At 70.0% G+C, this 922746-nt stretch carries 814 protein-coding genes, 7 tRNA genes, 14 pseudogenes and 1 riboswitch (2 of these 836 only partly in view); of the genes and pseudogenes, 350 read left to right on the top strand and 485 right to left on the bottom strand.

Annotated features, from left to right (window positions below; all coding sequences use genetic code 11):
• The 7 genes from rho to OG709_RS25220 form a co-directional block, all read right to left on the bottom strand.
• Positions 1–1921, bottom strand: the 5' portion of a protein-coding gene (gene rho, locus OG709_RS25250; RefSeq protein WP_250297816.1) for a transcription termination factor Rho. 146 nt of this gene lie to the left of the window's left edge; only the first 1921 of its 2067 coding nucleotides appear in the window; the start codon lies at positions 1919–1921; its stop codon lies beyond the left edge, outside the window.
• A 350-nt stretch (positions 1922–2271) separates the two neighbouring features.
• A complete protein-coding gene (gene thrB, locus OG709_RS25245; protein WP_250297817.1) occupies positions 2272–3189 on the bottom strand; it encodes a homoserine kinase in 918 nt (305 codons plus the stop codon).
• Positions 3190–3566: 377 nt separating this feature from the next.
• Positions 3567–4640, bottom strand: coding sequence for a threonine synthase (thrC, locus tag OG709_RS25240; RefSeq protein ID WP_266640726.1), 1074 nt, complete (start codon positions 4638–4640; stop codon positions 3567–3569).
• 6 nt (positions 4641–4646) lie between these two features.
• Positions 4647–6002 (bottom strand): homoserine dehydrogenase, encoded by a 1356-nt coding sequence (locus OG709_RS25235; protein ID WP_250297819.1) that lies wholly within the window; start codon positions 6000–6002, stop codon positions 4647–4649.
• Between the two features lie 95 nt (positions 6003–6097).
• Positions 6098–7489 (bottom strand): diaminopimelate decarboxylase, encoded by a 1392-nt coding sequence (gene lysA, locus OG709_RS25230; RefSeq protein ID WP_250297820.1) that lies wholly within the window; start codon positions 7487–7489, stop codon positions 6098–6100.
• 12 nt (positions 7490–7501) lie between these two features.
• On the bottom strand, positions 7502–8422 hold the full coding sequence (gene nrtL, locus OG709_RS25225; RefSeq protein WP_329167731.1) for an ArgS-related anticodon-binding protein NrtL: 921 nt from the start codon (positions 8420–8422) through the stop codon (positions 7502–7504).
• Positions 8423–8477: 55 nt separating this feature from the next.
• Positions 8478–8942 carry a response regulator gene (locus tag OG709_RS25220; protein WP_250297822.1) on the bottom strand — a complete coding sequence of 155 codons (465 nt, stop codon included), beginning with the start codon at positions 8940–8942 and terminating at the stop codon, positions 8478–8480.
• 192 nt (positions 8943–9134) lie between these two features.
• On the opposite strand from OG709_RS25220, the gene OG709_RS25215 reads away from it, so the two are divergent.
• Together OG709_RS25215 and OG709_RS25210 are read left to right on the top strand one after the other, a co-directional pair.
• Positions 9135–9206, top strand: a tRNA-Arg gene (locus OG709_RS25215).
• Positions 9207–9725: 519 nt separating this feature from the next.
• Positions 9726–18239: a type I polyketide synthase gene (locus OG709_RS25210; RefSeq protein ID WP_329167730.1), complete on the top strand. Its 8514-nt coding sequence runs from the start codon at positions 9726–9728 to the stop codon at positions 18237–18239.
• A gap of 72 nt (positions 18240–18311) precedes the next feature.
• Here the strand turns inward: OG709_RS25210 and OG709_RS25205 are convergent, their stop codons facing one another.
• Positions 18312–21326: an AAA family ATPase gene (locus OG709_RS25205; protein WP_329167729.1), complete on the bottom strand. Its 3015-nt coding sequence runs from the start codon at positions 21324–21326 to the stop codon at positions 18312–18314.
• Between the two features lie 254 nt (positions 21327–21580).
• Complete coding sequence (locus OG709_RS25200; RefSeq protein ID WP_329167728.1) at positions 21581–23779, bottom strand: M4 family metallopeptidase; 2199 nt, start codon at positions 23777–23779, stop codon at positions 21581–21583.
• 428 nt (positions 23780–24207) lie between these two features.
• Here OG709_RS25200 and OG709_RS25195 point away from each other — a divergent pair, with 428 nt between their 5' ends.
• Positions 24208–25311 carry a serine hydrolase domain-containing protein gene (locus tag OG709_RS25195; protein WP_329169197.1) on the top strand — a complete coding sequence of 368 codons (1104 nt, stop codon included), beginning with the start codon at positions 24208–24210 and terminating at the stop codon, positions 25309–25311.
• Between the two features lie 253 nt (positions 25312–25564).
• Here OG709_RS25195 and OG709_RS25185 read toward each other — a convergent pair.
• The 4 genes and pseudogenes from OG709_RS25185 to OG709_RS25170 all read right to left on the bottom strand — a co-directional run.
• Positions 25565–26357, bottom strand: a pseudogene (locus OG709_RS25185) (IS630 family transposase); the annotation flags it as partial.
• A gap of 199 nt (positions 26358–26556) precedes the next feature.
• Positions 26557–27297 carry an ATP-binding cassette domain-containing protein gene (locus tag OG709_RS25180; protein WP_326693997.1) on the bottom strand — a complete coding sequence of 247 codons (741 nt, stop codon included), beginning with the start codon at positions 27295–27297 and terminating at the stop codon, positions 26557–26559.
• Positions 27298–27871: 574 nt separating this feature from the next.
• The gene (locus tag OG709_RS25175; RefSeq protein WP_326693998.1) at positions 27872–28378 is read right to left on the bottom strand and encodes a hypothetical protein; all 507 of its coding nucleotides are present in this window, start codon (positions 28376–28378) and stop codon (positions 27872–27874) included.
• An 840-nt stretch (positions 28379–29218) separates the two neighbouring features.
• On the bottom strand, positions 29219–29662 hold the full coding sequence (locus tag OG709_RS25170; RefSeq protein ID WP_326693999.1) for a hypothetical protein: 444 nt from the start codon (positions 29660–29662) through the stop codon (positions 29219–29221).
• Between the two features lie 742 nt (positions 29663–30404).
• Here OG709_RS25170 and OG709_RS25165 point away from each other — a divergent pair.
• The 4 genes from OG709_RS25165 (at position 30405) to OG709_RS25150 (ending at position 34500) form a co-directional block, all read left to right on the top strand.
• Entirely contained in the window at positions 30405–30737 is a 333-nt protein-coding gene (locus tag OG709_RS25165) for a hypothetical protein (RefSeq protein ID WP_326694000.1), read from the top strand.
• A 652-nt stretch (positions 30738–31389) separates the two neighbouring features.
• Positions 31390–33021 (top strand): ISL3 family transposase, encoded by a 1632-nt coding sequence (locus OG709_RS25160; protein ID WP_401273646.1) that lies wholly within the window; start codon positions 31390–31392, stop codon positions 33019–33021.
• 18 nt (positions 33022–33039) lie between these two features.
• Positions 33040–33483: a group II intron maturase-specific domain-containing protein gene (locus OG709_RS25155; RefSeq protein ID WP_326694001.1), complete on the top strand. Its 444-nt coding sequence runs from the start codon at positions 33040–33042 to the stop codon at positions 33481–33483.
• 738 nt (positions 33484–34221) lie between these two features.
• The gene (locus tag OG709_RS25150; RefSeq protein WP_326694002.1) at positions 34222–34500 is read left to right on the top strand and encodes a glutaredoxin domain-containing protein; all 279 of its coding nucleotides are present in this window, start codon (positions 34222–34224) and stop codon (positions 34498–34500) included.
• A 90-nt stretch (positions 34501–34590) separates the two neighbouring features.
• Here the strand turns inward: OG709_RS25150 and OG709_RS25145 are convergent, their stop codons facing one another.
• The 3 genes from OG709_RS25145 to OG709_RS25135 are packed head-to-tail and all read right to left on the bottom strand — an operon-like array spanning position 34591 to position 35671.
• Positions 34591–34965 (bottom strand): type II toxin-antitoxin system VapC family toxin, encoded by a 375-nt coding sequence (locus tag OG709_RS25145; protein ID WP_326694003.1) that lies wholly within the window; start codon positions 34963–34965, stop codon positions 34591–34593.
• Positions 34965–35219 carry a type II toxin-antitoxin system Phd/YefM family antitoxin gene (locus tag OG709_RS25140; protein ID WP_326694004.1) on the bottom strand — a complete coding sequence of 85 codons (255 nt, stop codon included), beginning with the start codon at positions 35217–35219 and terminating at the stop codon, positions 34965–34967. Before OG709_RS25140 ends, OG709_RS25145 begins: the two co-directional genes overlap by 1 nt.
• Positions 35216–35671 carry an ATP-binding protein gene (locus tag OG709_RS25135; RefSeq protein WP_329167727.1) on the bottom strand — a complete coding sequence of 152 codons (456 nt, stop codon included), beginning with the start codon at positions 35669–35671 and terminating at the stop codon, positions 35216–35218. The genes OG709_RS25140 and OG709_RS25135 overlap by 4 nt, the downstream gene beginning before the upstream one ends.
• Positions 35672–35871: 200 nt before the next feature.
• On the opposite strand from OG709_RS25135, the gene OG709_RS25130 reads away from it, so the two are divergent.
• Entirely contained in the window at positions 35872–36756 is an 885-nt protein-coding gene (locus tag OG709_RS25130; RefSeq protein WP_329167726.1) for a helix-turn-helix domain-containing protein, read from the top strand.
• Entirely contained in the window at positions 36753–36959 is a 207-nt protein-coding gene (locus OG709_RS25125; RefSeq protein WP_329167725.1) for a DUF397 domain-containing protein, read from the top strand. The genes OG709_RS25130 and OG709_RS25125 overlap by 4 nt, the downstream gene beginning before the upstream one ends.
• Positions 36960–37333: 374 nt before the next feature.
• Here the strand turns inward: OG709_RS25125 and OG709_RS25120 are convergent, their stop codons facing one another.
• Positions 37334–37873, bottom strand: coding sequence for a hypothetical protein (locus OG709_RS25120; protein WP_326694008.1), 540 nt, complete (start codon positions 37871–37873; stop codon positions 37334–37336).
• Between the two features lie 241 nt (positions 37874–38114).
• On the opposite strand from OG709_RS25120, the gene OG709_RS25115 reads away from it, so the two are divergent.
• Positions 38115–38732 (top strand): hypothetical protein, encoded by a 618-nt coding sequence (locus OG709_RS25115; RefSeq protein ID WP_266640741.1) that lies wholly within the window; start codon positions 38115–38117, stop codon positions 38730–38732.
• Positions 38733–38828: 96 nt separating this feature from the next.
• On the opposite strand, the gene OG709_RS25110 is transcribed toward OG709_RS25115, so the two are convergent.
• From OG709_RS25110 to OG709_RS25095, 4 genes are all read right to left on the bottom strand, one after another.
• Positions 38829–39737 (bottom strand): DUF6801 domain-containing protein, encoded by a 909-nt coding sequence (locus OG709_RS25110; protein WP_329167724.1) that lies wholly within the window; start codon positions 39735–39737, stop codon positions 38829–38831.
• Positions 39738–39842: 105 nt separating this feature from the next.
• Positions 39843–42737: an NACHT domain-containing protein gene (locus tag OG709_RS25105; protein ID WP_329167723.1), complete on the bottom strand. Its 2895-nt coding sequence runs from the start codon at positions 42735–42737 to the stop codon at positions 39843–39845.
• Complete coding sequence (locus OG709_RS25100) at positions 42734–43033, bottom strand: trypco2 family protein (RefSeq protein WP_329167722.1); 300 nt, start codon at positions 43031–43033, stop codon at positions 42734–42736. Before OG709_RS25100 ends, OG709_RS25105 begins: the two co-directional genes overlap by 4 nt.
• 359 nt (positions 43034–43392) lie before the next feature.
• Positions 43393–44094, bottom strand: coding sequence for a glycoside hydrolase family 75 protein (locus OG709_RS25095; RefSeq protein WP_329167721.1), 702 nt, complete (start codon positions 44092–44094; stop codon positions 43393–43395).
• A 132-nt stretch (positions 44095–44226) separates the two neighbouring features.
• Between OG709_RS25095 and OG709_RS25090 the strand changes: the two genes are divergently transcribed.
• A complete protein-coding gene (locus OG709_RS25090) occupies positions 44227–44802 on the top strand; it encodes a GNAT family N-acetyltransferase (RefSeq protein ID WP_250297853.1) in 576 nt (191 codons plus the stop codon).
• Positions 44803–44916: 114 nt separating this feature from the next.
• Here OG709_RS25090 and OG709_RS25085 read toward each other — a convergent pair whose 3' ends face one another.
• Both OG709_RS25085 and ku read right to left on the bottom strand, forming a co-directional pair.
• The gene (locus OG709_RS25085) at positions 44917–46785 is read right to left on the bottom strand and encodes an MFS transporter (protein ID WP_329167720.1); all 1869 of its coding nucleotides are present in this window, start codon (positions 46783–46785) and stop codon (positions 44917–44919) included.
• Between the two features lie 351 nt (positions 46786–47136).
• Positions 47137–48204, bottom strand: coding sequence for a non-homologous end joining protein Ku (ku, locus tag OG709_RS25080; RefSeq protein WP_250297854.1), 1068 nt, complete (start codon positions 48202–48204; stop codon positions 47137–47139).
• A gap of 101 nt (positions 48205–48305) precedes the next feature.
• Between ku and ligD the strand changes: the two genes are divergently transcribed.
• The 4 genes from ligD to OG709_RS25060 all read left to right on the top strand — a co-directional run bounded on the left by ligD (position 48306) and on the right by OG709_RS25060 (position 52669).
• A complete protein-coding gene (gene ligD / locus OG709_RS25075; RefSeq protein ID WP_250297855.1) occupies positions 48306–49196 on the top strand; it encodes a non-homologous end-joining DNA ligase in 891 nt (296 codons plus the stop codon).
• A 123-nt stretch (positions 49197–49319) separates the two neighbouring features.
• A complete protein-coding gene (locus tag OG709_RS25070; protein WP_250297856.1) occupies positions 49320–49631 on the top strand; it encodes a zinc-ribbon domain-containing protein in 312 nt (103 codons plus the stop codon).
• Between the two features lie 204 nt (positions 49632–49835).
• Entirely contained in the window at positions 49836–51215 is a 1380-nt protein-coding gene (locus tag OG709_RS25065; RefSeq protein ID WP_250297857.1) for an FtsW/RodA/SpoVE family cell cycle protein, read from the top strand.
• Entirely contained in the window at positions 51212–52669 is a 1458-nt protein-coding gene (locus tag OG709_RS25060) for a penicillin-binding transpeptidase domain-containing protein (RefSeq protein ID WP_250297858.1), read from the top strand. Before OG709_RS25065 ends, OG709_RS25060 begins: the two co-directional genes overlap by 4 nt.
• Positions 52670–52689: 20 nt before the next feature.
• Here OG709_RS25060 and OG709_RS25055 read toward each other — a convergent pair whose 3' ends face one another.
• Positions 52690–52857, bottom strand: a complete 168-nt coding sequence (locus tag OG709_RS25055) for a hypothetical protein (RefSeq protein WP_250297859.1) — start codon at positions 52855–52857, stop codon at positions 52690–52692.
• Positions 52858–53022: 165 nt separating this feature from the next.
• On the opposite strand from OG709_RS25055, the gene OG709_RS25050 reads away from it, so the two are divergent.
• Genes OG709_RS25050 through OG709_RS25030 form a run of 5 tightly spaced genes read left to right on the top strand, consistent with a single transcriptional unit; the run spans position 53023 to position 58185 of the window.
• Entirely contained in the window at positions 53023–54741 is a 1719-nt protein-coding gene (locus tag OG709_RS25050) for an IlvD/Edd family dehydratase (RefSeq protein WP_266640757.1), read from the top strand.
• A gap of 10 nt (positions 54742–54751) precedes the next feature.
• The gene (locus tag OG709_RS25045) at positions 54752–55759 is read left to right on the top strand and encodes a dihydrodipicolinate synthase family protein (protein ID WP_329167719.1); all 1008 of its coding nucleotides are present in this window, start codon (positions 54752–54754) and stop codon (positions 55757–55759) included.
• The gene (locus OG709_RS25040; protein ID WP_329167718.1) at positions 55756–56742 is read left to right on the top strand and encodes a sugar kinase; all 987 of its coding nucleotides are present in this window, start codon (positions 55756–55758) and stop codon (positions 56740–56742) included. Before OG709_RS25045 ends, OG709_RS25040 begins: the two co-directional genes overlap by 4 nt.
• Before the next feature lie 49 nt (positions 56743–56791).
• Positions 56792–57412 carry a bifunctional 4-hydroxy-2-oxoglutarate aldolase/2-dehydro-3-deoxy-phosphogluconate aldolase gene (locus OG709_RS25035; RefSeq protein ID WP_250298020.1) on the top strand — a complete coding sequence of 207 codons (621 nt, stop codon included), beginning with the start codon at positions 56792–56794 and terminating at the stop codon, positions 57410–57412.
• Positions 57413–57462: 50 nt separating this feature from the next.
• A complete protein-coding gene (locus OG709_RS25030; protein ID WP_250297862.1) occupies positions 57463–58185 on the top strand; it encodes a FadR/GntR family transcriptional regulator in 723 nt (240 codons plus the stop codon).
• Between the two features lie 109 nt (positions 58186–58294).
• On the opposite strand, the gene OG709_RS25025 is transcribed toward OG709_RS25030, so the two are convergent.
• Positions 58295–59401, bottom strand: coding sequence for a ferritin-like domain-containing protein (locus OG709_RS25025; protein ID WP_250297863.1), 1107 nt, complete (start codon positions 59399–59401; stop codon positions 58295–58297).
• A 129-nt stretch (positions 59402–59530) separates the two neighbouring features.
• Here OG709_RS25025 and OG709_RS25020 point away from each other — a divergent pair, with 129 nt between their 5' ends.
• From OG709_RS25020 to OG709_RS25000, 4 genes and pseudogenes are all read left to right on the top strand, one after another.
• Positions 59531–60463 carry an AurF N-oxygenase family protein gene (locus tag OG709_RS25020; protein WP_250297864.1) on the top strand — a complete coding sequence of 311 codons (933 nt, stop codon included), beginning with the start codon at positions 59531–59533 and terminating at the stop codon, positions 60461–60463.
• Between the two features lie 366 nt (positions 60464–60829).
• Positions 60830–65728: pseudogene (locus OG709_RS25010) on the top strand (ricin-type beta-trefoil lectin domain protein).
• 75 nt (positions 65729–65803) lie between these two features.
• Positions 65804–66070: a hypothetical protein gene (locus tag OG709_RS25005; protein WP_250297865.1), complete on the top strand. Its 267-nt coding sequence runs from the start codon at positions 65804–65806 to the stop codon at positions 66068–66070.
• A gap of 228 nt (positions 66071–66298) precedes the next feature.
• On the top strand, positions 66299–66700 hold the full coding sequence (locus OG709_RS25000) for a hypothetical protein (RefSeq protein ID WP_250297866.1): 402 nt from the start codon (positions 66299–66301) through the stop codon (positions 66698–66700).
• Positions 66701–66773: 73 nt separating this feature from the next.
• On the opposite strand, the gene OG709_RS24995 is transcribed toward OG709_RS25000, so the two are convergent.
• Positions 66774–68039 (bottom strand): 4-hydroxybenzoate 3-monooxygenase, encoded by a 1266-nt coding sequence (locus OG709_RS24995; protein WP_329167715.1) that lies wholly within the window; start codon positions 68037–68039, stop codon positions 66774–66776.
• 888 nt (positions 68040–68927) lie between these two features.
• Here OG709_RS24995 and OG709_RS24990 point away from each other — a divergent pair.
• The 7 genes from OG709_RS24990 to OG709_RS24960 all read left to right on the top strand — a co-directional run bounded on the left by OG709_RS24990 (position 68928) and on the right by OG709_RS24960 (position 74735).
• Entirely contained in the window at positions 68928–69233 is a 306-nt protein-coding gene (locus tag OG709_RS24990) for an urease subunit gamma (RefSeq protein ID WP_250297868.1), read from the top strand.
• Between the two features lie 4 nt (positions 69234–69237).
• The gene (locus OG709_RS24985) at positions 69238–70158 is read left to right on the top strand and encodes a sirohydrochlorin chelatase (RefSeq protein ID WP_329167714.1); all 921 of its coding nucleotides are present in this window, start codon (positions 69238–69240) and stop codon (positions 70156–70158) included.
• A 97-nt stretch (positions 70159–70255) separates the two neighbouring features.
• Positions 70256–70666, top strand: coding sequence for an urease subunit beta (locus OG709_RS24980; protein WP_250297870.1), 411 nt, complete (start codon positions 70256–70258; stop codon positions 70664–70666).
• A 1-nt stretch (position 70667) separates the two neighbouring features.
• A complete protein-coding gene (gene ureC, locus OG709_RS24975; RefSeq protein WP_250297871.1) occupies positions 70668–72392 on the top strand; it encodes an urease subunit alpha in 1725 nt (574 codons plus the stop codon).
• 4 nt (positions 72393–72396) lie between these two features.
• Positions 72397–73143 (top strand): urease accessory protein UreF, encoded by a 747-nt coding sequence (locus OG709_RS24970; protein ID WP_329167713.1) that lies wholly within the window; start codon positions 72397–72399, stop codon positions 73141–73143.
• Between the two features lie 34 nt (positions 73144–73177).
• Positions 73178–73798 (top strand): urease accessory protein UreG, encoded by a 621-nt coding sequence (gene ureG / locus OG709_RS24965; protein WP_250297873.1) that lies wholly within the window; start codon positions 73178–73180, stop codon positions 73796–73798.
• A 1-nt stretch (position 73799) separates the two neighbouring features.
• Positions 73800–74735, top strand: coding sequence for an urease accessory protein UreD (locus tag OG709_RS24960; RefSeq protein WP_374211187.1), 936 nt, complete (start codon positions 73800–73802; stop codon positions 74733–74735).
• 139 nt (positions 74736–74874) lie between these two features.
• Here the strand turns inward: OG709_RS24960 and OG709_RS24955 are convergent, their stop codons facing one another.
• Positions 74875–75987, bottom strand: coding sequence for an FAD-dependent oxidoreductase (locus tag OG709_RS24955; protein WP_266640779.1), 1113 nt, complete (start codon positions 75985–75987; stop codon positions 74875–74877).
• 142 nt (positions 75988–76129) lie between these two features.
• Between OG709_RS24955 and OG709_RS24950 the strand changes: the two genes are divergently transcribed.
• Positions 76130–76825 (top strand): TetR/AcrR family transcriptional regulator, encoded by a 696-nt coding sequence (locus OG709_RS24950; RefSeq protein ID WP_250297875.1) that lies wholly within the window; start codon positions 76130–76132, stop codon positions 76823–76825.
• Between the two features lie 310 nt (positions 76826–77135).
• A complete protein-coding gene (locus OG709_RS24945; protein WP_329167712.1) occupies positions 77136–77498 on the top strand; it encodes a peptidase inhibitor family I36 protein in 363 nt (120 codons plus the stop codon).
• Between the two features lie 104 nt (positions 77499–77602).
• Here the strand turns inward: OG709_RS24945 and OG709_RS24940 are convergent, their stop codons facing one another.
• Positions 77603–77812 (bottom strand): DUF397 domain-containing protein, encoded by a 210-nt coding sequence (locus OG709_RS24940; protein WP_329167711.1) that lies wholly within the window; start codon positions 77810–77812, stop codon positions 77603–77605.
• A complete protein-coding gene (locus tag OG709_RS24935) occupies positions 77809–78687 on the bottom strand; it encodes a helix-turn-helix domain-containing protein (RefSeq protein ID WP_329167710.1) in 879 nt (292 codons plus the stop codon). Before OG709_RS24935 ends, OG709_RS24940 begins: the two co-directional genes overlap by 4 nt.
• Before the next feature lie 163 nt (positions 78688–78850).
• Here OG709_RS24935 and OG709_RS24930 point away from each other — a divergent pair, with 163 nt between their 5' ends.
• The 3 genes from OG709_RS24930 (at position 78851) to OG709_RS24920 (ending at position 81410) form a co-directional block, all read left to right on the top strand.
• The gene (locus OG709_RS24930; RefSeq protein WP_326694025.1) at positions 78851–79291 is read left to right on the top strand and encodes an ATP-binding protein; all 441 of its coding nucleotides are present in this window, start codon (positions 78851–78853) and stop codon (positions 79289–79291) included.
• Between the two features lie 281 nt (positions 79292–79572).
• Positions 79573–80502, top strand: coding sequence for a helix-turn-helix domain-containing protein (locus OG709_RS24925; RefSeq protein WP_329167709.1), 930 nt, complete (start codon positions 79573–79575; stop codon positions 80500–80502).
• A gap of 35 nt (positions 80503–80537) precedes the next feature.
• A complete protein-coding gene (locus tag OG709_RS24920; RefSeq protein ID WP_250298023.1) occupies positions 80538–81410 on the top strand; it encodes a hypothetical protein in 873 nt (290 codons plus the stop codon).
• Here OG709_RS24920 and OG709_RS24915 read toward each other — a convergent pair.
• Positions 81407–82270 carry a class I SAM-dependent methyltransferase gene (locus tag OG709_RS24915; protein WP_250297887.1) on the bottom strand — a complete coding sequence of 288 codons (864 nt, stop codon included), beginning with the start codon at positions 82268–82270 and terminating at the stop codon, positions 81407–81409. The two genes, OG709_RS24920 and OG709_RS24915, sit on opposite strands and share 4 nt — an antisense overlap.
• Before the next feature lie 158 nt (positions 82271–82428).
• Here OG709_RS24915 and OG709_RS24910 point away from each other — a divergent pair, with 158 nt between their 5' ends.
• From OG709_RS24910 to OG709_RS24895, 4 genes are all read left to right on the top strand, one after another.
• Positions 82429–83028 carry a TetR/AcrR family transcriptional regulator gene (locus OG709_RS24910; RefSeq protein WP_329167708.1) on the top strand — a complete coding sequence of 200 codons (600 nt, stop codon included), beginning with the start codon at positions 82429–82431 and terminating at the stop codon, positions 83026–83028.
• Between the two features lie 118 nt (positions 83029–83146).
• Positions 83147–83902: a TetR/AcrR family transcriptional regulator gene (locus OG709_RS24905; RefSeq protein WP_329167707.1), complete on the top strand. Its 756-nt coding sequence runs from the start codon at positions 83147–83149 to the stop codon at positions 83900–83902.
• A gap of 34 nt (positions 83903–83936) precedes the next feature.
• Complete coding sequence (locus tag OG709_RS24900) at positions 83937–84263, top strand: hypothetical protein (RefSeq protein WP_329167706.1); 327 nt, start codon at positions 83937–83939, stop codon at positions 84261–84263.
• 135 nt (positions 84264–84398) lie between these two features.
• Positions 84399–85784 (top strand): C40 family peptidase, encoded by a 1386-nt coding sequence (locus OG709_RS24895; protein ID WP_329167705.1) that lies wholly within the window; start codon positions 84399–84401, stop codon positions 85782–85784.
• Here the strand turns inward: OG709_RS24895 and OG709_RS24890 are convergent.
• The 5 genes from OG709_RS24890 to OG709_RS24870 are packed head-to-tail and all read right to left on the bottom strand — an operon-like array spanning position 85757 to position 91070.
• Complete coding sequence (locus OG709_RS24890; protein ID WP_250297892.1) at positions 85757–86992, bottom strand: styrene monooxygenase/indole monooxygenase family protein; 1236 nt, start codon at positions 86990–86992, stop codon at positions 85757–85759. The genes OG709_RS24895 and OG709_RS24890 overlap by 28 nt on opposite strands.
• A 14-nt stretch (positions 86993–87006) precedes the next feature.
• Positions 87007–87633: a GTP-binding protein gene (locus OG709_RS24885; protein ID WP_250297893.1), complete on the bottom strand. Its 627-nt coding sequence runs from the start codon at positions 87631–87633 to the stop codon at positions 87007–87009.
• Positions 87614–88003 (bottom strand): DUF742 domain-containing protein, encoded by a 390-nt coding sequence (locus OG709_RS24880; RefSeq protein WP_308409458.1) that lies wholly within the window; start codon positions 88001–88003, stop codon positions 87614–87616. The genes OG709_RS24885 and OG709_RS24880 overlap by 20 nt, the downstream gene beginning before the upstream one ends.
• Positions 88000–88479, bottom strand: coding sequence for a roadblock/LC7 domain-containing protein (locus OG709_RS24875; protein WP_250297894.1), 480 nt, complete (start codon positions 88477–88479; stop codon positions 88000–88002). The genes OG709_RS24880 and OG709_RS24875 overlap by 4 nt, the downstream gene beginning before the upstream one ends.
• Complete coding sequence (locus OG709_RS24870; RefSeq protein WP_329169192.1) at positions 88476–91070, bottom strand: sensor histidine kinase; 2595 nt, start codon at positions 91068–91070, stop codon at positions 88476–88478. The genes OG709_RS24875 and OG709_RS24870 overlap by 4 nt, the downstream gene beginning before the upstream one ends.
• Positions 91071–91445: 375 nt before the next feature.
• On the opposite strand from OG709_RS24870, the gene OG709_RS24865 reads away from it, so the two are divergent.
• The gene (locus OG709_RS24865; protein ID WP_329167704.1) at positions 91446–92231 is read left to right on the top strand and encodes a hypothetical protein; all 786 of its coding nucleotides are present in this window, start codon (positions 91446–91448) and stop codon (positions 92229–92231) included.
• A gap of 72 nt (positions 92232–92303) precedes the next feature.
• Here the strand turns inward: OG709_RS24865 and OG709_RS24860 are convergent, their stop codons facing one another.
• Positions 92304–92786 (bottom strand): MarR family winged helix-turn-helix transcriptional regulator, encoded by a 483-nt coding sequence (locus tag OG709_RS24860; RefSeq protein WP_250297896.1) that lies wholly within the window; start codon positions 92784–92786, stop codon positions 92304–92306.
• A gap of 220 nt (positions 92787–93006) precedes the next feature.
• Here OG709_RS24860 and OG709_RS24855 point away from each other — a divergent pair, with 220 nt between their 5' ends.
• Positions 93007–93834 carry a lysozyme gene (locus OG709_RS24855; RefSeq protein WP_266640794.1) on the top strand — a complete coding sequence of 276 codons (828 nt, stop codon included), beginning with the start codon at positions 93007–93009 and terminating at the stop codon, positions 93832–93834.
• 174 nt (positions 93835–94008) lie between these two features.
• Here OG709_RS24855 and OG709_RS24850 read toward each other — a convergent pair whose 3' ends face one another.
• The 3 genes from OG709_RS24850 to OG709_RS24840 all read right to left on the bottom strand — a co-directional run bounded on the left by OG709_RS24850 (position 94009) and on the right by OG709_RS24840 (position 98200).
• Positions 94009–94803, bottom strand: a complete 795-nt coding sequence (locus tag OG709_RS24850) for an SDR family NAD(P)-dependent oxidoreductase (protein ID WP_250297898.1) — start codon at positions 94801–94803, stop codon at positions 94009–94011.
• Between the two features lie 88 nt (positions 94804–94891).
• The gene (lon, locus tag OG709_RS24845) at positions 94892–97300 is read right to left on the bottom strand and encodes an endopeptidase La (RefSeq protein WP_266640798.1); all 2409 of its coding nucleotides are present in this window, start codon (positions 97298–97300) and stop codon (positions 94892–94894) included.
• Positions 97301–97327: 27 nt separating this feature from the next.
• Entirely contained in the window at positions 97328–98200 is an 873-nt protein-coding gene (locus OG709_RS24840; protein WP_308409460.1) for a rhomboid-like protein, read from the bottom strand.
• An 87-nt stretch (positions 98201–98287) separates the two neighbouring features.
• Here OG709_RS24840 and OG709_RS24835 point away from each other — a divergent pair, with 87 nt between their 5' ends.
• From OG709_RS24835 to OG709_RS24820, 4 genes are all read left to right on the top strand, one after another.
• Positions 98288–99037 (top strand): spermidine synthase, encoded by a 750-nt coding sequence (locus OG709_RS24835; protein WP_250297900.1) that lies wholly within the window; start codon positions 98288–98290, stop codon positions 99035–99037.
• 124 nt (positions 99038–99161) lie between these two features.
• Positions 99162–99899, top strand: a complete 738-nt coding sequence (locus OG709_RS24830) for a response regulator transcription factor (RefSeq protein ID WP_164266008.1) — start codon at positions 99162–99164, stop codon at positions 99897–99899.
• Positions 99896–100996, top strand: a complete 1101-nt coding sequence (locus OG709_RS24825) for a HAMP domain-containing sensor histidine kinase (protein WP_250297901.1) — start codon at positions 99896–99898, stop codon at positions 100994–100996. The genes OG709_RS24830 and OG709_RS24825 overlap by 4 nt, the downstream gene beginning before the upstream one ends.
• A 269-nt stretch (positions 100997–101265) precedes the next feature.
• Entirely contained in the window at positions 101266–105126 is a 3861-nt protein-coding gene (locus OG709_RS24820) for a multifunctional oxoglutarate decarboxylase/oxoglutarate dehydrogenase thiamine pyrophosphate-binding subunit/dihydrolipoyllysine-residue succinyltransferase subunit (RefSeq protein ID WP_329167703.1), read from the top strand.
• A gap of 91 nt (positions 105127–105217) precedes the next feature.
• Here the strand turns inward: OG709_RS24820 and fxsT are convergent, their stop codons facing one another.
• The 7 genes from fxsT to OG709_RS24785 form a co-directional block, all read right to left on the bottom strand.
• The gene (gene fxsT, locus OG709_RS24815; protein ID WP_329167702.1) at positions 105218–108181 is read right to left on the bottom strand and encodes an FxSxx-COOH system tetratricopeptide repeat protein; all 2964 of its coding nucleotides are present in this window, start codon (positions 108179–108181) and stop codon (positions 105218–105220) included.
• Between the two features lie 97 nt (positions 108182–108278).
• The gene (locus OG709_RS24810; protein WP_326694031.1) at positions 108279–109550 is read right to left on the bottom strand and encodes a radical SAM protein; all 1272 of its coding nucleotides are present in this window, start codon (positions 109548–109550) and stop codon (positions 108279–108281) included.
• Positions 109547–109696: a hypothetical protein gene (locus OG709_RS24805; protein ID WP_250297905.1), complete on the bottom strand. Its 150-nt coding sequence runs from the start codon at positions 109694–109696 to the stop codon at positions 109547–109549. Before OG709_RS24805 ends, OG709_RS24810 begins: the two co-directional genes overlap by 4 nt.
• A complete protein-coding gene (locus OG709_RS24800) occupies positions 109693–112917 on the bottom strand; it encodes an SAV_2336 N-terminal domain-related protein (RefSeq protein WP_329167701.1) in 3225 nt (1074 codons plus the stop codon). Before OG709_RS24800 ends, OG709_RS24805 begins: the two co-directional genes overlap by 4 nt.
• A 6-nt stretch (positions 112918–112923) precedes the next feature.
• The gene (locus OG709_RS24795; RefSeq protein WP_250297907.1) at positions 112924–113970 is read right to left on the bottom strand and encodes an AAA family ATPase; all 1047 of its coding nucleotides are present in this window, start codon (positions 113968–113970) and stop codon (positions 112924–112926) included.
• 106 nt (positions 113971–114076) lie between these two features.
• The gene (locus tag OG709_RS24790; RefSeq protein WP_266640808.1) at positions 114077–116080 is read right to left on the bottom strand and encodes a VMAP-C domain-containing protein; all 2004 of its coding nucleotides are present in this window, start codon (positions 116078–116080) and stop codon (positions 114077–114079) included.
• Complete coding sequence (locus OG709_RS24785) at positions 116073–116492, bottom strand: CU044_2847 family protein (protein WP_250297909.1); 420 nt, start codon at positions 116490–116492, stop codon at positions 116073–116075. Before OG709_RS24785 ends, OG709_RS24790 begins: the two co-directional genes overlap by 8 nt.
• A gap of 200 nt (positions 116493–116692) precedes the next feature.
• Here OG709_RS24785 and OG709_RS24780 point away from each other — a divergent pair, with 200 nt between their 5' ends.
• Positions 116693–116878: a DUF6104 family protein gene (locus OG709_RS24780; RefSeq protein ID WP_003966321.1), complete on the top strand. Its 186-nt coding sequence runs from the start codon at positions 116693–116695 to the stop codon at positions 116876–116878.
• Positions 116879–117001: 123 nt separating this feature from the next.
• Here the strand turns inward: OG709_RS24780 and OG709_RS24775 are convergent, their stop codons facing one another.
• Positions 117002–117808: a hypothetical protein gene (locus OG709_RS24775; protein WP_250297910.1), complete on the bottom strand. Its 807-nt coding sequence runs from the start codon at positions 117806–117808 to the stop codon at positions 117002–117004.
• 123 nt (positions 117809–117931) lie between these two features.
• Between OG709_RS24775 and OG709_RS24770 the strand changes: the two genes are divergently transcribed.
• Together OG709_RS24770 and OG709_RS24765 are read left to right on the top strand one after the other, a co-directional pair.
• Positions 117932–118783 (top strand): DUF4097 family beta strand repeat-containing protein, encoded by an 852-nt coding sequence (locus OG709_RS24770; RefSeq protein ID WP_329167700.1) that lies wholly within the window; start codon positions 117932–117934, stop codon positions 118781–118783.
• Position 118784: 1 nt separating this feature from the next.
• The gene (locus OG709_RS24765) at positions 118785–119852 is read left to right on the top strand and encodes a PadR family transcriptional regulator (RefSeq protein WP_266640810.1); all 1068 of its coding nucleotides are present in this window, start codon (positions 118785–118787) and stop codon (positions 119850–119852) included.
• Positions 119853–120037: 185 nt separating this feature from the next.
• Here OG709_RS24765 and OG709_RS24760 read toward each other — a convergent pair whose 3' ends face one another.
• Together OG709_RS24760 and OG709_RS24755 are read right to left on the bottom strand one after the other, a co-directional pair.
• On the bottom strand, positions 120038–120586 hold the full coding sequence (locus tag OG709_RS24760) for a Clp protease N-terminal domain-containing protein (protein ID WP_329167699.1): 549 nt from the start codon (positions 120584–120586) through the stop codon (positions 120038–120040).
• The gene (locus OG709_RS24755) at positions 120586–120795 is read right to left on the bottom strand and encodes a helix-turn-helix domain-containing protein (protein ID WP_250297914.1); all 210 of its coding nucleotides are present in this window, start codon (positions 120793–120795) and stop codon (positions 120586–120588) included. Before OG709_RS24755 ends, OG709_RS24760 begins: the two co-directional genes overlap by 1 nt.
• 309 nt (positions 120796–121104) lie before the next feature.
• Between OG709_RS24755 and OG709_RS24750 the strand changes: the two genes are divergently transcribed.
• Both OG709_RS24750 and OG709_RS24745 read left to right on the top strand, forming a co-directional pair.
• Entirely contained in the window at positions 121105–121845 is a 741-nt protein-coding gene (locus OG709_RS24750; protein WP_329167698.1) for an aminoglycoside phosphotransferase family protein, read from the top strand.
• Between the two features lie 212 nt (positions 121846–122057).
• Positions 122058–122840: a S1 RNA-binding domain-containing protein gene (locus OG709_RS24745; protein WP_329167697.1), complete on the top strand. Its 783-nt coding sequence runs from the start codon at positions 122058–122060 to the stop codon at positions 122838–122840.
• A gap of 134 nt (positions 122841–122974) precedes the next feature.
• Here OG709_RS24745 and OG709_RS24740 read toward each other — a convergent pair whose 3' ends face one another.
• Complete coding sequence (locus tag OG709_RS24740) at positions 122975–123190, bottom strand: hypothetical protein (RefSeq protein WP_250297917.1); 216 nt, start codon at positions 123188–123190, stop codon at positions 122975–122977.
• Between the two features lie 392 nt (positions 123191–123582).
• Here OG709_RS24740 and cutA point away from each other — a divergent pair, with 392 nt between their 5' ends.
• Positions 123583–123714, top strand: a complete 132-nt coding sequence (gene cutA / locus OG709_RS24735; protein WP_401273547.1) for a divalent cation tolerance protein CutA — start codon at positions 123583–123585, stop codon at positions 123712–123714.
• Positions 123715–123789: 75 nt separating this feature from the next.
• Here cutA and OG709_RS24730 read toward each other — a convergent pair whose 3' ends face one another.
• Together OG709_RS24730 and OG709_RS24725 are read right to left on the bottom strand one after the other, a co-directional pair.
• Positions 123790–124755: a zinc-binding dehydrogenase gene (locus OG709_RS24730; protein ID WP_250297919.1), complete on the bottom strand. Its 966-nt coding sequence runs from the start codon at positions 124753–124755 to the stop codon at positions 123790–123792.
• Between the two features lie 166 nt (positions 124756–124921).
• Positions 124922–126136 carry an NAD(P)-dependent malic enzyme gene (locus OG709_RS24725; RefSeq protein WP_266640818.1) on the bottom strand — a complete coding sequence of 405 codons (1215 nt, stop codon included), beginning with the start codon at positions 126134–126136 and terminating at the stop codon, positions 124922–124924.
• Between the two features lie 523 nt (positions 126137–126659).
• Between OG709_RS24725 and OG709_RS24720 the strand changes: the two genes are divergently transcribed.
• The 3 genes from OG709_RS24720 to OG709_RS24710 are packed head-to-tail and all read left to right on the top strand — an operon-like array spanning position 126660 to position 129342.
• Positions 126660–127616, top strand: a complete 957-nt coding sequence (locus OG709_RS24720) for an ABC transporter substrate-binding protein (protein ID WP_266640820.1) — start codon at positions 126660–126662, stop codon at positions 127614–127616.
• Positions 127617–127645: 29 nt separating this feature from the next.
• A complete protein-coding gene (locus OG709_RS24715; RefSeq protein WP_266640822.1) occupies positions 127646–128584 on the top strand; it encodes an amino acid ABC transporter permease in 939 nt (312 codons plus the stop codon).
• A 5-nt stretch (positions 128585–128589) separates the two neighbouring features.
• Complete coding sequence (locus OG709_RS24710) at positions 128590–129342, top strand: amino acid ABC transporter ATP-binding protein (RefSeq protein ID WP_250298026.1); 753 nt, start codon at positions 128590–128592, stop codon at positions 129340–129342.
• A 116-nt stretch (positions 129343–129458) separates the two neighbouring features.
• Here OG709_RS24710 and OG709_RS24705 read toward each other — a convergent pair whose 3' ends face one another.
• Positions 129459–130220, bottom strand: a complete 762-nt coding sequence (locus OG709_RS24705) for a class I SAM-dependent methyltransferase (protein WP_266640824.1) — start codon at positions 130218–130220, stop codon at positions 129459–129461.
• Positions 130221–130404: 184 nt separating this feature from the next.
• Here OG709_RS24705 and OG709_RS24700 point away from each other — a divergent pair, with 184 nt between their 5' ends.
• Positions 130405–131034 carry a CGNR zinc finger domain-containing protein gene (locus tag OG709_RS24700; RefSeq protein ID WP_250297924.1) on the top strand — a complete coding sequence of 210 codons (630 nt, stop codon included), beginning with the start codon at positions 130405–130407 and terminating at the stop codon, positions 131032–131034.
• Here the strand turns inward: OG709_RS24700 and sodX are convergent.
• A complete protein-coding gene (gene sodX, locus OG709_RS24695) occupies positions 130938–131363 on the bottom strand; it encodes a nickel-type superoxide dismutase maturation protease (RefSeq protein ID WP_329167696.1) in 426 nt (141 codons plus the stop codon). The genes OG709_RS24700 and sodX overlap by 97 nt on opposite strands.
• Before the next feature lie 142 nt (positions 131364–131505).
• Here sodX and sodN point away from each other — a divergent pair, with 142 nt between their 5' ends.
• Positions 131506–131901, top strand: a complete 396-nt coding sequence (gene sodN, locus OG709_RS24690; protein ID WP_164266635.1) for a superoxide dismutase, Ni — start codon at positions 131506–131508, stop codon at positions 131899–131901.
• Positions 131902–132104: 203 nt separating this feature from the next.
• Here the strand turns inward: sodN and OG709_RS24685 are convergent, their stop codons facing one another.
• Together OG709_RS24685 and OG709_RS24680 are read right to left on the bottom strand one after the other, a co-directional pair.
• Complete coding sequence (locus tag OG709_RS24685; RefSeq protein ID WP_250297926.1) at positions 132105–132569, bottom strand: hypothetical protein; 465 nt, start codon at positions 132567–132569, stop codon at positions 132105–132107.
• Between the two features lie 117 nt (positions 132570–132686).
• Entirely contained in the window at positions 132687–133802 is a 1116-nt protein-coding gene (locus tag OG709_RS24680) for a helix-turn-helix transcriptional regulator (protein WP_250297927.1), read from the bottom strand.
• A gap of 110 nt (positions 133803–133912) precedes the next feature.
• On the opposite strand from OG709_RS24680, the gene OG709_RS24675 reads away from it, so the two are divergent.
• The 5 genes from OG709_RS24675 (at position 133913) to OG709_RS24655 (ending at position 137866) form a co-directional block, all read left to right on the top strand.
• Positions 133913–134320, top strand: coding sequence for a VOC family protein (locus OG709_RS24675; protein ID WP_266640852.1), 408 nt, complete (start codon positions 133913–133915; stop codon positions 134318–134320).
• A gap of 199 nt (positions 134321–134519) precedes the next feature.
• The gene (locus OG709_RS24670; RefSeq protein WP_250297929.1) at positions 134520–135077 is read left to right on the top strand and encodes a SigE family RNA polymerase sigma factor; all 558 of its coding nucleotides are present in this window, start codon (positions 134520–134522) and stop codon (positions 135075–135077) included.
• Positions 135074–136312 (top strand): hypothetical protein, encoded by a 1239-nt coding sequence (locus OG709_RS24665; RefSeq protein ID WP_329167695.1) that lies wholly within the window; start codon positions 135074–135076, stop codon positions 136310–136312. Before OG709_RS24670 ends, OG709_RS24665 begins: the two co-directional genes overlap by 4 nt.
• 85 nt (positions 136313–136397) lie before the next feature.
• The gene (locus OG709_RS24660) at positions 136398–137030 is read left to right on the top strand and encodes an MFS transporter (protein ID WP_329167694.1); all 633 of its coding nucleotides are present in this window, start codon (positions 136398–136400) and stop codon (positions 137028–137030) included.
• 92 nt (positions 137031–137122) lie between these two features.
• Positions 137123–137866: a phosphotransferase gene (locus OG709_RS24655; RefSeq protein ID WP_329167693.1), complete on the top strand. Its 744-nt coding sequence runs from the start codon at positions 137123–137125 to the stop codon at positions 137864–137866.
• Between the two features lie 74 nt (positions 137867–137940).
• Here the strand turns inward: OG709_RS24655 and OG709_RS24650 are convergent, their stop codons facing one another.
• Positions 137941–138318 carry a carboxymuconolactone decarboxylase family protein gene (locus OG709_RS24650; RefSeq protein ID WP_250298027.1) on the bottom strand — a complete coding sequence of 126 codons (378 nt, stop codon included), beginning with the start codon at positions 138316–138318 and terminating at the stop codon, positions 137941–137943.
• A gap of 376 nt (positions 138319–138694) precedes the next feature.
• On the opposite strand from OG709_RS24650, the gene OG709_RS24645 reads away from it, so the two are divergent.
• The gene (locus OG709_RS24645) at positions 138695–139135 is read left to right on the top strand and encodes a ribosomal maturation YjgA family protein (RefSeq protein ID WP_250297933.1); all 441 of its coding nucleotides are present in this window, start codon (positions 138695–138697) and stop codon (positions 139133–139135) included.
• 33 nt (positions 139136–139168) lie between these two features.
• Entirely contained in the window at positions 139169–139582 is a 414-nt protein-coding gene (locus tag OG709_RS24640) for a VOC family protein (RefSeq protein WP_266640861.1), read from the top strand.
• A 73-nt stretch (positions 139583–139655) separates the two neighbouring features.
• Here OG709_RS24640 and OG709_RS24635 read toward each other — a convergent pair whose 3' ends face one another.
• From OG709_RS24635 to OG709_RS24610, 6 genes are all read right to left on the bottom strand, one after another.
• Entirely contained in the window at positions 139656–140006 is a 351-nt protein-coding gene (locus tag OG709_RS24635; protein ID WP_250297935.1) for a GntR family transcriptional regulator, read from the bottom strand.
• Positions 140006–140932 carry a DUF1648 domain-containing protein gene (locus tag OG709_RS24630; RefSeq protein WP_329167692.1) on the bottom strand — a complete coding sequence of 309 codons (927 nt, stop codon included), beginning with the start codon at positions 140930–140932 and terminating at the stop codon, positions 140006–140008. Before OG709_RS24630 ends, OG709_RS24635 begins: the two co-directional genes overlap by 1 nt.
• Positions 140933–141090: 158 nt before the next feature.
• Positions 141091–141519, bottom strand: a complete 429-nt coding sequence (locus tag OG709_RS24625) for a DUF6304 family protein (protein ID WP_250297937.1) — start codon at positions 141517–141519, stop codon at positions 141091–141093.
• 120 nt (positions 141520–141639) lie between these two features.
• On the bottom strand, positions 141640–142230 hold the full coding sequence (locus tag OG709_RS24620; protein WP_266640866.1) for a GNAT family N-acetyltransferase: 591 nt from the start codon (positions 142228–142230) through the stop codon (positions 141640–141642).
• A 140-nt stretch (positions 142231–142370) separates the two neighbouring features.
• Positions 142371–143411, bottom strand: coding sequence for a family 2 encapsulin nanocompartment cargo protein polyprenyl transferase (locus tag OG709_RS24615; protein WP_250297939.1), 1041 nt, complete (start codon positions 143409–143411; stop codon positions 142371–142373).
• A 103-nt stretch (positions 143412–143514) separates the two neighbouring features.
• Entirely contained in the window at positions 143515–144921 is a 1407-nt protein-coding gene (locus tag OG709_RS24610; protein WP_329167691.1) for a family 2B encapsulin nanocompartment shell protein, read from the bottom strand.
• A gap of 226 nt (positions 144922–145147) precedes the next feature.
• Here OG709_RS24610 and OG709_RS24605 point away from each other — a divergent pair, with 226 nt between their 5' ends.
• Entirely contained in the window at positions 145148–146044 is an 897-nt protein-coding gene (locus OG709_RS24605) for a 1-aminocyclopropane-1-carboxylate deaminase/D-cysteine desulfhydrase (RefSeq protein WP_266640869.1), read from the top strand.
• Here OG709_RS24605 and OG709_RS24600 read toward each other — a convergent pair.
• The gene (locus OG709_RS24600) at positions 146023–147618 is read right to left on the bottom strand and encodes a Na+/H+ antiporter (RefSeq protein WP_250297942.1); all 1596 of its coding nucleotides are present in this window, start codon (positions 147616–147618) and stop codon (positions 146023–146025) included. The genes OG709_RS24605 and OG709_RS24600 overlap by 22 nt on opposite strands.
• 52 nt (positions 147619–147670) lie before the next feature.
• Here OG709_RS24600 and OG709_RS24595 point away from each other — a divergent pair, with 52 nt between their 5' ends.
• The 3 genes from OG709_RS24595 (at position 147671) to OG709_RS24585 (ending at position 149552) form a co-directional block, all read left to right on the top strand.
• Positions 147671–147931: a UBP-type zinc finger domain-containing protein gene (locus OG709_RS24595; protein WP_250297943.1), complete on the top strand. Its 261-nt coding sequence runs from the start codon at positions 147671–147673 to the stop codon at positions 147929–147931.
• 287 nt (positions 147932–148218) lie between these two features.
• Positions 148219–148632 carry an anti-sigma regulatory factor gene (locus tag OG709_RS24590; protein WP_164265750.1) on the top strand — a complete coding sequence of 138 codons (414 nt, stop codon included), beginning with the start codon at positions 148219–148221 and terminating at the stop codon, positions 148630–148632.
• Entirely contained in the window at positions 148629–149552 is a 924-nt protein-coding gene (locus OG709_RS24585; protein WP_374211191.1) for an RNA polymerase sigma factor SigF, read from the top strand. The genes OG709_RS24590 and OG709_RS24585 overlap by 4 nt, the downstream gene beginning before the upstream one ends.
• 55 nt (positions 149553–149607) lie before the next feature.
• Here the strand turns inward: OG709_RS24585 and OG709_RS24580 are convergent, their stop codons facing one another.
• A complete protein-coding gene (locus OG709_RS24580) occupies positions 149608–150033 on the bottom strand; it encodes a hypothetical protein (RefSeq protein WP_374211192.1) in 426 nt (141 codons plus the stop codon).
• A gap of 82 nt (positions 150034–150115) precedes the next feature.
• Between OG709_RS24580 and OG709_RS24575 the strand changes: the two genes are divergently transcribed.
• Together OG709_RS24575 and OG709_RS24570 are read left to right on the top strand one after the other, a co-directional pair.
• Positions 150116–151084 (top strand): diacylglycerol/lipid kinase family protein, encoded by a 969-nt coding sequence (locus OG709_RS24575; RefSeq protein WP_250297945.1) that lies wholly within the window; start codon positions 150116–150118, stop codon positions 151082–151084.
• 317 nt (positions 151085–151401) lie between these two features.
• The gene (locus tag OG709_RS24570; protein WP_004937597.1) at positions 151402–151659 is read left to right on the top strand and encodes a WhiB family transcriptional regulator; all 258 of its coding nucleotides are present in this window, start codon (positions 151402–151404) and stop codon (positions 151657–151659) included.
• A 226-nt stretch (positions 151660–151885) separates the two neighbouring features.
• On the opposite strand, the gene OG709_RS24565 is transcribed toward OG709_RS24570, so the two are convergent.
• Positions 151886–153352, bottom strand: coding sequence for a sensor histidine kinase (locus tag OG709_RS24565; protein ID WP_250298029.1), 1467 nt, complete (start codon positions 153350–153352; stop codon positions 151886–151888).
• A gap of 550 nt (positions 153353–153902) precedes the next feature.
• Here OG709_RS24565 and nagB point away from each other — a divergent pair.
• Entirely contained in the window at positions 153903–154688 is a 786-nt protein-coding gene (nagB, locus tag OG709_RS24560; RefSeq protein WP_250297946.1) for a glucosamine-6-phosphate deaminase, read from the top strand.
• 82 nt (positions 154689–154770) lie between these two features.
• Here nagB and OG709_RS24555 read toward each other — a convergent pair whose 3' ends face one another.
• The 4 genes from OG709_RS24555 to OG709_RS24540 form a co-directional block, all read right to left on the bottom strand.
• Positions 154771–156288, bottom strand: coding sequence for a glycoside hydrolase family 3 protein (locus tag OG709_RS24555; protein ID WP_266640875.1), 1518 nt, complete (start codon positions 156286–156288; stop codon positions 154771–154773).
• Between the two features lie 9 nt (positions 156289–156297).
• Positions 156298–157128 (bottom strand): carbohydrate ABC transporter permease, encoded by an 831-nt coding sequence (locus tag OG709_RS24550; protein WP_250297948.1) that lies wholly within the window; start codon positions 157126–157128, stop codon positions 156298–156300.
• Entirely contained in the window at positions 157125–158102 is a 978-nt protein-coding gene (locus OG709_RS24545; protein WP_250298030.1) for a carbohydrate ABC transporter permease, read from the bottom strand. The genes OG709_RS24550 and OG709_RS24545 overlap by 4 nt, the downstream gene beginning before the upstream one ends.
• 107 nt (positions 158103–158209) lie before the next feature.
• The gene (locus OG709_RS24540; RefSeq protein WP_250297949.1) at positions 158210–159493 is read right to left on the bottom strand and encodes an extracellular solute-binding protein; all 1284 of its coding nucleotides are present in this window, start codon (positions 159491–159493) and stop codon (positions 158210–158212) included.
• 300 nt (positions 159494–159793) lie between these two features.
• Here OG709_RS24540 and OG709_RS24535 point away from each other — a divergent pair, with 300 nt between their 5' ends.
• From OG709_RS24535 to OG709_RS24515, 5 genes are all read left to right on the top strand, one after another.
• The gene (locus OG709_RS24535; RefSeq protein WP_266644893.1) at positions 159794–160558 is read left to right on the top strand and encodes a GntR family transcriptional regulator; all 765 of its coding nucleotides are present in this window, start codon (positions 159794–159796) and stop codon (positions 160556–160558) included.
• 239 nt (positions 160559–160797) lie between these two features.
• Positions 160798–161049, top strand: a complete 252-nt coding sequence (locus OG709_RS24530; protein ID WP_250297950.1) for a DUF3311 domain-containing protein — start codon at positions 160798–160800, stop codon at positions 161047–161049.
• Positions 161046–162677 carry a monocarboxylate uptake permease MctP gene (gene mctP, locus OG709_RS24525; protein WP_250297951.1) on the top strand — a complete coding sequence of 544 codons (1632 nt, stop codon included), beginning with the start codon at positions 161046–161048 and terminating at the stop codon, positions 162675–162677. The genes OG709_RS24530 and mctP overlap by 4 nt, the downstream gene beginning before the upstream one ends.
• Positions 162678–162949: 272 nt before the next feature.
• A riboswitch (cobalamin riboswitch) is annotated at positions 162950–163104 on the top strand.
• Positions 163105–163236: 132 nt separating this feature from the next.
• Entirely contained in the window at positions 163237–165597 is a 2361-nt protein-coding gene (locus tag OG709_RS24520; protein WP_250297952.1) for a ribonucleoside-diphosphate reductase subunit alpha, read from the top strand.
• Positions 165597–166622 (top strand): ribonucleotide-diphosphate reductase subunit beta, encoded by a 1026-nt coding sequence (locus OG709_RS24515; RefSeq protein ID WP_250297953.1) that lies wholly within the window; start codon positions 165597–165599, stop codon positions 166620–166622. Before OG709_RS24520 ends, OG709_RS24515 begins: the two co-directional genes overlap by 1 nt.
• Positions 166623–166685: 63 nt before the next feature.
• Here the strand turns inward: OG709_RS24515 and OG709_RS24510 are convergent, their stop codons facing one another.
• A complete protein-coding gene (locus OG709_RS24510; RefSeq protein ID WP_250297954.1) occupies positions 166686–167462 on the bottom strand; it encodes a hypothetical protein in 777 nt (258 codons plus the stop codon).
• Positions 167463–167686: 224 nt separating this feature from the next.
• On the opposite strand from OG709_RS24510, the gene OG709_RS24505 reads away from it, so the two are divergent.
• Positions 167687–169588 (top strand): family 20 glycosylhydrolase, encoded by a 1902-nt coding sequence (locus tag OG709_RS24505; RefSeq protein WP_329167690.1) that lies wholly within the window; start codon positions 167687–167689, stop codon positions 169586–169588.
• Here OG709_RS24505 and def read toward each other — a convergent pair.
• The 8 genes from def to OG709_RS24465 all read right to left on the bottom strand — a co-directional run bounded on the left by def (position 169564) and on the right by OG709_RS24465 (position 176999).
• Complete coding sequence (gene def, locus OG709_RS24500) at positions 169564–170193, bottom strand: peptide deformylase (RefSeq protein ID WP_250297956.1); 630 nt, start codon at positions 170191–170193, stop codon at positions 169564–169566. The two genes, OG709_RS24505 and def, sit on opposite strands and share 25 nt — an antisense overlap.
• 101 nt (positions 170194–170294) lie before the next feature.
• Entirely contained in the window at positions 170295–171278 is a 984-nt protein-coding gene (locus OG709_RS24495) for a tetratricopeptide repeat protein (protein WP_250297957.1), read from the bottom strand.
• Positions 171279–171431: 153 nt separating this feature from the next.
• On the bottom strand, positions 171432–172682 hold the full coding sequence (locus tag OG709_RS24490) for an HD-GYP domain-containing protein (RefSeq protein ID WP_266640886.1): 1251 nt from the start codon (positions 172680–172682) through the stop codon (positions 171432–171434).
• Positions 172679–174028 carry an HD-GYP domain-containing protein gene (locus tag OG709_RS24485; protein ID WP_329167689.1) on the bottom strand — a complete coding sequence of 450 codons (1350 nt, stop codon included), beginning with the start codon at positions 174026–174028 and terminating at the stop codon, positions 172679–172681. Before OG709_RS24485 ends, OG709_RS24490 begins: the two co-directional genes overlap by 4 nt.
• Positions 174029–174298: 270 nt before the next feature.
• Positions 174299–174613, bottom strand: coding sequence for a mycothiol system anti-sigma-R factor (gene rsrA / locus OG709_RS24480; RefSeq protein ID WP_250297960.1), 315 nt, complete (start codon positions 174611–174613; stop codon positions 174299–174301).
• Positions 174610–175266, bottom strand: a complete 657-nt coding sequence (locus tag OG709_RS24475; RefSeq protein WP_250297961.1) for a sigma-70 family RNA polymerase sigma factor — start codon at positions 175264–175266, stop codon at positions 174610–174612. The genes rsrA and OG709_RS24475 overlap by 4 nt, the downstream gene beginning before the upstream one ends.
• Before the next feature lie 232 nt (positions 175267–175498).
• Positions 175499–176152, bottom strand: a complete 654-nt coding sequence (locus OG709_RS24470) for an alpha/beta hydrolase family protein (protein WP_250298032.1) — start codon at positions 176150–176152, stop codon at positions 175499–175501.
• Between the two features lie 13 nt (positions 176153–176165).
• Positions 176166–176999 carry an SOS response-associated peptidase gene (locus tag OG709_RS24465; protein WP_326694042.1) on the bottom strand — a complete coding sequence of 278 codons (834 nt, stop codon included), beginning with the start codon at positions 176997–176999 and terminating at the stop codon, positions 176166–176168.
• 49 nt (positions 177000–177048) lie between these two features.
• On the opposite strand from OG709_RS24465, the gene OG709_RS24460 reads away from it, so the two are divergent.
• From OG709_RS24460 to OG709_RS24445, 4 genes are all read left to right on the top strand, one after another.
• Positions 177049–177735, top strand: a complete 687-nt coding sequence (locus OG709_RS24460; RefSeq protein ID WP_250297963.1) for a M50 family metallopeptidase — start codon at positions 177049–177051, stop codon at positions 177733–177735.
• Positions 177736–177791: 56 nt separating this feature from the next.
• The gene (aroA, locus tag OG709_RS24455) at positions 177792–179132 is read left to right on the top strand and encodes a 3-phosphoshikimate 1-carboxyvinyltransferase (RefSeq protein WP_250297964.1); all 1341 of its coding nucleotides are present in this window, start codon (positions 177792–177794) and stop codon (positions 179130–179132) included.
• Positions 179133–179136: 4 nt separating this feature from the next.
• Positions 179137–180147, top strand: a complete 1011-nt coding sequence (rsgA, locus tag OG709_RS24450) for a ribosome small subunit-dependent GTPase A (protein WP_250297965.1) — start codon at positions 179137–179139, stop codon at positions 180145–180147.
• Between the two features lie 86 nt (positions 180148–180233).
• Positions 180234–180557 (top strand): DMT family transporter, encoded by a 324-nt coding sequence (locus OG709_RS24445; protein ID WP_250297966.1) that lies wholly within the window; start codon positions 180234–180236, stop codon positions 180555–180557.
• Positions 180558–180596: 39 nt separating this feature from the next.
• On the opposite strand, the gene OG709_RS24440 is transcribed toward OG709_RS24445, so the two are convergent.
• The 3 genes from OG709_RS24440 to OG709_RS24430 are packed head-to-tail and all read right to left on the bottom strand — an operon-like array spanning position 180597 to position 184746.
• A complete protein-coding gene (locus OG709_RS24440; protein ID WP_329167688.1) occupies positions 180597–182810 on the bottom strand; it encodes a dipeptide ABC transporter ATP-binding protein in 2214 nt (737 codons plus the stop codon).
• Complete coding sequence (locus tag OG709_RS24435; RefSeq protein ID WP_374211193.1) at positions 182807–183748, bottom strand: ABC transporter permease; 942 nt, start codon at positions 183746–183748, stop codon at positions 182807–182809. The genes OG709_RS24440 and OG709_RS24435 overlap by 4 nt, the downstream gene beginning before the upstream one ends.
• A 14-nt stretch (positions 183749–183762) precedes the next feature.
• Positions 183763–184746, bottom strand: a complete 984-nt coding sequence (locus OG709_RS24430; protein ID WP_250297968.1) for an ABC transporter permease — start codon at positions 184744–184746, stop codon at positions 183763–183765.
• Between the two features lie 243 nt (positions 184747–184989).
• On the opposite strand from OG709_RS24430, the gene OG709_RS24425 reads away from it, so the two are divergent.
• Positions 184990–186678, top strand: coding sequence for an ABC transporter family substrate-binding protein (locus OG709_RS24425; protein WP_329167687.1), 1689 nt, complete (start codon positions 184990–184992; stop codon positions 186676–186678).
• A gap of 16 nt (positions 186679–186694) precedes the next feature.
• Here the strand turns inward: OG709_RS24425 and OG709_RS24420 are convergent, their stop codons facing one another.
• Positions 186695–187306, bottom strand: coding sequence for a TetR/AcrR family transcriptional regulator (locus tag OG709_RS24420; protein ID WP_250297970.1), 612 nt, complete (start codon positions 187304–187306; stop codon positions 186695–186697).
• A gap of 120 nt (positions 187307–187426) precedes the next feature.
• Between OG709_RS24420 and hisN the strand changes: the two genes are divergently transcribed.
• The gene (hisN, locus tag OG709_RS24415) at positions 187427–188227 is read left to right on the top strand and encodes a histidinol-phosphatase (protein WP_250297971.1); all 801 of its coding nucleotides are present in this window, start codon (positions 187427–187429) and stop codon (positions 188225–188227) included.
• 170 nt (positions 188228–188397) lie between these two features.
• Positions 188398–188796, top strand: coding sequence for a CBS domain-containing protein (locus OG709_RS24410; protein WP_250297972.1), 399 nt, complete (start codon positions 188398–188400; stop codon positions 188794–188796).
• 107 nt (positions 188797–188903) lie between these two features.
• Here OG709_RS24410 and OG709_RS24405 read toward each other — a convergent pair whose 3' ends face one another.
• A complete protein-coding gene (locus OG709_RS24405) occupies positions 188904–190373 on the bottom strand; it encodes a catalase (RefSeq protein WP_250297973.1) in 1470 nt (489 codons plus the stop codon).
• A gap of 124 nt (positions 190374–190497) precedes the next feature.
• On the opposite strand from OG709_RS24405, the gene OG709_RS24400 reads away from it, so the two are divergent.
• From OG709_RS24400 to OG709_RS24385, 4 genes are all read left to right on the top strand, one after another.
• Positions 190498–190914: a Fur family transcriptional regulator gene (locus OG709_RS24400; protein ID WP_250297974.1), complete on the top strand. Its 417-nt coding sequence runs from the start codon at positions 190498–190500 to the stop codon at positions 190912–190914.
• Positions 190915–191147: 233 nt separating this feature from the next.
• Complete coding sequence (locus tag OG709_RS24395; RefSeq protein WP_329167686.1) at positions 191148–191954, top strand: ABC transporter ATP-binding protein; 807 nt, start codon at positions 191148–191150, stop codon at positions 191952–191954.
• Positions 191951–192814, top strand: coding sequence for an ABC transporter permease (locus tag OG709_RS24390; RefSeq protein ID WP_266640897.1), 864 nt, complete (start codon positions 191951–191953; stop codon positions 192812–192814). The genes OG709_RS24395 and OG709_RS24390 overlap by 4 nt, the downstream gene beginning before the upstream one ends.
• Positions 192815–192869: 55 nt before the next feature.
• The gene (locus OG709_RS24385) at positions 192870–194003 is read left to right on the top strand and encodes an ABC transporter substrate-binding protein (protein WP_329167685.1); all 1134 of its coding nucleotides are present in this window, start codon (positions 192870–192872) and stop codon (positions 194001–194003) included.
• A gap of 74 nt (positions 194004–194077) precedes the next feature.
• On the opposite strand, the gene OG709_RS24380 is transcribed toward OG709_RS24385, so the two are convergent.
• From OG709_RS24380 to OG709_RS24365, 4 genes are all read right to left on the bottom strand, one after another.
• Positions 194078–194151, bottom strand: a tRNA-Met gene (locus OG709_RS24380).
• Positions 194152–194327: 176 nt separating this feature from the next.
• The gene (locus OG709_RS24375; protein WP_250297978.1) at positions 194328–196124 is read right to left on the bottom strand and encodes an SEL1-like repeat protein; all 1797 of its coding nucleotides are present in this window, start codon (positions 196122–196124) and stop codon (positions 194328–194330) included.
• A 219-nt stretch (positions 196125–196343) separates the two neighbouring features.
• Positions 196344–196417, bottom strand: a tRNA-Met gene (locus OG709_RS24370).
• A gap of 96 nt (positions 196418–196513) precedes the next feature.
• Entirely contained in the window at positions 196514–199396 is a 2883-nt protein-coding gene (locus OG709_RS24365) for a UPF0182 family membrane protein (protein WP_250298034.1), read from the bottom strand.
• Positions 199397–199532: 136 nt separating this feature from the next.
• On the opposite strand from OG709_RS24365, the gene OG709_RS24360 reads away from it, so the two are divergent.
• Positions 199533–200093: a PPA1309 family protein gene (locus tag OG709_RS24360; protein ID WP_250297979.1), complete on the top strand. Its 561-nt coding sequence runs from the start codon at positions 199533–199535 to the stop codon at positions 200091–200093.
• A gap of 55 nt (positions 200094–200148) precedes the next feature.
• Here the strand turns inward: OG709_RS24360 and OG709_RS24355 are convergent, their stop codons facing one another.
• The 4 genes from OG709_RS24355 to OG709_RS24340 form a co-directional block, all read right to left on the bottom strand.
• Complete coding sequence (locus tag OG709_RS24355) at positions 200149–201243, bottom strand: YlbL family protein (protein ID WP_250297980.1); 1095 nt, start codon at positions 201241–201243, stop codon at positions 200149–200151.
• Positions 201244–201380: 137 nt separating this feature from the next.
• Positions 201381–201566 (bottom strand): hypothetical protein, encoded by a 186-nt coding sequence (locus OG709_RS24350; RefSeq protein WP_308409461.1) that lies wholly within the window; start codon positions 201564–201566, stop codon positions 201381–201383.
• Positions 201567–201723: 157 nt separating this feature from the next.
• Entirely contained in the window at positions 201724–202182 is a 459-nt protein-coding gene (locus OG709_RS24345; protein WP_250297982.1) for a molybdenum cofactor biosynthesis protein MoaE, read from the bottom strand.
• Between the two features lie 155 nt (positions 202183–202337).
• Positions 202338–203450, bottom strand: coding sequence for an SDR family oxidoreductase (locus OG709_RS24340; protein WP_266640906.1), 1113 nt, complete (start codon positions 203448–203450; stop codon positions 202338–202340).
• A 241-nt stretch (positions 203451–203691) separates the two neighbouring features.
• Between OG709_RS24340 and OG709_RS24335 the strand changes: the two genes are divergently transcribed.
• Both OG709_RS24335 and OG709_RS24330 read left to right on the top strand, forming a co-directional pair.
• Positions 203692–205194: a zinc-dependent metalloprotease gene (locus tag OG709_RS24335; protein ID WP_266640908.1), complete on the top strand. Its 1503-nt coding sequence runs from the start codon at positions 203692–203694 to the stop codon at positions 205192–205194.
• Complete coding sequence (locus OG709_RS24330) at positions 205191–205712, top strand: NUDIX hydrolase (RefSeq protein WP_329167684.1); 522 nt, start codon at positions 205191–205193, stop codon at positions 205710–205712. The genes OG709_RS24335 and OG709_RS24330 overlap by 4 nt, the downstream gene beginning before the upstream one ends.
• 119 nt (positions 205713–205831) lie before the next feature.
• On the opposite strand, the gene OG709_RS24325 is transcribed toward OG709_RS24330, so the two are convergent.
• The 4 genes from OG709_RS24325 to OG709_RS24310 all read right to left on the bottom strand — a co-directional run bounded on the left by OG709_RS24325 (position 205832) and on the right by OG709_RS24310 (position 209675).
• Entirely contained in the window at positions 205832–206587 is a 756-nt protein-coding gene (locus tag OG709_RS24325; protein ID WP_250297986.1) for an AIM24 family protein, read from the bottom strand.
• 16 nt (positions 206588–206603) lie between these two features.
• The gene (locus OG709_RS24320; protein ID WP_250297987.1) at positions 206604–207284 is read right to left on the bottom strand and encodes an AIM24 family protein; all 681 of its coding nucleotides are present in this window, start codon (positions 207282–207284) and stop codon (positions 206604–206606) included.
• Between the two features lie 11 nt (positions 207285–207295).
• Positions 207296–208960, bottom strand: a complete 1665-nt coding sequence (locus tag OG709_RS24315; RefSeq protein WP_250297988.1) for a TerD family protein — start codon at positions 208958–208960, stop codon at positions 207296–207298.
• 118 nt (positions 208961–209078) lie between these two features.
• Positions 209079–209675: a M48 metallopeptidase family protein gene (locus tag OG709_RS24310; RefSeq protein ID WP_250297989.1), complete on the bottom strand. Its 597-nt coding sequence runs from the start codon at positions 209673–209675 to the stop codon at positions 209079–209081.
• Positions 209676–209894: 219 nt separating this feature from the next.
• Here OG709_RS24310 and OG709_RS24305 point away from each other — a divergent pair, with 219 nt between their 5' ends.
• Together OG709_RS24305 and OG709_RS24300 are read left to right on the top strand one after the other, a co-directional pair.
• A complete protein-coding gene (locus tag OG709_RS24305) occupies positions 209895–211040 on the top strand; it encodes a TOMM precursor leader peptide-binding protein (RefSeq protein ID WP_250297990.1) in 1146 nt (381 codons plus the stop codon).
• 38 nt (positions 211041–211078) lie between these two features.
• Complete coding sequence (locus OG709_RS24300) at positions 211079–212542, top strand: ABC1 kinase family protein (protein WP_329167683.1); 1464 nt, start codon at positions 211079–211081, stop codon at positions 212540–212542.
• Between the two features lie 123 nt (positions 212543–212665).
• Here OG709_RS24300 and OG709_RS24295 read toward each other — a convergent pair whose 3' ends face one another.
• The 4 genes from OG709_RS24295 to OG709_RS24280 all read right to left on the bottom strand — a co-directional run bounded on the left by OG709_RS24295 (position 212666) and on the right by OG709_RS24280 (position 216150).
• Positions 212666–212995: a hypothetical protein gene (locus OG709_RS24295; protein ID WP_250297992.1), complete on the bottom strand. Its 330-nt coding sequence runs from the start codon at positions 212993–212995 to the stop codon at positions 212666–212668.
• A complete protein-coding gene (locus OG709_RS24290) occupies positions 212992–213360 on the bottom strand; it encodes a WhiB family transcriptional regulator (protein ID WP_266640915.1) in 369 nt (122 codons plus the stop codon). Before OG709_RS24290 ends, OG709_RS24295 begins: the two co-directional genes overlap by 4 nt.
• A gap of 131 nt (positions 213361–213491) precedes the next feature.
• Positions 213492–213788: a hypothetical protein gene (locus OG709_RS24285; protein ID WP_250297994.1), complete on the bottom strand. Its 297-nt coding sequence runs from the start codon at positions 213786–213788 to the stop codon at positions 213492–213494.
• Positions 213789–213972: 184 nt separating this feature from the next.
• Positions 213973–216150, bottom strand: coding sequence for an ATP-dependent DNA helicase UvrD2 (locus OG709_RS24280; protein WP_266640917.1), 2178 nt, complete (start codon positions 216148–216150; stop codon positions 213973–213975).
• Positions 216151–216379: 229 nt separating this feature from the next.
• Here OG709_RS24280 and OG709_RS24275 point away from each other — a divergent pair, with 229 nt between their 5' ends.
• The gene (locus OG709_RS24275; protein ID WP_250297996.1) at positions 216380–216637 is read left to right on the top strand and encodes a glutaredoxin domain-containing protein; all 258 of its coding nucleotides are present in this window, start codon (positions 216380–216382) and stop codon (positions 216635–216637) included.
• Between the two features lie 111 nt (positions 216638–216748).
• Here the strand turns inward: OG709_RS24275 and OG709_RS24270 are convergent.
• Positions 216749–216985, bottom strand: a pseudogene (locus tag OG709_RS24270) (hypothetical protein); the annotation flags it as partial.
• 192 nt (positions 216986–217177) lie between these two features.
• On the opposite strand from OG709_RS24270, the gene OG709_RS24265 reads away from it, so the two are divergent.
• A complete protein-coding gene (locus OG709_RS24265) occupies positions 217178–217915 on the top strand; it encodes a hypothetical protein (RefSeq protein WP_329167682.1) in 738 nt (245 codons plus the stop codon).
• 376 nt (positions 217916–218291) lie between these two features.
• Positions 218292–218381 (top strand): annotated as a pseudogene (locus OG709_RS24260) (NrdH-redoxin); the annotation flags it as partial.
• A 90-nt stretch (positions 218382–218471) separates the two neighbouring features.
• Here OG709_RS24260 and OG709_RS24255 read toward each other — a convergent pair.
• Genes OG709_RS24255 through OG709_RS24235 form a run of 5 tightly spaced genes read right to left on the bottom strand, consistent with a single transcriptional unit; the run spans position 218472 to position 226249 of the window.
• The gene (locus OG709_RS24255; RefSeq protein WP_326694055.1) at positions 218472–219734 is read right to left on the bottom strand and encodes an extracellular solute-binding protein; all 1263 of its coding nucleotides are present in this window, start codon (positions 219732–219734) and stop codon (positions 218472–218474) included.
• Positions 219731–220858 carry a hypothetical protein gene (locus OG709_RS24250; protein WP_329167681.1) on the bottom strand — a complete coding sequence of 376 codons (1128 nt, stop codon included), beginning with the start codon at positions 220856–220858 and terminating at the stop codon, positions 219731–219733. Before OG709_RS24250 ends, OG709_RS24255 begins: the two co-directional genes overlap by 4 nt.
• Positions 220855–222258, bottom strand: a complete 1404-nt coding sequence (locus tag OG709_RS24245; RefSeq protein ID WP_250298000.1) for a VWA domain-containing protein — start codon at positions 222256–222258, stop codon at positions 220855–220857. The genes OG709_RS24250 and OG709_RS24245 overlap by 4 nt, the downstream gene beginning before the upstream one ends.
• Complete coding sequence (locus OG709_RS24240) at positions 222192–224525, bottom strand: serine/threonine protein kinase (protein WP_329167680.1); 2334 nt, start codon at positions 224523–224525, stop codon at positions 222192–222194. The genes OG709_RS24245 and OG709_RS24240 overlap by 67 nt, the downstream gene beginning before the upstream one ends.
• Positions 224522–226249, bottom strand: coding sequence for a serine protease (locus OG709_RS24235; RefSeq protein WP_329167679.1), 1728 nt, complete (start codon positions 226247–226249; stop codon positions 224522–224524). The genes OG709_RS24240 and OG709_RS24235 overlap by 4 nt, the downstream gene beginning before the upstream one ends.
• Positions 226250–226368: 119 nt before the next feature.
• Between OG709_RS24235 and OG709_RS24230 the strand changes: the two genes are divergently transcribed.
• Positions 226369–226653, top strand: coding sequence for a trypco2 family protein (locus tag OG709_RS24230; protein ID WP_250298037.1), 285 nt, complete (start codon positions 226369–226371; stop codon positions 226651–226653).
• 58 nt (positions 226654–226711) lie between these two features.
• Here the strand turns inward: OG709_RS24230 and nudC are convergent, their stop codons facing one another.
• The 5 genes from nudC to OG709_RS24205 all read right to left on the bottom strand — a co-directional run bounded on the left by nudC (position 226712) and on the right by OG709_RS24205 (position 236695).
• Positions 226712–227617 (bottom strand): NAD(+) diphosphatase, encoded by a 906-nt coding sequence (gene nudC / locus OG709_RS24225; protein ID WP_266644895.1) that lies wholly within the window; start codon positions 227615–227617, stop codon positions 226712–226714.
• Positions 227618–227768: 151 nt separating this feature from the next.
• Positions 227769–229163 (bottom strand): dipeptidase, encoded by a 1395-nt coding sequence (locus OG709_RS24220; protein ID WP_250298038.1) that lies wholly within the window; start codon positions 229161–229163, stop codon positions 227769–227771.
• 10 nt (positions 229164–229173) lie between these two features.
• Positions 229174–232653 (bottom strand): ATP-dependent DNA helicase, encoded by a 3480-nt coding sequence (locus OG709_RS24215; RefSeq protein ID WP_329167678.1) that lies wholly within the window; start codon positions 232651–232653, stop codon positions 229174–229176.
• 103 nt (positions 232654–232756) lie between these two features.
• Positions 232757–236110 carry an ATP-dependent helicase gene (locus tag OG709_RS24210; protein ID WP_329169186.1) on the bottom strand — a complete coding sequence of 1118 codons (3354 nt, stop codon included), beginning with the start codon at positions 236108–236110 and terminating at the stop codon, positions 232757–232759.
• Between the two features lie 228 nt (positions 236111–236338).
• Complete coding sequence (locus tag OG709_RS24205; RefSeq protein WP_250298040.1) at positions 236339–236695, bottom strand: MGMT family protein; 357 nt, start codon at positions 236693–236695, stop codon at positions 236339–236341.
• Positions 236696–236814: 119 nt separating this feature from the next.
• Between OG709_RS24205 and OG709_RS24200 the strand changes: the two genes are divergently transcribed.
• Positions 236815–239694, top strand: a complete 2880-nt coding sequence (locus OG709_RS24200) for a lysylphosphatidylglycerol synthase transmembrane domain-containing protein (RefSeq protein ID WP_401273439.1) — start codon at positions 236815–236817, stop codon at positions 239692–239694.
• 129 nt (positions 239695–239823) lie between these two features.
• On the opposite strand, the gene moeZ is transcribed toward OG709_RS24200, so the two are convergent.
• From moeZ to OG709_RS24140, 12 genes are all read right to left on the bottom strand, one after another.
• Complete coding sequence (moeZ, locus tag OG709_RS24195) at positions 239824–241002, bottom strand: adenylyltransferase/sulfurtransferase MoeZ (RefSeq protein ID WP_250298042.1); 1179 nt, start codon at positions 241000–241002, stop codon at positions 239824–239826.
• Between the two features lie 63 nt (positions 241003–241065).
• Positions 241066–241824: a spherulation-specific family 4 protein gene (locus OG709_RS24190; protein WP_326694062.1), complete on the bottom strand. Its 759-nt coding sequence runs from the start codon at positions 241822–241824 to the stop codon at positions 241066–241068.
• Positions 241812–242774, bottom strand: a complete 963-nt coding sequence (locus OG709_RS24185) for an NAD-dependent epimerase/dehydratase family protein (RefSeq protein WP_250298178.1) — start codon at positions 242772–242774, stop codon at positions 241812–241814. The genes OG709_RS24190 and OG709_RS24185 overlap by 13 nt, the downstream gene beginning before the upstream one ends.
• Positions 242775–242903: 129 nt before the next feature.
• A complete protein-coding gene (locus tag OG709_RS24180; protein ID WP_329167676.1) occupies positions 242904–244082 on the bottom strand; it encodes a hypothetical protein in 1179 nt (392 codons plus the stop codon).
• A 301-nt stretch (positions 244083–244383) separates the two neighbouring features.
• Entirely contained in the window at positions 244384–246057 is a 1674-nt protein-coding gene (locus OG709_RS24175; protein WP_266644898.1) for a DUF3492 domain-containing protein, read from the bottom strand.
• A gap of 190 nt (positions 246058–246247) precedes the next feature.
• On the bottom strand, positions 246248–247843 hold the full coding sequence (locus OG709_RS24170) for an ABC transporter ATP-binding protein (RefSeq protein WP_308409462.1): 1596 nt from the start codon (positions 247841–247843) through the stop codon (positions 246248–246250).
• On the bottom strand, positions 247840–248841 hold the full coding sequence (locus OG709_RS24165; RefSeq protein ID WP_250298045.1) for an ABC transporter permease: 1002 nt from the start codon (positions 248839–248841) through the stop codon (positions 247840–247842). Before OG709_RS24165 ends, OG709_RS24170 begins: the two co-directional genes overlap by 4 nt.
• Positions 248838–249842 (bottom strand): ABC transporter permease, encoded by a 1005-nt coding sequence (locus OG709_RS24160; RefSeq protein ID WP_250298046.1) that lies wholly within the window; start codon positions 249840–249842, stop codon positions 248838–248840. Before OG709_RS24160 ends, OG709_RS24165 begins: the two co-directional genes overlap by 4 nt.
• A 2-nt stretch (positions 249843–249844) precedes the next feature.
• Entirely contained in the window at positions 249845–251581 is a 1737-nt protein-coding gene (locus OG709_RS24155) for an ABC transporter substrate-binding protein (RefSeq protein WP_326694065.1), read from the bottom strand.
• Between the two features lie 162 nt (positions 251582–251743).
• Positions 251744–251839 carry an Ms4533A family Cys-rich leader peptide gene (locus tag OG709_RS24150; RefSeq protein ID WP_323136609.1) on the bottom strand — a complete coding sequence of 32 codons (96 nt, stop codon included), beginning with the start codon at positions 251837–251839 and terminating at the stop codon, positions 251744–251746.
• A gap of 66 nt (positions 251840–251905) precedes the next feature.
• Complete coding sequence (locus OG709_RS24145; protein WP_329167675.1) at positions 251906–253246, bottom strand: DUF3152 domain-containing protein; 1341 nt, start codon at positions 253244–253246, stop codon at positions 251906–251908.
• 8 nt (positions 253247–253254) lie between these two features.
• On the bottom strand, positions 253255–254220 hold the full coding sequence (locus tag OG709_RS24140; RefSeq protein ID WP_250298049.1) for an alpha/beta fold hydrolase: 966 nt from the start codon (positions 254218–254220) through the stop codon (positions 253255–253257).
• 112 nt (positions 254221–254332) lie between these two features.
• Between OG709_RS24140 and OG709_RS24135 the strand changes: the two genes are divergently transcribed.
• The 4 genes from OG709_RS24135 (at position 254333) to OG709_RS24120 (ending at position 256146) form a co-directional block, all read left to right on the top strand.
• On the top strand, positions 254333–254575 hold the full coding sequence (locus OG709_RS24135) for a hypothetical protein (RefSeq protein ID WP_250298050.1): 243 nt from the start codon (positions 254333–254335) through the stop codon (positions 254573–254575).
• A 143-nt stretch (positions 254576–254718) separates the two neighbouring features.
• Positions 254719–255360: a TetR/AcrR family transcriptional regulator gene (locus tag OG709_RS24130; protein ID WP_250298051.1), complete on the top strand. Its 642-nt coding sequence runs from the start codon at positions 254719–254721 to the stop codon at positions 255358–255360.
• Between the two features lie 120 nt (positions 255361–255480).
• Positions 255481–255708: a DUF3107 domain-containing protein gene (locus OG709_RS24125; protein ID WP_250298052.1), complete on the top strand. Its 228-nt coding sequence runs from the start codon at positions 255481–255483 to the stop codon at positions 255706–255708.
• Between the two features lie 171 nt (positions 255709–255879).
• Complete coding sequence (locus OG709_RS24120) at positions 255880–256146, top strand: hypothetical protein (protein ID WP_250298053.1); 267 nt, start codon at positions 255880–255882, stop codon at positions 256144–256146.
• Between the two features lie 57 nt (positions 256147–256203).
• On the opposite strand, the gene OG709_RS24115 is transcribed toward OG709_RS24120, so the two are convergent.
• Entirely contained in the window at positions 256204–256929 is a 726-nt protein-coding gene (locus OG709_RS24115) for a ferritin-like fold-containing protein (protein ID WP_266640940.1), read from the bottom strand.
• A gap of 469 nt (positions 256930–257398) precedes the next feature.
• Between OG709_RS24115 and OG709_RS24110 the strand changes: the two genes are divergently transcribed.
• Both OG709_RS24110 and OG709_RS24105 read left to right on the top strand, forming a co-directional pair.
• Positions 257399–259048 (top strand): DEAD/DEAH box helicase, encoded by a 1650-nt coding sequence (locus OG709_RS24110; protein WP_266640942.1) that lies wholly within the window; start codon positions 257399–257401, stop codon positions 259046–259048.
• Positions 259049–259228: 180 nt separating this feature from the next.
• Complete coding sequence (locus OG709_RS24105; RefSeq protein ID WP_329167674.1) at positions 259229–260134, top strand: alpha/beta fold hydrolase; 906 nt, start codon at positions 259229–259231, stop codon at positions 260132–260134.
• Positions 260135–260178: 44 nt separating this feature from the next.
• Here OG709_RS24105 and OG709_RS24100 read toward each other — a convergent pair whose 3' ends face one another.
• Positions 260179–261066, bottom strand: coding sequence for an NYN domain-containing protein (locus tag OG709_RS24100; protein WP_250298056.1), 888 nt, complete (start codon positions 261064–261066; stop codon positions 260179–260181).
• Between the two features lie 262 nt (positions 261067–261328).
• On the opposite strand from OG709_RS24100, the gene OG709_RS24095 reads away from it, so the two are divergent.
• Positions 261329–261481 (top strand): hypothetical protein, encoded by a 153-nt coding sequence (locus tag OG709_RS24095; RefSeq protein WP_167359504.1) that lies wholly within the window; start codon positions 261329–261331, stop codon positions 261479–261481.
• Positions 261482–261585: 104 nt separating this feature from the next.
• Here OG709_RS24095 and OG709_RS24090 read toward each other — a convergent pair whose 3' ends face one another.
• From OG709_RS24090 to OG709_RS24080, 3 genes are all read right to left on the bottom strand, one after another.
• Entirely contained in the window at positions 261586–262191 is a 606-nt protein-coding gene (locus tag OG709_RS24090; protein ID WP_250298057.1) for a MarC family protein, read from the bottom strand.
• Between the two features lie 114 nt (positions 262192–262305).
• Positions 262306–263169: a PHP domain-containing protein gene (locus OG709_RS24085; protein WP_250298058.1), complete on the bottom strand. Its 864-nt coding sequence runs from the start codon at positions 263167–263169 to the stop codon at positions 262306–262308.
• A gap of 150 nt (positions 263170–263319) precedes the next feature.
• Complete coding sequence (locus OG709_RS24080) at positions 263320–263955, bottom strand: DUF6758 family protein (RefSeq protein WP_250298059.1); 636 nt, start codon at positions 263953–263955, stop codon at positions 263320–263322.
• Between the two features lie 191 nt (positions 263956–264146).
• On the opposite strand from OG709_RS24080, the gene OG709_RS24075 reads away from it, so the two are divergent.
• Entirely contained in the window at positions 264147–265385 is a 1239-nt protein-coding gene (locus tag OG709_RS24075) for an MFS transporter (RefSeq protein ID WP_250298060.1), read from the top strand.
• A 112-nt stretch (positions 265386–265497) separates the two neighbouring features.
• Here the strand turns inward: OG709_RS24075 and OG709_RS24070 are convergent, their stop codons facing one another.
• Entirely contained in the window at positions 265498–266091 is a 594-nt protein-coding gene (locus tag OG709_RS24070) for a suppressor of fused domain protein (RefSeq protein WP_329167673.1), read from the bottom strand.
• A 450-nt stretch (positions 266092–266541) separates the two neighbouring features.
• Here OG709_RS24070 and OG709_RS24065 point away from each other — a divergent pair, with 450 nt between their 5' ends.
• Positions 266542–267657, top strand: a complete 1116-nt coding sequence (locus OG709_RS24065) for a magnesium and cobalt transport protein CorA (protein WP_266640954.1) — start codon at positions 266542–266544, stop codon at positions 267655–267657.
• A gap of 53 nt (positions 267658–267710) precedes the next feature.
• Complete coding sequence (locus tag OG709_RS24060; RefSeq protein ID WP_326694069.1) at positions 267711–268220, top strand: hypothetical protein; 510 nt, start codon at positions 267711–267713, stop codon at positions 268218–268220.
• A gap of 84 nt (positions 268221–268304) precedes the next feature.
• On the opposite strand, the gene OG709_RS24055 is transcribed toward OG709_RS24060, so the two are convergent.
• Positions 268305–269042 carry a hypothetical protein gene (locus OG709_RS24055; protein ID WP_250298064.1) on the bottom strand — a complete coding sequence of 246 codons (738 nt, stop codon included), beginning with the start codon at positions 269040–269042 and terminating at the stop codon, positions 268305–268307.
• A 220-nt stretch (positions 269043–269262) separates the two neighbouring features.
• Between OG709_RS24055 and OG709_RS24050 the strand changes: the two genes are divergently transcribed.
• The 3 genes from OG709_RS24050 to OG709_RS24040 are packed head-to-tail and all read left to right on the top strand — an operon-like array spanning position 269263 to position 272261.
• The gene (locus tag OG709_RS24050) at positions 269263–270576 is read left to right on the top strand and encodes a magnesium transporter MgtE N-terminal domain-containing protein (protein ID WP_266640958.1); all 1314 of its coding nucleotides are present in this window, start codon (positions 269263–269265) and stop codon (positions 270574–270576) included.
• Positions 270566–271084, top strand: a complete 519-nt coding sequence (locus OG709_RS24045; RefSeq protein ID WP_250298066.1) for a DUF1003 domain-containing protein — start codon at positions 270566–270568, stop codon at positions 271082–271084. The genes OG709_RS24050 and OG709_RS24045 overlap by 11 nt, the downstream gene beginning before the upstream one ends.
• Before the next feature lie 43 nt (positions 271085–271127).
• Positions 271128–272261 (top strand): Mrp/NBP35 family ATP-binding protein, encoded by a 1134-nt coding sequence (locus tag OG709_RS24040; RefSeq protein WP_250298067.1) that lies wholly within the window; start codon positions 271128–271130, stop codon positions 272259–272261.
• 117 nt (positions 272262–272378) lie between these two features.
• On the opposite strand, the gene OG709_RS24035 is transcribed toward OG709_RS24040, so the two are convergent.
• The 5 genes from OG709_RS24035 to sigE form a co-directional block, all read right to left on the bottom strand.
• Positions 272379–272990, bottom strand: a complete 612-nt coding sequence (locus tag OG709_RS24035) for a hypothetical protein (protein ID WP_250298068.1) — start codon at positions 272988–272990, stop codon at positions 272379–272381.
• An 82-nt stretch (positions 272991–273072) separates the two neighbouring features.
• Complete coding sequence (locus OG709_RS24030) at positions 273073–273558, bottom strand: sec-independent translocase (RefSeq protein WP_250298069.1); 486 nt, start codon at positions 273556–273558, stop codon at positions 273073–273075.
• Between the two features lie 103 nt (positions 273559–273661).
• On the bottom strand, positions 273662–275434 hold the full coding sequence (locus OG709_RS24025) for a S1C family serine protease (RefSeq protein ID WP_329167672.1): 1773 nt from the start codon (positions 275432–275434) through the stop codon (positions 273662–273664).
• Positions 275435–275570: 136 nt separating this feature from the next.
• Positions 275571–276524: an anti-sigma factor family protein gene (locus OG709_RS24020; RefSeq protein ID WP_266640961.1), complete on the bottom strand. Its 954-nt coding sequence runs from the start codon at positions 276522–276524 to the stop codon at positions 275571–275573.
• Positions 276521–277294: an RNA polymerase sigma factor SigE gene (sigE, locus tag OG709_RS24015; protein ID WP_250298072.1), complete on the bottom strand. Its 774-nt coding sequence runs from the start codon at positions 277292–277294 to the stop codon at positions 276521–276523. Before sigE ends, OG709_RS24020 begins: the two co-directional genes overlap by 4 nt.
• Positions 277295–277421: 127 nt before the next feature.
• Between sigE and OG709_RS24010 the strand changes: the two genes are divergently transcribed.
• Positions 277422–278087, top strand: coding sequence for an O-methyltransferase (locus tag OG709_RS24010; RefSeq protein WP_250298073.1), 666 nt, complete (start codon positions 277422–277424; stop codon positions 278085–278087).
• A gap of 125 nt (positions 278088–278212) precedes the next feature.
• Here the strand turns inward: OG709_RS24010 and OG709_RS24005 are convergent, their stop codons facing one another.
• Entirely contained in the window at positions 278213–278380 is a 168-nt protein-coding gene (locus OG709_RS24005; RefSeq protein WP_003966491.1) for a DUF3117 domain-containing protein, read from the bottom strand.
• 325 nt (positions 278381–278705) lie between these two features.
• Here OG709_RS24005 and OG709_RS24000 point away from each other — a divergent pair, with 325 nt between their 5' ends.
• The gene (locus OG709_RS24000; protein WP_329167671.1) at positions 278706–279506 is read left to right on the top strand and encodes an enoyl-CoA hydratase/isomerase family protein; all 801 of its coding nucleotides are present in this window, start codon (positions 278706–278708) and stop codon (positions 279504–279506) included.
• A 19-nt stretch (positions 279507–279525) separates the two neighbouring features.
• On the opposite strand, the gene OG709_RS23995 is transcribed toward OG709_RS24000, so the two are convergent.
• Both OG709_RS23995 and OG709_RS23990 read right to left on the bottom strand, forming a co-directional pair.
• Positions 279526–280119: a DNA-3-methyladenine glycosylase I gene (locus OG709_RS23995; protein WP_250298075.1), complete on the bottom strand. Its 594-nt coding sequence runs from the start codon at positions 280117–280119 to the stop codon at positions 279526–279528.
• A complete protein-coding gene (locus OG709_RS23990; RefSeq protein WP_250298076.1) occupies positions 280116–280445 on the bottom strand; it encodes a DivIVA domain-containing protein in 330 nt (109 codons plus the stop codon). Before OG709_RS23990 ends, OG709_RS23995 begins: the two co-directional genes overlap by 4 nt.
• 140 nt (positions 280446–280585) lie before the next feature.
• On the opposite strand from OG709_RS23990, the gene folP reads away from it, so the two are divergent.
• Positions 280586–281446: a dihydropteroate synthase gene (gene folP, locus OG709_RS23985; protein ID WP_326694072.1), complete on the top strand. Its 861-nt coding sequence runs from the start codon at positions 280586–280588 to the stop codon at positions 281444–281446.
• A 181-nt stretch (positions 281447–281627) separates the two neighbouring features.
• Here the strand turns inward: folP and OG709_RS23980 are convergent, their stop codons facing one another.
• The gene (locus OG709_RS23980; protein ID WP_250298078.1) at positions 281628–282380 is read right to left on the bottom strand and encodes a TIGR00730 family Rossman fold protein; all 753 of its coding nucleotides are present in this window, start codon (positions 282378–282380) and stop codon (positions 281628–281630) included.
• A 66-nt stretch (positions 282381–282446) separates the two neighbouring features.
• Positions 282447–283526, bottom strand: coding sequence for a succinyl-diaminopimelate desuccinylase (gene dapE / locus OG709_RS23975; protein ID WP_250298079.1), 1080 nt, complete (start codon positions 283524–283526; stop codon positions 282447–282449).
• 38 nt (positions 283527–283564) lie between these two features.
• Here dapE and OG709_RS23970 point away from each other — a divergent pair, with 38 nt between their 5' ends.
• Both OG709_RS23970 and OG709_RS23965 read left to right on the top strand, forming a co-directional pair.
• Positions 283565–284530, top strand: a complete 966-nt coding sequence (locus OG709_RS23970) for a heavy metal transporter (protein WP_406113738.1) — start codon at positions 283565–283567, stop codon at positions 284528–284530.
• 334 nt (positions 284531–284864) lie between these two features.
• Positions 284865–285278 carry an ATP-binding protein gene (locus OG709_RS23965; protein ID WP_250298081.1) on the top strand — a complete coding sequence of 138 codons (414 nt, stop codon included), beginning with the start codon at positions 284865–284867 and terminating at the stop codon, positions 285276–285278.
• A gap of 178 nt (positions 285279–285456) precedes the next feature.
• On the opposite strand, the gene dapC is transcribed toward OG709_RS23965, so the two are convergent.
• Together dapC and fdxA are read right to left on the bottom strand one after the other, a co-directional pair.
• A complete protein-coding gene (gene dapC / locus OG709_RS23960; RefSeq protein ID WP_250298082.1) occupies positions 285457–286560 on the bottom strand; it encodes a succinyldiaminopimelate transaminase in 1104 nt (367 codons plus the stop codon).
• 147 nt (positions 286561–286707) lie between these two features.
• Positions 286708–287028 (bottom strand): ferredoxin, encoded by a 321-nt coding sequence (gene fdxA / locus OG709_RS23955; protein ID WP_250298083.1) that lies wholly within the window; start codon positions 287026–287028, stop codon positions 286708–286710.
• 113 nt (positions 287029–287141) lie between these two features.
• On the opposite strand from fdxA, the gene OG709_RS23950 reads away from it, so the two are divergent.
• A complete protein-coding gene (locus tag OG709_RS23950) occupies positions 287142–288158 on the top strand; it encodes a GNAT family N-acetyltransferase (RefSeq protein ID WP_250298084.1) in 1017 nt (338 codons plus the stop codon).
• A gap of 75 nt (positions 288159–288233) precedes the next feature.
• The gene (locus tag OG709_RS23945; RefSeq protein WP_250298085.1) at positions 288234–289076 is read left to right on the top strand and encodes a transglutaminase-like domain-containing protein; all 843 of its coding nucleotides are present in this window, start codon (positions 288234–288236) and stop codon (positions 289074–289076) included.
• Here the strand turns inward: OG709_RS23945 and OG709_RS23940 are convergent.
• Positions 289069–289884 (bottom strand): helix-turn-helix transcriptional regulator, encoded by an 816-nt coding sequence (locus OG709_RS23940; protein WP_329167669.1) that lies wholly within the window; start codon positions 289882–289884, stop codon positions 289069–289071. The genes OG709_RS23945 and OG709_RS23940 overlap by 8 nt on opposite strands.
• A gap of 49 nt (positions 289885–289933) precedes the next feature.
• Between OG709_RS23940 and OG709_RS23935 the strand changes: the two genes are divergently transcribed.
• Entirely contained in the window at positions 289934–290389 is a 456-nt protein-coding gene (locus OG709_RS23935; RefSeq protein ID WP_329167668.1) for a DUF2000 domain-containing protein, read from the top strand.
• 47 nt (positions 290390–290436) lie between these two features.
• Here OG709_RS23935 and OG709_RS23930 read toward each other — a convergent pair whose 3' ends face one another.
• From OG709_RS23930 to OG709_RS23895, 8 genes are all read right to left on the bottom strand, one after another.
• Positions 290437–291042 carry a response regulator transcription factor gene (locus tag OG709_RS23930; RefSeq protein ID WP_374211198.1) on the bottom strand — a complete coding sequence of 202 codons (606 nt, stop codon included), beginning with the start codon at positions 291040–291042 and terminating at the stop codon, positions 290437–290439.
• Entirely contained in the window at positions 291039–292130 is a 1092-nt protein-coding gene (locus tag OG709_RS23925) for a sensor histidine kinase (protein ID WP_374211201.1), read from the bottom strand. The genes OG709_RS23930 and OG709_RS23925 overlap by 4 nt, the downstream gene beginning before the upstream one ends.
• A gap of 62 nt (positions 292131–292192) precedes the next feature.
• Positions 292193–292933, bottom strand: a complete 741-nt coding sequence (locus OG709_RS23920) for an ABC transporter permease (RefSeq protein ID WP_250298089.1) — start codon at positions 292931–292933, stop codon at positions 292193–292195.
• Positions 292930–293850: an ABC transporter ATP-binding protein gene (locus OG709_RS23915; protein ID WP_329167667.1), complete on the bottom strand. Its 921-nt coding sequence runs from the start codon at positions 293848–293850 to the stop codon at positions 292930–292932. The genes OG709_RS23920 and OG709_RS23915 overlap by 4 nt, the downstream gene beginning before the upstream one ends.
• 174 nt (positions 293851–294024) lie before the next feature.
• Positions 294025–295950 carry a hypothetical protein gene (locus OG709_RS23910; protein WP_250298091.1) on the bottom strand — a complete coding sequence of 642 codons (1926 nt, stop codon included), beginning with the start codon at positions 295948–295950 and terminating at the stop codon, positions 294025–294027.
• A gap of 164 nt (positions 295951–296114) precedes the next feature.
• Positions 296115–296522, bottom strand: coding sequence for a DUF6113 family protein (locus tag OG709_RS23905; protein WP_250298092.1), 408 nt, complete (start codon positions 296520–296522; stop codon positions 296115–296117).
• A gap of 60 nt (positions 296523–296582) precedes the next feature.
• Positions 296583–297494 carry an N-acetyl-1-D-myo-inositol-2-amino-2-deoxy-alpha-D-glucopyranoside deacetylase gene (gene mshB, locus OG709_RS23900; RefSeq protein ID WP_329167666.1) on the bottom strand — a complete coding sequence of 304 codons (912 nt, stop codon included), beginning with the start codon at positions 297492–297494 and terminating at the stop codon, positions 296583–296585.
• Between the two features lie 39 nt (positions 297495–297533).
• Positions 297534–297728, bottom strand: a complete 195-nt coding sequence (locus OG709_RS23895) for a hypothetical protein (protein WP_250298094.1) — start codon at positions 297726–297728, stop codon at positions 297534–297536.
• 232 nt (positions 297729–297960) lie between these two features.
• Here OG709_RS23895 and OG709_RS23890 point away from each other — a divergent pair, with 232 nt between their 5' ends.
• Positions 297961–300105: a S9 family peptidase gene (locus tag OG709_RS23890; protein WP_250298095.1), complete on the top strand. Its 2145-nt coding sequence runs from the start codon at positions 297961–297963 to the stop codon at positions 300103–300105.
• 81 nt (positions 300106–300186) lie between these two features.
• Here the strand turns inward: OG709_RS23890 and OG709_RS23885 are convergent, their stop codons facing one another.
• The 5 genes from OG709_RS23885 to OG709_RS23865 form a co-directional block, all read right to left on the bottom strand.
• Entirely contained in the window at positions 300187–301464 is a 1278-nt protein-coding gene (locus OG709_RS23885; protein ID WP_250298096.1) for an ABC transporter ATP-binding protein, read from the bottom strand.
• Positions 301454–302431 (bottom strand): ABC transporter ATP-binding protein, encoded by a 978-nt coding sequence (locus OG709_RS23880; protein WP_250298097.1) that lies wholly within the window; start codon positions 302429–302431, stop codon positions 301454–301456. The genes OG709_RS23885 and OG709_RS23880 overlap by 11 nt, the downstream gene beginning before the upstream one ends.
• An 11-nt stretch (positions 302432–302442) precedes the next feature.
• Positions 302443–303417 (bottom strand): ABC transporter permease, encoded by a 975-nt coding sequence (locus OG709_RS23875; RefSeq protein ID WP_250298098.1) that lies wholly within the window; start codon positions 303415–303417, stop codon positions 302443–302445.
• Positions 303410–304333: an ABC transporter permease gene (locus OG709_RS23870; RefSeq protein ID WP_250298099.1), complete on the bottom strand. Its 924-nt coding sequence runs from the start codon at positions 304331–304333 to the stop codon at positions 303410–303412. The genes OG709_RS23875 and OG709_RS23870 overlap by 8 nt, the downstream gene beginning before the upstream one ends.
• Positions 304334–304409: 76 nt before the next feature.
• Positions 304410–306041, bottom strand: a complete 1632-nt coding sequence (locus OG709_RS23865; RefSeq protein WP_250298100.1) for a peptide ABC transporter substrate-binding protein — start codon at positions 306039–306041, stop codon at positions 304410–304412.
• A gap of 367 nt (positions 306042–306408) precedes the next feature.
• On the opposite strand from OG709_RS23865, the gene OG709_RS23860 reads away from it, so the two are divergent.
• The 5 genes from OG709_RS23860 to OG709_RS23840 all read left to right on the top strand — a co-directional run bounded on the left by OG709_RS23860 (position 306409) and on the right by OG709_RS23840 (position 312478).
• A complete protein-coding gene (locus OG709_RS23860; protein ID WP_250298101.1) occupies positions 306409–307443 on the top strand; it encodes an ABC transporter permease in 1035 nt (344 codons plus the stop codon).
• Between the two features lie 88 nt (positions 307444–307531).
• The gene (locus tag OG709_RS23855) at positions 307532–309316 is read left to right on the top strand and encodes an ABC transporter substrate-binding protein (protein WP_250298102.1); all 1785 of its coding nucleotides are present in this window, start codon (positions 307532–307534) and stop codon (positions 309314–309316) included.
• Positions 309317–309406: 90 nt separating this feature from the next.
• Positions 309407–310387: an ABC transporter permease gene (locus OG709_RS23850; protein WP_250298103.1), complete on the top strand. Its 981-nt coding sequence runs from the start codon at positions 309407–309409 to the stop codon at positions 310385–310387.
• A gap of 22 nt (positions 310388–310409) precedes the next feature.
• The gene (locus tag OG709_RS23845; RefSeq protein WP_250298104.1) at positions 310410–311441 is read left to right on the top strand and encodes an ABC transporter ATP-binding protein; all 1032 of its coding nucleotides are present in this window, start codon (positions 310410–310412) and stop codon (positions 311439–311441) included.
• A 23-nt stretch (positions 311442–311464) separates the two neighbouring features.
• The gene (locus OG709_RS23840; protein ID WP_250298105.1) at positions 311465–312478 is read left to right on the top strand and encodes an ABC transporter ATP-binding protein; all 1014 of its coding nucleotides are present in this window, start codon (positions 311465–311467) and stop codon (positions 312476–312478) included.
• 54 nt (positions 312479–312532) lie between these two features.
• Here the strand turns inward: OG709_RS23840 and OG709_RS23835 are convergent, their stop codons facing one another.
• The 8 genes from OG709_RS23835 to OG709_RS23800 all read right to left on the bottom strand — a co-directional run bounded on the left by OG709_RS23835 (position 312533) and on the right by OG709_RS23800 (position 324136).
• Positions 312533–313294 carry a hypothetical protein gene (locus OG709_RS23835; protein WP_329167665.1) on the bottom strand — a complete coding sequence of 254 codons (762 nt, stop codon included), beginning with the start codon at positions 313292–313294 and terminating at the stop codon, positions 312533–312535.
• 177 nt (positions 313295–313471) lie between these two features.
• Positions 313472–314638, bottom strand: coding sequence for an ABC transporter ATP-binding protein (locus tag OG709_RS23830; protein ID WP_250298107.1), 1167 nt, complete (start codon positions 314636–314638; stop codon positions 313472–313474).
• Positions 314631–315689, bottom strand: coding sequence for an ABC transporter ATP-binding protein (locus OG709_RS23825; RefSeq protein ID WP_250298108.1), 1059 nt, complete (start codon positions 315687–315689; stop codon positions 314631–314633). Before OG709_RS23825 ends, OG709_RS23830 begins: the two co-directional genes overlap by 8 nt.
• A gap of 14 nt (positions 315690–315703) precedes the next feature.
• Complete coding sequence (locus OG709_RS23820) at positions 315704–316645, bottom strand: ABC transporter permease (protein ID WP_250298109.1); 942 nt, start codon at positions 316643–316645, stop codon at positions 315704–315706.
• Complete coding sequence (locus OG709_RS23815) at positions 316638–317567, bottom strand: ABC transporter permease (RefSeq protein ID WP_250298110.1); 930 nt, start codon at positions 317565–317567, stop codon at positions 316638–316640. The genes OG709_RS23820 and OG709_RS23815 overlap by 8 nt, the downstream gene beginning before the upstream one ends.
• A gap of 138 nt (positions 317568–317705) precedes the next feature.
• Positions 317706–319340, bottom strand: coding sequence for a peptide ABC transporter substrate-binding protein (locus OG709_RS23810; RefSeq protein WP_250298111.1), 1635 nt, complete (start codon positions 319338–319340; stop codon positions 317706–317708).
• A gap of 436 nt (positions 319341–319776) precedes the next feature.
• Entirely contained in the window at positions 319777–321648 is a 1872-nt protein-coding gene (gene typA / locus OG709_RS23805) for a translational GTPase TypA (protein ID WP_250298112.1), read from the bottom strand.
• Positions 321649–321931: 283 nt separating this feature from the next.
• The gene (locus OG709_RS23800) at positions 321932–324136 is read right to left on the bottom strand and encodes an ABC transporter family substrate-binding protein (protein ID WP_329167664.1); all 2205 of its coding nucleotides are present in this window, start codon (positions 324134–324136) and stop codon (positions 321932–321934) included.
• Between the two features lie 350 nt (positions 324137–324486).
• On the opposite strand from OG709_RS23800, the gene OG709_RS23795 reads away from it, so the two are divergent.
• Complete coding sequence (locus OG709_RS23795; protein WP_250298182.1) at positions 324487–325533, top strand: LacI family DNA-binding transcriptional regulator; 1047 nt, start codon at positions 324487–324489, stop codon at positions 325531–325533.
• 254 nt (positions 325534–325787) lie between these two features.
• Positions 325788–327131, top strand: a complete 1344-nt coding sequence (locus OG709_RS23790) for an MFS transporter (RefSeq protein ID WP_329167663.1) — start codon at positions 325788–325790, stop codon at positions 327129–327131.
• Between the two features lie 72 nt (positions 327132–327203).
• On the opposite strand, the gene OG709_RS23785 is transcribed toward OG709_RS23790, so the two are convergent.
• A complete protein-coding gene (locus OG709_RS23785; protein WP_329167662.1) occupies positions 327204–328196 on the bottom strand; it encodes an acetylxylan esterase in 993 nt (330 codons plus the stop codon).
• A gap of 310 nt (positions 328197–328506) precedes the next feature.
• On the opposite strand from OG709_RS23785, the gene OG709_RS23780 reads away from it, so the two are divergent.
• The 4 genes from OG709_RS23780 to OG709_RS23765 all read left to right on the top strand — a co-directional run bounded on the left by OG709_RS23780 (position 328507) and on the right by OG709_RS23765 (position 332987).
• Entirely contained in the window at positions 328507–329748 is a 1242-nt protein-coding gene (locus OG709_RS23780; RefSeq protein ID WP_250298116.1) for a sugar ABC transporter substrate-binding protein, read from the top strand.
• 5 nt (positions 329749–329753) lie between these two features.
• Complete coding sequence (locus tag OG709_RS23775; protein ID WP_266640984.1) at positions 329754–330749, top strand: carbohydrate ABC transporter permease; 996 nt, start codon at positions 329754–329756, stop codon at positions 330747–330749.
• A 155-nt stretch (positions 330750–330904) separates the two neighbouring features.
• The gene (locus OG709_RS23770) at positions 330905–331696 is read left to right on the top strand and encodes a carbohydrate ABC transporter permease (protein WP_250298184.1); all 792 of its coding nucleotides are present in this window, start codon (positions 330905–330907) and stop codon (positions 331694–331696) included.
• 91 nt (positions 331697–331787) lie between these two features.
• A complete protein-coding gene (locus tag OG709_RS23765) occupies positions 331788–332987 on the top strand; it encodes a glycoside hydrolase family 1 protein (RefSeq protein ID WP_250298118.1) in 1200 nt (399 codons plus the stop codon).
• A gap of 194 nt (positions 332988–333181) precedes the next feature.
• On the opposite strand, the gene OG709_RS23760 is transcribed toward OG709_RS23765, so the two are convergent.
• The gene (locus tag OG709_RS23760; protein WP_405686914.1) at positions 333182–334294 is read right to left on the bottom strand and encodes a hypothetical protein; all 1113 of its coding nucleotides are present in this window, start codon (positions 334292–334294) and stop codon (positions 333182–333184) included.
• Between the two features lie 12 nt (positions 334295–334306).
• On the opposite strand from OG709_RS23760, the gene OG709_RS23755 reads away from it, so the two are divergent.
• Positions 334307–336001 carry a TPM domain-containing protein gene (locus tag OG709_RS23755; RefSeq protein WP_329167661.1) on the top strand — a complete coding sequence of 565 codons (1695 nt, stop codon included), beginning with the start codon at positions 334307–334309 and terminating at the stop codon, positions 335999–336001.
• 35 nt (positions 336002–336036) lie between these two features.
• Here OG709_RS23755 and OG709_RS23750 read toward each other — a convergent pair whose 3' ends face one another.
• The 5 genes from OG709_RS23750 to OG709_RS23730 all read right to left on the bottom strand — a co-directional run bounded on the left by OG709_RS23750 (position 336037) and on the right by OG709_RS23730 (position 341064).
• A complete protein-coding gene (locus OG709_RS23750; protein ID WP_250298120.1) occupies positions 336037–338550 on the bottom strand; it encodes a SpoIIE family protein phosphatase in 2514 nt (837 codons plus the stop codon).
• 155 nt (positions 338551–338705) lie between these two features.
• Positions 338706–339110 (bottom strand): ATP-binding protein, encoded by a 405-nt coding sequence (locus OG709_RS23745; RefSeq protein WP_250298121.1) that lies wholly within the window; start codon positions 339108–339110, stop codon positions 338706–338708.
• Positions 339111–339311: 201 nt separating this feature from the next.
• Positions 339312–339716, bottom strand: coding sequence for a (deoxy)nucleoside triphosphate pyrophosphohydrolase (locus OG709_RS23740; RefSeq protein ID WP_326694083.1), 405 nt, complete (start codon positions 339714–339716; stop codon positions 339312–339314).
• Between the two features lie 93 nt (positions 339717–339809).
• On the bottom strand, positions 339810–339989 hold the full coding sequence (locus OG709_RS23735) for an SPOR domain-containing protein (RefSeq protein WP_250298123.1): 180 nt from the start codon (positions 339987–339989) through the stop codon (positions 339810–339812).
• A 322-nt stretch (positions 339990–340311) separates the two neighbouring features.
• Complete coding sequence (locus OG709_RS23730) at positions 340312–341064, bottom strand: GntR family transcriptional regulator (RefSeq protein WP_250298125.1); 753 nt, start codon at positions 341062–341064, stop codon at positions 340312–340314.
• Positions 341065–341258: 194 nt separating this feature from the next.
• Between OG709_RS23730 and OG709_RS23725 the strand changes: the two genes are divergently transcribed.
• The gene (locus OG709_RS23725) at positions 341259–342449 is read left to right on the top strand and encodes a threonine synthase (RefSeq protein ID WP_329167660.1); all 1191 of its coding nucleotides are present in this window, start codon (positions 341259–341261) and stop codon (positions 342447–342449) included.
• 37 nt (positions 342450–342486) lie between these two features.
• Here the strand turns inward: OG709_RS23725 and OG709_RS23720 are convergent, their stop codons facing one another.
• From OG709_RS23720 to OG709_RS23710, 3 genes are all read right to left on the bottom strand, one after another.
• Positions 342487–343038, bottom strand: coding sequence for an isochorismatase family protein (locus tag OG709_RS23720; protein ID WP_250298127.1), 552 nt, complete (start codon positions 343036–343038; stop codon positions 342487–342489).
• Positions 343035–344330, bottom strand: a complete 1296-nt coding sequence (locus OG709_RS23715; RefSeq protein ID WP_443068587.1) for an MFS transporter — start codon at positions 344328–344330, stop codon at positions 343035–343037. Before OG709_RS23715 ends, OG709_RS23720 begins: the two co-directional genes overlap by 4 nt.
• A gap of 146 nt (positions 344331–344476) precedes the next feature.
• Positions 344477–344920, bottom strand: coding sequence for a MarR family winged helix-turn-helix transcriptional regulator (locus OG709_RS23710; RefSeq protein WP_266640997.1), 444 nt, complete (start codon positions 344918–344920; stop codon positions 344477–344479).
• Positions 344921–345112: 192 nt separating this feature from the next.
• On the opposite strand from OG709_RS23710, the gene OG709_RS23705 reads away from it, so the two are divergent.
• A complete protein-coding gene (locus tag OG709_RS23705; protein ID WP_329167658.1) occupies positions 345113–346045 on the top strand; it encodes a transglutaminase domain-containing protein in 933 nt (310 codons plus the stop codon).
• A gap of 199 nt (positions 346046–346244) precedes the next feature.
• On the opposite strand, the gene OG709_RS23700 is transcribed toward OG709_RS23705, so the two are convergent.
• From OG709_RS23700 to OG709_RS23690, 3 genes are all read right to left on the bottom strand, one after another.
• Positions 346245–347024, bottom strand: a complete 780-nt coding sequence (locus OG709_RS23700) for a hypothetical protein (protein WP_329167657.1) — start codon at positions 347022–347024, stop codon at positions 346245–346247.
• 352 nt (positions 347025–347376) lie between these two features.
• Complete coding sequence (locus OG709_RS23695; protein ID WP_442815263.1) at positions 347377–348621, bottom strand: hypothetical protein; 1245 nt, start codon at positions 348619–348621, stop codon at positions 347377–347379.
• The gene (locus tag OG709_RS23690) at positions 348614–349927 is read right to left on the bottom strand and encodes a HesA/MoeB/ThiF family protein (RefSeq protein ID WP_329167656.1); all 1314 of its coding nucleotides are present in this window, start codon (positions 349925–349927) and stop codon (positions 348614–348616) included. The genes OG709_RS23695 and OG709_RS23690 overlap by 8 nt, the downstream gene beginning before the upstream one ends.
• Positions 349928–350150: 223 nt before the next feature.
• Between OG709_RS23690 and OG709_RS23685 the strand changes: the two genes are divergently transcribed.
• Both OG709_RS23685 and OG709_RS23680 read left to right on the top strand, forming a co-directional pair.
• Positions 350151–351464 (top strand): M14 family zinc carboxypeptidase, encoded by a 1314-nt coding sequence (locus OG709_RS23685; RefSeq protein WP_329167655.1) that lies wholly within the window; start codon positions 350151–350153, stop codon positions 351462–351464.
• Between the two features lie 427 nt (positions 351465–351891).
• Positions 351892–352674 (top strand): hypothetical protein, encoded by a 783-nt coding sequence (locus OG709_RS23680; protein ID WP_329167654.1) that lies wholly within the window; start codon positions 351892–351894, stop codon positions 352672–352674.
• An 85-nt stretch (positions 352675–352759) separates the two neighbouring features.
• Here the strand turns inward: OG709_RS23680 and OG709_RS23675 are convergent.
• Positions 352760–353227, bottom strand: a pseudogene (locus tag OG709_RS23675) (DUF234 domain-containing protein); the annotation flags it as partial.
• Between the two features lie 383 nt (positions 353228–353610).
• On the opposite strand from OG709_RS23675, the pseudogene OG709_RS23670 reads away from it, so the two are divergent.
• From OG709_RS23670 to OG709_RS23650, 4 genes and pseudogenes are all read left to right on the top strand, one after another.
• Positions 353611–354857, top strand: a pseudogene (locus tag OG709_RS23670) (helix-turn-helix domain-containing protein).
• Between the two features lie 301 nt (positions 354858–355158).
• The gene (locus OG709_RS23660) at positions 355159–355950 is read left to right on the top strand and encodes a toll/interleukin-1 receptor domain-containing protein (protein ID WP_266641007.1); all 792 of its coding nucleotides are present in this window, start codon (positions 355159–355161) and stop codon (positions 355948–355950) included.
• Positions 355947–357932, top strand: a complete 1986-nt coding sequence (locus OG709_RS23655) for a hypothetical protein (protein ID WP_329167651.1) — start codon at positions 355947–355949, stop codon at positions 357930–357932. Before OG709_RS23660 ends, OG709_RS23655 begins: the two co-directional genes overlap by 4 nt.
• Positions 357929–359284 (top strand): hypothetical protein, encoded by a 1356-nt coding sequence (locus OG709_RS23650; protein ID WP_329167650.1) that lies wholly within the window; start codon positions 357929–357931, stop codon positions 359282–359284. Before OG709_RS23655 ends, OG709_RS23650 begins: the two co-directional genes overlap by 4 nt.
• A 503-nt stretch (positions 359285–359787) precedes the next feature.
• On the opposite strand, the gene OG709_RS23645 is transcribed toward OG709_RS23650, so the two are convergent.
• Complete coding sequence (locus tag OG709_RS23645) at positions 359788–360888, bottom strand: tyrosine-type recombinase/integrase (RefSeq protein WP_266641013.1); 1101 nt, start codon at positions 360886–360888, stop codon at positions 359788–359790.
• Between the two features lie 166 nt (positions 360889–361054).
• Here OG709_RS23645 and OG709_RS23640 point away from each other — a divergent pair.
• Positions 361055–361851, top strand: a protein-coding gene (locus tag OG709_RS23640) for an IS5 family transposase (protein WP_443068586.1) whose coding sequence is annotated in 2 segments (ribosomal slippage) — positions 361055–361385 and positions 361385–361851 — 798 coding nt in all. Because the reading frame shifts where the segments join, the coding sequence is not laid out codon by codon here.
• A 308-nt stretch (positions 361852–362159) separates the two neighbouring features.
• Here OG709_RS23640 and OG709_RS23635 read toward each other — a convergent pair.
• The 7 genes from OG709_RS23635 to ychF form a co-directional block, all read right to left on the bottom strand.
• Positions 362160–363779: an endonuclease NucS domain-containing protein gene (locus OG709_RS23635; RefSeq protein WP_266641014.1), complete on the bottom strand. Its 1620-nt coding sequence runs from the start codon at positions 363777–363779 to the stop codon at positions 362160–362162.
• 68 nt (positions 363780–363847) lie between these two features.
• Positions 363848–364579: a hypothetical protein gene (locus OG709_RS23630; protein ID WP_266641015.1), complete on the bottom strand. Its 732-nt coding sequence runs from the start codon at positions 364577–364579 to the stop codon at positions 363848–363850.
• A 215-nt stretch (positions 364580–364794) separates the two neighbouring features.
• Complete coding sequence (locus OG709_RS23625) at positions 364795–366492, bottom strand: ISAzo13 family transposase (RefSeq protein ID WP_266641017.1); 1698 nt, start codon at positions 366490–366492, stop codon at positions 364795–364797.
• Between the two features lie 416 nt (positions 366493–366908).
• Positions 366909–368528: a type I restriction-modification system subunit M gene (locus OG709_RS23620; protein WP_266641018.1), complete on the bottom strand. Its 1620-nt coding sequence runs from the start codon at positions 368526–368528 to the stop codon at positions 366909–366911.
• The gene (locus OG709_RS23615; protein WP_266641020.1) at positions 368525–369943 is read right to left on the bottom strand and encodes a restriction endonuclease subunit S; all 1419 of its coding nucleotides are present in this window, start codon (positions 369941–369943) and stop codon (positions 368525–368527) included. Before OG709_RS23615 ends, OG709_RS23620 begins: the two co-directional genes overlap by 4 nt.
• The gene (locus tag OG709_RS23610; RefSeq protein ID WP_266641022.1) at positions 369940–373542 is read right to left on the bottom strand and encodes a type I restriction endonuclease subunit R; all 3603 of its coding nucleotides are present in this window, start codon (positions 373540–373542) and stop codon (positions 369940–369942) included. Before OG709_RS23610 ends, OG709_RS23615 begins: the two co-directional genes overlap by 4 nt.
• Positions 373543–374165: 623 nt before the next feature.
• Positions 374166–375254, bottom strand: a complete 1089-nt coding sequence (gene ychF / locus OG709_RS23605; protein WP_250298143.1) for a redox-regulated ATPase YchF — start codon at positions 375252–375254, stop codon at positions 374166–374168.
• 234 nt (positions 375255–375488) lie between these two features.
• Here ychF and OG709_RS23600 point away from each other — a divergent pair, with 234 nt between their 5' ends.
• On the top strand, positions 375489–375965 hold the full coding sequence (locus tag OG709_RS23600; RefSeq protein ID WP_443068585.1) for a DUF6542 domain-containing protein: 477 nt from the start codon (positions 375489–375491) through the stop codon (positions 375963–375965).
• A 71-nt stretch (positions 375966–376036) separates the two neighbouring features.
• Here the strand turns inward: OG709_RS23600 and ppgK are convergent, their stop codons facing one another.
• The gene (ppgK, locus tag OG709_RS23595; RefSeq protein ID WP_250298145.1) at positions 376037–376774 is read right to left on the bottom strand and encodes a polyphosphate--glucose phosphotransferase; all 738 of its coding nucleotides are present in this window, start codon (positions 376772–376774) and stop codon (positions 376037–376039) included.
• Between the two features lie 30 nt (positions 376775–376804).
• Positions 376805–377830, bottom strand: a complete 1026-nt coding sequence (locus OG709_RS23590) for a 4-hydroxy-3-methylbut-2-enyl diphosphate reductase (protein WP_250298146.1) — start codon at positions 377828–377830, stop codon at positions 376805–376807.
• A gap of 53 nt (positions 377831–377883) precedes the next feature.
• Between OG709_RS23590 and OG709_RS23585 the strand changes: the two genes are divergently transcribed.
• The 4 genes from OG709_RS23585 to OG709_RS23570 all read left to right on the top strand — a co-directional run bounded on the left by OG709_RS23585 (position 377884) and on the right by OG709_RS23570 (position 381712).
• Positions 377884–379254, top strand: a complete 1371-nt coding sequence (locus OG709_RS23585; protein ID WP_250298147.1) for an APC family permease — start codon at positions 377884–377886, stop codon at positions 379252–379254.
• A gap of 157 nt (positions 379255–379411) precedes the next feature.
• Positions 379412–380677 carry an exodeoxyribonuclease VII large subunit gene (xseA, locus tag OG709_RS23580; protein WP_250298148.1) on the top strand — a complete coding sequence of 422 codons (1266 nt, stop codon included), beginning with the start codon at positions 379412–379414 and terminating at the stop codon, positions 380675–380677.
• 18 nt (positions 380678–380695) lie between these two features.
• Complete coding sequence (locus tag OG709_RS23575; protein WP_250298149.1) at positions 380696–380917, top strand: exodeoxyribonuclease VII small subunit; 222 nt, start codon at positions 380696–380698, stop codon at positions 380915–380917.
• A gap of 204 nt (positions 380918–381121) precedes the next feature.
• Positions 381122–381712, top strand: a complete 591-nt coding sequence (locus tag OG709_RS23570; RefSeq protein WP_250298151.1) for a malonic semialdehyde reductase — start codon at positions 381122–381124, stop codon at positions 381710–381712.
• A gap of 97 nt (positions 381713–381809) precedes the next feature.
• Here the strand turns inward: OG709_RS23570 and OG709_RS23565 are convergent, their stop codons facing one another.
• Complete coding sequence (locus OG709_RS23565; RefSeq protein ID WP_266641029.1) at positions 381810–382334, bottom strand: DUF4245 domain-containing protein; 525 nt, start codon at positions 382332–382334, stop codon at positions 381810–381812.
• A gap of 126 nt (positions 382335–382460) precedes the next feature.
• On the opposite strand from OG709_RS23565, the gene glpX reads away from it, so the two are divergent.
• Positions 382461–383492: a class II fructose-bisphosphatase gene (gene glpX / locus OG709_RS23560; protein ID WP_250298152.1), complete on the top strand. Its 1032-nt coding sequence runs from the start codon at positions 382461–382463 to the stop codon at positions 383490–383492.
• A 122-nt stretch (positions 383493–383614) separates the two neighbouring features.
• Here the strand turns inward: glpX and OG709_RS23555 are convergent, their stop codons facing one another.
• A complete protein-coding gene (locus OG709_RS23555) occupies positions 383615–383983 on the bottom strand; it encodes a WhiB family transcriptional regulator (protein ID WP_250298154.1) in 369 nt (122 codons plus the stop codon).
• Positions 383984–384126: 143 nt separating this feature from the next.
• Positions 384127–384795 (bottom strand): DUF1707 SHOCT-like domain-containing protein, encoded by a 669-nt coding sequence (locus OG709_RS23550; protein ID WP_329167649.1) that lies wholly within the window; start codon positions 384793–384795, stop codon positions 384127–384129.
• 183 nt (positions 384796–384978) lie between these two features.
• On the opposite strand from OG709_RS23550, the gene OG709_RS23545 reads away from it, so the two are divergent.
• From OG709_RS23545 to OG709_RS23525, 5 genes are all read left to right on the top strand, one after another.
• Positions 384979–386655 carry a fumarate hydratase gene (locus OG709_RS23545; protein ID WP_250298156.1) on the top strand — a complete coding sequence of 559 codons (1677 nt, stop codon included), beginning with the start codon at positions 384979–384981 and terminating at the stop codon, positions 386653–386655.
• Positions 386656–386771: 116 nt separating this feature from the next.
• Complete coding sequence (locus OG709_RS23540; protein ID WP_329167648.1) at positions 386772–388160, top strand: class II fumarate hydratase; 1389 nt, start codon at positions 386772–386774, stop codon at positions 388158–388160.
• A 35-nt stretch (positions 388161–388195) separates the two neighbouring features.
• A complete protein-coding gene (fomD, locus tag OG709_RS23535; RefSeq protein WP_250298161.1) occupies positions 388196–388861 on the top strand; it encodes a cytidylyl-2-hydroxypropylphosphonate hydrolase in 666 nt (221 codons plus the stop codon).
• Between the two features lie 187 nt (positions 388862–389048).
• A complete protein-coding gene (locus OG709_RS23530) occupies positions 389049–390872 on the top strand; it encodes an ATP-binding SpoIIE family protein phosphatase (protein ID WP_266641042.1) in 1824 nt (607 codons plus the stop codon).
• A 195-nt stretch (positions 390873–391067) separates the two neighbouring features.
• Positions 391068–392534, top strand: coding sequence for a catalase (locus tag OG709_RS23525; protein WP_266641043.1), 1467 nt, complete (start codon positions 391068–391070; stop codon positions 392532–392534).
• Positions 392535–392597: 63 nt separating this feature from the next.
• On the opposite strand, the gene OG709_RS23520 is transcribed toward OG709_RS23525, so the two are convergent.
• Positions 392598–394874: a transglycosylase domain-containing protein gene (locus tag OG709_RS23520; protein WP_266641044.1), complete on the bottom strand. Its 2277-nt coding sequence runs from the start codon at positions 394872–394874 to the stop codon at positions 392598–392600.
• A 270-nt stretch (positions 394875–395144) separates the two neighbouring features.
• Here OG709_RS23520 and OG709_RS23515 point away from each other — a divergent pair, with 270 nt between their 5' ends.
• The 5 genes from OG709_RS23515 to OG709_RS23495 are packed head-to-tail and all read left to right on the top strand — an operon-like array spanning position 395145 to position 401680.
• The gene (locus OG709_RS23515) at positions 395145–395837 is read left to right on the top strand and encodes an ABC transporter ATP-binding protein (protein ID WP_266641045.1); all 693 of its coding nucleotides are present in this window, start codon (positions 395145–395147) and stop codon (positions 395835–395837) included.
• A complete protein-coding gene (locus tag OG709_RS23510; RefSeq protein ID WP_329167647.1) occupies positions 395834–398158 on the top strand; it encodes an ABC transporter permease in 2325 nt (774 codons plus the stop codon). Before OG709_RS23515 ends, OG709_RS23510 begins: the two co-directional genes overlap by 4 nt.
• Positions 398159–398172: 14 nt before the next feature.
• Entirely contained in the window at positions 398173–398697 is a 525-nt protein-coding gene (locus tag OG709_RS23505) for a PadR family transcriptional regulator (RefSeq protein ID WP_250298170.1), read from the top strand.
• A complete protein-coding gene (locus OG709_RS23500) occupies positions 398694–399380 on the top strand; it encodes an ABC transporter ATP-binding protein (protein WP_250298172.1) in 687 nt (228 codons plus the stop codon). Before OG709_RS23505 ends, OG709_RS23500 begins: the two co-directional genes overlap by 4 nt.
• On the top strand, positions 399377–401680 hold the full coding sequence (locus OG709_RS23495) for an FtsX-like permease family protein (protein WP_266641047.1): 2304 nt from the start codon (positions 399377–399379) through the stop codon (positions 401678–401680). The genes OG709_RS23500 and OG709_RS23495 overlap by 4 nt, the downstream gene beginning before the upstream one ends.
• Positions 401681–401745: 65 nt before the next feature.
• Here the strand turns inward: OG709_RS23495 and OG709_RS23490 are convergent, their stop codons facing one another.
• Positions 401746–402708, bottom strand: coding sequence for a hydrogen peroxide-inducible genes activator (locus OG709_RS23490; protein WP_250298174.1), 963 nt, complete (start codon positions 402706–402708; stop codon positions 401746–401748).
• A 130-nt stretch (positions 402709–402838) separates the two neighbouring features.
• Between OG709_RS23490 and OG709_RS23485 the strand changes: the two genes are divergently transcribed.
• Both OG709_RS23485 and OG709_RS23480 read left to right on the top strand, forming a co-directional pair.
• Positions 402839–403393, top strand: coding sequence for a peroxiredoxin (locus OG709_RS23485; RefSeq protein ID WP_250299878.1), 555 nt, complete (start codon positions 402839–402841; stop codon positions 403391–403393).
• Between the two features lie 12 nt (positions 403394–403405).
• Entirely contained in the window at positions 403406–403939 is a 534-nt protein-coding gene (locus OG709_RS23480; protein WP_250299876.1) for an alkyl hydroperoxide reductase, read from the top strand.
• A 56-nt stretch (positions 403940–403995) separates the two neighbouring features.
• On the opposite strand, the gene OG709_RS23475 is transcribed toward OG709_RS23480, so the two are convergent.
• The 5 genes from OG709_RS23475 to OG709_RS23455 form a co-directional block, all read right to left on the bottom strand.
• Positions 403996–404760, bottom strand: a complete 765-nt coding sequence (locus OG709_RS23475) for a hypothetical protein (protein WP_250299875.1) — start codon at positions 404758–404760, stop codon at positions 403996–403998.
• Positions 404757–406121, bottom strand: a complete 1365-nt coding sequence (locus OG709_RS23470; protein WP_250299872.1) for an AI-2E family transporter — start codon at positions 406119–406121, stop codon at positions 404757–404759. The genes OG709_RS23475 and OG709_RS23470 overlap by 4 nt, the downstream gene beginning before the upstream one ends.
• 109 nt (positions 406122–406230) lie before the next feature.
• Positions 406231–406932 carry a transglycosylase SLT domain-containing protein gene (locus OG709_RS23465; RefSeq protein ID WP_250299870.1) on the bottom strand — a complete coding sequence of 234 codons (702 nt, stop codon included), beginning with the start codon at positions 406930–406932 and terminating at the stop codon, positions 406231–406233.
• 383 nt (positions 406933–407315) lie between these two features.
• The gene (locus tag OG709_RS23460) at positions 407316–408638 is read right to left on the bottom strand and encodes a PhoH family protein (RefSeq protein ID WP_284347915.1); all 1323 of its coding nucleotides are present in this window, start codon (positions 408636–408638) and stop codon (positions 407316–407318) included.
• A gap of 486 nt (positions 408639–409124) precedes the next feature.
• Positions 409125–409886, bottom strand: a complete 762-nt coding sequence (locus tag OG709_RS23455; protein ID WP_250299868.1) for an isoprenyl transferase — start codon at positions 409884–409886, stop codon at positions 409125–409127.
• Between the two features lie 108 nt (positions 409887–409994).
• Between OG709_RS23455 and mgrA the strand changes: the two genes are divergently transcribed.
• Entirely contained in the window at positions 409995–411032 is a 1038-nt protein-coding gene (gene mgrA, locus OG709_RS23450; RefSeq protein ID WP_266641050.1) for an L-glyceraldehyde 3-phosphate reductase, read from the top strand.
• Between the two features lie 124 nt (positions 411033–411156).
• Here the strand turns inward: mgrA and OG709_RS23445 are convergent, their stop codons facing one another.
• The 3 genes from OG709_RS23445 to leuA form a co-directional block, all read right to left on the bottom strand.
• Positions 411157–411879, bottom strand: a complete 723-nt coding sequence (locus tag OG709_RS23445) for a prepilin peptidase (protein ID WP_250299867.1) — start codon at positions 411877–411879, stop codon at positions 411157–411159.
• Between the two features lie 108 nt (positions 411880–411987).
• Positions 411988–412749, bottom strand: coding sequence for a class I SAM-dependent methyltransferase (locus OG709_RS23440; protein ID WP_266641051.1), 762 nt, complete (start codon positions 412747–412749; stop codon positions 411988–411990).
• A 65-nt stretch (positions 412750–412814) separates the two neighbouring features.
• Entirely contained in the window at positions 412815–414557 is a 1743-nt protein-coding gene (gene leuA, locus OG709_RS23435) for a 2-isopropylmalate synthase (protein WP_329167646.1), read from the bottom strand.
• A gap of 169 nt (positions 414558–414726) precedes the next feature.
• Between leuA and OG709_RS23430 the strand changes: the two genes are divergently transcribed.
• Positions 414727–415425, top strand: coding sequence for a FadR/GntR family transcriptional regulator (locus OG709_RS23430; RefSeq protein WP_266641053.1), 699 nt, complete (start codon positions 414727–414729; stop codon positions 415423–415425).
• Here the strand turns inward: OG709_RS23430 and OG709_RS23425 are convergent.
• On the bottom strand, positions 415383–415751 hold the full coding sequence (locus OG709_RS23425) for an STAS domain-containing protein (RefSeq protein ID WP_266641055.1): 369 nt from the start codon (positions 415749–415751) through the stop codon (positions 415383–415385). The two genes, OG709_RS23430 and OG709_RS23425, sit on opposite strands and share 43 nt — an antisense overlap.
• Before the next feature lie 279 nt (positions 415752–416030).
• On the opposite strand from OG709_RS23425, the gene OG709_RS23420 reads away from it, so the two are divergent.
• Positions 416031–419336, top strand: coding sequence for a right-handed parallel beta-helix repeat-containing protein (locus OG709_RS23420; RefSeq protein WP_250299857.1), 3306 nt, complete (start codon positions 416031–416033; stop codon positions 419334–419336).
• Between the two features lie 46 nt (positions 419337–419382).
• Positions 419383–420570 (top strand): S8 family serine peptidase, encoded by a 1188-nt coding sequence (locus tag OG709_RS23415; protein WP_329167645.1) that lies wholly within the window; start codon positions 419383–419385, stop codon positions 420568–420570.
• A gap of 79 nt (positions 420571–420649) precedes the next feature.
• Here the strand turns inward: OG709_RS23415 and OG709_RS23410 are convergent, their stop codons facing one another.
• Together OG709_RS23410 and eccCa are read right to left on the bottom strand one after the other, a co-directional pair.
• Positions 420650–421381, bottom strand: coding sequence for a TetR-like C-terminal domain-containing protein (locus OG709_RS23410; protein WP_326694100.1), 732 nt, complete (start codon positions 421379–421381; stop codon positions 420650–420652).
• Between the two features lie 259 nt (positions 421382–421640).
• Entirely contained in the window at positions 421641–425672 is a 4032-nt protein-coding gene (gene eccCa, locus OG709_RS23405) for a type VII secretion protein EccCa (RefSeq protein WP_329167644.1), read from the bottom strand.
• Positions 425673–425890: 218 nt separating this feature from the next.
• Here eccCa and eccD point away from each other — a divergent pair, with 218 nt between their 5' ends.
• The 10 genes from eccD to OG709_RS23355 all read left to right on the top strand — a co-directional run bounded on the left by eccD (position 425891) and on the right by OG709_RS23355 (position 466344).
• Positions 425891–427279 carry a type VII secretion integral membrane protein EccD gene (eccD, locus tag OG709_RS23400; protein WP_250299849.1) on the top strand — a complete coding sequence of 463 codons (1389 nt, stop codon included), beginning with the start codon at positions 425891–425893 and terminating at the stop codon, positions 427277–427279.
• 56 nt (positions 427280–427335) lie between these two features.
• Entirely contained in the window at positions 427336–428841 is a 1506-nt protein-coding gene (eccB, locus tag OG709_RS23395) for a type VII secretion protein EccB (RefSeq protein ID WP_250299846.1), read from the top strand.
• A gap of 111 nt (positions 428842–428952) precedes the next feature.
• Positions 428953–429300, top strand: coding sequence for a hypothetical protein (locus tag OG709_RS23390; protein ID WP_250299844.1), 348 nt, complete (start codon positions 428953–428955; stop codon positions 429298–429300).
• Positions 429301–429370: 70 nt separating this feature from the next.
• Positions 429371–429655, top strand: coding sequence for a WXG100 family type VII secretion target (locus tag OG709_RS23385; protein WP_250299842.1), 285 nt, complete (start codon positions 429371–429373; stop codon positions 429653–429655).
• Positions 429656–429657: 2 nt separating this feature from the next.
• Positions 429658–430086: a hypothetical protein gene (locus tag OG709_RS23380; protein WP_250299840.1), complete on the top strand. Its 429-nt coding sequence runs from the start codon at positions 429658–429660 to the stop codon at positions 430084–430086.
• A 123-nt stretch (positions 430087–430209) separates the two neighbouring features.
• Entirely contained in the window at positions 430210–432294 is a 2085-nt protein-coding gene (locus tag OG709_RS23375; RefSeq protein ID WP_250299838.1) for a hypothetical protein, read from the top strand.
• On the top strand, positions 432294–432800 hold the full coding sequence (locus OG709_RS23370; RefSeq protein ID WP_250299836.1) for a YbaB/EbfC family nucleoid-associated protein: 507 nt from the start codon (positions 432294–432296) through the stop codon (positions 432798–432800). The genes OG709_RS23375 and OG709_RS23370 overlap by 1 nt, the downstream gene beginning before the upstream one ends.
• Positions 432793–433119 carry a hypothetical protein gene (locus tag OG709_RS23365; RefSeq protein ID WP_250299835.1) on the top strand — a complete coding sequence of 109 codons (327 nt, stop codon included), beginning with the start codon at positions 432793–432795 and terminating at the stop codon, positions 433117–433119. Before OG709_RS23370 ends, OG709_RS23365 begins: the two co-directional genes overlap by 8 nt.
• A 13-nt stretch (positions 433120–433132) precedes the next feature.
• Positions 433133–464596 (top strand): EndoU domain-containing protein, encoded by a 31464-nt coding sequence (locus OG709_RS23360; RefSeq protein ID WP_329167643.1) that lies wholly within the window; start codon positions 433133–433135, stop codon positions 464594–464596.
• A gap of 80 nt (positions 464597–464676) precedes the next feature.
• A complete protein-coding gene (locus OG709_RS23355; RefSeq protein ID WP_329167642.1) occupies positions 464677–466344 on the top strand; it encodes a hypothetical protein in 1668 nt (555 codons plus the stop codon).
• Between the two features lie 4 nt (positions 466345–466348).
• On the opposite strand, the gene OG709_RS23350 is transcribed toward OG709_RS23355, so the two are convergent.
• Positions 466349–466759 (bottom strand): ATP-binding protein, encoded by a 411-nt coding sequence (locus OG709_RS23350; RefSeq protein ID WP_329167641.1) that lies wholly within the window; start codon positions 466757–466759, stop codon positions 466349–466351.
• Between the two features lie 312 nt (positions 466760–467071).
• On the opposite strand from OG709_RS23350, the gene OG709_RS23345 reads away from it, so the two are divergent.
• Positions 467072–467923 (top strand): helix-turn-helix domain-containing protein, encoded by an 852-nt coding sequence (locus tag OG709_RS23345; RefSeq protein ID WP_329167640.1) that lies wholly within the window; start codon positions 467072–467074, stop codon positions 467921–467923.
• Positions 467924–467937: 14 nt separating this feature from the next.
• Positions 467938–468129 carry a hypothetical protein gene (locus tag OG709_RS23340; RefSeq protein ID WP_250299817.1) on the top strand — a complete coding sequence of 64 codons (192 nt, stop codon included), beginning with the start codon at positions 467938–467940 and terminating at the stop codon, positions 468127–468129.
• 215 nt (positions 468130–468344) lie between these two features.
• Here the strand turns inward: OG709_RS23340 and OG709_RS23335 are convergent, their stop codons facing one another.
• A complete protein-coding gene (locus OG709_RS23335; RefSeq protein ID WP_329167639.1) occupies positions 468345–468653 on the bottom strand; it encodes a hypothetical protein in 309 nt (102 codons plus the stop codon).
• A gap of 185 nt (positions 468654–468838) precedes the next feature.
• Here OG709_RS23335 and OG709_RS23330 point away from each other — a divergent pair, with 185 nt between their 5' ends.
• Together OG709_RS23330 and OG709_RS23325 are read left to right on the top strand one after the other, a co-directional pair.
• Positions 468839–470338 carry an alpha/beta hydrolase gene (locus tag OG709_RS23330; protein WP_329167638.1) on the top strand — a complete coding sequence of 500 codons (1500 nt, stop codon included), beginning with the start codon at positions 468839–468841 and terminating at the stop codon, positions 470336–470338.
• 37 nt (positions 470339–470375) lie between these two features.
• Positions 470376–470915, top strand: coding sequence for a hypothetical protein (locus tag OG709_RS23325; protein ID WP_329167637.1), 540 nt, complete (start codon positions 470376–470378; stop codon positions 470913–470915).
• A gap of 310 nt (positions 470916–471225) precedes the next feature.
• On the opposite strand, the gene OG709_RS23320 is transcribed toward OG709_RS23325, so the two are convergent.
• From OG709_RS23320 to OG709_RS23300, 5 genes are all read right to left on the bottom strand, one after another.
• Positions 471226–472272, bottom strand: a complete 1047-nt coding sequence (locus OG709_RS23320; RefSeq protein ID WP_329167636.1) for a hypothetical protein — start codon at positions 472270–472272, stop codon at positions 471226–471228.
• Complete coding sequence (locus OG709_RS23315; RefSeq protein WP_329167635.1) at positions 472263–472919, bottom strand: hypothetical protein; 657 nt, start codon at positions 472917–472919, stop codon at positions 472263–472265. The genes OG709_RS23320 and OG709_RS23315 overlap by 10 nt, the downstream gene beginning before the upstream one ends.
• A gap of 442 nt (positions 472920–473361) precedes the next feature.
• The gene (locus tag OG709_RS23310) at positions 473362–474090 is read right to left on the bottom strand and encodes a tyrosine-protein phosphatase (protein ID WP_266641083.1); all 729 of its coding nucleotides are present in this window, start codon (positions 474088–474090) and stop codon (positions 473362–473364) included.
• A gap of 117 nt (positions 474091–474207) precedes the next feature.
• Complete coding sequence (locus OG709_RS23305; protein ID WP_329167634.1) at positions 474208–475758, bottom strand: sodium:solute symporter family protein; 1551 nt, start codon at positions 475756–475758, stop codon at positions 474208–474210.
• Positions 475755–475985: a DUF3311 domain-containing protein gene (locus tag OG709_RS23300; RefSeq protein WP_266641087.1), complete on the bottom strand. Its 231-nt coding sequence runs from the start codon at positions 475983–475985 to the stop codon at positions 475755–475757. The genes OG709_RS23305 and OG709_RS23300 overlap by 4 nt, the downstream gene beginning before the upstream one ends.
• 475 nt (positions 475986–476460) lie before the next feature.
• Here OG709_RS23300 and OG709_RS23295 point away from each other — a divergent pair, with 475 nt between their 5' ends.
• The 7 genes from OG709_RS23295 (at position 476461) to OG709_RS23265 (ending at position 485255) form a co-directional block, all read left to right on the top strand.
• Complete coding sequence (locus OG709_RS23295) at positions 476461–477303, top strand: heparin lyase I family protein (RefSeq protein WP_250299811.1); 843 nt, start codon at positions 476461–476463, stop codon at positions 477301–477303.
• Positions 477304–477417: 114 nt separating this feature from the next.
• Positions 477418–479439 carry a hypothetical protein gene (locus tag OG709_RS23290; protein ID WP_329167633.1) on the top strand — a complete coding sequence of 674 codons (2022 nt, stop codon included), beginning with the start codon at positions 477418–477420 and terminating at the stop codon, positions 479437–479439.
• A 159-nt stretch (positions 479440–479598) separates the two neighbouring features.
• On the top strand, positions 479599–480723 hold the full coding sequence (locus OG709_RS23285) for a substrate-binding domain-containing protein (protein WP_329167632.1): 1125 nt from the start codon (positions 479599–479601) through the stop codon (positions 480721–480723).
• Between the two features lie 161 nt (positions 480724–480884).
• A complete protein-coding gene (locus OG709_RS23280) occupies positions 480885–482189 on the top strand; it encodes an ABC transporter substrate-binding protein (RefSeq protein ID WP_250299807.1) in 1305 nt (434 codons plus the stop codon).
• 129 nt (positions 482190–482318) lie between these two features.
• On the top strand, positions 482319–483215 hold the full coding sequence (locus OG709_RS23275) for a carbohydrate ABC transporter permease (protein ID WP_250299831.1): 897 nt from the start codon (positions 482319–482321) through the stop codon (positions 483213–483215).
• Between the two features lie 2 nt (positions 483216–483217).
• The gene (locus tag OG709_RS23270) at positions 483218–484162 is read left to right on the top strand and encodes a carbohydrate ABC transporter permease (protein ID WP_266641092.1); all 945 of its coding nucleotides are present in this window, start codon (positions 483218–483220) and stop codon (positions 484160–484162) included.
• A gap of 22 nt (positions 484163–484184) precedes the next feature.
• A complete protein-coding gene (locus tag OG709_RS23265) occupies positions 484185–485255 on the top strand; it encodes a hydroxyacid dehydrogenase (RefSeq protein ID WP_250299804.1) in 1071 nt (356 codons plus the stop codon).
• A gap of 107 nt (positions 485256–485362) precedes the next feature.
• Here the strand turns inward: OG709_RS23265 and OG709_RS23260 are convergent, their stop codons facing one another.
• The 12 genes from OG709_RS23260 to OG709_RS23205 form a co-directional block, all read right to left on the bottom strand.
• Positions 485363–485995, bottom strand: coding sequence for a DUF2461 family protein (locus tag OG709_RS23260; protein ID WP_329167631.1), 633 nt, complete (start codon positions 485993–485995; stop codon positions 485363–485365).
• A gap of 207 nt (positions 485996–486202) precedes the next feature.
• Positions 486203–486841 (bottom strand): OmpA family protein, encoded by a 639-nt coding sequence (locus OG709_RS23255; RefSeq protein ID WP_250299800.1) that lies wholly within the window; start codon positions 486839–486841, stop codon positions 486203–486205.
• 3 nt (positions 486842–486844) lie between these two features.
• The gene (locus OG709_RS23250) at positions 486845–487432 is read right to left on the bottom strand and encodes a hypothetical protein (RefSeq protein ID WP_329167630.1); all 588 of its coding nucleotides are present in this window, start codon (positions 487430–487432) and stop codon (positions 486845–486847) included.
• A 13-nt stretch (positions 487433–487445) separates the two neighbouring features.
• Positions 487446–488012, bottom strand: a complete 567-nt coding sequence (locus tag OG709_RS23245; protein ID WP_329167629.1) for a pilus assembly protein TadG-related protein — start codon at positions 488010–488012, stop codon at positions 487446–487448.
• 35 nt (positions 488013–488047) lie between these two features.
• Positions 488048–488278 carry a hypothetical protein gene (locus OG709_RS23240; protein ID WP_266641101.1) on the bottom strand — a complete coding sequence of 77 codons (231 nt, stop codon included), beginning with the start codon at positions 488276–488278 and terminating at the stop codon, positions 488048–488050.
• 321 nt (positions 488279–488599) lie between these two features.
• A complete protein-coding gene (locus OG709_RS23235) occupies positions 488600–489490 on the bottom strand; it encodes a DUF5936 domain-containing protein (RefSeq protein WP_329167628.1) in 891 nt (296 codons plus the stop codon).
• Positions 489491–489504: 14 nt separating this feature from the next.
• Positions 489505–490443, bottom strand: a complete 939-nt coding sequence (locus OG709_RS23230; RefSeq protein WP_250299792.1) for a type II secretion system F family protein — start codon at positions 490441–490443, stop codon at positions 489505–489507.
• Between the two features lie 9 nt (positions 490444–490452).
• Positions 490453–491790: a CpaF family protein gene (locus tag OG709_RS23225; RefSeq protein WP_266641105.1), complete on the bottom strand. Its 1338-nt coding sequence runs from the start codon at positions 491788–491790 to the stop codon at positions 490453–490455.
• Positions 491791–491854: 64 nt separating this feature from the next.
• Positions 491855–492358, bottom strand: coding sequence for a TadE/TadG family type IV pilus assembly protein (locus tag OG709_RS23220; RefSeq protein ID WP_329167627.1), 504 nt, complete (start codon positions 492356–492358; stop codon positions 491855–491857).
• Positions 492355–493962 carry an AAA family ATPase gene (locus OG709_RS23215; RefSeq protein ID WP_329167626.1) on the bottom strand — a complete coding sequence of 536 codons (1608 nt, stop codon included), beginning with the start codon at positions 493960–493962 and terminating at the stop codon, positions 492355–492357. The genes OG709_RS23220 and OG709_RS23215 overlap by 4 nt, the downstream gene beginning before the upstream one ends.
• A gap of 7 nt (positions 493963–493969) precedes the next feature.
• Positions 493970–494683 carry a Flp pilus assembly protein CpaB gene (gene cpaB / locus OG709_RS23210; RefSeq protein ID WP_326694115.1) on the bottom strand — a complete coding sequence of 238 codons (714 nt, stop codon included), beginning with the start codon at positions 494681–494683 and terminating at the stop codon, positions 493970–493972.
• Positions 494680–495549: a hypothetical protein gene (locus OG709_RS23205; protein WP_326694116.1), complete on the bottom strand. Its 870-nt coding sequence runs from the start codon at positions 495547–495549 to the stop codon at positions 494680–494682. The genes cpaB and OG709_RS23205 overlap by 4 nt, the downstream gene beginning before the upstream one ends.
• A gap of 455 nt (positions 495550–496004) precedes the next feature.
• On the opposite strand from OG709_RS23205, the pseudogene OG709_RS23200 reads away from it, so the two are divergent.
• Positions 496005–496886, top strand: a pseudogene (locus OG709_RS23200) (chitinase); the annotation flags it as partial.
• A 113-nt stretch (positions 496887–496999) separates the two neighbouring features.
• Here OG709_RS23200 and OG709_RS23195 read toward each other — a convergent pair.
• From OG709_RS23195 to OG709_RS23185, 3 genes are all read right to left on the bottom strand, one after another.
• A complete protein-coding gene (locus OG709_RS23195; RefSeq protein ID WP_329167625.1) occupies positions 497000–497503 on the bottom strand; it encodes a hypothetical protein in 504 nt (167 codons plus the stop codon).
• A 117-nt stretch (positions 497504–497620) separates the two neighbouring features.
• Complete coding sequence (locus OG709_RS23190) at positions 497621–498448, bottom strand: S1 family peptidase (RefSeq protein ID WP_250299776.1); 828 nt, start codon at positions 498446–498448, stop codon at positions 497621–497623.
• Between the two features lie 319 nt (positions 498449–498767).
• Positions 498768–500180, bottom strand: coding sequence for an aminopeptidase P family protein (locus OG709_RS23185; RefSeq protein WP_250299775.1), 1413 nt, complete (start codon positions 500178–500180; stop codon positions 498768–498770).
• Positions 500181–500328: 148 nt separating this feature from the next.
• On the opposite strand from OG709_RS23185, the gene OG709_RS23180 reads away from it, so the two are divergent.
• Positions 500329–501312, top strand: coding sequence for a LuxR family transcriptional regulator (locus tag OG709_RS23180; protein WP_250299773.1), 984 nt, complete (start codon positions 500329–500331; stop codon positions 501310–501312).
• A gap of 1 nt (position 501313) precedes the next feature.
• Here OG709_RS23180 and OG709_RS23175 read toward each other — a convergent pair whose 3' ends face one another.
• Both OG709_RS23175 and OG709_RS23170 read right to left on the bottom strand, forming a co-directional pair.
• Entirely contained in the window at positions 501314–501499 is a 186-nt protein-coding gene (locus OG709_RS23175) for a DUF397 domain-containing protein (protein ID WP_326694119.1), read from the bottom strand.
• Positions 501486–502364 (bottom strand): helix-turn-helix domain-containing protein, encoded by an 879-nt coding sequence (locus OG709_RS23170; RefSeq protein WP_326694120.1) that lies wholly within the window; start codon positions 502362–502364, stop codon positions 501486–501488. The genes OG709_RS23175 and OG709_RS23170 overlap by 14 nt, the downstream gene beginning before the upstream one ends.
• Positions 502365–502599: 235 nt before the next feature.
• On the opposite strand from OG709_RS23170, the gene OG709_RS23165 reads away from it, so the two are divergent.
• Positions 502600–503040: an ATP-binding protein gene (locus tag OG709_RS23165; protein WP_329167624.1), complete on the top strand. Its 441-nt coding sequence runs from the start codon at positions 502600–502602 to the stop codon at positions 503038–503040.
• A gap of 101 nt (positions 503041–503141) precedes the next feature.
• On the opposite strand, the gene OG709_RS23160 is transcribed toward OG709_RS23165, so the two are convergent.
• Positions 503142–504137: a hypothetical protein gene (locus OG709_RS23160; protein WP_250299766.1), complete on the bottom strand. Its 996-nt coding sequence runs from the start codon at positions 504135–504137 to the stop codon at positions 503142–503144.
• A complete protein-coding gene (locus OG709_RS23155) occupies positions 504134–504766 on the bottom strand; it encodes an RNA polymerase sigma factor (protein ID WP_329167623.1) in 633 nt (210 codons plus the stop codon). The genes OG709_RS23160 and OG709_RS23155 overlap by 4 nt, the downstream gene beginning before the upstream one ends.
• A 144-nt stretch (positions 504767–504910) precedes the next feature.
• On the opposite strand from OG709_RS23155, the gene OG709_RS23150 reads away from it, so the two are divergent.
• Positions 504911–506077: a glycosyltransferase gene (locus OG709_RS23150; protein ID WP_329167622.1), complete on the top strand. Its 1167-nt coding sequence runs from the start codon at positions 504911–504913 to the stop codon at positions 506075–506077.
• Here the strand turns inward: OG709_RS23150 and OG709_RS23145 are convergent.
• The 4 genes from OG709_RS23145 to OG709_RS23130 all read right to left on the bottom strand — a co-directional run bounded on the left by OG709_RS23145 (position 506070) and on the right by OG709_RS23130 (position 510199).
• Positions 506070–507539 (bottom strand): GntP family permease, encoded by a 1470-nt coding sequence (locus OG709_RS23145; RefSeq protein ID WP_329167621.1) that lies wholly within the window; start codon positions 507537–507539, stop codon positions 506070–506072. The two genes, OG709_RS23150 and OG709_RS23145, sit on opposite strands and share 8 nt — an antisense overlap.
• A 143-nt stretch (positions 507540–507682) precedes the next feature.
• A complete protein-coding gene (locus OG709_RS23140; RefSeq protein ID WP_326694126.1) occupies positions 507683–508093 on the bottom strand; it encodes a RidA family protein in 411 nt (136 codons plus the stop codon).
• A 73-nt stretch (positions 508094–508166) separates the two neighbouring features.
• On the bottom strand, positions 508167–508952 hold the full coding sequence (locus OG709_RS23135) for an IclR family transcriptional regulator (protein ID WP_329167620.1): 786 nt from the start codon (positions 508950–508952) through the stop codon (positions 508167–508169).
• Positions 508949–510199 (bottom strand): sugar kinase, encoded by a 1251-nt coding sequence (locus OG709_RS23130; protein ID WP_443068584.1) that lies wholly within the window; start codon positions 510197–510199, stop codon positions 508949–508951. Before OG709_RS23130 ends, OG709_RS23135 begins: the two co-directional genes overlap by 4 nt.
• A gap of 181 nt (positions 510200–510380) precedes the next feature.
• On the opposite strand from OG709_RS23130, the gene OG709_RS23125 reads away from it, so the two are divergent.
• From OG709_RS23125 to OG709_RS23110, 4 genes are all read left to right on the top strand, one after another.
• Positions 510381–511694 (top strand): amino acid deaminase, encoded by a 1314-nt coding sequence (locus OG709_RS23125; protein WP_266641122.1) that lies wholly within the window; start codon positions 510381–510383, stop codon positions 511692–511694.
• Between the two features lie 16 nt (positions 511695–511710).
• A complete protein-coding gene (locus OG709_RS23120) occupies positions 511711–513315 on the top strand; it encodes an N-acyl-D-amino-acid deacylase family protein (protein ID WP_329167618.1) in 1605 nt (534 codons plus the stop codon).
• Positions 513316–513411: 96 nt separating this feature from the next.
• On the top strand, positions 513412–514626 hold the full coding sequence (locus tag OG709_RS23115) for a pyridoxal phosphate-dependent aminotransferase (protein WP_326694130.1): 1215 nt from the start codon (positions 513412–513414) through the stop codon (positions 514624–514626).
• Positions 514627–514778: 152 nt separating this feature from the next.
• Complete coding sequence (locus tag OG709_RS23110) at positions 514779–515159, top strand: SCO4983 family protein (RefSeq protein WP_250299750.1); 381 nt, start codon at positions 514779–514781, stop codon at positions 515157–515159.
• A gap of 206 nt (positions 515160–515365) precedes the next feature.
• On the opposite strand, the gene OG709_RS23105 is transcribed toward OG709_RS23110, so the two are convergent.
• A complete protein-coding gene (locus OG709_RS23105; protein WP_250299749.1) occupies positions 515366–517198 on the bottom strand; it encodes a phosphoenolpyruvate carboxykinase (GTP) in 1833 nt (610 codons plus the stop codon).
• A 279-nt stretch (positions 517199–517477) separates the two neighbouring features.
• Between OG709_RS23105 and trhA the strand changes: the two genes are divergently transcribed.
• Positions 517478–518146, top strand: a complete 669-nt coding sequence (trhA, locus tag OG709_RS23100; protein WP_250299748.1) for a PAQR family membrane homeostasis protein TrhA — start codon at positions 517478–517480, stop codon at positions 518144–518146.
• A gap of 74 nt (positions 518147–518220) precedes the next feature.
• Here the strand turns inward: trhA and OG709_RS23095 are convergent, their stop codons facing one another.
• Positions 518221–520230 (bottom strand): thioredoxin domain-containing protein, encoded by a 2010-nt coding sequence (locus tag OG709_RS23095; protein WP_329167617.1) that lies wholly within the window; start codon positions 520228–520230, stop codon positions 518221–518223.
• A 230-nt stretch (positions 520231–520460) separates the two neighbouring features.
• Between OG709_RS23095 and OG709_RS23090 the strand changes: the two genes are divergently transcribed.
• Together OG709_RS23090 and OG709_RS23085 are read left to right on the top strand one after the other, a co-directional pair.
• A complete protein-coding gene (locus OG709_RS23090; protein ID WP_326694133.1) occupies positions 520461–521027 on the top strand; it encodes a Uma2 family endonuclease in 567 nt (188 codons plus the stop codon).
• 392 nt (positions 521028–521419) lie between these two features.
• Entirely contained in the window at positions 521420–524629 is a 3210-nt protein-coding gene (locus OG709_RS23085) for a tetratricopeptide repeat protein (RefSeq protein WP_266641133.1), read from the top strand.
• Between the two features lie 171 nt (positions 524630–524800).
• Here OG709_RS23085 and OG709_RS23080 read toward each other — a convergent pair whose 3' ends face one another.
• Positions 524801–525034: a hypothetical protein gene (locus OG709_RS23080; RefSeq protein WP_250299727.1), complete on the bottom strand. Its 234-nt coding sequence runs from the start codon at positions 525032–525034 to the stop codon at positions 524801–524803.
• Positions 525035–525036: 2 nt separating this feature from the next.
• Positions 525037–525918: a mycothiol conjugate amidase Mca gene (gene mca, locus OG709_RS23075; RefSeq protein WP_250299725.1), complete on the bottom strand. Its 882-nt coding sequence runs from the start codon at positions 525916–525918 to the stop codon at positions 525037–525039.
• Between the two features lie 98 nt (positions 525919–526016).
• Between mca and OG709_RS23070 the strand changes: the two genes are divergently transcribed.
• Together OG709_RS23070 and greA are read left to right on the top strand one after the other, a co-directional pair.
• Entirely contained in the window at positions 526017–526421 is a 405-nt protein-coding gene (locus tag OG709_RS23070) for a DUF4307 domain-containing protein (protein ID WP_266641136.1), read from the top strand.
• A 152-nt stretch (positions 526422–526573) separates the two neighbouring features.
• Positions 526574–527071, top strand: a complete 498-nt coding sequence (greA, locus tag OG709_RS23065; RefSeq protein ID WP_250299721.1) for a transcription elongation factor GreA — start codon at positions 526574–526576, stop codon at positions 527069–527071.
• A gap of 95 nt (positions 527072–527166) precedes the next feature.
• Here the strand turns inward: greA and OG709_RS23060 are convergent, their stop codons facing one another.
• The 3 genes from OG709_RS23060 to ilvA all read right to left on the bottom strand — a co-directional run bounded on the left by OG709_RS23060 (position 527167) and on the right by ilvA (position 530484).
• A complete protein-coding gene (locus OG709_RS23060) occupies positions 527167–528021 on the bottom strand; it encodes an ABC transporter permease (protein ID WP_250299720.1) in 855 nt (284 codons plus the stop codon).
• Positions 528018–529025 carry an ATP-binding cassette domain-containing protein gene (locus OG709_RS23055; protein ID WP_250299718.1) on the bottom strand — a complete coding sequence of 336 codons (1008 nt, stop codon included), beginning with the start codon at positions 529023–529025 and terminating at the stop codon, positions 528018–528020. The genes OG709_RS23060 and OG709_RS23055 overlap by 4 nt, the downstream gene beginning before the upstream one ends.
• Before the next feature lie 229 nt (positions 529026–529254).
• Positions 529255–530484 carry a threonine ammonia-lyase gene (gene ilvA / locus OG709_RS23050; protein WP_250299717.1) on the bottom strand — a complete coding sequence of 410 codons (1230 nt, stop codon included), beginning with the start codon at positions 530482–530484 and terminating at the stop codon, positions 529255–529257.
• Between the two features lie 157 nt (positions 530485–530641).
• Here ilvA and OG709_RS23045 point away from each other — a divergent pair, with 157 nt between their 5' ends.
• The 3 genes from OG709_RS23045 to OG709_RS23035 are packed head-to-tail and all read left to right on the top strand — an operon-like array spanning position 530642 to position 532023.
• Positions 530642–531145, top strand: coding sequence for a MarR family winged helix-turn-helix transcriptional regulator (locus OG709_RS23045; protein ID WP_250299714.1), 504 nt, complete (start codon positions 530642–530644; stop codon positions 531143–531145).
• A gap of 51 nt (positions 531146–531196) precedes the next feature.
• Positions 531197–531775 carry a sigma factor-like helix-turn-helix DNA-binding protein gene (locus OG709_RS23040; protein ID WP_250299713.1) on the top strand — a complete coding sequence of 193 codons (579 nt, stop codon included), beginning with the start codon at positions 531197–531199 and terminating at the stop codon, positions 531773–531775.
• Positions 531772–532023: a hypothetical protein gene (locus OG709_RS23035; protein ID WP_250299710.1), complete on the top strand. Its 252-nt coding sequence runs from the start codon at positions 531772–531774 to the stop codon at positions 532021–532023. Before OG709_RS23040 ends, OG709_RS23035 begins: the two co-directional genes overlap by 4 nt.
• A gap of 144 nt (positions 532024–532167) precedes the next feature.
• Here OG709_RS23035 and OG709_RS23030 read toward each other — a convergent pair whose 3' ends face one another.
• The gene (locus OG709_RS23030; protein WP_250299745.1) at positions 532168–533325 is read right to left on the bottom strand and encodes a cystathionine gamma-synthase; all 1158 of its coding nucleotides are present in this window, start codon (positions 533323–533325) and stop codon (positions 532168–532170) included.
• 51 nt (positions 533326–533376) lie between these two features.
• Here OG709_RS23030 and OG709_RS23025 point away from each other — a divergent pair, with 51 nt between their 5' ends.
• The 4 genes from OG709_RS23025 to OG709_RS23010 all read left to right on the top strand — a co-directional run bounded on the left by OG709_RS23025 (position 533377) and on the right by OG709_RS23010 (position 536240).
• A complete protein-coding gene (locus tag OG709_RS23025; RefSeq protein WP_250299708.1) occupies positions 533377–534480 on the top strand; it encodes a hypothetical protein in 1104 nt (367 codons plus the stop codon).
• 235 nt (positions 534481–534715) lie between these two features.
• The gene (locus OG709_RS23020) at positions 534716–534898 is read left to right on the top strand and encodes a hypothetical protein (protein WP_329167616.1); all 183 of its coding nucleotides are present in this window, start codon (positions 534716–534718) and stop codon (positions 534896–534898) included.
• 55 nt (positions 534899–534953) lie between these two features.
• Complete coding sequence (gene msrA, locus OG709_RS23015) at positions 534954–535616, top strand: peptide-methionine (S)-S-oxide reductase MsrA (RefSeq protein ID WP_250299704.1); 663 nt, start codon at positions 534954–534956, stop codon at positions 535614–535616.
• Between the two features lie 90 nt (positions 535617–535706).
• A complete protein-coding gene (locus tag OG709_RS23010) occupies positions 535707–536240 on the top strand; it encodes a putative immunity protein (RefSeq protein WP_329167615.1) in 534 nt (177 codons plus the stop codon).
• Between the two features lie 43 nt (positions 536241–536283).
• On the opposite strand, the gene OG709_RS23005 is transcribed toward OG709_RS23010, so the two are convergent.
• Positions 536284–537183, bottom strand: coding sequence for an aminoglycoside phosphotransferase family protein (locus OG709_RS23005; protein WP_329167614.1), 900 nt, complete (start codon positions 537181–537183; stop codon positions 536284–536286).
• A gap of 53 nt (positions 537184–537236) precedes the next feature.
• Positions 537237–537554: a hypothetical protein gene (locus OG709_RS23000; RefSeq protein ID WP_329167613.1), complete on the bottom strand. Its 318-nt coding sequence runs from the start codon at positions 537552–537554 to the stop codon at positions 537237–537239.
• Between the two features lie 93 nt (positions 537555–537647).
• Between OG709_RS23000 and OG709_RS22995 the strand changes: the two genes are divergently transcribed.
• The 5 genes from OG709_RS22995 (at position 537648) to OG709_RS22975 (ending at position 543524) form a co-directional block, all read left to right on the top strand.
• On the top strand, positions 537648–539279 hold the full coding sequence (locus OG709_RS22995; RefSeq protein ID WP_266641150.1) for an FAD-dependent oxidoreductase: 1632 nt from the start codon (positions 537648–537650) through the stop codon (positions 539277–539279).
• A gap of 77 nt (positions 539280–539356) precedes the next feature.
• The gene (locus tag OG709_RS22990; protein ID WP_266641152.1) at positions 539357–539935 is read left to right on the top strand and encodes a rhodanese-like domain-containing protein; all 579 of its coding nucleotides are present in this window, start codon (positions 539357–539359) and stop codon (positions 539933–539935) included.
• 166 nt (positions 539936–540101) lie between these two features.
• Positions 540102–540347 (top strand): metal-sensitive transcriptional regulator, encoded by a 246-nt coding sequence (locus OG709_RS22985; protein ID WP_250299744.1) that lies wholly within the window; start codon positions 540102–540104, stop codon positions 540345–540347.
• A 161-nt stretch (positions 540348–540508) separates the two neighbouring features.
• The gene (locus OG709_RS22980) at positions 540509–541813 is read left to right on the top strand and encodes a L,D-transpeptidase (RefSeq protein WP_250299689.1); all 1305 of its coding nucleotides are present in this window, start codon (positions 540509–540511) and stop codon (positions 541811–541813) included.
• A 133-nt stretch (positions 541814–541946) separates the two neighbouring features.
• Positions 541947–543524, top strand: coding sequence for a hypothetical protein (locus tag OG709_RS22975; RefSeq protein ID WP_401276021.1), 1578 nt, complete (start codon positions 541947–541949; stop codon positions 543522–543524).
• Positions 543525–543551: 27 nt separating this feature from the next.
• Here the strand turns inward: OG709_RS22975 and OG709_RS22970 are convergent, their stop codons facing one another.
• On the bottom strand, positions 543552–543911 hold the full coding sequence (locus tag OG709_RS22970; protein ID WP_250299688.1) for a DUF1330 domain-containing protein: 360 nt from the start codon (positions 543909–543911) through the stop codon (positions 543552–543554).
• A gap of 113 nt (positions 543912–544024) precedes the next feature.
• Entirely contained in the window at positions 544025–545071 is a 1047-nt protein-coding gene (locus OG709_RS22965; protein ID WP_250299686.1) for an NAD(P)-dependent alcohol dehydrogenase, read from the bottom strand.
• A 26-nt stretch (positions 545072–545097) separates the two neighbouring features.
• Here OG709_RS22965 and OG709_RS22960 point away from each other — a divergent pair, with 26 nt between their 5' ends.
• Complete coding sequence (locus OG709_RS22960) at positions 545098–545253, top strand: hypothetical protein (RefSeq protein WP_250299683.1); 156 nt, start codon at positions 545098–545100, stop codon at positions 545251–545253.
• 3 nt (positions 545254–545256) lie between these two features.
• Here OG709_RS22960 and OG709_RS22955 read toward each other — a convergent pair whose 3' ends face one another.
• The 9 genes from OG709_RS22955 to OG709_RS22910 all read right to left on the bottom strand — a co-directional run bounded on the left by OG709_RS22955 (position 545257) and on the right by OG709_RS22910 (position 555978).
• Positions 545257–545949 (bottom strand): ABC transporter ATP-binding protein, encoded by a 693-nt coding sequence (locus OG709_RS22955; protein ID WP_250299681.1) that lies wholly within the window; start codon positions 545947–545949, stop codon positions 545257–545259.
• Between the two features lie 56 nt (positions 545950–546005).
• Positions 546006–547493: an ABC transporter permease gene (locus OG709_RS22950; RefSeq protein WP_250299680.1), complete on the bottom strand. Its 1488-nt coding sequence runs from the start codon at positions 547491–547493 to the stop codon at positions 546006–546008.
• 174 nt (positions 547494–547667) lie between these two features.
• The gene (locus OG709_RS22945; RefSeq protein WP_266641157.1) at positions 547668–548936 is read right to left on the bottom strand and encodes a L,D-transpeptidase; all 1269 of its coding nucleotides are present in this window, start codon (positions 548934–548936) and stop codon (positions 547668–547670) included.
• 274 nt (positions 548937–549210) lie between these two features.
• Positions 549211–549567 carry a hypothetical protein gene (locus OG709_RS22940; protein WP_250299677.1) on the bottom strand — a complete coding sequence of 119 codons (357 nt, stop codon included), beginning with the start codon at positions 549565–549567 and terminating at the stop codon, positions 549211–549213.
• Positions 549568–549942: 375 nt separating this feature from the next.
• Complete coding sequence (gene hutH / locus OG709_RS22930) at positions 549943–551481, bottom strand: histidine ammonia-lyase (RefSeq protein WP_250299740.1); 1539 nt, start codon at positions 551479–551481, stop codon at positions 549943–549945.
• A gap of 203 nt (positions 551482–551684) precedes the next feature.
• Positions 551685–552815 (bottom strand): GGDEF domain-containing protein, encoded by a 1131-nt coding sequence (locus OG709_RS22925; protein ID WP_250299674.1) that lies wholly within the window; start codon positions 552813–552815, stop codon positions 551685–551687.
• Positions 552816–552953: 138 nt separating this feature from the next.
• Positions 552954–553787, bottom strand: a complete 834-nt coding sequence (locus OG709_RS22920) for an enoyl-CoA hydratase/isomerase family protein (protein ID WP_250299672.1) — start codon at positions 553785–553787, stop codon at positions 552954–552956.
• 73 nt (positions 553788–553860) lie between these two features.
• Complete coding sequence (locus tag OG709_RS22915; protein ID WP_250299669.1) at positions 553861–555006, bottom strand: adenylate/guanylate cyclase domain-containing protein; 1146 nt, start codon at positions 555004–555006, stop codon at positions 553861–553863.
• Positions 555007–555126: 120 nt separating this feature from the next.
• A complete protein-coding gene (locus tag OG709_RS22910) occupies positions 555127–555978 on the bottom strand; it encodes a biotin--[acetyl-CoA-carboxylase] ligase (protein WP_250299667.1) in 852 nt (283 codons plus the stop codon).
• 117 nt (positions 555979–556095) lie between these two features.
• On the opposite strand from OG709_RS22910, the gene OG709_RS22905 reads away from it, so the two are divergent.
• From OG709_RS22905 to OG709_RS22885, 5 genes are all read left to right on the top strand, one after another.
• Positions 556096–557679, top strand: a complete 1584-nt coding sequence (locus OG709_RS22905) for an acyl-CoA carboxylase subunit beta (protein ID WP_250299665.1) — start codon at positions 556096–556098, stop codon at positions 557677–557679.
• A 48-nt stretch (positions 557680–557727) separates the two neighbouring features.
• Complete coding sequence (locus OG709_RS22900; protein ID WP_250299739.1) at positions 557728–557934, top strand: acyl-CoA carboxylase subunit epsilon; 207 nt, start codon at positions 557728–557730, stop codon at positions 557932–557934.
• Between the two features lie 177 nt (positions 557935–558111).
• Complete coding sequence (locus OG709_RS22895; protein ID WP_250299664.1) at positions 558112–558507, top strand: hypothetical protein; 396 nt, start codon at positions 558112–558114, stop codon at positions 558505–558507.
• 91 nt (positions 558508–558598) lie between these two features.
• Positions 558599–558727, top strand: a complete 129-nt coding sequence (mmpB, locus tag OG709_RS22890) for a morphogenic membrane protein MmpB (protein ID WP_368078204.1) — start codon at positions 558599–558601, stop codon at positions 558725–558727.
• Positions 558728–558789: 62 nt separating this feature from the next.
• On the top strand, positions 558790–559392 hold the full coding sequence (locus OG709_RS22885) for a Maf family protein (RefSeq protein WP_250299652.1): 603 nt from the start codon (positions 558790–558792) through the stop codon (positions 559390–559392).
• A gap of 10 nt (positions 559393–559402) precedes the next feature.
• On the opposite strand, the gene OG709_RS22880 is transcribed toward OG709_RS22885, so the two are convergent.
• A complete protein-coding gene (locus OG709_RS22880; RefSeq protein WP_250299649.1) occupies positions 559403–559831 on the bottom strand; it encodes a hypothetical protein in 429 nt (142 codons plus the stop codon).
• A 423-nt stretch (positions 559832–560254) separates the two neighbouring features.
• Here OG709_RS22880 and OG709_RS22875 point away from each other — a divergent pair, with 423 nt between their 5' ends.
• Positions 560255–562009, top strand: a complete 1755-nt coding sequence (locus OG709_RS22875) for an acetyl/propionyl/methylcrotonyl-CoA carboxylase subunit alpha (RefSeq protein WP_250299647.1) — start codon at positions 560255–560257, stop codon at positions 562007–562009.
• A gap of 126 nt (positions 562010–562135) precedes the next feature.
• Here the strand turns inward: OG709_RS22875 and OG709_RS22870 are convergent, their stop codons facing one another.
• Positions 562136–563068 carry a DeoR/GlpR family DNA-binding transcription regulator gene (locus OG709_RS22870; RefSeq protein WP_443068583.1) on the bottom strand — a complete coding sequence of 311 codons (933 nt, stop codon included), beginning with the start codon at positions 563066–563068 and terminating at the stop codon, positions 562136–562138.
• Between the two features lie 168 nt (positions 563069–563236).
• Positions 563237–564676 carry an NAD(P)H-quinone dehydrogenase gene (locus OG709_RS22865; RefSeq protein WP_250299643.1) on the bottom strand — a complete coding sequence of 480 codons (1440 nt, stop codon included), beginning with the start codon at positions 564674–564676 and terminating at the stop codon, positions 563237–563239.
• 305 nt (positions 564677–564981) lie between these two features.
• Between OG709_RS22865 and OG709_RS22860 the strand changes: the two genes are divergently transcribed.
• The 3 genes from OG709_RS22860 (at position 564982) to OG709_RS22850 (ending at position 568140) form a co-directional block, all read left to right on the top strand.
• The gene (locus OG709_RS22860; RefSeq protein WP_250299641.1) at positions 564982–565419 is read left to right on the top strand and encodes a gamma-glutamylcyclotransferase; all 438 of its coding nucleotides are present in this window, start codon (positions 564982–564984) and stop codon (positions 565417–565419) included.
• Positions 565420–565543: 124 nt separating this feature from the next.
• Positions 565544–566365 carry a purine-nucleoside phosphorylase gene (locus tag OG709_RS22855; protein ID WP_250299639.1) on the top strand — a complete coding sequence of 274 codons (822 nt, stop codon included), beginning with the start codon at positions 565544–565546 and terminating at the stop codon, positions 566363–566365.
• A 131-nt stretch (positions 566366–566496) separates the two neighbouring features.
• Entirely contained in the window at positions 566497–568140 is a 1644-nt protein-coding gene (locus OG709_RS22850) for a phospho-sugar mutase (protein ID WP_329169179.1), read from the top strand.
• Between the two features lie 122 nt (positions 568141–568262).
• Here the strand turns inward: OG709_RS22850 and OG709_RS22845 are convergent, their stop codons facing one another.
• Together OG709_RS22845 and OG709_RS22840 are read right to left on the bottom strand one after the other, a co-directional pair.
• Positions 568263–569273, bottom strand: a complete 1011-nt coding sequence (locus OG709_RS22845) for a hypothetical protein (protein ID WP_329167611.1) — start codon at positions 569271–569273, stop codon at positions 568263–568265.
• Between the two features lie 231 nt (positions 569274–569504).
• Positions 569505–569684: a DUF397 domain-containing protein gene (locus tag OG709_RS22840; RefSeq protein ID WP_329169178.1), complete on the bottom strand. Its 180-nt coding sequence runs from the start codon at positions 569682–569684 to the stop codon at positions 569505–569507.
• Here OG709_RS22840 and OG709_RS22835 point away from each other — a divergent pair.
• Positions 569629–569837, top strand: a pseudogene (locus OG709_RS22835) (transposase family protein); the annotation flags it as partial. The gene OG709_RS22840 and the pseudogene OG709_RS22835 overlap by 56 nt on opposite strands.
• A 68-nt stretch (positions 569838–569905) precedes the next feature.
• Here the strand turns inward: OG709_RS22835 and OG709_RS22830 are convergent.
• Positions 569906–570340, bottom strand: a complete 435-nt coding sequence (locus tag OG709_RS22830; protein ID WP_329167610.1) for a VOC family protein — start codon at positions 570338–570340, stop codon at positions 569906–569908.
• A 222-nt stretch (positions 570341–570562) separates the two neighbouring features.
• On the bottom strand, positions 570563–571903 hold the full coding sequence (locus OG709_RS22825; RefSeq protein WP_250299631.1) for an FG-GAP and VCBS repeat-containing protein: 1341 nt from the start codon (positions 571901–571903) through the stop codon (positions 570563–570565).
• Positions 571904–572029: 126 nt separating this feature from the next.
• Between OG709_RS22825 and OG709_RS22820 the strand changes: the two are divergent.
• Positions 572030–572508 (top strand): annotated as a pseudogene (locus OG709_RS22820) (transposase); the annotation flags it as partial.
• A 328-nt stretch (positions 572509–572836) separates the two neighbouring features.
• Here the strand turns inward: OG709_RS22820 and OG709_RS22815 are convergent.
• Positions 572837–573049 (bottom strand): DUF397 domain-containing protein, encoded by a 213-nt coding sequence (locus OG709_RS22815; RefSeq protein WP_329167609.1) that lies wholly within the window; start codon positions 573047–573049, stop codon positions 572837–572839.
• Positions 573046–573884 (bottom strand): annotated as a pseudogene (locus OG709_RS22810) (helix-turn-helix domain-containing protein). Before OG709_RS22810 ends, OG709_RS22815 begins: the two are co-directional and overlap by 4 nt.
• A 168-nt stretch (positions 573885–574052) precedes the next feature.
• Here OG709_RS22810 and OG709_RS36105 point away from each other — a divergent pair.
• The 3 genes from OG709_RS36105 (at position 574053) to OG709_RS22795 (ending at position 576110) form a co-directional block, all read left to right on the top strand.
• Complete coding sequence (locus tag OG709_RS36105) at positions 574053–574529, top strand: WHG domain-containing protein (protein ID WP_443068550.1); 477 nt, start codon at positions 574053–574055, stop codon at positions 574527–574529.
• 172 nt (positions 574530–574701) lie between these two features.
• Entirely contained in the window at positions 574702–575259 is a 558-nt protein-coding gene (locus OG709_RS22800) for an EF-hand domain-containing protein (RefSeq protein ID WP_250299621.1), read from the top strand.
• 140 nt (positions 575260–575399) lie between these two features.
• Positions 575400–576110: a TenA family transcriptional regulator gene (locus OG709_RS22795; RefSeq protein ID WP_266641178.1), complete on the top strand. Its 711-nt coding sequence runs from the start codon at positions 575400–575402 to the stop codon at positions 576108–576110.
• A gap of 15 nt (positions 576111–576125) precedes the next feature.
• Here the strand turns inward: OG709_RS22795 and OG709_RS22790 are convergent, their stop codons facing one another.
• A complete protein-coding gene (locus OG709_RS22790) occupies positions 576126–576779 on the bottom strand; it encodes a response regulator (RefSeq protein WP_250299617.1) in 654 nt (217 codons plus the stop codon).
• Positions 576767–578014 carry a sensor histidine kinase gene (locus OG709_RS22785; RefSeq protein WP_266641184.1) on the bottom strand — a complete coding sequence of 416 codons (1248 nt, stop codon included), beginning with the start codon at positions 578012–578014 and terminating at the stop codon, positions 576767–576769. The genes OG709_RS22790 and OG709_RS22785 overlap by 13 nt, the downstream gene beginning before the upstream one ends.
• 358 nt (positions 578015–578372) lie before the next feature.
• Here OG709_RS22785 and OG709_RS22780 point away from each other — a divergent pair.
• A pseudogene (locus tag OG709_RS22780) lies at positions 578373–579149 on the top strand (IS5 family transposase); the annotation flags it as partial.
• A gap of 18 nt (positions 579150–579167) precedes the next feature.
• Here OG709_RS22780 and OG709_RS22775 read toward each other — a convergent pair.
• The 3 genes and pseudogenes from OG709_RS22775 to OG709_RS22765 all read right to left on the bottom strand — a co-directional run bounded on the left by OG709_RS22775 (position 579168) and on the right by OG709_RS22765 (position 580767).
• Positions 579168–579596, bottom strand: coding sequence for a VOC family protein (locus tag OG709_RS22775; protein WP_250299612.1), 429 nt, complete (start codon positions 579594–579596; stop codon positions 579168–579170).
• Positions 579597–580029: 433 nt separating this feature from the next.
• A pseudogene (locus tag OG709_RS22770) lies at positions 580030–580215 on the bottom strand (VOC family protein); the annotation flags it as partial.
• A 24-nt stretch (positions 580216–580239) separates the two neighbouring features.
• On the bottom strand, positions 580240–580767 hold the full coding sequence (locus OG709_RS22765; protein ID WP_250299610.1) for a hypothetical protein: 528 nt from the start codon (positions 580765–580767) through the stop codon (positions 580240–580242).
• Positions 580768–581162: 395 nt separating this feature from the next.
• Between OG709_RS22765 and OG709_RS22760 the strand changes: the two genes are divergently transcribed.
• Positions 581163–581924 carry a class I SAM-dependent methyltransferase gene (locus OG709_RS22760; RefSeq protein ID WP_250299609.1) on the top strand — a complete coding sequence of 254 codons (762 nt, stop codon included), beginning with the start codon at positions 581163–581165 and terminating at the stop codon, positions 581922–581924.
• Positions 581925–581972: 48 nt separating this feature from the next.
• On the opposite strand, the gene OG709_RS22755 is transcribed toward OG709_RS22760, so the two are convergent.
• The 4 genes from OG709_RS22755 to OG709_RS22740 form a co-directional block, all read right to left on the bottom strand.
• A complete protein-coding gene (locus OG709_RS22755; protein WP_250299607.1) occupies positions 581973–582482 on the bottom strand; it encodes a DinB family protein in 510 nt (169 codons plus the stop codon).
• The gene (locus OG709_RS22750) at positions 582479–582976 is read right to left on the bottom strand and encodes an SRPBCC family protein (protein ID WP_250299605.1); all 498 of its coding nucleotides are present in this window, start codon (positions 582974–582976) and stop codon (positions 582479–582481) included. The genes OG709_RS22755 and OG709_RS22750 overlap by 4 nt, the downstream gene beginning before the upstream one ends.
• 136 nt (positions 582977–583112) lie before the next feature.
• Positions 583113–583553 (bottom strand): VOC family protein, encoded by a 441-nt coding sequence (locus tag OG709_RS22745; RefSeq protein ID WP_250299603.1) that lies wholly within the window; start codon positions 583551–583553, stop codon positions 583113–583115.
• A gap of 131 nt (positions 583554–583684) precedes the next feature.
• A complete protein-coding gene (locus OG709_RS22740) occupies positions 583685–584458 on the bottom strand; it encodes a polysaccharide deacetylase family protein (RefSeq protein ID WP_329167608.1) in 774 nt (257 codons plus the stop codon).
• Positions 584459–584867: 409 nt separating this feature from the next.
• On the opposite strand from OG709_RS22740, the gene uppS reads away from it, so the two are divergent.
• Positions 584868–586487: a polyprenyl diphosphate synthase gene (uppS, locus tag OG709_RS22735; RefSeq protein WP_329167607.1), complete on the top strand. Its 1620-nt coding sequence runs from the start codon at positions 584868–584870 to the stop codon at positions 586485–586487.
• Positions 586488–586511: 24 nt separating this feature from the next.
• Here uppS and OG709_RS22730 read toward each other — a convergent pair whose 3' ends face one another.
• Complete coding sequence (locus OG709_RS22730) at positions 586512–587153, bottom strand: hypothetical protein (RefSeq protein ID WP_329167606.1); 642 nt, start codon at positions 587151–587153, stop codon at positions 586512–586514.
• Positions 587154–587399: 246 nt separating this feature from the next.
• Here OG709_RS22730 and OG709_RS22725 point away from each other — a divergent pair, with 246 nt between their 5' ends.
• On the top strand, positions 587400–587522 hold the full coding sequence (locus OG709_RS22725; protein ID WP_374211239.1) for a hypothetical protein: 123 nt from the start codon (positions 587400–587402) through the stop codon (positions 587520–587522).
• 34 nt (positions 587523–587556) lie between these two features.
• Here OG709_RS22725 and OG709_RS22720 read toward each other — a convergent pair whose 3' ends face one another.
• Positions 587557–587955, bottom strand: coding sequence for a VOC family protein (locus OG709_RS22720; RefSeq protein ID WP_250299596.1), 399 nt, complete (start codon positions 587953–587955; stop codon positions 587557–587559).
• A 280-nt stretch (positions 587956–588235) separates the two neighbouring features.
• Between OG709_RS22720 and OG709_RS22715 the strand changes: the two genes are divergently transcribed.
• From OG709_RS22715 to OG709_RS22685, 7 genes are all read left to right on the top strand, one after another.
• Entirely contained in the window at positions 588236–588718 is a 483-nt protein-coding gene (locus tag OG709_RS22715) for a hypothetical protein (protein WP_329167605.1), read from the top strand.
• 83 nt (positions 588719–588801) lie between these two features.
• On the top strand, positions 588802–589419 hold the full coding sequence (locus tag OG709_RS22710) for an RNA polymerase sigma factor (protein ID WP_250299594.1): 618 nt from the start codon (positions 588802–588804) through the stop codon (positions 589417–589419).
• Positions 589416–589760, top strand: a complete 345-nt coding sequence (locus OG709_RS22705) for a hypothetical protein (RefSeq protein WP_326694158.1) — start codon at positions 589416–589418, stop codon at positions 589758–589760. The genes OG709_RS22710 and OG709_RS22705 overlap by 4 nt, the downstream gene beginning before the upstream one ends.
• A 128-nt stretch (positions 589761–589888) precedes the next feature.
• Entirely contained in the window at positions 589889–590554 is a 666-nt protein-coding gene (locus OG709_RS22700; RefSeq protein WP_250299592.1) for a PH domain-containing protein, read from the top strand.
• A 128-nt stretch (positions 590555–590682) separates the two neighbouring features.
• Positions 590683–591660, top strand: coding sequence for a deoxyribose-phosphate aldolase (gene deoC / locus OG709_RS22695; protein WP_250299733.1), 978 nt, complete (start codon positions 590683–590685; stop codon positions 591658–591660).
• 5 nt (positions 591661–591665) lie between these two features.
• Positions 591666–593129, top strand: a complete 1464-nt coding sequence (locus OG709_RS22690) for an aldehyde dehydrogenase family protein (protein ID WP_250299591.1) — start codon at positions 591666–591668, stop codon at positions 593127–593129.
• The gene (locus tag OG709_RS22685) at positions 593129–594040 is read left to right on the top strand and encodes an aldehyde dehydrogenase family protein (protein WP_250299590.1); all 912 of its coding nucleotides are present in this window, start codon (positions 593129–593131) and stop codon (positions 594038–594040) included. Before OG709_RS22690 ends, OG709_RS22685 begins: the two co-directional genes overlap by 1 nt.
• 153 nt (positions 594041–594193) lie before the next feature.
• On the opposite strand, the gene OG709_RS22680 is transcribed toward OG709_RS22685, so the two are convergent.
• Positions 594194–594583: a hypothetical protein gene (locus OG709_RS22680; RefSeq protein WP_250299589.1), complete on the bottom strand. Its 390-nt coding sequence runs from the start codon at positions 594581–594583 to the stop codon at positions 594194–594196.
• A 61-nt stretch (positions 594584–594644) separates the two neighbouring features.
• On the opposite strand from OG709_RS22680, the gene OG709_RS22675 reads away from it, so the two are divergent.
• Positions 594645–595370: a uridine kinase family protein gene (locus OG709_RS22675; protein WP_329169173.1), complete on the top strand. Its 726-nt coding sequence runs from the start codon at positions 594645–594647 to the stop codon at positions 595368–595370.
• A 160-nt stretch (positions 595371–595530) separates the two neighbouring features.
• Here OG709_RS22675 and OG709_RS22670 read toward each other — a convergent pair whose 3' ends face one another.
• Complete coding sequence (locus tag OG709_RS22670; protein WP_250299553.1) at positions 595531–596286, bottom strand: SigE family RNA polymerase sigma factor; 756 nt, start codon at positions 596284–596286, stop codon at positions 595531–595533.
• A 256-nt stretch (positions 596287–596542) separates the two neighbouring features.
• On the opposite strand from OG709_RS22670, the gene afsQ1 reads away from it, so the two are divergent.
• The 5 genes from afsQ1 to OG709_RS22645 all read left to right on the top strand — a co-directional run bounded on the left by afsQ1 (position 596543) and on the right by OG709_RS22645 (position 600407).
• Positions 596543–597220: a two-component system response regulator AfsQ1 gene (gene afsQ1 / locus OG709_RS22665; RefSeq protein WP_250299552.1), complete on the top strand. Its 678-nt coding sequence runs from the start codon at positions 596543–596545 to the stop codon at positions 597218–597220.
• Positions 597217–598743: a HAMP domain-containing sensor histidine kinase gene (locus OG709_RS22660; protein WP_326694160.1), complete on the top strand. Its 1527-nt coding sequence runs from the start codon at positions 597217–597219 to the stop codon at positions 598741–598743. The genes afsQ1 and OG709_RS22660 overlap by 4 nt, the downstream gene beginning before the upstream one ends.
• Positions 598740–599345, top strand: a complete 606-nt coding sequence (locus OG709_RS22655; protein ID WP_250299550.1) for a hypothetical protein — start codon at positions 598740–598742, stop codon at positions 599343–599345. Before OG709_RS22660 ends, OG709_RS22655 begins: the two co-directional genes overlap by 4 nt.
• A 230-nt stretch (positions 599346–599575) precedes the next feature.
• A complete protein-coding gene (locus tag OG709_RS22650) occupies positions 599576–600109 on the top strand; it encodes a VanZ family protein (protein WP_250299549.1) in 534 nt (177 codons plus the stop codon).
• A 94-nt stretch (positions 600110–600203) separates the two neighbouring features.
• Positions 600204–600407, top strand: coding sequence for a PspC domain-containing protein (locus OG709_RS22645; protein WP_250299548.1), 204 nt, complete (start codon positions 600204–600206; stop codon positions 600405–600407).
• 79 nt (positions 600408–600486) lie between these two features.
• On the opposite strand, the gene OG709_RS22640 is transcribed toward OG709_RS22645, so the two are convergent.
• Both OG709_RS22640 and OG709_RS22635 read right to left on the bottom strand, forming a co-directional pair.
• On the bottom strand, positions 600487–600840 hold the full coding sequence (locus OG709_RS22640; protein ID WP_250299547.1) for an ATP-binding protein: 354 nt from the start codon (positions 600838–600840) through the stop codon (positions 600487–600489).
• Positions 600841–600967: 127 nt separating this feature from the next.
• On the bottom strand, positions 600968–602122 hold the full coding sequence (locus OG709_RS22635; RefSeq protein ID WP_250299546.1) for an adenosine deaminase: 1155 nt from the start codon (positions 602120–602122) through the stop codon (positions 600968–600970).
• A 103-nt stretch (positions 602123–602225) separates the two neighbouring features.
• On the opposite strand from OG709_RS22635, the gene OG709_RS22630 reads away from it, so the two are divergent.
• Positions 602226–602990 carry an alpha/beta hydrolase gene (locus OG709_RS22630; RefSeq protein ID WP_266641205.1) on the top strand — a complete coding sequence of 255 codons (765 nt, stop codon included), beginning with the start codon at positions 602226–602228 and terminating at the stop codon, positions 602988–602990.
• 124 nt (positions 602991–603114) lie between these two features.
• Here the strand turns inward: OG709_RS22630 and OG709_RS22625 are convergent, their stop codons facing one another.
• Positions 603115–604086, bottom strand: a complete 972-nt coding sequence (locus tag OG709_RS22625; protein ID WP_250299544.1) for a LysR family transcriptional regulator — start codon at positions 604084–604086, stop codon at positions 603115–603117.
• Between the two features lie 62 nt (positions 604087–604148).
• Here OG709_RS22625 and OG709_RS22620 point away from each other — a divergent pair, with 62 nt between their 5' ends.
• The 3 genes from OG709_RS22620 to OG709_RS22610 all read left to right on the top strand — a co-directional run bounded on the left by OG709_RS22620 (position 604149) and on the right by OG709_RS22610 (position 607420).
• On the top strand, positions 604149–605429 hold the full coding sequence (locus tag OG709_RS22620) for an MFS transporter (protein WP_266641207.1): 1281 nt from the start codon (positions 604149–604151) through the stop codon (positions 605427–605429).
• A 202-nt stretch (positions 605430–605631) separates the two neighbouring features.
• Positions 605632–606330: a L,D-transpeptidase family protein gene (locus tag OG709_RS22615; protein ID WP_250299542.1), complete on the top strand. Its 699-nt coding sequence runs from the start codon at positions 605632–605634 to the stop codon at positions 606328–606330.
• 100 nt (positions 606331–606430) lie between these two features.
• A complete protein-coding gene (locus OG709_RS22610; RefSeq protein WP_266641210.1) occupies positions 606431–607420 on the top strand; it encodes a sigma-70 family RNA polymerase sigma factor in 990 nt (329 codons plus the stop codon).
• 28 nt (positions 607421–607448) lie between these two features.
• Here the strand turns inward: OG709_RS22610 and OG709_RS22605 are convergent, their stop codons facing one another.
• The 13 genes and pseudogenes from OG709_RS22605 to OG709_RS22545 all read right to left on the bottom strand — a co-directional run bounded on the left by OG709_RS22605 (position 607449) and on the right by OG709_RS22545 (position 623748).
• On the bottom strand, positions 607449–608732 hold the full coding sequence (locus OG709_RS22605) for a thymidine phosphorylase (protein ID WP_250299540.1): 1284 nt from the start codon (positions 608730–608732) through the stop codon (positions 607449–607451).
• A 194-nt stretch (positions 608733–608926) separates the two neighbouring features.
• Complete coding sequence (locus tag OG709_RS22600; protein ID WP_266641213.1) at positions 608927–609316, bottom strand: cytidine deaminase; 390 nt, start codon at positions 609314–609316, stop codon at positions 608927–608929.
• Complete coding sequence (locus tag OG709_RS22595) at positions 609313–610602, bottom strand: ABC transporter permease (protein ID WP_329167604.1); 1290 nt, start codon at positions 610600–610602, stop codon at positions 609313–609315. The genes OG709_RS22600 and OG709_RS22595 overlap by 4 nt, the downstream gene beginning before the upstream one ends.
• A complete protein-coding gene (locus OG709_RS22590) occupies positions 610599–611729 on the bottom strand; it encodes an ABC transporter permease (protein ID WP_250299538.1) in 1131 nt (376 codons plus the stop codon). The genes OG709_RS22595 and OG709_RS22590 overlap by 4 nt, the downstream gene beginning before the upstream one ends.
• Positions 611726–613321 (bottom strand): ABC transporter ATP-binding protein, encoded by a 1596-nt coding sequence (locus tag OG709_RS22585; protein ID WP_250299586.1) that lies wholly within the window; start codon positions 613319–613321, stop codon positions 611726–611728. The genes OG709_RS22590 and OG709_RS22585 overlap by 4 nt, the downstream gene beginning before the upstream one ends.
• Positions 613322–613493: 172 nt before the next feature.
• A complete protein-coding gene (locus OG709_RS22580) occupies positions 613494–614549 on the bottom strand; it encodes a BMP family lipoprotein (protein ID WP_250299537.1) in 1056 nt (351 codons plus the stop codon).
• A 140-nt stretch (positions 614550–614689) separates the two neighbouring features.
• Entirely contained in the window at positions 614690–615964 is a 1275-nt protein-coding gene (locus tag OG709_RS22575; RefSeq protein ID WP_250299585.1) for an amidohydrolase, read from the bottom strand.
• A gap of 171 nt (positions 615965–616135) precedes the next feature.
• A pseudogene (locus tag OG709_RS22570) lies at positions 616136–616684 on the bottom strand (ATP-binding protein); the annotation flags it as partial.
• Between the two features lie 336 nt (positions 616685–617020).
• A complete protein-coding gene (locus tag OG709_RS22565; protein ID WP_329167603.1) occupies positions 617021–618709 on the bottom strand; it encodes a LamG domain-containing protein in 1689 nt (562 codons plus the stop codon).
• 360 nt (positions 618710–619069) lie between these two features.
• On the bottom strand, positions 619070–620122 hold the full coding sequence (locus OG709_RS22560) for a hypothetical protein (protein ID WP_329167602.1): 1053 nt from the start codon (positions 620120–620122) through the stop codon (positions 619070–619072).
• 20 nt (positions 620123–620142) lie between these two features.
• On the bottom strand, positions 620143–621066 hold the full coding sequence (locus OG709_RS22555) for an N-acetylneuraminate synthase family protein (RefSeq protein ID WP_250299534.1): 924 nt from the start codon (positions 621064–621066) through the stop codon (positions 620143–620145).
• Positions 621067–621142: 76 nt separating this feature from the next.
• On the bottom strand, positions 621143–622441 hold the full coding sequence (locus OG709_RS22550; RefSeq protein WP_329167601.1) for an acylneuraminate cytidylyltransferase: 1299 nt from the start codon (positions 622439–622441) through the stop codon (positions 621143–621145).
• A complete protein-coding gene (locus tag OG709_RS22545; protein WP_250299532.1) occupies positions 622441–623748 on the bottom strand; it encodes a DUF6716 putative glycosyltransferase in 1308 nt (435 codons plus the stop codon). Before OG709_RS22545 ends, OG709_RS22550 begins: the two co-directional genes overlap by 1 nt.
• A gap of 187 nt (positions 623749–623935) precedes the next feature.
• On the opposite strand from OG709_RS22545, the gene OG709_RS22540 reads away from it, so the two are divergent.
• The 3 genes from OG709_RS22540 (at position 623936) to OG709_RS22530 (ending at position 627578) form a co-directional block, all read left to right on the top strand.
• Positions 623936–624919 carry a glycosyltransferase family 2 protein gene (locus OG709_RS22540; protein ID WP_250299531.1) on the top strand — a complete coding sequence of 328 codons (984 nt, stop codon included), beginning with the start codon at positions 623936–623938 and terminating at the stop codon, positions 624917–624919.
• A complete protein-coding gene (locus tag OG709_RS22535; RefSeq protein WP_329167600.1) occupies positions 624916–626280 on the top strand; it encodes an alpha-2,8-polysialyltransferase family protein in 1365 nt (454 codons plus the stop codon). Before OG709_RS22540 ends, OG709_RS22535 begins: the two co-directional genes overlap by 4 nt.
• A 161-nt stretch (positions 626281–626441) precedes the next feature.
• Positions 626442–627578 (top strand): acyltransferase family protein, encoded by a 1137-nt coding sequence (locus tag OG709_RS22530; RefSeq protein WP_329167599.1) that lies wholly within the window; start codon positions 626442–626444, stop codon positions 627576–627578.
• Here OG709_RS22530 and OG709_RS22525 read toward each other — a convergent pair.
• Positions 627553–628296, bottom strand: a complete 744-nt coding sequence (locus OG709_RS22525) for a TetR/AcrR family transcriptional regulator (protein ID WP_329167598.1) — start codon at positions 628294–628296, stop codon at positions 627553–627555. The two genes, OG709_RS22530 and OG709_RS22525, sit on opposite strands and share 26 nt — an antisense overlap.
• Before the next feature lie 38 nt (positions 628297–628334).
• Between OG709_RS22525 and OG709_RS22520 the strand changes: the two genes are divergently transcribed.
• Positions 628335–629768 carry an FAD-dependent oxidoreductase gene (locus tag OG709_RS22520; RefSeq protein ID WP_329167597.1) on the top strand — a complete coding sequence of 478 codons (1434 nt, stop codon included), beginning with the start codon at positions 628335–628337 and terminating at the stop codon, positions 629766–629768.
• Here the strand turns inward: OG709_RS22520 and leuE are convergent.
• Positions 629755–630480 carry a leucine efflux protein LeuE gene (gene leuE / locus OG709_RS22515; protein ID WP_329167596.1) on the bottom strand — a complete coding sequence of 242 codons (726 nt, stop codon included), beginning with the start codon at positions 630478–630480 and terminating at the stop codon, positions 629755–629757. The two genes, OG709_RS22520 and leuE, sit on opposite strands and share 14 nt — an antisense overlap.
• 134 nt (positions 630481–630614) lie before the next feature.
• Complete coding sequence (locus tag OG709_RS22510) at positions 630615–632213, bottom strand: acyl-CoA mutase large subunit family protein (RefSeq protein ID WP_250299517.1); 1599 nt, start codon at positions 632211–632213, stop codon at positions 630615–630617.
• Between the two features lie 241 nt (positions 632214–632454).
• Here OG709_RS22510 and OG709_RS22505 point away from each other — a divergent pair, with 241 nt between their 5' ends.
• Positions 632455–633345, top strand: a complete 891-nt coding sequence (locus OG709_RS22505; RefSeq protein ID WP_374211234.1) for a L,D-transpeptidase family protein — start codon at positions 632455–632457, stop codon at positions 633343–633345.
• Positions 633346–633560: 215 nt separating this feature from the next.
• Here the strand turns inward: OG709_RS22505 and OG709_RS22500 are convergent, their stop codons facing one another.
• The 3 genes from OG709_RS22500 to OG709_RS22490 all read right to left on the bottom strand — a co-directional run bounded on the left by OG709_RS22500 (position 633561) and on the right by OG709_RS22490 (position 636085).
• Positions 633561–634577, bottom strand: a complete 1017-nt coding sequence (locus OG709_RS22500; RefSeq protein ID WP_329167595.1) for a hypothetical protein — start codon at positions 634575–634577, stop codon at positions 633561–633563.
• Positions 634577–635245, bottom strand: a complete 669-nt coding sequence (locus OG709_RS22495) for an RNA polymerase sigma factor (RefSeq protein WP_250299515.1) — start codon at positions 635243–635245, stop codon at positions 634577–634579. Before OG709_RS22495 ends, OG709_RS22500 begins: the two co-directional genes overlap by 1 nt.
• A gap of 360 nt (positions 635246–635605) precedes the next feature.
• The gene (locus OG709_RS22490) at positions 635606–636085 is read right to left on the bottom strand and encodes a lamin tail domain-containing protein (protein WP_250299514.1); all 480 of its coding nucleotides are present in this window, start codon (positions 636083–636085) and stop codon (positions 635606–635608) included.
• Between the two features lie 389 nt (positions 636086–636474).
• On the opposite strand from OG709_RS22490, the gene OG709_RS22485 reads away from it, so the two are divergent.
• Complete coding sequence (locus OG709_RS22485) at positions 636475–637173, top strand: TNT domain-containing protein (protein WP_266641241.1); 699 nt, start codon at positions 636475–636477, stop codon at positions 637171–637173.
• Between the two features lie 7 nt (positions 637174–637180).
• Complete coding sequence (locus OG709_RS22480) at positions 637181–637417, top strand: hypothetical protein (protein WP_250299512.1); 237 nt, start codon at positions 637181–637183, stop codon at positions 637415–637417.
• 39 nt (positions 637418–637456) lie between these two features.
• On the opposite strand, the gene OG709_RS22475 is transcribed toward OG709_RS22480, so the two are convergent.
• The 3 genes from OG709_RS22475 to OG709_RS22465 all read right to left on the bottom strand — a co-directional run bounded on the left by OG709_RS22475 (position 637457) and on the right by OG709_RS22465 (position 640154).
• On the bottom strand, positions 637457–637711 hold the full coding sequence (locus tag OG709_RS22475; protein ID WP_329167594.1) for a hypothetical protein: 255 nt from the start codon (positions 637709–637711) through the stop codon (positions 637457–637459).
• A gap of 165 nt (positions 637712–637876) precedes the next feature.
• The gene (locus OG709_RS22470) at positions 637877–638305 is read right to left on the bottom strand and encodes a hypothetical protein (protein ID WP_329167593.1); all 429 of its coding nucleotides are present in this window, start codon (positions 638303–638305) and stop codon (positions 637877–637879) included.
• A 244-nt stretch (positions 638306–638549) separates the two neighbouring features.
• Positions 638550–640154: a beta-N-acetylhexosaminidase gene (locus OG709_RS22465; protein WP_250299509.1), complete on the bottom strand. Its 1605-nt coding sequence runs from the start codon at positions 640152–640154 to the stop codon at positions 638550–638552.
• 173 nt (positions 640155–640327) lie between these two features.
• Here OG709_RS22465 and OG709_RS22460 point away from each other — a divergent pair, with 173 nt between their 5' ends.
• From OG709_RS22460 to OG709_RS22420, 9 genes are all read left to right on the top strand, one after another.
• Positions 640328–640981, top strand: coding sequence for a 2-oxo-4-hydroxy-4-carboxy-5-ureidoimidazoline decarboxylase (locus OG709_RS22460; RefSeq protein ID WP_250299508.1), 654 nt, complete (start codon positions 640328–640330; stop codon positions 640979–640981).
• A 168-nt stretch (positions 640982–641149) separates the two neighbouring features.
• The gene (sdhC, locus tag OG709_RS22455; protein WP_266641247.1) at positions 641150–641530 is read left to right on the top strand and encodes a succinate dehydrogenase, cytochrome b556 subunit; all 381 of its coding nucleotides are present in this window, start codon (positions 641150–641152) and stop codon (positions 641528–641530) included.
• Between the two features lie 7 nt (positions 641531–641537).
• Complete coding sequence (locus OG709_RS22450; protein WP_250299507.1) at positions 641538–642014, top strand: succinate dehydrogenase hydrophobic membrane anchor subunit; 477 nt, start codon at positions 641538–641540, stop codon at positions 642012–642014.
• A gap of 26 nt (positions 642015–642040) precedes the next feature.
• Positions 642041–643795 carry a succinate dehydrogenase flavoprotein subunit gene (gene sdhA / locus OG709_RS22445; RefSeq protein WP_250299506.1) on the top strand — a complete coding sequence of 585 codons (1755 nt, stop codon included), beginning with the start codon at positions 642041–642043 and terminating at the stop codon, positions 643793–643795.
• Complete coding sequence (locus OG709_RS22440) at positions 643795–644562, top strand: succinate dehydrogenase iron-sulfur subunit (protein ID WP_250299505.1); 768 nt, start codon at positions 643795–643797, stop codon at positions 644560–644562. The genes sdhA and OG709_RS22440 overlap by 1 nt, the downstream gene beginning before the upstream one ends.
• A 148-nt stretch (positions 644563–644710) precedes the next feature.
• Positions 644711–645220, top strand: coding sequence for a hypothetical protein (locus tag OG709_RS22435; protein WP_329167592.1), 510 nt, complete (start codon positions 644711–644713; stop codon positions 645218–645220).
• 169 nt (positions 645221–645389) lie between these two features.
• Positions 645390–645815, top strand: coding sequence for a hypothetical protein (locus OG709_RS22430; RefSeq protein WP_250299503.1), 426 nt, complete (start codon positions 645390–645392; stop codon positions 645813–645815).
• A gap of 6 nt (positions 645816–645821) precedes the next feature.
• Positions 645822–646214 carry a thiol-disulfide oxidoreductase DCC family protein gene (locus tag OG709_RS22425; RefSeq protein ID WP_250299502.1) on the top strand — a complete coding sequence of 131 codons (393 nt, stop codon included), beginning with the start codon at positions 645822–645824 and terminating at the stop codon, positions 646212–646214.
• 11 nt (positions 646215–646225) lie between these two features.
• Positions 646226–646930 carry a TetR/AcrR family transcriptional regulator gene (locus tag OG709_RS22420; protein WP_250299501.1) on the top strand — a complete coding sequence of 235 codons (705 nt, stop codon included), beginning with the start codon at positions 646226–646228 and terminating at the stop codon, positions 646928–646930.
• A gap of 96 nt (positions 646931–647026) precedes the next feature.
• Here OG709_RS22420 and OG709_RS22415 read toward each other — a convergent pair whose 3' ends face one another.
• Together OG709_RS22415 and OG709_RS22410 are read right to left on the bottom strand one after the other, a co-directional pair.
• Entirely contained in the window at positions 647027–648583 is a 1557-nt protein-coding gene (locus OG709_RS22415; protein WP_250299500.1) for an ABC transporter substrate-binding protein, read from the bottom strand.
• Positions 648584–648744: 161 nt separating this feature from the next.
• A complete protein-coding gene (locus tag OG709_RS22410) occupies positions 648745–648999 on the bottom strand; it encodes an SCO4848 family membrane protein (protein WP_250299499.1) in 255 nt (84 codons plus the stop codon).
• 121 nt (positions 649000–649120) lie between these two features.
• Here OG709_RS22410 and OG709_RS22405 point away from each other — a divergent pair, with 121 nt between their 5' ends.
• Positions 649121–650356 (top strand): D-alanyl-D-alanine carboxypeptidase family protein, encoded by a 1236-nt coding sequence (locus tag OG709_RS22405; protein ID WP_326694172.1) that lies wholly within the window; start codon positions 649121–649123, stop codon positions 650354–650356.
• On the opposite strand, the gene OG709_RS22400 is transcribed toward OG709_RS22405, so the two are convergent.
• The 4 genes from OG709_RS22400 to OG709_RS22385 are packed head-to-tail and all read right to left on the bottom strand — an operon-like array spanning position 650259 to position 653108.
• A complete protein-coding gene (locus OG709_RS22400) occupies positions 650259–651218 on the bottom strand; it encodes a YihY/virulence factor BrkB family protein (protein WP_329167591.1) in 960 nt (319 codons plus the stop codon). The genes OG709_RS22405 and OG709_RS22400 overlap by 98 nt on opposite strands.
• On the bottom strand, positions 651206–651628 hold the full coding sequence (locus OG709_RS22395; protein WP_250299497.1) for a GtrA family protein: 423 nt from the start codon (positions 651626–651628) through the stop codon (positions 651206–651208). Before OG709_RS22395 ends, OG709_RS22400 begins: the two co-directional genes overlap by 13 nt.
• Before the next feature lie 15 nt (positions 651629–651643).
• Positions 651644–652636, bottom strand: a complete 993-nt coding sequence (locus OG709_RS22390) for a decaprenyl-phosphate phosphoribosyltransferase (RefSeq protein WP_329167590.1) — start codon at positions 652634–652636, stop codon at positions 651644–651646.
• On the bottom strand, positions 652629–653108 hold the full coding sequence (locus OG709_RS22385) for a phosphatase PAP2 family protein (protein WP_250299580.1): 480 nt from the start codon (positions 653106–653108) through the stop codon (positions 652629–652631). The genes OG709_RS22390 and OG709_RS22385 overlap by 8 nt, the downstream gene beginning before the upstream one ends.
• 189 nt (positions 653109–653297) lie before the next feature.
• Here OG709_RS22385 and OG709_RS22380 point away from each other — a divergent pair, with 189 nt between their 5' ends.
• The gene (locus tag OG709_RS22380) at positions 653298–654650 is read left to right on the top strand and encodes an FAD-binding oxidoreductase (RefSeq protein ID WP_326694173.1); all 1353 of its coding nucleotides are present in this window, start codon (positions 653298–653300) and stop codon (positions 654648–654650) included.
• A gap of 148 nt (positions 654651–654798) precedes the next feature.
• Entirely contained in the window at positions 654799–655554 is a 756-nt protein-coding gene (locus OG709_RS22375) for a decaprenylphospho-beta-D-erythro-pentofuranosid-2-ulose 2-reductase (RefSeq protein WP_250299494.1), read from the top strand.
• A 30-nt stretch (positions 655555–655584) separates the two neighbouring features.
• Here the strand turns inward: OG709_RS22375 and OG709_RS22370 are convergent, their stop codons facing one another.
• Positions 655585–656166, bottom strand: a complete 582-nt coding sequence (locus tag OG709_RS22370) for a 2'-5' RNA ligase family protein (RefSeq protein WP_250299493.1) — start codon at positions 656164–656166, stop codon at positions 655585–655587.
• Positions 656167–656290: 124 nt separating this feature from the next.
• Complete coding sequence (gene trpS / locus OG709_RS22365; RefSeq protein ID WP_250299492.1) at positions 656291–657304, bottom strand: tryptophan--tRNA ligase; 1014 nt, start codon at positions 657302–657304, stop codon at positions 656291–656293.
• A 46-nt stretch (positions 657305–657350) separates the two neighbouring features.
• Between trpS and OG709_RS22360 the strand changes: the two genes are divergently transcribed.
• The 3 genes from OG709_RS22360 (at position 657351) to rocD (ending at position 659725) form a co-directional block, all read left to right on the top strand.
• Positions 657351–658046: an RNA polymerase sigma factor gene (locus tag OG709_RS22360; protein WP_250299491.1), complete on the top strand. Its 696-nt coding sequence runs from the start codon at positions 657351–657353 to the stop codon at positions 658044–658046.
• Entirely contained in the window at positions 658039–658410 is a 372-nt protein-coding gene (locus OG709_RS22355; protein WP_329167589.1) for a hypothetical protein, read from the top strand. Before OG709_RS22360 ends, OG709_RS22355 begins: the two co-directional genes overlap by 8 nt.
• A 109-nt stretch (positions 658411–658519) precedes the next feature.
• The gene (rocD, locus tag OG709_RS22350; protein WP_250299489.1) at positions 658520–659725 is read left to right on the top strand and encodes an ornithine--oxo-acid transaminase; all 1206 of its coding nucleotides are present in this window, start codon (positions 658520–658522) and stop codon (positions 659723–659725) included.
• 115 nt (positions 659726–659840) lie between these two features.
• On the opposite strand, the gene OG709_RS22345 is transcribed toward rocD, so the two are convergent.
• Together OG709_RS22345 and OG709_RS22340 are read right to left on the bottom strand one after the other, a co-directional pair.
• Positions 659841–661037: a glutathionylspermidine synthase family protein gene (locus OG709_RS22345; protein WP_250299488.1), complete on the bottom strand. Its 1197-nt coding sequence runs from the start codon at positions 661035–661037 to the stop codon at positions 659841–659843.
• 21 nt (positions 661038–661058) lie between these two features.
• Complete coding sequence (locus tag OG709_RS22340) at positions 661059–661331, bottom strand: hypothetical protein (RefSeq protein ID WP_250299487.1); 273 nt, start codon at positions 661329–661331, stop codon at positions 661059–661061.
• A 277-nt stretch (positions 661332–661608) separates the two neighbouring features.
• Between OG709_RS22340 and OG709_RS22335 the strand changes: the two genes are divergently transcribed.
• Entirely contained in the window at positions 661609–662451 is an 843-nt protein-coding gene (locus OG709_RS22335) for a hypothetical protein (RefSeq protein ID WP_250299579.1), read from the top strand.
• A gap of 79 nt (positions 662452–662530) precedes the next feature.
• On the opposite strand, the gene pdxR is transcribed toward OG709_RS22335, so the two are convergent.
• Entirely contained in the window at positions 662531–663922 is a 1392-nt protein-coding gene (gene pdxR / locus OG709_RS22330; protein WP_266641259.1) for a MocR-like pyridoxine biosynthesis transcription factor PdxR, read from the bottom strand.
• A gap of 47 nt (positions 663923–663969) precedes the next feature.
• Here pdxR and OG709_RS22325 point away from each other — a divergent pair, with 47 nt between their 5' ends.
• Together OG709_RS22325 and OG709_RS22320 are read left to right on the top strand one after the other, a co-directional pair.
• Positions 663970–664497 carry a carboxymuconolactone decarboxylase family protein gene (locus tag OG709_RS22325; RefSeq protein ID WP_266641261.1) on the top strand — a complete coding sequence of 176 codons (528 nt, stop codon included), beginning with the start codon at positions 663970–663972 and terminating at the stop codon, positions 664495–664497.
• 11 nt (positions 664498–664508) lie between these two features.
• Positions 664509–665234, top strand: a complete 726-nt coding sequence (locus OG709_RS22320; RefSeq protein WP_329167588.1) for an isocitrate lyase/PEP mutase family protein — start codon at positions 664509–664511, stop codon at positions 665232–665234.
• A gap of 56 nt (positions 665235–665290) precedes the next feature.
• Here the strand turns inward: OG709_RS22320 and OG709_RS22315 are convergent, their stop codons facing one another.
• From OG709_RS22315 to OG709_RS22300, 4 genes are all read right to left on the bottom strand, one after another.
• The gene (locus OG709_RS22315) at positions 665291–665734 is read right to left on the bottom strand and encodes a DUF3592 domain-containing protein (RefSeq protein WP_329167587.1); all 444 of its coding nucleotides are present in this window, start codon (positions 665732–665734) and stop codon (positions 665291–665293) included.
• Positions 665735–665876: 142 nt separating this feature from the next.
• On the bottom strand, positions 665877–666866 hold the full coding sequence (locus tag OG709_RS22310; RefSeq protein ID WP_266641266.1) for a malate dehydrogenase: 990 nt from the start codon (positions 666864–666866) through the stop codon (positions 665877–665879).
• A gap of 482 nt (positions 666867–667348) precedes the next feature.
• Positions 667349–668203 (bottom strand): DUF3017 domain-containing protein, encoded by an 855-nt coding sequence (locus OG709_RS22305; RefSeq protein ID WP_329167586.1) that lies wholly within the window; start codon positions 668201–668203, stop codon positions 667349–667351.
• Complete coding sequence (locus OG709_RS22300) at positions 668193–669047, bottom strand: bifunctional methylenetetrahydrofolate dehydrogenase/methenyltetrahydrofolate cyclohydrolase (RefSeq protein ID WP_250299480.1); 855 nt, start codon at positions 669045–669047, stop codon at positions 668193–668195. Before OG709_RS22300 ends, OG709_RS22305 begins: the two co-directional genes overlap by 11 nt.
• 212 nt (positions 669048–669259) lie before the next feature.
• Here OG709_RS22300 and OG709_RS22295 point away from each other — a divergent pair, with 212 nt between their 5' ends.
• On the top strand, positions 669260–669838 hold the full coding sequence (locus OG709_RS22295; RefSeq protein ID WP_250299479.1) for an RDD family protein: 579 nt from the start codon (positions 669260–669262) through the stop codon (positions 669836–669838).
• Positions 669839–669955: 117 nt separating this feature from the next.
• Here OG709_RS22295 and purH read toward each other — a convergent pair whose 3' ends face one another.
• Entirely contained in the window at positions 669956–671584 is a 1629-nt protein-coding gene (gene purH, locus OG709_RS22290; protein WP_266641271.1) for a bifunctional phosphoribosylaminoimidazolecarboxamide formyltransferase/IMP cyclohydrolase, read from the bottom strand.
• Entirely contained in the window at positions 671496–672197 is a 702-nt protein-coding gene (purN, locus tag OG709_RS22285) for a phosphoribosylglycinamide formyltransferase (RefSeq protein ID WP_374211232.1), read from the bottom strand. The genes purH and purN overlap by 89 nt, the downstream gene beginning before the upstream one ends.
• A 157-nt stretch (positions 672198–672354) precedes the next feature.
• On the opposite strand from purN, the gene OG709_RS22280 reads away from it, so the two are divergent.
• Positions 672355–673269, top strand: a complete 915-nt coding sequence (locus OG709_RS22280; protein WP_266641273.1) for a hypothetical protein — start codon at positions 672355–672357, stop codon at positions 673267–673269.
• Positions 673270–673375: 106 nt separating this feature from the next.
• Here the strand turns inward: OG709_RS22280 and OG709_RS22275 are convergent, their stop codons facing one another.
• A complete protein-coding gene (locus tag OG709_RS22275; protein WP_329169170.1) occupies positions 673376–675232 on the bottom strand; it encodes a cell division protein PerM in 1857 nt (618 codons plus the stop codon).
• A gap of 135 nt (positions 675233–675367) precedes the next feature.
• On the opposite strand from OG709_RS22275, the gene OG709_RS22270 reads away from it, so the two are divergent.
• Positions 675368–676561, top strand: a complete 1194-nt coding sequence (locus tag OG709_RS22270) for a helix-turn-helix domain-containing protein (protein WP_329167585.1) — start codon at positions 675368–675370, stop codon at positions 676559–676561.
• Between the two features lie 105 nt (positions 676562–676666).
• Here OG709_RS22270 and sucD read toward each other — a convergent pair whose 3' ends face one another.
• From sucD to OG709_RS22245, 5 genes are all read right to left on the bottom strand, one after another.
• Entirely contained in the window at positions 676667–677554 is an 888-nt protein-coding gene (gene sucD, locus OG709_RS22265) for a succinate--CoA ligase subunit alpha (RefSeq protein WP_250299474.1), read from the bottom strand.
• A gap of 20 nt (positions 677555–677574) precedes the next feature.
• Positions 677575–678750 carry an ADP-forming succinate--CoA ligase subunit beta gene (gene sucC, locus OG709_RS22260; protein ID WP_250299473.1) on the bottom strand — a complete coding sequence of 392 codons (1176 nt, stop codon included), beginning with the start codon at positions 678748–678750 and terminating at the stop codon, positions 677575–677577.
• 417 nt (positions 678751–679167) lie between these two features.
• On the bottom strand, positions 679168–680340 hold the full coding sequence (locus OG709_RS22255; protein ID WP_250299472.1) for a VWA domain-containing protein: 1173 nt from the start codon (positions 680338–680340) through the stop codon (positions 679168–679170).
• On the bottom strand, positions 680337–682850 hold the full coding sequence (locus OG709_RS22250; RefSeq protein ID WP_329167584.1) for a DUF5682 family protein: 2514 nt from the start codon (positions 682848–682850) through the stop codon (positions 680337–680339). Before OG709_RS22250 ends, OG709_RS22255 begins: the two co-directional genes overlap by 4 nt.
• The gene (locus OG709_RS22245; RefSeq protein WP_250299470.1) at positions 682847–683950 is read right to left on the bottom strand and encodes an ATP-binding protein; all 1104 of its coding nucleotides are present in this window, start codon (positions 683948–683950) and stop codon (positions 682847–682849) included. Before OG709_RS22245 ends, OG709_RS22250 begins: the two co-directional genes overlap by 4 nt.
• A 127-nt stretch (positions 683951–684077) precedes the next feature.
• On the opposite strand from OG709_RS22245, the gene OG709_RS22240 reads away from it, so the two are divergent.
• Positions 684078–685499, top strand: a complete 1422-nt coding sequence (locus OG709_RS22240; protein ID WP_250299469.1) for an SWIM zinc finger family protein — start codon at positions 684078–684080, stop codon at positions 685497–685499.
• A gap of 92 nt (positions 685500–685591) precedes the next feature.
• Positions 685592–687166: a DUF5691 domain-containing protein gene (locus tag OG709_RS22235; RefSeq protein ID WP_250299468.1), complete on the top strand. Its 1575-nt coding sequence runs from the start codon at positions 685592–685594 to the stop codon at positions 687164–687166.
• A gap of 277 nt (positions 687167–687443) precedes the next feature.
• Here OG709_RS22235 and OG709_RS22230 read toward each other — a convergent pair whose 3' ends face one another.
• The gene (locus OG709_RS22230) at positions 687444–687857 is read right to left on the bottom strand and encodes a cobalamin B12-binding domain-containing protein (protein WP_250299577.1); all 414 of its coding nucleotides are present in this window, start codon (positions 687855–687857) and stop codon (positions 687444–687446) included.
• Between the two features lie 329 nt (positions 687858–688186).
• On the opposite strand from OG709_RS22230, the gene OG709_RS22225 reads away from it, so the two are divergent.
• Both OG709_RS22225 and OG709_RS22220 read left to right on the top strand, forming a co-directional pair.
• Entirely contained in the window at positions 688187–689062 is an 876-nt protein-coding gene (locus tag OG709_RS22225; RefSeq protein ID WP_250299576.1) for an esterase/lipase family protein, read from the top strand.
• A 216-nt stretch (positions 689063–689278) separates the two neighbouring features.
• Positions 689279–690850, top strand: coding sequence for a M23 family metallopeptidase (locus OG709_RS22220; RefSeq protein WP_329167583.1), 1572 nt, complete (start codon positions 689279–689281; stop codon positions 690848–690850).
• 54 nt (positions 690851–690904) lie between these two features.
• Here the strand turns inward: OG709_RS22220 and pcrA are convergent, their stop codons facing one another.
• Positions 690905–693412, bottom strand: coding sequence for a DNA helicase PcrA (gene pcrA / locus OG709_RS22215; protein ID WP_266641282.1), 2508 nt, complete (start codon positions 693410–693412; stop codon positions 690905–690907).
• Between the two features lie 345 nt (positions 693413–693757).
• Between pcrA and OG709_RS22210 the strand changes: the two genes are divergently transcribed.
• The gene (locus OG709_RS22210) at positions 693758–694906 is read left to right on the top strand and encodes a C40 family peptidase (protein ID WP_250299464.1); all 1149 of its coding nucleotides are present in this window, start codon (positions 693758–693760) and stop codon (positions 694904–694906) included.
• Positions 694907–694994: 88 nt separating this feature from the next.
• Here the strand turns inward: OG709_RS22210 and OG709_RS22205 are convergent, their stop codons facing one another.
• Positions 694995–695348, bottom strand: coding sequence for a hypothetical protein (locus OG709_RS22205; RefSeq protein ID WP_250299463.1), 354 nt, complete (start codon positions 695346–695348; stop codon positions 694995–694997).
• A 313-nt stretch (positions 695349–695661) separates the two neighbouring features.
• Here OG709_RS22205 and OG709_RS22200 point away from each other — a divergent pair, with 313 nt between their 5' ends.
• Positions 695662–696729 (top strand): C40 family peptidase, encoded by a 1068-nt coding sequence (locus OG709_RS22200; protein WP_250299575.1) that lies wholly within the window; start codon positions 695662–695664, stop codon positions 696727–696729.
• On the opposite strand, the gene OG709_RS22195 is transcribed toward OG709_RS22200, so the two are convergent.
• On the bottom strand, positions 696693–697877 hold the full coding sequence (locus tag OG709_RS22195) for an alpha/beta hydrolase (RefSeq protein WP_250299462.1): 1185 nt from the start codon (positions 697875–697877) through the stop codon (positions 696693–696695). The genes OG709_RS22200 and OG709_RS22195 overlap by 37 nt on opposite strands.
• A 449-nt stretch (positions 697878–698326) precedes the next feature.
• Here OG709_RS22195 and OG709_RS22190 point away from each other — a divergent pair, with 449 nt between their 5' ends.
• Together OG709_RS22190 and OG709_RS22185 are read left to right on the top strand one after the other, a co-directional pair.
• A complete protein-coding gene (locus tag OG709_RS22190; RefSeq protein ID WP_266644910.1) occupies positions 698327–699217 on the top strand; it encodes an SPFH domain-containing protein in 891 nt (296 codons plus the stop codon).
• 50 nt (positions 699218–699267) lie between these two features.
• On the top strand, positions 699268–699549 hold the full coding sequence (locus OG709_RS22185; RefSeq protein WP_250299461.1) for a hypothetical protein: 282 nt from the start codon (positions 699268–699270) through the stop codon (positions 699547–699549).
• Between the two features lie 124 nt (positions 699550–699673).
• On the opposite strand, the gene OG709_RS22180 is transcribed toward OG709_RS22185, so the two are convergent.
• The gene (locus OG709_RS22180) at positions 699674–700264 is read right to left on the bottom strand and encodes an HAAS signaling domain-containing protein (protein WP_250299460.1); all 591 of its coding nucleotides are present in this window, start codon (positions 700262–700264) and stop codon (positions 699674–699676) included.
• On the bottom strand, positions 700261–700653 hold the full coding sequence (locus OG709_RS22175; protein WP_250299458.1) for a PadR family transcriptional regulator: 393 nt from the start codon (positions 700651–700653) through the stop codon (positions 700261–700263). The genes OG709_RS22180 and OG709_RS22175 overlap by 4 nt, the downstream gene beginning before the upstream one ends.
• A 211-nt stretch (positions 700654–700864) precedes the next feature.
• Between OG709_RS22175 and OG709_RS22170 the strand changes: the two genes are divergently transcribed.
• Entirely contained in the window at positions 700865–701329 is a 465-nt protein-coding gene (locus tag OG709_RS22170; RefSeq protein ID WP_250299456.1) for a LysR substrate-binding domain-containing protein, read from the top strand.
• 125 nt (positions 701330–701454) lie between these two features.
• Here the strand turns inward: OG709_RS22170 and OG709_RS22165 are convergent, their stop codons facing one another.
• Entirely contained in the window at positions 701455–702150 is a 696-nt protein-coding gene (locus OG709_RS22165; protein WP_250299454.1) for a hypothetical protein, read from the bottom strand.
• A gap of 124 nt (positions 702151–702274) precedes the next feature.
• On the opposite strand from OG709_RS22165, the gene OG709_RS22160 reads away from it, so the two are divergent.
• Complete coding sequence (locus tag OG709_RS22160) at positions 702275–702922, top strand: TetR/AcrR family transcriptional regulator (RefSeq protein WP_250299452.1); 648 nt, start codon at positions 702275–702277, stop codon at positions 702920–702922.
• Here the strand turns inward: OG709_RS22160 and OG709_RS22155 are convergent.
• From OG709_RS22155 to OG709_RS22145, 3 genes are all read right to left on the bottom strand, one after another.
• Entirely contained in the window at positions 702880–703779 is a 900-nt protein-coding gene (locus tag OG709_RS22155; protein WP_266641292.1) for a hypothetical protein, read from the bottom strand. The two genes, OG709_RS22160 and OG709_RS22155, sit on opposite strands and share 43 nt — an antisense overlap.
• A 232-nt stretch (positions 703780–704011) precedes the next feature.
• Positions 704012–704254 carry a DUF397 domain-containing protein gene (locus OG709_RS22150; RefSeq protein WP_266641293.1) on the bottom strand — a complete coding sequence of 81 codons (243 nt, stop codon included), beginning with the start codon at positions 704252–704254 and terminating at the stop codon, positions 704012–704014.
• Positions 704251–704382, bottom strand: coding sequence for a hypothetical protein (locus OG709_RS22145; protein WP_266641294.1), 132 nt, complete (start codon positions 704380–704382; stop codon positions 704251–704253). The genes OG709_RS22150 and OG709_RS22145 overlap by 4 nt, the downstream gene beginning before the upstream one ends.
• Before the next feature lie 94 nt (positions 704383–704476).
• On the opposite strand from OG709_RS22145, the gene OG709_RS22140 reads away from it, so the two are divergent.
• Positions 704477–704671, top strand: a complete 195-nt coding sequence (locus OG709_RS22140) for an ATP-binding protein (protein ID WP_329167577.1) — start codon at positions 704477–704479, stop codon at positions 704669–704671.
• Between the two features lie 152 nt (positions 704672–704823).
• Here the strand turns inward: OG709_RS22140 and OG709_RS22135 are convergent, their stop codons facing one another.
• The 4 genes from OG709_RS22135 to OG709_RS22120 form a co-directional block, all read right to left on the bottom strand.
• Positions 704824–705471: an FMN-binding negative transcriptional regulator gene (locus OG709_RS22135; protein ID WP_250299443.1), complete on the bottom strand. Its 648-nt coding sequence runs from the start codon at positions 705469–705471 to the stop codon at positions 704824–704826.
• A gap of 47 nt (positions 705472–705518) precedes the next feature.
• On the bottom strand, positions 705519–706100 hold the full coding sequence (locus OG709_RS22130) for an HD domain-containing protein (RefSeq protein WP_329167572.1): 582 nt from the start codon (positions 706098–706100) through the stop codon (positions 705519–705521).
• Between the two features lie 424 nt (positions 706101–706524).
• The gene (locus OG709_RS22125) at positions 706525–707223 is read right to left on the bottom strand and encodes a LuxR C-terminal-related transcriptional regulator (protein ID WP_250299440.1); all 699 of its coding nucleotides are present in this window, start codon (positions 707221–707223) and stop codon (positions 706525–706527) included.
• Positions 707220–708506 (bottom strand): PspC domain-containing protein, encoded by a 1287-nt coding sequence (locus tag OG709_RS22120; protein WP_250299438.1) that lies wholly within the window; start codon positions 708504–708506, stop codon positions 707220–707222. Before OG709_RS22120 ends, OG709_RS22125 begins: the two co-directional genes overlap by 4 nt.
• A gap of 130 nt (positions 708507–708636) precedes the next feature.
• On the opposite strand from OG709_RS22120, the gene OG709_RS22115 reads away from it, so the two are divergent.
• Both OG709_RS22115 and OG709_RS22110 read left to right on the top strand, forming a co-directional pair.
• Entirely contained in the window at positions 708637–709965 is a 1329-nt protein-coding gene (locus OG709_RS22115) for a PspC domain-containing protein (protein ID WP_266641297.1), read from the top strand.
• Complete coding sequence (locus OG709_RS22110) at positions 709955–710299, top strand: hypothetical protein (RefSeq protein WP_250299433.1); 345 nt, start codon at positions 709955–709957, stop codon at positions 710297–710299. The genes OG709_RS22115 and OG709_RS22110 overlap by 11 nt, the downstream gene beginning before the upstream one ends.
• Here the strand turns inward: OG709_RS22110 and OG709_RS22105 are convergent.
• The 5 genes from OG709_RS22105 to guaA all read right to left on the bottom strand — a co-directional run bounded on the left by OG709_RS22105 (position 710209) and on the right by guaA (position 716417).
• A complete protein-coding gene (locus OG709_RS22105; protein WP_329167569.1) occupies positions 710209–710712 on the bottom strand; it encodes a DoxX family membrane protein in 504 nt (167 codons plus the stop codon). The genes OG709_RS22110 and OG709_RS22105 overlap by 91 nt on opposite strands.
• Before the next feature lie 160 nt (positions 710713–710872).
• The gene (locus tag OG709_RS22100; protein ID WP_329167567.1) at positions 710873–711796 is read right to left on the bottom strand and encodes a hypothetical protein; all 924 of its coding nucleotides are present in this window, start codon (positions 711794–711796) and stop codon (positions 710873–710875) included.
• Positions 711797–712366: 570 nt separating this feature from the next.
• The gene (locus OG709_RS22095) at positions 712367–713617 is read right to left on the bottom strand and encodes a hypothetical protein (protein WP_250299428.1); all 1251 of its coding nucleotides are present in this window, start codon (positions 713615–713617) and stop codon (positions 712367–712369) included.
• 288 nt (positions 713618–713905) lie between these two features.
• Complete coding sequence (locus OG709_RS22090) at positions 713906–714691, bottom strand: class II aldolase/adducin family protein (protein WP_443068549.1); 786 nt, start codon at positions 714689–714691, stop codon at positions 713906–713908.
• Positions 714692–714842: 151 nt separating this feature from the next.
• Positions 714843–716417, bottom strand: coding sequence for a glutamine-hydrolyzing GMP synthase (guaA, locus tag OG709_RS22085; RefSeq protein ID WP_250299423.1), 1575 nt, complete (start codon positions 716415–716417; stop codon positions 714843–714845).
• 295 nt (positions 716418–716712) lie between these two features.
• Between guaA and OG709_RS22080 the strand changes: the two genes are divergently transcribed.
• Together OG709_RS22080 and OG709_RS22075 are read left to right on the top strand one after the other, a co-directional pair.
• A complete protein-coding gene (locus tag OG709_RS22080) occupies positions 716713–717024 on the top strand; it encodes a chorismate mutase (protein ID WP_266641303.1) in 312 nt (103 codons plus the stop codon).
• A gap of 526 nt (positions 717025–717550) precedes the next feature.
• Complete coding sequence (locus OG709_RS22075) at positions 717551–718654, top strand: hypothetical protein (protein ID WP_329167559.1); 1104 nt, start codon at positions 717551–717553, stop codon at positions 718652–718654.
• A gap of 198 nt (positions 718655–718852) precedes the next feature.
• Here OG709_RS22075 and OG709_RS22070 read toward each other — a convergent pair whose 3' ends face one another.
• From OG709_RS22070 to OG709_RS22045, 6 genes are all read right to left on the bottom strand, one after another.
• The gene (locus tag OG709_RS22070; protein WP_329167558.1) at positions 718853–720697 is read right to left on the bottom strand and encodes a GMC family oxidoreductase; all 1845 of its coding nucleotides are present in this window, start codon (positions 720695–720697) and stop codon (positions 718853–718855) included.
• Between the two features lie 61 nt (positions 720698–720758).
• Entirely contained in the window at positions 720759–722381 is a 1623-nt protein-coding gene (locus tag OG709_RS22065) for a succinic semialdehyde dehydrogenase (RefSeq protein ID WP_250299414.1), read from the bottom strand.
• Between the two features lie 328 nt (positions 722382–722709).
• A complete protein-coding gene (locus tag OG709_RS22060; RefSeq protein WP_443068582.1) occupies positions 722710–724263 on the bottom strand; it encodes a serine/threonine-protein kinase in 1554 nt (517 codons plus the stop codon).
• 297 nt (positions 724264–724560) lie between these two features.
• On the bottom strand, positions 724561–727353 hold the full coding sequence (locus OG709_RS22055; protein WP_329167555.1) for a protein kinase: 2793 nt from the start codon (positions 727351–727353) through the stop codon (positions 724561–724563).
• 133 nt (positions 727354–727486) lie between these two features.
• Positions 727487–729400, bottom strand: coding sequence for a serine/threonine-protein kinase (locus OG709_RS22050; RefSeq protein ID WP_250299410.1), 1914 nt, complete (start codon positions 729398–729400; stop codon positions 727487–727489).
• A 469-nt stretch (positions 729401–729869) separates the two neighbouring features.
• Complete coding sequence (locus OG709_RS22045) at positions 729870–731579, bottom strand: glycerol-3-phosphate dehydrogenase/oxidase (RefSeq protein WP_250299409.1); 1710 nt, start codon at positions 731577–731579, stop codon at positions 729870–729872.
• Between the two features lie 216 nt (positions 731580–731795).
• Here OG709_RS22045 and OG709_RS22040 point away from each other — a divergent pair, with 216 nt between their 5' ends.
• Both OG709_RS22040 and OG709_RS22035 read left to right on the top strand, forming a co-directional pair.
• Positions 731796–733046: a nucleotide sugar dehydrogenase gene (locus OG709_RS22040; protein ID WP_250299407.1), complete on the top strand. Its 1251-nt coding sequence runs from the start codon at positions 731796–731798 to the stop codon at positions 733044–733046.
• Between the two features lie 115 nt (positions 733047–733161).
• Positions 733162–733689 carry a hypothetical protein gene (locus tag OG709_RS22035; protein ID WP_250299404.1) on the top strand — a complete coding sequence of 176 codons (528 nt, stop codon included), beginning with the start codon at positions 733162–733164 and terminating at the stop codon, positions 733687–733689.
• Positions 733690–733772: 83 nt separating this feature from the next.
• Here the strand turns inward: OG709_RS22035 and OG709_RS22030 are convergent, their stop codons facing one another.
• The 4 genes from OG709_RS22030 to OG709_RS22015 form a co-directional block, all read right to left on the bottom strand.
• Positions 733773–734897: a GuaB3 family IMP dehydrogenase-related protein gene (locus OG709_RS22030; protein ID WP_250299402.1), complete on the bottom strand. Its 1125-nt coding sequence runs from the start codon at positions 734895–734897 to the stop codon at positions 733773–733775.
• 105 nt (positions 734898–735002) lie between these two features.
• Complete coding sequence (guaB, locus tag OG709_RS22025) at positions 735003–736505, bottom strand: IMP dehydrogenase (protein WP_250299400.1); 1503 nt, start codon at positions 736503–736505, stop codon at positions 735003–735005.
• Between the two features lie 222 nt (positions 736506–736727).
• Complete coding sequence (locus OG709_RS22020) at positions 736728–737315, bottom strand: sigma-70 family RNA polymerase sigma factor (RefSeq protein ID WP_250299398.1); 588 nt, start codon at positions 737313–737315, stop codon at positions 736728–736730.
• Between the two features lie 234 nt (positions 737316–737549).
• A complete protein-coding gene (locus tag OG709_RS22015; protein WP_003948568.1) occupies positions 737550–738161 on the bottom strand; it encodes a response regulator transcription factor in 612 nt (203 codons plus the stop codon).
• Positions 738162–738518: 357 nt separating this feature from the next.
• Here OG709_RS22015 and OG709_RS22010 point away from each other — a divergent pair, with 357 nt between their 5' ends.
• The gene (locus OG709_RS22010) at positions 738519–738842 is read left to right on the top strand and encodes a WhiB family transcriptional regulator (protein WP_250299396.1); all 324 of its coding nucleotides are present in this window, start codon (positions 738519–738521) and stop codon (positions 738840–738842) included.
• Between the two features lie 70 nt (positions 738843–738912).
• Here OG709_RS22010 and OG709_RS22005 read toward each other — a convergent pair whose 3' ends face one another.
• A complete protein-coding gene (locus tag OG709_RS22005; protein ID WP_250299395.1) occupies positions 738913–739803 on the bottom strand; it encodes a LysR family transcriptional regulator in 891 nt (296 codons plus the stop codon).
• A 79-nt stretch (positions 739804–739882) separates the two neighbouring features.
• Between OG709_RS22005 and OG709_RS22000 the strand changes: the two genes are divergently transcribed.
• Together OG709_RS22000 and OG709_RS21995 are read left to right on the top strand one after the other, a co-directional pair.
• Positions 739883–740560 (top strand): MOSC domain-containing protein, encoded by a 678-nt coding sequence (locus OG709_RS22000; RefSeq protein WP_250299393.1) that lies wholly within the window; start codon positions 739883–739885, stop codon positions 740558–740560.
• Positions 740561–740600: 40 nt separating this feature from the next.
• Positions 740601–741374: an SDR family NAD(P)-dependent oxidoreductase gene (locus tag OG709_RS21995; protein ID WP_329167550.1), complete on the top strand. Its 774-nt coding sequence runs from the start codon at positions 740601–740603 to the stop codon at positions 741372–741374.
• 44 nt (positions 741375–741418) lie between these two features.
• Here the strand turns inward: OG709_RS21995 and OG709_RS21990 are convergent, their stop codons facing one another.
• Both OG709_RS21990 and OG709_RS21985 read right to left on the bottom strand, forming a co-directional pair.
• Positions 741419–742957 (bottom strand): right-handed parallel beta-helix repeat-containing protein, encoded by a 1539-nt coding sequence (locus tag OG709_RS21990; protein WP_329167548.1) that lies wholly within the window; start codon positions 742955–742957, stop codon positions 741419–741421.
• Complete coding sequence (locus OG709_RS21985; RefSeq protein ID WP_329167546.1) at positions 742954–745002, bottom strand: DUF2264 domain-containing protein; 2049 nt, start codon at positions 745000–745002, stop codon at positions 742954–742956. Before OG709_RS21985 ends, OG709_RS21990 begins: the two co-directional genes overlap by 4 nt.
• A gap of 168 nt (positions 745003–745170) precedes the next feature.
• Here OG709_RS21985 and OG709_RS21980 point away from each other — a divergent pair, with 168 nt between their 5' ends.
• From OG709_RS21980 to OG709_RS21960, 5 genes are all read left to right on the top strand, one after another.
• Entirely contained in the window at positions 745171–746271 is a 1101-nt protein-coding gene (locus OG709_RS21980) for a substrate-binding domain-containing protein (RefSeq protein ID WP_250299383.1), read from the top strand.
• A gap of 194 nt (positions 746272–746465) precedes the next feature.
• On the top strand, positions 746466–747785 hold the full coding sequence (locus tag OG709_RS21975; RefSeq protein WP_250299382.1) for an ABC transporter substrate-binding protein: 1320 nt from the start codon (positions 746466–746468) through the stop codon (positions 747783–747785).
• Positions 747786–747790: 5 nt separating this feature from the next.
• On the top strand, positions 747791–748678 hold the full coding sequence (locus OG709_RS21970) for a carbohydrate ABC transporter permease (protein WP_250299380.1): 888 nt from the start codon (positions 747791–747793) through the stop codon (positions 748676–748678).
• A complete protein-coding gene (locus OG709_RS21965) occupies positions 748675–749532 on the top strand; it encodes a carbohydrate ABC transporter permease (RefSeq protein WP_250299379.1) in 858 nt (285 codons plus the stop codon). Before OG709_RS21970 ends, OG709_RS21965 begins: the two co-directional genes overlap by 4 nt.
• Before the next feature lie 53 nt (positions 749533–749585).
• A complete protein-coding gene (locus OG709_RS21960; RefSeq protein WP_329167543.1) occupies positions 749586–750614 on the top strand; it encodes a hydroxyacid dehydrogenase in 1029 nt (342 codons plus the stop codon).
• Positions 750615–750775: 161 nt separating this feature from the next.
• Here OG709_RS21960 and groL read toward each other — a convergent pair whose 3' ends face one another.
• A complete protein-coding gene (groL, locus tag OG709_RS21955; RefSeq protein ID WP_329167541.1) occupies positions 750776–752398 on the bottom strand; it encodes a chaperonin GroEL in 1623 nt (540 codons plus the stop codon).
• 114 nt (positions 752399–752512) lie between these two features.
• Complete coding sequence (groES, locus tag OG709_RS21950; RefSeq protein WP_030084405.1) at positions 752513–752821, bottom strand: co-chaperone GroES; 309 nt, start codon at positions 752819–752821, stop codon at positions 752513–752515.
• Between the two features lie 213 nt (positions 752822–753034).
• On the opposite strand from groES, the gene OG709_RS21945 reads away from it, so the two are divergent.
• Complete coding sequence (locus OG709_RS21945) at positions 753035–753271, top strand: hypothetical protein (RefSeq protein ID WP_406113987.1); 237 nt, start codon at positions 753035–753037, stop codon at positions 753269–753271.
• Positions 753268–754512: a class I SAM-dependent methyltransferase gene (locus OG709_RS21940; protein WP_329167538.1), complete on the top strand. Its 1245-nt coding sequence runs from the start codon at positions 753268–753270 to the stop codon at positions 754510–754512. Before OG709_RS21945 ends, OG709_RS21940 begins: the two co-directional genes overlap by 4 nt.
• Here OG709_RS21940 and OG709_RS21935 read toward each other — a convergent pair.
• On the bottom strand, positions 754496–754861 hold the full coding sequence (locus OG709_RS21935) for a hypothetical protein (protein WP_250299375.1): 366 nt from the start codon (positions 754859–754861) through the stop codon (positions 754496–754498). The two genes, OG709_RS21940 and OG709_RS21935, sit on opposite strands and share 17 nt — an antisense overlap.
• A 157-nt stretch (positions 754862–755018) precedes the next feature.
• On the opposite strand from OG709_RS21935, the gene OG709_RS21930 reads away from it, so the two are divergent.
• Positions 755019–756650, top strand: a complete 1632-nt coding sequence (locus OG709_RS21930; RefSeq protein WP_329167536.1) for an alpha/beta hydrolase — start codon at positions 755019–755021, stop codon at positions 756648–756650.
• 51 nt (positions 756651–756701) lie between these two features.
• Here OG709_RS21930 and OG709_RS21925 read toward each other — a convergent pair whose 3' ends face one another.
• The gene (locus OG709_RS21925; RefSeq protein ID WP_326694202.1) at positions 756702–757379 is read right to left on the bottom strand and encodes a hypothetical protein; all 678 of its coding nucleotides are present in this window, start codon (positions 757377–757379) and stop codon (positions 756702–756704) included.
• A 129-nt stretch (positions 757380–757508) separates the two neighbouring features.
• On the opposite strand from OG709_RS21925, the gene OG709_RS21920 reads away from it, so the two are divergent.
• Positions 757509–758228 carry a TetR/AcrR family transcriptional regulator gene (locus OG709_RS21920; protein WP_326694203.1) on the top strand — a complete coding sequence of 240 codons (720 nt, stop codon included), beginning with the start codon at positions 757509–757511 and terminating at the stop codon, positions 758226–758228.
• A 46-nt stretch (positions 758229–758274) separates the two neighbouring features.
• Here OG709_RS21920 and OG709_RS21915 read toward each other — a convergent pair whose 3' ends face one another.
• From OG709_RS21915 to tsaB, 4 genes are read right to left on the bottom strand one after another with little or no spacing between them, the layout of a single operon-like run.
• Positions 758275–758532: a hypothetical protein gene (locus OG709_RS21915; RefSeq protein ID WP_326694204.1), complete on the bottom strand. Its 258-nt coding sequence runs from the start codon at positions 758530–758532 to the stop codon at positions 758275–758277.
• Positions 758529–759650, bottom strand: a complete 1122-nt coding sequence (gene tsaD / locus OG709_RS21910) for a tRNA (adenosine(37)-N6)-threonylcarbamoyltransferase complex transferase subunit TsaD (protein ID WP_250299368.1) — start codon at positions 759648–759650, stop codon at positions 758529–758531. The genes OG709_RS21915 and tsaD overlap by 4 nt, the downstream gene beginning before the upstream one ends.
• On the bottom strand, positions 759643–760146 hold the full coding sequence (gene rimI, locus OG709_RS21905) for a ribosomal protein S18-alanine N-acetyltransferase (protein WP_250299572.1): 504 nt from the start codon (positions 760144–760146) through the stop codon (positions 759643–759645). The genes tsaD and rimI overlap by 8 nt, the downstream gene beginning before the upstream one ends.
• Before the next feature lie 20 nt (positions 760147–760166).
• Entirely contained in the window at positions 760167–760850 is a 684-nt protein-coding gene (tsaB, locus tag OG709_RS21900) for a tRNA (adenosine(37)-N6)-threonylcarbamoyltransferase complex dimerization subunit type 1 TsaB (RefSeq protein ID WP_250299360.1), read from the bottom strand.
• A gap of 108 nt (positions 760851–760958) precedes the next feature.
• Here tsaB and OG709_RS21895 point away from each other — a divergent pair, with 108 nt between their 5' ends.
• Positions 760959–761513, top strand: coding sequence for a hypothetical protein (locus OG709_RS21895; protein ID WP_250299353.1), 555 nt, complete (start codon positions 760959–760961; stop codon positions 761511–761513).
• A 99-nt stretch (positions 761514–761612) separates the two neighbouring features.
• Here OG709_RS21895 and OG709_RS21890 read toward each other — a convergent pair whose 3' ends face one another.
• The 7 genes from OG709_RS21890 to glmS all read right to left on the bottom strand — a co-directional run bounded on the left by OG709_RS21890 (position 761613) and on the right by glmS (position 768672).
• Entirely contained in the window at positions 761613–761777 is a 165-nt protein-coding gene (locus OG709_RS21890; RefSeq protein ID WP_250299352.1) for a hypothetical protein, read from the bottom strand.
• 157 nt (positions 761778–761934) lie between these two features.
• Positions 761935–762495 (bottom strand): tRNA (adenosine(37)-N6)-threonylcarbamoyltransferase complex ATPase subunit type 1 TsaE, encoded by a 561-nt coding sequence (tsaE, locus tag OG709_RS21885; protein ID WP_250299350.1) that lies wholly within the window; start codon positions 762493–762495, stop codon positions 761935–761937.
• A complete protein-coding gene (locus OG709_RS21880; RefSeq protein ID WP_266641333.1) occupies positions 762467–763681 on the bottom strand; it encodes an alpha/beta fold hydrolase in 1215 nt (404 codons plus the stop codon). The genes tsaE and OG709_RS21880 overlap by 29 nt, the downstream gene beginning before the upstream one ends.
• Before the next feature lie 45 nt (positions 763682–763726).
• Positions 763727–764950: an alanine racemase gene (gene alr / locus OG709_RS21875; RefSeq protein ID WP_250299571.1), complete on the bottom strand. Its 1224-nt coding sequence runs from the start codon at positions 764948–764950 to the stop codon at positions 763727–763729.
• 87 nt (positions 764951–765037) lie between these two features.
• Entirely contained in the window at positions 765038–766456 is a 1419-nt protein-coding gene (locus OG709_RS21870; RefSeq protein ID WP_250299346.1) for an NAD(P)H-hydrate dehydratase, read from the bottom strand.
• A 3-nt stretch (positions 766457–766459) separates the two neighbouring features.
• Positions 766460–766828 (bottom strand): holo-ACP synthase, encoded by a 369-nt coding sequence (locus OG709_RS21865; protein WP_250299344.1) that lies wholly within the window; start codon positions 766826–766828, stop codon positions 766460–766462.
• Positions 766825–768672, bottom strand: a complete 1848-nt coding sequence (glmS, locus tag OG709_RS21860; protein ID WP_329167529.1) for a glutamine--fructose-6-phosphate transaminase (isomerizing) — start codon at positions 768670–768672, stop codon at positions 766825–766827. Before glmS ends, OG709_RS21865 begins: the two co-directional genes overlap by 4 nt.
• A gap of 138 nt (positions 768673–768810) precedes the next feature.
• Here glmS and coaA point away from each other — a divergent pair, with 138 nt between their 5' ends.
• Both coaA and OG709_RS21850 read left to right on the top strand, forming a co-directional pair.
• A complete protein-coding gene (gene coaA / locus OG709_RS21855; RefSeq protein ID WP_401276271.1) occupies positions 768811–769809 on the top strand; it encodes a type I pantothenate kinase in 999 nt (332 codons plus the stop codon).
• Between the two features lie 18 nt (positions 769810–769827).
• Positions 769828–770772, top strand: a complete 945-nt coding sequence (locus OG709_RS21850) for a DUF389 domain-containing protein (RefSeq protein ID WP_250299335.1) — start codon at positions 769828–769830, stop codon at positions 770770–770772.
• An 88-nt stretch (positions 770773–770860) separates the two neighbouring features.
• Here OG709_RS21850 and glmM read toward each other — a convergent pair whose 3' ends face one another.
• The 4 genes from glmM to OG709_RS21830 all read right to left on the bottom strand — a co-directional run bounded on the left by glmM (position 770861) and on the right by OG709_RS21830 (position 775375).
• On the bottom strand, positions 770861–772219 hold the full coding sequence (glmM, locus tag OG709_RS21845; RefSeq protein WP_250299334.1) for a phosphoglucosamine mutase: 1359 nt from the start codon (positions 772217–772219) through the stop codon (positions 770861–770863).
• Positions 772220–772435: 216 nt separating this feature from the next.
• A complete protein-coding gene (rpsI, locus tag OG709_RS21840; protein ID WP_374211229.1) occupies positions 772436–772972 on the bottom strand; it encodes a 30S ribosomal protein S9 in 537 nt (178 codons plus the stop codon).
• Between the two features lie 44 nt (positions 772973–773016).
• Positions 773017–773460: a 50S ribosomal protein L13 gene (gene rplM, locus OG709_RS21835; RefSeq protein ID WP_250299329.1), complete on the bottom strand. Its 444-nt coding sequence runs from the start codon at positions 773458–773460 to the stop codon at positions 773017–773019.
• 295 nt (positions 773461–773755) lie between these two features.
• The gene (locus tag OG709_RS21830) at positions 773756–775375 is read right to left on the bottom strand and encodes an ABC-F family ATP-binding cassette domain-containing protein (RefSeq protein WP_250299324.1); all 1620 of its coding nucleotides are present in this window, start codon (positions 775373–775375) and stop codon (positions 773756–773758) included.
• 263 nt (positions 775376–775638) lie between these two features.
• On the opposite strand from OG709_RS21830, the gene OG709_RS21825 reads away from it, so the two are divergent.
• On the top strand, positions 775639–776505 hold the full coding sequence (locus OG709_RS21825) for a hypothetical protein (RefSeq protein ID WP_326694205.1): 867 nt from the start codon (positions 775639–775641) through the stop codon (positions 776503–776505).
• Positions 776506–776533: 28 nt separating this feature from the next.
• Here OG709_RS21825 and OG709_RS21820 read toward each other — a convergent pair whose 3' ends face one another.
• The 34 genes from OG709_RS21820 to gdhA all read right to left on the bottom strand — a co-directional run bounded on the left by OG709_RS21820 (position 776534) and on the right by gdhA (position 796936).
• On the bottom strand, positions 776534–777322 hold the full coding sequence (locus OG709_RS21820) for a polyprenol monophosphomannose synthase (RefSeq protein ID WP_250299316.1): 789 nt from the start codon (positions 777320–777322) through the stop codon (positions 776534–776536).
• 55 nt (positions 777323–777377) lie between these two features.
• The gene (gene truA / locus OG709_RS21815; protein ID WP_250299313.1) at positions 777378–778229 is read right to left on the bottom strand and encodes a tRNA pseudouridine(38-40) synthase TruA; all 852 of its coding nucleotides are present in this window, start codon (positions 778227–778229) and stop codon (positions 777378–777380) included.
• A 163-nt stretch (positions 778230–778392) separates the two neighbouring features.
• A complete protein-coding gene (gene rplQ / locus OG709_RS21810; protein WP_250299308.1) occupies positions 778393–778893 on the bottom strand; it encodes a 50S ribosomal protein L17 in 501 nt (166 codons plus the stop codon).
• Between the two features lie 111 nt (positions 778894–779004).
• The gene (locus OG709_RS21805; RefSeq protein ID WP_250299306.1) at positions 779005–780027 is read right to left on the bottom strand and encodes a DNA-directed RNA polymerase subunit alpha; all 1023 of its coding nucleotides are present in this window, start codon (positions 780025–780027) and stop codon (positions 779005–779007) included.
• 122 nt (positions 780028–780149) lie between these two features.
• Positions 780150–780554, bottom strand: coding sequence for a 30S ribosomal protein S11 (gene rpsK, locus OG709_RS21800; protein ID WP_125496499.1), 405 nt, complete (start codon positions 780552–780554; stop codon positions 780150–780152).
• A 72-nt stretch (positions 780555–780626) separates the two neighbouring features.
• On the bottom strand, positions 780627–781007 hold the full coding sequence (rpsM, locus tag OG709_RS21795; RefSeq protein WP_164264459.1) for a 30S ribosomal protein S13: 381 nt from the start codon (positions 781005–781007) through the stop codon (positions 780627–780629).
• Positions 781008–781199: 192 nt separating this feature from the next.
• Positions 781200–781313 carry a 50S ribosomal protein L36 gene (gene rpmJ / locus OG709_RS21790; protein WP_003956441.1) on the bottom strand — a complete coding sequence of 38 codons (114 nt, stop codon included), beginning with the start codon at positions 781311–781313 and terminating at the stop codon, positions 781200–781202.
• A 62-nt stretch (positions 781314–781375) separates the two neighbouring features.
• On the bottom strand, positions 781376–781597 hold the full coding sequence (gene infA, locus OG709_RS21785) for a translation initiation factor IF-1 (RefSeq protein WP_003956442.1): 222 nt from the start codon (positions 781595–781597) through the stop codon (positions 781376–781378).
• 163 nt (positions 781598–781760) lie between these two features.
• Complete coding sequence (gene map / locus OG709_RS21780; RefSeq protein ID WP_250299568.1) at positions 781761–782606, bottom strand: type I methionyl aminopeptidase; 846 nt, start codon at positions 782604–782606, stop codon at positions 781761–781763.
• Positions 782607–782732: 126 nt separating this feature from the next.
• The gene (locus OG709_RS21775; protein WP_250299305.1) at positions 782733–783389 is read right to left on the bottom strand and encodes an adenylate kinase; all 657 of its coding nucleotides are present in this window, start codon (positions 783387–783389) and stop codon (positions 782733–782735) included.
• Positions 783389–784702: a preprotein translocase subunit SecY gene (gene secY / locus OG709_RS21770; RefSeq protein ID WP_250299303.1), complete on the bottom strand. Its 1314-nt coding sequence runs from the start codon at positions 784700–784702 to the stop codon at positions 783389–783391. The genes OG709_RS21775 and secY overlap by 1 nt, the downstream gene beginning before the upstream one ends.
• Positions 784703–784915: 213 nt before the next feature.
• Positions 784916–785371 (bottom strand): 50S ribosomal protein L15, encoded by a 456-nt coding sequence (rplO, locus tag OG709_RS21765; protein WP_250299301.1) that lies wholly within the window; start codon positions 785369–785371, stop codon positions 784916–784918.
• 1 nt (position 785372) lies between these two features.
• Entirely contained in the window at positions 785373–785555 is a 183-nt protein-coding gene (gene rpmD / locus OG709_RS21760) for a 50S ribosomal protein L30 (protein WP_024491595.1), read from the bottom strand.
• Positions 785555–786157, bottom strand: coding sequence for a 30S ribosomal protein S5 (gene rpsE, locus OG709_RS21755; protein WP_250299297.1), 603 nt, complete (start codon positions 786155–786157; stop codon positions 785555–785557). Before rpsE ends, rpmD begins: the two co-directional genes overlap by 1 nt.
• Before the next feature lie 46 nt (positions 786158–786203).
• Positions 786204–786587, bottom strand: coding sequence for a 50S ribosomal protein L18 (gene rplR / locus OG709_RS21750; protein ID WP_250299294.1), 384 nt, complete (start codon positions 786585–786587; stop codon positions 786204–786206).
• Between the two features lie 3 nt (positions 786588–786590).
• Positions 786591–787130 carry a 50S ribosomal protein L6 gene (gene rplF, locus OG709_RS21745; protein WP_250299292.1) on the bottom strand — a complete coding sequence of 180 codons (540 nt, stop codon included), beginning with the start codon at positions 787128–787130 and terminating at the stop codon, positions 786591–786593.
• A gap of 21 nt (positions 787131–787151) precedes the next feature.
• Positions 787152–787550 (bottom strand): 30S ribosomal protein S8, encoded by a 399-nt coding sequence (gene rpsH / locus OG709_RS21740; RefSeq protein WP_164264452.1) that lies wholly within the window; start codon positions 787548–787550, stop codon positions 787152–787154.
• Between the two features lie 209 nt (positions 787551–787759).
• Positions 787760–787945, bottom strand: a complete 186-nt coding sequence (locus OG709_RS21735) for a type Z 30S ribosomal protein S14 (RefSeq protein ID WP_024491590.1) — start codon at positions 787943–787945, stop codon at positions 787760–787762.
• A 2-nt stretch (positions 787946–787947) separates the two neighbouring features.
• Entirely contained in the window at positions 787948–788505 is a 558-nt protein-coding gene (gene rplE, locus OG709_RS21730) for a 50S ribosomal protein L5 (protein WP_164264451.1), read from the bottom strand.
• Complete coding sequence (gene rplX / locus OG709_RS21725; RefSeq protein WP_164264450.1) at positions 788505–788828, bottom strand: 50S ribosomal protein L24; 324 nt, start codon at positions 788826–788828, stop codon at positions 788505–788507. The genes rplE and rplX overlap by 1 nt, the downstream gene beginning before the upstream one ends.
• Before the next feature lie 2 nt (positions 788829–788830).
• Positions 788831–789199: a 50S ribosomal protein L14 gene (gene rplN, locus OG709_RS21720; RefSeq protein ID WP_003966950.1), complete on the bottom strand. Its 369-nt coding sequence runs from the start codon at positions 789197–789199 to the stop codon at positions 788831–788833.
• Positions 789200–789311: 112 nt separating this feature from the next.
• Complete coding sequence (gene rpsQ / locus OG709_RS21715) at positions 789312–789596, bottom strand: 30S ribosomal protein S17 (protein WP_250299290.1); 285 nt, start codon at positions 789594–789596, stop codon at positions 789312–789314.
• Positions 789596–789820 carry a 50S ribosomal protein L29 gene (gene rpmC / locus OG709_RS21710; protein WP_028812369.1) on the bottom strand — a complete coding sequence of 75 codons (225 nt, stop codon included), beginning with the start codon at positions 789818–789820 and terminating at the stop codon, positions 789596–789598. Before rpmC ends, rpsQ begins: the two co-directional genes overlap by 1 nt.
• Entirely contained in the window at positions 789820–790239 is a 420-nt protein-coding gene (gene rplP, locus OG709_RS21705; protein ID WP_164264448.1) for a 50S ribosomal protein L16, read from the bottom strand. The genes rpmC and rplP overlap by 1 nt, the downstream gene beginning before the upstream one ends.
• A gap of 5 nt (positions 790240–790244) precedes the next feature.
• Positions 790245–791090: a 30S ribosomal protein S3 gene (gene rpsC, locus OG709_RS21700; RefSeq protein WP_250299284.1), complete on the bottom strand. Its 846-nt coding sequence runs from the start codon at positions 791088–791090 to the stop codon at positions 790245–790247.
• Entirely contained in the window at positions 791090–791437 is a 348-nt protein-coding gene (gene rplV, locus OG709_RS21695) for a 50S ribosomal protein L22 (RefSeq protein WP_006604878.1), read from the bottom strand. The genes rpsC and rplV overlap by 1 nt, the downstream gene beginning before the upstream one ends.
• A 41-nt stretch (positions 791438–791478) precedes the next feature.
• Positions 791479–791760 (bottom strand): 30S ribosomal protein S19, encoded by a 282-nt coding sequence (gene rpsS / locus OG709_RS21690; protein ID WP_164264446.1) that lies wholly within the window; start codon positions 791758–791760, stop codon positions 791479–791481.
• 12 nt (positions 791761–791772) lie between these two features.
• Positions 791773–792609: a 50S ribosomal protein L2 gene (gene rplB, locus OG709_RS21685; RefSeq protein ID WP_164264445.1), complete on the bottom strand. Its 837-nt coding sequence runs from the start codon at positions 792607–792609 to the stop codon at positions 791773–791775.
• 39 nt (positions 792610–792648) lie between these two features.
• A complete protein-coding gene (gene rplW / locus OG709_RS21680; RefSeq protein ID WP_164264444.1) occupies positions 792649–792972 on the bottom strand; it encodes a 50S ribosomal protein L23 in 324 nt (107 codons plus the stop codon).
• Positions 792972–793625, bottom strand: coding sequence for a 50S ribosomal protein L4 (rplD, locus tag OG709_RS21675; RefSeq protein ID WP_250299282.1), 654 nt, complete (start codon positions 793623–793625; stop codon positions 792972–792974). Before rplD ends, rplW begins: the two co-directional genes overlap by 1 nt.
• 7 nt (positions 793626–793632) lie before the next feature.
• The gene (gene rplC, locus OG709_RS21670) at positions 793633–794277 is read right to left on the bottom strand and encodes a 50S ribosomal protein L3 (protein ID WP_250299280.1); all 645 of its coding nucleotides are present in this window, start codon (positions 794275–794277) and stop codon (positions 793633–793635) included.
• A gap of 13 nt (positions 794278–794290) precedes the next feature.
• Complete coding sequence (gene rpsJ, locus OG709_RS21665; protein ID WP_003948644.1) at positions 794291–794599, bottom strand: 30S ribosomal protein S10; 309 nt, start codon at positions 794597–794599, stop codon at positions 794291–794293.
• Between the two features lie 520 nt (positions 794600–795119).
• Positions 795120–795404, bottom strand: a complete 285-nt coding sequence (locus OG709_RS21660; protein ID WP_329167513.1) for a hypothetical protein — start codon at positions 795402–795404, stop codon at positions 795120–795122.
• A 152-nt stretch (positions 795405–795556) separates the two neighbouring features.
• Complete coding sequence (gdhA, locus tag OG709_RS21655) at positions 795557–796936, bottom strand: NADP-specific glutamate dehydrogenase (protein ID WP_250299268.1); 1380 nt, start codon at positions 796934–796936, stop codon at positions 795557–795559.
• A gap of 564 nt (positions 796937–797500) precedes the next feature.
• Here gdhA and OG709_RS21650 point away from each other — a divergent pair.
• Together OG709_RS21650 and OG709_RS21645 are read left to right on the top strand one after the other, a co-directional pair.
• Positions 797501–799534, top strand: coding sequence for a PIG-L family deacetylase (locus OG709_RS21650; RefSeq protein ID WP_401276303.1), 2034 nt, complete (start codon positions 797501–797503; stop codon positions 799532–799534).
• Positions 799535–799696: 162 nt separating this feature from the next.
• On the top strand, positions 799697–800605 hold the full coding sequence (locus OG709_RS21645) for a polysaccharide deacetylase family protein (RefSeq protein ID WP_266641359.1): 909 nt from the start codon (positions 799697–799699) through the stop codon (positions 800603–800605).
• A 122-nt stretch (positions 800606–800727) separates the two neighbouring features.
• Here the strand turns inward: OG709_RS21645 and tuf are convergent, their stop codons facing one another.
• The 4 genes from tuf to rpsL form a co-directional block, all read right to left on the bottom strand.
• Complete coding sequence (tuf, locus tag OG709_RS21640) at positions 800728–801921, bottom strand: elongation factor Tu (protein WP_250299265.1); 1194 nt, start codon at positions 801919–801921, stop codon at positions 800728–800730.
• 150 nt (positions 801922–802071) lie between these two features.
• Positions 802072–804201, bottom strand: a complete 2130-nt coding sequence (fusA, locus tag OG709_RS21635) for an elongation factor G (RefSeq protein WP_250299263.1) — start codon at positions 804199–804201, stop codon at positions 802072–802074.
• Positions 804202–804239: 38 nt separating this feature from the next.
• Entirely contained in the window at positions 804240–804710 is a 471-nt protein-coding gene (gene rpsG, locus OG709_RS21630; protein WP_164264073.1) for a 30S ribosomal protein S7, read from the bottom strand.
• A gap of 2 nt (positions 804711–804712) precedes the next feature.
• The gene (gene rpsL / locus OG709_RS21625; RefSeq protein ID WP_003948652.1) at positions 804713–805084 is read right to left on the bottom strand and encodes a 30S ribosomal protein S12; all 372 of its coding nucleotides are present in this window, start codon (positions 805082–805084) and stop codon (positions 804713–804715) included.
• Positions 805085–805452: 368 nt separating this feature from the next.
• On the opposite strand from rpsL, the gene OG709_RS21620 reads away from it, so the two are divergent.
• From OG709_RS21620 to OG709_RS21595, 6 genes are all read left to right on the top strand, one after another.
• Entirely contained in the window at positions 805453–806157 is a 705-nt protein-coding gene (locus OG709_RS21620) for a Crp/Fnr family transcriptional regulator (protein WP_329167509.1), read from the top strand.
• A gap of 116 nt (positions 806158–806273) precedes the next feature.
• Positions 806274–807029: a hypothetical protein gene (locus tag OG709_RS21615; protein ID WP_329167507.1), complete on the top strand. Its 756-nt coding sequence runs from the start codon at positions 806274–806276 to the stop codon at positions 807027–807029.
• Entirely contained in the window at positions 807026–809140 is a 2115-nt protein-coding gene (locus tag OG709_RS21610; RefSeq protein ID WP_329167504.1) for a hypothetical protein, read from the top strand. The genes OG709_RS21615 and OG709_RS21610 overlap by 4 nt, the downstream gene beginning before the upstream one ends.
• Before the next feature lie 23 nt (positions 809141–809163).
• Complete coding sequence (locus tag OG709_RS21605) at positions 809164–810267, top strand: hypothetical protein (RefSeq protein WP_329167502.1); 1104 nt, start codon at positions 809164–809166, stop codon at positions 810265–810267.
• Positions 810264–810776 (top strand): Pycsar system effector family protein, encoded by a 513-nt coding sequence (locus OG709_RS21600; protein WP_329167500.1) that lies wholly within the window; start codon positions 810264–810266, stop codon positions 810774–810776. The genes OG709_RS21605 and OG709_RS21600 overlap by 4 nt, the downstream gene beginning before the upstream one ends.
• A gap of 36 nt (positions 810777–810812) precedes the next feature.
• On the top strand, positions 810813–811766 hold the full coding sequence (locus tag OG709_RS21595) for a M48 family metalloprotease (RefSeq protein ID WP_329167498.1): 954 nt from the start codon (positions 810813–810815) through the stop codon (positions 811764–811766).
• Between the two features lie 55 nt (positions 811767–811821).
• On the opposite strand, the gene OG709_RS21590 is transcribed toward OG709_RS21595, so the two are convergent.
• The 10 genes from OG709_RS21590 to OG709_RS21545 form a co-directional block, all read right to left on the bottom strand.
• Positions 811822–815721, bottom strand: a complete 3900-nt coding sequence (locus OG709_RS21590) for a DNA-directed RNA polymerase subunit beta' (protein WP_250299245.1) — start codon at positions 815719–815721, stop codon at positions 811822–811824.
• A 127-nt stretch (positions 815722–815848) separates the two neighbouring features.
• On the bottom strand, positions 815849–819331 hold the full coding sequence (gene rpoB / locus OG709_RS21585; RefSeq protein WP_250299243.1) for a DNA-directed RNA polymerase subunit beta: 3483 nt from the start codon (positions 819329–819331) through the stop codon (positions 815849–815851).
• 554 nt (positions 819332–819885) lie between these two features.
• Positions 819886–820269, bottom strand: a complete 384-nt coding sequence (rplL, locus tag OG709_RS21580; RefSeq protein ID WP_250299241.1) for a 50S ribosomal protein L7/L12 — start codon at positions 820267–820269, stop codon at positions 819886–819888.
• Positions 820270–820353: 84 nt separating this feature from the next.
• Complete coding sequence (rplJ, locus tag OG709_RS21575; RefSeq protein ID WP_250299239.1) at positions 820354–820914, bottom strand: 50S ribosomal protein L10; 561 nt, start codon at positions 820912–820914, stop codon at positions 820354–820356.
• A gap of 268 nt (positions 820915–821182) precedes the next feature.
• Positions 821183–822109: a hypothetical protein gene (locus tag OG709_RS21570; RefSeq protein ID WP_329167494.1), complete on the bottom strand. Its 927-nt coding sequence runs from the start codon at positions 822107–822109 to the stop codon at positions 821183–821185.
• Positions 822110–822273: 164 nt separating this feature from the next.
• Positions 822274–822996 (bottom strand): 50S ribosomal protein L1, encoded by a 723-nt coding sequence (gene rplA, locus OG709_RS21565; protein ID WP_250299235.1) that lies wholly within the window; start codon positions 822994–822996, stop codon positions 822274–822276.
• 78 nt (positions 822997–823074) lie between these two features.
• Positions 823075–823509, bottom strand: a complete 435-nt coding sequence (gene rplK, locus OG709_RS21560) for a 50S ribosomal protein L11 (protein ID WP_250299233.1) — start codon at positions 823507–823509, stop codon at positions 823075–823077.
• A 178-nt stretch (positions 823510–823687) separates the two neighbouring features.
• Positions 823688–824548, bottom strand: coding sequence for a transcription termination/antitermination protein NusG (nusG, locus tag OG709_RS21555; protein WP_266641368.1), 861 nt, complete (start codon positions 824546–824548; stop codon positions 823688–823690).
• Positions 824549–824622: 74 nt separating this feature from the next.
• Positions 824623–824910, bottom strand: coding sequence for a preprotein translocase subunit SecE (gene secE, locus OG709_RS21550; protein ID WP_250299224.1), 288 nt, complete (start codon positions 824908–824910; stop codon positions 824623–824625).
• Between the two features lie 108 nt (positions 824911–825018).
• Positions 825019–825091: transfer RNA gene (locus OG709_RS21545), tRNA-Trp, on the bottom strand.
• Positions 825092–825339: 248 nt separating this feature from the next.
• Here OG709_RS21545 and OG709_RS21540 point away from each other — a divergent pair.
• From OG709_RS21540 to OG709_RS21530, 3 genes are all read left to right on the top strand, one after another.
• Complete coding sequence (locus OG709_RS21540; protein ID WP_250299223.1) at positions 825340–826566, top strand: pyridoxal phosphate-dependent aminotransferase; 1227 nt, start codon at positions 825340–825342, stop codon at positions 826564–826566.
• 123 nt (positions 826567–826689) lie between these two features.
• Positions 826690–827712, top strand: a complete 1023-nt coding sequence (locus OG709_RS21535; RefSeq protein WP_250299222.1) for an adenosine deaminase — start codon at positions 826690–826692, stop codon at positions 827710–827712.
• 70 nt (positions 827713–827782) lie between these two features.
• On the top strand, positions 827783–828415 hold the full coding sequence (locus OG709_RS21530; RefSeq protein WP_250299221.1) for an NAD(P)-dependent oxidoreductase: 633 nt from the start codon (positions 827783–827785) through the stop codon (positions 828413–828415).
• A 52-nt stretch (positions 828416–828467) separates the two neighbouring features.
• On the opposite strand, the gene OG709_RS21525 is transcribed toward OG709_RS21530, so the two are convergent.
• The 8 genes from OG709_RS21525 to OG709_RS21490 form a co-directional block, all read right to left on the bottom strand.
• Complete coding sequence (locus OG709_RS21525) at positions 828468–829523, bottom strand: UDP-N-acetylmuramate dehydrogenase (protein ID WP_250299220.1); 1056 nt, start codon at positions 829521–829523, stop codon at positions 828468–828470.
• A 79-nt stretch (positions 829524–829602) separates the two neighbouring features.
• Positions 829603–831036: an MFS transporter gene (locus OG709_RS21520; RefSeq protein ID WP_250299217.1), complete on the bottom strand. Its 1434-nt coding sequence runs from the start codon at positions 831034–831036 to the stop codon at positions 829603–829605.
• Positions 831037–831188: 152 nt separating this feature from the next.
• Positions 831189–831746 carry a TetR/AcrR family transcriptional regulator gene (locus OG709_RS21515; RefSeq protein ID WP_250299215.1) on the bottom strand — a complete coding sequence of 186 codons (558 nt, stop codon included), beginning with the start codon at positions 831744–831746 and terminating at the stop codon, positions 831189–831191.
• Positions 831747–831904: 158 nt separating this feature from the next.
• On the bottom strand, positions 831905–832342 hold the full coding sequence (locus OG709_RS21510) for a MaoC family dehydratase (RefSeq protein WP_250299213.1): 438 nt from the start codon (positions 832340–832342) through the stop codon (positions 831905–831907).
• Between the two features lie 2 nt (positions 832343–832344).
• A complete protein-coding gene (locus OG709_RS21505) occupies positions 832345–832797 on the bottom strand; it encodes a MaoC family dehydratase N-terminal domain-containing protein (protein ID WP_250299212.1) in 453 nt (150 codons plus the stop codon).
• Positions 832798–832941: 144 nt separating this feature from the next.
• Positions 832942–833106, bottom strand: coding sequence for a 50S ribosomal protein L33 (rpmG, locus tag OG709_RS21500; RefSeq protein ID WP_006604855.1), 165 nt, complete (start codon positions 833104–833106; stop codon positions 832942–832944).
• A gap of 85 nt (positions 833107–833191) precedes the next feature.
• Positions 833192–833264 (bottom strand) — tRNA-Met (locus tag OG709_RS21495).
• A gap of 44 nt (positions 833265–833308) precedes the next feature.
• Positions 833309–833381: transfer RNA gene (locus OG709_RS21490), tRNA-Thr, on the bottom strand.
• A 223-nt stretch (positions 833382–833604) separates the two neighbouring features.
• On the opposite strand from OG709_RS21490, the gene OG709_RS21485 reads away from it, so the two are divergent.
• The 5 genes from OG709_RS21485 to OG709_RS21465 all read left to right on the top strand — a co-directional run bounded on the left by OG709_RS21485 (position 833605) and on the right by OG709_RS21465 (position 838307).
• Complete coding sequence (locus OG709_RS21485; protein ID WP_250299211.1) at positions 833605–834927, top strand: amidohydrolase family protein; 1323 nt, start codon at positions 833605–833607, stop codon at positions 834925–834927.
• Between the two features lie 110 nt (positions 834928–835037).
• Positions 835038–835694: an SDR family oxidoreductase gene (locus OG709_RS21480; RefSeq protein WP_250299209.1), complete on the top strand. Its 657-nt coding sequence runs from the start codon at positions 835038–835040 to the stop codon at positions 835692–835694.
• Complete coding sequence (locus OG709_RS21475; RefSeq protein ID WP_266641375.1) at positions 835694–836215, top strand: GyrI-like domain-containing protein; 522 nt, start codon at positions 835694–835696, stop codon at positions 836213–836215. Before OG709_RS21480 ends, OG709_RS21475 begins: the two co-directional genes overlap by 1 nt.
• A gap of 155 nt (positions 836216–836370) precedes the next feature.
• On the top strand, positions 836371–837015 hold the full coding sequence (locus OG709_RS21470) for a winged helix-turn-helix domain-containing protein (RefSeq protein ID WP_250299206.1): 645 nt from the start codon (positions 836371–836373) through the stop codon (positions 837013–837015).
• Complete coding sequence (locus OG709_RS21465; protein WP_266641378.1) at positions 837012–838307, top strand: MFS transporter; 1296 nt, start codon at positions 837012–837014, stop codon at positions 838305–838307. Before OG709_RS21470 ends, OG709_RS21465 begins: the two co-directional genes overlap by 4 nt.
• Before the next feature lie 90 nt (positions 838308–838397).
• On the opposite strand, the gene OG709_RS21460 is transcribed toward OG709_RS21465, so the two are convergent.
• Positions 838398–838479, bottom strand: a tRNA-Tyr gene (locus OG709_RS21460).
• Positions 838480–838670: 191 nt separating this feature from the next.
• On the opposite strand from OG709_RS21460, the gene OG709_RS21455 reads away from it, so the two are divergent.
• Positions 838671–839159 carry a YajQ family cyclic di-GMP-binding protein gene (locus tag OG709_RS21455; protein WP_250299204.1) on the top strand — a complete coding sequence of 163 codons (489 nt, stop codon included), beginning with the start codon at positions 838671–838673 and terminating at the stop codon, positions 839157–839159.
• Positions 839160–839322: 163 nt separating this feature from the next.
• Positions 839323–839862, top strand: coding sequence for a methylated-DNA--[protein]-cysteine S-methyltransferase (locus OG709_RS21450; protein ID WP_266641384.1), 540 nt, complete (start codon positions 839323–839325; stop codon positions 839860–839862).
• Positions 839863–839958: 96 nt separating this feature from the next.
• On the opposite strand, the gene OG709_RS21445 is transcribed toward OG709_RS21450, so the two are convergent.
• The 14 genes from OG709_RS21445 to OG709_RS21380 form a co-directional block, all read right to left on the bottom strand.
• Positions 839959–840231, bottom strand: a complete 273-nt coding sequence (locus OG709_RS21445; RefSeq protein ID WP_250299202.1) for a GlsB/YeaQ/YmgE family stress response membrane protein — start codon at positions 840229–840231, stop codon at positions 839959–839961.
• Between the two features lie 146 nt (positions 840232–840377).
• Positions 840378–840770 carry a YccF domain-containing protein gene (locus OG709_RS21440; RefSeq protein ID WP_250299200.1) on the bottom strand — a complete coding sequence of 131 codons (393 nt, stop codon included), beginning with the start codon at positions 840768–840770 and terminating at the stop codon, positions 840378–840380.
• Positions 840767–841630 carry a zinc metalloprotease HtpX gene (htpX, locus tag OG709_RS21435; protein WP_250299199.1) on the bottom strand — a complete coding sequence of 288 codons (864 nt, stop codon included), beginning with the start codon at positions 841628–841630 and terminating at the stop codon, positions 840767–840769. Before htpX ends, OG709_RS21440 begins: the two co-directional genes overlap by 4 nt.
• A 149-nt stretch (positions 841631–841779) precedes the next feature.
• Complete coding sequence (locus OG709_RS21430) at positions 841780–842238, bottom strand: MscL family protein (RefSeq protein ID WP_250299197.1); 459 nt, start codon at positions 842236–842238, stop codon at positions 841780–841782.
• A gap of 68 nt (positions 842239–842306) precedes the next feature.
• Positions 842307–843842, bottom strand: coding sequence for an NADH-quinone oxidoreductase subunit N (locus tag OG709_RS21425; RefSeq protein WP_266641385.1), 1536 nt, complete (start codon positions 843840–843842; stop codon positions 842307–842309).
• A complete protein-coding gene (locus OG709_RS21420; protein WP_250299566.1) occupies positions 843839–845407 on the bottom strand; it encodes a complex I subunit 4 family protein in 1569 nt (522 codons plus the stop codon). Before OG709_RS21420 ends, OG709_RS21425 begins: the two co-directional genes overlap by 4 nt.
• 27 nt (positions 845408–845434) lie before the next feature.
• Positions 845435–847435: an NADH-quinone oxidoreductase subunit 5 family protein gene (locus OG709_RS21415; protein ID WP_250299193.1), complete on the bottom strand. Its 2001-nt coding sequence runs from the start codon at positions 847433–847435 to the stop codon at positions 845435–845437.
• Positions 847432–847860: an NADH-quinone oxidoreductase subunit NuoK gene (gene nuoK, locus OG709_RS21410; protein WP_266641387.1), complete on the bottom strand. Its 429-nt coding sequence runs from the start codon at positions 847858–847860 to the stop codon at positions 847432–847434. Before nuoK (OG709_RS21410) ends, OG709_RS21415 begins: the two co-directional genes overlap by 4 nt.
• Positions 847860–848474: an NADH-quinone oxidoreductase subunit J family protein gene (locus OG709_RS21405; RefSeq protein ID WP_326694214.1), complete on the bottom strand. Its 615-nt coding sequence runs from the start codon at positions 848472–848474 to the stop codon at positions 847860–847862. The genes nuoK (OG709_RS21410) and OG709_RS21405 overlap by 1 nt, the downstream gene beginning before the upstream one ends.
• Positions 848471–849091: a 4Fe-4S binding protein gene (locus tag OG709_RS21400; protein WP_329169161.1), complete on the bottom strand. Its 621-nt coding sequence runs from the start codon at positions 849089–849091 to the stop codon at positions 848471–848473. Before OG709_RS21400 ends, OG709_RS21405 begins: the two co-directional genes overlap by 4 nt.
• An 80-nt stretch (positions 849092–849171) precedes the next feature.
• Positions 849172–850140: a complex I subunit 1/NuoH family protein gene (locus OG709_RS21395; protein ID WP_250299188.1), complete on the bottom strand. Its 969-nt coding sequence runs from the start codon at positions 850138–850140 to the stop codon at positions 849172–849174.
• Positions 850137–851387, bottom strand: a complete 1251-nt coding sequence (locus tag OG709_RS21390; protein WP_329167485.1) for an NADH-quinone oxidoreductase subunit C — start codon at positions 851385–851387, stop codon at positions 850137–850139. Before OG709_RS21390 ends, OG709_RS21395 begins: the two co-directional genes overlap by 4 nt.
• Positions 851384–852010, bottom strand: coding sequence for an NADH-quinone oxidoreductase subunit B (locus tag OG709_RS21385; RefSeq protein ID WP_250299186.1), 627 nt, complete (start codon positions 852008–852010; stop codon positions 851384–851386). The genes OG709_RS21390 and OG709_RS21385 overlap by 4 nt, the downstream gene beginning before the upstream one ends.
• Entirely contained in the window at positions 852001–852423 is a 423-nt protein-coding gene (locus tag OG709_RS21380; protein ID WP_250299185.1) for an NADH-quinone oxidoreductase subunit A, read from the bottom strand. The genes OG709_RS21385 and OG709_RS21380 overlap by 10 nt, the downstream gene beginning before the upstream one ends.
• A 201-nt stretch (positions 852424–852624) precedes the next feature.
• Between OG709_RS21380 and OG709_RS21375 the strand changes: the two genes are divergently transcribed.
• The 5 genes from OG709_RS21375 (at position 852625) to OG709_RS21355 (ending at position 859599) form a co-directional block, all read left to right on the top strand.
• Positions 852625–853791: a sensor histidine kinase gene (locus OG709_RS21375; RefSeq protein ID WP_250299184.1), complete on the top strand. Its 1167-nt coding sequence runs from the start codon at positions 852625–852627 to the stop codon at positions 853789–853791.
• A gap of 194 nt (positions 853792–853985) precedes the next feature.
• A complete protein-coding gene (locus OG709_RS21370) occupies positions 853986–855320 on the top strand; it encodes a sensor histidine kinase (protein ID WP_250299183.1) in 1335 nt (444 codons plus the stop codon).
• Positions 855321–855607: 287 nt separating this feature from the next.
• Positions 855608–856267 carry a response regulator transcription factor gene (locus OG709_RS21365; protein ID WP_250299181.1) on the top strand — a complete coding sequence of 220 codons (660 nt, stop codon included), beginning with the start codon at positions 855608–855610 and terminating at the stop codon, positions 856265–856267.
• A 286-nt stretch (positions 856268–856553) separates the two neighbouring features.
• The gene (locus OG709_RS21360; protein WP_250299179.1) at positions 856554–858509 is read left to right on the top strand and encodes a 2-oxoacid:acceptor oxidoreductase subunit alpha; all 1956 of its coding nucleotides are present in this window, start codon (positions 856554–856556) and stop codon (positions 858507–858509) included.
• Positions 858502–859599, top strand: a complete 1098-nt coding sequence (locus OG709_RS21355; protein WP_250299177.1) for a 2-oxoacid:ferredoxin oxidoreductase subunit beta — start codon at positions 858502–858504, stop codon at positions 859597–859599. Before OG709_RS21360 ends, OG709_RS21355 begins: the two co-directional genes overlap by 8 nt.
• Positions 859600–859731: 132 nt before the next feature.
• On the opposite strand, the gene OG709_RS21350 is transcribed toward OG709_RS21355, so the two are convergent.
• Positions 859732–860106 (bottom strand): winged helix-turn-helix transcriptional regulator, encoded by a 375-nt coding sequence (locus tag OG709_RS21350; RefSeq protein ID WP_329167480.1) that lies wholly within the window; start codon positions 860104–860106, stop codon positions 859732–859734.
• 120 nt (positions 860107–860226) lie between these two features.
• On the opposite strand from OG709_RS21350, the gene OG709_RS21345 reads away from it, so the two are divergent.
• Positions 860227–861081 carry an SDR family oxidoreductase gene (locus OG709_RS21345; RefSeq protein ID WP_250299174.1) on the top strand — a complete coding sequence of 285 codons (855 nt, stop codon included), beginning with the start codon at positions 860227–860229 and terminating at the stop codon, positions 861079–861081.
• 179 nt (positions 861082–861260) lie between these two features.
• The gene (gene rarD, locus OG709_RS21340; protein WP_266641396.1) at positions 861261–862280 is read left to right on the top strand and encodes an EamA family transporter RarD; all 1020 of its coding nucleotides are present in this window, start codon (positions 861261–861263) and stop codon (positions 862278–862280) included.
• Between the two features lie 18 nt (positions 862281–862298).
• Here the strand turns inward: rarD and OG709_RS21335 are convergent, their stop codons facing one another.
• From OG709_RS21335 to OG709_RS21315, 5 genes are all read right to left on the bottom strand, one after another.
• Positions 862299–862880: a TetR/AcrR family transcriptional regulator gene (locus OG709_RS21335; protein WP_266641397.1), complete on the bottom strand. Its 582-nt coding sequence runs from the start codon at positions 862878–862880 to the stop codon at positions 862299–862301.
• Between the two features lie 223 nt (positions 862881–863103).
• Complete coding sequence (locus OG709_RS21330) at positions 863104–864096, bottom strand: ABC transporter permease (RefSeq protein WP_326694218.1); 993 nt, start codon at positions 864094–864096, stop codon at positions 863104–863106.
• Positions 864083–865048, bottom strand: coding sequence for an ABC transporter ATP-binding protein (locus OG709_RS21325; protein WP_326694219.1), 966 nt, complete (start codon positions 865046–865048; stop codon positions 864083–864085). The genes OG709_RS21330 and OG709_RS21325 overlap by 14 nt, the downstream gene beginning before the upstream one ends.
• Before the next feature lie 226 nt (positions 865049–865274).
• On the bottom strand, positions 865275–866543 hold the full coding sequence (locus OG709_RS21320; RefSeq protein WP_250299163.1) for a LolA family protein: 1269 nt from the start codon (positions 866541–866543) through the stop codon (positions 865275–865277).
• A 264-nt stretch (positions 866544–866807) separates the two neighbouring features.
• The gene (locus OG709_RS21315; protein ID WP_329167472.1) at positions 866808–867818 is read right to left on the bottom strand and encodes a polyprenyl synthetase family protein; all 1011 of its coding nucleotides are present in this window, start codon (positions 867816–867818) and stop codon (positions 866808–866810) included.
• A gap of 177 nt (positions 867819–867995) precedes the next feature.
• On the opposite strand from OG709_RS21315, the gene OG709_RS21310 reads away from it, so the two are divergent.
• Together OG709_RS21310 and OG709_RS21305 are read left to right on the top strand one after the other, a co-directional pair.
• Positions 867996–869510 carry a peptide MFS transporter gene (locus OG709_RS21310; protein WP_250299160.1) on the top strand — a complete coding sequence of 505 codons (1515 nt, stop codon included), beginning with the start codon at positions 867996–867998 and terminating at the stop codon, positions 869508–869510.
• 12 nt (positions 869511–869522) lie between these two features.
• Positions 869523–871517: a CocE/NonD family hydrolase gene (locus OG709_RS21305; protein WP_329167469.1), complete on the top strand. Its 1995-nt coding sequence runs from the start codon at positions 869523–869525 to the stop codon at positions 871515–871517.
• A gap of 139 nt (positions 871518–871656) precedes the next feature.
• On the opposite strand, the gene OG709_RS21300 is transcribed toward OG709_RS21305, so the two are convergent.
• Complete coding sequence (locus tag OG709_RS21300) at positions 871657–872097, bottom strand: GNAT family N-acetyltransferase (RefSeq protein WP_250299151.1); 441 nt, start codon at positions 872095–872097, stop codon at positions 871657–871659.
• A gap of 216 nt (positions 872098–872313) precedes the next feature.
• Between OG709_RS21300 and fahA the strand changes: the two genes are divergently transcribed.
• Together fahA and OG709_RS21290 are read left to right on the top strand one after the other, a co-directional pair.
• Positions 872314–873540 carry a fumarylacetoacetase gene (gene fahA, locus OG709_RS21295; RefSeq protein WP_326694222.1) on the top strand — a complete coding sequence of 409 codons (1227 nt, stop codon included), beginning with the start codon at positions 872314–872316 and terminating at the stop codon, positions 873538–873540.
• The gene (locus OG709_RS21290; protein WP_250299145.1) at positions 873537–874178 is read left to right on the top strand and encodes a GOLPH3/VPS74 family protein; all 642 of its coding nucleotides are present in this window, start codon (positions 873537–873539) and stop codon (positions 874176–874178) included. Before fahA ends, OG709_RS21290 begins: the two co-directional genes overlap by 4 nt.
• A gap of 168 nt (positions 874179–874346) precedes the next feature.
• Here the strand turns inward: OG709_RS21290 and recQ are convergent, their stop codons facing one another.
• From recQ to OG709_RS21215, 15 genes are all read right to left on the bottom strand, one after another.
• Positions 874347–876335: a DNA helicase RecQ gene (gene recQ, locus OG709_RS21285; RefSeq protein ID WP_250299143.1), complete on the bottom strand. Its 1989-nt coding sequence runs from the start codon at positions 876333–876335 to the stop codon at positions 874347–874349.
• A 298-nt stretch (positions 876336–876633) separates the two neighbouring features.
• Complete coding sequence (gene nuoN, locus OG709_RS21280; RefSeq protein WP_250299140.1) at positions 876634–878286, bottom strand: NADH-quinone oxidoreductase subunit NuoN; 1653 nt, start codon at positions 878284–878286, stop codon at positions 876634–876636.
• Positions 878283–879863: an NADH-quinone oxidoreductase subunit M gene (locus OG709_RS21275; RefSeq protein WP_250299139.1), complete on the bottom strand. Its 1581-nt coding sequence runs from the start codon at positions 879861–879863 to the stop codon at positions 878283–878285. The genes nuoN and OG709_RS21275 overlap by 4 nt, the downstream gene beginning before the upstream one ends.
• Positions 879864–879868: 5 nt before the next feature.
• Entirely contained in the window at positions 879869–881764 is a 1896-nt protein-coding gene (nuoL, locus tag OG709_RS21270) for an NADH-quinone oxidoreductase subunit L (protein ID WP_326694223.1), read from the bottom strand.
• A gap of 14 nt (positions 881765–881778) precedes the next feature.
• Positions 881779–882078 (bottom strand): NADH-quinone oxidoreductase subunit NuoK, encoded by a 300-nt coding sequence (gene nuoK / locus OG709_RS21265; protein WP_250299134.1) that lies wholly within the window; start codon positions 882076–882078, stop codon positions 881779–881781.
• Complete coding sequence (locus OG709_RS21260; RefSeq protein ID WP_250299133.1) at positions 882075–882917, bottom strand: NADH-quinone oxidoreductase subunit J; 843 nt, start codon at positions 882915–882917, stop codon at positions 882075–882077. Before OG709_RS21260 ends, nuoK (OG709_RS21265) begins: the two co-directional genes overlap by 4 nt.
• Positions 882914–883546, bottom strand: a complete 633-nt coding sequence (gene nuoI / locus OG709_RS21255) for an NADH-quinone oxidoreductase subunit NuoI (protein WP_250299131.1) — start codon at positions 883544–883546, stop codon at positions 882914–882916. The genes OG709_RS21260 and nuoI overlap by 4 nt, the downstream gene beginning before the upstream one ends.
• Positions 883539–884870 carry an NADH-quinone oxidoreductase subunit NuoH gene (gene nuoH / locus OG709_RS21250; protein ID WP_266644920.1) on the bottom strand — a complete coding sequence of 444 codons (1332 nt, stop codon included), beginning with the start codon at positions 884868–884870 and terminating at the stop codon, positions 883539–883541. Before nuoH ends, nuoI begins: the two co-directional genes overlap by 8 nt.
• A 35-nt stretch (positions 884871–884905) precedes the next feature.
• The gene (locus OG709_RS21245; protein ID WP_329167459.1) at positions 884906–887470 is read right to left on the bottom strand and encodes an NADH-quinone oxidoreductase subunit G; all 2565 of its coding nucleotides are present in this window, start codon (positions 887468–887470) and stop codon (positions 884906–884908) included.
• On the bottom strand, positions 887467–888852 hold the full coding sequence (gene nuoF / locus OG709_RS21240; protein WP_250299126.1) for an NADH-quinone oxidoreductase subunit NuoF: 1386 nt from the start codon (positions 888850–888852) through the stop codon (positions 887467–887469). Before nuoF ends, OG709_RS21245 begins: the two co-directional genes overlap by 4 nt.
• A complete protein-coding gene (gene nuoE / locus OG709_RS21235) occupies positions 888852–889625 on the bottom strand; it encodes an NADH-quinone oxidoreductase subunit NuoE (RefSeq protein WP_250299124.1) in 774 nt (257 codons plus the stop codon). The genes nuoF and nuoE overlap by 1 nt, the downstream gene beginning before the upstream one ends.
• 44 nt (positions 889626–889669) lie before the next feature.
• Entirely contained in the window at positions 889670–891007 is a 1338-nt protein-coding gene (locus tag OG709_RS21230; RefSeq protein ID WP_250299122.1) for an NADH-quinone oxidoreductase subunit D, read from the bottom strand.
• The gene (locus OG709_RS21225) at positions 891007–891720 is read right to left on the bottom strand and encodes an NADH-quinone oxidoreductase subunit C (protein ID WP_329167455.1); all 714 of its coding nucleotides are present in this window, start codon (positions 891718–891720) and stop codon (positions 891007–891009) included. Before OG709_RS21225 ends, OG709_RS21230 begins: the two co-directional genes overlap by 1 nt.
• Positions 891717–892271 (bottom strand): NuoB/complex I 20 kDa subunit family protein, encoded by a 555-nt coding sequence (locus OG709_RS21220; protein ID WP_250299119.1) that lies wholly within the window; start codon positions 892269–892271, stop codon positions 891717–891719. The genes OG709_RS21225 and OG709_RS21220 overlap by 4 nt, the downstream gene beginning before the upstream one ends.
• A gap of 17 nt (positions 892272–892288) precedes the next feature.
• Positions 892289–892648, bottom strand: coding sequence for an NADH-quinone oxidoreductase subunit A (locus tag OG709_RS21215; protein WP_250299117.1), 360 nt, complete (start codon positions 892646–892648; stop codon positions 892289–892291).
• A gap of 741 nt (positions 892649–893389) precedes the next feature.
• On the opposite strand from OG709_RS21215, the gene OG709_RS21210 reads away from it, so the two are divergent.
• Entirely contained in the window at positions 893390–894232 is an 843-nt protein-coding gene (locus OG709_RS21210) for a C40 family peptidase (protein ID WP_326694225.1), read from the top strand.
• A gap of 233 nt (positions 894233–894465) precedes the next feature.
• Here OG709_RS21210 and OG709_RS21205 read toward each other — a convergent pair whose 3' ends face one another.
• Positions 894466–895392 carry a quinone oxidoreductase family protein gene (locus OG709_RS21205; RefSeq protein ID WP_326694226.1) on the bottom strand — a complete coding sequence of 309 codons (927 nt, stop codon included), beginning with the start codon at positions 895390–895392 and terminating at the stop codon, positions 894466–894468.
• A gap of 106 nt (positions 895393–895498) precedes the next feature.
• On the opposite strand from OG709_RS21205, the gene OG709_RS21200 reads away from it, so the two are divergent.
• Positions 895499–895945, top strand: a complete 447-nt coding sequence (locus OG709_RS21200; RefSeq protein ID WP_250299112.1) for a MarR family winged helix-turn-helix transcriptional regulator — start codon at positions 895499–895501, stop codon at positions 895943–895945.
• A gap of 137 nt (positions 895946–896082) precedes the next feature.
• On the top strand, positions 896083–896706 hold the full coding sequence (locus tag OG709_RS21195) for an RraA family protein (RefSeq protein WP_250299108.1): 624 nt from the start codon (positions 896083–896085) through the stop codon (positions 896704–896706).
• A 101-nt stretch (positions 896707–896807) separates the two neighbouring features.
• On the opposite strand, the gene OG709_RS21190 is transcribed toward OG709_RS21195, so the two are convergent.
• Positions 896808–897746 carry a MerR family transcriptional regulator gene (locus OG709_RS21190; RefSeq protein ID WP_326694227.1) on the bottom strand — a complete coding sequence of 313 codons (939 nt, stop codon included), beginning with the start codon at positions 897744–897746 and terminating at the stop codon, positions 896808–896810.
• A 124-nt stretch (positions 897747–897870) separates the two neighbouring features.
• Positions 897871–898311, bottom strand: a complete 441-nt coding sequence (locus OG709_RS21185; RefSeq protein ID WP_266641425.1) for an ATP-binding protein — start codon at positions 898309–898311, stop codon at positions 897871–897873.
• Positions 898312–898512: 201 nt separating this feature from the next.
• Between OG709_RS21185 and OG709_RS21180 the strand changes: the two genes are divergently transcribed.
• From OG709_RS21180 to tgmC, 4 genes are all read left to right on the top strand, one after another.
• Positions 898513–899421: a helix-turn-helix domain-containing protein gene (locus OG709_RS21180; RefSeq protein ID WP_308409474.1), complete on the top strand. Its 909-nt coding sequence runs from the start codon at positions 898513–898515 to the stop codon at positions 899419–899421.
• A gap of 11 nt (positions 899422–899432) precedes the next feature.
• Positions 899433–899630 carry a DUF397 domain-containing protein gene (locus OG709_RS21175; protein WP_250299102.1) on the top strand — a complete coding sequence of 66 codons (198 nt, stop codon included), beginning with the start codon at positions 899433–899435 and terminating at the stop codon, positions 899628–899630.
• A 297-nt stretch (positions 899631–899927) separates the two neighbouring features.
• Positions 899928–900323 (top strand): hypothetical protein, encoded by a 396-nt coding sequence (locus OG709_RS21170; RefSeq protein ID WP_250299100.1) that lies wholly within the window; start codon positions 899928–899930, stop codon positions 900321–900323.
• A gap of 118 nt (positions 900324–900441) precedes the next feature.
• Positions 900442–901611, top strand: a complete 1170-nt coding sequence (gene tgmC, locus OG709_RS21165; RefSeq protein WP_250299098.1) for an ATP-grasp peptide maturase system methyltransferase — start codon at positions 900442–900444, stop codon at positions 901609–901611.
• Positions 901612–901794: 183 nt separating this feature from the next.
• Here the strand turns inward: tgmC and OG709_RS21160 are convergent, their stop codons facing one another.
• Both OG709_RS21160 and OG709_RS21155 read right to left on the bottom strand, forming a co-directional pair.
• Entirely contained in the window at positions 901795–902724 is a 930-nt protein-coding gene (locus OG709_RS21160) for a LysR family transcriptional regulator (RefSeq protein ID WP_329167445.1), read from the bottom strand.
• 98 nt (positions 902725–902822) lie between these two features.
• Positions 902823–903716 carry an aminoglycoside phosphotransferase family protein gene (locus OG709_RS21155; protein ID WP_329167443.1) on the bottom strand — a complete coding sequence of 298 codons (894 nt, stop codon included), beginning with the start codon at positions 903714–903716 and terminating at the stop codon, positions 902823–902825.
• A 277-nt stretch (positions 903717–903993) separates the two neighbouring features.
• Between OG709_RS21155 and OG709_RS21150 the strand changes: the two genes are divergently transcribed.
• A complete protein-coding gene (locus OG709_RS21150; protein WP_266641431.1) occupies positions 903994–905259 on the top strand; it encodes an MFS transporter in 1266 nt (421 codons plus the stop codon).
• Positions 905260–905272: 13 nt separating this feature from the next.
• Here OG709_RS21150 and OG709_RS21145 read toward each other — a convergent pair whose 3' ends face one another.
• Together OG709_RS21145 and OG709_RS21140 are read right to left on the bottom strand one after the other, a co-directional pair.
• The gene (locus tag OG709_RS21145; RefSeq protein WP_329167441.1) at positions 905273–905806 is read right to left on the bottom strand and encodes an N-acetyltransferase; all 534 of its coding nucleotides are present in this window, start codon (positions 905804–905806) and stop codon (positions 905273–905275) included.
• 90 nt (positions 905807–905896) lie between these two features.
• Positions 905897–907180 carry a geranylgeranyl reductase family protein gene (locus OG709_RS21140; protein ID WP_250299085.1) on the bottom strand — a complete coding sequence of 428 codons (1284 nt, stop codon included), beginning with the start codon at positions 907178–907180 and terminating at the stop codon, positions 905897–905899.
• Between the two features lie 100 nt (positions 907181–907280).
• Here OG709_RS21140 and OG709_RS21135 point away from each other — a divergent pair, with 100 nt between their 5' ends.
• Complete coding sequence (locus OG709_RS21135) at positions 907281–907790, top strand: GNAT family N-acetyltransferase (protein WP_250299084.1); 510 nt, start codon at positions 907281–907283, stop codon at positions 907788–907790.
• Between the two features lie 102 nt (positions 907791–907892).
• On the opposite strand, the gene OG709_RS21130 is transcribed toward OG709_RS21135, so the two are convergent.
• Positions 907893–908588, bottom strand: a complete 696-nt coding sequence (locus OG709_RS21130) for a demethylmenaquinone methyltransferase (protein WP_250299083.1) — start codon at positions 908586–908588, stop codon at positions 907893–907895.
• Positions 908589–908724: 136 nt separating this feature from the next.
• Here OG709_RS21130 and OG709_RS21125 point away from each other — a divergent pair, with 136 nt between their 5' ends.
• Positions 908725–909435, top strand: a complete 711-nt coding sequence (locus OG709_RS21125) for a DUF3152 domain-containing protein (protein WP_329167439.1) — start codon at positions 908725–908727, stop codon at positions 909433–909435.
• Between the two features lie 54 nt (positions 909436–909489).
• Here the strand turns inward: OG709_RS21125 and OG709_RS21120 are convergent, their stop codons facing one another.
• From OG709_RS21120 to OG709_RS21110, 3 genes are all read right to left on the bottom strand, one after another.
• Entirely contained in the window at positions 909490–910170 is a 681-nt protein-coding gene (locus OG709_RS21120; RefSeq protein ID WP_405686573.1) for an imidazolonepropionase-like domain-containing protein, read from the bottom strand.
• Between the two features lie 14 nt (positions 910171–910184).
• The gene (gene mqnC, locus OG709_RS21115; RefSeq protein WP_250299078.1) at positions 910185–911399 is read right to left on the bottom strand and encodes a cyclic dehypoxanthinyl futalosine synthase; all 1215 of its coding nucleotides are present in this window, start codon (positions 911397–911399) and stop codon (positions 910185–910187) included.
• Between the two features lie 276 nt (positions 911400–911675).
• Positions 911676–914600: a LysM peptidoglycan-binding domain-containing protein gene (locus OG709_RS21110; protein WP_250299072.1), complete on the bottom strand. Its 2925-nt coding sequence runs from the start codon at positions 914598–914600 to the stop codon at positions 911676–911678.
• Between the two features lie 423 nt (positions 914601–915023).
• Here OG709_RS21110 and OG709_RS21105 point away from each other — a divergent pair, with 423 nt between their 5' ends.
• From OG709_RS21105 to OG709_RS21095, 3 genes are all read left to right on the top strand, one after another.
• Positions 915024–915677 carry a hypothetical protein gene (locus tag OG709_RS21105; protein WP_326694235.1) on the top strand — a complete coding sequence of 218 codons (654 nt, stop codon included), beginning with the start codon at positions 915024–915026 and terminating at the stop codon, positions 915675–915677.
• 71 nt (positions 915678–915748) lie between these two features.
• Positions 915749–916750, top strand: coding sequence for a hypothetical protein (locus OG709_RS21100; protein WP_329167431.1), 1002 nt, complete (start codon positions 915749–915751; stop codon positions 916748–916750).
• Positions 916751–916867: 117 nt separating this feature from the next.
• The gene (locus OG709_RS21095; RefSeq protein ID WP_250299068.1) at positions 916868–917740 is read left to right on the top strand and encodes a DMT family transporter; all 873 of its coding nucleotides are present in this window, start codon (positions 916868–916870) and stop codon (positions 917738–917740) included.
• Positions 917741–917820: 80 nt separating this feature from the next.
• Here the strand turns inward: OG709_RS21095 and OG709_RS21090 are convergent, their stop codons facing one another.
• Positions 917821–918735, bottom strand: coding sequence for a hypothetical protein (locus OG709_RS21090; protein WP_329167429.1), 915 nt, complete (start codon positions 918733–918735; stop codon positions 917821–917823).
• Between the two features lie 259 nt (positions 918736–918994).
• Positions 918995–920164, bottom strand: coding sequence for an MFS transporter (locus OG709_RS21085; protein ID WP_329167427.1), 1170 nt, complete (start codon positions 920162–920164; stop codon positions 918995–918997).
• A 129-nt stretch (positions 920165–920293) separates the two neighbouring features.
• On the opposite strand from OG709_RS21085, the gene OG709_RS21080 reads away from it, so the two are divergent.
• A complete protein-coding gene (locus tag OG709_RS21080) occupies positions 920294–920611 on the top strand; it encodes an ArsR/SmtB family transcription factor (RefSeq protein ID WP_250299063.1) in 318 nt (105 codons plus the stop codon).
• Positions 920612–920775: 164 nt separating this feature from the next.
• Positions 920776–921181 (top strand): annotated as a pseudogene (locus tag OG709_RS21075) (transposase family protein); the annotation flags it as partial.
• 2 nt (positions 921182–921183) lie between these two features.
• Here the strand turns inward: OG709_RS21075 and OG709_RS21070 are convergent.
• The 3 genes from OG709_RS21070 to OG709_RS21060 all read right to left on the bottom strand — a co-directional run.
• Positions 921184–921897 carry a hypothetical protein gene (locus OG709_RS21070; protein ID WP_250299061.1) on the bottom strand — a complete coding sequence of 238 codons (714 nt, stop codon included), beginning with the start codon at positions 921895–921897 and terminating at the stop codon, positions 921184–921186.
• 126 nt (positions 921898–922023) lie between these two features.
• A complete protein-coding gene (locus tag OG709_RS21065) occupies positions 922024–922536 on the bottom strand; it encodes a pilus assembly protein TadG-related protein (RefSeq protein WP_250299059.1) in 513 nt (170 codons plus the stop codon).
• On the bottom strand, positions 922533–922746 hold the final stretch of the coding sequence (locus OG709_RS21060) for a TadE/TadG family type IV pilus assembly protein (protein ID WP_250299057.1). It continues 251 nt past the right edge of the window; only the last 214 of its 465 coding nucleotides appear in the window; its start codon lies beyond the right edge, outside the window; its stop codon occupies positions 922533–922535. Before OG709_RS21060 ends, OG709_RS21065 begins: the two co-directional genes overlap by 4 nt.

Here is a 922746-nt window from a genome sequence, read left to right as displayed (position 1 = left end):
TGGCGAGCTCCTCCGCGTTCAGGAGGATCTCTTCCTTACGCGTACCGGACGGGTCGACGTCCACCGCGGGGAAGATGCGCTTGTCGGCGAGCTTCCGGTCGAGCTTGAGCTCCATGTTGCCGGTGCCCTTGAACTCCTCGAAGATCACCTCGTCCATGCGCGAGCCGGTCTCGACCAGCGCGGTGGCGAGGATGGTCAGCGAGCCGCCGTCCTCGATGTTCCGCGCGGCACCGAAGAAGCGCTTCGGCGGGTAGAGGGCGGTCGAGTCGACACCACCGGAGAGGATGCGCCCGGAGGCCGGGGCCGCCAGGTTGTACGCACGGCCCAGGCGGGTGATCGAGTCGAGCAGCACGACCACGTCGTGACCCAGCTCCACGAGGCGCTTGGCGCGCTCGATGGCCAGCTCGGCGACGGTGGTGTGGTCCTCGGCCGGACGGTCGAAGGTCGAGGAGATGACCTCGCCCTTCACCGACCGCTGCATGTCGGTGACCTCTTCCGGACGCTCGTCGACGAGGACGACCATCAGGTGGCACTCGGGGTTGTTGACCGTGATCGCGTTGGCGATGGCCTGCATGATCATGGTCTTACCGGTCTTCGGCGGGGCCACGATCAGACCGCGCTGGCCCTTGCCGATCGGCGCGACGAGGTCGATGATCCGGGTCGTCAGCACACCCGGGTCGGTCTCCAGGCGGAGCCGGTCCTGCGGGTACAGCGGAGTCAGCTTCTGGAACTCCGGGCGCCCGCGGCCGGATTCGGCCGCCATGCCGTTCGCCGAGTCGAGGCGGACGAGCGCGTTGAACTTCTCGCGGCGCTCGCCGTCCTTGGGCTGGCGGACGGCGCCGGTGACGTGGTCACCCTTGCGCAGGCCGTTCTTACGGACCTGGGCGAGCGAGACGTACACGTCGTTCGGGCCCGGCAGGTAGCCGGAGGTCCGGATGAACGCGTAGTTGTCCAGGATGTCCAGGATGCCCGCGACGGGGATCAGGACGTCGTCGTCGGCGACCTGGGGCGCGTCACCGAACTCCTGGCGCTCGCCACGACGGCCGCGGCGGTCACGGTAACGGCCACGGCGACCACGGCGGCCTCCGTCGAAGTCGTCGTCGTTCTCGTCGGCGCGCGGGCCGCTGCTCTGGTTGCCCTGGCGCTGCTGGCGCTGGCTGCCCTGCTGGTCGTCGCCCTTGCCACCGCGGTCGCGGCGGTCGCGCTGGCTGCCGCGCTCACCGCGCTCCTGACGGTCGCCGCGGTCGCCGCGCTCCTGTCGGTCCCCGCGGTCCTGGCGGTCGCCGCGCTCCCGGCGGTCACCGCGCTGGCCACGGTCACGACGGCCTTCGGCGCTGTCGGTGGCGGCCTCGGCCGGAGCCTCGGTCTTCACGTCGGTGCCGGCGGAGTGCGTCTCCGCGGTGGCGTCCGTCTTCGGGGCCTTGGCCTCGGCGGCGGATGTCGTGGTCTCGGGGCTGCCCGCCTGGGCGGTGGCCCGACGGCGACGGCGCTCGCCGGCCGGCTGGTCGTCGCTGGCAGGCTGACCGGGGATGTCGATCTGCTGCTGGGCCGCGGACTTCTCGGCCGCCGCGGACTCGTCACCCGTACGGGACTTGGAGGTGGCACGGCGCTTCGGCTTGGTCTCGGCCGTCGACGCGCTGTCCGCGCTCTTGGCGGGCTTGGCGGCCTGGGCGCTCTTGGGCGCGGACGAACCGGCCTGCGCCTCCTTGATGACCTCGATCAGCTGGCTCTTGCGCATCCGTGCGGTGCCTTTGATACCGAGGCCGGACGCGACCTGCTGCAGCTCGGCCAGGACCATGCCGTCGAGGCCGGTGCCGGAGCGGCGGCGCCGTGCGGTGCTGCCGGTAGCAGCACCGGCGGCGGACGCGGCGTCGACATTGTTGTCGGCAGTCACGCCCATCAGATCGGTGGTGTCGCTCACGAAGGGTCCTTCCCTGGAGCGGGCGTCGGCCTGTCTGGCTCGGCGACCGGTTGTGCTGTCCGACTGCGGTTCTGGATCTTGACTGATCGCGAACCGACGCCGGGGCGGTGGTCCGCCGGGGTACGGCGGAGGGCAAGACGTGCTTGGGGTCCGGCAGAGGCCGGTTCCGGAGCGTGCTCGAAACTGCTCAGGCAGGCTGCTCAGGCAGTTGGGGAGGCTCCCGGAGGAAAAGGCGGTCCCTGATGGGGACACTGAGCACCGCGCCACAAAGGCGTCGAGTGCAGACTTGAGGTTAACACTACCGGATCCAACAAATATTCCCCCTCTCGTTCACCGGCAACCGGGCGCTCCTACGTACCCAGCGGTAGAACGCTCGCACCCGAGGCGTCGAGCGGCAGCCGGTTGGCCGCCCACCCTTCGCCCGCCAGCCGTGCGACCTTTTCGGCCGCACCGTTCTCGACCAGCGCGAGCACCGTGGGGCCCGCGCCGGAGATGACTGCGGGAACGCCGTCCGCCCGCAGTCGGTTGACCAGGGCCACGCTCTCGGGCATCGCCGGAGCACGGTACTCCTGGTGCAGTCGGTCCTCGGTCGCCGCGAACAGCAGCTCGGGGCGCCTGGTCAGCGCCTCCACGAGCAGAGCCGCGCGACCCGCGTTGGCAGCCGCGTCCACATGGGGGACGGCCCGCGGGAGGAGGCCCCGCGCGGTCTCGGTGAGCACCGGCCTGCTGGGGACGAAAACCACCGGAACGATGGAATCCGCAGGATCCATCCTGATGGCCCGCGCCGCTCCCCCGTCGGTCCAGGCGAGGGTGAAGCCGCCGAGCAGGCAGGCGGCCACGTTGTCGGGGTGGCCCTCGATCTCGGTGGCCAGTTCGAGCAGGGCCTCGTCGTCGAGCTTCTCGGCCCCGCCTATGGTCACGGCGCGGGCGGCGACGATGCCCGCGCAGATGGCGGCGGACGAGGAGCCGAGGCCGCGGCCGTGCGGGATGCGGTTGGCGCAGACGACCTCCAGGCCGCGCGGCTGCCCGCCGAGCAGGTCGAAGGCCGTACGCAGGGAGCGTACGAGCAGGTGGTTCTCGTCGCGCGGGAGCGTCTCGGCGCCCTCACCCGCGATGTCGACGTGCAGCCCGGTGTCGGCGACCCGGACGACCACGTCGTCGTACAGCCCCAGCGACAGGCCGAAGGCGTCGAAGCCCGGCCCGAGGTTGGCGCTGGTGGCGGGGGTGCGCACCCGGACGGCGGCGGCACGGAACGCGGGACCGGCCATCGCTCTGACGACTCTCCTTGTGAGACCGCGGCTCTGCTGTCGACCGCGAGGTTTTTTCGGTGAATTCGGCTGTGTTTCCCGGGAGAACGCTCCCCCGGCGGCCCCTGGCCGGACGACCCTACGAGCACTGCGGGCATCACGACAACAACACCGCGGCACATTGCGGCGGGGTGGGTTGAGTACAGCTTATCGAAGGAAGGTTCTGTCGCGACATAGGGCGCACAGGAGGCGCACGATGCGTGTCGTATGCCTCCTATGCGCTCTCGGTTCCGAAAGGGCCGGAGAGAGACCGGAGATGAGCCTGTGGGAGCCCGGGGCACGAGCCCCGGAGCGCTACGGCACGAGGTCCGGGCACTCCGGGCGCAAGCACCGGAGCGCTACTGGACGAGGCCCAGGCGCTCGGCGGCCACCACGGCGTCCACCGGGACGGTGACCGGCTGCGGGGCTCCCGCGACCGCCCAGTCCGGGTCCTTCAGGCCGTTGCCGGTGACCGTGCAGACGATTTTCTGGCCGGGGTCGACCTTGCCCTCTTCGGCGGCCTTCAGCAGGCCCGCGACCGAGGCGGCCGACGCGGGTTCCACGAAGACGCCTTCCTGGGAGGCCAACAGCCGGTAGGCCGACAGGATCTGACGGTCGGTGACCTCGTCGATGAAACCGCCCGACTCGTCGCGGGCGTCGAGGGCGAACTGCCAGGAGGCCGGGTTGCCGATCCGGATCGCCGTGGCGATGGTGGACGGGTCCTTGACGATCTCGCCGCGCACGATGGGCGCGGAGCCGGAGGCCTGGAAACCCCACATCCGGGGGGTGCGGGTGGCCGGCCCGTCCGCCGCGTACTCCCGGTAGCCCTTCCAGTACGCCGTGATGTTGCCGGCGTTGCCGACGGGCAGCACATGGATGTCCGGGGCGTCACCGAGGGCGTCGACGATCTCGAACGCGCCGGTCTTCTGCCCCTCGATACGGGACGGATTGACCGAATTGACCAGCGCCACCGGGTAGTTGTCGGAGAGCGAGCGGGCCAGCGTGAGGCAGTCGTCGAAGTTGCCGTCGACCTGGAGGATCCTGGCGCCGTGGACCAGCGCCTGACCCATCTTGCCGAGGGCGATCTTGCCCTGCGGCACCAGGACCGCACAGACCATTCCGGCCCGTACGGCGTAGGCGGCGGCCGAGGCCGAGGTGTTGCCGGTGGAGGCGCAGATGACGGCCTGCGCGCCCTGCTCCTTGGCGTGGGTGATCGCCATGGTCATACCGCGGTCCTTGAAGGACCCCGTGGGGTTGGCGCCCTCGACCTTGAGGTGCACCTCGCAGCCCGTGCGCTCGGAAAGAACCTGCGCGGGGACGAGCGGCGTACCGCCCTCACGGAGCGTGACGACGGGCGTCGTGCTCGTGACCGGGAGCCGGTCCCGGTACTCCTCGATGATGCCGCGCCACTGGTGGGTGCCCTTGGTGGTCATGGGTCCTTACTCCCCTTCAACACGCATGATGCTGGCGACACCGAGCACGGTGTCGAGCTTGCGCAGCGCCTCGACGGTCCCGGAGAGGGCGGCGTCGGGCGCGCGGTGGGTGACGACGACGAGGGACGCCTCGCCGCCTCCGCCCGCCCGTCGCCCGTCGGTACCCTGCTCGATGGCGACCTCGTCACCGCTGCCTGAATTCCGGCTCTGTTGGCGGACCGTGTCGATCGATACGCCCTGTTCGGCGAAGACCGTGGCGACCTGGGCGAGAACACCCGGTTTGTCGGCCACGTCGAGGCTCATGTGGTACCGGGTGACGACGTCGCCCATGGGGCTGACGGGCAGCCGGGTGTACGCGGATTCGCCAGGCCCGGTGGCCCCGTTGAGCTTGTTCCGGCAGACCGCCACGAGGTCGCCGAGGACCGCGGACGCGGTGGGCGAGCCGCCGGCGCCGGGACCGTAGAACATGAGCTGTCCGGCCGCCTCCGCCTCGACGAAGACCGCGTTGTACGCCTCACGGACGGAGGCCAGCGGGTGGCTGAGCGGGATCATCGCCGGGTGGACTCGGGCCGTGACGGACTTGCCGTCGGCGGCCCGCTCGCAGATGGCGAGGAGCTTGACGGTGCAGCCCATGCGCTTGGCGGACGCGATGTCGGCGGCGGTGACCTCGGTGAGGCCCTCGCGGTGCACGTCGTCCAGGCGCACCCGGGTGTGGAAGGCGATACCGGCGAGGATGGCGGCCTTGGCGGCGGCGTCGAAGCCCTCGACGTCGGCGGTGGGGTCGGCCTCGGCGTACCCGAGGGCCGTGGCCTCGTCGAGCGCCTCGGAGTACCCGGCGCCGGTGCTGTCCATCTTGTCGAGGATGAAGTTCGTGGTGCCGTTGACGATGCCGAGGACCCGGTTCACCTTGTCGCCCGCGAGCGATTCGCGCAGCGGGCGCACCAGCGGGATCGCACCGGCGACGGCGGCCTCGTAGTAGAGGTCCCGGCCGTGCTCCTGGGCCACCGCGTGCAGAGCGGCGCCGTCCTTGGCGAGCAGCGCCTTGTTGGCGGAGACGACGCTCGCGCCGTGCTCGAAGGCGGTGGTGATCAGCGCGCGGGCGGGCTCGATACCGCCGATGACCTCGATGACGACGTCGATGTCGCCCCGTTTGACCAGGGCCATCGCATCGGTGGTGATGAGGGAGGGGTCGACCCCCTCACGGACCTTGGAGGGGCGGCGGACCGCCACACCGGCGAGCTCGACGGGGGCACCGATGCGTGCCGCGAGGTCGTCGGCGTGCGTCGTCATGATGCGCGCCACCTCTGAGCCGACGACTCCACAGCCCAGCAGCGCCACCTTCAGCGGACGCGTACGCATCATCCGACCTCACTTCTCATACTTCTACGGTGTGGACCAGTCTCACTCACCGGACGGGAGTTTCTATCCCCCGTCCGGATCGTGAGACGACTATTTCACTACCCGACATCGAGGCGCAGGAGATCTTCCTCCGTCTCACGCCGGACGATCACCCGGGCCTCGCCGTCCCTGACGGCGACGACGGGCGGGCGCAGCGCGTGGTTGTAGTTGCTCGCCATGGAACGGCAGTACGCCCCGGTGGCGGGAACGGCGAGGAGATCACCCGGCGCGAGGTCCGCGGGCAGGAACGCGTCCTTGACCAGGATGTCGCCGCTCTCGCAGTGCTTGCCGACCACGCGGACGAGCATCGGCTCGGCGGTCGACGTACGGGAGACGAGGGCGACGCTGTACTCGGCGTCGTAGAGGGCCGTACGGATGTTGTCGGACATGCCGCCGTCGACACTGACGTAGGTACGCAGCCCCTCCAGCGGCTTGATGGTGCCGACCTCGTACAGCGTGAAGGCGGTGGGTCCGACGATGGCGCGTCCCGGCTCGACCGAGATGCGCGGCGTGGTCAGTCCCGCCGACTCGCACTCCCGGGTGACGATCTCGCCGAGCGCCTTGGCGATCTCGTGCGGCTCGCGCGGGTCGTCCTCCGAGGTGTACGCGATGCCGAGACCGCCGCCGAGGTCGATCTCGGGGAGCTCGACGCCGTGTTCGTCGCGCACCTCGGCGAGGAGCTGCACCACCCGGCGCGCGGAGACCTCGAAGCCCGCCATGTCGAAGATCTGCGACCCGATGTGCGAGTGGATACCGATGAGTTCGAGCCCGTCGAGCTTGAGCGCCCTGCGGACGGCCTCGGCGGCCTGCCCGTCGGCGAGCGCGATCCCGAACTTCTGGTCCTCGTGGGCGGTGGCGATGAACTCGTGGGTGTGCGCCTCGACGCCGACCGTCACCCGGATCTGTACCCGCTGGCGCTTGCCGCGGCTCTGCGCGATGTGCGCGACGCGGACGATCTCCTGGAAGGAGTCGAGCACGATGCGTCCGACGCCGGCGTCGACGGCCCGCTCGATCTCCTCGGTGGTCTTGTTGTTGCCGTGGAAGGCGATCCGCGCGGCGGGCATCCCGGCGGCCAGCGCGGTGGTCAGCTCGCCACCGGAGCAGACGTCGAGGTTCAGCCCCTCTTCCTGGAGCCACTTCACGACGGCGCGCGAGAGGAACGCCTTGCCCGCGTAGAAGACGTCCGCGTCCCGCCCGAAGGCGTCCGCCCAGGCCCGGCACCTGGCGCGGAAGTCGGCCTCGTCGAGGAAGTAGGCGGGGGTGCCGAACTCCTCGGCCAGCCGGGTCACTTCGATCCCGCCGACGGTGACGACGCCGTCCGCGTCGCGGCCGACCGTACGCGACCACACCTTCTCGTCCAGGGAGTTGAGGTCCTCGGCGGGGGCCGAGTAGTGCCCCTCGGTGTAGACGTCGGCGTGCCGGGGCCCGGCGGGGTGTGCGGAACGGCTCATCTCTTCGCTCTTTCAGATGTGTTCGGGTGCGCTGATGCCGAGCAGGGACAGGCCGCCTGCCAGCACCGTCCCGGCGGCTTCGGCGAGAGCGAGCCGGGATCGGTGGGCGGCCGAGGGTTTCTCGTCACCGACGGGCAGCACGCTGATGTGGAACTCCAGGAACGCGTCGGCGACCGTCACCAGATGCCGGGCGAGCCGGTGCGGCGCCCCGGCCTCGACCACGGCGGGGTAATCGGCCAGGGCCCCGAGGAGAGCGGACCGGCCGGGGGGCGGCGCGGTCGCGCACGCGGTTCCGGTCCCCGTCCCGCTGCCCTGTTCGCACGTGGGCGCGGGGCCGCCGTCCTGCGCGTACGCGGGCGCGAAACCGTCCTCCTCGTACGCGGGCTCCTCGTACGCGGGCGCGAAGCCGAGGTCGCGGGCGTTGCGCAGCAGCGCGCGGCTGCGGGCGTGCGCGTACTGCACCCGGAAGAGGGGGTTGCTCCCGCGCCGGACCAGCAGTCCGTCGCCACCGCCGACCAGGGCGTCCCAGCGGCCGGCGTCGGCCCCGAGGCGGGGGTCTGCGGGCGCGGCGCTCCGGAAGGCGGTGGGCGAGCCGCCGCCGTACCGCAGGCCCTGCTCCCGCACGGTCCGTACGACGGTGTCCGAGGTGTCGGGCGCCAGCGTGAAGTTCAGGAATCCCGGGCCGGTGATCTCGACGCACGCGATCCCGCGCGTACCGGCGATCCGCCCGCGCAGGGCCTCGGCGACCGCCCGGGGCGGCATCCCGGCCGGACCGGCCAGCTGGAGGGCCGCGCTGGTGGCGTAGTCCCCGCGCCCGCCGGGCCGGGGCCGTTCGATCTTGACCCGCTCGGGAACAGCCACGCTCAGGGCACCCTCGTCCACCGCGCGGCGCACGGCGTGCGCGACGGTACGGGAGAGCTCTGCGGGAGTCACAGGACAAGCGTATGGGAGAAGGGGGGGCTCTCCGCGAACCGGTTTCGCCATCCGGTCAGCCGAGCGCGCTCCCGGCCCTTCCGGCAGGCCGGGATGCGCCCTGGGGACCGGCGCCGACCGGCCCGCGCGCCGGGGACCCGTCCCGCCGGATCCGCATCAGCTGCCCCACGAGCTGGATCAGCTCGGCGGGCTCGAACGGCTTGGACAGAAAGGCGTCGACCCCGGACGCGAGCCCGTTCTCCACCTCGTGGTTCGTGCACGCGCTGATGATCGCGAGCGGCAGCAGGCTCGTCCGCGGGTCGGAGCGCAGCCGGGCGGCGGTACTCAGCCCGTCCAGGCGCGGCATGACGACGTCCAGGGTGATCACGTCGGGGGCGACCCGGTGCACGATGTCCAGACATTCGACACCATCGGCCGCGGTCACGACCTCGAAGCCCTCCAGCTCGAGGTTGACCCTGATCAACTGGCGGATGACCTTGTTGTCATCGACAACAAGCACCCGGCCGTACGTGCCAGACACACCCCTGAGCGTAGAACCGCCGGCACCACCACGTCCGGGTTTTGCCCACTTCCGCCCGGCACGGGCAACCGGTGGCAGACCGGCGCGAGACCGGCGGGAGATCAACGGTCGTCCCGCCCGCGGAAATGCTGTTCATGGACACCCCCGCTGAGCTGGTAGGGTTCTACCCGTCGCCGCTCACAGCGGCGGTTCGCCCCCGTAGCTCAGGGGATAGAGCATCGGCCTCCGGAGCCGGGTGCGCAGGTTCGAATCCTGCCGGGGGCACCTTGTAAAAGGTGCCGAACAGGCCCTCTGATCAGGCATTGCGCCAGATCGGGGGGTCTGTTGTCATTTATGCGGCCGGATATCTCCGGAGCACCCCCGGGGACACCCGACAGGCCTCACGGGACAGATCCGGTATCACCTTCACCGAACCGGACCGATCGTCATGTACCGGCAGATATCGCCCCCTTGGGCGACGACACGGCGCCGCACGCACAGGCGTGGAGCTCCACCCGCACGGTATCGACTATCATTTTCAATAAGCGTTGAGGGGTCGGCCCCGACCCCGGTACCGCCCATCCCTCCCGTCCCGCCCACCCGTCCGGCCTTCTCCGCACCCCCCGGTACAGGAAGGAACACACCATGCCGCGCGTCCTGTTGAAGATGCGCAAGGGCGCCCACGCGGTGATCCTCGCCCTCTCGAAACCCGCCCCCTGACCACACGGCACTTCTCACGTACGCACCGCAGCCCCATACGGTGGGCACCATCAACTCCCGCGTGCAGAGGAAGTGTTCGTCCCGGTGACACCACGCACAGATCCCGTCCGGCCCCTGCCCGAGCTGCTCCGGGAGCATGCCCGGCTCCGCGGCTCCACGATCGCCTTCCAGGATTCCTGTTCCCGGGTGACCTACGCGGAGTTGGAGCTGCGGACCGGGCGGCTGGCCGGGCATCTGGCCGGGCTCGGTCTGCGGCACGGTGAGCGGGCGGCGGTCCTTCTCGGTAACCGGGTCGAAGCCGTCGAGAGCCTGCTCGCAGTCACCAGGGCCGGCGCGGTGGGTGTACCGATGGACGCGCGGAGCACCGGGGCGGAACTGGCTCATCTGCTGGACGACAGCGGCGCCCGGGTGGTCTTCACCGACCGGGCCGGACTGGGCCTGCTGCGGCTGCTGTTACCTGAGCGCCCGCAGTTGACCGTGGTGCTCGTCCAGGACACCGGGACGCCCGGCGGCGTACGGGACGAGGCCGGGGCGGCGGGTGAGGGCGGCAGCGCGGCGGACACCGACGGCACGCTCCCGTACGAGTCCATGGCCACCACCGAACCGTCCGTTCCGGCTCCGGACGACCTCGGGCTCGACGAGGTGGCGTGGCTGCTCTACACCTCCGGTTCGACGGGCGCCCCCAAGGGCGTGCTGTCCACCCAGCGCAGCCGCCTGTCGTCGGTGGTGTCCGGCTTCGTCGGCGTCCTCGGCCTGTCCGCCGACGACCGCCTGCTGTGGCCGCTGCCCCTCCACCACGCCATGGGCCAGATCCTGTGCGTCATCGGGGTGACCGCGACCGGGGCCGGCGCTGTGCTCCTGCCGCGGTTCTCCGTGACGGACGTCCTGGGTGAACTGCGCCGGACGGACGCCCCGGTCACGTTGCTGGCCGGTGTGCCGACGACGTACGGAAAGCTCCTGGAAGCCGTACGCGGCGAAGGGCTGAAGGTGCCCGCACTGCGTGGCTGCGTCAGTGGCGGCGTGGCCGCACCGCCCGGTTTCCAGCGGGAATTCGAGGAGATCTGCCGGGTGCCGTTCCTCGAGCACTACGGGAGCACCGAGGCGGGGCCCGTCACCATGACCGCAGCGGGTGTCGACCGGGCGGCCGGTTCGTGCGGGCAGGTACTGCCGGGCATGCGGGCGCGGATCGGCGACGGCAGCAACGACGGCGGAAGCGGGTTCGGCGGAGACAACGGCGGCGAGGCCCTGGGCGAAGGGGAGTTGTGGGTCAGCGGGCCCGGTGTCATGGCCGGGTACCACGGTCGGCCCGAGGACACCGACGAGGTCCTGCGCGACGGCTGGTACCGCACGGGTGACCTGGCCCGGATCGATGCCCGGGGCGATGTCACCATCACCGGCCGGGTCGACGAGCTGATCATCCGGGCCGGGGAGAACATCCACCCCTCCGAGGTGGAGGCGGTGCTGCTGGCGCTGCCGGGGGTCAAGGACGCCGCCGTGTCCGGCCGCCCGGACGGCGTGCTCGGTGAGGTGCCGGTCGCCCATCTCGTCCCGGAGAGACCCGGCGCGCTCGACAGGAGGGCGGTCCTCGCCGCCTGCCGGGAACACCTGTCGCCGTTCAAGGTCCCGGCCGCCCTGTACGAGGTGGACGTGATCCCGCGCACCGCCTCGGGGAAGGCCAAGCGGTACGCGCTCGCGGACCGGCCCGCGCGGCTCCTGGAGGCCGGGGTCTCCCCGGCGGCGGGGGCCGGTTCGGTGGATCTGGCCGCGCTGGTACGGACCGAGGTCGCCGCTGTACTGGGCTGCGCCGTCGACGAGGTGGAGCCGGGGACCGCGTTCCGCGACCTGGGGCTGGACTCGTTGACGTCGACGCTGCTGCGTGACCGCCTGGCGTCGGCGACCGGGCTCCCCCTGTCCGAGGCCGCCGCCTTCGACTTCCCCACCACGACGGAACTGGCCGCTCACCTCCGGGCACGGCTCTCCGGCGTGCCCGCGGACGCCGCGGCCACCCGCCCGGAGGGCGCGGACCCGGCCGACGACCCGGTGGTGATCGTCGGGATGGCCTGCCGCTTCCCGGGCGGTGTGGAGTCCCCGGAGGACCTGTGGCGGCTGGTCGACGAGGGCGTCGACGCCATCACCCCGTTCCCCGCCGACCGGGGGTGGGACCTGGACGGGCTGTACGACCCGGATCCCGGGCGGACGGGGCGGACGTACGTACGCGAGGGTGGCTTCCTGTCCGGCGTGGACCGGTTCGATCCGGCCTTCTTCGGTATCTCGCCCCGCGAGGCCCTGGCGATGGATCCGCAGCACCGGCTGCTGCTCGAAGTCGCCTGGGAGGCCTTCGAGCACGCCGGGATCGATCCCGGCACGGTGCGCGGGACGCCCACCGGTGTGTACGCGGGGCTCATGTACAGCGACTACGCCAGCCGTTTCGTCCGCACACCGGAGCGGGTGGAGGGCTATCTCGCCATCGGCAGCGCGGGCAGCGTCGCGTCCGGCCGTATCGCCTACGCCCTGGGGCTGGAAGGGCCCGCGATGACCGTGGACACGGCGTGCTCGTCGTCGTTGGTGGCCCTGCACCTGGCGGTCCAGGCGCTGCGCAGGGGCGAGTGCTCGCTCGCGCTGGCCGGTGGTGTCACGGTGATGTCGGCGCCGCACTCCTTCGTCGAGTTCAGCAGGCAGCGCGCGCTGGCCCCCGACGGCCGCTGCAAGGCGTTCGGTGCGTCGGCGGACGGCACCGCGTGGGCCGAAGGCGCGGGAATGCTCCTGGTCACCCGGCTGTCGGAGGCGCGGCGGGCGGGCTACCGGGTGCTGGCCGTGGTCCGCGGCTCCGCGGTGAATCAGGACGGAGCGAGCAACGGCCTGACGGCGCCGCACGGACCGGCTCAGCAACGGGTGATCCGCCAGGCCCTGGCCGACGCGCGGCTGGCCCCCGCGGAGATCGACGCGGTGGAGGCGCACGGCACGGGTACCCGGCTCGGTGACGTCATCGAGGCGGAGGCGTTCCTCGCGGCCTACGGGCAGGACACGCGGGAGAACCCCCTGTGGCTGGGGTCGGTCAAGTCCAACTTCGGGCACACGCAGGCCGCGGCGGGGATGGCCGGGGTGATGAAGATGGTCCAGGCGATGGCGCACGGGGTGCTGCCCCGGACGCTGCACGCCGACGAGCCGACACCGCGGGTGGACTGGTCGTCGGGCACGCTGTCGCTGCTGACCCGGCCGATGCCGTGGCCCCGGACGGGCAGGCCACGGCGGGCAGGGGTGTCGTCCTTCGGGATCAGTGGGACCAACGCACACCTGGTACTTGAGCAGGCGCCTGCGGTACCCGACCAGTTCTCTCCGGTACTCGACCAGGCGTCTGCGGTACCTGAGCAGGCCGCGACGGTACGTGAGCGGGCCGCTGCGGCAGATCCGGGTGCCTCCGTTGCCTCGGGTGATCCGGACGCCCCGGACACCCTGGGCACCCCGGGCACCCCGGACGTCCCGGACATCGGCTCCCCGGCCGCGCGGGAGGGAGCGGGAACAGCCGTACCGTTCCCGGTGTCGGCGAGGAGCGCCCCGGGGCTCCTCGCTCAGGCCCGGCGGCTGCGCGCCGATGTGGCCGCACGCCCCGGGACGAGCCTGCTGGACTTCGGGTTCTCCCTGGCCACGGCCCGCGCCGCCTTCGAGCACCGTGCGGTGGTGGTGGCCGCCGACCGCGACGAACTGCTCGCCTCCCTCGACGCGGTGGCCGGAGGACGGCACCGGCCGGGCGTGAGCACGAGCGGCCCGCGCCCGGCGGGCCAGGTGGTCTTCCTCTTCACCGGCCAGGGCAGTCAGCGCCTCGGCATGGGCCGGGAGCTGTACGGGGCCCATCCCGTCTTCGCCCGCTCCTTCGACGAGACCTGTGCACTGCTGGATCCGCTCCTGCCGAAGCCGCTGCGGGACGTGGTGTTCGCCGAGGGAACAAGCAGTTCGGACGGGTCGGACGGACCGGAGAGGGGCGGGCTGCTCGATACGACGCTGTTCGCGCAGCCCGCGCTGTTCGCCCTGGAGGTGGCCCTGTTCCGGCTGCTGGAGTCCTGGGGTGTACGCCCCGACCTGGTGGCGGGGCACTCCGTCGGCGAGGTGGCGGCGGCCCACGCCGCCGGGATGCTGTCCCTGGCGGACGCCTGCACCCTGGTGGCGGCCCGCGGCCGTCTGATGGACGCGCTGCCCGCGGGCGGGGCGATGGCCGCGGTACGGGCCGACGAGGGCGAGATCGCCGCGTTCCTGGCGGGCCGGGAGCGGGAGGTGGAGATCGCGGCCGTGAACGGCCGCTCGGTGGTCGTCTCCGGTGACGAGCCGGCGGTACTGGACGTCCTCGCGCACTGGCGCGAACAGGGCCGCGAGACCAGGCGACTTCAGGTGAGCCATGCCTTCCACTCGGCGCGCATGGAGCCCATGCTCGACGCGTTCGCCGCGGTGGCGCGGGACATCACCTACTCGCGGCCGGGGATTCCGCTGGTGACCGCCGTGGCGGACCGGCTCGCCACGGACGGGGAACTGTGCGCGCCCGGCTACTGGGTGGACCACGTACGCCGCCCGGTCCGCTTCGCCGACACGGTGCGGTATCTGCGGGAGAAGGGCGCGACGCACTTCGTCGAACTCGGCCCGGACGGCGTGCTCACGGGCCTGGCACGCGACTGCCTCTCCGATACGCGCACCCCCGCGCACGGCCCCGCGCCCCTGGTCGTCCCGACGCTGCGCGGGTCCCGGCCGGAGGCCGAGGCGCTGCTCGCCACGGTGGCCGCGCTGCACGCGCACGGCGTGGGTGTGGACTGGCGCGCGGTCTTCGCCGGACGCGGGGCGCAGCGTACGGCGTTGCCGCTGTACGCGTTCCAGCGCGGGCGCTACTGGCTCGACGCCGACCGGCCGGACGCCGCCACGGCGGAGCCGGAAGCCGCACCTCACCCGTTCCTGCGGTCCGCCACGGCGACGGCGGACGACGACGGGCTGCTGCTGAACGGCCTGCTGTCCCTGCGGGACCAGCCCTGGCTGGCCGACCACACGGTGCTGGACAGCGTGCTCCTGCCGGCAACAGCGTTCGTCGACATGGCGGTTCACGCAGGTGACCGGGTGGGAACCCCGGTGCTGGAGGAACTCACCCTGACGGCACCGCTGTCGCTGCCCGCCGACGAGACGGTCGAACTGCAGGTGAAGGTGGCGCGACCGGACGCGGGCGGGCGACGGGCGGTGGTGTTCCACGCACGGCCGCGCACGACCTCGTACGACGGGACATGGAGCCGCCACGCCTCCGGGATCCTCGCTTCCGAGGGCCCGCAGGAGCTGCCGGAGCCAGTAGCCACGCCGTCCGTGTGGCCGCCTGCGGGCGCCGTCCCGCTGCCGCTCGACGACGGATCCGGGACCGAGTCCAGGACCGGGTCCGGGTCCGGGTCCGAGTCCCGATCCGGGTCCGGGGCGCGGTCCGGCGTCGGACTCTACGACCGGTTCGCGCGCGGCGGGCTCCACTACGGACCGGCTTTCCAGGGCCTGCGGGCCGCCTGGCGGCTGGGCGCCGACATCCTCGCCGAGGTCTCGCTCCCGGAGGAGGAGCACGTCAACGCCGGTCTGTTCACCCTGCATCCGGCCCTGCTGGACGCGGCACTGCACGCCATGACACTCGACGGATCCGCACCGGGCGACGGCGACAGCGGCACCGGCACCGGCACCGGCACCGGCACCGGCAGCAGCAGCAGCAGCGACAGCACGGCGGTGTCGCTGCCGTTCGCCTGGAGCGGTGTCCGGCTCCACGCGTCCGGTGCCCGCCGACTGCGGGTACGGGTGTCGCCGGGCGCGGAGAACGGAGCACGGCTGGAGCTGACCGACGGGACCGGTGCGCCCGTGGCCACCGTGCGGTCACTGGTCCTGCGACCGCTCCCCCGCGAACAGATGAGCGGCGTAGGCACGCCTCGTGACTGCCTGTTCCGCCTGGACTGGACGCGCCTGCCGGATTCCCCCGCCCCCGCGCCGGACGGACCGCCCGGGTGGGGTGTTCTGGGCGAGCCCGGCCCGTGGCTGCGCGACGCGTTCCTGCCGGCGGGCGTCCGGCCGACGGCGTACGCGGATCCCGCCTCGGCGGGCGCCGACGCACCGGCTGTCGTCGTCGCCTGTCCGCCGCTCACCGAGGCGGACGGGCAGGACCGGGCGTCGGCCGCGCACAGTACGGCCGGATGGGCGCTGCGGCTCGTGCAGGACTGGCTCGCCGAGGAGCGACTGGCGAACTCCCGTCTGGTGGTGCTCACTTCGGGCGCTCTCCACACAGGAGCGGAGGCAGACAGCGTCAACGGCTGCGCCAGCAGCGGCAGAGGCAGCGGTGCGGAGGATGCTGCTCTCACCTGTGCGCCGGTATGGGGACTGCTCCGCTCGGCGCAGACGGAGAACCCCGGCCGCTTCGCCCTGGTCGACATCGACGACCACCCGGCCTCCTCGGGGGTGTTGGCCCGGGTCCTGGCGAGCCCGGAGCCACAGTTGGCCGTGCGAGCCGGGGTCGCGTACGTACCGAGGCTGGTCCGTGCGTCCGGCATGGCGGAGGCCGACGAAGGTTCACGGCCCAGGCCCCGGCTGAACCCTGCGGGCACCGTCCTGATCACCGGGGGCTCCGGCTCCCTCGGCATGTCGTTCGCCCGCCATCTCGCGGTCGCACACGGCGTGCGTCACCTGCTGCTCGTCGGACGGCGCGGAGCGGATACGCCCGGCACCGGTGAACTTCGCGCGGAGCTGGCCGAGTTGGGTGTCGAGGTGACGGTAGCGGCGTGCGATGTCGCCGACCGCACGGCGCTCGCCGCGCTCCTCGCGGACGTACCGGAGGCGCACCCGCTGACCGGTGTGGTGCACACCGCGGGCGTGCTGGACGACGGGGTGATCCCGGCGCTCACCCCGGAGCGTCTGGACCGGGTGCTGCGGCCGAAGGTGGACGCGGCGCTGGCCCTGCACGAGTTGACCCGGGACAGCGACCTGGCCGTCTTCGCGCTGTTCTCCTCGGTGGCCGGGGTGTTCGGCTCCGGCGGCCAGGGCAACTACGCGGCGGCGAACGCGTACCTGGACGCGCTGGCACAGCACCGCAGGGATCTCGGCCTGCCCGCTGTCTCTCTCGCCTGGGGGCCGTGGCAGCAGAGCGGCGGTATGACCGCTGCCCTGCGCGACGCGGATCTGCGCCGGATGACCCGTTCCGGTTTCGTCCCGCTGCGGACCGAGGAGGGCCTCGCGCTCTTCGACGCCGCCGTCGACGGCCGGGACGCGGTCCTGGTGGCAGCCCGCATGAACCCGGAGGCCTCCGGGTCGGCCGGGGCGCCGCTGCGCGTGCCGGGTCGTGGGCCCGCCCGGCGGATCGCCGCGGCCGGCACGGAGTCCGCGCCCGCCGGAGGTGAATCCCTGCGGCGACGGCTCGCCGCCACGCCTGCGGGCGAACACGGCGCACTGCTCCTGGCGGAGGTACGCACGGAAGCCGCCACGGCGCTCGGCCACGGCGCGGACCCGTCGGCAGTCGAACCGGACCGCCCGCTGGCCGAGTTGGGGCTCGACTCGCTGGCCGCCGTCGAGCTGCGCAACCGGCTCGCGACGGTGACGGGGCTCGCCCTGCCGGCCACGCTCCTCTTCGACTACCCCACGCCCCGTGAGGTCGCCGCCCACCTGGAGGAGCGCTGGTCCCGGACCACCCCGGAAACACCGGACGCCCCGGACCGGCCGTCCTCCGCCGCCTCCGCCGCCTCCGCCGCCTCCTCTGCCTCCTCTGCCTCCGCCACCGACTCGCTGTCCGCTCTCTTCCGTACGGCGTGCGCCCGTGGCAAGGCGTGGGAAGGCATCGCGCTGCTGACGATCGCCTCCCGGTTCCGTGCGGTGTTCGACAGCGCCGAAGCCCTCGGCGCGCCGCCCGCCCCCCTCACCGTCGCGACCGGCGGCGTCGGGCCACGTCTGATCTGCTTCCCGGCGCTCAGCGCGCTCTCCGGCCCGCACGAGTACATCCGCTTCGGGCGGGACCTCCAGGGCCTGCGGCCCGTTTCGGTGCTGCCGAATCCGGGGTTCCTGCCGGGTGAGGCGCTGCCCGGCACGCTGGACGCCTTCGTGGCGGTGCAGGCCGCCGCCGTACTCGCCTCCGCGGGCGACGAGCCGTTCGCCCTGCTGGGGCGCTCGGCCGGTGGATGGGTGGCACACGCGGTCGCCGAACGCCTGGAACACGCGGGCGTCCACCCGTCCGCCGTCGTCCTGGTCGACACCTTCCCGGGCGACAACCCCCGTGGCGGCCGGAGCGGCAGCGGCAGCCGTCACGGTGACGGTCCCGCACTCTCCCCGATGACCGTGCACATGCTCGACAAGGCCGCACGGTTCGCCCCGGCGGAGACCGACCGGCTCACCGCGATGGCCGGGTACCTGGACCTCTTCTCCGACTGGGAACCGAAGGCGCTCTCGGCCGCCACCCTCTTCGTCCGGGCCGGGGACGGTCTGCCCGGCATCGAAGCGGCCGGGGCGTGGCGTCTGCCGCACGCCGAAGTCACGGTGCCCGGCGACCACTTCACCGTACTGGAGGACCACGCCCGTACAACTGCTCTCGCCGTCCACGACTGGCTCTCCGCCCGCCGCTGACCGCGCCGGGGAGGTACGTCACGTCATGGTCCGGGCGGAGCGAGAGGGCGGAGCGAGAGGGGAGTCCAGCCGTCACGCCGTCGGCCGCGCCATGACGATGCGGGTGATCTCCACCCGCGACTTGGCCCCGAGTTTGCGGTACGCGCGGGTGAGCGCCGCCTCCACGGTCTTCACGCTGAGGACGAGTCCGGCAGCGACCTCCCGGTTGGTGGCGCCCTGGGCGACGCGGGCGACCACGCTGCGCTCGGTCGACGTGAGCCGTTCCGTCCAGGCGCCCTCGGGGAGGAGGACCGCGCCGTTCTCCGCCCGGTCGCGCTCGGCGCGGGCCAGTGAGACCCACGCCCTGGCGTCCGCCCTGGTGAAGATCCGCAGGGCTTCCGCGAAGGCGGCGTGCGCTGCCGCGTCGTCTCCGGTACGGCGCAGGACCCGGCCCAGCGCCAGCCGGGTGCGGGCCTCCTCCAGGGGGTAGCGGGCGGCTCGGAGGCGTGCCGCCGCGTCCTCGAATCCGGCGGCGGCCAGGGCGAGTTCGCCGCGCGCCTCGTTGACGGCCGCGGCCGACCTGTCGAGCGTGGCGACGACCCCGGGCCGCCCGAGCCGCACGGCCTGGGCGCGGGCCCGGGTGATGACCGCCGTCGCCTCGTCCGTCGCACCACTGCGCGCCAGGGCTTCCGCGAGGTCGGCGTGCCAGCGCCGGGTCGCCGGGTCCTGCTGCCCCTGCGCCGTCTCCATCTCCCCCGTACGCCGGAGCAGTTCGGCCGCTCGGGCACTCTCGCCGCCGAACAGCAGGATCCGGCCCTCGGCGTGCAGGGCCCGGGGGAGGAAGAGCCGGTCGTCGTCGTCCTCGCTGTGCTGCCGGGCGGTCTCGGCCGCGGCGAGCGCCCGGCCGAGGGTTCCGCCCGCCGTCTCCGCGAGCGACACCGCATACCAGGCGGGCCCCTGGCTCAGCCCGGCCTGTTCGGCGATGCGCAGGCTCTGGCGGGCTACGGTCAGCGCCTGGCGGCAGCGACCGCGTTCGATCTCGACCTGGGCGAGGCCGATCAGGCACTGGCTCAGGCTCTCCGCCGAACCGCGCTGCCGCAGCGTGTACACCAGGGTGCGGAGTTCGGTTCTGGCCTCGTCCAACCGGTCGTGCACCAGGTGGAACCGGTGCTTGAGGTAGATCGGCCCGTTGTGGTGGGCCATGGCGTGCACGTCGTGGGGTGCGGTGAGCGCGGTGGCGAGGGTGGTCTCCGCCTCGGGCAGCCCCAGGAAGAGTTCGAGGGCCGCCTGTTGGGTCAGCGCGAGGAGTTCCGTCCGCCGGTCCCCCGCCTGTCCGGCGAGCCCGGCGGCGCGGACCGCATAACCGTGCGCGCGGGCCGCCGAACCTCCGACCATCCACTCGCGCCAGCTCATCCGGTAGTGCAGCTGGGCCAGCAGCGCGGGGTCCCGGCCCGCGTCGTGCACCGCCGCGGGGAAGACGTCCGCGATCTCGGCCATCGCCTGACCGCAGGAGTCGACGACCACGTTCCAGGCGCGTACCCGGTCGGCGGGCCGGTCGGCGTCGCCCAGCACCTCGTAGGCGAGCTGCCGGGCGAAGTCGAAGTCCCCTGCCTCCAGCCCGTCCTCCGCGGCGGTGAGCCGCCGGTCGGTGTCGACGTGCGTCTCGTCGGTCGGGGTGCACCGCGCGGCCAGGCGGCCGAGCCGCGCCGCGGTTCCCGGCGCGCCCCGACGGCGCGCGGCGGTGGCGGCGTCGACGAGCCGGGCCGCCACCGCGGAGTCCGGGCCCGCCGTGAGCCGGCCGAGGTGGTGGGCGCGTTCGACCGGGTCGTCGGTCGCTTCGGCGAGGGCGCGGTGGGCGTCCGCCCGGAGTCCGTACGGGGTCTCCGCCTGCAGCACCATCGGTGTCAGCGGGTCCGGGAAGCTGATGAGGCCGTGGTCCGACGCCTGGAGGAGGCCGTGCCGTACGCAGGTGTCGATGTCGGCCGGGGCCTGCCGGCCGCCCGCGCGCATCAGCAGCTCCACGGTGGGGCGGGCGGCGGCGCTCGCGGTGACCAGCGTCTGCCGGGCGCTCGGCAGCAGGGCGGCGATCCGGTCGAGGACCGGTCGGCGCAGGGAGTCGGGGACGGGGAGCGGTTCGGTGGAGTCGGGCAGCGCTCCCCCGGCGAGCCTGACCCGCTCGGTGAGGGCGGAGCTGAGTTCCAGTACCGTACGGGGATTTCCGCCGCCGGCCTGGTGCAGGCGGGTGAGGAGCGGCTTCGGCCAGGGCGGTTCGTCGTGCCCGTCGAGCAGTTCGGCGACCTCGCGGGCGGTCATGGGCGGCATCGGCACCCTGCGCACCGGCTGCGGGCACCACTCCTGCGGGGCGTCGGCCTCGTACCGCTCCGCTGCGTCGTGTGCCGCGTACGCCTGGTACCCCTCGTACGACGGGGGTCCCGTCCGGGGTCCCGTACGCAGCGCGACCAGTACGGCCGGTCCGGGTCCGCCGCGTCCGGCGCCTGCTGCACATCCCGTACGTCCTGCATGTCCTGCATGCCCTGCACGTCCGGCGAGGAAGCCCAGGGTCTGCGCGGTGGGGGTGTCGAGCCACTGTGCGTCGTCGACGGCCAGCAGGAGCGGGCGCTCGCCGCCCAGCAGCGTGAGGAGCTTGCGGACTGCGATGCGCAGGACGAGCGCGTCACGTCCGCCGGTCGGATCGGCCCCTTCGGGCGGTGTGCGCCGTAACAGGGCCCCTTCGAGCACGGCCCTTTCGTGACTGCCGAGTTCGGCGAGTGTGCTGTCCGGGACACCGGCCAGCAGATCGATGAGGCCGAGGTAGGGGCTGTCCCGTTCGGACGGGGACGGCGAGCAGCTCAGTACCTGGTACCCGCAGGCGCTCAGCTCCGCCGAGAGCCGGGACACCACCGTCGTCCTGCCGATGCCCGCGGGCCCGGTGAGGAGAACGCCACCGCCACCGGCGAGGTGGGACCGGACGGCGTCGCAGAGGGCGTCCCGCCCGACGGCGGGACGGCGGCGGGTGGCGGTGCGGGGGGCGGTGCGGGGGCCCGCCGGGGCGCTGGGCCATGTGGTGGGTGATGCGGTGGGCGATGCGGTGGTCGGCTCGGTCGTCACAAGCCCCTCCGGACACAGCCTCGTTCACACGTCGACGCGGATCCTGAAGGCGTTCCCGATGGCCGACCGCCTGTCGACCGCCGCCTGCCATCCGTAACGCCGCGCTGAATCTAGGACCGCTCCGGACACAGGTCAATACCTTTGAAAATATTGGGAGTTGGGACCAGATATGCGTACCGGGCCGGTGGCGGGGAGGCCACCGGCCCGGCATCCGGTCATCCGGCGTCCGGTCACCCGGCATCCGGATATCTGCGTCAGCAGGCTCCCTGATCGCTCCAGACGGCCCAGGACCCCGGAGCGCCCGGTTCGGCGCCCGTCGAGTACCACTGCGAGGACCAGGTGTGGCCGTTGTACGAGACCTGGTCGCCCGGCGTGTAGCCGGTGGTCGCGTTCCAGGCGGGCAGGTTGCCGCAGCCGCCCGGCGGGGTGCCGCCGCCGCTGACGGTCCAGGTGAAGGCGGCCGAGCCGGTGGCGTTGTCGGTGTTCTTCGCCGTGACGGTCACGGACGCGGTGCCCGCGGTGGTCGGCGTACCGGTGATGCGGCCGGTGGTGGCGTCGATCGACAGCCCCGCGGGCAGGCCGGTCGCGCTGTAGGTGAGGGTCTCACCTCCGGGGTCACTCGCCTGGATCTGCAGGGAGGCGGCGGTGCCCACGGTCCCGGTCTGGTTGCCCGGGTTGGTCACCGAGGGCGCGCCCGGCTGGCTGTTGCAGGTGCCGGGGACCGGGTCGGCGCCGGTGACGCTGACCGCGGCCCAGGCAGCGGCGATGGTGTTGTACTCGGTGCAGTGGGCGCCGTAGAGGTCGGCCGCCGCCTTCAGCGAGTCGATGCGGGCCTGGTGGTAGTTCTCGGCGCTGTTGGCGTAGGAGGCCAGCGCCTTGTACCAGATCTTGCCCGCCTTGTCGTTGCCGATGCCGGTGACCGTGGAGTTGTTGCAGGTCGGGCTGTTGCCGTAACCGTGATTGCCACTGCCGACGGCGGCGAGGAAGAACCAGTGGTTGAGCGGACCCATCGAATAGTGCGGGTCGAGGCTGCCGTTGCTGCTGTTCCAGCAGTCGGGCGACGAGCCGTCGAGCGAGGGCTGGTTCATCCAGCGCAGGGGCTGGTTGTCGCCGTTGATGTTGATGAGTTCACCCATGGTGTAATCGGGCGTGTCCACCGGGTTGTTGGCGTAGAACTCGACCAGGGTGCCGAAGATGTCGCTGGTTCCCTCGTTCATCCCGCCGGTCTCGCCGGTCTCGTCCCAGCCGGTGAGCGCGCCGCTCACGCCGTGGCTCATCTCGTGCCCTGCGACGTCGAGTTCGACCAGCGGGCGGGCGTTGCCCTGGCCGTCGCCGTACGTCATCTGGGTGCCGTCCCAGAAGGCGTTCACGTACGCGTTGCCGTAGTGGGTCTGCGAGGGGACGCCCCGGCCGTCGCCGAAGATCCCGTTGCGGCCCTGGACGTTCTTGTAGTAGTCGAACGTCTTCGCCGCCCCGTAGTGGGCGTCGGCACCGGCGGAGGCGGGGTCGCTGTTGGACCCGTTGCCGAAACTGCCGCTCGCACTGGTGAAGATGGAGCCGGTGCCGCCGGTCGCGTGGTTGAGGTTGGTCGTGTAGCCGTTGCCGTGCGACGGGTCCTGCATCGCGTAGCCGCTGCCGGACTGCGTGAGGTCGAGGGAGACCCGGCCGCTGTAGATCGACTGTCCGGTGCCCGCGACGGCGGGCCCGGCGGTGGCCTTCGGAGCGGCGGTGGCCTTGGGGACGGCGGTGGCCGAGCGAACGGAGGCCGCCTCCCCCGGCGCCGCGAAGGTGTCCACCTCGTCACTGCTCCGTACGACCTTGCCGGACCGGGCGTCCACCAGGACGTGCAGCCGGCTCGGTGTCTGGTCCGGGCGGACGCCGCTGACCACGGTCTCCCAGACCAGGGTGGCGGCGCTGCCCTTCATCTGTACGGCGAGGTGCGGTGCGGAGACCGACGCGATACGGCCGTCGAAGGCGGCCTTCGACAGCTCGGCGGCGCGGGGTGCGGCCAGCCGGGGCGTGGTGGACACCGCGCCGGACGTCTGCGATCCGGCTGCCAGCGACTCGTACGTCCCGTCCTTCTTGAGGTGCACGATGACGTCGCCGCCGTAGGCCGGGAGCCCCTTGTACGTCCGGTCGAAACGGACGGCGGCGGAACCGTCGTGGTCGACCATCAGGTTCCGGACGGTGAAGACGTCCCCACCGGCCTTGTGCGCGGCCCCCGCGTGGGCCGTCAGCGCCTTCTTCGCGTCGTCCACGACACGGCTGCGGACGGCGGGCGACGGGTCGGCGGTGTACGGCGCCGCGGCGAAGGCCTTGGGCCCGGCCGACGACGGATGCGGGTGGGGCACCGGGGCGGCCGTCGCGGCCGTCGCCGCGGGGAGGGCGATGGCGGAGGCGGACAGACAGGCCAGTGCGGCCGTCAGGAGTCTCGTGGTTCTTCGTATGTACATGGACCTGGGGTTCCTTTCACCTGGTGCAGGGGGCGCCGCTGAATCGCGGGGCGGTGAGGGAGGAGCGGGCACGTGCGGTCGTGCGGTCGACGCCGCTCGTGGGTGGAGCGGCGTCGACGCAGAGCATGGGGAACGGACGGGCACGGCCGGCAGGCACTGGGCGAATGGAGAGGGGTTTCCCTATCCCGGCATCCCCGTACCCCGGCAACCCCGTATCCCGGCAACCCTCGCTCCGACCGGCCGCACCGGGGGCTAGCCCTACCTGGAGCTGGGCGGTAGCAGGATCGTCCCGGGTAGCCGTATCCGGACATGCTTGGGCCCGGCGCATACCGCTGATGTCCCAACGATTCCACCGGAGTTCATTCGTGCATGAGCAGACATGGCAGAAGTCCCGTTCTCCCAAGGGGCGGGGCGGTCGGCTCGGAGCTGTGTCAGCCGCGGTGGCGGTGGCCGTCGGCGCCATGACGATGGCCGCCCTGGCGCCACCCGCGGCGGTTGCCGCGGCCCGGCCGGACAGCGTCCAGGTGGGCCTGAACGCGCTGGTGCACTCCGATGACCTGCCGGCCGCGCTGGCCAGTGTCAAGGACCGCGACGGCCGAACCCGTACCTACACCGCAGGGGCCGGCGACCTGGCCACCGGCGCGAAGGTGCCCAGGGACGGTCAGGTGCGGATCGGCAGCAACACCAAGACGTTCACCTCGGTGGTCGTGCTCCAACTGGTCGGTGAAGGGAAGATCCGCCTCGACGCCCCGGTCGACACCTATCTGCCCGGCGTCGTACGCGGGGAGGAGATCGACGGACGCCACATCACCGTCCGCCAGCTCCTGCAGCAGACCAGCGGACTTCCCAACTACTCCAACTACCTCGGGGAGGAGGTCCGTTACTTCGAACCCCGCGAGCTCCTCGACATCGCCCTCCAGCACAAGGCCGACTTCGCCCCCGGGGCGAAATGGGAGTACAGCAACACGAACTACGTGCTGGCCGGCCTGATCATCCAGAAGGTCACCGGCCACCCCCTCGCCGATGAGATGGACCAGCGCGTCATCAAGCGCATCGGGCTGCGCCACACCTACTTCCCGGCCCCCGGTGACGCGACCATCCGAGAGCCCCATCCCAAGGGCTACTACCAGGATTCAGCAGGCGCGCCACTGCTCGACGGCACCGAAATGGACCCCTCCTGGGCCTGGGCGGCCGGCCAGCTGATCTCCACCAACTCCGACCTCAACCGGTTCTTCACCGCACTCCTGGCCGGCCGTCTCCTCCCGGCGGCCCAGCTCGCCCAGATGCGTACCACCGTCCCCGCCGGATACCCCTTTGCCTCCGGCGCCCGCTACGGGCTGGGGCTCGTGAGCACGCCACTGTCATGCGGCGGTGTCTACTGGGGCCACGGCGGTAGCACCACTGGATACGAGACCCGGGGCGGCGTCACCGGCGACGGCCGCGCCGCCAACGTCGCGGTGACCATCCAACCGACCGACGAGGCAGTCATGAAGCGGGTCGAGAGCGTCGTGGACACGGCCCTGTGCCGCTGAACCGCACAACGGGGCGCGGCCTCCCGGCACCGGTCTTGTGCACGGCGCCCGCGTGGGCCGTCAGCGCCTTCTGTACATGGTCGGCGTCACGTGCGAGGCGCGGGGACGGGCCCTGGACACCGGCCCGGAGTTCAGCCTGGGCACCGGTCAGGCATCTCTCTACCGCTACGTCTCCGGCCGTGACGACCCGCTCGACCTGATGGCGGATGCGGTGACGGGAGCGGTCGACCTCGACGTTCCGCTCCACGGCACGGTCCCAGACCAGGGAGATGAGGCCTCCCAGCTGGTTGTGTACCCGAACGATCAAATCGCGGTAGTCCTGCCAGGCGAACCCCTTGGGTTCGCCCTTGCGGCCCGGGTGGACGCGGAAGCTGTAGATCAGCCTCGACCGGCTTCCGGGAGGGAAACAGACCATTCCCGCCATCGAACCCGCCCCAAGCCCCGGCCCCGGACGCGCACGATCGGCGTATGGTCCACTTGGCCCCAGGCCTTCGCGCGTGGCGGCCTCAGCGACTGGCTGGCCTCGTCCTCGCAGACGATCCAGGCACCGTGGGACGCCGCCGTGCTTTTACCTGCGGCCACACCTCCTTCTTCCACAACTCCACAGCTCCGTCGTCACGTTCGATCGCCCGGCGAGCCAGCTGCTGCCACGACCAGCCATGACGCTTCAGCAGTCGCCATGTCCCCTCCACGGTGTAGCTGACGTGGAACAACCGTCCGATCAGAATCTTCACCCGGGCCAGCGTCCACCGGTGGTCCGCCCAGCTATGTGCGAGCGGGCCGCGCTCCAACTCCCTCTCCAGTTTGGCAGTTTGATCTGCCGAAAGCCTCGGGCGCCCTGGCGATCCCTTCGACCGAACGCCCTCTTCGCCCTGCTCGCGCCACTGACGGCGCCATCACTCCACCGACCGCTCACTCACCCGCAGCGCGGCCGCGATCTCCCGGTTCTTCGCGCCGCTCTCGAAGTGACCGACCGCTTCCAGCCCGATCCGCTCTCTTACAGCCCTCTTGGCATCGGTCAAACCACCGCCCTGCGCGTATCTCACACCCCACAGCTACCGACCCGAATCAGCCCCTGTCAGGCGAACGACCCGACATCACCCAATCAAGTTCAGTAAGGTCAGCGCACGGCGGCTACGGCCACCTGCCGTGCGCGCCTACATCCTGTGATTCCCGATAAGTGACTGCCGATGCGGCGCCGACGTCAGTTTCCCAGGCGGCTCAGCTGACATCCATCGTGTGCGATCAGGTCAAACTGTGTTGCGTTAGCAACGACGTGTAGGCGCCTTCAGCCATGCGACCTGGTGCAGTACCGGGTGGTGTGTGGGAGAAGAATGCTTCCGCCGTGCCGTGCTGCAGTACGCGTCCACTGTGAAGGACAGTGACGTGAGCAGCCTCCTCAGCGAGGTCCGCAACGTCATGGGTGGAGAGCAAAACCTGCACGTTGTCTGTAAGGCTGTTCAAGATGTCGCGAAAGATGCGACGCTGATGAGGGTCCATGCCGGCGGTGGGTTCGTCGAGAAGTAGGACACGGGCATCGTGCACGAGAGCGCTTGCCACGCCAATTCTGCGCAGCTGCCCCCCGGATAGTCTGCTGGTCCTCGCGTCCGCTTCTCCGGAAAGATCTACCCGCTTCAAAGCTATTTCCGCGCGCTCCCAAGCGTCGCTCTTATTCATGCCTTTGAGCCAGCCGACGTAAGCGACATATTCGCGTGACGTCAGGGTCGCCATTGGGCTGATATCTTGCGGCATCCACGCGACATCCCTGCGGTACGATTTGGCATTCGAGGCAATTCCGTCCATGAGTACGGTACCGGAATGGGGAGTGGCGACAGAGGCCGCAAGTTTGAGCATGGTCGATTTACCAGCACCGTTAGGCCCCAGCAGGACTGTCAGCCCTGAGGGAAGAGAATAGCTCAGGTCTTTCAGTACGGGAGCTCTCCGCCAACGGTAGCCGTAGGTGCATGAGACCAGTTCCAGAGTCATAGCATTTTCCTTGCACTACGAAGCTGGACGAATATCCCAGCGGCAAATGTGAGCATTGCGGCGATAATTGCATGAAGGGAATCCGCGGGCTCGAGGACAATCGCCCATGAATAGGGATCTCTCGAATCACGAAAACCAAAGAAGACTACGATTATGAGCCACCCCACAGGGATCATCACTGCAGCATCTCGCATGAGCGGCCGTCCGCAAAGCATAAGGCCAGCAAGTAATGCCGTATTGCGACCAGCAGTTCCGGCCTGGGGAAGTTCCATGAGCCAGTCAGCTGTCACACTTAATGCGACAGCTGAAGTCACTGTCGCCACAGAGAGCGCAAGGTCCAATAGTGACACCAATCGAACTCCGGATATTTCTGGAGCGTAAAGCCGAGATTCGAGACACGCCATCAGCCCGACAACCAGTGGAACCGGGACGAAAAGAGATAGAGCCACTCGACTGCCACCAGTGATAGACGGCAGAGTGACGGTACTATTTTGCACGAGGATTACCAGAATGACAAAAGAAGCTAGGGTCAATAGCAAGATGCTATGTACCCGACGAGTCTTAATCCACCACATCAGACACTTCCCCGCCGACATCCACTAATTAGGCTGTCCTGAAACCATTCACCTTGCCGTTTTGTAGGCTTTGACAAAATGTCACGCACTATCTCTTTTGCTCGATTGGCAGCTTGATCGTCTCGTGGTACTCGCTTGTCGAAATCCTGTCTCTGGTTTGTGACTGAAGCAGCCCACCCCAGCACGGCATACTGGGTGACTTGATCGACTTTTGCGCACGGGAAATCAACACTGGCAAGCATCACTTGCCAACGCACGTTTCCCTGCTCCACGGCATGTGTCAAATCTATGCGCCAGATCTGCGAAGTTGACGGCTTGGGCGATCGGCCATTTACGAATTGGTCAGTGATTATAGAAGGTTTAACGGATACACCTTTAGCCTGGAGGCCGGAAAGGACAGATACGGAATCCTTTTGCACGGCGGCCAGATTTCCCGAAATGGCTTGCGGAATACAGACTTTTGGATCACTTCCTTGGCATTTCATCGGGGCCTTGCCGACGACCAACGGGGGTGTATGTGGCCAGCCCCGGGCGATCTCGTAGCCACTGAAAGGCCCAGCGCAGGCGATAACACAGGCCAATGTGACACGAGTCGCCCGCGATCTAAGTGGCAGCCACAGCACGGCTACTCCCGTCGCGAGCCCCCCAGCAAGCAAGATCGGTGGAATGAGCGAGAGGATACTCGGCACTTCACCGAACCCCAACAGTGCGTACTGCCCAGAAACATGGCGTATCCAGTACGGCTGGACTGCTCGAGAGAAGGCGACGGGCACCCATACGGCGACCACCAATAGTGGCGTTGCAAAAACACGAGGAACCCAAGTACCGATACCGAACCCTATGACGGTGTAAGCCGTACAGATTATCAACGCCATTATGGGAAGGCGGAGACTATCAAGAGTGGGAAAAGTCGTGGTTCGAACGAGAGAGATGCATGCCGGCAGGAGTACGGTAAGCCACGAGAGAATAAGCACGGGAAGGGTCGCGTTGACGGCTATTTGGAATCGCGAACGCCCTGGCGCGAGATCCCATACACCGTTACGTCTAAGCCGTCCGCTTTCCCAGGCCGACAAAGCGGCAGCGATTGCATAGGATAGTGCGTAGAGTGTCATCAGTGGTGTTGCGATGATTACCGGAGCGTACCCATAGTAACTATCCAGTGGTATGGCCTCACCCACAATGTAGTAGAAAAGCGTCAGCAAGAGAACAAAAGGTGCAGCCCATGGAATACTACTTGCGCGAAGATTTGTTCTGAATCTCATTAAAGTTCCCCCTGTCAGGAGCGAGCGTACAGAAAACCCTGGGAGGGACCTAAATTGGTCCTTCCCAGGGTGGATTTTAGATGCCTACCCGTCGATCTTGGTGGTATCGACGACGTATTTGTCTACCCACAGCTGAAAGGTGAATGGATCAATCGATCCGCCGATTTTGTGGATTTTGAAGTAAGTTGTTCGCTTTCCGGACGGCAAATCAGTCCACTCTCCGTTGCTAACCCCGCCCGGGTTGAAGCATGCAGTGAATTTCTTGTCGTCATACGAGTCATCGGGCTGAAGGGTTACAACTTGCCACATTTGTATGTTAGTGCTATTCTTCCCGCCCCCCGGGCCCGTGCAACCATGAAATGTCACCTGCGAGTAGAGCTCATCACTCCAGGTATAGGACTCCTGGCCTGCCCTGCCGGCTTCGATATTCCCGGAAAAATTTGCGTAGGCACTCGGCGCCATGATGAGCATTGCCGATGACGCCACTCCTGCAATTGCAGCAGCTCTGATGGTTGTCTTAGATTTCATGTGCACTTCCCTATTCGGTGATACGATTTTTTCCGAAACGGGAAAGGAGAATGCCCTGGTGAACACATCCCCCCCCGGGGCTGTTTCGAACACTGCGCGAATTCATCAGTCATTCACTTCTAGCTAGAGGAAAATAGCACCGCACGTGAAGACTTGGCAAACCTAATGTAAACAGCGATGAATCTTATGCCAGTTTTGCATATTTTGACATGCCTAGTGCCATCTATGTGCAAGTGATAACTTTGGGAACGGCGTTTCAACCGATATTCGAGGTGTCTAGTCGCCATAAATCGGACTTTCTGATGTCGGTGGTGCTGTCTACAAGAACCCCGCTGAAACGGGGCCGCGGCGAAGGCCTTGGTCCCGGATGCGGGTGGGACACCGGGGCGGCCGTCGCCGCCGTCGCCGCGGGGAGGGCGATGGCGGAGGCGGACAGACAGGCCAGTGCGGCCGTCAGAAGTCTCATGGTTCTTCGTATGTACATGGACCTGGTGTTCCTTTCACCTGGTGCAGGGGGCGCCGCTGAATCGCGGGGCATTGCGTAGGCGGTATGCCTCCCCGTATTCCCCGGACCACAAAAGCACAGGGGGAGCAAGAGGCACGGCACCCATTTCCCGGGCCTGTCAGGCCTGTTCGTAGCGCCGCGCGACGAGGCCAGACCGGAACAGGAACCGGAAGTCACCAGCCGATCAGGCAGCGATACAATTCACACCTGCCATCCAGAGATAGGGGGAAAAGGGAAATGCCTCAATCAAATGATCATGAGGAAGCAGCCACTTCCTACGCGTCCGATCTCGCGGCAGACCGCACTCGTGTCCGAGCTGCTCTCCGTTCCGACCGGCCAGCCGCTGACGTCGGCATCTTCCTGGTGCTGGCCACTGTCGGCGTGCTGGTTTTCTGCCGACAGCTGCTGGTGGCCGCGGCAGTGCTCGGATTCTTCGTGGTGTGGCTTTTGCTGGCGCGATGGGTGATCCACTTGGGGGATGGGGGGCCGATCGGAATGGAAGCGGGCCTATATCGCCACGTTCAGTTGGGGGAACTGGTTTTGAGCAGCCATCGATGCCCGAAGAGCTGATCCGGGGGCGCCACCGTGGCGCGCTCACTGCCAGCTGGGCACAGCCCCGGAACCGAACGTCACGCCCGGTGGAGACGTCGTGGATCCGGTTGGAGAGCAGGACGCAAGCCCAGATCAGGACGCTGTCGCCGAGCCGGCCCACATAAGACCATGCTCGCGGTCAGGCCAGAAAGCCGATCACGAAGGCCGCCGGAGAGACGCAAGACGGAACTCGGAGAAGTTGATGGATTTCCAAATACGCCACCAACCCCCGTTATGTTCTTTGCGGTCCTGCAAGAGGGCCGCTGGCCTCCGGGCTCGGCATGACTGTGTCCCCCTGTCGAAGGAATGACCTGGGGGGTGGTGTCACCGGGCCCGGGGGTGTTCGTCGGAGACGCTGATCAGAGGTCCGGCCACCGTCCGGTCCGGCGCAATGCCGAACAGTTCGCGGGCGGCAGGTCTGCATAACGTGGATGCGCGAGCACGACACCCGAGCCGAGGCCAGCACCGTCAACACCTGGGAAAGGGCACGATGTTCGAGATCGAAGACGTGGGCGTGTTCCTCGGTTTGGACGTCGGTGTCGGCGTACACAGTTACGTGGCTCTGGCAAGATTTTCGTAGCCGGAGATCGTTCCGATGCGGGTAGTCGTCTGGTTTGTGGGCAGCCTTTGAGTGTGTTCTGTTGAACTGTCAGAGCTGTTACCGCACTTGGCCGGGCTGCTGGTGTTCTCGGCTGATACTTCCGGTCCTGTCGTGGTGATCGAGGCTCGTACCCGATCCCGTGTTTCGACGGGATGCAGCGGGTGCGGGGTCCTGAGCGACTGGATCCACAGTCGCTATGTCCGGCACCTCGCCGATGCGGCGCTCGGCGGCCGGCCGGTCCGGATCGACTTGTCCGTGCGCCGTCTGTACTGCGAGAACCCGTCCTGTCCGAAGGTGCCCTTCGCCGAGCAGGTGCCGGGGTTGACCGTCCGCTACCAGCGGCGAACACCGCTGCTGCAGCACATGGTCGAGTCGGTCGGTGTTGTGCTGGCAGGCCGGGGCGGGGCCCGGATGCTGCGGGTCCTGAACGTCAGACTCTCTCGGTGCACCGTGCTCGCCCAGCTGATGCGGGTGCCGTTGCCGCCACTGGTCACACCCCGGGTGCTGGGGGTGGACGACTTCGCGCTCTACGGCGGCACCTACGGCACCCTCGTCGTCGACGCCACCACCCGGCTCCCGCTCACCCTCTGGGAAGGACGCGACGCGGAACAGCTCAGCCATTGGCTTCGCGAACACCCAGGTGTCAAGGTCGTCTGTCGCGACGGATCCCTCACCTACCGGAGGGGCATCACGGCCGGCGCACCCGACGCTGTGCAGGTCAGCGACCGCTTTCACCTCTGGCAGGGCCTCTCCCGCCGCGTTCAGGACATCGCCTCCGTCCACCGCGGCTGCCTGGCCGCAGCACTGCCCCCGGACAGGAAGACCGGTCCCGCACCGGTCGAGGAACCCGCTGGGAACACCGCGGCGGACACCCGGGCCGGGCGCCATGCACGCAAGCTGTTCGAGGCCGTGCATGCTCTGACCCGTACCGGCCGGAGCCACAGCTCCGTGGCCCGGGAGCTCGGCCTGGACCGCCGCACAGTACGCAAGTACGCCCGGGCCCGCACTTGGCAGGAAGTGATGCGCCGCCCGCCCCGCAAGCCCTCCACCCTGGACCCCTACCTCAACTACCTGCAACAACGCTGGGACGAGGGACAGCACAGCGCGAAGATCCTGCACGAGGAACTCCGGACCAAGGGCTACCTCGGCCACTACCAGCGTGTGAAAATGGCCGTCGCACCCCTACGACGGGGTCTGCCGCTGGACGAGCCACGCGAGCGACCGCCCTCCCCGCGCGAAGCCGCCCGCTGGATCACCATCCATCCGGGCCGCCGCAGCCCACACATCAACGACCGCCTGCCCCAGCTCCTCCACCACTGTCCCGAACTCAGGCACACCCACGACCTGGTCCGCCGATTCGCCAGCATGCTCGACAACCATGACGCGACACCCCTCCCAGGCTGGCTGAACGACCTCGCAAACAGCGGACTGGCCCCTCTCGTTGGCCTCGCCGGAGCCCTGCGAGAAGACCGGCATGCCGTCGCCCAGGGGATCACCACCCCTTACAACTCCGGAGTCAATGAAGGGCGCATCACCGACGTCAAGCTGCAGAAACGCCTGATGGCCGGACGCGCCGGCGTCTCGCTACTCCGCCACCGCGTCGTCCTGATTGCCCACCTCCGCCGCCACTACGCGGACCGGCCGACCGCCGCACCAAGATGATCTCCGGCTACGAAAATCTTGCCAGAGCCACATACGCGAGTACGCCGACAAACGGACAAGTGGCACGTCTACACCTTCATCGCTGACCGGCCCATCCGGCAGCTGAAGGACAAGATCCGTGCCCTGACGAACAGAACGTCGCAGCAGAACCCCAGGGACGTGCTGATCAGGCTCAACCAGATCATGCGCGGCTGGGCCAACTACTTCAAGCACGCGGTCTGCAAAGCCACCCTGAGCTCCCTGGCCAACTTCACTTGGCGCCGGGTGATCAGCTGGTGGATGGCACTCCATCGCTGGAAGTGGAAGGACGTCCGCCGACGCCTCACCGACCACAACGGACGGTGGCAAAGGCCCTCGGCAGACGGGATCGAACTGTTCGACCTCCAGGCGGTGGCGGTCACCCGCTACCGCTACAGAGGCAACACGATCCCCACCCCCTGGACACGCCTCAACCACGCCTGAGCGGCAGAGTCCGTGGAGAGCCCGGTACTCGGAGACGGGTACGCCGGGTTCGGCGAGCGGCACGGAGAAACGGACCGGTGGCAACACCGGCACCGCGCTCCGTGCCGACTCAACAGGCCCCCCCGGTCAAACAAGTTGCGGCATGACCAGGAGAGCCTCGGCACAGCGCAGAATGCCAGTACCGACGTGATCACCTGGAGGGTGATCCTCCCCCTCCGCGTCATAGGCGTAGTGGCCTCTCTCGCATTCCTCGCCTTCTCTGCTGGTTCGGCTTTCCAGTTCTTCTCGGACGGGCCGCGGCTGGAATACGTGTGGTCAGTCATCCTCTGCGCCGCAGGCGGAGTCGCCGGACTGCTGTACTGCTTCGCGACCTCTCTCCAACTGGCCAACGACTGCGTGGTGGTGAAAAATTTCGGCGTGACCCAAGAGATCCCCCTGTCGGAGATAGTCCGCATGGAGAGCGGCTACAGCGGAATGGCCGCTCGGTCAAGGCCCTCGCCGTCGAGAAGCCCAACTACGCGAGGTGGCTGGCTCACCAGCCGGGCCGACCGGGTCGTGGCGACCATCCGCGCCACCGCCCTGCAAGAAGGCGCTGAACCGCTCCGGGCCGTCCGCGGACACGACATACGCCCCCACACCCGAGGCGGCGCCCACCGACGGCCCCGGCCTCACGCGGAACACGCCCTATGGTCTCCTCCTCAACGACCGCACCACATGGACAAGTACGAGGGAGCTCCTGTGACCGGAGAACACGGTGGTGTGGTCGTCTACTGGCGGCCCATGTGCACGTTCTGCATGAAATTGCTTCTGCGCCTGCGTTTCACCCGCCTCGAATACACCACTGTGAACATCTGGAAGGCCCCTGAAGCTGCTGCCTTCGTCCGCTCGGTCGCCGACGGGAACGAGACGGTGCCAACCGTCACCGTCGCCGGACACGCGATGGTGAACCCGTCGAAGAAGGAGTTGATGGAGGCGGTCAGAACCCACGCGCCGCACCTGTTGACCAAGCCCAACTGACCGGGCTCCATGGCGATTCCACTCCGGCAGGGAGGCAACCCGGCGCGCTCCTGCCCCTGTCGCGCGCTGTCTCGGTGCGCGGCGGGCGGGTCAGACCCGCATGACCTGCACGTCGTACTGCGGAATCCGGCGGCTGCGGGTGACCAGCACCATCTCTTCGGCCTGCGCCTGAGCGATCAGTATCCGGTCGAAGGGATCGGTGTGCACCAAGGGCAGCCGCCCCGCCCGTACCCCGTGCTCAGCGGTGAGGGGCAGGCTCCCGAACGCGAGGGCGCACACCTGCTCGACCAGGTCCACGGGGCCCACCAGACTGCCGAGCAACTGCTTGACGGTGATCTCCCACAGCGACGCGGCACTCACATACACACCGGGCTCGTAGTCCAGCAACTCCTTCACGCCGCCGGACAGTTCGGGCGAGTCGCCCAGCCACCACAGCACCACCCGCGTGTCGAGCAACAGGCGCATCAGCGCATCCCGAGCGCGGCGATCACCGAGGCCGCCGGCTCGTCGAAATCCGCGGACATACGAATACGCCCCCGCAGCGAGCCACGCCCCGCCCGCCGCACCTTCGGCCCCGGCGGCAGCGTCCGCACCACCGGCTTGCCTCCCTCGCTGATCAGCACCAGTTCGCCGCCGACGATCCGATAGAGGACGCCCGCGAAGTACGGCCGGGTACGGCGCGAGTGGCGTCGGCGGAACCTCTTCCACAGCGCCTTCACGACGGGGTCACCGCCGCGATCTCCACGCCTACGGAAGCGGGGTCGGCACCGACCGCCAGCAGCTCCGCCCATACGGTCTTCCCGATCCCGGCCGGGCGCTCGTCCACGCCCCACCGATGCGCCAGGCTCTCGACGAGCAGCAGCCCCCGCCCGCCCTTGTCCAGCTCACCGGCCTGCCGCACCTCCGGCCGCCCGGCTCCCGCGTCGCTGACCTCCAGCCGCAGAAGCTCGCCACTCCCCCGGCATGCGATGCGTACGCCGACCATCCGGTCACCGGGCGCGGGGACGCGCAGGGCGTTGGTCACCAGCTCGGACAGCACCAACTCGCCGTCCGACACAGGGGCTCGGGCGGCTCGCCACTCGCCGAGTGCCGCACGGAGCAGGGCTCTCGCCCGAGGCACGCTCTCGCGGCAACGCACCAGCCTGAACTTCACTTCGCACAGTTCACTCACCACTGCTCCCATGGATTTGGCATTCGTCCGGACTCCCTTTGCGGTGCGGAGAGTTCGCACCGCCGGAGGCCTTCGCCATCACCAGCAGGATGGGTGAGCACAAATCGAAAATGCAACGTTGCTGATGGGCGCAGCGCCCTTTTTCACTCTTTCGAGAAATCCTGCCGCAGTGGAGCAGCCTCTTTGATAGAGGTGTTCACATGTATGCGAAGACCACCACGACGAATCCCTCTACCGTCCTCGGCCGTCAACTCGGCGACGAGTTGCGGAGGTTGCGCGAGGCAGCAGGGCTCACCACTACGCAGGCCGCCGACGCCCTCGACTGCACCAAGGGCAAGATCAGCCGTATCGAGAACGGCCGTGTCGCACTGCGGCTGCCCGACCTGACGGCGATGCTGCACGCGTACGAGGTTTCCGACCAGGAGATTCGCATTCGCCTGAGTGCACTGGCTCGCAAGGCCAACCGCAGGCGCCGGGAGGGTTGGTGGAACCAGTACGGTTCGGTTCTCGCCGACACCTACCGGGACTACATCGCACTGGAGGCAATGGCGGGTTCGATCCGCACCTTTCAGGCTCAACTCATCCCCGGGCTGCTACAGACGCCCGAGTACATTCGCGCCGTCACCGTGGCCTCTCGGCAGTGGGAAACGGCCGACGAGATCGACAAGTTCGTCCATGTGCGGCTCGCGCGTCAGGAACGCCTCGCTGACGAAACGCCGTTGCATCTGTGGGCTGTGCTTTCCGAGGCAGTCCTCCTCCAGCAAGTTGGCGGCGCAGCAGTCATGAACGCGCAGTTGCAGCACGTGTTGGCCAGCTCCGAGCAGCCCAACGTGACCGTTCAGGTGCTGCCGTTCTCCCGTGGAGCCCATGCGAGTATGTTCGGCCCATACGTAGTACTGGGATTTCCCGAGGAAGGGGCCCTTGACGTGGTACTGGCGGACAACCCGTCCGGCTCCATGTGGCTGGAGCGGGCGGCGGACGTCTCGCGGTATCAGGAGCTGTTCGATGCCGCTCGCACGTCTGCGCTCTCACCGACCGAGTCCCGCGCCGTCATTCATCGTCGGACCAAGGAGCACAGGGCATGAAAAGCGCACACCGCCGTACGTCAGACCTCTCGGGCACGAGGTGGCGCACCAGCACGTACAGCGGCGGCAACAACGAGTGCGTCGAGGTGGGCCACAACCTCCCCCACCTCGTCCCGGTCCGCGACAGCAAGCGCCCCACCGGTCCCGTACTCACCTTCAGCCACGACGCCTGGCGCAGCTTCATCCACAGTCAGTCTTCCTGAGCCGACTGCCGCCGGATGCGGCCCCAGCCCTGGTCCCCCCGTCACCGTGGAGACGACGGCCGGGCCGCAGGGCGCCACGCGACCGGCCAGACAACATCTCGCGCAACGGCCCCTGGCACGCCGAGACTGGTCCGAGCGCGTTCGACGAAGCGGCTCCGCGCATCCCGGAGCTCCAGGCACTCCCCACTCCAACTCGCCGAGTTCCAGGAGCATTTCCCGCTTCGACTCCAGCGGCGTGGGCCCGAACACCTAGGCCACGGACGGAAGTGATCACCTGGTAGCGAGTCACCAGATATGCAGTCCCGACCATTGGCCGGTGGAGGAAGGGTGCGCTGAGGTAATGCCGCCCCATCAGCCTCCGGTCGGCCGTCGGCCTACCAGTGGCGCCAGATCCCTGCCGGAGCGCCGTCCCGGGCGTTGCTGTGGTCATCCCCTGCGCTGAAAAACAGGGCCCACGTCACGACGGTGTCACCAGCACGCTGTGTGCCTGGTTCCATCTCGAAGCCGTCGCAGCAGACGTCTCCGCCGTAGCTGAATCTGATGCCTATGCCGTACTTGGCGGCGTGTGCCTCCATCTCCTGGCCAAGTTCGGACGGCACACGGCCGATCAAACGGATCCCTTCGCAGGTGACCTGTGGGCCTGTGCGCCCATCGACGAGTACGTACCCCAGGACCCCGCCCCGGTCGAAGTAGCATTTGACTGCCGCCTGCAACGGCTCCGGCCCACAGAACACGGCGACGCACCAGCCCGCTTCAGACACCTCCGATACGTCGGCGAAGCCGTGCCCGGCCATGGCCTCGGCGCAATCCTTCCAGCTCATCCCAAAGCGCAGCGGCCCAAGCGCCTGCCCCGGTACGTATTCCCACTGATTGCGCTCCACATCCGGAAGCACCGCCCACAAGTCTTGGTCCATCACACAATGATCACTCCCAAGGGACTCCTGTCCCGCCGCCTGGTCGTGTCGAGACCGCACCTGGTGTCGACGCGGCGATCAAGTGACGGCAGCAGCTGAGGAAGCGCGTGGTCAAACTCATCACGGACCTCGATCACAGAGCGCGGAAACCACCCAGTGCCTTCCACGGCAACCGGGCAGCGCACACATGCCAGGGCGCGACCCCTGATGCGGAGTCCGCCGACAAGGAAAAATGAGCGCCGTGAATGACACAGTCGCGGTTGCCCTGATCACGTCCCTGTCCACGCTGAGCGCTGCGGGGCTGGCAGGTGTCGCCTCGGCATGGGTGGCCGGCAGACAGTTACGACACCAGAGTGCCCTGGCCCGTGAGGAACGGGCCGAGCGGCGAGCGGTCGACCATCGGGAGATGCGCCGTGACGTGTACGAGAAATTCTTGTCCCAGGCTGATGCGGCCTACCGTGTCCTGGACAACGGATGGTTCGCACTGCCGTTCACGGAGCTGCGCCGCTGGGAAGCGGGATTCGCTGCGCGCAGGGCGCTGGACGAGGCGTACATCCGGGTTCAGCTGGTGGGGCCGGACGATGTCGCGGAGCGGGGAGCTGAAGTCCTCCGCAGCATAGGTGACGAGTTCCGGCTGCACGCGCGCATCGTGAACGGCAGCCCGGACGCGGCCGACAACGCCGCCGAACTCGAACCTTCAGCTCGCTCAGGGGCGCTCCGTGCCCGGGTCGCCAGCAGCACGGAGTTCGTTACCGCGGCCCGGCGGGCGCTGGGAAGCGAGTTGTCGGCCACAAGGACTGAGCCGTCTACCGCCCCGGCTCACACCTCCTCGACCGAGGCCCCGGGGGTGTGGCCGTGAGCAGTTCGATGTCCTTCAGCCCCGCGCTCCGCAGCAGCGCAGCGGCAGATCGCGTGAGAGACCGAGTGACCCGGCTCCACCCGCGACCCGCACACCTCAGCCGTCATCACCAGTGCGGCGGCGCTTCAGCCGCGAGCCGAGGAGAAAGAGGCCTCCACCTGCGGCAAGGACGCCCGCGGCCAGCAGCATCACGTTCTTGGTGTCCTGGCCGGTGTTCGCGGTGGTGCCCCCTACCGTGCCGTTGTCGGACGTCGGTAGAGCTGATGTCCCGGTGGAGGACGAGCCGGTGGAGGACGAGCCGGTTGCGGCACCCGCGCCCGAAGTGCCGGGGGTGGGCGAACCGGGCGCCTTCCCGGTTCCCGTTCCCGACCCGGTTCCCGTACCCGACCCGGACCCCGTCCCCGACCCGGACCCCGTCCCCATACCCGTAATCAGGAACGACGCCACGACGGACTGCTGGTGGGCATCGAGTTTGCACGTCGCTTCGACCGGGCCCAGGGGTTCGCCGTTCGCCTTCCGCCCGACGAGTTTCATGGTGAGGTCACCGACGGAGATCTTCACCTTGCCCGGCTTGTGGAACGTGCGGGAGGGGCTGGTGCCCTTCGCCGTGATGGCAAAGGCCCGGTTGGATTCGGGAAGGGAGACCTTGTTGATGCCGAAGTGCACGGGGACCTTGAAGTCGCCGTCCGGCGAGTGCAGTTCCGTCTTCGCGTCCACCGTGCCCTCAATGGACTTCAGGTCCCCGATGGCGAAGTGGATCAGGCGTGTCTCCTCCTTGGTCACCGTCGTCGTCGCGTCGAGGGTGAATACCGGGCTGGGCTTGCCGACCGCGACCGAATCCGGGATATCCGAGTGGATCTTCATCGGAACGGGCTGGTGGAGCCGACCAACCGAACATGTGTAGTCCAGTGTGAGTGAGACCGGGTGCGCGAAAGCGGTTCCGGCTCCGGATACTCCCACGATCCCGGCAACGAATCCCGCCGCCGTCGCTACCCCGAGCACCATCCTCGCTTTTGACCTTGCCGTGTGACGCCTGTGATTCATGAACTGTCCCCCAATCAATTGATCAGCGATGATTCTCATCGGTCAGCGCCTGCCGCATCTCCGTATTCAAGGCGACGCGCTTTCGGTTACCAACGGTTCCCGCTCGGCCATGATCGGTGAATCCGACCGGCGGGAGGTACGACGCTCCTGGAAAGTGCGAGCCAGGTGGACTTCGAGTTGGGCGTGGCGGAATTGATAGACCGCACCGGCCTTGCGCAACACCCCTCGCTCGTGGGCGTCGTCCAGAAAGGCGACCACCGCCCAGGGCAGCCGCCCGGTCAGTGGCAACCACATGCGCGACAGAGCCACCCACTGCCCCCAAGCCGTGAAACTCAGCCCGTATCCGAGGCCGCCCCCGAACGCACCCTCGATTCCGAAGGTGAGCCCGGCCAGGAGCCCCACCACGGGTCCGGGCGCGAACTCGCCCACGGGCCCGGGCGAGCACCCGATAGCGATCCCGGCCGGAATCCCGAGCACCAGCAACCACACGAGCATGTAGACGAACGCGTTCTTGCGGTTCGTCCTCAACAGGTCCGAAGCGCTGATCGCGGATGACGTGTCTATAGGGGTTTCCAGCCAGGCCATGATCGCAAGCGCGAATCCGGCGCCGAATCCGAGTTCCGCCGGGAAAAGCAACGCACCCCGGAGCCCGCCGCTGAATCCGTCGTCGAACCCCAACGGCCCGATGACGAACCTGTCCAAGAGTTCCAGCACAACCGCAGACGGCACCCCGAACCCGAACCCCAGCACGAACCTGCGGACGATCTCGGAAGTATCCTGCCGGACCCCGCCGAAGAGCTGGATCCGCAGCGTCGACGGCTTGGACGCCGGACCCCTGGGCAGGAACCCGTAAACGAATCCGAAGACCAACCCGGCCACCAGTCCGTGCAGGAGCCAGACCAGGAGCCCCCGCTCGATCGCGAATCCGGGCCGGTGCTTCGTCCCGATCAGGTCCACGGGCAGGTTCCCGATTCCGGTCGATGCTCCCAGAGCCGTTCCGGCCAGGAACCCGACCACGAGCATGCGCGTCGAACGGCGTACAGCGGTGCCCAGTTGCCACCACGCGAGGTCATGGGTCTTGAGTTCAGCCAGGTGCGTGGCGAGGTAGCCGAGCCAGTACTGGGCACGTTCGGGGGTCCAGTGACGACGGCGGTGACGGGTACGCGTACGGCGGGAACCGTCCGCGTCGCTGTCGTCCGTCGGCTCGAGTTGGTAAGCGGCGGGGACGAACGCGGCCAGGAGATGATCCTGCAGGTCTTCGGGCGTTCGGAATTCCAGCAGTTTCCCGGGATCCTGTCCGGGAACGTCGCTGTAGATGGTGCGGGCCAGGGAGACCATCAACGGGGTACGGAGAACCTCGGCCAGGTTCGCCGTGCACGGGGAGGACGGCCGTTCGCGTAATCGCGCCAGGACGGCGTCCCATACGGTGCTGTCCGCGCCGCCTCCCCTGACCGGCCGACTGGCTCGGGTCAGGTAGTCGGCGTAGTCCTCGACGGTGAGACCCTCCAGTTCGACGACTGCGGCGGCGGTCAGCACATCAGACCGTTCGGGGCCGCTGACAGCCCTGTTGTATTCGTCGGGGCGGCTGGTGAGCAGCAGCGGCATGGTGGTGGCCTTGTTGAGCGCTTCGAGCGCCTTGCCGTGCAGGCCGTTGGGGATTTCGTCGAAACCGTCGAGAACGGGAAGGATCCTGTCCGTGTCGACCAGGACGCGGGCCAGGCTGCCTCCGTGCTCAGCCCGAGCCGCGAGGAAGGGGTGGTCGCGGATCAGCTGGGCGCACATCCAACCGCGCAGTGAAGTGACGGCCGGATCCCAGGAACCCAGGCTGAAGATCACCGGCACCCGGTCGCCGGGGGCGCGGGCGTCGAGCCAGTCGACGAGGAAGCGCAGGGTGAGGATCGACTTGCCCGCCCCGGCCTCACCCAGCACCACCAGTCGACAGGACGGAACGGAGAGGTACGCCTCGACGATCTGGTCGAGTTCGCCGTCCAGTGGGAGGGGCTGTGCAACCGCCCCGCGCGGGAGCTTGCGGATGCTGGCCCAGTGATCGAAGACATCCCGGTCTGTGCACCGGAAACGCAGGGGGAGCGGGAACGGGTCGTGCACCCGCCGTTGCTCCTCCTCCCTGCGCCATTGCCTGGACACCTCTCGGGCGAGGGCCTCGGCCGGGTCGTCATCAGCCGGCGGTGCCTGTACGGGTGGCGGTGGGAGCCGCGTGAGGTGGGCGGCACGGGTCGGCAGGCCGATCAGCTCGCTCAGTTCATCGATCTGAGCTCGGCTGAGGCGTCTGTACCAGCGTTGCACCCGGCTTGCCGTGAGCCTGCCCGGACCGTCGGTGGCGTGATGCAGGCTGACCACTCCGATCAGGTACCCGCTGCTCCACACCGCGGCTCCCGACATCCCTTCCCAGGGGGAGCGGCCCTCCGGATCGGACCCCGGAGCGCTTACGGAGATCTCCAGGGTGCCCTTGCGCAGGTCCGCCCACGGGGTGGTACTGCCCAGTGCATGGTGGGAATCCCGGTACTGCGTGATTCTGTTGAGCTCCGACGATCCGATTTCGAGACGGAGTTTGAATTTGGGAAATCCCAGCGATTCGCAATCCACGGGCTGGGTGATTCGGCCGAATCGCACCGGCGGGACCTCGGCGGCGTACAGCTCTCCGCTGCCCACGTCCCTTGCCATCCTGAGCACCGCGATATCGACTTCGGAGTCCTCCCACACCGGATCCGCTTCGGCGGACAACTCCGTCACGTCACCGTCCTCGGTGAGGAATCGCAGCGTGACCGAGACCGCGTCCCGCACGACATGGGCGGCCGTGAGCACCGTATCCCCGCTCACGCGGTAGCCCGATCCGCGCCACCCCTCGCCTCCGCGCCCGACGATGATGACCTGTACCACTCGCCGTACATCGAACCCGTCCGGCTCGTACGCCCCGGTTGCGCCGCCGTCCGCGGCGCTCATTGCTCGTTCTCGCCGGCGCGGCCGGAGACGAGCACCGGGTGGCGCGACCCGGCGAGGATGGGCTGCAAAGCCATTTTGATCAGCTGCGTCGAGGTGCGGCTCGCCGTCGTGTTCGCACCGGATTCCACCACCCAGAACCGCACCTTCGCCTCCGCGTGACCGGCTCGCTCCACAGCGACCGACAATTCCAGCTCGATCGTCCCCAATTCGAAGCGCAGCGCCTCGCCTTCCCCCGAGACGATCGCCTGTTCCAACTCCTCCCGCAGATCTCTGATCACACGCGCCAACTCGATCATCCATGCCCCCTACGCCGGTGCGCCGGTCGGTCACTGAAGAAAACTCTAGCCGCGCGGAGAGCCTGAACACATCCCTTCAGAAGGGTGGTTGACGGAAAAGGGATTACCGACCGGCGCGTTTTCCTGCTGTTGTTTCTGCTGTTGCCAGTGAGGCCTACTCGATGATCCGAATGCAGGGGCACATGCATTCGGCAGATGACTGGACTCCACGAGCGTTGCTGGACACCCCCGTCGACGCAGCCATGGATCGACTCAGCGCCGGGACGTGAGAGAGCCGGACCCGTATCGTCGGGTCCGGCTCTCTCACGCCAACTACCGCCGCTCGGACACCCGGTTGCCGGCCATCAGTTTTCCGGCCATCAGTTGGCGGCGATGAACTGCTTGGCAAGCGCCTCGCCGCTGGTCACCGCCGCGCTGTGGCTCTCGATCGGGCTGGCCTTGGAGTTCTTGAACAAGATGTACGTGACGCCCGAGTCGGCGCCGCCCGTCTCCGGGTCGGGGTCGATGCCGAGACCCTTGGCGGCGCTGTACGAGGCCTCGCCGATGATCTTGTTGGGGCCGGTGTCGCCCACGACCGCGTACTCGACCTGGTTGTTGTAGACGACGGCCACGACGCCGCCCCCCTTGATGCCGTTCGCCGAGTAGTCCCAGATGCTGCTGGAGCTGGGCACGACGACGTACGGAAGCGCCGCCGCGTTCAGCGCCTTGCCGTCGGACTGGTGGAACGCCGTGTCGTCCTGGAACCACGGGTCGGTGTCGGCGCTGCACTGCGAGGTGATCTGGCCGTCGCAGTCGACATCCATGTCGGCCTTCCAGAAGACCGCGCCGTTCTTGCCGCAGACCGGCACGGTCGCGGAAGTCTCCTCATCGGTGCGGTACTTGCCGTTGGATATCTGCGAACAGCTGGTCACCTTGGCCAGCAGGTCCGCGGCACTCACCGAACCCTCCTGGAGCTTCGCGGAGGAGGCAGCGGCCGTGTGGGGACTCGCGGCTGCGGGGAGGGCGGCGGCGAGCGGGGCCGCTGCGGTGACGAGGAGCGCGGCGAGAAGACGACGACGCATGGGGGGGCTCCCTCTGTCAGGAAAGTTTCCTTACTGGGACATGACAAAGGTGCCGACCGCTCAGCGCCCCGTCAACCCCTCGTGCACCAGCAGGGCGCGAGCTCACTCGGGACAGCCCCTAGGCTGCAGGTCATGAACCCGGCCAGGACAAACGGTGTGACCGCCGAGCCGACCATCCTTGATGCCGTCGAGCTGGCTTCCGACCCGGAGCTGGCAGCCCGGTTCGCGGAGTCGGCCCACCGGATCCTGGCTGACCTGGTGCGCGGAGGGGCCGCGCTGGGCTGGGTGGACCCTCCGTCGCCCGCTGAGGTGGCAGAACTTCTCGCCGGTGTCGCCTCCACGGCACAGGTCGGGGACGCGGCTCTGCGCGCTGCTTACCTCGACCGCCGGCTTGTCGGGTTGGGGTACTGGCTCCGCTACGCCCGACCGACCCATCGGCCGCACGCAGATGTGGAGAAGATCGCGGTGGATGCCGCCGCTCATGGTCATGGCATCGGCCGGGCGCTGACCGCCGCCTTGATCTCCGACGCCCGGGAGGCGGGCATCGAGGTCCTCACCCTGGACGCCCGGGGTGACAACGTCCCGGCCCAACGCCTTTACCAGTCACTCGGCTTCACCGAATACGGCCGCCTTCCCGACTTCGTCGCCGTCGGCGAATCCCGCTTCGACAAGGTCTTCTACATGCTGGACTTCCGCCTGCAAGGCTGACGACTCCCAGGGCCCGGCGGCCACTCTTCGAGCCTGCCGTGAAGGTCTCTTCACGGCAGGCCTGCGACAGCGATCAGCCTGCTGACCGGTGACCGTCGAATCGCCGGACAGGTCCTACTGGGCCCCGGGCCGCTCCCCGCCCCGTCCCGCCGAAGTCGCTCCGTGTCCCCGACCAGGCGGGTGAGGCGCTTCGCCGTCCGGGGTGACCGGTTCGCTCAGGCCCAGGCCCGCGCCGCCGGAGACTCCGGCCAGTTCCGAGCCCAGTGACTCGGCCGGGGGCACCCGGTGCTTGCGGCCGACGTGGCCGGTCAGGAGGGAGGAGAGCGCCGCCACCAGGCAGGCCGCCACCGCGAACCAGAACGCGATGACCAGGCCCTGGTGGAACGGCCCGGAGATCAGGTGCGGGAAGAACTCCTTGCTGGTGAGGTGTTTCCCGCCGTCGGGTAGCTTCGTCAGATGGTCGCCGAGCAGCTGCTGGAGCGGGTTGTACCCCAGGAACGCGGCGAACAGCACGGCGATCGGCGGCAGTTGGGAGACCTGCGTGGCCTCGGAGTTGGGCACACCCTGGGACACCAGGCCGTCGTGCATCACGCTCGGCAGGGTGTCCGAGAGGCCCGCGATCATCAGGCTGAAGAAGATGCCGATGGAGAGCACCATGGCGGAGTTCTGGAAGGTCGCCGTCATTCCGGAGCCGACGCCCCGTGACTGCGCCGGGACCGCGTTCATGATCTCGGCCCGGTTGGGCGAGGCGAACAGGCCGGAACCCAGGCCGTTGACCAGGATGAGCAGCGCGAAGATCCAGTAGTGGAAGTCGGTCGGCAGGGTCATCAGGGCCAGGAAGCTCGCAGCGGTCAGCAGTGCGCCGCCGACGGTGAAGGGGCGGGCGCCCAGCCGGTCCGAGAGCCAGCCGGAGAGCGGCGCCGAGAGAAGGAAGCCGACAGTCAGCGGGATCATGTAGATCCCCGCCCACAGGGGGGTCTTCTCGAAGCTGTAGCCGTGCAGGGGCAGCCAGATGCCCTGGAGCCAGATGATCAGCATGAACTGGAGGCCGCCCCGGCCCAGCGCGGTCAGCAGGCTGGCGATGTTGCCGGCGGTGAAGGCCCGTACCCGGAAGAGGGAGAGCCGGAACAGCGGCTCGGCCACCTTCATCTCGATCCAGACGAACGCCCCGAGCACCACCGCGCCGCCGATCAGCGCGGTCAGCACCCAGGGGTTGGACCAGCCCATGGTGCTGGTGCCGTAGGGCTGGATGCCGTACGTGATGCCGACCAGCACCGAGATCAGGCCGAGGGCGAAGGTGATGTTGCCCCACCAGTCCATCCGCGCCCTGGCCCGCACGCCGGTGTCGTGCAGCTTGACGTAGGCCCAGATGGTACCGAAGACGCCGAAGGGCACCGATACGAGGAAGATCATCTTCCAGTTGACCGGGGCCAGCACCCCGCCGAGGATCAGCCCGAGGAACGAACCGGCAATGGCGGCAATGGAGTTGATGCCGAGCGCCGTGCCGCGCTGGTTGGCGGGGAACGCGTCGGTCAGGATCGCCGTCGAGTTGGCGAAGAGCAGTGCGCCGCCGACCCCCTGGGCGATACGCCAGCCGATCAGCCACAGCGCGCCCGCACTGCCCTGCAGCCAGGTCACCGAGAGCATGATCGAGCAGACGGTGAAGACCGCGAAGCCGAGGTTGTACATCCTGACCCGGCCGAACATGTCGCCGAGCCTGCCGAACGCCACCACGAGTACCGCGGTGACCACCATGAAGCCCATGAGCATCCACAGCAGATAGCTGGTGTTCGCGGAGTCGAGCGGGTCCAGATGGATTCCGCGGAAGATGTCCGGCAGCGCGATCAGCACGATCGACTGATTGATCATCACCATCAGTACACCGAGTGTGGTGTTGGACAGTGCGATCCATTTGTAGTGGTCCCCCGGCCCGTCGGAGGGGGGCGTCGTCTTCTCGGTTATTCGGCCGCTCCTGCCCACCATGCACGTTCCCCTCTGCATGCAGCCCGGCCCACTGACGCCGTCGGGCACGGGTCGTTAGTTGACGCAAGCAATCTAACTCTTGTAGGTGGCATCCACATTTCCCGCAGGCAGGATCACCGGCCAAGAGCGGGAGTGACCCGCACCAACGGCCCCTCCCGTCACCGGAGTCTCACGCCGCGGTGCGCCGGGGTCGTCGTGAACGCTCTACCGAAGCCGCACGTCAGGCGGCGCGGCATGTGGCGCGGCCCGAAAGCGGCCGGGGCGCGCGAACGGGGCGTACGAACACTCTGGCCCTAATACACACGTACGGATTGTGACTCACCTCACACGTGAGCGTTACTCCATACCGCGTCACGCGGAGGCCCGCTTCTTCGCGGGCGTCCGCTTCGCGGCCGATTTCTTCGCGGTCGTCTTCTTCGCGGCCGTCTTCTTGGCCGCGCCACCGCCGCCGGTCGCCCGGCCCGAGGACGCCTTCTTCGCGGCAGGCTTCTTCGCCGCGGCCTTCCTCCCGGCAGCCTTCTTCCCGCCGGCTTTCTTCCTCCCTGCCGACCCCGTCGACCCGGACGACCCCGCCGACCCGGACGACCCCGCCGACCGCAGCTCCGTCACCTGCGCGTCCGCCCCGGAGTCCCCCTCCTCGCCGCGCGAGGACTTCGCCGCCCGCACGCTCTTCTCCAGCGCCGACATCAGATCGAGCACCTTGCCGACACCAGCCTCCGCGGTGGGCTGCGCGGACGCCTCCCCGCCGGACGTCTTCGAGGCGATCAGCTCCTCCACCGCCTCCCGGTAGTCGTCGTGCAGGGACTCCATCTCCACGTCGCCGAGGGTGTCCATCAGGGTGTCCGCCAGGTCGAGTTCGGCGTCCCGCACCGTGACCGACGCCTCCGGGGCGGCCCCTTCGTGCGAACGGATCTCGTCCGGCCAGAGCAGACCGTGCATCGCGATGGCGTCACCGACGACCCGCAGCATCCCCAGCCGCTCCCGCCCGCGCAGCGCGAACTTCGCGAGGGCGACCCGGCGGCTGCGCTTGAGCGCCTCGCGCAGCAGGATGTACGGCTTCGCCGCGGGTACGCCGTTCGCGACCAGGTAGTACGCCGCGTCCATCTGTAGCGGGTCGATCGAGTCCAGCGGCACGAACGCCACGATCTCGATCGTCTTCGCGGTCGGCAGCGGCAGCGCCGCGAGGTCCTCGTCGGTGATCGGGATGATCGAGCCGTCGGCGTCCTCGTACCCCTTGCCGATGTCGGCGGAGGTCAGCTCCTCCTCGTCCAGTTCACAGACCTTGCGGTAGCGGATCCGGCCCCCGTCAGCCGTGTGGATCTGCCGGAACGAGACCGCGTGGTTCTCGGTGGCGTTCACCAGCTTGATCGGAATGCTGACCAGGCCGAAGGAGATGGCCCCGTTCCATATGGATCGCACGATGTCTCCCATTCGAGCGGTGGAGCAGCGGACCGGCGAGGGATTCGAACGTTTGCACGTTCATGAATCCGTTTTGTCATGCTTTGTGGGACTCTCATCGTATGTCCCCGATCACCGAGGTGGAGGGGCGACGGCTTCCGCTGACCCGCCTCGACAAGGTCCTGTACCCGTCCACGGGCACCACGAAGGGCGAGGTCCTGCACTACTGCGCGAGTACCGCGGGCGCCCTGCTCGCGCATCTGCACAACCGGCCGGTGTCGTTCCTGCGCTACCCGGACGGCCCCGACGGCCAGCTGTTCTTCACCAAGAACGTGCCGCCCGGAACACCCGGCTGGGTGCGGACCGCGGAGGTGCCGCGCTCCCGGTCCAGGGATGCGGAGCAGGTCCTCGTACAGGATCTGTCGAGCCTGATGTGGGCGGCGAATCTGGTGGTGGAATTCCATACCCCGCAGTGGCAGGCCGATTCCCCGGCCCGCGCCGACCGGCTGGTCCTCGATCTGGACCCCGGGCCCCCGGCCACCGCGATCGAGTGCTGCGCGGTGGCGCTGTGGCTGCGCGAGCGGGTGGCGGCCGACGGGCTGTCCCTGTACGCGAAGACCTCGGGCTCCAAGGGCCTGCATCTGCTCGCGCCGCTGGAGCCGACCCCGTCCGACGAGGTCTCGGCGTACGCCAAGGGGCTGGCCGTCGAGGCCGAGGCCGCGCTGCCCGGTCTGGCGCTCCACCGGATGACGCGGGCGCTGCGGCCCGGCAAGGTCTTCGTGGACCACAGTCAGAACGCGGCGGCGAAGACCACGGCGGCCCCCTACACCCTGCGGGCCCGGTCGCGGCCGACCGTCTCCGCCCCGGTGACCTGGGAGGAGGTCGAGGGGGCCGCGGACCCCGCCGACCTGGTCTTCCTGATCGGCGACATCGGCCCCCGGCTCCAGCGGTACGGAGATCTGCTCGGCCCGCTGATCAATCTCAACCGGGCCCGGCCCCTGCCCCGCCCGTAGGGCGTTTCGCCCGGATCGGACCGGGATGCGGCAGGCGCGTCCGGCCACCGGACATCGGGGGCGCCGGAGGGGCGGGAACCCGGCTACGGTGTACCGCAATTACCGACCAGGAGGGGACCAAACATGATCATTTTCGGTACCAGAGGCTATCTCTACCAGTTGGCGATAATGACGCTGGTGTGCGGACAGTGCGGCAATCCGTCGGCCCACACGCTCCGCAGGCGCGTCACCAAGTTCACGCTGTTCTTCGTGCCGCTGTTCCCCATCTCCAGCAAGTTCGCCACCCAGTGCACCTTCTGCGGTGTGGAGAACCGGGTGACCAAGGAGCAGGCCGACCAGTTGCTGGCCCAGACCCAGGGTCAGCCGCAGGGCCCGCAGCAGGGTTACAGCCAGCCCGCGCCGCAGCAGCAGGGGCAGAACCCTTACCAGCAGTGAGCCGAACTCCCCGTCACCGCGGGCGGCCCTGGCGCACCGTCATGCCGGGGCCGTCGGCGCCGCGCCCGCGCGCACGGGGAACCGAGACACGGGATGCGCACCGAGGCGCATGAGGTGCGCACCACGGGCAGCGGATGCACCGCACCATAAGGCGCACTGTGACATTAGCGGACATAGCGTCAACGGCTTGCTACGTTTCCTGGCATGACCGCATCGACGGTGGACGCTCCCCCGCCGGAACTACGCCTGCCGAAGCGGCGGGGCGTCGAGCTCGTGCTGCTGATCGGCGCCGTCCTGATCTCCGTGTACGGATACATCGCCGTCGGGCTCGCCAAGCACGACGCGGTACCGGCCGATGCCGCGAACTACGGCGCGGGTCTCGGCCTGCTGGCCCTCGTCGCCCACCTCACCGTGCGTTTCCGGGCGCCGTACGCCGACCCGTTGCTGCTGCCGATCGCCGTTCTGCTCAACGGCATCGGCCTGGTCCTGATCTACCGCCTCGACCTGGAGACCCCCGGCGACGCCGCCGCACCCACCCAGCTGATCTGGTCCACGCTCGGGGTGGCGCTCTTCATCGCCTTCGTGTTCTTCCTGCGGGACCACCGGATCCTCCAGCGGTACGCGTACCTGTCGGTGGCCGTCGCGCTGGTGCTGATGATCATCCCGATCCTGTTCCCCGCGGTGAACGGCGCGAAGATCTGGATCCGGGTCGGCGGATTCTCCATCCAGCCGGGCGAGTTCGCGAAGATCCTGCTCGCGGTGTTCTTCGCCGCGTACCTCGCCGCGAACCGCAACGCCCTCTCGTACACCGGACGTAAGATCTGGAAGCTCCAGCTGCCCACCATGCGGGTGTTCGCGCCGATCCTCGCCATCTGGCTGATCAGCGTCGGGGTCCTCGTCCTGGAGCGCGACCTCGGTACCTCGCTGCTCTTCTTCGGGCTGTTCGTGATCATGCTGTACGTGGCGACCGGCCGGGGCAGCTGGATCGCCATCGGCATGGTGCTGGCCGCCTTCGGCGCGTTCGTCGTCGGCAATCTCGAACCCCACATCCGCAGCCGGGTCACCGACTGGCTGCACCCCTTCGCCTCGATCGACGCGGGCCACGGCGCCAATCAGCTCGCCCAGTCGCTGTTCTCCTTCGCGGCCGGCGGCATCCTCGGGACCGGGCTGGGCCTCGGCCACTCCATCCTCATCGGCTTCGCGGTCAAGTCGGACTTCATCCTGGCGACCGCGGGCGAGGAACTCGGCCTGGCCGGGCTCTCCGCGATCTTCCTGCTGTACGCACTGGTGGTGGCCCGCGGCTACCGGGCGGGCCTCGCCCTGCGCGACACCTTCGGGCGGCTGCTCGCGATCGGTCTCTCCTCGATCCTGGCGATCCAGGTCTTCGTGATCGCGGGCGGGGTGATGGGGCTGATCCCGCTGACCGGTATGGCGATGCCCTTCCTCGCACAGGGCGGTTCGTCGCTGGTCACCAACTGGATCATCGTGGCGCTGCTCATCCGGATCAGCGACTCCGCACGCAGACCGCACCTCGACTACGTGGAGACCGGGCTCATCGCGCCGATCGTGGAGGACGAGTCATGATCCGCTACATCCGGCGGGCAGCCGCCTGCTGTCTGCTGCTCCTGGTGGCCCTGCTGGTCAACGCGGCCCGGGTGCAGGTCTTCCAGGCCGACTCGCTGGACAACAACCCGGCCAACCGCCGCCTGACCATTGCCCGTTACCAACAGCCACGCGGCAACATCCTGGTCGGCGGCTCGTCCGTCACCGGGTCGAAGGACACCGGCCAGCAGCTGCGGTACGAGCGGACGTACCGGCAGGGCCCGCTGTACGCGCCGGTCACCGGCTACGCCTCGCAGACGTACGGCACGACCCTGATCGAGAACGCCGAGGACGGCATCCTCTCCGGCACCGACTCGATGCTCGCCCCCTTCCCGCTCTGGAACGAACTGACGCGCGCCCAGCAGCCGGGCGGCAACGTGGCCACCACCATCAAGGCCTCGATGCAGGAGGCCGCGTACAACGGGCTCGGCGGCAGGCGGGGTGCGGTCGCCGCCATCGAGCCCTCGACCGGCAAGATCCTGGCACTGGTCAGCAGCCCCTCGTACGATCCGGGGCTGCTGTCCGGCACCGGCCCGGCGGTCGCCGGCACCTGGTCCCGGCTGAACGGCCTCACCTCGCAGCCGATGCTCAACCGGGCCATCCGGCAGACGTATCCGCCCGGTTCGACCTTCAAGATCGTGACGGCCGCCGCGGCGCTCGACTCGGGCGTGGTCAGCGACATGAACGCGGACACCGACACCCCCGACCCGTACACCCTGCCCAACACCACGACGGTCCTCCCCAACGAGGCGAGCGGCTGCGGGAACGCGTCACTCGCGTACGCCATCGAGGTCTCCTGCAACACGGTGATGGCCAACCTCGGGGTGGAGGTCGGGCTGCACGGCATGGACGACGCGGTGGGCAACTTCGGCTTCAACGACAGCGGTGTGAAGATCCCCTCCGGGGTCGCCAGGAGCAACTTCGACACGGACATGAGCCGTGACCAGCTGGCGCTGTCCTCGATCGGGCAGTTCAACACCACGGCGACACCGTTGCAGATGGCGATGGTCTCCGCCGCGGTGGCGAACGGGGGGACCCTGATGTACCCGCACCTGGTGGACGAGACCCGGACCAAGGGCGGCCGGGTGGTCAGCCGTACCGGCCAGAAGTCCTACCGCCAGGCGATGAAGGCGTCCACGGCCGTCCAGTTGCAGCAGATGATGGTCGACGTGGTGACGCAGGGCACCGGATCCAACGCGGCGATCCAGGGCGCGACGGTCGGCGGCAAGACCGGCACCGCGCAGAACGGTGTCAACAACGCCGGTACGCCGTACGCCTGGTTCATCTCCTGGGCGAAGGCGGACGGCGCGAGCCGCCCCGCGGTGGCGGTGGCCGTGGTGGTCGAGGACGCCTCGGCCAATCGCGCGGACATCTCGGGCGGCGGGTTCGCCGCACCGATCGCACGGGCGGTCATGCAGGCGGCGCTGGGGCGTTGAGCGTACGGCGCCCCTTTTCGTCACGCGGGAAGCAGGACACAGGAAGCGGGACACGCCCTACGCCCCGGCCTTTTGGCGAAGCCGACATCGGACCGGTCCGCGCAGGCGACGAGGTAGAGCAGGACCAGGAACGGCATGAGCCGCCAGGTCACCGCCTTCATCGTGGTGCGTTCCACGGCGGTCTCCATGGGGCGTTCCTCCTGGTTGTGACGATCCTCATTGATCCTGGTCCGCGCCTTGCAGGCACAGGCTGGACCGTATCGTGCTTTGATAGCACCATTAAAGAGCTGGCGGGAATTTCAGAAACGGTCACAGCCCGCCGACCACGGCTACCGCATCGAAGGGTTCACCTCATGGCACCGCAGCTGCGCAGTCGCGCCTGGTTCGGGGACGGCGGGAAGAACGGGTTCATCGCCCGCCACCATCTGCGGGCCATGGGACGCGGCGGCCACAACTTCGACGGCCGGCCGGTCGTCGGCATCTGCAACACCTTCTCCGAGCTGACGCCCTGCAACGGCCACCTCCAGATCATCGCCGACGCGGTGAAGCGCGGGGTGCTCCAGGCCGGCGGCTTCCCGCTGGAGTTCCCGGCGATGTCACTGGGCGAGCCGTTCCTGCGGCCGACGTCGATGCTCTACCGCAATCTCGCCGCGATGGAGATCGAGGAGCAGATCCGGGCCAACCCGCTCGACGCCGTCGTCCTGCTGACCGGCTGCGACAAGACGACCCCGGCCGCCCTCATGGGCGCGGCCAGCGCCGGAGTGCCCGCGATGGTCTTCACCGGCGGCCCGATGCTCAACGGCCGCTTCCAGGGTCGCGATGTCGGCTCGGGCACGGACATCTGGCGGATGACCGAGGAACTGCGGGCGGGGACGATCAGCCAGGAGGAGTTCACCGAGTTCGAGTCCTCGCTGAACCGGTCGGCCGGTCACTGCATGACCATGGGCACCGCCTCCACCATGGCCTGCCTCACCGAGGCCCTCGGCATGATGGTGCCCGGCGGCTCCGGACTGCCCGCGGTCGACGCCCGGCGCGGCACGCTCGCCGAGGAGACCGGCGCCCGCGCCGTGGAGCTGGCCACCAGCGATCTCACACCGCGACGGATCATGACCCGGGAGGCGTTCGAGAACGCCATCCGCATCAACGCGGCCATCGGCGGCTCGACCAACGCCGTGGTCCATCTGCTCGCCGTCGCGGGACGGCTGGGCGTGCCGCTCGCCCTCGACGACTTCGACCGGCTCGGCGCCGAACTGCCCCTGCTGGTCGACCTGATGCCCTCGGGCCGCTTCCTGATGGAGGAGTTCGCGTACGCGGGCGGGCTGCCCGCACTCGTCAACGATCTGCGCGAGTACCTCCACCGCGACACCGTCACCGTCACCGGCCGCTCGCTCCTGGAGAACTGCGCGGGTGTGGCGGTGTACGACCGCGAGGTCATCCGCCCCTTCGACAACCCGGTGCTGCCCGCGGGCAGCGGTACCGCCGTGCTCCGCGGCAACCTGGCTCCCGACGGAGCCGTCATCAAACAGTCCGCGGCAGCACCGCAGTTGCTCAGCCACACCGGGCCCGCGCTGGTCTTCGACTCCCTGGAGGAGTACCTCGCCGTCGCCGAGGACCCGGACCTCGACGTCACCGCCGAGACCGTCCTGGTGGTACGGAACACCGGCCCCCGCGGCTATCCCGGCATGCCCGAGGTGGGCAACCTCGCGCTTCCGAAGAAGCTGCTCGACGCGGGGGTGCGGGACATGGTCCGCATCTCCGACGCGCGGATGTCCGGGACCGCATTCGGTACCTGTGTGCTGCATGTGGCGCCCGAGGCGGCTGTCGGCGGGCCGCTCGCCCTCGTACGGACCGGGGACCAGGTCTGTCTCGACGTCCCCGGCCGTCGCCTGGACGTCCTGGTGGACGATGCCGAGCTGGAGCTGCGCCGGAGCGGCTGGAAGGCGCCCGAGCCGCCTGTGGAGCGTGGCTGGACCTACCTGTACACCCAGCACGTGACGCAGGCCGACACCGGCGTCGACCTGGACTTCCTGGTCGGCTCGACCGATTCCACCCCGCCGCGCCAGGCCTTCTGAGGAGTCCGCCATGACCGACGTACCCACGACCGACCGGACCGGGCTGACCGGGCTGACCGGGCTGACCGGGCTGACCGGTAGGACTTACGCCGACCGCACCGAGGCGCTGGTGCGCGGCGTCTCGCCCGTTCTCGAAGTGCCCTTCCACGACAACGGCGATCTCGACCCCGCGGGCTTCACCACCGTCGTCGACCGGGTGCTCGCCACCGGCGTCAGCTCGGTGATGTTCCCCGGCTTCGCCGGTGAGTTCCACAAACTCGACGGTGCGGAGCGGGAGTTGCTCACCGGTCTGCTGCTCGACCGCACCCGGGAGCGGTCCGACGTCGCCGCCATCGTGTCGGTGCCCGACCACGCGACCCGGCACGCCGTGGCCCAGGCCCGGTCGGCGGCCGAGCGGGGCGCCGACGTGATCAACGTGCTGCCGCCGCACTTCCTCGGCCCGTCGCGCGACGCCGTACTGGCCCACGTACGGGCGGTGCTCGCCGCTGTCCATCCGCTGCCGGTCGTCGTGCAGTACGCCCCCGCGCAGACCGGTACCGCACTGGACGCCCCGACCCTGCGTCTGCTCGCCGCCGAACACCCCAATCTGCGCTGGGTCAAGGTCGAGTCGTCGCCGCCCGGCCGGCTGATCGCCGCCCTCGCGGAGGGCGACCGGCCGCTGCCCGCGCTCGTCGGCCTCGCCGGGCTCCAGCTGCCCGACGCCCTGCGGCGCGGCGCGGTCGGGGTCCAGCCGGGGTGTTCCTTCACCGAGCTGTACGTCGAGCTGTGGCGCCGCTGGGAATCGGGGGACGAGGACGGGGCTCTCGCGCTGCACACCCGGATGCTTCCCTACCTGTCGTACTGGATGCAGGGCGTGGAGCTGATCGTCGCCGCGGAGAAGGAGATCTCGGTACGCCGTGGCTGGTTCGGTTCGGCGCACTGCCGTGCGCCCGGTCACCGTCTCGACCACGAGGAGCTGCGTCTGATCGACCGGTTCTGCGCCGAATTCAGCGATCTGATACCGGAGTTGACGCGATGAACGGCCCGGACGGCGCGGGCGGCCCCGGCGGCGCGGGCGGCCCCGCTCTCGTCACCTGTGGCGAGGCCATGTTGCTGATGTTGGCGGAGCCCGGCATTCCGCTGGAGCGGGCCACCGCCTTCCGCCGTTCGATCGCGGGCGCGGAGTCCAATGTCGCGGCGGGTCTCGCCAGGCTGGGACACCCGGTCCGCTGGCTCGGCCGGGTCGGCGACGATCCGGCCGGGCGGGCCGTGCTGGCCCAGCTGCGCGCCGACGGCGTGGACACCTCGTACGCGACGACCGATCCGGCCGCGCCCACCGGACTGCTGCTGCGCGACAGCCATCCGGCCCGAGCGATCGATGTGCAGTACCACCGGACGGGCTCCGCCGCCTCGCTGCTCACGCCGGACGAGCTGACACCGGAGGTGCTCGGCGGCGCCGGGACCGTCCACCTCACCGGCATCACCCCGATGCTGTCGGACTCCGCCCACCACGCCACCCTGCGGCTGTTCGAGCTGGCGCACGAGGCGGGGGCTGCGGTCTCCTTCGACCCGAACGTGCGCCTGAAGCTCGGCACTCCCGCCCGGTGGCGCGAGGTCGTCGGCCCGCTCCTGGAACGGGCCGATCTGGTGCTGGCCGGCGAGGACGAGCTGGAGCTGCTCGGTGTGCCGGGTCCACAGCGGCTGCTCGCGGCCGGGGCGCGCACCGTGGTGGTCAAGCACCGGGACAAATCGGCCTCCTGCCATACGCGGGAGGCGAGTTGGCGGCAACCGCCCTTCCGGGTGCCGGTGACCGACCCGGTGGGCGCGGGGGACGCGTTCGCCGCGGGGTTCCTCTCCGGGGTGCTGCGCGCGGAGCCGTACGAGGTCTGTCTGCGCGAGGCGGCGGCCGTCGCCGCACTGGTCGTGCAGTGCGCCACGGACACCGACGGGCTCCCCGACCGGGCGGGGCTGGACCGGGCGCTCGCCGCGTTCACCGGCGGCGCCGAGACCGTCCACCGCTGACCACCCCACCCCGCCCCCTTCCTCCGAGGAGAGCAACGTCATGGACCACATGTACCGCTGGGAGACCGTCCGGGCCGTCACGGCTCAGCGCGTCTTCGGCATCGTCCGCACCCCCGGCCCCGAGAAGGCCGTCGTCGCGGCCGGCGCCGTACTGGACGCCGGGCTGCGGGCCGTGGAGATCGCCCTCACCACCCCGCGCGCACTGCGGGCGGTGGCGCAGCTGACCGAGCAGCGCCCCGGCGCACTGGTCGGAGCGGGCACCGTGCTCGACGGGGCCGCCGCGCGGGCGGCCGTGGAGGCGGGCGCCCGCTTCCTGGTCTCGCCGAGCCTCCACCCGGAGGTGATCCGTACCGGACACCGCTACGGCGTCCCCGTCTTCCCCGGTGTGAGCACCCCGACCGAAATGGTGCGGGCCCTGGAGGAGGGGGCCGACGCGCTGAAGCTCTTCCCCGCGTCGGCCGTGCCGCCGTCCTGGCTGCGCGATGTGCGGGCCGCCCTGCCCCAGGCTCCCGTGATACCCACGGGAGGTGTGACAATCGAGAACGCACCGGAGTGGATCGCGGCCGGCGCCGTCGCCTGCGGCATGGGCTCGGCGCTGACCTCGGGGGGCGCAGAGGCGGCGGGTGAGCGGGTGACCGCCCTGCTGGGCCGCCTCGCCGCAGCCCGCTGACCACGCCGGACCGGACGCATCGGCAGTCGCATCGGCAGACGGGGAACGACGTGGAGCTTCAGGGCCTGCACGGGCAGGTGGTCGACCGGATCGGCCAGTCGCTCGCGGCGGACGAGATCCGTGCGGGTGAGGTGCTGCGCCTGGAGGACGTACAGGAGCGGTACGGCGTCTCCCGCACCGTGGCCCGCGAGGCCGTACGGGTCCTGGAGTCGAAGCGGGTCGTCACCAGCCGCCCCCGCGTCGGCATCACCGTCCGGCCGCTGGCCGACTGGAACCTGTACGACCCCCAGGTCATCCGCTGGCGTCTGGCGTCCCCGCGCCGCGCGACACAACTGCGCGAACTGGCCGAACTGCGGGCCGCGGTGGAGCCCTCGGCTGCCGCGCTGGCCGCGACGGGCGCCGACGACGCGGCCAGGCGGGCCCTGAACGCGCACGCCCAGGCCATGGCGGGCGCGGCCCGCGCCGGGGACAGCCGGGCATTCATCGCCGCCGACGCGGCGTTCCACCGGGAACTGCTCACCGCGTCGGGCAACGGCATGTTCGCCCAGCTCTCCGAGGTCACCGAGGAGTTGCTGGTGGCCCGGCGCGATCTGCTGCTGATGCCCGACCAGGTGGACCTGGCGGCCGTGCGCAGGCACCAGGAAGTGGCCGACGCGATCGCCGAGGGACGCGCCGCCGACGCGGCCCTCGCCGTGGGCACGGTCGTGGACGCCGCCCGCAGCGAGGTCGAGAAGCTCCTGCACGGCAGCTCGGCCTGCGCCTTGGGCGGCTGACGGACGGGACGGGCGGGACCGGCGGCCCGGACGGGCCCTACGACCGCACCCGTTTCCTGCGGCTGCGCCCCTTTCTCGTGGCTGCACCTTTCCCGTGGCTGCACCTTTCCTACGACTGCGCGCCCTCCGCGATGGCCGACGTCACCTCCGCCACCCGTTCCGTCTCCTCCTGGGCGAACCGCTCCTGGTCGAGCCGCTCCGCTATCTCCTCGTCCTGGGTCATCAGCAGGTCCAGGTTGGAGTCGCCCATCTCGAAGACGCCCATGTCGAGATACGCCTTCTGCAGCCGCTCGCCCCACAGGCCGATGTCCTTGACGCACGGCACTATCCGGCTGAACAGCAGCTGACGGAAGAGGTGCAGGAACTCGGACTGCTCGGAGAGCTCCTCGGCCTCCTTCTTCGGTATGCCGAAGTTCTCCAGGACCTCCACGCCGCGCAGCCGGTCGCGCATCAAGTAGCAGCCCTCGATGACGAATTCCTCGCGTTCGCGCAGCTCGGCGTCGGTCAGCTGCTTGTAGTAGTCGCGCAGGGCCATCCGCCCGAAGGCCACGTGCCGGGCCTCGTCCTGCATGACGTACGCCAGGATCTGCTTGGGCAGCGGCTTGTCCGTGGTGTCGCGGATCATGCCGAACGCGGCGAGCGCGAGGCCCTCGATGAGGACCTGCATGCCCAGGTACGGCATGTCCCAGCGGGAGTCGCGCAGGGTGTCGCCGAGCAGGGCCTGGAGGTTGTCGTTGACCGGGTAGAGCATCCCGAGCTTCTCGTGCAGGAAGCGGCCGTATATCTCGGCGTGCCGGGCCTCGTCCATGGTCTGGGTGGCCGAGTAGAACTTCGCGTCCAGGTCGGGCGCGGACTCCACGATCCGGGCGGCGCACACCATCGCGCCCTGTTCACCGTGCAGGAACTGGCTGAACTGCCAGGACGTGTAGTGCTTGCGCAGCTCGCCCCGGTCGCGGTCGGTCATCTTCGCCCAGTGCGGCGTGCCGTACAGCGTCAGCGCCTCGTCGGGGGTGCCGAGCGGATCGTAGGGGTCCACTTCCAGGGACCAGTCGATCCGCTTCGCGCCGTCCCACTGTTTGTCCTTGCCCTTCTGGTAGAGGGCGAGCAGGCGGTCGCGGCCGTCGTCGTACTCCCAGCTGAAGCGGGCCGAACCGGACGCGGGTATCTGCCAGTTGGGTTCGACGGGGCCGTTGGTGTAGAGCTCATGCGTCGACATACTTGGCAGGCTCACACGTTGGTAGACGCCGGGTCAACAAGTCGCGCACAAGGGATTGACTCACCTTACTGACAAGCCGTCTCATAAGAGATGACCACCGGTAACCCCAAGCGCGAGGTGCCCTCAGAGATGACCACAGCGACCGAACGCGAAGTGCTCCGCGACGCCCTCGGCCTGCTCAGGGACCGTGAACAGGTCGCCGAGCGGCTCCTCGAATCGTCCGCGAAGCACTCCTTCGACCCCGACAAGGAACTGGACTGGGAGGCACCGGTCGAGGACGGCAAGTGGTTCTGGCCGCCGGAGCTGGTCTCGCTCTACGACACCCCGCTCTGGCGCCGGATGTCCGAGGACCAGCGGATGGACCTCGCCCGGCACGAGGCGGCCTCGCTGGCCTCACTAGGCATCTGGTTCGAGATCATCCTGATGCAGCTGCTGGTCCGGCACATCTACGACAAGTCGGTGACCAGCAACCACGTCCGCTACGCGCTCACCGAGATAGCCGACGAGTGCCGGCACTCCATGATGTTCGCCCGGATGATCCAGAAGGGCGGCGCACCCTCGTACCCGGTCCCGCGGATGTACCACAACCTGGCGCGGGTCCTGAAGACCGTGTCCACCACGCCGGGTTCCTTCGCCGCGACCCTGCTGGGCGAGGAGATCCTCGACTACATGCAGCGACTCACCTTCCCCGACGAGCGGGTACAGACCCTGGTGCGCGGCGTGACCCGCATCCACGTGGTCGAGGAGGCGCGCCATGTCCGGTACGCCCGCGAGGAGTTGCGCCGCCAGATGGTCACGGCCCCGCGCTGGGAACAGCACTTCACCCGGGTCAGCTGCGGCGAGGCGGCCCGGGTCTTCTCCACCTGCTTCATCAACCCGCAGGTGTACACGAACGTCGGCCTGGACCGCCGCGAGGCCGTCACCCAGGTCAAGGCCAGCGGCCACCGCGCCGAGGTGATGCAGAGCGGCGCGAAGCGGCTGACCGACTTCCTGGACGACATCGGCGTACTCCAGGGGGTGGGCCGCAGGCTGTGGGTGAGTTCGGGGCTGCTGGCGGGGTAGGGGGCGCTGGGTACCGCTGACGTGAGGTCAATTTTCGGCCAATCTCATCCAGGATCCCACATCTTTTTCACAGGTCCCACACAGGTAATCCCCAGTGTCTGCCCCGGAGTTACGCGTCCTCGGAGATCTATCGGTTCGCTGACGCGTTCGAGTCAGCACCATGGTTGCCTCTTGTAGCACCCCGTTGGCCTGTGTCTATGGTGCGTGCCGCCCCTCGGCGGGGATCGCGACCACACCCCGCCGGTGGCGTTGACCGGACTGGCATGCCCGGGGGAGTGCCGCACAGCACCTACCGGCCCGCTGATTGCTCAGCGGGCCGTTCTGCTTCCCTTCGGCGTGCCCTTCGCCTTCAGAAGGGATCCTCCGATGCACCCAAGGCCACGGTTCCGCATGCCCGGATTTCGAAGATCCGGCATCCTGACCCCCGTCATCACGTCCGTGGCCGCCCTGGCCGTTCTCGGCGGGCCGGCCGTCCGGCCCGAGTTGACGGATCTCGGACGGGATGCCGCGTCGGCGAGTGACTCGTACGACTGGTACGAGGACACGGCTGCCGAGCAGTTGCGCCAGGACGAGTGCCTGATGGGCGATGTGCTGCGGCTGGGCGGGCCCTCCATGGCCCAGACCGCGCAGGGTGGCCTCAACCAGCCTGCGGACGCGCTCCATGCTCTGGCCAACCGGGAGTACTGGGAGAAGACCCCGCTTGCGGACGCGTACGCGGCGGACCGGGACGCGGCGAGCAAGGAGATGGACGCTCTCAGCGCTCTCCAGGATGGCTGGCAGAAGCCACTTTCAGGGCTGGAGAATCCGGCCGGCTTCACCAACGCCGACTTCCACTGGCCCCCGGGGTCGCCGGGTGACGGGAAGCAGGACTTCTACGATCAGACCGGTCTGGGCCAGTGGGTCGCCGACCGCTTCTGGAAGGACGAGGACGGCTTCTACGAGGACTCCACCCCTGCGGCTGACGGAAAGACCCTCAAGGCCGTTGACGCCGTGGGCACTCCGCTCTACGGGAAGAACCCCGACCCCACCGGTCTGTCACCGGACGAGTGGAACCGTGCCGTTGCCGAACATGACGCTTTCAAGTGGTTGCACGGATTCACGTCCGAGAACGCGGGTGCGGACAACGCTCGTATCTTTCTTGCGTCCGGCGGCTTCCCGCGCACGGCTCCGTAGCCGGGCACCGCGGAGTACCGGATCGCGGTCGAGGACCTGAAGACCCGGTTCGCCGGGTGCGCGTGGCGTGACCCGATCGATCCGGACAAGGTCCTCGGCGGCATCACGGCCACCGCAGCCACGGAGTGGCAGCAGGAGATCGCCTCCCAGCAGGTGCAGCGCAACCAGATCCTGGACGCGAACACCGGCGCCACAAAGGCTCTTGCTTCCGGGGCGAAGGCGCTGGGCGAGCTGCTGGGACACTCGTGGGTCGCCGACCATCTTGCCCGCTGGCAGGACTACTGGTCGCCGGGAGGTGCCGGGTGGATCGGTGACGCGCCGGCAGTGATCGAGGTACACGCGGCCAAGGGCATGTGCCTGGACGTGCAGAGTGCCGCGAAGGCCGATGGCACCCCGGTCCAGGTGTACACGTGCAACGGGTCGGCAGCGCAGGAGTGGCAGGTCTACGGGGACGACCTGGGATTTCACCTGCGGAACGTGAACTCCATGAAGTGCCTCGACGTGAACGGAAACGCCGCGGTCAATGGCACGAAGATCCAGATCTGGGGCTGCCACAGCAATCCGGCGCAGACGTGGGAGTACAACCTTCGGGCCACCACGAGTCTGAAGAACGTGGGCACCGGCAAGTGCCTCGATCTGCACACGTTCGACAAGGGCCTCGACGCGCAGCTGTACACGTGCAACAACACCGCTGCGCAGCAGTTCGACATCAAGCCGTCCGGACACACCGGTGAGGTTCTGCCGAAGGCTCAGTTCGACAAGGCGGCGAAGGGCGTCGCGGACACCCAGGCAGGGGCGAAGAAGCAGCTCGCTCTCCTCAAGGAGCAGGCAGCGGCAGCGAAGAAGGCCGCCACCGACTCGGACGCCGCCGAGCAGGCGGCCTACGCCGTCGCCGACGCCAACGGCGCTCCTCGGGGCCGTGGTCTGCTGGTGGGCCAGCAGAAAGCGCAGGTCACCCAAGGGGCGTCTGCCGCCCTGGACGCGATGGTGAAGGCGGGCGAGACGGCCGAGGCCGCCACCCGCGCATCCGGTGGGGACAGTGAGACCGTCGCGCAGCGCGCGCTGGCTCAGGCCGCGCAGGTGAAGACGGAGTTCCGCAAGGAAGCGGCGCACAGCGCCGAGTTGCAGGCGAAGGCCGCAGCAGATGCGGCGAAGGTCCACCGCGACAACGCGAAGAAGGACAAGGAGGAGGCCGAGGCCAAGCTCGCCGAGTCCCTGAAGGCGGAGAGCGACGCCAAGACGGCTGCCGCTGACGCGCACGCGAAGCGGCTGGCCGCCGAGGCCGAGGAGCAGACGGCCAAGGCGGAGAAGGAGACGGCCGCCGCCAAGCAGGCCGAGGCCGCACAGCACAAGAAGAACGCCGAGGGCGAGGCGACCAAGGCGAAGGACGCCAAGGACAAGGCCGAAGCCTCCGAAGCCACTGCCGTCGCGAAGAAGAACGACGCGGTCGAAGCCCGCGACAATGCCAAGGCCAAGCGTGATGACGCGTGGGAGGCCGAGCAGAAGGCCGACGCGGTCCGCGCGAAGGCGGACGCGAAGGACGCCTACGCCGATTCTCTGGACTCGGGCGAGGCAGCAGATGCTGCCCGCAGTGCTGCCGATGACGCGGACAAGCACGCGGACGACGCCGAAGCAGCCGCAGGAAGGGCTCGTTCCGAGGCCGACGCCGCAACCACGGCAGCTGCGGACGCGGACGCCGCGGCCACCCGCGCCGAGGCGGCAGCCAAGCGTTCCCGCGCCGACGCGGACGGAGCGCAAGCGGCGAAGGTGAAGGCCGACGCCGCGGTCAAGACCGCGACCAGCGCCGCGGCCGACGCGATCGAGGCCGCCAAGCACGCCGCCTCCGAGGCGAAGACGGCAGTCGAACTCGCAGACGCCGCCGAAGCACAGGCCAAGACCGCCAAGTCCCATGCGGACACAGCGAACAAGGAGGCAGGCAAGGCGCTGGCGGCAGCGGCGAAAGCCGCCGGTTTCGCGCATGTCACCGCCCAGGCAGCCGAAGACGCCGGGAACGCAGCCGCGCAGGTCGCCGAACCCGCGAACGATGCCATCCAGCTCGGCTCCCCCTACATCACCACCGACTCGGCGGCAGGCCTGGTCGTACTGACCGGGCAGGCTTCCAAGACGATCGCCGAGCAGCAGAAGGCCGTCGCCGACGCCCACGCCAAGAACGCACAGGAGGCAGCGGCCACCGCCAAGGCCCTCGCCGACCAGGCGCAGGGTGACACCAAGGCCGCCTACCAGTCCGCCGCCAACGCCGCCGGGTATGCCGCTGACGCCCGCACGTATGCGAAGGATGCCCTCGGCTACGCCGCCGACGCCGCCAACGCCGCCGCCAAGGCCAGCGCGTCACTGGCCCGCACGGTCACCTACGACAACCAGGCCACCGCCGACGCAGCAGCGGCCGACAAGGCAGCAGGAGGCGCCGAAGGCTACGCCAAGGACGCCCGCGATTCCGCCGACGCCGCCGAACTCGACGCGTCCGCCGCGCGCTCCGCCGCCGCCCAGGCCGAACAGGATGCCAAGGACGCGCGTGCAGCGGCCGACCGAGCCGACACCGCAGCGACCGAAGCCGAACAGGCCGCGAAGGACGCCGACAAGTACGCCAAGGATGCGCAGGAATCAGCCGACCGGGCCGAAAAGGCCGAGAAGGCCAAGCAGATCGACACGGGCACCATCCCCGATACAGACGGCGGCTCCATCGGTAACACGTTCTACGTCATCGACCACATCGAGAAGGTCGGAGATCCGGAGGTCGTCAAGAAGACAGCCAGCTGCGACAACATTATCGACAAGCTCTTCTACAAGGGCGACTGCACGATCACCGCGAATATCCGGTACAAGGCGATACTCGATCTTTACCTGTGCACCGCACAGGACTTGGACGCGCAGAAGTTCACGTGCCCTTCCGGAGAGACGATCTATCTGGATCAGTTCCCGACCAAGGAACAGTCCCAGACGGTCACGCACACCATCACGATCGCGGAATACCAGGAGAACATCGACCCGGTCGACATCCTCTTCGGCAGCTGGATCAAGTGCGCCCAGCTCTTGCCCTGCGGTGCGAGCGGCAGTTGGAGCGGCTGCGCCTGGGCTTCTCTCGACGTCGCTTCGCTGTTCGCGGGCAAGATCCTCCGGCCCATCGCGGACGCAATCAGGGCGGCCGATGCCGCCGCCAGGACCGGCATCGGCTTCGCCGACGCCTACAACGGGCTACGCGCCCTCGGCCTGCCGAAAGACGCCATCGCAGGCGTCAGCAGGTCGGTGTTCCAGAGGCTGCGTTCCGCCTGTATGAAGGACAGCTTCCCCGCTGGAACGCGTGTGATGCTGGCCGGTGGAGCATCCAAGCCGATCGACATGATCAACCCCGGCGACCGTGTGCTCGCCACGGATCCGAACACCGGCATCACAGGCTCGGCGTCGGTCACGGCGACATTTTCTCATCCGGCAGACCGGCTCCTTCAGATCACGCTTGCCGATGGCGAACAGATCCTGACCACTCCGGGGCACCGGATGTATGTGCCGGGACACAATTGGGTCAAGGCATCCGGCCTGCACGCGGGCGACTTTCTGCGTACTACCTCCGGCGCCGGGGACGAGGTCACCGGAATTCGCCCGATAACCACACCGCAGACTGTGTGGGACTTGAGCGTCGCCGACCTGCATACCTTCTACGTACTCGCGGGCAAGACCCCCGTACTCGTTCACAATATCAACTGCACAGATTACGCAAATATAGCGCCGAGCGGATTCGGAATCCTCGCCAGCATCGACGAAGAAGGATACGTATCAATGGCCGTCAACAAGGGGCCAGGCACACCGAGCGGAGGTGAAATGTTCAACGCCGCCCTCGCACATTTCGGCGACAAGGTGAAGGGTTTCAAGGCATACTGGCAGGACGGCGGAGCCCTCAGCGACAACCTGAACTCCTTCAATAAGGCAATTCAGGAGGGTGCATCGCTCGAAGAGGCGGCACTTCGAAATACTTTCTCAGGGAAGATGTGCCAGAAAGCAGGCTTCACCAATGTGGAAATCACTGAACTACGGGGAATGCCGGGTCATTACACCAGCGTAGGCGTGAAATTCCACTAGCGAACCAGCTCGCGCGTACGAGATGGTGTACGCACAGCGGGACAAGACAGACCAGAACGAAAATACAGGTGCGAAATGGACCAGCTAGAGAAAATTTCAGACGAACTGAAGGCAGCTCATGCCGAAGGGAAGAACCCTATAGAACTAGCACTACTTTCCAGAGGCAGGCTGGGTTCAGCGTTCGGCACCATCTCCTTCATTGCCTGCTTCCGGAGGGCTTTCGGCATTCCGCTGCCAGTCCTTCAGCGGGCGCAGGCATGGGAGCGGTTCGGGTGGGGTGAAGTGCACATTACTGACGAAGAATTCTCCGCGCTCCTCTCACCTTGGCTCACCGAACAGTGAGCTTTTTCAACCTTGCCGTACAACGCCCCCAGCGGAAGCGGGAGTCTAAATTCCCAGAATTAGGCTCCCCCTTTTTCGTGACGAGCACGCAAGTCACCTGGTCGGCCCCTTATTATCCCGGCATCGAGATTACGTCGAGGGGATTTTTGGAAAGTGCGCCAAGAAGGCCAGCCGGAGCATTTCCCCGCCCCCTGACATGCCAACAACAGGAAGAGAAGTAAAGGACGCATGACCGAGCACGGATTCGATCTGCCGCCGAAAGCTCCGCCGGATGTCATCGCCCAGCGCAACGCACTGGGCGAAGAAGCGTGCCGCACACTAGCCCAAGCCGGAATTCCTGTTTACCGGGGTGGCCACGAAGACGGGTCCGAAGAAAACGCTGGGGCGACGGTTCATGTGGATCCTTTCGTCACCGGCGGCGTGCTGGTGGAATGGCACACGGATACAGAACTGACAACTGCCGCTGTGAACTTTTTGGCGTGCGGAGTCGATCCTTCAGATCTGCCTTACGCGATTCGCCATTACGAAACCATGCGTGCATGCAGGACGCTCTTCTGGGAATCCTTACTTCGGCTGAATTCCAGGCTGAGAAGGCAGACAGGCACACCTACGGGACTGCGGTTTTCATAAAGAACTCCCGGCCCTGACCCAATTTGTCATGCCTCGCCGCGCGCCGTACTGGTAGCGGCGAGGCATGACGCGGTCACCGCCCGTCCTCCTCGCCCATGTACAGCCCGGCGAACGCCCTGGCGGCGGGCCCGGACTCCAGGAGCCGCCTGAGCCTGGCCCGTGCGGTGCCCGCCCGGAACCTGTCCCCGGACGACGCCCCGTGCAGTGCCTCCGAGAGCCACTGCGAGAACTCCTGGTACTGCCAGACGCGCCGCAGGCACGCCTGCGAGTACCCCGCGAGCCCGCTGTCACCGCCGCCCTCGCCGCCGCCGCTCCGGTCGCCGTCCCCCTGGTCTCCGCCCTCGCGCCCGCCGCCCCGGCCGTCCGTGATCAGCGCGTCCGCGAGCAGCAGTGCGTCGTGGATCGCGAGGTTCATGCCCTTCGCCGCAATCGGTGCGATCAGGTGCGCCGCATCGCCCGCGAGGTGGAGGCGGCCGTAGGACATCGGCTCCACCACGTAGTTGTGCATGTCCAGGACCACCTTCTCGACGAGCGGTCCCTCGGTGAGCGGCGGAGCCCCGGCCGCGCCGAGCCGGATGCGCAGCTCGTGCCAGACGCGCTCGTGCGGCCAGTCCTCCGGGGTGTCACCGGACGGCACCTGGAGGTAGTAGCGGGTGACTTCGGGGCCGCGGGCCATGTGGGCGCCGAACCCGCGCTCGTGGATGCCGAAGACCACACCGTCCGCCGAGGGCGGCGCCTGGGCCAGCAGTGCCAGCCAGGCGACCCCGTCGTCACGGCGGCTGACCGTGACTCCGCCCTCGGGTATCGCCGCCCGCGCGACCCCCCGCGCACCGTCGCACCCCGCGACGTGGTCGCATGCGATTCGGTGCCGGGAGCCGGTCAGCGGATCGGTGTACGAGACCACCGGCCGGTCACCGCCGATGCCGTCCAGCCGCACATCACGGACGTCGAAGCGAGCGTCCCCCGCCCCCTTGTCCACGTACGAGGCGAGCAGATCAGTCACCAACTGCGGTTGCGGATAGACGAAATGGCGCCGCCCGGACAGCTCGGCCGTCCGCACGGCGTGCCGCTCCCCGTCGAACCGGAACTCGAACTCGCCCTGGGTAGTGGCATGTTCGAGTATTCGGTCGGCGAGGCCGTGCTCGGCGAGTGCCCGTACCGCCCACTCCTCCATGAACCCGGCGCGCGGACGGCGTTCGATGAACTCCCTGCTCTCCGCTTCCAGGAGCACACAGGCGACGCCGCTGTCGCGCAGCCGGTTCGCCACCACGAGCCCGGCGGGTCCGGCTCCGATGACGACGACGGAGGTGTGGGTGAGAGCGGGGGGAGCCGTGGACACGTAGAGGGTTCCGTTCGGGTTCGGGGCGGAAGAGCGCCCGGGGGACACGGGAGGGCACGGGGGCGGAACTGCTGGTGATCATCCGCAGTATGGCGGCGGCCCGGCGGGCGCCGGCGCAGGGGCCCACGTTCGTTCCGCCAGGGAATGAGCCCCGATCGTTCGCGGGGGTCGGCAAGTTGCTCACTTCCCCAGCTGCCGGTCAGTCCCCTGGTGGCCGTGCCGGTGTCCCTGGATGCCACGACCGGAGCGGCGCCTCGGATACCTGAAAACCCCGGATGCTTGAAATGCCTCCTTCGAACTGCGAAGTCGACGGCATGTAAGCCTTTCGAAGCCACGGCATTCCGTTATCACTGGATGTGGGACAGATTCGCTCGTTCGGCAGACCCGTCGCGTCTTCCATCCGGTTGATGTGTGACTTTTTCTGTCTGCCGACCACTTGCTCACCAAGTCGGCGACTGCCTGGGCGCGTGTCCCCAGAAGAGAATGTTGCTGCTCGTGGCGTTGTGCGCTGTCCGGGTGAGCCCACCGTGCTTGTTCCCTGATTTACGTACCCGTGACGCCTAGGTTGTGACGCGGCGGAGTGCCTCAGGCACTCTCCGCCGCTATCCGTTCTCCGTCGCTATCCATTCTCCGTCGCTATTCACTCTCCGTGAAGGAGCGTCTCCGTGTCCAAGCACCCCTGCTGCGGCGTCCTGCGAGGTATCGCGATGCTCTTCACGGCATTCGGCAGCCACACCTTCACCTGACGTTCAAATAACCACCTGGGCGCTTCTCGCGGCCGTCCCCACTCCGTTCTGCGGTCACCCTTCAGGACACGGATTTCTGAACCGGACCCTCACTCGCCGCACCCGGCGCATTCCGACCCGCTTCGCAGAAAGGCATCAACGCGTGAACCTCGCTCCGAGAGAGATCGACAAGCTGCTCGTATACGTCGTCGCCAACCTGGCACACAAGCGCCAGGACCGCGGGCTGAAGCTCAACTACAGCGAAACCGTCGCCATCATCAGTGAAGCGGTGCTGGAGGCGGCGCGTGACGGGAAGACCGTTGCCGACTGCATGGAGCTGAGCAGGCACGTGCTCGGCGAGGACCAGGTCATGGACGGCGTGCGGGAGATGCTGCCGCTGCTGCAGATCGAGGCGACCTTCGATGACGGCAACAAGCTCGTCTCGTGCCACGATCCCGTCGGCGGCTGAGACGATGACGAAGCAGCACACGATCGCTGTCGTCGGTCACGAGAGCGACGACGGGCGCGGTCTGCGCGCGCTCCTCGTGCCGTCCGTGAGCACGGCAACCCCCGGCAGGGAGTTGTACCAGCGCGTCGCCGAGGCGCGCGGGCGCGGCGAGCGAGTGTGCGTGGTCCCCATGACGCTGGGGCGTGACCCCGAACTGGTCGCCGACGCGGCACGTACCTTGCGGTCCCTCTGCCCGGAAGACCGGAAAGTGACCGTTCTCGCCTCGTCCTTCGGTACGACCGGACATCTCATCGGCTGGCTCCGCGCCTCCGCCACGAAGGTGGCAACGGACACGGCACTGCTGGTCGTCGCGCCCACGGGCGACCCCTTCTCGGACGCTGAACTCTTCCGCGTGGCACGCCTCGTACGGCAGTACGCCAGGCACCGCACGGTGGAGGTCGCGCTGATCGGCGGCGATCCCGACCCGCGCGAGGGGCGGGCGCGCTGCGTGGCACTGGGCGCCGACGAGGTCGCGGTTCTCCTCGCCGGCTGGCCGGCCGTGCCCCCGGTCGACGACGCGCTGCCGCTGCTGACCCCCACCGCGCTCGCGGGAGTGCTCGCCAGTCGTGTCCACGAGGCCTGGCACCGTTTGGATCACGGCGACGACGGCGTCGAGCGCGGGCTGGCGAAGGCGCACGGCCACGGCTACGCCCACAGCCACGGACCGGGTGACGACCACGACCATGGCCCGGGTGACGCCCACAGCCACGGTCCGGGAGAGCCCCATTCCCACGGTGCCGGGGTGTTTCGCTCCCCCAGTGCAGGAGAACCCCACTCCCACGGCGTGAGGCAGGCCCTTACCCACGGGCAGTCCCCCGGCACCGCGTTTCATGCCCATTCCCCGAGCGAGCGAACGAGCGAGTCCGCTCAGGCCCTGGCGCGCTGACTCGCTCGCCGCCTCTCCCTCTCCGGTCCCTCTTCGGGTCGGCGACTCGCGCCGCTTGCCCCCCCATCCCAGTTCCCCACACTCCTAGGAGTCCGCGATGCCTCTTCCCGAGCGCTATATGTACGGCGAGGGAAAAATCGAGATCAACGCCGGCCGCCGCACCCTCAAGATGAGGGTGAGCAACACCGGTGACCGTGCCGTCCAGGTCGGTTCCCACTACCACTTCTTCGAGGTGAACTCGGCTCTCGACTTCGACCGGGACGCCACTCTCGGCATGCACCTCAACATCGCGGCCGGCACCTCCGTGCGCTTCGAGCCGGGCGGTACGCACGAGGTGGAGCTGTGCACCTTCGCGGGCACCGGACGCCTCACCGGTTTCAGCGGTCTGCTCAACGGCAGCGTCACCTCACATCCCGCCCGCGTTGCCGCCGTCGCCCGTGCCATGCAGCGCGGCTTCCGCGGAGCCGGCGAGGAATCGGCGAAGTCCAGCAAGAAGGGAAAAAACTGATATGCCCACGCTTTCCCGTAAGCAGTATGCGGAGCTCTTCGGTCCCACGGTCGGAGACCGGTTCCGCCTCGCGGACACCAATCTCGTGGTGGAGGTGGAGAAGGACTTCCGCGAGGGCATGTACGGCGACGAGATCGTCTACGGGGGCGGCAAGACGGCGCGCGACGGCATGGGAGCCAGTGCGCAGGCGACCGCGGCCCAGGGCGCGCTCGACCTCGTCATCACCAACGCCGTCGTGATGGACCCGATCCTCGGTGTGGTCAAGTGCGACATCGGTATCAAGGACGGCTTCATCGCCGGTATCGGCAGGGCGGGCAACCCGCAGACGCAGAAGAACGTGGACCCGCGGCTCGTCGTCGGTGCCGGCACCGAGGTCATCGCCGGCGAGCACCTGATCGCCACGGCCGGGGCGATGGATGCGCACGTCCACCTCATCTCCCCGCAGCAGTGCGAGCAGGCGCTCAGCAACGGCATCACGACCCTCTTCGGTGGCGGGACCGGGCCGACGGACGGCACCAACGGGACCACCTGCACACCGGGGCCCTTCCAGATCGCCCGGTTCCTGGAGGCCGCCGAGGGCCTGCCCGTCAACCTCGGCATCATGGGCAAGGGCAACGGCAGTCTCCCCGACGCTCTCGATGAGCAGATCGTGGCGGGTGCCGCTGCCCTCAAGGTCCACGAGGACTGGGGCGCCACCCCGGCTGTCATCGACAACGCCCTGACCGTCGCCGACCGGCACGACATCCAGGTCGCCATTCACACCGACACGCTCAACGAAGGTGGCTTCTTCGAGGACACCCGCTCCGCGTTCGACGGCCGCACCATCCATACCTTCCACAGTGAGGGCGCGGGTGGCGGCCACGCCCCCGACATCCTCCGGGTCACGGGCGAACCGAACATCCTGCCGTCCTCCACCAACCCGACGCTGCCGTACTGCAAGAACTCGGTGGACGAGTTGCTGGACATGGTCATGGTCTGTCACCACCTCAGCCACGGGATCCCGGAGGACGTCGCGTTCGCCGACAGCCGGGTCAGGGCGGAGACCATCGCGGCGGAGACCTTCCTGCACGACCAGGGCGTCATCAGCATGGTCTCCTCCGACTCCCAGGCGATGGGCCGTGTCGGCGAATCGGTCACCCGGACCTTCCAGATCGCGCACCTGTGCAAGGAGAAGCTGGGCGTTCTGGCCGAGGACACCGAGCGGAACGACAACCAGCGTGTGTTGCGCTATCTGGCCAAGGTCACCATCAACCCGGCCATCGCGTGCGGCATCTCCGACTACGTGGGCTCGCTCGAGACGGGCAAGCTCGCGGACATCGTGCTCTGGCCGATGCACTCCTTCGGAGCCAAGCCGAAGATGGTCATCAAGGGCGGCATCATCTCCTGGAGCCTGATGGGCGATCCCAACGCCTCGCTCCCGACCCCCCAACCGGTGTACTACCGGCCGATGTTCGGCCAGTCCGGGCGTGCCATGCAGTCCACGCACGTCACCTTCATGTCGCAGGCGGGTATCGCCGCCGGCGTCCCGGAGAAGCTCGGTCTGCAGCGACGCGTCCTGCCTGTGAGCAAGACACGCACCATCGGCAAGCACAACATGGTGCGCAACGATGTCGTGCCCGAGATCAAGGTGGATCCGGAAACGTACAAGGTGACCATGAACGGCCGGGTCGCCACCATCGATCCCGCCGAGAAGCTGCCGCTCAACAAGCTGTTCTTCCTGGCCTGATCCCATGTACAGCGAAGAGCAGAGCGCCGAGCAGCACCCCCTCCCGACGGTCGGCGAACACACCCCGGACCTCGACCGATTGCTCGTCAGCCTCCAACTGACGGACTCGGCCTTCCCCAGCGGCTTCTACACGCTGTCGCACAGCCTGGAAGGTTTCGCACAGGCCGGACTCGTGACACCGGAGACCGTGGGGGCACTGCTGCACGACCTTCTGCGCAACGGCGTCGGTCCCTCCGACGCCACCGCGCTGGCCCTCGCCCACCGCGCGGCGCGGGCCGGCGCGTGGGAGGAGGTGAGCGCCGTGGACACGCGCCTCCATGCGACGAAACTCAACCGCGAGATGCGGCAGGCAGCGCAGCGCACGGGCCGTCAGCTCCTGGATCTCGCGGCCGAGATCTTCGGGGAGCCCGGGATCGCTCAGTACCAGAAGACGGTGAGCGCGCGGCATGCGCCGGGGAACCAGGCCGTGGCGGCGGGAGTGGTGTACGCCTGCATCGGGGTGCCGGTGGGCCAGGCCGTCGCCTCCGACCTCTTCGCCTTCTGCGCCAGTTTCGCGGGCGCTGCCCTGCGTCTGCGGCTCACCGACCACCGGCGTGCCCAGGTCCTGCTCCGCGACACGGCCCACGTCATCCAGGAAGTGACCGAAGAGGCGCTGCGCCGTGAGCTGGCCGACCTCGGGGCGACCACCTTCCTCGCGGACGTCATGTCGGCCCGGCACGAACGCGCCGAGGCCCGTCTGTTCGCCACCTGATCCCTGTATCCGAACACCACCGAAGAGAGACAGCATGAGAGACAACGTTCTGCGCGTCGGTGTCGGAGGCCCGGTCGGCTCGGGCAAGACGGCCCTCATCGAAGCGCTCGTGCCGGTCCTGATTGCGCAGGGCCGGCAGCCGGCCGTGATCACGAACGACATCTACACCCAGGAGGACGCCGAACACGTCCGCCGTACTCTCGCGGGAGTACTGGACGCGGACCGGATCATCGGCGTGGAAACCGGTGCCTGCCCGCACACCGCGGTGCGCGACGACCCGACGATGAACCTTGCCGCCGGTGCGGAACTCCTGGAGCGGTTCCCCGACGTCGACGTCCTGTTCTACGAGAGCGGCGGCGACAACCTGACCCTCACGTTCAGCCCCGTGCTCGTCGACCTCTTCATCTTCGTCCTCGACACCGCCGAGGGCGAGAAGATGCCGCGCAAGCGAGGGCCGGGCATTACGGAGTCCGACCTGCTGGTCATCAACAAGATGGACATCGCCCAGTACGTACGTACCGATCTCACCGTCATGGAGTCGGACGCCCACCGGGTGCGGGGTGAGGGTCCCGTCGTCCTCACCGACTGCCTCACCGGCAAGGGCGTCGACGAGGTCGCGGCCTTCATCGACTCGCGCCGCGTCGCGCTGGTCTGAGATGAGGGCCACCGTGGACAGACTCAGTCCCGCGCACTACGAGCTGCCCAGGCTGCCGATGCCGTACCGAACGCTCTTCTCCGCGCCGGTGACCCTCGGGGCGGGGGCACCGGCGAAGGTCGGCATCCTCGACCTCGCCTTCGCGAGGCGGGGCGAGCGCACGGAGCTGGTACAGCGCTACCAGAAAGCGCCGCTGGAGATCATGCGACCGCTGTACGTGGACCCCGCCCTGCCGGGCATGGCCTTCACGTACGTGATGGCGACAGGCGGCGGGATCGCCCAGGCCGACCGCTACCGCCAGGACTTCCACTGCGGACCGGACACGCAGGCGCACTTCACCACGCAGGCGGCCACGAAGGTCTACCGCATGGAGGACAACTACGCGACGCAGGTCACCCATCTCAGCGCGGCCGACGGGGCGTACGTGGAGTACCTGCCCGACCCGATCATTCCCTTCCGCGGCGCACGCTTCCACCAGACGACGAGGCTGGAGGTGGCCGAACGGGCCACTGTCCTTTTCTCGGAGTCGATGGCGGCCGGCAGGCTCGCCCGGGGCGAGCGGCACGCCTATACCGTCCTCTCCAGCGATCTGGAGATCCGGCGGCCGGACGGTACCCTGCTCGCCGTCGACACCCTGCGGCTCACACCGGGGGAAGGGGGCGGCGTCACCGGCCCTGCTGTCTTCAGCGGCCTCGATCACCTCTCGTCCCTCTTCGTGATCAGTGATCGCTGTCCGGCCCAGGAAATCGCCGACGTCCTCGACGCCGCCGTCGCCGGACTGCCCCACGGGGCGAGTGTGCTGCCGGGTGACTGCGGTGCCTGGCTCCGTATGCTCGGCAGCGATCAGCCGGAGATCACCCAGGCGCTCCGCGCCGCCTGGGACGCCGTCCGCCGGCTGCTCACCGGGCACCCGGCACCTGACCTCCGCAAACCCTGAATTCCTCGCTGTGCGGAGGAGTCCCGCTCCTCGCTGTGTGGAGGAGTCCCGCCACCACGAGCCCGGCGGGTCCGGCTCCGGGGCACTTCGAAGGGTCGTGTGCGCAGCGGGGGCTACCCGCGTTCGGCGAACACGCTGATCAGCCGTTGAACATGGTGACCACACCGTGGGGTGCGTCGTCGCCGAAGAGCAGCTCGTGGAGGTCGTCGCCGTCGGCGGCGGCCTCGGCGCTGCGAGGGAAGAGGGCCTGCTCGTACGCGGTGAGCGCGGCCTCGACGTCATCGGGGTGCGCGGCGAGGGCCTTGCCGAGTTCGGCGCCGTCGTACATGGCCAGGTTGGCGCCCTCGCCGTTCGGGGCCGCGAGGTGGGCGGCGTCGCCGAGCAGGGTCACCCCCGGCACCCGGTCCCACCGGTGGTCGTTGGGCAGGGCGTTGAGGATGCGCAGGACCGGTGCGGTCTCGCCGTCGGTGATCAGCGCGGTGAGCTCCGGCGCCCAGCCGTCGAACTCCTCCGCGATCCGCGCGGCAGCCGCCGCGGAATCAGTGAAATCGATACCGGCGAACCAGTCCTGCGGCCTGGAGAGCGCCACGTAGGTATGGAGGGTCCCACCGCTCTCCCGGTGGGCCTGGATCCCCTTGCCCGGCGCGAGCGCGAGCATCGCCCCGCCGCCGACCGCTTTCGCGGCGGCCGGGTGCCGGGTGTCGCTGTCGAACAGGTAGGTCTCGATGAACGACCTGCCGATGTACTCGGGGGTCGCGCCGGAGAGCAGCGGCCGGACCCGCGACCACGCGCCGTCCGCGCCGACCAGCAGGCTCGTGACGACAGTGGCGCCGTCGGCGAAAGTCACCTCGTGGCGGCTGCCGCCGAGAGCACGGACGCCGCTGACCTTGTGACCCCACCGGACAGTGCCGGCCGGGAGCGATTCGAGCAGGATCCGTCGCAGCTCGCCACGCAGCACCTCGGGGCGCCCACGCTCGCTGTCGTCGTCGAACAGAACCGTCCCGTCCGAGGCGAGGACCCGAGTCGCCTCGCGGCCCTCCAGCACGAGGCCGCGGAACTCGTCCGTCAAGCCTGCCGCCTGCAGAGCCGGCTGGCCGTTGTCCTCGTGGATGTCGAGCATCCCGCCCTGGGAGCGGGCGGTCGGAGAGACCTCCGCCTCGTAGACCGTCGCCGGGATGCCGTGGACGTGCAGGACGCGGGCCAGTACGAGTCCGCCGAGTCCGGCGCCGATGATCGTGACGTCAGTGGTCATGGTGGGTTCCTTGCCTGTCGTACGCCTGCCGGGCGGGCACCCGGCAGGCCCTCTCTGGAATGCCGTTCCAATACCAGCCTGGAACGGCATTCCAGAGATGTCAAGCTGGAACGGGGTTCCAGACATGTGTCAGGATGCGTACATGGCAACGAGGACGCGTCGCACGGAGCGACGGGAGGAACCGCTCTCCCGGGAGCGCATCGTCGAGGCCGCGATCGAGCTGCTCGACACGGCAGGCGAGGGCGGACTCACGTTCCGCGCACTGGCCGAGCGTCTCGCCACCGGCCCCGGCGCGATCTACTGGCACGTCACGGGCAAGACGGAACTCCTCAACGCCGCCACCGACGCCGCCATCGCAGGCACCGCGACCGCCGACACCGCCGACGCGACGCCGCAGGAAGCGATCCGCGCCCTCGCGCTCGGCGTGTTCGACGCGATCGACGCCCACCCGTGGATCGGCACGCAACTCGCCGGCGCCCCGTCGCAGGCACCGATGCTGCGGGTCTTCGAACACCTCGGACGCCAGGTCCAGGCGCTCGGAGTACCTCACACCGCCCAGTTCACCGCCGCGTCCGCGCTGCTGAGCTACATCCTCGGAGTGGGCGGACAGAACGCGGCCAACGCCCGCGGCTGCCCGCCGGACACGAACCGGACCGAGTTCCTCAACACCGTCTCGGCCGCCTGGGCAGACCTCGACCCCGACGAGTACGCGTTCACCCGGAACGTCGCGGACCAACTACGCGATCACGACGACCGGGCGGAGTTCCTCGCCGGTATCGACCTCATCCTCACCGGAATCATCTCCCACCAGAGGCCGACCGGTCCGGCGCCGTCGTAGCCGGCTCGCGCAGCCTCGCCGGCCTGCGTGAGGTCGTGATCAGTGTTCGCGTTCTGCCTGCCGGTCTCCCACGCTTGGAACGGCGGCTCGACCTGGCAAGTCGGGTCACAACAGCTTTGCCAAGATCTTTTGATGTCAGCGTCCGGGCCATGGAACTCGTCCACGTCTTCGGTGTCATGCCGAGCTCAAGTGGGATGGCCTGTTCCCCGTGCCGCAAAGGGCCGATTCCGTGCGCGTGACACAAGGTGATGGAGGAGATCCCTAGAGTGATCGGCTTCGCACAGGGCGGAGTCATGACGAGGGAGTTCTCATGCGTATCGCTTCCACCGCACGACGGTCCTTGCTGGCAGGTGCGGGCGCGGCAGCAGCCCTCGCTCTGACCGCGGCGGCCCCGGCGTCCAGCGCCCCCAAGGAAAGTGGTCCTGACGACTGTTACCCGGGATGGGTGTGCTTCTGGCCGGAGGCCAACTTCGGCGGGCAGATGGAGGCGTACCAGAATCCGCAGATCCACTCCTGCGACAGCGTCCCCTCGGGCACGGTGCGCTCGATCGTGAACAGGGACAACCAGGACTGGACAGTCAGTCAGAGCTGGATCTGCAACGGCTACAGCAAGAAGGTCGCCTCCGGCGAGGTCAACCCCGATCTGGGTGACAGCTACGGCTACTGGAAGTAAGTAGTTCCGTGCCCAGCTCCGGCTGGGCACGGACGCCTGCCGTCCGTAGCTGATGATCTGCCGACTTTGTCGGTGGCGGGTTCGGCATGGTTACGGCAGCGGGATCAGCTCGCGGACACGTACGCGACGAAATCCGCCCACGCGTCAGAGGCGAAGCCGAGCTGCGGCCCCGGCACGTTCTTGGAGTCGCGGACGTGGACCGCGCCGGGTGCGGAGGCGACCTCGACGCAGTCGTTGCCGTCGCCACTGCTGCTGTAGCTGCTCTTGAACCAGTCCAGCTCGGCAGCGTCCCTGGCAGAGGGCCTGCGGATCATGTCTCCCCCAGAAGTTGCTCGATGAAGGCCAGCGACTCCCGTGGCGTGAGAGCCTGGGCCCGGATCATCCCATAGCGCAACTCAAGGATCCTGAGCTGCTTCGGGTCTGAGACCGGACGGCCGCTGAACGCGCCCTCGGAACGCCCCACCGCGCTACCGTCGGGGAACTTCAGAACCTCGATCAGGCCACCTGTCCCGGGGTGTTCCTCGCAATGGGTCGGCATCACCTGGATCGCCACATTACGCAACTGCCCTACTTCCAGGAGGCGTTCGAGTTGTCGGCGCCGCACCATTGTGCCTCCGACCGGACGGCGAAGCGTCACCTCCTCCTGAACAAAACTCAGCGACGGGAGAGGGTCCCGGTCGAAGATGGCGCGTCGGGCCATACGCGCAGCCACCACGCGGTCCATCTCGTCCAGCGTGTAGGCAGGCAGCCATGATGCGAACAGGGCCCGCATATGCCCCTCGGTCTGCAACAAGCCATTGATGTTGTGGTGGTGGTACGCCTCAAGCTCGACGGCCTTCGCCTCAAGCTTGGCCAGATCCCGAATCTTCTTCGGGTAGCGGACCTCGACCACGTCCTTCTTCATCGCGGCGATCTTCCCGCCCGCGCCCAGCACTCCGTCCGCCCGGTCCAGGAACTCCGGGCGGGGGATGCGCCTGCCACCCTCCACCTTGTAGACCAGATCCTCCCCGTACCCGATCGCGCCCCCCAGCTCGCTCGCCCGCAGGCCTACCGACTCCCGCCACGCCTTGATCTGGCGACCCACCGCTGCGACCACTGCCACACCGGACTCGTCGTCAGGATCGACGTCCCAGCCGGGCTCGTCCGCGCCGCCGTCCCCGCGCTCCGTACCGGCCTCATCCACGCTCATCCGTGCCCCGCCTCCGACGTGTATGACGTTCTTGCTCAACCCTGGTCGTCCCCCGCACGTCACCCCGGACAGCCGGGACAGCACCGGACAAGCTCGGGACAATCACCGTACGTAGGCGTCGTGTCACTGTTCACGGTAGGCGGGAATGGCCACGCTGAGTGACATGACGCAAGAACTCACCCGAACCGAACCCTCCGCTTCCACCCGGCAGTTCACCGTGCTGCTCTCCCCCACCCGCCGGGGCGCGCGGCTCGCGCGGCTGCTCGCCGCCGCGCATCTGGGGGCCTGGGGGCTGCCTTCGGAGTCGGCCGCGCACATCGTTGCCGAGCTGGCCACCAACGCCGCCGTCCATGGCCGAGTGCGGGGCAGGGGCTTCCAGTTGAGCCTCGCCGTGCACGGCGACTCGCTACTGCGGATCGAGCTGACCGACACCCGGGGCGACCGCCTCCCACCCACCGTGCCCGGCAGTACGGCCCGCCCCGCCGACGACGCCGAGTCCGGGCGGGGGCTGCTGATCGTCGAAGCGCTCGCCGACCGCTGGGGTGTGACCCCGGGCCCCGTGCCCCGCAAGGTGATCTGGGCGGAGATCGACCTCGCACGGTGACCGCCGCCACCGCGTCGCGGTCGTCCACGACCCGGTCAACCGCGACGCGGCGACGCGCGACATCAAAGACTCAAAGAAACGGGGAAATTACCTTCCCCACCCTGCCCGTCACCACTCTCACCCGCCGTCACTCACACGGGTGAATTTCGCCAATTCCGCTGGGTTTGGGACTGGTTGGCGGGCATATGCTCGCGGCGACCACCACCCAGACATGCGACGGCCCCCGGCCGGGACTGGCATCCCGAACGAGGGCCTGACCACCGAGGAAGCGGACCTTCCCGATGGATACCCAGCAGATTAGCGCTCCCCCGCGCACCCCGTCCCCCGTTCGCGGGCGTGCCACACCGGCATCCGGTGTCGTGCACATCAACTCCCACCACACCAGCCGCTACACGGTCGTCGGCAACCACCTCGCCCAGCACCGCGAGCTCTCGCTGCTGGCGATCGGGCTGGCCGTACACATCCAGTCGCTGCCCGCCGGAGCCAAGATCGGCATCAAGGCCCTGGCCGGCCGTTACCCGGAGAGCGAGACCCGGATCGCCGCCGCGTTACGCGAACTTGAGGCACACGGTTACCTGGAACGCACCCGGGAACGCCTGCCGAGCGGGCGGGTCATCACCCGTACGGTTTCGTACAATCAGCCGGGCGCCGTCGCGCTCCCTCCGGTGGCGCCCAGCACGCGGCCCGCGCCCGGCCGCGCGGCCCGCCCGCAGGCGCCCATGCCCTCCGCCGCGCCGGAACCCGTACCGCCGCCGGAACCCCTGTCGCAGCCGGACCGAACCCCCGTGCCACGCAACCCCGTTCCCGCTCGCCCGTCGCTCCCCCAGCCACAGGCCCACGACCTGGAGCGCCATCGTGCGGCCATCGACCTGCTGGCCGGTCTGCGCCGCCACGACCCACGGCTGTTGCTCTCCGCGCACGACGTGCGCCGCCTCGCCCCGGCCGTCGCGGCCTGGCTGGAACGCGGCGTCGGGTCCGAGACCGTCAGCCATGCCCTCAGCACCGGCCTGCCCGACCCGCTGACCCGCCCAGCCGGACTTCTGGCCCACCGCCTCACCGAGCTTCTCCCACCACCGCTCCCTGCGGCCCCGGACTCCGTACAGCGCCCGGACCCGCTCCAGAACTGCGACCGCTGCGACCGCGCCTTCCGGGCCCCGGAGCCAGGCACGTGCCGCAGCTGTCGAACCGACGTGCGGCAATCCGCCGCATGAACCACGACCACCCGCACACACATGAACGGAACTACATGGTCAGCTCGCCCCATGAGGCAATGCACCGGGTCTTCCAGGAGTACCCGGGCCTCTTCTCCCGTGTCTCGGAGGTGTTAGGAGCCACCTTCCCGCCGCCCGTCTCCGCCACGGTCCTGCCCAACGACCTCACCGAAACCAACCCGCTCGAACGCCGGGTCGACACCCTTCTGCGTATCGAGACGGAGGAGGACGGGCCGTTCCTCCTCGCCGTCGAGGCCCAGGGCAAGAAGGACGTCGACAAGCCCGCCAGCTGGGCGTACTACTTCTCCTACCTGCTCAACAAGTACCGGCTGCCGACCACGCTGCTGGTCGTCTGCCAGGACCGTGCCACCGCCGAATGGGCCGCACGCCCGGTGCCCCTCGGCGCGCCCCAATGGCCCGTGCTCACGCTGCATCCACTCGTCGCGGGACCGCACAACATCCCGGTCATCACCGATGTCGCCGAGGCCCGCAAGGACCTGGCACTCGCTGTCCTCTCCGTCATCACACACGCCGGTGATCCGGACGTCGGTGCCATACTGAAATCGCTCTCCGGCGCGCTGCGGGACACCCCGGAGGCAATCGCCGCCCCCATCGTCGAACTCACCACACAAGGCCTGGGCAACCGTCCGGTCGCACAACAATGGAGGAACCTGGTGGCCGTGGACCTCTCTTTCTACACGTCATCCATCTCGGAAGAAATCCGGGACGAAGGCCGAGTCGAAGGCCGAGTCGAAGGCCTCCTGCTCATCCTGGAGGTGCGCGGCATCGCCGTCACCGACGAGATCCGCGAGAAGATCACCGGCTGCGGCGACCCCGAGCTCCTGCACCAGTGGCTCAACCGGGCCGCTACCGCAGCCACCGCAGAGGAGATCTTCACCGAGGACTAAGGGCTGGCCGGTCCGGTCGGCCGGTCCGCTGAGACCAGCCACGATGTGCTGATCAGCCGGACCGTGCCGTCCGCCGCCTCCTGGGCGCGAAGATGGTCCGTCAGGGCGCGGCGGGCGCGTGATCGCGTGGCCGCGTCGGCCTGCTCCATCAGGTGGCGGCCGGGGCCGGTGCCCAGGAGGAACTCCGCCGCATCCCCGGCGCCGTGTCCCCAAACTCCGTACGCCTGCGCCTGGTTGATGCGCACGTCGGTGAATCCGGCTGCGGCGAGCACCGCCCGGATACGGTCCGGGGCTGCCAGGGAGAACATGCCTGGCAGCCCCGGCCGTCCGAAGTCCCCGGTGGGCAGGATGTCGCGCAGCGACGCCATCGCCGTGACCCAGCCGTTGAGCGCGGCATCGGCCGGGCAGACGAACGTCAGGCGCCCGCCGGGCCGTAGTGCCCGGCCGACATTTCCGAAGGCCGCCTCGGGGTCGGCGAAGAACATCACCCCGTAGCGGCTGACCGCCGCGTCGAACGAGCCCTCCTCGAAGGGGTGCACCTGGGTGTCCCCCTGCACGAAGGATGCGTTCGTGATGCCCTCCAACTCCGCGCGGGCCCGCGCCTCGGCCAGCATCGGACCGGACAGGTCGAGGCCGAGCGCGTGGCCCCGGGGCACTCTGAGCGCCGCCAGGCGCGTGGTCTGCCCGGAGCCGCAGCCGAGGTCGAGGACCCGGTGGTCCCCGGTGATCCCGGCAGCATCGAGCAGCGGCTCGTCGAAGCCCTCGTTCACCGCGTTCCAGCGGTCCTGGTTACGGGCCCAGTGGGAGCCTTCCTGACCGTTCCATGCCTGCGCCTGCTCGGTGTTGACAACGTCCGACACGGGGTTCCCCTGGGGTGAATGACAGATAATGGGCGTGCGCCCAAACAGTATGGGCACATGCCCAAACGAGCAACCTCCTTGACCAGTCGCGGGGTTGACCCATTCGACGGCGTCGGCCCCTTCGACGGCAGCGGCATCGGAACGGAAGAGAGACCCCTATGTCCCCACGCGGAGTGACGACCCCGGACGTACGCGAGCGGCTGTTCGCTGCGGCCGAGCGTGTCGTGGAGCGGGACGGGCCAGGCGCACTCACCAGCCGGGCCGTCACCACCGAGGCCGACTGCGCCAAGGGGCTGTTGCATACGCACTTCGCGGGGCTCGACGCGTTCGTGGCCGAGCTCTGCCTCGACCGGTTCGCACGGACAGCCGCGAAGGCGCAAGCACTGTCGCAGCTCGCCGGGCAGGGCACGGTGGCGCGGAACCTCGACACCGTCGTCCTCGCGCTGTTCGACTCCGCCGGCCCGGCTCTCTCCGGCCTGGCCATGAGCCGAACCGTCACCGCGCGGCTGATCCGAGAGGCCCTGAAAGGCGGGGCGCCCGGCCTCACCGCGATCGAGGAGGCCATCACCTCGTATCTCGCGACCGAACAGAAGCTCGGCCGAGTCGCCGGGACCGTCGACCCGAACACCGTGGCCCTCGCCGTCGTCGGCACCGCCCACCATCTCCTGATGACCAGCTGGCCGGGCAGGCCCGACCCGCAGCCCCTCATGACGCGCCTGGTGGCCACCCTGGTGGACGGCCAAGGACTGCCGGGATGATCCTCGACGGAGCCGCCACCGGACAGCGGCGGGGACAGCTGCGGGGACGGCGGCGCCAGTATGAACAGCGCCCGCTCGTGGTGCCCGTGCCGGTCCGGGCGGCGATTACGCTGCGGGCATGACCCCCGCAGCGATCCCCGCGTACCGACGTCTCAGCGTCGAGGAGCGCCGAATACAGCTCCTCGACGCGGCCCTGTCGCTGTTCGCGCAGCGCGCGCCGGACGAGGTGTCGCTCGATGACGTGGCCGAGGCGGCCGGGGTCTCCCGGCCGCTGGTCTACCGGTACTTCCCCGGCGGCAAACAGCAGTTGTACGAGAAGGCGTTGCGCTCCGCGGCGGACGAGCTGGAACAGTGTTTCGCCGAACCGCAGACCGGGCCGCTGACCGTACGGCTGGCCCGGGTGCTCGACCGCTATCTCACCTTCGTCGATCAGCACGATGCCGGGTTCTCCGCGCTGTTGCAGGGCGGGACCGTCGCCGAGACCTCCCGGACCGGGGCGATCGTGGACGAGGTGCGGCGGGCCGCGGCCGAACAGATCCTGGTCCACCTCGGGGTCACGGCGCCCGGTCCGCGGCTGCGCATGATGGTGCGGACCTGGATCGCCGCCGTCGAGGCCGCTTCGCTGATCTGGCTCGACGAGGAGAAACGGCCGCCGCTCGCCGAACTCCGCGGCTGGCTGATCGACCATCTCATCGCGCTGCTCGCCGCGACCGCGGCGACGGACCGCCAGACCGCGGAGGCCGTGCGGACGGCGCTGGCGGCGGAGAGACCCGACGGCGCGGCCGGGGTGCTGGCCCGTCGGCTGCTGCCCGTCGTGGGCGAGACCGCCCATCTGCTGACCGGGCCGACCGGCGCGGAGTCTGCCGCGTCCTGACGGCCCGGTATGCGTCGTCAGTCAGACTGGCCCGGTGAAGAGCGAAGAAACCCTGTTCGTGGGCGGCCCGCTGGACGGGCGCGTACTGCCGATCCTGCTGGGGCCGACTGGTCAGCCGCCGAAGGTGTACGAGGTCCCCGTCCCTGACGCGGCGGGCGGCCCGCCGACCGTGCTGGTCTACGTACGCACTCCGGCCGGGCACACCAAGCGGCTGGGGATCCAGCGCGGCTGGCGGTACGAGTACGCGCCCGAGGGGCGGCCCCGCACGCTGAAGTGGCCTTGGTCGAAGCCGCAGCCGAATCCGCAGTCGCAGTCGCAGTCGCAGCAAGAACCGGAGCCCGGCACGAAACCTGACGCATAGCCAGGAACCGCGCCGGGGCTCCCCTGTCCGGGTGACCGTATTGCGCCGGGTCGACCACCTGTGAGGCGACAGCAGCCGCTTCGCCACATGCTCGTTCCGGGGCGGACGGACCGCCCCGGAAGCAGAGGTGATGTGGTGTCAGGCAGGCTGCTCCGATTCATCTGCACGACGGCGCTGGCCACGGTGATCGTCTCCGGGTCGTCGCCCGCGCTCGCCGACCCCGACGTGACCCGCGGCCCGCTGCCCGCGCCCCCGCCCCGGCCCGTAGCGGCCGACCCGGTCGGCACGGCCCGTCCCGCCGTCTCGGCCAGCCCCGACGCCTCCACCGCAGATCCGGCCACGGACCCGGTCGCAGATCCCGCCGCAGACCCCGCCGCAGATCCGGGCGCGCACCCCGCCGCGAACCCCGGTTCCCCCGACGGAGCCCCGCTCGCCCCCGGCGCCCCCGCCGATGCCGTACTGGGGCGGCTTCGCCGTCTCTACCAGCAGTCCGAGGCGGCCGGGCAGAAGTACCGGGCCACCGTGGACGCGCTCAAGCGCCAGCGGTCCGCCACCGTGAACGTCACCGCCGGTCTGGCGAAGGCACGGATGGAGCTCGCGCAGAGCCGCAACGCCGCGGGCCAACTGGCGCGAGAGCAGTACCAGGGCAGGTCCGGGCTCTCCCCGTACCTGAGTCTGCTGCTCGGCAACGACCCCCAGCAGGCACTCGACGAGAGTCACCAGCTGCAGCAGGCGTCCGCCGATCTGCTGGCGAAGGCGAAACGGCTCACGAGCGCCGAACACCACGCGGACACCCTCACCACCGCCTCACGCGCCGCACTGAACCGCCAACAGGCTCTCGCCGCCCGGCAGAAGAAGGAGTACGCCACGGCCGAGGCCCGGCTCCGGCAGGCGGAGGCGCTGCTCGCCACGCTCACCCCGGGCGAGGCCTCCGACGTGAAGGCACTGGACCAGGCGGACACCAGCGCGGCCCAGGACCAGTTGCTCACGTCGGGCGCGCTGAGCGGACCGCAGGCGGCGGCGTCGCAGCGGGGGCTGAAGGCGGTGCGGTACGCGCTCACCCAGGTCGGCAAGCCGTACCTCTGGGGTTCCACGGGCCCGGACTCCTTCGACTGTTCCGGGCTCACCTCGCAGGCCTGGGCCCACGCGGGCCACACCATCCCCCGCACCAGCCAGGAGCAGTGGCGGCAGCTGCGCAAGGTATCGCTGCGGGCCCTGCGCCCCGGCGACCTGATCGTCTACTTCCCGGGGGCCACCCATGTCGCGCTGTACATCGGCCACGGGCAGGTGGTCCAGGCGCCGCGCCCCGGCGCCGAGGTGAAGGTCTCGCCCCTCGCGTCGAATCCGGTACTGGGCGCGGTCCGCCCGGACGCCGGAGGTGATCCGGAGTCCGGGCGGCATGCCGGAACCGACGGTGGAGCCGGTACGGGAAGTGGGGCCGGTGCCGGTGCCGAAGGCCAGGCCGGGACCAGCGATCAGGCCGGGACCGGGAATCAGGCTCCGGAGACCTCGGCCAGGTAGGCGTTCGTCTTCTCCGGCTCGAAGAAGAAGTTCTCGAAGTCCGCGGGGTTGTTGAAGCCGTTCGCGAAGCGGTCGGCCACCGGCTGGAGCTGGCCCGCCGCGCCGATCAGGTTCAGTACGTGCTCCGGGGGGACGCCCAGCATGGCGTTCGTCCACTTGGTGACGTGCTTCGCCGTCTCCCAGTACTGGTCGAAGGTCTGCTGCATCCACGCCTCGTCGAAGGGCTGGTCGCCCCGGTCGACGATGGAGCCCAGGTAGGAAGCGGCGCACTTCGAGGCCGAGTTGGAGCCCTGGCCGGTGATCGGGTCGTTGGCGACGACCACGTCGGCGACGCCCAGGACCAGACCGCCGCCGGGCAGCCGGCCGATCGGGTTGCGGACGGTGGGGGCGTAACGGCCGGAGAGGGTGGCGCCCGCGTCGGTCAGTTCCACGCCGGTGGCGCGCGCGTACTCCCACGGCGTGAACTTCTGCATGAGCTCCAGCGTCAGCGCCAGGTGCTCGGAAGGGTCCTTGATGCCCTGGAAGGCGTCCAGCGGGCCGCCGGGTATGCCCTCCCAGAACAGGATGTCCGCGCGGCCGGAGTTGGTGAGGGTCGGCATCACGAACAGCTCGCCGACGCCCGGGACCAGGTTGCAGCGGACCGCGTCGAAGTCGGGGTGCTCGGGGCGGACGCCCATGCCGTGCACGTACGCCACCGCCAGCGCGCGCTGCGGCGCGGTGAACGGCGAACGCGAGGCGTCCCGGCCGAACATCGAGACCAGCTCGCCCTTGCCCGCCGAGACCATCACCAGGTCGTACGTCCGGGCGAAGAAGTCCAGGTCGGAGACTGCCGCACCGTGGATCACCAACTGTCCACCGCGCTGCGCGAACGTCTCCATCCAGCCGGCCATCTTCACCCGCTGGTCGACCGACTGGGCGTAGCCGTCGAGCTTGCCCACCCAGTCGATGGCGCGGGAGGAGTCCGGGGCGGCCACGGAGACGCCGAGCCCTTCGATCTTCGGGGCCTGGGACTCCCAGAAGTTGAGCTGAAGGTCCCGCTCGTGCTGGAGCGCGGTATGGAACATGCACTGCGTGGACATGACCCGGCCGGAGCGGATCTCATCGGCGGTGCGGTTCGACATGAGAGTGACCTCGTAGCCCTGTGACTGAAGTCCGAGGGCCAGCTGGAGTCCGGACTGGCCGGCTCCCACGATGAGTATCTTCCGCATGGCGGGTTGTTCTCCTATTCGGGGGTGGTGTCGAGTGCGTGGCCCACCAGGGCCAGCAGAGACTCGACCACCGTATTCCTCTTCCGTGCGTCCATGATCAGCACGGGCACGTGCCGGGGAATCGTCAGCGCCTCGCGGACGTCCTGGGCCTCGAAGTCCGGTGTGCCCTCGAAGTGGTTGACCGACACGATGTACGGCAGCCCGCAGCTCTCGAAGTAGTCGAGAGCGGGGAAGCAGTCGGCGAGGCGGCGGGTGTCCGCCAGGACTATCGCGCCGATCGCGCCGCGCACCAGGTCGTCCCACATGAACCAGAAGCGCTGCTGGCCCGGGGTGCCGAAGACGTACAGCACGAGGTCGTCGTCGAGGGTCAGCCTGCCGAAGTCCATGGCGACCGTGGTGGTCGTCTTGTCCGGCGTGGCGCTGAGGTCGTCGGTCTCCTCGCTCGCCTGCGTCATCAGGGCTTCGGTCTGGAGCGGAGTGATCTCCGAGACCGCGGTCACGAAGGTCGTCTTGCCGACACCGAAGCCGCCCGCCACCACGATCTTGGTGGAGATGGGCGCCCGGGTGCGGTTGTTCTGCCAGGCCTGGACAGCCTCGTCGGCCTCGGCGGGGATCAGCGTCTCAGAGACGGCGGAGTCCACTCAGCACCCTTTCGAGCAAAGCGCGGTCGGGCTGGCCTTCGCCGTGCCCGGTTCCGTACACACGGATCTTTCCCTGGTCTGCGAGGTCGCTGAGCAGCACGCGCACGACCCCCAGCGGCATCTTCAGCAGTGCGGAGATCTCGGCGACGGTACGCATCCGCCGGCAGATCTCGACAATGGCCCGCATCTCCGGCATCAGACGCAGCGGGCCGTTGGCCAGCTCCGGACGCTCCGGGGGTGCTTCGATCGCGGCGACGAAGGTCTCCACGAAGAGGATGTGGCCGAATTTGGTACGGCCGCCGGTGAGCGAGTACGGGCGTACCCGCGCTGGGCGGCGGTCCGGGTTGCGGACCGGCAGTGCCGGGGTCACTGGGCGCTCTCCATCGATTTGCGCAGCTCGCTGCGGAGTTCGGGGGTGAGGACATGACCGGCGCGGCCGACGAAGAGTGCCATGTGGTAGGCCACGACGCTCATGTCGCAGTCCGGCGTGGCGTGCACTCCGAGGAGTGAGCCGTCGCTGACCGACATCACGAAGACGCTGCCCTCCTCCATGGCGACCATCGTCTGCTTGACGTTCCCGCCGTCCATCAGCTTCGCCGCACCGATGGTGAGGCTGCCGATGCCGGAGACGATGGTGGCGAGGTCGGCGGCGGATCCCTTGGGCCCGCTCTGCGTGACCTGTTCGGCCTTGACCGGGGTCTCCGGGTCCGAGGAGAGCAGGAGCAGTCCGTCGGACGAGACGACGGCGACGGAACGGAGCCCTGGCACCTCCTCGACGAGATTCTTCAACAGCCAGTGCAGGTTCCGGGCTTCGCTGCTCAGTCCGAATGTGCTGGGCGCAGTCAACTACGTGCCTCCTCGACACTGTCCCCCGCGGCATCGGTACGTACAACGTCCGATCTCTGTTCCGAGATCTCGGTCTCGACGTCTTTGCGGCCGTTCTTCGCTCCTTGGTGGAAGCCGCCGAGCCTACTGCGCAGGGCCTCCGCGTCCACACCGCCGACACGTGGCCGGGGCGCGGTCGCCGCGGGCTTGGTGATCTTGGGGGTGCGCTTGGGCAGCCCCTTGTCGGTGATGCGTTCGGCGCCCTGCTCCGGGATACGGCCGGTCACGGCGGGGTCCGGGGCGGGAGCCGGGTCCGGCTGCCGTACGGGCTCGGACTGTTGTACGGGCGCGGGCTGCTGTACGGGCTCCGGCTCCGGTACGGGGTCGGGGCGCCGCATCGTGAAGGTCGGCTCGTCCACCGCGTCGGCCGTGCGCTCGTGCGCGTCGGCTCCTATGGCGTAACGCGACTTGGCCGGGATCGTGTTGGAGTTGGCCTCGGCGACCGAGCCCGGCTGGTGCAGCGCGGGCGTCGTCCCGGCGTTCGGCACGAACTGCGCCGGTGCGGTGGGAGGTTCGTCGGGCAGCAGCGCGCACGGCAGCACGACGACCGCGGCGACCCCGCCCTGCTTCTGCTCGCGCAGCTCGACCCGGACGCCGTGGCGCGCGGCGAGCAGGGAGGCCACCTGGAGGCCGAGTCCGGACTGCTCGTCGGCGGGCCTGCCGGGGCGCGGCGCGTCGGGGTCGGCGAGGAGCACGTTGAGTTCGTCGCGGCGGCCGGGCGACATGCCGATGCCCTCGTCCTGCACGGTGAGCATCACCTCGCCGTTCTCCAGGAGATAGCCGGAGAGCTGGACATGGGCCTCCGGCGGCGAGAACGCCGTGGCGTTCTCCAGGAGTTCGGCGACGAGGTGGCTGATGTCGTCGGCGGCGAAGCCCGCGACCTGGGAGTGCGGCGGCAGGGACCTGAACTCGACCCGTTCGTACCGCTCGATCTCACTGACCGCGGCGCGCAGCACGTCCACCAGCGGTACGGGACCGCCGCCGTGGCCGTGGCTGTGCTCGGTGCCCGCGAGCACCAGCAGGTTCTCGGTGTGCCGGCGCAGCACGGTCGCCATGTGGTCGAGTTTGAAGAGGGTGGCGAGGGCCTCGGGGTCCTGCTCGCGTTCCTCCAGGCTCTCGATGACGGTGAGCTGACGCTCGACGAGTCCGAGGCTGCGCAGCGAGAGGTTGACGAAGGTCGACTGGACGGTGTGCCGCAGCCGGTCGAGCCGGGCGCTCACTTCGGCCGTCCGCGCCTCCAGCACGGCGCGCTCGGACTCGAACCGTTCCTGTCCGTCCAGCAGGTCGCGCTGGTCCCCGACGAGCCGTTCGGCGCGGGCGCCCGCGGTCAGCACCCTGCCGTGCAGGGCGTTGATGGACCGGACGACCTGGGCGAACTCGTCGTTGCGGCCGGTGAACCGGATCGGTTCCTCCGACTCGGGCGCTCCGGCGAGCCGCGCGGCGCCGATCCGCAGCACGGCGAGCGGCCGGGTGAGCGTACGGGCCACGGCGGCGCCGACCCCGATGGCGATCAGCAGGAGCACCCCGGCGAGGGCGATCCGGATCTCCAGTGCGGTCACCGCGTCGTCCCGCAGTGCGGCGAGGCGCTTGGCCTGCCGGTTGCCGAGCGAGGACTCGACGCCGCGCATCTGGTCGATGCGCGCGGTGAGCGCGGCACCGGCCTTGGCCGGATTGGTCTTGAGGTCGGACTCGGAGAGCTGCGGCTGGGCGGTGAGGCGCGTCAGATAGCCCTCGGCGGTGGTGACCTCGGAGCCGGAGACCGTACTGGCGAGCGTGTCGCGGGCGGCCGGGTCGGCGGCCTGGTCGAAGTCGGAGAGCGCGGCGAGTTCCCGGACCCTGGACTGCTGGGCGGCGGCGCTCAGGCCGTTGCGGGTACGGGCCTCTTCGCTGTCGGGAGCCGCGGGCTGCGGTACGTACTGGCCGCTCACCGGGTCGTACCTGGTGGTCCGTTCGCCCTGCGGGACGGCCAGCGCGGCGAGCAGCAGCCCGCGGGTCTGGCTCGCCTGCTCGACGGCGTGGCCGAGTTCGACCGGTGCCCGGGTGGCCGCTGCGGCCTCCGGCGGGGTCTGGTCGGCCAGTTGGTCGGAGATGTCCTGGAGTTTGTCGATCAGGTCGGTGTACGCCTTGTCGGCGTCCAGCGCACTGCCCTTGCCGTTCAGCACGGTCCGGCGGAGGGAGGGGAGAGTGGCGAGGTCACGCCGGAGCGTGGCGGGGGCCGCCGCGCCGATCTCCTCGATCTCGTTGTCGACGCGGGTGGCCCGGTCGGCAGCGAGCTTGTCCTTCTTGGCCCGGCCGCCCGCGATGTAGACCGTGACGTCGTCCCGCTCGTCCGCCAGGGCGTGCCCCAGGGAGACCGTCTGTTGTTCCAGGTCGGCGAGGGTGACCAGGTGCTGGGCGTCCGTCAGTTCGGTCGACGCGGTGTACACAGCGGGGGCGCCGGCCGCCAGGACGGTGAGGCCGACCACGGCCACGCCCCCGAAAAGACGCCTGCGTACCCGGACCGTGCGCTCGACAGGCACGCCTTTGTTGCCCCGAAGCCGCTTGTTCTGCACCGGTGCTCGCAATCTTGACTCGTCCACGCATGAAGCCGAGGTGACGGCTGATCACCAGCATGCGCTTCCACCACTGGTACGGCTTCTGACCATTCCAGTGGATTTGGGAGGGGAGTGCGCATCGCCGGGTCGGCCACCCGAACGAGTGAACATCACCAGCGAGTTGGCGAACAACTCTGCGAGCGGTACGTACCAGTGGCATACGGAGTGCCGGTTGGAACTTCCGCACGGGCTTTGGCAGGATGCCCGCCCGCAGAGTCACGGAGCCACACATTCCACCCCAAGCCCCCCGGAGACCCCCGTCCGGCGTGGCAGTCCGGGCCGGGAGGGCCGTCATTGTGCGGCTGTCGTGAAGGGCTCGGGCAGACTGCCGGTATGCGCATCGAACTCACTTCCACCGGGGGAAGCCCCGAACGCCCCAACGAGGACTGGACCGGTGTGGCCCTGCCTGCTTCGGGACAGGGCGGTGCGATCGTCCTGCTGGACGGAGTGACACCACCGGAGGGCGACGACGGATGTGTGCACGGCGTGCCCTGGTTCACGGCCCGGCTCGGCGGCGCACTGGTCGAACTGTCCGGTTCGCGGGGGGATATGAACCTGCGTGAGGTACTGGCGGAGGCGATCGTCCGTACCTCCGACGCCCATCGTCAAACCTGTGATCTTTCTCACGTTCGCACACCTCAGGCGACGGTCGTCCTGGCCCGCTGGTCCGCGGACACCGTGGAGCATCTGGTGCTCTCGGACTCGATCCTGCTGGTGGAGGACGTGAACGGCGCGGTGCGGGCGGTGCTGGACGACCGTCTCGACCGGCTGCCGCGCGAGGTCCTGGCGACCCACGCGACGGCCGACGCGGTACGGAACCAGGAGGGCGGCTTCTTCACCGCGGCGGCCGACCCCGCGGTGGTGGCGCGCGCGGTGACCGGCCGTACACCGCTGGCGGAGGTACGGGCGCTGGCCGCGCTCAGTGACGGCGCGAGCCGCTGGGTGGAGGTCTTCGGGGAGGGCGACTGGAGCGACTGCTTCGGCGTCCTGCGCAAGGAGGGGCCGCAGGGACTCATCGACCGGGTGCGGGCACTGGAGTCCGCGGACGCCACGGACCGCGCCTTCCTGCGGAACGGCAAGACCCATGACGACGCGTCCGCGCTGCTGTTGGAGCTCTGAGCGGCGAACTCCCGGGGAACGGGGGGCGTTCGGGAGATCCCGGCCGCCCTCCCGCACCTCGCGGCGGGTGCTTCACTCCTCCGAGCGGGCGTTGAAGTGACGGAGCAGCCGGGCCAGTTCGGCGACCTCCGCGCGGTCCCAGCCGTCCAGCTTGCGGACGTATTCGGCCCGGCGGGCGTCCCGGACCTGCCGGAGCCGGTCGCCCCCCTCGTCGGTGAGGCGGACCAGGAACGCCCGCCCGTCGTGGGGATCCTGCTCACGGGTGACCAGGCCCAGGTCTTCCAGGGCCCGGAGTTGACGGCTCATGGTCGCCCGGCCGACGCCGATGTAGGCGGCAAGATCGGTGGCGCGCTGCCCGCCCCATTCGTCCAGGCAGACCAGCAGCCCGTACGCGGCGGCCTCCAGATCGGGGTGGACTTCGCGCGACATCTCGCCGGACGCGGCCCTCGCGCGGCGCAGGAAGACGGTCAACTCCCGTTCCAGGGACAGGAATTCATGGTCCACACCATTCCCGGTGGAGACAGGGCGTTCACTTTCAGTACCGCTGTCGTGCACGTCAGCACCCCTCGCGAGCTTTCCCGTTCCTGAAACTTTCTTTCAGCGCCTGCCATTGCCGCAGCTCGGCCAGTATTTCGCAGGAGTAGACCAACGGCAGCACCCAGGCCCCCTTTCGCCGTGCGGGTCTACGTGCGTAGCGTCGTTGCTGACATGTTCACACCACGGCATGTCGGAAGAGTTCCCAGTTCCCCCCACCGAGCCTTTCGGAGGCACGAACATGCCCGTGCTCAGATCCGGGACGGCCCGACGCGGACGCATCGCCGCAGTCGGGATTCTTCTCACCTTCCTCACCTCGCTCGTCGCGCTGCCCGGTACGGCGTCCGCCGCGGCCATCCCCGCCCGCGGCACCGCCACCATGGGAATGGGTGTCGTCGCCCACGACGGCCGGGGCGGCACTCCGCGCGCATCCCTCACCGCCACCCAGACCGAAGGCGTCGACGTCTCCGGGTACCAGGGCAACGTCGACTGGGCGACCCTGTGGAACAGCGGTGTGAGGTGGGCCTACACCAAGGCCACCGAGGGCAACTACTACACGAACCCCTCCTTCACCCAGCAGTACAACGGCTCGTACAACGTGGGGATGATCCGCGGCTCGTACCACTTCGCGACCCCCAACGACTCCAGCGGCGCCAACCAGGCGAACTACTTCGTCAGCCACGGCGGCGGCTGGTCCCGCGACGGCAAGACCCTGCCCGGCGTGCTGGACATCGAGTGGAATCCGTACGGCGACGCCTGCTACGGCCTGAGCGCGGCATCGATGGTCGCCTGGATCCACGACTTCGCCAACACCTACAAGTCGCTCACCGGGCGCGACGCGGTGATCTACACCGCCACCAGCTGGTGGACCCAGTGCACGGGCAACTCCGCGGCCTTCGGGTCCACGAACCCGCTGTGGATCGCCCGCTACGACTCCGCGCCGGGCACCCTGCCGGCGGGCTGGGGCTTCCAGACCATGTGGCAGTACACCTCCACCGGCCCGACGGTCGGTGACCACGACAAGTTCAACGGCGCGCTGGACCGGGTGCAGGCACTCGCCAACGGCTGACGTACGGAACGACGGACCCCCGGCGCGACACGGCGCCGGGGGTTGCGCGGGTCCGCCGCACGGGATTCCCTGCGGTCCCGCCCGTACGGGAGTCCAGACGGTCCCGCCGTACGGGAGTCCCTACGTCCCGCCGTACAGGAGTTCCTACGTCCCGCCGTACGGGAGTCCCGGGCCCTACGGAAGCACCGAGTCCACATAACCGCCGTCGACCCTGATCGCGCCGCCGGTGGTGGCCGAGGCGAGGGGCGAGCTGAGGTACACGGCCATGTGCGCGACCTCCTCCGGCTCGATCAGCCGCTGGATGAGCGACTGCGGACGGTAGGTGCGCATGAACTCGCGCTGCGCCTCGTCCCACGGCAGTTCGGTACCGACCAGGTCGTGGATCAGGTCCTCGACACCACCGGTGTGGGTGGGGCCCACGATCACGGAGTTCACCGTCACGCCGGTGCCCGCCGCCTCCTTGGCGAAACCGCGGGAGACCGCCAGGAGCGCCGTCTTCGACATGCCGTAATGGATCATCTCGGCGGGAATGACGAGGGCGGAGTCGCTCGCGACGTTCAGGATCCGCCCCCAGGAGCGTTCCTTCATACCGGGCAGGTACGCGCGGATCATCCGCACCGCCGAGAGCACGTTCACCTCGAAGTACTCCCGCCATTCGGCGTCGCTGATGTCGAGAGCGGGGCGCGCGCCGAAGACGCCCAGGTTGTTGATGAGGATGTCCGTACGTGGCAGGGCCTCCAGGATCTGCCGGGTGCCCTCGTCCGTGGAGACGTCCCCCGGCGCCGCCATGAAGGCGGCGCCGGGGGCCCGGACGCTCAGCTGGGCCACGGCCTCACCGACCGACTCCCTGGTGCGGCCGTTGACGGCGACCCGCGCCCCGGCCCGTGCGAGCCCGGTCGCGACGGCCGCTCCGATGCCCCGGGTCGAGCCCGTGACCAGGGCGCTCTTCCCCTTGAGGTCAATCAGCACGGTGATCGTCCTTCCTGCGGCGGATCGTCCCGGTGGGGCCCCGGTGGAGGCCCCGGTGGAAGCTCATCCCAGTAGAGCACCGGGGCCGTCAGGCAGCAGCCGGAAGCCTCACCTCGGCCGGGGAGAGGGCGATCTCCAGGACCTGGCGGACATCCGTCACCGGGTGCACGTCCAGCCGGTCGAGCACCTCGGCCGGGACGTCGTCCAGATCCGCCTCGTTCCGCTTGGGGATCACCACGGTCGTGACGCCCGCCCGGTGCGCGGCCAGCAGCTTCTGCTTCAGACCGCCGATGGGCAGCACCCGGCCGGTCAGGGACACCTCGCCGGTCATTGCCACGTCCGTACGGACCTGCCTGCCGGAGAGCAGCGACGCGAGCGCCGTGGTCATCGTGATGCCCGCGCTCGGCCCGTCCTTGGGGACCGCGCCGGCCGGGAAGTGGATGTGCACCCCGCGGTCCTTCAGGTCCGCGACGGGCAGTTCCAGTTCCGCGCCGTGCGAGCGCAGGAAGGAGAGCGCGATCTGCGCCGACTCCTTCATGACGTCGCCGAGCTGACCGGTCAGGGTCAGCCCCGCCGCGCCCGTCTCCGGGTCGGCCAGCGACGCCTCGACGAAGAGCACGTCGCCGCCCGCGCCGGTGACGGCGAGACCGGTGGCCACGCCGGGCACCGCGGTACGCCGCTCGGCCGGGTCCTGGGCGGACTCGGGCACATGGTGCGGGCGTCCGATCAGCCGCCGCAGCTGCGCGTCGGTGACGGTGAGGGGCAGTTCCTGCTCGCCCGTCTCGTGCCGGGCCGCCACCTTCCGCAGCAGCCTCGCCACGGCCCGCTCCAGGTTCCGTACGCCCGCCTCCCGCGTGTACTCCCCCGCCAGCTTGCGCAGCGCCGCGTCGTCGAGGGTGACCTCGCCGGGCTCCAGGCCCGCGCGTTCCAGCTGCCGGGGCAGCAGGTGGTCACGGGCGATGACGACCTTCTCGTCCTCGGTGTACCCGTCCAGCGTGACCAGTTCCATCCGGTCGAGCAGCGCCTCGGGGATGGCCTCCAGGACATTCGCGGTGGCGAGGAAGACCACGTCGGAGAGGTCCAGCTCGACCTCCAGGTAGTGGTCGCGGAAGGTGTGGTTCTGCGCCGGGTCGAGGACTTCGAGCAGCGCCGCCGCCGGATCGCCGCGGAAGTCCGAGCCGACCTTGTCGATCTCGTCGAGCAGGACGACCGGGTTCATCGAACCGGCTTCCTTGATGGCGCGGACGACGCGTCCGGGCAGGGCGCCGACGTACGTACGCCGGTGTCCGCGGATCTCCGCCTCGTCCCGGACGCCGCCGAGCGCGACCCGGACGAACTTCCGGCCCATCGCGTGCGCGACGCTCTCGCCGAGCGAGGTCTTCCCGACCCCCGGCGGGCCGACCAGGGCCAGTACCGCGCCACCGCGACGGCCGCCCACGACGCCCAGTCCCCGGTCGGCGCGGCGCTTGCGCACCGCCAGGTACTCGGTGATCCGTTCCTTCACGTCGTCCAGGCCGGAGTGTTCGGCGTCCAGGATCTGCCGGGCGCCACTGATGTCGTAGGCGTCCTCGGTGCGCTCGTTCCAGGGCAGTTCGAGGACGGTGTCCAGCCAGGTCCGGATCCAGGAACCCTCGGGGCTCTGGTCGGAGGAGCGCTCCAGCTTCTCGACCTCCTTGAGCGCGGCCTCCCTGACGTGGCCGGGGAGGTCGGCGGCCTCGACACGGGTCCGGTAGTCGTCGGACTCGTCCTCGGCGTCGCCGTTGAGCTCGGAGAGCTCCTTGCGTACGGCTTCCAGCTGGCGCCGCAGCAGGAACTCGCGCTGCTGCTTGTCCACGCCCTCCTGGACGTCCTTGGCGATGGACTCGGCGACATCCTGCTCGGCGAGGTGCTCGCCGAGCCAGGTGACAGCGAGCTTCAGGCGGGCCACCGGGTCGGCGGTCTCCAGGAGCTCGATCTTCTGTTCCAGACTGAGGAAGGGTGAGTAGCCGGAGTTGTCGGCGAGGGCCGAGACGCCCTCGATCTGCTGGACCCGGTCCACCACCTGCCAGGCGCCGCGCTTCTTCAGCCAGCTGGTGGCGAGGGCCTTGTACTCCTTGATCAGCTCGGTGGCGGAGCCGGGCAGCGGATCGGGGTCGCTCTCGTCGGTCCGGATCCCCTCGACCCAGAGCGCGGCCCCGGGGCCGGTCGTCCCCGCACCGATCTGCACCCGGTCCCGGCCGCGGACCAGGGCGCCGGGGTCTCCGTCGGAGAGCCTGCCCACCTGTTCGACGGTGCCGAGGACGCCGGTGCTCGCGTACGTACCTTCGATCCGCGGAACGAGAAGGACCAGCGGCTTGTTGCCACCGGAGCGGGCGGGCGAAGCCTGTGCGGCTTCCACCGCGGCGCGTACGTCGGGGTCGGAAAGATCCAGCGGCACCACCATTCCGGGCAGCACGACCTCGTCGTCGAGCGGCAGCACGGGCAGGGTGAGCGGTGCGTACGTGGACTCAGTAGCCATGATCTCCCCTTAGGCAGTGAAGTTGAGCTATGCAGACTCAATGCCGTGGAGGGCGCTGGTGTTCCCCAGCGGCTGTTCGCTCTCAGCGATCGGGCCGGCGGGGCCGGGTGAACCAGCAGATGCGGCAGGGGTGCCGGGAGTGCCGGCAGACGCGACAGGGGTGCTGGGAGTGCCGGGTGGCGCCGTCCCGGCAGCCTCCGCGCCGGACACCTCTGTTCCGGCCGACCCGGCCCCGGCCGCCCTGATCCTGGCCGCCCGCCAGCGGCGCACCAGGGGCCAGGAGGCCACCCCGAAACAGAGCGCGAGCGGGTGGCCCCACGCGGTCAGCGGGTCGACGAAGGCCAGCAGCGCCTGGCCGAGCGTGAAGGCGACCACCGTCAGCAGGGACCAGCGCACCGCGGGGGCGAGCAGCCCGGCCAGCGCCCCCACGCTGGCCATCAGGCCGAAGCTGATGCCGTAGTCGAACCGGTGCAGCGAGGTGGCGGGCAGATGCCCGGCGGCCACCGATATGCCCACCGGGAGTTCCGTGGCCAGCGTGGTCAGGACGTGACCCGCCAGGAAGACGGCACCGGTACGCAGCGGGCCGATGCGGCGCTCCAGGGCCGTGAGCACGAAGAGGAAGCCGATCGCGGAGGTCGACAGCACCCCGCCGGCCACCCACAGCGCGCTGGTCACCAGGGAGAGCAGCGGGGTCCTGGCCAGATGTGCCATGTCGGTGCTGGAGCCGCGCAGCAGGGCGTCGACCGTGGCCGGGGGCGCGTACGCGGCGAAGAGCGAGGTGGCGAGCAGGACCAGGACGTAGCCGAAGGTGAACGGCGTCCCGGTGGGGGTGGGCAGCAGGCGCAGCAGACCGCGGGCCGTGACACCGGCCGTCGGTTCTGCCTGCCGTGTGTGGTGCACTGCTGTCTGTCCTGTCGGCCGTCGGTCCGTCCGTTCGCGCCCACTTGTCCCAACGCTGGGTCCCGGGAACAGTCTCCGGTCCCGGCTATGACCTGCGCCACACGAAGCAACCCCGGCACCACCCGCGGCGTCGGGGGCCCGACCCAGGAGGGGATCACCATCGAAGACGTACGCACTCTTGACCGGCGCGAGGGCCCGTACGGCGAAGTCGTCCTGCGGGAACGCGGTGAGCACTTCGAGATCATCGCCAACGGCTGTTTCCTGATGGACACCTCGGACGGCCGCTCGGAGCGGCTGCTGATCGATGCGGCACTGGATGCCCTGCCCGCCGGCCGCGCCAACCCCGCGCTGCTCATCGGCGGTCTCGGCGTGGGTTTCTCGCTCGCCCATGCCGCGGCCGACCCCCGGTGGGGACCGATCACCGTCGTCGAGCGCGAACAGGCCATCATCGACTGGCACGACCGTCATCTCGAAGGCCCCCTCACCCGGATCTCCGGCGCCGCACTGGCCGATCCGCGCACTGTGATCCTGCCCACCGATCTGGTCGCCCACATGCGCGAATCCGCGGCGGCATATGACGCCTTGTGTCTGGACATCGACAATGGCCCGGACTGGACGGTCACCGAGGACAACGAGGGGCTGTACACACCGAGCGGACTCGCGGCCTGCATGAACCGGCTCAAACCAGAAGGAATCCTTGCGGTCTGGTCCGCCCAGCCCTCGGCGAAATTCGAGGATGCCTTGTGGAATGCCGGATTCAGTGGGGTAAGAACCGAAGAGATCGCAGTTGCCCGGGGCGTGCCTGACGTGGTCCATCTCGCTGTTCGCCCTGCGTAGCCGGGATGGCGTCCGTGCATCTAGTCTGCTCACCGACACAGAGATGTGGACGCCGTATCTAAGAACGCCGTATCAGAACGCCGTATCAGAACGCAGACCAAGAGCGCACTTCCAGGGGCGGGCGATGGAGCAGACACACACCACCCACAACGGCGTCGCGGCTACCCCCGGCGCCCAGCGCCGGGTGCTGGTCGTCGAGGACGACCCGACAATCGTCGACGCCATTGCCGCCCGGCTGCGAGCCGAGGGTTTCCAGGTGCAGACGGCCACGGACGGCCCGGCCGCCGTGGACGCGGCACAGGGCTGGCAGCCGGATCTGATGGTCCTCGACGTGATGCTGCCGGGCTTCGACGGCCTTGAGGTCTGCCGTCGCGTCCAGGCGCAGCGGCCGGTGCCCGTACTGATGCTGACCGCGCGGGACGACGAGACCGACATGCTGGTCGGCCTCGGTGTCGGCGCCGACGACTACATGACCAAGCCGTTCTCGATGCGTGAGCTGGCGGCGCGGGTGCACGTCCTGCTGCGCCGGGTCGAGCGGGCGACGATCGCCGCCTCGACGCCGCGCAGCGGGATCCTCCGCCTCGGCGAGCTGGAGATCGACCACGCCCAGCGCCGGGTGCGGGTGCGCAACGACGACGTGCACCTGACGCCCACCGAGTTCGACCTGCTGGTCTGCCTGGCGAACACGCCGCGCGCGGTCCTCTCCCGGGAGCAGCTGCTCGCCGAGGTGTGGGACTGGGCCGACGCGTCGGGCACCCGTACCGTCGACAGCCACATCAAGGCGCTGCGCCGGAAGATCGGCGCGGAGCGCATCCGTACGGTCCACGGCGTCGGCTACGCGCTGGAGACCCCGGCGCCATGAGCCGGACGCGGTTCCGCTGGGCCTGGAACCGGCAGCGGCCCCTCCCTGTATCGATCAAGGCCAAGCTCGGCACGCTCGTGGTGGTCTCGGTCTTCATCACCACCGGGCTGCTGCTGGTGGCCCTGCGCACCAAGACCGAGCTGCGTTTCATCACCGTCTTCTCGGTGATCGCCTCGATGCTGATCACCCAGTTCGTGGCGCACAGCCTGACCTCGCCGCTGGACGAGATGAACACGGTCGCGCGGTCGATCTCGCACGGCGACTACACGCGGCGGGTCAGCGGCGCGGACCGCAGGGACGAGCTGGGTGACCTGGCGTCGACCATCAACCGCATGGCCGAGGACCTGGAGGCCGTGGACCGGCACCGCAAGGAGCTGGTGGCGAATGTCTCCCATGAGCTGCGGACGCCGATCGCGGCGCTGCGGGCCGTGCTGGAGAACGTCGTGGACGGGGTCTCGGCCGCGGATCCCGAGACGATGCGTACCGCACTGAAACAGACCGAGCGGCTGGGCCGCCTCGTGGAGACGCTGCTCGACCTGTCCCGCCTGGACAACGGTGTCGTACCGCTGAAGGCGAGCCGCTTCGAGGTGTGGCCGTACCTCTCGGGCGTACTGAAGGAGGCGAACCTCGCCTCCGCGCACCGCAGGGGCACCTCGGGCTCCGGGGGCCAGCACAGCCGTACGGACGTCCATCTCCACCTGGACGTCTCGCCGCCCGAGCTGACCGCGCACGCGGACGCGGAGCGGCTGCACCAGGTGGTCGCCAACCTGATCGACAACGCGGTGAAGCACTCCCCGCCGCACGGCCGGGTCACGGTCCGCGCACGGCGCGGCCGGCAGCCGGAGTCGCTGGACCTGGAGGTCGTGGACGAGGGTCCCGGCATCCCCGAGCAGGAGCGGCACCGGGTGTTCGAGCGCTTCAACCGGGGTCGGGCGCCGTCCCCGCACGGTCCCGGCAGCGACGGCGGCACCGGACTGGGCCTGGCCATCGCGCGGTGGGCGGTGGATCTTCACGGCGGGCGGATCGGGGTGGCCGAATCATCCCGTGGTTGCCGGATTCGCGTCACTCTTCCGGGCGTATCCCGGACATCAGCTTGACGTAAGGTTCGAAGCGGAAGCGCGCGTTCTGTGAAGAAGCCGCGCGTGAGCAGGTCAGGGACTGCTGCCCAAGGGGCAGTGGCCGTGGAGCGTCGTACCCGAATGGCGCGGAACCACGCATGTTTCCCGCCAATTCCCTCCCCGAAACCAGCTTTCGAGTGTGACTTACGCGACGATGGCCCGCCCGGCCTGCACCTCCAGGCCAGGGAGGCGTAGCCTTTATTTCCGCTGTCCATCACCTTGTGAAGCGGAAGAGGGCGGTTGCCGCCGTGTCGTCTCAGTCCCCCAGTAACTCGAGCATCTCGACCGACCAAGAGGGGCAGGGTAAGAGCCCTGCTGACGCTTTTGGTCCCAATGAGTGGCTTGTCGACGAGATCTACCAGCAGTACCTCCAGGATCCGAATTCGGTTGACCGAGCCTGGTGGGACTTCTTCGCCGACTACAAGCCCGGCTCTGCCGGTGCTCCCACCGCGGGTGCGGAGCCGGTGAGCGCGAGCGCTCCCCATCAGTCCAGTGCGAACGGCCAGAGCGTCGCGCAGGGTGGCGCAGCCGCGGGGGCTGCGGCCACCAACGCCGCACCGGCCCCTGCCGCCGTCCAGGCACCCGCCGCGCAGCCCGTGGCTCCGGCTGCTCCGGCCGCTCAGCCCGCGCCTGTCGTCGCGAAGCCCGCAGCCACCGCTGCCGCGCCCGCCGTCCCGGCGGCGAAGCCCGCAGCCGCGAAGGCGCCCGCCGAGGCCGAGCCGGCCGCCGAGGCCCCCGCGGGCCCCGAGCTGGTGACGCTGCGTGGCCCGTCGGCCGCCGTGGCGAAGAACATGAACGCCTCGCTGGAGCTGCCGACGGCCACGTCCGTCCGCGCCGTCCCGGTGAAGCTGCTGTTCGACAACCGCATCGTCATCAACAACCACCTGAAGCGCGCGCGGGGCGGGAAGATCTCCTTCACCCACCTCATCGGCTTCGCGATGGTGCAGGCCCTCAAGGCCATGCCGTCGATGAACCACTCCTTCGCGGTGAAGGACGGCAAGCCGACGCTGGTCAAGCCGGCGCACGTGAACCTCGGCCTCGCCATCGACCTGGTGAAGCCGAACGGTGACCGCCAGCTCGTCGTCGCGGCGATCAAGAAGGCCGAGACCCTCGACTTCTTCGAGTTCTGGCAGGCGTACGAGGACATCGTCCGCCGCGCCCGCGCGAACAAGCTGACGATGGACGACTTCACCGGCGTCACCGCGTCGCTGACGAACCCCGGCGGCATCGGCACCGTCCACTCGGTGCCCCGCCTGATGCCCGGACAGGGCCTCATCATGGGCGTCGGCGCGATGGACTACCCGGCCGAGTTCCAGGGCACCTCGCAGGACACCCTGAACAAGCTGGGCATCTCGAAGGTCATGACGCTGACCTCGACGTACGACCACCGGGTCATCCAGGGCGCCGCCTCCGGCGAGTTCCTGCGGATCCTCGCCAACCTGCTGCTCGGCGAGAACGGCTTCTACGACGACCTCTTCGAGGCGCTGCGCATCCCGTACGAGCCGGTCCGCTGGCTCAAGGACATCGACGTCTCGCACGACAACGACGTCACGAAGGCCGCCCGCGTCTTCGAGCTGATCCACGCCTACCGGGTCCGCGGCCACGTCATGGCCGACACCGACCCGCTGGAGTACAAGCAGCGCAAGCACCCCGACCTCGACATCATCGAGCACGGCCTGACGCTCTGGGACCTGGAGCGGGAGTTCGCCGTCGGCGGGTTCGCGGGCAAGTCGATGATGAAGCTGCGCGACATCCTCGGTGTGCTGCGCGACTCGTACTGCCGCACCACGGGCGTCGAGTTCATGCACATCCAGGACCCGAAGCAGCGCAAGTGGATCCAGGACCGCATCGAGCGCGGCGCGCACGCCAAGCCCGAGCGCGAGGAGCAGCTGCGCATCCTGCGCCGGCTGAACTCCGCCGAGGCGTTCGAGACCTTCCTGCAGACCAAGTACGTCGGCCAGAAGCGCTTCTCGCTCGAAGGCGGCGAGTCCGTCATCCCGCTGCTCGACGCGGTCATCGACTCGGCTGCCGAGTCGCGCCTGGACGAGGTCGTCATCGGGATGGCCCACCGCGGCCGTCTCAACGTGCTGGCCAACATCGTCGGCAAGTCGTACGCGCAGATCTTCCGCGAGTTCGAGGGCAACCTCGACCCGAAGTCGATGCACGGCTCCGGCGACGTGAAGTACCACCTCGGTTCCGAGGGCACCTTCACCGGGCTCGACGGCGAGCAGATCAAGGTCTCGCTGGCCGCCAACCCCTCGCACCTGGAGACCGTCGACCCGGTCGTCGAGGGCATCGCGCGCGCCAAGCAGGACATCATCAACAAGGGCGGCACGGACTTCACCGTGCTGCCGGTGGCGCTGCACGGCGACGCGGCCTTCGCGGGCCAGGGCGTCGTCGCCGAGACGCTCAACATGTCGCAGCTGCGCGGCTACCGCACCGGCGGCACCGTGCACATCGTGATCAACAACCAGGTCGGCTTCACCGCCGCCCCGGAGTCGTCCCGCTCGTCGATGTACGCCACCGACGTGGCCCGCATGATCGAGGCGCCGATCTTCCACGTGAACGGCGACGACCCGGAGGCCGTGGTGCGCGTCGCGCGCCTCGCCTTCGAGTTCCGTCAGGCGTTCAACAAGGACGTCGTCATCGACCTCATCTGCTACCGCCGCCGCGGTCACAACGAGGCCGACAACCCCTCGTTCACGCAGCCGCTGATGTACGACCTGATCGACAAGAAGCGCTCGGTGCGCAAGCTCTACACCGAGTCCCTCATCGGTCGCGGCGACATCACGCTGGAAGAGGCCGAGCAGGCGCTGCAGGACTTCCAGGGCCAGCTGGAGAAGGTCTTCGCGGAGGTCCGCGAGGCCACCTCGGAGCCCGCCGAGGTCTCGGTTCCCGTCCCGCAGGCCGAGTTCCCGGTCGCCGTGGACACCGCGATCTCCCAGGAGGTCGTGAAGCGGATCGCCGAGTCCCAGGTCAACATCCCGGACCGGATCACCGTGCACCCGCGGCTGCTGCCGCAGGTGCAGCGCCGGGCCGCGATGATCGACGACGGAACGATCGACTGGGCGATGGGCGAGACCCTCGCCATCGGCTCGCTGCTCCTGGAGGGCACGCCGGTCCGGCTCTCCGGCCAGGACTCGCGCCGTGGCACCTTCGGCCAGCGGCACGCGGTCCTCATCGACCGCAAGACCGGCGAGGACTTCACCCCGCTGCTCTACCTCTCCGACGACCAGGCGCGTTACAACGTCTACGACTCGCTGCTCAGCGAGTACGCGGTGATGGGCTTCGAGTACGGCTACTCGCTGGCCCGCCCGGAGTCACTGGTCATGTGGGAAGCGCAGTTCGGTGACTTCGTCAACGGCGCGCAGACGGTGGTGGACGAGTACATCTCGGCCGCCGAGCAGAAGTGGGGCCAGACGTCCGGCGTCACCCTGCTCCTCCCGCACGGTTACGAGGGCCAGGGCCCGGACCACTCGTCCGCCCGCCCGGAGCGCTTCCTCCAGCTGTGCGCGCAGAACAACATGACGGTCGCCATGCCGACGCTCCCGTCGAACTACTTCCACCTCCTGCGGTGGCAGGTGCACAACCCGCACCACAAGCCGCTGGTCGTCTTCACCCCGAAGTCGATGCTCCGCCTCAAGGCGGCGGCGTCGAAGGCGGAGGAGTTCACCACGGGCGGCTTCCGTCCGGTCATCGGGGACGACAGCGTCGACCCGAGCGCCGTGCGCAAGGTCGTCTTCACGGCCGGCAAGGTCTACTACGACCTGGACGCCGAGCGCACCAAGCGTGGCGTCACGGACACCGCGATCATCCGGCTGGAGCGCCTGTACCCGCTGCCGGGTGCCGAACTCCAGGCGGAGATCGCCAAGTTCCCGAACGCCGAGAAGTACCTCTGGGCGCAGGAGGAGCCGGCGAACCAGGGTGCGTGGCCGTTCATCGCGCTCAACCTGATCGACCACCTGGACCTGGCGGTCGGCGCCGACGTCCCGCACGGCGAGCGCCTGCGTCGCATCTCGCGACCGCACGGCTCGTCCCCCGCGGTCGGCTCCGCCAAGCGCCACCAGGCGGAGCAGGCCCAGCTGGTCGCCGAGGTCTTCGAGGCGTAGTCAGCAGGGACAGAGCAGTACAGGGCCCGGCCGCAGATGATGCGGCCGGGTCCTCCGGCGTTCCCTGCTCCGAGGCAGCCGCCCCGCGTGGTCAGAACAGCTGGGGCTCGAAGTCCCAGTAGCGCTGCATCCCGTGCCGGATGCTCCGTACGTGCTGGTGGTCGCGGCCCAGCAGCGCGGTGATCCGCACCAGCGCGTCCGCCTGGAGCGCGTCGGCGCGCGCCTCGTCGCCGGTGGCCCGCAGATCCTGGGCCAGCGCCGCCGCGATCGTGCTGGTCAGCGGGTGCTGGGCGCCGAGCGTGCGGGTGGCCCGCCGGAGCAGGTCCTCACCGAGCCGTACGGCGCCCTCGTCGTCCCCGATCCGGTGCCTGGCCGTCGCGGTGTTGAAGGCGACGCCCAGGGTCCACGGGTGGTCGGCGCCCACGGCCTCGGCCATGCGCCGGAGGGTCTGCTCGGCGAGCGCGCCGGCCCCCTCGTGCTCGCCCGCGTCGCTGAGCAGCAGCACCAGATTGGCCCGGGTGCCCACCGCGTAGGGGTGGTCCTCCCCCAGCTGCACCGCGTACAGCGCGGCGGTGTCGTCGGCGAGGTCGTAGGCCGCGCGGATGTCACCGGTCTCGCGCAGCAGCATCGCGTAGTCCGCGCTCGCCCGCAGGGTGCCCGGGTGGCGGCGGCCCCGGCGGGCCGTCCGGCGTTTGCGGACGCTGAGCATCAGCTGCCTGGCCTGGAGGAGCTTGCCCTCGCGGCGCAGGCACAGGGCGAGGTTGTGGTCCGCGTTCAGCGTCTGGCCGTGGTTGCGGTCCAACTCCTGCCCGTGCAGCAGCGAGTTGTGCTCCTGGATCTCCAGGGCCTCCCGGTAGCGGCCGAGCAGCCGCAGCGTCCAGGCGGTGCGCAGCGCGGAGTGCAGGGTGAGCGGATTGCGTCCGCCGAGGAGTTCGACCCGGGCTGCCAGGATCTCCCGGTGCAGGTGCAGGGACTCCTCGTAGTGCCCCTGGAGCCCCATCACCTCGGCGAGGTTGTTCCGTACGGAGAGGGTGCGCGGCACCCAGGCGCTGCCCAGTGCCGTGGTGGCCTCGGCCGCGGCCTGTTCGAGGAGGGCGCGGGCCTCGTCGTAGCGGCCGAGTGCCATCAGCGTGCCGCCGAGGCCGTCCCTGGCCCGGATCACCTCGATCGGCTCGGCGTCCCCGTTGTCGGCGAGGCGGTCGAGCACCGCGCGTCCCACCGACTCGGCTTCGGTGTAACGGCCCAGCCTGCGCAGCATGTTGGCCTTCTGGTGGACGGCGACCAGGACGGACCTGCTGGTGGGTCCGGAGACCGGCTGCCAGTGCGCTATCGCCTCGTGGCTGAGGGAACGCCCGTCCTCGTACTCGCCGCGCATCCGCAGGTACTCGATGCAGTTGAGGACGAGGGTGCGGACGTCCTCGTCGGCGGATTCCAGGGCGCCGGAGATCCGCAGGTGCGGGATCAGTTCGGCGTACCGGGCCCAGTTGCGGGACGACGTGGGGTCGCGCGGGTCGGCGGACACCAGGACCCGCAGGGCCGCTGCCGACAGCTCCGCGCGCTCGTCGGGGCCCTGGGTGTGCCGTACGAAGGAGTGGAAGAGCCGGTGCATCCGCAGGGTACCGACGGTGACGGCGTCCATCCGGGGCGACGAGTCGTACTCCAGCCGCATGGAGGTGACTTCGGAGAGCCGGCGCAGTGCCGAGTTCCAGCTGCTGGGTTCCGGGACGACGCGGTCCAGCGGCTTGGGCAGGTCGGCCGCGCGGGCCGCCTGCAGCAGCCGTACGGGCACGACGCCCGGGGAGAAGCAGGCGAGCAGGTTGAGCAGCTTCCACGCGCCGACGTCCTGGTCGTGCAGGCTGTTCAGGGTCTTGGCCCAGGCGACCTGGAAGGACTCGGGGTATTCCTTGGACGCCAGCAGGCCGAAGCGGTCGGGGTCGCCCTTCTTCAACTCCCGGATGTACTCCAGGACATCGACGGTCGGGTTGATGCCGAGCCAGGCCGCGGTCTGGTCGAGCAGCAGCGGCAGATCCTCCACGGCTTCGGCGAGCAGCCCGGCCTCGGACTCGGACAGCCGCCCGGAGCGGCGGCCCGCGAAGGTGATCGACTCCTCGCGCTCAAAGCGGTTCACCTGGACCAGTTCGGCCTCGGCGGACCATTCCTGTTGGCTGGTGGTGACCAGGACATGGCCGGGACCGTCCGGCAGCAGTGCCTGCACTTTGGCCGGATCTCCCGCACCGTCGAGCACGATCAGCCAGCTGTCGGCGGTGGCGCGGAGCCGTTCGACGGCTGCCGCGATGGACCGGTCGAGGTTGGCGCCGGTGGGGACCCCGAGGGCGTCGGCGAGTGCGCCGAACTGTTCGCGGGCGGTGCCCCGGCCGGTCGCGTCCACCCACCAGACGATGTCGTACTCGCCCTTGAACCGGTGGACGTACTCCAGCGCGATCTGGGTCTTGCCGATGCCGCCGGGTCCGCACAGGGCGAGGACGCCGCCCTCGGTCCGGCTCGCGGCGAGGTGGTCGTGCACCCGGTCGAGGATTTCGCCCCGGCCGGTGAAGCGGCGGTTGCGGCGCGGCACGTTCTGCACGCGCGGCGGGTTGTCGGGGAAGCGCGGCGGGCGGTCCAGGCTGACGGCCTGCGGGGCGACCGCGGTGATGCCCGCCGCCTCCAGAACCCGCCGCCGGGCGGCCTCGGCGCGGAGTCCGCGCAGCGCCACCGGGCCCAGGGCGATCAGGGCGTCGGGCAGCGGCCGGGTCGTGACACTGACCGCGGCGATGCGGTCGGGGTGGCGGCCGTGCACCTGACGGAGCGCGTCGCCCCAGGCCTCGTACCGCACCTCGGCGAACTTCTCGAACCAGTCGTCGATGACGAGCAGTATCCGGCCGGGGGCTTCCAGCAGCCCGGTGAGCGCGTCCTGCGACGGGCCCTGCCGGGCGGGGCTCCAGCGCACCGGCGCGGCGGCGCAGCCCGCTGCGTTGATCTCTCCCACGATCCAGTTGGCCCAGGGCTCGCTCTGCCCTGCGAAGACCACCGTGACGTGGGGAATGTGCTCCGCCATCGCCGTCCTCTCAGCCGATTGCGTCACTGCCGCGACACGTCCCACTCAAGTGTGGTCCGAAGTCGCCGTGTTGACGGCCAGTTGGCGCCACGATACGTCACGTGACGACATGTCTCAGCCGGTGGCCGATATGCCGGATGAGTCGTTCCAGATCGGGACAGTAGACACTGGGATGACGGAACCCGCTCCCGTCGGCGTACCGGTGGATGTAATTCCCGCCACCGCAGACCCGGAGCACCGGACAGCTCAGACAGTCCGCGGCCAGCGCGCCCGCGCCGAGTTGCCGGGCCACGATGCCCGGGTGGTCGAGGGCCGCGTCGAGGGGGTGGCTGAAGACGTCGAGACCGGTCGCGGGGGCGCCCTCGTAGGCGGACTTGAGCGCGTCGACCTGTTCGATCGCCCCGTCGGTGTCGATGACGACGACCGCCAGCGGGGCGAGCCCGACGGCCTCGGCGGCGGCGGGTTCGCCGAGCAGCAGGGCGATGATCGTGTGGAAGAGCCGGATGCGCGGCTGGCCGGGGCCGCCGTCCCACCAGCGGTCGAAGGCGGTGGCGAGCCAGTCGCCGTACGGGGTCGGCCCCGGCCGGTGCCGACCTGGGGCGGCGGCCTGCTTCCCCGGCGCCTGCCTTCCCGGCGTCTGCGCGCCCGGCGTCTGCCTTCCCTGCGCCTGCGTACCCGGCGTCTGCTTGCCCGGTGGCGGCGCCGACCAATTGCCGTGCGGCAGCAGCAGATCGAGCCCCGGGGGCCGCAGCGCGCGCAGACTGTCGTAGACGGCCACCGGGTCGGCCGTGACATCGATGGTGCAGAGGATCCCGGCGTACGTGCCGGGGTGCGGGCACGCGGCGAGCAGCCGGGCCGCCCGGTGCGCGGCGGGCCAGGAGGGGCGGCCCGCGTGGTCGGCGCGGCGGGCGTTCTGTGCGGCGGTGCCGCCGTCCAGGGAGAGACCGACGCGGATCCGGGCGGCGGCCAGCGTGTTCAGGACGTCCGCGGTGAGCAGGGTGCCGTTCGTCTGGACGGTGGCGGTGACCTCGCAGTCGGCGGGCACCGCGTTCCGTACCGCGTCGGCGTACGCGACGACCGGTCCGGGGCCCGCGAGCAGGGGCTCACCGCCGTGCAGTTCGATCCGGATGTGCTTCAGGCCGTGCGTGCGGACGTGTTCGCCGATGCGGTCGGCGGTCCGCCGCACGGTGGCGTCGGCGGCGCGCTGCGGGCGCTCGCGCCAACTGCTGTCCTGGCCGCGGTAGATGTAGCAGTACGTGCAGGCCAGGTTGCACCGGCTGTGCACCTTGAGGACGAACTGCCGGAAGGGCACGGCCCGGTGGCCGGCGCCGCGGTCCCGGACGGCGCCGGTCGTGGCACATCCGGTCATGGCGCGTCCTCGTAGTAGGCGATCAGCGGCTCGTGCGGGTCGCGGCCCGCGATCTCGGCGAGTACGGCGGCCAGCACCGGATGGGCGCAGTCCGGTGGAACGGTCAGCGAGGGCAGTGGCGCCTCGGTGTCGGTGTCCCCGGTCACTGATCGCCCACCTCGGCCCACAGCCGGGCGACGGCGTCCCGGGCCCTGACCCAGAGCTCCCGGGCGGCAGTGTCGCCCGCGATCTCCGACGGCTCGGCCGCGGCCATCACCCGGAGGGCGGTCTCGTACTCGCGGAGTGCCTCCACGGGACCGGCGAGTTCCTCCAGTACCGAGGCCCGCGCCAGCCGCGCCGCACCGGCCAGCGGCACGTCGTCCACCTCGGCGGCGTGCGCGTAGTGGTTGGCGGCCTGCTGGAGGTGGTCGGCGGTCCCGGTGTGCCGGGCGAGCGCGGCGGCGATGTCCCCCCGGTGCCGCCAGGCGCGGGAGGCGACGAGCGGATCGGTGGCGCCGCGGGCCGCCGCTCCGTAGGCCCATTCCGCTTCGTAGAGGTCGGCGAGCCGCCCCGACCTGGCATAGCGCGCCCCGTACGCCGAGCCGAGCAGCATCCGTCGGGCCGGCAGTTCCGCGTCGCCGTCGGGCGTCTCGTCGGCGGCCTCGCGGAGCCGGCGTACCGCGTCGTCGAAGTCGGCCGCCGCGCCGTCCCGTTCGGCCCGCTGCAACAGGGCTCTGCCGAGGCGGGTGAGCAGGGTGGCCGGTTCCGCCGGGCGCCCGACGGTCAGGGCGTCCCGCCAGTTCTCGATGGCGCCGTCCAGATGCCCCGGCTGCCCGGTGTCCGTGAAGCTCCGCCAGTACCGGTCGCCGAGGCGGCGGTGGCAGTCGTACCGGGTGGGGTCGTCGTCGGCCGCCCACAGGGCCGCGGTCAGCGCGTCGAGCACGGTCCGCCGCGGCACACCGTCTCCTTCCCGCTGCGCCTGCGGTCCTGTCCCCGCGGTCAGCTCGGCGAGTTCCAGTGCTCCGGCGGTCTTCAGCAGGATGTCGACGAGTTGGGCCCGGTCGTGGGCCGCCAGCTCCGCTCGCTGTAGGACCTGGCGGGCCCGTTCGGCGTGGTCGCGCACCGCGTCGTCGCCCTCGACGTGCCGGGCGAGGTCCAGCTCCAGGGTGCCGTGCAGCAGCCAGGTCTCGACGCCGGGCTCCGCCGCGGCCAGCCGTTCGGCGACCACCGCGGCCTCCCGCAGCAGGCCGGTCTCCACGGCCGTCGGGGTACGGGAGAGGCGGCGCAGCACCTCGATGTAGAGCCGGGCGACTGACGACCGGTCCCGCTGCGGGCCCTGTTCGGTGAGCCGCTGGAGGTGACGGCCCGCCAGGGACAGCAGCGCTCTCTCCGCCGTCCGGGCGTCGAAGTCCCGGGGGCCCTGCTCCGGGACCCGCTCCGGGTCCTCGCCCAGTACCTCCCGTGCCAGTGCGGGGTCCAGGGTGCCTTCGGCGGCGGCGAGTGCCATCGCGTACAGCACCGTGGGGAGCGCCAGCGCGTCGGAGAACTCCACGGCCTGCCACGCGCTGCTGAGGTCCTCGTCCATCCGGCGCAGCTGCCAGCGGGCCAGGTACGCCGTCGCCTGTTCCTCCCGCAGCCCCCGCAGCCGGTCCGGGCGTCCCTCGCCGTGCACGGCCTCGGCCAGCAGCTCGATCGCGGCGTCCAGCTTGCGCCCGTCGCCGCCCGATGTGTACTGACTCAGCAGCTCCGTTGCCTGTCCTGCCAGTTGGTCAACGCCGGTGTGGGCGTCGAGCAACTGCGGACGGATCCCGGCGCTGCGGCGCCGCACGGTGTCGGCGGCGACCTCCGCGAAGACCCGCAGTCCCACCGGGATCTGCCCGCCGCCGACCGGCAGGGCCGCGCCCTCGCCGAGGGCGGCGGCGGCCACCGCGGGGAAGTTGCGGGCGCTGCGGCCGAAGCGCCGCTCGACGTAGCGCGAACTGTGCCGCAGCACCAGGCGCTCCTCGCCCCGGTCCAGGCGGGCCGCGAGCTCCACCCGTACCCCGTCGAAGAATTCGTAGTACGGCTCGTCCGACAGCTCGATGTCGGCCCGTTCGGCCCGGCGGACGATCCCGCCGAGCAGGACCTCGGCCAGCGCTTCGGGGCCGGTGCCCGCCAGCATGGTGTGCTGCACGAGCCGCATAACCGGCAGGACCAGGGGTACCGCCGTCAGATATTCGGCCAGCCGCTGGGCGTGCGGCGAGGCGGTGCGCCGGAAGGCCCTGACCCGTTCCTCGCCGCTGAGCCGGGCCGCCGCGCGTACCGGCGCCGCGGAGGGGCTGTGGTCACGGCGCACCCAGCCGGCCGCCGTCAGCAGGGAATGGCCCGTCGCGCCCGACGCCAGCCGGGCCCAGCCCTCCACCGAGTTTCGCCGCAGCGCGAGCACCGGTACCGGGCGCCCCGCACGGGCCGTGGCGGCAGCCGGTCCGCTGCTGAACTCCAGCCGCCCGAGCGGCCCTTCGTGCCGCTTCAGCACCCCGCCGTACGCGGGCAGATGGGTCCGGCGCCACAACCGCTGCGGCAGCGGCTGGACGACCGCCACCGGGGTGGACGCCGACCAGCGGTAGAGCAGGCGCTGGATGGCGCCGGAGCGCCACATGGGGCCCGCGCAGTCCGAGAGCAGCAGGATGATCCGGCGCCCGGTGGGGTCGCCGAGCTGGGCGGCGGCGCGCAGCGGGCCGCCGGGGTCGGGTCCTGCCGCGTAGCCGGTGCTGCCGTCGGGGCCCTGGTGCAGGTAGCGGACCTGGACGTCCTGGAACACCCCCGCGCCGGCGCAGGTCACGTTCAGCTCCTCCAGAGCGGTCTGCCAGGCGACGGTGGAGGTGGACACGTCCATCAGGAGCAGCAGCCGGGCCTTCTGCCGCCGGGCCGCGCGCAGCACCGGGATGATCAGGCCGGTGTCGGCGGCCCGGCCCGCGGTGGCCTCCTCGTCCAGCTGCCGCCGGGGCGGGCGGCCCGGCGACCGGTAGCGGCGCAGCGGGCGCAACGCCCGCTGGAGGGACTGCGGGTCGGGCAGCGCGGGCGCGGCGGGCGCCAGGACCGGCGTGGTCTCCAGGGTGGCGGGCGCGCCCTCCGGGTCCGGCATGGTCAGCAGCGTGGGCGGCGGCGCATCGGCGTACCGCGCCTCCAGGGGACCGGGGACGACAGGGTCCGGTCCGCGGACCGGGGTCTTCCGCGCGGGCTCCGGTGGCCGGGGCTGCTCCACGGGGGCGGGTCGGCCGGTGCGGGCCGCGAGCCAGAGGGCGTCGGCGAGTTCACGGGCGTCGCAGTCGAGACCGGTCGCCCGCAGCCCGGCGATCAGTGCGCCGAGCCGTGCGGTCCGGCCGTTCTCGTCTCCCCCCGCGGACACCACTGCTCACCTGGGCCCGTTGTCGAGAGGGCGCATCAGGAGGTCGGCGACGGACTCCTGGCCGGTGGTCTGCCGGACGAGATAGATCGCGTTGAGCAACTGGTCGGTGGGGCGCACCCCGCCGTCCGCCTCGGTCCTGACGAACTGGTCGACCAGGGCGATGTGTTCGTCGTACGCCCCGGCGCCGAAGTGTGCCTGCACCATGGCGGCGAGCCGCTCGTCCCGGGGTGCCTCCAGGTCGAGGTGGATACAGCGGCGCAGCAGCGGTGCGGGGAAGTCCCGTTCGCGGTTGCTGGTCATGACGACGACGGGAAAGGCCCGGCAGCGCACCCGGCCGCCGGTGACCGGCACGCGCAGCCCGTCGTCGGTCAGCACCTGGACGGTCTCCTGCCCGGGGCGGTCGGCGACCCGCTCCAGCTCGGGCAGGGTGAACTCGCCCTCCTCCAGCACGTTGAGCAGGTCGTTGGGGAGGTCGATGTCGCTCTTGTCCAGCTCGTCGATGAGCAGCACGCGGGGCCGGTCGGCGGCGAGCAGCGCGGTGCCGAGCGGGCCGAGCCGGAGGTAGCGGCCGATGTCTCCGGTCCCGGCAGCGCTTCCGTCCCCGCTTTCCCGGCCTTCGTGGCCTCCGAGGCTTTCCGGCCGGGCGATGCGGGACAGCTGGGCGTCCTGGAGGCGGCCGATCGCGTCGTAGGAGTAGAGGCCGTCGCGGAGTTCGGTACGGCTGACGACCGGCCACTGGAGGACCCGGCCGAGCCCGAGTTCGAACGCGAGGTCGTGGGCGAGCGTGCTCTTGCCCGAGCCGGGCTCGCCCGTGATCAGCAGCGGACGGCGCAGGTAGAGCGCGGCGTTGATGAGCCGCAGCGCCTCACTGCCCGGTACGGCGAGCGGCACGACCCGGTGGCCCAGCCGCCGCTGCGTCGCGGAGTCGGCCGGCGGTACGGCGTACGGGACGGGCGGGGCGTCGAAGGCCCGCCACGGCGGCGGCTCCGGCCGCCGGTCGATACGGGTCGGATCGGGGGCCCCTGTGCCGCGGTAGATGAACCAATCGCTCATCGGTGGTTCGCTCCTCATCGGCGACAGGCGTTCCGGAATATGTACCCGCCCGGCGGGCAATCAACTTCATTTTCCGGCCATTGGCAGGTCTTGATTCGGCAGGTCTTCATGGCGAGTCCAGGGTTTCCTCGTCGTCGGCGGGCAGCGAACGCCCGGGATCGTCGTACAGCAGCACCAGCGATTCGGGCCAGTGGGTCTCCGGCCTCCGGGGGTCGATGTCCTCCCTCAGATGACGTATCCGGTCCGGGAGTTCGCAGGCCCGGTCCGTACGGTCGAGGAGCCCCTGCACCCGGCCGCGCAGTTCGGTGCAGCGTTCTTCGCAGCCGCGTCCGGTGTGCCCGTCGATGTCCCAGAGGGCGATGCCGTGACCGGCCCGCAGTGTCAGTTCCATCGCGGTGGCCCCCACCCCCCGGCTCGCGGGGCGGCAGAGCACCGGCACCGCGCCGGGGGTCAACCCCTCGTAGTATGCGGCTCGTTGGGTGGTGCCGGGTTCCGGGATCCGGGCCACCGTCAGGCGCTCCGCCCCGGCCACGGCCTGCCAGCGGATGTCCCGTTCGGCCTCCTCGCTCCACCGGCCGCGGCGCCCGAGGTCGCGCAGCACGAGGCGGCGCTGGGCGCCGAGGTGCGCGAGCTTGTTCAGACGGGCGGCGTCTTCGAGCTGCCAGCGGTGCACCGGGGTGTCGAAGCCGCCGAGCGGCAGGGCGATCTCCACGGGCAGCGGGTGGTCCGGATCGGGGTCGTGGGCGTGCAGCACCTCGTGGAGCGTGCGCCGGAGTGACTGGTGGTTGTGCCAGGCGGCGTCGACTCCCGGCGCCGCCTCCTCGTAGGCGCCGATCTGTTCGCTGCCGCCGTCCCCGGTGAAGAGGTGGATCGTCCAGTCGACGAGGGAGGCGTCGTCGTGCAGCGGGTCCATGACGACGGTGATGACCGGCCCTTCGCCGGGGCCCGGGTACGGCAGGACGGTGCGGCCCGGCTGTCCGGCGTCGGGCCACAGCTGCTCGGGCAGCCGCACCTCGGTGACCAGTTCGTGCTGGAACGGGTGGGCCACCTCCTCCAGCCTGTCGGTGATCCACTCGGACAGCTGTCCCGACTTGCCGCCGTACGCGTGCACGTACCGGGCCACGAGCTGGAGGTAGCGCAGGAAGACCAGGGCGCCGAGCGGCTCGTCGCCGTCGTAGAGCAGGCCGTAGCCGTCGCGCCAGCTCAGCAGCGCGTTCTTGGCCGGGGCCAGTTCGTTGCGGGCGGCCTTGTGGGCGACGGCGGCGATGGGGGCGCCGGTGGCGGGGGCGGGCAGCTCGGCGAGCAGGCCCAGCGCCTTGCGCCGGTCCCGCGGGGTCCAGCTCCCGGGCCCGAAGCCGGTCCCGGTGTCCTGCCGCCCGGTGCTCTCGCCGGACGACCACTGCCGGGAGATCCAGGTCTGGTGCCCCTTCCGGGCCGCGTGCCAGCTGTCGTGTCCGGCCATCACCTGCTGGTAGAGGCCGCCGAAGCCGCGCAGCGCGGCGGCGGCGATGGCGAGCCCGCCCTCCCGGTCCTTCCGGCGGGACTTGATCACCCCGACGACCTCGTTGGTGAGCGGATCGACCAGTGGCCCTCCGGAGACGCCCTTGGGGTACTCGGCTCCGGGGGCGATCACCAGTCCGTAGCCGCCGTCGTGCACGTTGATCTCGCCCTTGGCCTGGAAGGAGACGGCCCTGGTCCCGGTCCCGTCCGGGTCGCCCGGCCGGTAGCCGTGGACCAGGACGGTGCGCATCACCCGGGTGGCACGGTCGGTGAACCAGACGCATTCGTGCTCGATGTCCGGGTCGAGCAGCCGGACCAGCGCGAGGTCCCGCTCGACGGGGATCACCCGCCCCTCCCGCTCCATGAGCCGCCAGTCCGCGAGCTCCGCGTGGACGGAGATCCCGTCGTTGAAGCCGTCACCGCGGACATCCAGCTGCCCGCCGGGGCCTGCGGGCAGGTGACTGCGGACCACATGGGCGCAGGTCACCACCCAGCCGGGCGCGACGAAGAAGCCGCTGCCCCAGAAGTCCTTGCTCTCGCCGCCCACGGGCAGCAGCTGGACGGTCGCCGCCGCGGCGAGAGAGCTCACCACATGATCGGGGTCACTCATCGGCGGGATCCGCCGGGGGCTGGCCGTTCCGGGTCGTACCACCCGGGGTCACGCCGCTCGGGGCCGTACCAGTCGGGTTCGCAGTGCTCTGCTCGGCCAGCTTCCAGGTGAGGGAGACCTGGAGCGACGCCTTCGCCTCCGCCCCCGCGAGGACCGAGATGACCTTGCCCTCCTTGACGCTGAACTCCAGGCCGAAGGTGACGGTGGCCTCGTCGGGCCGGGCGGCCCGCGCCGCGGCCAGCACCGAGTCACCGACTCCGCCGATCACCCGCTGGAGGTCGTCCACCCGGTTCTGCAGGATCTCCGCGACCCCGACGTCCTCGTACCCGTCGTCATGCGCGCCGGACGGCGTCAGACGGGCGTGCACGACCGCACCTCCCGGAAGCACGATCTCCTGCACCTCGGCTGCCACAGCTCCCCCGTATCCCGGTGTACCCGCATCCCCGTGTACCCGTATCACCGTTCAAGTCGCCCTTGGACCGGGCCACTTGGATCACGACGAGGTTAATGGTCCGTACGGTTGCAGGCGACCCCGCGACCCGCCGCGAACCGGCCCGCGCGACTGCACATAATCTGGACACAGGACACCCGGCACCCCATCAGGAGCACCCCATGTACTTCACCGACCGCGGCATCGAGGAACTGGAGAAGCGGCGCGGCGAGGAGGAAGTCACCTTCGAGTGGCTGGCCGAGCAGCTGCGTACGTTCGTCGACCTCAACCCCGACTTCGAGGTGCCGGTCGAGCGGCTGGCGACCTGGCTGGCCCGGCTGGACGACGAGGACGACGAGGACGCGTAGCGACGCGTAGCGACGCGTAGCCTGGACCGGCCGGTTCTTCCCCGGCCGGTGCCGACCGCAGGCCCACATCCAAGGCTTCGGCCGGTGTCAGCCGCAGGCCCGTATCCGGGGCTTCGCCCCGTGTCAGCCGCGGGCCCGCATCCGGTCGTACGCGAGGCCCAGCGCGCCGTGCGCGAGCAGCAGCGCAGCCGCCGCCGTCCAGCCGCCGCTGCGGCGGCCGAGGCCCCACAGCGCCAGCGGGACACCCGCCGCGAGCTGGGCGGCGCCGAGCGCGCGGGCCCTCGGGCCGCGGAGCCAGGGGCCGAGGGAACTCTCCTCGAAGACATCCAGTTCGGCCCGTACGGCGTCGCGCCAGCCCGACGACTCGATCGGCTCGGTGGCCGGGTGGATCCGGGCCACCGAACGCAGCCGGTCCACCGGGTCGCCGGGGGTGAGCCCGGTGGGCAGCACCAGCCCGGCCCGGCCCAGGACCGCCGTCAGACCGAGCAGTCGGGAGCGGGAGTCCGCCACCGCGTCCGGGAGAGTCAGTTCGGTCAGCGCCTGGAGGTCCAGTACGGGGTCGAGCCCGAGCCGTGCGCCGAACGTGCGCATCGCGTCGCTCTCACCCCCCGGCGTGCCGTCCGTGAGCCATACGTATCCGACGGGCCGCCGGAACCCGGACGCCAGGGTGAAGCCCGCCCGGTCGCCGTCCCACCACAGGGCGAGCACCGGCCAGCTGGAGGCGACCGCCAGTGCGGTGGCCCAGCCACCGGCCACCCGGTCGACGGGTTCCTGCCCGTGCAGCCAGGGCTTCCCCTCGGGGACGAGCACGCTCCACACCTCGCCCGCGGGGGCGAGGAGCAGGCGCTCGCGCAGCAGATGAGCCGCGGGACGTACGGCGGCGGGGTCGGCGCGGCAGAGCAGCAGGGCACCTGTGGCGTTCTCTGACATGGCCCCACGCTAGGACAGATCCACACGTTCCACCCGCGCGCTTGACTTCGAGAATCCGCGATATATCGTGTCTAGCAGAAGACGCGATATGTTGCGTCGTAGCCGACCCGGGAGGTCAGTTCCATGTCCGAGAGGTCAGTGGCAGAGCCGCAGAAGCTCACCTTCGACAGTCCCGTGACGGCACTGAACGTGCGCATCGTCAGTGGAACGGTCAACGTGGTGGGCACCGACGAGGCCGTACTGAACGAGCAGGGCGGTGCCCGCCTCGAAGTGTCCGAGATCGACGGCCCGCCGCTGATCGTGACGCAGGAGAACGGCACGCTGACCGTGGCCTACGAGGACCTGCCCTGGAAGAACTTCCTCAAGTGGCTCGACCGCAGAGGCTGGCACCGCAGCGCCATCGTCTCGCTCACCGTCCCGTCGACGGCGAAGGTGGAGGTGGGCGTGGTCGGCGCGGGCGCCGTGGTCTCCGGGATCCAGGGGCGTACGGAAATCCGGGGCGTCACCGGCGACACCACCCTCGTCGGCCTCTCCGGCGCTGTCCGGGCCGAGACCGTCTCGGGGAACCTCGAAGCCCAGTCCGTCAGCGGCGAGCTGCGTTTCCACTCGGTCTCGGGGGACCTCACGGTGGTCGAGGGGACGGGTTCCTCCGTACGGGCGGACTCGGTCAGCGGGGACATGGTCATCGACCTCGACACGACCGGCAGGCCGACGGACATCAGCCTCAACACGGTCTCGGGCGAGGTCGCCGTCCGGCTGACCCACCCGACGGACGCGCAGGTCGACGCGAACACCACCAGTGGCGCCGTGTCGAGCGCCTTCGAAGACCTGCGGGTGAGCGGCCAGTGGGGCGCCAAGAAGATCACCGGCACTCTGGGCCGGGGAACCGGCAGACTCAGGGCGACCACGGTTTCCGGTGCCATCGCACTGCTGCGCAAGCCCGCCCCGGACGACGTCAACGAGAAGGTGCTCTGACATGGCCCCCGTCTTCGCCCACGGCCGACTCCGCCTCTACCTGCTGAAACTGCTGGACGAGGCGCCGCGCCACGGCTACGAGGTGATCCGGCTGCTGGAGGAACGGTTCCAGGGGCTGTACGCACCGAGCGCGGGCACCGTGTACCCGCGGCTCGCCAAGCTGGAGGCCGAGGGCCTGGTGACCCATGCCTCGGAGGGCGGCCGGAAGGTGTACTCGATCACCGACGCCGGCCGCGCCGAACTGGCGGGCCGCAGCGGTGAACTGGCCGACCTGGAGCTGGAGATCCGCGAGTCGGTCGCCGAACTCGCCGCGGAGATCCGCGCCGACGTCAGCGGCTCGGCGAGCGACCTGCGGCGGGAGATCCGGCAGGCCGCACAGGAGGCGCGCGGGACGTCCGGCAAGGGCGGCGCGAAGGCCGGAGCCGGTGGCGGAGCCGGAGCCCGGCCCGGTAAGGCGTTCCCCGGCTTCCCCGAAGCGTCCGACTTCTTCGACGGCGCCTGGGGCGACAAGGACGGCTGGCGCCAGGCCAAGGAGGAGTTCAAGCGCGCCAAGCAGGAGTGGAAGGACCAGGCACGCCGGGCGAAGGACGAGTCCCGGCGCGCCCGCGAGGACGCCCAGCAGGCACGGCGCCAGGCCACGGAGGCCCAGGAGAAGGCGCGCGACCAGATGCAGCGGGTCGCCCAGCAGGTGCAGGAGCACTTCGCGCGGGGCGACTGGCCCGCCGGGGTCCGCGAGGGGCTCGCCGAGTTCACCAGGGAGATGAGCCGTTTCGGGCGGGGCGCCGAAGCGGGTACGGGCCCGGCCGACGAGCCGTCGGACGTCACCGTCGAGCGCGTGGACCTCGGCAAGGAGGACGCCGCGACGCCGCCCGAGCCCGAGTGGGCCCACGAGGAGCCTTCCGGAAATCCGGCCCGCGACCTGGACAGGCTGCTGGACCGCTTCCGCGACGACATCCGGGACGCGGCGCGCGATCACGGAGTGACGGACGATCAACTACGGGACGCACGACGGCACTTGTCGTCGGCGGCGGCCCGCATCGGGGCGACCCTGCGAGCCCCGGAGAAGTAGGGCGACCCGCCGAATTCGAGCCCGGCCGGCGCTTGAGGCCACCGCGACACCAAGCACCGCACCACCCTGACGGGGCACTCACGCGGAGGCCGGTTCGAGCCCGGCCGGCGCTTGAGGTCACCCCGTGGCGCCGGGAGGGACCGCTCACCCCGTGACGGCCACCCCTCGGCGCCGGGAAGGACCGCTCACCCCGCGGGCACCTCCCGCAGCACCCGCTCCACCGCCCCGTACGACACCCCGCACCCGGCCAGCGCCTCCGCGACCGCCCCGCGCCGCCCCGTCAGCGCCAGTAGCAGGTGCTCGTCACCGAGCCGCCGGTCCCCGCGCCCCGCTGCGATCCGCAGGGCCGACCGCAGCACCTCGCGCGCCCCGGGTGCGAGCGGGCGGCGCAACGGCCTGGTCCGAGTGGCCCCGGCCGCCAACGCGCCCTCGCCGTGCGCCTCTTCGACACGTGCGACGATCGCGTCCACATCGACACCGAGCCCGGCCAGCGCCTCCAGATCGGCCTGCGACACCCCACCCCGCCGCCGGGTCTCCGCCAGTGCGCCCGACAGCTCGTCACGCCACCCCGCGGCGCCGAGGGACGTCAGCACGAAGGACCCCTTCGTGCCGCGCGCGTCGAGCAGCGCCATCAGCAGGTGCTCCTCGGTGATGGCGGACTCGCCCGCGCCGTCCGCGTACCCCACCGCACCGGTGACCACGTCCCGGGCGCCCTGCGTGAAGCGTTCGAACATCACTGCCTCCCGTGCTTCTTGTGGACCGCCTGCCTGCTGACACCCAGCTCGGTGGCGATCTCCTGCCACGACCAGCCCTGATTGCGGGCGCTGCGCACCTGAACGGATTCGAGCCGCTCCAGCAGCCGCCGCAGCGCGGCCACCGCCCGCAGCCCGACCCTCGGATCACTGTCGCTCGCCCGCTCGGCGAGATCCGTTGCATCGGTCATGGTGTCAACATAGGTTGACAACGGGAAGCCGTCAACCTTCATTGACACGGTGCGTAGGAACACAGGGCTGCCCCGTCGCCACGCACAGGTCGGCACGGTCTTCCGAAGTGCTTCCGAGGCGTGCTCCGAGCCGCCTCTAGGATTGCGCGGTGGACGTCAACAGCATGCCGACCGCCGAGGTGCAGATCTCCCCGCGACTCGTGCGTCAGCTGCTGGCCGACCAGCAGCCCGATCTCGCCGGGCACGACATCGAGGTGCTGGCCAACGGCTGGGACAACACGGTCTGCCGGCTCGGCAAACGCCTACCTGGTGCGCCTCCCCCGGCGCTCCGTGTCCGCCGGACTCGCCCTGAACGAACAGCGCTGGCTGCCGGACCTGGCCGGACACCTGCCGCTTCCCGTTCCCGCACCGGTACACATCGGGGTGCCGGGCCGCGGATATCCGTGGGCCTGGAGCGTGGTGCCGTTCCTGCCCGGGGAGATCGCGGCCCGTACGCAGCCGGCCGATCCGGGGGCAGCGGCAGTCGCTCTGGGTGAATTCCTGGCGGCCCTGCACCTGCCGGCACCGGCGGATGCCCCCACCAACCCTTCGCGCGGGATCCCGCTCGCCGACCGTACAGCCGGAGTGATGTCCCAACTGCCGCACCTGGACGACCCGTCGGAACGAGCCACCGCGATGCGCGTATGGGAGAGCGCCACCGCCACGCCCGCGTGGGGCGGCCCCCCGGTGTGGCTGCACGGCGACCTGCACCCCGCGAACATCCTGGTCGACCGCGGCCGGGTCGGGGCCGTGATCGACTTCGGCGACGTCACTGCGGGGGACCCCGCCACCGACCTGGCCGTGGCGTGGATGCTGCTGCCCACGCCGCAGCGCGCGGAGTTCCGGCGGGTGTACGGACGTGCCGACGACGGCACTTGGGCGCGGGCACGGGGGTGGGCGCTGGCCCTGGCCCTGGTCTTCCTGACCCACTCCGCCGACAACCCGCTGATGGCCGGAATCGGCCGCCGAGCCTTGGACGCGGTACTGGAAGAGGGCCGGGTATCACGGTGAGGCGTTGAGAGTTCCCAGTCCTCCCGGACGGCCCCAGGGCCTGCGCATCGTGAACGACCCGGTCCAGTACGAGGGAAGGGGACCAGCTCATCGTGGGCCGGGACGCGATGGCCGGACGCGGGTCGCCAGAGCGAGAACCGGACCTCCAAGTCGACCTGGGAACTAGGCTCTGGGCCATGTCCGAGCCATCCCCTGACCCTCGCCTTCGTGCCTTGGCCGACCAGCTTCAGCCAGGCCCCGTGAGGACGGTGGAAGTCGTCGGGTTCGACGGAGCGGATGTCCTGGTGAGCCTCACGGCCCCCGAAGGGGCGAACTCCGAGATCGGACGGATCCCCTCGCACGAGGTGTCACTGCGCCGAACGGAACACCCGTCAGCGATCTTCCAGGTGGGCCAGGAGGTCGAAGCCGAAGAGATCGGGCGTTGGCGCGAGGGCCAGCTCCTTCTCTCCGCCAGGGCATGCGAGATCCCGGCCTTGCGTTCCTTTCTGCTCTCGATCGAAGAGGGCCAGGTAGTCACCGGGACTGTTGCGGGGGTTCACAACTTCGGGGTCTTCGTACACGTCGATGGTGAGCCTGACGGCCTGTGCACCGGCTTCATCCGTGGGCCGGAGCTGGCCTGGTCCCGGATCGACCACCCCTCGGAGGCCGTCGAGGCAGGCCAGCGGATCACCGCCGAGGTGATCATGCCTGAGACACGCTCAGGACAGGTCACGCTGTCACTGAAGGCCCTGCAGGAGGACCCGCTCGTTCGGCTTGCCGATCACGTCGGCCGACTCGTCACGGGGCCGATCACCAAGATCGTTTCCTTCGGTGTGTTCGTGGAACTTGCTCCAGACGTCGAAGGTTTCCTTCACCTCTCAGAACTCACCAATGAGCCGGTGGAGACGCCTGCCCACGTTGTCGGCGAAGGCGAACTGATCACGGTCGAGATCGCCGAGGTCGACCTTCGGCGTCACCGCGTGCGGCTGTGCGCCGCTGAAGGCCGGGGAACGTAGCCGCCTCCGGCGCCAGGACGAGGGGGCAGGCCGTCATCCCGCTGACGGCGCGCGGTGCGGCCCGCGGGATCGCGTTCGACCGCGACAGCAAGGGCCTGCCCAGCTGCTCCTCCCTACCAGCGCTCCATGGACTTTCACTGGTCCCGGTCGAACGGCGGCATCTCGATCCGCGCGATCGGCAACCCCAACTCCTCGAGCCGCTCAACGGCCCATGCCACGGCCTCCTCCAGATGAGACGCGGGCACCACGCACGGGAACCGAACGCCGCGCCGGTCCTCCTCCCAGCCGACCTGGCCACCGGCAAGGGCCTCCGCATGGTCGAAACGGTCGGACTGCTCTTGCGTCGGCACCTCCTGGGGATACAGAACGAACGGCCACTCACGCACAGTTGCTGTGCCGACTGGTGAATTCATTGATCTTCTTGCCCTCCGTGCCTGCATTCGCAGGTGTGCTCCACACCTTGGTACTGGCAGAGCACGGACAGCAGAGTACGTATCCCCACCGGTGCCCATTCTGGTCGCGCCTGACCTTCAGGCCAGCCTTCTCCGCCCGCCGCAACGCCGCTTCAACATCCGGCTTCGGATGCCGATCGCCCTTCATACAGTCATCACCACCATGGCTTCGCAACGAACGACAGGGCGATCGGACACGAACGCGAGGAGCAGTTATCGCAGAGCAGGCGATCTTCGAGGACTTATGCGCCTCTGGGCAGGGTCGGTGCATCGGCCAGGAGAGGCGTTGGATGACAAGCGAGATTGTGATCGCGCAGACCACCATCGACAACGAGAACCAGGCAAAGGCACTGGCCCGCAGCGCGGTTGAGCGCCGACTGGCGGCCTGCGCCCTTTCTCGCAGCGAGGTAGCCAGGCGATGATCGGCGCCATGGGGCACAGCCCCGCAAGGGCCACTCGCTCCCCACTCACCGAGAACAAGCCGGTCCGCCCCCGCGTCACGGGCAGGTCAGCACGATCTTGCCGAACTGCTCGCCGGACGCCAGCTTCTCGAAGCCCTCGCGGGCCCGGTCCAGCGGCAGCACCTCGTCGATGACGGGCCGTACGCCGGTGGCCGCGCAGAAGGCGAGCAGGTCCTCCAACTCGTCCTTGGAGCCCATCGTCGAACCGACGACCCTGAGCTCCAGGAAGAAGATCCGGGTCAGTTCGGCGGAGGCCGGGTCCGAGCCGCTGGTGGCGCCCGAGATCACCAGGGTTCCGCCCGGTTTGAGCGACTTGACGGAGTGGGACCAGGTCGCGGCGCCGACCGTCTCGATGACGGCGTCCACCCGCTCCGGCAGCCGGGCACCGGGCTCGAAAGCGTCCACCGCGCCCAGTTCCACGGCCCGTTCGCGCCTGGCCGCGTCCCGGCTGGTGGCGTACACCCGCAGGCCCGCGGCCTTCCCGAGGACGACGGCCGCGGTCGCCACGCCACCGCCCGCTCCCTGCACGAGTACGGAGTCGCCGGGCCGCACCCCGGCGTTGGTGAAGAGCATGCGGTACGCCGTGAGCCAGGCGGTGGGCAGGCAGGCGGCCTGTTCGAAGGTCAGCTCCTTCGGCTTGCGGAGCACGTTCCACTCAGGGACGGTGACCTGTTCGGCGAAGGTCCCCTGGTACTTCTCGGTCAGGATGGACCGCTTCTCACCGGCTCCCACCCCGTACCCCGTCTGCCCCACTACGGAGTGCAGCACGACCTCGTTGCCGTCCTGGTCGATCCCGGCGGCGTCGCAGCCGAGGATCATCGGCAGCTTGTCCTCGGCGAGTCCCACCCCGCGCAGCGACCAGAGGTCGTGGTGGTTCAGGGAGGCGGCCCGGACGTCGACCGTCGTCCAGCCGGGGCGGGCCACGGGGGCCGGACGCTCCCCCAGCTCCAGGCCGTTGAGCGGGTGGGCACGGTCGATGCGGGCTGCGTAGGCGGCGAACATGGACCCGACCTTAGGGTCCGCCCGACCCCGGCGGAACCGGCCACGCGTGTGACCCGCGCCGCGTCCGACGGAGAAACGGCCCCCGCCCTGGGGCGGGAGGGCGGCCGGTGCGACGTGCGCCGCACCCGCCGGAGAGACCGGGGCCCGCGAACGGGCCCCGGATCCGTCAGCGCCTCGCCACACCCTCCGCGCGCGCCGCCGCGGCCACCGCGGCGGTGACCGCCGGGGCGACCCGCTCGTCGAACGGCGACGGAATCACGCACTCCGGGGTCAGCTCGTCGGCCACCACGGCGGCCAGCGCCTCGGCTGCGGCGAGCTTCATGCCCTCCGTGATCCGGGAGGCCCGCACCTGCAGCGCCCCGGCGAAGATGCCGGGGAACGCCAGCACGTTGTTGATCTGGTTCGGGAAGTCACTGCGCCCGGTGGCGACGACCGCCGCGTACTTGCTCGCGACCGTGGGATGGATCTCCGGGTTCGGGTTGGCCATCGCGAAGATGAACGCACCCTCGGCCATCGAGGCGACGGCCGGCTCGGGGACCGTACCGCCCGAGACCCCGATGAACACGTCCGCACCGGACATCGCCGTCTCCAGCGGGCCCACCAGACCGGCCTTGTTCGTGAAGCCCGCGACCTCACGCTTGATGTCGGTCAGGTCCTCGCGGTCCGCCGAGACGATGCCCCTGCGGTCGCACACCGCGACATCGCCGATGCCCGCCTCGACGAGGATCCTCGCGATCGCGACACCCGCCGCGCCCGCGCCCGAGATGACCGCGCGCAGCTGGCCCAGCGAACGCCCGGTGAGCGTCGCCGCGTTGCGCAGGGCGGCCAGGGTGACGACGGCGGTGCCGTGCTGGTCGTCGTGGAAGACCGGAATGTCCAGCTGTTCCTGGAGCCTGCGTTCGATCTCGAAGCAGCGCGGCGCGGAGATGTCCTCCAGGTTGACGCCCCCGAAGGAGGGCGCGAGGCGCACCACGGTCTCGATGATCTCGTCGGTGTCGGTGGTCGCCAGCGCGATCGGAACGGCGTCGACACCGCCGAACTGCTTGAACAGGATGGCCTTCCCCTCCATCACGGGAAGGGACGCCTCCGGGCCGATGTCGCCGAGCCCCAGCACCGCGGTGCCGTCCGTCACGACCGCCACGACCTGCGACTTCCAGGTGTACTCGTGGACGAGTTCCGGGTTCTCGGCGATGGCGCTGCACACCTTCGCCACGCCGGGCGTGTACGCGAGGGACAGGTCGTCCCGGTCGCGCACCGGCACCGTGGCCTGAATGGCCATCTTGCCGCCGCGATGCAGCGCGAAGGCCGGATCGAAGGGCTCCTCGTCGTGCGAGGAAGAGGTGTAGCTGTCGCTGCGAGGATTGATGATCTCCGCTGCCATTGGTTGTGACCCCTTAAGTCTTCATCAGTTGAGGGTGGCCACTCCTGGTTGAGGAGGGGTGGGCGGGCACCGCGTACGTGCCCCGCGCCGGCCGGTTGGCCCGCCGGGCGGGGGGAGGTACATACGCGCGGGCGCGCCGCACACGCGCCCTGAGCCCCGGATGAGGGGTGTAACCGTCTGTTCTACCGGATGGACCGCACCACGGACGAGTCCAAATCGACTCGATGACGTGACTCATAGCGGGATATTCGGGCCCGTCGTCCGGGTGCCACGAACTGGGTCCACGCGTCGGCACGGCCGGAGATTCTCCGGCGGAAGGTGCGCGTTCCAGCAGATGGTCCGGTGCTGTCGTACCGGCCAATGAGGGAACGGGGGTGACCCGTTACCCGATTTTGACATGCCCAGCCACCTGAACGGACCAGTCGGGCTGGCAAGATGCCGTAACCACATGGTCGCGACTCCCCGTCAACGTGGGGTCGCGGCTCCTGCATCGGTATCCACGATCCGCCGGAGGACCCTCGCCATGACCGCACGCTCCACGCGCCGCACGACCGCAATGAAGTCCCGGACGGCCGCGGTCGGCGCCATCGCGGTCGCCGGCGCCCTGCTGCTGACCGGCTGCGGCGACCAGACCAAGAACGACGCGCCCAAGGGCTCGGAGACGGTCAAGGGCGGCGGCGCGCCGCTCGGCCATCTGCTGCCGCAGGACATCAAGGCGAAGGGCGTCGTCAAGGTCGGCTCCGACATCGCTTACGCACCCGTCGAGTTCAAGGACAGTTCCGGCAAGGTCGCGGGCATCGACCCGGACCTGGGCGCGGCGCTCGGCAAGCAGCTCGGGGTGAAGTTCGAGTTCGAGAACGGCACGTTCGACACGCTGGTGACCGGTCTGCGCGCCAAGCGCTACGACGTCGCGATGTCCGCGATGACCGACACCAAGGACCGGCAGAACGGCATCTCGGACGGCAAGAAGGTCGGTGAGGGCGTCGACTTCGTCGACTACTACTCCGCCGGTGTCTCGATCTACACGCAGAAGGGCAAGGACGAGGGCATCAAGTCCTGGGCGGACCTCTGCGGCAAGACGATCGTCATGGAGCGCGGCACGGTCTCCCACGATCTCGCCAAGGCCCAGGCGAAGAAGTGTCCGGCCGGCAAGAAGCTGACCATCCAGCCGTTCGACGACGACCAGCAGGCCCAGACCCGGCTGCGCTCGGGCGGCGCCGACGCCGGTTCCGCCGACTCCCCCATCGCCGCGTACGCGGTGAAGACCTCGGGCGGCGGCAAGGACTTCCAGATCGTCGGCCCCACGGTCCAGGCCGCGCCGTACGGCATCGCCGTCGCCAAGGGCAACGACCAGCTCACCAAGGCGATCCAGCAGGCGATGGACGCCATCATCAAGAACGGTGAGTACGACAAGATCCTGGCCAAGTGGGGTGCCGAGCAGGGCGCGGTCACCTCTGCCAAGATCAACGGCGGATCCTGACCGGACACCGGCGCTGAGAGGTATCACCCATGACTGCTGACATGGAAAAGGTGGGCCCCGTCGACGCGCGGCCCGCCGGACCCTCGGAGGCCATCAGGGCCATCCCGGTCCGGCACTACGGGAGGTACGTCGCCGCGGTCGTCGCCATCGCCGTGCTCGTGGCGATCGTCTACGCATTCTCCCAGGGAAAGATCAACTGGTCGGCGATCCCCGACTTCTTCTTCGACCACCGGATCATCCACGGTGTCGGCCAGACCCTGCTGCTCACCGTGCTCTCCATGGCGATCGGCATCGTCGGCGGCATCGTGCTGGCCGTGATGCGGCTGTCCAAGAACCCGGTGACCTCGTCGATCTCGTGGTTCTACATCTGGTTCTTCCGGGGCACCCCGGTCCTCGTCCAGCTGATGGTCTGGTTCAACCTGGGCCTGGTCTTCGAGTACATCAACCTCGGCCCGATCTACAAGGACTACTGGTCGAGCTTCATGACGCCGCTGCTGACGGCGCTGCTCGGGCTCGGGCTGAACGAGGCCGCGTACATGGCGGAGATCTGCCGGGCGGGCCTGCTCGCGGTCGACGAGGGCCAGACCGAGGCGGCGCACGCACTCGGCATGAGCCACGCCAAGACGCTGCGCCGGATCGTCGTCCCGCAGGCGATGCGCGTCATCGTGCCGCCGACGGGCAACGAGGTCATCAACATGCTGAAGACCACCTCGCTGGTCGCGGCGGTGCAGTTCTACGAACTGCTGCGCACCGCCCAGGACATCGGGCAGACGTCCGGGGCCGCGGTCGAGATGCTGTTCCTGGCCGCCGCCTGGTACCTGGTGCTGACGACGGTGTTCTCCATCGGTCAGTTCTATCTGGAGCGGTACTACGCACGCGGCTCCAGCCGCAGCCTGCCACTGACCCCGTTGCAGCGGATCAAGGCGAATCTGGGGTCGTTCAGCAACCGCTCGGGGGTGTCCGCATGACGGCGATGGTGAAGGCCGAAGGCGTCCACAAGTCCTTCGGTGCCGCGCACATCCTCAAGGGGATCGACCTGGAGGTCGCCCCGCGGGAGGTCTTCTGTCTGATCGGCCCGTCCGGTTCGGGGAAGTCGACGTTCCTGCGGTGCATCAACCACCTGGAGAAGGTCAACGCCGGGCGGCTGTACGTCGACGGGGACCTGGTGGGCTACCGCCAGAAGGGCGGGAAACTCTACGAGTTGAAGGACAGCGAGGTCGCCCTGAAGCGCCGGGACATCGGCATGGTCTTCCAGCGGTTCAACCTCTTCCCGCACATGACGGCCATCGAGAACGTCATGGAGGCACCGGTCCAGGTGCGCGGTGAGGCGAAGGCGGTGGCGCGGGCCCGTGCGGAGCGGCTGCTCGACCGGGTCGGGCTGTCCGACAAGGCGGCGAGCTATCCGACCCAGCTCTCCGGCGGCCAGCAGCAGCGGGTGGCGATCGCCCGCGCGCTGGCGATGGAGCCGAAGCTGATGCTCTTCGACGAGCCGACGTCGGCGCTCGACCCGGAGCTGGTGGGTGACGTCCTGGACGTCATGCGCGGACTGGCCGAGGACGGCATGACGATGATCGTCGTGACGCACGAGATGGGCTTCGCCCGCGAGGTGGGTGACGCGCTGGTCTTCATGGACGACGGCGTGGTCGTCGAGTCGGGCCACCCGCGGGACGTCCTGACCAACCCCCAGCACGACCGGACGAAGTCGTTCCTGTCGAAGGTGCTGTAGCCGCGGTCACGGGGAGGGGCGGTACGGCCCGTACCGCCCCTCCCCGTGCCGCCCGGCTACTCCGGCGCGAGCTCCTTCCGCAGGAGCTACTTCCGCGCGAGCTATTTCAGCGCGAGCTATTTCAGCGCGAGCAGCAGCGTGTCCGAGGGCGAGGCCCAGACGGGCCGCGCCTCGCCGAACCCGGCCTCGCGCAGGGTCCGCGCGTGCCACCGCGCCGACGGCTGGTCGCCGTCCGCGTGCTCGCCGTAGATCTCGAACCGTTCCGCGGTCGGCCCGGCGAGGGCCGGGTCCTCGGCCGCGAGCGCCCACCAGGCGGCCCAGTCGACCGCGCCGGACGCCTTGGCACGTTCCATGGCCGCATGGCGCCGGGACCGTTCGGCCGCGTTGATCCGCGGGGTCTCGTCGTCGATCATGTGGTCGGCGTTCATGAAGACCCCGCCGTCCCTGACCAGGCCGCCGAGCTGCCCGTACAGCGCGGCGAGCGGCTCGCTGTGCAGCCAGTGCAGCGCGGTGGCCGTCAGCACCGCGTCGTAACTCCGGTGCGGCAGCCGGTCCACCCAGCCGGGGTCCTTCAGATCGGCGGTGACGAACGTGACGCGCGCGTCACCGGCGAAGTACCCCTCGGCGATCGTGAGCAGGGCCGGGTCGAGATCGACGCCGGTACTGGTCGCTCCCGGGAACCGCTTGAGCAGCCGGTCCGTGATACTTCCCGTACCGCATGCCAGATCGAGTACGCGCGGTTCGGGGCCCACCAGGGCCTCGACCATGTCCAGCATGACCCTGAACCGTTCCTCGCGGTCCGGCATGTACCACTCCTGCTGACGGTCCCAGCTCGCCTGCCAGGACCGCCAGTCCGTACCCGTCACGTCCGTCGTCATGTCCGTCACCGTCTCCGTCACTCTCCCCGGCATCGTCATCGCCGTCGTTTCCGCCGTCGTTTCCGCCAGCGCCTTCCACCTGGTCCGCGCCAGAGGGAAAGCACCCGTACGTAATACCCTCGAAGTCGTAGCAGTCATTACGTCAGCTGCGCTCGACCTTAGACCGCCCCCGTAAGGACTACAAGTGGAACTGGCCTATTACTCGGACTACGCCGTGCGCCTGGTCAACAGCGAGGAGCCGGCCCGGAACAAGGACTCCCTCACCACGGTCGACGCGGTGCGCGAGCTGTTCGGCGCGAACGGGTCGGCGGCCCGCCGCGCCACGGACGCCGACGTCACACGCTTCCGCTCGGTACGCGGCCGACTGCGCGCCGTGTTCGAGGCGGCGGACGCCGGGGACGAGACCCTGGCCGTGGACCTCCTCAACTCACTGCTGATGGAGTTCCCGGTCTCCCCGCAGGTCTCCGGCCACGACCACCGCGACGAGGACGGCAGGCCGCTCTGGCACATGCACCTCGCCGACCACCCCTCCAACGCGACGTCCGGCTACGCGGCCATCGCCTCGATGGGGCTCGCCTTCCACCTCACCGAGTACGGCGTGGACCGGCTCGGCCTGTGCGAGGCAGCGCCGTGCCGCAACGCCTACCTCGACACCTCGACCAACCGCTCACGCCGCTACTGCTCGGACCGCTGCGCGACCCGCGCCAATGTGGCCGCCTACCGTGCGCGCAAACGCCTGGAGACGTCCCGGTCGGCCGCTACCGGCCGCACCGCCGACAGCAGCCAGGAGAGCAGCACCCCGGCCGAGCGCTGACGGCCCGGCATGAGCGGCCGGTACCTGGCCCGCACCCGCCCCAGCAGCAGCTCGTCGGGGACCGTGCCGAACGCCCGGCTGTCCATCGCCTCGGCCGCCGAACTGTCCCCGAGCACCCACCACCCGCCCTCACGGCGCTCGATCAGCCGCTTCACGATCAGCAGATCCTGCTGCAACGGGTGGCAGAGCACGGCCACATCACCCGCCCGCAGCGCCGCGCCGTAATGCACCAACAGCTGGTCCCCCTGCAGCAGAGTGGGCACCATGGACGGGCCCGTCACCTCGGCCACACCCAATGGGCGCCGCTTGTCCCGCCCCTGATCCGTCATCCGACATCTCCCGGTCCGATCGTCCACCAGTCCCATACTGGCCCTGGACTTTTGTCCTAAGCCCCTGGGGGCACTCGCGAATTCGGGCCTCTCACGGAGTAATGTCCCACCAGAGAAGACGATCACGAGGAAGGACAGCTCCATGCTTTCCCGCCTGTTTGCCCCCAAGGTGAAGGTCAGCGCCCACTGCGACCTCCCCTGCGGTGTGTACGACCCGGCCCAGGCCCGCATCGAGGCCGAGTCGGTCAAGGCCGTTCAGGAGAAGTACCAGGCCAACGAGGACCCGCACTTCCGGGCCCGCGCCACGGTCATCAAGGAAGAGCGGGCCGAGCTCGCCAAGCACCACGTCTCGGTGCTCTGGAGCGACTACTTCAAGCCCCCGCACTTCGAGAAGTACCCCGAGCTGCACCAGCTCGTCAACGACGCCCTGAAGGCGCTGTCGGCGGCGAAGGGCTCGACGGACCCGGCCACGGGCCAGAAGGCGCTGGACTACATCGCCCAGATCGACAAGATCTTCTGGGAGACCAAGAAGGCTTGATGTCATGCCGTTCGGTTTCCGACCGGACAGCAGGTCAGAGCGCCAACGAGAAGGACCCGACTGCTCGAAGCGGTCGGGTCCTTCTCCGCTCTCCCGCCGGTCCGCAGCCCCCGGCGCAGCCCTTCAGGGTGCTCACAGGACCGCACAAGACCCCGCAGCACGAGCACATCGCTTGCGTGCTCGACGCGCAGCAAGGCGCGCGATCAGGCGTCGTCACCTTCGTAGGCCGTCAGCGCGGCCTGGCGCATCTCGAACAGGCGGCGGAGGCATTCTTGATCCGGCTGCTCCTGCGTCAACGCCACCGTGGCCTCGCCCTCCAGGGCGGCCCACGCCTTTCGAGCGCGTTTGTGGCCTATTCGTCTCGTGTCGCTGCGCAGGAACCCCGCCCCTGCCGACAGCCCCGCAGATGCCAGTGCCAGCAGCGCCGCAGGGGTGCGTGCATCCGGCGTGGTCAGCCCCGTCGCGCCGGACACCGCGGCGAGAAGTGCGGCAGGGAAGCCCAGGGAGATATCGGCGACCGCCCAGAACGAGGCTCGCCGGTCGGCGAGCTTCGTCTTCTGCCGTGCTTCTTTGCGCAACCGCTCGACCTCGGCGAGCAGACGAACCGTCGGGTCACGAGAAAGATCGCTCGCCGAAGCTACCCCGGTCCCCTCATAAGCATCGTTCATGGTCCAGAGTCCACCACAAGTCGGCCTCATTCCACCTGACTTGGGCCTGCACCAGCTTCAACGACTTCGAAAGGGGCGCATGGTCGGGGACTCCCGAAGAGCCCGCTGCTCGTGAGATCAGGCCGTCGTCCGGCCGGGCGGGGATTCGCCGTCGGCAGCCGCATACCCGTCCAGGCGGTGGGCCAGCGCGCGTACGAGATCGCGCAGGGCCACCGGGTGCTCGATGACGAACGGGCGGTCCAGGGCGGCGAGTACGGGCGGAATCCAGTCCAGCCGCTCGGCCCGGATCCGGACGCGGACCCATCCGGTACTTTCGTCGGCCGTCCCGGAGGCACCCGAACTGCCGGGACGTACCCTGCCGGTGTCGGTCCCGTCCGCTTCGGCCGGTGCGGCCCGTACAGCCGGTGCGGCCTCATCGGTCGGTGCGGCCGAGATCGGGGACAGAGTGGCGATCCCGGCCGGGAGGTGGCCGCGGATGTGCGGGGCGTCGGCGCGGATCCGCAGCGACACCTCGTGGGTCCAGGGCGCGTCCGCGAGGCCGCTCAGCACGGTGGCTGCCGGGTCGAATCCGGCCGGGACGTCGAACGAGCCGGGCTGCACGGCCAGGGCGCCGATCCGCTCCAGCCGGAGGGTGCGTATCCCCCCGTCGGCCGGATCGACACCCGTCAGGTACCACCGCCCGGAATGTGCCACGAGTCCGTAGGGCAGGACGGTGCGGTCGGTGCTGCGGCCCTTCCGGTCGGTGTACGTGATCGCCACCGGCCGCCGATCGCGTGCGGCCTCGGCGAGTTCGAGCAGCACCTCTGTTTCCGGTGGGGTGGCGGGACCCGGCCGGGTGGTGAAGTCGGCCGTCTCCAGCAGCGCGTCCAGCCGTCGGCTCAGGGCCCTGGGCAGGACCCGCAGCAGCTTCGCCGTGGCACTGCCGCTCGCCGTGGCGGACGCCGTGACCGGACCGGACCTCCGGCCCGCCAGGAGACCGAGCAGAACGGCCAGCGCCTCGTCGTCGGTGAGCATCAGCGGGGGCATCCGGTAGCCGGGGGCGAGCCGGTAGCCGCCGTACCGACCGCGCACCGAGTCGACGGGCACGCCGAGTTCCAGCAGGTGGCCGACGTAGCGGCGGACGGTGCGTTCGTCGACGCCGAGGCGCACGGCCAGGTCCGGGACCGTGCGGATGCCGCCGCCCTGGAGGATCTCCAGCAGAGCGAGCACCCGGGCGGTCGACGATGTGGTCACCCCGGAAAGTCTGCCGCACATACCGGGCGGATTCTGTCCGGTATCGGTTCTAGCGTTCGGGACGCCACTTCATCCCTTCGTCCGAGACCACTCCTGGCAGGAAGCCGCTCATGAACTTCGTCAACTTCGTCTCGATCCGCGTGATCACCCACGATGTCGCTCGTCTCGTCGGGTTCTACGAACAGGTCACCGGCATCCCGGCCACGTGGTCGACCCCCGAGTTCGCCGAACTCGTCACGCCGTCCTGCACGCTGGCCGTCGCGGGCAGCCGCACCGTGGCACTGTTCGGCGCCGACTCCGCCCGACCGGCCGCCAACCACACGGTGATCACCGAATTCCGCGTCGCCGACGTCGACGCGGAGTACCGGCGCCTGGCGCCCCTCGGCTTCGAGTTCGTCCAGCAGCCGACGACGATGCCGTGGGGCAACCGCTCCCTCCTCTTCCGGGACCCCGACGGCAATCTGATCAACTTCTTCACGCCCGTCACCCCCGAGGCCCGGCACAGGCAGGACCGTTGAGAGGCGTCCGCGAGGCGGGGCCCGCACCGGGGACGGTCCGTTGCCAGCGTGGCCCGGGTCAGGCACAAGAGGCCCGGCCGACCATTGGTGACACGCTTTTTCTCCGCCGCCCGGCATAGCGGGCGGCACCCGCACGCGTCAGTACGGGCAGGGAAGGGCGATCGGCCCGTCGCGAAGAGAACGGCAAGAGAAGGTGACGATGGATGCCACAGATCAGGAGAGCTTCCGGAAGTTCGTGGCGAACAGATCGACCGCGCTGCTGAGGACCGCCGTGCTGCTCAGTGGCGGCGACCGCCACGCGGGCGAGGATCTGCTGCAGAACGCGCTGGTCAAGGCGGCGGGCCGCTGGCACCGGATCGACGAGCCCGAGGCGTACGTCCGGCAGATCCTCTACCGGCAGCAGGTCAGCCGCTGGCGGTTGAAGGGGCGGCGCAAGGAGCTCACCGTCGCCGAACCCCCGGACCGCGACGGCAGCGCCGACGCTGCCGGAGCCGCCGAACTGCGGCTCGTGATGCGCGACGCGCTCGCCCGGCTGACCGCCCGTCAGCGCACCGTCCTGGTGCTGCGGTACTTCGAGGACCTGCCCGAGGCGGACGTGGCGCGCCTCCTCGGGTGCACCGTCGGCACGGTCCGCTCCACCGCCCACCGTTCGCTCGCCAAGCTGCGCACGCTCGCGCCCGAACTCTCGGCGCTCGGCAGTCCCGAAGCCGTACAGCCGCGCTCCCGCGACTTCGCACCCGTGGAGGTACGACCGTGAACACCGAGGAACTCGTCCGTGCTTCCCTGCGGGAGCAGGCCGCCGCCACACCGGCCGCGCCTTCCGGTCTCGCCGACCGGGTCCTCGCCGTCCGACGCCGCCGCAGGGGCCGGGGGGTGGCCGGGGCCGCAGCCGCGACCGTGCTGGTGCTGGCCGCCGCAGTGGGCGTGCCCGCCCTGCTCGGCTCCTCCGACTCCGACTCCGACCAGGGCCAGGGCCCCCGGCTGGCCAGTTCGGTCGGGCACGGCGACATCCTCCGCCATGCCGACCAGTCCCCGCCGCGCGAGCTGATCGCGGTCGGTGACCAGGCCGTCGCCGCGTACTACACGTCCAAGAAGGCCGAGCAGCCGAACCACGACGAGATCACCACCCGTACCTACTCCGTACTGGACCAGAAGACCGGCCGGTACGTGGTGGACGCGCGCTGGTCGTATCTGGCCGCCGCCCCCGGGATGCGCACCGCCGCTGTCCTGGAGCGCGAACTGCCCGCGGGGCGGATCGGGTTGCTCGATCTGCTCACCGGCCGGGTGACCCGCTGGATCCCGGTTCCGCAGGGCGTCGGCGCGGTCTCCTTCTCGCCCGACGCAAGCAAGCTGGTCGCCACCACGTTCGCCAAGAACCCGGACCGCTCGTACTGGTCCCTGAAGATCCCGGTCAACAACACGGAGCAGCCGCAACCTACGCCCTGCCGCACCGGGTTCGCCGTCGTCGACCTCGCGAAGAACACCGTCGACTGGCACGCCCTGCCCTCCTTCACCGGTCCGGGTGGCAGGAACTTCGGCTCGGGCGAGGACCTGCTGTTCAACACCGACGGCACCCTGCTGTACGAGCCCGTCAACATGGAACCGGGCGTCTACTACCGGGATCTGCGCGGCAGGAAGGTGGACGTACCCGCGCGGGAGAAGGCGATCGACCTCTTCTCCGCGCCGGCCGGTCTCTCCCCGGACGGCAGGCTCGTCGCGGGCGGCTACGCGGGGGGCGTCAGGAGCACCGCGACCCAGGTGCTGGACCCGCGCACGGGGAAGCGAACCGCCAAGCTGCGCGGGCAGGAACTCCTCGCCTGGGCCGACAGCAAGCGGCTGATCGCCTGGGACATCGTGCCCGGCGGCGGCGAGTACGACACCCGGCTCGTCCTGGTCACCCTCGGCAGCGACAAGGAAGTCGTCCTCAGCGGTGCCCGCACGCCGAAGGACTTCTCGGGGGGTCGCTGGGAGCCGGTCTTCGCGAGGCGCTGAGCCCACTCGCAGAGGGAACAGAAGCCGAAGAAGAAGCAGGAGAAGCAGGAGAGTTCTTCCGGAAGAACTCTTCTGCTTCTATGGTGTGACGACGGCCGAACGCCGCTCCACGACCGCCGGGCAGGACTTCCGGGACGGCCTGCGCTACCTGCGGGCCGACCGGCATCTCATCCGGCTGGTGCTTGTCATCGGGCTCGGTGAGATGTGCTTCAGCGGGCCCGTCGGCACCGGGCTGCTGCTGCTCACGGACGAGCACGGCTGGGGCGCGGGTGCGCTGGGCTGGATCCTGGCCGCGTTCTCCGTCGGCGGCGCGGTGTCCGGTCTGCTGCTGGCCGCCGTGAAGCGGGTCCCGTACGCCCGTGGTGTCCTGTCCGGCGCCCTGCTGCTCACCACGGTCCTGGTCGTCGCCCTGGGCCGGGCGCCGGGGCCGGGTACCGCCGTCGCGCTGGGCGCGTTCCTCGGTGCGGCGAGCGGCGCGGCCGTGGTGGTGAGCAACGGGCTGCTCCAGGAGCGCGCCGAGATCCGTTACCTGGGGCGTGTCACAGCGGTGACGAGCCTGTGCACGGTGGGGCTCAGCCCGCTGCTCTACCCGCTGGCCGGGCTGATCACCGCCGCCTGGGGCACCGGGGTGTTCTTCATGGGGTGCGGCGCGGTCTGTCTGCTCGCAACGGGCATCAGTCTCTCGGTACGGCCGTCGGGTTCCGGCGCCTCCGCCTGATCTCGGTAATCTCTGCCGAAGGGGGGCGATTTCAGGAAAGCCGCTCCGAGACGTTCGCTCTGTGGAGAGCCAGTTGTGTGGGGAGCCAGTTCATGAACGACCTTGCGGTGGCGAACAGTTCGGCGGAGAGACCCGATGAGGAGAACGGCTTGGCCGGGAACAGCCCCGTACGGCCGGACCAGTTGATCGGTGCGGGCCGGACGGCGGACGTGTTCGCCGTCGACGAGGAGTGGGTGCTGCGCCGCTACCGGCACCAGGGTGCGGACACCGCCGAAGAGGCCGCCGTGATGGCCCACTTGGCGCGGTGGGGATACCCGGTACCCGAGATACGGCCGGACTCGAAGGGTCCGGACCTGGTGATGCGGCGGCTGGACGGTCCCACGCTGGTGGAGGCCGCGTTGGCCGGCCAGGTCACCGCGGTGCAGGCCGGTGCGATGCTGGCGGGGCTGCTCGGCCGACTGCACGAGGCCCCGGCGCGGCTCGCGGCCGACCCCGGGGACCGGATCCTGCATCTCGATCTGCACCCGGAGAACGTGATGGTGACGGCCGCGGGGCCGATGGTCATCGACTGGTCGAACACCGTGGAGGGCCCACCGGAGCTGGACTGGGCGATGTCGGCGCTGATCCTGGCGCAGGTCGCTCTCGACGCGCCTGCGGAGCTGGTGCAGCCGGTCCGCTCGCTGCTGTCCGCGCTGCTCCACGGCCGTGCCGACGTGGCGTCCTGGCCGCTGGAGCGGGCCGGGGACATGCGCGCCGCCAACCCGACGATGAGCCCGCACGAGATCGGGCTCATCGGCGAGGCCGTCGCTCTGGTGAGGGCGTCGGCGGAGCGCTGAACCCCGGCCGGTCGCGCGCCCGGTGACGGGCGCCGATACGGCCAGGAGTCCATGTCAGGCGCGGGCGGCCGGGCTCACCGGTCGGTCTTCTTCTCCTCGGTGAGCAGCCCGTTCTCGGCGAAGACCTTCTTCGCGACGGCGGTGGCGTTGAGCGCCTTCGGCATCCCGCAGTAGACCGCGGAGTGCATCAGCGCCTCGACGATCTCCTCGGTGCTGAGACCGACGTTGAGTGCCGCGTTGATGTGGACGTCGAGTTGCGGCTCGCAGCCGCCCAGCGCGGTGAGCATGCCGAGCGTCACCAACTGGCGGTCCCTGAGCGCGAGTCCGGGACGGCTGTATATGTCGCCGAACGCCCAGGCGACGATGTGGTGGCCCAGATCGGGCGAGATGTCGGCCAGCGACTCGATGACCTGCCGGCCACCCTCGCCGACGACCTGGTCGAGCATGACCATGCCCCGTTGTAAACGGTCCTGCCGGGTCTCGGCGACGGCGTCCGAGGTGAGATCCGGTGCGGTGCGCGGGAGGGCAGGATCGGTCGGGGTGTTCATAGCTGCTCCGTTCCGGGCTCCTCGTCAGGAGGTCGAGGAGCCGTGCAAGACGGTTGAACGTTCGCCTGTTGTAGGGAGAAGTAGATGTGCGGCCTTGTGCCAGGTCAAGGGGGTGACAGCGGTCCGTCCTACCCGCATCAGCCGCCCAGTACCTTCGCCTCGGTCTCCGGGTCCGGGCCGACCGCGGGGAGGTCCCACCGGAGCGGGCCCCGGCCACCGCGCGGACGGGCCGTGCGGAAGCCTCGCACGCCCTCGGTGTGAACTGCGTAGGCTGCGCGGAATGAGCAGACGGTGGTGGGCGTCCGGGGCCGCGGTACTGACCGTCGTCGCAGGTCTCGGAGTACGTGCCTGGTCGGACGGCGCGTTCGCCAAGTGCGCGGGTGACAGCCTCTACACGGTCCTGGTGTACCTGGTGGTGGTGCTGCTCGCGCCCCGGCTGCGCGCGGTGACCACGGCCGGGATCGCACTCGCTTTCAGCTGGGCCGTCGAGTTCCTCCAGATCGCCGGGATCCCGTCCGTGCTAAGGCCGTTGCTCGGCTCCACCTTCCACCCGCCGGACCTGCTCTGGTACACCGTCGGCGCCGCTCTCTGCTGGGCGGTGGCGGCGGTGGCGGGGCACACGGCCGAGGGTCGCAGGGAGCCGGAAGGCCCGCCCGGCACGGCGCACGGCTCCGGCGGACGCCCCGGCGGACTCACCGGAACGGGCGACCCCGTTCACTGATCAACTCCCCCTCGATCGGGTATTTTCGGCGCCATGGACGCGCCGTACACCCGCCTGCTGGTCGACCGCTTCGCGGAGACCTTCCGCTTCTACCGGGACGTGCTCCCCGGACTCACCGGGGCCGTGCTGGCGGGTGGCGACGAGTCGGCCGGGTATGCCAGCTGGGACCAGGACGGCCGTACGGTCTTCGCCCTCTTCGAGAGGCGCTTCATGTCCGGCGCGCTGGGCACCGACGGGCTCCCGCACGGGGAGAAGGCGCAGGATCTCTTCTCCCTCGTCGTGCACCTGGCCGACCGGGACGCGCTGGACGCGGCGGTCACCCGGTGCACGGAGGCGGGCGCCGTGGTGGTGGCCGCGGCGCAGGACCGTCCGCAGTGGGGTCCGGCCCTGCGGGCAGCGCATCTGCGGGACCCCGACGGGCATCTGCTGGAGCTCCAGAGCTACTGAGCCGGGTGGGCACCCGGGCACGGTGCGGCCGGGCACCCGGCGTACTCCCGTGGCCTGTTACGGGCCCCTCACCTCAGAGCGCGTCACGGACCAGCGTCAGCACCTCCTCGTCGGAGAGGCCCAGCTCCCGGGCCTCCACCGCGAGTTCCCGTACCCGCGCCAGCAGCCGCGCCCGCCCCTGCGCGGCGCCGCCCACCACGACCGCGCCGCGGCCCCGGCGCAGTTCGATCAGGCCCTCCTCGCGCAGCCGCTGGTAACCGCGGAGCACGGTATGGACGTTGACCCCCAGGGAGTCGGCGAGCATGCGCGCGGCCGGGAGCCGTTCGCCCGCGGCCACCGCGCCGTCGGCGACCGCGCCGCGGACACAGGCCGCGATCTGGTCCCCCAGCGGGACCGCGGAGGACGGATCGATCCGGAAGAGCATCAGCGGCTGCCCTGCCGGTCGGCCAAGGTGTTGAGCAGGGCCGCGGCATCGGCGGAGCCGTCGACGGTGACCGCGAAGTCGCGGCCGTTCGTGCGTCGGATCACGATGGCCTCGCCGGAGCGGAGGATGAGGCCGGAACGGCCCGCCCGGACGCGGTAACCCCAGCCTCCGAACTCCTTCAGGGCGTCGACCTCACGGCTCGTGGCCCGCTCGACCTCGTTCAGCGGCACCCGGAGACGCGGCCAGGGCAGCCATCCGGTGGAGACGGTCAGGCCCCGGCGGTCCACGGTGACGCAGGGCCGGGCGAAGAGCAGGAGTACCAGGCCCAGCAGCAGGGGCGGTACGGCAGGCTGCCATCCGGCGGTGAGCAGGACGACGAGCGCGGTGCCGATCGCGGCCAGCAGCAGGATCCACATCAGCCGGGTGCCCGCGTACCGGGCCCAGCCCAGGGTCTCGCCGTCCGCGTGGTCGAGCCGCTCGACGGGTCCGTCCTCCGCCGGGGGGAGCTCGGACCGGAGGGACCGGCTCAGCCCCCGGCCGACGGCTGCCGACACCGCGGCCACACCGGCGGCCACCGCGATCTGCCAGAGCGGGAGTTCGGGAGAGGTGCGCAGGTTGGCGTACAGGGTCGCCGCCATCAGATAGCAGCAGAACCCGGCGACCGCCCAGCCGGTCACTATCAGGCCCCGTACTCCCCGCGACACGAGGACCCAGACCAGGCCCAGGCCGAGCATGAGCGCCGTGAGGACGATGAAGAAGTTCAGCTGCCCGGAGGTGCCGTTGGCCTGACCGGTGCCGGTGAAGTGAGTGGCCAGCCGGTGTGGCAGCCGGTCCCGCAGCCGGACGAAGAGTACGAGGTCGACGACGTAGGCGAGCAGGAAGGGCAGCCCCGTGACTGCCACACGTCGGATGCGGTCAGGCCCCATGGAAACCTCCATTGTTTGCATCCAAGTAGAACAATGAAGGGAGGGGTCGTCAAGCGAACCCACCCAGCTGCACCCGTACAGATGAACGCAGCGGTCCCGCACCGGAGTACCGGTGCGGGACCGCTGACTGGATCTGTCCGCTGGGGAGGGGGCGTCGGCTACACGGCGGCGGTGAAGGGTGCCTGGAGTGTGGCACCGGGCGGGAGTTGCTCCTGGATGAGGGCGAGCGCCGCCCCGAAGTCCCCCTGGTCGTTGCCCGAGACATAGCTCGTGCCGCCGTAGTGCAGCGTGACGCCGAGGTCGGTGGCCGGACGCCGCAGGGCCAGCAGGCAGCTGAGCGTGGCCTGCTGGGCCGTGCTGTCCTCGGCGACCACCGGGAGCGGCATGTCCCACTCCAGCACGCAGTCGCTCAGTGGCCCGCCACCCTCCGGCCGCGCACCGTCGACCGGTGCGAACGAGTCGAACGAAGTACCCGCATAGTCGACTCCCCTGATCCGGGTGCGGAGTTGACGCTCTACGGCGCTGATCACAAGGGCATCTGATCCATGGCTGTCCCGGTACCAGCCGGCCCATGACTGTGGTGTCATGAGCGCGACTGTAGCGGTGTGACCAGCCCGGCGTCACCAAGAGTGATCAAGTCCGGACTTACCGGTGCGTGGTGGGGTTTTGCGGCGGGCGTCCCGTTTCCGGGGGCGGCGGACGGTACCTCAGCCCCGGGGCTCGCGCCACATCGGCCACATCTGCGGGCCGTCCGGCAACTGAACGGCAGTGCCCATGAATGCGAATCCCAGCCGCTCGTACAGCGCGCGGCTGCGCGTGCTGCTCGCCTCCAGATAGGCGGCGACGCCCTCGCGGTCGCAGCGCTCCAGTACGGGCGCCATCAGCGCGGTGCCCAGCCCCTCGCCCTGGCGCCCCGGGGCCACCCCGATCATCAGCAGGTAAGCGTGTGCCCGGTCGTGCGGGTGGACCTCGCCCGTCAGCCGGCCCACCAGCTCGCAGCGTTCGTTGTCCGGGTCCGCGATCTCCCGCATCCGGGCCGGGGTGTCGTCCTCCTCCGGGACGCCCGCGGGGACATCGAGCCACAGGGCCATCGCCGAGCCGTCCTCCGCGAGGTCGACGCGGCCCTCCGCGAGGGTGACGTCGATGAAGACACCCAGGAACTTTCCGTGCACCGCCCTTCGGTGTGCTTCGTCGGGGAAGACCCAACTGCTCACCGGGTCGTGCATGAAGGACTCGTCCAGCAGCCGCACGAGCGTCTCCCGGTCGGCCTCGCCCGCCTGTCGTATCGCCACGCCCATGGTCCGGTTCCTCACATCTCTCGCCGTTCGCATCGTCCTGCACCGCGCCGCGGCCGGCCGAAGCCCACCGCAGCGCACCGCAACTGACCACAACTCACCTACGAGATCTTAGAGTTGACCCGGACCACGGGCGCCACGACTCAGCGGCTGCGCCGCGTCACGTACTCGGCGAGGGAGAGCAGACCGCCAGCCGCCGCGAGGTCGGGGACGGCCCGGGAGAGATGGCCGACGGCCCTGGCCATCCGGTCGGCGGCCTCCGTCTGCGCCCAGTCCCGCCCGCCGGCCCGGTCGACCGCGTCGGCCGCCCGCCGGATGCCGTCCGCGTCCAGAGGACCGCGGTACAGCTCCGCGAGCTCCGCCGCCGCCTCGGTGCCCGAGCCCAGGGCAGCCACCACCGGCAGTGACTTCTTGTGGGCGGCGAGATCGGCCCCGGCCGGTTTCCCGGTGTGGTCAGGCTCCCCCCAGATGCCGATCAGATCGTCGATCAGCTGGAAGGCGAGCCCGGCCTCCCGGCCGAACGCGTCCATGGCCGCCGCCACTTCGGGCCCGGCGCCCGCGTACAGCGCGCCCATCGCACAGGCACAGCCGAGCAGCGCGCCGGTCTTGGCCTCGGCCATGACCAGGCACTCGTCCAGCGACACATCGGCACGGGACTCGAAGGCGCAGTCCGCCTGCTGGCCCGCGCAGAGCTCGATCACACAGGTCGCCAGCCGCCCCGCCGCCGGTTTGGCCGCGGGGTGGGGATCATCGGTGAGGAGCCGAAGGGCGAGCGCCTGCATCGCGTCCCCGGTGATGATCGCGTCGGGTATGCCGAACACGGTCCAGGCGGTCGCCCGATGTCTGCGGGTCACGTCCCGGTCGATGACGTCGTCGTGCAGCAGCGTGAAGTTGTGCACCAGCTCCACCGCGGTGGCCGCCCGCACGGCCTGGCGGACCTCCCCGTTCAGCGCCTGGACCGCGGCGAGGACGAGCGCGGGTCTGATCGCCTTCCCCGTCTGTCCCGCGGCCGGGGATCCGTCGGAGTGCTCCCAGCCGAAGTGGTACATCCCGATCCGGCGCATCGCACCGGGAAGGGTTTCCAGCGTGGAGCGGAGCTCCGGGTCCACAGCGGCGCGGGTGCGTTCCAGGAGCGCTGCGGCCTCATGTCCTGTGGGCGCGGCGTCCGTTCGGGTCGTGGTCACGGTCTCTTCCTCTCCAGCCGGAGTACGGCACGGTCGGCCCGGACGCACCGGGCCCGGCAGCACTGCCGGGCCGGTCCGGGCCGGTCCCTCGGGACCGTCACCTTCACTGCCGGCGGCTGACTTCGACGTTCTCCAGAACGCCGAGGGCGTCCGGCACCAGCACGGCCGCCGAGTAGTACGCCGTCACCAGGTACGAGATGATCGCCTTCTCGTCGATGCCCATGAACCGCACGGAGAGACTCGGCTCGATCTCGTCGGGGATGCCGCTCTGCTGGAGTCCGACGACGCCCTGGTCGTTCTCGCCGGTCCTCATGCAGATGATCGACGTGGTGCGGGCGTCACTGACCTGGATCTTGTTGGACGGGAAGATCGGCACCCCGCGCCAGGCGGGCACATGGTGGCCGCCGACCTCCACGCTCTCCGGGACCAGCCCGCGCTTGTTGCACTCGCGGCCGAACGCGGCGATGGCCTTGGGGTGGGCGAGGAAGAGCTTGGACCCACGTCGGCGGGACAGCAGTTCGTCCATGTCGTCGGGGCTCGGGACGCCGTCGTGCGGCTGGATCCGCTGCCCGTAGTCGCAGTTGTGGAGCAGGCCGAACTCGCGGTTGTTGATCAGCTCGTGCTCCTGGCGCTCACGCAGCGCCTCGACCGTGAGCCGCAACTGGTGCTCGGTCTGGTTCATCGGCTGGTTGTACAGGTCGGCGACCCGGCTGTGGACCTTCAGCACGGTCTGCGCGACGCTCAGTTCGTACTCACGGGGCGCGCCCTCGTAGTCGACGAACGTGTTCGGGACGAGCGCCTCACCGGTGTGGCCGGCCGAGAGGTCGATGGCCGCTTCGCCGTAGTGGTTCGTGCGCTGCGCCGGCAGGGCCAGCAGGCCTGCGAGATGGTCGCGCAACGACTCCGCGCGCTCCGCCAGGTTCAGCACGTCCGCCCTGGTCAGCTCCAGTGCGACACACGCGGTGTCGGCGCGGGCCGTGTACTCCCAGGTGGCGCCCTCCTCGATCAGGGCCTGGTCGCCGAAGTACGACCCGTCGGCGAACGAGCCGAGCACCGTGGCGTCCCCGTAGGGGCCCGTACCGATCTTCTGGACCCGCCCGTGCGCCAGCAGGAACACCCGGTCCGCGGGGTCGCCCTCCGAGGCGAGCACCTCGCCCGGCCCGAACTCCCGCTGTGTGCACCGCTGGGCCAGCTCGGCCAGCGCCGCCTCGTCCTCGTAGTCCCGCAGTGCGGGCAGTTCGCCGAGCTCGGCGGGAATGACCTGGACACGCTCACCGGTCTGTACGAATGTCACGCGACCGTCTCCGACCGCATAGGTCAGCCGGCGGTTCACCCGGTACGTACCACCCTGTACCTGGACCCACGGCAGCATCTTCAGCAGCCACCGTGAGGTGATCTCCTGCATCTGCGGCGCGGACTTGGTGGTCGTTGCGAGGTTCCGCGCAGCCGCCGTGCCCAGACTCTGCTGCGGCGCTTCCTGCGTGTCGCGAACCTCTTCACCAACGGACATCTGAACGGTCCTCTCGATCTTGGACTGGCCTGCTGCAGAAGCCTTTCAGCGGAGGGGGGCGCGCGCTATTACACAAAAGAGTGCGACTAACAGTGCTTCGAGCTGGGCACGGTGTCCGCCGATGATCAGAAGGTTCTTAAGTTGCATCTCCTTGCAACTTATTCAGCCCGCTGCGTACCGCCAACCGGCCGCGCACCGCTCCGCACCCTCGGGCGACAATGGACGCATGCCTCCTGGAGCTCCCGGCCCCGACCGGCTGCACCCGGCGCTCCCGTCCCCGCTGCAGCCGGTCGACGACGACCGCTTCGCCCGCCACGGCGTCCAGCTGCTGCTCAAGCGCGACGACCTGATCCACCCGGAGCTGCCGGGCAACAAGTGGCGCAAGCTCGCCCCCAATCTGACGGCCGCCGCGGGCCGTACCGTGCTGACCTTCGGCGGCGCGTACTCCAACCACCTGCGGGCCACCGCGGCCGCGGGCCGGCTGCTGGGCTTCGCCACGATCGGTGTCGTACGCGGCGACGAGCTGGCCCACCGCCCGCTCAACCCCTCGCTGGCGCGGTGCGCGGCGGACGGCATGCGGCTGCACTTCGTGGACCGTACGGCCTACCGCGCCAAGACCGTCCCCGCCGGGATCACGGCCGGCGCCGACCAGCTGTACGTCGTCCCCGAGGGCGGCAGCAACACCCCGGCCGTGCACGGCTGCGCCGCACTCGGCCGGGAGCTGCGCGGCCTCGCCGACACCGTCGCGGTGGCCGTCGGCACCGGTGGCACACTCGCCGGTCTGGCCGCCGGTCTGGCACCCGGCGAGCGGGCCCTCGGCTTCCCCGTACTGAAGGGCGGCTTCCTCGGCGCCGAGGTCGCGCGGCTCCAGCAGGCCGCCTTCGGCTCCCCGGCCGGTGACTGGCGGCTCGACGACCGCTTCCACTGCGGGGGCTACGCCCGCACCACCCCGGAACTCGACGCCTTCGCCGACGACTTCGAGGACCGGCACGGGCTGCCCGTGGAACGGATCTACGTCGCCAAGATGCTGTACGGGCTGACGGCCCTGGCCGCGGAGGGCGCCTTCCCGGCGGGGACCCGGATCGCCGCCGTCGTCACCGGTCAGCCCGTCTCCTCGCGGTAGGCCGCGGCCTCCTCCAGGTCCAGCCGCCGCAGCAGCGTCCTGAGCAGTTCGTCGTCGATCCGCCGCCGGTCGCGCAGCTCCACGAAGACCGCACGCTCGGCCTCGATCATCTCCCGGGCGAGACGGCGGTACGTGTCGTCGGCGGTCTCCCCGGTCTTCTCGTTGACCGTACCGAGGCGTTCCCAGACCGCGTTGCGGCGCCGTTCCAGCACCGTGCGCAGCCGGTCGGTGAGTGGCGGCGGCAGCTCGTTTTCCTCGTCGGTGAGCAGCCTGTCGAGCAGTTCCTCGGCGGCCCGCGACGCCTCGCTCTGCGCCTGGGCCTCGGCGAGCGTCTCGGCGTGCGCGTCACGGCCGGGGATCTTCAGCAGCCTGATCAGTGACGGCAGGGAGAGCCCCTGGACGACCAGGGTCGCGATGACCGTCGTGAAGGCCAGGAAGAGCACCAGATTCCGCGCGGGAAAACCGGCGCCGTGCGCGGTCAGCGGGATCGAGAAGGCAATGGCGAGCGAGACCACCCCACGCATTCCCGCCCAGCCGACGACGACCGGCGACGTCCAGTCCGTATCGGGTTCGCGTTCCCGGACGCGGCGGGACAGCATGCGCGGCAGGAAGGTGGCGGGGAACACCCAGACGAATCGCACCGCCACGACCACGACGAACACCACCAGCGCGTACCAGGCGGCCTCCCACCCGCCGTACGCGCCAAGGCCCCGGAGCACAAAGGGCAATTGCAGTCCGATCAGTGCGAACACCGTGGATTCGAGAATGAAGGAGACCATTCTCCAGACCGCCCCCTCCTGGAGCCGGGTCGCGAAATCGACCTGCCAGGAACGGTGTCCCAGATAGAGCGCGACGACCACCACGGCGAGCACCCCCGAGGCGTGCACCCGCTCGGCCGCCGCGTACGCGACGAACGGGATCAGCAGCGAGAGGGTGTTCTGCAGCAGTGCCTCCTTGAGGTGCGTGCGCAGCCAGTGCAGCGGCACCATCAGGAGCAGACCGACCCCGATTCCACCCACCGACGCCAGTGCGAATTCCGCGAGCCCACCGGCCCACGAGATCCCGGCGCCGACGGCGGCGGCCAGCGCCACCTTGTAGGCGGTGATCGCGGTCGCGTCGTTGAACAGCGACTCGCCCTGGAGGACCGTGGTCATCCGGGAGGGCAGCCCCAGCCGCCGGGCGATGGCGGTGGCGGCCACCGCGTCCGGCGGCGCGATCACCGCGCCGAGCACCAGCGCGGAGGTCAGCGGCAGATCCGGCACGATCAGATACGCCAGCCAGCCCACCACCAGCGTCGCGAACAGCACGTACCCGACGGAGAGCAGCGCCACGGGCCGCAGATTCGCCCGCAGGTCGAGGTACGAGGAGTCCACCGCGGCCGTGTAGAGCAGCGGCGGCAGCACCAGCGGGAGGACGACCCCCGGGTCCAGGGTGTAGTCCGGCACTCCGGGTACGTACGCCGCGACCAGCCCGACCGCGACCAGCAGCAGCGGCGCGGCCACCGGCGTCCGGCGCGCGACGCCCGCGACCGCCGCGCTGCCCGCCACCAGTGCCACCAGGGGCAATGCGTCCATCGGTCTGCCCACCCTCGTTCCAGGTCCGCCGTGAGGTCGTAACCTGGCAATCATGAGCGAGTGCCCGCACCTTGCAGAACTGCCGCGCCCCGAGCCGGCCCCGCTGAGCGACACCTGCCCGGAGTGCCTGGCCATCGGCAGCCATCCCGTACAACTGCGCCTCTGTCTGGAGTGCGGGCACGTGGGCTGCTGCGACTCCTCCCCGTACCGGCACGCGAACGGGCACTTCGAAGCGACCGGACACCCGCTGATGCGGAGCTTCGAGCCCGGGGAGAGCTGGCGGTGGTGTTTTGTCGACGGTTCGATCGTCTGATCACTGGGTACGTCAACCGTCCGCTGTGTCTTTCCAGTTGGCCGCGCCGTCCGGTGGGACGGCGGGACGGGCGGAAATCCACAGCCCCGCAATTGAGCGTGCACACCCCCACCCACGATACGTACGCATGGAGTTACCATGAGTGACGGATCCGGATGGGGGTCCTGGCGACAGGGGGCCTTGGATCGCGATAGCGTCACGGCGTCAGGAAGCGACCATGTCACGCACGGTTGCGGGAGCAGTATTTCCCCGACCATGAACGAGCTTGTGCCACCTTGGAGGTGAGGGTGTCCCAGATCGCAGGCGAGCCCGGGACCCAGGACTTCGTGGAAGTCCGGCTGCCCGCTGCGGGTGCCTACCTGTCCGTGCTGCGTACGGCCACGGCCGGCCTCGCAGCACGCTTGGACTTCACTCTCGACGAGATCGAGGATCTCCGCATCGCGGTCGACGAGGCCTGCGCGATCCTGCTCCAGCAGGCCGTGCCCGGCTCCGTACTGAGCTGCGTGTTCCGGCTCATCGAGGACTCCCTCGAAGTGACGGTGTCGGCGCCCACCACGGACGGCCGCGCACCGGAGCGCGACACCTTCGCCTGGACGGTGCTCTCCGCACTCGCCGGCAAGGTCGAATCGACGGTCGCCGACGACCGTACGGTCAGCATCAGCCTGTACAAACAGCGCGGCGCGGGACCTGGACCGGCGTGAACGGGGACGGACCGGTGCGGGACGACGAGCGCAGCGCGCGGGCGCTGAGCACGGGGAACATCCCGGAGCAGCAGGCCCGGCCGCATCCGGTGGAAGGCCTTTTGGAGTCGGCGGAGCAGGCGGGCCTCATGAGCGAGCAGGACGAGCACCACCAGGAGCACAACCCCCGCGACCGCAGCGGGGCGAGGGCTCTCTTCATCGAGTTGCGCGAGCTCCCGGACGGCTCGCCCGAGAAGGCCGAACTGCGCAACAGGCTGGTGCGCATGCACCTGCCGCTGGTCGAGCATCTGGCCCGCCGCTTCCGCAATCGCGGGGAGCCACTGGACGATCTGACCCAGGTCGCCACGATCGGCCTGATCAAGTCGGTCGACCGGTTCGACCCGGACCGCGGCGTGGAGTTCTCCACCTACGCGACACCCACGGTGGTCGGCGAGATCAAGCGGCACTTCCGTGACAAGGGCTGGGCGGTCCGGGTGCCGCGCCGCCTGCAGGAGCTGCGGCTGTCGCTGACGACGGCCACGGCCGAGCTGTCCCAGCAGCACGGCCGTGCCCCCACGGTCCATGAGCTGGCGGAGCGGCTCGGCATCTCGGAGGAAGAGGTCCTGGAGGGCCTGGAATCCGCGAATGCCTACTCGACGCTCTCGCTGGACGTCCCCGACACGGACGACGAGTCCCCCGCGGTCGCGGACACCCTGGGTTCGGAGGACGAGGCGCTGGAGGGCGTCGAGTACCGGGAGTCGCTCAAGCCGCTCCTGGAGGATCTGCCGCCCCGGGAGAAGCGGATCCTGCTGCTGCGGTTCTTCGGGAACATGACGCAGTCGCAGATCGCGCAGGAGGTGGGCATCTCACAGATGCATGTCTCACGGCTGCTGGCCCGGACGCTGGCGCAGCTGCGTGAGCGGCTGCTGGTGGAGGAGTAGACGGGACGCGCGGGGAAGAAGGCCCGTACCGGCCTCCGTCACGCTGCCGGAGCCCCTACGCCCCGCGCGGGCCCCTGATCCCCAGCGCCTCGGCCGTCGTCGGGTTCACCAGCAGGACCAGCGCGGCCACCGCCACCACGGCCAGGACGGCTCCCGCCGCGATCAGCCCTCCCGACGCCGACAGCAGCGTCCAGGCCACCGGCAGGGCGAGGATCTGGGTGATGACCGCCGGGCCGCGGCTCCAGCTGCGCCGCAGCAGCAGACCGCGCGCCGCGAGGAGCGGGATGAGGGCCAGCACGATCAGCATCAGCCCGGCCATCACCGGCTGACCGGGGCTGCCGCTGCCGAGAATCCCCCTGCCGATCGCGTACAGACCTCCGACGGCCAGCGCCGCACCTTCCAGCGCGGACAGTGCCGCGGCGGCGGTCAGACGGGCGGGGCGGGGGTCGCCGGACGGCTCTGCGGTCTGCTCGGTACTCACCCCTGCAGGGTAGCGGTCGGCCCCGGGGCCCGATCGAGGCCGGGGCTCGGCCAGGTACCAAGCGGTAGGTAATCTTCTGCCCATGCGCGCACTCCTCGTGGTCAATCCGGCAGCAACCACCACCAGTGCCCGCACCCGCGACGTACTCATCCACGCACTGGCCAGCGAGATGAAGCTGGAGGCCGTCACCACCGAGTACCGCGGTCATGCGCGTGACCTCGGCAGGCGGGCCGCGGAGAGCAACGACATCGATCTGGTGGTCGCGCTCGGTGGCGACGGCACGGTCAACGAGGTCGTCAACGGTCTGCTGCACCACGGCCCGGACCCCGACGGCCTGCCCGGCCTCGCGGTCGTCCCCGGCGGCTCCACCAATGTGTTCGCCCGCGCGCTCGGTCTGCCGAACGACGCCGTGGAGGCGACCGGCGCGATCCTGGACGCGCTGCGTGAGCGCCGGGAGCGCACCGTGGGGCTCGGACTGGCGGCCGGCACGCCCGGCACGGCGGACGAGGGCGTTCCGTCGCGCTGGTTCACGTTCTGTGCGGGGCTCGGATTCGACGCGGGAGTGGTCGGCCGGGTCGAACAGCAGCGGGAGCGCGGGAAGCGGTCGACGCACGCGCTCTACGTGCGCCAGGTGGTCCGCCAGTTCCTCGACGAGCCCAACCGCCGGCAGCGCGCGATCACCCTGGAGCAGCCCGGTGAGGACCCCGTCGAGGATCTCGTGCTGGCCATAGTGTGCAACACGTCTCCCTATACCTACCTGGGCAATCGCCCGATGTACGCCTCTCCGGCGGCCTCCTTCGACACCGCACTGGACGTGCTCGGACTGTCGAAATTGTCACCCGCTCATGTGGCACGTTTCGCTACTCAATTGCTCACTTCGACGCCCGAACGGGGTCCGCACGGAAAGCACGCGGTATCGCTCCACGACCTGACGGACTTCTCCTTGCATTCCAAGGTTCGACTGCCCTTCCAGATGGACGGTGACCACCTGGGACTGCGTACGAGCGTGACGTTCACAGGCGTACGCCGTGCACTGCGTGTGATTGTGTGAGTGGAAGGGCCCAAAGTCCTTTAACTCGAACGTTTGGGCTGGGATCCACCCCATGGAAGTACGGCTGTGACCTAGCCGACACCGAGGAATCAAAAAAAACTTTCCAGAAGGGGTTGTATCCGCAGCCGAGGTTTGCGAATCTCTACATGGCGCTCGGGACGGCCCGCAAGACCGGCCTCCCTGAAAGCCAGAACCCCTCCTCACATCAGGACCACAACCAGTTCGCCTGGAAGTCGGCCCTTCACCTGTGGGGGGATTCGTGAAAGCGTTCACATTCACAAGCAACCTGCACGTAACACCTAAGAGAGGTAGCAGCCATGGACTGGCGTCACAACGCCGTTTGTCGTGAGGAAGACCCGGAGCTGTTCTTCCCCATCGGCAACACCGGTCCCGCGCTGCTGCAGATCGAGGAAGCCAAGGCCGTCTGCCGCCGCTGCCCCGTCATGGAGCAGTGCCTGCAGTGGGCGCTCGAGTCCGGCCAGGACTCCGGCGTCTGGGGTGGCCTCAGCGAGGACGAGCGCCGCGCAATGAAGCGCCGTGCCGCTCGCAACCGGGCGCGTAACGCGACCGCCTGATCACCCCTGGTACGAGCTTGAGCCCGGCGGCGCGCGTACAGCGAGTACGCACCACCGTCGCCCCCGAAACGCAGCGCGCAGTACCCCCGATGCGCACGCAGTACTGATCGGCCGGAGAGGAATTGCTCTCCCCGACGCACAGCACAGCAGTGAGCCCCGGACCGAATCACCTTTTCGGTCCGGGGCTCACTGCTGTGCCCGTTCGGTTACGTGTCCCACCGGCCCGCTACTTGTCGGCGGGCACCGGAATGTCGAGCACCACCTGGGTGCCGCGCTCCGGGGCCGGGACCATGTCGAAGGAGCCGCCCAACTCGCCTTCGACCAGCGTCCGGACGATTTGCAGGCCCAGATTTCCCGCGGTCTTCGCGTCGAATCCCTCGGGCAGTCCGCGCCCGTCGTCCTGGACCGTGATCAGCAGCCGGGCGTCGTCGCGCATTCCGCCGCGGACCGCGGAGACCTCGACCGTTCCCAGATCGCCCGGGGCGAAGGCGTGTTCAAGAGCGTTCTGCAGGACCTCGGTCAGCACCATCGAGAGCGGGGTCGCGACCTCGGCGTCGAGAATGCCGAAGCGGCCCGTGCGACGGCAGTTCACCTTGCCGGGAGAAATCTCGGCGACCATCGCGATGACGCGGTCGGCGATCTCGTCGAACTCGACGCGCTCGTCCAGATTCTGCGAAAGCGTCTCGTGGACGATCGCGATGGAACCGACGCGCCGCACCGCCTCGTTGAGCGCTTCCTTGCCCTGGTCCGAATCCATCCTCCGCGCCTGGAGACGCAACAGGGCCGCCACCGTCTGGAGGTTGTTCTTCACCCGGTGGTGGATCTCCCGGATGGTGGCGTCCTTGGTGATCAACTCACGTTCACGGCGGCGCAGTTCCGTGACGTCCCGGAGCAGGACGAGCGAGCCGATCCGGGTGCCCTTCGGGGAGAGCGGAATCGCCCGGAGCTGGATCACCCCGTCGTTGCCCTCGACCTCGGTCTCACGCGGTGCGTAACCGCTGGCCAGTTTGACCATGGCCTCGTCGACCGGTCCCCTGGCCGGGGCGAGGTCGGTGGTGAGTTGGCCCAGGTGCTGGCCCACCAGGTCGGACGCCAGGCCGAGTCGGTGGTAGGCGGAGAGCGCGTTCGGGCTGGCGTACTGGACCACGCCGTCCGCGTCGAGGCGGATCATCCCGTCGCCCACGCGGGGGGACGCGTCCATGTCGACCTGCTGGCCGGGGAACGGGAAGGACCCGGCGGCGATCATCTGGGCCAGGTCGGAGGCCGACTGGAGGTAGGTGAGTTCGAGGCGGGAGGGGGTGCGGACCGTGAGCAGGTTCGTGTTGCGGGCGATCACGCCCAGCACCCGCCCCTCGCGGCGTACCGGGATGGACTCGACCCGCACCGGCACCTCCTCGCGCCACTCCGGGTCGCCCTCGCGGACGATCCGGCCCTCGTCGAGGGCGGCGTCGAGCAACGGGCGCCGACCGCGCGGAACGAGATGGCCGACCATGTCGTCCTGGTAGGAGGTGGGGCCGGTGTTCGGCCGCATCTGCGCCACCGAGACGTAGCGGGTGCCGTCGCGGGTGGGAACCCACAGCACGAGGTCGGCGAAGGACAGGTCGGAGAGCAGCTGCCACTCCGAGACCAGCAGGTGGAGCCACTCGAGGTCGGTATCGCTCAGAGCGGTGTGCTGGCGGACGAGGTCGTTCATGGAGGGCACGGGTGCGAGCGTACCCGCCGCGTCCACGTTCACATTCTCCTCGTCGTACGCATGGACATCCGAGAATGGTCTAGTCCACAATGTGCAGGCAGAGACTTCCGCTCTCCCCGCACAGGAGAGCGGGGACGAGGTACGCGGCGCTCTCTGCCCTGACTGCGCCAAGTCCTCTTCACGGTCGCCGGGAACCGCACACCCGACGGCCGAGGCAGCTGAGGGCTGCGGTGCCGGACGGACGGGCCGAGGGTCCCGACCGGCCTGGCGCCGCGGCCCGCAGTCAGCCGTGCTCGCCCCGCCCGGTGCCGGGCGGATCTCCGTCATCGTGGCCGGTGCCCGTGGCGCGTCCGGGTCCTCGAACCCCGCGCCGGCAGCCGGCGTACCCGCTGGAGCGCCCGGGAGCCTCCGTACCGCCGTTCCGTGTGCGTACCGGCTGTGCCCCGTCGACCATGGGAGTGAGGGGGGACGGAACCGCCGGACGGAGCAGGCAGCTCTGCTAGATTGGTCTATACCACATGTTTGCACTCTCCAGATCGGCAGGCCCAGCGTGGAAGTTGTCATCGTCCCGGACGCCAAGGCAGGCGGCGAAGTCATCGCGGAGGCCATGGCCGGCCTGCTGCGCCGCAAGCCCGATGCTCTGCTCGGTGTCGCCACCGGCTCGACCCCGCTGCCCGTCTACGAAGCGCTGGCCGCCAAGGTGAAGGCCAAGGCCGTCGACGCCGCGCGGGCCCGCATCTGCCAGCTCGACGAGTACGTCGGCCTGCCGGCCGGGCACCCCGAGTCGTACCGCTCCGTGGTGCTGCGCGAGGTCGTCGAACCGCTCGGTCTGACCGAGTCCTCCTTCATGGGCCCCGACGGCTCCGCCGACGACATCCCGGCGGCCTGCGCCGCGTACGACCGGGCGCTCGCCGAGGCCGGGGGCGTCGACCTCCAGCTCCTGGGCATCGGCACCGACGGGCACATAGGCTTCAACGAGCCCTGCTCCTCGCTCGCTTCGCGCACCCGTATCAAGACCCTCACCGAGCAGACCCGGATCGACAACGCCCGGTTCTTCGACGGTGACATCGACCAGGTACCGCACCACGTCGTGACCCAGGGCATCGGCACCATCCTGGAGGCCCGCCACGTGGTGCTGCTCGCCACCGGTGAGGGCAAGGCGGAGGCCGTGGCACAGACCGTCGAGGGCCCGGTGGCCGCGCTGGTGCCCGCCTCGGCGCTCCAGTTGCACCCGCACGCCACGGTGGTCGTCGACGAGGCCGCGGCGTCGAAGCTGAAGCTGGCCGACTACTTCCGCGCGACGTTCGCGTCGAAGCCGGAGTGGCAGGGCCTGTAGCCACACGGGCGTACGAGAAGGGCCGGGCACCCCGTGCGGGGTGCCCGGCCCTTCTCCGTGCCCGGTTGGGCCCGGTGTCCGGTTACCGCGGAGCCGTGCCCGCGACGACCTCCGCCGCCGCGCGCCCGCAGACCCGGGCGGCCCCGTGGGTGGCGATGTGGAGCGCCCCGCGCGGCTCGGCCCGCGGGACGCCCATCTCGACCACGACCGTGTCGGCACGCGCCGCCAGCAGGCCGTCGAGCGCGGCGGCCATCCAGGGGTGCCGGTGGACGTCACGGACGACCGCGACGATCCGGCGCTCCCCGGCGGCGGCCAGCACCGCGTCGACCGACGCGGTCGCGTCGTACGTCCCCGTCCCGGTGCCCGGCAGCAGCGCCGCCAGTTCCGCGGCGATGCCCCACGGGGTCTCGTCGCCGACCGCGATGTTGGCCACCGGCGTGAAGGCCGCGACGTACGGGGCCGAGGTCAGCGGCCGGTATTCGGCGCCCGGGGTGACCTTCAGCGCCCGGCGGGCCGCCGTGAGTCCGATGCCGGTGCCGGGCGCGGTCCCCTCCTGTGCAGCCGCGCCCGGCTCCGAAGCCCCCCTGGCCTGGCGGGTCCACGCCGCGAGCGCACGTACGCGCGCGGCTGCGTCCGCCAGCCGTTCCTCGGGCAGATCTCCTGCCCGTACCGCCGCCACCAGCGCGTCGCGCAGGCGCAGCACGGTCTGCTCGTCACAGAGGCCGCCGCCCACGCAGATGGCGTCGGCTCCCGCCGCGACGGCGAGGACGCTGCCGCGTTCGATGCCGTACGTCGACGCGATGGCCTGCATCTCCATGCCGTCGGTGACGATCAGCCCCTCGTACCCGAGCTCCTGACGCAGCAGCCCGGTGAGGATCTGCGGGCTCAGCGTCGCGGGGCGCTCGCGGTCGAGTGCGGGAAGCAGGATATGCGCACTCATGACGGATTTGGAACCCGCGGCGATCGCGGCCCGGAACGGCACCAGTTCGCGGGCGTGCAGCGTCTCCAGGTCCACGTCGATGCGGGGCAGCGCGTGGTGCGAGTCGACGGCGGTGTCGCCGTGGCCGGGGAAGTGCTTGGTGCAGGCCGCGACACCGGCGGCCTGGAGGCCCTCGATGTACGCGGCGGTGTGCCGGGCGACGAGTGCGGTGTCGGCACCGAAGGACCGTACACCTATGACTGGATTGTCCGGGTTCGAGTTGACGTCGGCGGACGGCGCCCAGTTGAGGTTGACGCCGCACTCGGCGAGACGCCGGCCCAGTTCGTGGGCGACGGCCCTGGTCAGCTCCGGGTCGTCGACCGCGCCGAGCGCGAGATTGCCGGGGAAGGAGGACCCGCTGCGCACTTCGAGGCGGGTGACGTCGCCGCCCTCCTCGTCGATCGCGACGAGGATGTCGTCGCGCTCCTCCCGCAACCGGGCGGTGAGCGCGGCGAGTTGCGGGGCCGAGGCGATGTTCCGGCCGAACAGGCCGACGGACGCCAGTCCTTCGCCGATCCTGCGCAGCAGCCAGTCGGGCGGCGTGGTGCCGGTGAAGCCGGGCTGGAGGACGGCGAGCGCGTCGCGGGTGAGTGTGTCCGTACCCGTGGTGATGGTGGTCATGGAACGGCGTTATCCCTTCACTGCACCGGAGGTGAGACCACTGACCGCCTTGCGCTGGAGATAGACGAAGAGGATCAGGATCGGGATGGCGAAGATGGACGAGGCCGCCATGGTCGCACCCCAGTCGTCACCGAACAGGCTCTGGAACTGGGAGAGCCAGAGCGGAAGCGTCTTCGCGCCGGGCTCCTTGTTCAGGATGAGAACCAGCGGGAATTCGTTCCACGCGGTGATGAAACCGAAGAGCGAGGTGGCCATCAGCCCGGGGGCGAGCAGCGGCAGGATCACCTTGACGAAGGCCTGCGGGCGGCTGCAGCCGTCGACCATGGCGGACTCCTCCAGCTCCTTCGGCACGGCGGCGACGTAGCCGCGCAGCGTCAGGACGGTGAAGGGCAGCACCATGATCATGTAGAAGAGGGTCAGCGGGACCAGGCTGTTGAGCATGTCCGCGTCGCGGACCAGCATGTAGACCGCGATGACCATGACCTCCCAGGGGGCCATCTGCGCGAGCATGAAGATCACGATCATGCCCTTGCGGCCCTTGAACCGCATGCGGGCGAGCGCGAAGGACGCGAAGAGCGCGATCAGCAGCGACAGCAGGACCGAGACCACGGTGACGGTCAGCGAGTTGCCGACCATGCGCCAGAAGTTCGGGGCGTCGACAGCGGTCTTGAAGTGGTCCAGCGTGACGTTCGTCGGGAACCACACCGGGGTCTCGCTGATGATGTCCCCGGTCGGCTTGAACGCCGTGCTGAACATCCAGTAGACGGGGAAGATCAGCCCGAGGAAGAGGATGATCGCCGTCGCGTTGGGCCAGATGCGGCCGAGCAGTGAGCGCTTCACAGCTCGTCCTCCCCTTGCTTGAGAACGATGCGGAGGTAGTACGAGGTGAGGCCCAGCATGATCAGGATGGTGAGCAGCGAGATCGCCGCGCCCATGCCGTAGTGCTGGTTGCCGACGCCTTCGACGAAGGCGTACACGGGCAGGGTCTCGGTGAGCCGGTTCGGCCCGCCCTCGTTCAGCGTGAAGAGCTGCGCGAAGGACTTGAAGACCCAGATCACCTCGAGGAAGGTCGTGGCGTACAGGAAGGGCCGCATGAACGGGAAGGTCACCGAGGTGAAGCTCTTCCAGACGCCGGCGCCGTCGAGCGAGGCGGCTTCGTACAGCTCCTTGGGGATGGTCGTCGTCGCGGCGTAGAGGTTGATCGCCACGAACGGTATCGACTGCCAGACGATCAGCAGGGTGACCACGAAGAAGGTGGAGAGCTGCGACCCGGTCCAGGCGTAGTCGGCCATCGAGTGCCAGCCGAGCTTGTCGAGCACGTAGTTGACGACGCCGAAGCGCTGCGCGAACAGCCACTGGTAGACGGTGGAGGCCGCGACGACCGGCATCGCCCAGGCGAGCACCAGGCCGAGCATCAGCGTCAGGCGCATCTTCTTGCCGAGCCGGGCGAGCAGCAGTCCGATCAGGGTGCCGATCACCATGATCAGGACGACGTTGGCGGCCGTGAAGACGATCGTGCGGAGGGTGACCCGCCAGAAGTCCTCGCCGCCGAGGACGTCCTTGTAGTTCTGGATGCCGTTCCACTCGGTCACATGCTGGATCAGCTGCCCCATGTTGAGGTTCTGGAACGACAGCATGGCGTTCTTCACCAGCGGCCAGCCGAGGAACAACGCGGTCACCGCGAGAGCCGGGAGCATCAACAGGTAGGGGGCCGCGCCCAGGCGTCTGGTCCGCCTGCGCTCCTGCCCCCCGTCCGCCTGCCCGCGGGGTCCGGCCCCCTGGTGCACATCCGCCGGATTGGTCTGCACTGCCATGCTCGCCATCACTTCCAACAAAGCCGTACAAGGACGAAGCGCGACGCCGGGGCGGCGGGCTGGTGGGCCCGCCGCCCCGCCCCGTCACGCGCTGCTACTACGGGTGCCTACTGCTGCTGGCTGAGGCGCTTGTCGAGGTCCGCCTCGACCGACTTGGCAGCCTCCGCAGGGGACTTCCCCTGCAGAACCAGCGTCATGTAGGTCTTGATCGGGTTCGGCGGGTTCTCGACCGGTGCCCACTCGGGGATCAGCGGCGTGGTGCCACCGGACTTGGCCGAAGCCGGACCGGCAGCCTCCGCGGCGGGCTGGCCCACGGTGTACTTCTGCTGGTCGGCGCCCTTCGGCGACCAGCCGGCCTCCTTGATGAGCGCGCCGTCGTTCTTCTCGGAGAGCGCGATCTTCAGGAACTCCTTGGCGAGATCCTGCTTCTTGCTGCCCGCGGCAACGGCGAAGTTGGACCCGCCGAGGAAGACGCCCTCGGGCTTGTCGGCGGTCTCACCGGGGATGGTGAAGAAGCCGATGTCGTCCTTGAGCTTCGGGTTGGCCTTGAGGGCGGTACCGGCCTCGTAGCCCATCGCGATGATCGCGCCGGTCTTGCCCTTGGCGAAGACCTCGGCCTGCTGCGGGGTCGCCTCGTCCTTGTCCTTGGGGGCCTTGGAGTAGGACTGGTACTGCTTGTACACGTCCATGGCTTCGGCGACCTTCGGGTCGGCGAGGTTGGAGACGTACTTGTCGCCTTCCTTCTTCACCGGCTCGACGCCCTTGCCGACGAGCAGACCGTCGAAGAAGTACCAGTTCTGGCCGGGCAGGTAGATGGGCTCGGCCTTGCCCTGCTTCTTGATGGCGTCGAAGTCCTTGAAGAGCTCGGCGCGCGTCTTCGGGGTCGTGGTGATGCCCGCGTCCTTGAAGATCTTCTTGTTGTACATCACGACGCGGTTGCCGATGTACCACGGCAGCGCGTACTGCTTGCCCTCGTAGATGGAGGGCTTGTTGACCGCGTCGGCCCAGGAGCCGCCGATCTCGCTCTTCAGATCGCCCAGGTCGGCCAGGCCGCCGGTCTTCGCGTACGCCGGGGTCTGCGTGTTGCCGATCTCCAGGACGTCCGGCGGGTTCGACTCCGAGAGGGACGTGGTGATCTTCTGCTGGATCCCGTTCCAGTCCTGGACCTGGATGTTCAGCTTGGCCTGGGTCTTCTTCTCGAACTCGGCCTGGACCGTCTTCGTCCACCCGGGAGGGTTCGACCCCGACATGGTCCAGACGGTCAGGGTCTGCCCCTTGTAACCGTCGGCCCCCGCCTTCTTGCTGCTGTCCTTATCGTTGTCAGAGCCACAGGCCGCAACACTGGCCAGCATTGCCGCTACACCGATCGCCGCGATGAGTCCGCGCTTCACGACACCCTCCTCAGGGATGCAAGAACTTCCCCCCACCACCCGAGAACGCCGTTCGCCACAACAAGTGCGACAGGTACTGCCCGTGGGGCTGGGACCTGGTCTTTAATGGTTTAGACCAGTACTCGGAGCTTGGCCTAGACCTATGGGGGTGTCAAGGGTGTATAAGAAGGCTGTCGTGTCCGTTATCGGACCGACACCTGAGGGAGGGCGACGACCCGTGACCGGACCGTGCCACCATGTGAGCCGCGACAGACGGAGGAGCCGGTGACGGCAGCAGCGCAGCACTCGGGAAGGCTGGCGATGAGTACCGACGGGGGAAGCAGCGGGACCGAGGCCGCAGCGCCGGGACGTACCGCACGGGTGCCCAAGTACTACCGCCTCAAGCGGCACTTGCTCGACATGACGGAGACCCTGCCGCCCGGTACCCCGGTACCGCCGGAGCGGACCCTGGCCGCCGAGTTCGACACCTCGCGCACGACCGTGCGCCAGGCGCTCCAGGAGCTGGTCGTGGAGGGCCGCCTGGAACGGATCCAGGGCAAGGGCACCTTCGTCGCCAAGCCCAAGGTCTCGCAGGCCCTCCAACTCACCTCGTACACCGAGGACATGCGGGCCCAGGGACTCGAACCCACCTCCCAGCTGCTCGACATCGGCTATGTCACCGCCGACGGCTCGCTGGCCGGGCTGCTGGACATCACAGCGGGCGGGCGGGTGCTGCGGATCGAGCGGCTGCGGCTGGCGAGCGGTGAGCCGATGGCCATCGAGACGACCCACCTGTCGGCGAAGCGCTTCCCCGCGCTGCGCCGTTCACTGGTGAAGTACACCTCGCTCTACACCGCGCTGTCGGAGGTGTACGACGTCCGGCTGGCCGAGGCCGAGGAGACGATCGAGACCTCCCTGGCCACCCCGCGCGAGGCCGGGCTGCTCGGTACGGACGTCGGCCTGCCGATGCTGATGCTCTCGCGCCACTCGATCGACGAGCGGGGCGAGCCGGTGGAGTGGGTGCGCTCCGTGTACCGGGGCGACCGGTACAAGTTCGTCGCGCGACTGCAGCGGCCGAACGGCTGAGACCGGCCGCTGTTCGCAGAGGTGTGGCGCGAGCCCCCGTCCTGTCCTAACGTCCTTGCGTCAGCACAGGAAGGAACGGGTCCGCCGGTGGCCGACCACCGTTGAATTCCCCTGAATTCAACGGTGTTGTCGTTCCGGTATGCGGACGGGGGTTCCGCTGCCGGAATCCCTCCCCCTAGATTTCCTGCGCATTGCACGACGAGGTGCTCAGCGAGGGGACGGACCGCACCATGCCCACCATGCCTGCCACGCCCGAGAAACGAGCGGTGATCACGCCGGTGCGCGTGATCATCGCGGTATGCCTGATCGCACCCTTTGTCGCCATGCTGTGGGTCGGTTCGTACGCGAAGGTGGACCCGGCGTTCATCGGCATCCCGTTCTTCTACTGGTACCAGATGCTCTGGGTCCTCATCTCGACCGCGCTGACGATGATCGCGTACAAGCTGTGGCAGCGTGACCAGCGCGCCCGCAAGGGAGGTGCGTCCGCATGAAGGACGGTGTGAACGGAGTCGCGCTCGGCGTCTTCATCTTCTTCTTCGTGGCCGTCACGGTCGTCGGCTTCCTGGCCGCGCGCTGGCGCCGCGCCGAGAACGCCGCCACCCTGGACGAATGGGGCCTGGGCGGACGGTCGTTCGGCACCTGGGTCACCTGGTTCCTGCTCGGCGGTGACCTCTACACGGCGTACACCTTCGTCGCCGTCCCGGCCGCCGTCTACGCGGCGGGCGCGGCGGGCTTCTTCGCCGTGCCGTACACGATCCTGGTCTACCCGCTGATCTTCACCTTCCTGCCGCGTCTGTGGTCCGTCTCGCACAAGCACGGCTACGTGACGACATCGGACTTCGTCCGCGGCCGGTTCGGCTCCAAGGGGCTCTCGCTGGCGGTCGCGGTCACCGGCATCCTCGCGACCATGCCGTACATCGCCCTGCAACTCGTCGGCATCCAGGCCGTGCTGGACGTGATGGGCGTCGGCGGCGAGGGCAGCAACTGGTTCGTCAAGGACCTCCCGCTGCTGCTCGCCTTCGCGGTGCTGGCGGCGTACACCTACTCCTCCGGGCTGCGCGCCCCCGCGCTGATCGCCTTCGTCAAGGACGGGCTGATCTACCTGGTCATCCTGGTGGCGATCATCTACATCCCGATGAAGCTGGGCGGCTTCCATGACATCTTCGCCAAGGCCGGTGACGCGTTCGCGCAGACCAACCCGGCGACGGGTAAGCCACGCGGCGCGCTGGCGCCGGGCGCCGCGGGTCAGTGGGGGTACGCGACGCTCGCGCTCGGCTCGGCGCTCGCGCTGTTCATGTATCCGCACTCGATCACCGCGACGCTCTCCTCGCGCAGCCGCAATGTGATCCGGCGCAACACCGCGATCCTGCCGCTGTACTCGCTGATGCTGGGGCTGCTCGCGCTGCTCGGCTTCATGGCGATCGCCGCCGGGGTCAAGGTGAAGAACGGACAGCTGGCGATCCCGCAGCTCTTCGAGAACATGTTCCCCGACTGGTTCGCGGGGGTGGCCTTCGCCGCCATCGGCATCGGCGCGCTGGTTCCCGCGGCGATCATGTCCATCGCGGCGGCGAACCTCTTCACCCGCAACATCTACAAGGACTTCATCAAACCGGAGGCGACACCCGCCCAGGAGGCCAAGGTCTCCAAGCTGGTCTCGCTCGTGGTGAAGGTCGGCGCGCTGCTCTTCGTCCTCGCCATGGACCCGACCGTCGCGATCAACTTCCAGCTCCTCGGCGGCATCTGGATCCTCCAGACGATGCCGGCACTGGTCGGCGGGCTGTTCACCCGGTGGTTCCACCGCTGGGCGCTGCTCGCGGGCTGGGCGGTCGGCATGGCGTACGGGACGCTGGCCGCGTACGGCGTGGCGAGCCCGACGCAGGCGCACTTCGGCGGCTCCTCCAAGGAGATCCCGGGCATCGGCCAGATCGGCTACATCGGGCTGACCGCGTTCGTGCTGAACGTGGTGGTGACGCTGGTGCTGACGGTCGTGCTCAACGCGGTCAAGGCCCCGGCCGGCATCGACGAGACCTCGCCGGAGGACTACACGGCGGACGCCGGCGACGAGGACGTACAGGTCGACCTCCCGCCGGCCACCGTCGGCGCCCCCGGCGGTCACTGAGACCGACCGGCAGGCCGCATGAGGGCCGCCGCGCCTCTCCCCCGGGGAGGCGCGGCGGCCCTTCCGCTGTATCCCCGGGCCCGCGCGCGGCGAAGGCCTCCGAGGGGGTCTCAGGGCTCGTTCCGCCGACCCGGCGGCCATGGGTGGGGGCTCACCGGATTCCCGTGCGACCGGGCTTCGTACGGACTCCTGAGAGGCCCCTGAGAGCCGATCCCAGGCGCTCTCCGGTCCCGTACGTCCGGGGGTCCTGAACGGACACGACACAACATATGGGGGGTGCGATATCGAGCGGCCCCCACATGTATGCTCATCCTCGCTGTCGTCGCAGGGGAATCCGGTGCGAATCCGGAACTGTCCCGCAACGGTGTGATCAGTGCGCTTTTGCGCACCGTGGAGTCCGAGGACCTGCCGACCGCGCATCCGGCTCGACCGATCCGGATGAGACACGTCCGGGCCTCGCGGTTGGGCCTGCGGATGCTGTGCGGTGTGCTGCTCTTCGCTGTGCCCGTACGCACCCGTGCCTCCCGCCGGCCCCCAGCCGAGCGAGGGAGAGCGCACCGTGACCATCGCGCCCACCGCACCTGCCGCAGAACAGGTGACGGACGCCCCGGGAACCGTACTGCTGCGGACCCTGACCGACCTCACCGCCGACCTCACCGACACCGACCCCGGCAAGGTCGCCGCCGCCGCGCTGCGCGGGCGCAACGCCACGTCGGACGAGGCCGAGCTGCGTGAGCTGGCCACCGAGGCGGCAGCCGGTCTGATCTCCGAGGACCCCGCGTACTCGCGGCTCGCCGCCCGGCTGCTCACCCGGTCCATCGCGGACGAGGCGGCCGGGCAGGGCGCGGTGTCCTTCTCCGCCTCGGTCGGCGTCGGGCACCGGGAGGGCCTGATCGGGGACCGCACGGCCGGCTTCGTCACCCTGCACGCCGCCCGGCTCGACGCCCTGATCGACACCGCGGCCGACGACCGCTTCGGCTACTTCGGGCTGCGCACCCTGTACAGCCGCTACCTGCTGCGTCACCCGCTGACCCGCCAGGTCATCGAGACGCCCCAGCACTTCATGCTGCGGGTCGCCTGCGGTCTGGCCGAGGACGACTCGGTACGCGCCCTGGACGAGGTCGCCGCGCTGTACGGGCTGATGAGCCGCCTCGACTACCTGCCCTCCTCCCCCACGCTCTTCAACTCGGGCACCCGGCACCCGCAGATGTCCTCCTGCTACCTGCTGGACTCGCCGCTGGACGAGCTGGACTCGATCTACGGCCGCTACCACGAGGTCGCGCGCCTCTCGAAGCACGCGGGCGGCATCGGCCTCTCGTACTCCCGCATCCGCTCCCGCGGTTCGCTCATCCGCGGCACCAACGGGCACTCCAACGGGATCGTCCCCTTCCTCAAGACGCTGGACGCCTCGGTCGCCGCGGTGAACCAGGGCGGCCGGCGCAAGGGCGCCGCGGCCGTCTACCTGGAGACCTGGCACTCCGACATCGAGGAGTTCCTGGAGCTGCGCGACAACACGGGTGAGGACGCCCGGCGTACGCACAACCTCAACCTGGCGCACTGGGTGCCGGACGAGTTCATGCGCCGGGTCGACGCGGACGGCACCTGGTCGCTGTTCTCCCCCGCCGACGTGCCCGACCTCGTCGACCTGTGGGGGGACGCGTTCGACGCGGCGTACCGCAAGGCCGAGGCCGACGGGCTGGCGCAGAAGACCATCCAGGCCCGGGAGCTGTACGGCCGCATGATGCGGACCCTCGCGCAGACCGGCCAGGGCTGGATGACCTTCAAGGACGCGTCGAACCGTACGGCCAACCAGACCGCGGAGCCCGGCTCGGTCGTCCACTCGTCGAACCTCTGCACCGAGATCCTGGAGGTGACGAACGACGGTGAGACCGCCGTCTGCAACCTCGGCTCGGTGAACGTCGCCGCGTTCGTCTCCGGTGACTCCATGGACTGGGAGCGCCTCGACGAGACCGTCCGCACCGCGGTCACCTTCCTCGACCGGGTCGTGGACATCAACTTCTACCCGACCGACCAGGCGGGCCGCTCCAACGCCAAGTGGCGTCCGGTGGGCCTGGGTCTGATGGGTCTCCAGGACGTCTTCTTCAAGCTGCGGATGCCCTTCGACTCCCCGCAGGCGAGGGCGCTCTCCACCCGGATCTCCGAGCGGATCATGCTCGCCGCCTACGAGGCGTCCTGCGACCTCGCGGAGCGCAGTGGCCCGCTCCCCGCCTGGGAGAAGACGCGTTCGGCGCAGGGTGTGCTGCACCCCGACCACTTCGACACCGAGCCTGCCTGGCCCGCGCGCTGGGACGCGCTGCGCGCCCGGATCGCGAAGACCGGCATGCGCAACTCGCTGCTCCTCGCCATCGCGCCGACCGCGACGATCGCGTCGATCGCCGGGGTGTACGAGTGCGTCGAGCCGCAGGTCTCCAACCTCTTCAAGCGCGAGACGCTCTCGGGTGAATTCCTCCAGGTCAACGCGTACCTGGTGAACGAGCTGAAGGAACTGGGCGTCTGGGACGCGCAGTCCCGCGAGGCGCTGCGCGAAGCCAGCGGCTCGGTGCAGGGGTTCAGCTGGATCCCCGCGGAGGTGCGGGCGCTGTACCGCACCGCGTGGGAGATCCCGCAGCGCGGCCTGATCGACATGGCGGCGGCCCGTACGCCGTACCTCGACCAGAGCCAGTCGCTGAACCTCTTCCTGGAGACGCCGACCATCGGGAAGCTCTCCTCGATGTACGCGTACGCCTGGAAGCAGGGGCTGAAGACGACGTACTACCTGCGCTCGCGCCCGGCGACCCGGATCGCGCGCGCCGCCGCCGCCCCCATTCCCGCACAGCAGGCTCCCGCCGCCCCGGTCGCCGACGCGGACGCGATCGCCTGCTCCCTTGAGAACCCCGAGTCCTGCGAGGCCTGCCAGTAATGAGCACCGATTCCGCCAACTCCCAGAAGAACCTGCTCGATCCGGGCTTCGAACTGACGCTGCGCCCGATGCGTTACCCGGACTTCTACGAGCGCTACCGCGACGCGATCAAGAACACCTGGACGGTGGAGGAGGTCGACCTCCACTCGGACGTGGCGGACCTCGCGAAGCTCAGCCCGGGTGAGCAGCACATGATCGGCCGGCTGGTCGCGTTCTTCGCGACGGGCGACTCGATCGTCTCCAACAACCTGGTGCTCACCCTCTACAAGCACATCAACTCCCCCGAGGCGCGGCTGTATCTGTCGCGACAGCTGTTCGAGGAGGCCGTGCACGTCCAGTTCTATCTGACGCTGCTCGACACCTACCTTCCCGACCCGGACGACCGCGCCGCGGCCTTCGACGCGGTCGAGGAGATCCCCTCCATCCGCGAGAAGGCGCAGTTCTGCTTCAAGTGGATGGACTCGGTCGAGAAGATCGACCGGCTGGAGACGCAGGCGGACCGCCGCCGTTTCCTGCTGAACCTGATCTGCTTCGCCGCGTGCATCGAGGGGCTGTTCTTCTACGGCGCCTTCGCGTACGTGTACTGGTTCCGCTCGCGGGGTCTGCTGCACGGTCTGGCGACGGGGACCAACTGGGTCTTCCGCGACGAGACCATGCACATGAACTTCGCGTTCGAGGTCGTGGACACGGTCCGCAAGGAGGAGCCGGAACTCTTCGACGAAGCGCTCCAGCAGCAGGTCACCGACATGATGCGGGAAGCCGTCGAGGCGGAGCTGCAGTTCGGCCGGGACCTGTGCGGTGACGGCCTGCCGGGCATGAACACCGAGTCGATGCGGGAGTACCTGCAGTGCGTCGCCGACCAGCGGCTGGCCCGGCTGGGCTTCCCGACGGTGTACGGCTCGGAGAACCCGTTCTCCTTCATGGAGCTCCAGGGCGTCCAGGAACTGACGAACTTCTTCGAGCGCCGGCCGTCGGCCTACCAGGTCGCGGTCGAGGGGTCGGTCTCCTTCGACGACGATTTCTAGTATCTGATTCCGGCCGGAGGGGGAGGCGCGCCCGCATCACCAGCGGGCGCGCCCGGACAGGTACTAACGCAGTTTCACCGTGTCACCGGCAGAGGTGATCGCCATCGTCGTGTGCGTACCGGAGAAATTCCAGCGCCAGGTGCCCGAGGCTGTCGCCGTGACCGTGGTGCTCAGGGTGCCCGTGGAGCTGGTCTTCACCGTCTTGACCGTGGCGTACGAGGACGCCCCGGTCTTCTTGAACTGAAGCTTCACGTCCTGCCTCGTGTAGCCGTGGTACTTGAGATCGTTCCAATTGGCCCGCGCGAGCTTGCCCTTGACGGTGAGCTTGCCGCCCTTGGTGACGGGCTCGGGAGTGGCGTCCGTGGTGAGAGTCGACGCGCGCTTGAAGTCGAAGTGCGCGAGGCTGTCATGGATCCAGTAGTCGCCGTCCTTCGCCTGGACAGTGGCGTTGACCTGCCAGGTACCGGCGAGGTCGTTGGGGTCGATGTCCACGGACGACTTGAACCAGGACGGGTGCGCCTGGAAGGTCGCGGTGCAGACGGATGTCGTGCTGTTCGACTTGTGACAGCTGTTCGCGGTCAGGTCCACGGGGCCATAGCCGTTCTTCGTGTTGAAGACGCTGGCGTGGCTGAGGCCCTTCACCCCGGATTTGTCCTTGACCGTGAAGGCGATCGGGAAGGTCTTGACGTCATGCACCCCCACGATGACGTTGCCTCCGTTGTTCACCACGGTTCTGGTGACCCTGATGTCACCCTTGCCCTCGGCGTGAGCCGCCGTGGTCCCCAGTACCCCTAGAACCACGGCACCGGATGCCGCGGTCAACAGCGCAGTTCTGCGCATGTCCCCTCCTTGATACTTCCTCTGGCGAGCTCAGGGTAGGTGCACTCGGAGATGCCGGAGGACGGTCCCCGTCCGCCCGCACCGGACCCGGACCGGACCGCCAACCATCCGACGTCACACGTCAGTTCTGTCCAACCGTGTGGGACTCCCGTCCATGGACACCCCGCTCGTCCGCCGCGAAGGTCGGGGCACCAGCCTACGGAAGGACGTGGACGATCATGCGGATGGCAAGAAGAGGCACGGTGGCGGTGGCCGCGGTGGCCGCTCTGTGTGCCGCGGTGCTGCCTGTGCAGAGCGCGGCAGCCCGGAGCGCCGCCGACGCGGCGCCGCCCGAGGTGCTGCCCGCGCTGAGCGAATGGCACGGCGAGGCGGGCCAGTTCACGCTGGCCGACCGCGCGCGCATCGTGCTGGAGGGGACGGACCACCGTACGGACGCCGACGCCGCCCGCTTCGGCGGCGAACTCACCGGACACCATCCGGTCACGCACGGCAGGGCCAGGAACGGTGATGTCGTCCTGGCCGAGAAGCCGTCCCTCAAGGACCAGTTGGGGAACGAGGGCTACCGCATCTCGGTGGGTGACCGGGTCACCGTCACCGCCGCGACCTCGACCGGTGTCTTCTACGGGACCCGGACCGTGCTCCAGCTCCTGAACGACGACAGGCAGGCGGCCCGTGGCTCCGCCACCGACATCCCCGCCTACCGCGAGCGCGGCGCCGGCGTCTGCGCCTGCTACATCCATGTCTCCCTCCCGTGGTTCGAGCGGCTGATGAAGGACATGGCCTCGCAGAAGCTCAACCAGCTCTGGATCGAGGCCAAGGTCAAGAGCGACGTCGACCCGAAGTCCGCGTTCTGGGGCTACTACACCAAGGCGGAGGTCAAACAGCTGGCCGCGCTGGCCGCGAAGTACCACATCGAGCTGGTCCCCGAGATCAACTCCCCGGGCCACATCGACCCGTATCTGCAGAACCACCCCGAGCTCCAGCTCAAGGACAAGAACGGGGTGCCGTCCCCGACCCGGCTGGACATCTCCAAGCCCGAGGCGCTGACGTACTACACCTCGCTCGTCGACGAGGCGCTGAAGGCCTGGGGGGCCAAGCAGTGGCACATGGGCGGGGACGAGTACATGATCGGCTCCGCGTACCCCGACTACCCGCAGCTGCAGACCGAGGCGGTGAAGCGGTTCGGCGCCGGCGCCACCCCGGACGACCTCTTCACCGACTTCATCAACCAGGTCAACGCCCATGTGAAGGCGGGCGGACACCCGCTGCGCATCTGGAACGACGGGCTGACCGGCAAGAACTCGGTCGTCCCGCTGGACCGTGACATCACCGTCGAGCACTGGATCAGCGGCGGCACCATCGAGAAGCCGTCCCAGCTCATCGCCGAGGGCCGGCCCGTGATGAACTCCGCGTACGCGCTCTACCTCGTGCGCGGCGGCTACACGACACAGACCCAGCAGCTGTACGACAGCAACTGGACGCCCCTGGAGTTCGACGGCGAGACCCTGGCGTCGAAGTCCGCGAACCTGACCGGCGCGAAGATCTCGCTCTGGCCGGACAGCGCCGCGGCCGAGACCGAGAACGAGGTCGAGGCGAAGACCTTCATGCCGCTGCGGTTCATCGCACAGGCGACCTGGGGCGGGCCGAAGCCGAGCCCGACGTACGCCGGTTTCGAGGCGCTGGCGAAGAAGATCGGGCACGCTCCGGGCTGGGCGAACACCGACCGTACGCCGGTCGCCGACGGCACGTACGAGCTGACCGCCAAGGGCCACAAGACCCTTGCCCCGGGGGCCGGTTCGGGCGTCGTGTTCGGCAGTGACGCCACCGCGGCCTGGACGCTGAAGGCCACCGCCGACGGCTACTACACGCTGACGTCGGCCACCACCGGCCAGTGCCTGGAGGACAACCGGGGCGAGCTGCACACCGGGGCACCGCTGGAGGTCGGCTCCGAGCTGTCCGTGGCCACCTGCTCGGCCGCCTCACGCACCCAGCGCTGGCAGCTGGAGAGTTCGGCCGGCGGGCTGACCGTCCGCAACGCCATCTCCCAGCTCGCCATCGGCGAGCGGGCCTCCGACGGCGCCGCGGTGCAGTCGCTGCAGGGTCAGAGGTTCTCGACGGTCTCGTAGCGCGGAGTGCCCTCTTCCATCTGTCGGAGCGCGTCCTTGCGGTCGCGCTTCGACAGGCGGTCGATGTACAGGTAGCCGTACAGGTGGTCGGTCTCGTGCTGGAGGCAGCGGGCGAAGTAGCCGGTGCCGCGCACCTTGATCGGGTTGCCCTCGGCGTCCTGGCCGGAGACCTCGGCGTAGTCGGGGCGGGCCAGCGAGGCGTACGCCGTGGGGACGGATAGGCAGCCCTCGTTGGAGTCGTCGAGGCGGCGGCGGTCGGCCGGGAGCTCGACGAGCACCGGGTTGCAGACGACGCCGGTGTGGCGGTTGCCGTCGTCGTCCGGGCAGTCGTAGACGAAGACCTTGAGGTCGACACCGATCTGGTTCGCGGCCAGGCCCACGCCCTCGGCGGCCTTCTGGCTGGCGAACATGTCGTCGATCAGCTGGGCCAGCTCACCGTCGAAGGACGTGACGTCCTGGCACTCCCGGTGGAGCATGGGGTGGCCCACGACGGTGACGGGACGGGCGGTGCCGCGTGCGCGGTGGGCCGCCTCGCGCTCCTCGCAGTCCTCGGTGTCCACGACGAAACCGTCATTGATCTGCTGGTCCGTCTGCTGCTGCGACATGTCCGCCGTACGCCTTCCTCAAAAACCCGGATCGGTCCGTACAGCCTAACGGCCCCGCCCGCGCGAGGGAGCGGATCGGCGGGCGGCACAGGCGCAGAGGCTCAGCAGACCTCTTCGAGGTCCCGCCATTCACGGCTGTCCGGGCTGTCGGCCACCCAGCCGTCGAGCAGCCCGCGCACCAGCGCCGCCGGGGCCGCGATGCCGCACTCCCGCTCGGCGACCCAGAGCTCACCGGCCGTGCGGTGGCCGAGCGGGCCGGGGTGGCCGGGCTCGCTGTGGTCGTGCGGGTCCAGGTGCTGCGCCCCGTCGCCCTCGTCGCTCTCCATCTGCGACTCCGAGCAGGCCCGGCAGAGCAGCCGTACGGAGGAGGACCAGTCCTCGGCGGCAAATCCGGCGTCGGCCGCGAGCTGCTCCAGGGCGTCGCGGTCCGCCTCACCGGCCGCCTCCACCAGGACCACCCAGGTCGGTACGGGCGACGGCGCCCAGAGCTCGATCTCGTCGAAGACCGGGTAGGAGGGGCCCGCCGCGGTGACCCGCTCGCCGTGCGGGACGCCGTCGTGCAGGACGACCTCGCCCCAGCGCCTGCCGGACGAGGGGAGCGGCACGGACAGCACTTCGATCCGGGCGGGGTCGAGCCTGCGGCCCCAGACCACCTCGGCCTCGCCCTCGGGCGACAGCCGTACCGCGGCGGACCCGAGGTCCATGCCGAGCGGCTCGCCGTTGGACGCGGCCTCGCCGGGCACCTTGAGCCCGTACGCCTGCCAGGCCCGGCGGGCCAGCGGCCAGTCCTGGAGTGCGGTGGCCGCGATCCCGACGTTCCACCAGTCGGGGGCTCCGGTCTGCCGGTCGAGGAGCGCCACGGCGCGCAGCCCGGCGGTGCGTGCCCGGTCCCAGTCGTGCCGGAACTTGTGCAGCAGGGCCAGGTTGAACCAGGACTCGGACAGCCACGGTTCGAGATCGGCCGCGCGCGTGAGCAGCGCCCCCGCGTCCTCGTACCGACCGTCGCCGATCAGCGTGAACGCGCGGTCGGTGGCCTGCCGCCACGAGGCGGAGGGCCGATGCCGTACCTTCCCGAAGATCCTCACGATTCCCGCCTGCCGGTCGCTGAAAAATCTCTGCTTCCCGGGATCCGATTCCCCCGGATGCCCTCTCTTCGCATCCAACCATGCCCGGTCGGAGCACCGCTCATTACCCACTGGTTACCCGGTCCAGGAGCGGCCTCCGCGGGCGGGACGCCCCTAGGGGACACCGCCCCGGGACAGCACACGCGCCAGGGATTCCACGACTTCCGGCTGGTAGTCGTGGCCGGTGCCCAGGCGCAGGCGCTCCAGTGCGCTGAGCGGACCGCCCGCACCTCTTTCTCCTCCATTTTCCCCGGCCAGGTCCTCGTACGCATTGACAGCCCGGACAATGCGGGCAGTGAGCGGCTGGTCGCGGTACGGATCCGCCTGCCGCTCCACGATCACGGCGACCTCGGCGTCCACCCCGGTCTGGCGGACCACCGCCCCGCCGAGCAGGGCGATCCGGCGCTGTTCGGCCGGCTCCAGCCGTGCGGTGGCGCCGTCGGGGACCGGGTCGACGAGGGACAGCTGCCCGATGTCGTGCATCAGCGCCGCGTACTCCAGCACGGTCAACGCCGGTTCGGAGAGGCCCAGTTCGCGGCCGACGGCCCGGCTGAGAGTGGCGACCCGGCGGGCGTGGCCGTGCGGGGTGTATCCGGCGATCTCGGTGGAGCGGGCGAGCGAGGTGATGGTCTGGCGGTAGGTGGTCCGTACCAGTGCGTAGCGGCGGAGCGAGAGCTGGGTGAGCAGCAGCGGTACGGAGAAGACGGGCAGCGCCCACAGCCCGGCGACCGCGACACCCAGCGCCATCACGACCCCGGTGGCACAGACGGCCGAGCCGATGCCCAGCAGCGCGCGCAGCTCGTCGCGCAGGAGCGGGCCGTACGGATAGCTGGTGCGGGCGTGCGTCATCGCCGCGGCCAGCACGGCGTCGCACAGGGCGGTGAGGCCGAGCAGGAGCAGCAGCACGACGGCGTAGGCGGGGCCGCGCACCGCCCACGCCTCGATCCGGCCGGAGCCGCACAGGGGCTGGAAGCAGACGGCCGCGAAGGCGACGGTGAGGACCCGGCGGGCCATGTGGTCGGCGCCCGGCCCCCGGCCGTGTGCGACATGGGGCACGGCCCCGGCCAGCGCGCCCGCGACGGCGACGGCGACGACCTGGGGGACGCCGTGCCCGGTGGGGTGGCCGCCGTTCTGGCCGAGCAGGGCGTAGGCCAGGGCCCCCGCCGCCCCGAGCGGCGCGGGTTCGCGTTCGCTGCCCGGACCGGTGCGGCGGGTGAGTTCCCCCGCGGCGACGAGCGTCCCGAAGGCGAGGGCGGTGTCCGCGTCGTCGATGCCGTACCAGAGGGTCCAGCCGAGGCAGACGCCGGTGACGAGGAGGGCGGCGCCACGGACGAGGCCGACGACGGCCGGGGTTCGGGCGCTCATGCGGGGCTGTCCCGGTCGGTGGCCGTGGCCGCCGTCGCGGTCCCGTCCGTCCCGGCGCGGGCGGGCGGCAGCGGTCCGTGCCGGTGGGCGTCGGGGCCGTCGGCGGTGACGGCCGGGTGCCAGCCGTGCCGCGTCAGCGCCCTGACGAACGCCCGGACGAACTCCGGGTCGAACTGCGTGCCCGCGCACCGCAGCAGTTCCCGCAGCGCCGCGTCGACGGGTCTGGCCCGGCGGTAGGAGCGGGTCGACGTCATCGCGTCGAAGGCGTCGGCGATGGCCACGACGCGGGCGAACTCGGGGATCTGGTCCCCGGAGAGGCCGTACGGATAGCCGGAGCCGTCGAGCCGTTCGTGGTGGTGCAGGATCGCCGCCCGTGCCTCTCCGAGGAAGCCGATGCCGCGGACCATCTCGTGCCCGTACTCGGGGTGCAGCTCGATGACCCGGCGCTCCTCGGGCGTGAGCGGCCCGTCCTTCCTGAGCAGCCTGGTGGGCACCCCGAGCTTCCCCACGTCGTGCAGGATCCCGGCGAAGCGGAGCGCTTCCAGCCGGTCGCCGTCCATGCCCAGCTCACCGGCGATCATCGCCGATGCCTGGCCGACGCGTTCGCTGTGCCCGCGGGTGTACCGGTCCTTGATGTCGACGGCCTGCACCAGCGCCCGGATGGTGGCCTGGTGGGCGGCGCGCTCGCGGTGGTACTGCGCGAAGACCCAGCTGGAGATGTACATGGGCAGCAGCACGAACAGGGCGGCGGGCGGCCCGAAGGGGCTGCGCCACAGCACCGCCATCATCACCCCGGCGAGCCCGTGCACGGCGTACGGGGCAGGCGAGCGCGGCAGCCCCCGCACACCGCCCGCCGTCCGCACGGGCAGCCGCTCGGCGGTCACCCGCACGAGGGCGTCCAGGACGGTCAGCACCAGGCAGAGGACCAGCGCCGCGACGACGGCGGGCAGCAGGACGCCCGGGAATTCGGGCCTGCGGTCCAGCCCGCCGAGCAGCGCGGGAACCTCCGCCGCGGCCCGCACGGCGAGGGCGAGCTGCGCGGCGTGCCAGATACGGCGGACGGTGTACGGGGGGTCCTCGACCCGGCCGAGCAGCGCCCCCGGTACGGCGACGAGCGCGGCGGCGGCGGGCGGCAGCAGCAGGGCGGCGGCGATGAGGACGGGGAAGAACGAGCCGCCACCGGGTGACCGGCGCCCCAGCAGCTCGCATCCGGCGTACACCGCGGCGAGCAGGGCGACGGCGCGCCAGGGCGTCGCCGGGTCGGTGACGGCGGGCAGCGCGCAGCCGAGCGCACCCAGCACCGCGCACAGGACACAGGCGCGCGCCGACGGCGGCAGTGCCCGCATGGCGGCCCTCCCTCTCCTGGATCCGTACGGATCCGTACGGCGTCGGAGTCCGTACAGGTTTGGGGAGGATAGGCGCGCGGGGGCGGCCCGGGGGCCGCATCAGGGGATCAGGGGCACCTTCGGGTGACAATCCGGCGGGCAAACCCGGGGGTGGCCGTGCCGCCGGACCGGGGCCGTGGAAGTGCGGTGGAACAGCGAGACCGCAGCGTCTCCGCTGCGGTCTCCTGGAATCTCAACCGCCCTGCCGGGCAAGGCCGTTCGTACGGCCGGTCAGTCCTGAGCTGCTGCCGAACGGTCGTCGACCGTCACGTCCTGCTCGGGCACGGCCTCGCCCGAGCGGATCAGATCGATGCGTCCCATCACCTTCGACCGCAGGTCGGCCGGTACGTCGTCGCTGCCGCAGCAGCGCTTCACCAGCTTCTTGACGGCCTGTTCGAGGCCGTACTTCTCCAGGCACGGAGAGCACTCCTCGAAGTGCACCTCGAACTTGGTGCAGTCGTTGTCGGGCATCTCGTGGTCGAGGAACTCGTAGAGATGGTCCAGGACCTCGGAGCAGTCCGTTTCGTGCGGCTCTCCGCAACTCATGAGCCCGAACCTTTCGCTTCGTTCGACTCTCCGGCACCCGCGGGGACCAGCCCGCGGTCGCGTGCGTAGTCCTCCAGCATGCCGCGCAGCTGTCGGCGGCCCCGGTGCAGCCGGGACATGACCGTCCCGATGGGTGTTCCCATGATGTCCGCGATCTCCTTGTACGCAAAGCCCTCTACGTCTGCGAGATACACGGCGATACGGAACTCTTCGGGGATCGCCTGGAGCGCGGACTTCACGTCCGAGTCGGGCAGGTGGTCCAGCGCCTGCGACTCGGCGGAACGCAGACCGGTGGACATGTGCGACTCGGCGCGCGCGAGCTGCCAGTCCTCGATCTCCTCGGCGGCACTGCGCTGGGGTTCGCGCTGCTTCTTGCGGTACGAGTTGATGAACGTGTTCGTGAGGATGCGGTACATCCACGCCTTGAGGTTGGTCCCCTCACGGAACTGGTGGAACGAGCCGTACGCCTTCGCGTACGTCTCCTGCACCAGGTCCTCGGCATCGGCCGGATTGCGCGTCATGCGCAGCGCGGCCGAGTACATCTGGTCGAGGTAGCCGAGGGCGTCCCGCTCGAAGCGCGCGTTGCGCTCGGCAGCCGTCTCTTCCGCGTGGCCGTCTTCGGTCCCTGTGTCGGTCCCAGTGACCGGACCCACCTCCTCCAACGCCGTGGCGGATCCGAATGCGGACCCACTCGAATCGGAGGATAGACGACGATCCGGTCCGTCCGCCGCCCGGGAAGACGGGGTCCTGGCCGCTGAAAGCACCGTCCACTCCAGGTCAGACGTTTGCGGGCGGCGCGGGCAGATGGTCGAACCCATGCGACGGACTCCCTCTCCACGTACAAGTTTCTGTGTACCGACGTCCCGCACAACAGTGGCCTGCGGCTCAGCATTCCCCGAGGCGTACCGCCCACCCGGCCACGGAGTCGGTGATGACCTTCAGTGCCTGTTCCTGACCGGTTTCCGCGCGTTTGGCGACGGCGAAGCCGTGGTCGGCGTCCGGGACCTCCACCAGTTCGAGATTCCCCCGGGGGAACTCACCCGGCGCGGGGAACTCGGCGGGCTTCCCGAAGGGGTCCTTGCCGCCCTGGACGACGAGAGTGCTGACCCCGGCCCCGATCAGTTCCTTCTTCCGGGACTTCTCCGGTTTGCCCGGGGGGTGGAGCGGAAAGCTCAGCGCGAGTACGCCCCGGGCGCCCAGCTCCCCCGCCGTCCGGCAGGCCACCCGCGCCCCGGCACTGCGCCCGCCCGCGACGACGGGCAGGCCGGGCTTGCGCAGCGCCGGCCAGACCGCGCGCCACCCGGCGTCCAGGGTCTTCGGCGCGGGGGCGACCTTCTTCCCCGCGACCCGCCAGGGCTGCTCGACCAGCGCGACGCCCACCCCGATCTGCGGCAGCGCGACGGCCAGGGCCTGCAGGTCACGGGCGTCGATGCCACCGCCCGCGCCGTGGCCCAGCGCGATGACGAGGTGCGGGCGGGCGGCGGGATGCCAGGTGATGCGGGCCTCGCCCGCCGGGGTGTCGACACTCTCCACGATCATGCTCTGAGTCACATCAGAAGAGTGTGCCCTCCTCGGGGGCCTCAAGGGCGGTCAGCAGCTCCGGCCCGTTGTTACGAACATTGCTGACCGCGGTCGACACCGGGTACGCCCGGACCAGCCCGGCGGGCGGCGGCGTCAGCAGGCCGGTCAGCTCGCCCGGCTCCGTACGCGCGGGATCCAGCCAGTCGTCCCAGCGGTCCGCGGTGAGCATCAGCGGCATCCGGGGATGGATCTCGGCCAGCGACCCCGGCCCGGCCGCTCCGTGCTCGTGGCCCGCGAGCGGGGTGGTCTCGGCCTCGGTCGTGACGATGGTGCAGGTCGCCCACCACGCCTTGGGGTGGTCGCCGGGCAGTGACGGGTCCCGCCAGAACTCGTACAGTCCGGCGAACGCCATGACCGAACCGTCGGCGGGCGTCACGAAGTAGGGCTGCTTGCGGGGCCGCTTCTTCCTGCCCTCGACCTCCAGCTGCCGCTCGCCGGCCGCGGTCACCCACTCGTAATAGCCGTCGGCGGGGACGATGCAGCGCCGTGCGGCGAAGGCCCGGCGGAACGACGGCTTCTCGTGGACCGTCTCCGCGCGCGCGTTGATCATCCGGGCGGCGCCCTCGGGTGACTTCGCCCACGACGGCACGAGCCCCCAGGTGAGATTGCGCAGCTGGCGAACCGGACGCCTGGTCCCGGCGTCTTTCAGTGGGCGCTCCAGAACGACCTGGACCGTCTTGGTCGGTGCCACGTTCCAGTCCGGGACCACCGGCTCGGTCACCGTCTCCACGGGGTCCCACTTCTCCGCGCCGAAGAGCCCTGCGAGATCCTCGGGGCCACGACTCGCTGCAAACCGTCCGCACATGCCCGCCAGACTGCCATGACCGTCATCTCCCCGAGGAGCCCTCGCCCCCATGGACCGCATCTTCGGCACCCAGGCAGACCCCGACCAGTGGCTGGTGATCGTCACCGGCGCAGTCGCGCTGCTCGCGGTCGTCCCGCACCGCATATGGCGGCTCACCCGCAACGCGGTCACCATCGCCCACGAGGGCGGCCACGGGCTGATCGCCCTGCTCACCGGGCGCCGCCTCGACGGCATCCAGCTGCACTCGGACACCAGCGGCCTGACCGTCAGCCGCGGCAAGCCCTCCGGCCCGGGGATGGTCCTCACCGCCGCCGCGGGCTACACCGCGCCGCCGCTGCTGGGCCTCGGGGGCGCCTGGCTGCTCTCGGCCGGGCACATCACGCTGTTCCTGTGGGTGGCGTGTGTCCTGCTCCTGGCCATGCTGGTGATGATCCGCAACGCGTACGGGGTGCTCACCGTGGTCGTCACGGGCGCCGCGTTCGTCCTGATCTCCTGGCTGACCAGTGCGGAGGTCCAGGCGGCCTTCGCGTACACCGCGGTCTGGTTCCTGCTGATCGGCGGCGTGCGCCCGGCCTTCGAGCTCCAGCGCAAGCGGCCACGCGGCCACGCGGGGGATTCGGACGCCGACCAGCTCGGCCGGCTGACCCATGTCCCGCCCACCGTGTGGCTGCTGTTCTTCCATGTCGTCTCGCTCTGCTCGCTCACCGGCGGCGGGCGCTGGCTGCTCGGCCGGTAGCTTCGCCGGTCCTGGTCCGGGCGGTCCCCCGCGCACCAGGTCGTAAAGTGAGCGTCATGACCGAGAGCTCCGTGCACACCGCCCACTGGCCCGCCCCGCACGCGTCGGGACCTGTCGACGCGACGGTCACCGTGCCCGGATCGAAGTCGGTCACCAATCGCGGTCTCGTCCTGGCCGCCCTCGCCGCGGAGCCCGGCTGGCTGCGCCGCCCGCTGCGTTCCCGGGACACCCTGCTGATGGCCGACGCGCTGCGGGCGCTCGGCGTCCGTATCGAGGAGACCGTCTCCTCCAGCTCCTCCGCCGCGGGCACCCCCGACGGCACCGGCGAGGCCTGGCGGGTGATCCCGGCCGGACTGCACGGCCCGGCCACTCTCGACGTCGGCAACGCCGGTACGGTCATGCGCTTCCTGCCGCCGGTCGCCGCGCTCGCCGACGGTCCGGTCCGGTTCGACGGCGATCCCCGTTCGCACGAGCGTCCGCTGCACGGCGTCATCGACGCGCTGCGCGCGCTCGGTACCCGTATCGACGACGAGGGGCGCGGCGCGCTGCCGCTCACGGTGCACGGCGTCGGGGCCCTCGACGGGGGTGCGGTCGAGATCGACGCGTCCTCCTCGTCCCAGTTCATCTCGGCACTGCTGCTCTCGGCGCCGCGTTTCAACCAGGGCATCGAGGTACGGCACACCGGCGCCACCCTGCCGTCCCTGCCGCACATCCGGATGACCGTGGACATGCTGCGCCGGGTCGGCGCGCAGGTGGACGAGCCGGAGACCGGCGGGGAGCCGAACGTCTGGCGGGTCTCCCCCAGCGCCCTGCTCGGCCGTGACCTGACCATCGAGCCCGACCTCTCCAACGCCCAGCCCTTCCTGGCTGCCGCGCTGGTGACCGGCGGCCGGGTGGTCGTCCCCGACTGGCCGGAGCACACCACCCAGCCGGGCGACGCGCTGCGCGAGATCTTCACCGAGATGGGCGGCGGCTGCACCCTGACCGAGCAGGGGCTGGTGTTCACCGGCTCCGGCCGTATCCACGGCATCGACGTGGACCTGAGCGAGGTCGGCGAACTTACCCCGGGCATCGCGGCCGTTGCCGCCCTCGCGGACTCGCCCTCCACGCTGCGCGGTGTGGCACACCTGCGACTGCACGAGACCGACCGGCTGGCCGCGCTCACCGAGGAGATCAACGCCCTCGGCGGCGATGTCAGCGAGACCGCCGACGGCCTGCGGATCCGCCCGCGACCGCTGCACGGCGGGGTCTTCCACACGTACGACGACCACCGCATGGCCACGGCAGGATCGATCATCGGCCTCGCCGTCGACGGCGTACAGATCGAGAATGTGGCCACGACCGCCAAAACACTTCCCGACTTCACTGAGATGTGGACCGAAATGCTCAAGGCCTGACGCGATGCGCCGATATGGCAAGAACCCCGACGAGGACGACATCCGCGTCCGCCCCAACCCCAAGGGCAACCGCCCCCGTACGAACATCCGCCCCAAGCACGAGGAAGCCGCCGAGGGCATGGTCCTCACGGTCGACCGGGGTCGGCTCACCTGTCTCGTCGAGGGCCGCGCCGTCACCGCGATGAAGGCGCGCGAGCTGGGCCGCAAGGCCGCCGTGGTGGGCGACCAGGTCATGATCGTCGGGGATCTCTCCGGCGCCAAGGACACCCTGGCCCGCATCGTGCGCATCCAGCCGCGGACATCGGTGCTGCGCCGTACGGCCGACGACGACGACCCGTTCGAGCGGGTGGTCGTCGCCAACGCCGACCAGCTGGCGATCGTCACCGCCCTGGCCGACCCCGAACCGCGCCCGCGCATGATCGACCGCTGTCTGGTGGCCGCGTACGACGGCGGGCTGTCCCCGCTGCTCGTCCTCACCAAGTCCGACCTGGCCTCGCCGGACGAACTGCTCGCCTCGTACGGAGCGCTCGACATCCCGTACGTCGTCACCAGCCGCGAGGAGCTGGCGAAGGGTGAGGCGGCGGACCGGGTCAGGGACTTCCTGAACGACAAGGTCACCGCGTTCGTCGGCCACTCGGGCGTCGGCAAGACGACCCTGGTCAACGCGCTGGTACCGGAGGACAGGCGGCGCAGCACCGGCCATGTCAACGCGGTCACCGGCCGGGGCAGGCACACCACGACCTCGGCCCTGGCGCTGCCCCTTCCCGACGAACGCGGCTGGGTGGTCGACACCCCGGGCGTGCGGTCGTTCGGGCTGCACCATGTGGATCCGTCGCGCGTGATCCTGGCCTTCCCGGATCTCGTACCGGGCACCGAGGAGTGCCCGCGCGGCTGCAGCCACGACGAGCCGGAGTGCGCGCTGGACGCCTGGGTGGCCGACGGGCACGCCGATCCGGCCCGGCTGGACTCGCTGCGCAGGCTGCTGGCGACGCGGGAGCGGCGCGAGGGCGACTGACCGTCCCCGTCGGCCCCCGGCCGACGGGACTCCATGCATAATCGCTCCGAGTGATGACGGAGCAGTCACCGATGTGGAGGCACTGAATGGCGTGGCTGCTGGTCGTGGTCGCGGGTGTCCTGGAGACCGGCTTCGCCGTGTGTCTCAAGCTCTCGCACGGTTTCACCAGGCTCTGGCCCACGATCGCCTTCGCCGCGTTCGCCCTCGGCAGCTTCGGCCTGCTGACGCTCTCCCTGCGGAAGTTGGACGTCGGGCCCGCCTACGCCGTCTGGACCGGCATCGGCGCGGCGGGCACCGCCATCTACGGGATGGTCTTCCTCGGGGACGTCGTCTCCACCCTCAAGCTCGTCTCGATCTCCCTGGTGATCGTGGGTGTGATCGGCCTGCAGATCTCGGGGTCGTCGCACTGACGGCAGGGCGCCCCCTGCCTCGGAGGCCGTCGGGTGACCTCAGACCACCTCACGCACCCGCGGGAAGTGACAGGCCGCCACGTGGTCGTCGCCGTGTTCCTGATCCACCGGCACCTCGCTCGCGCAGCGCGCCTGTTCCTCGGCGCCGAGGTCCGCGTACACCGGGCAGCGCCCCCGGAAGCGGCAGCCCTCGTACCGGCGGGTGGGGCTGGGCGGGTCGCCCGGCAGCAGGATCCGGGTGCGCTGCCGCTCCCGCTCGCGTACCGGATCGGGCAGCGGGACGGCGGACAACAGGGCCTGGGTGTACGGATGCCGTGGCCGCTCGAAGACCTCGTCGACCGCCCCTGCCTCTACGGTGCGCCCGAGGTAGACGACGCTCACCCGGTCCGCGATGTGGCGGACCACCGACAGGTCGTGCGAGACGAAGAGGTACGCCAGGCCCAGTTCCGCCTTGAGCCGTTGCAGCAGGTTGAGGACGCCGGCCTGGACGGAGACGTCCAGCGCGGAGACCGGTTCGTCGAGCACCAGCAGCTGCGGTCCGACCGACAGGGCGCGGGCGATGCCGATGCGCTGGCGCTGGCCGCCGGAGAACTCGTGCGGGAAGCGGGTGGCGTGCGCCGGGTCCAGGCCGACCTGTTCCAGCAGCCCCGGTATCCGGCCGCCCGCCGTCCGGCGGTCCACCCCCTGCGCGTGCAGCGGTTCGGCGATGATGTCGCCGACCGTCATCCGGGGGTCGAGGCTGGCCATCGGGTCCTGGAAGACGATCTGCACCTGCCCGCGCAGCGCCCGCCTGGCCGCCTTGCCGAGCCCGTCCAGCGACTGCCCGAAGAGTTCGATCTCACCGCCCTCGGGCCGGACCAGATTGAGCAGTTCGAAGAGGGTGGTGGACTTCCCGGACCCCGACTCGCCGACCAGGGCGAGGGTCTCGCCCCGCCTGATCCGCAGGTCGACGCCGTCGACGGCGTGCACGGACCCCACCCGGCGCTTGAAGGCGGTGCCCTTCAGCACGGGGAAGGTCTTGACGAGTCCGCGCACGTCCAACACGGTCTCGGCGGGCGGCTGTTCGGAGGCCGCCGCCGCGCCGGACGTCTGCCGGCTGCCGGACGCCTGCTCACCGTCGGACGGCTGCTCACCATCGGACGGCTGCTCACCATCGGACGCCTGCTCACCATCGGACGGCTGCTCACCGCCCGGGACCTCGGGGACCTCGGGGGCCTCGGGGACCTCGGGCACCCGCGCACCGCGGGCCGCCGGGATCGTCGGCACCGGGAACACGTCGAGCGGCCCGAGCCCCTGCGCGACGATCTCGTCGGCGCGTACACAGGCGGCCAGGTGCTCACCGTCCACGGCCCGCAGCTCCGGCTCCTCCCCCCGGCAGGCGTCCTCGGCCAGCGGGCACCGGGGCGCGAACGGGCAGCCGGGCGCGAGGCTGCCCGCACCGGGCGGCGACCCGGGGATCGGCACCAGCACCTCACCGGCGACGTCGAGCCTCGGCACCGCGCCGATCAGCCCGAGCGTGTACGGCATCCGGGGCCGGGCGAAGAGGTCCTCGGCGGACGCGGTCTCCACGATCCGGCCCGCGTACATCACGGCCACCCGGTCCGCCGCTCCGGCGATCACGCCGAGGTCGTGGCTGACCAGCACCAGCGCGGCGCCGGTCTCCCGCTGCGCGGTGCGCAGCACGTCCAGTACCTGCGCCTGGATGGTGACGTCCAGCGCGGTGGTCGGCTCGTCGGCCAGGATCACGTCCGGGTCGTTGGCCATGGCCATGGCGATCATGGCGCGCTGGCGCATGCCGCCGGAGAACTCGTGCGGGTACGACCCCGCCCGGACGTGCGGCTCGGGAATCCCGACCAGGTCCAGCAGTTCCACCGCGCGCGCCCTGGCCCGCTCGCGCGGGATGTCCTGGTGGGCGCGGACCGCCTCGGCGATCTGGTCACCGATCCGGTAGACGGGGGTGAAGGCGGAGAGCGGGTCCTGGAAGACCATGCTGATCCGGCTGCCGCGCACCTTGGACAGGGCCCGGTCGGAGGCACCGACGAGTTCGGTGCCGTCGAGCCTCACCGACCCGCGGACGACCGCGTTCCCCGGCAGCAGCCCGAGCACGGCGAGCGCGGTCGCGGACTTGCCGGAGCCCGACTCGCCCACCAGTCCGAGCACTTCACCCCGCTGGAGCGCGAAGTCCACGCCACGGACCGCGGGGGTCCCGTCGAAGTCGACCTCCAGGCCGCTCACTTCGAGTACCGAGGTCATCGCCCTGCTCCCTTGCGCTTACGGCTACGGCTGCGGCGCGAGGTCGGGTCCAGCGCGTCGCGCAGCCCGTCGCCCACAAGATTCACTGCGAGTACGAAGACGATCAGGAGCCCCGCGGCGAAGAAGAACATCCACGGATAGGTCACGGCCGCCCCGGTCGTCGAGGCGATGAGCGTGCCGAGCGAGACGTCGGGCGACTGGACGCCGAACCCGAAGTACGACAGCGCGGTCTCGCTCATCACCGCCCCGCCCACCGCGATCGTCGCGTCGATGATCAGGAAGGAGGCGATGTTGGGCACCACATGGCGCCAGATGATCCGGAACGGGCCGACCCCCATGTACTGGGCGGCACGCACGAATTCGCGCTCCTTCAGCGACAGGGTCATCGATCTGACCACCCGGGCGGTGATCATCCAGCCGAAGACGGCGAGCAGGCCGACGAACGCGAACCAGCCGCCGTCCCGGAGCCGTGGCGAGATGATCGCGATGATCAGGAAGGACGGGAAGACGAGCAGGAGATCGACGAAGAACATCAGCACCCGGTCGGTCCACCCGCCGAAGTACCCGGCGCAGGCGCCGACCAGGGAGGCGAGCACGGTGGAGAACAACGCGACCAGCAGGCCGATCAGCAGGGACTTCTGGAGTCCGCGGATGGTCTGGGCGAAGACGTCCTGCCCGATGCGGTTGGTGCCCCACCAGTGCCGGGCGCTCGGCGCGTCCCGCAGTGCGGTGTAGTCGATGTGGCTGTAGTCCCAGCGGCTGATCAGCGGGCCCGCGAACGCGAGCAGGAAGAGCAGGAGCAGGACGACGGCTCCGGTGAGCGCGCCCGGATTGCGTACGAAGCGGCGCATCACCACCCCGGCGCGTCCTGCGGGGCGTATCGGTTCCGCACCCTGGCCGGCCGCGTCGGCGGCGGCGGTCTCTACGACGGCAGTCATGGTGTCCGTACTCCTCAGGCGTTCCGGATACGCGGGTCGAGCGCGGCGTGCAGGACATCCGCGAGGAAGCCGGACAGCAGGACCATCACGGCGGCGAACACATTGACGGCGACGACGGAGTTGACGTCGTTCTTGCCGATGGAGGAGACGAACCACTCGCCCATGCCGTGCCAGCCGAAGATCGTCTCGGTGAAGGTGGCGCCGGTGAAGAGGGCCAGGAATCCGTAACTGAAGTACGTCGACATGGGGATGAGCGCGGTCCGCAGCCCGTGTTTGAGGAGCGCGGTGCGCCGGGTGAGTCCCTTGGCCTGCGCGGTGCGCAGGTAGTCCGAGCCGAGCACGTCGAGCATGGTGGAGCGCTGGTAGCGGCTGTAACTGGCGATGGTGCCCAGCGCGATGGAGATGGTCGGCAGCAACAGGTGCACCGAGCGATCCTTCAGCACGGCCAGGAATCCGGAGTCGACCCCGGGGCTCCGCTCACCGGTGAACTTGATGACGTCGGTGCCGGTCTTCTGGTTGAACCAGATCGCGCCGATCTTGAGCAGCACGGCGAGCAGGAACACCGGTGTGGACAGCAGCACGAAGGAGATCAGCGTCGTTACCCGGTCGGAGAACCGGTACTGGCGCACGGCGGTCCAGGCACCGGCGAGAACGCCGACGACCGTGCCGAGGACGGTCCCCAGGAGCAGCAGCCGCAGACTGACCCCGATCCGGCGGCCGAACTCCGCGCCCACGGAGGTCCCGTCGATGGTCTGCCCGAGATCGCCGCGCACGGCGTGCCCGGCCCATCGGGCGAAGCGGCCGACGAGCGACTGGTGGTCGTTGACACCGAGCGCGGTGAGGTGGTGGTCGACGGCGCTGGGCGAGAGGGGCGGTTGCCTGCCCGCGTAGTACGCACGCGGATCGAGCGCGAGCGAGGCCAGCAGGTAGGACAGGCAGATGGCGACAAGCAACAGGACGGCGTAGTAGCCGAGTCGCTTGGCCAGGAAGGCGGCCACGGGTGTTGGTTCCTCCGCTTGAGATCACTTGGGATCACTTGAGATCAAAGCCGCGACATCTTTTATCGCTTCGTTGATGGTTTGAGTCGTCTCATAGATCCAGTTTGACCACTATGTGTTGCGTGCATGCAAAGAATGGATTACAGGATCACCGGAGCCCTCCCGTTGTGCAAGGAGATGGACTTACGGTCTCGTGAGCCTGTGGCCTCGATCAGGCCGCCTTGAACCGGAGGAAGAAACCCGATGCGCAGAACCACCGTTGTCGCCATCGCCGCAGCACTGTCGGCCACCCTGGCGGTGGCGGGCTGCAGTTCCTCCGACGGAGACGGCAAAGCAGCGAAGAAACAGGCCGCTCCGCAGGTGGACGGGCAGAGCATCAACGCGCACCCGGTGAGCGACCTCAAGCAGGGCGGGTCGCTGCGGTTCGCCATCGACCAGTGGATCACGCAGTACAACATCAACCAGGTGGACGGCCAGCAGGGCGACGCCCAGGACATCATCAAGGCGGTCCTGCCCGACCTGTTCGACGCCGACGCCAAGGGCACCATCCACGCCAACCCGAACTTCCTGGTCTCGGCGAAGGTCACCTCGACCAGCCCGCAGGTGGTGACCTACGAGCTGAACCCGAAGGCCAAGTGGTCCGACGGGAAGCCGCTGAGCTGGAAGGACTTCCAGGCCCAGTGGAAGGCGCTGAACGGCACCGACAGCGCGTACGAGGCGGCCGACACCTCCGGGTACAGCCAGATATCCAAGGTGGAGCAGGGCGCCGACGCGCACGGCGTGAAGGTCACCTTCTCCTCGCCGTACGCGGACTGGCAGCGGCTCTTCGACCCGCTGTACCCGGCGGCGTACATCGACACCCCCGCGAAGTTCAACAAGGGCTGGTCCGAGAAGGCCCTGGTGACCGGCAACTCCTTCAAGGTCGGTACGTACGACAAGACCGGGCAGACCGTCACCATCGTCCCGGACCCGAAGTGGTGGGGGGACAAGCCGAAGCTCGACTCGGTCGTCTACCGCGTCCTCGACAGCTCCGCGTTCACCGAGGCCTACCTGAACAAGGAGATCGACGAGGCCCCCGCACTCCAGCCCGAGGACTACAAGCGGCTGGTCAAGGCGCCCGACACGGACATCAGGCGCGGGGCGCGCTGGGACGAGGTGCACATCACGCTCAACGGCGGCCACGGCCCGCTGAAGGATGTGAAGGTGCGCAACGCCGTGCAGGCGGCCATCAACCGCGACGGTGTCAACGAGAGCTTCAGCAAGGACCTCTCCTTCGATCTGAAGCCGCTGGACAACCACTTCTTCATGCCGAACCAGGAGGGGTACCAGGACACCGCCGGGGAGTACGGCAAGTACGACCCGGAGCGGGCCAAGAAGCTGCTGGACGAGGCCGGCTGGAAGGACGCGGGCGAGGGCAAGCCGCGCACCAAGGACGGCAAGAAGCTCACGCTCGGTTACACCCTGAGCGCGGGCGGCACCGCGTCGCAGACCGACCAGGCCGAGCTGGTGCAGCAGATGCTCGGCGCGGTGGGTATCAAGGTCGACCTCCAGAAGGTCCCGGCGAACGACTACTTCAACAAGTTCGTCAACACCGGCAACTTCGACATCACCAGCTTCCGCAATGTCGACGCCGTCTACCAGACGATGCTGACGCCGGTCTTCATCCAGCCGGAGGGCAAGAACCTCTTCCAGAACTTCGGTTCGGTCGGCTCCCCGAAGATCGACGAGCTGCTGAACAAAGCGGCGGGCACCACCGACCACGCCGAGGCGATCAAGCTCTACAACGAGGCCGACGTGGAGATCTGGAAGCTCGGCCACTCCATCGAGCTCTACCAGCGTCCGCAGATCGACGCGGTCCGCAAGGGCCTCGCCAACTTCGGCGCCTCCGGCCTGGCCGACACCGACTACGCCAAGGTCGGCTGGCTCAAGTAACTCAAGTAGGCAGTCCTCACCCGGCCCGTCCCACCGCCTCGCGCACCAGGTGACCGACCTTCCGGTCGCCCGGTGCGACGACGTGGGAGAGCGCGAGACGTACCGCCACCTCGCAGCGGTACCTGAGGTCCACGGCCTCCTCCCCTTCGTCTGCCCGCCCCCGTGACAACGCGAGAGCCGCCCGGTGCAGGACCGCGGCGATCAGCTCGCCGGGGGCGGGCGGTCCCGCGTCGGCGCGGCGCTGGGCCGGGAGGCGGGACCGGCCGGGTGCCGGGTCCGGGGCGGGCAGACGGCCGGTCCAGCAGCCCGTCAGCAACGCCCGTACCAGCGGACGGGAACGGGCCGCCGACACCGTCCACTCGGCGACCAGGACCAGCGGTTCACCGCCGACGGACGCTCCCGGCGCGGCGAGCACCCGGTCGACGCCCTGGAGGTACCGGTCCGCCTCACGCCGGACGAGGGCGCGGGCGAGGCCTTCCTTGGAGCCGAACTCGTTGTAGAGCGTCTGCCGGGAGACCCCGGCGGCGGACGCCACGTCGGTCATGCGCACGGCGGACCAGGGGCGGCCGTCGGCGGTGGACACCGCGGAGAGGGCGGAGTCGAGCAGGGATTCGCGCGCTGCAGGCATCTTTGCCTCCTGGGCGGAAGGGCTCTGCGCTCAGAGTTGACGGACGCCGTGGCACTGTCAATACCCCGCGCGGGCAAGCCCCTGTGGCCCGATCGGAGCCCGGTCGATACTGTGACGACCATGCCCGACTACCACGATGATCTGCGCCTTGCCCACGTCCTGGCGGATGCTGCCGACGCGGCGACGATGGCCCGTTTCAAGGCCCTCGACCTGAAGGTCGAGACGAAGCCGGACATGACGCCGGTCAGCGAGGCCGACAAGGGCGCCGAGGAGCTGATCCGCGGACAGCTCCAGCGGGCCAGGCCGCGCGACGCGATCCTCGGCGAGGAGTACGGCCTCTCGGGCACCGGCCCCCGGCGCTGGGTCGTCGACCCGATCGACGGGACCAAGAACTACGTCCGCGGTGTCCCGGTCTGGGCGACCCTCATCTCGCTGACGGTGGCGGGCGAGGACGGTCACGAACCGGTGGTCGGCGTGGTCTCCGCACCCGCGCTGGGCCGCCGCTGGTGGGCGGCGAAGGGCGCGGGCGCGTACAGCGGTCGGAGCCTCACCTCGGCCACCCGGCTGCATGTCTCCAAGGTCTCCAAGATCGCGGACTCCTCCTTCGCCTATGCCTCGTTGGCCGGCTGGGAGGCGCAGGGACGGCTCGACGGGTTCCTCGACCTGACCCGCGACTGCTGGCGTACCCGTGGGTACGGCGACTTCTGGCCGTACATGATGGTCGCCGAGGGGTCGGTGGACATCTGCGCCGAACCCGAGCTGTCCCTCTGGGACATGGCGGCGAACGCCATCATCGTCCAGGAGGCGGGCGGCGAGTTCACCAGTCTGGACGGGGTGCGCGGGGTGGAGGGCGGCAACGCCGCGGCGTCCAACGGACTGCTGCACCAGGACATGCTGGGATACCTCAACCAGCGCTACTGACCGGGCTGTCGGGGCACGGGGGGCGTCTGTCACATCTACGCGCGCCTCCCGGACTCGCCCCCTCCACCCCCTTGCCGCGCTCCTGAGCTGATGCCACTCTGAGAGCTCCCCCACTTGTGAACTTGTGAATTCCCGTGCAAGCTGGATTCACCGAGGAGGTGGCACCCTCCATGTTCGTCCGAGACGCCATGAGCACGGTCGTGCTCACGATCGGCCCCGCCCACACACTCCGCCAGTCCGCAGGACTGATGTCCGCGCGCCGCGTCGGCGCGGCCGTGGTCTTCGACCCCGACACCTGCGGGCTCGGCATTCTCACCGAGCGCGACATCCTCGACGCCGTCGGCAGAGGCCTGGACCCCGACCGGGAGACCGCGGGCGCCCACACCACCACCGACGTGGTCTTCGCCGCACCCACCTGGACCCTGGAGGAAGCGGCGCGGGCGATGTCGAACGGCGGCTTCCGGCATCTGATCGTGCTCGACGACGTGGGCCCGGTCGGGGTGGTGTCGGTGCGCGACATCATCCGCTGCTGGGCCCCGGGCCGGAGCGAAGCGGCTGCGCTGGTCTGACGTACGGCCGAGGGCCCCGTACGCAGCAGTACAGCTGTGTACGGAGCCCTCGGCGCGCAGGCATGGGCAGTCGGATCAGGCGGCGCGCACTGCCTGGACCGCGACGGTCAGGCGCGCAGTGCCTGGACCGCGGCCTCCAGCCGCTTGCCGAAGTCGCCGTCGGCCTGGCGGAAGTTGTTCACCGCACGCTCGGCGATGTCGTCGCGCGAGACCTGCGCGATGAACCCGGCGAGGTTCTCGACGAGCCGCCCCTTCTCGTCCTCCGACATCTGGCGGTACAGGTTGCCCGCCTGGACGAAGTCGCTGTCCTCGGCGTGGCTCGGGGCGGCGTGGTTGCCCGTTTCGCCGCTCACCTGCGCCGAGCGCCAGAGCGGCTGCTCGGTCTGGAAGGGTCCGCCGAAGCTGTTCGGCTCGTAGTTCTTGGCACCCTTGTGACGGCCGTCGTACAGCCCGCCGTCCCGGTAGTTGGTGTTCGCCTCGACGGCGTGCGGACGGTTCACCGGCAGGTGGTCGCCGTTGATGCCGACGCGGTAGCGGTGGGCGTCGCCGTACGCGAAGAGACGGCCCTGGAGCATCTTGTCCGGCGAGGGACCGATGCCCGGTACGAAGCTGGCCGGCGAGAAGGCGGACTGCTCGACCTCGGCGAAGATGTTCTCCGGGTTGCGGTTGAGCTCCAGCTTGCCGATCTCGATCGGCGGGTAGTCCGCGTGCGGCCAGACCTTGGTCAGGTCGAACGGGTTGAAGCGGTACGTCGCCGCGTCGGCCGCGGGCATGATCTGGACCTGCACGGTCCAGGACGGGAAGTCACCGCGCTCGATCGACTCACGCAGGTCGCGCTGGTGGCTGTCCGGGTCCTCACCGGCGAGCTTGGCCGCCTCGGCCGAGGTCAGGTTCTTGATCCCCTGGTCGGTCTTGAAGTGGTACTTGACCCAGAAGACCTCGCCGTCCGCGTTGTTCCACTGGAACGTGTGCGAGCCGTAGCCGTTCATGTGGCGGAGCGTCGCCGGGATGCCGCGGTCGCCGAAGAGCCAGGTCACCTGGTGGGTCGACTCGGGGCTGAGGCCCCAGAAGTCCCACACGTTGTCGGCTTCCTGCGAGCCGGTGTACGGATCGCGCTTCTGGGTGTGGATGAAGTCGGGGAACTTGATGGCGTCCTTGATGAAGAAGACGGGCGTGTTGTTCCCGACGAGGTCGTAGTTCCCCTCCTCCGTGTAGAACTTCAGCGCGAACCCGCGGGGGTCACGCACCGCGTCCGCCGAGCCGAGGTTGCCCGCGACGGTGGAGAAGCGCAGGAAGGTCTCGGTCTCCTTGCCGACCTCGGAGAGGAACTTCGCGCGGGTCCACTGCGAGACGTCGCGGGTCAGCGTGAAGGTGCCGTACGCCCCGGCGCCGCGGGCGTGCACGATGCGCTCCGGGATGCGCTCCCGGTTGAAGTGGGCGAGCTTCTCCAGCAGGTACTGGTCCTGCACCAGAACCGGACCGCCGGCGCCCGCGGTCTCGCTGTTCTGGTTGTCCGCCACCGGAGCACCGGTCTCCGTGGTGAGTGGTCCTTGCGTCACGAGCGCCTCCTGCGTCATTACTGCGGTCCTGTCCCTTGGCCTTTGCCGTTCCCGATCCTACGATGGACTTTGTCTAAGTCAAGCAATCGTCCAAATTCACATCCGTTCGGGACTTGACCCCTACCCTGTTAGGCTGGATCTCATGAGTGACCTGTTGGAACGCCTGCGCGACCGCGGCTGGCGGATGACCGCCCAGCGTCGCGTCGTGGCCGAGGTCCTCGACGGGGACCACGTTCATCTGACCGCCGACGAGGTGCACGCGCGCGCCGTGGCGAAGCTGCCGGAGATTTCCCGGGCGACGGTGTACAACACCCTGGGCGAGATGGTCGTCCTGGGTGAAGTGATCGAGGTCTCGACGGACCGCCGCGCCAAGCGGTACGACCCGAACGCGCACCGCCCCCACCAGCACCTGGTCTGCGCGCAGTGCGGTTCGATCCGCGACGTCCACCCGGCGGGCAACCCGCTGTCGGACCTCCCGGACACCGAGCGCTTCGGCTTCACGATCTCCGACGTGGAAGTGACGTACCGGGGCATCTGCCCGGCCTGCGCCACCGCCTGATCCACCCCACGCCTCCGGCCCCCGGGCCGCCGCACCCCGATCCCGGGTCCGTGCGGCGACCGGGGGCTTCTCGCTGTCCCGTACCGGCGGTCGATACCGGGCGGCGGCTGCGGCACCGGCCGCCAACGACCAGGGCCGCCACCCCCGCCCCCGTCACGCCTCTTCCAGAATCTGACGGTCCGTCATATCCTCTGCGGCGATCACCCGTCCACCATCCTCCGCAAGGAGACCCCGTGGGAGACCCGCACCCGCCCCCACCGCCGCACACCTCCGCCCCCAAACTCCACGCCGCATCCGTCACCCGTACGTTCGGCCGCGGCCGAACCGCCCTGAACGCCCTCGGCCCGGTCGATCTGGACATCGCCCCCGGCGAGTTCACCTGCATCGTCGGCCCGTCGGGCTGCGGAAAGTCGACCCTGCTGCGGATCGCCGCAGGTCTGCTGCGCCCCAGCACGGGCGAACTGTCCATCCGCACCGCATCCACCCGCCCGGCCGCGATGATCTTCCAGGACTACGGCATCTACGACTGGAAGGACGTCCTGGCCAACGTCCGGTTCGGCCTCGACATCCAGCGCGTACCGCGCAAGGAGGCGGACCGCCGCGCCCGCGACTGGCTGGCCCGGATGGGTCTCGCCGACTTCGCCGACGCCTACCCGGAGGCCCTCTCCGGCGGTATGCGCCAACGTGTCGCCATCGCCCGCGCTCTTGCCGTGGAGCCCGAGATCCTGCTGATGGACGAGCCGTTCGCGGCGCTCGACGCCCAGCTGCGCACCATCCTCCAGGACGAACTGCTCGACCTCACCCAGACCACCCGCACCACCACCCTCTTCATCACCCACAGCCTCGAAGAGGCGATCGTGCTGGGCGACCGCGTCCTGGTGATGTCGGCGCGACCCGGCCGGATCATCGCCGAACGCCGTCCGCCGTTCCCCCGGCCACGCACCGGCGACCTGCGCTCGACGCCCGAATTCAGCGCGCTGAAGGCCGAGTTGTGGGAGCTTCTGCGCGGCGAGGTCAGCAGAGAGGCGGTTCCGGCATGAGTACGGCGGTCAAGGTGCCCGAGGAGGGCGTACTGGTCAGGAGGCCGGGCCCGCAGGAACTCCACCCCGTACGCACCCACCGCAGGCGGCGCACCCTGGAACTGACGCTCGCCGTCGCCGTACCGGTCGTCCTGGTCCTGCTGTGGCAGCTGGCCGCCACGCAGTCCTGGATCGACGACCGCGTCTACCCCGCGCCGTCCACGATCCTCTCCGACGGCTGGGACCGCGCGGCCCGGGGCGAGCTGTGGCCCGATGTGTGGGCCACGCTCAAGCGGGTGCTCGGCGGGTACGCGATCGGTACGGTCGCGGGCTATGTCCTGGGCCTGCTGATGGGGTCGCTCGCCCTGGTACGCGCGGCACTTGAGCCCCTGCTCGACGCGCTGTACGTGGTGCCGAAGCTCGCGCTGCTGCCGGTCTTCCTCAATATGTTCGGGCTGGGCGAGGGCCCGCAGATCGCCCTGGTCGCGGCCACCGTCTTCTTCTTCGTCTGGATCTCGACGATGGCGGCGGTCCTCGCCGTCCCGGCCGGACACCGCGACGCCGGGCAGGTGTTCGGCGCCTCGCCGTGGCAGATGTTCCGGCACGTCCTGCTGCCCGCCTCGCTCCCCGCGGTGCTCGTCGGCGCGCGGATCGCGGCGGGGGTGGCCGTCCTCGTCATCGTCGCCTCCGAACAGATCGCCGCGTCGAACGGCCTGGGGCACCTGATCTTCGACTCCCGTGCGCTCTTCCAGAACGACGTGATGTTCGTCGGCATCGTCTGTGTGGCCGTCCTCGGGGTCCTCTTCTCCGAACTGGTGCGGATCGCCGGGCGGTTGCTCACCCCCTGGGCCCCGCGCGACCGGGGCCGCAGCCAGTCCTGACACGGGCCGCCACCGGACCCGGCCGACTCTCTTTTTCCGTACGTACGGAGGCTCCATGCGTATCAGCACCCTGGGCACGACCCTGTTCGTGGCCGGTTCCCTGCTCGTCTCCGCGGGCTGCGCCAAGCACGACGACCCCGGCCCGGCCACGGCCGCGAAACCCCGCACGATCACGGCGGTCGCGGGGTGCGCGAAGGGCTGGACCGACCCGGCCGACCTGGTACCGGACCGCGCCCCGGCCCGGTGCGACAAGGGCGCCCCGGCGCCCCGGCCGCTCGCCAGGAAGCGCAAGCTGGTCCTCGCCACCGGCACCCTGGCCGCCGAATACGTCGCCCCGCTCGAAGTCGGCGTGCAGAAGGGCGAGTTCAAGAAGGAGGGGCTGGACGTCCAGCTGAAGGTGCTGCCGACACCCGACGCGCTCCCGTTGCTGGCCAAGGGAGACATCGACGCCCAGTGGGCGGCGCCCGAGGCGGCCGTGATGAACGGCATCAACGGCGGCTTCGACATCAAATGGGTGGCCGGCAACTTCTCCCCCGACCCCGCCTCGAAGAGCGGCCTCTGGGCGCGGCTCAAGGACGGTGAGACCCCCGCTTCGGTCTCGATGAAGGGCCGGAAGATGGGCACGATGATCGGCAAGGGCTCGGTCGTCACCTACGCGATGGAGAAGGCCCTCGAACAGCACGGCGGCGGCCTGAACTCGATCAGCTTCCAGCAGCTGGGCTCGGCTGACGTCCTCACCGCGCTGCAGAACGGCGGGGTGGACTCGGCCTGGCTGCTCGACCCGGTGTGGCGCAAGGTGGACGGGGACGCGAAGTACGCGTTCCTCGGCGGACAGCCGCTCGGCGAGCCGCTCGGCGGTGTGCTCTTCGGCCCGAACCTGCTGACCAAGGACCCGGATGCGGGCGTCGCGTTCCTGCGCGCGTACATCCGGACCGTGAACACCTACTTCGTAGGCGACTACAAGGCCGACAAGGGGTTCACCGCCTCGCTCGCGAAGCTGCTGAAGACCGACGAGTCGGTCCTGACCGCGACCCCGTCGCTGCGGATGGACTGGGAGATCCGCAAGGGGACGACGGACCGGCTGCAGAAGGCCTACCGCGAGGCGGGGGTCTCGAACGGTGCCGTGCTGCCGGAGGACAAGGTGGTGAACCGCTCGCTGTACGCGGAGGCGGTGGGCCACACGCCCTGAGCCCGTTGAATGACGGAAGGCCCGGCGAATGACGGAAGGCCCGGACTCTTTCGAGTCCGGGCCTTCGTCTTCAGTAGCGGGGACAGGATTTGAACCTGCGACCTCTGGGTTATGAGCCCAGCGAGCTACCGAGCTGCTCCACCCCGCGCCGTTGTGTTCGTAACTGTACGTGGGGGGCGCCGCCCGGCGCAAATCCATTGCCGGGCGGCACCCCCGTACCGGACGGCGGGCCCCGTACCGGACGGCGGGCCCCGTACCGGACGGCGGGCCCCGTACCGGACGGCGGGCCCCGTACCGGACGGCGGGCCCCGTACCGGACAGGTCCTACGCGCTCAGTTCCTGCCGGAGCGCCTCGCACAGCCGCGCGGCCCGCTCGGCGACCTCGGCGGGGCCCAGTTCGACGGCCTGCGCGCACCACTTCTGCCCCTCGGCCAGCTCGCCGCGGCGGATGGCGAGCAGCGCCAGGCGCAGCGCGGCCCGGCCGTGCCCGGCGTTCGCCGCCCTGGCCCACCAGAGACCGGCCTCCCGCTCGTTGCCCTCGCGGGCCAGCAGCAGGCCGAGGTTGAAGGCGCCGTTGCGGCTGCCCGCCTCGGCGGCCTCGCGGTACCACCGCGCGGCCCCCTCGACGTCGTTGCGCGAGGCGGCGAGCATGCCGACCCGTACCTGGGCGCGGCGGTGTCCCTGCTCGGCGGCGCGCTCGTACCACTCCTCGCACTCGCTCTTCTCCGACACCGGCTCGCCGAGCACGGGCGGTCCGGGCGGCGGCATCCTGGCGTCCAGGAGGGCGCCGAGCCGGAAGGCCGCCTCGGTGCTGCCGCCACCGGCCGCGCAGCGCAGATGACGCTCCGCGGTGTGCTCCTCACCGTCCCTGAGCAGAGCTATGCCGACCTGGAGGGCCGCCTCGGTGTGGCCCGCCGCCGCTGCCCGCTCGTACCAGACGAAGGCCTCCCGGTCGTCGTCACGGCCCGCGTACAGGATGCCGAGGTTGAACGCGGCGTCCACGCTGCCCGCCTCGGCGGCCTTGGAGAACCAGGGCTCGGCACCGGCCGGGTCGCCGTTCTGGAGCAGCAGGACGGCGAGCGCGTTCGCGGCTTCGCGGTGCCCGGCGTAGGCCGCGCGGCGGTACCACTGCTCGGCCTGGGCCGTCCGCTCCTGGGCGGCGCAGAGGAGCGCCAGGTTGTACGCGCCGTTGACGTCGCCCGCGTCCATGGCGGCGCGGTACCAGCGCTCGGCGGACTGCTGCTCACCACGGGCCGCGTGCAGCGCGCCCAGGGCGTTGGCGGCGTTCCCGTCGCCCTCCTGGGCGGCGCGCAGCCACCATACGGCGGCGCTCTCCTCGTCGCCCGCGTCCCGCAGCAGGAAGCCGAGGGCGCAGGCCGCGCGGGCCTCGCCGTCCTTCGCGGACGTCAGGTACCAGCGGCCGGCCTCCTTGAGGTCGCCGCGGTTCTCCAGGATCACGCCGAGGTGCAGGGCGGCGCGCCGGTGGCCGCGGGCCGCTGCCTGCCGGTACCACTGCTCGGCCTCGGCCGCCGGGGCCTTGCCCGTGGCGGCCCGGTCCAGCGCACGCGCCAGCCGGTAGGCCGCCTCGCGGTGGCCCCGCTCGGCGGCAGCGCGCAGCCAGCGCTCCGCGCCGACGTCGCTGCGGTGCTCCAGCAGGTCGGCGAGGGCGTAGGCGCCCAGCGCGTGGCCGGTCTCCGCGGACTGGCGCAGCCAGTACTCGGCGGCCGGCTCGTCGCCGCGCTCGCGGTAGTGGCGGCCCAGCGCGTGGGCGGCGGCGGCGGAACCCGCGACGGCGGCGATCCGCCACCAGCCGGCCGCCTCGTCCGCGTATCCCCGCTGGTGGAGCAGCACGCCCAGATTGTTGGCCGCCGCCCGGTCGCCCTCCGCGGTGGCCGCGCGCAGCCACCGCTCGGCGGCGTCGAGATCCCCGCGGCGCAGCAGCAGCGCGCCCAGGACGCTCATCGATGCGACTTCGCCGCTCTCGGCGCCGCGCCGGTGCCGCGCCTCGGTCTCGGCGTCGGCCGTCTCCTCCGCGTCGACGGCGTCTCCGCCGTACTCGGCGTGCGTATGCACAAACCGCCCTGTCTCCAACAGAGTTGCCCTGTCCCCCATAAACACCATCGTCCCACCACCCGCAAGCCGGGTACACCTGGTATATCGCAGCCCACTAGGTCACTACAGCGTTTTGTCGACATGCCCACAGACAGGTAAGTGAAACATGAACCAGCCCCAACTTCCGGTAGGAGGCGGCTTCTTCACAGGAGTCGCACGCAGGAGTCGCACCGGCGGACACATGACGAAGGCCCGGATCTCTTCCGAGATCCGGGCCTTCACCTTCAGTAGCGGGGACAGGATTTGAACCTGCGACCTCTGGGTTATGAGCCCAGCGAGCTACCGAGCTGCTCCACCCCGCGCCGTTGTGTTCGTAACCGTACCACGGTGCGGGGTGCGGCATTTCCAGCCCGCGATCCCGCCTGATCAGGGCTTTTCAGCCCTGATCAGGCTTGCGATCAACTGCTCTTGCCACCCGGCTTCGCGGTGGCCCCGGCATCGGCGGCCCGCTGGATGGCGTCCTGCAGGTCCTTCTGCGCCTTGCCGTACGCCGCCCAGTCCTGCGGCTTCTTGTTCAACGCGGCCTGACCCTCGTCGTACGCCTTCTGCGCGTCCGCGATGGCCTTCTTCACCGTGTCGTTCCCGGTCGCCGGCGGCTTGGTGGTGTTGCCGGTCGGCGGCGGTTCGGTCTGCTGACCGTCCACGCCGAAGACCTTGTTCAGCGCCAGGCCGAGATTGTTCTCGAACGCCGTGGTGTCGCCGTCCGAGGAATCGGCGTCCGCGTACGAGACGGCCACCTTCTTCAGCAGCGGATAGTGCGAGTTGCGGCCCTGCGCGTACACCGGTTCCACGTACAGGAACCCGCCGTCGAGCGGGACCGTGAGCAGGTTGCCGTACTCGATGTCCGAGTCGGCGCCCTTCATGTCCCGGACGAAGTTGGCCACGTCCGACAGGCTGTTGAGCTTGTTCTGCACCTGTTCGGGACCGGGCACCTCGGACGTCACTCTGAGGAGTCTTATCGTGCCGTAGTCCGGGCTGGCCGCGTCCGCGTCCACCGCCATGAACCCGCCGAGGTTGGGACGTCCGCTCGGTGTGAACGTGGTGGTGAGGGAGAACTGCTGGTCCGTGCCCTTCTGGCCCGGCATCTTCAGCGACAGGTAGTAGGGCGGAACAGCCCTGTTGTCCCTGGTGGTCGGGTCGTTCGGCACCTGCCAGGCGTCACTGCCGCTGTAGAACTGCTTGGGGTCCTCCACGTGGTAGAGGGAGAGCAGCTCGCGCTGGACCTTGAACATGTCCTGCGGGTAACGCAGGTGCGCCGTCAGATCCTTGGGAATGGCCGACTTCGGTTGCACCGTGTGGGGGAATGCCTTCTCCCAGGTCTTGAGGACCGGGTCCTTGGTGTCCCACTCGTACAGCTTGACCTCGCCGGTGTACGCGTCGACGGTGGCCTTCACCGAGTTCCGGATGTAGTTGACCCGGTTCTGCTGGGCGACCACCGCGCGCTGGTTGCTGGTCAGCGAGTCGGCCGTGCTGTCCCCCAGCGTCGTACGCGAGGCGTACGGGTAGCCGTTGGACGTGGTGTAGGCGTCGACGATCCACTGGATCTTTCCGTCGACGACCGCCGGGTAGGAGTCGCCGTCGATGGTCAGCCAGGGGGCGACCGCCTCCACGCGCTGCTTCGGGGTGCGGTTGTAGAGGATCTTCGAACCCTCGCCGATGGCCCCCGAGTAGAGGATCTGCGGCTCGCTGAAGGCCACCGCGTACGCGGCACGGTTCAGCGGGTTGGAGATGTCCACCCCGCTCTTGCCCTGGTAACTGGTGGTCTTCTCACCGTTGTTCTCGTAGTCGAGTTCCTTCTGCGGACCTCCGACGATCGAGTACTGGGTGGTCTTCTCGCCGTAGTAGATCCGCTGCTGGTAGTCGCCGAACGTGCCGCTGGTCGGCAGACCAGACTCGGTGAAGACCGGAGCACCGTTGGTGTCGGTGGCCGTGCCCTTGGCCGCGATCGCGCCGTAGCCGTGGGTGTACGTGAAGTGGTCGTTGATCCAGTTGTGCTTCTGGATGCCCGCGATGTTCAGCTCGCGCAGGCCGATCACCGTGTCCTGGCCGTTGTAGCGGTCCACGTTGAGCGTGGCGGGGAAGCCGTAGTACTTCCGCTTCTGCTCCAGCTGCTGGAACGTGGGCGACACCACATTCGGGTCGATCAGCCGATAGCTGGCCGCCGAGTCGGCGTCGTCCCGCTGCTTGGCCGTGTCCTTGGTCCTGCTCTTGCCCGAGTAGTCGTCGACGTCCGTGCCGGCGATGTTGTACGCCTTGCGCGTGGCTTCGATGTTCTTGTGGATGTACGGCGCTTCCTTGGCCTGCTCGTTCGGCTCGACCGTGAACTTCTGCACGATCGCCGGGTAGAGCCCGCCGATGAGGATCGCCGAGAGCACCATCAGACCGAACCCGATCACCGGCAGCTGCCAGGTGCGGCGCCAGAGCGTCGCGAAGAACAGCAGGGCGCAGATGACCGCGATGCAGAACAGGATCGTTTTAGCCGGGAGATAGGCGTTGGCGTCGACGTAGCGCAGGCCCGTCCAGTTGCCCGTGGCCTTGAAGTCGCTGGACTTCACCGCGAGTCCGTACCGGTCCAGCCAGTACGCCACGGCCTTGAGCGCCACGAACAGGCCGAGCAGCACCGACAGATGACCGGTGGCCGCCCCGGTGGCGCGTGCCCCGGGGCTGGTGACCCGCAGCCCGCCGTACAGGTAGTGCACCAGCGCCGCCGCGATCAGCGAGAGGACCACGGCCGCGAAGCCGAAGCCCAGCAGGAAGCGGTACCAGGGCAGATCGAACGCGTAGAAGGACACATCCAGATGGAACTGCGGGTCCTTCTGCCCGAACGGCACGCCGTTCACGTACATCAGCCAGGTACGCCACTGCCCGGAGGAGGAGGCACCCGCGATCAGGCCGACGATCGCCGTGATCCCGAGCAGCAGCCACTTCTTGTACGGCGCGATACCCATCCGGTAACGATCGAGGTTCTGCTGCTCCAGCGACATCGCACTCAGCGGCGGCCGGAGCCGGTACGCCAGCCAGATGTTGACCCCGACGGCAGCCGCCATGAGCACACCGAAGACGAGGAAGAGCCCGATCTTCGTCCACAGGGTGGTGGTGAAAACGGATGAGTAATGGACGGAGCGGTACCAGAGCAAGTCGGTCCAGAACCCTGCGAACATGAGGAACGCCATGGCCAGCACGGCCAGGACGCCCAGTGTCATCAGCAGGGTCCGGGCGCGGCGGGACGGCCGTCCCACTCTGATCCGTGGCCCGGTCGGGCCTCCACCGCGGTCCGGCATCTGGAAAGCCAACGTGCGCACCTCAAAAATTGCGGTCGTGTGGAACAGGCCCCGCGATCGTAGAGCCCACACATGCAACTTACGGACGCTTTACCCAGTTCCCGTTACCGGGGTCGAAGAGGGCAGGATATTGGTCATGCCCAACCTCTCTTCGCCCTCAGGGCCCCCGATGGCCGCCAGTCCGCTCACCGTGGCGGTGCTCGAAATCGACGAGTACGCGTCCGGCCTCGGCTGGGACCAGCCCGCCCGCCTCTTCGCACTCGTGGACACCGCGAAGCTCCGTACCCAGGAGCCCGGCCTCGCCGCCCAGCTCGGCCTGGACAGCGCCGAGCCCACCGCTTCGCTGACCCCCGTGGAGCAGGACGAGATCCCGTCCACCACTCCGCTCGACGAGTTCCTCGCCACGATCGCCTGGCCCGACGCGGTGGCGGGCTGCGCGATGACGGTCGAGCGGCTGATGCTGCCGCCGTCCGCCGAGGCGTCCGTGCCGGAGGGGATGTCCGAGTCGCAGCTGACGGACTGGGTCGCCGGGCACCCGGACCGTCAGGAGGTACGGATGACGGTGGCGGTGCTGCGGGACGGCACCCGTGAGTCGGCGCTGCGGCTGCGCGCGAAGGACTCGCCCAACGAGGTACTCACCGGGTCCGAGCTGGTTCCGGGCCTCGCCGACGCGCTCTCGGTGACCTTCGAGGCGTAGGGCCTCCCGCGCGCCGCCCGGCTGCCCGGTTCGTCCAGGGACGCCCGGTAACGTCCTACTTGGCCGAGCAGCTGGGCAGTGCGGCGGTGTCGCCCGTGCGGATCTCGTCCAGCGACTTCTTCGCGTCCTGGATGGTCTTCACCCGCACCAGGGTGAGACCGGCCGGGGTGTCGGCGGCTGCGGCCGAGCAGTTCTCGGTGGGCGTCAGGAAGTACCGCGCGCCCGCGTTCCGCGCGCCGATGAGCTTCATGTCGACGCCGCCGATCGGGCCGACCACGCCCTTGTCGTCGATCGTGCCGGTGCCCGCGACGAACTTGCCGCCGGTCAGGTCGCCCGGTGTCAGCTTGTCCACGAGGCCGAGGGAGAACATCAGCCCCGCGCTCGGACCACCCACGTCGGCGAGCTTGATGTCGATCTTGAAGGGGAACGTGTGGTCGGTAGCGGCTGTGATGCCCACGATCGCCCGGTCCTCGTCCGGAGCCGGTGCCTTCGTCGTGGTGATCGTGACGTTCTCGGTCTGCTGCGGCTCGGTGTGCGCCTTCTCCGCCGCTGCCGCCGCCTTGACCGGGACGACGGTGAAGACGACGCGCCGGCCGGGCTTGTGCTTGGTGACCAGCTTCGACACGTCGCCGGGTTCCTTGACCGCCGTACCGTCCACGCTCCTGATGACGTCTCCCGCGTGCAGCTTCCCCTCGGCGGGGCTGCCCTTGACGACTGTGGAGACGACGGTGCGGGACTTGACCGGGATGCCGAGCTCGGTGAGGGCCGCGACCTTGGCGCTCTCCTGGGACTGGCTGAATTCCTCGGCGTTCTGCTGGGTGGACTGCTGCTCCGTCGTGCCGCTCGGATAGAGGGTGTCGTGCGGGACGACCACGCTGTCGTGCGCGAGCCAGCCGTAGACCGCCTCGACCAGGTTCATGTGGTAGTCCGCGGTCGTGACCCGGACCGTCACCATGTTGAGGTGACCGCTCGCCGGGTAGGTCTGGTGACCGGAGATCTGGAGCACCGGCTCGCCGCTCTCCTTGCCGAGCGTGTTCACCGTCGGCCCGGGACTCATCTCCGCGTACGGCACGGAGAGGAACACTCCGCCGCAGAGCAGCGCGATCAGCACCAGCGTGGAGGTGAGCAGCGTCAGAGTGCGGCGTGGCATGGAACGACAGTACGGGACGGGTCCTTCGGTCCACCCCTGGGGCCGGGCCGTACGGGGCGCCGCGGCCCTCGCGGTTCCGTACCGCTGCTCGACGCCTGCTCGACGCGCACTCGACACGTACCGCTCGCGCCCCGCGGTCAGAGAACGTCGGATCCGGCCCCGGCCCTGTCCATGGCCTCACGGTCCATCGCCTCGCGGAAACGCGTGTACCCGGCCAGCTCGGCGCCGTCACCGGACCTGCGCTGCCGGCCGGCCCATCTGCTCCACAGAGCAGCTCCGACCGCGGCGAAGAGTGGTATCAACAACCAGGCGAGTGCGCCCATCCCGACCTCCCGACCCCCGTGAGCAGTCGCGAACCGACTGATCAGCAGATTAGCCACCTGCGGATCCCACGCTCGCGCCAGGGTCACGGTTACGCAAATCGGGCATCGGGTCGAGCGACACGCCGTACGCGGGGCAGCGCGTCAGCGCCTTCGGCCGTCAGACGCCGACCCACTCCTGCGTGCCGTCCGAGAACGTCTGGTGTTTCCATATCGGCACCTCGTGCTTGAGGTCGTCGATGAGCTTGCGGCAGGCGTCGAACGCCTCGCCGCGGTGCGGGCAGGAAACCGCGACGACGACGGCGAGATCACCCACGGCGAGATCACCCACCCGGTGGACGGCGGCCAGCGCCCGCACCGGGAAGTCCGCGACGACCTTCTCCGCGATCCGGCGCATCTCGGCCTCGGCCGAGGGGTGGCACGAGTAGCCGAGCGCGTCGACGTCGGTGCCGCCGTCGTGGTTGCGCACCGTGCCGACGAACAGCGCGGTGCCGCCCGCGGCGTCGTCACCGACCGCCCGGAAGACCTCGTCGATGCTCAGCGGGGTGTCGCGGACCGCCAGCAGCCGGATCGGGTCCTGTGCCGCGTACTCGCCCGGGTGGTCGTGGATGGGTGCCATGGCGCCCATGGTGCCGTACCCGGCCGACAGCGCGGAATAGCGCTTTCGCCCGGTACGCGCGGGTGCGGCTTGGAGCGTCCTACAGGGCGCCCGCCGCGAAGTCCCGGCCACCGGCGGTGGCCGACCCGGCCCGGCCCGGCCTCCGTGCGGTCCCGTCAGATGCGTCCGCGCCTGGCCTTGCGGGCGCGCCGCACCAGCGCGGCGGTGCCGAGCAGCGCGACCGTGGCACCGGCGGCGCCCGCGGCCGTGGCGTCCTTGCGGCCGAGCCGACGGCCGGCGACGGTGTGCCGGCCGGCGACCTCTTCGAGCAGTTCGGCGAGGACTTCCTCGTTGGTCCATCGGGGTCGCCAGCCCGCGTCGTGGAGCCTGCCGACGCTGACCACCCAGGGGTGCATCGTGTACGCCAGGTCCCCGGCCGGTGAGGGGGTGAGCCCGATGCGGTGCAGCCGTGCGGCGGCTCCGAGAGCGACCGCGGACGGCAGCTCCATCCGGCGGATGCCGCTGAGTTCCTCGACCTCGCCCTGTTCCAGCCAGCCGTCGCAGCCGACCGCGAACTCCCCGTCGACCTTTTCGAGCGCCGCGTACTCCAGCGCGCTGACCAGGTCGTCCACATGGCAGAACTGCCAGGTGGGACGGGTTCCCGCGACCACGAGCAGCCGAGGCGACTCGAAGTAACGGGTGAGCGCGGTGTCCGTGCCGCCCACCAGGACCGCGGGCCTGACCACGGTGACGTTCAGCCCCGGGTGCGCGCGCGGCGCACGGCGGCCCAGCCGCTCGATCTCCAGGAGGTCGCCGACGCCGGTGGCTTCCGCGGTGGCCCGCAGCTCGGCGTCCTCGGAGAGCGGAATGTCGTTGTCGGGCAGTGCGCCGTAGACCATCGCTGACGTGCACAGGACGACCCGGTGGACCCCGGCGGCGGCTGCCGCCGTGAGGACGGTCTGGGTTCCGCGCACGTTGTACGCCGTACGGGCCGCGGCGTCGGTCTCCAGATCGAGGTCGAGTGCCAGATGCACCACGACGTCTGCGCCGCGCAGCTTCTCGGCGATCGCCGGGTCGCGCACGTCCAGGACGTGCCAGTGTGCCTCGGGCACGTCACCGCGCCGCTCGTCCATGGCCACGACCCGCTTGACCTCGTCGGACTCGGCCAGGCGCCGGGTGAGCAGGGCCCCGATGCCGGAAGCGGCCCCGGTGACCGCGACGACGGGTCCTCGGGTGGACTTGGTTGAGAGGTTTCGCGCTGCGCGAACCTGCGGATCTGGGGAACTCACCAGGCGTCTCCAGCGGTTGTCTTCAGTACGTACACGAACTGACACGTACGGACCAGGTGGCGTCCATCCTGCCGCAGCCCAGGCGTGAGGAAAGCACTGAGCCCTCATCCGGACCGGGTGTCTGTGGAGAGCCGCCCGGTCGGACCCGGCCTGACCGGGCGGCCACCCCCTACCCTGGGTGGTGTTGTCGGGCAATCGCTGTCGGCCTCTCGGTCGACGGCCCTACGAGCCGAGGAAACCCGTGAGTGACACTCCATTCGGATTCGGCCTTCCGCCGGAGGAGCCGGAGGACGGCGACGAGGGCAAGAGCAAGGACAGCCGTGGCGGCGGGAACTCCCCGCAGAACCCCCTCGGGTTCGGCCCCGGTACCGGCGGCGACAACCCGTTCGCGGCGATGTTCGGTTCGATGAACCCGAACGACCTGGGCGCGGCCTTCCAGCAGCTCGGCCAGATGCTGAGCTACGAGGGCGGTCCCGTGAACTGGGACATGGCCAAGGACCTCGCACGTCAGACGGTCGCCCAGGGCACCGCGGACGGCACCAAGGACAGCAGCGTGGGCCCGGCCGAGCGGTCCGCGGTCGAGGAGGCGCTGCGTCTCGCCGACATCTGGCTGGACGGCGCGACGTCGCTGCCCTCCGGTGCGGGCACCGCGGTCGCCTGGAGCCGCGCCGAATGGGTCGAGGCGACCCTGCCGGTGTGGAAGGAACTCGTCGACCCGGTCGCGGAGCGCGTCGGAGCCGCGATGGGCGGCGTACTGCCCGAGGAGATGCAGGCCATGGCCGGCCCGCTTCTCGGCATGATGCGGTCCATGGGCGGAGCCATGTTCGGCCAGCAGATCGGGCAGGCTGTCGGCGTACTGGCGGGCGAGGTCGTCGGTTCGACCGACATCGGACTCCCGCTCGGACCGGCGGGCAAGGCTGCGCTGCTTCCGCTGAACATCGAGGCCTTCGGCAAGGACCTGGGCGTCGACAAGAACGAGGTACGGCTGTACCTGGCCCTGCGTGAGGCCGCCCACCAGCGGCTCTTCGCCCATGTGCCGTGGCTTCGCTCGCACCTGTTCGGCGCGGTCGAGGGGTACGCCCGCGGGATCAAGGTCGACACCTCCAAGCTGGAGGACGTCGTCGGCCAGCTCGACCCGTCGCACCCCGAGCAGCTGCAGGAAGCACTCCAGCAGGGCATGTTCCAGCCGGAGGACACCCCGGAGCAGAAGGCCGCGCTGGCCCGGCTGGAGACCGCGCTCGCCCTCGTCGAGGGCTGGGTGGACGCGGTGGTCCACGAGGCCGCGAAGTCCCGTCTGACCTCGGCCGAGCGGCTGCGCGAGACACTGCGCCGGCGCCGGGCCTCCGGCGGTCCCGCCGAGCAGACCTTCGCCACGCTGATCGGCCTGGAGCTGCGTCCGCGGCGGCTGCGCGACGCCTCGCGGCTGTGGGCCTCGCTCACGGACGCCCGTGGTGTCGATGGACGCGACGCGCTCTGGGAGCACCCGGACATGCTGCCGACCGCGTCCGACCTGGACGACCCGGACGGTTTCGTCCACCACGAGCACCTGGACTTCTCCGAGCTGGACAAGATGCTCGGCGAGGCGGCGGGCGGCGGAAAGCCCGACCTCACCAAGGGCGGCGCGAGCGACAGCCCCCGGGCGGCGGACTCCCCCGACAGCGGCTCCCCGTCCCCGGACAGTGGCTCCCCGGACGACAGCGCCAAGGGCGGATCCGGCGACGAAGAGGGCGACACCGACAAGTGAGCCTGTACGACGACGCGGTCTTCGTACTGAAGAACTACGAGGACCAGGAAGAGCTGCGGCAGCGGTATCTGGACCACCTGGCGGCTCACCCCGACGGCATGTGGAAGGCCTGCGGGGCCGGGCACGTCACGGCGAGCGCCCTGGTGGTGGATCCGCAGCGCGGGCGCGTACTGCTCACCCTGCACAAGAAGCTGCGGATGTGGCTCCAGATGGGCGGGCACTGCGAGCCGGGTGATGCGACGCTCGCGGCGGCGGCGCTGCGCGAGGCGACGGAGGAATCCGGCATCGAGGCGCTGACGCTGCTGCCCGGCGGTCCCCTCCGGCTGGACCGGCACAGCATTCCGGCCCCCTGCAACTGGCATCTCGACGTGCAGTACGCGGCGCTGGCACCGCCCGGCGCGGTGGAACTGATCAGCGACGAGTCACTGGACCTGCGCTGGTTCGACTACGACGAGGTGGCTTCGGTGGCCGACACATCGGTCCGGCAGCTGATGAGCGCCGCACGCGCGGCACTCTGACGACCGTCCGCCGCCGCGGGGAGCGGGTATGCGGCGGTAGGCGGTGAGGGGCAGGTCTCCCAGGAGACCTGCCCCTCACCGCTGTCCCTTACCTGCCTCTTGCCGCTGTCCCGGAGGCGTCAGTTCCAGGCGTTGTCCCGGTTCTGACCGTGCGCCCCCTGGTGCCCCAGACCGAACTGCGCGAGCGCCCCGTCCCCGATGTTCGCGTTCTGCGGCGGCATCACCTCGCTGGGCTGGACGAGCGCGAAGCCCTGCCCGAGGAAGCTGAGCTCCCAGCCCTCACCGCTGCTGCCCCGGCGCCGCCGTACACCCGACGAGTGCGTCTGGGCCTGCATCTGCACCCGCAGGCCCGACGACCAGGCGACGATCGCATCGGCGTCGGCGTTGACGTACTTGTCCGGCGTGACCTGCATCATCAACGGCTGGCCAGAGGTCATCAGCGCGACCTTGCCCTGCCCGGTGATGTTGAGCTGGTACTTGCCGGATCCGGAGATTCCGTACTGACTGTCCACCGCGACGACCGTGTGGTTCAGGCTGGAGTCCATCGCCAGGACATACGCGCTGTCGACCGTCAGGCCCTCGTGGTCGACGTCCACCACATGCACGTGCTGCGCGAGGTTGGCGAAGTACACGGTGCCCTGTCCGTGGCAGCGCATCAGATCGAGGCCCTCCCCGGTGTACGCGCGCGCCCGCTGCTCCTGGTGCGACTGGTACTCGGCGTCGAATTCGATCAGTCCCTGGTACGCGACCATGGCGCCCTTGCGGGCGAGGATGTCGTCGTACCCGGCCAGTGTGACCCGCAGCAACTGCGGGTTCTGCACCGTGTACCGGTCCTGGGTCTGCTGCTCCGTATAGCTGAAAAGCGGGCTCTGCATGGTGTTCTGGCTCCCCTCAGTTCCGGATCCGCAGGCGGTCGGTGCTGTCCTCGCTGGGCTGCACGACGACGATGCCCTGGCCGGAGAAGGCCATCTGGTACGCCTCCCCGCTGCCCCGCCCGATCAGCGAACCGGCCTTGAAGCTGCGCTTGCCCTTCACCTTCAGGTTCGGCGACCAGGCGACGAGGGCGTCCGGATCGACGTACGTCTCGTCCTCGCCACTGCCGCAGTCGACGACGATCGGTGTGCCGCGCGAGGTGATGGCGACCCAGCCGCAGCCCGAGACCTGGATGTTCCACAACCCCTGGCCGGCGAACTTGGCCATGCCCTTGACCCGCTCCACACCCCAGGTCAGGCTCGCGTCGAGGGCCAGCAGATTGCTGCCGTTGACCGACAGCGCCTCGTTGTCGAGATTGATCACCACGACGTCGGCGCCGTAGTCGGCGAGGTAGAGCAGGCCGTCGCCGGAGCACTTCATGAGTGGAGCGCCCTCGCCGGTGATCCAGTCACGGGCGATCTGACGGACGGCGGGCGGGTTCGGCTCGTACTGCACGAAACCCTCGTACGCGACCATCGAACCGGTGCGTGCGAAGAGGTCCTGGCCGGTCTGCATGGCGACCTTCAGCATCTTGCTGCCGTGGTTCTCCATGCGGGCCGAGACAGGGGTCGGGGCGTAGCCCGCGAGCTGCTGATTCATGACGGGCTCCCTCAGACCTCGTACGGCTGGACGATGATGAAGTTCCCGGGCGCACCCCGGAATTGGAGGTTGACACTTTCCCCGCTGCTGCCCGCGTAGGCGTTGTGCCGCAGCCTGACCTGGCTGGAGACGATCACCTGCGAGGCCGACGACCAGGCCACCACCGCGTTGCAGTCGGCGAAGGTGGTGGGCGTGACCGGCAGGACCACCGGTGAGCCGTGCGTCTTCACGATGATCGTGCCGGTGCCCTGGAACAGCATGGTGAACAGCGCGCCGCCGGGGATGCCGTGGCCCTCGATCCTGCGGACCTCGTACTGGAGCGTCTCGTCGAAGGCGAGCACATTCTGCGCGGAGACGCAGATGCCGTCGCCCTGGAGCTCGATGGGGTGCAGATGGGTGCTGTTCTCCGCGAAGAAGACCTGGCCACGGCCCGTGCAGCGCATCAGCTGCATGTCCTGGCCGGTCGCATGGCCCACGACCCGCCCCGCGAACCCGGCTCCCTTGTAGCTGAAGTCGACCTTGCCCTGGTACATCACCATGCTGCCCTGCCGGGCGAGGACAGGGGTGTCACCGACGGTCAGATCGGCCCGCATCAGGTACTTGTTCTGCGGGGTCCAGCGCTGGCCGGTATCGGTCTCGCGGTACTTCTGGAACGCGGCGTGCAGACCGGGACCAGCGGCCTGCGGCGGTGCCTGGCCGTACGGGGCGGGCTGTCCGGGCGCAGCCGCCTGACCAAAGGGCGCCGGCGGAGCCATGGGGGTGCCGTACGGCGCCGGAGCACCGGGTGGCCGGGTCCCGTCGGGCACCTGTCCCGCGGGCGGTTGACCGAACTGCGGCTGCTGGGGCAGTTGGGGCGGCTGTGCGTACGGAGCGGGCGCGGGCGGAGGTACGGCGCCCTGCGGGTGCATCGGGGCCACGATCGTCGGCGCCGCGTGCACCGACGGCGGGACGGGCGCCGGGGGCTGGGGCACCGCCGCCGGGCCACCGAACGGCGGGGCGGGCTGCGGGACCTGGGGCGGCCGAGCCTGCTCGGGAGGTGCGGGCGGGGCACCGAACGACGGGGCCGGTGCGGGCTCCGCCGCGGGGGCGGCGAAGGCGGGCACGCCGAAAGCGGGAGGCGCTCCCTGCGGCTGCGGGTCCGGTTCCTCCTCGGCGACCTCCCCGCCGAAGTTCCGCAGGAGCGCGTCGAGCCCTCCGTCGAAACCCTGGCCGACCGCGGCGAAACGCCAGACGTCCTTCAGGTAGAAGTCGCCCAGCATGACCGCGCGCTCGGTGGTGAACTCCGCACCGGTGAAGGCGTATCTGGCGACCTCGTCACCGCCCGCGACGATACGGATGTAGCCGGGCCCGACCTGTGACATCTGGCCGGCGCCGTCGATCGTCGCGGTGAACGAGAGCTTCTGGATCTCCGCGGGGACACGGTCGAGCGTGACACGGAACGACTCGGTGTCACCGGCCTGCGCACCGAGGAGCTGAATCGACTCCTCGGGCGACTTCGGCTGATTGAAGAAGACGAAATACCGGTCGTCCGAAAGCTGTTCGTCGGCGTCGAGTCCGAAGCAGCTGATGTCGAAGGTCAGCCCGGCTCCGGCGATCTGTACACCTACATACAGATCCGTGCCCGCTGTGAGGTCGCTGATCTTGGCCTTGTGGCCCCGCTGGAATTCCCTGGCCATACGTAACGACCGTCCCCCGTCCCGAAATGCAATCCGTCGCGCCAGGCTAACGGCAAAGACCGACATCCGGCCAAGCCGGTGCCCACCCGGTACGCAGCCGGTACAGAATCACTCAGCGTCACTCGTCGCGCGCGGCGGGCAGATGGGGCAGCCGGGCGGCGGCCACCACTCCTTCGAGATAGCCGCGGGCCCGCTCGGTACGCGGATACGCCTCCAGGAGCCGCCAGAAACGCGGACCGTGACCGGGCACCAGCAGATGCGCCAGCTCATGGAGCAGCACGTAGTCGACGACGTACTCGGGCATGCCCTGCAGCCGGTGCGAGAGGCGGATACTGCCTTCGGCGGGGGTGCACGAGCCCCAGCGGGTGTTCTGGTTGGTCACCCAGCGCACCGAATCGGGGCGCGCCCGGCCCCCGAAATACTGGTCGGACAGCCTCTCCGCCCGTTCCGCGAGCTCGGTGTCACCGAGGACGCGCTTGCTCTCCTGGGCCTCCAGTTTGTCGAGCATGACCGTCACCCAACGCCGCTCCTCCGCCTCCGACATACGGGCGGGGATGAGCACGATGGTGCGGTCGCCCTCGCGGTACGCCGAAACCGTTCTGCTGCGCCGGGCGCTTCTTCGGACCTCGACCGCGCTCGTCGCGGAACCGCGGGGCGGCTGGCTCTTCGCGCTGCGCGGTGGACTTCCGGCGGTGTGCAGAGGGTCGACGGGCACGCCACGACGTTACCCGCTGTCAGTGCGTGAAGTCCCGCGTGCGGGACGGTCGGAGCTTGATCCATTCCGCAGTGTGCAGCATTTGAAGTACTAATCCCGAACCCTGTGGATAACTTTCGGCACTCTCCGCGAGCACCGGGCATTCTGGCAACACATCCACGGGGGCTCCCGACGGGGCGACGACCACGCCGATGCACACGGCGGGAAACGGGGTATGCGATGCATCCGATGATGAAGCCCGCGCTGCGGCGCGCATGGCGGGACCGGCAGGCCGTCCAATTCGGAGTGACCCCTGCGCAGGCGGTGGTGCTCGACCCGGTCGACCCCGCGACGGGCTGCCTCCTCGACCTCCTGGACGGTACGCGCGGACTGGAGCTGCTGCGCAAGGAGGCACACGCGATGCGGCTGCCCGACGGCCAAGTGGACAAGCTGATCGCCCGGTTGACGCGGGCGGGCCTCCTCGACGATGCGACGGCCGATGCCGCGGCGGCCGGTGCGTCCCGGAATCGGAACGGCACGCCGGAGCGGCTCCGGCCGGATCTGGCCTCGCTCTCCCTCGTCCATCCCGAGCCGGGCGGCGGGACGGTACGGCTGGCCGCGCGACGCGCTGTCCGGGTGCAGGTGCGGGGCGCGGGCCGGGTCGGAGCCACCGTCGCGGCCCTGCTCTCGGCCTCCGGAGTGGGACAGGTCGAGGTGCTCGACGGCGGCTGCGTCGAACCGTGGGACATCGCCCCGGGCGGCCTCCCCGCCAAGGCTGTCGGGGAGCGAAGAGCTTCGGCGGCCGGTCAGCTGGTCCGGCGTGTCGCCCCCGCCCCGCCACCGCGAGCGTCGGCGGCCACACCACGCAGCGCCGACGGCGGTCCCGGCCTGTCACTGGTCGTCGTCGCCCCGCGGGACGGACTCGATGCCTATGTCCCCGACTCGGCACGCGCGGCGGACTGGATCGCGACGGGGACACCCCACCTCTATGCGGGCGTCCTGGAAGGGACGGGCATGGTCGGGCCGCTGGTCCTGCCGGGAGGTACGGCCTGCCCGGGGTGTCTGGAGCTGCGCCGGGCGGAGCGCGATCCCGGGTGGCCACGCATGGTCGCGCAGTGGCGCTCCGGCCGGCGCGGACCCGTGCCTGCCTGCGATCTCGGGCTGGCAACGACCGTCGCGGGGCTGGCCGCGGCACACGCGCTGACGTTCCTCGACGGCGAACTCCCGGCCAGTACCGGCGCCCGGTGGGAGACGTCCCTGCCCCTGCTCGACTGGCGCTCGGCCCGTATCGCACCCCACCCCGACTGCCCCTGCGGTGCGGGTGGGCACACTGAAGGGGAGTACGCCTCGGGGGCCGGGGCTCCGCACGACACAATGGCCGGGTAACCGTACGCTCCACGGCAGTCTGGGATTTGGAGGGGCGCATGTCTGATCTTCCCCGGAAAGCGGTCACACGTACCGCCAAGCTGGCGGCACTCCCACTCGGCTTCGCCGGCCGGGCCACCTGGGGCCTGGGCAAGCGGATCGGCGGAAGATCAGCTGAGATCGTGGCGCGCGAGGTGCAACAGCGCACCGCGGAGCAGCTCTTCAAGGTTCTGGGCGAGCTCAAGGGCGGCGCCATGAAGTTCGGGCAGGCCCTCTCCGTCTTCGAATCCGCGCTGCCCGAGGAGGTCGCCGGGCCCTACCGGGCGGCGCTGACCAAACTCCAGGAATCCGCTCCGCCCATGCCGGTGCGCACGGTCCATGCCGTGCTGGAGGAGCAGTTGGGTGCGGAGTGGCGCGAGCTCTTCATGGAGTTCGAGGACAAACCGTCCGCTGCCGCCTCCATCGGCCAGGTACACAGAGCCGTGTGGCACGACGGGCGCAGAGTCGCCGTCAAGGTGCAGTACCCGGGAGCGGGCGAGGCCCTTCTGTCGGACCTCACCCAGCTGAGCCGCTTCGCCCGGTTGCTCGGGCCGCTCATCCCCGGCATGGACATCAAGCCGCTCATCACCGAGCTGCGCGACCGGGTGTCCGAGGAGCTGGACTACGGACTGGAAGCACAGGCACAGCGCGAGCACGCGGCGGAGTTCGCGGGTGACCCCGATGTGATGGTGCCCGACGTGGTGCACGAGAGCGATCAGGTGCTCGTGACCGAGTGGATGGGTGGGATCCCGCTCGCCGACGTGATCACCGACGGCACAGCCGAACAGCGCGACAGAGCAGGTCAGTTGCTCGCCCGCTTCCTTTTCTCCGGCCCCGCCCGCACCGGACTCCTGCACGCCGACCCGCACCCGGGCAACTTCCGGCTGCTGCCCCCCGAGGGCATGCACGACACGCAAAGCCCACAGGGCATGCCGGACATACAGGATGTATCCGGTGCGGGCTCGGCCGGCCCGGAAGGGGTGGCGGAGGCGGGAAGCGCCGCGCGATGGCGACTGGGCGTGCTGGATTTCGGGACCGTGGACCGGCTGCCCGGCGGGCTGCCGAGCACGATCGGCTACTCACTGCGGATGGCCATCGACGGCGAGGCCGCAGCAGTCTACGAACTGCTCTGCGAGGAGGGCTTCGTCAAGGAGTCCATCGACCTCGACCCGGAAGCGGTACTGGATTACCTACTGCCGATCATCGAGCCGTTGCAGGTCGACGAGTTCACCTTCAGCCGGGGCTGGATGCGGGCGCAGGCCGCCAGGATCGCCGATCCCCGGTCCCCCGCCCATCAGCTGGGCAAGCAGCTCAATCTCCCACCGTCCTACCTGCTGATTCACCGGGTAACGCTGAGCACCATCGGGGTCCTCTGCCAACTGGGCGCCACCGTGCGGCTCCGGGACGAACTCGAAGCGTGGATGCCGGGCTTCCTGCCGGAGGCCGAGGAGGAGGAACTGCCTCCCGCCGAGGCACACGCCTGAACACACCGCGGGGGCCGGTCCAAGTCGACCGGCCCCCGCTGCCCTCTTCGAAGCGCCGCCTGCTCCAGCGGCACGGCCCTGGCTGTCACAGCCCGACCGCTACTCCTGCTATTTCTGCGTTCCTTACTGCATGACAGCCATGGCAAGCGCACGGCGGGCGCGCAACGACGCGCGCTCGGCGCGGCGTTGCATCCTCCGGGCGGCGGCCAGGCGCAGCGCTTGGCGCTCCATCTCGACCTCCCTATGGCGCTGGTGCATATGAGCACGAGCCAAGGCTTCTGGGATGAGTTGCATCTCGCGGGTCCTGTTCTGACGCGACGCGGTCGCGGCGATGGTGGTGACGACTGGGGTTGCGGAGCCGGACGGCTCACTGGTGGAGGAGATCATCGGGTCCTGCTTCTGGGGATCGTGCGTGTGGGGGCGGTCAATCGTTCCGGGGCCGATGAGTTTCATGCCGCGACCGGGTTCTTGCGCGGACGGCCACGCGGGCGCTTGCGGGCAACGACGACACCCTGGACGAAGAGCTCGCCACCCCAGACGCCCCACGGCTCACGACGGTCCTTGGCACCGGCGAGGCAGGCCTCCACCAGCGGGCAGGTGCGGCAGAGCGACTTGGCGTACTCGACATCGGCCGGGGTCTCCGCGAAGAAGACCTCCGGGTCGTAGGCACGGCACGGCACGGGCAGATCGAGGTTCTCGATGGCGTCGTCGAGCTCGGTCAGGGCAGTGAGCGGGAACACGGTGGGGTCCTCCGGGGCATCAGGGGGCGGGAGTGTCTGCGAGGGCGGTACGGACGGGGCGTGCGCTTCGATTTGCACGGTGATTTCATTCCTCGTCTGGTCGTTCCGGTCTGTTTGACCGAAGGTCGTCTGGTGGCCCAGTACAAACAAAAGGGCCGCGGATCCCGGGTGGGGTTCCGCGGCCCTGAAGGCGCCTGCCTGATGCTGAATCAGACTGGATCACTCCAGGGTTCGAGCCCACGGAAGGCCCACATCGTGTGATGCTGCGTTGCCTGCTGTCCGAATCCGGCACCGGTTGCCGCAAACGCATAGGACTTGATCCCCGCGATTGCTACTGCTGCTTCCGGTGCCTGGGTCGGTCGCTCATTGAGATCCCGAATGGGGAGGCTCGCCAGGGAGGCAGGGCTGGCGGCAGACATGCCGGACAGACCGGTCCCACGGAGCGAGGAGCCGAGCAGGCAGGTGGCGACGACCGAGCGGTCGGTCATTTTGGTGAAGTTCGTCATGCTTGCCACTGGTCTCGCCTCCTCTCGGCGTCTCGGGGACTCAAGGCCCGGGGGCCTCGTCCCATTCGTATATGGGGTCAAGTACAGCACGGATTCAGGGCTTCAGAGAAGTCGCTGTTCCCGTGGTTAAGAACCTAAGGGGGTTCCAGGGGCGGGCGCAAACTATTTTTTCAACGAGTTTCGGTCAGTCTTCCCCGTCGTCGCCCGCAAGCTCCTGGCCTGCACAGATCGTCAGCACATCGGACCCGAACCGCGCGATTTTCCGGGCGCCGACACCGGCGATGCCCGTCAGCTCGCCCTCGGTGGAGGGAACAGCCTCCGCGATGGCCATCAGCGTCTTGTCGGTGAACACGCAAAACGCGGGCTGGCCGGTCACCTTCGCCTGGACCGCACGCCACGCGTGCAGCCGCTCGTACAGCGCCTCGTCCATGTCCGACGGGCAGTCCTCGCAGCGCATCAGCTTCATCTCACCGCCGTCGGTCAGCGTCTTGCCGCACACCCGGCACTGAACGGGCCCGCGCCGTTTGCGGCGGACGGCACCGCCCCGCTCGATCCCGCCCGTACCACCGGCTCCGAGACGCGGACCCGTGGCGGCCGAGCCCGGCCGCAGGCCGTTCAGGAAGCGGCTGGGCCGTCGGGAGGCCCGGCCGCCGGGCGACCGGGACACCGCCCAGGAGAGCGAGAGATGCAGCCGGGCCCGCGTGACTCCCACGTACAGCAGGCGGCGCTCCTCCTCGACCTGTTCGTCGGTCTTGGCATAAGTGATCGGCATCATGCCCTCGGTGAGCCCGACCAGGAACACCGCGTCCCACTCCAGCCCCTTCGCCGAATGCAGCGAGGCGAGCGTGACCCCCTCGATGGTCGGGGCGTGCTGCGCCGCCGCCCGCTCGTCCAGCTCCGCGACCAGGTCCGAGAGGGTGGCCCCCTCCCGGGCCCTGGCGAAGTCCTCGGCCAGACGCACCAGTGCGGCCAGCGACTCCCAGCGGTCCCTGACCGCTCCGGACCCCGCCGGGGCTTCGGCCCGCCAGCCCTTGGTGCCGAGCACCGCCCGCACCTGGGACGGCAGGTCCACGGCGTCGTCGAGCAGCGAGTCGTTGCCACCGGCCCGCGCGGCCCCGCGCAGGGCGACACCGGCCTCCCGCACCTCGGGGCGCTCGAAGAACCGCTCCGCGCCGCGCAGCTGATAGGGCACCCCGGCATCGGCAAGCGCCTGCTCGTAGACCTCCGACTGGGCGTTGATCCGGTACAGGACGGCGATCTCCGACGCGGGGACGCCCGCCGCGATGAGGTCGCGGATCCGGCGGGCGGTGCTCTCGGCCTCGGTGGGCTCGTCCCCGTACTCCGTGTAGGTGGGCTCGGGGCCCGGACCGCGCTGGGAGATCAGCTCCAGCCGGTGCTCGGCCGCCCGGCCGGATGCCTGGGCCAGCAGGCCGTTCGCCAGGTGGACGACCTGGGGGGTGGACCGGTAGTCGCGGACCAGCTTCACCACCGTCGCCTCCGGGTGGCGGACGCGGAAGTTCAGCAGGTGGTCCGGGGTGGCGCCGGTGAAGGAGTAGATCGTCTGACTGGCGTCGCCCACCACGCACAGGTCGTCCCGGTCGCCGAGCCACAGATCCAGCAGCCGCTGCTGGAGCGGGCTGACGTCCTGGTACTCGTCCACCACGAAGTGCTGGTACTGGCTGCGGATCCGGTCGGCGATGTCGTGCCGGTCCTGGAGGATGCCCACGGTCAGCAGCAGCACGTCCTCGAAATCGATCACTCCCCGGTCGCGCTTCAGCTGCTCGTACATCGCGTAGACCTGGGAGATCTCGGCCGGGTTGCGAGGGGCGTCGCGGGCGGACTTCGCGATCGCCGCCGGGTAGTCGGCCGGCACGGTCTGGGTGACCTTGGACCACTCGATCTCGCCCGTCACGTCCCGCAGCTCATTGCGGTCGAGCCGGACACCGCAACGTGCCGCGGCCTCCGCGACCAGCTGGATCTTGCGCTCGACGAGCCGGGGCACCTCGCCACCGACCGCCTTCGGCCAGAAGAACTGGAGCTGACGGAGGGCCGCCGAGTGGAACGTCCGCGCCTGGACACCGCCCGCGCCGAGCTGGCGCAGCCGACCGCGCATCTCGCCCGCCGCACGGTTGGTGAAGGTGACGGCGAGCACGGTGGAAGGCTGCAGTATCCCCGCACGCACCCCGTAGGCGATGCGGTGCGTGATGGCGCGGGTCTTGCCCGTACCGGCCCCTGCCAGTACGCACACCGGCCCGTGCAGGGCCGTGGCGACCGCGCGCTGCTCGGGGTCGAGCCCGTCGAGCACCGCGTCGGCAGAGTCCGGGACCTGTGGGAAGAGGGAGGAGTGCGTTGCTGCTGTCACCCCGCCATGCTGCCAGGTCTCACGAGACGGCCGGGTCAGTTGTCCACAGGGGACGAGCGGTAGTCGTACTAATGCGGGCAGTCGTCCGTCCACGGGAATGGTGGCCAGGTCACGTACGTTCTAGCCGGTGCGACGTCCCGGGGCCTGGCCCCGGGATCTCCACATACCGAGACATAGCGAGCCGTGGGGCGACGAGAGCCGCAGGCGAAGCAGCAGAGGAGCGCGAGAAATGCCGGGCACTGTGACGATGTACAGCACCACGTGGTGCGGCTACTGCCGTCGGCTGAAGGGCCAGATGGACCGCGAGGGCATTGCCTACACCGAGGTCAACATCGAGCACGACGCCGACTCCGCGGCCTTCGTCGAGAAGGCGAACGGTGGCAACCAGACCGTGCCGACGGTTCTGGTAGTTCCCGCCCAGGGGGGCTCCGAGGTCGTCATGACGAACCCGAGCCTTGCCCAGGTCAAGCAGGCGCTCGGCGTCTGACTCTCTCGAGACGCAACCCCCGGCCGGCCTGACGCCGCTCGGGGGTTTTGTGTGCCCTGGGGGCTCCAGCAGCAGGACGAGGAAGCCCGTCCTCGGCACACCCGGTATCGGCTACCGCCGTGGTCCGAACTCGACCATGGACGGGGTGCGACTGGCGGTGGCCAGGGGCAGCCGTATGCCATGCGGCATGTGACCGTAGCCGCCGCACACCGACTCTCCACCGTTTCCGCCGTGGACCGCAGTGGCGTCGCTCGTCAGCTCCGTACGGTAGGTGTCGTAGGCGATGCGTAGACCGAAGGCGCCCAGCTGGTTCTGCGGGCCCGCGCGGCCCCCGTAGGGGATGCGGTTGCGACCCTCGACCAGTGGCGGTCCTTCGAACTGCCGAGTGCGGGACCTCTCGACCGGCCGGGCGGTAGAGTCCGCACGTGCGTTGATCTTCCGGGCGGTGGCCAAGCGCCGCCGCAGACGGTACGGGCGACCCCGATGTGTTCGAGGCCGCCCGGTTGGCATACCCGTCATCACAACGCCGGAGATCACGCAATGAATGCTCAGCAACCCCTCACCTACGACGCGTTCGTCGAACTCGCCGCCGCTGATCCAACTGTCGTCGGCCTCGTCCTCAAAGGCTCCCGGGCCCACGAGGGCATGACCACCGAGCATTCCGACCACGACCTGTACGTCGTCCTCGCCGATGGCGCCACGACGGCCCTCGCCCGGTTCACGGGGCACCGCACCCCGGAACTCGACCTCGTCATCCTGTCCCTCGACGAGTTCCGCGCCGCCGGAATGCCCGGCTTTGAGCGGTACGCCCTGGCCCGCGCCCGGATTGTGCTCGACCGGCTCGACGGAGGCATCGCCCAGATCCTGGCCGGCAAGGCACGGCTCGACGCCGATGAAGCCTTCCGGAAGGCGGGCGAGTGGCTCGATGCCTACGCCAACTCCGTCTACCGCTCGGTCAAGAACGACCGCGACGGGCATGCACTCGCGGCCCGCCTCGACGCCGCCGACAGCATCCGGTTTCTGCTGGAGTTGCTCTTCACTGTCGACCGTCGCCCCCGCCCCTACGACAAGTACCTGCAATGGGAGCTCGCCCGATTCCCACTACCCGGCTGGGACACCGGCATGCTGCTCGACACTGCGGACCGCATCTCAGGAATGGGCGACGTGTCCACACAGCGTCGTCTCTTCGCACAGGTCGAGGCAGTGGCCCGGCGGGCCGGGCACAGCGCGGTACTGGACGCATGGGGCGAGGACTTGGACCTGATGCGACCGCAGTAGGAGCGCGCCGCGGGAGCTCCCGCACCGCCACTTTGGCCGTCTGCGGCATTCGCAACAGGCCCTACGTGCCCCCGACAGGGGATCGACACCAGGTACCGACGAGGTCAGAGGAGCCTGGCCTTCGCCGACTCGAAGTGCTCGTCGGTCAAGCTCTCCACCCTGGCTCGGAGGCGTAGGCCAGGGCGCGCGCGAGTGGAGTGTCCGGGGCCGGCGGCTCAGCGGCCGTCTCGAACCCGGTGGCCTGGAGAGCGAACGCAAGGTCGTGATCAGGGGCGCTGTCCGGATGACTCATCGCGCCGGCGTAGCGAGGATGGGCCCCGTGTGCGGGCTCGAAGACGAGGCGGCCCTCCCTGGCCGCCACAAGCAGGAGGGAAGCGTGAGGACCGTGCCGACCGTTCTCTTCCCCGACGGGTCGACGTTGACCAACCCCTCGCTGGCGCAGGTCAAGCAGAAGATCGGCGCGTAACCCCGCCGCCAGGAAGCCCAGGAAGCCCAGGAAGCCCAGGAAGCCCAGAACGCCGCGGAAGCCCGGAAAGCAGGCCCCGCCCGCGTCCGCTCACGCGGCCGGGCTTCCGCAGACGCCCGGCAGTCGGTCCGCCACCGGCAGCCGGGTGCGTTCCTGTTCCAGCTGGCCCAGCAGCGCGTTCTGGGAGGCCTTGCCGGGGGAGCTGAGGAATTTCAGCACCGCGTGCTGGAAGGCGTCGCGCAGCGTGGGCGGCATGGTGTCGGAAGCGTCGAAGCACAGGTGACGGGTGGGTGATGCGCTCGTGCCGCCGGTGAGCAGGGTCGCGACCTTGCCGCCGATCCGGTCCTGGGGCCGCGGGTCCGAGGCGCTGGGGAAGAGCGGCTTCAGCTGCGGTTCGGCCTGTGCCATCCAGGTCTCCCGGCCTTCGGGCCCCGACAGCTGGCTCAGCAGTTTCATGGCTGCCGGGCTGTCGCGGAACACCGCCGCCATGTCGGCCGACACCTCGAACGAGTCCTTGTGTCCGCTCAGCGCCGGTACCGCGTCGGCGGTCGGCTCGAAAGCGATGTCCTGGCCGTAGAGGTAGCGGATGAAGGAGCTCTCGTGCTCCTCCGTGCAGTCTCCGGAGTTGAGCAGGCCCTTGCCCCCCGCCCCTTCGTACGGGGTCTCCAGCGCGCTCCTCGCGTCCTGCCCGTGGATCAGCGTGGCCCAGGTGCTCCAGGCGTCCCGCATCGCGCGGCTGGTCCACGGCAGGTCGCCGACCGCCCACTGCTCGTACACGTCCGGACCCGCCTGGTGCAGCAGGATGTCCTCGATCCAGTCGGTGCCCGGCCAGCCGGTGGTGGCCTGCGCGCTCATCCCCAGGCACCAGGTGTGCGGCTCGACCGGCTGTGACGGTCTGGTCCACACCAGGCTCTTCACATCCACCTTCAGCGGCACCCAGTAGGTGTGTCTGCTGCCGTTGACGACCAGTTCGGGTGCCCACGGCGCGTACGCCTTGCTCCCCAGGTCCCCGGTCAGCGGGGTCAGTACGCCCTCGTGCGCGTACTCGGCCAGCTCGCCCTGGCTGTTGAGGACGGCCACGTCCGGCGGGGCTCCCGCCTCCAGCTGTGCGACCAGGGTCTCCCGCAGCGAGCTGGTGCCCTGGTAGGTGTACGTGTACGGGGTGTGGTCGTCCAGCAGGTCCAGCGTCCTGGTGAACGCCGCCGCCTCGGGCCCCGTCCAGGGACCGAGGACGACCACGGTCTGCCTGCCGCCCGCCGAACAGCCGCCGCTCAGCGCGGCGAGGGCGAGCAGCGTGCCGGAGAGCAGCAGTCGCAGCCCTGCCCGGGAGCGCGTCGAGTACGTTCGGATCACCGGAAGGCCTCCCGTCGCGGAACGCGGACGTAGTCGCGCCGGTAGGCGAGGAGCGCCCAGCCGGTGGTTGCGGCGCTCAGCAGGCCGACCGGCAGGATGAAGCCGGTCACCGACGCCCAGTCCGCGCTGTGCGCCCCGCTCATGGCGTGCTCGGTCCGCTGTTGCAGGGTGTCGATGGGGTTGGGGACGGCCGAGGTGTCGCTCACCGTGGAGACCTCGGCGAGGTCCACGTCGGCGATCTGCCGCACGGCGGCCTGCCCTTGGTGCACCCGCACGGTCCCCAGCACCAGCACCGGCAGGGCGAGCAGCGGCAGTACGGCCGCGGCCAGCGGAAGGCTCAGCAGCCGGAACCGCACCCGGAGGAAGCCGAGCGTGCGCACCAGGCCCACCGCGAGCAGGACGAAGGCGGCGCAGGAGACCGCGGCGAGGACCACCGGCCGGGTCCCCCATCCGGCCTCGGCGTCCAGGTCGGTGCGCAGGCTCCGCTCCAGCTGGTCGATGCGGTCCTGGATGGTGGTCGCCTCGTAGCCGTGCACGGCCCGGTCGGTGCAGCGTGCCGGGGTGCCGGTGGATCGGGTCGTCTCGCAGAGCATGCTGAGCGCGTACGAGAGGTAGGCCTTGCTGAGGGTGGGGTCGTTCCTGTTGCGGTCGGCCGTGCCGACGTAGCCGTTGTAGGCGACGACGAGGCCCGACACCACCTGGAGGCCCTGGCGTTGCGAGGCGCTCAGCGCCGGGGACTGGGCGACCTGGTTGAGGTTCTGGGTGGCGCGGGTGATCAGGGTCGGGTAGGTCTGGCCGAGGCCGACGATCTCCGGTCCGGTGAGCGCCGATTCGGCTTCCCGCTGTGCCTGCGCCAGGGAGACCTCGGCGCGGGTCAGCTCCACCAGGGCGGGGCTGGTGTGCCGGGCCACCCGGGCCGAGTCGTCGTGCACCCCGCCGTACGCCAGGGACAGCGTGCCGAACGCGATCAGGGTGAGCAGCGGCAGGGCGATCACCCGGTCGCGGAGGAAAGCGGGGCTCTGCCCGTCGGGCACGGGGGCCAGGCAGAGGTACCGGCGGAGCCCGTGGAGCATCCGCGCGAGCTGCCGGGGACCGGGGCGCCGGGGCGGTCGGTCGCCGCTCACCGGGGAGTCACCGTGTGGCTGACGCGGATCCGGGCGGACTCGATGTCGAACGGTCTGATCCTGGAGAGGAGCCGGACGCTGCCGTCCTCCCCCGGTTCGATCAGTTTCCGCAGGTGTTTCTGCATGGCCTCGTCGCCCACGTCGACGGCGAGTTGCCAGGCGCGGCCGAAGGCCCGGCAGGCGGTCCCGGCGTCCGGTACGCGCAGCGCGGCGCAGCCTTCCTCGAAGACCCGGACCAGCTCTTCCTGGTGCAGGTAGTGGCCGACGTCCGGGTGCATCCGGCTGTACAGGCCGTGGTCGCCCGACCAGCGGACCAGGACGGGCACGGAGGGCGGCAGGGTGACGGGGATGCGGTCGCCGTCGGCGCGCACGAGTTCGACCTCGGCGAGCATCACCTCCGAGCCCACTTCGTCCCCGGCGTGCAGGGCGGTGAGCGAGAGGAGGTACGAGCGGGTCTCGTCGCCCCAGGGCTGGGTGGCGAACTCCGTCACGTACGGGGTCGGCGTCGGTTCGGGCGCCGGTACGGGTGTCAGCTCCCGCCGGGTGGGATGGACCTGGCCGAAGGAGCGCAGTTCGGCCCGTTCGCTGCGGTAGAGCCGTACGCGCAGTCCGGCGAGGTGGCGGTCCGCGGCTTCGCGGGTGAGGTCGCGGAGCCGCTCGGTGAGCCCGTCCAGGTCCTCGACGGCGTACGCGACACCGTGCAGGGTGCCGGTGATCAGCAGCAGTTCGTGGGATCTCCAGTCGTCGCCGATGCCGACCGCGTCGCAGGTGAACTCGTCGGCGCAGGCCTCGACCTGTTCGGTGAGCCGGTCGCCCGACTCGTACGCGGGCTCGTTCCTGCCGTCGGTGAGCAGCAGTACGTGGCATACGAATCCCTCCCCGTTTCCCGGGAGTTGACGGAAGAGTTCGCGTGCGCGGGTCAGCCAGCCGCCGATCGCGGTGCCGCCGCCCGGGGAACCGGCGCGCAGGGCGTCCTCGGCGGCCCGGCGGGTCGCGTCGTCGGCGGCGACGGGCGCGCCGGGCGTCCCGGGCTGCGGCGCCGGGTAGACGAGGGTGGGCCGTTCGCTGCCCGCGACGACCGCGAAGTAGGTGCCGTCGGGCACGGCGTGCACGGCGGCGGCTGCGGCGTCCCACGCGGCGGCCATCCGGGTGGGCGGGTGCACCATCGACGACGAGTGGTCGATGAGGAACACGACGGCGTGGTGCGGTGCGTGGGCCGGCCCGGGGCCGGTCCGGGGCGTGCGGGGAGGCGGGCGCCGGACGGTGACCGTGACGAGCGCGTACATCCGCGCCTCGTGCCCCTCGTCGGGTACCGGGAGTTCGGCGACCTGGCTCACTTCGAGGCGGACAGCGGGTTCAGCAGGTCCCTGATCCGCTGCCGGTGTGTCTGCCCCAGCCATGGATATCTCCTGTCGTGACGGAAGCCCAGCGGGCGGACCTCGTTGGCCCGGTCGATGAGCGCTTCCGCGATCTCGGTGCTGTCCGGCAGGTCGGAGCGTCTGGCCTGGTCGGCGAGGCCGCGGTAGAGCTGCGAGAGCAGTTCTTTCAGCTGCTGTCTGTTCACGGGTGCGGTGAGCCGGTCGGCGAGGCCCGCGGTGAGTTCGGCGAGGGACCGGGGCGGGACGCGGGTGAGTACCGTCTCCCAGAGTTCCGTCTCCAGGCGTCTGCGGGCCCGCTGGTCGGTCAGTCCGTGCTGGTCGAAGAGCGGGCCGAGCCGGTGCAGCGCGTCCTTGAGCGCCTCGTCCCCGGGGCCGGGGTCGATGCGCGCCCTGGCTGCTTTGATCCGGACGACGGCGGTCCGGGCGGCCGTCAGATGACGGGAGTGCGCCGGTACGAGTTCCAGCGCGGCCAGGGCCTCGTTCAGCCCCTCGGTGCCCGGTCCGGCCAGGTGTACGCGGGCGCAGCCGAAGGCAGCGCCGCCGAAGGAGTGGTTGCGGCGGCGGACCGCGTCGTAGAACTTCAGCGCCCGGGGCCGGTCCTGCCGCTGCTCCGCGCAGTAGCCGAGGGCGATCTTGGGCGCGTACTCGCCGGGGATCGCGCCGTAGATGCCGTCGAAGAGCATGTCGGCCTGCTGGATGTTCCCGCCGGCCAGGGCGAGCAGGCCGCGGTGCCAGTCGATCCGCCAGTCGTACGGGGCCCAGCGCGGGTCGATGAGTTTCCGGGCCTCGGCGACCTCCGTGTAGGCCTGGCACAGTGGCCCGGCGCACTCGTCGCCCGCCCCGTGCACCCGGCAGGGCGGCCCGGCGCCGTCGGCGGCGACCGTGCGCGTCATGTGGAGGCGGCAGCGCAGCAGATGGAGTTCGGCCGACGGGTCCCAGTCGGCGGTGCGCTGGAGGAGGGCGGTCGGGTCGTCCTCGGCGAGACGGTTCAGGCGCGGTGCGTTGAGGTCGTCGGGGTCCGTTCTCGGTACGGGCAGTCCGCAGGCCATCTCGCCGTGCTCGGGTGGTACCGCGCCGAGTGCGGCCGGGGCCTGGGCGCCCCGTGCCAGCTGGTGCAGGGACGGGGGCGAGCCGATCGTCCCGTCGAGCGCGTGGGCGGACTGGACGAAGAGCGGGGACGGTTCGAAGGACTCCTGGCCGGTGCGGAGCGAGCGCAGTTCGCGCAGGACCCCGCGCAGTTGGAGTGCCATCTCGTCGGCGGTGGCGAACCTGGCCCGGCGGTCCGGGCGGGTGGCCCGGTCCAGGACCCGGCGCAGCGATTCGGGGCCCAGGCCCTGGGCGGGCGGGGCCGCTTCGCTGAGTTCGCGCAGGGTCACGCCGAGGCTGAACAGGTCGTCCTGGAAGCGGGTGGCCCCGGTCTTGCCCACGTCCGGGGCGCGGTAGCGGTCGGTGGTCGGGCCCTCGGCGCCCTCCTGGCGGATGCTCCCCACATCGACGATCTTGATCCCGGTGCCGCAGTGCATGACGTTGTGCGGCTTGAGGTCCCCGTACACCTTGCCCTTCTCCTCGTGGAGGTGGCTGAGGGCCTGCAGGATGCGGATGCCGTAGCCGAGCACGAACTCGTGGAAACGCACCCCGCCGAACGCTTCGGGGTCCCTGGCGACGCGCACCCTGACTTCTTCCAGCGTCAGTCCGTTGGCGTATTCGAGGACCAGGAACTCACCGACGGGTTCGTGGCGGCCGTAGTTGAACACCCGGATGAGGTCGGGGTGGTTGAGGGCGACGAGCTGCTGGCGTTCGCTGCTCATCACCTTCTCGTTGAGCCTGCCGCGTTCCCGCAGCTCGCTGTTCGGGTCCGTGTCGTGCTGGTGCAGGAACTTGATCGCCACGGGGCGGTTCTCCAGGCGGGTGTCCTCGGCGAGGTGCACCTCGCCCATCCCGCCGTACCCGACCTGTCTGAGCACCCGGTACTGCCCGGCGAGCATCCGGTCGGGTCCCAGGGCGAGGCTGCGCAGCCCTTCGTCGTCGTCGGGCGCGGCCACCGGGGCCGCGGGCAGCACGTCGGGCAGGGCGAGCGGGTCGATGGACTTGTCCTGGCCGGGGAGCACCACCCGGGCGGTCAGGGCGGCGTGGGTGTCGTCCTGCGGGGCGGGGCCGGGTGGCGCGGGAGCCGGGGCCGGGGTGCCCGCGTGGCGGCCCGCCGTGCGGTCGACGCGCCTGCCGGTGCGCTGGCAGAAGCCCGCGGGGGTGAGCAGTCCTCCGCAGTCCGGGTGGGGGCACGGGGTCACAGGTCCTCGTCCTCTCCGTCGGTGCCGTCCGGGGGACGGCCGGGGGCCTGGGACACGCCCGGGTCCTGGGAAGCGCCGGAATCCTGGGGCGCGGGCTCCTCGTCCAGCAGCCGGTGCACGCTCCGTACGAACACGTCGACCGCCCGCTGCACGTCGTCGAGATCGCTGGGTCCGCCCCTCAGCAGCCGCTGCGCCTCCCGGTAGTGAACGGTCGCCCCGGCGTCCTCGGCCCGGTCTTCGCGGGACAGCCGGGCCTGTTCGGCGGCGAGCAGCCCGCGCAGGCCGTGCAGTCTGTCGAGTTCGGTGCGCAGCTCCCGCTCGGCGCGTTCGGCTGCCAACAGGAAGTGCTCCACGGCCTGTTCGGCGTACGACAACTTCTCCAGCAGGGCGGCCTCGTCCCCGTCCCGCTCCCACTCCCACTCCGCGGTGAGCTGCGCGGTCCACAGTTGTGCGTCGACGCTGCGCGGGTCCGGCACCGCGGGCAGCCGGGTGACCCGTGGGGTCAGCCGCCGGTGCAGCTCCTTGATGCTGCGTTCGGCGTCCGAGAGCCGGTCGGTGCGGGCGGCGAGCCGCGCCAGCCAGAGCCGGGCGCGGCCGGGCGGCAACAGCTCCTGGGTGAGCGCCGGTTCGGGGGCGTTGAGCACGAGGAGCAGCCGCACCCCGCGGTCGGCCAGGGTGCGCAGCAGCCCGGCCAGCTCCTGCGGGGTGGCCGCCGACCGGTCGGCGGAGACGATGGCGACCGAGGACAGCTGCTGCCGCGGTTCCAGGGCCCGGGTCAGCTCCTCGTGGGACATCCCGGCGGCGGCCACCGCCAGGTCGATGGTGCCGGGGCGGGGCACCGTACCGTCGCCGGACCGCCGGGTGTCGGCGGTGGAGAGGGCGGGCGAGCGCTCGCGGTCGGCCAGGTTGAGGGTGGTCCGCAGGGCGGACGCGGCCTCGGCGTCGTCCTCGCGTACGAAGACGGTCTCGGTGTCCCAGGTGTCCGCGTCCCGGTGCAGCCAGCGGGTCAGCGTGCGCTGAAGCCCCAGCGGCCGGCCGGTCCGCGCGGCCTCGGGGGCGACCGACAGCTGCGGGGGGATGACCGGGGAGCCCGTCATGTGGTGTGCGGCGACGAGCGGGAGATGACCGGCGATCGTCGCGCCCGGGATCATGTAGAAGTAGAGCAGGGGCTCTTCCGTGTCGGGGTTGCCGTACACGGCGACCATGATCCCGATCAGCCGGCCGCTCCCGGCCTCGGTGACTCCTGCCCCGCTGAACCCCCGGGGATCGCGGTCGCGGTAGCCGACCGGGTTCAGCTGCACCCATTCGTCGCCGTGCCCTCCGGGGCCCTTGAGCTGGGCGTCCACCCAGAAACCGCCCGAGCGGCCCCTGGGGAAGCCGTCGACCATGACCCTGGTGTCGTACGGAACCGGGTCACGGTCGAGCACGACCGTCGAGGGGACCGGCGCCGGGCTGGTCAGCCGCAGCAGGGCGAGGTCCCCCTCGTGCTTGCCGTGACGCGGCACGAAGTACTCGTCCAGCACGGTCGCCGTGCGGGACACCCCCTGCAACTTCCCTTTCAGCAAAGGGAATTCGACCCTGACCTGATCGGTCCGGCCAGGAAGCACATGGGCGCAGGTCAGTACCAGGTCCTGACCGAACAGGACCCCCGCGCCGAGCACCTGTCCCGGCTGGCCCCCCGGCGGCTGTTCTCGCAGTCGCAGCCGCCAACTCTGTTGATCCATAGGCATGTTGAGCCGTAACGGCTCCCCCCTCATGCTTCCCCAGAATAGGTGCAAGGGACGACAATGAGACCCGAGCTGCACAAGGGGGAGCCATGGGGCACGGGACAGGAGCCACACCAGTGGCCGGTCTGGCGGATCTGATCAGCCAGGTGCGGGCCGAACTGACCGAGGCGCAGAGCCGCATCGGGGACAGTGCGCTGCGCCTCAGCGTGGAGAAGGTGAGTCTGGAGATCGCCGTTCAGGTGAGCCGGGAGGCCGGGGCCGAGGGGAAGCTGCGGATCGGGGTGGTCACCGTGGGCGGCAGTGGGTCCGCGACGCGCGAGAACACCCACCACATCCGGGTCGAACTGCAGCCCCGCAACGAGGACGACACACCGGGCTGGATCGATGTAGGCCGGAAGTAGAGCGACGGTCGCGGGGGCACAGGTCGAGTCGGGACGGGTGGGGTCAGGTGGGGTGGGGTCAGGTCAGCGGCTTCGGCAGCGGCTTGCCGTACCAGAGCTCCACCAGCCGGGCCGCGATCGAGATACCGGCCGGGGGAAGGACCACGCCCGACTCGATCGCGGAACGCAGGTCCTCCCGCGAGAACCAGCGCGCCTCGCTGATCTCCTCGCCGTCCACGGTGATCTCCGACGACGTGGCCCGTGCCATGAAGCCGAGCATCAGGCTGGACGGGAAGGGCCACGGCTGGCTGGCCACGTACTGCACCTCGCCGATCGTGACGCCCGCCTCCTCGAACACCTCGCGCGCCACCGAGGTCTCGATGGACTCGCCCGGCTCGACGAATCCGGCAAGGGTGGAGAACCGCCCCTCGGGCCAGTGCACCTGGCGGCCCAGCAGCGCCCGGTCGTGCTCGTCGGTGACGAGCATGATCACGGCCGGGTCGGTACGCGGGTAGTGCTCGGCCCCGCAGGCCTGGCAGCGGCGGATGTGGCCCGCGGCTGCGATGACCGTGCGCTCGCCGCAGCGCGAGCAGAACCGGTGCAGGCGCTGCCAGTTCTCCAGCGCCACCGCGTGCACCAGCAGCCCGGCGTCGCGCGGCGAGAGCAGCAGGCCCGCCTCGCGCAGTCCGGCCGGGCGCGCGGACTGGTCCATCCGGCCCGGGAGGGTGTCCTTCTGGAGCGCGAAGTAGGACACACCCTCGGGGTCCGTACCGAGGAAGTAGCGGTGCTCCTCGGTGAGCGGGGCCTCGAAGCTCGGGGTCATGAGCAGTTCGGTACGGCCGTCGGCCGTCTCGTCGATCAGCGCCTGACCGCCGGAGACGACGAAGACCCGGGTGGTCGGATGGCTCCAGGCCGCCGCGAGCCAGGCCTCGTCGAGGCGGTGGTGGGCGGCCCGGTCGATGCCGCTGGGCGCGGTCAGGCCGATCGGCCGGTGCGGGTCCGCGCCGGCAGGGGCTCCGGGGGTGTGGCCCCGGGCCCCCTGGCCTTCGGTGGCGTGGTCTTCGGTGGCGTTGCTGACGTTGCTCACAGGTGCTTCCAACTCCCCCTGATGGACTGGGTGGTTCGGTTCAGCGTGGTCATCGCAGGGCAGCGGCCATGTCGCCCCACAGATGCGCGGTGGTCTCGACACCCTTGAGCAGCAGGTCGAGTTCGACCTTCTCGTTGGGTGCGTGCCAGCCGTCGGACGGTACGGAAATCCCCAGGAAGAGGACCGGAGCGCCCAGCACGTCCTGGAGGTCGGCGGCGGGCCCCGATCCGCCCTCCCGGGTGAAGCGGATCTTCTCGCCGAACGCACGGCCCATGGCCCGTACGACCGACTGGAGGGCGGGGTGGTCCAGCGGGGTCAGGCAGGGGCGGGTGCCCGCGCTGAAAGCGATCCCGGACCGGATCCCGGCGGGCACCCGGGCGGCCACCCACTCGGTGACCAGCTTCTCGATACGGACCGGGTCCTGGCCCGCGACCAGCCGGAACGACAGCTTCACCATGGCGGACGACGGGACGACGGTCTTGCCGCCCACGCCCTGGTAACCGCCGCCGATGCCGTTGACCTCGGCGGTCGGGCGGGCCCAGATCCGCTCCAGCGTGGTGTGACCCTGTTCACCGGCGGCGGCACGGGACTTGGCGGTGCGCAGCCACTCGTCCTCGTCGAAGGGCAGCTCCGCGAACAGTTCGCGCTCGGCGTCGGTGAGCTCGGCGATGCCGTCGTAGAAACCCGGGACCGTGACGCGTCCCTCGTCGTCGTGGAGCGCGGCGACCAGCCGGGCGATCGCGGTGGCCGGGTTGGGGACCGCGCCGCCGAAGGAACCGGAGTGGATGTCCTGGTCGGGGCCCCCGAAGGTGATCTCGCACTCGGCGAGGCCGCGCATGCCGGTGCAGACGGTCGGGGTGGTCTCGGACCACATCCCGGTGTCCGAGACGATCACGGTGTCGGCGGCGAGGCGCTCGGCGTGCTGCTCGACGAGTGCGCGGAAGTTCGGGGAGCCGGACTCCTCCTCGCCCTCGATGAGCAGCTTGAGGTTGACCGCGGGGGCGGTGCGGCCGGTGGCGGCCAGGTGGGCCCGGACACCGAGTGTGTGGAAGAACACCTGGCCCTTGTCGTCGGCCGCGCCCCTTCCGTACATCCGGCCGTCCCGGATCACCGGCTCGAAGGGGTCGGTGTGCCAGCCGTCCTCGACCGCCGCGGGCTGGACGTCGTGGTGGCCGTAGACGAGCACGGTCGGTGCGTCCGCCTCGCCGGAGGGCCACTCGGCGAAGACCGCGGGGGCGCCGGGGGTGTCCAGGATCTCCGTGACCGGGAAGCCGGTCTCCTTGAGCTTGGCGGCCAGCCAGTCGGCGCTGCGCCGTACGTCCGCGTCGTGGTCCGGCTGCGCGGACACCGAGGGGATGCGGAGCCACTCGGCCAGGTCTTCGACGAAGGCCTTGCGGTGCTGATCGATGTACGTGCGGACGGCGCTGTCCGGGGTGTCGCTCATGCCGTCGAGCCTAACCGGCCGGTGGGGGTGGCCGGTCCAGCGGATCACCCAGCAGGATGCGCTCCAGCTCCGCCCGGCCGGGCAGCGGTGTGGGCCTGATCACTTCCCCGGTGCGTACGTAGAGGAACGCGGCGGTGACCGAGGAGAGCGGGATGTGGTGCTGCTCGGCCCAGGCCAGGCGGTAGACGGCGAGCTGGAGGGGGTCCGCGGTGTGGAGGCGGTGGGTCTTCCAGTCGACGATCTCGTAGGTGTGCGCGGAGGTGCGGTACACGGCGTCCATCCGGCCGCGGATCAGCCGGCCCGCGAGGCTGAGCGTGAAGGGGGCTTCGACCCGGTGGGGAGTGCGCCCTGCGTACGGGGTGCGCTCGAAGGCTTCCTTCAGTGCGGCGAGATCCCGTTCGTCGGCGATCTCCGGCTCGTCCTCGGCACCGCCGGGGAGTTCGTCGGGGCCCAGCATGGGCAGCGGCAGTTCCTCGAAGCGGGACTCCACCCAGGCGTGGAACCGGGTGCCGCGGCGGGCGGCCGGGTGCGGGGCCTGCGGCATGGGGCGGGCCAGTTCGCGGGCGAAGCCGTCCGGATCCTCGGCGAGACGCAGCAGCTGGGTGGCCGTGAGGGTGTGCGGGACGGGGACGTCGTGCACGGTGCGCCGGGCACGGAGGAGTTCGGCGGTGAGGGCGTCCAGGTCGCGGTCCCAGGAGGTGATGGTGCGGGCGTCCTCGGGGGTGAGGGGGGCCGGGGGCTGCGGGTGGGGGCGGGCCTGGGCGTCGGGGGTGGCGCGGGCGTGCGGTACGGGTGCGGCGGGGTGAGGCACGGGTGAGGCGTGCGGTACGGCCGTCGCGGGGCGCTGCCCCGGGCCGAGGTCCGCACGCGCTGGTGGGTAATCCACGGCGCCGACCTCGCTCTTGTCCAGGTACGGGTCCTGGTCCGGGTCCACGGCCGGGTCCGGGCGCACCGCGTCGAGTTCGGCCAGGACCAGGTCCGCCGCGTCCCGGCGCCGGTCGAACGACGTCCGGTCCAGCGGCAGCGGCCACGCGTGGTCCGCCGCCGCCTCGCGCAGGGCCGGGTTCTCCTCGTCCTCCTCCGGTGCGTCCGCCCAGATCTCCGTCTCGCCGAAGCCCGCCGCGCAGTGCTCGTTCAGCGCGATCAGGAAGTCCGAGGGGCCGCGTGGCCGCTTCTGGCTCGGGCCCCACCAGTGGGCCGAGCCGAGGAGCAGCGAGCGGGGGCGGGTGAAGGTGACGTAGCCGAGGCGGAGTTCTTCCGTGTGCTGGTGGGCCTTCATCTCCGCCTTGAAGGCGGCCAGGCCCTTCGCGTCCCACGCCGGTACGCCGGGAAGCGTCGCCGCGTCGCCGCGCAGCGCGTGCGGCAGTACCTTCGGCTGCGCCGTCCACACCTCGCGGGACTGCTCGCTCGGGAACTGCCTGGCCACCAGGCCGGGGACCGCGACGACGTCCCACTCCAGGCCCTTGGACTTGTGCGCGGTGAGGACCTTGACCGTGTTCTCACCGCCGGGCAGGGCGTTGTCCAGGCCCTTCTCGTACTGGACGGCCGTCCGCAGGAATCCCAGGAACGCCAGCAGGGTCGCCTCGCCGTCCAGGGACGCGAAGCCGGCCGCCGTGTCGAGGAACTGGGAGAGCGTCTCGCGTCTGCGGGCGGCCAGGGCGTGCGGCGAGGCGGAGAGCTCGACCTCCAGGCCCGTGGTGGCGAGCACCCGGTGCAGTACGTCCATGAGCGGGTCGGCCAGCGACCGCCGCAGATCGCGCAGTTCGGCGGCGAGCCGGGCGAACCTGACCCGGGCGTCGGCGGAGAACGGCAGCCCGTCGTCCTCGGCCGTGCTGTCCAGGAAGGTGTCCAGGGCGTCGGCCAGTGAGACCACCTCGGCCGGGTCGACCCCTTCGACGGCCTCGGCGAGCCGCCGGTCCGGGTCGTCGTCGGGGCCGCCCGCGTACCGCACGAGCAGCCGGGCCCGGCGGCCCAGCAGCGCCAGGTCGCGCGGGCCGATCCGCCAGCGCGGGCCGGTCAGCAGCCGGACCAGTGAGGCGTTGGCCCCCGGGTCCTGGAGCACCTCGCAGACCGCCACCAGGTCGGCGACCTCGGGCAGGTGCAGCAGCCCCGAGAGGCCGACCACCTCGACCGGCACGTCCCGGGCCACCAGCGCGCCCTGGATCTCCGCGAAGTCGCCCGCGGTACGGCACAGGACGGCGATCTCGGCCGGTTCCCTGCCCGTCCGCACCAGATGGGCGATCGAGTCGGCGAGCCAGCCGATCTCCTCCTCGTGCGTACGGAGCAGGGCGCACCGCACCATGCCGTCCCGCTCCGCTCCCGGTGCGGGGCGCAGTGCCTCCACGCCCGCGTGCATCGCGCGCAGCGGGGCGGCGAGGCTGTTGGCCAGGTCGAGGAGACGGCCGCCGCTGCGGCGGTTCTCGCTGAGCGAGAAACGGGTGGCGGGGCTTCCGTCGGCGTACGGGAAGTGTTCGGGGAAGTCGTCCAGGTTGGCGACGGAGGCGCCGCGCCAGCCGTAGATCGCCTGGCAGGGGTCGCCGACCGCGGTCACCGCGTGGCCGGTGCCACCGCCGAAGAGCCCGGACAGCAGCAGCCGCTGGGCGACGGAGGTGTCCTGGTACTCGTCGAGCAGGACCACCCGGAATTCGTCCCGCAGGAGGGTGCCGACCTCGGGCCTGGTCATCGCCAGTTCGGCGGAGAGCGCGATCTGGTCGCCGAAGTCGAGGAGGTCGCGGCTGCGCTTGGCCCGGCGGTAACGGCCCACCAGGTCGAGCAGTTCACGGCGGGCCGCGGCGGCCTCGGGGATCTTGCGCAGGTCGGCGTTGGAGAGTCTGGCGCCCTCCAGGGTGCTCAGCAGCTCCGTGTCGTGGGCCCGCAGCGCGGCGGGCGTCACCAGATGCTCGGCGAGTTCGCCGTCGAGCGCCAGCAGGTCGCTGACCAGGGAGGAGAAGGATTTCGTCAGGGCCGGGTAGGGGCCCGGCGCCTCCTTGAGCACGCGCGCGGCCAGCTGGTACCGCGTGGCGTCGGCGAGCAGCCGGGAGGTCGGTTCGAGCCCTATCCGCAGCCCGTGGTCGGTCAGCAGCTGTCCGGCGAACGCGTGGTACGTCGAGATGCGGGGTTCGCCGGGTGAGTAGAAGGGGTCGGCGCTGCGCGGCGTCGTCGAGGGGTGGTGGCCGGGCGACGGGTGGGCCGGGTCGATGACGTCGGGATCGGTGACCCCGGCCCGTACCAGCGCCTTGCGGACCCGCTCGGCCAGCTCGCCCGCCGCCTTGTTGGTGAAGGTCAGCCCGAGCACCTGCTCGGGCGCGACCTGCCCGGTGCCCACCAGCCAGACCACGCGCGCGGCCATCACCGTCGTCTTCCCCGACCCGGCTCCGGCCACGATGACCTGCGGGGCGGGCGGCGCCGTGATGCAGGCCGTCTGCTCCGGGGTGAAGGGGATGCCGAGGAGCTCCTTGAGCTGCTCGGGGTCGGTGATGCGTGGGGTCACCTCGGAAAGGCTAACGGCGACCACTGACAACGTGTCCCGCGCGAGCCGTCACCCGGCCCGGCGTCGCGCCCGTCACCCGGCCGTGAACCGCCCTGCCGGCCCGTCACTCGACGATGTGACGCCCCTCGGGCAGGGCGCTGCACGAGGCCCGGAAAGAGCAGTGCGTGCAGTGGCTTCCCGTGGTCGGTGTGAAGCGCTCGTCGAGCACCTTCCCGGCCGCGGTGGCCAGCAGGTCCCCGACCCACTCCCCCGCGAGCGGCTCCTGTGCCTGGACCTTCGGGAGGGCGTCGCCGCCCTCCTTCCTGGCCGCGGCCTGCCGGAGCTGGACGAGTTCGGCGCCGCCGGGGCCGGGGCGCCGCCCGCCGAAGACCTCGTCGACGGCGCCCTCGCGCACCGCGAGCTGGTAGACGGCGAGCTGCGGGTGGTGGGCCACCTCGTCCTTCGTCGGCGCCTGCTTGCCGGTCTTGAAGTCGACGACGTACGCCCGGCCCTCGGCGTCCTGCTCGACGCGGTCCATGGAGCCCCGGATCCGGACCTCGTACGCACCGGCCTCCAGGGTCACGTCGAAGCCGTGCTCGGTGGCGGCCGGGGTGCGGCCCGCGCGGTCCATGACGTGCCAGCGCAGGAAGCGTTCCAGCGCCACGCGCGCGTGCTCCTTCTCCTGGGCCGACTTCCAGGGGGCGTCGAAGGCGAGCGAGCCCCAGACCGAGTCGAGCCGTTCCATGAGGACGGCCAGGTCGGCCGGGGTCCGCCCGGATGCGACCTCGTCCGCGAGGACGTGCACCACGTTGCCGAAGCCCTGGGCGGCGGTGGCGGGGGCGTCCGCCTTCACTTCCCGCCCCAGGAACCACTGGAGCGAACAGGTGTGGGCGAGCTGGTCGAGCGCGCTGCCGGAGAGGGCGACGGGCTGCTCCGGGTCGCGCACCGGGACCGTGCTGTGCGTCGGTTCGTACAGGCCCCACCAGCGGTGCGGGTGCGCCGCCGGTACGAGCGGCTGGCCCTCCTCGTCCGCGAGCGCGGCCAGCCGGGCGAGCCGGTGGGCCGCGGCGTCCCGGAGCGCGGGCGAGGACCTCGGATCGACGACCGTGGCGCGGAGCTCGGCGACGAGCGGGGCGACGGCGAGCGGTCTGCGGGGGCGCCCCGTGACGTCCTTCGGCTCCACGCCCAGCTCGGCGAGGAAGCGGGAGGGCTGGTCGCCGTCGTCGGCCGGTGCCTTGACCGCGGTGACGACGAGACGGTCGCGGGCGCGGGTGGCCGCGACGTAGAAGAGCCTGCGTTCCTCGGCGAGCAGTGCGCCGGGCGTGAGCGGTTCGGCGAGGCCGTCGCGGCCGATCCGGTCCGCTTCGAGGAGGGATCCGCGCCGTCTGAGGTCGGGCCACAGCCCTTCCTGGACGCCCGCGACGACGACCAGACCCCACTCCAGGCCCTTGGCGCGGTGCGCGGTCATGAGCCGTACGGCGTCGGGCCGCACGGTCCGCTTCGAGAGGGTGTCGGCGGCGATGTCCTGCGCGTCCAGCTCCTCCAGGAAGTTCAGCGCGCCGCGTCCGCCGGTGCGTTCCTCGGCGCGGGCCGCGGTGTCGAAGAGGGCGCAGACGGCGTCCAGATCACGGTCGGCGTTGCGTCCGCCGGCGCCGCCGCGCAGCGTCGCGCGTTCCAGCCGCCGGGGCCAGTTGGTGCCGTTCCACAGTTCCCAGAGGGCCTGCTCGGCGGTGCCGCCGTTCTCCAGGACCTCCCGTGCCTTCCGCAGGAGCTTGCCGAGCTGCTGGGCGCCCCGGGCGTACGCCGAGTCGTGCACGACCAGCCGCTCGGGTTCGGCGAGCGCGCGGGCGAGGAGCTCGTCGGAGGGCGGCGGAAGCCGGTTCCCGCCGGCCCGCTCCTCGTCACGCAGCGCGCGGCCGAGACGGCGCAGGTCCGCGGCGTCCATGCCGCCGAGCGGGGAGGCGAGGAGGGTGAGCGCGGTTTCGGTACCGAGCCAGGGGGCGCCCCCGTCCGGACCGGCCGCGCTCACATCGCCCTCGTCCGGACCGGCCGCGCTCTCGTCACCCTCGTCCGGACGGGCGCGTACCGGCCCGCCCAGCGCCGCGTCCGCGACCGCCCGCAGCGCGGTGAGCAGCGGTGTCACGGCAGGTTCGTGGCGCAGCGGGACATCGTCGCCCGCGATGTCCAGCGGGACCCCGGCCGAGGTGAGCGCACGGCGCACCGCGGGGATCGAGCGGCCTCCCGCGCGCACCAGCACCGCCATGTCGCTCCACGGCACGCCCTCCTCCAGATGGGCCCGGCGCAGGATGTCGGCGATGTTGTCCAGCTCGGTGCCCGCCGTCGGGTAGGTGTACGCCTCGACCCGGCCCCCGGCCCGTACCGCCGAGAGTTCCCGGTGCGCGCGCACCTTGTCGGAGGGCAGCCGGGTCAGCGGCATCCGCTGGGTCAGCAGCCGGGTGGCGGCCAGCACGGATGCCGCGGAACGCCGTGAGGTGGTGAGCACCTCGACCGGGGCGGGGCTCCCGTCGTGGCGGGGAAAGGTAGCGGGGAAGTCCAGGATGCCGCCCACGTCGGCGCCCCGGAACGCGTAGATCGACTGGTCCGGGTCACCGAACGCCACCAGGACCGGCCGGCCCGGTCCTGGTGAACGCCCGCCGCCGGCCAGCGCGCGCAGCAGCCGCACCTGGGCCGGGTCGGTGTCCTGGTACTCGTCCACGAAGATCGCGTCGTAGCGGAGGTCGGCGCGCTGGGCCAGCGGCACCGCACGGAGCACCAGCTCCGCGTAGTCCACCACCCCCTGTGCGTCCAGGACGTCCAGGTACTCGGCGAGGAAGTCGGCCGCCGCCCGCCAGTCGGGGCGGCCCGTACGGTCGGCGAACGCGGCCAGGGTGTCCGGGCCCAGGCCCAGTTCCCGGCTGCGGGCGAGCACCGCGCGCACCTCGTCGGCGAAGCCGCGCGTCGTCAGGCAGGCGCGCAGTTCGTCGGGCCAGCGGATGTGTCCCAGGTCCAGCTGTCCGGCCAGCAGCTCGCGCACCGTGACGTCCTGCTCCGGCCCGGAGAGCAGCCGCAGCGGTTCGGCGAAGAGGTCGGCGTCCTGGTGGGCGCGGACCAGCGCGTAGCAGAACGAGTGGAAGGTGGTTGCCTGCGGGGCGTGCGCTCCGGGGGCGCCCCCCTGGATCCGCACGGCCATCCGGTCGCGGAGTTCCACCGCGGCCTTGCGGCTGAACGTGAGGACGAGGATCCGCTCGGGGTCGGTCCCCTCGGCGATGCGCCGCGCCACCGACTCCACGAGGGTGGTGGATTTTCCCGTACCGGGCCCGGCCAGGACCAGCAGCGGCCCCGCCGCGTGGTCAACCACCGCGCGCTGCCGTGCGTCCAGTACAGGCGGGCCCGCTGCGCCCGGCGGGGTCCGCACCAGCCGGTACGCGCCCGGGGCACGTTGCCGTACCCGGTGGGAAGTGGAGGAGCTCACGTGGATCGCCGGTCCTGGGGAGTGTGTGCAGGTGTGCGGGTGGGGGACGGGGTGCTGTGCCGGTCGGGTCTGCGGTGGCAGTGGTGTCCGCGGCCGTGGTGCCCGCGGTGCCCGTCGTGTCGCACCGAAGCTACGCCAGTGGGGCGCGGCGCCGCAGCGGCCGGGCCCACCGGCCCGGGGCATACTCCGAACGGGTCTCAGACCACCCGCGGGTCCACCGTATGGCGGAAGCTGTCACACATGAGTTCCGCCGCCGTCCCACCGCGCCCGCCGCATGTCCAGGCGGGGCAGATGACCGTCGGCCTCCCGTGCGGTCCGCGAGGCGTCCTTCAGGGGCGTGGACTCCGTGCGGTAGTGCTCCAGCGCCCGCAGTTCGTGGCCGGGCAGCAACGCGCCGTCCGCGCGCACCACACGCCACCACGGGGCGGCTGCGCCGTAGAGGGCCATCACCCGGCCCACCTGACGCGGTCCTCCCTCCCCCAGCCATTCGGCGATGTCTCCGTACGTCATGACGCGGCCGGGCGGGATCCGGTCCGCCACGTCGAGCACCCGTTCCGCGTACTCCGGCAGCTCAGCACTCATCCGGTCCATACTGCACCAGCCCTCCGACAGCTCCTAAAACTCCCACCGCACCGACACTGCTCCGGGCCGCCCACCGAGCGGCCCGCTTTCGGCAAAGGGGCCCTGATGCCCGCCTGCGCCGCCCGGACATGCCACCATCGTCCGGGCGGTGGCCGGACCGTCGGCCGGGCTCTGCCCGCGGGCCCAGCACCCCGAGGTGGAGCGCAGTGATACGAGACCATAAGGACACGACGGAGGGGCCGGGCGTGCCGGAACCGGCAAACGCACCCGACGGGCCGCCCTCCGGCGGAACCGGTACGGGGCCGGATTCCGGTACGGAACCGGGATCCGGTGGGAAGACCGGTGGGAAGACCGGTGGGAAAGCAGCGTCCGGGGCCGGAACGGAGCCCGGCACAGGAACCGGGTCCGGTACAGGAACCGACTGCGGAGAGGCGGCACCCATCGACAGGGTCTCCGGCGACGAACCACTGCTCGCCGCCCGTGTGCACCGCCCCTCCGATCTGCTGCGTCTGCTCATCGGACTGCTGGCCATCGCGCTGGTCCTCGCCGTCGCCGCCTTCGCGCACGGCACCACATCGGGTCTCGCCGAGGACATCAACCACGGCACCGGCCAGACGCCCGACATGCTCATCAAGCTCGCGGGCCTGTTCTCGTCCATCGCGATACTGATCCTGCCGGTCGCCTTCGCGATCGAGCGGCTGGTCAAGCGGGACGGCCTGCGCATCGCGGACGGCGTGCTCGCCGCCGTACTCGCGCACGGGGTGGCGCTCGCCACCGATCTCTGGGTGGCCAAGGCCGCGCCGAAGTCGATCACCGTGGCGCTGACGCACTCGCTGTCGGACGGCTCCCTCACCGACCCCGTGCACGGCTATCTCGCCCCCGTCATCGCCTACATGACAGCGGTCGGCATGGCCCGCAGGCCGCGCTGGCGGGTGGCGCTCTGGGTCGTCCTGCTGGTCAACGCCTTCGCCGTACTGGTCGGCGGGCAGACCACCCCCTTCTCGATCATCCTCACGATCCTGCTCGGCTGGACCGTGGCGTACGGCACGCTGTACGCCGTCGGCTCGCCCAACGTCCGCCCCACCGGCCGCCAGCTCCTCGCCGGACTGCGGCACGTCGGCTTCTCCCCCGAGACCGCCATGCGCGCCGAGGACATCCCCGACTCCGCCGACCAGGGCGACCGGGGCCGCCGCTACTTCGTGACCCTGAAGGACGGGGACCCGCTCGACGTCACCGTGGTCGACCGCGAACAGCAGGCGCAGGGCTTCTTCTACCGGGTGTGGCGCCGCCTCACCCTGCGCTCCATCTCCACCGGCCGCTCCATCCAGTCGCTGCGCCAGGCCCTGGAGCAGGAGGCGCTCCTCGCGTACGCGGCCATCGCCGCCGGGGCCAACGCCCCGAAGCTGATCGCCACCTCCGAACTGGGCCCCGACGCGGTCATGCTGGTGTACGAGCACACCGGCGGACGCTCCCTCGACTCGCTTCCCGACGAGGAGATCACCGACGAGCTGATGCGGAACACCTGGCACCAGGTGCAGGCGCTCCAGTCCCGCCGTATCGCGCACCGCCGGCTCGTCGGCGACGCGATCCTGGTGGACCGGGCGGGCGCGGTGATCGTCACCGATCTGCGCGGCGGTGAGATCGCGGCCGGTGACATCGTGCTGCGCATGGACATCGCCCAGCTGCTCACCACGCTGGGGCTGCGGGCCGGGGCGGAGCGCTCGGTCGCGGCGGCGGTCGCGGTCCTCGGCCCGGACAAGGTCGCCGACAGTCTCCCGCTGCTCCAGCCGCTGGCGCTGAGTCGGTCCTCCCGCGCGACGCTGCGCCAGCTGGCGCGGGAGCGGGCGCAGCGGGAGCGCGAGGCGGTGATCGAGGCGTCGGAGGCGGCGAAGCGCGCCAGGGCCAGGGCCAACGAGGCGCCGGACGACAGCCGCAAGGCCGCCCGTGCCGAGAAGAAGGCCGAGAAGGAGGCCATAGACGACGCGGTGGGCGGGGCGCGCGAGGAGGATCTGCTCGCGCAGATGCGCCATCAGGTGCTGCTGATCCGTCCGCAGGCGCACGCCGAACCGGTCCGGCTGGAACGGGTCAAACTGCGCACCCTGCTCACCGTCATCGCCGGGTCGATCGCCGCGTACTTCCTGTTCTCGCAGCTGGCGAACATCCCGTACCACAACCTGCTCAGCAACACCGAGTGGGGCTGGGTCGCCGCCGCCGTGCTGTTCTCCGCGGTGAGTTACGTGGCTGCCGCGATGAGCCTGACGGGATTCGTCCCCGAGAAGGTGCCGTTCTTCCGGGCGGTCCTGGCGCAGGTCGCCGGGTCCTTCGTGAAACTGGTGGCGCCGGCGGCGGTCGGCGGTGTGGCGCTCAACACCCGCTTCCTGCAACGCGCGGGCGTGCGGCCCGGTCTCGCGGTGGCCAGTGTCGGGGCCTCGCAGCTGTTCGGGCTCGGCAGCCACATCCTGCTGCTGATGATCTTCGGCTATGTGACGGGTACCGAGCAGACCCCTTCGCTGACCCCGTCCCGGACCGTGATCGCCGGGCTGCTGACGGCCGCCGTGCTCGTCCTGGTGGTCACGGCGGTGCCGTTCCTGCGGAAGTTCGTCGTCACACGGGTGCGTTCGCTGTTCGCCGGTGTGGTGCCGCGCATGCTCGACGTACTCCAGCAGCCCCGGAAGCTGCTCACCGGCATCGGCGGGATGCTGCTGCTGACCGGCACGTTCGTGATGTGCCTGGACGCTTCACTGCGGGCCTTCGGCGGCGGCGCGACCATAAGCTACGCGAGCATCGCGGTGGTCTTCCTGACCGCCAACGCGGTGGGTTCGGCGGTGCCGACCCCCGGTGGTGTCGGCGCGGTGGAGACCGCGCTGACCGGCGCACTGATCATCGCCGGGGTGGACCGCGGGACGGCGACCGCGGCGGTGCTGCTCTTCCGGCTGCTGACCTTCTGGCTGCCGGTGCTGCCGGGCTGGCTGTGCTTCAACTACCTGACCCATCGAGGCGAGTTGTAGGGACGGCCGCCCTCTCACGGAACAACCGCCCGGTCACGGGACAACCGCCCGGCACGGGGCGGCCGTTCACACGCCGAAGGGGCCGGCCCGCACCTTCCGTGCGGACCGGCCCCTTCGGGTGGACAACTCCTAGTACACCGGCTTCTCGGGCTCGATCTGGTTGACCCAGCCGATCACGCCGCCGCCCACGTGGACCGCGTCGGCGAAGCCCGCGGACTTCAGGACGGCCAGGACCTCCGCCGAGCGGACGCCCGTCTTGCAGTGCAGGACGATCTTCTTGTCCTGCGGGAGGTCCGACAGCGCGGTCCCCATGATGAACTCGTTCTTCGGGATCAACTTCGCGCCCGGGATCGAGACGATCTCGTACTCGTTCGGCTCGCGGACGTCGATGATCTCGATCTTCTCGTCGGCGTCGATCCACTCCTTGAGCTGCTTGGGAGTGATCGTCGAACCGGCCGCCGCCTCCTGGGCCTCCTCGGACACGACGCCGCAGAAGGCCTCGTAGTCGATGAGTTCGGTGACGGTGGGGTTCTCGCCGCAGACCGCGCAGTCGGGGTCCTTGCGGACCTTGACCTGGCGGTACTGCATCTCCAGGGCGTCGTAGATCATGAGGCGGCCGACCAGCGGCTCACCGATGCCCGCGAGCAGCTTGATGGCCTCGTTGACCTGGATGGAACCGATCGACGCGCAGAGCACACCGAGCACGCCGCCCTCGGCGCAGGACGGGACCATGCCGGGGGGCGGGGGCTCCGGGTAGAGGCACCGGTAGCAGGGGCCGTGCTCCGACCAGAAGACGGACGCCTGGCCGTCGAAGCGGTAGATCGAGCCCCAGACGTACGGCTTGTTGAGCAGCACGCACGCGTCGTTGACCAGGTAGCGGGTGGCGAAGTTGTCCGTGCCGTCCACGATCAGGTCGTACTGGGAGAAGATCTCCATCACGTTCTCGGCCTCGAGCCGCTCTTCGTGAAGGACCACGTTCACCAGCGGGTTGATCCCCAGGACCGAGTCCTTCGCGGACTGGGCCTTGGAGCGGCCGATGTCGGCCTGGCTGTGAATGATCTGGCGCTGCAGATTCGACTCGTCGACCTCGTCGAACTCCACGATGCCCAGCGTGCCCACGCCGGCCGCGGCCAGGTACATGAGGGCGGGCGAACCGAGGCCGCCCGCGCCCACGGCGAGCACCTTGGCGTTCTTCAGCCGCTTCTGCCCGTCCATCCCGACGTCGGGGATGATCAGGTGGCGGGAGTACCTGCGGACCTCGTCGACGGTGAGTTCAGCAGCTGGCTCGACCAGGGGTGGCAACGACACGGGGACTCCGTTGGTCGGTATCTACGTACGATTGTTCTCTCCGTAACACTGCCACGCCCCTTCTCATTCCGAGACACCCGGTCCGATCCGCGAGACGATTTCGTCCCAGTACCCGGGCAGCGTCTCGAACGGGTCGCTCTGCCCCGGCAGGCCGTCGCAGCCGTCCCGGTCGCTGCGGTCGGTGAAGAAGATCGTGCCCGCACCCTGCCAGCGGGCGATACGGACGGCCTCCTCCAGGTGCGTGCGCGGTACGCCGTGTACGAAATGAGCGAAACGTGATGGTTCGTAGGAGGCTGTCCACTCCGCCACCTGCGACCAGCGGTAGTCGGTCCAGGGGCCGCTGAAGGTGACCAACTGGTCGGCGGCCTCGGCGTAGCCCGGGTACGGGTGGCTGCCGTGGCCGAGCACCAGATGGCCGCCGGGTTCCAGCAGGGCTCCGAGCGCACCGGTGATGCGGCGGGTCTCCGGGAGGTCGGCGCGGTCGACGGGGGCCCGGTCGAGGTAGAAGCCGTCGACCCGGTACCAGTCGGTGAACCGGTGTGCCTCCGCGAGCAGTTCGCCGAAGCCCCGCGCCCCGTGGGCCATGTCGAGATGGCCGAGCACCCGGGTCCCGGCGTTGCGGAGCCGTCCGGCCGCCGCCAGGCAGTGCGGGTCGGGACGGGCGCCGGGGCCGTGCGCGACGTTGAGCACGACCCAGTGCAACGGGGTTCCCGGGCGGGTGAGTTCGGCCCATTCGACCGGGGCGACCAGCGGGTGCGCGTAGCCGGGAATGCCGAAGCCCAGCCCGGTCGAGACCGCCGCGGCGGGGGTCAGATACGGCATGCGGCCTCCATCCAGATGTCGGCGAGCGACTCCTCCAGATTGATGCGCGGACGCCAGCCCAGCCGGTCGCGGGCGGTGCGGACGTCCGCCTGCTGCCAGCTGCCGCAGCCGTCGGGGTACGGGGACGGGGCGGCCAGGTGCTCCATGACCGGCTCGGCGGGGCGCGGGGCGACCAGGCCGCCGTGCCGGTGCTGGGGGCCGTCGAGTTCGTGCAGGGTGCCGCCGAAACCGGCGACCCTGGCCAGCACGGCGGCGGCCTCGCGCAGCTTCACGGCGTGCCCCGTACCGATGTTGACGACCCCCTGGGCGGCGGAGAGGGAGGCGGCGTGGACGGCGCGCGCCACGTCCCGTACGTCGACGAAGTCGCGCTGGACGCCGAGCCCGGAGAGCTTCAGCTCGTTGTCCCCCGCCTGCATCGCCCGGCGCATCGCCTCGGCGAGGCGGCCGAGCGGGGAGCCCGCCGGGGTGCCGGGACCGACCGGCGAGAAGACCCGCAGGACGATCGCGTCCAGCCCCGAGTTGAGCACCAGTTCACTGGCCGCGAGCTTGGAGACGCCGTACGGGCCACCGGGGCGCGGCACCGCGTCCTCGGCGGTGGACGAGCCCGGCTGGCTGGGCCCGTACTCGGCCCCGCAGCCCAGCTGCACCAGCCGGGCGCTGCAACTGCTGCGGCGCAGTGCCTCGCAGACGGTGGCGACGGCGACCGTGTTGTGCCGGGTCAGATCGCGTGCGCCGCCGCGGGTGGCTCCGGCGCAGTTGATGACGACTCCGGGGTGGACGGCGTCCAGGAAGCGGGTCAGGGCTCCCGGGCTGCCACTGGCGAGGTCGAAGCGGACGTCGGCGTCGTCGCCGCGTCCGAGGGCCGTGAGATGCACGGCGGGGTCGGCGAGCAGGCGGTCGGCCACGTAGCGGCCGAGGTACCCGTTGGCTCCGAGCAGCAGCACCCTCATCGCGCGGCCACCTCTCGATACCGACATGCCGGGGCTGTGGGTTCGGGGCTCATGTTGCGTTCTCCTTCAGGGGTGTTACGGGGTGAATGGCCCGCGACGTCGGCTCCGCGGGAGGTCTCGGGGCGCGCGCTAGGTGTGCGCCGAGGCGCGGGAGAGCGCGCCGGTGGCGTGCACCAGCAGCGCGAGGGCGGCGGCCCCGCAGGCGAGGGCGGACACGGCGGGCACACCCAGGGCGTCCACGGGAACGGCGAGGAAGCGGCAGCCGGGGAGCCGGCCCGCGAGGACCGATGCCAGGGCGAGGGCCTCGACGGTGCAGGCGGCCCCCAGGGCGGTGGCCGCGCCGCCGGGGAAGCCGTGGACGGTGAGCAGCCTGGCGAGGAAGAGCAGAACGGCGAGGGCGGCGGCTCCGGGGGTGAATCCCCGGACGGACAGCAGGAGCGCGGGCGCCGCCGCGTACAGCACGGCGACGGCGACGACGAGCGGTCTGGCCCGCGCCGCGAATTCGGCCGTGCCCCGGCTCGCGGCCAGTCCGCGCCGGGCCAGCAGCGAGAGGAGCCGGGCACACCAGACGGCGGGCGCCACGGCCAGCGCCAGGCCGACCAGCGGTGCGGCGGCCAGCGGTGCGGCGGCCAGTGGCCAGGTCCCGTCGGGGCCGCCGCGCAGCAACTGGTCCAGCAGGCCGTCGCCGCAGAGCGCGTAGCCGAGCAGCCAGCAGACGTAACCGCGCGCGCCGGGCACCGCACGCCCCTCGGCCCGCAACGGGCCCCGGCGCAGGGTGAGGAGGAGGGCTGCGCCGGTGACGAGCGCGCCCGCGGCGGCGACCGCGAGCCGTCCACCGCCGTGGACCAGCGGGATCCCGACGGCCGTGGCGACCGCGCAACCGCCGGGCAGCAGCCCGAACAAGGGTGCGTGCGGGGCGACTTCATGGGCAGCGGCGGGTTCGTCCACCGGGTGCCCGGCTTCCGCGCTGCGGGGTACGCGGGCGTACAGCTCGTCGGCGAGCGCGAAGACGTCCCGGTGCCGGAACCGGGCCGCGGTGCGGTCGGTGATGCCGTGCGCTTCGAGTCCGGCGGCGATCTCCAGCGGGTCGACGGCCCGTTCGCACAGCTCGCGGTGGCGGTGCATCAGGGCCCGTACGGGGTCGGCGGAGCCTCGCGCGCCCTTCCGTAAGGGCGGGGCCGCGAGTCCGGACGCGGCCTCGGCGAGCACGGCTTCGGAACGCTCGTCCCAGGCGTCGGCCCCCGCGGGCGGGCGCGGACCGTCCGGGGCGGGTCCTGGCGGCTGTTCGGTGGGACCGGGCCTGCTCATACGGCGACCTCTCTGCGCCGGAGTCGGAACCGGGGCCGGTGGACGGGGAGTTCGACGGCGGACGGCGGGGGCGCACAGCCGTGCGCCGGGGGCCTGGGCCCGCGTGCCGTACACCCCGATCGGGCCGTCGGGTGCGCGCGGCCGGACACCCGGCGCACGGCGGCCGATCTGCTCCGGCGTACGCCTCCGGTCGACGCGCCCCGGACCAGCGGGAGTTCGCAAGCCGTCGCCTCGAAGGCAGCGGCTTCACGGACCGCCGTTCCGAGAGCCGGAGCCGCTATGGGGACCGTGCGGGGCTGGTTCATCGGCCGCCCTCCCCCGCGACAGCCCCCACCCGGAGCGGTTCGGGCTCCGGCGCCGCCCAACTCGGCGTACGCACCGTGCCCGCGTGAGCCGCCCAGGCTCCCGCGACCTGCGCCTCCGCCGGGTGCGCGAACGGGCGGGGATCACCCTTGTCGTGCGCCGGCGTACGCCGGACCGGGCCGTGCGAGAGCAGGTCGAGGTAAATGCCGTGAAATGCCGCGATGTTCTGTTCGACCGTGAAGAGTTCGAGCGCCCGCGCACGCGCCGCCGCACCGAGCCGTTCCCGGCGCCGCGGGTCGCGCAGCAGCGCCAGGCAGGCGTCGGCGAGCGCACGCGGATTGCGCGGTGGCACCACGAGCCCCGTGCCGCCGACGACTTCGACGACCGCGCCGACATCCGTGGAGACCGTCGCCCGGCCGCAGAACATCGCTTCGACGAGGCTCACCGGGAAGCCCTCCACCACGCTGGAGAGCACCACGACCGCGCCGCCCGCGTAGGCGTCCGCGAGCTCCGGCACCTCCGGGCCGCCGATCTCCTCGAAGGTCACCGGGTTGGAACCGACCGCGTGCACGTCCGCCGCCTCGTCGGGGAAGAGCTGGGCGGCGAGGGCGCGGCAGTGGGCGAGGTGGTCCGCGCCCCCGGGCCCCGGCGCGGGAGCTCCGACGATGCGGAGTCCGGCCTCCGGCTCCTCCTTGCGCACCTCGGCGAAGGCGTGCAGCAGGGAGATCAGGTCCTTGGCGGGCTCGATACGGCCGACCCACACCAGGGTGGCCGGGTCGCCCGTTTCCCCGCCGTCCCCCACGGCGGAGAATCGTTCGGCCTCCATGCCGGGATGGACCGTGCGCAGTTTGGCGCGGTCGGCGCCGCACTTCTCCTGCCAGCGGCGGGCGTGCGCGTTGCCGTGGGTGATGACCGCGGCCCGGCGGTAGACCTCGGCGGCCAGCCTGCCGTGGAAGCCCGCGAGCAGCGCGCGGACCGGGGCGCTGCGGGTGCTGCCCGCCAGGTAGTGCGAGCGCAGTTCGACGCCGTACTCCGTGACCAGCAGGGGAACCCCGAAGAAGCGGAGGGCCAGCAGTCCGGGGAGCGCGGCGCCGCCGCCGGACGCGGCATGGCAGAGGTCGACCGCCCCGAGCTCGTCCTCGGTGTACCAGTCGAGGGAGAGCGGACGCAGGGCCCGCTCCAGCAGTCCGGCGAAGGTGAGGTAGTCGGGGACTCTCGCGGACTGCACCGTGCGGCTCGCGCCGGGCGCACGACAGGCGGATTCCAGGGCGCGGACGGCGGTTTCGGAGCGGAGCGCCGGGTACAGAGGACCCTTCTCGACCGCGAGCTCGGCCAGTCCGTAGAGGCCGTCCGCGAAGAGGCCGTCCGCGAGGCCGGTGCCCTCGCCGCACACGGCCGAGACCAGCTGCCGGAAGCAGTCGGCGAACCGGCGCCGGTCTCTTCGGCCGTACCTGCGGCCGTCCGCCTCGGCCTTCCAGAGCGGCGCGGTGCGCACCCGCCGTACCTGCGGCGGCAGTTCGAGCCGTCCGCCCGCCTCCTGCTGCGCGCTGCGGCTCAGCGCGTAGAGGTCGAACTCGTGCCCGTCCAGCCCTCGTACGAGCCGGTCGCACCAGAACCTCGACTCACCCGTCGCATACGGATACCCACCTTCCGTAAGCAGTCCTATCCGCACGTGCACACCCCCGGTCTCCCTTCAGGCAGCCGCCGTTGGTGACGGCGACTCGCAGCGGGACGACCGTAAGCGGACGAAGAGGTGGCGCGACGGACGGTTGTCCATCGCGCCACCAGAAGGGGTGAACCGTCGTAACTTTCCCACCCCGGTCGCGTTCTGTGCCGCTACGGTGCCTTTCGGTCACGGCGGGTCAGGCCGCGGCGGGCTCCTTCCTGGCCGCCCGGCGCACCGCCGCGAGCAGCGGATCGAGCGCGGGCACCGCGGCCAGCAGCTGCCGGGTGTACGGGTCCTGCGGGGCGCCGTACACGGACTCCACCTCGCCCTCCTCGACGATCCGGCCCTGCCGCATCACGGCCACCCGGTCACTGACCTGCCGTACGACCGCGAGGTCGTGCGCGATGAAGACCAGCGCGAGCCCCAGCTCCTCCTGCAGTTCCGCCAGCAGGGCGGTGACCTGGGCCTGCGTCGTCACATCGAGCGCGGACACCGCCTCGTCGCAGACGATCAGTTCCGGCTCGGCGGCGAGCGCCCGCGCGATCCCGACGCGCTGGCGCTGGCCGCCGCTGAACTCGTGCGGATAGCGGTCGTACTGCGCGGGGTCGAGACCGACCCGCTCCAGCAGGTCCCGCACCCGGGCCCGGATCGCGGCCCCGTCCCGCTCGCCGCGGGCCCGCAGCGGGTCGGCGACGGACTCGCCGACGGAGCGGCGCGGGTTGAGCGAGGAGACGGGGTCCTGGAAGACCATCTGCACCCGGCCGGTCCGGGTCACCCGGCCGGACGTGGGCTCCAGCAGCCCGACGAGCATCCGCCCCAGGGTGGTCTTGCCGCTGCCGCTCTCGCCGACGACACCGAGGGTTTCGCCCGGGTGCACGCTCAGGGTGACGCCGTCGACGGCGGCGAGCGCGGCCCTGCCGCGGCCGAAGACCTGGCGCAGACCGACGGCTTCGACCACCGGGGCGCCCGCGGAGCCGGGAACCGGCCTCCGGCCCGCGACCACCCGTCGCGGCGGATCGTCGACCCGGGGCACCGCCGCGAGCAGCGCCTTGGTGTACGGCTCGCGCGGCGATCCGAGCACCTCCGCCACACTCCCGCGCTCCACGGCCCGCCCGGCCCGCATCACCAGTACGTCGTCCACCGACTCCGCCGCCACCCCCACGTCATGGGTGACCAGCAGCAGTCCCGTTCCCGTCTCGCGCCGCAGGTCGTGCAGCAGATCCAGGATCTGCGCCTGGACGGTGACGTCCAGCGCGGTCGTCGGCTCGTCGGCGATCAGCAGCTGCGGCTCGCAGGCCAGTGCCATCGCGATGAGTGCGCGCTGCCGCATCCCGCCGCTGAACTCGTGCGGTCGCGAGCGGGCCCGCCGGGCGGCGTCCGGGATACCGACCCGGTCGAGCACCTCGACGGCCCGGGTGCGCGCGGCCCGGCGGGAGGTCTTCACATGGGTCCGGTACACCTCGGCGATCTGGTCGCCGATCGCGTGGTACGGGTCCAGCGAGGACAGCGGGTCCTGGAAGACCATCGCGGCCTTCCCGCCGCGCAGCTCCCGCAGTTCGGCCTCGGAAGCGGTCCGCACATCGGTCCCCGCCACCCGTACCGAGCCGCTGACCTGCGCGCCGCTCCCCCGGTGCAGTCCGAGCAGCGCGTACGCGGACGCGCTCTTGCCGGAGCCCGACTCGCCGACGACGCCGAGCGCGCCGCCCGGCTCCAGCGTGAACGACAACCGGTCGACGGCCCGTACGGCCCCGTCGAAGGTGATCGTGAGGTCCTCGACCTCGATCAGACTCATGACAGGACCACCCGTCGGTCGGCCATCGCGTACAGCACGTCCGCGACGGCATTGGCGAGCACCACGAAGAAGCCGGTGACGAGCACCATGCCGACCACCACCGGCAGGTCCACGACCCGGACGGCGTGGACGAGTTCACGTCCGATGCCGGGGATGCCGAACAGCGACTCGGTGAGCACGGCGCCGCCGAACATCGACCCGAAGTCGTTGGCGTTGAGCGCGATGACCGGCGCGAACGCCCCGCGCAGCGCGTGCCGTCCGATGATCCGGCGCTCGCTCACCCCGTAGGCACGGAAGGTCCGTACGTGGTCGTCGGCGAGCGTCTCCAGCATGGCGGCCCTGGTCAGCCGGGCGTACTTGGCGGACTCGATCAGGGCGAGCGAGAGCCACGGCAGCAGCAGGTTCCACGCCCACTGCTGCGGGTCGTCGGAGAACGGTACGTACTGCGGATACGGCAGCAGGCCCAGCGTCCCGCAGACCACGACCATCAGCACCAGGCCGATGACGAAGACGGGCGTCGCGGTACCGGCCAGGGTGATCCCGGTGAGCAGCCGCTCGGTGGGCCGCCCGCGCCGCCAGGCCGAGAGCACGCCCGTGCCGACGCCGAGGATCAGCCACATCACCATGGCACCGAGCGTGAGCGAGGCGGTGACCGGCAGTTCGGTGCGGATCAGGTCGGTGACCTGCTGGTCGGTGCGGTACGAGAGGCCCAGGCACGGCGCGTCGCAGTGCAGCACCGAGGTGCCGGTGGAGAAGTCCCGGCCGGCGAAGACGCCCTGGAGGAAGTGCCCGTACTGCACGTACACCGGGTCGCCGAGCCTCAACTGCTCGCTCACCTGGTGCACTTGGACGGGCGAGCAGCGGGGGCCGCAGGTGATCTGGGCGACGTCACCGGGGGCGACGTAGAACACCGCGTAGACGATCACGGAGATCGCGAGGAGTGTGACGAGGGCGCCTGTGAGGCGCCGCAGCAGGAAGCCGGTCAGGCGGCCGTTCATCCGGTGGCCCTCTTCTCGCGCTTGCGTCCGGTGCCGATCCGCAGCCGGGAGGCGGCGCGCGGGTCGAGTGCGGTCCGTATGCCGTCGCCCAGCACGGTCAGCGAGAACACCGTGGCGAAGAGCATCCCGGCGGGCAGCAGCAGATACTGCGGAGCGGCCTGGTACCAGACGTCGGCCGAGGTGAGCATCTGCCCCCACGACGGGGTGGGCGGCTGCACGCCGACGCCGAGGAAGGACAGCGCGGCCTCCGCCGAGATGTTGGCGGGGAAGAGCAGCGCGGCGTAGGTGATGACGGGCGCGGCGAGCGCGGGGAGCAGTTCGCGACGGGCGATCTGCCACTGGTTCCAGCCGCTGAGCCGGGCCGCCTCCACATGGTCCAGCGACTTGAGGCTCAGCGTCCGGGCGCGGACGATCTTCGCCGTACCGCCCCAGGCGATCAGCCCGATCACCAGCGCGACCAGCACCGGCCTGGGAAAGGTGTCGGGCACGATCGCCATCAGTGCCAGCGAGAGGATCATCAGCGGCATGGCCACGACCACGTCGGTGATCCGGCTCAGGACGTTGTCGACGAGCCTGCTGCCGAGCCCGGCCGCGACACCGAGGACGACGCCGAGTCCGACCTGCACCAGGGTCGCGGCGAACGCCACGGCCAGGGAGACCCGCGCCCCGTAGACCAGCCGGGCGAAGAGATCGCGGCCGGTCTGCGGTTCGATGCCGAGCCAGTGGTCCGCGCTGATCCCGCCGAGGGGGCCGACGGGTACTCCGCCGCGCGCGGAATCGATGAGACCGGGGTGGTACGCGTTGGGGTCCTGGCCCTCCAGCGCGGTGAGCAGCGGCGCGCCGACGGCGACCAGCACGAGCAGGGCGACGACGCACGCCGCCGCGACGGCGGCGCGCTGTCCGCGCATCCGCCGTCGGAACGACCGGTCCCCGGCGGCGGGGGCCGCAGCGACGGCCCCCGCCTCCTCGGCCGGTCCGGTGTCCAACAGTGCTTCCGGCATGGCTACTTGACCGCTACCTGGGAGATGTCGAGCACGCCGGTCCAGTCGCTGATCACGACGTTCCTGATGCCCTGGCCGTAGAGCCGCTTGTAGACCGGGTGGAAGAGCGGCACGGTCAGCGCCTGCGCACCGATCTTCTTGTCGAGCGCGCCCCAGCGTTCGGCGGCGGCGTTCAGGTCGGTCAGCTTGTTGATCTCGTCGATCTCCTTGTTGACCGAAGGGTCGTTCAGGAAGCCGGAGTTGAAGTTGGCGCCGTCCTTGACGATCTGCCGGCCGTCGAAGATCGGGGCGAGGAAGGGACCGCCGGAGGGCCAGTCGGCGCCCCAGTGGGCGAGGAAGAGACCGGGTTCGGTCTTCGCGCCGTGCACCTTGTCCTTGTAGTCGTTGTCCTCCAGGCCCTGGAGCTCGACGGTGATGCCCGCCTTCTTCAGGGCGTCCTGGAGCGCGGTGGCGATCTCCGGGCTGGTCTCGAAGTCCCTGGCGTCGGAGTGGGTCAGGGTGATGGTCAGGCCGTGGGGGTAACCGGCCTCCTTCAGCAGGTCCTTGGCCTTGGCCGGGTCACCGGTCGCACCGGCCGGGAAGTGGTCGTACGGCGTGTAGCCGAAGGACTTCTGGTCCGGCAGATAGGTGGTGGCGGGCTCGGCGAGTGCGGAGCCGCCCGCCGCGTTGATCACCGAGGAGCGGTCGACGGCGTACGCGACGGCCTGGCGCACCTTCGGGTTGTCGAACGGCTTCACCTTCGGGTTGAAGGCGAGGTAGTCCGTGTAGCCGAAGTGGCCCGTGCCGACGCGCGAAGCGAGCTTCTTGTCACCGGTGACCTCGGCCAGTTCGGCCGGGCCGAGGTTGGTGTCGGTGGTCACCGCGGTGGCGTCCGCGCCCTGCGAGGAGGAGAGCCGCTGGTTGATGACGGAGGAGTCGAGGCCGGAGCGGACGTCGACCTTGTCGGGGTAGGCCTTGCGCTCGCTGTCGGTCTTCGCCGACCAGAAGGTGTTGCGCGCCAGGGTGAGCCGCTCGCCGTCGTTCTCGTTGCTGACGACCTTGTACGGGCCGGAGGAGACCGGGTGCTTCTCGTACGTGGTGCCGGTGTCCTTGGCCTTCGGCACCGGGGTGGTCTGTGTCTGGGTCGCCAGGTAGGGGAATTCCCCCTCGGGCTTGTTCAGATGGAAGACGATGGTCCTGGCGTCGGGCGTCTCGATCGAGGCGAGCTGCTTCCCCTTCTTGCCGTCCGGACCGGCCTTGTAAGGGCCCTGGTACCGGTCCCCGCCTATGAGCCAGTCACGCAGGTACGGTGCGCCGCCCGACAGTTCGGCGGCGAAGGAACGCTCGATGCCGTACTTGATGTCACCCGAAGTGATGGATGTGCCGTCCTCGTACTTCAGCCCGTCCTTGAGCGTGTACGTCCAGACGGTGGCGTTCTTGCTGGGCCTGCCCAGGTCGGTCGCGAGGTCGGGCACGACCTTCGAGCCCGCGGCGCCGTCCGCGCGGTGACGGGTGGTGAGCGTACGGAAGACCAGCGAGGGGACGTTGCCGCCGCCGGAGGTGTAGAGCCGGGCGGGGTCGAAGTCCTCCTGCGGCTGGCTGTTGAGGACGGTGAGGGTGCCGCCCCTCCGGGGCTTGCCCCCGGCCCCGGCGGACGTGGCGCCGCCGTGGCCCTCGGGCCCGGCGCAGGCGGCTGCGCCCAGGGCCAGGACCAGACTCGCGGCCGCCACTGACGCTGTGCGTGGGGACAGATGACGCATCGGAAAAGCACCTCTCGGTGTGCTGAAAGCGGACTGGAGCAGACGAATCCGCGCAGGCAGCAGCACCGGAAGGAGTACCGGGAAAAAGAAGGGCCGCGCCTGCGGGTGGAATACGCCCTGGCGCGGCGGACAGAAATGCCGACGCGCGCCGGAGCAGGCGGGTCAGCGACAGAGAACGTCGGCGACGCAGTGCCCGGTCACGCCGAACAGCACCAGCTCAAGGGCGGTGCGATCGGTGGACACAGGGCAGTGCGGCATGCCGAGAAATATGAACGACGCAAAGAACGATGTCAATGCGGGCGAGGCCGGTTATGAGACGCCGTCTCAACGGGTGGGATACACCCAGGGGTTCGCCCTGCACCGGATCCCGTCGATGTCCAGCGACTTGGTCTGCTGCTGCATCACGGGCGCCAGTGCGCCGGGGGTGCGGCAACTCTCGTGGTTGTGTCCGAGCCGGTGGCCGACCTCGTGGTTGATCAGCATCTGCCGGTACGGATAGATCTTGCTGTCGCCGAACGTCTCCGAGCCCTGGGCCCAGCGATACGCGTTGATCATCACGCGGTCGGTCGCCGCGGAATCGCAGGACACATTCTCCTCAAGCGTATCCAGACCGGATTTCTCACACCATTTCGCGGTGGTGACGGGACTGGCCAGCGTAATCACGAAATCCGGCTGTCCCGAAGAAATGCGCTCGAAGGTCTTGGCACCGTCGTGCGCCCAACTCCGGTTGTCGTTCAGGGTCTTCTGGACCGCTTCGGCGAAAAGCATGCCGTCGAGGCCCATTCCCTTCTCGATGTCCACCCGGTAACGGTATTTGCGCCCCGTGCCCGGCGCCTTCGCCGATCCGGGGACCACCGAGAACTTTCCCGTTGCTTCGAGCTTCGGGTCGAGCGGATACAGCGTGGACATCTTCTTCGCGTACGTCAGGGGGACCACGGCGGCCTTCGGTTCGGGCCGGTTGTCGCCGCGCGAGGCGGGCCCCGCGCCGGTCTCCCGCTCCGTAGCGCCGGCCGCCCGCGAAGTGTCGTGGGACCCGCCGCCGTCGGCGACCTGACCCGCGACCACGACGGCCAGCACCGTGGTCACCGCAGCGGCGGCGATCCCGGTGAACGTACGGCCCTTGCTGCCCTTCTCGCTGCCCGCCTTCTCACTGCCCGCGGCCCCGCCGTCGGCCGGGACACCCGGACCGGCGGTGCTTTCGGACCCGTCCGGTACGTCGGGGGCGACGGGGACGGTGAGCGTCGCGGAGGCAGCGGGCGCGGCCGTCGCGCTGCCGCGCTTCTCCTCCGGGCCCGCCTGCCCGGTACGGGAATCCTGCCCGCCACGGGCGTCCTGCCCGGTACGGGGATCCTGCCCGCCGCCGGCGTCCTTCCGCCGGCCGGACGTCCCGAACGCCTCGACGAACTCCCGCCGGGGACCCGGGACCTGAGGGCGCGCCTGCACACCCTGCCAGGTGCCGTACCGCTCGGGCGCGGGCGCGCTCCACTCCGGCTGCTCGGGGTGACCGCCCCGCACCTGCTCGGGCGCCGCGGGGGCTCTTCTGCGCCGTCCGGTCCCGACCTCGGCCCCGGTACGCGTCGCGGCGCCTTCACCGTCACCGGCGGTCGCGCCGGAGACGCCTTCCACGCTCTGGGGCACATCGCCCCGGCGGCTGTGACGTCCCACTCCCCGGATCAGCTCCCACTGCTGTTGTAGTCCTCCAGCAATTCCCGGAAGGCCGTCGCGACCGATTCCGGGAACTCCATCATCGCCACGTGCCCGGCGTCGGGCAGTGACAGCAGCCGTGATCCGCGGAACGCGGTCACCGCCTTGCGTGCCATACGGTACGAGACGAGCTGGTCCCGGACTCCGTACACCAGCAGCGTAGGGGCAAGCACCCGCCGGGCCTGCCTCCAGAGCCCGTGCTCCCCGCCCAGGGTGTACGCGTTGACGATGCCGCGCGCCGACCGGGTCATGGCATCCCAGAAGTACGGCAGTTGCAGCCGCCGTTCCATTTCCTCGACCGCGTGGCGCAGGCCCTCTTCGCTGACCCGTGACGGGTCGCCGTAACAGAGCCCGAGCATGCCGCGGGTACGCATCTCGGGCGTCCAGTCCTTGGTGAGCCGCAGGAACAGAGCGGCGGTACCGGGCACCGCGAGCAGCCCGGTCGGCGCCGCGGAACGCTGTACGCGCAGCTCGGGCAGCGCGGGCGAGACCAGGGTGAGGGTGCGCACCAGGTCGGGCCGCAGGGCCGCGACACGGGTGGTGACCGCGCCGCCCAGGGAATTGCCGAAGAGATGGACGGGCCCGCGCCCGCCGGCGTCGAGCAGCCGGATCACCGCACGGGCGTGGCCGGTGACCGAGTAGTCGCCGTCGTCGGGCGGCGGGGAATCCCCGAAGCCGGGCAGATCGACCGCCTCGCTGTCCACGGCGTCCTCGATGAGGGGCATCAGCGCCGACCAGTTCTGCGAGGACCCGCCGAGCCCGTGCACGAAGAGCGCGGGCGGCAGCCCGGCCCGCGCCCCGGGCCGGGAACGTACGGTCAGCGTCAGTCCGGGGAACGTCACCGTGCGCAGCGATTCCCCTGCCGCGATCCGTACGGTGCTCGCCCCGGTGGCCGGGGCGGCGGCCACCATTCCCGGCAGCTCGGTCGAAGACATAAGGCGATGTTACGAGACGATCACGCGAAGGTCCGTGTGTCAGCCGTCACAGGCCGCATCGCGCTACGGGGCGCGGGCTCCTACTCTCGGAAGGGAGGGAAGGGACGCCACCATGCCGACCGAACCCACGGAATCCACGGAATCCACCGACCCGACCGACCCGTCCGAACCGACCACGCGCGACGACGAGGCCGGTCCGTCCGAGGCCGACCCGGCCGACAGCGCGGAGCAGCGCACCGACCTCTCGCCGCAGGAGGACGACCCGCTGACCGGCATCGATCCCGCCACGGCGAACGAGGCGGACGCCGCCGAACAGGCCCGCGTCGTCCCCGTCGACGAGGACGACTACCGCTGAATCTCTCTTCCCCCAGCCGTCCGGTCCGTGAAATTCTGCGTCCGCACCGCACACAGCCGGGTTACCCAAAAGTACGATGGCGGGGCAGCGACGCACCTGCGTGTGCTTGTTCCACTGTGCTTGTTCAATCATTGGGAGGCGGCGTGACAGCCATCGAGCAGACCGAGGCAGCGCGCCCGCGGGGTACGCGGCTGCCGCGCCGCGCACGACGTAACCAGCTCCTGGGGGCCGCCCAGGAAGTCTTTGTCGCACAGGGCTACCACTCTGCGGCGATGGACGACATCGCTGAACGGGCCGGGGTCAGCAAGCCCGTGCTCTACCAGCACTTCCCGGGCAAGCTCGACCTGTATCTGGCACTGCTCGACCAGCACTGCGAATCGCTGCTCCAGGCGGTCCGTACGGCTCTGGCCTCGACCACGGACAACAAACTGCGCGTGGCCGCGACGATGGACGCCTACTTCGCGTACGTCCAGGACGAGGGCGGCGCGTTCCGGCTGGTCTTCGAGTCCGACCTGACGAACGAGCCCGCGGTGCGTGAGCGCGTCGACCGGGTGTCGCTCCAGTGCGCCGAGGCGATCTCCGACGTCATCGCGGGCGACACCGGACTCTCCAAGGACGAGTCGATGCTGCTGGCGGTGGGCCTCGGCGGTGTGTCCCAGGTGGTCGCCCGCTACTGGCTCTCCAGCGAGTCCGGCATCCCGCGCGACACGGCGGTACAGCTCCTGACCTCGCTCGCCTGGCGCGGCATCGCGGGCTTCCCGCTGCACGGCAGCGACCAGCACTGAGAAATACTGTTCGCTGCGGGCGTGCAGTGCTGACGTCTTACCTGTTCCCGTACCGGGCTAATGTGTGCAGCGTACGGCGCGGCTGACCGCGCATCGCACGACCGTCGGAGGGACATAGCCGTGGAGGTCAAGATCGGCGTGCAGCACGCGCCCCGGGAGATCGTTCTGGAGAGCGGGCAGTCCGCCGAGGAGGTCGAGCGCTCGGTTGCCGACGCGCTGGCCGGCAAGGCACAGCTGCTCAGCCTCACGGACGACAAGGGCCGCAGGGTCCTGGTACCGGCCGACCGGATCGCTTACGTGGAGCTCGGCGAACCGGCGACCCGCCGGGTCGGCTTCGGCGCCCTGTAAGCAGCACACAGCAGCAGGACCCAGCAGGACGAACGACGGGAACGGCCCGGCGGTCAACACGACCGCCGGGCCGTTCCCGTGTGTCCGGCCGGGCCCTGGTGAGGGTTGCGTCCGGGAGCCACCGGGTAGGACCGGGTCAGTAGCAATTCGCCTGGTCACGGAAGGGATGACATGTTCTGGGAAGCCCTCGGCTCCGTTCTGCTCGGCCTCGCACTGGCCTGGTCGGCGGCGCGGACATCGCCGGCCCGACTGCCGGCCCGGCAAGTGGTGCTGGTCACCGGCCCGATCGGCGCCCTGTTCGGCGCCTTCCTCACCCACTCGGCACTCGGCCCCGGCCATCTGCTGGCGACACTGGTGGGCGCCGTGGCCGTGAGCGCCGTGGTGCTCTCGCTGCTCGTGCGTCCGGCGGGGAGGATCCGACGATCAGCCACGATCTGAGTCTCACCCGCGTTCCGGGTACGGCGGCAGCGCCTGCGCCCGGCAGTCCGGCCGGTGCTACGCGGCCAGCCCCAGCGCGGCCATCCGCTTCGTGTGCGCCTCGGTGATCCGGGAGAACATCCGCCCGACCTCCGCCAGGTCGAAGCCGTCGGCGACGCCCCCCACGAGCATCGTGGACAGCGCGTCCCGGTCGGCCACCACCCGCTGGGCCTGGCTCAGTGCCTCGCCCATCAGCCGCCGCGCCCAGAGCGCCAGCCGCCCGCCGACCCGCGGCTCCGCCTCGATCGCCGCGCGCACCTTCTCCACGGCGAAGTTGCCGTGCCCCGTGTCGTCGAGCACCGCGAGCACCAGCTCACGAGTGTCCGTGTCGAGCCGGGCCGCGACCTCACGGTAGAAGTCACTGGCGATCGAGTCGCCCACGTATGCCTTGACCAGGCCCTCCAGCCAGTCCGACGGTGCGGTCTGCCGGTGGAAGTCGTCCAGTGCCTGCGCGAACGGTTCCATGGACGCCGTCGGCTCCACATCGATCGCGGACAGCCGCTCGGACAACCGCTCGAAGTGGGAGAACTCGGCCGACGCCATCTTCGCGAGCGCTGCCTTGTCGGCGAGCGTGGGTGCGAGTTTGGCGTCCTCGGCGAGCCGCTCGAAGGCCGCCAGTTCGCCGTACGCGAGCGCGCCGAGCAGGTCCACGACCGCGGCGTGATACCTCGGGTCGGCGGATGCCGTTTCCCAGCTCTGGGCGGCGATTCCGGTGGGGGCGTTGGCGGTGTCAGGCGTCTCCATGGACCGCACAATAGCGCTCCGCCCCCGAACGACGAATCGACGAGCGGGGCCGGAACGCGCACGGGGAACAGGGCGCCGGAGAGGGTCCGCACAGGCCCGTCCGGTCACTGTGGCCTTGGTCTCCCGATGAATTCACCCAACACAGCTGCGCGATTTGGGGGTACAGTGGTAATGCGCCTGTCGAATGTTTCGGCATGCCATCCGAATGAGGATGCCCGGTCGGTGGCCCGATCGGCTCCACCTGACCGCCCTCACCATTCGATGTGAGGGGCCCCCTCAGCGGCACGAGCGCTTGAGCGAAGGCAGTGGTCCCGCGCCAGACGGCACGGTACGACCCCCTTGTTCGCCTCGGTCCGCGTCTCACAGAAGAGGCAGCACCCTGACTACGTTCCGAGACCTCGGCATTCTGACCGAGACCGCCGAAGCCCTTGAGGCCGTCGGCATCACCTCCCCGTTCCCCATCCAGGAGATGACGCTCCCCGTCGCGCTCTCCGGCTCCGACGTCATCGGCCAGGCCAAGACCGGTACCGGCAAGACGCTCGGCTTCGGACTGCCGCTGCTCGAGCGCGTCACCGTCCCCGCGGACGTCGAGGCGGGCCGGGCCGGGCCCGACAAGCTGACCGACGCTCCGCAGGCGCTCGTCGTCGTACCGACCCGTGAGCTGTGCCAGCAGGTGACCAACGACCTGCAGACCGCCGGCAAGGTCCGTAACGTCCGGGTGCTCGCCATCTACGGCGGCCGGGCCTACGAGCCGCAGGTCGAGGCCCTGAAGAAGGGCGTCGACATCATCGTCGGCACGCCGGGCCGACTGCTCGACCTGGCGGGCCAGAAGAAGCTCAACCTCGGTCACGTCCGGGCGCTCGTCCTCGACGAGGCCGACGAGATGCTGGACCTGGGCTTCCTCCCCGACGTCGAGCGCATCATGGGCATGCTGCCGGTCAAGCGCCAGACCATGCTGTTCTCCGCGACCATGCCCGGCGCGGTCATCGGCCTGGCCCGGCGTTACATGTCGCAGCCCACCCACATCCGCGCGACCTCGCCCGACGGCGAGGGCCAGACCGTCGCGAACATCACGCAGCACATCTTCCGCGCGCACTCCATGGACAAGCCGGAGCTGGTCTCCCGCATCCTCCAGGCGGACGGCCGCGGCCTCGCGATGATCTTCTGCCGTACGAAGCGGACGGCCGCCGACATCGCCGAGCAGCTGGCCACCCGCGGCTTCGCCTCCGGCGCGGTCCACGGCGACCTCGGCCAGGGCGCCCGCGAGCAGGCGCTGCGCGCCTTCCGCAACGGCAAGGTCGACGTCCTGGTGTGCACCGACGTCGCGGCCCGCGGTATCGATGTCGACGATGTGACGCACGTCATCAACTACCAGTCCCCCGAGGACGAGAAGACGTACCTGCACCGCATCGGCCGCACCGGCCGCGCGGGCAAGTCGGGTACGGCGATCACCCTGGTCGACTGGGACGACATCCCGCGCTGGAAGCTGATCAACAAGGCGCTGGACCTGCCGTTCGACGAGCCGGAGGAGACCTACTCCACCTCCGCGCACCTCTACGAGCTGCTGGGCATCCCGGTCGGCACGAAGGGCGTCCTGCCGCGCGCGGAGCGTACGCGCGCCGGGCTCGGCGCCGAAGCGGTCGAGGACCTGGGCGAGACCGGCGGCCGTGGCCGCAAGGCGTCCGTGCCCGCGCCCGCCGTGAAGGAGGAGCGTGCGCCGCGCACGCCCCGCCAGCGCCGCCGCACCCGCAACGGCGCACCGCTCACCGAGTCGGCCGAGGCCGCACCCGCGGTGGCCGTGACCGAGCAGCCCGCGCCCGCCGACGACGCCACGGAGGCCCGCGCACCGCGTCGTCGCCGTCGCACCCGGGCGAGCGCCGACACCCGGACCGCGGTGGCCGAGGCCGCCGTGGTGGCTCCGGCCGCGCCGGTGGCCGAGGCGGAGGCGCCCGCGGTGGTCAAGCCGAAGCGGACGCGTACGACGAAGCCGAAGGCGGCTGCCGCGGACACCGTGGCAGCGGCTCCGGCCGATGCGAAGTCGGCAGAGGCGACCGAGGCGGCGGAGGCGAAGCCGAAGCGCCGCCGTACGCGCACGCCGAAGGCACAGCCGGAGAGCTGAGCCCCGAACGAGCCCTGGTGGCCCGGACCCCGCGTGACGGGGTCCGGGCCACCGGCATGCCGGGGCGAGGTCGTGCCGGGCGAGGGGTGCTCCGCGGAATCACCCCGGCACGCTCCCGCCGCGTTCCCGCCCCAGCGCACTCCCGTTCCGCCCCGCTCCCGCCCCCGCTAGCCTCGTCGCATGAGCAGGCCACCCACCTTCACCCCGCCCCCCGGCACCCACCCGCGCCCCCTCCTGACCTCCCGCGGCACCTTCGCCACCCTGGACACACCGGCCACCGCCCCCCACCAGGGCACCGCGCTCCTGCTGCCCGGTTACACGGGAAGCAAGGAGGACTTCATCGCGATGTTCACGCCGCTCGCCGCAGCCGGTTACCGGGTCGTGGCCGTCGACGGTCGCGGACAGTACGAAACGGCCGGGCCCGACGACCAAGAGGCCTACTCCCAGGCCGAGTTGGCCAGGGACGTACTGGCGCAGGCCGAGGCTCTCGGCGGTGGCGTGCATCTGGTCGGGCACTCGCTCGGCGGCCAGATCGCCCGCGCGGCGGTCCTGCTCGACCCGGCCCCCTTCACCTCACTGACGCTGATCTCCTCGGGTCCCGCCGAGGTCACCGCCGCCCAGCAGCAGAAGATCAGGCTGCTGAGCGAGGCGCTGCCCGTGCTGGACATGGGCAGGGTGTGGGAGGCGATGCAGGCGATGGGACCGCCGCAGGACGCCGACGAAGGCGACCACGAACCGGCCATGCGCCGACGCTGGTTGATGCATTCACCCGCTCAACTCATCGCCACAGGACGGCAGTTGGCCACCGAGCCGGACCGGGTGGACGAACTCGCCGCCGTACCGCTGCCCCAGCACGTCGTGTCGGGCGAGCGCGACGACACCTGGCCGGTGCCGCTGCTCGACGCGATGGCGGTACGGCTGGGAGCCGCGCGGACCGTCGTCGAGGGGGCCGAACACTCGCCCAACACCGACCGGCCCACGCGGACGGCCGAAGCGCTGAGCGCCTTCTGGGACGCCCAGCACGGAGACGTACAGCACGGACACGTACAGCACGGACACGTAGAGCAGGGAGACGCGCAGCGCTGACGCGCGCCACGGAACCGCCCGGACCGGGCGGGGGCGCCGCTCGCTCAGTACTGCGACTGCAGATGGTTCCAGAAGCCGTCCCGCAGGGCCCGTCGCAGATCGCCGTGCCCGCGCAGCGACCGCTGGAGCAGCCGTTCCGCCTCCACCAGCAGGTCCTGGTCCACCGGGCCCGGCAGGTAGGGGCGGCCCGGCAGCAGCTCGGCCAGCGTCTGGCGGCCCCGTTCGGAGAGCCAGGTCGCCGCGATCTGCGCGCCCACGAAGCGGACGTCCTCACGGGACGGCGGGGGCGTGCCCTCCTCGTACACCGTGACCGGACGCCGCACGACGTACGGCTGCCAGAATTCGAGGTCGAAGGTGCGCTGGCTGTCGACCTCCCAGAGCAGCGGTTCGGCCTGGTTGCGGCCCTCCCCCGCCTCGATGCCCCAGAGATGGACCCGCGCGCCGTACCCCTGCGCGGCCTCGACCGCCGAGACCAGGTCCTCGTCACCGCCGACCAGCGCCGCGTCGCTGATCGCCCGGTGTCTGGCCAGCGACTCCAGATCCGTGCGGATGAGCGAGTCGACGCCCTTCTGCTGATTGTTGGCGTTGAGGTTGCCCAGCCGGACCTTGACGTCGGGCAGCTCGGCGATGGACTGCTGCTCGGGGGTGTGGATACGGCGCCGGGCGCCGTCGTACCAGTACACCCGCAGCAGACGGCTGTCCGCGAAGATCGTCCGGGCCTTGTCGATGAAGGCCTCGATCAGCCCCTCGGCGTCGAGGTCGAACGACCGGCGGTCCTCGTTGCCGGTGACCAGCAGACCGGCGGCGGCGTACACATACCCGGCGTCGACGAAGATCGCGTGCGTGGAGGGCGTCTTGGACACCTCGGCGAGCACGCGCTGGAGAAGCTCATTCGTGCGCTGCAGCTGAGCGCTGATATCAGGATCGTTCATACGGGCTTCATTGTCTGTGCCGTCACGGAGCGAGCACAACCTGTCGCCCCCACCCGTGGATACTTAGGCTCGCGAAAATTTTCCTTAGCGTAGGGAATGTTTGCTGGAAGCAACTCGTTGTTCCCTTCGGAACGTGTTGATCCCTTAATGACGCAATCCCCTCTTAACGGGCGGGCAACCGCCCGGACGCAGCGCGGGACGAGACTGACAGGGCCCGCACCAGTAGTTCTCCTAGCAGGAGGATCAGACGAAGGGAGAAGCCTTGCGCTTCGAAATCATGCGACTCGATGACGTCGACGGCACAGCCGTGGACAGCACCGTCGTAGACGCCGCCTCCGTCAACCGGATCGTGCAGCAGGCCGCCGCAATCGGCCAGCGCATCTACATCCGGCCGGCCGACACCTCGGCTTCGTAACACCGTAAGAAGTCAAAGACGAAGCGCCCCCGCACGGACCGTGCGGGGGCGCTGTGCGTTCAGCGGTACGGCGACGCGGGCCGAGAGGCTGCCGGGTGGGCCGCTCAGCCGCCCTTGATGACCTGGGTGATGCCGTTGATGATCTGCTGGACCGCGATGGCCGACAGCATCATCCCGGCGAGCCGCGTCACCAGCACCACACCGCCGTCCTTGATCACCCGGATGATCAGCAGCGAGTACCGCATGGTCACCCAGAGCACCGCGTGCATGGCGATGATCGCTCCCCACACCGACACCTGCTGGGCCGCGGTGTTCGCGTGCTGCACCGCCAGGATCACCGAGACGATCGCACCGGGCCCGGCGAGCAGCGGCATGCCCAGGGGCACGAGGGCCACATTGACGTCCTTCGTCTGCGTCGGCTCGTCCGTCTTGCCGGTGAGCAGATCGAGCGCGATGAGCAGCAGGAGCAGACCGCCCGCGATCATCAGCGCCGGTACGGAGACATGCAGGTAGTCGAGGATCTGCTGGCCGAGCAGACCGAAGACGGCGATCACCCCGAACGCCACGGCGACGGCCTGGCCCGCCATCCGGCGCTGGACCTTGGCGGGGCGGCCCGCTGTCAGGGCAAGGAAGATCGGAGTGATCCCAGGTGGGTCCATGATCACAAAAAGCGTGACAAAAAGGGATCCGAAAACGGCAACGTCGAACACAGTGAGGGCCTTGCTTGCGTGGAGAGGTACGGAGCTTGCGTGGAGGTACGGAGGAAGAGCGAAGGGGAGAGTGAAGCGAGGGAGAGATGTGCCGCCGGGAGCGGCGGCAGGGACTTACGCGGAGTGTCCGCCGGCGCCCGGCACCGGGAACGCGCCGGTCGCGCGCCGGGTGATCTCGCCGTAGACCTCGGGATGCGTCGTACACGCCCCGAGCTCCACGAACTTCCGGCTGCCGTGGTAGTCGCTGGAGCCCGTGGCCAGCAGCCCGAGCTCGTCGGCCAGGACCCGCAACCGTGCCCGGGTGGGCTCGTCGTGGTCCATGTGGTCGACCTCGATGCCGTCGAGACCGCGCGCGGCGAGGTCCGCCACCACCGACTCGGGCACCACCCGGCCCCGCTTGACCGCTTGCGGGTGCGCGAAGACGGTGACGCCACCGGCCTGCTTGACCAGCCGGATCGCGGTGAACGGGTCGAGTTCGTGCTTCTCCGCGTACGCCCGCCCGCCGTCGGCCAGCCACTCGGGGGTGAAGGCGTCGGAGACGGTGTCGACGACGCCGAGCTCGACGAGGGCGGTGGCGATGTGCGGGCGGCCGATCGAGGCGTCGCCCGCGATGCGCGCGACCTGTTCCCAGGTGATCGGGACGCCCAGCCCCTGGAGCTTCTCGACCATGGTCCGGGCGCGCGGGACGCGGTCGTCCCGTACGAGTTCACGCTCGCGCAGGAACTCCGGCTCGGTGGGGTCGAAGAGGTAGGCGAGCATGTGCAGCCCGATGCCGTCGATCCGGCAGGAGAGCTCGGCGCCGGTGACCAGGGTCAGTCCTGCGGGCAGTGCGGCTATCGCCTCGGCATGGCCGCGGGTGGAGTCGTGATCGGTGAGCGCGACGACGTCCAGGCCCGCCGCGGCGGCGTTGCGCACCAGCTCGGCGGGGGTGTCCGTACCGTCCGAAGCCGTGGAGTGGGTGTGCAGATCAATGCGCACGACGCGTGACTCCGGGGCTCAGGACGTGGAAAGGGACAGTCAAGGGTAACTGGCGCGCGGCCCTCCCCCGGTCGGCCGCGACTCCGCCCGGTCGGCCCCGGCCGGGACCTCGGCTCCCGCCCGGTCACCGTGGGCCGGGGGCGCCGCGCGTCAGGACAGAATGCGCGGCGACAGCGCCCCGCACGGCAGCAGATCGACCTCGGCACCGATGCCCCGGAGGTCGGTCAGCACCAACTCGTCGTACATCAGCAGCCCCGACTGCTCGGGCCACAGGACCGCCCACAGCCAGAGCCCGCGCGCCTCACCCGCGAAGACCGCGCGGTCGCCGGGGGACGTGACGTGCCAGAGCGGGGTGGGACGCCCCGCGGCCAGCACCTTCGCCTGCGGGGGCTTGTCGACGTCGATGTACGGACCGGGGTCGGGGCCCTCGATGCCCGCGTACCGCGCGCCGAGTCCGACGCCCAGCTCCTCCGCCACCAGCAGCAGCTCTCCCGTCCCGCCGAGCGGGCCGGGACCCGAACAGGCCACAGCGGTGGCTCTGCCTCCACTGCGCTCGTCGCCCGCGGAGACCACCCCGGTGAACAGCCAGCCGACGGGCAGCGGCCATGGCATCCACACGGGCACCTTCGCACGGTGGACCACGACGCCGAGGCCCTCGACGCTGGGTGGAATCACGGGCTGCAACGGATAGACCGTCCCGTGCACGTCGCACTGCCACGAGTCGGCAAAGAGGCCGGGCGCCCTGACCCGGCCACCACACTTCGGGCAACTGGGTTCGCCCCTCATAGTTCCCAACGGTCCTCCCCGCCCGTCGTCGCGTCAAGACGATCAACCGTCCGCGGCGCAGCTACCGGGACGGGACCGCCTGACCAGCAGAATTAGATGTATGTTGCATTCATTAGCCCACCTAACTTATTGTGTGTATAACGCAACGACCTAGCGGGACAGTTCGGAGAGTTCGGAGAGTGAGGCATCACATGCACGGAGCCGGAGAGGACCCGTTCGACGAAGGAGCCGGGAGCATCCTGCGTCAGCCGATGGCCGTCTGGGCCACGGCGGGCGCGTCCGTCGTGGCCTTCATGGGGATCGGGCTCGTCGACCCGATCCTGCCGTCCATCGCCAAGGGCCTGCAGGCGACACCCAGTCAGGTCTCCCTGCTGTTCACCTCGTACTTCCTGATCACCGCCGTCGCGATGCTGGTCACCGGCTGGGTCTCCAGCCGGATCGGCGGCAAGAAGACCCTGCTGGCCGGACTCGCGCTGGTCGTGGTCTTCGCGGCCCTCTCCGGCACCTCGGGCTCCGTCGGGGAACTGGTCGGCTTCCGGGCCGGCTGGGGGCTCGGCAACGCGCTCTTCGTCTCCACCGCACTCGCCGTCATCGTCGGCGCCGCGGCGGGCGGCAGCGCGGCGGCGATCCTGCTGTACGAGTCGGCACTCGGCCTCGGCATGGCGTGCGGGCCGCTGGTGGGCGCGCTGCTCGGCAATGCCAGCTGGCGCTACCCGTTCTTCGGCACCGCGGCCCTGATGGCCATCGGCTTCATCTGCATCTCGTTCCTGCTCAAGGAACAGCCCAGGCCGGCCCGTAAGACATCCCTGCTCGACCCGATCCGGGCACTCGGACACGGCGGGCTCGCCTCCGTCGCGGGTTCGGCCTTCTTCTACAACTACGCGTTCTTCACGGTCCTGGCGTTCACCCCGTTCGTGCTGAACATGACGCCGTACAAGTCGGGTGCGGTCTTCTTCGGCTGGGGCCTGCTGCTCGCGGTCTTCTCGGTACTCGTCGCGCCGCGGCTCCAGAAGCGCTTCGGGACCCTCAGGGTGCTGGGGCTCTCCCTCGTCCTGCTCGCCGCCGACCTGGTGGTGCTCGGTTACGGCAACCACACGACGGCGATCGTCTGCACGGTCCTGTCCGGTGCCTTCATCGGCCTCAACAACACCGTCTACACGGAGCTGGCGCTCGGCGTCTCGGACGCGCCGCGTCCGGTGGCCAGCGCGGGCTACAACTTCGTCCGCTGGTTCGCAGCAGCCGCCGCGCCGTTCCTCGCCCCGAAGATCGAGGGCTGGACGAACATCCACATCCCGTTCGTGGTGGCCGCGGTCGCCGCGGTGCTCGGAGCGGTCGTGGTCGGGGTCCGGCGCACGGCCCTGAGCCACGAGGCGGAGGAACTCCAGCCGGCCCACGCGACCGAGGACGGGGTCTCGGTCTTCGTGAACTGAGAGCCTTCGTGAGCTGAGAGCCTTCGCGAGCTGATACCCAAGACTCCCGGTGAACCGAGTCCTCGTGAGTCGAGAATCCGCCAACCGGCAGCAGCAGATTGCCGGTTGGCCGTCAGCCGAGCGTGACGGACCTGCGCAGCGGATCGCGCAGGTCCGTTCCGTGTGTCAGCCAGCGCTCCTGGAGCTCCTGCGCTCCGTGCACCCGCTTCCAGGCGGCCTCGTTGCCGGTCATCGGCAGCAGCGGCAGGAAGCGGACCGGATCCAGCGGTTCGTCGAGCTCCAGATCCGCCACGAGTCCCCCGGGTTCGGCGACCAGGACAGAGCTGAACGGGGCGCCGCCCCACAGTGGTTCACCGAGGTCGAGCGAGGCGCCGGGGGCCACCACCACCCCCTCCACCTGCGGGGAAGCGGCGAGTACGGCCAGCGGGCGGAGCACCTGGTCGGTGTCGGCGAGCCCGGCGCGTACCGAGAGCACCAACTCGGCGCGGGGGCCCTTTACCGGGTCGGCGAGGGTGGCCGTGGGGTCGGCCATCGGGTGCGCGGACATTCCCAGCGTGGCGTACCGGACGAGTGCCGGGTCGCCGGAGTCCACGAAACGCAGCACCTCGATCCGGTCCGTACCCAGGAACGTCACTGCCGCGCGAGCGTCCGGTTCACCCAGCGCCGAGCGCAGTCGGGCTTCCACCAGAGCGAGAACATCTCCCATGGGCCGAGCATAGAGCGCGTATCGAACGGGCAAAGTGGGGGCTTGACACTTCACTCGCCTGATAGTCTTGGCCGCTGGTCAGGGCAGTATGAACGTCCCCTACGGGGGACCGGCCGGAGGAGGTGGGACTGCAATGGATCGAGATCCGAGTCGACCGTGCAGTACGAGCCGCTCTTCCGTGCACTCCCTGTGTTCGCCGTGATCTGAGTTATCCGTAGATCCGAGACCCTGCCTACCCGGCTCCCATGCTGGGAAAACGCTTGAGTCTCATGGCATTTCGCACGCCGGAAGAGCACACCGCTTCTGTCTGATCCGTGTCTGTAGCGAACGCCGTCACCGCGACGCCGCGGTTCCGCCCGCTTTGCGGACGTATGAGACCAACACCTCGATACGCCCCCATTCCGGGCAGTGCCACGCTCGCCGACGGCCTCTCCGTGAAGGAGCCCCGCCATGTCGATGATCCGTGACCTGCGCGCAGCGGTCCGCCCGGCCCTGCGCAAGAGCAGCACCACGCACAGCAATTACGACCCCACCCGTGACCCCTCCGCCAGCAGCGCCGTGGTGGACTGCGCGGTCTACCGCGACGGCGTACGCCAGCACAGTCAGGGGTGCCTGACCCCGCGTGAAGCGCTGAAGTCGGTGCGCGCGGGGGGCGGATTCGCCTGGATCGGGCTGCACGAGCCGACCGAGGAGGAGTTCTCCGGGATCGCGGCCGAGTTCGAACTGCACCCGCTCGCCGTCGAGGACGCGGTCCACGCCCACCAGCGGCCCAAGCTGGAGCGGTACGACGACACCCTCTTCACCGTCTTCAAGACCATCCACTACGTCGAGCACGCCCAGCTCACCTCGACCAGCGAGGTCGTCGAGACCGGTGAGGTGATGTGCTTCACCGGGCGGGACTTCGTCATCACCGTCCGGCACGGCGGACAGGGCTCGCTGCGCGCCCTGCGCCACCGCCTGCAGGAGGACACCGAACTGCTCGCCAAGGGCCCGTCGGCCGTACTGCACTCCCTCGCCGACCAGGTCGTCGACGGCTACCTCGCGGTCGCCGCCGCCGTCCAGGACGACATCGACGAGGTCGAGATCGATGTCTTCTCCGAGCCCGCGAAGGGCACTTCGCGCGGCACCGACGCCGGGCGCATCTACCAACTGAAGCGTGAGGTACTGGAGTTCAAGCGCGCGGTGTCGCCCCTGCTGCGGCCGATGCAGCAGCTGAGCGAGCGCCCCATGCGGCTGATCGACCCGGACATCCAGAAGTACTTCCGTGATGTCGCCGACCACTTGGCCCGCGTGCAGGAGCAGGTGGTCGGCTTCGACGACCTGCTCAACTCGATCCTCCAGGCGAACCTGGCGCAGGCGACGGTCGCGCAGAACGAGGACATGCGCAAGATCACCGCGTGGGCGGCGGTGATCGCCGTTCCGACGATGATCACCGGGGTCTACGGCATGAACTTCAAGTACATGCCCGAGACCCAGTGGCGATTCGGCTATCCCCTGGTGATGGGCGGGATCCTGGTCGTCTGCCTCGCCATCCACCGCACGCTCCGGCGCAACGGCTGGCTCTGAGCAGCCCGCTGTGCGGCGGCGGCTGCGGCGGGCGGGGTCGTTACGCTGGGCCCATGACACCGACTGTGCTGGAGCAGGCCCTCGTCGAGGAGGCCACCAAGAAGTCCGGCCTCATCTGGGTGCGGGGCTCGGGTCCCGCACGGGCGCTGTGGCACGTGTGGCACGAGGGAGCGGCCCTGCTCGTCGGTGACGGGCCCGGGGAGCAGCCGCTGCCCGGTCTGACCGCGGGGGCGCCCGCCGAGGTCACGGTGCGCAGCAAGGACAAGGGCGGGCGGCTGGTGACGTGGTCCACCGTCGTCACGGACCTCGCGCCCGGCTCCGAGGAGTGGGACGCGGCCGTCGCCGAGCTCAAGGGCAAGCGGCTGAACGCACCCGACAGCGAGGCGATGGTGGAGCGCTGGGCGCAGGAGTGCCGGGTGCTGCGGCTGGTTCCCGGCGAGTCCCGTACCGAGCTGCCGGACGGTTCGCTCGCCGCGGCCCCGCTGCCGACTCCGGCGACGACGCGGCGCCCGGTGCCCGCCGGGCTCCCGAAGCTGCTGCTCAAGCGGAAGCGCAAGCGGTGACGTGACGCGGTCCCCGGACCGGGCACGTCCCGGGCCCTTCGCGTCAGCTCTTCGCGTCAGCCTTCACATCACCACGTCGGTTCGTCACGTCTTCGGCAGGTTCTGCCCGTAGTCCACCGTGTCGTTCCGGTCGGGCGCCTTCAGGGCGAAGTCCTTGTTCCACTCGGCCAGTTGAACCACCCCCGCGCCACCCGCCCGCTGGAACCGCAGCGGGTACGGCGTCCCCTTGAGCGACACGTCGAGCCTGCCGCCCGACCCGTCGCCGCCGGTGACCTGGACGGTGCGCACCCCGGCGACCTCGGTGCGGTCACCCTTCTTCAGTGAGCCGTGCAGGCCGAGCAGCCCGTCGAGCAGGCTGTTCATGTCGGTGAGGCCGCGGAACTGCTCGTACGCCGGGTCACCCTTCGGGACCTTCACGTACTTGTCGTCGAGCTTGCCCGCGGCGGCGGTCCCGCCCTCGCCGTCCTTCTGGTTCCAGAAGCCCGCGCCGGCCTTCACGTAGAGCGCGTCATCGATCCGCAGCAACGCGAAGGTGCTGCTCCTCGACGTGACGGACCCCGTGCCGCCGTCCGACTTGAGCTGCATGTTCAGCTTGTACGAGCCGCCCTTGCTGACCAGCGTGCCCGACACCCGTACGGCACTCGCCCCGTCCGCCGCCTTGCGCGCGCGGGACTCGATGTCCTTCGCGGAGAGCTTGCCGACGCCGTTGGTCCCCGCGTCCGGGTCCTCACCACAGGCTGCGAGCGACACCGCCAGAGCGGCGCACAGGGCGCCTGCGAGTCCTGCCCTGCGGGCTCGGGCGGCCGGGGGAAATGCAGCCACGTGCGCACTGCCTCTCATACGAGTGTCCTCAACAGCAGACCGCAGCGTACCCGTCGCCCCTACGGAAATGACGGCAGAGCCATCCGGACGCTCTACCGGGGCAGTACCGATCGGGACGGGCTAACGTGAAGTCCGAAAGAAGGCCTCATGCCATCATGAATCAGCATGAAGCGGCGCCGTGCGGACAAGGAACGGACCGGCAGGAAGAGGAGGCGCGTACATGGCCGCAGGCGCCCCCCGGATCTTCGTCTCCCACCTCTCCGGTGTCGCCGTGTTCGATCCGAACGGCGACCAGGTGGGCCGGGTCCGCGACCTCGTCGCCATGTTGCGTGTCGGCAGCCGGCCGCCGCGGCTGCTCGGTCTGGTCGTCGAGGTGACCAGCCGCCGCCGGATCTTCCTGCCGATGACCCGGGTGACAGGCATCGAGTCGGGACAGGTCATCACCACGGGCGTGCTCAATGTGCGCCGCTTCGAACAGCACCCCACCGAGCGCCTGGTCCTCGGCGAACTGCTGGACCGCCGGGTGTACCTGACCGGCACGGACGAGGCGGTGACCGTCCTCGACGTGTCCGTGCGGCAGCTGCCCGCCCGCCGTGACTGGGAGATCGACAAGGTCTTCGTACGGAGAGGGAAGGGCGGCGCGCTCCGCCGCAAGGGCGAGACCCTGACCGTCGAGTGGTCGGCGGTCACCGGATTCTCGCTGGAGGAGGAGGCGCAGGGTGCGGAGAACCTGGTCGCCACCTTCGAGGAGCTGCACCCGGCCGACATCGCCAATGTGCTGCACCACCTGACGCCCAAGCGCCGTGCGGAGGTGGCCGCCGCACTCGACGACGACCGGCTCGCCGACGTACTGGAGGAGCTGCCCGAGGACGACCAGGTGGAGATCCTCGGCAAGCTCCAGGAGGAACGCGCCGCGGACGTCCTGGAGGCGATGGACCCGGACGACGCCGCCGACCTGCTGAGTGAGCTGCCCGAGGCGGACAAGGAGCGGCTGCTGACACTGATGCGACCGCACGACGCCGCGGACGTGCGGCGGCTGCTCGCGTACGAGGAGCGGACCGCCGGTGGTCTGATGACGACCGAGCCGATCGTGCTGCGTCCGGACGCCACGATCGCGGACGCGCTGGCCCGGGTCCGCAAGCAGGACCTGTCCCCCGCGCTGGCCGCGCAGGTGTACGTGTGCAGGCCGCCCGACGAGACGCCGACCGGCAAGTATCTAGGCACGGTGCACTTCCAGCGACTGCTGCGCGACCCTCCGTTCACTCTGGTCGGCGCGGTCGTCGACAGCGATCTCCCGCCGCTGTCGCCGGAGTCCACGCTGCCCGCGCTGACCAGTTACCTCGCGGCGTACAACCTGGTCGCCGCGCCGGTCGTGGACGCGAGCGGTTCGCTGCTCGGGGTGGTCACCGTCGACGACGTGCTCGACCACCTGCTGCCGCGCGACTGGCGCGAGACCGACTTCCACCAGGAGCCCGGCGTCCCGGACGGGCCCGGCGCCGCGGACGACCGGGCGGAGGTGTCCGATGGCCGCTGAGCCGACGCCCAGGGGCCGCCTGGACCAGCCGCTGATGAAACGGCGGCGCTGGCTGCCGGAGTACGACCCGGAGTCGTTCGGGCGGCTCTCGGAGCAGGTCGCGCGGTTCCTGGGGACCGGGCGGTTCATCGTCTGGATGACGGTCGTCATCGTCATCTGGCTGGTGTGGAACAGCTTCGCGCCGACCGCCGTCCGCTTCGACCCGTACCCCTTCATCTTCCTGACCCTGGTGCTGTCGCTCCAGGCCTCGTACGCGGCGCCGCTGATCCTCCTCGCGCAGAACCGGCAGGACGACCGGGACCGGGTCAATCTGGAGCAGGACCGGAACCAGAACGAACGCTCCATCGCCGACACCGAATACCTCACACGGGAGATCGCCGCGCTGCGGATGGGCCTCGGCGAGGTCGCGACCCGTGACTGGATCCGTTCCGAACTCCAGGACCTGGTGCGGGAGATGGCGGAGCGGCGTGCCGTATTCCCGCGGGAAAGTGATGAAGCCGACCACTGACCACTCTTTCCCGGGGCGGGAGTGGGCGCCGTACCATCGACCCATGGCTATGGAAGACGCGGTGCGTGAAGCGCTGGCGACAGTGAACGACCCCGAGATCCACCGACCGATCACCGAACTCGGCATGGTCAAATCGGTTGATATCGGAGCGGACGGCGCGGTCGCTGTCACGATCTACCTCACCGTCTCCGGTTGCCCGATGCGCGAGACCATCACGACGAACGTCACCGACGCCGTCGCCCGGGTCGAGGGGGTGACCTCGGTCTCCGTCGGGCTGGACGTCATGAGCGACGAACAGCGCAAGGAGCTCGCGGCCTCGCTGCGCGGCGGCACCGCGGAGCGCGAGGTGCCGTTCGCCAAGCCGGGCTCGCTGACCCGCGTCTACGCGGTGGCCTCGGGCAAGGGCGGCGTCGGCAAGTCGTCGGTCACGGTCAACCTGGCCGCGGCGCTGGCGGCGGACGGCCTGAAGGTCGGCGTCGTCGACGCGGACATCTACGGGCACAGCGTGCCGCGGATGCTCGGTGCGTACGGCCGCCCCACCCAGGTCGAGAACATGATCATGCCGCCGTCGGCACACGGGGTGAAGGTCATCTCGATCGGCATGTTCACCCCGGGCAACGCCCCGGTGGTCTGGCGCGGACCCATGCTGCACCGGGCGCTCCAGCAGTTCCTGGCCGATGTGTACTGGGGCGACCTGGACGTCCTGCTGCTCGACCTCCCGCCGGGCACCGGTGACATCGCGATCTCGGTGGCACAGCTCGTGCCGAACGCCGAGATCCTGGTGGTGACCACCCCGCAGCAGGCCGCTGCCGAGGTCGCCGAACGGGCCGGTTCCATCGCGGTCCAGACCCACCAGAAGATCGTCGGCGTCGTCGAGAACATGTCGGGGCTGCCGTGCCCGCACTGCGACGAGATGGTCGACGTCTTCGGTACGGGCGGCGGGCAGAAGGTCGCCGAAGGCCTGACGAAGACGACCGGCGCCACGGTTCCGGTACTCGGCTCGATCCCGATCGACGTACGGCTGCGGGAGGGCGGCGACGAGGGCAAGCCCGTCGTGCTGACCGACCCGGACTCCCCGGCGGGCACCGCGCTGCGCGCCATCGCGACCAAGCTCAGCAGCCGCCAGCGCGGCCTGGCGGGCATGTCGCTGGGGGTCACCCCGCGCAACAAGTTCTAGACGTTCCCACCGGTACGGCTCGGGGGCGACCGCAGACGGCGGTCGCCCCCGAGCCGTACCGGGCCAGTTCCGAGCCCGGCGTTCCGGGCCAGGCCAAGATCGGCCGGGCGGCGGGTCCTAGACGTACGCCCTGATGTCCTTGGCCACGGCGAACGCCAGCCCGTACGCGCTCATTCCGCGCCCGTACGCCCCGAGGTGCACCCCGTCAGGCGTGGCACCCGCGAGCACCCAGCCGAACTCCGACTCCCGGTAGGCGAACGGGGTGGGTACCCCGTCGACCGGCAGGGTCAGCTCCGACCACTCCGGGCCGGACAGATCGTCCGCCAGGTCGAAAGCCGTCTCGGTCTGCTGGTCGAGCCATTCGTCCCGCCGGGAATGGTCCAGCTGCGGGGGCCAGGTGTACGAAAGCAGTCCGGCACCGGCCAGCCAGGCGGCCGAGGAGACCGAGGTGGCCTCCAGTACGCCCGTACCGTCGCCGCTGCGCCGCACCGGGCTGGAGGCGACCGTCACCACGACCGCGAAGTGCTCCTTCTCGGGGTGCGCGTCCGGTCGTACGGACGGCTCGTCGCCATGCCCTACGGAGCCGTGCTGAACCGTGCCGTCCGCTGCCACGCCCACCTGCATCAGCCAACGGGGGCCGACGAACGCCTCGTCCAGTCCGTACCAGGAAAAGGGCGCTCTCAGATAGTCGTCGACCGTGCGCGTCCCTGTCCGACTCGTCGTCTCCATGTGCCGGCCGCCTCCTCGATCCTCGATGTCCGAAGCGGCCCACCCCCACGGGCGCCCTCACTGCCGGACAGATGGAGAATACTCAGGTGGCGTCCGAGTCGAACGGCGGACGCTCGTCGGTGTCGACCTTCGTCCGCTTCTTCAGCAGGTCGGGGCCGGTCGATGAGCCGTTGGCCGCACCGGACGACGCGCCGACGGCGGGGGTGCTGTCCTCGTCCGTGTCACTCTCCGTGGCACTGGACCTGCCCTGCACCACGTCGGTGATCTCGGAGATCTCCTTCTTGAGATCGAAGCTGCTGCGGATCTCCTTCAGCCCCAGATCGTCGCTGCCGTCCATGAGCTGCTTACGGACGAAGGTCTTGGGGTTGAGGTCCTCGAACTCGAAGTCCTTGAACTCGGGGCCGAGTTCCGTGCGGATGTCTTCCTTCGCACTCTCGGAGAACTCACGGATCTTCCGGATCGTGCGCGTGACGTCCTGGATGAGCTTCGGCAGCTTGTCCGGGCCGAAAACGATCACGGCGAGCACCACGAGCGTCACGATCTCAAGGGGGCCTACGTCATTGAACACTTTATTGCTCCTGGTGTTCTCCGCGGCCCGCAGGTCGGGGTCAGATCCGGGCCCCGACCACGGTACCCGGCAAAGCTGTCCGGACGGTACCTCCCAGTGACGTTCATATGCCGTCGGCCGAACCAAGAGTCAAGGTCACAGCCCGCTCCCGGCCGTCGTGCCGGACGGTGAGAGCCAGTCTGTCGCCGGGCCGGTGTGCGCGGATCTTGACGATCAACTCCACGCTGCTGCGCACCTTCCGGCCGTCCACACCTGTGACGATGTCCCCCGGCCTGATCCCGGCGGCGGCTCCCGCGCCGCCCGGTGCGACGGCGGGTCCGCCGTCGTTGGCCTTGGCAGCCACCTTGGCGCCGCCCCCTGTGTACTGCATGTCGAGTGTGACGCCGATCACGGGATGGGTGGCCTTGCCGGTGTTGATCAGCTGCTCGGCTACCCGCTTCGCCTGGTTGATGGGGATCGCGAAGCCGAGTCCGATGGAGCCGCCCTGGCCGCTTCCGGCGTCCGAACCGCTGTCCGCGGGGCGGATGGCGCTGTTGATGCCGATCACGCGGGCCTTGGTGTCGACCAGCGGCCCGCCCGAATTACCGGGGTTGATCGGGGCGTCGGTCTGGAGGGCGTCGACATAGCTGACGTCACTGCCGCTGCCCTTGCCGCCGCCGGACGTGATGGGGCGCTCCTTGGCGCTGATGATGCCCGAGGTCACCGTGTTGTCCAGGTCGAAGGGGGCGCCGATGGCCACCACCGGGTCACCGACCTGGACGTTGTCGGAGTTGCCGAGGGGCAGCGGGGTGAGCCCGGAGACCCCGCTGACCTGGACGACCGCGAGGTCGTAACCGCTGTCCCGGCCGACGACCTTCGCCTTGGCGCTCTCGCCGCTGCTGAAGGTGACCGTGATGTCGCCGGAGGAGCTCGCCGGGGCGACCACATGGTTGTTGGTGAGGATGTGACCCTCGCGGTCGAGGACGAATCCGGTGCCGGTGCCCTGCTCGTCCTTGCCGCTGACGTGCAGGGTGACCACGCTCGGCAGGGCGCTCGCGGCGATGCCCGCGACGCTGCCGGCCACGCGGTCCGTGCTCTCCGGTCCGGCCTGCGGCAGCTTGATGTCGCTGAAGGAGCCGTTGCGCTCGATGTACGCGCCGACACCTCCGCCGATGACACCGGTGACCAGGGCGAGTACCAGCGCGGCCACGATGCCGCCGCGTCGCTTGCGCGGTGCGGGCGGCGGGGCGGCCGGGAGGCCCGCCGGGGGCAGATCCGCCGGCATGCCCCACGGGTCGTACCGGTGCCACTGCGGGGACTGCGGGGCGGGCAGCGGGACGGAGAACGGATGCCGGTCCGCCTGCGGGTACGGCTGCGGCGGCACGGGCTGCGGCCCCGACGGTTCCGGCTGAGGCAGCGGCTGATGGAACGGCAGCTGCTGGTGAGGCGCGTGCTGCTGCGGCTGCGGGGCGCCCGCGTGGAGCGGTGGGACGGGAGTGCCCTGGGCCGGCGTCGGAACGGGCCGCTGTACGGGCGGAGCGGGGGCCCAGGGGCCCGGACCGCCGTAGGGCGGGGTGCCGTAGGGGTCGGGCTCGTGCAAGGGCCGTGGGCGGTCGGCTGGGGCGGCGGGCCCAGTGTGTTCCGTACCGGTTCCGGAACCTTCCGTGCCGGGCCCGGAACCTTCCGTACCGGCTCCGGAACTTCCCGTGCCGGGCCCGGTGTCTTCCACGCCCGTTCCGGAACTTCCCGTGCCGGGCCCGGGTATGACCGGCGGAACTGCCGCCTCGGGTGCGGCTTCAGCAACCGGGTCCGGTCCTGGCTGCGCCTGCGCGGGAATTCCCGGCGCGGGCCTGCTCCACCACTTGACCTCCGGCCCGGTGGGCTTCCCCTCGTCCATGCTCTCCCCGCACCCGCCCCACGCTCTGCGTGCCCTGTGGAGGGCACCCCTCCAGGGATTCAACCAGGTTTACCGGCCGAATCCCCCGTCCGGTACCGCTCGACCACGGACGGGACAGGTCCCGATGCCAGCGGGCCTAGTGCCTGGCGGGAACCGGCAGTTCCGAGCCGCCGCCCACGCTGAGCTGCGCGGGGGACGGTGTGGTCGTGGGGCTCGGCTGCACCGGCCCGGCCGGTGCGGTGGCCGCGAGGGGAGGACGGATCGTGGGAGACAGCGACGCGGCCGTCAGCAGCGGGGTGGTCAGCGAGTACAGCGACTGCTGGGCGGGCCGGGTCACGGGGGTGAAGGTCGAGTGCTGCGCGGCGAACACCGAGGGCGAGAGCACGGGCGGCCGGTCGCGGCCGTCCATGGTGCGCACGCCCGCGCCGTTACTCGCGCCGTCGCGGCGCCGGTCCGACAGGGTGCTGATGCCGACCGGGTCGGTAGCGCTCAGCGGTGTCACGTTGTTGGCCGTGCCGTCGGTACGCGCCGCGGGATCACTCGCGCCGCCCAGCGGCAGTGTGCCGCCCAGCGCGATGGCCGCGAGCGACACGGCGCTGGCAGCCGCGAAGGCGAATCTCCGGCCACGCCAGGCCGAACGCTCCTGGTCGGTCCGGCCCACCGGGTGGATCCGGAACCCGCTGTCCGGGCCGCCGCCCGGAAGCGCGGTGGCGCCGTGCCCCGCGGGCACATAGCCGAAGGTGTCCACGCGGGGGCCCGAGGAACGCCCGTCGTCCGGCCTTCCGGGCCCGAAGAATCCGTCGGCGAAACGTCCGCCGAACATTCCGCCGGAACGCGGATCGTCCCCACCGGGTCCGCCGGGAAGCCCCTGGAGACGGGCCAGCAGCCCCTCGGACGGCGGCGGCGGCGCGGTCTCGGCGAAGACGCTCTTCAGCCGTCGCTGGGCATCGGCCTCGGTCTTGCACTTGGCACAGGTGGCGAGATGCGCGAGCACCCGCTCGCGCGCGTCGTGTTTCAGCTCACCGTCGACCAGGGCGGCGAGCCGGTCCCCGAGGTGCTGCTCGGCCGGGGTCGGACTGGATCCACTCACGCGGTCCCATCCTCTCCGTCCGGGCCGATGGCCACCCCGGCCAGCGCGCGCTGCTCCGCACGACGGGCCTCGGGCGAGCGGTGCTGAAGAGCCTTGCGCAGGTGGGAGCGGCCCCGGTGGATCCTGCTGCGCACGGTGCCGAGCTTGACGCCCAGCGTCGCGGCGATCTCCTCGTACGACAGCCCCTCGATGTCACAGAGCACCACCGCGGCACGGAATTCCGGAGCGAGGGTGTCCAGCGCCTGCTGGACGTCCGCGTCGAAGTGGGTGTCGTGGAAGACCTGCTGCGGAGACGGCTCACGGCTCGGCAGCCGCTCGGCGGCGTCGTCACCGAGCGCGTCGAAGCGGATCCGCTGCTTGCGGCGGACCATGTCCAGGAAGAGGTTGGTGGTGATGCGGTGCAGCCAGCCCTCGAAGGTGCCGGGTGTGTACGTCGACAGCGAGCGGAAGACGCGGACGAAGACTTCCTGTGTGAGGTCCTCGGCGTCGTGCTGGTTGCCGGTCAGCCGGTAGGCGAGGCGGTAGACCCGGCCGCTGTGCGTGCTGACGATCTCCTCCCACGAGGGCGGAGTCCATGTCTGCGCGTCCGCGTCCGAGGCGAAGGTCGCGGTCTGGGCGGAGTCAGCAGCGCTCGGGCTGTCAGCAATGTCGGTCACGGATTTCGGCTCACCCGCCGACCTGAGAAAGCGCCGCAACGCTCCTCTCCGATCCACAGGCGCAGCCGCACCTCCCCTGTCGGCTCTGGTGGTGTCCAGTGGAGCCCCTACCATAGCCACCTCGCCCGTTAGCTCCGGATAAGACTGATTGCCGGATTCCGCATACATCCGCATCCCCCCTGCCCTCTCATAACGCCCGGTCCCATCTGCGGGTTCCCGAGCGCAGCGGATACAGTCACGAGTGCGTCAACTACGGGGACAGGAGAGGTCCATTACCGCCAACCGGCAGACGAGCTGGGCGTTCGCCGACGCCTTTGTCGCCGAGGGCGAAGCCCTGCGCTGGGCCCGTGACCGGGCCCGTGACGCCGGACTTCCCTCGGTCTCCCCGGGCACCGGCGCTGCGCTGCGGCTGCTCGCCGCCGCCGCGGACGCCAAAGCAGTGGCGGAAATCGGTACGGGTACCGGCGTATCCGGCATCTATCTGCTCCAGGGCATGCGGCCCGACGGGGTCCTGACCACCGTCGATCCGGAGCCCGAACGTCAGGGCTTCGCCCGCCAGGCCCTGCGTGCCGCGGGCTTCGCGGGGAACCGGGCACGCTTCATTCCCGGCCGCGCCCTCGACGTACTGCCGCGGCTCGCGGACGGCGGGTACGACCTCGTCTTCTGCGACGGCGACCGGCTGGAGTCGCTCGATGTCCTCGCGGAATCGCTGCGGCTGCTGCGCCCCGGTGGACTGGTGTGCTTCGAGGGGGTCTTCGCGGACGGCCGTACGGTCGATTCCGCGGCCCAGCCCGCCGAGGTGCTGCACCTGCGGGAGTTGTTGCGCGCGGTGCGCGAGAGCCAGGAACTGCTGCCCTCACTGATTCCGGTGGGCGACGGGCTGCTCTGCGCCGTACGCCTCGGCTGACGCGTGCGGCGGGAACACCGCGCCGCCGCACCCCGATCCGAGAGCCCCCGAGCCCCGAGCCCCGAGGAAAACACAACTGCCCCGGCCGGAGCCGGGGCAGTGGAGAAAACAGTGGGGCGTCCGCGTCAGCCGACGACCTTCTTCAGCGCGTCGCCGAGTGCATCGGCCTCGTCCGGAGTCAGCTCGACAACCAGTCGCCCGCCGCCTTCGAGCGGAACGCGCATGACGATGCCCCGCCCCTCCTTGGTCACCTCGAGCGGGCCGTCGCCCGTTCGCGGCTTCATGGCCGCCATGCTCGTTCCCCTTCCTGAAACCAGCTCATCGCAGCCGACAACCCAGGTGTCACCGGCATCGAACATATTGCTTCCCCGCCATTATCCCGCATCGCAGGACCCGATGACCAACATCGGTCTGCATCGCTTGCGCAACGCACTTCCCCAAAACCACCCAATTCGGCGTTCCCCCTGCGATACTGCGCCGCCTCCCACACCTTTCTCGACCAGCATTGTTTGACGCAGGTCACATGTTCGCCGCCGATGATCTCCGTCATGCTGAGCAGCGGACCACGATCCAGGCGAACCAGCCGACCCAGCAGCCGACCAAGCAGTGGAGGCCCCCATGGCGGACAGCGTGCTCTACGAGGTGACCGACGGACTCGCGACGATCACGATCAACCGTCCCGATGCGATGAACGCGATGAACACCGAGGCGAAGGCCGCTCTGCGCGACGCCCTGCAGACCGCCGCGGCGGCTCCGGAGGTACGCGCCGTACTGCTCACCGCCACCGGGCGGGCCTTCTGCGTCGGACAGGACCTCAAGGAACACATCTCGCTGCTGGCGGCCGACCGCGAGGCGGGCACCGGGCACACCATGAGCACGGTGAAGGAGCACTACAACCCCGTCGTGCGCGCCATCACCGAGATGCCGAAGCCGGTCGTCGCCGGGATCAACGGGGTCGCCGCCGGGGCCGGACTGGGCTTCGCCCTGGCCGCCGACTACCGCGTCGTCGCCGACACCGCGAAATTCACCACCTCGTTCGCGGGTGTCGCCCTGACCGCCGACTCGGGTGTCTCCTGGACGCTGCCGCGGCTGATCGGCCGGAGCCGCGCCGCCGACCTGCTGCTCTTCCCGCGCTCGTTCACCGCCCAGGAGGCGCACGACCTGGGCATCGCCAACAAGCTGGTCCCGGCGGCCGAGCTGGCCGACGAGGCGCGGTCGGTGGCCCGTGCCCTCGCGGAGGGCCCGACGGTCGCCTACGCCGCGATCAAGGAATCACTCGCCTACGGGGCGGAGCACTCGCTGGGCGAGACGCTGGAGAAGGAGGACGAACTCCAGACGAGGGCGGGCGCGTCGGAGGACCATCTCATCGCGGTCCAGGCCTTCGTCGGCAAGACGGAGCCGCGCTACCTGGGCCGCTGAGAGCAGACGGACACCGGGCTCAGGCGCTTCCCGAGTCCCCCCGCGCGAAACAGTCCGCCAGGTGGTCGTCGACCAGGCCGCAGGCCTGCATCAGGGCGTAGGCCGTGGTCGGGCCGACGAAGCGGATCCCGCGCTTCTTGAGGTCCTTGGCCAGTGCCGTGGACTCCGGTGTCACCGCGGGCACGTCCGCGCCGCTCCGGGGCGCCGGGCGGCCGGCCGGGTCCGGGGCGTACGACCAGATCAGCGCGTCGAGCTCGCCGGCCTTCCAGTCGGCGAGCACCCGCGCGTTGGCGATGGTCGCGTCGATCTTGGCGCGGTTGCGGATGATGCCCGGATCGGCCAGCAGCCGCTCCTTGTCGGCGTCCGTGAAGGCCGCCACCGCGGGGATCCCGAACCCCGAGAAGGCCTTGCGGAACCCTTCGCGGCGGCGCAGGATCGTGATCCACGACAGCCCCGACTGGAACGCTTCGAGGCAGAGCCGCTCGTACAGCGCGCCGTCCCCGTGGACCGGCTTGCCCCACTCGGTGTCGTGGTAGCCGACGTAGTCCTCGGTGGACGCGCCCCACGGGCAGCGCAGCTTGCCGTCGGCCCCCAGGACCGCTCCGGAGCTCATCGCTGCGGGTCCTCGTCGCCGACCGCGGCGGCCCGCGCACCGGCGAGCGCCGATTCCAGCTCCGCGATCCGCGCGTCCCGCTCGGCGAGTTCGGCGCCCAGCCTGCTCAGTACGTCGTCCACGTCGGCCATCCGGTAGCCGCGCACCACCATGGGCAGCCGCAGCGCCTCGATGTCCGCGCGGCCGACCGGGCGGGCCACGGGCAGCGGGTCGACGGGCAGTTCGGGGGACACCTCGGGCAGCACTTCGCCTTCGCCGCCGCCGATCACCGCGAGGGTGACCGCCGCGACCACCACGACCATCGCGATCAGCAAGAACAAGAACACGAGCGAGCCTCTCCCCGGGTACCGAAATCGTGCGTCCGATCGTGCCATGCAAACCTGAGGTCCAACGACCCGATCCGCCGTCTGTCGTGCACCGGGTCGTAGGGTCGCAGGCGACTCAGAGGCTATGGAGGATACGGCGAATGTTGCGGTTGGGACGGCGCGAGTTCGACGCGCACGAACCGGTGATCATGGCGATCGTCAACCGGACCCCGGACTCGTTCTACGACCAGGGAGCGACATTCCGTGACGAGCCGGCGCTGGCCCGGGTCGAGGAGGCGGTCTCCCAGGGGGCGGCCATCATCGACATCGGCGGGGTCAAGGCGGGCCCCGGCGAGGAGGTCACCGCCGCCGAGGAGGCCCGGCGCACGGTCGGTTTCGTCGCCGAGGTACGGCGGCGCCACCCCGATGTGGTCATCAGCGTCGACACCTGGCGCCACGACGTGGGCGAGGCGGTCTGCGAAGCGGGCGCGGACCTGCTCAACGACGCCTGGGGCGGGGTGGACCCGCAACTCGCCGCGGTGGCCGCGCGGTTCGGCGCCGGTCTGGTGTGTACGCACGCGGGCGGCGCGCAGCCGCGCACCCGGCCGCACCGGGTCACGTACGAGGACGTGATGGCCGACATCCTGCGGGTCACGGTCGGTCTCGCCGAGCGTGCGGTCTCGCTCGGGGTGCGCCGCGACGGCATCATGATCGACCCCGGCCACGACTTCGGGAAGAACACCCGGCACTCGCTGGAGGCCACCCGCAGGCTGGGCGAGATGACCGCGACCGGCTGGCCGGTGCTGGTGTCGCTGTCCAACAAGGACTTCGTGGGCGAGGCGCTCGACAGGCCGGTGAAGGAACGGCTGCTGGGGACGCTGGCCACCACCGCGGTGTCGGCGTGGCTGGGGGCGCAGGTGTACCGGGTGCACGAGGTCGAGGAGACCCGGCAGGTGCTGGACATGGTGGCGACGATCGCCGGGCACCGGGAACCGGCGGTGGCACGGCGGGGACTGGCCTGAGACCCGGGCAGCCGTCCGGACCCGGGGACTGGCCTGAGGCCCGGACGCCCGTCCCGTCCCAGGCCCCGGCAGCCGTCTGCCGCCGGACGGGCCGTCGAGCCCCTCCGGCGGCAGAATCGCTCCACGACCGACCGCCCGGCGACCGACCGTCCCGCGGCCGACCGCCCCACGGCCAACCGCCCTACAGCCCGGTCTCCTTCGTCACCAGCGCCACCGCCTCGTCCACGTCGTCCGTGACGTGGAACAGCAGCAGGTCCCGCTCGGACGCCTTGCCCTGGGCGATCACCGTCCCGCGCAGCCAGTCCACCAGGCCGCCCCAGTACTCCGTGCCGAAGAGCACGATCGGGAACCGTGTCACCTTCCGCGTCTGGACCAGGGTCAGCGCTTCGAACAGTTCGTCCAGCGTGCCGAGTCCGCCCGGCAGGACCACGAAGCCCTGCGCATACTTCACAAACATCGTCTTCCGGACAAAGAAGTACCGGAAGTTGACGCCGATGTCGACGTGCTGGTTGAGCCCCTGCTCGAAGGGCAGCTCGATGCCGAGCCCGACGGAGACCCCGTTCGCCTCCCGGGCCCCCTTGTTCGCCGCTTCCATCGCGCCCGGCCCGCCGCCGGTGATCACGGCGAAGCCCGCGTCGACCAGCGCCCGGCCGATCCGTACGCCCGCCTCGTACTCCGGTGAACCGGGCGCCGTGCGGGCCGAGCCGAAGACGCTGATGGCGCTGGGCAGTTCGGCCAGTGCGCCGAAACCCTCCACGAACTCCGACTGGATGCGCATGACCCGCCAGGGGTCGGTGTGCAGCCAGTCGGCGCCGCCCTCGGAGGTGTCGAGCAGCCGCTGGTCGGTGGTACCGGGCTGGACCTGTTCCCGGCGGCGCACCACCGGTCCGAGTCGCTGTTCCTCCGGCGCCCGTGCTCCCTCAGGGTTGCCCATGCTGTTGCTCCCTCCGCTGTGCGTGTCCCGACAGCCTAGGTCGACAGATGTGACGAAGAGGGAAATTCAGGCGGTCAGCCAGGCACGGAGTCGTTCCTCCGCCTGCTCGATCATGGCGACCGCGACCCGTTCGTCCCGCTTGTGCGCGAGCAGCGGGTTGCCGGGGCCGTAGTTCACCGCGGGGACGCCGAGCGCGCTGAAGCGTGAGACGTCCGTCCAGCCGAACTTCGGCCTGGCCGTGCCGCCGACGGCCGCCATGAACGCCGCCGCGGCCGGGTGCGCGAGGCCCGGAAGGGCGCCGCCGCTGTGGTCGTCCACGGTGAAGGTGTCGACGTCGCAGTCCGCGAAGAACTCCTTGACGTACGCCAGTGCGTCCGCCTCGCTGCGGTCCGGTGCGTAACGGAAGTTGACGACCACCGTGCAGGCGTCCGGGATGACGTTGTTGGCGACGCCCGCCTCGATCCGTACGGCGTTGAGGCCCTCGTGGAACTCCAGTCCGTCGATCACCGGCCTGCGCGGCTCGTAGGAGGCCAGCTTCGCCAGGATCGGGGCCGCCGTGTGGATCGCGTTGGACCCCATCCAGCTGCGCGCCGAGTGGGACCGCTCGCCCTTCGTGGTCAGGATGACCCGCAGCGTGCCCTGGCAGCCGCCCTCGACCTCGCAGTCGGAGGACTCCAGGAGTACGGCGAAGTCGGCGGCCAGCCAGTCGGGGTGCGCCTCGGCCACGTGCTTCAGGCCGTTCAGGTCGGCGGCGACCTCTTCGTTGTCGTAGAAGACGAAGGTGAGATCCCGGTTGGGGCTGGGCAGGGTCGCCGCGATCCGCAGCTGCACGGCGACACCGGACTTCATGTCGCTGGTGCCGCAGCCCCAGAGGATGCCGTCCTCGTCGAGCCGGGACGGGACGTTGTCCGCGATCGGCACCGTGTCGAGATGCCCGGCCAGCACGACACGCTCGGCGCGACCCAGGTTGGTACGGGCGACGACGTTGTTCCCGTAGCGGTCGACAGTCAGGTGAGGCAGGGCGCGCAGCGCCTCCTCGACCGCGTCCGCGAGGGGCTTCTCGGTGCCGCTCACGGACGGGAAATCGACGAGCCGCGCCGTCAGGGCCGATGCGTCGATGGTGAGGTCAAGCGGGGTCTCGGACATGGTCCGACCCTAGCGCGGGCTCCAGTACGGTGACCCCTGTGTCCCGTCCCTCTGCCGCCCCACGCCGCGGCCGTCTCTTCCGCGTCACGGCCGCCGTCGCCGTGCTGCTCGCGCTGGCGGGCTATGTGGTGGTGCAGTACCTCAACGGGGGCGGGGGCAGTGGGCCACCGCGCTGCACGGCCGGTTCCTCCGACGGGACCACCTACGAACTGAGCCCCGAACAGGCCGTCAACGCGGCGACGATCTCCGCTGTCGGCACTTCGCGCGGGATGCCGGAGCGCGCGGTGACCATCGCGCTGGCGACCGCGCTCCAGGAGTCGGGGCTGCGCAATCTCGACCACGGCGACCTGGATTCGCTCGGTCTCTTCCAGCAGCGGCCCTCGCAGGGCTGGGGCACCACGAAGCAGATCATGGACCCGGTCTACTCGGCGCGGAAGTTCTACGAGCACCTCGACAAGGTCCACGACTACGCGCACCTGCCGCTGACGGTCGCGGCGCAGCGCGTGCAGCGGAGCGCTTTCCCGGAGGCGTACGCGAAGCACGAGCCGGACGCGGCGCTGTTGGCGTCCGCGCTCACCGGCCGGGCGCCCGCCTCGTTCACCTGCTCGGCGACGAAGAGCGCCGTGGCGGGTGATCCGGCGAAGGTACGGGCCCGGCTGGCCCGGGAGTTCGGGCCCGGAGTGCTGCCGGCCGGCCGGCCCGCGCCGTCGACGGACGTACGGCTCCCGGTGCACGGCACCAAGGCGGCGGCCGGGGGCACGGCGCACCGCACCGGGTCCGGGCCGGGCACCGGCGCCGGGTCCGGGTCCGGGAAGCAGCGCGGCTGGGAGCTGGCGCACTGGGCCGTGGCCAACTCCGCCGCGCTCGGCATCGAACGGGTCTCCTACGGGGGCCGGGTGTGGGCCGCCGGTACCGACGAGACCTCCTGGGGCAAGGCGGACACCAGGTCCGGCGGCACAGCGGGGCAGAGCCCGGACGAAGTCCGCATCTCCCTGGCGAAGTAGCGCCGGAGACCGGCGAAGTCACACCGGAGGCGCCCCCGCACGACCGTGCGACCCGTCGCCCGGAAGCGTCCCGTACCGACCGCCGGTGGGAATCTTCCGCGCCCCTCGCGCGCCCCTCCCCTGCCGGTCCTGGGATCCCTTGGGAATCAAGGGGAGTGACGGTTCGGCAACCGAGGCCGGCATCCGTCGTTTGTCCGTTTTTATCCGAACCTGATTATGCGACGCATTGCACACTCTTTACCTCGGCTCACCGCAACTTCCCCCTGCCCCCGAGCGGTTGTCACAGCGTCCGAACGCCGGACAGCCCGTTGTCCCCTCCCGCTCAAGGAGCGTCATGTCCCTCTCCCTGCCCCGCCGGATCGCCCGTACCGCGCTGCTCATCGCGGCGGGTGCGGTCCCCGTGGTCGCCGCGGCCGGTGTCGCGAGCGCCGCTGAGCTCCCGCAGACCCCGAACCTGGGTGGCGTGACCGCCCTCGACGGCGCCGGCCTGGGCAACTCCGTCGACGGCGCCGCCCAGAAGGCCACCGGCCTGGCCGGTGACACCGGCGGCAAGGCCGTCAACAAGGCCGTCCCGACCGCGGGCAAGGCCGTCGGCGCCGCGGGCAGGACCGCGGTTCCGGCCGCGCAGCAGGCCGCCGGGGACACCGCGGCCACCGCCGCCGGTGTCGTCGGCGGGGCCGCCCAGAGCGCCACGGACGGCGGCCTGTCGGCCGGCGGTCAGCCCACCGGCGGGCTGCCGCTCGGCTGACCGGAGGCGCCGATACGGCCCGGCTTGGTCGGATACAGCCCGATACAAGCCAATACGGGCCGATGTGGCCTGATACGCGGAGGGGCCCCGGGGAAGCGAACTCCCCGGGGCCCCTCCGCGTACCGACTCGGACCGCGTACCGGCGCGGACTCCCTGCCGGCGCGAAAGCCGGACCGGTTCAGCCGCCGTCGCCCAGCCGCTTCACCGCGGCGGCCACCCGTTCGTCCGTAGCCGTCAGCGCCACCCGCACGAACTGCTCACCCGCCACCCCGTAGAAGTCGCCGGGCGCCACCAGGATGCCCAGCTCGGCGAGGTGGGCCACCGTCGTCCAGCACGGCTCGTCGCGCGTCGCCCACAGGTAGAGGCTCGCCTCGCTGTGCTCGATGCGGAAGCCGTGCGACTCCAGCGCCGCGCGCAGCGAAGCGCGCCGGGCCAGGTACCGCGCCCGCTGCTCGGCCACGTGCACGTCGTCACCGAGTGCGGCGACCGTGGCGGCCTGTACCGGAGCGGGCGTCATCATCCCGCCGTGCTTGCGGATCTTCAGCAGCTCGCCCAGCACCTCGGCGTCGCCCGCGCAGAACGCGGCACGGTACCCGGCCAGGTTGGACCGCTTGGAGAGCGAGTGGACGGCGATCAGGCCCTCGTACGTGCCACCGCAGACGTCCGGGTGCAGTACGGAGACCGGCTCGGCCTCCCAGCCCAGTTCCAGGTAGCACTCGTCGCTGGCGATCAGGATCCCGTGCTCGCGCGCCCAGGCGACGATCCGCACCAGCTCGTCCTTGGCGAGGACCCGGCCCGTCGGGTTGGACGGCGAGTTCAGCCAGAGCAGCTCGAGACCCGTGGGGTCGAGCTCCGTCGGGTCGTCGTACACGACGGGCTCCGCGCCGCAGAGCCGCGCGCCCACCTCGTACGTCGGGTACGCGAGCCGCGGGTACGCCACCCGGTCCCCCGCCCCCAGACCGAGCTGGGTGGGCAGCCAGGCCACCAGTTCCTTGGAACCGACGACCGGCAGGACATTGGTGTGCGCGACCCCGCGCGCACCGAGCCGGCGCTCGCACCAGCCGGTGAGCGCGTCACGCAGCGCCACCGTCCCCCACACCGTCGGATACCCCGGTGAGTCGGCCGCCGCGATCAGCGCGTTCCGGACGATCCCGGGGACCGGGTCGACCGGGGTGCCGACGGAGAGATCCACGATGCCGTCCGGGTGGGCGGTCGCTGTTGCCTTGTACGGCTCCAACTTGTCCCAGGGAAAGACGGGGAGACGCGATGAGACTGCGGACACGGGCTTCACTTTCTCGTACGTATGCCGGCCGTATGCCGGCTGCTGCGTATCTGTCGGTATCTGTCCAAGGCTGCACGGAAAACACCGCGGTCCCGTACGCGGACGAGCCGTACGGGACCGGGGGCGGCCGGGACAGGCCCTACGGAGTCAGCCGTTCTGCGGAGGCAGCGCCGCGATGAAGGGGTGGTCGCGCTCGATGAGACCGAGCTTGGAGGCACCACCGGGCGAGCCGAGATCGTCGAAGTATTCGACGTTCGCCTTGTAGTAGTCCTTCCACTCCTCCGGGGTGTCGTCCTCGTAGAAGATCGCCTCCACCGGACATACCGGCTCACAGGCACCACAGTCGACGCATTCGTCCGGGTGGATGTACAAGGACCTGGAGCCCTCGTAGATGCAGTCGACGGGGCACTCCTCGATGCACGCCTTGTCCTTGACGTCGACACAAGGCTGCGCGATGACGTAAGTCACGCTGTCGTTCCTCCTCGGTAGGGCTGCTCTGCGCGGGAGCGCGGCGTCGTCGATGCCCGCACCTAGTATCTCCGTTCCTGGGCGCGATCCGAACAGGAGGGGCGGAGAGAGCTGTGGAATTCACTACCGGCGGACGGCTTGAGGTCCGAATTACACCCGATGACGTGGGCAAACGGGTATCAGTCAGGCAGCTGACCGATGAGGCCCCACCAGGTGAGAAGTACACGGACACGGTGGGCGTTCTCACATCATGGGATTCCGGTGTGCTGTCCGTCACACAGAGATCGGGCGTGTCGGTACGCATCCCGGAGTCGGCCCTCGTCGCGGGGAAGACGGTACCGGCCGCGCCCGCCCGCAGGCGCGGCCCCTCGGCCACCTTCGCCGAGCTGGCGCGGGCCACTGCCCGCGCCTGGCAGCCGGTGGAGAGCGAGCGGCTGGGCGAGTGGGAGCTCCGGGCGGCGTCCGGATTCACCCGCCGCGCCAACTCCGTGCTTCCGCTGGGCGATCCGGGCCGTCCGCTGGACGACGCGCTGGAGTACGCACGGGAGTGGTACGCGGCCCGGGGTCTGCCCGCGTACGTCCAGCTGGCGACGGGCAACGAGGGCACGCAGGAACTGCTGGCCGCCGGTCTGGAGCAGCGTGGCTGGACCCGTGAGGTGAGCGCGCTGGTCCGGATCGGCGCGCTGGCCCCGATCGGTGATCTGGACACGGACGTCTCCCGGGTCTCGCTCTCCCGTACCTGCGACGAGTCCTGGCTCAGGCGCTACCACCGGTTCGACGACCGGGACACCCCGGGCGGCGATGTCCTGAAGGTGCTCGGCAGCGGCCCCTCGACCTGGTTCGCCTCGGTCGCGGGTCCCGGCCCGGCGCCCGCGGCGATCGGGCGCTGTGTGGTCGACGGCCGCTGGGCGGGCTTCATGGCGATAGAGGTGGCTCCCGCCGCCCGCCGCCGGGGGCTGGCGAGCACGGTGATGGCGGCGCTCGCCCGCAAGGCGCTGGACGAGGGTGCGTCGGCCGCGTGGCTCCAGGTCGAGGAGGAGAACGCCGGAGCCCGTGCGCTGTACGACGGGATGGGGTTCCGGACCCACCACAGCTACCACCATTACCGGCAGACCTCCGCGGCGGCCTGAGGCGTCCGGGCTGAACAGATTCGCCACAGGCACGGCACAGGACACGGGACAGGGACGGACGGGGACGGGACTCGGATGGACGGGCAATCGACCGACTGGCGACGGCAGTTCGCCGAGGAGGCGCGCTCCGAGCGGCCCGATCTCGCGCTGCTGTGTCTGCTGCTGGGCACCGAGGCCGACCCCGCGCTGGGGCAGGACGGCATCGACGCGGCCCAGATCGAACTGGACCGGCTGGCAGGCCTGTTGCCGTACGGGACCTCCGGGCCCCGGGCCTGGGCGGCGGCCCTCGGTGAACTCCTCGGCGTACGGACCGGGTTCAGGGGCACCCCGGGCGACTACCAACGACTGGAGTCCTCGCTCCTGCACGAGGTGCTGCGCCGCCGCCGCGGGCTGCCGATCCTGCTCTCGGTGGTCTGGACCGAGGTCGCACGCCGGGCCGGAGCCCCGGTGTACGGCGTGGCGCTGCCCGGTCATTTCGTGGTCGGCCTCGGGCACCCGTCGGACCCGGCGGACGAACAGGTCCTGGTCGATCCGTTCGCCGGAGGCCGGCAGCTGACCGCCCAGGACGCCGGGATCCTGGTCACGGGGACGACGGGTGCACCCCTGGACCCCTCGATGCTCGCCCCGGCGGGCCCGCTGGAGATCGTCCTGCGCGTCCTGAACAACATCCGCGCCTGGGCCGCCGCCCGCCCGGAGCGCACCGACGTACACCTGTGGGCGATCGAGCTCTCCCTGCTGCTCCCCGCCCATCCGGCCCGGCTCCGCTACGAGCACGCCCAACTGCTCGTCGAACGCGGTGACTTCGTGCGCGGGGCAGCGGAGCTGGACGAGTACGCGGAGGTGGTCGCCGCGGTCGAACCGGGGGCGGCCGAGGCGATCCGGAGGCGGGCCCGGTCGGCGCGCGCGATGCTCAACTGACGCCGGCCCGCGTCGGCCCGGTGCCGGCGTACCGCCCCGGTGCGATGCCCACGACCCGCTTGAAGTGCCGGGCCAGGTGGGACTGGTCGTAGAACCCGGTGGCCACGGCCACCTCGCCGGGCGGCCGGCCGTCCAGCAGCAGCCGGCGGGCGCGGTCGATCCGGCGGGACATCAGGTACTGGTGCGGGGCGATCCCGAAAGCGGCGCTGAAGGCCCGTACCAGGTGGGCGGGGTGGGCGTGCACCAGCGTGCCGGCCTCGTCCAGGGTCACCCCCTGGACCAGCCGCTCGTCGAGGAGCTCGCGCAGCCGGTGCGCGAGGGCCGGGGCGGGAGCCGGCGGGCGGTTCACCGGCCGGGGCCGCAGATGCCCGCGCAGCCGTTCGCCGATCAGTGCGAGTCTGCTCTCCGCCTCCAGCTCGTCCCCGGGGTGCGCGAGGGCCGTGTGCAGTTGCCCGACGCGCTGTCGCAGCACCGGGTCGACCAGATCGGGGCCGTCGACCGCGGGGCCGATGTAGCCCGCGTCCAGCTGCGTCATGTCCAGGTAGAGCACCCGCTTGCGGAAGCCGTGCGGGGTGGCGGGCGAGCCGTTGTGGGGCACCTGCGGCGGCAGCAGCGACACCGTGCCGCGCGGAGTGCCGTGCTCGTGCCGGTCCAGGTCGTAGCGCACGGCGCCGTCGTCGACGATCAGCAGCGTCCAGGCGTCGTGGACGTGCATCGGGTAGGCGTGCTCGGTGAAGTGGGCGTGGAAGACCTCCACGATGCCCGCGACCGGCGGGCGCCATGCGGAGATCTCCTGCCGGGCCACCATGCAAGGAACGTACAAGACGGCGGGGCGGGGCAGTCGGCAGTCTCGAAGCATGAGAACCGAGAACCTGACCGCTGATGTCCCCGCCGCCCCGCCCGTCCGCTTCGACACCAAGATCGCCGTCCTGCTGCGCGAGGACCTGGAGACCTGGCAGCGGCTGAACGTGACGGCCTTCCTGGTCAGCGGGCTCGGCCCGGCGGCCCCCGAGGTGATCGGCGAACCGTACGCGGACGCCGACGGCACCGGCTATCTGCCGATGTTCCGGCAGCCGGTCCTGGTCTTCGAGGGCACGAAGGAGAACCTGACGGCCGCGCACACGCGGGTGCTGTCCCGCGCGCTGCCGAGGGCGGTCTTCACCCGCGACCTGTTCGGCACGGGCAACGACCGCGACAACCGCGCGGCGGTGGCGGCGGTACCGCGCGACGAGCTGGACCTGGTGGGGCTGGCCGTGTACGGGCCGCGGAACGCGGTGGACAAGGTCCTCAAGGGTGCGCGGATGCATCCCTGACCGGGACCGCGCCGGGCCGCCCGGACCGGCCGCGTCCGGAACAGCGCCTACAGCCAGCCCTTCTCGCGGGCGATCCGCACCGCCTCGGCCCGGTTGCGGGCCGTCAGCTTCTGGATCGCCGTCGAGAGGTAGTTGCGGACGGTGCCCTGCGACAGGTGCAGCGCCGCGGCCAGTTCCGCGTTGGTCGAGCCGTCGGCCGCCGCGCGCAGCACCGCGCGTTCGCGCTCCGTCAGCGGGTTCGCTCCGTCGGAGAGGGCCGCGGCGGCCAGCGTCGGGTCGATGACCCGTTCACCGGCGAGCACCTTCCGTACCGCGGCGGCCAGTTGGGCGGCGGGGGCGTCCTTGACCAGGAAGGCGTGGGCGCCCGACTCCATGGCGCGGCGCAGATAGCCGGGGCGGCCGAAGGTGGTGAGGACGACGACCTTGAGTGCGGGCAGTTCGCGCTGCAGCTCGGCCGCCGCGTCGATGCCGGTCATGCCCGGCATCTCGATGTCGAGCAGGGCGACATCGACCGTGTGCGTCCGGGCGGCGGCCAGTACCTCGTCGCCACGGGCCACTTGGGCGACGACTTCGAAGTCCGGCTCCAGGCCGAGCAGCGCGGCAAGGGCCTCCCGGACCATCGACTGGTCCTCGGCGAGCAAGAGCCTGATCATGTACCGGATCCTAGGGGGACCCGGGCGGTGAGGGTGAAGCCCTTCCCGGATCGTGTGTCGAGGGTGCCGCCGACCATTTCGAGCCGCTCGGTCATCCCGGTCAGGCCGTTGCCCTTCGGGGCGGCGCTCCCACCGGAGTTGTCGCCGTCGTCCCGCACGGTGAGTTCGTAGTGACGCCCGTCGAGGTTCTGCCGGACCTGGACCGTGACGGTGCAGTTCCGGGCGCCGCTGTGGCGTACGACGTTGGTGACCCCTTCGCGCAACGCCCAGGCCAGAGCGGCCTCCTGGTCCTCGTCCAGCCCGTCGGTCGGGCAGTCGGCCGGTACGTCCGCCACCACGCCCGCGGCGGCCAGCGCCGTGCGCGCCCCGGCCAGTTCGCCGGGCAGGGTGGGCCGCCGGTAGCCGGTGACCGCTTCCCGTACGTCCTTCAGGGCCTGCCTGCTGACCTGCTGGATGTCCTCGATCTGGGCGGCTGCCCGGCCGGGCTGGTCGGGGAGCATCCGGCCCGCCAGTTCGGACTTGAGGGCGATCAGCGACAGGGAGTGGCCGAGGAGGTCGTGCAGGTCGCGGGACATCCGCAGCCGTTCCTCGTTGGCGGCGAGCTGGGCGACCGTGGCGCGGGCCTCCTTCAACTGGACCGTCGTACGGATCAGCTGCCCCACCCCGGTCATCGCGAACCCGCCGAGCAGCGCCGGGACGAGGAGTCCGCCGACCGCCTCCACGGGCTGGTCGCCGCGGAGGGCGAGGAGGCACATCACGGCGGTGGATCCGATGATCGACCAGCCGGCCTGCCGGGCCGGCAGGACCGCCCCGCAGCTCACCGCCACGTACACGAAGAGCACGAGCCAGGTCGGACCGAGCGTCAGCGAGAGCGCCACGGCGAGCGCCCCGAGGAAGACCAGCGTGCCGCGGACCACGGGCGTGGTGAGCCGCCGCGCGGTGTGCCGGAAGACCAGCACCAGGTACGCGAGGACGAAGACCACGAGTCCCGTCCAGCCGAACACCTCCCCGACGGTGGAGTAGCCGCCGTCGAGGAGCTTGTTCAGGGGCGGGCTCATGAAGGCCAGCCAGATGCCGATCCAGATCATCTTCTTGGCGGCCAGCCGCGCGTTCTCCGGGACCCTCCCGATGCCGACGACTCGTTCCTCGTTCACGCCTTCAGGGTGTCCTTCCGGTACAGCCAGGCCGCGCCGCCCGCGAAGACCAGGAAGTAGACGAAGAGGATGCCCACGTCCTTGGCGTGCGGGGCGCTGCCCAGTTCGATGGACTGGCCGAGTGCGGCGTACGCGTGGGTGGGAAGCCACTCGGCGATGTTCTGGAGCCACTGCGGGAAGGACGTGGTGGGCAGCCAGAGGCCGCCGAGGATGGAGAGGCCGAAGTAGATGATCATCGTGATCGGCCGGACCGCGTCCCCGCTGGCGAGGTAGCCGATGGCGACCCCGAGCGCGGCGAAGACCAGGCTCCCGGCCCAGATGACCCCGGTCAGCGCCAGCCACTGCCAGGCGTCGAACCGTACGTGTTTGAACGCGGCGGCCACGACGAAGACGACGACGATGCACGGCAGGGTGACCACGGCCGCGCTGGCGATCTTCGCCAGGACGTAGCCGCGGCCGGGCAGCGAGGTGAGCCGCAGCTGACGGACCCAGCCCTTCTCGCGCTCCTTGGCGATGCGTTCGCTGTTGCCCATCAGTACGGCGGTCAGCGCGCCGAAGGACGCCATCGCGACCACGTAGAAGCTCTGCAGGGTGAGGCTGGTGCCGTCCACCTTGTCCGTGGACGACGCCCCGCTCGCGATGATCAGGTAGAGCATCGAGGGGTAGAGGATCGAGAAGAACATGAACTTCTTGTTCCGCAGGGTCCGGGTGATTTCGAGCCTGATCAGGGTGCTCATGCTGCTTTGGCCTCCTCGGCCTCCGTGATGGCGACGAAGGCCTGTTCCAGGCCGAGTCCGGCGACTTCGAGGTTGTGCGGGTAGAGCCCGAGTCCGTACACGGCGTGGACGGTCCCGTCGGCGTCGGACGACTGGATGCGGACCGTACGGCCGGACACGTCGCACGCGGTGAGGAACGGCAGTCCGCGCAGCGCCGCCTCGTCGATGACCCCTTCGAGGTCGAAGGCGATCCGGCGGGCCCCCGCCTTCGCCTTGATCTCGGAGGCGGTGCCGTCGGCGAGGAGGCGGCCCTTGTGCAGGACGAGCACCCGGTCGGCGATCGCGTCCGCCTCCTCCAGGTAGTGGGTGGCGAAGAGGACCGTACGGCCCTGGTCGGCCTGTTCCCGCATGGTGGCCCAGAAGGAGTGCCGGGCGGAGACGTCCATCCCGGTGGTCGGCTCGTCGAGGACGATCAGGTCGCTGTCGCCCGCGGTCGCCAGGGCGAACCGGACGCGCTGCTCCTGGCCGCCGGAGAGTTTGTTGACCATACGGTCCGCGATCTGGGTGATCCCGGCCCGGTCCAGTACCTCGGCGACGGTACGCGGACGGCGGTGCAGGTCGCAGCCGAGTTTCACCAGCTCGCGCACCGTGACCTCCTCCATCAGGCCGCCGCTCTGCAGCATCGCCCCGACCCGGCCGTCCTTGATGGCCTGCTCGGGCGTCGTACCGAAGACCCGGACGGTCCCCGAGTCGGGCCTGCGCAGGCCCAGCAGGAGGTCGAGCGTCGAGGACTTGCCCGCTCCGTTGGGACCGAGGAGCGCGACCGTCTCACCGGGGTGCAGATCGAGGGAGAGGCCGGCCACGGCGTGCACCGGGCCGTAGCTCTTGTTCACTTGCTCGAAGCTCACCACAGTGGTGGGCGGTGCTGTCGTCGTCATGGGTCAAGCGTCCCGCAGCGGGCGGTACGGCGGCAGTGCGGTCTGTCGTGAGTCGGCGGTGACAGATGTCATGCCCTACACATGACACGGCCCCCGGGCCGGTGTTCCGACGCTGTGCCGGTGTCCGGACGGGGGCCGTGCGAGGTGTGCCGTAAGAGCTGTACGGGGGTGGGATCAGCCCGCGTCGAGGTTGATCGTGGCCGTGCGCTCGGCGGGGGTCTTGCCGAGCAGCGCGGTCCCCATGGCCTGCGCCACGTCGGTCGCGGAGACCGGGTGCTTCTGCCCGTCGCCCTTGGTGATCATGACGCCGTCGAAGACCCCTTCGAGGAGCTGGGTGATCGCGGGCCGGTTGTAGACCTCGACCAGCCGGCCGTTGACCGCCTTCATGGAGAGGATCTTCGGCAGTGACCTCTCGGGGCCGAACTGGATCTGCTTGGTGCCCGCCTTGATCGTGATCAGGCCGGACATCGCGGGCTGTGCGAACTCCTTCATCGCCCGGTCGATCTCGGTCCGGGTGACGGTCGGCTGCCTGGCCGCGACCGGCAGCACGACGGTGTGCGGCTTGCCCGTCTGCACCTGGGCGCGGAACGCGTCCTGGACCGCGACCATCGACCGGTCGACGTCCAGCGACTTGCCCGCCTTGCCCGGCACGGCAACGGCCTTGCCCGGCTCGAACTTGATGGTGCCCTCCGACGCGGAGCCCGAGACGCCCGCCAGATCCGTCAGCGCGGCGCCGAGCTTCTCCTGGTCGGTGGGCAGGATCGGGTCGACCACCCGCTGCCCGCCGAAGAGCGAACCGATGACCGAGACGGGGTTGTAGTCGCTGCCCGCGGCCTGGCGGACGGTGGCCTGGGTGTCCAGGGAGAGACCCGCGGCGGCGGTCCTGAGTTCGGTTTTACGGCCGTCGACGCTGAGCTGGATCGGCGCGCCGACCCGCTTGCCGAGAACGGTGTCGAGCTTGTTGACGGCCTCGTCCCGGGTGCCGCCGCCGATGTCGACGCCGAGCACCGTGGTGCCCTTGGGCACGGCGGAGTGGTTCATCAACAGGCCCGCGCCGTACGCCACACCGGCCAGCACGACGATGCCGACCCCGATGAGGCCCAGTTTGGAACGGCCGCCCTTCTTCTTGCCGGGCGTGGCCGGACGGACCGGGGCGGGTCCGGGCGTGGGGGCGGTGATGGGGTTCGACGGCGCGGACGGGTCGAAGGCTGCTTTCCCGTCGGACTGCCGGGGCGCGCCAGGACCGGCTCCGGGGCCCGGCGGGAACGGCGAACGGCGCTCCGGCGGGGCCACCGGGCTGCCGCTGTTCAGCGTGGAGCCCGAGACGTTGCCGCCCGCCGGGGCGGCGGCCGGGCCCTGGCCCTTCAGGCCCTGGCCGTTCATCCCCTGCGGGAATCCCGGGGCGGGCTGCTGCGGGGTCAGTACCGCTGTGTCGTCCGACATCGGCGGCGGCGTGGCCGCCGGGAAGGGCGGAAGCGAGTCGAGCGGCGGCGTCAGCGAACTGGTGCCGGTGACCGGACCGGTGGTCGGTCCGGTGGGTGCTGCGGGTGCGGCCGGTCCGGGGGGCACGGTGCCGCGCTGAGGCGGCTCCGAGAAGTAGGGGAGGTCGGGGCGCTGCCCGGCCTCGTCCGGCGCTCCGGTCCCGGGAGCCGCTCCGGACCCGGGAGCAACGGGCGCCGCGGGGGCGGCCGGTGCTGCGGGCGGGGCGGCGGCCGAGGACGCCGCAGGCTTGCGCGGCGCGAACCAGTCACTGGTCGGCCGCTCGGCGGGCGGCTCGGGGGCGGGCTCCGCCTCCGGCTCCGGCGGCCGGGGCATGGTCGCCGTGCGCTCGGCGTCCGGCGCATCGGCGAGGTCGCTCTCGGCCATCGGCGTACGCATGACGACCGGCGGAATCGGCCGCGAGCCAGGGATGTTGATCCGGATACGCGTGGTCAGCGTGGTCTCGGTCCTGGGCTCATCCGGCTGCGGCCCGGTGGCCGGAGCCGGGGACACGGCGTCCTCCGGAGACTGGCGGGTTCCGTACGGCGGCGTGCCCGAGGGGTACGCGGCCCCGCCACGCCCCTGAGGGCCGGTGGACGAACTGTCAGTTTCACGACTCAAGGCAGGTTCTCCCGGTTGGCTCCGCCGCCCGTTCTTACTTGTGCGGGAGGTTCGGCGGCGCGCACCACCATACTGGCCACGGCGCGATGACACCCCACGCCCATGGGAATGCGACGTTCCGGGGGCCTGACACGTGCGGCAGGTTCACCGGGCGAAGCGGCACATCACTTGCCAGGTCGGGCGGAATCCGGGCCCGCCTGCGGCAGTACGCGCAGGGTGGCGCAGATCACAGCGGCCACCATGCCGCCCAGCAGGAACACGTACGAGGCCACGCCCGCGCCGAAGACGAAGTCACCCTCCGGGCGGGTGGCCGTCAACAGCATGACGGAGACCAGCCATCCGACCGCGGGCGCGCCGACCCCGATGCCCGTGCCGGTGGCGACCCGGCCGCCGTAGAAGAGCGCGGCGGCGCCGACCAGGGCGAGCACAAGGCCGCCGGGGAACCAGGCGGCCTGGATGAGCGCGCCCGCGAAGCCGACCAGCGCGCCGAGGACGAGCAGCCCGAAGTAGGCAGCGATCCGGCGGGGGTTCAGCGGCGCCGCCAAGCCGGTACCGCTCTGATTCGTACTCATTCGACTGCTCCCGTACCGCCCTGGACCGTGCTCATCCGACTGCTCCCGTACCACGCTGGTTCACGCCGGCCCCACCGTTCCCGCGACGCCTGTGACGCCTGCGAAGAGATCAGCCTCCCGCTCGCCCTCCGGCGCCCCGGAGGCGCCCCGCACCAGCTCGTAGTACTCACGCACGAAGAGCGGCTGCCAGCGGTCGTTGGAGAGCGCGAAGAACGGTCCGTCCACCGCGATCTGGCTGGCGTGCGCGCGCATCGCGGCGGACTTGGCAGCCGTGTACGCCGTGCCGTCGATCTCCGTGGTGACGAGCGCATCGCCCACCACGCCCGGTACATCACCGATGTCCGCGATGCCCTGGAAGTCCGCACCGGCCGCCCGCAGTCGGGCGAAGCCCTCCTCGGCCACCGACCGCGGCACCCGGTTCCAGTAGATCTTCCCGATCGCGTGCGGCTCACCGAGGTCCTGCCGGAAGGCGGGCTCGGCCGCCAGCTCGGCGGCGCGCATGGCGACGCGGTGCGCCTGGATGTGGTCGGGGTGGCCGTAACCGCCGTTCGGGTCGTACGTCACCAGGACCTGCGGACGTACCGAACGGATCACCTCCACGAGGTACGGGGCCGCCTCGTCCACGGGGGTGTTCCAGAAGGCGCCCGCCCGGTGGTTCTGCTCGACACCCATCATCCCGGAGTCCCGGTAGCGGCCGGGCCCGCCGAGGAAACGGTGGTCCCGCACACCCAGCTCCCGCATCGCGGCGGCCAGTTCACCGATGCGATGCGCCCCCAGGGCGTCCTCCCGGTCGGCTGCCAGATGCGCCAGTCCGGGCGGAATGACCTCACCCTCCTCACCGAGGGTGCAGGTCACCAGGGTGACGTGGGCGCCCGTGGCCGCGTACGCGGCCATGGTGGCGCCGTTGTTGATCGACTCGTCGTCGGGGTGCGCGTGCACCAGAAGCAGACGCTGGGCGGGGAGGTCCGTCATGGGAACAGCCTACGAGCCGCACCCGCCGGTCCGCCCCTCTCAGAACTTGAGGCCGCCGATCATCCCGGCCACATTCGTGGTCAGGGAGTGGATGCTGGGCGCCATGGACGAGCTGGCCAGATAGAAACCCAGGAGTGCACAGACCAGCGCGTGCGCCGCTTTCAGCCCCGACTTCCTGACCAGCAGCACAACGATGATCGCCAGCAGCACCACCGCCGAGATCGAGAGTGCCATGACGGTTCACCTCCACATTGCGTACGGGACAGGGGCATGCCACAACTGCCGGTAGCGTCATACCCACCTAGCGCTACGGATCATAACTATCCGGGGGCGTGCATGATCGATGCACGGCAGCACGAGGGGCGCACGGACGTACGCCACGGACAGAACCGGTCGGCACATGCCTCAGGTCTAAGACCTGTCCGGCCGGTCCCCGCCCGCGCGGCCAAGTCGTAAGTTCAGTGCCATGACTTCGAACGAACTCTCCTTCCCGCGCCAATTCGCGAGAACCCAGCGCTTCACGCTGGGGGCCCCGCGCGCCTTCACGGTGTCGCCCGACGGGAACCGGGTGCTCTACCTGCGCTCCTCGTCCGGCACCGACCGTACGAACCAGCTCTGGGTGCTCGACCTCGAACGGGGCGCACAGGAGCGCGTGGCCGCCGATCCTCAGGCGCTCCTCGGCGGCGCGGACGAGCAGCTCTCGGCCCAGGAGCGGGCACGCCGCGAGCGGAGCCGGGAGGGCTCGGCGGGCATCGTCGGGTACGCGGTCGACGCGGCGGCCGAGCTGGCCGCATTCGCCCTGTCCGGACGGCTGTTCACCGCTGAACTGCGGGCCGGTTCCACCCGCGAGATCCGGGTGCCGGGGTCCGCGATCGACCCCCGCCCGTCCCCCGACGGCCGCCTCGTCGCCTATGTGACCGGCGGCGCACTGCGCGTCGTGGGGGCGGACGGGGAGGGCGACAAGGCCCTCGCCGAGCCCGAGGACGCCCATGTCTCGTACGGTCTGGCCGAGTTCGTCGCGGCCGAGGAGATGCAGCGCTCACGCGGCTACTGGTGGGCGCCGGACTCGCAGTCCCTGCTGGTCGCGCGGGCCGACGACAGCGCCGTACAGCGGTGGTGGATCGCCGATCCCGCGCATCCGGACCGCGAGCCCGCACAGGTCGGCTATCCGGCGGCCGGGACGCCCAACGCCGAGGTGCGGCTCTTCCTCTACCGCCTGGACGGTTCGCGTACCGAGGTGGTCTGGGACCGTGGCCGGTATCCGTACCTGGCCGCCGTGCACTGGTCGGACGACGGCGCACCCCTGCTGCTCACGCAGGCGCGTGACCAGCGCAGTCAGCGGTATCTGGGGGTCAGTACGGAGACCGGCGCGACCAGGACCGTGCATGTCGACGAGGACCCGGTGTGGCTCGATCTGTTCCCCGGCGTGCCCGCCTGGGCACCGGCCGGCGGCCTGGTACGGATCGCCGACGAGGGCGGAGCGCGGGTGCTCGCGGTCGGCGACCGGCTGCTCACCGGGCCGGAGTTGCACGTTCGGGCGGTGCTGGACATCTCGGTTGACGACATCCTCGTTTCCGCCTCGGCGGGCGAGACCGCCGCGGTTCCCGAGACCGGCGAGATCCACGTGTACCGGGTCAACGAACTGGGCGTGGAGCGCGTCTCGGCAGATCCGGGTGTGCACTCCGCGGTGCGCTCCGGGGGTGTGACGGTGCTCGTCTCGGCCGGTACGGAGGTGCCGGGCGCGACCGTACGGGTGCTGCGGGACGGCAAGGAGGTGGCCACGGTCGCCTCGTACGCGGAGAAGCCGGGCCTCACTCCCCGCGTGACCTTCGCCGAGGGGGGCGCACGGAAAATTCCGTGCGCCGTCCTGCTCCCCACCGGCCACCGGGAATCGGACGGCAAGCTGCCGGTCCTGCTCGACCCGTACGGCGGCCCGCACGGCCAGCGGGTGCTCGCGGCGCACAACCCGCACCTCACGTCCCAGTGGTTCGCCGACCAAGGCTTCGCGGTGATCGTCGCGGACGGCCGGGGCACCCCCGGCCGCTCCCCGGCCTGGGAGAAGGCGGTCAAGGACAACTTCCCACTGACGCTCGACGACCAGGTCGACGCCCTGCACAGCCTGGCCGAACAGGGCTTCCCGCTGGACCTGGAGCGGGTCGCGATCCGCGGCTGGTCGTACGGCGGCTACCTCGCCGCGCTCGCCGTACTGCGCCGCCCCGACGTCTTCCACGCGGGCGTCGCGGGCGCTCCGGTCACCGACTGGCGGCTGTACGACACGCATTACACGGAGCGCTACCTCGGCGACCCGCAGGAGCAGCCCGAGGTGTACGCGGCGAGCGGGCTGGTCACCGACGACGGGCTCTCCGCCCCGGAGAACCCCGCGCGGCCCCTGATGATCATCCACGGGCTCGCCGACGACAACGTGGTCGCGGCGCACACCCTGCGGCTCTCCTCGGCCCTGCTCGCCGCGGGCCGCCCGCACGAGGTGCTGCCGCTGTCCGGGGTGACGCACATGACACCGCAGGAACAGGTGGCCGAAAATCTGCTGCTGCTCCAGGTGGACTTCATCAAGCGGTCCCTGGCGCCCGGCGCGGACGGCGAAAGCCACTAGGCCGACGGTTCGAAGGCCTGTCCGGCCGGGGCATGGTGCCGCCCCGGCCGGTCGCGCCACGCTGTCAGGCGGGCGTCGCTGTCAGGCGGGCGTCGCCCCGGTCGGCGGCCCCTCGGGACCGGACCCCGGAGGGCCCGGGGGCGCGCCTCCCGACGGCCCTGACGCCCCCGGCTGTCCGGGCGGGCCCTCCAACGGCCGCGGCGGCCCCGGCGGCCCCTCGTCCGGCCCCAGCCCGATGTCCGGTACGACCTGCTTCTCCTCGGCGAAGTGACAGGCCGAGTCGTGGTGCACCGGGCCATCGACCATCCGGAACACCGCGGGCACGGCCAGCGCGGGCACCTCCTGCGCGCACCGCTCCTGCGCCTTCCAGCAGCGGGTACGGAACCGGCAGCCCGACGGCGGATTGGCGGGCGACGGCACGTCCCCGACCAGGATGATCCGTTCCCGCCGTTCCCGCGCCTCCGGGTCGGGCAGCGGCACGGCGGAGAGCAGCGCCTGGGTGTACGGGTGTGTCGGGTGCTCGTAGATCTCCGCGTCCGAGCCGACCTCGACGATCCGCCCGAGGTACATCACGCCGACCCGGTCGGAGATGTGCCGGACGATCGACAGGTCGTGCGCGATGAACACGTACGCCAGGTTGAACTCCTTCTGCAGCCGGTCCATCAGGTTGATGACCTGCGCCTGCACCGACACGTCCAGCGCCGAGACCGGCTCGTCGGCCACGATGATCTCGGGGTTGAGCGCGAGGCCGCGGGCGATGCCGATGCGCTGACGCTGACCGCCGGAGAACTGGTGCGGATACCGGTTGATGTACTCCGGGTTCAGACCGACCACGTCCAGCAGGTCCTGCACCTTGCGGCGCCGGTCCCCCTTCGGAGCCACCTCGGGGTGGATCTCGTACGGCTCCCCGATGATGTCACCCACCGTCATACGCGGATTGAGCGACGTGTACGGGTCCTGGAACACCATCTGGATGTTCCGCCGCACCGCCTTCAGCGCCCGCCCGGACAGCTTGGTGATGTCCTCGCCCTTGTACTTGATCGAACCGCCCGTCGGGGCCTCCAGGTTGACCAGCATCCTGGCGACGGTCGACTTGCCGCAGCCGGACTCCCCCACGATGCCGAGCGTCTCGCCCTGGCTGAGCGCGAACGACACCCCGTCGACGGCCTTGACCGCGCCGACGCTCTTCTTGAAGAGGATGCCCTGGGTCAGCGGGTAGTGCTTGACCAGGTCCCGGACTTCGAGGATGGGGTGTACCTCGTTCGCGAACGCCGTCTCCGCGTGCGACTTCTCCATCAGGTCACGCTCGGCCTCGGCCGCGTCGCGTGCGTCCCGGCGCCCCGAGTGGTCAGCGTGCATCGAGCGTCTCCTTCCAGAAGTGGCAGGCGCTCCGGCGTTCCTGGTTCACCTCGTACAGGGGCGGCACGTCGGTACGGCACACCTCCTGGGCCATCGGGCAACGGGGGTTGAAGGCACAACCGGGCGGGATGTGCAGCAGGTTGGGCGGCAGGCCCTTGATCGCGTAGAGGTCCTGGCCCTTCTGGTCCAGCCGCGGGATCGAGGCGAGGAGACCCTTGGTGTACGGGTGGGCGGGGGCCCGGTAGATCTGGTGGACCGGCGACGTCTCGACGATCCGGCCCGCGTACATCACCGCGATCTTGTCCGCGACGTCAGCGACCACGCCGAGGTCGTGGGTGATCAGGATGAGCCCCATGTTGAACTCCCGCTGGAGCTCGGCGAGCAGGTCCATCACCTGGGCCTGCACGGTCACGTCGAGCGCCGTGGTCGGCTCGTCCGCGATGATCAGGTCCGGCTCCAGGGCCAGCGCCATCGCGATCATGATGCGCTGACGCATACCGCCCGAGAACTGGTGCGGGTACTGCCCGACGCGCTCCTTGGCCGCCGGGATCCGTACCGTGTCCATCAGTTCGACGGCCTTGGCCTTGGCTGCCTTGTGGGACATGCCCTTGTGGACCGTGAACATCTCACCGAGCTGTTCACCCACGCTGAGCACCGGGTTGAGCGAGGAGAGCGCGTCCTGGAAGATCATCGCCATCTTGGCGCCGCGGACCTTCCGCCGCTGCTCCTCCTTGAGCTTCAGCAGGTCCTGGCCCTGGAAGATGATCTCGCCACCGGCGATGTGTCCGGGCGGCACGTCGAGGATGCCCATGATCGCCTGGGCCGTGACGGACTTGCCGGAGCCGGACTCCCCGAGGACGGCGAGCGTCTCACCGGAGTCCACGGTGTAGTCGACGCCGTTCACCGCCTTCGCGACCCCGTCGCGGGTCCGGAACTCCACGTGCAGATCGCGCACTTCGAGCAACATGGTCCGGCTCCTCAGCGCAGCTTGGGGTCGAGGGCGTCGCGCACCGCGTCGCCGAGCATGATGAACGCGAGCACCGTGACGGCCAGCGCACCGGCCGGCCAGAGCAGCATGTGCGGGGCGTTGCGGATGTACGGGGAGGCGGCGGAGATGTCGATGCCCCAGGACACGGTGGGCGGCTTCAGGCCGACGCCGAGGTACGAGAGCGTCGCCTCCAGCGAGATGTACGTACCGAGGGCGATGGTCGCCACCACGATCACCGGGGCGACCGCGTTCGGCGTGATGTGGCGCAGCAGCATCCGGGAGTTGGACGCGCCGAGCGCCCGCGCTGCCTGGACGTAGTCGTTCTGTTTGACGGTGATGACCGAGCCGCGCGCGATACGGGCGATCTGCGGCCAGCCGAGGAGCACCATGAAGCCGATGACCGGCCAGACGGTGCTGCTGGTGACCACGGACAGCAGGACCAGACCGCCGAGGACCACCGGGATGCCGAAGAAGATGTCGGTGATCCGGGAGAGGATCGCGTCGCCGGCGCCGCCGAAGAACCCGGCGAGACCGCCGAGGAAGCTGCCGATGAGGGCCACTCCGACGGTGGCGCAGACACCGACGGTCACCGACTGGCGGGCCCCGTAGACGGTACGGGTGTAGACGTCGCAGCCCTGGCCCGTGAAACCGAACGGGTGCCCTGGCTGGGAGCCCTGCTGGGCCTTGTCGAGGTTGCAGTTGAGCGGGTTCTGGGTGGCGATCAGCTGCGGCCAGATCGAGATCACCACCAGGAACAGGATGATCAGGCCGGAGATGATGAAGATCGGGTTCCGGCGCAGATCGCGCCAGGCGTCGGACCAGAGGCTGCGGGGCCGTTCCTCGGGGCCTCCGTCGTGGGCCTGCTTCGCGCCCTCCAGCGTGGCGCCCTCGCCGGTCGCGAGGTCCATGGGCCCACCGGCGCCGGTGCCGGCGATCGCCTCGTCGGGATTCTGGGACTCAGGCATACCGGATCCTCGGGTCGAGAACGGCGTAGAGGAGGTCGACGATGAGGTTCGCCACCAGGAAGACGATGACGAGGACCGTGACGAAGCCGACGACCGTCTGGCTGTTCTGGCGGAGAATGCCCTGGTAGAGCTGGTAACCGACACCGTGGATGTTGAAGATGCGCTCGGTGACGATGGCACCGCCCATCAGTGCGCCGATGTCCGTACCGATGAACGTCACCACCGGGATCAGCGAGTTGCGCAGCAGGTGCCGGACGATGATGCGGCGCTTCGGCAGGCCCTTGGCGACGGCGGTGCGGACGTAGTCGGCGCGGCGGTTCTCCGCGATCGACGTCCGGGTCAGCCGGGTGACGTACGCGAGGGAGACGGACGCCAGCACCAGTCCGGGCACGATGAGTTGGTTCAGGGGGGCCGAGGGCGAGACGGCGGGCTCGATGATCCCCCAGTTCACCCCGAGGAACAGCTGGGCGAGCAGACCGGTCACGAAGGTCGGGACCGAGATGACGACCAGGGTGAGCAGCAGGACCGTGCTGTCGATCGGGCGGCCCCGGCGGAGCCCGGTGATCACACCGAAGGTGATGCCGATGATGATCTCGAACACGATCGCCACCACGGTGAGTCTGATGGTGACGGGGAAGGCGCTGCCCATCAGGTCGGTGACCTTCTCACCGTTGAACGCGGTGCCGAAGTCCCCGGTGAAGACATTGCCCATGTAGGTCAGGTACTGCTGCCACACGGACTTGTCGAGGCCGAACTGGGAGCGCAGCTGAGCAGCGGTCGCCGGGTCGCAGGCGCGGTCTCCGCAGAGGCCGGCGATGGGGTCACCCATCACGTTCACCATCAGGAAGATCAGTAGCGTGGCACCGATGAACACCGGGATCATCTGGAGCAGACGCCTGATCACATAACGTCCCATGAGGGGCTCCGGGGGTCGTTGTAGGAGGGAGTACGGCCCGGCGCTCGCGGTGCGCCGGGCCGTACTCCCAGTGGCGTCAGTGGACCTTGATCTCGTTGTAGACCGGGACGCTGAACGGGTTCAGCGCGACGTTCGAGATGCGGTCCGAGTAGCCTGCGCTGCCGTTCTGGTACCAGAGCGGAATGGCGCCCATGTCGTCCCGCAGTACCCCTTCGGCCTGCTGGAACTTCTGCACGGCGGAGGCGGTGTCGGTGTCCGCGTTGGCCTCGTTGACCAGCTTGTCGAAGGTCTTGTTGGTCCAGTGGCCGTCGTTGGACGAGGCGTTGGTGTAGTACAGCGGCTGCAGGAAGTTCTGGATGAGCGGGTAGTCCATCTGCCAGCCGGCGCGGAACGGGCCCGACAGCTTCTTCGCGCTGATCTGGTTGCGGAAGTCGGCGAAGGTGCCGACCGGGTTGCCGACACAGGCCTTGTCGTTGCCGAGCGCGTTGTTGACGTTGTTGCAGATGGCGTCGATCCACTCCTTGTGGGAGCCGGTGTCCGCGTTGTACGTGATCTTCAGCTGACCGCCGGGGATGCCGCCGCCCTCCTTGATCATCTTCTTCGCCTCGGTGGGGTTGTACGTGCAGGAGCTGCCGCAGAGCCCGGCCTTGTACCCGCCCGCGGCACCGAGGACCGGTGAGGTCCAGTCGGTCGCCGGGGTCCGGGTGTCCGCGAAGATCGTCTTGGTGATCTGGGGCCGGTTGATCGCCATCGAGAGGCCGATCCGGACCTTCTTGGCCCCGGCGGTGTTCCACTCGGGCTTGTAGAAGGGGAAGGCGAGCGTCTGGATGATGCCGGCCGGGGTGTTGATGTAGCGCCCGCTCAGGTCGGACTTGACGTTCTTGAGCTGCGCGGCGGGGATGTCGTCGACCAGGTCGAGGTTGCCCGCGGTCAGGTCGGTGTACGCGGTGTTGTTGTCGGTGTAGACCTTGAGGTCCACCCCGCCGTTCTGCGCCTTGTCGGAGCCCGGGTACTTGTCCCACGTGCGCAGGCTCATCTCCGAGCCCTTGGTGTACGACTTGATGGTGTACGGGCCGTTGCCGATCGGCTTGGACAGCCACGCCGAGTGGTTCGTGTAGAACTCCGAGGGCAGCGGGGCGAAGGCGGCGTACCCGAGGGTGTCCGGGAAGGTGGAGAACTTCTGGTTGAGCTTGACCGTGAAGGTCGTGTCGTTGACGACCTTCAGCCCGGACAGTGTGGTGGCCGTGGCGCTGCCGGTGTCCGGGTGGACCTTGTCGTAGCCGTCGATGTAGCCGAAGAAGTACGCGTTCTTCTGGTTGTTCTTCAGGTCGGCGCCGTAGTTCCAGGCGTCCACGAAGGACTTCGCGGTGATCTTCTCGCCGTTGCTGAAGGTCCAGCCGGACTTGATGGTGATCTTGAAGTTGACCGAGTCAGTGGTTTCGATCTTGCTGGCCAGCATGTTCTCGGCCTTGCCGGTCTTCGGGTTGTACCGCTTGAGACCACGGAAGACCATGTCGAGGACCTTGCCGCCCTGGACCTCGTTGGTGTTCGCCGGCTCCAGCGGGTTCTGCGGGTCTCCCCAGGAGGAGCTCAGGACTCCGTTGCTCCCGCCACCGCCACTGCTGCTCCCTCCGCCGCCGCAGGCCGTCGCCGCCAGCGCGACGGTAACCGCGCATGCGGCCCACTTGGCGTGTGTGGCTCCGCGCATGGAGTGCCTCCTTCTGGTCCCAAATCGCACTTAGGGCCCAATATCACCCGACAGTAGGAGCAATGCACTTCCACCAGGGCCGTCTGTGTCCATCCGTCACCAGAACGCCCGGATGCCCCGCATAACGAAAGGGACACACCTTTGACCGGACGCAGCCGTCCGGCTCACCCCGGTTTGCCGCTCCGTCAGGGAACGAGTCAATCCCTGAAGATCATTTATTTTGTCAAGTTCAGATCAACAACCTAAAGACCCGTCGATGACTTGCACCGTGCATTGACCACTGTCAACTCCATTGGTTGGGTCCGTTCCAACCCCTTAGCTCCTCCCACCCGGAGGACGCCGCTTTCCGTTCGGGGACAGGAGTTCGATGACCACGCCATCCCCGGCCCCCAGCTTCTCGGTGGACACCAACGCCATCGCAGCCGCTGAGGAGTCCCGGCACCCCGACGGCCCCGACAAGGGCGCCGAAGCCCGGAGTCCAGGCCAGCTGGCCTGGCTCAGGTTCAAGCGCGACAGGACCGGGGTGGTCTCTGCCTGCGTCGTCCTCTTCTTCTTCCTGATCGGGATATGCGCGCCCCTGATCTCGGCGCTGTACGGCAAGAACCCGTACGACACCTACGGCCAGGACACCCCGGGGCTCCTCAACGACTTCGCCAACCCGGTCAAACCCAACGGCGGCATCAGCTCCGACTTCTGGTTCGGTATCGAGCCCGGCCTGGGACGGGACGTCTTCACCTTCCTCCTGTACGGCATCCGGAACTCGCTGCTGATCGCCACTGCGGCCACCCTGTTCACCGTCCTGATCGGCGTGGCCGTGGGCGTCACAGCTGGATACCTGGGCGGGAAGACGGACTACTTCGTCGGCCGGGTCATCGACATCCTGCTGGCGTTCCCCTCCACGCTCTTCTTCATCGCGTTCATGCCGATCGTCCTGAGCGTCTTCGTCTCTCCCGAGGAGAGCACGCCGATCTGGCTCACGGTGCTCTGTCTCGTCGGGGTACTCACCGCGTTCGGCTGGGCCTCGATCGCCCGGCTGCTGCGCGGTCAGGTACTGGCCCTGCGGGAGCGGGAGTTCGTCGAGGCCGCCAAGGTGACGGGCGCCTCGCCGGCCCGGATCATCTTCAAGGAGCTGCTGCCCAACCTGTGGACGCCGATCCTCATCCAGGCGACGCTCGGGCTGCCCGCGTTCGTGACCGCGGAGGCCGGCCTCGCGTTCCTCGGCGTCGGCATCGTCGACCCGACGCCCGACTGGGGTGTGATGATCCAGCGCGGCGCCGCGGTCTACAGCGACGACATCACCTTCATGCTCTTCCCCGGTGTGGCGATGGTGGTCTTCGTGCTCGCCTTCAACCTTCTCGGCGACTCGGTCCGCGACGCGGTCGACCCGAAGACGAACCGCTGACCCTGCACCCGGCGGTGACGCCTCCCGGCTCCCGGGCCACCTCGCTCCTTCCGCTTCTCCCTGATCTCCATCGACAAGGCAGGACTTGATGACGACCTCGCGCAGAACCTTTTTGATCTCCGCCACGGCGGTCGCGGCCGCAAGCACCATGGGGCTCGCCGGCTGCAGCTCCGGCAACGCCGGTGGCGGCTCCGGCTCGGGTTCGAACGGCAAGCACGACGCGGCCAAGACCTCGAAGATCGCGGTCGGCACCAAGGCCGACTCCACCGGTCCTGCCCCGGAGGCCCCCGGCGCCACCAAGGGCGGCACCGTCCAGGTCATCAACCGCGGCGACTTCACGCACCTGGACCCGCAGCGCATCTACTACGCGCCCAACTCGTCCCTCGACCTGATGGTCACCCGGGCCCTCACCGGCTACAAGATCGCCGACGACGGTTCCATGACCCTCGTCGGCGACCTCGCCACCGATGTCGGCACCGTCAGTGACAACGGCAAGACCTGGACGTTCACGCTCAAGGACGGGCTGAAGTGGGAGGACGGCTCGGCCGTCACCTCCGCCGACGTCAAGTACTCCATCGAGCGCGGTTTCGCGGACTTCACCACGGAGGGCGCCACGTACGCCCAGGGCTGGCTGACCGGTTCGCTCACCGACTTCCGCAAGAAGTACTCCGGCCCCTACACGGGCAAGAGCCTCGACGCCGTCCAGACCCCGGACGACAAGACCGTCGTCTTCAAGCTCCAGACGGCCCGTCAGGACTTCAACTTCACGCTCGCGATGTACACGTACGCGGTGGCGTCGAAGAAGCACGACACCAAGCAGGCGTACGACAAGAAGCCTTACTCCTGCGGCCCGTACCGCATCACCAGCCATGTGACCGACAAGTCCATGGAGCTGGTGCGCAACGAGCACTGGGACCCGAAGACCGACCCGATCCGCAACGCGTACCCGGACAAGTTCGAGTTCGAGTTCGGCCCGACGTCGCTGGCCGGCACCGACCGCTTCATCGCGGACGCCGGCAAGGACAAGTACGCGGTGACCATCGACATCAACGTCGCCACCGAGCGGGTGCAAACGGTCCTCACCGACCCCAAGTTCAAGAGCCGCATCGTCCAGGGCATCGGCTCCGGCACCAGCATGTGGTCCATCAACACCACCCGGATCACCGACACCGAGGTCCGTAAGGCCCTCAACATCGCCTGGCCGCTGCAGCAGATCCGGCAGACCGCGGGCGGCGACTCCTTCGGCGACTACGCCACCACGATCATGTCGCCGCTCGTCTCCGGCTACGAGAAGTTCGACCTCTACGGCAAGCTGACGACCCCGACCGGCGACCCGGTCAAGGCCAAGGCCATGCTGAAGAAGATCGGCAAGGTCGGCCAGAAGATCGTCCTCGCCTACCCGCAGACGGACACCTACGACAAGATCGCGGTCGTCATCCAGCGGGCACTGGAGAAGGCCGGCTTCAACTGCATCACCAAGCCGGTGGACCAGAACTCCATGTACGACATCTTCGGCAAGGTCGACAACAAGTACGACGTCTACTGGACCGCCTGGTCCGCGGACTGGCCGACCGGCTACACCGTCTTCCAGCCGCTGTTCGACAAGGGAACCGTCTTCGACAACTCCCCGAACTACGCGCACTTCACCAGCCCGGCCGTCACCAAGGCCATCGCGGCGGCCACCGCGATCGCCGACCAGGAGCAGGCCGGCAAGGCGTGGGCCGCGCTGGACAAGCAGATCATGGAGCAGGCTCCGGTCATCCCCGAGTTCTACATGCGCCGCATGTATCTGCACGGCTCCAAGGTCGGCAACGTCCAGATGGACCCGAACTTCGACGGCTGCATGCTCTACAAGCTGTACGTCAAGAAGTAACCGGCCACGAGGCGGCGGGAGTTCGTGCCGCCGCCTCCCAGGTCCTGTCCATCCGCCTGACGGCGCTCCCCAGGAAAGCCACGAACGCCCATGCTCCGCTTCCTCATTCGCCGGACACTCGGCGCACTCGTGATCCTGCTGATCATCAGCGCCGTCACCTTCTACCTCTTCTACGCCGCCCCACGCGATCCCGCCCGGATGGCCTGCGGCAAGATCTGCACCCCGCAGACCCTGGAACTCGTACGCCACAACCTGGGGATCTCCGACCCGGTCCCGGTCCAGTACTGGCACTGGCTCGTCGGTGTCTTCGCCGGCCGCGACTACGCCACCTTCGGGCACTGCGACGCGCCCTGCCTGGGCTACTCGTTCGCCAACCGCGAGCCGGTCTGGGGCACCATCCTGGACCGGTTCCCGACCACCGTCTCGCTGGCGATCGGCGCCTCCGTGGTCTACCTGATCTTCGGTGTCGGTACAGGCATGCTCGCCGCCGTCAAGCAGGGCAAGGCGGTCGACAAGATCGCCAGCTCGGCCTCGCTCCTCGGCTCCTCGATGCAGATCTACGTCGTCGGCGTCCTGGCCACGTACTTCCTGGTCGACCAGTGGCATCTGCTGAGCCGGGCCACCTACACGCCGTTCACCCAGAACCCGGTCTCCTGGGCCACCGGGCTGCTGCTGCCCTGGCTGGTCCTGTCGATCATCTTCACGGCCAACTACACCCGTATGACACGCTCCCAGCTCGTCGAGACGCTCAGCGAGGACTACGTACGCACCGCCCGTGCCAAGGGCCTGTCACGCGCCACGGTCTTCTTCCAGTTCGCCTGGCGCGGCGCGATGGGGCCGATCGCCACCATCTTCGGCCTGGACCTCGGGGTGCTCTTCGGCGGCGCGATCATCACCGAGCAGGTGTTCACCCTGCACGGCATCGGTGAACTCTCCATCAAGGCCGTCTCCAACAGCGATCTGCCGATGCTGCTGGGTGTCGTCCTGGTCGCCGCGGGCGCGATCGTCATCTTCAACATCATCATCGATGCGGTGTACGCCATGATCGACCCGCGCGTGCGGCTGGCCTGAGGCCCGAGGAGTAGACAAGAGCATGAGCGCCACCACCCCCTTTCTCTCGGTACGCGACCTGAAGGTGCACTTCTCCACCGAGGACGGCACCGTCAAGGCCGTCGACGGGCTCTCCTTCGACGTGGAGCGCGGCAGAACGCTGGGCATCGTAGGTGAGTCCGGATCGGGCAAGTCGGTCACCAACCTGACGATCCTGGGCCTGCACAACCCGGAGACGACCTCTGTCGAAGGTGAGATCGTCCTCGACGGTGAAGAGCTCTCCAGGGCCCCGGAGCGGACGCTGGAGCGGCTTCGCGGCAAGAAGATGTCGATGATCTTCCAGGACGCACTGACCGCTCTCTCGCCTTACCACACCGTCGGCGCACAGATCGCGCAGCCCTACCGCAAGCACAACGGCGCTTCCCGGGGCGAAGCCCGCAAGCGGGCGATCGAGATGCTGGCCAAGGTCGGCATCCCGCAGCCGGACCTGCGGGTGGACGACTACCCGCACCAGTTCAGTGGCGGTATGCGGCAGCGCGCGATGATCGCGATGGCACTGGTCTGCGATCCCGAGCTGGTGATCGCCGACGAGCCGACCACCGCGCTCGACGTCACCGTGCAGGCGCAGATCCTCGATGTGCTCAAGGACCTCCAGCAGCAGACCGGGACGTCGATCATCTTCATCACCCACGACCTGGGGGTGATCGCCAACGTCGCGGACGACGTCCTGGTGATGTACGGCGGCCGGTGCGTGGAGCGGGGCACCACGAAGGAAGTGCTCACCGCACCCCAGCACCCGTACACCTGGGGCCTGCTGGCGTCGATGCCGAGTCTGTCCTCGCCGCTGGGCATTCCGCTGACCCCGATCCCCGGCACCCCGCCGAGCCTGCTCAACCCGCCGACGGGCTGCCGCTTCCACCCGCGCTGTACCTTCAAGGACCAGGTCGAGGGCGACGCCTGCGTCACCCAGCAGCCGCCGCTGGACGTCACCGCCGGGCGCGGCGCGGCCTGCCACCTCAGTGCGGAACAGCGACAGGACCTCTTCACCCACCAGATCCAGCCCCGGCTGAGCTGACCGAGAGCCAAGGGACACCGACCATGACAACCCCCACCCCCCTGCTCGAAGTCAGCGGCCTCACCAAGTACTTCCCGGTGATGGGTGGCTTCCCCTTCAAGCGCAGGATCGCGGACGTGCAGGCCGTGGACGGTCTGGACTTCACCGTCCACGAGGGCGAATCGCTGGGCCTGGTAGGCGAGTCGGGCTGCGGCAAGTCGACGACGGGCCGCCTCATCACCCGGCTCCTCGAACCCACCCGTGGTCGCATCACCTACGCCGGCCGCGACATCTCGCACGCCTCCCGCAAGGAACTGGCGCCGGTCCGCTCCGAGATCCAGATGATCTTCCAGGACCCGTACTCCTCCCTCAACCCGCGCCAGACGGTCGGCAAGATCGTCGGTGGTCCGATGGAGGTCAACGGCATCAATCCGCCCGGGGGCCAGGAGAAGCGGGTCCGCGAGCTGCTGGAGATCGTCGGGCTGAGCCCGGAGCACTACAACCGCTTCCCGCACGAGTTCTCCGGCGGGCAGCGCCAGCGCATCGGCGTGGCACGGGCGTTGGCCCTCCAGCCGAAGCTGATCGTCGCGGACGAGCCGGTCTCCGCCCTGGACGTCTCCATCCAGGCGCAGGTCGTCAACCTCCTCCAGCAGCTCCAGCGCGACATGGGGATCTCGTTCCTCTTCATCGCCCACGACCTGGCGATCGTCCGGCACTTCTCGCACCGGGTCGCGGTGATGTACCTCGGCAAGATCGTCGAGATCGCCGACCGGGAGAGCCTCTACAGCGCCCCGCGCCACCCGTACACCCGGGCGCTCCTGTCCGCCGTCCCCGAGGCGACGGTCCCCGACGCCGACGCCGAGCAGCAGGACAGCCGTATCCGCCTCACGGGCGACGTCCCCTCGCCGCTGAACCCGCCGTCCGGCTGCCGGTTCCGTACGCGCTGCTGGAAGGCCACGGAGAAGTGCGCCACGGACGAGCCCCCGCTGCTCCGGCTGACGGACAGCAAGGAGAGCCACCTGACGGCCTGCCACTTCCCCGAGGAGCCGCCGGCCTGATCCGGGAACAGCCCGACCGCCCACGGCCCCTTGAGCGAACCGTAGGCGGATCCCTCAGGCGCTGCGCAGCCAGATCCGCAGCGGTCCCACCGCGTCGAAGCCGTTGCGGAGTGCGGAGGTCAGGTCGTCGCCGTGTTCGTAGCCGACCACCGGCGCCGTGGGGAAGAGTTCCGCCAGTGCTCCCAGGCAGCCCGCCCAGGCGGCGTCCGGCTCCGTGCCGTCCACTGCGAACAGGTTGGACACTCCGACGACCGCTCCGCTCCGGGTGGCCACCGCGCCCGCGACCAGGCGGTCCCCCGCGTAACCGCCGAGGACCGAGGTGCCCGGGTCCGCGAGGAGTCCCGGACGGAAGAGGTCCGACACCCCGCCGTCCCAGGCGCGTTCCCAGTCCGCCAGCTCTTCCTCCGTACGGATCCGCGCCCAGCGCACGCCCTCCGGTGCGGCCGGGACCGGCGCACCGGCCGGGCGGTGGATCCACTGGGCGTCGAAGAGGACCTCGAAGCCGTCCCCGGTCAGGTCCAGGTCGGCGAAGCTGTCCTTGACGGTGCAGCCGGGCGTCGCGGTGTCGACCGCGGTCAGCACCTCGCGTACCGGAGCGCCCGGGGTCAGCGTCACCGCGTCCGGGTAGAACGGCGGAGTCCGCTCGGCGGCCGTCCAGGCGGCGGCACCGAACTCGCCCCGCACGCCGTGCGTCCGGCAGAGGGCGTCGCACCATTCGGCGTTGTTTCGGGCCGCCTCCCGCGCGCGTACGTCGTACGCGGACGGCACCGGGGCGGTCGGCGCGGCCTGCTCGTACTCATCGGTCCCCAGATCCATCCGGCCACTCAACAGGCTCCGGCCCGGCCCCGCAACGGGATTGTGTTTCGATGCTCCGACGACCGCCCGCGTACGCCCCCGTCGGGGACGCCGCCATCGGACAGCAACGGAGCCCCCGCCGGGCCGGTCGGCTGACCGGTCGGGCGGGGGCTCCGTGTGCGTACGGGTGGATCAGGATCAGGCCGCGCCCACGACGTCCTTCTCCTCGGCGAAGTGGCACGCCGACTCGTGCGCCGCCGGGGTGTTCTGCCCCTGGAAGCGCTCCGGGATCGCCAGCAGCGGAAGCTCCTCGGCGCAGCGCGCCTCGGCCTTCCAGCAGCGGGTACGGAACCGGCAGCCCGACGGCGGGTTCGCCGGCGAGGGGACGTCCCCGACCAGGATGATCCGCTCGCGGCCCTCGCGGGCCTCCGGGTCCGGCACCGGGACCGCCGAGAGCAGCGCCTGGGTGTACGGGTGCGTCGGGTGCTCGTAGATCTGCTCGTCCGTACCGATCTCGGCCATCTTGCCGAGGTACATCACGCCGACCCGGTCGGAGATGTGCCGGACGATCGACAGGTCGTGCGCGATGAAGAGGTAGGAGAGGTTGAACTCGTCCTGCAGCTTCGCCATCAGGTTGATGACCTGCGCCTGCACCGACACGTCCAGCGCCGAGACGGGCTCGTCGCAGATGATGATCTCGGGGTTGAGCGCGAGGCCGCGGGCGATGCCGATGCGCTGACGCTGACCGCCGGAGAACTGGTGCGGATACCGGTTGATGTACTCCGGGTTCAGACCCACGACATCGAGCAGCTCCTGCACCTTGCGGCGCCGGTCACCCTTCGGAGCCACCTCGGGGTGGATCTCGTACGGCTCCCCGATGATGTCACCCACCGTCATACGCGGATTGAGCGACGTGTACGGGTCCTGGAACACCATCTGGATGTTCCGCCGCACCGCCTTCAGCGCCCGCCCGGACAGCTTGGTGATGTCCTGGCCCTTGAAGAAGACCTCGCCCGCCGTGGCGGTCTCCAGCGTCATCAGCAGCTTCGCGACGGTGGACTTGCCACAGCCGGACTCGCCGACGATACCGAGGGTCTCGCCCTGGTAGAGGTCGAAGGAGATCCCGTCGACCGCCTTGACGGCACCGATCTGGCGCTTGAAGAGGATGCCCTGGGAGAGCGGGAAGTGCTTGACCAGGTTCCGGACCTGAAGGATCGGCTCGCCGCGCTCGACGGGAGCGTCCAGTACGGCTTCCACCTCGGTGGTCGTCGAGACGTCGACCACCTCGACCTTGGCCAGGTTCGGGGTGCCCTCGGAGGGCACGGCCTCGGAGACGGCCTCGCCGTTCTTGCCGAGCTCAGCCATGGATCGTCTCCTTCCAGAAGTGGCACGCGCTGCCGCGGCCCGGCAGCGCGCCGCCGTCCTGCTCAGTGACCGGCAGCAGGGCCGGGGTGTCCGTACGGCAGAGGTCCGTCGCCTTGGGGCAGCGCGGGTTGAACGCACAACCGGACGGGATGTGCAGCAGGTTGGGCGGCAGGCCCTTGATCGCGTAGAGCTCCTGGCCCTTCTGGTCCAGCCGCGGGATCGAGTCCAGCAGCCCCCGGGTGTACGGGTGGGCCGGGCGCTTGTAGAGCTCGTGCACGGGCGCCGTCTCGACGATCCGGCCCGCGTACATCACGGCGATCTTGTCCGCGACGTCGGCGACCACGCCGAGGTCGTGGGTGATCAGGATGAGCCCCATGTTGAGCTCGCGCTGGAGCTCGGCGAGCAGGTCCATCACCTGGGCCTGCACGGTCACGTCGAGCGCCGTGGTCGGCTCGTCCGCGATGATCAGGTCCGGCTCCAGGGCCAGCGCCATCGCGATCATGATGCGCTGACGCATACCGCCCGAGAACTGGTGGGCGTAGTCGTTGATCCGCGCCTTGGCGGCCGGGATCTTGACGCGGTCCATCAGCTCGATGGACCTGGCCTTGGCGTCCTTGCGGGACAGGCCCTGGTGTACGCGGAACATCTCGCCGAGCTGGTAGCCCACGGAGAGCACCGGGTTGAGCGAGGAGAGCGCGTCCTGGAAGATCATCGCGATCTTCTGGCCGCGGATCTTCCGGCGCTCCTCGTTGGACATCGTGAGCATGTCCTGGCCGCGGAAGAGGATCTCGCCCTGCGGGATCTTGCCGGGCGGCATGTCGAGGATGCCCATGATCGCCTGAGCGGTGACGGACTTGCCGGAGCCGGACTCGCCGAGCACGGCGAGGGTCTCGCCCGCACCGACGGTGTAGTTGACGCCGTTGACGGCCTTGGCGACACCCTCACGGGTGTGGAACTCGACGTGCAGGTCGCGGACTTCGAGCAGCGGAGAGCTGTCGGAGTCGCCGGACCGGGGCGCCGGGACGTTCGCGGTTTCTTCGATGATGGTCACGTCGTACGCCCTCCTCAGCGCAGCTTGGGGTCGAGGGCGTCGCGCACCGCGTCGCCGAGCATGATGAACGCGAGGACGGTGACGCTCAGCATCGCGCTGGGGAAGAACAGCACGTGCGGGGCGTCCCGGACCGCGTTCTGCGCCGAGGAGATGTCGTTGCCCCACGAGACGGCGCTGGGCGGCAACCCGATGCCGAGGTACGACAGCGTCGCCTCGGTGGCGATGTAACCGCCGAGCGCGATGGTGGAGACGACGATCACCGGAGCGATGGCGTTGGGCAGGATGTGCCGGAGCATGATCCGACGGGTGCCCGCACCCAGGGCCTTGGCGGCCTGGACGTAGTCGGCCTGCTTGACCGTCATCACCGAACCGCGCATGACACGGGCGATCTGGGTCCAGCCCAGGAAGCCGAGCCCGAGCACCACGGACCACACGGTGCGGTGGGCGAAGGCGTTGAGGATGACGATCGCGCCGAGCAGCAGCGGGATACCGAAGAAGACGTCGGTGATCCGGGAGAGCAGCGAGTCGATCCAGCCGCCGTAGTAACCGGCGATCATGCCGACCACACCGCCGACGATCGCGACCGCCGCGGTGGCACAGACACCGACGATGATCGACGACCGGGCGCCGTAGAGGACCCGGGAGTAGATGCTGCGGCCCTGGACGTCGTAGCCGAACCAGTCGCCCTGGAAGACGTGCGAGTAGTTGGGCTTGCCCAGGTAGTGCTTGGCGAGGTCCGCGTGAGCGGGATCGACCGAGGTGAAGAGACCCGGGGCGACCGCGACCAGGACGAGGAAGACGATCAGCACGGCGGAGACGACGAAGAACGGGTTGCGCCGCAGGTCCTGCCAGGCGTCGGACCAGAGGCTGCGCGCCTTGTCGGGAGCAGGCGTCGCCGGGAGGACGGCGGGGGTCTCCGTGCCTGCCTCGGACTTGGTGGTGAGGGACTCAGGCATAACGGATCCTCGGGTCCAGAGCGGCGTACAGCAGGTCGACAATGAGGCTGGAGAGCAGGAAAATGATCACCAGGATCGTCACGATGCCGACCACTGTCGTGTTGTCCGACTGGTTGATCGACCGGTACAGCTCATTGCCGATTCCGTGGACGTTGAAGATGCCCTCGGTGACGATGGCACCGCCCATCAGGGCGCCCAGGTCCGTACCGAGGAAGGTGACCACGGGGATCAGGGAGTTGCGCAGCAGGTGGATACCGATGACGCGGCGGCGGGGAAGCCCCTTGGCCACGGCGGTACGGATGTAGTCCGCGCGCAGGTTCTCCGCGAGCGAGGTCCGGCTGAGCCGGGCGACGTACGAGAAGGAGAGCGAGCCCAACACGATGCCTGGCAGCAGCAGTTGGGTGATGTCGCTGGAGTCCTGGACGGTTGGGGTGATCCAGCCGAGCTGGTTGCCGAAGACCGTCTGGAAGATGAATCCGAGCACGAACACCGGAATCGAGATCAGCAGCAGCGTGATCAGCAGCACCAGCTTGTCCGGGAGCTTCCCGCGGTTGAGCCCGGAGAAGAGGCCGAGGCCGAGGCCCACGACGATCTCGATGACAAAGGCCACCAGCGCGAGCCTGATCGTGACCGGGAAGGCGTCCTTGATCACGTCGATGACCTGGCGGCCGGTGACGAAGCTGGTACCGAAGTCCAGGTGGATGAGCCCGTTCATGTAGTGCAGGTACTGCATCAGTACCGGTCGGTCGAACCAGTACTCGTGCCTCAACCGCGCCATTGCCTGCGGGTCGGCAGGTCTGTCGCCCCACAGGGCCCGGACGGGGTCGCCGGGAAGTGAGTACACCATCAGGAAGATGAGCAGAGTGGTCCCGATGAACACCGGGATCATCTGGAGCAGTCGCCTCGCGACGTAGCGCCCCATGAAGCCTCCATTGTCAGCCGCCGCGGCGGCCGGTCCACCGCTCCCCTTGTGGGGGAGCGGCGGACCCGGCCGTCGTGCACACGGTTGGCGCCTATGCCTCGCGGGGGCGCCGGGGTGATTCGACCGTTAGCGGCCTGATTACTTCTTGAAGACCTGAATGTCGGCGAAGACCGGAACACCGAAGGTGTCGTAGGTGACATCCTCAACGTTCTTGGAGTAGCCGGCGTTCGTCTTGTAGTACCAGAGCGGGATGGCCGGCATGTCCTTGATGAGCGCCTTCTCCGCCTCCTGGTAGAGCTTGACGGACTCGTCCAGCGTCGCGGCCTTGTCGGCGTTGGCGGAGAGCTTGTCGAACTCCTTGTTGGAGTAGCCACCCTCGTTACCCGCGGCGGTGGTGCCGTACAGGTCCTTCAGGAAGTTGGCGTTCAGCGGGTAGTCCTGCACCCAGCCCGAGCGGTAGAAGCTCTGGACCTTGTGGTTGGTGCGGACGTCGAGGGTCGTCTTGAAGTCGGCCTTCGAGTCGGGCTCGCACTTGACGCCGGTGTTCTGGGTGATGTTGGCGCAGACGGCCGTCACCCACTCCTTGTGGCCACCGTCGGCGTTGTACAGCACCGAGACCTTGGCGTTGGCGCCACCGGCCTCCGTGACGAGCTGCTTGGCCTTGGTGGGGTTGTACGTGCAGGCCTCACCACAGGCGTCGGCGTTGTAGCCCTTGACGGCCGGCGGCACGAAGCCGGTGGCCGGGATACGCGAACCGGCGAGCACCGTCTTGGTGATCGTGTCCCGGTCGATCGCCATCGAGATGCCCTGCATGAACTTCCCGCGGTCCTTCAGGCCCTTGATCGTCGGCGCGTACTCGGCGACGGCAATGGTCTGGATGGAGTTCTGCGGGGCGTCCACCGCGCGCTTGCCCAGGTCCTGGTGGTACTTGGCCATGTCGGCGGGGGCGACCTGGTCCAGCACGTCGAGGTTGTTGGAGACGGCGTCCTGGTAGGCGGCCTCGGCGGTCGTGTAGAACTTGAAGTCCACACCACCGTTCTTCGGCTTGTTCGGACCCGCGTACTTCGCGTACGTCTTGGTCAGGAAGTCCTTGTTGTGGTTCCACTTGACGTACTCGTACGGGCCGTTGCCGATGGGCTCCTGGCCGTACTTCTTCGGGTTCGTGTAGAAGACCTTGGGGAGCGGCGCGAAGGCGGTGTAGCCCAGCTTGTAGGTCCAGTACGGCGCCGGGTTGGCGAGCGTGACCTTGATCGTGTAGTCGTCCGGGGTGGACAGACCCGACATGGTCGCGGCCTTCGGGTCACCCTTCGCCGGGTGGACCTTGTCGTAGCCCTCGATGTCGGAGAACCAAGAGGCGTTCTGCTGCTGGTTCTTGGCGTTGGCGCCCCAGTTCCAGGCGTCCACGAACGACTTGGCGGTGACCGTCTCGCCGTTGTGGAACGTCCAGCCCTTCTTCACCTTGATGGTGTAGTGGCTGGCGTCGTCCTGCTTGATCGACTCGGCGACCGTGTTGGTCAGCGCACCCGTCTTGGCGTCGTAGTCGACGAGGCCGTCGAAGATGGCGTCGGCGATGCGGCCACCGCCGGTCTCCATACCGTTGGCCGGCTGGATCGGGTGCTGCGGCTCGCTGCTCTGGTAGCTGAGCACGCCCTTCGGGTCGACAGTCCCGCCGGCGTTGTCGCTGCCGGACTTGTCGTTGCCGCCACAGGCGGTCGCTGCCAGTGCGACAACTGCCGCCCCCGCGACCCACTTGGCGCTCTTGGCACCGCGCATGGGTTCCTCCTCATGAGTCCACTGAATCAAGAAAGAGGGGCACGTTCTACGCGCGCTGACACCCCTGACAGCGTGCGTTTTCAAGTGCCCCGAGTGTGCTCGTGAGTCGACACTCCCCACAGTGCTTGACCCATTGACCCGAGCTCAGTAACGCCAACTATTAAGTACGACCGGGCCGTAAACCACACTTAAAGGGTCTCGTTTTTACAACATCGGCCCCGGCGCCTTGCCCGAAATCCGGACAAACCAAGCACAGACAGACACCCGCGAAACGGACTGTTAACGCAACTTCCGGAGAGTGCCGACCGATATCCGGACACTTGACTCCCGAAAATCGGTTGCCGAGCCGGGAGTTGCGATCCCTCTCGCAAACGAACGACCCGGTCACCCCGCAGCGCGGGGTGACCGGGTCGTCACAGAGGAGTACCCCGGGGCGTCAGCGCTTGGCGCGCGACGCGCTCCGGCCGCGCTCCTTCTGGTCCAGGACGACCTTGCGGATACGCACGGTCTCCGGGGTCACCTCGATGCACTCGTCGTCGCGGCAGAACTCCAGCGACTGCTCCAGCGACAGCTTCCTGGCGGGCACCACGTTCTCCGTGGTGTCCGCGGAAGCCGCACGCATGTTGGTGAGCTTCTTCTCCTTGGTGATGTTCACGTCCATGTCGTCGGCGCGCGAGTTCTCGCCGATGATCATGCCCTCGTAGACCTCCGTGGTGGCCTCGGTGAAGATGACACCGCGCTCCTGGAGGTTGACCATCGCGAACGGCGTCACGACGCCCGCGCGGTCCGCGACCAGCGAACCGTTGTGACGGGTCCGCAGCTCGCCGAACCACGGCTCGTGGCCCTCGAAGAGGGAGTGCGCGATGCCGGTACCGCGGGTCTGCGTGAGGAACTCCGTACGGAAGCCGATGAGTCCGCGGGACGGCACGATCCACTCCATGCGGACCCAGCCCGAACCGTGGTTCGTCATGGTCTCCATGCGGCCCTTGCGGGTCGCCATCAGCTGCGTGATGGCGCCGAGGTGCTCCTCCGGCGAGTCGATCGTCATGCGCTCGATCGGCTCGTGCGTCTTGCCGTCGATCTGCTTGGTGACGACCTCGGGCTTGCCGACGGTCAGCTCGAAGCCCTCGCGGCGCATCTGCTCGACCAGGATGGCGAGCGCGAGCTCACCACGGCCCTGGACCTCCCAGGCGTCGGGGCGCTCGGTGTCCAGGACGCGGAGCGAGACGTTACCGACCAGCTCACGGTCCAGACGGTCCTTGATCTGCCGGGCGGTGACCTTGTGGCCCTTGCCGCCCTTGCCCACCAGCGGCGAGGTGTTCGCACCGATGGTCATCGAGATGGCGGGCTCGTCGACCGTGATCAGCGGCAGCGCGATCGGGTTCTCCGGGTCGGCCAGCGTCTCGCCGATCATGATGTCCGGGATACCGGCGATGGCGCAGATGTCGCCCGGACCGGCCTTCTCGGCCGGCTTGCGGGTGAGCGCCTCCGTCATCATCAGCTCGGTGATGCGGACGTTGGACATCGAGCCGTCACGCTTGATCCAGGCGACGGTCTGGCCCTTGCGCAGCTCGCCCTGCTCGACACGGCAGAGCGCGATACGGCCGAGGAAGTTGTCGGCGTCGAGGTTGGTGACGTGCGCCTGGAGCGGGGCGTCCTCGTCGTACTCGGGTGCCGGGACGTGCGACAGGATCGTGCTGAAGAACGGCTCCAGGTTCTCGCTGTCCTGCGGGACCGTGCCGTCCTCCGGCTTGGTCAGCGAGGCGACACCGTCACGGGCGCAGGCGTAGACGATCGGGAACTCGATCTGGTCCTCGTCGGCGTCCAGGTCCAGGAACAGGTCGTACGTCTCGTTGACGACCTCGTCGATCCGGGAGTCGGGACGGTCCGTCTTGTTGATGCAGAGGATGACCGGCATCCGCGCGTCCAGCGCCTTGCGCAGCACGAAGCGGGTCTGCGGCAGCGGTCCCTCGGAGGCGTCGACGAGGAGAACGACCGCGTCCACCATCGAGAGACCGCGCTCGACCTCACCGCCGAAGTCGGCGTGGCCGGGGGTGTCGATGATGTTGATCGTGATGACGTCGCCGCCATCCTTCGGGTGGTACTTCACGGCCGTGTTCTTGGCCAGGATCGTGATGCCCTTCTCACGCTCCAGGTCGTTCGAGTCCATCATGCGGTCGTCGAGGTGCTCGGCGGCGTGCGCGGCGAAGGCGCCCGCCTGCTTGAGCATGGCGTCGACCAGGGTGGTCTTGCCGTGGTCGACGTGGGCGACGATGGCTACGTTACGGATGTCGTGGCGCGTGGGCATGGGTGGCTTGCGCTTCTCTCAGCTCGTGGGATGCGGCGTCTGTCCTGGTACGCCCGCCGGGCGGACGCGCCACGGCCAGTCCCATGGTACGGGGCCTGCGCACCCGGGGCTTCCCGGGCGAGCGATACGGGCCCCGCGGCCGGGCGCCCCAAGGGGTCCGCGGGGTCCGCGCGGAGCTGTGCGCCTCGCTGTCCGCCCTGGCCACGGGGTACGGAAACGCCCTGGCCCGCCGGGGGAACGGCGGGCCAGGGCGTTTCCGGTACGGGCCGGATCCGGTGGGTCCTCAGGACTTCCTGGCGGATTTCAGGAAGCCGATGTCCTGGTAGCGGGGGGTCGCGAAACCGAAGGCACCCGCGTTGGCCACGGCGGGCTTCACGGCGACCAGTTCCGGGCGCTGATAGAGCGGGATCGACCCTGCGGCGGCCCAGATATGGGCGTCGGCCTGCTTGACCAGGTCCTGTGCCGCTTTCGCGTCGAGCTCACCGGCCGCGCGGTCGAAGAGCTGGTCGATGCGGTCCGTGCCGACCCGGGTGTAGTTCTGGTCGACCATCAGCGAGCCGTCGGAGGCCACCGCGGGCTTGGCGTAGATCGGCCGGGCGTCCGTGGCCGGGTAGGCGGTGGCGGGCCAGGAGTAGAGGGCCAGGTCGTAGTCGCCGGACGCGATGTGGTCCTTGAAGTAGGAGGCGCTGTCGACCTTGGTGATCTCCGTCCGGATGCCGACCGCGTCCAGCTCCCGCGTGATCTTGGTGCCGACGCTGTTCAGCGACTCGGTACCGGGCCCCGAGGGGAGCACGAACCGCAGGGACAGCGCCTTGCCGTCCTTGCCGAGTGCTCCAGCGGGGGCCGCCGCGGCCGGAGCCGCGGTGCCCTCGGGGGCGTAGGCACCCGCGATCCGGTGCTTCTCGTCCCCCGACTGACCCATCGCCTGACCCCTCGCCTGACCGATCGGCTTCGAGTCGTCCTGCGAGGAGCTCTCCGGCTTCGCGGACTTCGACGGCGCCGCCGACTGCTCCGGCTTCCCGGAGGCCGACGGTCCGTCGGACGCCGCCGGGCTCCCGGGCGCCCGGCTCTCCCCCTTGTCGGGCTTGCTCCCGGCCTTGGTGCCCTCCTCGGTCCTGCGGGCGCCTCCGATCGTCCAGCCCGCGTCGGCCAGCAGCGCCTGGGCCTTCCCCGGGTCGTGGCCGCCGAGGGACCCGCTGTTGTCCGCGTAGTCCTGCTGGCCGGCCAGCGCGAGGTGGCTGCCCGGCGGCCGGGCGGGCAGGCCGAGCGGCTTCAGTACGTCGGTCGCGATCTGCTCGCGGTCCAGCGCCCTGGCGACCGCGCGGCGCACCCGCTCGTCGGAGAGCGGGCCCGAGCTGCCGTTCATGGCGAGCTGGGTGAAGGCGGACTGCAGGGACTTGCGGACGACGTAGCTGTGCAGGGCCGCCTGCTGCTTCGCGTACTCCTGGCGCGCTTCCCTCGTCCGGGCCGCCGCCCGGCTCGCCGCCTCCTGTGCCTGCTCGCCGTCGGCGCCGTGCGCCGCCGCCCAGGCCAGCAGCGCGTCGGCGGGCCGCACCTCGCTGCCGGGGCCGTGCGTCAGCGGCTGGCCGCTGTTCCCGTCCTTGTCGGCGAGGGTGATCCGGCCGGCGGCCGACTCGTCCACGTCCGCGATGTCGAGCGAACCGGCGGTCAGCGCCGCGGTGCGCCGGTCGGCCGGTACGGCGGCCAGCACGAGCGAGTCGAGCTTGGGCTGCTGCCCCCACCAGTGCGGGTTGCGTACGAGCGTGGTCTCCTTCGCGTCGCGGTCCACACCCTTGATGCCGAACGGCCCCGCCGTGGCCGCGATCGTCTTGCGCGCGCCGTCGTTGAAGGAGTCCGGGGTGCCCATGACCTCCTTCGGGTACAGCGGCGTGAAGAGTGAACGCCAGTCCGCGTAGGGCCTGTTGAAGGTGACCTCGACCTCCAGGTCGTCCTTGCCCTTCTCGATCTTCTCGATCCGGTCGTAGCCCGCGTTGCGCGCTGTCCAGTACCCGGAGTCCTTGCCGCTCAGGGCCCGCCACTGGGCCACGAAGTCGGGGGCGCCGATCTCCCGGCCGTTGCTCCAGACAGCCTTCTGGTTGATCCGGTAGCGGACGACCTGCTTCGGCTCCGTCTTGATGACGTCCGCCGATTCCAGGTAGTCGCCGTTGAGCTGCGGACGCCCCGCCGCGTCGAGGGTGAACAGCGCGGGCAGGACGGCGCCCGCGACGCGTGAGGTGGCCGTGCCCGCGTCGGCCTGGAAGGTGTTGAGCGTCGCGGGCATCGAGTCGACCGCCCAGCGCAGCGTTCCGCCGTCGGCCAGCTTCGCCCGCGCGGCCGTCCCGACGTCCGGGGCCACCGCCTTCGCGTCCTTGCTGTGGTGGTCGCTCGAACCGCACCCGGCCAGCACGGGCAGCGCGAGTACACCGGTGGCGAGGAGCGCGACGCTGCGGCGCTTTGCTCTCCCGTGTGGAACGCCGACGTGGGACATGGCTGGTACCTCCGGGGCCGACCTCGGCATTCCGGGAGGGAACGCACGAGAATCTACGGGTTTGGTGGCATTTCATGTTGATCACACCTATGACCCCTTCACTGAAGGGGAGGGGTCGCGCGGTCCGTGGGAGACACGGCGGGGCGCGCCCGAACCCCACCCGGGCGGCTCAAGGGGCGGCTCACCGGGTGGCGCCCGCCCGGGAACCGTGCCCCGGGGCGCCGCCGCCGACCGGTGGGCCTTGCCCACTCGCAGGGTCCACGCCTAGGGTGAATGCGCTTTCATTGGCAGTCGGGAAACGGCACAGGAACGAGAAACGGGCGGTCGATCGGGTGAGCACAACCCCCACGGTGTACGACGTCGCCGAGCGGTCGGGCGTCTCCATCGCGACCGTGTCACGGGTCTACCGCACCCCCGATTCGGTGCGGGCCCAGACCCGTGAGCGGGTGCTCGCCGCGGCCCGCGAGCTGGGGTACGTACCGAGCGGGAACGCCCGGGGACTGGCCAGCCGCTCCACCGGTGTGCTCGGGCTGTGCTTCCCGGACATGGCCGACCCGGACACCGACTCCGGGGCGGAGGACGAGGCCGACGACAATGCCGCGATGCTCTACTCGGACCAGATCATCCGCGGGATGGAGCGGGCCGCGCGGCGGCACGGGTACGCGCTGCTGATCGCCGCGTCCCTGAAGGGCGGACCCGAGAGCCTGGTGGCCAAGGTGGCGGGGCGGGTCGACGGCTTCGCCGTGCTGGCCAGGACCGTGCCGACCGAGGACCTGGAGGTCATCTCGCGCCGGCTGCCCGTGGTGATGCTCGCGGGGCCGCGCGAGATAGACCACCTCGACCACATCGAGGCCGCGAACTCCGACGGGGAACGGGAGTTGACCCGCCACCTCATCGAGCACCACGGCCTGCGGCGGCTCGCCTTCATCGCGGGCGAGAAGGAATCGCCGGACGCGGAGGCGCGGTTCCGCGGATACCAGGAGGCGTGCCGCGCGGCCGGGCTGCCGGTACGCGACGAGCCCGATCTGCGCGCGGTGATGATGACGCAGGCGGAGGGCGCGAAGGCCGCGGACGCGCTGATCGACCGCGACACCGCGGGCCCGCCACAGGCCATGCTGTTCGCCAACGACCAGATGGCGGCGGGCGCCTTGCACGCGCTGCAGCGGCGAGGGCTGCGGGTGCCCGACGACGTGGCCGTGACCGGGTTCGACGGCATTCCGCTGAGCCGCCTCGTACGGCCCGCGCTGACGACGGTGCGCCAGCCGATGCGCAGGATGGGCGAGGAGGCGGTCGAGCGGCTGGTGCAACGGCTCGCGGGTCCGGAGGGCGACGAACCGGTTTCGCTGATGCTGCCGGTCACGCCGGTGTACCGGGCGAGCTGCGGGTGCGGCGAGTAGGAGCGCGCGGGCCGTTCGGCGGGTAACCTCGGTTCGGCGAACAGGCCCTGGCCCTCTAGGAGTTGGAATGCCCGGCTACCCCGGCGCGCGTTGACGTCATAGGTCGCGACCGACCCGTCATCGCGTGCCGCCCTTGATCTGCGGCACAGCGAGCCTTCCCCCGCCCATGTCCCGGTGCGTTCTTCCGCGCGTCGGGTAGCGGGCCTTGCCCTCCGCCGTTCAAGGGGCCTCCTGTGCCGTCCCGTGCTCCTGGCGTGCCCGCACGCCGCTCTCCCGTCCGCCGTTCCTCCGTACGCCGTTCCTCCGCACGCCGTTCTCCCACGCTCTGGCGGGACGCTGATTTCCGTAGGCTCTGGGCCGGTCAGACCGCCTCCCAGCTCGGGGCGCAGACCGGTCAGGTGACCCTGCCGCTGCTCGCGGTGGTGACCCTCGGCGCGGGCGCCGGCCAGCTCGGTCTGCTGCGCGCCGTGGAGCAGGCGCCGATCCTGCTGTTGTCCCTCTTCGCCGGTGCGTGGGTGGACCGGCGGCGCTCCCGCATCGTGATGGTGCTGGCGGACTCCGGCCGGGCACTGGCACTGGCCGCCGTCCCCGCCGCGTATCTGCTCGGCGTGCTCGGCATTCCGGCGCTGCTCGTCGTGGCCTTCCTGGTCGGCGCCCTCTCGGTCTTCTTCGACGTGGCCTACCAGGCCTCGCTGGTACGGCTGGTGAAACGCGATCAGCTGGCCCGGGGCAACAGCGCGCTGGAGAGCAGCCGGTCCGCGGCGCAGATCGGCGGTCCGGCACTCGGCGGCGCACTGGTCTCGCTGTTCTCGGCGCCGGTCGCCGCGGCGGCGGGCGCGTTCTTCTTCGTGCTGTCCTTCCTGTCGATCCGGCAGATCCGCCACCGCGAGCGGATACCCGTGGGCGCTGAGCGGCCTCCGCGCCTCCGGCGGCAGATCCACGAAGGTCTCCGACTCGTCGCCGGCAACCCCTCGTTGCGGGCCGTGGGGCTCGCCTCCGCCGTCTTCCAGTTCTCCTTCGCGGCGCTGATGACCGTCTACCTGCTCTTCCTGCCCCGCGCCCTGCACCTGTCGGGGGCCGCGGTCGGCCTGGTCCTGGCGGCGGCAGGTCCAGGCGCGGTCGTGGGCTCGCTGCTCTCCGCCGGGCTGCCGAGGCGGTTCGGGTACGGCACGGTGCTGGTGACCTCGGCGGCGCTCGCCGACGGCGTGATGCTCTGCGTACCGGCGCTGCACGGGGCCACGGCGGTCACCGTTCCCCTGCTCATGGCCGTCAACTTCCTGTTCGGCGCCTTCAGTCAGCTGGTCGACGTCACCGTCATGGCCGTACGGCAAGCCGTCACGCCCGCCCGGCTCCAGGGCCGTGTCGTGGCGACGGTCAACTTCGTCGGCATGGGGCTGACTCCGCTCGGATCGCTGCTCGGCGGCTGGCTGGCGGGCCGATGGGGGCTGCGCTCCGCCCTGTTGGCGACCGCCCTGCTCCTGTCGCTGTCTCCGCTGGTCATGGCCCTGTCGCCGCTGGCCCGGCTGGGCCGGTCCCTTCCGGCGGAGGACCGGACCGCCGCCGGGGAGCAGGCACTCGACGACCGCGCGCAGCCATGACCGCATGACCGGGACGGGCCGGGACGGGGCGGGACAGGGCGGGTCGGCGCACAGACGGTGCGGAGAACGCCGTCAGACCCGCTGCCGCGCGAAGAACTCGCTCTTCGCCAGGGCGAGTTGCCGCTCATCGGCCGCCGTGCCCGGATGCTCGAAGTGCCCGGCGGCCAGCACGTGCAACTCCCCTGCCTCCGCCAGGCCGTTGAACACGGCGAACTGTCCGGGCGGCGGCACCGAAGGATCGAAGAGTGCCGCCGCGACCAGCACCGGCACCCGCACCCGGGTGGCCGCCGTCGCCGCGTCGAAGTACCGCAGCACCTCGGTGACTTCGGGGTGTGCACGGTGGTACGTACGCACCGACTCCCCGCTCCCCGCGCACGGCAGCGTCAGCCGCAGCGGATGGTTGCCGAACGTCGGAACCGTCAGCTGGCCCGCCGTGAAGCGCTCGTCCCAGGGCAGGGCGAGCGCGCCCAGACCGCCGCCGAAACTCTCTCCGAGATAGCCCAGGCCGCGGCCCGAACCGTCGGCGCGGGCCAGGTCCGGGACCAGTTCCAGCAGCGCCGACGCCGCGCACCAGAGGTCGGCCACGCAGTCGCCGATGACATAGGTCTCCGGCGACCCGATGCCGTGCAGGACATGGGCGCCGGACGTGGCGGGGACGTCGGGAAGCAGGCTCCGGTCACCCATCCCCCGCACACAGGGCAGCAGCGCCGCCGACCCGGGCAGCGGCAGGGGGACGTCGGGCCCGGCGGCGTCGCGCCCCCCGTAGCCGTGGCCGAGGACGAAGCCGTGTTCCACCGGCCCCTCGGCGGGCAGCACCAGCCGCCCGCCGATCCGCACCCCGCCGACCGAGGTGTACGTCACAGCGAAGACCCGGGCCCCGTCCCGCTCTTCCTCCAGCGGGCCCACCTCCGGCGCCGTCCTGACCTCCCTGGCGGCTTCGTACCTGGCCCGCCAGAACGCGTCGAAGCCGTCGGGGGCGGCCGGGGCCGGGATCCGCAGCAGGTCGTCGAGGGTGCGGCCGTACGAGGGGTCGAAGGGGAAGTCGTGTGTGAAGAGAGCGCCCATGCGCGCGACCTTAGACCGACCGGCAATGGGGGGACGGAAGGAGGAGCGGGGTCGAGCGGGATCGGGTGCGCGCACCGTGCCCTGGAAGCTCCGCCCGCCCCCGCACTCGGCCGGAAGCGAAATCGGTCACTTTCGCTTCCAATACGTAAAGTTCCGGCATAACTTACTTAAAGCCACACACCCTGGATGTCACTCCCGTTACGGGAGTGTGACCAAGACCCCCCTTGCAACTTTCCGGGAACGTGCCACAGAGTGATGTATGCGCTTACAGACAGCGCATACATCGGGGAAGCTCAAGGAGGAGCCGTCCATGAACCGCGCCACCAGAACCGCATCGGCTGCCATCGCGATCGCGTCGGCCTTCACTCTCGCCGCGTGCGGCAGTTCCGGTGGCGGGAGCGTCGCCGCCGACAAGAAGCAGACGCTCACCGTCTGGGCCATGGGCGCCGAGGGCGAGAAGCTCGCGGACGTCGCGAAGGAATACCAGAAGGCCAACCCGAACATCACCGTCAAGGTGACTCCGGTCGGCTGGGACGTCGCCCACCAGAAGCTGGTCTCGGCAGCCGCCGCGGGCACGATGCCGGACATCGCGCAGATGGGCGGCAGCTACATGGGAGAGTTCGCCGACCTCGGCGTGCTGGAGCCGGTCGACACCAAGACGTTCAAGGAGGGTGACTTCTTCCCCGCCTCCTGGAAGCAGGGTGTCATCGACGACAAGGCGTACGGCGTGCCGTGGTACGTCGACACCCGGGTCCTCTACTACCGCACCGACCTGGCCAAGAAGGCCGGTATCGACAAGGCCCCCAGCAACTGGAAGGAGATGGAGCAGCTCGCCTCCGCCTACCAGAAGCAGGGCACGAAGTGGGGCGCCTACATCCAGCCCAGCGGCCTGGACACGGTGCAGAGCTTCTACCCGTTCCTGTACTCGGCCGGTGGCGAGATCGTGGACGACAACGGCAAGGTCGTCATCGACAGCCCCGCCGCGATCCGCGCGTTCAAGGAGTACGGCTCGTACTTCAGCAAGGGCCTGATCAAGAAGAGCGTCCAGCCCGGCTACGACGTCATCAAGGACTTCGGCAACAGCACGGTCCCGATGTTCTTCGGTGGTCCCTGGCAGACCAGCATGATCAACGAGGGCCAGCCGCAGCTCAAGGGCAAGTGGGCCGTCGCGAAGATCCCCGCCGACAAGGCCTCGGTCTCCATGGCGGGCGGCTCCAGCCTGGTGATCTCCAAGGACAGCGACCACAAGGACGCGGCCAAGGCGTTCATCTCGTACCTGACCAACACCAAGGGCCAGGCCGACTGGTTCGAGCGGTCCAAGGACCTGCCCGCCAACACCTCGGCGTGGAAGACCGGTGAGCTCGCCACCGACCCGAGCCTGAAGGTCTACGGCGAGCAGATGAAGACGGCGAAGACCTCTCCCGTCCAGCCCAAGTGGACCGAGATCACCTCGAAGGTCGACACGGCCATCGAGTCCGTCACCCAGGGCAAGTCGTCGGCCGAGGCCGCCGCCAAGAAGGCCCAGTCCGAGATCGAAAGCCTCGTGAAGTAGGCACCATGAGCACCACGACCGGATCGGCCGCGGAGACGGCCGACAAGCAGGCGGCACCGGGGACTGCGAAGTCCCCGGCCGCCGGGCCCTCGAAGCGCCGGCCGGACGGCAGACGCCGGTCCATGGGTGTGCAGAACGCGGCGGGATGGCTCTTCTCCACCCCGTTCCTCGTGCTGTTCACCGTGTTCATGGCGTTCCCGATCGTCGCGACGCTCGTCATGAGCTTCACCGACTTCGGGCTGCGCAACGTCACCGACCCGCTCAGCGCCAAGTTCATCGGCTTCGACAACTACACGCACCTGTTCAGCGACGACAAGTTCATCAAGTCGCTGTTCAACACCGCGTACTTCGTGGTGGTCGGGGTTCCGCTGACGATCCTCCTGGGCCTCGTCGTCGCCGTACTGCTGAACAACGGCATCGACCGGGCGCGTACGTTCTTCCGGATCGGGTTCTACGCCCCGGTGGTGACCACCATCGTCGCCGTCGCCGTCGTGTGGCGCTTCGTGCTGGACCCGTCGGACGGTCTGATCGCGGGCCTCTTCTCCGAAGTGGGCCTGACCGCACCGGACTTCCTGGGTTCCACGAAGCTCGCCATGCCGTCGATGATCGCGATGGCCGTGTGGCGCAACATGGGCACGGTCATGGTGCTCTTCATCGCCGGACTCCAGGCGATCCCCACCGATGTACGGGAAGCGGCCAAGCTGGACGGCGCCGGGGCCTGGCAGGAGTTCCGCCGGATCACCGTGCCGCTGCTGCGGCCGACGATGCTGTACGCGACCATCATCACCACCATCGGCTACCTCAATGTGTTCGAGGAGCCGTTCGTGATGACCCAGGGCGGGCCCTCGGACTCCACTCTGACGGTGTCGCTGGACATGTACCGCGAAGGCTTCAACTTCTTCCACATGGGTTATGCGAGCGCGATGGCGTATGTCCTCTTCGTTGTGATCATGGGCATCACGGTGCTCCAGCTCCGACTGCTGAAGGACAACACCAAGTGAGCGACATCCGTGCCACAGGCGGCGCACGCCTGAAGAAGACCCCCCGGCCGAACGCGACCGGACCGGAGCCGACCGGCTGGAAGAACCCCGGCGGGAAGGACCGCAAGAACCCGGACCGCAAGAAGCTCGGGTTCAAGAAGCCGCTCGTCTACGTCCTGCTCTCGGCCGGTCTGCTGGTCATGTCGGCGCCCTTCCTCTGGATGGCGCTCTCCGCCTTCAAGACCAACGCCGAGCTGGGCGCGAGCCCGCCCGTCTGGATCCCCACCGAGTGGACCCTGTCGCACTTCAGCGAACTGCTCGACAAGCTGAACCTGCCGCTGTACTTCATGAACTCGGTGATCGTGGCGGTGCTGGTCACCGTCTGCAACCTGGTGTTCTGCTCGATGCTCGGCTACGCGCTGGCCAAGCTGAAGTTCACCGGCCGTGACAAGGTCTTCGCGCTGGTGCTGGGCGCCCTGATGGTCCCCGGCAACCTGATGCTGCTGCCGCTCTTCGTGCTGATGAGCAAGCTGCACCTGATCGACACCTACGCGGGCCTGGTACTGCCGTTCGCGGCCGGAGCCTTCGGTGTCTTCCTGATGCGGCAGTTCATGCAGTCGATCCCGGACGAGCTGCTCGAAGCGGCCCGGATGGACGGCGCCCGCGAGTGGTACATCTTCTGGCGGATCGTGATGCCGCTGGTCAAGCCCGCCCTCGCGACCCTGTCGATCATCACCTTCCTGGGGTCCTGGAACAACTTCGTCTGGCCGCTGATCGCGACCAACGACCCGGACAAGTACACGCTGCCGGTGGCGCTGGCGACCTTCGCCACCGACCCGAACCAGTCGGCGGGCTCCAACGGCATGCTGATGGCCGGGTCCCTCCTCGTGGTGCTCCCCGTCCTGCTGCTGTTCGCCGTGCTCCAGCGGCACTTCACCCAGGGCGTCGCGACCGCCGGTCTGAAGTAGGCCGCCCCCGGGTCTGCCCCCGGGCCGCCACTTCCCCCCGCGCAGGACGCTCCTCCCTGCCCCCCTCACGTACGTAAAGAGAGACAGATCGATGACGCACACCCCGACCCCGTTCCCCGACGGCTTCCTGTGGGGGGCCTCCACCGCCGCCCACCAGATCGAGGGCAACAACACCAACAGCGACTGGTGGTACAAGGAGCACAGCGGTACCGAGCACGTCGAGCAGCCGAGCCTGGACGCGTGCGACAGCTACCACCGCTGGTCCGAGGACATGGACCTGCTGGCCGAACTGGGCTTCACCGACTACCGGTTCAGCATCGAGTGGGCCCGCATCGAGCCCGCCGAGGGCCACTTCTCGCGCGCCGAGCTGGCGCACTACCGGCGCATGGTCGAGGGTGCGATCGCGCGCGGTCTGCGCCCGATGGTCACCCTGCACCACTTCACCGTGCCGCGCTGGTTCGAGGAGCGGGGCAGCTGGACCGCCGAGGGCGCCGTCGAGCTGTTCGCCCGGTACGTGGCGGCCTGCGCGCCGGTCATCGGCGAGGGCGTGCCGTACGTCTGCACCATCAACGAGCCGAACATGATCGCCGTGATGGCCGGTCTCGCCAAGTCCGGCAACGACGGCTTCCCGCCCGCCGGTCTGCCGACGCCCGACGCCGACACGACGGACGCGATCATCGCCGCGCACCACGCGGCCATGAAGGCCGTCAAGGCCATCAACCCGGAGATCCAGGCCGGCTGGACGATCGCCAACCAGGTCTACCAGGCGCTGCCCGGCGCCGAGGACGTCACCGCCGCCTACCGTCACCCGCGCGAGGACGTCTTCATCGAGGCGGCACGCGGCGACGACTGGATCGGTGTCCAGTCCTACACCCGGACCAAGATCGGCCAGGACGGTCCGATCCCCGCGCCCGAGGACGCCGAGCGCACCCTGACGCAGTGGGAGTACTACCCGGAGGCCGTCGGCCACGCGCTGCGGCACACCGCCGATGTCGTCGGCGACGTCCCGCTGGTGGTCACCGAGAACGGCATAGCGACCGCGGACGACGCCCGTCGTGTCGACTACTACACCGGAGCGCTCAGCGCGGTGGCCGACGCCATCGAGGACGGCCTCAACATCGCCGGGTACCTGGCGTGGAGCGCCCTGGACAACTACGAGTGGGGCTCCTACCGCCCCACGTTCGGGCTGATCTCGGTGGACCCGGAGACCTTCGCCCGTACCGCCAAGCCGTCCGCGGTCTGGCTCGGCGGTCTCGGCGCCACCCGGGAGCTGCCGCGCGTCGCTTCCTGACGCGCCACTGAGACCGGCCGGCACATGGGACCAGCCCCCGCACCCCCATGTGCCGGTCAGTTCGACCGGGGAGCCGACGGTCCTGACGCCGTCGGCTCCCTTCTACGTGTCGTACGGGCACGGGTTCACGTCTCGTACGGGCGCGGGCTCATGTGTCGTGCGAGCGCCGGTTCACGTCCCGTACCGGCGCGGGTTCAGCACCAGCCCTTGCGGTACGCCGTCCAGTCGGTCCCGGTGGCCGCGAAGTCGACGTACAGCGCGACCCCGAACCGTTCGCGCTGACGGTCCTCGCGGCCCAGCCCGAGCCGGACCCCGCGCACCGCCGCCGCGACCGTCTCGGCCGAGGCGAGGTGACCGGGCTTGGTCTCGTGGTAGAAGGGCAGCCCCATCAGCAGGTCCGTGCTGTCGGGGGTGACTTCGAGGGCCAGCGTGGTCTGCTCGGCGACATAGCCGCCGTACAGGCTCTGCAGCGGCAGCGAGGTGTCGTACGACATCACGGCGATCTGGTCGACCGTGCGGGCGACCTGTCCGAAGAACTTCTGCGACCACCATTTGGGATGCCCCGTGAGGGCCCCGGCGACGGTGTGGGTCGCGGGCAGCGGGTCGATCTGATGGGCCGCCACGGACAGCAGGACGCCCCGGTCCCTGGTGAGGCTCCGCAGGTCGTCCAGGAGTGACAGGTAGTGGCGGTCACCGGAGTGCAGCGGCTCCAGGTCGAAGTGCGCCCCCTCGAACCCGGCGTCGACGATCCCCCGGGTGGAGACGACGATCGCGCCGCGGGTCGCGGCGTCGGCGAGGTCGAGACCGTCGGGGCTCTCGGTGGACAGCTTGTCGCCGAGCCAGGCCTGGACGCGTACACCGGGGAGCTTGCGGTGCACGGCGTCGATCAGCCACGTCGCCCGTGCGTAGCGGTCGGCGGGCAGGGTGCCGTCGTGTTCCAGCGGCCCCGCGTGGACGTAGAGGTCCCGCAGGCCCGTCCCCTCCAGCCGCTTCGCGAGCGCGTCCACGTCGGCGTCCTTCTTGCGCCCGTCGACCCAGGCGTGGCCCAGCCAGATCGCGTCACGGCCGCGGGTGCGGGTGCCGTCCCGGTAGTCCCCCGCGTCGTTGAGGCGGAGTGTGACCCCCGCGGTGAGCACGGGAACCACCACCAGGACGGCGAGTGCCGGCGCCGCCCACCTCAGCCATCTGCGGAACCGGATGCGGCGTATGCGTACGCCGAAGGGTCGTTCCTGCACCGATGCCCCCCACGAGCTGTGCGAATCGAGCCCACAGCGTAGCCGCGGTAGCGGGACACCCAGGACGGTCATACGCTCCCAAATGTGACGCCGCCCGAGATATCCGCACGGCCGCACCGCGCCGCCCTGGCCGCCGCGCTCACCGCGGTATGTCTGCTGGCCGCGGCTGTCCCGACGGCCGTCGCGGCGGATCCGCCGGCGCTGTCGCCCGCCGGGCCGCCGGTGCCCGCCGGGGCCGTCACCCCCGGCAGGGCCGACCTGGGCAGCGGCACCACCGACATGGGGACCGGGGCCCTTCTCGTGCCGCTCATCGTGGTGATCGTGATCGGCGGGCTGGCGATCTACGCGTACACCCGCAGACGGCAGCGCGCCGAGACCAGGACCACTCCCGGCAGCGGCGCACAGCAGCAGGGCTGGGGCGGCGGCCCGGCGGCGGTCCCGCTCTCCCAGCTCGACGCCGAGGCCGGGCAGCTGCTGGTCGGGACCGACGACGCGGTCCGTACCAGTACGGAGGAACTCGGCGTCGCTGCGGCCGGGTTCGGCGAGGAGGCGGCGCGGCCCTTCACGGCGGCGCTGTCGTACGCGCAGAGCGAGCTCGCCACCGCCTTCCGGCTCCGCCAGCAGCTCGACGACGCCCCGCCGCGTCCGCCGCAGGGCGGTCCGGCCGAGGGTGACACGGAACGGCGCCGACTGCTGGAGGAGATCGTCGAACGGTGCGCGGAGGCCAACCGGCGCCTCGACGAGGAGGCGGAGGACTTCGACCGGCTGCGGGCCCTGGAGCGGAACGCCCCGCAGGCCCTGGCAGCCGCGGAGACCGCCTTCCGGGAGACCGCCGGGCGGACCGGCGCCGCCGGGGCCACGCTCGCCGGGCTCCGGCAGCGGTACGCGGACTCCGCGACGGCCGCCGTCGCGGGGAACGTCGAGCAGGCCAAGGACCGGCTGCTCTTCGCGACCTCCGCCCTCGACACGGCCCGGCAGGCCACGGACACCGGCGACAACGCCAAGGCCGCCGTGTACGTGCGGGCCGCCGAGGGCGCGGTGGGGCAGGCGACCGTCCTCGTCGGCGCGGTCGACCGCACCGCCCGGGAGACCTCCGGCGCGGAGGCCGCACTGGCAGGTGCGCTGGCGGACACCGGGACCGATCTGTCCGAGGCGCACGGGCTGCTCGGTGACACGGCCGCCGGGACGTCCACGGCGGACCTGCGAGGGTGCATCGCACGGGCGGAGTCGGCCGTCGCCGACGTACGGCGCGAGCAGGCGGGCCGCTACGACCCGATCGACGCGCTGCGCAGGATCGCCGAGGCCGGTGCCGGACTCGACGAGGCGCTGGCGGGGCTCGGTGACCGTGAGGCGGGCACCCGGCGGGCCGCAGACCTGCTCGCGCCCGCCACGCTGGCGGCGCGCTCCACGGTCGCCGCCGCCGCCGACCGCATCACGACGAACCGCGGGGCGGTCGGCAGCCGGGCCCGTACCCGGCTCGCGGAGGCCGAACGTCACCTGGCGGAGTCCCACGCGCTCGCCCCGCAGGACGCGCGGGCCGCACTGGCCGAGGTCCAGCAGGCCGACTCGCTGGCCGGGGACGCCCAGCACCTCGCCGAGCAGGACGTACGGGAGTACGGCATCCGGTACGGCGGCGGCCGTGGCGACGGGACGGGCGGCGCCCTGCTCGGCGGAATCGTTCTCGGCGGACGGCTCGGCGCGGGCAGGGGCTTCGGGAGCGGTCCCGGCAGCTTCGGGGGCGGCGGTACGCGTGGCCGGAGGGGCGGCGGCCGGTTCTGACGCGTCCGTGGTCCCGCCCCGCCGAGCGGCCTGCCTCAGTACATGCTCAGCAGCTGCTCCACACTCAGCTCGGCCTCCGGCGACCCGTCCGGCAGCGCCAGTTCGAACCAGACCGTCTTGCCCCGCGGTGTGCGCCGTGATCCCCAGGCCGCGCTGAGCATCCCGACCAGTTGCAGGCCCCGGCCGCCCTCGTCCGTGTCGCGCGCCCGCCGCCGCCGGGGCTGGACCAGGCCCGCGTCCCAGACCTCGCAGACCAGCGTGCGGTCGAGCAGCAGCCGGAGCCGGATCTCGCCCTCGCCGTACCGCAGGGCGTTGGTGACGAGTTCGCTGACCAGCAGTTCGGTCGTGTCGACCAGGTCCTCCAGGCCCCAGGACACCAGTTGCTCCCGCGCCAGTTCACGGGCCCGGCCCACCGAACGCGGCTCGCGCGGCAGCTGCCAGTCGCCGACCGCCTCGGTGGGCAGTCCCTGCATACGGGCCATCAGCAGGGCGATGTCGTCCTCGCCGTGCTGGGTGTCCAGCGTGCTGAGGACGTGGTCACAGATGTCTTCCAGCGGGCGCTCGGAGTGGGTGAGGGCGCTGCGGAAGGCACGCAGTCCTTCGTCCAGCGGGTGTTCGCGGGACTCCACGAGGCCGTCGGTGTAGAGGGCCAGGAGCGCGCCCTCCGGTATCTCGACCTCGATCTCCTCGAAGGGTTCACCTCCGACCCCCAGCGGCATGCCCGGCGGTACGTCGAGCAGCAGCGCGTCCTCGCCGGGTTCGACCAGGACGGGCGGCAGGTGCCCGGCGTTGGCGAAGGTGCAGCGGCGGGTGATCGGGTCGTACACCGCGTACACGGCAGTCGCGAGGTAGACCTCGGAGAGGTCGGCCTCGCGGGACTTGTGGGCGGCGCGCGAGGCCTGCTGGGTGCCGCTCGGCGTGCCGAGGCCCCGGGCGATCTCGTCGAGCGCTTCGAGGACTTCGGCGGGCTCCAGGTCGAGCAGCGCCAAGGTCCTCACCGCGGTGCGGAGTTCACCCATGGCGACCGCGGCCCGCAGCCCGTGTCCCATGACGTCGCCGACGACCAGGGCCGTGCGGTGACCGGGCAGCTCGATGACGTCGAACCAGTCGCCGCCCACCTCGCTCGCCGTGTTGCCCGGAAGATAGCGGCAGGCGATGTCGAGCCCGGCCGCCTCGGGGTCGCCGGGCGGCAGCAGGGAGCGCTGCAGTATCAGCGCCCGTTCGTGTTCACGCCGGTAGAGCCGGGCGTTGTCGATACAGACGGCGGCGCGCGAGGCGAGTTCCACGGCGAGGGACCGGTCGCGCTCCCCGAAGGGTTCGCTGCCCTTCGTACGGGAGAACTGCACGAGCCCCACCACCGTGTCGTGGGCGACCATCGGCACGGCGAGGGTGGACTGGACATGGCTGCCCTCGGCGCCCGGCACGGAGCGCGCCCGGCCGGTGCGCAGGGCCCGCGCGCAGGGCGAGTGGAAGGCGTAGCGGTGTACGGCGCCGAGCCTCGGGCCGTCCTCCGACCCCTTCAGCAGAACGTCCGAAACGGCGCTGGCATAGGCGACGCGGCGCAGTTCCGCACTGCCGTCGGCGCTGCCCTTCGGGGCCTCGTCCCCGGCCAGCAGCCCTTGGTACAGGTCGACGGAGGCCAGGTCGCAGAAGCCGGGGACGGAGACGTCGAGGAGTTCGCGGGCGGTGGTCTCCAGATCGAGGGAGTTCCCTATGCGGGCGCCCGCCTCGTTGAGCAGGGCGAGGTTGCGCCGGGCGTTGGCCGCCTCACGGGCCGCGACATGGCGGCGGGTCACATCGGTGCCCAGACCGGCGACCCCGATGGGGACGCCCGCTCCGCTGTGCACCCGGTAGAGGTTGACCGACCAGTGCCTGCGCTCGGGGCTGCCCGGCGGGGAACCGATCAGCTGGAGGTCGGTGACGGGGTCACCGGTCTCCAGGACCCGCTGGAGCGCGGCGGTCATCCGGTCGGCCTCGGGCCGGGCCAGGTAGTCGTGGACCGTACGGCCCCGGTGCTCCGCCACGTCGTCGCCGAAGAGAGCGGCGAACCGCCGGTTGACGCGCCGCACCGTGAGGTCCGTACCGAACAGCAGGAAACCGAAGGGAGATTGGCCGAATATGGCCTGCGAGGCCGCGAGGTCCGTTTCGATGTGGCGCAGCACCCTGACGTCGACGACGATGCAGACCGCGGCCCGTTCGCCGTTCGCCGTCTCGCTGGGCATCACATAGAGCTCGGCGAGCCCGTGGATCTCCGGCCGGTCGGGCAACCGGAAGGGGACGAGGCCCGTCCACTCCTTGCCGTCGAGTATCTCCGCGACCCGGCTACGACCTCTGCCACGCAGCTCCGCGGGCATGAACACTTCAATCGGGTCCGCACCCACAGCATCACGCGCGGACACCCCGAACAGTTCCTCGGCCCGCTTGCTCCACTGCTCCACCAGCCCGTCGGCCCCGATCGAGAACGAGGCCACCCTGATGTAGTCATAGATCGAGCCGGGCGGACTGCTCTGCCATACGACATCGCCCGTCGCACCAGATATATCGCTCACGCGACCGTCCCCTCCAGCTCACCACGCACCGGACCGGCCTAGGTGGCATCCGCAGTATTCAGCACTACGGCCCTCACCGGCACGGCGTTCACGATCACAGCACGGTCTCAGTCATTTTCGGACACGACTACCGCGCTCGTCGTCCCACCCCACTTCTAACCAGGCTGAGCCAGCTCGAACCACACGGTCTTGCCCGATCTGCCGTGCTGCGTCCCCCAACGCTGTGCGGAGCAGGCCACCAGCTGAATGCCCCGGCCCCCCTCGTCATCGGGTCCCGCGGACCGCTCCCGGGGCGGATCCGGAAGCGGATCCGAAACCTCCACGCGAAGACCGGCTTGATCCAGCCGGGCGACCCGGACTCCGATGGGCCCGGTGGCATGGCGCAGCGAGTTGGTCACCAGTTCGCTCACGAGCAGTACGGCGATATCACCGAACGGCTCGTGCAGCTCCCACGTGCGCAGGGTGTCCCGCACGGCCCGGCGCGCGACACGTACGGCGCCGGGCTCGGCGGGGAAGGTCCACTGGGCGCATCCGCCTTCGGTGCCGATCAAACCGCTCACTTCCCAAGGCCGACCACGGGCATGCACCCCATGCATCCCGATTCATGGGGTCATTCTGCACATACCCGCTATTTACCATGCGCTATCGGCCTTATGCCCGCACCTGACGCACACGGGGACAAGCGCACACAATTCGGGGGTTTCGCGCACTTCCGCACCCGCACCCCGACGCCCGCGTCCCCGCACACCGCCGGTGGTGGGTCAGGTCCGCACCCCGGCAGCCAGCCGGCGGGCGGCCTCGGCCACGGCGGGCCGGTCCTGGTCGAGCCAGTCCACGGTGTCGATCTCGTGCGGGCCGAGCCAGCGCAGCTCGTCGTGGTCCTCCAGGGGTTTCGCCTCGCCGGAGACCAGCCGGGCGGTCCATACCTGAAGAACGAGTCCGGGCTTGAGCGGCCACTCGCCCGGAATCCGCTCCAGGGGTTCCGCCTCCACGCCCAGCTCTTCGCGCAGCTCGCGCACCAGCGCCTCTTCGGCGCTCTCCCCCGGCTCCAGCTTCCCGCCGGGCAGTTCCCAGCGTCCCGCCAGCTCGGGCGGGGCGCTGCGGCGCGCGGCCAGCAGCCGCCCCTGGTCGTACAACGCTCCACCCACAACTACCCGATCAGCCATACCCGGAGCCTACCGACCACCGGCCGCCGCAAGACTGCTGCCACACGACGGCTGCCACAGCGGCCGGTCAACGGCGAACGGGGTGCCGAACGGCTACGGAACGCTCTGCCCGACGCGCTCGATCCAGTAGAGCTGTGTGTGCCCGTGGGAATCGAGGGTGTCAGCGGTCCGCTGCGCCTCGTCCCTCGTCGCGTAACTACCGACGCGATAGCGGTTGCCGTTGTCGTCGCGCCGTATCACCTGCCAAGGGAGCGCGACACCGCCGTCCGTCATCGTGTGCCCCCGTCGTACGCCGGTGTGCAGGTGGTCGTTGATCCCCAGGAAACCGCAATCCGCATATGCCGGAGCCTACGCCTGACCCTCACGCAGCGGATACGCATTTACACAAAGAGGTACGCATCAAGCCACTCTGCAATTTTCACCGAGCGATCGACGGCAGCCACGACCACCATGACACGGCCGGACTTCCGCCGCATCGGCGGGAGTTGACAGCGCGCCGAGACCAACCCGTGGGCCCGGCACGGGATCACCCCGATGCGGCTACGCCAACTCCCCACCACGACAAGGCGGCAGGTGACAGGTCATCCGGACCGGCTCACTTCACCGGCAGGTGGTACGCGACCCGGTAGCGGTCGGCGGGGACGACGATGTCCGCGGTCTCCACCGGCCGCCCCGACGCGTAGTACGTCCGGGAGACGACCAGCACCACATGGCCGGGCACCCCGCCGAGCGCGAGCAGTTCCTCCGCCAGTCCGGGCCGCGCGCCCACTTCCTCCGCCACGTTGTCCACGACGACATCGATCGCCGCCATCCGCTCGACGACACCGCAGCCGCCGAGCGGCCCCTCCTCGGGGAGCATCACCGGCGTACGCCCGGTGATACCCAGAGGCTCCCAGGAGGTGGACAGCATCATCGTTTCGCCTGCGTCGCGGTAGACGTATCTCGTACGCATCACCCGCTCGCCCGGCGGGACGTTGAGCCGCAGCGCGATGTCGGTGTCCGCGACGTCCTGTTCGCTGCTGGACTCCCATGTGCCGTGCGCACTCTCGTCCGCCTGCTCCTGACGGAACGGCGTCGCACCCTCGGCCGGCCGGTAGCCGGAGCGGGCGATACGGCGCGGGACGAGACGCTCGCGGACGTACGTACCCGATCCGGAGCGGCCCTCGACCAGCCCCTCGGCCATCAGCACCTTGCGCGCTTCGAGAGCGACGGTGTCGGAGACGCCGTACTCCTCACGGATGCGAGCCTGCGACGGCAGTCTGGTGTGCGGTGGCAGTGAACCGTCGGTGATCTTCTGCCGAAGGTCACTCGCGACGCGTAGATAGGCCGGCTGCTCACCGAAAGTCACTGGCCACTCCCCATGAAGGTTGACAGACCGCAACAGCGTGACAACCGTGGGTTGTTGACCGCAACCAAAGGCCAGGGTTTCACTCGAAGTGATGACGGGTGTTTAGACCGACCGGCAATTGGGGGCGCAGGTGCCGGACGCCCGTCCCACCACCTCTTCCGGCCACCGGGTCGGCCCGCGGCTACGCTCGACCCGTGACGATCACGTACCGCTGCCCGGTGGACTCCACGACCTCCCCCGTCGACACGGCGCCGTGGTGCTGCCCGCGGTGCCGCGGCCCCTGGGACCTGGATTTCACACCCGGCGCCGTCCCTCTCAACTCCCTGGCCGCACGGGTCAATTCGCTGTGGCGGTACGCGGAGGCGCTGCCGCTGGCCGGCCCCGCGGCGGTCACTCTCGGCGAGGGGCGCACCCCGCTCGTGCCCCTCACCGGCACCGTCTCCGCGAAGCTCGACTTCCTGATGCCCACCCTCTCCTTCAAGGACCGGGGCGCGGTGATGCTCGCGGAACTGGCCCGGAGGCTCGCCCCCGGACGGGTCGTCGCCGACAGCAGCGGCAACGCGGGGACGGCGGTCGCGGCGTACTGCGCACGCGCCGGGCTGCCGTGCACGGTGTACGTGCCCGAGGGCACGTCGGCGAAGAAGGCCGAGCAGATCCGGGCGCACGGAGCGGAGTTGCGACGGGTCCCGGGCGACCGCGACGCGACAGCCTCGGCGGCCCGCGCAGCCGCCGACGTCCCCGGCACGTTCTACGCGTCGCACGTCTTCAACCCGTACTTCCTGCACGGCACGAAGACCTATGTGTACGAACTCTGGGAGGAGTGGGGCGGCCGGCTCCCCGACGTGATCGTGGTTCCCGTCGGCAACGGCACCCTGCTGCTCGGCGCCGCGCTGGCCGTCGACGAGTTGTCCGCGCACGGGCTGATCACCGAGCGCCCGGCGCTGTACGCGGTCCAGGCCGAGGCGGTCTCCCCGCTGGCCACGGCATTCCGGGCAGGCGCCGACGACTTGGTGGACGCGGATCATTTGGCGGGCGCGGATCACCCAACGGGCGCGGATCATCTGGCGGGCGCGGACGGCCCGGCGGGCGCGGACCGTCCGGCGGCCACCACCCTGGCCGAGGGGATCGCCATCCCCCGCCCCCCGCGCGCCCGGCAGATCCTGGCCGCCGTACGGAAGTCCGGCGGCACGTTCCTGACGGTCACCGAGGACCAGATCAGGTCCGCCCAGCGCGACCTGGCGGCCCGGGGGCTGTACGTCGAGTCGACGGGGGTGGCCTGCTGGGCCGCCGTCGCGGCGGGCGGAGTCACCGGAGGGCGGTCCGTGGTGGTGCCGCTGTGCGGGGCCGGGGCCAAGACGGGGATGGCCCCGCCCCCGCAGATGTGACGTCAGGACCGGCCCACGCCAATCACTGCGCCAGGGCTCAGCCGAGCAGCTCGATGATCGCGGCGGCGGTGTCCGACTCGCCGAGACGCGGGAAGACCCGCTCCACGGAGTTGCGGTGCATCTCCGCGTCCATGTCGGTGATGGCGTCGGTGGCGATGGTCACGTGGTACCCGTGCTCGTACGCCGACCGGGCCGTCGACTCGACGCCGATGGCCGTGGCCACCCCGCCCAGGACGACCTGGGTGACGCCGCGGCGGCGCAGCTGCATGTCGAGGTCGGTGCCGTGGAAGGCGCCCCACGTCTGCTTGGTGACGACGATGTCGCTGTCCTGCCGGCCCAGCTCGGGAACCAGCTCGGCCCAGTCCGCGGGGGGCGTGCCCCGGCCGCCCGGCGTCTCGTTGCGGCCGGGGGCGCCACCCGTGACCCGTACGAGAACGACCGGCAGGTCGTGCGCACGGAACGCGGTGGCCAGTTCGGCGGCGTGGGCGACGACCTCGTCGATCGGGTGCGCGGTCGGCAGGCCGACGATGCCCTTCTGGAGATCGACGAGGATCAGCGCGGTCTTCGCGTCGAGGGTGGTGGCAGTCATGACGAAGCTCTCTTTCGGTTACGGGCATGCAGTGCCCGGTCTGAGACGGTCAGTGCGACGAGCACCAGACCGAGGACAGCGGAGACGGCGGCCATCAGATGCAGCCCGCCGTCACTGGCCCGCTGCCCGTAGGCGAGGGCGATGAGGCTGGAGGCCGTGATGGCTCCCAGGTACTGGGCGGTCCGCTGGAGTCCGGCGGCGGACCCGACGGCGTCGGCGGGCGCGTGCTCGTACACGGCGGCCTGGTTGCTGGTGCCGATGAGCCCCTGCGGGATGCCGAAGCAGGCCCCGGTGAGGAGCAGTACGGCGATCGGCGTCGCGCCGGAGGCGACGACGAGGAGCGCGCTGCCCGCGGTGACGAGGACGGCCGCCACGGTGAGGGGCGCACGGATCCCCTTCGTACGGGCGCCGAGCAGCGAACACACCAGCGCGGTCACCGACATGGGCAGCATCAGCAGGCCGGTGTGCAGGGAGGAGAGGCCGCGGCCCTCCTCCAGCCACTGGGTGAAGCCGTACATCACGCAGTAGATGACGAGATAGCTCAGACCGTGCCGCAGGTACGTACGGGCGAGTGCGTGGTTGCGGCCGAGCATCCGCAGGTCGATGAAGGGGTGCGGGCAGCGCAGTTGCCACCGGGTGAGGGCGGCGGAGAGGACGAGGGCGAGAGCCGGCAGCCACCAGACCGGGTGGGCCAGATCGAGCAGGAAGAAGACCAGCGCGGTGAGCGCGCCGGTGAAGAGCACGATGCCGAGCACGTCGAGCCCGGCCGGTTCGCGGTCCGTACCCGCCTCCACTGCGCTGTCCTCGGGGATCCACCGGAGGGCGCAGACGAAGGCGATGAGGGCGAGCGGCACATTGACGGCGAAGATGCCGCGCCAGCCGCAGGTCGCGACGAGCAGCCCGCCGAGGGTGGGCCCGACGGCGGCGCTGCCGAGCGCGGCGAAGGACAGCCGGCCGAGGACGGTACGCGGGGTGGGCCGGCCGAGCCTGCGCGACTCGGCACGCAGTACGGCCATGGCGGCGGGGTACGCGGCCGACGTGCCGATACCGAGCAGCAGCCGGGAGGCGATCAGCCAGCCGAAACCGGGGGCCAGGACGCCGACGAGCCCGGACGCCAGGACGACCACGAGCCCGGCGAGGAAGACCCGGCGCGGCCCGACGGAGTCGGCGAGCCTGCCGAGCACCGGCTGGGCGACCGCGCTGGCGAGGTAGAGCACCGACACCAGCCACACGGTGCTGGACGCGCCGATGCCGAAGTCGTGGCCGATCGCCACCAGTCCGGTGGAGATCATGGTGGTGTTGAGCGGGTTGAGCAGCGAGCCGAGGAGGAGCGGCGCGGTGAGCCGGGCGCCGAAACCGGTGCTGGTCCCGGACACAGCCGTGCCGGTCCGGGTTGCCGCTTCTGCCGCTGGGCCCGTCACCGCCTTCGGCTCCGTCCTCACCGTTGTGCCAACCGTTCGAGGAGCGCGGCGGCCTCGACGAGCGTGCGCCGCTCCGCCCCGTCGAGTTCCTCGTCGATGGCACGGGCCAGCCAGCCCTGCTTGTCGGCCCGTACAGCCGCGAGCGTACGGCGGCCGAGGTCGGTGACCGACATGACGGACTGCCGCCCGTCGGTCGGATCGGGGGCGCGCGCCACGAACCCCCGCTGCTCCAGCGCGCCGACGGTCAGCCGCATGGACTGCGGCCGGACCAGCTCGATGCGGGCCAGGGCGGCGGTGGTCGTCGGTCCCTCCCTCTCCAACAGGGCGAGCGCGGACCGCTGCGAGTGCGTGAGTTCGAGGCCGGGAGACGCCTGCCTGAGCCGCCGTGCCACCCGCCCGAGAACGGCCGCCAGCTCTGCGGCGATCTGTTCGGATCCGGGTTCGGCGGGGTTGGCGACCATGGCGGTCACGGTACGAGATGGACAGGAAGCCTTGCAAGTTGCCCTGTCCACCTTCTTCGCGGGCACACGCGGGCACACGCAACCCGGCGAACACCTGGACGCGCGACGGGGAAATTTGGCACGGTAGGCCCACCGGTCCACTAATCGAACGTGTGACCGATAGGAAGATCGACAGGAATCCGGGGCCCCGTCATGCCGTCCACCATGCCGTCCACCAGCCTCACGCCGGAAGTCGCAGAGTTCTACACCACACAGAGCGTCTTCTCCGACCCCGGGGCACTGACCCCGCGCTATGCGGCCCTGCCCACCGACCCGGCCGAACTCGCCCGCACAGCACGGGACTTGGTGATCCACCGCCTGGAGGGTGAGGCCTTCGGCCACACCATCCCCGAGGACCGTCTGCACCACGACGCCGAGACGCGCTACACGGACGACATCCTGCGGATCATCACCGACCGGAACGACGCACCGCTGACCGAACCGAGGGCGCCCGCGGACCGCTTCGTCGGGGTCTGCCGCGACATCGCCCTGCTGCACTGCTCGTTCCTGCGCCACGCGGGCGTACCCGCCCGGCTGCGGTCCGGCTTCGCCGACTACTTCGGCACGGACGGCTTCCAGGACGACCATGTGGTCACCGAGTACTGGGACGCCCGGCGCGGCTGGCTGCTCGCGGACGCGGAACTGACCGATCCCACGATCGCGGCGCGGTACGCGGCGCCGTTCGACCCCATGGACGTGCCGCGCGACCGCTTCCTGGTCGCGGGCGCCGCATGGCGGGCCATCCGGGCGGGCGAGGCGGACCCGAAGACCTTCGGGCTCCGGATCCCGGACGCCGCACTGATCGGCCTGTGGTTCGTGGCGGGCAACGTACGGCTGGACCTCGCCGCGCTCAACCGGACCGAAACCCTGCTCTGGGACGTCTGGGGAGCGGGCGCGGACGACGACGCCGGGATGACGGACGCGCTCCACGCCCTGTACGACGAGGCGTCGGAGGTGACGGGCGACGAAGTCCGGTTCGCCGCGGCACGACGGCTGTTCCTGGAGAACGACGGACTGCGGACGCCGAGGACCGTACGGTGCCTGGCGGCGTTCGACGGGCCGCACGACGTGACGCTGCGGGGGTGAGACGGGGGCGGACGACCGGGGCATGGGACCACTGAGGCCACCGGGCTACTGAGCTACTGAGCTACTGAGCTACTGTCCCACCGGTTCCGCTCGGCGGCCTTCCGGTAACTACCGGGCAAGTGGCTCACGTCGCACGACAGTTGCCACCTCACCCCGACCCGTCGCGCCCTACCGCCGCGCCCCGCCCGCCTGACGCGCCCTACCGCCGCACCCCGTCCGTCCGACCTGCCGGCGCGTACTGATCACCGGTCACCGTGACCTGCTGCCCGCCGCCCGTGACGGTCGAGGTCGAACTCAGACAGCTGCCCGAAGCGGGATCGGTCACCGTGGGCAGGCCGCCCGTGTAGTCGGTGCCGCCCTCGGTCCCGACAGGAGCGCCGTAGACCACGGTGACCTGCTGCGTGCATCCGGCGGTGAGGTACGGCTCGACGAAGCCCTGGTCCGCGGGCTTGAAGCGACCCGATGCGATGGGGAGCCGAAAGCTGCCGATGTGCGCCACGTGCGCGCCCGTCGCGGTGTTCACCACGTCACCGGTCATCAGCTGGGTCGTGCCGTCGTCACTCGCCCGTTCCAGCTGAAGGCCGTACATCGTCCCCTTGGTGTAGGCGAAACGCACGGCGCAGCTGACCCCGGCCCCGCCGTCGGCGCCGTACGTGCAGTTGCTGTCCGTGGTGGTGGCGTCGGCGTTGAACGAGCTGAACACCGCTTGCAGGTTGGGCTTCCCATCGGCACCGGCGGGCTTCGGCTGGAAGCCCGCGTACGGCCGGGTCCCGCTCTCCAGGGTGGTGTAGTACGCGAAGTAGATCCCCGACGCGTCGGGCGCGGCATCGAACGCCATCGGAAGCGTCAGCCGGGTCACGGGCCCGGGAGCACCCGTCGACCACCGGGCGATGGGCGTCGACGCCCAGCTCTGCCCCGCGGCCCCCAACGTGATCAGAACGGCGGCACCTGCGGCCGTGGCCAGGCGAAGAAGCTTCATGGTCTCTCCTCTGTCGCGAGTGATCGTTCCACCGTCGCTCTGACACCGACGAGTGCGCACAAAGTAGTAAGCGTTTTCTCTCGCCGTCAATAGACCGGCGAAGGTCTCCACTCGCGCACCGCGCATGCAACAGGCCTATGCATGCAGCTAGTTGAGTAATTCCTCCGGATTTGCCGTCGGCCGACCCCAGCCGGAAGCCCGGCGTCCAGCACGTCGCAGCGCGGGACGATGCACTCATGACGGAACGCGCTTACCACCCAACTTCCGGTGAGGCACGGGCCAAGCTACTCACGATCCCCGCGAGGGCCGAACCGGCGCCCCGCATAGCGCGAGCGCCCTGGAAGGGCCGCTTTCAGGTCACTCCCGCAGCCCTGCGTGACGGGCGGTTGCGCCACCGGGTCACCACCCACAGGACGTTGATTCCGCCCAGGGTGATCAGTACTGCCGCCGAGTCGGCCTCGCGCGCAAGGCCGTGCTCCGGCCCCAGGCCCCGTGCCGCGCGGACCAGCAAGGTGACGTCGACAGGAAGGGTGACGGCGGCCATGAACGTCAGGCAGGCCACCGTGCCGACCACGAGGACGACGCTGTAGAGGCGAACGGCCCGGCGCTCGTGCGGGGGCAATCGCGTGCTCGGGTCGTCCGCCCCGGTGGTCCTCCCCGGACGCAGCGATCGCAGCGCCCGCCGGGACAGGTACCGGGCGTAGGCGAGACCGTCGCCGTACAGGTTCCGGCAGCCGGTGAGATCCTGGAGCACGAAGTACAGATCCGTACGGGTGAACACCATGAGCTGGAAGGGCAGCGGCATCAGGGCCAGCAGCAGGGCTGCAGACAGCAACCGGTGGGCCGTTGGACCGGTGTCTGCCAGGGCGAGGATCAGGACCAGGGACGATGCGACGCACAGGTTGAGGGCGATACCGGCCAGGTAGGCCGTCAGCCGGTGGCGGCGGGGCGCGAGCTCGATGCCGCTGATGTCGGTCTGCATGACGAGGAACTGCAGCCGGGTGCCCAGCCGCATCCTCCCCGGCACGCCTGCGGCGCGGGCGGTGACGAGGTGCGCCAGCTCGTGGGCCAGCACCAGCGCCCACCCGGCTGCCGCCCCGGTGAACAGGACCAGGCTGCCGTGCGGACTCCACAGCAGGTCGCGGTAGCCGGGCCGCAAGCCGGGGCGGCAGATCAGGGCAGTGACGGCAGCCACCAGCAGTGCTCCGACGCATACGGGAAGCGCCGGGTGCAGGGCGAACCGGGCGTGGGGCGGGCGGAGTCGTGGCAGGGACGCGCGTGGCGGTTCGGTGTCCGGAATCGGGCAGTCCCCGATCCGTGCCACGAACCCCAGGGCGGCCAGATCCCTGACGAAATCCGTGATCTCGACCTCTTCACCGGTCTCCTCACGCAGCATCGCCGCCGTGCGGGCCACGCTCAGCCCGTCGCCCAGGAGTTCCACCGCCCTTGCTCCAACCACCGGCATGGCGACGAAGGTTCGGGTGGCCATACGGCCCACGATCCACTCGTCCCGGTCACGACGCACTGCCAGGTCGTGCAGCACGACGCGAGTCGACGGCCTGATCCGAGGGCACCCCTCCGCCTCGACATCAGTCACGGAAGGTCCCCGGATCCGGACTCGCAATCCGTTCCTGGTTCACAGCCCGTTCCGGGATCACGGTCGGCTCCGGGCTGACAGCCGGCTCCGGGCTCGCACCCGGCTCCAGGCTCACGGCTGACTCCGGACCCACACCCGACTCCAGGTCCGCAACCCGTTCCACCCCGCAGCCGGGGCAGTCCGGGCGGCGGCCCGATCGCTGCATGATCATGTCGCCGGGCACCATGAGGTTGAGGCCGAACCGGTATCCGGGGTCGACCGGCGGGACCCCGCACAGCAGCGTGACGGCGGCGTGGGCCAGCAGGCTGCCGGACAGGCCCGCGGTCATGGCGTTGGCCGGATTCCACGGCATTCGGGGCGAGGCGACATCCTCGTCCTGTCCGGGCGCAAGCCGCAGATCGCGCCGTTCGGCCTCGGCAATGCGCAGGCACTCCCAGCACGCGCCCCGGCCAGGGGTGAAGACCCCGGCGCTCACCAGTGGGCCGCGGTAGCCGGCTTCCGCCCACGACGTGCCGGAGGCCAGGCAGACCCGGTTGGCCCATCTGCGGATTTCGGCGGGGCGGTCGGCGGCCAGCAACAGCACGTCGTACCCCGGCTCGCGGCCGTAGCGGTCGGGGACGCCGGTCAGCAGAGCTTCGAGGTCCGCCGGCCCCCGTACCTCCCGGCGCTCGCCGGTCACGGTCGTCTGCGAGTTCAGGGCTCGTAACGCCGTCAGCGCCGCGTCCACCTTGGGCGTACCGAGGTCGTACTCGCGGAAGAGCGTCTGCCGATTGAGGTTGGACAGCTCGACGACATCCGGGTCGACGCAGTGCAGCTGCCCGACTCCGGAGGCCACCAGATCCCGTGCGGCGGCTCCGCCGGTACCGCCGACGCCGATCAACAGGACCCGCGCACGGTGCAGTTGCACCTGCGGCTCCCAGGCACTCTCCCTCGGCCGGAGATCCATCCAGCGCAGCAACGTCATGCCCCTGCTGTACCGCTCCCGTTCCCGCTCGGACAGCTCCGCGGGCGGCGCGGCACCGGCATCCTCCACGAACCCGGCCGTGGTCAGGTCCGTCATCGCCTGGACGATGTCCGGGGCCGGTATCCGTGGTCCCGGGTGGCGGCGGGACACCTCGGCGACGATTTCCGCGGTGTTCCGCGTGCCGTCCATGGCCTCGACCAGCGTCCACACCCAGCCGTCGGGATCCTTGAGCTCGGAACCGATGCCGTAGACGACGCTCCCGATCCTTATGTGGCCGTCCATCGCCCGATAGGCCCGGTGTTCCGGCTTGATCCGAGGCCGCCGCATCGCTTGCACCGTCATCTTCGCGCCATTGTCGTCAACACCAACTCCTCTAGCACCAACAGTCGTTGACAACATTCACTCCCTGCGCAAATCCTGGCAAGAGCACCTCAGTTCACTGCACGCCGCACCTGCTACCGGAAGGACACGGCATGGCGAACAAGATCGAGATCCGTCCGCTGGACAAGAAGGAGACCACCAGCGACAGCGGTGGCAACGGCGGCTCCTGACCGGAATCGACGTGATGGACCGCTACCCCACGGGCGCGGAGGTCACCGGGTCGGCGCGGCAGTTGGTCTCCCGGTTCCCGGGAGTCGGCAGGCTGCGCCGGATCGGGATGTCGCGCGCCGGACGTCCGATCCTGATGCTGTCCGTGGGGCACGGGCCGCACCACGTCCTGGTGGTCGCCGGACCCCACCCCGACGAGCCGGTCGGCGGCGCGACCGCCCTCGCGCTGGCGGAGCAGGTGGCACGCGGAGACCGGCTGTCCGCGGCGACCGACCCCGCCATCGTCACCTGGGACATCGTCCTGTGCCTCGACCCGGACGGCGCCGCGCTGAGCGAGGGCGGAACCGAAGGGACGACAGCTGCGGCCGGCCACACCCTGAAGAGCTACTACCGCACCGCCTACCGGCCCGTCGCGGCGGAACAGCCGGAGTGGGCACCGATCGCCTCGCAGCCGCTCCCGGAGAGCCGGACGCTGTTCGATGTGATCGACGAACTGCGCCCGATTCTCCAGTGCTCCCTCCATAGCACCGATGTGGGCGGCAGCTGGCTGCAGTTGACCCGAGACCTCCCCGAACTGGCCGCGCCTTTCCACATGTCCGCCGCAGAGCTCGGAATCCCGCTCCAGCACGGCACGTACGACGCCCTGTACTGGGAGAACCCCAGCCCTGCGGTCTACGTCCTGCCCCCGCCGGACAGCTCCGACCGCCTGGCGGCCGGGTCGGAGAACATTGGGCTGTCCACCTGGTGCGCGCCGCTGGAGTACGGCGGCGTCACGGCGATCGTCGAAGTGCCCATGTGGGCGACCGACATGGCCGCGGACCTGTCCCCGTACCCGGGAGCCGACCGGGCACTGCGCGACTTGGCCGAGCTGGTACGGGACGGCGGACGGCAGGTCACCGCCGTCCTCGACAGGGCACGCGGATTCCTGCCGCCGGCCCAGGACAGCCCGTTCAGACGCGTGGTGGAGTGGATGTCCGACGGCCTCTACGACCTGGTCGCCACGTCCTGGGAACCGCTCGCCCGGCAGGCATCCGCAGCGTCGCACGGCGACGATCCACGGCAGTTGACGACGGCCCAGGTGTCCGCTCTGGACATCGTGGCCCGCCGCCAACCGCTCAGGGCGGCGGGCCTGCTGCTCCGACTGCTGAAGGCTGCGGACGACGACGCGGCCCCGGGACTGCACCACGAGCTGGACGCGCTCTTCACCGCATGGTGCACGGACTTCGAGAAGGCGCTGCAGGTACGCCGGGTGCCTGTGCGCCATCAGGTGGAACACCAGACCCGCACGGTGCTGGCAGCCGCCGAGAGCGCACTGAAGGCTCACCGGTGAACATGTCCCGTGCGTACAGGTCGAGTTCGAAGCGTCGGAGGGTCGAAGAGGCGGGACGGGCCACGGTTCTTCGGCGCCGCCGACGCGAAGGGACAGTGAGCGCCGCAGGGGAGATCCGGCGCCATGCAATCCGCTGGCCCGCCGCGCCCGGCCCGGTCTAGGATCAAGGACTTTCGATACTCTGACACGTCGTCGACACTCCGGTGCAGGGGGTGCTCGTGCCTGCCCCGCGCAGACATGAGCGAGGCAAAGGAAGCGGACCGGTTCAGGTCAGATCCTGAGCACGCCGCCCTGACGACAGGTCATGGACACAGGGGGCAACATGGCGCGGCGGACCGGTCAGCGTGGACACCTTAGGCGCGTGTCCGAACGGCATCGCACTGCGACAGAACCCGAATCCAACAAGCCATCGGCCCGGACCGCACTGGTGGCTGCTGTTCTCACCGGCTTGTCCGCCGTCGTCGTGAGCCTCATCACCGGCCTGGGGTCGTCGCTTCAGGGGTTCGTCACCGACGCGCTCTCGGGTGACGACAAGCCGGCCGCTTCAGCCCGACCTGATCCGAGAGCGTCCACTCCCCTTGAGGTGGCGGTCGTACGGGAGGAGGGCGGCACGTACATGGTCTCGGACCACAAAGTCACCGGCGCTGCAGACAGGGCCGTACTCACAGGCACAAGAACTCCGGAGTCCTGGAACCATCTGCTCCGGAAGATCGCCGCGGTCTCCGTCAACAAGACCGCCTACAAGCTGACGGTCACCAATGTGTCCTCCACGCCCATCAGGGTGGTGGACATCGTGCCCGTGATCACACGGCGCACCGAAGCGATCAGCACCACGATGATCGAACCTCTGGGAGGGATCGGATCGGACAACATCCCGGCGGAACTCGACCTGGACAACCGGTACCCCAAGTTCACTCAGCACGGAAAGCCCTACTTCTCCCGGCAGTCGCAGACCCTCAAGACCGGCGACGGTTTCGTCATGGCCGTGGAGTCGAAGCTGATGGGCAAGGAGTACGTCGAGTACCACCTGAGGGTGGACTACATCGACAGCAAGGGGATCAAGCACTCCCTCCAGGTGAAGGACCCGGGCTCCGTCCCCGGCGTGTTCCGCGTATCCGGCGTCCTTGACGACGCGGCGTACGCCGAATACTGGGGACCTGACAAGACCGGAGTGGCCTGGAGGCCGTACAGCCTGGCCGAAAGGAAATAGCCGCGGCAGAGGTGAGGGCTCCTCCGCACCATCTACGGCCCGATCGCCCTCACCAACTGCCTTACTCCGCTCGCAAATCGACCACTCACAACGGCCAAGCGGTCAGCAAATCACCGGGTCCGTAGGCGGCATCGAGCCCCGGAGAGTCGACGCCGCTGCGCGAGACCGCCACGACTGGAACGGGTTCGTCGGTGAGGGCGGCCCGATGTCGGTGGAGCGCTGCCAGGTCGTGCCGGTCGAAGGGCGACTGCTCCAACCACTTGATGGAGCCGAGGAAGAGCAACTCCTTGGCGATGGGGGCGCGGTCCGCCCCGACGATGTCGATCTCGACGTCGTTGGTACGGGTCCAGTAGCCGCCCACGGCGGGGGCTGCGGCGAGCTGGTCGTCGGGCAGTATCCGGGCAAGCGCCTCGCGGATGAGCGGCTCGATCGCCCGGCCGCGCCAACTCGTCCAGCTCTCCCGGATCCGCGCCATGGTCAGATCGCCCCGCCCTCGCTCGATCTCGTCCATGGACGGGCCGAGCAGTTGCAGCCAGAACCGCAGGTACGGATCACGCAAAGCCGGAGGTCGTCGACCGGGCGCAGCCGACCGACTCGTCAATCAGCCGCCATTCACCGCCCTCACCCGGTGCGGCGCAATCGACAGAGCCACCTTCTCTGCCATCCCTGATCACTTTGCCCTGATAGTGGCCTGTTCCGATCGCGACAAGGAATAGCCGGGGAACAACGGAGAGCAGAAGAGGCAACGGGCAACCCTGCCGAACCTCGATCCCTCGGGCGCACCTCGTGCCAAACTCGCTCTCGGATGCGAAGCGAAACGGCCCTGTCACGGTGGGTGTTCGCCGTCGGTCCGCACGTCGCCCAGTGAAAATCGAACGAGGGTTGCCCGTGAGGGTGCACGGCTCGCGCGGTCGCAATTCAAGGGGGAGTTCAGTGATGCGCACAACTTCACGTTTCGGCCCGGAACTTCGTCGTTTACGACAGGAAGCGGGGCTGAGCCTGACCCAGTTCTCCGTGGCACTCAACTACGACAAGGGGCACCTCAGCAAGGTCGAGCGTGGGGAGCGTTCCGCGTCCCCCGAACTGGCCCGGCGGTGCGACGCCTTCCTCGGCGCGAACGGCGAGCTGCAGCGCCTGGCCGTCCGCCCCGAGACCGACTCGGACACCACCGGAACGCCCGCCACCCCGAGTCTCTGGCTCGTCGGGCGCCGGACGGTCCTCAAGGCCGGTACGGGGGCCTTGATCGACCTCGGCCTGAAACTCGGTGGTCAGGCGCCCTCTGCCCCCGACCCCCTCCTTCTCTCCTTCCGCACGCAGTTCGACCAGTTGCGAAAACTGGGCCAGTCCACCGCGCCGAAGGTCCTGCTTCCCCTGCTGGAGACGCAGACGCGCACGGTTGCCGGGTTGGCCGCCGACGCCACGTCCGCCGCTCGGGCCCCCGCACTCCTGCTCGCGTCACGGTTCGCGGAGTTCACCGGCTGGATGGCCCAGGAGGCCGGGGACAGCAGCGCGGCGCTGGGCTGGACCGGTGAGGCCGCCGACCTGGCTCGCGCCGGGGGCGATTCGCACCTCGGTTCCTACGCGCTCGTGCGACGCGCCCTGGTCACGCTTTACGGAGGTGACGCCGCGAGCACCGTCGCCCTGGCCCACCGGGCCCAGAGCGACGAACTCCCGCCGCGCATCCGGGGACTCGCGGCCCAGCGGGAGGCGCAGGGGCACGCGCTCGCGCCGGCGACGAACGCGACTGCCTCCGTAGCCTCGACAGGGCACGGGAGCTGCTCGACAGCGACGACGCCCGCAGCGTGGCCGAGCCCGTGCTCGGCACCACCCACGTGAGCAATCCGGCGGCGATGACGACCGGCTGGTGCCTGCACGACCTCGGCCGTCCCAAGGCCGCCGCCGAGGTCCTCGACCGGGAGTGCCGTCTCCTCCCGCCGCACGCGCTGCGAACTCGCACCCGGTACGGCTTCCGCAGGTCCCTGGCCCACGCCGCCTCCGGAGAGGTCGTGCACGCGTGCACGATCGCCAGGGACCTCCTGGGGGTGATGCCGGCTGTGCCCTCGGCGACGGTGAACAGCGACGTCCGGCGTCTCGCGCGCGAACTCTCCCGGTTCCGGAGCAGCCGGGCCGTACGCGATCTGCAGCCGGCGCTGGCACGGGTACTCGCCCCCGCGCACAATTGACACCACCGGCTCCACGACCGGCCCCGGCTCGCGCCGCCCGGTTCGCCGGATCTTCCATTCCTCCCGACCCCACGTTCCCGGTCAGGACCCTCTGGCCCCCGTCCGGCGCGTAGCACCGCTCCGGCTTCTTCGGGATGCCCGCGACCAGTGAAGCGCAGGTCGGCGCACCTCCATCCGTACGCCCTCCCGTGGACACGCTATGCCGTCACGCTTTCGGGCCCTCATGGCTCGGACCGGGGCCTCGGAGCCCCCGCGTACCCATCCCCCCGTCTTCCGTCTTCCTCTCACGAAGGGAACCTTCATGCCCGACGTCTTCGTCAACTACCGCACAGGCGACGAGGAATCCGCAGCGACCATGATCGCTCGGGAACTCGCCCGGCGGTTCGGCGGCGAGCGGATCTTCTTCGCCAGCAACTCGATCGAACTCGGACACCGCTTCCCGCTGGAACTGGTCAGGGCTGTGGAGGAGTGCGGGGCGCTCCTCGCCGTGATCGGCCCGCGCTGGGCGGAGGTGCGGGGCGCCGACGGTCGCCCCGCCCTCGAAGCCGCGCAGGACTGGACCCGTCGTGAAATCCAGACCGCGCTGGACCGCGGAATCCTGGTGATCCCCGTGCTCGTCGGAAAGGCCACACGGATCGACCCCACCGTCCTCCCGGACGACCTGCGGGAGTTGGCGGACTGCCAGTACAGGCGGTTCGACCACCGCAACGCCGAGTCGGACCTGACGGCTCTCGGCGACGCCCTCGCCCGGCTGCTGCCCGAGCTGGGCGCGGAGGACCACGACGCCCATACGGCGCGGGAGCGGGCGGCGGCGAAGTCCCGCAAGAAGTCGGCCCAGGATGTCGGACACACCAGGATGCGGACGCGCGACGTGGAGCAGCGCGTGCGCGGCGGCATCGGAAACCTCAATGGAGACCTGGGCACCTTCGTCAACGAGCCGCAGGGGCCCGTGAACACCGGTCCGGGGACTCAGTACAACGCGCCCCACTTCCAGGGTGACAACACCGGACTCCAGTTCACGGCGGGCGACAACAGCGGTACGGTCCATCAGCGCTTCGAGCGCGAGCGCCGGCGCTCGGCCGACGAACGATGACCGAGCAGGACCGCGTCACCGTCAACGATCCGCGCGGCCCGGTGAACAACGGCGAGGGGCACCAGTACGTCTTCTACGGCATCGGCGCGGACTGGATGATCCGCAAAGGGGTCGAGCCCCTCCGGATCGTCCGTGAGGACCGGGTGCGCCTGGCCGACCGGTTCGTTCCGCCGATGGGATACCGCGTCGCCGCCGACCGCTTGGAAAAGCCCGGATCGGTGGTGTTGGTGGAGGCTCCGCCCGGCAGCGGCCGCCGAGCCGCGGCGATCATGCTGCTGCACGAGCTCGGTGAGGACGGGGTCCCCGACAAGGAGGAGGCCCGGTTCGAGGAACTTCCCACCACGGACAAGGACGAGGATCCTCTCGCCCCGGGCGAGGGCGACCGTTTCCTCCTGGACCTCTCCGGGATCGCCGACGAGGAGGCGTACGCCAAGGTCCAGCGTCGCCTGGCCGCGCGCCGGTCACAAGTCCAGGAGGCGGGGGCCCACATGGTCGTCGTCCTGCCGTCAGGCATGGAGCATGCCCATGCACCGGACCTCGAACCGCACACGGTGGCGCTGGGGCGCCCCCGGGGCATCGCCGTCGTCACCCGGTACCTCCGCATGGACCGGATGGCCTTTCGCCCCGCGGACCTGGGCAGCGCCGGTCTTCAGCGCCTGTGCGACCGCTCCCCCATGCGGGAACTGGCACGGCTCGCGGGGCTGGTGAGGTCCGCCCGGGACAGCGGCCGGTTCGGCGCCGACTTCGCGGGATGGCTCGACCAGGCGATGCATGCGGTGACCGACCGTGCCGGTGAGGTGGGCCAACAGGTGGCCACGGTCCGCACCGCGCCCGAGCGGGCCCTGCTTCTCGCGACGGCGGTGTTCGAGGAGGCCCGCGCCGACACGGTCTACGAGGCGTGGCACGGCCTGATGAGGACGGTGAGGCACGAGGAAGAGGCGACGACCGAGCTCGCGCGGACGGATTTCGGGGAGCGGTTGGCGACGCTCGGGATCGAGCGGGACCCGGACGGACGGCTCCGCTTCGGGCGGCTGGCCTACGCCGACGCGGTACGAACGTACTTCTGGGCGAACTTCCCCGGGATGCGCGATGACCTCAGGGACTGGATCGGCCATGCTGCCGGGCTCCGCGGTCTGACCACCGATGACCGGGTGAACGTCGTCGTCCGCTTCTGCGAGCGGTCCCTGGCTGTCGGGCGGCCCGACCACCTCTTCGACCTTGTGGCCCTCTGGGCGGACGGTGCGACCGGGGCGTCCAACGACCCGCGAGCCGTGGCGGCTCTCGAACTCGGTCTCAGCCACGAGAGGTTCGGAGGGTGGTTCCGCAGGCGGATGTACGGGTGCGTAAGGTCCGGCCCCTTGTCGGACGGTCTTGTCCGTGTCCTGACCACCGCCTGCCTCCAGAGCCTCGGCGCGACGCACCCGGATCAGGCGATCGTGCGACTCCACTACCTAGCCATACGGAAGGGGGAGGCGGCGCGCGAGGCCCGGGAGGCACTTCTCGACCTCGCCGGCCGCGATCCTCGGCTCTACCGGCTGCTGATCGACCGCCTACGGGACCGGACGCGTCGGGAGCCGCGCATCGCGGAGCCCCATCTCCGGCTGCTCACGGAGCTGTTGAGGAGCGACCGGGCACCGGACCCGCCGCCGTGGCCGGACCTTTTCCTGGCCTGGGAGACGGTTTTCTCCCTGCCACCGACGGACCTCTGGAACCCGCTGGTGAGTAGCTGGCTGAACGCCGTGGCGGACGACAGCACGCGGGAGACGGCCCTGGGCGTGATGGTCGGTGCGACGCGTGGCCGCGCGGCCTCTCTGCACCGCCTCTACGCCATCACCTGCGACTGGGCGGGAATCGCGCGCCACCCCTCCCGCGCGGCCGTCGCCGCCATTTTCTGGCAACACATCGACCACGCGCAGTACGCCCGCACGGAAGGTACGGGGCGTGCGGGCGCCGGACCACGGAACACGGAAGAGACACCATGAGACACCGCTTTCCCAACCTGCTGTTCGTCGTTCTCTGCGGCCTCGCACCGGCAGTGCTCGGAAACCTCCTGGGCTGGCCGGCGGGGCTGTGGGGCTTCATGTCCATGGTCACGGCATCGGGCTCCCTGCTGCTCGTGATGACGGTCCTCAGCGGTAGCCGCGCGTCAGCCGATCCGTACGAGTCCGGGGAACCTGAGCCGCCGTCGGCGCCGACTGAGCAGCCGTACCAGGAGACGCGGGTGGTCGACGCGGCGCTGCCGAGCGCGGCGGACGGCTACGACTTCCTCTTCTCGGCCACTGTGTGGTGGAGGCCGGTCCTCGACCACGTCGACCGTTCCGGCGGCGCCTCCCCGGCCCTCGCCGTGTCCTCGGTCGTCAGCCGGGCTATAGAGGTCGTCCGCCGCGAGGAGCCCGGCCGGGTGAGCTTCGCTCAGTATCTCCTGCAGGGGGAGCTGAGCGTCCCGCTCCCCGACCTGGGCGGACGGGTGAAAGCCCAGGCGGCAGATGTGACGCTGGCCCTCGCCCCCGCCGATCGCGAGCGCCTGCGGAAGTTGAACGACCTCCGAAAGGACGAGCAGGTCTGGGAGTACGAGCGTCAGCACGAGCGCAACAAGCGGGACTACCTCGGTGACGACGTGTTGAAGAGCGCGGGCAGCGCGGTGGTGTGGTGGCTGACCCGCCACGAGAACGAAATCGAGAAGGCGGTCGACATGATCGGCCCGCTCGCCCAGATCGCGGCAGCGGCCAACGACGAGGAGGTGCCCGAACTCTTCCGCCACCTGCTCGTCCCGCCCGTGGGCGCACGGAGCGAAGCGACCGTCGGGGGCCCACTGTGGGACGGATACGCCCAGGGAGGAGGCACGTTGGACCGCGAGGAGGAAATAGGGGTTGCGGATCGGTTGCTCCTGCTACTGGCGGCGGTGGGCCTGAAGCCGGACATGGACGAGTACACCGTGTTCGTGCACCGTGTGGTACGGAGCTTGGAAGCGTCCGGACTGGACGAGGCCGCCGAGGAGATCAGGCGGGCCCTTCTCCCGGCGCCCGATGAGAGCGAGGACGAGGGACCGGAGGGTGTGCCTTCCGGCGAGGGGGACACCACGGGGCCCTGGTCGCCGGGCTTCCCAGCCCCCGAGGGCTCGCCGTTCGCAGCCGCAGCCGCAGCCGCAGCCACGAATGCCGACGCGGGCGCGGGCACATTCACGCCGGGAGCGACGGAGAGCGACACGGGCGAACAGAACCAGGACTGGTGGGAGGCGGGTGAGGGCGGCATCACACCTCCGCACTTCTGGGACCCCTCGCACAGCCCGCACCGGCCCGCCGCACCTCGCGCACAGGACGAGGAGGGGAGCTGAGCCGGTAGGCGGTCGGCTCTCCGAAGCTCCCTTTTCACCGCAGACCGCGGCGGGGACAGACGCCGTGGTGGGCTGTCACGACGACCGAGATCATCCAGTCGGTGTCACCGATGAGGTCGACCGGACGACGCTTCCACGGGCTACCACCGCGCTTGTGTCACGATTTGTTTCCGCGAAAGCCTTCGGAGCCATGCAGAAAGTGTGAGCTCAGGTTGCCCCGGCGCTGCGGCCCACGAACCATTACAGGAGCCTCACTGGGTCCCGGCACCGTCCAAGCACGGGAAAAGACAAGGGTCCGGCTCCGAGGAGCCAGACCCCATCTGGCCTGCATGTTTACCAGGCCCCCAACGTGGTGCTAGGTTCATCCGCTCACACGTTGAAGCGGAATCCGTAGTACAGAGCTCCCACCTGCAGAAACGCGGCTTTTACGAGGGCCATCCCAACACCATCCCAGCACGGGCGTTCTATCCCAGCACCATGCAGGCGAGACTGCTCTCGTACTCCTACCCAGCTCGGCTGCCGGAGCTCCAGCTCGCCTCCTCGGACAGTAGGGACGTCACGTCCGGGGATGCGGGCCGCATGGCGCGCTGCATAACTTCCCGACAGCGATCCCAGGCGCTGGGCAGCAGATGCCCGTAGATGTCGACCGTCGTCTTGACCGAACGGTGCCCCAGCCAGCGCGAGACCTCGTGGATCGGCACACCGTTGGCCAGGGCCGTGGAGGCGAAGAAGTGCCGCAGGCTACGAGGCGTGTACTTGGCCTTGCCGTCCAGATCGACAAGGCCGGCCGAGAGGCACGCCTTCTTGAACTGGTGGCCGTAGGACGCGATGGACGGCATCACGCCAACGCCAGGCTGACCCGGGGCAAATAAGGTATCGAGCCGAATCCGTTTACCCTTCAGCCCGGTGAAGACCACGGGCACCGGCTTCCACTTGCTGAGGTGAGCGTCGATCTCCTGCTCGATGAACAGGGCAGTTGGGACGTCTCGGTACTCCTTCTCCAGTCGATGCTTAAGCGGCACGAAGGGTGTCTTGCACTCCTCACGGTGTGCCTGGGCACTGGCCTGCCATCGGATCCTGACGTAGCCGGGCCGCCTGCACTCGGCGGAAAAGGCCAGGGCTTCGCTGGGGCGCTGGCCTGTGCCGGACTGAAGGTAGATGGTCAGGCGGAAATGTGGCGCGATGTGCGCAGCGATCAGATCCACTTCGGCTGGCGTCGGAACTTCGTCCTCGTCCACCGCCACTGCGTCCCTACGGGATATCCGGATGCCCCGTGCAGAGTTCTCCGTGATGCGCTTGTCGACGACGGCCGCCTCCATGATGGCGGCCACCATCACCATGCGGTCGTTCACTGTCGATGCAGCCAGCCCTGCACCGCCTCGATAGATGTCCTTGACGAACTTCTCAAAATCCCGCCGCGCAAGCCCAGCCAGAGGCTTACTACCCAGGCGCGGCACGAGATGGTTACGGACGAACCCTTCGTAGTTGCGACGGGTCGACTCACCGATGACTCGCCGCTCAAGCCACTCCTCAGCCCAGACCGCCAAGGACATGGCGCCGCGCGCAGGGTCAACCCAGCCCCGGGCCTTCTTGTCCTTCTCCACGCCGGCTGCAAAGGCGTCCGCACCGTCCAGGCCGATCCTCCGCGGAAACGACTTCTCCCGCTGCCGTCCTCGCCTGCCGCCTGGCTCCCGATACCGCACGATCCACGCATGACCGCACCTTAGAGGTGGTCTCATTTGGTTTGATCGGTAGTCTGTGGTCGTGACGATTGTGGAGCGTCTGGTCCCGGACCGGTTGTGGGAACTGTTCGAGCGAGTGGTGCCGTCGGCTCCGGTACGACCTCAGGGTGGTGGCCGACGGCGTTATGGCGACCGGGAGGTGCTTGCCGCGATCGTGTTCGTGGCCACGACGGGCTGCACGTGGCGGCAGTTGCCGCCGGTTTTCGGCCCTTCCGGACCGACAGCACACCGACGGTTCACGGAATGGAGCAAGGCCCGGGTCTGGGCGAAGCTCCACCGGTTGGTCCTGGACGAGCTCGGGGCGCGCGGCGAGCTCGACTGGTCGCGGTGCGCGATCGACTCGGTGAACATGCGGGCCCTGAAAGGGGGGAGCTGACAGGTCCGAATCCGGTGGATCGCGGTAAGAAAGGCTCGAAGATCCACCTGATCACCGACCGTGCCGGTTTGCCCATCTCCATTGGGATCTCGGGTGCCAACATGCATGACAGCCAAGGTCTCGAACCGCTCGTGCGCGGCATCCCGCCGATCCGGTCGCGCCGCGGACCGCGCCGCCGCAAGCCCGCCAAACTGCATGCAGACAAGGCGTACGACAACCGCCACCTGCGCCAATGGCTCCGCGGTCGAGGCATCACGCCCCGCATAGCCCGCAAGGGCATCGAGTCCAGCGAACGACTCGGACGCCACCGATGGACCATCGAGCGCACCATGGCGTGGCTCGCCGGATGCCGCAGACTCCACCGCCGCTATGAACGCAAGGCCGAACACTTCCTGGCCTTCACCAGCATCGCCTGCACCCTCATCTGCTACCGCCGACTCACCAAATGAGACGACCTCTTAGGCGCAAGCAGGGATAGTTCCGGTCCCGGGCATCCCGCTTGCACCTCTGAAAGACGCTCGCCACCCAACACCCCGATCTGCCAGACCCTCCTGCCTTGAGATCGTCATCATCACCTCACGCGTGAGCAAGAAGCTCACCACTAATCCGCCCTTTTCAGCGAACATGCGCCATCAGCGACACGTAGACGGCACAGGCAAGCAGCCAGCCACACGAATCGACAGGTGGCTCTGCCCTCCCACTCATCGGCCGCGCATCACCGAGGCTCACCGTCGCTCTCGGTTGCGATTGTTGTCTGCTAAATGGCATGGACGAAGGCGCGGTACTCCCTGGCCACGGTCTCCGCCTCGCGGGAATGCCTTGCGAGGTACTGCCTAACTGGGACGATCTCGCCATCAGCCGCGATGCTGGTGTATGCCTGCGTGTACTCGCGAGAGTTTGAGGCTGAGGAGTAGACGCGAACACCCTGCTCGTGATGCATCCAGATGCGGTGCTCGTCGGATGCAGATGCCTCAGTTCTGGCGGGGCCGATGCTTTCCAGGAGTACGTAGTGCAGCCCGAGGAGATCCAGAAGCTCGCGGTCACGTTCCCACGCGGTCCCCGCGTACACGTTGCTCATCAGAAACAGAGGGTCTCGGTACACGAGCCGTACTGCATCAGGGAGCGGCATGCCTCGCCCGTTCCAACAAAGGACACCACGCACCGAGCTCCGCAGCCCTTGTCGAGGTACGGCTTCGCCCATGACCATGGGTAGAAGCTTCTCCATCCGGTCCGGCCACCCGTGGATGATTGCTTGCAGGAGGTCACATGGGTTGTAGACGTGCAGCCCGACGTCTCCGTCACCGACCTTCGGGCTCACTTCGTCGAGCCAACCCTCCATCAGTGACTCCCACTCATGGTTGCCGGCCAGGCTCTGCCGGATCTCCTGCCGGAACGCCTGCCAACGGCTGGATACCTGCGGGCTGGCGGTACCCGTGTAGAGGACCTGGCTGTCTCCTCGCTCGTCCCCGGTAAGGAAGCGGAACAGGTCCAGCTGCTCAAAGGCCGCTGTGTCGTCGTAGGCGCCGGTACCCCGGAAGCCTTGTATGGCCCAGTTGGGGTTGTCGGCGAGATTCTTCAGCAGCCCTGGCTGCGCAGATTCCATGTTCATTCCACGCATCTCGCTGCGCGCAAGACGATTGCAGATTGCGCAAAGGGCCAGGTACTCAGCCTGGTGCTCGGCGGCGAACGGCTCCGGCCCGTCGTAACCACTTAGGAGATCCGCCGCAGCGAGTTCCTCGTTCACCCGGCCTATCGCAAGGTACAGGCCGAAAGGCGCAGGGATGTAGTGCTTCTCCGCTACCCGGTCCAGATCCGCCGCCAGCAGGTCGAGCGCCCCAAGCTCGTCCGCAACCTTACTGATGATCCTCCAGCCCTGCTCGCGCTGTTCCTCCGTGGTGAAGAAGAACAGGTTGTGGATGGGGGTAACGCGGGGCTCGAACGCCCGAGGCAGAAGCTCCACCCGCTCGGCCCCTGTGGGGGTACCTCTACTGTCCAGGAACAGTCGGTATCCCCGAAGATCATGGCTCCAGTCACGCGCCGCGTGACTGACAGCGATCAGGAGTTCCTCCCAGTCATCTGGCATAGCCACGATCACGGCACGGATGCGATCCGGCGCGAGGTTCTTCTCACGGCAGAGAAGCTCCGTGTACTTGTTGACTTCGTGCAGGGCCTGCCGTGCGCTGGAGCGGGACCGCTTCAGCTCGATGACCACCCACATCTGATGGCGATCACGAGCCAAGATGTCGATGCTGCCCCTCGTGCCATGGGCATTGGGGAGCGGGTACTCCTGGAACTGAACCGGCCGGAGTCCCGGCTCGATCAGTTCGAGGTTCTGTACGAGGGCATTGCGCAGGACGTTCTCAAGAGGCGGTCGCATGGCCAGAGGTTAGACCGGAGGACTGACAAGGACTCTAGAACGAGTTCGCATTGGTCGATGACGAACTCTTAGCCCATGTGCGGCTGATCTCCGCCTGGCGCTTCCGAAGCCCCGGCCGAAGCCGGATGCCCTGAGGTCGTAGACGCGTCCCCCTCCAGCGCGTACGCGAGCGCGAGTGCAATCCGCTCGATCCACTTGAGGGCGTCCGTGACATCAGCTTCGCTGATCGGTCGACGCTGCTTGAGGTCGCCATCGATCAAATCCGCGTCGTGTGCGATCTGGTTGCGACGGCGGAGCAGCAGGATGTACTGGCCGCGCAGTCGCTTCTCGTCGTATGAAGTGCGGTACTGATTCCACCGGTTGACACACTTCGCCGCCTCCCGCCACACCTTGACGTCGGTGACTAGTGACATCACCTTCGCGATAGCGTCCGGGTTCTGCAAGGTCTGACGGGCGATGTCCTGGCGTACCCGCTCCGCGACTACCTCGGCGGTGGTCGTTTCGCCTCGCTGCACTCTCTCCACACAGTGCAGCGGCAAGGGGTAGTCACGGAGCTTCCGCGGCATGTCCGAGTCATCCTTGGCGGCTTCTTCCGCTACCCGGCGCAACACCTCCTCCTGCACCCAGTGTTCGAGGGCGGCGATGGACTGCACCCAGGCGGCCCTGTAGAAGTCGCCGGTGTCGATGCCCTTGGGGCTGAGCACCTCCAATGCCTGCCCGGCTCGCACCATCTGGCGTGCGTAGGACAGGTTGGTGACGAACGACTCGAACTGACGGGTCTGAGGGTGTGCGATGGCCATTCGTACCTCTGTGCGGCGCTTGGGAGGACAGGGGACTTCGAGACGTGGATTCCTGATGTTCCCTGCACCGTACAGAGGTCGATCACGCGGCTTCGAGGACCATGGTCGGTTTGTGGCTTGATCTGATCGGTTCGGCTCCGGCCCTTCACTCCCTCACAGCTGGATTCTGGAACCCTCGCGATACATACAAGGTCGGCCAGGTTAGGGCTTGCCGATTAATAACTCGCCGTCTTGATCTCTGGTGTTGGTGTGGTGCCGAGGTGGGCGGCGAGATCGGTGAGATCGTCGAGGGTGGCCAGCTGCGTCTGGGCCGGTTCGATGGTGTGCCCGATGCGGTGGAGGAGTCGGCGGGTTTGGCTGATGGCCCGGTTGAGGGTCATGGGTGTCACGGCGAAGAGCGGGGCGATGACGACTTGGGGGAGCTTGAACCGCTGGTAGAGAATGGTGGACAGGAGGCGGTCGACGAGGGTGAGGCCGGGGCGTCGGCCGGTGTAGAGACCGGCTGCGGGGGTTTTCTGCCGGTCGCCGCCGCGTCGCTGCTGAAGGTCCTCTTCCCGCTGGAGCTCGCGGGCCGCCGCCAGCTTGCCGATCAGCTGGTCCCACCGGTCGGGCTGCAGGCCGGTCAGGTCCGGATGGACCAGCCATGCGCGGCCGGGGCCGGGGAGATCCTGGGGTGGGATGGGCGGGGTGCCGTCACGGCAGTATGCCTCGGGGCGGAGGGTGTAATTCCAGTCGCCATGCCACTCGTGGCGGGCCAGGGGCAGTGCGTCCAGCTGCCGGTCGGCGATGCGGACCCCGGTGGCGTAGGTGGCGGTGTCGAGTTCGGCGTGGACTTTCAGACCGGTGCGGGTGGTGGTTGCCGCGATGCTGTTCACGATGACTTCGTGGCTGGTCAGCGGCCTGCCGCGCCAGTTCATCGTGATGTGGGAGAACAGCCGGTGCTCGATCCGATTCCATCTCGATGTGCCCGGAGGAAAGTGACAGACAGTGACCTGTAGGCCGGTCTCCAGGGCCAGGGCGGCGAGTTCGGTCTTCCAGGCGCGGGTGCGGTAGCCGTTGGAGCCGCCGGCGTCGGCGGTGATGAGCAGCCGCCTGGCCCGCGGGTAGTCCTGCGTGCCGCGGGCTTTCCACCAGCGGCGGATGGATTCGACGGCGAAGGCCGCGGTGTCGTGGTCGGTGCCGACGCTGACCCAGCCGGTGTTCGCGGCCAGGTCGTAGATGCCGTAGGGCACGGCCTTGCCGAGTTCCTTGTCCGGGAAGTCGTGGGTGCTGACCCGCACGGGATCACCCGCGGGCCGCCACTCCCCGCCGCCGTTTTTCAACGGGCCCAGCACTTCTTTCTTTTTCGTATCGACGCTGATCACCGGGTCGCCGGCCGCCTGGTGGGCCTTGGCCTGTTCGTTGATGTAACGGAACTGTCCGTCCCGGTCGGGGTGTTGCTTCCCTTCGATGACCTTGGCGTTGCCCTGGAGGCTGAAGCCTTCCTCGCGCAGTACGTCGGCGACGGTGTCGGCGGATATCCGGTGGCCCTGGCGGGTGAGCTCGGCGGCCAGGTGGCGGGTGGACTTCGTCGTCCACCGCAGAGGCGACATCGGATCTCCCCGCACATCCGGCTCCACCAGGGCCAGCAGTGCCGGGCGAAGTCCCGGGTCCAGGTCGACCACCCGTTTGCGGCCACCGCCGGCCCGGCGCACCCGCCCCAACGGGGCCTCGCCGGAGTCCAGTTCAGTGACGCCCAGTGACACCGTTGCCTCGCGCACGCCAGCGGCCCGGGCGACCACTCTGATCCCACCATGGCCCAGCGCCCGGGCCTCGGCCGCCAGCAGCAGACGACGCTGACGTTCATCCAGATGTGGCAACAGCACCGTGAACTTCGACGCCAACACCGCCGCTACGTCTTCCGTCGCTTCCATACCACGCCAACGACCACCAAACAGGGAAGCTACGGGTAAATCCTCTGCAAGCCCTTAGCGTTTTGGGCGTCGGCCCAGTAGCGGACCTCGCTCGCACCTGCCTGCCGTATGGTCCGCGAGCATCGCCTCAGGGTTCCGTGACAGGTGGGCGAGCGACTATGGCCAGTTGCACGGCCGTAAGCTGACCAGTCAGCCGCGAGGCCCGTTCACCGCCGAGGGAGCGTCCGCCATTATGGCTGTCGCGGCCGCTTCATCACCGGGTCGGCACATCGTAGAGACGGTTCCGGCGAAAGGAACTTTCGGCATCATCGTCCCAGAGGAGTAGGCGGCAGCAGTTCCGCGGGAACACCGAAGGGCCACAAGGCACTTGGCAACGCGGCCCTTCGACGCGGTGACGACGAAACTTACGGATGTCGTCAGACCTCTTCCGCCTCCGGTACGTCCACATCCGCGCCCAGGGACTTCGCGATGGCAGTGAACTCGGCGAGGGCGGATTGGAGATCACGCACGATGTCCTCCGCGATGACCTCCGGCTCCAGGTCGCTGTCCGCGTCCTCCAAGGCGGGGTCCTTCATCCAGATGATGTCGAGGTTGACCTGGTCGCGCGCCGTCAACTCCTCGTATGTGTATGACTTCCAGGGGGCGTTGTCGCCCTCGTCGGCGACACGGGCAGAAATCGCCTCGCCCGCCTTGTATTTGGCGACAAAGTCGTCCAGGTGGGGGCGGGTCAGCGGGCGCCGCTTCATGGTGAAGTGTTGGCCAGTGCGGAAATCGTAGAACCAGGTGACGGTGGTATGCGGCTTGCCGTCGGCGCGTGGAGGCTTCTTATCGAAGAAGAGGACGTTGGCCTTGACGTTGCCTGCATAGAAGATTCCAGTAGGCAGGCGCAAGATCGTGTGCAGCTCGAACTCGTCGAGCAGCTTGCGGCGGACCTTTGCACCTGCACCTGCCTCGAAGAGGACGTTGTCCGGAAGGACGACAGCCGCCCGGCCGTTCACGGCAGTCAACGACATGATGTGCTGCAGGAAGTTGAGCTGCTTGTTGGTCGTGGTGGCGGTGAAGTCGTCACGGTCGTACTGGACGTCCTCCTTCTCCAGGTCGCCGTCCTGGCCAATTACAGTGATCGCGGACTTGCGCCCGAAGGGCGGGTTGGCGAGGACGAGTGAGGCGTGCCGTCCGCTCGGCTTCTCGGCCAATGCGTCGCTGACGTCGATCAGGCTCGGGCCGTCGCTCTTGCCGATGCCATGGAGGAGCATGTTCATGGCGGCGAGGCGGGCTGTACCGGTGACCAGCTCGTTGCCCCAGATTTTGCGGCCGCTGTCGTACGCCTTGCGGGCCTCAAGGTCCATGTCCGCGATGTGGAGCCGGGTGATGTACGTGTGCGCGGCGATCAGGAACCCGCCGGTGCCGCAGGCGGGGTCGGTGATGGTGTCTTCCGGACCGGGTCGGGTCACGTCCACCATCGCGTCGATGAGTGAGCGCGGCGTGAAGTACTGGCCGGCTCCTGTCTTTGTGTCTGATGCCCCCTTGGCGAGCAGCCCCTCGTAGGCGTCGCCCTTCAGGTCGGTGCCGGTGACCGTCCACTCCTCGCGACCGATCAGCTCCACGACCAGCTTTTCGAGCAGCGCGGGCTTGGTGATTCGGTTCTGTGCGTCGGCGAAGATTGTGCCGATCGTGGTGTGGGGCTTACTGCCCAAGTGCTCCAGGGTAGCGCGGTAGTGGGCTTCGAGTTCCCCTCCGCGCTTGCTGACGAGGGACTTCCAGTTGTAGTCCTCTGGCACGATGCCGCTGAGGTCGCGGCCCTCCCACGGGTCGTTCTCGATCTCGTCGACCATTTTCAGGAAGAGCAAGTACGACAGCTGCTCTACATACTCGATGGTCGACATACCGTTGTCGCGGAGGACGTTGCAGTAGTTCCAGAGCTTGGCGACCAGCGTGTTGGTCTGCGCGGCGGCCTTCTTGGACTTGGGCGTCTCGGTAAGCGGGACGCCCTCGGCGGAGGGGAGGACTACGTCGCCTTGGGCGGGGGCTGTCACTGGAAGAGCTCCTGCTGAACGGTGGTGATGGGGGCGGGGGTTGCGGCAGGTGCGGGGGTGGCATCGGTCCCCCCGGCTGCGGCCGCCGTCTTACGGGGGCGCGCGGCGCGCTTCGCATTTCGGCCGGGCTTGGCGGCGTCGTGCGCGGTGGCGATGCGGGCGAGGAGGATTGTGGCGGGTTCGTCGGCGGGGTTCTGGGGGATCAGATTGCCAATGAACGCCTTCCGAAGGAGCCCGTTACGCAAGCTGGCTGCTCGCCGTCTTGAGTTGACCAGCTCCACGGTCAACCGCGAGATACGTTCGCGCTCGCTCGCCACGCGATCAACTACCTGTTTCTGAACTTCCAGTTCCGGAACAGGGAATGAGAATCCTTCGATCGTCGCCTGGTCGATCTTCGGCATCGACCCGGCCAGCCCTTTCGCGCGGCTCTTGAAGTAGGCGCGCCCTCGCCGGCTCTGCAACTCAAGCAGCGCATATTCGGGGAGGACTCGCGAAGTGAGCCGCACTCGAATCAAAAGATCCGGAAAAATCGCCCAGTCTCGATCCCCATTGAAAAGTGCCGCCGTGCCTACGAGTTCGGGGGTGTTGGACCGCTGGATCAGGAGATCTCCCGGTTCCAACCACAGGTCCTTTACCCGCTCACGATCAGCTACTGTAACTTTCGTGTTGACGTCGGCGAAGTACCCACTAGTAACGGCAGTCAGGCTCAATGTACGCACACCGTCTGAATCGGTGGTGGCTTTCGCTGAATGCCCATTACGCAGCGGCTCACTCAGTACGTCATGCAGCGCCGTAAGCGGGCAGTCTGAAGCCGCTCGCAGCTCTGCATCGACAACGGACCGAAAGAGTGCTGGTAGCCTGCGGAAGGCTCTATCCACGGTAGACGATGCCGCATCGAGCCGCGAGAGTTGCTCTTCGAGGGCCTCTACGATGCGGTGCTGTTCGGCGAGTGGCGGTACGGGAATTGGCCATTGCTTGAGTACGCTCTGGCTGATGTTTTGCTGCGCTCCTCCTTTTCCAGCGGCAACGAGTCGCTCGCGTTCGCTACGCAAGTACCAGAACAGGTACTTGGTTTCCAATGCCTCAACCAAAGGAACTGCGTGGGCGATCGCCTGATTTGAAGTGATCGGAGTCCCGGTGATCGCCAACTTACCGATCGAGCCATACATTGCAATTAGAACTGCACCTTTAGGAATCCACTTCGCCGAACTGGCGGTGAGTCCGGCCTCCGTAATGGACTGCGCGGTCCCACGTAGCACGCCATCATCCATATCGCCGATGACTGCCCACGGAATATTGCCACCGTAGTAGGCTGGCGCCTTGGCCTTTGGAGTTCCCCCGCTACCCCATTGGGCAACGTCCCCTAGCGTTGCCCAGGCCCATCCCTCTGGCAAATCGCCCATCTTCGTACTCAAGCCAGTTCCTGATTCAGCTCGTCCAGCAGTTCCAGCGCCCGGTCCTTGTCACCGAAGGCGTTTGCGAAGCCGCGGCCGCCGCCCTTCGCCGAGAAGGGAAGGTGGCTGAAGTCCTCGCGTTCCATTCCGACGTCCACCGCGATGGCGTCCTTGATACGGTGCAGCCACCACAGCTGGTCTTCGGTGAATTCCACACCCGCCTGCTGCTGCCGCAGCAGCCAGCCCTCGAAGCGCTCCTCGACCACCGTACGGTAAGGGCGGAGTTCATCGTCTGCGCCGAGCGTGTAGCGGACGAGGTTCATGAGGTCGCCGAGGCCGGCCGATTTCGAGAGGGATTCCGACGCCTTGCCGAGCAGGTCGTAGTGGTTCCAGATGACCTTCGGGGTCCACGTCCGGTTGGTGACCTTGATGGTAGCCAGCAGCTCGCGAAGATGGGCCCGTGCCTCCTGCGGGCGGACCCGTGATCCGCTGCCGAGGATCACCTGGAGTGCGATCGCCTCCGCCGCCTGCTCGTCGCGCTGGCGACTGTCCAACAACTGGCGCCACTCGGCCAGTTCCTTCTCCGCACGTTCTTCTCGGGGTACCTCCGTCAATCGGATCCCGACCTCGGTCGTTGCGTCGTACGTCAAGTCGTGCTGCTGCTTGATGCCGACGATCAGCTTGCGGAGCTCCGGGTGCGTGGTCAGAACCTCGACCGCGTCCTGGACGAGGCACCGCGCCCGGTCTGCGCCGCCCTCTCTGTACGCCCGATCCTGGGTGTCGACGTCCACCGCATCCGAGATCCGCCGGACCAGTTCGCCGAGTGGGACGCCGTCCGATGCCTGCTTGATCTGCTCGCGCTCCTCCTCGGTGAGCTTTCGGTCCAGACGGGCCAGGCGGCGGCCGAGAGTCTCGGCCTGCTCGGCGGTGAGGGTGCGGCTGCCCGCCTTCTCCATGAGCTTGTCCGTGCTGAGGTTCCCGGTGTCCGGCGGCAGCATCGGCCGAGTGTCGACCAGCGGCGACGCGGTGACGCCAACCGCGTCGACCAGAACGAAACGGTCTTTGACGAGGTCTGTCGCCGCCTCCGGCGTCACCGACTTCAGCTCGTCGGCGTCGATCGTGCGGGAGCCGCGACCCTTCATCTGCTCGAAAAGGACGGGGCTGCGTACGGCCCGCAGGAATATCACGCACTCCAGCGCACGAATGTCCGTCCCCGTAGCGATCATGTCGACGGTGACGGCGACCCGGAGCAGCGGCGAGTTCCGCAGGTCGTTAACGAGCTGCTCAGGGTCGTCGCCCTTGTCCCGAGACCGATAGGTGATCTTCTTAGCGAAGGCGTCGCCGCGTCCAAACACCTGCTTGACCTGCTTCAGGACTTCGTCAGCGTGGTCGTCGCTCGCCGCGAAGACGAGGGTCTTGGGCAGTTCGGCGCGGCCCGGGAACCAGCGCTGCCAATTATTCTTGTACGAGGTGAGGACAGCCCTGATTTCATCCTCAGTGATCACCGTGCGACCGATCTGGCCGACCGTGTACGCGAAGTCCTCGTCCAGTTCCTCGTACCGCTGGGCACGGGTCTTGCGGTCGCGAATACGGACCGTGGTGCCCTTGTCGATCTTGGCGCCGCCCGCTTCCCGTACTGAGGTGTCCATGGCGACCACGTCGAAGTCGACGTTGACGCCGTCAGCGACGGCCCGCTCGTAGGTGTACTCGGAGACCATGTTGTTGTCGAAGAAGCCCTTGGTCTGGCGAGTGGGGGTGGCGGTGAGGCCGACCAAGTGAGCGTCGAAGTAGTCGAGGACGCCGCGCCACAGGCCGTAGATCGATCGGTGGCACTCGTCGATGACGATCACGTCGAAGGACTCGATGGGGACGTCCGCGTTGTACTCGACGGTGACCGGGCGGTCGGTCATGTAGTTCTCGTCGAGGGTGGAGGAGTCCTCGCGATCCTCGGCCTCGCTTGTGTCCTCCAACGGCTCACCCTTGAGGAGGGAGTACATGCGCTGGATGGTGGAAACGACTACGGCGGAGGTCTCCTGGAGGCCGGTCCGGCCGAGCGTGTCGACGTTGTAGAGGTCGGTGAACTTACGGTTCTCGTCCGGGGCGCGGTATTTATCGAATTCGGCCTTGGCCTGGCGGCCGAGGTTATTGCGATCGACGAGGAAGAGGACGCGGCCCGCACCCGCGTGCTTGAGCAGTCGGTACGCCTCGGTGACGGCGGCGTACGTCTTGCCCGCACCGGTGGCCATCTGGATCAGGGCACGCGGCTTGTCCTGGCTAAGGGAGTGCTCCAGTCGGGTGATCGCCTCTTCCTGGGCCGCGCGAAGGTCGTGGGACTCCAGGACCGGGAGCCCGGTGCGCAGGGCGGCGCGGAACGTGGGAACATCCGGGCGCTCGGTGGCCCGGTTCATCCAGGCGGCGAACGTCTCGGGCCGGTGGAAGGAGAAGACCGGGCGGGAACGGGCATGCGGGTCGAGGAGGTTGACGAAGAATGTCTCAGCGCCGGTAGTCGCGTAGCGGAAGGCGAACGGTTCCTCCTCACGCCAGACCGCCAGGGAGTGCTCCTTGAGGACGCCAGCAGCGTACCGCTCGTTCTGGGCGAGTGCCCCGGCCAGCGCGGTGCCCTCACGCTTGGCTTCGATGACGCCGACGATCGTGCCGTCGACGTAGAGGACGTAATCGGCGCGGCCGGTGGCCAGGGTGAACTCGCGGACCGCGACGCCCTGGGAGGCGAGCGGATTGAGATTGGCCTTGTCCTGGACTGTCCATCCAGCGGCGGCAAGCATTTCATCAATACGGACGCGAGCCTGTACCTCGTTGAGCGGCTCGGGCCGCTGTGCACGGGCGACGATCGCCTCGCGAGCTGCGGCGGCGACAGGGCGGGGCTTCAGCCGCTCCTGGTTGTAGCGGCTCTGCTGCTCGCTCCTGAGCCGCTCGATTTCCTCCCGATAGCTTGCGGCCAGTGCTTCAGACTCGGCGCGGGCCTGTTCGGCGGCCGCGGTCAGTTTCTCGGCCTCCGCCCGGCCGCGTTGTTCAGCCTCTAGCCGGTCGCCGACCTCGCCGAGGCGGGTGCGGGACTCGGCGAGGGTGTGCTGGTGGTGTCCGAGCGCCTTGCGGAGCTCCTCAAGCTCAGCGGGTCCGGCTGCCACGTCCCTCGGCAGCTGCGGCGGTACGAACGCGGAGATCTCACGGACACCGTCGATCGCGCGGGAAAAGAACTGCCCGAGCTGGAAGCAGAGCTCGACCGCCTTGAGGGCCTTACTGGTGTCGAAGAGGTGGTTGTGCGCTGCGTCATTCCGCCCCCGTCGGAGGGTATCGAATGCGTCCCGGGTGCGGCCCGGCAGCAGACCGGCCCGCTGGAGCCCGACGAGCCGGTCAATCTGGCGGGCCCCTTCGACCCGCACCCCTGCCCGCTGGACCAGCTCCTCGGCGAGCACCTCTCCGAACTGGCCGGACGCCACATACGAGACGTTGGGGTTGGTGAAGACTGACTGTTCGGCCTGAGAACCGTAGATCGCGAGCAGGGGCTGCATCGCGTAGAGCCGCCCGAAGTTGGGCGACTTCCGGGCCGCTGCCTTCAGCTGCTCCGGAACCTGCTCACGACGCTGTTCCTGCCCGCTCATACGCTGCCGCTCCCCGCCCTGGGCCGCATCCGGCCCCCACCTGTGATGAGACCATTCAGCCTACGCCTGACCAGACACTCCGCTCTGGCGAATGAACCCGATCACGCAAGATCGACGGCACCCGTGCCCCGTCGCTTGTCCAGAGTCAGATCGACACGTATGTCTCGAGCACCAGAACCAGTACCCAGCCCGAGTACGATCCGATTTCCCATGTCTTGTGGGTCCCGCGCTGACCTGAGCCCGCGGCCTACAGCTTGAGCGCGCGGTACGGAACTGGCACCCATACCTACCCGAAGCTGACGCTCCGTCAAGTCAATTACCAAGAATCCAGCACGCCCTGCCGCGGTTGCCGCCAGACGTTGCCCCGAGATCCCACAACCGTCCACCCTCAAGATTTCGTGCACGTTCGGGGCGCTCCACGCAAAGCGCAATGTCAGCACGGGACAGCATTCCGGGGGTGGCCACAGGTGCCGACAGGTGGTCCGATCCGGCCCTGCGGGACAACATTCAGCACCAAAGCACCGTCCGACCTTCGACGGAGCCGCAAAAGGGGCCCGCCTCGGACTGACGGACCCCTTTTGACCTGTGCCTTTACGAGATGCAACATTTAGTTCAAATTTCAACTAAACGTTGAAGCGGAACTCCACCACATCCCCGTCCTGCATCACGTACTCCTTGCCCTCCATCCGGGCCTTGCCCTTCGCGCGTGCCTCCGCGACCGAGCCCGTCTCCATCAGGTCCGCGAACGAGATCACCTCGGCCTTGATGAAGCCCTTCTGGAAGTCGGTGTGGATCACACCGGCCGCCTCGGGAGCCGTCGCGCCCTTCTTGATCGTCCAGGCGCGGGACTCCTTGGGGCCTGCCGTCAGGTACGTCTGGAGGCCCAGCGTGTCGAAGCCGACGCGGCCGAGTGTGGCCAGGCCCGGCTCTTCCTGGCCCATCGACTGGAGGAGTTCGAGCGCCTCCGCGTCGTCGAGTTCGATCAGCTCGGACTCGATCTTGGCGTTGAGGAAGATCGCCTCGGCGGGGGCGACCAGGGCGCGCTGCTCGTTCTTGAAGTCCTCGTCGACCAGTTCGTCCTCGTCGACGTTGAAGACGTACAGGAAGGGCTTCGTGGTGAGGAGGTGCAGCTCGTGGAGGAGGCGGCCCTTCTCGGTGTTGGCCGTGATGCCTGCCGCGAAGAGCGTGGTGCCCGCTTCGAGGATCTTCTGGGCCTCCTCGACGGCCGCCAGGACCGCGACCTTCTCCTTCTGGAGGCGGGACTCCTTCGTGAGGCGCGGGACCGCCTTCTCCACGGACTGGAGGTCGGCGAGGATCAGCTCGGTGTTGATCGTCTCGATGTCGTCCTTGGGCGAGACCTTGCCGTCGACGTGGACGACGTTCTCGTCCTTGAAGGCGCGGATGACCTGGCAGATCGCATCGGATTCGCGGATGTTCGCCAGGAACTTGTTGCCCAGCCCCTCGCCCTCCGACGCCCCGCGCACGATGCCCGCGATGTCGACGAAGTCGACCGTCGCCGGGATGATCTTCTGGGAGCCGAAGACCTCGGCGAGCTTGGCCAGGCGGACGTCGGGGACACCGACGACGCCGACGTTCGGCTCGATGGTGGCGAACGGGTAGTTGGCCGCCAGCACGTCGTTCTTGGTCAGGGCGTTGAACAGGGTCGACTTGCCGACATTCGGCAGACCGACGATTCCGATCGTGAGCGACACGTTGGCGACTTCCCGTAGCGAGAGCTGATGTACCCGGCCCGGAGGTGGGCCGATCGCCCAGTTTACGGGCGTGTCGTACGGGACCCGGCGCCCCGTGCCATCGAACTGATCGCCAAGCTCGCTCAAAGCGCGTGTCCAACGCCGGATTCATCCCGTCCCGCAACCTACTTTGGTCAAGTGGACCAGCGACCCAGGATTCGTACGTCTCAGCCGGACGGTCCTTCCGAGAGCAGCATCGCGGCGCCCCCGTCTCCGCCCCCGTCGGCGACCGTCTACCGGACGGCCCCGGTCCGGGCCCGGCGACCCGTACCGCCGGTGGTGGTCGCGCTGCGGCGGCTGCCGAATCCGCGGCTGACCGGCCTGGGCGGCGGGATCTTCGCCGCGGGGGTGATGTTCCTGCTCGGCTGCGTGGACTGGCTGCTGTTCGACGGCGGGCCGCTGATGTACGGGCTGCTGTTCCTGCCGGTCGCCGCACTGACCGCGGTCTGGGTGCGCCCCGCCGATCTGGTCACCGCGCCGGTCAGCGTGCCGATCGCGTTCGCCTTCGGCACGCTGCCGATCGCCGGTGGCACCGGCGGGGTCGGCGGGCGGGTACTCGCCGTGATCACGACGCTCGCGCTGAACGCCGGGTGGCTGTACGGCGGGACGCTGGTCGCCGGGGTGATCGCGACCGTGCGGAAGGTACGGATGATCCGGCGGCGGTACCGGTAGTCAGGGGCCTCAGGGGCCGGAGGGGCGGCCGGGATCGAACCCCGGGCCCCAGGCTTCCGGGCCGGAACCGGTCAGCGGCGGGACGCCGCCATCGCCGCGCCCACGATGCCCGCGTTGTTCTGCAGCTGGGCCGGCACGATCTCCGCGCGGATCCCCTCGATCAGGGGAAGGAACTTCTCGGACTTGCGGCTCACGCCGCCGCCGATGATGAAGAGTTCCGGCGAGAAGAGCATCTCCACGTGCGCCAGGTACTTCTGCACGCGGTGCGCCCAGTGGTGCCAGCTCAGGTCCTCGTCCTCCTTGGCCTTCGTCGACGCGCGCGTCTCCGCGTCGTGGCCGTGCAGTTCGAGGTGGCCCAGCTCGGTGTTGGGCAGCAGGTTCCCGTTACGGAAGACGGCCGAGCCGATGCCCGTACCGAGCGTGAGCAGGATGACCGTGCCCGTGCGGTCGCGGCCCGCCCCGAAGGTCATCTCCGCGATGCCCGCGGCGTCCCCGTCGTTGAGTACGGTCACCGGCAGGTCCAGCCTGCCGCCGATCAGAGCCGCCGCGTCGACGCCGATCCAGCTCTTGTCGACATTGGCCGCCGTGCGGACGGTGCCTTCGGTGACGACACCGGGGAAGGTGATCCCCACCGTGCCGGTCCAGGCGAAGTTCTTGACCACCTCGGCGACCCCGTCGGCCACACCGTCGGGCGTGGCCGGATGCGGGGTCAGCACTTTGTGACGTTCCTGCGCGAGGTCTCCGCGGTCCAGGTCCACGGGAGCGCCCTTGATCCCGGATCCGCCGATGTCCACACCGAAGATCTGCATGGCTCCCACGTTACGGCGCGGAACGCTCCGTCACTTGCCGGAAGGCTCCGCGGGGTGACTCCCCGCCGCGTCGGCGGAGAGACTCGCCGCCTCGGCGCGCAGGTCACGGCGGAGTTCCTTGGGGAGCGAGAAGGTGATCGACTCCTCGGCCGCCTTCACGATCTCCACATCGCCGAAGCCGCGCGCGGCCAGCCATTCCAGTACGCCGTCGACCAGGATCTCCGGGACCGAGGCGCCCGAGGTGACGCCGACCGTGCTGACGCCCTCCAGCCAGGCCTCGTCCAGCTCCTCGGCGAAGTCCACCAGATGGGAGGCGCGGGCGCCCGCGCCGAGCGCCACCTCGACCAGCCGTACCGAGTTCGACGAGTTCTTGGAGCCGACGACGATGACCAGGTCGGCGTCCGCGCCCATCTGCTTGACGGCGGTCTGCCGGTTCTGGGTGGCGTAGCAGATGTCGTCGCTGGGCGGCGAGATGAGCTGCGGGAACTTCTCCTTGAGCGCGTCGACCGTCTCCATGGTCTCGTCCACGGAGAGGGTGGTCTGGGAGAGCCAGACCACCTTCGACTCGTCGCGCACGGTGACGTTGGCGACGTCCTCGGGGCCGTCCACGAGCGTGATGTGTTCGGGCGCCTCACCGCTCGTCCCGACGACCTCCTCGTGGCCCTCGTGGCCGATCAGCAGGATGTCGTAGTCGTCGTTGGCGAAGCGGACGGCTTCCTTGTGGACCTTGGTGACCAGCGGGCAGGTGGCGTCGATCGTCGCGAGACTGCGCTGCGCCGCCTCGTCGTGGACGACGGGCGCGACGCCGTGCGCGGAGAAGACCACGATGGAGCCCTCCGGGACCTCCTGCGTCTCGTCGACGAAGACGGCGCCCTTCTTCTCCAGGGTCTGCACGACGTATTTGTTGTGCACGATCTCCTTGCGGACGTAGACGGGCGCACCGTACTGCTCAAGGGCCTTCTCGACGGCGATCACGGCACGGTCCACACCGGCGCAGTACCCACGGGGGGCGGCGAGCAGGACACGACGGGCAGTCTGTGCAGTCATACCGTCCATCGTAAGGCCGTGCCCTGCGGGCCGGGGCTCGCGCTTGCGGGAAGACTGGCGTCATGACTACCGATGGCACGACTACGGACAGTGGTGGGGCAGCGCCTACCCTTCGACGGAATCTCGGTTTCCGGGATCTGGTCGTCTACGGGCTGCTCTTCATCGCCCCGATGGCGCCCGTGGGGATCTTCGGCACCCTCGACGCGAAAGCGCACGGCGCGGTGGCACTCGTCTACGTCGTGGCCACGATCGCGATGGGATTCACCGCGTTCAGCTACGCCCAGATGGTGCGGGTCGTCCCGCAGGCCGGATCGGTCTTCGCCTACGCGCGCAAGGGCCTCGGCGAGGGGCCCGGCTTCATCGCCGGGTGGATGGCGCTGCTCGACTACCTGCTGATCCCGGCGGTCGCGTACCTCTTCTCCGGGATCGCGCTGAACGCGCTCGTGCCCTCGGTGTCGCGGTGGGTGTGGACCGCGCTCGCCGTGGTGGTGACCACGCTGCTGAACCTCTGGGGCGTACGGGCGGCGGCCCGGGTCGGCTTCGCGGTGCTCGCGCTGGAGATCGTTGTGCTCGGGGTGTTCGTGGTGGCCGCGGTGGTGGTGCTGATCCAGCACGGGCCGCGGCAGGGCTGGGCGACGCCGTTCACCGCCGACACCGGGTTCTCGTTGTCGGCGGTGCTCGGGGCGGTGTCCGTGGCGGTGCTGTCGTACCTGGGGTTCGACGCGATCGCCTCGTTCGCGGAGGAGGTCACCGGGGGGTCGGCGAAGGTCGCGCGGGCGGTGCTGTTCTGCCTGGTGCTCGCGGGTGTGCTGTTCATCGTGCAGGGGTACCTGGCGGCGGTTCTGGAGCCGGTGTCGTCGGCGAAGTTGGCCGCCGATCCGGCCGCGCAGGGGTCGGCCTTCTACGACACGGTGGACTCCGCGGTCGGCAGCTGGCTGCACGACCTGGTCGCGGTGAGCAAGGCGATCGGGGCGGCCTTCGCGGCACTGGCGGGACAGGCGGCGGCGGGACGGCTGCTCTTCGCGATGGGCCGCAACCGGCGGCTGCCGCGCGTCCTCGCGAAGGTGGACGGCCCGTCCGGGGTGCCGCGGGTCGCGCTGCTGCTGGCCGCGGTGGTGACGCTGGTGGCGGCGGTGTGGGCGGCGCGGCGCGACGACGGCCTGGACCGGCTGGTGTCGGTGGTCGACATCGGGGCGCTGACCGCGTTCGTCCTGCTGCACGCCTCGGTGGTGGGCTGGTTCGCGGTGAAGAAGGAGGAGGGGCCGCCGGTCTGGTGGCGGCATGTGCTGATGCCGGTGCTGGGTGCGGCGGTGACGGTCGCGGTGATCGTGGAGGCGACGAGCACGGCGCAGTGGGTCGGGCTGATCTGGCTGGCGGCCGGGCTCGTGGTGTTCGCCGTGCAGCGCGGGCGCCGGGTCGGCGGTCTCTCCTGACGGGACCTGTCTCTCCTGACGGGAACTGTCGCTGTCCTTCCCGGCGGATCCGTGGTTCTTTCCCGGCGGCCCCGCCGTCTCTCCCGGATCCGTCGGCGGGCTCACCCCGGACCCGTCGGCGGCCGTCGATGTCAGTGGCACCGCATAGCCTGCGTGCATGGCTCTGAATACGAGTGCGGACGCACCGCTGCCCGTGGGCGAGGTGTCGCGGCTCATCGGGGGGTGGATCGACCGGCTCGGCGCGGTGTGGGTCGAGGGGCAGATCACCCAGCTGTCGCGCCGGCCGGGCGCGGGGGTGGTGTTCCTGACGCTGCGCGACCCCTCGTACGACATCTCGGTGTCCGTGACCTGCTTCCGGCAGGTCTTCGACGCGGTCGCGGACGTGGTGGCGGAGGGCGCGCGGGTCGTCGTCCACGCGAAGCCCGAGTGGTACGCGCCGCGCGGCCAGTTGTCGTTGCGGGCCGTGGAGATGAAGCCGGTGGGGATCGGTGAACTGCTGGCCCGCCTGGAACAGCTGAAGAGGACGCTGGCCGGGGAAGGCCTGTTCGCCCTGGACCGTAAGAAGCCGGTGCCCTTCCTGCCGCAGCTGGTCGGTCTGGTGACGGGCCGGGCCTCGGCGGCGGAGCGGGACGTGCTGGAGAACGCACGGCGGCGCTGGCCCGCCGTGCGGTTCGAGGTGCGGAATGTGGCGGTGCAGGGGGTGCACGCCGTGCCGCAGGTGGTCGAAGCGGTGCGGGAGCTGGACGGGCTTCCGGACGTGGACGTGATCATCGTGGCGCGGGGCGGGGGCAGCGTGGAGGATCTGCTGCCGTTCTCCGACGAGCAGCTGGTCCGGGCGGTGGCCGCGTGCGGTACGCCGGTCGTCTCGGCGATCGGGCACGAGCCGGATTCGCCGCTGCTGGATCTGGTGGCGGATGTCCGGGCGTCCACCCCGACGGACGCGGCGAAGAAGGTCGTACCGGACGTCGGGGAGGAGCTGGACCGGGTCCGGCTGCTGCGGGACCGCGCGCTGCGGTCCGTCCAGGGGCTGCTCGACCGGGAGCAGCGCGGGCTGGCCGCCGCACTGGCCAGGCCCTCGATGGAGCGACCGCGGCGGATGGTGGAGGAGCGCGAGGAGGTCGTCGACGCGCTCGTCGAGCGGAGCAGGCGCACGCTGCGGCACCTGCTGGACCGTGCGGACTCGGAGCTCGCGCACACCCGCGCGCGGGTGGTGGCGCTCTCCCCGGCGGCGACGCTGGAGCGGGGGTACGCGGTGTTGCAGCGGGCGGACGGGGCGGTGGTGCGGGTCCCGGACGAGGTGGCGGACGGAGAGCCGCTGCGGGCCCGGGTAGCCGGGGGCGAGCTGGACGTCACGGTCGCACCGAGGGATCCGGCGGTACCACCGGGCGAAGAGCGGACGCGACCGGACGAAGAGCACGAGTGAAGGCGAAGGGTGGACGAGATGGCCAAGACGGATGAAGCGGCGCCGGGCTACGAGCAGGCGCGCGACGAACTGATCGATGTCGTGCGGCGGTTGGAGACCGGGGGGACGACGCTGGAGGAGTCCCTGGCGCTCTGGGAGCGGGGCGAGGAGCTGGCGAAGGTGTGCCGGGGCTGGCTGGACGGGGCGCGGGCGCGCCTGGACGCGGCGCTGGCCGAGGGCACGGAGCGGGGCGAGGACTGACGGCCCCGGCGGAGCGGGGTGAGGGCCGACGTTCGGGGGGCGGTATTCGGAGGGCCGGTCCGGTTGTGAGGCCGATCACGTCGGGGCGGATTTAGTTGAAACTTAATACATCTCGGTCGTACAGTCGAGGACGCCCGCGATCCACCGCCTGGATCCCCCGTGATCCACCACCCGGATCCCCCGTATGCCCGGAAGGTACGAAAGATGTCGCTCGTTCTCGACCCCGCCGCCCAGGACCTCCTCTTCCGTGAGGCGCGCACCGCGAACACCTTCACCGACGAGCCGGTGACCGAGGAGCAGGTGCAGGCGATCTACGACCTGGTCAAGTTCGGGCCGACCGCCTTCAACCAGTCGCCGCTGCGCATCACCCTCGTCCGCTCCCCCGAGGCCCGTGAGCGCCTCGTGCAGCACATGGCCGAGGGCAACGCGCAGAAGACCGCCACCGCCCCGCTGGTCGCGATCCTCTCCGCCGACAACGAGTTCCACGAGGAGCTCCCGCAGCTGCTCCCGCACTTCCCCGCGGCCAAGGACGCGTTCTTCTCCGAGCGCCCGGTCCGCGAGCAGGCCGCCCTGGTCAACGCCACCCTCCAGGCCGGTTACTTCATCGTCGGCATCCGCGCCGCCGGTCTGGCCGCCGGTCCGATGACGGGCTTCGACTTCGCCGGCATCCAGAAGGAGTTCCTGGACGACGACCACACCCCGCTGATGGTCATCAACATCGGCAAGCCGGGCGACGACGCGTGGTTCCCGCGCTCCCCGCGCCTGTCCCTCGACGAGGTCATCACCACCGTCTGACCCGTCCGTCAGGACCCCAGGCATACCGAGAGGCCGCCGCACCCCACAGGGGCGCGGCGGCCTCTCGGCGTACCCGGCGGCTCGCACCGCCGGGACGTCACGCCTGTCCGGACTTGAGCGCCGCCGCCATCTTCGCCAGCTGCTCGTACGACGCGGTCCCCGTCACCACCGTGGTGGAACCCTTGTCGTGGCGCACCAGGGCGTCGTACTTGGCACCCTTCCAGCGCTGCCAGGTCTCGCCGCCCACCTGCTGCGTACCGGACGTCTTCGACGCGTCCTTGCTCACGGCCGTGACGAACTCCGCCGCGGGGCCGGTGGACTGCTCCACGGCCACGTACTGCCCCTCCGGGTCCAGGAACCCCAGGTGCCACGCATTGCCGTTCTGCCGCTCGTAGGAGACCGACGTCGCCTTCCAGCCCCCGGGGAGCCCGACCGGCGCCTGCACCGGGTACGGCGCCGCGCGCTGCGCCGTGAGCTGCTCCACGCGGTAGTCGACCGTCTTCACCGGTTCGGAAGTCCCGGCATGCGGAACGAATACGTAGATACATGCGGCGGCGGCGCCGATGACCGCCATCGACTGCACCAGTCCCCGCACCGTCTTGTTGCTTCGCGTACCTGCCACGGCCCCATGCTCTCAGGTCGCCCGCTCGCTCATACGTGGGGCCCGCTGCTCATTTTGTCGGCCTGACGATAGAATCGAACGAACCCTCTACATACGGCCGTCGTCGTATCAGAAAGGTGCGTGCCGATGACCGAGCATCATCTCCCTTCGCAGCTGGAGGTCTCCCCCGAGGCCCCGGACCGCAACCTCGCCCTGGAGCTCGTCCGGGTCACCGAGGCCGCCGCCATGGCCGCCGGCCGGTGGGTCGGGCGGGGCGACAAGATCGGGGCGGACGGTGCCGCGGTCAACGCGATGCGGACGCTCGTCTCCACCGTCTCGATGAACGGCGTCGTCGTCATCGGCGAGGGCGAGAAGGACGAAGCCCCGATGCTCTTCAACGGAGAGCACATCGGCGACGGCACCGGCCCGGAGGTCGACATCGCCGTCGACCCGATCGACGGCACCACGCTCAACGCCAAGGGCATGCCGAACGCGATCGCCGTGCTGGCCGCCGCCGACCGCGGCTCGATGTTCGACCCGTCCGCGGTGTTCTACATGGACAAGCTGGTCACCGGCCCGGAGGCCGCCGACTTCGTCGACATCAACGCCCCCGTCTCGGTCAACATCCGCCGGGTCGCCAAGGCGAAGAGGTCGTCGCCCGAGGACGTCACCGTGGTCATCCTCGACCGCCCCCGCCACGACGGGATCGTCAAGGAGATCCGGGAGACCGGCGCCCGGATCAAGTTCATCTCGGACGGCGACGTGGCCGGCTCGATCATGGCCGTACGAGAAGGCACCGGCGTCGACCTGCTGATGGGCATCGGCGGTACGCCCGAGGGCATCATCAGCGCCTGTGCGATCAAGTGCCTCGGCGGCACGATCCAGGGCAAGCTCTGGCCGAAGGACGAGGCCGAGCGGCAGCGTGCCCTCGACGCGGGCCACGACCTGGACCGGGTGCTGTCCACGACCGACCTGGTCAGCGGGGACAACGTGTTCTTCGTCGCCACCGGCATCACCGACGGCGAGCTGCTGCGCGGCGTGCGCTACCGGGCCGAGACCGCGACCACCCAGTCCCTGGTCATGCGCTCGAAGTCCGGCACCATCCGGCAGATCGACTCGACGCACCGGCTGTCGAAGCTGCGCGCGTACAGCGCGGTCGACTTCGACCGCGCCAAGTAGCGCCTGGAAGCAGGTGCGGAGCCCGGCGCCGCAGAGGGCCGGGCGAAGCGGAATCCGGCGGAAGGGGCGCCCCCCGTGTGCGGCGGGGGCGCCCCTTCTCGCATGCCGCGGGTCTCCCGCGGTCAGCCCGCCTGCGCCATGGGGTCCGCCGCCGCGCTCCTCAGCTCCACCTCGCGCCGTCGGCGCCGGGCCAGGACGACGCGGCGCTCGGCCGCGGTCAGCCCGCCCCAGACTCCGTACGGCTCGGGCTGCAGCAGCGCGTGCTCCTGGCACTCGACCATCACCGGACAGCGGGCGCAGACCCGCTTCGCCGCCTCCTCGCGGGCGAGACGGGCGGCCGTCGGCTCCTTGGACGGGGCGAAGAAGAGCCCCGCCTCGTCCCGGCGGCACACCGCCTCCGCATGCCAGGGCCCTGCCTGATCCTCCCGAGCCGGAAGACGCTGCGGTGGCACGGCAGCGACCTGCAAGGACTGATGCGGCGGATGCAGCACGGTCTACTCCTGACGACGGCTTCGCGAGCGAGAGACGATGCAGCAGTCCCTACCCGCTGTGCGCGCGCCTATGCACTGTGTACCGAAGGACGCGGCCGTCCCGCCGGGGGTGCCGGACCGCCCCATCGGGGCCGTCACACCGCCTACTTGAGGTGTTTGCGCAGCTTCTTCTGGATGTGGTCGTGCAGGTCCGCGATCAGCTTGCCGCGCTTCGGCTTGGCCTCGATGTTGCCGAAGACCGAGTAGCCGTTCACCACGACCACCGGCGCCTCCGGGTTCTCCGATTCGAGGGTGTCGACCTCGAAGTTGCCGAAGATCCCCGTGCCGTTGCCGCGCAGCGTGATGTTCTCCGGGACCGTGACCTCGACGTTGCCGAAGATCGAAGTGGCGTTGATGACCGTGAGCCGCTGCTCGAACAGCGCCTCGGTGAGATCGATCTCGATGTTGCCGAAGAGCGAGAACGCGTTCGTCCTGCGGCCGATCCGCCAGCGCCCCTTGCGGGTCGAACTGGAGAAGACCGCGATCAGGTTGTCCGCGGTGACCGGCGTGCCGGAGTCGTCCGACGGGAGCGGGTGCCCCGCGGCGCCCGGCTCGCTGCGGTTGCTGTGTCCGGGCAAGTCCTGGACCAGCGGCTCCAGTTCGCCGAGGGTCTTGGCGCGGTAGACCGACTCGATCCGCTCGGAGTGCTCTTCGGCGTCCAGACGCCCCTCGGCCAGGGCGTCCCTGAGGATGTCGGCGATCCGGTCGCGGTCGGCGTCGGACGCACGGATGCCGACGGGCTGCGGCTGCTGGGGCTGCTTTTCGAGGTCCACCGGCCCAGCGTACCCAAACGCGATAGATCGCGACTAGCACTTCGCCGGGCCAACTGGGCGGCCCCGCCTTCCCGGGGGTCCCACCGGCGTTGAGCCCTACCTCACAGCCACGCACCCCCTCCGGGGTTCTACGCTGGTGAACGCTGTGCCGATAGCGGCCAGCCCGCGTCTGCCGAGTGAGGAATGGCCGTCATGCCAGAGTTTGCGTACTCCGATCTGCTTCCTGTGGGAGCCGACACCACGCCGTACCGGCTGGTGACCGCCGAGGGCGTCTCCACCTTCGAGGCCGACGGGCGTACTTTCCTCAAGGTCGAGCCCGAGGCACTGCGCACGCTCGCCGCCGAGGCCATGCACGACATCTCGCACTACCTGCGCCCGGCCCACCTCACCCAGCTGCGCAAGATCATCGACGACCCCGAGGCCTCGTCGAACGACAAGTTCGTCGCGCTCGACCTGCTGAAGAACGCCAACATCGCCGCGGCCGGTGTGCTCCCGATGTGCCAGGACACCGGCACCGCGATCGTCATGGGCAAGCGCGGCCAGAACGTCCTCACCGAGGGCGGCGACGAGGAGGCCCTGTCGCACGGCATCTTCGACGCGTACACCAAGCTCAACCTGCGGTACTCGCAGATGGCCCCGCTCACCATGTGGGAGGAGAAGAACACCGGCTCGAACCTGCCCGCGCAGATCGAGCTGTACGCGACCGACGGCGGCGCGTACAAGTTCCTCTTCATGGCCAAGGGCGGCGGCTCGGCCAACAAGTCCTTCCTCTACCAGGAGACCAAGGCCGTCCTCAACGAGGCGTCCATGATGAAGTTCCTGGAGGAGAAGATCCGTTCGCTGGGTACGGCCGCGTGCCCGCCGTACCACCTCGCGATCACCGTGGGCGGCACCTCCGCCGAGTTCGCGCTGAAGACCGCGAAGTACGCCTCCGCGCACTACCTCGACGAGCTGCCGACCGAGGGCTCCCCGACCGGTCACGGCTTCCGTGACACGGAGCTGGAGCAGAAGGTCTTCGAGCTGACCCAGAAGATCGGCATCGGCGCCCAGTTCGGCGGCAAGTACTTCTGCCACGACGTCCGCGTGGTCCGGCTCCCCCGGCACGGCGCCTCGCTGCCCGTCGCCATCGCCGTCTCCTGCTCGGCGGACCGCCAGGCCGTCGCGAAGATCACCGCCGAGGGCGTCTTCCTGGAGCAGCTGGAGACCGACCCGGCGCGCTTCCTCCCCGACACCACGGACGAGCACCTGGACGCGGGCGGTGACGTCGTCGAGGTCGACCTGAACCGGCCGATGGACGACGTCCTCGCCGAGCTGACCAAGTACCCGGTCAAGACCCGGCTCTCGCTGACCGGCCCGCTGGTCGTGGCCCGCGACATCGCGCACGCCAAGATCAAGGAGCGGCTGGACGCGGGCGAGGAGATGCCGCAGTACCTGAAGGACCACCCGGTGTACTACGCGGGCCCGGCGAAGACCCCCGAGGGGTACGCGTCCGGTTCGTTCGGCCCGACCACGGCCGGGCGGATGGACTCCTACGTGGCGCAGTTCCAGGCCGCGGGCGGCTCGAAGGTCATGCTTGCCAAGGGCAACCGCTCCCAGCAGGTCACCGACGCCTGCGGCGCGCACGGCGGCTTCTACCTCGGCTCGATCGGCGGCCCTGCCGCGCGGCTGGCCCAGGACTGCATCAAGAAGGTCGAGGTCCTGGAGTACGAGGAGCTGGGCATGGAGGCCGTGTGGAAGATCGAGGTGGAGGACTTCCCGGCCTTCATCGTGGTCGACGACAAGGGCAACGACTTCTTCCAGGCGCCGGCCGGGGCGCCGACGATCCTGAACATCCCGGTCAGGGCGCCCGGCCAGGCGTGACCGCCGTACTGCCCGGGATCACCCCGCACCGCCGTCCGGCGGTGCGGGGTGATCTTTTGCGTACGGCCGGGAACACCCGTCTCCGGGGCATTGCTGTCCGACAAGGAGGTACGACGATGACTGAGCAGTACCGGATCGAGCACGACTCCATGGGTGAGGTACGGGTCCCCGCCGCCGCCAAGTGGCGCGCCCAGACCCAGCGTGCGGTGGAGAACTTCCCCGTCTCGGGCCAGACCCTGGAGCGGGCGCACATCGAGGCGCTGGCCCGGATCAAGGCGGCAGCCGCCAAGGTCAACGCCGAGCTCGGGGTCGTCGACAAGGACCTCGCGCAGGCGGTCCAGGAGGCCGCCGCCGAGGTGGCGGACGGGCGGTGGGACGGCGAGTTCCCGGTGGACGTCTTCCAGACGGGCTCCGGCACCTCGTCGAACATGAACATGAACGAGGTCATCGCCACGCTCGCCACCGAGCGGCTGGGCCGTGACGTGCACCCCAACGACCACGTCAACGCCTCCCAGTCGTCCAACGACGTCTTCCCCTCGTCCATCCACATCGCGGCCACCGCGGCCGTCACCGGCGATCTGATCCCGGCACTGAACCATCTGGCGGCCTCGCTGGAGCGCAAGGCCGAGGAGTTCTCGGAGGTCGTGAAGTCCGGGCGTACGCACCTGATGGACGCCACCCCGGTGACCCTGGGCCAGGAGTTCGGCGGGTACGCGGCGCAGATCCGCTACGGCGTCGAACGGCTCCACGCCTCGCTGCCCCGCCTCGCCGAACTCCCCCTCGGCGGTACGGCGGTGGGCACCGGCATCAACACCCCGCCCGGCTTCTCGGCCGCGGTGATCGCCGAGGTGGCCCGCGCGACCGGGCTGCCGCTGACCGAGGCGCGCAACCACTTCGAGGCGCAGGGCGCCCGGGACGGGATCGTCGAGACGTCCGGCCAGCTGCGGACCATCGGGGCCGGCCTCACCAAGATCTCCAACGATCTGCGCTGGATGGCGTCGGGCCCGCGCACCGGCCTCGCCGAGATCTCCCTGCCCGACCTCCAGCCCGGTTCCTCGATCATGCCGGGCAAGGTCAACCCGGTGATCCCGGAGGCGGTGCTGATGGTGGCGGCGCAGGTCACCGGCAACGACGCGACGGTGGCGGCGGCCGGAGCCGCGGGCAACTTCGAACTGAACGTGATGCTGCCGGTGATCGCCAAGAACGTCCTGGAGTCGGTACGGCTCCTCGCCCGCGTCTCCCGGCTGCTCGCGGACCGTACGGTCGACGGGATCACCGCGGATGTGGAACGGGCGCGGGAGTACGCGGAGTCCTCGCCGTCGGTCGTCACGCCGCTGAACAAGTACCTCGGGTACGAGGAGGCCGCGAAGGTGGCGAAGCGGGCGGTGGCCGAACGGAAGACGATCCGCGAGGTGGTGGTGGAGGGCGGCTACGTGTCCCGGGGTGTCCTCACCAAGGCGGAACTGGACGCGGCGCTGGACGTGCTGGGGATGACACGGCCGTAGGGCTTCGCAGGGGCGGACAGGTCTAGGATCTCTCCATGACAGGTGCAGGAGGAACACGACACTGGACGCCCGGGGACCACATCCTCTGGCGCTACCGCGGCAACGCGTCCGACAGCCTGCACATCTGCCGCCCGGTGACGGTCGTTCAGGACACGGACGAGCTGCTCGCCGCCTGGGTCGCCCCGGGCACCGAGTGCATGAAGCCCGCACTCGCGGACGGAACTCCCGTACACCGGGAGCCGCTGGCCACCCGCTACACCAGACCGCGTACCGTCGTGCGCGACCGGTGGTGGGGCATGGGCGTGCTGAAGCTGGTGCGGCCCGGTGAACCCTGGTCGGTGTGGCTGTGGTGGGAGCGGGACTGGCGCTTCAAGAGCTGGTACGTGAACCTGGAGGAGCCGCACCTGCGGTGGGACGGCGGGATCGACTCCGAGGATCATTTCCTCGACATCTCCGTGCTGCCCGACCGCAGTTGGCAGTGGCTGGACGAGGACGAGTTCGCGCAGGCCCAGCAGGTGGGTCTGATGGATGCCGGGCAGGCCCGGCGGGTGCGGGCGGCGGGCAGTGCCGCGATCGAGCTGATCGAGGCCTGGGGGTCGCCGTTCGCCGACGGCTGGGAGGAGTGGCGCCCCGACCCACGGTGGACCGTGCCCGCACTCCCGGCGGACTGGGACCGCACGCCCGCGCGCATGCCGTCGTGAGACCCTTGATGCGCCCCCGGGGGCCAAACGTAGGATCGTCGTCCGCCGGGCCGCGCCCTACAACGATCCCGTACAGCAGATGAACTGACCGAATGTCACTACAGGGGGGTGCAGCCATGACAGCGGGTATACGAACCGTCGAAGCGGTTGCATCGCACACCTGCCTCGGACGGACGGAATCCCTCGCGTGACGGAGCACACCACCTCCCACGAAGGCCGACAGCCAGCAGCTGCCAGGCCGCTCGAACACACTCGCCCGCGGCAGCAGGCTGCCGACGTGGCGGCCGCGGGGGCCATCCCCGCGCCCCTGCCACCGCCGACGGCCTCGCCCGGCCGCAGCGAGGGCGACAGACTCCGTTTCGTAGGGGCCGCCACCCGGCGCATCGCCCGTGGCATAGACCTCGACGAGATCGTGCTCGGCCTGTGCAGAGCGACCGTGCCGACGTTCTCCGACGCGATACTCGTCTTCCTCCGTGACCCGCTGCCGGTGGGTGACGAGCGGCCGGCCGTGCCGTTCGTGCTGCGGCTGCGCCGTACCGACCGGCTGCGGTTAGTGGACGAGGAAGAGGCGGAGGAGCCGCTGGAGCCGCTCGCCGCCGAGCTGTGCGAAGTGCTGCCCGGGGGCGCACTCGCCGAAGTGCTCCGGGGCGTACGCCCGGTCTTCGGGGACTCCGCCGCGGCCCGCGCCGCGCTGCCCGAGCTGCTGGGCCCCGACCGGACCGTGCCGAACGGACACCGCACGATCCTCGCCCCGCTGCGGGGCAGGCGCCGGGTGATCGGCGCCGCGGTCTTCGTACGGCGTCCGGACCGGCCCCCCTTCGAGCCCAACGACCTGCTGGTCGCCGCCCAGTTGGCGACGCACACCGCGCTGGGCATCGACAAGGCGGTGCTGTACGGGCGCGAGGCGTACATCGCCGACGAGCTCCAGCGCACGATGCTGCCGGACTCGCTGCCGCAGCCGACCGGCGTGAAGCTGGCGTCCCGCTATCTGCCCGCGGCCGAGACCGCGCGGGTCGGCGGCGACTGGTACGACGCGATCCCGCTGCCGGGCAGCAGGGTCGCGCTGGTGGTGGGCGATGTGATGGGGCACTCCATGACATCGGCCGCGATCATGGGCCAGCTCAGGACGACGGCCCAGACGCTGGCGCAGCTGGATCTGCCGCCCGCCGAGGTGCTGCACCATCTGGACGAACAGGCGCAGCGGCTCGGTTCGGACCGGATGGCGACCTGCCTGTACGCCGTGTACGACCCGGTGGCGCACCGGATCACCATCGCCAACGCGGGCCACCCGCCGCCGGTGCTGCTGCACCTGGGCGGTCGCGCGGAGGTGCTGCGGGTCCCGCCCGGCGCCCCGATCGGGGTCGGCGGGGTGGACTTCGAGGCGGTCGAGCTGGACGCGCCCGCGGGCGCCACGCTGCTGCTCTACACGGACGGCCTCGTGGAGTCCCGGCTGCGTGACGTCTGGACCGGGATCGAGCAGTTGCGGGAGCGGCTGGCCGCCACCGCCGAGCTGACCGGCCCGGACCACTCGCCGCCGCTGGAGGCCCTCTGCGACGACGTCCTGGACATGCTGGGCCCCGGCGACCGTGACGACGACATCGCGCTGCTCGCGGCCCGCTTCGACGGGATCGCGCCGAGCGACGTCGCGTACTGGTCCCTCGACCCGGAGGAGCAGGCCCCGCGCCGGGCCAGGCGGCTGGTGCGCCAGGCGCTGGAGCGCTGGGGCCTGGAGGAGCTGTCCGACTCGGTGGAGCTGCTGGTCAGCGAGGTCGTGACCAATGCCGTGCGGTACGCCGAGCGGCCGGTGACCCTGCGGCTGCTGCGGACCGACGTGCTGCGCTGCGAGGTCGGCGACGACTCCCCGCAGCTGCCGCGCCAGCGCCGGGCCCGGGAGACGGACGAGGGCGGCCGGGGTCTCTTCCTGGTGAACCGGCTGGCCAGGCGGTGGGGGGCGACCCGGCTCTCCACCGGCAAGGTGGTGTGGTTCGAGATCGGTACGACGGCACGGTAGGGGCGCGCGGCTCCTCCTGACGAGTGACAGGACCCGGATACGGAACGGGCCCGTCCCCTGCTGGGGGCGGGCCCGTTCCGCTGCCCGCGCACTCACCCGGGGCCCGTTCACATGTTGCCGACCCGGCGTCGGAAGGGTTCACTGGGGCTCGCGGACGAAGCGCCCCCAACCCCCTCGAACGATGGGAAAACGCTCGTGAGCAAGGCACCCCAGAAGGCCACCTTCACCACCACGAACGCGGGAATTCCGGTGGAGAGCGACGAACACTCGCTCACCGTCAGCTCCGACGGGCCGATCCTGCTGCACGACGCGTACCTCATCGAGAAGATGGCTCAGTTCAACCGGGAGCGGGTCCCCGAGCGCGTGGTGCACGCGAAGGGTTCCGGTGCGTACGGGACCTTCGAAGTCACCAACGACGTCAGCCAGTTCACCAAGGCGGACCTCTTCCAGCCGGGCAGGCGCACCGAGATGCTGGCCCGCTTCTCGACGGTCGCCGGTGAGATGGGCTCCCCCGACACCTGGCGCGACCCCCGCGGTTTCGCCCTCAAGTTCTATACGGAGCACGGCAATTACGACATGGTCGGCAACAACACGCCGGTCTTCTTCGTACGTGACCCGATCAAGTTCCAGGACTTCATCCGCAGCCAGAAGCGCCGCCCCGACAGCGGGCTGCGCGACAACGACATGCAGTGGGACTTCTGGACGCTCTCGCCCGAGTCCGCGCACCAGGTCACCTGGCTGATGGGCGACCGGGGCATCCCCAAGACCTGGCGCAACATGAACGGCTACAGCTCGCACACCTACATGTGGGTGAACGGCGCGGGCGAGAAGTTCTGGGTCAAGTACCACTTCAAGACCGACCAGGGCATCGACTTCCTGACGCAGGCCGACGCCGACGCCATGGCCGGGGTCGACACGGACTACCACCGGCGGGACCTCTTCGAGTCGATCAAGTCGGGGAACGCCCCGTCGTGGTCGCTGAAGGTCCAGGTCATGCCGTTCGACGACGCCCCCGGCTACCGCTTCAACCCCTTCGACCTGACCAAGGTGTGGCCGCACGGCGACTACCCGCTGATCGATGTCGGGCGGATGACCCTGAACAAGAACCCCGAGGACCACTTCGTCCACATCGAGCAGGCGTCCTTCGAGCCCTCGAACATGGTCCCCGGCATCGGCCCGTCGCCGGACAAGATGCTGCTCGGCCGGATGTTCTCGTACCCGGACACGCACCGCTACCGGATCGGGCCGAACTACACGCAGCTGCCGCCCAACCGGCCGCGCTCGGCGGTCAATTCGTACGCGAAGGACGGGCCGATGCGGTACGAGCCGTCCGCCGCGTCCGCGCCGTACGCGCCCAACTCCTACGGCGGCCCCGCCGCGGACACCGCCCGCTACGGGGAGCCCGCCGGGTGGGAGTCCGCCGGCGAGATGGTCCGCGAGGCGTACACGCTGCGCCGGGACGACGACGACTGGGGCCAGCCGGGCACGATGGTGCGCCAGGTCCTCAACGACGACCAGCGCGCACGGCTCGTCGACAATGTCGTCGGCCATCTGGCCCAGGGCGTCTCCGCGCCGGTCCTCGACCGGGCGCTGCAGTACTGGCGCAACATCGACAAGACGACGGGCGACCGGATCGCGGCTAGGGCCAAGCCGAACGGCTGAGCTGCTGCCACGCATACGGGGAAGGGCCCCGCGGCACGAAGCCGCGGGGCCCTTCCCCGTACGTCAGCGGTCGCGCTGCTGACCGTTCTGCTGGTTCTGCTGCAACTGGTTGTTCAGCGAACTCCCGGGGTCCGGCGGCGGGGGCGGGGTCCCGGGGTCCGACGGCGGCGGGGTTCCCGGGTCCGACGGCGGCGGGGTCCCGGGGTCCGACGGCGGGGGCGGGGTCTTCGACACGGGCGGCGGCGACGCGGGCGGAGTGTCCTTCGCGGGCGGGGACGGCGTGTTCGACGGCGGCGGCGGCGGGGTGTAGTCCGGCTTGACCGCCGCACCCTGGTCGGTGTCCAGGTCGAACTTGCTCGGCTTCAGATCGAGGCCGAAGGTGAACGCGGCCCAGATCTGGGCCGGGAAGCCACCACCGTTGATACGGCCCGTCGGGCTGCCCGCCGCACCGCTGATGGTGACCTGGTCACCCTGGTGGACGGTCTTGCCGTTCACCGTGTGGGTCTTGGCGGCCTCACCGAACAGACCGACCGAGGTGACCAGGTTCGGGGTGTAGCCGGTGAACCAGGCGGACTTGTTCTCGTCCGAGGTACCGGTCTTGCCCGCGACCTGCTGGTCCTTGTTCTTGACCACCTTGCCGGTGCCCTGGTCGACCACGCCGGTCAGCACCGAGGTCACCGCGTCCGCCGTCTGACGGCTGATGACCTGGTCGCCGATGCCCTTCTGCATCTTGAGCGGTTCCCGGCCCGGGCGGGTCGCCGACTTCACGATCGTCGGCGTGACCTTCTTGCCGTGGTTGTCGAGGGTCGCGTACACCCCGGCCATCTCCATCGGGCTGGCGCCGTACGAACCCAGGGTCATGGCGGGGACCGCCTGCGCGGTCTTCATCCGGCTCATGCCGAGGTCGGCGCCGAGCGTCTTGATCTTGCCGAGGCCGACGTCGACACCCATCTGCGCGAACACCGAGTTGACCGAGTTGTTCATCGCGGTCTGGACGGTGATGGGGCCGTAGTTGTGGTCGTCCTCGTTGGGCGGGTCGAAGCCGACGTTGTTGCCGTTGCTGTCCACGACCTGGCGCTTGCTGTCACCGTTGTAGATGGTGTCGGCCGTGATCGGCTTGCCGTCCTGCGTCTTGGCGCCGGACTCCAGGGCCGCCGCGAGGATCAGCGGCTTGAAGGTCGAAGCGGGCTGGTAGTCGGTCCGCTTGGCGTTGCTGATCTCGTGCTTCAGGTAGTCCTGGCCGCCGTAGAGCGCTTCGATCGCGCCGGTATGCGGGTTGACCGAGACCGCGCCCGCCTCGATGTCCGCGTCGACCGGACGCGTCTTGGGCGTGAGCTTGTCGGTCAGCTGCTCCTTGAGCGTCTTCTCCAGGGCCGCCTGCTTCTTCGGGTCGATGTTGAGGGTGACCGTCCAGCCGCCGGCGTCGATCTCCGCCTCGGAGAGGCCCTGCGCCTCCAGCTCCTGGTTGGCCGCCTTCACCAGATACCCGGTCTCACCCTTCAGACCTTCCTCGGGCTTGGGCTTCTGCGGTATCTGGAACTTCTGCTCGCCGCGCTTGGCGCTGTCGAGCCAGTTCATCTTGACCATGTTGTCGAGCGTGTAGCCCCAGCGTTCCTGGACGAGCTTCTTGCCCTCGTCGGTCGCCACCGCCCAGTCGTACTGGCTCGGCGCCTGGAGCAGCGACGCCAGGTACGCGCCCTGGCTGACGTTCAGGTTCTTGGCGTCGATCCCGTAGTACGCCTGCGACGCGGCCTGGATGCCGAAGGCACCCCGGCCGTAGTAGCTGGTGTTGATGTACCCGGCGAGGATGTCCTCCTTGGTGAACTTCCTGTCGACCTTGAGCGAGACCACCAGCTCCTTGAGCTTGCGGGTCACGGTCTGGTCGGCGCTCAGGTAGTAGTTCTTCACGTACTGCTGGGTGATCGTCGAGCCACCCTGCTTCCTGCCCTGGAGGGTGTTGTAGAGCCCTCGGGCGGTGCCCCGGAAGTCGACGCCGTGGTCCTTGTAGAAGGACATGTTCTCGGCGGCGACGAAGGTGTGCTGGACGTCGAGGGGGACCTCCGAGAGGTCGACCTTCTCGCGGTTGACCTTGCCCGTGCGGGCGAGCACCTTGCCGTTGCTGAGCTTGTAGACGTTGCTCTGCAGCTCCGCGTCGGCATTGGCCGTCGGCATCGGCACGTACAGGTAGAGCGCGACGAAGCCGCCCATCACCAGCAGGCAGAGCACGAAGAAGCTGCCCAGGATTTTCTTCCAGGTGAAGAGCCGGCGTATGCCGCTCTTCGTGGATTTGGCCCGGCGCGCCCCGCGCTGCCGGGCTCGTCGATCGTCCGCACGGCCCATCGCTCTGTGACTCCGCCTTCTTCTCACCCAGGTCAGCTGTCGAAAGCTAACACCGCACCTGCGGACATAGGGCGCCCGATCCGGTCTTTTCCGTACGTGACAATCAGCACCCGTCTCATAGGGAACCGACGTGTATCTCCCTCGCAAGGTTGCCGCACCTCATCAATTCCTCACAAAAGTCGCCCGAATTGAGAGTCTTCGTCAGCATTTCCGGTCACTATGCACCCCCGGTATACACCGTGGGTATACGTAGTGCGTATAGTCCTCGGCATGCCATCCCAGCCTCCGTTGCTCAGCGCAACCGACCTCCACAAGGCCTACGGCCCGACCCCCGCCCTGGACGGTGCGGACTTCGCCATCGCGCCCGGCGAGATCGTCGCCGTCATGGGACCGTCCGGGTCCGGCAAGTCGACCCTGCTGCACTGCCTCGCCGGGATAGTGGAGCCCGATGCCGGGACCATCCGGTACGGGGACCTGACCCTCACGGGCATGAACGACATGGGCCGCAGCGAGCTCCGCCGCACGGACTTCGGGTTCGTCTTCCAGTTCGGTCAGCTCGTCCCCGAGCTGACCTGTGTGCAGAACGTCGCGCTGCCGCTCCGGCTGAACGGCGTCAAGCGCAAGGAGGCCGAGAGCCGGGCGCGGGAATGGCTGGAGCGGCTGGAAGTCACCGAGGTCGGGCACAAGCGGCCGGGTGAGGTCTCCGGCGGCCAGGGCCAGCGGGTCGCCATCGCGCGTTCGCTGGTGGCGGGACCGCGCGTGCTGTTCGCGGACGAGCCGACCGGCGCACTCGACTCCCTCAACGGCGAACGCGTCATGGAACTCTTCACCGAGGCGGCCCGCTCCACGAACGCGGCCGTCGTCCTGGTCACCCACGAGGCCCGGGTCGCCGCCTACTCCGACCGCGAGGTCGTCGTACGCGACGGCAAGTCCCGCGACCGCGCCGCGCAGTTCGCCTCATGAGCCGCCGCAGCGACCTCGCCATGGGGGTCCGGTTCGCCGTGGCCGGCGGCCGGGAGTCCTGGGTGCGCACCGTGCTCACCGCGGTCGGTGTGGCGCTCGGGGTGGCCCTGCTGCTCACCGCCTCGTCCGTGCCGAACGCGATGAACAGCCGCACCGAACGCTCACACGCGCGCACCGTCACCGAGCCCCCCTTCGGGCACTCGGTCCCGCGCAGCGACAGCACCGTGCTCTACGGCCACGCCGACAGCGTGTTCCGCAAGACCACCGTCGACGGCTATCTGCTCCGGGCCGAGGGCAAGCACCCGGTCGTCCCGCCGGGGATCTCCGCACTGCCCGCCGACGGCACGATGCTCGTCTCACCGGCGCTGAAGGACCTGCTGGGATCCGACGACGGCAAGCTGCTCCGCGAGCGCCTCCCGTACCGGATCGCCGGCACCATCGGGGACGCCGGGCTGAACGACCCGGCCGAGCTGTTCTACTACGCGGGCAGCTCCACCCTCACCCCGCACACCGGCGCCCACCGGCTCGCGCACTTCGGCGGCGGTCCGGACAGCGTCCCGCTGTCGCCGTTCCTGGTCGTGCTCTCCGTGCTCGGCTGTGTGGTCCTGCTCACGCCGGTGGCCGTCTTCATCGCGACCGCGGTCCGCTTCGGCAGCGACCGCCGGGACCAGCGCCTCGCCTCGCTGCGGCTGGTCGGCGCCGACACCCGTACGACCAGGCGGGTCGCGGCCGGTGAGGCGTTCGCCGGAGCGGTGCTCGGGGTGCTGCTCGGCTGGGTCTTCTTCCTGATCGGCCGGGAGCTGATCGGCGGCGTCCAGGTGTGGAACCTGTCCGTCTTCCCGTCCGATCTCGACCCGGTGCCGATGCTGGCCGCGCTGATCGTCGTGGCGGTACCGCTGTCGGCCATCGCCGTGACCCTCTTCGCGATGCGCGCCGTGACGGTCGAACCGCTGGGCATCGCACGGCAGACGACCACCCGCCGCCGCCGGTTCTGGTGGCGTCTGGTGATGCCCCTCGCCGGACTGGCCCTGCTGCTGAAGGCAAACCGGGTCACCAACAAGACCGAGTTCATCGATCCGTACCCCATCGCGGGCGGCGCGATCCTGATCCTCGCGGGGCTCACCGTCCTGCTGCCCTGGGTCGTCGAGGCGGTCGTCGGCCGGATGCGGGGCGGGCCCGTGCCGTTCCAGCTGGCCACCCGCAGGCTCCAGTTGAACAGCGGATCGGCGGCCCGCGCGGTCAGCGGCATCACGGTCGCCGTCGCCGGGGCGGTCGCGCTCCAGATGTACTTCGCCGGGCTGCACGACGACTTCAACAGGATCACCGGCCAGAACCCGGCCCGCGCCCAGATGCACATCAGCGCGTCGTACCCCAGCGCGGAGCGCGCCCAGCAGATGATCCACGCGTTCCAGCAGACCAAGGGCGTCAAGGCCGTCATCGGCGCCATCGAGGGCTACGCCGACAAGCCGGACGGCGACCCGAACGCCGCCGGGCCCTGGCCGACGACCTCCCTCACCATCGGCGACTGCGCGACCCTGCGCGAACTGGCCACCCTCCCCTCCTGCGAGGACGGCGACTCCTTCGTCGTCCACATCAAGGGGCACAAGGAGTCCAACGACTGGGTGGACAAGACCGTACGGCCGGGCGGCAAGCTCAACGTCGGCCGCGACGGCCACCCCAGGCTCTGGACGCTCCCGAAGTCCACGCCCACGGTCTTCGCCCGCGTCGACCCGATGGGCCAGACACGCGACGGCATCTTCCTCACCCCGTCCGCGATCGATCTGTCGATGCTGCCGGACGCGGACACCACCGCCCTGGTGAAGACCGACCGTTCGGTGCCGGACGCCGCGGATCACGTACGCAACACGGCGGCCGGGATCGACCCGCTCATGCGGGTGTGGGACATCTCTGCCGTCGAGCGCGACAAGCAGTACGCGAGCATCGAGAACGCGCTGCTCGCCGCCTCCGCCGCGACCATGGTGCTGATCGCCGCCTCGATGCTCGTCTCCCAGCTGGAGCAACTGCGCGCACGCAAGCGGCTGTTGTCCGTCCTGGTGGCCTTCGGCACCCGCCGTCCCACCCTCGGCTGGTCGGTGCTCTGGCAGACCGCGCTGCCCGTGGTGCTCGGCCTCGCGCTCGCCGTCGCCGGCGGTCTCGGGCTCGGCGCCGCACTGCTGCGGCTCATCGGCAAGTCCGTCACCGACTGGTGGGGCTTCGTCCCGCTGGCCGGTGCGGGAGCGGGAGTGATCCTGCTCGTCACCCTGCTCAGCCTCCCTCCGCTGTGGCGCATGATGCGCCCCGACGGCCTCCGTACCGAATAGGAAGGGCCACGCACATGTCCATCGGCCACACACTGCTCGGCATCCTCGAGTCGGGGCCGCGCCATGGCTACGACCTCAAGCGCGCCTTCGACGAGAAGTTCGGTCATGACAGACCGCTGCACTACGGGCAGGTCTACTCGACCATGTCCCGGCTGCTCAAGAACGGCCTCGTCGAGGTCGACGGGGTGGAAGCCGGCGGCGGCCCCGAGCGCAAGCGGTACGCGATCACCGACGCCGGGATCAGCGACGTCGACCAGTGGCTCGCGTCGCCCGAGAAGCCCGAGCCGTACCTCCAGTCCACGCTGTACACCAAGGTCGTCCTGGCGCTGCTCACCGGACGCAGCGCCGCCGACCTGCTGGACACCCAACGGGCCGAACACCTGCGGCTGATGCGCATCCTCACCGACCGCAAGCGCCGCGGCGACCTCGCCGACCAGCTGATCTGCGACCACGCCCTGTTCCATCTCGAAGCCGACCTGCGCTGGCTGGAACTGACCGCCGCCCGGCTCGACCAGCTCGCCACGGAGGTGTCCGCATGACTCCCGCCGGCTCCCTTCTCCACGCCGACGGCCTGCACAAGGTGTACGGGCCGACCCCCGCGCTCGACGGCGCCTCGTTCTCCATCCACGCCGGTGAAGTCGTCGCCGTCATGGGCCCGTCGGGCTCCGGCAAGTCGACGCTGCTGCACTGTCTGGCCGGCATCGTCCGCCCCGACTCGGGCACCATCACCTACAACGGGCGCGAGCTGTCCGCGATGTCGGACTCCGAGCGCAGCTCCCTGCGCCGCAGCGAGTTCGGCTTCGTCTTCCAGTTCGGGCAGCTCGTCCCCGAGCTGACCTGCACGGAGAACGTCGCGCTGCCGCTCCGGCTGAACGGTCTCAAGCGCAAGGAGGCCGAGCGTCGCGCGCTGGAGTGGATGGACCGCCTCGAAGTCGCCGACCTCGGGCACAAGCGGCCCGGCGAGGTCTCCGGCGGTCAGGGACAGCGGGTCGCCGTGGCCCGTTCGCTGGTGACCGGGCCGCGCGTGCTGTTCGCGGACGAGCCGACCGGCGCGCTCGACTCCCTCAACGGCGAACGCGTCATGGAACTCTTCACCCAGGCCGCCCGCTCGGCCAACGCGGCCGTCGTGCTCGTCACGCACGAGCCGCGGGTGGCCGCCTACTCCGATCGCGAGGTCGTCGTACGCGACGGCAGATCCCGGGACCTGGAGCACGCGGTATGAGCTGGACGCAAGACCTCACGATGGGCATGAAGTTCGCTGTCGGCGGGGGCCGTGAGGGCTGGACCCGTACGCTGCTGACAGCGGTCGGCGTGGGCCTGGGCGTGGCCCTGCTGCTGGTCACCACCGCCATCCCCGGGGCGCTCGCGGCCCGGGACGCGCGGAAGGACAACCGCAACGACTTCGGCGCCGCCATGGTCGACAAGCGCGGCAACGACACGCTGCTGCTCGGTATGTCGGACACCACGTACCGGGGCAAGGACGTCCGCGGCCGGCTGATGAAGCCCGAGGGCCCGCAGGCGCCGGTGCCCGCGGGTATCCCGGCGGCCCCGAAGGCCGGTGAGATGCTGGCGTCCCCGGCGCTCAAGGCGCTGCTCGGCTCGTCCGACGGCAAGCTGCTGCGCGAGCGGATCCCGTACCGGATCGCCGGCACCATCGGCGACGCCGGGCTGACCGGGCCGCACGAACTCGCCTACTACGCGGGCAGCGACCGTCTCGATCTGTCGGACGGCGGCACCGTACGGCGCATCAACGCGTTCTCCGACGTACCGCCCCAGCCCGCGATGGACCCGGTCCTGAGCCTGCTCGTCGTCATCATCTTCGTCGTCCTGCTGATGCCGGTGGGTGTGTTCATCGCCGCCGCCGTCCGTTTCGGCAGCGACAGCCGCGACCGCCGACTGGCCGCTCTGCGGCTGATCGGTACGGATTCCCGGATGACCCGCCGTATCGCCGCGGGCGAATCCTTCGCGGGCTCTCTGTTCGGGCTGTTCCTCGGCGCCGTGTTCTTCCTGGTGGCCCGCAGCTTCGCCGGTGACATCGACGTCGCCGGGATCAACCTCTTCCCCGCCGACCTGAACCCGGGCATCGGCCTGGCCGTGCTGGTCGCCGCCTCGGTGCCCGCCTCGGCCGTCGGCGTCACCCTGCTCACCCTGCGCGGCGTGGTGATCGAACCGCTCGGTGTCGTCCGTACGTCGGTGCCGCGCCGCCGCCGCGTCTGGTGGCGCGTCCTGCTGCCGGTCGCCGGACTCGCCCTGCTCCTCCCGATGACGGGCACGGGCCGCACCCACGGCAATTTCAACAACGCCCAGGTCATCTCCGGGACGGTGCTGCTGCTGATCGGCGTGACGGCGCTGCTGCCCTGGCTGGTCGAAGCTGTCGTCAACCGCCTCAGCGGCGGCCCGACTTCCTGGCAACTTGCCATCCGAAGGCTCCAGTTGACGAGTGGAAACGCGGCCCGCCTGGTCAACGGCATCGCCGTCGCGGTGGCCGGAGCCATCGCCCTCCAGATGCTGTTCGCCGGGGTCGACAGCGACTACAGCAAGGAGACGGGCGCCGACCTCACCCGCGCCCAACTGGTCGTCACCAACGACGACTCGGGCACCAGGATCACCGACGCGCTGCGCAGGACGCCCGGCGTCACCAAGGCGCTGCCGGTCAGCCGGGCCTCCGTCTCGGCCACGAAGTCCGCGGGCGACATCAGCGAGGTGCTCTCCGGGGACTGCACCGCGCTGCGCGAGATCGCCACCCTCCCCAGTTGCAGGGACGGCGACACGTTCGTCACCACCGGCGGCTGGGACGCGAACCTCCCGAAGATCGCCAAGCCGGGCAGGCACCTCTTCCTCAGCTCGTCCTTCGGCGGACAGGCCAGGCATCAGGTCCCCTGGACGCTGCCCGCCGGGACCCGCTCGGTGAGCCTGCGGACCGACCCGGCCGGCAGCTCCGGCGGTGGTGGCGTGCTGATCACCCCCGGCGCGCTGCCGCCGGCCAAGGACCTCTCCATGCTGCGCACGGTCTACGTCACCGTCGACCCGGCGGCGACGGACGCCACCGAGCTGGTCCGTAACACCGTGGCCAGGTACAACCCGATGATCGAGACCGTCGCCCTGCACGAGGCCCGCGAGGACAGCCGCTTCACGGGCGTCCGCAAGGGCCTGTACATGGGCGCCGCCGCCGTGCTCCTGCTGATCGGCGCGAGCCTGCTCGTCTCGGTCCTGGAGCAGCTCCGCGACCGCCGGCGGCTGCTGGCGGCCCTCGCGGCCTTCGGTACCCGCCGCTCCACCATGAGCTGGTCGGTGCTGTGGCAGACCGCCGTTCCGGTCGCGCTCGGACTGGTACTGGCCGCGGCCGTGGGGCTGGGCCTGGGAACGGTCCTGCTCCGGATGGTCGGCCACACCGTCACCGTCGACTGGTCCGCGGTCACGGCCCTGACGGGCATCGGCGCGGGTGTCGTCGTCCTGGTGACGGCGATCAGCATGCCGCCGCTGTGGCGGCTGATGCGGCCCGAGGGGCTGCGTACGGAGTAGCGGGACGCGGGAGGGCCGAACGGCGGGAGGGTGGCGGCCGACGCCAGCCGCGGGAGGGCGGCGGCCTACGCCAGCCACACCGGCAACGGCCGTACGCCCTCCCGCAGCGCCCCGGCGAACGCCGTGAACTCCTCCTGGCGCGCGGCCCCCGCCCGCATCGCCAGCGCGATCCGCCGCATCGGCGCGGGCTCCGCGAAGTACGCCGTGGCCAGCTGGTCGTTGCGCCCGGTCTCCACCCGTACCGCCGTACGCGGCAGCAGCGTCACCCCGAGGCCGCCCGCCACCAGCTGGACCAGCGTGGAGAGCCCGGCCGCGGTCGTCGTCACCGGGACGCCGTCCGACCGCCCCGCCTCCCGGCAGATGTCCAACGTCTGGTCCCGCAGGCAGTGCCCCTCGTCGAGCAGCAGCAGATCCAGCTCGCGCAGCGCGTCACGCGGGACGTCCTCGCGCCCCGCGAGCCAGTGCTCACGCGGCGTGACCAGCACGAATTCCTCGTCGAACAGCGGCAGTTCGACCACGCCCGGCACCCCGAGCGGCACCGCGAGCAGCAGCAGATCGAGCCGCCCGGCGGTCAGCCCCTCGACCAGTGACGAGGTCTGCTCCTCGTGCACCTGGAGGTCGAGCTCGGGGTACGTACGGTGGACGAGCCGCAGCACGGTCGGCAGCAGATACGGCGCGACGGTCGGGATCACCCCGAGCCTGAGCACCCCGGTGAAGGGCGCCCGTACCGCGTCGGCCTCCTCCATGAGCTCCCCCACCGCGTCCAGCACCACCCGGGTACGCGCCGCCAGCCGCTCCCCGGCGGGCGACAGCAGCACCTTGCGGGTGGTCCGCTCCAGCAACTGCACCCCCAGCGTCTCCTCCAGCGCCGACACGGCCCCCGACAGCGCGGGCTGGCTCATGCCGATGGCCGCGGCGGCATCCCTGAAGTGCAGGTACTCGGCCACGGCGGCAAAGGCGCGGAGCTGCGCCAGGCTGGGTTGCTTTCCCCGGTGGCTGGGCTGTTTTCCCCTATATACGGGCGTCACTGATAGGTACCTCCGATCACGACAACCAAGTCTAGCTATTTCTGTGATCAATGGATGCTGTGTCACTCTGTAATCCGTCCAACCCTCAGGAACGCCCCAAAAGGGAATTCCTCCGCTGCAAGGAGAGTTCGTGCTCACTGTCGGTGACCAGTTTCCCCAGTTCGACCTGACTGCTTGTGTTTCGCTGGAGAGCGGCAAGGAGTTCGCGCAGATCGACCACAAGACCTACGAGGGCAAGTGGAAGATCGTCTTCGCGTGGCCGAAGGACTTCACCTTCGTGTGCCCGACCGAGATCGCCGCTTTCGGCAAGCTGAACGACGAGTTCGCCGACCGTGACGCCCAGGTCCTCGGCTTCTCCGGTGACTCCGAGTTCGTGCACCACGCCTGGCGCAAGGACCACCCGGACCTCACCGACCTGCCGTTCCCGATGCTGGCCGACTCGAAGCACGAGCTCATGCGTGACCTCGGCATCGAGGGTGCTGACGGCTTCGCGCAGCGCGCCGTCTTCATCGTCGACCAGAACAACGAGATCCAGTTCACGATGGTGACCGCCGGTTCCGTGGGCCGTAACCCCAAGGAGGTCCTGCGGGTCCTCGACGCCCTGCAGACCGACGAGCTGTGCCCCTGCAACTGGACCAAGGGCGAGAACACCCTGGACCCGGTCGCGCTCCTCTCGGGCGAGTGAGCTGATCCCCGGATGTCACTCGACGAACTGAAGTCCGCCGTACCGGACTACGCCAAGGACCTGAAGCTGAACCTCGGTTCGGTGATCGGCAACAGCGACCTGCCGAAGCAGCAGCTGTGGGGCACCGTCCTCGCCTGCGCCATCGCGTCGCGGTCGCCGAAGGTGCTGCGCGAGCTGGAGCCCGAGGCCAAGGCGAACCTCTCCCCCGAGGCGTACACGGCGGCCAGGTCCGCCGCGGCCGTCATGGCGATGAACAACGTCTTCTACCGGACCCGGCACCTGCTGTCGGACCCCGAGTACGGGACGCTCCGTGCGGGTCTGCGGATGAACGTGATCGGCAACCCGGGCGTGGAGAAGGTCGACTTCGAGCTCTGGTCGCTCGCCGTCTCCGCGATCAACGGCTGCGGCCAGTGCCTCGACTCGCACGAGCAGGTGCTCCGCAAGGCGGGCGTGGACCGCGAGACCATCCAGGAGGCCTTCAAGATCGCGGCCGTCCTGCAGGCGGTCGGCGTGACGCTCGACTCCGAGGCCGTGCTGGCCGAGTAGGCAGTACGTGTGTGTGGCGAGGGGCCCCGTCGGCAGCGTCCGGCGGGGCCCCTCGCTCATTCGGTCCGTCGGTGTTTGAGCCGGTCCATCAGGGCGCGCATGTCGGCGATCATCTGCGGCTGGAACGCTTCCATGTCGGGGGCCACCGGCTCGGCCAGCTTTGCCGGGTCGTCTTCCTGGTCGTAGTTGTAGGTGACGGACAGCATCAGGGTGAGCTCGACGGACCCGTCGCGCACCTCCAGCTTGGGCAGGGCGTCGGTCCCGTCGTCGAAGGTGGCCAGATACGCCTCGTCACCCAGCCCCGGCACCTCCTCCACCTTGCTGGGACCGGCATCCGCGAACCACTCCCGGCTCCGGCTCTGCGCCTCGAACTCGGGCGCGGGATCGACTTTCCGGTGCAGGGAGACGGTGACCTCGGCCTCGTAACTCACCCTCGGTGTGCCCCGTTTCCGCTGCGACCCGTCGCTCGCGGGGGTCAGGCGCACATGGCAGCTGGCCAGGTCGAGGGCGCGGTTCCGGCTCCCCCAGTGGGAGTCGTCCGACCGCTTGCCCAGTTCGCCGGAGAGTGCGGTGAGCCGCACGTCCTGGCAGAGGTCCAGGCCCATCGAGTAGCCGCGGGTGTCGGGCTGTTCGTCGTGCTGGAGGCGGTACGCGTACAGCGCCCCCGCCCACACCACCGAGGCCATCAGTACCCCGCCCAGCGCCCAGCGCCAGGGCCGGGGCGGACGCGGTTCCCGGGGCTCCCTCGCTGCGGAGCCCGTCAGGACGTCCGTGCCGGGGCTCGACCCGAAGTCCCCCACTATCTCCGGCTCGGATATCACGCCGGGTCCTCCAGCGCGGACCCCGTCCCGGCGTCCGGCCGTGGTTCGCTCTCCGGCCGGGGCGGGGCGGTCCCCGCCGGTGCGTGCGCCGTGGGCGCCGTTCCGATGGCCTGGTCCCTGCCGTACGCCCGGAGGTAGCCGACCACCGTGTTGGTGACCGCCACCAGCGGAACCGCCACCACCGCGCCGCCGATGCCGGCGATCATGCCGCCCGCCGCGACGGAGAGGACCACGGCCAGCGGGTGGACCCGGACCGCGCGGCCCAGGATGAGCGGCTGGAGCACGTGCCCCTCGATCTGCTGCACGGCGAGCACGACCACCAGCACCATCAGCCCGGTGAACACGCCCTGCGTCACCAGCGCGACGACCACCGCGAGAGCTCCGGACATCACCGCACCGACCAGCGGGATGAACGCGAAGAGGAAGATGAAGACGGCCAGCGGCACGGCCAGCGGGACATCCAGGAAGAAGAGCCCGAGGCCGATGAAGATCGCGTCGATCAGCGCGACTATCACCGTGCCGCGCACGTACGCGGTCAGTGTCCGCCAGGCGCGCGGCCCCGCGCCCGCGACTCCGGGACGGGCCTGGGCGGGGACGAGCTTCAGCGCCCACTGCCAGATGCGCGCCCCGTCGTACAGCAGGAAGAGCGTCGAGAACATCGCCAGGAGCATCCCGGTGAGTATCTCCATGATGACGGTGACGCCCTGGAGTCCGGCCGAGGTGATCTCGTTGGTGTTGTGGCCGATGCTGTCGCTCAGGCTCTTGGCGACTTCGTTGATCTGCTGTTCGGTCACGTGGAACGGGCTGTGCAGGAGCCAGCGTTTGAGCTCCTGGATGCCGTCCTGGACGCGGCTGGAGAGCGAGTCGAGGTTCTCCATCACCTGCCAGACCACGAACCAGCCGACCAGGCCCATGACGACGAACCCGAGGATCGCGGTCAGCGCGGTGGCGAGCCCGCGTGGCAGCCCGGCCCGGCGGAGCCTGGCGACGGTCGGCTGGAGCAGTGCGGTGACGAGCAGTGCGCCGACAAAGGCGAGGACCACGAGCTGGATGGCGCTGATGACCCGCATCAACACCCAGAGCGTGCCTGCCAGAACGAGCAGCCGCCAGCCGGCCTCCGCCGCGACGCGTACGCCCCACGGAACGGCGGCGACGGGGTCGGGCCGGGCCGCGACGGCCGGGGCGTAGTCCGGGGGCGGCGGGACCTGACCGGGGGCGGCGTGATGGTCCTCGGCTTCGCCTGCCTCCACGGCTCGCACCCCGTGGGGTTCGTCGGCCTCGGCCTTGCGCTCCTCCAACCGCTCGCCCAGGTGGGTCAGTTCGGACCCCACCCGCTCCAGCCAGTCCGGCAGCTTCGACATCCTGGTCCTCTCCCCCGCCCGCTTGCCTCCGGAGCCCGACCGTACACGCACGGAGCCCCTCACCGAAGGACGGCGAGGGGCTCCGTGAAGTTGAGCGTAGAAAACGCTTTTAATACCAGGTGTTTGCCTGCCAGAACGTCCAGGCGCCACACGGGCTGTGGTACCTGCCGTTCATGTAGTTCAGGCCCCACTTGAGCTGCGTGGCCGGGTTGGTCTGCCAGTCGGCTCCGGCGGACACCATCTTGGAGCCGGGCAGAGCCTGGACAAGACCGTAGGCCCCGGTGCTGGGGTTGACAGCCTTGTAGTTCCAGCCGGATTCGTGGGTCACGATGTTGCTGAAGCACTGGAACTGGTCGGCCGGCATCATCTGCCGCGCCATCGACTGGATCTGCGAGATCGAGTAGGAGCTCTGCGGCGCGAAGCTGCTCGCGTCACGCGTGGCGGAACGGCTGGCTGCCAGTTCCTTCGCCTTCTCGCGCTCCTTCTTGGCCTTCGCCACTGCCTCGTCGGCAGCGTCCTTCTTCGTCTTGGCGTCCTTGGCGGCCTGGATGCGGGCCGATTCCTCCGCGGACTTCTTGGCTGCCGCGTCGGCCTGCACCGCCTGGGTGTCTGCCTGCTGCGTCAGCGATGCGACCTGGGCCTGCTGGCCGTCAGGGATCTCCGCGAGGGTCGTCGTGTCCGCGGCGGAGGCGGCGTCGATGTTGTCGCCCGCGGGCATCGTGCTGCCCGATGCGACGCCGACAACTGCTCCTACGGTGGTGACCGCAGTGGCTGACGCCACCGCGAATCCCCGGACCGAAATCCGGCTCACACGGTTTCCTTCCAGCAGCGACCGCTCGTGACCTCGCGGACGCAATCGTGCCCCTGGCGCTGTCCTCCCCAACAACCGGTCACGGGAGGCACGGACCCGGTGGGCAACTCCCTTGCGGAAGTGCCGCGTGGTGCTCGGGCGGCATGCGGCGGCAAGTGTTGAGTTGTGTGGTGCTGCACCCCTGAGGGTGTACGTGTGCCGCATGCGGGGCCTGACGGAAGCAAGACTCTGCCCGACTCGGACGCCACAAGGCAAACGTCCACCGAGTGGGAAAGCTCACACCCCGTTTGGCGCACGAGAATCCTGGAGATTGCTGCGCAACGGAGAGCCGCCCGGCTAGGCTCCTGCGCCTTGCCGGGCGGCTCCAACTGGTCAATACCTGGCTAGAGCTGACCATCCTCCAGCATTTCGGTCACCAGTGCGGCGATCTGCGACCGCTCGGACCGGGTCAGGGTGACGTGCGCGAAGAGCGGATGCCCCTTCAGTTTCTCGACCACCGCGACCACTCCGTCGTACCGGCCGACCCTGAGGTTGTCGCGCTGGGCGACGTCATGGGTCAGCACGACCCGCGAGTTGGACCCGATACGGGACAACACGGTCAGCAGGACGTTCCGCTCCAGGGACTGGGCCTCGTCCACGATGACGAACGCGTCGTGCAGTGAGCGGCCCCGGATGTGAGTGAGCGGCAGGACTTCGAGCATGCCCCGGCCGACCACTTCCTCGATCACCTCCCGGCTGGTCACCGAGGAGAGCGTGTCGAAGACCGCCTGCGCCCAGGGCCCCATCTTCTCGGACTCGGAACCCGGCAGATAGCCGAGCTCCTGGCCGCCGACCGCGTACAACGGCCGGAAGACCATCACCTTCTGGTGCTGCCCGCGTTCCAGTACGGCCTCCAGGCCGGCGCAGAGCGCCAGCGCGGACTTGCCGGTGCCCGCCCTGCCTCCCATCGAGATGATGCCGATGTCCGGATCCAGCAGCAGATCGAGTGCGATGCGCTGCTCGGCGCTGCGGCCGTGCAGCCCGAAGGCCTCCCGGTCGCCCCGGACGAGCCGCACATTGCCCTCGGCCGTGATCCGGCCCAGCGCCTTGCCGCGCTCCGACTGGAGCACCAGTCCGGTGTGTACGGGCAGCTCCGCCGCCTCCGGCACGTACAGGGTGTCCTCGGTGAAGAGGAGATCCACCTGGTCGGGTGAGAGCGTCAGCTCGCTCATCCCCGTGTAGCCGGAGTCCGTGATCGCCAGTTCGGCGCGGTACTCCTCGGCGAGTAGCCCCACCGAGGACGCCTTGATGCGCAGCGGCAGGTCCTTGGAGACGACCGTGACGTCGAATCCCTCGGCCTGCAGATTGCGCGCGACCGCGAGGATCCGGGAGTCGTTGTCCCCCAGCCGGTATCCGGCCGGGAGCACGCTGGGATCGGAGTGGTTGAGTTCGACGCGCAGGGTCCCGCCCAGTTCGCCCATGGGGAGCGGGGCGTCGAGGCGTCCGTATCTCACCCGGAAGTCGTCGAGCAGGCGGAGTGCCTGCCGGGCGAAGTATCCGAGTTCCGGATGGTGCCTCTTGGCCTCCAGCTCCGTGACCACGACGATCGGGAGCACCACTTCGTGCTCGTCGAACCGGGTCATGGCGTTCGGATCGGCCAGCAGGACGCTGGTGTCGAGAACATAAGTGCGCCTGTCGGGCATGCGGCGCTTAGTGCTGGTCACCACGGAAGGACGTACCCCCTCTGAGAACGCGCTGAGGTCGGGGAGCGACGGCGTCGCGGGCTGCTGGGACCGGGGCGGGGCCTCCACCAGTACGGAGGCCGGGTCCCGGCCCTCCGCGTCGCCCGCGCTCACCGCACGGTCGTCCTGGTGCAAAGGGCCTCCCGGGCGAGCGGAACTGGGCCGCTCACTGAGATACGACATCCGTGGACCGGACGTCGACCTGCAAGGGGTATTCCCGCGAACGCACACCGTCATGCCAGGGGCGGCCGTCCGGCCGGTGGGTTCATCCGCCGGACACCGGGCCGCCGGGTGCCGGACGTCATGTGCCGGACGTCACGTGCCAGGCGTCACGTGCCGGACGTCACATGCCGGGCAACGCGGCCCGGTCCCGGCCTCGTCGGGAGACGGACCGGGGATACGGACACGAAGAGGGGCGGAAGAAGAGGCCGGAGGGAAGGGGCCTGGGAGAAGGGGCCGGGAGTGGGTTCGTCAGGCGCCGTAGCGCCGGTGGCGGGCCGCGTAGTCGCGCAGCGCCCGCAGGAAGTCCACCTTGCGGAAGGCGGGCCAGAAGACTTCGCAGAAGTAGTACTCGGAGTGGGCGCTCTGCCAGAGCATGAATCCGGACAGCCGCTGCTCGCCGCTCGTACGGATCACCAGGTCCGGGTCGGGCTGGCCGCGGGTGTAGAGGTGCTCGGAGATCCGCTCGACATCCACGATCTCCGCGAGTTCCTCGAAGGAGGTCCCCTTCTTCGCGTGCTCGTGGAGCAGCGAGCGGACCGCGTCGGCGATCTCCTGCCGGCCGCCGTAGCCGACGGCGACGTTGACCAGTATTCCGGTGGTGTTCGCGGTGGCCTCTTCGGCCTCCTTGAGAACTGTCTGGATTCCGCCCGGCAGCATGTCCGGCGTACCCACGTGATGGACCCGCCACCGGCCGTCCGCGGCCAGGTTCCGGACGGTGTCCTCGATGATGCCGAGGAGCGGGACGAGCTCCTCTTCGGGGCGGTCGAGATTGTCCGTGGAGAGCATCCAGAGGGTGACGACCTCGACGTCGGTCTCGGCGCACCAGCCGAGGAACTCGGAGATCTTGTCGGCGCCTGCGCGGTGGCCCTGAGCTGCGGTGCCGCCCGATGCCTTGGCCCAGCGGCGGTTGCCGTCCAGGATGACGCCGATGTGCTTGGGGACCTGGTCGTGGTCGAGGCGGCCTTCCACCCGACGTGCGTAGAGCCCGTACACCAGGTCGCGCAAGTTCACTGAGTTCAACCCTCCGTGCAATGGCAATCGCCCGAGTCGCCACAGTACTGCGCAGCGGTCACGGCGGCCCAACCCGGCCTGTCACAAGTACGTGATAGGGAAGGGCCTGTGACTGAATCTCTTCGTTATTTCGCCGCTGATGACCGGTACGACTCCATGGAGTACCGGCGCAGCGGTCGCAGTGGGCTGAAGCTCCCCGCTGTCTCTCTCGGCCTCTGGCACAACTTCGGTGACGACCGCACCCTCGACTCGCAGCGCGAGATCCTGCGCCGCGCGTTCGACCTCGGTATCACCCATTTCGACCTGGCAAACAACTACGGCCCGCCGGCCGGTTCCGCCGAGCTCAATTTCGGCAAGCTCTTCGCCCAGGATTTCGCACCGTACCGGGACGAGTTGGTCATTTCGACCAAAGCCGGTTACCTGATGCACCCCGGTCCGTACGGTGAGTGGGGATCGCGCAAGTACCTGCTGTCCTCGCTGGACGCCTCGCTCACGCGGATGGGTCTCGACCACGTCGACATCTTCTACTCCCACCGCTTCGACCCGGAGACTCCGCTGGAGGAGACGATGGGGGCACTGGCCTCCGCCGTGCAGCAGGGCAAGGCGCTCTACGTCGGTGTCTCCTCGTACAACAGCGAGCAGACCGCCGAGGCCGCTCGCATCCTCAAGGAGATGGGCGTCCCCGCCCTGATCCACCAGCCCTCGTACTCGATGATCAACCGCTGGACCGAGGACGACAACCTGCTCGACACGCTGGAGACGGCCGGAATGGGCTGCATCTCGTTCGTGCCGCTCGCCCAGGGGCTGCTCACCGGCAAGTACCTGAAGGGCATCCCGGAGGGCTCGCGGGCCACTCAGGGCAAGTCGCTCGACCCGGACCTGCTCTCGGACGAGGTGGTGCGCCGGCTCAACGGTCTCAACGAGATCGCCGGGCGCCGCGGGCAGTCCCTCGCCCAGCTGGCGCTCAACTGGGTGCTGCGTGACCCGCGCATGACCTCCGCGCTCATCGGCGCCTCCAGTGTGAAGCAGCTGGACGAGAACGTGGCGGCCCTGTCGGCGGCCCCGCTCAGCGCCGAGGAGCTCGCGGAGATCGACTCCTTCGCCGTGGACACCGCGGGCACCAACATCTGGGCCGGACGCGGCTGAGACCCGGGCCCGGAAACAGGGCACAAAAAAACGGGCCGGTCCGTGGGGGGGGGATACGGACCGGCCCGAGGGGGGGTTTCCACCATAACCCTTCGTAAGTCGTGTTCGCTGCCACGGCGTGCCGTCATGACGCTCCGAATCCGCCCAGCAACAGACCGGTGAACGCCCCGGCCACCATGAAGGGGCCGAACGGCATCGAGGTCTTACGGCCCGCCCGCCCCCGCACCATCAGCGCGGCGCCGTAGAGCGCGCCGTAGAGGAACCCGGCGAAGGCGCCGAGCAGCAGCACTCCCCAGCCGTACCAGCCGAGGGCCACGCCGAGTCCGGCCGCGAGCTTCACATCACCGAAGCCCATCCCGTTCGGGTTGATGACGAAGAGCACGAAGTACCCGCCGCCCAGGGCGAGTCCGCCGAGCAGGGCCGCCGTCCAGGACCCCTTCGCGCCGGGCACCAGGGCCGCGGCGCCCAGCAGCGCGGCGGTTGCCGCGAGGATCGGCAGGGTGAGGACGTCGGGCAGCCGCTGCACCGCGCGGTCGACCATCCCCAGCAGGACGAGCGCGGGCGCGAGCAGCACCCAGACGGCCAGTTCGGGCACGGGCCCCGCCGCCGCGGCGAGCGCGGCGCAGCACAGGGCCGTGACGGTGGCGGTGACCGGGGTGCCGGGTCCGTACCATCCGTCACCGGCGCGGGCCGGGCCGAGCCAGCCCGCGATGGGCTGCCCGGAGGGGGTGGTGTCCTGCCACGGGGTCCCGGGCTCGACGGCCAGCCGGTAGGCGGGGCGGGGCAGCAGCACCCCCGCGGCGGCGCCGAAGCAGGCGGCGATGACGACGATCAGCACGGCGGACACCCGGCGAGTGTACGGACGCGGTGGGGTTTCGGTGAGGGCGGGCGGCCTGACAGGTCCTACCGGACGGGCTGCCGGACAGGTCCTACCGGGCGGGCTGCCGGACAGGTCCTACCGGGCGGGCTGCCGGGCCTCGATCAGGAACCGCGTGGTGTGCGCGACGAACGGCCCCTCTGCCTCGATCCGCTCATGGAGCGCCCTGAGCTGCGGCAGATACGCCTCGACGGTGAAGCCCGGCACCATCCAGATCACCTTGCGCAGGAAATAGACGACAGCCCCGATGTCGAAGAACTCGGTCCGCAGGGACTCCAGCCGCAGATCGACCACGTCGAGACCCGCCGCCTCCGCCTCGGCGCGCGCCTGCTGCGGATCGCGGCCCTTGCGTGCCTCGGGCTGCGGGCCGAGGAAGTACTCGACGAGCTCGAAGACGCTGGCCGGGCCGACTTCCTGGGAGAAGTACGTGCCGCCGGGTGCGAGTACCCGGGCGATCTCCGTCCAGTACGCCTTCACCGGGTGGCGGCTGACCACCAGGTCGAACGCCCCGTCGGCGAACGGCAGCGGCGGCTCCTCGGCATCGGCCACCACCACGGCCCCCAGCGGGTGGAGCAGCGCGGTGGCCCTGGCGACGTTCGGCGGCCAGGCCTCGGTGGCGACGGCCACCGGCGGCAGCTTCTCCACACCGGCCAGCACCTCGCCCCCGCCGGTCTGGATGTCGAGGGCGGCCGAGGCCCGGCCCATCCGCTCCCCCATCGCGCGGGCGTACCCCCAGGAGGGGCGCTGCTCGGTGGCGCGCCCCTCCAGCCAGGAGAAGTCCCAGCCGTCGACGGACACGGACGCGGCCTCGGCCACCAGCTCTTCGAAGGTCCTGGACATGGTCACCGAGTCTGGCAGGGCCGGGGGCGGCCCTGCCAGCGGGTTTCCCGGCGGGTCGCCCCGGGTCAGTGTCCGGGGGTCTCCGCCGCCCGGCCCGCCGCGGCGAGTACCGCCCGTACCGAGGCGGTCAGTACGGAGGTGTCCCGGCCCGCGCCCCAGTACGTCCGCCCGCCGGTCCGGCACTCGGCGTACGCGACGGCCTGGCTGTCCGGTCCGGCGCCGGTGGCGTGTTCGGCGTAGTGCAGGATGTCGGTCCCGACGCCCGCCGAGGCGAGCGCCGCGGTGAAGGCGGAGAGCGGGCCGTTGCCGGTGCCCCGGTACGGCCGCCCGGCCAGGGTGCAGCTGAACTCGTGCTCGCCCTCGGCCACTTCGGCCGTACGCCAGTCGCCGAGTGGCAGCGGCCCGTCCTCGCCGGGCGCGATGTACGTCGTACGGAACAGCTCCCACAGTTGCTTGCCGGTGATCTCCTCGCCGCTGTCGTCGGTCGCCCGCTGGACCACGCCGGAGAAGTCGATCTGGAGGCGGCGCGGCAGATCGAGGCCGTATCCCGTCTGGAGCAGGTAGGCGATGCCGCCCTTGCCCGACTGGCTGTTGACCCGGATGACGGCCTCGTAGTCGCGGCCCACGTCGGCCGGGTCGATCGGCAGGTACGGCACGGTCCACAGCTCGCGCCCCGCCTGGTGGGCCATCCCCTTCTTGATGGCGTCCTGGTGCGTGCCGGAGAACGCGGTGTGGACGAGGTCGCCGCCGTACGGGTGCCGCGGGTGCACGGGCAGCCGGTTGCAGTACTCGACCGTGCGCCGGATCTCGTCGATGTCCGAGAAGTCGACCATCGGGTCGATGCCCTGGGCGTGCAGATTGAGCGCGAGGGTCACCAGGTCGACGTTGCCGGTGCGTTCGCCGTTGCCGAAGAGGCAGCCCTCGACGCGCTGCGCCCCGGCGAGTACGGCGAGTTCGGCGCAGGCGACGCCCGTACCGCGGTCGTTGTGCGGGTGGACGGAGAGGATGACCGAGTCGCGCCGGGCCAGGTGGCGGTGCATGTACTCGATCTGGTCGGCGTAGACGTTGGGGGTGGCGATCTCCACCGTGGCGGGCAGGTTGTGGATCACCGGCCGGTCCGGGGAGGCGTCCCACAGCTCGGTCAGCCCGTCGCAGATCTCCAGGACGAAGTCGGGCTCGGTGAGGTTGAAGACCTCCGGGGAGAACTCGAACCGTACGGAACCCGCGGCGGCGTCCGCCAGCCGGGCCATCTGCCCGGCCGACTCCCTTACGAGGGCGACCAGTTCGTCCCTGGTGCGCCTCAGGACGACCTCGCGCCAGGTGGGCGCGGTCGCGGTGTAGAGGTGGACGACGGTACGCGGCAGCCCCTCGACCGAGGCGAAGGTGCGCTCGATGAGGTCGGGGCGGGCGGCGGTGAAGACGACGACGGTGACGTCGTCGGGCACGGCGCCCGGCTCGGCCAGCTGCCGTACGAAGTCGAAGTCCGTCCGGCTGGCCGACGGGTAGCCGACCTCGATCTCCTTGAACCCCATGGCCACGAGCAGGTCGAACATCCGGCGCTTGCGGGCCGGGTCCATCGGTTCGGCGAGCGCCTGGTTCCCGTCGCGCAGATCGACCGGTACCCAGAGCGGGGCCTGCTCGAACTGCCGTGAGGGCCAGGTGCGTTCGGCTGCGGTCAGCGGGACGGAGACCCGCTCGTAGGCGGACCGGTAGCGCTGGGACGGCATGGAGCCGGCGCGCTGGGGATTCCATCCGGGAGCGCCGGCGGGGACCGGTCCGGACGGCGTGCGGATCGTCGGGAACTGCATGAGCGGACTTCCTTCTCGTCGGCCTTCGCAGACCGGCAGCACCGAGCCCCGCGGCGGGGTGCCGGTCGCGTCAGGCCCCGCCGCGGCGGCCGAGAAGGAGACCACGCAGCTTCATGCCGGGTACAGTAACCACGAATCAACTCCTCAGACAACCTGAGAGGTAGGGCCGGTGTCGTCACCTCCTCCCCTGGGCGCCCTCCGCGCCAGCCCGCTGGTCGAGCAGGCCGCCGAGCGCCTGCGTGCACAGATCACGGCGGGCAACTGGCCGGTGGGCACCAAGCTGCCCGGCGAGACCACCCTCGCCAAGGAGTTGGGCGTGGGCCGCTCCACCGTCCGGGAGGCGGTGCGCGCGCTGGCGGGGCAGGGGCTGCTCCGGCCCCGGCAGGGCGCCGGGGTCTTCGTCGTCGCCACCGAGGCCGCCGAGGACTGGCCGACGCGGCTGCGCCGGGCGGCGGTCACCGATGTCTACGAGGTACGGGCCATGGTCGAGGTCCAGGCCGCCCGGCTGGCGGCGGCCCGGCGCACCGACGCCGATCTGGCCGCGCTGGACACGGCCCTGGCCGGGCGCACGGCCGCAGCGGAGGCGGACGACGCGGCCTTCGTCGACGCGGACATCGCGCTGCACAGCGCGGTGGTCGCCGCCGCCCACAACCCGGTACTGACGGACCTCTACGAGCGGTTCGTCCCCGCACTGCGCGAAGGGCTCGTGGAGCTGGTGTCGCTGCTGGGCCTGCGCGACCACACGCCGGACCACGGCGCCGAACGGCACACCGCGCTGGTGGCGGCGGTCCGGGCGGGCGACGCGGACCTGGCGGCCGGCGTCCTTCAGGCGGAGATCGCGGCGACGGTGGCGCTGCTGCGGAAGTAGCTGTCCAGACCGGTCACCCGCAGCATCCGCAGATGCAGCGGCCGGGTGCAGACCAGGTCGATGGACCCGCCGCGGTCCAGCGCCCGCCGCCTGGCCCGGCAGAGCAGTCCCAGTGCCGCGCAGTCGATGAAGGTCGCGGGGCGGAGGTCGACGATCACCCGTGCGCCCCGGTGCGCGGTGGCGGCGTCGGTGTGCACCCTGATGCAGTCGGCCGAGACCAGATCGACCTCGCCCCGGAACTCCACCACGGTGAACGGCCCCACCGTGTAACTGCGGGCGCAGGGGCCGGGTTCGGGCAGCGCCCCCGACATGTCCATCACGTCCATGGCAGCTCCCCGGTCGTATCCGCGCCGACGATCGGTCGGCATCAACGGTCAGTCGGCAGGGGCCAGGGCGACGTCACACACCTTAGAAAGCGCTGTGGCGCAGAAACGTGCATGCTTGCCGGGATTCACCTGGCTGGGTGAACGGGCCCCGGGCGGGACGTCGCAGGTCCGACGCCCCGGGCCGGGAGCCGCCCCACCCCGTGCCTTGGCATGATGGTGCCCGGTCGGTCGGCCGTCGGCCCACCGGAGTACCGGAGTACCGAGCACGAGGGAGCCGCTGTGGCGCGCCATCTGATCGTCGTTGACCCGGCAGGGTCGGGCGACCACCGCACCATCGGCGAGGCGCTGAACGCGGCGCGCGGCGGCTCGGTGATCAGTGTCAGGGCCGGGCGGTACGACGAGAACCTCGTGGTGACGAAGCTGGTCACGGTCGTCGCCCACGAGCCGGGTTCGGCGGTCGAGATCGCCCCGCGCAGCGGCAGCGCGGTGCAGGTGCTCGCGGAGGCCGTCAAGCTCTCCGGGCTGCGGCTGGTGGCGGGCGGCGGCGGGGACGAGGACGAGCCGGTGGTGGACGTGCCGCGCGGTCAGGCCGCCCTGGAGGACTGCGAGGTGTACGGCAACTCCTGGACCGCGCTGCTCTCGCGCGACGAGGGGTCGCTCGCCATCCGGGACACCACCGTCAGCAATCCGGCGGGCGCCGGGATCGTGGACCTGTCGTCGCGGACGAGTGTCGTCGAGCACTGCGTGCTGGAGCGGCTGGGCAGTTCGGGGATCGTGGTCGGCGAGGACGCGTCCACCGAGGTGCGCGGCTGCACGGTGCGGGACGCCGGGGGCAACGGTGTGCTCGCCAACGGGCGGGCGCGCGGCAGCTTCACGGATGTCACGGTGGAGCGGACCGTGAAGCCCGGGATCGCCGTGGAGGAGAACGCCACGACGCGGTTCACCGACGTACGGGTCGAGGACTGTGTGATCGGCTTCCACATATCGACGGCCGCGCAGACCGTACTGGCCGACTGCTCGGCCACCGGCTGCACGACCCACGGCGTCACCCTCTCCGGCGGGACCGACCCCGAGCTGAACCGGATCCGGATCGACCGTCCGGGCGGCCACGGCATCGCGGTCACCGGGCGCTCCCGGGGCACGGTCGCCGACGCCCGGATCAGCGGGGCCCGTTCGGCCGGGCTGCTCGTGCAGGACGGGTCGTCGACGACCGTGCTCCGTACGGAGGTCACCGGGGGCGCGGCCGACGGCATCATCCTCACCGGGGGCTGCACCGCCCGCCTCGACCGGGTCACCGTGACCGGCGTCGTGGGGCACGGCATCGTCGTCGCGGAGGGCGCCGACCCGGTGCTGCGACGGGTCGAGGTGACGGACACCGGTGGCCACGGCATCGAGCTGCGCGGCAAGGCACACGGGAAGATCGAGGCGTCCACGGTGACCTCGGCGGGCGGCTGCGGGGTCCACGTCGACGGCGCCCGCCCGGCTCTGCAGGGCACGGCCGTACGGTCCTCCGCGCGGGCCGGGGTGTCGGTCGTGGCGGGCGGCGTCCTCACCCTGGTCGACTGCGAGGTCGACGGAACGGGCGGCGACGGGCTGGAAGTGGACGGCGCCGAGGCCGGGTTGACGGCGATACGGGTCCGGGTGCGGGGCGCCGGACGGCACGGGGCGAGTATCGGGGCGGAGGCGACGGCCGAGCTGACCGAGTGCATCCTGACCGCGGGCGGCGGGGACGGGCTGCGGACCGTGAGCCGGCTGCGGGTGCGCGCCGCGGGGTGCACGATCACCGGCAACAAGGGTGCGGGGGTGCGCCGTACACCCACCGAGGGCGAGCTGGTGCTCGACCGGCTGACCAGCGAGGAGAACGGCGAGCCCGATATCACGGGCGACGCCGACGCCCCGGACGGCGCTCCCGGCGATCCGCGCGGGCCGCTCGCCCGGCTGGACGAACTGGTGGGGCTGCGGGCCGTCAAGGAGCAGGTCGCCACCCTGGTCAATCTCAACCGGCTGGCCCGGCGCCGCCGCGAGGCGGGCCTGCCGGTCCCGGCCACCGCACGCCACCTGGTGTTCGCGGGCCCGCCCGGCACCGGCAAGACCAGCGTCGCGCGGCTGTACGGGAGCATCCTCGCCGCCCTGGGCGTACTGCGCTCCGGGCATCTGGTGGAGGTGGCCCGCGCCGATCTGGTCGCGAAGGTGGTCGGCGGCACCGCCATGAAGACCACCGAGGTCTTCGAACAGGCCATGGGCGGCGTGCTGTTCATCGACGAGGCGTACGCGCTCACCCAGGGCGGCGGGTCCTCCGGCGCCGACTTCGGGCGGGAGGCGGTCGACACGCTGGTGAAGCTGATGGAGGACCACCGCGACGACGTCGTCGTGATCGCGGCGGGCTACTCGTCCGAGATGCACACCTTCCTGGCGTCCAACCCCGGGCTGGCCTCGCGCTTCAACCGTACCGTCGAGTTCGAGAACTACACGGTCCCCGAGCTGATCACCATCGTGCGCAAGCAGTGCGAGCAGAACCGCTACACGCTGGGTGAGGACACCGAGCGGGCGCTGGCCGTGCACTTCGGGCGGATGCACAAGGACGCGTCGTTCGGCAACGCGCGCGCCGCCCGCAAGGTCTTCGAGGAGCTGATCGACCGGCAGGCGCTGCGGCTCGCCGAGATGCCGGAGGTCTCCGAGGAGGACCTGACGACGCTGCTCCCCTCGGACGTCGGCGAGCAGGCGGCGGCAGCCATCGGCGCGGCCGAGAGCGAGCCCGCGGACACCACCCGGCTCGACGCGATCATGGCCGAACTGGGCGCACTGGTCGGCCTGGAGGACGCCAAGTCGCAGGTGCAGGACCTGGTCAACCTGCTGGCGACGGCCCGCAGGCGCCGGGCGGCCGGGCTGCCCGCGCCGTCGGTCGGCCACCACCTGGTCTTCGCGGGCCCGCCGGGCACCGGCAAGACGTCGGTGGCCCGGCTGTACGGCGAACTGCTCGGCGCCATGGGGGTGTTGCCCCGGGGGCAGCTGGTGGAGGTGGCACGGGCCGACCTGGTGGGCCGCTACGTCGGGCACACGGCGCAGCTCACCCAGGAGGTCTTCGCGCGGGCGCGGGGCGGGGTGCTGTTCGTCGACGAGGCGTACGCGCTGACCCCGGCGGGAGGTTCGGGTTCGGACTTCGGGCAGGAGGCGGTCGACACCCTGGTGAAGCTGATGGAGGACCACCGCGACGACACGGCGGTGGTGGTGGCGGGCTACGAACGGGAGATGGACCGTTTCCTCGCGTCGAACCCCGGTCTTGGCTCGCGCTTCTCGCGCCGGGTCACGTTCGAGTCGTACTCGGCGGAACATCTGGTGGAGATCGTCCGGCGGCAGTGCGAACGCGACGGGTACGACTGTGCCCCGGAGACGGTGGAGTTGCTCTCCCGGTACTTCGAAGAGGTGCCGCGGGACGAGAACTTCGGCAACGCGAGGTTCGCGCGGCGGGTGCTGGAGTCGATGATGACCCGGCAGGCGGGGCGCCTGAGCACGATGCCGGACGCGGGGCCGCGGGAGCTGCGGCTGCTGTTGCCGGAGGATCTGGTGGTCTCGTCGGTCCGGTGAAGTACGGGGCTGGGGCGGCGCTTCGACAGGTCATAGGATCATGACCATGCCGCCCCGCACCGCACTGCTCCCGGCCGCCGCCCTCGCCCTCCTCGTGAGCGTCTCGGCAGCCTCCCCGGCCGAGGCCGCGGACAGCCCGAGCCTCCCCTCCGTCAGCGCCGGTCCGCCTTCCGAGGGCGGCTGCGTCAAGCCGTCCAAGAAGCACTCCGACCTCACCCCGTGGCCCCAGCGGCTCATCGCGCCCTCCCGGGCCTGGCCGTCGTCCCGGGGCGCCGGTGTCACCGTCGCCGTGGTCGACACCGGGGTCGACGAGGCACCGGCACTCGCCGGGCGGGTGAAGGCCGGGCCCGATGTCGTGTCGGGCGGAACCGCCGGGAAGGACTGCATCGGACACGGCACCTTCGTGGCGGGCGTCGTCGCGGCCGGGCAGAAGTCCGGTGTCGGGTTCGCCGGGGTCGCGCCCGACGCGCGGATCCTGGCGATCGGGGTGACCGGCAAGGACGGTTCGGCGACCGCCGACAAGGTGGCCGCCGGGATCCGGGCCGCGGTGTCCGGCGGGGCGCGGGTGGTGGACGTACCGATCGCGCTGAACCGCGGCAGTGCCTCGCTCACCTCGGCCGTACAGGAAGCGGTCCGGAAGAACGTGCTCGTGGTGGCCCCCGCGTACGGGATCACCGACTCGTCCGGGTCCCCGGCCCCGGCCGCCTACCCGGCGGCGCTGCCCGGCGTACTGGCTGTCGCCGGGCTCGCTCCCGGGGGTGGCCCCGACCAGAAGGCCGCGCCCGCGACGGCCCCCGACATCGCGGCCCCGGGCACCAGTCTCATGAGCATCGGGCCCGGCGGTACCGGGCACTTCAGCGGCAGCGGGGCGGACCTGGCGACCGGGTTCGTGGCCGGTACGGCCGCGCTGGTGGACGGCTACCGTCCCGGCCTGACCGTCCAGCAGCTCACGGACCGGCTGACGTCGACGGCGTACCCGAGCCCCGGGCTCCGCGCGCTGACGGGCGCCGGGACGGTCGACCCGGCGGGCGCGGTGACGGCCGTACTGCCCTCGTCGGCGCCCCGCCCCGCGAAGCCCGCGCCCGCCCCGCAGCTCGCGGCCAGTACCGGCGACAGCGCCCATGCGGGCGCCGTCGCGGTGGCCGGGGGCGCGGCGGGCATCGTCGCGCTGACGGCCTTCTTCGCGGTGGTGCTGCCGCGCGCCCGCCGCCGGGGCTGGCGCGCCGGGGTCTGACGGGCTCCGGGACGGGGAGCCACGCCGGTGGCGGGGCGGGGAGCCATACCGGCGCTCCGTACCGCCACCGCTGTCGGGCTCACCCCCGCGGCAGCCCCATGAACACCCCCATGGACTCCGCGGTGTGGGCGAAGAACGCCTCCGGGTCGGCGGCGACACCGGCGATGTGCCCGTTGACCTCGAAGCCGACCATGCCGTGCAGTTGGGTCCAGGCGGTCAGCAAGCGGGCGATGGTCTGGTCCGGGAGGCCGCTGAGCAGACCCTCGGCGAGGGGTGCGATGTTGCGCCGCATGCCCTCCGACGGTTCCGGGTCGCCCGCGTAGGTGTCGAGCACCCCTGCCTCCTGGGCCTCCCGCAGCGTGCCCAGGAGCGCGAGGACGGTGCGGGCTCCGGCCACCATGGTCTCCGGGGGCGCGACGTATCCCGGCACCGGTGACCCCCAGATGAGGGTGTACTCGTCGGGGTGGTCCAGCGCCCACCGCCGTACCCCCAGGCAGATGGCCGTCCAGCGCCCGAGCAGCCCGACGCCCTCGGCCCTCGCCCGCTCGGCCCCGGCCTCGGCGGCATCACTCATCGCGTTGTAGGCGCCCAGGACCAGATCGCTCAGCAGGTCCCACTCGCCGGGGAACTCCTCGTGCGCGAGGCCCTGTTCGACGCCCGCTTCCTGGGCCAGCCCGTCGAGACCGAGAGCGACCCGGCGCCGCTCGGGCAGCCGGCCCAGCGCGGCCCGGCGCAGCGCGCCCCTCGCGTCCTCTCCGATCGGGGATCCGGCCGATCCGGCTGCCGTGTCCGGTCCTTCGGTGACGCCCATCCGGCGCATCCTCTCTTCGCGGTGTCCGCGTGTTCGTTCTTCGGTTTCCCGGCCGGTCGTGCGCCGGGGACGTGCCAGGGCGCCCGCCGCCGTACGAACCGGCGGCGGGCGCACCTGGCAACAGGAGATCACGCCCCGCTGACACGACGCTGACATCACACGGGATCGCGCACCTCTCCGGGCGCCGGATCCGTACGCAGCGGAGTCCGGATCCCAAGTCGGCTTCCTGCTGCGCCTGTTGCTCCGCCCACGTCCCTGCCTACTGCTCGGCGGGCCCCGTCGCTTCCTCCGCCTCCTCGCCGCGCAGCGCCGTCTGCACCTGCACCGTGTTGCGGCGCGTGATGTACAGACCGCGTCCGGGCGGGAGCAGACGGGGCTTCGTACCGGTGACGATCTGCCCCTCGGCGGGCGGGCAGGACAGCTGTACGACCGGGGTGTTGGCCTCGACGAGCCGGCGCAGCAGCTGATCCGACATCATCGAGCGGGACGCGCCGTTGGCGCTGCGGGCCACGATCAGGTGCAGTCCCACCTCGGCGCCCTGGGCGAGATACGGCAGCAGCGGCGCGAACGGGTCGGGACCGCCGCTCCCGATCAGTTCGTAGTCGTCCACGACCACGAACAGCCTCGGCCCCTTCCACCAGTCGCGCAGCTTCAGCCGCTCCGGTGCGATGTCCGGTCCCGGCACCCGGTCCGCCATGGCGCGGGCCGAACCGGAGACCATCTCCTGGAGCTGGGCCGGGCCGACGGCGTACCCGAGGCGGTAGGGCTCGGGTACGGCCCCGGCCAGGCGGCGCCGGTAGTCGGTGACCATGACCCGGGCCTCGGCGGGCCCGTACCGCTTGGTGACGGCTTCGCAGACCAGCGCGAGCAGGTTGGTCTTGCCCGACTCCGCGTCGCCGACCACGACCAGGTGCGGGTTCTCCTCGAAGTCGTGGTGGAAGATGTCCAGTTGGACGTCCCGGATACCGATGGGGACGCGCAGGTCGCCGTCCGGCTCGGGCAGTTCGGACGCGGGCAACGTGAGCGGCAGCATCCGGACGGGGGGCGCCTTGGGCCCGTCCCACCCGGCGGCCGTCTCGCGGACCAGCGCGTCGACGCCGTCCGAGAGGGTGTCGACGGAGGAGTCCCCGTCGATACGGGGCAGCGCGGTCAGGAAGTGCAGTTGCTCGTCGGTGAGCCCCCGGCCGGGGACCTTCGGCACGGTCGCCGCGGCCCGCATGTTGATCGCGGAGTCGACGGGGTCACCGAGCCGCAGCTCGAAGCGCGTGCCGAGCTGGTCGCGCAGGGCGCTCCCGATCTCGCCCCAGCGGGTCGCGGCGATGATGAGGTGGACTCCGAAGTTGAGCCCGCGGGACGCGATGAGGGTGAAGGTCGGCACCAGGTCCATGAAGTCCTGGCGGATCGTGTTCCAGCCGTCGACGACGAGGAACACGTCGCCGTACGGGTCGTCGGCGAACTCACCGGCCGCGCGCTTGCGCCGGTAGTCGGCCATGGAGCCGAAACCGTGATCGGCGAACTGCCGCTCGCGGCGGGCGATCAGCCCGGTGATCTCGGCGACGGTGCGCAGCAGCCGCTCCGGGTCGAGGCGGCCGGTGACGCCACCGACGTGCGGGAGTCCGGAGAGCGCGGAGAGCCCGCCGCCACCCAGGTCCAGGCAGTAGAACTGCACCTCGCGCGGGGTGTGGGTGCGGGCGATGGCGGTGATGAGCGTACGGACGAGAGTGGTCTTGCCGCTCTGCGGGCCGCCGCCGATGCCGACGTGCCCGCCCGCACCGGAGAGATCGGCGATCAGCTCGTCGCGGCGCTGGTCGAACGGCCGGTCCACGATGCCGACCGGCACGGTGAGCCGGCGCGCGGCGGGTGAGCCGGGCGGGGGCAGCAGCAGGTCGAGCGTGGGCGGTTCGGTGAGCGGGGGCAGCCACACCTGGTGGGCGTGCGGGCCCGACTCCTCCAGCCGCTCGACGGCGATGGTGAGCAGGCTGGCGGACGCTTCCTCGGCCGCGGCCGTCTCGGCTTCCGCTCCCGCCAGCTCACTTGCGCTCTGCGGGAGTTGGCGGGGCGGCACCCAGCCCGCCTGGAACGGCACCACCTGTCCGGCGACGACCGCCTGGCGTACCGCGGGACGGATGACCCGGTACGGCCCGGAGACGAATGCGGCCTTGAACCGGGTGAGCGTGCCGACGTCGTTCTTCAGCAGGCCGCTGCCCGGCTGGGGCGGCAGCTCGTACGCGTCCGGGACACCGAGCACACCGCGGCTCTCCATCGCGGAGAACGTCCGCAGCCCCACCCGGTAGGAGAGATGGGACTCCAGCTGGTGGATGCGGCCCTCGTCGAGCCGCTGCGAGGCGAGCAGCAGATGCACGCCGAGGGACCGGCCGAGCCGTCCGATCATGACGAACAGGTCGAGGAAGTCCCGGTGGGCGGCGAGGAGTTCACTGAACTCGTCGACGACGACGAAGAGCGTGGGCAGCGGCGCGAGGTCGGCGCCGCCTTCGCGGGCCTTCTCGTACTCCAGGAGCGAGGCGTAGTTGCCCGCCTTGCGCAGGAGCTCCTGGCGGCGCATGAGTTCGCCGTGCAGGGCGTCGCGCATACGGTCCACGAGCGCCGTTTCGTCGGCGAGGTTGGTGATGACCGCGGAGGTGTGCGGCAGCCTGTCGAGGCCGAGGAAGGTCGCACCGCCCTTGAAGTCGACGAGTACGAAGTTGAGCGTCTCGGACGAGTGGGTGAGTGCGAGGCCGAGCACCAGGGTGCGCAGCAGTTCCGACTTGCCCGAGCCGGTGGCGCCGATGAGCATGCCGTGCGGGCCCATCCCGCCCTGCGCCGACTCCTTGATGTCCAGGGCGACCTGGCTGCCGTCGGCGGCGAGTCCGATGGGGACGCGCAGCCGGTCGCCGGGGGCGCGCCGTTCGTGCAGCCGGGTGAGGTCCGCGGAGTGCAGGTCGTGGATGCCGAGCAGACCGGTCAGCTCCATGTCCTCCTGGAGCGGCTGCTCGGAGCGGGCGGTGGCGCCCAGCCGGAAGGGGGCCACCGCCGAGGCCAGGGCGCGGGCGGCGCGCGGGCCGAGGGTCTCGGGCCGGCCCACGGAGGTCTCGACGGTCTTGCCGTCCGCGTCGGTGGTGACCATCGAGAGGTCGCCGGGGGTGACACGGAAGCGGAGCGAGCCGCGTTCGGGGGCGTCGTCGAGGACCCCGCGTACGTCGAGGACCAGGGCATTGCGGTAGCCGGCCCCGGCTATGCGCGCCCCCGCGGGGACCGCGGCGGTGTCCAGGACGATGACCGTGTACGGCTCGTCGCGGCTCGGCTCGGCGCCCGGCTCGAAGGGCGGGCGCCCGCCGAACTCCTCACCCAGCAGCGGTTCCAGTTCGGAGACGGCTTCGGCGACGAGGCGGGCGCTGCCCACGCCGTCGGTGTCGGACGTGTGCTGGGCGTGCGGCAGCCACTTCACCCACTCCCAGCCGGGGAGCGCACCGCCGTCGGCGACGACCACGACGGCGAGATCCTCCGGGGCGTGCAGGACGGCGAGCTGGCAGACCATGGCGCGGACGGCGCCGCGGGCGGTCTCCAGGTTCCGCTCGGCAGCCGCGGCGTGGTCGGTGCCGGGGGGCCCGGTCTCCTCCCCGTCCTTGCTGCCGGACAGCAGGATCACCCGGGCGAAGGAGCGCATCCGGACCGCGATCGGCTGGCCCGGTACCGTCGAGTACGCCCGGATGAAGCGGCGCAGCGCGTGGGCGCAGAGCGGTTCGAGGTCCTCGACGGGCTTGGTGGACAGCGGGTTGAGGGTGAGCGCGAGCTGACGGGTGCCGGTGGCGACCCGGATCTCGGCGAAGTCCTCATGGGTGGTGCGGCGTTCCCAGAGCCGTCCGCCGCGCGCCAGTGAGACGAGCGAGCCCGGCTCGGGGTGGTGCCAGGCATCGGCGCGCCGCTGCTCGTCGATGGCCTTGCGGATACGGCGGCGGCTGGTGGCGAGGTAGCGCAGGTAGTCGCGCCGCTCACCGCGCAGCCGTCGCTTGCGGTCACCGGCCGCGCGGATGAACTGGCTGATCAGCATGCCCACTGCGGACAGCAGCATCATCCCGATCGCGACCCACATCAGGATGCCGCTGCTCTCGCCGGGCCTGATGAAGATCAGTACCATGCCGAGCGAGCTCAACGCCATGGGCAGATAGGTGATGACGCCGCTCATGGCGCTCTGGGACTCGGGCAGTGCGGGTGGTTCCTGGAGGGTCAGCTCGCCCTGCGGCAGCTGAGGGCCCGGCCGGCGCGGCGGGCGCCGGAACGTGACGGTGCTCAAGAGGGCTGGGCCTTCCTGGTCCAAGGAGACTGGGTTGAATTGCCCGTGGGTTAACAGACGGATACGAAACGGTTGCCCGTTGTGCCGCGCGGCAATTCCATCAACCACCCGGCATTGTCGGCCAAGTGGTTGATCCGAAGATCGGTTCGAACTCACGATAGTGTTCGCCCCGTTCCCGGGTCGACCCGCACCCCCGGACGGGAGAGAATCGAAACGCCGTGAGCGACACCACCGTCGGATTGTGCCGAATAGCTGTAAGAGCGCCTGAAAATTCCTATGAGTTGGGCATCCCGGTCGACGTACCGCTGGCCGATCTCATCCCCGTTCTCGTCGAGTACGCCGGCGGGGAGCTGCACGAGCAGGGCGCCGCCCATGGCGGCTGGACCCTCCAGCGGCTCGGCGCCGCACCCCTCGACGAGGAGGGGACCCCGCAGTCGCTGGAGTTGCGCGACGGCGAGACGCTGTACCTGCGCGCGCGTCATGAGACGCTGCCCGAGGTCGACTTCGACGATCTGGTCGACGGCATCGGCGATACGCTGCGGGCCCGGCCCGACACCTGGCGCCCCGAGCTGACCAGACGGCTGCTGATCGGGTTCGCCGTGGCCGGGCTGACCGCGGCCCTGTTCACCGTCGCGCTGCCCGGTCCTGCCCACTGGCGGATCGCTGCCGCCGCCGTGCTCGCCGTACTGCTGCTCGCCGGGGCCACGGCCGCGTCACGCGCCGTCGGGGACGCGGGGGCGGGCGCCGCCCTCGGGCTGATGGCCGTGCCGCATCTGGCCCTGGCCGGGGCGTTGTTGCCCACCGCCGGGCACGGCGAGTCCGTGTTCGGGCCCCGGCTGCTGGCGGGCGGCGCGGCAGCGGCCGGCGCCGCGGTCCTCGCGCTGGCCGCGGTCGGCGCGTTCGCCCCGCTGTTCCTCGGGGTCTTCACCGTCGCCCTGTTCGCATCGGTCGGCGGCATCGTCTGCGCGGGCGGTGTGCCGCTGTCGCACACGGCCGGATATCTCGCGGTGGGCGCGGTCGCCGCCGGGAGTTTCGTACCGGGGCTGGCCTTCCGGCTGGCGGGGCTGCGACTGCCACCGCTGCCGTCCAGCGCCGAGGAACTCCAGGAGGGCATCGAGCCCTTCGAGGCCGAGCGGGTCCGGGTGCGCGCCCGGCTGGCCGACGCGTACGCCACCGGCTGCACCGCCGCGCTCGGACTGGTCCTGGCCGGCTGCATCACGGCCCTGCTCACCGGGCCCGACTCCGACGGCTGGCCCGCGCCGGTGCTCGCCATGGCGCTCGGACTGCTGCTGCTCCTGCACACCCGGACCGTCGGCGGTGCCTGGCAGCGCCTGGTCATGGCGGTGCCCGGGGCGTACGCCCTGACACTCGCGGCCTGCACGGACGCGGTCGGAACCGGCATGCCGGGACGGCTGGAGGTCACCGGCATGCTGACGGCCGCAGCCGCGGTCACGGTGATCGCCGCCTGGACCGTGCCCGGCCGCAGGCTGGTGCCGTACTGGGGGCGCGCGGCCGACATGCTGCACAGCCTGACGGCACTGGTGCTGCTGCCGCTCGCGCTGCTGCTGGCCGGGGTGTTCGGCACGCTGCGCGGCATCTGGGGCTGACACCCCACCGGCGTTGAGATCCGTGAATCCCGTAGTGAGCCCAGTGAGGAACGTGCATGCAGTCCAGGCGTGACCAGGTCCAGGCCCATATGTTCGTCATGGGCCGGCTCTCCTCCGGCATGCAGCGCGCCGAGCCGGACGCACCCGACACCCCGACCGCCCGTACCTGGCGCGGCATCATCTGGGGCCTGCTGATCGCCTGCCTCGCCGCGCTGGTCACGACCTTGTACGGGCTGATCTCGCCCGGCGGGGCCACCTCCTGGCGCACCGACGGTGCGCTCGTGGTGGTCAAGGAGTCCGGGGCCCGGTACGTCTACATCGGCGGCACCCTGCACCCCGTGCTGAACGAGGCGTCGGCGCGGCTGCTGGCCGGGGACAAGCTGTCCGTCCAGCAGGTCGCCTCGGCCTCCCTCGGGGACACCCCGCGCGGCACACCGCTCGGCATCGTGGGCGCACCGGACGGGCTGCCGAAGGGCGCGCTCGACCGGGGCACCTGGTCGGTGTGCGCGGGCCGCAAGGACACCGGAACCGGCGGTACCAGCACGGTCACCTCGGTGGTGATCGGCGCCGAACCGGGCGGCGAAGGGCTGGGTGCGAAGGACGGCGTACTGGTGTCGTCACCCAGCGGAGGCGTCCAACTGCTCTGGCAGGGACGGCGGTTCGCGGTCGACACCAAACACGGTGGGGCTGCGGCGCTCGGCTGGGCAGGGACCACCGCCCCGTACCCGGTCGGCGATGCCTTCCTCACCTCGCTGGTGGCCGGGCCCGACCTGGCGGCTCCCGACGTGCCGGGCCGGGGCGGGGCCGGTCCCCAGCTGTCGGGGGCGGCGAGCCGGATCGGCCAGCTCTTCACCGCCGACGGCGGCCAGCGCTACCTGCTACGCAAGGACGGGCTCGTACCGCTGACCGACACCCTGCACCGGCTGCTGCTCGGCGACCCGCGCACCCAGGCGCAGGCGTACGGCGGCGGCGCGGTGAACGAACGCACGGTGGGGGCGGCCGACCTGGCCGCCCATCAGGTCCCGGCGTCGGCCGCCGCGGCGCTCGCCGCGGACCTGCCCGCCAAGGCACCGCATCCGGTGTCGGCCACCGCAGGTCAGGACGTGTGCGCGCGGGTCGCCTCCAGCGGCTCCGGGCACACCACGACGGTGGCGCTGGTCGCCGCCACGCAGGTGCCGGGCGGGGCGCCGGACGCCGAACCGGGGGTACGGGCCGGGTGCCTGGCCGCCGACCGGGTCTGGGTCCGACCGGGCTCGGGCGCCCTGGTGACGGCCCACTCCACGGCCGGGACGGGCTCCACCCGCTACCTGGTCACCGACGCGGGCGCCGCCTACCCGGTGCCCGACGACGACGCTCTCAAGCAGCTCGGCTACTCGGCGAGCGATGCCGTACGGCTGCCCGCACCGCTGCTCGATCTGCTGCCGACCGGGCCGAATCTCGACCCGCAGGCACTGGCGCAGGGCGGCATCGTGCGGGCCGACCTATCCGCCACGGAGGGCGCCGGGAGCAAAAGCGTTGCGGGCGCTCCGAAACAATCGAATGAACGATGCATCAATAATTGACGCCAAAGCTCAAGCGAAGATCAAATTCTGATCCAGCAGGGTCAGTTGAGCACTTCTGATGAGTATCGTGGCGACACATGTCCGAATCCTGACCGGAATGAGGCAACCACCATGGTTGACAGCGCGCCTGGACTGTTCAATCGGCAGCAAACAGACATCGACAAGGCCCGCACGGCCCTGGAGAACCACGTGGCCACCATGGCCCGCGCGGGCGCGACCGTGTCGGCGATCCACGACGACGTGCGGATGTCGTACGTCGCCGACTCGTCCAGCATCTTCAGCAGCAAGCTCCAGCAGTGGATGCAGTCGTACAACGACATCAAGGGCAAGGTCGACGCCCTGCACTCCTCGCTGATGGCGGCCGACACCATCCACAACTCCAGCGAGATGGACGCCTCCCAGTACGCGAGCGCGTGGGACGGCGGCGGCAGCGGCTACTACCAGGCCCTGTCCGGCTGATCCTCGGCCGACCCGCCTGCCAGCTCTGCCTCTTCACCCCCTCCCACACCTCCTGAAAGGACGACCGGACATGGCGGACGTCACACTCGAAGTCCAGCGCGCCAACGCGGCCATCGACGACATGGTCAAGGCCAACACGGACATGGTGAACGCGCTCACCGAACTGCTCAGCCAGCTCGGCCCCCTGAAGGCGTCCTTCTCCGGTCAGACCGCGACCGTGTACACGGACTTCCAGAACCAGGCCAACACCGCCATCGAGACGATGAACGCCCAGTTCGGCACAGGTCAGCAGGCCCTGAAGGAAATGGTCGACGGCCAGGTCGCGGGTGACAAGCGCGGCTCAGGGATGTTCTGACCATGGCCAAGGACGAGAACGACGACGGGGACACCGGCACCTTCAAGGTGACCGAGGGCTGGCTCAAGGGTGAGGCCCGCACCAGGGTCCTCGGACTCCAGGGCTGGCTCCAGTCGGGCCCCGACTACGCGACGCTGGGCGAATACGCAACCGAGTCGGGCGTCCACAAGGGACTCCTCGCGGGCTCGGGCACCCTGGGCCCCGACGCGACTCTGCACAAGGTGTTCACTCAGCTCTGTTCAAGTCTCAAGACGCAGCTGGACGTTCTCGGGGACGGTTTCACCACCATGTCGATCGACATGGCGACCGTCGACACCATTCTCCAGAACAGCGAGGACGACGCCGCCCTGACGGCGGATCAGATGAACCTGGAGCTGGCGAACGCCCTCAAGGAGTTCGGCGGCACTCCCACCGCTCCTCCCAGCCCGTAACTCCGGTACGCGGCACCGGCACCGTCCGACATCGGCATCGGGCGGTGCCGGACCGCCCGGCGCCTCCACCGCTCAACCTCCGCACTGCGCAACCGTCTGCATCACACCCGTAAGGAACCCGCCATGGCCACCCCCACGAATCCGGAGGACTCGTTCCCCGACCGGAAGTGGGAGGACGGACTCGCGTTCGTCGCCCCCAAAGACGGCGATCTGGCCAAGGTGACCAACCGCGCGGATGTGACCAAGGATCCGTGGTTCAAGAGCGATCACCGGGCCGTCTCGGCTGCCGATGGCGACGTCGGCACCCCCTCAGGCTATGACTACGGCTGGTCGCAGGGCTGGACAGCAAGTGGCGGAAAGAGCTACACGTACCAGATCGGGTTCAGCCTGACGCCCGAAGTCGGAGACAACGGCTCGGACACCCCTCTGTCCAAGTTCATCCACGAACCCTGGGCCATCATCGGGCCGCCGTTGAACACCCTGATCGGCAACTCCACGACCAGTGTGGGCAGTTTCGACGACGGTGCGATGATGCTGCGCAACGTTCTCAACCACATGGATTTCGTGGAGAACGACATCAAGGCGTGGGTGAAAGACATCAACGTGCCGGACTCCGAGATGCAGGGCACGGCGGCCGGGGCCTTCAAGCGGGTCCTCGTGGCCGTGCAGCAGCAGGTGGCGTACCTCCATCAGGAGGTGGTGAACCGCGGGGACATCCCGACTCTCATCGACAGTGCGCGTGTCAAGCTCCACGATGCGATGTTCGCACTGGTCACCGCGGCCGACACCTTCCGCAACGCCCCGGGCGGCTGGCCCGGCACCCATGTCCACGACACGTTCTTCAACGCCATGGCCGGCGCGACTCTCACGTTCAGCTCGGACAGGGGTTCCGTCACTCTCGACGTACCAGGACTCGGAAATCCGACCACGCCGGAATTCTGGTCCACGCTGGAGCAGAAGTCGAAGGACGCCTGGTTGAAGCAGGTGGCGGACGTGCTGGACACTGTCGCCAAGCCGCAGTTGGGCTACGTGCAAACCGCCTATCAGGCCGCAATCGACGTGATCCCGCCGAGCGCCCTCACCAAGCCGCCGTACCGCGATCCCAACGCACCGAAGCCACCCGGCGACAAAAAACCCCCCGGCGACGGCACCGGCGACAAAAAACCCCCCGGCGACGGCACCGGCGACAAGAAGCCCCCCGGCGACGACACCGGCGACAAGAAGCCCCCCGGCGACGACACCAACACCGGTGACAAGCCGCCGGGGTCGGGCATCACCGGGCCGCCGAAGACCGAATCCAACGTCCCGCCCCCGCCGCCGCAGTCGAAGACGACCGGTCCCCCGCAGACCAACGAGGGTGGTGGCGGCGGCAACACGCTGCTCGACAAGAACAACCAGCCGATCAAGGACTCGAAGGGCAACACCCCCGACATCCCGCCCGGGTCGCACATAGACCCCAAAACAAACCAGATCATCGGGCCGGACGGCAAGCCGGTGCTGGGCGCCGACAAGAAGCCCCTCATGGCTCCGGCGAACTCCCACATCGGCCCCGGCCCGTCGATCGGGAACAGCAGCAGCAACAGCAAGACCAGCCAGCAGCAGCTGAAGGAACAGCAGGAGCTGGCTGAGAAGCAGATCAAGCAGCAGAAGGCCAACCAGCAGCAGCAGCTGAAGGACCAGCAGGAACTGCAGGAGAAGCAGCTCAAGCAGCAGCAGCTCAACCAGCAGCAGCAGTTGAAGCAGCGGAAGGCGCAGGAGGCCCAGGAGGTCGAGCAGGAGAAGGCCTACCAGAAGGCCCTCTCCGGGATTCGCGGTGACGCCCGTACCGAGAGCAGCGGCAACGGGTACGGGAACAAGACCGGAGGCGGCGGCAGGAACAAACTGAACCTGGAGGAGCTGCCGCCCCGGGGCAACGAGCGGCTCCCCAACGGCCGGAGCATCGGCGACCCCAAGACCTCGGTCTCGGAGCGCGTCCGGACCCGCACCTCGGCCAACGAGCCCAATCTGGCCGCGGAGGAGTCCGCGGTCAGGCAGTCCTCCGCGATGAACCGCACGTCGTCCAACGGCCAGCCGATGATGCCTCCCATGGGTGGCGGAGGCGGCGGCGGGGGCGGCGGCGAGCGGGACCGTGAGCGCCGCACCTGGCTGGCAGAGGACGAAGAGACCTGGGGCACCTCCCAGGCAGCAGCACCGGGAGTGATCGGCTGATGGGTAACGGATTCCAGGAACAGCTCGACGAGATGATGGGAAAGCTCGCGGAACACCGCGATTCCCTCCTCGCGACCCAGCGGGAGCTGGCCAAGTACACGGTCACCGTGCAGTCGAAGGACCGGATGCTGACGGTCGTCGCGGGCGCCCAGGGCGACGTGCGGGAGATCAAGTTCCATACGAACGCGTACCGCGACATGGCGCCCGCCGAACTGGGCGCGGCGCTGGTCGAGGTCATCGGGCAGGCCAGGGAGCAGGCCGGGCAGAAGGTCCGCGAGACCATGATGCCGTTCCAGGGAGCGGGCGCCGCCATGCGCAAGTCGATGACGGGCGGCAGCGAATTCGACGACCTGATGGGCCCGTTGCGGGAGATGTGGCCGGGCCCCGAGGGGCCGGGCGGCACACCGGGCGCCGGACGGAAGGGCACAGGCAAGGCGTCCGGCGGCACACCGGGCACCGGGCGGAACGGCACGGGCAAGGGGAAGGGCGGTACCTCGGATGGCTGAGAAGATCACCACCATCGACCAGCTCAAGCAGCAGTTCGCCCAGTACCCGCAGATCGGGGAGCTGATCAAGCAGATCGGCGACTACCTGGCCCAGATCGACAAGATCAATATCGATGGCGGCGGCCAGGACGACGAGATCGCCAAGCAGTACCACGAGACCATCGACCCCGGTATGAAGCACCTGCACGACCTGCTGACCCTGCTCAAGACCCTGGTCGAACAGGTCGGGTACTCGGGATCCGACGTGATGGCCCTGTTCGACCGGGTCGAGGACGAAGCCAAGTCACTCGCGACCAGTTGGTCGAACGACTCCAAGTGATGAGAACCCACGGATGCTGACGCCCTCCCCCGCGATCGAGTGGATCATGCATGCCCTCACGGGCATGAAGTGGCCACAGGCCAACGAGGACGAGCTCCGCAACGCAGCGGATCTCTACGACTCCGTGGGCAACGACTACAAGCAGCTCGACGACCAGCTCGTACAGCTGCTCCAGAGCATCCGGCAGAACTTCGAGGGCGACGCGGCCACCGCGTTCCTCAATCTGGGCCAGGTCATCGCGGGCGGCAAGGACTCGTTCCTCGATGCGGCGGCGGAGCAGTCCCAGCAAATGGCGAAGACCGCCCGGGACACCGCGACCCAGGCCGAGTACACGAAATGGATGATGCTCGCCCAGCTCATCGAGCTGCTGGCCGAGTTCATGTACGCCATGGCGTTCTCGTGGGTGCCCGGCTTCGGTGAGGCACTGCTGGAGGGGCTGAGCTGGCGCACGCTCTTCACCCGGGTGTTCCTCAAGATGCTGATCAAGGAGCTGCTCAAGAGGATCGCCCAGCACGTCGCCCTCGGGGTCGGCATGGGCATCGCGATGGACCGCATCATCCAGATGGTCCAGATCGGCCAGGGCAACCGGGACAAGTTCGACAACAAGCTGCTGCTGGACGCGATCAAGTTCGGCGCGATCCAGGGCCTGGTCACCGGGCCGCTCAGCCTGCTCGCCCCGGGGATCGGCAAGTGGCTGGGCAACAAGCTCGGCAAGGGTCTGTCGAAGCTCCTCACCACGGAGCTGAAGACGCTCTTCAAGACCCTGGAGAAGGTCGGGGGCAAGGGCGGAGCCAATGACCTGGCCAAGAACGTGGCCAAGCTGCTGAGCAATCACGACCTCAGCCTCACCAAGGGCTTCACCAAGCTCGGTGGGAAGGAGGGCGCCAAGGCCACGACCGAGAACTTCATCAAGAACATGGGCAAGGAGTTCGCCAAGTCCCCCATCAACGGGTTCACGAAGGAGGAGTCCCGTCAGATCGGCAAGACCTGGGCCAAGACCGTCACCGAGCACTGGTCGGGCCCGACCAAGGGCGCGGCGGAAGCACTCAGCAAGGAACTCACCAGGGAACTGGGCAGCACGCTCGACAAGAACGCCCTGAAGGTGCTCGCCCATGACATGCCCCAGACCCTGATGCACATGGGTTTCCAGGGCAACAAGCGCTTCCGGCTGGGCATGGTCGGCAGTGGGCTGCTCGTGGAGTCCATAGGCCAGAACCTCGGTGAGGGTTTCTACAACCTGATCTACCAGGACGGCTTCTCCACGTCGTGGGACACCTTCGTCGCGGGCATGCTGACCGGCGGACTGAGTCACGGCGGCCACGTCTATCTCGTCCACCCCGTCGTGCATGCCATGTCCCACCACTTCGACACCTCGGGGCTCGGCGGCGGGTTCGACAAGGGCCTGGACAAGAACTTCGACCTGGACCTGCCCACGGGCCTGGACAAGAACGTAGCCGGGGACCTCGACGAACACCTCGATCATCTCGATGTGGAAGATGATCCCGATTACTTCAACATGAGCGACAGCGACACGGATTCGCTGTACAGCGACACCAGCACCGTCCACACGTCCCACGACCAGGTGACGCCGGTGAAGCCGGTGGCGACGACCTCCTCGGACTCGACGGTCCCTACGGTCAACCACACGAACGACGTTCAGCACACGAACACTTCGGACTCTTCGAACTCTCAGAACCACTCCGAGAACCCGGTGGCACCGGTCGCTCCCGTCCCGCAGGGCGCACCGAACACCTCCGTGCCCCCGGCCAACACGGCACCGACCACCTCGCCGAACCTGTCGTCCACCCACGCGTCGTCGCCCAACACCCCCCATGCGGCTTCCTCGCCCCGCCGTCCGAACCAGTCCCCCCTTCTGCCGAACAATGGCGAGGGCAGCAGCAACAACATCGAGCTGAAGCCCCTGCGTCGCCCGACTACGACAGAAACCACTTCCACTTCCACCGACTTCGACGCGTCGCTCACGCCGAACAACGAGTCGGTCACGGCCCCGAAGCCGACGGCGAACAACGTCACGGAGACGGTTGATGCCAACGCGACGGTTCCGGAGACGCCGCCCCCGCCGAAGCAGTTGCCCCACGACAACGTCGTCTCCACCGAGCACCGGGACAACTCGGGACTCGACACGGATCAGCTGCGGAACGACCAGTCCGACCAGAACTCCGCACAACAGCAACAGCAACAGCAGCAGTCCGGCCAGCACACCGATCAGCAGAACAACCAGCAGCCCAACCAGAACACCGACCAGCAGAACAACAACCAACAGAACAACAGCCAGGCCAACGACCAGATCACCGAGCAGACCAACCAGCAGACCAACGAAGAGAACCCGGGCGGCGACCCCGAGTACGACGACACCCTGACGCCCCCCGAGAACAACCCCAGAGACACCGCCGAGGGCTCCCCCCGTCCTCCCCTCTGGCAGCACGACGTCATCCAGTACGTCAGGAACCCCGAAACTCCCCGTCCCCCGACGACTCCGCTCCCCACCGGCTCCGCCGCAGGCCACAGCAGCACCAAGCTGCTTCAGCCGCGCCAGGGCGCGAGCATCGGCAGCAAGCTCCACACGATGCTCAACACCAGGCTCGGCCGCGAGCGCGCCGACGCCGCCCTGGCCAAGCAGATCGATGACGCGCTGGCCCGGAACCCGAGCTCGTTCCTCGGCGAGGGCCGCCGCTTCGTGGCCAAGCACAGCGTCCCCAACTCCCTCAAGGCGAGCCTCACCAAGGCGAAGCGGACCGTGGTGACCGTCACGGCCGTTCCGTACGCCGACGTGTGGACCCACCATCCGGACTCCGAGGCCCGCGACCCGCACAAGCTGGACACGTCCCAGCAGTTCCAGCAGCAGACCGGCACGAACACCGGCACCTCCCGGGGCACCAACCTTCAGGTCAAGCTCAACACGGGGGCACTGCCGTCGACGACCCGTGTGGTGGTGGAGGTCGGCGCGAACGCCGCCCACAACCAGAAGCATGTCGTGGGCACCCATGACCAGCGTTCGTACCAGCGGGAGACGCGTACGACGGGTGGCAGTGAGTTCTTCCGGCAGGACGTCTACTACCGGGTCGAGTTCCACAGGGAGGGCGTGGGATCCTTCGGCACCGGCGTCAAGAACGGGATGACGACCCGGGTCTCCAAGGGTTCCGCCGTGCCGAAGGCGACGGAGCTGCGCGTCCCGAAGCACTTCACCCCGCAGCCCGATGCGCACCTCGGCTCACCGAGCACCGAGGGCTTCGGGCCGGTCAAGTCGCTCTTCGATTGGGCCGTCCAGAGGATCGACGCCAAGCCGGGCACGCGCGAACACCAGCAGCTCAGCGACTACTTCTCCACGGAGCACTTCCACGGCATGGCCGACGAGCTGGCCCGCGGTCCGCTGCCGCCGCTCGACGTGCGCAAGAGCAACGGCACGTCCGCGGGCCGCTTCGAGGTGGGCAAGGCGGTGTCCGGCCAGCACCATCTGATCGAGGTCGTGGACGACGCCGAGCTGCGCATCACGGATCAGATCACCGTGAAGAACGAGGTCCTGGTCCAGGACAACCGGCGTTACGTGGTGACCTTCTTCGGCGGCTCGCGGTTCGCCATCCCGACCGATCATGCGCCGAACCTCTTCATGCAGCTCGGGCTCACCCTGCAATACAGCCACGATTCCAGCGAGGTCTCGCTCCAGGGCGGGAACGTGGGACGCAAGATCACCGGACGGGTGAAGGGCAGCCCGACGGCCCTCTACCTCCAGGAGATGAAGGTCCCCGTCACCATCGACGGCCATGAGACGACCCTCGACACCTGGAGCCTCGTACGGCTGCCGGTCCGCGAGGCGCGCGAGCGGGCGGGCTGGGACCCCGACATCCGTACCCGCCCCGAGGGCAGCGAGCCGCCGCTGCCCGCGAGCTGGCGCAACGGCGACTACGACCTGACACACACCAGGGCCACCGACCTCGTCATCGGCAACCGCCACTCCGACGATCCGGCGTCCCCGCACGTACTCGTCGACCAGGTGCTGGACTGGATCGGCCGGACGCACGGCGACTCGGTGCTGGTCGCCCCCCGCCCGGGTACGGACCGGGCCAACCTGCGCGGGCAGTGGAACAAGTTCACCCAGTACATCAGCGGTGAGCGGAGTCGGGCCGAGCAGAACACCCGCATCATCATGGCCAAGTTCGACGAGCGGAACCTCGCGGCCACGCTCAACGAACTGGCCCACGACGGGCTGTCGGTCAAGCTGTTCGGCCGCTCGCTCACCAAGCAGCGCTTCTTCGACCTGAACCTGAAGGTCGATCTCGCCCCGCCGGTCTACCGCGGCACCGACCGTAACGAGATGACCCGTCAGGCCATCAACGCCGGTGAACGCATGGGTAATTCACACAGCACCACGCACAGCTACGGGGCCCAGGTGGCCGCCACCCTGGAGTTGCGCTCCGGGGCGACGCTCCCGAACGGTACGCCGGAGCACATCGGCGTGCTGGGGGTCAAGGGCGGCGCGAACCGCCAGCACACCCGGAGCACCGGCAGCATGGGGACGGCCGGCCGCGAGGACGTGACGGCCACTCCGGCGGGGGTGCACTCCTACCGGGCGACCGGCACGTTGAAGGCCACGCTGGTGGGCGTGGACCAGTGGCACTCGCCGTACCGGGCCGTGACGCTCGGCCGGGCCAACCGCACGCTCCACGGGCCGGCCACCGTGGGCGGCCACGGCGCCACACTCGGGGACTTCAGTGTGATGCTCCACCTGTCGGAGCAGCACGCGCCCAAGGTCGACCCGCACGCGGAGGGCGCGTTCAACCCGTACGCGACCGACCGGGAGACCACCTCCCGGCAGCTGCGGCCGGACGAGACCGAGGATCTGTGGGCGCCGTCGGAGTGGCAGCGCGGTGACTCGCTCAAGAACATCCCGGTGATGACCCTCTTCGTGCCGACGGACACGCACATCCAGTCGGCGGGCCCGCTGGTCGCGAACCGGGCCACCCGCGGCGAGTGGACGCTGACCACTCCGGGGACCAGCCAGCACGAGCGGATGAAGAACGCCTTCAGCTCGATGTCGCTGACCTCCGACGCCGACCAGGTGTTCTCCCCGACGGGCAAGCAGCTCAACGACGTACGCGCCCCCGGTTTCCTGTACGGCGCGACGGGCGACATCCGGCTCGTCGGACGGCGTGGGGAGCCGACCGCCGTGGGCGGCCCCGTCGATCTCAAGCCGGAGCAGAACCGGAGTCTGGACCTGGCGATCTCGGGGGGAGACGGCAAGGGCTGGGTGCTGTCGATCGACCTGAACGCGGGGCACTTCCCGGCGCAGCAGACGAATCCGCCCACCACGACGCGGTACGGCGTGGGCTACACCCCGTTCCAGCGCTCCACCATGACCTCGAAGGGCGCCGGCCGGACCACCGGACGGTCCGTCAATGTGGTGCCGGAGAACGGCTATTGGGTCCCGGTCACCACGGACGCGGAATACCGCTTCGAGATGAGCAGCGACAAGCTCGGTGTCTTCACCCCGTTCCGCTCGGCGCTGCCCGCATGGACCGGGCAGCTGGTGAACAAGGCGAACGCCTGGCGCGGGCTGGTCACCGAGCAGGCGGCGCACGCGCTGGGTCTGTTCAGGACCGGTGTCGACACGGTGCCCAGCCTCGCCACCGGAGCGGGCACCTGGTCGCACCCCTCATGGTTCAAGCAGAGCCCGCTCGGGGTCTTCCCGGTGTCGGCGCCGAACGGGACCGATGCGGGGCGGGCGCAGTTCAACCAGACGCTGCGCAATCTGCGGTTCACCCGCAACAGCCTGGAGTCCATCAGGACCCTGCTGTCCGAACGGCACGGGCAGGCCCTGGTCGAGGCCGGCATTCCGCAGCAGTACCGGGGCCGCGCTCCCTGGCGCGGTTTCAGCGACAGCCTCCCCTTCGGGGGCAAGAACTACCGGGTCACGGTGCAGCAGGTCCCCGGCACCCGGACGGTCAAGGACTTCGGCTTCGGCGATGTGGAGAACGGCCACTCCGTCGCCACCAGCAACAGCGCGTCCCGGGGCGTCAACCGCTCCAAGGGTGTCTCCGCGAACATCACCGAACGCATCACCGGGCCGAACGGTTCGACGGGCGGTCCACTGCTGAACGCCGGTGACTCGCAGGGTCAGAGCGCCTCCGAGAGCACCTCGCAGTCGGACACGGTGTCGCAGACCACGGTGCTCCCCGGCCCGGTCGCCACCGTCTCCACCTCGTACGACGTCGTGGTCACGATCGTGGACAACAAGGGCAACACCGTACTGACCCACACCTGGGAGGCGGGCAGTGCGGACAGCCAGGAGCCGCTGGCCCTGCTCAGGCCGGGCGGGGAGCGCGCGGGCGATGTGTACACGGTGCCGCCCGTCTCCGTGGACGTGCTGCCGTCGAGGAACGTGACTCCGGGGAATGTCGGTCGCCTCGTCACCGACCACGTGGCCGGCGCCAAACGCCCCGAAGCACTGGTCCCCGGCAACGGGGTGCACTTCACGCGGGTGCTCGGCTCGGAGAATGTCGAGGCGCTGGCCCACATCACCCTGGCGAAGGCCCAGACCCCGCACCTCAACGGCGGTCACGCGGGCAAGGGTCCGGAGACCCAGGGGGTGCTCACCGGTGACCAGCTGGTCCAGGCCCGTGCCAAGGCCGCGAACGTCAAGCTGCTGGCGCCCGGCAAGGGCGGCGGCGACACCCTGACGTCCGGCACCAACGAGCTGTCCCTGACCGGTTCGCTCATCGACGGTTCGGCGCTCGGCGAGAACGGCTACCAGCCGCTCGGCCTGGTCGACGACGCCCTCATCGGCGGCTCCACCGGATCCCTCCAACTCCACCCGTCCTTCGACCTGTCGGGGGCCAAGCTGCTGGCGACGGCCGACGTACGGATGGAGTACGCCACCGGCACGAGCGAGAGTCACGACGTCGGTGAGGGCGACTCCGGCAGCAAGAACCGCGGGCTGGGCGGTGACGCCATCGGGGCCGACTCGCACAAGACGACGTATCAGATCACCCCGGTCATCGCGCCGGGCGTCAACGCGTCGGAGGAGTACAAGTTCAACGAGGCGACCGCCGCCAAGATCAATATGAAGCCGGACACCGGGCGGGCCTTCCTCTTCTCCGTACCCACGAAGTGGCTGGCCGTCGCCGGGGTGCACCGCCACTTCAAGGACAGCTCGGTCGGCCAGGCGATGATCCGCGGGCTGAACTGGGAGGGCTTCGACCCGCCGGGTGTCCAGGCCGGTACGGCGGACACCGAGGTGCTCGCCTGGATCCGCGAGGACGTGGCCCGCGACCTGGGACTCATCACCGACACGAACTTCCCCGAGAAGCTGTCCGGGCAGTGGGACGACGTGACCAAGGGGTGGAAGACGTGGAAGGCGAACCACGACGCGTACTGGAGCGCGTACCGCCCCCTGACCGACCTGGCGTTCGTGGTGACGGACGCGAAGCACCGGCTGGAGGTGGCGACCACCCCTGAGGCCCGACAGGCGGCGCAGCAGGCACTGGACGCGGCGCAGTCCGCACTGGACGAGGCACGGCAGACGGCCGAGCCGAAGCTGGAGGCGCTGGAGCAGAAGCTGAAGCTCGCGGGCGAGCACTACCACGCCCTGCGGTCGGCCGCCGATGCCCTCAACGACTGGCACCGGCTGCCGGAGAACGAACGCACGGGCACCGAGGCGCCCGAGGCGCTGGCGTACGACCCCACCGTGGAGCACGCCCACGGCGTGGAGAAGCCCGAACCCCCCGCTGCTTCGTACACGGAGTTCACCGACGACGAGGGTGAACTCCTCGGCGTGGAGGACGTTTCCTCCGGCAAGGTCCACCCGGTCGGCCCGGTCTTCCACGACGGCAACGGCTTCTTCCACTCCCTGGCCGAGCACCTGGTCCGGATCGATCCGGACCTGCTGGCGCAGCAGGGCATCGTCCTCCCGGAGAACCGTGACCTCACCGGTGTGGCGAACGACCTGCGTGCGCTGTTCGGGCAGACCCTCCGCGACGGCGGGGACAACCCCCTGGCGGACTACATCCACCCGGACCTCACCGACACGTTCGAGCGCGACGAGATCCGTGCGGCCGGGCTGGAGAACCTGCTGGACACGACGACGCCACAGGGCAAGGAGTACACCGAGGGCAAGTGGATTCCGCACTCGGCGGGCGCCCCCACCGTGAACCACCGTGCGGTACTGACCCCGGAGCAGCGGACCGCGCTCGCCGCGTCCCAGACTCAACGGCCGCCCAACGAGAAGTCCGCGGCCAAGGACAGCGCAGGTGACCTGTACCCGCCGCTCGCCGCCCAGCTGTTCGGGGTGCCGGTGACGGTGCTGGTGGACGGCAGGCGCCATACGTTCATGCCCGACGGGAGCGAGGCGACGGGCCACGAGGGTGCCGATGGCGTCGAGCTGCTGCTGAAGGACGGCCACTACCGGCACGTCGATCAGACCGGGAACCTGAAGCCTCCGCAGGAAACGCCGTCCGACAAGGAATCCGAGCACGACTCGGTCTCGGACCACGACTCGCTGTCCGACCACGACTCGCTCTCGGACGACGGGTCCGACGTCGAACCCGTGCCGGGCACGCCCCGCCCGGTACTCAAGGTGCCGGACGACGCCTACTCACACCTCACTTCGCTGCTGGTCAGCGCCCCCTCGGCGGTCGGGCCGAAGCTCCCCCACCTCGGCCAGAGGCTGCGTTCCCTGGTCGACTCCCCGGACGAGCTGCGCGTCATCGCCTCGGCCGCGTCCGACGTCGAGCACCACCAGGACCTGCACACGCTGGTGCTCGGCATGAAGGAGGCCGTGCACGCCCATGTGGTGGAGCTGGGCGCCCGCGGGCTCGCCATGCGGATGCCCCACCTCGTCCCGCAGTTCGCCCAGGGCAACCGACGCGCCATGTACCGGGCCGTGAACCTCATGTTCAAGGAGGTGAGGACGGCCGTCGCCGCGTGGGAACACAGCGGGGACTCCCCCTGGTCCCAGAGCTTCCTGCCGCTGCTGGCCGATACCTTCGGGGTGGACCTCACCGTGCACACCCCGCCGTCCGGCGGTAACCCCGGCGGGTCGGACCGGTTCCGGCCCCCGCCCGGGGGTGGTGCACCGCTCTCCGTACACCTTCAGCAGAACGGCTCGCACTTCGACGGGACGACGGAGCCGACCGCACGACCGCGGACCGAATCGTTCCGTGTCCCGAGCGCCTCGCCGAACGCCCCGCTCCACAGGCGGCACACCGGCCCGCTGGAGGCCCCGGCACTCGTTCCCGTGCACAAGCCTGCCGCCACGCCCACGCTCACCACCGACTACTCCGTCGTCGAAATCCCTCCGCACCACTCGGCCACGGCCCCCCAACCGGTCGCCGACGTCAGTTCGCTGGGCACGGCCGAGATCCTGTCGCCCAGTGACCGGACCATGGACGAGGGCGGGGCCGCCGCGTCCGTCTGGGAGCGCGGGTTCGCCGTGGAGCGCACCCTGCTCAGCGACGGCAGTGTGCGCTCCGACGTCACGGTGCGCATCCATCTGGACGTGCAGCCGGGTGCCAACGCGAACCACGTAGCGAACGCCAAAGCAATGGCGAAGCGCGGCATCGACAAGTACTACAACGACCCGAAGCACCGTCTCCCCAACGGTGATCTGCTCCAGGTGAAGCTGGAGTTCGTCTTCGATCCCGCAGACGCGCACCGCAAGGTGAAGCTGCACCCGGACCCGGACGGCACGGGCCGCGACAACAGCGCCACCTGGTACGTCTCGGAGGGCGGGGCGGGCTCGATCGACAAGTCGTACGTCATCGCGCACGAGACCGGCCACCTCCTCGGCTTCCAGGACCAGTACCGCGAGGCCAAGCAGGACAATCCGTTCCGGCCGGTGTACGACGACCACTCGCTGATGTCCGGATACGGCATCGACGACGCGGGACTCGTGCAGTTCGACATGGACCACATGACGTCCGACCACACCCTCTCGCCGTCACTGCGGATCATGCCGCGGGATCTGCTGCTGCTCTCCACGGCCGTCGACGCCGCCTGGTCGCACACTCCGGGCGTGGGCGCGGGCCCGCACGACAAGGCCAGGGCGCACATCCCGCTCGACGTACGGGAACGGGTGCTGCGCGGCAACGTCAGCACCGGCGCCGACGGTCTGCTCGCCCCGCGCGGCCCCTCCGGGCGCTTCCGCCCCGAAGCCACCGGACCGCTGAACCCGAACGGCACCTACCGGGCGGGCAAGCGCCCCGACGGCACGGACCAGACGATGTTCCCGGACCACTGGAGCCCCGACGAGGTCCTCCACGCCACCCGCCAGGTCTACCTCGACCACGTCCGCAAGAACACCCTGATCCCCGACAGCGAACGCTCCGGACGCCAGAACTTCGACGGTGTCTACCAGGGCGTACGCATCAAGGGCACCGCCGACACCACCGGCACCATCATCGACTTCGCCCCCCACCCCGACCAGAACGGTCTGCTGCCGCCCACCCACCTCGAACCGCCACCGCCCCGCGAGCTCACCGACGAACCCGCGTTCAGCGACGCCTCCATGCGCTTCATGCTGCGCGGCGACGTCCCGACGCTGACCGGGGTGCAGTACGCGCAAAGCGAGGACCGGCGCGAGCTGGCCCAGACGGACCGCGGCATCATCTTCGAGAAGCTGACGGACCCCGATTTCAACGGCGTGCGCCGGGCCGAGGTGTGGTTCCGGAACCCGCCGACGGGACCCGGGCCGAAGACTCTGAAGGTCGGCGACGGCGACTCGCCCGACGGGGTCGGCCAGGACGGCTGGGGCACCAATCCGCGGATGCTGTTCCCCGAGGAGTGGGCCCCCGGTGATCTGCGCGAGGCCGTACGGGACGCACACAACAACGCCCTGGCCAACGGCCTCTTCGAGGTGCTGCCCGACGGCGGCTACCTGTGGGAGGGCTCGGCGGGCGGCGTCCGGATGCAGGGCGTCGTGAAGGAAGGCACTCACCGCTGGTTCCGTCCGACCCGCTTCCAGCCGCACCCGGAGTGGGACGCGCACGACATCGCGGCGACCACCTCCGAGACCCCGATGACCTACACCAGGGCCTCCGGCGGACTCGCCGAATTCCGTTCCTCGCACGTCGTGTTCACCAACGGCGACCGCGGGCTGAACCTCACCCGGGTCGTCCGGTATTCGAGGGAAATGGACCCGGGAGCCCTCGCCGAGCTGCGCGAGAAGCTGTCCGACGTACAGGACCACATCGACGACACCTACAACACCGGGGAAGAGAGCAAGGAGAACGGCCGGCTCCCCAAGACCCGGTTCACCGTGGAGCTCCGGCCGACGAGCAGGAACAACCCGTCGGAGGACGGCGCCGACATCGGAACGCTGTCCCTGCACAGCTCCGAAGACGCCGCGGCCCGGTTGCTGGGCTTCGACGTGGATCCGGACGCGGGCCGCCAGGACCTCGTACGCCAGGTCCTCGAACACCGCCGACCGACGCCCCAGTCCACCCACGCCTGGAATCCCCCGAACCAGCAGCAGGGCGGGACACCGAACCCGCTGCTCACGTCGGACGTCGAAGCCGCGCTGCGCCGCAACACGCACGCCGGGCTCTTCGACGAACCCGGTGTACTGGAACTCCTGGCCGCCCGCCGCTCCCAGGACCACGCCCCGCACGTCACCAAGGAATCGACCGAAGCAGCGCTCGCCGCCCTCACCGAGGACGAATTCGCGCCCGACTACACCCGGACCCCGGACGACCAGCTCCCGGACGGCTGGACCCCGGACCGGCTGCGACTCGCCGCACTGCGGGCCGCCCGCAGCAGCGCACCACGCACCCCCGACCTCCACCAGCCGGGCACCCTCACCCTCGTCACCACGCCCGAACCGGGCATGCAGCTCACGACCCGCATCGACAGCACCTCGCTGCTCGTCCTCGGCGCCGAGATCGTCAGGCTGCCGCAGCCGACAGCCCCGGCCGGACACACCCAAACCCCGGCCCCCCAGCCGGGCAACCACGCCCCGGTCGACCTGAACAGCAACGTCACCCCGGTCAACCCGGTCCATCTGGCCGCCATATCAGGGGCGTTGGGCCTGCACCCCACATATCTGCGCAGCGTCCTGCCCGTACTCCACCAGTCCGCCACGCCGAGCGAGGCTCTGCACACCCTGCAGACGCTGGCGACGCGGCTCGACGCGGGACCGCAGCTGGGCGAGTTCGTCCGGCGGATGTCGGAACTCGGGGTCTCCGCCGACGACTGGTGGGACCTGTCGACCTTCCAGCACAGCCAGGGCGACAGCATGCGCAGCCTGCTGGGCCCGGACCTGCAGCAGAGCCGGCAGCGCATCGACGAGTGGCAGCGCACCGAGGTGGTGGACACCGACGCAGTCACCGACGCCACCGCACACGAGCTGGGCGTGCATCCGCTCGCCCTCACCCGGATCGCCGACGCCCTTCGGCTGTACTCCCCTTCGGACATCACCCGGCTGAACATGGACGCCGACTTCTGGCAGCGTCCCGCCACCCCCGAGGAACTGGCGCTGGAGTACCTGGCCGGGCACCGCACGGAGATCGAGGAGCTCCGCGCCGAGATCGACCGGGAGCGGTTCGACGAGATCGCCGACGACCTCCTCGGCGAGAACCGGGACGAGGCCGATCTCGACTACCACGGCTTCCTGCACTGGAGCAGGATGTCCCTCGAAGGTCTGCGGCACTTCACCGCAGCCGAGCTGGACTTCCTGATCGGCAACTGGTCGGCGGTCAGGGACATCGTGCCGCCACCGCCCAACTTCGATCTCGCTGACCACCGGAGCGAGCTGTACGAGGTGGAACACCTGCGCAACCTGGCCGAGTTCGCGGTCGTCAGGGCGAACCGGGCCCAGGACCCGGTGGCGCTCAACAGCGCGCAGGAACGCCTGGCCCAGCTGGACCCCTACGTCACGGACCACCGCGCCGCAATGCAGCAGCGGCTCGCCCAGCTGTGGTCCGAGAACCCCATGACCCCCGCCACTCCGGGGGCGCAGACCCCTCTCTCCCACCCGGCCACGCCGACGCACACGGTCTTCGACGAGGACATCGTGATGGGCGAGGACGCCCCGGTGGACCCGGACGGGGACATCGTGATGACCCCGAGCCCGCACCGGCCCCACTCGTCCCCGCATCTCCCCACCCCGCACGGGACCACTGCACCCGTCCACGCCCCGACACCCGGCGTCGACTACTCCGTCGTCGAGATCCCCCCGCACCGCTCCGCCTCGGTCCCCCGCCCCGAAGAAAAGTCGCTGGGCACGGCCGAGATCGAGCGGCCCAGTATGCGGACCGTGGTGAAGGGCGGGGCCGCCTCGTCCGTCTGGGAGCGCGGGTTCGCCGTCGAACGCACCGAACTCAGCGACGGCAGTGTGCGCTCCGACATCACGGTCCGTATCCACCTGGACCTCCAGCCCGGTGCCAACGAGAAGCACGTCGCGAACGCCAAGGCCATGGCGAAGCGCGGCATCGACAAGTACTACAACGACCCGAAGCACCGTCTCCCCAACGGTGATCTCCTGCACGTGGAGCTGGAGTTCGTCGGCAACGCCGCGCAGGCACACCGCAAGGTGGCACTGCATCCGGACCCGGACGGCACGGGGCGCGACGACAGCGCCACCTGGTACGTCTCGGAGGGCGGGGCAGGCTCGGCCGACAAGTCACACGTCATCGCGCACGAGACCGGCCATCTCCTCGGCTTCCAGGACCAGTACCGCGAGGCCAGGACAGGCCGTCCGCTCCGGCCGGTGCACGACGACCACTCGCTGATGTCCGGATACGGCACCGACGACGCGGGACTCATCCAGTTCAGCATGGACCACGGGATCTACACCGCCCACGCCCTCTCGCCGACGCTGCGGATCGTGCCGCGGGACCTGCTGCTGCTCTCCACCGCGGTCGACACCGCCTGGTCGCACGCCGACGGCGTGGGCGCGGGACCGCTCGACAAGGCCAGGGCACACATCCCGCTCGAAGTACGGGACCGAGTCCTGCGCGGTAACGCCACCACCGGCGCCACCGGCCTCCTCGCCCCGCGCGGCCCCTCGGGACGCGTACGCCCCGAGCCCACCACACCACGCAACCCCAACGGCACCTACCAGGCGGGCAAACGCCCCGACGGCAGCGACCAGACGATGTTCCCCGACCACTGGAGCCCCGAAGAAGTCCTGCACGCCACCCGCCAGGTCTACCTCGAACACGTCAGGACCAACAGCCTGACCCCCGACCGCATACGCCCGAACCGCCTGACCTTCGACGGCGTCTACCAAGGCGTCCGGATCAAGGGCACCGCCGGCACCACCGGCACCATCATCGACTTCGCCCCCCACCCCGACCAGAGCGGGCTGCTGCCCCCCACCCACCTCGAACCGCCGGCACCCCGCAAGCTGTCCGACGAACCCGCGTTCGGGGACGTCGCCACGCGCTTCCTGACCTACGGCTCCACCGCCGACAGAACCGGCGTCCACTACACGCTGCCCGGCCCGAACGGGGCCCTCGCGCAGAACCAGCACGGCGTCTTCATCGAACCGCTGTGGCCCGCGCACCCGAACGGCACCCAGTGGGCCACCGTCTGGTTCAAGGACCCGAACCTGCGGGAGCAGACGGTACGGGCCCTCGCCAACGGCGCCCCGCCGCCGCCCGCATTGCATCGCGGTGACCGGGAGAACGACGCCATGGTCGGCCTCGACGGCGAGGTGGCCACCCCCCATCTGCTCTTCCCCTCCGACTGGTCGACGCACCGGCTCCTGGACTCGATCGTCGAGGCCCACCGCAACGCGCGCGGCAACGGCTCATGGGTGGAGGTCCCGGAGGGCGGCTACCTCTGGGAGGGCGTGCACGACGGCGTAAGGATGCACGGCCACGTCCGCGACGGTGAACACCTGTGGGCCCGGCCCTCGACGGACCAACCGCCGTCCCCGGACCACTCGTCCAAGGTGTTCGCGGTCACCGCCCCGGTAGATTTCGAGATGCCCAGACCGGGCACCACACCGGCACCGTTCCGTGTCCAGCGCGTAATCCACCTGGACGGCTCCTTGGGGATGCGCATCACCCGGGTGCTGTCGCATCCGGCGTTGTCCCCGGAGCAGAGCAACGAACTGGCCGGGCCGCTGCGCGAGGTACAGCTGCAAGTGGGCGCCGAACTCAACCGGCCCGACCCACGCGCACACCGCGAACTGAGCCTTATCACCTTTGACGTGGAGCTTGCGCCGACGGACGACCCGGCGATGACCGAGTACAGCCCGGAGCTGTCGAACATCGCGACGGACTTCTTCAATCCGAACATCGTGCAGGACCTGATGGTGCTCGACCTCAACGACCAGGAGGCCGTGAACACCTTCCTGCGCACTGCCGCCGACCGGCTGCCGCCGGTGTCGGAGCTACCGGCCGGCTGGCAGGGCCCGCAGGGGCAGCCGCACCACGAGCAGGCCCCGGCATGGAAGTCGGACGTGACGACTTCGGTCCGCCGCAACACCCTGGCCGGACTGCTCGACGAGCCCGGAGTCAAGGCGTTGTTGGCGCAGCACCGAGGCCAGGAACCGCCCGGCCCGCTCACGAACACAGACACCCACACCACCGACACGAGCGCAGACACACACACCAACACCACCGACACGAGCGCAGGCACACACACCGTCGGCGCGGGCTCGGGTGCAGGCACACACACCGACCGCATGGCCGCGGTGGCCGACGCCCTCGGACTGCAGCCCTCCGACCTCACCAGCATCGAGAGCGCCCTGAAGGGCTCCGCCCTCATCCGCCCGGCCCTCGACGCACTCGACCAGTTGGCGGCCCGACTGGATGCCGGGCCCGCAGGCCCCTTCGTGAAGCGGATGACAGAACTCGATGTGCCGCTCTCCGAGTGGTGGGACTTCTCCTCGTATCTGCACACCAAGAGGGCCTCGATGTCCGACATGGTCGCCCTGGACCAGACATGGGTCCAGCCGGTGCTCGACGACTCACGCGCTCATCCAGTGCCGAACGTCTCGGCCGAGACGTCGGCCCAGGCGCACGCGCTGGGCGTGCATCCGCGCTATCTCACGCGGTTGGCCGACGCCCTCAAAGTAGGCCCGGAAGACGTCGCCCTCCTGGGCAAGCGCAAGCCTTTCTGGCAGCAACCCCTGTCACCCGAGGCCCTGGGACAGAAGGTCCGAGCCGAACTCGACAGCGAGCGCGAAAAGCGGGAAGACGCCCGCCTCGCCCGTGACCACAGACGCTTCGACGACGCCGCCGACGAGCTGCTGGGCAGCCGATCCACCCGCACCGAGGAGGAGTTCCGCTCCTTCATGCACTGGTCCACGGTCGCGCACCTGGGCCTGGACGTCCTCCCGGATCAGCGACTGCGAGAGTTGGTGGGGCACTGGCGTCTGGAAACGAATGACGGCACCGCCCCGGTGCCCGCGGACTTCGACCCGCGCAAGGCGGGGAAGCCCCAGGCCGAACTGCTCCATATGGTGGCACTCGCCCATCGGTCGGGACCGCTGCCCCAAAAACTGGAGAAGGCCCTGGCCAGGCGCGACGCGGACATCAAGGCCCAGTTGACGCTGCTGGACTTGTGGCACGAGGGGGACGTGCATCAGGACGACGGCCCGCCCGTGACACTGCCCACGGCTCCGAACCCCGCCCAGTCGTCCTCCACTCAGCAGCACGCCTCGCCGAACGTCCCGCTCCACACGCCGCACGCCAGCCCGCACAGGGCCCCGGCACCCACGCCCACGCCCACGCTCACCCCCGCCGTCGACTACTCCGTCGCCCCGCTCCCCCCGGCCCCGCGCCCCAGGCCGGTCACCGACGTCCGTTCGCTGGGCACGGCCGAGATCCGGCGGCCCAGCCGCCTGACGCAGAGGCTGGGCGGGGCCGCCGCGTCCGTCTGGGAGCGCGGGTTCGCCGTCGAACGCACCGAACTCAGCGACGGCAGTGTGCGCTCCGACATCACGGTCCGCATCCATCTGAACCCCCAGCCCGGCGCCAACGAGAACCACGTCGCGAACGCCAGGGAGATGGCGCAGCGCGGCGTCGACACGTACTTCAACGTCCCGAACCACCGTCTCCCGAACGGTGATCTGCTGCGGGTCAGGCTGGAGTTCGTCGACAATCCCGCACAGGCGCACCGACGGGTGCGGTTGCACCCGGACCCGGACGGCACGGGCCGCGACGACAGCGCCACCTGGTACGTCTCGGACGACGGCGAGGACGGTGCGGACAAGTCGCACGTCATCGCGCACGAGACCGGCCACCTCCTCGGCTTCCAGGACCACTACCGCGAGGCCGAGCCGGGTGAGCCGTTCCGGCCGGTGTACGACGACCACTCGCTGATGTCCGGATACGGCATCGACGACGCGGGACGCGTGCAGTTCGACATGGACTACATGGGCCCCTCCCAGCAGATCTCGCCGACGCTGCGCGTCGCGCCGCGGGATCTCCTGCTGCTCTCCACGGCCGTCGACGCCGCCTGGTCGCACACTCCGGGCGTGGGCGCAGGCCCGCACGACAAGGCCAGGGCGCACATCCCGCTCGAAGTACGGGACCGAGTCCTGCGCGGTAACGCCACCACCGGCGCCACCGGCCTGCTCGCCCCACGCGGTCCCTCGGGACGCGTACGCCCTGAGCCCACCACACCACGCAACCCCAACGGCACCTACCGGGCGGGCAAGCGCCCCGACGGCAGCGACCAGACGATGTTCCCCGACCACTGGAGCCCCGAAGAAGTCCTGCACGCCACCCGCCAGGTCTACCTCGACCACGTCAGGACCAACAGCCTGACCCCCGACCGCATACGCCCGAACCGCCTGACCTTCGACGGCGTCTACCAAGGCGTCCGCATCAAGGGCACCGCCGGCGCCACCGGCACCATCATCGACTTCGCCCCCCACCCCGACCAGAGAGGCCTGCAGCCGCCCACCCACCTCGAACCGCCGCCGCCCCGCGAGCTGTCCGACGAACCCGCGTTCAGCGAGACGTCGATGCGGTTCGTGCTGCGCGGTGACCCCTCGACGCTGACCGGGGTGCAGTACGCGCACAGCGAGGACCGGCGCGAGCTGGCCCAGACGGACCGCGGAATCCGCTTCGACAAGCTGTCGGACCCCGACTTCAACGGCGTGCGCCGGGCCGAAGTGTGGTTCCGGAACCCGCCGACGGGACCGGGAAGGGCGATCCTCAAGATCGGCCAGGGCGACTCGCCCGAGGTGATCACTCATGACGGTCTCGGCAGCCATCCGCGGACGCTGTTCCCGGAGGTGTGGACCCCCGGTGACCTGCGCGAGGCCGTACGGGACGCACACGACAACGCCCTGGCCAACGGCCTCTTCGAGGTGCTGCCGGACGGCGGCTACCTGTGGGAGGGCTCGGCGGGCGGTGTCCGGATGCAGGGCGTCGTGAAGGACGGCGAGCACCGCTGGTTCCGTCCGACGCGCTTCCAGCCGCACCCGGAGTGGGACGCGCACGACATCGCGGCGACCACCTCCGAGACCCCGATGACCTACGCCAGGGCGTCCGGCGGGCTCGCCGACTTCCGGGTTTCGCACGTGGTGTTCGCCAACGGCGACCGCGGGCTGAACCTCACCCGGATCGTCCATTACCCGAGGGGCATGGACCCGCTGGCCCTCGCCGAACTGCGCGAGAAGCTGTCCGACGTACAGGACCACATCGACGACACCTACAACTCCCCGGAAGAGGCCAACGAGAACGGCCGGCTGCCCAAGACCCGGTTCACCGTGGAGCTGCGCCCGACGAAGCGGCCCGGCCAGCGGGAGGACGGCGCGGACATCGGAGCACTGTCCACGCAGAGCACCGAGGACGCGGCGGCCCAGCTGCTGGGCCTCGACGTGGATCCGGACGCGGGCCGCCAGGATCTCGTACGCCAGGTGCTCGAACACCGGCGCCCGGTACCGCAGTCCACCGACTCCTGGGACGCCCCGCACGAGCAGGGCGGGACACCGAACCCGCTGCTCACGTCGGACGTCGAGGCCGCGCTGCGCCGCAACACGCACGCCGGGCTCTTCGACGAACCCGGTGTACTGGAACTGCTGGCCGCCCGCCGGTCCCAGGACCACGCCCCGCACGTCACCAGGGAATCGACCGAAGCGGCACTGGCGGCCCTCACCGAGGACGATTTCGCGCCCGACTACACCCGCACGCCGGACGACCAGCTCCCGGACGGCTGGACCCCGGACCGGCTGCGACTCGCCGCACTGCGGGCCGCCCGCAGCAGCGCACCGCGTACCCCCGACCTCCACCAGCCGGGCACCCTCACCGTCGTCACCACGCCCGAACCGGGCATGCAGCTCACCACCCGCATCGACAGCACCTCGCTGCTCGTCCTCGGCGCCGAGATCGTCAGGCTGCCGCAGCCGACAGCCCCGGCCGGACACACCCAGGCCCCGGGCACGCACCCGAACGATCCGGTCACACCCGTCCCGCCCGTCACACCCGTCAGTCCGATCGGCTCGGTCACCCACGTCAATCCGGTCCATCTGGACGCTGTTTCACGGGCCTTGGGCCTGACCCCCGCGCAACTGCACACCGCCCTGCCCGTACTGCACCATGCCGCCACTCCGAGCGAAGCACTGCACGCCCTGGAGACGCTGGCGAAGCGGGTCGGCTCGGGACCGCAGGTGGGCAGGTTCGTCCGGCGGATGTCGGAACTCCAGGTTCCCGCAGCCGACTGGTGGGATCTGTCGAGCTACCTGACCGGCCGGGGCGAGAGCATGCTGCACGTGCTCGGCCCGTACACCCCGGAGGTCCAGCGGCGGATCGACGAGTGGCGGCTCAGCGATGTGACCCACACCGACGAGGCCACCAGAACCACCGCACACGAGCTGGGCGTGCATCCGCTCGCCCTCACCCGGATCGCCAGGGCCGTCCGGCTGCCCAGCCCTTCGGACGTCACCCGGCTCACTGTGGACGCCGACTTCTGGCAGCGCCCCGTTCCCCCCGAGGAGCTGGCGCTGGAGTATCTGGTCGGGCACCGCACGGAGATCGAGAACCTCCGCGCCGTGATCGACCGGGACCGGTTCGACGAGGTCGCCGACGACGTCCTCGGCCCGGAACGCCACGACATGGGCGAGAGCGATCTCGACTACCACCGCTTCCTGTACTGGACCGGGGTGGCCCACGAGGGTCTGCGGCCCTTCAGCGCAATCGAGTTGGACTTCCTGGTCGGCAACTGGGCGCCGTACCGGGACACCGGGCCGCAGCCGCCGCCCGGCTTCGACCCCGCCCTCTACCGGAGGCATCTGGACGAGCTGGAGCACCGGCGGAACCTGGCCAAGTTCGCGGCCGTCGAAGCGGGCCGGGCCAGAGACCGGACGGCGCTCGACAGGGCGCGCGCCACCCTGAACCAGCTGCGCCCCTACGTCACGAGGCACCGCGCCGACCTGCGGCTGCGGCTCGCCCAGCTGTGGTCGCAGAACCCCATGACCCCGGCCACTCCGGGCGCACAGACGCCTCCCGCCACTCCGGGCGCACCGACGCCTCCCGCGCAACCGGCCGCACCGACGCACCCGGTCGCCGACGAGGACATCGTGATGGGCGAGGACGCCCCGGTGGACCCGGACGGGGACATCGTGATGACCCCGAGCCCGCGTCTGCTCCACCAGTCCCCGCCCAACGTCCCCCCGCAGAGCAACTCGCACGTCGACGGGACGACGGAGCCGCCCCTCATCGAGCCGAACTCCTCGCCGAGCACCCCGTTCCACACGCAGCAGACCGGCCCGCAGGAGCCCCCGGTTCCCACCCTCACGCCCACGCTCACGCCCGCCGCCAAGTACGCCGTCGTCGAACTTCCCCCGGCTCCCCTTCCCAAGCCGGTCATCGACGTCAAGTCGCTGGGCAAGGCCGAGATTCTCCCGCCCAGTGCCCGGAGCAGGGCAAGGGGCGGGGCCGCCGCGTCCGTCTGGGAGCGCGCCTTCGCCGTCGAGCGCACCGAGCTCAGCGACGGCAGTGTGCGCTCCGACATCACGGTCCGCGTCTATCTGGACGTGCAGCCGGGCGCCACCCCGAACCACGTCGCGAACGCCAAGGAGATGGCGGAGCGCGGCATCGACACGTACTACAACGCCCCGAACCACCGGCTGTCGAACGGTGATCTGCTGCGGGTGAAGATGGAGTTCGTCGACGATCCCGCACAGGCGCACCGCAAGGTGCGGCTGCACCCGGACCTGGACGGCAAGGGCCGCGACAACAGCGGCACCTGGTACGTCTCGGAGGGCGGAAAGAACGCGAAGGACAAGTCGTACGTCATCGCGCACGAGACCGGCCACCTCCTCGGCTTCCAGGACCAGTACCGCGAGGCCAAGGAGGGCCGTCCGCCCCGGCCGGTGCACGACGACCACTCGCTGATGTCCGGATACGGCATCGACGCATCGGGACTCATCCAGTTCGACATGGACCACCTGGCCTCCTCCGGTCAGCTCTCGCCGACGCTGCGGATCGTGCCGCGGGATCTGCTGCTGCTCTCCACGGCGGTCGACACCGCCTGGTCGCACGCCCCCGGCGTGGGCGCGGGCCCGCACGACAAGGCCAGGGCGCACATCCCGCTCGACGTACGGGAACAGGTGCTGCGCGGCAACGTCAGCACCGGAGCCACCGGCCTCCTCGCCCCGCGCGGCCCCTCCGGACGCTTCCGCCCCGAACCCACCGGACCGCGCAACCCCAACGGCACGTACCAGGCGGGCAAACGCCCCGACGGCACCGACCAGACGATGTTCCCGGACCACTGGAGCCCGGAAGAAGTCCTGCACGCCACCCGCCAGGTCTACCTCGACCACGTCAGGACCGGCAGTCTGACTGCGGACAGAAAACTCTCGGGCCGCCAGACCTTCGACGGTGTCTACCAGGGCGTACGCATCAAGGGCACCGCCGACACCACCGGCACCATCATCGACTTCGCGCCCCACCCCGACCAGAACGGTCTGCTGCCGCCCACCCACCTCGAACCGCCCCCGCTCCGCAAGCCCACCGACGATCCCGCGTTCGGGGACGTCGCACTGCGCTTCGTGGCGTACGGCTCCGCCCACAGCCGGACCGGCGTGCACTACATGCTGCCCGGCAAGGTCGGAACGCGTGCGCGGGAGAGCCAGTCCATCCTGATCAGCGAGTTGTGGACCGCGCACCCGAACGGCACCCAGTGGGCCCAGGTCTGGTTCAAGGACCCCAACCTGCGGGGGCGGACGGCGCAGGCTGTCACCACCGGCGCCCCGGCACCTTCGGAATGGCGGTTCGGCGACCAGGAGAGCCGGCACGTGCTCGGCGCCGACGGCACGGCGAACAGCGGCCAGCTGCTCTTCCCGGACCGCTGGTCGGTGTCCGATCTCCGGAACGCGATCGTCGAGGCTCACCGCGGCGCGCGCAGCTCCGGTGCGTGGGAGGAGGTCCCGGAGGGCGGGTACCTCTGGGAGGGCATGCACGACGGCGTACGGATGCACGGACACGTCCGCGACGGCGAGCACCTGTGGGTCCGGCCCTCGTCGGACCAGCCTCCGCTCCCGCACAGCTCGCCCGAGATACTGGCGAGCACCGCCCCCCTGGAATTCAGTGCGCCCAAACCGGACGGCACGACGGCGCTGTTCAGCATCCGGCGGGTGATCCACCAGGACGGCACCCTCGGGATGCACGTCACCCGGATCCTGCCGCATCCGTCGCTGGACCCGGGTGTGCACAGCCGCCTCGTCGACGAGCAGCTGCCGAAGGTCAGTAAGCAGCTGGCCGCCGAATTCAACCGGCCCGACCCGAATGGACGCCGCGAGCTGGGCCTGATCACCTTCGATGTGAAGCTGTCGCCGACGGACGACCCGAAGATAAAAATCCCGCGCCGGTCCGAGCTGTTCCAGATCATGATGGACAACGCGGACACGGACACCCTGACGGACCTGATGACGGTCGACGCCACCGACCCTGTGCGCCTGGCAGACCTCCTGCGCGACATGGCCGACCACCTGCCGCCGGTATCGGAGCTGCCGACCGACTGGCAGGGCCCGCAGGGGCAACCGCACCACGAGCAGGACCGGGTCTGGACGTCGGACGTGGCGACTTCGGTCCGCCGCACCCGGGCCCGGCTCCTCGACGAGCCGGGCGTGAAGGGGCTGTTGGAGCAACACCGGAGCCAGGAGTCGGCACCCGGCCCGCTCACGAACACGAGCACGAGCACACATACGGGCGGGGCCGAGAACACAGCCGCAGGCACCGCCACCGCCACCGACCGCAGGAACGCGGCAGCCGAGAGCCTCGGACTGGCGCCTTCCGATCTCACCAGCATCGAGATGGCCCTGAAGGGCTCCGGTCCCCTGCGCCCGGCCCTCGACGCGCTCGACCAGTTGGCTGCCCGCCTGGAGGCCGGGCCCACGGGCCCCTTCGTCCGGCGGATGACGGAAATCGGTTCGCCGCTCTCCGAGTGGTGGTCCTTCTCGTCGTATCTGCACACCAAGAAGGGCCTGCTGTCCGACGTGGTCAGCATGGACCTGACCGGGGCCCGGAAGATGCTGAACGACTCGCGCAACCACCCGCCGGCGCCCACGTCGTACGAGACGGACATCCAGGCCTACGCGCTGGGCCTGCACCCGAATTATCTGACGCGGCTGGCCGACGCCGTCAAGGTGCGCCCGGAGGACGTCGCCAAGCTGGGCGAGGACAAGTCCTACTGGCAGCAGCCCCTTTCGCCCGAGACCCTGGGGCAGAACTACCGGGACCGCGAGCGCGAAAAGCAGGAGGACATCCGCACCGCCCGCGACCGCACCCGGTTCAACACCGTCGCCGACCAGCTGCTGGGCGCCGACCCGACCCGCGCGGAGGAGCGGTTCCGCTCCTTCACCCACTGGTCCGAGGCGGCGCGACACCTGGGCCTGAACGTCTTCACCGACCAGCGCCTGCGGGAACTGGCCGAGCACTGGCAGGTGGAAACGAACAGCGGCACCAACCCGGTGCCCGCGAACTTCGACCCGCGCAAGGACGGCAAGGTCCGGGCCGATCTGCTCCTTACGGAAGAACTCGCCAAGCGGTCAGGGGAACCGCTGCCCCCGAAACTGGTGAAGGACCTGGCCGACTTCGAGTGGTTCATCCAGTTCCAGCTGACGAATCTGGACGCGCGGTACAGCGGAGGCGTGACCCAGAACGCCACCCCGTCCGTGACACCCGCCACGGACCCGCACTCCACCCAATCGACCACCACTCAGTCGGCTTCCACCCAATCGACCACCACTCAGTCAGCTTCCACTCAGTCAGCTTCCACTCAGTCGGCCTCCACTCAGTCGACCTCGAACCAGCCGCACAACTCGCCGAACCTCCCTCTCCACACGCCGCACGCCAGCCCGCACAAGGCCCCGGCATCCACGCCCACGCCCGCGCTCACGCCCACGCCCACCGCCGATCACCCCGTCACCGATGTCCCCACGGCCCCCATCGCCCCGACCCCCACCGCCCATTACTCCGTCGTCGAGATTCCCCCGCACCCCTCCGCCCCGGTCCCCCACCCCGCACCGGTCACCGACGTGCGTTCGCTGGGCACGGCCGAGGTTCTCCCGCCCAGTGACCTGACCAGGACGAAGGGCGGTGCCGCCGCATCCGTCTGGGAGCGCGCGTTCGCCGTCGAACGCACCGAACTCAGCGACGGCAGTGTGCGCTCCGGTATCACCGTCCGCATCCACCTGGACCTCCAGCCCGGTGCCACCGAGAACCACGTCGCGAACGCCAAGGCGATGGCGACGCTCGGCATCGACACGTACTTCAACGTCCCGAAGCACCGTCTCTCCAACGGTGATCTCCTGCACGTGAAGCTGGAGTTCGTCAACGATTCCGCACAGGCACACCGCACGGTGAAGCTGCACCCGGACCCGGACGGCACGGGCCGCGACGACAGCGGCGCCTGGTACGTCTCGGAGAGCGGGGCGGGCGGGAAGGACAAGTCACACGTCATCGCGCACGAGACCGGCCACCTCCTCGGCTTCCAGGACCAGTACCGCGAGGCCACGGAGGGCGAACCGCTCCGGCCGGTGCACGACGACCACTCGCTGATGTCCGGAAACTACATCGACGAGTCCGGGCTCCTGCAGTTCAGCATGGACCATCTGGCCACCGAGGGGGAGCTCTCACCGACGCTGCGGATCGTGCCGCGGGACCTGCTGCTCCTGTCCACGGCCGTCGACACCGCCTGGTCGCACGCCGACGGCGTGGGCGCGGGCCCGCACGACGGTGCCAGAGCACACATCCCACTCGACGTACGGGACCGCGTCCTGCGCGGCAGCGCCACCACCGGCACCCACGGCCTGCTCGCCCCGCGCGGCCCGGCCGGGAGGTTCCGCCCCGAACCCACCGGACCGCGCAACCCCAACGGCACCTACCAGGCGGGCAAACTGCCCGACGGCAGCGACCGGACCATGTTCCCCGACCACTGGAGCCTCGAAGAGGTCCTGCACGCGACCCGCCAGGTCTACCTCGACCACGTCAGGACCAACAGCCTGACCACCGTCCCCGACCGCTCCACACGCCAGACCTTCGACGGCGTCTACCAGGGCGTCCGCATCAAGGGCACCGCCGACACCACCGGCACCATCCTCGACTTCGCCCCCCACCCCGACCAGAGCGGGCTGCTGCCCCCCACCCACCTCGAACCGCCGTCGCCCCGCCGCCCCGACGCCGATCCCGCCTTCGGGGACGTCGTACTGCGCTACCTGACCTACGGCTCCACCGCCAACAGGACCGGCGTCCACTTCGCGCTGCCGGACAAGACCGGGACCTTCGCGCAGCGCAAGCACGGCGTCCACATCGAATCGCTGTGGCCCGCGCACCCGAACGGCACCCAGTGGGCCACGGTCCTGTTCAAGGACCCGAACCTGCGGGGGCTGACGGCAAAGGCTGCCGCCAACAATGCCCTACCGCCTCTCGAATGGCATCAGGGCGACCGGGAGAACGGGACCGTGTTCAACCCCGACGGCATGACCGCCGCCGGTCAGCTTCTCTTCCCCCACCACTGGTCGCTGCCCACTCTCCGGGACGCGATAGCCGGAGCCCACCGCACCGCGCGCAACGCCGGTTCGTGGGTGGAGGTCCCGGAGGGCGGCTACCTCTGGGAGGGCGTGCACGACGGCGTACGCATGCACGGCCACGTCCGCGACGGCGAACACCTGTGGGCCCGGCCCTCGACGGACCAACCGCTGATCTCGGCCGTGTCTGCCAAGGTGCTCGCGGTCACCGATCCCGTACCTGTTCAGCTGCCCAAACCGGGTGGCGGGTCGCTGCCGTTCCACGTCCAGCGGGTGATCCACGAGGACGGCACCCTGGGGCTCCGCATCACCCGGGTCCTGGAACATCCCCCGCTGGCAGACGAGTTCCACGAATACCTGCGCGACGAGATGCTGCCGGACCTGCGTGAGCAGCTGGCCGACGACTTCAATCGGCTCTCCCCGTACAGACACCGCGAGCTGAACCTGGTCACCTTCGACATAGAACTGTCACCGACCGAAGATCCGGCGATGGAACTCGGGGACGACTCCGAGCTGGTCAAGATCGCGCAGAACAACGGGGACCTGAGCTCCCTCCTGTCGGACCTGATGCCGGTCGACTCCATCGACGAAGCGGGCATGGACGCCCTCCTGCAAAGCGTGCGAGGCATGCTGCCGCCGCTGTCGGAGCGGCCGGCCGACTGGCAGGGCCCGCAGGGGCAGCCGCAGCACGAGCAGAGCCCGGTCCTGAAATCGGTCTGGGAGTCGGACGTGACGACTTCCGTGCACCGCAACACCCCGGCCGGGCTGCTCGACGAGCCCGGCGTACGGGCGCTGTTGGCGCAGCACCGAGGCCAGGAACCCTCCAGCCCGCTCACGCACACCGACACGGACACGGTCGTAAGCCCCCATCGCCTGGCGGCGGCGGCCGGGTTCCTCAAACTGCGGCCCTCCGACCTCACCAGCATCACGGCCGCCCTGCAGGGGTCCACCCCCCTCCACACGGCCATCAACTCACTCAACCAGCTGGCCGCCCGACTGGGCGTCGGGAAGTCCACGCGCCAGCTCGTGAAACAGATGACGGAAGTGGGTGTGCCGCTCTCCGAGTGGTCGCACTTCTCGTCGTATCTGCACACCAAGGGGCACACGCTGTCCAAGGTGGCCTCCATGGATCCGGCCAGGGCCAAGAAGCTGTACGCAGACTCGCGCGCCCAACCGATGCCGCGGGTTTCGGACGACATGCGGTTCTTCGCCTACACCCTGGACATGCACCCGAATTATCTGGAACGGCTGGCCGACGCCCTCCACCTGCACCCGTCAGATGTCCTCGATCTGGGCGAGTACGAGACCTTCCGGCAGCAGCCCCACACCCCTGAGGCCCTGGCGCGGAACTACGGGCTCGACAACCACCAGACGCTGGAGGATGCCCGCTTCGCCCGTAGCTACACACGGCTCAACGCGGTCGCCGACAAACTGCTGGGCAGCAACCCCGCCCTCGCGGACGCCAGGTTCCGCTCCTTCATGCACTGGTCCGACGTCGCGAGCGAGGGTCTGCACATCTTCACCGACCAGCGCCTGCAAGAGCTGGTGGAGCACTGGCGGGTGGAAACGAACGACGGGACCAACCAGGTGCCCGACGATTACGACCCGCGCGCGGAGCGGGAGCAGTATGCCGATCTGATGCACCTGGCCGACAAGTCGGCGCCGGTGCTGGACCCGGCCCGGGAGGAGGCCCTGGACACCTACGAGCAGCGCGTCCGGGACCGGCGGACGCAGCTGGATGCGCAGTACGTGGGAGGCCTGTCCCAGAACGCCGGCCTGCCCGTGACGCCGCCCACGGCCCCGCACCCGGCCCAGCAGTCCGCCGCCCCGCACCGGCCTCATCAGTCCCCGCCCACCGTCCTCTCGCAGAGCCCGGTAAACCCCCCGCAGACCCCCGTCACCCCGCAGCGACCCACCACCCGGGGCCGGTCGGCCTCCGCACCGCCGCCGCTCCCTGCCCCCGTGCATGCACCCGCTGTCCCGCATGCCCCCGACACCCCGCAGCCCCCCGTCACCCGGGGCCGGTCGGCCTCCGCACCACCGCCGCTCCTTGCCCCCCTGCCTGCCTCCGCCGTCCCACATGCCCCCGACACCCCGCAGCCCCCCGTCACCCGGGGCCGGTCGGCCTCCGCACCACCGCCGCCCCTTGCCCCCCTGCATGCCCCCGTCACCCACCGAGCCGAGATCCGCCGACCCTCCCCGGAGTTCCTGAACAGCGCGGGCTACACGGGACCCATCAGGCGTCGCCGGTTCAGCGCCGAGCGCACCGAGGTGCAGGGCGGTGTCGCCGAGACGAAGATCACCGTACGCATCCACCTGGACGTCAAGGACGGTGTCACCCCCGAACTCCTCCAGGCCACCAAGGCCTCGGCGAACAGCGGCCTCCAGAAGTACTACAACGACCCGGACCACCGACTGCCGAACGGCGATCTGCTGCGGGTGGCGGCCGAGTTCGTCGACACCCCCGAGCTGGCGCACCACACCATCGCGCTGCACCCCGACCCCGATGGCATGGGCCGGAGCAACGACGCGAACTGGTACCTCTCCGTGGAGAAGCTCACATCCGACCCGGTCATGCCGCCCCACGAGATCGGCCACCTCCTGGGCCTGCAGGACTACTACCGGGATCCCATGCAGGGACGAGCACACTGGCCGGTCTACGACGAGCACGCGCTGATGGGCGCCGCCTACACCGACCCGCTCTTCGGCCGGTCCGTGGTCGACCAGAACTTCCCGATCCCGGTGACGTCGTCGCCGTATCTGCGGATCATGCCCCGCGACCTCCTGGTGCTGGGCACCGCGATCGGAGCGGCGCTGCGGGACACCCCGCAGCCCACCGTCCGCATCCCGCTCGACGTGCGGGAACGGGTCCTGCGCGGCTACCCCCGCACCGGAACCGTCGGCCTGCTCGCCCCGCACGGCGCCGCCGACCGGCCCCGCCCGGTAGCCACCGGCGAGCGCAACCCGAACGGCACCTACCAGGCGGGCACCCACCCCGACGGCAGCGTGCGAACCGTCTTCCCGGACCACTGGACCCTCGAAGAGACGCTGTACGCCGTACGCCAGGTGTATCTGCACGAACAGGCCACCGGCGGTCTCGTACCCACCAAGCACACCCCCGGCATCGAGCCGGGGAACTACCACTTCACCGGCGAGTACCAGGGCGTACGGATCAAGGGCACCGTCGACGGCACGGGCACCGTCACCGACTTCGCTCCCCACCCCGACCAGGCCGGCCTCGACGCACCCCGCCACCTCGAAATTCCGGCGCGTCCAGAAATGCCTGACCATTGGCAATATCTCGCCCCCATGCCCGGGTCCCCCGCCGAACCGGCGCTCGGGGAGGGCGCGCTGCATTTCGTGACGTACGGCTCCACCCACCACAGGACCGGCGTCCACTACGCACTGCCCGGGACGGGCGGGACCGCAGCGCAGTTGGACCAGGGCGTCAACATCCAGCAGCTGTGGACCGCCCACCCGAACGGCACCCAGTGGGCCACCATCTGGTTCAAGGACCCGAACCTGCAGGGTCACACGGCACAGGCCGCCGCCAACAACGCCCCACCGCCCTTCGCATGGCAGCCCGGCGACCGTGAGAACGGGACCGTGCTCGGCTCCGACGGGATGGCAGCCGTCGGCCAACTGCTCTTCCCCTCCCACTGGTCGACGCACCAGCTCTGGGAGGCGATCGTCGTGGCCCACCGCAACGCGTTCGCCAACGGTTCGTGGGTGGAGGTCCCGGAGGGCGGCTACCTCTGGGAGGGTGTGTACAACGACGTACGCATGCACGGACACGTCCGCGACGGCGAGCACCTGTGGATCCGGCCCTCGGCGGACCAACCCCCGCTCTGGCCGCGCCTCTCCGAAGTGCTCGCGGTCACCGCCCCCGTATCTGCCTCCGTGCACAAACCAGATCTCACCTGGGCGAATTTCAATATCCAGCGGGTGATCCACGGGGACGGCACCCTGGGGACGCGTATCACCCGGCTCCTGAGGCACCCACAGCTGAGCCCGGAGGAACACAGCCGGCTGGTCCACCAGCAGCTGCCGGTAGTGCGTGAGCAACTGGCCGCCTCACTCAGCCAGCCCGACCCGTACCGGCGCCGCGAACTGAGCTGGGTCAGCTTCGACGTAGAACTCTCTCCGACGGGCCCGGAGACGGGGCTCCCGCCCCACTCCGAGGTGTACTCCATCATGAGGGGCGAATCGGACATGAGCACCCTGTTGGATCTGCTGGCGGTCGACACCACCCGACCGTCGGGTCTGAGCAACGTCCTGCTCTACCTCGCCGACCGGCTGCCGCCGGTACCGCAGACACTGGCCGGGTGGCAGACCCCGCAAGGACAGCCGCACCACGAGCAGCACCCGGTCTGGCAGTCGGACGTAACGACCTCACTCCACCGCAACACCCTGGCCGGGGTGCTCGAAGAGCCGGGCGTAAAGGGATTGCTGGCCCAGCACAGAAGCCAGCAGCCGCCCGTCCCGCTCACGAACACGAACACGAACACGCATACAGGCGGGAACGAGAACGCGGGCACCGGCATCGGCACCGGCATCGGCATCGGCACCGAGCGCGCAGCCGCGGCAGCCAAGGCCCTCGGGTTGCACCCCACCGCCCTCGGCAGCATCGAGGTCGCCCTGCAGGGCCACGCCCCTCTCCGCCCAGCCCTCGACGCACTCCATCAGCTGGCCGCCCGGCTGGAGGCCGGACCCACAAACGCGTTCGTCCGCCGGATGACGGAACTCGATGCGCCGCTCTTCGACTGGTGGCACTTCTCATCGCATCTGCGCACCAGGCAGCTCACCATGTCCCACGTGGTCGGCATGAATCTGGCCGAGGCCAAGAGGCTGTACAGCGACTCGCGCACCCAGCCGCTGCCGTACATTCAGCCCAGTACGGAAGTCCAGGCCAACGCGCTGGGCGTGCACCCGCGCTATCTGACACGGGTGGCGGACGCCCTCCATGTGCGCCCGGAAGACGTTGCCAACCTGGGCAGGGACAAGTCCTTCTGGCAGCGGCCCCTTTCGCCTGAGGCCATGGGGCACGACTACCTGGTCAGCGAGCGCGAGAGGCGGGAGGATGTCCGCCTCGCCCGCGAGCAGGATCGGTTCAACGCCCTCGCCGACGAACTGCTGGGTAACGAACCCACCCTCGCGGAGAAGAGGTTCCACTCCTTCATGAATTGGTCCGGTGTGTCGCACCTGCCCCTGGACATCTTCACGGATCAGCGCCTGCGAGAGTTGGTGGGGCACTGGCACAGGAAGACGAACGGCGGCACCGATCAGGTGCCTGCGGGCTTCAATCTGCGCGCGGACGGAGTGGGACATGCCGATCTACTCCTCGCGGTGGAACTCGCCAGGATGTCGGGGCCGCTGCCCCCGAGGCTGGCGGAGGAACTGACCAGACGCGAGAAGCACATCAAGAGCCAACTGGAGATACTGGACGACGATTACGAGGGGGGCGTGTCCCAGGAGGACGGCCCACCCGTGACACTGTCCACGGAGATCTTCGCCGCACTGTCCGGCAACGACTGACACCCACGACCGGCGCACACGGGCGATGCACCCGGCTGACGCACACGAGCAGTACGAGAAGCAGGAGAGGCGAGGTGGCCATGGCACACACGGAACCCGAGTCGAACAGCGAGGTGTCCGCTGCTGCGGAGACGTCGGAAGAGGCGGCGCCGGGAGCGAGTACGGAGAACGAGAAGAAGGCTGGGGCCGAGGCAGCGAAGTCCACCACTACGGCTCCTGCGGCTCCCGCGGCTCCTGCGACCACCTCGGGATCCGGGGCAGGCGCCGCCAAGGTGACGGAATCCGGAAGTAGTTCACCGAAGGGCGTCGCCGCGACGCTCGCCGGTGGCGTGATCGGCGCGGAGGTTCCTGACGCCGCCCGCGCGACGGAGAGCAAGGCACCGACACTCGAATCGGCACCCGAGCCGATGGCGGCCGAGAAGCAGAAGGCCGAGAAGCCCGAGCCGACTCCGGAACCTGCTCCGGAAGCCGCTCCGGAAGCCGCTTCGGAAGCCGTTTCGGAACCGGCCGCCACCGAGCCGGAGACCACTGCCGCCCTCGCCGCCGAGCCAGTCGCAGCCACCGCGACCGCGACGGCGGCAACGGCAACTCCCCGTGGGATAGCGGGACTCACCGCCGTCCTCGGCACCCTCACCCGGACCCGTACGCGTACCCGTACCGCCTCCGAGGCCGTCACCACCGTCGACGGTGCGGGCAACGGCCCCGAAGGCACCGACGCGGCGGAAGAGAAGTCAGCACCCGGCAAGGTGTCCCGGCCGATGGTCGCCGCTGCCGCGATCGGGGGCGTGGTGCTGCTGTCCCTCCCGTTCGTCGTCGCCTCGTCGACCGGCGGGGACGGCCCCCAGCACAACAACAGGAACAACGCCGCCGGATACACGGACCCCGCCCCGGGTGCGGACGGCTACGTACCGCAGGCGGATGCCTCCAAGGCCCCCCTGGGCAAGGGCAGTTCGAAGGGATCCGGCACCACGGGGGGAACGGCGGGCGGCGTGAACGCCCCGCCCATCACCGAAGCCGCGTCGGCGGACAACGTCGGCGGCGGCGACCTGCCCGCCGATACCAAGGCGGGCGACAAGACCCCGAAGGGCAAGACGGGCGGCAAGACCACGTCGACCAAGACGGGTTCCGACTCCGGCTCGGACTCCGGCAAGCAGACCGACACGAAGACGAACTCCTCGACGGGCAACGGCAGCCCCGCGACGCCGAAGAAGGTGTCGTCCTCCCCGACCGTGCTCTTCTCGGCGGTCGGCGGCATGCACTGCTCCAGCAGTGCGGTCACCTACACCGAGCACGGGAAGTACACGGACGGTCAGGAGGGCTGGACGACGCACGACGGTTCGTACGCCTCAGGTGGCTGCGAGGGCTGGTACCGCTCGATTCCCATGTCGGGTGACTCCGACGACAGCAGCAACTGGGCCGTCTGGAACTTCCGGACCGGTGACGTGAAGTCCGGCAGCTGCAAGGTCAGCGTCTTCATTCCAAACGACAGCAACGTCGGACACGTCGGCGGCCAGCCCACATACTACACCGTCCACGACGGCACGAGCACAGCAGGCTCCACCCAGCTCGGCCACTTCACGATCACCCAGGTGAGTCACCGTGGCCAGTGGATCGCAGCCCCCTCGTACAAGATCAACAGCGGCGTGCTGAGCGTCAAGATGCACGACCGCGGCGACGACTGGAGCTCGTCGTCACGGAAGAACGCCCACAACGCCGCCGCGCCGATCCGGGTGGAGTGCACCAAGTAGGGCGCTAATCCGCCACGCAGGGCAGCACCACCCACATCCGGGTACCTCCCCCGGGCTCGTCCGCCGCCCCCGTCCCCCAGCTCCCGCCCTCGGCCCTGACCAGACGGGCCACCACCCGCAGCGCGCCCCGACGCCGGGCGTCGCAGACGGCGGCGAGCCGGGGATGGGGGTGTCGCGGATGCGCGTCGTAACTGACGATACGAACGGCGCCGTCCCGGTAGCGGAGCGACAGATGAACCTGCCCCTCCGGCGCGAACCGGCTTGCACACGCGGTGAGTTCACTCACCGCGAGAACAACGGAGTCGGCCACCACCCCGAGCCGATGCGCCTCAAGCACGGCCCGCGCCGCCAGCCGCGCAACGGCGGCACTGCGCGGTGCGGCGGGCAGCGTGAGGCTGTACGCAAGGGCCGGCACCTCACCTTCGGGCGTGGGCGGCGCGGGACATGGCGTAACAGTGGTTGCGAACATGATCAGTCGGCTCCTTCGAACGCAGGGTTCGGCGCGGTCGGTGTCCTGTCTCCCTGACGCGGGGCCACCCCTCCCAGGGGAGGAGACTGCGGGCAGGCTCGCGCGATGCACTTCCAACTCGCCGTGTGTGAGCGGTGCGTTACCGACTGTAGAACATTCGGGAGTACATGTACTACGTTCTGCGAAACCGCCAGTGTGGACCGATCGCTCGCGCCCGGGGCAGACTGAGCCCGGTACCCGGTTCGAGAGCGAGGACTCATGCCGCCAAGGAGCACCCCCACCGCGCGCCAGAAGCGACTCGGTGCGGAGCTGCGCAAGATGCGCCTCGCGGCGGGCATGAGCACCGAATACGCTGCCGGTCTGCTCGACGTGCCCCGCACCAACATTCCGAATATGGAATCCGGCCGATCCGGGATCAGCGCCGCACGGGTACGCACCCTGGCGGGCAACTACGGCTGCCCCGACCAGGCGTTCATCGACGCTCTGGCCGCCATGGCGAGCGAGCGCGGCAAGGGCTGGTGGGTCACGTACCGGGGACAACTCCCCTGCGCGTTACTGGACATCGCCGAGCTGGAGTGGCACGCGGTGGCCCTCCGTATCGCCGTGACCATCCACCTGCCCGGACTGCTCCAGACGGAGGCGTACGCCCGCGCGGTCTTCGGGCATGTCATTCCCCGGCTGACGGATTCCGATCTCGACGCACGGTTGATGCACCGCATGGACCGCAGGCAGGTCCTGGAACGTCCGGACCCACCGACCGTCGACGTGATCATCCATGAAGCGGCCCTGCGGATCGAGTTCGGCGGCACGGCCACGATCCGTGCACAGCTGGCCCACATCCTGGAGCTGTCCGAGCGACAGCACATCGTGGTGCGTGTCATCCCGTTCAAGGAAGGCGGCTTCCCCGGCGCCGGGCAGTCCGTCGTCTACGCCTCGGCCTCCGTACCCGCGCTCGACGTGGTCGAACTCGACGCCACCCACGGGCCGGAATTCCTGGACACGGACATACAGCTCGCCAAGTACAGGGCCCAGCTCGACGCGTTGCAGACACGCGCACTGGCACCGGCGGAATCGCGCACATTCATCAGCAATCTCGCCCGACAACTCTAGGAGCCGGACAGAACATGCCCGAGATCAACTGGGAAAGCCCCTTCTGCGGCGAGGGCGCAAACTGCTTCCGACTCGGCACCGACGCCGACGGCAACGGCTACATAGCCGTCCGCGGCGACGAATCCCGCTACATCACCGACAGCGCGGAAGCCCTTCGCACCATGATCCGAGACATCAAGGCGGGCAAGGCGGATCACCTGCTGTAGGGGCAGGAGAATGGCTATTTCATCCCTTGAGGCACTACCACTGGCACCTGCAGCGCTTCACTTTGCGCGAGGCGGGCATTTCGCGACGGCGGCTCGAATCACTCCGGATCACGGGCGGGGTACACAACCGTCGCCGGCGGCGAGCAGGAGACCACCGCCTTAGCCCATCCCGCCCACCGATGAGCACTGCTCACGCCCAAAGCTCCGCGCGGGCACTATCCCTGCAGGTCCAACCGCATCATCTTCGCCTCGGCGGGACTTACTCTTTCAGGAGCCTGGTTGATCTCTGCTTGCACTGCCGGGATCAGGTTCCCCAGCTGGGCCAGCATGACCTTCCGGCGCCCTTCGATATCCGAGTGCCAGGTCTTCGCGTTCCGTCCCGCCCAGGATCGCTTCTCTCCGACGTCAGCAGATGCCTTCTTCAACAAGCCCGTGAGATCACGCATCTCATGCTCGATGTCACTCTTCAACCTCACCAGGGCTTGCCGCCGCGGGTTTTCGACCTTGGCCGGATCACCACTCATCAGACTCCCCCTCCAGTCAGGGTGATGAGTCTTCCACAGGGATCCGCCGATTGCGGCACATTGCGCCCGGGTGCCCCCCCCCCAACTGAGCACGACACAGCCTTGGTTCATGCCGCCGTGACCGGCCGAGCAAGGGCTGGTAGCGTCCTGTAGCTGCACGGTCACGCGAGGATGGGGGCAAGGCGATGAGTGATCCAGGTGGCGGCGGGGACACCTTCTGCGGAATCAACCCTGAGGCACTCCAAGGCACGATCGCTTCTCTTAAGACAGATGCGGATCGATTACACGGAAGCGCTTCACGGTTCAAGAATCGTTTCGATCGTCTCGGGATCGACGCGCAGTCCCTGACGAAGCTCGTCCACATTGCCAGTTGGGCCGATGACCAACTACCCATGCTGCGCCGGCGCCACCACCTGGCGGTGCTCATCGATCAGGGTGGCAATCCGTTCACGCACTATCCAAACCATCCAGACATGATCATGTTCGATGATGCCGAAGTCACCGAAGGGCCACCCAAAGCCAGCGATCTCCCGGACGGCACAGACCCCAAGCTGAACGCGGACTGGTGGGGCGCCCTCACCCCGGGGATGAAGGCGGAGCTGCAATTCCTCTACCCCGCTCGTATCGGAGCACTGGACGGCCTGCCCGCCGAAGTCCGCGACAAGGTGAACCGCGTCGTCTTCGACAAGCTTCACGAGACGACTCAAGAGAAGCTTGCGAAGCTGAACGCGCAGGAGCCTGTCAAGTACGAACAGGGGTACAACCCCTACACCGGCACACGGCTACCTGGCGAGATGGTCGAAAGCTCAGCGTGGCAGCACTGGAAGGAGGAGAGGGGGCAGCTCGAAGGGCAGGTCAAGGGTATGGATGCGATCCACTCGCGCCTTGGTCGAACAGGCTCCGGTGACCTGCCACGGGCATACCTGCTGGGTATCGACACACACCAGCTCGGCCACGTCATCATTGCCAACGGGAATCCCGACACCGCTGACCACACGGCGGTGTTCGTACCTGGCACGACATCGAAGCTCGCGGGAGCGGGTGGCGACATGACCCGCATGGAGAATCTCTGGAAGACGTCCAGCGCAATGGCCCCTGGACAGAACGTCTCTACGATCACGTGGATCGGCTATGACGCTCCACAGAGCATCGTTCCGCAAGCCATGTCAACGTCTTACGCCGACAAGGGAGCTCCTGTGCTCAATCACTTTCTCGACGGTCTTCAGACTGCACAAGGCGGATCGGACGCGAGCCACGCCACGGTCATCGGCCACAGTTACGGCAGCACGCTGGTCGGCGACGCCGCCAAGCAACACGGACGCTTCGCCGCCGACGACATCGTGGTTGCCGGTAGTCCTGGCATGCTAGTCGGAAACGCCAATCAGCTCGACGTCGGCGCCAAGCACACCTGGTCGGAAGCCGCCTCCACCCAATACGACCAAGTACCTGCGGGCGGCAAGCTTGCGGGCCTGGGTGGTAGCAGTGTGGAGGTCCGTACGTGGCATGGAATCCCTTACGATGCAACCGTCAACGTGGACGTCGTACCATCGGACAGGGGATTCGGGGCAAATATCATGCAAACGGATTCGCATAGTCATGGAGGCTACTGGGATGACAATTCCATCAGCCTCAGGAATCAGGCCGCTGTAGTCACTGGCCACTACGGCAAGGTGAGGCGTGACTAAACGATGGGCGGCCACATTTGGCGGTTGCCGTGGCGCAATGACATTGCCGATCGCCGCAATCTTCGCCATTCTGACGGGATGTTCGGATATGCCTAAATCCAACGGCCTCGGATACACCCCAGAAACCCGAGATGTCTCCAGCGTAAGAGACGAGGCGCGGGAGCTTTCGACGCAGCTTCGAAATCTCATGGGACTGAAGGGGAAGGTGACGAAACCTGGCCCCGGAGTTGATCTCTGCGGCGATCAGGATCCGGATAACCTGTACGTAATTCGCCACCCTTGGTCCCTCTACGGAGCACCCGTCGAGGATATGAAAAAGGCCATGGAACGGCTTAGCCTAGAGCTTCCACGCCACAATTGGAAGATCGTCAGATTTGGCCCGGACAGTAGTCCGTCCAAGAGTCTGGAACTCATCGCCAACTCCACGAAGGGGAAGTTTTCAGTGGATATCACCCTCTTCGATCAGCGAAACGATACAGGCGACGCCCCGAGCGCAAGCAAGGTCTCCCTCATCAATGTCGAGCTAGTGTCTGCCTGCTTCCGCACCCCGCACGGCAAGACGGTCAATCAAGACTGACATAAAGTTGAACGGGATCATGTCTGGTACCTCGGTTCTCAACATATCTCTACTAGAGTTTCGTGATCCTCTTAAGGACGCCCTTTGCTTGGCCGGGTCAGTGATGGCTCGTCAACGCCGGGCCAGAAGTTCTTGCAGAGTTTCCCGAATGTTCCAAACGATTCAGTAGCGTCCGTCGTCCTTGTCGACCGCGCAGTGGACCCGTGCAACAACTTCGGGCTTCTCCCGGGAGGTTGCTGCACCGGTCCACGCGACCAGCTGTACACGGCAACGCTCGTCCCAGGCATCGCCTTCTTAACGCGTTGCAGGCCTAGCGGTTGATGGCCTGGATCTCCTGGACAGTCACGTCCTGGGTTGCACCGAACTCCCCATCAGGCAGAGACTGTTCTTTGGATACCCCGGTGCCAATCCAGTGAATCTCCCACGTGACGGTGGCTCTGAGCTTGTAAGTTCCGTCTCCGGAGGACCGCAAATACTCCACGCCGCAAGGCGGAGTCACATCGGCCTTTCCATTCGCGTATGGCTCACCGATACGTCCATGGTTGATCGGACACTCACCAGAAGCCGGAAACGTGGTCGCTTCATCAGTTCCAGGTTCCAACCGGAGGGACACAGGCGTGGCCGTTGTGGTGGCCTGGATGTTGAGTCCGCCCGCATTCAGGGCAGCGGTGACAGAGACCGACTTAAACTCCACCTTGTCCAACCAAGCCCAGGTGGGAAGGTTCACCTTGGTCGCATCGGCCGGGGCAAGCGTGACCTTGGTGTCGGGAACCTTGATCTTGTTGTAGGCAAGCTGGGACAGGATCTCGGGAGTCACAGCATTCTTGACCTTAGGGGTCACGCCGTTCTTCACCCAGAAAGTAGCGGTGTCGCATTCGAACGCTGCCGGGTCTCCCGCCTCTTCGCGCTTCTTGTCCCGGACCGCATCCCACCACATACCCTTGCCGGTCTCGGACTTATTGAAGTCCTTATAGGGTTTGCCCTTGATGTAGTGGTCCTGATCCAGGGAATGCGCTTCCCCCACACCACTGGCATGAGGGATGTCCCAACGCCGCTGGAACTCATCCTTGAACTCTGCAGGTGACCACTTGGGTTCGTACCAGCAGGCGGGCGGCGTCCAGTTGCTGACCGAAGTCATTGGTGTAGCAGACTTGTTGCTGCCGTTGTTCGACTCGTCGAAGTGGATTGCGGTGGCGTAAAGGGTGTCTTTCGGTCCGCTCGGTTCCGTGGGATCGCTCTCCGTCGCACCACCTGCCCCTCGGCTACCGCCGGCGAAGGCCGGTTGGACTGTCAGTGATAGCGCGAGGCTCAGCGCGCCAACAATCCAGCGCCTTGCCCACTTGCGTGTCACTGGCACTGCTTTGATCCCCGCTGAGAGAAGACTTCAGTGGTCTGCCAGGTACCGTCGTTGTTCTTCTTCAGGCGCGTATTGTAGAAGACCAGGGAGTCGGTAGGGTCACTCACTTCGCCTGACTTCTTACCGGTCTTGAGGTCCTTGTTGTACGACTTCGACTCGTCCGAGCAGTAAGTCAACGTTGCCACGTTCATCTTCAGCGAAGTGACCTTGCGGTCGTAGTAGCGAACTTCACCCGTCCACGTGATACCGGAATCGAAGAACCCCTTCACCCACTTCGCCGCCGAAAGAGCTGCGTCCCCTGCGTTGTAAAAGTTGAATGCCGGACGGTCCAACGAGCGGGCATTGATCGCATCGTCGAGCGAACTGATCCGCTGCTCGTTGTCCCTGAGGACAGCATCCTTCACCGGGTCCCCGGTCGTTCCGCCCTCGAAGACGTTCTTCATATCCTTGGCAAGCGTGATGTTTGGACGGCCTGCCGTGTCAGAGGGGCTCGCGCTCGGCGAACTCGACGGCTTCTCGTTCCCGCTGTCGGCACCCGCGATCTTGCCCATGTCCTTCGGATTGTCATCACTGCCGCCACAGGCCGACAACAACAAGGCTGTCGCAGCGGCGAGCGTGGCAACTACGGGCAAAGAACGGCGGTTCACTAACAACTCCCGGTGGGATGACAGGTATCTCAGTCGTACTGACGCTATCCGTGGCGTGCAGAGTTCGCCAGCGTCAACTTCCACCCGAGCAGACAGGAAGCTCGCATTTCGACTCCCGATATCGTCTCGACCCGGATACAAGCCCTCGCCCCTGGGCTCATCCAGCGGACTGCGCCCCCAACTCCTCCCACACGCCTGACGACGCGTACAGGCCAGCACACCACAACACGTCGCGACGCCAGGCATCACAGGCGGCGGCGAAGCCAAGGCTGGAATTCTGTAACCACTATTGCGAACCGGCTCATCCCCGTACCGGAAGACCCGGTTCGCCAACTCACCCGCGCTCTGTTCCGTAGCCCTCGCACTGCTCCGGGCGATGAAGGCACACAAGGTGGATCACCTGCGCTGGCGCACGCACGGGACGACGCAGCACAGCGAAGGTTCAGTCGGTCAGCAACCGCTCCCGCAGCCCCGCGATCAGCTCCTCGTCGACGCCCAGGTGCTTCGTCGCGTACGCGTGCACGCCCCCGTACTCGGCCGTCAGGTCCGCCAGGAACAGCCGGATGACCGTCTCGGGGGCCCTGCCGTAGCCGGGCCACCTCAGCGTGCGGGTCGGGTTGGACGCGTGCCAGTCGGCGATCAGCCGGTCCGTGGCGAGTTCGGTCAGGGCGAAGTCTGCGGCGATGTCGTCCTCGGACACTCCGACGAGCGAGAGAACGAGCGCGGCGATCAGGCCGGTACGGTCCTTGCCCGAGGCGCAGTGGAAGACCTGCGGGGCGTCCTGTGACGCGATGATCTCCAGGGCCTGCCGGATCTCCACCGCACCGTCGAGGGCGACCTCTGCGAAACGGTCGGCGAGGTAGCGCCAGGGGTCCACATCGGGATCGATCTCGGCCTGATCGTACGGCCGGTGTTCGATGCTGAAGTTGAACCAGTCGAGCCCCGCGTCCTCGGGCGCCCGGCCTTTCGCCTCGATCTCCCACGGGTAGCGCAGGTCGATCACCGTACGCACACCGAGCTCCAGGAACCGGTCCCGATCTGCCCCCTGGAGCTTGGCCAGCGAATCGGAGCGGTAGAGGCGGCCCCAGCGCACCGTGCGACCGTCGGCGGTGCGGTAGCCGCCCATGTCCCGGAAGTTGTGCAGGCGTTCGAAGTCTATGTGTCTGCTCACGGTCGACACCCTATGACCGCCAACGGCCCCCGCAGCCAACGGACTCCACGCTTCCCCGGCGGTGCGCCGCCGCCCTGACGTACGGGCTGCCGGCGCACCGCGAGGTGAGCACTGCCGTCAGCCGGTTGCCGGGTCGCCCGCCAGTCGGTCCGCGTCCGCCGAGGGGTCCGACGACGGGTCCGCCGACGGGTCCGCCGAAGCGTTGGCCGCAGGGTCCGTCGCAGAGCTGCCGTCCGCCGCGCGGCCGGTGAGCAGCGAAACGACGGTGAGGACCGCGCAGTTGGCCACCAGGGCCACGAGGCCGGTGTTGAGGTCCTGTACGGGCCGGGGCAACCAGGGGGCGACATCGCCGAGGCCCGTCCCCGCGAGGGTGAACGCCACGACCACGGCGACGCCGACGGCCATTCCGGCCACCGCCCCGGGGACGGTGGCCCGACGCCGGTGTCCGAGGCTGAGGATCAGGGCCGGGAACAGCTGGGTGACCAGGCCGTAGCCCATCAGCAGCAGGGAGACGATGGTGCTTCCGCCGTTGAACGCGAAGAACAGCGCGACCAGCGCCAGCACCGGAACCAGTACCTTGGCCAGCCGCCGTACCTGGGCGTCCGAACTGGCGGGCCGGGCGACCCGGTAGACGTTCTTGGCGAGGGAGGTCGCCGACGTCATCAGCAGCAGGGATCCGGGCACCAGCGCGGTGAGCACACCGGCCCCGCCGATGACACCGACGAACCAGGGCGGGAACGCCTTCAGGCTGATCGTCAGCAGCGACAGGTCGCCGTTCTTGAGGCCCGGCACCACCAGGACGGCGGCGAATCCTACGAACAGGACGAACAACAGGACCAGTTGGTACAGCGGCAGGAAGATCGCGTTCCGGCGGAAGACCTGCTCGTTCCGCGCGCTGTAGGAGGCGGCGAAGCTGTGCGGCCACATGTAGAACCCGAGCGCCGACAGCACCACCGTGGAGACGAACCACGTGGGGCTCATCCCGGTGGAGTGCAGGGTGAGCAACCCGGGCTCGGCGGCGTCCACCGCGTGGAACATCGCACCGACGCTGCCGAAGTAGTGCACCGGCAGGTAGATGCCGAGGACCACGACGACGGCGAGGATGAGCCCGTCCTTGAGGACGCTGGTCCACGCCGAACCGTGGATTCCGGAGACGGTCACGTACACGGCGAGCACGAGTGCGCCGATGACCACGGCCGCGTGCTGGCCGATGTGCCCGTAGGAGGCGACCGACACGATGACGCCGAGCCCCTGGAGCTGGAGTACGAGGTACGGGACCATCGCGATCACACCGACCAGCGCGACGACCACCCCGAGGGCCGGGCTGCGGTACTTGGCCGCGAAGAAGTCCGGCTGCGACAGCAGTTGGTGCTGCTTCGCATAGGACCAGATCACCGGGAGCAGCCAGTACGAGATGACGTAGGCCAGCGACCCGTAGCACAGGATGTAGAAGGCGGGCCCGCCCTTGCCGTAGGCCCATCCGGAGGCGCCGAGAAAGGTGAAGGTCGTATAGATCTCCCCTGCCATGAGCAGGAAGACGAAGACCGATCCGAAGCCCCGGCCGCCGACCGACCACTGCTCCAGATCCATGCTCCTGCCCCGCCGGGAACGGATGCCCACACAGAGTGCGACCAGCACGAAGGCGAGGATGACGGCGAGCGCGATCACTGCTCGACCTCCTTCACCGCTGAACCTCCGTCACGCTGAACCTCCTTGTTGCGCGGGTCCAACCGGTAGATCACGGCGAGCGTCACGGAGGTCAGCACCACCCACAGCGACACCCAGAACAGCAGGAACGGCATGCCCAGGACGTACGGCGTGGTGCGGTTGGCGACGAAGACACCGCCCAACATGCCGACAAAGGGAACTGCGCCGAGCAGACCAAGACGTTTCACTGCGAACTCCTGGAACGGAATTGGAGGTGATCCCTCCTTCGGTCATGTCCAGGAACCGGGTGCGAAATGCCCCGTACGGGTCCGTAGGGCGAGGCTCGGGCCCCTGGAGCGTCGCCCTACGGCCTTCGTTCGGCATCGCAATCCATCGAACGAAGGTTGCGGCGCACCGAGGACGACGTCACTTCGAGGGCCACAAGCCGCCCGGAGCTCGACATCGAGGGGGCTACAGGCCCATCCACCCTTGGATTCAACGAGTCTTGTCACCAGCCTTTCGCTTTCGTTCGTAATCATGTCAGCATGAACGAAGCACGAACGCCGCGATACGGCTTCGAGTGATGTCGCATCACCGTTGGGCGTGACAACTCCGTCATGCAGCCGCGCCGAGCGTCCGCCGACCGAGCACCGCACGAGGCGGGGGCCATCGGGGCCTCCCAGCCCGGCTTCACCTGCAAATCCCACGATGTCGAGGGGCGAAATGACCAAGCTTCGCAAGGTATCGACCGCGCTCGGAGCAGGAGCCCTGCTGGTTCCGTTCCTGCTGTCCCAAGCCCATGGAGCCGATGCGGAAAGGACCTCGCCCGTCAGGTCGGTGGCCGCACAGAGCGCCAAGGAAGTCCTGCACGTGGATTACGAGAGCGGCACCCTGGACTCGGGAGTGAAAGGCCTGACCACCACGCACGCCACAGCACCGGACGCTTCCGGCGTCGTGCGGCCGGGAAACGGGAGTGCGTACGCGGTCCAGCACAAGGTGACGCTCGGCGATCCGGGATACGAGTCCAACGGCGCACCGCGCAGCGAGACCGCGACGGACCTGCTGACCAACGGGCAGTTCGTCGTGGGTGACGTGCAGCGCTACGAGTTCAGCGTGCTGCTGAAGGACTGGCAGCCGTACAAGTCGGGCGACAGCGAGACGGGCGACATCGTCTTCCAGGGGAAGTACGCGGGCGGCAACGTCCCGGCGTTCTACCTGATGGCGAAGCGCAATGCGATGGCGTTCCGGTCCCCGCACCTGAACCGGCAGACGACGGTGGTGCCGGACTTCCGCCCCTACGTCAACAAGTGGATGAAGTTCCGCGTGGACGCGCGCTGGACCACTGACGAGACGGGGTACTTCAAGGTCTCCGTGCAGCTTCCGGGGCAGTCCGACTACACGTCGGCCGCCTCGTACGAGAACGTGCGCACCTACCAGCCGGAGAATCCGGCCGAACACGGCTATATCAAGTGGGGTCTCTACCGTCCCTCGGAAACGCTCGGGGACGGTGACGTACCCACGCGGATCGTTCAGCACGACGACATCCGCATTTTCGATCTGTCCTGACGCGCATCCGCACACCGAATAAGCGGACCGAAACCGCAGACCGAAACCGCGGGCCGAAACCGCAGACCGAGTCCGCGGACCGAATCCGCAGAGTCCCTACCACTAGGAGTACAGATGACCGACTATTCGACCGTGAGCAGGCGCCGAATGCTGCAGGCCGGTGGTGCGCTCGGGCTCGCGACGGCCGCCGGATCCCTCTTCGCCGACCGGGCGCAGGCCGCGTCCGGTCGGGCGCCCACGACCGTGGTGACCGATCTCGGGCCCGGTCTGGTCCAGTTCTCCCTGATGAGTGGACTGCTGGTCGGTGACACCGTCTATATAGGGGCCCGCAACGTGGAACCCGCCAGGGTGATCGGGTTCCATCTGCCGAGCCGGAAGGTGGTGTCGTACACCGAAGTCGGGGCAGGGCCCAAGCCGTCCATCCAGGCGCTCGCGGCGGACCCCACCGGCCAGTACCTCTATATCGGCGTCCTGCTGAAGGCCGACGAAGGCAAGCCGAATCTCTTCCGGTGGGACCTGAAGACGCCGGAAAAGCCTGCCGTGCCCATCGGCAGGACCGGGGACCGGGACATCCGCGATCTGGCGGTCGCCCCCGACGGCACGGTCTACGCCGTGGGCGGCGTCCCTGACAGGGCGCCCGTCCTGTGGGAGTACGACCCGGCCACCGGCACCGTCACCGACCTGGGTGCCCCCGACCCGAAGGCCACCCTGGCCAGGGCGGTCGCCGCCACGGACACCACCGTCTTCTTCGGGGCGGGCAGCATCCTCTCCGGCGGGGGCGGCGCCAGCAGGGCATCGCTGTTCGCCTTCGACCGGCAGAAGCGCACCTTCACCTCGATCGTGCCCAAGGAGATGGAGAAGGACCCCAGCCTGCGGGAACTCGCCGTCATGGACAAGCACTTGGTCGTCGGCACCTCAGGTGGAGTCGATCCCTCGAAGCTCGCGCTGATGGACCTGAACGACCTCTCCTCGTACACCGTGGTACCCACCCAGGCGCAGACCATCAAGGCGTTCACCGCCGACGAGGACCGGATCTACTTCGCCTCCGAGGCGGGGGTGCAGGCCTACTCGAAGGCAGACAGGACGGTTTCCCCCGTCGAGTTCGACGGACCGGACCTCGGTGAGATCTGGGGCGTGGACCACACCGACGGGAAGCTGGCGGTCGTCTCGGGCTACGGTTTCGTCGCCGAGATCGACCTGGCGGCCCGTACGTCGGTGGTCACCGACCTGAAGGAGGCGGGCGCGCCCGCCAGTCCGCAGGCAGGCATGGGGATCGCCGCCGGCCGCGGGTACGTCTACGTCGGCGGCAACAGCTCCATCTCCCGGCGCAATCTGCGGACCGGCGAGGTGGTCAACCTGCAGGCACCCGGCGAGGCCAAGGACGCCGAGGTGATCGAGGGACGCCTGTACACAGGTCAGTACGACGCGCTGGGCATCTATCGGTACGACCCCGCCAAGCGGCAGCAGCCGCAGCAGGCCGCGCACTTCCCCAGTGAGCAGAACCGGCCGTTGGACACCTCGTGGGACCCGGAGAACGAGCTGTTCCTCGTCGGCGTGCAGTCCGACACCGAGGGCGGCGGCGCCCTGTGGACGTACTCCCCGAGGACCGGGAAGTCGGCCTCCTACGTCAACCCCATCGACGACGTCCAGATGGTGCGGGCAGTGGTCAACCGGCAGGGCGTCGCCTACCTGGGCGGCGACAACGACGCCAAGGAGGGGCCGCGCGCCACCGTCGTCGCTGTCGATCCGGTCACCGGACGGGAGAAGTGGCGCGTCGATACGCAGCAGACCGCGGGGGTGGCGGCGCTGGCGGTGCAGGGCCGGAACCTCTACGGACTCACCACGAAGGGCGCGTCGTTCGTCATCGACGTACGGACCCGCAAGGTGGTGCACACCGCTGATGTGAGCAGTGTCTGCAAGGGATTCGGCGCCATGGTCGTCAACCGCGGTGTGGTCTACGGCGTCTCGGACACCACGCTCTTCCGTTTCCACCCGAAGACGTTCGCCGTCAGCACGGTCGTCGCCGGCATCAACGGCGTCTGGTACAGCGGCCCGCACGTCAACGTGGACCGGGGCATGCTCTACACGCTCCGCGGCAACAATCTCGTCGAGGTCGACGACAGGCCGTCGTACTGAACAGCCGCCTGAACAGCCGCCTGAACAGTCGCCGTGAACGGCGGCCCTGAACGCCGTTCATGAAAACTGTCGTTCGAAGCCGATGTTTACCTTTGATTGATATCTTTTGGTTGTCGAGTGAAGGAGGGCGACTCACTCGTTACCGAGAGGGGACTGAAGGTGTTGGCTGACGAGCGGCGGCAGGCGATCCTGCGTGCGGTGGAGCGCCAGGGTTCGGGCACGGTCACGGTCAAGGAGCTGGCGGCGGAGATGGGCGTCTCCGCCGTCACCTTGCGGCAGGACGTACGGGAGCTGGCGGGCCGGGGGCTGCTGACCCGGGTGCACGGCGGTGCGAGGGCCCTGACCCCGGTCGACACCAGGGCCGCCGCCCCCGCGTCCGCAGGCGCACCCGCGGCCGAGGCTCCGGTCCCCGTCCCGCCGCCCGCGACAGAGCGGTACGCCGTCGGGCTGGTGGTCCCGCCGGGCGGCTACTACTACGCGGAGGTGATCCGCGGCGTCCAGAACGCGGCCCGTGCGCTCGGCGTACGGGTCGTGCTGGCCGTTTCCGGGGAGTCGCTGGCGGAGAACCAGGAGCAGGTACGCCAGCTCACGGCCGGTGGCATCGACAGCCTGCTGTTGATGCTGCACCCGGGCCTGAGCCTGCTGGGCGAGGCCGAGGACTGGCTGAGCGGCCTCGATGTACCGACGGTCCTGGTGGAGCGCCGGGCGGGACTCCGGGCCGGCCGGCTGGAGCAGGTGGCCTCCGACCACGCCTACGGCGCGGCCCTGGCGGTGCGCCACCTCGCCGGGCTCGGGCACGACAAGGTGGCCCTGGTCGCCAGGGCCGAGAGCCCCAACACGGCACTTCTCAGCGCTGGTTACGCCGATGCCGTGAAGGTCATGGGGCTGACGCCGGGGCCCGAGTACCGCATCACCACCAGCGGTGACGCGGCTCCGGTCGACGCGCGCTTCGAGGAGGTGGTCCGGGCCGTGGAAGCCGGTGAGGTCCGGGCCGCACTGGTGCACAACGACATCGACGCCATCGCCCTCGTCGGCATCCTGCGCACCCGGGGCATGCGGGTGCCGGAGGATCTGGCCCTGGTCACGTATGACGACGAGGTCGCCGAGCTGAGCGAGGTCCCCCTCACCGCGGTGGCTCCCCCCAAGCAGGCGGTGGGGTCGTGGGCCCTCGATCTGGTGGTACGCCGGATGTCCGACCCCGCCATGCCGCTGGCCGAGATCCTGCTCCGCCCGGAACTGCGGGTACGGGCGTCCTGTGGCGCCGACCGCCGGACCGACGCCTGACGGACCGACACAACGGCGGGTCAACACAACGGCGGGTCAACACCCGACCAAGTGATGTCACATAGCTTCACTTTAAACAAACGAAAGCGAATCCATTGACTGGCTGTCGTATGTAACGAATGATTGAGGTGACACCCAAGCGAACGATCGGTGGCACATCAATGCTTCGTAGACGTCTGACAGCTGTCGTCTGTTCCGTCGCGGCACTCGGCCTGCTCGTCACAGGTTGTGGGGGCTCGGACCACGCGGGATCCGCGGCGGAGAAGAAGACCGGAGAGGTCACCTTCTGGTCCTTCGTCAAGGGCTCCGACAAGGTGGCCGAGGCCTTCAACCGGACCCACCCCGGCATCAAGGTGAACTTCGAGTCGGTGCCCTCGGGCCAGGAGTACTACTCCAAGCTCACGAACGCCGTGAAGGCCGGTACCGTCCCGGACGTCGCGGTGGTCGAGTACCCGCAGCTGCCGGAGTTCGCCACGCAGGGCGAGCTGGAGAGCCTGGACAAGACCCTCGGCCCCCTGGTGAACGACCACTTCCCCAAGTCGGTGAGCAGACTGGTCCAGTTGGGGGGCCGGACCTGGGGTGTGCCCCGTGACGCCGCGCCGCTGATGCTGTACTACCGCAAGGACTTCTTCAAGAAGCACCGGATCGATGTCCCCACCACGTGGGACGCCTACCGGGACATGACCGTACGGGTGAAGAAGGCCGACCCGAAGGCGCGTGGCGGAGTCCTGTTCACCGACAACCCGGGACTGCTGAGCGCGCTGTCCTGGCAGGCCGGTTCGAAGTGGTTCTCCACGCAGCAGGACGCCTGGAAGGTATCGCTCGACGACGCTCCCGCCCGGAAGGTGGCCGACTACTGGGGCGGCCTCGCCCGGCAGGGCCTCGTCCAGTCGCTGAGTACGCTCGACCCGTTCTGGTCGAGCGTCCAGCAGAACCGGACCGTCGCCTACGTCTGTGCGAGCTGGTGCGCGGGTTCCCAGCAGGCGACCGTCGCCGACCAGGCGGGCAAGTGGGCGGTGGCGCCGGTCCCGACCTGGGACGGCAAGCCGGCCTCCGCCATGTACGGCGGCTCGTCGTTCGTCATCCCGAAGGGTGCCAGGAACAGCGGCGCCGCTGCGGAGTTCATCAAGTGGATCACCACCGACCCGGCGGGTATGAAGGCATGGGTCTCCTCCGGCACGAGCAGCATGTTCCCGGCCGATCCCCGGCTGGTGCCCGTCGCCAAGGCGGCGTTCCCCACGGACTACTTCGGCGGCCAGGACGTGTACGCCGTGGGCAGCAAGTCCTACGCGGCGGTCGTGCCCGGCTGGACGTGGGGCCCGGTCATGGGGACCACGAACACCTCCCTCGTCGACGGGCTCCCGAAGGTCGCCGAGGGCAAGGTGACGCTTCCCGACGTCCTCGCCGGCGCACAGCGGGCCACCGTCAAGGACATCAAGCACCGCGGTATGCGGCTCGCCCCGTAGGACGCGAACCCCTGCTGGGCCGGATGCCCGGACCGCCGGGCGGGACGGACATCCGGCCGCTCACCCCCGCACTCTCCCGATCTCTCCCGATCTCTCCCGATCTCCATGAGGAAGGCCGGAATGGCCGGTATGGCAAGCCCGTCAGCCCGCGCGCAGCGCCGTACTGCCGCGCTGCTCGTAGCACCGTTTTTCGTCCTCTTCGCCGCTGTCACCCTCGCCCCGCTGGTCTACGCGGGCTGGATGAGCCTGTTCACCACCCGCACCTCCGGCCTCGGTTTCGGCGGCACCGAGAGCGTCTTCGCAGGCCTGGACAACTACACGAACGCCTTGTCGGACCCGGCGTTCCGCAACGGATTCCTCACCATCGCCGTGTACGTCGCCATCTACATCCCGGTGATGATCGGCGGCGCGCTCGTCCTCGCTCTGCTGCTGGACTCGGCGCTGGTCAGGGCGCGGGCCTTCTTCCAGCTGGCCCTGTTCCTCCCGCACGCGGTGCCCGGTCTGATCGCGGCGCTCATCTGGGTCTACCTGTACACCCCGGGGCTGAGCCCGGTGATCGACCTGCTCCACTCCGGAGGCCTGGACGTCAGCTTCCTCTCGGCGGACAACGCGGTGTTCTCCACGGCGAACATCGCTGTCTGGGAGTGGACCGGGTACAACATGGTCATCTTCTACGCCGCCCTCCAGTCGGTGCCGCGCGAGACCCTGGACGCGGCGAAGATCGACGGTGCGGGCGGCATCCGTACCGCCCTGTCGATCAAGGTGCCGATGATCCGCCCGGCCATCGCCCTGTCCGTGCTGTTCACCGTCATCGGCTCGGTCCAGCTCTTCACCGAGCCGAAGGTGATCTACAGCGCCTCCAGCTCGATCGGCAGCAGCTGGACGCCCAACATGTACGTCCAGACCGCCGCCTTCACCCACAACGACTTCGGCCTGGCCGCAGCCGCCTCGCTGCTCATCGCGCTGTTCGCCGCCGCGCTGTCGTTCCTCGTCACCCGGTTCTCGCGCAGCAGGAGTCAGCCGTGACCATGACCACAACACCCAGTCCCCCCACGCCCGTTGAGCCCGTGGCCCACCGGAGCGAGGGCAGGCGGCCCGGAGACGGTCCGCGGCGCCCCCGCAAGCGCCCCTCCGCCCTGCTGTCCCGGACCGGCGTCACCGCGATGCTGGGTCTCGCCGCCCTCTACACACTCCTGCCGATGCTCTGGCTGGTCCTGTCGTCCACCAAGAGCCGCCAGGACCTCTTCGCCACGAACGGCTTCGCGCCGGGCCACGACTTCGCGCTCCTCGGCAACCTCAGGCACCTGTTCGAGGTCGACCACGGCATCTTCCTGCGCTGGCTGGTCAACACGGTCCTGTACGCCGGGATCGGCGCGCTGCTGGCCACGGTGTTCAGCGTGGCCGCCGGGTACGCGTTCGACAAGCTGGCCTTTCCCGGCAAGGAGAAGCTCTTCGCCTTCGTCCTGCTGGGTGTGATGGTGCCCGGCACCGCGATGGCCATCCCGCTGTACCTGCTCGCCGCCAAGGTCGGCCTGGTGAACACCTTCTGGGGCGTCTTCGTCCCCGGCCTCGTGTTCCCGTTCGGGGTCTATCTGGCCCGGGTCTTCAGCGCGGCCTACGTCCCCAACGAGGTCCTGGAGGCCGCCCGGGTGGACGGGGCCGGCGAGTTCAAGACCTTCTGCCGCATCGCCCTCCCGATGATCTCGCCCGGCTTCGTGACCATCTTCCTCTTCCAGTTCACCCAGATCTGGAACAGCTTCTTCCTGCCCCTGGTGATGCTGTCCAACCAGAAGCTCTACCCGGTCAACCTCGGGCTGTACGTCTGGTACTCCTCCGCGCTCTCCCAGGGGCACCCGCAGGACTACCTCCTGGCGGTCGTCGGATCGCTGGTGTCCGTGGCTCCCCTGGTCGTTCTCTTCCTGATGCTCCAGCGGTTCTGGAAGTCCGGCATGACCGCCGGCGCCGTCAAGTAGGCCCATCGCCATGAGGATTCCCATGCCATCCACGCAGCTGCCGTCCGCTCAGGCCCGCCCCCGCGCCCTGTTCGCCATGGGCCGCGCACACCGCGACGTACTCTTCCCGCCGGCCGTGGTCGAGCGGCTGGCACGGTACGTCGACATCGACCCGCAGTTCGTCGCCGAGGACTTCGCGGACTTCGAAGGTTTCGAGGACGTCGAGAACTTCGAGGACTTCGACCGGGTACCGGACCTGGCAGCCGTAGAACTCCTCATCACGTCCTGGGGATGTCCCCCGCTCGATCACGCCGTACTGGCCCGCATGCCCGCACTGAAGGCGGTCGTGCACGCTGCGGGAAGCGTCAAACACCATGTGACGGAGGCCTGTTGGGACCGCGGACTCCTCGTCTCCACGGCAGCGGCTGCCAACGCCCTGCCCGTTGCCGAGTACACGGTCGCGGCCGTCCTCTTCGCCAACAAGCGCGTCCTGGAGATCAGCGGGCTCTACCGCGAGCACCGCACCGCGCTGGACTGGTCCGCGTACTGTCCCGGCCTCGGCAACTACCGCAGGACCGTCGGCGTGGTGGGCGCGTCCCTGGTGGGCCGCCGGGTGCTGGAACTCCTGCGCCCCTACGACCTCGACCTGCTGGTGGCCGATCCCCACCTCGACCCCCTGCGGGCCCGGTCGCTGGGGGCCCGGCTCGTCGACCTCGAAGAGATGCTCGCCGCCTGCGACGTCGTCTCCCTGCACGCCCCCGCCCTGCCCGAGACCTACCATCTGCTGGATGCCCGCCGCCTGTCGCTGCTGCGGGACGGGGCCACCCTGATCAACACCGGGCGGGGCTCACTCATCGACACCGAGGCTCTGACCACCGAGGCTGCGTCAGGACGGATTCACGCCGTCCTGGACGTCACCGACCCCGAAGTACTGCCGGCGACTTCACCCCTGTACTCACTCCCGAACGTCCTCCTGACCCCGCACATAGCGGGCTCCCTGGGCGGTGAGCTCCAGCGCATCACCCACAGCGCCCTGGCCGAGATCGAACGCTACTGCGCCGGGCGGGAGTTCGCCCATCCCGTGACCCGCGAGGCGCTGACGACGTCGGCCTGAGGGGGCCGCTCGACCGGTCGGCACTGAAGGGTGCACATCACCTTCTGAGCGCGGGTGCCGGCGGCACGGGTGTGGTTCCTCCCATGCCGCGCGGCGCCCTCGCGATGTCAGGCGGCGCGCTTCACGTGGCGGACCAGCCACATCAGCAGGGCGTCCAGGTCGGCGGCGGCCGAGAGGACCCTGTCGACCGCCTCGGGGGTGTGCAGCCACTCCTCGCAGCCGAGAGGACGGGCGGCGATCAGCGAACGGTGGCGCAGCAGCTTCGTACGGGAGTGGTCTGTCGGATAGCCGCGCGGGGGGCGTTTCATCACGTCCCCGGAGATGTCGTAGCCCTTCTTCCGCACGTCCTCGACGATGGCGGACAGTTCACGGCCGCTCCCCTCGGAGGCCACGGCTTTGCGGAACATGTCCACCTGGCCGGGATCGGGGTACCACCAGGCGCCCTGGATCCGCAGGCCGTCCAGGGAGAACCGCAGTCCGATCTCGATCTTGCGGCCGAGCCGGATCACCGCGTTCTGGTGCTGCCACCACCAGGAGTCGGTGCGGTAGTGCCAGACGGAGAAGTCCTCGTATCGGGGGTCGGTGTCCGCGACCTCGTCGAGCAGGGCGATCATCGGCTGCCGGACCAGGCGTTCGCGGTCCGCGCGGTAGCGCTCGCGGGTCGCGTGGGTGGGTTCGCCCTGGAGCTGCCACAACACGTCCATGGCCTGCTCCGGCCAGCCGGTGAACTGTCCGCGCATGCGCGGATATTAGCTCACCCGTGATCCGCGCACACGGAGAGTGGGACGGGCAGGAAGGCGTAGCCCCGGACGTGGTCGGAAGTGTTACGGCGGGGCTCGCCGGCCAGTCCGCTGTGGCGTGCGCGGTGGGCGAGTTCGCTGGGAGTGCAGTCGATATGAAGCGGGCGGTGAGATCGTGCAGACCGAACTTGAGATCCCACACGTGCACTACGACGTCGCTCCCGCTCCGGGCTTCTCGCCCCGGGGGAAGGAGATCTCGACGCGGCGGTTCTTCGTACGGCCCTCTTCGGTGTCGTTCGACGCGATCGGGTAGTCCTCGCTGTACCCCCGGATGTCGAAGGTGACGTCGGAGCCGAGCGAGGTGGCCAGTTCCTGCTGTACGGAGTCGGCGCGGCGCTTGGAGAGGATCTTGCCGTGCTCGTACGAACCGAGGTTGTCGGTGAAGCCGAAGACCCTGACCTTGGTGGCGTGCTGGGCCAGCGCTTCCTCGGCGATGGCCTTGATCCGGGCCTTGGCCTCCGGGTTGAGCTTGGGACTGTCCCTGGCAAAGAGGACTTCCGCCTGGAGCGCGAACGTCACGTCGGCGTTGGTGTCCTCGCGGCGTTCGTCACCGCCCATGTCCTCGACGACGGATTTGATGTCGAGGACCTTGGAGGGAGCGAGGGTCGCGCCGTCGCCGAGCTTCAGGCCGGGGGCGGCCGGGTCGATCGTGGGCGGCGGGGTCGAACTGGTGCTGTCCGGGGGCGTGCTGGGGGTGGGCCCGGCGGCGTGTGCGCCGGTGACGGACAGGCCGGTGAGGAGGAGGGTGACGGCGAGGGTGGCCGCGGAGCGGCGGGGTCGTTTCATCGGTCACTGCCCATCGGTGATGTCGATGGTGGCGGGGGGCATGTCGCCGATCTGGAACTCGACGGACTTGGTACTGGCGGGCGGGGCGGGGAACTGGGCGTAGAAGGTCTTGGCCTCGTTCGCGTCGAAACCGCCCGTGAACCTTGTGCAGAGACAACGCCCCAGCGTGTCCCGCAGGACGAGATACTTCTTCTTGCCGACGACGTCAACCAGCGACGCCCCGGCCATCGAGGCAGAATTGCCTGCCAGTTCCTGCTCGTCACCAGCCCACTGAGCCGGATTCCAGAACTTTCCGCTCCCGTTCGTCACCTTGCCATTGACGGTGAGGAAGCCCCCTGAGTCACGGAGAGCGGAGACGACGGTGAGTGTGACATCGTCACCGCCTTTCACCTCGGCCAGCACCTTGTCCTGCTCCGGGGCCGGAGAACTCTGTCCCTTGGCGTCGCTGCGCGTGGTCTTGGCTACCGGGGACGACGCAGCCGACTTGCCGTTGTCGCCGCTTCCGCAGCCCGCTACCGCGAGAACCAACCCTGTCGTAATCACCACGGCGATCAGTGCCCTGCGGGCCTTCAAGGTGTGCCGCATGCTCATCTACAACTCATCCTTACTCGGCCAGGTGGACAGCGAACAGGTCTTTCGGCTGGGGCAGTTGGATGTCGTCAAGATTCTTGGGATCGATCTTCCAGTGCTGACCGCCGTCGCAGTTGAACTCGATGAGCTTCGGGTCGCTCGACGGCGCCGCCGAGCAGCGTGGCTCGATCATGGCGACGGCATGCGCCTTGGCGTGCCGACTCTCTGTTCCGGGAATCACCGACTTGCCCACCGTGGAAAGTGTCGTGACGCTTGCCCGGAAGGCGGGGTAGCCCCTGACCGTGGTAGGCGCGAGCCCGTCGAGCATGGCATCGTTCTGGGCGGCAAGCTGGTCCGCCGCTGCTTCCCCCATGCCGGGAACGGGCTCATTGCCGAGCAGCCAGTCGACCCAGACATCCGAGTGCCCGAGCGAGTTGGTCAAGCCGTCGGCCATCTCGTTCCGTACGTCCTGGGCCGCCGCCAATGCGGCCGCATCTGCGGCTGATTGGGCTCCGCTGCGGGCCGCAGCTGCCTGAGCAAACGCAAAGTACGCGTAGGCGAGGAAAAGCAGGCCCGCCACCACGACAACGTAGATGAGCATGGTCTGCCCATGGTCTGCGGGCAGGCGGTCCCGCCTCAGCCCCCGCCGGTGATCGACTTCACGGCGGAACCAATGGCCGTGGAGATGATCCCCTGCAGCCCCAACCCCCGCACCGCCACCACGATCAGCGCCACGATCACCAGCAGCCCGCCGTACTCCACGATGCTCGCCCCGCGGTCCCCGGCCTGCCTCCGCATCCGGGAGACGACCGTGTCGCGCCACGTGCCGAGTGCCAGGTATGCCCTGAGCGTGATGTTCTTCGCCATGCTCTGCCCCTTCGGGAACGTACGACTCCGCCTCTGCGGCAGGGCGGCCGTGTGCGGCGCCCCGCTCTCCCCAACCGCGAAAACCGCGAACGAACTCAGCCATGGCGGCCGACTGCTGGTTGCTCCGGTCGGAGGCGTGGTCCCGCATGGCCTCCGCCTTCCTCGAACGCAGCCCGGAGTCACCTCTCCGGGGAGAGCGTGGCACATCCGGTTTCGGCCGTGCAGTGGCTGACAGAAACTGGCCGGATCCCTCCCCCGTCCGGGCAGCCCCTATGCCCGAACCGGCCGGGAGACTTGCTCGTGCCGCCATGGCGCACCGCCTCAGTTCCCGAAGAGGGAGCCGAAGTCGGTCTCCGAGCCGAGGAACATGTTGGTCACGATCAGGATGAGGGTGGCCGGGACCATCGAGATCAGAGTGACCACTGTGGCCTGCGGGATTGCCTTGGCCGCGCGCCGGCGGGAGTTCTGGGCGTCGGTGCGGCGCATGTCGTTGGCGATCTGTATGAGGGTCTCGGCGATCGGCGCGCCGAGTTCCTCGCCCTGCTGGAGCGCGCTGACGAACTGCGAGACCTGCTCGGAGCCGTTGCGCCGGCGCAGTTCGTCGAAGGCCTGGCGGCGGCTGACGCCCATGTCCATCTGGCGCAGAGTGATGCGCAGTTCGTCGGCCCAGGGTCCCGCGTACTTCTCCGCGACCCGCTCCAGTGCCTGCCGGAAGCCGAGTCCGGCGCTGACGACGACGGCGAGCACGTCCAGGAAGTCCGGCAGGGTCCGCTCGATGATGTCCTTGCGCTTGCGGATGGCCTGCCAGATGGTCGCGTCGGCGGCGAGGACTCCGTACGCGAGAGCGAGGCAGGCGAGGACCGGGCTGCCGTTGGTGAGGAGGGCCAGCGCGGCCAGCCCGCCGAAGATGCCGTACACCGCGCGGCGGGCCGCGTAGCGGTCGACGGTCAGGCCGCCGGGGTTGCCCGCGCTGTCTATCCTGCGGCGCTTCTTCTCCACGGACCGGGGGCCCATCGCCTTGAGCACGGCGGGCGCGAAGCGCATCCCGGCCCGGTCGATCGCGGCCTCGACTCCGCCCACCCGGGTGGCTCCGACCTCCAGGGCGACCGCGAGGTCGCTGGGGATCTTGGCCTCGGCGCGGTACATCCGGATGCCCTGGAAGATCCCGGCGATGGCCGCGCCGAGCAGCAGAGCCAGTAGCAGTCCCACCATGTCGGCCGCCTCCCTCAGACTTCGATCTTGCCGAGGCGGCGCATGCCGACGAACCCGACGGCGTACAGGGCGAGGGCCACGATCACCGCGGCCTGGCCGAGGGGGTGCCCGGTCATCCGGGCGAGCGAGCCGGGGTCCATGGAGTTCAGCATGATCATGGCGCCGAGGCCGAGCAGCGGGAGGGTGTACGCGGTGGCGTTGACCTCGGAGAGCATCGTGATGACCTCGCGTCGGGTCTCCTTGCGCTCCTCCAGGGTCTCGGTGAGGTTGCGCAGGCTGCCGACGACCGTTCCGCCCGCGCGGTTGGAGAGGACGAGGGTGGTGACGAGTACGACCAGTTCACGGGAGGGCAGCCGTTCGGCCAGCTCGCCCAGGGCTTCGTCGATGGACCGGCCGAGCGCCAACTGGCTGGTGACCGTGGCCAGTTCCTCTCCGGCCGGCGCGTCGAGTTCCTCGGCCGCCATGCCCAGGGCGGTACGGAGCGCGAGCCCGGCGGCGGTGGCGTTGGCCAGGATCCTGGACAGCTCGGGCAACTGGTTGATGAACGCCTCGATGCGTTTCTGGCGCTGCCAGTTGAGGAAGGTGTTGCCCGCCCAGAGGGCGACGAGTCCGGCGACCGGGCCGAAGAACGGGGCCAGTACGGCGGAAGCGATCAGCCAGAGCGCCGCGACGCCGCCGAGGACGTACACGGTGAACTCGCCGGGGGTGAGGTCCAGGCCGGTGGCCGAGAGCCGCAGCTGGATGCGCTTGCCCAGTGCGGTCCTGCGGAGTCTGCGGTCCACGCCGGTGAAGCGCCGGGTGCGCAGTCCGGTGGGCGGCGGTCCGGTGTACGAGAGCCGGTCGACCAGGGCCTCGCGCTGGGCCTTCCCCGAGGCGTAGACATGGATACCGGCGACGGCCAGGCCGCCGCAGAGCAGCGTGCTGCCGATCGCCAGCAGAGCGGTGTTGTTCATGGTCCGGCCCTACCTCGCCTCTCTCGTGTTGAGCGGGTCGATGCCCTCCACGACGCCGAACGCGGGTGGAAGCGCCTCGTTCGCCAGGTGGAGCCGCTCCGCGACCCGGCGCGGCAGCGGCAGATGTTCGAACTGTCCGTGCACGACACGGTCCGCGCTCATCGGCTGCGCGTGGTAGCGGGACAGGGTGGCGAGCTGGAACGGTTCGCGGCCGTGGCTGACGAGCATCACGATCTCGCTGACCTTGCGGGAGCCGTCGGCGTGCCGGGTGAGCTGGACGATGACGTCGACCGCGCTGTTGATCTGGTCGCGCAGCGCCTCGAAGGGGATCTCCACCTCGGACATGGAGCCCAGGGTCTGGAGCCTCATCAGGGCGTCCTCGGCGCTGTTGGAGTGGACGGTGGCGAGCGAGCCGTCGTGGCCCGTGGACATCGCCTGGAGCATGTCGAGGGTCTCGCCGCCGCGTACCTCGCCGACGATGATCCGGTCGGGGCGCATGCGCAGGGAGTTGCGGACCAGGTCGCGGATGGTGATCCGGCCCTTGCCCTCGACGTTCGCCGGGCGGGTCTCCAGCCGGATCACATGGGACTGCTGGAGCTGGAGTTCGGCGGCGTCCTCGACGGTGATGATGCGCTCGTGCTCGGGGATGAGGCCGGAGAGCGCGTTGAGCAGGGTGGTCTTGCCGGAGCCCGTACCGCCGGAGACGATCACGTTGAAGCGGGCCCGTACGAACGCCGAGAGCAGCAGCAGCATCTGCTCGTCGAGCGTGCCGAGGGCGATCAGTTCCTGGAGGCGGTACGCGCGGGGGAAACGGCGGATCGTGAGGGTGGGGCCGGTCAGGGCGAGCGGCGGAATGATGACGTTGACGCGCTCACCGGACGGGAGGCGGGCGTCGACCATCGGATTCGACTCGTCCACCCGGCGGTTGACGGTCGAGACGATGCGCTCGATGGTCTGCATCAGCTGTTCGGTGGAGGCGAAGCGCATGGGGAGCTGTTCCACCCGGCCCGCGCGCTCGACGAAGATCGCGTCGGGGCCGTTGACCATGATCTCGGTGATCGACGCGTCTTCGAGGAGCGGTTCGAGTACGCCGAGGCCGAGCGCTTCGTCGACGACGCGGCGGATCAGCTGGGAGCGCTCGGCGGTGGAGAGGACCGGCCCCTCGCGGCTGATGATGTGGCCCAGCACCCGCTCCAGCCGGGCGCGCCGGTCGGCGGCGGCGAGCGAGGACATCTCCGCGAGGTCGATCTCTTCGAGGAGTTTGGCGCGGTAGGCGGCGACCTGATGACCGTCCTCCCGGCCGCCGCCGTGCTCCTCGGGAGGGGTGATGCGCGAGCGCAGACTCATGGTTGCCTCCTGTCCTGTCTGCCCGTGCGTACGGGGGCGGGTGCGGGTGTGCGGGTGTGCCGGGTCAGTCGCGCGGCATGGTCACCGTGCGGTGTACGGGTCCGAAGAGGTGGATGCCCGGCAGTACGGAGGGGACGCGGATGGTGGCCGTCGCGGTCACGGTGTCCCCGCCGCCGACGGTGATGGTGGTGCCGCCCTGGAGCCAGTCCGCGGTGGCGGCCTGCCCGGCGGCGGCGCCGGTCCCGGCCTGGAGCGATTCGGTGCGGGCCGCGGCGCGGGCGGCGGAGCCCGCCTGGCTGGCGGAGTACCCGACGATCCCGAGCTGGATGGCGGCCATCCCGATGAAGAGGAGGAGGGGCAGCATCCCGGTGAATTCGAGGATGGCGGTGCCGCGGTCGTCGCGCAGGTCCCTGCGGGCCGTAGCTGTTGCCGTACCCGAGGCCCTGCCCGTAGCCGAGACCGTGCCCGTACCCGTACCCGTGCCTGTGCCCGTACCCGTGCCTGTGCCCGTGCCTGTGCCCGAGGCCCTGCCCGTACCCGGTATCAGTGACCCACGTACGCACCTCATCGCGGCTCCCCCTCCAGCGCCGCCCCCGCGCTCCCGTCCACCGACCACGGGAAGTTCCCCGCCCCCGGGAAGAGCACCGGCGTGCGCAGATGCACCGTCGCCCGCATCAGATTGCCCGATGCGGCGCAGCTGACCTTCGCGGCGCCCCGCCAGCTGCCCGGCAGGCGTTCGAGGCCCGCCTCCTGGCAGCCGGACGTCGAGCCGTCGACCGCGTACGACGCCGTCGCCACCCGCGCCGCCTCGTCCGCCGCGTTGCCCGCCAGCGAGAACGTGTAGCCCCACAGCACGCACTGCCACATCGCCACCAGGACGAACGCGATGAGCGGGGCCATCCCGGCGAACTCGACCAGGACCGCGCCCCGGTCGCCACCCCGGTCCCCGCCCTTCCGGCCGCGCAGCAGACCGCCGCCCCGGCCGTGCGAGGCCGCGGGGGCCGCCTTCACCAGGCCCAGTTCCCCGGCCAGCGCCCACATCGCCTGCTTGACCGCGGACCGGCTGTCCAGGTCCTGCATCCGGCCCGCGTCGACCGCGGCCTGGAGTTCCTTGAAGCCTGCCGGAATCGCGGCGCGCGCCGCCTTCGTACCGGTGATCCGTTCGACGAGCGGTGGCTGGATCTCCGCGCCGCGGGTGGCCCGGTTGACGACGGAGATGGTCTCCTCGGCCTTGCGGACCTGGAGGCGGTCCCACATCCGCACCATCCGCTTGGCCGCCCGTACGGCGACGACATCGGGGGTGACCAGGAGCAGCGCGTGGTCGGCCATCTCCACGGCGGCGGCGTTCGCGCTGTTCAGCTGGGTGCCGCAGTCGACGATCACGATCTCGTAGCGGTTGCGCAGGGCTCCGATCGTCTGCCGGGCGACCCGGTCGGTGACCTCCTCGCCGCGTTCGCCGTCACCGGGAGCGAGGAGCAGGCCGACGCCCGTCGGATGGGCGTACACGGCGTCCTGGAGGACCCGGGGCGAGATGTCCGTGATGCCCGCCAGGTCGGCGATCGAGCGGCGGAACTGCACGTCGAGGTACGAGGCGACGTCCCCGGACTGGAGGTCCAGGTCCACCAGCGCGACGGACCGGCCCGACGACGCCGCGGCCAGGGCGAGTTGGACGGCGGTGACGGTGGCGCCGACGCCGCCCTTGGCGCCGGTGACCGTGACGACCGTACCGCCGGGTCCGGTGGCCGTGTCCGCGCCGCCGCCCAGGTGGCGGCGGACACCGGTGGACCAGGAGGCGGCGTTCTGTACGCGGGCCGCCAACTCCTCGTAGCCGAGCGGGAGTCCGATGAGACCGCGGGCCCCGGAGTCCATTGCCGCGGTGTAGAGGAGGGGGCTGACGTCCGCGGTGATGAGGACGACGCCGACCGCGGGGAAGCGCAGGGCGACCTCCCGGATCAGCTCCAGTGCGGGGGTCGGGCCGATCCGTTCGTGGACGAGGACGACCTCGGGCAGTTCGTCGAGGGATGCGCCCGCGGACCGGGCCAGCAGGTCGAGCAGCGAGGTCGAGTCGGTGACCGGCGGGGCGGGTTCCGCGTCGGGCAGCTGGCTGAGCAGGGTGATCACCGCGCGGGCCGCGTCCGGATCACCGACCGCGGGCAGGATGCGAGTCGTCATCGGTCCCTCACTTGTCGCCGTCGAGGGTGTAGGTGCGGTCGCGCTGGGCCACGGCCCCGCCGCCGCCTGCCGCGACGAGGGCGAGCCGTACGTGCGTCGCGAAGGACTCCGCGTACGCCACGCGCTGGGCGTCGAGCGTCTTCAGGGCGAAGGTGATCGGGACGGCGTCGGTGGCCTGCCGGGTGCGGTCGTTCTCGTTCTGGTTCGGGTCGAGGGCGGTGATCTTGCCGACGTCCACCACCCGGGCGCCGGAGACGATGACCTTGGAGGTGTCGGGGACGTTCTTGCCGTCGCCCTTGAACGTCGCGTAGATGTTGACGCTGGACCCCGGGGTGATCTTTCCGGCGACGCCGGTGGAGGCGTCGATCATGATGGCGATCTCCTGTTCGCCCGGGGCCAGTTCGGGCTGCCGGACGATCATGTCGGTCTGTAGCAGCGAACCCTTGTGCAGCGGGGTGACGGCGATCTTGCCGCGTATCTGGCCGAGGTCGGTCACCGCGTTGTCCGACAGCCAGCGCCGGGGCATCCGCGTCTCCTCGAAGTCGCCTGCGGTGAGCTGCTGGTACGGGGCTATGTCGCTGCGCACCCGGTACGCCGTGACCTCCGGGCCGACCTTCGCATTCACGTTGCGGATCACGGAGAGCACCCCGACGACGGCCGCGATGGCGCAGAGGGCCGACAGGAGCAGCAGGACGACGCCGCGGCGCTGGCGTGAGTTCACTGAGCGGACAACCTCTCGAACTGGGCAGGGGAATCGGCGGGCGGCGCGGCGAACGGCGAGGAGCAGAACCCGCAGCGGTCCCCTATGAGTTCGAGCCCGCACCACCGGCACAGCTCGCGGCGTACGGAGGAGACCAGCTGGTAGAGCACGGAGATGTCGGGGATCGCCGCGGCGAATTCCACGAGCCGGGACGTGGCCCACCACCCGGCCGAGTCGGCGGGCAGCGCGGTCTCCAGATGGCCCTGGACCTGCCACGCCGGGGCGAGCGTCCCGGTCACCCAGTCGGACTGGAGCTGGCCGCGGGCGACGAGCAGCTGCGTGGCGAAGGCGGGGCCGTCGAGTACGCCGGGTTCCGTGCCGCTCACCTTGGTCAACTGCGGTGCGGGGGAGGCCAGTACGGCGAACTGCGAACCCGGCACCCAGGACTTGGCGTGCGTGGTCAGCGACACCGGGACCCGGTCGAGCCGGGTGACCGAGGAGAGCAGCGCACCCGCGTAGATGTAGTGCGAGAGCAGCCGGGCGGCGGAGGCGAGCACGCCGGGGCTGAAGTCGCAGGCGGAGAGCTGGCGCAGCTGCCGGGCGAGTACGGCGACACCCAGCGGTGGCAGGTCGACGGGCAGCAGCGCGATGCGGTCGCTCTCCAGTACCGAGCGGACGGTGTGCAGCCGCTGGACGAAGGGCGCGGGCAGCGCGGCGGCGTGCACCACGACGACGTATCCGTACTGTTCGAGGAGGGCGTGCATCTCCGTGACGGAGGCCTCCAGGGACCACTCCGCCGGGGGCCGGAGGACGGCCGCGGGGGGCGTGTGCCGGTCGGAAGGCGGCAGCACGAGATCGCTGCTGGTGACAGCTATGGCGGTCGGCACTACGCGATCCCCCGTTCACAGCGAGTTGCTCCTGCACCAGCACTGTATCCACGGGACACGCGCGGAGAACCACAACTGACCAAGAATCATTGGATCTTGGACATGGAGCAGCGCGAAGGGGAACGCCCGGAGGCGCCCGGAGGGACGGGAGGAAGAGAAGAAATGATGAAGAACGGGGAGACGCCTTGACAAGCTCATTGGTCTGGACCAGTTTGGACGCACCCCGCGGTGGCCACCGTTCCGTATAGCAGCTGACAGCCCCCTCCCCCCACATCTGGAGGCCGTACGTGACATCCGGACGATCCCTCACCCGCGCCTGGCTCGGCGCGGTCGTAGCCGCTTTCGCGGCTGCCGCACTCTCCTTCACGGGTACGGCCGCACAGGCCGCGGCGCCCGCATCCGCTGCCTCGACCGCGTCCGTCGCCTCGACCGCAGCCGTTGCCTCGACCGCAGCCGTTCCCGCCCACGCAGTGACGGGCTACTGGCAGAACTTCAACAACGGCGCGGCCGTCCAGAAGCTCAGCGACGTACCCGCCGACTACGACATCATCGCGGTCGCCTTCGCCGACGCGACCTCCACACCCGGCGCCGTCTCCTTCACCCTGGACTCGGCCGGACTCGGCGGCTACACCACCGACCAGTTCAAAGCCGACATCAAGGCAAAACAGGCCGCGGGCAAATCCGTCATCATCTCCATCGGCGGCCAGAACGGCACCATCTCGGTCTCCGACTCCACCTCGGCCACCAACTTCGCCAACTCCGTGTACTCACTGATGCAGGAGTACGGCTTCAACGGCGTCGACATCGACCTGGAGAACGGCGTCAACTCCACCTACATGTCACAGGCGCTGAAGTCCCTCTCCGCGAAGGCAGGCTCGGGCCTCGTCATCACCATGGCCCCGCAGACCATCGACATGCAGTCCACGTCCAACGAGTACTTCAAGACCGCACTGAACATCAAGAACATCCTCACCGTCGTCAACATGCAGTACTACAACAGCGGTTCGATGCTCGGCTGCGACGGCAACGTCTACTCCCAGGGCACCGTGGACTTCCTCACCGCACTCGCCTGCATCCAGCTGCAAGGCGGCCTCGACCCCTCACAGGTCGGCCTGGGCGTACCCGCCTCCAGCAGCGCGGCAGGCAGCGGCTACGTGTCACCGAGCGTCGTCGACAACGCGCTGGACTGTCTCACGAAGGGAACGGGCTGCGGCTCGTTCAAGCCCTCGAAGACCTATCCGGGACTGCGCGGCGCGATGACCTGGTCGACCAACTGGGACGCCACATCGGGCAACGCCTGGTCGAGTGCGGTCGGACCGCACGTCCACAGTCTGTAGCCGCTACTGCCGCTACGGACGGCCCGGCAGCGCCACCGCTCCCCCGGTGGCGCTGCCGCTGCGCGTGGGCCGACCTGTGCGCGCAGGGGTACGAGTGGCGGGTGCCCGTCCTACTACTGGCCGCGGCCCGCGAGATAGAACCCGAGGACGTGGGACAGCCCCCCGAACCATGCCTGGAGCGTGGCGTTGTTGCGGGCGTCCACCGTGCACTCGTAGACGCGGCCGTCGGTCAGGACCACGGACACCATGAGAGTGGTACCGCTGTACGAGCCCTTGAACGGCACGGTGGTGATGTGGTTCCAGGAGAAGTCCGCGGTCTGGCCGTTGCGTTCGAAGGAGACCCCTTCGACATCGACCACCACGGCGTTCCGCCGGTCCGTCGCGAGGAAGTCGGGGCCGTCCGCGAACGGCCCGGGTCCCTGCTGCTGGTGCTGGTGCTGCGGCGGGTGGTGGTACTGCTGCTGGGGCACTGGCCCGGAGGCGTACGCCGGGGGCGGCCCGGGTGCGTACCCCGGGGGCGGTGGCGGCGCGTACGCCGGGGGCGGCGGGCCGAAGCCCTGCGCGGGCGGGGGGTGCGGGCCCGGGTGCGCGCCGCCCTGTTGTCCGGTGTGTTCCATGCGCCAGCCCTTCCGGCTCTCGGTCCGGCGACCAGTATGGCCGGAGCCGGCGCCGGCACGCGGTGGCGCCCGCCGGTCCCCCCGGCGGGCGCCACCGTGCGCGGATGCGGCAGCCCGTTACGGCTTGGGCAGCGTGCACCCCGCGAGGCTCAGGTCGATCTTGTTACCGGCGCCGACGCACGCCACGATCCCGTACGTCTCCTCGGCGTAGTTGATGCCCTGGTGGATGGTCACGTTGCCGTTCTCGTCCACCTCGCACGGGTTGTTCTCCGTGCAGGTCTGACCGTCCTCGTTGCCGGTGTTGTTGACGGCGACGACCTTGCCGGTCGCCGTGTCGATCACCGGGGAGCCGGACGTACCGCCGATGGTGTCGCAGGCGGAGGTGTAACGGAGCGAGTCCTTCCAGGTCCAGTCGCCCTCCTTGAGGCGGTACACGAAGCCGTCCACATTGCAGCTGTAGATCTTCTTCCAGTACCCGGAGACGACCTTGATCGCGGTGCCCTGCGTGGGGTGGGCGGCGTTCAGTTCCAGCGCGGCGATGCCGTACTTGCTCTGGATCTGGGCGTAGGTGGAGGTGAGTTGGTACAGCGAGATGTCCGTGTCGGTCATCGTCGCGTACGCCACCTTGCTCGCCTTGAGCGTGGCGACCGAACTGCCCGCGGAGTTGAGCAGCGAGAAGGTCCGGCTGGACGGCTGGTCGGTGATGACCTCACCGGCCGCCGGGAAACCCGTCTCCAGGCAGTGGCCGTTGGAGAGCACCAGCGCCGGGTCGTCGGGCTGGGAGTCGGGCATCCGGACGACGGAGCCGGAGCAGTTGCTCAGCGCCACCGTTCCGGCGAAGTCGACGGCCTTGACCGTGGGACGGCTCGTGGCCGCCACCGCGGGCGTCGCTGCCGCGCCCGCAAGGGCCAGGGCGAGCAGGGCGCCGACGAGAGGCTTCTTCATGTGGGGGTCCCCTCTGTGACCGAAGTTCTTTCGGTTTGACATGCGCATTGTTAACGCAAGAGGGGCTCACGGGGAAGAGTGCCTCGCCCGTGACCGACAGCTCGGGAAGCCGGCCGGGACGCGCAGTCGGAGCGGCCCGAGCAGCCGGAGCCATCCGTCCGGCCGCTCGGGACAACTCCCCTGCTACGGACCGGGGCGGGCGCCGTCCGGCACCCGCCCCGTCCGGGGGCCCGGCTCCCGGGCCCCCACTTCACGCACGTCGACTCACACGCGCCGACTCACACACGCCGACTCACGCACGTCGGCCGCTTCGGCTCGGTCAGCCGGCGAAGCGGGCCATCCATGCCTCGACGTCGTCGGCCGACCGCGGCAGGCCGTCCGACAGGTTCTCGTTGCCGTCCTCGGTGACGACCAGGTCGTCCTCGATGCGGACGCCGATGCCGCGCCACTCCTCGGGCACGGTGAGGTCGTCCGGCTGGAAGTACAGTCCGGGCTCGACCGTGAGCACCATGCCGGGCTCCAGTACGCCGTCGACGTACTCCTCGTTCCGGGCCTGCGCGCAGTCGTGGACGTCCAGACCGAGCATGTGGCCGGTGCCCGCCATGGTGAAGCGGCGCTGGAGGCCGAGTTCGTACGCGCGGTCGGCCGGGCCCTCGATGAAGCCCCACTCGACCAGCTGCTCCGCGAGGTGGCGCTGGGACGCCTCGTGGAAGTCGCGGTACGCGGCGCCCGGCTTGACGGCGGCCATGCCCGCCTCCTGGGCCTCGTACACCGCGTCGTAGACCTTGCGCTGCACGGGCGTGAAGGTGCCGTCGATCGGGAGCGTGCGCGTGACGTCGGCGGTGTAGAGGGTCTTCGTCTCGACGCCCGCGTCCAGCAGGAGCAGGTCGCCGGGGCGCACCGGGCCGTCGTTGTCCGTCCAGTGCATGATCGTGGCGTGCTCGCCCGCGGCGCAGATCGAGCCGTAACCGACGGCGTTGCCCTCAAGGCGGGCGCGGCGGAAGAACGTGCCCTCGATCCACCGCTCGGACGACGCGACCGCCGTGGACAGGTCACCGATCACATCGGTGAATCCGCGCACGGTGGAGTCCACGGCCTTGCGCAGCTCGGTGATCTCCCACTCGTCCTTGACGAGGCGGAGATCGCTGAGCGCCTCGTCCAGTTCGGCGTCGCGCTCCTCGTCGGTGGTGACCGCGGCCGTCAGGGCCGGGTCGATACCGCGGACGATCCGGGTCGGCACGGCGGGGGCGGCGGCCAGGTCCTCGGCAGCCGTACGGACGTCGCGGCAGGGCAGGCCGAGTACCAGTTCCGACTCGGCGAGGGAACGGCGGCGGCCCATCCACAGCTCCGCCGTGGGACCGGTCCAGAACTCGTTGTTGTCCCTGCTGTCGCGCGGCAGCTGGTAGCAGTAGGCGTCGTGGCCGCCGTCCGCACGGGGTTCGAGGACGAGCGCGCCGTCCCGGACCTGGTCGCCGGTCATGTGTACGTAGCCCGTGTACGGGCGGAAGGGGTAGGTGTCGTCGTTCGAACGGACCTTGAGGTTCCCGGAGGGAATCACGAGGCGCTCGCCCGGGAAGCGCGCGGAGAGCGCCGCGCGGCGGCGGGCCGCGTGCGGGGACTGCTCGGCGAGCGTCAGGTCGTGCCGCTCGGTGTCCGCCCAGCCCGTCCGCATCAGAGCGGACAGTTCCTCGGAGATCTCTGAGTAGAGACCGTTCCTTCGGCCTTTCGCCACGTCGTACACCTTCCTCTGGCTGGTTCGCTGCCGCCGGTCATCGGCGGCTCCTGGACGGTACCCGGCACGACCCGCGCTCGGGGCCCGAGAGTGCCACTGGCACAGATCGGACAGCGCCCCGGACAGGGAACCGCAGATAATGGGGCATATGACGAACGCGAAGCTCGGCGAGGCCCTGCGGCTCCTGGGGATCGGCCACGCGGCGGTCCGGGTCTATCTGGCGCTGCTCGAACTGGCCCCGGCTCCGCTGAGCGCGATCGGCGCCGCAGCCGGTCTGGACGGTACGGAGCTGACCACGGCGTACGGCGCACTGGTCGACGCCGGTCTGGCCAGTCCTGCCGAGGCGGGCGGGGACGTGGTGGCTCCGGTTCCTCCGGCCGCGGGCCTGGAGATCCTGGCCCGGCACCGGGCTGCCGAGGTGGAGGAGTCGCGCATCAGCGTCGGCGGCGCGTTCGAGTCCTTCCGCCGCCAGCGGCTCGCCGCGTACAACGACAACCTCGTCGAGGTCGTGACCGGCGAGGCCGTGGGCTCCAGGATCCGTCAGGCATGGGCGAGCGCCCGCGAGCAGATCCGGCAGTTCGAGTCACCGCCGTACTTCCCCCTGCCCGACACCACGGACGACGCGCTGGCCACGCTGGCCCGCGGTGTGACGCAGCGTGTCGTGTACTCGCGGGAGTCGCTGGAGTATCCGGGGCATCTGAAGGAGGTCATCGAACCGTGCGTCAAGGCCGGTGAGCAGGCGAGGGTGCTGCCGTCGGTGCCGGTCAAGCTGGTGATCATCGACGAGTCGTACGCGCTCGTGTCGTTGTCGATCAGAGAGGCCGACGTGCACAACACGATGCTGGTGGTGCAGCCGTGCGGCCTGCTCTCGGCGCTCATGGCACTGTTCGAGCAGTCCTGGCAGAACGCCCTGCCGTTCCACGGCCGCACCACCCACCCGGGCGGCCTGCCACCCGCCGACCGCCGCCTGCTGTGGCTCCTCGCGGGCGGCGCGGGCGACGACGTCATCGCCCGCGAGCTGGGCATCAGCCGCCGCACGCTCTTCCGCCGCCTGCAGATCCTGATGGCCCAGCTGGGCGCAGCGAACCGCTTCCAGATGGCCTTGCAGGCCCAGCGCTCCGGCTGGCTGTGATTCAGGCCGCGCCGAAACGGGACCGCGCGGCCAGGAACGCGGCCAGCCCGGCCCGGCCGACAGTGATCACCCGGTCCGGGTCGTCGGACTCACGCAGGTACAGGGCCCCGCCGGGGGCGGCGGCCAGCTCTACGCAGTTGCTGCCTTCCGCGCAGTACGAAGACTTCTGCCAGTCAGCTATGGGCATCAGGTTTCCCCTGTCGAAGGCTGTCGGCGACGGAACGGATGAATCCGCGGGATCCGGTCGGGTCAAGGGCCACTTCGCGCATGCGGTCCAGCAGAAGACGGTACTTCTCCAGGGGCGCTTCGGCATCGATCAGAGCCGGGCCGTGGGACTGGTCGAGGTGGACGGTGTCCAACTCGCCCACTGGGCCGTGGGCGTACACGAAGGACTGCCCGGAGCCCGGGAACGCACCCGCCTTGAACGGAATGACGAGCACGGTGACGTGGTCCCGCTCACTGGCGCTCGCCAGATGTTCGAGTTGCGCCTGCGCGACCGCAGGGCCACCGAACTCCATCCGGAGCGCCGCTTCATGAATGATCGCGGTGTACGGGGTGGGGCTCGCCCGGTGGAAGATCTCCTGCCGCTTGATCCGGTGCGACAGCCGGTGTTCCACTTCGTGAGGCGGCAGCGGCGGCACCGCCTGTTGGAAGACGACCCGCGCGTGGTCGATGGTGTGCAGCAGGCCGGGCAGGTGGGACGTCTGCGCCGTCACCAACTCCGTAGCGTGGTATTCGAGTTCGACCAGATCGAGCAGCCCGGTGGGAAGCACTCCCCGGTACTCGTCCCACCACCGGCGCCCCCGGTCGGCATTGAGCGCAGCCAGTGCGTCCACCAGCCCCTGATCCGCGCAGTCGTAGTGACAGGCCATGGCGCGCAGCCGCTCGTCGCTGACGCCGACTCGACCCGCCTCGATCCCGCTGAGCTTGGCACGGTCGATACCAAGGCTCGCCGAGGCGGCGACCGTGGACAGTCCGGCCCGCTCCCGGAGTCGGCGAAGTTCGGTACCCAGCCTTCGCTGCCTGGCAGTTGGGCTATGGCGCGGCGGCATCTGCTCGCCCTCCTCGACGTGACAGTGAGCCAATCTACTCCGACACATGTGTTTCACAATGTGCGTCACATGTGACCCCACATTTGAGCTACGGTGAGTACCGCACCCCTCACTCATTGTGGCACCGGGGTTGTCGGAAGCGCACCGTCCTGCTCACGCGCAGCAGGACGGCAGAGCCACCACCCCGGGCCACCGTCTCTCTCCCCCCCACTCCTCGCTCGAACAGGAGAGCTCCGTGAACTCAGCCGTCGCCACCCCCTTCGCCCCCGCACCGGAGAAGTGGGAGTGCAGCCTCCAGCTCACCAACGACCCGCGCGCCCCGCGCGTCGCCCGCAGGACCGTGCGGGGCGCGATCCTCGACTTCGCGCTCGATGCCGAACTCGCCGACACCGCCGAGCTGTTGACCAGCGAGCTGGTGACCAACGCCCTACAGCACTCGGACGGTCCCGTGCTCGTACGGCTGGGGGCGCGGCGCGGCGTGGTGCGGGTGTGCGTGTGGGACAACCATCCGGAGCTGCCCGACCCTCTCCCCGAGACCACCGAGGATCCCTTCGGGCGTGGCCTGCTCCTGGTGGAGCGGCTCGCCGACGGGTGGGGGCGGTACCCCCTGGCGGCGGACGGAAAAGTGGTGTGGTTCGAGCTCGTTCCGAAGAACCCGTGGCAGGGCTGGATCTAAGTGCCCTCTACGGAGCGGCGGTTGGCCGGGATCGGCCCCTCGGGTGGGAGCTGAAGGGATCTTCCCCCTTCGGCTCCCACCCCTGTCGGTGGAGGGGATGGTCAGCCGATCTTGTCGGTGAAGCCCATCGACAGGTACGTCATCCGGGTGACCTTGCCTTTGCTCGGCCCGGCCGTCCACGTGAAGGTGTACTCCAGGATCGCGCTGGTCTTCGGGTCGACGATCACCCGGCCGACGCTCCTCGCCTCCTGGAACTCCAGGGCCGTCCCCCCGCGCCCGGTGCTGTCCTTGACGCCTCCGACGAGCTTGATGCCCTTCAGCTGTGCCATCGCCTTGAACACCCCCGCCCGCAGCTTCGGGCTCGCCGGAGCGTCACCGAGCAGGGCCGACGCCTGGTCGAAGGGCGAGATGTCGTCGGCCTTCTGCGGGGCCTGCAGCAGTCGGAGGAGTTGCGCCGGGTCCGTGGTCAGCTGGTCCAGGCCCTTCCAGTCGAGGTCCTTCGACCCGAACTGCCAGTCGGGCCGACGCCCCTTCTTGTAGGCCTTGCCGTCCACGACGACGTAGAAGTCCATGGCCTGCGAGATGTACGTGTCCCCGGTCGGCAGGTGCAGCTTCCAGTACTTCCCCGAGGAGACGGACTGGGCGGCAGCGACGGTGGAGATGTCGTTCAGGAAGACGGACGCGGTGGCCGCGTGCGCCTCGCTTCGTGTGGCCGTGGGCGCCGAAGGCCCGGCGCCGCCGATGTTCGCGTACGTCACCGCCCCGGCCGCGACCGCGGTGGCGGTGAGCAGGCCGACGAGCACCCTGCGGCGCCCGGAGATCCGCCGGACCGGGATCACCCGCCGGACCGGCGCCGTCACCACGGTGTCCGTTTCCCGCCCGGACCGCTCCGCGGCCATCGCCGCCTCGACCCCTGCCAATGCCCCGGCCACCGCCTGCGTCGACGGCGGCTCGACCCGTCCGGCAGCCGCCAGTTCATCGGCGCCGGGGAAGTCCAGCAGTGCCCCTCGCTCCTTCATGGCGTTCTCCTTCATGTCGTTCTCCTCCACGCCACGCCTGTTCATACCGATCGGCTCCACGTCGTCGTACGTGCTCATGCCAGGTCCCCCGTCACAGTCAGGTGCTGTCCCGCCGGGCGGGACGCAGCGAGCCGGTCGCGCAGCCGGCCCCGGGCCCGGTGCAGCCGCGAGCGGGCGGTCCCCGCCGGAATGCCGACGGCTGCCGCCGCCTCGGCCGGGGTGAGCTGCTCCCAGCTGATGAGCAGCAGCAACTCGCGTTCCTCGGCGGGCAGTTCGCCCAGCGCCTGGCGCAGTGCGGGCGCCAGCGCTGCCGCGTCCAGCCGCTGGTCCACCGCCTGCCAGGGGTCGGTGACCTCCGGGCCCGGTGCGGCCTCTTTCCGCCCCGCCCGCCGCAGGTGCTGAGCCAGTACGTTGCGGGCCACCCCGAACAGCCAGCCCCGCGCCGAGCCGCGCGAGGCGTCGAACGTGCGCCGCGAGACGTACGCCTGCAACCACGCCTCGGCCAGCAGATCATCGGCCGCGCCGGGCACGCGCCGGGCGAAGTAGCCGTGCAGGGCGGGCGAGTGCGTCTCCACCAGCAGGGTGAACGCCGCCGCGTCACCGGCCGCCGACCGCGTCAGCCGGGCGTCACTGTCGCCGTCACGGTCAGGGGTGCGATCGGGGGCGCGGTCGCCGCGCTCCTCGTGTTGCCGGGTATCCGGTGTCACGGAACCTCCGTCTCCGACCGCCGGACGACGGTCTCACCCTGTACTTGTCGTCGGACCCCGATCCGTTCGCGGGTACCGCTCGGGCGACCACCCAGCTCTCCCGATCCGCCCTGCTCACCGGCGAGTTGCCCGTACTCTCGCCCGATGCGCATCCTCTTCACGTTCATCGGTGGCAGCGGCCATTTCCGCCCGCTCATCCCCGTGGCCCGCGCAGCGGAAGCCGCCGGACACACGGTCGCCTTCGCCGGTGGGGGCCGGAGAGGCCCCGAGATCACAGCTGCCGGGTTCACCGCCTTCGCCACGAGCGAGCCGCGCGGGCACACGGAAGCGACGGCAGCGGCGGAGACAGCGGCAGCGCGCAGCACCGTGGAGGTGTCCGATCCCGAGGAGGACATCCGGCATCTCGCAGAAGGCTTCGCCCGGCGCGGGGCGCGTCGGCACGCCGCGGCCGTTCTTGAACTGACCCGCACCTGGAAGCCGGACATCCTGGTGCGCGACGAGGTCGACTTCGGCACCGCGGTCGCCGCCGAGTCGCTGGGACTTCCCTGCGCATCCGTCCTAGTACTCGCTGCAGGGGGCTTTCTGCGCAACGACGTTGTCGCCGAGCCGCTGCACGAACTGCGATCCGAGTACGGCCTGCCGTACGACCCCGACCTCGCCGTGCTGGACCGGGACCTGGTGCTCTCACCGTTCCCGCCGAGCTTCCGGGACCCGCGCTTCCCGCTCCCCGCTCACACCTTCTCGTTCCGGCCGACAGCCGCGCGCCCGCCCGAAGCCACACCGGGCACACCGGGCACACCGGGCACGCCCACCGTGTACGTGACGCTCGGCACCGTGCACGCCGGCACCGACCTGTTCTCCCGGATCGCGGCCGGGCTCCGGGAGCTTCCCGTGAACGTGCTCATGACCGTCAGCGATCACATCGACCCCGCAGTGCTGGGGCCGCTGCCCGGCCACATCCGGGTCGAACGGTTCGTTCCGCAGGAGCAGTTGCTGCCGCAGTGCGCACTGGTCGTCTCGCACGGCGGGTCCGGCAGCCTCATGGGAGCGCTCGCCCACGGCCTGCCCTCGGTGCTGTTCCCACACGGCGCGGACCAGCCGTACAACGCGCGACGGTGCACCGAACTCGGCGCCGCCCGGACACTGGACCCGGTCACCGCCACCCCGGAGGACATCCACACGGCTGTGTCGACGGTGCTCGCCGACAGTGGTTACCGCAGCGCGGCCGAGCGGATCCGGGATGAGATGAACGCGCTTCCGGGAGCGGCGGAGACCGTCCCGGCGCTCGAAGCGCTCGCTCTGTCTAGATGACCAGACTCAGCAGCGCCGCGACCGCGAACCCCGCCACCGACAGCACCGATTCCAGCACCGTCCAGGACTTCAGGGTGTCGCGCTCCGAGATGCCGAAGTACTTGGAGACCATCCAGAAGCCGCCGTCGTTCACGTGCGAGGCGAAGATCGAACCGGCCGAGATCGCCATGATGATCAGGGCGAGGTGGGCCTGTGAGAGGTCCTGGCCGTCGACCAGGGGAAGCACGATGCCCGCCGTGGTCACGATCGCGACCGTCGCGCTGCCCTGGGCCACCCGCAGGACCAGCGAGATCAGATACGCCAGCACGATGACCGGCAGACCGACGTCGTTGAAGGTCTTGGCGAGTGCGTTGGCGATGCCGCTGCCGCTGAGGACGGCGCCGAAGATCCCGCCCGCGCCGACGACCAGCAGGATGTTGCCGACCGGCTTGAGCGAGGCGGTGGAGACCGCCTCCAGGGACTTGCGGGACCAGCCGCGGCGGATGCCCAGCAGGTAGTACGAGAGGAAGAGCGCGATCGTCAGGGCGACGAAGGGGTGCCCGAAGAACTCCAGGACCGAGCGGAGCGTCGAGGGGTCCAGCGCGATGGAGGAGAACGTCGCCAGCAGGATCAGGATGAGCGGGGTGCCGATGATCGCGAGGACCGTGCCCAGCGGGACCGGCTTCTCCTGCGGCTCGATCCCCAGGGCCTGCTGCTCGGCGACGACCGCCGTCCTGGCCTCCTCGGCGGCCTCGACCATGTCCTGCGGGACCTCGACGAAGAGGCGCTTGCCGATCCAGGCGGCGTAGCCCCAGGCGGCCAGCACGGCCGGGATGCCGCACGCCGCGCCGATCACGATGATCCAGCCGAGCGACACGTGGAAGAGCGCGGCGGCGGCCACCGGGCCGGGGTGCGGGGGCAGGAAGGCGTGGGTCATCGACAGGCCCGCGAGCAGCGGCATCGCGTAGAGGATGACGGACTTGCCGGAGCGCTTGGCCGCCGCGTAGACGATGGGCGCGAGGACGAAGATGCCGACGTCGAAGAAGACCGGGATGCCGAAGATGAGGCCGGTGAGGCCCATCGCGAGAGGGGCCCGCTTCTCGCCGAAGAGGTTCAGCAGGCGGGAGCTCAACACCTCGGCTCCGCCCGAGACTTCGAGGATCGAGCCGAGCATCGTGCCGAGGCCGATGATGATCGCGATGTGCCCGAGGATGCCGCCCATGCCGGACTCGATCATCGAGACGGACGACGACTTCTGGACCGTACCGAAGAGTTCGGTGACCGAGAGTCCCGCGCCGAGGCCGACGGCTATGGAGACACCGAGCAGCGCGACGAACGGTTGCAGCCTGACCTTGATGATCAGGAACAGCAACAGGGCGATGCCCAGGACGGCGACGGTCAGCAGACCGGTGGTGCCGCCGATGACGGCGAGCAGCCCGCCGGTGTGGGGTGGCGCGGCCGGGGTCTCTGCGGCGAAGTACATGGGGGAACTCCATTGTTTCCGGGGGGACTTCGAGGCATGGCGGAGCGCGGCACGGCGCCCCGGTGCGGAAGCAGGGGTGGGGCGCCGTGCCGTGGTGCGTGCGGTGGTGCGTGCCGTGGTTCAGCGGATCAGGGCGGTACGGATCAGCCGAGGACCGCGAGCGCGTCGATCTCGATGAGCAGTCCGGCGGGCAGACCGACGTAGACGGTCGTACGGGCCGAGGCGGGCTCCTTGAGGCCCTGCTCCTCGAAGTACGCGTTGTAGATCTCGTTCATCTCCGCGAAGTGGGAGACGTCCGTGAGGTAGACGCGCATCATCATCACGTCGTCCCAGGTCGCGCCGCCCTCTTCCAGGATCGCCTTGACGTTGGCGAAGGTCTGGAGGGTCTGCTCGCGCAGGGTCGGGCCCGCCGGGGTGGGGGCCTGGCCCTCGACGGCCGGCAGGAAGCCGACCTGACCCGCGACCTGGAGGATGTTGCCCTTGCGGACGCCGTGCGAGAACTTCGCGGGCGGGGTGGTGTGGGTGGAGGGGGTGAGGGCGGTCTTCTCGGTCATGCCGTGGATTCCTTCGAGGAGTTCGGGGGTGATGCCCGGCGGTTCTGGGTGATGCCGGGAGGGTCCGGGAGGGTTACGAGGGGACGTTCGGGGGGACGGGGGATTTCTTGGGCTGCGGTGCGGTGCCCGCGTACTCGCCGCTGATGGCGTCGGCCGTGCGGCGCACCAGCGGGAGCAGGGTGAGGAGTTCCTCCGCCGTGACGACCACATTGGGCGCCGACATCGACATGGCGGCGACGACACGGCCGTCCACGCCCCGGATGGGGGCGCCGACGCAGTTGATGGACTCCTCGTGGCCGCCGAGGTCGGTGGCCCAGCCCTGTTCGCGCACCGTGGTCAGCTCCTTGAGGAAGGCGCCGGCGTTCGGTGTCGAACGGGCCGTGTAGGTGGGGTAGTCGAGCCGTTCGGCGATGGCGCGCCGTTCGGGCTCGGGGAGGTCGGCGAGCAGCAGTTTGGCCACGGCGGCGACCGTGATCGCCACGGGCCTGCCGATGCGCGAGTACATCCGCACCGGGTAGCGGCTCTCGACCTTGTCGATGTAGAGGACCTCGTTCTCCTCGTACACCGCGAGGTGCACGGTGTGCCCGCACTCCTCGTTGAGCCTGGCCAGATGGGGGTGGGCGATCTCCCGGACGTCGAGGTTCTCGACGGCTTCCTGGGCGAGCGCGAAGAGTCGGGTGCCGAGGCGGTAGCGCTGGTCCTGCTGGCGGTAGACGAGCCCGTGCTCGTGGAGCGTACGGAGCAGGCGCAGCGCCGTGGACTTGTGGACGCCGAGGCTCTCGGAGACCTGGCCGAGGTCGGCGGGGCCCTGGGCGAGCAGCGGCAGGATGGAGAGCGCGCGGTCGACGGTCTGGCTCATGGCGTACGTACCTCCTCGTCGGTACCGGACAGGCCGGTAACGGTCACGTCGGCGCGGGTCTCGACAGCTTCGGTCGGGTGGGCTGCGGTCGGGTGGGCTGCGGTCGGGTGGGCTGCGGTCGGGCCGACCCCCGGCGCAGCCGAGGAGGCCTCCGGCGCGTCCGAGGAGGCCTCGGTCGCGTCCGCAGTGGTCTCCGTCCAGCCGGGGCCGATCCGGAGGTCCGCCCAGGCCGTGTCGTCCAGGGCCGCGAGGCGGTCGGCGTGGGCACGGTCCGGCGGGGTGGCCAGGTCGCCGTGGACGGTGAGGGCGGCTGCGGCCATCAGGTGTCCGTGCCGGGCCCTGTCCCGTACGGGAAGATCGCGGAGGGTGCCGGAGAGGAACCCGGCGGCGAAGGCGTCGCCCGCGCCCACCGGGGCGACGACGTCCACGCGGAGGGCCGGGACATCGGTGACGGTGTCGGTGTCGGTGTCGGTGTCGGTGTCGGTGTCACGCCCAGCGCCACCCCCGGCGCCGTCAACGCCCCCGGAGTCGGTGCCGCCCTCGGCCGTGGACCGGGAGAAGACCGTCGCGCCCGCCGGCCCCCGCTTCACCACCAGTACGGCCGGTTCGGGGAGCGCCGCGCGGATCGCCTGCGCCCCGCACACCCCCCAGGCCGCTTCCGCCTCGTCCTCCCCCACGAAGACCAGGTCCGCACCCCGGGCCAGTTCGAGCAGCACCCGCGGGCCGGGGCCTCCGGTGCCGGACTCCTCGGCTTCACGCCACAGCCCCGGCCGGAAGTTCACGTCGAACGAGACCAGCGGGCGGCCCGGCGCCCGGGTCGTCAGTTCGCGCATCAGGGCCAGGCACTGCGGCGACAGCGCCGCCGTGATCCCGGACAGGTGGAGCACCCGCCCCGACCACAGGTCCGCGACGTCCAGCACCCCCGGCGCCATCGCGCTCGCGGCGGAACCCGCCCGGTAGTAGATGACCTCGTGGTGGTCGGCGTCACGGTCGTCGGCGGTGCGGAAGTAGACGCCGGTGGGGCGGTGCGGGTCACGGCGGACCGCGCGGGTGTCGACCCCGTACGCCGCGATCGCCTCCACCAGGTGGTCGCCGAAGCCGTCGGCGCCGACCCGGCTGATCCACTTCGCCCGGTGTCCGGCGGCGGCCAGCGCGCAGGCGACGTTGGACTCCGCTCCGCCTATGCCACGGTCGAAGGACGGTACGTCGGCGAGGCGCCCCCGCCGGGTGGGCAGGAACGTGACCATGGACTCGCCGAGACAGACGACGTCCACCGGTGTGTGCTGCGCGGTCACGATCGCTCTCGCTCCTCGGTGTGGGCGGCCGGGGGCTCCGTTGACCCGGCGATGGCTCGGATGTTAGACAGCTGTGAGCGATATGCGCAATGAGCGTTGCACATGATGCAACGCAAACTCTCTGGGAGGTTCCATGGCCGGGGCAGACGGTGCTGTACGCGCAGAGGACGCCGTACGCACGGAGAGTGCGGAGAGTGCGGAGAGTGCGGAAGTGATCGACCACCGCTTCAAGGGGCTGCCGCCCGGCGCCGACGGGCTGACCGTCGCGGCGCTGGCCGCCGAGCGCCGGAACCTCTTCACCGACGGATTCACCACACCCGTCCTGGCGCTCTCCGCCGAGTCCGTCGAGCACAATCTCGCGCTGATGGAGACGTACTCGGCACGGCACGGCCTGGTCTTCGCCCCGCACGGCAAGACGTCGATGTCCCCGCAGCTCTTCGACCGGCAGCTCGCACACGGCGCCTGGGGCATCACCCTCGCCGTGCCGCACCAGGTCAGGGTGGCGCGCGCCTTCGGCATCCAGCGGGTCTTCGTGGCCAACGAGATCGTGGACGCGGCGGCCCTGCGGTGGATCGCCGCCGAACTGGCGGCCGATCCGGAGTTCCGGTTCCTCTGTTACGTCGACTCCGTGCGCGGCGTCGAGCTGATGGACGAGGCGCTGCGCGGCTCCGCCCGCCCGGTGGACGTGGTGATCGAGCTGGGTGCGGGCGACGGAGCCCGCACCGGCGCCCGCACCGAGGCGGAATGCGCGGCGGTCGCCGACGCGGTGGCCGCCACCGGGACGCTGCGGCTGGTGGGTGTCGCCGGGTACGAGGGCGAGGTGCCCGGCGCGAACAGCGAGCGGGTGCTCGCCTGGCTGCGCCGGCTGGTCGCGCTGGCCGCAGGTCTCGACCGGGACGGCCTGTTCGAAGGGGTCGACGAGATCGTGGTGAGCGCGGGCGGCAGCGCCTGGTTCGACACGGTGGCCGAGGCCTTCGCCGAGATCCCCGCGCTCTCCGCGCCCGTGCTCAAGCTGCTGCGCTCCGGCGCCTACGTGTCGCACGACGACGGGCACTACAAGCACCTCACCCCCTTCAACCGGGTCCCCACCGAGGGCGCTCTCCAGCCCGCGTTCCGGCTCTGGGCCCAGGTCGTGTCCCGCCCCACCGACGCGCAGGCGTTCGTCAACGCGGGCAAGCGGGACGCCGCGTACGACCTCGACCTGCCGGAGGCGCAGGTGGTACGGGACGCCCGCACCGGCGAGATCCGCCCCGCCACCGGGATCACCGTGAGCAAGCTGTCCGACCAGCACGGCTGGCTGGAGACCGCCGCCGGGGCGGACCTTGAGGTCGGTGACTGGGTCGGGATGGGGCTCTCCCACCCGTGCACCTCGTTCGACAAGTGGCAGCTGATCCCGCTCGTCGAGGCGGACGGCACGGTCAGCGACTACATCCGCACGTACTTCTGAGAGGCCGGAGCCGGTCATGGATCTCGTCATCCGCGATGTCCGCGTCATCGACGGCAGCGGCGGCGCCTCCTACCGTGCCGACGTCGCCGTCGACGGCGGGCGCATCAGTTCCGTCGTGCCCGAGGGCGGAGGCCGACGGCCGGGCGGGGCCAGGGTGCTGGACGCCCACGGTCTCGCGCTGTCGCCGGGCTTCATCGACATGCACGCCCACTCCGACCTGGCCCTGCTGCGCGACCCCGCGCACGAGGCGAAGGCCGCGCAGGGAGTGACCCTGGAGGTCCTCGGCCAGGACGGGTTGTCGTACGCCCCCGTGGACGACCGGACGCTCGGTGAGGTCCGCCGGGCGATCACCGGCTGGAACGGCGACGGATCCGACATCGACTTCGACTGGCGGACCGTCGGCGGCTATCTGGACCGGCTCGACCGGGGCATCGCCGTGAACGCGGCGTATCTCGTCCCGCAGGGCACGGTCCGGATGTACGCGATGGACTGGGAGGACCGGCCCGCCACCGCCGCCGACAACGCCCGCATGAAGCAACTCGTCGCCGAGGGCATGGAACAGGGCGCCGTCGGCATGTCGTCGGGGCTCACCTACACCCCGGGGATGTACGCGGACGACGCGGAACTCACCGAGCTGTGCCGGGTGGTGGCGCAGTACGACGGCTACTACTGCCCGCACCACCGCAGTTACGGGGCGGGCGCGCTCCAGGCGTACGAGGAGATGGTCGGCCTCACCCGGGCGGCGGGCTGCGCCCTGCATCTCGCGCACGCCACCATGAACTTCGGCGTGAACAAGGGGAAGGCGCCCGACCTGCTCGGGCTGCTGGACCGGGCGCTGGAGGACGGCGCGGACATCTCGCTCGACACCTATCCGTACACCCCGGGCTGTACGACGCTCGTCGCGATGCTGCCCAGCTGGGCGAGCGAGGGCGGCCCGGACGCGATCCTGGCGCGGCTGCGCGACGACGCGACGGCCGAGAAGATCCGCCGGGTGATGGAGATCGACGGCGCCGACGGCTGCCACGGCGTGCCCATCGAGTGGGACACCATCGAGATCTCCGGGGTCACCGAGCCGGGGCTCGCCGGTTTCGTCGGCCGGACGGTCGCGGCCAGCGCGGCCGAGCGCGGCGAGCAGCCCTGGGTCACCGCGCGGCGGCTGCTGATCGACGACCGGCTCGGGTCGACGATCCTGCAGCACGTCGGCCACGAGGAGAACGTGCGGCAGATCATGCGCCACCGGGTGCACACCGGCGGCAGCGACGGGATCCTGCAGGGCGACAAACCGCATCCACGCGCGTACGGCACCTTCCCGCAGTACCTGGGCCGGTACGCGCGGGAGTTGGGCGTGCTCTCCCTGGAGGAGTGCGTGGCGCATCTCACCTCCCGCCCGGCGGCCAGGCTGCGGCTGCCGGACCGGGGGCTGGTCCGGGAGGGCTACCGCGCGGACCTCGTCCTCTTCGATCCGGACACGGTCGCCGCGGGCTCCACCTTCGAGGAGCCGCGGACCCTGCCCACCGGCATCCCGCACGTGCTGATCGACGGCCGCTTCGTCATCGAGGACGGCAGGCGCACGGACGTACTCGCGGGGCGCTCGGTACGGCGCACGCCCGGCAGGGCGTGAATCCCGGCCCACAAGGGGGCGCGGCCAAGGTGCCGCCCCCCCTTGTGGGCCAGAACACCAGGCCGGTTCACTGTCCGCGGCCGTAAGGTTGCGGATATGCAGGTGATCCAGTCGATGAAGCTCGCCAATGTCTGTTACGAGATCCGCGGCCCGGTGCTCGACGAGGCGATGCGGCTGGAAGCAGCAGGTCATCGCATCCTCAAGCTGAACACCGGGAACCCGGCCGCCTTCGGTTTCGAGTGCCCGCCGGAGATCCTGGAGGACATGCTCCGCAACCTCGGCGGCGCGCACGGCTACGGCGACGCCAAGGGGCTGCTGTCCGCGCGCCGGGCCGTGGTGCAGCACTACCAGACCAAGAACATCGACGAGCTGGACGTCGAGGACGTCTACCTCGGCAACGGCGTCTCCGAGCTGATCCAGATGTCGATGCAGGCGCTGCTCGACGACGGCGACGAGGTGCTCGTACCCGCGCCGGACTACCCGCTCTGGACCGCGTCGGTGTCGCTGGCCGGCGGTACGGCCGTGCACTACCGCTGCGACGAGCAGGCCGACTGGATGCCGGACCTCGCCGACATCGAGCGGAAGGTGACCGACCGCACCAAGGCGATCGTGATCATCAACCCGAACAACCCGACGGGCGCGGTGTACGACGACGAGATGCTGCGCGGCATCACGGACATCGCCCGCCGCCACGGCCTGACCGTCTGCTCCGACGAGATCTACGACCGGATCCTCTACGACGGCACCACCCACACCCCGACGGCGGCCATCGCCCCGGACCTGATGGTCCTGACGTTCAACGGCCTCTCGAAGAACTACCGGGTCGCCGGGTTCCGCTCCGGCTGGATGGCGGTCTGCGGCCCGAAGGAGCACGCCTCCTCGTACATCGAGGGCCTGACGATCCTGGCGAACATGCGGCTCTGCGCCAACATGCCCTCGCAGCACGCGGTGGCCACGGCGCTCGGCGGCAGGCAGTCGATCGACGACCTGGTGCTGCCGGGCGGACGCATCCTGGAACAGCGCGACACGGCGTACGAACTGCTGACGCAGATCCCCGGTGTCACCTGCGTCAAGCCCAAGGGCGCGCTGTATCTCTTCCCGCGCCTGGACCCGAAGGTCTACAAGATCAAGGACGACCGGCAGATGGTCCTCGACCTGCTGCGCGCCGAGAAGATCATGGTCGTGCACGGAACGGGCTTCAACTGGCCGGAGCCGGACCACTTCCGGATCGTGACGCTGCCCACGGCGAAGGAACTGGAGGACGCGGTGACGCGGATCGGGACCTTCCTGGACGGCTACGCGCAGCACTAGCACGGGCTGCTGCACGGGCTGGTCCACGGAGAGCCGCACGGACAGCCGCACGGACAGCCGCACGGACAGCGAGTCGGGACTTCAATCAACTTTAGACAGATTCTAATTTAGGAACTAGGATGGTGGCCTGTCCACGAGAAGGAGGCCATCCCATGTACGAACCGATCCGCACCAAGTCGGTCCACACGATGGCCGTGGACACCCCCGCCTACCCGCAACGCACCCGTGAGGAAGAGCTGGACATCCAGCTCGCGGGCTATCTCGCCGCGCTCCTCGCCGTGACGGACGAGCTCGGCCTGACAGCGGAGGGCGAGCGCATCGCGGCCCAGGTGGCCCGGCTGCGCGGCGCCCCGCCGGTCCGGCACGCGGCGCTCACGAACGCCGCGCCCGCCACCCTCCACGACCGCGCCCACGCCCTCGCGGGCCGCGCCCTGCTGGTAGCGGCCTCCCGCGCGGACACCGCGGCGGCGATCCTCGCGGCGGAGCGGATGGACGCGCACACGGCAGCACGCCAACCGGCCTGCGCCCACTGAACGGCCCCGGTTCGCGGGCCGCGGAGGCGCGCGGACCGGGTGCCACACACTCCACTCCCCGCACCCCCGCCCGAAGCAGAAACGACCCGGCCCCGGCACCTGATCAGGTGCCGGGGCCGGGCGCTGCGCGACGGGTCGGGATGACCCCACAGGTCAGGGCGGATGTCGGGTGAACCCGCCGCGCGGTCCGGGGTGCGGAGCGAGCGTCAGCCCAGGCGCTTCACCAGGGCGTGGTACTCGTCCCACAGTTCCTTCGGGGCATGGTCGCCGAAGGTGTTGAGGTGCTCGGGAATCAGCGCCGCCTCCTCGCGCCAGACGTCCTTGTCGACCGTCAGCAGGAAGTCCATGTCGGCTTCCGAGACGTCCAGGCCCTTGGTGTCCAGGGCACCCTCCGCCGGGAGGATGCCGATGGGGCTCTCGACACCCTCGCCGCCGCCGTCGAGGCGCTCGACGATCCACTTCAGGACACGGCTGTTCTCGCCGAAGCCGGGCCAGACGAACTTGCCCGCGTCGTTCTTACGGAACCAGTTCACGTAGTAGATCTTCGGGAGCTTCGCCGGGTCCTTGTCGGAGCCGACCTTGACCCAGTGGCCCATGTAGTCGCCCATGTTGTAGCCGCAGAACGGCAGCATGGCGAACGGGTCGCGGCGCAGCTCGCCGACCTTGCCCTCGGCGGCGGCGGTCTTCTCCGACGCGACGTTCGCGCCGAGGAAGACACCGTGGTTCCAGTCGAAGGACTCGGTGACCAGCGGGACCGCGGAGGCGCGGCGTCCGCCGAAGAGGATCGCCGAGATCGGCACGCCCTTCGGGTCCTCCCACTCGGGAGCGATGATCGGGCACTGCCCGGCGGGCACGGTGAACCGGGCGTTGGGGTGGGCGGCAGGCGTGCCCGACTCGGGCGTCCAGTCGTTGCCCTTCCAGTCCGTGAGGTGCGCGGGCGGCTCCTCGGTCATGCCCTCCCACCAGACGTCGCCGTCGTCGGTCAGCGCGACGTTGGTGAAGACGGAGTTGCCCCACATGGTCTTCATGGCGTTGGCGTTGGTGTGCTCACCGGTGCCGGGCGCGACACCGAAGAACCCGGCCTCCGGGTTGATCGCGTACAGCCGGCCGTCCTCGCCGAAGCGCATCCAGGCGATGTCGTCGCCGATGGTCTCCACGGTCCAGCCGGGGATCGTCGGCTCCAGCATGGCGAGGTTGGTCTTGCCGCAGGCCGACGGGAACGCGGCAGCGACGTACTTCGACTCCCCGCGCGGCGGCGTCAGCTTCAGTACGAGCATGTGCTCGGCCAGCCAGCCCTCGTCCCGCGCCATCACCGAGGCGATGCGCAGCGCGTAGCACTTCTTGCCGAGCAGGGCGTTGCCGCCGTAGCCGGAGCCGTACGACCAGATCTCCCGGTCCTCGGGGAAGTGCGAGATGTACTTGGTGGAGTTGCACGGCCACGGCACGTCCTGCTCGCCCTCGGCGAGGGGCGCGCCCAGGGTGTGGACGGCCTTCACGAAGAAGCCGTCGGTGCCCAGTTCGTCGAGGACCGGCTGTCCCATGCGTGTCATCGTGCGCATGGACACCGCGACGTACGCGGAGTCGGTGATCTCGACGCCGATCGCGGAGAGCGGCGAGCCGACCGGGCCCATGCAGAAGGGCACCACGTACATCGTGCGTCCGCGCATCGAGCCGCGGAAGACACCGCCCTGACCGCCGGACCCCGTGAAGATCTCGCGCATCTCCGCCGGGGCCTTCCAGCGGTTGGTCGGGCCCGCGTCCTCCTCCTTGACGGAGCAGATGAACGTACGGTCCTCGACGCGCGCGACGTCCGACGGGTCGGAGGCGGCGTAGTACGAGTTGGGGCGCTTGACCGGGTCGAGTTTCCTGAAGGTCCCCTTGGCCACGAGCTCCCCGCACAGGCGCTCGTACTCGGCTTCGGATCCGTCACACCAGACCACACTGTCCGGTTGCGTCAGCTCGGCGATCTCGTTCACCCACGAGATCAGTTCCTGGTGCTGGGTCGGGAGGACAGTGGGAGCCGCGATGTCGCGCGCCACGATTGCTCCTAGGTGCGTATGTGGTGGTTTGAGGGTTTTTGCCCCTTGGGGGCGACGGCCCGGATGCTTCGTAGCCGCTCATCCGGTGCCGCTTGCACTCATCTGATGATCCGCGCCTCGCGCCCATCTGTCCAGGGGGTCACTCACGTGAGCGTCGCCACTCGTGATCAGGGAACCGTGAACAGGGAACGTGACCCGGGTGCGCGAACCGTGACGGGAAACCGAAAACCTGACCGCCCGCGAATCCGGAACCTACGCATCCGTAGGTAGCATCGGCATATGAATCCCGCCGCCTCCGAAGCGACCGAGCTCCCCCCGACGCCGGTGAAACCGAGACTGCGCGGCTGGCTGCACGCCGGGATGTTCCCGGCCGTGATCGTCGCGGGGCTGGCGCTCGTCGCTCTCGCCGACTCCACCCGCGCCCGGGTGGCCTGCGCGATCTACATCCTCACGGCCTGCATGCTCTTCGGGGTGAGCGCCCTGTACCACCGCGGGACCTGGGGGCGGATGGGCGAGGCCGTCCTGCGCAGGCTCGACCACGCGAACATCTTCCTGATCATCGCGGGCACCTACACCCCGCTGTCCCTGCTGCTGCTCCCCCGGTCCACGGCGATCCCGCTGCTCTGGGCGGTCTGGGGAGCGGCCCTCGCCGGGATCGCGTTCCGGGTCTTCTGGGTCGGCGCGCCACGCTGGCTCTACACGCCCTGCTACCTCGCGATGGGCTGGGCGGCGGTCTTCTTCCTGCCCGACTTCATGCGCCAGGGCGGGGTCGCCGTGCTGGTGTGCGTGCTGGTCGGCGGGCTGTTCTACAGCGTGGGCGGCGTGATCTACGCGATGAAGCGCCCCAATCCGTCACCGCGCTGGTTCGGCTTCCACGAGGTGTTCCACTCGCTGACCCTGGCCGCGTTCATCTCCCAGTACGTCGCGATCTCGCTGATCGCCTACTGACCGCCCACTGATCTCCCGGCACCGGGCCGTGTCCCCGCCACAGGGGGCACGGCCCGGTCCCGTCTCCCGGAGGCTCAGTCCTCGCCCAGCTTGCCGGCCAGTACGGCAGGGTCGGGCGTCGGCGCGTCGCAGGTGAAGTTCCGGCAGACGTACGCCGCTGCCCGCCCGTCGATCAGCGGCCGGTCCGCCAGCAGCGGGAACTCGCCGCCGCCGCTCTCCCCCACCGCGACGACCGCGCCGGGCGCGGTGCCCAGCAGCGCCGTACGGTGCAGCGCAGCGGTCCCGGCGTCGCCCGCCGGTCCCACGACGGCCACCTCACGCGGCCCGTCGAGCGCCGCCTCGGCCACCGCCAGCCCCCATCCGATGAACCGCGGCGCCCGCGGCCCGAGCGCCTTGACCACACCCAGGGCCCGCTCGGCGGCGGTGCGATGGGCCTCGGACCCGGTGTGCGCGGCGTACGAGAGCAGCGCCCCGGCGGCGGCCGTCCAGCCGGAGGGGGTCGCGGTGTCGGTCGGGTCCTGCGGCCTGCGGATCAGCGGCTCGGCGTCGTGCGCGGTGTCGTACAGCGTGCCGTTCTCGCCGATGAACTGGTCGAGTACGAGATCGAGCAGGAACCCGGCGAACTCCAGCCAGACCCCCTCCCCGGTGACCCCGGCGAGCGCCAGGAACCCTTCGGCGACGTCCGCGTAGTCCTCCAGCACCCCTGAATTGGCCCCGACCCGGCCGTCCTTGGAGGTACGCGAGAGCCGGGCGCCGTCGTTCATGTGCACCCGGACCAGCAGATCCGCGGCCTCGGTGGCACGCTCGACCAGGTCGGGCCGGTCGAAGTACGCGCCGGTCTCGGCGAGGGCGGCGATCGCCAGGCCGTTCCAGGCGGCGACGATCTTGTCGTCCCGGCCGGGGCAGGGGCGCAGCGCACGGGCCGCCAGCAGCCGCTCGCGCAGGCCGGCGGGAACGTCGTCGCCCGGCAGCTGGAGGACGGATGCGCCCTCCTCGAAGGTCCCGTCCCCGGTGACCCCGTACAGCAGCGCGGCCCGCTCCCCGTCCTCCTCGCCCAGCGCCTCGCGCAGCTGGGCGGGGGTCCAGACGTAGTAGGCGCCCTCGACGTGCTTCCCGGTCGCGTCCTCGCTGTCCGCGTCCAGCGCGGAGGCGAACCCGCCCTCGGGGGTGCGCAGTTGGCCGGCGATGAAGTCGGCGGTCTCCAGGGCCACCCGGCGGGCGAGGGCGGAGCCGGTGGTCCGCCACAGATGCGCGTAGACGCGGCAGAGCAGGGCGTTGTCATAGAGCATCTTCTCGAAGTGCGGCACGACCCAGTCCCGGTCCACGGAGTACCGTGCGAACCCGCCGCCGAGCTGGTCGTAGATCCCGCCGCGCGCCATCGCCTCGCAGGTGTCGGCGGCCATCTGGAGCGCGCCGTCGGAACCGGTACGGGCGTGGTGCCGCAGCAGGAACTCGAGCGCCATGGACGGCGGGAACTTGGGCGCACCGCCGAATCCGGCGCTCTTCGCGTCGTACTCACGGCTCAGCGCGAGCAGCGCCCGCGCGAGATCCGCGGCGTCGGGCCGCTCGGGCGCGTCGGCGGCGAGGGAACGCCCGGCCAGGTCATGTACGACCTTGGCCGCGACCTCGTCGACCTCGCCGCGCCGGTCGGTCCAGGCGGTGTGGACGCCTTCGAGGACCTGCCGGAACGAGGGCATGCCGTGCCGGGGTTCGGGCGGGAAGTACGTACCGAAGTAGAACGGCCGGGCTTCGGCGGTCAGGAACACGCTCATCGGCCAGCCGCCCTGGCCGGTGGCGGCCTGGACGGCCTCCATGTAGACGGCGTCGATGTCGGGCCGTTCCTCGCGGTCCACCTTGACGGACACGAAGTGCTCGTTCATGTACGCGGCAGTGGCGTCGTCCTCGAAGGACTCGTGCGCCATGACGTGGCACCAGTGACACGCGGAGTACCCCACCGAGAGAAGGATGGGTACGTCGCGCCGTCGCGCTTCCTCGAACGCCTCCGGCGTCCAGGGCCACCAGTCGACGGGGTTGTCCGCGTGCTGAAGCAGATAGGGCGAGGTCACGCCAGCCAGCCGGTTCATGCGGGCCAGCCTCTCACGGCACCTGGCGTGAGAGACGAAACCCTCACGGACCCTCCTCGCTCGGCCGAACTGCACGTGAGCGCCATCCCGTGGTGGGCGGCTCCTCCCCCTCAGGGCCGGTGCCGAACTTCTCCCGGCGTTCCTCCGAGTCGGGCGGCCCGGACACCTCGGAACAGTAGGCTGGGCGCAGCAGTGCCGGACCTGCCAAGGCTCCTCGGAGGAGGTACACCATGACCGCCGAAATGGTGGCGCCCGCGTGGATGCACACGCAGATCAGCGCGGAGCAGTACGACTCCTGGTCCGAGGAGCAGTGCGCCGGCATCGAGATCGTGGACGGGATGGTCGTCGTGAGCCCGAGCGCCTCCAAGCGGCACAACCGGCTGGCCCGAATCCTGGCCAATGCCCTGGACGCCGCCGCAGGCCCGGACTGGAACGCCGACACGGACTTCGACGTCCGCCTGCAGGACGTTCCGCTCACCAACCGCCATCCGGACGTCATCGTCTACCGGGCGGAGACCATCGACCTCACGCCCACTCGCCCCGAGCACGTGCTCCTGGTCGTCGAGGTCGTGTCACCCGGCTCGGAGACCACCGACCGGATCGTGAAGGTGGATCAGTACGCCAGGGCCGGCATCCCCTTCTACTGGCGGATCGAACAGGCCGCCACCGGCGTCCCGATCATCTACACCTACGTTCTCGACCCCGCCACCAAGGTCTACCGGGACGGCGAGATGTTCACCGGCGTGATCAAGGCTGCCGCGCCGTTCGCCGTGACCGTCGACCTGGGATCCGTCTGACGACGCCGGAAGATCATTTCCGCATGACTGAGCCGCTGTGCGCATACGGGGCCGAGGCTCGGCGCCCGTCCGGCCCGGCTCGGCCCTGACGACCGGTCGGAGCTCCGCGGAAACCACGTGGTCCTCAGCGAGACGTGAAGGGCCCGGACACCACCCGGTTCGTGAGTTCACCGACACCAGAGCCACGCGCCGCACCCGGCACTCGGGAAGACCGGGGCATCGCTTCGCCGGGCCTCCTCCGTCACCGCGCACGCCCCTGCCCGCGCGGATCCGGCGTCCGGACCCCGTACGACGTCCTCCGGTCAGGGGAGTTGGGCCGGACTCCCTCGCGTTCCGCGGCCGTACACAGGACACTTGCAGTCCGAACAGAATATCCCGGAGGGGGAATGCAGATGCGGGACGGCCATCGGGCTGAAGCGGAGAGGCTGTTGGCGCGCGCCGTGGAGGAGGAGGTGCGGCGCTCCGGAGGCCGGGCCGACGGGGGCACACTGCTGGCGCGCGGGCGTGGTGCGCTCGATTCGCTCGCGGTGAGCGCCGCGGACGAGTACGCGGCGTACACCCGGTCCCTGGACGCCGCAGCGGCCGAGCAGCATCCGCTGTCCGCGCACTTCAACCGGGGCTCGATCGGAACTCCCTTGCTGGTCACGGGTGTTGCGGCGGTGGCCGCCTTCGGGGCGGACGTCGCTCTCGGTACGGGCGGAGGCACCGCCCTCGGTACCGGTGCGGTCGTCGCGGTCGCCGGGGCCGCCGCCACCGTCGTCAAGGTGACCGCCTCGCACTGGCCCGCGGCGCACCGCAGGGCCGGGGCGCAGGGCCAGCCGGGCGGCACCGAGCAGTTGCGGCTCCAGTGGCTGACGGCGCTGGAGGTGCGCGGCATCCGCCCGTACCTGGACCAGCAGCGGATGCTCAGCACGCCCAGGAAGAAGGCGGCCGGGACGGTGCCGCCGCAGCTGCGGCGCACCGACAAGAGCGCGGCGGCCCGCAGGCGGTCCGTCCTTGAGCAGTCGTTCGGTCATCTCCCGCAGCCGGAGGGGCCGTTCGCGGGCCGCCGTCAGGAGATGACGCAGATCGCCCAGTGGGTGCACGCGGCCCGCGCGTCCACCGAGACCCGGCCGACGGTCGTGGTGCTGCACGGGGCCCCCGGCTCCGGGCGCACCACCCTGGCGGTGCGCGCCGCGCACCAGCTGAAGGACCAGTTCCGCGGGGCGTGCGTGGTCGATCTGCGCGGGGCGACCCGCGACGAGCCGCCGCTGTCGACCCGGGACGCGCTGCTGCATCTGCTGAACCGGCTCGGCGCGCCGCGTGAGCAGCTGCTCTTCCGGGAGCGCTCCTCTCCCGAGCAGCATCTGAAGCGGCTGAGCGAGCTGTACCACCAGCATCTGACGGGGCTGCCCGTGACGGTCGTGCTCGACGACGCGTCCGATGCGGACCAGGTGCGGGCGCTCGTGCCCGCGCGTTCGGACAGCCTGGTGCTGGTGACGGCCCGCACCCCGCTGGAGCTGCCCGCCGACCTGACGGCCTGGGTGCACCAGCTGCCGGTCGAGGCGCTGGACACGGCGGGTTCGGAGGAGCTGCTGCGGGAGATCGCGGAGGAGCGCGAGGACCCGTACGACGCCGAATCGACCGATCTGGTCGCGGAGTTGTGCGGCGGGCTGCCGTTGGCGCTGCGGGTCGCGGGCTCCTCGCTCGGCCCCCGTTCGACCCGCGAACTCGGCGCGCATCTGGGCACGTACACCCGGCTGGACCCGGTGGAGCGCGCCCTGCGGCTGCGCTACAGCGATCAGCCCGAGCAGGGGCGGCGGCTGCTGCGCAGGCTCGCGCTGGCCGGCCGCGCCAGCCTCGGGGTGGCGGCAGCCGCGGCGCTGCTGGGCGCCGACGACCAGGAGGCGCGGCGGCTGCTGACCCTGCTGTCACGGGCCGGTCTGATCGGCCAGGTGCGGGGCAGCCGCTACCGGCTGCACGACACGGTACGGACGTTCGCGCAGGCCAGGCTGGAGGAAGAGGAGGCGCAGTCGGAGCGTACGGCGGCCCAGGAGCGGCTGATCCAGAGCTACGCGGAGCTGGCGGACGCGGTGATCCGGCTGGTGGACGGCAAACTCTCCACCCGGGCGGGGCAGTTCGGACCGCACGGCTTCGCCTCGCTGGACGCGGCGCTGCGCTGGCTGGACGAGGAGTCGAGCTTCATCACGTCGGCGCTGCGCCAGGCGGAGGGGGTGGACCAGGATGTGGTGCTGCATCTGCTGGGCGCGCTCTGCGACTACTGCCTGCTGCGCGGTGACCTCTACCGGCTGGGTGAGATCAGTGAGCTGACCCAGGCGGTCGGCCAGGGCCTGCTGGCCCGGTCGGTGCAGTGGCGTACGGGCATCGCGGCCCGTCAGCTCGGTGAGCTGGACAAGGCCCGGACGACGCTCAGTTCGGTCGTGGACCTCTACCACGAGGCGCAGCAGGATGCCGGTGAGGCGCTCGCGCTCTGTTCGCTGGGGATCACCCTGCACCACCAGGGCAATCTGACGGAGGCGTCGGCGCGGCTGCGGGAGGCGATCGCGCTCCAGGCGGCGCCGGAGCTGGCGGCGGACCGGGCGTGGTCGCTGCACGCGCTGGCTGCGGTGGAGCGGGACCGGGCGAATCTGCCGGAGGCGCTGACGCTGCTGTCGACGGCGCTCGTCCTGCACCAGGAGAGCGATTCCCTGCACGGTGAGGCGTGGACGCACTTCCAGCTGGGGCAGCTGTGCCTGCGGCTGGGTGACGTGCCGCGGGCGGAGGAGGAGCTGCGGACGGCGCTGGACGCGTACGGGCAGACCCGGGACGGCCGCGGTGAGGCCTGGGCGATGACCCAGCTCGCCAGGGTCCGGTTGTTCGACGGTGATCCGTCGGCCGCCGTGGACCAGCTGCGCCAGGCGCTCTCCCGGCACCGGGACAACGAGGACGCGCGGGGCGAGGCGTGGACGCAGTACTACCTGGGGCTGGCCCTGGAGGAGCGCGGCGAGCGGGACCAGGCGGTGCGGGACCTGGAGCGGGCCCGCACGATGTTCTCGCGGATGCGGGACGTGTACGGGCTGGCCTGCGCCCGCCACCACTCGGGGCGGGTCACCCGCGACCAGCAGGCGGCCCGGACGGGCAACCTGCGCAACAGCGGTTTCGCCCGCCAGCTGCTGGTGGACGCCCGCACCGACTTCCAGCGGATCGGTGTCGCGCACGGCGAGGCGTGGACCTGCCTGGAGCTGGCCCTGATCGACGCGGGCAACAACCGCTCCGCCCAGGCACTCCAGCTCTGTGACGAGGCGGCGGACCTCTTCGCGGGGTACGGCGACCGCCGGGGCGTCGACTGGGCGCGCTTCCTGCGCTGCACGCTGCTGCCGTACGCGTCACCGGGCGGCTCGGAGGTGGGTGCGGCGGTGGCGGCCGAGGAGCTGTCCCAGCTGCTCGGCGCCCCGCACCCGAGCCGCGACAGCAAGCTGGCGGACTGCGCGGAGGCGTACGCGCTGGTGCTGGACCGGGGTGTGGAGCTGGAGGACGGCTGGCAGGCGTGGCTGCTGGGCATGGTGCCGACCCGGAACTCCCGGGAGGTCATGGGGGTGCCGGTGACGGGCGCGCCGCAGTAGGCGGATCGGCCGGTGGCGGCAGCACCGCAGTAGGCGGACCCGGGGCGGGCGGTCCCGGCTCCGGCTTCCGGCCGTCCGCCATCGCCGGACGGGCTGTCACCCGGCCGGTCCGGCGAGGGCGGGGGTCCGGGTCAGGAGCCGGGTCCACCGGCTCCTGGCCCGGGGCGTCCGTCAGCCCCGTTCGGGGTCCGCCGCCGACGCGGCCGTCGCCACCTTCTCGGCCTGCGGCTCCGGTGCCTCCTTGAAGGAGACCCGGCCCATGTGGCGGCTCATCGACTTCATCAGCAGCCACACGCCCACGGCCAGGGCCGCGAAAACGAGGAAGCCGAGAAGGCCCGGAGTCACCTTGTTGTCGTCGACCTCGGCCAGAGGGACGAGGTGCGTCAATGCCTGGCTAGCGCTCATAACTAGGCATTGTCCCGGATGCCCGCAAAGAGGTCGTCCTCGGGGAGGGATGTGTCCACGAGAGACTTCGCCAGCTCGTACTCCTCGGTCGGCCAGACCTCCTGCTGGATCTCCATCGGGACGCGGAACCAGCCGCCGTCGGGGTCGATCTGTGTGGCGTGCGCGATCAGCGCCTTGTCACGGATCTCGAAGAAGTCCGCGCACGGAATGTGCGTGGTCAGCGTGCGCTCGGCGCGCTCGAACTCCTTCCAGCGCTGCAGCCAGTCCGCGTACGGCGACTCCATGCCGCGCGCCAGCAGCGCCTCGTGCAGCGCCACCGTGCGGGGCTTGTTGAAGCCCTGGTTGTAGTAGAGCTTCTGCGGCTGGAAGGCCGGGCCGAACTCCGCCTCGGGGTACTTCTCGGTGTCCGCCGCGGCATCGAACGCCACCATCGAGATCTGGTGGGTCATGATGTGGTCGGGGTGCGGGTATCCGCCGTTCTCGTCGTACGTCGTGACGACCTGCGGCCGGAATTCACGGATCAGCTTCACCAGCCGTCCCGCGGCGACGTCGACGTCCTCCAGCGCGAAGCAGCCTTCGGGCAGCGGCGGCAGCGGGTCGCCCTCGGGCAGACCCGAGTCGACGAAGCCCAGCCAGGCCTGGCCGACGCCGAGGATCTCGCGTGCCTCGTCCATCTCTTTCTTGCGGACTTCGTGGATGTGCTCCTCGATGTAGGAGTCACCCTGCAGTTTCGGATTGAGGATGGAGCCGCGCTCGCCTCCGGTGCAGGTCACGACCAGCACGTCCACCCCCTCGGACACGTACTTGGCCATGGTCGCCGCACCCTTGCTCGACTCGTCGTCGGGGTGGGCGTGGACGGCCATCAGGCGAAGCTGCTCAGTCAAGACAGGATCCTCAGTGATTCGTCGCAATCGGCGGCTTCTATAGTGACCGACTGAGGGGCCGGAAAATTCCGGGATTCCCCTGCACTGGAGGAACGATCATGACGGCGGTAGGCGAACAGCTCCCCGCGGGCCGCTACGGCGGCTCCGCGGACCAGCGCGCGGACCGCAAGCTGAAGGTCATCGGCGCGGTGCTCGGCGCCGTGGCGCTCGTGGTCGTCGGCTGGTTCGGTTACCAGTCCATCGGCGGGAAGTCGATCAGCGGTGAGGTCATCAGCTGGGACATCGCCTCGGACCACGCCGTCGACGTCCACCTCGAAGTGCGCAAGGACGCGAACGTCCACGGCACCTGCACGCTGCGCCTGCGGGAGACCGACGGCGACGAGGTCGGCCGCAAGGACGCCCGGTTCGACCAGCGCGAGAAGCGGATCGACCAGGTGATCACGGTACGGACCACCGCACGGGCGACCAGCGTCGAGCTGGTCGGCTGCCAGACCGGCTCCTGACCCCGGCCGACGGCCGCCGCCACGGACCGCACCCGTTACCTCCTCCCCCTTCCGCGCCGGAATTGTTAGGCTCGTGGTTTCGCCCGCCCCTGGAGGCACATCCTTCTGGGTAGGGCGATGCTTTGTATTTCCGGTACCTACGAGGAGCACCAGTGACCCAGACCAGCGAAAACGTCACCTGGCTGACCCAGGAGGCGTACAACCAGCTGAAGGCTGAGCTGGAGTATCTGTCGGGTCCCGCACGCTCGGAGATCGTCACCAAGATCGCGGCGGCCCGCGAGGAGGGTGACCTGCGCGAGAACGGCGGGTACCACGCGGCCAAGGAGGAGCAGGGCAAGCAGGAGCTGCGCGTACGCCAGCTGACCCAGCTGCTCGAACACGCGAAGGTCGGCGAGGCCCCCGCGACCTCCGGCGAAGCCGCTCCCGGCATGGTCGTGACGATCGCCTTCGACGGCGACGAGGACGACACGATGACCTTCCTGCTCGCCTCCCGCGAGTACGCCAGCTCGGACTTCGAGACGTACTCCCCCCAGTCCCCGCTCGGCACCGGCGTGATCGGCAAGAAGGTCGGCGAGAACGCCGAGTACGAGCTGCCGAACGGCAAGACCGCCACGGTGAAGATCCTCAAGGCCGAGCCCTTCAAGGGCTGAACCGGCTGAATCAGCTGAACGGGCTGAACCAGCTGTGCGGAGAGCCCCCGGCGCGTATCGCTCGCGACGGGGGCTCTCCCGTTCCCGCCGGACGGTCAGGCCGTCGCCGAGCGGTACTTGCGGACCGCCAGTGTGCGGAAGACCACAAAGATGAGCAGCGACCAGAGCAGCGAGGCCCATACGGGGTGCTGCATGGGCCAGGCGTCCGACGTCGACACGCCCGGGTTGCCGAAGAGCACCCGGCAGGCCTGGACGGTCGCGCTGAAGGGGTTCCACTCCGCGATCGGCTGGAGCCAGCCGGGCATCATCTCCGTCGACACGAACGCGTTCGAGACGAAGGTCACCGGGAAGAGCCAGACGAGCCCCCCGGAGGTGGCCGCTTCCGGCGTGCGGACCGAGAGGCCGATCAGCGCGCCGATCCAGGAGAACGCGTACCCCAGCAGAAGCAGCAGCCCGAAGCCGCCGAGGACCTTCCCGATGTTCTCGTGGGTGCGCCAGCCGACCAGCAGGGCGACGATCGCCAGCACCACCAGGGTGAGCGCCGTCTGGACCAGGTCGGCGATCGTCCGTCCGGTGAGCACCGCGCCGCGGGCCATCGGCAGCGAGCGGAACCGGTCGATGAGGCCCTTGTGCATGTCGTCGGCGATGCCCGCCCCGGCACCGGCCGTGGCGAAGGTGACGGTCTGCGCGAAGATGCCCGCCATCAGGAAGTTGCGGTAACCGACGGCGCTGGTGGAGCCGTTGACGACCAGGGACCCGCCGAAGACGTAGCTGAAGAGCACCACGAACATGATCGGCTGGACCAGGCCGAAGACCACGATCTCGGGGATCCGGGTCATCCGGATCAGATTGCGCTTCGCGATGACCAGGGAGTCGCTGACCGACTGCGTGATGCCGCCGCGCGGCCGGGGGGCCGCCGGGTTGGGTGCGGTGTCCGTGGCTGCGGTCACTTGCCGGCCTCCTGTGCGGTGTCCGTGACGTTCTCGGTGCCGTTCTCGGTGCCGTTCTCGGGAACCTCGGCGACGTGGCCGGTCAGGGAGAGGAACACGTCGTCGAGGGTGGGCCTGCGCAGTCCGATGTCGTCGATCTCGACACCGCGCGCGTCCAGGTCCCTGATGACTTCGGCGAGCAGCCTGGCGCCGCCGGAGACCGGGACGGTGAGCTTGCGGGTGTGCTGGGCGACGGCGACCTCGCCCGTGCCGAGCGCGGTCAGCACCTCCCTGGCGGGGCCGATCTGGTCGCGCTGGTGCACGACGACCTCCACCCGCTCGCCGCCGGTGCGCGCCTTGAGCTGGTCCGAGGTCCCGCGGGCGATGACCTTGCCGTGGTCGATGACGCAGATGTCGTGGGCCAGGTGGTCGGCCTCTTCGAGGTACTGGGTGGTGAGCAGCAGTGTCGTGCCGCCCGCGACGAGTTCCTCGATGACCTCCCACAGCTGCTGCCGGTTGCGCGGGTCGAGGCCGGTGGTCGGCTCGTCCATGAACATCACGGGCGGCTGGACGACGAGCGCGGCGGCGAGGTCGAGACGCCGCCGCATGCCCCCGGAGTACGTCTTGGCCGGGCGGTCGGCCGCGTCGGCGAGGTGGAACCGGTCGAGCAGTTCGACCGCACGCTTCTTCGCCGCGCGGCCGGACATCTGGTACAGCTGGCCGACCATCTGGAGGTTCTCGCGGCCGGTGAGGTATTCGTCGACGGCGGCGAACTGGCCGGAGAGGCCCATGGACCGGCGCACTTCCGTGGGGTGCTTGAGCACGTCGATCCCGGCGACGAACGCCTTCCCGCTGTCCGGCTGCAGGAGGGTCGTCAGGACGCGTACGGCTGTGGTCTTGCCGGCGCCGTTGGGCCCGAGCAGGCCCAGAACCGTTCCTTCCGGGACATCGAGGTCCACGCCGTCGAGTGCGCGTACGTCACCGAAGGTCTTGACCAGGCCTTCGGCGTAAATGGCGCCAGGCATATGGGTTCCCCCCGCATGGGTGCGTTCTGGGTGATTTCCAGGCGATTTCTGCACACATCGTAGGTTTGCGACGACCGCTTCGCCCCTCAAGACGGCGCCACGGATCGCGACCCACGCACTCTATCGCGATGTATCGCGTATGTGCAGGGGGTTCTCCGCTCGTGTACGGGACCACTCGGGCTGCTGCCCGAGCGGCTGCCGCGGGGCGCTACCCGATGACCGGGCAGGGCTACCCGATGACGGTGTAACCCGCGTCCCGCAGCGCCGCACCCACCTCGACGCAGTGCTGCGGACCCTTGGTCTCCAGGTGCAGCTCCACCTCCGCCTCGGTGAGCCCGAGCCGGGGATCGGTCCGTACGTGACTGACGTCCAGGACATTGGCGTCCACCACCGACAGCACCCCGAGCAGGGTCGCGAGCGCGCCGGGACGGTCCGTCAGCCGCAGCCGCAGCGAGAGGTAACGGCCCGCGGCGGCCAGGCCGTGCGTGAGGATGCGCTGTATCAGCAGGGGGTCCACGTTGCCGCCCGACAGGACCGCCACCACCGGCCCCTCGAAGGACCCCGGATCGCTCAGCAGCGCCGCCACCGGGCTCGCCCCGGCCGGCTCGACCACCATCTTCGCCCGCTCCAGACAGAGCAGCAGGGCGCTGGACAGCTCGTCCTCCGAGACCGTACGGACCTCGTCGACCAGCTCCTTGATGATCCCGAACGGGACGTCTCCCGGGCGGCCCACCTTGATGCCGTCGGCCATCGTCACCGGCGCCTCGATGGACACCGGACGGCCCGCGGCGAGCGAGGGCGGATAGGCGGCGGACCCCGCCGCCTGCACGCCGACGACCTTCACGTCCGGCCGGAGCGCCTTCACCGCCACCGCGATCCCCGCGGCCAGACCGCCGCCGCCGATGCCGACGACGATCGTCCGCACCTCCGGGCACTGCTCCAGGATCTCCAGGCCCACCGTGCCCTGCCCGGCGATGATGTCGGCGTGGTCGAAGGGGTGGATGAAGACGGCTCCGGTCCGCTGCGCGTACTCCTGCGCGGCGGCGAGGGTCTCGTCGACGACGTGGCCGTGCAGCCGCACCTCCGCGCCGTACTCACGCGTCGCCGCGACCTTCGGCAGCGGGGCGCCCAGCGGCATGAAGACCGTGGACCGCACACCGAGAAGGGACGAGGCCAGCGCGACACCCTGCGCGTGGTTGCCCGCACTCGCCGCGACCACCCCGGCGGCGCGCTCCTCCGGGGTCAGCCCGGAGATCCGGACGTACGCACCGCGCAATTTGAACGAACCCGTCCGCTGGAGGTTCTCGCACTTGAACCGGACCGGGGATCCGACCAGTGCGGAGAGGTGCCTGCTGCCCTCGATCGGGGTGGTGCGCGACACCCCGGAGAGCATCTTCTGCGCTCCGAGGACGTCATCAAGGATCAGTGGCGGCAGGGGGCGTGACGTACCGAAGCTCATACCGGCAAGTCTCGCAGCTCGACGGCCACCGGGCCGCCCGAGCCCGGCGGGGCCGACATGTCGGGCAACAGGTTGACGCAGCGCCGGTACGGGTCCGCGCCGGGCCGCGTACTCTGTCCCCCACTGTCCGCCCCTCGCACGAAGAGAGCCCCCGGCCATGCCCCTTTCTCAGGACATGACTTCCGATCTTGACCCAGGCTTCCTCGATGTTCTCCAGCACCAGGTGGCCCTCTTCGCCCGCCGTGCCGAGCAGACCCGGCTCGGGGGCGTCGGTCAGGTCCGCAACTCGATGGACCGCGCCGCCTACCTGCTGCTCAACCGGCTGGACCGCGAAGGCCCGATGGGGGTCAAGGCGCTCGCCGCGGGCATGGGCATCGACTCCTCGACGGTGACCCGTCAGGTCGCCCCGCTCGTCGACACCGGCCTGGTCAAGCGCACTTCGCACCCCGAGGACGGCCGGGCGGTCGTCCTGCAGCTCTCCCCGCGCGGCGAGAGCCGCCTGGAAGAGGTGCGTTCCTCGCGCCGCGCACTGATGGCGCAGGTCACGGACGGCTGGTCGCAGGACGACCGGGAGACCTTCTGCACGCTGCTCACCCGTTTCAACTCGGCGCTCTCCGCCCGCACCGCGGGACCGCAGGACCCCGGTACGCCGACCTCTTGACCGGGGGTGCCGACCTGTTCTCAGATTCTCGGATGAGACCAGGGAGGCACTGTGCAGCAGCCTGCGCACCAGCGGACGGCAGCCCGGGAACGTAGCCGTGCCCAGGAGTTCGAGGCTTTCGTCGCGGGCGCGGCCGGACGGCTCCTGCATGCCGCGACCCTGCTGACGGCCGAGCCCGTCGATGACAACCCACGGGCGCGACGGCTGCTGCTGGCCGCCCTCTCGCTCACGTACGCGCGCTGGGACCGGCTGCGCGGCGAGGACCCGTACGACCGCACCCGTCAGGAACTGGCGTCCCGCTTCGCGCACAGCGCCTGGCGCCACCACCGCCCGCTCGGGACGGGCCGGGCGCACTGGCTGAACCGGGCGGGCCGGGTGAACCGGGTGGGCCGGGTGAACCGGGTGGGCCGGGTGACGCGGCCGGGTGACGGTGTACTGGCGCGGCTGACCCCGCAGGAACGTCTCATCCTCGTGCTCCGGCTGTACGAGGGGGTCGCCGAGGAACAGACCGCGGCGCTCGTCGGACTTCCGGAGGAACGGGTCCGCGCGATCTGCGCCCGCGCGACGGCGGCCATGCACCGCACGCCCCGACGGCCCGCGCCGCGCCTCCCCGAGGCAGCGAAGCCGTGAACCGTCCGGACCGCAAGGAGGACGTGGTCCGCCGGATGCTGGAGGGCCCGCATCCGCTGGTCCCGGCGGACCTGGTGGCCAGGGCGACGGTACGCGGCACGAGAATGCGGCGCCGTCGCACCGCGGGCCGCAGACTGCTGTGGCTGCTGCTGACAGCGGGGCTGGTGGTGTTCGTGGTGTGGGCCGCGGTGACCCACCCGTGGGCCCCTCCACCGGTCCGGACGACGCCGCCGGTGGAGGGGTTCTGACGGGAGGGTCGGCCCAGCGCCCGACCGGGAGGGTCGGCCCAGCTGGTTCTGACGGGAGGGTCGGCCCAGCTGGTTCTGACGGGGAGGGTCAGCCCAGCTGATTCTGACCGGGAGGGTCGGCCCAGCTGATTCCGACCGGGAGGGTCAGCCCAGCGCCTGCTGAAGATCCGCCATCAGGTCGTCGCCCGACTCGATCCCCACGGACAGCCGCACCAGATCCGCCGGGACCTCCAGCGCCGAGCCCGCCGCGGAGGCGTGCGTCATCCGTCCCGGGTGCTCCACCAGCGACTCCACCCCGCCCAGCGACTCACCCAGGGTGAACAGTTCGGCGCGGTTGCAGACCTCGACCGCCGCCTGCTCGCCGCCCGCGACCTGGAACGACACCATGCCGCCGAACGTCCGCATCTGCTTGGCCGCGATCTCGTGCCCCGGGTGCTCGGGCAGACCGGGGAAGAGGACGTTCGTCACCTTGGGGTGCCGGGTCAGCATCTCCGCGATCCGCGCCGCGTTCTCGCTGTGCCGGTCCATCCGTACAGCGAGGGTCTTGATCCCCCGCAGCACCAGCCACGCGTCGAACGGCCCGGCGACCGCACCCATCGCGTTCTGGTGGTACGCCAACTCCTCGGCGATCTCATCGGAGTTGGCGATCAGCGCACCGCCCACGACGTCCGAGTGCCCGCCCATGTACTTGGTCGTCGAGTGCACGACGACGTCCGCGCCGAGCGCCAGCGGCTGCTGGAGGTAGGGGCTCGCGAAGGTGTTGTCCACGACGAGCTTGGCGCCCGCGGTCCGCGCCACGTCCGCGACGGCCGCGATGTCGGTGATCCCCAGGAGCGGGTTGGAGGGCGTCTCCACCCAGATCACCTTGGTACGCGGGGTGACCGCGGCCCGTACCGCCGCCGGGTCCGAGGTGTCGGCGACGGACCATTCCACGCCCCACCGGGACACGACCTTCGAGAAGAGCCGGAAGGTGCCGCCGTACGCGTCGTTCGGGATGACCACATGGTCACCCGGCGCGAGCAGCGTACGCAGCAGGCAGTCCTCGGCGGCGAGCCCGGAGGCGAAGGCGAGCCCGCGCCGCCCGCCTTCCAGGGCCGCCAGGTTCTCTTCGAGTGCGGTACGGGTGGGGTTGCCGCTGCGGCTGTACTCGTAGCCCCCGCGCAGTCCGCCCACCCCGTCCTGCTTGTACGTGGAGACCTGGTAGATCGGGGGTACGACCGCGCCCGTCAGGGGGTCCGCGGTGTTGCCTGCGTGAATGGCGAGGGTCTCGAAACTGCGGTGCACGCTGTGCTCGTCGCTCATGGGCACCGAGCGTAGTGGTCAGAGGCCCGTGGTGTCTGGTTCGCTGGGGACATGGAGATTCTCTGGATCCTGCTCGCGGTGTGCATGTTCACGGCCGTGCTCAGCCCGATCGTGCTGCGCTCCCGCGGCGGTATCCGGCAGGTGCTGCCCGGTTCCCCGGACGCCGCGGACCCCGACGACTACGGATTCCTGCGCCAGGAGGAACTGGACGTGCGGCTGCCCGGCCCCGACCAGGATCTGCTGGACGTCCTCGCCCTGGTGCAGCGCACCCAGGACTGGCGCCCCGCGGCCCAGCTGCTCGCCGGTACGCCGAAGTCCGGCGAGCAGCGCTGGCAGCGGGTGCAGGCCTTCGCCGGGGCGGCCTCGCTGGAACTGGCACAGCGGCCCGGCGTCGGCGGGGCCTGGCTCCGCAAGTGGCGCTCGGAGTCCCCGAAGGACGCGGGCGCGGCCCAGATCCACGCCGAGTTCCTGATCCAGCAGGCCTGGCGGTCCTCGACGGCCGGGACGGACGACTTCCGGATCATCCTGGAGGAGGCGCACACGGTCTGCGGTGAGGCGGCGCTGCTCGCACCGGGCGACCCGATTCCGTACATCGTGGAGCTGGCCGTCGGCCGCGGACTCGCCTATCCGGAGCCGCAGTTCGAAGAGGTGTGGGCCAAGGTGATCGACCGCGCGCCCGAGCACATGGGGGCGCACCTCGCCGCGCTGCACTACTGGTGCGAGAAGTGGCACGGCTCCCGCGCGCGGGCCGACGAGTTCGCCCACGCGGCGGCGGCCCGCGCGCCGCGCGGTTCGCTGCTCGCCGCGCTGCCCCTCTTCGCGCTGTACGAGCACCTGCCCGAGGTCAACATGGTGCGGAGCTTCTACCGGAGCGAGTCGGTGACCCGGGCGGTGGAAGGCGCACTGCACGCGGTGCACACGGCGCGCGCCGACGACCCGGTGCTCGCGCACGTACGCCATCTGCTGGTCTTCTTCCTCGTCCGCTCCGAGCGCTGGTCGGAGGCGATGAACCAGCTGGTCCGCATAGACGGTCATGTGGGCGCGCTGCCGTGGACGCTGGGTGCGGATCCGGCGGCGGAGTACGCGGTGTACCGGGCGCTGGCGGTCGCGGGGTACGAGGCGAACGGCGGCAGTCCGGCCACGCTGCCGCACTGAGCCGGGGCCGGGGCCGGGGCCTGAGCCGGGGCCGGGGCCTGAGCCGGGGCCGGGGCCTGAGCCGGGGCCTGAGCCGGGGCCGGGGCCTGAGCCGGGGCCGGTGAGTGGTCCCCGGGCTGCTCTGCGGCCTGATCCCCTGGTTGCTCTCCGGCTGCTCCCCGGGCTGCTCTCCGGCTGCTCCCCGGGACGCTCTCCGGGCTGAGTACGCTGGCCGTCCACCCCGACGGGAGCTCCCATGACTCGCCTCATCCCGCTGATCCTGATCGGCCTCGGCGTCTACTTCTGGTTCCGGACCCGGCGGAAGACGGCCGCGTACCTGGACCGCGTCACCGACCCGGACCGCGTCACCGACCCGGACCGCGTCATGGACCGCCCGGCGGCGGGATCGACGGCCCACGACGACCGGCAGGAATCCTGACCGGGTCCGGAACGTTGCACGGGTTGTACCCGTACTCCCCGAGGAGCCGCAGCCGATGTTCCTGAACCGCACCCCCCAGCTCCCCACGCCGGAGCAGGCCCTGAAGGGCCGCGCCACCCCGGAGTTCGAGCTGCCCGACCACCACACGGTCCTGGGCAACCCGCTGGCCGGCCCGTACCCCGAAGGTCTGGAGGTCGCGGACTTCGCCCTGGGCTGTTTCTGGGGCGCCGAGCGCATCTTCTGGCAGACCGAGGGCGTCTGGACGACGCTGGTCGGCTACCAGGGCGGCTCCACGGTGAACCCGGCGTACGAAGAGGTCTGCTCGGGCCTGACCGGCCACACCGAGGCGGTCCGCGTGGTCTTCGACCCGCAGGTCGTCCCGTACGCCACCCTCGTGAAGACCTTCTGGGAGTCCCACGACCCGACCCAGGGCTTCCGCCAGGGCAACGACGTCGGCACCCAGTACCGCTCGGCGATCTACACGCACTCGCCGGCGCAGGCGGAGACAGCAGCGGCGTCCCGCGCGGCGTACCAGCAGGTCCTGACCGGGTCGGGGTACGGCACGATCACGACGGAGATCCTGCCCGCGGAGGGCCGCGAGTTCTACGCCGCGGAACCGCACCACCAGCAGTACCTGGACAAGAACCCCGCGGGCTACTGCGGCATCGGCGGGACGGGCGTTTCCTGCCCGATCGGTGTGGCCAGGGCGGACGGCTGAACCTCCGCCTGCCCGGCGGGGATTGCGCCGGCGCCGGAAGTGGGCAAGTAAGTCTGTAACGGATCTGCTGGTCTGCGGCAGGATTGAGCCGTGCCGACCGACGCAGACAAGATCGAGCTCACCGAACACGAACTTCGCGAGATCGCGGGTTACGCGGCTGAGGGTGCCCGCAGGGTGCTGTCGATCTTCGAGCAGAGGCTTCCTACTGACACGCGCCCTCGTGACGCCATCGACGCGGCAGACGCTTTCGCCGGGGGCGGTCTGCGTACAAGCGCTCTGCGGCAGAGCGCCTGGGCGGCGTACAGAGCGGCACGAGAAGCCGCTGCACCCGCTGCGGTCGACGCGGCGCGGGCGGCGAGCCATGCGGCGGCTGCGGCATACCTTCATCCCAAGGCAAGCGCTCATCAGGTGAAGCACATTCTCGGCGCGGCAGCGCATGCGGCACGAGCAGAAGAGTTGGCAGCCGGAGACGACCCGTGTGTCGCTGCGCGGACCCTTGAATGGGCACGTCATCACGCACCGGCAGCGGTCACTGCGGTGCTCGGCCGGCTGCCCGCCGCGCCTCCCGGGGGCGGGCGTGTGGGGGAGCTCATTCGCGAGCTGGACGCCGCTCTCCGCGCCTGAGGGTGGGGAGGCGGACGGCTGAGTCAGCAGCAGCTCGGTCAGGTCAGGTCAGCAGTCCCGCCACGCGCGCCGTCGCCTCGATCAGCCACCCGGGGTCGCCGTACTCCCTGCCCCGGAACACCGCCAGCACCGCGCGGGCCTGGGTCCAGCGGTGGACGCGGACGCGGTCGAGCCCGGCGGCGTCGGCGAAGATGTCGAGGCTGCGGCGTACCGCTGCCCCCGGGTCGCTCGCGGTGAGCAGGGCGCCCAGCCGGGTGCGGATCAGGGTGAAGGCCTCGCTCGCCGGGTCGCCCGCGTAGCCCTTCGGGTCGGTGACCAGCCAGGGTTCGCGCTCCGCGCGCAGGATGTTGTCGTAGTGCAGGTCCCCGTGCAGCAGGATGCGCGGTTGCTCGCGTCCGAGGTCGCGGAAGGTCGCCACAGCCGCCTGTACCGCCCGGCGAGGCAGGAGCGCGGCCGACTCGGCGGATTCAGCGCGTAGTCGGGACTCCCATTCCGGCATCCGGTCCGCGAGCCCCGGCAGCGCGGCCGGTGCGGGGATCGCCAACTCGCGGACCAGCCGTCCGGCCTCCGTCAGGGCCGTGTCCATGTCGCCGAGACCGGCAAGCGTCTCTGGTTCCGCCTGTTCCAGCAGCATCGCGAAGCGGGCGTCGTCCCGTGCGTGGAGGCGTACGGCGCCGCGCCCGGCCCATGCCGCGAGGGCGTCCGGCTCGTGCACGTTGCCGGGGTGCGGGAACGAGATCTTCAGGACCGCGCGGCTCCGGTCGGCGCGCAGGACCGGTACGACGATCCCGACCTGGCCGTGCATCACCGGGCCGGACACCGCGCACTCCCAGCGTTCCAGGAGTTCACCGGTCAGGCCCGGCAGGGAGGCGGTCCAGGCCCGGCCCCGTTCGCCTTCCCTGGTGATGGTGCTCCGTACGAAATCCGTCGGCACGTCGATCATTCCCGCACCCTACCGAGGGCCGGGGGCGGGTGGCTGCGTCGTCAACTCCCCGCTCACAGCAGCGGTTTCACCGACATCAGCAGATGCCGGTGGGCCGGGTCCGGCTCGGCGACCGCCGTCGGCAGGCCCGTGAGCAGGGCCCGCTGGCCGGGGCCGAGCAGGTCGAACCGGACCACGGGGTCGCCGATGGCGCTCAACGCGTCTGTGAGACAAGCCAGCCCCACCCGGACCGTACCCGTAAGGCCGAGGGAGCGGGCGATCTCCGTCAGACGGCGGGCCGACACGACGACGTCGGCCGAGACGTCGTGGGACTCCGGCTTCCCGGCTCTCCGGCGACGCCTCTCCGGCTCGGAAAATACCCCCTGGGGCATCTCTGTTACGGTGGATGAGTAAACCCCGGGGGGTATCGAAGCGCATCGAAGCGATGTGAAACAGACACTTACGGACAGTTCGGGAGCAGATACATGAAGGTCATAGTCATCGGAGGCGTGGCAGGCGGGATGTCCGCTGCCACCCGGCTCCGCCGCCTCGACGAGACGGCGGAGATCGTCGTGCTGGAGCGCGGCGAGCACGTCAGCTACGCCAACTGCGGCCTTCCGTACTACCTCGGCGGCGCCATCGACGAGCGCGACGCCCTGCTGCTCCAGACCCCCGAGTCCCTCGATGCCCGCTTCCGGATCGATGTGCGCGTACGGCACGAGGCGCTGGCCGTGGACCGCGCCGCCCGTACCGTCCGGGTGCGCGAGACGGTGAGCGGCCGGGAGTACGAGGAGTCCTTCGACCGGCTGGTCCTCAGCCCCGGCGCCCGCCCCTTCGTCCCCGACCTGCCGGGCATCGAGCGCGCCCGCACGCTGCGGGACGTGACCGACGCGGACCGGATCGCCGAGCTGCTCGACGGGGGCGTCCGCACGGCCGTCGTCGTGGGCGGCGGCTTCATCGGGGTCGAGGCCGCCGAGAACCTGCGCGAGCGCGGGCTCGACGTCACTCTCGTCGAGCTGGCCGGGCAGGTGCTGCCGCCGCTCGACCCGGAGATGGCCGCCCCGGTCGCCGCCCGGCTGCGGGAGCACGGCGTACGGGTGGAACTGGGCGCCCAGCCGGCCGAGGTACTGCCCGACTCCGTCGTCCTCGCCGACGGCCGCACCCTGGCGGCCGACCTCGTCCTGCTGTCCATCGGGGTGAGGCCCGAGTCCTCGCTCGCCCGCGCCGCGGGTCTGGAGACCGGGCCGCGCGGCGGCATCGCGGTGGACGCCTCGGGGCGTACCAGCGACCCGGAGATCTACGCGGTCGGGGACGCGGCCGAGAAGCGTGACGCGCTGACCGGCGAGCCCGTCCTCGTACCGCTGGCGAATCTCGCCAACCGGCACGGCCGGCTCGTCGCGGACGCCATCGCCGGGCGTGAGGTGGCCGCCGGGCCCGCGACCTCGACCGCGGTGGTGCGGGTCTTCGACCTGACGGCCGCGGCGACGGGCTGGAACGAGAAGCGGCTGCGCGCGGCCGGCCACCCCTATCAGGCGGTGCATCTGCACCCCGGCTCGCACGCCGGTTATTACCCCGGCGCCTCCCCCATCGCGCTCAAGCTGCTCTTCGACCCGCGCGACCAGCGCATCCTCGGCGCCCAGGCGGTCGGCTCGGACGGCGTCGACAAGCGGATCGATGTCATCGCCACCGCGATGGCAGGTGGTCTGACCGCCCCCGCTCTCGCCGATCTGGAGCTCGCGTACGCCCCTCCGTACGGTTCCGCCAAGGACCCGGTGAACATGGCGGGCATGATCGCCGAGAACCTGGCGACCGGTACGGTCCGCACCGTGCAGTGGCACGAGCTGGGCACGGACGGAGCAGTCGGGCCGGTCGCCGCACTGGTGGACGTACGCACCCGCGCCGAGCACGCCCGCGGCGCGATCCCCGGCGCCGTCAACATCCCCCTGGACGAACTGCGCGACCGGGCGGCCGAACTGCCGGACGGCGAGCTGATCGTGCACTGCCAGGTGGGGCTGCGCGGCCACACCGCCCAGCGGCTGCTCGCCGGGCTGGGCCGGAACGCCGCCAATCTGGACGGCGGCTACGCGACCTGGTCCGCGGGTCAGGCTGCCGCCTGAACACCGGGCCCCGGTCCCCCGAACCCTCGAACCCTCGTAACCCGAACCCCGTAACCCCGCACCCCCGGAGCCCCCTCATGACCGAGAGCACCACCCCGACCCTCACCCCCGCCGAGCTGAACGCCCGCGACGCCGTCGGCACGCTCGTCGTCGATGTCCGCGCACCGGCCGAGTACGCCGCCGGTCACCTGCCCGGCGCGATCAGCGTTCCGCTGGACGCCCTGGAAACCCTCCTGCCGGAACTGCGCGAGGCCGCTGCCGGGCGGGACCTGATCGTCGTGTGCGCGGCGGGACAGCGGTCGGCCACCGCCTGCGCGCGGCTGGCCGCCGCCGGTGTGACGGCCGTCGGTGTGGCGGGCGGGACCCACGCGTGGCGCGCGGCCGGGCTGCCGCTGGACACGGCGCCGCACAGCGGACGTGCCGTCTGGGCGATGGACCGCCAGGTCCGCTTCGCGGCGGGCGCGCTGGTTCTGCTCGGGCTGGTGACCGGGGTGCGTTCACCACGTGCCAGGCTGCTGTCGGCCGGGGTGGCGTCGGGGCTGGTCTACTCGGGCCTCAGCAACACCTGCGGCATGGCCGCCGTCCTCGGCAAGCTCCCGTTCAACCGGCCGCAGCCCACGGCGCTGGACTCCGCCCGGCGCGCGCTGCGCGGCTGAGCGGAGCACGAGGCCGGATCACGGAAGCCCGGAGCACCCGGCCGGAACACCCGGCCGGAACACGCGGCCTGAGCACCCGGCCTGAGCACCCGGCCGGAGCCCGAACGCAGCATCAGAGAAGTACCGGAGAGAAGGAGAAGAGACCGTGAGCGCCGATCCGGAGAAGATGACCCCCGTACTCAACCGGCTGCGTCGTGCCCAGGGCCAGCTGGCCGGGGTCATCGCGATGATCGAGGCGGGCCGGGACTGCAAGGACGTGGTCACCCAACTGGCCGCCGTCTCCCGCGCCCTGGACCGCGCCGGATTCAAGATCATCGCCTCCGGGATGCGGGACTGCATCAACACGGCCGATGGCGAAACGCCCCCGCTCACCGAGGCCGAGCTGGAGAATCTCTTCCTGGCGCTGGCCTGAACGGCCTCACGGACGGGCGTCCGGCAGAGATCTGACGAGGACGAGGACAGCGGATCCGGAGGTGTCGGTCCGGGTTCGCTGTTGCACACTGCAGAAAGGACTTGTCGTCACAAGGTCGGGCAATCCACCCGGCCCTTCCTCGTGCAGTGGAGGCGGAAGCCTTGATATCCATCAGCCGTCATCGGAGCCCTCGGGGCTCGCGGCGCTCACCGAGTTCGCGAAACCCCCGGAGCGCCTGGTACCGCCGGAGCCGTCTGGCCGCCCCGCTGGCCCTGGTCACTGCCGGAGTACTGGCGCTCGCCGCCTGTTCCGGCGGTTCGGGCGGCGCGGGCGGCGGCGGGGGCAGTACGAAGTCGGCGCTGCCCAGCAGCGCGCCCCGCGCGCAGCTCGTCATCACTCCGAAGGACGGCGCCATGCACGTCGGAGTCAGCGTCGGCGCGGTCACGGCGGCCGTGGCCGAAGGTGCTCTGACCTCGGTCACCCTGACCAACGAGAGCAGCGGCAAGGCCATGCCCGGCAAGATGTCCGCCGCGCAGACGTCCTGGAAGGCCGGCCACGAACTGACCCGTGGGACGCCGTACGTCCTCGTCGCCCAGGCGAAGGACAAGAGCGGCAAGACCGAGACCAAGACCTCGCACTTCACCACCGTGTCCCAGGCCGACTCGGTGATCGCCTTCTACACGCCGGACGACCACACCACGGTCGGGGTCGGGATGGAGGTCTCCTTCAAGCTCGACAAGCCCGTGAAGAACAAGAAGGCCGTCGAATCCGCCGTCGCCATCACCTCCAGCAACGACCAGCTGGCCGTCGGGCACTGGTTCGGCGATCAGCGGATCGACTTCCGTCCGCAGAGCTACTGGAAGCCCGGTACCACGGTGCGGGTGGCCCTGAACCTGGACGGCGTCGAGGTCTCCCCCGGTGTGTACGGGGTCCAGGACCGGACCTTCTCCTTCACCGTCGGCCGTTCGCAGATCTCCACCGTGGACGCGGCGAAGCAGATGATGACCGTGGAACGGGCCGGGAGCCCGTCCAAGACCATCCCGGTCTCCACCGGCTCCTCGGGCCACGGCACGTACAACGGCACGATGGTGATCTCGGAGCAGTTCCAGCAGACCAAGATGGACAGCACGACGGTCGGGCTCGGCGACGAGTACAACATCCCCGACGTCCCGCACGCCCAGCGGCTGACCAACTCGGGCACGTTCATCCACGGCAACTACTGGGCGTCGACGGGTACTTTCGGCTCCGCGGCCACCAGCCACGGCTGCATCGGGATGCACGACGCCCAGGGCGGCACGAACACCTCCACCCCGGCCGGGTGGTTCTACAGCAATTCGCTGGTCGGCGACGTCGTGATCGTCAAGAACTCGACCGGTGGCGGCAAGGTCTCCCCGGACAACGGCCTGAACGGCTGGAACATGAGCTGGTCGGCCTGGACGGCGGGGAGCGCCGCAGCCGCGGAGTGACTCCCGCGGGTGATTCCCATGCGACGGGCGGCAGCCGCGGGCTGTTCGCCCGTCGCCCGTCGCCCATTGCACGTCGCCCGTCGCCCGTCGCCCGTCGCGCGGGAGCGCAAGGGGAGGCCGTTAGGGTTTCCCCGTGGGGATCAGTGAGAGCGTCCGGCCGCGCGCCGAGGGAACCGCACGGTCGGCGGCGACCACCGCCTGGTGGTTCGTACCGGCCGTGGCCACCGGCTGCGTCCTCCCGCTGTACGTGCTGTGGGCGGCCGTACTGGCCACCGGCGGCGGGGATCTGGCCGCCCAGCTCGCCTGGGCCGGGTTCGCCTCCCGGCATCCTGGTTCGGCGTACAACCTGTTCTGGTACGGCGGGGCGCACACCGCCAACTACAGCCTGCTGACGCCGTACCTCATGGCCTGGTTCGGCACCCGGACGGTGTCCGTGCTGGCCGGGCTCGGCGGGACCTGGGTGCTGTCGTGTCTCGTCGCGCGCACCGGGGTGCGGTGGTCACTCGCGCCCGCGGTGCTCGGCGCGCTCGCCCTCTGGTGCAACGTCGCGTCCGGGCGTACGACCTTCGCGGTGGGCGTGGCCGTCGGGCTGCTCGCCGTGCTGTGGCTGGAGCGTCCGGTCCGTGCGCCGGTGTGCGCCGCGCTCGCGACGATGGCCAGCCCGGTCGCGGGGCTGTTCCTGGTGGTGGTCGCGGGCGCCCATCTGCTGGACCGGCAGTGGCGGAAGGGGCTGCGGCTGGCGCTGCCGCCGTTCCTGGTGGTCGGGGCGACGACCCTGCTCTTCCCGTTCCAGGGCGAACAGCCCATGGCCGTGGGCAAGTTGTGGATGCCGCTGGCCGCCTGCGCCGCGCTGGTGGCCGCCGCGCGGTGCCGTCTGACCCGGTACGCCGCGTTGGTGTACGGCGTCGGGGTGGTCCTCACCTATCTCATCCCCTCTCCCATCGGCACGAACGTCGAGCGGCTCGTCGGGCTGGTGGGACCCGTGGTCCTGCTGGTCGCGGTACTCGCCGAACACCGCGCCGTACGGCGTCTCGTGCTGGTCGCCGCGCTCGGTCTCAACTGCTACTGGCTCGTCGACAAGACCCTGGACGACCTGCGGGTCTCCGACGCGGTCCCCGCGTGGGCCGCCGACACGGGCGGAGTCGTCCGGGAGCTCCAGCGGCTGCACGCCGACCGCACCCGGGTCGAGGTGGTGCCCGCGCGCAACCACCGCGAGGCGGCGGTGCTGGCCCCGTACGTGAACACGGCCCGCGGCTGGAACCGGCAGCTCGACGTCGAGCGCGGGCGGCTCTTCTACGACGGGACGCTCGACGCCACCACCTACCGGGCCTGGCTGGACCGGTTCGCCGTCGGGTACGTCGTCCTGCACGACGGGCGCCCCGACGGCCCGGCGGAGGGCGAGGCCGCCCTCGTACGGTCGGAGCCGCACTGGCTGAAGCCCGTCTGGCGGGACGCCCACTGGCGGATCTACCGGGTGGACGGCGCGACTCCGCTGGTGGAGGCGCCCGGCACGGTCGTCCGGGGTGACGACGCGGAACTGGTGGTGCGGATGCCCCGGGCGGGATCGGTCACCGTACGGATCGCGTACTCGCCCTGGCTGCGGTCGAGCGGCGGCGCCTCGGTGCGTGAGCACGGGGAGTGGACGCGGCTGACCGTACCGGGCCCCGGCGAGTACCGGCTCGGCTCCGGGTACGGCGCACTCGCGGACTGAGCGGGCGGCCGGGCCCGGAAAGCGGGTTCAGGCCGTGTTCATGCGCTGCGCGACGTCCCGGTAGTGGGCCGCGCTCGCCGCCGCGTCGAATCCGGGCGCCACGCCCTCGACCAGCACGGCGTCCCCGTCCACGTGGCCGGTGCGCAGCGGCAGCAGCTCCTGGTAGGCCGGGGAGTCGTACCAGGCGCGGGCTTCCTCGATCCCGGGGAAACCGATGACGACCAGCGTCCCGGGCCACTTCCCCTCGCGCACCTCCAACTGGGCGCCGTGCACCAGGAAGTGGCCACCGAAGGGGTCCAGCGTCGACTGGATGTTCTCCAGGTAGACGAAGACGTCTTCCGCGAAGTGGTCGGCAGGACGCAGATGAGCCACGGCGTACGCGGTCATGGGGCCTCCTCAACAGGCTCGGGCCCAGCGGTTCGCGGGAGCGAACCGCTGTGAGCCAGAGCCTGCCGTGACAGCGCGTGCGTGTCGATTACCTCAGGAGTAATCGCCGGCGGTCAGATCGTCGCGGTGTCGATCACGAAGCGGTACCTGACATCGCTGGCCAGCACCCGCTCGTACGCCTCGTTGATCCCGTCCGCGGCGATCACCTCGATCTCCGCGCCGAAGCCGTGCTCCGCGCAGAAGTCCAGCATCTCCTGGGTCTCGCGGATACCACCGATCCCGGACCCGGCGAGGGTCTTGCGTCCGCCGATGACGGAGAAGAGGTTGAGCGAGACGGGCTCCTCGGGGGCGCCCACGTTGACCATCGCACCGTCCGTCTTCAGCAGGCTCAGGTACGAGTCGAGCGGGAGCGGAGCGGAGACCGTGGAGACGATCAGGTCCAGGGAGCCCTTGAGCTCCTCGAAGGTCTTGGGGTCGCTGGTCGCGTAGTAGTGGTCGGCGCCCAGCTTCAGCCCGTCCTCCTGCTTGCGCAGCGACTGGCTCAGTACGGTCACCTCGGCGCCCATCGCGTGCGCGATCTTGACGCCCATGTGTCCGAGGCCGCCCAGGCCGACGATGGCGACCTTCTTGCCGGGGCCCGCGTTCCAGTGGGCGAGCGGCGAGTAGGTGGTGATGCCCGCGCAGAGCAGCGGCGCGGCCACGTCGAGCGCGATGCCCTCGGGGATGCGCAGGGTGTAGTTCTCGTCGACGACGATGTGGGTGGAGTACCCGCCGTAGGTGCGCTCGCCCTGCTTGTCGACGGCGTTGTACGTGCCGGTGTTGCCCTTCGCGCAGTACTGCTCCAGGCCCGCCAGGCAGTTGTCGCACTCGCGGCAGGAGTCGACCATGCAGCCGACGCCGACCCGGTCACCGACGGCGAACTTGGTGACGCCCGGACCGACCTCGGCGACGATTCCGGCTATCTCGTGGCCGGGGACCATCGGGAACAGTCCCTTGCCCCAGCCCTCACGGACCTGGTGGATGTCGGAGTGGCAGATACCGGCGAACTTGATGTCGATCAGTACGTCGTGTTCTCCGACCGGACGGCGCGGCACGGTGGTGCGCTCCAGCGGGGCCTTCGGAGCGGGGGCTGCGTACGCGGCGACGGTGGTGAAAGTCATCCGGAAACGTTCTCCTCAGAATCGGGGTGGTCCGTCCAGCCTGCCTGACGCTCCCCGCCGACCACGACCAGGGTCCGCTCACCCTCCGTGCCGAACCGGGCCCGGAGTCGGCGGGGATCCTGCGGCTGCTCGCGGCCCGGGGCCCCGGCACGCGGCAGACGGACCCCGCCGTCACCGGGTGACCGCTACGACCGGCCCGCCGCCGCGTTCTCCGTGATCGTCACCTTGCCCTTGCGGATGGTGGCGACGCGCGGGGCGCGGCGGGCGAGGGCGGTGTCGTGGGTGACCATGACGAAGGTCAGCCCGTGGTCCTTCCACAGCCCTTCCAGCACCTCCATGATCTCGTCGCGCATCCCCTCGTCGAGGTTGCCGGTGGGCTCGTCGGCGAGCAGCACCTTGGGGTTCTTGACCAGGGCGCGGGCGATGGCGACACGCTGCTGCTGGCCGCCGGACATCTCGGAGGGGAGGTGCCCGAAGCGCTCCGTCAGCCCCACGGACTCCAGCGCCTCGGCGGCCCTCCGGCGCCGCTCGGGGCCCTTGACGGAGAGCGGGACGAGCGCGGTCTCGACGTTCTCCTGCGCGGTGAGGGTCGGGATCAGGTTGAAGGACTGGAAGACGAAGCCGATGTTCTCGGCGCGCACCTTGGTGAGCCTGGACTCGCTGAGCGTCCCGAGGTCCACCCCGTCGAGTACGACGCTGCCCGCGGTCGGCCGGTCCAGGCCGCCGAGCATCTGGAGGAGGGTGGATTTCCCGCCCCCGGTGGGGCCCTGGATGACCAGACGGCCGCCGTCCTCGATGGTCAGATCGACTCCGGCGAGCGCGTCGACGGTCTTCTTGCCGCGCTGGTAGCGCTTGGTGACTCCGCTGAGTTCATACATGGGACGGTTCTCAACTCCTGCTCTCAACTCCTGCTGTACGGACGGGGGGTGGGTGGCTACTCGACGCGGCGCAGGGCGTCCGCGGGGCGCAGCCGGGAGGCGCGCCAGCCGCCGAAGCCGCCCGCGATGAGGCCGCCCGCCACGGCGAGTGCCACGGCCACCCCGATGGTGGAGAGGGAGACCGGTGCGGTCAGCGAGATGTCCAGGGCCTTCGACGCGGCCTGCCGCCCGGCACCGAAGCCGCCGCCACCGCCGCCGAAGCCACCGCCCCCGCCGAAGCCGCCGCGCATACCGCCGCCGGAGGAGGCGACCGAGGCGCTGAGGGTCGGGCTGATGGCGGTCACCAGGTACGCGCCGGCCAGCCCGAGCGCGATGCCGAGGACCCCGCCGAGCAGGCCGTTGACGAGCGCCTCACCCACCACCTGGCGGGTGACCCGGCCGCTCTTCCAGCCGAGCGCCTTGAGCGTGCCGAACTCCCGTACCCGGCGGCTGACGGCCGACGAGGTGAGCAGCCCGGCCACCAGGAAGGCGGCGACGAGGACCGCGATCGACAGCCACTTGCCGACGTTGGTGGCGAGGTTGGAGGCGGTGGAGAGGGAACCGGAGACGGTGTCCGCGAGATCGGCGGACGTGGTGACCGTGGTGCCCGGAACGTTCTTCTGGATCGTCGACTTGACGCCGGAGATCTTCTTCGAGTCGGCGGCCTTGACGTAGACCGTGGTGACCTTGTCCTTGGCGTCGGCCAGCGTCTGGGCCTGCTTCAGCGGGAGGTACAGATTGGCGGCGGCGTCACCGCTGTCGGGGGTCGCGATGCCCACGATCTTGTACTTCACCGAGGAGATCGTGACGGTGCTGCCGACCTTGAGCTTCTTCTTGTCGGCGTACGAGGAGTCGGCGACGGCGACCTCGGCGTCGGTCTCCGAGCTGGTGAACGTACGCCCCGAGGTGATCTTCGAGGAGGTCAGCGGGCCGAGGCCGAGGTGGGCGACGTCGGTGCCGAACACGGTGTAGGAGTCGACGTCGAAGTTGGCTCCGCCGCCCTGGACCTCACCGCGCGGGGCGCCGGTGGAGCCGCCGCGCCGACCGCCCTCGCCGGTGTCGCCGCCGGGCTGCTGCTTGTACTCGCCGCGCTTGAACTGCCCGTTGACCTTCAGCACGTTCAGGCTCAGCCCGCCGACGGCGCCCGAGACGCCGCTCTGCGTACCGACCTTGTCGACGGTCGACGAGGCCAGGGTCTGGAAGCCCTGCACCATCACCCGGTCGCTGCTCTGCTTCGTGTCGTCGCTGTTGCCCTTGGCGCCGAACTCGAACTTGGGCCGGGCGTTGCTCCCGGTGGTTCCGGCGGGCGCCTCGGCCTTGGTGACGGTCATGTCCGTACCGAGGCCGTACAGCGACTGAAGGACCTTGTCCTGTGCCTGGCCCATCCCTGAGGAGACCGAGCTGACGACGATGACCAGCGCAATACCGAGGGCCAGCCCCGAGGCGACGACGAGCGCCGCCTTTCTGCGTCGGCGCAGCTCGCGCCGGAGGTAGGTGAAGAACATGGCGTGAAAGTACGAGCCGCCGGTGATGGCTGGATAAGGCCCGGGTGAGAGACCGATGAGAAGAACCGGGCCCGGGAACGCCGACAGCGGCCCGTCCACAGAGGGGGACGGGCCGCCGTCGTACGGGGGCGGGGTGGGTCCGGCCTTGGTCAGGCGGCCGGACCCGGCCTTCGGTCAGGCGGCCGAACCGGCCTTCCACGCCGACCAGTTCAGGTTCCAGCCGTTGAGGCCGTTGTCGGGCTGGATCGTCTTGTCGTTGGAGTTCTTCACGACGACCACGTCACCGATGAGCGAGTGGTTGTAGAACCACGAGGCCGCGGTGTTGGGGTCGTTCGCACCCTTGGTGTCGGAGAGCCCCACACAGCCGTGGCTGGTGTTGGCGCTGCCGAAGAGGGACTTGGCGCCCCAGTAGTTGCCGTGGATGAAGGTGCCGGAGCTGGACAGCCGCATGGCGTGCGGGACGTCCTTGATGTCGTACTCGCCCTTGCCGTCCGCGTTGGTGAAGCCGACGGTCGAGCCGTCCATCCGGGTCTGCTTGTACTTCTCGGAGATCACCATCTGGCCGTTGTACGTGGTGTGGTCCGGGGAGCCGGCCGAGATCGGGATGGTCCTGATCGTCTTGCCGTCCTGCATGACCTTCATCGTGTGCGCGGCGGCGTCCACGACGGAGACCTGGTTGCGGCCGATCTTGAAGGTGACCGTCTTGTCCTGGACACCCGTCACTCCGCTGGCACCCTCGACACCGTCGAGGGCGAGCTTCATGGTGACGGTCGAGCCTTCCTTCCAGTACTGGTCCGGGCGGAGGTCCAGCCGGGTGGGGCTGAACCAGTGCCCGACGACTTCCTGGCCGCTGCTCGACGTCACCTTGACGGCGTCCTCGACAGCCTTCTTGTTGGTGATCGCCTTGTCGAAGTTGATCGACACCGGCATGCCCACGCCGACGGTCGAACCGTCCTCGGGCGTGAAGTTGCCGATGAAGCTGTTGGTCGGCGAGACCGTGGTGAACGACGAGTTCTCGTGTGCCTGACGGCCCTTGGCGTCGGCGGCCGTGACAGCGATCTTGTACGTGGTGGAGCGGTCGAGCTGGGCGTCCGGCTTCCAGCTCAGGCCGTCGGCCGCGATGGTGCCCTTGACAGCCGTGCCGCCCGCCGTGGTCATCGAGACCTGGGTCAGCTTGCCCGAGGTGACGGCGACCTTCGCGTCCTTGTTGATACCGGCGTTGTTCGCGCCGTTCTTGGGCGTGATCGCTATTCGGGCGTCGGAGGTGTCCTTCGCCGCGGCCTCGTCGACCGCGCTCTGCGAGGACTTCTTCGAACTGTCCGCGGCACCGGCCTTGCTGTCGCCTCCACTGCAGGCCGACAGCACCAGTACGCCGCCGAGCAGTGCGGACGCAGCCATCAGGCCCTTGCGCCGCCTACTTTCCGTCATCACACGCTTCTCCATCGTTGCCGAATACCCCGAAAATCCCCGAGCAGGTCGCGAGCGTGCTGCGTCCCTGCACCCTGTTAAGAACATCTGTACCGAAGTGCCGGTTCCACATCAGGTGAAGATGTGTGAAACAACACTCGTTCCCCGGCGAGGTCCCAGCGGGATCCCGAAGAGATCCCGAAGAGATCCCGGAGAGACCGCCGCGGCTCCGCAGCGGACCCGCAGCCCCGGGGTGCGGTACCGCACCCCGGGACGCGTCGCTCCGTACACGCCTTGTCGCGTAACGGAGTTACGGTGTCACATCCGCGTCGCCGTCCGGCACATCTTCCTCGTCCAGGTCCCATTCCAGCGAATCGGGGTCGTAGTCGATCTGCTCACTCGCCCAGCCTGCCTGGACGAGCTCCACTCCCGGCAGGTCCCCGATCAGGTCGAGCGGGTCCACCAGGTGTGCGACCGCCTCTGCGGCGTCTTCCCTGACCGCCGCCTCGGCATGCGTCCTGTCCTCGCCCAGCATGCCGGGCTGGAGCCCTTCCGCGTCGTCCGCGATCCGTTCGAGCGCCGCTTCGCAGAGCGCCGGGGCGTCGTGCACCTCCAGCACCAGTTCCACCTTGAGTCGCACATATCGGGATGTTTCTTCGTTGGCCATGCGACGGAGCGTAAGGCTCCGGGCCGCTGCGTCTTTCCCGCGACCCGCTGCTTTCACTAGCATCGGCGCCCAACGGGGCCAATTCGCCTGTGCAGCAAGGGAGATCGATCCTGTGTCCACCCGCCGACCGCTGTTGACCGCCGTTGCCGCGGGAACCGTGCTCTGCGCCCTGTCGTTCGTCCCCTCCGCGCACGCCGAGGACGGCCCGCGAGCGGCTGCGCCGGCGCACGCCCGGCAGCACACGACCGCACCCCGGGACAGCGCCGCCCCGGGCGACGATGCCCCGGGCGGCCCCGCACGTACTGCTCCGCTGCCATAAGACGCCTGACGCCAGGCGTCAGGCGTCAGGCGTCAGGCGTCTTGTCGCGTCAGTCGTCAGTCGAGCGGACCCGTCACGGTCTCCGCGGCCCTGACCAGGCCCCCGTCCCTGACGAAGGCGTCGGCGGCGGCGAGATCGGGTGCCAGGAAGCGGTCGGGTCCAGGACCCTCGACGCCCGCCTTGCGCACGGCCTCGATGACCGCGCTGCTGGCCGGGGCGGGCGACAGCCCCGCGCGCAGCTCGACGGCGCGGGTGGCCGCGTACAGCTCGATCGCGATGATCCGGGTCAGGTTGTCGACGGCGGTACGCAGCTTCCGCGCCGCCGACCAGCCCATCGACACATGGTCCTCCTGCATCGCGGAGGACGGGATCGAGTCGACGGACGCCGGAACCGCGAGCCGCTTCATCTCGCTGACCAGCGCGGCCTGGGTGTACTGGGCGATCATCAGGCCCGAGTCGACACCGGCGTCGTCGGCCAGGAAGGGCGGCAGCCCGTGCGAACGGTTCTTGTCGAGCAGCCGGTCGGTACGGCGCTCCGCGATGGAACCGAGGTCGGCGGCGGCGATGGCCAGGAAGTCGAGTACGTACGCCACGGGCGCCCCGTGGAAGTTCCCGTTCGACTCGACACGGCCGTCGGGCAGCACCACGGGGTTGTCCACGGCGGAGGCGAGTTCGCGCTCGGCGACGGTACGGGCGTGGTCGACGGTGTCCCGTCCCGCGCCGTTGACCTGCGGGGCGCAGCGCACGGAGTAGGCGTCCTGGACGCGCGGGGCGTCGTCCTGGTGGTGGCCGGTGAGCCCGGACCCGTCGAGCACCTTCAGCATGTTGGCCGCCGCCGCGCCCTGGCCGGGGTGCGGGCGGATGGCGTGCAGTTCCGGCGCGAGGACCTTCTCGGTACCGAGCAGCGCCTCCAGCGACAGGGCGGCGGTGATGTCGGCCGAGGTGTAGAGCTTCTTGAGGTCGGCGATGGCCATGACGAGCATGCCGAGCATGCCGTCGGTGCCGTTGAGGAGGGCCAGGCCCTCCTTCTCGCGCAGCTCGACGGGGGCGATGCCCGCTGCGGCGAGCAGCTCGGCCGCGGGCCGCACCTCGCCGTCGGGGCCTTCGGCCTCGCCCTCACCGATCAGGGTCAGCGCACAGTGCGAGAGGGGGGCCAGGTCGCCGGAGCAGCCGAGCGAGCCGTACTCGTGCACCACGGGGGTGATTCCGGCGTTGAGGATGTCGGCCATGGTCTGCGCGACCTCGGGCCGTACGCCGGTGTGCCCGGAGCAGACGGTCTTGAGCCGCAGGAACATCAGCGCCCGCACGACCTCGCGCTCCACCCGCGGGCCCATGCCGGCGGCGTGCGAGCGCACGATGTTGCGCTGGAGCTGGGCGCGCAGCTCGGGGCTGATGTGCCGGGAGGCGAGCGCACCGAACCCGGTGGAGACGCCGTACACCGGCTCGGGCTTGGCGGCCAGCGCGTCCACGATCTCGCGGGCGGCGGCGAGGGCGGTACGGGCCTCGGCGGAGAGCTCGACACGGGCGTTGCCGCGGGCGACGGCGAGGACGTCGTCGGCGGTGGTGCCGGACGTTCCCACGACGACTGTATGCATATCCATATTCAGAAGCCTACGTACTGAATCCCAACCTGTCACCACTGCTGCGTGGGGGCGCCCCTTACACACATCAGCCCCTCCGGCGATCGAGGACACCTTCAAGCCCCTCCGGCGATCGAGGACGCCTCAAGCCCCTCCGGCGATTGAGGAGCGGGGGTCCGGGGGCGGAGCCCCCGAGGCCGGCCGCACCCCCGCCCGCCTCAGGACCGCTTGCCCCGTATCCGCCGCCGGTCCCCCGTCGGCGAAGGCGTGTCCGCCAGCCGCACCACCGCTCCGTCCCGCCCCGCCACCACCGGCCTCGACGACCGGGCCGCCTTCGCCCGGTACTGGGCCGCGTCCGCCAGCCGGAAGAGCCTGCGGGCCGAGCGCAGCGGGCCGATCGGGTCTCCGGTGGACGCGACCCCGCAGGCCACCCCGTCGCCCGGCTCCAGCTCGCCCGCCCGTACACAGAGCTCCTCCGCGACCCGGATCACCTCGTCCGCCCCCGGCCCCACCGCGAGCAGGCAGAACTCGTCGCCGCCCAGCCGCGCCGCCAGCGCCCCCGGGAGCATCGCCCCGCACACCGAGAGGACCGAGCCGAAGCGTTCCAGGAGGCGGTCGCCGACCGCGTGACCGTGGGTGTCGTTGACCTGCTTCAGTCCGTTGAGGTCGCAGACCATGAGGCTGACCACGGTGCCGTCCGCCCGGAAGCGCTCCACCGCGGCGTCGAGGCCGATGTCGACCGCCCGGCGGTTGGCGAGGCCGGTCAGCGGGTCGGTGAAGGCCAGCTTCCTGACCTCTTCCAGCCGTTCCGTCTGCGCGAGGCCCGCCGCCACCACCGCGGCCAGCACCGTCGCGAAGTCCGCGTCGTCCCGGTCGAAGACCGGCACCCCCACCGGCCTGGCCACGTACAGCTCGCCCCAGGCCCGGCCGCGCAGCACTATCGGCGCGACGACACAGCTGCCGCGCCCCCGCCTGCGCAGCGCGGCCACCCGCTGGTGGCAGTAGCCCGCCGAGCCCTCGGCGGGGCCGTCGGCCGTCTCCACCCAGGCGTTGGGCTCGCCCCCGCTCGCCCACCGCTCGTGCAGGAACTCCGCGATCTCCGGGAAGTGATTCACCGGGTAGGTCTCGGCCTCGGGGAACTCGGCCTCGCCCGCGGCCCGCTCGCCCACATTGGCCAGCACCTTCAGCTGCCCCAGCTCCCGCTCCCAGACGGAGAGCGCGGCGAAGGTCCCGCCCAGCGCGTCGCACGCCCCCGCCGTGGCCGCCCGCCAGGACGCACGAGGGGTGTGCGCCGAGGCCATGGCCTGCGCAAGCGTCACCACGGCCCGCAGCCGCACATCGTCACCCATTGCTCCAGCTTAAGTACGATGCACGGCTTTTGAGCAGTTATACGTCACAGAACGTGACATGCCGGACTCCAGACCCGGCCACCCCTCCGGCCACCCCTCTCGCAACTCCTCCGGGCACTCCTCCCGCAACCCCTCCGGCTACTCCCCCGGCCACTGCGGCGTCCGCTTCTCGTTGAAGGCCGCGACGCCTTCCGCCCGGTCCCCGGAGAAGGCCACCGAGCGCCAGGCCGCGTCCTCGACCTCCAGACCGGCCCGCAGGTCCAGCCCGTGCCCCAGCCGCAGCGCCCGCTTGGCCGCGCGCAGCCCGACCGGTGAGTTCGCCGCGATCCGGCCCGCGAGCTCCAGCGCCTCCGTACGGGCGTCCTCGGCCAGGATGTCCACCAGCCCCAACTCCCTTGCCTCGGCCGCCTGTACACGCCGGGCGGTGAAGACCAGCTCGGCCGCGCGGGCCGCACCGACCCGCCGGGGCAGCAGCTGCGTACCGCCACCGCCGGGGATCACCCCGACCGACACCTCGGGCAGCCCGACCACGGCCGTCGCGTCCGCGACGATCAGATCGCAGGCCAGCGCCAGCTCGAAACCGCCGCCGAGTGCGAACCCGTGCACGGCGGCGACCGTCGGCATGGGCAGTTCCAGTACGCCGGTGTACGCGGCACGGGCCGTGGGCCGCTGCCGCACCAGCTCGGCGTCGGTGAAGGAGTTGCGCTCCTTGAGGTCGGCGCCCACGCAGAAGGCCCGGTCGTGGGTGGAGGTGACCACCACGGTCCGCGCCGAGCCGTCCGCCGACAGCGCCGCGCAGGCCACCGCGATGGACCGGGCCATCGCGGTGGACACCGCGTTCATCGCCTTGGGCCGGTCCAGGACCAGTTCGGCGACGTGACCGTGCCGGCGCACGGCGACGAACTCGCCGTACCGCTGCTCCGCGCCCGTCTGCCCCGCGCCTGTTTCAGTATCTGAGATCTCAGAGGTCATCCGCGCACGATAGCCAGCCCGTACCGCCAGCGTCAGGCCCCGTGCCGCAGACGTCAGACCCGTACCGCAGGCGTCAGGTACTGCGGCGGGTCAGCAGCCACGGCTCGACCACGCCCAGCCCGCGCACCGGCCGCTGCCACATCGGCTGGAGTGCGAAGCGGTACGAGGGCGCCTCCTCGCCGTTCTTCTTCGCGCGTTCGGCCTCGGCCGCCGCCTCCGCCTCGGAGACCGGCGCGTCCGCCGTGCGCCCCAGCTCCTCGGCGAACGCCCCGTCCACCAGCACCGTGTCCTTGGGCGCTATCGAGGTCAGCCTGCTGGCCAGGTTCACCGTCGTACCGAACACATCGCCCATCCGGGTCGTGACCGTGCCGAACGCGATACCGACGCGCAGCTCGGGCATCGTCTCGTCGTTGCCCATGGTCTCGATGAGCCGCAGCGCGATCTCGGCGGCCGTACCGGCGTCGTCCGCCGCGTACAGCACCTCGTCGCCGAGGGTCTTGATGAGCCGGCCGCCGTGTGCGGCGACCAGGTCGGCGCAGGTCGTCTCGAACGCCTCGACCAGCTCGCCCAGCTCCTCCTCCTCCAGCCGGCGGGTCAGCCGGGTGAAGCCGACGAGGTCGGCGAAGCCCACCGCCAGGCGGCGGTCGACCATCTCCTCGTCGTCCGCGGCCTGCACCACCCGCCCGGTCGCGGCGGCGAGCTGGCGCCGCCACACATAGCGCAGGAACTCCTCCAGCTCCGGCAGCAGCAGCTCCACCAGGGGGTACGTGACCTCGGTGCGGGTCATCCCCGGCTCCGGCGGCTCGGTCAGACCCGCCAGGAAGGAGTCGATCTGCCACTCGGCCAGCCGGGCGGTGGTCTGCCCGGTCGACCGGGCGACCTGCACGGCCATCGGCTCGCTCAGCAGCCCGGCCTCGACGAGTCCGGCGAGGCGGCGCAGCGCCAGTACGTCCGCCTCGGTGAGCGCCTTGGCCTGGCCGATGTCGGCGAAGCCCATGGCCCGCCAGAAGCGGGAGGCCAGCTCCATCGAGACACCGGCCGTGCGGGCGGCCTGGAAGGGGGTGTAGCGGCGGTCGGCGCCGAGGATCAGCTGTTCGAGCCGGATGGCCAGCGGATCGTCGGAGGGCTCCGCGGTGTGATCGACCTCATGGTGCGGAGTGCGGTACGGAGAAGAAGGGGGCTCCTCACCCGCGCCGGACGAGTTGTCGTCGACGGTCACCTGCCGCCTCCTGCCCATTCCCTGCGCACTGCCCTGCCGATCTGGCTGTCGCGGCGCTGATCTGCCGCGGATCGCCTCAACCATACGGCAGGTGTGCCGTAGCTCACGTGCCTGTCGCTCTCAGACCGGTCGCAAGTGCACGATGTCACCCGCACCGACCGCCTGCATGCCGTCCTCACCGGCCACCACGAGCCTGCCGTCGCCGTCGACGGCGACCGCTTCCCCGACCAGTTCGGTGTCACCGGGCAGTTCGGCCCTGACCTTGCGGCCCAGCGTCGCGCAGCCCGCCGTGTACGCCTCCTGGAGCCGGGAGTCCCGCGGGTCGCCGCCCGCCGCGCGCCAGTCGCCGTACCACTGCTCCAGCGAGCGCAGCACGGCCCGCAGCAACGGGTCCCGGTCGGTGGAGACCGCCCCGGCCAGGGCCAGGGAGCCCGCGGTGGGGACGGGCAGTTCGTCCTCGCGGAGCGAGACGTTGAGGCCCATGCCGACCACGACGGCGTCGTCCCCGGCGCGCTCGGCGAGGATGCCGCCCGCCTTGCGCTCCGTGCCGCCGACGGTGACCAGCAGGTCGTTCGGCCACTTCAGCGCGGTGTCGACGCCCGCCGCCCGGGACAGTCCGGTGGCCACGGCGACCCCGGTGAGCAGCGGCAGCCACCCCCAGAGCTGGAGGGGCACCTGCGGTCCCGGCCTGAGGAGTACGGAGAGGAAGAGCCCGGAGCGGGCGGGCGCCGACCACTGCCGGTCCAGCCGTCCGCGTCCGGCGCTCTGTTCCTCGGCCACCAGGACGGCGCCCTCGTCGAGCTCCGCCGCCCGGCCCGCGAGGTCGGAGTTGGTGGACCCGGTGGTGGCGACCACGTCGAGCGAGGTCCACAGCGACCCGGGCCGCACCAGCGCACGGCGCAGGGCGGACACGTTCAGCGGCGGGCGCTCCAGGTCCGACCAGCGATTGTCAGGTACATCCGATGACGTCATGCAACCCACAGTAGGTGTGGCAAACGACGCACTGCCGAGGCGCACCAGCGCCGATACGCTACGTGCCAGTAGCCGAACACCCCGCCAGCCGCCCGATTCCCAGGGAGCCGCATCCCGATGTCCGAGCCGGAAGAGATCAACGTCCACACCACCGCGGGGAAGCTCGCGGATCTTCAGTACCGCATCGACGAGGCGACGCACGCCGGGTCGGCGCGCGCGGTGGAGAAGCAGCACGCCAAGGGAAAACTGACCGCCCGTGAGCGGGTGGAACTGCTGCTCGACGAGGGTTCCTTCGTCGAGCTGGACGAGTTCGCCCGGCACCGTTCGACCAATTTCGGCATCGAGAAGAACCGGCCGTACGGCGACGGCGTGGTCACCGGGTACGGCACGGTCGACGGCCGTCCGGTCTGTGTGTACTCGCAGGACTTCACCATCTTCGGCGGCTCGCTGGGCGAGGTGTACGGCGAGAAGATCGTGAAGGTCATGGACTTCGCGATGAAGACCGGCTGCCCGATCATCGGGATCAACGACGGCGGCGGCGCCCGTATCCAGGAGGGTGTGGTGGCGCTCGGCCTGTTCGCCGAGATCTTCCGCCGCAATGTGCACGCCTCCGGTGTGATCCCGCAGATCAGTCTGATCGTCGGCCCGTGCGCCGGCGGCGCGGTGTACTCCCCCGCGATCACCGACTTCACGGTGATGGTCGACCAGACCTCGCACATGTTCATCACCGGCCCGGACGTCATCAAGACCGTCACCGGTGAGGACGTGGGCTTCGAGGAGCTGGGCGGCGCCCGTACGCACAACACCACCTCCGGGGTGGCGCACCACATGGCGGGCGACGAGAAGGACGCCATCGAGTACGTCAAGTCGCTGCTGTCCTACCTCCCTTCGAACAACCTCTCCGAGCCGCCCGTCTTCCCCGAGGAGGCGGACCTGGAGACCTCGGACGAGGACCGCGAGCTGGACACCCTCATCCCGGACTCCGCGAACCAGCCGTACGACATGCACACGGCCATCGAGCACGTGCTGGACGACGCCGAATTCCTGGAGACCCAGGCGCTGTTCGCGCCGAACATCATCACCGGCTTCGGGCGGGTCGAGGGGCATCCCGTCGGCATCGTCGCCAACCAGCCGATGCAGTTCGCGGGTTGTCTCGACATCGACGCGAGCGAGAAGGCCGCCCGCTTCGTGCGGACCTGCGACGCGTTCAACGTCCCGGTCATCACCTTCGTGGACGTGCCCGGCTTCCTGCCGGGGGTCGACCAGGAGTACGGCGGGATCATCCGCCGGGGCGCCAAGCTGATCTACGCGTACGCCGAGGCGACCGTCCCGCTGATCACGGTGATCACCCGCAAGGCCTTCGGCGGCGCGTACGACGTGATGGGTTCCAAGCACCTGGGCGCCGACCTCAATGTCGCCTGGCCGACCGCGCAGATCGCGGTGATGGGCGCACAGGGCGCGGTGAACATCCTGCACCGCCGCACCATCGCCGCCGCCGAGAACGCCGAGGAGACCCGCGCCGAGCTGATCTCCGAGTACGAGGACGCCCTGCTCAACCCGTACGTCGCTGCCGAGCGCGGCTACGTCGACGCGGTGGTCATGCCGTCCGAGACCCGGCGGCACATCGTGCGCGGGCTGCGTCAGCTGCGGACGAAGCGGGAGTCCCTGCCGCCGAAGAAGCACGGCAACATCCCGCTCTAGGACCTCGCGTCCGGTCCGTACTCCACCGATTCCACGGAGGGCTCGATGATGATCAAGGTCGTACGGGGCAACCCGACCCCGGAGGAACTGGCCGCCGCCGTGGCGGTGGTCCAGGCGCGCGCCGCCGCGGCAGTGGACCCGCCGTCCGGCGCGCCGGTGCCGCCCGAGGGGTGGTCCGACCCGGCGCGGATCGGCCGCGCCCGGATACCGCAGCCGGGTCCGCGCGCCTGGGCGCGTACGTACTGGCCGGGCTGAGGCCCTGTTCCAGGAGTTGCAGATGTGCCGGGTGGGCCGCCCGGGAAGTCGCGGGCGGCCCACCACCGGGTGAGGCCGTGCGCGGCGCCGGGACACCGGCGACCGAGCCGGACATACCGCCCGGCGCCGGACCTGTGACAATGAGGACCGATCCACTGCCGCTCACGTTTGGCCGCCATGACCTTCCGTATGTCCCAGGGTGTTCTGGCCGTCGGCTCGATCGGAGTCCTGATCAACATCGCGGACGCCATCGGGTCGGGACGGCTGGAGCCCCACCACGCCTTCGCTCCATGGCTCGCACTCGGTGCGGGTGCCGACCTGCTCAAGGACCGGCGGCCCAAGGCCGCGCGGGCGCTGCACATCACCGCGACGGTGTTGCTGATGGTCGCCGGATCCGTCGCGGGGTACCGGGCGTGGACCGCACTCCTCACGGGAGCGGGCCATGACTGGCTCGACCTCGCGCTCGGAGTGGCGGTCGTGCTCTACGTCGTCGTCTCCGCCGGCCGGCTGTTCGCCCGTCGGTCCCGCAGAGCACCGAAGTCCCGTAGCGATGCCGACATGATCAGCGGATAGCGCCGAGCGAGGACACCCGGTAGCCCGCGCCGCCGTGCCTGAGTACCCGTACTCAGGCGCCCTCGCGGTGTCCGGCCGCACTATCGACTTCATGCTGTGGTCCGACCCGGAGGACAAACCCCCCAAGGAGCTGCGGGACGTGCAGGCGATGATGCGTCGCGCGGGCCTGGTTCTCGCGCTGGCGATGATTCTCGCGATGGCCGTCCTGGGCCTGCGCTGACCGGGCGCCGCCGCACCACAGTGGCGGGCGGCCGGGCCCCGGCGCGGTCATACGATGGCCCCATGACTGCTCAGCGCCGCCTCGTTCTCGGTTCCGCATCGCCCGCCCGCCTCGGCCTGCTCCGCACCGCGGGGCTGGCCCCCGAGGTGATCGTCAGTGGAGTGGACGAGGACGCACTCAGCGCACCCACCCCCGCCGAACTGGCTCTCGTCCTGGCCGAGGCCAAGGCGGAGTCCGTCGCCGCCCGGGACGCGGCGGCCGGGGCGCTCGTCATCGGCTGCGACTCCGTGCTGGAACTCGACGGCGAGGCGCTGGGCAAGCCCGCCGACGCCGAAGAGGCCACCGCCCGCTGGAAGTCGATGCGCGGCCGGGCAGGCGTCCTGCAGACCGGTCACTGCGTCATCGACACGGCGACCGGCCGCCGGGCCTCGGCCACCGCGTCCACCACGGTCCGCTTCGGTGAGCCGACGGACGCCGAGGTCGCGGCGTACGTGGCGAGCGGCGAACCGCTGCACGTGGCGGGAGCGTTCACCCTCGACGGCCGCTCCGCACCGTTCGTCGACTCCATCGAGGGCGACCACGGCAACGTCATCGGCCTCTCGCTGCCGCTGCTGCGCCGGCTGCTGGCCGAACTGGGCGTGTCCATCACGGACCTGTGGGTCTGAGCCCCGCCCCTCAGGCCGCGGCCGGGGCGCCGTTCGCGCTCACCGGGCGCTCCTTGTCGTAAGCCAACAGCGTCAGCACGAGCAGGCCGAGCACCACCACCATGAAGACGAAGGCGGGCCAGCCGACCAGGGCCCAGGTCAGCGCGCCCAGTACGCCGTGCACCACCGCGCAGGTGATGAGCAGGACCCGGCCGAAGCGGCCGGCCGGCCGGTCGGTGAGTCCGGTGCGCAGCAGGAAGAACGCGCACAGCAGCAGGTAGAGGCCGAAGACTCCGCCCGCGACCCAGGCGCCGGTGCTTATCGCGCTCGGATCCACGCCCGCCATGGACATGTGCTGGTTGTCGGCGACCTTGCCGAGTATCAGGTTCACGAACGCGACGCCGAACGCCTCCAGGAAGAGAACGAGCGCTGCCACGAAGGCCACCGGCCTGCGCGCCATGACCCCACCCCCTGGTCCGATACCGCTTGTTACCGCAAGTACGTGCGACATCGCGGAGGCTACTAACTGGTAGCCGCCGGGACAAGGGGTCGGAACGGACAGCAAAGAATCATTCGGCCATTCGTAGGGACTCGACAAAGAATCACGAGTCCGGGCGGCCCCGAGTGACAGAGACCTGGACCGCACCGCAGAGCTACTGTGGGCTCGGGCGGCCCTCCGTACCGTGGTACGACAAGGGACTTCACGATGCGGGCGACGTTCGCGTCACACCGTGTGTGGGGAAGCTCACCCATGGGGACAGGTCGAAACGTCGTGTCGGTAGTCCCTAAACTCAGCATGTTTCAGCGAATTCTTCGGCACGATGACCTGCCGAGTAAACCCGGCTCGGGTGTGAGCGGGGAAAACAGCAAGGAGGGAGCCATCGTGCACAAGGTGCTCATCGCCAACCGTGGCGAAATCGCTGTCCGTGTCGCACGGGCCTGCCGGGACGCCGGAATCGCGAGCGTAGCCGTCTACGCCGATCCGGACCGGGACGCTCTGCACGTACGCGCGGCCGACGAGGCATTCGCCCTGGGCGGTGACACCCCGGCCGCCAGCTATCTGGACATGGCCAAGGTGCTTCAGGCCGCGAAGGATTCGGGTGCCGACGCCATCCACCCCGGGTACGGCTTCCTGTCCGAGAACGCCGAGTTCGCCCAGGCCGTCCTGGACGCGGGCCTCACCTGGATCGGCCCGCCCCCGCAGGCCATCCGCGACCTGGGTGACAAGGTCGCGGCCCGGCACATCGCGCAGCGCGCGGGCGCGCCCCTGGTGGCCGGTACGCCGGACCCGGTGAGCGGCTCGGCCGAGGTCGTGGCGTTCGCCGAGGAGAACGGCCTGCCGATCGCGATCAAGGCGGCCTTCGGCGGCGGCGGGCGTGGCCTGAAGGTCGCCCGTACGCTCGAAGAGATCCCGGAGCTGTACGACTCCGCGGTGCGCGAGGCCGTCGCCGCCTTCGGGCGCGGCGAGTGCTTCGTCGAGCGTTACCTGGACAAGCCGCGGCACGTCGAGACGCAGTGCCTGGCCGACCGGCACGGCAACGTGGTCGTGGTCTCCACCCGTGACTGCTCGCTCCAGCGCCGCCACCAGAAGCTGGTCGAGGAGGCCCCCGCGCCGTTCCTCTCCGACGCCCAGAACGCCGAGCTGTACGCCGCGTCGAAGGCGATCCTCAAGGAGGCCGGGTACGTCGGCGCGGGCACCGTCGAGTTCCTCGTCGGCACCGACGGCACGATCTCCTTCCTGGAGGTCAACACCCGCCTCCAGGTGGAACACCCGGTCACCGAAGAGGTCTCCGGCATCGACCTGGTCCGTGAGATGTTCCGGATCGCCGACGGCGAGGAGCTGGGTTACGGCGACCCCGAACTGCGCGGGCACTCCTTCGAGTTCCGGATCAACGGCGAGGACCCGGGCCGCGGCTTCCTGCCCGCCCCCGGCACCGTCACCGTCTTCGCGCCGCCGACCGGCCCGGGTGTCCGTCTCGACGCGGGCGTCGAGTCCGGCTCGGTCATCGGCCCGGCCTGGGACTCGCTGCTCGCCAAGCTGATCGTCACCGGCGCCACCCGTGAGCAGGCGCTCCAGCGCGCGGCCCGTGCGCTGGACGAGTTCAACGTGGAGGGCATGGCCACGGCCATCACGTTCCACCGCGCGGTCGTCGCCGACCCGGCCTTCACGTCGGACCCGTTCACCGTGCACACCCGGTGGATCGAGACCGAGTTCGTCAACGAGATCCCGCCCTTCGCCGCCGCTCCGTCGGACGCCGACGAGGACGAGTCGGGCCGCGAGACGATCGTCGTCGAGGTCGGCGGCAAGCGCCTTGAGGTGTCGCTGCCGTCCTCGCTCGGTATGACCCTGGCCCGTACGGGTCTGGCCGCGGGCGCCAAGCCCAAGCGCCGGGCCGCCAAGAAGGCCGGCTCCGCCGCCTCCGGCGACTCGCTCGCGTCCCCGATGCAGGGCACGATCGTCAAGGTCGCGGTCGAGGAGGGCCAGGAGGTCAAGGAGGGCGACCTCGTCGTCGTCCTGGAAGCGATGAAGATGGAGCAGCCGCTCAACGCGCACCGCTCCGGCACCGTCAAGGGCCTGACCGCCACGGTCGGCGCGTCCGTCTCCTCCGGCGCGACCATCTGCGAGATCAAGGACTGACCGCAGCAGCACGGTAGTTGATACGGGTGTGGCCCCGCCGGACGAACCGGCGGGGCCACACCCGTATCAACTGCCTTACGGGCTGCCCGTATCAACTGCCGTACGGGCTGTCCGTACCAACTGCCGTCAGCGGCGGCGCATTTCGGCCACCCGGGCCCGTTCGCCCGCCTGCTGTTCGGTGAGGGAGGCCGTGGCGGCGCTGCGCAGCTGCGGCCCGGGGCCGTGCGTACGGCGCTGCCCGGGGAGCGGCATGTCACGGCGGGGCTGACGCCCCGGAGGCCCGTTCTCACCACTCGGGCCAGCGGATCCGGCGGTGGAACCCGCCACCGCGATCTGCACGCCCTGGTCGGCCAGCGCCTGCAACTCCGTTGCCGCGCGGTCGTCCTGGGCGGACGGCTCGTCGGTGACCAGCCGGGTGATCACGTCTGTGGGCACCGTCTGGAACATGGTGTCGGTGCCGAGCTTGGTGTGGTCGGCGAGGACCACGATCTCGGCCGCCGCCTGCACCAGCGCCCGGTCGACGCTCGCCGAGAGCATGTTGGACGTGGACAGACCGCGCTCGGCGGTCAGCCCGCTCCCGGAGAGGAAGGCGCGGGAGACCCGCAGCCCCTGGAGGGACTGCTCAGCGCCGCTGCCCACCAGGGCGTAGTTGGAACCGCGCAGCGTACCGCCGGTCATCACCACCTCGACCCGGTTGGCATGGGCCAGCGCCTGGGCCACCAGCAGGGAGTTGGTGACCACGGTCAGCCCGGGGACGCGGGCGAGCCGGCGGGCCAGCTCCTGCGTGGTCGTCCCCGCGCCGACGACGATCGCCTCGCCTTCTTCGACGAGTCCGGCGGCCAGGTCGGCGATGGCCGTCTTCTCCGCGGTCGCGAGATGGGATTTCTGCGGGAAGCCGGACTCTCGCGTGAATCCACCCGGCAGTACCGCACCGCCGTGACGGCGGTCGAGGAGTCCTTCTGCCTCCAGCGCCCGCACGTCCCGCCGTACGGTCACTTCGGAGGTCTGGACGACACGGGCGAGCTCACGGAGCGACACGGCCCCGTTGGCACGCACCATTTCAAGGATCAATTGGCGACGTTCAGCAGCGAACACGAAACTGACAGTAACCTGAGCGGCCGATAGTTCTCAGCAGTTTGCGTCGAATAGCAGAAGTTGTGCACGGATTGGGTCAGCGGGTGGTATACGGGGCGTACCCACCCACTGGTCCCTCGCCGCCGGACCGCGTCAGCCTTCGCCCGACGTCTTCCGGGTGTGCAACTGCCGTGCCACTTCCGCGATCGAACCCGACAGGGACGGGTAGACAGTGAAGGCGTTTGCGATCTGTTCCACGGTCAGGTTGTTGTCGACCGCGATCGAGATCGGGTGGATCAGTTCACTCGCACGGGGTGAGACGACCACACCGCCGACCACGATGCCGGTGCCCGGACGGCAGAAGATCTTGACGAAGCCGTCCCTGATCCCCTGCATCTTGGCGCGCGGGTTGCGCAGCAGCGGCAGCTTCACCGCGCGGGCGTCGATCTTGCCCGAGTCGACGTCCGCCTGGCTGTATCCGACCGTGGCGATCTCCGGGTCGGTGAAGACGTTGGACGAGACGGTCTTGAGGTTGAGCGGCTGCACCGCGTCGCCGAGGAAGTGGTACATCGCGATCCGCCCCTGCATGGCGGCGACCGAGGCGAGCGCGAAGACCCCCGTGACGTCGCCCGCGGCGTACACGCCGGGGGCGGTCGTACGGGACACCTTGTCGGTCCAGATGTGACCCGAGTCCTTGAGCCGGACCCCGGCCTCCTCCAGACCCATGCCCGCACTGTTGGGGATGGCGCCGACGGCCATCAGGCAGTGGGTGCCGGAGATGACCCGGCCGTCGGCCAGCGTCACCTCGACCCGGTCACCCACACGCTTCGCCGAGGCGGCGCGCGAGCGGGCCATGACGTTCATCCCGCGGCGGCGGAACACGTCCTCCAGGACCGCGGCGGCGTCCGGGTCCTCACCGGGGAGCACCCGGTCACGGCTGGACACCAGCGTGACGCGCGAGCCCAGCGCCTGGTAGGCACCGGCGAACTCGGCACCGGTGACGCCGGAGCCGACCACGATGAGCTCCTCGGGGAGCTCGTCCAGGTCGTACACCTGCGTCCAGTTCAGGATGCGCTCGCCGTCCGGCTGCGCGTCCGGGATCTCGCGCGGGTGGCCGCCGGTCGCGAGCAGGACGGCGTCGGCCGTCAGCGTCTCCTCGCTGCCGTCGGCGGCGGTGACGATCACCTTGCGGGAGCCGTCCATCGCCTGCTGCCCGGCGAGCCGGCCACGGCCGCGCATCACCCGGGCGCCGGCCCGGGTGACCGAGGCGGTGATGTCGTGGGACTGGGCGAGCGCGAGCCGCTTCACCCTTCGGTTCACCTTGCCGAGGTCCACGCCGACCACCCGTGCCGCCTGCTCCAGCGACGGGGTGTCGTCGGCGACGATGATGCCCAACTCCTCGTACGAAGAGTCGAAGGTCGTCATCACCTCGGCCGTGGCGATCAGAGTCTTGGACGGTACGCAGTCGGTGAGCACGGATGCCCCACCGAGACCGTCGCAGTCCACGACGGTCACCTCCGCGCCGAGCTGGGCGCCCACCAGGGCGGCCTCATATCCGCCGGGTCCGCCGCCGATGATCACGATCCGGGTCACGAAAAATCCGCCTCGCGTTGTCACCCCGGCCGCACTGCCGCCCCGGCCGGGGGTCCGGGGGGAGCCCCCGGGGAATGCAGTACGTGCTTCATTGTCCCGCACTCTTCAAGATGCTTCACCCCGGGGGCTCCCAGCGGGCCCCCGGGGGCCCGTACGGCGAAGTGACCTCGGGTTCCCGAACGGCCCGTACGACGAAGCGGCCCCGGGTCCCCGGACACCCGTACGGCCAAGTGACCGAGGCCGTCGGGGATCCCGTACGGCGAAGTGACCCGGCCACAAAATGCCACTGTCGTACCCTCGACACCATGTCGCTCTACGCCGCGTACGCCGGCAACCTCGACGCGCGGCTGATGACGCGCCGCGCCCCGCACTCCCCGCTGCGCGGCACCGGCTGGCTCAACGGCTGGCGGCTGACCTTCGGCGGGGAGCAGATGGGCTGGGAAGGCGCACTCGCCACCCTGGTGGAGGCCCCGCGTTCCCAGGTCTTCGTCGCCCTCTACGACCTCGCCCCGATGGACGAGGACTCGATGGACCGCTGGGAGGGCGTCGGGCTCGACATCTACCGGCGGATGCGGGTCCGGGTGGACACCCTGGAGGGCGAGGAGCCCGTCTGGATCTACGTCCTGAACGGGTACGAGGGCGGGCTGCCGTCGGCGCGCTACCTGGGCGAGCTGGCCGATGCCGCCGAATCCGCGGGCGCACCCCACGACTATGTGATGGAACTGCGCAAGCGCCCCTGCTGAGCGCGGACGGCCACCCCCGCCGCCCTCCGCGGCGGCTCTTCGTCGGAAACGACAAGACAACGATCGCAACTCCGTTCACCGAGACATCTACGCGCGTAGGGCGAGAGCGGTTACCCTCATCGGCGTGAACGCTTCAGTTAATCCGGACATCAAGGGCGACCCGTACGCCGCCGCCGACGCCGCCGCCACGCGCCTGCGTGAGCTCACCGGCGCAGAGACCCACGACGTCGCCCTCGTGATGGGCTCCGGCTGGGCCCCGGCCGTCGACGCGCTCGGCACCCCCGAGGCCGACTTCGCCGTCACCGAGCTGCCCGGGTTCCCCCCGCCGGCGGTCGAGGGCCACGGCGGCAGGATCCGCTCGTACGCCATCGGCGACAAGCGCGCGCTGGTCTTCCTGGGCCGCACCCATTACTACGAGGGCCGTGGCGTCGCCGCGGTCTCGCACGGCGTCCGTACGGCGGTCGCGGCAGGCTGCAAGACGGTCGTCCTGACGAACGGCTGCGGCGGCCTGCGCCCCGGCATGCGCCCCGGCCAGCCGGTCCTCATCAGTGACCACATCAACCTGACGGCCACCTCGCCGATCGTCGGCGCGAACTTCGTGGACCTCACCGACCTGTACTCGCCGCGGCTGCGCGCGCTCTGCAAAGAGGTCGACGAGACGCTGGAAGAGGGCGTGTACGTCCAGTTCCCCGGCCCGCACTACGAGACGCCCGCCGAGATCAACATGGTCCGGGTGATGGGCGGCGACCTGGTCGGGATGTCCACGGTGCTGGAGGCGATCGCCGCCCGCGAGGCGGGCGCGGAGGTGCTCGGCATCTCGCTGGTGACGAACCTGGCGGCCGGGTTGAGCGGCGAACCGCTCAACCACGAAGAGGTACTGCAGGCCGGGCGCGACTCGGCCGTGCGGATGGGGTCACTGCTCGGGCGCGTGCTGGAGCGGATCTGACCCGTCCGGACCGGGGCTCCGCCCCTGACCCCGCTCCTCAGACGCCGGAGGGGCTTGATTCCGCGCTTGAGAAGCGGGGGCCGGGGGCAGAGCCCCACCCCACCGCCGTGAGGAACGAAAGGCAGACCACCGTGCAGCAGCAGGACCTGATCGCCCGTGCCAAGACCTGGCACGCCGAGGACCCCGACAGCGACACCCGCGACGAGCTCGCCAAGCTCATCGAGACCGCCTCCTCCGGGGACACCACCGAACTCGCGGCCCGCTTCGGCGGCACCCTCCAGTTCGGCACGGCCGGCCTGCGGGGCGAGCTGGGCGCGGGTCCGATGCGGATGAACCGGTCCGTGGTCATCCGGGCCGCCGCCGGTCTCGCCGCGTACCTCAAGGCCCAGGGCCAGGCGGGCGGCCTGGTCGTCATCGGGTACGACGCCCGCTACAAGTCCGCCGACTTCGCCAGGGACACCGCCGCCGTCATGACCGGCGCGGGCCTGCGCGCCGCGGTACTCCCCCGCCCGCTGCCCACCCCCGTACTGGCCTTCGCCATACGCCACCTCGGCGCGGTCGCGGGCGTCGAGGTCACCGCGAGCCACAACCCGCCGCGTGACAACGGCTACAAGGTCTACCTCGGCGACGGCTCCCAGATCGTGCCCCCGGCCGACCTCGGGATCGCCGCCGCCATCGACGCCGTACGGAGCCTGCACGACGTGCCGCGCCCGGAGAGCGGCTGGGAGACCCTCGGGGACGACGTCCTGGAGGCGTACCTGGCGCGCACGGACGCGGTACTGACCGCCGGGTCCCCCCGCACCGCCCGCGTCGTGTACACGGCGATGCACGGGGTCGGCACGGAGACGCTGCTCGCCGCGTTCGCGCGGGCGGGCTTCCCCGGGCCGGTGCTCGTCGCCGAACAGGCCGAGCCCGACCCGGCGTTCCCCACCGTCGCCTTCCCCAACCCGGAGGAACCGGGCGCGATGGACCTCTCCTTCGCGACCGCCCGCCGCGCCTCGCCCGACCTGATCATCGCCAACGACCCGGACGCCGACCGCTGCGCCGTGGCCGTTCCGTACGACGGCGACTGGCGGATGCTGCGCGGCGACGAACTCGGCGCGCTGCTCGCCGCGCACCTGGTCCGCCGGGGCGCCACCGGCGTCTTCGCCGAGTCGATCGTCTCGTCGTCCCTGCTGGGCCGGATCGCCGACGCGGCCTCGCTCCCGTACGAGGAGACGCTGACCGGTTTCAAGTGGATCGCCCGCGTCGAGGGCCTGCGGTACGGGTACGAGGAGGCGCTCGGCTACTGCGTCGACCCCGACGGCGTACGCGACAAGGACGGCATCACCGCCGCCCTGCTGGTCGCCGAACTGGCGTCGGAGCTGAAGGCCGAGGGCCGTACGCTCCTCGACCTGCTCGACGAACTCGCCGTCCAGCACGGACTGCACGCCACCGATCAGCTCTCGGTACGCGTCGACGACCTGTCGGTCATCACGGACGCGATGCGCAGGCTCCGCGAGCACCCGCCGACCGAACTGGCCGGACTCACGGTCATCACGGCCGAGGACCTGAACGAGGGCACGGAACAGCTGCCGCCCACGGACGGGCTGCGCTACCACCTGGACGGCGCCCGCGTGATCGTCCGCCCGAGCGGCACCGAGCCCAAGATCAAGTGCTACCTGGAGGTCGTCCTCCCGGTCGCCGACACCGCCGGGGTGGCGGAGGCCCGTACGCACGCGGAGACCATCCTCGCAGCGATCAAGACGGACCTGTCGCGGGCGGCGGGGCTTTAGGACCTGCCCGTCCCCTGACGGGTCCGTCCACCCGTCCGGGGCCGGGCAGCCGACGTCGGGAAGGCCGGGCAGCGGGGGCCGGTCAGCTGTCGTCTCGCAGCCCCTGCTGCGGGGGCTGCCGGTCAGCCACCGTCCAGCAGCCCCCGCCCAGACTGCGCGTTGATCACGGCCAGCCGTTCCCGCCACGGCCTGCGCTGGGGTGACGCCCCGGCAACAGCCTCCGTCCGGGGATGCCGCTGCTGAGCAAGCGCGGCGGCCCGGCGGCAAGCGGGGCATACGGTCTCGCCGCCCACCGGGCGGAAGGCGTGGTCATCGCCTGGCCCTTCGCAGGTGATCAGTCCGGCGGAGGCCTGGGGCACGCCGGAGGCGACCGGCGGAGAGGCGTCGGGGAGTTTCTGCACCAGACGGTGACGCAGGAAGCCGACCGCCGAACGCACGCCGTCCGCGGGGAGTTCGGCGAGCAGGACGCGTCGCAGGTCCGATGCCGGAACTCCGCGCAGCAGCCACTGGGCGGCATCGGCCGCCAAGGCGCGGGCCTCGCGCACACCCAGGTGCAATTCACGGTTCGAGTGCCGCAGCGAAAGCAACACAGCCTCGGCAGCGGCGAGTTCGGGACCTGGTACGGGAGCAGGCTCCTCCACCACAACCGGCCTTCCGGCCGCAACCGCTTCGGAGGGTGGGTGGGGAGTGGTCTTCTCACAGTGTTCTTCTACTGGTTCATAGCCACCGGCCACCCGACCCCTCGGCGCACCGACGGCCGGAATGTGCGCACTCGGAGCCGCCGGGCCGGTGACCGGCGCATCGTCGGCCTCTCGTAAGCCCAATGCCTGATGCGCCGTCAACGGCAGGTTGGTCAGGAGCTGTTCGGTGACCCAGCGCCCTCGATCGTTCTGGCTGCGCCACTCATGGACGTAACCGTGCTCGACCAGTTGGCCCTTGGCCTTCTGGAAGGCACGACCCTTGATCCCGAGCCGCTGCGCGAGTTCACCGAGGGGCTGATGGGCGGCACCCTCGGGGAGGCCCTGGATGTACAGGAGCAGAATCTTCGCGTCGCTGCTCAGACGCGGATGACGTACGACGTCGTGCGACGCCTTCGTGTAGCGCCCGGACGGCGCGATAACATGCCGAAGCATTTCCGGTGGGTCCACTTCCACTGGTAGTGAAGGCCCTCGGTTGGTGTTGTCGCACCGCCGGGGGCCGCCTCGCGCAACAGCTGCGTGCGCGGAGCGTGATGACTCCGTCACCGTACCGCACGCGGGGGTCCGCACCCTTGTGTCAAGCGGAAACAGATCGTTCCCGGCCCGGACCGTCCCGGTCAGCCCCTGCCCCTACGGCCGAAGGCCATCCGCTTCCGTCGAACTCACCTACAGGACACGAGCCTTGACGGCTCCGACGAATGCGCTCAGAGCACCTCGGTCGAACAGGACCGCCGGCCCGTGGGGGGCCTTGCTGTCGCGGACGGCTATGACCTGCTCGCGGGCATCGACGATGCCGCACCGCCACCGTAAGGGGGAGGAGCTCCCTGACCGGAAAAAGGACCACAACAAGTCCCACAAGCAGGTCCGCGCCCGAGTCGAGCATGCCTTCGCGCGTATGAAGACCTGGAAGATCCTGCGCGACTGCCGCCTGAGCGGCGAGGGCGTGCACCACGCAATGCACGCGTCGCCCGCCTACACAACCTCGCTCTCACGGGATAACCCCGCCGCATGCGAGATCTGAGAGGTCCACCGGAGACGGTTCCCCGCCTACCAGTCTCGGAGGAGACTCAGTCGAGGCAGAACTCGTTGCCCTCAAGGTCCTGCATCACAATGCAGGACTCGTTCTCGCCGTCGGCACGCATCGTTCGCACATGTACCGCGCCGAGCGCGACCAGTCGTGCGCACTCGGCCTCAAGTGTGGCAAGGCGCTCCTCACCCACGAGCCCGATACCGGCCCGCACATCGAGATGCAGCCGGTTCTTGACAACCTTGCCTTCGGGAACTCGCTGGAAGAGCAGGCGCGGACCCACAGCCGAGGGATCAGTGCACGCGAAGTAGATCACCTGCTCCTCGGACGGCAGCGAGCGGTGGTACTCCTCCCACGTGGCGAAACCCTCCGGGACCGTCGGTACGACGTACCCCAGCACCTCAGACCAGAAAGCGGCGAGGCGCGCAGGTTCCTCGCAGTCGAAAGTCACTTGGAACTGCTTGATCGTTGACATCGGCGCACCGTACCAAGGGTGTCTCGCTGCCCTTTCCCCAGGTAGATCCCCCGCGCCGTCGAGATATCGAGTCAACCCCGCCGAAACCTGGTTTGGGATCGGATGCAGAGGGCTGCGGTGAAGCCGAGGAAGGCCAAGTGGTTGCCTGGTTGGCGTTCATAGCGGGGGCTGAGCACCCGTTACGGGGCCCGGGACCACGTGCCCGGGACAGCAAGCATGGGCCTACGAACCTTGATCCTTGCTGGGGGCGACCGGGAAGGATGCCTCGTCGCGGCCGGTGCCGTCGGTGATCCACCATCTGTCCTCGCCGAGAAGGGCCAGCTCTGCGCGGCCGTCGCCGTCCCAGTCGTGGACGGCGAAGAGCATGCCGCCATCGGGGCCGTCGTCACCCGGCACGGACCGCTTGGTGGAGTGCCAGGGTTTCGATCCGAGCCCGTGCTCGGAGCCGCCCCGCAGCACCTCGATCCGCGCGTCCCCCGCCTCCTTCTTCTTGGTGAGCTGTACGGCCAGGTCGTCGCAGCCATCGCCGTTGAAGTCCCCGACGGCGAGCCTGGCGCCGAAGCCTTCCTTGAAGTCGCCGCCTTCCATAGTGACCCACTTCGCCGGCTCCTTCCCGTAACGGACGCTGACCTGGCCGCGCCGGTGGGGTGTGTCGACCTCGTCGTAGCTGTCGACGAAGCTCCGACCGATGGCGATGTCCTGGCGCCCGTCGCCGTCGAAGTCGCCGAAGACGATGTTCTCGCCCTCCGGCAGCCGCTCGGGTTCCTTGCTCAGGCCGCCGGCGGTACGGGCGCCGCCGGTGAACAGCAGGGGCGGATCCCACGGAGAGCCGTAGAGCGCGAGATCGGTGGAGCGGTCGTCGTTCGCGTCCCCGGCGACCAGTACGGGTGACGCGCCCTCGTGGACCGGGCTGGGGATCTCCACGGTCCTGACCGGGGCGCCGGAGCGCTTGAACGGTCCCTTGAGGACGACCAGTTCCCGAGCCTCGTTCGAGTCCCTGAACACCGCGAGGTCGCTGTGGCCGTCCCCGTCGAAGTCGCCGGCGACCGGCGCGGTGTTGTATCCGGTGCCCGGCAGTGGCACACGCCCGTGCGCTCCGCCGACCTGCGGGCCCTTGGGGCCTCCCCACAGGACCTGGGCGGCGCCGCTCACGACGAGGTCGGCGTGGCCGTCCTCATCCAGGTCGGCGACCGTGGGCTGCAACGGGTCGTCGCCCGTCTGGACGTCGTGCGGCACACCGAGGTCGTCGTGGGCGAAGACGGTCGTGCGGTCGGGGTCAGGACCGTGCTCGGAGCCGGGCACGACGAACAGGTCGAAATTCTCCGTCTCGGAGATCTCGTGCACCAGATCGATGAAGCCGTCCCCGTCGAGGTCGGGGGTCGCGGGCGTGGCCTCGCGCGCCGAATCGACTGCCCGACAGGGGCTGTTCGGGACCGCACGCGCGCCGCCGGACGGCCGAAGGACGAGGAACGCCACCACCGCCACTGCTACGAGGGAGGCCGCCACGGCGTGCCACATGCGCAAGTGGCGGAAGAACGGACCGCCTGCTGTCGGAAAGTGCATCAGCCCACTTCACGGGCGTGGACGCGGCCCGCACAAGGAAGCGGATCATTTCGTTACGGGGGTGATGCACGAGGGTCCTCCCCCCCCTATTCCGGCCCACGGGTACACGGCGCTCGTCGCCGACGCCGGGGCCGACGCGGTCGTCAACGCCCCGGGCCGGGCCCGGAAGGCCGACGATACGGATCTTCATCAAGGGGCAGTACGTCCTGTCAGATACGGACGTACTGCCCCTTCGCGTCGGACTCTCCGCGGCCAACACCCACGACAGCCTTGCCCTGAAGCCGACGCTGTCCCATGTCCACATGGGATACGAATCCCACGCGGCCGATTCCAAGCCTCAACGTCTGCACGCGGACACGGCATACGATGTGCCTCACCTGCGACGATGGTTATGGGGCAAACGCATCGGCGTCCGCATCGCCCGCGAGGGCATCGAGTCCGGCGAACGATTGGGCCGCCGCAGGTGGGTCATCGAGCGGACCATGTCGTGGCTGACCGGCTACCGCAGACTCAACCACCGCTACGAACGCCACCCCTCCAACAACTACCTGGCCTTTCTTGGGCTGACAGCCGCACCGTGCTGCCACAAACGCTTCCGCCAACTCGCCATGTTGGACGCGGACTTATCCGAGTACCCGGTGACGGTCGTTGGATGCGATCGATCTGAGTGGTGAATTCGAAGTCAGATGTACTCTTTCGATTGCTGGAGGTTTCCACGGCCAAGGGCTACTGGATCAGCGTCTACCACACCATTTCCGACCCCGACAATGGTCTCGCTGCCGTATCGAGACCTGGTGATGCAACAGCTGCAGAATGAAGGGCCCTTGGGACCCTGCCGCCACACCCTGACGTGTGCTGAGACAGCGAGAAGCCCCACCACGCGTCACACGCGCGATGGGGCAGCCCTGATGCGGTATGGGCCGGGCCAGGCGGTCAGACGGCGCTGAACTCTTCGCCCTTGACGCCCGCCACGAAGGAGGCGAACGCGCCGGTAGGGACGTTCAGCACGGGACCGCTCGGGTTCTTGGAGTCACGGACGGGAACCACGCCGCGCGAAGCGATGAGGTTGACGGCGGCCTCAACGCAGTCGCCGCCATTGTTGCTGTAGGAAGACTTGAACCAGCGGGGGGATTCGTCGGTCGTCACGGGGTGCCCTTTCGTGCCTCGTTGATCATGGCCACGGACGCCGCTTGAGACAGCGCTTCGCCCTGCAGTTGATGGTAGGCCGTCAACATGGGCAGCACGGACGTGCTCTCGCGGTCCAGGTGCCCCTGGGATTGGGACTCGGCGTAACAGATCACGGACCGGTCCGGCAGCGTCAAGAGGTTGACGGGCAGGTCGAACGTACGACGCTCACCTATCCCTACGGCGCCACCTGCAACAGTGTGTTCGGCAGTTCGGCGAACTCGACCAGACTCGCCAACTGGGCGTTCATGACGGCCGCCCCGCCGACAGGACGACGGATGCAGCTCTCATCCATGGTCACAAACAGCATGGGGGGCCGGGGCCGCACCAGCGCCGCCTGTCGATCCGCCAGGAACGAGACACGTTCATCGGCTTGTTGGGGTGTGATGGCACCCCGCCGCACGGCACTGTCCGCCAACACCCGTGCGTACTCGGGCGTCTGCAACAGGCCCGGAACGATCCCAATGTTGTAGAGCCGGAACTCGACGGCCCTGCCCTCATGCCCCACGTACTCCGGAAACCCCTCCAGCAGCGAGCCGTGCCGCATCTCGCGCCACTCGCGCTCGAACGCTTCGACAGAACCGGTCGTGCTGAATGCCAGATCGAGCTTGAGCGAAAAGGGGAGGGTCGGCGGCTTTCGGGCAGTTTCAACAGCCGAAATATGCTGGCTTGAACACCCCAGCTTCTCGGCCAGATCATCCTGGTTCCAGCCGTGCTTCTCACGCAACCTGCGCATACGGGCCCCGTAGGCCGCTCGCGGGCTGCTCTCCGGGTCTAATTCCTTGCGGTTGACCATGCCGCCACCCAGTCCTTCCTTCGCTTCTGATTACTTGAAGGCTTTCTGACTGTAGGCCCCTCTAGGTGCTCCTGGTAGTGGAATGACTACGGAGAGGAGCGGACGTTGCCCTGGGAGCGCACTCCGCCCAAGCCACCTATCGAGCAACTCACCTTTGAAGCAGACCAGTTGGATGCCCCGATATCCGCTGACGGGTTCTGGCGGCTGGCCCCGGACTGGGTGCCGCGCACCGGATACGCACCCCTGACGAAGGGCCTCTTCCGTGAGGTCGCCGCTGGACTGGAAAGGCAGTTGGACCGCATGGACGAGCAACCCGAATTCGAAGTCTCCGTACTGAAGTGGCCGCCCTGCCGGTGCGGCCGGCCGGTGTGTCCCGACGCCCCGAAGGCCGACGCCGATGCCGCCGAGTCGCCCACGATGGCCCGACTCGGCACCCGGCTTACGGCCTGGGATATCTGCCGCCCCCCAGCTACCGCGCTCCTGCTGATCGCGTGGGGACACCTGCATGGCCTCGTCGCCCTTGAGGTGTTTCGGCACACCTCTTCCCTCGGTGACCACCGGACTGAAAGCTTCCGCACAGCGATGCGGAACCTGCTTGAGGACATCCACCGCCGGATCGCGGTCGCGCTGGCGCCACGCCCTTGAACCGGGCTGAAACTGCCAGGTCGAATTACTCACTCGAATGAGTGATGAAGCTTTGGTGTCGGCGCCCGGGAAGGGGAACGCTGCCACCCTGAGCTCACGAGTCATTGCTCGTGGACCGGGTCGCGGTGGGTACTCGATTCGCCCACCGCACAAGGAAACTCGAGGTCTTCGCATGCCGGAAAGATCCATTATCCACAGCAAGGCCCAGCATTACTACAACGTGTTCCATCACGAGCGCGACGGGTGGGTCGGCGTAACCGACGTGTACGCCTGGGTGGGCCGCACGACGCAGGAATTCAAGCTCACGCCAGGAACCGCCCCCGCCAGCGCGCTGCAGAGATCCCTTCTGGAGTACTGGAAGAGATTGTTTGTCCCTATGGACGCGGACGGGGACGGCGTCGTATCACGCGACGAATTCCTGGCCGGGTTCGTCAGCCTGGGGGACAAGCCGGATGACTACGCGCGGATTGTCACGCCGTCCGCCAAGGTCTTCGTGGCCACCGCCGACGTCGACGGAGATGGCGAACTCGACAAGTCCGAGTTCAAGCGCCTGTTTCAGTCCTCTTTCGCGCTGAGCGACGAAGACATCGACGTGTCGTTCGCCGACATCGACACCGACAGCTCCGGCTCCATCTCAACTGACGAGCTGAGAGCGGCCATTCGCGTGTTCCACAGCAGTACTGATCCGAACGACCGAGGTCACCGCCTTCTGGGACCCCTGCGTTCCTGAGCCGACAGAACTGGACAGCGTCATCTCGTCCAGAGCCCCTCGCCGTCGGGTGCTGATTCCACGCGGCACCGGCGGTCAGAGGGGCTCCGCCGGTCCCGCATCGAGCCGCGCTCAGGAACAACACGCCAGGAGAGACGACCGTGACCTCCCATCTGCGGACAACCAAGGCCCCGCTGGTGACAGCGCGCGCCAAGCACATCGTGGCCGAGACCGGCGTCCTGAACAATCCGTACTTCCGAACGCTGGTAGACGGAAGCATGTCACTGGAGAGCTTCCGCACAAGCCAGGAGCAACTAGGTTTCGCCGTCACCTACTTCGCCCGTCCGATGGCGGTACTGGTGTCCCGGATCGAGCACCCCGCGGATCGCGTCGGCATCCTGGGCAATGTCGTGGAAGAACACGGCGGATTCCGCTCCCAGGAATTCCATCACGAGACCTTCCGCGGATTTCTGGCCAGCATCGGCAGCGACACCGTACGGCTGAACAGCCTGAAGATGATACCGGCCGTCCACGCGTACAACAGCGTTCTCAGTGCGGTGTGTACGTGGGAGGACCCGCAGGTGGGAATTGGCTGCATGGGCGCGATCGAGTACGCATTCGCCTCGGTATCGGCCATCACGGGCAGCACGGCTGTGAACCGCGGTTGGGTCGCTCAAGCCGACCTGATGCACTACGGCCTCCACTCCGAAATCGACGAACAACACGCAGAGGACTTCTTCCTGCTGCTGGAACCCCACTACCGAGACCCAGCCGCACGACTCCGAATCGACCAGGGCCTCGGCCTGGGCGCGTACGCGCTGAACCGCCTCTACAGCGATCTGTCCGAACTGGGTCGTTCACAGCAGAACTGATCACGGACGGGAAGGTCAGGCCCCGGACGCTCCGAGGAACCGCAGCACGGCCAGGACGCGGCGGTGGTCCGCGTCGGCCACGGGCAGGTCAAGCTTGGCGAAGATGTTGTTGATGTGCTTCGCCACGGCGCCCTCGCTGACCACCAGCGCCTGCGCGATGCCGGCATTGGAGCGCCCCTCGGCCATCAGGCCGAGCACCTCCCGTTCGCGGGGGGTCAGCCGCGCGAGCGGGTCGCTGTCGCGCCGCAGCAGCAGCAACTGGGCGACGACCTGCGGGTCCAGGGCCGTGCCCCCGTCCGCCACTCGCCGGACCGCCGCCACGAAGTCGGCGACATCGGCAACCCGCTGCTTGAGCAGGTAGCCCACACCGCTGGTGTTCGCAGACAGCAGGTCAGCCGCGTACCGCTCCTCCACGTACTGTGAAAGCAGCACCACCGGCGTCCCCGGCCAGCGCCGACGGATCTCCATCGCCGCCCGCACCCCCTCGTCGGTGAAGCCGGGCGGCATCCGGACGTCGATCAAGGCGAGTTCGGGCCGGTGCTCCGCCACTGCCGCCAACAGCCCCTCCGCGTCGCCGGCTTCCGCGACGACCTGGAACCCGCCCGTCTCCAGCACCTTGATCAGGCCGACCCGCAACAACACCGAATCCTCGGCGATCACCGCGCGCACGGCAGCTCCGCGGTGATGGTGGTGGGCCCGCCAACGGGGCTGCTGACGTGGAAGGCCCCGTCGAGGGAGCCGACCCGCTTGGCCAGCCCGGTCAGCCCCGTACCGGCGGCGGCGTCGGCACCGCCCAGCCCGTCGTCGGTAACGCGCACGCGCAGCACCTCGCCGACCTGACGCACGATCACCTCTGCACGCATCGCGTTGGCGTGCTTCGTTGCATTGGTCAGCGCCTCAGAGATCACGAAGTACGCGACCGACTCCACGTTGGGCGCCACCCGCTCCTCCAGATCGACCCGCAGCCGCACCGGCAGGGGCGTGCGGGCAGCCAGCCCGGACAACGCCGCGTCCAGACCCCGGTCTTCGAGCACGGCCGGGTGCAACCCCCGCACCAGATCGTTGAGTTCGGAGATCGCGTCCTTCGCCTCCAGGTGCGCTCCCGCGATCACTTCGCGGGCATCACTCGGCAGGTCCGGGCGGGTGGTAATGGCCAGACCCAGGTTGACCGCGAGAGACACCAACCGCTGCTGGGTGCCGTCGTGCAGGTCCCGCTCGATCCGGCGGCGCTCCGCGTCGACGGCCTCGATCAAGTCGGTCCGGCTCACGGCCAGCTGATCGACCCGCTCCTGGAGCCGCTGCGCCCGGCTCGGCCCGAGCAGGCCCGACGCCAGCCGCGCCTCGGCCCGGGTTACTGCCCGCGCGGTCCAGAACAGCGCGCACAGGAGGAGGAGTCCAGCCGCTGTGTAAGCCGGCAGCTGGGTCAGGTAGCCGAACCAGTCCTGGCGGACTCCGGTGGGCAGCGCCCATGACCAGGCGTAGGCGGAGACGCCCGCCAGGCACGCCGCTGCCACCGCGAGCACCAGCATCTCCAGCAGCGCGAGCAGCGGGCCCAGCAGGAGGTGGTAGCCGATCTTGCGCCAAGGCCGCGTCGCCGCGAGCCACCGGGCGGTCGAGGCCCACGTCCATTGTTCCGGCGCGGTGGGGGTGAGCCGGGGGACGTCCACACCGATGAGTACCCGGTAGCGAGCCCGCTGAACGGCCGTCAGCACCGGGGTGCCGAGCAGGACCAGGGCGGCCGATATGGAAACCGTAAGAAGCCAGTTCCCCGTCCTGGCGGTAGTCGTCGCCGCCCAGGACCACACGGGCACCAGCGCCAGGTGCGGCAGCACACCAGCGGCAAGAAAGCCGGTGTCCCGCCGCGCCCGGAGGACCGTGCGTCTCAGTCCAGCTGGAATCGTCATAGCACGACGCTAGGGCACCGCAGGAGGACGGTGCCATGAAACCTGTACCCGATCTCATGGTGAACCTAGTACTACTGTGGGCGGACAGCATCTCGGGTCGGTAGGCCGGCTTCTGCGGGCCGCTGACAGATAGACCGGGCCCGGCGGAACAGGCAGGCACTATGCCCCGACGAGCATCGTCATCAAGTTCTTCGTGGCACCGGACGCCGAAGCTGCCGCTGCTGTCGCGGAGGGTGGTCCCGACGGGGTCTTCGAGTCCCCGACCTTCGGCAACTTCGATGTCGAGGAGGCTCTGATCGAGTGGAAGGGCATCTTCACCGGTCGGAGCTTTGAGGAAGTCCTTGACGACGATGTTCCCGAAGGGCTGATCGCGGAGGCTGCGAGGCGGGCGAGGTGGACCTGTCCCTGGTCAGCATCGACTCAACTACCGTGTGGGCCCACCACGACGCCGCCGGGATGCACCTGGACCCAGGACGTCATCACCGCGCTGGAGGAGGCTGCCGCCGAGGAAGAGAAGGCCGGGTCATAGGGGGCGCCTGCGAAGCACAAAGCGGGCAGGACGCCGAACCCGATCCCGAGCGGGACGAGCGACAACGCATCCGACGTCGGCAAAAGCTCCGACTGAAGGCCGCCCTCCCCGGACGTTCCAGGGGCGGGCAGACCAGCAAGGTCCACCTCGCCGCCGACCGCAAGTGCCGCCCGCCGGCGTTCGTCCTGACCCCTGGACAAGCCACTGACAGACCGCAGTTCATCCCAGTGCTGAGAAGGATCCGCGTCCGCGGTCCCGTCGGCCGCCCCCGCACCCGGCCGGACGCGGTCGCCGGGGACAAGGCCTACTCGTCCCACGGCAACCGAGCCCACCTGAGTGAACGGCACATCAAGGCAGTCATCCCGGAGAAGTCGGACCAGGCCGCCAACCGGAAGAAGGGAGGCTCCATGGGCGGCCGGCCCGCCAGCCAGCCACGACGCCGACCTCTACAAGGAGAGGTACACGGTCGAGCGCCTGATCAACAAGCTCAAGTCCTGGCGGGGCATCGCCACCCGATACGACAAGATCCCGGACAGCTACCTCGCCGGGCTGCACCTGCGCGCCTCGATGATCTGGATCAAAGATCTCACCCGAGGCACCCCTTGATCACAGCCCTGTCGCGCCCTAAGGGCGGACGTAAGGCCGAGTCATGACCTCCATGTTGTGACCGTCCGGGTCGTCGAAGTAAGCGCCGCGACCGCCGAATAGACGGTTGATCTGGCCGGGTTCGGTGTGGCTGGGGTCGGCGTAGTAGGTGACCCCGACCACCTCCAGACGGGTGATAACGGCGTCGAACTGCTCGTCAGGGATGAGGAAGGCATAGTGCTGCGACTGGATCGGCTCGTCCCTCTTCTCGTAGTAGTCGAGCGTCACGCCGTTGCCGAGGTCGACGGGCAGGAACGGTCCAAACGGGGTGCCGACCTTCAGGCCCAGGACCACGGCGAGGAACTCGGCAGACAGGTGCCGGTCGCTTGCGTAGACGGCAGTGTGGTTCAGCTGGACGTCGGCCGTCGGCCGCGCGGATTCATGCGGGTACTGCTGGTCATAGGACATCGGTGGTGTGTCTCCGGTCTTGAGATCCGCTGGAATGCGGCGCCGTATGCGGGCGCCGGGAGCTAAGACGCGGAGAAGTGGGCGGGCCTCTTGCCCGCCTCGTGCTCACGCCGAGGCCGGGAACCTCACTCGTGCGTGGCCCATGGCCGACCCGGCAGTCACCCGATTGACCTTAGTAACCATCACAGATGGGGGCAACATCGTTTCTTGGCCATGCCCGGCTGCGGACGAGCCGCCGTTGCGTCACAGCGGTTCGTCACGGCTCGGCTGATCACGACCCGATACGCGCCCTGGCCGCCATTGGCGAGCACCACCGCCAGATCGATGGCGATAACTATCGGCGCTGACATGGACCCTGGGACGCAAACCCCACACTCGCCCACTACCGCTACGGCGAGCCGCCCGCGACCGAGGCCGTCCCGACGCGTATCCCGTCCTCCTCGACCTTGAAGCAGATGTGCAGCTGCTGGGGAACGGTTTGGTCAGGCCATCTCGGAGCCCGATAGCCGTCGACCCGTTGAAAACCGATCAAGAGTCCCTCCTCACCGTTGAGACCGGCGAAGTCGGCGTCCGACTTCGGGTCGGGGTCGACGCAGGTGGCTTGCTGATAGAACGCCGCCCAGCCGCGTCAGAGAGGGTGGAGTCAGTCCAGGCTTCTGTCGGCTCGGGCGTAGAAGGACTCGACACCGCGCCAGGGCGAGGGGCCGCCCAGGGATCGGTCGAGGTCTTTTTGAGACGCTTCCAGGGAGTGCCGTGCCGCATTGACGAACTTCAGGTGTGCCTCGCCCAGCGCCGTATGGATCGGCCGCAGTTCCTCGAGGTCGGTCGGCTGACGGCCGTGGAACAGGATGGTGTAGTCCTCCAGGACTTCACAGAGCTGCTCGGCTGCTGCGCTGGTCGCTGAGTCAGCAACGAGGCTGACCGAGTGCTGGGCAGCCACGAAAGGCCCCCAGTCGACGGCCGGCCTGCGCTCGTCGAGGAAGGCCTCGCGCAGCTCCGCCTCAACGGCCCCGAATGCCTGCAGGAACTTCTCGTAGGCGACGGTCTGCGTTCCCTGAAGCCATTGCCGGTTCTGGCTTCGGCGCCCGACGACACCGCCCGCGATGACACCCACGACGGTGGCGGTGACACCACCGGCGGTCGATATCAGCAGGTCCCATGAGACAGTCACGCCGTATCTCCTCACGATGGATGAGCAGGGCGCCCTCGGGCGGCCCGGCGCCGGACGCCATCACCGCCGGAGCGAGCGTCAATTCCCGCTGAGCGTCGATGAGATGCACGGTCTCAGTCTTCTGCTTCGCCCTGTCCGGGCGCCACCGGCTTGTGGTGCGCGCCGGAGGATCAGGCCGAAGCGCCCGCGCTCTGCAGGAGTCCGGGCTTCACAGCAAGCCGCGCGATCACCAGGGAGCATCGGGGCGGATCACAGGCATTCTCCGGCGCCCGGTCGCGCACAGCTGGACGCCCCATGCGCACCGGAGCGCGCCCCGGCCTGATCGGCTGCACCATGAGAAGGGACGCGGTCCGGTTACCGGGGCGGGCGGTCCACAGGGAAGCAATGATGGGGAAATGACCGCCAGTTCACGTGCCCATTCGTTCAACACGGCCGCCGGCCAGTACGCGGCCAGCCGGCCTTCGTATCCGTCCGCGCTCTTCGATCTCATCGAACAGTTCACGGGTCGGCCCCTGGCAGGTGCCCGCGTCGCCGATGTCGGCGCGGGCACCGGAATCGCCACTGCTCTGCTGCGTGAGCGCGGAGCTGACGTGATCGGCGTCGAGCCGGGCGACGCCATGGCCGCACAGTTCCGCACCGCGCTCCCGGAGGTGCCGATCGTCAGAGGTGACGGCAACACCCTCCCCCTCGCGGACGCCTCCCACGACCTCATCACCTACGCGCAGTCCTGGCAGTGGACCGACACCGGCCGCTCGGTCCCGGAGGCACTCCGGGTCCTGGTTCCGGGCGGGGCGCTCGCTGTCTGGTGGAACACCACCGCGTTCGACGTGCCGTGGATCGGTGCACAGCACGAGCGGATCGCGGACCACTGCGGAGTGAAGCCGACCTCTCGGGTGCGGCCGGACGACAGCGACGCCGTCCGGCTGGCGGGCCTGTCGGGGCTCCGCGTCGCGCGCCGCCACGTGCGGTGGAGCCGTACGGTCTCGCTCGACACGCACCTCGCCAACATCGGCAGCCGCTCGGCGTTCCTCGTCCTTGCCGAGGACGACAGGCGTGCCTTTCTCTCCGAGGAGCGCGGGCGACTCCGCGAGGCGTTCCCCGACGAGACGGTGGAAGAGACCTATGTGGTCGATCTTCTGATGGCCACTCGCCGGTGACCTGCCGGGTGTCCTGGGGCTGCGGCGCCCGTCGGGGACAGACGGGCCCTAACCGGCATAGGGGTTGCCGCCGAGCCAGGTGGCACCGTCGACCAGTTCGCGGACCGCGTCCACGTGGCCACTGTGGCAAGCGACTTCGGTGAGTACGTGGATCAGGATGTGCCGCACGTCGGGCAGCCGCCAGGTCGGCCAGATCTCCACGGGCCAGGCGGCGGGCTCCTGTTCGGGCGTGGCGGTGGCGAGCACGGCGTCCGCGCGCGAGATGGCCGTCCGGTAGTCGGCGAAGACCTCCTCGACGCTCATCCCCTCGGGTACGTACCAGTGCGCCTCCGCGCCCGTCGTCAGCTGTCCGGCCACATCCGGCTCGCCCGCGATCACCCCGGGGAACCAGAAGCGTTCGACATCCAGGGTGAGGTGGCGCAGCAGCGCCAGGCAGCTCCAGCCGCTGGGCAGCACCGGCCGCCGCAGGTCCTCGTCCGAAAGCCCTTCGAGGATCCCGAGGACGTGCTCGCGCTGGCGGTCCAAGGCATGCCGGAGCGGGGCGAGTTCGGCGTTCACCGAGCGGCGCACAGTTCGGCGAGGCGTTCCAGGGTGCTCGCCATTTGTGTCTGCCACCAGGCGCGCCCGCTGTCGACCTCCGCGCGTCTGTCCTCCGGCATGCGCGAACCGTCGAAGACCTCGGTCACCACCGTCGCCCCGTCCCCGTCCGGGAGCAGGTCGAAGATCCACCGGTGGCCCCACGCGGCCCCGGGCGCGGTGGCGTCCGGGTGCCCGCGACCGGGCCTCGGCTCCCAGCCGATGCGGCGGTCCCGCTCGTACTCGACGACGCGGTTGTGCATCTCGTAGTCGCCGTACCGCTCGTAGTACATCCGCATCACGAAGACGTCCCCGACGCCCGAGACCACGGCGCCGGAGACGCCACCGCGCAGCATCCCGGAGCCGTCGAGGTCCCGGTGCCGTCCTGGGTCGGCCAGGATCCGGAAGATGCCGTCCGCCGGGGCCTCGATACGCCGGGACACCCTCACCACGGGCTCGCCATTCGTACTCGTCATCCGCGCGCCTCCGTCAACCACAGAGCATGAGTCCGACTTCGGCCCGGACGCTACACCCGGGGTACGACAACGCCTGTCCGCGCACGTAGCCATCCGCTGCTCTTCGACCACGCCACCGGCGCAGCAGAGGCCCGCGTCAGCCGATCTGTTCGGCCAGGGCGACGATGATGCCTGCGGGGCCACGGAGGTAGCAGAGCCGGAAGACGCTCTCGTACTGGGCCACCTCGCCGAGGAGTTCGGCGCCGTGGGTACGCAGCCGGGCGATGGTGGCGTCGATGTCGTCGACGGCGAACATGACGCGGTGCAGACCCAGCGTGTTGGGCGGCGGGTTCTCCGGCACGGGGGCGGACGCCGTGGGGGCGTGGTACTTGGACAGCTCCAGCTTGCTGTGGCCGTCCGGGGTCCGCATCATGGCGATGTCGCTCCGGACGCCGTCGAGTCCGACGGTGTGGTCCGCCCAGACGCCCTCGACCTGCGCGGTTCCTTCCAGCTCCATGCCGAGGTCGGTGAAGAACGCGACAGCCGCTTCCAGGTCGTCGACGACGATGCCGACGTTGTCCATGCGCTGAATGGTCATGCCGCCGAGCATAGGGAGCGCGGTCGGACGCCTGAGGATGAGACACGTACGCAGTTGAGCGATGACCGGGACCGGCGCCAGGGTCAGTGGGCCGGGGCCGGTGGGCCGAGGCGGGTGCACCGGGGCCTGGCTCAGCGCACCGGGAAGCCGAAGGTGTAGCCCTGCTCCTTGAGCTTGGGGAGGATGCGGCGCAGTGCCTCGATGGTCTGGGTACGGTCGCCGCCCGCGTCGTGGAAGAGGAGCGTCGGCCCGTTGGGCAGCTCCCTGTCGACCGTGGCGACGATGGCGTCCGTACCCGGGCGCTCGAAGTCCTTGGTGTCCACGTTCCAGCCCAGCGGGCGCATGCCCCGGGAGGCGGCGAGCTTGCGGCTGTACGGGGTGAAGGCCCCGCCGGGCGCCCGGTAGTACATCGGCCGTACGCCGCCGGACGCCTTGATGATCATGCGTTCGGCGTCGAGTATCTGCTGCGACTGGTACGCCTCGGACTTCTTGTCCATGCCGGTGTCGTGCGCCACCGTGTGGTCGCACAGCCGGTGCCCGGCCGCGACGACCTTCTTCACCATGTCCGGGTAGGCCTGCGCCTGCGTCCCCACCATGCAGAACGTGGCCTTCACCCCGTACTCCCGCAGCAGGTCGAGCACTTGAGGGGTCCACCTGGGGTCGGGGCCGTCGTCGATGGTGATGTTGACGCCGTGCGTCCCCGCGTCCGAGGCGTGCGCGATGGTCACTCCGACCGGCTTGCCGTCACTGCCCTGCGTGACCGAGGCGGTCGCCTTGGGCGGCGCATCGGCCGCGGTACCGGCCTGCGCCGTCCACACCGAGGCACCGGCTGCGAGCATCGTCACCCCGAGCCCCGCCCCGAGCACCTTGCCGTACCAGCCCCGCCCGCTGCTGTGCCGTGCCATGTCCGCCCCTTGTTCCGCTTGTTCCGCAGTCCTCGCCGATCCCGGTCACCGTGCGACCAATGGGAAGGACGAGGCGCGTGGGCGGAAGGATGCGCCCGTTACCGATCACGGACAATTTCGGAGGAGTTCGCGGACAACCCGCCGCGAGGAGCGGCCGGCGGCGGTGGCGTAGCGGTCAGCGGCGGTGACGCAGCGGTGGCGTAGCGGTGGTTCGTCTCCGGACCGGCACCGGGCGCCCGACGGGTCGTTAGTGACGGTGGTGGGCCCCCGGCCCTGCGGCCCCGTGGCCCCGTGGCCCCGTGGTCCCGTGGCCCTGTGCCGGGTGAGGAGGCGCGCTGCCTGCCGCGCCGCCGGGGTCGCGGTCTCGTACCGGCAGCGCGATCGAAGAGATCGAAGGGGAGGTAAGGAAATGCCGGAGAACGAGGCGTCGTTCATCGATTCGCCCGAACTCAGTGCGTCCTACGCGTGGTGCGCAGCCGAGATCAGGCAGTTCCTGACACCGATGTGGAAGGCGGCCGAGGTGCTGCCCGCCGGGCTGCGCCCACACGTCCTGGCCGTGTGCGGCTTCACGGTGCACAGCGACCGCATCGCTGATGAGGGAGGAACGCAGCAGGTCCGCGCGGAACGGCTCGCCCGATGGCGTTCCGACACCCTGGAGGAGTTGCGCACCGGGCGCAGCGGGCATCCGTCACGGCGAGCGTTCGTGGACACGGTGCAGCGGTGGGACATCGGCCACGCCCTGGTCGAGGAGTTCCTCGACACCTTGCAGGACGACTGTGCCTCTCCTCCCTTCTTCGAGACGTTCGCGGAGCAGCGGCGCTACTTGCGGGGAGTGGCGGGGACGAGCAACGAGATGTGGATGTCGCTGCTGGACCCGACCGGGCCGGAGGCGTTGGCGCTGGCCTCGGTACTGGGCGAGGTGTGCCAGCTGGTGGACACCTTCGAGGACCTGCCGATCGATCTCGCCGCCGGCCGGTGCTATCTGCCGCGCGCCGACCTGCGGCAGCTGGGGCTGGCGGTCGGCGACCTCCGGAGCGGTGAACAGCCGGACGTCCTGGACGAGTTGGTGGACATCCAGCTCGGGCGATGGCGTGACCTGCTGGAGCAGGCGATGCCAGTGGCCGAGATGGTGCGTCCCGAGTGCCGGCCCTTCCTGCACACGATGCTTCTGGGCTCGTGGATGCAGTTCGACGAGGTCACCCTCCGGAAGTCCCGGGTCTTCACCGACGGCATGGAACCACTCACGTCGACCGGTGCGGAGCAGCGCCGCCCGCCATGGCCGGTGGTGAATGGGGCGCCCGCCCATGTCGGGGTGATCATGGACGGCAACCGGCGGTGGGCCACGCGGCAGACCCTGCCGGTCTCGCGGGGCTATCAAGCAGGCGGCCAGGCCGCGATGCGCCTGGTCAACGCCGCCCTGCGGCTCGGGGTCCGACACCTGAGCATCTATGCGTTCTCCACCGAGAACTGGGACCGCTCCCAGGAGGAACTGGCCGTCCTGTTCGACACCATGGCCGACGGGATCACCCAGGGCACCGAGTGGCTGCACGAACGGGGCGTGTGCGTGCGCTGGTGCGGACGGCGGGACCGCATCGATACGTCGCTCGCCTCCGCCCTGACGCTGATGGAGAGCCTGACGTCGAACAACGATGTGCTGACGCTGACCCTGTGCGTCGACTACGGCGGGAGGGACGAACTCACCCGCGCCGCACGCGCGTTGGCCGCCGAGGCGGTCGCGGGGACGATCCGGCCCGAGGACATCGGCCCCGCCGACCTGGCCAGGAACATGTACACGCCCGGCCTTCCCGATGTCGATCTGCTGATCCGCACCTCCGGCGAGCAGCGCATCAGCAACTTCCTGCCCTGGCACCTCGCATACGCCGAGCTGGTCTTCGACCCGACCCCCTGGCCCGACTTCGGCCTGGCACAGCTGCGGGAGGCCCTCGCCACGTATGCCGGGCGCCAGCGGCGCTTCGGAGGCTCCCTTCCCGGCTCTGCCCGACCGGTGGTGCCGGCTCCGGCTCCCTGAGCCGGAACCGGCACCACCGCGTCGTTACTTCGGCGGGGTGTACACGCCCTCCGCCGTCACATGCGCCAGCACCGTGTCGGCGGTGATCGCGGGCGTGCCGAAGGTGGCGGTGTACACCTCCAGCACCTCGGGGGTGGGGTGCAGCGGCACCTTGTTGATCCGGACCTTCAGCGGCTGGCCGACGGGCGTGTTACCGGTGGTCAGCAGGCCCTCGGACAGAGCGCACCGGAATGCCGAACGGTGGCTGACGTCTACGCCGTTGACCACGCATTTCCCCGACGCCAGTCCGTCCTTCAGGATGCCCTGCACATGGACGACCTGAGCGGTTCCCGTGGGCGTGCGCACCGTGATCCCGCCGTCGAGGACACCGTCACCCGCTGCCTCCGGCAGGCTCTTCAGCGAGGGATCGCCCGTACCCGACCGCACGGGGAACCGCACCCCCGGACCACCGCCGTCCTTGACCAACTCGGCCGGAGCCACCGCCTCGACCACGGCGCCCAACCGGTTCAGCTCCGCCTGGACCTGTTCGGTCCACCGGACCTCCACCCAACCCTCGGAAATCGTGCCCCACTTCTCGTCCGCAGCAGCCGACGTGGTCCCCATGAACTGGGCCAGCAAAGGCGCGGCCAAGGCCGCACCCAGAACCGTTCGACGATTCGTACTCATCGATGTGCCCCCATTCCTTCCCCGGGGCCGCGATACGCGACCCCGGGGGGAGTCTTCCGCCCGCATGGATTCCCGGGCCACGGAACTGCCCGGCTGACACCCGGAAGAGGGACAGGCCGTTTGATCCTCGATGTTCGGCTCGGATCAGCCCGACCACGGTCACCGAGTTGTTCAGCCGCTCGTGCGGCACGGCACCTTGCCGCAGGCCGGGCGGTTCAGCCCGTCTCCGTGCAAAGGTCGTTGTCCATGGACAACGCCGAACGCCTGGCGTACGGGGAACCCGCGGACGAGCGCTACGCGGGTGCGGTGGCTGACGCGGAGCACGCGTTCGCGCTGCTGGAGAACGGCTTGCGCGACCTGTTCCGGTGAAGAGGAACCGAAGCCGCCCCCTCCCGCGAATAGTTCAGCCCTCCACATCCTGCGGATACCAACGGAGTTCGACCGTGTTGCCGTCCGGGTCCTGGACGTAGACGGACTGCGCCGAGCCCCGGGCGCCGAAGCGGCCGACGGGGCCTTCCCGTACGGCGAGGGTGCCCGCGTCGATGACCTCCTGCCAGTCCAGCGGCTCGACGACCAGGCAGATGTGGTCCACGTTCGACTCGCCGCGCGGGCGGCCGAGCAGGTCGATGATCGTGGTCGGGCTGACCCGCACCGAGGGGAACGGCACCTTCCCGGCCCGCCACTCGTCCACCCGGACCGGCTCCAGGCCCAGCGGCCCGCAGTAGAACTCCAGGGCCCGCTCGACGTCCTGGACGTTGAGCACCAGGTGATCGAAATCCTTGACTCGCACGTGCGCTCGCATGGAACAACCTCTCGGTGATGACGCGGATTCGGTCGTTTCAGGTCCGGGTTCCGGAATGCCACGACCGTAAGACCTCAAGTCACCTTCAGGTCAAGACCCGGCCTCCGAGCCACTCGTACCGGCCGCCTTACCGGAGTCGGCCGACGGAGGCGGAACCGGGCGTGGTGAAGTTTCCCGGAAATGGTCGCAACCCCCGTGGGTTCCGTACGTCTGGTGGGTTGAAGGCGCCCTTCAGCTGATGTTCCAGACCGTCTTTCCCTCACTTACTCGGGAGAACCCCATGTCCTCGCACGTCAAGCGGAACTACCGCCCCCGCACCCGGGTCCTGGGTGCTGTCACCGGCATCGCACTGCTGGTGGGCGGCGGCTTCGCCGCGCAGGCCGTCGCCGACTCCGGCTCGCCGAAGGTCACCACCACCGGGAACTCGGCCTCGCAGCCCGACTCGAAGCCGAGCGTCTCGAAGGCCGGCGACTCGAAGTCCGCCGGTACCCCGAAGGTCGTCCACCCGGGCACGTCGGGCAACGCCCCGAAGGTCGTCCACGCGGGCACGTCGGGCAACGCCCCGAAGGTCGTCCACGCGGGCACGTCGGGCAACGCCCCGAAGGTCGTCCACGCGGGCACCTCCGGCAACGCCCCGAAGGTCATCCACGGCGGCACCTCCGGCGACGCCCCGAAGGTCGTCCACCCGGGCACCGGCGGCGGGCACACCCCGGCCGGAAACGCGCCCAAGGTGATCAACCCGGGCAGCGGAGTCCACAAGTAGCAGCGCAGCAGTAGCGGCAGCACCACGGGGCGGGCGGGCCCGTTCGCAGGCCCGCCCGCCCCTCCCGCAACGGATCGAGGCCCATGCAGTACGCCATACCCGCAGCGACACCCTGGTGGTCCCGGCTGCTCTCCCGCATGTCACGGACCGAGGACGTGCCCGTACGGGGACACCGGCTGCGGGCAGTCCACACGCCGTACGACGACGAGCCGCCGCCGCCCACGCTGACCGACCTGTACCAGGCGCGACGGCTCGACATGGTGCGGCTCGCGCTCTTCCTCGTCGACGATCTGCAGACCGCCGAGGACGTCGTCCAGGACGCCTTCGCCGCCGTCTTCCGCAGACACGGCACCTCGCTGGACGGGCTCCAGAACCCGGGGGCCTATCTGCACACCGCCGTCGTCAACGCGGCCCGGTCCGTACTGCGCAGACGCCGCACCGCCCGCGCCTACACCCCGCCCCACGAGGGCCACGGGCCGCCCCTCGACGAGGGGCTGCTGCTCGCCGAGGAACACCAGCACGTCCTCGACGCCATGGCCCGACTGACGCAGCGCCAGCGCGAGGTGCTCGTACTGCGCTACTGGTCGGAGCTGTCCGAGGCGCAGATCGCGGAGACCCTCGGGATGTCACGCGGCACGGTGAAGTCCACCGCGAGCCGCGCGCTGGACGCGCTGGAGAAGACACTGGGAGCAGACCGATGAGACCGACCGCCGAAGACCGCCGGTCCGCCACCGAGGACCGGCTGCGTGCCGCGCTGGCCGCCCGCGCCGCCCTCGTCACCTACGGCGACCTGCGCCGCGGAGCGCCCCCGCAGGGACGCAGCTGGGGAGTGCGCCGGGTACGCAGGACCGGCTTCGCCGTCCTCGGAGCGGCTGCCGCCGTGGTGGCCGTGTGCCTGCTGGTCCTGCTCCCCGGCAGCCCGCTGAACCCGGCCCCGGCGCCGCCCGCCCACGCCCCGCGCGTCACGGACCCCCCGCAGCCCACCCCCACCGGCCCGATCCGCCCGTCCGTCGTGTCTCCCGGGGTGACGGAACATCCGTAGGCCGGTACGGACCGTGTCCGGTAAGGGGCGCCCGCCCGGGACCGGGACCTCCGCCCGGGGGCCCCGCCGACGGCCCGGGGCCCCCGGCCGTTGCGTCCCCGCCACAGCCTTCAGGCAGAATCGGACACATGAGCCCTGAGCGCCCCACGCCGCAGTCCCCCGACACGGTCTACGCGGACCGTGTCTTCCGGTCCCTCGGCGGGATCGCGGGCGGCGTCCTGCTGCTCGCCCTCGCCTGCTGGCTGGGCATCGACGCCCTCATCAGCGGCAGCGGCAACGCCCCGTGGCTGGCCCTCGCCGGGCTGCTCTTCGTGATCCCGCTGGTGATCGCCTTCACCCTGCGGCCCGCGGTGTACGCGAACGACGACCGGCTCCGGGTCCGCAACCCGTTCCGGACGATCGTCCTCCCCTGGGCCGCCGTCCAGGACGTCCGGGCCGGTTACTCCAGCGAGGTCTTCACCGAGGGCGGGAAGTACCAGCTGTGGGCCGTGCCGGTCTCGCTGCGCCGCCGCAAGAGGGCCAACGCGCAGCAGATGCGGGCCATGGCCACCGGCGAGCCGACCGCCAGGTCCCGTAACCCGCTCTCCTCCCGGTCCTCCGTCACCGGAATCGCCGGAACCGAATCGGGACTCGCCCCTTCCGACCAGACGGTCAACGACCTGCGGGAACTCGCGGAGCGCGGCGCGTCCCGGCCGACGGCCCAGGGCACGCCGGAGATCCGCTGGGCGTACGAGATCATGGCGCCCTGCGCCGCGGGTGCGATCCTGCTGGCCGTGCTGCTGGGCATCGGCTGACCCGACGGCCGGACCGGGGCCTGATCCGACGATCGGCCGTAGCGACCTCTGCGGGGACCCGTCACCATCCGGTGACCTGGTCCCCCTGTACAGGTCGCTACGCGCGTAGATATGCTCCTCTGGTGACCATGCCCACCACCGCCCCCGCATTCGCTGACGTGACCACGTCCGACAGCGCGCTGCGCCGCTTCCTGCACGGACTGCCCGGCGTGGACGCCGTCGGCCTCGAAGCGCGCGCCGCGTCCCTCGGTACCCGCTCGATCAAGACCACGTCGAAGGCGTACGCCATCGACCTGGCCATCTCGATGATCGACCTGACGACGCTCGAAGGCGCGGACACCCCGGGCAAGGTCCGGGCGCTCGCCGCCAAGGCCGTCCACCCCGATCCCACCGACCGCACGGCCCCGATGACGGCCGCCGTCTGTGTCTATCCGGACATGGCGGCCATCGCGAAGGAAGCCCTGCACGGCGCCGATGTGAAGGTCGCCTCGGTCGCCACCGCCTTCCCGGCGGGCCGGGCCGCGCTGCCGGTGAAGCTCGCCGATGTGCGGGACGCCGTCGCCGCGGGGGCGGACGAGATCGACATGGTGATCGACCGGGGCGCGTTCCTCTCCGGCCGTTACCTCTCGGTCTTCGAGGAGATCCAGGCCGTCAAGGCGGAGTGCGTGCGCCCCGCGGGAGTTCCCGGGGAAGGCACGGCCGCCCGGCTGAAGGTGATCTTCGAGACGGGCGAGCTGTCCACGTACGACAACATCCGCCGCGCCTCCTGGATCGGCATGATGGCCGGTGCCGACTTCATCAAGACCTCGACCGGCAAGGTCGCGGTCAACGCCACCCCGGCCAACACCCTGCTGATGCTGGAGGCGGTCCGCGACTTCCGCGCGCAGACCGGCGTCCAGGTGGGCGTGAAGCCCGCGGGCGGCATCCGTACCTCCAAGGACGCGATCAAGTTCCTCGTCCTGGTCAACGAGACCGCCGGCGCGGACTGGCTGGACAGCCACTGGTTCCGCTTCGGCGCCTCCAGCCTGCTGAACGACCTGCTGATGCAGCGCCAGAAGCTCAGCACCGGCCGCTACTCCGGCCCCGACTACGTGACGGTGGACTGATCACCATGGCACTCTCCTCCGCATTCGAGTACGCACCGGCCCCCGAGTCCCGCTCGGTCGTCGACATCGCCCCGTCCTACGGGCTGTTCATCGACGGCGAGTTCACCGAGGCGGCCGACGGCAAGGTCTTCAAGACCGTCAGCCCCTCCACCGAGGAGGTCCTCTCGGAGGTCGCCCGCGCGGGCGCCGCCGATGTGGACCGGGCCGTCAAGGCCGCCCGCAAGGCCTTCGACAAGTGGTCCGCGCTGCCGGGCTCGGCACGCGCCAAGTACCTCTTCCGCATCGCCCGGATCATCCAGGAGCGCTCGCGCGAGCTGGCCGTCCTGGAGACCCTCGACAACGGCAAGCCGATCCGGGAGACCCGCGACGCGGACCTCCCGCTGGTCGCGGCGCACTTCTTCTACTACGCGGGCTGGGCCGACAAGCTCGGCCACGCCGGCTACGGGGCGAACCCGCAGCCGCTGGGCGTCGCGGGCCAGGTCATCCCGTGGAACTTCCCGCTGCTGATGCTCGCGTGGAAGATCGCCCCGGCGCTGGCCACCGGCAACACGGTGGTGCTCAAGCCCGCCGAGACGACCCCGCTGAGCGCGCTCTTCTTCGCGGACATCTGCCGCCAGGCGGGGCTGCCGAAGGGCGTCGTCAACATCCTTCCCGGGTACGGGGACGCGGGCGCCGCGCTCGTCGAGCACCCGGACGTCGACAAGGTCGCCTTCACCGGTTCGACCGCCGTCGGCCGGGCCATCGCCCGGTCCGTCGCGGGCACGGACAAGAAGGTCACCCTGGAGCTGGGCGGCAAGGGCGCGAACATCGTCTTCGACGACGCCCCGATCGACCAGGCCGTCGAGGGCATCGTCACCGGCATCTTCTTCAACCAGGGCCAGGTCTGCTGCGCGGGCTCACGCCTGCTGGTCCAGGAGTCGATCCAGGACGAGCTGCTGGACGCGCTGAAGCGCCGGCTGGGCACGCTGCGCCTCGGCGACCCGCTCGACAAGAACACCGACATCGGCGCGATCAACTCCGCCGAGCAGCTGGCCCGTATCCAGAAGCTCGTCGACGCGGGCGAGGCGGAGGGCGCCGAGCGCTGGTCGCCCGCCTGCGAACTCCCCACGTCCGGTTACTGGTTCGCGCCCACGCTGTTCACCGGCGTCACCCAGGCGCACACCGTCGCGCGCGACGAGATCTTCGGCCCGGTGCTCTCGGTGCTGTCGTTCCGTACGCCCGACGAGGCCGTCGCCAAGGCCAACAACACCCAGTACGGCCTGTCCGCCGGCATCTGGACCGAGAAGGGCTCGCGCATCCTCGCGGTCGCGAACAAGCTCCGGGCCGGTGTGGTGTGGGCCAACACGTTCAACAAGTTCGACCCGACCTCGCCCTTCGGCGGCTACAAGGAATCGGGCTACGGCCGTGAGGGCGGCCGTCACGGCCTGGAGGCGTACCTCGCCCCGTCGAGCCCGGAGGGCAAGCGCTGATGAGCACCGTCGAGCAGCAGAACCGGCTGAGCGTCTTCAAGACCTACAAGCTGTACGTCGGGGGCAAGTTCCCCCGCTCCGAAAGCGGGCGCGTGTACGAGGTGACCGACTCCAAGGGCAACTGGCTGGCCAACGCCCCGCAGTCCTCCCGCAAGGACGCCAGGGACGCGGTCGTCGCGGCACGCAAGGCGTTCGGCGGCTGGTCGGGCGCGACGGCGTACAACCGCGGGCAGATCCTCTACCGCATCGCCGAGATGCTGGAGGGCCGCCGGGACCAGTTCGTACGTGAGGTGGCGGACGCCGAAGGGCTGTCGAAGTCCAAGGCGGCGGCCGTGGTGGACGCGGCTGTCGACCGCTGGGTCTGGTACGCGGGCTGGACCGACAAGATCGGCCAGATCGCGGGCGGGGCGAACCCGGTCGCGGGCCCGTTCTTCAACCTCTCCACGCCGGAGCCGACGGGTGTCGTCACCGTTCTCGCCCCGCAGGACTCGTCGTTCCTGGGCCTGGTCTCGGTGATCGCCCCGGTGATCGCGACGGGCAACACGGCCGTGGTGATCGCCTCCGAGAAGTCCCCGCTGCCCGCGCTCTCGCTCGGCGAGGTACTGGCCACGTCGGACCTGCCCGGCGGTGTGGTCAACGTGCTGTCGGGGCGCACGGCGGAGATCGCCGCCCCGCTCGCCGCGCACCAGGACGTCAACGCGATCGACCTCACCGGGGCGGACGCCGAGCTGGCGCGCGACCTGGAGATCGCGGCGGCGGACAACCTCAAGCGGGTCCTGCGCCCGCAGCCGGCGGACGTCACCGTGGACTTCACGGCCGATCCCGGTACCGGGCGGCTGACGGCGTTCCTGGAGACCAAGACGGTCTGGCACCCGACGGGCGCCCTGGGCGTGTCCGGCTCTTCGTACTGAGACCGACCGGCCATCGGGGCGGCGTCACAGGAACGGAAGCGTCACAGGAACGGCCCCCGTCACCGCGGATCCGCGGTGACGGGGGCCGTTCCTGTGACGGCCGTCCCGTCCAGCTGTCGTCCTGTCCGGCCGTCCCGGTCGACCGCCGCGGTATCAGGACCGGGCGGCGCCGGGCAGCAGGTCCTTCAGGGCCCCGCCCCCGGTCAGCGGCGCGGTGAGCGCCGCAGTGGAGAGCGGCTTGAAGTCGGCGACCTGCGTGCCCACCGCGTTGTCGAGCGGGTCGACACCGGTCTTGGCGAGCGGGTCGAGCTGGAGGCCGGCGACCGGCGCGACGGCGTTGGCGACCGCGCCCGTGAGGACCTTGACCGGCGACGGGCCGAGGTCACCGAGCACCGCGGAGGGCCCGCCCGCCCCGGTGCTGATGGGTGTCGCCGCCTGCGCCGCCGCACCGCCCGCACCGAGCGCCGCACCAGCCACCGAGATGGTCAGGCCGATGCGCAGCAGGGAGGTCCGCCGGGGCTTGGGTGCTGCATGAGATGCCATGTGATTCCTGACTGTGATTCCTGCTCGTAGAGTAAGCATGAGCGCACTCAGCGTAGTTGAGATGCGGCGCACACTTCAAAGACCCGGCAAGTTGCTCTCCTGGGATTACCGCGGCCCGGCCGATGCGGGAGAATGGTTTCCCGTGAGTTCACCCCAGCCCATACCGACCCGCGTCGTCCTGCTCGCGGGCCCCTCCGGATCCGGAAAGTCGTCCCTCGCGGCGCGCTCGGGCCTGCCCGTGCTGCGCCTGGACGACTTCTACAAGGAAGCCGGGGACCCGACGCTTCCGCAGGTCGCCGACAGCACGGACATCGACTGGGACTCCCCGCTGTCCTGGGACGCGGACGCGGCGGTCGCCGCGATCGACGAGCTGTGCCGTACCGGCCGTACGACCGTCCCCGTGTACGACATCTCCGTGAGCGCGCGGGTGGGCAGCGAGGCGCTGGACATCGGCGGGAGGCCCGCCTTCATCGCCGAGGGCATCTTCGCCGCGGACATCGTGCGGCGCTGCGAGGAGCTGGGCGTCCTGGCGGACGCGCTCTGCCTGCGCGGGCGGCCCTCCACCACGTTCCGGCGGCGGCTGGCGCGGGATCTGCGCGAGGGACGGAAGTCGGTGCCGTTCCTGCTGCGGCGGGGGTGGCGGCTGATGCGGTCCGAGCGCGGGATCGTGGCGCGGCAGTCGGCGTTGGGTGCGTACGCCTGCGGCAAGGGCGAGGCCCTGACCCGGCTGGCGGCGGCCTCCGGCCACCGGGAGACCGCCCGTTCCTCGGCCGCCCCGCTCGCCTGAGGTCCGGAACTCCCGGGCAGGACCCGTCCCGCACATGCGGACGGGGCCGAACAGGCCCCCCCGGCCCGTCCGACCCCGCTCCGCTTCCCCCGTGCTCCCCCGTGCTCCCCCGTACCCCCCGCAGGCCCGCCGTCCCCCCGAACAGCGGCCCCCCGATCCCTCAGGCGACCAACTCGCCGAAGGACTCCTCCTCGTCACGGCCGAAGCTGAGGACCTGGTCCTCGCGCAGCCGGCGCAGGGAGCGCCAGATGCTGGACTTCACCGTGCCGACACTGATGTCGAGGATCTCCGCGATCTCCGGATCGGTACGACCCTCGTAGTAGCGCAGCACCAGCATCGTGCGCTGCGGTTCGGGCAGCCGGGCCAGTGCCTGCCAGAGCACCGCGCGCAGCTCCGTGCCGCGCATCGCGTCCGTCTCGCCCGCCGTCTCCGGAAGCTGCTCGGTCGGGTACTCGTTGAGCTTGCGCCGGCGCCAGGCGCTGATGTGCAGATTGGTCATGGTGCGGCGCAGGTAGCCGCCGACCGCCGCCTTGTCGCTGATCCGGTCCCAGGCGCGGTACGTCGAGAAGAGCGCGCTCTGGAGCAGGTCCTCGGCCTCGAAGCGGTCACCGGTCAGGTGGTAGGCCGTGGCGTACAGGGAGGCGCGGCGTTCCTGTACGAAGGCGGTGAACTCCGCCTCCGACAGCGACGGCTGTTCCCCCGTGGTCTCCCCGTACGCCGCCGGAGGGGTGGAGACCGGCGCCGCCGGCCTCATGGGTGCGTCGACGACCGCCATGTACGACGTGTGCTGACGCCCGGTACCGCGAGAGCACCCCCGCCCTCCTGCGGCACCGGACTTCTCGGTGTTCCGTGCGGCCACCACGTCGTGGAGCCGCGTGATTACTGCGCTGGAGTTTTTGCTGTGCAGTGCGTTCATCTCGCGCCCCCCGTCGTGGAGTCGTGCTTCGGTCTGTGGTGAAGAGCTTGCCGCCGCAGTTTCATGGGGTTGTCTGCCGACTGTCACAGGCGCGTCACAAGGGACGTCTGCCGAGATCCGCAGAGAACAAAGCAGCGAACAAGCAGAGCAGAAGAAGCAGAGAAGGAGCGGAGAAGCCGCAGGCGAGGGGCGTGGAAGCAGGGCGGAAGGGGTCCAGAGGTCGAACTCCCCTGCCCCATGGGCCAGAATGGCCCCCGTGCCTTTCCTGTTGCTGATCGAGGACGACGACGCCATCCGTACGGCTCTTGAGCTGTCTCTGTCACGCCAGGGGCACCGTGTGGCCACAGCCGCCACCGGCGAGGACGGTCTTCAGCTGCTGCGCGAGCAGCGGCCCGATCTGATCGTGCTGGATGTGATGCTGCCCGGAATCGACGGTTTCGAGGTGTGCCGGCGGATCAGACGCACCGACCAGTTGCCGATCATTCTGCTGACCGCGCGCAGCGACGACATCGACGTGGTGGTCGGACTGGAGTCCGGCGCCGACGACTACGTGGTCAAGCCGGTGCAGGGGCGGGTGCTGGACGCCCGGATCCGGGCCGTACTGCGCCGCGGGGAGCGGGAGTCCACCGACTCGGCGGCCTTCGGCAGTCTGGTGATCGACCGCTCCGCGATGACCGTGACCAAGAACGGCGAGGATCTTCAGCTCACCCCGACCGAGCTGCGCCTGCTGCTCGAACTGAGCCGCAGGCCGGGACAGGCGCTGTCCCGGCAGCAGTTGCTGCGGCTGGTCTGGGAACACGACTACCTCGGTGACTCCCGGCTGGTCGACGCGTGCGTGCAGCGACTGCGGGCGAAGGTGGAGGACGTACCGTCCTCGCCGACCCTGATCCGTACGGTCCGCGGGGTCGGTTACCGGCTGGACACGCCTCAGTGAGTCGTACGTTCTTCCACGGACTGCGCTGGACGAGTCTGCGGCTGCGGCTCGTCGTCGTCTTCGCGCTGGTGGCGCTCACCGCTGCCGTCTCCGCCTCCGGTATCGCGTACTGGCTCAACCGCGAGGCGGTACTGACCCGTACGCAGGACTCCGCGCTCAAGGACTTCCGGCAGGAGATGCAGAGCCGGGCCGCCTCCCTGCCGTTGGGGCCGACGCAGAACGAACTGCAGACGGCCGCCGTGCAGATAGCGGGCAGCAGCAACCCCGGTTACAGCGTGCTGCTGGTCGGTGAGCGGGCGAAGGGCAAGCCGGTCGTCGGCTATTCGAACCTGGACACCTTCACGCTGGCCGACGTGCCGGAGCCGTTGCAGAGGGCGGTGGCGAAGCAGCAGGAGATCGGCTCGGGCAACCACTACCCGTACCACCTCTTCTGGCAGCGCATCACGCTGCGCGGCAAGCCGTACCTGGTGGGCGGCGCGAAGATCATCGGGGGCGGCCCCACCGGCTACATGCTCACCTCGCTCGCCCAGGAGCGGGAAGATCTCAACTCCCTTGCCTGGTCGCTGTCCATCGCCACGGCGCTCGCCCTGATCGGCTCGGCGCTGCTCGCGCAGGCCGCGGCGACGACGGTGCTGCGGCCCGTGCAGCGGCTCGGTGACGCGGCCCGGCGGCTCGGCGAGGGCAAGCTCGACACCCGGCTCAGGGTCTCGGGCACGGACGAACTGGCCGATCTGTCCCGGACGTTCAACAAGACGGCCGAGGCGCTGGAGACGAAGGTCAGCAACATGAGCGCGCGGGAGGAGGCGAGCCGCCGCTTCGTCGCCGACATGTCGCACGAACTGCGGACGCCGCTCACCGCGATCACCGCGGTGTCGGAGGTGCTGGAGGAGGAGGCGGACAGCCTCGATCCGATGATCCGGCCCGCGGTGCAGCTGGTGGTGAGCGAGACCCGCAGGCTCAACACCCTGGTGGAGAACCTGATGGAGGTCACCCGCTTCGACGCGGGGACGGCCCGGCTGGTGCTCGACGACGTGGACATCGCGGACCAGATCACCGCCTGCATCGACGCCCGCGCCTGGCTGGACGCGGTGGAGCTGGACGCCGACCGCGGCATCATGGTCCGCCTCGACCCGCGCCGCCTCGACGTCATCCTGGCGAATCTGATCGGGAACGCGCTGAAGCACGGCGGTTCGCCGGTCCGGGTCGCGGTCCGGATCGACGGGGACGAGCTGGTCATCGCGGTGCAGGACCACGGTCCCGGTATCCCCGAGGACGTACTCCCCCATGTATTCGACCGCTTCTACAAGGCGAGCGCGTCCCGGCCGCGCTCCGAGGGCAGCGGGCTCGGCCTCTCCATCGCGATGGAGAACGCACACATTCACGGCGGCGACATCACCGCGGCCAACGCGAAGGACGGCGGAGCCGTGTTCGTACTGCGGCTGCCGCGCGACCCGTCGGACCCGGCCGATCCGTCGGACACCGCCGGTCCGGCCGGGACCGGCCAGGAAGGCGACGGCGCATGAGAGCGGGACGACTCACGGCGGCGGTCATGGGCGCGGCAGCGCTCTGCGCCCTGACGGCCGGCTGCGGCATCCGGGACACCTCGGTACCGGTGGACGCGGGGGCCGCGCCGTCCCGCGTGCCCTGCGACCTGCCGACGGACGACTCCGCGCCCCAGGCGCTGCAGGACGTACCGGTTCGGGTCTACCTGCTCTGCGGGAACCAGCTGGTCTCCGTGGACCGCACGGTGCAGATCGTGTCGGGCCGGCCCCTGGGCGACGGGCTACAGGTCGCGGAGAAGCTCCTCGACGAGCTGCGGCAGACCCCGAGCGCAGCCGAGAAGGAGGCCGGGTTCTCCACGGACGTGCGCCCGCCGCTGTCCGTGGGCCCCGGACGCCGGGACGATCCGGCCGGCGCACTGCGGCTGAGCAGCGAACCGCAGGACCTGCCCGCCAACGCGCTGGCGCAGATCGTGTGTACGTACGCGGGGAGCGCGGCGTCGGAGACGGACGGCTCGGTCGTGCTCGGCGGACCGGGCACGGACCCGCCACGGGCGTACTCCTGCACCCAGAAGCTGAAGACGCGGCCGGGCTCGGACCCGATCCTGGGCGACCTGCGCCGCTAGGGCCTCTCGTTTGGATCACGCCGGGCTCGCGGGGGCTGCCGTACGCACCGGGCTCCGGGCCGGGTACGTACCCGGTCGCGGGGCTGTCGTACGCCCCCGGGGCCCAGGGACCGGATACGTACCCGGTCGCGGGGCTGCGGGGCGCGGTGACCACACGGTGACGGCACGGTGACAAAGTCGGCGGAACCGATCCCACCGGTCGTGGCGTCTTGGAAAACGTGCGTCAAGGAATGGGCGGTAGCACCGTCATCCGTTCACGCGTCGTGGGGATACTCCTCCTCGCCGCGCATCTCCTGGTCGTCGCCTGGCTGACGCTGCGTCCCCTGGACGTGATGTGGGTGACCGCTTCGAACTTCACCCCGTTCGCCGGAATCCGGGCCGATCTGGCCCTCGGTGCCTTCGAGGCGACCCGCCGGATCAGCAAGGGCCTGCTGCTGCTCGCGCCACTGGGCGTACTGCTGCCGCTGGCGGGCGGGCGGCTGCACGTCTCCTCCTGCGCCTCGCTGGCCCGTACGGTCGCGGCGGGCTCACTGATCTCGCTCGCCATAGAGCTGCTCCAGACCGGAGTGCCCGGACAGGTCGTGGATGTGGACTCGCTGCTGCTGAACACGGCCGGAGTGGCCCTCGCGCACGTCGTCGTGGTGCCCGCCGCCCGGTCCCGGCTACGCCGCAGGCAGGAGCACGCGGGGCACGCAGCCGTCCGCGCGGAGGAAGCCGGACACGGTCCTACCCCGAGCATTCCCAGGGTCGGGATCGCCCCGTAGGGCGATTCGCTCCGGCGCCGCTCCGCGCGACCATGGAAGTACCGGGAGAGCCGAACGGAAGTCTCCCCCCGAACGCTTCGCGAAGGAGCCCCTCATGTCCGCAGCACTTGCCCGCCCGCGTGAAGGCCGTGTGCTCGGTGGAGTGTGCGCGGCGCTGGCCCGCCGCTTCGGCACCTCCGCCACCACGATGCGCGTGATCTTCATCGTCTCGTGCCTGCTGCCGGGGCCGCAGTTCCTGCTCTATCTGGCGCTGTGGATCCTGCTGCCCGGCGAGAAGCCGGCGTCGGCGGCCTGGTGACCAGGGCCGGTCCCTGACACACCGACGGGGCGCGCACCCAGGGGGATGGGTGCGCGCCCCGTCGGCGTGTACGACGTGCTCAGCGGCCGAGACCGGGCACCGCTCCGGTGGGGAGGCCGCCGAGGAGGCTGCCGACCTGGCCGGCTGCCGCGGCACCGGGCAGCACGGTCGACACCGCGCCGGCGACGGTGGACGGCAGGGTGGCCGCCTGGCTGCCGAGCACGGTCTTCCCGGTTTCGACGGCCCGACCGGCCCCGGCGGGCAGCTTCGACGTGACGCTCTCCAGGGGGAGCGTCCGCGTGACGGAGTCCAGCGTGCCGTTCACGTCCGGGGTGGCCGGAGCGACGGCCGCCGAGGCGGAACCCGCGGCGGCAGCGGCGAAGGCCGCACCGACGACAGCGACACCGAGGGTCTTGGCAGCAGACAGCTTCATGAGGAAAACGTCCTTGCGACGGGGGGAAGGTGAGCGGCTACGCAAGGTAGCCACCCCGTCGCACGGCCCGCAAACACCCGACAGCGGCCGGAAATCGGAATCCCCGGCCGCCGGTGCGCACCTGCTGTCAGCCTGCGGTGACCGCGGAACCACTGGTCACGACGGTCTGCCGGAACAGCCACTCCGCCTTCAACTCCGCGTATCCGGGCTTGATCACATCGTTGATCATGGCAAGTCGTTCATCGAAAGGGATGAACGCGGACTTCATCGCGTTGACGGTGAACCACTGCATGTCGTCGAGCGTGTAGCCGAACGCCTCGGCCAGGTGCTCGAATTCGCGGCTCATGCTGGTCCCCGACATGAGCCTGTTGTCCGTGTTCACGGTCGTCCTGAAGTGGAGCTTGCGCAGCAGCCCGATCGGGTGCTCGGCGTACGAGGCCGCGGCACCGGTCTGGAGGTTGGAGGTGGGGCACATCTCCAGCGGGATGCGCTTGTCCCGTACGTACGAGGCGAGCCGCCCCAGCCGCACCGTGCCGTCGTCGGCGACCTCGATGTCGTCGATGATCCGCACTCCGTGTCCGAGCCGGTCGGCGCCGCACCACTGGAGCGCCTGCCAGATCGACGGCAGCCCGAAGGCCTCGCCCGCGTGGATCGTGAAGTGGTTGTTCTCCCGCTTCAGGTACTCGAAGGCGTCGAGGTGACGGGTGGGCGGGAAGCCCGCCTCGGCACCCGCGATGTCGAAGCCGACGACGCCCAGATCGCGGTAGCGGTTGGCGAGTTCGGCGATCTCCAGGGCGCGGGCCGCGTGCCGCATCGCGGTGAGCATCGCGCCGACCCGGATCCGGTCGCCGTTCTCGCGCGCCAGCCGTTCGCCCTCGCGGAAGCCCTCGTTGACGGCCTCGACGACCTCTTCGAGGGTGAGTCCGCCTTCGAGGTGCTGCTCGGGGGCGTACCGGATCTCGGCGTAGACGACACCGTCCGCGGCGAGGTCCTCGGCGCACTCCGCGGCGACGCGCACCAGCGCCTCGCGGGTCTGCATGACGGCGCAGGTGTGCGCGAAGGTCTCCAGATAACGCTCCAGCGAGCCGGAGTCGGCCGCCTCGCGGAACCAGATGCCGAGCTTGTCGGCATCCGTCTCGGGAAGGCCCTGGTACCCGTTCGCGCGGGCGAGCTCGATGATCGTGCCGGGGCGCAGGCCCCCGTCGAGGTGGTCGTGGAGCAGCACCTTCGGAGCTCGGCTGATCTGGTCCGTGGTGGGTGAGGGAATGGTCTGGCTCGTCATCTGTGCACTTTAGCCCCTACGCGCGTAGATCGCGCCTGGTCGATATGTAACAGTGACCGTTCCGACGGGTGGAGTACACCTCGGCTTCTGAGACTGTTCCGTCATGGCACAGCAAGCACCAGCCCTGCCGGAGGCCCGGCTGGGACGGGCAGTTGGGGCAAGCGGAGCGCCGGTCGCGGTCAGCGGTGTGGTGCTGCTGCTCCCCGACGGCGACCCGGTCTCCAGACGCCGTTCCTCCGCCCTCCCGTACGCCGCCCTGCAACGCACCGCCCGCCGGCTGGCCCGCGCGGCCCGGGACGACGGGCTCGCGGCGCATGTCGTCCGCTACCGCTTCCGCGGCTGGAACGGCACCGACGCGCACCTCGCCCGGGACGCGGCCTGGGCGGTGGACGAGGTGGTGCGGCGGTACGGCGACGTCCCCGTCTGCCTGGCCGGGCACGGCATGGGCGGCCGGGCCGCGCTGCACGCGGCGGGCCACGACGCCGTCACGTCCGTACTGGCCCTGGCCCCCTGGCTGCCCGACGAAGACCTGGCGGCGGACCCGGAGCCGGTGAAGCAGCTGGTGGGCCGTCAGGTGCTGATCGTGCACGGCACCACGGACGCCCGCTCGGACCCCGAACTCTCCTACCGGCTGGCGGAACGCGCGAAGAAGACCAACCGCGACACCTGCCGCTTCGAGGTCCATTCGGACGGCCACGGCCTGCGCCAGCACCGGGCCGAAGTCGTGGCGCTGGCAGCGGACTTCGTGCGGGGGGCACTGTTCTCGCGGGCGTACGCGAGACCGGTCGCCGACGCGTTCGCCGCGCCGCCGCCGCTGGGGCTGCGGATGCCGCTGGCCGCAGGGTTCGGGCGGACGCTGGGACGGTAGGCGCCGGGGCCCGCCGCTCGATCACCGCCCCTCGATCGCCGCCCCTCGATCACCGCTCCCCGATCGCCGCCCCTCGATCACTGCTCCCTGGTCGCCGGTCCCTGGTCGCCGGAGGGGCGGTTCCTCACTCCGGCAGCAGCTTCCCCCGCCGCGACAGCAGGAACTGCTTGAAGGCCGCCACCGGGGCCGTGTCCGGATGCCCGTCCAGCCACGCCACCCCGATCTCCCGTACGGCCCGGGGTGCGGTCACCGTCAGCTCCACCACCCCGGGCCGCGCCACCGCCGGCGGTGGCAGCAGCGACACCCCCAAACCCGCCGCGACCAGGCCGCGCAGGGTCTCCGCCTCCTCGCCCTCGAAGGCGATCCGCGGGGTGAACCCGGCCTCGGCGCACAGGTCGTCGGTGATGCGCCGCAGTCCGTACCCCGGCTCCAGCGTCACGAAGGTCTCCTCGGCGGCCTCGGCGAGCCTGATCCGTCTGCGGGCGGCCAGCCGGTGGTCGTCGGGGACCACCAGACGCAGCCGCTGTTCGTCCAGCCGCCGCCCGACGAGGCCGGGCGCGTCGGGGACCGGCGAGGTGAGGCAGAGGTCGAGTTCCCCGGCACGCAACCGCTTCAGCATCGCCTCGCCGTAGTTCTGCACGAGCTGGAAACGCACCCGCGGATGGTCCGCCCGGAAGGCCCGGATCAGCCCGGGAACCGTCTCGGACCCCAGCGTGTGCAGGAACCCGAAGGCGATCCGGCCCGCCGTGGGATCCGCGTCCGCCCGTACCGAGTCGGCGGCCCGCCCGACCTCCGTGAGCGCCCGCTCGACGGTGCGGAGGAACGTCCGGCCCGCGGGTGTCAGCGAGACCGTACGGCCCCTGCGGGCGAACAGGGCCACGCCCAGATCCGCCTCCAGCCTCACCATGGCGCGCGAGAGGGTGGACTGCGGCACCGACAGTTCCTGCGCGGCCCGGGTGACGTGTTCGTGCCGGGCGACCGCCTCGAAGTACGCGAGGCGCGGCGCGAGCAGGCGGCGGATGTCTTCCTCGTCACTGATGTCTTCTTCGTAACTGCTGCGTGACAGCCGGGCCCGTGACCTCTGCTCATGCACCATGGGAACGATTATCGCCGGTCCATGCATTGGACGCATGAAGGGACCCGGCCTACGTTCGCCGTATGCCTCCTGCCAGTACCGGGGCACTCACCACCGTGAGTGCCTCCGCCGCGCCGTCCTCTCCCCCGCAGCTCCAGCTCGCCCCGGGCGGGCCCGGCTACCGCCGGATGAGCTTCGCGCTCTTCGCCGCCGGAATGGCGACCTTCGCCCTGCTCTACTCCACGCAGGCGCTGCTGCCCGCGATCAGCTCCGACTTCGGCGGGGCGGCGAGCCGGGCGAGCTGGACCGTCTCCGCTGCGACGGGCGGTCTCGCCCTGTTCGTCCTGCCGCTGAGCGCCCTGTCCGAGCGGTTCGGACGGCGGACGATGATGACCGCCTCGCTGACGGTCGCGGTGGCGATCGGGCTGCTCGTCCCCTTCGCGCCGAGCCTGGGCTGGCTGATCGCGCTGCGCGCCGTGCAGGGTGCCGCGCTCGCCGGGCTGCCCGCGTCCGCGATGGCCTTCCTCGCCGAGGAGGTACGGCCGAAGGCGCTGGTCGCCGCGATCGGACTGTTCGTCGCGGGCAATTCCATCGGCGGCATGAGCGGGCGCATCGTCGCCGGGTGGGTGGCCCAGGCCTGGGGATGGCGGGCGGCGCTCGGGGCGATCGGGCTGATGGCCGTGGTGTGCGCGGTGGTCTTCCGGCTGCTGCTCCCCCCGGCCCGCAACTTCCACCCGGCCCCGCTGAACCCGCGCGCACTGGGCCGTACCGTCGCCGCCCACCTCGGCGACCCGCTGCTGCGCAGGCTGTACGCGATCGGCGCGCTCTTCATGACGGTCTTCGGCGCGGTCTACACGGTGATCGGCTACCGGTTGGTGGGCGAACCGTTCAACCTGCCGCAGGGACTGGTCGGTTCGATCTTCCTGGTCTATCTGGTCGGTACGGTCTCCTCCGCCGCGGCCGGCCGGCTCGTCGCCCGGCTGGGCCGCCGGGGCGCGCTCTACCTCGCGGTGTCGGCGACCACGGCGGGCCTGCTGATCTCGCTGGCCGACGCGCTCGCCGCGGTACTGCTGGGGCTCGTCCTCATCACGGCGGGCTTCTTCGCCGGGCACGCCGTCGCCTCCTCGTCCGTGAGCCGTACGGCGAAGACGGGCCGCGCCCAGGCGTCGGCGCTCTACCAGTCGGCGTACTACCTGGGCAGCAGCCTGGGCGGCGCGCTCGGCGCTGTCGCCTTCCACTCGGCGGGCTGGGCGGGCACGGTGGCGCTGGGACTGCTCGCAGTGCTCGGTGTCGTGTCCGTCACGCTGTACGGGTCGTACAGCGCCCGAGCCACCCGGCGGATGCCCGCCACAGCAGGGCACTGAGCGGTACGCGGGGCGGGACGGCGTACGCGGGCGCGGCCCGGCCGAAGACTGTTTCCCCCCGGGGTGCAACGGTTGCCCCTCTTCGTCCGTCTCCTTCACAAGACGCGCGGTTCGCGCGGCACCGGGGGAATCAGCATCCGGGCACCAGCACCTCGGGAATCCACCCGGGTGAGGGGCGCCCGGAAAACAGGGGACGGAACGCATGGGACACATACGACGGAGAGGCGCCGTGGCCGCCGGGATCACCGCTCTGGTGGTGCCGCTGACCATGGCCCTGGGCGGGGCGACACCCGCACAGGCGGCCTCGTGCACGACCAGCACGGGTCCGTACCAGAAGCAGGCGGAGAAGTTCCTGGGACGGCCGGTGGACGGCAAGCAGTCGGCAGCCGACTGCACGGCGATCCGCTCCTTCCAGAGCGCGCACGGCATCACCCCGACCATCGGCTACGCCGGGTCGGTCACCTGGGGCGTGATGAAGGTGGTGGCCCAGCAGCAGGCCGCGGGCAGGACTCCGAACAAGGCGGGCACGTGCCCGGTGAACAAGGGGCGTATCGCCTGCGTCGACCTGACCCGGCAGCTGAGCTGGATCCAGGACGGCAAGAAGCTGGTGTACGGACCGGTGCCGGTACGCACGGGCCGCAACGGCTACGAGACCCGGACCGGGCTCAAGAAGGTCTACTGGCGGGACAAGAACCACGTGTCCTCGCTCTACGACGTGGCCATGCCCTACAGCCAGTTCTTCGACGGCGGCCAGGCGTTCCACTCGGTGGGCGTGAGCATGTGGAACCAGCCCGGCTCCCATGGCTGCGTGAACATGACCAAGACCAGTGCCGCGAAGTACTGGTCCCTCCTCAAGAAGGGCGACGAGGTCTACGTCTACGGGCGCAAGCCGGGCACCTGACGCCCGGCGTACGACCGTTGGCCGGACAGCGACTGTCAGTGGCCCCCGGTAGTTTCTGAATCGCTGGTGCGATCAGGATTCCGAGCAGGGGGCACACCCGATGAGCGACCTCGCGGCGACAGATCTCGACGTGCGCCTGGAGGGGCACAGGACCGAACTGACGGGCTACTGCTACCGGATGCTCGGTTCCCCCTTCGAGGCCGAGGACGCCGTACAGGACACGATGGTCCGCGCCTGGCGGAGCTACGACCGCTTCGAGGGACGGTCCTCGCTGCGGTCGTGGCTCTACCGCATCGCGACCAACGTCTGCCTGGACATGCGAGCCGCGGGCAGCAGACGGGCCCGCCCGATGGATCTGTCGGCCCCGCAGGCCCAGACCACGGCCGTGCTCGATGAACGCTCCGAGGCCACCTGGCTCGAACCGGTCCCCGACGGACGGGTGTTGCCGTCCACCGCGGACCCGGCCGAGGCGGCGGTGGCGCGGGAGTCGGTGCGTCTCGCCTTCGTGGCCGCGCTCCAGCACCTGCCCGCCAAGCAGCGGGCGGTGCTGATCCTGCGCGAGGTGCTCGCCTGGCGGGCGAGCGAGGTGGCCGAGCTGCTCGACACCACGGTCGCCTCGGTCAACAGCGCGCTCCAGAGGGCCCGTTCGACGCTGTCCGCGACGGAGATCAGACCGTCGGACCCGGCGGATCCGCTCGACGAGGACCAGCGAAAGCTCCTCGACCGGTACGTGGCGGCCTTCGAGGGGTACGACATCGCTTCCCTCACCGCGCTGCTCCACGAGGACGCGGTGCTCTCGATGCCGCCCTTCGACCTGTGGCTGCGCGGCCCTGCCGACATCGCCGCCTGGCACCTGGAACAGGGCATCGGCTGCAAGGGGTCACGGCTGCTGCCGACCGTGGCGAACGGCACCCCGGCGTTCGGCCAGTACCGGCCGGGCGCGACGGGCCGCGGTCACGAGCCGTGGGCGCTCCAGGTGCTCGAAATATCCGGCGGGAAGATCATCGGGCTGAACGCGTTCCTGGACACGGCACGCTGGTTCCCGCTCTTCGGCCTGCCCGCCCGGCTGGACGGCCGGGACCTGCTCTGAACAGGTCCCGGCCGGTCCGCACGGGACCTCAGGCGGTGGCGATGCGGTCCAGCACGATCGGGCTCGCCGTGAACGCGGTGTCCGCAGGGGCGATGTCGTACGCGCCGGGCAGCGACCGGAGCGCGTAGTCGAACTTCTCCGGGGTGTCCGTGTGCAGGGTCAGCAGCGGCTGGCCCTCGGTCACGCGGTCGCCGGGCTTGGCGTGCAGTTCGATGCCCGCGCCCGCCTGCACCGGGTCCTCCTTGCGGGCCCGGCCCGCGCCGAGGCGCCAGGCGGCGACGCCGATGTCGTAGGCGTCGAGGCGGGTCAGCACACCGCTCGACGGGGCGGTGACGACGTGCTGCTCGCGGGCGACCGGGAGGGCCGCGTCCGGGTCGCCGCCCTGGGCGGAGATCATCCGGCGCCAGCAGTCCATCGCCGTACCGTCGGCGAGGGCCTTGGCCGGGTCGGCGTCCTTCAGCCCGGCCGCGTCCAGCATCTCGCGGGCCAGCGCGAGGGTCAGCTCGACGACGTCGGCGGGGCCGCCACCGGCGAGCACCTCGACGGACTCGCGCACTTCGAGAGCGTTGCCCGCGGTGCGGCCCAGCGGGGTCGCCATGTCGGTGAGCAGCGCGACCGTACGGACCCCGTGGTCGGTACCGAGGCCGACCATCGTCGAGGCCAGCTCACGGGCGTCGGCCAGGTTCTTCATGAAGGCGCCCGAGCCGACCTTGACGTCCAGCACGAGGGAGCCGGTGCCCTCGGCGATCTTCTTGGACATGATCGAGGAGGCGATCAGCGGGATGGCCTCGACGGTGGCGGTGACATCGCGCAGCGCGTACAGCTTCTTGTCGGCGGGGGCCAGCCCGTCGCCCGCCGCGCAGATGACCGCGCCGACCGAGTCCAGGACGTCCATCATCTCGGTGTTGGAGAGCAGCGCCCGCCAGCCGGGGATGGACTCCAGCTTGTCCAGGGTGCCACCGGTGTGGCCGAGGCCCCGGCCGGAGAGCTGCGGCACGGCGGCGCCGCACGCGGCGACCAGCGGGGCGAGCGGCAGCGTGATCTTGTCGCCGACGCCGCCCGTGGAGTGCTTGTCGGCGGTGGGCCGGGAGAGGGCCGAGAAGTCCATCCGCTCACCGGAGTTGATCATCGCAGCGGTCCAGCGGGCGATCTCCGTACGGTTCATGCCGTTCAGCAGGATCGCCATGGCCAGCGCCGACATCTGCTCATCGGCCACCTCGCCGCGGGTGTACGCGTCGATGACCCAGTCGATCTGCTCGGGGCTCAGTTCGCCCCGGTCCCGCTTGGTGCGGATGACAGAGATGGCGTCCATGGAGTTGGCGTTCCTTCCGGCGAGGGATACGTGAGGGAGTACGTGACAGGTGTACGTGACGGGGCTACGTGAGGGTGTTCGTGACGGGGTACGTGACGGGAGGTGGCCGTGCGCGTATCGCGCGACTCTACGCGCATAGAGAGAAGGGGTGTCCGTGGCCCTCCCACCGCGGTGGGAGGGCCACGGACACCGCGTCAGTTCAGATGCTGTGGGCCGAACGCCTGCGGCAGCATCTCGGAGAGCGGCAGCACCCCGTCCGGGGTTTCGAGCAGCAGCTCGGGTCCGCCGAACTCGTACAGCAGCTGGCGGCAGCGCCCGCACGGCACGAGTACCGCACCCGCACCGTCCACGCAGGTGAAGTGCGTCAGCCGGCCGCCGCCGGTCGCCTGGAGCTGGGAGACCAGACCGCACTCGGCGCACAGCCCGATGCCGTACGAGGCGTTCTCCACGTTGCAGCCGACGACCGTGCGCCCGTCGTCGACCAGGGCCGCGACGCCGACGGGATACTTCGAGTACGGGGCGTACGCATGGGACATCGCGCCCCGCGCGGCCTCCCGCAGAACATCCCAGTCGACCTGTGTCACTTGCCCTGGCCCTTCCGGTAGCGCATGCCGTCCGCCTTGGGCATCCGCAGCCGCTGCGCGGAGAGCGAGAGCACCAGCAGGGTCACGACGTACGGCGTGGCGCCCACGAAGTCGGACGGGACATCATCGGTCAACAGGTACCAGACCAGGATGAGTACGGCCACGACCGCGCTGATGACGCCCTGGAGCATCGCCTTCTTGTACAGCTTCCAGACGGCGAGCAGGGCCAGGAGCACCACGATGAGCAGCAGCAGCGCGTGGACGGTCTCGCCGCCGTTGCGCAGCTGGAGCGCGTCGGAGAAGCCGAACAGGCCCGCGCCCATGGCGAGTCCGCCGGGACGCCAGTTACCGAAGATCATCGCGGCGAGACCGATGTAGCCACGGCCGCCGGTCTGGTTCTCCAGGTAGATGTGCGAGGGGACCATCGCCAGGAACGCGCCGCCGAGCCCGGCCAGTCCGCCGGAGACGGCGACGGCCGCGTACTTGTACGTGTAGACGTTGACGCCCAGCGACTCCGCCGCGATCGGGTTCTCACCGCAGGAGCGCAGCCGAAGACCGAACGGGGTCTTCCACAGCACCCACCAGGTGCCGACGAAGAGCAGCACGGCCAGGATCGTCAGCACCGAGACGTCGGTGACCAGGCCGCCGATGATGCCGGCCAGGTCGGAGACGAAGAACCAGTGGTGCTTCTCGATGGACGACAGACCGTCGGAGAGCCCGGGGATCGTGACGTTGGGCAGCGAGTCGACCGGTGGGGACTGCTTGGGGTTGCCGCCCGCCGCCACCGCGTCGCCGTGGTTGAAGAAGATCTTGGCGAGGTACTGGGTGAGGCCCAGCGCGAGGAGGTTGACCGCCACACCGGACACGATGTGGTCGACACCGAAGGTGATGGTGACGATGCCGTGCACCAGCCCGCCGAGCATGCCGAAGGTGATGCCCGCGAGGAGTCCGAGCCAGGGGCTGGACTGCCAGCCGATCCAGCCGGCGCCGAAGGTGCCGAGGATCATCATGCCTTCGAGGCCGATGTTGACCACACCGGCCCGCTCGGACCACAGACCGCCGAGGCCCGCGAGGCCGATCGGCACGGCGAGCCCCAGCGAGGCGCTGATCTGGCCCTCGGAGGTGAGCTGGTCGGCGCCGGTGATGATGCGTACCAGCGACAGCAGGATCAGAGCGCCCGCGATGATCAGCAGGACCTTCGGGAGCGAGAGCTTGGAACGGCCGGACTTGGCGTTCGCCGCCCGGGGAGCCGCCGGAGGCGGGGTCTTGGTCATGGTCGCGGTCATGCCGTCACCTCCTGCTGGTTCGAGTGGGCGGCGGCCTGCGCGGCGAGTTCGGCGCCGACCTTCTGCTGCTGGCGCTTGAGCCCGTAGCGGCGCACGACCTCGTAGGCGATCACGACGCACAGGACGATGACGCCCTGGATCACGCCGAGGATCTCCTTGTCGTACCCCTTGAACTCAAGGTGGTTGGTGGTGCGCTCCAGGAAGCCCCAGAGGAGCGCGCCGAGCGCGATGCCGATGGGGTGGTTGCGGCCGAGCAGCGCGATCGCGATACCGGTGAAGCCGATGCCCAGCGGGAAGTCGTTGCTGTACATGTGGCTGTCGTTGAGCAGCGTCGGCATACCGATCAGACCGGCCATCGCACCAGAGATGATCATGCTGGTGGCGATCATCTTCTTGACGCTGACGCCGCTCGCGGAGGCCGCGGACTCGGACTGGCCGACCGCGCGCAGGTCGAAGCCGAAGCGGGTACGGCCCAGCACGAACCAGTACGCCACACCGGCCAGCGCCGCGATGAAGATGAAGCCCCAGAGCGTGCCCGCGGGGCCGGTGTCGATGGAGAAGAACCAGGACGACTTCGGCAGCGGCTTGGTGGAGACCAGGGTGCCCGCGTCGTCGAGCTGGCCGAGCCTGCCCGGCTGCATGAGGTACCCGATGATCGCGGTGGCGATCGAGTTCAGCATGATCGTCGAGATGACCTCGCTGACCCCGCGGGTCACCTTCAGCACACCGGCGACACCGGCCCACATCGCGCCGACCAGCATCGCGGTGACGATCATCAGCGGGATCTGGACGGCGCCGGGCAGCGTCAGCGCGCCGCCGACGACCGCGGCGAAGAAGGCGGCCATCCGGTACTGGCCGTCGACGCCGATGTTGAAGAGGTTCATCCGGAAGCCGACGGCCACCGCGATACCGGCGAGGTAGTACGTCGTCGCCTTGTTGAGGATGTAGATCTGGCTGTCGCTGGCCGAGCCGTACGTCAGCATGTCGCTGAACGCGGCGAACGGGTCCTTGCCGGTGGCCAGGATGACCAGCGTGGTGACGACCAGGGCCGCCACCACCGCGAGCAGCGGGGCCGCTATCGCGAGGAGCAGCCGCTCCCGGTCGATGCGTGCGGTGAGCTTCTTCATCGGTCCTCTCCCCCAGCCTCTGCACCGGTGGCGCCCTGGCCGGCGACGTCCTCGTCGTGGTCCAGGTGTCCGGTGGCGGCGCCGGTCATCGCGGAGCCGAGTTCCTCGGGGGTGATCGTGGCGGGGTCCGCGTCGGCGACGAGCCGGCCGCGGTACATCACCCGCAGGGTGTCGGACAGGCCGATCAGCTCGTCCAGGTCGGCGGAGATCAGCAGGACGGCGAGCCCGTCGCGGCGGGCCTCCTTGATCTGGTCCCAGATCTGCGCCTGCGCGCCGACGTCCACACCCCGGGTGGGGTGCGCGGCTATCAGCAGCTTGGGGCGGTGGCTCATCTCGCGGCCGACGATCAGCTTCTGCTGGTTGCCGCCGGAGAGGGAGGCCGCGGTGACGTCGATGCCGGGCGTACGGACGTCGTACTCGGTGACGATGCGCTCGGTGTCGGCGCGGGCCGCCTTGGCGTCGATCAGGCCGTGCCGGGAGTTGGGCCGCTCGGTGACATGGCCGAGGATCCGGTTCTCCCAGAGCGGGGCCTCAAGGAGCAGGCCGTGCCGGTGCCGGTCCTCGGGGATGTAACCGACGCCGCTCTCCCGGCGCTTGCGGGTGGGCGCGTGCGAGATGTCGGTGGTACCGAGGGTGATGACCCCGCCGTCCGGGTTCCGGATCCCCATGATCGCTTCGACGAGTTCGGCCTGGCCGTTGCCCTCGACGCCCGCGATGCCCAGGACTTCGCCCCGGTGGATCGTGAACGAGATGTCGGAGAGCACCTCGCGTACGACCCCGTCGGTGTCGACGGCGGTGAGCTGGAGGCCGTCGAGGTCGAGCATCGGCTCGTCGGTGACCGTCGACTCGCGGGTCTCCGGCGAGGGCAGCTCGCTGCCGACCATCAGTTCGGCCAGCTGCTTGGTCGTGGTGGTCGCCGGGTCGGCGGTGCCGACCGTCGTACCGCGCCGGATGACGGTGATCTCGTCGGCGACGGAGAGCACCTCGCCCAGCTTGTGCGAGATGAAGATGACGGTCAGGCCCTCGGACTTGAGGCCGCGCAGGTTGTCGAAGAGCGCGTCGACCTCCTGCGGGACCAGGACCGCGGTCGGCTCGTCGAGGATGAGGGTGCGGGCGCCGCGGTAGAGGACCTTGAGGATCTCCACGCGCTGGCGGTCGGCGACCCCGAGGTTCTCGACGAGGGCGTCGGGGCGGACGCCGAGACCGTACGCGTCCGAGATCTCCCGGATCTTGTTACGGGCCTTGGTGCCGATGCCGTACAGCTTCTCGCCGCCGAGAACCACGTTCTCCAGGACCGTGAGGTTGTCGGCGAGCATGAAGTGCTGGTGCACCATGCCGATGCCGCGGGCGATGGCGTCGGCGGGGCCGGCGAAGACGGCCTGTTCGCCGTCGACGGTGATGGTGCCCTCGTCCGGCTTCTGCATGCCGTAGAGGATCTTCATCAGGGTCGATTTACCGGCACCGTTCTCACCGCACAGGGCGTGCACGGTGCCCTTGCGGACGGTGATGTCGATGTCGCGGTTGGCTATGACACCGGGGAATCGTTTGGTGATGCCGCGCAGTTCGACGGCGGGAGGGCTGGACGCGTTGATGACGCACTCTCCTCGGAGAAGGAGCGGTGGGGGCGGAGGGGCCCCGGCGGAGGCGGGGGGTGCGGTGACGCTAACGCGCCAACTGCACGCTACACGCGTAGAGTTGACACATCGTTATGGGCCCGGCGGGGAGACAGCGATCCCCCGCGCCGGGCCCACGTGACGGGACAGGTCAGGGAGTGGTCTTGACCTTGACGGCGCCGTCGATGATCTTCTTCTGGGCCGCGTCGAGCTTGGCCTTGATGTCATCGATGAAGCCACCGCTGGTGGCCAGCGAGACACCGCCCTCGGCGAGCGAGTAGGTGTTGGTGCCGGTGATCGGCTTGCCGGCACGGACCGACTTGACCAGGTCGTAGACGCCGATGTCGACGTTCTTGACGACCGAGGTCATGATCGAGTTCTTGTACTTCGCCAGCGAGGCGATGTTGTACTGGTCCGAGTCGACGCCGATCGCCCAGGCGCCCTTCTTGCCGTTGACGGCCTCGATGGCGCCGTTGCCGGAGGAGCCCGCCGCCGTGTAGACGACGTCCGCGCCCTTGTCGAGCATGCCCTGCGCGGCTTCCTTGCCCTTGTCGGGGCTGGCGAAGCCGGAGGTGTCCGAGCCGTGGCTCAGGTACTGCCGGTCGATCTTGATCTTGCTGTTGGTGTCCTGGACGCCCTGGACGTAGCCCGCCTCGAACTTCTTGATCAGCGGGACGTCCACACCGCCGATGAAGCCGACGTGGTCCGTCTTGGTCTTCAGCGCCGCGGCGACACCCGCGAGGTAGGAGCCCTGCTCCTCGGTGAAGACGATGTTGTCGACGTTCTTCGCGTCGACGACCGAGTCCACGATGCCGAAGGTGACCTTCGGGTACTTCGCGGCCACCTGCTTCATCGAGTTGGCGTAGGCGTAGCCGATGCCGACGATCGGGTTGTAGCCCGCGTCGGCGAGGTCGGTGAGCCGCTGGACGCGGTCGGCCTCGGTGTCGGTGGTCTTGGCGGTCAGTTCCTTTATGTCGCCGCCGAACTCCTTCTTCGCCTTGTCCATGCCGCGAGCGGCGGAGTCGTTGAAGGAGTGGTCGCCACGGCCGCCGACGTCGTAGGCGACGCCGACCTTGACGCCCTTGGACGACGACTTCGACGACGAGTCGGAGTCGTTCTGGGTCGAGGTGCTGCCACAGGCAGAGACGGAGAGAGCGAGGGCTGCGGTGGCTATGCCCGACGCAGCGATCTTGGTTACCCGGCGCAAGAGGAGGTCCCTTCAAACCAAACCTGGAGCGCCTCTTCCGGCGCTGGTTTTCGCCAGGATCGTAACGCGCGTAGATGTCAGGTAAAGGCCTGTTCGGAACCTGTTATCGGATCGACGCGAACGGGAGCCGACGTGGCCGGTTACGAACGATGTACGTCCAGCAACGCAGCGGCGGTGAAAAGCTCCACGCCGACCTCGATCGCGGCCTCGTCCGGGTCGAAATCCCCCCGGTGCAGGTCGCCCCGGGCGCTGTCTCCCGGCGTACGCACCCCGAGCCTGGCCATCGCGCCGGGCACCTGCTCCAGGTACCAGGAGAAGTCCTCGCCGCCGAGGCTCTGCTCGGTGTCCTCGATCGCGTACGGTCCGCGGCGCGCGGCCATGGCGTCGCGCAGCAGCTCGGCCACGGCGCCGTCGTTGACGACCGGCGGCACCCCGCGGACGTAATTGATCACGGACTTGGCCCGGTGCAGATCGGCCACCTCGGCGATGGCCTCGTGCACCAGATCGGGCGCGGACCGCCAGGCGTCCAGGTCGAGGCACCGTACGGTCCCGGACAGCTCGGCGTGCTGCGGGATGACGTTGCAGGCGTGCCCGGCGTCGATCCGGCCCCAGGTCACGGCGAGCCCGGACCGCGCGTCGATCCGCCTGGCCAGCAGCGCGGGCACGTCGGTGGCGACCTTCGCGGCGGCGGTCACCAGATCGGTGGTGAGGTGGGGCCGCGCGGTGTGCCCGCCGGGCCCGTCCAGGCTGACTTCGAGACGGTCGCAGGCGGAGGTGATGGGCCCGGCCCGCAGCCCGATCCGCCCGGCGTCGACCTTGGGGTCGCAGTGCACCGCGACGATCCGCCCGACGCCGTCCAGCACCCCGGACTCGATGGCATCGGGGGCACCGCCCGGCAGCACCTCCTCGGCGGGCTGGAAGATCAGCCGCACGGGGTACGGAAGCTGCCCGGCCTCGTGCAGCCGGGCGAGGACGAGCCCGGCGCCGAGGACGACGGTGGTGTGGATGTCGTGCCCGCAGGCGTGCGCCATGCCGGGGACGGTGGAGCGGTAGGCGCAGGCGGTCTTGGTGTCGGGGATGGGGAGCGCGTCGATGTCGGCGCGGAGGGCGAGCACGCCGCGCGGGGCTTCGGCTGCACTCCCGGCGTCCCCGCTGTTCCCGATGTCACAGATGAGCCCGGTCCCGATACTGAGCACCTGCGGCGCGAGCCCGGCCTGCTCCAGCCGCGCCTTGAGGGCCGCGGTCGTGCGGAACTCCTGGTTCCCCAGCTCGGGGTGCATGTGCAGGTCACGACGGAAGGCGATCAGCTCGTCCCGCAGCTCGGCGGGGAGCACACCGACGAGCGGGGCGTCACCGGCCGGACCGGTGTCACCGGCACAGGCGGGCAGGTCGGAAGCGTCGGGCTCACGGGACATCAACTGGTTCACTCGTTGAAGGGTAGGCCCCTTCATGGCCCAACTAGCCATCGAACAGCAAAAGTTCAGCCGCTTAGGCGAAAGAATCATGGTTCGCGGCGTATGCGGGGCGGGTGTGATGGGTACTGTCATTGGCCCCCGATCCCCGGTCGAGTCACTCTCGGTCCCCGGTCAGGCCATCCCGTAGAGCGCGGCAAGGTCCACGAGCAGAACATCGGGGCGACGCGCGGCGATTTTCACGAGGTCGGGATAGAAACCGTGCAGCGAGTAGAGGGCGAGTGTGGTCCCCCCTGTGTCGTAGCCCTGTTCGGCCAGCAGCGCGCGGATATGTTCCAGCCGCTCCAGATCACCGGTTCCCCGAGGGGCCGCAGTGGCTTTCGCCTCGCCCAGGAGCGCGATGCGGGCACGCGGCGACTGAGGGCGCTCCCCCAGGGCCAGGGCCATGACGTCGACTTCATGCTTGGTACGAGCGGCGGGGTCGGCCACCTCCGTGGTGCCGACCGGTCCCGGGAGTCCGTCGGGAAGAACCGTGTGAGCGAAGCGCCGAGTCCAGTCACGCGCAAGGTCTTCGAAGTGAGGACCCAGGATCTTGGAGTGGAAGGTGGGGGCGGACGCCTGCCAGATCTGCTCGGCGAACCCCTGCTCCACCGATGCGGCCTGCGGGAGCGTGATCAGCTGGTTGAAGCGGATGACCGGATCCGCGAGCGTGATGACCGGATGTGGACCTGCCCCTCTCTGCACGGCCCATAACACCGTCAGCGTACGGCCCGAACGGCTGACTGACGACGCGACGCCACTCGAACTGACCTTTCTGTGCCGCTCACTTGAGGTCCGCCTTTCGCCAGACCCCGCGCCCACAGTCCCAGCGCAATACTGGGTGATGCGTCAGGGGCGACGGGCCGAAGCGAAGAATCAGCCGCTACTGGGCGAGTGGCCGCCGGTCAGAGCGAAGCGGACGAATTCTGGATCCTTTCGCCCTCCCCGTCCAACTCACAGGGTGTGGCCAGAGCCCATGCACCGGCCGCACCGCCGCACCAGCCGCACCAGCCGCACCAGCTACAACGGGATCGGCATCTCGTTGAGGTACATCAGGTCGATGTCGCCCCCGTCGGTCACCCCGGTCCACACCCGCACCGCATCCACCAGGCCCGCCGTGGCATCGCCGGAGGAGCCGTCGGGCGTGCGGCCCACGCCTACGGTGAAGTCCCCGGTGGCCTGCCACGGTGAGTCGAACGTGACGGGGGCAGTCTGGCGGACCCCGTCGACGTACAGCAGGAGTTGATGGTGCGCTCCGTCGTAGACGCCGGTGACCAGTGTCCAGTCGTCGCCGGGGTCGACCAGTTGCGCGCCGGCAATGCCTGTCGGTGCGGTCACCGTGGTGGCGCCGGGGGTGTCCGCATCGGTCCGGCCGAACGCCCACATGCCCTCGGACATACCGGCCGGCTGGGTGTACCAGAGTCCCCAGGAGTCCTGGTTGCCGCCGCTCTGACCGGCGATTCGCATCGTGTGCTCCACGCTCGTGTCACTCAGCGCGGAGGCGTCGAGCCTCACCCAGGCGGCGATGGTGAAGTCACCCTGTCCGTCGACCAGCGGGCCGCTCGCCGAGGCGTGGCCCGAGGTTCCGTCCAGCGACAGGACACCACCCTTGCCGCCGTCGTTGTCGGTGGCGAACGCAGCGCCGGAGGAGAGGGCGGCGGTGTGCCCGTAGCCGGAGGAGTCGGTGGCCGCGCTGCCCGAGGCCTCGTTCAGCTCCCAGTCGGCCGCGAGGGCCGGACGCGAGTGGCCGGTCTCCGGATCCACCTCGGCCTCCAGGTCTGCGGTTTCCTTCGGCGAGAGCGCGCGGTCCCAGGTCTGGATCTCGTCGATCTGACCGGGGAAGTAGCCGCCGTACGCGGCGCCTGACCGGCCGCGGCCGATCTGCAGGTCGCCGCCGGCCTGCCAGGAGGGGGTGAAGGAGACCGGGGCACCCTGGGCAACGCCGTTGACGTACAGCTGCACTGTCCGGGACTGGGCGTTGTACACGCCGGTCAGGTGGGTCCAGACCCCCGGTACAGGGGTTGCCGTCGAGACGGAGCGTACGACGGTCGAGGCGGCCGAGTCCGAGGTGTCCCGGCTGAAGACCCAGGCGTGCGAGGCAGCCGAGTAGGAGAGCGCGAACGCCGAGCCGTCGGCGCCCGCCTCGGACACCGCCACCGCGTCGTGCGTCAGGCCGGTCGGGCGGGCCCAGGCGGAGACGGTGAAGGAGCGGGACGTGTCGGGTCCCGCGCCGGCCGCCGAGGCGTAGCCCTGCGTGCCGTCGAGGTCGAGGGCCTTCCCCAGGCGTGCGTGGCTGGACCAGGACGCGCCGCCCACGAGTGTCGCGGGGTGCGATCCCGCGCTGTCCGCCGCCGTGCTGCCGCTGCCTTCGTCGAAGGACCAGCCTCCGGTGGCCGGGGCGTTCGGCGCGACGCTGAAGTAATAGGTCGCGGTCGTCGATGCGTCGCCCGCAGCGTCCCAGGCCGTTACGGCGAGCTGGTTCAGCCCTCTCTGGTCCGGTGCGAGGGTCACGGTGGTGCTGGTGGTTCCTGGCGGGACCGTCTTGGTGACCTCAAGCGTGTTGTTGAGCGAGTAGGTGAATTTGACGACGTCCGTGTCCGACGTGGTGAAGGTGAAGGTGCCCGGCACATCCACACCCCCGGACGAGGCGCACCCGTCCGCTCCGCACTCCGGGTAGTCGTCGGAGGAGATCGTCGGAGCGTCGAGCATCCGACGGTCACGGACCGGTTGAGTACCTTGCACGGAGCCGGCGGACCGGCTTCCGGGACGATGCCCGTCGGCCTGTGCCGCTGTGGCGGTAACACCCCCCGCCACCTGCACCAACAACGCCGCGCACACCAGCCACACCCCGCGTGCCGACGTGCGTCTGCCACTCCCCCTGGATCGCCTCACGGCTTGCCCCACCCCTTGTACGCCAAACAAGTTGGCCCCCACACCTAACGATCAAGGAGCCTGCCAGCCGCCCGGCCAAGGAAGGGCATGGGCCTGATCAAGAGGAGGTCATGTGCAGGTCGTGCACCCGTCAGGAATTGAATATTCACATCAAGTCTCAGCGGGCACACATCTGCTTCACGCGCCCCCGGCCGCCGCGTTCATCGGTCCCAGCCGCTGCACGTCGCGGGCCGTCCCCGTCACCCCCGCCAGGAAGCCCTGTGCGCGCGGGGATGCCGTCTCCGTAAGCCAGTTGGGGTCGATGTCGCAGACCGCGACGCGTACCTCCGTGCCCACCAGGGCCAGCGGGAGCGTGTGCACCACCGTCGACGGGAAGCTGACGATCGTGCGGCCGATGGGGCCCCTGCGGGCGATGAGTTCCAAGGGGAGGTCGGGGCGGACGATCTCCAGGCCCGTCTCGGCGTGCAGGCGGTGGAGCTTCTCGGTGGACTCGCGGCGGTGGGCGAAGTAGCGCGTCACGTTGTGGGCGCGGGCCAGCGCGGTGACCGCCGCGATGTAGCGGTCGCAGTCGACCACGCCCGTCTCCACCAGGGAGGTGCCCACCAGGTCCGAGGTACGGGTGATTCTCGGCGGGCCGAAGCGGGACCGGGTCCAGGCGAAGTCGTTGGCCGTCACGGTCAGTCCGGGCGGCGCGTCCCGGACCGGCATCGAGCTGAACACCTCGACCGTACGGCTGCCCGACGGGGTCAGCCTGCGGCGGGCCGCCGACGACATCGGGGCGAAGAGCAGGTCCCGGGGGCTGCGCCGGCCGCGACGGTGCCAGCGGACCAGCGGTTCCTTCGCGGCGAGTTGGGCGATGAACTCCATGGTGGCCGTGCCGTCGTCGACCACCGTCAGATCGCGGGCGCCGGTGATCGTGAGGAGGAGTTGCACGTACCGGGAGAACGGGTCCCCGATGACGATCCGGTCGGCCCGGCGCAGCATCGGCGCGAGGCCGCCGATCGTCTTGAAGGGCGCCGCCACGCCGCCACGCGCCTCCTCCCACCGCACCGTGACCCCTTCGTCGCGGGCCAGTTCAGCCACCCGGCGGAGTTGCCCCCGGGACATGGGGTCGAGCGGTGAGAGGACGACCACGGTCAGGTCCGTGGTCGCCGTGTGGGCCCACTCCAGCAGGTTCAGCAGCTGGACGGGGCTCTCCACGAAGGCGAGCGTGGCGGGGGCGCTCTTCACTGTGGCGGGTCTCCTGCTGGTCAGACGGACGCGGGCTCGCGGTCCGCGCCTTCGGCGACGACACCGGCGACCCGGCGCAGCTTCTTCATCGGGGCGAGCTCCGAGTCGTAGACCTTCTTGACGCCGTCGCCCAGCGAGGCCTCGATGGTGCGGATGTCGCGCACCAGGCGCTGGAGGCCCTGCGGCTCGACGGAGGCCGCCTGGTCGGAGCCCCACATGGCGCGGTCCAGGGTGATGTGGCGCTCGACGAAGGCCGCGCCGAGCGCTACGGCGGCGAGGGTCGTCTGGAGGCCGGTCTCGTGGCCGCTGTAGCCGATCGGGACGTTCGGGAACTCCGCCTGGAGGGTGTTGATGACGCGGAGGTTGAGCTCCTCGGCCTTCGCCGGGTACGTCGAAGTGGCGTGGCAGAGCAGGATGTTGTCGCTGCCCAGGACCTCGACCGCGTGGCGGATCTGGCGCGGGGTGGACATGCCGGTGGAGAGGATGACCGTACGGCCGGTGGCGCGCAGCGAGCGCAGCAGCTCGTCGTCGGTGAGGGAGGCGGACGCGACCTTGTGGGCCGGTACGTCGAACTTCTCCAGGAACGCGACGGCCTCGGTGTCCCACGGGGAGGCGAACCAGTCGATGCCGCGCTTGGCGCAGTGCTCGGAGATGGCCTGGTACTCGGCCTCGCCGAACTCGACGCGGTGGCGGTAGTCGATGTACGTCATCCGGCCCCAGGGGGTGTCACGCTCGATGTCCCACTGGTCGCGCGGGGTGCAGATCTCCGGGGTGCGCTTCTGGAACTTGACCGCGTCGCAGCCCGCTTCGGCGGCGGCGTCGATCAGGGCGAGGGCGTTGTCCAGCTCACCGTTGTGGTTGATGCCGATCTCGCCGGTGATGTAGACGGGGTGGCCGGGGCCCGCGGTCTTGGTGCCGAGGGTGCGGAGGCGGGTGGTGCTCATGAGGGTTCTTCCTTACGTGACGGACGAGTTGGGGTGATGTCGATGTGTGGTGCGGGGTGTTGCTCGGCTTCGGGGGTTACTTGACCGATGGGTCGGGGGTGTGGGGAGTGTTGAGGTCGGGGCCCAGCAGCCAGGCGGCGATCTCGCGGATCGCGCCCTCGCCGCCGGGGGTGGTGGTGACCGCGCGGGCGGCGCCGCGTACGACGTCGTGGGCCTGGGCGACCGCGACGGGCCAGCCGACGAGGTCGAAGCACGGCAGGTCGTTCACGTCGTTGCCGACGTAGAGCACCCGCTCGGGTGCGACGCCCTGCTCGTCGCACCACTGCTTGAGTGCGAGGTCCTTGCGGTCGATGCCGTGCAGCACGGGCAGCCGCAGTTTGCGGGCGCGGGCCGCCACCACCGGGTTCTGTTCGGTGGAGAGGATCAGCAGCTTGAGGTCCGTACGGTCACGGAGGGCGGCGATGCCGAGGCCGTCCCCCCGGTGCACGGCGACCAGTTCGCGACCGTCGGAGTCGATGAGGACCCGGTCGTCGGTCTGGGTGCCGTCGAAGTCCAGGACCACGGCGTCGATGTCGTCGCGGCCGGGCAGCGTACGGGTGTCGAGGAGCGGCGCGAGGGCCCTGGCGCGGGCCAGGTCGTGCGGGTCGTCGATCTCCAGGACGCGGGCCGGGTCGGTACGGACGAGGGCGGTGCGGCCGAAGAAGCGGTGGCGGGCGGCGCGGAAACCATCGGCGTCCATCGCGTACGCCGCTCCGGTCTCCAGGTAGTCCTGGGGCCGGTCCTGGCGGCGGGGGCGGAACGCCTTGTCGTGGTTGACGCCGGTCGTTCCCGTACCGCTGCGGGCCTCCTCCGCGCTCCCGCCCGTCGTCTCCACGCCCTCGCGCCAGAGGAAGCCGTGCGAGGGGGCGACGGTCAGCGCGGTGTCGGCGCCGTCGTGGGCGACCGCCGCCGTGACCCCGTCGATCTCCTCGCTGGTGAGGAAGGGGCTGGTGCACTGGACGAGCAGCACCACGTCGGTACCGGGGTAGGCGTCCAGCGCGTGCAGGATCGCGGCCTCGCTGGTCGCGGTGTCCCCGGCGATCTCGGCGGGGCGCAGCACCACATCGGCGCCCGCTTCGCGCGCCGCCGCCGCGATCCGCTCGTCGTCGGTGGAGACGGCGACATCGGTGACGAGGCGGGCGCCCAGGCAGGCCCGGACGGCGCGGACGACGAGCGGGACGCCGCCGATCACGGCCAGGTTCTTGGCAGGTACGCCCTTGGACCCACCCCGGGCCGGGATCACGGCCAGCACCTTCGCGGGCCGCGCGGGCGTCGCGGCGGGCGCGGTTCCGTCGGTTACATCGGTCCGGTCGGTCCGGTCGGTCTCGGTGGGCATCACAGTTCTCCCATGCGGCGGATGACAGGGGCCACGCGCTGTACGCCGTGGCGGTACGCCCCGCGGGCCGCGTCGCGTACGGCGTCGCGCACCACCCGGCGTACACCGCCGACTTCGGCGACCGGCGCGGCATCGAGGCGGTAGCGCGCGAGGATGCCGGGGAGGTATCCGGGCGCGGTGGCGTGGGTGTAGTAGGGGGCGAGCGGCGGGAGCCGGTCCCGGTCGGCGACGAGGCGGGCGACCCGTTCGCGTACGGCGTCGAAGGCCGTCGCGTACGAACCGTCGGCTGCCACGCCCTGCCGGGCCAGCCACGCCGGGTCGGCCTCCGGGCAGTCACCGGCGTCCAGTTGGTCCCAGGAGGCCAGGCAGCCGGAGCCGATGAAGTGGTGGTTGCCGAGCGCTTCCCGGATGCCGAGGTCGGTGAGGATCACGGTGGGAATCCGGCGGTGCAGGGACTCCAGGGCGGCGGTCGACGAGACCGTGACCAGCAGGTCGGTGCGGTCCAGCACCTCGCCCATGTGGCCGTACACCAGGCGGAAGTTGGACGGCAGACCGCCCGGAATCCGCTCGGCCAGTTTCTGGTAGGGCAGTTCCTCGATGTGCGTGGTGTGCTCGCCCGGCTTGGAGCGGAGCTTCAGCTGCACCTCGCGGCCGGGGTGCAGCCGGGCGTGCTCGACGAGGCGGCGCAGCAGGTACGTACGGCCTTCGCGCGACTCGGGTACGGAGGGCTGCGCGGCGAAGACCACCGTCCGGACGTCCCGCCGGTCGCCGCTGTAGGGCGTGCCGCCGAGGAAGGGCAGCGCGGCCTCGGTCACCGCGGACGCGTCGGCGCCCACCCCCTCGTACACCGCGCGGAAACGCTCCGCGTCGTGGCGGGAGTTGGCGAGTACGACATCGGCGCCGTGCCGCAGCAGCAGGCCGTCGGCGAGCTTCTCGTAGACGACGCCGACATAGCCGGTGACGACGACGGGCCGGCGGCCGAGCGTGGCCAGTCCGTGCAGCATCGCCTGGACCGCCCCGCCGACGAGCGCCAGGACGACCACGTCGTAGCTTCCCTGGGGGGAGCCCTGCTCGACGGCCCGGAGGAATTCGGCCCCGGTGACCTCACGTACCTCTGCCGTGGTCACCCCGGCCCCGACCTCGGCGAGCTGGCGCGGGGTGGGCGTGGCCCGGCCGCGCAGCAGGAAGCCGCTGAGGTGGGCCTCCCCGGTGGAGAGGCGGCGTGCGGTGAGCGCGCCCCATTTCCAACGGGTGTCGGAATCGGCGATCACGGCAACGCGGAGAACATCGCTGGTACTTGCTGGCACAACGACGAAGGTAGAAAGGCATTCGGTTCGGCGGCCCAACTCAACAGCAACAAACGGTTAACAGCGGGCCGACGGAGAGAGAATGAGCCCGGCCCGCCGCCCGGTTCACTGTTCCGCCATATTCAGTTCACCCGCCATATCACCGGGCTTCAGGCCGAATGCCGGGGAGCCTCTTAGCGTCACGCGGGTGGTTAAGCTCTCCGTCATCGTGCCGTTCTTCAACGTGCAGACATACGCCCCCGACACCCTCAGAAGTCTGCGCGCGAACGCACGCGACGACTTCGAGTTCCTGCTCGTCGACGACTGTTCGACGGACGGGACCCCGGAGATCCTCGAACGTGCGGAGCGCGAGCTTCCGGGGGCGGTCCTGCTGAGACACCCCAAGAACGGAGGACTCGCCACCGCCCGCAACACCGGGCTGGACGCCGCGCGCGGCGAATACATCACCTTCCTCGACGGCGACGACTGGCTCGCCCCCGGGTACTACGCCCACCTGCTCGCCGCCATGGAGGGATTGGGATGCGACTTCGTCCGTACCGACCATGTGCAGTGCACGGGCAGCGCCCGCGCGGTCCAGCGGGTCCCGTACGGCAGGCGCGGCGAGGTGCTGAATCCGCGTGACGTGATCCTGCCCGCCGACCGGTCCACGCCCGTCGACTACGCGTTCGCCTGGGCCGGCATGTACCACCGCAGGCTCCTGGACCGCGGGCTGCTGCACTTCACGGACGGGCTGCGCACCGCCGAGGACCGCCCGTGGATCTGGCGGCTGCACCGCGAGGCGGAATCGTTCGCCGTGCTCGGTCTGCTGGGAATCTTCTACCGGCGTGGGGTCGCTTCGTCCCTGACGCAGATCGGCGACGTACGCCAGCTCGATTTCATCCGCGCTTTCGACCAGGTTCTCGACGACACCGCGAAGGACCCGGATGCCGATCTTCTCCTTCCCAAAGCCGTCCGCACCTATTGCGCGATCATTTCGCACCACTTGGGTTCCATCGAAAGGTTCGAACCGGCCGTGGCACGTAAATTGCGGACGCTGAGCGCCGCCGCGCTGAAGCGCATGCCGCAGGATCTGCTGACCGACGCGCTCGACTCGATGGACACCCCGCGTGCGTCCCGGCTGCGCAGGCTGCGCCGCCGCCCGGCCGCGCTGACGGCGGAGGTCGCGGCATGACGCGCCCCGCCTCGACCTCGGTGTTCCCCGCACTGCCCGGCGCGCGGACGACGCAGATCTTCTACGTGTCCACGCTGTACGGAGCCGCCACCGTCGCCGCCGCGATCGACAGCGGCTGCTTCGACGGAGCGGACCGGCGGCTGCTGCTGGTCAGCAACAACGCGGCGATCCCGGAGACCACGCCCGCGCTCGACACGATGCCGGGCTTCGAGCAACTGCGCGACCGGTTCGACGGGGTGCTGTCCTGGAACGACACCATCGCCCCGCTCCATCCGGGCGGCTGGTCGCCCCGCCCCGACGACATCCCGCTGTGGGAACGGCAGTTGAGGCTGCTCTGGGGGCTCGGTGACGACCGGGTCGAACTGGCCGTCGAGTCCATCCAGGTCAACCCGGCGCAGGCGCTCGCCCTGCTCTTCCAGGACGCGCCGGTGACGGTGTACGCGGACGGGCTGATGTCGTACGGGCCGACCCGCAACAAGATCGATCCGCTGATCGGCACCCGGGTGCGCAGGCTCCTCCACCTGGACCTGGTGCCGGACCTGAAGCCGCTGCTGCTCGCGGAGTTCGGGGTGGAGCCTGAGATCGTGCCGGACGCCGCCTTCCTGAAGGTGCTCGGCGAACTGGCCGGTTCGGCAACGGGGTTGCCCGAGTGCGCCGAACCTCCGGCGCTGCTGCTCGGCCAGTACCTCTCGGCGCTGGAGATCCTCACCCCGCAGCAGGAGGAGGACCTCCATGTGCGGATGCTGCGCGGCGCGGTCGCGCGCGGTCACCGTACGGTCGTCTTCAAGCCCCACCCGACGGCCCCGGCCCGCTGGTCCCGGCTGCTGGAGCGGGAGGCGGACCGGCTGGACGTCGAACTGACCGTCGTGGACACGCCGTTGCTCGCCGAGACGCTGTACGAGCGGATGCGTCCCGCACTGGTGGTGGGCTGCTTCTCCACCGCGCTGCTGACGGCGAGCGCGTTCTACGGCATCCCGGTCGCCCGGACCGGTACGGAGCTGCTGCTGAACCGGCTGGCCCCGTACCAGAACAGCAACCGCGTCCCGGTGACCGTCGTCGACGCGCTGCTGCCCGACCTGGAGGACCCGGAGTCCGCGCCGGCCGACGATCTGCCGGGACTCGTCGCGGCCGTGGGCTTCGCGATGCAGCCGCTGCTGCGGCCGGACCTGCGTCCGGCGGCGGAGGCGTATCTCGCCCGGCACCTGACCGAACACACCTGGCGCTACTTCAAGCGGCGCAGGCTGACGGTGCTGGGGCTGCCGGGCGGGGTGCCTTCGCAGCTGGCGTTCATCCCGCGCAACGCGACGGTACGGCGGGTGGCCCGGCGGGCCCGTTCCCTCAAGAGAGTTGCCCTCGGATGACCTCCACGCCCGCACCCCCGCAGACCGGTCCGGGGGCCGGCCCTGGATCTGGTTCCGGGACCGGTCCCGATAGCACCCTTGGTCCTGGTGCCACTGGTCACGGCACCCCCGGGCACGGCGGTACCGCTCCCGGCAGCCCCGCCGCCGGGGCCGGGACGCCGATGCCGCCCGTGCTGCCGGTACCGGCGGCGGCCCCGGCGGCCCCCGCCGGCCGGCCGCCGCGCGCGGGCGGTCGGCTGCGGGCGCTCGACGGCCTGCGGCTGGTCGCCGCCCTGATGGTCGCCGCGTACCACTACGGCGGCCGGGGCGGCGAGATCAGCCGGGCCTGGGGCGGCTCACCACGTCACCAGTTCCCCACGCTCTCCGAGTGGTTCGCCTACGGCTGTCTCGGCGTGCAGATCTTCTTCGTCATCAGCGGCTTCGTGATCTGCATGAGCGGCTGGGGCAGACCGCTGCGCTCCTTCTTCGCCTCGCGCGTCTCACGGCTCTACCCGGCGTACTGGGCGGCGATCGTCCTCGTCACGGCGACCTTCGCGCTGCCCTGGGTCGTGTACGAGACCGTCTCTCCGAGCGACGCACTGGTGAACCTCACCATGCTCCAGCAGCCGATCGGCGCCGACCGGGTGCTCGGGGTGTGCTGGACGCTCTGGGCCGAGCTGCGGTTCTACGCCCTCTTCGCGCTCTTCGTGGTGCTGCCGGGCGCGAACCGGCAACGCGTACTGATCTTCTGCGGGGTATGGACCCTCGCCGCCGCGATCACCGACGCGGTGCACCAGCCGCTGCTGTCCACCGTCCTGATGCCCGAGTACGCCCCGTTCTTCATCGGCGGTGTCGGCCTCTACCTGCTGCACCGCGACCGGCGGGACGTCATCGCCTGGGGCGTGGTCGGCGTCAGCTGGGCGATCGGCCAGCACTACGCGGTCACCGGGCTGTGGCACCGGGCCGACCCCGCGTTCTTCTCGTACCGGCACACGTCCGTGATCATCGCGATCGTGACGCTGGGCTTCGTCCTGGTCGGCGCCATCGCCCTGGGGTACTTCCGCTGGGCGAACTGGCGCTGGCTGACGATCGCGGGAGCGCTCACGTACCCCTTCTACCTGGTGCACGAACACCTGGGCTGGGTGGTGGTGGGGGTGCTCCACCGTCACCTGGGCATCCCCTCGTACGCGACGCTCGTCCTCACCGTACTGTCGATGCTGGGGCTGGCCTGGCTGCTCAACCGCTACGTCGAGAACCGGCTGACACCGCTCCTCCGCGGCGCCCTGTCCCGGGTCATCGCTCCGGCGTCGCCCCGCTGACACCCCGCGGCCGGTACACCGCCTCGATCCCCGCGACCACCAGCCGCAGGCCCTCCTCGAAGCGCCGGTCGAAGTCGGTGAACATCTCCCGGCCCGCTGCGGCGGCGAGCGGGTAGTCGGCGAGCCGCCGCGCCCGCTCCTCGACGTCGTACCCCGCGCGGCGCTCGTCCGGCATGGGCTGGACACCCTGCTCCTCGGTGACGAAGCCCAGCGTGAACGCGTACGCGGTGGTGGTCGCCCGCACCGCCTGCGCCAACTCGAAACCGCAGCCGACCATCATGCGCAGATGCTCTTCCAGCGAGTCCGCGTGGTCGATGCCGGTGAGGCGGGTGCCGCTGTAGACCCTGGCGCCGTCCCGGTGGCGCAGCAGCATGGCGCGCAGGGCCCGGTTGTAGGCCAGGATCCCCTGCTGCCAGTCACCGGGGGCCTCCGGCCGGTCCCGCTCCCGGTCCTCCCGTTCCGGCCCGCCCCGTTCCGACCCTTCCCGTTCCGGCGCGGAGACCCGTGGCAGGTCCTCGGCGAGCATCTGCCGGTACATCACCGTGGCCATCTCGTCGAGCAGCGCCTGCTTGTCCTTGAAGTGCCAGTAGAGGGCGGGCGCCTTGACGTCCAGCTCCTTGGCGATGGCGCGCAGGGTCAGCCCGTCGAGGCCCACCTCGTTCAGCAGCCGCAGCGCGGTCGTGGCGACGCGCGCCCGGTCGATCTTCGTCGTTCCCACCTTGACAATTTAACAGCGTTAAGGGCATCGTCGGAAACATGCAACTTAACAACGTTAAGGGCACGGGCACGGGCACGGAAACACGGGTGGAGACGGACGTACTGATCGTCGGCGCGGGCCCCACCGGCCTCACCCTCGCCACCGATCTGGCCAGGCGCGGGGTGCGCACGGTCGTGGTCGAGAAGGCAGACGGCCTCTTCCCCGGCTCCCGGGGCAAGGGCCTCCAGCCCCGCACGATGGAGGTCTTCGACGATCTCGGGGTGGTCGGAGCGGTGCTGGCGTCGAGCGGACCCGCACCGCTCCTGATGAGGTGGAAGGACGGCGAACGGCAGGGCGAGCGCTCCATGTTCGACGCCTCGGAACCGACCCCGGACGCCCCGTACGCGGGGCAGCCGCGCATCCTGCCGCAGTGGCGCACCCAGCAGATCCTCTTCGACCGCCTGACGGAACTGGGCGGACGGGTCTCCTTCTCCACCGCCCTGACGTCGATCACCCAGGACGCGTCCGGGGTCACCGCCGGGCTCTCCACCGGCGGCAGCGTGCGCGCGGCGTACGCGGTCGCGGCCGACGGCGGTCGCAGTACGGTCCGCAAGGCGCTCTCCATCGGGATGACCGGCGAGGCCGTCGATCCCTCGTCCATTCTGGTCGCCGATGTCCTCGTCCCCGCCCTGGACCGGCTGAACTGGCACGTCTTCCCGGGGGACGGCGGATTCCTGACGCTCTGCCCCCTGCCCGGCACGGACGCCTTCCAGCTGGTCGCGCAGTTCCCGTCCGGCAAACGCCCCGACCTGTCCATCGACAGCATCCGCACCGAGGTCGCCGCCCGCACACATCTCGCCGCCGACGCGGTCACCGAGGTGCTCTGGGCCTCGGACTTCCGCCCGCGCGCGGCGCTGGCCGACCGGTTCCGGGAGGGCCGGATCTTCCTGGCCGGGGACGCCGCCCACGTCCACTCACCGGCCGGTGGCCAGGGCCTCAACACCAGCGTCCAGGACGCGTACAACCTGGGCTGGAAGCTCGGCCGGGTACTGCGCCACGGCGCCCCCGAGGCCCTGCTCGACTCGTACGAGCAGGAGCGGCGGCCCAACGCGGCCGAGATGCTGGGGCTCTCCACCCGGGTGCACCGCGGAGAACAGCGGCGCGGCGCGGCCACCCAGCAACTGGCCATCGGGTACCGCGGCGGCCCCCTGTCCACCGGCCGCGCGGGCGCCCTGGAAGCGGGCGACCGGGCACCGGACGGCCCCCTGGGCGAGGGTACGTTCCTCGACGCCTTCCGCGGCCCGCACTTCACCCTGCTCACGGTCGGCACCGACGCACAACTGCCCCCGCTGGACAGCGAGTCGGTACATGTCCACCGCACCGACGCGTACGCCCCGTACGGCAAGGGCCTCTTCCTCGTCCGGCCCGACGGCTACATCGGCTGGGCGGGCGAGGACCCGGACGGACTCCTGGCCTACCTCACACGCTGCTGAGCGAGAGCTTCACCGCGAAGCCCAGGAAGAGCGCACCGGCGGCGGTCGTCATGCCCGCCGAGAGGCGCCTGCGGCGGCGGAAGGCCGCCGAGAGCCGGGTGCCGCTGAATATCAGCAGGGTGAGGTAGAGGAAGCTCGCGATCTGGGCCAGCGCGCCCAGGACCATGAAGGAGAGCGCCGGATAGGCGTAGTGCGGGTCGACGAACTGCACGAAGAAGGAGATGAAGAAGAGGATCGCCTTCGGGTTGAACAGACTGACCACCAGGGCCCGGCGGAAAGGACGTTCCGCCACGGAGCCCTCCGGAGCCGCGGAGCCCGCGGAACCCGCGGAACCTGCCGAACCCGCGGGGCTTTCGGCAGCGGCCCTCTCCGGCGCCCCGCCCGCCGAACGCTCGGCGCGCTCCTGCCGGTCGCGCCAGAGCGACCGGGCCGTCCGGATCATGCCGACCGCCAGGTAGGTGAGGTACCCGGCGCCCGCGTACTTCACTATGCCGAACAGCAGCGCGTTGCCCTGGAGCAGCGAGGCGACCCCCGCCGCGGAGAGGGTCATCAGGACGGTGTCCCCGCAGAAGACCCCGGCCGCCGCCCGGTAGCCGGTGCGCACCCCGCGCCGGGCCGCAACGGAGAGTACGTACAGCGAGTTGGGGCCCGGCAGCAGAACGATCAGCACCAGGCCGGCGAGGTAGGTCGGGAGATCAGTGACGCCGAGCATGGACCGAGTCTCGCACGCGGGTACGACATCCGGTCCCGGCGTGCGAACGATGGACCCCGGCCTCTCCTCCGGCCCTCGCTTCCGGCCTCCTTCCGGTCTCGCCCCGGGCCCCGCCCCCGCTCCGGAACAGCCCGTCAGAACACGTCGGTCGGCACGTACGTCCCCCACACCTCGCGCAGCGCGTCGCAGACCTCGCCGACCGTGGCCCGCGCCCTGAGCGCCTCCTTCATCGGGTACAGCACGTTCTCCGTACCCCCGGCCGCCTCCCGCAGCGCGGCGAGCGCCGTGTCGACCGCGGGCTGGTCCCGGTCCGCGCGGAGCGCCGCCAGCCGGGCGGCCTGCTGGGCCTCGATCGTCGGGTCCACGCGCAGCGGTTCGTACGGTTCCTCCGCGTCCAGCTGGTAGCGGTTGACGCCGACCACGACCCGCTCACCGCTGTCGGTCTGCTGGGCGATGCGGTACGCGCTGCGCTCGATCTCGCCCTTCTGGAAGCCGTTCTCGATGGCGGCCACCGCACCGCCCATGTCCTCGACCCGCTCCATCAGCGCCAGGGCGGCCTCCTCGACGTCGTCCGTCAGCTTCTCCACCACGTACGAGCCCGCGAACGGGTCGACGGTGGCGGTGACGTCCGTCTCGTAGGCGAGGACCTGCTGGGTGCGCAGCGCGAGGCGGGCCGACTTGTCGGTGGGCAGCGCGATGGCCTCGTCGAAGGAGTTGGTGTGCAGCGACTGCGTACCGCCGAGGACGGCGGCCAGTCCCTGCACGGCCACCCGCACCAGATTGACCTCGGGCTGCTGGGCCGTGAGCTGGACGCCCGCGGTCTGGGTGTGGAAGCGCAGCATCAGCGACTTGGGGTTCCTCGCGCCGAACTCCTCGCGCATCACGCGGGCCCAGATCCGCCTCGCCGCACGGAACTTGGCGACTTCTTCGAGGATCGTCGTGCGCGAGACGAAGAAGAAGGAGAGCCGGGGCGCGAAGTCGTCCACCTCCATCCCGGCCGCGACGGCGGTCCGTACGTACTCGATGCCGTCGGCCAGCGTGAAGGCGATCTCCTGCGCGGGCGTGGCACCCGCCTCGGCCATGTGGTAGCCGGAGATCGAGATGGTGTTCCACTTGGGGATCTCTGCGCGGCAGTACTGGAAGATGTCCGCGATCAGCCGCAGCGAGGGCTTGGGCGGGAAGATGTACGTGCCGCGCGCGATGTACTCCTTCAGCACGTCGTTCTGGACGGTCCCGGTGATCCGGTCGGCCGGTACGCCCTGCTCCTCGCCGACCAGTTGGTACATCAGCAGGAGCAGCGCGGCGGGGGCGTTGATGGTCATCGAGGTGGAGACCTTGTCCAGCGGGATCCCGTCGAACAGCACCCGCATGTCGTCGAGCGAGTCGATGGCGACCCCGACCTTGCCGACCTCGCCCGACGCGATCGGGGCGTCGCTGTCGTGGCCCATCTGCGTGGGCAGGTCGAAGGCGACGGAGAGGCCCATGGTGCCGTTGGCGATGAGCTGCTTGTAGCGGGCGTTGGACTCCACGGCCGTGCCGAACCCGGCGTACTGGCGCATGGTCCACGGCCGGCCGGTGTACATCGACGGGTAGACGCCCCGGGTGTAGGGGTACGCGCCGGGCTCGCCCAGTTTCGCGGCGGGGTCCCAGCCGTCCTGGGCGTCCGGTCCGTACACCGGCTCGATCGCGAACCCGCTCTCGGTCAGCCGGTCACTGCCGGTTTCGCTCGCCATCTGCTGCTGCCTCCCGCTGAGAAGTTACCTGTTGGTAGGTCCCGGTCCTCGCGACGGACTGTAGCGGGGGGTGTGCGGCGGGTGGAGTCGCACACGCTGGGACCTTGCTCACAGCCGTGGCCTTCTCCTGGCTTTCGCAACCGCCCGGAGCGGGAATCAGTCCCAGGGAACACCAGGAACACCAGGAGCGCCGAGTGGCGCCGAGTGGCCCGAGTGGCACCGGAGAGACGAGGGGGCGTAGATGCAGAAGATGTTGCTGTGCAGAGCAGTTGCCGCTGCGGCGGTGGTGGCCGTGACGGCGAGCTGTTCCGTGGAGACGGCGAAGACGGCGGACGCGGGCGACGGGAAACCCGGGGGTGCGGGCCGGACCACGGCTTCCGGGTCACCGGACGCCCCGGCCACCCGCTCGCCGGGCAGCGCCGCACCCAAGCCGAGACCCACCCCATCAGCGTCCGAGACGTCCGGGACGCCCGCGAAGCCCACGCCGCCCCCGCCCGGCAGGACGCTGATGGCGAGCGGCGCCACCGGCAAGCAGGTGCGCGAACTCCAGGCCAGGCTGCGGCAGATCGCCTGGTTCGGCGGGACGCCGACGGGGACGTACGGACCGGTGACCGCCGCCGCGGTCAAGGGCTTCCAGGACAAACGGGGCCTCGCCGCCACCGGCGCCACGGACACCGTCACCTGGCAGAAGCTGCTGACGATGACCCGGACCCCGACGCGCGACGAGCTGAACGGCACGAAGGGCAGCGTTCATCCGGCCAAGCTCGATCCGCGCTGCCTGAAGGGCCGGGTGCTCTGCATCAGCAAGACCAGCCGCAGCCTGAGCTGGGTCAACGACGGCAAGGTGCTCTCGACGATGGATGTGCGCTTCGGCTCGCAGTACACGCCGACCCGCGAAGGCACCTTCCACGTCGACTTCAAGAGCAGGCACCACGTCTCGACGATCTACCACACGGCCATGCCGTACGCGATGTTCTTCAGCGGCGGCCAAGCGGTGCACTACTCGTCGGACTTCGCGGCGCGCGGCTACAACGGCGCCTCGCACGGCTGCGTCAACGTCCGGGACGAGGCGAAGATCGCGTCGCTCTTCGACCAGGTGCGGACCGGCGACAAGGTCGTCGTCTACAGGTGAGGAGCGCCCGGAGGAGCCGGAGGAGTTGGGGGCGCGGGTGGGTCCGGGGGAACGTAACCCACCCGCGCCGGTTGCGCGGAGCCGAAGGTACGGGGGGAACCCCGGCTCACACGCGGCCGATGACCAGTCGGCTCACTCTGTACTGCGCCGGACGCTCGGAAAGTGTCACACCCGGGTCCCGTCCGGCGCTGATCCGCCGGACAAGCTCCGCGCGCCTACGAGTCGCTCGAGCCCGCGGAGGCCTTCCCGCCGCCTCCGTCACCCGGCTGGGGTGTCACCGGAAGGCTGGCCGAGGGCGAGGGTGACGGAGCGGGGCTCGCGGAGGAGAGGGGCGGCGCCGGCACGTAGGAAATGGGGTGGTCGGGTCCGCGGCCGGGGCCCAGCAGCCGGTCGCAGAACTTCGCGACCTTCTCCGCCCCGCGGGCCTCCGACTCCAGTCTCCGCCTGCGCTCGCTGTCGACGTGTCCCGCGCGGTAGTCGCGGCAGGCCGAAGCGAGCCTGCGGTAGACGTCCCCGGAGGTGTGGTTGTTACCGCCGGCGGGTGCCCACTTCTCCTTGCCGTCGGCCTTGCCGCTGCCCTTACCGTTCGCCTTGCCCTTGCCGCCTGCGCCAAGACCCTTGCCCGCGTCCTCGGCCCGGTCGGTGTTCCCGCTGTGCCCGCCGTCGTCGTCCTCGTGTCCGGCGGGCGGCGCGGTCCGGCCGTCGGGGGCGTCGTCGGCCGGTGAGCCGGTCCCGGGACCCGGCGACGCACCCGTGGCGTCGTCCGTCGGCGATTCGGAGATGAGCGGGCTGGGTGTCGCGACCCCGGACACCGAGGAGGCGGGCATGGGTTCGCTGCGGCCGAAGGGCGAGGGCAGCAGGCCCGTCCCCGCGGCGACCGCGACCCCGCTCAGTGCACATCCGGCCACCACGGCGGCGATGCTGAACCGCACAGGTCCGCGCAACCGCCCCCCGACCCCGGCCCCGGTCCCGACCCCGACCGCTGAGCCGAGCCGTACCCGCCCCAGCGTCCCCGGCTCGTCCCTGGCCAGCCGGAACGCCTCCAACGCACCCTTCTCACCGGGGAGTTCACCGATCTCGGGGTACGTGGCCGGCCGGGCCGCACTGTCCAGCGCGGCATACAGCCGCGCGGCCCGCGCCCTTGCCTGATCGTCGACGGCACCGACCGGCTCACCGCGCAGCAATCGCTCCGCAGTGTCCTTGTCAAGCCATTCACACCGCTCGTCGGCCATCACATGTCCTTCTGCGTCCACGGACGCGAATGCGTCACACCGACCGCGGCCGCCGCGCCCTCGCGCGGGGGGCGCTCGGCGATGCCCACGGACGCGCCGTCGGGTCCGTGCGGGTCGGCGTCCGGGCCCAGGAGTTCGGCGAGCCGCTTCAGTCCGCGGTGCGCGGCGGTCCGCACCGCGCCGGGCCGCTTGCCGAGCGTCCTGGCCGCGGTCTTGGCGTCGAGCCCGACGACGACCCGCAGGACGACCGCCTCGGCCTGGTCCTGCGGGAGCTGGGCGATGAGCCGCATCGTCCGGCCGGTGGCCAGGGCTTCGATGGCCTCGCCCGCGGTGTCCGCATCGCCGGGCTCCCCCGCGAGTTCGGACTCGTCACCGCCGGTGGCGGGGCGCCTGCCCCGCATCCGTATATGGTCCAGCGCGCGGTTACGGGCTATGCGCGCCGCCCAGCCGCGGAACCGGTCCGCGTCACCACTGAACCGCTGCAGGTCGCGGGCGATCTGCAGCCACGCCTCCGAAGCGACGTCCTCGGCGTCCGGGTCGCCGACCAGTGTCCGTACATAGCCGAGCAGCCGCGGGTGCACGGCGCGGTACACAGTCCGGAAGGCGTCTTCGTCCCCGTCCTGCGCCGCGAGCACCGCGGCGGTCAGCCCCGCGTCGTCCCCCAGCACTTCCTCAACCCGTCCCGCCGCACTGCTCCCCGATCCGCAGCTGGTCGCCACTGCCGCGCTGCCTCGCGCGATCCGTCACGCTACGGCCTCGCCCGGCCTTCGTCCACGACTTGTACAACCAGCAACAGCTCACTGACTCTGCGCGGTGTGACAGAAAACGCACGCCCGGCGCTGAAAGGTATACGGGACCGTTCCGCGGCTCCCGCGGACGGCGACCGGGGCCTCTCCTGTGGGGGGTGGCGGCCCCGGTCGTCTCCCGGTCCCGGACATCGCCGGTGGAATTCCCCGTGGCGGCACAGCAGTGCGCCACGAGCGGGACCACTCGTGGCGCACCGATGTCACCTCATGTCACCTCGACGGTCAGCGGTGATGGCGCCCCCAGCTCTCGGTGTCCGTGATCCGGCCGCGCGCGTTGCGCAGGGTCGCGGTGTCCCCGGCCCGGTCCCAGATCGAGGCGTGCCGGTTCTGGTAGACGTCGCGCCCGTTGTCACGGCCGGTGCCGGTGTGGACCTTCACCGACTTGTGGGCGCCGAGACGCAGCGCGTGGAAGCGGTAGGAGTGGTGCTGCGCGTCGCTCAGCGTCCAGCCCTTCAGCTCCACCGGCCTGCGGGAGTTGTTCGTGACCGTGACCCACTCGGCGTCCAGGCCCTGGCCGGGGCGGTGGCCACGGCCCGGACCGTTGAAGTGGACGGCGCCGAGCGCGACCACGGACCGCTCGGGGTGCGGTGCGGGGTGGTTGTGGTGATGGCCGGTCGCCGCTGCCGGGAAGGCGGCGGCGAGCAGGGCCCCGGAGGCCAGCACAACTGCGGCGAGACGGGAACCCGAAGACAAAGACGACATGGAACCCCCAGATCAGGGCATGCGTACGCCGGTCGGCCCACGCATGGTGCAGATGAACTTCCGGCTCTGCGCCGGACATCCACACTCTGAACCGCACCGGGCAGGACAGCCGGAGAAACTTCGCCGCGTTACAGAAAGCGGACAAAACACACTCCGTCAGGTCATCCGGCGCACACGCCCCCGCGCATCGGACCCCACCGCGCACGCTTCCACACCGGCCCCCCGGGACCGCACCTGGACGCCGGAACCGGCCGAGCCTCGCACGACCCGCGAGCGCACCCAACTGCCGTATTGCGCCCCCCTGTCGCAAAGCCCCCCGCAGAACGTGACCGATCAGCTACCTTGCGTGATACAGCCCAATCGGGCCTCAGTACACAAGGGGACCTTGAGTGAACCGAATTCGCACCGTTCTCGCCGCGCTCACCATCACCGCGGCGACCGTGGTGGCTCCCGCTGCTGCGAGCGCCGCTCCGCCGCCCCCGCAGCAGGCGGACCGGACTCCGGCCGTCGCGCAGCGGCACGCCCCCTGCTCCGGGGAGTTCCACGGCGACTCCCGGCTCGGGCCGCAGTGGCTGCCGACGAAGCACGAGAAGCCGGTGGGCCCCCTGCTCAAGGGGTACAAGCGGACCGGGCAGCTGTCCCCGTCGGCTTTCCTGGCGAAGTACTGGGAGGGACCCGCGGACACGGGCAGCTGGAAGTACCCGCCGAACGACGGGTTCAAGGAGGTCAACGGCCAGGTGGACAAGGAGCCTTCGAAGCTCCGCACCGGCGAGCGTCTGGACCGCTTCGGTTCCGAGTACGGTTCGTACCTCGCGCCCGCCGGTGACTCGTACGCCAAGCGGGCGCTGCCCCCGCAGAGCCTCAACACCCGTGACGCCACGATGCCCTGCGACTATCACGTCTACAAGGTCACCAAGCCGTTCTGGGTGTGGCAGGGCGGCATCGCCCCCTGGTTCGAGCAGCCCGGCGGCGGGCAGCAGATCAAGCTCGACCAGGTGTTCCTGAACCCGGGCGAGGGCCAGCGGCTGAACGTGAAGTGGCTGCTGGACCATCACTACCTCGGGTACGCCACCACGACCGGCAAGTAGGACGCCCATGGACCGCCACGAACTGCACGCCGCACTGCGCACGGCGGGAGTGCCCGACGGCTACTACCGCATCGAGGGGGTCCATGAACCGGTCCCCACGCCCCCCGACTTCCTCTTCCTGCGGAGGACTCCGGACGGCGGGGCGTGGGAGACCGGCGCGTTCGAACGGGGCCTGTACGAGATCATCGGCCGGTACGCGACCGAACCGGACGCCTGCGCGCACCTGCTGCAACTGCTCGTCTGACGGGTGCCGGAACGCTCCCCCGGGTCACCCCGCAGCCCCTCAGCGGTCGCCCACGTCCCGCCGGTTCGACAGCGCCGACTCCGCGAGGGTCGAGAGCCCTTCGACGTAGACCTCACCGCCGGACCCGGGCCGCACGACGAGCCAGCCGCGTGCGCCGAGGCTGCGCACCTGCGCCCGTACGTCGTCGCCGAGTTCGGCCGCGAGTTCGGCCTCGCCGGGCCTGTTGCCTGCGTGCAGGTGCTCACGGATACGGAGGAGCAGCGCTTCTTCCTCCGCGGTGATGTTGAAGTCCATTCTTGGACGCTACGACGCGCGGGGCGCTGACGCCCGCCGAGTGACGAAGCCCACCCGCACACCCCCGGACACCCGTCACCGGTGACCGCGAAGGCGCGGGGCACCGTCGGACGGCACCGCGGGCCCCGCTCATGCGTGGTCCGGACGGCGGGTCAGAAGAGCGGGTCAGGAGAGCGGCAGGCCCGGGGCCGCGGGCAACTGGGGCACGCCGGGCACCTTGGGCAGCGTCGGCAGGGCCGGCAGGTGGGCGGCCGGGAGGCCGCCGCCGAGCACGATGGAGGCGAGGACGTTCACCTGGGCGGCCACCACGGCCTGGGCCGCGGCGGTGACTTCCGCGGGTTTGCCGCTCGTGGACGCCTTCACCAGGGCGTCGACCTTGGCCCGGAGACCGGCCGCCGCCTTCGCCTTGAGCGCGGCACCCGGGTCCGGCGCGGCCGGTGCGCTCGCCGCGGGCGGTGCGCTCGCTGCGGGCGGTGCGCTCGCTGCGGGCGGTTCGCCGACGGCCGCGTACGCCGCAGGCCCGGCTGCGCCCAGGGTGAGCGCGCCGCAGGCGGCGGAGGTGACGAGGAGGCCGGCCTTCGGGGACATTCGCATGGAGAACGTTCCTTTCGGAGCCGCGAGAGGTACTCCCGCCACCTTGCGAAGGCCACCTGCACCGCGCAATCGCCACCTCACTCGGAGTAGCGCCTGCCTGCCCGGGAAAAGCGGTCCTGACCTGTGTGTCTCCGCCACCCCGGCAGAACGGGCGGATACCTCCGTAGGGGTGAGCGGCCCCGGCACCGCGTCCGGACACCGCGGGCACCTCACCCCGGAGTCCCACCCCGGCGGCGCACCCGGATCAGCCCACCTTCGCCGCCAGCTTCCCGAACTGCGTCCAGGTCAGTTTCGGCTTGTCCGGGTCCCACAGCTTCTGGGCCGTCGCCATCAGCGGCATCCGGATGCCCGCGGCGACCTGCGCCGGGGTCTGCGCGTTCGCGATGTCGCCCCACACGGCGAACCGGCCGCCCAGGATGAGGTGCGAGTACTTCGACGGAACCGGTGTCGTGCCGCGCATGACCAGCGGGGTCCACTGCTCGTAGATCCGCTTGCCCGTCGGGTAGGTGAAGTCGTTCGGCTGGCCGAGTACGTAATAGAGGTACTCGTCGTTGAGGTTCATCATCTTCCGGCCGGTGCTCAGATAGTCGACGGGCGGCCGGGCCCCGTACTCCTTGCCCGTCCAGTACTCGGCCTCGATGGCCGGGTTCGCGGCGACCGAGACGCCGCTGTAGAAGCCGTCGTTCCAGGCCTTGGGCGTCTTCTTGTCCTTGATGACGACCGCCGCCCGGTCGTTCAGCCAGCCGGTGGCCAGGTCCTTGATCGTGCCGTTGGAGCCGTACTTCTTATGGGCGGCCTGGGCCAGCTGCGGATAGGAGGCCTCCGGGTTCTTCGCCATCAGCGCCTGGTACTCGTCGCCGCCGAGGTGCCAGTACGCACCGGGGAAGAGCCCCTCGTACTCATGGATCAGCTGGTCGACGACGCGTCCCGACTCCGGGTTCGAGATGTCGACCGCGCCGGGCGTGGCGACGCCGTTGACGTTCTTCAGCTGGATGCCCGGATGCGCCTTGATCACGGCGCCCAGATGTCCCGGCGAGTCGATCTCCGGGACGACCGTGATGTGCAGGCTCGACGCGAGAGAGACGATCTTGGTGACCTGGGCCTTGCTGAGGTGGTCGGGCGAGACCACCGCGGGGTCGGAGCTCGACGCGATGCGGAAGCCCTGGTCGTCGGAGAAGTGCAGGCACAGCTGGTTGAGCTTGAGGTCGGCCATCTCCCGCACCCGGTCCTCGATCCAGCTCGCGCTGTAGGGCTTGCGGGCGATGTCGAGGTTCAGCCCGCGCTGCGGCCGGTCGGGCTGGTCGTGCACGACGCCCTCCGGCACCTGACCGTCCGCCAGCACCGACTGCTTGACCGTGCGGGTGCCGTAGAAGACACCGGCCTCGTCGGGCCCGGTGATCTTGACCTGCTGGTCGCGGGCGGTGAGGGTGTACGACTCCCGGGGCGCCTTCGAGTCCGGCGCCAGGGCGAGTTCGATGTCACCGGCGTGGGCCTTGCCGCCGTACGCGTAACCGAGTTTCAGCTCGTGCGCGAGGAGCTTGCCCTCGTCCGTGAGTCCCTTGCTGCCCTCGGCGACCAGTACCCGGGAGTCCTTCTGCGGGCGCCACCCCGGACCGCGTGCCGGGCCGTGCTCGCGTACCGAGGGGATGGTGCGGGGCGCCGCGGAGAGCGGATACGTCCGCGCCGACGCGGAGCCGGACGCGGAGGAGTCCACCGCCGGTCCACGGCTCGCGGGCCCGCTCCCGCCGTACGTGTCGTCGTCCGGCCAGACCGCGACGGTGAGCAGCGCGGCAGCAGCCACGACCCCCACCCCTACGGTCAGGGGCACCGATCCTTTGATTGTCTTCATGACTCAAAAACCTCCCATTCACTGCGAAGGTAGGGCGAAACGCCAACCAAATCGTCCACCACGCGCCTTGAAACTCTCCCTTCCGGGTGAAATTCGTGCATCCGTCGGACACTCGACACCATGCATCGATAGCGTTGCGGCTCTCTCACCACCCGCCACCCGACCTTTCTGTCATGCCTGTCGTGTTCGAGGAGTCCACGCTGTCCAGCGATTCCCACGCCGGCGCTCCGACGCGACCGCCGACACTCCACCACACCACGCGCACTCCGGCCCGCACCGCGATACCCGCACAGCACCAACGGCTGCCCGGTCTCGACCGGTTCAACTCGGCACCGGCGGGCGCCGCCGAAACCGCGCTGCTCGCCTGCTGCGGCAGCCACCGGTGGGCCCAGCGGCTCGCCGCACACCGCCCCTACCCCGATCTGGCCGCTCTGTTCGCCGCATCCGACGAAGCCGGCTACGACCTGTCCCCCGCCGACCTCGCGCAGGCTCTGGCCGCGGGGCACTCCCCACTCGGCCTCCCCTGGGAGGATCCGGTGTCCGCGCTGCTCCACGACAGCGCACCCCGAGCCGCGCGCACCGCGCTGCGGGCCGCGCACGCCGCGTACGAGAGCCGCTTCGGTCACGCCTTCGTGATCTGCCTCGACGACATCCGGCCGGCCGAACACCTCGACCAGGTACTCACCGGGATCCGCACCCGGCTCTCGCACGAGCCGGACGAGGAGAGAGCGGTCGCGGCGGACGAGCTGCGCCGACTCGCCCGAGGGCGAATCGCCCGTCTTATGGCGGATACAGGCCATGCCGGTAGCCCGTCCGTGGCTGTTTGATTGCCTGTTTGATCACACCGCAGGCCCCGGCGCGAAGGAACCGACAAGTCGTCGCTACGATGGCCGGGGCCGGTGGACCGTACCCGGCCGGGCCAGACCGACACAGCTCCTCCCACCGGGAGAAGCTGGCGGCATGACCCCCGTCCCCCGCTCCCGGAGGGTTTTTCCGTGCCGGCTGGAACGCTGTACCGCGGCCGGGAAGGTATGTGGTCCTGGGTGGCTCATCGAGTCACCGGCGTCCTCATCTTCTTCTTCCTGTTCGTACACGTCCTGGACACTGCTCTCGTCCGTATCTCCCCCGAGGACTACGACAAGGTCATCGCTACCTACAAGACGCCGATCGTCGGCCTTCTTGAGTACGGCCTTGTCGCAGCGATCCTCTTCCACGCTCTGAACGGCCTGCGCATCATCGCCGTGGACTTCTGGTCCAAGGGCCCGCGCCACCAGAAGCAGATGCTGTGGTCCGTCGTGGGCATCTGGGTCTTGCTGATGATCGGGGCGCTCTACCCCGTACTCGGCCACGCCGCACGCGAACTGTTCGGGAGCTGAGGACTGAATGTCTGCTGAGACCTCTGCCGCTGTCGGCCCCGTCGAGGGCGTCTCCCTCTTCGACGTCGACAACCCCGCGCCGCTCATCGAGCCCCCGCGCGCACGGACCAAGAAGACGCCGAAGTCCACTCGTGGCAACTTCGAGATGTACGCCTGGCTCTTCATGCGCCTCTCGGGCATCGTGCTGGTCGTCCTCGTCCTCGGCCACCTGCTGATCCAGCTGGTGCTCGACGGCGGTGTGGCCAGGATCGGCTTCGCCTTCGTGGCGGGCCGCTGGGCCTCGCCGTTCTGGCAGGGCTGGGACCTGCTGATGCTCTGGCTGGCGATGCTCCACGGCGCCAATGGCCTCCGTACCGTCATCAATGACTACGCGGAGCGTGTCAACACGCGCCTGTGGCTCAAGGGCCTGCTGTACACCGCCACGGTGTTCACCATCCTGCTGGGCACGCTGGTGATCTTCACCTTCGACCCGAACATCTCCTAGAAGCCCGGGACCGAGGCGCTTTCATCATGAAGATCCATAAGTACGACACCGTCATCGTCGGCGCCGGCGGCGCCGGAATGCGCGCGGCCATCGAGTCGACCAAGCGCAGCCGGACCGCCGTGCTGACGAAGCTGTACCCGACGCGCTCCCACACCGGCGCGGCTCAGGGCGGCATGGCCGCCGCCCTGGCCAACGTCGAGGAGGACAACTGGGAGTGGCACACCTTCGACACGATCAAGGGCGGCGACTACCTGGTCGACCAGGACGCCGCCGAGATCCTGGCGAAGGAGGCCATCGACGCGGTCCTCGACCTGGAGAAGATGGGCCTGCCGTTCAACCGGACGCCCGCCGGGGAGATCGACCAGCGCCGCTTCGGCGGTCACACGCGCAGCCACGGTGAGGCCCCGGTCCGCCGTGCGTGCTACGCCGCGGACCGCACCGGCCACATGATCCTCCAGACCCTCTACCAGAACTGCGTCAAGGAGGGTGTGGAGTTCTTCAACGAGTTCTACGTCCTGGACCAGCTGCTGGTCGAGGTCGACGGGGTGAAGACCTCCGCGGGCGTCGTCGCCTACGAGCTGGCCACCGGCGAGATCCACGTCTTCCAGGCGAAGTCCGTGATCTACGCGTCCGGCGGCACCGGCAAGTTCTTCAAGGTCACGTCGAACGCGCACACCCTGACCGGTGACGGCCAGGCCGCCTGCTACCGCCGCGGTCTGCCCCTGGAGGACATGGAGTTCTTCCAGTTCCACCCGACGGGCATCTGGCGCATGGGCATCCTGCTGACGGAGGGCGCCCGTGGTGAGGGCGGCATCCTCCGCAACAAGGACGGCGAGCGCTTCATGGAGAAGTACGCGCCGGTCATGAAGGACCTCGCGTCCCGTGACGTCGTGTCCCGCTCCATCTACACGGAGATCCGGGAGGGCCGCGGCTGCGGACCCGAGGGCGACCACGTGTATCTGGACCTGACGCACCTCCCGCCGGAGCAGCTGGACGCCAAGCTCCCGGACATCACGGAGTTCGCGCGTACGTACCTGGGCATCGAGCCGTACACCGACCCGATCCCGATCCAGCCCACCGCGCACTACGCCATGGGCGGCATCCCGACGAACGTCCAGGGTGAGGTCCTCGCGGACAACACCACGGTCGTTCCGGGCCTGTACGCGGCCGGCGAGGTCGCCTGCGTCTCGGTGCACGGCGCCAACCGGCTGGGCACCAACTCGCTGCTCGACATCAACGTCTTCGGGCGCCGGTCGGGCATCGCCGCCGCCGAGTACGCCGCGAAGAGCGACTTCGCCGCGCTTCCCGAGGACCCGGCGTCGCTGGTCGAGGCCCAGGTCGAGCGGCTGCGCAACGCCACGGGTGACGAGCGGGTGGCCACGCTGCGCCTGGAGCTCCAGGAGTGCATGGACGCCAACGTGATGGTGTTCCGCACCGAGCAGACGATCAAGACGGCGGTCGACAAGATCGCCGAGCTGCGCGAGCGGTACCTGAACGTGTCCATCCAGGACAAGGGCCGACGGTTCAACACCGACCTCCTCGAAGCCATCGAGCTGGGCAACCTGCTGGACCTCGCCGAGGTCATGGCGACCTCCGCCCTGGCGCGCAAGGAGTCCCGCGGCGGTCACTACCGCGAGGACTTCCCGAACCGCGACGACGTCAACTTCATGCGCCACACCATGGCGTACCGCGAGGTGGGCGACGACGGCGCCGAGTCGATCCGGCTCGACTACAAGCCGGTCGTCCAGACCCGCTACCAGCCGATGGAGCGTAAGTACTGATGGCTACCCCCACCATGGACAAGGCGGACGCCGCCGAGGCCGGCTTCGCCGACACCCCGTTCATCACGGCCACCTTCCGGATCCGCCGGTTCAACCCGGAGGTCTCGGACGAGTCGCAGTGGCAGGACTTCGAGGTCCTCATCGACCCGAAGGAGCGTGTCCTCGACGCTCTGCACAAGATCAAGTGGGAGCTGGACGGCACCCTGACGTTCCGCCGTTCCTGTGCGCACGGGGTCTGCGGTTCGGACGCGATGCGGATCAACGGCAAGAACAGGCTCGCCTGCAAGACGCTGATCAAGGACATCAACCCCGAGAAGCCGATCCTGGTCGAGGCCATCAAGGGCATGACGGTCCTCAAGGACCTCGTGGTCGACATGGACCCGTTCTTCCAGGCGTACCGCGATGTGATGCCCTTCCTCATCACCAGCGGCAACGAGCCGACGCGCGAGCGTCTGCAGTCCGCCGAGGACCGGGCGCGGTTCGACGACACGACGAAGTGCATCCTGTGCGCCGCGTGCACCTCGTCCTGCCCGGTGTTCTGGAACGACGGCCAGTACTTCGGCCCGGCCGCGATCGTCAACGCGCACCGTTTCATCTTCGACTCGCGTGACGAGGGCGGCGAGCAGCGCCTGGAGATCCTCAACGACAAGGACGGCGTGTGGCGTTGCCGCACGACGTTCAACTGCACGGACGCCTGCCCGCGCGGTATCGAGGTCACCAAGGCGATCCAGGAAGTGAAGCGCGCGCTCATCACCCGCCGCTTCTGACACACCGGCACCACCGCATGCGCACTGCCGCACCGGCACTGCCGCATACGCACGAGGGCCCCGCACTCCCGGTATCCGGGCGGCGGGGCCCTCGTGCGTCGCGCTGTGCCAGGATCTCCCTGACGTACGCCACAGAACGGGGAGCGGGATGAGTGACCAGAATCCGTACCAGTGGGGCCCGGAACCACCCTCGGGGCCGCCCGTGCCGGGGTACGGCTACCCCGCCGCGAGCCCCGGGTACGGCTACCCGAACGCGGCTCCCACGTACGGCTACCCGGCCCCGCCGAACCTCCCGGTACCGGCGGGCGGCGGCGCCCCGCTGATGACGCTCGGCGACATCACCGTCGTACCGGACGGCATCATCACCCCGGCGGGCACGCTGCCGCTGCGGGGCGCCGTCTGGAACGCGACGGACATGTCCCGTACGGAGGAGAAGATCCCGACGGTCGCGGTCGTGCTGGCGATCGTCTTCGCCCTGTTCTGTCTGGTCGGTCTGCTCTTCCTCCTGATGAAGGAGAAGAAGACGACCGGCTTCATCCAGATCTCGGTGACCAGCGGGGGCCGCCACCACACGACCATGGTCCCGGCGTGGGGCCCCCAGTCGTTCCAGCAGGTGATGGGGCAGCTCAACTACGCGCGGTCGCTGAGCAGCATGTAACTCCCCGCCCCTCCCTGCCACCCACTTCTGTCCGCCCCCGCGGTCCGGCTCCGATGCCGGACCGCGGGGGCGGACTTCGTCGTGGACGGACCCCGCGCGTTGAACGTGTTCAAAAGGAGCGCTAGAGTCATGACATCAGCTTTTGAACGCGTTCAAGGGAAGGTGGGTCATGGACCTCACCGTTGTCTCGTACCTCGTCTATCTGGTCATCGCCCTGGCACTGACCGTCTGGGTGGCGCGGACCCTCAGCCGGAACGGCCGGGTGTTCCTCGCCGATGTGCTGCACGGGAACGAGAAGCTCGCGGATGCCGTCAACCACCTGCTGGTGGTGGGCTTCTACCTGGTCAACCTGGGCTTCGTGGCGCTGTACCTCCAGGACGACACCACCATCGGTGACACCCGGGGAGTCTTCGAGGCGCTGTCCAGGAAGCTCGGCGTCGTGCTGCTCGTCCTCGGCGTGATGCACCTCGGGAACGTCTACGCGCTCAACAGGTTCCGCCGGCGCGGCATCCAGGAGCGCGAGCAGACCCCGCCGGTGGCACCGCAGGGGTGGGTCAACCCGGCCCACCCGGTCAGCCCGTTCACGAAGGCCTGAACGGCCGTGACCGCCGTCCCCGTCAGGAAACTGACCGTGCTGTACGACGCCCGGTGCCCGCTCTGCGTCCACCTGCGGCACTGGCTGCGCGGGCAACGCCAGCTCGTGCCGCTGCACATGGTGCCCGCCGGGTCCGCCGAGGCCGTGGAGCGCTTCCCCGGGCTCGACCACCGGGCCACCCTGGAGGAGATCACCGTGATCGGCGACCAGGGCCAGATCTACCGGGGGCCCGCCGCCTGGATCGTCTGCCTGTGGGCGCTGGCCGAACACCGGCCCAAGGCCCACTGGCTGGCCACCCCCGCGGGCACTCCCTTCATCCGGGTCGCGATGCTGTCCGCGGCCAAGTACCGGAATGTCACCGCACCGCCCTGCGGTGACCGGTGCGAGGTCCCCGGTTAGGCTCATCCACCGTGACTGCTGCAAAGGCCCCCAAGAGCGAACAGACCCGTACGCTCATTCTCGAAACCGCGCTCCGGCTCTTCCAGGAGCGCGGTTACGACAAGACGACCATGCGGGCCATCGCCCAGGAGGCCGGAGTCTCCGTCGGCAACGCGTACTACTACTTCTCCAGCAAGGAACACCTGGTCCAGGGGTTCTACGACCGGATCGGCGCCGAACACCAGGCAGCGGTGCGCCAGGTGCTGGACAACGAGACGGATCTGGAGACCCGGCTGGCCGGGGTGCTGACGGCCTGGATCGATGTCGCCGCGCCGTACCACGAGTTCGCGGCGCAGTTCTTCAAGAACGCCGCCGACCCGGAGAGCCCGCTCAGCCCCTTCTCCACCGAGTCGGAGGCCGCCCGTGAGGCGTCCATCTCGATCCACCGGGAAGTGCTGGCGGGCACCAGAGCGAAGGTGCCCGCGGAACTCGTCGACGTCCTGCCGGAGTTGATGTGGCTGTCCCAGATGGGACTCGTCCTGTACTGGGTCTTCGACCGCTCCCCCGGTCGCGAGCGGAGCCGGCGGCTGGCGGGGCGGGGAGCGCGGCTCACCACCCGGGGCATCTCGCTGGCGAGGTTCCGGGCGCTCCGGCCGCTCGTCCACGAGGTGCACGAGCTGTTCACCGACTTCCTGCCGGGCATGGCCGAGACGGCGACGGCCCGCAAGCGGTCCTGACGGAACGGAACAGGCCGAACGCAACAGGCCCCGGAACTCCCGTGTCGTACGGGGAGTTCCGGGGCCTGTCCGCGTGAGCGGGCTACCGGCTGGGGCCTACAGCCAGCCGAGTTCCCAGACGCGCCAGACACCGCTCCCGTCCGACAGGTACTGACCGCCGGACACGTCGTTGTTGGCCAGCACGTAGTCCTTGCGCTGCCAGAGCGGGATCATCGGCACGTCGTGGGCGATGGCGTCCTGCATCGCCTTGAAGTCGTCGGCGGTGCGGCCACGGTCGGTGAACTGCTGGGTCTGGCCGATGAGCTTGTCGACCTGCTTGCTGCTGTAGCCGTTGTAGAGCGTGTTGCCGGTGCCGACGAGCGTCTGCGAGTAGTTGTCGGCGTCCGGGTAGTCGGCGATCCAGCCGACGGCGTACGCGTCGTACTTGCCCTTCTTGTAGCCGTCCTGGAACTTCTGCCAGACGGTCTCCCTGACGAGCTTGACCTTGAACAGGCCACCCGTCTCCAGCTGCTTCTTCAGCAGCTGGGCCTCCGCGTCGGTGACGCTGGTGCTGGAGTACCCGTAGGTGAAGCTCACCGGGGTCTGGACACCGGCCTCCAGCAGCGACTGCTTGGCGGCCGACACGTCGACCTTCGGGTAGGCGTCGAAGAACGCGGTGCTGTGGCCGGTGAAGCCCTGCGGGATCTCCGAGTACAGCGGCTCCACGCTGCCCTTGTAGACCTGTTCGGCCAGCTGGGCGCGGTCGACGAGCGACGCGGCGGCCTGCCGCACCCTCATGTCGGCCAGCGGTGCGGTCTTGCGCACGTTGAAGACCAGGTTGCGGATCTCGCTGCCGGTGGACTCGGTGACCTGGGCGTCCGGGTCGCTGGGCGAGAGCTGGGCCAGCATGCCGGGCGGCAGGTCGCGGTGCGCGACGTCGATGTCCTTGTGCTTCCAGGCGGCTGCGAGCTCGTCCGGCTGCTTGAAGTAGCGGATCTCGACCGGCACGCCGGTCTTCTTGACCGCGCCCTTGTACTTCGGGTTCGGTTCGAGCGTCGCGCTGACACCGGCCTTGTAGGACTTGAGTACGTAGGGTCCGGACCCGACGACCGAGTTGCCCTTGCGCCCCTTGTGCTCGGGGTACTCGGTGTGGTCGACGATCGCGCCACCGCCGGTGGCGATCTTCGAAGCGAAGGTCGCGTCACGGGACTTGAGGTGGAAGGTGACCTTGTCACCCGACGCCACCACGCTCTTCAGCAGCGGATACAGCGTCGCGGGCCCGTTGCCGTCCTTCATGTGCAGCACGCGGTTGAAGGAGAACGCCGCGTCCTCGGCGGTGACCTTGTGACCGTTGGAGAAGGTGAGGTCGTCACGCATGGTGCAGGTGAAAGTGCGCAGCGCGTCATCGGTGAACTTGCAGTTGCTGGCCGCGTCGGGCACCGGGGTCGACGAGCCGACGTTGAAGGTCATCAGCGACTGGTAGAGCGTGCTGTAGAGCGCCCAGGAACCGGCGTCGTACGCCTCGGCCGGGTCGAGCGAGGAGACCACGTCGGTCGTCCCGATGACGAGCGGGGTCTTCTTCCCGCCGCTGTCGGGCAGCAATTGCCAAGCGCCGATACCGGCGCACGCCAGAACGACGCATATCGCCAGAATCCGCATTCGGATCGAACGCATTGTGCTGTTCCCCTCAACCCACCCTGTGGACGCGCGGATCGCGCGCGTCAGACCCAAGTCGGCGCCAACCCAACCACACGAATTTCACAAGTGAAAGAGAAAATCTCCACATGAGGCCAAGTCGTTAGATGGCACCCTCACGCAGTCGTCGGACGACGTCCTCACACATCGGACGCGACGTCCCTGCGCAGCGCACGCAATCCGCGGAACCCGATCGCACCCACCGCCGTCCCCAGAAGGAAGGACGTGATCGCGAGCAGCAGATGGATCCAGAAATAGGCGGTCGGGTCACCCGCGTCGTCGAAGGCGAGTCCGCTGCCGTCCTGCCAGAGATTCTTGACGAAAGTGATCCAGATGAACCAGCTCCACACCCCGAAGGCGAGCAGGAACCAGGAGACGGGTCGGCTGAGCTTCATAGGCCCATTATCGACTCCGTACTTCACACCGTTCCGTCAGGGTGGCCGCGCGGAAGGCCCGGTCCGGCAGTTCCTACCCGCGGTGTCGGGCCGTCCGGACAAGCCCTGTACGTTCACCCCCGTGCCCGCCGTGAAAAAGATCGCATTGTCGGTCCTCGCCGCCGTCTGCCTGCCCGCCTTCTGCGCCGTGCCCGCATCGGCCGCGACCGGCGCCGATCCGAAGCCGCCCGGCCACATGTCGAAGGTCGGCGGCGCCCGGCTCGGGCAGTCGGGTACGCAGGTGAACCTCGGCGCCGGCGCCCCGGTGCTGCCGAAGGACCTCTCCGGACGGTCCTGGATCGTCGCGGACGCCGAGTCCGGCTCGGTGCTGGCCGCGCACAACGCGCACTGGCGGCTGCCCCCGGCGTCCACGCTGAAGATGCTGATGGCGGACACGCTGCTGCCGAAGTTCCAGCCGACCGAGACCCACAAGGTGCTGCCGTCCGACCTGGCCGGCATGGGCGCGGGCAGCAGCCTGGTCGGCATCAAGGAGAACCTCACCTACACGGTCCACGACCTGTGGCTGGGGGTCTTCCTGCGCTCCGGCAACGACGCGGTGCACGTGCTGTCCGCGATGAACCACGGGGTGGCCGCGACCGTCAAGGACATGCAGGAGCACGCCGACGACCTCCAGGCGCTCGACACCCATGTGGTCTCGCCGGACGGCTACGACGCCCCGCACCAGGTCTCCAGCGCGTACGACCTGACGCTCTTCGCCCGCAGCGGACTCCAGAAGAAGGCGTTCCGCGAGTACTGCTCGACCGCCACCGCGCAGTTCCCCGGCATGAAGAAGAAGGGGAAGAAGCGCGAGACCTTCGGCATCCAGAACACCAACCGCCTGCTGACCGGTGCCGACGGCGTCACCCAGTACAAGGGCATAGCAGGCGTGAAGAACGGCAACACCACGATGGCGGGCGCCACGTACACGGCCGTCGCCGAGCGCGACGGTCATGTGCTGCTCGTCACCGTCATGAACCCGAGCTCGACCGAGAGCCACGCCGTCTACAAGGAGGCCGCGCGGCTCCTCGACTGGGGCTTCGCCTCGGAGGGGAAGGTCACGCCGGTCGGTGAGCTGGTCGCGCCGAAGTCCGCCCTCGCGACCCCGCAGCCCACCGCGAGCGCCCCGGGCGCGGCGGGAGCGAAGGGCAGCAAGGGTGCGGCGCGGACCACCGCGGCCCCGGCGGGCGGCGGTTCCGGCGGCATGGGTACGGCCCTCGCCATCAGCGGTGGCGTGTTGCTCCTGTTGGCGGCCGGGGTGTTCCTGGTGAACCGGCGCTGGCCGCTGCCGGATCTGGTACGACGTTTTCCACGTCACTGACCGGTTCCTCGTCGGTGTGCCCCGTCGCGGTCCAGGCCGCGCAGTACAGCAGCAGTTTCACCGTGAAGCTGATCCACAGCAGCAGCGCGACGGGGACACCGAAAGCGCCGTACATGCTCTTCGAGGCGACGCCCCGCATGTAGCCGCTGAGCAGCACCTTGAGCAGTTCGAAGCCGAGCGCGCCGATCAGTCCGGCGGTGATCAGCCGGTGGCGTGCCGGTTCCACGCCGGGCAGCAGCGTCAGTACGTACAGCAGGACCAGGAAGTCGGCGAGTACCGCCAGCACGAAGGCCACGCCCTGGAGGAGCGCGCCGCCCCAGCCCGCGTTTTCGAGGCCGACCCGGTCGGCGGTCCAGTTGACGGCGCTGGTGCCGACGGCCGACGCGCCGAACGAGACCAGTACGGCGCCGCCCGTGCCGACCAGGATCCCGCCGTCCTTGAGCTTGCGCACCACGAAGTTGCCCTGGTCGGCGTCGTCGATCTCCCACACCGCACGCAGGCAGTCCCGCATCGAGCCGACCCAGCCGATGCCGGTGAACAGCAGCGCGGCCCCGGCGACGACACCGACCGTGCCCGCGTTCGCGACCAGCGAGCCGATGTCCAGCTGGTCGGAGATGCCGGGCACCTGCTGGGCGAGCGTGTGCTGCATGGTGTTCAGCTGGGCGGTGCTGAGCAGCGCGGCGCCGATCGCGGCGGCCACGGTGATGAGCGGGAAGAGCGAGAGGAAACTGACAAAGGTGATCGCGGCGGCGAGCCGGGTCCAGCGCACCCGGTCGAGGGTCTCGTAGGAGCGCCAGGCGTGGGTGCGCATGAGGCGGGCCAGCCAGGGGCCGATCACGGGAAGTTTCGTCAGCCGGTCCATGGCGTACGCCTACCCTCGCCGCCGAAGACCAGCGTCCTCGTCCCCCAGAAGCGCAGACCGGTGGCGAGCCCCATGCCGATGACCGCGCCGGAGAGGGTGTCCGCGCGGGCCGAGGTCAGCCCCAGGCCGTAGTGCGACACGGTGAGGCAGAGCAGTTGGAGGAGGGCTCCGGCGGCGTTCACACCGAAGAAGACGGTGTACTCGCGCCAGCCGACGTGCCTGCCCCGGTACGTGCCGAGGGCGTTGCCGAGGTACGCGACCGTGCACCCGGCGAGGAACGACACGGTCTTGGCGGCGAGCGGGTCCCAGCGCAGGAATCCGCGCAGCCAGAGGAAGAGTCCCAGGTCGGCGGCGTACGCGAGGATCCCGGCGAGCGCGAAACCGGTGACCTCCCGGCGGCTGACACCCATGGACCGGCTCCCTCCCTACAGGTCGGCGATCGCGAGCACGTACACGACGATCCATCCGGCGCCGATGACGGTCAGCGCCCTGTCCCGCAGGATCACGTCCTCCGGGGCGCCCGCGGTGCCGCGGTCGGCGAAGACGGCGTACCGCAGGATGAAGAGGATGAACGGGACCATCGACAGCTGACGCCACGGCAGCAGTCCGCTGTCGGGCGGGCCGCCGCTCTCCATCGCCCAGAGGCAGTACGCGAGGACCGCGACCCCGGCCGCCAGCTGCCAGACGAAGCGCAGGTATCCGGTGGTGTACTCGGAGAGCAGTGCCCGGGTCGCCGCACCCCCCTCCATCTGGACGGACTCGGAGTAGCGCTTGGCCGCGACCATGAAGAGCGCGCCGAACCCGGCGGTGATCAGGAACCAGCGCGAGAGCGGGATGTCGAGGGCCACTCCGCCGATCATCGCCCGCATCAGGAAGCCGGTCGTGACGACGACCAGGTCGACGACCAGGATGTGCTTCAGGCTGACGCAGTAGGCGAGTTGCATGGCGATGTACGCGGAGAGCAGCGCGGCGGTCATGTCGTTGCAGAACACGACGGCGCCCGCGGTCGTCAGTACGGCGAGCAGGGCTCCAGCGGCGTACGCGACGGGGACGGGGACTTCTCCCGCGGCCACCGGGCGGTGGCACTTGACGGGGTGCGCGCGGTCGGCCTCGGCGTCCCGGGCGTCGTTGACGAGATAGACGGCGGAGGCGGCGGCCGTGAACAGGACGAAGACGACGGCGAGTTGACCGGCGGTCTGGCGCGACACCAGCTGACCGGCCGCGACGGGGGCGGTGACGACCAGGACGTTCTTGATCCACTGACGGGGGCGGGCGGTCCTGAGCAGCCCCAGCGCCAGGCCCGCGGCCCCGCCTCCGGTCAGGGACGGCGGGGGGCGTGGCGGTTCCTGGACGAGCAGGGCCGGTTCCGGAACCCCGGACACCGCCGGTACGCCGGGCACTTCGGAGACTTCAGACATGGGTGCCTCGCATCCACCGGTCGCCGAGCCCGGCGGTGAGCCCACCGAGGAGGGCGCCCGCGGCGACATCGGTCGGATAGTGGACCCCGACGACCAGCCGGGACACGCACATCGCGGCGGCGAGCGGGGGTATGAGGCGGCGGCCCACGGGGCGCAGCGCGCCGAGGGCGACGGCCGCCGCGGCTGCGGAGGCCGCGTGCGAGCTGGGGAAGGAGTGGTGGCCCGCGGTCCGTACGAGGGGCTGCCGGTCGCCGAGACCGGGGCGCGGGCGGCGTACCACCCGCTTCAGACCCATGCTCGCGAGGTGGGCCGTGCCTATCAGGGCGGTGGCGCGCAGCCAGGCGCCGCGCCGTTCCCGGTCGGTGAGCGCGCCGGTGAGCCCGGCGGCGAGCCACAGCACGCCGTGCTCACCGCTGCGGGACAGGGTCCGGGCCACGGCGCCCACCGGCGGACACGCGCCGCAGTCGCGCATCGCCGAGAGGAGCCGACGTTCGGCCTCGGCGGGCCGTATACCGCCACCCCTGGCCGGCCGGGAGCCTCCCGGCCGACGGCAGACCGGAAGAACACTCTTATGTGACATATCTCGATCATCGCGTCCAAACTGATTGACACCACTCCAATCACCCATTTCCCCGTGTATATGGGCGATACGGTCTACTCCATGTCTGCCGAAACCACCACGTCCGTGTCGGGCTGGGGCCGCACCGCCCCGACGACTTCGCTGCTGGTCCGCCCGCGCACGTACGAAGAGGCGGCGGCAGCGGTGCGCGGGTGCGGCGCCCGCGGCTCGATCGCCCGCGGCCTGGGCCGTGCGTACGGGGACGCCGCGCAGAACGCGGGCGGCGCGGTGCTCGACATGACCGGCCTCGACCGGATCCGCTCCATCGACGCGGACACCGGGGTCGTGGTGTGCGACGCGGGGGTGAGCCTGCACCGGCTGATGGAGGTACTGCTGCCGCTGGGCTGGTTCGTCCCCGTGACGCCGGGCACCCGGTACGTCACGGTGGGCGGCGCGATCGGCGCGGACATCCACGGCAAGAACCACCACGTGTCGGGGGCGTTCTCCCGCCACGTCCGGTCGCTCGACCTGCTGACCGCGGACGGCACGGTGCACACCACGGCGCCCGGAGCCGCGCTCTTCGACGCGACGGCCGGCGGGCTGGGGCTGACCGGCGTCATCCTCTCGGCGACGGTCCAGCTCCTGCCGGTGGAGACGTCGTCGATGTCGGTGGACACCGAGCGCGCGACGGACCTCGACGACCTGATGGCCCGGCTGACGGCCACCGACCACCACTACCGCTACTCGGTGGCCTGGATCGACCTGCTCGCCCGGGGGGCGTCGACGGGGCGCTCGGTACTGACCCGAGGGGAGCACGCCCCACTCGACGCGCTCCCCGCCCGCGCCGGCCGCGCACCGCTGTCCTTCCGCCCGGGGAGGCTCCCCGCGCCGCCGTCCTTCCTCCCCGACGGGCTGCTCGGCCGCACCTCGGTCGGGATCTTCAACGAGCTCTGGTACCGCCGGGCGCCCCGGCTCCGGCGGGGGGAGATCCAGCGGCTGACCACCTTCTTCCACCCGTTGGACGGGGTCCCGCACTGGAACCGGATCTACGGGCGGGGCGGTTTCGTCCAGTACCAGTTCGTCGTCGGGTACGGGCAGGAGGAGACCCTGCGCCGGATCGTGCGGCGCATCTCCGCGCGCGGCTGCCCGTCGTTCCTGGCGGTGCTGAAGCGCTTCGGCGAGGCGGACCCCGGCTGGCTCTCGTTCCCGCTGCCCGGCTGGACCCTGGCCCTGGACATCCCGGCGAACCTGACCGGACTCGGCACCTTCCTCGACGAACTGGACGAGGAGGTGGTGGGCGCGGGCGGCCGGGTCTACCTGGCGAAGGACTCCCGGCTGCGCCCGGACCACCTGGCGGCGATGTACCCGCGCCTGGACGACTTCCGCGCGCTGCGCGCCGAGCTCGACCCGGGGTCCGTCTTCACCTCGGACCTCTCCCGCCGCCTCGGCCTCTAGGGCGGGTACGGGGGCTGCCGGACACCGCCCCCGGACCTGCCCGCCGGTCCTGCGACCGGCCCCGCCACCGAACTCGCCACCGACCTCGCCACCGACCCCGCTGACGACCCCGTCGACGACCCCGCCGACGACTCAAGGAGACGTACCCGTGAAAGACGCATTCGGTGCCCCGCAGTCCCTGCTGATCCTCGGCGGTACGTCCGAGATCGCGCTGGCCACGGCCCGCCGTCTGGTGGCCCGCCGGACCCGTACGGTCTGGCTGGCCGGGCGCCCGTCCCCCGCGCTCGACGCTGCCGCCGCCCACCTGCGCACGCTGGGCGCGGAGGTCCGTACCGCCGACTTCGACGCCCTGGACCCCGCCTCCCACGAGGTGACGCTGGGCAAGGTCTTCGCGGAGGGCGACATCGACATGGTGCTGCTGGCCTTCGGGATCCTCGGCGACCAGGCCAGCGACGAGAGCTCCCCGCTGTCGGCGGTCCGGGTCGCCCAGACCAACTACACCGGGGCGGTCTCAGCGGGCCTGATCTGCGCGAAGGCCCTCCAGGGCCAGGGCCACGGCTCCCTGGTGGTGCTCTCGTCGGTGGCGGGCGAACGCGCCCGGCGCGCCAACTTCATCTACGGGTCGAGCAAGGCCGGGCTGGACGCCTTCGCCCAGGGTCTGGGCGACGCGCTGTACGGGACGGGCGTGCACGTGATGATCGTCCGCCCCGGCTTCGTACGGTCGAGGATGACGGCGGGGCTGCCGGAGGCGCCGCTGGCCACCACACCCGAGGCGGTGGCGACGGCCATCGAGACGGGGCTGCGCCGCCGCTCCGAGACGGTCTGGGTACCGGGCACGCTGCGCGTCGTCATGTCCGCGATGCGCCACGCGCCGAGGCCGCTGTTCCGGCGGCTGCCGGTGTAGGACAGGGTGCGGCAGCGGACCGGGAGGGCCTTACGGCAGGGACGACGCCGGGGCCTCGCGGTACACCGCGGGACCGGGCACACCGCCGCCGCCTCCGAACGCGTACTCCCGCAGCTTGCGCCACACCGCGTCCGCCCCCTGCTCGTACAGGGCGAAGGATCCGCAGGTCCACATCGCCTCGAACGTCGACAGCGCTTCGTACGCCTGGTCCATCGCCTCTTCGGAGATGCCGTGGGCGACCGTCACATGCGGGTGGTACGGGAACTGGAGCTCGCGCACCAGCGGCCCGGACGCGTCCCTGATCTGCTGCTGGAGCCAGGAGCAGGCCGATCCGCCCGTCACGACCTGCACGAAGACGACCGGCGAGAGCGGGCGGAACGTGCCCGTCCCGTACAGCCGCATGGGAAAGGCCCGGTTCGCGGCGGCGACCGAGGAGAGGTGCGCCTCGATCGCGGGCAGCGAACCGGAATCGGCCTCGGTGGGCGGGAGGAGGGTGACGTGCGTGGGGATGCCGTGCGCGGCAGAGTCCCCGAAGCCCGCGCGCTGCTCCTGGAGCAGGCTGCCGTACGGCTCCGGGACCGCGAGCGAAACGCCGAGCGTTACGGTCCCCACATCGATCTCCTCAGCTGTCGGGTCACCGGACGTTCCGCCTACCTGCCGGACGTCTATGTGCAGTGTGGCGGGCCTGCCCTCGCTCTGACCAGAGTCCAAGGTCACAAGCTCGGGCCGGCGCCTGTCAGTGCTTCGCGGGCAGGAATCCCAGCCGCTCGTACGCCTGCGCCAGGGTCTCCGCGGCGACCGTGCGGGCCTTCTCCGCACCCTTGGCGAGGATGCCGTCCAGCGTCTCGTGATCGTCCAGGAACTCCTGGGTGCGGGTCCGGAAAGGCGTGACGAAATCGGCGACGATCTCGGACAGATCGGTCTTGAGCGCGCCGTACATCTTGCCCTCGTACTGCTGCTCCAGGTCGGCGATGCTCGTCCCGGTGAGGGTCGAGTGGATCGTCAGCAGGTTCGAGACACCGGGCTTGGCCGCCAGGTCGTAACGGATCACCGTGTCGGTGTCGGTGACCGCGCTCCTGACCTTCTTCGCGGAGACCTTCGGCTCGTCGAGCAGGCTGATCAGGCCCTTGGGCGAGGCCGCCGACTTGCTCATCTTGGCGGTCGGGTCCTGGAGGTCGTAGATCTTCGCCGTCTCCTTGAGGATGTACGGCTCCGGGATCGTGAAGGTCGTGCCGAACCGGGTGTTGAAGCGCTCGGCGAGGTCGCGGGTCAGCTCGATGTGCTGGCGCTGGTCCTCACCGACGGGGACCTGGTTGGCCTGGTAGAGCAGGATGTCGGCGACCTGGAGGATCGGGTACGTGAAGAGCCCGACGGTCGCGCGGTCCGCGCCCTGCCTGGCCGACTTGTCCTTGAACTGCGTCATGCGCGAGGCCTCGCCGAACCCGGCCAGGCAGTTCATGACCCAGCCGAGCTGGGCGTGCTCGGGCACATGGCTCTGCACGAAGAGGGTGCAGCGCTCCGGGTCGATCCCCGAGGCCAGCAGCTGGGCGACGGCGAGCCGGGTGTTGGCCCGCAGCTCCGCGGGGTCCTGCGGGACGGTGATCGCATGCAGGTCGACCACCATGTAGTACGCGTCGTGCGACTCCTGCAGGGCTACCCACTGGCGCACCGCGCCGAGGTAGTTGCCGAGGTGGAACGAGCCTGACGTGGGCTGGATCCCGGAGAGCACCCGGGGACGATCAGAGGCCATGTTCATCATTCTCTCAGGTGCGGAACCGATCTCCGCCGCGCGGTGTATGAAAGGTGTGAGAACGCGGGAGGGGAGCCACGCCGCTGTTGCGGACGAGGCTGATGTGATCGCGCGCGTACGGGCGGGGGACGCCCAGGCGTACGCGGAGCTGGTGCGTGCGTACACGGGAATCGCGTTGCGCGCGGCGGCGGCTTTCGGTGCGGGTGCGGACGCCGAGGACGTGGTGCAGTCGGCCTTCTTCAAGGCGTACCAGGCGCTGGGCCGGTTCAAGGCGGGTGCGTCGTTCCGGCCGTGGCTGCTGCGGATCGTGGCGAACGAGACCAGGAACACCGTGCGCTCCGCCGTGCGGCTGCGGTGCGCCGCGGGGCGCGCGGCGGCGCTGACGGAGGCGGAGCCGCTGATACCGGAATCGGCGGACCCTGCGGTGGCCGCTCTGGAGGGCGAACGCCGGAGGCTGCTGCTCGCGGCGCTGGACCGGCTGAGCACCGAGCAGCGGCTGGCCGTGACGTACCGCTATCTGCTGGACATGGACGAGGCGGAGACAGCGGAGGCGCTGGGCTGGCCACGGGGCACGGTGAAGTCGCGGCTGAACCGGGCGCTGAAGAAGCTCGGCAAGCTGCTCCCCCTCCCGGACGGCGCTCCCGGCAGCCCGGCCGGCGAGAGAGCCGAGGGACACCGTGGAAGCAGAAGAGGCGGAAGCAGGAGAAGCAGAGCAGACGAGGGAGGCGACGAGCATGGGTGACGGGGACGACGGGCACCTTCCCGGTGAACTGCGCGCGCTGGGGCGCGGGCTGGGCTCCGGGAAGGCCGCAGACATCGGCTGGGGGTCGGCCGGGGACTCGATGGCCGAGCAGGTGCTGGCACGGATCATCGCGGAGGCGGTGCCGATTCCCGTTCCGGTACGGGCGGAGCCGTCAGGCCGCTTCGCGCGCATACGGGCCTGGGCGCGAGGGCGCCGACGGGCCGGGGTGGCGGACCGGTTCACCCCCGGCGGGTTCGAGGTGCGATACGCCCCCGCGGTGCGTGTGCCGGAGGCCGATGCGCCTGCGCGGGGCCGGACGGACCCCGGCACGCCGGACGACAAGGTTTCTTCCCGCCCGCGGTGACCGACGATAAGAAGAGGCGCACGACAGCCCGCCCGCCACAGGACTGGCGCCCCCAAGGCCCGTACGCCGTAAGGCAGTACGCCCAGCACGCTGTAGGAACGGAGAACCGGTGTCAGTTACGGAAACATCGATCGAGTCCGCCGAGGCGCACAGCGCGCACAACTACCATCCGCTCCCCGTCGTCGTCGCCTCTGCGGACGGCGCGTGGATGACCGATGTCGAAGGGCGTCGCTTCCTCGACATGCTCGCCGGATACTCGGCGCTCAACTTCGGCCACGGCAACCGCCGGCTGATCGACGCGGCCAAGGCCCAGCTGGAGCGCGTCACGCTCACCTCCCGGGCCTTCCACCACGACCGGTTCGCCGATTTCTCCACCCAGCTCGCCGAGTTGTGCGGGATGGAGATGGTGCTGCCGATGAACACCGGGGCGGAGGCGGTCGAGACCGCCGTGAAGACGGCCCGCAAGTGGGGTTACAAGGTCAAGGGCGTACCGGACGGACAAGCGAAGATCGTCGTCGCGGAGAACAACTTCCACGGCCGTACGACCACGATCGTCAGCTTCTCGACGGACCCCGAGGCGCGGGCGGACTTCGGCCCGTACACCCCGGGCTTCGAGATCGTTCCGTACGGCGACCTGGCCGCGCTGGAAGCGGCCGTCGACGAGAACACGGTGGCCGTTCTCCTCGAACCGATCCAGGGCGAGGCCGGGGTCCTGGTGCCGCCGGCCGGATATCTGCCGGGCGTACGCGAACTGACCCGCGCCCGGAACGTGCTGTTCATCGCGGACGAGATCCAGTCGGGACTCGGCAGGACGGGCCGGACCTTCGCCTGTGAGCACGAGGGTGTCGTGCCGGACATGTACATCCTGGGCAAGGCGCTCGGCGGCGGGGTGGTGCCGGTGTCGGCCGTGGTGTCGTCGGCAGAGGTGCTGGGCGTCTACCGCCCCGGCGAGCACGGGTCCACCTTCGGTGGGAATCCGCTGGCGTGCGCCGTCGCCCTGGAGGTGATCGCGATGCTGCGCACCGGTGAATTCCAGCAACGGGCCACGGAGTTGGGCGACCACCTCCACCGCGAACTGGGCCTGCTGGTGAGCGGCGGCGCGGTCGAGGCCGTGCGCGGACGGGGTCTCTGGGCGGGGGTGGACATCGCGCCCTCGCTCGGCACCGGCCGGGAGATCTCCGAGCGGCTCATGGATCTCGGGGTGCTGGTGAAGGACACCCACGGCTCCACGATCCGGATCGCCCCGCCCCTGGTGATCAGCAAGGAGGATCTGGACTGGGGCCTCGCCCAGCTGCGGACCGTCCTGAACGGCTGACACCACAGCGGCCGACCTGGGCCGGGCGAGGCGGAGCCAGGCGCGGGGCAGGGGCCGGACGAAGCGGGGCCAGGCGCAGGACAGGGGCCGGGCGAGGAGGAGGCGCTCAGAGGATTCAAAGGATGACGTGGGGCAGGAAGCGGGCGTACTCGTCCGTCACCGGCCCCACGGACTCCCGGATGCCGAGCCCCGCCGCCTCGTCCTCGACCACCCACGCACCGAGCACCACACGGTTGCCGTCGAAGTCGGGCAGCGGGGCCAACTCCTGGTAGCAGCAGACCTCGTCGGTCCGCAGGACCGCGGCGGTTCCCGCTCCGGCCTCGTGGAGCACGACGCCCGCTCCCTCCCGGCCCAGGAGCGGCTTGGAGACATAGCCCTTGGATGTGGGCAGGGCGAGCTCGCGCGGGCCGTCCAGATAGGAAGGCAGGAGATTCGGATGTCCCGGGTACAGCTCCCACACCACGGCGAGCAGCGCCTTGTTGGAGAGCAGCATCTTCCACGCGGGTTCGATCCAGCAGGTGGAGCCGGTGGACCCGCCGTTGTCGAGGGTGTCCAGGACGTGCGGACCGAAGCTGTCGGTCGTCAGCCACTCCCACGGGTAGAGCTTGAAGCAGCTGCGGATGAAACGCATCCGCTCGTCGACGAACCGCCCGGACAACGGGTCCCAGCCGATCTGCTCCACGGAGAGCGCCTCGGTCTCGATCCCCGCCTGCTGGGCGGTCTCCCTCAGATACGCGACCGTCATCAGGTCCTCGCCGAGTTCGTCGGCGTCGGAGTGCGCGAAGTGCAGCGGTCCCGGCGGCAGCAGCGGGGCCTGTCGCCGCCAGGCTGCGACCAGTCGCTCGTGCAGCGAGTTCCACTGGTCGGCGCCGGGAAAGCGGTCCTCCATCCAGAACCACTGCGGGCTGGCCGCCTCCACCAGGGAGGTGGGCGTGTCCGCGTTGTACTCCAGCATCTTGGCCGGGCCGTCGCCGTCGTACCGCAGATCGAACCGCCCGTACACGGACGGCAGTTCGTCCCTCCGGTGCCAGGATTCGGCAACCAGCCGGGCCAGCCGGGGGTCGGTGATCCCCAGGTCGGCCAAACGGTCGCGGGCGACGATGTGGGCGGCTGCGGCAAGGCACATCGCGTGCAGTTCCTCGACGACCTCCTCCAGCGCCTCGACCTCGGGGAGGGAGAAGGAGTAGTAGGCGCTCTCGTCCCAGTACGGGCGCAGCGAGTCGTCCGGGTAGCGGGTGAGCGGATAGATCAGCCCCTGCTCCTCGACGATCTGCTGCCAGCCGGGGCGGGGTTGGACGGCGTGACGCTTCATGGTGTCGGTCCGGGCCCCGGGTCAGCCGCCGCTGGAGTGGAAGCCGCCGCCGAAACCGCCCCGGTGCACCGACGACTTGTTGAAACTGCCGCCCGAAACCTTGCCGTTCTTCGAGGAGCCGCCGTAGTAGTACGTGCCGTGGCCGCTGCTCTTGCCGCACTCGTACTTCGGCAGCTGCTTGTAGGTCACCGGGTCCACACACCGCCGGTCCACATCGGAACCGCAGGCGGTGAGCGTCGCCGCCAGCATCCCCATGCCCCCGAGCACCACGGCGCCCGACCTCATCTTGCGCATGCGTTGTCCTCCCCCGTTCTTCACAGACACCGTCATCACAAACATCGTCGTCACAGACACCGTCATCACGGACACCGTCATCACGGACGCCGTGCCAACAACACCGGTCGTCACAGACGCTGTGCCACAGACCCGGCGCCACAGACGCCGTACAGCTGTACGGCAAGTATCCCGTGTCTGACGGTGTACAGACTAGATGTCGGCCTCCGTCCCCGGTGAGCAGGTGGGACGCTCCCCGGTCGGTGCTCACCCGTAGAGTCCTTACGTGCTCCTTGGAATGCTCTGCGCGCTCGGTTCAGCGGTCTGCTTCGGTACGGCCTCCGTGTTCCAGGCCGCCGCCGCCCGTGCCTCCGCCCCCGGGACCGGCTCGGGGGTCGACGCGGCGCTGCTGTTGCGCGCCCTGCGCCAGTGGCGCTACATCGCGGGGCTCGGCTTCGACGCCGTGGGCTTCGTGCTGCAGATCATCGCGCTGCGTTCGATCCCGATCTACGCGGTCGGCGCCGCGCTCGCCGCGAGTCTCGCGGTCACCGCGGTGGTGGCGGCCCGGGTCCTCGGCGTGCGGCTCACCGGCACCGAATGGGGTGCGGTGGGCGTCGTCTGCGCGGGACTGGGGATGCTCGGCCTCGCCTCCGGTTCGGAGGGCAGCACCGCGGGATCGGACGCCCTGCGCTGGGCCATGCTCGGAGTCGCTCTCGCGGTCCTGCTGGTGGGCGTGGTCGCCGGCCGACTCAAGGGCAAGGCCCGCGCCCTGGTGCTCGGCCTCGGCGCGGGCGTGGGCTTCGGCGTGGTCGAGGTGGCGGTCCGGCTCATCGACTCCGTCGACTTCACCAACCCGGCGCTGTACGCACTGCTCGTCGGCGGCGGCTCGGCCTTCCTGCTGCTCACCTCGGCCCTGCAACGCGGATCGGTGACGACGGCCACGGCCGGCATGGTCATCGGCGAGACGATCGGCCCGGCCCTGATCGGCGTGGTCTGGCTCGGGGACCGTACGAGGGACGGTCTGGCCCCGCTGGCGATTGCCGGGTTCGCGGTGGCGGTGGCCGGGGCGCTTGCGCTGGCACGGTTCGGCGAGGCTCCGGCAGAGGCCCCGGCGAACGAGGCGATGGACAGCAAGGTCTGACCGGCGAGCACGGCCTGGTCCGACTCCCCGCCGAACACCCCGAATCCCCCACAACGAAGCCCCGTTGGCGTACGCGCCCCTACGGGAGCACCCGGCACAGCGCGTCCAGCGCCCCCGTCCACGCGCTGTCCGGTGGCGTCCCGTATCCGACCACCAGCCCGTCGCGCCCCTCGCCCGCGTCCGGGTGCCGGAACGGACTGAGGCCCCCCAGCGCGAGCCCCTGCCAGGCCGCCGCCTGGACCACCGACTGTTCGGTGCCCGGCGGCAGTTCGAGTACGGCGTGCAGCCCGGCAGCGATCCCGGTGACCCGGATGTCCGGCGCGCGTTCGGCGAGCGCCGCCACCAGCTGGTCGCGGCGCCGCCGGTAGCGCAGCCGCATCGCGCGGACATGCCGGTCGTACGCCCCGGAGGCGATGAACTCGGCGAGCGTCAGCTGCTCCAGCGCACTCGTCATCCAGTCGGAGTGCCCCTTCGCCGTGACGACATCCGCCACCAGGCTCCCGGGCAGCACCAGCCAGCCGATCCGCAGCCCGGGGGCGATGGATTTGCTGGCGGTGCCGAGGTAGACGACCCGTTCGGGATCGAGTCCCTGGAGCGCACCGACCGGCTGCCGGTCGTAGCGGAACTCCCCGTCGTAGTCGTCCTCCAGGATCAGCCCGCCCGTGGTCCGCGCCCAGTCGACGGCGGCCGACCGCCGGTCGGGGTGGAGCGGCACCCCCAACGGGAACTGGTGCGCCGCCGTCAGCAGCACCGCACCTTCGCGCCGCAGCGCACCGGTCTGCGAGCCGAGTGCGTCCAGAGGGAGAGCGGGGGTGCGCAGCCCCGCGTCGGTGAGCAGGTTCCGGTGCAGGTCCAGCCCGTACGACTCGACCGCCACCTCCCGCACCCGTCTCCCCCGCAGCACCTTCCCCATCAGCATCAAACCGTGTGCGAACCCCGAGCAGACGACGATCCGGTCCGGGTCGGCGTACACCCCGCGGGCCCGTGCCAGATAGTCGGCCAGCACGGTCCGCAGCTCGGGCCGCCCACGCGGGTCCCCGTATCCGAACGCTTCGTGGGGAGCGGCGGTCAGCGCCTTCCGTGCGGCCCTGAGCCACTCGGCGCGCGGGAAGGACGCGAGGTCGGGCGAGCCGGGCAGCAGGCTGTACGCGGGGCGCCGCGGCTGCGGCGGCCGTACGGTGACGGGCGGGGCCGCCGCACGCGGTACGGACCGGGCTGCCACCCGGGTCCCCGAGCCCTGCCGCGCGGTCAGCCAGCCTTCCGCCACCAGTTCGGCGTAGGCGTCGGCCACCGTGTTCCGGGCGATTCCCAGGTCGGTGGCGAGGGTGCGCGAGGACGGCAGCCGGGTCCCCGGCGTCAGCCGCCCCGTGCGCACGGCCTTGCGCAGCGCGTCCGTGAGCCCCACCCGCAGCCCGGTACCGGTCAGCTCCAGGTGCAGGTCCACACCGAAAGTGGCCCAGGAATCCGTCATGGAAATGGACCATACCCCTGCGCCACACACCACGTAGCGTCGTCTCCATGACGACGAACGAGACACCCCGGACGACCGACGAGAGCACGGGCTTCCTGCCCGAGCACACCCCCCGGCTCCACATGGCCAAGCTCGCCCCCGAGGTCTACAAGGCCATGATCCAGCTGGACGTGGCGGCCCGTCGGGGCGTGGACCCGGCCATTCTCGAACTGGTCAAGATCCGCGCCTCGCAGATCAACCACTGCGCCTTCTGCCTCGACATGCACACCAAGGACGCCCTGGCAGCGGGCGAGTCGGTCGAGCGGATCGTGCAGCTCAGCGGCTGGGAGGAGTCGAAGCACTTCTACACCGCGAAGGAGATCGCGGCGATCGAGCTGACCGAGGCCATCACGGTGCTCACCGACGGCTTCGTGCCCGACGAGGTGTACGCACACGCCGCCGAACAGTTCGACGAGACCGAACTCGCCCAGCTGATCGCGGCGATCACCGTGATCAACGCCTGGAACCGCATCTCCGTCACCGCCCGCATGGTCCCGGGTCACTACACCCCCGGCTCCACCGCCCACCGCCACTGATGGGCCCGCTGATGACCGACTTCCGCAGCCTGCATCTGGGCCGCTCCCCCGCCGACCCGCTGGTGCTCCCGGGCCCCTGGGATGCCGCGAGCGCCCGGGTCTTCGCGGAAGCCGGCTTCCCGGCGCTCGCCACTCCGAGCGCCGGGGTGGCGGCCTCGCTCGGATACGCGGACGGGCAGACCCCGGCCGAGGAGATGTTCGCCGCGATCGCCCGTATCGTCCGGGCCGTCGAGAGTTTCGGCGTCCTCGTGTCGGCGGACATCGAGGACGGCTACGGCCTGCCGCCGAAGGAGCTGGTGGCCCGGCTCGCCGACACCGGCGCTGTCGGCTGCAACCTGGAGGACTCCACGGACGGCGTCCTGCGCGACGCCGGTGAGCAGGCCGACCGGCTCGCGGAGGTGCGGGGGGCGGCGGGCGGCGCGCTGTTCGTCAACGCCCGCGTGGACACATATCTCCGCGGGGTGCGCGATCCGGCGCGGACCGTCGTCCGCGCCCGTCAGTACCTCGCGGCGGGCGCCGACTGCGTCTACCCGATCGCGGCGCCGCCCGGCCAACTCCCCGAACTGGCGGCCGGGATCGGGGCTCCGCTCAACGCGCTCTGCGTACCGGACGGGCCGTCACCGCGGGAACTCGGCGAACTCGGCGCCACCCGCGTCACCTTCGGGCCCGGACTGCACCACCGGGCGCTGGCCGCGGTACGTGACATGGCCGGACAGCTCTCCGGCGGCACCCGGTAGCCGGGCATCGGGGCCCTTCACCACGAGAGGGGCTCTTCACCACGAGAGGGGCCCCTTCACCACGAGAGAGGGCCCTTCCCTACGAAGAACGCGCAGAACGCCACCACCACCGAACAGAGCACGACGGTGGCGGCCGTCTCCATCGTGCGCTTCCAACCGGTGGCCGGCGGCAGCGTGGTGGCGTGCTCGGGCCGGTCCGCGACGTAGTAGACGGTCACGATGTCGCCGCCGATCCTCGTGCTGGGCCCGTGCTGCTCCTCAAAGGACACGGGCCGCCCACCGGGCGGCGTGAACTCGTACGCGTGGTGCCGGGTCGTGGACCTGCCGGAGTCCTTGTCGTACCTGGTCGTCGTGTAGGTCCGCAGGCAGGTCGCCCGCGCCGTGAGACCGCTGCGCCAGGCCGCCCGCATCCTCAGCCGCGCGCGGACGGCCTGGAGCGCTATGCAGACGGCGCCGACGGCGATCAGCGCCGGCACCACGTAGAACAACGCATCGGACATGTTCGACCCCCGTGTCGGTTCTGCCCACGCAGACGCCCCCCGCAATCCATTGGTTGCGGGGGGCGTCGCACGGGACGGAGAGGTCGCCGCGTGCCGGGGCACCGAACCGTCCGAACTGTCCGGACGGTCCTCGCCGTACGGCTCAGATCAGGCCGAGCTCGCGCACCGCGTCGCGCTCCTCGGAGAGTTCCTTCACCGAGGCGTCGATACGCGCGCGGGAGAAGTCGTTGATCTCCAGGCCCTGGACGATCTTGTACGTGCCGCCCTCGGTGGTGACCGGGAAGGACGAGATGAGGCCCTCGGGAACACCGTAGGAGCCGTCCGACGGGATACCCATCGAGGTCCAGTCGCCGTCCGCCGTGCCGTTGACCCAGGTGTGCACGTGGTCGATGGCGGCGTTCGCGGCCGAGGCGGCCGAGGAGGCGCCGCGCGCCTCGATGATCGCCGCACCGCGCTTGGCGACGGTCGGGATGAAGGTGTCGGCCAGCCACTGCTCGTCGTTGACGGTCTCGGCGGCGTTCTTGCCCGCGACCTCGGCGTGGAAGATGTCCGGGTACTGGGTGGCCGAGTGGTTGCCCCAGATGGTGAGACGGCGGATCTCGGAGACCGGGACGCCCGTCTTCTGCGAGAGCTGCGAGATCGCGCGGTTGTGGTCGAGACGGGTCATCGCGGTGAAGCGCTCGGCCGGTACGTCCGGGGCCGAGGCCTGCGCGATGAGCGCGTTGGTGTTGGCCGGGTTGCCGACGACGAGGACCTTGATGTCGTCCGCGGCGTTGTCGTTGATGGCCTTGCCCTGCGGGCCGAAGATGCCGCCGTTGGCCGCGAGCAGGTCACCGCGCTCCATGCCCTTCGTACGCGGGCGGGCGCCGACGAGCAGGGCCACGTTGGCACCGGCGAAAGCGACGTTCGGGTCGTCCGTGATCTCGATGCCCTGGAGCAGCGGGAAGGCGCAGTCGTCGAGCTCCATCGCGGTGCCCTCAGCGGCCTTCAGCCCCTGCGGGATCTCCAGGAGACGCAGCTTGACCGGCACGTCCGAGCCGAGCAGGTGGCCCGAGGCGATGCGGAAGAGCAGCGCGTAGCCGATCTGGCCGGCCGCGCCGGTGACGGTGACATTCACAGGAGTGCGGGTCATGGCGTTCTCCGTAAGACAGCTGGCGGTGGGGGTCCCTGCCCCTGGTGCGGGAAATCTCGGAGGCTCACACCGCGAACTGAATCTTGATGTGAAGAGACTTCCGACGTCAGGCTATCCGACCCTGCGGCCGACCGACTCCCGCCCCCGTGTGGCACGCCGCACACGGACCCGCGCACGCCCCGGCGTACGGAACCGTGTTGGCCCGTACGCACTCCTGAGGTCCGCCCCCTGCAACGACGGTGGCCGCCCGCGCCCAGGGGGGGTGAGGCGCGGACGGCCACCGCCGGGTGCAAGCACCCGTGGGGGGATAACACTCGCTTGCCCCGTGAATCGCGGGGCATTCCCCCTCAACGTTTTTTCTTTTCCGCCAACCGGGAACTGCCGGGTCCGCCGCCGGAAACTGCTCTGCCGACGGGAACTGTCGGGCCGTCAGCCCCCGCCTCCCGTCGGCACACGGCCCTCGTCAGCCCACCGTGAACTCGTCAGCGCACCGTGAAGTGGACCAGATCCTCCAGGAACGGCAGTTCCAGCCACGGCTGGGGCTGCACCATCAGCGCGAGCAGCGTGATCACGAGGCCCAGTACGCCGTACGTCACCGTGTCCGTGAACCGCGAACGCACCGCGAGCATCCCGACCGCCCGTACCCACCAGCGCATCGCCGCGCCCGCCATCAGTGCGACGCCGACGAGCAACAGCCCCACCCGGGTCACGTCGAAGGCGACCAGCAGCAGTCCCGCGGCGACCGCGCCGAGCACGGTGAGCAGCGGCCACTGCCGGGCGGGCGCGGGGGCGTCGCCGGGGGCCGCCCGGCCGCCGCCCTCGGGGCGGGCGGTGTCGCGCGTCACCGAGGGGAAGCGCCGGGTCGAGCGCACGGGCTCCCCGTCGGGACCCGGAGCGCTGACCGCGTCCTCCCCCTCGGGCTCGTCCTCGGCTCGGACCTCGCCGGACGCCCCGGACTCCGCCGTCTCCTCCGACTCCGCAGCCTCTTCCGGCTCCGCAGCCCCCTCCGACTCGGCAGGCGCCTCGGACTCCGCCGGGGCTTCCGGCTTTCCGGGTTCCTCGGCCCCCTCCGACTCGGCAGGCGCCTCGGACTCCGCCGGGGCTTCCGGCTTTCCGGGTTCCTCGGCACCGTCCGGCGTCTCGGACCTGCGGGGCCCCTCGGGACCGCCCGCCGCCTCCGGCGCGGCGCCCCCGTCGGATCCCGTACGACTCCCGGATCCCGAACGGCTCGCAGAACCCGAACGGCCGTCGGCCCCCGAGCGCTTGGCGAACCCCGGGAGCCCGGCGGACCCGCCCGGCTCCTCGGGCCCCGTACGCTCCACCGCGTCAGCCGACACTGCGCTCCGCCGCCTCCACGACGTTCACGAGCAGCTGAGCACGGGTCATCGGGCCCACGCCGCCCGGGTTCGGGGAGATCCACGCGGCCACGTCGGCGACACCGGGGTGCACATCGCCGACGATCTTGCCGTTCTCGTCCCGGCTGACGCCGACGTCGAGAACGGCCGCGCCCGCCTTGACGTCCTCGGGGTTGATGATGTGCGGGACACCGGCGGCGGCGACGATGATGTCGGCCTGCTTGAGCAGCGCGGGCAGATCACGGGTGCCGGTGTGGCACTGGGTCACTGTCGCGTTCTCGGACTTACGGGTCAGCAGCAGCGGGATGGAGCGGCCGACCGTGATGCCGCGCCCGACGACCACGACATGCGCCCCGTTGATCTCCACCCCGTGGTGGCGGAGCAGCTGGATGATGCCGTACGGGGTGCAGGGCAGCGGGCCCGTCTCGTTCAGTACGAGCTTGCCGAGGCTGGTCGGGTGCAGCCCGTCGGCGTCCTTCTCCGGGTCCATCAGGCTCAGGACGCGGTTGGTGTCGATGCCCTTGGGGAGCGGCAACTGCACGATGTAGCCGGTGCATTCGGGGTTCTCGTTGAGCTCCCGGACGACCGCCTCGATCTCTTCCTGCGTTGCGGTGTCGGGGAGTTCACGCTGGATCGACCCCATGCCTACCTCGGCGCAGTCACGGTGCTTGCCGTTGACGTACCAGCGGCTGCCCGGATCGTCACCGACCAGCAGTGTGCCGAGACCGGGGGTGATCCCCTTCTCCTTGAGGGCCGCCACGCGGGCGGTCAGATCGGACTTGATCGCGGCTGCGGTGGCCTTGCCATCGAGAATCTGGGCTGTCATATGAGCCATTCTTGCAGGGGCGCCATGATCGCCCAAGTTGCACTTGCACAACACATACGGAATGCGACTGGACAAACTTACGTGGCGTTTAGAAGCATGTTGCCCGCAGTGCCGCGGGCAGTGTCGGGGGGCTAGACCGCTCAGTCGATTTATGTACCAATCCTCCGCTCGAACCGCGTCGTCCCCGCATGAACCAACGGAGGAAATCAGCCATGAGCTTCGGCGATCCGAACCCGAACCCGAACAACCCGTACGGCCAGCCCCAGCAGCCCGGCGGCTACCCGCAGCAGGCCCCGCAGGGCGTGCCGCAGCAGCCCGGCTACGGCTACCCGCAGGCGCCCCCGGTCCAGGGCTACCCGCAGGCGCCCGGTTACGGCGGCCAGCCCCCGCAGTTCGGTGGCTGGTGGCGCCGGGTCGGTGGCACCATCATCGACGGCCTCATCTCCGGTATCCCGTACGGCGTGCTGGTCGGGATCGGCGGCTCGATCGGTGGCGGCGCCGGTTCCGCCCTCGTGATCGTCGGACTCCTCGTCGCCATAGCCATCTTCCTGTGGCAGCTCTACAACGAGGGCACCAACGGGCAGACCATCGGCAAGAAGGCCGTCGGCATCAGCCTGCGGCGCGAGAGCGACGGACAGCCGATCGGCTTCGGCATGGCGTTCGTCCGTAAGATCGCCCACTTCGTGGACAGCATCGCCTGCTACCTGGGCTGGCTGTGGCCGGCGTGGGACTCCAAGAAGCAGACGTTCGCCGACAAGCTCTGCTCCACCGTGGTGGTCCGGGTCGACTAGGACCTGCCGCACGCACCTGAGGGCCGTAACTCCGCGCATTCAGCGAGGAGTTACGGCCCTCGGGCGTTCCGGGGGCCGTCAGCGCGGGCGGCCCCCGGTACCGGTCCCGGGCAGGTCCTAGTGGAAGAAGTGACGCGTCCCGGTGAAGTACATCGTCACGCCGGCCTTCTCGGCGGCCTCCACGACCAGCTCGTCACGGATCGAACCGCCCGGCTGGACCACGGCCTTCACCCCGGCGTTCGCCAGGATCTCGAAGCCGTCGGGGAACGGGAAGAAGGCGTCGGAGGCGGCGTACGCACCCCTGGCCCGCTCCTCGCCCGCGCGCTCCACGGCGAGCTTCGCCGAGTCGACGCGGTTGACCTGACCCATGCCGACGCCGACGGACGCGCCATCCTTGGCGAGCAGGATCGCGTTGGACTTCACGGCGCGGCACGCCTTCCAGGCGAACGACAGCTCGGCGAGTTCGGCCGCGCCGAGCGCGTCACCCGATGCGAGCTTCCAGTTCTCCGGGTTGTCGCCGTCGGCCTGGAGCCGGTCGGTGACCTGGAGGAGTGCGCCGCCGTCGATCTGCTTGACCTCGACCGGGGCCGACGGGGCGTCCGGGCAGCGCAGCACCCGGATGTTCTTCTTGCGGGCCAGGATCTCGACCGCGCCGTCCTCGTACGCCGGAGCGACGATGACCTCGGTGAAGATCTCGGCCACCTGCTCGGCCATGGCCGTGGTGACCGGACGGTTCACCGCGATCACGCCGCCGTACGCGGAGACCGGGTCACAGGCGTGCGCCCTGCGGTGCACCTCCGCGAGGTCGGTGCCGATCGCGATGCCGCACGGGTTGGCGTGCTTGATGATCGCCACACAGGGCTCGGCGTGGTCGTACGCGGCCCGGCGCGCGGCGTCGGTGTCCGTGTAGTTGTTGTACGACATCTCCTTGCCGTGCAGCTGCTCGGCCTGGGCGAGGCCGCCCGTGCCGCTCACGTAGAGCGCGGCACCCTGGTGCGGGTTCTCGCCGTACCGCAGGACGTTGCCGCGCTCGTACGTCGCACCGAGGAAATCGGGGAAGCCGCTGTCGTCGGCCGCCGCGTAGTCGTCGGCGAACCAGCTCGCCACGGCCACGTCGTACGCGGCGGTGTGGCGGAACGCCTCGGCCGCGAGACGCTTGCGCGCGGCCAGGTCGAAGCCGCCGCCGCTGACGGCGGTCAGCACGTCCGCGTAGCGCTCCGGGCTGGTGACGACCGCCACCGACGGGTGGTTCTTCGCCGCGGCCCGGACCATCGACGGGCCGCCGATGTCGATCTGCTCGACGCACTCGTCGGGGGTGGCGCCGGAAGCGACGGTCTCCGTGAAGGGGTAGAGGTTCACGACGACCAGGTCGAAGGGCTCCACCCCCAGCTCGGTGAGCTGCTTGCGGTGGTCCTCCAGGCGGAGGTCGGCGAGGATCCCGGCGTGCACCCGCGGGTGCAGCGTCTTGACCCGGCCGTCCAGGCACTCCGGGAAGCCGGTGAGCTCCTCGACCTTGGTGACCGGCACACCGGCAGCCGCGATCTTCGCCGCGGTGGATCCGGTGGAGACGAGCGTGACGCCCGCCCCGTGCAGCCCGAGGGCCAGCTCCTCCAGGCCCGACTTGTCGTAGACGCTGATGAGCGCGCGCCGGATGGGCTTAACGGTGTCCGTGTTCTCGGTGTGCACCGACCTGTACCTTTCGTCCCTCAATGCGGTAGCCGTTACGGGCCAGACGCCCCACGACATCGACGAGCAGCCTTCGCTCGACTTCTTTGATGCGCTCGTGAAGAGCGCTTTCGTCGTCCTGCTCCCGGATCTCGACCACGCCCTGCGCGATGATCGGACCGGTGTCGACGCCGTCGTCGACGAAGTGGACGGTGCAGCCGGTGACCCTGGCGCCGTACGCGAGCGCGTCGCGTACGCCGTGGGCCCCGGGAAATGCGGGCAGCAGGGCCGGGTGCGTATTGACGAACCGGCCGCCGAAGGCCGCGAGGAAATCCTTCCCCACGATCTTCATGAATCCGGCCGAGACGACCAGGTCCGGCGCGTACGCGGCCGTGGCCTCGGTCAGCGCGGCGTCCCAGGCGGCACGGTCCGCGTACTCCTTCACCTTGCATACGAAGGTCGGCAGCCCGGCGTCGCGGGCGCGGTCGAGTCCGGCGATGCCGTCGCGGTCGGCGCCGACCGCGACGATCTCGGCACCGTAGGCGGCCGGATCGTCACCGATGGCGTCGAGCAGGGCCTGCAGATTGGTTCCGGAGCCGGAAACCAGCACGACCAGGCGGGCGGGAGGGGGCGGGGAGGCCACAGCGGGGCCCTTTCTGGATACGACTTGTGCGGTCGTACGAATCGATCGCATCTCCCGATACGGGGAACTCTACGAACGCGCCGACCGTCGGCAACGATACCGGCACACGGAGCGGCCCCCACGGGACGGGGGCCCGGCCGAGAGGTAGCGTCTGGGGACAGGATCCGTCTCCCGGACGGGAACCGAATGAGGGGAAGACGTTCACCAGATGCAGGACCGACGCCACCGCGCGACTCTCCGCACCCCACGGCACGGGCAGGACTCAGTGCTGCTGCTGCGGGAACGCCGGCCCTCTTCGACGGAGCCCGACGACAACCCCTTCGCCCCGCCACCGGAGGGCCGGCCGGACCAGCCGTGGCAGCCGCGGCGCCCGGCCAACGGGGGCGACGAGGGCAACTCCGGTCATTCCGGCAACGGGGGTGACGGCAGCGGTGACGACCAGTCGCCGCCTCCCGGCCGGGGCAGCCAGTGGAGCCCGGTTCAGCCCGGCCGCCAGGGCGGCGGCTGGGGCGGCGGCCCGCAGCGGCCCCAGGGCGGCCCGAACGAACCCGGGAACGGCCGGGGCGACGGCCCGAAGGGGCCGGGCAACGGGCCGGGCGGTCCGGGCGCGGGCCTGCGCTGGGACCCGAAGGACCCGGCGCAGCGGCGGGCGCGATACGCCCTGCTCGCCGGAATGTGGGCGTTCTTCTTCGTGCTCTTCAATCTGCCCGAGGTCAGCCTGCTGCTCGGGTCGCTCGCGTTGTACTGGGGTATCAGCTCGCTCCGGGCGAAGCCGCAGCCGGTGCAGCACGACACCCGCGGGGCCACGGCGCTGACGACCCAGCCGCCCCCGGCCGCCCCCACCGACGGCCGGCCGGCCGCACCGGGAGCGCCGCCCGCACCGCACGTGCCGCCGGCGCCCGGTCCGTACGCAGGCTCGTCGAAGCCGCAGATCACGGCGGCGGTGAGCGGTCTGGTGACGGCCGGAATGGCACTGGTGATGGTGGCGCTGGTCTTCACCTCGCACCTCGTGTACCGCGACTACTACACGTGCGTGGACGACGCGTTGACGAAGCAGGGCCAGATCGCCTGCAACAAGCTGCTGCCGGGCTCGCTGGTCCCGGTTCTCGGCACGAAGGAGTAGGGACGAGAGATGAAGGGGTAGGGGCGAGGGAGTAGCACGCGGCGCGCGGCGCGCGTCTGCGAGCGGGGCGGCCCGGGTTCCCGCCCCGTTCGGCGGTGCGCGGCTGTCAGTCCCCGTCGGTGTACGACATCGGGGGCCAGGCGCTGCCGATGCCCGGACCGGCTCCGGGTTCCGCGCGGGGTCCGGCCTCGGCGCCCGTTTCCGGCGGGGCGGGCGGGGCCGGGGCTGTGACAGGCACGGCAGGCACGGCAGCCGGTACGTCGTTGTCGCTTCCCGGGCTGCTTGTGCCGTCAGTGCCATCGGTGCCGTCCTGGACCTCCGTACTGCCGGAGTCGCCGGGGCCGTCGGGGCCATCGGGGCCGTCGGGGCCATCGGGGCCGTCGGGGCCATCGGGGCCGTCTGCCCTATCCGTACGGTCCGGGCCGGGCTGAACGACAGCAGGACCGTCACCGTCCTCGCCGTCCTCGCCGCGCGCCCCGTCATTGTTCGCAGCGGCGTCCGCATCCCCCTGATCCGCGGCAGCACAGCCATCGGCCTGGTCACCGGACTGGTTACTCGGCTGATCACCGGCTTGGTCAGCGGGCTGGTCACCGGGCTGGGGAATCCTGGCCTTCAGTCCCGCCGACGCCGCCCGAAGCGCAGCCCACCGCGCCACCCTGGCCCCGCTGTCGTGCCACTCCGGTTCCCCGGCGGCTTGCGGGACGGGTGCGGCAGGCCGGTTGCGCCGGAGGACCCGCCAGCGCCGGACCAGCGCGACCAGCAGCCCCGTTCCCACTGTCCAGACCAGCGCTGCCGCACCCGTGCGCCACCACACAGGGCCGAAGGACGCCAGACTGCCGGTGCCCAGCGGCCCGCCCGCCAGGGCGGCGAGGCCCGTCATCGCCGCCGCGCACCCCACGGCCGCCGACACAGCGGAGAGCACGGTGCCGCCCAGCGGGATCGGCCCGGCCTTCTCCCCTCCCCGGACGACGAACCAGCCGAGCACCACGCCCGCCGCCAACGGCACGGCCGCCACCGCCCAGCCGAGCGGAGAGCCCCGGCCCTCCCCGGGCACCGCGGTCAGCAGGGGGAAGTGCGGGAGCACGGTGTTCCCGGTCACCGCGAGCGGCGTCACCGTGGTCCCCGTACCGAGGACGAAGCCGGGGCCGAGGGCGTACGAAGCCCCCCAGACAGCCGCGTTCGGCACCAGCGAGACAGCCAGCAGCAGAACCGTGAACCGGCCCGACCAGGCACCGGTGAGCTGGAGGAACGACTGCTGCGCCGCGCCCGCGTGCCACACCAGCGCGCCCCCGACGAGCAGCGCCCCGCCGCCGGTCAGCACCATGACACCGGCGGCAGCGGCCCTCAGCGTGTCCGGCATCCCGGGCCGGGCGAGGGCCGCACGTGCACCCTTCGGCAGGATCCACCGCACCGGGCGGGGCAACGGTCCGCCCGGACATCCGCGCGCCCGCCACACCCCGGCAGCCGCCGCAGCACCGACGGCGAGCGGCAGATGCCAGAGCGCACTCAGCGGCTCCGCGGGCAGCGTCCCGCCCGCCGCGTACAGCGCCACCGCGACGGCAACCAGCAGATAGCCGCCGGTGACCGCGCACAGGGCACCTCGCGACGACGGTCCGGGACGGCCGTTCGCCGGGTCGAGCGCGTCGTGCGCGGCCCGCTGGACCAGCCAGACAGGCAGAACGACCAGCAGTATCGGCACCACACCCAGCGGAGCGGGAACGCCGGAGAGGGTGTCCTGCCTGGTCAGCTCCGTACCGTGAGCCAGCAGCCACAGTGCGGCGGCGACGTGCAGCGCCCCGCCCAGGCCACTGTCGGGGTACGGCGAGCTGATCCACAGCAGCATCACCAGGACGGTGAGCACGCTGAGCCCGAACCCTGCCGCGACCGCACCGCGCAGCACGCAGTCGGACAGCGCGGCGGTACGGGTCCGTACGGGAACGAGCGACAGGCTGCGGTCGGTCATCTGGGTCACGCGGGCCATGCTGCCAACGACACGCGCTTTCGCCGCGTAACAGGCAAAGGCCGGTCGTGTCACTCAATATACGTTTATGTACTTTTCGGACTGGCGCACTGCCATGAGCAGCGCTGGGGGTATCTCATGACGGATCTCCCGCCCCCGAAGGAACGGCGTCGGCTGCGCGAGGCGAAATCGCTGAGCGTGAAGCAGCTCGCGGCCACGATCGGGGTGACACCGGCGACCGTACGGTCCTGGGAGTCCGGTCGTACGAGCCCGGAGGGCCACCGGCACGCGGCATACGCGAAGGTACTGGCGCACGGGCCGACGCCGCAGCCCGTCCGGGAGCCGGTCCCTCAGCCCGTCCGGGAGCCCGTCCCGCAGCCCGCCCTCCTGCCGGAGCCGGAATCAGCACCGGCATCGGCATCGGAGCCAGAACCGGAATCGGCATCGACGTCGGCATCAGAGCCGGCATCAGCCTCGGTGGCGGAGTCGCAGCCGGCTCCGGGCAACCGCGACGAGCCCCGGCCGCTCCACGACGCCACCCCGGCCGAAGCCTTCGACCTGCTCTACGCGCGGGCCGCGCCCCGCCTCGTCCACCAGACGTACGCCCTCACCGGCCGCCGTCATCTCGCCGCGGAGTCCGTCGAGCGCGCGTTCCACCTGGCCTGGCAGCGCTGGCCGGAGGTGGCGACCGACCGGGACCCCGCCGGATGGGTGCGCGCGGCGGCGTACGAGTACGCGCTGTCGCCCTGGCACCGGTTACGCCGCAGCCACAAACGTCTCGACCGGCAGCCCGCAGACCCGGACCAGGGTCCGCTGCGCGACGCGGTCCTCGGCCTGCCGCCCGCGTACCGGCGCACCCTGCTGCTCTACGACGGTCTCGGTCTGGACCTCCCGGACACCGCGGCCGAGACCGAGGCGAGCACGCCCGCGACCGCGAACCGTCTCCTGTACGCGCGAGCGGCCGTCGCCGAGCAGGTGCCGGAACTGGCGGATCCCGAACTGCTCCAGGAGCGGCTCGCCGCGCTCACATCGACCGGTCCCGAGGTGAAGCTCCCCGAGGCGCGGGTGGTCAGGACGGGAAGCGAACACCGGATCAGGTTCTGGACGCGGCTCACGGCCGGGTTCGTCGTCCTGCTCACCGCGTCGACGGGCTACACCCTGGCCACGGCCCCCACGTACTACGCCAGACCGACGGGTGCCCCGCACCGCGTCGAGGGCGTCCCGCCGCGTGGCGGCCCGCAGCGACTGACAGCGGAGGACGTGAAGCTGCGGCAGAAGCTCCGTACCGAACCGGCGAACGGTCCGGGTCGTCTGGTGCCGTCGACGGACTGAGACCCGCCGGACTGCGACCTGTCGTGGTCCGGCCGGGCCGGACATGCGAACGGGCCCGCGCTCCCCGGAAGGGGAACGCGGGCCCGCAGCGCACCTGCGTAACTGCTACGCGGCGGCCAGGATCGCGCGGGCCAGCTTGGCCGTCTCGGTCGGCGTCTTGCCGACCTTGACGCCCGCAGCCTCCAGCGCTTCCTTCTTCGCCTGCGCGGTACCGGAGGAGCCGGAGACGATGGCGCCGGCGTGGCCCATGGTCTTGCCCTCGGGAGCCGTGAAGCCCGCGACGTAGCCGACGACCGGCTTCGTCACGTTCTTCGCGATGTAGTCGGCCGCACGCTCCTCGGCGTCGCCGCCGATCTCGCCGATCATCACGATCAGGTCGGTCTCGGGGTCCGCCTCGAACGCCGCGAGAGCGTCGATGTGCGTCGTGCCGATGACCGGGTCGCCACCGATGCCGACGGCCGAGGAGAAGCCGATGTCACGGAGCTCGTACATCATCTGGTAGGTCAGCGTGCCGGACTTGGACACGAGACCGATGCGGCCGGGCTTGGTGATGTCGCCCGGGATGATGCCGGCGTTGGACTGACCGGGGGTGATCAGACCGGGGCAGTTCGGACCGATGATCCGGGTCTTGTTGCCCTTCGAGCCGGCGTACGCCCAGAAGGCGGCCGAGTCGTGGACGGCGATGCCCTCGGTGATGACGACCACGAGGCCGATCTCGGCGTCGATCGCCTCGATGACGGCGGCCTTGGCGAAGGCCGGCGGCACGAAGACGACGGACACGTCGGCGCCGGTCTGCGCCATCGCGTCGGCGACGGAGCCGAACACGGGCACGGCGGTGCCGTCGAAGTCGACGGACGTACCGGCCTTGCGCGGGTTGACGCCGCCGACGATGTCGGTGCCGTCAGCGAGCATGAGCTTGGTGTGCTTCATGCCGGTGGCGCCGGTCATCCCCTGGACGATGACCTTGCTTTCCTTGGTCAGGAAAATAGCCATGGTGTTGGTGACCTGTTCCCTTACTTCGCAGCCGCGAGCTCGGCGGCCTTGTCGGCCGCGCCGTCCATGGTGTCCACGCGCTGCACGAGCGGGTGGTTGGCGTCCGACAGGATCTTGCGACCCAGCTCCGCGTTGTTGCCGTCGAGGCGCACGACCAGCGGCTTGGTGACCGCTTCGCCCTTGGACTTGAGGAGCTCAAGGGCCTGGACGATGCCGTTGGCGACCTCGTCGCACGCGGTGATGCCACCGAAGACGTTGACGAACACGGACTTGACGTCCGGGTCGCCGAGGATGATCTCCAGGCCGTTCGCCATGACCTCGGCGGAGGCGCCGCCACCGATGTCGAGGAAGTTGGCGGGCTTCACGTTGCCGTGGTTCTCACCGGCGTACGCGACGACGTCGAGGGTGCTCATCACGAGACCCGCGCCGTTGCCGATGATGCCGACCTCGCCGTCGAGCTTGACGTAGTTGAGGTTCTTGGCCTTGGCAGCAGCCTCGAGCGGGTTGGCTGCGGCCTTGTCCTCCAGCGCCTCGTGCTCGGGCTGGCGGAAGTCGGCGTTCTCGTCGAGCGAGACCTTGCCGTCAAGGGCGATGATCTTGCCGTCGCCGGACTTGATCAGCGGGTTGACCTCGACGAGGAGCGCGTCCTCCTTGATGAAGACGGTCCACAGCTTCTGCAGGACGTCGGCCACCTGACCGGCGATCTCGGCCGGGAACTTCGCCGCGGCGACGATCTCGGCGGCCTTCTCCGGGGTGCACCCCTCGTTGGCGTCGACCGGGATCTTCGCCAGCGCGTCGGGGTTCTCCTCCGCGACGACCTCGATCTCCACGCCGCCCTCGACGGACGCCATGGCGAGGAAGGTGCGGTTGGTGCGGTCGAGGAGGAAGGAGACGTAGTACTCCTCCGCGATGTCCGCGGTCTCGGCCAGCATGACCCTCTGGACCGTGTGGCCCTTGATGTCCATGCCCAGAATGGCGTCGGCCTTCGCCACGGCGTCGGCCGGGTCGGAGGCGAGCTTCACGCCGCCGGCCTTGCCTCGGCCGCCGACCTTGACCTGCGCCTTGACGACAGCCTTGCCGCCCAGACGCTCGGTCACCTCGCGCGCCGCCTCAGGCGTGTCGATGACTTCACCGGCCAGCACCGGTACACCGTGCTTGGCGAAGAGGTCCCTCGCCTGGTACTCGAACAGGTCCACGCGCGTCCGTCTCCCTTTGCTTTAAATCGTCGTCGCAGTAGTGATCGCGGTTCCTTGTCTGCGTGGGCGTGCCGCGAAGGGCAACGTGACTGCGCTGTCACTAGGGAGGCGTAGACGGTGTCCGAGTACGCGGCATGTCCGTCTCGCAGGTTATCCCCGTGGGCGCTAGGTCCCTAAATCGCAGATCACACCTGCGCGGTGATTACTGTCACAACTCACCCACCCGAACCGGACGTCGGCCCGGTGGCCGGGAACCCCCCGGTGAGCTGCGCCGATGCACCCTGTGGACCTTCGGTGGGCGCGCCGAGGCCGGGTGGTGAGGGGGTCGGCCGGACGGTCCGGGGTGACCGACGACACAGTTGACGCGGACCCGTTCACGGCGTGTCCGGTACCACGGGTTCACGCGCTTCAGGCCCCTCAGGCCGTACGGTCCGGGCTCGGAGGCAGGGGTCTCTTCTCCACCGCTGCCGCCATCACTTCTGGAAAGTGGTCCGGTGTGCAGGCGAACGCCGGTACGCCCAGGGCCGCGAGGGCCGCCGCGTGGTCGTGGTCGTAGGCGGGTGTCCCCTCGTCGGACAGCGCGAGCAGCGCCACGAACTGCACACCCGATGCCTTCATCGCCGCCACCCGCTTGAGCATCTCGTCGCGTATGCCTCCCTCGTAGAGATCGCTGATCAGTACGACGACGGTGTCGGCGGGGCGGGTGATCTGCGACTGGCAGTACGCGAGCGCCCTGTTGATGTCGGTGCCGCCACCCAGCTGGGTCGCGAAGAGAACGTCCACCGGGTCGTCGAGCTGGTCCGTGAGATCGACCACGGCCGTGTCGAAGACGACGAGCCGCGTCGCGAGGGACCGCATCGAGGCGAGGACCGCGCCGAACACCGAGGCGTAGACGACGGAGGCCGCCATCGATCCCGACTGGTCGATGCAGAGGACGACTTCCTTCTTCACGGACTGCGAGGCGTGGCCGTACCCGACGAGCCGTTCCGGAACGACGGTGCGGTGCTCCGGTAGGTAGTTCTTCAGGTTGGCGCGGACGGTGCGGTTCCAGTCGATGTCCCGGTGGCGCGGCCTGCTGATCCTGGCCGAACGGTCCAGCGCCCCGGTGAGCGTGGCCCGCGTCCGTGTGGCGAGCCGCTTCTCCAGGTCCTCGACCACCTTGCGGACAACGGCGCGAGCCGTCTCCCTGGTCGTCTCGGGCATCGCCTTGTTGAGCGAGAGCAGCGTCCCGACGAGGTGGACGTCCGCCTCGACCGCCTCCAGCATCTCCGGCTCCAGCAACAGCGCCGAAAGTCCCAGCCGTTCGATGGCGTCGCGTTGCATCACCTGGACGACGGAGGCCGGGAAGTACGCACGGATGTCGCCCAGCCAGCGCGCGACGGACGGCGCGGACGCGCCGAGCCCGGCCGTGCGGTCGCCACCGCGTCCGGCGCCCTTGCGGCCGTTGCCCTTGCGCCCGCCGCCGTACAGCGCGCCCAGTGCTGCGTCCATCGCCGCGTCCCGCCCGTCGAGCGAGACGCCGGTGCCCTCCGCCGCGTCACCCCCGAGCACCAGCCGCCAGCGCCGCAGCCGTTCGTCCGCCGTGTTCATCCCGCCACCCCCATCAGGCCGTTGTCGTACGGACCGGTGCCCGCAGGACCGGTTCCCTCAGGGCCCCTTCTGCCCGGGATCCCTCCGCCGCCCGCGGTTCCTCCGCCGCCCGCGGTTCTTCCGCCGCCCGGGGTTCTTCCGCCGCCCGGGGTTCTTCCGCCCGGGTCGCGCCTGTCGGGGCCGTGCCTGTCGGGGTCGCCGTGCCCGAGGAGCAGCCGCAGGACCGGAAGCACCGCGTCCGCGCGCTCCGTGTCGAGCCCGGTACCGAACCCCGGCGCTGCCGCCTCCGGTGTACGGGCCGTCCCCCGGCCGGCCCCGGTGCCGCGCCGGACCAGCTCGCCGAGGGTGCGGCGTACGCCCGGCTCATACGCCGAGAAGGTACGGCGCAGCAGCGGCAGTACGCCGGTGAACGCGTCCGGCGGCACACCGGCCAGCCAGGCATCGACCAGCCCGAGCAGCCGCTCGTCGTGGACCAGGAGCATGCCTCCCCCGGAGACCCCGCCGACGAAGCCCTCGATCCAGGCCGCCGCGTCGGCGGGCAGCGCGCCCGGCGACAGGGCGAGGCCCATGAGCAGGGCCGCCTCGTCCTCGGCGAGCCGTCCGTCGTCGAGGAGGAGACGCACGGCCCGCCCGCGGATCAGCCCGGCGACCGGGTCCCGGCCGGCCAGTCCGCGCAGCACACCGGCCCATCGGTCGCGCAGTCCGGTGTCCGGCAGGAGACCGATCGCGGTGTGGACACCGTCCAGTTGTCCGCGTCTCTCGCCGGCACCGTCCGCGTCGAGCCCCGTACAGGCCGGGGGCAGCCCGACACAGATCCGCTCCGCGATCCCGGACGCCACCTCACCGAGCGCCGTGGTGTCCGTGGACCGCACATCGCCGTACCGCAGGGAACGGGCCAGGGCGGGCAGCGCCTGCGCGAGGTGACCCACGTCCGTGTCCAGCGCGGCACGGTCGGCGAGCGCCCGCATCACCACCGGGAGCGCGTCCGGCAGTTCGGCCAGCAGGCACTGCTCGGCGAGGGCGGTGACCTCGCCGAGCACGGTGGCCGACACGGCCTGCGCCGCGGCTTTCGCGGTGGCCGCGGAGAGCACCGTCGTCCCCCACATCCCGGCCTCCGCGACCCGCACGGAGAGCTCCGGCTCCCAGCGCAGCCGCCAGCTCTCCCGGAAGGTGCCCGTACTCCCCCGTCCGTCGGCCGGCTCCCCCCAGCCGACCCCGAGGAGCCGCAGCCGGTGCAGCAGCCGGGACCGTGCGGCGTCGGTCTGCTTGCGCAGATCGAGGTCCGCCTCCCGCTCCGTCGCCTCCGGCTGGAACCGCAGCGCGCGCTGTGTGCGGGTCAGGTCACGCTGGAGCGGTACGGCCGGGGCGGTGTCCGGGACCTCCCCGAGCACCTCACCGACCACCAGCCGGTCCTGGACGAGCGCGAGCGGTACGTCGGAGCCCTCGCACATCACCGCCCGCACCGCGTCGGTCGTCTCGGCGAGCCCGGGAAGCGGGCGTCCGCGCAGAGTGGCGAGGGTCCCGGCGAGCCGGACCGCCTCGATGACATGGGCCGAGGAGACCATCCGGTCCTCGTCCCGCAGCAGCCGTGCGGCCTTCGTCATCCAGCGCTCCACGGGGCGGTCGTCCGCGCCGAACAGATGGGCATACCACCCGGGTGATTCGATGCCGGCGCCGTAGCCACTGCGCCGGGCGAGCCTGCGGTGCGTCCAGGGCACCCAGGTCATCTCGGTCTTCACCTTGGGGAGCCCCTTGAGCAGGGCGCGGTCGGCGGTGACCGTCGTCCTAGCCGCCAGTGCGGGGACATGCCAGGCTCCACAGACCACGGCCACCGAGTCGGCGAACTCCCTTCGGGCCGCGCGCAGTTGGATGCGCATATGGGCCTCGCGGATGAGATCACGGGGGAATCCGCCGTCGCCGTACGTGTCCCGCAGCGCCCCCATGGCTTCGCCGAGCGCGGCGAACGGAGCGAGCGCGTCCGCCGTCCCGGGGCCCCGGTGCTCGACGACGTCCTCCCACCAGCGCTCGGCGTCCTCGTATCCGGCGGTCGAGGCCAGAACCCCGATCGGATCGACCCGTACCGCAGCCGCGTCGTCGGGTCCTTCGCACTCTTCCTCGGTCATCGCGAGCGAGTGGGCGGCGGGCAGATCGATGAACCGAACAGGCACCCCGCGCCGGAGCGCCCAGCGGATCGCCACCCATTCCGGCGAGAATTCCGCGAGCGGCCAGAACGCCGCCCGGCCCGGGTCGTCCACGACATGGGCGAGCAGGGCGACCGGAGGTTTCATCCCCGGATCCGCCGCGAGCGGCAGCAACGCGTCGCCCTCGGGCGGCCCTTCGATCAGTACGGCCTGCGGCGCCGCGGCGTCCAGCGCGGCCCGCACCGCACGGGCCGACCCCGGGCCGTGGTGGCGCACGCCGAGCAGCAGCGGCCCGGCCGCCGGGCCGGGCGCTCGGGCCGGCGCCGGGGGTGCTGTCGCCGGGGGTGCTGTCGCCGGGGGTGCCGTCATACCGACACCTCCCGGCAGGCCCGGTAGAAGCCCTGCCAGCCGTCCCGCTCCCGCACCACCGTCTCCAGGTACTCCTGCCAGATCACCCGGTCGGCGGCCGGGTCCCGCACGACCGCGCCGAGCAGTCCGGCGGCCACATCGGCCGGGCGCAGCACCCCGTCGCCGAAGTGCGCGGCCAGAGCGAGGCCGTTGGTGACGACCGAGATCGCCTCGGCCGTGGAGAGCGTCCCCGACGGCGACTTGACCTTGGTACGGCCGTCGTCGGTGACTCCGCCGCGCAGCTCGCGGAAGACCGTGACGACCCGGCGGATCTCGTCCAGGCCCTCGGGCGCGGCGGGCAGATCGAGCGAGCGCCCTATCTGGTCGACGCGCCGGGAGACGATGTCGACCTCCGCTTCGGCCGTGGCGGGCAGCGGCAGGACGACCGTGTTGAAGCGGCGGCGCAGCGCGCTGGAGAGTTCGTTGACCCCGCGGTCGCGGTCATTGGCGGTGGCGATCAGATTGAACCCGCGGACGGCCTGGGTCTCCTGGCCGAGCTCGGGGATCGGCAGCGTCTTCTCGGACAGGATCGTGATCAGTGTGTCCTGGACATCGGCGGGGATACGCGTCAGCTCCTCGACCCGCGCGGTCATCCCGTCGGCCATGGCCCGCATGACGGGGCTGGGGACCAGGGCGTCTCGGCTGGGGCCGTGGGCGAGCAACTGGGCGTAGTTCCAGCCGTACCTGACCGCTTCCTCGGGGGTGCCCGCGGTGCCCTGGACGAGCAGCGTGGAGTCACCGCTCACGGCCGCCGCGAGATGCTCGGACACCCAGGTCTTGGCCGTGCCGGGCACGCCGAGCAGCAGCAGCGCGCGATCGGTGGCGAGCGTGCTGACGGCGACCTCGACGATGCGGCGCGGTCCGACGTACTTCGGCGTGATCACCGTGCCGTCGGGCAGGGCGCCTCCCTGCAGATACATGGCCACGGCCCACGGCGAGAGCTTCCAGCGCTCGGGGCGCGGGCGGTCGTCGGCGGCGGCGAGTGCCGTGAGTTCGTGGGCGAAGGCGACTTCGGCGTGCGGCCGCAGAACCTCTGCTCCGGTGTTTTCGGGCGCGGTCATGGATCCCCCTCCAGATCGTTCCAGCTCGTTCGACCGGATGTGATTCCACGGTGCACCATGCCACTGACAATCGGTCGTTTCCGCAGGTTGGAGCCGATTGTCAGTGGTGGCACGTACCTTCGGAGCCATGAATCAGCAGGGGGTGCGCTGGACTGCGGATCAGGTGCTGGCACTGGCTCCTGACGCAGCGTCACGCAGAGCGGGAAGCAGGCTGGGCGGCTCGGCCGAGCCATGGTCGGAAGCGGGGTTCGGGGGCGGCTCGGGTGCCGTGTGGGGGCAGTGCAGAGGAAGCGGGGCCCAGCCGTACCGGACCGTGGTCGACACGGCCGGGGTGGCGTACACGTGCAGTTGTCCGAGCCGGAAGTTCCCGTGCAAGCACGCGCTGGGGCTGCTGCTGCTCTGGGCCTCCGGGGACGGAGCGATGGCGGAGACGGAGACACCGCCGGAGTGGGCCGGCGAGTGGCTCGACGCGCGCCGGAACCGAGCTGCTCAGGAGGGGAGTTCGGCCCCGGCATCGGCGAAACCGGCCGACCCCGAGGCGGCCAGGCGCAGGGCGGAGCGTCGGGCCGCCCGGGTCACCGCGGGCGCGACAGAGCTGGAGCAGCGGCTCGACGACCTGCTGCGGGGCGGTCTGGCCGGGGCGGAGCAGGCGGGGTACGGGCTGTGGGAGGAGACGGCGGCCCGCATGGTGGACGCGCAGGCGCCGGGACTGGCCGGGCGGGTGCGGGAGTTGGGAGTCATACCGGCTTCGGGTCCCGGCTGGCCGGTGCGGCTGCTGGAGGAGTGCGCGATGCTGCATCTGCTGGACCGGGCCTGGCTGGGCCGCGAGCAGCTGCCGGAGCCGCTGGCCGCGACGGTCCGTACGCGCATCGGGCTTCCCGCGACCACCCAGGGGCCGCCCGTCCGGGACCGGTGGTTGGTGCTCTCCCAGCACGACTCCTCGGACGGCAGACTCACCACGCGTCGGATCTGGCTGCTCGGCAGCCGGTCCGGGCGAACGGCGCAGCTGCTGGACTTCGGCGCTGCGGGCAGGGCGCCGGGGATCGCCCTGCCGGTGGGACTGACGCTGGACGCGGAACTGACGCCGTATCCGGGGGCGGGCCAGTTGCGGGTCTCGCTGGGAGAGCGGTTCGCCCCGCCGGGGCAGGGCGGCGGTCCGCCGGTGGGCATGTCGACGACCGAGGCCGTCACCGCCTACGGGCAGTCGTTGCGGGACGATCCCTGGCTGAGCGCCTGGCCGGTGACGCTCGGATCCGTCGTACCGATACCGGGCTCCGGGGGGAGCAGCGCGGACGGTGGCGGGGAGCACACCACCAATGGCTGGCAACTGGCCGATACCGAGGGGGACTTCGCACTCCCCATCACCCCGGAGGCGTCCGCGCGGGCCGGGCTGTGGAAGCTCGTCGCGCTTTCGGGCGGGGGGCCCGTGACCGTGTTCGGCGAATGCGGCCATCGCGGCTTCACCCCGCTCACGGCCTGGGACCCGGGCACGTGCGACGCCGTGCCGCTGACGGGCGGCGGCCACTGGCAGGACCAGGCCGTGAGCTGAACGTAGCGGCGGATCCTGTCCGGCCACACATGTCCTGGACCGGGTCGAACCCGGCGGCAGAGCCGCATCCGAACCAATCGTGGAGGGAACCGATGACCAGCACCGTCACCTGGGAAGAGCTCGTGGCGTCGGCTCTGCTCGGCACCGATCGGCGTCCGCCGCCGGCCGGTGCGCCCGCTCTTCTGGATGCGGCAGCGCTGCACACCGTACGGCGCCGGGCGGGCCTGCTTCCCGCACCGGCCGGTGCGCGGCCCGCCCCTTCCGCGCCCGATCCAAGACCCGAGCCGCCCCTGCCCGCCCGGCACAGGCTGGCCCAGCTGCTCGCCGACCGGTCGGGGCCCGCGGGTTCGGGAGGCAGGCGCGGCGCGGCGCCGGACCTCACCGAACTGCTGCCCCAGTGGCTGGCGGCAGCGGCGCGGCACGGCTACCGCGCTCCGGCCCCGCTCCTGGACGCGTTGCTCGACGCGGCCAGGGCGCGTACGGATCTGCGGCCACAGGCGCTGGCCTTCGCGGGGCCGCGCGGGCTGTGGCTCGCCGGGCTCAACCCGGAGTGGAGATTCGCACTGCGCGGCGCGCCGGGCGGTGCGGTGCTGCCCCGGCCCACGGACGCCCGGTCCGTTCAACACCTCTGGCAGGAAGGCCTGTTCGCCGAGCGGGTCGCACTGCTGTCCGCGGTACGGGCCGAGGCGCCAGGGGCCGGGCGGGAGCTGCTCGCCGCCACGTGGTCCACGGAGCGGGCCGAGGACCGGCTGATGTTTCTCGACTCCTTGCGCACCGGGCTCACGCCCACGGACGAGCCGTTCCTGGAGCAGGCGCTGGCCGACCGAAGCCGCAATGTCCGCGCCACCGCAGCCGAGTTGCTCTCCGCACTGCCCGGGTCCGCGCTGGCCGGGCGGATGGCGGAGCGCGCGGTGACCTGCGTCAGCCTGGACCTGGCCGAGAGCCTGACCCGGATAGCGGTCGAGGCACCGCACGAGTGCGATGCGGCGATGCGGCGCGACGGGGTGTCGTCGGTTCCCCCTGCGGGGCGGGGCGAACGGTCCTGGTGGCTGGGGCAGTTGGTGGAGGCGACTCCGCTCGCCGTCTGGACCACCAGGCTCGGGGGCCGTACCCCTCACGAGATCGTCACGCTGCCGGTGGCCGACGGCTGGAGCGAGGAACTGCATGCCGCGTGGTGCCGCGCCGCGGTGCGGCAGAAGGACGCCGAGTGGTCCCGCGCACTGCTCGCCGGGCCCGGAACCACATCACTGGCCGAGCGCGCGCGACTGCTGGCCACACTGCCGGACGAGGAACGGGCGCGCTGGGTGGCGGAGTTCGTTGCCGGGCACGGGCTGTCCGAGGCGTTCCAGTTGCTGGGGGTCTGCGAGACCCCCTGGGCCGGGCCGCTGGGCCGGGCAGTGGTCGACGCACTGGAAATCGCACGGGACGCGGGGAGCTACCCGTGGAGTTTCAGCGGGGTGATGGGTCTGGCAGAACGCTGCCTGGACCCTGCGGAAGCGTCCCGGCTGGTGGCGCTCACCGCGATACCGGACGAGACGGAGGGAGCGTCGCCGGGAGCAGCGGGGTACTGGTCGGAGGCGTTCCAGCGGCTGGTCTCGACGTTGCGGCTGAGGGCCGCGATGGAGACGGAGCTGGCGGGACACCCGAGCCCCCCGGGCACCGGATGAGGGATACCGGACGAGAGCTACCGGACCGGGGCTACCGAGTGAGGGCTACTGGGTGAGGAATGCCGAGTGACGATTGCCGGGCGAGGGGACGGCGGGGTCCAGCCCGGCGGGGTCCAGCCCGGCGAGGTCCAGCCCGGCAGGGTCCAGCCCGGCGAGGTCCAGCCCGGCGGGGTCCGGCTCGGCAGGGTCCAGCCCGGTGGGGTCCGCTCGGCGGGCCCCCGCCCGTACCCGCCCACGGCGGCCCGACCGGACACCCGCGCCCCGGACACCGGTCCGGTCACGCGCCCGCAGGCTGCCGTACGTTCGCGTGGACCCAGTCCACGATCGATGCCGTTGTCGCACCCGGGGTGAAGATCGCAGCCACGCCCAGCTGCTTCAGCGGCTCGATGTCCGCCTCCGGGATGATCCCGCCGCCGAAGACCTTGATGTCCTCCGCATCGCGCTCCTTCAACAGTTCGAGCACCTTCGCGAAGAGCGTGTTGTGCGCCCCCGACAGGATGGAGAGCCCGATCGCGTCGGCGTCCTCCTGAATGGCGGTGGCCACGATCTGCTCGGGCGTCTGGTGGAGACCGGTGTAGATGACCTCCATACCGGCGTCCCGCAGCGCACGCGCGATCACCTTCGCCCCGCGATCGTGCCCGTCGAGACCCGGTTTGGCGACCACTACGCGGATCGGACCGACCACACCCATCACTGCCTCCATGCACGATGTGAACGAACGTTATCGACAGCATCCCGCAACCGGTCGTTTCGCGGTGGTCAGGGAGGGGGAAATCACACATGGGACACATTCACTACGCGTCACGCCCCGCGCCGGTCGGCTCTGCGCCGCACCGGCCTCACCGGGGGTCGGCGCACCGGGAGCCGCAGGCGAGAGGGCCGCACCACCCGTACCATCGGCTGCACGGTGGATGGCACGGTGACCGATATATCGGTTGTATCGGTCGAATCTCATCCGTGGCACCCATGAGTGCGTACGAGGACAAGGTCGCCCCCGTACGCCGTTCGGGAGGTCACCCCATGAAGGCCCTGCCCGTATTCCTCTCCCCGCAGTGGCTCGTGCGCCGCATCCAGCTCTCGTCCGTGCCACTCAGGGCCACCGCCCTCGATCTCGCGATCCTCGCCGGGCACCTGCTCCTCTACCCGTCCGGCATCATCGACGAGCACCCGGACGTCACCCCGCTCGACGGGCCGGACACACCGCTCGAAGGCCCCATCGGCACCCTCGCCGCCGGGCACTTCCCCGCGCCGGGCCAGGACCGTCCGCCCGTGGTCCTGCTCCACGGGTTCGTGGACAACCGCTCCGTCTTCGTCCTGCTGCGCCGCTCCCTGCTCCGGCACGGCTGGCGGCACCCCGAATCGCTCAACTACTCGCTGCTGACCTGCGACATCCGCGCCGCAGCCGAACTGCTGGGGCGCCACATCGAAGAGATATGCCTCCGGACCGGGCATCACGAGGTCGACATCGTCGGGCACAGCCTGGGCGGACTGATCGCCCGCTACTACGTACAGCGACTGGGCGGTGACACCCGGGTGCGCACCCTGGTCACTCTCGGTACACCGCACGCGGGCACCCAGGTCGCCCAGTTGGCGAGCGCCCACCCCCTCGGCCGGCAGATGCTCCCGCACTCCGACGTGATCGAGGAACTGCGCAGGCCGGCGGCCGGGTGTCGTACGCGGTTCGTCAGCTTCTGGAGCGACCTCGACCATCTGATGATCCCGATCGAGGCGGCCTGCATCGATCACCCCGACCTGCTCGTGACGAACGTCCGGGTCAGCGGCATAGGCCATCTCGCCCTCCCCGTCCACCCGGCCGTCGCGGCCCGCATCCGACAGGCGCTCGACTCGCCGGAGACCGCGCCAGGAACCTCGGAGAGCGTGATCTCCGTGGCCTGAACGGCGCCAATGCCCCCAAATCGTCGAACGCACACCGAACGCCGAGCCAAGGCTGTCCCCATAGACCGTCGAAAGGCGGCCGAATGCCCGTTTCTCACACGTCCGATACCTGCCGAAGATTGTGGCCGTCACGTACCGCCGGGTACAGTCGCGCCACTGCTTCCCCCGGGGTCACCCCCGACGCAGGGCCCTGCCGCCGAGGCGAGAGAGACGTTGGTGAACGACCAGCAACCCCACGCCGGGTATGTCGGATACGACCCGTACTCGACCGGCAGCCACTCCACCGGCACCTTCGCCACCGCTGTCACCGATCCGCTCTTCGGTGATCTTCCGGGCGAGTCAGGTGGGCCAGTTGGGTACGGAGCGGAGCACAGCGGGCAGTACGACACCACCCAGTGGGACACCGGCGCGCACCAGACCGTCGGATACGCGTCGCCGTACGGCGGTCAGGACATCCAGGGCGGGGCCCCGTTCGGATCCACTCCGTTCGACGCCGCTCCGTACGAATCCGCAGGGTACGAATCCGCACGGCACGAATCCACCGGCCGGGCCTACGACTTCCCGGCTCAGGCTGCTGGTTACGGCACCGCTGGTCACAACGCCGACGGTTACGACACGACCGGCCAGTGGGACGCCGACGCCTGGAACCGGACCGGGCAGTTCGCCACAACCGAAGCCACAACCGGAGCCACAGCCGAAGCCCCCGCAGAAGCCGCCACCTCGCAGTGGTCCGCGCAGAGTTACGGCACCGGCAGCTACGACACCGGGGCGTACGACACCACCGCCTGGAACTCCGTCGATGCGGAAGCCGTGGCCACAGCACCCGCACCCACTCCGGCATCCACACCCGCACCCGGCGAAGAGACAGCGGCCTTCGAGACGAGCGAGTTCGCGGCCGTCGACCTCACGGAGATCGCCGGCCTCACGGGCCGCACCAGCCACCGAGACAACGCGGTCAACCCAGAGCCGCAGCCGTCGGACGACGGACCGGAGCTCCCTGTCGCGCACCTCGACCCGCACCCCGCCGCGCGTCGCAACTCCGGTGGCCGAGGCCGACGTCGTACCCCTGCCAAGCGTTCCGCGCTCCTGACCGTCGCCGTCCCCTCGGTCTGCGTGATGGGCGTGGCCGGTGTCGCCGCCGCGACGGTCGGCGGAATCGGAGAGAGCGGCAAGGACGACGCCACCACGACGCAGGCCGCCGCCGACCCCTCGTCCGTCAAGCCGGTGGCCGCCAACAGCAAGCTGGACAGCCAGCTCGCCGACCTCAGCCATGAGGCCGACGGCTTCGCCGATCGTGCCAGCCGCACGCAGGAGCGCATCGACCTGAAGCAGCGGCAGGCCGCCGCGAAGAAGAAGGCCGACGCGGAGGCCGCCCGCAAGGAGGCCGCCCGGCCCAAGTTCGTGCTTCCGGTGACGCAGAAGGGGCTCAGCGCCTACTTCGGCCAGGCCGGGGTCAACTGGATGTCCGTGCACACCGGCATCGACTTCCCCGTCTCGTACGGCACGCCCGTCATGGCCGCGACCGACGGCACGGTCCGTACGCAGTGGAACAGCGCCTACGGCAACATGGCCATGGTGACCGCGCCCGACGGAACCGAGACCTGGTACTGCCATCTCAGCAGCACCAAGATCCGCTCCGGTTCCGTCAAGGCGGGCGAAGTCATCGCGTACTCCGGGAACTCGGGCAACTCCACCGGGCCGCACATGCACTTCGAGGTGAGGCCGCACGGCGGCGCGGCGATCGACCCACTGCCGTGGCTGCGCAGCCACGGGCTCGACCCGACGTAACCGCCCCGGACGCAACCGCGCGGAACGCAGCCGCCCGGGGCGCGACCCCGTCCGCTACAGCTTCTCCACGGGCGCATACCGCAGCAGCAGCTTCTTCGGCCGCTCGTCGCCGAAGTCCACCGTCACCTGGGCATCCGCGCCCGAGCCGGTCACCTGCATCACCGTTCCCAGACCGAACTGGTCGTGGGTCACCCGGTCCCCCACGGTCAGCGTGATCACCGGCTTGTCGTTGGCCCGTCGCGTCGCGAACCCCGAAGCGCCGCCCGAACCCGAGCGGGAACGCGAGGAGGACAGCGACGACGTGATCCCCGACGTCGGACCCGCCGGAGCCGACGACGCGCCCGTGCGCTTCCACTCCAGGTGCTGTGCGGGGATCTCCTCCAGGAAGCGCGAAGCCGGGTTGTAGGAGGGCTGGCCCCACGCGCTGCGCAGCGTCGAACGCGTCAGATACAGCCGCTCCCGGGCGCGGGTGATCCCCACGTACGCCAGCCGCCGCTCCTCCTCCAGCTCCTTGACCTGCCCCAGCGCGCGCATGTGCGGGAAGACACCGTCCTCCATGCCCGTCAGGAACACCACGGGGAATTCGAGTCCCTTGGCGGTGTGCAGCGTCATCAGGGTGATGACGCCGGAGCCGTCGTCGTCCTCGTCCGGGATCTGGTCCGAGTCGGCGACCAGAGCGACCTTCTCCAGGAACTCGGCCAGCGTGCCCGCGCCCTCCTCGTCGCCGCGCTCCTGCTCGAACTCCAGCGCCACAGCGGCGAGTTCCTGAAGGTTCTCGATGCGCGTCTCGTCCTGCGGGTCGGTGGACGCCTGCAACTCGGCGAGATAGCCGGTCCGTTCGAAGACGGCCTCCAGGACCACGGCGGGTCCGGCGCCGGACTCCACGACGGTGCGAAGCTCCTCCATCAGGACGTTGAAGCGCTTGACGGCGTTCGACGAGCGGGCGGCCATGCCGTACGCCTCGTCGACCCGGCGCAGGGCCTGCGGGAAGCTGATCCGCTCGCGCTGCGAGAGCGCGTCGATCATCGCTTCGGCGCGGTCACCGATCCCGCGCTTGGGCACGTTCAGGATCCGGCGCAGCGGGACGGTGTCCTCGGGGTTGGCCAGGACACGCAGGTAGGCCAGCACATCGCGGACCTCCTTGCGCTCGTAGAAGCGCACCCCGCCGACGACCTTGTACGGCAGCCCGACCCTGATGAAGATCTCTTCGAAGACACGGGACTGGGCGTTCGTACGGTAGAAGACCGCGACGTCGCCCGCCTTGGCGTCGCCCGCGTCCGTCAGCCGGTCGATCTCCTCGGCGACGAACTGGGCCTCGTCGTGCTCGGTGTCCGCGACGTAGCCGATGATCTTCGCGCCCTGGCCGGCCTCCGTCCAGAGGTTCTTGGCGCGGCGGTTCTCGTTGCGTTCGATCACCGCGTTGGCCGCGGACAGGATCGTCTGCGTGGAGCGGTAGTTCTGCTCCAGGAGGATCGTGGTCGCGTCCGGGTAGTCCTCCTCGAACTGGAGGATGTTACGGATCGTGGCCCCGCGGAACGCGTAGATGGACTGGTCCGCGTCACCGACCACGCAGAGCTCGGCCGGGGCCTTTCCCTCCCCTGCCGGGCCGACCAGCTCGCGCACCAGGGTGTACTGGGCGTGGTTGGTGTCCTGGTACTCGTCCACCAGGACGTGCCGGAAGCGCAGCCGGTAGTGCTCCGCGACGTCCGGGAACGCCTGGAGCAGGTGCACCGTCGTCATGATGATGTCGTCGAAGTCCAGGGCGTTGGCCTCGCGCAGCCGGGCCTGGTACAGCGCGTACGCCTCGGCGAGCGTCTTCTCGAAACCTCCCCCAGAGCCTGAAGGGCCTGGGAGGTGCCCCCCTGCCGCCTGCCCGGCGAAGGTCTCCTCGTCGATCAGCTCGTTCTTCAGGTTCGAGATCTTGGCGTTGAAGGACTTCGGCGGGAACTTCTTCGGGTCGAGCTCCAGGTCCCGGCAGACCAGTGCCATCAGCCGCTTGGAGTCCGCCGCGTCGTAGATCGAGAACGACGAGGTGAAGCCGAGCTTCTTGGACTCGCGGCGCAGTATCCGCACGCAGGCGCTGTGGAAGGTCATGACCCACATGGCCTGGGCGCGCGGGCCCACCAGCTCCTCGACGCGCTCCTTCATCTCGCCCGCGGCCTTGTTGGTGAAGGTGATCGCGAGGATCTGGCCGGGGTGCACCCCGCGTGAGCCGAGCAGGTGCCCGATCCGGTGGGTCAGCACCCGGGTCTTGCCGGAACCGGCGCCGGCCACGATGAGCAGCGGGGATCCCGCGTGCACGACCGCCGCGCGCTGCTCGGTGTTCAGCCCCTCCAGCAGGGCGGCGGGGTCCACGGCCGGGCGCGGGGCGCCGTCGCGGTAGTACGCGTCGCGCTCGGGCGGGGGCCCGTCGAACATTCCGCCGAAGAGGTCGTGCGGAACCTCTTCCGGGGCATGCCCCGCACCGGAGGGGTCCTCGCCGACGGAGTCCTCGGCGGGCGGGGGCTCTTCCTCCGAGGGCTGGAGGTTCGCCAGGAAGCTGTCGTCAAAGAGGCTGCTCATCGTCTACCGAGTCTAGGCCGACCCGGTGACAGTCCGGGTCCGTACGTCCTGACGCCCGCCCCCGGGGCTCCCGGCGCCCGGCCCGGCACCGGCCCGGCACCGGATTCCGCGCCCGTACCCCGCTCGCCCTGTCCGTGCCGTCCGATGCCCGTCCGATGCCCGTCCGAACCGCGCCCGAACACCAGGTCACGAAAAAGTATCGGGCATATCGAACATCAGCCTTCCCACCCGTCACAGGAGTTGGCTATCTTGCTCGCTCAGGCCAGACCCCGCCCCCTGATCCGGCGTGACCCGAACGGAAGCCCCCCCCACCCGGTAGGCGGTCCACGGAAGGAAATGCCTGTCTTGGCATCGCACCGAAAACCGCGCCCCCACGTCCTCAGCACCGTCCCGGCCATCGGCGTCACCACCGCCGCCCTCGCCTCGGTCTCCCTGCTCGCCCAGAGCGCCGGCGCGGCCCCGGCGCCCGCCGCCGGGCCGAAGCCGAGCATCGAAGAGGTGCAGAAGAAGGTCGACGGTCTGTACCGCCAGGCCGGAACCGCCACCCAGCGGTACAACCAGGCCGAAGAGGCCACGGCCACCCAGCGCAAGACGGTCGACACCCTCCTCGACCAGGTCGCCCAGCGCGCCGCGAAGCTGAACGAGTCCCGCCGTACGCTGGGCAACTTCGCCGCCGCGCAGTACCGCGAGGGCACCCTCTCGTCCACGGCGACGCTGCTCCTCGCCGACAGCCCCCAGTCGTACTTCGACCAGGACCAGCTGATGAAGCGGCTCGGCGACCGCCAGCAGAAGGCCGTCACCGACTACCAGGCCGAGCAGCGGGCCGCCGCCAAGAAGCGCGCCGAGGCGGCGCGCAGCCTGGAGGGTCTGACCGAGACCCAGGCGGCGCTCAAGGAGAGCAAGCAGTCGGTGCAGTCGAAGCTCACCGAGGCGCGCAAGCTGCTCTCGAAGCTGACCACCGAGGAGAAGGCGCGGCTCGCGGCGCTGGAGAAGAAGAAGGAAGCCGAGGCCAAGCGCGAGGCGGACAAGCTGGCGCGCGAGCAGGCGGCAGCGGAGAAGGCCAAGGAGAACAAGGAGGCCAAGGGCTCGGGCACCGGCTCCGGCACGGGTTCCAGCACCGGCACCGGTACCGGCTCCAGCACGTCGTCCAAGGCCGCCGACGCCCTCGCCTTCGCCCGCGCGCAGATCGGCAAGCCGTACGTCTGGGGTGCGACAGGGCCCAAGTCCTACGACTGCTCAGGTCTCACCCAGGCCGCCTGGAAGGCCGCCGGCGTCGACCTTCCGCGTACCACCTGGGACCAGGTGAACGTCGGCACCAGGGTCGCCACGAAGGATCTGCGCCCCGGTGACCTGGTCTTCTTCTACGACGACATCAGCCACGTCGGGATGTACATCGGCAACGGCATGATGATCCACGCCCCGAAGCCGGGTGCGTACGTGCGCGAGGAGTCGATCTTCTACATGCCGATCTACGGCAGCGTGCGGCCCGGATAGGACGGCATCGTGCGACCCGGGCGGCACAAGGCCCGGGTCACACAGGCCCGGGCGGCACAGGCCGGGTCGCACAGCCGCGCGCGACCGCTCAGGTCCAGAGCACCGCGATGAAGATGTTGACGACGGTCAGACCGCCGACGGCCCCGAAGAGGGGCTTCTCGATCCGGTCGTCGTCACGCTTCACGTAGACGAGTCCCAGGATCACCACCAGGATCGCGAGCTTGATCCCGATCTTGACGGTGTTGATGGTGTTCCCCTGGGCCTGGTTCAGGCCGACCAGCGCCACGCCGGTGACCAGCATCGTCAGGGCACCGTGCAGCATCGAGGGCCCGAAGCGGGCCTCGCCCGTGCGCATCGCCTTCATCTGGGTCAGGAATCCGCCGAGCAGCGCGGCGATGCCGATGATGTGCAGCCCCACGAAAGCATTGATCAGTACGTCCATGGGATTCGACCTTAGCCACCCCCTTCCGGCCCTCCGACACCGCCCGGCACACTCCCGTACGGTCCGGGACCGCATCCCCGGCTTCGGTCGGAGAACTACGCGATGTCCGGTGACGTCGACAACCAAACGGTCCGACATGGTCACCATGCGGTCCACCTCTGGTCGGATATGACCACTTCCTCCGATGAGGTCTCGTTCCCGTAACTCCCGGTTTAGCGTCCTTGCACAGATGACCGACTCCCCACTGCCGTCCCGCAACCGGGCGGCCGTCGGTCGGCACGGCAAGGACGTACGGAAGGACGGGACCGCCCTCGTGGCCGCTCACCGAAAGCCCAAGCAACGCCCGCTCACCGGTCCCGCGGCCCGGACCGCCGTCACCGTGGCGCTGGCGGGAGCCGCGTCCGCCACCGCCTTCGAAGGCGTCGGACAGGCGGCACCCCAGCTCTCCCCCGCGCAGGTCAAGGCCAAGGTCGACCAGCTGTACCAGGAGGCGGAGGTCGCCACCGACAAGTACAACGGGACGAAGGAGCAGACCAAGGCCTCGGAGAAGTCGCTCCGTACCCTGCGGGACGAGGCCGCCCGGTCCACCGCGCGGCTCAACACCGCCCGTTCCGCGCTCGGTTCGATGGCCGCCGCCCAGTACCGCAACGGCGCCGTCTCCCCGTCCGTGCAGGTCTTCCTCTCCTCCGACCCCGCGCAGTACCTGGACCGGGCCGCGTACGTGGAGCGTGCGGGCGACGTCCAGGCCACCGAGGTCAGCGGGGTGCAGCGGCAGCTCGGGAGGCTCGCGCAGCTGCGGTCCGAGGCGCACACGAAGCTCGGCGACCTCCGGCTCCAGCAGGCCGGTCTGAAGAAGCAGAAGGCCGCGGTGCAGAGCAGGATCCGCTCCGCGCAGGCGCTGCTCGCCCGGCTCTCCGCGCCCGAGCGCGCGCAGTACGAGTCCCGGGGCGGGTCGTCGGACGGATCGCCGGGCCCGCACGGCTCCGGCGCCGCCGACCGCTCGACGGTCCGCGATGCGGTCCTGGCGCCCAACTCACGCGCCGCGCAAGCGGTCGCCTTCGCCTACGGGGCACTGGGCAAGCCGTACGTCTGGGGCGCGACCGGCCCGTCGTCCTTCGACTGCTCGGGCCTGACGCAGGCCGCGTACCGCTCGGCGGGTGTCTCGCTCCCCCGCACCACGTACACCCAGATCAACTCGGGCCAGCGGGTGAGCCGTTCCGAGCTGTCCCCCGGTGACCTGGTCTTCTTCTACTCCGGGGTGAGCCACGTCGGCATCTACGTGGGCAACGGCCAGATGATCCACGCCCCGCACCCCGGCGCCCCGGTCAGGCTGGCGCCCATCGATCAGATGCCCTTCGTGGGGGCCGCCCGTCCCGTGTAGTGGCCCGTCGGACCGGCCGGCCCGGTCGGCCCCGGCGGCCCCGTCGGCCGGAACTCGGCGGTCAGCCAGGTGAAGACGTCCGGGACCTGCTTCCGCCAGACCGCCCTGCTGTGCCCGCCCGTCACCAGGACGACCTGCACGGTGGTCGGCGGCTTGGCGTGAGCCCGCAGCGCCAGCCCGTCGTCGTAGCCGTCGTGCCGTGCCCCGGTGATGAGCAGGGCGGTGTGCGGCGGCTTCTTGGCGTGGCTCAGGATCCACAGCGGATTGTTGTCGCGCCGCAGCGTCGGGTTCTTCGCGGTGATGGACGCGTGCTCGGCGGCGGGGTCGTTGTAGCCGGAGAGCCCGGCCGCCGCGCGGTACCGGTCGGGGTGCGCGAGCGCCAGTTTCACCGCACAGTGCGCCCCCGCCGAGTACCCGGCCACGGCCCACCCGTGGGCGCCGCGCTGGGCCCGGAAGCTGTCGGTCACCATCTCCGGTACGTCGACGCTCAGCCAGGTGTCGGCGTTGATCACGCCGGTCACATTGGCGCATCCGGTGTCCTGGTTGCCGAGGAGCGAGGTCCGCGGCGACACCAGGATGAACGGGGCGACCGTGCCCCGCTTCATCATCGGCTCCAACTGCGTCTGCACGTTGAGGTTCCCGAACCACGCCGTGGCCGTTCCCGGGAACCCGGCGAGCAGTTCCACGACCGGGAAGGACTTGTGCCGGTAGGCGGGGTCGTTGTACTGCGGCGGCAGCCATACGTACACCTCGCCGCGCACCCCGGACACCCGCCCGGTCATCACCGTACGGCGCACGCCGGGTCCCATCCGGGGGTCGCTCACCGGCTTGAACACGGCGCGCTGCTGCGGCTCGGCGGCCAACTGCCGCCCGCCGAGGCCGTCCGGGCCCAGTTCGGGCGCGGCGACGACGTGATCGCCGGTACCGAGCAGGTCGGCCCAGTTGTCGTAGAGGCCGTTGCTGTTGTTCACCGCGACGAAGACGACCAGGACCGCGGTCGCCTGCGCGAACAGCACCATCACCAGCCGCGCCGCACCGCGCAGGGCCACGGGTCCGGCGACCCGTCCCCACAGCAGCAGGGGCAGCAGTACCGCGACGACCATCAGTGCGATCGCGGCCAGGAAGAACGGGGTCCCCGTCAGGCTCATCACGCAGGGAAAGATGCCCTATTGCGCGTTGGGGTTACCTGTTTTGCGCCCTTTTTACATCGTAACGCGCGGTCAGGGACCGACACGGTCCGTATGCGTTCACTCTCCGCCCGACACTGCTCAAGTTCGCGCATGCTCACGACATATACGAGCGACTGCTCCGCGACCGCACCGGGCGGGCCCGTACCACTTGCCCACCCCCGGGGCGCCTGCTAGAAATTAGATATCACTTTGATTTCTGCACGAGAGCATCCCACGGCATCAGCTTCACGGGAGCAGGATCAGGCGGCACCGGTCACGGCCGGAGCCCGAGGACGGAGAACCCCATGACCAGTACACCCGGCACGCCCGGTACACCCAGCGCGCCCGAGACTCCCGGCATACCCCCGAAGGCCCCGGCGGGACCCCACGCCACCACATCGGCCGGACTGGAGGCCGACACCCCGGCGATGCCCGCACCGCACGTCCAGGAGACCCAGGCCCACGGCATGGCGGGCGGGGCCGCCCTGTTGCTGACCGTACTCGGCGTCGTCGTCGGGATCGGGATGCTCATCGGCGGCGGCGTCAGTGGCGGCGGGCTCGGCGCCGCGCTGATCGTCATCGGCCTCGTCGTCCTGCTCGGCTCGCTGTTCTGCATGACCGGCGTGAAGATGGTCGCGCCCGGCGAGGCCCGTGTCATCCAGCTCTTCGGGCGGTACGTCGGCACGATCCGCCAGGACGGCCTGCGCTGGGTGAACCCGCTGACCAGCTCGCGGAAGATCTCCACCCGGGTCCGGAACAACGAGACCCCCGTGATGAAGGTCAACGACGCCTACGGCAACCCGATCGAGCTGGCGGCGGTCGTGGTGTGGAAGGTCGAGGACACCGCACAGGCACTGTTCGAGGTGGACGACTACCGCAAGTTCGTCGCCACCCAGACCGAGTCCGCCGTCCGGCACATCGCCATCGAGTACCCGTACGACTCGCACGACGAGGACGCGCTGTCCCTCCGTGGCAACGCCGACGAGATCACCGAGAAGCTGTCCCTGGAACTGACCGCGCGTGTGCGGGCGGCGGGCGTCCGGATCATCGAGTCGCGGTTCAGCCACCTCGCGTACGCGCCGGAGATCGCCTCGGCGATGCTCCAGCGGCAGCAGGCCGGGGCCGTGGTGGCGGCCCGTCAGCAGATCGTGGAGGGCGCGGTCGGTATGGTCGAGCAGGCGCTCGTCAGGATCAGCGAGCAGGGCATCGTCGAGCTGGACGAGGAGCGGAAGGCCACCATGGTGAGCAACTTGATGGTGGTGCTGTGCGGCGACCGCGCTGTCCAGCCGGTCCTGAACACCGGCTCGCTCTACCAGTGAGCGCAGAAGGGCCAGTGAACGCGGAAGGCGCAGCGAACGAGGAGGGGCCAGTGAACGAGGAAGCCCCCGGCACCCCGGGCCCCTCCGGCGCTCCGCCGCCGAAACGCGCGGCCCGGACGCGCAAGCAGATCCTGCTGCGACTGGACCCGTCCGTGCACGACGCGCTGGCCCGCTGGGCCGCGGACGAACTGCGCAGCGCCAACGCCCAGATCGAGTTCCTGCTCCGCGGGGCGCTCGCCGACGCGGGACGCCTCCCGCGCGACGCGGGCGCCATCCCCCGGCGGGGCAGGCCCCCGGCCTCGGGCCGCGAATCCGGGCCCGGGTCGGCATAACGGCTCAGCGGCTCACCGGCTCAGCGGCTCAGCGGCTCAGCGGCTCAGCGGCTCAGCGGCTCAGCGGCTCAGCAGGCGATGCGCACTCCGCGCCGGCCTGCGAGGTGGGCACCGAGGTGTGCACTCAGGAGCGCTTGGTGCGCCACAGCCACCCGCAGCCGACGAGTGTCAGGACGAACACGAAGGCGACGACCGTCCAGCGGAACGCCCCGCTCGGATGGCTGTCGTCAGGGGCGATGAAGACGGCGTACCAGACGACGTGAAGGACCACGGGGAGGATGACGGTCAGCGTGAGGCCGATCCACTTCTGGGCCGCCGTCCAGTGGCCGGCGCGGCACACCATCACGAGGGCAGCGATCATGAAGGCGACGCTGATCAAGGACAGGACGTTGGCACTGGGCGCCGCGTAGGGCAGGACATCGCTGACCAGCAGGAGCGTGATCGGCAGCCACGCCGGGGAGCGGCGACGGCGGGGCTTGCGGGCGCGCGCGTCAGGGGTGTGGCCGAGCTCCTGGAGCGCCGTGGCGGCGATCGTGCGCGGGTCGCCCACCTCCTGGAGGATCTCGCGGATGCTGCCGGGCCGTTCGGCGAGCGCGACCTCTATGTGCTCACCCAGGTCGGCGACGAGCTCCTGGCGGGCTGCCGGGGGCAGCGCCCCGCTCTCGCGCTCGACGGCCGCGAGGTAGTCCCGGACGAGAGTGTCGTCGGTCTTCATGGTTGTGCCTTTCCAGAGTCGCGCCGATGCCCGGCGGTCGGCGTGAGGAGATGGTCGACGGCGTCACGGAATCCTGGCCAGATCCCGGCGAACTCGTCGAGCGCCGCGTGCCCGGCCTCGGTCAGTTCGTAGTAACGCCGCGGCGGTCCGGATGCGGACTCCTGCCAGGTGGTGACGACGAGTTCGTCCCGTCTCAGCCGTGACAGCAGTGGGTAGACCGTGCCCTGGCTGGTCGCCAGGGTCCCGGTGTCCTGCAACGCGCTCAGCAGTTCGACCCCGTACTTGGGCCCGTCACGCATCAGAGCCAGGACGCAGTACTCCAGAACCCCTTTGCGGAGTTGGCTCTCGACCTTCTCCGGCGCCTTGGGACTTGCCTTACCGCGTTCCATGCATAGCAATGTACCAGGCGATGCGTCCTACACCACAACCAGGACAGCCGCACGGTTCGCGCGGCCGGAAGAGGTACGACAGCACCCGTACGGCCCACACCGCGCCCACCCTGCCGCGGCTGCCTGACCGCGTACGGCCGGGGTCAGGGCGTCACGGGGGCACGGGGGCACGGGGGCACGGGGGCACGGGGGCAGGCGTACCGCCAGCGCGATGAGCACGAGCACGGCGAAGGCCAGCAGGCAGGCGCCCGCCACAGCCCCCATCGTCCCGACCGGACATCCGCTGGCCGGAACGGCGCAGGTGACGCCGGGCAGGCTGGCCGAGGAGGACATGGTCGACATGCCGCCCGGCTCCGGCATCCGCCGGCACAACGACGCGGCCTTCACGGCGGCGGGCGTCACCCGCACCGTCGCCTTCGAGGCCGACACCATGGCGCTGCTGGAACAGCTCGTGGCGCGCGACCTCGGCATCGGCCTGGTGCCCGCCGCCACCGCAGCGACCATGCCCGGGGTGAGCGCGGTGGCGACGACGGGTGTGCCTCCGCGAACGGTGCGCGCGGTCTGGACCGCGTCCGGCGCCTCACCCGCCGCCCGCGCATTCCTCCAACTCCTGCGCGAACGGACCCCGAAAGCCCCGGCGGAGGACGGCCTCGGGGCACAGCGGTCCAGCAGTTGACGCCGAGCCGGTGGTCATGGAATTGAGGCCGGCCGTATGGTCCTGCGAGCCGGATGCGGCGCGCTCGGACGGGCGGTCCGCGCGGCGTGTCGACGCCGGGGCGGCCCTGGCGTCGACACGGGATCTCAGGCGCGGGCGGCAGCGGCGGCAGTGATCCAGTTCCTGAACTCGACGGCGTAGTGCCGCAGGTGGTGGTCCAGGACCTCGTCCGGGCACGTGACGGGGAAGTAGACCGTCAGGTTCGCGGTGAAGCCGTCGGCGGTGTCACCGAACTGGATCAGCGCCCGCCCGACGACGGTGCCGTCGGCCAGGAAGAGGTTCGAGGACATCTTGCGCGGAAACTCGGACTCCGGAAGGAGTTCGTCCGCGTCCGCGGCCCAGGCCAGAGCTTCCGTTCCCCAGCCGCCCATGTAGAAGTCGGCGACGTGGGGGCCGATGTTCTCCACCACGCGCGCTCCGATGGAGTCGGTGCCCATCACGTAGTGCTCGGGGTGCGCCGCGAGGAGTGCGCTCTCGTCACCCGCGAACGCCTTGTCCATCCAGGCAAGGAAGGCACCCGAGGTGAGGCCCTTCGTCGTGAGCACGGTGGTGCCTGCCTTGAAGCTGCCGTCGGAGGTGCGAGCGCTCTCGCGCAGGAAGGCGTTGCCCTCCTCGATGTCCGCGGCCAGAAGGTCGAGGAGCCCCTGGCGGCCCAGCAGCGTCCGGAAGCGCTCCAGGGCGCGGCGGGCGTAGAAGAGCTCGAAGTCGTCGATGCTCCCGGCGCCGGTGGGGCCGGCCTCAAGCGTCACGGTGACGGGCGGGAGAGTCTGGTTGTCGGTCATCGTCGAACCTCCTAAAATGTGAATGCGAATTCACGTTCGCATCGCGAGCGTACGCCGAGGAGGCCGAGGAGTACATCAATTGTCAAAAGGACCTGGTGAGAGCGCCGCCGCTACCATGCGGGACATGACCGAGGAGCCGGAGCGTCCAGCGGCCTACCGGGAGCCCCGGCAGGCCCGCAGTGCCGCGACCCTGGCCCGCGTACTGCGGGCAGCCGAGGAGATCGCCTCCACCGACGGCCTGGAGGAGATGACGATCGCCGGCGTCGCGGAACGCGCCGGGGTCTCCGTCGGCACGATCTACCGCCGCTTCGAAGACAAAGAGCAGCTGATCAGCGCCCTGTCCGACCGGATGCTGGAGCGCCGGGAGGAGTACGTGGCCGAGCAACTGCGTACGGCCGAGCCCTCACTCCCCGGCGTCATGGACGCTTACGCACACGCCTTGCTGCAGTCCTTCGCCGACAGCAGCAGCCTCTTCCCCGAGTTGCTGCGCACGCGGGCGACCAGGTCACTGGATCGCGGCGCCCGCACCATCACCGAACTCCACCGCCTCCTGCTCGAAGCAGCAGCCCCCTACACCGACCAGATCTGCCGCTCCCAGCCGCAGCAGGCACTGGACACCGTGGCCCGCGCCGTCCTGGGCGCCTGCTTCCACAACTCCGTACGCCCCGACCCCGCCGAAGAAGCGGCCATGCGCCGGTACGCGGACGAGCTCAGCAACATGGCAATCGCCTACCTGTTCACTCCCGACCGGCGCCGCAGCGCCGACACCTGAGCCGAACGCACTCCCGCACGGCTCTCGCCTCCCGCAGGACGCGCGGACCGCAGCCCGCCCGCCTCGCGCAGGGTCGCCACCCGGCGGTGCACCTCCTCCGGGGGCAGGCTGCGGCACTCGGCGCAGATGCCGCCGGGCAGCGCGTCGGGGGCTCCCGGGCGGCCACAGTTCGTGCACTCCATGACCCACCCGGACCTCGCACCAGGGGCGGTCGGCATCCGCTCCGGCGGCATCTTGTCGGTGAGCCGCTGCCGTACGAACGCCCCCGCCGCATGGACCTCCGACGGCAGCCCCGCCGTCAACGCCCTTACGAACCGGCCGCGATCACCGTCCCGCGCCAGCCACACCCCGGCCTGCTCCTCCAGCGCGCCACACTCGCCCGCCGAGAGCACCAGCCGTACGTCGGCCCGCCCCAGGGAGGCCAGCGCCTCGTACGCCCCGGACCGCGCGGGCACCACGTCCGGCTGCGGCACATCACCGTCCAGGAACCGCGCCCACCAGGAATCCTCCCGCGCGGTCCGCGAGAAGGCCGTCCGCTGCACCCACTGGGTCCGGCCCTCCCCCACGGACCTGCGGATACGGCGCAGATGACCGGCTGCGGAAAGCGCGTTGAGAGCGGCGGCGACGGCCTGCTGCCCGTACTGCGGCTGGGCCTTGGCCAGGGTCTTCACGTCCATCGCGGCGCCTTCGGGCAGCCGGTCGATGTACGCGGCGAGGTACGCCTCACGGGGCGGCAGATGCGCGAAATCGCCCTTACGGCGCGGGGCTTGGTCCGGTGCGGAACGCTTGCCGTACCCCGGCTTGGCCTGGGGGTGTGCGGACGCGGACGGGGCAGCATTAAAATTGGCAACAGCCATGGGATCGTTCCTTTTGCTTGCGATCTTGTTGGTCAGGCCCCGGTCGGTGCGCTAACACCTGCCGGGGCTGTTTGTTGCCGCAAACGCTAGAGGGTGACGACTGCCCGTGGCAAGCCGATCACCGAAAGTCAAGAAGCGCGGGTGTGCGGGGTGTTGGGAGGGTGGGTGGGTTGAACCCGACCACCCATTCCTTACAGAAGAAGCTCGGGTCCCGAGCCCCGAATCCCGACGCTCAGTTCCGGGCGGCGTACGCGAGGAAGGCGGCCCATGAGGGGGCGGGGAGGGCGAGTTGGGGACTGTCGACCAGCTTCGAGTCCCGGACGTGGACGGTCGTGGGGCAGGTGGCGACCTCTACGCATTCGCCACCCTGATCGTCGCTGTAACTGGACTTGCGCCAGGAAAGGGCGACTTCCACGCAGTTGCCGCCCTGGTCGTCGCTGTAGCTGGACTTGAACCAATCAAGCATCTCGCTCACAGCTCCTCCGCCAGCTTCTCGATGAACCGGGCCGACTCCACCTCCTTGACCAATTGCTCGCGTGACACCCCCGCCCGCGTGCGCCACAGCTTGACCTGGTTTCCGCAGTACCGCCACGCTTCCGACATACGAATACCTCCCCGAGACACCCCAGGTGTACAACTACCCTGCGTACACACTTCGTTACTTCCTACGCTATTCCCCCGTCGGCACGCTATGAGCATGAACAGCGGAATGCCCAAGGACATCGAATGGCGGCTCCCCCGCCGCCCCCGCAGCGTGGGCCGGGCCCGTGCGCTGCTCAGCGAGCAGATGCGGGCCTGGAAGGTGCCGGACGAGGTGGCCGACACGTCCGTCCCCCTGCTCAGCGAGCTGATGACGAACGCGGTGCGGCACGCGTACGTACCCCCGGGCTGAGCTGGTGTCGGCGCTCGCCGCCGCGTGGGGCTCGGAGCCGCGCCCTTACGGCATCGGGAAGACGGTGTGGTTCGAACTGGCCCCGGTTTCGGGCGAGATCCTGCCGGGGCAGCCCGACGCGATCCGGGCTCGTTGACGGGCAGTTGGCGGGGTCAGGGTTTCCAGGGACCGAGGCGGTCCAGGCGGCGGCGCTGCTGACGGGCGGCGGGGACGTCGAGTCCCGCGCCGCGCGCGGTGAGGTGGTCGGCGACGGCGGCCCGGTACTCGACGGGTTTGTGGTCGTCGTACTTGAACTTGGCCCGCACCTCGGTGACTTCCAGACTCAGGCCACGGATGCCGGACAGCATCCGTCCGTACGGCGGCTGGTCGACGGCGACGGGGGCGTGGTCGCCCTCGGGCTGGAAGTGGGCGAGCTGGCGGCGCAGCAGTTCGGCCTTGGCCTCCGGGTCGTCGACGACCGTGGCGCGGCAGGTGAACTGGACGGCCGCGTAATAGCTGGTGGGAACGCCGTCCTGGGGCGGGATGTCGGCCTTGGCGCGCCAGGGGCCGGGGATGAACGCGTAGTCGCCGATGACACCGAGGACGACGTTCGGATCGTGCTCGATCGCCTTCCAGACGGGGTTGGGCCGTGCGAGGTGCACCAGGAGGTGGCGCCCGTCGCAGATGAAGTGGGTGGGGACGACGACCGGCGGGTGGCCGGGCAGGCCGTTGACGGCCAGCTGCCCGAAGTCGTGCCCCTCGGCCAGCCAGGTCCGCCACTCGGCTTCGTCCAGACCGGCGTCCCAGGGCTGTACGAACATTGCGGGTCTCCTTGCGTGATCGGCGGTGCGGTGAGCTTCGGGGCCGTTCAGCGCTTCTGTTCTCCGAGCGCCTCCCGCAGCCAGTCCAGCGAGCCCTGACCGAGCAGTTCGTCGGCGAGACGGCACGCGGTGTCCGTGACCAGCCGAGGTCGGCTGTTGTCGATCCACCGCTGAGCGTTCTCGTACCCCTGTGCCTTGTACTCGATGCCCTGGAGCAGGCATTCCAGCTTGTCCGCGTCCCGGGCGCAGACCGCTTCCGGCGACTCCTTGGCCTCGTACTCCGCGACCAGATCACGCACCGTGGACGCGAGGACCTCCGGCATACCGGCTACCTGGTCGGCGGTCACTTCCCTGGGGTCCGCACCCGACGCGTACTTCTTGCCCAGGTAGTTGACGTCTCCGGTACGGGACTCCTGCGAGTCGTGCCACACCGCGAGGAACGCCGCCCGCGCCGGGTCCGCGCCCTCCAGCTTCGCGATGATCGAGGCGATCAGCGAGGTACGCCACGAGTGGTCGGCGACGCTCTCCGGATCACGCACTCCGGCCATCCACCAGCCAGTGCGCCGCGCCTGCTTGAGCGTGCCCGCTCCGAAGAGGAAGTGCGCCACCGAGGACAGGTCGTCAGTCACCGTCGGTCTCCTTCTACGCTCTGCGGGATCCTCGGCGCCACCTTGCCGTACAGGGCCCCCGGCCTCGGCCGATTCCGGGCACTGTCAGCCGCGGGGAGGCCCCCCGTCCCCCGAACGAGTGGCCCCACCCCGTCCGCGAGGCGCGCGATCCGCCGACGCACCAGGCTGACCCGGATCCCTGAGGAGTGAGCCATGGTGCTGAAGCCGCCGAACTGCCCCCACTGCCCCCGGCGCCCCCCGCTGTGGAAGGACACCAGCCTCACCGCGCCGACGGCTGCGGACAACTGGCGCTGGCACTGCGCGGGTTGCCGGAGGGAGTGGGAACCCACCCGGGAGCACCGGGAGAGATACGGGGACGGGGTGCCGGACGAGCCCGGGTTCCGGCCGGGTCGCCCGGCCGTCGACCCGGGCGGCCGGCCATCCGTCAGACCAGCCGTCGCGCCGTAGCCCAGCGGGTCAGTTCATGGCGGTTGGAGAGCTGGAGCTTCCTGAGCACCGCCGAGACGTGCGACTCGACCGTCTTCACCGAGATGAAGAGCTGCTTCGCGATCTCCTTGTACGCGTAGCCGCGCGCGATCAGCCGCAGGACCTCGCGCTCGCGCTGGGTCAGCCGGTCCATGTCCTCGTCGACCGGCGGGGCGTCCGTCGAGGCGAAGGCGTCGAGGACGAAGCCCGCGAGGCGCGGGGAGAAGACCGCGTCGCCGTCCTGGACGCGGAAGACCGAGTCGACCAGGTCGGAGCCGGTGATCGTCTTGGTGACGTAGCCGCGGGCGCCGCCCCGGATCACACCGATGACGTCCTCCGCCGCGTCCGAGACGGACAGGGCGAGGAAGCGGACCGGGTGCTCCGGGTCGGACATCAACGCGGCCGAGCGGCGCAGGACTTCGACGCCGCCGCCGCCCGGGAGGTGGACGTCGAGGAGGACCACCTCGGGGCGGGTGGCCTTGATGACCGTGACCGCCTGGTCGACGTCGGCGGCCTCGCCGACGACCTCGACGCCCGTCGTCTCCGTCTGGCCGATCTCGGCCTGGACTCCGGTACGGAACATCCGGTGGTCGTCGACGAGCACGACCCGGACCCTGCGGCTCTCTGCGGTTGCTCCGGTCTCGGTGGGCTCGGTCATGCTCGCTCCATCTCCAGTTCCACTACGGTGCCGCCGTCGGGAGCGGAACGCAGGCTTGCCGTGCCGCCGTTGCGCTGCATACGGCCGATGATCGATTCTCGTACGCCCATGCGGTCGTCCGGTACCGCGTCCAGGTCGAAGCCGGGGCCCCGGTCCCGTACGGACACGAAGACCGTACGGCCCTCGACCTCCGCGTAGACCTGTACCGCCCCGCCCTCGCCACCGTACTTGGCGGCGTTCACCATGGCTTCCCGCGCGGCCTGCATCTGTGCGGACAGCTTCTCGTCGAGCGGGCAGTCGCCGACGACCACGACCTCCAGCGGGACCCCGTGCTTGTCCTCGACCTCGGCGGCGGACTGTTTGACGGCTTCCGCGAGGGTCTCGGGTTCGTCGTCCTTGTCCTTGCCGGTGCCCTCGGGCTTGTACAGCCAGGCGCGCAGCTCACGTTCCTGGGCGCGGGCCAGCCGCCGGACCTCGCCCGGGTCCTCCGCGTTGCGCTGGATCAGGGTCAGGGTGTGCAGGACGGAGTCGTGGACGTGGGCGGCGACCTCCGCGCGCTCCTGGGCGCGGATGCGCATCAGGCGTTCCTGGGAGAGGTCCTGCGTCATCCGTACGAGCCAGGGGCCCGCGAGGAGAGCGATACCGGCGAGCACGGCGAGGGTCGCGGTGAGGACGTTGCCGAGCTGGGCCGAGGAGCCGCGGATCACGATGAACGCGGCCAGACCGGCGCCCACCAGCGCGACTCCGGCCAGGGCGCGGCCCAGCGGGAGCAGCCGGCTGCGGCGGCCGACCTCCGTCCAGTGGGCGCGCCGCGAGTTGTCCGCCTGGCGCCAGACCAGGACGACACCGGCGCCGATCAGCAGGACGGGCCAGATGTACGGGCTCGCGTCGCCGCCGATGTCCACGTTCCCGATGAAGATCGCCACGCCGATGATCAGCGCGACCAGGGCGACGATCTGGCCGCCGTCCGGTTTGCGCAGCAACTTCCGGCGGCCGTCCGGGGACTCCTCGAAGAGGGAACGGTTCGCTTCGACGCCGCCCGCGCCGAGCGGTACGACGAACCAGAACGCGACGTACAGCAGCGCCCCGAGGCCCTCCAGGGTGAAGAGCACGATGAAGGCGGCACGTACCCAGGAGACGGGCACCCCGAGATGACCGGCGAGCCCGCGCGCGACGCCGCCCAGCATGCGCCCTTCGGCGCTGCGGTACAGCTTGCGCAGCGGTGGTTCGTCCGGCGCTTCGGAGGCGGCGGCGCCTGCGGGGCGGGGCGGGGCGACTGGCATGGCTCGATCGTCACATGTACGGGCTGGTGCGGGCATCAGGGAAAACCCCCTGGTTCCCGCGCGCGAAATCAGGGATCGGCCAGGGTCGCCGCGGCCCCCACCGGCACGGGACGACCGTCACCATGGACGTATGACAACGCCGCCGCCGCAGGACGAGCCGCGACCGCAACTGCGGCGCCACCGGAAGAACAAGGTGGTCGCCGGGGTGTGCGGCGGGCTGGGCAGGCATTTCGACCTCGACCCGGTGGTCTTCCGGGTCGTGCTCGGTGTGCTGGCGGTGACCGGCGGTGTCGGGCTGATCTTCTACGGGTTCGCCTGGCTGGTGATCCAGCAGGACGGCGAGGACGAGAACGAGGCGCGCAGGCTGCTGACCGGCCGGGTCGAGGGCGCTTCGATGGCGGCGGTGCTCCTGGCGCTGGCCGGGTGCGGGTTCTTCCTGTCGATGCTGCACTACGTGTCGGTGCTGGTCTTCGCCGCGCTGCTGTCGCTGGCCACCGCGGGCTGCGCGGTCTGGTCGGAGCGGCGCCGGATGGCCCCGCCCGAGACGGCCTCGCCGGTGCCGGGGGCCACCAGGGCGCCGGGGGCTTCGGGTACGGCCGGGCAGAAGGTGCCGGACGCGCCGCCGGAGACGAAGGCGCCGCCGACGCCGGGCAGTCCGTCCTGGTGGCGGGACCCGATCGTCAAGGACGGCACGACGGGACCGGTCGGTTCGGGCTACCTCTGGGGGCCCTCGGACTCCGCCGCGGAGCCGCCGCCGTCCCGCCAGTCCCCCTGGACCGCCGCTCCGGCGGCGGCGAGCCGCGGGCCGCGCGGCATCGGCGGCCGGGTCTTCCTGCTCGCGCTGGTCGCGGCCGGTCTCGGCACCGGTCTCGCGTGGCACGGCCACCCGGTCGGCACGAGCCTCCAGATCGGGCTGTCCTGTGCGCTCGCGGTCTTCGGACTGGGCATGCTGCTCAGCGCGTTCGTCGGCCGGACCGGCGGCGGCACGCTCGTCATGGTGGTGCTCACCACCGGGCTGCTGGCCGGGGCGACCGCGCTGCCGAAGGATGTCTCCCCGCACTGGGTGCGCACGGATTGGCGGCCCACCTCGCCGACGGACGTCCGGCCCCGCTACCAGGTCGGCTCGGGCGTCGGCACGCTGGACCTCGGCGGCCTCGATGTGGCGCCGGGTCAGTCCGTGAGTACCCGGGTGGTGGTGGGCGCCGGGCGGGCGACGGTCGTCGTACCGAAGAATGTGACGGTGCGGCTGAAGGTCACGGTCGGCCTCGGGGACGTCCAGCTGCCCGGCGAAGGGCCGAACGACATCGACATCTCGCCGGGCCAGGACAGAACGGTGACGCTCCCCGCCGTACCGGTGGTCGGCAAGGCGGTCAACGATGCGATCGGCGGCGCACCGCGCACCGTGAACCTGTATGTGGAAGTCGGCGTCGGACAGGCGGAGGTGACCCGTGCGAAGTGAACAATCGGGACGGGAGTCCCCGCAGACGCCCCCGCCGACGCCCCCGTACGCACCGCCGTACACGTACCGGCGCGAGTTCCGGCACGAGTTCCGGCCGGGCAAGCTCGTCGCGGGGCTGGCGCTGCTGGGCATCGCCACCGTGTACCTCGGTGACGCGGGCGGCCTCTGGGAGACACCGTCCGGCGCCGCGCTGCCGATGCTCGGCATCGGCTTGGCGCTGGCGGGGATCGTCAACTGGCTCGCTTACGGGGTACGGCGGCGGTCCGCCAGGAAGGCGTCGGCGGAGAGCAGCGGCGACCCGGCGAGCAGGAGCGGCAGCCAGGCCATGAGGTAGACGAGGTCGTTCCCGTAGTAGTACGGCGTGGACTGCCAGCTCACGGTCAGCCAGAGACTGAGCGAGATCAGGGCCCCGCCGAGCGCGGCGACCCGGCCGAAGAGGCCCAGCAGGGTGCCCAGGCCGACGGCCAGTTCGCCGAGGGCGATCGCGTATCCGAAGCCGGACGGGCTGTTCAGGGCGAGGTCCACCAGGCCGGGCACGGCCGCCGAGTCGCGCACGGAGTGCATCAGCTCGTCGATCGAGCCGGCGCCCGACGCGTGGAGGAAGGCGGAGTCGGTGAGCTTGTCGATTCCGGCGTAGCAGAACGTGACGCCGAGGAAGACGCGGAGCGGAAGCAGCGAGTGGCGGCGCGCGGTCTCCTTCCAGCGACCGCCACGGCGTCCCCGTGCGGCGCCGAACCCACTGGGCATACCCGTCCGATATCCCTGAACCATGATCTGGTCCTCCCTCTCCGGTTGCCCCGTGGTGCGCCTCCGCTGTGGCGTGGCACAGGCACGATTTTCCTTGGCGGGTCGGGAGAGGTGCGGACGGGGGTGCGGACGGGATCCGGACGGGGGGCGCGGACGGTGTTCAGCGGTCGGCGGGGTAGGAGCGTTCCCAGTCGTGCAGGATGCCGTCCCAGTCGCGCCGGGGCAGGGCCCCGGAGGCGTCGGGACCCCACCCGTATCCGGGCTGGGCGTACTGCGCGTACTGCCCGTACTGCTCGTACTGCCCGTACTGCTCGTACGGGACCTGGTGCTGGGTGTCGCCCTGCCAGGGACCCGCGGCCATGACCCCGGGGCCCGGAGGCGGCCAGGCGGCGCCGGACGGCGGGCCCATGAAGTAACCGGCGTCGGGCGAGGGCTGCGTGACGGACCCCGGGTCCCCCGCCGTACGCCGGTGGCGGCCCGCGTCCCGCCGTACCTGCGCGAGCCGCCCCTCCGCGGAGAGATGCTGGGCCCGGGAGACCAACTGCGCCAGTTCGATGCCGAGTTGGGCCGCCAGCGCGACGACGTCGATCCCGTTGTTCCAGCCCTCCACCAGGAACGCGTCCAGCGCGGGGGACCACTCCGGACCCGCCATCGGCACATCGGGGGCCGGGGCCGGGAACTGCTCGGTGCGGGGCGGAGGAATGGGGGGCTGCGCGGGCGCCGGGGGCGTGGGATACCCCGGGTTCCCGGAGGCGGGAAGCAGGAAGGAATCGGCATCCTCCTGCTGCACCGCATCCGGTTCGGGCTGCTCGTCCGACGGCCTGGTGAGCAGCGTGTCGGCGAGCGACCGCGCGTCGTCCTTGCCCACGGTGCGGCGCGCCACCCGCACCTCGCGTTCGTTCAGCCCCAGCATGTCGGCAACCGCGCCGTCACTGCCCACGGTGATGGCGAAGGCAGCCAGCATCCTCGCGCGCTCGGCCTGCGCGCCGTCGAACACCGACTGTGCACGGCGCACATGGTCGTCCGCGCCGCAAAAGGCATCGGCCAGAACCGCATGCCGCTCCCACAATTCCCTGGACTCCATGGTCTGCACCAACGCTCAGCTAGGCCAAAAGAACCTAACAAAGCCCAAAATTCACCTCATTGATCAATTCCCCGACGTCGGGACAACCTGACCATTAGGCCAATTGAGGGGCAGGGAAGAACCCTGGAGCCGGAGCATCCGCAATGTCTCTTCCGTCTCCTCCTGGAAGTGGCGGTAGGAGACCAGACGACGCCAGTCGGGGTCCGGCGCACCGGGGAGTGTGGCCCCCCGGGCGGCCCAGAGGTTCACCAACTCCCCGTACAGCGGCGTCGCCTCCCCGTCACATCCGGTCCGGTCGAATCCGGCCGGCGGCGACATGCGGTGCGACGGCGGCTTCCCGCGCCGGTAACCCGAAGCACGTGGCCCCGGCACGCTTTCGTTTCGCTTATATGCATTTCCTTGCGGAATCAGGGAACCAAGTCCCTTGCCTGCCGTGGTTGGAGCGTCAGAAGTGCTCATGGCCGTAGAAACGATTCGTTTCGCCCGCCGTCACCCACCCCAGGCTTTCCGCTCAGGAACACGCCGGAAATGAAATATCTGGAAAACCGAGAATCGGTATATCGCGGACCGTTAATCCGTCACATCGATCTCGCAGGCCGCCGTCTCCATCCCGGCCGCCGTGATCACACGTACCTCCACCCGCCCCGGCTCGACCTCCACCGGTACCGGCACCGTCAGCACCGTGTCCGTCGGGTTGGCGAAGCCGCCCGGCACGGGAACCAGCGGTACGTGGACGTGCACCGCGCCGATGCGCACCACCATCCGTGCCAGCCGGTCGGGTGTCCCGGCGCCCGGCGGCACGAAGCCCGCGCCGCGGATCTCGATGTCGTCGCCGGTACGGATCGGGGCGTCCAGGTCACCGGCCTCCCGGGCGCGGACCACCGAGAGCACCACGGGGCGTCCGCCCTCCGCGTACTTGCCCGCGAAGTACGTGGCCGCCGAGACCACCACCAGGAGCGCCAGCCCCCACGGCAGGTCGGGCAGTTGGTCGGGGCGGCGGGCCAGCCGTACCGCCGCGAACAGCGCGGCGACCGTGCTCACCAGGACGTACTGCACGTCCGCGAAGCTGCCGCGCCCCGAGTCGTCGGTGAGCAGATCGGCGGCGCGGGGGCGGTCGGCGCGCACCTTCTGGAGCTTCTGCGACAGCACCCGCACGGACACCACGCGCCGCGCCACCACGGCGATCGCGCAGACCAGGGCGAGCACGGTCACCATGCCCGCGCCCCGGGCCAGTTCGAGCCCGTCGATCAGGGTGTCGCGCTCACGGTGCCCGGACGCTCCGGCGAGCTGGAGGATGAGGACCAGCACCGAGAAGACCACCAGCAGCACCCATGACGCGGCGACCGCGCGCGAGGTGGAGAGCCGGTTGTCCTCGCCGATCACCGGGGCCAGGAGTCCGCCGCGCGCCCGGTGGAAGCGGGCCGCGCAGGTCAGCAGCCCCGCCGTGACGAGCGCGGCGAGCAGCCCGGCGGTACGGGCCCCGCTCCAGCCCGCGCCGATCGCGGTCGCGGACTCGGCCAGCGCGAGGACCACCACACTCCCCCACAGCAGCACCAGCGTGCGCTGCCACACCCGCGGGAACCAGGCGTCCCCGGCTTCCCTGCTGCGCTCGGCCACCGCCCGCGCCGACTCCGTCAGTTCGTCGGACACCCACTGGCGCGAGGCTCCCGCCGAGTGGGCCACGGCGGTGGGCAGGCCCTGCCCGGCCGCCAGTTCATCCCGTTTCACGAGAAATGCCGCGACGGCCCGCCGGTGGCCCTCGCGTGCTCCGTGCGGACAGTCCGGACATGTACAGCCGCCGCCGTGTACGCCGGCGCGCATACCGTCGTCCTGTCTTACTTCCTGCACCGCCACGAAGAACGCCGCCCTTTCCCTGCCCCCGTGAACTTCCTTGCAATTCAAGGGAATTGTGCCGCACCGAGCGGGCGGTGCCCGCAGCAGGTCAGGTCGGGTCAGGTCAGCGGGGGTGATTGACAAGGCGTCAGGTTGACGCCTTCCGGCGTCGGGTTCCCGGGCACGGCACCGGCACCCCGGGCCGACCGGTCACAGCGCCTCCGGGCAACCGTCACAGCACCTCCGGGCGACCCCTCACGGCGCGTCCGCGACCCCTCACGGCGCGTCCGGGCCGGTACGGCTGATCCGCTGCCACAGCGGCTGGTAGTTGATCCAGGCGACCAGATCGCTGCCCAGCTGCTCCCGGGTGGCCACCGCGCTCCGGTGGTCGATGAGCACGGGCTTCCCGGCGGCACGCGCGGCGAGTTGGACCTGGCAGGAGCGCTCCATGGTGACGAACCACCAGGCCGCCGCGTCGACCGAGTCGCCCACGGTCAGCAGTCCGTGGTTGCGCAGGATGACGGCCTTGCGGGCACCGAGCGCGGCGGCGATCCGGCGGCCCTCCTCCTCGTCCACGATCACGCCGGTGTAGGAGTCGTAGAGGGCGTGATCCTCGTAGAACGCACAGGACTCCTGCGTGATGGGGTCGAGCAGTTCCCCCAGCGTGGAGAGCGCCCGCCCGTGCAGCGAGTGGCTGTGCGCGACGGCGACGACACCGGGCCGGGCCCGGTGCACCTGGGCGTGGACGGCGAAGGCGGCCTGGTTGACGTGGCGACTGCCCTCGACGACCTGCCCGTCGCCGTTGACCAGGATCAGGTCGTGCGCCGCGAGGTCCGCGAGGGGCACCCCGAAGGGGTTCACCCAGTAGCAGTCGGCGTACCCGGGGTCGCGGGCGGTGATGTGGTCCGAGACGCCGTCCTCGTACCCGTACTGCGCGAAGAGCCGCAGCGCCCCCGCCAGCCGTTCCTTGCGGTACTGGCGCTCCTCGGCGAGCGTTTCGTGGACGGGCGGCATCGCGAACCGCAGGTGTTCCACCGGTACGGGGGCGGGCGTCTCACTCATGGCCGGTTCATTCATGGCCGGAAGCTACCGCGCGTTACCGCAGGTGAACAGAGTCATGCACGGAAAGAGCCGCCCCCGGACAGCACGACGCCGCCGCCCGGAATCCCGGGCGGCGGCGTCGGCGGTCTGTCGGGGAGTCACCCGGTGGCGACTACTCCCACTCGATGGTGCCCGGCGGCTTGCTCGTCACGTCGAGGACCACGCGGTTCACATCGGCGACCTCGTTGGTGATGCGGGTCGAGATCTTCCCGAGCACGTCGTACGGCATCCGCGTCCAGTCGGCCGTCATGGCGTCCTCGGACGAGACGGGCCGCAGCACGATCGGGTGGCCGTAGGTCCGGCCGTCGCCCTGGACGCCCACCGACCGCACGTCGGCGAGCAGCACCACCGGGCACTGCCAGATCTCACGGTCGAGACCGGCCGCCGTCAGCTCCTCGCGGGCGATGGCGTCGGCCTCGCGCAGCAGGTCGAGGCGGTCCTTGGTGACCTCACCGACGATGCGGATCCCGAGGCCGGGGCCGGGGAAGGGCTGGCGCTGGACGATCTCGTCCGGCAGGCCCAGCTCCTGGCCGACCATCCGGACCTCGTCCTTGAACAGCTGGCGCAACGGCTCGACCAGTTCGAACTCGATGTCCTCGGGGAGCCCGCCCACGTTGTGGTGGGACTTGATGTTGGCCGTGCCGGTGCCGCCGCCGGACTCGACGACGTCCGGGTACAGGGTGCCCTGCACCAGGAACGCGACGTCCTCGCCCGCGTCGGCGATGATCTCCGCCTGCGCCTGCTCGAAGACCCGGATGAACTCGCGGCCGATGATCTTGCGCTTCGTCTCGGGGTCGGAGACACCCTTGAGCGCGTTCAGGAAGCGCTCCTCGGCGTCGACGACCTTGAGCTGCACGCCCGTGGCGGCGACGAAGTCCTTCTCGACCTGCTCGGTCTCGCCCTTGCGCATCAGGCCGTGGTCGACGTACACGCAGGTCAGCTGGGACCCGATGGCCTTCTGCACCAGCGCGGCGGCCACCGCGGAGTCGACACCGCCGGACAGCCCGCAGATGGCGCGCTTGGTGCCGACCTGCTGACGGATCAGCGCGACCTGCTCCTCGACGACATTGGTCGTGGTCCAGGTCGGCTCGATGCCGGCGCCCCGGTAGAGGAAGTGCTCAAGGACCTGCTGGCCGTGCGTGGAGTGCAGCACCTCGGGGTGGTGCTGCACGCCGTACAGCTTCTTCTCGTCGTTCTCGAAGGCCGCCACCGGCACGACGTCCGTGGACGCGGTGACCGTGAAGCCCTCGGGGGCGGCGGAGCAGGCGTCGCCGTGCGACATCCACACCGACTGCTCGGCCGGGGTGCCCTCGAAGAGGGTCGACGCGGGCTTGGAGACGGTGAGACCGGTACGCCCGTACTCCCGCGCACCGTTGTCGTCGACCGTGCCGCCGAGGGTGGTCGCCATGAGCTGGAAGCCGTAGCACATACCGAAGACCGGGACCCCGGCCTCGAAGAGCGCACGGTCGACGGTGGGCGCGCCCGGTGCGTACACCGACGACGGGCCGCCGGAGAGGATGATCGCCTTCGGGTTCTTGGCCAGCATCTCGGCCACCGGCATGGTCGACGGCACGATCTCGCTGTAGACCCGCGCCTCACGGACGCGACGGGCGATGAGCTGGGCGTACTGCGCGCCGAAGTCGACGACGAGGACGACCTCGGGGGCGGCGGGGGGTGCTGCTGGCACGGGGCGGCCTTCCGGCGGGAACATGAGGGGGTCTGGTATGTCGATTCTACCGGGGCCGGCGGAACCGGGTTGTCTCTCCCTCCGGGACCCGTCCATACTGACCTCGTGCATCAGCAGCTGACCTTCGTCTTTACCTATGGCACCGGCCCGACCGGCTGCCGTGGGTTCTCTGGTTCTGCTGCTTGAGCCACTGAGAAACACTTCCCCAGGCGCCCCGGGCCGACAAGGTCCGGGGTGCCTGTGTATTCCGGACCGAGGCAGCCCGGGGGGCCGTACCCCTTGAGGAGTCACGGACATGAGCACCAACACCGCCACCAGCACCGCCACCGCCGGTACGGAGAAGACCGGCGCCCGCAACGTCGAGGCGGCGGCCCTCATCACCGGAGCACGTGAGCGCATCGACGACCTGGACGACCGGATCATCGGCCTGATCCAGGAACGGATGGCCGTGTCGACCACCATCCAGGAGGCGCGGACGGCCTCCGGCGGGCGCCGGGTGAACCTCTCGCGCGAGCTGGAGGTCCTGGGCCACTACAGCGGGGCGCTGGGCAAGGCGGGCACCGGGCTCGCGATGACCGTTCTGGAGCTGTGCCGGGGGCGGATCTGACACCCGGGGCGACAGCCCGTATCTGAGTTCGGGCCCGCTCTCACCCGTACGGCGCGTGACCGGGCCCGGCGGGCCTTCGTTGGTCCAGTCGTCCGTGTCAGCCAGGTGCGGCCTTGTTGGAAGAGGAAAACCACGCGTGGCTTCGCTGGGACGTGTGACGTACTGCAGGTGCGTCGTGGGACCACGTCTCAGCGCGCGTGACCGGACGGCAGGGGACAGCGGTCCGGTCACCCAAGGCGGTCGGTTCCGGGGACGCCCGGGACCGGCAGCCCGGTCCACGGGTTCCCAGCCCGTAGGTGAGCACCGCAGTTGAGCAACCAGTGGGCCCCGTGGAATCGCCTCCACGGGGCCCACTGCTGTGCCCGCCCGGACCCTCTTCTCGTGACGCAGCTCACATAAGAATTCCGTGAATACGGAAGCAACCATTCACAGGGGTGGCCGGTCATTCATGCAGTACCGCTGGTGGCCCCATCCGTATGCCCCCGCACCACAGCAACGCATCTGTCCCGTACGCAACGAGGTCCGCATGAAGCTCCGCCGCACGATGGCTGCCGCAGCCGCGACCGCCGTCATGGCTCCGGTCGCTCTGCTGGCCGCCTCGGCTGCGTACGCGGACGGGACCTCCGGCGGGACCCCTGCCACCGGGACGCCTTCGGCCGTGGCCCCGGCCGACGTGGGTTCTCCGGCCGACGTGGAGACGCCCCCGGCCGTCGCGCCCACCACGGACCCGCCGGACTCCGCCGCCCCGCAGCCCACCGAGCCGGCGCCCACGACGGAACCGCCCACGACCGCGCCCGTCGTCACCCCGCCGCCCACCACCGCGCCGCCCACCACCGCGCCGCCCGTCACTCCGCCGGTCACCACTCCGCCCGCCGACTGTCCGGTGGTTGACGACGGTGTCACCGATCCCACGGGCAGTCTCCGGCTGAGCATCTCCGGGCTGCCCGGCAGCATCGTCGCGGGCAGCGGCTGGCATCCGTTCACGATCAGCGCGGCCAACCCGACCGGCCGGAAGCTCGGCAAGGTCGAATGGCTCGCCCTGGTGGACAACTACTCCGAGAGCGAGGACGAGAAGGACTGGCTCGGGCCGTACGCCACGGTCCAGTTCTTCGACCGGACCACCGGTACCTGGGAGTCCCTGGACGACGAGGAACTGTTCGGCTACGGCGTCTACTTCGGCGAGACCGAGCTGGGCGCCCGGGACGTCGTCGACATCCCGCTGCGGGTGAAGATCGCCCAGGACGCCCCGGCCGGGGACAGTTTCGCCTTCGGGTTCGGCGGCTATGTCGACGTGGAATCGGGCTGCGTGCACAACGCGTACGCCGAGCGGGAGTTCACCGTTCTCGCGGCGGGCAGCACCGGGGCCCGGCCGGGCAGCGGGGGTCCTGGTGCCGGGACCCCGGCCGGCGACGGGAACGGGAACGGGACGGGTCGGAAGGTGCGGCGCACCGGTCCCACAGCGGCCCCCCACGCCCTCTCGACCCGCGTGATTCCCGTGCGCGGGGACCTCGCCGACACCGGTTCGCCCTCGCCCCTGCCCGTCCTGGCGCTCACCGGCGGGTTCGCGGTCGTGCTCGGCGCGGGCGTGGTGTTCGGCGTGCACCGGCGCGGGCGCGGCGCCACCGGTTGACGGACCCGCACAGACTCGGGAGGGCTGCACTCGGAGGGGGGTGCAGCCCTCCCGCACGCCCGGTCCGTCCTGACCGTGCGGGACGTCCTGGCCGTGCAGTCCGTCCTGACCATGCGGTTCGTCCTGACCGTGCGGTTCGTCCTGACCGTGCGGTTCGTCCTGACCGTGCAGTCCGTCCTGACCGTGCGGGGGGCGCGGTCACTTCTTCGGCGGGACCACCGGCATCCCCAGGAACGGAAGCTTCAGCGCGCCGAACGCCTCGCCGGGAACGGCCGGAGACCTCGGCGCGACCGCCGCGAGCCGCTCGTACTCCTGGCCCTGTTCCGGGCGGGGGTCCTCCTCACCCATGTTCGGCCAGTACGCCATCGCCCGCTCCGCCTGCGCGGTGATCGTCAGCGAGGGGTTGACCCCGAGATTGGCCGAGACCGCGGAGCCGTCGACCACCGAGATGCCCGGGTGCCCGTACAGCCGGTGGTACGGATCGATCACCCCTTCCGCCGCGGACGCGCCGATCGGGCAGCCGCCCAGGAAGTGGGCGGTCAGCGGGGTGCCCATCAGCTCCCCGATGTTCGAGCCGGGAAAACCGTTGATCTCCTCGGCGATGAGCGTCGCGGCCCGGGTTCCCTCGGCGATCTGCTTCGGGTTGGGCGCACCGTGCCCCTGCACCGCGGTGAGCAGGCCCTTGCCGAGGCCGGCCCGCTTGCGGTGGGTGGTCAGGGAGTTGTCCAGGGACTGCATCACCAGGCCGATGATGGTCCGCTCGGACCACCGGCGGTTGGAGAGCGAACGGGCCGTCAGCCAGGGGTGCTTGGCGACATTGCCGAACCAGCCGAGCACGCGCCGCGAGCTGTAGGGCACCTGGATGATCGTCAGCGCGCCCATCGCGTTGGACTTCCTGCCGTACCGCACCGGCTCGATGTGCGTATCGCCGTCCGGGTGGATGGACGAGGTGATGGCCACGCCCCGGGTGAAGTCCGCCCGGGGAGCGCCGTGCTTCTTGCGGTAACGGCGGTCGGTGGTCTGCGAGCCCACCAGGGCCTCGGAGTTGGTACGGGTCAGCTCGCCCAGCTTCGACGATATGCGCGGCAGCAGGCCTTGGTCCTTCATGGTGTGGAGCAGGGTCTGGGTGCCGTACGTCCCGGCCGCGACCACCACCTGACGCGCTCGCAGCACCTCGGGCGTCCTCCTGCGGGCGTCCGTCGGAACGGTACTGACCCGGTAGCCGCCCTCGCCGTGCTCCGTGATCGCGGTCACCGAGGTGAGCGGGCGGATGACCGCACCGGCCTTCTCGGCGAGGTAGAGGTAGTTCTCGGTGAGGGTGTTCTTCGCGCCGTGACGGCAGCCGGTCATGCACTCGCCGCACTCGGTGCAGGCCTTGCGGGAGGGGCCCGCGCCGCCGAAGTACGGGTCGTCGACCGCTGTGCCGGGCTCGGCCTTCGACCTGCCGTCGGCATCCGCCCCGTCGCCGAAGAAGACCCCCACGGGCGCCATGTGGAAGGAGTCGCCCACCCCCATCACCTCGGCGGTCGCCTTCAGATGGACGTCGGACGGCGTCATCGTCGGGTTGAGCCGCACGCCCAGCATCCGCTGCGCCTGGTCGTAGTACGGCGCCAGCTCGGCCTGCCAGTCGGTGATGGACGCCCACTGGCGGTCCTGGAAGAACGGCGCGGGCGGGATGTACAGCGTGTTGGCGTAGTTGAGGGAGCCGCCGCCGACGCCCGCGCCCGCCAGCACCATCACGTTGCCGAGCAGGTGGACGCGCTGGATGCCGTACAGGCCGAGCGCCGGGGCCCAGAGGTAGTTCTTGATGTCCCAGGAGTTCTTGGGGAGCGTGCCCGGGGTGAAACGGCGGCCGGCCTCCAGGACGCCGACCCGGTAACCCTTCTCGGTGAGCCGCAGCGCGGTGACCGAGCCGCCGAAGCCGGAGCCGACGACGAGGACGTCGTAGTCGTACACCTGGTCGTCCGGCTCCCCCGCGGTGGCCGCGGCGGTTCCTTCGTCGGTTCCCTCGTCCGGGCCGTGGACAGAGCTCTCCTGTGACATGGACTCTCCTCGTGGACGATCGGCGACGGGGTGACGGGACCGCCGGGCTGCGGCTGCGGGATCAGCGGAGGCGGAAGGCCTTCATCGCCCGGAGACTGCGGCTCATGAACGCGGCGTACTTCTCGTCGTTCATGCCGAACGCCGGGGCCATCGGCATGATCCGCTGGTGGGCGACGGTCTGTGCCTCGGTGTACTTGTAGATGCCTTCCGAGCCGTGCCTGCGGCCGAGCCCGGACTCCTTCATGCCGCCCATCGGGGACTGCACACTGCCGTACGCGGGCGCGTACCCCTCGTTGATGTTGACCGTGCCGGTCCGTAGCCGGGCGGCGACGGCGTGGCCGCGCCTGCCGTTCCTGGTCCAGACGCTCGAATTGAGGCCGTAGGGCGTGGCGTTGGCGATGTCGACCACCTCGTCCTCGTCCTTGAAGCGGTAGACGGAGACGACCGGGCCGAAGGTTTCCTCGGAGCAGACCGCCATCGGGGTGTCGACCCCTTCGAGGATGGTCGGCTCGTAGAAGAGCGGCCCGATGTCGGTACGGTGCACACCGCCCGCGATCAGTTCGGCGCCCTTGGCCACCGCTTCGTCGACGTGCCGCCGCACGGTTTCCAGCTGGCGCTCGCCGACGAGGGAGCCCATGTCGGCGCCGTACGCGAGGGCGTTGCCCAGCCGCATCGCCTTCGTGCGGGCCGCGAAGCGCTCCAGGAAGGTGTCCGCGATCGACTCGTGGACGTACAGCCGCTCGATCGATATGCAGAGCTGACCCGCCGAGGAGAAGCAGGCCCGTACCGCGCCCGCCGCCGCCTTCTCGATGTCGGCGTCCTCCAGGACCAGCATGGCGTTCTTGCCGCCGAGCTCCAGCGAGACGCCGATCAGCCGGGCCGCGGCGCCCTGGGCGACCTCGCGGCCGGTGCGCGTCGAACCGGTGAAGGAGACGTAATCGGCGTGTTTGACCAGCTCCGGGCCGACCACCGGGCCCTCGCCGAGCACCACCTGGAAGACCTCGGGCGGCAGTCCGGCCTCGATGATCAGGTCACGGGCCCAGAGGGCGGTCAGTGCGGTCTCGGTGTCGGGCTTCATCACCACGGCGTTGCCGGAGACGAAGGCGGGCAGCGCGTCACCGATGGACAGCTCGAAGGGGTAGTTCCAGGGGGCGATCTGACCGACCACGCCGCGCGGCTGGCGCAGCTCGGTGACCTTCGTGAGGGTCGGGATCGCGCCGGTGTGGCCCTTGGGCCGGAGGTACGAGGGTGCCTTGCGGCCGTAGTGGCGCGCGGCGACGGCGACGGCCTGGACCTCTTCGTGGGCGTGCAGCCTGGCCTTGCCGGTCTCCAGCTGAATGAGGTCGAGGACCTCGGCCTGCCGGGCGAGCACCAGGTCGTGGAAGCGCAGCAGGACGGCGGCCCGCGTGCGCACGGGTATCGCGGCCCACGCCTGCTGGGCCGCTCGGGCCCGCTCGAAGGCGGTCGCCACGTCCTCAGGGGTGGACTCGGGCAGGTCGGCCAGCTTCTCCCCGGTGAAGGGGGTGTGGTTGGCCGTACTCCCGGAACCCACCACGCCACGCGTCAGATGCGCGACCACCTCGGGGGTGACCACATCGGCCGCGGTGCGTGCACCGGAGGGTGTGGGGGCGATCGGGTTCGTGGCCCGGGGGGCCATGGCGGTGGGAGCCTGCGAGTCCGTCATGAGGGGAGGCTATGCCCAGACGGAGAGTTTCGGTACCCGTGAGTAACGCCTTTTCAGGGTCCCCACATATCCCGCCAGTGATCACTGGCGGGATAAGCCTTGATCAGTGGGCTTACGCCGTACGGGTACCGCCGTGCGGTCTCCTCGCAGGTGTTCCTACCGGCGGACGGACAGGGACCACGGGCCGGGCCCCACCGCGCTGCGCGACGGTTCAGCTCGGCGGTTCAGCTCGGCGGTTCAGCTCGGCGGTTCAGCTCGGCGGTTCAGCTCGGCGGTTCAGCTCGGCGGTTCAGCTCGGCGGTTCAGCTCGGCGGTTCAGCTCGGCGGTTCAGCTCGGCGGCTGCCAGTAACGCAGGACGGTGTCGAACCGCTCGCGGTTCCAGTCCGAGGACGGACCGCCCATGTAGATCGCGTACTCGGCCCGCCCGTGGTCCACGTTGTACATCTGGTCTATGGCGCGGCGCCTGCCCGGGTGACCCTTGGTCTCTCTCCAAGTGAACTCCCACAGCGCGGCGTCCTGGTCGCGGAAGTTGTTCACGTGCAGCGTCAGCCGCCTGTAGTCGGGCAGCCGGCTCAGCTGCGGTTCGAGCGCCAGCTGGTGCAGGTACGGGGTCGCGTAGTCGGGCGTCGTGTCGATGCTTATCCGGATGAAGTGGTTGCCGTCGTCAGGCGTGTAGTCGATCTCGCCCGAGCCGTCCATCTGGCGCTTCCAGCCGTCGGGGACAGCCATGCTGTACCCCTCGGGCTCGGTCACCCGGTGCCAGCCGGCGGGAATGTCGCTGTACGGCTTCTTCTTCTCCGGCGTGCTCGTCCGTCCACTGCCGGTCGTCGTCGGCCCGGGGTCGTGCGCCGCCTCCTTGTCGGAACCGCCGTTCCCGTTCCCGTACTTCATGACGGCGAAACCGGCCCCGCCACCGACGACCACGGCAAGTGCCACCACCAGTGCGGCGGTACGCAGACGGCCGCGCTTGCGGCCGGCGGGCACCGGAGCCGCTGGCGGCGCCGTGGGGGCGGGCTCGGCCGGGGTCTCCGGCTCGGGCGTGGGCAGCTTGCTCGTCGGCGTCGCGTCCTGGAGCAGCCCCTCCCTCACCGTCTGCGTCGGGACGTACGCCTCGGCCTGCTTGGGGCGGCGCCCCTCCATCGCGTCCAGCAGCATCCGCTCGGCCTCGACGGGGTCGGGCCGATCTGCGGGGTCCTTGCGCAGGAGCGCCGTGATGACGGGCGTGAGCGGCCCGGCGCGGGTGAGCGGCGGCGGCTCGTCGTTCACCACGGCCTGGAGGGTGGAGATCGGCGACGTACGGCGGAAGGGCGAGCGTTCCTCGACGGCCGTGTAGAGGGTGGCGCCCAGCGACCAGAGGTCGGACGCGGGGCCGGGAGCCTCGCCGTAGACCCGCTCGGGTGCCAGATAGTCGATGGAGCCGACGATCTCGCCGGTCCGGGTGATCTCCGCGTCGCCCTCGATCGCGGCGATACCGAAGTCGGTGATGAGGACGCGGCCGTCCTTGGCGAGCAGCACGTTGCCGGGCTTCACGTCCCGGTGGAGCACACCCGCCGCGTGTGCGGCGCGCAGGGCGCCCAGCACGTGGAGTCCGATGCGGGCGGCTTCACGGGGGTCCAGCGGTCCGGACTCCTTGGCCGCGTCGGCGAGCGAGGGTCCGTCGACGTACTCCATGACGATCCACGGCCGGTTGTCGAACTCGATCACGTCATGGACGGTGACGACCCCGGGGTGGTTTATGCGGGCCGCGGCCCGCGCCTCCTTCTGCGTCCTGGCGTGCAGGACCTCCCGGTCCGCCTCGGACACGTACAGACCAGCCGTCAATTCCTTGACGGCGACGGTCCGGTGCAACACCTCGTCGTGTGCGCGCCAGACCTTGCCCATGCCGCCACGACCGATGAGCTCGCCCAACCGATAGCGGTCGGCGAGCAGCAAGTCCGCGCTGTGAGTGTGTTCCACGTGCCCCTGTCCGTTCCCTCGACTGCCAGGTTACGGACGGGCATTCGGTCGTGGAACCTCGGGGCGGACCGTGATACCGCACTGTGACGGGAATGGCGTACTCCGCTCGCTTCACGGTTCGGTACTCCGTTCACTTCACGGTTCGGCTTCCGCCCAACTCGCCGTTCGGCCTCCGCTCAACTCGCCGTTCGGCGTCCGCTCACTTCACGGTTCGACGTCCGCTCACTTCACGGTTCGGTAGGACGACATGGCCTGTTGGTAGATCTCCGTGACCTTGTCGCGCTGCGCCTCGGGGCCGATGACCTGCACGATGTGGTAGCGGCCGTCGATAATCATCGCCACATTGCGCACATACACCTCACGGCCGCTGCTGTCCTGCCAGGTGAACTGCCCCTCGGCCATGGCCTGCTTGCCGACATCGATCCGGCGCAGCCCGGACGCAGACGACCAGGTGGAGTCGCGGAACGGCTGGAGTTCCCGCTCCTTGTTGCGCTGGTACGCCATCGGGTCGGCGCCCTCGTCCTTGACGCTGTCCCGGCCCGGGACGACGACAAGTTCGAAGTCGCCGCCGAGAAAGCGGATCTGTCCGGCATCGTTGACGGGGCGTCGCTCCCAGTCCTTGTGCACGGCCACCTGGAAGCCCTCGGGGTCCTTGCGGAGGGCGTAACCGGTGGCCGGTCCACCGCTGTCGGGCTCGGCGCCCTGCGGGGAACCGGTCGTCCCCGACTGCTGTGCTGACGGAGAGTCCGGCTGCCCGGACGCGGCGCCGGTCGGGACGGAGGCGGGTGCGCCGGAGACGGCCTGGTCGGCTTCACCGGCCTTCGGCATGAACTTCAGCGCGTACACCAGGGCAGCGACGAGGACCACCAGGACGACGACGAGCAGCGTCCGACCGAGAGAGCGCGGTCTGCCTTCCGCCCGGGGCTGTTGCCCGGCCGCTCCCGCCCCTGGCCCCGACTCCACCGAGTGCATCGACTGCGCGGGCTGCGCCGCCCGCGCGGACCGGCCCTTCACCGGGTCGCCGCGCCTGCCGTTCCTCCTCTGCTGGCGGTGACGGCCGTGCGTACCGTCCCCGCGGGCGTTGCGGCGTCTGCGGACCAGCTCGCCCCGGCGCCGGACGATCGGCAGCTTCGTGGCGTCGTCGGCCGGTACGGGCACGATCTGCTGACCGGCGTCCGGCTCCGGCGCCGACCGTACGAGCGAACGCAGCCAGCCGCGCAGTTCCTCTATGTCCGGGCGTTCGGTGGGGTCCTGACGCAACAGCGACTCCACGACGGGCCGCAGCGGGCCGCACTCCTCGGCGAAGGCGGGCGGCTCGGCGCAGACCAGCTGGACCAGTTCGGCCGCGCTCTCCTCGGGGTACGGGGCGTGCCCCTGGACGGCCCGGAAGAGCAACGCGCCGAGGGCCCACAGATCGGTCGCGGGCCCGACGGGGGCGGCGAGCTGCCAGTGCCCGTGGACGGGGCCCGCCTGCTCGGGGGCCCATCGTTCGGTGACGGCGCCCACGACGGTGATACGTGCCTGCCGGGCCCGCTCGGCGGCGAGGGGCGTGGTGGGACCGCGGTGCCGGGGGGCGGTGGGGTCGTACTGGGCGGTGGGGTCGTACTGGGCGGTGGGGTCGTACTGATCGGCGGAGTCGTACTGATCGGCGGGGGCGTGGCGATCGGCAGGACTGTGCTGACCTGCGGAGCCCTGCCGGTCCGTGGCGGTCAGGGGTCCATGGGTGTCTCCGGGCTGGATCTCCCTGGCCTGGATCTCTCTGGACCGGGTGTCCCGGGAGAGGGTGTCCCGGGCATGGACGTCCTGCTCGTGGGCGTCCCGGGCGTGGGCGTCACGCAGGTCGTCGGCGCGCATGCCGTCCCCGGCGCCGGACCGCGGCCCCGCGCCGTGCCAGAGGCCCATCGGCTCCTGCCGCCCCGCCTCCCGCGGATCGGCCCCGGTCGCGGGCCGCTGGACCGGGAGGCCCCCGGTGCTGCCCTGCCGCTCGCTCCCCCGCTCGTCCCCTCGTTCGTCCTCACTGACCCGTGCGGCGGCGCGGGCCCCCGCTCGGTAGGCCGCTATGGCACCGGCACGGGCCGCGCGGATGTCACTGGAGGCACCGCCCGGGACGGCGGGCAGCCCGGTCTCCTGGCGGGAGGCGGCCTGCTGACCGGGCACCGGATTCCGCACCGGATTCCGCGCCGGGTCCCGCTCGGGGTCCTGCATCTGGTCGTACATCCGGCCGCGCGCCGGGTGCTCGCGCGCCTGCTCGCGGCCCGGATCCTGGGTGTACCCGGCGGGCAACTCCGGCCCGGCCGGAAGCGCCCGCTCCACCGGAAGCGCCCGCTCCACCGGCAGTGGCCCGTCCGCTCCGACCGTCCCGGCCGCGAGCGCCTGCGGCAGATCCGGTAAATCCGTCCCCGGCACCGGGTCGTAGCCGCACAGCGCCTCTTCCGCCGCGCCCGCCGCCAGACCGGTCAGGACCACCCGGCCGTCCTCACAGACCAGCACGGTGCGGGCGGTGATGTTCCGGTGGGTCCAGCCGTGCGCGTGCAGCACGCGCAGCGCGGTGAGCACGTCCGAGGCGATCTCGGCGGCCCGGTACGGATTCAGCGGGCGCTCGGCCAGCATCGCGGCCAGCGGCCTGGCGTCGACCAGTTCGCTCACCACCCAGAGCGAGCCGCCCTCGGCGAAGACGTCGAAGACCTGGTCGAGACGGGGGTGGTCGGGGATCTGCGCGGCGGACTGGGCCGCCTCGATGGCGCGCAGTACGGCCGGTTCGGCGGGCCGCCGGGTGGTACGCCCGGACATCCGCCGCTGCGACGGCACCCCGGGCCCGCCGGCGGCCCGCGCCCCGGCGCCGCCCTCGTCGACCATCTCCGCGTCCACGACCTCCGGCAACGGCACCTGCCGGACGAGGACTTCCTGCCCGCTGTAGGTGTCGAACGCGCGGGTCTCCGCCAGTTCGTACTCATCGGAAGGCAGCAGCGGAAGACGGTAGCGGTCGGCAAGGACCCTTCCCGCGTACTCGTCCACGACGCCTCCCCGAAGCGCGCTGTTCCCTGGTCACATCACTGGTCTCAGGTCACGTCAAACCGTCAATTACGGTCGATTACGGGCCTATTGCGGCTGCGTACGGTCCGCGACTTCTCACCTTACGTGTCCTGGGTCACTTCTTGGGGGCGAATGTCTTGAACGCCGTGTTACGCAGCGTGGTGCACGCGTCGCCGTCCCATTCGCTCGCCTTGCAGCTGACCATGATGGAATACCCGCGGTGGGCGTCCACCTTGAATCCGCGGTTGAGCACCCGGACGCGCTCACCGTGTTGGTCCCGCTCGAACGACCAGTCGGCGACGGTCGGATAGCCGTTGTAGTCGACCTCGTGGATGCCGAGGCCCTTGTAGGCGCCCATGCTCCTGGAAGCACCGCCCTCCGCGGACCGCCAGGCACCGGCGGCGTCGTTCCCGGGCGAGCTGTTGAAGTCGATCTGGACGCGCGGGAAGCCGCCCTCGGACGCGTTGTAGATCCCGCCCGAGTTCTGCCCGGCGATACCCGTGCGGTGGAACCCCGCGGGTATCGCCATGCTGAAGTGGAACCGGCCGTCCGAGACCTTCTTGTACCCGCTGGGCAGGGCGTCAGCGGACGGCTTGGAGGCTTCGGTCGCCTTGTCGCCGGGCGTCGGCGCGGTACTGCCGTCGTTCTGGCCGCCGTTCTTGCCCTGCCCGCCCGTCTTTCCCTTGTCCTTGCTGTCGTCCCCGGCCGTCGCGGAGCTCGAAGTGCCCTTGTCACCCTTGGGCTTGCCCTGGTTGTCCTTGTCGCCGCCCCCGTTGAGGGCGAAGGCCAGGACCGTACCGAGCACCAGGAGCACGACGACGGCCGCGATTATCACCAGCGTGCGGCGCGGTACGACATCGGTGAGCGAGGCCCGCACCCGGGCGGCCTGACCGGCGGGTACCGCCGCGGGCGCGGCCGGAGCGGGCTCGGACCTGGCGTTCCGTACGGACTTCAGCGCGCCACGCATCCGGTCGGCGGCAGCCGCGGCCGTGTCCCTGGCGCCGGGGGTGTTCGGAGACCGCGGAGGCTTCGCGGGCTTCGGAGCCCTGGGCTGCCTGGCGGGCTTCGACGGGTTCGTGGCCCCGGCCCGTCCCGACCGGTCCGCAGCCGCAGGTTCGTCGGGCACGGGCGGCAGCGGAACCACCCGCGTGGCGTCCAGCGCGACCGGCTCGTCCGCGGCGGGCGCCACCGGAGCGTGGATCACATCGTTGAGCAGCCGCCGCGCCCCCGCGTCGTCGAGCCGCTGGGCCGGATCCTTCGCGAGCAGCCCGTAGATGACCTCTGTCAGCGGTCCCGCGTTCTTCGGCGGATCGACCGGTTCGGTCATCACGGCGGTGAGGGTCGCGATGGCCGAGCCCTTGTCGTACGGCGGCACGCCCTCGACGCTCGCGTACAACAGCCCGCCCAGCGACCACAGGTCGGCCGGAGGGCCCGGCTTGTGACCGCGGGCACGCTCGGGCGAGATGTACGAGGGGGCGCCGACCAGCATCCCCGTCGAGGTGACGGACGGGTCGCCCTCGACCTGGGCGATCCCGAAGTCGGTCAGTACGACGCGGCCGTCCTCGGCGATCAGCACGTTGGACGGTTTCACGTCGCGGTGCAGGATGCCCTCACGGTGGGCCAGCCGCAGCACGTCGAGGATCGCGAGACCCACCTCGGCCGCGCGCACGGGTGTGAGGGCACCCTTCTCCCGTACCAACTCGGCCAGCGAGCAGCCCTCGACGAGCTCCATCACGATCCACGGCCGGTCGTCCTCGTCCACGACGTCGAAGACGGTCACCGCGCCGTTGTTACGGATCCGCGCGATCGCCTTCGCCTCGCGCAGTGTGCGCGTGACGAGCCTGCGCTTCTCTTCCTCGTCGATGGCCGAGGGAAAGCGCAGCTCCTTCACGGCGACGGTGCGGCCGAGCGTCTCGTCCACGGCCCGCCAGACCGTGCCCATACCGCCCTTGCCGAGCACCTCTCCAAGCCGGTACCGCCCAGCCAGGAGGCGCCCCTTGGTGTCCTTCGCCTGCTCCGCCTCCGACATGCGTCCCCTCTGCGTTCAACCCGCCCTGGCAGAGCGTCCATTGTCTCTCACTCCGGGACCGGTGATGGTGCCGGGTCCGCGGGCGACCATCATGGGCCATGGAGGAAGGTCTTCCCGCCATGCCGATACACCGTCCGCTGGTCGGACAGGTTCTAGGACCTGCCCTGGGACGTGTCCCGGCCGCCCCTCCGCTGCTGACGCCGCTCGGCGCCGCCAACGGGTCCCTGCCCCGGGAACCGGAGGTCAAGCCCGTGCGCACGGCGCTGGACGGCTGGTCCCCGAAGACGGATCCCCCCGGCAGTCACGCCACGACGATGCGGACCGACACGGACGACGACCCGTCAGCCCGGACCTCGAACCACAGGTCCTGGGCGAGGTGTTCCGCCCCTGAGCGGACCCGGTCCGCCCCGGGGCTTCCCCCGCGGGCTGTCCGGACCGCCTCCGGCCCGGACAGCCCGTCCTCACCCGGTCACCCCAGCGGCAATATGTCCGGCGCCCCGAGCCGCGCCGCGTCCGCCGTCAGGTCGTCCGGCTGCCGCTGCGACTCCCGCTCCGCCTCCACCCGCTTCTCGTAGTGCGCGATCTCCTTCTCCGTCCGGCCCTTGTCCCAGCCGAGCACCTTCGCCATCAACTCGGCGGCCTCCCGCGCGCTGCGCGTCCCCCGGTCGAAGGTCTCGATCGAGATGCGTGTACGCCGGGTCAGCACGTCGTCCAGATGCCTGGCCCCTTCGTGCGAAGCGGCATAGACGACCTCGGCCCGCAGATAGTCGTCCGCGCTGCCCAGCGGCTCGCCCAGCGAGGGGTCCGCCACGATCAGGTCGAGCAGCTCCTGGGTCATCGAGCCGAAGCGGTTCAACAGGTGCTCGACCCGGGCCACGTGCAGACCGGTGCGCGCGGCGATCCGCGCCCGCGCGTTCCACAGGGCGTTGTAGCCCTCTGCTCCGATCAGCGGCACGTTCTCCGTGACGCACTCGGCGACCCGCTGGTCCAGCCCGTGCACCGCCTCGTCCACCGCGTCCTTCGCCATCACGCGGTACGTCGTGTACTTGCCGCCGGCGACGACCACCAGGCCCGGCACCGGATGCGCCACCGTGTGCTCCCGCGAGAGCTTGCTGGTCGCATCGGACTCCCCGGCCAGCAACGGCCGCAGGCCCGCGTACACGCCCTGGACGTCGTCCCTGGTCAGGGGCGTCGCAAGCACCGAGTTGACGTGTTCGAGGAGGTAGTCGATGTCGGCGCTGGACGCGGCCGGGTGCGCCTTGTCCAGGTCCCAGTCGGTGTCCGTGGTCCCGACGATCCAGTGGCGTCCCCACGGGATCACGAACAGCACCGACTTCTCGGTCCGCAGGATGAGCCCGGTGGAGGAATGAATCCGGTCCTTCGGTACGACCAGATGGATGCCTTTCGAGGCCCGCACATGGAACTGTCCGCGCTCGCCGATCAGCGCCTGGGTGTCGTCCGTCCACACCCCGGTGGCGTTGACGACCTGCTTGGCACGGATCTCGTACTCGGTACCGGTCTCGACGTCCTCCACCCGCGCGCCGACGACCCGTTCGCCCTCCCGCAGGAAGCCGATGACCCGGGCGCGGTTCGCGGCCAGTGCGCCGTAGCTCGCGGCCGTCCGCACCAGCGTCGTCACATAGCGCGCGTCGTCCATCTGCGCGTCGTAGTACTGCAACGCCCCGACCAGCGCGTCCTTCTTCAGCGCCGGCGCCACCCGCAGCGCGTGCTTGCGCGTCAGGTGCCGGTGCAGCGGCAGTCCGCGGCCGTGTCCCGACGAGACCGACATCGCGTCGTACAACGCGACGCCCGAGCCCGCGTACCAGCGTTCCCAGCCCTTGTGCTGCAAGGGATAGAGAAACGGCACCGGCTTCACCAGATGGGGCGCCAGGCGCTCCAGGAGCAGCCCGCGCTCCTTCAGGGCCTCCCGTACGAGCGTGAAGTCGAGCATCTCCAGATAGCGCAAGCCGCCGTGGATGAGCTTGCTCGACCGGCTCGATGTGCCCGAAGCCCAGTCCCTCGCCTCGACGAGACCGGTCGCGAGCCCGCGCGTCGCGGCGTCCAGCGCCGTCCCCGCACCGACCACACCGGCCCCTACGACCAGTACATCCAGTTCACGCTCGGCCATCCCGGCGAGCGCTGCCGTGCGCTCCTCGGGCCCCAGTGTCGCTGTCCTCACTGCTGCCTCCCGTTGATCAGGCCGCCAGAACGGTGTCCGGCACACCACCGATTCTGTCCGCCCTCGCCGACTTCAGCCACCGCCTGTGGACAACACACGGACACCCGGACCCGCCCAATACCGCAAATCGGTCATATTTACTCCTAACCTGACATTGCATGGTCCACAGGACTTGCGCTCTCGTCCCCCTCCGGCTATTGGGAAGCGGATCACCCCATGCCCGCAGATCTCGCCGTCATCGGACTCGGTCACCTCGGCCTGCCGCTCGCCCAGGCCGCAGTCGCCACCGGCCTCGAAACGATCGGATACGACACCGACCCACGCCGACTCCTCCAACTCGCCGCCGGTCACACCCCCGTCGACGGCTCCCTCAGCGCGGCCGACATCCGCCGGATGCTCTCGGGGGGCTTCCGGCCCGTCACCGATCCGGCCGAACTGGGCCGGGTGCGTACCGCCGTCATCTGCGCGCCCACCCCGCTCGGCGAGGACCGGGCGCTCGATCTGACCCCGGTCGCCGACGCGACCCGTGCGCTCGCCGCACGGCTGCGCCCGCACACCACGGTCATCGTCGAATCGGCCGTCTACCCGGGCACCACCGAGGAGATCCTGCGCCCCCTCCTGGAGGAGGGCTCAGGGCTGCGGGCCGGCCGGGACTTCCACCTCGCGTACTCCCCCAGCCGCCTCGACCCCGGCAACCGCAACCACCCCTACGCCGCGACACCCAAGGTCATCGGCGGCCTGACCCCCGCCTGCACGGAATCCGCGGCGGCGTTCTACGGCCGACTGAGCGACAAGGTCGTCAGGGCCCGGGGTCCCCGCGAGGCCGAGATGACCAAACTCCTCGAAACGAACTACCGGCACGTCAACATCGCCCTGGTCAACGAGATGGCCGTGCTCTGCCACGAGCTGGGCGTGGACCTCTGGGACGTCATCCGCTGCGCCGAGACCAAACCCTTCGGCTTCCAGGCCTTCCGTCCGGGCCCCGGCGTCGGCGGCCACGGCGTCCCGGTGGACACCGCCGGTCCCCCGCACACGGTCCGGCCGCTGCGCATGGTCGAACTCGCGCAGCAGGTCAACGACCGGATGCCGCAGTACGTCATCCAGCGCTGCGCCACCCTCCTCAACGAGCACGGCAAGTCGGCGCGCGGCGCCCGCGTGCTGCTGCTCGGCGTGACGTACAAGCCCGATCTCGCCGACCAGGAGAACTCCCCCGCGGGAGAGATCGCCCGGCGTCTGATGGACCTCGGCGCCTCGGTGAGCTACCACGACCCGTACGTCCCCGACTGGCGCATCCGCGACGTGCCGGTGCCCCGTGCCGACTCGCTGTACGAGGCGGCGGCGGGCGCCGATCTGACCGTTCTGCTCCAGCAGCACCGCACCTACGACCTCCAGGGCCTCTCCGTGAAGGCCCAGCTCCTGCTGGACACCAGGGGAGCCACCCCGGCGGGAGCCGCCCACCGGCTGTGAAGGTCCTGGGTGAATGCCGTGAGGGAATGCCGTGGGTGATTGTCGGTGGGGACTGCTAGCGTGCGACGTTCGCTTCTCGCACAGTCGTGCGCTTCTGTCCCAGGGGGGACCCACCATGAGCCAGCCCGTGCCACCGCCGTACCCGTCGGACCCGAACGACGCACCCCAGCAGCCCGGACAGCCCCAGCCCGGACAGCCGTCGGCCTTCGGCTACCCGATGGCACCGCCTCCGGCACCGGTGCGCGACAACCTGGCGGGCGGTGTGGTGGTCGCGCTGGTCGTCGCGCTCGTCGCCGCAGGGATCTACGGGGCCCTCGGCGGCGCCATCGAGCGCGAGGTGAGCTATGCCGCGCTCGGCGTGGGCTTCGTGATCGGCTTCGCCGCGGGCAAGGTCGGCGGGCGCAACCCCGTGCTTCCCTTCGTCAGCGCGGCCCTCGCACTCGTCGCGATCTACCTCGGCGAACTGCTCGGCGCGGCCATCATCATCGCCAAGTCGGCGCCGGTCTCCGTGTCCGAGCTGTTCTTCCAGAATTTCGGCCTGCTGTCGAGCGCCTGGAAGGAGAGCCTGGACTTCATGTCGTTCGTCTTCCTGGCCCTCGGCGTCATCGCCGCCTTCTCGGGTGCCAGGAAGGCAGCCGCCTGACCGCCGCTCCCGCCGTACGCACGACGGGGCCCCGCTGCCGGTTCCGGCAACGGGGCCCCGTCGTGTAGATCCGCCTCAGGGGCTCAGCGCTTGTGCTGCGCGTCCGCCACCGTCACCTCGACGCGCTGGAATTCCTTCAGCTCGCTGTAGCCCGTGGTCGCCATCGAGCGGCGCAGCGCACCGAAGAAGTTCATCGAACCGTCCGGGATGTGCGAGGGGCCGGCCAGGATCTCCTCGGTCGTACCGACGATGCCCAGGTCCACCAGCTTGCCGCGCGGCACGTCCTCGTGGACGGCCTCCATGCCCCAGTGGTGGCCCCGGCCCGGCGCGTCCGACGCGCGGGCCAGCGGGGAGCCGATCATCACCGAGTCCGCACCGCACGCGATGGCCTTCGGCAGGTCGCCCGACCAGCCGACGCCGCCGTCCGCGATGACGTGGACGTACCGGCCGCCGGACTCGTCCATGTAGTCGCGGCGGGCCGCGGCCACATCGGCGACCGCGGTCGCCATCGGGACCTGGATGCCCAGCACGTTGCGCGTGGTGTGCGCGGCGCCGCCGCCGAAGCCGACCAGCACGCCCGCCGCGCCGGTGCGCATCAGGTGCAGGGCCGCGGTGTACGTCGCGCAGCCGCCCACGATGACCGGGACGTCCAGCTCGTAGATGAACTGCTTCAGGTTCAGCGGCTCGGCGGCACCGGAGACGTGCTCGGCCGAGACCGTCGTACCGCGGATGACGAAGATGTCGACGCCCGCGTCCACGACCGCCTTGGAGAACTGGGCGGTGCGCTGCGGGGAGAGCGCCGCCGCGGTGACCACACCCGAGTCGCGCACCTCCTTGATGCGCAGACCGATCAGGTCCTCCTGGATCGGCGCCGCGTAGATCTCCTGCAGACGCCGGGTCGCCGTCTCCTCGTCCAGCTCGGCGATCTCGTCCAGCAGCGGCTGCGGGTCCTCGTACCGCGTCCACAGACCTTCGAGGTTCAGTACGCCGAGGCCGCCCATCTCGCCGATCCGGATCGCGGTCCGCGGTGACACGACCGAGTCCATCGGGGCGGCCAGGAACGGCAGCTCGAACCGGTAGGCGTCGATCTGCCAGGCGATCGAGACCTCCTTCGGGTCCCGGGTGCGCCGGCTCGGCACGATGGCGATGTCGTCGAACGCGTACGCCCTTCGGCCGCGCTTGCCGCGCCCGATCTCGATCTCAGTCACGATGTGTGGCCTTTCCCTCTATGTCTGCCGTTCCAGTATCCCCGACGCGCGCGCGGAAGCCCGCGGGCCGTCCGGCCCGCGGGCTTCCGAGGTGGTGCGTACGCCTCAGCGCCGGGTGTAGTTCGGTGCCTCGACCGTCATCTGGATGTCGTGCGGGTGGCTCTCCTTGAGGCCCGCCGAGGTGATCCGGACGAACCGGCCCTTGCTCTCCATCTGGTCGACGGTGGCTGCGCCCACATAGCCCATCGTCTGGCGCAGCCCGCCGACGAGCTGGTGCAGGACGTTGGCCAGCGGACCCCGGTAGGGCACCTGACCCTCGATGCCCTCGGGCACGAGCTTGTCGTCGGAGGAGACGTCGGCCTGGAAGTAGCGGTCCTTGGAGTACGAGCGGGCCTGGCCGCGCGTCTGCATCGCGCCGAGCGAGCCCATGCCCCGGTACGACTTGAACTGCTTGCCGTTGATGAAGAGCAGCTCGCCGGGCGACTCCTCGCAGCCCGCGAGGAGGCTGCCGAGCATGACGCTGTCGGCACCGGCGGCGAGCGCCTTGCCGATGTCGCCCGAGTACTGGAGGCCGCCGTCACCGATCACCGGGACACCGGCCGCTCGCGCGGCGAGCGCGGCCTCGTAGATCGCCGTGACCTGCGGGACGCCGATACCGGCGACCACTCGCGTGGTGCAGATCGAGCCGGGGCCGACACCGACCTTGACCCCGTCGACGCCCGCGTCGAGCAGCGCCTGGGCGCCGTCGCGGGTCGCGACGTTGCCGCCGATGACGTCCACGCCGACACTCGACTTGATCTTCGCCATCCAGTTGAGGGCGTTGCTGTTGTGGCCGTGCGAGGTGTCGACGATCAGGAAGTCGACTCCGGCCTCGGCCAGCGCCTGGGCCCGGTCCAGCGCCTCGGGGCTCGCCCCGACCGCGGCGCCGACGAGCAGCCTGCCCTCGGCGTCCTTGGCGGCGTTGGGGTACTTCTCGGCCTTGACGAAGTCCTTGACCGTGATCAGGCCCTTGAGGATGCCCGCCTCGTCGACCAGCGGAAGCTTCTCGATCTTGTGGCGGCGCAGCAGCTCCATGGCGTCGGCCCCGGAGATGCCGACCTTGCCGGTGACCAGCGGCATCGGCGTCATGACCTCGCGCACCTGGCGGCTGCGGTCCGACTCGAAGGCCATGTCACGGTTGGTGACGATGCCGAGCAGCTTGCCCGCCGGGTCCGTCACCGGCACGCCGCTGATGCGGAACTTGGCGCACAGCTCGTCGGCCTCGCCCAGCGTCGCGTCGGGGTGCACCGTGATCGGGTCGGTGACCATGCCGGACTCGGAGCGCTTGACCAGATCGACCTGGTTGGCCTGGTCCTCGATCGAAAGATTGCGGTGCAGCACGCCGACGCCGCCCTGACGTGCCATCGCGATGGCCATACGGGCCTCGGTGACCTTGTCCATGGCGGCGGACAGCAGCGGAATGTTCACGGTGACGTTCCGCGAGATGCGGGACGAGGTGTCGACCGCGTTCGGGAGCACTTCCGATGCGCCCGGCAACAGCAGCACGTCGTCGTATGTCAGCCCGAGCGTCGCGAATTTCTCGGGCACTCCGTCGACGTTTGCAGTCATGACACCTTCCCCATATGGCCTTGATCGGTGCGGATGTCCATGCTAACGGGCTCGGGAGGCGTCTCATTCCACGATCGACCTGATCGGGAATCCTTGGAGGTTCCTACCGCGCGCGGGAGCCGCCCTCCGCGCGGGCCGCGGAGACCCGTTCCGTACAGGGGCGCGTTTCCGTACGGCGGACAGCACAGCCCCGCCGGTCCCGGTGGGCCCGATCGGCCCCGCCTACTGCTCGGCGAGCGCCCGCAGCCTGCTCAGCGCGCGGTGCTGCGCGACCCGTACCGCTCCCGGGGACATGCCCAGCAGCTGCCCGGTCTCCTCGGCGGTCAGCCCGACCGCGACCCGCAGGACGAGCAGTTCCCGCTGGTTCTCAGGGAGGTTGGCGAGCAGCTTCTTGGCCCAGGCGGCATCGCTGCTGAGCAGCGCGCGCTCCTCGGGGCCGAGCGAATCGTCGGGCCGTTCCGGCATCTCGTCGGACGGCACTGCCGTCGACCCCGGATGCCGCATGGCCGCCCGCTGGAGGTCGGCGACCTTGTGCGTGGCAATGGCAAAGACGAAGGCCTCGAAGGGCCGGCCGGTGTCCTTGTAGCGCGGCAGCGCCATCAGGACGGCGACACAGACCTCCTGCGCGAGGTCCTCCACGAAGTGGCGGGCATCACCGGGCAGCCGGTTCAGCCGCGTACGGCAGTAGCGCAGGGCCAGTGGGTGGACATGGGCCAGCAGATCGTGCGTCGCCTGCTGGTCGCCGTCGACGGCCAGGTGAACGAGTGCACCGATCGCCCCATGGGCATTCGCAGCCTCGTCGTCGCGCATCGGTCCATGGTGCCTCGGCACCGAACCATCCGCTTCACCGCGCTCGTAGTTGTGCACTGAAGCGTTATGAGCAGGTGCGCCGGAACTCATCCCCTGCGCCCTCCCCTCCCGCTCGAACGACTCGTCCCCGAGGAACTCCACAACTCAAGGATGCGGCATCACGCGGGAAACAGAGTTGGGGCGTCCGCCACCCCGTCCGCCACCGAGCGGACGGGGGGTCCTGCCGGTCATCTTCTAACGAACCAGGCCCCATCGGAAACCGAGCGCCACCGCGTGGGCGCGGTCCGACGCTCCGAGCTTCTTGAAGAGCCTCCTGGCGTGCGTCTTCACCGTGTCCTCGGAGAGGAAGAGTTCGCGGCCGATCTCCGCATTCGACCGGCCGTGGCTCATCCCTTCGAGCACCTGGATCTCCCGCGCGGTGAGCGTGGGTGCCGCGCCCATCTCGGCCGAACGCAGCCGCCGCGGGGCGAGCCGCCAGGTCGGATCGGCGAGCGCCTGCGTGACCGTCGCCCGCAGTTCGGCGCGCGAGGCGTCCTTGTGCAGATAGCCGCGGGCACCGGCGGCGACCGCCAGCGCGACACCGTCCAGGTCCTCGGCAACGGTCAGCATGATGATCCGGGCACCGGGGTCCGCGGAGAGCAGCCGCCGCACCGTCTCGACGCCGCCCAGACCGGGCATGCGTACGTCCATCAGAATCAGGTCCGAACGGTCGGCACCCCAGCGGCGAAGAACTTCCTCGCCGTTGGCCGCCGTGGTCACACGCTCGACGCCGGGCACGGTCGCGACCGCCCGACGGAGCGCTTCTCGGGCAAGCGGGGAATCGTCGCAGACGAGGACGGATGTCATGACCGCCCTCCGCAGCTGATGCGCGTCACCTTGGGCCTCCAGGCTGGGTACGAATCGTCACCTGTGCGGTCGATGCCTCTCGGACATGTGCCCGAGTGGTTCTTGTCTCAACCGCCCACGCACTCTCAACGATGGTCACTCGAAAGAGTTACGGGCGGGACCGCCGCCTTCGACACTCTACGTGAGGGGACGGTCGCAGAGGAGAGCCCCACGCCCCAATTGCCCGTATTGAGCAGTTGTGACCCATTTAGCTGCTCTTCTTCCATTTTGGTGGTGTCTGTGACTAGATTCGTAATGAGTCATATTTACATCTACTTACATCGTGGATGCACGGTCACGGCTTAAAGGGGACAAGCAATGGCAGATTTCTCCCGCCTTCCCGGACCCAACGCCGATCTATGGGACTGGCAGCTCCTCGCGGCCTGCCGTGGGGTGGACAGCTCGCTCTTCTTCCACCCGGAGGGCGAACGAGGTGCGGCGCGAAGCGCCCGCGAGACCTCGGCGAAGGAGGTGTGCATGCGCTGCCCGGTCCGTGCCGAGTGCGCCGCGCACGCGCTCGCCGTGCGCGAGCCGTACGGAGTGTGGGGTGGGCTGACCGAGGACGAACGCGAGGAGCTCATGGGCCGGGCCCGCAACCGGCTGATCACCGCCGCCACACCCAACGGCCCCGGCCCCGCTTGACGGTCACCCGCAGCTCACCGAAGGAGAAACGTTCCTTCAGGGGGCCTCGGCCCGTACCCCTGCCGTCGGCTCAGCGGGTGGCGGCCTGGGCGAGCCGGTCCAGGGTCGCCGCCACCGCGGGCACCTGTGCCAGGTCGGGCAGGGTCAGCGCGACGATCTCGCGCTGTACGGCCGGTTCCACCGACACCGTCCTGGCGCCCTTCGGACGCACCGACTCGATCGCCAGTTCCGGCAGCACCGCGACCCCGAGGCCCGCGCCGACCAGGCCGATCACCGCCGGATAGTCGTCGGTCGCGAAGTCGATGCGGGGCGTGAAGCCGGCGCCCTCGCAGACCTCCACCAGCTGGCGGCGGCACCGCGGGCAGCCCGCGATCCAGGACTCCTCGGCGAGATCGCCGACGGTGATCGTGTCCGCATCGGCCAGCCGGTGCCCCTCCGGGACCAGTCCGACCATGCGGTCGGTGAGCAGCGGGCGCACGACCAGGTCGTCCCACTCGTCCGTGGCGGGCCCGTAGCGGAAGGCGAGTGCGACGTCGCAGTCGCCGTCGCGCAGCAGGTCGACCGAGCGCGGTGGCTCCGCCTCGACCAGGGAGACCCGGGTACCCGGGTGTGCGGCGCGCAGCGCGGCCAGGGCCGTGGGCACCAGCGTCGAGCTGCCGCTGGGGAACGACACCAGCCGTACGCGGCCCGCGCGCAGTCCGGCGATGGCGGCGACCTCCTCCTCCGCGGCGGTCAGCCCGGCGAGGATGCCCGCCGCGTGGCGCACCAGGGCCTCACCGGCCTGGGTCAGGCGCATTTCGCGGCCCGTACGGATCAGCAGCGTCGTACCCGACGAGGCCTCCAGCGCCTTCATCTGCTGACTGACCGCGGGCTGGGTGCAGCCCAGTTCCCGCGCGGCGGCGGAGAAGGAGCCGGTGGTGGCGACGGCGCGCAGGACACGGAGGTGACGGGCCTCGATCATGATTCGAGCATAAGGGGTTCTTGGGGAGGGTGCGGATAATCGTGTAGTGGCTTTGATGGTGAGCCTCTAGCCTTTCTCCATGAAGCTTCTGTCGGTGAATGTGGGGAAGGCCCGGTCCGCCGCGTACACGGATGCCGTGGGCGGGATGACCGGGGTGGACAAGCGGCCGGTCGAAGGGCCCGTACGGGTGTTCTCGCCGGGGCCGCCAGGGGTCGGCGCCGGTGGGGTCGAGGGCGACTCGGTCTGCGACCTGCGGTTCCACGGCGGCGACGACCGGGCGGTGTACGCCTTCGCGCGCGAGGACCTCGACGCCTGGGAGCGGGAGTTGGGGCGCCCGCTGGCCGACGGCGCGTTCGCCGAGAACCTCACCACCGGCGGGGTCGATGTGACCGGCGCCCTGATCGGGGAGCGGTGGCGGGTGGGGCCCGAGGTGGTGCTCGAAGTCACCGGCGGGCGCATCCCCTGCCGTACGTTCCAGAATCACGTCGGCGAGCCGGGGTGGGTCAAGCGGTTCACCCGGGCCGGGGCGCCCGGGGCGCTGCTGCGGGTGATCGAGCCGGGTGCGTTCACCGCGGGCGACCCGATCGAGGTCGTGCACCGGCCGGACCACGACATCACCGTCGCGCTGCTGTTCCGGGCGGCGACCGTCGAACGCGAGCTGCTGCCGGGCACGCTGGTGGCAGCGGAGTGGATGGAGTCCGGGCTGCTCCGGGAGGCGCGTGCATACACCGCCAAGTACGGGGTAGCGGGGCAGTGAAGGCCGCTCGCCGTCTACGGGACCGTCTAACGTTCCGCCCATGACAACAGCACTGATCACGGGCGCCACAGCGGGAATCGGAGCCGCCTTCGCACGGCGTCTGGCCACGGACGGGCACAACCTCGTCCTGGTGGCGCGCGATACCGAACGGCTCCGGCGTCAGGCGACCGAACTGCACGATCTGCACGGCATCGAGGCCGAGGTGCTGACCGCGGATCTGGCCATCGAGGACGGGATCTCCTCCGTCGAGGAGCGTCTCTCGGACCCGCGGAACGCCATCGATCTGCTGGTCAACAACGCCGGGTTCGGCAACAAGGGCCGCTTCCTCGACGTCTCCGTGGCGGACGAGTTGATGATGCTGAAGGTGCACTGCGAGGCGGTGCTGCGGCTGACCTCGGCCGCGGTTCCGGGGATGCGGGACCGCGGGCGCGGCGGCGTCGTCAATGTGGCCTCGGTGGCGGCGTTCCTGCCGCGCGGGACGTACGGCGCTTCGAAGGCGTGGGTCGTGCAGTTCACCCAGGGCGCGGCGCGGGACCTGGCCGGTTCGGGGGTACGGCTGATGGCGCTGTGCCCGGGGTTCGTCCGTACCGAGTTCCATGAGCGGGCCGGGATGGGTACGGACAACATCCCCGGCTGGATGTGGCTGGACGCGGACAAGCTGGTGGCTGCCGCGCTCACGGATCTCGCGCGCGGCAAGTCGTTGTCGATCCCGGACCCGCGGTACAAGGCGCTGATGGGTGCGGCGAAGCTGGCGCCGCGCGGCCTGCTCGGAGGGATCACCTCCAAGACAGGCCGCAAGTACGGGCCGCAGTAGGACCGACCGTCCCGGTCCCGCGGGACCGTTGGTCCCGCCGGCCGCTACCGGTCGGTGCCGGGGCCCGCGTAGGCGCCGATGTTGGGGGCGCCCGGCTTCAGCTTGTTGCCGAAGTAGTCCTTGCCTCCGTTGTCCGCCACGACCGTCCCCGCGCCGAGGGCGGGCGAGCCCTTCGCCAGCTTGAAGTCATCGCGCAGCAGCGGGTCGGCGGTGATGCCTCCCGGGTTGGGGCGGGTCATGTCGATGCCGTAGAAGGCGTTGTGGTCGAAGGAGAGCCCTGCGGTCGGGTTGCTGAAGCCGTAGCCGCCGGTGCCCTCGCTCACGAAGATGTTGTTGCGGATGTACTGCTCGTGCTGCGTGGTGGCGGGGCTGCCGTTGTCGTCCTGCACCAGGTAGCCGGGGATCGTCTCCTTGTTGGAGAACGAGTTGTTGTAGATCTGGGTGTTGAGGATCGGTCCCGCGCAGTTCTGCAGCAGCCGGGTGCCGTCGTTGTGGCTCACGTTGTAACGGGCGACCGTGTCCACGGTCTTCGCGCCGCTGTAGGGGCAGACCAGCAGGAAGCCGCCCTTGTTGTCGTGGCTGTAGTTGTACTGGAAGACCGTGTGGCTGGAGGCGCCGTCGGCGTCGAAGGACATGCCGTCGTGGCTGTTCCCGCCGCCCGAGACCTCGTTGTACTGGATCAGCGTGTCGTCGGTGTTGAAGGTCCAGATGCCCGCGTTGGCGGAGGGCGAGCGCAGCTGGAAGCCGTCGACACGGTTGCGCTCCACGACCGCGCCGCTGGTGGTGTCCAGCTTCATGCCGTCGCCGCCGATGGACTTCAGCGTGTTGTCGGCGACCCGGACACGGGTCGACGGGGTCCAGGCGCCCGGGTACACGTTCGGGTCCTGCTGCTCGCCGACCAGATCGCGCTTGGAGAAGGTCGACTTGAAGTAGATGCCTTCCCGGTCGACGTCCTCGATGCGGTTGTGGTGGATGTCCAGGCCGTCGTAGTTGCTCGCCTTGGCGGTGCCCTCGACGTCGACGTGGATGGCGCTGGAACCGGTGAGGGTCTTGGAGTCACCACCGCGCACGTCGTGGATGTAGAGGTGGTCGATCTCGAAGCCGTGCGCGGTGCCGTAGTCGGTCAGCCGCAGCCGCACTGCGTTGCGCTCGCTGCCCGGGTTCTCGGCGTTGGTGATCTCCAGCCCGGACAGGTGGACGTACTGGGTGTTGGAGAGGAGTACGGCATCGTGGGTGCCCGCTCCGTCGATCACCGCACGGTCCCGGCCGGTGCCGTAGTCGGCGATCGTGAAGGACGCGCGGGACGAGCCCGCTCCCTTCGGGGTGAGGGAACCCGTACAGGTCGCGCCCCGCTTGAAGAGGAGACGGTCGCCGGGGCCGTAGGTGTGCGCGTTGGCCTGGTCGAGCGTGGTCCAGGGGTGCCGGACGGAGCCGTCGCTCCGGCTGCCCGCGGTGGCCGAGCAGTCGACGTGGAACGTGGCGCCGGGCCGGGGCGCCGCCTGGGCCTGGGCGGTGAGCCCGGTGACCGCGAGCGCGGTGAGGGACGCGGCGGTCAGGGCGGTGTACGTACGGCGATGTCTCATGATTCCTCCGGGAGTTGCAGTACGGCGGTGGTGCCGTCCTGCCAGGTCACATGGATCGTGCGGGGGTCGTTGACGCGGATGTCCGCGAGCGTGTCCGCGGGGGCGGGGTCCGGCTCGGCGGTGAGCGACGCGAGGCTGACGAAGAGCGACGCGGGTGCGGTGGTACGGCCGTCGAGCGCGAGGACGTCCGAGCGCGGGCCGAACAGGGTGGAACCTGCGGCGAGTTGCCGTGGGGTCCCGGTGTAGCCGTGGACGGGGTGGAGTTGGGCGGTGAGTGCGCCGGTGGCGGCTGTGCCGGGCGAGGCGGGCGGTGCTGTGGGTGCGGCCGGTGTCGGGGTGGCTGGTGCGGCCGGTACGGGTGTGGCCGGTGTGGTGGCCCAGCCGGTCTGGCGTACGGGGGTTCCCGGCTCGGCTCCGAGGACCAGGTGGGCGCGGAGTTCGGCGCGGCCGTGGGCGAGGGTGGCGGACACGATCCGTACGCCGGGGAGCGGGGTGGTGACGGAGGCGGCCCAGCCGGAGCCGCTGGTCAGGGGGGTGGCCGGGCCCCGGACGGTGGGTCCTGCGTCGGTGAGGAGCGCGAAGTGGTTGTCGCGCGGGGCGTGTTCGGTGGCGTCGGCACCGGAATCGGTGCCGGAGCCGGAACCGGCGGCAGCCGCGTCCGTGGAGCCCGAGTCGGTGGTGGCAGGGCCGGTGGTAGTGGCGGGGCCGGTGGTAGTGGCGGGACTGGTGGGGCCGGTGCGGGTGGAGTACGCGTAGCGGGCGTAGCCCGGGTCCTCGTCCTGGCCCACGTGGTTGCTGCCGTGGTTGTGGAGGCGTACGAGTCCGTCGGCGGCGGTGGACTGGATCAGCAGGTGGGGCGTGGCCAGGGTGGTGACCGTGTCGGCCGTTTCGGACGGCAGCGGCTCCTCGTCCGCCGTCCACACCGGGTGGTCGGCGGGCATCAGCAGACCGAGGAATCCCTTGGACGCCCAGTAGGGGGACGCGGGGCCCGAGTACGTCTGGATGATCGGCGCGTACGGACCGTGCCAGCCCAGCGTGAGCAGCCCGTGCTCGTCGGTCGCGCGCTCGTGCGTACGGCCATCGGGTGCGGCCGGGTCCAGGAAGTAGCGCAGGGTGCCGGAGGCGAGGCGGCGGGTGGCGCCAGGGCTGAGCGGGGTGTGGCCGGTCAGCGCGCCGAGCCAGGGTGCTGCCGCGGCGGCGAACCGGTAGGTGAGCGAGCGGCCGTACGGCATGGGTGCGCCGTCTGCGCCGAACATCCGCGTGTACGCGTCGAGATGGGCGTGCAGCCGGGGCCCGTACCGGGCGAGGAGTTCCCGGTCGCCCGCGAGATGGGCGTGCAGGACCGGGTAGAAGTGCATCGCCCAGGCGTTGTAGTGGTCGAAGGAGCGGTTGGGGCCGTCGCTGTACCAGCCGTCGCCGAGCCACCATTCCTCGATGCGCTCCAGCGAGCGGCCGATCGTCCGGCGGGCCCGGTCGGTCTCGATACCCGCGTCCTGGAGGAATCCGGCAACGGTGAGGCCGAAGAGCCACCAGTTGTTGTTCACCGGTGACGGGTCGAGAGCGGGCAGCAGCCAGTCGACGGCCTGCTGCCGGGTGCGGTCGTCGAGGGTGTCCCAGAGCCAGGGGCGGGTGACGCGCAGGCCCAGCGCGACGGACGCGGACTCGACGACGGCCTGCCGGGTTCCGGCCATCTGCGGCCAGGAGTCCGGCCCCAGCAGACCCGATGCGGTACCCGGCGCACCCGCCGGACCGGGCGCGGTGCCCGCCGCCAGGCCCTCGGCGTACCGGGGGAGGAAGCCGTGCGGATCCCGGCCCTCCGCCCCGGCGACCCGGAACGCGGCGAGGAGCCAGGTACGGGCGTACCCTTCGAGGCCGTCGGAACGCGTCCCCGACCAACTGGGGCGGAGGCCGGGGAGGTTGATCAGGCCGTGACGGGGCGATGCCCACGGCCGTACCGCCAGCAGGAGTTCATCGGCCGCCTTCTCCCAGTGCGCGCGGGTCCAGCCGGTGTACGGGCTCGCTGGGTGCGGGGTCGGCGTGGGCATGATGCTCCCTGAAGGCGGCGGACTGCGGCGTCGCCGGAATCTTGAACCCGGGAATGATCGAACGTCAATGGAAGAGTGACGAATGATCGAAACTCCCATCGTTCGATCAAATTGCATTAGGGTCTCGCCTTGAGAGCGAGCCACCACACCGCGAGGGGGAGTGCCGCCGTGCGCGAGAGCGCTGCCGAACGTCATGACCGACTGCTCGAACTGGTACGGGAACAGGGCTCGGCCCGGGTCTCCGATCTCGCCGGCCGCCTCGGGGTCTCCCCCGTCACGGTGCGGCGGGACGTCGAGGCGCTGGCCGAGCGCGGGCTGCTCGACCGGGTCCACGGGTCGGTCTCCTGGCCGCAGTCGGCGGCAGCCGCGGGCGGGACGGGCTCGTCCGCGGGCAGCGGCGGGCCGGTCCTCGGCCTGCTGGCCCCTTCGGCGACGTACTACTTCGCCGAAGTGATCAGAGGCGCGCACGAGGCGGCGGCCGAAGCGGGCGCCCGGCTGATCCTGCGGATCTCCGACTACCGCCCCGAGCAGGACAGGGCCCGCACGGAGGGGCTGCTCGCGTCGGGCGCCGAGGGGCTGCTGATCGCGCCCGGCTGGCAGGGCGCGGGCGATCAGGCGGCGTACGGGGACTGGATGGCCGAACTGCCCGTGCCCGCCGTGCTGCTGGAGCGGGAGCCCGCGCCCGGCAGCGCCCTGGACGATCTGGACCGGGTCTGCTCCGACCACCGGCACGGGGTGCTGCTGGCCGTGCGCCACCTGGTCGGCCTCGGCCACGGAGCGCCGCTGCTGGTGGCGCGCGCCGACAGTCCGACGGCGCTGGCCGTACGGGCCGGGTACGACGAGGCGCTGGGTGCGCTGGGTCTGGAGCAGCCGCGCCCGGTGATCGGCTCGGTGCCCGCGGAGCTGGACCGGGGGCGCTTCGAGGAGGCCGTACGGGCCGTGCAGGAGGCCGTCGTGTCGGGCGGGGTGACGGCGGCCCTGGTGCACAACGACGTGGACGCGATCCACCTGGTGCAGCGCCTGGCCGAGCTGGGTGTCCGGGTGCCCGAGGACCTGGCCCTGGTGGCCTACGACGACGAGGTGGCCGCGCTGGCGGACACCCCGCTCACCGCGGTGGCTCCGCCCAAACGCCAGGTGGGGCGGCACGGGACCCGGCTGCTGGTCGAGCGGCTGGGCACGGAGCCGCGCGGGCTGGAGCCGGGCAGGCATCTGGCGCTGCTGCCCCGGCTCCACGTACGGGCTTCCTGCGGGGCCGGCGCGCTCCCGTAGGGGGCCGACGGGCGGCCCGTAGCAGGCTGGTGGGCGGCCCGTAGCAGGCCCCCGGAGCGCGTCCGGCGGACCCTGGATTCCGATAACGCTCTGATCTTTTTTCGATCATTCAATCTTTCGCTCTTGACTTCGGTCATTGAGAGGCCAAGGATCACGGCCAACGTCAATGTCGCCGCTAGCTCAGGAGTCTCGCTGTGAGCCGCAGTTGGAGCAGAACGTCCCTTTCCATAGCCGGCGCCGCCACCGCCCTGGCCGTCCTCACGGCTTGCGGCGGCAGCGGCGACGACACCGCGAAGGCCACGGACGGCAAGCCCGCGAACATCACCTACTGGGGCTGGACCAAGGGCTCCAAGGAGACCGTGGACGCGTTCAACGCCTCGCACAAGAACATCCACGTGAAGTTCGAGGAGATCCCGTCCGGCAACGCGGGCGGCTACGCCAAGATCTCCAACGCGGTCAAGGCGGGCAACGCCCCCGACCTGGTCTCCATCGAGTACCCGCAGCTGCCGGAGTACGTCAGCCAGGGCGCGCTCCAGGACATCAGCTCGTACATGACCGACGACGTCAAGAAGAAGTTCCTGCCGCAGGCCGTGGAGCAGACCACCCTCGGCGGCAAGAACTGGGCCGTCCCCTTCGACGCGTCGCCGCAGGCGTTCTACTACCGCAAGGACCTCTTCACCAAGTACGGCGTCGAAGTCCCCAAGACCTGGGACGACTTCCGCAAGGCCGCCGAGAAGATCAAGAAGGCCGACAAGAAGGCCCGGATCGGCACCTTCTTCCCGGACGACCCGACCACCTTCCAGGCCATGGTCTGGCAGGCCGGGGCCCAGTGGTTCAAGGCCGACGGTGACACCTGGAAGATCAACACCACCGATCCCGCCACCACCAAGGTCTCCGACTACTGGCAGGGCCTGGTCAAGGACGACCTGATCCGCTCGCAGGCGTCGTTCAGCCCGGAGTGGACCAATTCCCTGAAGAGCGGCGGCACCATCGGCTACCTCGGCGCCGCCTGGGGAGCGGGCGTCATGAAGGCGACGCTGCCCGAGCAGAGCGGCAAGTGGGCCGTCGCCCCGATGCCGTCCTGGGACGGTAAGCCCGCCAGCGGCATGCTCGGCGGCTCCACCTGGGCCGTGACCAAGGGCAGCAAGCACGTCGATGCCGCGGTCGAGTTCGCCAAGTGGATGTCGACCACCAAGGAGGGCGTCAAGGCCCGTATCTCCTCGGGTACTTCGAGCGCCTACCCGGCCGCCACGGAGCTGCTGCCCGTCGCGAAGGAGTCCTTCGACGCCTCGTTCTACGGCGGCCAGGACATCTACCAGCTGTTCGGCACCGCGGCTGCCTCGATCAAGCAGGGCTGGACCTGGGGCCCGGCGACCGGCACCACGAACACCGCGATCAAGGACGAGTTCGGCAAGGTGGCCAGTGGTGGCACCACGATCCCCGACGCGGTCAAGGCAGGCCATGACGCGACCGTCAAGGAACTGAAGAAGCGCGGCCTGAAGGTCGAGGGCTGATCGGAATGAAGGCCCGCACCCGCGCCGCCGCAATACTGCTGACCCCCTTCTACGTCCTGTTCACCGCTGTGATGCTGGTGCCGATCGGATACGCGGTCTGGCTCAGCCTCTTCACCGAGAAGCAGTCGGGACTGGGGTTCGGCGGCACCGAGTCCGTCTTCTCCGGTCTCGACAACTACGCGGCGGCGCTGGGTGACCGGGCCTTCCGCGAGGGCTTCGGCGTACTCCTCGGATACTGCGTCATCTACATCCCCCTGATGGTCTGCGGGGCCCTCGCACTGGCGCTGCTGCTGGACTCCGCGCTGGCCCGTGCCAAGCGCTTCTTCCAGCTGGCGCTCTTCCTGCCGCACGCCGTGCCCGGCATCATCGCCGCACTGATCTGGGTGTACCTCTACACACCCGGACTGAGCCCGGTGGTCTCCGCGATGCACTCCGGCGGCATCGGATTCAACTTCTTCTCCTCTTCGGGTGCTCTCCCCTCCATCGTCAACATCGCGCTGTGGGAGTGGCTCGGCTACAACATGGTGATCTTCTACGCCGCGCTGCAGGCCATCGACCGGTCCGTGCTCGAAGCGGCCACGGTGGACGGCGCCGGTGGCTGGCGCACCGCCCTCAGCATCAAACTCCCGCTGATCCGCGCCTCCGTCGTGATGGTCGCGCTGTTCACCGTCATCGGATCGCTCCAGCTGTTCACCGAGCCGCTGATCCTCAACAGCGGCTCCGGGTCAGCCGTCTCCTCCACCTGGACACCGAACATGTACGCGTACACCGCGGCCTTCTCCCGCAACGACTACGGGCTCGCGGCCTCCGCCTCCGTACTCCTCGCGCTCGCCGCCGCGCTGCTGTCGTTCCTCGTCACCCGCTTCACCGGCCGCAAGGGGAAGAACGCATGAGCCCCCGCCCCGCGCACAGGAACCGCTGGCTCTCGAAGACCGCGGTCAACGGCGCACTCGTCCTGGCCGTCGTCTACATGCTCTTCCCCCTCATCTGGCTGGTCACCGCCTCCACCAAGGACACCGGCGGCCTGCTCGCCGGGAACGCCTTCTCCTTCAAGGGCTTCAACCTCGGCCAGAACCTGTCCGACCTGGCCTCCTACGGGGACGGCGTCTACTTCCGCTGGTACGGCAACAGCCTGCTGTACGCGGGCGTCGGCGCTGTCGTCTGCTCGCTGATCTGTGTCGCCGCCGGGTACGCCTTCGACAAGTACGAATTCCGCGGCAAGGAGAAGCTCTTCGGCCTCGTCCTGCTGGGCGTGCTGGTGCCCACCACCGCGCTCGCGCTGCCGATGTACCTGCTCGCCAGCAAGATCGGGATCGTCAACACCTACTGGTCGGTGCTGATCCCGGTGCTGGTCAACCCCTTCGGCGTCTATCTCGCCCGGGTCTTCAGCGCCGGTTACATCCCGAACGAGGCGCTGGAGGCCGCCCGTATCGACGGGGCGGGCGAGCTGCGCACCTTCTGGTCGATCGGTCTTCCCATGGTCATGCCGGGGTTCGTGACCGTCTTCCTCTTCCAGTTCACCGCGATCTGGAACAACTTCTTCCTCCCCCTGGTGATGCTCTCGGACCGGAACCTCTTCCCGCTGAGCCTCGGTCTGTACTCCTGGAACACCAACACCCACGGCGAGCCGAGCTTCTATCCGCTCGTCGTCACCGGGTCCCTGCTCGCCGTCATCCCCCTGATCGTCGCCTTCGTCTCCCTCCAGCGGCACTGGAAGGCCGGCCTGACAGCCGGAAGTGTCAAGTGACCCCCGCCTCTTGACCCCCGCCGGAGCACCCGAGAAGGAGCACTGGGACCACCATGCACCACGCCACTGACAATCGGCCGGGCGTCCTGCTCGCCATGGCTCCCGGCATCGCCGAGCGCCTGCTCACCGAGCGCCACCACGTCCGGCTCACCGCCCTGGCCCGTACGGACAGCCGACTGGTCGCCCACGACCTCGCCGACCCCACCCCCGAGGTCGCCGCCGCCCTCGCCGAGGCCGAAGTCCTCTTCACCTGCTGGGGAGCGACCCCGCTCACCCCTCAGGTCCTGGACGCGGCGCCCAGGCTGCGGGCCGTCGTCCACGCGGCGGGCTCGGTCAAGCACCACATCACCGAGGCCTGCTGGGAGCGCGGCATCACCGTCGCCTCGGCCGCCGCGGCCAACGCCCTGCCCGTCGCCGAGTACACGCTCGCCGCGATCCTCTTCGCCAACAAGCAGGTGCTCCAGTCCGCGCACCGGTACCGCGCGATGCGCGGCGACCAGGACTGGCGGGACGCACTCGAAGGCGCGGGCAACTACCGCCGCACCGTCGGCATCATCGGCGCGTCCCGCATCGGACGCCGGGTGATCGAGCTGCTGCGCCCCTTCGACCTGCGGGTCCTGCTGTACGACCCGTTCGTCGACGCGGCCGGGGCCGCCGTGCTCGGAGTGGAAGCGGTCCCGCTGGACGAACTGTGCACCCGCAGCGACATCGTGTCGGTGCACGCGCCGCAGCTCCCCGCCACCCGGCACATGATCGGCGCCCGTCAGCTGGCGGCCATGCCGGACGGGGCGACGCTGATCAACACCGCGCGGGGCTCGCTGATCGACGAGGCGGCGCTGCTGCCCGAGCTGGCGGGCGGGCGGCTGCACGCCGTGCTCGATGTGACGGATCCCGAGACCCCGTACGCGGGATCGCCTCTCTACGACCTGCCGAACGTACTGCTGACGCCGCATGTCGCGGGATCGCTCGGCGGGGAGCTGTACCGGATGGCGGACCAGGCGCTGGACGAGCTCGAACGGTACGCGTCCGGGCAGGAGTTCGCGGACCCGGTGCTTCCGTCGGACCTGAACCACTCCGCGTAACCGGCCGGGAAACAGGCCCTGGGCAACCCCGGTGCCCGGACAACCTGGGAGCGCCGGGTATCCGGGAACCGGACCCGTACGAACGGCCCGGAAGCGGAAAGCACTGAGGCCCGGCACCCCTTCGCAGGGGTGCCGGGCCTCAGCCGTGCGGTGATTCAGCCTCAGTGCGAGTGGCCGTGGCCGTGGCCCACCTCGGGCTCCTCCTCCGCCGGCTTCTCGACGACCAGGGTCTCGGTCGTGAGCAGCAGCGAAGCGATGGACGCGGCGTTCTCCAGCGCGGAACGGGTGACCTTGACCGGGTCGATGACGCCGGCCTTCACCAGGTCGCCGTACTCGCCGGACGCGGCGTTGAAGCCCTGGCCCTTGTCGAGCTCGGCAACCTTCGCGGTGATGACGTAGCCCTCAAGACCGGCGTTCTCGGCGATCCAGCGCAGCGGCTCGACAGCGGCGCGGCGGACGACCGCGACACCGGTGGCCTCGTCGCCGGTCTTGCCGAGGTTGCCCTCGAGCACCTTGACGGCGTGCACCAGAGCGGAGCCACCACCGGAGACGATGCCCTCCTCGACCGCGGCGCGGGTCGCGGAGATGGCGTCCTCCAGACGGTGCTTCTTCTCCTTCAGCTCCACCTCGGTGGCGGCGCCGACCTTGATCACGCACACGCCGCCGGCCAGCTTCGCGAGGCGCTCCTGGAGCTTCTCGCGGTCCCAGTCGGAGTCCGTGGACTCGATCTCGGCCTTGATCTGGTTGACGCGCCCGGCGACCTCGTCGGACTTGCCACCGCCGTCGACGATGACGGTGTCGTCCTTGGTGATCGTCACGCGGCGGGCGGAGCCCAGCACGTCCAGACCGGCCTGGTCGAGCTTGAGGCCGACCTCCTCGGCGATGACCGTGGCACCGGTGAGGGTGGCCATGTCGCCGAGCATCGCCTTGCGGCGGTCGCCGAAGCCGGGGGCCTTGACCGCGACGGCGTTGAACGTGCCACGGATCTTGTTGACCACCAGGGTCGACAGGGCCTCGCCCTCGACGTCCTCAGCGATGATCAGCAGCGGCTTGGAGCCACCGGCCTGGATGACCTTCTCCAGCAGCGGCAGCAGGTCCTGGATCGAACCGATCTTGCCCTGGTGGATCAGGATGTACGGGTCGTCGAGGACGGCCTCCATACGCTCCTGGTCGGTCACCATGTACGGCGAGAGGTAGCCCTTGTCGAAGGCCATGCCCTCGGTGAAGTCCAGCTCCAGACCGAAGGTGTTGGACTCCTCGACGGTGATGACACCGTCCTTGCCGACCTTGTCCATCGCCTCGGCGATGAGCTCGCCGACCTGCTTGTCCTGCGCGGAGAGCGCGGCGACGGCAGCGATGTCGGACTTGTCCTCGATCGGACGGGCGGTCGCGAGGAGCTCCTCGGACACAGCCTTGACCGCGGCGTCGATGCCCTTCTTCAGCGAGGCGGGGGAAGCGCCGGCGGCGACGTTCCGCAGGCCCTCGCGGACGAGCGCCTGGGCCAGCACGGTGGCGGTGGTGGTGCCGTCACCCGCGATGTCGTTGGTCTTGGTCGCCACCTCCTTCACCAGCTGCGCGCCGAGGTTCTCGTACGGGTCGTCGAGCTCGACCTCGCGGGCGATCGTGACACCGTCGTTGGTGATGGTGGGCGCGCCGAACTTCTTGTCGATGACGACGTTGCGGCCCTTGGGGCCGATCGTCACCTTGACCGTGTCGGCAAGCTTGTTGACGCCGCGCTCAAGGGCGCGACGGGCGTCCTCGTCGAACTTCAGGATCTTCGCCATGGAGCTGATTCAGTCCTCTCAAAAAAGAACTGCGCCCCTGGTGCCCGTCACTCGGTGTGCGAACACAGCAGATGTGGGGGGCCAGGGGCGCAGATCAAGAAAAACGTCGGTGAATTACTTCTCGACGATCGCGAGAACGTCGCGAGCCGAGAGGACGAGGTACTCCTCGCCGCTGTACTTCACCTCGGTGCCGCCGTACTTGCTGTACAGCACGACATCGCCGGTCTTGACGTCGAGCGGAAGACGCTCGCCGTTCTCGAAGCGGCCCGGACCCACGGCCAGGACGACGCCCTCCTGGGGCTTCTCCTTGGCGGTGTCCGGAATGACCAGGCCGGAGGCCGTGGTCTGCTCGGCGTCGAGCGGCTGGACCACGATGCGGTCCTCAAGCGGCTTAATGGCAACCTTGGAGCTGGTTGTCGACACGATCCGGTCTCCCCCTTCGGAGATCTCACGGGGTGAACTGTTTGGGTGGCGACCGGATGGATCCGTCGTCGCGGGTGCCGGACCGGCCCGTCGCCATATTTGGCACTCTCCCGTGGGGAGTGCCAGAACTGAGACTAGGACGGCGGTTAGCACTCGGTCAAGCGGAGTGCCAATTCGGCCCGTCGATGTCCGAGCGCCGCCACCGTTGCCGCCATGACCGCGGAACCGCTCCCCGACTGGTTCCCTCCACCGCCCGGCGGTTGGACGGTGGACGATCCGGACCGGATTCCTCCGTCGGCACCGCGGTTCGAGCTCATCGACGGAGCGCTCGTCATGAGGTCGCCGCAGACCGGCTTCCACAGCCAGGTGGTGCGGCGGCTCGCCGTCCCCTTCCCCATGAGCATCGCCCTCGACTCGCTCTACCGGTCAAGGCCCACAATGGACCGGTGACCGACCTCGACTCCTTCTCCGCGCTGCTCACCGACGAGGGCCCCGCCCTGCTGGCATCCCTGCGGGACTACGACCCCGCGCAGGAACTGGCCGTCGCCACCCGGCTGCGCCGCGCGTACCCGGCCGAACTGGTCACGGCCGCGCTGGCCCAGGCCCGGCTGCGGCAGCGGGCGGTGGCGAAGTTCGGGGCCGAGGACGCGTACCGGATGTTCTTCACGCCCAACGGTGTCGAGCAGTCCACCCGCCGCTCCGTCGCCGAACACCGCGCCCGCCGCCTGGCCGAGCTGGATGTACGCAGCGTCGCCGACCTCTGCTGCGGCATCGGCGGGGACGCGATCGCGCTCGCCCGCGCCGGGATCTCCGTACTGGCGGTCGACCGCGATCCGCTGACGGCGGCCGTGGCCGGGGCCAACGCCGTCGCCCTCGGCCTCAGCGACCTGATCGAGGTGCGCTGCGCGGACGTGCAGGAGATCGACACGGCCCCGTACAGCGCGCCGTCCAACGCCGCTCCGTCCGGCACCGCCCCGTCCGACACCGCCTCGCACGGCGCAGTCTTCGTCGACCCCGCACGCCGTGGCGGGCGGGGCCGGATCTTCAACCCCGAGGCGTACTCACCACCGCTGTCCTGGGCGACCGAGGCGGTACGCGGCGGTACCGGAGCCATCAAGATCGCCCCCGGCATCCCGCACGAGATGATCCCCGCGGACGCCGAGGCGGAGTGGATCTCGGACGGCGGGGACGTCAAGGAGGCGGTGCTCTGGTTCGGTACGCGACCGGGGCTGCGCCGCGCCACCCTGCTCCCCTCCGGCGCGGTCCTCACCGGCCGCGGTCTGCCCGACCCGCCGGTCCGGCCGTTCGGCCGGTACCTGTACGAGCCGGACGGCGCCGTCATCCGCGCCCATCTGGTCGCCGAGGCCGCCGAGGAGCTGGACGGCGGGCTGATCGACGAGACGATCGCGTACATCACGGCGGACGAGCTGCGCCCCACGCCGTACGCGACCGCCTACGAGATCACCGACGCCCTCCCCTTCGGTCTGAAGAAGCTGAAGGCCCTGCTGCGCGAGCGGGAGGTGGGCAACCTGACCGTCAAGAAGCGCGGTTCGGCGGTCGAGCCGGAAGAGGTGCGCCGCAAGGTGAAGCCACAGGGGCCGAACGCGGCGACGGTCTTCCTCACCCGGGTCGCGGGCGCACCCACCATGCTCGTCGGGCGGCCCGCGACGGCGGTCACGCCAGGTCGGTGAGCTCGTCCGCGTAGACCTGGGAGAGCGGCTGCGGTCCCACGTACTGCTGGCAGTTGCAGACGCCGGGCTCGAAACCCACCGGCTTCTTGTTCTCGTCCCAGGCCGTCGGTATCTCGACGGTCTCGTGGCACTTGCCCTGCCGGTCGTGCTTGGCGAGATGGTGCGTGCAGCCGCAGACCGGCTCGGGCGGTCTGTGCGCGGCCTCGATCTCCCGTCGTTCCCGCTCGGCCGTCTCCAGCCGTTCCATCCTGCGCTCGTGGCGTGTGCGCAGCGCGGTGCGGCCGGCGTCGGCGATCCAGCCGAAACCGCCCACCATGAAGAAGGCGAATACCCACCAGAACCACTGCACTTGCGACCCCTCCCCCTGGAGTACGTGTCCGATTCCAGGTTACGCGCAGGTGCGTCCGGAGCCGTAGGCCTGTGGACAACTCACGGGGGTGCCCGGGGGTCCCCCGTACGGCCCGTGCGCGAGGCGCGACGGGCACGGTCACCCGAAGATGATCGACATGACGCCTCATGATGTGACGCCGCGTAATGTGACGTCCCGTAAGCCCCATCGCTCGTCGCCCCGCAGGCCGTACCGCGAGCCGTACGCCCGGCCGCTCCGCCGGGCCGTGGTCCGCGCGGTGGGCTGCGCGGTGGGCTGCGCGACCGCCACGTCCCTGCTGCTCGGCGGCACGGCAGCCGCCACCACCCCGGCGAAGCCGCACCAGCGGCCGGTCTGGGCCGCCTGCCCCGCACCCTCCGTGGACCAGGGCGGCGGCAAGGCGCCCGGCGCCGGGTGGACCTGCGCCACCCTGGACGTCCCGCTCGACTACGCCGCCCCCGGCGGCAGGACCGTCCCGCTGGCCCTGATCCGGCACCGCGCCACCGGCCCCGGCAAGCGCCTCGGCTCGCTGGTCTACAACTTCGGCGGCCCCGGCGGCTCCGGGGTCGACGCGCTGCCCGCCTTCGGCCCCACCTTCGCGAAGCTCAACACCCGTTACGACCTGGTGAGTTTCGATCCGCGCGGGGTCGGCAACAGCGCCCCCGTGCACTGCCTCACCGACCGGGAGACCGACGCGCTGAACGCCGTCGACTCCACCCCGGACACCCCGGCCGAGGCCAAGGCCTGGATGGACGCCACCCGGAACTTCGCGACGCGGTGCGAGCAGAAGTCCGGCCCGCTCCTCCCCCACCTGCGGACCACCGATGTGGCCCGGGACCTGGACCGGATCCGCGCGGCCGTCGGGGACGAGAAGCTGAACTACTACGGCTTCTCCTACGGTACGGAACTGGGCGCGACCTACGCCCACCTCTTCCCGCAGCAGGTCGGCCGGATGGTTCTCGACGGTGTCATGAACCCCGACAAGGACTACGAGGACGGGGCGCTCTACCAGCTCAAGGGCTTCCAACTGGCCCTGGACCACTACGCGCGGGCCTGCGTGGCCGCCACGTACCTCTGCCCGCTGCACCGCTCCACCCCGAAGGCGGTCGAGCAGGTACTGATCGACCTGGTGTCCGGTCTGGAGAAGCACCCCGCGACCGCCCCGGGCGGCCGGAAGCTCAACGACTCGCTGGCACTCACCGCGATCGAGGGCGCGCTGTACTCCCCAGCCTCCGGCTGGTCGGGAATCTCCCGCGCGGTGGCCGGGTATCTCCGCAGCCACGACCCGTCCGCGCTGCTGGCCGTGGCCGACCAGATGACGGGCCGCGACGCCAAGGGCCACTACGCGAACAGCAACAACGTCTTCTCGGCGACCAGCTGCGCGGACTTCGGCGTGCCGGTCCAGCAGGCGGAGATCCAGCGGCAGTTGCCCGCCTACCGCAAGGCGTCCCCGCTGTTCGGCGCACAGTTCGCCTGGGCGCTGAACCAGTGCACGTACTGGCCGGTCGAGGGGGCCACGAAGCGCATGGAGGTGAACGCCGACGGCGCCCCGCCGATCCTGGTCATCGGCAACACGGGCGACCCCGCGACCCCGTACGGCGGCGCCGAGCGGATGGCACACCGGCTCGGCCGGGGCGTGGGCGTGCTGGTGAGCTGGAAGGGCGGCGAGGGACACTGCTCGTACGGCAAGGGCAGCGCGTGCATCGACGGCACGGCGAACGCGTATCTGCTGGACGGGAAGGTCCCGGCGTACGGGACGAGCTGTTCGTGACGCGAGCGCCTGGCGTCCGCCCCTCGCGGGTGTGCCCGGGAGGGGCGCCGCTCAGGGCTCCAGCAGTTCCGCGGCGAGACGTCTGACCCGGTCGGCGAGGGGGCGCTGGGCGGGCTCGTGCCGTACGGCCGCATCGGCGAGCCGTACGACACCCGCCTGCCAGCGCCCGCTCGCCGTCCCTGCTTCTGCTGCCGCCACTGCCGCGTCCCCGGCCACACCGACCCGCCGCAGACCGCGCTCCAGCAACCCTGCTGCCACGTCCGGCCGTTGGCGCAGCACCGCTTTGACGACGGCCACGGCATTGGCGAGCGCGCTGGCTGCGGCGGACCAGTCGTCGCCGCGCGCCGCCGGGTTGTCGCGGTCGTACGCGGGGTCTCCGGCCACCGATCGCGCCGAGATCTCCAGGTCCAGCCGCCAGAACAGCGGCAGATCCCGGAACGCGACGAACAGCAGCCGCCGTTTGCGCGACCGCTGGAGATCGGGGTCGCTGCGCAGCGAAGCGACGTCCCGCACACGTCCCAGGCAGGCCTCGACGCCCGCCAGACAGGCGTCGAAATCCGCGTCGGGCACGGTCCAGGCGAGATCGATGTCGCTGTACGGATCCGCCGCACCCGAGGCGAGCGAACCCCGCAACTCGGCTACGGAACCCGGGAATTCGGCTTCCAGCGTGTTCATCAACTGCCGCGCGAGGGCGTATCGGCGGGCGGGGTCGAGATCCGGGAGTGACACGGCACCAGACTCTAGCGAGCGCATGGGGCCGGGATCAGCTTCGTTCGGAAAGGCGGTGAGTTCCTCATCCCGCACAGATTATTGTACGCGTACAGAAACAACGGGAGAAGGGAGATGGAGAATGGGCGAGTGCCAGGAGACGAGAGCGCGGCGGCGACCGGAACACAGCGGGGAACACACGGCGAGGCAGGTCCGACCGCCAAGCGAGCTGTCGGACGGCCGCGTCGGGTCGAGCCGGAGAAGATCGTCGGGATCGCCCGCCGCATCATCGAGGAGGAGGGCGTCGACACCCTGTCCATGCGTCGGGTCGCCAAAGAGGTCGGCGTCACCCCGATGGCGCTCTACCACCATGTGCGCGACAAGGACGAGCTGTTGATGCTCACCCTGGCCGGAATCGCGGACGGCTTCCCCCGCCCCGAACTCCCGTCGGATCCGCGCGCGCGGATGCTCGCCGTCTCGGTTCACATGCATGACGTACTGCTGCAGATCCCCTGGGTGGTGGAGATCCTCACCCTCGGCGAGCTCACCGACAAGTCCGCGCTGTGGATGGTCGACGAGATCATCGGCTCGGGTCTGGCCTGCGGACTGAGTGAGACCCAGGCAGTGCGCGCGTACCGCACCATCTGGCACTGCGCCTACGGCGACCTCGTCTTCCGCAACGCCCTGGCGAAACGCGCCGCCGAACAGCCCGGGGACGGGCGCCTCTTCCCCGAACTGCTCACGGCCGAGGACGCCGCCGAACTGCCGCACCTCACCGCGCTGGCGGACCGCTGGCGCGAGATGACGGAGTCGTACGACATCGCGGAGCAGCTCGACGCGGTCATCGAGGGGCTGCTGAGCAAGCGCTGAACCCGCCTGACGCGGCGCCCGGCGCGGGCGCGCCGGAAGAGCCGGACTACTCCGCCGCCACCGATTCGAAGCGCCAGCGGTGCACCGCGCGGGTGACCAACTCGGCTGCGGGCTCCGGGAGTTCCGGCAGATCCGCGTCGTAGGGGGCGTCCCACCAGGTGAGGACGAGCACCCGGTCCTGCGGGGCGCGCAGGAACTCGCGGCGCAGCGGCTGCCCGTCGAGCACCTGCGCCCGCGCCCATGCCAGCAGTTCGGCGCCCCGGCCGTCCGCGGCGCGGGCCTCCCACATCAGTGCGACCGTCACGGGTAGAGGTTCTCCTTGCTGATCTCGTGCACGTGGTCGTGATCGACGGCGTGGCCGTGCGCGTGCCCCTGGCCCGTCCCCGGGACGTGCGGGTCCGTCACCGGCAGCGAGGAGTCCGCCGACAGGTCCCAGTCCGACGCGGCCCTGTTCCGCGCCACCATCTCCGCGCCGAGCGCCGCCACCATCGCGCCGTTGTCCGTGCAGAGCCCCGGACGCGGCACCCGCAGCCGGACGCCCGCCCGTTCGCAGCGCTCCTGGGCGAGCGCGCGCAGCCGGGAGTTGGCGGCGACACCGCCGCCGATCATCAGGTGGTCGACACCCTCGTCCTTGCAGGCGCGGACGGCCTTGCGGGTGAGGACGTCGACGACGGCCTCCTGGAAGGACGCCGCGACATCACGTACCGGGACCTCTTCGCCCGCCGCGCGCTTCGCCTCGATCCACCGCGCCACGGAGGTCTTCAGTCCGGAGAACGAGAAGTCGTACGCGGGGTCGCGCGAGCCGGTGAGACCGCGCGGGAACGCGATCGCCTTCGGGTCGCCCTCCTTCGCCAGCCGGTCGATGACCGGGCCGCCCGGGAACCCGAGGTTCAGCACCCGCGCGATCTTGTCGAACGCCTCGCCCGCCGCGTCGTCGATGGTGGCGCCCAGCGGCCGTACGTCCGCGGTGATGTCCGGCGCGAGCAGCAGCGACGAGTGCCCGCCCGAGACCAGCAGGGCCATCGTCGGCTCGGGCAGCGGTCCGTGTTCGAGCTGGTCGACGCAGATGTGCGAGGCCAGGTGGTTGACGCCGTACAGCGGCTTGCCCAGGGCGTACGCGTACGCCTTCGCCGCCGAGACACCGACCAGCAGCGCCCCGGCGAGGCCGGGCCCCGCCGTGACCGCGATGCCGTCCAGGTCCCTGGCGGCGATCCCGGCCTCCTTCAGCGCGCGTTCGATGGTCGGAACCATCGCCTCCAGATGCGCCCGGGAGGCGATCTCCGGCACCACACCGCCGAAACGGGCGTGCGTGTCGACGCTCGAAGCCACGGCGTCGGCGAGCAGCGTCGTACCGCGGACGATGCCGACGCCCGTCTCGTCGCAGGAGGTCTCGATACCGAGTACGAGAGGTTCGTCAGCCATGGGTCTCTGTTCCTTGTGCGAGGTCCGTTTCGGGTCCCTGTGCGAGGTCCGCTTCCGGGTGCAGGTCGAGGCGCATCACGAGCGCGTCCACATTGCCCGGCTGGTAGTAGCCGCGGCGGAAGCCGATGGGCTCGAAGCCGAAGCGTTCGTAGAGTTTCTGGGCGCGGATGTTGTCGACCCGCACTTCGAGGAGCAGTTCGGCGCATTCGAAGGCGGTGGCGTGCCTGAGGAGGTCGCCGAGCAGTTCGGCGCCGAGGCCGGAGCCCCACCGGTCACGGGCCGACGCGATGGTCTGGACGTCCCCGGTGCCGCCGACGGCCGCCAGCCCGGCGTAGCCGACGATCCGCTCGCCGGCCTCCGCGACCACGTATCGGCGGGTCGCGGCGGGCCCGCGCGCATGGGCGAGCTCCGACCAGAACATGCCCTCGGACCAGGCGTCCTCGGGAAACAGCTCGTGTTCGAGATCCAGTACGGGAGCAATGTCCCACCAGCGCATCTCGCGCAGTACGGGGGCGGTCACTGCGGGGTGACCACCTTGTAGTTCTTGGGCACCTGCGCGTCGGGACGCCGCAGGTAGAGGGGGGTGACCGGGAGGAAGCCGGCCACGGCCGTCCCGTCCCCCGCGGCCGGTCCCGCAGCGGCCAGTTTCTCCGCGGCCAGCGCGGCGAGCGCCCCCGCCGGGACGTGCTCGGGAGCGCGGGCGTCCGGAAAGGTCCCGGGGTAGAGCAGCGCCCCGGCTCCCACCGCGGGCACCCCGGCGACCTGTTCGGCGATGTCGGCGGGCCGGTCGACCGCGGGCTCGCCCAGGCGCGTACGGCAGCCGTCGTACCGCGCCCAGTAGACCTCCTTGCGCCGGGCGTCCGTCGCGACGACGAAGGGGCCCTCCAGCCCGGAGGCGTACGCGAGGCCGTCCAACGTGCACAGCCCGTGGACCGGCACCCCCAGGACGGAGCCGAATGTGGCGGCTGTCACCAGGCCGACGCGCAGTCCGGTGTACGGTCCCGGGCCGACCCCGACGACGATGTCCGTGACGGCGTCGAGCGTGAGTCCGGCCTCGGCGAGGACCTGGTCGACGGCGGGCAGCAGCAGCTCCCCGTGCCGGCGGGCGTCGGTCCTGCTGGTTTCGGCGACGACGGAGGTGCCGTCGTGGAGGGCGGCGGTGACGGCGGGCGTGGCGGTATCAACGGCGAGCAAGAGCACGCAAACAGCCTACGGCTCCTGTGGCGGAGGCACGGCGCCCCGTCCCGTCAGCCTCCTGCTGCTAACGTCACCGAGAATTCGTACGTACGAAGAAATGAGGAGCCTCAGGTGTCAAGGAGCAGCTCGGGAATCGTGGCCGGGCTCACCGGGGCAGCGCTCGTCACGGTGGGTTTCCTCGCCTACCAGGCGTCCGCGAACGCCCCTGACAGCCTGGCGGCCCCCAAGCCCTCGGTCTCGGCCAGCGCCCCGGCGCACCCCGGAGGCACTCCGAAGAAACCGCACGGCCCCGCCGCCGTGCCCCCGCACTCCGGAACCGGCACCCGCGTCGTGTACTCGCTGTCGGAGAAGCGGGTATGGCTGGTCTCCGACTCCGGCACGCGGACCTTCAAGGTCATGCCGAGCACGGTGAATCCGCCGGTGGGCATCTACGGGGTGCAGTCCCGCTCGGGGAACATCCCCGGTTCCGACGGGGTGCGGATCGAGCACGTGGTCCGGTTCGCGAGCGTCAACGGGGTGACGATCGGCTTCAGCGCGGCGGTGGACGGCTCCATGGCGAGTCCGGACCCGACCCAGAAGACCGGCGGGATCCGGATGTCGCGGGAGGACGGCGACGCGATGTGGCCGCTGGCGACGTACGGCACGAAGGTCGTCGTCGTCCTGTAGCGGAACGGGCGGGAAAGCCATCAGGGACAGGCAGGGGCCGTCAGGCGCAGGGCAGGCCGCGGAGCCCCTCGGCCCGCTGTCCCGCGTGACCCGTACGGATTACGCGGCGTCGCGCTGCTCCTCGGGCTCCACCACGTCGGCCCCGGGATCGGGCTCCGGGGCTCGCGGTGGTGTGGACACGGCGCTGGCCGCCTCGCAGGAGGCGAGCAGATCGCGCATCGACAGGGGGGACGGCGACTGCGCTTCGGTCTCCGACGCGGACATGGCTGCCTCCTCGGTCAGGCGTGGTTAGGTAGACCTAACCAGGTCTTGCCATCCATGTGACCACGCCTGGTGGGATCTGTGCAACACCTTGCCGACGGCTTGTCGGAAAGTACGGAGCGCGGCGGCCGTCCGGCACGGGACGCCGGGCGCGGAGCCGTCAGCCGTCCTGGCCCTCGTGCGGCTGGTTCCCCTCGTGTCCCAGCAGCCCCGTCAGTTCGTCCTGCCCCCACCGTCCGCCGATCCCGCTGAGCGTGACCACACGGCGGTCGTCGTCGGTGTCCCCGACGCCCCGTTCGATGACCACCCGCAGCCGGTCGTCGGACAGCTCCTCGACCTTCCCGTCCCCCCACTCGACCACGATCACCGAGTCGGGCAGCGAGACGTCGAGGTCCAGGTCCTCCATCTCGTCGAGACCGCCGCCGAGGCGGTACGCGTCCACGTGCACCAGCGCGGGACCGTCACCCAGCGGCGGGTGGACGCGGGCGATGACGAAGGTCGGGGACGTGACCGCGCCGCGCACGCCCAGGCCCTCGCCCAGGCCGCGCGTCAGCGTGGTCTTGCCCGCGCCGAGCTCCCCGGAGAGCATCACCAGGTCACCGGGGCGCAGCAGAGCGGCCAGGCGGCGGCCCAGCTCCTGCATGCGGCGGGGGGAATCGACGGTCAGGCGGGTGGCGAACGCGGCGGCCGGATCAGCTGCCGGGCTGTGCGGGGCTTCCATACGGTCCAACGTTAGCGGCTGCCGGCACCACGCCGACCCGGGCCAGCAGCGCGGCCAGCCGATCGGTGACGACCTCGGGGTGTTCGAGCATGACCAGGTGCCCGGCGTCCGGGACGATGACCAGCTCGGAACCGGGCAGCAGGTCGGCGACGACCTCGCTGTGCGCGCTGGGTGTCACCAGGTCGTTGTCGCCCGCCAGGACGAGCGCGGGCACCTCGGCGAAGACCGCGGCCAGCGCGTCCGCCTTGTCGTGATCGGTGAAGGCCGGGTAGAACTCCGCGACCACGTCGATCGGCGTCCCCTCGATCAGCCGCTCGGCGAACCGGGCCACCCCGGGGTCGACATCCTTCGAACCGAAGGAGTACCGCTTGATCAGACCGGCGAACAGATCGGCGGTGGCACGCCGTCCCCGCTCCACCAGCTCCGTCTGGGAGCCGAGCGCCTTCAGTACGCCGGGGAGCACCCTGCGTACCGCGTTCACCCCCGCCACGGGCAGCCCGAAGCTCACCTCGCCGAGCTTCCCGCAGGAGGTGCCGACGAAGGCGGCGCCGACCACCCGCTCGCGTACCAGCGCGGGGAACTGGTCGCCGAGCGCCATCATCGTCATGCCGCCCATCGAGTGCCCCACCAGGACCAGGTCCCCCTCGGGCGCCGCCGCGTCGATGACCGCCTTCAGGTCGCGGCCGAGCTGGTCGATGGTGACCGGTACGCCGTCGGCCTGCGCCCGGCCACGCTGTGACCGGCCGTGGCTGCGCTGGTCCCAGTGGACGGTACGGACGACGCCGCGCAGCGCCGCGCGCTGGAAGTGCCAGGAGTCCTGGCCGAGGCAGTAGCCGTGCGAGAAGACGACCGTGACGGGACGGGCGGCCCGGCGACCGGGTAGCCGGGGGGCGGGCCCGGAGGCCTCCGGGCCGGTCTCGTCCACCTCGTAGTAGATCTCCGTGCCGTCGTCGGCGACCGCCCGGCCCGGCATGCCGCGCAGGGAGCCGTACGGCCCCGACGCGTCCAGGGCGAGCCGTGCCTTCTTGCGCATGCCGCGGCCGACGGTCAGCCGCTCGACGGCCACGCCCGCCGCGGCCCCGGCCGCGAGCACGCCGATGGCGGCACCGGCGAAGCCCCCGGCCCGGCGCCAGTTGGCGCCCGCCGCGACGGCCCCGGCCACATCCGCGCTGGTGCTCTCGCTCACCGTGCCGCTCTCCTCGTGGTCGTACAGCGGTCGTACAGCGGTCGTCTAGTGGTCCGTCCGGTCGTCGCCCTGGCCGGCCGGATCCCGCGGGCCTTCCGGGGTCCTGATCACCGCACCGGCCGGATCCCCGTTCACCGGGCCTTCCGGGTCCCCGTCGACGTACACGCGGTCCACCCGGGAACCGATGCGGGTGACGATCTCGTACGCGATCGTGTCCGCCGCCTCCGCCCAGTCCTCCGCGGTCGGCTCGCCCCGGTCACCCGGGCCGAACAGCACGGCCTCCGCGCCCGGCAGGAGCGCGTCCCCGTCCAGATCCACCACGAACTGGTCCATGGCGATCCGTCCGGCCACCCGCCGCCACGCGCCGCCGACCAGCACCGGGCCCCGGCCCGAGGCGTGCCGGGGGATGCCGTCCGCGTATCCGAGCGGGACCAGGCCCAGGGTGGTGTCGGCGGAGGTGACGTAGTGGTGGCCGTAGCTGACGCCGTGGCCCGCCGGGACCCGCTTGACCAGGCCGAGGCGGGCGCTGAGCGTCATCACCGGGCGCAGGCCGAAGTCGGCGGCGCTGCCGAGCTGCGGAACGGGCGAGATGCCGTACAGCGCGACGCCGGGGCGGATCAGGTCGTAGTGCGAGCCGGGCAGGGTCAGCACCGCCGGTGAGTTGGCGATGTGCCGGACCTCGGGGCGCAGGCCCGCCTTCTCCGCGTACGCGACGGCCTCGTCGAAGCGGGCCGTCTGCGGGGCGATCGACGGGTGGCCCGGCTCGTCCGCGCAGGCGTAGTGCGACCAGATCCCGGTGACCCGGATCAGCCCGGCCGCCTCGGCGGCGACCGCCGCAGCGACCAGTTCCGGCCAGTCGGCGGGCTGGCAGCCGCCCCGCCCGAGGCCGGTGTCGGCCTTGAGCTGGACCCGCGCCGTGCGACCGCTCGCCCGCGCCGCCTCCCGTACCTCGTCGAGCGCCCACATCCCGCCCACGGACACGTCGATATCGGCCTCGACGGCCTCCCGCCACGGCCCGCCGGGCGTCCACAGCCAGCAGAGCAGCCTGCTGTCGATTCCCGCGGCGCGCAGCGCGAGGGCCTCCTGCGGGGTGGCGGTGCCGAGCCAGTTCGCACCGGCCTGCAGGGCGGCCCTGGCACAGGGCACCATGCCGTGCCCGTAGGCGTCCGCCTTGACCACAGCCATCAGCTGGGCACGGGGCGCGCGGGCGCGCAGAGCGTGAACATTGGCGCGCAGAGCTGCGAGATCGATCTCGGCGCGCGCTCGCATGGGGGTGTCAGTCATCGCGTCGACAGTCTCTCAGAGCGCGGGCAGGGACTCAGGACCTGTCCGGCCGGCGCCGGACCCGCACCGCTCTCACCCGCAGACATCCCGCCAGGCCCCCGCGATACCGTCCGCCACGTCCTGCGCCACCACGGACGCCCCGCCGGACGCCCGGCGGGCCGCCAGGCCGTGCAGATAGGCCGCGGCCGAACCCGCGTCCCGCGCGTCGAGACCCGCCGCGAGCAGCGAGCCCGCGAGGCCCGACAGCACATCGCCGCTGCCCGCGGTGGCCAGCCACGGTGTGCCGGTCGGATTCACCCGAACCGGGGTGTCCCCCGAGGGCGCCGCGACGAGCGTGGTGGAGCCCTTGAGCAGGACCGTCGCCCCGTACCGCGAGGCCAGCGCCCGCACCGACGACAGCCGGGCGCCCTCGACCTCCTCGCGCGACACCTCCAGCAGCGCCGCCGCCTCGCCCGCGTGCGGGGTGAGCAGGGTGGGCGCCGACCGGGCCCGTACGGCCGCGGCGTCCAGCAGCCGCAGCCCGTCGGCGTCCACCAGGACCGGGACGTCGGAGGCCAGGATCTCGTCGACCGCCGACACGTCGTCCCCGAGCCCCGGTCCCACCACCCAGGCCTGCACCCGTCCGGCCTTCGACGGCGGCCCGGCGTGCACCAGCGTCTCGGGGAACCGCGCGATCACCGCGTCCGCCGCCGGGCCCACGTACCGCACCGCGCCCGCACCGCCCCGCAGCGCGCCCGCCACCGCGAGCACCGCGGCGCCGGGATAGCGCGCCGACCCGGCGACGATGCCGACGACGCCGCGCCGGTACTTGTCGCTCTCGGCGGAAGGCATCGGCAGCAGGGCCGCCACGTCCGCGTACTGGAGCGCTTCGAGCTCCGGTACGACGGGCAGGTCGAGCCCGATGTCGACGAGCCGCACCGCCCCGGCGTACTCGGCGGCCGGGTCGATGAGCAGCCCCGGCTTGTACGCCCCGAAGGTGACCGTCGCGTCCGCCCGCACCGCCTCGCCGACGACCTCACCGGTGTCGGCGGACACCCCGCTCGGCAGGTCCACGGCGACCACCGGGACCGCGTCGGACACCGCCCACAGCGCGGCCACCGCGTCCGGCCGCAGACCGCCCCGGCCGCCGATGCCGGTGATCCCGTCGACCACCAGGTCGGCGCGGCCGATCACCGAGACGTCGTCGACCCGCCCACCGGCCGCGAGCAGCGCCCGCAGCCCGCCCGGGTGGGCCCGGTCGGGGGCCAGCAGCACCGCCGCCACCCCCGCACCGCGCCGGGCGAGCCGGGCCCCCGCGTACAGGGCGTCCCCGCCGTTGTCCCCGCTCCCGACGAGGAGCACGACCCTGGCGCCGTACACCCGTCCCAGCAGGTCCGCGCAGGCCGCGGCAAGGCCGGCGGCGGCCCGCTGCATGAGGGCGCCCTCCGGCAGCCGGGCCATCAGTTCGCGCTCGGCGGTTCGTACGGTCTCCACGCTGTAAGCAGTACGCATACCTCAACCCTCCGCGATCACGACGGCGGAGGCCACTCCCGCGTCATGGCTGAGCGAGACATGCCACGACTGCACCCCCAGCTCGGCGGCGCGCGCCGCCACCGTGCCGCTGACCCGAAGCCTGGGCCGCCCGCTGTCCTCCACGAACACCTCGGCGTCCGTCCAGCGCAGCCCGCTGGGCGCCCCGAGCGCCTTCGCCAGCGCCTCCTTGGCGGCGAACCGGGCAGCCAGTGAGGCGATACCCCGCCGTTCACCGCCGGGAAGTATCAACTCCCCCGGCAGGAAGAGCCGTTCGGCCATCTGCGGGGTCCGCTCCAGAGCTGCGGCGAACCGTTCGATCTCGGCGACGTCGATCCCGACCCCGACAATCATTCGACCGTCACCGACTTCGCGAGGTTGCGCGGCTGGTCGACCTCGTTGCCGCGCGCGGTCGCCAGTTCGCAGGCGAAGACCTGCAACGGGACGGCCGCCACCAGCGGCTGCAGCAGCGTGGGCGTGGCCGGGATCCGGACGAGATGGTCCGCGTACGGCACCACGGCCTCGTCCCCCTCCTCCGCGATCACGATCGTGCGCGCCCCACGGGCCCTGATCTCCTGGATGTTCGACACCATCTTCCCGTGCAGCACCGACCGGCCGCGCGGCGACGGCACCACCACGACCACCGGCAGATCGTCCTCGATCAGCGCGATGGGGCCGTGCTTGAGCTCACCCGCCGCGAACCCCTCGGCGTGCATGTACGCCAGCTCCTTCAGCTTGAGCGCGCCCTCCAGCGCCACCGGGTACCCGACGTGGCGGCCGACGAACAGCACCGTGCGCTTGCCGGCCAGTGACCGCGCCAACTCCCGCACCGGGCCCATGGTCTCCAGCACCCGCTCGACCTGTCCCGAGATCTCGGACAGCTCACGGACGACCACCCTGATCTCGTCCGCCCACTTCGTCCCGCGCACCTGCCCCAGGTACAGCGCCACGAGGTAGCACGCCACCAGTTGGGTGAGGAACGCCTTGGTCGAGGCGACGGCGACCTCAGGGCCCGCGTGCGTGTAGAGCACCGCGTCCGATTCCCGGGGAATGGTCGACCCGTTGGTGTTGCAGATGGCCAGCACCTTCGCGCCCTGCTCGCGGGCATGGCGCAGCGCCATCAGCGTGTCCATGGTCTCGCCGGACTGCGAAATGGCGATCACCAGCGTCTGCTGGTCGAGGATCGGGTCCCGGTAGCGGAACTCGCTGGCCAGTTCGGTCTCGCAGGGGATCCGCGTCCAGTGCTCGATCGCGTACTTGGCGATCATCCCTGCGTGGTACGCGGTCCCGCAGGCCACGATGACGACCTTGTCGACCTCCCGCAGCACACCGGCGGGAATCCGCACCTCGTCGAGGGTCAGCAGCCCGCCGGCGTCGATCCGTCCCAGCAGGGTGTCGGCGACCGCCTTCGGCTGTTCGGCGATCTCCTTGAGCATGAAGTAGTCGTAACCCCCCTTCTCCGCCGCCGACGCGTCCCAGTCCACGTGGTACGCACGGGTCTCGGCCGGCGCCCCCTCGAAGTCGGTGACGAGCACCCCGTCCCGGCGGAGCTCCACCACCTGGTCCTGCCCCAGTTCGATCGCGGACCGGGTATGGGCGATGAACGCGGCCACGTCCGAGGCGAGGAAGGCCTCGCCCTCCCCGACGCCCACCACCAGGGGGGAGTTCCGCCGCGCGCCGACCACCACGTCCGGTTCGTCCGCGTGCACCGCGACCAGGGTGAACGCCCCGTCGAGCCGCCTGCACACCTGACGCATCGCCTCCGCCAGGTCCCCGCACGAGGAGTACGCCTCGGCGAGCAGGTGGGCCACCACCTCGGTGTCGGTCTCCGACGCCAAGTCGTGTCCGCGTCCGGCCAGTTCGTCACGGAGCGCCGCGAAGTTCTCGATGATCCCGTTGTGCACGACCGCGACCCGCCCCGCGTTGTCCAGATGCGGATGCGCGTTGTCGTCGTTGGGCGCACCGTGCGTCGCCCACCGGGTGTGCCCGATCCCGGTCGACCCGGCGGGCAAGGGCCGCTCGACCAGCTCCTTCTCCAGATTGACGAGCTTCCCGGCCTTCTTCGCGGCTGCCAGCCCGCCGTCCGCGAGCACGGCCACCCCGGCCGAGTCGTAGCCCCGGTACTCCAGCCGTTTGAGACCCGCGATGACAACATCCAGCGCCGACTGCCCGCCGACGTACCCCACGATTCCGCACATGTCGGCAGCCTACGGCGGACCTGCCCGCGAGGCCGGTATCCGCGCACCGCCCCGACGGCCGCTCACCCGGCCCGCCCGGCCGCCCCACGTGACCCACCCCACCCTCCACCATCGGCTCACACCCCCGACAATGAACGGGTGATCGATTCGCCGCCACGAAACGTCCACCGGTCCCACCGCCGGGCCGAGCCGACCCCGTACGTGGACCTCACCCGTACCGAATGGAGCGCCCTGCGGGAGAAGACGCCGCTGCCGCTGACCGCCGAGGAGGTCGAGCAGCTGCGCGGGCTCGGCGACGTGATAGATCTCGACGAGGTGCGGGACATCTACCTCCCGCTGTCGCGGCTGCTGAATCTGTACGTCCAGGCGTCGGACGGGCTGCGCGGCGCGCTCAACACCTTCCTCGGCGACGCGGGCAACGGCCACGGCACCCAGCACGGCACGCCCTTCGTCATAGGCGTCGCGGGGAGCGTGGCGGTCGGCAAGTCCACCGTCGCCCGGCTCCTCCAGGCGCTGCTCGCCCGCTGGCCCGAGCACCCGCACGTCGAGCTGATCACCACCGACGGGTTCCTCCACCCGATGGCCGAGCTGAAGCGGCGCGGGCTCATGGCCCGCAAGGGATTCCCCGAGTCGTACGACCGCCGCGCCCTCACCCGGTTCGTCGCGGACGTGAAGTCCGGCCGGGACGAGGTCACCGCCCCCGTCTACTCGCACCTGATCTACGACATCGTGCCCGGCGAGCGGCTGACCGTGCGCCGCCCGGACATCCTGATCGTCGAGGGGCTGAACGTGCTCCAGCCCGCGCTCCCCGGCAGCGACGGCCGCACCCGGGTCGGACTCGCCGACTACTTCGACTTCTCCGTGTACGTCGACGCGCGCACCGAGGACATCGAGACCTGGTACCTCAACCGCTTCCGGAAGCTGCGCGAGACCGCGTTCCAGGACCCCTGTTCGTACTTCAGGAAGTACACACAGGTCTCCGAGGAGGAGGCGCTGGAGTACGCCCGCACCATGTGGCGGACCATCAACAAGCCCAATCTGGTGGAGAATGTGGCGCCGACGCGCAGCCGTGCCACCCTCGTCGTGCGCAAAGGACCGGACCACAAGGTCCAGCGCCTCTCGCTCCGCAAGCTCTGACCCCCCGGGAGTACCCGCGTGCTGCATCTGCGCCTGATCGTGCCCACCGACCGTACGGACGAGGTGCTGCGCCTGGTGCGGGACACCGTGGGCACCACGCACCTCGTGGTGCTGCCCGGTGTGGCCCACGATCCGCAGGGCGACGTGGTGATGTGCGATGTGGCGCGCGAGGCGGGCGACGATCTGATCGGCGCGCTGCGCGGACTCGGCATCGACCGGGAGGGGTCGATCACGCTGGAGAACATGGACCTGACGCTCTCCGCGTTCGCCGACAAGGCCGAGGCCGATGCGCCCGGCGAGGGATCGGACGCGGTGCTGTGGGAGGAGCTGACCAAGGCGACCGACGAGGAGTCCACGTTCAGCATCACCTATGTGGCGTTCATGGCCGTGGCGACGATGCTCGCCGCCTGCGGTGTGATGCTCGACAACTCGATCCTGATCGTGGGCGCGATGGCGGTCGGCCCCGATTTCGGCCCGCTGGCGGGGATCTCGACGGCGATCGTGCAGCGTGCTCCACGCCTGGTGGTCCGGTCGCTGTGGGCACTGATCGGCGGGTTCGCGTCGGCGATGGCGCTGACGGCCGGGTTCGCCTGGATGATGAACGCCTTCGGGCTCTTCACGATGCAGATGATCGAGGCGGACCGCCCCAACACGTCGTTCATCTGGCAGCCGAACTGGATGTCCTTCGTGGTGGCGTTCCTCGCCGGCATCGCGGGAACGCTCTCGCTCACCTCGGCGAAGTCCGGGGCCCTGATCGGTGTGGCCATCTCGGTGACGACCGTACCGGCCGCCGCGAATGCCGCGGTGGCGTTCAACTACCGCGATTACGCGCAGACTTGGGGTTCGGTCGGCCAGCTGATGGCGAACCTCGGCGGGATCGTGCTCGCGGGCACGCTGACCCTGCTGGTGCAGAAGGCCCTGCAGTCGGCACGCCGCCGCCGTACGCCACAACCGGCCGGCTGAACCAGCCGTCCGGTTGCCGTACGCACACCGCCCCGCCCGCAGCACGGCGGGCGGGGCGGGGCGGCGAAAGGACCGCGGCGGGCGGGACCTACCCCAGCGCCGACTTGACCACGTCGGCCAGCCGTCCGGCCACCGACCGGGCCTGCTCGATGTCCGCCGCCTCGACCATGACCCGTACCAGCGGCTCCGTGCCCGAGGGGCGGAGCAGTACGCGGCCGGTCGAGCCCAGCTCGCGCTCGGCCTCGGCGACGGCGGTCATCAGCTGGGCGGAGGTGGTGACCCGCGACTTGTCCACGTCCGGGACGTTGATCAGGACCTGCGGCAGCCGCTCCATCACGCCCGCCAGCTCGGCGAGCGAACGGCCGGTGGCCGCCACCCGGGCGGCCAGCATCAGACCGGTCAGGGTGCCGTCGCCGGTCGTCGCGTGGTCCAGCACGATGACGTGGCCTGACTGCTCGCCACCCAGCGCGTAGCCGTGCTCCTTCATCGACTCCAGCACATAGCGGTCGCCCACCGCGGTCTCGACCAGCTCGATGCCCTCACGCTGCATGGCGATCTTGAAGCCGAGGTTGGACATCACGGTGCCCACCACGGCGTTCCCGCGCAGGGTGCCCGCCTCACGCATGGCGAGGGCCAGCACGGCGAGGATCTGGTCCCCGTCCACCTCTTCGCCGGACGCGTCCACGGCGAGGCAGCGGTCGGCGTCGCCGTCGTGCGCGATGCCGAAGGCGGCGCCGTGCTCGACGACCGCGGCCTTGATCAGGTCCAGGTGGGTCGAGCCGCAGTTGTCGTTGATGTTCAGCCCGTCGGGCTCGGCGCCCAGGGTGACGACCTCGGCCCCGGCCCGGGTGAACGCCTCGGGCGAGACCCGGGAGGCCGCGCCGTGCGCCTCGTCGAGGACGACCTTGAGGCCGTCGAGCCGGTTGGGCAGGACCGCGATGAGGTGGGCGACGTACTGGTCGAAGCCTTCGTCGTACGTGTGTACCCGGCCCACACCCGCGCCGGTCGGCCGCTCCCACGGCTCGCCGCCGCGGTGCTGGTCGTAGACCGTCTCGATCCGGTCCTCCAGCTCGTCGGCGAGCTTGTGACCGCCGCGGGCGAAGAACTTGACGCCGTTGTCCGGCATGGCGTTGTGACTGGCGGAGAGCATCACGCCGAAGTCGGCACCGAGCGCACCGGTGAGATACGCCACCGCGGGGGTGGGCAGCACACCGACGCGCAGGACGTCCACGCCCGCGCTCGCGAGGCCCGCGACGACGGCGGCCTCCAGGAACTCTCCGGACGCGCGCGGATCTCGTCCGACCACCGCCTTGGGCCGATGGCCCTCGAACGTGCCCGCCTCTGCGAGTACGTGCGCCGCGGCGACCGAGAGGCCGAGCGCGAGCTCCGCCGTCAGATCCACGTTGGCGACACCGCGCACACCGTCCGTGCCGAAGAGTCGTCCCACTTGCTGTCCTCCGAAAGAAAGCTCCGAAAATACGGGTCCCCGAGCGCCCTGAACGCCTTGAACGTCTCGTACGACGCCTCGTGCGACGCCTTGTACGACGCCTTGTGCCGTTATACGCCGGGGGGCCCGATAAACGAACGCCCCGGCAGCACAGAAGGTGCCGCCGGGGCGAACGTCATACGAACAGGGTCGTGCATGCAGCCCTGCAAGCGGTATTTAGCGCTTGCTGTACTGCGGGGCCTTACGGGCCTTCTTGAGACCGGCCTTCTTGCGCTCGACCGCACGGTCGTCGCGGGAGAGGAAGCCGGCCTTCTTCAGCGTGGCGCGGTTGTTGTCCACGTCCGCCTCGTTCAGCGAGCGGGCCACACCGAGGCGCAGGGCGCCGGCCTGGCCGGAGACGCCGCCACCCGAGATGCGGGCGATGACGTCGTAGCGGTCGTCGAGCTCGAGCACCTTGAAGGGCTCGTTGACTTCCTGCTGGTGCACCTTGTTGGGGAAGTAGTCCTCAAGGGTGCGACCGTTGATCTTCCACTTGCCGGTGCCCGGAACGATCCGGACGCGGGCAATGGCGTTCTTGCGACGGCCCAGGCCGGCCGCCGGCTGCGGGTCGCCGAAGCGGCCCGCGAGCGACTCGCTGGTGTACTCGCCCTCGACGGGGACCTCGGACTCGAAGGTGGTCACCTCGGCGAAGGTCTCTTCGCCCTCGGTGCCCGCCACGTCGTCGGTGGGCGTCTCTGCAGTGGTCTCGGCCACGATTCTCCTCAGATCTTTCTGGATGTCTTAGGGGGCGGCCGGAACTACTGCGCGACCTGGGTGATCTCGAACGGAACAGGCTGCTGAGCAGCGTGCGGGTGCTGGTCTCCCGCGTAGATCTTCAGCTTCGAGAGCACCTGACGACCCAGGGTGTTCTTGGGGATCATGCCCTTGATGGCCTTCTCGATGGCCTTCTCGGGGCTCTTCTCGAGCAGCTCGTCGTAGCGGACGGAACGCAGACCACCCGGGTAACCGGAGTGGCGGTACGCCATCTTCTGGGTCTTCTTGTTGCCGGAGAGGTGAACCTTCTCGGCGTTGATGATGATGACGAAGTCGCCCATGTCCATGTGCGGGGCGTAGATCGCCTTGTGCTTGCCCCGCAGGAGGGTGGCGGCGGTCGTCGCCAGACGGCCCAGGACGATGTCCTGCGCGTCGATGATGTGCCACTGGCGAGTGACATCGCCGGGCTTGGGGCTGTACGTACGCACTTCGTAGCCTTCGCTTCTTCAGTGGATGAGGTCCAGACACACGGCACCGCTGAAGCGATCACATGCAGCTGGGGCTCACAATGCCGGGGACACTGCCCGTATGCGAGCCTCTGGTAACTGCTCCAGGGAACCTACGTAAGGGCCCTTCGCGTGAGAACGACGAAGCCAATACGTATAACAAAACCCGAGACTACCCGCGTTCCCTCACCCGGGTCAAAACGCCTCAGCACCCGTGCCCGGACCGCTCACCCGCCGCTTCCCAGCGGCAGGATCCTGATCGGAGGTACCGGGAGGGTCATCGGGCCCGTGCCACCCGCCGCTCGTCCCACACCGGCTCCGGCGTCTCCCGTACGACACCGTCCGAGCCGAAGACCAGGTACCGGTCGAAGGACTTGGCGAACCAGCGGTCGTGGGTGACCGCGATCACCGTGCCGTCGTACGCCTCCATGCCCTCCTGGAGCGCCTCCGCGGACTCCAGGTCCAGGTTGTCCGTCGGCTCGTCCAGCAGCAGCGCCGTCGTGCCCGCCAGCTCCAGGAGCAGGATCTGGAAGCGCGCCTGCTGGCCGCCGGAGAGCTTCTCGAAGCTCTGGTCGCCCTGGCGCTCCAGCTCGTACCTGCGCAGTACGGACATCGCGGCGCCCCGGTCCTTGGCGTGCTCGGTCCACAGGATGTCGACCAGGGTGCGGCCCAGCAGCTCCGGGTGGGCGTGCGTCTGGGCGAAGTGGCCGGGGACGACGCGCGCGCCGAGCTTCCACTGGCCGGTGTGGGCCACGGCCCCGTCGGCGAGCAGCCGCAGGAAGTGCGACTTGCCGGAACCGTTGGACCCGAGAACCGCCACCCGCTCGCCGTAGTAGATCTCCAGCGAGAACGGCTTCATCAGCCCGGTCAGCTCAAGGTTCTCGCAGGTCACGGCCCGCACGCCGGTACGGCCGCCGCGCAGCCGCATCGTGATCTCCTGCTCGCGCGGCGGCTCGGGCGGCGGCCCGGCGTCCTCGAACTTCTGGAAGCGGGTCTGCATCGCCCGGTACCGCGAGGCCATGTCGGGGCTGATCGCCGCCTGGTTGCGCAGCCGCAGCACCAGCGCCTTCAGCCGGGCGTGCTCCTCGTCCCAGCGCCGCTTCAGCTCCTCGAAGCGGGCGAAGCGCTCCTTGCGGGCGGCGTGGTACGTGTCGAATCCGCCGCCGTGCACCCAGACGTCCGAGCCCGCCGGGCTCGGCTCCACGCTCACGATCTTCTCGGCGGCGCGGGACAGCAGCTCCCGGTCGTGGCTGACGAACAGGACCGTCTTACGGGTCTCCTTCAGCCGCTCCTCCAGCCACCGCTTGCCGGGAACGTCCAGGTAGTTGTCCGGTTCGTCGAGCAGCAGGACCTCGTCCGGGCCGCGCAGCAGCGCCTCCAGGACCAGCCGCTTCTGTTCACCGCCCGACAGCGTCCGCACCTCGCGGAACTGGGCCTTCTCGTACGGGACCCCGAGCGCCGCCATCGTGCAGATGTCCCAGACGGTCTCGGCCTCGTACCCCTGCACCTCCGCCCAGTCGCTCAGCGCCTGCGCGTACTTCATCTGCGCGGCCTCGTCGTCGACGGTCATGATCAGGTGCTCGGCGGCGTCCACGGCCTGCGCGGCCTCCCTGATCCGCGGCTGGGCCACCGAGACGAGCAGGTCCCTGACCGTACGGTCGTCCCGGACCGAGCCGACGAACTGCCGCATCACCCCGAGCCCGCCGCTCACCGAGACGCTCCCGCCGTGCGGCTGCAACTCCCCCGCGATCAGCCGCAGCAGCGTGGTCTTCCCCGCGCCGTTCGCCCCCACCAGGGCCACGACCGCGCCTTCCCCCACCCGGAACGAGGCGTCACCGAGGAGCACCCGCCCGTCCGGCAAGTAGTACTCCAGATGTCCCGCTTCAAGATGTCCCATGAACGGATTGTCGCCCACCACGACGGCCCGGAGGCAACCCCATTTCGATCGGCACCCGCGACGCCGCCCCCCATGTGCCGGTCGGTCCAACGACCTCACCCGCGATAGCGAGCGGGCTCCCGACGCCCTGCGACTCCGCCTCCGGCGTTGTCGTCAGTCGCGAGGGCTCCGCCATCCCTCCCTCCTCGGCCTTGGATGCGAAGCCGCATGACGCCGCTCGCTGATCCACTCTCCATCGCGGGTGAGGTCGTAAGATGCGCGCCATGAGCTTTGGGCAAGGGGGGCCCTCCTGGGGGCCGGGGGATCAGCATCCGCAGCACAGTCCGCAGACTCCTGACTGGACCGCACTCGCCGACGCGAGCGCCGCGCGCGGCCGTCGTAAGAAGTGGCTGCTGATCGGGGGCGGCGTACTGGCGACCGCCGCGGTGGGCGCGATCGTGGCCACCGCCGTCGTCTCGGCGGGCAAGGGAGCGGACTCCGCGGACAAGAACGCCAGCCAGCTCCCCTCACCCGAGGCGCTGCCCAGCAAGTCCGGCGAGGCCATACCCTCCTTCACCCCGAAGGCGCCCGCGCCGCCGCCGAATCCGAAGGACTACATCTCCAGCTCGAAGAAGGACAAGGCGCCGCTCAGCGCCAACACCCTCTTCCCGGGCCCGAATCTGACGGTGGGCGACCACACGTACGCCAAGGGCGCCACGCACCGCACCACCGCCTGCGGCTCCGTCACCCAGGGCGCACTCGGCGCCGTCCTGGTGAACAACGGCTGTGGCCAGGTCATCCGGGCCACCTTCAGCAAGGGCGGCGTCGCCGTCACCATCGGGGTCGCGGTCTTCGACACCGAGGCGCAGGCGCAGCAGGCCGTGAAGCAGTCGTCCGGCGGCATCGCCTCGCTCAGCGGCGGCGGGGTCCCCACCTTCTGCCGCAACGGCTCGGTCTGCCGCCGGGTCGGCAACTCCTACGGCCGCTATGCCTACTTCACGGTCGGTGGGTTCACCAGCGGCAAGAACGTCGCCCAGTCCGACGCGAACGTCTTCACGGCCGGTGACGACGTGGCCGAGTTCACCTTCCGTCAGATCGTCGCCCGCGGACAGGCCCAGGCGTCCGCCGCGGCCGGCGCACCCGCGGGCTGACCCGCCCCGCCCCGCTCACGGCCACCTGTCAGCGCACGCGGCTGCGGTCACGGATCCGCAGCCGCAGCGGCACCAGCGCCGACTCGATCTGGGTCGACAGGTTCATCTTCGAGACGCCCTCGGTCCGCTCCTCGAAGCGGATCGGGATCTCCACACCGGTGTAACCACGGCGTACGGCGAGGAACTTCAGCTCCACCTGGAAGCTGTAGCCGGCGCTGCCCAGCGTCGTCAGGTCCACCCCCCGCAGCGTGTCCGCCCGCCACAGGTTGAACCCGGCCGTGATGTCCCTGATCCGGGTGTTCAGCACGGTGCGCGCGTACCGGTTGGCGAAGCGCGACAGCACCTTCCGGTGCCAGCCCCAGTCCTCGTCGAGCGAGCCGCCGTCCACGTACCGGCTGCCGACGACGAACCCCGCGTCGGTGGCCAGCGCCGTCCCCAGCATCTGCGGCACGACGTGCGCGGGGTGGCTGCCGTCGGCGTCCATCTGCACGACGAACTCGGCGCCCTCGTCGAGCGCGGCGAGCATCCCCGCGGCGTAGGCCCGCCCGAGGCCGTCCTTCTCCGTACGGTGCAGCACCGTCATCCGGGTGCGGCCCCCCGCGTTGTACCCGGCGGCCAGCTCGTCCGCCAGCCGCCCGGTACCGTCGGGGCTGGAGTCGTCGACGATCTTCAGCTGAAGGCCCGTCAGCGGCAGCCCCAGTACGGTCTCGGCGATCCGCGGCAGATTCGTCACCTCGTTGTACGTCGGCATCACCACGGTCAGCGGCAGCCGGCCCCACTCCTGGGGAATCCGCTCGCTCGCAGAGGGCTGGGCCATGGGTCCTCCGTACATGGGTCGGGTGAGCACCGTGCGGCGGACCGACGGCCGCCGCTCAGCAGCAGCCGGACCCCGGCAGCGTCCGCATATTACGGGCCTCCCTGCTCCGCGCGGCGAGCAACTCGTCGGCGGGGTACCCGACTTCCTCCAGGGTCAGCCCATGTGGCCGCACCACCCGCACCGAGGAGTCCCGCACCGCGGCGGCCAGTACCTCACCCGGCCACTCCACCGGCCGGTGCCCGTCGCCGACGGACAGCAGGGCGCCCACCAGCGAGCGCACCATGTTGTGGCAGAAGGCATCGGCCCGCACGGTCCCGGTCACGATCCCGTCGGTACCGCGCTCCCAGATCAGCTGCTGGAGGGTACGGATGGTGGTCGCGCCCTCCCGCTTCTTGCAGTACGCCGCGAAGTCGTGCTCGCCGAGCAGCAGCCGCGACGCATCGTTCATCGCCGCGACGTCAAGCTCCCGGTCGTGCCAGAGGACGTGACCCCGCAGCAGCGGGTCGACCCCGCCCGGACGGTCCGTCACGCGGTAGGCGTACCGCCGCCAGACCGCCGAGAACCGCGCGTTGAAACCGGCGGGCGCCTCCGCCACCCGCCACACCCGTACGTCCTGCGGAAGCCGCCCGGCCAGCCGCCGCAGCAGCTTGTCCCCGTGCTCCTCCCACACCTCGACGGGCAGGTCGACCTGCGCGACCTGGCCACGCGCGTGCACGCCCGCGTCGGTGCGCCCGGCCACCGTCAGGTCGTACGTCCTGGGCGACCGGGTCACCGTACGGATCGCCGACTCCAACTCGCCCTGCACGGTGCGCCGTTCGTTCTGCTTCGCCCAGCCCGAGAAGTCCCTGCCGTCGTACGCAAGGTCCAGCCGCACCCGCACCGAACCGGGCTCCACCTCGTCACTCACCCGCGCGTCCTCTCCTCTAAAAGCACAGCACCACTGAAAGCTCGGCACCACTGAAAGCTCGGCACCACAAAAGAACGGCACCACAAAAGAACGGCACCACAAAAGAACGGGCCCGCACCGCCCCGAAGGGAGATACGAGCCCGTCCAGCAGTCTTCAGAACGCTCAGGCGTCCTTGGACTCCTCAGCGGCCTCGACCGGCTTGGCGTCCTCGACGACCTCGGCCGGGGCCTCGGTCTTGGGCGCCGCGTCCTTGGCGGCACGCTTGGTCGCGGCCTCGGCCTCACCGGTGGCCTCCTGGGCCACGGTCAGCGCCTCGACCAGCTCGATGACCGCCATCGGGGCGTTGTCGCCACGACGGTTGCCGATCTTGGTGATGCGGGTGTAGCCACCGGGGCGGTTCTCGTACCGGGGGGCGATCTCGGTGAAGAGCGTGTGGACGACGCCCTTGTCCGTGATCGACTTCAGCACGAGGCGACGGTTGTGGATGTCACCGTTCTTCGCCTTGGTGATGAAACGCTCCGCGACCGGACGCAGGCGGCGAGCCTTGGCCTCGGTCGTGGTGATGCGGCCGTGCTCGAACAGCGACTTCGCGAGGTTCGCGAGCAGCAGACGCTCGTGCGCGGCGCTGCCGCCCAGACGGGCACCCTTGGCAGGCTTCGGCATGGTGTTGCTCCTTGTGATCTGCACCGGCCGTATCAGGTACCGGTGTCAGTTACCGGGGGCTGGTGCCCGCCGGAAGTTCAGATCCGGGGCCCTCTCGGGCCCCGGGACGTGCTAGTACTGCTCGGTCTCCACGAAACCGGCGTCCGCGTCGTCGTCGGCGCCGAACGCGTCAGCAGCCGCGGTCGGGTCGAATCCGGGCGGGCTGTCCTTGAGCGCCAGGCCCATGCCGGCCAGCTTCGCCTTGACCTCGTCGATCGACTTCGCACCGAAGTTGCGGATGTCGAGCAGGTCGGCCTCGGAACGCGCCACGAGCTCACCCACGGAGTGGATGCCCTCGCGCTTGAGGCAGTTGTACGACCGAACGGTGAGCTCCAGCTCCTCGATCGGCAGGGCGAGATCGGCGGCGAGCGCGGCGTCCGTCGGCGACGGGCCCATGTCGATGCCCTCGGCGTCGATGTTGAGCTCACGGGCCAGACCGAACAGCTCGACCAGGGTCTTACCGGCCGACGCCATCGCGTCACGGGGACGCATGGCCTGCTTGGTCTCGACGTCGACGATCAGCTTGTCGAAGTCGGTGCGCTGCTCGACACGGGTCGCCTCGACCTTGTACGTGACCTTCAGCACCGGGGAGTAGATGGAGTCGACCGGGATACGGCCGATCTCCTGGCCCAGCTGCTTGTTCTGCACGGCGGAGACGTAGCCGCGACCGCGCTCGACGGTCAGCTCCATCTCCAGCTTGCCCTTGCTGTTCAGCGTGGCGAGCACCAGGTCGGGGTTGTGCACCTCGACACCGGCCGGCGGGGCGATGTCAGCAGCGGTGACCTGGCCGGGGCCCTGCTTGCGCAGGTACATCACGACCGGCTCGTCGTGCTCCGAGGAGACGACCAGCTGCTTGATGTTGAGGATGAGGTCGGTCACGTCCTCCTTGACGCCCGGCACGGTGGTGAACTCGTGCAGGACACCGTCGACGCGGATGCTGGTGACAGCGGCGCCGGGGATGGAGGAGAGGAGCGTGCGGCGGAGCGAGTTGCCGAGGGTGTAACCGAAGCCCGGCTCCAGCGGCTCGATGACGAACCTGGAGCGGTACTCGTCGACGACCTCTTCGGTCAGCGACGGACGCTGAGCGATAAGCATGTGGTGATCCTTCATTCGTGGGCGCCCACTATTTGACGCCCCCAAGTACTACAAGGGTACGGGCGGCACGGCACCGAAGCGCCGTACCGCCCGAGAGTCCTGCAGGTCCGGCCCGTAACGGGTCAGACGCGGCGACGCTTGGGAGGGCGGCAGCCGTTGTGCGGGGTGGGCGTGACGTCCTGGATCGAGCCGACCTCGAGGCCGGTGGCCTGGAGGGAGCGGATCGCGGTCTCACGGCCGGAGCCGGGACCCTTGACGAAGACGTCGACCTTGCGCATGCCGTGCTCCTGCGCGCGACGGGCGGCCGACTCGGCAGCCATCTGCGCGGCGAAGGGGGTGGACTTGCGCGAGCCCTTGAAGCCGACGTGGCCGGCGGAGGCCCAGGAGATCACGTTGCCCGAGGGGTCCGTGATCGAGACGATGGTGTTGTTGAACGTGCTCTTGATGTGGGCATGCCCATGAGCGACGTTCTTCTTTTCCTTGCGGCGCACCTTCTTGGTAGCACCCTGACGGCCCTTAGGAGGCATGTCTTACTCCCGTTGGAGTGGAGGTGATCGGTCCTACAGCGAAGACCGCTGAACAGCGTCCCTAGCTGAGGACTACTTCTTGCCCGGCTTCTTCTTACCGGCGATCGCGCGACGCGGGCCCTTGCGGGTACGAGCGTTCGTGCTGGTGCGCTGGCCGTGGACCGGAAGTCCACGACGGTGACGCAGACCCTGGTAGCAGCCGATCTCGACCTTGCGGCGGATGTCGGCCTGGATCTCGCGGCGGAGGTCACCCTCGGTACGGAGGTTGGCGTCCACGTACTCGCGGATCTTGACCAGGTCCTCTTCGGCCAGATCACGAACGCGGGTGTTGGGGTCAACACCGGTGGCGGCCAGGGCCTCCTTGGACCGGGTGCGCCCGATGCCGAAGACGTAGGTGAGGGCAACCTCCACGCGCTTTTCGCGCGGGATGTCAACACCTGAAACGCGTGCCATTCAATGGCTCCTGTTGATATCGGGGGTCTTCCGCAGAGCCTCTCCCAGACAAAAGTGCCTACAGATGCGTAGGCACGATTCCGGGTCCCCGGCCCCCGCCGGAGGTGTCGCCCGCTGTGTCAGCTGGGCGGGCCCTGCGTATGTACGTATTTACGTGCGTCGCGCGAAGAACTGCGAGGTGCAGGTCGTGCGTCAGCCCTGGCGCTGCTTGTGGCGCAGGTTGTCGCAGATGACCATGACCCGACCGTGACGGCGGATCACCTTGCACTTGTCGCAGATCTTCTTGACGCTCGGCTTGACCTTCATGGGATGTCAGGTTCTCCGGGTCGGTGCCACCACCCCACCGCGAAGCGGGATGCGGGCAAGATCTACTTGTAGCGGTAGACGATCCGACCACGCGTCAGGTCGTAAGGAGACAGCTCCACCACGACCCGGTCATCCGGGAGGATGCGGATGTAGTGCATCCGCATCTTGCCGCTGATGTGCGCTAGGACCTTGTGACCGTTCTGAAGTTCCACCTTGAACATTGCGTTCGGGAGGGACTCGATCACGGTGCCCTCGATTTCGATGGCACCTTGCTTCTTGGCCACGCTTCGCCCTTCGAATCGGCTACCTTGATCGACTCCGTACAGCACGCATGAAGACATACGGGTATACGCGAGCCGACGAGTCAGTCTACGTCAGGGCATCCGTAAAGACGAATCCGGGAAGGATGCCCTGCTGTCAAGATCCTTAAGCCGGTCGGCCGAAGACTCAGCCGAGCGGGTCGGGGGCGGTCGTGACACCCAGCTCGGCCAGCTTGGCCTTGCCGCCGTCGGGCGCGGTCAGCACGATCAGGCCCTCCTCGGTCAGCGCGATCGAGTGCTCCCAGTGCGAGGACCAGGTCCCGTCGGTCGTGATGACCGTCCAGTCGTCGTCCAGCACCTGGGTCCGCGGGGTGCCCAGCGAGACCATCGGCTCGATCGCCAGGCAGAACCCGGGCACCAGCTTCGGGTTGTGCCGGCCGATGAGGCGCCGCTTGTCGACGTAGTTCAGCAGATGCGGGTCCATGTGCATCTCCGAGCCGATGCCGTGGCCCCCGTAGTCCTCGATGATCCCGTACTTGCCGGAGGACGGGCGGGGCTGGCGGCGGATGTAGCCCTCGATCGCCTTCGAGACCTCGGCCAGCCTGGCGCCCTTCTTCATCGCGGCGATCCCGGCCCACATCGACTCCTCGGTCACCCGGGAGAGCTCGACCAGCTCCGGGGCGTGCCCCGTGCCGACGAACGCGGTGTACGCCGCGTCGCCGTGCCAGCCGTCGATGATGGCGCCGCAGTCGATCGAGATGATGTCGCCGTCCTTGAGGACGGTCCTGTCGTCGGGGATGCCGTGGACCACGACCTCGTTCACCGACGTACAGATCGTGGCGGGGAACCCGCCGTACCCGAGGAAGTTCGGCTTCGCGCCGTGCTCGGCGAGCACCTTCCGGGCCACCTGGTCCAGATCGTTCGTGGTCGCCCCGGGCACCGCGGCTTCCCGGGTCGCGGAGTGGATCGCGGCAACGACCAGCCCCGCCTCACGCATCTTCGCGATCTGCTCGGGAGTCTTGATCTCCACCATCGAATTGCCTTCCCCGTCGAACCCGGATTGTGTGTGCGACACCGGATTGTGAGTGCGCCAGATGTCTGTTCAACAGTACGGCCGCGGCGTCCTGGGGACACCGCGGCCGTCTGGATACGTACTGCGTCAGGCCCGGTCGGCCCGAAGGGCCTCCATGGCCCGCTCGGTCACCTCGGTGACCTTGCCGAGTGCGGAGATCGTGACCACCAGGCCCTGGGCCTTGTAGTGGTCGATGATCGGCTCGGTCTCGGCGTGGTAGACCTCCAGGCGACGGCGGACCGTCTCCTCGCTGTCGTCACCGCGCTGGTACAGCTCGCCACCGCAGATGTCACAGACACCGTCCTGCTTGGGCGGGCTGTACACCAGGTGGAAGACATGCTTGCCGTCGTTGCGGCAGGTACGCCGACCTGCGATCCGCTTGACGACCTCGTCCTCGGGGACCTCAAGATCCAGCACCGCGTCCAGCTTCTGCCCCGCGGACTTCAGCGACTCGTCGAGCGCCTGGGCCTGCGCGACGTTCCGCGGGAAGCCGTCGAGGAGGAACCCTCCCACGGCGTCCGGCTGGGACATGCGGTCCTGTGCCATCCCGATGGTGACCTCGTCGGGCACCAGGTCGCCGGCGTCCATGTACGCCTTGGCCTGCTTGCCCAGCTCCGTGCCCTGACTGATATTGGCACGGAAGAGGTCGCCCGTGGAGATGTGCGGGATCACCAGGTTCTTGGCAAGGTACGCGGCCTGCGTTCCCTTGCCCGCCCCGGGCGGTCCGACGAGGACGATACGCATCAGCGGAGGAACCCTTCGTAATTGCGCTGCTGGAGCTGGCTCTCGATCTGCTTCACGGTCTCCAGACCCACACCCACGATGATCAGGATGCTCGTCCCGCCGAACGGGAAGTTCTGGTTCGCACCGAAGCCCACCAACGCCATCGTTGGGACAAGAGCGATCACACCCAGATACAGCGACCCCGGCCAGGTGATCCGGTTGAGTACGTAACTCAGGTACTCAGCGGTCGGTCGGCCAGCCCGGATGCCCGGGATGAAGCCACCATACTTCTTCATGTTGTCGGCGACTTCCTCGGGGTTGAACGAGATCGCCACGTAGAAGAAGGCGAAGAACACGATCAACAGGAAGTACGAAACGATGTAGGCGGGGTGGTCGCCCTTGACCAGGTTGTCCTTGATCCAGGTCGCCCAGCCCGCGGTCGAACCGCTGAACTGCACGACGAGACCAGGGATGTAGAGCAGCGACGAAGCGAAGATGACCGGGATCACACCGGCCTGGTTGACCTTCAGCGGGATGTAAGTGGACGTACCGCCGTAGGACTTCCGGCCGATCATGCGCTTCGCGTACTGAACGGGGATCCGGCGCTGGGCCTGCTCCACGAAGACGACGAGGCCGACCATGGCCAGACCCACCAGGATCACGGCGCCGAATTCGATCCAGCCGTCCGCGAGCTTGCCCTGCTGCTTGACGGCCCACAGCGCACCGGGGAAACCGGCGGCGATCGAGACGAACATCAGGATCGACATACCGTTGCCGATGCCCTTGTCGGTCACGAGCTCGCCGAGCCACATCACGACGCAGGTACCGGCGGTCATGCAGATGACCATGGTGACGGTGATGAAGATCGACTGGTCGGGCACGATCTGGCTGGCGACCGGGCAGCCGCTGAACAGCGCGCCGGTACGGGCGGTGGCCACCAGGCCGGTGCCCTGAAGGATCGCGAGCGCGACCGTCAGATAACGCGTGTACTGCGTGACCTTCGCCTGGCCGGACTGCCCTTCCTTCTTCAGGGCTTCCAGCCGCGGGATCACCACGGTCAGCAGCTGAAGGATGATGCTCGCCGTGATGTACGGCATGATGCCGAGCGCGAAGATGGTGATCTGCAACAGCGCGCCACCACTGAACATGTTGACCAGACCGAACAGACCCTGGTTGGTCTTCGTCTGGTCCATGCAGGTCTGCACGTTCGAGTAGCTGACACCGGGAATCGGGATGTGCGTCCCGAGCCGGTAGATCACGATGATGGCGAGTGTGAAGAGCAGCTTCTTGCGCAGGTCGGGCGTCTTGAACGCTCGGGCGAACGCGGTGAGCACGGTGCCTCCTGCGACCCCCGCGCGGTCTGCGTCAGAGGTGACGGTCTTGAGGTTCGATGAGTACGTATCGGTCAATAGCCGCGCGGATACACCACGCTGGGTTCAGACAGTGCAGCGCCACCTTACCGGCGACCCCGCCCCCTAGGAACGACCAACCGGGGATGCCCTTTCAAAAGGGCATCCCCGGTTGGGTGTTCAGGTCATCGAGTCGTCTCAGACGAGCTCGGTGACGGTGCCGCCCGCGGCGGCAATCTTCTCCTTGGCGGAGCCGGAAACGGCGTCAACCGAAACCGTCAGCGCCACGGAGATCTCGCCCTGGCCAAGGACCTTGACGAGGCAGTTCTTGCGCACCGCGCCCTTGGCGACCAGGTCGGCCACCGTGACGTCCCCACCCTGCGGGTAGAGCTCACCGAGCTTGTCCAGGTTCACGACCTGGAACTCGGTGCGGAACGGGTTCTTGAAGCCCTTGAGCTTCGGGAGACGCATGTGGAGGGGCATCTGCCCACCCTCGAAGCGCTCCGGAACCTGGTAACGGGCCTTCGTGCCCTTGGTACCACGACCTGCGGTCTTACCCTTCGATGCCTCACCACGGCCCACACGGGTCTTGGCGGTCTTGGCACCGGGGGCGGGCCGGAGGTTGTGGACCTTCAGCGGGTTGTTCTCCGCCATGTCAGTCGACCTCCTCAACCGTCACGAGGTGGCGGACGGTGTTAGCCATTCCGCGGAACTCGGGGCGGTCCTCCTTGACAACCACGTCGTGCAGGCGCTTGAGCCCGAGCGAACGCAGGGTGTCGCGGTGGTTCTGCTTGCTGCCGATGTACGACTTCGTCTGCGTGATCTTGAGGCGAGCCATTACGCACCCGCTCCCGCACGCGCACGGAGCAGAGCCGCGGGGGCGACGTCCTCGAGGGGCAGACCACGGCGAGCCGCGATCTCCTCGGGACGCTGCAGGCCCTTGAGGGCCGCCACGGTCGCGTGCACGATGTTGATCGCGTTGTCGGAGCCGAGCGACTTCGACAGGATGTCGTGAACGCCGGCGCACTCCAGAACGGCGCGCACCGGGCCACCGGCGATAACACCGGTACCGGGGGAAGCAGGCTTCAGCAGGACGACGCCCGCGGCCTTCTCGCCCGTGATCGGGTGCGGGATGGTGCCCTGGATACGCGGGACCTTGAAGAAGCTCTTCTTGGCCTCTTCGACGCCCTTGGCGATGGCCGCGGGAACTTCCTTGGCCTTGCCGTAACCGACACCTACGGTGCCGTCACCGTCTCCGACCACGACGAGCGCGGTGAAGCTGAAGCGACGACCACCCTTGACAACCTTGGCAACGCGGTTGATCGCGACTACGCGCTCAACGTAAGCGGTCTTCTCGGCGGCAGCGCCACCGTCGCGACCCTTCCGGTCCCGCCGCTCGCCGCCACCGGCACCGCTTCCGCGGCGCTGGGGTCCAGCCATTGGATTTACCTCTCTCTGTTACGTCCGTTAGTCCCGGAACCGGGGCTTAGAACTTCAGCCCGGCTTCGCGGGCGGCGTCAGCCAGAGCGGCAATGCGCCCGGCGTACCTGTTGCCACCACGGTCGAACACGACAGCCTCGACACCCGCGGCCTTCGCACGCTCGGCGACGAGCGCACCGACCTGCTGCGCCTGGGCGCTCTTGTCGGCCTCGCCACCGCGGATCGAGGTGTCCAGGGTCGACGCCGACGCGAGCGTGTGGCCCGCGATGTCGTCGATGACCTGCGCAACGATGTTGCGGTTGGAACGCGTCACGACCAGGCGCGGACGCTCCGGCGTACCGGAGATGTGCTTGCGCACGCGGACGTGGCGGCGCTTGATGGCAGCGCGCTTGTACGCGTCGCCCTTGGCGATCTTCACACCGTATGCCATGGCTTACTTACCCGCCTTTCCGACCTTGCGGCGGATAACCTCGCCGGCGTACTTGACGCCCTTGGCCTTGTACGGGTCGGGCTTCCGCAGCTTGCGGATGTTAGCGGCGACCTCGCCGACCTTCTGCTTGTCGATGCCCTCGACGCTGAGCTTCGTGGGCGACTCGACCTTGAAGGTGATGCCCTCGGGGGCAACGACGACGACCGGGTGGCTGTAGCCCAGGGCGAACTCCAGGTTGGAGCCCTTCGCCTGGACGCGGTAACCGACACCGCTGATCTCGAGCGCCTTGCTGTATCCCGCGGTCACGCCGGTGATCATGTTCGCCACCAGCGTGCGGGACAGGCCGTGAAGGGCCTTGTTCTGACGCTCGTCGTTAGGACGGACGACGTTCAGCACGCCGTCCTCGCCCTTGGTGACCTCGATCGGCGCGGCGACGGTGTGCGTGAGGGTCCCCTTGGGGCCCTTCACCGCGACCGTGCGGCCATCGATGGTGACGTCCACACCGGCGGGAACCTGGATGGGGAGCTTGCCGATTCGCGACATTAGCTTTTCCTCCGTTCCCGACTACCAGACGTAGGCGAGGACTTCCCCACCTACGCCCTTCTTGCTGGCCTGCTGGCCGGTCAGGAGACCGTGGGACGTGGAGATGATCGCCACGCCCAGGCCGCCGAGAACCTTCGGCAGGTTGGTGGACTTCGCGTACACACGCAGACCCGGCTTCGAGATCCTCTTGATGCCGGCGATCGAGCGCTCGCGGTTCGGGCCGAACTTCAGCTCGAGAACGAGGTTCTTGCCGACCTCGGCGTCCTCGGTCTTCCAGCCGGTGATGAAGCCCTCCTGCTGGAGGATCTCCGCGATGTGCGACTTGATCTTGCTGTGCGGCATCACGACGGAGTCGTGGTACGCCGAGTTTGCGTTACGCAGACGCGTGAGCATGTCTGCGATGGGATCAGTCATGGTCATGAATTGGCCTTCGGCCTCTCTCGCCGGGGTTTCCTGTATGCGCCATCCCTCTCCCCACTCAGTGGCGGGACGGGTGCGGTGCGGGGACCTACGGCGTAGTAAGTCGGTCTAGGGCGGCAGACGCCCAACCCCGCAAGCCTACGGCATGCGGAGCGGGGCTTCTGCCGACCAGATACTTACCGAGAGCCTCTGGTTTATCCCGGAAGGGATTACCAGGAGCTCTTGGTCACGCCCGGCAGCTCGCCACGGTGGGCCATCTCACGAAGGCACACGCGGCACAGGCCGAACTTGCGGTAGACGGAGTGGGGCCGGCCGCAGCGCTGGCAGCGGGTGTACCCGCGGACGCCGAACTTCGGCTTGCGGGCGGCCTTAGCGATCAGGGACTTCTTCGCCACGGTCAGTTCTCCTTGAACGGGAAGCCGAGGTGACGAAGGAGGGCACGACCCTCGTCGTCATTGGTCGCCGTGGTGACCACGGTGATGTCCATGCCCCGGACCCGGTCGATCTTGTCCTGGTCGATCTCGTGGAACATGACCTGCTCCGTGAGACCGAAGGTGTAGTTGCCACGGCCGTCGAACTGCTTCGGCGACAGGCCACGGAAGTCACGGATACGCGGAAGCGCGAGCGACAGCGTACGGTCCAGGAACTCCCACATGCGGTCACCGCGGAGGGTGACGTGGCAGCCGATCGGCTGCCCCTCGCGCAGCTTGAACTGCGCGATCGACTTGCGGGCCTTGGTGACGGCCGGCTTCTGACCGGTGATCGTGGTGAGGTCCTTGATGGCACCGTCGATCAGCTTGGAGTCGCGGGCGGCGTCGCCCACACCCATGTTGACCACGATCTTGACGAGACCGGGGATCTGCATGACGTTCTCGTAGGAGAACTCCTCACGCAGCTTGCCGGCGATTTCCTCGCGGTAGCGCGTCTTCAGACGCGGCGCAGTGGTGGCAGTCATCAGATGTCCTCACCGGTCCGCTTGGCAACGCGGATCTTGTTGCCCTCGTCGTCAAAGCGGTAGCCGACGCGGGTGACGACCTTCTTGCCGTCCTTCTCCACAACCAGCTGAACATTGCTGACGTGGACAGGGGCTTCGGTCGTCACGATGCCACCGGTCTGCGAACCACGAGCGGTCTGGCCGGCCTTGGTGTGCTTCTTGACCCGGTTGACACCCTCGACGAGGACACGGTTCTGCGTGGGGTAGGCAACGATGACCTTGCCCTGCTTGCCGCGGTCCTTACCGGTGATGACCTGAACCAGGTCGCCCTTCTTGATCTTCATGCTTACAGCACCTCCGGCGCGAGCGAGATGATCTTCATGAACTTCTTCTCGCGCAGCTCACGGCCCACCGGGCCGAAGATACGGGTGCCGCGGGGGTCGCCGTCGTTCTTCAGAATGACGGCGGCGTTCTCGTCGAAGCGGATGTACGAGCCGTCCTGGCGGCGGCGCTCCTTGACGGTGCGAACGATGACCGCCTTGACGACGTCACCCTTCTTCACGTTGCCACCGGGGATCGCATCCTTGACGGTGGCGACGATAACGTCGCCGATACCCGCGTAGCGGCGACCCGAGCCACCGAGAACACGAATGGTGAGAATTTCCTTCGCACCCGTGTTGTCGGCGACGCGAAGTCGCGACTCCTGCTGGATCACGTCTATCTCCTGATCGTCTGCCGGTTCCCGGCGGGGGAACCCGCGTAAGTGACTTACGCGGGTCCCCCACCGAGCCTGGCGGAACTGACCTGAGCGATGAGCTCAGGGATTATTACTTGGCCTTCTCAAGGATCTCGACGATGCGCCAGCGCTTCGTCGCGGAGAGCGGACGCGTCTCCATGATGACCACACGGTCGCCCACGCCTGCGGCGTTGGCCTCGTCGTGCGCCTTGAGCTTGTTCGTACGGCGGATGACCTTGCCGTACAGCGCGTGCTTGACGCGGTCCTCGACAGCGACGACGACGGTCTTGTCCATCTTGTCGCTGACGACGAGACCCTCACGGGTCTTGCGGAAACCGCGCTGCTCAGTCGTCTCAGTCACATTCTTCTCGCTCATCAGGCGCTCTCCACCGTCTCGATGCCCAGCTCGCGCTCACGCATCAGGGTGTAGATCCGGGCGATGTCCTTACGGACGGACTTGAGCCGACCGTGGTTCTCGAGCTGCCCGGTCGCCGCCTGGAAGCGGAGGTTGAACAGCTCTTCCTTGGCCTCACGGAGCTTGGCGACGAGGTCCTCGTCGTTCAGCTCACGCAGCTCGGTCGCCTTGGTACCGGCCGCCATCACGACTCACCTGCCTCGCGCCGCACGATGCGGCACTTCATCGGAAGCTTGTGGGCGGCGCGGGTGAGCGCCTCCTTAGCGACCTTCTCGTTCGGGTAGGACAGCTCGAACATCACCCGGCCGGGCTTGACGTTCGCGATCCACCACTCCGGGGAACCCTTACCGGAACCCATGCGGGTCTCGGCAGGCTTCTTGGTGAGCGGACGGTCCGGGTAGATGTTGATCCAGACCTTGCCGCCACGCTTGATGTGGCGGGTCATCGCGATACGAGCAGCCTCGATCTGGCGGTTCGTCACGTACGCCGGCGTCAGCGCCTGGATGCCGTACTCACCGAATGCGACCTCAGTGCCACCCTTCGCCATACCACTGCGCTTGGGGTGGTGCTGCTTGCGGTGCTTGACCCTACGAGGGATCAGCATGTCGGTCAGGCCTCCGTTCCAGTGCTCTCAGCCGGAGCAGCGGCGGCGGGAGCGTCGGCCTTGGGGGCCTCTGCTGCCGGCGCGGTCTGCTGCGGCTTGCGGCCGCGGCCGCCACGCTCGCCACCACGGCCACCACGGCCGCCTGCGGCCGGACGGTCGCTGCCGCCACCACGGGCCGGGCGGTTACCCGCACGGGCCGCAGCGTTCTCGGCGCGGACCTCGGCGATGTTCTTGACATTGCCCTTGTAGATCCAGACCTTCACGCCGATGCGGCCGAAGGTCGTCTTGGCCTCGAAGAAGCCGTAGTCCACGTTCGCGCGGAGCGTGTGCAGCGGCACACGACCCTCGCGGTAGAACTCCGAACGGGACATCTCGGCGCCGCCGAGACGGCCACCGCACTGGATCTTGATGCCCTTGGCGCCGGCCTTCATCGTCGACTGCATGCTCTTACGCATGGCGCGACGGAAGGAGACACGCGAGGACAGCTGCTCGGCGACGGCCTGGGCCACCAGCTGAGCGTCCACCTCGGGGTTCTTGACCTCGAGGATGTTGAGCTGGACCTGCTTGCCGGTCAGCTTCTCCAGCTCGCCGCGGATGCGGTCGGCCTCGGCGCCGCGGCGGCCGATGACGATGCCCGGACGAGCGGTGTGGATGTCGACGCGGACGCGGTCGCGGGTGCGCTCGATCTCAACCTTCGAGATACCGGCGCGCTCCATGCCCTTCGTCATCATGCGACGAATGGCAACGTCTTCCTTGACGTAGTCCTTGTACAGCTTGTCGGCGTACCAACGGGACTTGAAGTCCGTGGTGATGCCGAGCCGGAACCCGTGCGGGTTAACCTTCTGGCCCATTACCGGGTTCCTTCCTTGCTGCTGACGACCACGGTGATGTGGCTGGTCCGCTTGCGGATCCGGTAGGCACGGCCCTGGGCGCGCGGACGGAACCGCTTCAGGGTCGGGCCCTCGTCGACGTACGCCTCGGAAATGACGAGGCTGCCGGCGTCGGTGTGGTCGTAATTGTGTGCAGCGTTGGCAATGGCGCTGTCCAGCACCTTGCCAACCGGCACGCTCGCGGCCTGCGGGGCGAAACGCAGGACGGCCTGAGCCTCCGTGGCATCCATGCCACGGATAAGGTCCACCACGCGGCGGGCCTTCATGGGCGTGACGCGGATGTACCGCGCCTGGGCCCTGGCTTCCATGGTTGTCCCTTCGGTGTCGTTCATAGTCTTCGCACCCCGCCTTAGCGGCGCTTCGACTTGCGGTCGTCCTTGACGTGGCCGCGGAAGGTGCGGGTCGGCGCAAACTCGCCGAGCTTGTGGCCGACCATCGACTCGGTGACGAACACCGGGACGTGGATCTTGCCGTTGTGCACCGCGATGGTGTGTCCCAGCATGTCCGGGATGATCATCGAGCGCCGGGACCAGGTCTTGATGACGTTCTTGGTGCCTGCTTCGTTCTGTACGTCCACCTTCTTGACAAGGTGTCCGTCGACGAAAGGCCCCTTCTTGAGACTGCGCGGCATCTAAACCCGCTCCTAGCGCTTCTTGTTCGTCTTGCGGCGGCGGACGATGTACTTGCTCGAAGCCTTCTTCGGCGAGCGAGTACGACCCTCCTTCTGACCCCACGGGCTGACCGGGTGGCGACCACCGGAGGTCTTACCCTCACCACCACCGTGCGGGTGGTCGACCGGGTTCATCGCGACACCGCGGACGGACGGGCGAACGCCCTTCCAGCGCATACGACCGGCCTTGCCCCAGTTGATGTTCGACTGCTCGGCATTGCCGACCTCGCCGATGGTGGCGCGGCAGCGGATGTCGACCAGACGGACCTCGCCCGACGGCATACGAAGGTGCGCCATGGCGCCTTCCTTCGCGAGCAGCTGGACCGAAGCACCCGCGGAACGGGCGATCTTCGCTCCGCCACCGGGACGCATCTCGATGGCGTGGATGGTCGTACCGACCGGGATGTTGCGCAGCGGCAGGTTGTTGCCCGGCTTGATGTCGGCACCTGCGCCGTTCTCCACCCGGTCGCCCTGGCCCAGCTTGGCCGGGGCGAGGATGTAGCGCTTCTCGCCGTCTGCGTAGTGCAGCAGCGCGATGCGCGCGGTGCGGTTCGGGTCGTACTCGATGTGCGCGACCTTGGCCGGCACGCCGTCCTTGTCGTGACGACGGAAGTCGATCACACGGAAGGCGCGCTTGTGTCCGCCACCCTGGTGGCGAACGGTGATCCGGCCGGTGTTGTTACGGCCGCCCTTGCTGTGCAGAGGGCGAACCAGCGACTTCTCCGGCGTGGACCGCGTGATCTCGACAAAGTCGGCGACGCTGGAGCCACGACGGCCCGGGGTCGTCGGCTTGTACTTGCGGATACCCATTTCTCAGTCCTCGTCCGATTCCGGACGACTCGGACTCCGTTAGGAGACCGGGCCGCCGAAGATGTCGATACGGTCGCCCTCGGCAAGGGTCACAATGGCGCGCTTGGTGTCAGCGCGCTTCCCGAACCCGGTGCGGGTGCGCTTGCGCTTGCCCTGGCGGTTGATCGTGTTGACCCCGGTGACCTTGACCGAGAAGACCGCTTCCACGGCCTGCTTGATCTGGGTCTTGTTGGAGCCCGGCGCGACGATGAACGTGTACTTGTTCTCGTCGAGCAGCGCGTAGCTCTTCTCGGAAACAACCGGCTTGACGAGGACGTCGCGCGGGTCCGTGAAGGTCTTGCTGGTAACGGTCGTCTCAGCCATCAGACGTCGCTCCCTTCGGTCTCAGTGGTGGCCTTGGGGCCAGACACGAAGGACTCGAAGGCGGCCTTGGTGAAGACCACGTCGTCGGAGACGAGCACGTCGTACGTGTTCAGCTGGCCCGGCTCCAGGAGGTGCACCTGGGGCAGGTTACGGGCGGACAGCCACGCGGCCTCGTCCGAACGCTCGGCGACCAGGAGCACGTGCTTGCGCTCGCTGACCTTGCCCAGCAGGGACTTCGCGGCCTTCGTGGAGGCAACGCCCTCGACCACGCCGGAGACGACGTGGATACGAGCGTTCTGGGCCCGGTCGGTGAGGGCACCGCGCAGAGCGGCGACCTTCATCTTCTTCGGGGTGCGCTGCGAGTAGTCACGCGGCTGCGGGCCGTGGACGACGCCACCGCCGGCGAACTGCGGCGCACGGGTCGAACCCTGGCGCGCGCGGCCGGTGCCCTTCTGGCGGTAAGGCTTCTTACCGCCACCGCGGACTTCGCCGCGACGCTTGGTCTTGTGCGTGCCCTGACGGGCCGCGGCCAGCTGCGCGACAACGACCTGGTGGATCAGCGGGATGCTGATCTTGGCGTCGAAGATCTCCGAGGGGAGTTCGACGGTCCCGGCCTTGTCGCCTGCCGGCGAAAGGATGTCAATGGTGCTCATCGGTTCCTCAAGCCCCCTTGGCCGCGGTACGGACCAGGACGAGGCCGCCGTTCGGACCGGGGACCGCGCCCTTGATGAGCAGCAGACCCTTCTCCGCGTCAACGGCGTGGACGGTCAGGTTCTGGGTGGTGACCCGCTCGTTGCCCATGCGGCCCGCCATGCGCATGCCCTTGAAGACACGGCCCGGGGTGGCACAGCCACCGATGGAGCCAGGCTTACGGTGCACTCGGTGGGCACCGTGGGAAGCCTTGCCACCCTTGAAGTTGTGGCGCTTCATGACACCGGCGAAGCCCTTGCCCTTGCTCTTGCCCGTGACATCAACCTTGATGCCGGACTCGAACACCTGGGCGGTGATCTCCTGGCCCAGCGTGTACTCGCTGGCGTCAGGGGTGCGGAGCTCCACCAGGTGGCGGCGCGGAGTCACGTCGGCCTTGGCGAAGTGGCCCTTGAGGGGCTTGTTCACCTTGCGAGGGTCGATCTCGCCGAAGGCGATCTGGACCGACTCGTAGCCGTCGATGTCGTTCGTACGGACCTGCGTCACGACGCACGGCCCGGCCTTGACGACGGTCACCGGGACAACCCGGTTGTTCTCGTCCCAGACCTGGGTCATGCCGAGCTTCTCGCCCAGGACGCCCTTGATGTTCTTAGTCATCTCGCGCGTCACCTCAGAGCTTGATCTCGATGTCGACGCCCGCCGGGAGGTCGAGGCGCATGAGCGAGTCAACCGTCTTCGGCGTGGGGTCGAGGATGTCGATGAGGCGCTTGTGCGTGCGCATCTCGAAGTGCTCGCGCGAGTCCTTGTACTTGTGCGGCGACTTGATGACGCAGTACACGTTCTTCTCAGTGGGCAGCGGCACCGGGCCTGCGACCGACGCACCAGTGCGCGTCACCGTCTCGACGATCTTCTTCGCCGAAGAGTCGATGACCTCGTGGTCGTAGGCCTTGAGCCGGATGCGGATCTTCTGTCCCGCCATGGCTACTCAGTAGTCCTGTCTCTCGTAACGCTCTGGGACCCGCCGGGTACTGCGTTCCTCTCCGACCCACGCGGTCGGGCGTGTCGCATTCCCTCTACGAAGATCTCCCGAAGGATTTCCCAACCAAGGGGTGCGGGCCGTGACCGCAAGCCGGGGGTGAACACCCACCGGGTGCCTGGCCGGCGCCCCGCTGACGCTTCCCGGAAGATTCCCGTACGTCCGCCTCAGCGCTGCCTTACGGCAGTTGGGGCGACGAGTACTGTGGGACTTGCTTCCAGTCCTCCCGACGGGAGGCGCGCAGCATCGGCACTCAACCGAGCAACCCCGACAGTCTGCCATAGCAGGCGTGACGCTGGCCAATCGGGCCGGAGATCCTACTCCCCGCCACGAGCCGGTCAAACGCGGCACGCGTTCGCGGCCTCACCGGAACGAGTGATGGGCCTGCCTCTGGCATGTGCCGGTGGCCGGGCGCCGCTGACCTGGACCCCGTCCCGCGGGCTTCGCGACCCGCCGCATTCCCCTACAGCGACAGCGTCGCGGCGATCCTGTCGACGATCTGCTCCAGCGGTTCGTCGACCACCGGCTCGGTCCACGAGACGTGCATGGTGAGCAGCCCGTCGGTGTCCGGTGGACGCACTCCGTAGGTGAGTGCCCGGATCACCGGGCGGGCGCCGAAGCGCCACTTGCGCTCGCCTGCCATGTTCTCCCGGATACGGACGGCGTCACCGAGCGGCAGCGGGAGATACCGGACGTCCGGCTCCCCGAAATCACCGGGGCGGGGAAGGGCACCCAGTCCTCCGAACACTCCAGTCCGAGATTGTTCAGGTCGATCAGCATCTGCGGTCACTCCGTCCAGCACAGCAAGTCGGCAACGGCGTCGAACAGGCCGGCCACCGCCCCGCCCCCGACCGGCCGCCGCACCGGCGCGGTCGGGAACGGCGGCCCGTGGTGGAGGTGTCAGATGACGCCCTGCGCCAGCATCGCGTCCGCGACCCGCTCGAAGCCGGCGATGTTGGCACCGGTCACGTAGTCGCCGGGGGCGCCGTAGCGCTCGGCGGTCTCGTAGCAGGTGTGGTGGATGTCGCGCATGATCCGTACCAGCTCGTCCTCCACCCGCGCGGGGGTCCAGGTGTCGCGGGCCGCGTTCTGGCTCATTTCCAGGGCGCTGACCGCGACGCCGCCCGCGTTGGCGGCCTTGCCGGGGCCGAAGGCGACGCCCGCTTCGCGCAGGACGTCCACGGCCTCCAGGGTGGCGGGCATGTTCGCGCCCTCGGAGACGGCCTTGACGCCGTTGCGTACGAGCGTGGCCGCGGCGTCCGCGTCCAGTTCGTTCTGGGTCGCCGAGGGGAGCGCGATGTCGGCGGGTACGTCCCAGACCCGGCCACCGGCGATGTAGCGGGCGGACGCGCCCCGGCGCTTGGCGTACTCGCTGATGCGGGCGCGCTCGACTTCCTTGACCTGCTTGAGCAGTTCGACGTCGATGCCCTTGTCGTCCACGACGTAGCCGCCGGAGTCGGAGCAGGTCAGGGCGTTGGCGCCGAGGGCCTTCAGCTTCTCGATCGTGTAGATGGCGACGTTGCCCGAGCCGGAGACCACAGCGGTCTGGCCCTGGAGGTCCTCCCCGCGCCGGCGCAGCATCTCGGCGGTGAAGAACACGTTGCCGTAGCCGGTCGCCTCGGGGCGGATCGCGGAGCCGCCCCAGCCGAGGCCCTTTCCGGTGAGGACGCCCGCCTCCCAGCGGTTGGTGATGCGGCGGTACTGGCCGAACAGATAGCCGATCTCCCGGCCGCCGACGCCGATGTCACCGGCCGGTACGTCGGTGTGCTCGCCGATGTGGCGCTGCAGCTCCGTCATGAAGGACTGACAGAAGCGCATGACCTCGGAGTCGGTCCGGCCGTGCGGGTCGAAGTCGCTGCCGCCCTTGCCGCCGCCGATACCCAGTCCGGTCAGGGCGTTCTTGAAGATCTGCTCGAAGCCGAGGAACTTCACGATGCCCAGGTTCACCGAGGGGTGGAACCGCAGACCGCCCTTGTACGGCCCGAGGGCGCTGTTGAACTCCACCCGGAAGCCGCGGTTGACGTGCACCCTCCCCCTGTCGTCCTGCCAGGGCACCCGGAAGATGATCTGCCGCTCGGGCTCGCAGAGCCGTTCCAGCAGTGCCGCCTGCGCGTAGTCGTCACGCTCGGCCAGCACGGGTGCCAGGCTCTCCAGCACTTCGTGCACGGCCTGGTGGAATTCCGGCTGGGCCGGGTTGCGGTGCTCGATCTCGGTGCGCAGGGCGGCGAGCTTGTCCTTCGAGGACTTGTCCTCCGAGGAGCGGGGGGATGGGGGTGTCACAGCGGGTCCCTTTCGTTCGGGCACAAACAAGGGCCGCCCGGGTGCGGCGGGCGGTCGTCCGACCCAGTGTCTCCCCTGGACCAGCACCGAGGCGAGAACGCGTGTGCCCATGCGTCCAGCTGCTGAGACACCCGCGCGCACGAGAGGCATTTCCGACCGTTGCGTACAGATTCCACTCTTCAGCCTTCGGGCTGGTGAACCTCCCTCTTCGTCCCGAATGTGACGGAGGCCGACGGATGCGGCACCGGTCGAAGCGGCCCTCGGCCGGGCGGCCCTCGATGCGTCACGCCCCGGCGTCCGGCCCACGGCACCGGCGCACAGGGGGCCCGCCGCACAGGGGGCGGCCCCGGGCCGTTTCCGCGAAGTCCCGTACGGGGCCCTGCGGTTCACGGTGCCGCCCGGCGTGGGGCGCCGCCTGCGCCCGCACCACGAACCGCCCCTGTCACACCCCTCTCACCTGCTGTAACACCGCCCGGTCCGAGGCAACCTCCGCGAAGCGAACTCCGTCAAGCAAACCGGAAAGGCACGGGACGGCCCGTGCAGGGGAGCGGACGGAGCACGATCTTGAGCACTTCACCGGGGCGCGGCCCCTCCAGACGGATCCTGCTCGCGGGCCTGGGGACGGCGGCCGCGTCGGCCGCCCTCAGCGCCTGCTCCGTTCCCGCCGACCCGCGCCGCGGGACCAGCATCGCCGACCCCATGCCCGGCAAGGCGATATCCGTGGCCAGGCACGAGCGGCTGATGCAGATACTGGCGCACCCCGACGACGACCTGTACTTCATGAACCCGGACACCCAGCGGATGCTGGACTCCGGCACCCCGCTGGTCTCCGTGTACGTCACCGCCGGGGAGGCCACCGGTATCAACGTGGTCGCCGGGCAGCCGCATCCGCTCCCCGACAAGCCCGCCTACTCGTCCGCCCGCCACCAGGGGCTGCGCCAGGCGTACGCGGCGCTGCTCGGACTGGCGCCCTTCACGCAGTGGCAGAAGGGCGTGACCACCCTGCGCGGCGGTCACAAGGCCGAGATAAACACCCTGGTCCGGGGCGGTCGCCGGGTCGAGCTGATATTCCTCAACCTTGCCATGCACACCTCCCGGGGGCGGCTGGGACTGCCGTCGCTCTGGTCCGACCGGGGGCTCAACCTGCGGACGGTGGCGGCCGAGGGCTCGCCGCTGGAGTCGACCGGCTCGTACACCTACGACGGACTGGTGGACGTACTCACCGGGCTGCTCACCCAGTACCGCCCCACGGTCGTGCACACCCTCGACCCCGACCCGGACGTCCAGCGCAGCACCGACGCGGTCCGCCGCAAGGACAGCGAGCAGGTCGGCTACTCCGACCACCCGGACCACACCGCCACCGCCTCGTTCAGCTGGGCGGCGCTCATACGCTGGGTCGCCGAGGCCACGGCGGGCCACGGCGACATACCGGCCTTCGTCACCACCGCGTACCGGGGCTACTACAACCGCCACTGGCCGAAGAACCTGTCACCGAAGGTGCTCCAGGAGAAGGCCGCACATCTGGTGCCGTACGGCGGCAGCGAGTCCTGGAACTGCGGCAACCCGGGCGGCTGCGGCGACTACAACGTCGGCCTCGGACGACCGCTGACCAACAAGAAGGGGTGGGTCCGCTCCACCCACTACCGCTACCCGGGCCCGCGCCCCTCGCTGGCCACCACCGAGGACGGCCGCCTCGTCGGGTACGGAGTGCTCGGCCTGCGGGCGGTGCGCTGGCGCGAGACCGCGCCGGGCAGCGGCCAGTGGGGGCCGCCGCACGACCTGGGCGGCGGACCGCTCGCCCCGGCGCTCGGCTCGGCGACGCTCAAGGACGGCAGACAGCTGCTGTTCGCCCTGCGGTTCGCCTCCATCGCCGGGCACGGCGCCGCCAATACGCGCGAGGTCGTACTGCTCGAACAGCGCACCGCCGGAGGGAACTTCGCCGCCTGGACCGGGCTCGGCAACCCGGAGTCCGACCCGGAGAAGGGGCGCCGCATCGGGGTCCCGGTGGCGGTGACCGACCAGCAGGGCCGCGTCCACCTCTTCCTGCGCAACGCCGCCCAGGGCATCAGTACGCGGGTGCGCAGCGCCCAGGGCCGCTGGAGCGACTGGACCGATCTCGGCGGCGCCCAGATACAGGACGGCCTCTCCGCCACGCTGGACACGGCGGGCCGTGTCCATGTCTTCGCGTCGGGCCGTGACACCGTGCACCACTGGGCCCAGGACGCGGACGGCGGACCGCTGACCGAACGTCCGGAGCCGGGCCTGCCGCTGCCGGGCGACTTCCCCACCGCCGTGGCCGCGCCGGACGGTGGCATCGATGTCTACTACCGCAAGCCCGCCACGGCCGCGACCACCCGCGTGCATCTGGGCGGCCGGCACCCCCTCGGACACGCCGCCGGTCCCGCGCTGCTCGGCCAGGACGACCGAGGACGGGTCCAACTCCTGCTGAACGGGAAGGTGTTGACCCGCACCGACGGGGTCGTACCGCTCGAAGGGGCCACCCTGCTCAACGGCCGCACCAGCACCGAGGGCCCGACGATCGCCGGAATCGGCCCCGGCGCGCTCCCCTGGCTCTGGCGGCCGGTCCGGTCCGTCTAGACCGCGCCCTGAGAGCCCCGCCCGGCTCGCGGGGTCCGGCCGGCGGAGCCGGTCCCGCCTTGGGCCGACCGCGTACGACCACAGCACCCATCGGGTGATCTCCCGGACCCCGGTGGGCGCGGCTTCGACATCCAGGGACAGCTCTGTGGCATCGCCATAGGCATGCAATCAGATCATCACACAAAATCACGAAGGCAATTCCTGACCGCCGCCATCGCCACCGGCGTGATGTGCGCGGCCTTCGCCACGGACGTCCTGAACATCGCTCCGGACCGGGGGGCCTCCCGGGGAACCCCCGGCCCCAAGGGCAGCGGAACGCCACCGGCGACACCCACCCCGAGTGCTCCCGTGACCGGAGCCGCGGGCCCCGCCGCCGTACGGCCCGGGGTACGACAGAACCCCGAGCACTTCCGGCTGCGGGCCATCGCGGGCGACAGCTCCATGGGGGTGCCCCCGGCGCACGCCCAGGTCCGTACGTCGGCGGAGTACGTCCTCCCCGCCCCGAAGGGCCGCAGGATCGCGCTCACCTTCGACGACGGCCCGCACCCGGTGAACACCCCGCAGGTCCTGGCGGTGCTGCGCAAGTACCGGATCCGGGCGACGTTCTTCGTCATCGGCGAGAACGCCACCGCGTTCCCCGAACTGCTCCACGCCGTCTCCGCCGAGGGCCACCAGATCGCCAACCACTCGTACACCCATCCCCAGCTCACCAAGCTCTCCGGCGCACAGGTCAGGGACCAGCTGGGCCGCACCAGCGAGATCATCGAGAAGACCCTGGGTGCTCCCCCGCGCTGGTGCCGCGCGCCCTACGGCGACTGGAACGCGGAGTCCCTGGCGATCTGCGCGGACCTCGGCATGGAGCCGCTGGGCTGGAACATCGACACCAACGACTGGGCGCGTCCCGGAGTGTCCAAGATCGAGCAGGCGGTACTGACCGGGGCCTCGCCGGGCAGCGTCATCCTCCAGCACGACGGCGGCGGCAACCGCGACCAGACCGTTCAGGCCGTCGCCGACTACCTGCCGCAACTCCTCGCGCAGGACTACGAATTCGTCCTCCCCTACACCCGGTAGCCGACCGCCCCGGCCAGACAGTCGCGGGCAACGCAGAAGGGCCCCCGGTCCGCCGCGAACGGCGGGCCGGGGGCCCTTCTCGGTGCTCTGGTGCGGAGCTACCAGGTCAGACCGTCAAGTAATTACTTGAGGATCTTGGTGACCTGGCCGGCGCCCACGGTCCGGCCACCCTCACGGATGGCGAACTTCAGGCCCTCTTCCATGGCGACCGGCTGGATCAGCGCGACGTCCATGAGGGTGTTGTCACCCGGCATGACCATCTCGGTGCCCTCGGGAAGGGTCACCACGCCCGTCACGTCCGTGGTACGGAAGTAGAACTGCGGGCGGTAGTTGTTGAAGAAGGGGGTGTGACGGCCACCCTCGTCCTTCGACAGGATGTAGGCCTGGGCCTGGAACTCGGTGTGCGGCGTGACCGAACCGGGCTTGATGATGACCTGGCCGCGCTCGACGTCCTCGCGCTTGATGCCACGGAGGAGCAGACCGACGTTCTCACCGGCCTGGCCCTCGTCGAGCAGCTTGCGGAACATCTCGATGCCGGTGACCGTGGTGGTGGTCTTCTCGGTCTTGATACCGACGATGTCGACGGTCTCGTTGACCTTGAGGACACCACGCTCGATACGACCGGTGACGACGGTGCCACGACCGGTGATCGTGAAGACGTCCTCGATCGGCATCAGGAACGGCTTCTCGACGTCACGCTCGGGCTGCGGGATCGACTCGTCGACGGCCTTCATCAGGTCGAGGACGGTCTGGCCCCACTCCTTGTCGCCCTCAAGAGCCTTGAGCGCCGAGACCTTGACGACCGGAAGGTCGTCGCCCGGGAACTCGTACTCGGAGAGGAGCTCACGGACCTCGAGCTCGACGAGCTCCAGGATCTCCTCGTCGTCCACCATGTCGGCCTTGTTCAGCGCGACAACGATGTACGGAACGCCGACCTGGCGGGCCAGGAGCACGTGCTCCTTGGTCTGCGGCATCGGGCCGTCGGTGGCGGCGACCACGAGGATGGCGCCGTCCATCTGCGCGGCACCCGTGATCATGTTCTTGATGTAGTCCGCGTGACCGGGGCAGTCGACGTGCGCGTAGTGACGCGACTCCGTCTGGTACTCGACGTGCGCGATCGAGATCGTGATACCGCGCTGGCGCTCCTCGGGAGCCTTGTCGATCTGGTCGAAGGCCGAGGCCTCGTTCAGGTCCGGGTACGCGTCGTGCAGCACCTTGGTAATGGCGGCCGTGAGGGTCGTCTTACCGTGGTCGATGTGACCGATGGTGCCGATGTTGACGTGCGGCTTAGTCCGCTCGAACTTTGCCTTCGCCACTGGGTCCTCCTGCGGAGTGGTTCTGTACGCCTTGCTTCATCGGCGCCAGGTGATCTTTGCTGGGATGCCGGGGCCCGGGGCATTCGGCGCATTACGCGCCGAATGCCCCAGTGGCTCCGGTGACAAGCCTAAAGCGTGGACTCGGAAGAGTTACTCGCCCTTGGCCTTCGCGATGATCTCCTCGGCGACGTTCCGCGGAACCTCGGCGTAGGAGTCGAACTGCATCGAGTAGCTTGCGCGACCCGAGGTCTTGCTGCGGAGGTCTCCGACGTAGCCGAACATCTCCGAGAGGGGCACGAGGCCCTTCACGACGCGAGCGCCGCTGCGCTCCTCCATGGCCTGGATCTGGCCACGGCGGGAGTTCAGGTCGCCGATCACATCGCCCATGTAGTCCTCGGGCGTGGTGACCTCGACCGACATCATCGGCTCGAGGAGCACGGGGGACGCCTTGCGGGCACCCTCCTTGAACGCCTGCGAACCGGCGATCTTGAAGGCGAGCTCCGAGGAGTCCACCTCGTGGTAACCACCGTCGAGAAGGGTGACGCGCACGCCCACCATCTCGTAACCGGCCAGGATGCCGAACTTCATGGCTTCCTGAGCACCCGCGTCCACCGAGGGGATGTACTCACGGGGGATGCGGCCACCGGTGACCTTGTTCACGAACTCGTAGGTCGCGTCGCCGCCCTCGATGGGCTCCATCGCGATCTGCACCTTCGCGAACTGGCCGGTACCACCAGTCTGCTTCTTGTGCGTGTAGTCGATACGCTCGACGGTCTTGCGGATCGTCTCGCGGTACGCGACCTGGGGCTTGCCGACGTTCGCCTCGACGCGGAACTCGCGCCGCATGCGGTCGACCAGCACCTCGAGGTGAAGCTCGCCCATACCACCGATGATGGTCTGGCCGGTCTCCTCGTCGGAGTGCACCTGGAAGGAGGGGTCCTCCTCCGAGAGACGCTGGATGGCTACACCCAGCTTCTCCTGGTCACCCTTGGACTTGGGCTCGATGGCGACCTCGATGACCGGCGCCGGGAAGTCCATGGACTCCAGGATCACCGGCTGCTTGTCGTCACAGAGCGTCTCACCGGTCGTGGTCTGCTTGAGCCCCATGACGGCGATGATGTCGCCCGCGCCCACCGACGCGATCTCCTCACGCTTGTTCGCGTGCATGCGGTAGATCTTGCCGATGCGCTCCTTCTTGCCCTTGACCGAGTTCAGCACCGCGGTGCCGGCCTCGAGGCGGCCCGAATAAATCCGGACGAAGGTGAGCTTGCCGAGGTGCGGGTCGCTCGCGATCTTGAACGCAAGACCGGAGAACGGCTCGTCGTCGGAAGGCTGACGCTTCACGACGACCTCGGGGTCCTTGACGTCGTGGCCTTCGATGGCCTCGACGTCCAGGGGGGAAGGCAGGTAGCGGACGACCGCGTCGAGCAGGGGCTGCACGCCCTTGTTCTTGAACGCGGTGCCACAGAAGACGGGGGTGACGGTGACGGAGTCCGCAGAACCCTTGGAAGCAAGGGTGATACGGCGGATCGCCGCGTACAGCTGGTCCTCGGAGGGCTCGACGCCCTCCAGGTACAGCTCCATCATCTCGTCGTCGTTCTCGGAAACGGCTTCGAGCAGCTTGCCGCGCCACTCGTCGGCCGCTTCGGTGTGGGTCTCCGGGATGTCGACAATGTCGTACATCTCGCCCTTGCTCGCGTCGGCAGACCAGACAAAGGCCTTCATCGTCACGAGGTCGACGACGCCCTTGAAGTCGGCCTCTGCACCGATCGGGAGCTGCATGACCAGCGGCACCGCACCGAGGCGGTCGACGATCATGTCGACGCAGCGGTGGAACTCGGCACCGGTACGGTCCAGCTTGTTGACGAAGCAGATACGCGGCACGCCGTAGCGGTCCGCCTGACGCCAGACAGTCTCGGACTGCGGCTCGACGCCCGCGACACCGTCGAACACGGTGACAGCGCCGTCGAGGACGCGGAGCGAACGCTCCACCTCGACGGTGAAGTCGACGTGACCCGGGGTGTCAATGATGTTGATCGTGTGATCGACATCATTGAGCGGCCAGTGGCAGGTCGTCGCGGCAGACGTGATCGTGATGCCGCGCTCCTGCTCCTGCTCCATCCAGTCCATCGTGGCAGCGCCGTCGTGGACTTCACCGATCTTGTAGCTCACACCGGTGTAGAAGAGGATCCGCTCAGTGGTGGTCGTCTTGCCCGCGTCGATGTGGGCCATGATCCCAATGTTGCGGACCTTGGCCAGGTCAAGCGAAGTGGTGGCCATAAGGCTCAATCTTCTCTCGGTCTCGATGTGGGTAGCGACTACCAGCGGTAGTGCGCGAAGGCCTTGTTGGACTCGGCCATCTTGTGGGTGTCCTCGCGCTTCTTGACGGCAGCGCCAAGACCGTTGGAGGCGTCGAGCAGCTCGTTGGTGAGCCGCTCCGTCATCGTCTTCTCGCGACGGGCGCGGGAGTAACCGACGACCCAGCGCAGGGCGAGGGTGGCGGCACGACCGGGCTTGACCTCGATCGGCACCTGGTAGGTGGCGCCACCGACACGGCGGGACTTGACCTCGAGCGACGGCTTGACGTTCTCAAGCGCGCGCTTCAGCGTGATGACCGGGTCTGCGCCGGTCTTCTCGCGGAGGCCTTCCATGGCGCCGTACACGATCCGCTCGGCAGTGGAACGCTTGCCGTTGAGCAGGATCTTGTTGATCAGCGAGGTGACAAGAGGAGAACCATAGACCGGGTCAATGATGACCGGGCGCTTCGGGGCGGGGCCCTTACGAGGCATTCTTACTTCTCCTTCTTGGCGCCGTAGCGGCTGCGGGCCTGCTTGCGGTTCTTGACACCCTGGGTGTCGAGGGAACCGCGGATGATCTTGTAGCGAACACCAGGCAGGTCCTTCACACGGCCACCACGCACGAGCACGATGGAGTGCTCCTGCAGGTTGTGTCCCTCACCCGGGATGTAGGCCGTGACCTCGATGCCGGAGGTCAGGCGAACACGCGCGACCTTACGGAGCGCCGAGTTGGGCTTCTTCGGGGTGGTCGTGAAGACACGCGTGCAGACGCCACGACGCTGGGGCGAGCCCTCGAGCGCGGGGGTCTTGTTCTTCTCGACCTTGTCCTGCCGGCCCTTCCGGACCAGCTGCTGGATCGTAGGCACTACTTCTCCGGTTTCTGTGTGCCGTGTAGTGAAACTAACCTGGAACATCTCCGACCCACGCGGTCGGGTGTGTCGAATACTGCGGACCTCCGCCGAACGGCGGAAAGAGCGCAGATTGCGATGGCCGCTCAAGGACTCGTCATGCGGTTGAAGACACGCACAGGAGCCAGGGCACACCCCAGGCACAAGGTCAGAGCGTACCTACCTCACCGACTGCGGTCAAAACAAATGCGACGCCCCCCTGGCAGACCATGATTCTTTTCGTGGGCGTTCCCTGTTCGCCGAGCTCTCTTCGTGTTCCCGCCCGGCGAAGATCCCGCTTCAGTAACTTGGCTCTGCGGGCCGCATCGGGGGGGACGGAGAAGGCCATGGCAAAGGTGCCGACTCCGGGGGACGACGGCCTTGACGACAGGGTCCCCTTCCTGGCCAGGCTGGAGGACAAGGAACGCGACGCGCTGCTCACTCTCGGCAGGGAAATGCAATTCGCACCTCGGCGGGAGCTGGTAAGGGAATACGAGCCGTCCGCCCATGTCCTGCTCGTCCTGCACGGCTGGACCAAGGTGACGGCCACCGCGCTCAACGGCTACGTGGCTCTGCTGGCACTGCGCGGGCCGGGAGACATCATCGGTGAATCCGCCGCCCTCACCGGCCGCCCGCGATCAGCCACGGTCACCGCCCTGGAGCCGGTACAGGCCCGCGCGATCGACTACAGCGGGTTCCGGACGTACCTGTCCGAGTTTCCCGAGGCGGCGATGCAACTGCTCGGCCTCTCCAGCGACCGCACCCGGGCCGCCGACCAGCGGCGGTTGGAGTTCGCCTCCCTCACCGTTCGCGAACGCCTTGCCGTACTGCTGCTGGAACTGGCGAGGACTCACGGGCGGGCCCTTCCCGAGGGCATCGAACTGGCCGTACCCCTGAGCAAGGTCGAGCTCGCGGGTTCCATCGGAGCCTCACGAGAGATGGTCCAGCGCCTCCTCAGGGAGCTGAGGGAACGCGAGGTCGTCGTGACGGGGCGCCGCACCCTGATCATCCTGCGCCCGGACGTACTGCGACGGATCGGCGCGGGTGCCTGAGGTCCGCCCGTCCTTCTGTGCACACGGTCACACTTCCTCAGTGCCATCTGCCCTCACCAGCGGCGTTCCGCTCCGGCCAGTCTGCCGTCGTACGGCAAACCGACCGAGAGGCCTTCATGAACACCCCCGTGAACCGGACCCTGCTGCTCCTGGACATCGAGCGCTACAGCGACCGCACCGACGTCGAGCAGGCGTACTTGCGGCGCATGCTCTACGACATCACCGACAACACCCTGGGCGCCGCCGCCATCGACGAGTCCCAGCGGCAGCGCGCTGACCGCGGTGACTCCGTGATGGAGCTGATCGACGCCAACGCGTCGGTCGGTGCGCTCTTGCGGGCGCTGATCACCGAGCTGCCCGTCCAACTGCGTGCCACCAACCAGCGGGCCTCCGGCAGCTCCCAGATCCGGCTGCGCGCCGTCCTGGCCACCGGGTACGTCGCCATCGACGACCAGAACGGCTGGGTCGGCTCCGATCTGAACCACGCCTGCCGTCTGCTCGACGCGAACGAGCTGCGCAGCGCACTGCGCGAGCGGCCGGACGACTTCGCCCTCTGCGTGTCGGACTCCGTGCACCAGGGCATCGTCAGGCACGGTCACCCCGGCATCCGGCCGGAGGAATTCCGCCCCATCACGCCGGACAGCAAGAACGGGCCCCTGTCAGCCTGGCTGCACGGCCCGTTGCCGACGTCCGCCGGGAGCACTTCTCCGAGCGCGGCAGCCGCCGAATCCGGCGCGTCCCCGACGTCGTCGGCGAAACCGGCCGGGCCGGGCTCCGTCCACATCATGGGAGACCAGTACGGCGTGGCCGGTGGCACCGTGCACGGCGGGGCCAACTTCTCCTTCGGCCCTCGGTCCGGGGAAACCCGGTGACGGGCCCGGCTGAAGCGGCGAAGGCCGCGGGGACCGTCCCCGACGAGGAGAAGGCGGACGAGGAGAAGGCTCAGGAAGCGGAGGAGGAGGCCCAGGAGCAGCGACCGCCCGCGTGGGCCGCCCGGCTCGATCTCATCGAGCACAGCCCGGTCGACCTGGCCAGCGCACTGATCGGCGGTTCGCAGTACGGGGTGACCGGGGGCCACGTGCACGGGGACGTGGTCTACCAGTTCGGCGCGTACAGCGAGCCACGCCCGCTGTCCGGTGAGATCCCGGCGGACGACGTGGCACGGCTGTCCCTGGTCTTCACGGAAGGCCCGCTCTTCACCGAGGCACTGACCCGGCTGCGTGAGGAGCGGGTGCTGGTCCTGACGGGCAGCCGGGCCACCGGTCGAAGCTCGGCCGGCCTGATGCTGCTCCACAGGCTAGGGCTCGGCCAGGTCCGGTCGCTTCCCTCCGACACTGCGCCGACCGCCGTACGCGATCAGCTGGACAGCGCTGTCGGGTACTTGCTGGCCGATCTCGCCGTCAGCCGGAACCGGCCCCTGCAACGGGTGCATCTGCACGCCATTCGCGAGCAGTTGATCCGTGGCGGCGGTCATCTGGTGATCACGGTGGCCGACTCCGCCGCCTCCGGTGACCTGACCCCGCTCCCCTGGGAGCCGCCCCTCGCCGCAGACGTACTGGCCTCCCATGTCTGCGCTGCGGAGGGCGTCGCGGGCTGGGAGCGCGTACGCGATCTTGCGGCCGTCGACACGTTCCTCGAACGGGATCACCCGCCAGGCGAGGCCGCCGCCTTCGCGAACCAGCTCGTCGCCGTCGCCGCGGGCACCGCCGAAGAAGCCAGCCTTGTCTCCTTCGGAGAGGCAACCGTCCAGACACAGATCGAGTCCTGGCTGACCGGCGACGGGCTCTCCCTGCACGACAGAGCCTTTCTGATCTCTCTCGGTGTCTTCGACGACGCGCCCTACGCACTCGCCGCCGAATTGGCCGACGGGCTGTTCACCTGGCTCCAGCGGATCGAGAACCCGCACCAGCCGGCCGGCGTGGCGGTGTTCGGCAACTCTCGGAGCGCCCGCCTCAGGCAGGCCAGGGCACGTGGCTACGAGGCACCCGAGACGACAGTCTGGGGCGCCGTGCCTCAGTACATGGCCGCCTTCCAGGACGGCCGTGTCGCACCTCAACTGCTGCACACCGTATGGATGTTGTATCCCTCGGCTCGCCCCGCGCTGGTCGCCTGGCTACGTGACCTCGCCGCCGACGGCCGCCCTCTCGTCCGGACCCGGGCATCGGCGGCGGCTGCCCTGCTCACCCGCTCCGACCTGTCGTCCGGCCTCGCCCATCTCATCGAGCCGTGGGCCGATTCCCGAAGCTACGCCGCCCGGCTGGCCGCTGCCAACGCCCTCACTCTGGCGCACCTGCTGCACGCCGTCGGCATCCCGCAGATCCTCCATTCCTGGTGCACCGGCGATGACGAGAACCGTCGCTGGACCGCGATCCGCGCCTACGGTCTGCTCGGTCCGGTGCTACCCGACGACGCACTGCAGGCGTTGATCACAGCGGCTCGCGAGCACTCCCGGAAAGAGAAGGACCGCAAGAAGCAGGGCGAGGAGGAGCCCGAGAGCGAGGAGTTGCGGGAGCTGGTCGAGGCCATAGAACTGTTGTTGCTCGCTGCCCGCGGACCGGTGCTCGCGAAGCTGGCAGTGCTCGTCGAACAGGACCGTGCCGTGCGCAATCCCGCCCTCGGTGCCTTTCTGCTCGCCTGTGACCAGCCGAGCAGTGAGGCGGACGACCGCCCTCTCGTCCTGGACTGGTACAGGACCGCTCTGGAACAGACGCCGTGCGAGGCACAGCAGCTGAGCAGGCTGTGGAGCGCGGCGCTCGACGACCCCCGCCACACCGGACCGGCGCTGCGGACCATGCGCTCGTGGGTCGGGGTTGCCGATCGGGCGCCGGAGGCGGAGGCGGCGCTGTCCGTCCTGCTTCCAGGCCTCGCCCAGTACCCACCCGAGCGCCGACGCCTCGAACACCTGCTGCGCACCGCGTGGAGCACGGAAAGCGGCTCCCGCCTGCCGGTCGCCGACCGCCTGCTGGCGGGACTTCCCCAGTGAGCGGCCCGTACGAGGAGGACTCCATGTCCGAACCCCTGCTCTCGCCCCGGCTCACATCCCAGGCCCGACTCCAGCCCCGTGTCCAGGCCCAACCCCAGTTCCAGGCCCAGGCCCAGCCCCAGCAGCGTCTGCTCACCGACGGGAACAGCCTGCTGAAGGACCCCGTGGTCACCGTCCGCCAGCTCTCCCGCTTCCCGTACCTGACCCGGCGGCCGTCCCTGCACAGTGACCACGCCCTGGTGTTCTTCACGGCGAAGGGAGACTGCGAGATCTTCATGCCTCCCCGGCGCCCCCGCCTCAGCGATGTCGTCGGCAAACGCTACGTCGCCGTCTACGAGGTGGATGTGAGCCTGCATCCGGTCTCTCTGCCTGTCCCGCTGCCCAGCGCCATCGACGCATTCAGCTTCGAGAGCATCGCCCACCTCACCTGGCAGGTCGTCGACCCGGCCCGAGTGATCACGACGGGAGTGCGTGACGTGCCCGCGCTGCTCGGCCCGCGCCTCGGCGGAATCCTGCGGGAAGCCAGCCGCCGTCACCGGACCGACGCGGTACCGGACGCCGAAAGAGCCGTCCAGCAGGCCTTCGACACCGCGCCTCCGATCGCCGCGGCGGAAGGCCTGCGGGTCGGCTGCACCGTAAGGCTGAGCGCGGACGATGGCGAACGGGCGCAGAGCCGGCGGCTGCGCGCCGCCCGGCACGAGGCAGCCGCCTCGTCCCCGGAACACAGGGTCAGGCTGGAACAGCTGCGCCGGGAGCTCGAAGAGCAGGACTACCGGCAGAGGATTACCGCGGAGCGGATCAGCTTCTACCGCTCGCACTTGTCGGAGGGCAGTTCTGCCGCTCTGGTACTCCATCTCGTAGAGCATCCCGAGGACACCGCGCTGGTCGTGAAGAACATGCGCGAAGACCAGTCGGAGCTGGTCAGGAACCAGCTTGAACTGATGAACCGCATCCTGACGGAGCACGGCCTGGAGAGCTACCAGATGGAGAAGCCGAAGGACTACGTGGTCGAGACCATGAACCGGCTGCTGGCCCAGCCGTCCCCCGCCCAGCCACAGCAGGACGCAAAACTGTTCCTGCCCGCTCCGGACACGGGCACGGGCACGGAAAACATGGCGCGGCCATGACCGCCGCCGACCGTTCCATCGACGGGCAGGCGTCACTGAGGCTTCTCGGCACCATCCGCGCCGAGATCGGCCGGGCCGACAGCAAGGCGGCCGTCCTGATGGCAGCGCTCGGCCTGGCGGGCAGCGTCCACGCGGCGCTGCTCGTCGGCCGGGGCTGGTCCCCCCGGCAGCTCTCCCCGGCAGGGCAGGGGCTGTACTGGCTCAGCGTCGCCACACTGATCAGCTCGCTGTATGCGCTGCTCCTCGCCGTACGACCGCGCTACAGCGCCGGCGGCTGGCAGCCCGGGATGCCGCTCACCCACTTCGCGGACGTTCAACGCGCCTGCGCTCTGGGGCTACTGGCCGTGTCGCTCCCCACGGCAGAACACCGCGAGGCGTCACCAGCTCTGCTCATCGCCCTCGCCGAGACCAGCCGCATCGCAGGGCGCAAGCACCAGTGGATCGGGCGAGGACTCCTGTCCTTCGGCATCACGACCTTGCTGCTGCCCGCCGCTCTCCTCATCGGCTGACCACTGCCGAACCGCGAAAAGACAAGGACTTCACCCGTGCGCCCGTCGCCCGACCCATCCTCCGCCGATCCCGGCCTCCGCTTCCAGGAAGGCCGGATCCACATCAAGGCACGCCGTCGCGGAGCCGATGCCGCCACACTCGGCCATCTCGCCCTGCACTTACCCCAGGCTCTGGTCAGCCTGCTGATCGTGGCCGGTCTGTCCGCCGCCGTCGCTGCCCTTACCGGTGTACCCGCCTGGGCATGGATCGCGGCGTGGCTGCTCAGCAGTACTTTCGTCTTCTGGCCCCCGGTCGAATCAGTGCTGGCCCGCCTCGTCCTCGGGCTGCACCGTCCCACTCCCGGGGAACTGGCCCGGCTGAGGCCCGTGTGGCGCGAGGTGACCACGCGGGCAGGGGTGGACTGTGCCGCGTACACCCTCTGGGTGGAGGAGAGCGCGTCGGCTGCCGCAACAGCGGCGACCGGTCACATCGTGGGGGTGACGACCTACGCGCTTGAACATCTGCCCGAGGGCCAGCTCGCCGCCGCACTCGCACACGAACTGGGCCATCACGCGGGCGGCCACGCATGGGCCGGACGCCTGGCCTACTGGTACGCGCTGCCGAGCAGACTCGCTTGGCGTCTCCTGCGGGTGGCCGTCACAAGGATCGGGAAGAGGTCGACGGGCACGGCGGCAGTGCTCGTACTGGTCCTCGGCGCCGCCGCCCTGTACGCGGTAGTCCTCACCCGTGGACTGATCCTGCTGATCCTTATGGCCCCGTTCCTGATAGCCGCAGTCGGCCGCAGCGCGGAGCTGCGCGCCGATCGGTACGCGAGCGGCCTCGGACTCGAACCTCAACTGACCGTGCTGCTGACCAACATGCCCGGGACGGATCCCGACGACGAGAAGAGCACCGGAGTCACCGGCTTCCTGTCCCGGCTGCTCGCACCCCACCCGGACCACCGCACCCGGTTGCACGCCCTTCGGCGAGGTGCTCCCCCATTCCGCTGAAAAGCCGAAGGGCGGCCACCCCACCGGGGTGACCGCCCTTCGTCAGACCTGCGCCTTACTGGTTGTACGGACCGTAGTCGTAGTCCTCCAGCGGAACGGCCTGGCCGGAGCCGGTGCCGAACGGCGAGTAGTCGATGTCGTCGTAGCCGACGGCCGAGTACATCGCGGCCTTGGCCTCCTCGGTGGGCTCCACCCGGATGTTGCGGTAACGGGCGAGGCCCGTACCGGCCGGGATGAGCTTACCGATGATGACGTTCTCCTTGAGGCCGATCAGGGAGTCCGACTTGGCGTTGATCGCCGCGTCGGTCAGGACCCTGGTCGTCTCCTGGAAGGACGCCGCCGACAGCCACGACTCGGTGGCCAGCGACGCCTTGGTGATACCCATCAGCTGCGGACGGCCGGAGGCGGGGTGACCGCCCTCGGTGACCACACGACGGTTCTCGGTCTCGAACTTCGAGCGCTCGACGAGCTCGCCCGGCAGCAGTTCCGCGTCGCCGGACTCGATGATCGTCACGCGGCGCAGCATCTGCCGGATGATGATCTCGATGTGCTTGTCGTGGATCGACACGCCCTGCGAGTTGTAGACCTTCTGGACTTCGCCGACCAGGTGGACCTGGACCGCACGCTGGCCGAGGATGCGCAGCACGTCGTGCGGGTTGGTGGCACCCACGGTGAGCTTCTGGCCCACCGAGACCGGGTCGCCCTCGCCGACCAGGAGACGGGCACGCTTGGAGATCGGGAACGCCGTCTCCTCGCTGCCGTCGTCCGGGGTGACGACGAGCTTCTTGGTCTTCTCGGTCTCCTCGATACGGACGCGGCCAGCCGCCTCCGAGATCGGCGCGACACCCTTGGGCGTACGGGCCTCGAAGAGCTCGACGACACGCGGCAGACCCTGCGTGATGTCGTCACCTGCCACACCACCGGTGTGGAAGGTACGCATCGTCAGCTGGGTACCGGGCTCACCGATGGACTGGGCGGCGATGATGCCGACCGCCTCACCGATGTCGACCAGCTTGCCGGTGGCCAGCGAGCGTCCGTAGCAGAAGGCACAGGTGCCGACCGCGGACTCACAGGTCAGGACCGAGCGGGTCTTGACCTCTTCGACACCGGCGCCCACCAGGGCGTCGATCAGGACGTCACCCAGGTCGACGTTGGCCGGCGCGATGACCTTGCCGTCGATGACGACGTCCTCGGCGAGCATGCGGGCGTAGACCGAGGTCTCGACGTCCTCCGTCTTGCGGAGCACACCGTCCTCGCCCTTGACCGCGATCTTGAGCTTCAGACCGCGCTCGGTGCCGCAGTCCTCCTCGCGGATGATCACGTCCTGCGAGACGTCCACCAGACGACGGGTCAGGTAACCCGAGTCGGCGGTACGCAGGGCGGTGTCCGCGAGACCCTTACGGGCACCGTGGGTGGAGATGAAGTACTCCAGCACGGAGAGACCCTCACGGAACGACGCCTTGATGGGCCGCGGGATGGTCTCGTTCTTCGCGTTCGACACCAGACCACGCATACCGGCGATCTGACGCATCTGCATCATGTTTCCTCGGGCACCCGAGTCAACCATCATGAAGATGGGGTTCGTCTTGGGGAAGTTCGCGTTCATCGCCTCGGCAACCTCGTTGGTCGCCTTGGTCCAGATCGCGATGAGCTCCTGCGTGCGCTCGTCCTTGGTGATCAGACCGCGCTCGTACTGCTTCTGGACCTTCTCGTCCTGGGCCTCGTAGCCCTGGACGATGGCCTTCTTGGCCTCCGGGACGACGATGTCCGAAACGGCGACGGTGACGCCGGAACGGGTCGCCCAGTGGAAGCCCGCAGCCTTCAGGTTGTCGAGCGTCGCCGCCACGATGACCTTGGGGTAGCGCTCGGCCAGGTCGTTGACGATCTCGGAGAGCTGCTTCTTGCCCACCGAGTAGTCGACGAACGGGTAGTCCTCGGGCAGCAGCTCGTTGAAGAGCGCGCGGCCCAGGGTCGTACGCAGCCGGAAGGTGTCACCCGGCTGGTACTCGGGCTCGCCCGCCTCGGCGACCGGCGGCACCCAGCCACGCGGCGGGATGGTGCCCACCGGGAAGCGGATGTCGACCTTCGCCTGCAGCGAGAGCTCGCGGCTGTCGAAGGCCATGATCGCCTCGGCCGTGGAACCGAAGCTCCGGCCTTCGCCGATGACCTTGCGCTCCGCCTCGTCGGTCGTGAGGAAGAACAGTCCGAGCACCATGTCCTGGGTCGGCATGGTGACGGGACGACCGTCGGCCGGCTTCAGGATGTTGTTCGAGGACAGCATCAGGATGCGGGCCTCGGCCTGCGCCTCCGCGGAGAGCGGCAGGTGCACGGCCATCTGGTCACCGTCGAAGTCCGCGTTGAACGCGGTGCAGACGAGCGGGTGGATCTGGATGGCCTTGCCCTCGACCAGCTGCGGCTCGAAGGCCTGGATGCCCAGGCGGTGCAGGGTGGGTGCACGGTTCAGCAGCACCGGGTGCTCGGCGATGACCTCTTCGAGGACGTCGTACACGACGGTGCGGCCACGCTCGACCATGCGCTTCGCCGACTTGATGTTCTGCGCGTGGTTCAGGTCGACCAGGCGCTTCATCACGAACGGCTTGAAGAGCTCCAGCGCCATGGCCTTCGGCAGACCGCACTGGTGCAGCTTGAGCTGCGGGCCGACGACGATCACGGAACGCGCGGAGTAGTCCACACGCTTGCCGAGGAGGTTCTGACGGAATCGACCCTGCTTGCCCTTGAGCATGTCGCTCAGGGACTTCAGCGGGCGGTTACCGGGACCGGTGACCGGGCGACCACGGCGGCCGTTGTCGAACAGCGCGTCGACGGCCTCCTGCAGCATCCGCTTCTCGTTGTTCACGATGATCTCGGGGGCACCGAGGTCAAGGAGACGCTTGAGGCGGTTGTTGCGGTTGATCACACGGCGGTACAGGTCGTTCAGGTCGGAGGTCGCGAAGCGACCACCGTCCAGCTGCACCATCGGACGCAGGTCCGGCGGGATGACCGGTACGCAGTCGAGCACCATGCCCTTGGGCTTGTTGGCCGTCTGCAGGAACGCGGAGACGACCTTGAGGCGCTTGAGCGCACGGGTCTTCTTCTGGCCCTTGCCGGTGCGGATGATCTCGCGGAGGCGCTCGGCCTCCTCGTTGAGGTCGAAGGACTCCAGGCGCTTCTGCAGGGCGGCGGCACCCATGCAGCCGTCGAAGTACGTGCCGAAGCGGTCACGCAGCTCGCGGTAGAGCAGCTCGTCGCCCTCCAGGTCCTGGACCTTGAGGTTCTTGAAGCGGCTCCACACCTCGTCGAGACGGTCGATCTCGCGCTGCGCACGGTCACGCAGCTGCTTCATCTCACGCTCGGCGCCTTCGCGCACCTTGCGGCGCACATCGGCCTTGGCGCCCTCGGCCTCCAGCTCGGCCAGGTCGGTCTCGAGCTTCTTGGCGCGGGCCTCCAGGTCGGAGTCACGACGGTTCTCGACCTGCTGACGCTCGACGGAGACGTGCGCCTCCAGCGAGGGCAGGTCGCGCGTCCGGCGCTCCTCGTCCACGAAGGTGATCATGTACGCAGCGAAGTAGATGACCTTTTCGAGGTCCTTCGGCGCGAGGTCCAGCAGGTAGCCCAGACGGGACGGGACACCCTTGAAGTACCAGATGTGGGTGACGGGCGCGGCCAGTTCGATGTGGCCCATCCGCTCACGACGCACCTTGGCGCGAGTGACCTCGACGCCGCAGCGCTCGCAGATGATGCCCTTGAAGCGGACACGCTTGTACTTGCCGCAGTAGCACTCCCAGTCCCGGGTCGGACCGAAGATCTTCTCGCAGAAGAGTCCGTCCTTCTCGGGCTTGAGCGTGCGGTAGTTGATGGTCTCCGGCTTCTTCACTTCGCCGTGGGACCAGGTCCGGATGTCGTCCGCGGTGGCGAGGCCAATCCGCAGCTCGTCGAAGAAGTTGACGTCGAGCACTTGTCGTCAATCCCTCTTTCGGGGGTTCGAGCCCCTCCCCCGCGAACGGGGAAATGGGCACTTCAGCAATGGTCTGAACGGGTCCGGGGAGAGCCGGCCGCCTCGGTCGAGGCGGCCGGCCAACCCGTCAGACCTCTTCGACGCTGCTCGGCTCGCGCCGGGACAGGTCGATACCGAGCTCCTCCGCTGCACGGAAGACGTCCTCGTCCGTGTCGCGCATCTCGATGGACATGCCGTCCGAGGACAGCACCTCCACGTTGAGGCAGAGCGACTGCATTTCCTTGATGAGCACCTTGAAGGACTCGGGAATGCCCGGCTCGGGGATGTTCTCGCCCTTGACGATGGCCTCGTACACCTTCACGCGGCCGGTCACGTCGTCGGACTTGATGGTCAGCAGCTCCTGGAGGGCGTAAGCGGCGCCGTATGCCTCCAGCGCCCACACCTCCATCTCACCGAATCGCTGGCCACCGAACTGAGCCTTACCACCCAGCGGCTGCTGGGTGATCATCGAGTACGGGCCGGTCGAACGCGCGTGCAGCTTGTCGTCGACCAGGTGGTGGAGCTTGAGGATGTACATGTAGCCGACCGAGATCGGCTCCGGGAACGGCTCGCCGGAGCGGCCGTCGAACATCCGCGCCTTGCCGGACGGGAGGACCATGCGGTCGCCGTCGCGGTTCGGAATGGTGGACTCGAAGAGACCGGAGATCTCGTCCTCGCGCGCACCGTCGAAGACCGGGGTGGCGACGTTGGTACGGGGAGCGACGTCGTCGGCGCCGATGGCCTTGAGCCGCTCCATCCACTCCTCGTTGCCCTCGACCTTCCAGCCCTGGCTGGCGAGCCAGCCGAGGTGGATCTCCAGGACCTGTCCCGGGTTCATTCGGGACGGGACACCCAGCGGGTTGAGGATGATGTCGACCGGGGTGCCGTCCTCCAGGAACGGCATGTCCTCGATCGGCAGGATCTTCGAGATGACGCCCTTGTTGCCGTGACGGCCGGCGAGCTTGTCACCATCGGTGATCTTGCGCTTCTGCGCGACGTACACGCGAACCAGCTGGTTCACGCCCGGCGGCAGCTCGTCGCCCTCTTCACGGTCGAAGACGCGGACGCCGATGACCTTGCCGATCTCGCCGTGCGGCACCTTCAGCGAGGTGTCGCGCACTTCGCGCGCCTTCTCACCGAAGATCGCACGGAGCAGGCGCTCCTCCGGGGTGAGCTCGGTCTCGCCCTTGGGCGTGACCTTGCCGACCAGGATGTCGCCGGCGATGACATCGGCACCGATACGGATGATGCCGCGCTCGTCGAGGTCCGCGAGGACCTCCTCGGAGACGTTCGGGATGTCCCGGGTGATCTCCTCCGGGCCGAGCTTGGTGTCACGGGCGTCGACCTCGTGCTCCTCGATGTGGATCGAGGAGAGGACGTCGTCCTGCACGAGGCGCTGCGACAGGATGATCGCGTCCTCGTAGTTGTGACCCTCCCACGGCATGAACGCGACCAGCAGGTTCTTGCCGAGCGCCATCTCGCCGTTCTCGGTCGCAGGACCGTCGGCGAGCACCTGGCTCTCGACGACCCGGTCACCCTCGTTGACGACAACCTTCTGGTTGACCGAGGTGCCCTGGTTCGAGCGGGAGAACTTGGCGATGCGGTACGTCGAGTACGTGCCGTCGTCGTTGGCGATGGTGATGTAGTCCGCGGAGACCTCCTGGACCACACCGCCCTTGTCCGCCTTGAGGACGTCACCGGCGTCGACCGCACAGCGGTACTCCATGCCGGTGCCGACGAGCGGCGCCTCGGACTGGATCAGCGGCACCGCCTGACGCATCATGTTCGCGCCCATGAGGGCACGGTTGGCGTCGTCGTGCTCCAGGAACGGGATCATGGCCGTGGCGACCGACACCATCTGGCGCGGCGAGACGTCCATGTAGTCGACGTCGTCGCCGGGGATGTAGTCGACCTCGCCGCCACGACGGCGGACCAGGACACGCGGCTCGGTGAACCGCATCTCCTCGGAGAGCGTCGCGTTGGCCTGGGCGATGACGAAGCGGTCTTCCTCGTCGGCCGTCAGGTAGTCGACGTCGTCGGTGACGACGCCCTCGACGACCTTGCGGTACGGCGTCTCGACGAAGCCGAACGCGTTGACGCGGCCGTAGGAGGCGAGCGAACCGATCAGACCGATGTTCGGGCCTTCAGGGGTCTCGATCGGGCACATGCGTCCGTAGTGGGACGGGTGCACGTCACGGACCTCGAAGCCGGCCCGCTCACGGGAGAGACCACCCGGGCCAAGAGCCGACAGACGGCGCTTGTGGGTGAGACCCGACAGCGGGTTGTTCTGGTCCATGAACTGAGACAGCTGGCTGGTGCCGAAGAACTCCTTGATGGAGGCGACGACCGGCCGGATGTTGATCAGGGTCTGCGGCGTGATCGCCTCGACGTCCTGGGTCGTCATGCGCTCACGCACGACGCGCTCCATCCGGGCCAGACCCGTGCGGACCTGGTTCTGGATGAGCTCGCCGACGTTACGCAGACGACGGTTGCCGAAGTGGTCGATGTCGTCGGTCTCGACGACGATCTGACGGCCGGACTCGCCCACCGTCTCGGTCTCGCCGGCGTGCAGCTTGACCAGGTACTTGATGGTCGCGATGACGTCGTCGCTGGTGAGCACACCGGCGTCGAGCGGCTCGTCGGCGCCGAGCTTCTTGTTCACCTTGTAGCGGCCGACCTTCGCGAGGTCGTAGCGCTTCGGGTTGAAGTAGAGGTTCTCGAGCAGCGTCTGAGCAGCTTCACGCGTGGGCGGCTCGCCCGGACGCAGCTTGCGGTAGATGTCGAGCAGTGCGTCGTCCTGGCCCTGGGTGTGGTCCTTCTCCAGGGTGGCACGCATCGACTCGTACTCGCCGAACTCTTCGAGGATCTGCTCGGTGGTCCACCCGAGAGCCTTGAGGAGAACGGTGACGGACTGCTTGCGCTTGCGGTCGATGCGGACACCGACCATGTCGCGCTTGTCGATCTCCATCTCCAGCCAGGCACCCCGGGACGGGATGATCTTGGCGGAGAAGATGTCCTTGTCGGACGTCTTGTCGATGGAGGAGTCGAAGTAGACGCCGGGCGAGCGGACCAGCTGCGACACCACGACACGCTCGGTGCCGTTGATGACGAAGGTGCCCTTGTTGGTCATGAGCGGGAAATCGCCCATGAAGACCGTCTGAGACTTGATCTCACCGGTCTCGTTGTTGGTGAACTCGGCCGTGACGAAGAGCGGCGCAGCGAAGGTGAAGTCGCGGTCCTTGCACTCGTCGATCGAGTTCTTCGGGGGCTCGAAGCGGTGGTCGCGGAACGTCAGCGACATCGACCCGGAGAAGTCCTCGATCGGCGAGATCTCCTCGAAGATCTCTTCCAGACCGGACTTGGTGGGAACGTCCTGTCCGCTTTCGAGAGCGGCCTCGACGCGACCCTTCCAAGCGGCGTTCCCGAGCAGCCAGTCAAAGCTCTCGGTCTGCAGCGCAAGGAGGTTCGGAACCTCGAGAGGTTCCCTGATCTTTGCAAAAGAGATGCGCAGCGGGGCGGTGCTGGCGCCGTTGTTCGTATTGGAGGTCGAGGCGTTGCGCGAGGCGGCCAAGAGGGGGTCCTTCCGAGGGCTCGGACTCACTACGCGCGTACCGGTCCCAAGCGGGGCACAGAGAGAGACATCCCAGGTCAGGGAAGATCAGTCTTCGATGCTCAAGCGTGGGCATGCCCCTGGTGACGGGCAGGAGGCAGCTAACAGGCAGCGCAAAGGGTCAGTGTAGCCACAAGGCTCACTGATGTCCAGAGCGGGTTTTTTGGGACCCTCATTCTTCTTCTCAACACCTGCGTCAAAGCTTCCCTCTTCGCCGCCGATCCATGCCTCGGATACGGATCGATGTGACGACGCGTCCTGAGAATTGCGCGCCCGGTCCGGTTCGTCAAGGCCCCCCACCCCGTGGGGGTCACCGTCGGCCACGCTGTGGGGACAGGAGAAGGCACCAGGTCCGGCGCACAACGAAGATCACCATACTCGTCGCGGCGGGAAGAGCAAGGCAGTCCCGGGGGGCGTCAGCACATGACGAAGGGCGACCACCCGGATGGGTGATCGCCCTTCGCTATGACGTTGTACGCGCAGGGCGTACAGAGAGAGTCAGGAGACTCTCAGAGTCACTTGACCTCGACCGAGGCGCCGGCGCCCTTGAGGGACTCGGCAGCCTTCTCGGCGGCCTCCTTGGCGACCTTCTCGAGGACGGGCTTCGGGGCGCCGTCGACGAGGTCCTTGGCCTCCTTCAGACCCAGCGAGGTCAGCTCACGCACGACCTTGATGACCTGGATCTTCTTGTCACCGGCGGCGGTGAGGATGACGTCGAACTCGTCCTGCTCCTCAGCGGCCTCGGCGGGGGCGCCAGCGCCACCGGCGGCGGCAACGGCGACCGGGGCGGCAGCCTTGACGTCGAACTTCTCCTCGAAGGCCTTGACGAACTCGGAGAGCTCGATGAGGGTCAGGTTCTCGAACTGCGCGAGCAGATCGTCCTGGGACAGCTTCGCCATGATGGCGTCCTTCCACTTTTCGGCAGGTGCCGGATGTATATGACGGCGGGCGTACGGGCCCGCTGCGAGCCGTGAGGCGGAGGGTTACTCCGCCACCTCGGCGTCGGCGGGAGCCGGCGTACCGGCACCGCCCTGCTCGACCTTGGCGCGAAGCGCGTCCGCAGTGCGGACGAACTCCGACAGCGGGGCCTGGAAAGTCGCCGCGGCCTTGGCCATCGACGCCTTGATCCCACCGGCCACCTTGGCGAGCAGAACCTCGCGGGACTCGAGGTCCGCAAGCTTCTTGATCTCATCCGCGGTCAGCGCCTTACCATCAAGGACACCGCCCTTGATGATGAGGTTGGGGTTCTCCTTGGCGAAGTCACGAAGACCCTTCGCCGACTCCACCGGGTCACCGGTGACGAAGGCAACCGCCGTCGGGCCTGCGAACAGGTCGTCCAGCGTGTTGATCCCGGCCTCGTTGGCCGCGATCTTGGTCAGCGTGTTCTTCACCACGGCGTACTGGGCGTTCTCACCGAGCGAACGGCGCAGCTGCTTGAGCTGGGCCACGGTGAGACCCCGGTACTCGGTCAGCACAGCGGCGTTCGAGCTACGGAACTGGTCCGCGAGCTCGGCTACCGCGGCAGCCTTGTCGGGCCTTGCCATAGAGCGTCGGCCTCCTTCCGGGTGATGAGGACCGCTCAGAAGGGGCTGGGAATAACGAAACGCCCCGGCACAGGTGCACGGGGCGCGAGCTCGACCGGACACGTCCGGGAGCACTTCCACGATCACCTGCGCAGGTCGTCCGCACCTAGCGGATCCTTCGGCCACCGCACCCTCTTGCGAGAGAGCAGCAACGACCAGCGGTCTTTGGCTTCGTCGGAAGAGTACGCGTACGGGGGCGCACGGAGCAAATCCGGCCCCGAGCAGCCGATTACCCGGCCGGGGGCGGGGTAGAGGCCGATGCCTTCACCAGGTCGGTGAAGTCGACCGTGTCGGCGGCCGGCGGTGCGGCGGCCGACACCTTCGTACCGTAGTCCGCGTAGAAGACCGTCGCGCTGTACTCACCGGTCCTCAGCTGTCCGCGCTCGGTCTTCTTCACCAGCAGGTCGTGCCCGTCCACCCAGATGTCGACCGTCTCGGTGGTGATCCCGGCGGCGGTGAGCTGGGCCTTGAACGCCTTCAGCTCCGCGGGGCCGAGCGCCGAGTCCCGCTCCGTCAGCGCGGCGACGTCGACGGTGCCCGAGTAGTGCGTGGTGGCGACGCCCCGGATCGTCGCCCGCCCGGCCCGTTTCACCTCGCCCGAGGCCAGCAGCGCCTTCACGCCCTGGTCCGGAGCGGTCTTCTGCATCTGGTCCCGCATCGCCTCGCCGGAGGGCCCCAGCAGCCGGGAGAGGTCCGCGTAGCCGTACCGGATCCAGCGCTTGCCGCCCGTCCGCCCCGCGAAGCCGTCGCCCATGTCGGCGTAGTAGGCGTCGTGCAGATAGCGGGCCCTGATCGTGCTTCCCGCACCGGCCTGGTCCAGGGTGTCCGCCATGGTGCCGCCGGTGTACGTGATGTCCAGGGCGCCGGTGACGCCGTCGCCCCAGGCCACCGTGCCCTTCACCCGGGTGGACATCTCCGCGCCGAGGACGGTCGTCCCTTCGACCCTGGCCGACCCGGCACGGCCGGTACGGCGGTCGACGGCGCGCAGGGCCGCTACGGGGGCCGCCGGGCCGCCCGCGGCCGGTGAACCGCCCGGCGGGGCGGCGGGCGCCCCGCTGCCCCTACCGCTGCCCTGGCCGCAGGCTGCCAGGGCAGCGGCCAGCGCCACCGCGATCAGCGCTGCTCTCCCCCGGTGCCGCATCGCACTGCCGCCCATGAAGTGCCCACCCCTCAGGTGCCGTTGGTCGCACGGGCCATTCTGTCGGGGTTCCCCCACGACTTCTCCCGAAGCGCGAAAAAGCCGGGCCCCGCACCTCCGGAGAGGTGTGGGGCCCGGCGTCACAGCGCGCGTGGACCGCGACTGCCTGCCGATCCCGAGGATCAGACGGCGGCCGGGTCCTCCTCGACGAGGAGGTTGCGGGTGCGGTTGGAGTCCAGCGGGATGCCGGGGCCCATCGTGGTGGCCAGCGTGGCCTTCTTGATGTAGCGGCCCTTGGCGGCCGACGGCTTCAGACGAAGGATCTCGTCCAGCGCGGCGGCGTAGTTCTCGACCAGCTTCGTCTCGTCGAAGGAAACCTTGCCGATGATGAAGTGCAGGTTCGAGTGCTTGTCGACGCGGAACTCGATCTTGCCGCCCTTGATGTCCGTGACAGCCTTCGTCACGTCCGGGGTGACCGTTCCGGTCTTCGGGTTCGGCATGAGCCCACGCGGACCGAGCACGCGGCCGAGGCGGCCGACCTTGCCCATGAGGTCCGGGGTGGCGACGACGGCGTCGAAGTCCAGACGGCCCTTCGCAACCTCGTCGATGAGCTCGTCGGCGCCGACGATGTCGGCTCCGGCGGCTTCCGCGGCCGCAGCACGGTCACCGGTCGCGAAGACCAGGACCCGGGCGGTCTTGCCGGTGCCGTGCGGCAGGTTCACGGTGCCGCGGACCATCTGGTCGGCCTTGCGCGGGTCGACGCCCAGACGCATGGCGACCTCGACGGTGCCGTCGAACTTGGTCGCGGAGGTGTCCTTGGCGAGGCGGACGGCTTCGAGCGGGGCGTACAGCTTGTCCGCGTCGATCTTGGCGTCCGCAGCGCGGAGAGTCTTGCTGCGCTTCACTTCTGCTCCTAGAGGGGAGTGGGAGTCGTGGTGCGGGCCGGCGCTGGCCCTACCACTGTGGTGCGGAGGGGGGCTTGATCAGCCCTCGACCGTGATGCCCATGGAACGGGCGGTGCCAGCGATGATCTTCGACGCGGCGTCGAGGTCGTTGGCGTTCAGGTCGGGCATCTTCGTCGTGGCGATCTCGCGGACCTGGGCGCCGGTGAGCTTGGCGACCTTCGTCTTGTGCGGCTCGCCGGAGCCCTTCTCCACGCCTGCGGCCTTGAGGATCAGCTTCGCGGCGGGCGGAGTCTTGGTGATGAAGGTGAAGGAACGGTCTTCGTAGACCGTGATCTCCACCGGCACGACCATGCCACGCTGCGACTCGGTCGCGGCGTTGTAGGCCTTGCAGAACTCCATGATGTTGACGCCGTGCTGACCCAGTGCGGGGCCGACCGGCGGAGCCGGGTTGGCCGCACCGGCCTTGATCTGGAGCTTGATAAGCCCCGTGACCTTCTTCTTCTTGGGAGGCATTGCTCTCTCCGGGTCCTAGTGAGAGTGTTTCGCCTTTGTCCGGTCATCCGGATGGAGGCATACCGCGCAACGATAACGGGTATAGCTGCGCGACCAAAAACCAAGCAGGTCAGACCCGCTGCGAGAGCCGGTCTGACCTGTTTGGAAGGCGTGTGTCCAGAAGCTCGGGAAAGCTCCGTCAGTTCTTCTGGATCTGGTCGAAGCTGAGCTCGACCGGAGTCTCGCGGCCGAAGATCTCGACGAGACCCTTGACCTTCTTCGAGTCGGCGTTGATCTCGTTGATCGTCGCCTGCAGCGTCGCGAACGGGCCGTCGGTGACGGTGACCGAGTCGCCGACCTCGAAGTCCAGCACCTGGACCTCGACCTTGCGGGCCGGAACCGGCTTGCCCTCGGCCTCGGCGGCCTCACGGGCGGCCTTCTCCTCGGCCTCCGGGGCGAGCATCTTGACGATCTCGTCCAGGGTCAGCGGGTACGGGTCGTAGGCGTTGCCGACGAAGCCGGTGACGCCGGGGGTGTTACGCACCACGCCCCAGGACTCGTTGGTGAGGTCCATGCGGACCAGGACGTAGCCGGGAAGCTTGTTCTGGCGGACGTTCTTACGCTCGCCGTTCTTGATCTGGACGATCTCTTCCTCGGGCACTTCGGCCTGGTAGATGAACTCCTCGACGTTCAGCGAGACGGCGCGCTGTTCCAGGTTGGCCTTCACACGCTTCTCGTAACCGGCGTACGTGTGGATGACGTACCACTCGCCGGGCAGACCGCGGAGCTCCTGGCGCAGGGCCTCGACCGGGTCGACCGCGGGGACGTCGGCGACCTCTTCGGCCCCGTCCTCCGCGTCCTCGGACTCTTCGTCCTCGACGGCGGTCTCGTCCTCGGCGTGCACAGCGGCCTCTTCAGCGGGCTCACCGGCGGCGGCGTCGGCAGCTTCTGCCTGGTCCGGGTCCTCAGCGTCTGCCGCCTCGACGATGTCGAGCTCGTCCTCTGCGGACTCGAAGCTTTCGCCCGGCTCGACGGCCTCGTTCAGGTTCGGGTCAGACACGGTGGCTGCTTCTTCCTGGATACAAATCGGGTGGAACGTGCGAAAGGGGCGCCGCTCCCGGCGCCCTTCGCGGCTCAGCCAAAGACGTATTTGGCGGCTTGGTTGAAGCCATAGTCAATCACGGTCACGATGCCGATCATGATGACGACGAACACGATCACCACGGTGGTGTAGGTCGAGAGCTGGCTCCGGGTCGGCCAGACAACCTTGCGCAGTTCCGCGACGATCTGGCGGTAGAAAAGCGCGAGACGGCCGAAGGGGCCCTTCTTGCCGCGCTTTCCGCCCTTGCGCGCCTTCTTCGACTCCGGCGCTTCGTCATCCTGCGCATCAGGCACGTCGATGGAGCCGACGGCGTCCGTCACGATCTCTCACCTGATTCCGGGTCGTGGCCGTGCCGCGCCCGGTGGAGCCGCACGGCGGTGCATTGAAGTACGTACATGCGCACACAACCCTGGCGAAGGTGTGTGTAGCAGGGCCGGAGGGACTTGAACCCCCAACCGCTGGTTTTGGAGACCAGTGCTCTACCAATTGAGCTACGACCCTTTGTGGTTCCCCCAACCTACCGCATCCGACCGAGTGCACCGAGTGCGTTCAGCAGGACGGTTGGTGAGGGCCAACGACCAGTGAGTGTACGTGTTCAGGGGCCTGACGTCGAACAGCTTGCCCGGGGCCACTCCCCGACCCCCGGTGTGCGTCCGGTTTCGTCACGGTGTCCACCTGTCGAAAGCCCGGGTGTCCGCCCATCGAAACCTGTGTGCCGAGTGCGTTTGCGGTCTGGGACCATGGGGCTCATGAGCGCTGCAACTCCTCCGACCGAGCGCAGGGTCTCCGCCCGCATCGGTGCTATCTCCGAGTCCGCCACCCTGGCTGTCGATGCCAAGGCGAAGGCCCTGAAGGCCGCCGGCCGACCGGTGATCGGCTTCGGTGCCGGTGAGCCCGACTTCCCCACGCCCGGCTACATCGTCGAGGCCGCTGTCGAGGCCTGCCGCAACCCCAAGTACCACCGCTACACCCCGGCCGGCGGGCTCCCCGAGCTCAAGGCCGCCATCGCCGCGAAGACGCTGCGCGACTCCGGTTACGAGGTCGAGGCCTCCCAGGTGCTCGTCACCAACGGCGGCAAGCAGGCCATCTACGAGGCGTTCGCCGCGATCCTCGACCCGGGCGACGAGGTCATCGTCCCGGCTCCGTACTGGACCACCTACCCGGAGTCGATCCGGCTCGCGGGCGGCGTCCCCGTCGAGGTCGTGGCCGACGAGACCACCGGCTACCGGGTCTCCGTCGAGCAGCTCGAAGCCGCCCGTACGGAGAAGACCAAGGTCGTCCTCTTCGTCTCCCCCTCGAACCCGACCGGCGCCGTCTACAGCGCCGCCGACACCGAGGCCATCGGGCGCTGGGCCGTCGAGCACGGGCTGTGGGTGCTGACCGACGAGATCTACGAGCACCTGGTGTACGGCGACGCGAAGTTCACCTCGCTGCCCGCCGTCGTGCCCGAGCTGCGTGACAAGTGCATCGTGGTCAACGGCGTCGCCAAGACGTACGCCATGACCGGCTGGCGCGTGGGGTGGATCGTCGGCCCGAAGGACATCGTGAAGGCCGCGACCAACCTCCAGTCGCACGCCACCTCCAACGTCTCCAACGTCTCCCAGGCCGCCGCGCTCGCCGCCGTCTCCGGGAACCTGGACGCGGTCGACGAGATGCGTACCGCCTTCGACCGGCGCCGCAAGGCCATCGTGCGGATGCTGAACGAGATCGACGGCGTGCTCTGCCCGGAGCCGGAGGGCGCGTTCTACGCGTACCCCTCGGTGAAGGCGCTCCTCGGCAAGCAGATCCGCGGCAAGCGCCCGCAGACCTCGGTCGAGCTGGCCGCGCTGATCCTGGACGAGGCCGAGGTGGCCGTGGTGCCCGGCGAGGCGTTCGGTACGCCCGGTTACCTGCGGTTCTCCTACGCGCTGGGCGACGAGGACCTGGCCGAGGGCATCGGCCGGGTGCAGAAGCTGCTGGCCGAGGCCACGGACTGACGCGTCGGAGACAACGCGGGAACGGGCCCAGGCAGTCGCCGGGGCCCGTTTCTCTGTTCGGCCACCCACTCGTCGGTGGAATGCGGGTACCGGCGTGGTGGGTCCGTACGGCAGGATCCTGGGATGGAGCACGTACGTGACATCAGGCTGCTGCCGAAGGCCCATCTGCATCTGCACTTCACCGGGTCGATGCGGCCCACGACCCTGCTGGAACTGGCCGACAGATACGGCGTGCACCTGCCCGAGGCGCTGACCGGCGGCGAGCCTCCGAAGCTGCGGGCCACCGACGAGCGCGGCTGGTTCCGTTTCCAGCGGCTCTACGACATCGCCCGGTCCTGCCTGCGCGCGCCGGAGGACATCCAGCGGCTGGTGCGCGAGGCCGCCGAGGAGGACGTACGGGACGGTGCGGGCTGGCTGGAGATCCAGGTCGACCCCACCTCGTACGCACCGCTGCTCGGCGGGCTGATCCCTGCGCTGGAGATCATCCTGGACGCGGTGGACGCCGCGTCGCGGGAGACCGGGCTCGGGATACGGGTCGTGGTGGCCGCGAACCGGATGAAGCACCCCCTGGACGCCCGGACGCTCGCCCGCCTCGCGGTGCGGTACGCGGACCGGGGCGTGGTCGGGTTCGGGCTCTCCAACGACGAACGCCGGGGCATGGCCCGCGACTTCGACCGGGCCTTCGCCATCGCCCGGGAGGGCGGCCTGCTGGCCGCGCCGCACGGCGGGGAGCTCAGCGGCCCCGCGTCGGTCCGCGACTGCCTGGACGATCTGCACGCCTCGCGGATCGGGCACGGGGTGCGGGCCGCCGAGGACCCCGCCCTGCTGAAGCGGCTGGCCGACCGCGGGGTGACCTGCGAGGTGTGCCCGGCGTCGAACGTGGCGCTCGGTGTCTACGAGAAGCACGAGGACGTACCCCTGCGACGGTTGTTCGACGCCGGGGTGCCGATGGCGCTCGGCGCGGACGACCCGCTGCTGTTCGGGTCGCGACTGGCGGCCCAGTACGAGCTGGCACGCGCCCAGGGGTTCAGCGACGCCGAACTGGCCGAGCTGGCACGGCAGTCGGTGCGCGGCTCGGCGGCGCCGGCGGACGTCCGTACGAAGATGCTGGCCGGCGTGGACGACTGGCTCACGGGTCGACCATGAGCGGGCGAGCGGAGGAGACCGCGCAGGCGGTCGGCCCCGGCGGCACTTACCCACCCCAGGAGGGTGCGCGATGAAACTCACCGTGTTCGGCGCGACCGGCGGCATCGGCGGGCAGATCGTCCGGCAGGCGCTGGAGTCCGGCCATCAGGTGACGGCCGTGGTGCGCGATCCGGCGCGGCTGACCGCGACGGGAGCGGGACTCGACGTGTTCCGCTCGGACCTGCGGGACGCGGAGTCGCTGCGCGCCGCGGTGGCGGGCCGGGACGCGGTGCTCTCCGGGCTCGGGGCACGGGCCCGCAAGGACGCGGGCGTCGCCGCGGTCCTCACCCGCCCGGTGCTGGCGGCGATGGAGGCGGAGGGCGTACGGCGGCTGCTGGTGGTGAGCGCGGCTCCGCTGGCGCCGGTCACCGCGGGGCAGTCGCTGGTCGACCGCGCGGCGCTGGGCCTGATCGGCGCGATCCTGAAGGACGTGTACGCCGATCTGCGGGTCATGGAGGACGAGATCGCACGGAGCGCCACGGACTGGACGGCCGTCCGGCCGCCGAAGCTGACGAACAAGCCGCTGACCGGCACGTACCGGACCGTCATCGGTGGCAATCCGCGCGGCGGCAGGTCCATCGCGCGCGCCGACGTGGCGCACGCGATGCTGGCGATGATCGACGACCCGGCGACGGTGCGGCAAGGGGTCGGGGTCGCGTACTAGGGCCTTTTGCTGCCGGGGCCCGGGATGCGTACGCGGGTCCCCGACCGCCTCGTCAGAGGCTGACGCCCACCGTCACCGGCTCGTTGACCAGCGTCACGCCGAACGCCTCGTGCACGCCCGCGACGACCTCGCGGGCGAGTGCGAGCAGGTCGTCGGTGGTGGCGGCGCCGCGGTTGGTCAGGGCCAGCGTGTGCTTGGTGGAGATACGGGCCGGGCCGGTGCCGTACCCCTTGGTGAAGCCCGCCTTGTCGATGAGCCAGGCCGCGGAGGTCTTGGTGTACCCCTCTCCCGCGGGGAACGCGGGCGGTCCGGCGTCCGGGCCGAGGCGGTCGTGCACCCGGGTGCGGAAGGCGGCGAACGCCTCGTCGTCCAGGATCGGGTTGGTGAAGAACGAACCGGCCGACCAGGTGTCGTGGTCCCCGGCGTCCAGCACCATGCCCTTGCCCGCCCGCAGCCGCAGCACGGTCTCGCGGGCGACCGCGGCCGGCACCCGGTCACCGGCCTCGACGCCGAGCGCGCGCGCCGTCTCCGGGTAGGCGATCGGGGCCGAGAGGCCGCCCGCGTCTTCGAGCTGGAAGCGGACACGCAGCACCAGAAAGCGGTCAGGCTCGGACTTGAAACGACTGTTCCGGTACGAGAACCGGCACTCGGCGCGGGGAATCGTGACGGTCTCCCCCGTGCTCCGGTCGTAGGCGACGACCTCGGTGATGGTCGAGGAGACCTCCTGGCCGTACGCCCCGACGTTCTGGATCGGCGTCGCACCCGCGGAACCAGGGATTCCGGCCAGGCACTCGATCCCCGCGAGCCCGGCTTCGACGGTACGGGCCACCGCGTCGCTCCAGACCTCGCCGGCCGCGAGCTCCAGCGTCGTGCCGGAGAGCGTGCAGCCCCGGGTCGCGATCCGCAGGGCGGTGCCCGCGAACCCCTTGTCTCCGATGACCAGGTTGGACCCGCCGCCGATGACCAGCAGCGGGGTGCCGCTCGCATCGGCCTCGCGGGCGGCTTCGATCACTTCGGCGTCGGTCTCGGCGGTGATCAGCCGGGTCGCGGGGCCGCCGAGGCGGAAGGTGGTCAGGGGGGCGAGTGGGGCTTCGAAGAGTTCCTGCACGGGGCCAAGCGTACGAGAACGGCCCCGCCGTTCGGGCGGGGCCGTTCCACGCGTTCCCCGACGGACCGCCGGGCGGCAGTCAGGCGGAGACGAGCGCCCGCTCCTCGTCGGCGGCCTCCTCCGCCGGGCCCGGGACGCCACGGCCCGGGATCAGCAGGGCGGCGGCGAGCGCCGCGACGGCGACCACCGCGGCGCCGATCCACAGGGCGGGGACGGTGCCGTCCGTGAAGGCCGTCGGCGTCTCGTACCCGCCCTGAGCCGCGAAGACCGCGCCGAGGACCGCGATGCCCAGCGATCCGCCGACTTCCCGCACGGCGTTGTTCGTACCGGAGGCGACACCCTGTTCGGAGGGCCGCACGCTGGACATGACCACACTGGACGCGGGGGCGAAGAACAGCGCCATCCCGGTTCCGCCGAGGATCAGGGCCGGAAGCATCGCCGGGTACGAGACGTCCGTACCGATGGTCATCGCGAAGAGCGCCAGGCCGACGGCCTGGAGGGCGAGGCCCACCGCGACCACCGGGCGGCTGCCGATCCGGTCCGAGAGGATGCCCGCGAACGGCGCGATGACCAGCGGCATTCCGGTCCAGGGCAGCATCCGCAGCCCCGCCTCGGTGGGCGAGTAACCGACGACCCCCTGGAAGAACTGGCTGAGCAGGAAGATCGAACCGAACATCCCCAGGAACATGAGCATGCTGGCCAGATTGATCCCGGCGAAGCCGCGGTTACGGAAGAGCCGCATGGGGAGCATGGGGCGGGGATGGGTGAACCCGTGGCGGACGAACCCGGCCAGGAGCACGGCACCGGCGATGAGACTGGTCAGGATCGGAGCGCTGGCCCAGCCGTCCGACTGCCCGTTGACCAGGCCGTAGACGATCCCGAAGAGCCCGCCGCTGACGAGGAGCGTGCCAGGGACGTCGAGGCGGGCGTCCGGGGCGTACGACTCGGTGAGGCGCAGCCGGGCGAACGGCAGCAGCACCAGGCCGATCGGCACGTTGAGCCAGAAGATCCACTGCCAGGACAGGTGCTCGGTGAGGCTGCCGCCGATGAGCGGACCGCTGGCGACCGCGAGTCCGGTGACGGCGCTGAAGATCCCGAGGGCCGCACCACGGCGGGCGGCGGGCACGGCCGCGGTGAGCAGGGTCAGGGTGAGCGGCATCATGATCGCGGCGCCGACGCCCTGCACCGCGCGGGCGGCGATCAGCGGCGCGATGCCCGGGGCGAGGGCCGCCGCGGCGGAGGCGCCGGTGAATATCGTGAGGCCCACGAGGAAGAGCTTCCGGCGCCCGAACCGGTCACCGAGGGCGGCACCGAACATGAGCAGGACGGCGAAGGTGAGGGTGTACGCGCTCACCGTCCACTGGAGGTCCTCCAGCGCGCCGCCGAGGTCCTTGCGGATGGAAGGCAGGGCCGTGGTGACGACGAGGTTGTCGAGAGCCGCCATGAATCCGGCGGCGCTGGTGATGACCAGGGCCCAGGTGGCACCTGCGCGCCGGGCTGCTTGTTCGTTCACTTGCTCCCCCTGAAGCTTCGGACGTTCGTTCACTTGCTCCCCCTGAAGCTCGGACCGGTCGGTCTTAGTAATTGATCACTAACTTGTCCGGGCATGCGCATGGCCCGCCCGATGGTGCGCGTTCAGCACGTCGGCGCCGGCACCCGCGGCGCTTATTTCTTGGGCTGGGCCGAGTCGTAGAAGCCGGTCCAGACCCGGTGGTCCGCGGAGAACCCCAGCGAGACAAGGGTGTTGATGAGCATGCCGTACGCCAGGAACTGGGTGGTCTCGCCCGTGTCCACGCCGAGTGCCAGCTGGATCGCGTCGTACAGCCCCATCCAGCCGGCCCGCAGCACCCGGCCGAACTCGTGGTCGCCGGACGCCTCGGCGGAGGCCACCGCGACGTACATCTGCATCTGCATCAGCAGCTTGTCCGGGTCGTCCGCGATGAGCGCCTGGTACGCCTGCCCCATGGCGTGCAGGGCCTCATCGCCCTGCAACCCCTCGGCCGCCTTCACGAAGACGGCCGTGGTGTCCTCGATGCAACGGCCGGACGCCGCGAGGAAGATGGCTTCTTTGTTCGGGAAGAGCCGGAAGAGATACGGCTGCGAGACACCCACCCGCTTGGCGATCGCCTCGGTTGCGGTGCCGTGATAGCCGCCGCGGGCGAATTCGATCATCGCCGCGCGGATGACGCTCTCACGTCGCTCCTCTGCGCTCATCCTGACCATACGAGAAAGTTAGTGACTGATAACTATCCGTGTCAAGAGGTGCCACGGTCCGGGCCGGATACGGGGGCGGGCGCGGCGGCGGGTGGGGGGACGCGTGAGGGGCGCCCGCACTCGGCGGACGCCCCTCACCACTCGCACGCAGTTACGCAGGTGCGCACTCAGGCGAGGCGGACCACCGCGCGGGACATGCCCAGGACCTTCTTGTCGTCGCTCATCGCCGTGAGGTCCACCCGTACCGTCCTGTCCTCGGGTTCCCCCACGACGGCCCCGACCTTGGCGCTGACCTCGATCAGCGCGCCCTTGTCGTCGTTCGGGACGACGACCGGCTTGGTGAAGCGGACGCCGTACTCCACGACCGCACCGGGGTCGCCCAGCCAGTCCGTGACCACCCGGATCGCCTCGGCCATGGTGAACATCCCGTGCGCGATGACGTCGGGCAGCCCGACCTCCACCGCGAACTTCTCGTTCCAGTGGATCGGGTTGAAGTCGCCGGACGCGCCCGCGTACTGCACCAGCGTCGCGCGCGTCACCGGAAAGGACTGAGGGGGCAGCTCGGTGCCGACCTCGACACTGTCGTACGAAATCTTCGCCGTCACCGTCACGCCTCCTCGGCCGCTCGCGACACCAGCTTCGTCCACGCGGTCACGACATGTTCGCCGGACTCGTCGTGGACCTCACCGCGGATGTCGATGATGTCGTTCCCCGCCAGGGACTTGATCGCCTCGATGGTCGAAGTGACCGTCAGCCGGTCTCCCGCCCGCACCGGGCGCCGGTAGGCGAACTTCTGGTCGCCGTGCACCACCCGCGAGTAGTCCAGGCCCAGCTGGGGGTCCTGGATGACGGCGCCCGCCGCTTTGAATGTGATGGAGAAGACAAAGGTCGGCGGCGCTATTACGTCGGAGTGACCCAGCGCTTTCGCCGCTTCCGGATCGGTGTACGCGGGATTGGCGTCACCCACCGCATCGGCGAACTCGCGGATCTTCTCCCGGCCGACCTCGTACGGCGCGGAGGGCGGATACGTCCGCCCCACGAAGGACTGGTCGAGCGCCATGGCTCACTACCTCCTGCTTGGTTGCCGGGAAAACCGGAAATGCCGAGAGTGAGAATAACCGTGAGTCACTGCAGAAACGACGCGAGGCCGCCCCCGGTGAAGGGGACGGCCTCGGGCCTGTGCCTGTGGAGTGAAACGCCTGGGTCAGCGCGTTTCGCGGTGCGCGGTGTGCGAGTTGCAGCGCGGGCAGTGCTTCTTCATCTCAAGACGGTCCGGGTCGTTACGCCGGTTCTTCTTGGTGATGTAGTTCCGCTCCTTGCACTCCACGCAGGCCAGCGTGATCTTCGGGCGGACGTCGGTGGCAGCCACGTGAGTGCTCCTTGGACGGATGGACGGATGAACGCATAAAAGAGTAGCCGATCGAAGGACCGACCCCACAATCGGCTACCGTGTGTAGCGGTGACCGGACTTGAACCGGTGACACAGCGATTATGAGCCGCTTGCTCTACCGACTGAGCTACACCGCTTTGATACGGAATCCCTCACCCGAAGGTGAGGGCTACCGCACCAGAGCCCCAATACGGAATCGAACCGTAGACCTTCTCCTTACCATGGAGACGCTCTACCGACTGAGCTATTGGGGCGAGCGATGAAGACATTACACGGTCCTTCGCCGACGCCCAAATCCTTATGGGAGCCCCTCCCGGCAGCCCCCGCGCCGGTTCCGCACACCTCCCCCGCAGGCCACAAGAAGCACCACCGGTACGACTATTGCGCCCCTCCTCGAAGCCCGGCCGACAGGCGCCTAGGCTCGCTTCACGCTGTGTGACATCACCCGTCACGCCCGGCCCCGTACCCAGGAGCGCGATGCCCGACCGCCAGCCGCGGCCTCCCGAAGGAGTCACCGCAGACGCCACCGGGCTCCTGCTCCGTGGCGCCCGTCTGACCGACGGGCGCACCGTGGACGTACGCCTCAGCGACGGGCGCATCGAAGCCGTCGGCACCGCGGGCAGCCTCGGCGGCCGGGGCTCCCGCGTCGACCTCAGCGGATTCCTGCTGCTCCCGGCCCCGGCCGAGCCGCACGCGCACAGCGACACCGCGCTCACCGCCGAGGCCCGCCCGCTGGGCGGCGGACCCGCCGCCGGTGGAGCGGACCCGCCCGGCGGGCCCGCCAACCGCACAATTCCCACCAATCCAGCACACCTCGCCGGGCCCGTCGCCGACGGCGTCCCGGACATCCAGCGCCGTGCCACCGAGGCCGCCCTGCTGCAGCTCGGGCACGGCGCCACCGCCCTGCGTTCACACGTCCGCATCGGCGACGTCCAGGGGCTCGGCGCCATGGAAGCCGTACTCCAGGCCCGGCGGTCCCTGCACGGGCTCGCCGACCTCACGGCCGTGGCCGTGCCCCGGCTGCTCACCGGCCTCGCGGGCGCCGACGGGCTCGCGATGCTGCGGGACGCCGTGAAGATGGGCGCCGCGGTCGTCGGCGGCTGCCCCGACCTCGATCCCGACCCGACCGGATACGTCCAGGCCGTCCTCGAAGTCGCCGCCGAGCAGGGCTGCGCCGTCGATCTGCACACGGACGGTGACGACCCCGCGCGGCTGGCCAGGCTCGCGGCCATGTCCGGCGGGCTGCGTCCGGGCGTCGCGATCGGGCCCTGCGGCGGGCTGTCCCGGCTGCCGCACGACACGGCCGCCCGCGCCGCCGGCCAACTGGCCGCCGCCGGGGTGACCGTGATCTGCCAGCCGCAGGGCGGCTGCGGCGGCGTGGAGCGGCGCGGTGTGGCCCCCGTACGGCTGCTCCGCGCGGCCGGGGTGCGCGTCGCCGCGGGCAGCGGGGCGCTGCGCGACCTGACCAACCCGGTGGGCCGCGGGGACCCGCTGGAGGCCGCCTACCTGCTCGCGTCGCAGAGCGGGCTGCGGGCTGCGGAGGCGTACGAGGCGGTCAGTTCGGCGGCGCGGGGAGCGATGGGGCTGCCCGAGGTGCGGCTGGAGGCGGGCTTCCCGGCCGAGCTCCTCGCGGTGCGCGGGGAACGGCTCTCCTCGGTGCTCTCCCTCGCGTACAGCCGCATCGTCATCCACCGCGGGCGGGTCGTCGCGCGGACCAGTGCGGTGCGGGAGTACTGCGACTCGGCAGCGGCCATCGCGTTCGAACTGCCGCGCCAGGGACGGACGGACGTCGGTCCCTGAACGGGCGTCGTGCCTCGTCAGCGCCGGTTCCGGGGCGGTTCCGGAAGGGTGCGGGCCCCGTCCGCGCGGATCCTGAGCGGGCCGGGCCACTCCGGCGTACCGTCGAAACCATGCGCATTGTCATCGCAGGTGGACATGGTCAGATCGCGCTGCGGCTGGAGCGTCTGCTCGCCGCGCGCGGTGACGAGGTCGCGGGCATCATCCGCGCCGCAGGACAGGCGGACGACCTGAGAGCCGCGGGCGCCGAACCGGTCGTGCTGGACCTGGAGTCGGCGACCGTGGCGCAGGTGGCGCAGGCGTTGGAGGGCGCGGACGCGGTGGTCTTCGCGGCGGGCGCGGGTCCGGGCAGCACCGCCGAGCGCAAGGACACCGTGGACCGGGACGCGGCCGTGAAGTTCGCGGACGCCGCCGAACAGGCCGGGGTACGCCGCTACCTGATCGTCTCGTCCATGGGCGCCGACACCACGCACCAGGGCGACGGCATCTTCGACGCCTATCTGCGCGCGAAGGGCGCGGCGGACGAGGCGGTGCGGTCCAGGACCGGCCTGGACTGGACGGTCCTGCGCCCCGGCGCGCTGACCGACGACGCGGGCACCGGTCACGTACGCCTGGAAGCCAGAACGGGGCGCGGTCCGGTCACCCGTGACGACGTGGCGGCGGTGCTGGCCGAGCTCGTCGAAACCCCGGCGACGGCGGGCCTGACACTGGAGTTGATCGGCGGCTCGGTGCCGGTCGCCGTCGCGGTCAAGGACGTGGCAGGCAACTGATGCAGAACACACCGGTGACCGTGGAGCGGGCGGCGCAGCCGTACGCGGCGGTCCGGGAAGCCGTCACGATGGACACTTTCCCGCTGATCGCCGACCGCCTGGTGGACGTCTTCGGCTGGCTCGCGGAGCGCGGGATCGAGACCGCGGGCGCGCCGTTCTTCCGGTACCTGGTGATCGACATGGAACGCGGGATGGAGGTCGAGGCCGGTGTGCCGATGGCTTCGGATCCGGCCGGCGCGGACGCCGGTGGGGACCCCGACGCGGGTGAGATCTTCACGGACGTACTGCCTGCCGGGACATATCTGACGGTCACTCATATCGGCCACCCGCAGGAGCTCTTGGGGGTGACGGCCGGACTTCTGGAGTGGGCCGCCGCGCGCGGTACGGAGTGGGACATGGAGAAGGCCGACGTGGTCGAGGAGTGGGGCTGCCGTCTGGAGATCTACAAGACGGATCCGCGCGAGGAGCCGGACATGTCCAAGTGGGAAGTGGAGCTGGCCTTCCGGCTGAAGGACCACTGAAGGACCACTGAAGGATCGATGAAGGGCCGCTGAAGGGCCACTGACGGGCTGCCGGGAGGCCACGGAAGGGGCATCGGGAGGCCGTCGGCACAGACCGTCGGGAATCCTCCGTCCAGCTCTTCTAAAGAAGTCTTTAGAAAGCTATCTTTAGACGCATGCCACGCAGCGTCAGTCTCACCGACCCCCGCGCCCTTCGCGCCTACGCCCACCCCACCCGCATGACACTCGTCGGGCTGCTCCGCCGCACCGGGCCGTTCACCGCCACCCGTGCCGCCGAGCTGACCGGTGAATCGGTCGCCAGTTGCTCGTACCACCTGCGGATGCTCGCCAAGTACGGACTGGTGGAGGAGGCGCCCGGCGGACGCGGCCGGGAGAAGCCCTGGCAGGCGACCGCGTCCTTCACGTCCTGGCCCACCTACAGCGAGGACCCGTCCGTCGCGGAGGCGGCCGACGCCCTCAACACCGCAGTGGCCGAGCAGTACTTCGAGCGCATGGTGCGGGCCACCGAGAGGCGGCGCGAGCTGCCTCGGGAGTGGCAGGAGGCGCAGCAGTCCGGCGACACGCTCCTGCACCTCACCGCCGGTGAACTCACCGAGCTCGGGGAACGCATCGACGATCTGCTGAAGCAGTACGAACCCCGCCAGTCGGATCCCTCGCTCCGGCCCGAGGGGGCGCGCGAGGTCAGCCTGATACTCGCCGCGTTCCCCGAGAGCGCGCCCCCGGAAGCCGGGCGCCCCGGTGAGGCCGGGTCCCCGGCCGCCGAGGCCGAACCGGCCGGGCAGGAAGCGCAGGACCGGTGAAGACCCACATACCCGCGCTGCTGCGCGAACGGCAGTTCCGCCGCTACTGGACCGGTCACACCGTCTCCCTCCTCGGCGACGAGATCTCCCTCATCGCCATCCCCCTCGCCGCGGTCCTCGTCCTGCACGCCGACGCCTCCGGGCTGGGCTGGCTGAAGGCCGCCGGTCTCGTCCCCGCGCTGCTCGCGCTGCCCGCGGGCGCCTGGGCGGACCGGTGGCGCCACCGCCGGCGCGTCATGATCGCCTGCGACCTCGGGCGGGCGCTGCTGATCGCCGTACTCCCGGTCGCGTACGCCCTGGACGCCCTCTCGCTCCCGCTGCTGTACGCGGTCGCCTTCGGCGTCGGGATGCTCAGCGTGCTCTTCGACCTGTGCGATGCCACGCTCTTCGTCGCGCTGCTGCCGACCCGCGCGTACATCGAGGGCAATTCGCTGGTCAACGGCAGCCGGGCGCTCTCCCAGATGGCAGGGCCGAGCGCCGGGGGCCTGCTCGTGCAAGTGCTCACCGCGCCGTTCGCGCTGGCCGCCGACGCGCTGTCGTACCTCGCGTCCGCCCTCTGTCTGGCCCGCGTCTCCCCCGCCGAGCCTCCCCCGGCCGCGCCGGAGAAGCAGCAGCTCATGACGGGGCTCCGCTGGATCCGGGACAACCCCGTCATCCGCGCGAGTCTCGGCGCCGCCGGCACGGTCCAGTTCTTCTCCTTCATGGGCAGCACCCTCCTGGTGCTCTACGCGACCGTGGAACTCGGGCTCGGAGCAGGGCTGTTGGGCCTGGTGCTCGGCGCGGGCGCCGTGGGCGCGCTGGCGGGTTCGGTGCTGGCGGGCCGGGTCGTGCGGCGGATCGGCGTCGGGCCCGCGGTGATCGCCGGGTTCCTCGGCTTCACCGTCCCGATGCCGCTGGTGCCGCTCGCCGGTGGCCCGAAGGAGGTGGTGCTGCTGATGCTCTTCCTCGCCGAGTTCGTCGGCGGGGTCGGGGTGATGATCGTGGACATCGCCCTCGGCTCGGTCCAGGCGGCGGTCGTGCCGCACGCGCTGCGTTCCCGGGTGATGGGCGCCTACCGCACGCTCAACCACGGCTTCCGGCCGCTCGGCGCCCTGACCGGCGGAGCGCTGGGCGGCGCGCTCGGGCTGCGGCCGACGCTGTGGATCGCGGCGGTCGGGGCGATGCTGGCGGTGCTGTGGCTCCTGCCCGCGCCGATGCGGCAGTTGCGGGAGCTTCCGGAGCCCGAGCCGGGGCAGCCCGCCGAACCGGTGCCCGCCCCGGCGGCGGAACCCGGCCAGGAGCAGCGCGTCTGAGAACGGCGCGGACCGGCCGGGGAACGGCACAGCACGGCCGGGAACGAGAACAGCCCCTGACCATACGTACTGGTCAGGGGCTGATTCTTGTGGCGGCACGTGGGTTCGAACCACGGTAGGCTGAGCCGGCAGATTTACAGTCTGCTCCCTTTGGCCACTCGGGCATACCGCCAGGGATTGCCGCTACGGCGAACCGCTTTGCGGCGGTGCTCCGTGGCAACGACGTAAACGATACCCGATGTCCCGGGGTGCTTCGCCACCCGATTGATCAGGGCCGGGCGGGGCAAGGTCGTAGGCTTGCGCGCGACAGGCCGGGCCGCCGGCCGTACGCCTCAGCACACCCGATACAAGGAGCCACAGGACATGGCCGACTCCAGTTTCGACATCGTCTCGAAGGTCGAGCGGCAGGAGGTCGACAACGCCCTCAACCAGGCCGCCAAGGAGATCTCGCAGCGCTACGACTTCAAGAACGTCGGGGCTTCGATCGACTGGTCGGGCGAGAAGATCCTCATGCAGGCGAACTCCGAGGAGCGCGTCAACGCGATCCTCGACGTGTTCCAGACCAAGCTGATCAAGCGCGGGATCTCGCTCAAGGCGCTGGACGCCGGTGAGCCGCAGCTGTCCGGCAAGGAGTACAAGATCTTCGCCACGATCGAGGAAGGCATCTCGCAGGACAACGCCAAGAAGGTCGCGAAGGTCATCCGCGACGAGGGCCCCAAGGGCGTCAAGGCGCAGGTCCAGGGCGAGGAGCTGCGGGTCAGCTCCAAGAGCCGCGACGACCTGCAGGCCGTACAGGCGCTGGTGAAGGGCAAGGACTTCGACTTCGCGCTGCAGTTCGTGAACTACCGCTGACCGGGCGGCTGGCCGGACCGCCTGCCGAACCGCTGTTCGCGGGCCGTTCCCGGCGGCCGGACGCGATGTCCGAAGACCGCCGGTCCCGGTGGTCCGGGGGTCGCAGACTCGTAGGTGTCCCGGTGGAGCGACCGCCGGGACGCCACGAGGAAGGGAGCACCCGATGACACCCCGCACCAGGATCTTCACCACGCTCGGCAGTCCGCTCGGTGAACTGCTGCTGGTGGGCGAGGAATCGGCGGACGCGCGGGGCGGAGTGGCGCTCGTCTCGCTCTCGGTACCGGGACAGAAGGGCGGCACCCGCATCGATGACGCCACCGCGTCCGGGTGGCGGTCGGCCCCTCACGCCTTCGAAGCGGTCACCGGGCAGCTTCGGGCCTACTTCGCCGGCGAACTGACCGGGTTCGAGATCGACTTCGCGGGTGGCGGGAGCGCGTTCCAGCAGCGTGTGTGGACCGCGCTGGACGGGCTGGAGTACGGCGCCACCGTGTCGTACGGGGAGATCGCCGCCCGCATCGGGCTCTCGGGGGCCGGGGTCCGCGCGGTGGGGACCGCGATCGGGCGCAATCCGCTGCTGGTCGTACGGCCCTGCCACCGCGTGATCGGCGCGGACGGCGCGCTGCGCGGATACGCGGGCGGCCTTGAGCGCAAGCAGTGGCTGCTGGGGCTCGAAGGGGCCCTGGTGGGCCCGGGGGGCCGGTAGCGCCCGCTCCGACCGACCGGGGTTCCCGACCCGACCGGGGTTCCGGCCCGGCCCGGCCCGGCCCGGCCGAAAGGGCTGCCGGGCGGCGCGGGGCGGTCAGCGGCGGTCGCGTGAATTGCCGAAGAGCAGGCGGTAGAGGATCAGCAGGACGAGCGAACCGCCGATGGCCGAGATCCAGGTGGGGCCGTCGTAGAAGTGCTTGGTCACCGGGTGGTTGAAGAAGTGCGAGGCGGCCCAGCCACCGATGAAGGCTCCCGCGATGCCTATGAGGGTGGTGCCGATCAGCCCGCCCGGATCACGCCCGGGGAGCAGGATCTTGGCGACGGCTCCGGCGAGCAGTCCGAGGATGATCCAACTGATGATTCCCATGAGCAGAGCCTGCCTTACGTTCGGTGTCTTAAACAGGGACGTCGGGCCAGCGGGCATGGTTGCGTCGCTGGTCGAGAGAGGTCCCTGGTCAGGCCACCGGCCGGGGCGGGTGCGGGTTGGCGCAGTACGGGCTCACGCGGTCGGGGTCAGCGCGCGGCGAACGGCTGGTCCGTGCGGACGATCTCCTTGCCCAGCGGCATCAGCGAGACCGGGATGAGCTTGAAGTTCGCGATGCCCAGCGGGATACCGATGATCGTGACGCACAGGGCGATGCCGGTGACGATGTGCCCCAGAGCGAGCCACCAGCCCGCGAGGACCAGCCACAGGACGTTGCCGATGCAGGAGGGGGCGCCGGCGTCCCGGCGGTCCACCGCCATGTAGCCGAAGGGCCAGAGGGCGTACACGCCGATGCGGAACGCGGCGATCCCGAACGGGATGCCGATGATCGTGATGCAGAGCAGGGCGCCCGCCAGGAGGTATCCGAGGAACATCCAGAAACCGCAGAGGACGAGCCAGACGACGTTGAGGATTGTCTTCACGAGCGTGGACCTGCCATCTGTTCGAGTCGGGAGATGCGCTCCGCCATCGGTGGATGGGTGGAGAACATCTTGGACAGTCCCTGGCCGGGGCGGAAGGGATTCGCGATCATCATGTGACTCGCGGTCTCGATCCGGGGCTCGGGGGGCAGCGGCAATTGCTTCGTACCGGCGTCCAGCTTGCGCAGGGCGCTCGCGAGGGCCAGTGGGTCGCCGGTGAGCTGGGCTCCCGAGGCGTCCGCCTCGTACTCACGGGAGCGGCTGACGGCCAGTTGGATGAGTGACGCGGCCAACGGGCCCAGGATCATGATCAACAGCATACCGAGCAGGCCGGGGCCGTCGTCGTCGTCGGAGCGGCCGATGGGGATCAGCCAGGCGAAGTTGACCAGGAACATGATCACCGAGGCCAGGGCGCCCGCCACCGAGGAGATCAGGATGTCGCGGTTGTAGACATGGCTGAGCTCGTGGCCGATGACGCCGCGCAGTTCGCGCTCGTCCAGGATCTGCAGGATGCCTTCGGTGCAGCAGACGGCGGCGTTGCGCGGATTGCGGCCGGTCGCGAAGGCGTTGGGCGCCTGGGTCGGCGAGATGTACAGCCGGGGCATGGGCTGGCGGGCCGTGGTGGAGAGGTCGCGGACCATGCGGTAGAGCGCGGGCGCTTCGAACTCGCTCACGGGCCGGGCCCGCATGGCGCGCAGGGCGAGCTTGTCGCTGTTCCAGTAGGCGTACGCGTTGGTGCCGAGCGCGACGACGAGCGCGACGATCAGGCCCGTACGGCCGAAGAAGCTGCCGATGACGATGATGAGGGCCGAAAGGCCCCCGAGGAGGACGGCGGTCCTCAGCCCGTTGTGCCGGCGGTGCACGGTACGCCCTCCAGATCGTGCGGCGGGGGAACCCACGCTCGGTACGCGGTCCACTGCGTCCCAGTGGACCTTCCCTCACTGGTCAACGCCAGGCGAGGGGAGCTGGTTCCCTTGCGCACGCGGCCACCGTGTCCGCCGTACGGGTGGAGTCAGCCCTGAGCGGGGATCTTCGCGAGCTCCAGCGCTTCCGGCACGGGCTTGATCTGGCTGGTGCAGTGGCCGCAGCGGGAGGCGATGGCCGGGATCTCGGTGTAGCAGAACGGGCAGTCCCGCTGGGCGGCCTTGATGTCGACCGGCTTGTCGCTGGTGAACCGGGCCTGGATCTTGGCGAGCGGGACGACGACGCCGAAGTAGAGGACCGCGGCGGTCACCAGGAAGGCGACGCCCGCGTTGATGAGGAGGCCGTAGCGGAAGTGCGCGCCCTCGACGGTGAACTCGGCCTTGCTGAAGTCGCCCATGGTGGAGCTGGTGGCCAGGCCGATCAGCGGCGTGATGAAGGCGGTGCTGAGTGCGGTGACGACCGCGGTGAACGCGGATCCCACGGCGAGGCCGATGGCCAGTGAGATGACGTTGCCACGGAGAATGAAGTCCTTGAACCCGCTCAGCACTGCTTGCTCCCTGTTGCTTCCGGTGGTGGGCCGTTCCTGGTGCGCCCGGCGCAAGACCGTAGCAAAACTCAGAAGAGGCTGCCGGAGGCGAAGCGGAGGATCAGCTGGGGGGCGCCGGACAGGGCGACCGCGGTGGCGGCGGCCAGACCGACGGCCAGGGTGAGCGGGACCGGTACAGCCGCTGTTCGGCGGGGTGCGGCGGTCTCTCCCCCGGCCGGGTCCGTCCCGGCTGCCGTCCGGCCCTGCGTTCCCGCGGGTGTGCGGAACAGCACAGCTGTCCACCGCAGGTAGTAGTACAGGGCGAACACCACGTTGACGGCCATGACGACGGCGAGCCAGCCGAGGCCCGCGTCGACGGCGGTCTGGAAGACCGTGACCTTGGCGAAGAGGCCGATGATGCCGGGCGGCAGTCCGGCCAGGCAGATCAGGAAGAAGCTGAGCGCGAGGGCGGCGAAGGGGCGGGTGGCCCACAGGCCGCGGAAGTCGCTGATCCTGCCGCCGGGCCTGCTCCGGGCGACGACGGCGACGACGCCGAAGGCGCCCAGGTTCACCACGGCGTACATCAGGGCGTACGCGACGGTGGAGCCGATCTCGTCGTCCGAGGTGTACGCGGAGGCGGCGATCGGCACCAGCAGGTATCCGGCCTGCCCGACGGAGGACCAGGCGAGCAGCCGGACCGCGCTGTGCGCGCGGGTGGCCGACTGGCGCAGGGCCGCCGTGTTGCCGACGGTCATCGTCAGGGCGGCGAGTACGGCGACGGCCGGGCCCCAGACGTCGGCGTACGCGGGGAACGCGACGACGGCGACCAGGATGAGCCCGGAGAAGCCGACGGCCTTCCCCACGACGGACAGGTACGCGGCGACGGGCAGCGGGGCGCCCACATAGGTGTCGGGGACCCAGAAGTGGAAGGGCGCGGCAGCCGTCTTGAAGGCGAAGCCGACCAGGGTGAGGACGACCCCGGTCTGGGCGAGGGTGTCGAGCTGCGGGTCGACCTGGGCTCCGGCGATCCGGCCGAGGTGCAGGGTGCCGGTCGCCGCGTACACGAAGCTGACGCCGAGCAGGGTCACGGCGGTGGCGGTGACCGAGGAGAGGAAGAACTTCAGGGCCGCTTCGGAGGAGAGGCGGTCACCGCGTTTCATGCCGACGAGGGCGAAGGCGGGCAGTGAGGCCACTTCGAGCGCGACGACCAGGGTCGCGAGGTCGCGGGAGGCGGGCAGCAGCGCGGCGCCGGAGGCCGAGGCCAGCAGCAGGAACCAGAACTCACCGGCCGGCAGCCGGTCGCCCCCGGTCTCGCTCATCGACAGCAGCGCGGTGAGCAGGGCGCCGCCGAGCACCAGCAGTTGGACGGCGAGGGCGAAGTGGTCGGCGGCGTAGCTGCACGCGCCGTGGTCCGCGGTGACGCAGAAGGTCACGCGGTCGCCCTTGCGCAGGGGCAGCAGCATGAGGAGGGCGGCGGCGAGCCCGGCGACCGCGGTCCAGCCGAGCAGCGGCTTGCGGTGCTCGGGCACGAACAGGTCGGCGACCAGGATGATCAGGGCGGTCGCGGCCACGATGACGGGCGGGGCGATCGCGAGCCAGTCGACGGACTGGACGAGGGAGCTCATGCCTTTCCTCCTGCGAGGAGCTTCTGCACGGCCGGGTCGGTGAGGCCGAGGAGGACCGCGGGCCACAGGCCTGCGAGGACGGTGAGGGCGACGAGCGGGCTCCAGGTGGCGAACTCGTAGCCCTGTACGTCCTGGACGATCCCGATGCCCGGGTCCTCCGGGGTTTCCTGCGGCTTGGCGCCCATGCAGACCCGGCGTACGACGAGGAGCAGGTACGCGGCGGTGAGCAGGGTGCCGAACGCGGCGACGGACATGTACGTGAGGAACGCGGGGCGGCTGAGCCCGGCGGCGGGGTCGAAGGCGCCGAACATGGTGAGCATCTCGCCCCAGAACCCGGCGAGTCCGGGCAGCCCCAGCGAGGCGACCGCGGCGAAGGCGAGGAGGCCGCCGAGGCGGGGGGCCCGGCCGTAGAGGGCGGCGCCCGTCGCTCCGGCGAGGGTGTCGAGGTCGGCGGTGCCGTACCGGTCCTTCAGGGCTCCGACGAGGAAGAACAGCAGGCCGGTGATCAGGCCGTGGGCGATGTTGGCGAAGAGCGCGCCGTTGACTCCGGTGGGGGTCATCGAGGCGATGCCGAGGAGCGTGAAGCCCATGTGGCCGACCGAGGAGTACGCGATGAGGCGCTTGAGGTCACCCTTGGCGCCTGTTCTGGCGAGGGCCAGGCAGGCCAGCGATCCGTAGACGATCCCGGCGACGGCGAACGCGGCGAGGTACGGCGCGAAGGTGTGCATGCCCTCGGGTGCGACCGGCAGGGCGACCCGGACGAATCCGTAGGTGCCCATCTTGAGCATGACGCCGGCCAGCAGGACCGAGCCGATGGTCGGGGCCGCGGTGTGCGCGTCGGGGAGCCAGCTGTGCAGCGGCCACATCGGGGTCTTCACGGCGAGGCCGAGAGCGATGGCCAGGACCGCGATGACCTGCGTGGTGTGGGTGAGGCCACGGCCGTTGTCAGTGGCGAGTGCCACCATGTCGAATGTGCCGCTCTTCACGCCGATGAGGAGGAAGCCGAGCAGCATGACGACGGAGCCGAGCAGCGTGTAGAGGATGAACTTCCAGGCGGCGGCCTGCTTCCGGGCCCCGCCCCAGCGGGCGATGAGGAAGTACATCGGGATGAGGACCATCTCGAAGGCCAGGAAGAAGAGCAGCAGATCGAGGACGGCGAAGGTCGCCAGCATCCCCGATTCGAGGAGCAGGACGAGAGCGACGAAGGCCTTGGGGGACGGGCCCTGGGGGAGCTTGAAGCAGGAGTAGAGCGCGCAGAGGAAGGTCAGCAGCGCGGTCAGTACGAGCAGGGGGAGCGAAATGCCGTCGGTACCGAGGTGGATGTGGACGTGGAGCGCCGGGATCCAGCTGATGTCGGTCGTGGCCTGCATCTTCGACGGGTGGTCACGGTCGAAGCCGAGCGCCAGGACGATCGCGGCGACGAGGACGGCACCGGTGACGACCACGCCGTGGCGGAGCACGGCCCGGTCGGGTGACTTCCCCTTCAGTCCGGGAGGCGCCGGGAGGAGCGCCGCGACGGCGCCGACGAGCGGGGCGACGACGATGAACGCCAGAAGGAACTGCATCACGGATGCGCTGATATCGATCACGGCTCACGATCCGGCGTAGGCGTTGGCGAGGGCGACGGCTGCGACCGCCAGGACGACGGAGCCGGCGAGCAGGGCGCTGAGGTAGGTCTGCACGTTGCCGGTCTGGGCGCGGCGGACGGCGGCCCCCAGCCAGCGGGGCACCGCCCCGGCACCGCGTACGTAGGTGTCGATGACCTCGCGGTCCAGGAAGCGGACCAGTTGGGCCGCGGCGAGCACGGGGCGTACGAACAGCGTGGTGTAGAGGGCATCGAGGTGGAAGCCGCCTGCCGCGTGCCGGTGCAGCGGGCCGAGGAGCAGCCTTCCGGGGTCGCCGGGGTCGGGGGCGGACGCGATGTCGCCGTAGACCGCCCGGTGGGTGGCGATGGCTTCCGCCTCGACCGTGGCCGGGTCGGCGTCCGGGTGGGCCGACACGGCGCCGATCGGGGGCTGTTGGGCCATCGCCGTGGTGTGCCGCCAGGTGGCGTAGGTGACGAGTCCGCCGACGAGGGCGACGCCCGTACCGAGTACGGAGGTGGTGAGGGACGGGGTGAGGCTGTGGCCGTCGAACCAGCCGGGGAGATAGCCGACGGTGAGGCCGAAGCCGATGGTCGGGACGGCGAGCACCCAGAGCACGCCGTTCATGACGAGCGGCTGCCTGCCGTGGTCGGGGGCTTCGGCGCCCCTGCCCCGGAAGGCGAGGAGCCAGAGCCGGGTGGCGTACGCGGCGGTCAGCAGGGCGGTGACGAGCCCTGCGACCAGGACGGTCCATCCGGCGCCCACGGGGGCGATGTCGCTGTCGCCGAGGGCGGTGTTCTCGGCGGCGACGAGGATGGATTCCTTGGAGAAGAACCCGGCGAAGGGGGGGATGGCGGCGAGCGCGAGGAGGGCGATGGTCATCGTCCAGAAGGCGTCGGGGATCCGTTTGGCCAGGTGGTCCATGCGGCTCATGGCAGCCAGGGAGTTGGTGCCCGCGGCGTGGATGACCACACCGGCGCCGAGGAAGAGCAGCGCCTTGAACGCGCCGTGCGAGAGGAGGTGGAAGACGGCGGCCCCGCGGTCGCCGACGGCCAGGGCGCCGGACATGTAGCCGAGCTGTCCGATGGTCGAGTAGGCGAGGACGCGTTTGATGTCGTCCTGCGCGAGGGCGGCGAGCGCCGAACCGATCATGGTGACGGCGGACATGACGGCGAGGACGGTGAGCGCGGCGGCGGACGCGGCGAAGACGGGCAGCAGCCTGGCCACGAAGTAGATGCCCGCGGCGACCATGGTCGCCGCGTGGATCAGCGCGGACACGGGGGTGGGACCGGCCATCGCGTCGGGCAGCCAGGTGTGCAGCGGGAACTGCGCGGACTTCCCGGCGACGCCCGCCAGGAGCAGCAGGGCGATCAGCGTGGGGTGGTGGAGGCCACCGTCCGAGACCGTGCGCAGGATGCCGGTGATGCGGAACGTACCGGCATCGGTGGCCAGCGCGAACAGGCCGATCAGGAAGGGGACGTCGCCCAGCTTGGTGACCAGGAAGGCCTTCAGGGAGGCGGCGCGCGCTTCGGGCGTCTCCCAGTAGTGGCCGACGAGGAAGTACGAGCAGATGCCCATGATCTCCCAGCCGACCAGCAGCACCATCAGGTCGCCGGAGTAGACGACGAGCAGCATGGCGGAGGTGAAGAGGGAGACGATCGCCGCGTACGAGGGGTAGCGCGGGTCGTCGCGCAGATAGCCCGTCGAGTAGAGCTGCACACAGGTGGCGACGACCGCGACCAGGATGGCGACGAGGGCGGCGAAGCCGTCGATGTGCAGGGACAGGTCGATGGGTACGGAGCCGGTGGGCGTGAGCCGGGTGGCCGTGTCGACGGTGTGGCCGCCGCTCTGGCGCACGGCGACCGTGATCGCGAGCGCGGCAGCGGCCAGCGGTGGCAGGACGGCCAGCGGACGTACGAATCCTGGGGCCGTGCGGCCGAGCAGGAGTCCGGCCGCTGCGCCCAGGAAGGGGAGGAGGGGAACGAGGACGGCGAGGGTCGTCGTGGTCACGCGGCAGCCTCTGCCTTCTCGCGGCCTTCGGGATCTTCGGGATCTTCCGGGTCCGTACGGTCTTCGGGTTCTGCGTGGTCGCCGGTGTCGTCGACGTCGTCCGGATCGTCGGGGTCCGGTGTCTCGGCGGTGTCGCGGAGCTTGTCGATGTCCGTCGTGCCCCGGTTCCGGTGGACCGCGAGGACGATCGCCAGCCCGATGCCGATCTCGGCGGCGGCGATGGCGATCGTGAAGAGGGTGAGCGCCTGGCCCGAGTGGAGCTTGTCGCGCAGCCAGACGTCGAAGGCGACGAGGTTGAGATTGACGGCGTTGAGCATCAGCTCGACGGACATCAGGATCAGGATCACGTTGCGGCGGGCGAGCACTCCGTACAGCCCGGTGCAGAAGAGGAGGGCGGCGAGCACGGCTGGATAGACGAGGTGCATCAGCGCTGCTCCCTGCTGTTCTTGCGGGACAGGTCAGCGCTGTTCCCGCGGGACAGGTCCGCGCTGTTCCCGGCGCTGTTCCTGCGGGACAGGACGATCGCACCGACGAGCGCGGCCAGCAGCAGCACGGACAGCGCTTCGAAGGGCAGCACCCAGTGCCGGAAGAGGATTTCGCCGGAGACCTTGGTGGAGCCCTGGGCAGGACCGTGGAGGTTGATCCACGTCGTACGGAAGGCGTCGACGACCACCCAGACGAGGGAGCAGGCAGCGGCGACCGCCACCACGAGGGCGGGCAGGCGGTTCTCCGAATCGGCGTCCGGGGAGCGGCCGATGGGGGCCTTGGTGAGCATCAGCCCGAAGAGGAGGAGGACGACCACCGAACCGACGTAGATCAGCACCTGGACCCAGGCGATGAACTCGGCCGTCAACAGGAGGTATTCGACGGCGAGACCGCCGAGCGCGACGATCAGCCAGAGTGCGGCGTGCACCAGATGCTTGGTCGTGACGGTGATGACGGCCGCGCCGAAGGTGGCGATGCCGACCAGCAGGAACACGATCTCGACGCCCGTCGGGGACAGGAATCCGGGGTGGCCGGCGGCTGCTGCAAGACTCACGCGTCCCCCTCCGGTCGGTTCTGCTCGGGCTGTTGGGGCTGCTGGGGCTGCTGGGACTTGGGGGGCTGCTGGGGCTGCTCGGCAGGCGCTGCCTGCTCCGCTTGCTCTGCCTGCTCTGCTTGCGCTGCCTGCTCCGCTTGCTCTGCCTGCCGGGCCGCTTCGAGTTTGTCGGCCGTCTTGCGGGCCGCCGCGATCTCCTTGGGCTCCTCGGCCGCCGGGTCGAGCGCGGGCGGCTCGGGCACCGTCCACATCCACTCGCGGAGCTTGTCGCGCTCGTGGGTGAGTTCGAGGATGTCCGTCTCCGCGTACTCGAACTCCGGGGACCAGAACAGCGCGTCGAAGGGGCACACCTCGATGCAGATACCGCAGTACATGCAGAGCGAGAAGTCGATGGCGAAACGGTCGAGGACGTTACGGCTGCGCTCGCGTCCGCCCGGCGCGGCGGCCGGGACGGTCTCCTTGTGGGAGTCGATGTAGATGCACCAGTCGGGACACTCACGGGCGCAGAGCATGCAGACGGTGCAGTTCTCCTCGAACAGCCCGATGACGCCCCGGGAGCGGGGCGGGAGTTCGGGCTGTACGTCCGGGTACTGCGCCGTGACCGTCTTCTTCGTCATCGTGCGGAGCGTGACGGCCAGGCCCTTGGCCAGGCCGGACCCGGGAATGCGCGGGCGGTTGGGCGGGAGTGGAGCAGCCACTAGCTGATCGCCACCTTCACGATGCCGGTGAGCGCGATCTGCGCGAGGGTGAGCGGGATGAGTACGGTCCAGGCCAGCTTCTGGAGCTGGTCCTCGCGCAGCCGCGGGTAGGTCACCCGGAGCCAGATGACACCGAAGGCGAGCACGCCCGTCTTCAGGAGCATCCAGAACCAGCCGAGCCCGTCGCTGCCCCACGGCCCGTGCCAGCCGCCGAGGAACAGGACGGCCGTGAGGGCGGACAGCACGACGATGCCCGCGTACTCGGCGAGCAGGAACAGCGCGAACCGCAGCCCCGTGTACTCGGTGTACGCGCCGAAGATGATCTCCGAGTCGGCGACCGGCATGTCGAAGGGCGGGCGCTGGAGCTCCGCGAGGCCCGCCGTGAAGAAGACCAGACCGCCGACGATCTGCCACGGGATCCACCACCACGCGAACGCGTCGAGGATGCCGGGCAGCGAGACCGTACCGGCCGCCATCGCGACGGAGGCCGCGGCGAGCAGCATCGGCAGTTCGTACGCGAGGAGCTGCGCGGCGGTACGGAGTCCGCCGAGGAGGGAGAACTTGTTGGCCGACGCCCAGCCCGCCATGAGCGAGCCGAGTACGCCGACGCCCAGCACAGCGAGCACGAAGAAGATGCCCGCGTCGACGACCTGGCCGACGGCGCCCTCCCCCGGCCCGATCGGAATCACCAGCACGACGAGCAGATACGGCAGGAGCGCGACGGCGGGCGCGAGCTGGAAGATCCGCCGGTCGGCGTCGGCCGGGACGATGTCTTCCTTCTGCGCGAACTTCACGCCGTCCGCGACGAGCTGCGCCCAGCCGTGGAATCCACCCGCGTACATGGGTCCGAGGCGGCCCTGCATGTGGGCCATGACCTTGTGCTCGGTCTGCCCGACGACGAGCGGCAGCACGAGGAACACGACAAAGACGATGACCAGCCGGATGGCGACGCCGAGTACGTCGTTCACGCGGTATCGCCTCCGGCGCGGGGATCGGGGTCAGCGGGGTCGGGCGTGGGGTCGGGGTCAGGTTCAGGGGCGGTGGCAGTGCCGGTGCCGGTGCCGGGGTCGGTCTCCGGTTCCGGTTCCGGTTCCGGGGTGGCGCCGGGTCCGGCCTTCGCTCCCGGCTCCGGGGTCGTGCCGGGTTCCGTTTCGGCTTCGGCTTCGGCTTCGGCTTCGGTATCGGTATCGGCCGGTGTGCGAGGCGGGGTTGCCGGAGCCTCGGCGTCCGTCGGGTCGAAGGTGGGCCTGGCGTTGCGCCAGGGCGCGTCGTCGCTGCCCGCCGGGGTGGCGCCCTGCGGTGCCCGCTGGGACGTGGATCCCTCGGACACGCTGCGGCTCCGCCGCGGGGACGCGGGTGCTGCCGGGGGCGGGGTTCGCGGCGCCTCGGATGACCGGTCCGCAGGAGCCTCGGCCCCCTGGGGTCCGGCCGCCCGGGTACCGGCCGCCCGCGTCTCCACCGTCGGGGTCTCCGTCGTCGGCGTCTCCGCCGGGGTCTCCGTCGACTGGCTCGCCGAGCCCTCGCTCACGCTGCGCGCGCGACGTACCGGGCGGTCGCCCGCCGCCCGCGCGGCACGGGCCGGGCGGGTCGGAGCCGGTGGGAGCTGGCCCTTCTGCGGGCCCCATTCGTTGGGGTCGGGAACACCGGGCGGCAGCATCTGACGGCGCTTGGCCCCACCAGCGGCCCCACCAGCGGCCCCACCGGCTGCGTGTCCGGCAGACGACTCCCCCGGCTCCTTCGCTCCGGGCCACGCCTTCGCGACCCGGGCCGCGAGGACGAAGTCCTTGCGCAGCGGGTGGCCCTCGAAGTTCTCGGGCAGCAGCAGCGGCACCAGGTGCGGATGGCCAGTGAAGGCGACGCCGAACATCTCGTGCGTCTCACGCTCGTGCCAGCTCGCGCCCGCGTAGACCTCGACGGCGGACGGCAGCACCGGCTCGGAGTGCGGGACGGTGGTGCGTACGAGCAGACGGCGGACCGTACGGCCCTCGAGCGCCACCACGTGGGCGCAGACCCGGAAGCCGGTGCCCGGTTCGTCGACGGCGCTCAGCCAGTCGAAGTAGGTACAGCCGAGCCGGTCCCTGGCGGTCTCCAGCGCGGAGATCCACGAGGCGGCCGGGACGTCGACGGTCAGCAGGTCGTAGCTGTGCTCGGCGGTGGCGTCCGCGCCGAAGAGTTCGGTGACGGCTTCGGGCAGCCGGTCGTACGCGTGCGTCACCGGCCGGCCCCCGGCGCCGTCGGCGGGGTGATGAGGCCGCTGGTCAACTGGGCGGTGGTGGGCGCGGAGTAGCGCTCGCCCAGGGATTCCCTGGCGATCTTCTCCTGGAGTTTCAGGATGCCCTGGAGCAGCGCCTCGGGACGCGGCGGGCAGCCGGGCACGTACACGTCGACGGGGATGATCTGGTCGACGCCCTTGGTCACCGAGTACGAGTCCCAGTAAGGGCCGCCGCAGTTGGAACACGCGCCGAAGGAGATGACGTACTTCGGCTCGGGCATCTGCTCGTACAGCCGCTTGACCGCCGGGGCCATCTTGTCCGTGACGGTGCCGGAGACGATCATCAGGTCGGCCTGGCGCGGGCCCGGTGCGAACGGGATCACGCCGAGGCGGATGAAGTCGTGGCGGGCCATCGAGGCGGCGATGAACTCGATCGCGCAGCAGGCGAGGCCGAAGTTGAAGACCCACAGGCTGTACCGGCGGCCCCAGTTGAGGACCACCTTCATGGGCTCGGGCGCCAGCCGGGAGAGCACGCCCAGGCGTTGCGGTGCGGCGGACGGCGCCTGCCCGGCGGCGGGGCCGCTGCTGGACACCACGGGCAGTTCGGCCGGGTTCGTCACGTCCATTCGAGGACGCCCTTCTTCCATGCGTAGAGCAGTCCCACGGCCAGGAAGCCGAGGAAGATGAACATCTCCACCAGCGTGGCCGCCCCGTACCCGCTGGCCGCGAAGACCGTCGCCCACGGGAAGAGGAAGATCGAGTCGACGGCGAAGATCACGTAGAGGAAGGCGTAGACGTAGTAGCGGACCTGGGTGTGGGCCCAGCCCTCGCCGACGGGGTCGACCCCGCACTCGTACGTCAGCAGTTTCTCCGGCGTCGGCACCACGGGCCGCAGCAGCCGTCCGGCCCCGAAGGCCACGGCGACGAAGAGCACACCGACGACCGCGAGCACGCCGACGACCGCGTAGGTGTGGAAATATCCGGTGTGGTCCGCCGCGAGATCCGTGTGGTCCGCCGCGAGAACGGTGGGTCCCGGCACGTCCGCCCCTCGCTCCCTGCGCCCTGTTCGTCGCCTCGTCCGTCACATTCGTCGCGTTCGACGATCCGTACGCACGGGAGTCTAGGCCCTGCTAAAGACTTGGTAAGCAAGTGGATCGGGCACAGGGGGTGGGGTTATCCCTACTTCATCCCACCCAGCTACCCCATGGCATCCGCCCCCGAGGCCCGGCAGGCTTGACACATGACCGCGACGAACTCCCGCCCGCTCGACTCCGACCGGCCGCCGCCCGTGCGCTTTGCGTTCGAGCGGCACACCTGGAAGGAGATCGCGCATCTCCTGTCCAATCTGCCCACGTCCCTGGTCGGATTTATTTACGTCGTGTTCATGGTTGCCACCGGCAGCGGCCTGGCGGTCACCGTCGTCGGGCTGCCGATGCTCGCCGCCGGACTGCTCGGCGCCCGTCAGCTCGGCAAACTGGAGCGGGCCCGCGCCAGGGCGCTGCTCGGTGTGCGGGTGGACGAGCCGAGCCGTCTGGTCACCGGGGGCGGCGGGTTCTTCAACCGGCTGTGGGCGGGCCTGAAGGACCCGGTGGGCTGGCGGACGGTGCTGTACGAGTTCATCCGGCTGCCGTGGGGGGTGCTGACGTTCGCCGTGGTCATGCCGAGTCTCTTCGTACTGTGGCCGGTCCTTCCGTTCATCGCACGGGGGCTGACCAACGTCGACCGGGCGATGGTCCGCGGCCTCCTCTCGCCCTCCGACGAACTGGAGCGCAGGATCGCCGAGCTGGAGTCCGACCGCGGGGTGGTCGTGGACACCGCGGCGGCCGACCTGCGCCGGATCGAACGGGATCTGCACGACGGGGCGCAGGCCCGGCTGGTCGCGCTCGCCATGGGGCTCGGCCTGGCCAAGGAGAAGCTTCTGGAGGATCCGGACGCCGCGGCCGTGATGGTCGGAGAGGCGCACGGCGAGGTGAAGCTGGCCCTTCAGGAGCTGCGCGATCTGGCCCGGGGCATCCACCCCGCCGTACTGACCGACCGCGGCCTCGACGCCGCACTCTCCTCGATCGCCTCGCGCTGCACGGCGCCGGTGAAGGTCAGCGTCGATCTGACGGAGCGGCCCGCCGAGGCCATCGAGGGAATCGCGTACTTCACGGTCTCGGAGCTCCTCCAGAACGTCAGCAAGCACGCCCGGGCGCGCTCCGCGTCCGTCGAGGTGTGGCGCTCGGCCGACCGGCTGCTGATCCAGGTCCAGGACGACGGGCGCGGTGGTGCGCGGATGGACGGCGGTACGGGTATGGCGGGGCTCGCCGACCGGCTCGGCGCGGTCGACGGCCTCTTCGTGCTGGACTCGCCGGTCGGCGGACCGACCACGGTGACGGCGGAACTGCCCTGGCGGGACCGCGGCTGAGCCGTCCCGGCCGCCGTACGCCGTATCCCGGCCGGCCGCATTCCTGGAGTCTCTCCGGCCCCGGCCCCGGACCAGGGGGTGGGGAAAACCCCCGGTCGAAGACGGTGCTCCGCCTCATGGTCCGCGCCTCCCCGGCCCAGCACCATGGACGTGTAACCAAGACACCAGCCAGCCGAGCAGGAATGGACGACGCCATGGCCACGGATTACGGCATTCGCACCCGGGACCACCGTGTGCCTGCGGCGCTGCGGGCACCGTTCGAGGGGCGCACCTGGCGCGAGTTCGGGTATCTGCTGCTGTCGCTGCCGATCAGCATCGTGATGTTCTCCTTCGGGATCACGATGTTCTCGGCGGGGGTCGGCCTGGTGATCACCTTCCTCGGCATCCCGTTGCTCGCCGTCGGGCTGGCCGCCTGCCGCGGCTTCGGGGCGATGGAGCGGGCCCGCGCGCGGGCGCTGCTGAGGGCCGATGTGCGGGACCCGGCTCCCGTGCGGGGCAGGACCGGCGGCGCGATGTCGTGGGTGGGCGCCGTCCTGAAGAGCGGGGCGTCCTGGCGCCACCTCGTCTACTCGCTGGTGCACTTCCCGTGGGCGGTCTTCGCCTTCGTGGTGTCGGTGACGCTGTGGACGACCGGCTGGGCGACGCTGACGTACCCGCTGTGGCAGTGGATCTTCCCGGCCTACACCCACCAGGGCGGCATCCAGCTGTACGGCGACGGGGCGCACAACGTCTACCTGGACAACCCCCTCGAGATCGGCCTGACCAGCCTGACCGGTCTGGTCTTCGTCCTCGTCACCCCCTGGGTGATCCGCGGGCTGGCCTCCGTGGACCGGCTGCTGGTGGTGGGGCTGCTCGGCCCGTCGCGGCTGGACACCCGGGTGACGGAACTCGAATCGGACCGCGGGGTGGTCGTGGACACCGCGGCGGCCGACCTGCGCAGGATCGAACGGGATCTGCACGACGGGGCGCAGGCCCGGCTGGTCGCGCTCGCCATGGACCTGGGCCTGGCCAAGGAGAAGCTGACGGCGGACCCGGAGGCGGCGGCGCGGATGGTCGACGAGGCGCACGGCGAGGTGAAGGTCGCCCTTCAGGAACTGCGTGACCTGGCCCGGGGCATCCACCCGGCCGTACTGACCGACCGCGGCCTGGACGCCGCACTCTCCTCGATCGCCTCGCGCTGCACGGTGCCGGTGCAGGTCGAGGTGGACCTGCCGCACCGGCCGGCCGCCGCCATCGAGGGCATCGCCTACTTCACGGTCTCCGAGCTCCTCCAGAACGTCAGCAAGCACTCCCGGGCGACCCGGGCGACGGTGGACGTCTGGCAGGTGGAGAACCGGCTCATGCTCCAGGTCACCGACAACGGCCGCGGCGGCGCCGGCGGGCCCGGCGACGACTCGGCGGCGGGCACCGCGGGCAGCGGTCTCGCGGGGCTGGCGGAGCGGCTGGACGCGGTCGACGGGCTGCTGGTCGTCGACTCCCCGGTGGGCGGCCCGACGAGCATCACCGCCGAACTGCCCTGGCGCGGCTGAGCGCGTCCCGGAAGCACCGCCGTCCGACCGGGCCCGGCCCCACGGCCCACCGCCCGCTGTCCCGCACCGGCCGTCCACGTGACGAAGCCCCGAAGGTGACGTAGCCCCGAGGTGATGAACTCCGGGGAATATCAGATACTTTGTCCCTCGCTCGGCGCGATTGCGAGCGGGGGGATCCGATACTTCCCCCTCGGCCCCCGCCCACACCGGCACCGATGCTGGGATGCTGGTGCGAGCAGGGCGGACATCATCATCAACTGGGGGGCTTCAGCGTCGTGGAGGACAGAGTGCGTGTGGTCATCGCCGAGGATTCAGTGCTGCTGCGGGAGGGCCTGACCCGGTTGTTGACCGACCTCGGTCACGACGTGGTCGCAGGCGTGGGGGACGCGGAGGCGCTGATCAAGACGATCGCGGACCTCGCGGCGCAGGAAGCACTGCCGGATGTGGTGGTCGCGGACGTCCGGATGCCGCCCACCCACACCGACGAGGGCGTACGGGCGGCCGTACGGCTGCGCAAGGAGTACCCGGGCATCGGGGTCCTGGTCCTCTCGCAGTACGTGGAGGAGCAGTACGCCACCGAGCTGCTGGCCGGATCCAGCCGGGGCGTCGGCTATCTGCTGAAGGACCGGGTCGCCGAGGTCCGGGAGTTCGTGGACGCCGTGGTCCGGGTGGCGCAGGGCGGGACCGCGCTCGACCCCGAGGTGGTGGCACAGCTGCTGGGCCGCAGCCGCAAGCAGGACGTCCTGGCGGGACTGACGCCGCGCGAGCGCGAGGTACTGGGGCTGATGGCCGAGGGGCGTACGAATTCCGCCGTCGCCAGGCAGCTGGTGGTCAGTGACGGAGCGGTCGAGAAGCACGTCAGCAACATCTTCCTGAAGCTCGGCCTCTCGCCGAGTGACGGGGATCACCGTCGGGTGCTCGCGGTGCTGACCTACCTGAACTCCTAATTACCTGACACCCTGTCAGATAGCGAGGTCGCGGCCCCGCGGCGATGCCGGACGGGGCGGGACCTAGAACCAAAGGATGAGTACCGGCGCCCCCTCCCCGAGGGGGCGCCGGGGGGCCGGGGGACGGTTCAGTCATGACAAACCGGGGCAATCCACTGCATCGGAATGGTGTCCGCTCTATGAGCCCTCAAGGGAAGGCCACCCTTACCGACGTAGGGTGGGATCCGGTGCGCCCGGCCAGCCGGGCCCGTCCGAGCAGCCGCCTCGACGAGGGAGGTCCAGTTCAGTGACCAGCCAGGTCAGTAGCCCAGCCGAGCAGGCCGATGAGGCCGATGAGGCCCTTCTCGGGGAACAACGTGCCCCTTCTGTCGGCAAAGAGGGCTCCGACGCCAAAGAGGTACGCCGACTGAATCGGGTGATCATCCGGTTCGCGGGGGACTCGGGTGACGGGATGCAGCTCACCGGCGACCGCTTCACCTCGGAGACCGCGTCGTTCGGGAACGACCTGTCGACGCTGCCGAACTTCCCCGCCGAGATCCGCGCGCCCGCAGGTACCCTGCCGGGCGTCTCGTCGTTCCAGCTGCACTTCGCTGACCACGACATCCTCACCCCCGGCGACGCACCGAACGTGCTGGTCGCGATGAACCCGGCGGCGCTGAAGGCGAACATCGCCGATGTGCCGCGGGGCGCGGACATCATCGTGAACACGGACGAGTTCACCAAGCGCCCGATGGCGAAGGTCGGTTACGCGACCAGTCCGCTGGAGGACGGGTCGCTGGAGGCCTACCAGGTCCATCCGGTGCCGCTGACGACGCTCACGATCGAGGCGCTGAAGGAGTTCGGCCTGCCGCGCAAGGAGGCCGAGCGCAGCAAGAACATGTTCGCGCTCGGGCTGCTGTCGTGGATGTACCACCGGCCGACGGAGAACACCGAGCGGTTCCTGCGGACGAAGTTCGCGAAGAAGCCGCAGATCGCCGAGGCCAACGTCGCGGCGTTCCGGGCGGGCTGGAACTTCGGGGAGACCACCGAGGACTTCGCGGTCAGCTACGAGGTCGCCCCGGCCACCAAGGCCTTCCCGACCGGGACCTACCGCAACATCAGCGGGAACCTGGCCCTGTCGTACGGGCTGATCGCCGCGGGCCGCCAGGCGGACCTGCCGCTCTACCTCGGCTCGTACCCCATCACCCCGGCGTCCGACATCCTGCACGAGCTGTCCAAGCACAAGAACTTCGGTGTGCGGACCTTCCAGGCGGAGGACGAGATCGCGGGGATCGGCGCGGCGCTGGGCGCCGCGTTCGGCGGGTCGCTGGCGGTCACCACCACGTCCGGTCCGGGTGTGGCGCTCAAGTCGGAGACGATCGGTCTCGCGGTGTCGCTGGAACTGCCGCTGCTGATCATCGACATCCAGCGCGGCGGCCCCTCCACCGGGCTGCCGACCAAGACCGAACAGGCGGACCTGCTCCAGGCGATGTACGGGCGCAACGGCGAGGCACCGGTCCCGGTGATCGCGCCGAAGACGCCCGCGGACTGCTTCGACGCCGCCCTGGACGCGGCCCGGATGGCCCTGACGTACCGGACCCCGGTGTTCCTGCTGTCCGACGGGTACCTCGCGAACGGCTCGGAACCGTGGCGCATCCCGGACACCGGTGAACTCCCGGACCTGCGGGTCCAGTTCGCCACCGGGCCCAACCACGAGCTGGCCGACGGGACCGAGGTCTTCTACCCGTACAAGCGCGACCCGGAGACCCTCGCCCGCCCCTGGGCGGTCCCCGGCACGCCCGGTCTGGAGCACCGGATCGGCGGGATCGAGAAGCAGGACGGCACCGGGAACATCTCCTACGACCCGGCCAACCACGACTTCATGGTCCGCACCCGGCAGGCCAAGATCGACAACATCGAGGTCCCCGACCTGGAGGTCGACGACCCGGACCACGCGACCACGCTGGTCCTGGGCTGGGGCTCCACCTACGGCCCGATCACCGCGGCCGTCCGCCGGCTGCGCACCGAGGGCACCGCCATCGCGCAGGCCCATCTGCGCCACCTCAACCCCTTCCCGGGCAACCTCGGCGAGGTGCTGAAGCGGTACGACAAGGTCGTGGTGCCCGAGATGAACCTGGGCCAGCTCGCCACCCTGATCCGTGCGAAGTACCTGGTCGACGCGGTCTCGTACAACCAGGTCAACGGAATGCCGTTCAAGGCTGAGCAGCTCGCCACGGCCCTCAAGGAGGCCAACGATGCCTGAGATCGACTCGCCGCAGGGCCACGGGCAGCCGGGTGGCGCAGGGAACGACCTGCTCCAGCTGGTGCCGAAGGCCGAGGCCAAGCAGTCCATGAAGGACTTCAAGTCCGACCAGGAAGTCCGCTGGTGCCCCGGCTGCGGCGACTACGCGGTCCTCGCCGCCGTCCAGGGCTTCATGCCCGAACTCGGCCTGGCCAGAGAGAACATCGTCTTCGTCTCCGGCATCGGCTGCTCCTCCCGATTCCCGTACTACATGAACACCTACGGGATGCACTCCATCCACGGCCGCGCCCCGGCCATCGCGACCGGACTCGCCTCGTCCCGGCGGGACTTGAGTGTCTGGGTGGTCACGGGTGACGGCGACGCGCTGTCCATCGGCGGCAACCACCTCATCCACGCCCTGCGCCGCAACGTCAACCTCAAGATCCTGCTGTTCAACAACCGGATCTACGGGCTGACCAAGGGTCAGTACTCCCCCACCTCCGAGGTCGGGAAGATCACCAAGTCGACGCCGATGGGCTCGCTCGACGCACCCTTCAACCCGGTCTCGCTGGCGATCGGCGCCGAGGCGTCGTTCGTCGCCCGTACCGTCGACTCCGACCGCAAGCACCTCACCAGCGTGCTCCGCGCCGCCGCCGACCACCCGGGCACGGCGCTGGTGGAGATCTACCAGAACTGCAACATCTTCAACGACGGCGCCTTCGAGGTCCTCAAGGACAGGGAGCAGGCCCAGGAGGCGGTGATCCGTCTGGAGCACGGGCAGCCGATCCGCTTCGGTGCCGACGGCGCGAAGGGTGTCGTACGCGACCACGCGACCGGTGACCTCCAGGTCGTGGCGGTCACCCCGGAGAACGAGTCGCAGATCCTGGTCCACGACGCGCACGCCACGTCACCGACCACGGCCTTCGCGCTCTCCCGGCTGGCCGACGCCGACACGCTGCACCACACCCCCATCGGCGTCCTCCGTGACGTCGAGCGCCCGGTCTACGACACCCTGATGTCCGACCAGCTGGAAGCGGCCGTCGAGCAGAAGGGCAAGGGCGACCTGGCCGCTCTGCTCGCGGGCGGCGACACCTGGACGGTCGCCGGATAGCGCGTCCGACTGCTGTTCCCCGGGGCCCGGTTCTGCTGTGTCAGGACCGGGCCCCGTCGTATGCCCTCACGGTCAGGACCGGACCGGTCGTACGCCCCGCGAGCAGGACCGGACCGTTCGCACGCCCCGTGATCAGGACCGGGCGCCGTCGTACGCCTCGCGCGCCTCGGCCACCTCACCGACCCGCCGCTCGGTCCAGCGGGCCAGCTCCCAGACCTGTTCGGCGGCCTCCCTGCCGAGCGGGGTGAGCGTGTAGTCGACGCGCGGCGGGATGACGGCCTGGGCGTCGCGGCGCACGAAGCCGTCCCGCTCCAGGGTCCGCAGCGTCTGGGCGAGCATCTTCTCGCTGACCCCGCCGACCTCGCGGCGCAGTTCGCTGAAGCGGTACGAGCGCTCCAGGAGCACGGCGAGCACCAGCACCCCCCAGCGGCTGGTGACGTGCTCCAGGATCAGCCGTGAGGGGCACATCTGCCGGTTGACGTCGGGCCTCTCGTTGCTTACGTCCATGCCAGTACCTTACTTCAAAGTGGGCACTATCCCCTGGTTAGTACCTGCCGTAGGGTGAGTGACAGACACCGCACAATGCCATCAAAAGCACCACACCTCACCAAAAGGGAGACAAGCGCCATGAGCATCGTCGTCACCGGAGCCACCGGAGCCCTCGGCCGTCTCGTCATCGACGAGCTGCTCGCCCGGGTCCCCGCCGAGCAGGTCGCCGCAGTCGTCCGCGACAAGGAGAAGGCCGCCGGCCTGGCGGCGCGCGGCGTGGAGCTGCGCATCGCCGACTACGACGACCCCGCGAGCCTCACCGGCGCCTTCCGCTCCGGCGACCGTGTCCTCCTGATCTCCGGCAGCGAGGTCGGCAGGCGGGTCCCGCAGCACACCGCGGTCATCGAGGCGGCGAAGGCGGCGGGCGTCGCGCAGCTGGCGTACACCGGCGTACTGGGCGGCCCCGACGCCGACTTCCAGCTGGCCGCCGAGCACAAGGTCACCGAGCAGCTGATTCTCGACTCCGGGCTCCCCCACACCTTCCTGCGCAACGGCTGGTACACCGAGAACTACACCGCCAACCTGGCGCCGGTCCTCGCACACGGCGCGGTCGTCTCCAACGCCGGTGAGGGCCGGGTCGCCTCCGCCGCCCGCGCCGACTACGCGGCTGCCGCGGCTGCCGTCCTCGTCTCGGACGGGCACCTGGGCAAGGTCTACGAGCTGAGCGGCGACGTCGCCTGGTCGTATCCCGAGTACGCCGCCGAGGTGGCGAAGGCCTCCGGCCAGGAGATCGGGTACCGCAACGTCCCGGCCGCCGCACACCAGGAGATCCTGGTCGGCGCCGGGCTGCCCGAGGAGTTCGCGGCGATCCTGGTGGACGTGGACTCGGCCATCGAGCGCGGCCTGCTGGCCGCCACCAGCGGTGACCTGGCCCGGCTGACCGGCCGCCCCACCACCCCGATCGCCGTCTCGATCGCCGCCGCCCTGGCCTGATCCCGGCCCTGGTCCGAGCCCCGTCCGGGTCCGAGCCACGCCTCCGTCCGAGTCCCGGCCGGGGCGGTCATGACAGCCCCGGCCGCGGCTGTCATGACCGTATGGCGACACGGACATGACACACGGGCCCTCTTCCCCTTACCTTCGACACGTTGTCGGAACATTCCAGGGGAGGGCCCGTGAAGGGGACCAGCGAGCAGCGGACAGGTTTCCTGAACGGCGTTGTCGCGTACGTGCTGTGGGGCCTCGTGCCCATGTTCTGGCCGCTGCTCAAGCCCTCGGGCGCCATGGAGATCCTCGCCCACCGCATGGTGTGGTCCCTGGGCTTCGTCCTGATCGCGCTGCTGCTGATGCGCCGCTGGGCCTGGATCGGGGAGCTGGTCCGCGACCGCCGCAAGCTGGGCCTGATCGCGGTCGCCGCGGTGGTGATCAGCGTCAACTGGGGCGGCTACATCTGGGCCGTGAACAACGGCCAGGTCGTCGAGGCCTCCCTCGGATACTTCATCAACCCGCTGGTCACCATCGCCATGGGCGTCCTGCTGCTCGGCGAGCGGCTGCGCCCGGCCCAGTGGGCGGCCGTCGGCACCGGTGTCGCGGCGGTCCTCGTCCTGGCGGTCGGATACGGCAAACCGCCGTGGATCTCCCTCATGCTGGCCTTCTCCTTCGCCACCTACGGGCTGGTCAAGAAGAAGGTCAACCTGGGCGGCCTGGAGTCCCTGGCGGCCGAGACGGCGGTGCAGTTCCTGCCCGCCCTCGGCTATCTGCTCTACCTGGCCGCCAGCGGCGAGGCCACCTTCGGCACCCCCGCCCACGGCGCGCTCCTCGCCTCCACCGGACTGGTCACCGCGATTCCCCTGATCCTCTTCGGCGCCGCGGCGATCCGGGTCCCGCTCTCCACGCTGGGCCTGCTCCAGTACCTGGCCCCGGTCTTCCAGTTCGGTCTCGGCATCCTGTACTTCCACGAGGCGATGCCGCCCGAGCGGTGGGCCGGCTTCGGGCTGGTGTGGCTGGCGCTGACCGTACTGACCTGGGACGCGCTGCGTAACGCCCACCGGACGCGGGCGCGGGCGGCACGCCTGAAGGCCGAGGCGCGGGCGGCGAAGCCGCAGGCACCGGAGCGGACCCCGGAAGAGCCATCGGCGTCCGCTCCCACGTCGTCCACGGAAACCGCGTCCTCGTCCACGGAATCCGCTTCCTGACCGCGTCCGGACGCAGGGTCAGCCGCCGAGCCCCTTCAGGACATGGGCGATGAGCCGGGTGAGTTCATCGGCGTCGTACGTGGGCCGACGCAGGGTGTGGCGGTAGTAGAGCGGGCCGTACAGCATCTCCACCGCCAGCCCGAGGTCCGTGTCCCGCGGCAGCACCCCCTGCTCCTGGGCGCTGCGCAGCCGGGCGGTGGCCAGTTCGAGGCGCGGCCCGATGAACACGTCCTGCACGGTCCTGGCCAGGTCGTCGTCGTACTGGATCTCGGTGAGGACCCCGGCGTACGCGGGGCCCAGCGGCGGATGGGCCAGCAGCCCCACGACCGCACTCATCTGGGCGTGCAGATCGGCGGCCAGATCGCCGGTGTCGGGGAACGGCCTGGACCCGATGACCGCGGCGTCGATCGCTTCCAGCACCAGTGCGCCCTTCGACGGCCACCAGCGGTAGATCGTCTTCTTGCTCACTCCGGCTCGGGCCGCGATCCCTTCGACCGTGACACGGGCGTACCCGCGTTCGGTGCAGAGCGCGAGGGCCGCCGCGAGAATCGCCTGCTGTGATTTCCCGCTGCGACGCGCGGGGTTGGGCCTGAGGTTCACCGGATGAGTCTATTCACCGGGGTGGCGGCCGGACGCTACGGAGCGTGTTGACAGGGGAAGTTCCACATCCGACAATGAGCGCCGGGGAAACGGTACGTGTCGTGTCGGGCCGCGTCGGGGGACGGCTTCTCGGTACGGCACGTGCCCTCCCTGTGCCCGCGGTCCGGGCGGTCCCCCGCGGTTCCGGCGGCGCCCCGCGGTTCCGGCGGCGCCCCGCCGCCCCTCATGCGGCGATGTCCTTCGCGGTGAACCGCGCCCAGGCCGCCGAGCCGAACACCGCCGCGTACAGCCCTTGCAGATCGAGGTTCCTGACCACGTCGTCCCAGTAGACCGGCGCGCGCAGCAGGTCCGCGAAGGACAGCCAGTAGTGCGGGAAGAGATACGGCTGCACCGCGTCCAACTGCGGGACGGTGTCCAGGATCTGCACGGTGATCAGCAGACCGACCGTCGTGGCCATCGCGGCGATCCCGCTGTTGGTGAGGGTGGAGACGAACAGCCCGAGCGAGGCGACCCCGACCAGCGAGGCGGCGACGACGAGCGCGATCAGCGCCGCGCGGCCGAGGCCGTCGGCGAAGGAGATCTGCGTGCCGGAGATCGTCGTGACGTCGCCGAGCGGGAAGAGCAGGGCGCCCACCGCCAGCGCGGAGAGCGCCACGACGAGGGTCGCCGCCAGGCAGAAGGCCAGCGCGCAGACGTACTTGGCGAACAGCAGCCGGGTCCGGCCCGCCGGGGCGACCAGCAGATAGCGGAGCGTACCGGCGTTCGCCTCGCCCGCGACCGCGTCGCCCGCGACGACGCCGACCGCCAGCGGCAGGAAGACCGGGAGGGTCGCCGCGAGGGCCGCGAAGACCAGGAAGAGACCGTTGTTGGTGACGTCCGTGAGGAAGGCCGGGCCGTCGCTGCCGGTGCCCGCGGCCGAGCCCTTGCCCGTCTCCAGTTTCACGGCGATACCGATGAGGACGGGGACGGCCGCCAGTACGGCGAGCAGCGCCAGCGTGCGCCAACGGCGGAAGGTGGTCGTCAGCTCGGAGCGGAAGAGACCGAGCGACCTGCGGAGTCTCCCGGCGGCGCGCGCGCCCGACCCGGCCTGCGCAACGGTCGGATCACCTGTCCCGGCCGGCACAACGGCCGTGCCGCCCGGCGTGTCGGTCGCCCTGCCCACGCCTCCGTCGGCGATTCCGGCCCCGCTCCCGTCCACGGGCTCAGCCTGCGACATCGAATCCCTCCCCGGTGAGTGCGACGAAGGCGTCTTCGAGCGAGGCACGTTCGACGCCGAAGGATCTGACACGGACACCGCCCCGTACGAGTGCGGCGTTCAGGTCCGCCAAGTCGGTCCCGTCGGACGGTGGTTCACCGGTGACCCGGTCGCCGGTGGCGGTCACGCCGGACACCCCCAGCTCCGTGAGCACCCGGACGGCCTCCCCCGGGTCGGGGGTGGAGACGGCGAGCCGGCCACGGGTCGCGAGCTCGCCGACCGGGCCCTGGGCGAGCAGCCTGCCCCGGGCCATCACGGCGGCGTGGGTGCAGACCTGCTCGATCTCGTCGAGGAGATGGGAGGAGAGGAACACGGTCGTGCCGTCGTCCGCCAACTCCCGTACCAGGGACCGGATCTCGCGCATGCCCTGCGGGTCGAGGCCGTTCGTCGGCTCGTCGAGCACCAGCAGTCCGCGCGGCTGGAGCAGCGCGGAGGCGACACCGAGGCGCTGCTTCATGCCGAGCGAGTACGCCCTGGCCTTCTTGCCCGCGGCCGGGGCCAGCCCGACGCGGTCGAGGGCGGCGTCGACACGGGCCCGCCGGGTGCGCGGATCGGCCTCCGGGTCGGCGGAGTCGTAACGGATGAGGTTGTCACGCCCGGAGAGGAACCCGTACAGCGCGGGCCCCTCGATGAGCGCACCCACCCCGGGCAGTACGGCGCGGGCGGCGCGCGGCATCGGGCGGCCCAGCAGGCGCACGGTCCCGGACGTCGGCTCGATGAGGCCGAGCAGCATCCGGATGGTGGTGGTCTTGCCGGAGCCGTTGGGCCCGAGGAAGCCGAAGACGCTGCCGTGCGGGACCGTGAGGTCCAGCTGGTTCACGGCGAGTTGGCCGCCGCGGAAGCGCTTGGTGAGGGCGCGGGTCTCGATGACCGCAGCCCCGGCCGGGTCCGGTCGGGCTGTTGAGGCCGGCATGGCGGTCCTCCCGTCGTTCGGTGCCCGTACAGGCTCTCAGGCCGGGGCATGTCGTCGAACCGCCGTCCGCCGCGCGGCGCCGATCTGCCCGCAGGGCCGGTGCGCCGGGATTCGGGTCCGGCGACCAGCCGGACAGGCCCCAGGACTTGGGCAGCTGCCCGGGTGGTCCGGGAACGCGGCCGGGGCGGCGCCGCGTACTGCGACACCGCCCCGGCCCTCAGGCTTCCTACTTCGCCGCGTCGGCGGCCTTCACCAGTCCCGCCTTGTCGACGGTTCCGACGAACATCTTCCCGTCGTCCGTCAGCAGCGCGTTCACCAGCCGCGTGTGGAACACCGTGCCCGAGCCGAACGAGCCCGTCACCTTGTCCCCCAGCGAGCCCAGGAACTTCTCCGCGCCCGCGGGGGCACCGCTCGTGCCCGTGCTCCCGGCGCTCGGCAGGCCGGGGATCCCGGCCGCGCTGCCGGCGTCCAGCTGCACCACCGACGTCCAGCCCTTGCCGAGGACTTCCGTCCCCAGGCCCTTCGCGCCCCCGGGCAGGCCCTTGGAGTCCCCCGGCAGGGCGGACATCGGGCCGCTGTCCTTCGGCGCCTTGCCCAGGTCGCTGCCCTCCGTCACCTTCGCGCCCTTCGGCGGAGTGAAGGTGAAGGACGAGGCCGACGGCTTCGCGAAGCTGACCTTGGTGAAGCCGACGTCGATGGCGGCCTTGCCACCGTCGGACGGGGTGAGCGTGAACTTGAGCGGGGTGCCGTTCTTCGCGTCCACCGCGATCCGTACGGATCCGATCGTCGAGCCGGACTGCTTCGGCTTGATGAGCAGTTGGTACGCGTCCTGCCCGGCCACCTGCGTCGTGCCGTCGACGGTCACCGAGGTCGTCGGACCGGCCGCCTTCAGCACCTCGTCGGCGAACGCCTTCGGGGTGGCGGGGAGCTGGTCCTTGCCGTCCCGGTGGGCGCGCCGGTCCTTCGCCGTGGCCGACGGCTTGTCGCCCTTGGAGTGGTAGACCTCACCGGACTTGCTGTCGTACGCCCAGACCTGGTCACCGTTGTGGATCAGGCTGTACTCGGCGGCGCTGCCCAGGAGGGAGACCCGCTGCCGGTCGGGGCCGTCGACGGCCACCCGCAGGGTGTGGGTGCCCGAGGCGAGTTCCATCGCCTTGGACTGCGGGTCGGCGCTCGCTCCGCCGTCGCCCCCGGCCGCGTCCTTCAGGAACGAGTCGGCCATTCCGCCCAGCGACGGGATGCCCAGGTCCGCGCTGACCTGGACGGTGCCGGACAGCTGCTGGGTGTTCGACGCGGCGATCTTCTCGATGAGCTGCTGGGCCGTGATCTTCGGCAGGTTCGGGTCTCCCGAGCTGGCGAGCGCCGGGACCAGACCGATCGTCACGGCAGCCACCCCCGCCACCGCGACCGGGAGGAAGTAACGCGCCGCCTTCCGGCGGCCGGCGGTCAGGTCCGTGGCCTCTGCGGTGTCCTGCGCGCTGTCGTTCGGTGCCATGTGTGCCCTACCTCCGTGATCGGCGGCGATCCGTCCGGTTGCTCTCGTCCACCCCCGCGCCGCCATTCTCACCCGAATTGGTGGGGCGTGGTGGTTCCATCCCACCAAATCCCCCGGCGCTCCGCGTCACCCCGCGGGAGCAAGTCCATGTACCCCTCGGGTATGACAACCGACGGCGCCGGTCCCCCGTCCCCGTAGGGGCGTTGAACCGGCGCGGGTCGCAGAGCGGCCGTAAGGGTGACCGGATGTGCCGGTGCGGATCCGTCAGCCGACGCGGTGCACCACGGCGCCGCAGAGTTCCTCCAGCGCCGTCTTCGCGAAGCACTCCCGCAGCGGCGCGAGCGAGGCCCGTGCCTCCTCCGCGTACCGCACGGTGTCCTGCCGGGCCTGTTCCAGGGCCGGGTGAACCCGCATCAGCCGCAGCGCCTCGGCGTGCCTGACGTCGTCCGTGAGGTCGCCGTCGAGCAGTTCGACCAGGGCCTGGTCGTCCGGCCGGCCGTGGGCGGCGGCCTGGGCGCGCAGCCGCAGCACCGGCAGGGTGGGGATGCCCTCGCGCAGATCGGTGCCCGGGGTCTTGCCCGACTCGTGGCTGTCGCTGGCGATGTCCAGTACGTCGTCGGCCAGCTGGAAGGCCATGCCGAGCCGTTCGCCGTACTGGGTGAGGGTGTTCACCACGCTCTCGTCGGCGCCGGACATCATCGCGCCGAAGCGCCCGGACACGGCGATCAGCGAGCCGGTCTTGCCCGACAGGACGTCGAGGTAGTGGTCGACCGGGTCGCGGCCGTCCCGCGGTCCCGCGGTCTCCAGGATCTGACCGGTCACCAGACGCTCGAACGCCTCGGCCTGGATGCGTACGGCCTCCGGGCCCAGGTCGGCCAGGATGTGCGACGCGCGCGCGAAGAGGAAGTCGCCGGTGAGGACCGCGACGGAGTTGTCCCAGCGCGCGTTGGCGCTGTCCACCCCGCGGCGCACTTCTGCCTCGTCCATCACGTCGTCGTGGTAAAGCGTCGCCAGATGTGTCAATTCGACCACTACGGCAGAAGGTACGACTCCGGGTGCATAAGGGTCGCCGAACTGGGCAGCGAGCATCACGAGAAGCGGACGAAAGCGCTTACCCCCAGCCCGTACCAGATGTTGCGCGGCCTCCGTGATGAAAGGGACCTCGCTCTTGGTGGCATCGAGCAGCCCGGCCTCGACAGCCGCCAGTCCGGCCTGGACATCGGCGTCAAGTGCCTGGTCCCGCACCCTCAGCCCGAATGGCTCGACGACGGTCACGAGGGGATCTCCTGTCTGCTGACGATCACACGGATTGTCGATGTGTCGCTGTCCGCACTCAAGGCAGCGTATCCGGTCCGCTTTCGATCACCATGAGCGCCTGCCCGCCCACCCCGAGCGCATACCGAGCGTGACCGGTATGTTCAAAACACCTCGATTTGAAATGGAGCAGCACCTTTGTCCGGAACAGAGCCGCAGCCGGGACTGACGCCACCGGCTCAGCCCCCGACGCAGCCGGGCGACGACCATTCCTTCTTCGGCCAGCCACGGGGTCTGATGACCCTGTCCGGCCTGGAGATCTGGGAGCGATTCTCGTTCCTCGGAATGCAGGCCATTCTCGTCCTCTACTTCACGGCCACCGTGGCGGACGACGGCCTGGGCATGTCGCCGGGCGCGGCTGCCTCCGTCTCCGCCGCCTACGGCACGCTGGTCTATCTGGTGTCGGTGGCGGGCGGCTGGCTCGCCGACCGCATTCTCGGCTCGTACCGCGCCGTCCTGTACGGCGGCATCCTGATCGCCGTCGGCCACTACTCGATGGCGATCCCGACGGCCGCCATGACCTGGGTGGGCCTCGGGCTCATCTCGCTCGGCACGGGGCTGCTCAAGCCCAACGTGGCCACCCTGGTCGGCAAGCTGTACCGCACCGAGGACCAGCGCCGGGACGCCGGCTTCGCGCTGTACTACATGTGCATCAACATCGGCGCGTTCCTCGGTCCGCTGATCACCGGCTGGCTCGGTGACCACAAGGGCTGGCACTGGGGGTTCTCCGCCGCGGCCGTCGGGATGACGTTGGGCCTGATCCAGTACGTCCTGGGGCGCCGCCACATCGCGGGCCGCTCCGACTCCGCCGAACAGGCGCTGCCGCCCGCCGCGATGCGCCGCGCGGTCAGGCTGATCGTCGGCGGGTGCCTGGCGGTCGCCGTGGTGGCCGTGATCCTCGGGCTGACCGGCTGGCTGACCCTGGACCGCACCGTGGACGTGCTCACCGTCGTCTCGGTGGTGGCGCCGATCATCTTCTTCGCCGTGATGTTCCGGAGCCCCCGGGTGACCCGCGCGGAGCGCGCCCATCTGCGCCCCTACATCGTCCTCTTCCTCTCCTCGGTGGTCTTCAACTTCATCCTCTTCCAGGCGTACTCGACGATGATCCTGCTCGCGTCGACCAACGCCAAGACGGAGATCTTCGGCTTCCACTTCCCGGCCAGCTGGTACGCCTCCGCGCTCGGCGCCTTCGAGGTGGCGCTGGCTCCGGTGGTCGCCGCCCTCTGGGTACGGATGGGCAAGCGCCAGCCGCACGCCTCCAACAAGATCGCGATCGGCACCATCCTCGGCGGTCTCTCCTTCCTGATCATGGTTCCGGCCACTTCCGGCCGTACCGGCACCGACTGGCTGATGTCCGTCTGGTGGATCGTCGGCTCGTACGCCCTGCTCGGGCTCGGCGACATCCTGGTGGAGACCTCGGGCATGTCCGCCACCACGAAGCTCGCCCCCGCCGCCTTCGCCAGCCAGACGATGGCCCTCTGGTTCCTGTCGCTGGCCCTGGCCAACGGCATTCAGGCCCAGATCGTGAAGCTGTACGGCGAGGTCTCCGACCCCGCGTACTTCGGGGTCAACGGCGCCATCGCCGTCGTCGCCGGACTCGCGGTCGTCGCCGCAGCACCCTGGCTCAAACGCACCATGCACCCCGTCCACTGAGGAGCGCCTGCCGTGGCTCGAATCCGCACCGACTTCCCGTACGAGACCCGCCGCGAGGACGTCTGGATCCCCCTCCCGGACGGCACCCAGCTGTACGCCAGGATCTGGCGCCCGATCAGTGAGGAGCCGGTCCCGGCACTGCTCGAATACCTCCCCTACCGGCTCAACGACTGGACCGCGCCACGGGACTGGCAGCGGCACCCCTGGTACGCGGGCCACGGTTACGCCTCCGTACGGGTGGACGTGCGCGGCCACGGCAACTCCACCGGCATGCCCGGCGACGAGTACGACGCGCAGGAGCTGGCCGACGGGGTCGCCGTCGTGAACTGGCTCGCCGAGCAGCCGTGGTGCACCGGCAAGGTCGGCATGTTCGGCATCTCCTGGGGCGGCTTCAACTCGCTCCAGATCGCGGCCCTCGCACCCGAACCGCTCAAGGCGATCGTGACGGTCTGCTCGGCCGACGACCGCTACGACAACGACGTCCACTACATGAGCGGTTCGGTGCTCGCCGTGGACATGCACGCCTGGGCGGCGACGATGCTCGCCTTCGTGTGCCGGCCGCCGGACCCGGCACAGGTCGGCTCCGTGTGGCGGGACATGTGGCTGCGCCGGCTGGAGGCCGTGGACCCCTTCATCCACACCTGGCTCGCCCATCAGACCCGCGACGCCTACTGGAGGCACGGCAGCGTCTGCGAGGACTACACGGCCATCGACGCGGCGGTGCTCGCGGTCGGCGGCTGGCACGACCCGTACCGGGACACCGTCCTGCGGCTGGTCGAGCATCTGGACCCGTCGCGGGTCCGGGGGCTGATCGGCCCGTGGTCGCACCAGTACCCGGACCGCGGGCTGCCGCCGGGCCCGGCCATCGGCTTCCTCCAGGAGACGTTGCGCTGGTGGGACCACCACCTCAAGGGCGAGGACACCGGTGTCATGGAGGAGCCGCTGCTCCGCTCCTGGATCAGCGAGTCGCACCCGCCCGCGACGGTGTACCCGGAGCTGCCCGGCCGCTGGGTCGCCGACACGGCCTGGCCCTCGCCGCACGTCACCCCGGTCTCGTACGCGCTCCAGGGCGACCCGATGGTGGTGAGGTCCCCGCAGCAGACCGGCCTGGACGCGGGGCGCTTCTTCCCCTTCGGCAACGACGCCGACCTGCCGCCGGACCAGCGGGACGAGGACGCGAAGTCCGTCTGCTTCGAATTCCCGGTCCGCCAGGCGCCGATCGAGATCCTGGGCCGGGCGAAGGTCCATCTCTCGGTACGCTCCGAGGTCCGCACCGGCCAGGTGATCGCCCGGCTCTGCGACGTGGCACCGGACGGCTCCTCCACCCTGGTCACCCGGGGGGCGCTCAACTTCTCGGCCCGGCACGGCCGGGACCGCGCGGACATCTGGGAGCCGGGCACCACCGAGACGGTCACCTTCGAACTCAACGGCGTGGGGCACACCTTCCCGCCCGGCCACCGCATCCGGCTGTCGGTCTCCTCCGCGTACTGGCCGTGGATCTGGCCCCAGCCGGACTCGGCGCACGGCTGGACCCTGGACCCGGCGGCCTCGACGATGGAACTGCCGGTCCGCGCGCACACCGAGGACCACATCACCTTCGAGGAGCCCGAGCAGTCGGAAGCGCTCGCGGTGGTCTACCCGGAAGACCAGGAGGAGCGCCCCGAGCGGCTGGTCGTACGCGACGTGGCGAAGGGGACCTGGCGGCTGGAGGTCGACCCGCGCTACGGCGGCACCCGGATCTACCCGGACGGGCTGGAGTTCAGCGAGGACGCGCTGGAGACGTACACGATCAACGAGTCGGACCCGCTGTCCGCGCACACCCGCTCGGACTGGTCGATCCGCCTGCACCGCCCGGAGACGGGCTGGGACGTACGGGTCAGGACGCGCTCCGAGATCACCTGCGACGCGGCGGTCTTCATCACGTCGAACGAGGTGATCTGCGAGGACGGGGACGAGGTCGTGTTCCAGCGGTCGTGGGAGCGGCGGATCCCGCGGACGGCGGGGTAGGACCAGGTGCGGCGGGGCGCGGCCGTCCCCTTCCCGGGGGCGCCCGTTGCCCCGCTGCTTCCTGACGGAGCGCCCGTTGCCCCGCTGCTTCCTGACGGAGCGCCTGTCGCCCCGCCGCGCGGCACCTGCCCCCTGCGTGTCACACCGGCTCGAACGCGTACCGGTAGACGTTCGACTCCCGCCGCCGGAACCCCACCCGTTCGTACAGCCGGTTCGCCGCTTCCCTGGAGGGCCGCGACGTGAGGTCGACCGTGCGCGCCCCGGCGGCCTCGGCCACGCCGAGCGCGTGCTCGATCAGCGCCCTGCCGACTCCGTGGCCGCGAGCGGCGGTGTCGACCACCACGTCCTCCACATGGGCCCGCCGACCGGACGGCAGCGGGGACACCACCAGGGTCAGCGTTCCGGCTACCTCGCCGTCGACCCGCGCGACCAGCAGCGTCTGGGTGTCGACGGAGGCCAGTGCCGCCAGCGCCTCGCGGTCCAGCGGCCGGGCCGTGGACGACAGTTGCGGAAGGAGGCGGGTGAACGCCCGCACCAGTTCGTCGGTCACCTCGTGCACGGCTTCGATCTCTACGCTCATGCGCGGGATCCTCGCACGGCGGGCGCACCCGCCCGGAGCGTTCATCCGGAGCACCCGCCGGGAGCATCCGGCCGGAACACATTCACCCGGAACGTTCGGCCGGAAGGTTCACCTGGAACATGCGCCCGGCCCGTCCGTCCGGTGACAGCTGACGCCGTGACGGTTGCCGCCGTAACGTAGGCGTGTCCCAGAGACCCGAAAGCGAGGCAGCACCCCATGCCTGAGCAGAGCCCGCTCGACCTGTCCGAAGGCGATCCCTTCGGCCCGCACAACCTTCCGTACGGTGTCTTCTCCACCCCCGCGGAACCCGACCGGCGCCGGGTGGGTGTGCGCATAGGCGGTCATGTGCTGGATGCCGGAGCCGCGGCGTTCGCGCTGGGCTCGCCTTACAGCAAGCTGCTGGCGCACCCCACGCTGAACCCGCTGCTCGCGGCGGGGCGTACCGCGTGGCGCGACGTACGGCGGGCGCTGACCGCCTGGGTCACCGTCCCGGCGCACCGCGCGGACATCGAGCCGCTGCTGTATCCGCTGTCCGCCGTCACGCTCCACCTGCCGTACGAGGTCGCCGACTACGTCGACTTCTACGCGAGCGAGAACCACGCGACGAACGTCGGCCGGATCTTCCGCCCGGACTCGGTGGCGCTGACCCCCAACTGGAAGCACCTGCCCATCGGTTACCACGGCCGCGCGGGCACGGTCGTCGTGTCGGGCACCGATGTCGTACGCCCGTCGGGCCAGCGCAAGGCGCCCTCGGACCCGGCGCCGGTCTTCGGCCCCTCGGTCAAGCTCGACATCGAGGCGGAGGTCGGCTTCGTCGTCGGCGTGCCGTCCGGACAGGGCGGCCCGGTCCCGCTGGCCGACTTCCGTGAGCACGTCTTCGGGCTCCAGCTCCTCAACGACTGGTCCGCACGCGACATCCAGGCCTGGGAGTACGTCCCGCTGGGCCCCTTCCTCGGCAAGTCCTTCGCCACCTCGGTGTCGGCCTGGGTGACCCCGCTGGAGGCGCTGGACGCGGCACGGACCGCCCCGCCGGAGCGTGAACTGCCCCTGCTGCCCTACCTCGACGACGCCTCGGCCGAGGAGCCGGGCGGCTTCGACCTGCACCTCTCGGTGGCGGTCAACGGGCAGCTGATCTCCGAGCCGCCGTTCTCCGGGATGTACTGGACGGCCGCGCAGATGCTGGCCCACATGACGGTGAACGGCGCCTCGCTCCGTACCGGGGACCTGTTCGGGTCGGGCACGGTCAGTGGCACGTCGCCGGACCAGTGCGGCTCACTCCTGGAGATCACCTGGAACGGCACCCGGCCCCTCGAACTCCCGCACGGCAAGCGGACGTTCCTGGAGGACGGCGACGAGGTCACCATGACCGCCTGGGCGCCGGGCCCGGACGGGACCAGGGTGGGTCTCGGCGAGGTGACCGGAAGGATCGTACCCACGCCATGAGCCGGGCCGAGCCGACCCTTCCCGAAGAGCTGCTGCTGCTCGCGCTGGACCCCGCGCGGGGCAAGACGTTCTGCCGGGGCCGCTACCTGGAGTACGGGATGGCCGGCGCGGCTCTGGCGGAACTGGAGCTCCAGGGCCAGATCTCCGAGTCCCTGGGCAAGGTGCTGGTGGTCAACCCGCTGGTGCCGGGCGACCCGGTCCTCGCCCAGGTCCTGGCGCTGCTCCCGGAACCGGGCAAGGGAACGTTCGCCGGAACGGCCTCCGCCCGCAGCTGGATCCACCGGAACGGCAGCCAGATCGAGGGGCTGTACCTGGACCGCCTGGTGGAGCAGGGCGTCCTGCTCAGGGAGACCCGCCGCTTCGCCGGTCTACTTCCTTACCACCGCCATCCCGCGGGCCCGCACAACTGGTCGGCGCAGGCCCGCGCGCACTTCGCGGCGGCGGAGACGGCGGACTTCCCCGACCACCGCAGCCGCGCCCTGGCCGCGCTGGTCGCGGCGACCGGCCTGGCGCAGGTGACGGCGCAGGAGGGGTGGCGGTCCCGGGCGGCGATGCGGGGGCTGATCCGCAGCGAGTGGCCGGCGAACGCGGTACGGCGCAACGTCCAGCGCGACAGGTCACGGCGGAGCGGGGCCTGAGGTCCACGCGGGGCAGCCCCGAGGGGCGGAGCCCGACCGGCGCGGAGCCGGGCCCGGGGTCACGCGGGGCGGCCCCGAGGGGGGCGGAGCCCCGCGTGAACCGCCCGCGCGTGCGCCCTCCCCCTCGGGGACCCCTCAGGACCTCAGGACCCTCGGGACCCTCACGGTTCAGAAATCCTCGGGCGCGTACGACTCCTCGGGCGCGGGCGGCTCCTCGGATGCGTCCCACTCCTCCGGGACGTCCTGTGCGTCCGGTTCCTTCGGGGCATCCGGCTTCTCGGGCGCGTCCGGGGAACCGCCCGCCAGCACCCCCAGCACGCCCTCCCCGTACGTCGCCAGCTTCTTCTCGCCCAGACCGCCGATCCCGCCGAGTTCCCCGAGCGAGGACGGCCGCACCGTGGCGATCTCCCGCAGGGTCGCGTCGTGGAAGATCACATACGCCGGAACGCCCTGCTCCTTGGCCTGCTGCGCCCGCCATGCCCGCAGCGCCTCGAAGACCGGCACCGCCTCCGCCGACAGATCGGCGACCGCCGCGGCGGCTCTGGCCTTCTTCTCACCCTTCGCGGGCCTGGGCACCACGGCCTTCTCGGGCTCCTTGCGCAGCCGGACCTCGGCCTCCCGCGCCAGCACCGAACCGCTGGTGCCGGTCAGCACCAGCGTGCCGTACTCCCCCTCGACGGCGAGCAGCCCCTGCGCCAGCAACTGCCGCACCACGCCCCGCCACTGGCCCTCCGACAGGTCCTCGCCGATGCCGAAGACCGACAGCTGGTCGTGGTCGAACTGGATGACCTTGGCGGTCTTCCGGCCCAGCAGGATGTCGACGATCTGACCCGCCCCGAACTTCTGCCGGCGCTCCCGGTCCAGCCGCACCACCGTGGACAGCACCTTCTGCGCGGCCACCGTCCCGTCCCAGGTCTCGGGCGGGCTGAGGCAGGTGTCGCAGTTGCCGCAGGCCGGTGTCACGGCCTCCTGGCCGAAGTACTGGAGCAGCTGGACCCGACGGCATCCGGCGGTCTCGCAGAGCGCCAGCATCGCGTCGAGGTGCGCGGCGGCCCGGCGGCGGAACGTCTCGTCGCCCTCGCCGGTCTGGATCATCTTCCGCTGCTGGACCACGTCCTGGAGGCCGTACGTCATCCACGCCGTGGACGGCATCCCGTCCCGTCCCGCGCGGCCGGTCTCCTGGTAGTACCCCTCCACCGACTTGGGCAGGTCCAGGTGGGCCACGAACCGGACGTCCGGCTTGTCGATCCCCATCCCGAAGGCGATGGTCGCCACGACCACCAGGCCCTCCTCGCGCAGGAACCGCGACTGGTGGACGGCGCGGGTGCCCGCGTCCAGGCCCGCGTGGTACGGCACCGCCTCGATGCCGTTCTTGCACAGGTACTCGGCGGTCCGGTCCACGGAGGCGCGGGAGAGGCAGTAGACGATGCCCGCGTCCCCGGCGTGCTCCTCCTTCAGGAAGGCGAGCAGCTGCTTCTTGGGGTCGTTCTTCGGGACGATCCGGTACTGGATGTTGGGCCGGTCGAAGCCCGCCACGAAGTGCCGTGCGCCGGACATCCCGAGCCGCTGGGTGATCTCCTGGTGCGTGGCCCGGGTGGCGGTCGCGGTCAGGGCGATCCGCGGTACCTCGGGCCAGCGCTCGCCGAGCAGCGAGAGGGCCAGGTAGTCCGGCCGGAAGTCATGTCCCCAGGAGGCCACGCAGTGCGCCTCGTCGACCGCGAACACGGAGATCTTCGCGCGGCTCAGCAGCCCCAGCGTGGACTCCACGCGCAGCCGCTCGGGCGCCAGGTACAGCAGGTCCAGCTCCCCGGCGAGCAGCTCGGCCTCCACCGTGCGCCGCTCGTCGAAGTCCTGCGTGGAGTTCATGAACCCGGCGCGCACACCGAGGGCGCGCAGCGCGTCCACCTGGTCCTGCATCAGCGCGATCAGCGGCGAGATCACCACACCCGTACCGGGTCTGACCAGCGCGGGGATCTGGTAGCAGAGGGACTTTCCGCCGCCGGTGGGCATCAGCACCACGGCGTCCCCGCCGTTGACCACCTGCTCGATGATCTCTTCCTGCTCGCCGCGGAAGGCGTCGTAGCCGAAGACCCGGTGCAGTGTGCTGAGCGCCTCGCTCTGTTCGCGCTCCGCCACTGCCTCGCCGCTCCCGTTCATCGCTCGGTCCCCCGTCGCACTTGTCCCTCGTCCGTACTGCCGGTCACTCCAGCCACGATAGGGTCCCGCACTGACATCCCCGGACACACCGGTACTCCGGGACGGGGCCGGGGCGGCCGGGCCGCACGGGAAATACCAGGTCAGCGACCATGTCCGCCGTTCTGCGGGCGGCCGGGAACGGAAACGGCGAACGCCGGGCGGGCCGATACCTCCGGCCCGCCCGGCGTTCGGCGGTCGTACACGTCGGCGCTGTCGTACACGTCGGCGCTGCGCAGGGCAGGGGCCCCTGGCGAGGCGCCTACCGGACGAAGACTCCCGCCTGGCTCGCCAGGTCCAGGAAGTACTGCGGCGCGAGGCCCAGCACCAGCGTGACCGCGACGCCCACCGCGATGGTCGTCGTCGTCAGTGCCGACGGGACGGCGACCGTCGGGCCGTCGGCCTTCGGCTCGCTGAAGAACATCAGCACGATGACCCGGATGTAGAAGAACGCGGCGATGGCCGAGGAGATCACACCGACCACGACCAGGCCGCCGGCCCCGCCGTCCGCCGCCGCCTTGAACACCGCGAACTTCCCGCTGAACCCGCTGGTGAGCGGGATGCCCGCGAAAGCGAGCAGGAAGACCGCGAAGACCGCCGCCACCAGGGGTGAACGGCGCCCGAGCCCGGCCCACTTGGACAGGTGCGTCGCCTCGCCGCCCGCGTCCCGCACCAGCGTGACCACGGCGAACGCGCCGATCGTCACGAAGGAGTACGTCACCAGGTAGAAGAGGACGGAGCTGATGCCCTCGGGCGTGGTCGCGATGACACCGGCCAGGAGGAACCCGGCGTGCGCGATCGACGAGTACGCCAGCATCCGCTTGATGTCGGTCTGGGTGATCGCGACGATCGCACCGCCCAGCATGGTGATGATCGCGACGGCCCACATGACCGGCCGCCAGTCCCAGCGCATGCCCGGCAGCACCACGTACAGCAGCCGCAGCAGCGCGCCGAACGCGGCGACCTTGGTGGCCGCCGCCATGAAGCCGGTGACCGGGGTCGGGGCGCCCTGGTAGACGTCCGGGGTCCACATGTGGAACGGCACGGCACCGACCTTGAAGAGCAGCCCCATCAGGATCATCGCGCCGCCGATGAGCAGCAGCGCGTCGTTGCCCATGGTGTCGGCGAGCGCCGGGTCGACGTTCTGCACGGTGCCGTCGACGACCGCGGCGATGCGGGCGTACGAGACGGAGCCCGCGTACCCGTAGAGCAGCGCGATCCCGAAGAGCAGGAAGGCGGACGAGAAGGCCCCGAGCAGGAAGTACTTCACCGCGGCCTCCTGCGACATCAGCCGCTTGCGGCGGGCGAGGGCGCACATGAGGTAGAGCGGGAGCGAGAAGACCTCCAGCGCCACGAAGAGCGTCAGCAGGTCGTTGGCCGCCGGGAAGACCAGCATGCCGCCGACCGCGAAGAGCGCGAGCGGGAAGATCTCGGTGGTGGTGAACCCGGCCTTGACCGCCTCCTGTTCGCTCTCGCTGCCCGGTACGGACGCGGCCTGGGCGGCGAACGAGTCGACGCGGTTGCCGTGCACCTCGGGGTCGAGCCTGCGCTCGGCGAAGGTGAAGACCGCGACCAGCGCGGCCAGCAGGATGGTGCCCTGGAGGAACAGCGCGGGCCCGTCGACCGCGACCGCGCCCATGGCCGCGATGTGCGCCTTGGTCGAGCCGTATCCACCGGCCGCCAGCGCGACGACCGCCGCGAAGGAGGCGGCGATGGCCACGACCGTGAGGAACACCTGGGCGTAGTAACGGCCCCTGCGCGGCACGAAGGCCTCGACGAGGACGCCCAGCATCGCGGCACCGAGAATGATCAGCACGGGTGAGAGCTGCGCGTACTCGATGTGGGGAGCCGGAATCTTGCCGATGGGGCCGACCGCCCCCATTGTCCACAGGCTGTGGACAGCTGTTGCGCTCACTTCGCGGCCTCCACTGCGGGCTGGGAAGGACGGGGGTCCTTCTTCTGAACGTCGGACATCGTGTGCTTCACGGCCGGGTCGACGATCTCCGTCAGCGGCTTCGGATAGACACCGAGGAAGACCAGCAGCGCGATCAGCGGCAGTACGACGACCAGTTCACGGACCTTGAGGTCCGCCATCCCCTGCACGGTGGCCTTGACCGGGCCCGTCATCGTCCGTTGGTAGAGGACGAGGACGTAGAGCGCGGCGAGCACGATGCCGATGGTCGCGACGATCCCGGCGGCCGGGTAGGCGCTGAACGTGCCCACCAGGACCAGGAATTCACTGACGAACGGCGACAGGCCGGGCAGCGACAGCGTCGCGAGACCGCCGATCAGGAAGGTCCCGGCGAGCACCGGGGCCACCTTCTGCACCCCGCCGTAGTCGGCGATGAGCCGCGATCCGCGCCGCGAGATCAGGAACCCGGCCACCAGCATCAGGGCGGCCGTGGAGATCCCGTGGTTGACCATGTAGAGCGTCGCGCCCGACTGGCCCTGGGTGGTCATCGCGAAGATGCCCAGGATGATGAAGCCGAAGTGCGAGACCGACGCGTAGGCGATCAGCCGCTTGATGTCGCGCTGGCCGACCGCGAGCAGCGCGCCGTAGATGATGCTGATCAGCGCGAGCACCAGGATCACCGGAGTGGCCCACTTGCTCGCCTCGGGGAAGAGCTGGAGGCAGAAGCGCAGCATCGCGAACGTGCCGACCTTGTCGACCACGGCGGTGATCAGCACGGCGACCGGGGCGGTCGCCTCACCCATGGCGTTGGGCAGCCAGGTGTGCAGCGGCCACAGCGGCGCCTTCACCGCGAAGGCGAAGAAGAAGCCGAGGAAGAGCCAGCGCTCGGTGCTGGTCGCCATGTGCAGCGAGCCGTTGGCCCGTGCCGCGACGATGTCCTGGAGCGAGAAGTTCCCCGCGACCACGTAGAGGCCGATGACCGCGGCCAGCATGAGCAGGCCGCCGACCAGGTTGTAGAGGAGGAACTTGACCGCCGCGTACGAGCGTTGGGTCGCCGCCGCCTCGTCGCCCTGGGCGTGCGCCCGGTCCCCGAAGCCGCCGATGAGGAAGTACATCGGGATGAGCATGGCTTCGAAGAGGATGTAGAAGAGGAAGACGTCGGTGGCCTCGAAGGAGAGGATCACCATCGCTTCGACGGCCAGGATCAGGGCGAAGAAGCCCTGGGTGGGCCGCCACCGCGAACTGTGTGTCTCCAGGGGGTCGGCGTCGTGCCAGCCGGCCAGGATCACGAACGGGATGAGCAGGGCGGTCAGGGCGAGCATCGCCAGACCGATCCCGTCCACGCCCAGTTCGTACCGCACCCCGAAGTCCTTGATCCAGGCGTGCGATTCGGTGAGCTGGTAGCGCGCGCCGCCGGGCTCGAACCGTACGAACTGGACGGCGCCCAGGACGAGCGTGCCGAGCGAGAACAGCAGCGCCAGCCACTTCGCCGCCGTGCGCCGCGCGGCCGGGACCGCGGCGGTGACGACCGCACCGACCGCCGGGAGCGCGGCTGTTGCCGTCAGGAGAGGAAAGGACATCGTGATCAGACCGCCCTCATCAGCAGGGTCGCGGCGACGAGAATCACTGCGCCGCCGAACATCGAGGCCGCGTAACTCCGGGCGTAGCCGTTCTGCAGCTTGCGCAGCCGTCCCGAGAGGCCGCCGACCGAGGCGGCGGTGCCGTTGACGACACCGTCCACCAGGCTGTGGTCGAGATAGACCAGCGACCGGGTGAGGTGTTCGCCGCCGCGGACCAGAACGACGTGGTTGAAGTCGTCCTGGAGGAGATCGCGCCGGGCGGCGCGGGTGAGCAGCGAGCCCTTGGGCGCCACTGCCGGGACGGGCTTGCGGCCGTAGACCAGCCAGGCGATGACGGCGCCGATCACCAGGACCACCATCGTCCCGGCGGTGACCACGCCCGCGCTGACCGGCGAATTGCCCTCGGCATGGCCGGTGACGGGCTCCAGCCAGTGCAGGAAGCGGTTGCCGATCCCGAAGAACGCTCCGGCGAAGACCGAACCGAACGCCAGGATGATCATGGGGATGGTCATCGACTTGGGCGACTCGTGCGGGTGCGGCTGGTTGCCGTCCGCGTCGGGCACCCAGCGCTTCTCGCCGAAGAACGTCATCAGCATGACCCGGGTCATGTAGAACGCGGTGATCCCGGCGCCCAGCAGGGCCGCGCCGCCGAGGATCCAGCCCTCGGTGCCGCCCTTGGCGAAGGCCGCCTCGATGATCTTGTCCTTGGAGAAGAACCCGGAGAGGCCGGGGAAGCCGATGATCGCGAGATAGCCGAGCCCGAAGGTCACGAACGTCACCGGCATGTACTTCCGCAGGCCGCCGTACTTCCGCATGTCCACCTCGTCGTTCATGCCGTGCATGACCGATCCGGCGCCGAGGAAGAGTCCGGCCTTGAAGAAGCCGTGGGTGACCAGGTGCATGATCGCGAAGGCGTAGCCGATCGGGCCGAGCCCGGCCGCGAGGATCATGTAGCCGATCTGCGACATCGTCGAACCCGCGAGGGCCTTCTTGATGTCGTCCTTCGCGCAACCGACGATCGCACCGAAGAGGAGCGTCACCGCGCCGACCACCACGACCGCCATCTGCGCGTCGGGGGCCAGGTTGAAGATCGCGCCGGACCGGGTGATCAGGTACACGCCCGCCGTCACCATCGTCGCCGCGTGGATCAGGGCCGAGACCGGGGTCGGGCCCTCCATCGCGTCACCGAGCCAGGACTGCAGCGGCACCTGTGCGGACTTGCCGCAGGCGGCGAGCAGCAGCATCAGCCCGATGGCGGTGAGTTTGCCCTCCGAGGCGTGCCCCGCGGTGGACAGGACCGGGCCGAAGGCGAAGGTCCCGAAGGTGGTGAACATCAGCATGATCGCGATCGACAGGCCCATGTCACCGACGCGGTTGACGATGAAGGCCTTCTTGGCCGCCGTCGCCGCGCTCGGCTTGTGCTGCCAGAAGCCGATCAGCAGGTACGACGCCAGACCGACGCCCTCCCACCCGACGTACAGCAGCAGGTAGTTGTCGGCGAGGACCAGCAGCAGCATCGCCGCGAGGAAGAGGTTCAGGTAGCCGAAGAAGCGGCGGCGCCGCTCGTCGTGCTCCATGTAGCCGATCGAGTAGATGTGGATCAGCGTGCCCACACCGGAGATCAGCAGGACGAACGTCATCGACAGCTGGTCGAGCTGGAAGGCGGCGTCGGCCCGGAAGCCGCCCACCGGGATCCAGGTGAACAGGTGCTGGTGCAGGGTGCGGTGGTCCGCGCTCCTGCCCAGCATGTTCACGAAGAGGACGGCCGCGATCACGAACGACGCACCGGCGAAGAGCGTGCCGAGCCAGTGGCCGGCACGGTCGAACCGCCGCCCGCCGCAGAGCAGTACCGCCGCTCCGAGCAAAGGCGCTGCAATCAGCAGCGCAATCAAGTTCTCCACTGTTCAGCGACCCCTTACAGCTTCATCAGGCTGGCGTCGTCGACCGAGGCCGAGTGGCGGGAACGGAAGAGCGACACGATGATCGCGAGCCCGACCACGACCTCGGCGGCGGCAACGACCATCGTGAAGAAGGCGATGACCTGGCCGTCGAGATTTCCGTGCATACGGGAGAAGGCGACGAACGCGAGGTTGCAGGCGTTGAGCATCAGCTCCACGCACATGAACACCACGATCGCGTTCCGCCTGATCAGCACCCCGGCCGCGCCGATGGTGAACAACAGCGAGGCGAGATACAGATAGTTGACCGGGTTCACTTCGCCTCCTCCTCTTCGCGGTCGTGGTCACCGGGCAGTTCGGCGTCGTGACCGTGTCCGGCGTCCCGGCCGAGCCGCTCCTCGGAGCGCTGTTCCAGCGCCTTGAGGTTGGCCATGGCCTCGCTCGACACGTCGCGGATCTGACCGCGGCGGCGGAGCGTCTGCATGACGGTGAGCTCCGAGGGCGTCCCGTCCGGCAGCAGTCCCGCGATGTCCACGGCGTTGTGCCGGGCGTAGACACCGGGAGCGGGCAGCGGGGGAACCTGCCTTCCGCGTACGCGCTCCTCGGACATCTCCCGCTGGGTCATGGCCCGTTCGGACCGCTCGCGGTGGGTGAGCACCATCGCGCCGACGGCCGCGGTGATGAGCAGCGCGCCGGTGATCTCGAAGGCGAAGACGTACTTGGTGAAGATCAGGGCGGCGAGGCCCTGGACGTTCCCCGCGGAGTTGGCCTGGCCCAGGCCGGTGAAGGTCTTCAGCGAGGCGTTGGCGATACCGGCGATCAGCAGGATGCCGAAGCCGAGCCCGCAGAGCACGGCCAGCCAGCGCTGCCCCTTGATGGTCTCCTTCAGCGAGTCGGCGGCGGTGACACCGACCAGCATGACCACGAAGAGGAAGAGCATCATGATCGCGCCGGTGTAGACGACGATCTGGACGATGCCCAGGAAGTACGCGCCGTTGGCGAGGTAGAAGACCGCCAGGACGATCATGGTTCCGGCGAGGCTCAGCGCGCTGTGCACGGCCCGCCGCATGAGTACGGTGGACAGCGCGCCGATCACGGCGACGGTGCCCAGCACCCAGAACTGGAAGGCCTCACCGGTGGAGGTCAGGTAGTTCACGCCCCCGCCCCCTCTTTCGGTGCCCCGTCCGAGGGTGTCTCGCCCTTGGAGACCGCGACCTGGCGGACGGTGCCCGGGGCGGCCTCGGTCACCAGCCCCCGGTAGTAGTCCTGTTCGTCGGTGCCCGGGAAGATCGAGTGCGGCGATTCGACCATGCCCTCGTCGAGACCGGCGAGCAGCTGCTCCTTGGTGTAGATGAGGTTCGCCCGGCTGCTGTCGGCCAGTTCGAACTCATTGGTCATCGTCAGCGCCCTGGTCGGGCAGGCCTCGATGCAGAGTCCGCACAGGATGCAGCGGGCGTAGTTGATCTGGTAGACGCGGCCGTACCGCTCGCCCGGGGAGTAGCGCTCCTCCTCGGTGTTGTCCGCGCCCTCCACGTAGATCGCGTCCGCCGGACAGGCCCAGGCGCACAGCTCGCACCCGATGCACTTCTCCAGTCCGTCCGGATGCCGGTTGAGCTGGTGCCGCCCGTGGAAGCGCGGCGCCGTGGTCTTCTCCTGCTCCGGGTACTGCTCGGTCAGCCGCTTCTTGAACATGGCCTTGAAGGTCACGCCGAAGCCGGCCACCGGGTTCTGCCAGGGAGCCTTGGGGGTCTCGTCCCCGGAAGCCTCAGTAGAGCGGTCAGGCATCGTCAGCCTCCTTTCCGTCACTCACAGTGTCCACGCCACCACTGACAATCAGCTCCCGCTCCGTGCGCGAAGGCCGCCGGGGTACGGGGGGAAGGGTCTGTCCGGGCAGGGGCGGTACGGGGAAGCCGCCCGCCATCGGGTCGAAGGCCGGCCCCGGTCCTGCCGCGTCGGCCGCCGCCTGTTCCTGCTTCTCCTGCTTGTCGCGGAAGATGTCGTAGACGAAGGACAGCAGCAGGATCGCCACGACGGCCCCGGCTCCGTAGAGCACGATCCGGGAGTAGTCGTAGTCGGCGTTGCGCAGCGCCCGTACGGTCGCCACCAGCATCAGCCAGACCACCGAGACCGGGATCAGGACCTTCCAGCCCAGCTTCATCAACTGGTCGTAGCGGACGCGGGGCAGTGTCCCGCGCAGCCAGATGAAGAAGAACAGCAGCAGCTGGACCTTGATGACGAACCAGAGCATCGGCCACCAGCCGTGGTTCGCCCCCTCCCAGAAGGTGGAGATCGGCCAGGGGGCCCGCCAGCCGCCCAGGAAGAGCGTCGCGGAGACCGCCGAGACGGTGACCATGTTGACGTACTCGGCCAGCATGAACATCGCGAACTTGATCGACGAGTACTCGGTGTTGAAGCCGCCGACCAGGTCGCCCTCGGACTCCGGCATGTCGAACGGGGCGCGGTTGGTCTCACCGATCATCGTGACGATGTAGATGATGAAGGAGACCGGCAGCAGCACGATGAACCAGCGGTCCTTCTGTGCGTCGACGATCGCCGAGGTGGACATCGACCCCGAGTAGAGGAAGACCGAGGCGAACGCCGCGCCCATCGCGATCTCGTAGCTGATCATCTGGGCGCACGAGCGCAGACCGCCGAGCAGCGGGTACGTCGAACCCGACGACCATCCGGCGAGGACGATGCCGTAGATGCCGACCGAGGCGACCGCGAGAATGTAGAGCATCGCGATCGGCAGGTCGGTGAGCTGCATCGTCGTGCGGTGGCCGAAGATCGACACCTCGTTGCCCGAGGGGCCGAACGGGATGACCGCGATCGCCATGAAGGCGGGCACCGCGGCGACGACCGGCGCGAGGATGTAGACGAACTTGTCCGCCCGTTTGACGACCAGGTCTTCCTTCAGCATCAGCTTGATGCCGTCGGCCAGCGACTGGAGCATGCCCCAGGGGCCGTGCCGGTTGGGCCCGATGCGCAGCTGCATCCAGGCGACCACCTTGCGCTCCCACACGATGGCGAAGAGCACGGTGAGCATCAGGAAGGCGAAGCAGAAGACCGCCTTGACGACGACCAGCCACCAGGGGTCCCGTCCGAACATGGACAGGTCCTCGGTCGCCGCGAGGTAGTAGTTCGTCACGCCTCCACCTCCGTCGTGGCCGTGGTTCCGGCGGGTCCGTCGGCTGCCGCGGAGATCCGCACCAGCTCGCCGGGTCGGGCGCCGGTGTCCGCAAGGACCCCGCTGCCCGTCGAGTTCAGCGGGAGCCAGACCACCCGGTCCGGCATCGCGGTGACCTGGAGCGGCAGCCGGACGTCACCGGCGGGACCGGTCACCGCGAGGACGTCGCCGTCCTTGACGCCGGTCTCGGCGGCGGTGGTGGCCGAGAGCCTGGCGACCGCCGCGTGCCGGGTGCCCGCCAGGGCTTCGTCGCCGTCCTGGAGCCGCCCCTGGTCGAGCAGCATCCGGTGGCCGGCGAGGACCGCTTCGCCCTCGGCGGGGCGGGGCAGCGGCCGGGTCGTGGCGGCCGGGTCGTCCGCGTACCGGCCGGTCCAGGAACCCAGCCTGTCCAGTTCGTCGCGTACGGACCTGACGTCCGGCAGCGCGAAGTGGCTGAGCCGGTCACCGCCCGCGGCGTCGGCCAGCGCGTCGGCGAGCATGTGCAGCACCCGCGAGTCGGCGGGGGCCAGCGTGCGCGTCATCTGCTCCGGCTTGAGCGACGCCTCGAACGGCCTTGCCCGGCCTTCCCAGTTGAGGAAGGTGCCCGCCTTCTCGGCGACCGCGGCCACCGGGAAGACCACGTCGGCCCGCTCGGTGACCTCGCTGGGCCGCAGTTCGAGGGAGACCAGGAAGCCGACCTTGTCGAGTGCTTCCCGGGCGCGGGCCGGGTCGGGCAGGTCGGCGGTCTCGACGCCCGCGACGAGCAGTGCGCCGAGTTCGCCGGTGGCCGCGGCCTCGATGATCTGGCCGGTGTCGCGGCCGAACCGGTGCGGCAGTTCGCGTACCCCCCAGAGGGCCGCGACCTCTTCGCGGGCCCGGGGGTCGGTGGCGGGACGGCCGCCGGGCAGCAGCGCGGGGATCGCGCCCGCCTCGACGGCGCCGCGCTCACCCGCCCTGCGGGGCACCCACACCAGGGCGGCGCCGGTGGCCGTCGCGGTCCGGACGACCGCGGTCAGCCCGCCGGGTACGGCGGCCAGCCGCTCGCCGACGACGATCACCGCGCCGTCCGCACGCAACGCCTCGGCGGCCTGCTGCCCTTCGGCGTCCAGGCCCACCCCGCCCGCGATGGCGTCCAGCCACTCGGTCTCGGTGCCGGGCGCCGCGGGCAGCAGCACCCCGCCCGCCTTGGCCAGTCCACGGGTCGCGTACGTGGCCAGGGCGAAGGTGCGCTGGCCGTGCTTGCGGTGTGCCTTGCGCAGCCGCAGGAAGACACCGGGGGCCTCCTCCTCGGACTCGAATCCGACGAGGAGGACGGCCGGGGCCTTCTCCAGCGAGGTGTTGGTGACGCCCGCACCGTCGAGATCCCGGCCGCGCCCCGCGACCCGGGCGGCCAGGAAGTCGGCCTCCTCGGCGGAGTGCACCCGGGCGCGGAAGTCCACGTCGTTGGTGTCGAGGGCGACGCGCGCGAACTTGGCGTAGGCGTACGCGTCTTCGACGGTGAGGCGGCCACCGGTGAGCACCCCGGCCCGGCCGCAGGCCGCCGCGAGTCCGTTCGCCGCCTTCTCCAGCGCCTCCGGCCAGCTGGCCGTTTCCAGGACGCCGTCCTCGTTCCGTACGAGGGGGGTGGTCAGCCGGTCGGGGCGCTGGGCGTAACGGAACCCGAAGCGCCCCTTGTCGCAGAGCCACTCCTCGTTGACCTCGGGGTCGTTGGCGGCGAGCCGCCGCATGACCTTGCCGCGCCGGTGGTCGGTGCGGGTCGCGCAGCCGCCCGCGCAGTGCTCGCACACCGAGGGCGACGACACCAGGTCGAAGGGGCGGGAGCGGAACCGGTACGCCGCCGAGGTGAGCGCGCCGACCGGGCAGATCTGGATGGTGTTGCCGGAGAAGTACGACTCGAAGGGGTCACCCTCGCCGATGCCGACCTGCTGGAGCGCGCCGCGTTCCAGCAGCTCGATCATCGGGTCTCCGGCGATCTGGTTGGAGAACCGCGTACAGCGGGCGCAGAGCACGCACCGCTCCCGGTCGAGCAGCACCTGGGTGGAGATCGGTACCGGCTTCTCGAAGGTCCGCTTCTTGCCGTCGAAGCGGGAGTCCGCGTCGCCGTGCGACATGGACTGGTTCTGCAGCGGGCACTCGCCGCCCTTGTCGCAGACCGGGCAGTCCAGCGGGTGGTTGATGAGCAGCAGCTCCATCACACCGCGCTGGGCCTTCTCGGCGACCGGCGAGGTGATCTGCGACTTGACGACCATGCCGTCGGTGCAGGTGATGGTGCAGGAGGCCATCGGCTTGCGCTGGCCCTCGACCTCGACGATGCACTGACGGCAGGCGCCGGCCGGGTCGAGGAGCGGGTGGTCGCAGAAGCGCGGGATCTCGACGCCGACCTGTTCGGCGGCGCGGATGACCAGGGTCCCCTTGGGGACCGAGATCGCGATGCCGTCGATGGTCAGCGAGACCAGGTCCTCCGGCGGAACTGCCGCCGCCCCGCCCCCGGAGGGAGCGCGTTTGCCCGTGGCGGAGCCACTGTCGGGCTGAAGTACTGTCATGCGTTCACCTCCGAGGTGCGGTGGGGTTCGTCGGCCCAGACCGTCGACCTGGCCGGGTCGAACGGGCAGCCCTTGCCGGTGATGTGCTGCTCGTACTCCTCGCGGAAGTACTTGAGCGAGGAGAAGATCGGCGAGGCGGCGCCGTCGCCGAGTGCGCAGAACGACTTACCGTTTATGTTGTCGGCGATGTCGTTCAGCTTGTCGAGGTCGGCCATCTGGCCCTTGCCCGCCTCGATGTCGCGGAGCAACTGGACCAGCCAGTACGTCCCTTCGCGGCACGGTGTGCACTTGCCGCAGGACTCGTGCGCGTAGAACTCGGTCCAGCGGGTGACGGCCCGCACCACGCAGGTCGTCTCGTCGAAGCACTGGAGCGCCTTGGTGCCGAGCATCGATCCGGCGGCGCCCACCCCTTCGTAGTCCAGCGGGACGTCGAGGTGTTCTTCGGTGAACATCGGGGTCGAAGAGCCGCCCGGTGTCCAGAACTTGAGCCGGTGGCCGCTCCGGATGCCGCCGCTCATGTCGAGCAGCTGGCGGAGCGTGATGCCGAGCGGGGCCTCGTACTGGCCGGGGCTGGTGACGTGCCCGCTCAGCGAATAGAGCGTGAATCCGGGGGACTTCTCGCTGCCCATGGTCCGGAACCAGTCCTTGCCCCGGTTCAGGATCGCGGGAACCGATGCGATGGACTCGACGTTGTTCACCACAGTGGGACATGCGTAGAGCCCGGCCACGGCAGGGAAGGGAGGACGGAGCCTGGGCTGGCCGCGGCGGCCCTCCAGGGAATCGAGCAGTGCGGTCTCTTCACCGCAGATGTACGCGCCCGCCCCCGCGTGCACGGTGACGTCGAGGTCGAGTCCGCTGCCCAGGATGTCCTTGCCGAGGAAGCCCGCCTCGTACGCCTCGCGTACGGCCTCGTGCAACCTCCGCAGTACGGGGACGACTTCGCCCCGGAGATAGATGAAGGCATGCGAAGACCTGATCGCGTAACAGGCGATCACGATCCCCTCGATGAGGGAATGCGGGTTCGCGAAGAGGAGCGGGATGTCCTTGCAGGTCCCGGGCTCCGATTCGTCGGCGTTGACAACTAGATAGTGCGGCTTTCCGTCGCCCTGCGGGATGAACTGCCACTTCATTCCGGTGGGGAAGCCCGCGCCGCCACGGCCGCGCAGACCGGAGTCCTTGACGTACGCGATGAGGTCGTCGGGCTCCATGGCGAGGGCCTTCTTCAGGCCCTCGTACCCCTCGTGCCGCTTGTACGTCTCCAGGGTCCAGGACTCCGCCTGGTCCCAGAAGGCCGAAAGGACCGGCGTGAGCACCTGCTCGGGGCCGGTCCTGCCGTTCCCCTCGCCGTTTCCGCCGCCGTTGATCTCGGTCGCCAAGGTCATCACTCCCCCTCCTCGGCCGCGGGTCCTGCCTGGTTGTCCGGGTCGGAGGCCGAGGTCTGCTGTGGTGGGTCCTCGGGGGCCTCGCCACGTGGGGACACCACGCGTGGCCGGGGGCCCTCGCCCTTCGCGAGCCGCAGGCCGACCAGTGACGCGGGTCCCGCGCCGCCGGTCGCCTCGACCGCTCCGGGCCGCTGGTCGGGGAAGCCCGCCAGGATCCGGGAGGTCTCCTGGTAGGTACAGAGGGGCGCACCGCGGGTCGGGGCCACCTGCTGCCCTGCTCGCAGGTCGTCGACCAGTTGCTTCGCGGACTCGACGGTCTGGTTGTCGAAGAACTCCCAGTTCACCATCAGGACCGGCGCGAAGTCGCAGGCCGCGTTGCACTCGATGTGCTCCAGGGTGACCTTGCCGTCGCCGGTGGTCTCCCCGTCGCCGACGTCCAGGTGTTCCCGCAGCGCGGAGTAGATCGCGTCGCCGCCCATCACCGCGCACAGGGTGTTGGTGCAGACGCCGACCTGGTAGTCGCCGCTCGGCTTGCGCCGGTACATGGAGTAGAAGGTGGAGACCGCGGTGACCTCGGCGGTGGTCAGGTCCAGCACCTCGGCGCAGAACCGCACCCCGGTCCGGGTGACGTACCCCTCCTCGGCCTGCACCAGGTGCAGCAGCGGCAGCAGTGCCGACCTGCTGTCCGGGTAGCGGGCGACGATCTCCTTCGCGTCCGCGTCGAGCCTGGCGCGTACGTCGGCCGGGTAGTCGGGAGCGGGGAGTTGGGGCATGCCCAGACTCGTTGCAGCGGTCGAAGCCGCCGGAGCAGCGTCCGTCATCGGTCGACGCCTCCCATCACGGGGTCGATGGACGCGACAGCGACGATGACGTCGGCGACCTGGCCGCCCTCGCACATCGCCGCCATGGCCTGCAGATTGGTGAAGGACGGGTCGCGGAAGTGGACCCGGTAGGGCCGGGTGCCGCCGTCGGAGACGACGTGGACGCCCAGTTCGCCCTTGGGTGACTCGACCGCGGTGTACGCCTGTCCGGCCGGGACCCGGAAGCCCTCGGTCACCAGCTTGAAGTGGTGGATCAGGGCCTCCATGGAGGTGCCCATGATCTCCTTGATGTGGTCCAGCGAGTTGCCGAGTCCGTCCGGGCCGAGCGCGAGCTGCGCGGGCCAGGCGATCTTCTTGTCGGCGACCATGACCGGGCCCGGCTCCAGGCGGTCCAGGCACTGCTCGATGATGCGCAGCGACTGCCGCATCTCTTCGAGGCGCACCAGGAAGCGGCCGTAGGAGTCGCAGGTGTCGGCGGTCGGGACCTCGAAGTCGTAGTTCTCGTAACCGCAGTACGGGTCGGTCTTGCGCAGGTCGTGCGGGAGCCCCGCGGAGCGCACGATCGGACCGGTCGCGCCGAGGGCCATGCAGCCGGCCAGGTCGAGATAGCCGACGTTCTGCATGCGCGCCTTGAAGATCGGGTTGCCGGTGGCGAGCTTGTCGTACTCCGGCAGGTTCTTGCGCATCGTCTTCACGAACTCGCGCAGCTGGTCCACGGCGCCCGGGGGCAGGTCCTGGGCCAGTCCGCCGGGCCTGACGAACGCGTGGTTCATCCGGAGTCCGGTGATCAGCTCGAAGATGTCGAGGACGAGTTCACGGTCGCGGAAGCCGTAGATCATTATCGTCGTCGCGCCCAGTTCCATACCGCCGGTGGCGAGACAGACCAGGTGCGAGGAGATCCGGTTGAGCTCCATCAGCAGGACGCGGATGACCGACACCCGGTCGGGAATCTGGTCCTCGATGCCGAGCAGCTTCTCGACGCCCAGGCAGTACGCCGTCTCGTTGAAGAACGGCGTCAGGTAGTCCATGCGCGTGACGAAGGTGGTGCCCTGCGTCCAGGTCCGGTATTCGAGGTTCTTCTCGATGCCGGTGTGGAGATAGCCGATGCCGCAGCGGGCCTCGGTGACGGTCTCGCCGTCGATCTCCAGGATCAGCCGGAGCACACCGTGCGTGGACGGGTGCTGCGGTCCCATGTTGACGACGATGCGCTCGTCGTCGGCCTTGGCCGCGGACTGGACGACTTCGTCCCAGTCGCCACCGGTGACTGTATATACAGTCCCCTCGGTCGTCTCGCGGGCCGCGGCCTGTGATGCGGAGGTGGGTGAAGTGGACATCAGGTGTACGACCTCCGCTGGTCCGGAGCGGGAATCTGGGCGCCCTTGTACTCGATGGCGATGCCGCCCAGGGGGTAGTCCTTGCGCTGCGGGAAGCCCTGCCAGTCGTCCGGCATCATGATCCGGGTGAGGGCCGGGTGGCCGTCGAAGATCAGGCCGAAGAAGTCGTAGACCTCGCGCTCGTGCCAGTCGTTGGTCGGATAGACCGCGACCAGCGACGGGATGTGCGGGTCCGCGTCCGGCGTACCGACCTCCAGGCGGATCAGCCGCCCGTGGGTGATCGAGCGCAGGTGGTAGACCGCGTGCAGTTCGCGGCCCTTGTCCCCCGGGAAGTGCACGGCGCTCACGCCCGTGCAGAGCTCGAAGCGGAGGGCCGGATCGTCGCGCAGGGTCCGCGCCACGGTCGGCAGGTGCTCGCGGTCGATGTGGAAGGTGAGCTCGCCGCGGTCGACGACCGTCTTCTCGATGGCGTTGCCGGGGACGAGTCCCTGCTCCTCCAGCGCACCCTCCAGCTCGTCGGCGACCTCGTCGAACCAACCGCCGTAGGGCCGGTTCGTGGCGCCGGGCAGGGCCACGGTCCGTACGAGACCGCCGTATCCGCTGGTGTCCCCGCCGTTGTTGGCGCCGAACATCCCCTTGCGTACGCCGATGACCTCACCGGAAGCGTCGCGCCGGTCCGGTGCCGCGCCGTTCTTCTCGTGCTCGTCACTCACCGCAGCAGCCCCTTCATCTCGATCGTCGGGAGCGCCTTGAGGGCCGCCTCCTCCGCCTCGCGGGCCGCTTCCACCTGGTTGACCCCGAGCTTGGAGCCCTGGATCTTCTGGTGGAGCTTGAGGATGGCGTCCATCAGCATCTCGGGACGGGGCGGGCAGCCGGGCAAATAGATATCAACCGGGACGATGTGGTCCACACCCTGAACAATTGCGTAATTGTTGAACATGCCGCCCGATGACGCACAAACCCCCATGGAGATAACCCACTTGGGGCTGGGCATCTGGTCATAGACCTGCCGCAGGACGGGCGCCATCTTCTGGCTCACCCGCCCGGCCACGATCATCAGGTCCGCCTGTCGCGGCGATCCGCGGAAGACCTCCATGCCGAACCGCGCCAGGTCGTACCGGCCCGCGCCCGTCGTCATCATCTCGATGGCGCAGCAGGCGAGGCCGAAGGTGGCCGGGAAGACGGAGGATTTCCGTACCCAGCCCGCGGCCTGTTCGACGGTGGTCAGCAGAAAGCCACTCGGCAGCTTCTCTTCGAGTCCCATAGGTGCCCCTCAGCCCCTCAGTCCCATTCCAGACCGCCGCGCCGCCACACATACGCGTAGGCGACGAAGACGGTGAGCACGAAGAGCAGCATCTCGACGAGCCCGAAAAGCCCCAGGGAGTCGAAGGTGACCGCCCAGGGATAGAGGAAGACGATCTCGATGTCGAAGACGATGAACAGCATCGCCGTCAGGTAGTACTTGATCGGGAAACGGCCGCCTCCGGCCGGCGTGGGTGTCGGTTCGATACCGCACTCGTACGCTTCGAGCTTCGCCCGGTTGTAGCGCTTGGGGCCGATAAGCGTGGCCATGACCACGGAGAAGATCGCAAACCCTGCCCCGAGGGCGCCGAGTACGAGGATGGGCGCGTAGGCATTCACGCTCCTCGCTCCTTCCAGTCGTCCTTGACCGTTGGACCGCATCGGGCCGGCTCGTCCGCCTCGCTCGCCCCGCCGTCCGGACGAAGATCGCGAATATGTGAAGCAGGTCACAAGCCCGACTGCCCCGCATCCTATGCCCGCCGGTCTGTGATCTGCGACACGGGGTACGACAACGCCTTTGTGATCTCCACCACCTGACGAAGGATCATGAAGTCGGATGACCGGTGATCTTCATACGCGAAGCGCCCGGGTGGTCACGAGACGTGACATCTTCCCGTGTTACCGCTGGTCCAGAGGGTGCGCCCCTATCAAGTAGTGGCCCATACACGCAAATTGGCGATGGACAGATCCGAGTGATAGAGGTCCGCCGCACACCCCTAGGGGGTGAGTTCGGCGACCGGAACGGTCACGGACGGCCGCGTGCGCGCATTCACGAGCGGCGCCGTTCGCGGACGCAGCCGCACCCCTCCCGGGTTCGTGACCGCGGCGTGACCTGCCTCACTCCGCGCCGGGTGCGGAAGAAACGGGGCTTGGCCAACTTCGTGAACGGATGGTAGGCGTCGGGCAATTCGGACGAATTACGGAAAGCCCATGATCACAACCATGATCATCGATGACCGTATTGCCCGTTTGGGCGTCAATAAAGGCCGTGGGCAACCGGAATGAACTCATCCGTTCGTAACTGTGGCGCAACACACGTTTGTTGATGGGGACCGGGAATGACTGATAGCGGTAGTGCTCATGTCCCACACCGCTCACATACCCAGCCACCGGAAGCCCCGCCTCAGCACAGCCAAGAACGTGCTCCGCGCCGGAGTTGCCGGTGGCGTTCTCAGCACCATCGCAGTGGCAGGCGCCGCCGGTTCGGCAAACGCTGCCGAGCCGGTGACCGAGACCACCATCCAGATGCCCACCCTCAGCGCCGCACAGGTCGCCGAAGCCACCGAGCAGGCCGCCACCGACCTGCAGCAGCAGGCCCAGCAGGACACCGCGGCCCAGGACGCCGCCAAGGCCGCCAAGAAGGCCAAGACGGACGCCGTCCACAAGGCCGAGGCCAAGAAGAAGGCCGAGGCGAAGGCCAAGGCCGAGGCCGAAGCCAAGAAGAAGGCCGAGGCGGCTGCCCTGCAGCGCGCGTCGCGCTCCTCCGCCCGTACGACGCTCAACGCCGTCCCCGCGTCCAGCGTCAGCAACACCGGCGGCAGCAGCTCCTCCAGCTCCTCGCAGGCCACCGGCTCCGCCGCGTCCATCGTGAGCTTCGTGAAGTCCCACATCGGCGACGCGTACGTCATGGGCGGCACCGGTTCCAGCTCCTGGGACTGCTCCGGCCTGGTCCAGGCCGCGTACAAGAACATCGGCGTCGACCTGCCGCGCGTCTCGCAGGGCCAGTCGACCGCGGGCACCCAGGTCTCGCTGAGCAACCTCCAGCCCGGCGACATCCTTTACTGGGGCAGCGCGGGCAGCGCGTACCACGTGGCCATCTACGTCGGCGGCGGCCAGTTCGTCGGCGCGCAGAACCCGAGCTCCGGTGTGGTCGAGCGCCCCCTGAGCTACGACCAGCCGACCGGCGCGGTCCGCGTTCTCTGATCCACACGGGGCTGCCCTCCGGTCCCCCCTGGGCGGTTCTCCGATCCGTCACCGGACGGGTGCCCCGATCCACCCGACGGCTCTCCGACCTGTCCGAGGCATTTCCCCGATTCGTCCGAGATGACCGTTCAGTGGCAAGTCATGGCCGATGGGCCACCGTTCCCCCCGCTCGGGAGCGACGGCCCATCGTCATGAATCGTCATGAATCGTCATGACCGGAACCTGCCGGGCGGTCAGCCCGTGCGCAGCAGGACCCGGCCGAGGTTGCCGCGCGCCTCGACCAACTCGACGGCCTCCGCGATCCGGTCGAGCGGCAGCGCCGTGTGCGCCGGGTGCAGGCGGCCCGCGGCGTGCAGGTCCCACAGCTCTGCCCGCAGCCGGGCGATCCGTTCGGGCCGGTCGCGGCTGATCCGTCCGACGGAGAACCCGGTCACCGACTTGAGGTCGCCGAGCAGGCTTCCGGCGTCCACGGCGCCGCCGCCCGCACTGAACGCCACGAGCCTGCCGTGCGGCGCGAGAGCGTCCACTCCCCGCTGCACCAACGCGCCGCCGACGCCGTCCAGGACCACGTCCACCGGGTCGCCCCAGGACTCCTGCCCGTACGTCACCACCTCGTCGGCGCCGCACCCGCGCACGAAGCCGGCCTTCTCCGGCGACCCGACCGCCGCGACGACCCGACCCGCACCCAGCGCCCTGGCCAGTTGCACGGCCAGATGCCCGCTCCCACTGGCCGCCGCGGTGACCAGGACCGACTCGCCCCGCTCGAAGCGTCCGGCACGAAGTGCGCCGAGCGCGACCAGGCCGCCGCGTACCAGCGCAAGCGCGTCCGGGGCGGTCACCTCCGGCGGTACACGAGTGACCAACGCAGGGGCGGCGAGCACCGACCGGGCGTAGACGTCCTCGAACACCACCCCGCCCACGCGGTCCCCGACCTCGAACCCCGCCACACCCACGCCCAGCGCGGCGACCCGCCCGACCATCTCGCCGCCCGGTCCGGCTTCCGGCGCGGTACGGCCGCGCAGCATCCTGACGAGACCGATCCCCACCCCCACGACCTCGGTGTGTACGAGCAGTTGCCCGGGACCCGGGACCGGCACGGGCACCTCGTCGATCACGAACGGCTCGGCGGTGTCCCACGGCTGGAACCTGATCCTGCGCATGCGCGCCTCCCTCTCCCGGCTTCCGGCTTCCGGCCGCAATCCATTGGGATCCCCAACGATAATCGAATCCATGGGGAACCCCAACGAATTTGCCTAGACTGTCGCCATGCACGCATCCCCCGCCCCGCTCAGCCGCCTCCGGACCCTGCCCAGCTGGCTGTTGGCCCGCGCCTCGGCCCGCGGCCACCGCCTGGTCAGCGAACACCTCGCCGAGGAGGGCGTACGGATGCCCCACCACGCGGTGCTGTGCGGCATCGCCGAACTCGGCCCCCTGGCCCAGGCCGAGCTGTCCCGCACCGTCCGGATCGACCCCAAGGACATGGTCACGGTGCTCAACGAGCTACAGGCCAAGCAGCTGATCAGCCGCACCAGGGACCCCCGCGACGCCCGCAAGAACGCACTCGAACTCACGGCGGACGGCCGGGCGCTCCTGCACCGCCTGGAGAAACTGGGCGACCGGGCCAACGACGAACTGCTCGCCCCGCTGACGCCTACGGAACGGAAGCAGCTCAACGCGCTGCTCGCCAGGCTGATCGCCACGGAACAGCAGTAGGCCTCAAGGCCGTCCGGCGGCTGCCCAAGGGCTGACGCCCAGCAGTTCCCCGCGCCCACATCAGCTCATAGGCTCGCAGCGGCACGGTCCGGTCTCCACCACGACAGCGGGCGCCCGCACGAAGGCGAAGGACGAGCATGAGCGACCTCACCGGCTTCCAGGACATCTCCCCGACCACCCTCGCGGACGTCCTGGGCCGCGAGCACGTCATGAACACCGGTATCCGCCCGCTGTGGCCGTCGCCTCCACGCATCGCGGGCCCCGCGTTCACCGTGCGGTGCCCTCCCGGTGACAACCTCATGCTGCACGCGGCCATCCACCGCGCGGAGCCCGGCTCGGTCCTCGTCGTCGAGGCGGGCGATGTGGACTACGCACTCGCCGGAGGGAACGTCTGCGCCGTCGCCCAGCGCCGGGGCATCGTGGCGCTGGTGGCGGACGGCGTGATCAGGGACCTCGCCGAGGTGCGCGCGATGGGCTTCCCCGTCTTCGCCAGGGGCGTCATCCCGTACCCCGGCACCAAAAAGGCCGTCGTCCCCCTCAACGGCGAAGTGCGGTGCGGAGGCGTGCGGGTGAACGCCGGGGACATCGTCGTGGCCGACGAGGAGGGCATCGTGGTCACGCCCCACGCCCGTCGGGAAGAGGTACTCCTCTCGGCTCGGGCCAAGTTGGCCAAGGAGGCCGACGAGTCACTCGACGCGTGGGAAACGGCGCACCGCGCCCGCATCGACGAGATCCTGGCCGAGAACGGCTTCGAGGGCTGACCTGGACGGCACTCGGCCTGAGGGCAGGCGAGTTCGACCACAGCCGACCGGGGTGGAGTCGTGCAGTCCAGCAGCCCGGCAACGCCGACGCCACGGCGTGACTATGCGTCGCGGTCACTTCGCAGGGCCTGGATGAGCCAGGGGTACACGGGGGTCAGGCTCGGTACCACCTGCCAGCCGTTGACGATCCACACCAGCCGCCAGTACCGATCCACCCTGGGATCGTGCGCCTCTTCGAACCGCTGGGCCATCCAGGCCCGGAATTCCACGTCAGGGGTGCGCGCGAACACCTCGGCGAAGCGGTGCACCAGGTCGTCGATGACGGGGGCGGCCCTGCTGTCGCGCGGGCCGATGCCCGACTCCATGGCCTCGGCCACCTTCTGACGGGTGACTCCCATCAGTTCCTCGCCGGCCTCGCTCTCGATGTCGAGCGGTCGCCCGGCGGCCTGACGCCCGGCCGTCCGGCGCATCCGGGCCCGGAAGTCCTCGTCGCCGACCAGCCCGGCGAGCTCCACCCAGGCGGCGACCTGGTCGCTGGACGGATCATCGGGGAGGTCGGGAGTGGCAGCGCGAACCATGGCCACAGCCGCTGGGTCGGCATCCATGGTGCCGAAGGTGCCCTCAATGAAATCGTCGATCAGGCGCCGGCGTTCCTCGCCGGACAACTGCGTGAGCCTGTGCATGAGCTTGGTCTCCTCGGGATCGGACCCGCGTCCGGCCACGACTCGCAGAACGCTCCGACGCAGTTGCAGCACCCGGATCTGGACGTCCATCGCGTCGGCGTGCGCCGCGGCGACTTCCGCCACCGAGAGCTCACGGTCCAGTACCCGTTGAATCGTGGCCAGGTCCATGCCCAGCTCGCGCAGGGTGCGGAGAAGTTCCAGACGAAGCAGTGCGTCGAGGTCGTAGAGCCGGTAACCGGCGGGACTTCGGGTGGTCGGCGTCACCACCCCCGAATCGGAGTAGAACCGGATGGTCCTCACGGGCACGCCGGTCCGCCGGGAAAGCTCCCCGATCGAGTAGAGGGTCGTCACGTCCATGTCCCCCACTCTGCTGTCTCCAGCCACTGGAGACTCAAGCCATTCCCCAGCCGGGCCCCGACCTTGAGGACTGAGCCGAACTCGCCGCCGCGCGGGCAGTTCCCTTCGCCCCGCCCACGCCCGGTCATTCGACGAGCGTGAACCAGACGGACTTGGAGCCCGGTACGGGTTCATCGTTGACCCGTACTCCCCAGCGGGCGGCCAGGCAGTCCACCAGGACCAGCCCACGGCCGCGTTCCGCGTCCGGCAACTGCCGATGTACGGGCCGGGGCGGCGAATCCGGCTCCTCGTCCGTCACGTACACCGTCACCTGCTTCGGGTTGACGGTCACATCCACCCGGATCATCCGCGAACGCGTATGACAGTACGAGTTGGTGACGACCTCGCTCGCACAGAGACGGGCATCATCCACCAGCCGGGGGTGCCCGGTAGCCCGGAGCAGTGTCCCGAGGAAGTCCCGCACGATGCCCGGGGCGGTCGGACTGTTCGGCGCGACGACCCGGTAACGCGCTCCGCGTTGTGGAAGGGGCGGGCGAGGTACTGGAGGGGCGGTTGCCGGGGTCATTTCGCGTTCTCCCTTACGTGATCCGGTCTCGGTCGCAGCATGCAGCGCCATCTGCAACCCGTGGCATCGGCCAACCGCGCACACTCAACAGGCCTACGCATGGCTGCACTTCGGGCATTCGGTGGTAAACGCCGCACGGTCAGGACCGTAGAGGGAATACAAGCCCCGGAGCAAGCTTGTCACTAGGGTTCACACGACCGAGTGGACCAGTCCCGCCGTCAGACGCCAAACTGGTCGCAAACAGGGGAAGGTGACATGCCGCCAAGGGACAACCCGACCGGGCGCCAGGTACGCCTGGGCGGTGAGCTGAGGAAGCTGCGCGAACGCGCGGGCAAGACTGCCCGGGAAGCAGCCGGGCTCATCTCGACCGACCAGGCCAAGATCAGTCACATCGAGGCGGGCCGTACCGGCATCGGCGAGGACCGGATTCGCCGCCTGGCCAGTTTCTACGCCTGCGACGACCATGCGTTGATCGAGGCACTGTGCGCCATATCGCGGGAACACCGGGGCCAGTTCTGGTGGGACGAATACCGGGGAGTACTCGCGCCCGGGTTCTTGAACATCGCGGAGATGGAGCATCACGCCCGTCACATGCAGTGCCTGCAGTCGGTGACACTGCCCGGATTGCTCCAGACACCTGAGTACGCCCGAGCCCTGTTCGAAGCAGTCCTCCCCAAACTGCCCGAGGAGGACGTGGCGGCCAGGCTCGAACACCGCATGCGGAGGCAATCACTGCTCGACAGGGAGCAGCCACCCACCTTCGATGTCCTCGTACACGAAGCGGCTCTGCGCATGCGCGTCGGCGGACGCACGACGGCCCGCGAGCAATTGCAGCACCTCATCGAGGCAACGGACCGGCCGAACGTGACCGTGCAGGTGATCCCGTTCGCCATCGACCGGTTCATCGACATCACCCAGACCGTGCTGTACGCAGCCGGCGCCGTGCCACAACTCGACACGGTGCACATCGACACCCCCATCCGCGGTCTCTTCCTGGATGCGGCGGCGGACATTCGCAAGTACGGGTTGCAACTGGACGTCGCGAAGCAAGCCTCGCTGGAGCCCTCGGAGTCACGCAGCTTCATTCACCACATCGCGCGGGACATGTGAGAATCCGCAGCATGGACACAGCAATCGAGTGGCAGAAGTCATCCTTCTCCAACGGCCAGGAGCAGTGCGTCGAGATCGCGGCGAACGCCGACGACATCCTGATGCGCGAGAGTGACGATCCGGGCGCCGTTGCCGCTACGAGCCGGGCGAAGTTCGCCGCGTTCATCCACGGCGTCAAGGCGGGCGAGTTCGACCGCGCCGGACGGTAGCCGCCTCAGCGATCTCCCTCCCCGAAGGCCCTCTGCCCGCGCAGGCAAGGGCCTTCACGCATGTCCGGAGACAAGTACAGCCAGGAGCATACTTGCGCCGCACGGATGGGTAGCGCTACGGTCACCGTACGTCGCCAACGCCGGTCACGGCAGTAGCTCAGCCGCGCCCCGATTCTGTAACTCGCCCTGCGTGCAAGCTCGTTGGCGTACAAGTTCCAGAAGCCGCCCCCGCCCCGCTGTTCGTCACACAACACCCCGGGGCGGGGGCTCCCAGACGCTGCGATCGGACGGTCGGCCATGCGTACAACACCACCACCGCACCCCACCCCCACGCAGGCCCGCCTCGAACACGGCTACCGGTTCGAGGTCCTGCGCTACGGGCCCGCCAACGGCTTCGTCCCCGAACCCGTCGACCTCCGCATCCTGGCCACGCCACGCGAAGCGATCCGTACGGTCCGCTCGCAGTTGCGCTCCAGCCACGTCCTCGGACTCGCCCCACGTGAGGCGACCCGCGCCCTGTACTGGTCCGAGCACGGCGGCTGGCTGCCCGCGCTCGCCGCACTGCACCGGGGTGAACCCTGCGGGCTCGTACTACTGCTCCGCAAGGGCCGTCATCTGGAGTGGTCCGTACGGCCGTTGACCTACCTGACGTTGAGCCCGCCGGAGTGCACGCATCCGCGGCGCAGAGGGTGACCCGGTGGCATGCTCACCGTGCCCACCCCGGTACCCGGACTCCGGTCCCGAGGTTGGAGCACAGCAATGGGCCGCGCCTCTTGGCTACTTCTGATCTGCTGACGCAGGGAGATGCCCCTTGACCGACACGGCTCCCGAGCGGCGCGCCCTCGCCGATCGGCTGGCGAAGGCCGATGTGCTCACCACGCCTCAGTGGCGCGCGGCGGTGGAGGCCGTACCACGCGAGCTGTTCCTGAACCCCGGGGTGTTCCTCCCCCAGGACGGTGGCCGCTGGCGGCCGGTCACCACAGTCGGCACCGATCCGGCCGAGTGGATGCGGATCGCCTACAGCGACACGTCCCTGACCACTCAGCTCGACGGACATCTGACCGCCGACCAGGTCCGCGGTCCCGTCACAGGCTCCCCCACGTCGTCGTCCACCACCCCGGTGACCGTGGTGGACATGATCGAGAGTCTGGAGGTGGAGGACGGGCATCAGGTGCTGGAGATCGGTACGGGTACCGGCTACTCGTCCGCCCTGATGTGCCACCGGCTCGGTGAGGACAACGTGACGACCGTCGAGGTGGACCCCTCGGTATCGGCCCGCGCGGACGCCGCGCTGGAGGCGGCCGGGTTCGAGACCTGGACCGTGATCGGAGACGGACTTCTCGGTCACCCACGCCGCGCACCGTACGACCGGACGATCGCCACCTGCGCCGTCCGCCGTATCCCCCTCGCCTGGATCAGGCAGACCAAGCCGGGCGGCATCATCCTGGCTACCGTCGGCGGTTCCTGGCACTACGGCACGGGCCTGGCAAAGGTCACCGTGCGCGAAGACGGCACTGCCGAGGGCAGGATCATCGGCCGCTCCTCATTCATGCAGGCCCGATCCCAGGCCGCGCTGCCGCTGTCCGGCGACCTGTCCGCCCGTACGGCCTACGCCGACAACGCGCGGGAAGCGAAGCTGCCGCCTGTCCTGATGGAGGAGTGGATGCCCGCGTTCATCGCCCAACTCGCCGCACCGGGAGCACAGTTCGTGCACGCCGCGACGGCCGAAGGGGCCCAGCTCCTGTACCTCTTCGATACAGAGCGCGAGTCCTTCGCAGAGTTCACCGCCGACGGCAGCAGTTGGACGGTTCGCCAGGGCGGCCCCGTAGCCCTCTGGGACGACATCGAGGAGGCGTTGACCGCATGGCAGGCCGCAGGAAGTCCCGACATCACCGCCGTCCAGCTCCGCATCACGAACAGGTCCCACACGTACTGGATCGACGACAACCCGTCGCTCCGCTGGCAACACCACGTCGCCTGAGCAATAGCGAACGATCAAGACCGCGGGCCTGGCCGAGGACAGCTTTGAGGGCCGATCTCGAAACCGCGCGGGTCCGAGGCCGTAACTCACCTTGCACGCAACACTGTTGGCCTATCTTGGCCCTGGAACCCGAACCCGCCCCCGTACAAGCAGCCGCACTGCAAGCCTGACCCGGCGGTCCGGTCACCGCGCCCATTCCGGCACCCAGACGCCGGTACCCGGGCGGTCGTCCCGCACGGAGCGAAGATAGGCGCGGAACGCGGCCAGCGCGGGGTGCGGGTTGTCGCTGCGCCAGATCAGGGAGTGCGGGTAGAGCGGTGTCGGGTCGTGCAGGGCGACCCGTCGCAGGCCGTGTTCGGGGGGCCAGACGAACCGGGTCCGCTCGCCGATGAAGGTCGTCAGGGTCGGGGAGTCGGCGATCGCGTCCAGGAGGGGCGAGGTGCCGAAGCGGGGACCGGCGGAGTCGATGGTGAGCCCGAACGCGGCGGCGAGGTCGCTGTAGTACACGGCCCATTCGGTCCCGGGGGTCATGTCGGGCATCCAGATCCGGTGCCCGGCGAGCTGGGCCGGGGTCACCGTGCGGGCCCCGGCGAACTCGTGGGCCGGGCCGATCAGGAGTTGGACGGGTTCGTCGAGGATCCGGACCGACTCGATCCCGTCGGGGAGGCGTCGCGCGGGCAGGGTGAGGGCGCGGAACGTCGCGTCGACCGTGCCGGACCGGACGGCCGCGATGGCGGAGTCCGCGTCGTAGTGGGTGACGATGTCGAGCTCGGTCCCGGGGTGCGTGCGGTGGAAGTCGCGCAGCAGGTCGGCCGGGCCCAGCCGCCTGCTGATGACATCGACGCGGAGCGCGCGCCGACCGGGCCGCACGGAGGCGGCTGCCCGTTCCTCGGCCTGGAGGAGGTCTCGGGCGTGGGGCAGGAACGCCTGCCCGTCGACGGTGAGCCGGGCGCCGCGCGCCGTGCGGGTGAAGAGCCGTACACCGAGGTCCTTCTCCAGTGCGGCGACGCGCTTGGAGACGGCCTGCTGGGTGACCGCCAGGTCGGCGGCGGCCTGCTGGAACTGGCCCGTGTCCGCCACGGCGACGAAGGTGCGTACGGCATCGAGGTCCACGTCGCCCGACTCTAGTCCCGCCCGCGACCTCTCCGGAGTGCCGTTCGCGAGCCTCCCCGGAGTGCCCCTCGACCAAGAATCAAACGCCCTTCAGCCCTTCAGCCCTTCAGAACACGGTCAAGTGCCGCTCGGCCAGCTGGTCCCCAGTGCGGCTTGCCGCCGGGAAGGCCCCGGTCTCCGTTCTGCCCCATGAGCATCAGGAAGAGGCTCTTCATAGCAGCCAGCCCGCGGGCGCGCCGGATCGCCGCCTCGTCCGCATGCGCGTACGTGTCGAAGAACCGTGAGGCCGTGCCCGCGGGCAGCAGCACCCATGCGGCGGCGAGGTCCCACGCCGGATCGCCGGCGAACATGTCACCGAAGTCGACGATGCCCGAGAGCGTTCCGTCCGAGACGACGACGTTCGCGGGATGGAGGTCGCCGTGCACCCACACGGGCGGGCCCTCCCACGCGTCGGCCGCAACGGCGTCGTCCCAGACGGCCCGGACGTCGGCAGCGATGTCGTCGGGGGCAACGGCCTGGAAGAAGTTCCCGAAGCTGTCCGTGCAGTTCCTGGGATGGGTCCTGCGGTCCATGGAGATCGGCGCCTCGGCGGGTGCCTCCACATGGAGCGCCTGGAGGAAGCCCGCCAGGGTGTCGGCCGCGTGGTCGCCGCGGCTGATCGAGCCGTGGTCCAGCGGCTCGCCGGGAACCCACGTCATCACGGTCCAGTGCTTGGGGAAGCGCTCGGACGGTTCGCCGAGCCGCACCGGGGTCGGCACCGGGAGCGGAAGGCGCGGGGCCAGCACGGGTAGCCACCGCCGCTCGTTGAGCTGGAGCTCCGGGGTGGGGTCCATGCGCTGCATGCGCACGGCCAACTCGTCCCCGAGGCGCCACATCTGGTTGCCCCAGCCGCCCGCCACCTCGCGGATGGCCAGCCCTGCAAGGTCTGGATGTTGCTCCTGGAGCAGGTCGCGGACCAGGTCTGCGGTGATTTCGATCTCGCGGTCGGTCATGCGACATCACAGTACCGAGGCCGTAGGCGGAGCGGAGCGGCTCTCCCTCTCCGGAACGTCCCGGAACGTCCCGCTGTGATTCCTCACGCTGGTGCAGCCGGCTGACCAGGCGCACAACGTGCCGTTGTGGCTACGGTCGGGTCGGTTGTTTGACCTGCGGGTGTGCTGGTCGCTTTGATCTCGGGGGTCGACATCGGGGGTCGACGCCGGGGGTCGACGCCGGGGGTCGACGTCAGAGTTCCGGCGAGCGGTGAAGAGAGCGGGAGGTGCTCTGATCATGGTGTCCAGGCGGTCGCTGGGCCGGCAGTTCGGGTGGCTCTGGGCGGCCTACGCGACCAGTACGTTCGGGACGTGGCTCGCGTTCGACTCGTTCTCCCTGATCGCGATCCTCGCGCTGCACGCCGGAACGACCCAGGTGTCGTTGCTGGCCGCCGCCGGGCTGGCGGTCGGTGCGGTGGTGGCGGTGCCGCTCGGCCCCTGGGTGGAGTTCCGCCGCAAGCGGCCGGTGATGGTCGCGATGGACCTGATCCGGTTCGCCGTGCTGATGAGCATCCCCGCCGCCTGGGCGCTGGGCCACCTCAGCTTCGCCCAGCTGCTGGTCGTGTCGGTGATCGTCGGTGCGGCCGACATCGCCTTCACGGCGGCGAGCGGGGCCTGCATGAAGGCGCTCGTACGACCGGAGGACCTGCTCGTCGCGAACGGCCGGTTCGAGTCCACGACCTGGACCGCCACCATGCTCGGGCCGCCGATCGGCGGGGCCGCGATCGGGATGTTCGGCCCGGTGATGACCGTCCTGGCCAACGCGGTCAGCTACCTGCTCTCCGCTGCGGGAATCCGCGCGATCGGCGGCGAGGAACCGCGCCCCGAGCGGGCCGCGGGACCACGGATGCGCGCCGGTGACCTGCTCGACGGGTGGCGGTACATCCTCAAGCACGCGACGCTGCGCCCGCTGTTCTTCAACTCGATCCTGAACAACGGCCTGATCATGGCGGCCTCGCCGCTGCTGTCCGTGCTCATGCTCAGCCACCTCGGGTTCGCCCCCTGGCAGTACTGCATCGCCTTCGCGGTGCCCTGCATCGGCGGCCTGATCGGCTCGCGGCTGGCCCGCCGGTTCGTCACCCGGTTCGGGGAGCACAAGGTCCTGCTCACCGCCGGCACGCTGCGGGCGTGCTGGCCGATCGGGCTGGCCTTCGTCCGTCCCGGCGTTTCCGGGCTCGTCATCGTGATGGCCGTCGAGCTGGGGCTGATCACCTGCTCGGGCGTGTACAACCCGGTGCTCGCGACCTACCGGCTCACCCGGACCGCGCCCGACCGGGTGGCCCGTACGCTGTCCGCCTGGTCGGTCACCAGCAAGTCCAGCATCGCGGCGTTCACCGCCCTGTGGGGCCTGCTGGCCGCCCTCATCGGTCCGCGCACCGCGATCGCGGTCGCCGGTCTGCTGATCCTGGCGACGCCGCTGCTGCTCCCCCGGCATGACCCCGGCGCGGCACAGCCGGAACCCGAGTCGCAGCCGGAGCCGGAGGCCGCCCCGAGCCGCGCATGAGCGTCGCTGCCGATCAGCGGGGCGCGTACCTGACGCTGCCCAGGGGCCAGTCCGTGGCCAGCCAGTCGGATACGGCGGCGTGCAGCGGCGCGTCCAGTTCGGCCCGGTCCGCGCGGACCCAGGAGCTCACGTGCGGGCGGGGGTCCTGGCCGTCGCCACGGGCGGGATAGATGTACACGCACCCGATCACCTCGTAATCGCCGCCGTCGCCGTCGCCATCGCCGACGTCGATGCCGGTTCCGGTTCCGGTTCCGGTTCCGGTTCCGGTTCCGGTTCCGATGACGGTGTAGGTGAATCCGCGCCGCTGAGCGAAGTCGTCCGCGTGCTTCTGGAGGTCGTGCAGGTTCGCCTCCAGGGTCATCCCGCCCACCGGCGGCCACTCCCGATCTTCGAAGCCGGGGGTGGCGCGGATGTGCTCGATGCCCGCGGACCAGGCGGCGTGATCGGCGGCGTTGTGCTGCGGCCCCAGGGGTTCCAGCCGGAACAGCGGGGTGATCAGCTCGGTGGGAACGACGAAGTCGGCGGGGACGAGGGCGTGTTCGGTCATGGCGCAAGGCTATGAGGCCGGGGCCGCGTCGGCGTCGCCCGTTTCCTTCCGGACGCGGCCCCATTACCGTCAGGACACGGCCCGCTCCCGTCAGGAGCTGGGTGCCACCTTCGTCAGCCCGTTGATGATCCGGTCCATCGCGTCCCCGCCCGTCGGGTCCGTCAGGTTCGCCAGCATCTTCAGCGTGAACTTCATCAGCACCGGGTGCGTCAGACCGCGCTGCGCCGCGATCTTCATGACCTTCGGGTTGCCGATCAGCTTCACGAACGCCCGGCCCAGCGTGTAGTAACCGCCGTAGGTGTCCTTGAGGATCTTCGGGTAGTTGTGCAGCGCCATCTCGCGCTGCGCCGGGGTCGCGCGGGCCGAGGCCTGAACGATCACGTCCGCCGCGATCTGGCCCGACTCCATGGCGTACGCGATGCCCTCACCGTTGAACGGGTTGACCATCCCGCCCGCGTCGCCCACCAGCAGGAGGCCCTTGGTGTAGTGCGGCTGGCGGTTGAAGGCCATCGGCAGGGCGGCGCCGCGGATCGGCATCGTCATGTTGTCGGGGACGTAACCCCAGTCCTCCGGCATCGACGCACACCACGCCTTCAGCACCTCGCGCCAGTCCAGCTCGCGGAAGGCGGAGGAGGAGTCGAGAATGCCGAGGCCGACGTTGGAGGTGCCGTCGCCCATGCCGAAGATCCAGCCGTAACCGGGCAGCAGCCGCTCCTGGGCACCTCGGCGGTCCCACAGCTCCAGCCAGGACTCCAGGTAGTCGTCGTCATGACGCGGCGAAGTGAAGTACGTACGGACCGCGATACCCATCGGCCGGTCCTCGCGCCGGTGCAGTCCCATGCCGATGGACAGCCGGGTGGAGTTGCCGTCGGCGGCGACCACCAGCGGGGCGTGGAAGGTGACCGGGGTCTTCTCCTCGCCCATCTTGGCGTTGACGCCGGTGATCCGGCCGGTGCGCGGGTCGGTGATCGGTGCGCCGACGTTGCAGCGCTCGTACAGCCGGGCGCCCGCCTTCTGCGCCTGGCGGGCCAGCTGCTCGTCGAAGTCGTCGCGCTTGCGGACGAGTCCGTAGTCCGGGTACGAGGCGAGGTCCGGCCAGTCCAGCTGGAGCCGTACACCGCCGCCGATGATCCGCAGGCCCTTGTTCCGCAGCCAGCCCGCCTCTTCGGAGATGTCGATCCCCATCGAGACCAGCTGCTTGGTGGCGCGCGGGGTCAGTCCGTCACCGCAGACCTTCTCGCGCGGGAAGGCGGTCTTCTCCAGGAGCAGTACGTCGAGCCCGGCCTTGGCCAGGTAGTACGCGGTCGTGGAGCCGGCGGGACCCGCTCCGACGACGATCACATCTGCGGTGTGCTCGGAGAGGGGCTCGGTCACGGCGGGATCTCCGGAAGACTCGAATTCGCGTGCCGTACGGCACTGGACACGTGCAGTCTATGGGGACCTCCTGAACGATCCACTGAAGGGTGAGACCGAAGTGACCAAGCCCCTGCCTGTCGTACGGCTCCGCGTCCCCACCGAGGAGGACGCTCTCGCCTGGCACCGCGTCTTCGACGACCCCGAAGTGATGGAGTTCCACGGCGGTAGCTCGGCCGAGTTGTCCGTGTACGAGGAGTTGACCGCACGGCAGCGCAGGCACGACGCCGAGCGCGGCTTCTGCCTCTGGACGATGCTCGACGAGCACGACGAGGTGATCGGCTTCACCGGCGCGCAGCCGTGGCCGCGTGAGGAGTTCGGCCCCGTCGGCGAGATCGAGATCGGCTGGCGGCTCGGCCGCGCGTACTGGGGCCGGGGTTACGTGACCGCCGCCGCCCGGACCACGCTGGAGCGGGTACGGGCGGCGGGACTGGAGCAGGTGTTCGCGATGGTCGACGCCGAGAACGAGCGGTCGATAGCGGTGACCCGGCGGCTCGGGATGGAGCTGCACGAGAGGTTCGTGTCGCCGATGAGCCAGCGGAAGGGGTACTGCTTCCGGCTGGAGCTGTGAGGGCGGGGAGCCCGGGGAGCCCGGGGAGCCCGGGGAGCCGGGGTCCCGGGAGCCGGGGCCCCGGGAGCCGAGCCCGAGGGCGGGGCGGCAACCGGGGCGGTGTCAGCCCTTCTTGAACCCCCGGTGCAGCGCCACGATGCCGCCGGTCAGATTCCGCCAGGCGACATCCGCCCAGCCGGCCTGCTGGAGCCGGGCGGCCAGCGCGGGCTGGTCGGGCCAGGCGCGGATCGACTCGGCGAGATAGACGTACGCGTCGGGGTTGGACGAGACGGCGGTGGCCACCGGGGGCAGCGCGCGCATCAGGTACTCGGTGTAGACCGTACGGAACGGGGCCCAGGTCGGCTGCGAGAACTCGCAGATCACCACTCGGCCGCCCGGCTTGGTCACGCGGTACAGCTCCCGCAGCGCGGCATCCGTCTCCTGGACGTTGCGCAGGCCGAACGAGATCGTCACGGCGTCGAAGACACCGTCGCGGAAGGGCAGCTTCGTCGCGTCGCCCGCGGTGATCGGGAGGTGCGGATGGCGCCGCTTGCCGACCTGGAGCATGCCGATCGAGAAGTCGCAGGGCACGACGTACGCACCGGTCTGCGCGAACGGCAGCGAGGAGGTGGCGGTCCCCGCGGCGAGGTCGAGGACCTTCTGCGCGGGACGCGCGTCGACCGCCTTGGCGACCTCCTTGCGCCACAGGCGCGCCTGTCCGAGGGACAGCACGTCATTGGTGAGGTCGTAGTTCGCCGCCACGTCGTCGAACATCGAGGCGACTTCGTGCGGCTGCTTGTCCAGGGAGGCTCGGGTCACCCCGCCATTCAAGCAGCCCGGCCCGGCGACCCTTCGCGCCGGTCGGAGCCAGGATGCGTGTGGACTAAACCAATCGGATCAACCGACACTCAGTACAGAGGGAGGCACAGCCACCGGGGAGTTGAGAAAGGCGCGAATGTCCGCACAAGGGGCAAGTCGGAGACAGCGGGGGAAGCCCGGTCGGAACGTGACCGTGGCCGGCGTCATCGCGGCGGCGCTGCTGGTCGGTGGCGCCGTCGCGGTGGGGAACCGGTCGGGCGGCGGCGACGGGGACCGGAAGGATGGCTCGGTCCCGTACTCCACCGGCAAGTTCACCGTCGCCCGCGCGGGTGTCCCGGCGACCGCCAAGGGTGACGCCTACCGGGTCGAGACGGAGAACGGTTCGGGTATCGATCCGGACCAGGCCGCCGCCGAGGTCGCCCGCATCCTGGCCTCGCCGCGGGGCTGGTCCCACCACGGCGAGCACACCTTCCGCCAGGTCACCGACGACACCGCGGGACTGGTCATCCGCATCGCCACCCCCAGGACCACCGACACCATCTGCGGCAGGAGCGGACTCGACACGCACGGCGAGGTCAACTGCCGGGTCGGCACGGACGTCATGGTCAACCTCAAGCGCTGGCAGCAGGGATCGCCCGAATTCGACGGTCCGCTCACCGATTACCGCGCCCTCATCATCAACCACGAGGTCGGCCACTGGACGGGCCACGGCCACGAGACCTGTCCGGGCAAGGGCCGCCCCGCCCCCGCGATGATGCAGCAGATAGACGGCCTGAAGGGGTGCGTCGCCAACGCCTGGCCGTACGACGCCAAGGGCCGCTACCTGGGCGGCCCTTCGGTGCCGTGACGGACGACGGTGCCGTGACGGACGGTGCCGTGACGGACGATGCCGTGACGGGCCTCAACTACGGCGGAAGACCAGCCGCCCGCCGAGCACCGTCGCCGTACAGCTCCCGGCGCCCTCGGCACGCAGCGCCGCGAGGTCCGTCACGCCGAACACCGCCAGGTCCGCGGGTCCGCCGACGGTGAGGGCCGTCGCGAACGCGTCGGCCGGTTCCGGTACGGACATCAGCGGGTCGAGCCCGGTCGCCGGTACGGGCGGTGCCTGCGGATCGGGGGCGGCGAATCCGCCCGCCGGGCCGGGGGCGTGGACGCGCAGTCCCGAGCGCGCGACCGCCGTACGCACGGCGGGCCGGGTGAAGGGGCCGCGGACGGCCGTCGTGCCGTGCCGCAGCATCCGTTGCAGTCCGCGCCGGGCACTGGCGCCCCAGCGGGCGTCGTCCATGCCGAGTGCGGTGAGCGCGGCACCGGTCAGCGGGTCGCCGCCGAGCTGGTCCGCCTCGCGCGGGTCCGGGTGGTAGGCGGCCTCCAGCAGCGCCGGGGCCCCCGTGTTCAGCAGCCCCGGGGTGATCAGTCCGGACCACCGCCGGATCCGGGCCTGCGGACGGGCGGCGGTCAGCTCCTCGTACGGACCGATGGCGACGACCACACCGCCGTCCACGGCCACGGAGTCGGAATCGGAGCCGGAGTCGGCCGCGTCCGGGGCGCCGTGCACCGCGTCGGCGGCGTGGATCGTCAACAAGGCTTCGCGGAGCCCTAGTTGGAGTTCAGGAGCTTCAGCTCCGGGTGGGCGGTGCCGCCCTCGATCGCGGTGGACGAGATGTGCGAGACGACGCGGTCGTCGACCGGGTCGTTCGCCGGGTCGTCGTGGACGACGAGGTGCTCGTACGTCGTGGCGCGCTGCGCGGGGACCCGGCCGGACTTGCGGATGAGGTCGATGATCTCCATCCGGTTCGAACGGTGCCTGGCACCGGCCGAGGAGACGACGTTCTCCTCCAGCATGATCGAGCCGAGGTCGTCCGCGCCGTAGTGCAGCGACAGCTGGCCGACCTCCTTGCCGGTGGTCAGCCAGGAACCCTGGATGTGCGCGACGTTGTCGAGGAACAGCCGGGCGATGGCGATCATCCGCAGGTACTCGAAGAGCGTGGCCTGCGTCCGGCCCTTCAGGTGGTTGTTCTCCGGCTGATAGGTGTACGGGATGAACGCGCGGAAGCCGCCCGTCCGGTCCTGCACGTCACGGATCATCCGCAGGTGCTCGATGCGCTCGGCGTTGGTCTCGCCGGTACCCATCAGCATGGTGGACGTGGACTCCACACCCAGCCCGTGCGCCGCCTCCATGATCTCCAGCCAGCGCTCGCCGGACTCCTTGAGCGGCGCGATGGCCTTGCGGGGCCTGGCGGGCAGCAGCTCGGCGCCCGCACCGGCGAAGGAGTCGAGCCCGGCGGCGTGGATCCGCGAGATCGCTTCCTCGACCGACACCTTGGAGATCCGCGCCATGTGCTCGACCTCGGAGGCACCGAGGGAGTGGATGACCAGCTGCGGGTAGGCCTTCTTGATCGCCGAGAAGTGCTCTTCGTAGTACTCCACGCCGAAGTCCGGGTGGTGGCCGCCCTGGAACATGATCTGCGTACCACCGAGTTCGACGGTCTCCGCGCAGCGGCGCAGGATGTCGTCGAGGTCGCGGGTCCAGCCCTTGTCGTTGTCCTTCGGGGCGGCGTAGAAGGCACAGAACTTGCACGCCGTCACGCAGACGTTCGTGTAGTTGATGTTGCGCTCGATGATGTACGTGGCGATGTGCTCGGTCCCGGCGTACCGCCGACGACGCACCGCGTCGGCGGCGGCGCCCAGCGCGTGCAGCGGGGCGTCGCGGTACAGGACGAGCGCTTCCTCGGGGGTGATGCGCCCACCTGCGGCGGCACGATCGAGGACGGCTGCGACATTTACAGACGAAAGGTCGGCGTTCTCGGTCACCGGGCGGGTCCTTCCCAAGGGGCTACTGACGACCGATCCAGCCTACGCCAGGCATCGGGGCGAGAGATCTCGCCCCCTTTGCGGCGTTTGCGACACGTTCCAGGCGGTGCGGCGGCGCTGCACGGGGCCCACGGCAGCAGCCAAATCCAGCCCGCCCGGCAGCGCTGCACGGGGCCACGGCAGCGGCAATTCAAGCCCGTCCGGCGATTGAGGACCGGGGTCCGGGGCAGCGCCCCGAAAACCCCGCACGGCACGCCCCGCACCGCCCCGGACGCGTCACCCCGCCGCCGCAGCCCCCTCGCGCCACCCCGGAAGCAGCTCGTCCAGCAGCGCCTCCGTACGGGGCGGGAGCCCCCGCGCCCCGCTCCGTACCGCGAGGTCCGCCGCGAGCTGCCGCAGCCGGTCCATGTCGCCGGTCGCGTGCGTCGCCCGCAGCAGCTCGTTCCACAGCCGCTCGTCGGCCGAGGACCCGGCCACCGCGGCCTCCAGCGCGGCGATCGCCTTCTCCGGCTGGTCCTGTTCCAGGTGGTGGGCCGACAGTGCCAGCGCCACATCGGCCACCAGCAACGGCAACTGGGTGTCGATGATCTCGTGCGTCAGCCAGCCGTAACGCCCCTCTGTACGGTCCGCGAGCAGCGGCCCCCGCACCAGTCCGAGCGCGTCCGTGAGCAGCCGCTCGCGCACCGACGCCCGCCGTGTACCGCGCCCCTCCGTCGCCTCGTGGTGCAGCGAACGCAGCACGTCCAGGTCGGAGACGACCGACGGGGCGAGCGTGAGCCGCCCGGTGTCATCGGTACGGAGCCGGGCCGAGCCGTCCTCGTCCGTACCCAGCCACATCCGCAGCCGCTCGATGAGCGCGTCGCACACCTCCGGGGTGACACCGCGCGGCCACATGGCCGAGGCGAGGACGCGCGGGTGCACGCCCTCCCGGTGCAGCAGCAGCAGCGCCAGCGCCTCGTGCAGCAGGGCGCTGCGTTCGCTGTCGGGGGTGTCGAGGCCGATGATCTCGTACGGGCCGACCAGCCTGGCGTACACCGCGGGGCGCCCCTGCTCGGTGATGTCGACCAGGAACGGGCGGGCCGGCTCCGGGCCGTCGCCCTCCGGGTCCGCGTCGGCGAAGAGCCGTACGACGGCCTCGTGCTGGGCCTGCGGCAGCAACTGCGCCTGGAGTTCGAGACCGAGCAGCGGCGCGAGCAGCCTGCCGTCCTCCGTGATTTCCAAGTCCCAAGTGGCACCCGGCAGTTGGTTGCCGGATCCGGTCCCGATCAGGCAGCCGATTCCCAACCGCCCTGAATCAGTGGTCAGTTCGGCCAGCGCAGCCGCTTCCTCCGCCGTCGGCTCCTGCGCGACGAGCACCAGGTGCGGGGCCCAACGGGTCTGCTGGGCCGGTCCCGTACGCCCGGTGAGCACCGAGTCGTGCCCCGCCGCGCCCAGCGCGCCACGGCGCTGCCCGATCTCGGCGCCGAGCATCTCGACGAGTTCCTCGACCGAGCCGAGGTGCCGGAGCCGGGTGGGCGCGAGCGGGCTCAACTCGGCGCCGAACCCGACGACGGTGACGGTCATCCGGTCCGACCAGCCGTTGGTGGCCAGTTCGGCGGCGACCGAGGACAGCACGGCGGCGCGCGCGTCGTCGGGGCCGCTGAGCGCGACGACGCCCGGCACGGCCTCCAGGTTCAGCAGCAGCCGCGCGTCGTCCCGCGTACCGAGACTGACCAGCCCGGGGTACGGGGCCGCCGCGGTCTCCGGGTCGATCCCCTCGTACGCCGAGACGGCCGACCGCTCCAGCCGCCAGAACGTCTGGTCCTGGCCCTGCTCCCACGGCGCGGGCGGCGTGCCGGACGGCTGCGCGAGCTGAAGGTGCAGATCGCCGTCGGTGAACCAGGCCGCGTACACCACGGGGAGCTGACGGTTCTCGTCCGCCAGCGACGCGGAGAGTCCGCGCAGCGCCAGATCCAGGAACCGCACGGCCTCCGGATCCGCGCCCACCAGCAGCGCGTCGTGCGCATCGGCTTCGTCACCCGTCGGCACCGGCGGCTCCATGCCGCGCCGCCCGGCGACCGCCGTCATCGCGGACTGCCACAGCGCCATCCGGCGGCGACGGCCCAGCGCGCCGAGCACACCGGCGGCGAGCAGCGGGGCACCGACGAGCGCCGCCGACAGCCCGAACCCGGAATCCGAACTCTGCGACGGCGCCTCGGCGACCGCACCCGAGTCCCCGGTGGGGGCGTCGGGGACACGCTGCTGCGGCACGGAGATCTGCGCCGTCGGGTTCTCACCCCGGCTGCCACCCTGGTGCTGCGCGGGCTTCTCCTGGTGGGCGCCGGACTTGGCGTACTCATTGATCTGGTGCTGTACCGCTTCGGAGACCTTCGGCGCCTGGTCGGGCATCTCCACGACCTCGCCGCCGTGGGCGTCGGCCGGCATCTCCATGATCCAGCCGGGCCGGATCAGACTGGCCTCGGACAGCTTGGTGCCGTCGGGCTGCATGCGGTCCTTGTTGAGCTGGTAGATCTCCTTGTACCGGCGGCCGTCCCCGAGGTGCCGCTGAGCGATCTCCCAGAGCGAGTCGTGGTGACGCCCCTCGGGCGGACTGATCCGGTAGAACTTCGTCCCCTCCTGCGACCCGGTCTTCGCATGCGCCTGCTCGGCCTGCGCCTCGGCCTGCGAGGCCATCGCGGCCTGCGCCTGCTGAACGGACCCGACACCGGGCAACTGCTGCGCGGCGGCCACGGTCGGCTTGTGCGTCGACTCCAGCGACTGCCCGAACTGCGCGATCCCGGGCGCGAAACTCGCGGCGGTCGCACTCACCAGGAGCAGCGCGGCGATCAACTGACGGGCCAGCAGCTGGCTCGGCCCCGCACCGGGAATGTGCGAGGGCATCCCCACCCCGGAGACGGCCGCCTTGATCTCGACGAGCACACACGCGGTGAACTGCGCCCAGGCCAGCCAGACCACGACGGTCAGGATGTTCAGGAACGTGCTGACCGTGATCTGCTGCTGCACCATGTCGAAGGACGGCATGCTGTGCGGCAACGGCCACCCCACGCTGTACGCGAGCGCCCCCGGCACACCGACCAGCAGCACGGCAAGAGCGAGGAAGGCAAGGAACGCCTTCACGAAATCGCCACCGGTACGTCGGCGGGGCAGAGGTTGCGGCGTCCGATTGGTCGGGCCCGTCGAACCGGGATTGGTGCGCGCCATGGCGGATGTCCTGTGGAGAGGGAGCGGGAGCGGAAGTCGGTGCGTTCGGGGGTGAGGTGAGCCTACCGAGATGGTACGGAGGGTTGCGAAGGACAGACAGAGCCCGACCACCACAACACGCCCGATATGGCTGGCCTGTTGCCGCATTTCCGATTTGGCCGCCGCGGGTTCGGGTGACACCGCAGACCCCGCACGTCACCACCACACCGCGAGCCCACGGCGCACACATGCACCGAACGCGCCCCCCACATGACGGGCCCGTCACGGCAGGGTCACGCCTTCCGCACATGGCACGGAATCCCCCAATCGCACACTGCTGCCCTTTACACCCGGCTGGTAGTTTCGGTCTCTCTGTACGTTCACGGAACGGCCTGATACGGAACCACCGGACCATCGGGCCACCGAACACCCGGGGGAGAACACGTGGCTCGCCGCACTCCGACCATCGCCGCCGCACTCGCTGTTGGCGCTGCACTGCTGTTGACCGCCTGCGGGGGAAGTAGCGACAACTCCTCCTCGGACAAGATCAAGGGCGCGGGCGAGGGGTCGAAGAGCCCTTCGGCTTCGGCGTCCACTTCGACCGGTGACGGCAGGCCGGATGTCAGCGTGCCGGCGGATCTGCACCTGAACTTCGACTTCGACAAGCCGTCGGACGCGAAGCACGCCGCTGCACTCGCTGACGCGGAGAACTACATCCGCGCCCTGGACCACGGGATCAACGCACAGGATCCGAACGACCCTGCATACAAGTTCTACTCCGGCGCCGATGCCGCCCACTACGCAAAGACCGAGATCCAAGCTTGGGTGACCGGTGGGTGGACCGCGACTGGAACCGACAGGTACTACAACGCCGAGATCAGCCCCGTCGGCGACGGTAAGCGCGTATCGGTCACCTTCTGCCGCGATCAGTCCAAGTTCTACGGCAAGGAAATCAAGACCAAAAAGATCCTCCAAACCAAGGCGAGCTCAAAGAGTTTCCAGAAATTCAGCATGCTCATGGACCAGCCCACTGGCTCATCAGACGTATGGAAGACCCAACTGATCAACGTCAAGGGCACAGCGTCGGAGTGTCAGTGATGACTAATCCAGGAAAGGCAATCCGCTGGAGCTCCGTAGTGGCGGCAACAGTGTTGTTGTGGAGTGGAGGTATGGCGCACGCAGATGGCCCCACCGATAACTCTCATTCCAACCCGAGCGGCCCTTCGGGTAACGCTGACGGAAAAGAGCTGCTGGCTTCCGCCAGCCACTCGCAGATCAAAATCAACTATGTGAAGGGTGGCGGCCACGGGAACAAGAAGGGCAACCTCACGACAATCGACCCTAATTGGAAGCCCCCGGCTTGCTGGTATGAGCCAGTCTTCACACCTGAGTCGCTGAAGAAGTTCGTGGACGACACAGGCGGCATCGGCGACGTGGGCGCCTTTTGGTCGTGGTACGGAAAGGGCCTATGGACCGATCACTACAAGGACGAGGAGACCTGGCCGAACAACGACGGAACAACCGCTCCAGGATACAAAAACTACAACATCGGCAAGAAGGGATACTTTTGGCGAAGCGTCGCGAACGAAGATGCCGCCGGTGACGTCTGGGACTGTGGGAAGCTCATGTTTTGGCAGGACGCCCAGACAATCCCGAATGTGCCGAACGCCCCAACGCCGAAGACACTCGCCGAGTACGCCTACAACAAGGTCGAGGTTCCGGACACCAAGATCGAACTGAAACCCGCCACCCGATCAACAGTGAATCTGCCCACCTGGGTCTGGCTCGACAAAGGCACCTTCCAGGACGTAGTAGTCCGCGCCGAACTCCCCAACACCGGGCTCTGGGCCGAAACCACCGCCACCCCCGTAAGCCTCCACCTCGACCCCGGCACCGACGACGCCGAGACCTACCCCGCCTCCGGCACCTGTGACTTCAACCAGGACAAGTCCATCGGCACCCCGTACAAAAAGGGAGACGCCGACCAGACCCCGCCCTGCGGCATCAGCTACCTCCACGCGACCGACGGAACCCCCTACCAGCTCAAGGCCTCCATCACCTGGAAGATCTCCTGGAAGGGCTCCGGCAACTCGGGCGGCACCATGCCCGACGGCACCTTCGAGACCACCCAGGACATGAACGTCCAGGAGATCCAGGCAATCAACCGCTGACCGCTGCGCACCGAACGTCATGCATCACCGCACTTGGCGTACGCATCGCTGCCACCGCGACGGGCCCATAACCATCCAAGGTCCATATTTCAGCCCTCACCCCTTCATCATGAAGCGGTGATCAGTGTCCTGTTCGCCGTACTGACCGCCCTCAGCAACGGCGCAGCCTCCGTGTTCCAGCGCCGCGCCGCCGCGACCGTACCGTCCAGCAAGGCGATGCACGCATCCCTGATCGGTCAGCTGCTCCGCAAGAAGGTGTGGCTGGCCGGGATCGGCCTGGTGATCGTCGCGGCCGTCTGTCAGGCCGTGGCGCTGGCCAACGGTCCGATCGCCGTGGTGCAGCCCATCTTCGTGATCGAGCTGCCCGCGACCCTGTTGCTCGCGGGCCACATCATGCGGGTCCGGCTGCCGCGCCGCGTCTGGTACGGCGTCGCGGCAGTCACCCTGGGTCTGGCGCTCGGAATGGCGACCGCCGACCCGGGCGGCGGGCGCGAGACGGTGTACGGGTGGGCCTGGATTCCGGCGCTGGTGGTTACCGCGATCTTCGAGGCCGCCGTCATCAGCGGGGCGCTGAGTACCCGCGGCAACATCCGGGGCGCACTCCTCGGGCTGGCCGCAGCCTGCGGGTACTCGCTCACTGCCGCGCTGATGAAGGACGCGATGGCGCGGCTCAGCGACAGTGACGGGGTCGTGGCCCTGCTGACGTCCTGGCAGCTCTACGGCACCGCCGTGGCCGGGGTGGGTTCGCTGTTCCTCCTCCAGAACGCGCTCCAGGCCGGCACCCTCGTCGCCGTACAGCCGATGCTCACCCTCGGCGACGCCCTCATCAGCATCCTCTACGGGGTGACGCTCTTCGGCGAGAGTCTGCGGACCGGCTGGTGGCTGCTGCCCGAAGCGGGTGCGCTCGCCCTGGTCGCCGTCGGCTGCGTCGAACTGGCCCGCTCCCCCCTCGCCTCGGGAAAGACCGCCCCGCCCTCCCGGGTGAAGTGAGGGCCCGGTGCCCGACACCCGTACTCGTACTCGTACGCCGTGACCGGTCCGGCCACGTACCCACCGCCGGTCACAGAGGCTCAGTCGTGCGGGACTTCCTCCATCACGGTCTCCCCGAAGCGCCACGAACCCCGGTTCCCCGCCGCCTCCGCACGCAGTCCCATCTCCCAGGCGATGCGCGCGGCCCGTTCCAGCGATACATCGGGGTACCACCCGGGCTGCACCTTGATGTAGCCGCGACGATCGGCGGGGAAGGTACGCAGAGCCTCGCGGAGCTTCTCCTCCTGTTGCTCGTTCTGCGCCATGTGATCAGGCAGCCCGTTGGGGTACGCCTTCCGCTTCGCCGCCAACAGCTTCTGCCGGTCACGACGCTTCGCGGTGTCCGAACCGCGCCATGTCATCCAGCCGACGGCGCCGAGCGCCACCAGACCGAAGGCTCCCGCCCCGGCCACGTCGCCCGTGGCGTCCGCCTGGCCGGGTGTCTGAGGACCGAGCTTGCCCTCCGGATCCTCCACAACCGTCAGTACGTCGCCGACGTCGTAGCGGTCCGACATCGTCTCCATCTCGGGCCCCGGGACCCGCGTGCCGTCCTGCCGCTCCAACGTGTAATGGGAATGCCGCCCCCCACGCCCCCGGGGCGGGTCGAGCCGCTCCTTCACGACCGTGACACGGACCCGCTCCCCCCGATGCTGAAGGGTGAGACCGTCGCGGGCGATCCCGGCAACGCTCACGGACGCCACAGAGGCGAACACGATGAACAGCGCCGCGCCCAGGGCAGTCACGCCGCCGACGCCCAACCCGCGGATCAGCACCGCGAGAAGCACCCCTGCCACGAACCACAGAAGGGCCAGCAGGCCGAAGCCGTGGTCGTCCGACAGGAGGAACATCCCCGCGCCGACCGCGAGCACATAACAACAGATACCGACCGCCAGCACGATGCGACACCAGGTACGTATCCCCGCTGTCGCCCCCTCCACCGGACTGCTCACACCCATCCCCCGTCTCTCCGTCTTCCTGTTCCTGCGGCATCCGCGCTGCCGGACACCTGGCTGCCCTCCCCCGCCGGATCATCCGACGAAGGGGACCAACTCCACGATGCTGCCGACGGTATCGAGCTCGACCGCTTCTGGTGGGGGTCGGTCTTTCTCGTCAACGCTCCTTTCGGCTGTACTGCGTTGATCGGGAACGACACACTGAGCCTTTTCCAACCTCACGCTGACGTGTGGTGAAGGACGGCAACAGCCTGGTGAGCGTTCAGTTGGTGGCGAGGCTCGGTTCCTCCACGGCGCCCCGCTTGGGGCTCTGCGCGGTCGCGAGCGTCAGGAGGAAAGCCAGCAGGGTGACACCGGCTGCCGGGATCCCCAGCCACACCGGGGAGATCCAGCCCTGGAAGAGCCCGCCGAGGGCTCCGCCCAGGGCGACGCCGAGGTAGATCGCCGAGGAGTTCAGTCCGAGAAGCACGGACGTCGCGGCCGGCGCGTGGGCGACGAGGCGGTGCTGCTGGAGGACGGACGGGATGCCCACCAGAACGCCCCACACCGCGGCCCAGACGAAGGTGGTTCCGAGGGTCTCGATGGCCGGCCGGCTGACCAGCAGGACGATGATGAAGACGACAAGGGCACCGAACAGAAGCCGTTCCGCCGGGTAGTGATCGGACAGGCGCCCGGCCAGGAGATTGCCGCCCAGAACGCCGAGCCCGTACACGAACAGCACCCAGGTGAGCGTGGTCTCACTGCCGTCGATCGTGTCCTCCAAGGCTGCTCCAACGTACGTGTACAGGAGGTACGTGCCGGTCAGAGCCAGCGTCGTGACGGCCAGGGTCCCGAGCACCCAGCGTTCCTTGAGCGGCTGGAGCCGGGCCCGGAACGTCGTGGCCGGGAGCATGATCTTCGGCAGGGCGAAGGCGACCCCCAAAGCCGCCACCACGCCCAGCCCGGCGACCGCCCATAGGGTCACATGCCAGTCACTGCGGCCGATGAGGGTGCCGAGGGGAAGGCCGATTGCGCTGGAGAGCGTCAGGCCGCCCAGGACAAAGGCCAGGGCACTACCGCGGCGTTCGGGCGGGCTGACCACCGCGGCCGCACTGGAGGCGGTGGAGGTGATGATGCCGGCGCCAGCTGCGGTGATGACGCGGGCGGTCATGACGGCGGCGAAGGAGGTGCCCAGCGCCGTAGCGACGTTACCGATCGTAAAGACCGCCAGAGCAATCATCAACGCCTTGCGGCGGTCCATGGAGCTGGTGGCCCAGCCGAAGACGGGGGCGGCGATGGCGAGGGTCAGCGCGAAGGCGGTGACCAGCTGACCCGCTGCGGGGACGCTGACGTTGAGATCTTCGGCGATAGAGGGAAGAAGGCCGGCGATGACGAACCCGTCTGTGCCGACGGCGAAGGTCGCAAGCGCCAGAGGGAATAACCGCTTGTGCATGATGCACTCTTTCCGCTGCCGAGAGGGCGAGATGGCGTCGAGAGCGGCAACGTAGCAAACACGTTGATGGTTGTCCACGTATCCACTCGTGGGTTATTCTCGGTCCATGACTTCGCGGACAGGCCGACGATGCGCGAACTGACACAACCGGCGGCCGAAGAAATCAAGATCGCCGAGATCTTCCATGCCCTCGCAGACCCGGTGCGCCTGCAGATCGTCGCGCAGCTGGCGGACAAGGGCAGGGACAGCTGCTCCGCTGTGGGCGAGAACATCGACGTGCACAGGACGACGATGTCCCACCACTACCGGGTGCTCCGCGAGTCGGGGGTGACCTGGACCGAGGTGGAGGGCCGGACCCGGTTCGTCAGTCTGCGGCGCGACGATCTCAACGCACGGTTCCCAGGTCTGCTCGACGCGGTGCTGGCTTCTTGCACTGATCTCGGCTGAGCCAGTCGGCTGCCGTTACCTCAAGGCGTGGCAGTGGTGACGCAGTGTGCTCTCTTTCGACCTGCGTGCGAGTAGGGGCTGTTGGGGGGTGAGTTCGGGAAGAGGCGGACCTCCTGGTAGACGGGGTGATCCACCAAGAACAACCTGACCACCCTGAGCTTCGTGTGCTTGTCTACCCATCGGGGATCGATCTGTCCGGCTCTGCCCTTCAGTTACTGTCCAGCCTGCTGCGCACCCAACGCCTGGAGCGCGGCACCCGGTGGCGTCGGCTTCCGGCCGGCCGACAGGCCCTGCTGGTGTTGGCCCACCTGCGGTGCGGCCATACGTACGCTCAGCTGGCAGCCGGTTTCGGTGTCGGAATCACCACTGCCTATCGATACGTGACCGAGGCCGTCGAGATCCTCAAGGCCCTGGCCCCTGACATCACCACGGCGGTCCGGGCGGCGGCGCACAAGGCATATCTGATCCTCGATGGAACGCTGCTGCCCATCGACCGCATCGCCGCCGACCGGCCGTATTACTCCGGGAAGCACCGCAGGCACGGGATGAACGTCCAGGTCCTTACTGATCCGTCAGCCCTCGCGGAGTACAGCCAGTGCGAGTGCCAGCCGGCGGTCCAGCCAGCTCGCCCGGGGCGTGTACGTCCTGACGGCCTTGTCCGTGTGGCCCGAGGTCAGGGCGACTTCCGTCTCGCCGGCCCGCCATGTCACCGGCTTGCTCTCGTACGTGCTGCTGTCGCCGCCCTCGGAGCCGCCGAGGATCAGTGAGTCGACGACACTCTCGGCCAGTTGGCCCGCCCCGCGGACCACCGCCGACGCTCCCCGCTCCCTGACGTCCTTCGCGCTGCCCTTCGCCCAGTGGTAGCGGGCGACGATGTCGGGATGGCCGGGCTGCTCCAGCCACCAGGCGTGCTGGACGGTGCGCTTGGTGGCGCCGGTGCGGTGGACCGTGCCGAGTTCCTGTCCCTGGCCGTCCGTCACCCGGTAGCGCTCGCCGCCGCGTCCGCCCTTCACCGGGGCGAGCGCACAGAGCAGGGTCCGGGGGTCCAGGGCCGGGTAGAGCTCGTACGCCTTGGTCTCCGCGTCGGGCTGGGCGATGAACACCGCGGGGGCGTACAGCTCCACGCCCGGCTCGACGACCCGGGTACGTACGCAACGCGGGCCGGTCACGGCCTTCCGCCGGAGGGTGGCGGGGCGCTCCACGGCACTGATCACGAACCAGTCGGCGCTGTCCCACGCCACCGGCTCGACCGTCGGCTCGGGATCTTTTCGCCGACCGAACGCCATCTCGTTCCTCCATGAATCGCTGCGTGATGCGTGATGCGTCATGCCTGATGCCTCATGCACGGCGCCCTGATGCCTGACGCGTGCCGCATGACGACCAGGTGCTCAAGCGCTCAAGCGCTCAAGCGCTCAGCCCGTGACCGATTCCGCGACCGAAGAGCCGTGCACCGTGATCGAGTGACTGTAGAACATGCCCGTCAGCACCGGCTCGTACGTCAGCTGCACCGTCACCTCGACCCGCTGCGCGTTCGCCGCCGTGCAGTGCGACGCCCCTATGTCCTGACCGGACATGCCCATCTCGACGGCGAAGGCGTGCACCCGGGCATCGCAGTTCTGGTAGTTGATCGGTGCGGGGCCGCCCTGGTCGCCGTAGAGGGACTCGCGGTCGATGTCCTGCGCCGCGTACCGCGCCGCCTGTTCCGCGATGTCCGCGGCCCGTTCGCGCTGGGAGATCGACAGCCCGCCGTCCACGACGAACGCCGCCAGCGCCAGGAACAGGAACGCGAAGATGATGACGGCCGCGGCACCCGAGCCCCGGTCGTCGAGCCGGTCGCGGCGGGACCGCACCCACAGGGAGCATCGGGAGAGTCGGGACCACGGCGTCCAACGCCTCGGCACCGAGCGGGCGTTCGGCGCGCTCATACCGTCCTCCGGTAGGGGTCGATCGGCGAGGTCGAGCGGCCGGTCAGGGTGGTCGGGATGTTCAGGCCGAGCATCGCCAGGCCGCGGATCTGGCAGCTGACTTCCACGGTGAAGAACCCGCCCTTCACGAAGCCGTTGGCGGTCACCGAGACCGGGCCGGAGCAGACGTCGCTCAGGTCCGCCTCGGCCGCCCTGCGGGCCTCGGCCATG

Origin of the sequence: Streptomyces sp. NBC_01267 (genome assembly GCF_036241575.1) — a bacterium.
Taxonomy (GTDB): domain Bacteria; phylum Actinomycetota; class Actinomycetes; order Streptomycetales; family Streptomycetaceae; genus Streptomyces.
The sequence above is the reverse complement of the archived record's forward strand: the minus strand, read 5'-3'. Positions and strand labels throughout refer to the sequence as shown.

Coding starts and splice junctions, on each gene's coding strand:
- tsaD (WP_250299368.1), bottom strand. CDS start 759,650: ATGGCTGACGAACCTCTCGTACTCGGTATCGAGACCTCCTGCGACGAG.
- OG709_RS24610 (WP_329167691.1), bottom strand. CDS start 144,921: ATGTCCGTTGGTGAAGAGGTTCGCGACACGCAGGAAGCGCCGCAGCAG.
- rplV (WP_006604878.1), bottom strand. CDS start 791,437: ATGGAAGCCAGGGCCCAGGCGCGGTACATCCGCGTCACGCCCATGAAG.
- eccB (WP_250299846.1), top strand. CDS start 427,336: ATGCAGTCCAGGCGTGACCAGGTCCAGGCCCATATGTTCGTCATGGGC.
- OG709_RS23800 (WP_329167664.1), bottom strand. CDS start 324,136: ATGTCCCACGTCGGCGTTCCACACGGGAGAGCAAAGCGCCGCAGCGTC.
- OG709_RS22450 (WP_250299507.1), top strand. CDS start 641,538: ATGTCTGCTGAGACCTCTGCCGCTGTCGGCCCCGTCGAGGGCGTCTCC.
- OG709_RS22575 (WP_250299585.1), bottom strand. CDS start 615,964: ATGTCCCGTGAGCCCGACGCTTCCGACCTGCCCGCCTGTGCCGGTGAC.
- OG709_RS22385 (WP_250299580.1), bottom strand. CDS start 653,108: ATGCGCGACTGCGGCGCGTGTCCGCCGGTGGGCGCCGTGGCCCGGACC.
- OG709_RS24425 (WP_329167687.1), top strand. CDS start 184,990: ATGCGCAGAACCACCGTTGTCGCCATCGCCGCAGCACTGTCGGCCACC.
- OG709_RS22160 (WP_250299452.1), top strand. CDS start 702,275: ATGACCGAGGAGCCGGAGCGTCCAGCGGCCTACCGGGAGCCCCGGCAG.
- OG709_RS22940 (WP_250299677.1), bottom strand. CDS start 549,567: ATGGCCAACGAAGAAACATCCCGATATGTGCGACTCAAGGTGGAACTG.
- OG709_RS23655 (WP_329167651.1), top strand. CDS start 355,947: ATGACCGAGCAGGACCGCGTCACCGTCAACGATCCGCGCGGCCCGGTG.
- OG709_RS24600 (WP_250297942.1), bottom strand. CDS start 147,618: ATGGACGCATTGCCCCTGGTGGCACTGGTGGCGGGCAGCGCGGCGGTC.
- OG709_RS21445 (WP_250299202.1), bottom strand. CDS start 840,231: ATGGGAATCATCAGTTGGATCATCCTCGGACTGCTCGCCGGAGCCGTC.
- OG709_RS23295 (WP_250299811.1), top strand. CDS start 476,461: ATGACCAAGCTTCGCAAGGTATCGACCGCGCTCGGAGCAGGAGCCCTG.
- OG709_RS22010 (WP_250299396.1), top strand. CDS start 738,519: ATGGCAGATTTCTCCCGCCTTCCCGGACCCAACGCCGATCTATGGGAC.
- OG709_RS21930 (WP_329167536.1), top strand. CDS start 755,019: ATGACGCCTCATGATGTGACGCCGCGTAATGTGACGTCCCGTAAGCCC.
- OG709_RS22870 (WP_443068583.1), bottom strand. CDS start 563,068: ATGGTGCGTGCCAACGGGGCCGTGTCGCTCCGTGAGCTCGCCCGTGTC.
- OG709_RS23505 (WP_250298170.1), top strand. CDS start 398,173: ATGTCCATCGGCCACACACTGCTCGGCATCCTCGAGTCGGGGCCGCGC.
- OG709_RS25070 (WP_250297856.1), top strand. CDS start 49,320: ATGATCATTTTCGGTACCAGAGGCTATCTCTACCAGTTGGCGATAATG.
- rplJ (WP_250299239.1), bottom strand. CDS start 820,914: ATGGCAAGGCCCGACAAGGCTGCCGCGGTAGCCGAGCTCGCGGACCAG.
- OG709_RS21530 (WP_250299221.1), top strand. CDS start 827,783: ATGAAACTCACCGTGTTCGGCGCGACCGGCGGCATCGGCGGGCAGATC.
- OG709_RS24960 (WP_374211187.1), top strand. CDS start 73,800: ATGAGGGCCACCGTGGACAGACTCAGTCCCGCGCACTACGAGCTGCCC.
- OG709_RS24190 (WP_326694062.1), bottom strand. CDS start 241,824: ATGCCGTATCTGACCCCCGCCGCGGCGGTCTCGACCGGGCTGGGCTTC.
- OG709_RS24120 (WP_250298053.1), top strand. CDS start 255,880: ATGTTCTGGGAAGCCCTCGGCTCCGTTCTGCTCGGCCTCGCACTGGCC.
- OG709_RS22860 (WP_250299641.1), top strand. CDS start 564,982: ATGTCGCTCTACGCCGCGTACGCCGGCAACCTCGACGCGCGGCTGATG.
- thrB (WP_250297817.1), bottom strand. CDS start 3,189: ATGGCCGGTCCCGCGTTCCGTGCCGCCGCCGTCCGGGTGCGCACCCCC.
- OG709_RS23290 (WP_329167633.1), top strand. CDS start 477,418: ATGACCGACTATTCGACCGTGAGCAGGCGCCGAATGCTGCAGGCCGGT.
- OG709_RS21620 (WP_329167509.1), top strand. CDS start 805,453: ATGGCAAAGGTGCCGACTCCGGGGGACGACGGCCTTGACGACAGGGTC.
- rsrA (WP_250297960.1), bottom strand. CDS start 174,613: ATGAGTTGCGGAGAGCCGCACGAAACGGACTGCTCCGAGGTCCTGGAC.
- OG709_RS25035 (WP_250298020.1), top strand. CDS start 56,792: ATGTACCGCTGGGAGACCGTCCGGGCCGTCACGGCTCAGCGCGTCTTC.
- OG709_RS22680 (WP_250299589.1), bottom strand. CDS start 594,583: ATGGCATCTCATGCAGCACCCAAGCCCCGGCGGACCTCCCTGCTGCGC.
- OG709_RS22920 (WP_250299672.1), bottom strand. CDS start 553,787: ATGACCTCTGAGATCTCAGATACTGAAACAGGCGCGGGGCAGACGGGC.
- OG709_RS25000 (WP_250297866.1), top strand. CDS start 66,299: ATGACCGAGCACGGATTCGATCTGCCGCCGAAAGCTCCGCCGGATGTC.
- OG709_RS23835 (WP_329167665.1), bottom strand. CDS start 313,294: ATGGATCTGGGGACCGATGAGTACGAGCAGGCCGCGCCGACCGCCCCG.
- OG709_RS23880 (WP_250298097.1), bottom strand. CDS start 302,431: ATGTTGCTCGAAGTGCGCGATCTGCACGTGGAGTTCCGGACCCGCGAC.
- OG709_RS24245 (WP_250298000.1), bottom strand. CDS start 222,258: ATGGCTGGGGCAGACACACCGGCAGCGGATCAGGGACCTGCTGAACCC.
- OG709_RS23875 (WP_250298098.1), bottom strand. CDS start 303,417: ATGCCTGAGTCCCAGAATCCCGACGAGGCGATCGCCGGCACCGGCGCC.
- OG709_RS23235 (WP_329167628.1), bottom strand. CDS start 489,490: ATGGTGGGACTGCTACTGGCTCTGCTGCTCGGCGCGGCCATCGCCGGG.
- OG709_RS23735 (WP_250298123.1), bottom strand. CDS start 339,989: ATGACGGACGGCGGTGTCGCGCTCCCTTGGCAGGTGATACGGCGCGAC.
- OG709_RS22015 (WP_003948568.1), bottom strand. CDS start 738,161: ATGACATCCGTCCTCGTCTGCGACGATTCCCCGCTTGCCCGAGAAGCG.
- OG709_RS23575 (WP_250298149.1), top strand. CDS start 380,696: ATGGCCAAGACGGATGAAGCGGCGCCGGGCTACGAGCAGGCGCGCGAC.
- OG709_RS22990 (WP_266641152.1), top strand. CDS start 539,357: ATGACCGAGAGCACCACCCCGACCCTCACCCCCGCCGAGCTGAACGCC.
- OG709_RS21345 (WP_250299174.1), top strand. CDS start 860,227: ATGAGCATCGTCGTCACCGGAGCCACCGGAGCCCTCGGCCGTCTCGTC.
- OG709_RS25040 (WP_329167718.1), top strand. CDS start 55,756: ATGAACGGCCCGGACGGCGCGGGCGGCCCCGGCGGCGCGGGCGGCCCC.
- OG709_RS25055 (WP_250297859.1), bottom strand. CDS start 52,857: ATGGAGACCGCCGTGGAACGCACCACGATGAAGGCGGTGACCTGGCGG.
- OG709_RS22685 (WP_250299590.1), top strand. CDS start 593,129: ATGAGCACCGTCGAGCAGCAGAACCGGCTGAGCGTCTTCAAGACCTAC.
- OG709_RS21420 (WP_250299566.1), bottom strand. CDS start 845,407: ATGCAGTTCCTTCTGGCGTTCATCGTCGTCGCCCCGCTCGTCGGCGCC.
- OG709_RS23500 (WP_250298172.1), top strand. CDS start 398,694: ATGACTCCCGCCGGCTCCCTTCTCCACGCCGACGGCCTGCACAAGGTG.
- OG709_RS22785 (WP_266641184.1), bottom strand. CDS start 578,014: ATGACGATTCCAGCTGGACTGAGACGCACGGTCCTCCGGGCGCGGCGG.
- OG709_RS25145 (WP_326694003.1), bottom strand. CDS start 34,965: ATGCGCCTGTTGCTCGACACGCGGGTGGTGCTGTGGTGGCTGGGCGAC.
- OG709_RS22225 (WP_250299576.1), top strand. CDS start 688,187: ATGAAGGCCCTGCCCGTATTCCTCTCCCCGCAGTGGCTCGTGCGCCGC.
- OG709_RS23625 (WP_266641017.1), bottom strand. CDS start 366,492: ATGGAAGCGACGGAAGACGTAGCGGCGGTGTTGGCGTCGAAGTTCACG.
- OG709_RS22005 (WP_250299395.1), bottom strand. CDS start 739,803: ATGATCGAGGCCCGTCACCTCCGTGTCCTGCGCGCCGTCGCCACCACC.
- OG709_RS22740 (WP_329167608.1), bottom strand. CDS start 584,458: ATGGCACGGCACAGCAGCGGGCGGGGCTGGTACGGCAAGGTGCTCGGG.
- OG709_RS24440 (WP_329167688.1), bottom strand. CDS start 182,810: ATGACCTCGGTACTCGAAGTGAGCGGCCTGGAGGTCGACTTCGACGGG.
- OG709_RS23545 (WP_250298156.1), top strand. CDS start 384,979: ATGGCCGTCATGCCAGAGTTTGCGTACTCCGATCTGCTTCCTGTGGGA.
- OG709_RS23080 (WP_250299727.1), bottom strand. CDS start 525,034: ATGAGCGCTAGCCAGGCATTGACGCACCTCGTCCCTCTGGCCGAGGTC.
- OG709_RS23340 (WP_250299817.1), top strand. CDS start 467,938: ATGCCCGAGATCAACTGGGAAAGCCCCTTCTGCGGCGAGGGCGCAAAC.
- rpsH (WP_164264452.1), bottom strand. CDS start 787,550: ATGACCATGACTGATCCCATCGCAGACATGCTCACGCGTCTGCGTAAC.
- OG709_RS21080 (WP_250299063.1), top strand. CDS start 920,294: ATGCGCGAACTGACACAACCGGCGGCCGAAGAAATCAAGATCGCCGAG.
- OG709_RS22145 (WP_266641294.1), bottom strand. CDS start 704,382: ATGTCGGAAGCGTGGCGGTACTGCGGAAACCAGGTCAAGCTGTGGCGC.
- OG709_RS21870 (WP_250299346.1), bottom strand. CDS start 766,456: ATGCGTACTGCTTACAGCGTGGAGACCGTACGAACCGCCGAGCGCGAA.
- OG709_RS22190 (WP_266644910.1), top strand. CDS start 698,327: ATGCCCGCACCGCACGTCCAGGAGACCCAGGCCCACGGCATGGCGGGC.
- rpsQ (WP_250299290.1), bottom strand. CDS start 789,596: ATGAGCGAGAAGAATGTGACTGAGACGACTGAGCAGCGCGGTTTCCGC.
- OG709_RS23715 (WP_443068587.1), bottom strand. CDS start 344,330: ATGATCTCCACCGGACTGGTGGCGATCGGCCACGACTTCGGCATCGGC.
- tsaE (WP_250299350.1), bottom strand. CDS start 762,495: ATGGAAGCCCCGCACAGCCCGGCAGCTGATCCGGCCGCCGCGTTCGCC.
- OG709_RS24070 (WP_329167673.1), bottom strand. CDS start 266,091: ATGGGAGATGTTCTCGCTCTGGTGGAAGCCCGACTGCGCTCGGCGCTG.
- OG709_RS24490 (WP_266640886.1), bottom strand. CDS start 172,682: ATGAGCGCCCGAACCCCGGCCGTCGTCGGCCTCGTCCGTGGCGCCGCC.
- OG709_RS23230 (WP_250299792.1), bottom strand. CDS start 490,443: ATGAACAACACCGCTCTGCTGGCGATCGGCAGCACGCTGCTCTGCGGC.
- OG709_RS24530 (WP_250297950.1), top strand. CDS start 160,798: ATGCCTGCCACGCCCGAGAAACGAGCGGTGATCACGCCGGTGCGCGTG.
- OG709_RS24390 (WP_266640897.1), top strand. CDS start 191,951: ATGAGTACGGCGGTCAAGGTGCCCGAGGAGGGCGTACTGGTCAGGAGG.
- alr (WP_250299571.1), bottom strand. CDS start 764,950: ATGCGAGCGCGCGCCGAGATCGATCTCGCAGCTCTGCGCGCCAATGTT.
- OG709_RS22760 (WP_250299609.1), top strand. CDS start 581,163: ATGACCGCCAGTTCACGTGCCCATTCGTTCAACACGGCCGCCGGCCAG.
- OG709_RS23650 (WP_329167650.1), top strand. CDS start 357,929: ATGAGACACCGCTTTCCCAACCTGCTGTTCGTCGTTCTCTGCGGCCTC.
- OG709_RS23495 (WP_266641047.1), top strand. CDS start 399,377: ATGAGCTGGACGCAAGACCTCACGATGGGCATGAAGTTCGCTGTCGGC.
- OG709_RS23130 (WP_443068584.1), bottom strand. CDS start 510,199: ATGGTCACGTTCCTGCCCACCCGGCGGGGGCGCCTCGCCGACGTACCG.
- OG709_RS21070 (WP_250299061.1), bottom strand. CDS start 921,897: ATGGCGTTCGGTCGGCGAAAAGATCCCGAGCCGACGGTCGAGCCGGTG.
- OG709_RS24460 (WP_250297963.1), top strand. CDS start 177,049: ATGGACCGCATCTTCGGCACCCAGGCAGACCCCGACCAGTGGCTGGTG.
- OG709_RS21090 (WP_329167429.1), bottom strand. CDS start 918,735: ATGGGTGTGAGCAGTCCGGTGGAGGGGGCGACAGCGGGGATACGTACC.
- OG709_RS23470 (WP_250299872.1), bottom strand. CDS start 406,121: ATGTCGAAGCTGCCGGACTGGCTGGAGCGGGTGGGGTCCGAACTGACC.
- OG709_RS24285 (WP_250297994.1), bottom strand. CDS start 213,788: ATGACGAACTTCACCAAAATGACCGACCGCTCGGTCGTCGCCACCTGC.
- OG709_RS23410 (WP_326694100.1), bottom strand. CDS start 421,381: ATGGGCGTCACCGAAGGACCGGACACGGCAGCCGGATCGGCCGGATCC.
- OG709_RS22490 (WP_250299514.1), bottom strand. CDS start 636,085: ATGTCGTCTTTGTCTTCGGGTTCCCGTCTCGCCGCAGTTGTGCTGGCC.
- OG709_RS23895 (WP_250298094.1), bottom strand. CDS start 297,728: ATGGCACTCTCGATCTCGGCGGTGGTGCTGCTGGCGATCATCGTTGTG.
- OG709_RS22100 (WP_329167567.1), bottom strand. CDS start 711,796: ATGGAGTCCAGGGAATTGTGGGAGCGGCATGCGGTTCTGGCCGATGCC.
- mctP (WP_250297951.1), top strand. CDS start 161,046: ATGAAGGACGGTGTGAACGGAGTCGCGCTCGGCGTCTTCATCTTCTTC.
- OG709_RS23385 (WP_250299842.1), top strand. CDS start 429,371: ATGGCGGACGTCACACTCGAAGTCCAGCGCGCCAACGCGGCCATCGAC.
- OG709_RS22195 (WP_250299462.1), bottom strand. CDS start 697,877: ATGAGCCTGACGGGGACCCCGTTCTTCCTGGCCGCGATCGCACTGATG.
- OG709_RS24545 (WP_250298030.1), bottom strand. CDS start 158,102: ATGGCAGTGCAGACCAATCCGGCGGATGTGCACCAGGGGGCCGGACCC.
- OG709_RS21505 (WP_250299212.1), bottom strand. CDS start 832,797: ATGGCGCTCGACCAGTCCTTCGTGGGGCGGACGTATCCGCCCTCCGCG.
- OG709_RS21475 (WP_266641375.1), top strand. CDS start 835,694: ATGCAGAACACACCGGTGACCGTGGAGCGGGCGGCGCAGCCGTACGCG.
- OG709_RS23325 (WP_329167637.1), top strand. CDS start 470,376: ATGACATTGCCGATCGCCGCAATCTTCGCCATTCTGACGGGATGTTCG.
- OG709_RS23425 (WP_266641055.1), bottom strand. CDS start 415,751: ATGGACGTGATGGACATGTCGGGGGCGCTGCCCGAACCCGGCCCCTGC.
- OG709_RS22380 (WP_326694173.1), top strand. CDS start 653,298: ATGTCTGCCGAAACCACCACGTCCGTGTCGGGCTGGGGCCGCACCGCC.
- rpsJ (WP_003948644.1), bottom strand. CDS start 794,599: ATGGCGGGACAGAAGATCCGCATCCGGCTCAAGGCCTACGACCACGAG.
- OG709_RS22885 (WP_250299652.1), top strand. CDS start 558,790: ATGACTGCTCAGCGCCGCCTCGTTCTCGGTTCCGCATCGCCCGCCCGC.
- nuoI (WP_250299131.1), bottom strand. CDS start 883,546: ATGCCTGACCGCTCTACTGAGGCTTCCGGGGACGAGACCCCCAAGGCT.
- OG709_RS24675 (WP_266640852.1), top strand. CDS start 133,913: ATGAACTTCGTCAACTTCGTCTCGATCCGCGTGATCACCCACGATGTC.
- OG709_RS24025 (WP_329167672.1), bottom strand. CDS start 275,434: ATGGACGAGGGGAAGCCCACCGGGCCGGAGGTCAAGTGGTGGAGCAGG.
- OG709_RS22040 (WP_250299407.1), top strand. CDS start 731,796: ATGCCCGCAGATCTCGCCGTCATCGGACTCGGTCACCTCGGCCTGCCG.
- OG709_RS21170 (WP_250299100.1), top strand. CDS start 899,928: ATGCGTACAACACCACCACCGCACCCCACCCCCACGCAGGCCCGCCTC.
- rplX (WP_164264450.1), bottom strand. CDS start 788,828: ATGAAGATCAAGAAGGGCGACCTGGTTCAGGTCATCACCGGTAAGGAC.
- OG709_RS25020 (WP_250297864.1), top strand. CDS start 59,531: ATGACCACAGCGACCGAACGCGAAGTGCTCCGCGACGCCCTCGGCCTG.
- OG709_RS24410 (WP_250297972.1), top strand. CDS start 188,398: ATGTTCGTCCGAGACGCCATGAGCACGGTCGTGCTCACGATCGGCCCC.
- OG709_RS23885 (WP_250298096.1), bottom strand. CDS start 301,464: ATGCACGCTGACCACTCGGGGCGCCGGGACGCACGCGACGCGGCCGAG.
- OG709_RS23480 (WP_250299876.1), top strand. CDS start 403,406: ATGTCACTCGACGAACTGAAGTCCGCCGTACCGGACTACGCCAAGGAC.
- OG709_RS24355 (WP_250297980.1), bottom strand. CDS start 201,243: ATGCCACGCCGCACTCTGACGCTGCTCACCTCCACGCTGGTGCTGATC.
- OG709_RS23120 (WP_329167618.1), top strand. CDS start 511,711: ATGGATCTCGTCATCCGCGATGTCCGCGTCATCGACGGCAGCGGCGGC.
- OG709_RS23225 (WP_266641105.1), bottom strand. CDS start 491,790: ATGAGTCTGCGCTCGCGCATCACCCCTCCCGAGGAGCACGGCGGCGGC.
- OG709_RS21645 (WP_266641359.1), top strand. CDS start 799,697: ATGCAATCAGATCATCACACAAAATCACGAAGGCAATTCCTGACCGCC.
- OG709_RS23360 (WP_329167643.1), top strand. CDS start 433,133: ATGCTGACGCCCTCCCCCGCGATCGAGTGGATCATGCATGCCCTCACG.
- OG709_RS23660 (WP_266641007.1), top strand. CDS start 355,159: ATGCCCGACGTCTTCGTCAACTACCGCACAGGCGACGAGGAATCCGCA.
- OG709_RS24755 (WP_250297914.1), bottom strand. CDS start 120,795: ATGACCGATGCAACGGATCTCGCCGAGCGGGCGAGCGACAGTGATCCG.
- OG709_RS22120 (WP_250299438.1), bottom strand. CDS start 708,506: ATGCCAGTCGCCCCGCCCCGCCCCGCAGGCGCCGCCGCCTCCGAAGCG.
- OG709_RS24510 (WP_250297954.1), bottom strand. CDS start 167,462: ATGCGCAGAACTGCGCTGTTGACCGCGGCATCCGGTGCCGTGGTTCTA.
- OG709_RS21605 (WP_329167502.1), top strand. CDS start 809,164: ATGTCCGAACCCCTGCTCTCGCCCCGGCTCACATCCCAGGCCCGACTC.
- OG709_RS21965 (WP_250299379.1), top strand. CDS start 748,675: ATGAGCCCCCGCCCCGCGCACAGGAACCGCTGGCTCTCGAAGACCGCG.
- OG709_RS24650 (WP_250298027.1), bottom strand. CDS start 138,318: ATGGTCATGCTCGACCAGGTCGTCGGCGAGGGTGGCCGGCAGGTCATC.
- OG709_RS22205 (WP_250299463.1), bottom strand. CDS start 695,348: ATGGACGTACTGATCAATGCTTTCGTGGGGCTGCACATCATCGGCATC.
- OG709_RS22395 (WP_250299497.1), bottom strand. CDS start 651,628: ATGGGTGTCAGCCGCCGGGAGGTCACCGGTTTCGCGCTCGCCGGGATC.
- OG709_RS24265 (WP_329167682.1), top strand. CDS start 217,178: ATGAATGCTCAGCAACCCCTCACCTACGACGCGTTCGTCGAACTCGCC.
- deoC (WP_250299733.1), top strand. CDS start 590,683: ATGCCCACCACCGCCCCCGCATTCGCTGACGTGACCACGTCCGACAGC.
- OG709_RS25065 (WP_250297857.1), top strand. CDS start 49,836: ATGACCGCATCGACGGTGGACGCTCCCCCGCCGGAACTACGCCTGCCG.
- def (WP_250297956.1), bottom strand. CDS start 170,193: ATGTCGCAGCAGCAGACGGACCAGCAGATCAATGACGGTTTCGTCGTG.
- OG709_RS24725 (WP_266640818.1), bottom strand. CDS start 126,136: ATGGCAGCGGAGATCATCAATCCTCGCAGCGACAGCTACACCTCTTCC.
- OG709_RS24170 (WP_308409462.1), bottom strand. CDS start 247,843: ATGAGTCTGATCGAGGTCGAGGACCTCACGATCACCTTCGACGGGGCC.
- OG709_RS23215 (WP_329167626.1), bottom strand. CDS start 493,962: ATGACGACTCGCATCCTGCCCGCGGTCGGTGATCCGGACGCGGCCCGC.
- mmpB (WP_368078204.1), top strand. CDS start 558,599: ATGCTGTGGTCCGACCCGGAGGACAAACCCCCCAAGGAGCTGCGGGAC.
- OG709_RS23700 (WP_329167657.1), bottom strand. CDS start 347,024: ATGAAGCTTCTTCGCCTGGCCACGGCCGCAGGTGCCGCCGTTCTGATC.
- rplB (WP_164264445.1), bottom strand. CDS start 792,609: ATGGGTATCCGCAAGTACAAGCCGACGACCCCGGGCCGTCGTGGCTCC.
- rsgA (WP_250297965.1), top strand. CDS start 179,137: ATGCGCCGATATGGCAAGAACCCCGACGAGGACGACATCCGCGTCCGC.
- OG709_RS22300 (WP_250299480.1), bottom strand. CDS start 669,047: ATGACAGCCCAGATTCTCGATGGCAAGGCCACCGCAGCCGCGATCAAG.
- OG709_RS22320 (WP_329167588.1), top strand. CDS start 664,509: ATGACCGACTTCCGCAGCCTGCATCTGGGCCGCTCCCCCGCCGACCCG.
- rplP (WP_164264448.1), bottom strand. CDS start 790,239: ATGCTGATCCCTCGTAGGGTCAAGCACCGCAAGCAGCACCACCCCAAG.
- nuoH (WP_266644920.1), bottom strand. CDS start 884,870: ATGTTCGGACGGGACCCCTGGTGGCTGGTCGTCGTCAAGGCGGTCTTC.
- OG709_RS22945 (WP_266641157.1), bottom strand. CDS start 548,936: ATGGAGAAGCGTGTGATGACGGAAAGTAGGCGGCGCAAGGGCCTGATG.
- OG709_RS24655 (WP_329167693.1), top strand. CDS start 137,123: ATGAACGACCTTGCGGTGGCGAACAGTTCGGCGGAGAGACCCGATGAG.
- OG709_RS24955 (WP_266640779.1), bottom strand. CDS start 75,987: ATGACCACTGACGTCACGATCATCGGCGCCGGACTCGGCGGACTCGTA.
- rplK (WP_250299233.1), bottom strand. CDS start 823,509: ATGCCTCCCAAGAAGAAGAAGGTCACGGGGCTTATCAAGCTCCAGATC.
- OG709_RS24890 (WP_250297892.1), bottom strand. CDS start 86,992: ATGCGGAAGATACTCATCGTGGGAGCCGGCCAGTCCGGACTCCAGCTG.
- OG709_RS23390 (WP_250299844.1), top strand. CDS start 428,953: ATGGTTGACAGCGCGCCTGGACTGTTCAATCGGCAGCAAACAGACATC.
- OG709_RS21155 (WP_329167443.1), bottom strand. CDS start 903,716: ATGACCGACCGCGAGATCGAAATCACCGCAGACCTGGTCCGCGACCTG.
- OG709_RS24235 (WP_329167679.1), bottom strand. CDS start 226,249: ATGGATCAACAGAGTTGGCGGCTGCGACTGCGAGAACAGCCGCCGGGG.
- OG709_RS23140 (WP_326694126.1), bottom strand. CDS start 508,093: ATGACCGAGAAGACCGCCCTCACCCCCTCCACCCACACCACCCCGCCC.
- rplC (WP_250299280.1), bottom strand. CDS start 794,277: ATGACTAAGAACATCAAGGGCGTCCTGGGCGAGAAGCTCGGCATGACC.
- OG709_RS22965 (WP_250299686.1), bottom strand. CDS start 545,071: ATGACTTTCACCACCGTCGCCGCGTACGCAGCCCCCGCTCCGAAGGCC.
- OG709_RS23840 (WP_250298105.1), top strand. CDS start 311,465: ATGACAACCCCCACCCCCCTGCTCGAAGTCAGCGGCCTCACCAAGTAC.
- OG709_RS22985 (WP_250299744.1), top strand. CDS start 540,102: ATGACCCCCGTACTCAACCGGCTGCGTCGTGCCCAGGGCCAGCTGGCC.
- guaB (WP_250299400.1), bottom strand. CDS start 736,505: ATGACTGCAAACGTCGACGGAGTGCCCGAGAAATTCGCGACGCTCGGG.
- OG709_RS22090 (WP_443068549.1), bottom strand. CDS start 714,691: ATGAGTGAGACGCCCGCCCCCGTACCGGTGGAACACCTGCGGTTCGCG.
- OG709_RS22415 (WP_250299500.1), bottom strand. CDS start 648,583: ATGCGTTCGATCCGAATGCGGATTCTGGCGATATGCGTCGTTCTGGCG.
- OG709_RS21805 (WP_250299306.1), bottom strand. CDS start 780,027: ATGCTTATCGCTCAGCGTCCGTCGCTGACCGAAGAGGTCGTCGACGAG.
- OG709_RS25060 (WP_250297858.1), top strand. CDS start 51,212: ATGATCCGCTACATCCGGCGGGCAGCCGCCTGCTGTCTGCTGCTCCTG.
- OG709_RS22155 (WP_266641292.1), bottom strand. CDS start 703,779: ATGGCTGTTGCCAATTTTAATGCTGCCCCGTCCGCGTCCGCACACCCC.
- OG709_RS21995 (WP_329167550.1), top strand. CDS start 740,601: ATGACAACAGCACTGATCACGGGCGCCACAGCGGGAATCGGAGCCGCC.
- OG709_RS23540 (WP_329167648.1), top strand. CDS start 386,772: ATGACTGAGCAGTACCGGATCGAGCACGACTCCATGGGTGAGGTACGG.
- OG709_RS24765 (WP_266640810.1), top strand. CDS start 118,785: ATGGCCCCCGTCTTCGCCCACGGCCGACTCCGCCTCTACCTGCTGAAA.
- OG709_RS23980 (WP_250298078.1), bottom strand. CDS start 282,380: ATGGGCAACCCTGAGGGAGCACGGGCGCCGGAGGAACAGCGACTCGGA.
- OG709_RS23865 (WP_250298100.1), bottom strand. CDS start 306,041: ATGCGCGGAGCCACACACGCCAAGTGGGCCGCATGCGCGGTTACCGTC.
- OG709_RS23365 (WP_250299835.1), top strand. CDS start 432,793: ATGGCTGAGAAGATCACCACCATCGACCAGCTCAAGCAGCAGTTCGCC.
- OG709_RS24775 (WP_250297910.1), bottom strand. CDS start 117,808: ATGTCAGAGAACGCCACAGGTGCCCTGCTGCTCTGCCGCGCCGACCCC.
- OG709_RS22520 (WP_329167597.1), top strand. CDS start 628,335: ATGCAACTTAACAACGTTAAGGGCACGGGCACGGGCACGGAAACACGG.
- OG709_RS24305 (WP_250297990.1), top strand. CDS start 209,895: ATGCATCCGATGATGAAGCCCGCGCTGCGGCGCGCATGGCGGGACCGG.
- OG709_RS23280 (WP_250299807.1), top strand. CDS start 480,885: ATGCTTCGTAGACGTCTGACAGCTGTCGTCTGTTCCGTCGCGGCACTC.
- rpsG (WP_164264073.1), bottom strand. CDS start 804,710: ATGCCTCGTAAGGGCCCCGCCCCGAAGCGCCCGGTCATCATTGACCCG.
- OG709_RS22530 (WP_329167599.1), top strand. CDS start 626,442: ATGCCGCCCGTGCTGCCGGTACCGGCGGCGGCCCCGGCGGCCCCCGCC.
- OG709_RS21195 (WP_250299108.1), top strand. CDS start 896,083: ATGAGCGACCTCACCGGCTTCCAGGACATCTCCCCGACCACCCTCGCG.
- fxsT (WP_329167702.1), bottom strand. CDS start 108,181: ATGGCGGAGCACATTCCCCACGTCACGGTGGTCTTCGCAGGGCAGAGC.
- OG709_RS22505 (WP_374211234.1), top strand. CDS start 632,455: ATGCAGAAGATGTTGCTGTGCAGAGCAGTTGCCGCTGCGGCGGTGGTG.
- OG709_RS22825 (WP_250299631.1), bottom strand. CDS start 571,903: ATGCACTTTCCGACAGCAGGCGGTCCGTTCTTCCGCCACTTGCGCATG.
- OG709_RS22115 (WP_266641297.1), top strand. CDS start 708,637: ATGACAACGCCGCCGCCGCAGGACGAGCCGCGACCGCAACTGCGGCGC.
- pdxR (WP_266641259.1), bottom strand. CDS start 663,922: ATGACGGATTCCTGGGCCACTTTCGGTGTGGACCTGCACCTGGAGCTG.
- OG709_RS24065 (WP_266640954.1), top strand. CDS start 266,542: ATGTCGATGATCCGTGACCTGCGCGCAGCGGTCCGCCCGGCCCTGCGC.
- cutA (WP_401273547.1), top strand. CDS start 123,583: ATGACAAGCGAGATTGTGATCGCGCAGACCACCATCGACAACGAGAAC.
- OG709_RS22605 (WP_250299540.1), bottom strand. CDS start 608,732: ATGGACGCCATCTCTGTCATCCGCACCAAGCGGGACCGGGGCGAACTG.
- rplL (WP_250299241.1), bottom strand. CDS start 820,269: ATGGCGAAGCTGTCCCAGGACGATCTGCTCGCGCAGTTCGAGAACCTG.
- OG709_RS22590 (WP_250299538.1), bottom strand. CDS start 611,729: ATGAAGAAGCTCACCGCACGCATCGACCGGGAGCGGCTGCTCCTCGCG.
- OG709_RS22480 (WP_250299512.1), top strand. CDS start 637,181: ATGGACCGCCACGAACTGCACGCCGCACTGCGCACGGCGGGAGTGCCC.
- OG709_RS24320 (WP_250297987.1), bottom strand. CDS start 207,284: ATGAATCAGCAGCTCGCGGGCTACGCCCCGACCCCTGTCTCGGCCCGC.
- OG709_RS22325 (WP_266641261.1), top strand. CDS start 663,970: ATGACGACGAACGAGACACCCCGGACGACCGACGAGAGCACGGGCTTC.
- OG709_RS21100 (WP_329167431.1), top strand. CDS start 915,749: ATGGCGCACGCAGATGGCCCCACCGATAACTCTCATTCCAACCCGAGC.
- msrA (WP_250299704.1), top strand. CDS start 534,954: ATGTTCCTGAACCGCACCCCCCAGCTCCCCACGCCGGAGCAGGCCCTG.
- OG709_RS23135 (WP_329167620.1), bottom strand. CDS start 508,952: ATGAGCCAGACCGTCGACCGCGCGCTCTCCATCCTGCCGCTGCTCGCC.
- OG709_RS22250 (WP_329167584.1), bottom strand. CDS start 682,850: ATGACGGCACCCCCGGCGACAGCACCCCCGGCGACAGCACCCCCGGCG.
- OG709_RS24035 (WP_250298068.1), bottom strand. CDS start 272,990: ATGGAGACGACGAGTCGGACAGGGACGCGCACGGTCGACGACTATCTG.
- OG709_RS23125 (WP_266641122.1), top strand. CDS start 510,381: ATGGCCGGGGCAGACGGTGCTGTACGCGCAGAGGACGCCGTACGCACG.
- OG709_RS23705 (WP_329167658.1), top strand. CDS start 345,113: ATGCCGTCCACCATGCCGTCCACCAGCCTCACGCCGGAAGTCGCAGAG.
- aroA (WP_250297964.1), top strand. CDS start 177,792: ATGACCGAGAGCTCCGTGCACACCGCCCACTGGCCCGCCCCGCACGCG.
- OG709_RS21230 (WP_250299122.1), bottom strand. CDS start 891,007: ATGTCCACTTCACCCACCTCCGCATCACAGGCCGCGGCCCGCGAGACG.
- OG709_RS22725 (WP_374211239.1), top strand. CDS start 587,400: ATGGACAACGCCGAACGCCTGGCGTACGGGGAACCCGCGGACGAGCGC.
- rpsK (WP_125496499.1), bottom strand. CDS start 780,554: ATGCCTCCTAAGGGCCGTCAGGGTGCTACCAAGAAGGTGCGCCGCAAG.
- OG709_RS23570 (WP_250298151.1), top strand. CDS start 381,122: ATGTCGCTCGTTCTCGACCCCGCCGCCCAGGACCTCCTCTTCCGTGAG.
- OG709_RS22535 (WP_329167600.1), top strand. CDS start 624,916: ATGACGCGCCCCGCCTCGACCTCGGTGTTCCCCGCACTGCCCGGCGCG.
- OG709_RS21865 (WP_250299344.1), bottom strand. CDS start 766,828: ATGATTGTCGGGGTCGGGATCGACGTCGCCGAGATCGAACGGTTCGCC.
- rplD (WP_250299282.1), bottom strand. CDS start 793,625: ATGAGCACCATTGACATCCTTTCGCCGGCAGGCGACAAGGCCGGGACC.
- OG709_RS22670 (WP_250299553.1), bottom strand. CDS start 596,286: ATGAACGCACTGCACAGCAAAAACTCCAGCGCAGTAATCACGCGGCTC.
- OG709_RS23870 (WP_250298099.1), bottom strand. CDS start 304,333: ATGGGACGTTATGTGATCAGGCGTCTGCTCCAGATGATCCCGGTGTTC.
- OG709_RS22440 (WP_250299505.1), top strand. CDS start 643,795: ATGGCTACCCCCACCATGGACAAGGCGGACGCCGCCGAGGCCGGCTTC.
- OG709_RS22925 (WP_250299674.1), bottom strand. CDS start 552,815: ATGGGTGACGATGTGCGGCTGCGGGCCGTGGTGACGCTTGCGCAGGCC.
- OG709_RS23760 (WP_405686914.1), bottom strand. CDS start 334,294: ATGACCGTCCTGGGTGTCCCGCTACCGCGGCTACGCTGTGGGCTCGAT.
- OG709_RS24630 (WP_329167692.1), bottom strand. CDS start 140,932: ATGGGGCCTGACCGCATCCGACGTGTGGCAGTCACGGGGCTGCCCTTC.
- OG709_RS22610 (WP_266641210.1), top strand. CDS start 606,431: ATGAGCGACCTCGCGGCGACAGATCTCGACGTGCGCCTGGAGGGGCAC.
- OG709_RS22255 (WP_250299472.1), bottom strand. CDS start 680,340: ATGAACACGGCGGACGAACGGCTGCGGCGCTGGCGGCTGGTGCTCGGG.
- OG709_RS22750 (WP_250299605.1), bottom strand. CDS start 582,976: ATGACGAGTACGAATGGCGAGCCCGTGGTGAGGGTGTCCCGGCGTATC.
- OG709_RS23355 (WP_329167642.1), top strand. CDS start 464,677: ATGGCACACACGGAACCCGAGTCGAACAGCGAGGTGTCCGCTGCTGCG.
- OG709_RS24930 (WP_326694025.1), top strand. CDS start 78,851: ATGACGCAAGAACTCACCCGAACCGAACCCTCCGCTTCCACCCGGCAG.
- OG709_RS22465 (WP_250299509.1), bottom strand. CDS start 640,154: ATGAAGACAATCAAAGGATCGGTGCCCCTGACCGTAGGGGTGGGGGTC.
- OG709_RS24325 (WP_250297986.1), bottom strand. CDS start 206,587: ATGCAGAGCCCGCTTTTCAGCTATACGGAGCAGCAGACCCAGGACCGG.
- OG709_RS22175 (WP_250299458.1), bottom strand. CDS start 700,653: ATGGAACGCGGTAAGGCAAGTCCCAAGGCGCCGGAGAAGGTCGAGAGC.
- OG709_RS23920 (WP_250298089.1), bottom strand. CDS start 292,933: ATGAGCACCCTGATCAGGCTCGAAATCACCCGGACCCTGCGGAACAAG.
- OG709_RS21290 (WP_250299145.1), top strand. CDS start 873,537: ATGAGCCGGGCCGAGCCGACCCTTCCCGAAGAGCTGCTGCTGCTCGCG.
- OG709_RS21600 (WP_329167500.1), top strand. CDS start 810,264: ATGACCGCCGCCGACCGTTCCATCGACGGGCAGGCGTCACTGAGGCTT.
- OG709_RS24375 (WP_250297978.1), bottom strand. CDS start 196,124: ATGGTGTTTATGGGGGACAGGGCAACTCTGTTGGAGACAGGGCGGTTT.
- nuoF (WP_250299126.1), bottom strand. CDS start 888,852: ATGACCTTGGCGACCGAGATCAACGGCGGCGGAAACGGCGAGGGGAAC.
- OG709_RS22240 (WP_250299469.1), top strand. CDS start 684,078: ATGAATCAGCAGGGGGTGCGCTGGACTGCGGATCAGGTGCTGGCACTG.
- rpmC (WP_028812369.1), bottom strand. CDS start 789,820: ATGGCGGCCGGTACCAAGGCGACCGAGCTGCGTGAGCTGAACGACGAG.
- OG709_RS24205 (WP_250298040.1), bottom strand. CDS start 236,695: ATGGACCGGATGAGTGCTGAGCTGCCGGAGTACGCGGAACGGGTGCTC.
- OG709_RS21350 (WP_329167480.1), bottom strand. CDS start 860,106: ATGGACGTAAGCAACGAGAGGCCCGACGTCAACCGGCAGATGTGCCCC.
- sodN (WP_164266635.1), top strand. CDS start 131,506: ATGCTTTCCCGCCTGTTTGCCCCCAAGGTGAAGGTCAGCGCCCACTGC.
- OG709_RS22075 (WP_329167559.1), top strand. CDS start 717,551: ATGAAGCTCCGCCGCACGATGGCTGCCGCAGCCGCGACCGCCGTCATG.
- ureC (WP_250297871.1), top strand. CDS start 70,668: ATGCCCACGCTTTCCCGTAAGCAGTATGCGGAGCTCTTCGGTCCCACG.
- OG709_RS23945 (WP_250298085.1), top strand. CDS start 288,234: ATGGACGGGCAATCGACCGACTGGCGACGGCAGTTCGCCGAGGAGGCG.
- OG709_RS21275 (WP_250299139.1), bottom strand. CDS start 879,863: ATGTCCTTTCCTCTCCTGACGGCAACAGCCGCGCTCCCGGCGGTCGGT.
- OG709_RS23270 (WP_266641092.1), top strand. CDS start 483,218: ATGACCACAACACCCAGTCCCCCCACGCCCGTTGAGCCCGTGGCCCAC.
- OG709_RS21990 (WP_329167548.1), bottom strand. CDS start 742,957: ATGAGACATCGCCGTACGTACACCGCCCTGACCGCCGCGTCCCTCACC.
- OG709_RS21450 (WP_266641384.1), top strand. CDS start 839,323: ATGACACCCCGCACCAGGATCTTCACCACGCTCGGCAGTCCGCTCGGT.
- OG709_RS22710 (WP_250299594.1), top strand. CDS start 588,802: ATGCAGTACGCCATACCCGCAGCGACACCCTGGTGGTCCCGGCTGCTC.
- OG709_RS24670 (WP_250297929.1), top strand. CDS start 134,520: ATGGATGCCACAGATCAGGAGAGCTTCCGGAAGTTCGTGGCGAACAGA.
- OG709_RS24575 (WP_250297945.1), top strand. CDS start 150,116: ATGCGCGCACTCCTCGTGGTCAATCCGGCAGCAACCACCACCAGTGCC.
- OG709_RS21320 (WP_250299163.1), bottom strand. CDS start 866,543: ATGGCACCGAACGACAGCGCGCAGGACACCGCAGAGGCCACGGACCTG.
- trhA (WP_250299748.1), top strand. CDS start 517,478: ATGAATCCCGCCGCCTCCGAAGCGACCGAGCTCCCCCCGACGCCGGTG.
- OG709_RS22995 (WP_266641150.1), top strand. CDS start 537,648: ATGAAGGTCATAGTCATCGGAGGCGTGGCAGGCGGGATGTCCGCTGCC.
- OG709_RS22830 (WP_329167610.1), bottom strand. CDS start 570,340: ATGTCAACGATCAAGCAGTTCCAAGTGACTTTCGACTGCGAGGAACCT.
- OG709_RS22060 (WP_443068582.1), bottom strand. CDS start 724,263: ATGGGCAAGGTCTGGCGCGCACACGACGAGGTGTTGCACCGGACCGTC.
- rpsE (WP_250299297.1), bottom strand. CDS start 786,157: ATGGCTGGACCCCAGCGCCGCGGAAGCGGTGCCGGTGGCGGCGAGCGG.
- hisN (WP_250297971.1), top strand. CDS start 187,427: ATGCCCGACTACCACGATGATCTGCGCCTTGCCCACGTCCTGGCGGAT.
- OG709_RS24970 (WP_329167713.1), top strand. CDS start 72,397: ATGTACAGCGAAGAGCAGAGCGCCGAGCAGCACCCCCTCCCGACGGTC.
- OG709_RS24080 (WP_250298059.1), bottom strand. CDS start 263,955: ATGAGGGGCGAACCCAGTTGCCCGAAGTGTGGTGGCCGGGTCAGGGCG.
- OG709_RS22470 (WP_329167593.1), bottom strand. CDS start 638,305: ATGCGAATGTCCCCGAAGGCCGGCCTCCTCGTCACCTCCGCCGCCTGC.
- OG709_RS21125 (WP_329167439.1), top strand. CDS start 908,725: ATGTCCGCACAAGGGGCAAGTCGGAGACAGCGGGGGAAGCCCGGTCGG.
- OG709_RS23090 (WP_326694133.1), top strand. CDS start 520,461: ATGACCGCCGAAATGGTGGCGCCCGCGTGGATGCACACGCAGATCAGC.
- folP (WP_326694072.1), top strand. CDS start 280,586: ATGTTGCGGTTGGGACGGCGCGAGTTCGACGCGCACGAACCGGTGATC.
- OG709_RS23000 (WP_329167613.1), bottom strand. CDS start 537,554: ATGCCCCAGGGGGTATTTTCCGAGCCGGAGAGGCGTCGCCGGAGAGCC.
- OG709_RS21945 (WP_406113987.1), top strand. CDS start 753,035: ATGACCGCGGAACCGCTCCCCGACTGGTTCCCTCCACCGCCCGGCGGT.
- OG709_RS23690 (WP_329167656.1), bottom strand. CDS start 349,927: ATGACGGTGCAAGCGATGCGGCGGCCTCGGATCAAGCCGGAACACCGG.
- OG709_RS22910 (WP_250299667.1), bottom strand. CDS start 555,978: ATGACGTCATCGGATGTACCTGACAATCGCTGGTCGGACCTGGAGCGC.
- rpsC (WP_250299284.1), bottom strand. CDS start 791,090: ATGGGCCAGAAGGTTAACCCGCACGGGTTCCGGCTCGGCATCACCACG.
- OG709_RS25235 (WP_250297819.1), bottom strand. CDS start 6,002: ATGATGCGTACGCGTCCGCTGAAGGTGGCGCTGCTGGGCTGTGGAGTC.
- OG709_RS23255 (WP_250299800.1), bottom strand. CDS start 486,841: ATGAAACGACCCCGCCGCTCCGCGGCCACCCTCGCCGTCACCCTCCTC.
- OG709_RS23250 (WP_329167630.1), bottom strand. CDS start 487,432: ATGAGCATGCGGCACACCTTGAAGGCCCGCAGGGCACTGATCGCCGTG.
- OG709_RS23240 (WP_266641101.1), bottom strand. CDS start 488,278: ATGGCGAAGAACATCACGCTCAGGGCATACCTGGCACTCGGCACGTGG.
- OG709_RS22730 (WP_329167606.1), bottom strand. CDS start 587,153: ATGAGTACGAATCGTCGAACGGTTCTGGGTGCGGCCTTGGCCGCGCCT.
- OG709_RS23070 (WP_266641136.1), top strand. CDS start 526,017: ATGACGGCGGTAGGCGAACAGCTCCCCGCGGGCCGCTACGGCGGCTCC.
- OG709_RS24445 (WP_250297966.1), top strand. CDS start 180,234: ATGGCGTGGCTGCTGGTCGTGGTCGCGGGTGTCCTGGAGACCGGCTTC.
- OG709_RS24920 (WP_250298023.1), top strand. CDS start 80,538: ATGGTCAGCTCGCCCCATGAGGCAATGCACCGGGTCTTCCAGGAGTAC.
- OG709_RS22335 (WP_250299579.1), top strand. CDS start 661,609: ATGCTCTGCGCGCTCGGTTCAGCGGTCTGCTTCGGTACGGCCTCCGTG.
- OG709_RS23810 (WP_250298111.1), bottom strand. CDS start 319,340: ATGCGCGGTGCCAAGAGCGCCAAGTGGGTCGCGGGGGCGGCAGTTGTC.
- OG709_RS24405 (WP_250297973.1), bottom strand. CDS start 190,373: ATGACGCAGGAGGCGCTCGTGACGCAAGGACCACTCACCACGGAGACC.
- OG709_RS24985 (WP_329167714.1), top strand. CDS start 69,238: ATGACGAAGCAGCACACGATCGCTGTCGTCGGTCACGAGAGCGACGAC.
- OG709_RS23785 (WP_329167662.1), bottom strand. CDS start 328,196: ATGGGCGCTCTCTTCACACACGACTTCCCCTTCGACCCCTCGTACGGC.
- OG709_RS21470 (WP_250299206.1), top strand. CDS start 836,371: ATGCCACGCAGCGTCAGTCTCACCGACCCCCGCGCCCTTCGCGCCTAC.
- OG709_RS21970 (WP_250299380.1), top strand. CDS start 747,791: ATGAAGGCCCGCACCCGCGCCGCCGCAATACTGCTGACCCCCTTCTAC.
- sdhA (WP_250299506.1), top strand. CDS start 642,041: ATGAAGATCCATAAGTACGACACCGTCATCGTCGGCGCCGGCGGCGCC.
- OG709_RS23330 (WP_329167638.1), top strand. CDS start 468,839: ATGAGTGATCCAGGTGGCGGCGGGGACACCTTCTGCGGAATCAACCCT.
- OG709_RS23890 (WP_250298095.1), top strand. CDS start 297,961: ATGACTTCGAACGAACTCTCCTTCCCGCGCCAATTCGCGAGAACCCAG.
- OG709_RS22125 (WP_250299440.1), bottom strand. CDS start 707,223: ATGACCGAGCCCACCGAGACCGGAGCAACCGCAGAGAGCCGCAGGGTC.
- rplQ (WP_250299308.1), bottom strand. CDS start 778,893: ATGCCGAAGCCTGCCAAGGGTGCCCGTCTGGGCGGCAGCGCCGCGCAC.
- OG709_RS24220 (WP_250298038.1), bottom strand. CDS start 229,163: ATGAGCGACACCCCGGACAGCGCCGTCCGCACGTACATCGATCAGCAC.
- OG709_RS25130 (WP_329167726.1), top strand. CDS start 35,872: ATGTATGCGAAGACCACCACGACGAATCCCTCTACCGTCCTCGGCCGT.
- OG709_RS22715 (WP_329167605.1), top strand. CDS start 588,236: ATGTCCTCGCACGTCAAGCGGAACTACCGCCCCCGCACCCGGGTCCTG.
- OG709_RS21175 (WP_250299102.1), top strand. CDS start 899,433: ATGGACACAGCAATCGAGTGGCAGAAGTCATCCTTCTCCAACGGCCAG.
- OG709_RS22390 (WP_329167590.1), bottom strand. CDS start 652,636: ATGTCTGAAGTCTCCGAAGTGCCCGGCGTACCGGCGGTGTCCGGGGTT.
- OG709_RS23245 (WP_329167629.1), bottom strand. CDS start 488,012: ATGCTCATCTACGTTGTCGTGGTGGCGGGCCTGCTTTTCCTCGCCTAC.
- rplW (WP_164264444.1), bottom strand. CDS start 792,972: ATGGCTGAGACGACCGTTACCAGCAAGACCTTCACGGACCCGCGCGAC.
- OG709_RS23045 (WP_250299714.1), top strand. CDS start 530,642: ATGCCCCTTTCTCAGGACATGACTTCCGATCTTGACCCAGGCTTCCTC.
- OG709_RS22650 (WP_250299549.1), top strand. CDS start 599,576: ATGGGCGGTAGCACCGTCATCCGTTCACGCGTCGTGGGGATACTCCTC.
- OG709_RS25100 (WP_329167722.1), bottom strand. CDS start 43,033: ATGATCGAGTTGGCGCGTGTGATCAGAGATCTGCGGGAGGAGTTGGAA.
- OG709_RS21540 (WP_250299223.1), top strand. CDS start 825,340: ATGAGCGCTGCAACTCCTCCGACCGAGCGCAGGGTCTCCGCCCGCATC.
- OG709_RS24105 (WP_329167674.1), top strand. CDS start 259,229: ATGAGCAGGCCACCCACCTTCACCCCGCCCCCCGGCACCCACCCGCGC.
- OG709_RS22275 (WP_329169170.1), bottom strand. CDS start 675,232: ATGACCGACCGCAGCCTGTCGCTCGTTCCCGTACGGACCCGTACCGCC.
- OG709_RS23005 (WP_329167614.1), bottom strand. CDS start 537,183: ATGATCGACGTGCCGACGGATTTCGTACGGAGCACCATCACCAGGGAA.
- OG709_RS22165 (WP_250299454.1), bottom strand. CDS start 702,150: ATGACCGACAACCAGACTCTCCCGCCCGTCACCGTGACGCTTGAGGCC.
- OG709_RS21245 (WP_329167459.1), bottom strand. CDS start 887,470: ATGACAGTACTTCAGCCCGACAGTGGCTCCGCCACGGGCAAACGCGCT.
- OG709_RS23030 (WP_250299745.1), bottom strand. CDS start 533,325: ATGAGCGACGAGCACAGCGTGCACCGCAGTTTCGAGACCCTCGCCATT.
- OG709_RS23085 (WP_266641133.1), top strand. CDS start 521,420: ATGCGGGACGGCCATCGGGCTGAAGCGGAGAGGCTGTTGGCGCGCGCC.
- OG709_RS24275 (WP_250297996.1), top strand. CDS start 216,380: ATGCCGGGCACTGTGACGATGTACAGCACCACGTGGTGCGGCTACTGC.
- OG709_RS22630 (WP_266641205.1), top strand. CDS start 602,226: ATGGCACAGCAAGCACCAGCCCTGCCGGAGGCCCGGCTGGGACGGGCA.
- uppS (WP_329167607.1), top strand. CDS start 584,868: ATGCCGGAGAACGAGGCGTCGTTCATCGATTCGCCCGAACTCAGTGCG.
- ilvA (WP_250299717.1), bottom strand. CDS start 530,484: ATGAGCTTCGGTACGTCACGCCCCCTGCCGCCACTGATCCTTGATGAC.
- OG709_RS22880 (WP_250299649.1), bottom strand. CDS start 559,831: ATGGCGCGCAGGCCGGTGGCCTTCGTGGCAGCGCTCGTTCTCTTCCTG.
- OG709_RS21960 (WP_329167543.1), top strand. CDS start 749,586: ATGCACCACGCCACTGACAATCGGCCGGGCGTCCTGCTCGCCATGGCT.
- OG709_RS24135 (WP_250298050.1), top strand. CDS start 254,333: ATGCCGACCGAACCCACGGAATCCACGGAATCCACCGACCCGACCGAC.
- OG709_RS24720 (WP_266640820.1), top strand. CDS start 126,660: ATGACCGCACGCTCCACGCGCCGCACGACCGCAATGAAGTCCCGGACG.
- OG709_RS21110 (WP_250299072.1), bottom strand. CDS start 914,600: ATGGCGCGCACCAATCCCGGTTCGACGGGCCCGACCAATCGGACGCCG.
- glpX (WP_250298152.1), top strand. CDS start 382,461: ATGACCGAGCATCATCTCCCTTCGCAGCTGGAGGTCTCCCCCGAGGCC.
- OG709_RS24100 (WP_250298056.1), bottom strand. CDS start 261,066: ATGAACGATCCTGATATCAGCGCTCAGCTGCAGCGCACGAATGAGCTT.
- OG709_RS24645 (WP_250297933.1), top strand. CDS start 138,695: ATGAGCAGACGGTGGTGGGCGTCCGGGGCCGCGGTACTGACCGTCGTC.
- OG709_RS23720 (WP_250298127.1), bottom strand. CDS start 343,038: ATGACTGCCACCACCCTCGACGCGAAGACCGCGCTGATCCTCGTCGAT.
- OG709_RS22245 (WP_250299470.1), bottom strand. CDS start 683,950: ATGACCGCGCCCGAAAACACCGGAGCAGAGGTTCTGCGGCCGCACGCC.
- ppgK (WP_250298145.1), bottom strand. CDS start 376,774: ATGCAGATCTTCGGTGTGGACATCGGCGGATCCGGGATCAAGGGCGCT.
- OG709_RS24300 (WP_329167683.1), top strand. CDS start 211,079: ATGTCTGATCTTCCCCGGAAAGCGGTCACACGTACCGCCAAGCTGGCG.
- OG709_RS23905 (WP_250298092.1), bottom strand. CDS start 296,522: ATGAGTACGAATCAGAGCGGTACCGGCTTGGCGGCGCCGCTGAACCCC.
- OG709_RS22065 (WP_250299414.1), bottom strand. CDS start 722,381: ATGACGGACTCGCAGGCTCCCACCGCCATGGCCCCCCGGGCCACGAAC.
- OG709_RS22400 (WP_329167591.1), bottom strand. CDS start 651,218: ATGGACCGGCTGACGAAACTTCCCGTGATCGGCCCCTGGCTGGCCCGC.
- rpsS (WP_164264446.1), bottom strand. CDS start 791,760: ATGCCGCGCAGTCTCAAGAAGGGGCCTTTCGTCGACGGACACCTTGTC.
- OG709_RS23145 (WP_329167621.1), bottom strand. CDS start 507,539: ATGTACTTCGCCGCAGAGACCCCGGCCGCGCCACCCCACACCGGCGGG.
- map (WP_250299568.1), bottom strand. CDS start 782,606: ATGGTGGAGATCAAGACTCCCGAGCAGATCGCGAAGATGCGTGAGGCG.
- OG709_RS23685 (WP_329167655.1), top strand. CDS start 350,151: ATGGACCGCTACCCCACGGGCGCGGAGGTCACCGGGTCGGCGCGGCAG.
- OG709_RS22070 (WP_329167558.1), bottom strand. CDS start 720,697: ATGTCACAGGAGAGCTCTGTCCACGGCCCGGACGAGGGAACCGACGAA.
- fomD (WP_250298161.1), top strand. CDS start 388,196: ATGACAGGTGCAGGAGGAACACGACACTGGACGCCCGGGGACCACATC.
- OG709_RS22170 (WP_250299456.1), top strand. CDS start 700,865: ATGAGCACGAGCACGGCGAAGGCCAGCAGGCAGGCGCCCGCCACAGCC.
- rplE (WP_164264451.1), bottom strand. CDS start 788,505: ATGACTGCCACCACTGCGCCGCGTCTGAAGACGCGCTACCGCGAGGAA.
- OG709_RS25045 (WP_329167719.1), top strand. CDS start 54,752: ATGACCGACGTACCCACGACCGACCGGACCGGGCTGACCGGGCTGACC.
- OG709_RS23515 (WP_266641045.1), top strand. CDS start 395,145: ATGCCATCCCAGCCTCCGTTGCTCAGCGCAACCGACCTCCACAAGGCC.
- OG709_RS22895 (WP_250299664.1), top strand. CDS start 558,112: ATGACCTTCCGTATGTCCCAGGGTGTTCTGGCCGTCGGCTCGATCGGA.
- OG709_RS22550 (WP_329167601.1), bottom strand. CDS start 622,441: ATGCCCACCGAGACCGACCGGACCGACCGGACCGATGTAACCGACGGA.
- OG709_RS22955 (WP_250299681.1), bottom strand. CDS start 545,949: ATGTATGAACTCAGCGGAGTCACCAAGCGCTACCAGCGCGGCAAGAAG.
- OG709_RS22270 (WP_329167585.1), top strand. CDS start 675,368: ATGACGGATCTCCCGCCCCCGAAGGAACGGCGTCGGCTGCGCGAGGCG.
- OG709_RS24830 (WP_164266008.1), top strand. CDS start 99,162: ATGGAGCAGACACACACCACCCACAACGGCGTCGCGGCTACCCCCGGC.
- OG709_RS22645 (WP_250299548.1), top strand. CDS start 600,204: ATGTCCGCAGCACTTGCCCGCCCGCGTGAAGGCCGTGTGCTCGGTGGA.
- glmS (WP_329167529.1), bottom strand. CDS start 768,672: ATGTGCGGAATCGTGGGGTACGTCGGCGGGCAGTCGGCGCTGGATGTT.
- OG709_RS23775 (WP_266640984.1), top strand. CDS start 329,754: ATGAGCACCACGACCGGATCGGCCGCGGAGACGGCCGACAAGCAGGCG.
- OG709_RS24865 (WP_329167704.1), top strand. CDS start 91,446: ATGCGCATCGAACTCACTTCCACCGGGGGAAGCCCCGAACGCCCCAAC.
- OG709_RS24515 (WP_250297953.1), top strand. CDS start 165,597: ATGAGCACCGATTCCGCCAACTCCCAGAAGAACCTGCTCGATCCGGGC.
- OG709_RS22675 (WP_329169173.1), top strand. CDS start 594,645: ATGCGGCGCACACTTCAAAGACCCGGCAAGTTGCTCTCCTGGGATTAC.
- OG709_RS24950 (WP_250297875.1), top strand. CDS start 76,130: ATGGCAACGAGGACGCGTCGCACGGAGCGACGGGAGGAACCGCTCTCC.
- OG709_RS22280 (WP_266641273.1), top strand. CDS start 672,355: ATGCAGGACCGACGCCACCGCGCGACTCTCCGCACCCCACGGCACGGG.
- OG709_RS25105 (WP_329167723.1), bottom strand. CDS start 42,737: ATGAGCGCCGCGGACGGCGGCGCAACCGGGGCGTACGAGCCGGACGGG.
- OG709_RS24730 (WP_250297919.1), bottom strand. CDS start 124,755: ATGTTCGCCGCCTACGCAGCCCGCATCGACCGTGCCCACCCGCTCAAC.
- mshB (WP_329167666.1), bottom strand. CDS start 297,494: ATGACGGACCTCCCCGCCCAGCGTCTGCTTCTGGTGCACGCGCACCCC.
- purH (WP_266641271.1), bottom strand. CDS start 671,584: ATGTCGTGGGGCGTCTGGCCCGTAACGGCTACCGCATTGAGGGACGAA.
- rpmD (WP_024491595.1), bottom strand. CDS start 785,555: ATGGCTCGCCTCAAGATCACGCAGACGAAGTCGTACATCGGCAGCAAG.
- OG709_RS21220 (WP_250299119.1), bottom strand. CDS start 892,271: ATGGGACTCGAAGAGAAGCTGCCGAGTGGCTTTCTGCTGACCACCGTC.
- dapE (WP_250298079.1), bottom strand. CDS start 283,526: ATGTCCGAGACCCCGCTTGACCTCACCATCGACGCATCGGCCCTGACG.
- OG709_RS22655 (WP_250299550.1), top strand. CDS start 598,740: ATGAGAGCGGGACGACTCACGGCGGCGGTCATGGGCGCGGCAGCGCTC.
- OG709_RS24620 (WP_266640866.1), bottom strand. CDS start 142,230: ATGGGCGTGGCGATACGACAGGCGGGCGAGGCCGACCGGGAGACGCTC.
- OG709_RS21775 (WP_250299305.1), bottom strand. CDS start 783,389: ATGCGTATCGTCCTCGTCGGACCGCCCGGGGCGGGCAAGGGAACGCAG.
- OG709_RS25025 (WP_250297863.1), bottom strand. CDS start 59,401: ATGTCGACGCATGAGCTCTACACCAACGGCCCCGTCGAACCCAACTGG.
- OG709_RS23630 (WP_266641015.1), bottom strand. CDS start 364,579: ATGGCCATCGCACACCCTCAGACCCGTCAGTTCGAGTCGTTCGTCACC.
- leuE (WP_329167596.1), bottom strand. CDS start 630,480: ATGCTCGGCGTCACTGATCTCCCGACCTACCTCGCCGGCCTGGTGCTG.
- OG709_RS24555 (WP_266640875.1), bottom strand. CDS start 156,288: ATGACCACCATCACCACGGGTACGGACACACTCACCCGCGACGCGCTC.
- OG709_RS23855 (WP_250298102.1), top strand. CDS start 307,532: ATGACGACCTCGCGCAGAACCTTTTTGATCTCCGCCACGGCGGTCGCG.
- OG709_RS23345 (WP_329167640.1), top strand. CDS start 467,072: ATGCCGCCAAGGAGCACCCCCACCGCGCGCCAGAAGCGACTCGGTGCG.
- OG709_RS21210 (WP_326694225.1), top strand. CDS start 893,390: ATGTCCCACACCGCTCACATACCCAGCCACCGGAAGCCCCGCCTCAGC.
- OG709_RS25005 (WP_250297865.1), top strand. CDS start 65,804: ATGGACCAGCTAGAGAAAATTTCAGACGAACTGAAGGCAGCTCATGCC.
- recQ (WP_250299143.1), bottom strand. CDS start 876,335: ATGAACGGGAGCGGCGAGGCAGTGGCGGAGCGCGAACAGAGCGAGGCG.
- OG709_RS23115 (WP_326694130.1), top strand. CDS start 513,412: ATGCAGGTGATCCAGTCGATGAAGCTCGCCAATGTCTGTTACGAGATC.
- OG709_RS24640 (WP_266640861.1), top strand. CDS start 139,169: ATGGACGCGCCGTACACCCGCCTGCTGGTCGACCGCTTCGCGGAGACC.
- OG709_RS24295 (WP_250297992.1), bottom strand. CDS start 212,995: ATGAAACTCATCGGCCCCGGAACGATTGACCGCCCCCACACGCACGAT.
- OG709_RS24825 (WP_250297901.1), top strand. CDS start 99,896: ATGAGCCGGACGCGGTTCCGCTGGGCCTGGAACCGGCAGCGGCCCCTC.
- OG709_RS24155 (WP_326694065.1), bottom strand. CDS start 251,581: ATGCGTCATCTGTCCCCACGCACAGCGTCAGTGGCGGCCGCGAGTCTG.
- OG709_RS21375 (WP_250299184.1), top strand. CDS start 852,625: ATGACCGCGACGAACTCCCGCCCGCTCGACTCCGACCGGCCGCCGCCC.
- OG709_RS23170 (WP_326694120.1), bottom strand. CDS start 502,364: ATGCCGCCGCGCCATAGCCCAACTGCCAGGCAGCGAAGGCTGGGTACC.
- OG709_RS24110 (WP_266640942.1), top strand. CDS start 257,399: ATGACGCTCCCCGTCGCGCTCTCCGGCTCCGACGTCATCGGCCAGGCC.
- OG709_RS21535 (WP_250299222.1), top strand. CDS start 826,690: ATGGAGCACGTACGTGACATCAGGCTGCTGCCGAAGGCCCATCTGCAT.
- OG709_RS24905 (WP_329167707.1), top strand. CDS start 83,147: ATGACCCCCGCAGCGATCCCCGCGTACCGACGTCTCAGCGTCGAGGAG.
- OG709_RS25050 (WP_266640757.1), top strand. CDS start 53,023: ATGGCACCGCAGCTGCGCAGTCGCGCCTGGTTCGGGGACGGCGGGAAG.
- OG709_RS22035 (WP_250299404.1), top strand. CDS start 733,162: ATGAGCCAGCCCGTGCCACCGCCGTACCCGTCGGACCCGAACGACGCA.
- OG709_RS23260 (WP_329167631.1), bottom strand. CDS start 485,995: ATGCGCGGACAGTTCACCGGCTGGCCGGAGCAGGCCATGGACGTGTTG.
- fahA (WP_326694222.1), top strand. CDS start 872,314: ATGCCTGAGCAGAGCCCGCTCGACCTGTCCGAAGGCGATCCCTTCGGC.
- OG709_RS22905 (WP_250299665.1), top strand. CDS start 556,096: ATGTCCGAGCCGGAAGAGATCAACGTCCACACCACCGCGGGGAAGCTC.
- OG709_RS22235 (WP_250299468.1), top strand. CDS start 685,592: ATGACCAGCACCGTCACCTGGGAAGAGCTCGTGGCGTCGGCTCTGCTC.
- OG709_RS23610 (WP_266641022.1), bottom strand. CDS start 373,542: ATGAGCGGGCAGGAACAGCGTCGTGAGCAGGTTCCGGAGCAGCTGAAG.
- OG709_RS23940 (WP_329167669.1), bottom strand. CDS start 289,884: ATGGTGGCCCGGCAGGAGATCTCCGCATGGCGCCCGCCGGTCGCGGGC.
- OG709_RS22635 (WP_250299546.1), bottom strand. CDS start 602,122: ATGACGAGCCAGACCATTCCCTCACCCACCACGGACCAGATCAGCCGA.
- thrC (WP_266640726.1), bottom strand. CDS start 4,640: ATGACCACCAAGGGCACCCACCAGTGGCGCGGCATCATCGAGGAGTAC.
- OG709_RS24635 (WP_250297935.1), bottom strand. CDS start 140,006: ATGCTCTTCCGGATCGATCCGTCCTCCGCGGTCCCGCTGGGGGACCAG.
- OG709_RS24710 (WP_250298026.1), top strand. CDS start 128,590: ATGGTGAAGGCCGAAGGCGTCCACAAGTCCTTCGGTGCCGCGCACATC.
- OG709_RS23380 (WP_250299840.1), top strand. CDS start 429,658: ATGGCCAAGGACGAGAACGACGACGGGGACACCGGCACCTTCAAGGTG.
- OG709_RS23175 (WP_326694119.1), bottom strand. CDS start 501,499: ATGCCCATAGCTGACTGGCAGAAGTCTTCGTACTGCGCGGAAGGCAGC.
- OG709_RS25090 (WP_250297853.1), top strand. CDS start 44,227: ATGAACCCGGCCAGGACAAACGGTGTGACCGCCGAGCCGACCATCCTT.
- OG709_RS22410 (WP_250299499.1), bottom strand. CDS start 648,999: ATGAAGCTCAGCCGACCCGTCTCCTGGTTCCTGCTCGCCTTCGGGGTG.
- OG709_RS22950 (WP_250299680.1), bottom strand. CDS start 547,493: ATGTTCTTCACCTACCTCCGGCGCGAGCTGCGCCGACGCAGAAAGGCG.
- OG709_RS22625 (WP_250299544.1), bottom strand. CDS start 604,086: ATGGTGCATGAGCAGAGGTCACGGGCCCGGCTGTCACGCAGCAGTTAC.
- OG709_RS25165 (WP_326694000.1), top strand. CDS start 30,405: ATGCCTCAATCAAATGATCATGAGGAAGCAGCCACTTCCTACGCGTCC.
- OG709_RS24570 (WP_004937597.1), top strand. CDS start 151,402: ATGGACTGGCGTCACAACGCCGTTTGTCGTGAGGAAGACCCGGAGCTG.
- OG709_RS24705 (WP_266640824.1), bottom strand. CDS start 130,220: ATGACGACGGACGTGACGGGTACGGACTGGCGGTCCTGGCAGGCGAGC.
- OG709_RS24140 (WP_250298049.1), bottom strand. CDS start 254,220: ATGTCTTCGACCGAGCTGCCGGGAATGGTGGCCGCCGCCCCGGCCACC.
- OG709_RS22595 (WP_329167604.1), bottom strand. CDS start 610,602: ATGACCGCGACCATGACCAAGACCCCGCCTCCGGCGGCTCCCCGGGCG.
- OG709_RS23110 (WP_250299750.1), top strand. CDS start 514,779: ATGTACGAACCGATCCGCACCAAGTCGGTCCACACGATGGCCGTGGAC.
- OG709_RS24810 (WP_326694031.1), bottom strand. CDS start 109,550: ATGACCGGATGTGCCACGACCGGCGCCGTCCGGGACCGCGGCGCCGGC.
- rpmJ (WP_003956441.1), bottom strand. CDS start 781,313: ATGAAGGTCAAGCCGAGCGTCAAGAAGATCTGCGACAAGTGCAAGGTG.
- OG709_RS24605 (WP_266640869.1), top strand. CDS start 145,148: ATGCCTCCTGGAGCTCCCGGCCCCGACCGGCTGCACCCGGCGCTCCCG.
- OG709_RS22360 (WP_250299491.1), top strand. CDS start 657,351: ATGAAAGGTGTGAGAACGCGGGAGGGGAGCCACGCCGCTGTTGCGGAC.
- OG709_RS21205 (WP_326694226.1), bottom strand. CDS start 895,392: ATGCGCAGGATCAGGTTCCAGCCGTGGGACACCGCCGAGCCGTTCGTG.
- OG709_RS22620 (WP_266641207.1), top strand. CDS start 604,149: ATGCCTCCTGCCAGTACCGGGGCACTCACCACCGTGAGTGCCTCCGCC.
- OG709_RS24910 (WP_329167708.1), top strand. CDS start 82,429: ATGTCCCCACGCGGAGTGACGACCCCGGACGTACGCGAGCGGCTGTTC.
- OG709_RS23765 (WP_250298118.1), top strand. CDS start 331,788: ATGACGCACACCCCGACCCCGTTCCCCGACGGCTTCCTGTGGGGGGCC.
- OG709_RS22700 (WP_250299592.1), top strand. CDS start 589,889: ATGAGCCCTGAGCGCCCCACGCCGCAGTCCCCCGACACGGTCTACGCG.
- OG709_RS22080 (WP_266641303.1), top strand. CDS start 716,713: ATGAGCACCAACACCGCCACCAGCACCGCCACCGCCGGTACGGAGAAG.
- OG709_RS24185 (WP_250298178.1), bottom strand. CDS start 242,774: ATGAGGGTGCTGCTGCTCGGAGCCAACGGGTACCTCGGCCGCTACGTG.
- OG709_RS22900 (WP_250299739.1), top strand. CDS start 557,728: ATGATCAAGGTCGTACGGGGCAACCCGACCCCGGAGGAACTGGCCGCC.
- OG709_RS24925 (WP_329167709.1), top strand. CDS start 79,573: ATGGATACCCAGCAGATTAGCGCTCCCCCGCGCACCCCGTCCCCCGTT.
- OG709_RS24625 (WP_250297937.1), bottom strand. CDS start 141,519: ATGACACCACAGTCATGGGCCGGCTGGTACCGGGACAGCCATGGATCA.
- OG709_RS24000 (WP_329167671.1), top strand. CDS start 278,706: ATGGCGGACAGCGTGCTCTACGAGGTGACCGACGGACTCGCGACGATC.
- trpS (WP_250299492.1), bottom strand. CDS start 657,304: ATGGCCTCTGATCGTCCCCGGGTGCTCTCCGGGATCCAGCCCACGTCA.
- OG709_RS23915 (WP_329167667.1), bottom strand. CDS start 293,850: ATGACGACGACAGCACCGCCCACCACTGTGGTGAGCTTCGAGCAAGTG.
- OG709_RS22800 (WP_250299621.1), top strand. CDS start 574,702: ATGCCGGAAAGATCCATTATCCACAGCAAGGCCCAGCATTACTACAAC.
- OG709_RS21825 (WP_326694205.1), top strand. CDS start 775,639: ATGAGCTTTGGGCAAGGGGGGCCCTCCTGGGGGCCGGGGGATCAGCAT.
- OG709_RS22340 (WP_250299487.1), bottom strand. CDS start 661,331: ATGCGCAAGATGAGGTCGGGCGCCGTGGTGCTCGGGGGCATGGGGATG.
- OG709_RS21325 (WP_326694219.1), bottom strand. CDS start 865,048: ATGCCGGCCTCAACAGCCCGACCGGACCCGGCCGGGGCTGCGGTCATC.
- OG709_RS23935 (WP_329167668.1), top strand. CDS start 289,934: ATGAGAACCGAGAACCTGACCGCTGATGTCCCCGCCGCCCCGCCCGTC.
- OG709_RS25180 (WP_326693997.1), bottom strand. CDS start 27,297: ATGACTCTGGAACTGGTCTCATGCACCTACGGCTACCGTTGGCGGAGA.
- OG709_RS22230 (WP_250299577.1), bottom strand. CDS start 687,857: ATGGGTGTGGTCGGTCCGATCCGCGTAGTGGTCGCCAAACCGGGTCTC.
- OG709_RS23995 (WP_250298075.1), bottom strand. CDS start 280,119: ATGAGCTCCGGAGCGGTCCTGGGGGCCGACGGCAAGCTGCGCTGCCCG.
- OG709_RS24795 (WP_250297907.1), bottom strand. CDS start 113,970: ATGAGCGATTGGTTCATCTACCGCGGCACAGGGGCCCCCGATCCGACC.
- OG709_RS22140 (WP_329167577.1), top strand. CDS start 704,477: ATGAACAGCGGAATGCCCAAGGACATCGAATGGCGGCTCCCCCGCCGC.
- OG709_RS21890 (WP_250299352.1), bottom strand. CDS start 761,777: ATGTCCGCGTCGGAGACCGAAGCGCAGTCGCCGTCCCCCCTGTCGATG.
- OG709_RS21425 (WP_266641385.1), bottom strand. CDS start 843,842: ATGAGCTCCCTCGTCCAGTCCGTCGACTGGCTCGCGATCGCCCCGCCC.
- OG709_RS25200 (WP_329167728.1), bottom strand. CDS start 23,779: ATGTACATACGAAGAACCACGAGACTCCTGACGGCCGCACTGGCCTGT.
- OG709_RS24980 (WP_250297870.1), top strand. CDS start 70,256: ATGCCTCTTCCCGAGCGCTATATGTACGGCGAGGGAAAAATCGAGATC.
- OG709_RS24770 (WP_329167700.1), top strand. CDS start 117,932: ATGTCCGAGAGGTCAGTGGCAGAGCCGCAGAAGCTCACCTTCGACAGT.
- OG709_RS22295 (WP_250299479.1), top strand. CDS start 669,260: ATGAGCTTCGGCGATCCGAACCCGAACCCGAACAACCCGTACGGCCAG.
- OG709_RS23415 (WP_329167645.1), top strand. CDS start 419,383: ATGCCGCCCCGCACCGCACTGCTCCCGGCCGCCGCCCTCGCCCTCCTC.
- OG709_RS21355 (WP_250299177.1), top strand. CDS start 858,502: ATGCCTGAGATCGACTCGCCGCAGGGCCACGGGCAGCCGGGTGGCGCA.
- OG709_RS22510 (WP_250299517.1), bottom strand. CDS start 632,213: ATGGCGAGCGAAACCGGCAGTGACCGGCTGACCGAGAGCGGGTTCGCG.
- OG709_RS22845 (WP_329167611.1), bottom strand. CDS start 569,273: ATGCTTCGGCATGTTATCGCGCCGTCCGGGCGCTACACGAAGGCGTCG.
- lysA (WP_250297820.1), bottom strand. CDS start 7,489: ATGAGCCGTTCCGCACACCCCGCCGGGCCCCGGCACGCCGACGTCTAC.
- OG709_RS25170 (WP_326693999.1), bottom strand. CDS start 29,662: ATGAAATCTAAGACAACCATCAGAGCTGCTGCAATTGCAGGAGTGGCG.
- OG709_RS23520 (WP_266641044.1), bottom strand. CDS start 394,874: ATGGGCCGTGCGGACGATCGACGAGCCCGGCAGCGCGGGGCGCGCCGG.
- nuoE (WP_250299124.1), bottom strand. CDS start 889,625: ATGCCCCAACTCCCCGCTCCCGACTACCCGGCCGACGTACGCGCCAGG.
- OG709_RS24485 (WP_329167689.1), bottom strand. CDS start 174,028: ATGCGGGCACTGCCGCCGTCGGCGCGCGCCTGTGTCCTGTGCGCGGTG.
- OG709_RS23925 (WP_374211201.1), bottom strand. CDS start 292,130: ATGATCTGGATCGGCATCTGGCTGGCCTTCATGAGCCCGCCCCTGAAC.
- OG709_RS24180 (WP_329167676.1), bottom strand. CDS start 244,082: ATGAGCAGGCCCGGTCCCACCGAACAGCCGCCAGGACCCGCCCCGGAC.
- OG709_RS21145 (WP_329167441.1), bottom strand. CDS start 905,806: ATGACCGAACACGCCCTCGTCCCCGCCGACTTCGTCGTTCCCACCGAG.
- leuA (WP_329167646.1), bottom strand. CDS start 414,557: ATGCAGTTCCCGACGATCCGCACGCCGTCCGGACCGGTCCCCGCCGGC.
- OG709_RS24115 (WP_266640940.1), bottom strand. CDS start 256,929: ATGGAGACGCCTGACACCGCCAACGCCCCCACCGGAATCGCCGCCCAG.
- OG709_RS21185 (WP_266641425.1), bottom strand. CDS start 898,311: ATGACCCCGGCAACCGCCCCTCCAGTACCTCGCCCGCCCCTTCCACAA.
- OG709_RS22020 (WP_250299398.1), bottom strand. CDS start 737,315: ATGCGCGACGACGAGGCTGCGAATGCCCATGGGGCGATCGGTGCACTC.
- OG709_RS22355 (WP_329167589.1), top strand. CDS start 658,039: ATGGGTGACGGGGACGACGGGCACCTTCCCGGTGAACTGCGCGCGCTG.
- OG709_RS24400 (WP_250297974.1), top strand. CDS start 190,498: ATGAGTGACCTGTTGGAACGCCTGCGCGACCGCGGCTGGCGGATGACC.
- OG709_RS23820 (WP_250298109.1), bottom strand. CDS start 316,645: ATGCCTGAGTCCCTCACCACCAAGTCCGAGGCAGGCACGGAGACCCCC.
- OG709_RS21085 (WP_329167427.1), bottom strand. CDS start 920,164: ATGCACAAGCGGTTATTCCCTCTGGCGCTTGCGACCTTCGCCGTCGGC.
- OG709_RS24505 (WP_329167690.1), top strand. CDS start 167,687: ATGGCAAGAAGAGGCACGGTGGCGGTGGCCGCGGTGGCCGCTCTGTGT.
- fusA (WP_250299263.1), bottom strand. CDS start 804,201: ATGGCCACCACTTCGCTTGACCTGGCCAAGGTCCGCAACATTGGGATC.
- OG709_RS21455 (WP_250299204.1), top strand. CDS start 838,671: ATGGCCGACTCCAGTTTCGACATCGTCTCGAAGGTCGAGCGGCAGGAG.
- OG709_RS22500 (WP_329167595.1), bottom strand. CDS start 634,577: ATGGCCGACGAGCGGTGTGAATGGCTTGACAAGGACACTGCGGAGCGA.
- OG709_RS24945 (WP_329167712.1), top strand. CDS start 77,136: ATGCGTATCGCTTCCACCGCACGACGGTCCTTGCTGGCAGGTGCGGGC.
- OG709_RS22315 (WP_329167587.1), bottom strand. CDS start 665,734: ATGTCCGATGCGTTGTTCTACGTGGTGCCGGCGCTGATCGCCGTCGGC.
- purN (WP_374211232.1), bottom strand. CDS start 672,197: ATGCGATCGATTCGTACGACCGCACAAGTCGTATCCAGAAAGGGCCCC.
- OG709_RS23265 (WP_250299804.1), top strand. CDS start 484,185: ATGCCATCCACGCAGCTGCCGTCCGCTCAGGCCCGCCCCCGCGCCCTG.
- OG709_RS22970 (WP_250299688.1), bottom strand. CDS start 543,911: ATGACCGCGTACGCCGTGGCTCATCTGCGTCCTGCCGACCACTTCGCG.
- OG709_RS22615 (WP_250299542.1), top strand. CDS start 605,632: ATGGGACACATACGACGGAGAGGCGCCGTGGCCGCCGGGATCACCGCT.
- OG709_RS23180 (WP_250299773.1), top strand. CDS start 500,329: ATGACGAACGCGAAGCTCGGCGAGGCCCTGCGGCTCCTGGGGATCGGC.
- OG709_RS23375 (WP_250299838.1), top strand. CDS start 430,210: ATGGCCACCCCCACGAATCCGGAGGACTCGTTCCCCGACCGGAAGTGG.
- OG709_RS23930 (WP_374211198.1), bottom strand. CDS start 291,042: ATGATCAGGCTCTTGCTCGCCGAGGACCAGTCGATGGTCCGGGAGGCC.
- OG709_RS24470 (WP_250298032.1), bottom strand. CDS start 176,152: ATGATCGTGGAGAGTGTCGACACCCCGGCGGGCGAGGCCCGCATCACC.
- OG709_RS24165 (WP_250298045.1), bottom strand. CDS start 248,841: ATGAACGGCCGCCTGACCGGCTTCCTGCTGCGGCGCCTCACAGGCGCC.
- OG709_RS22745 (WP_250299603.1), bottom strand. CDS start 583,553: ATGACCATTCAGCGCATGGACAACGTCGGCATCGTCGTCGACGACCTG.
- OG709_RS24045 (WP_250298066.1), top strand. CDS start 270,566: ATGGCCGCTGAGCCGACGCCCAGGGGCCGCCTGGACCAGCCGCTGATG.
- OG709_RS21370 (WP_250299183.1), top strand. CDS start 853,986: ATGGCCACGGATTACGGCATTCGCACCCGGGACCACCGTGTGCCTGCG.
- OG709_RS23275 (WP_250299831.1), top strand. CDS start 482,319: ATGGCAAGCCCGTCAGCCCGCGCGCAGCGCCGTACTGCCGCGCTGCTC.
- OG709_RS24005 (WP_003966491.1), bottom strand. CDS start 278,380: ATGGCGGCCATGAAGCCGCGAACGGGCGACGGCCCGCTCGAGGTGACC.
- OG709_RS23850 (WP_250298103.1), top strand. CDS start 309,407: ATGCTCCGCTTCCTCATTCGCCGGACACTCGGCGCACTCGTGATCCTG.
- OG709_RS24385 (WP_329167685.1), top strand. CDS start 192,870: ATGCGTATCAGCACCCTGGGCACGACCCTGTTCGTGGCCGGTTCCCTG.
- OG709_RS25095 (WP_329167721.1), bottom strand. CDS start 44,094: ATGCGTCGTCGTCTTCTCGCCGCGCTCCTCGTCACCGCAGCGGCCCCG.
- OG709_RS23965 (WP_250298081.1), top strand. CDS start 284,865: ATGTCCCTCTCCCTGCCCCGCCGGATCGCCCGTACCGCGCTGCTCATC.
- OG709_RS21820 (WP_250299316.1), bottom strand. CDS start 777,322: ATGGCCCAGCCCTCTGCGAGCGAGCGGATTCCCCAGGAGTGGGGCCGG.
- OG709_RS21150 (WP_266641431.1), top strand. CDS start 903,994: ATGGTGTCCAGGCGGTCGCTGGGCCGGCAGTTCGGGTGGCTCTGGGCG.
- OG709_RS23150 (WP_329167622.1), top strand. CDS start 504,911: ATGCGCATCCTCTTCACGTTCATCGGTGGCAGCGGCCATTTCCGCCCG.
- OG709_RS23845 (WP_250298104.1), top strand. CDS start 310,410: ATGAGCGCCACCACCCCCTTTCTCTCGGTACGCGACCTGAAGGTGCAC.
- OG709_RS23195 (WP_329167625.1), bottom strand. CDS start 497,503: ATGGAACACACCGGACAACAGGGCGGCGCGCACCCGGGCCCGCACCCC.
- sucD (WP_250299474.1), bottom strand. CDS start 677,554: ATGGCTATTTTCCTGACCAAGGAAAGCAAGGTCATCGTCCAGGGGATG.
- OG709_RS24160 (WP_250298046.1), bottom strand. CDS start 249,842: ATGCCGGAAGCACTGTTGGACACCGGACCGGCCGAGGAGGCGGGGGCC.
- OG709_RS24350 (WP_308409461.1), bottom strand. CDS start 201,566: ATGGGCGCACTCGCCTGGTTGTTGATACCACTCTTCGCCGCGGTCGGA.
- OG709_RS22310 (WP_266641266.1), bottom strand. CDS start 666,866: ATGACCCGCACTCCTGTGAATGTCACCGTCACCGGCGCGGCCGGCCAG.
- OG709_RS23095 (WP_329167617.1), bottom strand. CDS start 520,230: ATGAACCGGCTGGCTGGCGTGACCTCGCCCTATCTGCTTCAGCACGCG.
- groL (WP_329167541.1), bottom strand. CDS start 752,398: ATGGCGAAGATCCTGAAGTTCGACGAGGACGCCCGTCGCGCCCTTGAG.
- OG709_RS22105 (WP_329167569.1), bottom strand. CDS start 710,712: ATGCCCAGTGGGTTCGGCGCCGCACGGGGACGCCGTGGCGGTCGCTGG.
- OG709_RS21330 (WP_326694218.1), bottom strand. CDS start 864,096: ATGTCGCAGGCTGAGCCCGTGGACGGGAGCGGGGCCGGAATCGCCGAC.
- OG709_RS24150 (WP_323136609.1), bottom strand. CDS start 251,839: ATGCCGCACTGCCCTGTGTCCACCGATCGCACCGCCCTTGAGCTGGTG.
- OG709_RS22555 (WP_250299534.1), bottom strand. CDS start 621,066: ATGAGCACCACCCGCCTCCGCACCCTCGGCACCAAGACCGCGGGCCCC.
- OG709_RS24780 (WP_003966321.1), top strand. CDS start 116,693: ATGTACTTCACCGACCGCGGCATCGAGGAACTGGAGAAGCGGCGCGGC.
- OG709_RS24465 (WP_326694042.1), bottom strand. CDS start 176,999: ATGTGCGGACGGTTTGCAGCGAGTCGTGGCCCCGAGGATCTCGCAGGG.
- OG709_RS21485 (WP_250299211.1), top strand. CDS start 833,605: ATGCCCGACCGCCAGCCGCGGCCTCCCGAAGGAGTCACCGCAGACGCC.
- OG709_RS21190 (WP_326694227.1), bottom strand. CDS start 897,746: ATGGACGTGACGACCCTCTACTCGATCGGGGAGCTTTCCCGGCGGACC.
- OG709_RS24595 (WP_250297943.1), top strand. CDS start 147,671: ATGAGCGAGTGCCCGCACCTTGCAGAACTGCCGCGCCCCGAGCCGGCC.
- OG709_RS21300 (WP_250299151.1), bottom strand. CDS start 872,097: ATGAGCGTAGAGATCGAAGCCGTGCACGAGGTGACCGACGAACTGGTG.
- OG709_RS22705 (WP_326694158.1), top strand. CDS start 589,416: ATGAGACCGACCGCCGAAGACCGCCGGTCCGCCACCGAGGACCGGCTG.
- OG709_RS24345 (WP_250297982.1), bottom strand. CDS start 202,182: ATGGCACCCATCCACGACCACCCGGGCGAGTACGCGGCACAGGACCCG.
- OG709_RS21515 (WP_250299215.1), bottom strand. CDS start 831,746: ATGGTCAGGATGAGCGCAGAGGAGCGACGTGAGAGCGTCATCCGCGCG.
- OG709_RS23590 (WP_250298146.1), bottom strand. CDS start 377,830: ATGGACGGTATGACTGCACAGACTGCCCGTCGTGTCCTGCTCGCCGCC.
- OG709_RS24040 (WP_250298067.1), top strand. CDS start 271,128: ATGGCTATGGAAGACGCGGTGCGTGAAGCGCTGGCGACAGTGAACGAC.
- OG709_RS23710 (WP_266640997.1), bottom strand. CDS start 344,920: ATGGTCGCCAACCCCGCCGAACCCGGATCCGAACAGATCGCCGCAGAG.
- OG709_RS24565 (WP_250298029.1), bottom strand. CDS start 153,352: ATGAACGACCTCGTCCGCCAGCACACCGCTCTGAGCGATACCGACCTC.
- OG709_RS21830 (WP_250299324.1), bottom strand. CDS start 775,375: ATGGGACATCTTGAAGCGGGACATCTGGAGTACTACTTGCCGGACGGG.
- sodX (WP_329167696.1), bottom strand. CDS start 131,363: ATGACGGATCAGGGGCGGGACAAGCGGCGCCCATTGGGTGTGGCCGAG.
- OG709_RS23335 (WP_329167639.1), bottom strand. CDS start 468,653: ATGAGTGGTGATCCGGCCAAGGTCGAAAACCCGCGGCGGCAAGCCCTG.
- OG709_RS24200 (WP_401273439.1), top strand. CDS start 236,815: ATGCCACCATCGTCCGGGCGGTGGCCGGACCGTCGGCCGGGCTCTGCC.
- OG709_RS22095 (WP_250299428.1), bottom strand. CDS start 713,617: ATGCGCGCCGGCGTACACGGCGGCGGCTGTACATGTCCGGACTGTCCG.
- pcrA (WP_266641282.1), bottom strand. CDS start 693,412: ATGAGCAGCCTCTTTGACGACAGCTTCCTGGCGAACCTCCAGCCCTCG.
- OG709_RS22690 (WP_250299591.1), top strand. CDS start 591,666: ATGGCACTCTCCTCCGCATTCGAGTACGCACCGGCCCCCGAGTCCCGC.
- sigE (WP_250298072.1), bottom strand. CDS start 277,294: ATGGTAGGGGCTCCACTGGACACCACCAGAGCCGACAGGGGAGGTGCG.
- OG709_RS21570 (WP_329167494.1), bottom strand. CDS start 822,109: ATGGGCGGCAGTGCGATGCGGCACCGGGGGAGAGCAGCGCTGATCGCG.
- OG709_RS22000 (WP_250299393.1), top strand. CDS start 739,883: ATGAAGCTTCTGTCGGTGAATGTGGGGAAGGCCCGGTCCGCCGCGTAC.
- OG709_RS23160 (WP_250299766.1), bottom strand. CDS start 504,137: ATGAGCACGTACGACGACGTGGAGCCGATCGGTATGAACAGGCGTGGC.
- xseA (WP_250298148.1), top strand. CDS start 379,412: ATGGCTCTGAATACGAGTGCGGACGCACCGCTGCCCGTGGGCGAGGTG.
- OG709_RS24075 (WP_250298060.1), top strand. CDS start 264,147: ATGCACGGAGCCGGAGAGGACCCGTTCGACGAAGGAGCCGGGAGCATC.
- OG709_RS21385 (WP_250299186.1), bottom strand. CDS start 852,010: ATGGACGTGACGAACCCGGCCGAACTGCCCGTGGTGTCCAGCAGCGGC.
- OG709_RS21480 (WP_250299209.1), top strand. CDS start 835,038: ATGCGCATTGTCATCGCAGGTGGACATGGTCAGATCGCGCTGCGGCTG.
- OG709_RS23220 (WP_329167627.1), bottom strand. CDS start 492,358: ATGAGGTGCGTACGTGGGTCACTGATACCGGGTACGGGCAGGGCCTCG.
- OG709_RS24935 (WP_329167710.1), bottom strand. CDS start 78,687: ATGAGCGTGGATGAGGCCGGTACGGAGCGCGGGGACGGCGGCGCGGAC.
- OG709_RS22180 (WP_250299460.1), bottom strand. CDS start 700,264: ATGAAGACCGACGACACTCTCGTCCGGGACTACCTCGCGGCCGTCGAG.
- OG709_RS21985 (WP_329167546.1), bottom strand. CDS start 745,002: ATGCCCACGCCGACCCCGCACCCAGCGAGCCCGTACACCGGCTGGACC.
- OG709_RS24760 (WP_329167699.1), bottom strand. CDS start 120,586: ATGTTCGAACGCTTCACGCAGGGCGCCCGGGACGTGGTCACCGGTGCG.
- OG709_RS22135 (WP_250299443.1), bottom strand. CDS start 705,471: ATGTTCGTACAGCCCTGGGACGCCGGTCTGGACGAAGCCGAGTGGCGG.
- OG709_RS24360 (WP_250297979.1), top strand. CDS start 199,533: ATGCCCAACCTCTCTTCGCCCTCAGGGCCCCCGATGGCCGCCAGTCCG.
- OG709_RS23830 (WP_250298107.1), bottom strand. CDS start 314,638: ATGGCTGAGCTCGGCAAGAACGGCGAGGCCGTCTCCGAGGCCGTGCCC.
- ureG (WP_250297873.1), top strand. CDS start 73,178: ATGAGAGACAACGTTCTGCGCGTCGGTGTCGGAGGCCCGGTCGGCTCG.
- OG709_RS25120 (WP_326694008.1), bottom strand. CDS start 37,873: ATGGACCAAGACTTGTGGGCGGTGCTTCCGGATGTGGAGCGCAATCAG.
- OG709_RS21200 (WP_250299112.1), top strand. CDS start 895,499: ATGCACGCATCCCCCGCCCCGCTCAGCCGCCTCCGGACCCTGCCCAGC.
- OG709_RS23440 (WP_266641051.1), bottom strand. CDS start 412,749: ATGTCCAGGACCTTCGAAGAGCTGGTGGCCGAGGCCGCGTCCGTGTCC.
- OG709_RS24535 (WP_266644893.1), top strand. CDS start 159,794: ATGAGTACCGACGGGGGAAGCAGCGGGACCGAGGCCGCAGCGCCGGGA.
- OG709_RS23740 (WP_326694083.1), bottom strand. CDS start 339,716: ATGGCTGATCGGGTAGTTGTGGGTGGAGCGTTGTACGACCAGGGGCGG.
- OG709_RS24715 (WP_266640822.1), top strand. CDS start 127,646: ATGACTGCTGACATGGAAAAGGTGGGCCCCGTCGACGCGCGGCCCGCC.
- OG709_RS23370 (WP_250299836.1), top strand. CDS start 432,294: ATGGGTAACGGATTCCAGGAACAGCTCGACGAGATGATGGGAAAGCTC.
- rplF (WP_250299292.1), bottom strand. CDS start 787,130: ATGTCGCGAATCGGCAAGCTCCCCATCCAGGTTCCCGCCGGTGTGGAC.
- OG709_RS21615 (WP_329167507.1), top strand. CDS start 806,274: ATGAACACCCCCGTGAACCGGACCCTGCTGCTCCTGGACATCGAGCGC.
- OG709_RS23510 (WP_329167647.1), top strand. CDS start 395,834: ATGAGCCGCCGCAGCGACCTCGCCATGGGGGTCCGGTTCGCCGTGGCC.
- OG709_RS21400 (WP_329169161.1), bottom strand. CDS start 849,091: ATGACGAAGAAGACGGTCACGGCGCAGTACCCGGACGTACAGCCCGAA.
- OG709_RS22475 (WP_329167594.1), bottom strand. CDS start 637,711: ATGGACTTCAACATCACCGCGGAGGAAGAAGCGCTGCTCCTCCGTATC.
- OG709_RS22565 (WP_329167603.1), bottom strand. CDS start 618,709: ATGCTCGACGCTCCGACGATCTCCTCCGACGACTACCCGGAGTGCGGA.
- OG709_RS21065 (WP_250299059.1), bottom strand. CDS start 922,536: ATGAGCGCGCCGAACGCCCGCTCGGTGCCGAGGCGTTGGACGCCGTGG.
- OG709_RS24060 (WP_326694069.1), top strand. CDS start 267,711: ATGACACCGACTGTGCTGGAGCAGGCCCTCGTCGAGGAGGCCACCAAG.
- OG709_RS24435 (WP_374211193.1), bottom strand. CDS start 183,748: ATGACTGCCGTCGTAGAGACCGCCGCCGCCGACGCGGCCGGCCAGGGT.
- OG709_RS24855 (WP_266640794.1), top strand. CDS start 93,007: ATGCCCGTGCTCAGATCCGGGACGGCCCGACGCGGACGCATCGCCGCA.
- OG709_RS22050 (WP_250299410.1), bottom strand. CDS start 729,400: ATGTCGGAGGCGGAGCAGGCGAAGGACACCAAGGGGCGCCTCCTGGCT.
- OG709_RS23815 (WP_250298110.1), bottom strand. CDS start 317,567: ATGGGGCGCTACGTCGCGAGGCGACTGCTCCAGATGATCCCGGTGTTC.
- OG709_RS24940 (WP_329167711.1), bottom strand. CDS start 77,812: ATGATCCGCAGGCCCTCTGCCAGGGACGCTGCCGAGCTGGACTGGTTC.
- OG709_RS23190 (WP_250299776.1), bottom strand. CDS start 498,448: ATGAAGAAGCCTCTCGTCGGCGCCCTGCTCGCCCTGGCCCTTGCGGGC.
- rpsM (WP_164264459.1), bottom strand. CDS start 781,007: ATGGCACGCGTTTCAGGTGTTGACATCCCGCGCGAAAAGCGCGTGGAG.
- OG709_RS23025 (WP_250299708.1), top strand. CDS start 533,377: ATGGAGATTCTCTGGATCCTGCTCGCGGTGTGCATGTTCACGGCCGTG.
- OG709_RS24420 (WP_250297970.1), bottom strand. CDS start 187,306: ATGCCTGCAGCGCGCGAATCCCTGCTCGACTCCGCCCTCTCCGCGGTG.
- rimI (WP_250299572.1), bottom strand. CDS start 760,146: ATGCGCTGGTGGGACATTGCTCCCGTACTGGATCTCGAACACGAGCTG.
- OG709_RS25085 (WP_329167720.1), bottom strand. CDS start 46,785: ATGGTGGGCAGGAGCGGCCGAATAACCGAGAAGACGACGCCCCCCTCC.
- rplO (WP_250299301.1), bottom strand. CDS start 785,371: ATGGCGGAGAACAACCCGCTGAAGGTCCACAACCTCCGGCCCGCCCCC.
- OG709_RS24050 (WP_266640958.1), top strand. CDS start 269,263: ATGGCCGCAGGCGCCCCCCGGATCTTCGTCTCCCACCTCTCCGGTGTC.
- OG709_RS23020 (WP_329167616.1), top strand. CDS start 534,716: ATGACTCGCCTCATCCCGCTGATCCTGATCGGCCTCGGCGTCTACTTC.
- OG709_RS24685 (WP_250297926.1), bottom strand. CDS start 132,569: ATGAACGATGCTTATGAGGGGACCGGGGTAGCTTCGGCGAGCGATCTT.
- OG709_RS25125 (WP_329167725.1), top strand. CDS start 36,753: ATGAAAAGCGCACACCGCCGTACGTCAGACCTCTCGGGCACGAGGTGG.
- OG709_RS22430 (WP_250299503.1), top strand. CDS start 645,390: ATGGACCTCACCGTTGTCTCGTACCTCGTCTATCTGGTCATCGCCCTG.
- OG709_RS22435 (WP_329167592.1), top strand. CDS start 644,711: ATGAGTGACCAGAATCCGTACCAGTGGGGCCCGGAACCACCCTCGGGG.
- ligD (WP_250297855.1), top strand. CDS start 48,306: ATGTCCCCGATCACCGAGGTGGAGGGGCGACGGCTTCCGCTGACCCGC.
- OG709_RS23055 (WP_250299718.1), bottom strand. CDS start 529,025: ATGCCTGGCGCCATTTACGCCGAAGGCCTGGTCAAGACCTTCGGTGAC.
- OG709_RS24365 (WP_250298034.1), bottom strand. CDS start 199,396: ATGCCGGACCGCGGTGGAGGCCCGACCGGGCCACGGATCAGAGTGGGA.
- OG709_RS22775 (WP_250299612.1), bottom strand. CDS start 579,596: ATGTCCTATGACCAGCAGTACCCGCATGAATCCGCGCGGCCGACGGCC.
- OG709_RS24790 (WP_266640808.1), bottom strand. CDS start 116,080: ATGAGTGACCCCGATCATGTGGTGAGCTCTCTCGCCGCGGCGGCGACC.
- rplR (WP_250299294.1), bottom strand. CDS start 786,587: ATGGCATACGGTGTGAAGATCGCCAAGGGCGACGCGTACAAGCGCGCT.
- OG709_RS22640 (WP_250299547.1), bottom strand. CDS start 600,840: ATGAAGCTGTCTGCTGCCAAGACCCTCGGTGTCGCTGTCGTCGGTGCG.
- OG709_RS22345 (WP_250299488.1), bottom strand. CDS start 661,037: ATGAAGCGTCACGCCGTCCAACCCCGCCCCGGCTGGCAGCAGATCGTC.
- OG709_RS24835 (WP_250297900.1), top strand. CDS start 98,288: ATGACCTGCGCCACACGAAGCAACCCCGGCACCACCCGCGGCGTCGGG.
- OG709_RS25110 (WP_329167724.1), bottom strand. CDS start 39,737: ATGGTGCTCGGGGTAGCGACGGCGGCGGGATTCGTTGCCGGGATCGTG.
- nuoK (WP_266641387.1), bottom strand. CDS start 847,860: ATGCACCTCGTCTATCCAGCCGTGCTCGCCGCCCTCCTCTTCTGCACC.
- OG709_RS24315 (WP_250297988.1), bottom strand. CDS start 208,960: ATGGCCAGGGAATTCCAGCGGGGCCACAAGGCCAAGATCAGCGACCTC.
- OG709_RS22720 (WP_250299596.1), bottom strand. CDS start 587,955: ATGCGAGCGCACGTGCGAGTCAAGGATTTCGATCACCTGGTGCTCAAC.
- OG709_RS22460 (WP_250299508.1), top strand. CDS start 640,328: ATGCCTGTCGTGTTCGAGGAGTCCACGCTGTCCAGCGATTCCCACGCC.
- lon (WP_266640798.1), bottom strand. CDS start 97,300: ATGGCTACTGAGTCCACGTACGCACCGCTCACCCTGCCCGTGCTGCCG.
- hutH (WP_250299740.1), bottom strand. CDS start 551,481: ATGCATACAGTCGTCGTGGGAACGTCCGGCACCACCGCCGACGACGTC.
- OG709_RS23780 (WP_250298116.1), top strand. CDS start 328,507: ATGAACCGCGCCACCAGAACCGCATCGGCTGCCATCGCGATCGCGTCG.
- OG709_RS23585 (WP_250298147.1), top strand. CDS start 377,884: ATGACTACCGATGGCACGACTACGGACAGTGGTGGGGCAGCGCCTACC.
- typA (WP_250298112.1), bottom strand. CDS start 321,648: ATGCCCACGCGCCACGACATCCGTAACGTAGCCATCGTCGCCCACGTC.
- OG709_RS23860 (WP_250298101.1), top strand. CDS start 306,409: ATGACCACGCCATCCCCGGCCCCCAGCTTCTCGGTGGACACCAACGCC.
- OG709_RS23635 (WP_266641014.1), bottom strand. CDS start 363,779: ATGCGACCGCCTCTTGAGAACGTCCTGCGCAATGCCCTCGTACAGAAC.